The organism is Lonsdalea populi, from assembly GCF_015999465.1.
Lineage (GTDB): Bacteria > Pseudomonadota > Gammaproteobacteria > Enterobacterales > Enterobacteriaceae > Lonsdalea > Lonsdalea populi.
Genome location: NZ_CP065534.1, coordinates 2,652,455 through 3,575,200 on the forward strand (window position 1 = coordinate 2,652,455; position 922,746 = coordinate 3,575,200).

799 protein-coding genes, 23 tRNA genes, 3 rRNA genes, 3 other RNA genes, 22 pseudogenes, 2 riboswitches and 1 other annotated feature (1 of these 853 running past the window's edge) are annotated in these 922,746 nt (G+C 55.3%); of the genes and pseudogenes, 365 read left to right on the forward strand and 485 right to left on the reverse strand.

The features are described from left to right. The first annotated feature begins 48 nt into the window (after nt 1-48). Together I6N93_RS11640 and yccS are read left to right on the forward strand one after the other, a co-directional pair. Nucleotides 49-495, forward strand: a complete 447-nt coding sequence (locus I6N93_RS11640) for a YccF domain-containing protein (RefSeq protein WP_085688075.1) — start codon at nt 49-51, stop codon at nt 493-495. Nucleotides 496-510: 15 nt separating this feature from the next. After that, a complete protein-coding gene (gene yccS, locus I6N93_RS11645; protein WP_085688077.1) occupies nt 511-2,667 on the forward strand; it encodes a YccS family putative transporter in 2,157 nt (718 codons plus the stop codon). Between the two features lie 113 nt (nt 2,668-2,780). On the opposite strand, the gene I6N93_RS11650 is transcribed toward yccS, so the two are convergent. Beyond that, nucleotides 2,781-3,407: a TfoX/Sxy family DNA transformation protein gene (locus I6N93_RS11650; protein ID WP_085688079.1), complete on the reverse strand. Its 627-nt coding sequence runs from the start codon at nt 3,405-3,407 to the stop codon at nt 2,781-2,783. Between the two features lie 216 nt (nt 3,408-3,623). On the opposite strand from I6N93_RS11650, the gene sulA reads away from it, so the two are divergent. Both sulA and ompA read left to right on the forward strand, forming a co-directional pair. Then, on the forward strand, nt 3,624-4,121 hold the full coding sequence (sulA, locus tag I6N93_RS11655) for an SOS-induced cell division inhibitor SulA (RefSeq protein WP_085688082.1): 498 nt from the start codon (nt 3,624-3,626) through the stop codon (nt 4,119-4,121). A 359-nt stretch (nt 4,122-4,480) separates the two neighbouring features. After that, nucleotides 4,481-5,533 carry a porin OmpA gene (gene ompA, locus I6N93_RS11660; RefSeq protein WP_085688084.1) on the forward strand — a complete coding sequence of 351 codons (1,053 nt, stop codon included), beginning with the start codon at nt 4,481-4,483 and terminating at the stop codon, nt 5,531-5,533. Nucleotides 5,534-6,153: 620 nt separating this feature from the next. Here ompA and I6N93_RS11665 read toward each other — a convergent pair. Then, nucleotides 6,154-7,116 carry an aldo/keto reductase gene (locus I6N93_RS11665; protein ID WP_085688085.1) on the reverse strand — a complete coding sequence of 321 codons (963 nt, stop codon included), beginning with the start codon at nt 7,114-7,116 and terminating at the stop codon, nt 6,154-6,156. 254 nt (nt 7,117-7,370) lie between these two features. Between I6N93_RS11665 and I6N93_RS11670 the strand changes: the two genes are divergently transcribed. The 7 genes from I6N93_RS11670 (at nt 7,371) to yegS (ending at nt 19,954) form a co-directional block, all read left to right on the forward strand. After that, nucleotides 7,371-8,555, forward strand: coding sequence for a NupC/NupG family nucleoside CNT transporter (locus I6N93_RS11670; RefSeq protein WP_085688087.1), 1,185 nt, complete (start codon nt 7,371-7,373; stop codon nt 8,553-8,555). A 212-nt stretch (nt 8,556-8,767) separates the two neighbouring features. Next, nucleotides 8,768-9,994, forward strand: a complete 1,227-nt coding sequence (locus I6N93_RS11675) for an MdtA/MuxA family multidrug efflux RND transporter periplasmic adaptor subunit (RefSeq protein ID WP_085688089.1) — start codon at nt 8,768-8,770, stop codon at nt 9,992-9,994. Beyond that, the gene (locus I6N93_RS11680) at nt 9,994-13,116 is read left to right on the forward strand and encodes an MdtB/MuxB family multidrug efflux RND transporter permease subunit (RefSeq protein WP_085688091.1); all 3,123 of its coding nucleotides are present in this window, start codon (nt 9,994-9,996) and stop codon (nt 13,114-13,116) included. Before I6N93_RS11675 ends, I6N93_RS11680 begins: the two co-directional genes overlap by 1 nt. Beyond that, a complete protein-coding gene (mdtC, locus tag I6N93_RS11685) occupies nt 13,116-16,196 on the forward strand; it encodes a multidrug efflux RND transporter permease subunit MdtC (RefSeq protein WP_085688093.1) in 3,081 nt (1,026 codons plus the stop codon). The genes I6N93_RS11680 and mdtC overlap by 1 nt, the downstream gene beginning before the upstream one ends. A gap of 108 nt (nt 16,197-16,304) precedes the next feature. Further along, nucleotides 16,305-17,255, forward strand: coding sequence for a glutathione S-transferase family protein (locus I6N93_RS11690; RefSeq protein WP_085688095.1), 951 nt, complete (start codon nt 16,305-16,307; stop codon nt 17,253-17,255). A 114-nt stretch (nt 17,256-17,369) separates the two neighbouring features. Further along, the gene (trhP, locus tag I6N93_RS11695) at nt 17,370-18,731 is read left to right on the forward strand and encodes a prephenate-dependent tRNA uridine(34) hydroxylase TrhP (RefSeq protein ID WP_085688097.1); all 1,362 of its coding nucleotides are present in this window, start codon (nt 17,370-17,372) and stop codon (nt 18,729-18,731) included. A gap of 320 nt (nt 18,732-19,051) precedes the next feature. Further along, nucleotides 19,052-19,954 (forward strand): lipid kinase YegS, encoded by a 903-nt coding sequence (gene yegS / locus I6N93_RS11700; RefSeq protein WP_085688099.1) that lies wholly within the window; start codon nt 19,052-19,054, stop codon nt 19,952-19,954. Nucleotides 19,955-19,975: 21 nt separating this feature from the next. On the opposite strand, the gene psiE is transcribed toward yegS, so the two are convergent. The 11 genes and pseudogenes from psiE to I6N93_RS17270 all read right to left on the reverse strand — a co-directional run bounded on the left by psiE (nt 19,976) and on the right by I6N93_RS17270 (nt 28,949). After that, nucleotides 19,976-20,383 (reverse strand): phosphate-starvation-inducible protein PsiE, encoded by a 408-nt coding sequence (gene psiE / locus I6N93_RS11705; RefSeq protein ID WP_085652569.1) that lies wholly within the window; start codon nt 20,381-20,383, stop codon nt 19,976-19,978. 182 nt (nt 20,384-20,565) lie between these two features. Further along, nucleotides 20,566-21,369, reverse strand: coding sequence for a bifunctional hydroxymethylpyrimidine kinase/phosphomethylpyrimidine kinase (gene thiD, locus I6N93_RS11710; RefSeq protein ID WP_085688100.1), 804 nt, complete (start codon nt 21,367-21,369; stop codon nt 20,566-20,568). Beyond that, nucleotides 21,366-22,160: a hydroxyethylthiazole kinase gene (gene thiM, locus I6N93_RS11715; RefSeq protein ID WP_085688102.1), complete on the reverse strand. Its 795-nt coding sequence runs from the start codon at nt 22,158-22,160 to the stop codon at nt 21,366-21,368. Before thiM ends, thiD begins: the two co-directional genes overlap by 4 nt. A 35-nt stretch (nt 22,161-22,195) precedes the next feature. Then, nucleotides 22,196-22,292, reverse strand: a riboswitch (TPP riboswitch). 234 nt (nt 22,293-22,526) lie between these two features. Further along, complete coding sequence (locus tag I6N93_RS11720; RefSeq protein ID WP_176222553.1) at nt 22,527-23,057, reverse strand: MltR family transcriptional regulator; 531 nt, start codon at nt 23,055-23,057, stop codon at nt 22,527-22,529. Between the two features lie 118 nt (nt 23,058-23,175). Beyond that, entirely contained in the window at nt 23,176-24,321 is a 1,146-nt protein-coding gene (locus tag I6N93_RS11725; protein WP_085688106.1) for a mannitol-1-phosphate 5-dehydrogenase, read from the reverse strand. 71 nt (nt 24,322-24,392) lie between these two features. Continuing rightward, the gene (locus tag I6N93_RS11730; protein ID WP_085688108.1) at nt 24,393-26,375 is read right to left on the reverse strand and encodes a PTS mannitol transporter subunit IICBA; all 1,983 of its coding nucleotides are present in this window, start codon (nt 26,373-26,375) and stop codon (nt 24,393-24,395) included. Between the two features lie 613 nt (nt 26,376-26,988). Beyond that, a pseudogene (locus I6N93_RS11735) lies at nt 26,989-27,254 on the reverse strand (PAAR domain-containing protein). Nucleotides 27,255-27,499: 245 nt separating this feature from the next. After that, nucleotides 27,500-27,931, reverse strand: a pseudogene (locus I6N93_RS17255) (DUF2931 family protein); the annotation flags it as partial. Nucleotides 27,932-27,946: 15 nt separating this feature from the next. Next, a complete protein-coding gene (locus I6N93_RS17260; protein WP_232100012.1) occupies nt 27,947-28,201 on the reverse strand; it encodes a hypothetical protein in 255 nt (84 codons plus the stop codon). Between the two features lie 111 nt (nt 28,202-28,312). After that, nucleotides 28,313-28,642, reverse strand: coding sequence for a hypothetical protein (locus tag I6N93_RS17265; protein ID WP_232100013.1), 330 nt, complete (start codon nt 28,640-28,642; stop codon nt 28,313-28,315). Further along, entirely contained in the window at nt 28,608-28,949 is a 342-nt protein-coding gene (locus I6N93_RS17270; RefSeq protein ID WP_232100016.1) for a hypothetical protein, read from the reverse strand. The genes I6N93_RS17265 and I6N93_RS17270 overlap by 35 nt, the downstream gene beginning before the upstream one ends. A gap of 1,354 nt (nt 28,950-30,303) precedes the next feature. Between I6N93_RS17270 and I6N93_RS11750 the strand changes: the two genes are divergently transcribed. The 3 genes from I6N93_RS11750 to I6N93_RS11760 are packed head-to-tail and all read left to right on the forward strand — an operon-like array spanning nt 30,304 to nt 34,542. Beyond that, a complete protein-coding gene (locus I6N93_RS11750) occupies nt 30,304-31,437 on the forward strand; it encodes an HlyD family secretion protein (protein ID WP_373853679.1) in 1,134 nt (377 codons plus the stop codon). Then, a complete protein-coding gene (locus I6N93_RS11755) occupies nt 31,434-33,002 on the forward strand; it encodes a DHA2 family efflux MFS transporter permease subunit (protein ID WP_085688112.1) in 1,569 nt (522 codons plus the stop codon). Before I6N93_RS11750 ends, I6N93_RS11755 begins: the two co-directional genes overlap by 4 nt. Nucleotide 33,003: 1 nt before the next feature. Further along, nucleotides 33,004-34,542, forward strand: a complete 1,539-nt coding sequence (locus I6N93_RS11760) for an efflux transporter outer membrane subunit (protein ID WP_085688113.1) — start codon at nt 33,004-33,006, stop codon at nt 34,540-34,542. Between the two features lie 270 nt (nt 34,543-34,812). Here the strand turns inward: I6N93_RS11760 and guaA are convergent, their stop codons facing one another. Together guaA and guaB are read right to left on the reverse strand one after the other, a co-directional pair. Continuing rightward, the gene (gene guaA, locus I6N93_RS11765) at nt 34,813-36,390 is read right to left on the reverse strand and encodes a glutamine-hydrolyzing GMP synthase (RefSeq protein ID WP_085688115.1); all 1,578 of its coding nucleotides are present in this window, start codon (nt 36,388-36,390) and stop codon (nt 34,813-34,815) included. A 94-nt stretch (nt 36,391-36,484) separates the two neighbouring features. Next, the gene (gene guaB, locus I6N93_RS11770) at nt 36,485-37,954 is read right to left on the reverse strand and encodes an IMP dehydrogenase (protein WP_085688123.1); all 1,470 of its coding nucleotides are present in this window, start codon (nt 37,952-37,954) and stop codon (nt 36,485-36,487) included. 170 nt (nt 37,955-38,124) lie between these two features. Here guaB and xseA point away from each other — a divergent pair, with 170 nt between their 5' ends. The 3 genes from xseA to I6N93_RS11785 all read left to right on the forward strand — a co-directional run bounded on the left by xseA (nt 38,125) and on the right by I6N93_RS11785 (nt 40,980). After that, nucleotides 38,125-39,480 carry an exodeoxyribonuclease VII large subunit gene (gene xseA / locus I6N93_RS11775; protein WP_085688124.1) on the forward strand — a complete coding sequence of 452 codons (1,356 nt, stop codon included), beginning with the start codon at nt 38,125-38,127 and terminating at the stop codon, nt 39,478-39,480. Between the two features lie 116 nt (nt 39,481-39,596). Beyond that, nucleotides 39,597-40,658 (forward strand): M4 family metallopeptidase, encoded by a 1,062-nt coding sequence (locus I6N93_RS11780; RefSeq protein ID WP_085688125.1) that lies wholly within the window; start codon nt 39,597-39,599, stop codon nt 40,656-40,658. Then, complete coding sequence (locus I6N93_RS11785; RefSeq protein WP_085688126.1) at nt 40,627-40,980, forward strand: protealysin inhibitor emfourin; 354 nt, start codon at nt 40,627-40,629, stop codon at nt 40,978-40,980. The genes I6N93_RS11780 and I6N93_RS11785 overlap by 32 nt, the downstream gene beginning before the upstream one ends. Before the next feature lie 23 nt (nt 40,981-41,003). Here I6N93_RS11785 and I6N93_RS11790 read toward each other — a convergent pair whose 3' ends face one another. The 10 genes from I6N93_RS11790 to ndk form a co-directional block, all read right to left on the reverse strand. Further along, the gene (locus tag I6N93_RS11790; RefSeq protein WP_085688128.1) at nt 41,004-41,264 is read right to left on the reverse strand and encodes a zinc ribbon domain-containing protein; all 261 of its coding nucleotides are present in this window, start codon (nt 41,262-41,264) and stop codon (nt 41,004-41,006) included. Nucleotides 41,265-41,380: 116 nt separating this feature from the next. Next, nucleotides 41,381-42,874, reverse strand: coding sequence for a ribosome biogenesis GTPase Der (gene der, locus I6N93_RS11795; protein WP_085688130.1), 1,494 nt, complete (start codon nt 42,872-42,874; stop codon nt 41,381-41,383). 148 nt (nt 42,875-43,022) lie between these two features. Further along, nucleotides 43,023-44,204 carry an outer membrane protein assembly factor BamB gene (bamB, locus tag I6N93_RS11800; protein ID WP_085688132.1) on the reverse strand — a complete coding sequence of 394 codons (1,182 nt, stop codon included), beginning with the start codon at nt 44,202-44,204 and terminating at the stop codon, nt 43,023-43,025. Between the two features lie 10 nt (nt 44,205-44,214). After that, nucleotides 44,215-44,829 carry a YfgM family protein gene (locus tag I6N93_RS11805; protein WP_112103613.1) on the reverse strand — a complete coding sequence of 205 codons (615 nt, stop codon included), beginning with the start codon at nt 44,827-44,829 and terminating at the stop codon, nt 44,215-44,217. Nucleotides 44,830-44,842: 13 nt separating this feature from the next. Further along, nucleotides 44,843-46,117, reverse strand: a complete 1,275-nt coding sequence (gene hisS / locus I6N93_RS11810) for a histidine--tRNA ligase (protein ID WP_085689008.1) — start codon at nt 46,115-46,117, stop codon at nt 44,843-44,845. 136 nt (nt 46,118-46,253) lie between these two features. Further along, nucleotides 46,254-47,375, reverse strand: a complete 1,122-nt coding sequence (gene ispG / locus I6N93_RS11815) for a flavodoxin-dependent (E)-4-hydroxy-3-methylbut-2-enyl-diphosphate synthase (RefSeq protein ID WP_085689011.1) — start codon at nt 47,373-47,375, stop codon at nt 46,254-46,256. Nucleotides 47,376-47,411: 36 nt separating this feature from the next. Next, nucleotides 47,412-48,398: a cytoskeleton protein RodZ gene (gene rodZ, locus I6N93_RS11820; protein ID WP_085689014.1), complete on the reverse strand. Its 987-nt coding sequence runs from the start codon at nt 48,396-48,398 to the stop codon at nt 47,412-47,414. Continuing rightward, nucleotides 48,388-49,146: a type IV pilus biogenesis/stability protein PilW gene (gene pilW, locus I6N93_RS11825; protein WP_085689017.1), complete on the reverse strand. Its 759-nt coding sequence runs from the start codon at nt 49,144-49,146 to the stop codon at nt 48,388-48,390. The genes rodZ and pilW overlap by 11 nt, the downstream gene beginning before the upstream one ends. Before the next feature lie 137 nt (nt 49,147-49,283). Further along, nucleotides 49,284-50,462 (reverse strand): bifunctional tRNA (adenosine(37)-C2)-methyltransferase TrmG/ribosomal RNA large subunit methyltransferase RlmN, encoded by a 1,179-nt coding sequence (locus I6N93_RS11830; RefSeq protein WP_085689020.1) that lies wholly within the window; start codon nt 50,460-50,462, stop codon nt 49,284-49,286. A gap of 160 nt (nt 50,463-50,622) precedes the next feature. Then, nucleotides 50,623-51,054, reverse strand: a complete 432-nt coding sequence (ndk, locus tag I6N93_RS11835; protein ID WP_085689023.1) for a nucleoside-diphosphate kinase — start codon at nt 51,052-51,054, stop codon at nt 50,623-50,625. Nucleotides 51,055-51,463: 409 nt separating this feature from the next. Between ndk and sseA the strand changes: the two genes are divergently transcribed. Further along, the gene (sseA, locus tag I6N93_RS11840) at nt 51,464-52,315 is read left to right on the forward strand and encodes a 3-mercaptopyruvate sulfurtransferase (protein ID WP_085689026.1); all 852 of its coding nucleotides are present in this window, start codon (nt 51,464-51,466) and stop codon (nt 52,313-52,315) included. A gap of 272 nt (nt 52,316-52,587) precedes the next feature. Here the strand turns inward: sseA and sseB are convergent, their stop codons facing one another. Continuing rightward, complete coding sequence (gene sseB, locus I6N93_RS11845) at nt 52,588-53,382, reverse strand: enhanced serine sensitivity protein SseB (protein WP_085689029.1); 795 nt, start codon at nt 53,380-53,382, stop codon at nt 52,588-52,590. Nucleotides 53,383-53,501: 119 nt separating this feature from the next. Then, nucleotides 53,502-54,797, reverse strand: coding sequence for an aminopeptidase PepB (pepB, locus tag I6N93_RS11850; RefSeq protein WP_085689032.1), 1,296 nt, complete (start codon nt 54,795-54,797; stop codon nt 53,502-53,504). 45 nt (nt 54,798-54,842) lie between these two features. Between pepB and I6N93_RS11855 the strand changes: the two genes are divergently transcribed. Beyond that, nucleotides 54,843-55,010: a hypothetical protein gene (locus tag I6N93_RS11855; protein WP_176222560.1), complete on the forward strand. Its 168-nt coding sequence runs from the start codon at nt 54,843-54,845 to the stop codon at nt 55,008-55,010. 553 nt (nt 55,011-55,563) lie between these two features. Here the strand turns inward: I6N93_RS11855 and I6N93_RS11860 are convergent. The 3 genes from I6N93_RS11860 to trmJ all read right to left on the reverse strand — a co-directional run bounded on the left by I6N93_RS11860 (nt 55,564) and on the right by trmJ (nt 58,249). Then, nucleotides 55,564-56,781, reverse strand: a complete 1,218-nt coding sequence (locus I6N93_RS11860) for an IscS subfamily cysteine desulfurase (RefSeq protein ID WP_085689035.1) — start codon at nt 56,779-56,781, stop codon at nt 55,564-55,566. Between the two features lie 120 nt (nt 56,782-56,901). After that, the gene (gene iscR, locus I6N93_RS11865) at nt 56,902-57,396 is read right to left on the reverse strand and encodes a Fe-S cluster assembly transcriptional regulator IscR (protein ID WP_026738381.1); all 495 of its coding nucleotides are present in this window, start codon (nt 57,394-57,396) and stop codon (nt 56,902-56,904) included. A 130-nt stretch (nt 57,397-57,526) separates the two neighbouring features. After that, nucleotides 57,527-58,249 (reverse strand): tRNA (cytosine(32)/uridine(32)-2'-O)-methyltransferase TrmJ, encoded by a 723-nt coding sequence (gene trmJ, locus I6N93_RS11870; RefSeq protein WP_085689038.1) that lies wholly within the window; start codon nt 58,247-58,249, stop codon nt 57,527-57,529. A gap of 120 nt (nt 58,250-58,369) precedes the next feature. Between trmJ and suhB the strand changes: the two genes are divergently transcribed. The 4 genes from suhB to I6N93_RS11890 all read left to right on the forward strand — a co-directional run bounded on the left by suhB (nt 58,370) and on the right by I6N93_RS11890 (nt 62,680). Then, nucleotides 58,370-59,173 (forward strand): inositol-1-monophosphatase, encoded by an 804-nt coding sequence (suhB, locus tag I6N93_RS11875; RefSeq protein ID WP_085689041.1) that lies wholly within the window; start codon nt 58,370-58,372, stop codon nt 59,171-59,173. A 500-nt stretch (nt 59,174-59,673) separates the two neighbouring features. After that, complete coding sequence (locus tag I6N93_RS11880; RefSeq protein WP_085689043.1) at nt 59,674-60,798, forward strand: ABC transporter substrate-binding protein; 1,125 nt, start codon at nt 59,674-59,676, stop codon at nt 60,796-60,798. 5 nt (nt 60,799-60,803) lie between these two features. Beyond that, complete coding sequence (locus tag I6N93_RS11885) at nt 60,804-61,886, forward strand: FecCD family ABC transporter permease (RefSeq protein ID WP_085689046.1); 1,083 nt, start codon at nt 60,804-60,806, stop codon at nt 61,884-61,886. Next, entirely contained in the window at nt 61,883-62,680 is a 798-nt protein-coding gene (locus I6N93_RS11890; RefSeq protein ID WP_085689049.1) for an ABC transporter ATP-binding protein, read from the forward strand. Before I6N93_RS11885 ends, I6N93_RS11890 begins: the two co-directional genes overlap by 4 nt. A 251-nt stretch (nt 62,681-62,931) precedes the next feature. Here the strand turns inward: I6N93_RS11890 and I6N93_RS11895 are convergent, their stop codons facing one another. Beyond that, nucleotides 62,932-64,101, reverse strand: a complete 1,170-nt coding sequence (locus I6N93_RS11895) for a 3-phenylpropionate MFS transporter (protein WP_085689052.1) — start codon at nt 64,099-64,101, stop codon at nt 62,932-62,934. A gap of 131 nt (nt 64,102-64,232) precedes the next feature. Next, nucleotides 64,233-65,486: a serine hydroxymethyltransferase gene (gene glyA / locus I6N93_RS11900; RefSeq protein WP_085689055.1), complete on the reverse strand. Its 1,254-nt coding sequence runs from the start codon at nt 65,484-65,486 to the stop codon at nt 64,233-64,235. Between the two features lie 603 nt (nt 65,487-66,089). On the opposite strand from glyA, the gene I6N93_RS11905 reads away from it, so the two are divergent. Then, the gene (locus tag I6N93_RS11905; protein WP_232100160.1) at nt 66,090-67,187 is read left to right on the forward strand and encodes a polysaccharide lyase; all 1,098 of its coding nucleotides are present in this window, start codon (nt 66,090-66,092) and stop codon (nt 67,185-67,187) included. A gap of 496 nt (nt 67,188-67,683) precedes the next feature. Further along, nucleotides 67,684-68,793: a polysaccharide lyase gene (locus I6N93_RS11910; RefSeq protein WP_232100161.1), complete on the forward strand. Its 1,110-nt coding sequence runs from the start codon at nt 67,684-67,686 to the stop codon at nt 68,791-68,793. A gap of 814 nt (nt 68,794-69,607) precedes the next feature. Here the strand turns inward: I6N93_RS11910 and glnB are convergent. From glnB to purL, 5 genes are all read right to left on the reverse strand, one after another. Next, nucleotides 69,608-69,946 (reverse strand): nitrogen regulatory protein P-II, encoded by a 339-nt coding sequence (glnB, locus tag I6N93_RS11915; protein ID WP_085689065.1) that lies wholly within the window; start codon nt 69,944-69,946, stop codon nt 69,608-69,610. Nucleotides 69,947-70,051: 105 nt separating this feature from the next. Beyond that, the gene (gene glrR, locus I6N93_RS11920; RefSeq protein ID WP_085689068.1) at nt 70,052-71,389 is read right to left on the reverse strand and encodes a two-component system response regulator GlrR; all 1,338 of its coding nucleotides are present in this window, start codon (nt 71,387-71,389) and stop codon (nt 70,052-70,054) included. Continuing rightward, nucleotides 71,386-72,054: a two-component system QseEF-associated lipoprotein QseG gene (locus I6N93_RS11925; RefSeq protein ID WP_167459555.1), complete on the reverse strand. Its 669-nt coding sequence runs from the start codon at nt 72,052-72,054 to the stop codon at nt 71,386-71,388. Before I6N93_RS11925 ends, glrR begins: the two co-directional genes overlap by 4 nt. A gap of 140 nt (nt 72,055-72,194) precedes the next feature. Further along, entirely contained in the window at nt 72,195-73,634 is a 1,440-nt protein-coding gene (locus tag I6N93_RS11930; RefSeq protein ID WP_085689074.1) for a sensor histidine kinase, read from the reverse strand. Nucleotides 73,635-74,567: 933 nt separating this feature from the next. Continuing rightward, on the reverse strand, nt 74,568-78,452 hold the full coding sequence (purL, locus tag I6N93_RS11935) for a phosphoribosylformylglycinamidine synthase (protein WP_085689094.1): 3,885 nt from the start codon (nt 78,450-78,452) through the stop codon (nt 74,568-74,570). 280 nt (nt 78,453-78,732) lie between these two features. Here purL and mltF point away from each other — a divergent pair, with 280 nt between their 5' ends. Then, nucleotides 78,733-80,199, forward strand: coding sequence for a membrane-bound lytic murein transglycosylase MltF (gene mltF, locus I6N93_RS11940; protein WP_085689076.1), 1,467 nt, complete (start codon nt 78,733-78,735; stop codon nt 80,197-80,199). On the opposite strand, the gene tadA is transcribed toward mltF, so the two are convergent. From tadA to murQ, 3 genes are all read right to left on the reverse strand, one after another. Continuing rightward, the gene (gene tadA / locus I6N93_RS11945) at nt 80,188-80,694 is read right to left on the reverse strand and encodes a tRNA adenosine(34) deaminase TadA (RefSeq protein ID WP_217809370.1); all 507 of its coding nucleotides are present in this window, start codon (nt 80,692-80,694) and stop codon (nt 80,188-80,190) included. The two genes, mltF and tadA, sit on opposite strands and share 12 nt — an antisense overlap. A gap of 68 nt (nt 80,695-80,762) precedes the next feature. Further along, nucleotides 80,763-81,440: a phosphatidylglycerophosphatase C gene (gene yfhb / locus I6N93_RS11950; protein ID WP_085689082.1), complete on the reverse strand. Its 678-nt coding sequence runs from the start codon at nt 81,438-81,440 to the stop codon at nt 80,763-80,765. 30 nt (nt 81,441-81,470) lie between these two features. Further along, a complete protein-coding gene (gene murQ, locus I6N93_RS11955) occupies nt 81,471-82,364 on the reverse strand; it encodes an N-acetylmuramic acid 6-phosphate etherase (RefSeq protein WP_085689085.1) in 894 nt (297 codons plus the stop codon). Between the two features lie 245 nt (nt 82,365-82,609). Here murQ and lapG point away from each other — a divergent pair, with 245 nt between their 5' ends. Next, nucleotides 82,610-83,254, forward strand: a complete 645-nt coding sequence (gene lapG, locus I6N93_RS11960; protein ID WP_085689097.1) for a cysteine protease LapG — start codon at nt 82,610-82,612, stop codon at nt 83,252-83,254. Between the two features lie 9 nt (nt 83,255-83,263). Continuing rightward, nucleotides 83,264-85,213, forward strand: coding sequence for a cyclic di-GMP receptor LapD (gene lapD / locus I6N93_RS11965; protein ID WP_085689088.1), 1,950 nt, complete (start codon nt 83,264-83,266; stop codon nt 85,211-85,213). 54 nt (nt 85,214-85,267) lie between these two features. Here lapD and I6N93_RS11970 read toward each other — a convergent pair whose 3' ends face one another. Then, nucleotides 85,268-85,609: a tryptophan synthase subunit beta gene (locus I6N93_RS11970; RefSeq protein WP_085689091.1), complete on the reverse strand. Its 342-nt coding sequence runs from the start codon at nt 85,607-85,609 to the stop codon at nt 85,268-85,270. 89 nt (nt 85,610-85,698) lie between these two features. Further along, nucleotides 85,699-97,008, reverse strand: a complete 11,310-nt coding sequence (locus I6N93_RS11975) for an Ig-like domain-containing protein (protein ID WP_197669154.1) — start codon at nt 97,006-97,008, stop codon at nt 85,699-85,701. A gap of 371 nt (nt 97,009-97,379) precedes the next feature. Here I6N93_RS11975 and I6N93_RS11980 point away from each other — a divergent pair, with 371 nt between their 5' ends. The 3 genes from I6N93_RS11980 to I6N93_RS11990 all read left to right on the forward strand — a co-directional run bounded on the left by I6N93_RS11980 (nt 97,380) and on the right by I6N93_RS11990 (nt 102,333). Then, nucleotides 97,380-98,732 carry a TolC family outer membrane protein gene (locus tag I6N93_RS11980; RefSeq protein WP_085689963.1) on the forward strand — a complete coding sequence of 451 codons (1,353 nt, stop codon included), beginning with the start codon at nt 97,380-97,382 and terminating at the stop codon, nt 98,730-98,732. Between the two features lie 66 nt (nt 98,733-98,798). Next, nucleotides 98,799-100,982, forward strand: a complete 2,184-nt coding sequence (locus I6N93_RS11985) for a type I secretion system permease/ATPase (protein WP_085689965.1) — start codon at nt 98,799-98,801, stop codon at nt 100,980-100,982. Nucleotides 100,983-101,043: 61 nt separating this feature from the next. Continuing rightward, entirely contained in the window at nt 101,044-102,333 is a 1,290-nt protein-coding gene (locus tag I6N93_RS11990) for an HlyD family type I secretion periplasmic adaptor subunit (RefSeq protein ID WP_373853582.1), read from the forward strand. 301 nt (nt 102,334-102,634) lie between these two features. On the opposite strand, the gene I6N93_RS11995 is transcribed toward I6N93_RS11990, so the two are convergent. Further along, entirely contained in the window at nt 102,635-104,149 is a 1,515-nt protein-coding gene (locus I6N93_RS11995; protein WP_085689969.1) for a sensor domain-containing protein, read from the reverse strand. A 772-nt stretch (nt 104,150-104,921) separates the two neighbouring features. After that, nucleotides 104,922-105,722 (reverse strand): cyclic-guanylate-specific phosphodiesterase, encoded by an 801-nt coding sequence (gene pdeH, locus I6N93_RS12000; protein WP_085689971.1) that lies wholly within the window; start codon nt 105,720-105,722, stop codon nt 104,922-104,924. Between the two features lie 717 nt (nt 105,723-106,439). Between pdeH and I6N93_RS12005 the strand changes: the two genes are divergently transcribed. After that, nucleotides 106,440-106,700 carry a YfhL family 4Fe-4S dicluster ferredoxin gene (locus I6N93_RS12005; RefSeq protein WP_085689973.1) on the forward strand — a complete coding sequence of 87 codons (261 nt, stop codon included), beginning with the start codon at nt 106,440-106,442 and terminating at the stop codon, nt 106,698-106,700. A gap of 4 nt (nt 106,701-106,704) precedes the next feature. On the opposite strand, the gene acpS is transcribed toward I6N93_RS12005, so the two are convergent. The 11 genes from acpS to trmN form a co-directional block, all read right to left on the reverse strand. Next, nucleotides 106,705-107,085, reverse strand: a complete 381-nt coding sequence (gene acpS / locus I6N93_RS12010; RefSeq protein WP_085689975.1) for a holo-ACP synthase — start codon at nt 107,083-107,085, stop codon at nt 106,705-106,707. Then, the gene (gene pdxJ, locus I6N93_RS12015) at nt 107,085-107,816 is read right to left on the reverse strand and encodes a pyridoxine 5'-phosphate synthase (protein WP_085689977.1); all 732 of its coding nucleotides are present in this window, start codon (nt 107,814-107,816) and stop codon (nt 107,085-107,087) included. The genes acpS and pdxJ overlap by 1 nt, the downstream gene beginning before the upstream one ends. 74 nt (nt 107,817-107,890) lie before the next feature. Then, nucleotides 107,891-108,625: a DNA repair protein RecO gene (recO, locus tag I6N93_RS12020; protein ID WP_085689979.1), complete on the reverse strand. Its 735-nt coding sequence runs from the start codon at nt 108,623-108,625 to the stop codon at nt 107,891-107,893. A gap of 12 nt (nt 108,626-108,637) precedes the next feature. After that, nucleotides 108,638-109,543, reverse strand: a complete 906-nt coding sequence (era, locus tag I6N93_RS12025) for a GTPase Era (RefSeq protein WP_085689981.1) — start codon at nt 109,541-109,543, stop codon at nt 108,638-108,640. Then, nucleotides 109,540-110,220 carry a ribonuclease III gene (gene rnc / locus I6N93_RS12030; RefSeq protein WP_026741425.1) on the reverse strand — a complete coding sequence of 227 codons (681 nt, stop codon included), beginning with the start codon at nt 110,218-110,220 and terminating at the stop codon, nt 109,540-109,542. The genes era and rnc overlap by 4 nt, the downstream gene beginning before the upstream one ends. A gap of 178 nt (nt 110,221-110,398) precedes the next feature. Then, nucleotides 110,399-111,367: a signal peptidase I gene (gene lepB / locus I6N93_RS12035; protein ID WP_085689982.1), complete on the reverse strand. Its 969-nt coding sequence runs from the start codon at nt 111,365-111,367 to the stop codon at nt 110,399-110,401. A gap of 16 nt (nt 111,368-111,383) precedes the next feature. Then, complete coding sequence (gene lepA, locus I6N93_RS12040; RefSeq protein ID WP_085689984.1) at nt 111,384-113,183, reverse strand: translation elongation factor 4; 1,800 nt, start codon at nt 113,181-113,183, stop codon at nt 111,384-111,386. Nucleotides 113,184-113,580: 397 nt separating this feature from the next. After that, nucleotides 113,581-114,531 carry a sigma-E factor regulatory protein RseB gene (gene rseB, locus I6N93_RS12045; RefSeq protein ID WP_085689986.1) on the reverse strand — a complete coding sequence of 317 codons (951 nt, stop codon included), beginning with the start codon at nt 114,529-114,531 and terminating at the stop codon, nt 113,581-113,583. Further along, the gene (gene rseA, locus I6N93_RS12050; RefSeq protein ID WP_085689988.1) at nt 114,531-115,187 is read right to left on the reverse strand and encodes an anti-sigma-E factor RseA; all 657 of its coding nucleotides are present in this window, start codon (nt 115,185-115,187) and stop codon (nt 114,531-114,533) included. Before rseA ends, rseB begins: the two co-directional genes overlap by 1 nt. A gap of 50 nt (nt 115,188-115,237) precedes the next feature. Then, nucleotides 115,238-115,813 carry an RNA polymerase sigma factor RpoE gene (gene rpoE / locus I6N93_RS12055; protein WP_085689989.1) on the reverse strand — a complete coding sequence of 192 codons (576 nt, stop codon included), beginning with the start codon at nt 115,811-115,813 and terminating at the stop codon, nt 115,238-115,240. Between the two features lie 270 nt (nt 115,814-116,083). Continuing rightward, nucleotides 116,084-116,827 (reverse strand): tRNA(1)(Val) (adenine(37)-N(6))-methyltransferase TrmN, encoded by a 744-nt coding sequence (gene trmN / locus I6N93_RS12060; RefSeq protein ID WP_085689991.1) that lies wholly within the window; start codon nt 116,825-116,827, stop codon nt 116,084-116,086. 132 nt (nt 116,828-116,959) lie between these two features. Between trmN and srmB the strand changes: the two genes are divergently transcribed. Beyond that, the gene (gene srmB / locus I6N93_RS12065) at nt 116,960-118,291 is read left to right on the forward strand and encodes an ATP-dependent RNA helicase SrmB (protein WP_085689993.1); all 1,332 of its coding nucleotides are present in this window, start codon (nt 116,960-116,962) and stop codon (nt 118,289-118,291) included. 180 nt (nt 118,292-118,471) lie between these two features. On the opposite strand, the gene grcA is transcribed toward srmB, so the two are convergent. Continuing rightward, on the reverse strand, nt 118,472-118,855 hold the full coding sequence (gene grcA, locus I6N93_RS12070; protein ID WP_085689995.1) for an autonomous glycyl radical cofactor GrcA: 384 nt from the start codon (nt 118,853-118,855) through the stop codon (nt 118,472-118,474). Nucleotides 118,856-119,212: 357 nt separating this feature from the next. Here grcA and ung point away from each other — a divergent pair, with 357 nt between their 5' ends. Further along, nucleotides 119,213-119,899: a uracil-DNA glycosylase gene (gene ung, locus I6N93_RS12075; protein ID WP_085689999.1), complete on the forward strand. Its 687-nt coding sequence runs from the start codon at nt 119,213-119,215 to the stop codon at nt 119,897-119,899. Between the two features lie 131 nt (nt 119,900-120,030). Here the strand turns inward: ung and I6N93_RS12080 are convergent. From I6N93_RS12080 to gltX, 3 genes are all read right to left on the reverse strand, one after another. Beyond that, a tRNA-Ala gene (locus I6N93_RS12080) sits at nt 120,031-120,106 on the reverse strand. A gap of 40 nt (nt 120,107-120,146) precedes the next feature. Further along, nucleotides 120,147-120,222 (reverse strand) — tRNA-Ala (locus I6N93_RS12085). A 326-nt stretch (nt 120,223-120,548) separates the two neighbouring features. Beyond that, nucleotides 120,549-121,964, reverse strand: coding sequence for a glutamate--tRNA ligase (gene gltX / locus I6N93_RS12090; RefSeq protein ID WP_085689997.1), 1,416 nt, complete (start codon nt 121,962-121,964; stop codon nt 120,549-120,551). Nucleotides 121,965-122,231: 267 nt separating this feature from the next. Between gltX and I6N93_RS12095 the strand changes: the two genes are divergently transcribed. From I6N93_RS12095 to I6N93_RS12115, 5 genes are all read left to right on the forward strand, one after another. Then, nucleotides 122,232-122,307, forward strand: a tRNA-Val gene (locus I6N93_RS12095). Between the two features lie 50 nt (nt 122,308-122,357). Continuing rightward, a tRNA-Val gene (locus I6N93_RS12100) sits at nt 122,358-122,433 on the forward strand. Nucleotides 122,434-122,475: 42 nt separating this feature from the next. Continuing rightward, nucleotides 122,476-122,551: transfer RNA gene (locus I6N93_RS12105), tRNA-Val, on the forward strand. A 7-nt stretch (nt 122,552-122,558) separates the two neighbouring features. Then, nucleotides 122,559-122,634 (forward strand) — tRNA-Lys (locus I6N93_RS12110). Between the two features lie 444 nt (nt 122,635-123,078). Further along, entirely contained in the window at nt 123,079-123,666 is a 588-nt protein-coding gene (locus I6N93_RS12115; RefSeq protein WP_139829942.1) for a hypothetical protein, read from the forward strand. A gap of 259 nt (nt 123,667-123,925) precedes the next feature. Here the strand turns inward: I6N93_RS12115 and I6N93_RS12120 are convergent, their stop codons facing one another. From I6N93_RS12120 to I6N93_RS17275, 6 genes are all read right to left on the reverse strand, one after another. After that, nucleotides 123,926-124,228 (reverse strand): hypothetical protein, encoded by a 303-nt coding sequence (locus tag I6N93_RS12120; protein ID WP_085689547.1) that lies wholly within the window; start codon nt 124,226-124,228, stop codon nt 123,926-123,928. 8 nt (nt 124,229-124,236) lie between these two features. After that, nucleotides 124,237-124,554 carry a hypothetical protein gene (locus tag I6N93_RS12125; RefSeq protein ID WP_085689476.1) on the reverse strand — a complete coding sequence of 106 codons (318 nt, stop codon included), beginning with the start codon at nt 124,552-124,554 and terminating at the stop codon, nt 124,237-124,239. Then, nucleotides 124,551-124,763 (reverse strand): hypothetical protein, encoded by a 213-nt coding sequence (locus tag I6N93_RS12130; RefSeq protein ID WP_085689479.1) that lies wholly within the window; start codon nt 124,761-124,763, stop codon nt 124,551-124,553. The genes I6N93_RS12125 and I6N93_RS12130 overlap by 4 nt, the downstream gene beginning before the upstream one ends. 2 nt (nt 124,764-124,765) lie before the next feature. Further along, entirely contained in the window at nt 124,766-125,110 is a 345-nt protein-coding gene (locus tag I6N93_RS12135; RefSeq protein ID WP_085689482.1) for a putative holin, read from the reverse strand. Nucleotides 125,111-126,081: 971 nt separating this feature from the next. After that, nucleotides 126,082-126,612: a hypothetical protein gene (locus I6N93_RS12140; protein ID WP_085689484.1), complete on the reverse strand. Its 531-nt coding sequence runs from the start codon at nt 126,610-126,612 to the stop codon at nt 126,082-126,084. Between the two features lie 18 nt (nt 126,613-126,630). Further along, complete coding sequence (locus tag I6N93_RS17275) at nt 126,631-127,053, reverse strand: helix-turn-helix domain-containing protein (protein WP_232100018.1); 423 nt, start codon at nt 127,051-127,053, stop codon at nt 126,631-126,633. An 85-nt stretch (nt 127,054-127,138) separates the two neighbouring features. Here I6N93_RS17275 and I6N93_RS12150 point away from each other — a divergent pair, with 85 nt between their 5' ends. The 6 genes and pseudogenes from I6N93_RS12150 (at nt 127,139) to I6N93_RS12175 (ending at nt 130,490) form a co-directional block, all read left to right on the forward strand. Then, complete coding sequence (locus tag I6N93_RS12150; RefSeq protein WP_085689486.1) at nt 127,139-127,327, forward strand: DNA-binding protein; 189 nt, start codon at nt 127,139-127,141, stop codon at nt 127,325-127,327. A gap of 54 nt (nt 127,328-127,381) precedes the next feature. Further along, nucleotides 127,382-127,686: pseudogene (locus I6N93_RS12155) on the forward strand (helix-turn-helix domain-containing protein). A 17-nt stretch (nt 127,687-127,703) separates the two neighbouring features. After that, on the forward strand, nt 127,704-128,609 hold the full coding sequence (locus tag I6N93_RS17280; protein ID WP_232100019.1) for a hypothetical protein: 906 nt from the start codon (nt 127,704-127,706) through the stop codon (nt 128,607-128,609). Between the two features lie 196 nt (nt 128,610-128,805). Then, nucleotides 128,806-129,708 (forward strand): annotated as a pseudogene (locus tag I6N93_RS12165) (ExeA family protein); the annotation flags it as partial. A gap of 2 nt (nt 129,709-129,710) precedes the next feature. Then, nucleotides 129,711-129,998, forward strand: coding sequence for a hypothetical protein (locus tag I6N93_RS12170; protein ID WP_085689490.1), 288 nt, complete (start codon nt 129,711-129,713; stop codon nt 129,996-129,998). A gap of 99 nt (nt 129,999-130,097) precedes the next feature. Further along, a complete protein-coding gene (locus I6N93_RS12175; RefSeq protein ID WP_085689492.1) occupies nt 130,098-130,490 on the forward strand; it encodes a Mor transcription activator family protein in 393 nt (130 codons plus the stop codon). A gap of 1,089 nt (nt 130,491-131,579) precedes the next feature. Here the strand turns inward: I6N93_RS12175 and I6N93_RS12180 are convergent. From I6N93_RS12180 to dgt, 6 genes are all read right to left on the reverse strand, one after another. Beyond that, nucleotides 131,580-132,572, reverse strand: a complete 993-nt coding sequence (locus tag I6N93_RS12180) for a sulfate/molybdate ABC transporter ATP-binding protein (protein ID WP_085689496.1) — start codon at nt 132,570-132,572, stop codon at nt 131,580-131,582. After that, nucleotides 132,562-133,443 (reverse strand): sulfate ABC transporter permease subunit CysW, encoded by an 882-nt coding sequence (gene cysW, locus I6N93_RS12185; RefSeq protein ID WP_026741183.1) that lies wholly within the window; start codon nt 133,441-133,443, stop codon nt 132,562-132,564. The genes I6N93_RS12180 and cysW overlap by 11 nt, the downstream gene beginning before the upstream one ends. Nucleotides 133,444-133,452: 9 nt before the next feature. Continuing rightward, a complete protein-coding gene (gene cysT, locus I6N93_RS12190; RefSeq protein ID WP_085689499.1) occupies nt 133,453-134,265 on the reverse strand; it encodes a sulfate ABC transporter permease subunit CysT in 813 nt (270 codons plus the stop codon). 97 nt (nt 134,266-134,362) lie between these two features. After that, entirely contained in the window at nt 134,363-135,373 is a 1,011-nt protein-coding gene (locus tag I6N93_RS12195; RefSeq protein WP_085689501.1) for a sulfate ABC transporter substrate-binding protein, read from the reverse strand. Between the two features lie 325 nt (nt 135,374-135,698). Then, nucleotides 135,699-137,150: a serine endoprotease DegP gene (gene degP, locus I6N93_RS12200; RefSeq protein WP_085689503.1), complete on the reverse strand. Its 1,452-nt coding sequence runs from the start codon at nt 137,148-137,150 to the stop codon at nt 135,699-135,701. 168 nt (nt 137,151-137,318) lie between these two features. Then, nucleotides 137,319-138,830: a dGTPase gene (dgt, locus tag I6N93_RS12205; RefSeq protein WP_085689505.1), complete on the reverse strand. Its 1,512-nt coding sequence runs from the start codon at nt 138,828-138,830 to the stop codon at nt 137,319-137,321. 159 nt (nt 138,831-138,989) lie between these two features. Between dgt and mtnN the strand changes: the two genes are divergently transcribed. Beyond that, on the forward strand, nt 138,990-139,691 hold the full coding sequence (gene mtnN / locus I6N93_RS12210; protein ID WP_085689507.1) for a 5'-methylthioadenosine/S-adenosylhomocysteine nucleosidase: 702 nt from the start codon (nt 138,990-138,992) through the stop codon (nt 139,689-139,691). A gap of 129 nt (nt 139,692-139,820) precedes the next feature. Here mtnN and erpA read toward each other — a convergent pair whose 3' ends face one another. Then, nucleotides 139,821-140,165 (reverse strand): iron-sulfur cluster insertion protein ErpA, encoded by a 345-nt coding sequence (gene erpA, locus I6N93_RS12215; RefSeq protein ID WP_085689509.1) that lies wholly within the window; start codon nt 140,163-140,165, stop codon nt 139,821-139,823. A 293-nt stretch (nt 140,166-140,458) separates the two neighbouring features. Between erpA and hemL the strand changes: the two genes are divergently transcribed. Then, on the forward strand, nt 140,459-141,739 hold the full coding sequence (gene hemL / locus I6N93_RS12220; RefSeq protein ID WP_085689511.1) for a glutamate-1-semialdehyde 2,1-aminomutase: 1,281 nt from the start codon (nt 140,459-140,461) through the stop codon (nt 141,737-141,739). 38 nt (nt 141,740-141,777) lie between these two features. Here hemL and fhuB read toward each other — a convergent pair whose 3' ends face one another. The 5 genes from fhuB to hrpB all read right to left on the reverse strand — a co-directional run bounded on the left by fhuB (nt 141,778) and on the right by hrpB (nt 150,975). Then, nucleotides 141,778-143,766 carry a Fe(3+)-hydroxamate ABC transporter permease FhuB gene (gene fhuB / locus I6N93_RS12225; RefSeq protein WP_085689513.1) on the reverse strand — a complete coding sequence of 663 codons (1,989 nt, stop codon included), beginning with the start codon at nt 143,764-143,766 and terminating at the stop codon, nt 141,778-141,780. Then, nucleotides 143,763-144,674 carry a Fe(3+)-hydroxamate ABC transporter substrate-binding protein FhuD gene (gene fhuD, locus I6N93_RS12230; RefSeq protein ID WP_085689515.1) on the reverse strand — a complete coding sequence of 304 codons (912 nt, stop codon included), beginning with the start codon at nt 144,672-144,674 and terminating at the stop codon, nt 143,763-143,765. Before fhuD ends, fhuB begins: the two co-directional genes overlap by 4 nt. Next, nucleotides 144,674-145,444, reverse strand: a complete 771-nt coding sequence (fhuC, locus tag I6N93_RS12235; protein WP_099017451.1) for a Fe3+-hydroxamate ABC transporter ATP-binding protein FhuC — start codon at nt 145,442-145,444, stop codon at nt 144,674-144,676. Before fhuC ends, fhuD begins: the two co-directional genes overlap by 1 nt. A gap of 528 nt (nt 145,445-145,972) precedes the next feature. Further along, complete coding sequence (mrcB, locus tag I6N93_RS12240; RefSeq protein WP_085689519.1) at nt 145,973-148,429, reverse strand: bifunctional glycosyl transferase/transpeptidase; 2,457 nt, start codon at nt 148,427-148,429, stop codon at nt 145,973-145,975. Between the two features lie 101 nt (nt 148,430-148,530). Next, a complete protein-coding gene (hrpB, locus tag I6N93_RS12245; RefSeq protein WP_085689521.1) occupies nt 148,531-150,975 on the reverse strand; it encodes an ATP-dependent helicase HrpB in 2,445 nt (814 codons plus the stop codon). Between the two features lie 74 nt (nt 150,976-151,049). Between hrpB and thpR the strand changes: the two genes are divergently transcribed. From thpR to panD, 9 genes are all read left to right on the forward strand, one after another. Continuing rightward, nucleotides 151,050-151,586, forward strand: coding sequence for an RNA 2',3'-cyclic phosphodiesterase (gene thpR, locus I6N93_RS12250; protein WP_085689523.1), 537 nt, complete (start codon nt 151,050-151,052; stop codon nt 151,584-151,586). A gap of 5 nt (nt 151,587-151,591) precedes the next feature. After that, nucleotides 151,592-152,314, forward strand: coding sequence for a DNA/RNA nuclease SfsA (gene sfsA / locus I6N93_RS12255; protein ID WP_085689525.1), 723 nt, complete (start codon nt 151,592-151,594; stop codon nt 152,312-152,314). Between the two features lie 161 nt (nt 152,315-152,475). Then, nucleotides 152,476-152,931 carry an RNA polymerase-binding protein DksA gene (gene dksA, locus I6N93_RS12260; RefSeq protein WP_026741198.1) on the forward strand — a complete coding sequence of 152 codons (456 nt, stop codon included), beginning with the start codon at nt 152,476-152,478 and terminating at the stop codon, nt 152,929-152,931. A 77-nt stretch (nt 152,932-153,008) separates the two neighbouring features. Further along, on the forward strand, nt 153,009-153,926 hold the full coding sequence (gluQRS, locus tag I6N93_RS12265; RefSeq protein WP_085689527.1) for a tRNA glutamyl-Q(34) synthetase GluQRS: 918 nt from the start codon (nt 153,009-153,011) through the stop codon (nt 153,924-153,926). A 67-nt stretch (nt 153,927-153,993) separates the two neighbouring features. Next, nucleotides 153,994-155,400, forward strand: coding sequence for a polynucleotide adenylyltransferase PcnB (gene pcnB / locus I6N93_RS12270; protein ID WP_205757302.1), 1,407 nt, complete (start codon nt 153,994-153,996; stop codon nt 155,398-155,400). Continuing rightward, nucleotides 155,400-155,894 (forward strand): 2-amino-4-hydroxy-6-hydroxymethyldihydropteridine diphosphokinase, encoded by a 495-nt coding sequence (gene folK / locus I6N93_RS12275; RefSeq protein WP_085689531.1) that lies wholly within the window; start codon nt 155,400-155,402, stop codon nt 155,892-155,894. Before pcnB ends, folK begins: the two co-directional genes overlap by 1 nt. A 90-nt stretch (nt 155,895-155,984) precedes the next feature. After that, on the forward strand, nt 155,985-156,779 hold the full coding sequence (panB, locus tag I6N93_RS12280; RefSeq protein WP_085689533.1) for a 3-methyl-2-oxobutanoate hydroxymethyltransferase: 795 nt from the start codon (nt 155,985-155,987) through the stop codon (nt 156,777-156,779). A 15-nt stretch (nt 156,780-156,794) separates the two neighbouring features. Next, the gene (panC, locus tag I6N93_RS12285; protein WP_085689535.1) at nt 156,795-157,649 is read left to right on the forward strand and encodes a pantoate--beta-alanine ligase; all 855 of its coding nucleotides are present in this window, start codon (nt 156,795-156,797) and stop codon (nt 157,647-157,649) included. Nucleotides 157,650-157,669: 20 nt separating this feature from the next. Continuing rightward, nucleotides 157,670-158,050, forward strand: a complete 381-nt coding sequence (panD, locus tag I6N93_RS12290; RefSeq protein WP_085689537.1) for an aspartate 1-decarboxylase — start codon at nt 157,670-157,672, stop codon at nt 158,048-158,050. Nucleotides 158,051-158,255: 205 nt separating this feature from the next. On the opposite strand, the gene I6N93_RS12295 is transcribed toward panD, so the two are convergent. Beyond that, a complete protein-coding gene (locus I6N93_RS12295) occupies nt 158,256-159,026 on the reverse strand; it encodes an ABC transporter permease (RefSeq protein ID WP_085689539.1) in 771 nt (256 codons plus the stop codon). Then, complete coding sequence (locus tag I6N93_RS12300) at nt 159,023-159,961, reverse strand: ABC transporter ATP-binding protein (protein ID WP_085689541.1); 939 nt, start codon at nt 159,959-159,961, stop codon at nt 159,023-159,025. Before I6N93_RS12300 ends, I6N93_RS12295 begins: the two co-directional genes overlap by 4 nt. Before the next feature lie 112 nt (nt 159,962-160,073). Here I6N93_RS12300 and can point away from each other — a divergent pair, with 112 nt between their 5' ends. Then, on the forward strand, nt 160,074-160,733 hold the full coding sequence (gene can, locus I6N93_RS12305; protein ID WP_085689543.1) for a carbonate dehydratase: 660 nt from the start codon (nt 160,074-160,076) through the stop codon (nt 160,731-160,733). Nucleotides 160,734-160,810: 77 nt separating this feature from the next. On the opposite strand, the gene hpt is transcribed toward can, so the two are convergent. After that, the gene (gene hpt, locus I6N93_RS12310; protein ID WP_085689548.1) at nt 160,811-161,341 is read right to left on the reverse strand and encodes a hypoxanthine phosphoribosyltransferase; all 531 of its coding nucleotides are present in this window, start codon (nt 161,339-161,341) and stop codon (nt 160,811-160,813) included. 333 nt (nt 161,342-161,674) lie between these two features. Here hpt and I6N93_RS12315 point away from each other — a divergent pair, with 333 nt between their 5' ends. Continuing rightward, nucleotides 161,675-162,031, forward strand: a complete 357-nt coding sequence (locus I6N93_RS12315) for a hypothetical protein (RefSeq protein ID WP_085689545.1) — start codon at nt 161,675-161,677, stop codon at nt 162,029-162,031. Nucleotides 162,032-162,070: 39 nt separating this feature from the next. Continuing rightward, nucleotides 162,071-162,286, forward strand: coding sequence for a hypothetical protein (locus I6N93_RS12320; RefSeq protein WP_197669155.1), 216 nt, complete (start codon nt 162,071-162,073; stop codon nt 162,284-162,286). A 101-nt stretch (nt 162,287-162,387) separates the two neighbouring features. On the opposite strand, the gene ltrA is transcribed toward I6N93_RS12320, so the two are convergent. From ltrA to I6N93_RS12355, 7 genes and pseudogenes are all read right to left on the reverse strand, one after another. Continuing rightward, on the reverse strand, nt 162,388-163,725 hold the full coding sequence (ltrA, locus tag I6N93_RS12325) for a group II intron reverse transcriptase/maturase (protein WP_085690274.1): 1,338 nt from the start codon (nt 163,723-163,725) through the stop codon (nt 162,388-162,390). Nucleotides 163,726-164,279: 554 nt separating this feature from the next. Next, nucleotides 164,280-164,786 (reverse strand): annotated as a pseudogene (locus I6N93_RS12330) (single-stranded DNA-binding protein). A gap of 68 nt (nt 164,787-164,854) precedes the next feature. After that, nucleotides 164,855-165,319 (reverse strand): STY4534 family ICE replication protein, encoded by a 465-nt coding sequence (locus I6N93_RS12335; RefSeq protein WP_176222580.1) that lies wholly within the window; start codon nt 165,317-165,319, stop codon nt 164,855-164,857. A 625-nt stretch (nt 165,320-165,944) separates the two neighbouring features. Next, the gene (locus tag I6N93_RS12340) at nt 165,945-167,978 is read right to left on the reverse strand and encodes a DNA topoisomerase III (protein WP_085690071.1); all 2,034 of its coding nucleotides are present in this window, start codon (nt 167,976-167,978) and stop codon (nt 165,945-165,947) included. 14 nt (nt 167,979-167,992) lie between these two features. Further along, on the reverse strand, nt 167,993-168,559 hold the full coding sequence (locus tag I6N93_RS12345) for a hypothetical protein (RefSeq protein WP_085690069.1): 567 nt from the start codon (nt 168,557-168,559) through the stop codon (nt 167,993-167,995). Beyond that, nucleotides 168,556-169,299 carry a PFL_4669 family integrating conjugative element protein gene (locus I6N93_RS12350; protein ID WP_085690067.1) on the reverse strand — a complete coding sequence of 248 codons (744 nt, stop codon included), beginning with the start codon at nt 169,297-169,299 and terminating at the stop codon, nt 168,556-168,558. Before I6N93_RS12350 ends, I6N93_RS12345 begins: the two co-directional genes overlap by 4 nt. 290 nt (nt 169,300-169,589) lie before the next feature. Continuing rightward, nucleotides 169,590-170,143 (reverse strand): annotated as a pseudogene (locus tag I6N93_RS12355) (DUF4158 domain-containing protein); the annotation flags it as partial. A gap of 163 nt (nt 170,144-170,306) precedes the next feature. Between I6N93_RS12355 and I6N93_RS12360 the strand changes: the two are divergent. From I6N93_RS12360 to I6N93_RS12370, 3 genes are read left to right on the forward strand one after another with little or no spacing between them, the layout of a single operon-like run. Next, nucleotides 170,307-170,855, forward strand: coding sequence for a recombinase family protein (locus tag I6N93_RS12360; protein ID WP_085690065.1), 549 nt, complete (start codon nt 170,307-170,309; stop codon nt 170,853-170,855). 23 nt (nt 170,856-170,878) lie between these two features. After that, entirely contained in the window at nt 170,879-172,216 is a 1,338-nt protein-coding gene (locus I6N93_RS12365; RefSeq protein ID WP_176222579.1) for a hypothetical protein, read from the forward strand. A 51-nt stretch (nt 172,217-172,267) separates the two neighbouring features. Next, a complete protein-coding gene (locus I6N93_RS12370) occupies nt 172,268-173,173 on the forward strand; it encodes a DNA adenine methylase (protein ID WP_085690063.1) in 906 nt (301 codons plus the stop codon). Between the two features lie 410 nt (nt 173,174-173,583). On the opposite strand, the gene I6N93_RS12375 is transcribed toward I6N93_RS12370, so the two are convergent. From I6N93_RS12375 to I6N93_RS12415, 9 genes are all read right to left on the reverse strand, one after another. Beyond that, nucleotides 173,584-174,582: an Abi family protein gene (locus tag I6N93_RS12375; RefSeq protein ID WP_085690062.1), complete on the reverse strand. Its 999-nt coding sequence runs from the start codon at nt 174,580-174,582 to the stop codon at nt 173,584-173,586. A 376-nt stretch (nt 174,583-174,958) separates the two neighbouring features. Further along, nucleotides 174,959-176,173 (reverse strand): STY4528 family pathogenicity island replication protein, encoded by a 1,215-nt coding sequence (locus I6N93_RS12380; protein WP_232100021.1) that lies wholly within the window; start codon nt 176,171-176,173, stop codon nt 174,959-174,961. A 205-nt stretch (nt 176,174-176,378) separates the two neighbouring features. Continuing rightward, nucleotides 176,379-176,642 carry a ParE family toxin-like protein gene (locus tag I6N93_RS12385; RefSeq protein ID WP_085690058.1) on the reverse strand — a complete coding sequence of 88 codons (264 nt, stop codon included), beginning with the start codon at nt 176,640-176,642 and terminating at the stop codon, nt 176,379-176,381. Next, nucleotides 176,639-177,262, reverse strand: coding sequence for a DUF2857 domain-containing protein (locus tag I6N93_RS12390; RefSeq protein ID WP_085690056.1), 624 nt, complete (start codon nt 177,260-177,262; stop codon nt 176,639-176,641). Before I6N93_RS12390 ends, I6N93_RS12385 begins: the two co-directional genes overlap by 4 nt. Continuing rightward, complete coding sequence (locus tag I6N93_RS12395; RefSeq protein ID WP_232100022.1) at nt 177,259-178,029, reverse strand: DUF2786 domain-containing protein; 771 nt, start codon at nt 178,027-178,029, stop codon at nt 177,259-177,261. The genes I6N93_RS12390 and I6N93_RS12395 overlap by 4 nt, the downstream gene beginning before the upstream one ends. Continuing rightward, complete coding sequence (locus tag I6N93_RS12400; RefSeq protein WP_085690054.1) at nt 178,029-179,795, reverse strand: ParB family protein; 1,767 nt, start codon at nt 179,793-179,795, stop codon at nt 178,029-178,031. Before I6N93_RS12400 ends, I6N93_RS12395 begins: the two co-directional genes overlap by 1 nt. A 2-nt stretch (nt 179,796-179,797) precedes the next feature. Continuing rightward, on the reverse strand, nt 179,798-181,168 hold the full coding sequence (gene dnaB-PI, locus I6N93_RS12405; RefSeq protein ID WP_373853834.1) for an SPI-7-type island replicative DNA helicase: 1,371 nt from the start codon (nt 181,166-181,168) through the stop codon (nt 179,798-179,800). Beyond that, nucleotides 181,161-181,715: a hypothetical protein gene (locus I6N93_RS12410; RefSeq protein ID WP_176222578.1), complete on the reverse strand. Its 555-nt coding sequence runs from the start codon at nt 181,713-181,715 to the stop codon at nt 181,161-181,163. Before I6N93_RS12410 ends, dnaB-PI begins: the two co-directional genes overlap by 8 nt. After that, nucleotides 181,712-182,638, reverse strand: a complete 927-nt coding sequence (locus I6N93_RS12415; RefSeq protein ID WP_085690050.1) for a ParA family protein — start codon at nt 182,636-182,638, stop codon at nt 181,712-181,714. Before I6N93_RS12415 ends, I6N93_RS12410 begins: the two co-directional genes overlap by 4 nt. Before the next feature lie 295 nt (nt 182,639-182,933). Here I6N93_RS12415 and I6N93_RS12420 point away from each other — a divergent pair, with 295 nt between their 5' ends. Then, on the forward strand, nt 182,934-184,202 hold the full coding sequence (locus I6N93_RS12420; RefSeq protein ID WP_085690048.1) for a tyrosine-type recombinase/integrase: 1,269 nt from the start codon (nt 182,934-182,936) through the stop codon (nt 184,200-184,202). Between the two features lie 422 nt (nt 184,203-184,624). Here the strand turns inward: I6N93_RS12420 and I6N93_RS12425 are convergent, their stop codons facing one another. The 3 genes from I6N93_RS12425 to I6N93_RS12435 form a co-directional block, all read right to left on the reverse strand. Beyond that, nucleotides 184,625-185,494, reverse strand: a complete 870-nt coding sequence (locus tag I6N93_RS12425; RefSeq protein WP_085690073.1) for an integrase domain-containing protein — start codon at nt 185,492-185,494, stop codon at nt 184,625-184,627. A 772-nt stretch (nt 185,495-186,266) separates the two neighbouring features. Then, nucleotides 186,267-186,599 carry a type II toxin-antitoxin system PemK/MazF family toxin gene (locus tag I6N93_RS12430; protein ID WP_085690046.1) on the reverse strand — a complete coding sequence of 111 codons (333 nt, stop codon included), beginning with the start codon at nt 186,597-186,599 and terminating at the stop codon, nt 186,267-186,269. Next, the gene (locus I6N93_RS12435) at nt 186,600-186,857 is read right to left on the reverse strand and encodes an AbrB/MazE/SpoVT family DNA-binding domain-containing protein (protein ID WP_085690044.1); all 258 of its coding nucleotides are present in this window, start codon (nt 186,855-186,857) and stop codon (nt 186,600-186,602) included. Nucleotides 186,858-187,076: 219 nt separating this feature from the next. Between I6N93_RS12435 and I6N93_RS12440 the strand changes: the two genes are divergently transcribed. Continuing rightward, entirely contained in the window at nt 187,077-187,754 is a 678-nt protein-coding gene (locus I6N93_RS12440) for a ParA family protein (protein ID WP_197669156.1), read from the forward strand. A 66-nt stretch (nt 187,755-187,820) separates the two neighbouring features. Here the strand turns inward: I6N93_RS12440 and I6N93_RS12445 are convergent. Further along, nucleotides 187,821-188,929 (reverse strand): IS3 family transposase gene (locus tag I6N93_RS12445; protein ID WP_373853693.1). Its coding sequence is split into 2 segments (ribosomal slippage): nt 187,821-188,668 and nt 188,668-188,929, totalling 1,110 coding nucleotides; the frame shifts between segments, so codons are not numbered across the junction. 225 nt (nt 188,930-189,154) lie between these two features. Here I6N93_RS12445 and I6N93_RS12450 point away from each other — a divergent pair. Together I6N93_RS12450 and I6N93_RS12455 are read left to right on the forward strand one after the other, a co-directional pair. Further along, nucleotides 189,155-189,403 (forward strand): hypothetical protein, encoded by a 249-nt coding sequence (locus tag I6N93_RS12450; RefSeq protein ID WP_139829925.1) that lies wholly within the window; start codon nt 189,155-189,157, stop codon nt 189,401-189,403. 44 nt (nt 189,404-189,447) lie between these two features. After that, complete coding sequence (locus I6N93_RS12455) at nt 189,448-189,591, forward strand: hypothetical protein (RefSeq protein WP_176222543.1); 144 nt, start codon at nt 189,448-189,450, stop codon at nt 189,589-189,591. A gap of 223 nt (nt 189,592-189,814) precedes the next feature. Here the strand turns inward: I6N93_RS12455 and xerC (I6N93_RS12460) are convergent, their stop codons facing one another. After that, a complete protein-coding gene (gene xerC / locus I6N93_RS12460; protein WP_085687409.1) occupies nt 189,815-190,909 on the reverse strand; it encodes a site-specific tyrosine recombinase XerC in 1,095 nt (364 codons plus the stop codon). Next, nucleotides 190,896-193,913: a CHC2 zinc finger domain-containing protein gene (locus I6N93_RS12465; protein WP_085687407.1), complete on the reverse strand. Its 3,018-nt coding sequence runs from the start codon at nt 193,911-193,913 to the stop codon at nt 190,896-190,898. Before I6N93_RS12465 ends, xerC (I6N93_RS12460) begins: the two co-directional genes overlap by 14 nt. 136 nt (nt 193,914-194,049) lie before the next feature. Between I6N93_RS12465 and I6N93_RS12470 the strand changes: the two genes are divergently transcribed. After that, nucleotides 194,050-194,406: a helix-turn-helix domain-containing protein gene (locus I6N93_RS12470; protein ID WP_308198081.1), complete on the forward strand. Its 357-nt coding sequence runs from the start codon at nt 194,050-194,052 to the stop codon at nt 194,404-194,406. 81 nt (nt 194,407-194,487) lie between these two features. Next, nucleotides 194,488-194,724, forward strand: a complete 237-nt coding sequence (locus I6N93_RS12475) for a SymE family type I addiction module toxin (RefSeq protein ID WP_085687405.1) — start codon at nt 194,488-194,490, stop codon at nt 194,722-194,724. Between the two features lie 39 nt (nt 194,725-194,763). Here I6N93_RS12475 and I6N93_RS12480 read toward each other — a convergent pair whose 3' ends face one another. From I6N93_RS12480 to I6N93_RS12490, 3 genes are all read right to left on the reverse strand, one after another. Next, nucleotides 194,764-195,285, reverse strand: a complete 522-nt coding sequence (locus I6N93_RS12480; RefSeq protein ID WP_085687403.1) for a DUF2247 family protein — start codon at nt 195,283-195,285, stop codon at nt 194,764-194,766. Then, the gene (locus tag I6N93_RS12485) at nt 195,282-205,880 is read right to left on the reverse strand and encodes a hemagglutinin repeat-containing protein (RefSeq protein WP_085687401.1); all 10,599 of its coding nucleotides are present in this window, start codon (nt 205,878-205,880) and stop codon (nt 195,282-195,284) included. Before I6N93_RS12485 ends, I6N93_RS12480 begins: the two co-directional genes overlap by 4 nt. 66 nt (nt 205,881-205,946) lie before the next feature. After that, nucleotides 205,947-207,659 (reverse strand): ShlB/FhaC/HecB family hemolysin secretion/activation protein, encoded by a 1,713-nt coding sequence (locus tag I6N93_RS12490; protein ID WP_085687399.1) that lies wholly within the window; start codon nt 207,657-207,659, stop codon nt 205,947-205,949. Nucleotides 207,660-208,173: 514 nt separating this feature from the next. Here I6N93_RS12490 and I6N93_RS12495 point away from each other — a divergent pair. The 12 genes and pseudogenes from I6N93_RS12495 (at nt 208,174) to I6N93_RS12550 (ending at nt 218,982) form a co-directional block, all read left to right on the forward strand. Further along, complete coding sequence (locus tag I6N93_RS12495; RefSeq protein WP_085687397.1) at nt 208,174-209,154, forward strand: 6-phosphofructokinase; 981 nt, start codon at nt 208,174-208,176, stop codon at nt 209,152-209,154. A 9-nt stretch (nt 209,155-209,163) separates the two neighbouring features. Beyond that, entirely contained in the window at nt 209,164-209,454 is a 291-nt protein-coding gene (locus I6N93_RS12500) for a PTS sugar transporter subunit IIB (protein ID WP_026738698.1), read from the forward strand. A gap of 14 nt (nt 209,455-209,468) precedes the next feature. Continuing rightward, the gene (locus I6N93_RS12505; RefSeq protein ID WP_085687395.1) at nt 209,469-210,806 is read left to right on the forward strand and encodes a PTS sugar transporter subunit IIC; all 1,338 of its coding nucleotides are present in this window, start codon (nt 209,469-209,471) and stop codon (nt 210,804-210,806) included. Nucleotides 210,807-210,851: 45 nt separating this feature from the next. Further along, nucleotides 210,852-211,130: a hypothetical protein gene (locus I6N93_RS12510; protein ID WP_176222542.1), complete on the forward strand. Its 279-nt coding sequence runs from the start codon at nt 210,852-210,854 to the stop codon at nt 211,128-211,130. Nucleotides 211,131-211,136: 6 nt separating this feature from the next. After that, nucleotides 211,137-211,574, forward strand: a complete 438-nt coding sequence (locus I6N93_RS12515; protein WP_085687394.1) for a PTS sugar transporter subunit IIA — start codon at nt 211,137-211,139, stop codon at nt 211,572-211,574. Next, nucleotides 211,571-212,086 (forward strand): annotated as a pseudogene (locus I6N93_RS12520) (AAA family ATPase); the annotation flags it as partial. The gene I6N93_RS12515 and the pseudogene I6N93_RS12520, both read left to right, overlap by 4 nt. Before the next feature lie 57 nt (nt 212,087-212,143). After that, nucleotides 212,144-213,055: a tagatose-bisphosphate aldolase gene (locus tag I6N93_RS12525; protein WP_085687417.1), complete on the forward strand. Its 912-nt coding sequence runs from the start codon at nt 212,144-212,146 to the stop codon at nt 213,053-213,055. Between the two features lie 85 nt (nt 213,056-213,140). Further along, nucleotides 213,141-213,827 carry an HAD family hydrolase gene (locus I6N93_RS12530; protein ID WP_232100163.1) on the forward strand — a complete coding sequence of 229 codons (687 nt, stop codon included), beginning with the start codon at nt 213,141-213,143 and terminating at the stop codon, nt 213,825-213,827. A gap of 447 nt (nt 213,828-214,274) precedes the next feature. Then, a complete protein-coding gene (locus tag I6N93_RS12535) occupies nt 214,275-215,597 on the forward strand; it encodes an aldehyde dehydrogenase family protein (RefSeq protein ID WP_373853641.1) in 1,323 nt (440 codons plus the stop codon). Nucleotides 215,598-215,708: 111 nt separating this feature from the next. Continuing rightward, entirely contained in the window at nt 215,709-216,749 is a 1,041-nt protein-coding gene (eutR, locus tag I6N93_RS12540) for an HTH-type transcriptional regulator EutR (protein WP_085687388.1), read from the forward strand. A gap of 500 nt (nt 216,750-217,249) precedes the next feature. Beyond that, a complete protein-coding gene (locus I6N93_RS12545) occupies nt 217,250-218,035 on the forward strand; it encodes a glucose-1-dehydrogenase (protein ID WP_085687386.1) in 786 nt (261 codons plus the stop codon). Between the two features lie 98 nt (nt 218,036-218,133). Continuing rightward, nucleotides 218,134-218,982, forward strand: coding sequence for a GRP family sugar transporter (locus I6N93_RS12550; RefSeq protein ID WP_085687384.1), 849 nt, complete (start codon nt 218,134-218,136; stop codon nt 218,980-218,982). A 106-nt stretch (nt 218,983-219,088) separates the two neighbouring features. Here I6N93_RS12550 and I6N93_RS17285 read toward each other — a convergent pair whose 3' ends face one another. After that, a complete protein-coding gene (locus tag I6N93_RS17285) occupies nt 219,089-219,352 on the reverse strand; it encodes an MFS transporter (RefSeq protein ID WP_232100164.1) in 264 nt (87 codons plus the stop codon). Between the two features lie 36 nt (nt 219,353-219,388). After that, a complete protein-coding gene (locus I6N93_RS17290; RefSeq protein ID WP_232100029.1) occupies nt 219,389-219,886 on the reverse strand; it encodes an MFS transporter in 498 nt (165 codons plus the stop codon). A 544-nt stretch (nt 219,887-220,430) separates the two neighbouring features. Here I6N93_RS17290 and I6N93_RS12560 point away from each other — a divergent pair. From I6N93_RS12560 to I6N93_RS12585, 6 genes and pseudogenes are all read left to right on the forward strand, one after another. Further along, the gene (locus I6N93_RS12560) at nt 220,431-221,255 is read left to right on the forward strand and encodes an alpha/beta fold hydrolase (RefSeq protein WP_085687382.1); all 825 of its coding nucleotides are present in this window, start codon (nt 220,431-220,433) and stop codon (nt 221,253-221,255) included. Between the two features lie 387 nt (nt 221,256-221,642). Next, nucleotides 221,643-222,056 (forward strand): GNAT family N-acetyltransferase, encoded by a 414-nt coding sequence (locus tag I6N93_RS12565; protein ID WP_085687380.1) that lies wholly within the window; start codon nt 221,643-221,645, stop codon nt 222,054-222,056. 29 nt (nt 222,057-222,085) lie between these two features. Beyond that, complete coding sequence (locus tag I6N93_RS12570; RefSeq protein ID WP_085687378.1) at nt 222,086-222,775, forward strand: helix-turn-helix transcriptional regulator; 690 nt, start codon at nt 222,086-222,088, stop codon at nt 222,773-222,775. A 54-nt stretch (nt 222,776-222,829) separates the two neighbouring features. Continuing rightward, nucleotides 222,830-223,104 (forward strand): annotated as a pseudogene (locus I6N93_RS12575) (cytosine permease); the annotation flags it as partial. Between the two features lie 377 nt (nt 223,105-223,481). Continuing rightward, complete coding sequence (locus I6N93_RS12580) at nt 223,482-224,165, forward strand: oligogalacturonate-specific porin KdgM family protein (protein ID WP_085687377.1); 684 nt, start codon at nt 223,482-223,484, stop codon at nt 224,163-224,165. Between the two features lie 21 nt (nt 224,166-224,186). Continuing rightward, on the forward strand, nt 224,187-225,464 hold the full coding sequence (locus tag I6N93_RS12585; RefSeq protein ID WP_085687375.1) for a histidine-type phosphatase: 1,278 nt from the start codon (nt 224,187-224,189) through the stop codon (nt 225,462-225,464). Nucleotides 225,465-225,558: 94 nt separating this feature from the next. Here I6N93_RS12585 and def read toward each other — a convergent pair whose 3' ends face one another. The 6 genes from def to I6N93_RS12615 form a co-directional block, all read right to left on the reverse strand. Continuing rightward, nucleotides 225,559-226,083, reverse strand: a complete 525-nt coding sequence (gene def, locus I6N93_RS12590) for a peptide deformylase (protein WP_167459577.1) — start codon at nt 226,081-226,083, stop codon at nt 225,559-225,561. Then, nucleotides 226,070-227,317: a DUF2075 domain-containing protein gene (locus I6N93_RS12595; protein WP_085687371.1), complete on the reverse strand. Its 1,248-nt coding sequence runs from the start codon at nt 227,315-227,317 to the stop codon at nt 226,070-226,072. The genes def and I6N93_RS12595 overlap by 14 nt, the downstream gene beginning before the upstream one ends. Before the next feature lie 461 nt (nt 227,318-227,778). Beyond that, nucleotides 227,779-228,126, reverse strand: coding sequence for an MliC family protein (locus tag I6N93_RS12600; protein ID WP_094108223.1), 348 nt, complete (start codon nt 228,124-228,126; stop codon nt 227,779-227,781). 137 nt (nt 228,127-228,263) lie between these two features. Further along, complete coding sequence (gene edd, locus I6N93_RS12605) at nt 228,264-230,066, reverse strand: phosphogluconate dehydratase (protein ID WP_085687367.1); 1,803 nt, start codon at nt 230,064-230,066, stop codon at nt 228,264-228,266. Between the two features lie 12 nt (nt 230,067-230,078). Beyond that, the gene (locus I6N93_RS12610; RefSeq protein WP_085687365.1) at nt 230,079-230,600 is read right to left on the reverse strand and encodes a gluconokinase; all 522 of its coding nucleotides are present in this window, start codon (nt 230,598-230,600) and stop codon (nt 230,079-230,081) included. Nucleotides 230,601-230,813: 213 nt separating this feature from the next. Beyond that, nucleotides 230,814-231,314, reverse strand: coding sequence for a TIGR00645 family protein (locus I6N93_RS12615; RefSeq protein ID WP_085687363.1), 501 nt, complete (start codon nt 231,312-231,314; stop codon nt 230,814-230,816). A 660-nt stretch (nt 231,315-231,974) separates the two neighbouring features. Between I6N93_RS12615 and I6N93_RS12620 the strand changes: the two genes are divergently transcribed. From I6N93_RS12620 to ydfZ, 5 genes are all read left to right on the forward strand, one after another. Further along, nucleotides 231,975-232,589, forward strand: coding sequence for a helix-turn-helix domain-containing protein (locus tag I6N93_RS12620; protein WP_085687361.1), 615 nt, complete (start codon nt 231,975-231,977; stop codon nt 232,587-232,589). Then, nucleotides 232,590-233,459, forward strand: coding sequence for a queuosine precursor transporter (locus I6N93_RS12625; RefSeq protein ID WP_085687359.1), 870 nt, complete (start codon nt 232,590-232,592; stop codon nt 233,457-233,459). Nucleotides 233,460-233,463: 4 nt separating this feature from the next. After that, nucleotides 233,464-234,306, forward strand: a complete 843-nt coding sequence (gene queF, locus I6N93_RS12630) for an NADPH-dependent 7-cyano-7-deazaguanine reductase QueF (protein WP_085687357.1) — start codon at nt 233,464-233,466, stop codon at nt 234,304-234,306. A 179-nt stretch (nt 234,307-234,485) separates the two neighbouring features. Further along, the gene (locus I6N93_RS12635; protein ID WP_085687355.1) at nt 234,486-235,685 is read left to right on the forward strand and encodes a multidrug efflux MFS transporter; all 1,200 of its coding nucleotides are present in this window, start codon (nt 234,486-234,488) and stop codon (nt 235,683-235,685) included. A gap of 142 nt (nt 235,686-235,827) precedes the next feature. Further along, nucleotides 235,828-236,070, forward strand: coding sequence for a putative selenium delivery protein YdfZ (gene ydfZ / locus I6N93_RS12640; RefSeq protein ID WP_232100045.1), 243 nt, complete (start codon nt 235,828-235,830; stop codon nt 236,068-236,070). A gap of 72 nt (nt 236,071-236,142) precedes the next feature. Here ydfZ and alkB read toward each other — a convergent pair. After that, a pseudogene (gene alkB, locus I6N93_RS12645) lies at nt 236,143-236,799 on the reverse strand (DNA oxidative demethylase AlkB). 523 nt (nt 236,800-237,322) lie between these two features. Between alkB and fumA the strand changes: the two are divergent. Both fumA and I6N93_RS12655 read left to right on the forward strand, forming a co-directional pair. Next, nucleotides 237,323-238,966: a class I fumarate hydratase FumA gene (gene fumA, locus I6N93_RS12650; protein ID WP_085687351.1), complete on the forward strand. Its 1,644-nt coding sequence runs from the start codon at nt 237,323-237,325 to the stop codon at nt 238,964-238,966. A gap of 354 nt (nt 238,967-239,320) precedes the next feature. Then, nucleotides 239,321-239,716, forward strand: coding sequence for a hypothetical protein (locus tag I6N93_RS12655; protein ID WP_232100051.1), 396 nt, complete (start codon nt 239,321-239,323; stop codon nt 239,714-239,716). 49 nt (nt 239,717-239,765) lie between these two features. Here I6N93_RS12655 and ribB read toward each other — a convergent pair whose 3' ends face one another. Further along, nucleotides 239,766-240,419 (reverse strand): 3,4-dihydroxy-2-butanone-4-phosphate synthase, encoded by a 654-nt coding sequence (gene ribB / locus I6N93_RS12660; RefSeq protein WP_085687348.1) that lies wholly within the window; start codon nt 240,417-240,419, stop codon nt 239,766-239,768. Nucleotides 240,420-240,546: 127 nt separating this feature from the next. After that, a riboswitch (FMN riboswitch) is annotated at nt 240,547-240,713 on the reverse strand. A gap of 161 nt (nt 240,714-240,874) precedes the next feature. On the opposite strand from ribB, the gene ubiK reads away from it, so the two are divergent. After that, nucleotides 240,875-241,168, forward strand: coding sequence for a ubiquinone biosynthesis accessory factor UbiK (gene ubiK, locus I6N93_RS12665; RefSeq protein ID WP_085687346.1), 294 nt, complete (start codon nt 240,875-240,877; stop codon nt 241,166-241,168). Between the two features lie 152 nt (nt 241,169-241,320). Here the strand turns inward: ubiK and zipA are convergent, their stop codons facing one another. After that, a complete protein-coding gene (gene zipA / locus I6N93_RS12670) occupies nt 241,321-242,211 on the reverse strand; it encodes a cell division protein ZipA (protein ID WP_085687344.1) in 891 nt (296 codons plus the stop codon). Between the two features lie 220 nt (nt 242,212-242,431). Here zipA and cysZ point away from each other — a divergent pair, with 220 nt between their 5' ends. From cysZ to crr, 5 genes are all read left to right on the forward strand, one after another. Continuing rightward, the gene (gene cysZ, locus I6N93_RS12675; RefSeq protein ID WP_085687342.1) at nt 242,432-243,202 is read left to right on the forward strand and encodes a sulfate transporter CysZ; all 771 of its coding nucleotides are present in this window, start codon (nt 242,432-242,434) and stop codon (nt 243,200-243,202) included. A gap of 146 nt (nt 243,203-243,348) precedes the next feature. Further along, nucleotides 243,349-244,317, forward strand: coding sequence for a cysteine synthase A (cysK, locus tag I6N93_RS12680; protein ID WP_085687340.1), 969 nt, complete (start codon nt 243,349-243,351; stop codon nt 244,315-244,317). A gap of 423 nt (nt 244,318-244,740) precedes the next feature. Continuing rightward, a complete protein-coding gene (ptsH, locus tag I6N93_RS12685; protein ID WP_085687339.1) occupies nt 244,741-244,998 on the forward strand; it encodes a phosphocarrier protein Hpr in 258 nt (85 codons plus the stop codon). 52 nt (nt 244,999-245,050) lie between these two features. Then, the gene (gene ptsI, locus I6N93_RS12690; RefSeq protein WP_085687337.1) at nt 245,051-246,778 is read left to right on the forward strand and encodes a phosphoenolpyruvate-protein phosphotransferase PtsI; all 1,728 of its coding nucleotides are present in this window, start codon (nt 245,051-245,053) and stop codon (nt 246,776-246,778) included. A 40-nt stretch (nt 246,779-246,818) separates the two neighbouring features. Beyond that, entirely contained in the window at nt 246,819-247,328 is a 510-nt protein-coding gene (gene crr, locus I6N93_RS12695) for a PTS glucose transporter subunit IIA (protein ID WP_085652243.1), read from the forward strand. 357 nt (nt 247,329-247,685) lie between these two features. Here crr and I6N93_RS12700 read toward each other — a convergent pair whose 3' ends face one another. Together I6N93_RS12700 and I6N93_RS12705 are read right to left on the reverse strand one after the other, a co-directional pair. After that, entirely contained in the window at nt 247,686-249,035 is a 1,350-nt protein-coding gene (locus tag I6N93_RS12700; RefSeq protein WP_176222540.1) for an ATP-binding protein, read from the reverse strand. Nucleotides 249,036-249,037: 2 nt separating this feature from the next. After that, nucleotides 249,038-249,718, reverse strand: coding sequence for a response regulator transcription factor (locus tag I6N93_RS12705; RefSeq protein WP_085687333.1), 681 nt, complete (start codon nt 249,716-249,718; stop codon nt 249,038-249,040). Between the two features lie 184 nt (nt 249,719-249,902). Here I6N93_RS12705 and I6N93_RS12710 point away from each other — a divergent pair, with 184 nt between their 5' ends. Then, nucleotides 249,903-251,099 (forward strand): efflux RND transporter periplasmic adaptor subunit, encoded by a 1,197-nt coding sequence (locus tag I6N93_RS12710; RefSeq protein WP_085687331.1) that lies wholly within the window; start codon nt 249,903-249,905, stop codon nt 251,097-251,099. A 3-nt stretch (nt 251,100-251,102) separates the two neighbouring features. After that, on the forward strand, nt 251,103-253,076 hold the full coding sequence (locus I6N93_RS12715; RefSeq protein ID WP_085687329.1) for a MacB family efflux pump subunit: 1,974 nt from the start codon (nt 251,103-251,105) through the stop codon (nt 253,074-253,076). A 24-nt stretch (nt 253,077-253,100) separates the two neighbouring features. On the opposite strand, the gene cysM is transcribed toward I6N93_RS12715, so the two are convergent. The 4 genes from cysM to I6N93_RS12735 all read right to left on the reverse strand — a co-directional run bounded on the left by cysM (nt 253,101) and on the right by I6N93_RS12735 (nt 256,333). Continuing rightward, nucleotides 253,101-253,988 (reverse strand): cysteine synthase CysM, encoded by an 888-nt coding sequence (cysM, locus tag I6N93_RS12720; RefSeq protein WP_085687327.1) that lies wholly within the window; start codon nt 253,986-253,988, stop codon nt 253,101-253,103. A gap of 45 nt (nt 253,989-254,033) precedes the next feature. Continuing rightward, nucleotides 254,034-254,933 carry a Dyp-type peroxidase gene (locus I6N93_RS12725; protein WP_085687325.1) on the reverse strand — a complete coding sequence of 300 codons (900 nt, stop codon included), beginning with the start codon at nt 254,931-254,933 and terminating at the stop codon, nt 254,034-254,036. Between the two features lie 226 nt (nt 254,934-255,159). Continuing rightward, nucleotides 255,160-255,750, reverse strand: coding sequence for an RpoE-regulated lipoprotein (locus I6N93_RS12730; RefSeq protein ID WP_099017429.1), 591 nt, complete (start codon nt 255,748-255,750; stop codon nt 255,160-255,162). 157 nt (nt 255,751-255,907) lie between these two features. Then, on the reverse strand, nt 255,908-256,333 hold the full coding sequence (locus tag I6N93_RS12735; protein WP_085687324.1) for a GNAT family acetyltransferase: 426 nt from the start codon (nt 256,331-256,333) through the stop codon (nt 255,908-255,910). 169 nt (nt 256,334-256,502) lie between these two features. Here I6N93_RS12735 and hemF point away from each other — a divergent pair, with 169 nt between their 5' ends. The 3 genes from hemF to tal all read left to right on the forward strand — a co-directional run bounded on the left by hemF (nt 256,503) and on the right by tal (nt 259,013). After that, nucleotides 256,503-257,438 carry an oxygen-dependent coproporphyrinogen oxidase gene (hemF, locus tag I6N93_RS12740; RefSeq protein ID WP_085687322.1) on the forward strand — a complete coding sequence of 312 codons (936 nt, stop codon included), beginning with the start codon at nt 256,503-256,505 and terminating at the stop codon, nt 257,436-257,438. Next, nucleotides 257,438-257,890, forward strand: coding sequence for a YaiI/YqxD family protein (locus tag I6N93_RS12745; protein ID WP_085687320.1), 453 nt, complete (start codon nt 257,438-257,440; stop codon nt 257,888-257,890). Before hemF ends, I6N93_RS12745 begins: the two co-directional genes overlap by 1 nt. Before the next feature lie 172 nt (nt 257,891-258,062). Continuing rightward, nucleotides 258,063-259,013 (forward strand): transaldolase, encoded by a 951-nt coding sequence (gene tal, locus I6N93_RS12750; RefSeq protein WP_085687318.1) that lies wholly within the window; start codon nt 258,063-258,065, stop codon nt 259,011-259,013. A gap of 56 nt (nt 259,014-259,069) precedes the next feature. Here tal and nudK read toward each other — a convergent pair whose 3' ends face one another. Both nudK and I6N93_RS12760 read right to left on the reverse strand, forming a co-directional pair. Beyond that, complete coding sequence (gene nudK, locus I6N93_RS12755) at nt 259,070-259,651, reverse strand: GDP-mannose pyrophosphatase NudK (RefSeq protein ID WP_085687316.1); 582 nt, start codon at nt 259,649-259,651, stop codon at nt 259,070-259,072. 98 nt (nt 259,652-259,749) lie between these two features. Next, the gene (locus tag I6N93_RS12760) at nt 259,750-260,634 is read right to left on the reverse strand and encodes a LysR family transcriptional regulator (protein WP_085687314.1); all 885 of its coding nucleotides are present in this window, start codon (nt 260,632-260,634) and stop codon (nt 259,750-259,752) included. Nucleotides 260,635-260,807: 173 nt separating this feature from the next. Between I6N93_RS12760 and I6N93_RS12765 the strand changes: the two genes are divergently transcribed. The 4 genes from I6N93_RS12765 to I6N93_RS12775 are packed head-to-tail and all read left to right on the forward strand — an operon-like array spanning nt 260,808 to nt 264,022. Then, on the forward strand, nt 260,808-261,914 hold the full coding sequence (locus I6N93_RS12765; protein WP_085687413.1) for an MFS transporter: 1,107 nt from the start codon (nt 260,808-260,810) through the stop codon (nt 261,912-261,914). Nucleotides 261,915-261,941: 27 nt separating this feature from the next. Beyond that, nucleotides 261,942-263,435: an FAD/NAD(P)-binding protein gene (locus I6N93_RS12770; RefSeq protein ID WP_232100053.1), complete on the forward strand. Its 1,494-nt coding sequence runs from the start codon at nt 261,942-261,944 to the stop codon at nt 263,433-263,435. A 29-nt stretch (nt 263,436-263,464) separates the two neighbouring features. Beyond that, entirely contained in the window at nt 263,465-263,776 is a 312-nt protein-coding gene (locus I6N93_RS17295) for a hypothetical protein (protein WP_232100055.1), read from the forward strand. A gap of 45 nt (nt 263,777-263,821) precedes the next feature. Next, the gene (locus I6N93_RS12775; RefSeq protein WP_085687312.1) at nt 263,822-264,022 is read left to right on the forward strand and encodes a tautomerase family protein; all 201 of its coding nucleotides are present in this window, start codon (nt 263,822-263,824) and stop codon (nt 264,020-264,022) included. Between the two features lie 41 nt (nt 264,023-264,063). Here the strand turns inward: I6N93_RS12775 and I6N93_RS12780 are convergent, their stop codons facing one another. Beyond that, nucleotides 264,064-265,302: an Nramp family divalent metal transporter gene (locus I6N93_RS12780; RefSeq protein ID WP_085687310.1), complete on the reverse strand. Its 1,239-nt coding sequence runs from the start codon at nt 265,300-265,302 to the stop codon at nt 264,064-264,066. A 326-nt stretch (nt 265,303-265,628) separates the two neighbouring features. Continuing rightward, nucleotides 265,629-266,201 carry a nucleotide exchange factor GrpE gene (gene grpE / locus I6N93_RS12785; protein WP_085687411.1) on the reverse strand — a complete coding sequence of 191 codons (573 nt, stop codon included), beginning with the start codon at nt 266,199-266,201 and terminating at the stop codon, nt 265,629-265,631. Nucleotides 266,202-266,338: 137 nt separating this feature from the next. Between grpE and nadK the strand changes: the two genes are divergently transcribed. From nadK to bamE, 3 genes are all read left to right on the forward strand, one after another. Then, complete coding sequence (gene nadK, locus I6N93_RS12790; RefSeq protein ID WP_099017428.1) at nt 266,339-267,217, forward strand: NAD(+) kinase; 879 nt, start codon at nt 266,339-266,341, stop codon at nt 267,215-267,217. 84 nt (nt 267,218-267,301) lie between these two features. Next, the gene (recN, locus tag I6N93_RS12795; protein ID WP_099017427.1) at nt 267,302-268,963 is read left to right on the forward strand and encodes a DNA repair protein RecN; all 1,662 of its coding nucleotides are present in this window, start codon (nt 267,302-267,304) and stop codon (nt 268,961-268,963) included. Between the two features lie 111 nt (nt 268,964-269,074). Then, nucleotides 269,075-269,413: an outer membrane protein assembly factor BamE gene (gene bamE, locus I6N93_RS12800; protein WP_085687308.1), complete on the forward strand. Its 339-nt coding sequence runs from the start codon at nt 269,075-269,077 to the stop codon at nt 269,411-269,413. Between the two features lie 320 nt (nt 269,414-269,733). On the opposite strand, the gene I6N93_RS12805 is transcribed toward bamE, so the two are convergent. Continuing rightward, a complete protein-coding gene (locus I6N93_RS12805; protein WP_085687306.1) occupies nt 269,734-270,024 on the reverse strand; it encodes an RnfH family protein in 291 nt (96 codons plus the stop codon). Continuing rightward, nucleotides 270,017-270,451 carry a type II toxin-antitoxin system RatA family toxin gene (locus I6N93_RS12810; protein ID WP_085687304.1) on the reverse strand — a complete coding sequence of 145 codons (435 nt, stop codon included), beginning with the start codon at nt 270,449-270,451 and terminating at the stop codon, nt 270,017-270,019. Before I6N93_RS12810 ends, I6N93_RS12805 begins: the two co-directional genes overlap by 8 nt. Before the next feature lie 153 nt (nt 270,452-270,604). On the opposite strand from I6N93_RS12810, the gene smpB reads away from it, so the two are divergent. From smpB to I6N93_RS12825, 3 genes and pseudogenes are all read left to right on the forward strand, one after another. Further along, on the forward strand, nt 270,605-271,087 hold the full coding sequence (smpB, locus tag I6N93_RS12815) for an SsrA-binding protein SmpB (protein ID WP_085652266.1): 483 nt from the start codon (nt 270,605-270,607) through the stop codon (nt 271,085-271,087). A 49-nt stretch (nt 271,088-271,136) separates the two neighbouring features. After that, nucleotides 271,137-271,500: a transfer-messenger RNA gene (gene ssrA / locus I6N93_RS12820) on the forward strand. Between the two features lie 165 nt (nt 271,501-271,665). Further along, nucleotides 271,666-271,839 (forward strand): annotated as a pseudogene (locus I6N93_RS12825) (integrase arm-type DNA-binding domain-containing protein); the annotation flags it as partial. A 49-nt stretch (nt 271,840-271,888) separates the two neighbouring features. Here the strand turns inward: I6N93_RS12825 and I6N93_RS12830 are convergent. Next, nucleotides 271,889-272,997, reverse strand: a protein-coding gene (locus I6N93_RS12830) for an IS3 family transposase (protein ID WP_373853693.1) whose coding sequence is annotated in 2 segments (ribosomal slippage) — nt 271,889-272,736 and nt 272,736-272,997 — 1,110 coding nt in all. Because the reading frame shifts where the segments join, the coding sequence is not laid out codon by codon here. A 53-nt stretch (nt 272,998-273,050) separates the two neighbouring features. Between I6N93_RS12830 and I6N93_RS12835 the strand changes: the two genes are divergently transcribed. From I6N93_RS12835 to I6N93_RS12865, 7 genes and pseudogenes are all read left to right on the forward strand, one after another. After that, entirely contained in the window at nt 273,051-273,443 is a 393-nt protein-coding gene (locus I6N93_RS12835) for a TraI domain-containing protein (protein ID WP_197669157.1), read from the forward strand. Nucleotides 273,444-273,482: 39 nt separating this feature from the next. Next, on the forward strand, nt 273,483-274,157 hold the full coding sequence (locus I6N93_RS12840) for a conjugal transfer nickase/helicase domain-containing protein (RefSeq protein WP_197669158.1): 675 nt from the start codon (nt 273,483-273,485) through the stop codon (nt 274,155-274,157). Between the two features lie 274 nt (nt 274,158-274,431). After that, nucleotides 274,432-275,502 carry a CBASS cGAMP-activated phospholipase gene (locus I6N93_RS12845; RefSeq protein WP_085690038.1) on the forward strand — a complete coding sequence of 357 codons (1,071 nt, stop codon included), beginning with the start codon at nt 274,432-274,434 and terminating at the stop codon, nt 275,500-275,502. Then, nucleotides 275,502-276,800, forward strand: a complete 1,299-nt coding sequence (locus tag I6N93_RS12850) for a CBASS cGAMP synthase (RefSeq protein WP_085690037.1) — start codon at nt 275,502-275,504, stop codon at nt 276,798-276,800. Before I6N93_RS12845 ends, I6N93_RS12850 begins: the two co-directional genes overlap by 1 nt. Next, nucleotides 276,800-278,569, forward strand: coding sequence for an E2/UBC family protein (locus I6N93_RS12855; RefSeq protein ID WP_085690035.1), 1,770 nt, complete (start codon nt 276,800-276,802; stop codon nt 278,567-278,569). The genes I6N93_RS12850 and I6N93_RS12855 overlap by 1 nt, the downstream gene beginning before the upstream one ends. 1 nt (nt 278,570) lies before the next feature. Then, on the forward strand, nt 278,571-279,035 hold the full coding sequence (gene cap3 / locus I6N93_RS12860) for a CBASS system CD-NTase/cGAS isopeptidase Cap3 (RefSeq protein WP_232100057.1): 465 nt from the start codon (nt 278,571-278,573) through the stop codon (nt 279,033-279,035). Between the two features lie 123 nt (nt 279,036-279,158). Then, a pseudogene (locus I6N93_RS12865) lies at nt 279,159-279,416 on the forward strand (transposase); the annotation flags it as partial. A 95-nt stretch (nt 279,417-279,511) separates the two neighbouring features. On the opposite strand, the gene I6N93_RS12870 reads toward I6N93_RS12865, so the two are convergent. From I6N93_RS12870 to dnaQ, 3 genes are all read right to left on the reverse strand, one after another. Further along, the gene (locus I6N93_RS12870) at nt 279,512-280,723 is read right to left on the reverse strand and encodes an integrase domain-containing protein (RefSeq protein WP_085690031.1); all 1,212 of its coding nucleotides are present in this window, start codon (nt 280,721-280,723) and stop codon (nt 279,512-279,514) included. A gap of 261 nt (nt 280,724-280,984) precedes the next feature. Then, nucleotides 280,985-281,061: transfer RNA gene (locus tag I6N93_RS12875), tRNA-Asp, on the reverse strand. Nucleotides 281,062-281,186: 125 nt separating this feature from the next. Then, a complete protein-coding gene (dnaQ, locus tag I6N93_RS12880) occupies nt 281,187-281,921 on the reverse strand; it encodes a DNA polymerase III subunit epsilon (RefSeq protein ID WP_085690029.1) in 735 nt (244 codons plus the stop codon). Here dnaQ and rnhA point away from each other — a divergent pair. Then, complete coding sequence (gene rnhA / locus I6N93_RS12885; RefSeq protein WP_167459602.1) at nt 281,875-282,441, forward strand: ribonuclease HI; 567 nt, start codon at nt 281,875-281,877, stop codon at nt 282,439-282,441. The two genes, dnaQ and rnhA, sit on opposite strands and share 47 nt — an antisense overlap. Here rnhA and I6N93_RS12890 read toward each other — a convergent pair. Beyond that, entirely contained in the window at nt 282,438-283,160 is a 723-nt protein-coding gene (locus tag I6N93_RS12890; protein WP_085690025.1) for a class I SAM-dependent methyltransferase, read from the reverse strand. The genes rnhA and I6N93_RS12890 overlap by 4 nt on opposite strands. A gap of 43 nt (nt 283,161-283,203) precedes the next feature. Here I6N93_RS12890 and gloB point away from each other — a divergent pair, with 43 nt between their 5' ends. Beyond that, the gene (gloB, locus tag I6N93_RS12895) at nt 283,204-283,959 is read left to right on the forward strand and encodes a hydroxyacylglutathione hydrolase (RefSeq protein WP_085690023.1); all 756 of its coding nucleotides are present in this window, start codon (nt 283,204-283,206) and stop codon (nt 283,957-283,959) included. Nucleotides 283,960-284,029: 70 nt separating this feature from the next. Further along, the gene (gene mltD / locus I6N93_RS12900) at nt 284,030-285,418 is read left to right on the forward strand and encodes a murein transglycosylase D (protein ID WP_085690021.1); all 1,389 of its coding nucleotides are present in this window, start codon (nt 284,030-284,032) and stop codon (nt 285,416-285,418) included. A gap of 154 nt (nt 285,419-285,572) precedes the next feature. Here the strand turns inward: mltD and I6N93_RS12905 are convergent, their stop codons facing one another. The 11 genes and pseudogenes from I6N93_RS12905 to I6N93_RS12955 all read right to left on the reverse strand — a co-directional run bounded on the left by I6N93_RS12905 (nt 285,573) and on the right by I6N93_RS12955 (nt 297,868). Beyond that, nucleotides 285,573-286,358 carry an endonuclease/exonuclease/phosphatase family protein gene (locus tag I6N93_RS12905; protein WP_085690019.1) on the reverse strand — a complete coding sequence of 262 codons (786 nt, stop codon included), beginning with the start codon at nt 286,356-286,358 and terminating at the stop codon, nt 285,573-285,575. Nucleotides 286,359-287,026: 668 nt separating this feature from the next. Further along, a complete protein-coding gene (locus tag I6N93_RS12910; RefSeq protein ID WP_085690017.1) occupies nt 287,027-287,878 on the reverse strand; it encodes a hypothetical protein in 852 nt (283 codons plus the stop codon). 93 nt (nt 287,879-287,971) lie between these two features. Further along, a complete protein-coding gene (locus tag I6N93_RS12915; protein ID WP_085690015.1) occupies nt 287,972-289,423 on the reverse strand; it encodes a radical SAM protein in 1,452 nt (483 codons plus the stop codon). After that, nucleotides 289,423-290,697, reverse strand: a complete 1,275-nt coding sequence (locus tag I6N93_RS12920; RefSeq protein ID WP_085690013.1) for a glycosyltransferase — start codon at nt 290,695-290,697, stop codon at nt 289,423-289,425. The genes I6N93_RS12915 and I6N93_RS12920 overlap by 1 nt, the downstream gene beginning before the upstream one ends. Nucleotides 290,698-290,709: 12 nt before the next feature. Next, nucleotides 290,710-292,077, reverse strand: a complete 1,368-nt coding sequence (locus I6N93_RS12925) for a glycosyltransferase family protein (protein ID WP_085690011.1) — start codon at nt 292,075-292,077, stop codon at nt 290,710-290,712. Beyond that, nucleotides 292,068-292,325, reverse strand: coding sequence for a hypothetical protein (locus I6N93_RS12930; RefSeq protein WP_085690009.1), 258 nt, complete (start codon nt 292,323-292,325; stop codon nt 292,068-292,070). The genes I6N93_RS12925 and I6N93_RS12930 overlap by 10 nt, the downstream gene beginning before the upstream one ends. 173 nt (nt 292,326-292,498) lie before the next feature. Continuing rightward, nucleotides 292,499-292,954 (reverse strand): annotated as a pseudogene (locus tag I6N93_RS12935) (sulfotransferase); the annotation flags it as partial. Nucleotides 292,955-292,990: 36 nt separating this feature from the next. After that, nucleotides 292,991-294,304, reverse strand: coding sequence for an aminotransferase class III-fold pyridoxal phosphate-dependent enzyme (locus I6N93_RS12940; RefSeq protein WP_085690005.1), 1,314 nt, complete (start codon nt 294,302-294,304; stop codon nt 292,991-292,993). A gap of 22 nt (nt 294,305-294,326) precedes the next feature. Further along, complete coding sequence (locus I6N93_RS12945) at nt 294,327-295,802, reverse strand: GMC oxidoreductase (protein WP_085690003.1); 1,476 nt, start codon at nt 295,800-295,802, stop codon at nt 294,327-294,329. A 213-nt stretch (nt 295,803-296,015) separates the two neighbouring features. Further along, nucleotides 296,016-297,395, reverse strand: a complete 1,380-nt coding sequence (locus I6N93_RS12950) for an alpha,alpha-trehalose-phosphate synthase (UDP-forming) (RefSeq protein ID WP_085690001.1) — start codon at nt 297,393-297,395, stop codon at nt 296,016-296,018. Beyond that, entirely contained in the window at nt 297,392-297,868 is a 477-nt protein-coding gene (locus I6N93_RS12955; protein WP_197669159.1) for an HAD family hydrolase, read from the reverse strand. Before I6N93_RS12955 ends, I6N93_RS12950 begins: the two co-directional genes overlap by 4 nt. A 1,796-nt stretch (nt 297,869-299,664) precedes the next feature. Between I6N93_RS12955 and I6N93_RS12960 the strand changes: the two genes are divergently transcribed. The 10 genes from I6N93_RS12960 (at nt 299,665) to I6N93_RS13005 (ending at nt 310,043) form a co-directional block, all read left to right on the forward strand. Then, a complete protein-coding gene (locus I6N93_RS12960) occupies nt 299,665-300,582 on the forward strand; it encodes a helix-turn-helix domain-containing protein (RefSeq protein WP_181463571.1) in 918 nt (305 codons plus the stop codon). A gap of 346 nt (nt 300,583-300,928) precedes the next feature. Further along, nucleotides 300,929-301,906, forward strand: a complete 978-nt coding sequence (locus I6N93_RS12965) for a transporter (RefSeq protein ID WP_232100059.1) — start codon at nt 300,929-300,931, stop codon at nt 301,904-301,906. Nucleotides 301,907-302,323: 417 nt separating this feature from the next. Next, on the forward strand, nt 302,324-303,376 hold the full coding sequence (gene oxdA / locus I6N93_RS12970) for an aliphatic aldoxime dehydratase (protein ID WP_085689552.1): 1,053 nt from the start codon (nt 302,324-302,326) through the stop codon (nt 303,374-303,376). Between the two features lie 77 nt (nt 303,377-303,453). After that, nucleotides 303,454-304,968, forward strand: coding sequence for an amidase (locus I6N93_RS12975; RefSeq protein WP_085689554.1), 1,515 nt, complete (start codon nt 303,454-303,456; stop codon nt 304,966-304,968). A 165-nt stretch (nt 304,969-305,133) separates the two neighbouring features. After that, complete coding sequence (locus I6N93_RS12980; RefSeq protein WP_197669160.1) at nt 305,134-306,228, forward strand: ABC transporter substrate-binding protein; 1,095 nt, start codon at nt 305,134-305,136, stop codon at nt 306,226-306,228. Next, on the forward strand, nt 306,225-307,241 hold the full coding sequence (locus I6N93_RS12985) for a FecCD family ABC transporter permease (RefSeq protein ID WP_085689556.1): 1,017 nt from the start codon (nt 306,225-306,227) through the stop codon (nt 307,239-307,241). Before I6N93_RS12980 ends, I6N93_RS12985 begins: the two co-directional genes overlap by 4 nt. Further along, the gene (locus I6N93_RS12990; protein ID WP_085689558.1) at nt 307,238-308,035 is read left to right on the forward strand and encodes an ABC transporter ATP-binding protein; all 798 of its coding nucleotides are present in this window, start codon (nt 307,238-307,240) and stop codon (nt 308,033-308,035) included. Before I6N93_RS12985 ends, I6N93_RS12990 begins: the two co-directional genes overlap by 4 nt. A 292-nt stretch (nt 308,036-308,327) precedes the next feature. Continuing rightward, nucleotides 308,328-309,011, forward strand: a complete 684-nt coding sequence (gene nthB / locus I6N93_RS12995) for a nitrile hydratase subunit beta (protein ID WP_085689560.1) — start codon at nt 308,328-308,330, stop codon at nt 309,009-309,011. A gap of 12 nt (nt 309,012-309,023) precedes the next feature. Next, nucleotides 309,024-309,635: a nitrile hydratase subunit alpha gene (gene nthA / locus I6N93_RS13000; protein ID WP_085689562.1), complete on the forward strand. Its 612-nt coding sequence runs from the start codon at nt 309,024-309,026 to the stop codon at nt 309,633-309,635. 18 nt (nt 309,636-309,653) lie between these two features. Beyond that, entirely contained in the window at nt 309,654-310,043 is a 390-nt protein-coding gene (locus tag I6N93_RS13005; RefSeq protein ID WP_085689564.1) for a nitrile hydratase accessory protein, read from the forward strand. Between the two features lie 179 nt (nt 310,044-310,222). On the opposite strand, the gene cadR is transcribed toward I6N93_RS13005, so the two are convergent. Further along, the gene (gene cadR / locus I6N93_RS13010) at nt 310,223-310,681 is read right to left on the reverse strand and encodes a Cd(II)/Pb(II)-responsive transcriptional regulator (RefSeq protein WP_085689566.1); all 459 of its coding nucleotides are present in this window, start codon (nt 310,679-310,681) and stop codon (nt 310,223-310,225) included. Nucleotides 310,682-311,020: 339 nt separating this feature from the next. Between cadR and I6N93_RS13015 the strand changes: the two genes are divergently transcribed. The 9 genes from I6N93_RS13015 to I6N93_RS13050 all read left to right on the forward strand — a co-directional run bounded on the left by I6N93_RS13015 (nt 311,021) and on the right by I6N93_RS13050 (nt 318,211). Further along, nucleotides 311,021-313,081, forward strand: a complete 2,061-nt coding sequence (locus I6N93_RS13015) for a heavy metal translocating P-type ATPase (RefSeq protein WP_085689612.1) — start codon at nt 311,021-311,023, stop codon at nt 313,079-313,081. Between the two features lie 16 nt (nt 313,082-313,097). Next, nucleotides 313,098-313,319, forward strand: a complete 222-nt coding sequence (locus tag I6N93_RS13020; RefSeq protein WP_085689568.1) for a hypothetical protein — start codon at nt 313,098-313,100, stop codon at nt 313,317-313,319. Nucleotides 313,320-313,605: 286 nt separating this feature from the next. Then, nucleotides 313,606-314,505: a LysR family transcriptional regulator gene (locus I6N93_RS13025; protein WP_085689570.1), complete on the forward strand. Its 900-nt coding sequence runs from the start codon at nt 313,606-313,608 to the stop codon at nt 314,503-314,505. Between the two features lie 144 nt (nt 314,506-314,649). Next, entirely contained in the window at nt 314,650-315,570 is a 921-nt protein-coding gene (locus tag I6N93_RS13030) for a LysR substrate-binding domain-containing protein (RefSeq protein ID WP_085689572.1), read from the forward strand. 127 nt (nt 315,571-315,697) lie between these two features. Next, a complete protein-coding gene (locus I6N93_RS13035) occupies nt 315,698-315,895 on the forward strand; it encodes a tautomerase family protein (protein WP_085689574.1) in 198 nt (65 codons plus the stop codon). A 104-nt stretch (nt 315,896-315,999) separates the two neighbouring features. Continuing rightward, nucleotides 316,000-316,383: an NmrA family NAD(P)-binding protein gene (locus I6N93_RS13040; RefSeq protein ID WP_197669161.1), complete on the forward strand. Its 384-nt coding sequence runs from the start codon at nt 316,000-316,002 to the stop codon at nt 316,381-316,383. A gap of 48 nt (nt 316,384-316,431) precedes the next feature. Further along, nucleotides 316,432-316,896 (forward strand): NAD-dependent epimerase/dehydratase family protein, encoded by a 465-nt coding sequence (locus tag I6N93_RS13045; protein ID WP_254900122.1) that lies wholly within the window; start codon nt 316,432-316,434, stop codon nt 316,894-316,896. 220 nt (nt 316,897-317,116) lie between these two features. After that, complete coding sequence (locus I6N93_RS17360) at nt 317,117-317,251, forward strand: hypothetical protein (protein WP_254900121.1); 135 nt, start codon at nt 317,117-317,119, stop codon at nt 317,249-317,251. A 276-nt stretch (nt 317,252-317,527) separates the two neighbouring features. After that, on the forward strand, nt 317,528-318,211 hold the full coding sequence (locus I6N93_RS13050) for a TetR/AcrR family transcriptional regulator (RefSeq protein WP_085689576.1): 684 nt from the start codon (nt 317,528-317,530) through the stop codon (nt 318,209-318,211). Between the two features lie 240 nt (nt 318,212-318,451). On the opposite strand, the gene I6N93_RS13055 is transcribed toward I6N93_RS13050, so the two are convergent. Next, the gene (locus I6N93_RS13055; RefSeq protein WP_085689578.1) at nt 318,452-319,573 is read right to left on the reverse strand and encodes an NADH:flavin oxidoreductase; all 1,122 of its coding nucleotides are present in this window, start codon (nt 319,571-319,573) and stop codon (nt 318,452-318,454) included. A 102-nt stretch (nt 319,574-319,675) separates the two neighbouring features. Between I6N93_RS13055 and I6N93_RS13060 the strand changes: the two genes are divergently transcribed. Continuing rightward, nucleotides 319,676-320,068 (forward strand): winged helix-turn-helix transcriptional regulator, encoded by a 393-nt coding sequence (locus tag I6N93_RS13060; protein ID WP_085689580.1) that lies wholly within the window; start codon nt 319,676-319,678, stop codon nt 320,066-320,068. A gap of 231 nt (nt 320,069-320,299) precedes the next feature. Here the strand turns inward: I6N93_RS13060 and I6N93_RS13065 are convergent, their stop codons facing one another. From I6N93_RS13065 to I6N93_RS13085, 5 genes are all read right to left on the reverse strand, one after another. Continuing rightward, on the reverse strand, nt 320,300-321,280 hold the full coding sequence (locus I6N93_RS13065; RefSeq protein ID WP_085689582.1) for a LacI family DNA-binding transcriptional regulator: 981 nt from the start codon (nt 321,278-321,280) through the stop codon (nt 320,300-320,302). 105 nt (nt 321,281-321,385) lie between these two features. Continuing rightward, nucleotides 321,386-322,537 carry a Gfo/Idh/MocA family protein gene (locus I6N93_RS13070; RefSeq protein WP_085689584.1) on the reverse strand — a complete coding sequence of 384 codons (1,152 nt, stop codon included), beginning with the start codon at nt 322,535-322,537 and terminating at the stop codon, nt 321,386-321,388. Then, nucleotides 322,530-323,606, reverse strand: a complete 1,077-nt coding sequence (locus tag I6N93_RS13075; protein WP_085689586.1) for a sugar phosphate isomerase/epimerase family protein — start codon at nt 323,604-323,606, stop codon at nt 322,530-322,532. The genes I6N93_RS13070 and I6N93_RS13075 overlap by 8 nt, the downstream gene beginning before the upstream one ends. A gap of 15 nt (nt 323,607-323,621) precedes the next feature. Further along, entirely contained in the window at nt 323,622-324,863 is a 1,242-nt protein-coding gene (locus I6N93_RS13080; protein WP_085689588.1) for an MFS transporter, read from the reverse strand. Nucleotides 324,864-325,219: 356 nt separating this feature from the next. After that, nucleotides 325,220-326,221: an alpha/beta fold hydrolase gene (locus tag I6N93_RS13085; protein WP_085689590.1), complete on the reverse strand. Its 1,002-nt coding sequence runs from the start codon at nt 326,219-326,221 to the stop codon at nt 325,220-325,222. 333 nt (nt 326,222-326,554) lie between these two features. Here I6N93_RS13085 and I6N93_RS13090 point away from each other — a divergent pair, with 333 nt between their 5' ends. Both I6N93_RS13090 and lepA (I6N93_RS13095) read left to right on the forward strand, forming a co-directional pair. Next, the gene (locus I6N93_RS13090) at nt 326,555-327,511 is read left to right on the forward strand and encodes a Gfo/Idh/MocA family protein (protein ID WP_085689592.1); all 957 of its coding nucleotides are present in this window, start codon (nt 326,555-326,557) and stop codon (nt 327,509-327,511) included. 258 nt (nt 327,512-327,769) lie between these two features. Then, nucleotides 327,770-329,569: a translation elongation factor 4 gene (gene lepA, locus I6N93_RS13095; protein WP_085689594.1), complete on the forward strand. Its 1,800-nt coding sequence runs from the start codon at nt 327,770-327,772 to the stop codon at nt 329,567-329,569. A 137-nt stretch (nt 329,570-329,706) separates the two neighbouring features. Here lepA (I6N93_RS13095) and I6N93_RS13100 read toward each other — a convergent pair whose 3' ends face one another. After that, nucleotides 329,707-330,507 (reverse strand): MipA/OmpV family protein, encoded by an 801-nt coding sequence (locus I6N93_RS13100; protein WP_085689596.1) that lies wholly within the window; start codon nt 330,505-330,507, stop codon nt 329,707-329,709. 1,416 nt (nt 330,508-331,923) lie between these two features. Here I6N93_RS13100 and I6N93_RS13105 point away from each other — a divergent pair. Further along, on the forward strand, nt 331,924-332,325 hold the full coding sequence (locus tag I6N93_RS13105; RefSeq protein ID WP_254900123.1) for a Fur family transcriptional regulator: 402 nt from the start codon (nt 331,924-331,926) through the stop codon (nt 332,323-332,325). Nucleotides 332,326-332,455: 130 nt separating this feature from the next. Here the strand turns inward: I6N93_RS13105 and I6N93_RS13110 are convergent, their stop codons facing one another. From I6N93_RS13110 to I6N93_RS13125, 4 genes are read right to left on the reverse strand one after another with little or no spacing between them, the layout of a single operon-like run. Beyond that, complete coding sequence (locus I6N93_RS13110) at nt 332,456-333,307, reverse strand: metal ABC transporter permease (protein WP_085689600.1); 852 nt, start codon at nt 333,305-333,307, stop codon at nt 332,456-332,458. Then, on the reverse strand, nt 333,304-334,164 hold the full coding sequence (sitC, locus tag I6N93_RS13115; protein WP_085689602.1) for an iron/manganese ABC transporter permease subunit SitC: 861 nt from the start codon (nt 334,162-334,164) through the stop codon (nt 333,304-333,306). Before sitC ends, I6N93_RS13110 begins: the two co-directional genes overlap by 4 nt. After that, nucleotides 334,161-335,063, reverse strand: a complete 903-nt coding sequence (locus I6N93_RS13120) for a manganese/iron ABC transporter ATP-binding protein (protein ID WP_085689604.1) — start codon at nt 335,061-335,063, stop codon at nt 334,161-334,163. The genes sitC and I6N93_RS13120 overlap by 4 nt, the downstream gene beginning before the upstream one ends. Next, the gene (locus I6N93_RS13125; RefSeq protein WP_085689606.1) at nt 335,063-335,974 is read right to left on the reverse strand and encodes a metal ABC transporter substrate-binding protein; all 912 of its coding nucleotides are present in this window, start codon (nt 335,972-335,974) and stop codon (nt 335,063-335,065) included. The genes I6N93_RS13120 and I6N93_RS13125 overlap by 1 nt, the downstream gene beginning before the upstream one ends. Before the next feature lie 380 nt (nt 335,975-336,354). On the opposite strand from I6N93_RS13125, the pseudogene I6N93_RS13130 reads away from it, so the two are divergent. Beyond that, a pseudogene (locus I6N93_RS13130) lies at nt 336,355-336,528 on the forward strand (transposase); the annotation flags it as partial. Between the two features lie 402 nt (nt 336,529-336,930). Here I6N93_RS13130 and I6N93_RS13135 read toward each other — a convergent pair. From I6N93_RS13135 to rluD, 9 genes are all read right to left on the reverse strand, one after another. Beyond that, nucleotides 336,931-337,007: transfer RNA gene (locus I6N93_RS13135), tRNA-Asp, on the reverse strand. 65 nt (nt 337,008-337,072) lie between these two features. Then, nucleotides 337,073-337,188 (reverse strand): 5S ribosomal RNA (gene rrf, locus I6N93_RS13140). A gap of 110 nt (nt 337,189-337,298) precedes the next feature. Further along, nucleotides 337,299-340,205, reverse strand: a 23S ribosomal RNA gene (locus I6N93_RS13145). Nucleotides 340,206-340,403: 198 nt separating this feature from the next. Then, nucleotides 340,404-340,479: transfer RNA gene (locus tag I6N93_RS13150), tRNA-Ala, on the reverse strand. A gap of 127 nt (nt 340,480-340,606) precedes the next feature. Continuing rightward, nucleotides 340,607-340,683, reverse strand: a tRNA-Ile gene (locus I6N93_RS13155). Nucleotides 340,684-340,754: 71 nt separating this feature from the next. Beyond that, nucleotides 340,755-342,297 (reverse strand): 16S ribosomal RNA (locus I6N93_RS13160). The 16S, 23S and 5S rRNA genes sit together here with 3 tRNA genes alongside, the layout of an rRNA operon. 467 nt (nt 342,298-342,764) lie before the next feature. Beyond that, on the reverse strand, nt 342,765-345,338 hold the full coding sequence (gene clpB / locus I6N93_RS13165; protein ID WP_085689459.1) for an ATP-dependent chaperone ClpB: 2,574 nt from the start codon (nt 345,336-345,338) through the stop codon (nt 342,765-342,767). Between the two features lie 134 nt (nt 345,339-345,472). After that, complete coding sequence (gene yfiH, locus I6N93_RS13170; protein ID WP_085689456.1) at nt 345,473-346,195, reverse strand: purine nucleoside phosphorylase YfiH; 723 nt, start codon at nt 346,193-346,195, stop codon at nt 345,473-345,475. Nucleotides 346,196-346,199: 4 nt separating this feature from the next. Continuing rightward, nucleotides 346,200-347,177 carry a 23S rRNA pseudouridine(1911/1915/1917) synthase RluD gene (gene rluD, locus I6N93_RS13175; protein ID WP_085689454.1) on the reverse strand — a complete coding sequence of 326 codons (978 nt, stop codon included), beginning with the start codon at nt 347,175-347,177 and terminating at the stop codon, nt 346,200-346,202. A gap of 131 nt (nt 347,178-347,308) precedes the next feature. Here rluD and bamD point away from each other — a divergent pair, with 131 nt between their 5' ends. From bamD to pheA, 3 genes are all read left to right on the forward strand, one after another. Further along, complete coding sequence (gene bamD, locus I6N93_RS13180; protein WP_085689451.1) at nt 347,309-348,040, forward strand: outer membrane protein assembly factor BamD; 732 nt, start codon at nt 347,309-347,311, stop codon at nt 348,038-348,040. Between the two features lie 276 nt (nt 348,041-348,316). Further along, entirely contained in the window at nt 348,317-348,655 is a 339-nt protein-coding gene (gene raiA / locus I6N93_RS13185; RefSeq protein WP_085689448.1) for a ribosome-associated translation inhibitor RaiA, read from the forward strand. 110 nt (nt 348,656-348,765) lie between these two features. Next, nucleotides 348,766-348,891: a sequence feature (Phe leader region), on the forward strand. A 27-nt stretch (nt 348,892-348,918) separates the two neighbouring features. Next, a complete protein-coding gene (pheA, locus tag I6N93_RS13190) occupies nt 348,919-350,082 on the forward strand; it encodes a bifunctional chorismate mutase/prephenate dehydratase (RefSeq protein WP_085689445.1) in 1,164 nt (387 codons plus the stop codon). Nucleotides 350,083-350,138: 56 nt separating this feature from the next. Here pheA and tyrA read toward each other — a convergent pair whose 3' ends face one another. The 8 genes from tyrA to ffh form a co-directional block, all read right to left on the reverse strand. Further along, entirely contained in the window at nt 350,139-351,257 is a 1,119-nt protein-coding gene (tyrA, locus tag I6N93_RS13195; RefSeq protein ID WP_085689442.1) for a bifunctional chorismate mutase/prephenate dehydrogenase, read from the reverse strand. A gap of 12 nt (nt 351,258-351,269) precedes the next feature. After that, a complete protein-coding gene (locus tag I6N93_RS13200) occupies nt 351,270-352,334 on the reverse strand; it encodes a 3-deoxy-7-phosphoheptulonate synthase (protein WP_085689470.1) in 1,065 nt (354 codons plus the stop codon). Nucleotides 352,335-352,923: 589 nt separating this feature from the next. Then, nucleotides 352,924-353,634 carry a DUF6216 family protein gene (locus I6N93_RS13205; RefSeq protein ID WP_085689439.1) on the reverse strand — a complete coding sequence of 237 codons (711 nt, stop codon included), beginning with the start codon at nt 353,632-353,634 and terminating at the stop codon, nt 352,924-352,926. Between the two features lie 121 nt (nt 353,635-353,755). Next, nucleotides 353,756-354,103, reverse strand: a complete 348-nt coding sequence (gene rplS, locus I6N93_RS13210) for a 50S ribosomal protein L19 (RefSeq protein WP_026739733.1) — start codon at nt 354,101-354,103, stop codon at nt 353,756-353,758. A 65-nt stretch (nt 354,104-354,168) separates the two neighbouring features. Then, nucleotides 354,169-354,921 (reverse strand): tRNA (guanosine(37)-N1)-methyltransferase TrmD, encoded by a 753-nt coding sequence (trmD, locus tag I6N93_RS13215; RefSeq protein WP_085689436.1) that lies wholly within the window; start codon nt 354,919-354,921, stop codon nt 354,169-354,171. A gap of 37 nt (nt 354,922-354,958) precedes the next feature. Beyond that, on the reverse strand, nt 354,959-355,507 hold the full coding sequence (gene rimM / locus I6N93_RS13220) for a ribosome maturation factor RimM (protein WP_085689433.1): 549 nt from the start codon (nt 355,505-355,507) through the stop codon (nt 354,959-354,961). A gap of 18 nt (nt 355,508-355,525) precedes the next feature. Beyond that, nucleotides 355,526-355,774: a 30S ribosomal protein S16 gene (gene rpsP / locus I6N93_RS13225; protein WP_085689430.1), complete on the reverse strand. Its 249-nt coding sequence runs from the start codon at nt 355,772-355,774 to the stop codon at nt 355,526-355,528. Between the two features lie 158 nt (nt 355,775-355,932). After that, a complete protein-coding gene (gene ffh / locus I6N93_RS13230; protein WP_085689427.1) occupies nt 355,933-357,294 on the reverse strand; it encodes a signal recognition particle protein in 1,362 nt (453 codons plus the stop codon). A gap of 171 nt (nt 357,295-357,465) precedes the next feature. On the opposite strand from ffh, the gene I6N93_RS13235 reads away from it, so the two are divergent. Then, nucleotides 357,466-358,260: a cytochrome C assembly family protein gene (locus I6N93_RS13235; protein ID WP_085689424.1), complete on the forward strand. Its 795-nt coding sequence runs from the start codon at nt 357,466-357,468 to the stop codon at nt 358,258-358,260. Nucleotides 358,261-358,533: 273 nt separating this feature from the next. Here the strand turns inward: I6N93_RS13235 and I6N93_RS13240 are convergent, their stop codons facing one another. From I6N93_RS13240 to I6N93_RS13255, 5 genes are all read right to left on the reverse strand, one after another. Continuing rightward, nucleotides 358,534-358,902 carry a LysR family transcriptional regulator gene (locus I6N93_RS13240; RefSeq protein WP_438267793.1) on the reverse strand — a complete coding sequence of 123 codons (369 nt, stop codon included), beginning with the start codon at nt 358,900-358,902 and terminating at the stop codon, nt 358,534-358,536. A gap of 140 nt (nt 358,903-359,042) precedes the next feature. Then, complete coding sequence (locus I6N93_RS17365; RefSeq protein ID WP_254900120.1) at nt 359,043-359,171, reverse strand: hypothetical protein; 129 nt, start codon at nt 359,169-359,171, stop codon at nt 359,043-359,045. Further along, on the reverse strand, nt 359,168-360,328 hold the full coding sequence (locus tag I6N93_RS13245; RefSeq protein ID WP_085689422.1) for an MFS transporter: 1,161 nt from the start codon (nt 360,326-360,328) through the stop codon (nt 359,168-359,170). The genes I6N93_RS17365 and I6N93_RS13245 overlap by 4 nt, the downstream gene beginning before the upstream one ends. A gap of 14 nt (nt 360,329-360,342) precedes the next feature. Next, nucleotides 360,343-361,584 (reverse strand): MFS transporter, encoded by a 1,242-nt coding sequence (locus I6N93_RS13250; protein WP_232100061.1) that lies wholly within the window; start codon nt 361,582-361,584, stop codon nt 360,343-360,345. Beyond that, a complete protein-coding gene (locus tag I6N93_RS13255; protein WP_085689419.1) occupies nt 361,584-362,774 on the reverse strand; it encodes a serine hydrolase domain-containing protein in 1,191 nt (396 codons plus the stop codon). The genes I6N93_RS13250 and I6N93_RS13255 overlap by 1 nt, the downstream gene beginning before the upstream one ends. A 122-nt stretch (nt 362,775-362,896) precedes the next feature. Between I6N93_RS13255 and I6N93_RS13260 the strand changes: the two genes are divergently transcribed. Then, the gene (locus I6N93_RS13260; protein ID WP_085689416.1) at nt 362,897-363,814 is read left to right on the forward strand and encodes a LysR family transcriptional regulator; all 918 of its coding nucleotides are present in this window, start codon (nt 362,897-362,899) and stop codon (nt 363,812-363,814) included. Between the two features lie 41 nt (nt 363,815-363,855). Here the strand turns inward: I6N93_RS13260 and I6N93_RS13265 are convergent, their stop codons facing one another. From I6N93_RS13265 to pncC, 17 genes are all read right to left on the reverse strand, one after another. Continuing rightward, on the reverse strand, nt 363,856-365,337 hold the full coding sequence (locus tag I6N93_RS13265) for an MFS transporter (protein WP_197669162.1): 1,482 nt from the start codon (nt 365,335-365,337) through the stop codon (nt 363,856-363,858). A gap of 774 nt (nt 365,338-366,111) precedes the next feature. Next, nucleotides 366,112-366,861, reverse strand: coding sequence for a RadC family protein (gene radC / locus I6N93_RS17500; protein ID WP_438267794.1), 750 nt, complete (start codon nt 366,859-366,861; stop codon nt 366,112-366,114). Beyond that, nucleotides 366,862-367,125, reverse strand: a complete 264-nt coding sequence (locus I6N93_RS17505; RefSeq protein WP_438267792.1) for a hypothetical protein — start codon at nt 367,123-367,125, stop codon at nt 366,862-366,864. Nucleotides 367,126-367,339: 214 nt separating this feature from the next. Further along, nucleotides 367,340-368,089: an integrase arm-type DNA-binding domain-containing protein gene (locus I6N93_RS13275; protein ID WP_438267791.1), complete on the reverse strand. Its 750-nt coding sequence runs from the start codon at nt 368,087-368,089 to the stop codon at nt 367,340-367,342. 290 nt (nt 368,090-368,379) lie between these two features. Further along, nucleotides 368,380-368,895: an S-ribosylhomocysteine lyase gene (luxS, locus tag I6N93_RS13280; RefSeq protein ID WP_026743221.1), complete on the reverse strand. Its 516-nt coding sequence runs from the start codon at nt 368,893-368,895 to the stop codon at nt 368,380-368,382. 165 nt (nt 368,896-369,060) lie between these two features. Beyond that, nucleotides 369,061-370,614, reverse strand: a complete 1,554-nt coding sequence (gshA, locus tag I6N93_RS13285) for a glutamate--cysteine ligase (RefSeq protein WP_085689414.1) — start codon at nt 370,612-370,614, stop codon at nt 369,061-369,063. An 82-nt stretch (nt 370,615-370,696) separates the two neighbouring features. After that, nucleotides 370,697-371,125 (reverse strand): YqaA family protein, encoded by a 429-nt coding sequence (locus I6N93_RS13290; protein ID WP_085689411.1) that lies wholly within the window; start codon nt 371,123-371,125, stop codon nt 370,697-370,699. Continuing rightward, complete coding sequence (yqaB, locus tag I6N93_RS13295) at nt 371,122-371,688, reverse strand: fructose-1-phosphate/6-phosphogluconate phosphatase (protein WP_085689408.1); 567 nt, start codon at nt 371,686-371,688, stop codon at nt 371,122-371,124. Before yqaB ends, I6N93_RS13290 begins: the two co-directional genes overlap by 4 nt. Before the next feature lie 214 nt (nt 371,689-371,902). Continuing rightward, nucleotides 371,903-371,979 (reverse strand) — tRNA-Arg (locus I6N93_RS13300). A 54-nt stretch (nt 371,980-372,033) separates the two neighbouring features. Then, nucleotides 372,034-372,110, reverse strand: a tRNA-Arg gene (locus tag I6N93_RS13305). A gap of 72 nt (nt 372,111-372,182) precedes the next feature. Continuing rightward, nucleotides 372,183-372,259 (reverse strand) — tRNA-Arg (locus I6N93_RS13310). A gap of 13 nt (nt 372,260-372,272) precedes the next feature. Continuing rightward, nucleotides 372,273-372,365 (reverse strand) — tRNA-Ser (locus tag I6N93_RS13315). A 303-nt stretch (nt 372,366-372,668) separates the two neighbouring features. Then, nucleotides 372,669-372,854: a carbon storage regulator CsrA gene (csrA, locus tag I6N93_RS13320; RefSeq protein ID WP_005972168.1), complete on the reverse strand. Its 186-nt coding sequence runs from the start codon at nt 372,852-372,854 to the stop codon at nt 372,669-372,671. Nucleotides 372,855-373,168: 314 nt separating this feature from the next. Next, on the reverse strand, nt 373,169-375,796 hold the full coding sequence (gene alaS / locus I6N93_RS13325) for an alanine--tRNA ligase (protein WP_085689402.1): 2,628 nt from the start codon (nt 375,794-375,796) through the stop codon (nt 373,169-373,171). Nucleotides 375,797-375,934: 138 nt separating this feature from the next. Continuing rightward, nucleotides 375,935-376,411: a regulatory protein RecX gene (locus I6N93_RS13330; RefSeq protein ID WP_085689461.1), complete on the reverse strand. Its 477-nt coding sequence runs from the start codon at nt 376,409-376,411 to the stop codon at nt 375,935-375,937. A 50-nt stretch (nt 376,412-376,461) separates the two neighbouring features. Next, nucleotides 376,462-377,538: a recombinase RecA gene (gene recA / locus I6N93_RS13335; protein WP_085689399.1), complete on the reverse strand. Its 1,077-nt coding sequence runs from the start codon at nt 377,536-377,538 to the stop codon at nt 376,462-376,464. Nucleotides 377,539-377,643: 105 nt separating this feature from the next. Then, entirely contained in the window at nt 377,644-378,138 is a 495-nt protein-coding gene (pncC, locus tag I6N93_RS13340; RefSeq protein WP_085689396.1) for a nicotinamide-nucleotide amidase, read from the reverse strand. A gap of 283 nt (nt 378,139-378,421) precedes the next feature. On the opposite strand from pncC, the gene I6N93_RS13345 reads away from it, so the two are divergent. From I6N93_RS13345 to I6N93_RS13365, 5 genes are all read left to right on the forward strand, one after another. Then, complete coding sequence (locus I6N93_RS13345) at nt 378,422-378,901, forward strand: SRPBCC family protein (protein ID WP_085689393.1); 480 nt, start codon at nt 378,422-378,424, stop codon at nt 378,899-378,901. Between the two features lie 410 nt (nt 378,902-379,311). Further along, entirely contained in the window at nt 379,312-380,082 is a 771-nt protein-coding gene (locus I6N93_RS13350; RefSeq protein WP_085689390.1) for a (S)-acetoin forming diacetyl reductase, read from the forward strand. A 338-nt stretch (nt 380,083-380,420) separates the two neighbouring features. After that, nucleotides 380,421-381,194, forward strand: a complete 774-nt coding sequence (locus I6N93_RS13355; protein ID WP_085689387.1) for a (S)-acetoin forming diacetyl reductase — start codon at nt 380,421-380,423, stop codon at nt 381,192-381,194. A gap of 408 nt (nt 381,195-381,602) precedes the next feature. Beyond that, entirely contained in the window at nt 381,603-383,150 is a 1,548-nt protein-coding gene (locus tag I6N93_RS13360; RefSeq protein ID WP_094107920.1) for a catalase, read from the forward strand. A 60-nt stretch (nt 383,151-383,210) separates the two neighbouring features. After that, nucleotides 383,211-383,750 (forward strand): ankyrin repeat domain-containing protein, encoded by a 540-nt coding sequence (locus tag I6N93_RS13365; protein ID WP_085689384.1) that lies wholly within the window; start codon nt 383,211-383,213, stop codon nt 383,748-383,750. Between the two features lie 801 nt (nt 383,751-384,551). Here I6N93_RS13365 and I6N93_RS17470 read toward each other — a convergent pair. Continuing rightward, a complete protein-coding gene (locus I6N93_RS17470) occupies nt 384,552-384,740 on the reverse strand; it encodes a YmiA family putative membrane protein (protein WP_085687889.1) in 189 nt (62 codons plus the stop codon). 366 nt (nt 384,741-385,106) lie between these two features. Here I6N93_RS17470 and I6N93_RS13375 point away from each other — a divergent pair, with 366 nt between their 5' ends. Then, nucleotides 385,107-385,319, forward strand: a complete 213-nt coding sequence (locus tag I6N93_RS13375) for a YceK/YidQ family lipoprotein (protein ID WP_085687887.1) — start codon at nt 385,107-385,109, stop codon at nt 385,317-385,319. Between the two features lie 22 nt (nt 385,320-385,341). On the opposite strand, the gene I6N93_RS13380 is transcribed toward I6N93_RS13375, so the two are convergent. The 10 genes and pseudogenes from I6N93_RS13380 to I6N93_RS13425 all read right to left on the reverse strand — a co-directional run bounded on the left by I6N93_RS13380 (nt 385,342) and on the right by I6N93_RS13425 (nt 394,495). Then, nucleotides 385,342-386,289: an alpha/beta hydrolase gene (locus tag I6N93_RS13380; protein WP_085687903.1), complete on the reverse strand. Its 948-nt coding sequence runs from the start codon at nt 386,287-386,289 to the stop codon at nt 385,342-385,344. 346 nt (nt 386,290-386,635) lie between these two features. Continuing rightward, nucleotides 386,636-388,891 carry a catalase HPII gene (gene katE / locus I6N93_RS13385; protein ID WP_085687885.1) on the reverse strand — a complete coding sequence of 752 codons (2,256 nt, stop codon included), beginning with the start codon at nt 388,889-388,891 and terminating at the stop codon, nt 386,636-386,638. A 484-nt stretch (nt 388,892-389,375) separates the two neighbouring features. Continuing rightward, nucleotides 389,376-389,681, reverse strand: a complete 306-nt coding sequence (locus I6N93_RS13390; RefSeq protein WP_139829930.1) for a hypothetical protein — start codon at nt 389,679-389,681, stop codon at nt 389,376-389,378. 181 nt (nt 389,682-389,862) lie between these two features. Next, nucleotides 389,863-390,075, reverse strand: a complete 213-nt coding sequence (locus I6N93_RS17385; RefSeq protein ID WP_309251714.1) for a hypothetical protein — start codon at nt 390,073-390,075, stop codon at nt 389,863-389,865. Nucleotides 390,076-390,137: 62 nt separating this feature from the next. Further along, nucleotides 390,138-390,872, reverse strand: coding sequence for a hypothetical protein (locus I6N93_RS13395; protein ID WP_309251715.1), 735 nt, complete (start codon nt 390,870-390,872; stop codon nt 390,138-390,140). Nucleotides 390,873-391,043: 171 nt separating this feature from the next. Continuing rightward, nucleotides 391,044-392,171 carry an isochorismate synthase gene (locus tag I6N93_RS13400; RefSeq protein ID WP_085687881.1) on the reverse strand — a complete coding sequence of 376 codons (1,128 nt, stop codon included), beginning with the start codon at nt 392,169-392,171 and terminating at the stop codon, nt 391,044-391,046. Nucleotides 392,172-392,284: 113 nt separating this feature from the next. After that, a pseudogene (locus tag I6N93_RS13405) lies at nt 392,285-393,353 on the reverse strand (IS3 family transposase). Nucleotides 393,354-393,407: 54 nt separating this feature from the next. Then, nucleotides 393,408-393,494 (reverse strand): hypothetical protein, encoded by an 87-nt coding sequence (locus I6N93_RS17475; protein ID WP_099017436.1) that lies wholly within the window; start codon nt 393,492-393,494, stop codon nt 393,408-393,410. 156 nt (nt 393,495-393,650) lie between these two features. Then, the gene (locus tag I6N93_RS13420) at nt 393,651-394,181 is read right to left on the reverse strand and encodes a rhodanese family protein (protein WP_085687877.1); all 531 of its coding nucleotides are present in this window, start codon (nt 394,179-394,181) and stop codon (nt 393,651-393,653) included. Then, nucleotides 394,178-394,495, reverse strand: a complete 318-nt coding sequence (locus I6N93_RS13425; protein WP_085687875.1) for an ArsR/SmtB family transcription factor — start codon at nt 394,493-394,495, stop codon at nt 394,178-394,180. The genes I6N93_RS13420 and I6N93_RS13425 overlap by 4 nt, the downstream gene beginning before the upstream one ends. A 338-nt stretch (nt 394,496-394,833) precedes the next feature. On the opposite strand from I6N93_RS13425, the gene mltB reads away from it, so the two are divergent. Together mltB and ddlA are read left to right on the forward strand one after the other, a co-directional pair. Beyond that, the gene (gene mltB / locus I6N93_RS13430) at nt 394,834-395,916 is read left to right on the forward strand and encodes a lytic murein transglycosylase B (protein WP_085687873.1); all 1,083 of its coding nucleotides are present in this window, start codon (nt 394,834-394,836) and stop codon (nt 395,914-395,916) included. A gap of 191 nt (nt 395,917-396,107) precedes the next feature. Then, complete coding sequence (gene ddlA, locus I6N93_RS13435; protein WP_085687871.1) at nt 396,108-397,208, forward strand: D-alanine--D-alanine ligase; 1,101 nt, start codon at nt 396,108-396,110, stop codon at nt 397,206-397,208. Nucleotides 397,209-397,376: 168 nt separating this feature from the next. Here the strand turns inward: ddlA and I6N93_RS13440 are convergent, their stop codons facing one another. Then, on the reverse strand, nt 397,377-397,940 hold the full coding sequence (locus tag I6N93_RS13440) for a GNAT family N-acetyltransferase (protein ID WP_085687869.1): 564 nt from the start codon (nt 397,938-397,940) through the stop codon (nt 397,377-397,379). 292 nt (nt 397,941-398,232) lie between these two features. Here I6N93_RS13440 and nifJ point away from each other — a divergent pair, with 292 nt between their 5' ends. Continuing rightward, nucleotides 398,233-401,769: a pyruvate:ferredoxin (flavodoxin) oxidoreductase gene (nifJ, locus tag I6N93_RS13445; RefSeq protein WP_085687867.1), complete on the forward strand. Its 3,537-nt coding sequence runs from the start codon at nt 398,233-398,235 to the stop codon at nt 401,767-401,769. Between the two features lie 295 nt (nt 401,770-402,064). Next, nucleotides 402,065-403,198: a L,D-transpeptidase family protein gene (locus I6N93_RS13450; RefSeq protein ID WP_085687865.1), complete on the forward strand. Its 1,134-nt coding sequence runs from the start codon at nt 402,065-402,067 to the stop codon at nt 403,196-403,198. Nucleotides 403,199-403,366: 168 nt separating this feature from the next. On the opposite strand, the gene I6N93_RS13455 is transcribed toward I6N93_RS13450, so the two are convergent. Together I6N93_RS13455 and I6N93_RS13460 are read right to left on the reverse strand one after the other, a co-directional pair. Then, nucleotides 403,367-404,377: an AI-2E family transporter gene (locus I6N93_RS13455; protein ID WP_085687863.1), complete on the reverse strand. Its 1,011-nt coding sequence runs from the start codon at nt 404,375-404,377 to the stop codon at nt 403,367-403,369. Between the two features lie 703 nt (nt 404,378-405,080). Beyond that, a complete protein-coding gene (locus tag I6N93_RS13460; protein WP_085687862.1) occupies nt 405,081-405,473 on the reverse strand; it encodes a transcriptional regulator in 393 nt (130 codons plus the stop codon). Nucleotides 405,474-406,246: 773 nt separating this feature from the next. Between I6N93_RS13460 and I6N93_RS17480 the strand changes: the two genes are divergently transcribed. After that, the gene (locus I6N93_RS17480; protein WP_373853665.1) at nt 406,247-406,390 is read left to right on the forward strand and encodes a hypothetical protein; all 144 of its coding nucleotides are present in this window, start codon (nt 406,247-406,249) and stop codon (nt 406,388-406,390) included. Continuing rightward, nucleotides 406,391-407,827: pseudogene (locus I6N93_RS13465) on the forward strand (AMP-binding protein). A gap of 43 nt (nt 407,828-407,870) precedes the next feature. Here I6N93_RS13465 and I6N93_RS13470 read toward each other — a convergent pair. From I6N93_RS13470 to I6N93_RS13490, 5 genes are all read right to left on the reverse strand, one after another. Next, nucleotides 407,871-409,517, reverse strand: a complete 1,647-nt coding sequence (locus I6N93_RS13470) for a Na+/H+ antiporter (protein WP_085687860.1) — start codon at nt 409,515-409,517, stop codon at nt 407,871-407,873. Nucleotides 409,518-409,764: 247 nt separating this feature from the next. Further along, nucleotides 409,765-411,132, reverse strand: a complete 1,368-nt coding sequence (locus tag I6N93_RS13475; RefSeq protein WP_085687858.1) for an NCS2 family permease — start codon at nt 411,130-411,132, stop codon at nt 409,765-409,767. Nucleotides 411,133-411,483: 351 nt separating this feature from the next. Then, on the reverse strand, nt 411,484-412,410 hold the full coding sequence (gene lpxP / locus I6N93_RS13480) for a kdo(2)-lipid IV(A) palmitoleoyltransferase (RefSeq protein ID WP_085687856.1): 927 nt from the start codon (nt 412,408-412,410) through the stop codon (nt 411,484-411,486). A gap of 714 nt (nt 412,411-413,124) precedes the next feature. Next, complete coding sequence (locus I6N93_RS13485; protein WP_176222551.1) at nt 413,125-413,676, reverse strand: sugar transferase; 552 nt, start codon at nt 413,674-413,676, stop codon at nt 413,125-413,127. Between the two features lie 24 nt (nt 413,677-413,700). Further along, nucleotides 413,701-414,660, reverse strand: coding sequence for a UDP-glucose 4-epimerase family protein (locus I6N93_RS13490; protein WP_085687854.1), 960 nt, complete (start codon nt 414,658-414,660; stop codon nt 413,701-413,703). 176 nt (nt 414,661-414,836) lie between these two features. Here I6N93_RS13490 and I6N93_RS13495 point away from each other — a divergent pair, with 176 nt between their 5' ends. Further along, entirely contained in the window at nt 414,837-416,714 is a 1,878-nt protein-coding gene (locus I6N93_RS13495) for a polysaccharide biosynthesis protein (protein WP_085687852.1), read from the forward strand. A gap of 108 nt (nt 416,715-416,822) precedes the next feature. Here I6N93_RS13495 and I6N93_RS13500 read toward each other — a convergent pair whose 3' ends face one another. From I6N93_RS13500 to I6N93_RS13635, 27 genes are all read right to left on the reverse strand, one after another. Further along, nucleotides 416,823-417,947, reverse strand: coding sequence for a glycosyltransferase family 4 protein (locus tag I6N93_RS13500; RefSeq protein ID WP_085687897.1), 1,125 nt, complete (start codon nt 417,945-417,947; stop codon nt 416,823-416,825). A 304-nt stretch (nt 417,948-418,251) separates the two neighbouring features. Next, on the reverse strand, nt 418,252-419,136 hold the full coding sequence (locus tag I6N93_RS13505; RefSeq protein WP_085687850.1) for a GDP-mannose 4,6-dehydratase: 885 nt from the start codon (nt 419,134-419,136) through the stop codon (nt 418,252-418,254). A gap of 1 nt (nt 419,137) precedes the next feature. Then, nucleotides 419,138-420,175, reverse strand: coding sequence for a GDP-mannose 4,6-dehydratase (gene gmd / locus I6N93_RS13510; RefSeq protein ID WP_085687848.1), 1,038 nt, complete (start codon nt 420,173-420,175; stop codon nt 419,138-419,140). Continuing rightward, a complete protein-coding gene (locus I6N93_RS13515) occupies nt 420,168-421,292 on the reverse strand; it encodes a glycosyltransferase family 4 protein (RefSeq protein ID WP_099017435.1) in 1,125 nt (374 codons plus the stop codon). Before I6N93_RS13515 ends, gmd begins: the two co-directional genes overlap by 8 nt. Further along, a complete protein-coding gene (locus I6N93_RS13520; protein ID WP_197669163.1) occupies nt 421,289-422,410 on the reverse strand; it encodes a glycosyltransferase family 4 protein in 1,122 nt (373 codons plus the stop codon). Before I6N93_RS13520 ends, I6N93_RS13515 begins: the two co-directional genes overlap by 4 nt. Next, entirely contained in the window at nt 422,407-423,609 is a 1,203-nt protein-coding gene (locus tag I6N93_RS13525) for a hypothetical protein (RefSeq protein WP_112103618.1), read from the reverse strand. The genes I6N93_RS13520 and I6N93_RS13525 overlap by 4 nt, the downstream gene beginning before the upstream one ends. 49 nt (nt 423,610-423,658) lie before the next feature. Next, a complete protein-coding gene (locus I6N93_RS13530) occupies nt 423,659-425,245 on the reverse strand; it encodes a glycosyltransferase (RefSeq protein WP_085687844.1) in 1,587 nt (528 codons plus the stop codon). Nucleotide 425,246: 1 nt separating this feature from the next. Continuing rightward, the gene (locus I6N93_RS13535) at nt 425,247-426,257 is read right to left on the reverse strand and encodes a glycosyltransferase family 4 protein (RefSeq protein WP_085687842.1); all 1,011 of its coding nucleotides are present in this window, start codon (nt 426,255-426,257) and stop codon (nt 425,247-425,249) included. Beyond that, complete coding sequence (locus I6N93_RS13540) at nt 426,257-427,396, reverse strand: glycosyltransferase family 4 protein (protein ID WP_085687840.1); 1,140 nt, start codon at nt 427,394-427,396, stop codon at nt 426,257-426,259. Before I6N93_RS13540 ends, I6N93_RS13535 begins: the two co-directional genes overlap by 1 nt. A 16-nt stretch (nt 427,397-427,412) precedes the next feature. Continuing rightward, nucleotides 427,413-428,375, reverse strand: coding sequence for a glycosyltransferase family protein (locus tag I6N93_RS13545; protein ID WP_085687838.1), 963 nt, complete (start codon nt 428,373-428,375; stop codon nt 427,413-427,415). Further along, on the reverse strand, nt 428,372-428,977 hold the full coding sequence (locus I6N93_RS13550) for a histidine phosphatase family protein (protein ID WP_085687836.1): 606 nt from the start codon (nt 428,975-428,977) through the stop codon (nt 428,372-428,374). The genes I6N93_RS13545 and I6N93_RS13550 overlap by 4 nt, the downstream gene beginning before the upstream one ends. Nucleotides 428,978-429,015: 38 nt before the next feature. Further along, the gene (locus I6N93_RS13555) at nt 429,016-430,200 is read right to left on the reverse strand and encodes a glycosyltransferase (protein ID WP_085687834.1); all 1,185 of its coding nucleotides are present in this window, start codon (nt 430,198-430,200) and stop codon (nt 429,016-429,018) included. Beyond that, on the reverse strand, nt 430,197-431,411 hold the full coding sequence (locus tag I6N93_RS13560) for a glycosyltransferase (protein WP_085687833.1): 1,215 nt from the start codon (nt 431,409-431,411) through the stop codon (nt 430,197-430,199). Before I6N93_RS13560 ends, I6N93_RS13555 begins: the two co-directional genes overlap by 4 nt. Then, nucleotides 431,404-432,531: a non-hydrolyzing UDP-N-acetylglucosamine 2-epimerase gene (wecB, locus tag I6N93_RS13565; RefSeq protein ID WP_085687832.1), complete on the reverse strand. Its 1,128-nt coding sequence runs from the start codon at nt 432,529-432,531 to the stop codon at nt 431,404-431,406. The genes I6N93_RS13560 and wecB overlap by 8 nt, the downstream gene beginning before the upstream one ends. After that, nucleotides 432,528-434,090, reverse strand: a complete 1,563-nt coding sequence (locus I6N93_RS13570; RefSeq protein ID WP_085687830.1) for a polysaccharide deacetylase family protein — start codon at nt 434,088-434,090, stop codon at nt 432,528-432,530. The genes wecB and I6N93_RS13570 overlap by 4 nt, the downstream gene beginning before the upstream one ends. Further along, on the reverse strand, nt 434,087-435,517 hold the full coding sequence (locus tag I6N93_RS13575) for a phenylacetate--CoA ligase family protein (protein WP_197669164.1): 1,431 nt from the start codon (nt 435,515-435,517) through the stop codon (nt 434,087-434,089). Before I6N93_RS13575 ends, I6N93_RS13570 begins: the two co-directional genes overlap by 4 nt. Continuing rightward, nucleotides 435,468-436,220 carry an ABC transporter ATP-binding protein gene (locus I6N93_RS13580; protein ID WP_085687828.1) on the reverse strand — a complete coding sequence of 251 codons (753 nt, stop codon included), beginning with the start codon at nt 436,218-436,220 and terminating at the stop codon, nt 435,468-435,470. The genes I6N93_RS13575 and I6N93_RS13580 overlap by 50 nt, the downstream gene beginning before the upstream one ends. A 4-nt stretch (nt 436,221-436,224) precedes the next feature. Beyond that, a complete protein-coding gene (locus tag I6N93_RS13585; RefSeq protein WP_085687826.1) occupies nt 436,225-437,073 on the reverse strand; it encodes an ABC transporter permease in 849 nt (282 codons plus the stop codon). Nucleotides 437,074-437,274: 201 nt separating this feature from the next. Further along, nucleotides 437,275-438,648: a phosphomannomutase CpsG gene (cpsG, locus tag I6N93_RS13590; RefSeq protein ID WP_085687824.1), complete on the reverse strand. Its 1,374-nt coding sequence runs from the start codon at nt 438,646-438,648 to the stop codon at nt 437,275-437,277. A 22-nt stretch (nt 438,649-438,670) separates the two neighbouring features. Further along, a complete protein-coding gene (locus I6N93_RS13595; RefSeq protein WP_085687822.1) occupies nt 438,671-440,077 on the reverse strand; it encodes a mannose-1-phosphate guanylyltransferase/mannose-6-phosphate isomerase in 1,407 nt (468 codons plus the stop codon). A gap of 374 nt (nt 440,078-440,451) precedes the next feature. Continuing rightward, on the reverse strand, nt 440,452-441,000 hold the full coding sequence (rfbC, locus tag I6N93_RS13600) for a dTDP-4-dehydrorhamnose 3,5-epimerase (RefSeq protein WP_085687820.1): 549 nt from the start codon (nt 440,998-441,000) through the stop codon (nt 440,452-440,454). A gap of 4 nt (nt 441,001-441,004) precedes the next feature. Then, nucleotides 441,005-441,877, reverse strand: a complete 873-nt coding sequence (rfbD, locus tag I6N93_RS13605; RefSeq protein WP_085687818.1) for a dTDP-4-dehydrorhamnose reductase — start codon at nt 441,875-441,877, stop codon at nt 441,005-441,007. A gap of 20 nt (nt 441,878-441,897) precedes the next feature. Next, on the reverse strand, nt 441,898-442,761 hold the full coding sequence (gene rfbA / locus I6N93_RS13610; protein ID WP_085687816.1) for a glucose-1-phosphate thymidylyltransferase RfbA: 864 nt from the start codon (nt 442,759-442,761) through the stop codon (nt 441,898-441,900). Next, nucleotides 442,758-443,828 carry a dTDP-glucose 4,6-dehydratase gene (gene rfbB, locus I6N93_RS13615; RefSeq protein WP_085687814.1) on the reverse strand — a complete coding sequence of 357 codons (1,071 nt, stop codon included), beginning with the start codon at nt 443,826-443,828 and terminating at the stop codon, nt 442,758-442,760. Before rfbB ends, rfbA begins: the two co-directional genes overlap by 4 nt. Nucleotides 443,829-444,429: 601 nt before the next feature. Then, nucleotides 444,430-455,619 carry a non-ribosomal peptide synthetase gene (locus I6N93_RS13620; RefSeq protein WP_085687812.1) on the reverse strand — a complete coding sequence of 3,730 codons (11,190 nt, stop codon included), beginning with the start codon at nt 455,617-455,619 and terminating at the stop codon, nt 444,430-444,432. Next, on the reverse strand, nt 455,619-468,419 hold the full coding sequence (locus I6N93_RS13625; RefSeq protein WP_197669165.1) for a non-ribosomal peptide synthetase: 12,801 nt from the start codon (nt 468,417-468,419) through the stop codon (nt 455,619-455,621). The genes I6N93_RS13620 and I6N93_RS13625 overlap by 1 nt, the downstream gene beginning before the upstream one ends. Nucleotides 468,420-469,727: 1,308 nt before the next feature. Then, the gene (locus I6N93_RS13635; protein ID WP_085688767.1) at nt 469,728-470,642 is read right to left on the reverse strand and encodes a LysR family transcriptional regulator; all 915 of its coding nucleotides are present in this window, start codon (nt 470,640-470,642) and stop codon (nt 469,728-469,730) included. Nucleotides 470,643-471,229: 587 nt separating this feature from the next. Between I6N93_RS13635 and I6N93_RS13640 the strand changes: the two genes are divergently transcribed. From I6N93_RS13640 to I6N93_RS13670, 7 genes and pseudogenes are all read left to right on the forward strand, one after another. After that, on the forward strand, nt 471,230-472,096 hold the full coding sequence (locus I6N93_RS13640; protein WP_085688764.1) for a thymidylate synthase: 867 nt from the start codon (nt 471,230-471,232) through the stop codon (nt 472,094-472,096). Further along, complete coding sequence (locus tag I6N93_RS13645; RefSeq protein ID WP_085688761.1) at nt 472,086-472,652, forward strand: inosine/xanthosine triphosphatase; 567 nt, start codon at nt 472,086-472,088, stop codon at nt 472,650-472,652. Before I6N93_RS13640 ends, I6N93_RS13645 begins: the two co-directional genes overlap by 11 nt. Next, nucleotides 472,640-473,329, forward strand: coding sequence for an HAD family hydrolase (locus I6N93_RS13650; protein WP_167459568.1), 690 nt, complete (start codon nt 472,640-472,642; stop codon nt 473,327-473,329). Before I6N93_RS13645 ends, I6N93_RS13650 begins: the two co-directional genes overlap by 13 nt. Continuing rightward, nucleotides 473,307-474,593, forward strand: a complete 1,287-nt coding sequence (locus tag I6N93_RS13655; RefSeq protein WP_085688755.1) for an amidohydrolase family protein — start codon at nt 473,307-473,309, stop codon at nt 474,591-474,593. The genes I6N93_RS13650 and I6N93_RS13655 overlap by 23 nt, the downstream gene beginning before the upstream one ends. Further along, nucleotides 474,590-475,198, forward strand: coding sequence for a phosphoribosylglycinamide formyltransferase (gene purN, locus I6N93_RS13660; RefSeq protein ID WP_085688752.1), 609 nt, complete (start codon nt 474,590-474,592; stop codon nt 475,196-475,198). The genes I6N93_RS13655 and purN overlap by 4 nt, the downstream gene beginning before the upstream one ends. Before the next feature lie 2 nt (nt 475,199-475,200). Continuing rightward, nucleotides 475,201-476,382, forward strand: a complete 1,182-nt coding sequence (locus I6N93_RS13665) for an MFS transporter (RefSeq protein ID WP_085688749.1) — start codon at nt 475,201-475,203, stop codon at nt 476,380-476,382. 145 nt (nt 476,383-476,527) lie between these two features. Further along, nucleotides 476,528-476,688 (forward strand): annotated as a pseudogene (locus I6N93_RS13670) (IS630 family transposase); the annotation flags it as partial. 2,253 nt (nt 476,689-478,941) lie between these two features. Here the strand turns inward: I6N93_RS13670 and I6N93_RS13675 are convergent. From I6N93_RS13675 to xerD, 13 genes are all read right to left on the reverse strand, one after another. Next, nucleotides 478,942-480,162 carry a hypothetical protein gene (locus I6N93_RS13675; RefSeq protein ID WP_139829939.1) on the reverse strand — a complete coding sequence of 407 codons (1,221 nt, stop codon included), beginning with the start codon at nt 480,160-480,162 and terminating at the stop codon, nt 478,942-478,944. 37 nt (nt 480,163-480,199) lie between these two features. Beyond that, nucleotides 480,200-482,923, reverse strand: a complete 2,724-nt coding sequence (locus I6N93_RS13680; RefSeq protein WP_085688740.1) for a transglycosylase SLT domain-containing protein — start codon at nt 482,921-482,923, stop codon at nt 480,200-480,202. A gap of 366 nt (nt 482,924-483,289) precedes the next feature. Continuing rightward, nucleotides 483,290-484,441 (reverse strand): hypothetical protein, encoded by a 1,152-nt coding sequence (locus tag I6N93_RS13685; protein ID WP_085688738.1) that lies wholly within the window; start codon nt 484,439-484,441, stop codon nt 483,290-483,292. An 80-nt stretch (nt 484,442-484,521) separates the two neighbouring features. Further along, nucleotides 484,522-484,962 (reverse strand): DUF6971 family protein, encoded by a 441-nt coding sequence (locus tag I6N93_RS13690; protein WP_085688735.1) that lies wholly within the window; start codon nt 484,960-484,962, stop codon nt 484,522-484,524. Between the two features lie 285 nt (nt 484,963-485,247). Beyond that, complete coding sequence (locus I6N93_RS13695; RefSeq protein ID WP_085688729.1) at nt 485,248-485,562, reverse strand: hypothetical protein; 315 nt, start codon at nt 485,560-485,562, stop codon at nt 485,248-485,250. A 406-nt stretch (nt 485,563-485,968) separates the two neighbouring features. Further along, nucleotides 485,969-486,547, reverse strand: coding sequence for a hypothetical protein (locus tag I6N93_RS13700; protein WP_099017444.1), 579 nt, complete (start codon nt 486,545-486,547; stop codon nt 485,969-485,971). Between the two features lie 1,207 nt (nt 486,548-487,754). Next, the gene (locus I6N93_RS13705; protein WP_085688726.1) at nt 487,755-489,362 is read right to left on the reverse strand and encodes a site-specific integrase; all 1,608 of its coding nucleotides are present in this window, start codon (nt 489,360-489,362) and stop codon (nt 487,755-487,757) included. Between the two features lie 134 nt (nt 489,363-489,496). Continuing rightward, nucleotides 489,497-489,570 (reverse strand) — tRNA-Gly (locus tag I6N93_RS13710). Nucleotides 489,571-489,927: 357 nt separating this feature from the next. Further along, nucleotides 489,928-491,445, reverse strand: a complete 1,518-nt coding sequence (gene lysS, locus I6N93_RS13715) for a lysine--tRNA ligase (protein ID WP_085688721.1) — start codon at nt 491,443-491,445, stop codon at nt 489,928-489,930. 9 nt (nt 491,446-491,454) lie between these two features. Next, nucleotides 491,455-492,553, reverse strand: a protein-coding gene (prfB, locus tag I6N93_RS13720) for a peptide chain release factor 2 (RefSeq protein ID WP_099017443.1) whose coding sequence is annotated in 2 segments (ribosomal slippage) — nt 491,455-492,477 and nt 492,479-492,553 — 1,098 coding nt in all. Because the reading frame shifts where the segments join, the coding sequence is not laid out codon by codon here. A gap of 162 nt (nt 492,554-492,715) precedes the next feature. After that, a complete protein-coding gene (gene recJ, locus I6N93_RS13725; RefSeq protein ID WP_085688779.1) occupies nt 492,716-494,449 on the reverse strand; it encodes a single-stranded-DNA-specific exonuclease RecJ in 1,734 nt (577 codons plus the stop codon). A gap of 7 nt (nt 494,450-494,456) precedes the next feature. Beyond that, nucleotides 494,457-495,167 carry a bifunctional protein-disulfide isomerase/oxidoreductase DsbC gene (gene dsbC, locus I6N93_RS13730; RefSeq protein WP_085688718.1) on the reverse strand — a complete coding sequence of 237 codons (711 nt, stop codon included), beginning with the start codon at nt 495,165-495,167 and terminating at the stop codon, nt 494,457-494,459. A gap of 79 nt (nt 495,168-495,246) precedes the next feature. Further along, a complete protein-coding gene (gene xerD / locus I6N93_RS13735) occupies nt 495,247-496,146 on the reverse strand; it encodes a site-specific tyrosine recombinase XerD (protein WP_085688715.1) in 900 nt (299 codons plus the stop codon). A 252-nt stretch (nt 496,147-496,398) separates the two neighbouring features. On the opposite strand from xerD, the gene I6N93_RS13740 reads away from it, so the two are divergent. Together I6N93_RS13740 and fldB are read left to right on the forward strand one after the other, a co-directional pair. Continuing rightward, nucleotides 496,399-497,727, forward strand: coding sequence for an MFS transporter (locus tag I6N93_RS13740; protein WP_085688776.1), 1,329 nt, complete (start codon nt 496,399-496,401; stop codon nt 497,725-497,727). Between the two features lie 158 nt (nt 497,728-497,885). Next, complete coding sequence (gene fldB / locus I6N93_RS13745; RefSeq protein WP_085688712.1) at nt 497,886-498,419, forward strand: flavodoxin FldB; 534 nt, start codon at nt 497,886-497,888, stop codon at nt 498,417-498,419. Nucleotides 498,420-498,480: 61 nt separating this feature from the next. On the opposite strand, the gene rlmF is transcribed toward fldB, so the two are convergent. The 3 genes from rlmF to sdhE all read right to left on the reverse strand — a co-directional run bounded on the left by rlmF (nt 498,481) and on the right by sdhE (nt 500,274). Continuing rightward, entirely contained in the window at nt 498,481-499,434 is a 954-nt protein-coding gene (gene rlmF, locus I6N93_RS13750; RefSeq protein WP_085688709.1) for a 23S rRNA (adenine(1618)-N(6))-methyltransferase RlmF, read from the reverse strand. 176 nt (nt 499,435-499,610) lie between these two features. Continuing rightward, a complete protein-coding gene (locus I6N93_RS13755) occupies nt 499,611-500,027 on the reverse strand; it encodes a protein YgfX (RefSeq protein ID WP_085688707.1) in 417 nt (138 codons plus the stop codon). Then, nucleotides 500,008-500,274 (reverse strand): FAD assembly factor SdhE, encoded by a 267-nt coding sequence (gene sdhE / locus I6N93_RS13760; protein ID WP_085688773.1) that lies wholly within the window; start codon nt 500,272-500,274, stop codon nt 500,008-500,010. Before sdhE ends, I6N93_RS13755 begins: the two co-directional genes overlap by 20 nt. Nucleotides 500,275-500,505: 231 nt before the next feature. On the opposite strand from sdhE, the gene ygfZ reads away from it, so the two are divergent. After that, nucleotides 500,506-501,486, forward strand: coding sequence for a tRNA-modifying protein YgfZ (gene ygfZ, locus I6N93_RS13765; RefSeq protein ID WP_085688705.1), 981 nt, complete (start codon nt 500,506-500,508; stop codon nt 501,484-501,486). A gap of 24 nt (nt 501,487-501,510) precedes the next feature. Here ygfZ and trhA read toward each other — a convergent pair whose 3' ends face one another. Further along, the gene (gene trhA, locus I6N93_RS13770; RefSeq protein WP_085688703.1) at nt 501,511-502,158 is read right to left on the reverse strand and encodes a PAQR family membrane homeostasis protein TrhA; all 648 of its coding nucleotides are present in this window, start codon (nt 502,156-502,158) and stop codon (nt 501,511-501,513) included. Between the two features lie 232 nt (nt 502,159-502,390). Between trhA and I6N93_RS13775 the strand changes: the two genes are divergently transcribed. Continuing rightward, the gene (locus I6N93_RS13775; protein WP_085688770.1) at nt 502,391-502,993 is read left to right on the forward strand and encodes an HD domain-containing protein; all 603 of its coding nucleotides are present in this window, start codon (nt 502,391-502,393) and stop codon (nt 502,991-502,993) included. A 60-nt stretch (nt 502,994-503,053) separates the two neighbouring features. Here I6N93_RS13775 and I6N93_RS13780 read toward each other — a convergent pair whose 3' ends face one another. Genes I6N93_RS13780 through I6N93_RS13795 form a run of 4 tightly spaced genes read right to left on the reverse strand, consistent with a single transcriptional unit; the run spans nt 503,054 to nt 507,097 of the window. Continuing rightward, nucleotides 503,054-504,376 carry an MFS transporter gene (locus tag I6N93_RS13780; RefSeq protein ID WP_085688700.1) on the reverse strand — a complete coding sequence of 441 codons (1,323 nt, stop codon included), beginning with the start codon at nt 504,374-504,376 and terminating at the stop codon, nt 503,054-503,056. Further along, nucleotides 504,376-505,026, reverse strand: a complete 651-nt coding sequence (locus I6N93_RS13785) for a DUF4286 family protein (RefSeq protein WP_085688697.1) — start codon at nt 505,024-505,026, stop codon at nt 504,376-504,378. Before I6N93_RS13785 ends, I6N93_RS13780 begins: the two co-directional genes overlap by 1 nt. Nucleotides 505,027-505,040: 14 nt before the next feature. After that, nucleotides 505,041-506,408 (reverse strand): amidase, encoded by a 1,368-nt coding sequence (locus tag I6N93_RS13790; RefSeq protein ID WP_085688694.1) that lies wholly within the window; start codon nt 506,406-506,408, stop codon nt 505,041-505,043. Then, nucleotides 506,408-507,097 (reverse strand): DUF2848 domain-containing protein, encoded by a 690-nt coding sequence (locus I6N93_RS13795; protein ID WP_085688691.1) that lies wholly within the window; start codon nt 507,095-507,097, stop codon nt 506,408-506,410. The genes I6N93_RS13790 and I6N93_RS13795 overlap by 1 nt, the downstream gene beginning before the upstream one ends. A 93-nt stretch (nt 507,098-507,190) precedes the next feature. On the opposite strand from I6N93_RS13795, the gene I6N93_RS13800 reads away from it, so the two are divergent. After that, on the forward strand, nt 507,191-507,904 hold the full coding sequence (locus I6N93_RS13800) for a GntR family transcriptional regulator (RefSeq protein WP_085688689.1): 714 nt from the start codon (nt 507,191-507,193) through the stop codon (nt 507,902-507,904). A 96-nt stretch (nt 507,905-508,000) separates the two neighbouring features. Here the strand turns inward: I6N93_RS13800 and gcvP are convergent, their stop codons facing one another. The 5 genes from gcvP to budA form a co-directional block, all read right to left on the reverse strand. Next, nucleotides 508,001-510,874, reverse strand: a complete 2,874-nt coding sequence (gene gcvP, locus I6N93_RS13805; protein ID WP_085688686.1) for an aminomethyl-transferring glycine dehydrogenase — start codon at nt 510,872-510,874, stop codon at nt 508,001-508,003. An 83-nt stretch (nt 510,875-510,957) separates the two neighbouring features. Continuing rightward, a complete protein-coding gene (gene gcvH, locus I6N93_RS13810) occupies nt 510,958-511,359 on the reverse strand; it encodes a glycine cleavage system protein GcvH (protein ID WP_085688683.1) in 402 nt (133 codons plus the stop codon). 27 nt (nt 511,360-511,386) lie between these two features. Continuing rightward, nucleotides 511,387-512,487 carry a glycine cleavage system aminomethyltransferase GcvT gene (gene gcvT / locus I6N93_RS13815; protein ID WP_085688680.1) on the reverse strand — a complete coding sequence of 367 codons (1,101 nt, stop codon included), beginning with the start codon at nt 512,485-512,487 and terminating at the stop codon, nt 511,387-511,389. A gap of 558 nt (nt 512,488-513,045) precedes the next feature. Next, nucleotides 513,046-514,725, reverse strand: coding sequence for an acetolactate synthase AlsS (alsS, locus tag I6N93_RS13820; RefSeq protein WP_085688677.1), 1,680 nt, complete (start codon nt 514,723-514,725; stop codon nt 513,046-513,048). Between the two features lie 50 nt (nt 514,726-514,775). Next, a complete protein-coding gene (budA, locus tag I6N93_RS13825; protein ID WP_253454706.1) occupies nt 514,776-515,528 on the reverse strand; it encodes an acetolactate decarboxylase in 753 nt (250 codons plus the stop codon). A gap of 147 nt (nt 515,529-515,675) precedes the next feature. On the opposite strand from budA, the gene I6N93_RS13830 reads away from it, so the two are divergent. Beyond that, nucleotides 515,676-516,569: a LysR family transcriptional regulator gene (locus I6N93_RS13830; RefSeq protein WP_085688671.1), complete on the forward strand. Its 894-nt coding sequence runs from the start codon at nt 515,676-515,678 to the stop codon at nt 516,567-516,569. Nucleotides 516,570-516,650: 81 nt separating this feature from the next. Here I6N93_RS13830 and I6N93_RS13835 read toward each other — a convergent pair whose 3' ends face one another. Then, complete coding sequence (locus I6N93_RS13835) at nt 516,651-518,768, reverse strand: TonB-dependent siderophore receptor (protein WP_085688668.1); 2,118 nt, start codon at nt 518,766-518,768, stop codon at nt 516,651-516,653. 345 nt (nt 518,769-519,113) lie between these two features. Between I6N93_RS13835 and I6N93_RS13840 the strand changes: the two genes are divergently transcribed. After that, nucleotides 519,114-519,398: a DUF1435 domain-containing protein gene (locus tag I6N93_RS13840; RefSeq protein WP_085688665.1), complete on the forward strand. Its 285-nt coding sequence runs from the start codon at nt 519,114-519,116 to the stop codon at nt 519,396-519,398. Between the two features lie 84 nt (nt 519,399-519,482). Here the strand turns inward: I6N93_RS13840 and I6N93_RS13845 are convergent. The 4 genes from I6N93_RS13845 to I6N93_RS13860 form a co-directional block, all read right to left on the reverse strand. Next, a tRNA-Leu gene (locus tag I6N93_RS13845) sits at nt 519,483-519,569 on the reverse strand. A 49-nt stretch (nt 519,570-519,618) separates the two neighbouring features. Then, nucleotides 519,619-519,705: transfer RNA gene (locus I6N93_RS13850), tRNA-Leu, on the reverse strand. Between the two features lie 33 nt (nt 519,706-519,738). Next, nucleotides 519,739-519,825 (reverse strand) — tRNA-Leu (locus I6N93_RS13855). A 115-nt stretch (nt 519,826-519,940) separates the two neighbouring features. Next, a complete protein-coding gene (locus tag I6N93_RS13860) occupies nt 519,941-520,843 on the reverse strand; it encodes a LysR family transcriptional regulator (RefSeq protein WP_085688367.1) in 903 nt (300 codons plus the stop codon). Between the two features lie 116 nt (nt 520,844-520,959). Here I6N93_RS13860 and I6N93_RS13865 point away from each other — a divergent pair, with 116 nt between their 5' ends. Beyond that, a complete protein-coding gene (locus I6N93_RS13865) occupies nt 520,960-521,955 on the forward strand; it encodes an aldo/keto reductase (RefSeq protein ID WP_085688369.1) in 996 nt (331 codons plus the stop codon). A 52-nt stretch (nt 521,956-522,007) separates the two neighbouring features. On the opposite strand, the gene rsmC is transcribed toward I6N93_RS13865, so the two are convergent. Further along, nucleotides 522,008-523,048: a 16S rRNA (guanine(1207)-N(2))-methyltransferase RsmC gene (gene rsmC, locus I6N93_RS13870; protein ID WP_085688370.1), complete on the reverse strand. Its 1,041-nt coding sequence runs from the start codon at nt 523,046-523,048 to the stop codon at nt 522,008-522,010. Nucleotides 523,049-523,160: 112 nt separating this feature from the next. Here rsmC and I6N93_RS13875 point away from each other — a divergent pair, with 112 nt between their 5' ends. The 7 genes from I6N93_RS13875 to I6N93_RS13905 all read left to right on the forward strand — a co-directional run bounded on the left by I6N93_RS13875 (nt 523,161) and on the right by I6N93_RS13905 (nt 531,129). Next, the gene (locus tag I6N93_RS13875; protein WP_085688372.1) at nt 523,161-523,598 is read left to right on the forward strand and encodes a DNA polymerase III subunit psi; all 438 of its coding nucleotides are present in this window, start codon (nt 523,161-523,163) and stop codon (nt 523,596-523,598) included. Then, entirely contained in the window at nt 523,543-523,986 is a 444-nt protein-coding gene (gene rimI, locus I6N93_RS13880; RefSeq protein WP_085688374.1) for a ribosomal protein S18-alanine N-acetyltransferase, read from the forward strand. Before I6N93_RS13875 ends, rimI begins: the two co-directional genes overlap by 56 nt. 136 nt (nt 523,987-524,122) lie before the next feature. After that, the gene (locus tag I6N93_RS13885) at nt 524,123-524,665 is read left to right on the forward strand and encodes a sigma-70 family RNA polymerase sigma factor (RefSeq protein WP_085688376.1); all 543 of its coding nucleotides are present in this window, start codon (nt 524,123-524,125) and stop codon (nt 524,663-524,665) included. Between the two features lie 20 nt (nt 524,666-524,685). Further along, nucleotides 524,686-525,675, forward strand: coding sequence for a FecR domain-containing protein (locus tag I6N93_RS13890; RefSeq protein ID WP_085688378.1), 990 nt, complete (start codon nt 524,686-524,688; stop codon nt 525,673-525,675). A 98-nt stretch (nt 525,676-525,773) separates the two neighbouring features. Then, nucleotides 525,774-528,200 carry a TonB-dependent siderophore receptor gene (locus I6N93_RS13895; RefSeq protein WP_085688380.1) on the forward strand — a complete coding sequence of 809 codons (2,427 nt, stop codon included), beginning with the start codon at nt 525,774-525,776 and terminating at the stop codon, nt 528,198-528,200. A gap of 36 nt (nt 528,201-528,236) precedes the next feature. Then, entirely contained in the window at nt 528,237-529,910 is a 1,674-nt protein-coding gene (locus I6N93_RS13900; protein ID WP_085688382.1) for an ABC transporter ATP-binding protein/permease, read from the forward strand. 298 nt (nt 529,911-530,208) lie between these two features. Then, nucleotides 530,209-531,129, forward strand: coding sequence for a DMT family transporter (locus tag I6N93_RS13905; protein ID WP_085688384.1), 921 nt, complete (start codon nt 530,209-530,211; stop codon nt 531,127-531,129). 132 nt (nt 531,130-531,261) lie between these two features. Here I6N93_RS13905 and deoD read toward each other — a convergent pair whose 3' ends face one another. From deoD to deoC, 4 genes are all read right to left on the reverse strand, one after another. Beyond that, nucleotides 531,262-531,981, reverse strand: coding sequence for a purine-nucleoside phosphorylase (deoD, locus tag I6N93_RS13910; protein ID WP_085688386.1), 720 nt, complete (start codon nt 531,979-531,981; stop codon nt 531,262-531,264). 55 nt (nt 531,982-532,036) lie between these two features. Continuing rightward, nucleotides 532,037-533,260, reverse strand: coding sequence for a phosphopentomutase (gene deoB, locus I6N93_RS13915; protein ID WP_085688387.1), 1,224 nt, complete (start codon nt 533,258-533,260; stop codon nt 532,037-532,039). A 1-nt stretch (nt 533,261) separates the two neighbouring features. After that, nucleotides 533,262-534,647 carry a thymidine phosphorylase gene (gene deoA, locus I6N93_RS13920; RefSeq protein ID WP_085688389.1) on the reverse strand — a complete coding sequence of 462 codons (1,386 nt, stop codon included), beginning with the start codon at nt 534,645-534,647 and terminating at the stop codon, nt 533,262-533,264. 82 nt (nt 534,648-534,729) lie between these two features. Further along, a complete protein-coding gene (deoC, locus tag I6N93_RS13925; RefSeq protein WP_085688391.1) occupies nt 534,730-535,509 on the reverse strand; it encodes a deoxyribose-phosphate aldolase in 780 nt (259 codons plus the stop codon). 450 nt (nt 535,510-535,959) lie between these two features. Between deoC and I6N93_RS13930 the strand changes: the two genes are divergently transcribed. Together I6N93_RS13930 and I6N93_RS13935 are read left to right on the forward strand one after the other, a co-directional pair. Beyond that, nucleotides 535,960-536,112: a hypothetical protein gene (locus I6N93_RS13930; protein ID WP_167459567.1), complete on the forward strand. Its 153-nt coding sequence runs from the start codon at nt 535,960-535,962 to the stop codon at nt 536,110-536,112. Nucleotides 536,113-536,611: 499 nt separating this feature from the next. Then, nucleotides 536,612-536,917 (forward strand): GIY-YIG nuclease family protein, encoded by a 306-nt coding sequence (locus I6N93_RS13935; protein ID WP_085688393.1) that lies wholly within the window; start codon nt 536,612-536,614, stop codon nt 536,915-536,917. Here I6N93_RS13935 and I6N93_RS13940 read toward each other — a convergent pair. Together I6N93_RS13940 and ubiT are read right to left on the reverse strand one after the other, a co-directional pair. Continuing rightward, on the reverse strand, nt 536,904-537,407 hold the full coding sequence (locus tag I6N93_RS13940) for a GNAT family N-acetyltransferase (RefSeq protein ID WP_085688395.1): 504 nt from the start codon (nt 537,405-537,407) through the stop codon (nt 536,904-536,906). The two genes, I6N93_RS13935 and I6N93_RS13940, sit on opposite strands and share 14 nt — an antisense overlap. Continuing rightward, a complete protein-coding gene (gene ubiT, locus I6N93_RS13945; protein ID WP_085688397.1) occupies nt 537,401-537,925 on the reverse strand; it encodes a ubiquinone anaerobic biosynthesis accessory factor UbiT in 525 nt (174 codons plus the stop codon). The genes I6N93_RS13940 and ubiT overlap by 7 nt, the downstream gene beginning before the upstream one ends. A gap of 317 nt (nt 537,926-538,242) precedes the next feature. Between ubiT and ubiU the strand changes: the two genes are divergently transcribed. The 3 genes from ubiU to I6N93_RS13960 all read left to right on the forward strand — a co-directional run bounded on the left by ubiU (nt 538,243) and on the right by I6N93_RS13960 (nt 541,293). After that, a complete protein-coding gene (ubiU, locus tag I6N93_RS13950) occupies nt 538,243-539,238 on the forward strand; it encodes a ubiquinone anaerobic biosynthesis protein UbiU (RefSeq protein WP_085688399.1) in 996 nt (331 codons plus the stop codon). A 13-nt stretch (nt 539,239-539,251) separates the two neighbouring features. After that, nucleotides 539,252-540,130, forward strand: coding sequence for a U32 family peptidase (locus I6N93_RS13955; protein WP_085688401.1), 879 nt, complete (start codon nt 539,252-539,254; stop codon nt 540,128-540,130). 140 nt (nt 540,131-540,270) lie between these two features. Continuing rightward, nucleotides 540,271-541,293, forward strand: a complete 1,023-nt coding sequence (locus I6N93_RS13960; protein WP_373853684.1) for a luciferase-like monooxygenase — start codon at nt 540,271-540,273, stop codon at nt 541,291-541,293. A gap of 57 nt (nt 541,294-541,350) precedes the next feature. Here I6N93_RS13960 and I6N93_RS13965 read toward each other — a convergent pair whose 3' ends face one another. The 17 genes from I6N93_RS13965 to rlmE all read right to left on the reverse strand — a co-directional run bounded on the left by I6N93_RS13965 (nt 541,351) and on the right by rlmE (nt 559,356). Next, entirely contained in the window at nt 541,351-543,216 is a 1,866-nt protein-coding gene (locus I6N93_RS13965; protein WP_085688405.1) for a DEAD/DEAH family ATP-dependent RNA helicase, read from the reverse strand. Then, nucleotides 543,209-543,283, reverse strand: a complete 75-nt coding sequence (gene yrbN, locus I6N93_RS17485) for a protein YrbN (protein ID WP_099049240.1) — start codon at nt 543,281-543,283, stop codon at nt 543,209-543,211. Before yrbN ends, I6N93_RS13965 begins: the two co-directional genes overlap by 8 nt. Nucleotides 543,284-543,390: 107 nt before the next feature. Beyond that, nucleotides 543,391-544,275, reverse strand: a complete 885-nt coding sequence (gene nlpI, locus I6N93_RS13975) for a lipoprotein NlpI (protein ID WP_085688407.1) — start codon at nt 544,273-544,275, stop codon at nt 543,391-543,393. A 126-nt stretch (nt 544,276-544,401) separates the two neighbouring features. Then, on the reverse strand, nt 544,402-546,522 hold the full coding sequence (pnp, locus tag I6N93_RS13980; protein WP_085688409.1) for a polyribonucleotide nucleotidyltransferase: 2,121 nt from the start codon (nt 546,520-546,522) through the stop codon (nt 544,402-544,404). Nucleotides 546,523-546,781: 259 nt separating this feature from the next. Further along, nucleotides 546,782-547,051, reverse strand: a complete 270-nt coding sequence (gene rpsO, locus I6N93_RS13985; RefSeq protein ID WP_026739644.1) for a 30S ribosomal protein S15 — start codon at nt 547,049-547,051, stop codon at nt 546,782-546,784. Nucleotides 547,052-547,163: 112 nt separating this feature from the next. Next, nucleotides 547,164-548,120 (reverse strand): tRNA pseudouridine(55) synthase TruB, encoded by a 957-nt coding sequence (gene truB / locus I6N93_RS13990; RefSeq protein WP_085688411.1) that lies wholly within the window; start codon nt 548,118-548,120, stop codon nt 547,164-547,166. Next, nucleotides 548,120-548,524: a 30S ribosome-binding factor RbfA gene (rbfA, locus tag I6N93_RS13995; RefSeq protein ID WP_085688413.1), complete on the reverse strand. Its 405-nt coding sequence runs from the start codon at nt 548,522-548,524 to the stop codon at nt 548,120-548,122. The genes truB and rbfA overlap by 1 nt, the downstream gene beginning before the upstream one ends. A 75-nt stretch (nt 548,525-548,599) precedes the next feature. Next, nucleotides 548,600-551,305: a translation initiation factor IF-2 gene (infB, locus tag I6N93_RS14000; RefSeq protein WP_085688415.1), complete on the reverse strand. Its 2,706-nt coding sequence runs from the start codon at nt 551,303-551,305 to the stop codon at nt 548,600-548,602. A gap of 25 nt (nt 551,306-551,330) precedes the next feature. After that, nucleotides 551,331-552,821, reverse strand: coding sequence for a transcription termination factor NusA (nusA, locus tag I6N93_RS14005; RefSeq protein WP_085688417.1), 1,491 nt, complete (start codon nt 552,819-552,821; stop codon nt 551,331-551,333). Between the two features lie 21 nt (nt 552,822-552,842). After that, nucleotides 552,843-553,295 carry a ribosome maturation factor RimP gene (rimP, locus tag I6N93_RS14010; protein ID WP_139829935.1) on the reverse strand — a complete coding sequence of 151 codons (453 nt, stop codon included), beginning with the start codon at nt 553,293-553,295 and terminating at the stop codon, nt 552,843-552,845. 214 nt (nt 553,296-553,509) lie between these two features. After that, a tRNA-Met gene (locus I6N93_RS14015) sits at nt 553,510-553,586 on the reverse strand. A 59-nt stretch (nt 553,587-553,645) separates the two neighbouring features. Then, nucleotides 553,646-553,733, reverse strand: a tRNA-Leu gene (locus I6N93_RS14020). A 54-nt stretch (nt 553,734-553,787) separates the two neighbouring features. Continuing rightward, on the reverse strand, nt 553,788-554,120 hold the full coding sequence (gene secG, locus I6N93_RS14025; RefSeq protein ID WP_085688420.1) for a preprotein translocase subunit SecG: 333 nt from the start codon (nt 554,118-554,120) through the stop codon (nt 553,788-553,790). A 302-nt stretch (nt 554,121-554,422) separates the two neighbouring features. Further along, nucleotides 554,423-555,763 (reverse strand): phosphoglucosamine mutase, encoded by a 1,341-nt coding sequence (gene glmM / locus I6N93_RS14030; protein WP_085688421.1) that lies wholly within the window; start codon nt 555,761-555,763, stop codon nt 554,423-554,425. Between the two features lie 3 nt (nt 555,764-555,766). Further along, nucleotides 555,767-556,600: a dihydropteroate synthase gene (folP, locus tag I6N93_RS14035; RefSeq protein ID WP_085688423.1), complete on the reverse strand. Its 834-nt coding sequence runs from the start codon at nt 556,598-556,600 to the stop codon at nt 555,767-555,769. 132 nt (nt 556,601-556,732) lie between these two features. Next, on the reverse strand, nt 556,733-558,679 hold the full coding sequence (ftsH, locus tag I6N93_RS14040; protein ID WP_085688425.1) for an ATP-dependent zinc metalloprotease FtsH: 1,947 nt from the start codon (nt 558,677-558,679) through the stop codon (nt 556,733-556,735). Nucleotides 558,680-558,726: 47 nt separating this feature from the next. Next, nucleotides 558,727-559,356, reverse strand: a complete 630-nt coding sequence (gene rlmE, locus I6N93_RS14045; RefSeq protein ID WP_085651600.1) for a 23S rRNA (uridine(2552)-2'-O)-methyltransferase RlmE — start codon at nt 559,354-559,356, stop codon at nt 558,727-558,729. 142 nt (nt 559,357-559,498) lie between these two features. Here rlmE and yhbY point away from each other — a divergent pair, with 142 nt between their 5' ends. Next, nucleotides 559,499-559,792: a ribosome assembly RNA-binding protein YhbY gene (gene yhbY / locus I6N93_RS14050; RefSeq protein WP_085688427.1), complete on the forward strand. Its 294-nt coding sequence runs from the start codon at nt 559,499-559,501 to the stop codon at nt 559,790-559,792. 117 nt (nt 559,793-559,909) lie between these two features. On the opposite strand, the gene greA is transcribed toward yhbY, so the two are convergent. Further along, on the reverse strand, nt 559,910-560,386 hold the full coding sequence (greA, locus tag I6N93_RS14055) for a transcription elongation factor GreA (RefSeq protein ID WP_085651598.1): 477 nt from the start codon (nt 560,384-560,386) through the stop codon (nt 559,910-559,912). Between the two features lie 266 nt (nt 560,387-560,652). On the opposite strand from greA, the gene dacB reads away from it, so the two are divergent. Further along, on the forward strand, nt 560,653-562,086 hold the full coding sequence (dacB, locus tag I6N93_RS14060; RefSeq protein WP_085688429.1) for a serine-type D-Ala-D-Ala carboxypeptidase: 1,434 nt from the start codon (nt 560,653-560,655) through the stop codon (nt 562,084-562,086). Between the two features lie 102 nt (nt 562,087-562,188). On the opposite strand, the gene cgtA is transcribed toward dacB, so the two are convergent. The 4 genes from cgtA to rplU all read right to left on the reverse strand — a co-directional run bounded on the left by cgtA (nt 562,189) and on the right by rplU (nt 565,254). Beyond that, nucleotides 562,189-563,364 carry an Obg family GTPase CgtA gene (gene cgtA / locus I6N93_RS14065; RefSeq protein WP_085688430.1) on the reverse strand — a complete coding sequence of 392 codons (1,176 nt, stop codon included), beginning with the start codon at nt 563,362-563,364 and terminating at the stop codon, nt 562,189-562,191. Between the two features lie 243 nt (nt 563,365-563,607). Next, the gene (locus I6N93_RS14070; protein ID WP_085688432.1) at nt 563,608-564,573 is read right to left on the reverse strand and encodes a DMT family transporter; all 966 of its coding nucleotides are present in this window, start codon (nt 564,571-564,573) and stop codon (nt 563,608-563,610) included. Nucleotides 564,574-564,666: 93 nt separating this feature from the next. Beyond that, nucleotides 564,667-564,924, reverse strand: coding sequence for a 50S ribosomal protein L27 (gene rpmA / locus I6N93_RS14075; protein ID WP_026739628.1), 258 nt, complete (start codon nt 564,922-564,924; stop codon nt 564,667-564,669). A gap of 18 nt (nt 564,925-564,942) precedes the next feature. After that, a complete protein-coding gene (rplU, locus tag I6N93_RS14080) occupies nt 564,943-565,254 on the reverse strand; it encodes a 50S ribosomal protein L21 (RefSeq protein ID WP_026739627.1) in 312 nt (103 codons plus the stop codon). A gap of 257 nt (nt 565,255-565,511) precedes the next feature. Between rplU and ispB the strand changes: the two genes are divergently transcribed. Beyond that, complete coding sequence (gene ispB, locus I6N93_RS14085) at nt 565,512-566,483, forward strand: octaprenyl diphosphate synthase (RefSeq protein ID WP_085688434.1); 972 nt, start codon at nt 565,512-565,514, stop codon at nt 566,481-566,483. On the opposite strand, the gene I6N93_RS14090 is transcribed toward ispB, so the two are convergent. Together I6N93_RS14090 and I6N93_RS14095 are read right to left on the reverse strand one after the other, a co-directional pair. Then, entirely contained in the window at nt 566,468-566,863 is a 396-nt protein-coding gene (locus tag I6N93_RS14090; protein WP_085688436.1) for a DNA-binding protein, read from the reverse strand. The genes ispB and I6N93_RS14090 overlap by 16 nt on opposite strands. A gap of 235 nt (nt 566,864-567,098) precedes the next feature. Beyond that, nucleotides 567,099-567,488: a DNA-binding protein gene (locus tag I6N93_RS14095; RefSeq protein WP_085688465.1), complete on the reverse strand. Its 390-nt coding sequence runs from the start codon at nt 567,486-567,488 to the stop codon at nt 567,099-567,101. Nucleotides 567,489-567,676: 188 nt separating this feature from the next. On the opposite strand from I6N93_RS14095, the gene I6N93_RS14100 reads away from it, so the two are divergent. Further along, nucleotides 567,677-567,940 (forward strand): helix-turn-helix domain-containing protein, encoded by a 264-nt coding sequence (locus I6N93_RS14100; RefSeq protein ID WP_085651592.1) that lies wholly within the window; start codon nt 567,677-567,679, stop codon nt 567,938-567,940. A gap of 62 nt (nt 567,941-568,002) precedes the next feature. Here I6N93_RS14100 and mdh read toward each other — a convergent pair whose 3' ends face one another. Then, on the reverse strand, nt 568,003-568,941 hold the full coding sequence (mdh, locus tag I6N93_RS14105; RefSeq protein ID WP_085688438.1) for a malate dehydrogenase: 939 nt from the start codon (nt 568,939-568,941) through the stop codon (nt 568,003-568,005). A gap of 452 nt (nt 568,942-569,393) precedes the next feature. Between mdh and argR the strand changes: the two genes are divergently transcribed. Then, complete coding sequence (argR, locus tag I6N93_RS14110) at nt 569,394-569,864, forward strand: transcriptional regulator ArgR (RefSeq protein WP_085688467.1); 471 nt, start codon at nt 569,394-569,396, stop codon at nt 569,862-569,864. 6 nt (nt 569,865-569,870) lie between these two features. Here argR and tsaD read toward each other — a convergent pair whose 3' ends face one another. Continuing rightward, entirely contained in the window at nt 569,871-570,884 is a 1,014-nt protein-coding gene (gene tsaD / locus I6N93_RS14115; RefSeq protein ID WP_085688440.1) for a tRNA (adenosine(37)-N6)-threonylcarbamoyltransferase complex transferase subunit TsaD, read from the reverse strand. A 220-nt stretch (nt 570,885-571,104) separates the two neighbouring features. Here tsaD and rpsU point away from each other — a divergent pair, with 220 nt between their 5' ends. The 4 genes from rpsU (at nt 571,105) to I6N93_RS14135 (ending at nt 575,652) form a co-directional block, all read left to right on the forward strand. Continuing rightward, nucleotides 571,105-571,320, forward strand: a complete 216-nt coding sequence (gene rpsU, locus I6N93_RS14120; protein ID WP_001144069.1) for a 30S ribosomal protein S21 — start codon at nt 571,105-571,107, stop codon at nt 571,318-571,320. Nucleotides 571,321-571,444: 124 nt separating this feature from the next. Further along, nucleotides 571,445-573,199, forward strand: a complete 1,755-nt coding sequence (gene dnaG / locus I6N93_RS14125; protein ID WP_085688469.1) for a DNA primase — start codon at nt 571,445-571,447, stop codon at nt 573,197-573,199. Nucleotides 573,200-573,351: 152 nt separating this feature from the next. Then, nucleotides 573,352-575,187, forward strand: coding sequence for an RNA polymerase sigma factor RpoD (gene rpoD, locus I6N93_RS14130; protein WP_085688442.1), 1,836 nt, complete (start codon nt 573,352-573,354; stop codon nt 575,185-575,187). Nucleotides 575,188-575,262: 75 nt separating this feature from the next. Further along, the gene (locus tag I6N93_RS14135) at nt 575,263-575,652 is read left to right on the forward strand and encodes a DUF1090 domain-containing protein (protein ID WP_085688444.1); all 390 of its coding nucleotides are present in this window, start codon (nt 575,263-575,265) and stop codon (nt 575,650-575,652) included. Nucleotides 575,653-575,733: 81 nt separating this feature from the next. Here the strand turns inward: I6N93_RS14135 and mug are convergent, their stop codons facing one another. Next, nucleotides 575,734-576,231: a G/U mismatch-specific DNA glycosylase gene (mug, locus tag I6N93_RS14140; protein ID WP_085688446.1), complete on the reverse strand. Its 498-nt coding sequence runs from the start codon at nt 576,229-576,231 to the stop codon at nt 575,734-575,736. Nucleotides 576,232-576,372: 141 nt separating this feature from the next. On the opposite strand from mug, the gene I6N93_RS14145 reads away from it, so the two are divergent. Continuing rightward, a tRNA-Ile gene (locus tag I6N93_RS14145) sits at nt 576,373-576,448 on the forward strand. A gap of 171 nt (nt 576,449-576,619) precedes the next feature. On the opposite strand, the gene I6N93_RS14150 is transcribed toward I6N93_RS14145, so the two are convergent. Genes I6N93_RS14150 through I6N93_RS14185 form a run of 8 tightly spaced genes read right to left on the reverse strand, consistent with a single transcriptional unit; the run spans nt 576,620 to nt 583,533 of the window. After that, nucleotides 576,620-576,838, reverse strand: coding sequence for an ogr/Delta-like zinc finger family protein (locus tag I6N93_RS14150; RefSeq protein WP_085688448.1), 219 nt, complete (start codon nt 576,836-576,838; stop codon nt 576,620-576,622). A 49-nt stretch (nt 576,839-576,887) separates the two neighbouring features. Next, nucleotides 576,888-577,976, reverse strand: coding sequence for a phage late control D family protein (locus I6N93_RS14155; protein ID WP_085688450.1), 1,089 nt, complete (start codon nt 577,974-577,976; stop codon nt 576,888-576,890). Continuing rightward, entirely contained in the window at nt 577,973-578,458 is a 486-nt protein-coding gene (locus I6N93_RS14160; RefSeq protein WP_085688453.1) for a phage tail protein, read from the reverse strand. Before I6N93_RS14160 ends, I6N93_RS14155 begins: the two co-directional genes overlap by 4 nt. After that, the gene (locus I6N93_RS14165) at nt 578,455-581,337 is read right to left on the reverse strand and encodes a phage tail tape measure protein (protein ID WP_085688455.1); all 2,883 of its coding nucleotides are present in this window, start codon (nt 581,335-581,337) and stop codon (nt 578,455-578,457) included. Before I6N93_RS14165 ends, I6N93_RS14160 begins: the two co-directional genes overlap by 4 nt. Next, nucleotides 581,330-581,449, reverse strand: a complete 120-nt coding sequence (locus I6N93_RS14170; protein WP_085651582.1) for a GpE family phage tail protein — start codon at nt 581,447-581,449, stop codon at nt 581,330-581,332. Before I6N93_RS14170 ends, I6N93_RS14165 begins: the two co-directional genes overlap by 8 nt. A gap of 14 nt (nt 581,450-581,463) precedes the next feature. Then, nucleotides 581,464-581,778 (reverse strand): phage tail assembly protein, encoded by a 315-nt coding sequence (locus tag I6N93_RS14175; RefSeq protein ID WP_085688457.1) that lies wholly within the window; start codon nt 581,776-581,778, stop codon nt 581,464-581,466. Nucleotides 581,779-581,835: 57 nt separating this feature from the next. Continuing rightward, nucleotides 581,836-582,351, reverse strand: a complete 516-nt coding sequence (locus I6N93_RS14180; RefSeq protein ID WP_085651580.1) for a phage major tail tube protein — start codon at nt 582,349-582,351, stop codon at nt 581,836-581,838. Between the two features lie 9 nt (nt 582,352-582,360). Beyond that, the gene (locus tag I6N93_RS14185) at nt 582,361-583,533 is read right to left on the reverse strand and encodes a phage tail sheath protein (protein WP_085688459.1); all 1,173 of its coding nucleotides are present in this window, start codon (nt 583,531-583,533) and stop codon (nt 582,361-582,363) included. A 103-nt stretch (nt 583,534-583,636) separates the two neighbouring features. On the opposite strand from I6N93_RS14185, the gene I6N93_RS14190 reads away from it, so the two are divergent. Next, a complete protein-coding gene (locus I6N93_RS14190) occupies nt 583,637-584,053 on the forward strand; it encodes a hypothetical protein (protein ID WP_085688461.1) in 417 nt (138 codons plus the stop codon). Nucleotides 584,054-584,535: 482 nt separating this feature from the next. Here I6N93_RS14190 and I6N93_RS14195 read toward each other — a convergent pair whose 3' ends face one another. From I6N93_RS14195 to I6N93_RS14275, 18 genes are all read right to left on the reverse strand, one after another. Continuing rightward, entirely contained in the window at nt 584,536-585,654 is a 1,119-nt protein-coding gene (locus I6N93_RS14195) for a DUF3289 family protein (RefSeq protein ID WP_197669166.1), read from the reverse strand. 267 nt (nt 585,655-585,921) lie between these two features. Then, nucleotides 585,922-586,518 carry a tail fiber assembly protein gene (locus I6N93_RS14200; RefSeq protein ID WP_112093007.1) on the reverse strand — a complete coding sequence of 199 codons (597 nt, stop codon included), beginning with the start codon at nt 586,516-586,518 and terminating at the stop codon, nt 585,922-585,924. Then, nucleotides 586,518-587,495 carry a phage tail-collar fiber domain-containing protein gene (locus I6N93_RS14205; protein ID WP_197669167.1) on the reverse strand — a complete coding sequence of 326 codons (978 nt, stop codon included), beginning with the start codon at nt 587,493-587,495 and terminating at the stop codon, nt 586,518-586,520. The genes I6N93_RS14200 and I6N93_RS14205 overlap by 1 nt, the downstream gene beginning before the upstream one ends. Next, complete coding sequence (locus I6N93_RS14210) at nt 587,492-588,100, reverse strand: phage tail protein I (RefSeq protein ID WP_085690117.1); 609 nt, start codon at nt 588,098-588,100, stop codon at nt 587,492-587,494. Before I6N93_RS14210 ends, I6N93_RS14205 begins: the two co-directional genes overlap by 4 nt. After that, nucleotides 588,093-589,001, reverse strand: a complete 909-nt coding sequence (locus I6N93_RS14215) for a baseplate assembly protein (RefSeq protein ID WP_085653596.1) — start codon at nt 588,999-589,001, stop codon at nt 588,093-588,095. Before I6N93_RS14215 ends, I6N93_RS14210 begins: the two co-directional genes overlap by 8 nt. Next, a complete protein-coding gene (locus tag I6N93_RS14220) occupies nt 588,998-589,345 on the reverse strand; it encodes a GPW/gp25 family protein (protein ID WP_085690119.1) in 348 nt (115 codons plus the stop codon). The genes I6N93_RS14215 and I6N93_RS14220 overlap by 4 nt, the downstream gene beginning before the upstream one ends. Next, the gene (locus tag I6N93_RS14225; protein WP_085690120.1) at nt 589,345-589,905 is read right to left on the reverse strand and encodes a phage baseplate assembly protein V; all 561 of its coding nucleotides are present in this window, start codon (nt 589,903-589,905) and stop codon (nt 589,345-589,347) included. The genes I6N93_RS14220 and I6N93_RS14225 overlap by 1 nt, the downstream gene beginning before the upstream one ends. Nucleotides 589,906-589,971: 66 nt before the next feature. Beyond that, a complete protein-coding gene (locus I6N93_RS14230) occupies nt 589,972-590,418 on the reverse strand; it encodes a phage virion morphogenesis protein (RefSeq protein WP_085690122.1) in 447 nt (148 codons plus the stop codon). Further along, complete coding sequence (locus tag I6N93_RS14235; RefSeq protein ID WP_085690124.1) at nt 590,411-590,842, reverse strand: phage tail protein; 432 nt, start codon at nt 590,840-590,842, stop codon at nt 590,411-590,413. The genes I6N93_RS14230 and I6N93_RS14235 overlap by 8 nt, the downstream gene beginning before the upstream one ends. Next, entirely contained in the window at nt 590,805-591,047 is a 243-nt protein-coding gene (gene lysC / locus I6N93_RS17300; RefSeq protein WP_232100063.1) for an Rz1-like lysis system protein LysC, read from the reverse strand. Before lysC ends, I6N93_RS14235 begins: the two co-directional genes overlap by 38 nt. Continuing rightward, nucleotides 590,938-591,387, reverse strand: a complete 450-nt coding sequence (lysB, locus tag I6N93_RS14240; protein WP_085690126.1) for an Rz-like lysis system protein LysB — start codon at nt 591,385-591,387, stop codon at nt 590,938-590,940. The genes lysC and lysB overlap by 110 nt, the downstream gene beginning before the upstream one ends. Next, nucleotides 591,384-591,926: a glycoside hydrolase family 108 protein gene (locus I6N93_RS14245; protein WP_085690128.1), complete on the reverse strand. Its 543-nt coding sequence runs from the start codon at nt 591,924-591,926 to the stop codon at nt 591,384-591,386. The genes lysB and I6N93_RS14245 overlap by 4 nt, the downstream gene beginning before the upstream one ends. Nucleotides 591,927-591,946: 20 nt before the next feature. After that, a complete protein-coding gene (locus tag I6N93_RS14250; RefSeq protein WP_085653589.1) occupies nt 591,947-592,255 on the reverse strand; it encodes a phage holin family protein in 309 nt (102 codons plus the stop codon). 3 nt (nt 592,256-592,258) lie between these two features. Then, complete coding sequence (locus tag I6N93_RS14255; RefSeq protein WP_085653588.1) at nt 592,259-592,462, reverse strand: tail protein X; 204 nt, start codon at nt 592,460-592,462, stop codon at nt 592,259-592,261. Then, nucleotides 592,462-592,926, reverse strand: coding sequence for a head completion/stabilization protein (locus I6N93_RS14260; protein ID WP_085690130.1), 465 nt, complete (start codon nt 592,924-592,926; stop codon nt 592,462-592,464). Before I6N93_RS14260 ends, I6N93_RS14255 begins: the two co-directional genes overlap by 1 nt. A gap of 94 nt (nt 592,927-593,020) precedes the next feature. After that, a complete protein-coding gene (gene gpM, locus I6N93_RS14265) occupies nt 593,021-593,665 on the reverse strand; it encodes a phage terminase small subunit (protein ID WP_085690132.1) in 645 nt (214 codons plus the stop codon). Nucleotides 593,666-593,668: 3 nt separating this feature from the next. Further along, the gene (locus I6N93_RS14270) at nt 593,669-594,850 is read right to left on the reverse strand and encodes a phage major capsid protein, P2 family (protein WP_085690134.1); all 1,182 of its coding nucleotides are present in this window, start codon (nt 594,848-594,850) and stop codon (nt 593,669-593,671) included. Nucleotides 594,851-594,896: 46 nt separating this feature from the next. Next, on the reverse strand, nt 594,897-595,730 hold the full coding sequence (locus I6N93_RS14275) for a GPO family capsid scaffolding protein (RefSeq protein WP_085653584.1): 834 nt from the start codon (nt 595,728-595,730) through the stop codon (nt 594,897-594,899). 141 nt (nt 595,731-595,871) lie between these two features. On the opposite strand from I6N93_RS14275, the gene I6N93_RS14280 reads away from it, so the two are divergent. Together I6N93_RS14280 and I6N93_RS14285 are read left to right on the forward strand one after the other, a co-directional pair. Continuing rightward, the gene (locus I6N93_RS14280) at nt 595,872-597,638 is read left to right on the forward strand and encodes a terminase ATPase subunit family protein (RefSeq protein WP_085690136.1); all 1,767 of its coding nucleotides are present in this window, start codon (nt 595,872-595,874) and stop codon (nt 597,636-597,638) included. Then, entirely contained in the window at nt 597,638-598,672 is a 1,035-nt protein-coding gene (locus I6N93_RS14285) for a phage portal protein (protein WP_085690138.1), read from the forward strand. The genes I6N93_RS14280 and I6N93_RS14285 overlap by 1 nt, the downstream gene beginning before the upstream one ends. 274 nt (nt 598,673-598,946) lie before the next feature. Here I6N93_RS14285 and I6N93_RS14290 read toward each other — a convergent pair whose 3' ends face one another. The 5 genes and pseudogenes from I6N93_RS14290 to I6N93_RS14310 all read right to left on the reverse strand — a co-directional run bounded on the left by I6N93_RS14290 (nt 598,947) and on the right by I6N93_RS14310 (nt 603,368). Beyond that, a complete protein-coding gene (locus tag I6N93_RS14290; RefSeq protein WP_085690140.1) occupies nt 598,947-599,789 on the reverse strand; it encodes a hypothetical protein in 843 nt (280 codons plus the stop codon). Continuing rightward, nucleotides 599,789-600,007, reverse strand: a complete 219-nt coding sequence (locus I6N93_RS14295) for a multidrug ABC transporter ATPase (RefSeq protein ID WP_085690142.1) — start codon at nt 600,005-600,007, stop codon at nt 599,789-599,791. The genes I6N93_RS14290 and I6N93_RS14295 overlap by 1 nt, the downstream gene beginning before the upstream one ends. Before the next feature lie 290 nt (nt 600,008-600,297). Further along, a pseudogene (locus I6N93_RS17305) lies at nt 600,298-600,467 on the reverse strand (DinI-like family protein); the annotation flags it as partial. Between the two features lie 50 nt (nt 600,468-600,517). Further along, on the reverse strand, nt 600,518-600,733 hold the full coding sequence (locus I6N93_RS14305) for a hypothetical protein (RefSeq protein ID WP_085690162.1): 216 nt from the start codon (nt 600,731-600,733) through the stop codon (nt 600,518-600,520). Between the two features lie 229 nt (nt 600,734-600,962). After that, nucleotides 600,963-603,368, reverse strand: coding sequence for a replication endonuclease (locus tag I6N93_RS14310; RefSeq protein WP_085690144.1), 2,406 nt, complete (start codon nt 603,366-603,368; stop codon nt 600,963-600,965). 106 nt (nt 603,369-603,474) lie between these two features. On the opposite strand from I6N93_RS14310, the gene I6N93_RS14315 reads away from it, so the two are divergent. Continuing rightward, nucleotides 603,475-603,750 carry a hypothetical protein gene (locus I6N93_RS14315; protein WP_085690146.1) on the forward strand — a complete coding sequence of 92 codons (276 nt, stop codon included), beginning with the start codon at nt 603,475-603,477 and terminating at the stop codon, nt 603,748-603,750. A 27-nt stretch (nt 603,751-603,777) separates the two neighbouring features. On the opposite strand, the gene I6N93_RS14320 is transcribed toward I6N93_RS14315, so the two are convergent. The 7 genes from I6N93_RS14320 to I6N93_RS14350 all read right to left on the reverse strand — a co-directional run bounded on the left by I6N93_RS14320 (nt 603,778) and on the right by I6N93_RS14350 (nt 606,032). Further along, nucleotides 603,778-604,197, reverse strand: a complete 420-nt coding sequence (locus I6N93_RS14320) for a hypothetical protein (RefSeq protein WP_085690148.1) — start codon at nt 604,195-604,197, stop codon at nt 603,778-603,780. Beyond that, the gene (locus tag I6N93_RS14325; RefSeq protein WP_085653782.1) at nt 604,194-604,421 is read right to left on the reverse strand and encodes a TraR/DksA family transcriptional regulator; all 228 of its coding nucleotides are present in this window, start codon (nt 604,419-604,421) and stop codon (nt 604,194-604,196) included. The genes I6N93_RS14320 and I6N93_RS14325 overlap by 4 nt, the downstream gene beginning before the upstream one ends. Further along, nucleotides 604,421-604,648 (reverse strand): DUF2732 family protein, encoded by a 228-nt coding sequence (locus I6N93_RS14330; protein ID WP_085690150.1) that lies wholly within the window; start codon nt 604,646-604,648, stop codon nt 604,421-604,423. Before I6N93_RS14330 ends, I6N93_RS14325 begins: the two co-directional genes overlap by 1 nt. A 67-nt stretch (nt 604,649-604,715) precedes the next feature. After that, the gene (locus tag I6N93_RS14335) at nt 604,716-605,057 is read right to left on the reverse strand and encodes a DUF5347 domain-containing protein (RefSeq protein ID WP_085690152.1); all 342 of its coding nucleotides are present in this window, start codon (nt 605,055-605,057) and stop codon (nt 604,716-604,718) included. Continuing rightward, on the reverse strand, nt 605,021-605,221 hold the full coding sequence (locus I6N93_RS14340; protein ID WP_085690154.1) for a phage filamentation protein Fil family protein: 201 nt from the start codon (nt 605,219-605,221) through the stop codon (nt 605,021-605,023). The genes I6N93_RS14335 and I6N93_RS14340 overlap by 37 nt, the downstream gene beginning before the upstream one ends. A 7-nt stretch (nt 605,222-605,228) precedes the next feature. Then, complete coding sequence (locus I6N93_RS14345) at nt 605,229-605,738, reverse strand: phage regulatory CII family protein (protein WP_085690156.1); 510 nt, start codon at nt 605,736-605,738, stop codon at nt 605,229-605,231. Between the two features lie 30 nt (nt 605,739-605,768). After that, nucleotides 605,769-606,032, reverse strand: a complete 264-nt coding sequence (locus I6N93_RS14350; protein WP_085653778.1) for a hypothetical protein — start codon at nt 606,030-606,032, stop codon at nt 605,769-605,771. Nucleotides 606,033-606,162: 130 nt separating this feature from the next. Between I6N93_RS14350 and I6N93_RS14355 the strand changes: the two genes are divergently transcribed. From I6N93_RS14355 to I6N93_RS14365, 3 genes are read left to right on the forward strand one after another with little or no spacing between them, the layout of a single operon-like run. Beyond that, complete coding sequence (locus I6N93_RS14355; protein WP_085690158.1) at nt 606,163-606,741, forward strand: phage repressor protein CI; 579 nt, start codon at nt 606,163-606,165, stop codon at nt 606,739-606,741. After that, complete coding sequence (locus I6N93_RS14360) at nt 606,741-607,742, forward strand: phage integrase (RefSeq protein WP_085690160.1); 1,002 nt, start codon at nt 606,741-606,743, stop codon at nt 607,740-607,742. The genes I6N93_RS14355 and I6N93_RS14360 overlap by 1 nt, the downstream gene beginning before the upstream one ends. A gap of 36 nt (nt 607,743-607,778) precedes the next feature. Further along, entirely contained in the window at nt 607,779-608,039 is a 261-nt protein-coding gene (locus I6N93_RS14365; RefSeq protein WP_085653775.1) for a hypothetical protein, read from the forward strand. 200 nt (nt 608,040-608,239) lie between these two features. Here the strand turns inward: I6N93_RS14365 and I6N93_RS14370 are convergent, their stop codons facing one another. The 7 genes and pseudogenes from I6N93_RS14370 to I6N93_RS14400 all read right to left on the reverse strand — a co-directional run. Continuing rightward, nucleotides 608,240-608,383 carry a hypothetical protein gene (locus I6N93_RS14370; RefSeq protein WP_176222582.1) on the reverse strand — a complete coding sequence of 48 codons (144 nt, stop codon included), beginning with the start codon at nt 608,381-608,383 and terminating at the stop codon, nt 608,240-608,242. 50 nt (nt 608,384-608,433) lie between these two features. Continuing rightward, nucleotides 608,434-609,602, reverse strand: a protein-coding gene (locus I6N93_RS14375; RefSeq protein ID WP_197669168.1) for an IS3 family transposase whose coding sequence is annotated in 2 segments (ribosomal slippage) — nt 608,434-609,353 and nt 609,353-609,602 — 1,170 coding nt in all. Because the reading frame shifts where the segments join, the coding sequence is not laid out codon by codon here. Further along, the gene (locus I6N93_RS14380) at nt 609,583-609,792 is read right to left on the reverse strand and encodes a hypothetical protein (RefSeq protein ID WP_139829968.1); all 210 of its coding nucleotides are present in this window, start codon (nt 609,790-609,792) and stop codon (nt 609,583-609,585) included. Before I6N93_RS14380 ends, I6N93_RS14375 begins: the two co-directional genes overlap by 20 nt. Beyond that, entirely contained in the window at nt 609,789-610,235 is a 447-nt protein-coding gene (locus I6N93_RS14385) for a DUF3289 family protein (RefSeq protein WP_181457997.1), read from the reverse strand. Before I6N93_RS14385 ends, I6N93_RS14380 begins: the two co-directional genes overlap by 4 nt. Before the next feature lie 59 nt (nt 610,236-610,294). Then, nucleotides 610,295-610,933: a hypothetical protein gene (locus I6N93_RS14390; RefSeq protein ID WP_197669169.1), complete on the reverse strand. Its 639-nt coding sequence runs from the start codon at nt 610,931-610,933 to the stop codon at nt 610,295-610,297. 267 nt (nt 610,934-611,200) lie between these two features. Next, complete coding sequence (locus tag I6N93_RS14395) at nt 611,201-611,797, reverse strand: tail fiber assembly protein (protein ID WP_085690276.1); 597 nt, start codon at nt 611,795-611,797, stop codon at nt 611,201-611,203. Next, nucleotides 611,797-612,294, reverse strand: a pseudogene (locus I6N93_RS14400) (phage tail protein); the annotation flags it as partial. The pseudogene I6N93_RS14400 and the gene I6N93_RS14395, both read right to left, overlap by 1 nt. Between I6N93_RS14400 and I6N93_RS14405 the strand changes: the two are divergent. Beyond that, on the forward strand, nt 612,250-613,224 hold the full coding sequence (locus I6N93_RS14405; RefSeq protein WP_085689788.1) for a phage portal protein: 975 nt from the start codon (nt 612,250-612,252) through the stop codon (nt 613,222-613,224). The pseudogene I6N93_RS14400 and the gene I6N93_RS14405 overlap by 45 nt on opposite strands. Nucleotides 613,225-613,271: 47 nt before the next feature. Here I6N93_RS14405 and I6N93_RS14410 read toward each other — a convergent pair whose 3' ends face one another. Further along, complete coding sequence (locus I6N93_RS14410; protein WP_085689786.1) at nt 613,272-613,691, reverse strand: DUF3757 domain-containing protein; 420 nt, start codon at nt 613,689-613,691, stop codon at nt 613,272-613,274. 329 nt (nt 613,692-614,020) lie between these two features. Between I6N93_RS14410 and I6N93_RS14415 the strand changes: the two are divergent. The 7 genes and pseudogenes from I6N93_RS14415 to I6N93_RS14445 form a co-directional block, all read left to right on the forward strand. Next, a pseudogene (locus I6N93_RS14415) lies at nt 614,021-614,401 on the forward strand (hypothetical protein); the annotation flags it as partial. Beyond that, nucleotides 614,356-615,468: pseudogene (locus tag I6N93_RS14420) on the forward strand (IS3 family transposase). The pseudogenes I6N93_RS14415 and I6N93_RS14420, both read left to right, overlap by 46 nt. 1,051 nt (nt 615,469-616,519) lie before the next feature. Beyond that, entirely contained in the window at nt 616,520-617,077 is a 558-nt protein-coding gene (locus I6N93_RS14425; protein ID WP_085689784.1) for a Csu type fimbrial protein, read from the forward strand. A gap of 72 nt (nt 617,078-617,149) precedes the next feature. Then, on the forward strand, nt 617,150-617,659 hold the full coding sequence (locus I6N93_RS14430) for a Csu type fimbrial protein (protein ID WP_085689793.1): 510 nt from the start codon (nt 617,150-617,152) through the stop codon (nt 617,657-617,659). Between the two features lie 14 nt (nt 617,660-617,673). Then, on the forward strand, nt 617,674-618,462 hold the full coding sequence (locus I6N93_RS14435; RefSeq protein ID WP_085689782.1) for a fimbrial biogenesis chaperone: 789 nt from the start codon (nt 617,674-617,676) through the stop codon (nt 618,460-618,462). Between the two features lie 12 nt (nt 618,463-618,474). Then, nucleotides 618,475-620,883 (forward strand): fimbria/pilus outer membrane usher protein, encoded by a 2,409-nt coding sequence (locus tag I6N93_RS14440; protein WP_099017454.1) that lies wholly within the window; start codon nt 618,475-618,477, stop codon nt 620,881-620,883. A 40-nt stretch (nt 620,884-620,923) separates the two neighbouring features. Beyond that, a complete protein-coding gene (locus I6N93_RS14445; protein WP_232100167.1) occupies nt 620,924-621,835 on the forward strand; it encodes a Csu type fimbrial protein in 912 nt (303 codons plus the stop codon). Nucleotides 621,836-621,883: 48 nt separating this feature from the next. Here I6N93_RS14445 and copM read toward each other — a convergent pair whose 3' ends face one another. From copM to rlmG, 4 genes are all read right to left on the reverse strand, one after another. Continuing rightward, complete coding sequence (copM, locus tag I6N93_RS14450; RefSeq protein WP_085689790.1) at nt 621,884-622,246, reverse strand: CopM family metallochaperone; 363 nt, start codon at nt 622,244-622,246, stop codon at nt 621,884-621,886. Nucleotides 622,247-622,440: 194 nt separating this feature from the next. After that, nucleotides 622,441-622,932 (reverse strand): ATP-independent periplasmic protein-refolding chaperone Spy, encoded by a 492-nt coding sequence (gene spy / locus I6N93_RS14455; protein WP_085689778.1) that lies wholly within the window; start codon nt 622,930-622,932, stop codon nt 622,441-622,443. Between the two features lie 233 nt (nt 622,933-623,165). Then, nucleotides 623,166-623,462, reverse strand: coding sequence for a hypothetical protein (locus I6N93_RS14460; RefSeq protein WP_085689776.1), 297 nt, complete (start codon nt 623,460-623,462; stop codon nt 623,166-623,168). Between the two features lie 84 nt (nt 623,463-623,546). Beyond that, nucleotides 623,547-624,698 (reverse strand): 23S rRNA (guanine(1835)-N(2))-methyltransferase RlmG, encoded by a 1,152-nt coding sequence (gene rlmG / locus I6N93_RS14465; RefSeq protein WP_085689774.1) that lies wholly within the window; start codon nt 624,696-624,698, stop codon nt 623,547-623,549. Between the two features lie 384 nt (nt 624,699-625,082). On the opposite strand from rlmG, the gene I6N93_RS14470 reads away from it, so the two are divergent. From I6N93_RS14470 to I6N93_RS14505, 8 genes are all read left to right on the forward strand, one after another. Further along, a complete protein-coding gene (locus tag I6N93_RS14470; protein WP_085689772.1) occupies nt 625,083-626,036 on the forward strand; it encodes a TerC family protein in 954 nt (317 codons plus the stop codon). A 623-nt stretch (nt 626,037-626,659) separates the two neighbouring features. Further along, nucleotides 626,660-627,334, forward strand: a complete 675-nt coding sequence (locus tag I6N93_RS14475) for a DedA family protein (RefSeq protein ID WP_085689768.1) — start codon at nt 626,660-626,662, stop codon at nt 627,332-627,334. Between the two features lie 3 nt (nt 627,335-627,337). Further along, nucleotides 627,338-627,712: an EnvZ/OmpR regulon moderator MzrA gene (gene mzrA / locus I6N93_RS14480; protein WP_085689766.1), complete on the forward strand. Its 375-nt coding sequence runs from the start codon at nt 627,338-627,340 to the stop codon at nt 627,710-627,712. Nucleotides 627,713-627,854: 142 nt separating this feature from the next. Beyond that, nucleotides 627,855-628,163, forward strand: coding sequence for a DUF883 family protein (locus tag I6N93_RS14485; protein WP_085689764.1), 309 nt, complete (start codon nt 627,855-627,857; stop codon nt 628,161-628,163). A gap of 5 nt (nt 628,164-628,168) precedes the next feature. Then, nucleotides 628,169-628,564, forward strand: a complete 396-nt coding sequence (locus I6N93_RS14490; protein ID WP_085689762.1) for a phage holin family protein — start codon at nt 628,169-628,171, stop codon at nt 628,562-628,564. Then, nucleotides 628,561-628,848: a YqjK-like family protein gene (locus tag I6N93_RS14495; protein WP_085689760.1), complete on the forward strand. Its 288-nt coding sequence runs from the start codon at nt 628,561-628,563 to the stop codon at nt 628,846-628,848. Before I6N93_RS14490 ends, I6N93_RS14495 begins: the two co-directional genes overlap by 4 nt. A gap of 224 nt (nt 628,849-629,072) precedes the next feature. After that, nucleotides 629,073-629,468 carry a DoxX family protein gene (locus I6N93_RS14500; RefSeq protein WP_085689758.1) on the forward strand — a complete coding sequence of 132 codons (396 nt, stop codon included), beginning with the start codon at nt 629,073-629,075 and terminating at the stop codon, nt 629,466-629,468. 141 nt (nt 629,469-629,609) lie between these two features. After that, on the forward strand, nt 629,610-630,599 hold the full coding sequence (locus I6N93_RS14505; protein WP_085689756.1) for a glutathione S-transferase family protein: 990 nt from the start codon (nt 629,610-629,612) through the stop codon (nt 630,597-630,599). 89 nt (nt 630,600-630,688) lie between these two features. Here I6N93_RS14505 and I6N93_RS14510 read toward each other — a convergent pair whose 3' ends face one another. Beyond that, nucleotides 630,689-631,585, reverse strand: coding sequence for a LysR family transcriptional regulator (locus I6N93_RS14510; protein ID WP_085689754.1), 897 nt, complete (start codon nt 631,583-631,585; stop codon nt 630,689-630,691). A 110-nt stretch (nt 631,586-631,695) separates the two neighbouring features. Here I6N93_RS14510 and I6N93_RS14515 point away from each other — a divergent pair, with 110 nt between their 5' ends. Then, nucleotides 631,696-632,397, forward strand: a complete 702-nt coding sequence (locus tag I6N93_RS14515; RefSeq protein ID WP_085689752.1) for a pirin family protein — start codon at nt 631,696-631,698, stop codon at nt 632,395-632,397. An 84-nt stretch (nt 632,398-632,481) separates the two neighbouring features. Further along, entirely contained in the window at nt 632,482-632,991 is a 510-nt protein-coding gene (gene zur, locus I6N93_RS14520; protein WP_085689750.1) for a zinc uptake transcriptional repressor Zur, read from the forward strand. Nucleotides 632,992-633,197: 206 nt separating this feature from the next. Here zur and lexA read toward each other — a convergent pair whose 3' ends face one another. Further along, entirely contained in the window at nt 633,198-633,809 is a 612-nt protein-coding gene (gene lexA / locus I6N93_RS14525; RefSeq protein WP_085689748.1) for a transcriptional repressor LexA, read from the reverse strand. Nucleotides 633,810-633,921: 112 nt separating this feature from the next. Further along, nucleotides 633,922-634,290 (reverse strand): diacylglycerol kinase, encoded by a 369-nt coding sequence (locus I6N93_RS14530; RefSeq protein WP_176222569.1) that lies wholly within the window; start codon nt 634,288-634,290, stop codon nt 633,922-633,924. Nucleotides 634,291-634,421: 131 nt separating this feature from the next. On the opposite strand from I6N93_RS14530, the gene plsB reads away from it, so the two are divergent. Further along, complete coding sequence (gene plsB / locus I6N93_RS14535) at nt 634,422-636,857, forward strand: glycerol-3-phosphate 1-O-acyltransferase PlsB (RefSeq protein WP_085689744.1); 2,436 nt, start codon at nt 634,422-634,424, stop codon at nt 636,855-636,857. Nucleotides 636,858-636,915: 58 nt separating this feature from the next. Here plsB and ubiA read toward each other — a convergent pair whose 3' ends face one another. From ubiA to I6N93_RS14560, 5 genes are all read right to left on the reverse strand, one after another. Beyond that, nucleotides 636,916-637,779, reverse strand: a complete 864-nt coding sequence (ubiA, locus tag I6N93_RS14540) for a 4-hydroxybenzoate octaprenyltransferase (protein ID WP_085689742.1) — start codon at nt 637,777-637,779, stop codon at nt 636,916-636,918. Between the two features lie 13 nt (nt 637,780-637,792). Continuing rightward, nucleotides 637,793-638,314, reverse strand: coding sequence for a chorismate lyase (gene ubiC / locus I6N93_RS14545; RefSeq protein ID WP_085689740.1), 522 nt, complete (start codon nt 638,312-638,314; stop codon nt 637,793-637,795). A gap of 874 nt (nt 638,315-639,188) precedes the next feature. Then, complete coding sequence (gene groL / locus I6N93_RS14550; protein ID WP_085689739.1) at nt 639,189-640,832, reverse strand: chaperonin GroEL; 1,644 nt, start codon at nt 640,830-640,832, stop codon at nt 639,189-639,191. Nucleotides 640,833-640,877: 45 nt separating this feature from the next. Then, nucleotides 640,878-641,171, reverse strand: a complete 294-nt coding sequence (locus tag I6N93_RS14555) for a co-chaperone GroES (RefSeq protein WP_026739589.1) — start codon at nt 641,169-641,171, stop codon at nt 640,878-640,880. A 207-nt stretch (nt 641,172-641,378) separates the two neighbouring features. Continuing rightward, nucleotides 641,379-641,849 carry an FxsA family protein gene (locus I6N93_RS14560; RefSeq protein ID WP_085689737.1) on the reverse strand — a complete coding sequence of 157 codons (471 nt, stop codon included), beginning with the start codon at nt 641,847-641,849 and terminating at the stop codon, nt 641,379-641,381. Between the two features lie 423 nt (nt 641,850-642,272). Between I6N93_RS14560 and aspA the strand changes: the two genes are divergently transcribed. The 5 genes from aspA (at nt 642,273) to I6N93_RS14585 (ending at nt 646,680) form a co-directional block, all read left to right on the forward strand. Beyond that, nucleotides 642,273-643,712: an aspartate ammonia-lyase gene (gene aspA / locus I6N93_RS14565; protein WP_085689735.1), complete on the forward strand. Its 1,440-nt coding sequence runs from the start codon at nt 642,273-642,275 to the stop codon at nt 643,710-643,712. Between the two features lie 162 nt (nt 643,713-643,874). Continuing rightward, nucleotides 643,875-644,207 carry a divalent cation tolerance protein CutA gene (cutA, locus tag I6N93_RS14570; protein ID WP_085689733.1) on the forward strand — a complete coding sequence of 111 codons (333 nt, stop codon included), beginning with the start codon at nt 643,875-643,877 and terminating at the stop codon, nt 644,205-644,207. Further along, on the forward strand, nt 644,183-645,886 hold the full coding sequence (locus I6N93_RS14575; protein WP_085689731.1) for a protein-disulfide reductase DsbD: 1,704 nt from the start codon (nt 644,183-644,185) through the stop codon (nt 645,884-645,886). Before cutA ends, I6N93_RS14575 begins: the two co-directional genes overlap by 25 nt. A gap of 25 nt (nt 645,887-645,911) precedes the next feature. Beyond that, nucleotides 645,912-646,487 (forward strand): transcriptional regulator, encoded by a 576-nt coding sequence (locus tag I6N93_RS14580; protein ID WP_085689729.1) that lies wholly within the window; start codon nt 645,912-645,914, stop codon nt 646,485-646,487. 117 nt (nt 646,488-646,604) lie between these two features. Continuing rightward, nucleotides 646,605-646,680, forward strand: a tRNA-Phe gene (locus I6N93_RS14585). A gap of 497 nt (nt 646,681-647,177) precedes the next feature. Here I6N93_RS14585 and I6N93_RS14590 read toward each other — a convergent pair. The 5 genes from I6N93_RS14590 to I6N93_RS14610 form a co-directional block, all read right to left on the reverse strand. Beyond that, complete coding sequence (locus I6N93_RS14590) at nt 647,178-647,873, reverse strand: restriction endonuclease (RefSeq protein ID WP_232100066.1); 696 nt, start codon at nt 647,871-647,873, stop codon at nt 647,178-647,180. A gap of 278 nt (nt 647,874-648,151) precedes the next feature. Beyond that, nucleotides 648,152-649,320, reverse strand: a protein-coding gene (locus I6N93_RS14595; RefSeq protein ID WP_197669170.1) for an IS3 family transposase whose coding sequence is annotated in 2 segments (ribosomal slippage) — nt 648,152-649,071 and nt 649,071-649,320 — 1,170 coding nt in all. Because the reading frame shifts where the segments join, the coding sequence is not laid out codon by codon here. 56 nt (nt 649,321-649,376) lie between these two features. After that, on the reverse strand, nt 649,377-649,916 hold the full coding sequence (locus I6N93_RS14600; RefSeq protein WP_232100070.1) for a hypothetical protein: 540 nt from the start codon (nt 649,914-649,916) through the stop codon (nt 649,377-649,379). Nucleotides 649,917-650,022: 106 nt separating this feature from the next. After that, nucleotides 650,023-651,165 carry a pyridoxal-dependent decarboxylase gene (locus I6N93_RS14605; protein ID WP_176222563.1) on the reverse strand — a complete coding sequence of 381 codons (1,143 nt, stop codon included), beginning with the start codon at nt 651,163-651,165 and terminating at the stop codon, nt 650,023-650,025. Nucleotides 651,166-651,569: 404 nt separating this feature from the next. After that, complete coding sequence (locus I6N93_RS14610; RefSeq protein ID WP_232100072.1) at nt 651,570-652,847, reverse strand: N-acyl-D-amino-acid deacylase family protein; 1,278 nt, start codon at nt 652,845-652,847, stop codon at nt 651,570-651,572. Between I6N93_RS14610 and I6N93_RS17310 the strand changes: the two genes are divergently transcribed. Beyond that, nucleotides 652,818-653,081 carry a hypothetical protein gene (locus I6N93_RS17310; protein WP_232100074.1) on the forward strand — a complete coding sequence of 88 codons (264 nt, stop codon included), beginning with the start codon at nt 652,818-652,820 and terminating at the stop codon, nt 653,079-653,081. The genes I6N93_RS14610 and I6N93_RS17310 overlap by 30 nt on opposite strands. Here I6N93_RS17310 and I6N93_RS14615 read toward each other — a convergent pair. The 6 genes from I6N93_RS14615 to I6N93_RS14640 form a co-directional block, all read right to left on the reverse strand. Beyond that, nucleotides 653,012-654,655 (reverse strand): ABC transporter ATP-binding protein, encoded by a 1,644-nt coding sequence (locus I6N93_RS14615; protein WP_085689618.1) that lies wholly within the window; start codon nt 654,653-654,655, stop codon nt 653,012-653,014. The genes I6N93_RS17310 and I6N93_RS14615 overlap by 70 nt on opposite strands. After that, nucleotides 654,652-655,527: an ABC transporter permease gene (locus I6N93_RS14620; protein ID WP_085689620.1), complete on the reverse strand. Its 876-nt coding sequence runs from the start codon at nt 655,525-655,527 to the stop codon at nt 654,652-654,654. Before I6N93_RS14620 ends, I6N93_RS14615 begins: the two co-directional genes overlap by 4 nt. 10 nt (nt 655,528-655,537) lie before the next feature. Then, nucleotides 655,538-656,479, reverse strand: coding sequence for an ABC transporter permease (locus I6N93_RS14625; protein ID WP_085689622.1), 942 nt, complete (start codon nt 656,477-656,479; stop codon nt 655,538-655,540). 32 nt (nt 656,480-656,511) lie between these two features. Next, nucleotides 656,512-658,110, reverse strand: a complete 1,599-nt coding sequence (locus I6N93_RS14630) for an ABC transporter substrate-binding protein (RefSeq protein WP_085689624.1) — start codon at nt 658,108-658,110, stop codon at nt 656,512-656,514. A 128-nt stretch (nt 658,111-658,238) separates the two neighbouring features. Further along, entirely contained in the window at nt 658,239-659,162 is a 924-nt protein-coding gene (locus I6N93_RS14635; RefSeq protein WP_085689626.1) for an N-carbamoyl-D-amino-acid hydrolase, read from the reverse strand. A gap of 120 nt (nt 659,163-659,282) precedes the next feature. After that, entirely contained in the window at nt 659,283-660,203 is a 921-nt protein-coding gene (locus I6N93_RS14640) for a LysR family transcriptional regulator (RefSeq protein WP_085689628.1), read from the reverse strand. 174 nt (nt 660,204-660,377) lie between these two features. Between I6N93_RS14640 and I6N93_RS14645 the strand changes: the two genes are divergently transcribed. The 5 genes from I6N93_RS14645 to I6N93_RS14665 all read left to right on the forward strand — a co-directional run bounded on the left by I6N93_RS14645 (nt 660,378) and on the right by I6N93_RS14665 (nt 667,143). After that, nucleotides 660,378-661,277, forward strand: coding sequence for an AEC family transporter (locus I6N93_RS14645; protein ID WP_085689630.1), 900 nt, complete (start codon nt 660,378-660,380; stop codon nt 661,275-661,277). A 320-nt stretch (nt 661,278-661,597) separates the two neighbouring features. Beyond that, complete coding sequence (locus I6N93_RS14650) at nt 661,598-663,055, forward strand: OmpA family protein (RefSeq protein ID WP_232100168.1); 1,458 nt, start codon at nt 661,598-661,600, stop codon at nt 663,053-663,055. A 15-nt stretch (nt 663,056-663,070) separates the two neighbouring features. Next, nucleotides 663,071-664,633, forward strand: a complete 1,563-nt coding sequence (locus I6N93_RS14655) for a hypothetical protein (protein WP_085689634.1) — start codon at nt 663,071-663,073, stop codon at nt 664,631-664,633. Nucleotides 664,634-664,660: 27 nt separating this feature from the next. Then, complete coding sequence (locus I6N93_RS14660; RefSeq protein ID WP_085689636.1) at nt 664,661-665,491, forward strand: hypothetical protein; 831 nt, start codon at nt 664,661-664,663, stop codon at nt 665,489-665,491. A 152-nt stretch (nt 665,492-665,643) separates the two neighbouring features. Continuing rightward, the gene (locus I6N93_RS14665) at nt 665,644-667,143 is read left to right on the forward strand and encodes a SulP family inorganic anion transporter (RefSeq protein ID WP_085689638.1); all 1,500 of its coding nucleotides are present in this window, start codon (nt 665,644-665,646) and stop codon (nt 667,141-667,143) included. On the opposite strand, the gene I6N93_RS14670 is transcribed toward I6N93_RS14665, so the two are convergent. The 7 genes from I6N93_RS14670 to I6N93_RS14700 all read right to left on the reverse strand — a co-directional run bounded on the left by I6N93_RS14670 (nt 667,119) and on the right by I6N93_RS14700 (nt 673,849). After that, nucleotides 667,119-667,265 carry a hypothetical protein gene (locus I6N93_RS14670; protein WP_176222564.1) on the reverse strand — a complete coding sequence of 49 codons (147 nt, stop codon included), beginning with the start codon at nt 667,263-667,265 and terminating at the stop codon, nt 667,119-667,121. The two genes, I6N93_RS14665 and I6N93_RS14670, sit on opposite strands and share 25 nt — an antisense overlap. Before the next feature lie 144 nt (nt 667,266-667,409). Beyond that, nucleotides 667,410-667,652 (reverse strand): glycosyltransferase, encoded by a 243-nt coding sequence (locus I6N93_RS17490; protein WP_368073463.1) that lies wholly within the window; start codon nt 667,650-667,652, stop codon nt 667,410-667,412. Then, nucleotides 667,653-668,396 (reverse strand): alpha/beta fold hydrolase, encoded by a 744-nt coding sequence (locus I6N93_RS14680; RefSeq protein ID WP_331253708.1) that lies wholly within the window; start codon nt 668,394-668,396, stop codon nt 667,653-667,655. It abuts the gene before it with no gap. 1,123 nt (nt 668,397-669,519) lie between these two features. Then, complete coding sequence (gene ahpF / locus I6N93_RS14685; RefSeq protein ID WP_085689644.1) at nt 669,520-671,085, reverse strand: alkyl hydroperoxide reductase subunit F; 1,566 nt, start codon at nt 671,083-671,085, stop codon at nt 669,520-669,522. Nucleotides 671,086-671,162: 77 nt separating this feature from the next. Then, the gene (ahpC, locus tag I6N93_RS14690) at nt 671,163-671,726 is read right to left on the reverse strand and encodes an alkyl hydroperoxide reductase subunit C (RefSeq protein WP_085689646.1); all 564 of its coding nucleotides are present in this window, start codon (nt 671,724-671,726) and stop codon (nt 671,163-671,165) included. A 225-nt stretch (nt 671,727-671,951) separates the two neighbouring features. Next, entirely contained in the window at nt 671,952-672,752 is an 801-nt protein-coding gene (locus I6N93_RS14695) for a pyrroline-5-carboxylate reductase family protein (RefSeq protein WP_085689648.1), read from the reverse strand. 386 nt (nt 672,753-673,138) lie between these two features. Next, nucleotides 673,139-673,849: a GntR family transcriptional regulator gene (locus tag I6N93_RS14700; protein ID WP_232100075.1), complete on the reverse strand. Its 711-nt coding sequence runs from the start codon at nt 673,847-673,849 to the stop codon at nt 673,139-673,141. Between the two features lie 680 nt (nt 673,850-674,529). On the opposite strand from I6N93_RS14700, the gene I6N93_RS14705 reads away from it, so the two are divergent. From I6N93_RS14705 to I6N93_RS14725, 5 genes are read left to right on the forward strand one after another with little or no spacing between them, the layout of a single operon-like run. Then, nucleotides 674,530-675,642 (forward strand): ABC transporter substrate-binding protein, encoded by a 1,113-nt coding sequence (locus tag I6N93_RS14705; protein WP_085689652.1) that lies wholly within the window; start codon nt 674,530-674,532, stop codon nt 675,640-675,642. Nucleotides 675,643-675,687: 45 nt separating this feature from the next. After that, the gene (locus tag I6N93_RS14710; RefSeq protein ID WP_085689654.1) at nt 675,688-676,581 is read left to right on the forward strand and encodes a branched-chain amino acid ABC transporter permease; all 894 of its coding nucleotides are present in this window, start codon (nt 675,688-675,690) and stop codon (nt 676,579-676,581) included. Further along, nucleotides 676,574-677,464: a branched-chain amino acid ABC transporter permease gene (locus I6N93_RS14715; protein WP_085689656.1), complete on the forward strand. Its 891-nt coding sequence runs from the start codon at nt 676,574-676,576 to the stop codon at nt 677,462-677,464. Before I6N93_RS14710 ends, I6N93_RS14715 begins: the two co-directional genes overlap by 8 nt. Continuing rightward, entirely contained in the window at nt 677,461-678,243 is a 783-nt protein-coding gene (locus I6N93_RS14720) for an ABC transporter ATP-binding protein (protein ID WP_085689658.1), read from the forward strand. The genes I6N93_RS14715 and I6N93_RS14720 overlap by 4 nt, the downstream gene beginning before the upstream one ends. After that, on the forward strand, nt 678,240-678,959 hold the full coding sequence (locus I6N93_RS14725) for an ABC transporter ATP-binding protein (RefSeq protein WP_085689659.1): 720 nt from the start codon (nt 678,240-678,242) through the stop codon (nt 678,957-678,959). Before I6N93_RS14720 ends, I6N93_RS14725 begins: the two co-directional genes overlap by 4 nt. On the opposite strand, the gene I6N93_RS14730 is transcribed toward I6N93_RS14725, so the two are convergent. Next, nucleotides 678,956-679,243: a hypothetical protein gene (locus tag I6N93_RS14730; RefSeq protein ID WP_085689661.1), complete on the reverse strand. Its 288-nt coding sequence runs from the start codon at nt 679,241-679,243 to the stop codon at nt 678,956-678,958. The genes I6N93_RS14725 and I6N93_RS14730 overlap by 4 nt on opposite strands. 189 nt (nt 679,244-679,432) lie before the next feature. Here I6N93_RS14730 and atzF point away from each other — a divergent pair, with 189 nt between their 5' ends. The 9 genes from atzF to I6N93_RS14775 all read left to right on the forward strand — a co-directional run bounded on the left by atzF (nt 679,433) and on the right by I6N93_RS14775 (nt 692,337). Continuing rightward, on the forward strand, nt 679,433-681,229 hold the full coding sequence (gene atzF / locus I6N93_RS14735; protein WP_085689663.1) for an allophanate hydrolase: 1,797 nt from the start codon (nt 679,433-679,435) through the stop codon (nt 681,227-681,229). A gap of 2 nt (nt 681,230-681,231) precedes the next feature. Next, nucleotides 681,232-684,849, forward strand: coding sequence for an urea carboxylase (uca, locus tag I6N93_RS14740; protein ID WP_085689665.1), 3,618 nt, complete (start codon nt 681,232-681,234; stop codon nt 684,847-684,849). Nucleotides 684,850-684,858: 9 nt separating this feature from the next. Next, entirely contained in the window at nt 684,859-685,575 is a 717-nt protein-coding gene (locus I6N93_RS14745) for a GntR family transcriptional regulator (RefSeq protein ID WP_176222565.1), read from the forward strand. A 12-nt stretch (nt 685,576-685,587) separates the two neighbouring features. Further along, on the forward strand, nt 685,588-686,856 hold the full coding sequence (gene urtA, locus I6N93_RS14750; protein WP_085689669.1) for an urea ABC transporter substrate-binding protein: 1,269 nt from the start codon (nt 685,588-685,590) through the stop codon (nt 686,854-686,856). Nucleotides 686,857-686,924: 68 nt separating this feature from the next. Then, nucleotides 686,925-688,490: an urea ABC transporter permease subunit UrtB gene (gene urtB / locus I6N93_RS14755; RefSeq protein ID WP_112103811.1), complete on the forward strand. Its 1,566-nt coding sequence runs from the start codon at nt 686,925-686,927 to the stop codon at nt 688,488-688,490. After that, entirely contained in the window at nt 688,490-689,566 is a 1,077-nt protein-coding gene (gene urtC / locus I6N93_RS14760; protein ID WP_085690111.1) for an urea ABC transporter permease subunit UrtC, read from the forward strand. The genes urtB and urtC overlap by 1 nt, the downstream gene beginning before the upstream one ends. After that, complete coding sequence (gene urtD, locus I6N93_RS14765) at nt 689,559-690,350, forward strand: urea ABC transporter ATP-binding protein UrtD (RefSeq protein WP_085690109.1); 792 nt, start codon at nt 689,559-689,561, stop codon at nt 690,348-690,350. The genes urtC and urtD overlap by 8 nt, the downstream gene beginning before the upstream one ends. 1 nt (nt 690,351) lies before the next feature. Continuing rightward, nucleotides 690,352-691,050 (forward strand): urea ABC transporter ATP-binding subunit UrtE, encoded by a 699-nt coding sequence (urtE, locus tag I6N93_RS14770; RefSeq protein ID WP_085690107.1) that lies wholly within the window; start codon nt 690,352-690,354, stop codon nt 691,048-691,050. Between the two features lie 384 nt (nt 691,051-691,434). After that, entirely contained in the window at nt 691,435-692,337 is a 903-nt protein-coding gene (locus I6N93_RS14775) for an SAM-dependent methyltransferase (protein WP_085690105.1), read from the forward strand. A gap of 195 nt (nt 692,338-692,532) precedes the next feature. Here I6N93_RS14775 and I6N93_RS14780 read toward each other — a convergent pair whose 3' ends face one another. The 7 genes from I6N93_RS14780 to I6N93_RS14810 form a co-directional block, all read right to left on the reverse strand. Further along, a complete protein-coding gene (locus tag I6N93_RS14780) occupies nt 692,533-693,255 on the reverse strand; it encodes a 4'-phosphopantetheinyl transferase family protein (protein ID WP_085690103.1) in 723 nt (240 codons plus the stop codon). Between the two features lie 90 nt (nt 693,256-693,345). Further along, nucleotides 693,346-694,623 (reverse strand): NupC/NupG family nucleoside CNT transporter, encoded by a 1,278-nt coding sequence (locus tag I6N93_RS14785; RefSeq protein WP_085690101.1) that lies wholly within the window; start codon nt 694,621-694,623, stop codon nt 693,346-693,348. A 425-nt stretch (nt 694,624-695,048) separates the two neighbouring features. Then, nucleotides 695,049-695,873: a TatD family hydrolase gene (locus I6N93_RS14790; RefSeq protein ID WP_085690099.1), complete on the reverse strand. Its 825-nt coding sequence runs from the start codon at nt 695,871-695,873 to the stop codon at nt 695,049-695,051. A 278-nt stretch (nt 695,874-696,151) separates the two neighbouring features. Continuing rightward, complete coding sequence (locus I6N93_RS14795; RefSeq protein ID WP_085690097.1) at nt 696,152-696,313, reverse strand: DUF1328 family protein; 162 nt, start codon at nt 696,311-696,313, stop codon at nt 696,152-696,154. A gap of 242 nt (nt 696,314-696,555) precedes the next feature. Further along, entirely contained in the window at nt 696,556-697,173 is a 618-nt protein-coding gene (osmY, locus tag I6N93_RS14800) for a molecular chaperone OsmY (protein ID WP_085690095.1), read from the reverse strand. A gap of 396 nt (nt 697,174-697,569) precedes the next feature. Continuing rightward, a complete protein-coding gene (prfC, locus tag I6N93_RS14805) occupies nt 697,570-699,159 on the reverse strand; it encodes a peptide chain release factor 3 (RefSeq protein WP_085690093.1) in 1,590 nt (529 codons plus the stop codon). A gap of 190 nt (nt 699,160-699,349) precedes the next feature. After that, nucleotides 699,350-700,030: a YtjB family periplasmic protein gene (locus tag I6N93_RS14810; protein WP_085690091.1), complete on the reverse strand. Its 681-nt coding sequence runs from the start codon at nt 700,028-700,030 to the stop codon at nt 699,350-699,352. Nucleotides 700,031-700,170: 140 nt separating this feature from the next. Here I6N93_RS14810 and serB point away from each other — a divergent pair, with 140 nt between their 5' ends. From serB to nadR, 3 genes are all read left to right on the forward strand, one after another. Further along, nucleotides 700,171-701,148 carry a phosphoserine phosphatase gene (gene serB / locus I6N93_RS14815; RefSeq protein WP_085690089.1) on the forward strand — a complete coding sequence of 326 codons (978 nt, stop codon included), beginning with the start codon at nt 700,171-700,173 and terminating at the stop codon, nt 701,146-701,148. 20 nt (nt 701,149-701,168) lie between these two features. Next, complete coding sequence (gene radA / locus I6N93_RS14820) at nt 701,169-702,554, forward strand: DNA repair protein RadA (protein WP_085690087.1); 1,386 nt, start codon at nt 701,169-701,171, stop codon at nt 702,552-702,554. Nucleotides 702,555-702,628: 74 nt separating this feature from the next. Further along, nucleotides 702,629-703,873 (forward strand): multifunctional transcriptional regulator/nicotinamide-nucleotide adenylyltransferase/ribosylnicotinamide kinase NadR, encoded by a 1,245-nt coding sequence (nadR, locus tag I6N93_RS14825; RefSeq protein WP_085690085.1) that lies wholly within the window; start codon nt 702,629-702,631, stop codon nt 703,871-703,873. A gap of 11 nt (nt 703,874-703,884) precedes the next feature. Here the strand turns inward: nadR and I6N93_RS14830 are convergent, their stop codons facing one another. The 3 genes from I6N93_RS14830 to zapA form a co-directional block, all read right to left on the reverse strand. Continuing rightward, nucleotides 703,885-704,502 carry a 5-formyltetrahydrofolate cyclo-ligase gene (locus tag I6N93_RS14830; protein ID WP_085690083.1) on the reverse strand — a complete coding sequence of 206 codons (618 nt, stop codon included), beginning with the start codon at nt 704,500-704,502 and terminating at the stop codon, nt 703,885-703,887. Nucleotides 704,503-704,541: 39 nt separating this feature from the next. Next, nucleotides 704,542-704,724, reverse strand: a non-coding RNA gene (ssrS, locus tag I6N93_RS14835) — 6S RNA. A gap of 84 nt (nt 704,725-704,808) precedes the next feature. Beyond that, the gene (gene zapA, locus I6N93_RS14840) at nt 704,809-705,138 is read right to left on the reverse strand and encodes a cell division protein ZapA (protein WP_026739504.1); all 330 of its coding nucleotides are present in this window, start codon (nt 705,136-705,138) and stop codon (nt 704,809-704,811) included. 190 nt (nt 705,139-705,328) lie between these two features. On the opposite strand from zapA, the gene I6N93_RS14845 reads away from it, so the two are divergent. The 9 genes from I6N93_RS14845 (at nt 705,329) to I6N93_RS14885 (ending at nt 716,095) form a co-directional block, all read left to right on the forward strand. After that, nucleotides 705,329-705,910: a YecA/YgfB family protein gene (locus tag I6N93_RS14845; RefSeq protein ID WP_085690081.1), complete on the forward strand. Its 582-nt coding sequence runs from the start codon at nt 705,329-705,331 to the stop codon at nt 705,908-705,910. Nucleotides 705,911-705,967: 57 nt separating this feature from the next. After that, a complete protein-coding gene (gene pepP / locus I6N93_RS14850; RefSeq protein ID WP_085690079.1) occupies nt 705,968-707,293 on the forward strand; it encodes a Xaa-Pro aminopeptidase in 1,326 nt (441 codons plus the stop codon). Further along, nucleotides 707,290-708,468 (forward strand): 2-octaprenyl-6-methoxyphenyl hydroxylase, encoded by a 1,179-nt coding sequence (gene ubiH / locus I6N93_RS14855; protein WP_085690077.1) that lies wholly within the window; start codon nt 707,290-707,292, stop codon nt 708,466-708,468. Before pepP ends, ubiH begins: the two co-directional genes overlap by 4 nt. Nucleotides 708,469-708,503: 35 nt before the next feature. Then, nucleotides 708,504-709,715 (forward strand): FAD-dependent 2-octaprenylphenol hydroxylase, encoded by a 1,212-nt coding sequence (gene ubiI, locus I6N93_RS14860; protein ID WP_112114269.1) that lies wholly within the window; start codon nt 708,504-708,506, stop codon nt 709,713-709,715. 553 nt (nt 709,716-710,268) lie between these two features. Continuing rightward, the gene (locus tag I6N93_RS14865) at nt 710,269-710,796 is read left to right on the forward strand and encodes a YagU family protein (protein WP_085689380.1); all 528 of its coding nucleotides are present in this window, start codon (nt 710,269-710,271) and stop codon (nt 710,794-710,796) included. A 1,033-nt stretch (nt 710,797-711,829) separates the two neighbouring features. Then, nucleotides 711,830-712,465 carry a carbonic anhydrase gene (locus I6N93_RS14870; RefSeq protein ID WP_085689367.1) on the forward strand — a complete coding sequence of 212 codons (636 nt, stop codon included), beginning with the start codon at nt 711,830-711,832 and terminating at the stop codon, nt 712,463-712,465. Beyond that, nucleotides 712,462-713,931 carry a SulP family inorganic anion transporter gene (locus tag I6N93_RS14875; RefSeq protein ID WP_085689364.1) on the forward strand — a complete coding sequence of 490 codons (1,470 nt, stop codon included), beginning with the start codon at nt 712,462-712,464 and terminating at the stop codon, nt 713,929-713,931. Before I6N93_RS14870 ends, I6N93_RS14875 begins: the two co-directional genes overlap by 4 nt. Before the next feature lie 360 nt (nt 713,932-714,291). After that, nucleotides 714,292-715,491 (forward strand): MFS transporter, encoded by a 1,200-nt coding sequence (locus I6N93_RS14880; protein WP_085689362.1) that lies wholly within the window; start codon nt 714,292-714,294, stop codon nt 715,489-715,491. A gap of 76 nt (nt 715,492-715,567) precedes the next feature. Then, nucleotides 715,568-716,095 (forward strand): chorismate mutase, encoded by a 528-nt coding sequence (locus I6N93_RS14885; RefSeq protein ID WP_085689359.1) that lies wholly within the window; start codon nt 715,568-715,570, stop codon nt 716,093-716,095. A 157-nt stretch (nt 716,096-716,252) separates the two neighbouring features. Here I6N93_RS14885 and uhpC read toward each other — a convergent pair whose 3' ends face one another. The 4 genes from uhpC to I6N93_RS14905 all read right to left on the reverse strand — a co-directional run bounded on the left by uhpC (nt 716,253) and on the right by I6N93_RS14905 (nt 720,706). Further along, a complete protein-coding gene (gene uhpC / locus I6N93_RS14890; protein WP_085689356.1) occupies nt 716,253-717,584 on the reverse strand; it encodes an MFS transporter in 1,332 nt (443 codons plus the stop codon). 100 nt (nt 717,585-717,684) lie between these two features. Next, on the reverse strand, nt 717,685-719,217 hold the full coding sequence (gene uhpB / locus I6N93_RS14895) for a signal transduction histidine-protein kinase/phosphatase UhpB (RefSeq protein WP_085689353.1): 1,533 nt from the start codon (nt 719,215-719,217) through the stop codon (nt 717,685-717,687). Continuing rightward, complete coding sequence (uhpA, locus tag I6N93_RS14900) at nt 719,217-719,807, reverse strand: transcriptional regulator UhpA (protein WP_085689350.1); 591 nt, start codon at nt 719,805-719,807, stop codon at nt 719,217-719,219. Before uhpA ends, uhpB begins: the two co-directional genes overlap by 1 nt. A 131-nt stretch (nt 719,808-719,938) precedes the next feature. Then, complete coding sequence (locus I6N93_RS14905) at nt 719,939-720,706, reverse strand: HNH endonuclease (protein WP_085689347.1); 768 nt, start codon at nt 720,704-720,706, stop codon at nt 719,939-719,941. A gap of 160 nt (nt 720,707-720,866) precedes the next feature. On the opposite strand from I6N93_RS14905, the gene I6N93_RS14910 reads away from it, so the two are divergent. Then, nucleotides 720,867-721,979 (forward strand): DUF1615 domain-containing protein, encoded by a 1,113-nt coding sequence (locus tag I6N93_RS14910; RefSeq protein WP_085689344.1) that lies wholly within the window; start codon nt 720,867-720,869, stop codon nt 721,977-721,979. Nucleotides 721,980-722,225: 246 nt separating this feature from the next. Here the strand turns inward: I6N93_RS14910 and I6N93_RS14915 are convergent, their stop codons facing one another. From I6N93_RS14915 to tssB, 16 genes are all read right to left on the reverse strand, one after another. Further along, entirely contained in the window at nt 722,226-723,605 is a 1,380-nt protein-coding gene (locus tag I6N93_RS14915; RefSeq protein WP_456237250.1) for a tetratricopeptide repeat protein, read from the reverse strand. A 71-nt stretch (nt 723,606-723,676) separates the two neighbouring features. Further along, nucleotides 723,677-725,092 carry a VasL domain-containing protein gene (locus tag I6N93_RS14920; protein WP_085689375.1) on the reverse strand — a complete coding sequence of 472 codons (1,416 nt, stop codon included), beginning with the start codon at nt 725,090-725,092 and terminating at the stop codon, nt 723,677-723,679. 43 nt (nt 725,093-725,135) lie between these two features. Further along, nucleotides 725,136-728,639, reverse strand: a complete 3,504-nt coding sequence (gene tssM / locus I6N93_RS14925; protein ID WP_085689341.1) for a type VI secretion system membrane subunit TssM — start codon at nt 728,637-728,639, stop codon at nt 725,136-725,138. Between the two features lie 24 nt (nt 728,640-728,663). Beyond that, a complete protein-coding gene (tssA, locus tag I6N93_RS14930; RefSeq protein WP_456237251.1) occupies nt 728,664-730,073 on the reverse strand; it encodes a type VI secretion system protein TssA in 1,410 nt (469 codons plus the stop codon). Nucleotides 730,074-730,084: 11 nt separating this feature from the next. Beyond that, the gene (vasI, locus tag I6N93_RS14935) at nt 730,085-730,675 is read right to left on the reverse strand and encodes a type VI secretion system-associated protein VasI (protein WP_085689338.1); all 591 of its coding nucleotides are present in this window, start codon (nt 730,673-730,675) and stop codon (nt 730,085-730,087) included. Further along, nucleotides 730,675-732,216 (reverse strand): sigma-54 interaction domain-containing protein, encoded by a 1,542-nt coding sequence (locus I6N93_RS14940; protein WP_085689335.1) that lies wholly within the window; start codon nt 732,214-732,216, stop codon nt 730,675-730,677. Before I6N93_RS14940 ends, vasI begins: the two co-directional genes overlap by 1 nt. Before the next feature lie 2 nt (nt 732,217-732,218). Further along, on the reverse strand, nt 732,219-734,852 hold the full coding sequence (tssH, locus tag I6N93_RS14945; protein WP_085689332.1) for a type VI secretion system ATPase TssH: 2,634 nt from the start codon (nt 734,850-734,852) through the stop codon (nt 732,219-732,221). 16 nt (nt 734,853-734,868) lie between these two features. Continuing rightward, nucleotides 734,869-735,645, reverse strand: coding sequence for a type IVB secretion system protein IcmH/DotU (gene icmH, locus I6N93_RS14950; RefSeq protein ID WP_085689329.1), 777 nt, complete (start codon nt 735,643-735,645; stop codon nt 734,869-734,871). 19 nt (nt 735,646-735,664) lie between these two features. Next, on the reverse strand, nt 735,665-736,999 hold the full coding sequence (tssK, locus tag I6N93_RS14955) for a type VI secretion system baseplate subunit TssK (RefSeq protein WP_085689326.1): 1,335 nt from the start codon (nt 736,997-736,999) through the stop codon (nt 735,665-735,667). A 2-nt stretch (nt 737,000-737,001) separates the two neighbouring features. Next, nucleotides 737,002-737,517 (reverse strand): type VI secretion system lipoprotein TssJ, encoded by a 516-nt coding sequence (gene tssJ, locus I6N93_RS14960; RefSeq protein ID WP_085689324.1) that lies wholly within the window; start codon nt 737,515-737,517, stop codon nt 737,002-737,004. Next, nucleotides 737,517-738,755, reverse strand: a complete 1,239-nt coding sequence (gene tagH / locus I6N93_RS14965) for a type VI secretion system-associated FHA domain protein TagH (protein ID WP_085689321.1) — start codon at nt 738,753-738,755, stop codon at nt 737,517-737,519. The genes tssJ and tagH overlap by 1 nt, the downstream gene beginning before the upstream one ends. Before the next feature lie 2 nt (nt 738,756-738,757). Then, nucleotides 738,758-739,756, reverse strand: a complete 999-nt coding sequence (gene tssG, locus I6N93_RS14970) for a type VI secretion system baseplate subunit TssG (protein ID WP_085689369.1) — start codon at nt 739,754-739,756, stop codon at nt 738,758-738,760. Continuing rightward, nucleotides 739,720-741,486: a type VI secretion system baseplate subunit TssF gene (gene tssF, locus I6N93_RS14975; protein ID WP_085689318.1), complete on the reverse strand. Its 1,767-nt coding sequence runs from the start codon at nt 741,484-741,486 to the stop codon at nt 739,720-739,722. Before tssF ends, tssG begins: the two co-directional genes overlap by 37 nt. 2 nt (nt 741,487-741,488) lie before the next feature. Then, nucleotides 741,489-741,923: a type VI secretion system baseplate subunit TssE gene (gene tssE / locus I6N93_RS14980; RefSeq protein ID WP_085689315.1), complete on the reverse strand. Its 435-nt coding sequence runs from the start codon at nt 741,921-741,923 to the stop codon at nt 741,489-741,491. 6 nt (nt 741,924-741,929) lie between these two features. Beyond that, nucleotides 741,930-743,408: a type VI secretion system contractile sheath large subunit gene (tssC, locus tag I6N93_RS14985; RefSeq protein WP_085689312.1), complete on the reverse strand. Its 1,479-nt coding sequence runs from the start codon at nt 743,406-743,408 to the stop codon at nt 741,930-741,932. 30 nt (nt 743,409-743,438) lie between these two features. Next, entirely contained in the window at nt 743,439-743,942 is a 504-nt protein-coding gene (gene tssB, locus I6N93_RS14990) for a type VI secretion system contractile sheath small subunit (RefSeq protein ID WP_085689309.1), read from the reverse strand. Between the two features lie 1,439 nt (nt 743,943-745,381). Here tssB and I6N93_RS14995 point away from each other — a divergent pair. From I6N93_RS14995 to I6N93_RS15020, 6 genes are read left to right on the forward strand one after another with little or no spacing between them, the layout of a single operon-like run. Beyond that, entirely contained in the window at nt 745,382-745,900 is a 519-nt protein-coding gene (locus I6N93_RS14995) for an Hcp family type VI secretion system effector (RefSeq protein ID WP_026739303.1), read from the forward strand. Continuing rightward, nucleotides 745,900-746,076 carry a hypothetical protein gene (locus I6N93_RS15000; RefSeq protein ID WP_167459592.1) on the forward strand — a complete coding sequence of 59 codons (177 nt, stop codon included), beginning with the start codon at nt 745,900-745,902 and terminating at the stop codon, nt 746,074-746,076. The genes I6N93_RS14995 and I6N93_RS15000 overlap by 1 nt, the downstream gene beginning before the upstream one ends. A gap of 1 nt (nt 746,077) precedes the next feature. Beyond that, the gene (gene tssI / locus I6N93_RS15005; RefSeq protein WP_085689303.1) at nt 746,078-747,931 is read left to right on the forward strand and encodes a type VI secretion system Vgr family protein; all 1,854 of its coding nucleotides are present in this window, start codon (nt 746,078-746,080) and stop codon (nt 747,929-747,931) included. A 14-nt stretch (nt 747,932-747,945) separates the two neighbouring features. Beyond that, nucleotides 747,946-748,353 (forward strand): DUF1795 domain-containing protein, encoded by a 408-nt coding sequence (locus I6N93_RS15010; protein WP_026741246.1) that lies wholly within the window; start codon nt 747,946-747,948, stop codon nt 748,351-748,353. Between the two features lie 11 nt (nt 748,354-748,364). Further along, nucleotides 748,365-752,654, forward strand: coding sequence for an RHS repeat-associated core domain-containing protein (locus I6N93_RS15015; RefSeq protein WP_197669171.1), 4,290 nt, complete (start codon nt 748,365-748,367; stop codon nt 752,652-752,654). Next, entirely contained in the window at nt 752,620-752,934 is a 315-nt protein-coding gene (locus tag I6N93_RS15020; protein WP_139829957.1) for a hypothetical protein, read from the forward strand. Before I6N93_RS15015 ends, I6N93_RS15020 begins: the two co-directional genes overlap by 35 nt. A gap of 48 nt (nt 752,935-752,982) precedes the next feature. On the opposite strand, the gene I6N93_RS15025 is transcribed toward I6N93_RS15020, so the two are convergent. Together I6N93_RS15025 and I6N93_RS15030 are read right to left on the reverse strand one after the other, a co-directional pair. Continuing rightward, nucleotides 752,983-753,288, reverse strand: a complete 306-nt coding sequence (locus I6N93_RS15025) for a SymE family type I addiction module toxin (RefSeq protein WP_085690266.1) — start codon at nt 753,286-753,288, stop codon at nt 752,983-752,985. Nucleotides 753,289-753,363: 75 nt separating this feature from the next. After that, nucleotides 753,364-753,723, reverse strand: a complete 360-nt coding sequence (locus I6N93_RS15030) for a helix-turn-helix domain-containing protein (protein WP_309251040.1) — start codon at nt 753,721-753,723, stop codon at nt 753,364-753,366. A gap of 133 nt (nt 753,724-753,856) precedes the next feature. Between I6N93_RS15030 and I6N93_RS15035 the strand changes: the two are divergent. The 3 genes and pseudogenes from I6N93_RS15035 to I6N93_RS15045 all read left to right on the forward strand — a co-directional run. Next, nucleotides 753,857-755,839 (forward strand): annotated as a pseudogene (locus I6N93_RS15035) (CHC2 zinc finger domain-containing protein); the annotation flags it as partial. A gap of 444 nt (nt 755,840-756,283) precedes the next feature. Further along, nucleotides 756,284-756,514 (forward strand): DNA/RNA non-specific endonuclease, encoded by a 231-nt coding sequence (locus I6N93_RS15040; RefSeq protein WP_232100169.1) that lies wholly within the window; start codon nt 756,284-756,286, stop codon nt 756,512-756,514. Next, complete coding sequence (locus I6N93_RS15045) at nt 756,511-756,921, forward strand: RhsIA family immunity protein (RefSeq protein ID WP_085690242.1); 411 nt, start codon at nt 756,511-756,513, stop codon at nt 756,919-756,921. The genes I6N93_RS15040 and I6N93_RS15045 overlap by 4 nt, the downstream gene beginning before the upstream one ends. A gap of 72 nt (nt 756,922-756,993) precedes the next feature. Here I6N93_RS15045 and I6N93_RS15050 read toward each other — a convergent pair whose 3' ends face one another. Both I6N93_RS15050 and I6N93_RS15055 read right to left on the reverse strand, forming a co-directional pair. Further along, a complete protein-coding gene (locus tag I6N93_RS15050; protein ID WP_085690244.1) occupies nt 756,994-757,218 on the reverse strand; it encodes a SymE family type I addiction module toxin in 225 nt (74 codons plus the stop codon). Between the two features lie 73 nt (nt 757,219-757,291). Continuing rightward, a complete protein-coding gene (locus I6N93_RS15055) occupies nt 757,292-757,723 on the reverse strand; it encodes a helix-turn-helix domain-containing protein (RefSeq protein WP_232100077.1) in 432 nt (143 codons plus the stop codon). A gap of 112 nt (nt 757,724-757,835) precedes the next feature. On the opposite strand from I6N93_RS15055, the gene I6N93_RS15060 reads away from it, so the two are divergent. The 5 genes from I6N93_RS15060 (at nt 757,836) to I6N93_RS15080 (ending at nt 763,731) form a co-directional block, all read left to right on the forward strand. Beyond that, nucleotides 757,836-760,817: a CHC2 zinc finger domain-containing protein gene (locus tag I6N93_RS15060; protein ID WP_197669172.1), complete on the forward strand. Its 2,982-nt coding sequence runs from the start codon at nt 757,836-757,838 to the stop codon at nt 760,815-760,817. Nucleotides 760,818-760,863: 46 nt separating this feature from the next. Next, nucleotides 760,864-761,916, forward strand: coding sequence for a site-specific tyrosine recombinase XerC (gene xerC / locus I6N93_RS15065; protein WP_085690248.1), 1,053 nt, complete (start codon nt 760,864-760,866; stop codon nt 761,914-761,916). Between the two features lie 23 nt (nt 761,917-761,939). Beyond that, nucleotides 761,940-762,386 carry a hypothetical protein gene (locus tag I6N93_RS15070; RefSeq protein WP_197669173.1) on the forward strand — a complete coding sequence of 149 codons (447 nt, stop codon included), beginning with the start codon at nt 761,940-761,942 and terminating at the stop codon, nt 762,384-762,386. A gap of 467 nt (nt 762,387-762,853) precedes the next feature. After that, complete coding sequence (locus I6N93_RS15075; protein ID WP_232100079.1) at nt 762,854-763,324, forward strand: DNA/RNA non-specific endonuclease; 471 nt, start codon at nt 762,854-762,856, stop codon at nt 763,322-763,324. Next, nucleotides 763,321-763,731 (forward strand): RhsIA family immunity protein, encoded by a 411-nt coding sequence (locus I6N93_RS15080; RefSeq protein WP_085690242.1) that lies wholly within the window; start codon nt 763,321-763,323, stop codon nt 763,729-763,731. Before I6N93_RS15075 ends, I6N93_RS15080 begins: the two co-directional genes overlap by 4 nt. A gap of 72 nt (nt 763,732-763,803) precedes the next feature. On the opposite strand, the gene I6N93_RS15085 is transcribed toward I6N93_RS15080, so the two are convergent. Beyond that, nucleotides 763,804-764,028, reverse strand: a complete 225-nt coding sequence (locus I6N93_RS15085) for a SymE family type I addiction module toxin (protein WP_085690244.1) — start codon at nt 764,026-764,028, stop codon at nt 763,804-763,806. A gap of 73 nt (nt 764,029-764,101) precedes the next feature. Continuing rightward, nucleotides 764,102-764,533, reverse strand: a complete 432-nt coding sequence (locus tag I6N93_RS15090) for a helix-turn-helix domain-containing protein (RefSeq protein WP_232100077.1) — start codon at nt 764,531-764,533, stop codon at nt 764,102-764,104. 112 nt (nt 764,534-764,645) lie between these two features. On the opposite strand from I6N93_RS15090, the gene I6N93_RS15095 reads away from it, so the two are divergent. The 5 genes from I6N93_RS15095 (at nt 764,646) to I6N93_RS15115 (ending at nt 770,398) form a co-directional block, all read left to right on the forward strand. Next, nucleotides 764,646-767,576: a CHC2 zinc finger domain-containing protein gene (locus I6N93_RS15095; protein ID WP_085690246.1), complete on the forward strand. Its 2,931-nt coding sequence runs from the start codon at nt 764,646-764,648 to the stop codon at nt 767,574-767,576. Nucleotides 767,577-767,622: 46 nt separating this feature from the next. Continuing rightward, nucleotides 767,623-768,675: a site-specific tyrosine recombinase XerC gene (xerC, locus tag I6N93_RS15100; protein WP_085690248.1), complete on the forward strand. Its 1,053-nt coding sequence runs from the start codon at nt 767,623-767,625 to the stop codon at nt 768,673-768,675. Nucleotides 768,676-768,698: 23 nt separating this feature from the next. Further along, nucleotides 768,699-769,145: a hypothetical protein gene (locus I6N93_RS15105; protein ID WP_197669173.1), complete on the forward strand. Its 447-nt coding sequence runs from the start codon at nt 768,699-768,701 to the stop codon at nt 769,143-769,145. A 509-nt stretch (nt 769,146-769,654) separates the two neighbouring features. Then, nucleotides 769,655-770,038: a hypothetical protein gene (locus I6N93_RS17315; protein WP_176222587.1), complete on the forward strand. Its 384-nt coding sequence runs from the start codon at nt 769,655-769,657 to the stop codon at nt 770,036-770,038. Nucleotides 770,039-770,047: 9 nt separating this feature from the next. Beyond that, nucleotides 770,048-770,398 (forward strand): hypothetical protein, encoded by a 351-nt coding sequence (locus tag I6N93_RS15115; protein WP_085690284.1) that lies wholly within the window; start codon nt 770,048-770,050, stop codon nt 770,396-770,398. A gap of 69 nt (nt 770,399-770,467) precedes the next feature. On the opposite strand, the gene I6N93_RS15120 is transcribed toward I6N93_RS15115, so the two are convergent. Next, nucleotides 770,468-770,806, reverse strand: a complete 339-nt coding sequence (locus I6N93_RS15120; RefSeq protein WP_085690282.1) for a SymE family type I addiction module toxin — start codon at nt 770,804-770,806, stop codon at nt 770,468-770,470. Nucleotides 770,807-770,938: 132 nt separating this feature from the next. On the opposite strand from I6N93_RS15120, the gene I6N93_RS15125 reads away from it, so the two are divergent. The 3 genes from I6N93_RS15125 to I6N93_RS15135 all read left to right on the forward strand — a co-directional run bounded on the left by I6N93_RS15125 (nt 770,939) and on the right by I6N93_RS15135 (nt 773,332). After that, nucleotides 770,939-772,047 (forward strand): IS3 family transposase gene (locus I6N93_RS15125; protein ID WP_373853693.1). Its coding sequence is split into 2 segments (ribosomal slippage): nt 770,939-771,200 and nt 771,200-772,047, totalling 1,110 coding nucleotides; the frame shifts between segments, so codons are not numbered across the junction. 542 nt (nt 772,048-772,589) lie between these two features. After that, entirely contained in the window at nt 772,590-772,862 is a 273-nt protein-coding gene (locus I6N93_RS15130) for a type II toxin-antitoxin system TacA family antitoxin (RefSeq protein ID WP_019843650.1), read from the forward strand. After that, the gene (locus tag I6N93_RS15135; protein ID WP_015855199.1) at nt 772,853-773,332 is read left to right on the forward strand and encodes a GNAT family N-acetyltransferase; all 480 of its coding nucleotides are present in this window, start codon (nt 772,853-772,855) and stop codon (nt 773,330-773,332) included. Before I6N93_RS15130 ends, I6N93_RS15135 begins: the two co-directional genes overlap by 10 nt. Before the next feature lie 270 nt (nt 773,333-773,602). Here I6N93_RS15135 and I6N93_RS15140 read toward each other — a convergent pair whose 3' ends face one another. Further along, entirely contained in the window at nt 773,603-773,818 is a 216-nt protein-coding gene (locus I6N93_RS15140; RefSeq protein WP_051122262.1) for a helix-turn-helix domain-containing protein, read from the reverse strand. 95 nt (nt 773,819-773,913) lie between these two features. Between I6N93_RS15140 and I6N93_RS15145 the strand changes: the two genes are divergently transcribed. Then, a complete protein-coding gene (locus I6N93_RS15145; RefSeq protein ID WP_085685657.1) occupies nt 773,914-774,180 on the forward strand; it encodes a helix-turn-helix domain-containing protein in 267 nt (88 codons plus the stop codon). Nucleotides 774,181-774,403: 223 nt separating this feature from the next. Here the strand turns inward: I6N93_RS15145 and I6N93_RS17320 are convergent, their stop codons facing one another. The 9 genes and pseudogenes from I6N93_RS17320 to I6N93_RS15185 form a co-directional block, all read right to left on the reverse strand. Continuing rightward, nucleotides 774,404-775,483: a helicase RepA family protein gene (locus I6N93_RS17320; protein ID WP_232100170.1), complete on the reverse strand. Its 1,080-nt coding sequence runs from the start codon at nt 775,481-775,483 to the stop codon at nt 774,404-774,406. Nucleotides 775,484-775,558: 75 nt separating this feature from the next. Then, nucleotides 775,559-776,479: pseudogene (locus I6N93_RS17325) on the reverse strand (primase-helicase zinc-binding domain-containing protein); the annotation flags it as partial. After that, complete coding sequence (locus I6N93_RS17390; protein WP_085685661.1) at nt 776,442-776,978, reverse strand: ash family protein; 537 nt, start codon at nt 776,976-776,978, stop codon at nt 776,442-776,444. The pseudogene I6N93_RS17325 and the gene I6N93_RS17390, both read right to left, overlap by 38 nt. Continuing rightward, nucleotides 776,975-777,175, reverse strand: a complete 201-nt coding sequence (locus tag I6N93_RS15160; RefSeq protein ID WP_026357784.1) for a helix-turn-helix transcriptional regulator — start codon at nt 777,173-777,175, stop codon at nt 776,975-776,977. Before I6N93_RS15160 ends, I6N93_RS17390 begins: the two co-directional genes overlap by 4 nt. A gap of 2 nt (nt 777,176-777,177) precedes the next feature. Beyond that, nucleotides 777,178-778,059: an integrase domain-containing protein gene (locus I6N93_RS15165; RefSeq protein ID WP_085685663.1), complete on the reverse strand. Its 882-nt coding sequence runs from the start codon at nt 778,057-778,059 to the stop codon at nt 777,178-777,180. A 1,166-nt stretch (nt 778,060-779,225) separates the two neighbouring features. Then, nucleotides 779,226-780,173 carry a sce7725 family protein gene (locus tag I6N93_RS15170; RefSeq protein WP_085685665.1) on the reverse strand — a complete coding sequence of 316 codons (948 nt, stop codon included), beginning with the start codon at nt 780,171-780,173 and terminating at the stop codon, nt 779,226-779,228. Between the two features lie 18 nt (nt 780,174-780,191). Continuing rightward, entirely contained in the window at nt 780,192-781,040 is an 849-nt protein-coding gene (locus I6N93_RS15175; RefSeq protein ID WP_085685668.1) for a sce7726 family protein, read from the reverse strand. A 201-nt stretch (nt 781,041-781,241) separates the two neighbouring features. Further along, nucleotides 781,242-782,504 (reverse strand): tyrosine-type recombinase/integrase, encoded by a 1,263-nt coding sequence (locus I6N93_RS15180; RefSeq protein ID WP_085685670.1) that lies wholly within the window; start codon nt 782,502-782,504, stop codon nt 781,242-781,244. A 219-nt stretch (nt 782,505-782,723) separates the two neighbouring features. After that, nucleotides 782,724-782,808 (reverse strand) — tRNA-Leu (locus I6N93_RS15185). Nucleotides 782,809-783,008: 200 nt separating this feature from the next. Between I6N93_RS15185 and I6N93_RS15190 the strand changes: the two genes are divergently transcribed. Continuing rightward, complete coding sequence (locus I6N93_RS15190) at nt 783,009-784,301, forward strand: DUF445 domain-containing protein (RefSeq protein ID WP_085685672.1); 1,293 nt, start codon at nt 783,009-783,011, stop codon at nt 784,299-784,301. A 64-nt stretch (nt 784,302-784,365) separates the two neighbouring features. On the opposite strand, the gene lptG is transcribed toward I6N93_RS15190, so the two are convergent. Both lptG and lptF read right to left on the reverse strand, forming a co-directional pair. Next, nucleotides 784,366-785,436, reverse strand: coding sequence for an LPS export ABC transporter permease LptG (gene lptG / locus I6N93_RS15195; protein WP_085685674.1), 1,071 nt, complete (start codon nt 785,434-785,436; stop codon nt 784,366-784,368). Next, nucleotides 785,436-786,536: an LPS export ABC transporter permease LptF gene (gene lptF, locus I6N93_RS15200; RefSeq protein ID WP_085685676.1), complete on the reverse strand. Its 1,101-nt coding sequence runs from the start codon at nt 786,534-786,536 to the stop codon at nt 785,436-785,438. Before lptF ends, lptG begins: the two co-directional genes overlap by 1 nt. Before the next feature lie 284 nt (nt 786,537-786,820). On the opposite strand from lptF, the gene pepA reads away from it, so the two are divergent. From pepA to I6N93_RS15220, 4 genes are all read left to right on the forward strand, one after another. Further along, nucleotides 786,821-788,329, forward strand: coding sequence for a leucyl aminopeptidase (gene pepA, locus I6N93_RS15205; protein ID WP_085685678.1), 1,509 nt, complete (start codon nt 786,821-786,823; stop codon nt 788,327-788,329). A gap of 137 nt (nt 788,330-788,466) precedes the next feature. After that, nucleotides 788,467-788,916 carry a DNA polymerase III subunit chi gene (locus tag I6N93_RS15210; RefSeq protein ID WP_085685680.1) on the forward strand — a complete coding sequence of 150 codons (450 nt, stop codon included), beginning with the start codon at nt 788,467-788,469 and terminating at the stop codon, nt 788,914-788,916. 12 nt (nt 788,917-788,928) lie between these two features. After that, nucleotides 788,929-791,784, forward strand: coding sequence for a valine--tRNA ligase (locus I6N93_RS15215; protein WP_085685682.1), 2,856 nt, complete (start codon nt 788,929-788,931; stop codon nt 791,782-791,784). A gap of 283 nt (nt 791,785-792,067) precedes the next feature. Then, nucleotides 792,068-792,571 (forward strand): GNAT family N-acetyltransferase, encoded by a 504-nt coding sequence (locus I6N93_RS15220; protein ID WP_085685684.1) that lies wholly within the window; start codon nt 792,068-792,070, stop codon nt 792,569-792,571. A gap of 76 nt (nt 792,572-792,647) precedes the next feature. Here I6N93_RS15220 and rraB read toward each other — a convergent pair whose 3' ends face one another. Next, entirely contained in the window at nt 792,648-793,067 is a 420-nt protein-coding gene (gene rraB, locus I6N93_RS15225; protein WP_085685686.1) for a ribonuclease E inhibitor RraB, read from the reverse strand. A 161-nt stretch (nt 793,068-793,228) separates the two neighbouring features. Between rraB and argF the strand changes: the two genes are divergently transcribed. From argF to ridA, 4 genes are all read left to right on the forward strand, one after another. Continuing rightward, nucleotides 793,229-794,239, forward strand: a complete 1,011-nt coding sequence (argF, locus tag I6N93_RS15230) for an ornithine carbamoyltransferase (protein ID WP_085685688.1) — start codon at nt 793,229-793,231, stop codon at nt 794,237-794,239. A gap of 351 nt (nt 794,240-794,590) precedes the next feature. Beyond that, on the forward strand, nt 794,591-795,526 hold the full coding sequence (pyrB, locus tag I6N93_RS15235) for an aspartate carbamoyltransferase (protein WP_085685690.1): 936 nt from the start codon (nt 794,591-794,593) through the stop codon (nt 795,524-795,526). A 13-nt stretch (nt 795,527-795,539) separates the two neighbouring features. Beyond that, complete coding sequence (gene pyrI, locus I6N93_RS15240; protein ID WP_085685692.1) at nt 795,540-796,004, forward strand: aspartate carbamoyltransferase regulatory subunit; 465 nt, start codon at nt 795,540-795,542, stop codon at nt 796,002-796,004. 115 nt (nt 796,005-796,119) lie between these two features. Beyond that, nucleotides 796,120-796,506: a 2-iminobutanoate/2-iminopropanoate deaminase gene (gene ridA / locus I6N93_RS15245; RefSeq protein ID WP_085685694.1), complete on the forward strand. Its 387-nt coding sequence runs from the start codon at nt 796,120-796,122 to the stop codon at nt 796,504-796,506. A 122-nt stretch (nt 796,507-796,628) separates the two neighbouring features. Here ridA and I6N93_RS15250 read toward each other — a convergent pair whose 3' ends face one another. The 5 genes from I6N93_RS15250 to I6N93_RS15270 form a co-directional block, all read right to left on the reverse strand. Beyond that, nucleotides 796,629-798,224 (reverse strand): ABC transporter ATP-binding protein, encoded by a 1,596-nt coding sequence (locus I6N93_RS15250; protein ID WP_085685696.1) that lies wholly within the window; start codon nt 798,222-798,224, stop codon nt 796,629-796,631. Further along, nucleotides 798,217-799,038, reverse strand: a complete 822-nt coding sequence (locus I6N93_RS15255; RefSeq protein WP_085685698.1) for an ABC transporter permease — start codon at nt 799,036-799,038, stop codon at nt 798,217-798,219. The genes I6N93_RS15250 and I6N93_RS15255 overlap by 8 nt, the downstream gene beginning before the upstream one ends. 47 nt (nt 799,039-799,085) lie before the next feature. Further along, complete coding sequence (locus I6N93_RS15260; protein WP_085685700.1) at nt 799,086-800,051, reverse strand: ABC transporter permease; 966 nt, start codon at nt 800,049-800,051, stop codon at nt 799,086-799,088. Nucleotides 800,052-800,109: 58 nt separating this feature from the next. After that, complete coding sequence (locus tag I6N93_RS15265) at nt 800,110-801,651, reverse strand: ABC transporter substrate-binding protein (RefSeq protein WP_085685702.1); 1,542 nt, start codon at nt 801,649-801,651, stop codon at nt 800,110-800,112. A gap of 67 nt (nt 801,652-801,718) precedes the next feature. Further along, nucleotides 801,719-802,627 carry a homocysteine S-methyltransferase family protein gene (locus I6N93_RS15270; RefSeq protein ID WP_085685704.1) on the reverse strand — a complete coding sequence of 303 codons (909 nt, stop codon included), beginning with the start codon at nt 802,625-802,627 and terminating at the stop codon, nt 801,719-801,721. Between the two features lie 705 nt (nt 802,628-803,332). On the opposite strand from I6N93_RS15270, the gene nrdD reads away from it, so the two are divergent. The 7 genes from nrdD (at nt 803,333) to I6N93_RS15305 (ending at nt 813,236) form a co-directional block, all read left to right on the forward strand. Continuing rightward, a complete protein-coding gene (gene nrdD, locus I6N93_RS15275) occupies nt 803,333-805,471 on the forward strand; it encodes an anaerobic ribonucleoside-triphosphate reductase (protein WP_085685708.1) in 2,139 nt (712 codons plus the stop codon). A 159-nt stretch (nt 805,472-805,630) separates the two neighbouring features. Continuing rightward, nucleotides 805,631-806,095, forward strand: coding sequence for an anaerobic ribonucleoside-triphosphate reductase-activating protein (nrdG, locus tag I6N93_RS15280; RefSeq protein WP_085685710.1), 465 nt, complete (start codon nt 805,631-805,633; stop codon nt 806,093-806,095). A gap of 540 nt (nt 806,096-806,635) precedes the next feature. Continuing rightward, nucleotides 806,636-807,562 (forward strand): aminoimidazole riboside kinase, encoded by a 927-nt coding sequence (locus I6N93_RS15285; RefSeq protein WP_085685712.1) that lies wholly within the window; start codon nt 806,636-806,638, stop codon nt 807,560-807,562. 186 nt (nt 807,563-807,748) lie between these two features. Continuing rightward, nucleotides 807,749-809,320 (forward strand): carbohydrate porin, encoded by a 1,572-nt coding sequence (locus I6N93_RS15290; RefSeq protein WP_085685714.1) that lies wholly within the window; start codon nt 807,749-807,751, stop codon nt 809,318-809,320. Between the two features lie 82 nt (nt 809,321-809,402). Continuing rightward, nucleotides 809,403-810,773, forward strand: coding sequence for a sucrose-specific PTS transporter subunit IIBC (locus tag I6N93_RS15295; protein ID WP_085685716.1), 1,371 nt, complete (start codon nt 809,403-809,405; stop codon nt 810,771-810,773). Further along, a complete protein-coding gene (locus tag I6N93_RS15300; protein ID WP_085685717.1) occupies nt 810,773-812,185 on the forward strand; it encodes a glycoside hydrolase family 32 protein in 1,413 nt (470 codons plus the stop codon). The genes I6N93_RS15295 and I6N93_RS15300 overlap by 1 nt, the downstream gene beginning before the upstream one ends. Nucleotides 812,186-812,216: 31 nt before the next feature. Beyond that, a complete protein-coding gene (locus tag I6N93_RS15305) occupies nt 812,217-813,236 on the forward strand; it encodes a LacI family DNA-binding transcriptional regulator (RefSeq protein ID WP_085685719.1) in 1,020 nt (339 codons plus the stop codon). 184 nt (nt 813,237-813,420) lie between these two features. Here I6N93_RS15305 and exbD read toward each other — a convergent pair whose 3' ends face one another. Both exbD and exbB read right to left on the reverse strand, forming a co-directional pair. After that, nucleotides 813,421-813,840: a TonB system transport protein ExbD gene (gene exbD, locus I6N93_RS15310; RefSeq protein ID WP_085685721.1), complete on the reverse strand. Its 420-nt coding sequence runs from the start codon at nt 813,838-813,840 to the stop codon at nt 813,421-813,423. 2 nt (nt 813,841-813,842) lie between these two features. Then, the gene (gene exbB / locus I6N93_RS15315) at nt 813,843-814,799 is read right to left on the reverse strand and encodes a tol-pal system-associated acyl-CoA thioesterase (protein WP_085685723.1); all 957 of its coding nucleotides are present in this window, start codon (nt 814,797-814,799) and stop codon (nt 813,843-813,845) included. Nucleotides 814,800-815,128: 329 nt separating this feature from the next. On the opposite strand from exbB, the gene metC reads away from it, so the two are divergent. Both metC and I6N93_RS15325 read left to right on the forward strand, forming a co-directional pair. Further along, nucleotides 815,129-816,322 (forward strand): cystathionine beta-lyase, encoded by a 1,194-nt coding sequence (gene metC / locus I6N93_RS15320; RefSeq protein ID WP_085685725.1) that lies wholly within the window; start codon nt 815,129-815,131, stop codon nt 816,320-816,322. A 190-nt stretch (nt 816,323-816,512) separates the two neighbouring features. Further along, nucleotides 816,513-817,172, forward strand: a complete 660-nt coding sequence (locus I6N93_RS15325) for a DedA family protein (RefSeq protein WP_085685727.1) — start codon at nt 816,513-816,515, stop codon at nt 817,170-817,172. A 45-nt stretch (nt 817,173-817,217) separates the two neighbouring features. On the opposite strand, the gene I6N93_RS15330 is transcribed toward I6N93_RS15325, so the two are convergent. Further along, nucleotides 817,218-818,132 carry an AraC family transcriptional regulator gene (locus I6N93_RS15330; protein WP_085685729.1) on the reverse strand — a complete coding sequence of 305 codons (915 nt, stop codon included), beginning with the start codon at nt 818,130-818,132 and terminating at the stop codon, nt 817,218-817,220. Between the two features lie 205 nt (nt 818,133-818,337). On the opposite strand from I6N93_RS15330, the gene I6N93_RS15335 reads away from it, so the two are divergent. The 3 genes from I6N93_RS15335 (at nt 818,338) to dkgA (ending at nt 821,292) form a co-directional block, all read left to right on the forward strand. Further along, nucleotides 818,338-819,078, forward strand: a complete 741-nt coding sequence (locus tag I6N93_RS15335) for an NADPH-dependent oxidoreductase (RefSeq protein ID WP_085685730.1) — start codon at nt 818,338-818,340, stop codon at nt 819,076-819,078. 3 nt (nt 819,079-819,081) lie between these two features. Then, nucleotides 819,082-820,245 (forward strand): alcohol dehydrogenase, encoded by a 1,164-nt coding sequence (gene yqhD, locus I6N93_RS15340; RefSeq protein ID WP_085685732.1) that lies wholly within the window; start codon nt 819,082-819,084, stop codon nt 820,243-820,245. Nucleotides 820,246-820,446: 201 nt separating this feature from the next. Next, nucleotides 820,447-821,292, forward strand: a complete 846-nt coding sequence (dkgA, locus tag I6N93_RS15345; protein ID WP_085685734.1) for a 2,5-didehydrogluconate reductase DkgA — start codon at nt 820,447-820,449, stop codon at nt 821,290-821,292. A 51-nt stretch (nt 821,293-821,343) separates the two neighbouring features. Here dkgA and I6N93_RS15350 read toward each other — a convergent pair whose 3' ends face one another. Then, the gene (locus I6N93_RS15350) at nt 821,344-822,084 is read right to left on the reverse strand and encodes a GntR family transcriptional regulator (RefSeq protein ID WP_085685736.1); all 741 of its coding nucleotides are present in this window, start codon (nt 822,082-822,084) and stop codon (nt 821,344-821,346) included. A 196-nt stretch (nt 822,085-822,280) separates the two neighbouring features. Between I6N93_RS15350 and I6N93_RS15355 the strand changes: the two genes are divergently transcribed. The 3 genes from I6N93_RS15355 to I6N93_RS15365 are packed head-to-tail and all read left to right on the forward strand — an operon-like array spanning nt 822,281 to nt 825,671. After that, nucleotides 822,281-823,360 (forward strand): ADP-ribosylglycohydrolase family protein, encoded by a 1,080-nt coding sequence (locus I6N93_RS15355; RefSeq protein WP_085685738.1) that lies wholly within the window; start codon nt 822,281-822,283, stop codon nt 823,358-823,360. After that, on the forward strand, nt 823,306-824,724 hold the full coding sequence (locus I6N93_RS15360; protein ID WP_085685740.1) for a purine-cytosine permease family protein: 1,419 nt from the start codon (nt 823,306-823,308) through the stop codon (nt 824,722-824,724). Before I6N93_RS15355 ends, I6N93_RS15360 begins: the two co-directional genes overlap by 55 nt. After that, nucleotides 824,721-825,671, forward strand: coding sequence for a PfkB family carbohydrate kinase (locus I6N93_RS15365; RefSeq protein WP_085685742.1), 951 nt, complete (start codon nt 824,721-824,723; stop codon nt 825,669-825,671). Before I6N93_RS15360 ends, I6N93_RS15365 begins: the two co-directional genes overlap by 4 nt. A gap of 19 nt (nt 825,672-825,690) precedes the next feature. Here I6N93_RS15365 and ftsP read toward each other — a convergent pair whose 3' ends face one another. The 3 genes from ftsP to parC form a co-directional block, all read right to left on the reverse strand. Next, the gene (ftsP, locus tag I6N93_RS15370; RefSeq protein WP_085685744.1) at nt 825,691-827,106 is read right to left on the reverse strand and encodes a cell division protein FtsP; all 1,416 of its coding nucleotides are present in this window, start codon (nt 827,104-827,106) and stop codon (nt 825,691-825,693) included. 103 nt (nt 827,107-827,209) lie between these two features. Then, nucleotides 827,210-827,947 carry a 1-acylglycerol-3-phosphate O-acyltransferase gene (locus tag I6N93_RS15375; protein WP_085685746.1) on the reverse strand — a complete coding sequence of 246 codons (738 nt, stop codon included), beginning with the start codon at nt 827,945-827,947 and terminating at the stop codon, nt 827,210-827,212. A gap of 212 nt (nt 827,948-828,159) precedes the next feature. Beyond that, complete coding sequence (gene parC, locus I6N93_RS15380) at nt 828,160-830,433, reverse strand: DNA topoisomerase IV subunit A (protein ID WP_085685748.1); 2,274 nt, start codon at nt 830,431-830,433, stop codon at nt 828,160-828,162. A gap of 257 nt (nt 830,434-830,690) precedes the next feature. Between parC and I6N93_RS15385 the strand changes: the two genes are divergently transcribed. After that, nucleotides 830,691-831,272, forward strand: a complete 582-nt coding sequence (locus I6N93_RS15385) for an NAD(P)H-dependent oxidoreductase (RefSeq protein WP_085685750.1) — start codon at nt 830,691-830,693, stop codon at nt 831,270-831,272. Between the two features lie 35 nt (nt 831,273-831,307). On the opposite strand, the gene I6N93_RS15390 is transcribed toward I6N93_RS15385, so the two are convergent. The 6 genes from I6N93_RS15390 to nudF form a co-directional block, all read right to left on the reverse strand. Next, entirely contained in the window at nt 831,308-832,204 is an 897-nt protein-coding gene (locus I6N93_RS15390) for a LysR substrate-binding domain-containing protein (protein ID WP_085685752.1), read from the reverse strand. A 22-nt stretch (nt 832,205-832,226) separates the two neighbouring features. Beyond that, nucleotides 832,227-834,122: a DNA topoisomerase IV subunit B gene (parE, locus tag I6N93_RS15395; RefSeq protein ID WP_085685754.1), complete on the reverse strand. Its 1,896-nt coding sequence runs from the start codon at nt 834,120-834,122 to the stop codon at nt 832,227-832,229. Between the two features lie 115 nt (nt 834,123-834,237). Beyond that, the gene (yqiA, locus tag I6N93_RS15400; RefSeq protein WP_112103960.1) at nt 834,238-834,819 is read right to left on the reverse strand and encodes an esterase YqiA; all 582 of its coding nucleotides are present in this window, start codon (nt 834,817-834,819) and stop codon (nt 834,238-834,240) included. After that, nucleotides 834,819-835,646, reverse strand: coding sequence for a 3',5'-cyclic-AMP phosphodiesterase (gene cpdA, locus I6N93_RS15405; protein ID WP_085685756.1), 828 nt, complete (start codon nt 835,644-835,646; stop codon nt 834,819-834,821). The genes yqiA and cpdA overlap by 1 nt, the downstream gene beginning before the upstream one ends. Nucleotides 835,647-835,673: 27 nt before the next feature. After that, nucleotides 835,674-836,096 (reverse strand): DUF1249 family protein, encoded by a 423-nt coding sequence (locus I6N93_RS15410; protein ID WP_026744045.1) that lies wholly within the window; start codon nt 836,094-836,096, stop codon nt 835,674-835,676. A 4-nt stretch (nt 836,097-836,100) separates the two neighbouring features. Then, nucleotides 836,101-836,733 carry an ADP-ribose diphosphatase gene (gene nudF / locus I6N93_RS15415; protein ID WP_085685758.1) on the reverse strand — a complete coding sequence of 211 codons (633 nt, stop codon included), beginning with the start codon at nt 836,731-836,733 and terminating at the stop codon, nt 836,101-836,103. Between the two features lie 361 nt (nt 836,734-837,094). On the opposite strand from nudF, the gene tolC reads away from it, so the two are divergent. From tolC to I6N93_RS15435, 4 genes are all read left to right on the forward strand, one after another. Beyond that, on the forward strand, nt 837,095-838,483 hold the full coding sequence (tolC, locus tag I6N93_RS15420) for an outer membrane channel protein TolC (protein WP_085685760.1): 1,389 nt from the start codon (nt 837,095-837,097) through the stop codon (nt 838,481-838,483). Nucleotides 838,484-838,726: 243 nt separating this feature from the next. Continuing rightward, nucleotides 838,727-839,440 (forward strand): DUF1190 family protein, encoded by a 714-nt coding sequence (locus I6N93_RS15425; protein ID WP_085685762.1) that lies wholly within the window; start codon nt 838,727-838,729, stop codon nt 839,438-839,440. A 12-nt stretch (nt 839,441-839,452) separates the two neighbouring features. Further along, nucleotides 839,453-840,613 (forward strand): glutathionylspermidine synthase family protein, encoded by a 1,161-nt coding sequence (locus I6N93_RS15430; protein WP_085685764.1) that lies wholly within the window; start codon nt 839,453-839,455, stop codon nt 840,611-840,613. 225 nt (nt 840,614-840,838) lie between these two features. After that, nucleotides 840,839-841,393: a tetratricopeptide repeat protein gene (locus tag I6N93_RS15435; RefSeq protein WP_085685766.1), complete on the forward strand. Its 555-nt coding sequence runs from the start codon at nt 840,839-840,841 to the stop codon at nt 841,391-841,393. A gap of 65 nt (nt 841,394-841,458) precedes the next feature. Here I6N93_RS15435 and ygiD read toward each other — a convergent pair whose 3' ends face one another. Next, nucleotides 841,459-842,241, reverse strand: a complete 783-nt coding sequence (ygiD, locus tag I6N93_RS15440) for a 4,5-DOPA-extradiol-dioxygenase (RefSeq protein WP_099017408.1) — start codon at nt 842,239-842,241, stop codon at nt 841,459-841,461. A gap of 215 nt (nt 842,242-842,456) precedes the next feature. Further along, entirely contained in the window at nt 842,457-843,374 is a 918-nt protein-coding gene (locus I6N93_RS15445; RefSeq protein WP_085685768.1) for a LysR substrate-binding domain-containing protein, read from the reverse strand. 134 nt (nt 843,375-843,508) lie between these two features. Between I6N93_RS15445 and I6N93_RS15450 the strand changes: the two genes are divergently transcribed. Then, nucleotides 843,509-844,027 carry a phenolic acid decarboxylase gene (locus I6N93_RS15450; RefSeq protein WP_085685770.1) on the forward strand — a complete coding sequence of 173 codons (519 nt, stop codon included), beginning with the start codon at nt 843,509-843,511 and terminating at the stop codon, nt 844,025-844,027. A 146-nt stretch (nt 844,028-844,173) separates the two neighbouring features. Here I6N93_RS15450 and rnpB read toward each other — a convergent pair. Both rnpB and rsmI read right to left on the reverse strand, forming a co-directional pair. Then, nucleotides 844,174-844,552, reverse strand: an RNA gene (gene rnpB, locus I6N93_RS15455) — RNase P RNA component class A. A 46-nt stretch (nt 844,553-844,598) separates the two neighbouring features. Next, nucleotides 844,599-845,465 (reverse strand): 16S rRNA (cytidine(1402)-2'-O)-methyltransferase, encoded by an 867-nt coding sequence (gene rsmI, locus I6N93_RS15460; protein ID WP_085685772.1) that lies wholly within the window; start codon nt 845,463-845,465, stop codon nt 844,599-844,601. 60 nt (nt 845,466-845,525) lie between these two features. Here rsmI and I6N93_RS15465 point away from each other — a divergent pair, with 60 nt between their 5' ends. From I6N93_RS15465 to dolP, 4 genes are read left to right on the forward strand one after another with little or no spacing between them, the layout of a single operon-like run. Continuing rightward, complete coding sequence (locus I6N93_RS15465) at nt 845,526-847,559, forward strand: penicillin-binding protein activator (protein WP_085685774.1); 2,034 nt, start codon at nt 845,526-845,528, stop codon at nt 847,557-847,559. Then, a complete protein-coding gene (locus I6N93_RS15470) occupies nt 847,556-847,912 on the forward strand; it encodes a YraN family protein (protein WP_232100171.1) in 357 nt (118 codons plus the stop codon). Before I6N93_RS15465 ends, I6N93_RS15470 begins: the two co-directional genes overlap by 4 nt. A gap of 39 nt (nt 847,913-847,951) precedes the next feature. Next, nucleotides 847,952-848,542 (forward strand): DnaA initiator-associating protein DiaA, encoded by a 591-nt coding sequence (gene diaA / locus I6N93_RS15475; protein WP_085685919.1) that lies wholly within the window; start codon nt 847,952-847,954, stop codon nt 848,540-848,542. A gap of 10 nt (nt 848,543-848,552) precedes the next feature. Further along, nucleotides 848,553-849,128, forward strand: a complete 576-nt coding sequence (gene dolP / locus I6N93_RS15480) for a division/outer membrane stress-associated lipid-binding lipoprotein (RefSeq protein ID WP_085685776.1) — start codon at nt 848,553-848,555, stop codon at nt 849,126-849,128. 304 nt (nt 849,129-849,432) lie between these two features. Here dolP and mtgA read toward each other — a convergent pair whose 3' ends face one another. The 4 genes from mtgA to I6N93_RS15500 all read right to left on the reverse strand — a co-directional run bounded on the left by mtgA (nt 849,433) and on the right by I6N93_RS15500 (nt 854,415). Continuing rightward, complete coding sequence (gene mtgA / locus I6N93_RS15485) at nt 849,433-850,167, reverse strand: monofunctional biosynthetic peptidoglycan transglycosylase (protein ID WP_085685778.1); 735 nt, start codon at nt 850,165-850,167, stop codon at nt 849,433-849,435. After that, the gene (gene elbB, locus I6N93_RS15490) at nt 850,164-850,817 is read right to left on the reverse strand and encodes an isoprenoid biosynthesis glyoxalase ElbB (protein WP_085685920.1); all 654 of its coding nucleotides are present in this window, start codon (nt 850,815-850,817) and stop codon (nt 850,164-850,166) included. Before elbB ends, mtgA begins: the two co-directional genes overlap by 4 nt. Nucleotides 850,818-851,047: 230 nt before the next feature. Then, complete coding sequence (gene arcB / locus I6N93_RS15495; RefSeq protein ID WP_085685780.1) at nt 851,048-853,393, reverse strand: aerobic respiration two-component sensor histidine kinase ArcB; 2,346 nt, start codon at nt 853,391-853,393, stop codon at nt 851,048-851,050. A gap of 92 nt (nt 853,394-853,485) precedes the next feature. Beyond that, nucleotides 853,486-854,415 carry a TIGR01212 family radical SAM protein gene (locus I6N93_RS15500; RefSeq protein WP_085685782.1) on the reverse strand — a complete coding sequence of 310 codons (930 nt, stop codon included), beginning with the start codon at nt 854,413-854,415 and terminating at the stop codon, nt 853,486-853,488. A 680-nt stretch (nt 854,416-855,095) separates the two neighbouring features. On the opposite strand from I6N93_RS15500, the gene gltB reads away from it, so the two are divergent. After that, nucleotides 855,096-859,559, forward strand: a complete 4,464-nt coding sequence (gene gltB, locus I6N93_RS15505) for a glutamate synthase large subunit (protein WP_085685784.1) — start codon at nt 855,096-855,098, stop codon at nt 859,557-859,559. Between the two features lie 9 nt (nt 859,560-859,568). After that, nucleotides 859,569-860,987, forward strand: a complete 1,419-nt coding sequence (locus tag I6N93_RS15510) for a glutamate synthase small subunit (protein WP_085685786.1) — start codon at nt 859,569-859,571, stop codon at nt 860,985-860,987. A 61-nt stretch (nt 860,988-861,048) separates the two neighbouring features. Here the strand turns inward: I6N93_RS15510 and I6N93_RS15515 are convergent, their stop codons facing one another. From I6N93_RS15515 to zapE, 6 genes are all read right to left on the reverse strand, one after another. Continuing rightward, on the reverse strand, nt 861,049-861,210 hold the full coding sequence (locus I6N93_RS15515; RefSeq protein WP_158088398.1) for a hypothetical protein: 162 nt from the start codon (nt 861,208-861,210) through the stop codon (nt 861,049-861,051). 99 nt (nt 861,211-861,309) lie between these two features. Next, complete coding sequence (gene sspB / locus I6N93_RS15520; protein WP_085685788.1) at nt 861,310-861,810, reverse strand: ClpXP protease specificity-enhancing factor; 501 nt, start codon at nt 861,808-861,810, stop codon at nt 861,310-861,312. A 5-nt stretch (nt 861,811-861,815) separates the two neighbouring features. After that, a complete protein-coding gene (gene sspA, locus I6N93_RS15525) occupies nt 861,816-862,457 on the reverse strand; it encodes a stringent starvation protein SspA (RefSeq protein ID WP_085685790.1) in 642 nt (213 codons plus the stop codon). A 325-nt stretch (nt 862,458-862,782) separates the two neighbouring features. Further along, nucleotides 862,783-863,175, reverse strand: a complete 393-nt coding sequence (gene rpsI / locus I6N93_RS15530) for a 30S ribosomal protein S9 (RefSeq protein WP_026740710.1) — start codon at nt 863,173-863,175, stop codon at nt 862,783-862,785. A 15-nt stretch (nt 863,176-863,190) separates the two neighbouring features. Continuing rightward, complete coding sequence (gene rplM, locus I6N93_RS15535) at nt 863,191-863,619, reverse strand: 50S ribosomal protein L13 (RefSeq protein ID WP_026740709.1); 429 nt, start codon at nt 863,617-863,619, stop codon at nt 863,191-863,193. Nucleotides 863,620-863,859: 240 nt separating this feature from the next. Beyond that, nucleotides 863,860-864,969: a cell division protein ZapE gene (gene zapE, locus I6N93_RS15540; RefSeq protein WP_085685794.1), complete on the reverse strand. Its 1,110-nt coding sequence runs from the start codon at nt 864,967-864,969 to the stop codon at nt 863,860-863,862. 222 nt (nt 864,970-865,191) lie between these two features. Here zapE and zapG point away from each other — a divergent pair, with 222 nt between their 5' ends. The 3 genes from zapG (at nt 865,192) to degS (ending at nt 868,301) form a co-directional block, all read left to right on the forward strand. After that, nucleotides 865,192-865,596: a Z-ring associated protein ZapG gene (zapG, locus tag I6N93_RS15545; RefSeq protein WP_085685796.1), complete on the forward strand. Its 405-nt coding sequence runs from the start codon at nt 865,192-865,194 to the stop codon at nt 865,594-865,596. A 196-nt stretch (nt 865,597-865,792) separates the two neighbouring features. After that, the gene (degQ, locus tag I6N93_RS15550; protein WP_085685798.1) at nt 865,793-867,160 is read left to right on the forward strand and encodes a serine endoprotease DegQ; all 1,368 of its coding nucleotides are present in this window, start codon (nt 865,793-865,795) and stop codon (nt 867,158-867,160) included. An 88-nt stretch (nt 867,161-867,248) separates the two neighbouring features. After that, nucleotides 867,249-868,301, forward strand: a complete 1,053-nt coding sequence (gene degS, locus I6N93_RS15555) for an outer membrane-stress sensor serine endopeptidase DegS (RefSeq protein WP_085685800.1) — start codon at nt 867,249-867,251, stop codon at nt 868,299-868,301. An 87-nt stretch (nt 868,302-868,388) separates the two neighbouring features. Here the strand turns inward: degS and murA are convergent, their stop codons facing one another. The 7 genes from murA to mlaF form a co-directional block, all read right to left on the reverse strand. Then, nucleotides 868,389-869,651 carry a UDP-N-acetylglucosamine 1-carboxyvinyltransferase gene (murA, locus tag I6N93_RS15560; RefSeq protein ID WP_085685802.1) on the reverse strand — a complete coding sequence of 421 codons (1,263 nt, stop codon included), beginning with the start codon at nt 869,649-869,651 and terminating at the stop codon, nt 868,389-868,391. A 43-nt stretch (nt 869,652-869,694) separates the two neighbouring features. Beyond that, nucleotides 869,695-869,949, reverse strand: coding sequence for a BolA family iron metabolism protein IbaG (gene ibaG / locus I6N93_RS15565; RefSeq protein WP_085685804.1), 255 nt, complete (start codon nt 869,947-869,949; stop codon nt 869,695-869,697). 137 nt (nt 869,950-870,086) lie between these two features. After that, a complete protein-coding gene (gene mlaB / locus I6N93_RS15570) occupies nt 870,087-870,389 on the reverse strand; it encodes a lipid asymmetry maintenance protein MlaB (RefSeq protein ID WP_085685806.1) in 303 nt (100 codons plus the stop codon). Continuing rightward, entirely contained in the window at nt 870,382-871,017 is a 636-nt protein-coding gene (mlaC, locus tag I6N93_RS15575) for a phospholipid-binding protein MlaC (protein WP_085685809.1), read from the reverse strand. The genes mlaB and mlaC overlap by 8 nt, the downstream gene beginning before the upstream one ends. Before the next feature lie 12 nt (nt 871,018-871,029). Further along, on the reverse strand, nt 871,030-871,581 hold the full coding sequence (gene mlaD, locus I6N93_RS15580; protein ID WP_085685811.1) for an outer membrane lipid asymmetry maintenance protein MlaD: 552 nt from the start codon (nt 871,579-871,581) through the stop codon (nt 871,030-871,032). A 3-nt stretch (nt 871,582-871,584) separates the two neighbouring features. After that, a complete protein-coding gene (gene mlaE / locus I6N93_RS15585) occupies nt 871,585-872,367 on the reverse strand; it encodes a lipid asymmetry maintenance ABC transporter permease subunit MlaE (RefSeq protein ID WP_085685922.1) in 783 nt (260 codons plus the stop codon). 7 nt (nt 872,368-872,374) lie between these two features. Beyond that, nucleotides 872,375-873,187: a phospholipid ABC transporter ATP-binding protein MlaF gene (gene mlaF, locus I6N93_RS15590; protein WP_085685814.1), complete on the reverse strand. Its 813-nt coding sequence runs from the start codon at nt 873,185-873,187 to the stop codon at nt 872,375-872,377. Between the two features lie 277 nt (nt 873,188-873,464). Here mlaF and I6N93_RS15595 point away from each other — a divergent pair, with 277 nt between their 5' ends. The 23 genes from I6N93_RS15595 to phnP all read left to right on the forward strand — a co-directional run bounded on the left by I6N93_RS15595 (nt 873,465) and on the right by phnP (nt 892,250). Next, nucleotides 873,465-874,427 carry a calcium/sodium antiporter gene (locus I6N93_RS15595; RefSeq protein WP_085685816.1) on the forward strand — a complete coding sequence of 321 codons (963 nt, stop codon included), beginning with the start codon at nt 873,465-873,467 and terminating at the stop codon, nt 874,425-874,427. A 32-nt stretch (nt 874,428-874,459) separates the two neighbouring features. Then, nucleotides 874,460-875,446 (forward strand): arabinose-5-phosphate isomerase KdsD, encoded by a 987-nt coding sequence (gene kdsD / locus I6N93_RS15600; RefSeq protein WP_085685818.1) that lies wholly within the window; start codon nt 874,460-874,462, stop codon nt 875,444-875,446. 70 nt (nt 875,447-875,516) lie between these two features. Then, complete coding sequence (kdsC, locus tag I6N93_RS15605; RefSeq protein WP_085685820.1) at nt 875,517-876,083, forward strand: 3-deoxy-manno-octulosonate-8-phosphatase KdsC; 567 nt, start codon at nt 875,517-875,519, stop codon at nt 876,081-876,083. Next, a complete protein-coding gene (lptC, locus tag I6N93_RS15610) occupies nt 876,080-876,649 on the forward strand; it encodes an LPS export ABC transporter periplasmic protein LptC (RefSeq protein ID WP_085685822.1) in 570 nt (189 codons plus the stop codon). Before kdsC ends, lptC begins: the two co-directional genes overlap by 4 nt. Next, nucleotides 876,627-877,205, forward strand: coding sequence for a lipopolysaccharide ABC transporter substrate-binding protein LptA (gene lptA, locus I6N93_RS15615; RefSeq protein WP_085685824.1), 579 nt, complete (start codon nt 876,627-876,629; stop codon nt 877,203-877,205). Before lptC ends, lptA begins: the two co-directional genes overlap by 23 nt. A gap of 3 nt (nt 877,206-877,208) precedes the next feature. Then, a complete protein-coding gene (lptB, locus tag I6N93_RS15620) occupies nt 877,209-877,934 on the forward strand; it encodes an LPS export ABC transporter ATP-binding protein (RefSeq protein ID WP_085685826.1) in 726 nt (241 codons plus the stop codon). A gap of 45 nt (nt 877,935-877,979) precedes the next feature. Beyond that, on the forward strand, nt 877,980-879,413 hold the full coding sequence (gene rpoN, locus I6N93_RS15625) for an RNA polymerase factor sigma-54 (protein WP_085685828.1): 1,434 nt from the start codon (nt 877,980-877,982) through the stop codon (nt 879,411-879,413). A gap of 23 nt (nt 879,414-879,436) precedes the next feature. Further along, nucleotides 879,437-879,724: a ribosome hibernation promoting factor gene (gene hpf, locus I6N93_RS15630; protein ID WP_085685830.1), complete on the forward strand. Its 288-nt coding sequence runs from the start codon at nt 879,437-879,439 to the stop codon at nt 879,722-879,724. 98 nt (nt 879,725-879,822) lie between these two features. Next, nucleotides 879,823-880,311: a PTS IIA-like nitrogen regulatory protein PtsN gene (gene ptsN / locus I6N93_RS15635; protein WP_085685832.1), complete on the forward strand. Its 489-nt coding sequence runs from the start codon at nt 879,823-879,825 to the stop codon at nt 880,309-880,311. Between the two features lie 159 nt (nt 880,312-880,470). Further along, nucleotides 880,471-881,325, forward strand: coding sequence for an RNase adapter RapZ (rapZ, locus tag I6N93_RS15640; protein WP_085685834.1), 855 nt, complete (start codon nt 880,471-880,473; stop codon nt 881,323-881,325). Further along, nucleotides 881,322-881,594: a PTS phosphocarrier protein NPr gene (npr, locus tag I6N93_RS15645; RefSeq protein ID WP_085685836.1), complete on the forward strand. Its 273-nt coding sequence runs from the start codon at nt 881,322-881,324 to the stop codon at nt 881,592-881,594. The genes rapZ and npr overlap by 4 nt, the downstream gene beginning before the upstream one ends. A 567-nt stretch (nt 881,595-882,161) precedes the next feature. Then, a complete protein-coding gene (gene aepX / locus I6N93_RS15650) occupies nt 882,162-883,079 on the forward strand; it encodes a phosphoenolpyruvate mutase (RefSeq protein WP_176222520.1) in 918 nt (305 codons plus the stop codon). A gap of 58 nt (nt 883,080-883,137) precedes the next feature. Then, nucleotides 883,138-884,289: a phosphonopyruvate decarboxylase gene (gene aepY, locus I6N93_RS15655; protein ID WP_085685838.1), complete on the forward strand. Its 1,152-nt coding sequence runs from the start codon at nt 883,138-883,140 to the stop codon at nt 884,287-884,289. A 54-nt stretch (nt 884,290-884,343) separates the two neighbouring features. Continuing rightward, complete coding sequence (locus I6N93_RS15660; protein ID WP_085685926.1) at nt 884,344-885,243, forward strand: NAD(P)-dependent oxidoreductase; 900 nt, start codon at nt 884,344-884,346, stop codon at nt 885,241-885,243. Continuing rightward, complete coding sequence (gene phnG / locus I6N93_RS15665) at nt 885,244-885,690, forward strand: phosphonate C-P lyase system protein PhnG (RefSeq protein WP_085685840.1); 447 nt, start codon at nt 885,244-885,246, stop codon at nt 885,688-885,690. Nucleotide 885,691: 1 nt separating this feature from the next. Further along, nucleotides 885,692-886,294: a phosphonate C-P lyase system protein PhnH gene (gene phnH, locus I6N93_RS15670; protein WP_085685842.1), complete on the forward strand. Its 603-nt coding sequence runs from the start codon at nt 885,692-885,694 to the stop codon at nt 886,292-886,294. Then, nucleotides 886,294-887,406, forward strand: a complete 1,113-nt coding sequence (locus I6N93_RS15675) for a carbon-phosphorus lyase complex subunit PhnI (protein WP_085685844.1) — start codon at nt 886,294-886,296, stop codon at nt 887,404-887,406. Before phnH ends, I6N93_RS15675 begins: the two co-directional genes overlap by 1 nt. After that, nucleotides 887,387-888,268: an alpha-D-ribose 1-methylphosphonate 5-phosphate C-P-lyase PhnJ gene (locus I6N93_RS15680; protein WP_085685846.1), complete on the forward strand. Its 882-nt coding sequence runs from the start codon at nt 887,387-887,389 to the stop codon at nt 888,266-888,268. Before I6N93_RS15675 ends, I6N93_RS15680 begins: the two co-directional genes overlap by 20 nt. After that, on the forward strand, nt 888,255-889,049 hold the full coding sequence (gene phnK, locus I6N93_RS15685) for a phosphonate C-P lyase system protein PhnK (protein ID WP_085685848.1): 795 nt from the start codon (nt 888,255-888,257) through the stop codon (nt 889,047-889,049). Before I6N93_RS15680 ends, phnK begins: the two co-directional genes overlap by 14 nt. 30 nt (nt 889,050-889,079) lie before the next feature. Further along, the gene (gene phnL, locus I6N93_RS15690; protein ID WP_085685850.1) at nt 889,080-889,799 is read left to right on the forward strand and encodes a phosphonate C-P lyase system protein PhnL; all 720 of its coding nucleotides are present in this window, start codon (nt 889,080-889,082) and stop codon (nt 889,797-889,799) included. Next, on the forward strand, nt 889,786-890,922 hold the full coding sequence (gene phnM / locus I6N93_RS15695) for an alpha-D-ribose 1-methylphosphonate 5-triphosphate diphosphatase (RefSeq protein WP_085685852.1): 1,137 nt from the start codon (nt 889,786-889,788) through the stop codon (nt 890,920-890,922). Before phnL ends, phnM begins: the two co-directional genes overlap by 14 nt. A gap of 1 nt (nt 890,923) precedes the next feature. Continuing rightward, on the forward strand, nt 890,924-891,487 hold the full coding sequence (phnN, locus tag I6N93_RS15700; protein WP_085685853.1) for a ribose 1,5-bisphosphokinase: 564 nt from the start codon (nt 890,924-890,926) through the stop codon (nt 891,485-891,487). Next, entirely contained in the window at nt 891,477-892,250 is a 774-nt protein-coding gene (gene phnP, locus I6N93_RS15705) for a phosphonate metabolism protein PhnP (RefSeq protein WP_085685855.1), read from the forward strand. The genes phnN and phnP overlap by 11 nt, the downstream gene beginning before the upstream one ends. Before the next feature lie 29 nt (nt 892,251-892,279). Here phnP and pmbA read toward each other — a convergent pair whose 3' ends face one another. Beyond that, entirely contained in the window at nt 892,280-893,620 is a 1,341-nt protein-coding gene (gene pmbA / locus I6N93_RS15710; RefSeq protein ID WP_085685857.1) for a metalloprotease PmbA, read from the reverse strand. Nucleotides 893,621-893,811: 191 nt separating this feature from the next. On the opposite strand from pmbA, the gene yjgA reads away from it, so the two are divergent. Further along, nucleotides 893,812-894,363 carry a ribosome biogenesis factor YjgA gene (gene yjgA, locus I6N93_RS15715; RefSeq protein ID WP_085685859.1) on the forward strand — a complete coding sequence of 184 codons (552 nt, stop codon included), beginning with the start codon at nt 893,812-893,814 and terminating at the stop codon, nt 894,361-894,363. A 49-nt stretch (nt 894,364-894,412) separates the two neighbouring features. Here the strand turns inward: yjgA and I6N93_RS15720 are convergent, their stop codons facing one another. From I6N93_RS15720 to aaeX, 4 genes are all read right to left on the reverse strand, one after another. After that, nucleotides 894,413-895,045 (reverse strand): LysE family translocator, encoded by a 633-nt coding sequence (locus I6N93_RS15720; RefSeq protein WP_085685928.1) that lies wholly within the window; start codon nt 895,043-895,045, stop codon nt 894,413-894,415. A 140-nt stretch (nt 895,046-895,185) separates the two neighbouring features. Continuing rightward, a complete protein-coding gene (aaeB, locus tag I6N93_RS15725; RefSeq protein WP_085685861.1) occupies nt 895,186-897,144 on the reverse strand; it encodes a p-hydroxybenzoic acid efflux pump subunit AaeB in 1,959 nt (652 codons plus the stop codon). Nucleotides 897,145-897,153: 9 nt separating this feature from the next. Next, nucleotides 897,154-898,101: a p-hydroxybenzoic acid efflux pump subunit AaeA gene (gene aaeA / locus I6N93_RS15730; RefSeq protein ID WP_232100085.1), complete on the reverse strand. Its 948-nt coding sequence runs from the start codon at nt 898,099-898,101 to the stop codon at nt 897,154-897,156. A 7-nt stretch (nt 898,102-898,108) separates the two neighbouring features. Then, nucleotides 898,109-898,312: a p-hydroxybenzoic acid efflux pump operon protein AaeX gene (aaeX, locus tag I6N93_RS15735; protein WP_085685930.1), complete on the reverse strand. Its 204-nt coding sequence runs from the start codon at nt 898,310-898,312 to the stop codon at nt 898,109-898,111. 318 nt (nt 898,313-898,630) lie between these two features. On the opposite strand from aaeX, the gene aaeR reads away from it, so the two are divergent. After that, on the forward strand, nt 898,631-899,569 hold the full coding sequence (gene aaeR, locus I6N93_RS15740; protein WP_085685865.1) for an HTH-type transcriptional activator AaeR: 939 nt from the start codon (nt 898,631-898,633) through the stop codon (nt 899,567-899,569). Between the two features lie 32 nt (nt 899,570-899,601). Here the strand turns inward: aaeR and tldD are convergent, their stop codons facing one another. From tldD to csrD, 8 genes are all read right to left on the reverse strand, one after another. Beyond that, nucleotides 899,602-901,047 carry a metalloprotease TldD gene (tldD, locus tag I6N93_RS15745; protein ID WP_085685866.1) on the reverse strand — a complete coding sequence of 482 codons (1,446 nt, stop codon included), beginning with the start codon at nt 901,045-901,047 and terminating at the stop codon, nt 899,602-899,604. A 46-nt stretch (nt 901,048-901,093) separates the two neighbouring features. Next, on the reverse strand, nt 901,094-904,921 hold the full coding sequence (yhdP, locus tag I6N93_RS15750; RefSeq protein WP_085685932.1) for an AsmA2 domain-containing protein YhdP: 3,828 nt from the start codon (nt 904,919-904,921) through the stop codon (nt 901,094-901,096). 117 nt (nt 904,922-905,038) lie between these two features. Beyond that, nucleotides 905,039-906,508 carry a ribonuclease G gene (gene rng, locus I6N93_RS15755; protein ID WP_085685868.1) on the reverse strand — a complete coding sequence of 490 codons (1,470 nt, stop codon included), beginning with the start codon at nt 906,506-906,508 and terminating at the stop codon, nt 905,039-905,041. Further along, nucleotides 906,498-907,091: a Maf family protein gene (locus I6N93_RS15760; RefSeq protein ID WP_085685870.1), complete on the reverse strand. Its 594-nt coding sequence runs from the start codon at nt 907,089-907,091 to the stop codon at nt 906,498-906,500. The genes rng and I6N93_RS15760 overlap by 11 nt, the downstream gene beginning before the upstream one ends. Nucleotides 907,092-907,100: 9 nt before the next feature. Beyond that, on the reverse strand, nt 907,101-907,589 hold the full coding sequence (gene mreD, locus I6N93_RS15765) for a rod shape-determining protein MreD (RefSeq protein WP_085685872.1): 489 nt from the start codon (nt 907,587-907,589) through the stop codon (nt 907,101-907,103). Next, nucleotides 907,589-908,590, reverse strand: a complete 1,002-nt coding sequence (mreC, locus tag I6N93_RS15770) for a rod shape-determining protein MreC (RefSeq protein ID WP_085685874.1) — start codon at nt 908,588-908,590, stop codon at nt 907,589-907,591. The genes mreD and mreC overlap by 1 nt, the downstream gene beginning before the upstream one ends. Before the next feature lie 106 nt (nt 908,591-908,696). After that, on the reverse strand, nt 908,697-909,740 hold the full coding sequence (mreB, locus tag I6N93_RS15775) for a rod shape-determining protein MreB (RefSeq protein ID WP_003855260.1): 1,044 nt from the start codon (nt 909,738-909,740) through the stop codon (nt 908,697-908,699). A 313-nt stretch (nt 909,741-910,053) separates the two neighbouring features. Next, nucleotides 910,054-911,994, reverse strand: a complete 1,941-nt coding sequence (gene csrD, locus I6N93_RS15780) for an RNase E specificity factor CsrD (protein ID WP_085685876.1) — start codon at nt 911,992-911,994, stop codon at nt 910,054-910,056. A 161-nt stretch (nt 911,995-912,155) separates the two neighbouring features. Between csrD and acuI the strand changes: the two genes are divergently transcribed. From acuI to fis, 11 genes are all read left to right on the forward strand, one after another. After that, entirely contained in the window at nt 912,156-913,133 is a 978-nt protein-coding gene (acuI, locus tag I6N93_RS15785; RefSeq protein ID WP_085685878.1) for an acrylyl-CoA reductase (NADPH), read from the forward strand. A 348-nt stretch (nt 913,134-913,481) separates the two neighbouring features. Beyond that, nucleotides 913,482-914,483: a protein-methionine-sulfoxide reductase catalytic subunit MsrP gene (gene msrP / locus I6N93_RS15790; protein WP_085685880.1), complete on the forward strand. Its 1,002-nt coding sequence runs from the start codon at nt 913,482-913,484 to the stop codon at nt 914,481-914,483. Between the two features lie 44 nt (nt 914,484-914,527). Then, nucleotides 914,528-915,127, forward strand: coding sequence for a protein-methionine-sulfoxide reductase heme-binding subunit MsrQ (gene msrQ, locus I6N93_RS15795; RefSeq protein WP_085685881.1), 600 nt, complete (start codon nt 914,528-914,530; stop codon nt 915,125-915,127). Nucleotides 915,128-915,355: 228 nt separating this feature from the next. Beyond that, on the forward strand, nt 915,356-915,808 hold the full coding sequence (aroQ, locus tag I6N93_RS15800; RefSeq protein ID WP_085685883.1) for a type II 3-dehydroquinate dehydratase: 453 nt from the start codon (nt 915,356-915,358) through the stop codon (nt 915,806-915,808). Nucleotides 915,809-915,829: 21 nt separating this feature from the next. After that, complete coding sequence (accB, locus tag I6N93_RS15805) at nt 915,830-916,294, forward strand: acetyl-CoA carboxylase biotin carboxyl carrier protein (RefSeq protein ID WP_085685885.1); 465 nt, start codon at nt 915,830-915,832, stop codon at nt 916,292-916,294. Nucleotides 916,295-916,305: 11 nt separating this feature from the next. After that, on the forward strand, nt 916,306-917,649 hold the full coding sequence (gene accC / locus I6N93_RS15810) for an acetyl-CoA carboxylase biotin carboxylase subunit (RefSeq protein ID WP_085685887.1): 1,344 nt from the start codon (nt 916,306-916,308) through the stop codon (nt 917,647-917,649). 271 nt (nt 917,650-917,920) lie between these two features. Continuing rightward, entirely contained in the window at nt 917,921-918,160 is a 240-nt protein-coding gene (locus tag I6N93_RS15815) for a YhdT family protein (protein WP_085685889.1), read from the forward strand. Beyond that, complete coding sequence (gene panF, locus I6N93_RS15820; RefSeq protein WP_085685891.1) at nt 918,153-919,601, forward strand: sodium/pantothenate symporter; 1,449 nt, start codon at nt 918,153-918,155, stop codon at nt 919,599-919,601. Before I6N93_RS15815 ends, panF begins: the two co-directional genes overlap by 8 nt. A gap of 12 nt (nt 919,602-919,613) precedes the next feature. Further along, nucleotides 919,614-920,501, forward strand: a complete 888-nt coding sequence (gene prmA / locus I6N93_RS15825; protein ID WP_085685893.1) for a 50S ribosomal protein L11 methyltransferase — start codon at nt 919,614-919,616, stop codon at nt 920,499-920,501. 1,215 nt (nt 920,502-921,716) lie between these two features. Then, nucleotides 921,717-922,682 (forward strand): tRNA dihydrouridine synthase DusB, encoded by a 966-nt coding sequence (gene dusB, locus I6N93_RS15830; RefSeq protein ID WP_085685897.1) that lies wholly within the window; start codon nt 921,717-921,719, stop codon nt 922,680-922,682. A 23-nt stretch (nt 922,683-922,705) separates the two neighbouring features. Beyond that, nucleotides 922,706-922,746, forward strand: the beginning of a protein-coding gene (gene fis, locus I6N93_RS15835; RefSeq protein WP_012883002.1) for a DNA-binding transcriptional regulator Fis. 256 nt of this gene lie beyond the right edge of the window; only the first 41 of its 297 coding nucleotides appear in the window; the start codon lies at nt 922,706-922,708; its stop codon lies off the right edge, out of view.

A 922,746-nucleotide genomic window follows, 5' to 3' on the forward strand; every position in this document is an offset into this window, starting at 1 on the left:
CTTTCTTCATCATAGAGTTTGATTCAAAACACAAGTCCTGGAGAAACTATGCGCACCGTGCTCAACATTCTGAATTTTGTCCTGGGCGGATTTTTCACCACGCTAGCCTGGCTCGCGGCAACCTGCGTCAGCATCCTATTGATTTTCACGATTCCCCTGACCCGCTCCTGTTGGGAGATCACCAAGCTGTCTCTGCTGCCCTACGGTAATGAAGCCGTACACGTTGACGAATTGTGCCCCTCAGAAAAAAACCGTTTACTTAATGCGGGTGGCACACTGTTGAATGTCTTTTGGGTGATCTTTTTCGGCTGGTGGCTCTGCCTTTCACACATCGCCTGCGGGATTGCACAGTGCCTTACCGTCATCGGTATTCCGGTCGGCATCGCCAACTTCAAAATTGCAGCCATTGCACTCTGGCCGGTCGGTCGCCGCGTGGTCTCTGTGGAAGAAGCTCGAGCCTCACGGGAAGCCAATGCCCGACGCCGTTTTCAGTAATCAAGCGGAATTATTGTGATCGTGATCCTTACAGCCTATCTGCGCCGGTATATCTATAACAGTCACTGGCTTTACAACATCCGTATTTTTCTAGCGCTGGCGGGTGCTGCCGTCGTCCCCTGGTGGCTGGATATTCCAACCACCACGATTCCGCTCACGCTCGGCGTGGTTGCCGCAGCGCTGGCGGATCTTGACGATCGTCTGACGGGCCGCCTGATGAATCTGCTCATTACCCTGGGCTGTTTTTTGATCGCCTCCGTTTCCATCGAACTGTTGTTTCCCTACCCGTGGCTCTTTGGCCTTGGACTCGCGCTTTCCACCTGCGGATTTATTCTGCTGGGCGCGCTAGGACAGCGCTACGCCACAATTGCCTTCGGCGCGCTGCTGATCGCCATTTACACCATGCTCGGCATTTCGCTCTACGACAGCTGGTATCAGCAGCCTGCTTTGTTGCTGGTCGGCGCGCTGTGGTACAACCTGCTCACGCTGCTCGGACACATTCTGTTCCCCATCCGTCCTCTCCAGGATAGCCTGGCCCGCTGCTATCAACAGCTTGCGCACTATCTCGACGCCAAATCCAATCTGTTTGATCCTGATATAGAAGACGATAATCAGCCGTTGATCGATGTGGCGATGGCTAACAGTCAACTGGTTGAGACACTCAATCAGGCCAAGTCTTCGCTGCTGACCCGTCTGCGGGGAGATCGCGGTCAGCGCAGCACTCGCAGAACGTTGCACTACTATTTCGTCGCGCAAGATATTCACGAACGCGCCAGCTCTTCCCATGTGCAGTATGCGCAGCTACGCGAAACGCTGCGTTACAGTGATGCACTGTTTCGTTTTCAGCGCCTGCTGTCGATGCAATCTCGTGCCTGTGAGCAACTGGCCCGGTCCATTTTGCTGCACCAGAAGTATCAGCACGATCCGCGTATTGAAAAAGCCTTCACGCATCTGGAACTGACCCTCGAAAAACTGGCGACGCAGGGGACATCCGTCGCACAGCTGAAGGCCATGCGCCACCTAATCAACAACCTGCGCGCCATCGATGCCCAGCTCGCCACCATTGAATCCGAGCAATCCGTTGAACAGGACGAGCAGAAGGAAAACCGGCTGCTGGCGGATGATAAAATCACCGGTTGGAGCGATATCTGCCTGCGTATCAGCCGTCATCTCACGCCGAAATCGGCGCTGTTTCGCCACGCGGTGCGGATGTCCGTACTGCTGTGCGGCGGTTATGCATTTATTCAGGTCACTCATCTGCAACACGGCTACTGGATTTTGCTGACCAGCCTGTTTGTCTGCCAGCCGAACTACAATGCGACGCGTCATCGTCTCAAGTTGCGCGTCATCGGCACGCTGGCCGGGGTTCTGTTCGGGCTACCCATCCTCTATTTCGTACCGTCGATAGAAGGACAAATGACGCTAATCGTCATCAGCGGCGTGCTGTTTTTCGCTTTCCGCACCGTGCAGTACGCCCACGCGACGCTGTTTATCACCCTGCTGGTGCTGCTGTGCTTCAACCTGCTGGGTGAAGGATACGAAGTAACCGTGCCGAGAGTGCTTGATACGCTGATCGGCTGCGGCATCGCCTGGGCGGCAGTCAGCTTCATCTGGCCCGACTGGCGTTTCCGCGCTCTTCCTGCGGTCGTCAATAAAACGCTGTATGCCAACTGCCGCTACCTGGATGCAATTATGGAGCAGTACCATCAGGGGAAAAATAACAGCCTGGCGTACCGTATCGCCCGTCGCGATGCTCACAACAGCGATGCCGAACTGGCGTCGGTGGTCTCTAATATGTCCGTCGAGCCATATGCCACCAAAGAAAAACGCGAGCATGCTTTTCGGCTGATGTGTCTGAACCACACGTTACTGAGCTATATCTCCACGCTAGGCGCCCATCGGGAAAAACTTTCGTCGCCAGAAACGCTGCAGCTGCTGGATGACGCGGTTTGCTACGTGGACGACGCTTTGCATAGCGATGGCAACGATCGGGGTCAACTCAGCCGGCGGCTGGCGTCGTTGGAAGTACGCATTCGCACCGCTAATCCAGAGTCTGAAAGTAAAGATCAGTTGGTGTTGCAGCAAATTGGCCTCATGAGTGAGCTGCTGCCGAAGTTAGAAGCCTTAAAAGCCCAGATGGCGGAGCCGTCGGCCAGCCCGGCGCGGACTTGATCGCATCAGTTTTCGGAGTCTCATCTTCATCGCTACTCAGCTTAAATCCCGTGCGCGCCACACGACGTCTGCGCGCACGGAGATTCTTCCCTTGGGTTGGATGAACAACCTTATCAGTGTTTAGGCTGTTTCCCCTGGCTCGCAAGGTGGTGTTTAAACCACTCAATCAGCTCTTGGCGCACTTGCTCCGGCAACGCCGCCTGATGAACGCCACGAATGGCGCCTGCCAGCGCGAGCAATACGCTGAGATTGAGATCGTGCCTGACGACGCTTAACCGAAGAAAACTCTGTATCTCCCCCAGTTCATGCAACTGTTCAATGTTGCGAATCCCCGCTTTCCACAACTGCCGTTCTAAATAATGGTTAAGGTTAGGCAAGTCTTTCAGCCTGATACTTTGCGTCTTGATGACCTTATCTTGCCGGGCCCCTTCCAATGACAACGACGCCAGATGCAGGAGTTCTGGTTCATTGTTCCACAAGGTATTGTCCACCTCGTAATAGTTCAATGGAACAGGCACGCCGCGGTTGGTGCAAACCATGCTCACCATCTCCCGAGCGCGAAAATGCACTTCATGCTGTCGCGATGCCCGTAGATAAAGTTCACCGTTGGACACCAGCGCGAAGATAATCTTGTCTGCTGCGATGCTGTAGCCGCCAAATTGAGACCGGGAACTAATAGTTCCCAAAGAGGAGAAAACGTACTTAGACTGCCGAATCCTTTTTTCGCATAAATGCTTCATAACATTGTCCTTATCATGTTCACCCTAATTACTGAATCGCAATATACGTAACGGGAACAAGTAATTAAGCATACGAAAACGGTTGCCTCAAACACAAAATGGCGTTACTGGACATTCCCTGTAAATTATGCGAGGCGCTTTCAAATTCCGATTGATCTTTATTTGTACACGCATTACTGTATGCGCATACAGTAACCCTGCCGGTGGAATTCACTCATGCGCACACAACTCGTTAACGCTCGCCGCTTCTCTCAGTCTTCTTTACACACGCAGGATGTGCCTGCGGCCACGCCTAACGGCGGCGGCATCATCAGTGAAATTGTCTACAGCGACGATCAGCCTATTCTGGCCCCCTTGCTGCTGCCGTTGTTGCAGCAATTAGGAATGCAGTCTCGCTGGCTGTTATGGCTGGCGCCACAGCAAAAACTCAGCCGCGCCTGGCTGCAGCAAGCGGGCTTGCCGCTCGAGAAGATGATTGAACTCCACCATATCAACCCGGCAGGGACATTAGAGGCAATGGAAAAAGCGTTGAGGACGGGGAACTACAGCGCGGTGTTATGCTGGTTGCCGGCGGATCTGGAAGATGAAGAAAAAACGCGCCTGCGCGAGGCGGCGGAAAGCGGGAATACCTACGGATTTATCATGCGATCAGAGCCAAAAGCCATCAACAGACCATTTTCTACGTTAAAAATTCACTCCAGATTGTATCATTAAGTAAATTAAGAGCATTCCTACGGGGGAAGGCCTCAGAGTTAAAGATCCCCCGCAGGCATTGAGTTCTTTACTCCTCCCCTCCCATCACCAGCCATAAATAATCTGTCCGAACTGACAAATTAATCTATTATTTGTTAGTAAGTATGTGTGAAACGCTAGGATTTTGTCTGGGACTTCTAACATCATACTTGTAACTTTTGCATCACGTTGTAGACTTTACCCGCAGGAGTTGCTCTTCATATAACATCAGCTGACTGGTGAGAATAATTAAGAGCAATGTTTCCTTCAAAAAGATTTTAACCAAAGGTTTATTATCTCGAAGAGTTAATTACCTGTTTGGATGATAATGAGGCGTAAAAATGAAAAAAACAGCTATCGCAGTTGCAGTGGCACTGGCTGGCTTGGCTTCCGTAGCTCAAGCAGCACCTAACGACAATACCTGGTACGCAGGCGCCAAACTGGGCTGGTCTCAGTTCCATGACACTGGCCTGTACGGCAACGGTTACCAAACCACTAACTCCCCGCACGAAAACCAACTGGGCGCTGGCGCCTTCGGTGGTTATCAAGCTAACCAATACCTGGGCTTCGAACTGGGTTATGACTGGCTGGGCCGTATGAAGTACACCGGTGAAAACCGTGGTAACTTTAAAGCACAGGGCGTTCAGCTGGCTGCCAAACTGAGCTACCCGATCGTTGACGATCTGGACGTTTATACTCGTCTGGGTGGTTTTTTCTGGCGTGCTGACAGCCACGACGACGTGACTGGCCGCGGCGGCAACGACACCGGTATTTCTCCGATGGCTGCAGTAGGTCTGGAATATGCAGTCACCAAAAACTGGGCTACTCGTCTGGACTACCAGTGGGTTAACAACATCGGCGACGCAGGTACCGTTGGCGGTCGTCCTGATAACGGCATGCTGAGCGTTGGCGTTTCTTACCGTTTCGGTCAGGAAACTCCAGCTCCGGTCGTAGCACCGACTCCGGCGCCGGCTCCGGTCGTTCAGACCAAACGCTTCACTCTGAAATCTGACGTACTGTTCACTTTTAACAAAGCAGAACTGCGTCCTGAAGGCCAGAGCTCTCTGGACCAGCTGTACACTCAGCTGAGCACCATGGATCCTAAAGACGGTTCCGTAGTCGTCCTGGGCTTCACTGACCGTCTGGGTTCAGAACAGTATAACGAAGGCCTGTCCACTCGCCGTGCTCAGAGCGTCGTTGACTATCTGGTTGCCAAAGGCATCCCGGCTGACAAAATCTCTGCCCGTGGTCTTGGCGAATCTAACCCGGTTACCGGTTCTACCTGTGACAGCGTGAAAGGCCGTAAAGCCTTGATCGACTGCCTGGCCCCGGATCGTCGTGTAGAAATCGAAGTGAAAGGTATTAAAGACGTTGTGACTCAGCCGCAGGCTTAATCGCACTCGCCTTTCACATGAGATGATGACGTAGCGACTCACTGCGTCATATCCCGAGAAGGATTATGGCCCTTGAATTTCAGGGGCCATTTTTATTTTTAAATGTCGATTCATGCTTAATCACCGACTCTGCAAACTACCGCGCTTCCTGCTCTTTTTATTTAACCTTCCCACGCCAAACTATTTCTTCCTGCCGAAAAACAATCGTGTGATTTTTATTAAGTGAGTGACATTGAAATAAAATACGCCATTTATTTTTATTGCCGCTTTCATTTCCTGATGACTAACTCCCTTTCCTGCTAATTTTTAACTCAGCGAAGGATTAGGCATACTTTTATCATGACAATAAATAATACGAAAACTAAATAAACGGACAAAAAAGAGGAAAGAAAAAAGTGCAAAAAAAAAAGAATGTGGTCTATGACAAGACCATAGTGCTTGTCATCAAAGATCGGGACGGCAGAAAATAAGTGAACGGGAATAACGACATAGGTAATCTTCGGTTGTTCTCTTCTTCTTTTACGCGATTGTAGACGTCAGCTGAAAGTGCGTCTCCGTAATGGGGGGTGGTACGCGCGCCCTGTCATAAACGAGTACGCGCGCTTATGTTTACCTCATCACTATTGGCTTGCGCTATTCAGCACAGCAATATCCTCCGCTGTCAGAGACAATCGGGTCGCAGCAGCCAGTTCGGCGACCTGCTGAACCGACGTGGCGCTGGCGATTGGCGAAGTCACGCTCGGACGCGCGATCAACCAGGCCAGCGCGACCTGGCTGGACGACACATTATGTGCCTTCGCGACCTGATCCAATGCCTCTACGATCTTGATGCCCCGATCATTGAGATAACGATCCACGACGCCTTTACCCCGTAAGCTTTTGGAGGCGTCTTCCGGGTGGCGATATTTACCGGACAAGAATCCGCTAGCCAGCGAATAATAGCTAATAACGCCCAGTCCATACTCTTTGGCTATCGCTTCCAGACCCGATTCATAGTGCTGCCTGTCATACAAATTGTATTCAGGCTGCAGCGTTTCATAACGTGCCCACTGGTGGTCTTGACTCATTTGCAGCGCCTGAACCAATCGGTCAGCCTCATAATTCGAGGCGCCGATAGCGCGAACTTTACCCTCTCGAATCAACGCATCGAATGTTGACAGCGTATCTTCCAGCGGCGTCGCTTTATCGTCGGTATGGGCCTGATAGAGGTCGATATAGTCCGTGTTCAGACGACGCAGAGAGTCCTCAACAGCGCGACGAATGTAGGCGGGAGCCAGCCCCTTAGCGCCATTTCCCATCTCCATGCCAACTTTGGTCGCGATGATGACCTTGTCGCGTTGACCGCTTTTCTTTAGCCAGTTGCCGATAATCGTTTCAGATTCGCCGCCCTGGTTGCCATCTGCCCATACGGAGTACACATCCGCCGTATCGATAAAATTGAGTCCCTGATCCACCAACGCGTCCAGCAGGTTAAACGAGGTTGGCTCATCGATAGTCCAGCCGAAAACGTTACCGCCGAAAGTGATCAAAGGAACGTGGATCCCAGAACGTCCAAGCTCTCGGGAAGGGGTTGAAGCAGTCATAGGCAATCTCCTTTTTACTTAAACTCGCCTTAAAGTAGCCGCTGAAAAGCAGCCGCGTTCGTACAAGACTTAGTCAGCAAAGCGCTGGTCCCCGGCGCCACTGAGCCGAATAAAAGTTAATGCTATGAGACCAATGCTTTAGTTTAGGTTATTTTCCAATATATAATTCGCGCCCAGCGTATCTACTCTCAATGTTGACGCCGACGTTACCAACCTAACGTGAAAATTTGGCCTGTATCATATCTGGAGCAAACATGTCCCATCTCGTGCAATTCGTCCTGGCGCTAATCGTCATCGCCGGCTTATCGCTTTTGATCTGCCGCGATCGAAAAAGCATCCGTATCCGCTATATCATCCAGCTCTTAGTCATAGAAATCGTACTGGCCTATTTCTTCCTCTACTCTTCCATAGGGTTAGGTTTCGTCACCGGATTCGCGAGCATGTTCGACAAGTTGCTCGGTTTTGCCGCTGAAGGCACCAACTTCGTCTTTGGCAACATGAATGCTCAAGGTCTGGCCTTTTTCTTCCTCAAGGTACTCTGCCCCATTGTCTTCATCTCTGCGTTGATCGGTATCCTGCAATACATCAAAGTTCTGCCTTTTATCATTCGCGTAATCGGAACCGTGCTGTCGAAAGTGAACGGAATGGGCAGGCTGGAATCCTTCAACGCGGTGAGCTCGCTGATTTTGGGACAATCGGAAAACTTCATCGCCTATAAAGATATTCTGGGCAAGATGTCGGAAAAAAGAATGTACACGATGGCGGCGACGGCGATGTCCACCGTGTCCATGTCTATTGTCGGCGCCTACATGACCATGCTGGACGCCAGGTTCGTGGTGGCCGCGCTGGTGCTCAACATGTTCAGTACGTTCATCGTCCTGTCCCTGATTAACCCGTACAGCGTCGATGATGAGCCGGAACTACAACTCAGCAACATTCACGAAAATCAGAGCTTCTTCGAAATGCTGGGAGATTACATTCTCACCGGCTTCAAAGTAGCCGTCATCGTCTCCGCCATGCTGATTGGTTTTATCGCGCTTATCGCCGCCATTAACGCCTTGTTCAGTGCAATCTTCGGCCTTAGCTTCCAGGAAATTCTCGGCTACTTCTTCTACCCCGTTGCCTGGATCATGGGTATCCCGGCAAATGAAGCCCTGCAGGTAGGCGGCATTATGGCGACCAAACTGGTGTCTAACGAATTCGTCGCCATGATGGAATTGCAGAAAGTTTCTGCCCAGCTGTCTCCGCGCAGCGTGGGGATTCTGTCTGTTTTCCTGGTCTCCTTCGCCAACTTCTCCTCCATTGGAATTGTGGCAGGGGCGATCAAGGGCCTAAATGAAGCACAGGGCAACACCGTATCCCGCTTCGGACTGAAGCTGGTTTACGGCTCCACACTGGTGAGCCTGCTGTCTGCGGCTATTGCCGGACTGGTGCTCTAAGCCTTTCCAGCTTACCTCTTTGCGTTAACGCTACCCGGTCATCAAACGATAACCGGGTGTTTTTTTATCCTCACGAAGTTCTCTTCCTTATTGTCTTAATTTATGTTTCATATTTACTCTCTATAGTTATAAGCACTTTACCCTATAGACCAAGCATCGCTCTCTTTGCTAATTCCCCCACTTTGGGGCATCGGAGATCTCGTTTCATTACTATGAATACCAAACGTCTCTTTCGCTTGCTGTCATTGATCGCCGTTATCGTCGTAGTGGTTATTGCGTGGCGATATTTTTACTCCACGACCCCGCCCGCGAGCTCAACGGAAAAAGCCGCTTCCAACGGCGGCAGAGGCGAAGGTCATCGTTCCATGACCACACCGCCGGTGCAGGTCGCGCGCTCGTTTACCGCCTCGGTGCCTTACTACCTGACCGGACTCGGCACCGTCACGTCGGCGAATACCGTCACCGTGCGCAGCCGGGTCAGCGGACAATTGATGGCGCTGCACTTTGAAGAAGGCCAGCAGGTGGCCGCCGGCGCGTTGCTGGCGGAAATCGACCCGCGGCCTTTCGAGGTGGACGTCGCTCAGGCGAAAGGACAGTTGGCCAGAGACCAGGCGCTGCTCGCCAATGCGCGCCGGGATCTGGCGCGTTATCAGGGGCTGGTGAAAACCAATCTGGTGTCGCGTCAGGAGCTGGATACGCAGGCCTCGCTGGTGAAGCAGTACGAAGCCGCCGTCCAGACCGATCAGGGTGCGCTGGACAGCGCCCTGTTGCAGCTGACGTACAGCAGGATAACCGCTCCCGCCGGCGGCCGCGTCGGCCTGCGTCTGGTCGATGTCGGCAACTATATCACCAGTACGGACGATCTGCTGGTATTGACGCAGACGCACCCCATCGACGCCATTTTCTCGCTGCCGGAAGACAGTATCGCCACTATTCTCAAGGCTCAGAAATCCGATCGGCCCGTCGTTGTCGAAGCCTGGGACCGCGCCAACCAGCAGATGCTGTCGCAAGGCCGGTTGCTCAGCATGGATAACCAGATCGACGCCACCACCGGCACCATCAAACTGAAAGCGCGTTTTGAAAACAGCGAAGATCGCCTGTTTCCCAATCAATTTGTGAACATCCGGATGAAGGTAGATACGTTGCAAAACGCGGTTCTAGCGCCCGCCTCCGCCGTGCAAATGGGCAACGAAGGCCACTTCGTCTGGTTGTTGAATGACGAAAATCAGGCGAGCAAGCATCTGGTATCCATCGGTATCCAGTACGGACAGAACGTGGTCATCAATAGCGGCCTAAATGCAGGTGAACAGGTCGTGACGGACGGTATCGACCGTCTCACGGAAGGCATGAAGGTTGACGTAATCCCTTCCGCCTCCACCGAGCCAGCGTCCACAACCGCCGGTAAAGATCGCCAGGCGAAAAAAGCGGAGACGCCCTGATGCAGGACAGCACGCCGAATCAGGGCGGCGGCCCGTCCCGACTGTTCATTCTGCGCCCGGTCGCCACCACGTTGTTGATGGTGGCGATTTTGCTGGCCGGGATCATCGGCTATCGCGCCCTGCCCGTTTCCGCGCTACCGGAAGTCGACTACCCGACGATCCAGGTGTTCACGCTCTATCCCGGTGCCAGCCCCGACGTCATGACGTCGGCGGTGACCGCTCCGCTGGAACGCCAATTCGGCGGCATTTCCGGGCTAAAGCAGATGTCGAGCCAAAGCGCCGGCGGCGCATCGGTCATTACGCTGCAGTTCCAGCTCAATCTGGCGCTCGACGTCGCGGAACAGGATGTTCAGGCGGCCATTAACGCCGCCACCAACCTGCTGCCCAGCGATCTGCCTAACCCGCCGGTTTACAGTAAGGTCAACCCGGCCGATCCGCCGATTATGACGCTGGCGGTGACCTCCACCGCCATGCCGATGACGCAGGTGCAGGATCTGGTGGAAACCCGCATCGCCCAAAAAATCTCTCAGGTCTCCGGCGTCGGGCTGGTCTCGCTCGCGGGCGGGCAACGCCCCTCGGTTAGGGTCCGCCTGAACCCGACGGCGCTGGCGGCCTATGGGCTGAGCAGCGAAACCGTGCGCACCGCCATTACCGCCGCTAACGTCAACGCGCCGAAAGGGAGCTTCGACGGCCCGACCCGCTCGGTCACGCTCTCCGCCAACGACCAGATGCATTCGATTGACGACTATCGCCAGCTCATCATCAACTGGAGCAACAGCGCGCCGGTCAGGCTGCGCGACGTCGCCACGGTTGAACAGGCGCCGGAAAACACTTATCTGGCCGCGTGGGCGAACCGCCAGCAGGCCATCATTATTAACGTGCAGCGCCAGCCGGGCGCCAACGTGATTGCGACGGCGGATAACATCCGCCGTCTGCTGCCGTCTCTACAGGCCAGCCTGCCCAAGTCGGTCGAAATGTCGCTGCTCACGGACCGCACCACCACCATCCGCGCCTCCGTCGAGGATGTGCAGTTCGAGCTGATTCTGGCCATCGCGCTGGTCATCATGGTGATCTACCTCTTTCTGCGCAACGCGGTCGCCACGCTCATCCCCAGCATCGTCGTGCCGCTGTCGCTGATCGGCACCTTTGCCGCCATGTATTTCCTCGGTTTCTCCATCAACAACCTCACGCTGATGGCGCTGACTATCGCCACCGGTTTCGTGGTGGACGATGCCATCGTGGTAATCGAGAACATCGCCCGCTACATCGAACGCGGCGAAAAGCCGCTGAACGCGGCGCTGAAGGGGGCAGGCGAAATCGGCTTTACCATTATCTCCCTGACGTTCTCGCTTATCGCCGTGCTGATCCCGCTGCTGTTTATGGGCGATATCATCGGCAGGCTGTTTCGCGAATTTGCGATGACGCTGGCGATCTCCATTTTGATTTCCGCCGTGGTGTCGCTCACCCTGACGCCGATGATGTGCGCCCGCATGCTGAGCCACAAGGGCCTGAGTCGACAAAACCGTTTTACGCGCGCCAGCGAACGCTTCTTCGACCGGGTGATTGCCGCCTATGGCCGCGGGCTGACGCGGGTGCTGCAACATCCCTGGCTGACGCTCTGTGTGGCGTTAAGCACGCTGGTACTGACCGTTTTACTGTATCTGGTGATTCCGAAAGGCTTTTTCCCGCAGCAGGATAACGGGATCATTCAGGGCACCGTACACGCCTCCCAGACCGTATCTTTCACCGCGATGGCGCAAAAACAGCAGCAGGTCGCCTCCATCATCATGAAAGATCCGGACGTACAAAGCGTCTCGTCGCTAATCGGCGTGGATGGCACTAACCCGTCGCTCAACAGCGGACGTCTGCAAATCAACCTTAAGCCGCAGAGCGAGCGCAGCGACAGCATGACCGAGGTCATCATTCGCTTGCAGCAGCAGACGGCGCAGCTGCCGGGCGTTACGCTGTATCTGCAGCCGGTTCAGGATCTGACTATCGATACCCAGATCAGCAAAACCCAGTACCAGTTGACCGTCCAAACGCTGTCGCTGGATACGCTCAGCGCCTGGGTGCCCAAGCTGGTGGAACAGCTCTCCGCCCTGCCCGAACTACAGGACGTCAGCAGCGACTGGCAGGACGAAGCCGCCGTCGCTTACGTGAAGGTAGACCGGGACAGCGCCACCCGGCTCGGTATTTCGATGTCGGATATCGATAACGCGCTCTACAACGCCTTCGGACAGCGGCTGATTTCCACCATCTATACCCAGTCAAACCAGTACCGCGTCGTGCTGGAACAAGACACCCGCCAGCGCAACGGATTAGCGGCCCTCGACGATATCCGGCTGATCAATAGCGAGGGCGGCGTCGTCCCGCTGGGCAGTATCGCCACGGTGGAACAGCGTCAGGGACCGCTGGCGATCAACCACATCGACCGCTTCCCGGCGGCGACGGTCTCCTTTAATCTGGCGCCCGGTTATGCGCTGGGAGATGCGGTCAAAGCCATCGAGAAAGCTCAGCAGAGCATGGAACTGCCGTCGGAAATCACGACTCGTTTTCAGGGCAGCACCCTCGCCTTCCAGTCCGCACTGACCAGCACCGTCTGGCTGGTTATCGCTGCGGTAATCGCGATGTATATCGTGCTCGGCGTGCTGTACGAAAGCTTCATTCATCCGGTGACCATCCTCTCCACCCTCCCGACGGCGGGCGTCGGCGCGCTGCTGGCCTTGCTGGTCGCCGGGAGCGATCTGGATATCATCGCCATCATCGGTATCATCCTGCTGATCGGGATCGTGAAAAAGAATGCGATCATGATGATCGACTTCGCGCTGGCCGCCGAACGCCAACAGGGTATGTCGCCGTATGACGCGATTTATCAGGCCTGTCTGCTGCGTTTCCGCCCCATCCTGATGACCACAATGGCCGCGCTGCTCAGCGCACTGCCGCTGATGCTGAGCACCGGGGTCGGCGCCGAACTCCGGCGTCCGCTGGGCATCTGTATGGTCGGCGGCCTGGTGATGAGCCAGGTGCTGACGCTATTTACCACGCCGGCGATCTACCTGCTGTTTGACCGCCTTTCTCTTCGTCTTCGCCGCAAACCGGCCGAAACGCAGGAAGAAGTCTGATGAAGCTGTTCGCGCTGTTTATTCATCGTCCCGTCGCGACCACGCTGCTGGCGCTGGCGATTGCGCTGTGCGGGGTACTCGGCTTCCGACTGCTGCCGGTCTCGCCGCTGCCGCAGGTAGACTTCCCGGTAATCTCGGTCTCGGCCTCGCTGTCGGGCGCCTCGCCGGAAACCATGGCATCCTCGGTGGCGACGCCGCTGGAGCGGTCGCTCGGCCGCATCGCGGGCATCACCGAAATGACCTCCATGAGTTCACTCGGCAGCACCCGCATTATTCTGCAGTTTGAGCTGGATCGTGATATCAACGGCGCCGCCCGCGACGTGCAGGCCGCCATCAACGCCGCCCAGAGTCTGCTGCCCTCAGGCATGGCCAGCCGCCCCACCTACCGTAAGGTGAACCCGTCAGACGCGCCGATCATGATTATGACGCTGACCTCGGACACCTACTCCCCCAGCCAGCTGTACGATATCGCCATCAATCAGGTCTATCCGCGCATTTCACAGCTGGAGGGCGTGGGCGATATCACCATCGGCGGCAGTTCGCTCCCGGCGGTGAGGATATCGCTTAACCCGCTGGCGCTATTTAACCAAGGCGTATCGCTGGATAAAGTCCGTGAGGCGATCGATAACGCCAACGTGCGCCTGCCCGTCGGCAGCGTGAATGACAACACGACGCACTGGCAGATTGAAACCAACGACGAGCTGAAGACGGCGAAGGTCTACCGTCCGCTCATTGTTCACTACAACAACGGCGCGCCAGTGCGGCTCAGCGACGTCGCCAAAGTCGAAGACTCCGTGCAGGACACGCTCAACGCGGGGATGACGAACGGCGAACCCGCCGTGCTGGTTATTATCCGCCGCGCGCCCGAAGCCAACATCATCTCCACCGTCGACAGCATCCGCGCCGCGTTACCCGAACTGAGCGCCACGCTGCCCGCATCCGTGCATTTAAACGTCGCGCAAGACCGCACTCCCACGATTCGCGCGTCGCTGGCGGAGGTGGAGCAGGCGCTGGTCATTGCCGTCGCGCTGGTGATTCTGGTGGTGTACCTGTTCCTGCGCTCCGGGCGCGCCACGCTGATCCCGGCGGCGGCGGTGCCTATTTCGCTGATCGGCACGTTCGCCGCCATGTATCTGTGCGGTTTCAGCCTGAACAATCTGTCGTTGATGGCACTGACGATCGCCACCGGCTTCGTGGTGGACGACGCCATCGTGGTGCTGGAAAACACCGCCCGTCATATCGAAGCGGGCATCAGGCCGATGCAGGCGGCGATACAGGGCGTGCGCGAAGTCGGTTTCACCGTTGTCTCCATGAGCGTGTCGCTGATCGCCGTTTTCATTCCGCTACTGCTGATGGACGGGCTGTCGGGGCGACTGTTTCGTGAATTCGCCGTCACCCTGTGCGTGGCGATCATCATTTCGCTGGTGGTCTCGCTCACCCTGACGCCGATGATGTGCGCGCGCCTGCTGCGTCCGCACGCCCCACGCAGCCAGCCGCGCCGCCGGGGATTCAATCGCGTATTGCTCGCCTTGCAGGGGCGGTATGCGCTGTCGCTGAACGGAGTATTGGCGCGCGCGCGCTGGGTTGTGCTGGTCCTGTTCGGCACTATCGGCCTGAGCGTCTGGCTCTATGTCGACATGCCGAAAACCCTGTTCCCGGAGCAGGATACCGGCCGGATTATGGGCTTCGTGCAGGGCGACCAGAGCATCTCGTTCCAGGCCATGAAGATCAAGATGCAGGATCTCATGAAAACCATCAGCAGCGATCCCGCCGTGGACAACGTGACCGGTTTTACCGGCGGCAACCGGACCAATAGCGGGTCAATGTTCATCAGCCTGAAACCGCTGGCGGAGCGCGGCGCCAGCTCGCAGCAAATCATCGCCAGGCTGAGGTCCAAACTGGCTCAGGAACCGGGCGCCAGCCTGTTCCTGATGGCGGTGCAGGATGTGCGGATGGGCGGCCGCGAGGCTAACGCCAGCTATCAATACACGCTGTTGTCTGACGATTTGAGCGCGTTGCGCCAGTGGGAGCCGAAAATCCGCGCGGCGCTGGCTGAACGGCCGGAGCTGGCGGACGTCAGTTCAGACCAGCAGGACAAAGGCGCAGAACTGGCGCTGACCTACGACCGCGATACGCTGGCTCAGCTCGGCATCAGCGTGTCGGATATCAACGCCCTGCTCAACAACGCCTTCGGGCAACGGCAGATCTCCACCCTCTATCAGCCGCTGAACCAGTACAAGGTGGTGATGGTGGTCGATCCGGTGTATGCGCAGGACGCCACCGCGCTGAACCAGATGTTCGTTATCAACAGCGAGGGCAAGGCGATCCCCCTGTCCTATTTCGCCCGCTGGCTGCCCGCTAACGCGCCGCTGTCGGTCAACCATCAGGGGCTGTCCGCCGCGGCGACGATCTCCTTCAACCTGCCGCCGAACGCCAGCCTGTCCGATGCGACCTTCGCCATTGAGCGAACCATGACCGCGCTCGGCGTGCCTTCCAACGTCCGCGGCCAATTCGCCGGCACCGCGCTGGCGTTCCAGCAGTCGCAGTCGTCGCAGGTGGCGCTGATCATCGCCGCCATCGTCACGGTGTATATCGTGCTGGGGATGCTGTACGAAAGCTACGTACACCCGCTGACCATCATCTCCACCCTGCCGTCGGCGGGGGTGGGCGCGCTGCTGGCGCTGAAGCTGTTCGATAAGCCGTTCAGCCTGGTCGCGCTCATCGGCATTATGTTGCTGATCGGCATTGTGAAAAAGAACGCCATCATGATGGTGGACTTCGCGCTGGTCGCGCAACGGACTCAGAACCTCAGCGCGCGCGATGCGATATTTCAGGCCTGCCAGCTCCGCTTCCGCCCGATTTTTATGACCACACTGGCCGCCTTGCTCGGCGCGCTGCCGCTGGTAATAAGCAGCGGCGACGGCGCGGAGCTGCGCCAGCCGCTGGGGATCACCATCGTCGGCGGGCTGGTCATGAGTCAGCTGCTGACGCTCTATACCACACCGGTGGTTTACCTGTTCTTTGACCGGCTGTCCCAGCGACGCGCACGCCGCACGGTGACGCTGCCGGAGTCACTCTGACAGGCGTTAAAAAAAAACGGTCCGACTCGGTGAAAAATTTACGATAGCCACGCAAACTGAGTCTGTTAGCCTGAATGTTCTGATTATCAAACGGTAAAGGAGTCAGCGATGTCGGGTTTAGTGAAAGGTCGATGGGTGGTCGGCGACGTGGCGGCGGAAGAGACTAAAAACGGCGCGTTTCACCGTGAGGCCACTCGGTTCAGGGAAACGACGCTCGCGCCTGAAGCCGGGCGCTATCAGCTGTTCGTTTCCTATTTCTGCCCGTGGGCGTCGAGAACGCTGATCTTCCGCAAGCTGAAAGCGCTGGAGCCGGTGATTTCACTCTCCGTGGCCGAACCGCATATCGGCGAGCAGGGCTGGGCGTTCAGCACGCCGCAGGATGCGGGGCCGCATCTGCCGGCCGTGCGCTACTTACATGAGCTGTACACTGCGAGCGACGCGCACTACACCGGCAAAGTGTCCGTGCCGGTCCTGTGGGATCGCCGGGAAGGACGGATCGTCAACAACGAATCTGCCGACATCATTCGTCTCTTTAACAACGCCTTCAATACGCTCACCGGCAACGTCGAGGACTTCTATCCTCCCGCGCTGCGCGCTGATATCGATCGTTGGAACTCGCTGATTTACGATACGATCAACAACGGCGTCTACAAGACCGGCTTCTCCCGCACGCAGGAACACTATGCCCAAGCGGTCACGGCGCTGTTCGCCGCGCTGGACACAGTGGACGCGCATCTGGCGAAACACCGTTATCTGACGGGAGACGCGGTAACGGAAGCTGACTGGCGGCTGTTCGTCACGCTGGTGCGTTTCGATGTGGCCTATCACGGCGCATTCAAATGCAATATTCGCCGTATTGAGGATTACCCTCACCTCTCTCACTACCTGCGCGATCTGTATCAGCAGCCCGGCATCCGTGAAACGGTTAATATCGAGCATATCAAGTCCGGCTACTACGGCATTCGATGGCTCAATCCTACCGGCATCGTGCCGCTGGGGCCGGAAATCGATCTCGATCGGCCACACCACCGCCATAGGGTCGGCAGCACAGCGAAATAGGCATACTTTTTGTAAGTCGAATACTGATTTTTCCCCGCATAAGCGCTAGAATCTGCCGCCTTACTGCTCCCGCTCGGGAGCAGCCTGACCTGAGATCAGACTTGAGAGAACCCCATGTTTAAACCGGAACTACTGTCTCCGGCCGGTACGCTGAAAAATATGCGTTACGCCTTCGCTTATGGCGCTGACGCGATTTATGCCGGCCAGCCCCGCTACAGCCTGCGCGTGCGCAATAACGAATTCAATCATCAGACGCTGGCCGAGGCGATCAACGAAGCGCATTCGCTGGGCAAAAAATTCTACGTCGTCGTCAACATCGCGCCGCACAACGCCAAAATCAAAACCTTCCTGCGCGATTTACAGCCAGTTATCGACATGCAGCCGGATGCGCTGATTATGTCCGATCCGGGCCTGATCATGCTGGTGCGTGAAAACTTCCCGCAAATGCCGATCCACCTGTCGGTACAGGCCAATGCGGTCAACTGGGCGACGGTAAAATTTTGGCAGCAGATGGGGCTGAGCCGCGTCATTTTGTCGCGCGAATTGTCTCTGCAGGAAATTGAAGAGATCCGCGCGCAGGTGCCGGAGATGGAGCTGGAAATTTTCGTTCACGGCGCGCTGTGCATGGCCTATTCCGGCCGCTGCCTGCTCTCCGGCTACATCAACAAACGCGATCCCAATCAGGGCACCTGCACCAACGCCTGCCGCTGGGAATACAAAGTGCAGGAAGGCAAAGAAGACGATGTGGGCAATATCGTGCATATGCATGAGCCGATTCAGGTCGCCAATGTCGAACCCACGCTGGGCATCGGCGAGCCGACCGACAAGGTCTTTATGCTGGAAGAGAGCCAGCGCCCCGGCGAATACATGAGCGCGTTCGAAGACGAGCACGGCACTTATATTATGAACTCCCGCGACCTGCGAGCGATCCAGCACGTGGAACGCCTGACACAGATGCAGGTGCATTCGCTGAAAATCGAAGGCCGAACCAAGTCCTTCTACTACTGCGCCCGCACCGCGCAGGTGTACCGTCGCGCTATCGACGACGCCGTGGCGGGGAAACCGTTTGACCCGTCGCTGCTCCAGACGCTGGAAGGACTGGCTCACCGTGGCTATACCGAAGGATTCCTGCGCCGTCACGTCCACGAAGACTACCAGAACTACGAATACGGCTATTCGGTGTCCGACCGTCAGCAGTTTGTCGGCGAATTCACCGGCGAACGCCGTCACGGTCTGGCGGAAGTCGCGGTGAAAAACAAGTTCTCCTGCGGCGATAGCGTGGAAATGATGACGCCGGGCGGCAACGTGCAGTTCACGATTGAAGGGATGCAGAATGGTAAAGGTCAGACTACCGACATCGCACCGGGCAACGGCCATATCGTCTACCTGCCCGTGCCGGAAGACATCTCGCTGGAATATGCATTGCTGCTGCGCAATCTGCCGGGGACCAGTACCCGTAATCCTCACGCCAAATAAGGTGCCGGCAGTCAGAGCAGGAAACTGTTTTGACGTTTTTTAGAATTGGATCACATCAATGGTAGATGCGGTAGGTTACTATTCCACCGCTGAGAAAATACAGAACGAAAAATAAGCGTAGTTACGCGACCAGGAACCACCTCCTTCGCCAGCTCAATCTCCCTTGAGCTGGCTTTTTCTTTTCTTCGTTTCCCCGTCACGTATCCACTGCCCCCGCGCCACGCTTTTCTGCTACGCTGACTACACTATTTTCGGAGGCGCTCTGTGTAGGTTCGCCCCATTTTCGGTTTCCTCAAGGTCTTTTCAGGGAGTACGCCGACATGGCGCAAAAACCACAATCTCTTATCATTTTAAACGGCAAAAGCAGCCAAAATGACGAGCTGCGTCAGGCGGTGAAAACCCTGCGCGAAGAAGGTTATTCTCTGCACCTACGCGTTACGTGGGAGCACGGCGATGCGTTGCGCTATATCCAAGAGGCAATGGCGCTAGAGGCGGACAACGTGATCGCCGCCGGCGGCGACGGCACCATCAATGAAGTCGCGGTGGCGCTGGCGCATCAGGAAGCGGAACACCGCCCCTGCCTGGGGATTGTGCCGCTGGGCACGGCCAACGATCTCGCCGCCAGCTGCCGGATTCCGGCCGACCTGCAGCAGGCGCTGCGGCTGGCGATACTGGGCCGCGCCACCGCTATCGATCTGGCTCAGGTCAACGACCGCCACTACTTTATCAATGTGGCGACCGGCGGCTTCGCTACCCGCATCACCACCGAAACCCCCGCCGCCATGAAATCTGCCCTGGGCGGCGCGGCCTATGTACTAAACGCGCTGCTGCGCATCGACATGCTGAAGGCCGAACGCTGTCAGGTCAAAGGTCCGGATTTTGACTGGGAGGGCGATATGCTGGTCATCGCCATCGGCAATGGTCGTCAGGCCGGAGGCGGACAGCAACTGTGTCCGGAGGCGGTATTGAATGACGGACTGCTGCAACTGCGCGTGTTGTCGGCGAAGGAGCTGTTGCCGAATATGATGCAGGCCCTGATGTCGGGCGGCGAGAATCCCAACATGATCACGACCGCCCTGCCGTGGCTGGAAGTCACCGCGCCGAATGAGATGACGTTTAACCTGGATGGCGAGCCGCTGACCGATAAACACTTTCGTATCGAGGTGGTGCCGGCAGCGCTGCGCTGCCGTTTCCCCAGCCCTTGCCCGCTGCTGCGCGAGTAGTCGACCGGGGCCGAGATACCGCTATTCGCGTCGAAGGCGCTGACTGTTCGCCAGATACAAGGTCACTACCAGGATCAAAATCGCGCCTGCGTAGATCAGGGTATAGGTGGGATTTTTGTGGTCGACGATAATCAGCCGCACGATGGCGGTGATCCCGATATAGACAAAATAGCGCAGCGGGAAATGGTATCCCGACTCAAAATACTTCACGATCAACGCAATAAATTCGAAATACAGAAAATACACCACCAGACTTTCAATCAACAGGTAAGTGGAATCCCTTTCACTGCTGACCATCAATGCCTTCGCCAGATGCAGCGTCTCTTTACCCAAAAACACCACCAGAATAATAGCGAGAGCCAGTAAACCTATATTGAGTATCGTTTGTAACCCTTTGGCGATCATGATCGAACGCGTTGAACCTGCCATGTACATGACTCCTAACCATCCTTCATTTTTTCTGCATCTACGCCGGCGGCAGACTGCTATTGCTGTGTGCGGCTTCCCCCGCGGACGTCGTGAATCGGCCGGAAAAACCTGACGCCGGTCACAAAATTACCGGTAGCCCCTGAGACTGTCCATGTAAATTTCATCTTCCGCAGAGATAGGCATCACCACCAGCGGTAAAAATGATGCACCGGCCCGATTCCTTGACCGACTTCCAGCGTATCCGCCTGTTGTAAGGCCCCTTGCAGATAGGCTTTGGCGGCGGTCACGCAGGCCGACCAGTCGTTACAACGGGGACGCAATGCCGCCAACGCCGCCGATAGCGTGCAGCCCGTACCATGAGTATGGCGGGTATTGACTCTCTGCGCCGAGAAACGCTGCGGCGGCTCCCCGGTGGCGAACAACCAATCCGGACTTTCGCTGCCGGCAAGATGGCCACCCTTCATCAACACAGCCTGACAGCCCAACGCGAGCAGCGCTTCGCCCTGCTCCCGCATCTCGTTTTCATTCTCAGCGACCGGACGCGCCAGCAACGCCGCCGCTTCCGGCAAATTCGGCGTAATGATCGAAACCTGCGGCAGCAGCCGTTGACGCAGCGATTTGATCGCCTGCGGTTGCAGCAGCGGATCGCCGCTTTTCGCCAACATCACCGTATCCAGCACCACGAACGGCACCGGATAGCGGATCAGCCGTTCGGCGACGACCTCCACAATATCCGCCTCGGCCAGCATGCCGATTTTGACGCTGTCTATCCGCACATCGCTGAGCACCGAGTCGAGTTGAGCGCCGACAAAGGCGGGTTCGATGCGACAGACCGACTGCACGCCGCGCGTGTTTTGAGCCACCAGCGCCGTCACCACGCTGGCACCATAAGCTTCGAGCGCGGAGAACGTTTTCAGGTCGGCCTGAATACCCGCGCCGCCGCTGGGATCGGTGCCGGCAATCGTCAATGCGTTAATGCGTTTCATTTTGCGGCCGCCTCCGCCGCCGTAAACAGCTGGTCGAGAAACCGCGGCACAAAACTGCCGGGACCGGTCGCGCCTTCGGCGGCACGCTGCCCGCATTCGGACATTACCGCACAGGCGGCGGCGATATGCTGCAGGCGATCGCCCGGCAGCGCACAAAATCCCGCCACCACCGCCGACAACGCGCAGCCGGTCCCGACGACGCGGGTCATCAGCCAATCCCCGCCCGCCACCGCCCAGTCACGCTCGCCGTCGGTGACGTAATCCACCTCGCCGGTCACCGCCACGCAAACGGACCAGCGGCGGGCAAGCTCCCGCGCCGCTGGCAGAGCGGCCAGCGAGGTGTTGCCGCTATCTACCCCGCGCCCCTGCGAGGCGGCGCCGGACAGCGCCAGAATTTCTGAAGCGTTACCGCGTAAGGCAGCAGGCCGCAGCGCAAGAAGTTCACGGGCGAAGTCGCTGCGAAAAGTCAGCGCCCCGACGGCGACCGGGTCCAGCACCCAGGGGCGATTAGCCCGATTGGCGCTCGCCACGGCAAACCGCATGGCGTCTGCCCGGACCGGTTCCAGCGTGCCGACATTGATCAGCAACGCATCCGCCCACGTGCTGAACTGCGCGGCTTCGCTGCGCTCCACCACCATCGCGGGCGACGCGCCCAGCGCCAGCAGCACATTGGCGGTAAGGCTTTGCACGACATCATTGGTCAGACAGTGAATCAGAGGGGAACGGCGGTGAAAGTGTTTCAGAGAATCCGCCGCAAGCGCGGACGGGAACGGCACAGGTCGAGTATTCATAAGTCTCCCAACCGGCGATCAAGAAGGCGGGAGCCGGTGAGACTCCATGACTTCCCTACGCTGGCATTATCCAGATCAGGTGGTACGGGTCTTTCTCAGCCTTCATATGGAAGGGCACCCCGAGTCAACGTTCATGATTATTCGGCCTGGCGGCGCAAAGGTCAACGACGGTCTGCCATCACGGCGCGTCGGCAAGAGTCAAAACGGTGTAGCGCGAAGATCGGAAGCAAGAAAAGGAGGGATGAAGCGGGAAGAAAGGACTACCGGCATAACCGGTAAGATTCAAAAAGAGGACCGACGCCGCACGGATTTCACGGCGTCGGTATTTCATCCTCAGCGAGAACGGCTCTCCCGGCATGACGCCGGTCAGAAAGCCGTCTTGTGGTACAGGCGCGAGACCAGATCCGTAATGCACAACACCAGCGAGGACCGGATGCGCTGCTGATAGCGCTGTTTTTGCATCTCCAGCAGCGAGGTGTCCACCCCATCTTCCGGTAAATGCGAGTTGAACTGAGGCGGCAGCGGCGTAATACCATGCAGCATGCTGACCGGCCCCAGAATTTCATCATCGGTGAAACGGTAGCTTTGCCCGTTATGCTCCAGCTCATTGTTTAACGCCAACAACAGTTCAACGTCTTCATACTCGTCTCGGCTGATAACGCCCAGTGCGTAGATCAGCTTGAGGCGAACCGGCAGCGCTGACAGCGGGCCGCTGCCTTCCAACAGCGGTTCCACGGCATATTTAACGGCATAATCATCCTTACGGAACGCTTGCAGGACCAGATGGTCAATCGCCTCGGCCAGAAGTTCGACCGCCGCCTGGATAAACCCCGGCACGGTCGGTCTGGCATTCAGGCGTTCAAGAATGTGACTTTCGAACGCCTGCGCGTCTTCCATCCCCGTCTGGGGTTGCGGCACCTTTTTCTGCGCCGAGTGCGGCTCGGTAGTCTCTACCCGACGTTTACCTTCGGGAAAATAACGCTGTTCTGGCATCAGTATCGTTTTTCACCTTGCGTTACAGAGAGTGATACAACGCTGCCACCTGCGTGACAACCTCGGGGCGATCTTCCAGTCCGGCGATCTGAACCAGCGCCTTTTCAACGCCGTTCGCATCTATCAGCGCCGTCATTTCACGCGCCTGCACATCCTCAACGCTACGGTATTTCAGCGCCGCGGCGATGCCGATCAGCAGGTTACGATGCGGCAGCCCGTATTCCAGCGTACCGCGCAGCGGCCGGATTAACCGATCGCCTTCACCCAGTTTACGCAGCGGCTGGCGGCCCACGCGTTCTACGTCGTCATGCAGATACGGATTCTCGAAACGGCTGAGGATCTTGTCGATATACGCTGCATGCTGCGCCGGATCGAAACCGTAGCGTTTGATCAGCACCGCGCCGCTTTCCTGCATCGCACCTTTCACCACCGCGCGCACCGCGTCGTCGAGTATCGCTTCGCGGATCGTCCGGTAACCCGCCAGACACCCAAGATACGCGGTAATTGCGTGGCCGGTATTGAGCGTAAACAACTTGCGCTCGACATAAGCCATCAGGTTGGCGGTAGGCTCCATCCCGGCGATAACCGGCAGATCGCCCTTGAACTGCGTGCTGTCGACAATCCATTCGCTGAACGTTTCGACCGTCACCTCCAGCGAATCGTCGTTCGCCGCGGCGCTGGGCGGCACGATGCGGTCCACGGCCGAATCCACAAAGCCCACATGCTCGTCGACCCACGCGTGCAACGCTTCGGGCAACACCGCCATGACATGCTGACGGAGCTGGCTGGTGCCGCGCACCATGTTTTCGCAGGCGATGATATTCAGGGGCTGCTGATTGCCGCGCTCATGCCGTGCAATCAGCCCCTGTGCCAACGTGCCCGCAATCTTACTCAGCACCTGCGGCCCGACGGCGGTGGTGATGATGTCCGCTCGGGCGATTTCGTTAATGGCGTCGGGGCTGCCGCTGTGCACCGCGCTGACGCGGTTTACCCGTTCAACGCGCGACGCCTCTCCGACGACATGTACTTCGTACTGCTGCTGATGGGCCAGTTGATCCACCAGCGGCTGATTGACGTCGGCGAAAATGAGCTCGGACTTGGCGTCCGCCAGGAGTTTGCCGATGAAACCACGACCGATATTGCCTGCACCAAAATGAATCGCTTTCATTATAGACCTCGATATCTTGTCAAAACCGTTAAGCAGAACGCACGGACCGGTCGAACGCCGGTCCAGTGACCTTACGCCACGCGTTCGCCGGAGAGCAGCTCCAGCATCTCTTGCACGCTGCGGGTTTCCGTCAGCCGCTCGATAATGCCGTCGTCATTCAGGGCGTTGGTCAGATGCGCAATCACCTGAACATGTTCGTTATTGCGGGCCGCAATCCCAATCACCAACCGCGCGACGTCGTCCGGCTCGGAGCCGAACCGCACCCCTTGCGGATATTGGCAAATCACGACGCCGGTGCGCAGGACGCGGTCTTTGGCTTCAACGGTACCGTGCGGTACGGCGATGGACTCGCCCAGATAGGTTGAGGTCATGGCCTCGCGCTCCAGCATCGCCTCGACGTAGGCTGGCTCCACGTATCCCCCCGCTACCAGCTGTTCGCCCGCAAAGCGAATGGCCTGCTCTTTGTCGTCGGCCTGGAGATTGAGGAAAATGTTGCTTTCGCCCAGCTCGAACAGGTTGGATTCATACTCAGCCGGGTCGAACCAGTTATCATTGGCAGCGACAATCGTTTGATTAATCAGCCGGTTATCGTTCGCCGCAACGGGATGGTGCGCCGCCAGCAGCCGGGTCGTCAGCTCGTTGTACAGGCTGCTGTCGAGGAAGTTACTGAGGGAAAGATGAATCGCGTGCGGCGCGTGCTGCAACGCTCGTTCGGTAAGATCCTGGTGGGTTATGACCAGATCGACCTCTTCCGGCAGGCTGTTGATCGCCATATTCGTGACCGAAATATGCGTCAGTCCAGCATCCTTTATCTTCTTGCGCAGCACGCCCGCACCCATCGCGCTCGACCCCATTCCGGCATCGCAGGCCACGATGACCCTTCGCACCAAACTCAGATCCTGTGAGGCATCCAGCGTCGCGCGCATAGCGGGCTGTGGCCGGGCTACGCCCGGCGCTTTGCCGCCTTTCGACTTCTGCTTCATGCTCTGCATACGACGGGTTGCGTCCGCCAGACCGTTATCTTCTTCATCTCCCACCGGCACGCGTTTCAGCATGACCGCAGAGACCATGAAAGACACCAGCCCGGACAGCATAATGGAGAGCACCACGCCGATCAGCGACGACTTGGGCGTCATCAGCAGAACGGCGAAGATCGAGCCGGGCGACGCCGGAGAGACCAGCCCCGCGTTGAACAGGGTCAGCGTGAAGACACCGGTCATGCCGCCGAGGATCACCGCCAGCATCAGGCGCGGATTCATCAGGACATACGGGAAATAGATTTCATGGATACCGCCGAAGAAGTGAATGATGGCGGCGCCTGGGGCTGATTGTTTCGCGCTGCCCTTTCCGAAGAACATGTAGGCCAGCAGCAGGCCCAGTCCCGGACCGGGGTTGGCTTCGATCAGGAAGACCACCGACTTGCCGGTTTCCGTCGCCTGCTGGATCCCCAGCGGCGAGAAAATCCCGTGGTTGATGGCGTTGTTGAGGAACAGGACTTTCGCCGGCTCCACGAAGATCGAGGTCAACGGCAGCAGGTTGCCCTGCACCAGCAGGTTCACGCCGGTCGCCAGCACCTTGGACAGCGATGAGACCAGCGGTCCGATGGCCAGAAAAGCCAGTCCCGCCAGCAGCATGCCGAGGATCCCAGCCGAGAAGTTGTTGACCAGCATTTCGAAGCCGCTTTTGATTTTGCCGTCAACCCAGCGGTCGAAGCGTTTGATCGCCCAGCCGCCCAGCGGTCCGGCCATCATCGCCCCCATGAACATCGGCATGTCTGCGCCGACGATGACACCCATCGTGGTGATAGCCCCCACGACCCCCCCGCGTTCGCCGCCTACCAGCCGGCCGCCGGTATAACCAATCAGCAGCGGCAACAGGTAGGTGATCATGGGTTCGACCAGTTTGGCCAAAGTCTCATTTGGCAGCCAGCCGGTTGGAATAAACAGCGCGGTGATCAGGCCCCAGGCGATGAATGCGCCGATATTGGGCATCACCATGTTGCTGAGGAAGCGGCCAAAATTCTGTATCTTGACCTTAACAGTTGGTGATAGCATAAAACTCACTCCCCTCGGTGGTACGCGCTAAGGGATGGTGCGCGTCGTAATAGTGAGATGGTTTCGCCAAAAACCATCGGTCGTTCTGTAGACAAATCGACTCTATCACGCCGTTTTCACCCCTAGTACCCCGAGGGGAATTTGTGACTGAGATCACCCACCTCCCCCCTTCCAACCCGGCTTTAGCGAGATCGCCATCACAAATCGGAGCTGAAAGTCAGCCACATTGTTAACAAATGACGCGCCATCGCCTTGTTTTTGTGACTCACATCACGTAGCGAGCGCGCAACTTTGTTTTAACATTGTGATGAATGTCACACGACATTTCGCCATCCGGAGACCTGAACCCGGCCTGACGGCTTTGCTCGTCCTCTTTTATTGAAGAGAGCCCTGGGAAATGTCATTTAATTACAGGTTTGGGAAACTTCGGCAGCGTCAGGAGTAAAGAGAAAATCGATGGCGAAAAAGCGGGGGTGATATCGTGGTGGGAGCGGCGGACGAGGAGTGAAAAGCGCAATGCCGCTCACCGATACGTTAGCCCTGGGCCAGCGAAGATATCGGTGAGCCGAACCGTTAGCTCAAACAAGCGTTTTTGTATCTAAAATCGCCTGAACTATCCGATGATTACCGTGCCCCCGCCGATTAGTACGCCGCCGCAGTCAACGGTATCCCCGTTACGCGCGACCGGCTTACCGTCAGCTATCACCGTCGACGAACCACCGCTGATGTTTCGCGTATGACCATGAGAGGCTAACGGATCGCCTTGCCGGGCCAACGAAAGACCATCCACCTTGACCGTCGAGGAGCTGCAATTACCGCCGTCGGCGGATGACTGCCGTGTCCCGTGTCTTTATCGCCCAGTTTAACTGCGTTTCCCATTATGTTCGTCTCTCCTTCATTAGTCCGCTGACACGACGGGATTGAAAAGCCCTCGGTTGTCTCGTTATGAGGATAAATCTATGCCCGATAAAATCTCTGAATATCGCACCCATGGGCACCCGCCGCACTTTGCTGACGCTGGGCTCCTGCTGGCGGAAAGTGCCTGGGTTGGCGAAGACTCGACTACCGCAGGCGGATAACGCAGCAGCTTATCGGTCAAGCCGCTGCGTTGTGATCCGCTTTACTTATTCAACCGGCTCCTGATCGGTTTTCGGCTGCTTGGCGCGGTAAGCATTCATGATCGGCGCCCATTCCATACCGAGGGGGATGGGGTGTTGCTTAAAGAGCGCGCTGTATTCTTTGTCAAAATCGTCGATGCCATATTGTTCTGCCACAGATACTTTTTTGTCGTACCAGTTATCATTCACTTCTTCAGCGATGCCGCGGGCAATCAATAGGTCCGGTTTAACTCGCAACTTATCGCCTTTTAACAACACCTCATAATAGCCCCCAGGTGCGAGACCAAAATAGAGCCAATTACGTTGATCGACTCGTCCGTTAACCTGATAGCGCTGCCGCATCCGCTGCGCTAAATCCGCCGGTAAATCGACCCCGATGCGGTACCGTTTACGGTCATGGAACGACACCATCTCTATCTCAGCTTTGTCAGGCACAGGGACGCCATCGGTTGGTCATCCTCCGCCCCCTGGCCAATAATAATTTTTTTCAATAATGTCTTTATACGGTGCGCCCGCGTTGCATCCCCCTCCGGGATAACTGAAAACCGTTTTTCCACCGAGATAAAAAGTCGCCTTGGTCGTGCAAAAACTATCGATATTGCTGCCTGAACCATAGCTCCAATCGACTCGCGTCTCCGCCTTGTCCGTTGAGCACGCCATCAAAGACATGCAGAAGCCAAATAAAATAAAAAGAGGTCTCGACATCATGCTTCCTGATTCCCTATCAAACGCCGCCGCTCCTTGCTAACGGTAGGCTCATTTTTACTGGTGCTGGCGGGGTTGGCGATACTTTGGTTATTGGCGCTATGGTGAAGATAGTCACGACGCAGTAACCGATAAAGGCAATTGCTTGCTCAGGTCCCTAACAATACCTTGCTCGATTGCCGCCAGCGCCCAGTATTGGTCCAGCCTGCTCAGATTTACCGATGGCGGTTTAGCCGAAAGCGACTCAAGCTGGAGCGCTTTGTCTTTCGATCGCCACTCTTTAAACGGCACCCCAGCAGCACGTCCGGCCTCCACCATCATATGCAACGGAATGCGGGAGTATTCGCCCTCTACGACCCGGCGCATCACCACCTCCACGTAGACGGCTTTTTTGGGCCAGGCATCATCTTTACCACGGCGTCGGATAAACGAATAGGGGACCAAACCGATCGCCCCTAGCGGGGGCGTGGCTGCCTGTATCTGGCACCAAAGCGTCTTCCTCACTCATAAAGCGCTCCAGTTCGATGCACTCGGTCAGCGCCGGGTCGCTGTTCGGGTCAGACAGGCTCCAGCGGCTGTAATATCCGCCGCCGATATCCGAGTGCGCCCCCGGCAGCGCGCTCGCCAGCGACAACCCCAGCGCGAAGGGCTGATTCAGCCCCTCGTCGAGCTGAAAATCCACCACCGAGAAGGTGCTCTCCGGCAGTGCGCCTATGGTTACGGTAAACTGCAATCCCGTACTGTTTGCCACCCGCTCTCTCCTTATTATTCTTGTGTTGTGACCATGGCTATCGCACGCCCTGGCTGACTCCTGAAAACGGCTCGTCGCTATCCTGATTAACATGAAGACCTGAACGAGGAGCTGAGTCCGCGCTCTTGACAATGTCTCGGTTAAAACGCAACGCCGGGTAAACTCATAATCCTATATTCGACAAGGATGACGCATCGGCAGGGGCGAATTCGTTCTGCAGAGTGAAAACGGACAGTGGGATTGAGGTAATAGGTTGAATAAATGAAACGTTCCCTGTGATGTCCTTGACACGAATCTTGTGAATAAAAAGACCGCGAAATAATAACAAACAGAGCCTTATTTAATTGTACAAATAGCGCACTAAAAACAGCGACTAACTGTTCATCGGTATTGAAATGATCTCATTTTCATCGATAACAAAATGACGGAAATACTCTATGCTCCGGCCCGATATTCCGGATAATACGATTGTCGCCCCGCCATATCTCTCCTGTATCAGGAAAGCCCACCCCAGCCGGAACAACAACAGAATACCCGCCATCCGCCGTCCTACAGCGCGGCAACATCCGCCAAACCGTCGTCACCAACGTCGCGATGAGCCTCATCAGACTTGTTGCCGCCGTCATGCACATCCTTTTTGCGCTTCGAGAGCCTGACTACCGCCGTTCAGATAGGCCAACGCCCATCACCGCGCAAGCAAGAAATCACGCGGATTGGGTCATTGTTCTACGCCCTGCTCAGCACGTTCCTGTGCCTATGCATAGTCATGAACGCTGGGGGAAAAGCTCAACACTCGGTTGTCGTCACGCAGACAGTCCAGACAGCGTTATGCCCGTCGCCAGCGAAAATATAAGCGTTCAATCACTTAGCGAGCGACAAAACCCCGGCACTAAAATATCGTTACAAATCATGTCGCTGATTCACCCTGGTCGTCGTCTTATCGCCTGGAGCAAAAGCCCTTTTGCTTCCGGCTACATGAAGCGGCTGAGACGTTGAGTTAACGATGAAAAGTACCGATATTGCGACTGATTAGAAGTAAAACCGCCTTTTTTGCCATCGGACACCCTTTCGCCACGCCCGAATATGCCTGCGCAAAGACGCCATCACAGGCTCGTTTATTGCGTTTCATCCTTGTATTTATTTGGCGAAAATTTCGCCCCCCCAACTTGATTGAGCGACGCGTTAGTCATAAGGTCGAAAAAATAGCGCGGAGGATAAGGGATATCGCAGTGCGAGTTACGTCCCCCCATCCGTGTTTGACTCACTTTGGAAGCGCCGGATTTAACGTCCGTCTCATAATGGCAGTATTCATTTCGCGGACTTGGTATGAGTCCGTCGTTTATCGATGAGAACTATGGCTAATCAATCTATTTCTCCGTCTGAGAATAACCCGCGTCATCAGGACGACAACCCGCAGAATCACAACCCAGACAGCGCTCTCGCGGAGCGCAAAACGCCCGGCAAGAAGCCGCTGATTATTCTGGCCATCGTTGTCGTGGTCATGCTGATCGTCGGCCTGTTTTTCTGGCTGACCAGTCGCAATATCGAAACCACCGATGATGCTTTTACCGACTCGGACGCGGTCACCATCGCACCGAAAGCCTCCGGCTACGTCACTCAGTTGCAGGTGAAAGATAACCAGTTCGTTAAACAAGGCGACCTACTGGTCATCATCGATCCCCGTGATAACACCGCGCAACGCGAGCAGGCGCAGGCGCAGCTGGGGCTGGCGATGGCGCAGTTGCATCAGGCGCAGGCCGCGTTGGATCTGGCGAAGGTTCAGTACCCCGCACAGAAAGATCAGGCGCTGGCGACGCTCGCTAAAGCACAGGCCAACTACGTCAATGCGCAGGAAGACGACAAACGGCAGCGGGGCGTCGACCCGCGCGCCACCTCGCAGCGCAATATCGACGCGGCCGGCGCGCAGTTAAGAAGCGCCCGCGCGGAATGGGAAAGCGCCAAGGCGCAGGTGGAAGTCGCCTCGCAGGTCGCGTTGCAAATCCGCCAGCAGGCAACCAACGTCGAAGCGCGTCAACGGCAGGTTGAGCAGGCGCAGGCTCAGCTGAATACCGCCAACCTTAACCTGTCATACACCGAAGTCCGAGCGCCTTACGACGGCTTTATCACCCGCCGCAACGTGCAGGTGGGCAGCCTGGTGCAGCCGGGGACGGCGCTGTTCTCGCTGGTGTCGCCGAATACCTGGATTACCGCGAACTTCAAAGAGTCGCAGTTGGAGCGGATGCGCCCGGGCAATAAGGTGGAAATCACCGTGGATGCCTGGCCGAAGATGAAATTGGAAGGTCACATCGACAGCATACAGATGGGGTCCGGCTCGCGTTTCTCCGCCTTTCCTGCGGAAAACGCCACCGGCAACTACGTGAAAATCGTGCAGCGCGTGCCGGTCAAAATCATTATCGACAAAGGGTTGGATCCGGAAAGACCGCTGCCGGTAGGCTTGTCGGTCGAACCCAAGGTGACGGTGAAATGAGCCAGGACCAGCGTTGGCAGCCGGTCGGGAACCCCTGGCTGGTCGCCGTTACGGTCACGCTTGCGGTGTTCATGGAGATCCTTGACACCACCATCGTCAACGTCGCCCTGCCGCATATCGCGGGTTCGCTGTCTTCCAGCTATGACGAATCAACCTGGGTACTGACGTCTTATCTGGTAGCCAACGGGATTGTACTGCCCATCTCGGCCTTCCTGAGCCGAGCATTCGGCCGTAAGCTGTTCTTTCTGCTGTGTATTGTGATGTTTACCATCTGTTCGTTCCTGTGCGGTATCGCAACGGAGCTGTGGCAAATCATCCTGTTTCGAATCTTGCAGGGCTTCTTCGGCGGCGGCCTTCAGCCCGTACAGCAGTCGGTGCTGTTGGATTACTTCAAACCGGAAGATCGCGGTAAAGCCTTCGGCCTCTCGGCGATCGCGGTGATCGTCGCGCCCGTCATCGGCCCGACGCTCGGCGGGTGGATCACCGACAACTACAGCTGGCGCTGGGTGTTCTTCATCAACATCCCCATCGGCATTTTAAGCGTGCTGGCCATCTACCATCTGTTGGAAGATCCGCCGTGGGAGCGCAAATCGCCGAAAGGCAAACTCAGCATCGACTACATCGGCATCAGCCTGCTGACCCTGGGGCTGGGCTGTCTGCAGGTCATGCTCGACCGCGGCGAGGATGACGACTGGTTCCACTCCAATTTCATCGTTACCTTTGCCATATTGACGGCGATCGGTCTGGTGGGCGCGGTCTACTGGCTGCTGTATGCCAAAAAGCCGGTGGTCGATCTCCACTGCCTGAAAGATCGCAATTTCGCGGTGTCTTGCTTGCTCATGGCGGGCATGGCGCTGGTGATGTACGCCAGTGCGGTGGTGATCCCGCAGTTGGCGCAGCAGGATTTAGGCTACACCGCGACCTGGTCCGGCATGATCCTTTCGCCGGGAGCGCTTCTGGTGGTGCTGACGATCCCGCTAGCGCTGAAGCTGATGCCGCTGGTGCAGACGCGTTGGATGATTGCGTTCGGCTTCTCCTCGCTGGCCGCCTCTTTCCTGTATTCGTCGATGCTGGCGCCGAACGTGGATTTCTACACGCTGATACTGATGCGTAGTGCCCAGACTATCGGGCTTGGTTTCCTGTTTGTGCCGCTAACCACCATCGCCTTCGTGTCCATTCCGCAACGGCTGAATGCGGATGCGTCAGCCCTGTTCACCATGTGCCGCAACGTGGCTGGGTCGGTCGGCATTTCGCTGTCAACGGCGATGATCACCGAGCGTCAGCAAGCGCACAGCGCCAGCATGGTTCATAACATGACCCCGCTCAACGAGCCGTATAATCTGGCGCTGGAGCGGTTGACGCACGCGATCAAAAATTTTTCCACGATGGCGGGCGATCCGATGTCCATCGCCACCGGCCAACTTTATAAAGAGATGATTGCCCAAGCTCGTATCCTTGCCTACATAGACGTTTTTACGGGCCTCAGCGTCATCGCTCTGCTTCTCATTCCTCTTTGTTTGCTGCTTTCTCCCATCAAGAGCAAAGGCAGTGCTGGAGCGCACTAACATGACGGTTTCTTCACCCTATTCCTATTCACGAGCCGGAACGGCGATCGCCATCTTGCTGGCGCTGTCGGCTTGTAGCGTCGGCCCCGATTATCAGGCACCGAAACCCGCCACGCCGGGCGCGTTCAAGGACATGGCGTCCGACGGCGCATCGAAACCGCTGGCGGCGGATATCAACCCCAACTGGTGGAAAACGTTTAACGACCCGCAGTTGGACAGCCTGATCGACCGGGCTATCTCCGGCAACCTCACCTTGCAGCAGGCGGTGCTCCGGATTGCTGGGTCGCGTCAACAGTTAAATCAGGCGCGCGGGGCCTGGATGCCGTCGCTCAACGGCAGCGCCTCGGCACAGCGACGTCAAATGGGTCTGAAAGGCCTGATGGAATCCCATGACGTGTACGGTCAGGTAGACCAGACCGCTCCTAATCTGACGTCATCGCTCGATAACCTGACCCAATCCGTCGGCCTGTATCAAGGCAGCTTCGACGCCTCCTGGGAGTTGGACCTGTGGGGCAAGGTGCGTCGTCAGGTCGAAGCGGCTGACGCGCAACAGCAGCAGTCGATAGAGAGCCGTAATGATGCGCTGGTGTCGCTGGAAGCCGAAGTCGCGAGAACCTATCTACAACTGCGCGGCGCACAGGCCGCCTATCAGACGCTGAAGAGCCAGATAGCGATAGCGCAGCAGACGCTGGAACTCACGGAAAGCCAGCAACGTAACGGCTTGTCTCCGCAGATGAACGTGGAAAATGCCCGCGCCCAGCTCAGTTCGCTACGCGCGCAGCTGCCCGACTATCAGGCGCAGATGCGGCAGGCGATGAACGGGCTGGCCGTACTGACCGGGCAAGTTCCGGGCGCGCTGGATCGTGAACTGGCGGCCGTGAAAGCCATGCCGGCGCTGCCTGCTGCCGTGCCGGTCGGCGTACCGTCGACGCTGGCGAGACGCCGACCGGATGTTCGTCAGGCGGAAGCGCAACTGCACGCCGCCACCGCCAATATCGGCGTCTCTGTCGCGCAGCTGTTCCCCGACCTATCGCTCACCGGGCAGCTAGGTATGCACAATACGGATTTCAGCTATATGGATAACTGGAGCAGCCACTTCTATAGCTTCGGCCCTTCGGTTTCCATTCCCCTATTTCAGGGCGGCCGTTTGGTCTCCGGCGTTAAGCTGGCGCGGGCGGGACAGGCCAGCGCGGCGCTGGGCTATCGTCAGACGGTGCTCACCGCCTTGCAGGACGTGGAAAACGCGTTGATCAGTTTCCGGACCGACCAGCAGCAGGTTGAGGAGCTCGATCGCACCGTTGAATCGCAGCAGAACGCGTTTGAGCTGGCGAGTGACGGTTACAGCAAAGGTCTGACGTCGTTCATCGAGGCACTGGACGCACAACGCCAGCTCGCGCAGGCTCGGCAGCAGGCGATACTGGCGCGCGTGCAGTGCAATCTGGATCTGGTGGCGCTGTATAAAGCGCTCGGCGGCGGCTGGGAGCCTTACCAGCAGGTCAAGCTGCCGGCTTTCTCGGTTTTCGGTCCAGCCGAAAGCTAATCTTTAGGATCGAGGCGGTCTAATTGTAACGTCCGCTCTTACACTCTCTACCGCCAGACGCGTCTTCGTGCTGGCGGTTTGCCGATCACATTTGACTAAGTACATTGCCATTCCAGACATCACCCCGATTAATGACGCGAGGATTATTGACCTGCTCCCCATTGCTAACAGCTGCCAGAAAATGCCAGACACAAAAACAAAAAAGCCCGCAGTTACGCGGGATTAGCGGTGTTTATTGCTTTTACGTGCTGGCTGTTGCCAGACGTTAAATCATTCCCACTCAATCGTCGCCGGCGGCTTGCCGGAGACGTCGTACACCACGCGGGAGATGCCGTCCACTTCGTTGATGATGCGGTTGGAGACACGGCCGAGAAATTCATACGGCAGGTGCGCCCAATGTGCAGTCATGAAGTCCACGGTTTCCACCGCACGCAGAGAGACGACCCAGTCGTACTTACGGCCGTCACCCATCACGCCTACGGAGCGCACCGGCAGGAACACGGTAAATGCCTGGCTAACCTTCTGATACAGGTCGGCTTTGTGCAGTTCTTCGATAAAGATGGCATCGGCGCGGCGCAGCAGATCGCAGTACTCTTTTTTCACTTCGCCCAGTACACGCACGCCCAGACCCGGTCCCGGGAACGGGTGGCGGAACAGCATGTCGTGCGGTAAGCCCAGTTCCAGACCGATTCTACGCACTTCGTCTTTGAACAGCTCTTTCAGCGGCTCAACAAGGCCCAGCTTCATCTCTTTCGGCAGGCCGCCCACGTTATGGTGCGATTTAATGACGTGCGCTTTGCCGGTGGCAGACGCTGCGGATTCGATAACATCCGGATAAATGGTGCCCTGAGCCAGCCATTTTACCTCAGTCAGTTTGCTCGCTTCCTCATCGAAAACTTCCACAAACACACGGCCAATGATTTTACGCTTGGCTTCCGGCTCATCAATACCCGCCAGCGCGCTCAGGAATCGCTCTTCAGCCGGGACATGAACAATGTTCAGACCGAAATGGTCGCCGAACATTTCCAGCACCTGATCCGCTTCGTTCAGCCGCAACAAACCGTTGTCCACGAAGACACAGGTCAAACGGTCGCCGATGGCGCGGTGCAGCAGCATCGCCGTCACAGAGGAGTCGACGCCGCCGGACAGGCCGAGGATCACTTTATCTTCACCCACCTGCTGGCGGATGCGGGAGACGGCATCGTCGATGATTTTCGCCGGCGTCCACAGCGCTTCGCAACGGCAGATCTCGAGGACAAAACGCTCCAGCATGCGCTGGCCCTGGCGAGTGTGGGTTACTTCGGGGTGGAACTGTACGCCGTAAAAACGTTTTTCTTCATTCGCCATAATGGCAAACGGACAGGTATCGGTACTGGCTACGGTCACAAAATCCCGGGGGATCGCGGTCACCTTGTCGCCGTGGCTCATCCACACGTCCAGCAACGGTTCGCCCGCAACACTGACGGCATCCTGAATGTCCCGCACCAGCGCGCTGGCGGATTTCACTTCCACCTGCGCATAGCCGAACTCCCGCTGATTAGAGCCTTCAACTTTTCCGCCTAGCTGCATTGCCATGGTCTGCATGCCGTAGCAGACGCCCAACACCGGAACACCCGCCTGGAACACATATTCAGGCGCTCTCGGGCTGTTGAACTCGGTAGTGCTTTCCGGGCCGCCGGAGAGAATAATGCCGTTTGGATTGAATTCGCGAATCTGCGCTTCGGTAACATCCCATGCCCAAAGTTCACAGTACACGCCCAGCTCACGCACACGGCGCGCGACGAGTTGCGTATATTGCGAACCGAAATCCAGAATAAGAATGCGGTGTTGATGAATATTTTCTGTCATGAGAGGCGTATTCCAATACGGATAGAAGCGAATGAAAAATAGAACCCGATAAATATTACCGGGTTCTGTTCGTTAAATCAGCCAGCAAGAGCACTTAACCTAAGCGGTAGTTAGGCGACTCTTTGGTAATAGTAACGTCGTGAACGTGGCTTTCCTGAATGCCTGCGCCGCTGATGCGGACAAACTCGGCCTTGGTCCGCAGCGCGTCGATGGTCGGACAGCCGGTCAAGCCCATGCAGGAACGTAGGCCGCCCATTTGCTGATGAACAATCGCCTTCAGGTAGCCCTTGTAGGCGACGCGCCCTTCGATGCCTTCCGGCACCAGTTTGTCGGCCGCGTTGTCTGACTGGAAGTAACGGTCAGAAGAGCCTTTAGACATCGCGCCCAGAGAGCCCATGCCGCGGTAAGATTTGAACGAGCGGCCTTGGTAGAGTTCGATTTCGCCCGGGGATTCTTCCGTCCCCGCCAGCATGGAACCCACCATCACACAGGCGGCGCCCGCGGCAATGGCTTTGGCTATGTCGCCGGAGAAGCGGATACCGCCATCGGCGACAACCGGAATGCCCGTACCTTCCAGCGCGGCAACCGCGTCGGAAATTGCCGTAATCTGCGGCACACCTACGCCGGTCACGATACGCGTCGTACAGATGGAACCCGGGCCGATACCGACTTTGACCGCGTTAACGCCCGCTTCCGCCAGCGCCAACGCGCCAGCGCCGGTGGCGACGTTACCGCCGATGATCGGCAGGTCAGGATATTTAGCGCGCGTATCGCGGATACGCTGCAACACGCCTTCGGAATGGCCGTGTGAGGAGTCGATCAGCAGAACATCGACGCCAGCGGCGACCAGCGCGTCGATACGTTCTTCATTGCCTTCTCCCGCGCCGACGGCAGCGCCGACGCGCAGACGACCGCGTTCGTCTTTACAGGCGTTCGGTTTACGTTCGGCTTTCTGGAAATCTTTTACGGTGATCATGCCCTTCAGGCGGAACTGATCGTCGACGACCAGCGCCTTCTCGATGCGGCGTTCATGCAGCTTGTGCAGCACGACTTCGCGTTCGCGCGCTTCGCTCTCGCTCACCGTGACCAGACGCTCTTTCGGCGTCATCACGGCACTGACCGGCTTGTTCATATCGGTCACGAAACGCACGTCGCGGCCGGTGATGATACCAACGAGTTCGTTGCCTTCCGTCACTACCGGATAACCCGCGAAGCCGTTACGTGCGGTCAGGTCTTTCACCTGCTGCAGGGTCGTTGCCGGGGTTACCGTCTGCGGTTCAACCACGACGCCGCTTTCGTGACGCTTCACGCGGCCAACTTCTTCCGCCTGACGCTCAATGGACATATTCTTGTGAATGAAGCCCAGACCACCTTCCTGCGCCAGCGCAATCGCCAGAGCAGATTCGGTTACCGTATCCATGGCGGCGGACAGCATAGGGATGTTCAGGCGAATGTTTTTCGTCAGTTGAGTGCCGAGATCGGCCGTGTTGGGAAGTACGGTAGAATGTGCGGGAACGAGCAGGACATCATCAAACGTCAATGCTTCTTTTGCGATACGTAACATGGGCAATATCTCACCGAGGATGGATGGAAGATTAGATAAAATATTGCCGTGGCATTATACAGAGCATATACGATTGCCTCCAGCCTTTTTTATAAAAAGCCTTGCGTACACTCTTTTGCCCGGTAGTATGGATAGATTAACCCACTGCTTTGAAACTTGATCTTTCCCTCATGCCACAGTGCCCTTCTAGCGCCATTTTTACCGTCAGCCGCCTCAATCAAACGGTCAAACAACTGCTGGAAAGCGAGATGGGCCATATCTGGCTCAGCGGCGAAATCTCCAACTTTTCCCAGCCGTCATCCGGCCACTGGTACTTCACGCTGAAAGACGAGCGCGCTCAGGTTCGCTGCGCGATGTTCCGCGGCAGCAACCGGCGGGTCACCTTCCGGCCGCAGAACGGTCAGCAGGTGCTCATCCGCGCCATGATTACGCTGTATGAACCGCGAGGCGACTACCAATTGTTGACGGATAGCATGCAGCCCGCCGGCGACGGCCTGTTGCAGCAGCAGTTCGAACAGTTGAAACAGCGGATGTCCGCCGAGGGGCTGTTCGACCAGCAGTTCAAGCAGCGGCTGCCGAAGCCGGCCCGGCGCGTCGGGGTGATCACCTCCGCCAGCGGCGCGGCGCTGCATGACATCCTACAGGTGCTGAAGCGCCGAGATCCGTTGCTGCCGGTCATCATCTATCCGACTTCCGTGCAGGGCGCAGACGCGTCGCCGCAAATCATACGCGCCATCGAACTGGCTAACCTACGCGACGAGTGCGATGTCCTGATCGTCGGCCGCGGCGGCGGCTCGCTGGAAGATCTCTGGAGCTTCAACGACGAACGCGTCGCCAGAGCGATTTTCGCCAGCCGCATTCCTATCGTCAGCGCCGTCGGCCATGAGACGGACGTCACCATCGCCGATTTCGTCGCGGATTTACGCGCCCCGACGCCTTCCGCCGCCGCTGAGTTGGTCAGCCGTAACCAGATGGAGCTACTGCGTCAGGTGACAACCCAGCGCCAACGGCTGGAAATGGCAATGGATTACTCTCTGGCGCAGCGCCAGAGCCTGTTCACCCTTCTGCACCACCGCCTGCAACAACAGCATCCCCAGTTGCGGCTGGCGCGCCAGCAAAACCGGCTTATCCGCTTACGTCAGCGACTGGACGACGCCTTGCAGCTCAGACTGCGCCAAAGCTCGCGCAGGCAGGAGTCCCTCCAGCAACGGTTGCGGCAACAGCCGCCGCAGCCGAGGCTCCATCGCGCGCAGCAACACATTCAGCAGTTGCATTACCGGTTGCAACATGCGCTCGATAAACAAATCGGTCAGAATAAACAGCGCTTCGGCGAGTCCTGTTCCCATCTGCAAGCGGTCAGCCCGCTGGCTACGCTGGGTCGAGGCTATAGCGTCACCACCACCCCATCGGGCGAAGTCTTAAAAAAGGCGGGTCAGATTGCCGCCGGAGACACTCTCAGCACACGGCTGCAAGATGGATGGGTCGAAAGCCGGGTTACGGCCGTTCATCCCGCCGACAAGGCCTGATATCACTCTTCGTCTGAAAATGATTTACTGAACTATACTTATCGCTCCTTTACTGGTTATCTACGTTATGAACGACCGCTCATACCGAGAGATATGCATCCACGTGGAGATGATGTATGAAAGCGATTCATAGCATAGTACCCCCGTATATCCTTCACCGTATCGTCAGCAACGGCTCCGATGAGGAGCGCCGGTTTGCGCAGCAGACGCTAATGCACGTCCAATCGCTGATGGTCTCCACGCAACCCCGCCCGCCCGAGCACGACGTCATCCCCGGCGGTCAGGTCCAGCGGCATATTTATGATGCCCAGAATCAGCAGGCGCTGCCGGGAAAACCGGTCCGGGCGGAAGGACAGAGCGTCACCGGGGATGTCGCGGCGGATGAAGCCTACGACCATCTCGGCACGACTTATGACTTTTTCTGGCAGATTTTCGGCCGTAATTCGCTGGATAACGCGGGACTGCCGCTGGTGGGGTCCGTGCACTACGGCCAGCGTTATCAGAACGCGTTCTGGAACGGACAGCAGATGGTGTTCGGCGATGGGGACGGCAAAATCTTCAATCGCTTCACCCTCGCCATCGACATCATCGCGCATGAACTTGCGCACGGCGTCACAGAGAGCGAGGCCAACCTGCTCTACACCCGCCAATCCGGCGCGCTGAACGAATCACTTTCCGACGTCTTCGGCGCGATGGTGAAACAGTTTTCTCTCAACCAAAAGGCTCAGGAGTCGGATTGGATCGTCGGCGCCGGGCTGTTGACCGAGGAGATCGACGGCAAGGGGCTGCGCTCTATGTCCCGCCCGGGAACGGCCTATGATGATCCGTTGCTGGGCACCGACCCGCAACCGGCTCATATGCGCGACTATATCAATACCCGCGAGGATAATGGCGGCGTACACCTTAACTCCGGCATTCCCAACCGGGCTTTTTATCTGGCGGCCACCGACCTGGGGGGATTCTCCTGGGAAAAAGCGGGCGCCATTTGGTATGACGTCCTGTGCGACAAATCGCTGCCGCAGAACGCCGATTTTTCACTATTCGCCCAGTACACCGTGAATCACGCGGAGCAACGCTTCAATACGGCGGTCGCCGATACCGTGCTATATGCCTGGCACCGGGTGGGCGTCGATACGGGGATCCCTAATGAGTACGAACGCACTGCCCGACTTGAATGACGACGCGGTTATCGAGCTGGCGCGCGAAGGCGGCATAGCATGGATACCCAAGCTGTCGGGGCCGAGGCTGGTGGTGCTGTCCAAACTGCCCGCGGAGGAGCGCGCGAGGATCTGCGCGGTGTTGCGCAGCGTACTGGACAGGGCGCAACCGGACGAGTCGAGCGACGCACCTGGCCGGGGCGATCAATTTTACTACCGTATACACATTTATCCCGGCGATTCGGACGGCGACCGCAATACTGCGCACGTCTGGATAATTCCCGAAGGGAAGGCTCCGGCGGAGCTGGACGCCCTATGGCAGCACGCCCAGCCGGAGCAGTAGCGGAGGCGGGTCGACGCACATCGTTATTGCTCAGGCGTTTCCCCGTCCGGCCCAACAGGTTGATAGCGAAACAACACGCGTTTCTTCGATATCAATCCGTGTCCCTGCGGGCAAAAATAGTCTATCGCGCCACACGCTTTCAGCACCTGAAGCGACAACCCACACTCCGGACACAACGCCAGACGGCGATAGTCACGTCGACATCCCACGCAACGAAAACGCTCATCGCTGCGCCCCCCTATCTCCGGCATTTCAAGCCGGCACTGCGGACACGGCATCGTCATACGGCTCTCCTCCCTTTATCGCGATGTTGCTTCGTTATGGATGCGGCGGCCCCCGCAATAAAAACGGGGCGGAAAATCGTCCGCCCCGGAGGTTTGTTTTAACGCGTAGAGCCTGCTTACTTGCCTTTTTTGATGTGCTGCATCAAACGCTTACGTTTACGCAACTGGTTTGGCGTCAAGGTATTACGCTTGTTCGCAAACGGGTTTTCCCCTTCTTTGAACTGAATACGGATCGGTGTTCCCATCACCTCCAACGAACGACGGAAGTAGTTCATCAGATAACGTTTATAAGAGTCCGCCAGATCTTTGACCTGGTTACCGTGGATCACGACGATAGGCGGATTATACCCCCCGGCGTGCGCATATTTCAGCTTCACGCGGCGTCCACGCACCAGCGGCGGCTGGTGGTCGTCAACGGCCATACGCATGATACGCGTCAGAAGCGCGGTGCTGACGCGGCGAGTGGAGCACGTATAAGCTTCCGTGATCGACTCGAACAGGTTACCGACGCCGCTGCCGTGCAGTGCGGAGATGAAATGGATACGGGCAAAATCAATGAAGCCCAGACGCAGATCCAAGGTCTCCTTCACTTGCTCTCTCACATCCTGGGAAAGACCATCCCACTTGTTCACCACGATCACCAGCGAGCGGCCGCTGTTCAGGATAAAGCCCAGCAGAGACAAATCCTGATCGGAGATCCCTTCGCGAGCATCGATCACCAGCAGCACTACGTTAGCGTCTTCGATCGCCTGCAGCGTTTTGATGACGGAAAACTTCTCGACGGTTTCCGTGATCTTGCCGCGCTTACGCACACCGGCAGTATCGATCAGGATATATTCGCGCTCATCACGCTCCATCGGAATGTAGATGCTGTCGCGCGTCGTACCAGGCATATCGTAAACCACGACGCGGTCTTCGCCCAGGATGCGGTTGGTCAATGTCGACTTACCGACGTTGGGACGACCGACAATAGCCAGTTTGATCGGCAAAGATTCCGGATCGAAGTTATCTTCAGCCGCGGCTCCCTCTTCGGCCTCTGTTTCGCTGGCCTGTTGCTCCGCCCAATAGGCGGCGTTGGCTTCTTCCTCCGTCAGTTCCTGCGGCTCTTCACCACGATCTTCTACAAACGGAAGCAGCACTTTTTCCAGCAGGCCGGTGACGCCGCGGCCATGCGATGCCGCAATCGGATAAACTTCGCCGAGCCCCAGCGAATAGAAATCCGCCGTGCCGGTATCCACATCGATCCCGTCGATTTTGTTGGCGACCAGGAAGGTAGACTTTTGACGGTTGCGCAGATGCTGGGCGATCCCCAAGTCCGCCGGCATCAGCCCATCACGGGCGTCAACCATGAACAGGACGATATCCGCTTCTTCAATCGCCAGCAGAGACTGGTCGGCCATGCGTGTTTCAACGCCTTCTTCACTACCGTCAATACCGCCTGTATCGATGATAATGAACTCATTTCCTTCCACCTCGGCACGACCATACTTGCGGTCACGCGTCAGCCCAGGGAAATCCGCCACCAATGCGTCACGAGTACGCGTCAAGCGGTTAAACAGCGTGGATTTCCCCACATTCGGGCGCCCGACCAGCGCGACGACAGGTATCATTGTTACAACCTCATTGCTTATATTTCAATTCGTTACAGCAAGCTAAGCTGGCTGATCATAAAAGACGAAACGGCTCCTGATAGCGTCAGGAGCCGTTCGACAGGTCGAAGGTCTTTCTAGCGCCTTCGCCCGGAGTAAAACACGTGTGCTAGCGCGTAAAGGCGTAAACCTCGCCGCCTTTAGCCTGAATCAGCAACTTATCGCTGGCCACCACAGGGTTGCTCAGGAAGCCGGAGCTATCCACTTTCTGCTGAGAGACGAAACGGCCATCGGTCGTATTGACCCAATGCGTGTACCCTTCTGCGTCCCCAACCACCAGATAACCATTGTACAGAGCCGGGGCCGTCAGATTACGGTACAACAGCTCGCTCTGACGCCAGATGCTCACGCCGCCGTTGGTACTCAAGGCCACGATACGGTCATCCTGATCGACCAGATAGATGCGGTCGCCGTCAACGATGAAGTCATTCACCGAGCCCAGCTCGCGTTTCCATAAAACCTGTCCGGAGCGCAGGTCCAGCGCCGTCAGGTTGCCGTGGTAACCCAGCGCATACACGACTTCGCCGACGATGACCGGCGTGGTATCGACGTCGTTCAGACGATCGATTTCGGTGGCACCGCTCGGCTGAGAAATACGCTGCTGCCAGATCAGCTGGCCTTGGTTGATCATCACGGCGCTGACGCGGCCGTTGTCGCCGCCAACGATGGCCGCGCCGAATGCGGTCGCCGCAGCAGACTCGCCACGTACCGACAATGCCGGCATATCGAGGTTCACCGTCCACTTAACGGCACCGTCGGCTTCGTTCAGCGCCTGCAGCATACCATTGCCGGTATGCACCAGCACTACGCCATCGCTGACAACCGGATGGGAAGTGACTTCCCCAGCGACCGGCGTCTCCCAAACCTGCGAGCCGTCTTCGGCATTCAGGGCGAACATCTTCGCTCTTTCGCTGCCGACGTAAACGTGATTACCGGCAATCGATACGCCGCCGGACAGCAGCGCCGGACGATTCGCCGACAACAGCCCAGTCTTCTCAGACAGGTCCGCCTTCCATTTTTCTTCGCCGTTGCTCAAATCCAGCGCTTTGACCGTACCGCGGCGTTCGGCAGCATAAACACGGCTGTCCTGCCAGGCCGGACGCAGGTTGGAATAGAATTCACCGGTACCACTGCCGATGGAACGACTCCAGACTTTCGTCGGCGTGAACTGGTTCTCTACCTGCGGCAGAGGGGACATTTTAACGACGTCCTCTTCACGGTCGAATAGCGAACAGCCGCTCAGCAGGGCGGTTGAAACCAGTCCTACCAAAAGTGTTTTACGCAATTGCATGGAATTCCTCTTAGCTGGACAGGTTGTTCAGTTTCATTCGTAACAGGGCCTGCAACCCCTGAGGAGGCTGAGACTCGATGCCTTTTTCATACGCACTGCGCGCGCCCTGATTATCGCCTTTGCTGACCAGAACGTCGCCGCGAACGTCTGCAACCATAGCGCCCCAGCCTTCAGTCTTGATGGCATCCAGCGTTTTCAGCGCATCATCCGCTTTTTTCTGCGCAAGCTGTACCCGCGCCAGGCGTAGGTTAATCAATGTTTGCAGGTCGTCGTTATTGCTCTGAGAGAGAGCCTGGGTCAGTTGCTGCTCTGCTTTGGCGAAATCTTTCAGTTCGGCATAGTGAGCCGCCAGCTCCAAAGAAGCGAGCGCGCCGTAGTTGTTTTTGTTACCGGCAGCAAACGCTTCTACCGCCGTGGTGCCCTTGCCTGTCGTCAGCGTTTCGCTGGCCTGCTGATAGGCCGCCGATGTTGCCATCGCGCTATTATCCTGATGACTTTGCCAGAAACGCCAGCCCACCAGCGCCCCGATCCCCAGGACCACACCGACGGCCAACGCTTTGCCGTTTTCTCTCAGGAAACGTCTCAGCGCGTCAACCTGTTCATTCTCAGTGGTATAGACTTCCACGGTGTCTTTCTCCTCAATCCAGTAGCGTCGTCAGCCGGGCTGCAACGTCAGCCTGCGCCAGAGTTTCTTGTTCGCCGCTGGACAAGTTTTTCACTACTGCTTGTCCTGCCGCGACTTCATTTTCGCCTAGCACCAGAGCGACTCGCGCCCCGCTTTTATCCGCACGGGCAAACTGCTTTTTAAAATTGCCGCCGCCAAAATTGGTCATCAGCTTCAATCCAGGCATCTCATCACGCAGCGATTCCGCCAGCAGCATAGCCGCACTCTGGGTCCCCGCGCCGGAAGAAATGACGTAAACGTCCACGCCCGGTAGCGCTTTGAACTCCGGATTGACCGTTTGAACCAGCAGCGCCAGACGCTCTAAGCCCATTGCGAAACCGACCGCAGGCGTACTGGAACCGCCCAACTGTTCCACCATGCCGTCGTAACGTCCACCGCCGCACACGGTACCTTGCGAACCGAGGCTGGTGGTCACCCATTCAAAGACGGTGCGATTGTAATAATCCAGCCCACGGACCAGGCGCGGATTGACCTTATATGGGATGCTCGCCTGCGTTAAAAGTTCACACAGGCCATCAAAATGCTCGCGAGATTCATCGTCGAGGTAATCGGTCAAGACCGGCGCGTCGTTCAACAGCGTTTGCACATCGCGATTTTTAGAATCCAGTACGCGCAGAGGATTAGTGTACATACGACGCTTGCAGTCTTCGTCCAGGACATCCTGATGCTGTTCCAGAAACGCAATCAGCGCCTCACGGTAACGCGCGCGCGCTTCCAGCGAACCAATGGAGTTGAGTTCCAGCGAAACGTGTTCGCCGATACCCAGCTCACGCCACCAGCGCGCCGTCATCATGATCATTTCGGCATCAATATCCGGGCCTTTCAGGCCGAAGACTTCGCAACCGAGCTGATGGAACTGGCGATAGCGGCCCTTCTGCGGACGTTCGTGACGGAACATCGGCCCGGTGTACCACAGGCGCTGTTCCTGATTGTAAAGAATGCCATGCTCGATGCCTGCGCGGACGCAGCTTGCCGTGTTCTCAGGACGTAGCGTCAGGCTGTCGCCGTTACGGTCCTCGAACGTGTACATCTCTTTTTCTACGACGTCGGTCACTTCACCAATAGCGCGCTTGAACAGAGAGGTCTGCTCAACGATAGGCGTGCGAATTTCGCTATAACCATAGCTGGCAAGGACCTGTTTCAGGCTGCCTTCAATGCGTTGCCACAAAGCCGTCTCGGCCGGCAGGTAGTCGTTCATGCCTCGGATGGCTTGAATATTTTTTGCCACGTCAGTTCTCTAATCCATTGTCTCGAAAATAGGCCCGATTATAGGGGGAACGGCACTGCGGCATCAATGCGTGGCCATCGCCGTCGGGTTGCGAAGCTATCGAAGGACGGCATCTCGTGCGATGCCGCCACAGCCATTACTTATCGACCACGTTGATGGTAATGCGGTTACTCTCGTTCAATATCGCCGCTTTGGCGCGGATCTTCGACTCCAACTGGTCGATCATCTGTTCGTTGTCGAAACGCTCGCGCTGGCGAACACCGTCTTCATAAAAACCACTTTTCTTGTTGCCGCCGGTTACGCCCAGCGTCGACACCAACGCTTCGCCCGGCCCGTTAACCACGCAGCCGATAATCGATACGTCCATCGGCGTGATGATATCTTCCAGCCGCTGTTCCAGCGCGTTGACTGTACCAATCACGTCGAACTCCTGACGCGAGCAGGTTGGGCAGGCGATAAAATTGATGCCACGCGCGCGAATGCGCAGCGACTTCAAAATATCAAAACCGACTTTCACTTCCTCGACCGGGTCGGCCGCCAGCGAGATGCGCAGCGTATCGCCAATCCCTTCGGAGAGCAGCAGACCCAGACCAATGGCTGACTTCACCGCCCCACTTCGTGCGCCACCTGCTTCGGTGATTCCGAGATGCAGCGGCTGATCGATGCGGGAGGCCAGCAATCGGTAGGACTGGACGGCCAGGAAGACGTCTGAAGCCTTCACGCTGACTTTGAACTGGTCGAAGTTAAGCCGATCGAGAATATCGACGTGACGCATAGCGGATTCCAGCAGCGCTTCCGGCGTTGGCTCGCCGTACTTTTCCTGCAGATCCTTTTCCAGTGAACCGGCGTTGACGCCGATACGAATAGGGATGTTGTTGTCCCGTGCGCAGTCCACGACCGAGCGAATACGCTCTTCGTTACCGATATTGCCGGGGTTGATGCGCAGGCAATCCACGCCGTACTCAGCAACTTTCAGTGCAATGCGATAGTCAAAGTGAATATCCGCCACCAGCGGCACATTCACCTGCTGTTTGATCAACTTGAATGCCTCGGCGGCATCCATAGTGGGTACGGAAACGCGAACGATATCGACGCCCACGCGTTCTAACGCTTTGATTTGATTTACCGTTGCTTCAACATTCGTTGTGCGGGTGTTCGTCATCGACTGCACTGCGATCGGCGCGCCGTCACCGACGGGCACCTTACCAACGTAAATGCGCTTTGATTTGCGACGGGTTATGGGTGCGGGGTTATTCACAACTTCACCTCCAAAATGCCGCTACCAGCCGGAAAATTATTGGCCGGCCAGCGTTAAACGTGCAACCTGATTACTTCTGACGTACTGGCTCAAATCCACCGGTTTGCCCTGATACTGAATCTGTACAGCAGCAGGCGCGCCGATTTTGAGTCGATAAGGAGGTTGTCCACTCAGATTCAGCGAACCGCCGTTGCGTTGCATACCGCTGAACAGCTTTTTGCCGGTGCTGTCCACCACTTCCAGCCAACAGTCCGCAGAGAACGACATCGCTAATACATTCGATGCAGGCATAGAAGGCGCCGGAGTCTCGACGGCCGGAGCCATAGAGGATGGCGCAGGAGAAGGCTGAGCCGGGGACGCCGTCTGTGCGGGAGCCGGCGTGACAGGAGCAACCGGCGCAGGCGGATTCGTCGTTGGCATAGCGGTTGTTGCCGAAGACGCATCGGCAGGCGGCGTCGCTTCGGTAGCGGCACCACTGGTGGCGCTATCGTCCGGTACGACCGAGTCCGGTTCGCCATCGCTCAAATCCAGCGGCTGTCCATCCTGCGAAGTCTGCGTAGCGTTCGCATGATCGACCATGGAATTAATTTCCTGCTGCTGCGCCTGATGATTCTGCCACCACCAGGCGACCGTCAACCCCAATACCCCCAGCAAAATTAGCCAGGTGAAGGTCATCAGCCATCCGTCGCGCTTTTTGCGACTTTTGCCCAGCGCAAGGTGCTGCATAGGGGAAACGTTAGAGGCGCAACTCGCCACCACGTGTTTTTCCAGCATCGGCAGCAGCTCATCTTCGGGCAGATGCACCAGCTTGGCGTAAGAACGGATATATCCACGCAGGAATGTCGGAGCAAGGCCGGCAGGCGTGTTGTCTTCTTCGATCTCACGAACGGTGGAGACTTTCAGGCATAATCTCTCTGCGACGAGTTGCTGCGACAACCCTAAGCTTTCACGCGCCTGACGCAGTCGCTCCCCAGGAGTGACTGTGGGTGATGCTGTTTTATCTTGATTGGCTTCAGTATTCATTAGCTAAGAACTGCTGGTACTGTTTAGATTGTGGAAAACTTCGCGCCAACATCGCACCGTAACGCTTCGCGTCATCGGTATCCCCCGCCAGCGCGGCGAAACGAATCTGTAGCCATAAACTTTCGGCACTCGCCGGAAATTTCGGCTGATAAATAGTCAAGAGCACCCGCGTTTGTTCTGTATGACCGGTATGCATACGATGCTCGGCTTCCGCGAGTAGGCGCCGACCTTTGCGCGGGTCGTAGTTCAACGCCCGATGAAGTCGTTGCTTCGCCTCATCAGACCGCCCTGCGTCTAAAAAACAATAACCGGCGTTTTCCAGAGCATCGGCAACCTGTGGATGATCCGGGAGCAGCGCTGCGCGGCTAAACTGTTGTTGCGCCATTACATACTGCCCTAAACCACACAGAAACGCACCGTAATTATTCATCACGCTCCCGTTCGAAGGGCTCTGTCGCAACAACTGCTGATAACGTTTTTCAGCTGCTGCATTTTCACCAATTTGCTGTTCGTATAGCGCCATACCCAATTGGGTACGGTAGTCATCCGGGGCTGCTTTCAAAGCGCTGAGCAGGTTGCTATGCGCGACGTCGAACCGGCCACGCTCCAGATAGGCCAACCCCAGTTGCAAACGCGTCTGCGCCTGCGGCGAGAGTGAGTCTGTTTCTGCGGTGCTCACGCACCCGCCAATCATCACGCATACCACGGCCAAACCGCGCCGCCACCTTCCCTGCCGCCGTAAATTCATCTCTGACCATCCTTAGCCATTGTCTCTTGCCGAAGGGAGACGACCGCGGCTACAAAAGCCCGCCGCTATCACAGCATAGTATGATAAGCCCCTGAAATGTATTTATCATTAGTCCGACCCTGTCAGGCCAACCACGATCATACACTTTTAACGGCTATCGTATCCTTGATCATTTTTTTCTTCATCGTCCGCTTGGTGCGGTCAACGACTTCCCCGGCCAACTGTCCGCAGGCCGCATCGATGTCGTCGCCACGCGTTTTACGCACGATAGTGGTGAAGCCGTATTCCATCAATACCTTGGAGAAGCGGTCAACCCGGCTGTTGGAACTGCGCCCATACGGTGCGCCGGGGAACGGATTCCACGGGATCAGGTTGATCTTGCACGGCGTATCTTTCAGGCATTCCGCCAACTCATGCGCATGTTCCGTGCCGTCGTTGATGTGATCCAACATGACGTATTCGATGGTGACCCGCCCCTGATTGGCGTTGGATTTCTCCAGGTAGCGCCGCACTGCCGACAAAAAGGTTTCGATATTATATTTTTTGTTAATCGGCATGATTTCGTTACGAATTTCATCATTCGGCGCGTGCAGCGAGATCGCCAGTGCGACGTCGATCATGTCGCCCAGTTTATCCAGCGCAGGCACGACGCCGGAAGTCGAGAGCGTCACGCGACGCTTAGAAAGACCGAAGCCGAAATCGTCCAACATGATTTCCATCGCCGGCACCACGTTGGTCAGGTTCAGCAGCGGTTCGCCCATGCCCATCATCACGACGTTGGTGATAGGACGCTGCCCGGTGACTTTAGCCGCGCCGATAATTTTCGCCGCGCGCCATACCTGACCGATGATTTCAGAGACGCGCAGGTTACGGTTGAACCCTTGCTGCGCCGTTGAGCAAAACTTGCACTCCAACGCGCAACCGACCTGCGAAGATACGCACAGCGTTGCGCGTTCCTCTTCCGGGATGTAGACCGTTTCCACGCGCTGGCCATCGACTTGGATAGCCCACTTGATTGTGCCATCAGAGGAGCGCTGCTCATCGACCACGACAGGCGCGCGAATCTCAGCGATCTCCTGCAATTTAGTGCGTAACACCTTATTGATGTCAGTCATTTCGTTGAAATCATCGCAGCAGTAGTGATAGATCCACTTCATGACCTGATCGGCACGGAACGGCTTTTCTCCCATAGAGGCAAAAAAGGCGCGCATTTGCTGACGGTTAAGATCCAGCAGGTTGATTTTTGCAGTGCCCGTCGGCTTAACGGCGATAGCGTCAGACTTGTTGGCGATCGGGGATACGGTTTGCTCAGACATATTGACTCATGGCCTCGTTGTTACACGTTATGGCTCGAAAGAAGTGATAAAGGATAAAGAAACGCCTTGGCCGAGCGCCTGCTCGCTCCGGGGCGCGGCATTGTACAAAGTTTGATACGGAGGTGCCAGCGCCACTCCGCTTTTAATTCTTTGTCTCGGCTCAGCGGGTGCGTGCGTGCACCTCGTCCGCACTGAAGAAATAGGCGATTTCGCGTTCGGCTGACGCTAAAGAGTCAGAACCGTGCACCGCATTTTCAGTCACGCTGTCTGCATAGTCTGCACGTAGCGTCCCCGTCAGCGCATTTTCGGGATTGGTCGCGCCCATCAGGTCACGGTGACGCTGCACGGCATTTTCGCCTTCCAAAACCTGAACAAAAATGGGGCCGGAAGTCATGAAGGTTACCAGACCGTCAAAGAAAGGTTTGCCCTGATGCTCAGCATAAAACCCTTCGGCCTGTTCGCGAGTCAGATGAAGCATTTTGGCAGCAACAATCTTAAAGCCCGCGCTTTCAAAGCGGTTGTAAATAGCGCCAATCGCATTCTTGGCGACCGCATTGGGCTTAATGATAGAAAAAGTACGTTCTACCGTCATAGTGACCTCGCTCGATAACTGTCTGATAACCGTCTGATAACTGCCGGTTAATAAATTATGATCCCGGCACCGTAAAGTGGCGCAGATTATAGGGTTGCGACTCCATCTTGCCTACGGTCAAATAACATTTTTTTAAAATAACGTTATCTTATCGTCCTTTTCTTATCATTATAACGCTGAATCCTTGCCTGGCACCTCCTCGCTGCCCGACCTGCGGGGCGGATGGTAAATAAACACCCGCGTTTCATCTGTTTCATCCATGAGTTTCAGTCACGCTCGCATTTCTGAAATAGAGTGCGCTGATACCGGCGTCAGAAACAGGTTTACGCTTGTCCGCTGCAAAGAAATTGCTGACAATTAAATCATTATCTTATTTCGGGCTGCCTCGACAGTCCGCTCGGGAGGTCTCATGTCTGTGTCCGGTTCCGACATTTTTATCACCACCACTTGGCTGAATTCGCATCTGAACGATCCTGATATCACGCTGCTTGATGCGCGGATGCTTCCGCCAGGCGACACCACGCGGGATATTCAGGTCGAATATGAGGCCGAACACCTGCCGGGTGCGGCGTTTTTCGATATCGAAGCGCTGTCAGACGCGTCGTCGCCTCTGCCGCATATGATGCCGGACAGCGCATCCTTCGCTCAGGCGATGGGGATGCTGGGCGTCAGCGAAAGCCAGCACTGCGTCATCTACGATGAGGGCAACCTGTTTTCCGCACCTCGTGCATGGTGGATGCTGAGAACCTTCGGCGTGACGAAGGTTTCGATTCTGGTTGGCGGGCTGACCGGATGGAAGCTCGAGCAACGGCCCCTGGAGCAGGGAAACAACGGCCATTCGCCCCGAACATTCATGGCTCAGTTGGACGCTGGCGTGATCTGTCAAGCCGAAGTGGTGCTGGCGATCACCCGCGATAGTTCCGCGCAAATCGTCGACGCCCGTCCGGCACAGCGTTTCACCGGTGAAGTCGATGAGCCCCGTCTGGGACTGCGTCGCGGGCATATCCCCGGCAGCTTTAACGTGCCCTGGAATGAGCTGGTGGCAAACGGCGCGCTGAAAGATCCAAAGGAGCTGGCCGCCGTGTTCAAACAAAAGGGAATTGATATCCAGCGCCCCATCGTCGCCAGCTGTGGCTCCGGCGTAACGGCAGCCGTGATCGTATTAGCGCTGCATGTTCTAAATGCCCCTCAAGTCAAACTGTACGACGGTTCCTGGGGAGAATGGGGGGGCCGGGAAGACCTGCCCGTTGAGGCGAAGTGAAACGCTGACGACAAGCGGTTTAAAATCGACAAAATCCCAGTAAAACGGCCACATCGTGTGATCGTCGCAGAAGCCGTCATGACTGATGTTATGCATACACCGGTAACATCGCGGCGGCCTCACGTACTGGAGTGTCAAAAACGGCTGCGATCGTGATTCATCACGACTAGCATCCAGCGCGCTTTTGGCGCTTTGCGGTCAAGCGGTCAAGCGGTCAAGCGGTCAAGCGGTCAAGCGGTCAAGCGGTCAAGCGGTCAAGCAACATTATCTGTTCAGGCGCGGCTGCTGTTTTTGAAGTCGCGAAGAAAGCTGCCCCACTTACGCTCATAAAATGGCGTAGTGTGCTTGATCATATAATGGCTGATGCCCGGCTCGTTGTCGGCAACGACGCAAAGGTCAATCGGGCGTTCGTCCGGCAGCGTGTCGCTGGCGACGGTGCCCGCCGCCTGAACGATCGACTCGACGTCTTCATCCACATCGATGCCAACCAGCAGATGCGGCTGTTCTTCGTCAGGTTCCTGAATTTGCACCAGAAACGCACGGCGAACGGCGGGATATTTCGCAAATAGCTGGGTCAGAGAGTCGATCATCTGTGCGGGCATTTCTGCAGGCTGTCCAATGAGGAGCTGAGTGTCCTCCTCGATAACCTTCTTCGTCACGAGTCCCGTGCCTTCGCCGGCCAACAGGTGTTCAACCTCCTGCGGCAGAAACTCTTTGCCGTAGGGCAATTTCGGATTGAGGAATAACACGGCTCCCTGAGTCAGCTCAAACAGCGCACGCGCAGGCAGCGCCAAAAAAGACTGCTCTTCGGTGATGGCTGACTGCAAAGCCTCAAGGGAAGAAAAAAACGGGATCGCAGAACTGCCATCCGGCGTCTCCCAATGCTGAAGATGCACATGGCTTCCGGCCTGAAGCGTTTGCTCGCCAAAAGTCGTGTCGCCGACACTGTTTCCCAGTACATACACCGTGGCCGTCATTAGTTCGCTGAAAAACTCAGGCCGATGTGCAGGCTCCGTCGCTGCACGCATCAGCGCCTCTTCCAGTGTGTTTTGTGGTGAAAATTTCATCGTGCTCCTCAACGCTCTCGGCCCTGCGCGTTTTCAACTGCGCAAGGCCTGTTGTTATGCTCGCGCAGCATCACCGCGCGTTGTTCACTGCGGGCATAAACTTACCCGCCATCGCTTATTTAGCCGCCTTTGCTTAATAGGAAGTCCGCCAGCGTGCGAACGCCCAGTCCGGTTGCGCCCGCTGACCACTGATCGACCGCGCCTTTACGGTAAGTCGCCGAACAGTCGATATGGAGCCACCCCTTCTGGTAGTTCTCCACAAAGTGGGACAGGAAAGCCGCCGCCGTGCTGGCGCCAGCCGAATGCGCCGGGCTGGCGATGTTATTCAGATCAGCGAAGTTAGACGGCAGTTGCTGACGGTGAAACTCCTCTAACGGCAGACGCCAGAAAGGTTCGCCCTCGCGCCCGGCGCTGTTCAGTAAATCTCCGACTAACGCATCGTCAAAGCTGAACAGCGCATGATAGTCGTTCCCCAGCGCCGTTTTCGCGGCCCCCGTCAGCGTAGCGCAGTCGATAATCCACTGCGGCCTCTGGGCAGATGCGTCGATCAAGCCGTCGGCCAGCACCAGGCGCCCTTCGGCATCCGTGTTCATTACCTCCACGGTCTTGCCGTTGCGATAGCTGATGATGTCGCCCAGACGAAACGCATTGCCGCTTACCATGTTGTCGGCGCAGCACAGATACAGTTTGACGCGCTGGTTCAGCCCTCGCGCCGCCGCCATTGCCAGCGCCCCGGTTACCAGCGCGGCCCCCCCCATATCGGACTTCATCGAATCCATAAAGCTGCTGGGTTTCAGGCTATAGCCACCGGTATCGAACGTAATGCCTTTACCGACCAGACAGGCCATCACCGGCGCAACGGGATTGCCGGTCGGATTGTAGTCGAGCGCCAGCAATACCGGCTGACGGTCAGAACCACGCCCAACGGTATACAGGCCCGAATAGTTCTGCTGACGCAGGTCTTCGCCTTTAGTAATGCGGTAAGACACCGCGTCGCAGTTGACGGAACACAGCAGGTCCACCGCGCGGGTTGCCAACTGCTCCGGCCCTAGCGCTTCCGCCGGCAGGTTGATCGTATCGCGTACCCAATCGACGATTTTCAGTCGGCGATCCAACTCCCGCTGCGCAGCCTCATCCAGCTCGGCCCACTCGACGGTGCGCTTGCCCTTCGGCCCACGGTAACCCTGCCAGAAAGCCCAGCTACTCTTGAGATCCCATCCCTCGCCTTCCAGCTTGACGCGTTTGATGCCCTGACCGTCGATTTTACGGCCGGCGCGCTGGATGATAGCCAGCGGTTTATCGCCTGTCAGATGGATGGTAAACCCTTGTTCACCAGAGGTTAACGTTGCTTTTTCGCCCCAGCGAGCGTCTGCCGGCTGGTGGGAAAGGCTAATTGTCATAGCTTCGGTTGTCATAATCACGTTCCCTATTGCGCATGTCTTTCATCAGGCCGCTCAGCCATGAAGAAAAAAAACGGCCGCCGTGAAGGCGCGCCTGTGATGCTGGTAATTCAGCTTTTATCCAACCAGAGAACCGCGTCTCTTCCAACCTTTTTAGGTCGCGGTTCGATGGCCGATCGTTCAAATCATGCCGCTGCATTTTTCGTCATGCAGTTGGGCCGCTTCTAAAGGAATCGGTATGGCGATAATCAACCGCCGATCCCGTGTATATCCGTTTCGCCGCACGGGCTGACAGGAACAAAAGCCTTTGCGTGTATCAATATAGTGTAATGTGGCGTTTTTACGCCCCACACCTCATATTCACATGCGGTGGTCGTCTGAAGGTTTCAAAACACCGTTCTCTCCACTTAGCCAGTCGAGCACCATGGTCATATTGGTGCAGGTTTATGGCTAATCCTGCAGACCTTGCATTCTTCCGCATAAAACTCGTGCCAAGATACCATATATGCGCCTTACGACTGGCGTAACTCGTTGGAAGAGAGGATCGAAAACAAGAAAAATCCCGGATGGCACCAGCACATGGGAGAGCGAGATGAATAGAAATTCGGGTTGATAAGCAAATAAGCCGCGATGGCGATGAAGCGTTGAACGGTTCAACACACCTCAACCGAGCATTGGCTCAGACTCGCGCTAGGGTCATCACCGCATGGGACGCGCGTTGGCTGCAACGTTGACCGAGCTAAAGCCCGGCCAACCACGTCTGTTCGACTTATGGGAAACGTCAGAATTGAGGCGCGCCTGCAACGCGGGTGCTCCTGGCGCTCTGTTTGAAGGCTTTCCAGCCAGGTGAAAGGCTACGCAGTCGATCGACGGCTTTATGCACCTGCGCGATGGCGTAATCCACCTCTTCTTCCGTGCTGAAACGCCCCAGCGAAAAGCGAATAGAGCTCAACGCCAGCGTTTCATTTACCCCGAGCGCCCGCAGCACATAGGAAGGCTCCAGACTAGCGGAAGTACAGGCAGAACCGGAGGAGACCGCCAGATCTTTCAGCGCCATCAGCAGCGATTCGCCCTCGACGAAGTCGAAGCTAACGTTGAGAAGAGTGGGGATGCTCTGAGACAGGTCGCCATTCAGGTAGATCTCTTCTATATCCCTAAGGCCGTTCCACAACCGATCGCGCAGGGCGCGCAGCCGCGAAGATTCAGCCTCCATGCCCTCGGCGGCGATGCGATAAGCTTCGCCCATACCGACGATCTGATGTACAGGCAGCGTACCGGAACGCATGCCGCGCTCGTGCCCGCCGCCGTGCATCTGCGCATGAATACGCACACGCGGATTGCGGCGAACGAACAGTGCGCCGATGCCTTTTGGGCCATAAATTTTATGAGCGGAGAACGACATCAGATCGACGTTGAGCTGACCAAGATCGATCGGTAATTTGCCGACGCTCTGCGTAGCATCGACATGGTAGATCACGCTATGGCGATGGCAAAGATCGCCGATAGCGGCGATATCCTGCACCACGCCGACTTCGTTGTTGGCATGCATGATGGAAACCAGAATCGTATCATCGCGGAAAGCGGCTTCCAGTTCGCTCAAATCAATGATGCCGTTGCTCTTCGGCGTCAGGTAGGTGACGTCAAACCCTTCTCGCTCTAGATGGTAACAAGGGTCCAGCACGGCTTTGTGTTCGGTGACGCAGGTAATGATGTGCTTACCCTTTTCCCGATGAGCGCTGGCGGCGCCTTTAATCGCCAGATTGTCGGCTTCCGTGGCGCCCGAGGTGAAGATGATTTCACGAGGGTCCGCGCCAACCAGAAAGGCAATGTGGTTGCGGGCCACGTCCACCGCCTCTTCCGCCTGCCAGCCGTAACGATGCGAACGGGACGCGGCATTGCCGAACGTGCCGTCCATCGTCAGGAACTTCATCATTTTTTCAGCCACGCGCGGATCAACCGGCGTAGTGGCTGAATAATCCAGATAGATGGGTAACTTCATCGCTCATTCACTCCGTACTTCACATCAAAACGTACTCTGCGTTTTGTTTATTGTCGGGCGCTCCTGCCCGTGTCCCTCAGGGCCAACGCCATGCGTTGTCAGCACTTCTCCCGAACGCGATTAGGCGCGCAGATTGACGTTGATCGTTTCCTGCGTGCGGCCGGTAGAGGTACGGCGCGTATCGGCATCCTGACGGTCAGCAACATCAAGAATATCTTTGTTGTTGACCAGCTCGCCCAGGGTAATGTTGTTGAGGAAATCGGTGATGCGGTCGCTCAGATCGCGCCACAGCGTGTGCGTCAGGCAGCGGTCACCACCCTGGCAGCCTTCACGCCCCTGGCAACGGGTGGCATCGACCGACTCGTCAACGGCGGAAATAACCGCGCCGACGGCGATGTCATTGGCGTCTCTCCCCAACAAATAACCACCGCCCGGGCCACGCACGCTGGAAACCAGGCCGTTTTTACGCAAGCGGGAGAACAGTTGTTCAAGATACGAAAGCGAAATACCCTGACGTTCAGAGATGTCGGCCAGCGGAACAGGGCCTTCCTGAGAGTGCAGCGCCACATCGAGCATGGCGGTAACAGCGTAACGGCCTTTAGATGTCAGTCTCATATCAATAGTATCCGTAGAGTAACCCTGCGTTGTGAATACAGGGAGAGTCGAAATGTGACATTAGTCTGTCATTCCCGAGTATTTCAGTCAAGTATTTATCCGAGTAAATCACTCAACTATTACTCGCTTCTCAACGGTCATTTTTATGGATAGAACTGAGGATGCCACGCAGTATATTCAGCTCCTGACTTTCCGGGCGCGCGCGGGTAAACAACCTGCGCAGCTTGCTCATCACCTGCCCCTGATGCGCCTGGCGGATAAAACCGGTCTCCAGCAGCGTGGATTCCAGATGCTGATAAAAGCGCTCCAGATCGTCCACCAACGGATACGGGGTTTCTTCATGATCGGGCGTATCCATCTGTTCGTTATGCTGGTGCGCGACACGGATTTCGTAAGACAGAATCTGCACCGCCATCGCCAGATTCAGCGAGCTGTACTCAGGGTTAGCCGGGATCGCCACATGATAATGACATTTCTGCAGTTCATCATTAGTCAACCCAACGCGCTCGCGGCCGAACACGATGGCGACTGGCGCATGACGGGACTCTTGCGCGCTGCGAACGCCGCACTCGCGGGGTTCCAGCATCGGCCACGGCAGCGTGCGCGAACGCGCGCTGGTCCCAATAACCAGACTGCAACCTTCCAGCGCCTGATCCAGATTTTCAACCAGCGTCGCATTCCCGATGACGTCGCTCGCGCCGGCGGAAAGCGCAATCGCCTGTGAATCAGGCTTAACCAGCGGATTGACCAGATAAAGATTGCTCAACCCCATGGTTTTCATCGCCCGTGCGGCCGATCCCATGTTACCGGTGTGGGACGTTTCAACCAGGACAATGCGTATATTTTCTAACATGCTGACTCGATAGTGCGAAAAAGGAAATGCGGACTATGTTAACACAATCTTCGCTATTTTCTCTTTTGCTGGTATACTGCGCGCCGATTTCTGTTCTTTAACATTCTTGTGGACGATACCATGCATCCGATGCTGAACATTGCCGTGCGCGCCGCGCGTAAAGGCGGTAACTTAATTGCCAAAAACTATGAAACGCCTGACGCCGTTGAGGCTAGCCAAAAAGGCAATAACGATTTTGTCACCAATGTCGATCGGGATGCAGAGCGCCTGATTATTGAAATCATTCGCAAATCCTACCCTCAGCACACCATCATCAGTGAAGAGTGCGGAGAACTGGTCGGAGAAGACCAGGATGTTCAATGGATTATCGATCCCCTGGATGGCACTTCCAACTTTATTAAACGTCTGCCGCACTTCGCGGTTTCCATCGCTGTTCGCATCAAAGGTCGCACCGAAGTCGCGGTAGTTTACGATCCGATGCGTAATGAGCTGTTCACCGCCACTCGCGGTCAGGGCGCTCAGTTGAACGGCTACCGTCTGCGCAGCAGCAACGCTCGCGATTTGGACGGCACAATCCTCGCTACCGGCTTCCCGTTCAAGCACAAACAGCATTCCGCCAGCTACTTCCGCATGATGGAAGGTCTGTTCGGTCTGTGCGCGGATTTCCGTCGCACCGGTTCCGCCGCGCTGGATCTGGCTTATGTCGCCGCTGGCCGCGTGGATGGCTTCTTCGAAATCGGCCTGAAACCGTGGGACTTCGCTGGCGGAGAGCTGCTGGTACGTGAAGCAGGCGGTATCGTGACCGACTTCGTCGGCGGCCACAATTACCTGACGACCGGCAACATCGTCGCCGGTAACCCGCGCGTGGTGAAATCTCTGTTGTCTAACGTGCGCGACAACCTGAGCGACGCTCTGAAACGTTAAGTTTCTCTCGGTTAGCCGACGTCAGTGGGCTAACCGCCGCTTTCCTCTATCCCCTTAGTGACATCCTTTCTATTTACCACTATTTATCAATAAATTACCTAACCCCTCCATCATCGCGCTCATCAACACAGGCAAAACATCTCATAGCGAAGAGCGCGTTTTACGCGCTGGTGACGAGCAAATCGTCTTATGCATCCTCATACGCTTGTTTTGTTAATAATGACGAGAGAGAAAAGCACGAGCGTTGTCCCTGATCTTCCCCGTACACACAAAAACTCATGCGGCGGCAGCCTAAAGCACTCCACCTATATCTCTTCACAACCTGGTTCCATCTCCTTCTTAAGACGAAAGCGTGATTTTATGCACTTTAATCACATAAAGGCCGACCACATAACCGCTCGCTAATTTTTGTTTTTTAACTTTTTTGTTGGTTGAAAGCTATCTGATTAAATATGATAATAATTATTAAACTCATTTTAAGAATGGAGTGCGGTCGCATTATGTTCATCACCTTATTTCGACATGTTTTACTGGTCACCGCACTGGCGGCCTCTTTTATCAGCCATGCCACGCAGTATCCCGTCACGGTGACCGATCTCGACGGTCAGAACGTCACTCTCAAGCAAGAGCCCCGGCGTATTGTTCTGCAGGACGGCCGCGATATCATGGCGTTAGCGCTGCTGGATCGGGAAAATCCGTTCCAGCGGTTGGTAGCCTGGAATAATCTGCCCAGAACGTCCGATACCGCCACATGGAATATATTGAAAAGCAAATGGCCTCAGGCGGCGTCTATTCTGGAAATGGGGTTCAGCGACAAAGGCGATATCGAGCTGGAAAGCGTGTTGGCGCAGCGGCCCGATCTGATGATTGCGCAAATGCGCGCCAAACCCACGCTGACCGAAAGCGGCGTTATCAGTAAACTGCGCACGCTCGGCATCCCGGTCCTTTTCATCGATTATGAAGTCTCTCCCATCAAGAATACGGCGGAAAGCATCACCCTACTGGGGCGTGTACTTAACCGTGAAGACAACGCCAAAGCCTATACGGATTTCTACCGCCAGCATCTCGCCGCCATTCAGCAACGCACCGCCAATCTCTCGCCGAAAGCCAACGTATTCGTCGAGGCGCTGGCCGGCAGGTCCGAGTCCTGCTGCTTCAGCCATGCGCATAACGGCTGGGGCGGACTGGTCGAAGCCGCCGGCGCACGCAACATCGGATCGGAACTGCTTCCCGGCGCGAATGGCTACGTCTCTCTGGAAAAGCTCATCAGCATGAAGCCGGATGTGTACATTATGACCGGGTCTACGCGTGGTAACGGCACCAGTCCGCTGTTACCGCTGGGCTACAGCGCGGATAAGGCGAAGATTGATGCCAGGGGCAATCAGCTGCTTAGCCGTACGGGCGTAGCGCAAATTCCGGCGGTGCAGGAGAAACACGCTTTCGGCCTGTATCACCACTTCTACAATCATCCGTACAACATCATCGGTGTGGAGTACCTGACTAAAGCCATCTATCCCCATCAGTTCACCGATTTGAATCCGGATGAGTCCTACCGCGAAATCATTCGCCGTTTCACCACCTTGCCCGATAACGAATTTATTTTTTCCTGGAAACAGGCTAAGTAACGTTCATGAGTGTTACAACCGAATCGACTCACCACGGCAGCTCCGCTGCCGAAAACCGCATTATGCATCGTTATCAGCATATCGTCCGACACCGCCTGCTGATTATGTCCATCCTGGCGATGGCGATCGTCGCCTCGCTGCTGCTGGACTTTGTCCTCGGCCCATCGGGCCTGCCGCTGAAAACGCTGTGGCACACGCTGACCGACCCCGCCGCGGCAGATGCCGGTATTCGCGTGATCGTCTGGGATATCCGCCTGCCCTATGCGCTTATGGCGGTCGTCGTCGGTCTGGCGCTGGGGATCGCGGGTGCGGAAATGCAGACCATCCTCAATAACCCGCTCGCCAGCCCGTTTACGTTGGGCGTCTCCTCGGCCGCCGCTTTCGGCGCGGCGCTGGCCATCGTGCTGGGCATCGGCATTCCCGGTATTCCGGGCCAGTGGTTTATCTCGGCCAACGCCTTCCTGTTCGCGCTGTTGGCCGCGCTGCTGCTTGATGCCGTCACCCGCTGGACGCAGGTCGCCACATCGGGCGTCGTGCTATTCGGTATCGCGTTAGTTTTCACTTTCAACGCGCTGGTTTCCATGCTGCAGTTCGTCGCCAACGAAGATACGCTGCAGGGACTCGTCTTCTGGACCATGGGCAGCCTGGCCCGCGCATCCTGGGAAAAACTGGGTATTCTGTTGCTGGTGCTGGCTGCCGTCATGCCGCTCTCTATGGCTAACGCCTGGAAGCTGACGGCACTGCGTCTGGGCGAAGACCGGGCGGTCAGCTTCGGCATTAACGTGCGGCGTCTGCGTCTGGCATCGCTGCTGCGCATCAGTATGCTTTCCGCGCTGTCGGTCGCGTTCGTCGGCCCCATCGGTTTTATCGGACTGGTGGCGCCGCACATCGCCCGCCTCATTTTCGGAGAAGACCACCGTTTTTATCTGCCGGCCAGCGCCCTGACCGGCGCGTTGGTACTATCGCTGGCCTCCGTGGTGTCCAAAAATCTGCTGCCGGGCGTCATCATTCCCGTCGGCATTGTCACCTCCTTGATCGGCGTGCCCTTCTTCCTGAGTATTATTCTGCGGCATAGGGGGAGCATATGAATTCGTCACCCAAGGGGCTCACCCTTGCCCACTTCCACGCCGGCTATCCTAAGCGCCCGGTGATCGCGGATCTCAACGTGCCAAAACTGCCGAGAGGCAAAATCACCGTGTTGCTGGGGCCGAATGGGAGCGGGAAATCCACGCTGCTACGGGCGATGGCCGGGCTGGGCAATGCGAAAGGGGCCGTGTATCTGGACGACGTGAACCTGATGCAGCTGCCTTTCAGCAAACGCGCCGAAAACGTGGTTTATCTGCCCCAGTCGCTGCCGGCCGGGGTGCATCTGCACGTCCTGGAATCGATCATTGTCGCCCAGCGCGCCAGCGGAGGCTTGTCCCGGCCCGGCGATAAAGATGAGGTTATGACGCTGCTTCGACAACTCGGCATTGAGCATCTGGCATTGAGCTACCTGGACCAGTTGTCCGGAGGTCAGAAGCAACTGGTCGGGCTGGCACAGTCGCTGATCCGTCAGCCGTCTCTGCTGCTACTGGATGAGCCGCTCAGCGCGCTCGATCTCAACTATCAGTTCCACGTGATGGATCTGGTACGGCGAGAAACCCAGCGCCGGAACATCGTCACCGTGGTGGTGGTCCACGACATTAACATCGCGCTTCGCCACGGCGATCACGTGTTGATGCTGCAAAATGGACAGCTGATTGCCGATGGCGAACCGGCTGAAGTGATTACCGCTGAGAGTCTGGCCCGCGTTTACGGCGTTCGCGGGCGAATCGAGCGGTGTTCACAGGGAATACCGCAGGTGATGATCGATGGACTGGTCACGGAGCCGATGCAGTAACCTTTCCGCCCCGGTCTATGCCGGGGCTTTAAGCTGCTAGCCTCCCGACAGTCGTCGAAACGTAGGGAAACCGTCGTGATTATCCCGTAAACGGGCAAATCCCCCCATCATGGCGGGTTGAGCGTTGACGTACAGCCCCCCCCACCACCAGCAATGCGCCGCCGCTCAGGGACAACGCACACCAGGGGACCTGCTGCCAGTCGGCCCGGCCATCGCGACGTCATTGCACCGAATACCATCATTACCTCTGACTAATGATTTTCATTGAGGCAGGTCTTTATCTTCGCCGTATCCGGCAAACGTAAAAACAGGACCGGCAACGCCATCAGCGCCATCACCCAGAACGTTTTACCCTGCAAATGGCCGAACAGATAACCCGACAAGACCGTGACCAGCGCGATTCCGCCGCCCATCGCCAGCGCGGAATACACCGCTTGCAGTTTTAGTATATCGCTGCCCTGACGCGTGGCGATAAAGCGCATGGCCGACAAATGACATACCGTAAACGTCCCGCAATGTAGTATCTGAATCACGATCATCCACGGCAACGACGTGGTCGAGCCCATCAGCCCCCAGCGGATCACGCCGCATGCGGCGGAGAGCAACAGCAGTCCCTGCGCCGTCCAGCGCCGAAATAATCGATGACTGAACGCAAAAATGACAATCTCTGCCACCACGCCAAGCGACCAAAGATACCCAACCACCGACGCCGAATAGCCCATATTTTGCCAATAAATGACGCTGAAGCCGTAATACGCAGCATGCGCTCCATGCAACAGGGTGACGCCAAGCATAAAGCGCCACACGGCGGTTTGACTCAGTAGCTGACGCCACGGGGTTGTACCGGGATCGGATGCCGTTGACGCGGCCGCCTGCGGGGCGGTTTCAGGTCGAAACAACATCCCTAGCAACATACACAGCAAGCCGACGCACAGAACCATAAGAATGGCTGGATGACCCCAAACGGCCACTAAATCACCGGTGACCGCAGAACCAATAACGAATGCGACCGATCCCCACAGCCGCACCCGTCCGTAGTCCATCGTGAGCTGTTGACGCCAGGTATTGGCCAACGCATCGGTCAACGGGACCAGCGGTGCGAAGAACAGGTTGAAGCCGATCATGACCAGCAGCAGCCACAGCCACGCGTTGCCAAGCCAGAATCCGAAGGCCATGCTCAGCGATACCAACGCCAGACAGCGCGACGCGCCGATCAGGCGGGACGGATGGCTCACCCCGGCGGTGATAGCCAGACTCCCGCAGCAGCGAGCGACCAGACCCGCGCCGAGCAACAGCCCAATAGCTTCATCCGAGAGACCTTCTCCCTGTAGCCACCGCCCCCAAAAGGGCAAGAAAATGCCGTAGCAGAAAAAGTAGGTGAAATAGCTGAGAGCCAGCCAGCGAGCGGATCGTAAAACCATGAATTCTCCTGGACTCGACCGGCTACTTTGGCAAGGTTGTTTGACAGGCGCAACCACGGTCGACAGATAAAAAAACGCCAGCGTTGCGCTGGCGTCTATTCGCTGTGCGTGACGAAGCACGCATCGCAATCTTAGGCGTAAACAGGGAAGCGAGCGCAGAGTTCCAGCACTTTCTGCTTGGTGCGCTCAATCACAGCTTCGTCGTTGATGTTATCCAGCACGTCACAAATCCATCCAGCCAGTTCGCGCACTTCCGCTTCCTTGAAGCCGCGGCGGGTGGCGGATGGCGTACCGATACGAACACCGGAGGTCACAAACGGGCTTTTAGGATCGTTCGGCACGCTGTTTTTATTGACGGTGATGTTCGCGCGACCCAACGCAGCATCGGCTTCTTTACCAGTAATATCTTTGCTGACCAGATCCAGCAGGAACAGGTGGTTTTGCGTACCGCCGGACACCACGTTAAAACCGCGCGAAAGGAAAACTTCAACCATCGCCTTCGCGTTTTTCGCTACCTGCTGCTGGTAAACGGTAAAACCAGGCTCCATCGCTTCTTTCAGCGCTACCGCTTTACCCGCAATCACGTGCATCAGCGGACCACCCTGGCCACCCGGGAATACCGCGGAGTTCAGTTTCTTATACAGTTCTTCATCACCGCCTTTCGCCAGGATCAGGCCGCCGCGCGGACCCGCCAGCGTTTTGTGCGTAGTGGTGGTGACGATGTGCGCATGAGGCACCGGCGTAGGGTAAACGCCAGCGGCGACCAGACCAGCCACATGCGCCATATCAACGAACAGGTAAGCGCCCACGCTGTCAGCGATTTCACGCATTTTCGCCCAGTCAACCACCCCGGAATAAGCCGAAAAGCCGCCGACGATCATTTTCGGTTTGTGAGTACGCGCCAACTCAGCCATTTCGTCGTAGTCGATCTTGCCGGTTTCGTCGATACCGTAAGGAATAACTTTATACAGTTTACCGGACAGGTTAACCGGCGCGCCGTGCGTCAAGTGTCCGCCGTGAGCCAGGTTCATGCCCAGAATGGTATCGCCGGGCTGCAGCAGCGCGGTGTAAACCGCGAAGTTAGCCTGAGAGCCCGAGTGCGGCTGAACGTTAGCGTAGTCCGCGCCAAACAGCGCTTTCGCACGATCAATGGCCAGTTGCTCGACGATATCGACATATTCGCAACCGCCGTAATAGCGTTTGCCCGGGTATCCTTCCGCATACTTGTTGGTCAGTTGAGATCCCTGGGCCTGCATGACGCGTGGGCTGGTGTAGTTTTCTGAAGCAATCAGCTCAATGTGTTCTTCCTGACGCACTACTTCCTGCTGCATAGCCTGCCACAGCTCGGCATCATAATCGGCAATGTTCATTTCACGCTTTAACATCCGGATCTCCTGACTCAGCTAACGTGCATTTTTACAACGCAATATAATCGCCCCGAAAGGCACTGGCCTATAGTGTAAACCGATTTTCACCGGCGAAGATAGGCTTTGACAGAGGTTTTTGCGCAAACGATTAGCTACAGGCAGCGCAAGGGTTTGCGCTTTTCTCACGCTGTCGGTAAGCAGCGACTTTTTCTCATCAGCCACCTGCATTTTTTCATGTTGAGTTGTGATCTAATGGGCTGGCGCCTCTCTCTTTCCCTCATCATTACTCTCATCACTCCCTCTGGATTTTTCGCCCCGCGACCTCTAGGACCATTCTGATACTTAGTATTTTTAACGCATCTTTGATCAGGAATAATTATTCCCAATAATGACATTGGGCCCTAATGAATTGGCTGATAACTTGTTAATACTAAATGAATTTAAACCACCAGCTCTTTTATTCTTACACCAGGGAAACGTAGGCGATACACGTGGGCATAACAAGGAGATAGCCTTATGACTAATCTTTCACCTCGCATTGGACCAGGCCATTCCGGCCGATTGACCCCTTCCACCTTTTCGCTGAAAACGCCTTCACGTTTACTGTTCGTGAGCGTCGCGATGGCGCTGATGTCCTCCAGCGCAACCGCCGGTTCCCTGCTGACGCAGGAAGCCCTAACCACCGCACCCGTCGTCGGTTGGGCCTCTCAAAACGGTTCAACCACCGGAGGCTCCGCCGCAGCGGAAGAGAACATCTACAGCGCAGGCACGATCGACGAGTTCAAAACCGCGCTGGCTGCCGGCAGCACCAGCAAAATCATCCAGATTACGGCACCTATCGACATCAGCGGCGGCACCGCCTACATGAGCTTCGCCGATCAAAAAGCACGTAGCCAGATCCAGATCCCTTCCAATACCACGATCATCGGTATTGGCGACCAGGGTAAATTCACCAACGGTTCACTCATCGTTAAAGAGGTCAGCAACGTGATTCTGCGGAATATTTATATTGAAACGCCGGTCGACGTTGCGCCGCACTATGAGTCGGGCGATGGCTGGAATGCGGAATGGGATGCGATGAATGTTCAGACCGCCGACCATGTGTGGATCGACCATGTGACCATTAGCGACGGCAGTTTTGCGGACGACCTGTACACGACCAAGGATGGCGAAACCTTTGTACAACATGACGGCGCGTTAGATATTAAACGCGGCTCTGATTATGTCACCGTTTCCAATAGTCGCTTTGAACTGCATGATAAAACCGTCCTGGTCGGCCACAGCGACAGCAACAGCGCTCAGGATGCGGGCAAGCTGCACGTTACTTTCTTCAACAACCTATTTAACCGGGTACGTGAACGTGCGCCGAGAATTCGTTTCGGCAACATACATGCCTTCAACAATGTCTATATCGGTGACGTGAAGGACACGACTTATCCTTACCTGTACAGCTTTGGCATCGGCACCAGCAGCAGTCTATTATCAGAGAGTAACGGCTTTACCGTCAGCAACCTCCGCGGTAAATGCAGCGTGGTCAAAGCCTTTAATGGCAAAATTTTCTCCGATAAAGGCTCCATACAAAACGGCAACGAAGTTGATTTATCCACCTGTGGCTTTACAGCATATACGGACACTATCCCCTACAGCTATACCGTGCAACCAATGACGACCAGCTTGTCTGGCGAAATCGCCGCCAATGCCGGTTTCGGCAAACTCTAAATAAACAATAGCGGCAATCATAAAAGATTATTGATCAGGGTTGCCGCTTTACTCTGTTTTTATTTTATCGCGATCACATATAGCTAACAATAAAATAAGAAAAGGCCGATAAATAATCATAAAAATCTATTTATTAACACCTATAAAAATTGATAAGAATACGACACAACAAAAAAACGCCACCCAATATATCAATGTATATAGTTACACTCTGAAATTTTCATTTCATCTAAACCTCTCTTTAAGTAAAACATCTCCCAGACAATTAAAACTTTCTCTCAGGAAAGTGACTTTGATCAAAAACAGCAAATCCCAGTTCTGAATAATGGGCCAGACGCTTTGATATATATATCAAGCGGGTCGATAAGGATCTGATGAATGAATTTTATAATGAAAAAGGAACTTCTAAATGAGCACCAGTATTTTATCTAAAAGAACACAACCGGAGTATTACGGATTATCCTTGCGTATTTGCTCTTGCGCCAAACCGCTGCTGATGGCCGGTATTACCGCCGCGTTGATGACTTCCAACGCCTCCGCCGCCAGCCTGCTCACAACGCAAGCCCGCACGACGGCATCCGTCGGTTGGGCCACGCAGGCAGGCGCAACCACCGGTGGCGCCTCTGCTGCTGCCGCCAACATATACACCGCGAAGAACATTGCTGAATTCAAGGCGGCGCTAGCCGCCGGAAGCAAAGCAAAAATCATCCAGATTACCGGAACAATCGATATCAGCGGAGGCAAGGCCTATAGCTCTTTTGCAGACCAAAAAGCCCGCAGTCAGCTCAGCATCCCAGCGAATACGACGATTATCGGCATCGGCAACACTGGTAAATTCATCAAAGGTTCTCTAGTTATCAACAGCGTGAGCAACGTCATCGTGCGTAATATCTACGTTGAAACCCCGGTCGACGTCGCCCCGCATTATGAGCAGGGCGATGGTTGGAATGCGGAATGGGACGGCATAAACATCAGCACGTCTCATCACGTTTGGATAGACCACGTGACCATCAGCGACGGCAGTTTTACCGACAACAAATACACGACCAAAAACGGCGAACGCTACGTACAGCACGACGCCGCTTTGGATGTTAAACGCGGTGCCGACTATGTGACTATCTCCAATAGCCGATTCGAACTGCACGATAAAACCATCCTGATTGGTCACAGCGACACCAATGGGGGGCAGGATGCGGGCAAACTGCACGTGACCTTCTACAACAACCTGTTTAACCAGGTCCGCGAACGTACGCCACGCGTTCGTTTCGGCAATGTGCATGCGTTCAACAACGTCTACATGGGAGATGTTAAGGCTTCGGTATATCCCTATCTCTACAGCTTTGGTATCGGTACTAGCGGCAGCCTGCTGTCAGAAAGCAACGGTTTCAATATTGCCAATCTCAAGAAACCGTGCGACGTCGTGAAAGCGTTTAACGGTAAGACATTCACCGATAAAAATTCGCTCATCAACAATAGCGCCGCTGGACTATCAAGCTGTGGTTTCACTAACTATACCGCTAAGATCCCTTATTCTTACAAGGTACAGGCCATGAACTCCAACTTAATGAAAGCCATCGTAGCTGGTGCCGGTTACGGTAAAATCTAATCCAGCATTGATGCTGTCTGCGTAATATAAAAACGTGGCATATCATGGCCGGTCACGCCGTATGAATAACGGAGTGACCGGCCAGAATAAAAAGGCGGAAATATCATCATGCCATCGTCAATATATCAATAATACATATATTGTTTTTATAAAAAACAATTTCGTCCTAAATAATATCAAAGTCAGGGTTGGATAAAACGACAACAGTCGTCAAAAAAACATGTTAATTCTATTTTTATACCAGAAGATGGGTATCTCACCGCCCCTGTTATCTATTAAAAACCAGGCTAAGTTATATTCGTTCCCTTTATCGCCATCATGAGCGCTATAATATTTTAACCAAATTTTGACGCGGCCATAATAGGGTTCCTGAAACATGCCTGTATCATCTGAATAAATAGAACCTGAAGGGCTTTGTTCAGCTCACGATGATTGATCCGGTCGTCTTTCCTGATGACGTAGCCTGCTTTTACCGCCTGTGGTTTCTGCTCCTGAGCGCCATAAGACCAATAAAACCTTTCCCTCTGGAATATAGCAGCAACTGGAAAGTTTCCCGAGTATCGGATCTCGTCCTCTGCGAATGACAAAGGCGTGGTAAAGCTCGTTATGCAGTCAATGATGCTCCGACAAAGAAGTGGGATAACCTGCGGCAAATAGATACCCAGACACGAATATCGGGGGTGACGATCAGGTGAGAACCGTCAGATTAGACAACCCCCCCGGGTGTACCTAAATCAACGCCGACGACATATTACGGACGGCATTGATTCAGCTCGTTTTGTGGTCCAAAGGACGTAAAAAAAGCCCTAACTCCTTAAAGCGCGGCTTCGTCTTCCTCACCTGTACGAATACGCACGACCTGTCTAACGTCATAAACAAAAATTTTACCGTCGCCGATTTTACCCGTCTGAGCCGTTTGCATAATGGTTTCGACACAGGTATCAACGATATCGTCAGCAACAACGATTTCGATTTTTACCTTAGGCAAGAAATCCACCATGTATTCCGCACCGCGATACAGCTCGGTATGACCTTTCTGGCGACCAAATCCTTTGACTTCAGTCACCGTCATGCCGGTAATCCCTACTTCCGCCAACGCTTCACGAACGTCGTCCAGTTTGAAGGGCTTGATAATCGCATCAATTTTTTTCATCAAGAAATCCTAATCATCACTTTGTCTCGGCCGTAGCCTGGCATCGTTTATGCGATGGGCCGCGCATTAACTCGCACCCGCTATCAGCACGATACTTACCCATAGTTAGTCTTTAAAATCATTGGCGTCCAGTTCATGGCGCGCCAGCAGTTTATAAAATTCAGTCCGGTTACGGCCCGCCATGCGAGCCGCATGAGTGACATTGCCCTTGGCGATCTGCAGCAGTTTACGCAGATAGTTCAGCTCAAATTGATGGCGCGCATCCGCAAAAGTCGGCAAAGCCGTATTTTCGCCTTCCAGCGCCTGTTCGACCAACGCCTCGCTAATGACCGGCGCGCTAGTCAATGCCACACATTGTTCGATGACATTGACCAGTTGCCGCACGTTACCCGGCCAGCTCGCCGTCATCAAGCGTTTCATGGCATCCGTGGAAAAACTATGCACAAACGGTTTATGACGCGCAGCGGCATCGCGCAGCAGGTGGTTGACGAGCAAAGGAATATCTTCTGAACGCTCATTCAGCGCCGGGATTTTCATATTCACGACGTTGAGACGGTAAAACAGATCTTCCCGAAACTCCCCTTTCTCCATCGCCTTGGGCAAGTTGCGATGGGTCGCCGAAATAATACGCACGTCGATATCCAGATCGTTGTTGCTGCCGAGCGGCCTGACTTTACGTTCCTGCAATACCCGCAACAGCTTAACCTGTAGGGACAACGGCATATCGCCTATCTCATCCAGAAACAGCGTTCCACCGTCCGCCGCGCGAAACAGGCCATCACGACTGCTCACAGCCCCGGTGAACGCGCCACGGGCATGGCCGAACAGCTCCGACTCCAGCAGCGGCTCCGGCAGCGCGCCGCAATTGATCGCCACGAAGGGTTTGTCGGCTCGCGGGCTGGCCGAATGAATCGCCTGTGCCAGCACCTCTTTACCGGTCCCGCTCTGGCCATTAATCAACACGCTGACATCCGATTGCGCGACCATTTTAGCCTGCTCCAGCAGACGCAGCATCAGCGGACTGCGGGTAATCATCGTCTCTCTCCAGCTATCGTCCCGAGCGGGCGCCGCCACCGATAAGGCCTCGCCGATGGCCTGATAGAGCGCATCGCGATCGACAGGCTTGGTCAGGAAGCTGAATACGCCTTTTTGCGTCGCCGCCACCGCATCCGGAATAGATCCATGCGCGGTCAGAATAATAACCGGCATCCCCGGTTGCTGCTTCTGGATCTCCGCGAACAGCGCGAGGCCGTCCATTTCATCCATCCGCAAATCACTGATCACCAGGTCGATTTTTTCGCGCATCAGCAAACGCAACGCGTCCTGACCGCTGGCGGTGGTCGTCACACTGAAGCCTTCGCTGGTCAAACGCATTCCCAATAGCTTCAGCAGGCTGGGATCGTCGTCGACCAGCAGCAGGCTGGCGGATTGCCGCTTCATCATGGATTATTGACTCCCATTTTCGAACCAGGCTGCGCCGGTGAGGTCTCGGCGTTCAGAGGCTTCACATTCGTCTCTGACGACGAACGTGTCTGAGCGTTGTCGCGACGCTCCTCTCCGTCAGAAAAATCAGCGGACACCGCTTTGCGCGCCGACAGCTGACGCTCAATATCCGTCAGGTTTTTCAACTTGCGCGTCGTGATATCTAACTGCTCACGCAGCTGATTTTGCTGTTCACGGAGATCGGCCAACGCTTTGTTGTGATCGTCCTGCAAATGCTGCGCTCGCGCGCGCGCTTCGTCCTGAAAGGCAGCCAGTTGCTGCTTGTCCATCCACAGCTGCAGCAAGGGGATAAGCCCTCCCGGTATGTCTTCGCTCTCCTGCGCCAGCCGGGCGATCCGCTGCCGCTGCTCCGCGGGAACCGTGCCAGCCCGCTCGCGCAGCAGACTTTGTTTCCAGAGCCCGGCCCAGTCTGAAGACGTCGGCGTCTGATTGGCCTGCGTCAGCGCCTGCGATGGGGATAGTTGGGCCGCGCAATCCATCGCCCTCAGCCAATACAGGGAATTTGCCATGGCTTCACGGCTATTCGCCAGCCAAAGGGGACGGCAGTCCACCCGGCTATAATCGGCCAACAGCCGATTGGGCTCGCGGTTAGCTTCGATAATCATGGGCGTTCCGCCGCCCACGGGTTGTGCGCAGCCGACTAAAAGGGGTGAAGAGATCAGCAAAATGCGTAACACACGGCCCCATAGGGTTGATGCTGCCACAGCATACCGACGGGGGAATAAGGAGCGGAAAAACCGTGCATTCATGCTTGATTCTCGGTGGTTAATGGCAATTCGATACGGAAACAGACGTCGGCATAGTCTACCGAAACCAGAGCCAGCTCGCCGCGCATTCGCCGAATGCAATCTTGCGCGATGCTTAGCCCCAGTCCACTGCCCTTGACTGCGCCTTTGCGCTGATGCGCACCCTGATAAAAAGGCTCGAAAATCATGCTGCGTTCCGCTTCCGGTATCGGCGCTCCCGTATTGGCGACATCAATCTGAAGGTGCGAACCGACGCTGCGGCTGCGCACCCAAATGTTACCGGATTCCTGCCCATAGTGCACCGCATTGGAATAGAGATTATCCAGCACTCTCATCAACAGCGTGGTTTCCGCATGGCACATTGTGACGTCCAGTTCAACGTGCGTCCTCATCGCTTTGCCGCGCGCTGGCAGACTATGGTCGGCGACGACGGACTCGACGATCGCCGCCAGATCCACCGGCTCAAGTTCGGTCGGCGCATCAGCAAGCTGGCGGTTGTAGTCGAGCAGCTGCTCTATCAGCTGTAGTAGATGACGGCTGCTGCTGTCCAGAATAGCGACGACCTGCCGCTGGTCTTCCGTCAGCGGTCCGGCGACCTCATCCGCAAGCAGCGACGTGCCTTCGCGCAGGCTCGCCAGCGGCGTTTTGAGTTCATGTGAAATGTGCCGCAGAAACTCATGCCGCTGCGCTTCAAGCCATGAGAGACGTTCGCTCAGCCAGATGATGCGTTGTCCCAACGAACGAATTTCCCGGGGGCCTCTGAACGTTAGGGATGTCCCCAACGGCAGTCCTTCACCTAAGCGGTTGATCATCCGCTCGACGCCCTTGACCGGACCGATAATCATGCGGGTAAACAGCCCCACCAGCAGCACGCTGACCAGAAACAACAACAGCGCCTGCCACCCGAAGAACTGGCCGCGCTCCGCGATAGTCCGCTGAAGCTGCTGCCCGCGGGAGAAAATCACTTCTCGCGTTACCTGCACCATCTGCGTATTGGCCTGAGAAAAGCGCTCCAGAAGAGCAGAGGCTTCACGGCTCGGGGCACTGTTCTGACAATGCATCTCCGCCAGTTGCGTCAGATACTGCCGCAGGCGCTGGGGTAATTGAGGATCGGGCAGGATCGGAGCGTGGACGTCCAGCATCTGAACATACTGCCTGCGCTGAGTTTGATAGAGCTGGGACAGCGCGCGATCGTCCAGTACACAATACTGACGATAGCTGCGTTCCAGCGCCAATGCCAAACCGGCCATCGCCTCGCTGCGGCGGGCATCCGCCAGCGTGGTACGGTTAATGATGGCAGCCTGTTCGCTGAGGGCATTCAGGCTGCCATAAGCCTGATAGGCCAGTACCAGCAAGGGCAGCAGCACCAGCAAGAACGCCATGATGACCAGCTGTCGCAGAGATCGGGGAAATAAACGCCATCGTTTCAATGAGACCATCTCGTTGCCTGTTCATTCGCTCGATGCTAGCCAACTCCAGCGAAAGTGCAATGTTTTCGCCCACGACCTGAGAAGCGCATGCCAGCCCATCGCGAAATTCGGTCGGATTACCGGAAAGAATGCGAAACGCCTCGCAGAATTAGCGCGTTTCAGCGCATGGAGGCGCTAAAAAAGCAAAACCCGGTCAAACGGGAAGTTTGACCGGGTCTCTGAAGAGGGGGTGCCTCACTCAACGTGTCGTCCGAGGGGTGATAAAGTTCGTTTGTACGCACAGTTATCGTTAATGTTGGACGATAGGCACCATTTCTTATGGCATCATTCCGGGCGTCATGAGCAAAAGCGTTGACTCCGCTTCGCTGTCATAACCAGCTGAATGAGCAGCTGAATAAGCTATAGCATCTACCGTGCCATCAATCTACGTAATATCATAACCAATTGATGTTTAATCGAAATTAAATTTCAGTTTTCTTCTTACTTCGCTCATCGCCCGTGAATGAGTCGGTATCGCCTCGCGCGTTTCCGTTTTCTGTCGCTAAAAACCGACACCAAAATAGTTAAAAAATAAAAAACTTATTTATCAACAAAATAGATGTCTCCATTAGGAGACAGCCCAGAATAGCCTTGTCGTGGCTATGAGACAGCCCGTTCGGAGCGCGCATTTAAGAATGGGTTGAAACCCGCAATATGGCAGAAAAAAGGCGGCGTTCTTTCAGCGCTACCCACGCCGCTTTCCTGTGCCGTTCGCAAGATCACGCGGGGAAAGTGGCGCACGGTAGAACACACCCTCTGCGGATCGGCAACGCCGTATTATCCGATCGTTCGTCATAGCCTAGTGTCAAGGTTTAGGCCCATAAAAAAACCGGACACCCAAGGTGTCCGGTCCTGGGAGCTTCGCCCCTTTTTCCGTCAGTGCTTCAGCTAAGCCAAAGTACCTTATCCAAGCTGCTTACGCGCATTGCGGAACATCCGCATCCACGGGCTATCCTCGCCCCAGGAATCCGGATGCCAGGAGTTGCTGACGGTGCGGAATACACGCTCAGGATGCGGCATCATGATGGTGGCGCGCCCGCCGACGCTGGTCACCGCTGTGATCCCGCGCGGCGATCCGTTCGGGTTGGCCGGATAGTTTTCTGCGACCTGACCATAGTTATTGACGAAGCGCAGCGCCACCAGTTGCTGTTGTTCCAACGCGGCCAGTTGCGCAGCATCCCGCACTTCCACCAGCCCTTCGCCATGCGACACGACGATAGGCATGCGCGAACCCGCCATATCCTGCATAAACAGCGATGGGCTCTGAGCGATCTCCACCAGACTAAAGCGCGCTTCGAAGCGATCTGATTTGTTGCGAACGAAACGCGGCCAGTTCTCTGCTCCCGGGATCAGCTCGCGCAGCGTGGACATCATCTGACAGCCGTTGCACACCCCCAGCGCCAGCGTCTGCGGACGCGCAAAGAACGCCGAGAATTCATCGCGGACGCGGCTGTTGAACAGGATAGACTTCGCCCAACCTTCGCCTGCGCCCAAGACGTCACCATACGAGAAGCCGCCGCAGGCGACCAGCGCCTGGAAGTCCTGCAGGTCACGTCGGCCCGCCAGCAGATCGCTCATGTGGACATCGATAGCCTCAAATCCGGCCCGATCGAACGCCGCGGCCATTTCCACATGCGAGTTGACGCCCTGCTCACGCAGTACGGCCACTTTCGGACGCACCTGCGTATTGATGAACGGCGCGGTAATGTCCTCCTGCGGATCGAAGCTCAACGAAACGTTCAGACCCGGATCGCTGTCGTCTTCTTTCGCCAGATGCTCTTCATCAGCGCACTGCGGGTTATCGCGCAGGCGCTGCATCTGCCAGGTCGTTTCCGCCCACCAGCTGCGCAGCGTGGAGCGTTTCTCACGATAAATCACTTCCTCGCCCAGGGAGATGACGAACTGGTTGCCCGCTTCCGCGCGGCCCAGGTAGTGCACGCACTCCGCCAGACCAAACGCCGCCAACACCTGCTCAACTTCCGCGCGTCGGTCGGCTTCAACCTGAATGACCGCGCCTAATTCTTCGTTAAACAGAATAGTCAGACCGTCTTCGCCCATACTGCCGATATCGGCGGACAGGCCGCAATGACCGGCAAAGGCCATTTCCACCAGCGTCACCAGCAGGCCGCCGTCAGAACGGTCGTGGTAGGCCAGCAGCGCCTTGTCGGCGACCAGCTTCTGCATGGCGTTGAAGAAACCGGCCAGTTGTTCCGGGCTGCGCACGTCCGCCGTTTTACGTCCTAACTGACGATACACCTGCGCCAGCGCCGTCGCGCCCAGCGCATGATGACCAATGCCGAGATCGATCAGCAGCAGGGCGTTGTCTTTATCGGTGCGCAGCTGCGGCGTAACGGTATTTCGCACGTCTTCCACGCGGCCAAACGCGGTGATTACCAGCGACAGCGGCGATGTGACGGCGTGATCCTCGCCGTTTTCCTGCCAGCGGGTTTTCATGGACATCGAATCTTTACCCACGGGAATGGTCAGCCCCAACGCCGGACACAGCTCTTCGCCGACGGCTTTGACGGCTTCATACAGACCTGCGTCCTCGCCTGGATGCCCGGCGGCGGACATCCAGTTGGCGGACAGCTTGATGCGTTTCAGATCGCCGATGTGCGTCGCTGCGATGTTAGTGAGCGCTTCCCCTACCGCTAAACGGGCCGAGGCGGCGAAGTTACGCAGCGCCACCGGCGTACGCTCCCCGATGGACATCGCTTCGCCGTAGTAGCTGTCCAGACTCGCCGTTGTTACAGCGCAGTCAGCGACCGGCACCTGCCACGGCCCCACCATCTGATCCCGTGCGACCATGCCGGTGACGCTACGGTCGCCGATGGTGATCAGGAAGGTTTTTTCGGCGACGGCCGGTAAATGGAGTACGCGCTCGATAGCGTCGGCCAGATAGATATTGTCGAAGTTGAGCGGCTTGCCTTCATTGTGCAGCCGGGTCACATCGCGCTGCATTTTCGGCGCTTTACCCAGCAGCACTTCCAGCGGCATGTCGATCGGTTGATTGTCGAAGTGGCGATCGTTCAGCGTCAGATGCTGTTCCTCGGTCGCTTCGCCGATCACGGCGTAGGGCGCACGCTCGCGGCGACAAATGGCGTCGAATGTCGCCAACTGTTCCGGCGCGACCGCCAGCACATAGCGCTCCTGCGACTCGTTACACCACACTTCCAACGGGCTCATGCCCGGCTCGTCGTTCAAAATGTCGCGCAGTTCGAAACGGCCGCCGCGCCCGCCGTCGCTGACCAGCTCCGGCATGGCGTTGGACAGGCCGCCCGCGCCCACGTCATGAATGAACAGAATCGGGTTTTCGTCACCGAGCTGCCAGCAAACGTCGATCACTTCCTGACAGCGGCGCTCCATTTCCGGGTTATCACGCTGCACCGAGGCGAAGTCCAGATCGGCATCGGACTGGCCGGAGGTCATGGAAGAGGCCGCGCCACCGCCCAGACCAATATTCATCGCCGGTCCGCCCAGCACGATCAGCTTCGCACCGATGGCGATCTCGCCCTTCTGCACATGATCCGCGCGAATGTTGCCGATCCCGCCCGCCAGCATAATAGGTTTATGGTAACCGCGGACTTCCGTTCCATTGTGGCTGTCGACCGACTCTTCATAAGTACGGAAGTAACCGGTCAGGGCCGGACGGCCGAATTCGTTGTTGAACGCCGCGCCGCCCAGCGGGCCTTCCAGCATGATATCCAACGCGTTGACGATGCGATCCGGCTTGCCGAAGTCCTGCTCCCACGGCTGAATAAAGCCGGGTATGCGCAGGTTGGAAACGGAAAAACCAACCAGTCCGGCTTTTGGCTTGGCGCCGCGTCCGGTCGCGCCTTCGTCACGAATTTCGCCGCCAGAGCCGGTGGCGGCGCCCGGCCACGGCGAGATGGCGGTGGGATGGTTATGGGTTTCCACTTTCATCAGGATATGAGCGTCTTCCTGATGATATTCATAGCGACCCTGCGGATTCGGGAAAAAGCGTCCTACGGCGGAGCCAGTCATGACGGCGGCGTTGTCTTTATAGGCGGACAGCACGAAATCCGGCGTCTGTTCATAGGTATTTTTAATCATTTTGAACAGGGATTTGGGCTGTTTTACGCCGTCGATGACCCAGTCGGCGTTGAAGATTTTGTGCCGGCAGTGTTCCGAGTTGGCCTGCGCGAACATATAGAGTTCGATGTCGGTCGGATTGCGGTTCAGGCGGGTAAAGGCGTCGATCAGATAATCGATTTCGTCTTCCGCCAGCGCCAGTCCGAGAAGAAGGTTGGCGGCTTCGAGTGCCTGACGCCCTTCCGCCATGATGTCGACCCGCTGAAGGGGCGCGGGTTCGTGCTGAACAAACAAACGCTCCGCCTGTTGCAGTTCGCTGAACACCGTCTCCATCATACGGTCGTGCAGCAGTTCGCTCAGCGACTGCCACTGTGCTTCACTCAGCGTCGGCGCATGAATATAGAAAGCCAGACCGCGCTCCAGACGACGAACGGTGCTCAGGCCGCAGTTGTGCACAATGTCCGTGGCTTTGGAAGACCAGGGAGAAAGGGTGCCGGGACGAGGCGTGACCAACATCAGGCGGCCTGCGGGATCGTGTTCGGGGAGTGAGGGACCGTATTTCAGCAAGCGGGCCAGCTGCGTTTTTTCATCGTGGCTTAACGGGGCGGTAACGTCGGCGAAATGCATATATTCAGCGTAGATATCGCTGATGGGCAGAAAATTGTCTTTGCAACGCGTCAATAGTTTGTTGATACGAAAAGCCGATAAAGCCGGGGAACCACGCAGTATTTCCATCATTTCACATTCTCTCGTCTTCGATGCACCGATAGCCGGGCACCATGGCGCTACAGGAGGGGGAACGCGGCACATTATAGAGAATACCGGCGCACGACGAAACCGTTTGCGCGACAATAGCCGAACATCTTTGATGATGGGTGACCAATTCGTTACCAGGGCAATAAAAGTTGCACCCTGGCGGTTTGTTACGCAAAATGCCCCGACTCTGGGACATTCAGCATAAGAAACTGCCTAACAGACAGACAGGCCTACAGGCCGCCGAGAGACATCAAATTACTTGAAGCGTTTAACGATAAATTACTTTTTCATCGGGGCGATTGCACTGTTATTGGCATTGGCGCTGTGGCCAAATATTCCCTGGCGCAGTAGCCAGGACGACCAACTCAGGCAAATCCTTTCACGTGGTGAGCTACGTGTCAGTACGATTGTTTCTCCACTGACCTACTCCCTACATCGGGGCTCCCCGTCAGGGCTCGATTATGAACTGGCTAAACGATTCGCCGATTACCTCGGCGTCAAGCTGGTCGTTTCTACTCGTCGGAACATCGATGAATTATTCACCGATCTCGATAACGGCGACGCCGATATGCTGGCGGCGGGTCTGACCTACAGCGACGACCGGACGCAGTCGTTCCGCGCGGGCCCCACCTATTATTCCGTCTCACAACAACTGGTATATCGACTGGGCTCGCCTCGTCCCACGTCGCTTGGCAAGCTCAAAGGCCGTCTGGCGGTATTGTCCGGCGCCGCCCAGATATCCACGTTACGCGAACAGCAGTCCAGGCGGTATCCGAGCCTGACCTGGGAAACCAGCACCAACATCTCAGAGCTGGATCTGCTTAAACAGGTGGTTGACGGCAGGCTGGATTACACGATTGCGGACTCGATCAGCGTCGGGTTGCTGCAGCGCATTTATCCGCAGTTGGCGGTCGCTTTTGATCTCAGCGATGAAGAGCCGGTGAACTGGTATATGCGCCAAACCCACGATGACAGCCTGTCCGCCGCCATGCTGGACTTCTTCAGCCGGATCGGTGAAGACGGCTCGCTGGCGCGTCTCGGAGAAAAATATCTGGGTCACGTCGGTGAGTTCGACTATGTGGACACAACCACGTTTCTGAACGCGATTGACAACAGACTGCCGGGACTGCGGTTACTGTTTGAGCGCTATGCCACGGAGATAGACTGGAAGCTGCTGGCCGCCATCTCTTATCAGGAATCGCACTGGAATCCTTTGGCGACCTCGCCGACCGGCGTGCGCGGTCTGATGATGTTAACGAGGAATACGGCGGAAAGCCTGGCGGTGGTCGACCGCCTGAATCCAGAAGAAAGCATTCGCGGCGGCGCAAAATACCTGTCGCTGATGATGCAGCGTATGCCGAACACCATTCCGGACGACGAGAAAATCTGGTTCGCACTGGCGGCCTACAATATGGGTTACGCCCATCTGATGGATGCGCGCAAGCTGACGGAGAAGCAGAAAGGCAATCCGGACAGCTGGGCGGACGTCAAAATGCGCCTGCCGATGCTCAGTCAGAAACGTTACTACCAGCAGACCGCCAACGGCTATGCGCGAGGTCACGAAGCCTATAACTACGTGGAAAACATCCGTCGCTATACGATCAGCCTGGTCGGCTACCTGACGGAAAAAGAGAACCAGGCACAGCATATTAAGCAGGCGGGTGAAGGGTATCCCGCCGTTTCTCCGGCGCTGGCGCAGTCCGGATTGTCTCCGTCAGGAAAGTAATCCCCCGCTGGCCGCCGCACGGCGCGCCTTTTGCTGTTTCCGCCGCAGGCGGAAAAAGTCGCTCAGCTGCGTTGAACAGGCCTCGGCCAGTACGCCCGATGTGATCTCGATCTGATGATTCATACCGGGATGACGCAAAATGTCCACCAGCGATCCGGCCGCGCCCGTCTTGGCGTCGGCGGCGCCGTAAACCGCACGGCCGATACGGCTGTGCACCATTGCCCCCGCGCACATCACGCACGGCTCCAGCGTGATATATAGCGTACTGTTCAGAAGACGATAGTTTTGCACTACCATGCCACCCTGCCGCAGCGCCATGATCTCGGCATGCGCGGTGGGATCGTGCTGACCGATAGACCGGTTCCAGCCTTCGCCGATCACCTGATTGTCCAGCACCAGCACCGCGCCGACGGGAACCTCCCCTTCGTCCCAGGCCCGTTGCGCCAGCACCAGCGCGTGCTGCATCCAGAATTCATCACCATTTACGCTGTTCATCGTGCCTCTTTTGCCAGTCAGTCTCTCGTGCGCGGCGGGCATTATACACGGCGGGTGGCGTGGTGGAATTACTCCAGCTGTTGCAGGCTCCCCTGCCGCGTGACCCGCCAGCGATGCTCGCAAAAGTACAGCAGCGGGTTATCCTGTTTACTGTCGCTGTAGCCGCTGTAAAGCTTCAGCGGAGCGCCCAGATGACGTTCCAACTGCACCACCTTTTCCCGGCCCAGGCAGCGCAGCGTGAGCACCCAGCCGCCGTAGCGACGGGATATTTGGCTGCCCATCAGCCGCACGCCCGGCAGAAACGGGGCGTCGCGATAAACCGCTTCAACCAGCCGCTGCGGCGAACCGGTGACCAGCCACACCTGAGCATCGCTGGCGCTCAGGTAAGTGGTCAGCCTTTGCTGCACCTCGGGAAACGGCGTCACCTGCCGACGAAAACTATCCACAAACGCTTTTTCCAACTGTTCGAGCTTCGCCTCACCGCGGCCCACCGTGATGGCCCACAGTAAACAGCTCATCGGCCAGCGAGCCGCCCTGCCCCCGCACAGCAGCGAGAACATCACCACGGGCAGCACGGAAATAACCACCAGCAAATTCAACGGCAAACGCCGGATAAGATACCGCAGAAAACAACCGAACATATCCTGCTGATGCAGTGTGCCGTCCAAGTCGAAAAATACGACGCGCAAATTTTTCTTATCGTTCAAAACGGGCTCCTTAGATTGGCGGGGACGTCCCCGCCTCATTGACGATCATGCGCCGTGAAAGGCCCATCCCTATTCCTGAATCGCGTCGCGCAGGTATCCCTGATGACGCGCCAGTTTTTCCTGCGCCTGCGCGGCATCGCAGCCGGTTAACAGCATCACGATCGCGGGTTTGACCTCATACCCTGTTTGTTCCAGCGCCTGCCGCGCGATGCCGCGCTCCACGCCGGAGGCTTCCACCACGATGCGGCAGGCGCGATCGACCAGCTTGGCGTTGGTCGCTTTCACATCCACCATCAGATTTTGGTACACCTTACCCAACCTGACCATCGCAGCGGTGGAAATCATATTCAGGACCAGCTTCTGGGCGGTGCCGGACTTCAGCCGCGTCGAGCCGGTCAGCACTTCGGGACCGACGACCGGGGAGATGGCGATCTCAGCCAGCCTGGCAATCGGCGACGCGGGGTTGCAGGAAATCGCCGCGGTATGGCAGCCGATACGGTGCGCATACTCCAGGCCGCCAATCACATAGGGAGTTCTGCCGGATGCCGCCAGCCCGATCACCATATCCTGCGAGGTCAGCGACAGCGCCGCCAGATCGGCCTCGCCCCCCGCTGGGTTATCTTCCGCACCTTCCACCGCCTTTAACAATGCGCCGGGACCGCCCGCGATCAGCCCGATCACCCGCCCCTGCGCGAGGCCGAAGGTCGGAGGACATTCGGAAGCGTCCAGCACGCCCAAACGTCCGCTGGTCCCCGCGCCGAGGTAGATCAGCCGACCGCCCGCCTTCATGCACGCGGCGGTGACGTCCACCGCCTGCGCAATCGCCGGCAGCACCTGCCGGATGGCTTCAGGCACCTGTCGGTCCTCTTCATTGATGAGGGCCAGCATGTCCAGCGTCGCCATACGATCTAAATCCATCGTCGCCGGGTGACGGCTCTCTGATACCAGTGCCCCTAAATCCATACTCTTCCTCACTTGTGAATGCGAAGCTGATGCGTGTCAGCTTCGTGATAAATCAGTCGTACCTGCTATCGTTATCACATGGCACTTTTCAACCGTTCAAAGTAAGCTATGCGGCAGCGGTCTACAATGCCTGATTGCCCAGGCGCCGATTCAGACCACGGAGTCCGGGCTCACCGGTGGGTAACAGAGACGTCACGTTGAAATTTCATGCGCAGCGCCAGTCATTAGTTCATGTTCTATTACATCTGTTCATCGGCAGCCTGCTGCTGGTGGCGGGTACGCTCTATGCGGACTGGAATTTCTCCGCCATCAACTCAATCACCGATCAGCGATATGGTCAGGCCACGCTGGAGGCACGCCAGCGGATAGCCGCATGGCAAGCATTGATGCAAGCGCAGCAAACGGCCACCGAAAGTCAGAAGCTGGAGTCGGTCAATCGCTTTTTCAATGACAGAATAGCTTACCGGGAAGACATCGACGTCTGGCGGCAAGAAGATTACTGGGCCACGCCGATCGAGATGTTACGAGAGGGGATGGGCGATTGCGAAGACTATGCGATCGCCAAATATCTGACGCTGATCCATCTTGGCGTCGAGCGTGAAAAGCTGCGCATCACCTACGTTAAAGCGCTGAGCCTAGATCGTGCGCATATGGTGCTCAGCTATTACCCTTCACCAAACGCCATCCCGTTGATCCTGGATAGTTTGATTACCGAGATCCGACCCGCCACCCAGCGTAACGATTTGCTGCCGGTCTATTCCTTTAATGGCGGCGGACTCTGGCTCCCTGGCGCTGGCGGCAACCGACGCGCCGGCGACAGCAAACGTCTGTCTCGCTGGCAGGACTTATTAATTAAAATGCGCGCAGAAGGATTTTCTCTTGATGAGTAGGATGGGGCTATGTCGCTATTTAAACAATTACTGATAGCCATCTGTTTGTTTATGCTGTTCATTTTCAGCGGTAGTTTTATCGCCAACCTGGAAAGTTCACGCGAACAATATAACAACCAGCTGCACTCGCACGCCCAGGACGCCGCCACGGCTTTGGGCGTGGCGCTCACGCCGAACATCGACGATCCAGCGATGGTGGAATTGCTGGTCAGTTCTATTTTCGATGGCGGCTATTTTTCCAGCATTCGCATCATCGATCTGGAAACCCACAAGGTGACGATGGAGCGCGTCACATCGCCGGAAGTCTCCAGCGTTCCCGCCTGGTTTGTCCGACTGGTGAATTTGCAGCCCGGCCAGGGTCAAGCCATTGTGATGCGCGGCTGGGAACAGGCGGCGCGGGTCGAGGTGGTCAGCCATCCGATATTCGCCATCGCGAGACTGTGGCAAGGCACCTCCGCGTCACTGCTCTGGCTGTTGTCGTGCGGCGCCATCGGACTGGTGCTCGGCGCCTTGTTCCTGCGCCGTCAACTGCGCGCGCTGGATGATATGGTCGTGCAATCGCTCGCGATTTGTCGTCGCGAGTTCCTGAGCATCCCTAAACTGCCCAAAACGCCGGAACTGCGCCGGGTCGTCCAAGCCATGAACCTGATGGTCACCAAACTGCAGTCCCTGTTCGAAGAGGAAGCCCAGCGAAGCGAGCGCTTACGTAAGGAAGCCTATCAGGATCCGCAAACCGGACTGGCTAACCGCCGCGCCATGGATATCCAGTTGGAAACTCGCCTGAGCGATGAAGAAGCCTCTACCGGTTATCTGATTATGCTGCGGCTGCAGGATCTGGCGGGCATGAACCAGCGTCTGGGCGCGCCCAAAACCGATGCCCTGCTGGCCTCCGTTGCGCAAAATATTCTGAAATGCAGAAAACGTTATGTCGAAGCCGATAGCCTCGCCGCGCGTATTCGCGGCGGAGAGTTCGCCATTTTCTGCCCCGGTCTGGTACAGAAAGAAGCGCAGGCGCTGGCCGACGAACTGTCAAACCGGATTGAGGCGCTGTTTCTGACCGGCGAGACGGATGTCTCGCCCGTCGCCCGCTTAGCGCTGGTGTCATTTCAGCACGGGGATTCGCCGGCGTCGCTGTTCATCCGCGGCGATCGTCTGCTGATGAAAGCGGAGCGCAATTCGGATATCCATGCCGAAGAAGAGGAAAACGGCCAGGAGTCTCAATGGGTAGCGGACCGCCATCACTGGTTTACCCTGCTGGATCCGTTGCTGGCGCAGGAGAATATCCAGCTCTTTCTCCAGCCGGTGATGGACTGCGCTCAAAAAGGTCAGATTCTTCATCACAAGGTGCTGGCTCGCATCCTCGACCAGGAAGGCCACACCATCAACGCAGGGCAATTCTTGCCGTGGGTCCAACGCTTCGGATGGAATACGCGTCTTGATCAGGTGATGATGAAGCACACCCTTGCCTATTTGCAGCGGTACGACGGCACGCTGGCCTTGAGCCTGTCCGGCAGCACGGTGTTGGACCTGCAACTGATGGCCGAATGGCTGGCGCCGCTGAAAGCGCATCCGCAGCGGGCCTCGCGCCTGATTCTGGAACTGGACGAAAACCAACTGCCCGACGCGCAGCAGCTTGATCTGCTGGTCAAACTGCTCAACGAGTTCGGCTGCAAACTGGGGCTACAGCACTTCGGCGGCCGCTTTACCATTATCGGCAATCTGTCAAAATGGGGCCTCGCCTACCTGAAAATCGACGGCAGCTATATTCGTGGTATCGATCAAGCGGAAGATAAGAAGGTGTTTATTACGGCGCTACAACGCGCGATGAATAGCATTGATTTGCCGCTGATTGCAGAACGGGTGGAAACGAAAGGCGAACTGGAGGAGCTGCGCGCGCTGGGCATTAAAGGCGCAATGGGCCGACTGTTGGGAGAACCTTTCCCGGTGTTATTTTCCTGAGACTAAACAACGGACTTACCGGTCTCGGCAAGTCCGTTGCGTTATGACTGGCGTTCAAAACATACTCTCTTCATCATCGCGAATCAGCGCATCCAATCCTCCCAACGCCTCACGCGCCTGCGCTCGCTGAATCAATTTCAGCTGCGCCGCCTGCGGGAAATCCGTGATATTCAGCAACCCTTTGCTCATCAGCACCTGGATCAGGTCTTCCAGCACACGCACCATTTCCAGATCGCTGTTGCGCAGTTGTTCCAGACTAGAAAGAATCGACCGTTGATTATTCATCCACGCCAGTGCCTCAACCGAGTCCTGCGGCAGCTCGCCGTTCATCCCATCGAAGGGGGAACGCTCCACCTGAACCAAGTTACCGTCGTTGTCTCGTAATATATAAAACATAGGCTGTCCTTTTACATACCGCCAATAAGGAAACCGGACGCATAACGCCCGGTTTCCTTTTATTACCTACTGCGAGTGAGTCTTGATGACTAAGCGCTGTGTTCCGGCTTCGCTATCAGGCTTTCCAGAGAAGGCATCGTCCCGTTGTAATGTTCCAAGGTGATGGACGTGTCCGGCGTCGCGCCACCCTGCTCCGTGAATTGGCCTTGGGTACTCACCTCAATCGTTGGCGAACCCTGGTTATCCACAATGCGAATATAGTGGCTAATATCCGTTCCCGCCTCCAGCTCGCCGACCAGATCGCTCAGGTCGATGCGGTCGCCTTCCGCCAGGTTGAAGTCCTTGATGGTGTCGAATCCGGTATCGCCCGCTTTCCAGACGAAGGTGTCCGCACCGCTGCCGCCGATGAGCGTGTCGTTGCCGACGCCGCCTTTCAGAACATCATTGCCGCTTCCGCCATATAGGATATCGTCGCCCAAACCACCGTCCAGGTTGTCGTTACCGCCCTGTCCGTACAGGATATCATTACCCGAACCGCCGCCGAGCGTATCGTTACCGCCCGCAGAGGTGGCAACATCGAATTCCGCGCTATGTCCGGCGATGTAATCGTGTACCTGCTGCACGGAAGCGGTGGTGTCCGCCCCCAGATGCAGCTGGTTGCCGACATACTGCTGCAAGGCAGGCAGACCATTGCCGTCGATGCCGTCGAACGAGATAGAGTCGCCAAACAGAATATCGTCGCCGTTACCGCCCAGCAACGTGTCATGACCGCCGGACAGAGACTGATTCGATCCCAGAATCGCTTCAGACAACTGGCCCGGATCGATGTGATCCAATACCACGCCGTCGCTATCGTAGTTTTTCAGGCTCGATGCGTTCAACGAATCCCCAACCCCGATAGCTTCCACACTCGATACCTGATGCAGCAATGCGTAGCCTTCAGAGGAGTTCGACGCCGTCGCCGTGTTGGCATTGTAGCCCGTACCCGCCAGATGAGAGATCTCGTAAGTCCCGTCGCCCTGGGCATGAACCTGACCGATCACCGAACGCGACACGCCTCCACGACCCGAGCTGTAGTAGTACACGTCGCCGCTGCCGCCGATCACCTCGCGGTTCACTCCCGAAACGTTCATATAGTAGGAATGGCCCGGTTGGTAATCAAACGAGTCGATATTCAGTGTCGTATCTCTGCTGACCCTGACCGTATCGGTTTCACCGGCCTGATAATAGGTCGGTTCACCATCGGTGATAAAGTAGGTCAGGTTGGTGCCGGGATTGCTTTCCACGGTATCGCTCTGGAACCAGTTAGCCGCCGTTTTGAATACATCCTCGTAGTTCGTCCCACCGCCGGAGGTCATTGTCTCCAGCGCCGCAACCAGTTTAGACAAGGCGTTCGAATCCGACAGGTTGACGGAGATCGTCTGCCCGACTTTAGTATCGAAGTCCGCCAGGAACACATTCACCGATCCCGCGTGGACATCCGACGTACTCTTGACCAGGTTGTTAAAGACATTGGTCAGCGAAGCCACCGTCTTACCGATGCTGTCGTTCGACATACTGCCGGAGGAGTCGACCAGGAAGGCAATGTTATAGTTTTGCCCTTCCATAATCTGCAGACCGGAAACGTCGCCGACGATCAGGTCATTACTGATCGTCCCCGTCAGCGTATCGTCACCGGTGGTCCCCATCGTAGCGCCAAACTGTTCAACCTCCTGCGAAGAGTAGCCGGTCGACGAATCGTAGTTCGCCACTTCGGTCGCCGTCGCCTGGGCAATGATGTCGAACTTGCCGACGTCAACAGGCGTCTGGATGGTGATGGTTCCGGCTAACGTATCCAGATGCTGAGCATTGGTAATTAGGTAAACGCCGTCCGCGCCGACGGTGACCGCCACGTTATTGATGTGATCGGTCAACACGGAGCCTTCCGGAATCCCCGTCAATGTAATGCCCGACAGCTGCTCGCTGCCGTCAAGGTCGGTCAGCGCGGCAGACACGGTTAACTCATGCTGCTGATAACCCACCTGCTCCGCGACGGACTCTTCCTTGAAGTCTGGCTTATCTGCCGCGATGTAGCTGCCATCGCCGTAGATAATACCGTCCAGATGGTTCGCGCCGGCGATCAGCGTATTGCCCTGATATGTGATGGTCACAGAGTCATACGTGTTCACGTTGGTGGCGGCATTGTTGTTCGGACCGACGTAGGTGGCGTAGCCATCGGCCGTCGTTCCCTCAACAAAGATATAGTCAGGGCGTGTTCCAGAAGATTCCGTCCCGCTATTGCCGGTCACCGCGTTCAGCGAGCGCCAATTGCCGTCCTGATAATAACCGCTGCCGTCATGGACAACAAAGAGGTCGGTGTACTGGCTGCTGGTGCCGTTCGTGTTCCCCTGGCTATAGTAAGCGACTACGCCGTTACCCACAATTTCAGGCACGGTATCGCCCTCGGACAGCCAGATGCGCACGTTGTCGCCGATACGCACAATTTTGCCGTCCTGAACGTCGAAGCCGCCGTTTTCACTACCGCCGTTGACCTTGATGTAAGCCGGGGTCGTCGGCACCGTTTCACCGCTGGAGATATCCAGCGATACCACCGGCGTATCCGCCACCGGCGTCACGTTTACCGTCACTTCGCCCTGAGAGCCGATATTGCCTGCGGCATCAACCGGCCGCCAGCTCAGATCCGCCAGTCCGTTTCCGGACACATTGGCGGCAGGGACAAACTGCAACGCGGTATCCCCCGCCGTCAGTTCCTGACCCACGATAACCGGATGCCACTCACCGCCCTGGCTGTAATAGAATGAGCCAGCGCTGGCGTCGGGCAGCGAAGAGATCACGATGCTGCTGGTGTCGGAGGACACGCCCAAATCGCTCCAGGCGATCGACAGCGCCGTATCTTCTGCGACGGTCAGCGTATGGCTGCCGCCATCCGGACCGGCCGTATCCACCTCGTAGCCGTGATCGGCCATTGCCGTGGCCACGTTGCCCGCCATATCCAGCGTCCTGACGGAAGCGTGAATCTGCGAGTCACCCGCCAGCACGCTACCTGGAACAGTCACGCTCCAGATATTGCTGCCGTCCGCTGCGGCGACCACGTTCGTTTGATAAGACTGACCGCCCACGGTCACCGTGACGATATCGCCGACCTGCACGTCATTGCCGACGCGACCGGTGATGGTCTGAGTCTGACCTGATTCCGCCAGGTTAATGGTATTATCCGCCGTGACTGCATCAATCGTGATGCTGGCTTCCGGTGCCGCCGTGTCGACCGCGTAGCTATGGTCCGCCGACGCCGTTGCCGAATTGCCGACGACATCCGTCGTGGTGACTTCCGCATGAATCTGCGCGTTACCGGCCAGCACGTCGCCCGGCACAGTCACGCTCCAGACGGTGTCCCCATCGTCATTGACGGTGACTTCGGTTTGATAACTAACGTCGCCCACGTTGACCGTCACGATATCGCCTGCCTGCACGTCGTTGCCGACGTGGCCGGAGACCGTCTGGGGTTGTCCGGACTCGACGATGTTGAGGGTGTTGTCGCTGGTGACATCATCGATGGTGATGCTGGCTTCCGGCGCGGCGGCATCGACGGCGTAGCTGTGATCGGCCCCCGCCGTAGTGGCATTGCCGGCTGCATCGGTGGTGGTGACTTCGGCATGGATCTGACTGTTACCGGCCAGGACCTCGCCCGGCACCGTTACGCTCCACGCGTTGCCGTTATCCGAGGCGGTGACGGTGGTCTGATACGACTGATCGCCGATAGTGACGGTCACCGTATCGCCCACCTGGACGTCGTTGCCGACGCGGCCGATGATGGCCTGATTCTGACCCGCTTCCGCGATATTGACGGTGTTGTCACCGGTCACGTCGTCGATAGTAATCGACGCTTCCGGCGCGGCGGTGTCGACCGCGTAGCTGTGGTCAGCACCGGCAGTCGTGGCATTGCCTGCACCATCGGTAGTAGTGACTTCCGCATGGATCTGCGAGTTACCGGCCAGTACCTCGCCCGGTACGCTTACACTCCAGACGTTGCCGTTATCCGACGCCGTCACGGTGGTCTGATACGACTGGTCGCCAATGGTCACGGTCACCGTATCGCCGACCTGCACGTCGTTGCCGACGCGACCGGTCACGTTCTGGTTCTGACCCGCTTCCGCGATATTGACGGTGTTGTCACCGGTCACGTCGTCGATAGTAATCGACGCTTCCGGCGCGGCGGTGTCGACCGCGTAGCTGTGGTCAGCACCGGCAGTCGTGGCATTGCCTGCACCATCGGTAGTAGTGACTTCCGCATGGATCTGCGCGTTACCGGCCAGTACCTCGCCCGGTACGCTCACGCTCCACACGTTGCCGTTATCGGACGCGGTGATGGTGGTCTGATACGACTGATCGCCAATAGTCACGGTCACCGTATCGCCCACCTGCACGTCGTTGCCCACACGGCCGGTCACGTTCTGGTTCTGACCGGACTCGGCGATATTCACGGTGTTATCGGCCGTCACGTCGTCAATGGTGATGCTGGCTTCCGGCGCGGCGGTATCGACCGCGTAGCTGTGATCGGCACCCGCCGTGGTGGCATTGCCTACTCCATCGGTGGTGGTCACTTCGGCGTGGATCTGCGCGTTACCGGCCAGCACCTCGCCCGGCACCGTTACGCTCCACACGTTGCCGTTATCGGAAGCGGTCACCGTCGTCTGATAGGACCGGTCACCGATAGTCACGGTCACCGTATCGCCCACCTGCACGTCGTTGCCCACACGGCCGGTCACGTTCTGGTTCTGACCGGACTCGGCGATATTCACGGTGTTATCGGCCGTCACGTCGTCAATGGTGATGCTGGCTTCCGGCGCGGCGATATCGACGGCGTAGCTGTGATCGGCACCCGCCATGGTGGCATTACCCGCCGCATCGGTGGTGGTCACTTCGGCGTGGATCTGCGCGTTACCGGCCAGCACATCGCCCGGTACGCTCACGCTCCACACGTTGCCGTTATCCGACGCCGTGATGGTGGTCTGATACGACTGATCGCCAATAGTCACGGTCACCGTATCGCCGACCTGCACGTCGTTGCCCACACGGCCGGTCACGTTCTGGTTCTGACCGGACTCGGCGATATTCACGGTGTTATCGGCCGTCACGTCGTCAATGGTGATGCTGGCTTCCGGCGCGGCGGTATCGACGGCGTAGCTGTGATCGGCACCCGCCATGGTGGCATTACCCGCCGCATCGGTAGTGGTCACTTCGGCATGGATCTGCACGTTACCGGCCAGTACCTCGCCCGGTACGCTGACACTCCACGCGTTGCCGTTATCCGAGGCGGTCACCGTCGTCTGATAAGACTGGTCGCCAATGGTCACGGTCACCGTATCGCCGACCTGCACGTCGTTGCCGACGCGGCCGGTGATGGCCTGCGGCTGACCGGCTTCGGCGATATTCAGCGTATTGTCTGCCGTCACATCGTCGATAGTGAGCGACGCTTCCGGCGCCGCCGTGTCGACCGTATAACCGTGGTCGGCAGAGGCTGTAGCCGGGTTACCCGCCGCATCGGTAGTGGTCACTTCCGCATGGATCTGCACGTTACCGGCCAGGACCTCGCCCGGCACCGTTACGCTCCACGCATTGCCGTTATCCGAGGCGGTGACGGTGGTCTGATACGACCGGTCACCGAGGGTCACGGTCACCGTATCGCCGACCTGCACGTCGTTGCCGACGCGACCGGTGATGGCCTGCGGCTGACCGGCTTCGGCGATATTGATGGTGTTGTCTGACGTCACGTCGTCAATGGTGATACTGGCTTCCGGCGCGGCGGTATCGACGACGTAGCTGTGATCGGCCCCCGCCGTGGTGGCATTGCCGGCTCCATCGGTAGTGGTGACTTCGGCATGGATCTGCGCGTTACCGGCCAGCACATCGCCCGGCACATTCACGCTCCACACGTTGCCGTTATCGGACGCGGTCACCGTCGTCTGATAGGACCGGTCACCGATAGTCACGGTCACCGTATCGCCCACCTGCACGTCGTTGCCCACACGGCCGGTCACGTTCTGGTTCTGACCGGACTCGGCGATATTGACGGTGTTGTCACCGGTCACGTCGTCGATGGTGATCGACGCTTCCGGTGCCGCCGTGTCGACGAAATAACCGTGGTCGACTGAGGCTGTAGCCGGGTTGCCGGCTGCATCGGTAGTGGTGACTTCCGCATGAATTTCAGTGTTACCGGCCAGTACCTCACCCGGTACGCTCACGCTCCAGACGTTGCCGTTATCGGAAGCGGTCACCGTCGTCTGATAGGCCTGATCGCCGAGGGTCACGGTCACCGTATCGCCGACCTGCACGTCGTTGCCGACGCGACCGGTCACGTTCTGGTTCTGACCGGACTCGGCGATATTGACGGTGTTGTCACCGGTCACGTCGTCGATGGTGATCGACGCTTCCGGTGCCGCCGTGTCGACCGTATAACCGTGGTCGGCAGAGGCTGTGGTCGGGTTACCGGCTGCATCAGTAGTGGTGACTTCCGCATGAATTTCATTGTTACCGGCCAACACGTCGCCCGGTACGCTCACGCTCCACACATTGCCGTTATCGGAAGCGGTCACCGTCGTCTGATAAGACCGGTCGCCGATAGTCACGGTGACCGTATCGCCGACCTGGACGTCGTTGCCGACGCGACCGGTCACGTTCTGGTTCTGACCCGCTTCGGCGATATTGACGGTGTTGTCTGACGTCACGTCGTCGATAGTGATCGACGCTTCCGGCGCGGCGGTATCGACGGCGTAGCTACGATCGGCCCCCGCCGTGGTGGCATTGCCGGCTGCATCGGTGGTGGTCACTTCCGCATGGATCTGCGAGTTACCGGCCAGGACCTCGCCCGGTACGCTTACGCTCCAGACGTTGCCGTTATCCGACGCCGTCACGATGGTCTGATACGACTGATCGCCGATAGTCACGGTCACCGTATCGCCGACCTGCACGTCGTTGCCGACGCGACCGGTGATGGCCTGCGGCTGACCGGCTTCGGCGATATTGATGGTGTTGTCTGACGTCACATCGTCAATGGTGATGCTGGCTTCCGGCGCGGCGGTGTCGACCGCGTAGCTGTGGTCAGCACCGGCAGTCGTGGCATTGCCTGCACCATCGGTAGTAGTGACTTCCGCATGGATCTGCGCGTTACCGGCCAAAACCTCGCCCGGCACATTCACGCTCCAGACGTTGCCGTTATCCGACACCGTCACGGTGGTCTGGTACGACTGGTCGCCAATGGTCACGGTCACCGTATCGCCGACCTGCACGTCGTTGCCGACGCGGCCGGTGATGGCCTGATTCTGACCGGCTTCGGCGATGTTCACGGTGTTGTCTGACGTCACGTCGTCAATGGTGATGCTGGCTTCCGGCGCCGCCGTGTCGACCGCATAACCGTGATCGGCAGAGGCAGTAGCCGGGTTACCGGCTGCATCGGTAGTGGTGACTTCCGCATGAATTTCAGTGTTACCGGCCAGTACCTCACCCGGTACGCTCACGCTCCACACATTGCCGTTATCGGAAGCGGTCACCGTCGTCTGGTATGCCTGATCGCCGATAGTCACGGTCACCGTATCGCCCACCTGCACGTCGTTGCCGACGCGACCGGTCACGTTCTGGTTCTGACCCGCTTCGGCGATATTGACGGTGTTGTCACCGGTCACGTCGTCGATAGTGATCGATGCTTCCGGCGCCGCCGTGTCGACGAAATAACCGTGGTCGACAGAGGCTGTAGCCGGGTTGCCGGCTGCGTCGGTGGTAGTCACTTCCGCATGGATCTGACGGTTACCGGCCAGGACCTCGCCCGGCACCGTTACGCTCCACGCGTTGCCGTTATCCGAGGCGGTCACCGTCGTCTGATAGGCCTGATCGCCGATAGTCACGGTCACCGTATCGCCGACCTGCACGTCGTTGCCGACGCGACCGGTGATGGCCTGATTCTGACCGGCTTCGGCGATATTCAGCGTATTGTCTGCCGTCACATCGTCGATAGTGATCGACGCTTCCGGCGCCGCCGTGTCGACCGTATAACCGTGGTCTGCCGTAGCCGTGGTCGGGTTACCGGCTGCATCAGTAGTGGTCACTTCGGTGTGGATCTGCACGTTACCGGCCAGGACCTCGCCCGGCACCGTTACGCTCCAGACGTTGCCGTTATCAGAGGCGGTCACCGTGGTCTGGTACGACTGGTCGCCAATAGTGACGGTGACCGTATCGCCGACCTGGACGTCGTTGCCGACGCGGCCGGTGATGGCCTGCGGTTGACCGGCTTCGGCGATATTCAGCGTGTTATCTGACGTCACGTCGTCAATGGTGATGCTGGCTTCCGGCGCCGCCGTGTCGACCGTATAACCGTGGTCGGCAGAGGCTGTAGCCGGGTTGCCGGCTGCATCGGTGGTGGTCACTTCGGCATGGATCTGCGCATTACCGGCCAGTACCTCGCCCGGCACCGTCACGCTCCAGACGTTGCCGTTATCAGAGGCGGTCACCGTGGTCTGGTACGACTGGTCGCCAATAGTGACGGTGACCGTATCTCCCACCTGGACGTCGTTGCCGACGCGGCCGGTGATGGCCTGCGGTTGACCGGCTTCGGCGATATTCAGCGTGTTATCTGACGTCACGTCGTCAATGGTGATGCTGGCTTCCGGCGCCGCCGTGTCGACCGTATAACCGTGGTCGGCAGAGGCTGTAGCCGGGTTGCCGGCTGCATCGGTGGTGGTCACTTCGGCATGGATCTGCGCATTACCGGCCAGTACCTCGCCCGGCACCGTCACACTCCAGACGTTGCCGTTATCCGACGCGGTGACGGTGGTCTGGTACGACTGGTCGCCAATAGTGACGGTGACCGTATCGCCCACCTGCACGTCGTTGCCGACGCGGCCGGTGATGGCCTGATTCTGACCGGCTTCGGCGATATTCACAGTGTTGTCTGCCGTCACGTCGTCGATGGTGATGGACGCTTCCGGCGCGACGGTATCGACGACGTAGCTGTGATCGGCACCCGCCGTGGTGGCATTGCCGGCTGCATCGGTGGTGGTCACTTCGGCGTGGATCTGACTGTTACCGGCCAGCACCTCGCCCGGTACGCTCACGCTCCAGACGTTGCCGTTATCGGAAGCGGTCACCGTCGACTGATAGGCCTGATCGCCGAGGGTCACGGTCACCGTATCGCCGACCTGCACGTCGTTGCCGACGCGACCGGTGATGGCCTGCGGCTGACCGGCTTCGGCGATATTCAGCGTGTTGTCTGCCGTCACGTCGTCGATAGTGATCGACGCTTCCGGCGCCGCCGTGTCGACCGTATAACCGTGGTCGACAGAGGCTGTAGCCGGGTTGCCGGCCGCATCGGTAGTAGTCACTTCCGCATGGATCTGGCTGTTTCCGGCCAGGACCTCGCCCGGCACCGTTACGCTCCACGCGTTGCCGTTATCCGAGGCGGTCACCGTCGTCTGATAGGCCTGATCGCCGATAGTCACGGTCACCGTATCGCCGACCTGCACGTCGTTGCCGACGCGACCGGTGATGGCCTGATTCTGACCGGCTTCGGCGATATTCACAGTGTTGTCTGCCGTCACGTCGTCGATAGTGATCGACGCTTCCGGCGCGGCCGTGTCGACCGTATAACCGTGGTCGACTGAGGCTGTAGCCGGGTTGCCGGCCGCATCGGTAGTGGTCACTTCGGCATGGATCTGCACGTTACCGGCCAGCACGTTGCCCGGTACGCTCACACTCCAGACATTGCCGTTATCCGACGCCGTCACGGTGGTCTGGTATGCCTGATCGCCGATAGTCACGGTCACCGTATCGCCGACCTGCACGTCGTTGCCGACGCGGCCGGTGATGGCCTGCGGCTGACCGGCTTCGGCGATATTCAGCGTGTTGTCTGACGTCACATCGTCAATGGTGATGCTGGCTTCCGGCGCGGCGGTATCGACGGCGTAGCTATGATCGGCCCCCGCCGTGGTGGCATTGCCGGCTGCGTCGGTGGTGGTAACTTCCGCATGAATTTCAGTGTTACCGGCCAGTACCTCGCCCGGTACGCTCACGCTCCACACATTGCCGTTATCGGAAGCGGTCACCGTCGTCTGATAAGACCGGTCGCCGATAGTCACGGTCACCGTATCGCCGACCTGCACGTCGTTGCCGACGCGACCGGTGATGGCCTGCGGCTGACCGGCTTCGGCGATATTCAGCGTGTTATCTGACGTCACATCATCAATGGTGATGCTGGCTTCCGGCGCAATGAGGTCGACCTCATAGCCGCGATCGTCGGTCGCCGTGGTCAAGTTGCCCGCATCATCAGTGGTAATGACTTCAGCATGGATCTGTGAGTTATCGACCAGGGTGCTGCCCGCCACATCCACACTCCAGACGTTGTTGCCATCGTCATCATCAACAACGGAGGTTTTATAGGTGTTGCCACCAATGGTCACCGTCACGGTGTCGCCGATTTTCACCTCACCGCCAACACGCCCAGTGATAGTTTGCATCTCGCTTGATTCGGCAAGATTAATGCGGTTGTCATCAGTAATCGGGTCAATGGCGATGGTCGCGTTCGGCGCCAGTGTATCAACCGTTACGGAGCTTTGTGAGCCCTGACCGGAGTTACCGGCGTCATCCGTATAGCTGCCGTCAGGCACGGTAACAGATACCGGACCTTCGTAATCGCTTTCCGGCGTCAAAATCGCGACCCAATGCGTGGGATCGTTAGGATCCTGAGTCAGGCCGGTGACAGTACCATGATCAACAGTGATATCCGACAGGTCGAAATCTTTCGGCGTCTCTGAAAATTTGAACTCGACCTTTCCGTCTTCGGCGAAGGAAATGGCGAGCGAAGGAGCCGTTGTATCGGCAGAAGCCGCTTCAGAAGAAGAATCAGTCGGCATATCTGAACTGAGACGGCCGCCGGAAATGTCTTCGGAAGAAACATCTGTTGTAGAAGTTAGCGTTGCGGTCTCGTAACCAGAAGTCGGATCAACCACGTTGCCCGTCAGGTCCAATACGACGTTTTCGCGATGGCCGCCACCCTCGCCGGCTTCACCGATGTCAGTGCTGGCATCATTGCCAGCGGCGGTCGCCTCGAGTGACTGCGTCGGGTCCAAACCCTTCGCGATGGCCTCCTGAACGGCAGCGACATCCTGTGCCTCTGTCGCACGGTGATCTGTGGTCGTCCCGGGGTTTTGGGACTCGCTCCACTGACTATCGCGCCCCAAATCCAGAGTCCGTCCATCCGGCAGTGAAATTGAAACGGCGCCAGCATTGCCTGTGGCCACTTGCTCGCCGCGATAGATATGGTCTCCAGCAGAAACCTGACGTTGAGTACCATCCTGCGCTATGACAAATACTTGTCCGATAACAAATTTGATGGTACCGATAACGCTACTCACTATAGCCTCTCCTCAATATTTTCGATGGAAACCATCGAATGAAAAAACCGATTAAATTTATATGTAAAGCCTTTTCGTAAATCAGGCTTTAAAGAATGATTTCAATCTCTTGTTATTACTTTATTATTGCAACTGAAAGTATTTAGCTGACGTCAATGACTTGACTCAGCCCCTAATATAATAAAAAATTTGGAACATTCTTACCAAAATTTTACTCGATTAGAGCAAAGAATTTGCGGTAATGCGCCAATTTTTTCGATAAGCGGCTAATGGATTGACAGCTATCATTTTATTAATGGAATGCTGTTTCCTTTGGTCATTATTGAAAAAGAAATAACTCATTATTAATGGCATTCAGGAAAAAGCGTTATATGAAGCGTAAAAATCCATTTGTTTCTTTACTTTTATTAATCACGGTTTCCCCTATTTCATTTGCTGATACGTTAAAAGATGCAATTGAAAACACGCTAAATACTCACCCTGAAATAAGTGCGGCAAGTAACAGCCGCCATTCAGCGGAGAGAAATGTACGTGCCGCCCAGGGGGGCTATCTACCGAGTATTTCTCTCAACGCCGGTATCGGCAAAGAGAACCTCGATACTCCTTCCACCCGCGCTCAGAACAGTCACAACGACATTCTTACGCGTCGGGAAACATCAATCAACCTGAGTCAGATGGTCTTTGATGGTTTCGAGACCGCCAATGCCGTTGCTCAGCAAAAAGCGACGGTCAATTCCAGAGCCTATAAAACGCTGAACACCAGCGAGACTCGCGCTCTCGATGCGGTCCAGGCCTACTTCGACGTATTGCAGCGTCACGAATTTCTGCGTCTTGCCGAGGAAAACCTGAGCACCAACCAGCGTATTTACGATCAGATCAAACTGCGTTCCGAGCAGGGCGTCAGTCGTCTGGCCGACCTGGAACAGGCGGAAGCGCGTGTCGCGCAGGCGCGCAACAATGTGCTGACCGAACAAACCAACCTGACCGATGCGGAAAGCAATTATTTCAGCGTCGTAGGTAAAGAACCGGTGGGCCTGCAGATCCCGAGCAACGATCTGCTGAACATTCCCGCTACGCTGGTTGATGCCAAACGCATCATGGTTGCGAATAGCCCGATTCTGAAGTCTGCCGAGTCAGATATAGAGGCGACCAGAAAGCAGTACGAGGCTCAAAAATCAGGTTTTTATCCCAAATTCAACGTTGAGCTTGCCCGCACATTAGACGAAAATGTCGACGGAACGCGCGGTAAATACAACGAATGGCAGGCCATGCTGCGGATGCGCTATAACCTGTATGAGGGCGGCAGCACCAAAGCAACCTTGGAATCGAAAGCTTTCCAGGTCAAAGAAGCGGAAGATGTACGTAATAACATGCTACGTCAGTTGAATGAAGAGTTGCGTCTTTCCTGGTCCGCGATGAATAATGCGCGCCAACAGCTGCCTATCGCGCAAGAATATGCAGAACGTAGCCGCCGCGTGCGCGACGCATACCAGAAGCAGTTTAGTCTGGGCGAACGCACCCTGCTGGACGTGCTGGACAGTGAAAATGAGCGCTTTACTGCACAGCGCAGAATGGTCGAAATTCGCTTCCTGTCGCTGTACAGCCAATATCGACTGAAAGCCCGTATGGGCGACCTGTTGAGCAGCCTGTCGATTCCTGCGCCATCCGCAGGTCAGAGCCTGAGCGCTGTCAATACGCAGGTAGATCTGCCTGACTTACAATAATTTTCAGTCAGCCCATGCCTTTTCCGTCCGCGGAAAAGGCATTCTCAGTTAAGGAATGTTTGGTTAATGATGCCACAGCATGAACAACCACCTGGCAGCACCGACGCTGCTGCTTCCGTAAACCATGACCCTCGCAATCGTCACGATGACCCCCTGCTTGATAGCCTGTTGATACTTTGCAAACTTCAGGGAAAATCCGCCAGCCGTACTACGCTGACCGCCGGGTTGCCGCTCGCAGAGCAACGAATGACGGTTGAACTGCTGCCGCGTGCCGCAGCGCGCGCAGGACTACAGGCCCGCGTGCTCAAGCGGCCGCTGAATGCGATCTCCGGCATGTCGTTGCCCGCGATGCTGCTGATGCGAGAAGGCCGCTCTGCCATCCTGCTGGGTTGGAACAGCGACGGCAGCGCCCGCATCATGCCCAGTGAAACCGAGGGCGGCGAAATCGTCGTCGACCATAGTACTTTGCAGCAAAACTATCTGGGATTAGTGATGTTCGCGCAGCCCCGACATTCGTTCGATCTGCAGCAAACCTCGTTGATCCCGCGCACAAAATCCTGGTTCAAGGACACGCTGAAGCTGTCCCGCTTCCTGTATATGGACGCGATTCTCGCCAGCCTGCTCATCAACATCATCGCGCTCGCCACCCCACTCTTCGTGATGAACGTTTATGACCGCGTGGTACCCAATCAGGCGACGTCAACGCTATGGGTACTTGCCCTCGGCGTCAGCGGCGCTTTCTTTTTCGATCTGATATTGCGCACGCTGCGCAGTATCTGTCTGGATATCGCGGGTAAAAAAACCGACCTTATCCTTTCCGCCACGCTGTTCGAACGCATCACCGGCATGGCGATGAAAGCGCGTCCCGCCCGGGTCGGCAGCTTCGCGCAAAATATCCATGAATTTCAGCTGCTGCGGGATTTTCTGTCCTCGCTGACGCTGACCACGCTAATCGATTTTCCCTTTACTTTGCTGCTGCTGCTGGTCATTGGCATCATCGGCGGCCCGCTGGTGTGGATCCCCATACTCGCCTTCCCTCTGGCCTTGCTGGTGAGTTGGGCGCTGCAAAAACCGCTGACCTCGACCATCGAAAAATCGCTGCATCTGGCGAGCGAACGTCAGGCAACGTTGATTGAGACGCTGACCGGGCTTGATGCGATTAAGGTCAATAACGCGGAAAGCGAGCGCCAGCATCAGTGGGAACAGACGATCGGCAGCCTCAGCCGTCTGGAAATGCGGGCAAAAACGCTCTCTTCTCTGGCGGTCAACCTGACCCAGTGGTTCCAGCAGTTGGCGGGCGTCATCATGATCGTCGTCGGCGTTTATCTGTTGATTGACGGTAAACTGAGTATGGGTGCGCTCATCGCCTGCTACATGCTTAACGGACGCGCCTTGATTCCGCTGGGACAACTTTCCGGTCTGGTCACCCGCTATCAGCAGGCCAAATTGACGATGGTGACGACCGAGCAGATGATGGAGCTGCCGCAGGAGCGCAAGGAAGACGAACGCCCGCTAAAACGCGAAAACATCATCGGCGGCATTGAGTTTCGCGATGTGACCTTCAATTACCCCGAACAGAAGATGCTTTCTCTGTCGAACATTAACCTGACCATTCAGCCAGGTGAGAAAGTCGGCATCATTGGGCGAACCGGGTCAGGCAAAAGTTCGCTGGAAAAATTACTCGTCAATCTCTACCAACCGACCAGCGGCAATCTGCTGATCGATGGGGTAGACTCGCGGCAGTTGGACGTCAGCGATCTGCGCCACAACATCGGTTATGTCCCGCAGGATATCCAGCTGTTCAGCGGCTCGCTGCGCGATAACCTGATTTGCGGCGCACGCTATGTAGAAGACGAAGCCATGCTGCGCGCCGCCGAAATCGCCGGCGTCAGCGAGTTCGCCCGGCTTCATCCCGACGGCTTCAACCTGCAGGTCGGCGAGCGCGGTTTACAGCTCTCGGGCGGCCAACGTCAAGCCGTGGCCATTGCACGCGCCCTGCTGCTGGAGCCGCCGATTCTGGTTATGGATGAACCCACCAGCTCCATGGATAACAGCAACGAAGATCGCCTCAAGCAGGCTCTGCAATCCGCATTGATCAACAAGACGCTGCTGCTGGTGACGCACCGCGTGTCCATGCTGTCGCTGGTTGACCGCCTGATCATCATGGATAAAGGCCGCATTATTGCCGACGGTCCGAAAGCCATCGTGATGGATGCATTAAAGAAGGGGCAGATCAATGCGTCTCGTTGAAAGCACTAAAAAAATCCTGGCCTATTTTCAAGCATCTCGTAAAAACAGCGATGCGCAGACCATGCCCGAAGTCAGTCAGGCCATGGTGGAAGATGCGCCCCGAATTATTCGCGTCACGCTATGGGTAATTCTGGCATGCATCAGTTTTTTCCTGCTGTGGGCCGCTTTCGCCGAAATCGACGAGGTGACACACGGCGAAGGGAAAGCCATTCCCTCCACCCGGCTACAGAAAATTCAGAACCTTGAAGGCGGGATCGTGAGCGAGATTTTCGTGCACGAGGGGCAAATCGTTAAGGCAGGCGAGCCGCTGTTGCGTCTGGATGACACCCGTTTTGCTTCCAACGTCGGTGAAACCGAGGCTGACCGACTGTCTCTGGTGGCCCGAATCGCCAGACTGAATGCGGAGATCAACGACACGCCGCTCACACTGCCCGCCGAGGTGGAAAAGCAGGCTCCTACCGTCGCCACCGGCGAGCGGGATCTCTACAACAACCGCAAGCGGCAGTTCAACAACGAAATCTCCGGCCTAAAAGAACAACTGGTGCAACGACGCCAGGAGCTGCGTGATTATGTTTCCAGGCAGGAGCAATACCGCAGCAGTCTGAATTTGCTGCAGCAGGAAATCAGAATGTCCGAGCCGTTGATTAAGGAAGGCGCTATTTCTAAGGTCGAAATTCTTCGTCTGCGTCGCTCCGAGGTCGAAACCCGCGGCCAGATGGATTCGGTAACGCTGTCCATTCCGCGCGCCGAGGCGGCATTGAAGGAAATCGATAACAAAATCGAAGAGACTCACGGCCGCTATAAAAGCGAAGCCTTATCGCAGTTAAATGAAGCGCAAACCAATCTCAACAAGATTGCGGCAACGGGCAAAGCACTGGAAGACCGCGTCAACCGGACGCTGGTGGTGTCGCCCGTCCGCGGCATCGTGCAACAGATTCTGGTGAATACTATCGGCGGCGTTATTCAGCCGGGTAACGATCTGGTTGAAATCGTACCGCTGGACGATAGCCTGCTGATTGAAGCTCGTATTCGCCCACAGGACATTGCCTTTTTACATCCCGGTCAGCAGGCAGTGATCAAATTCACCGCCTACGACTACACCATTTATGGCGGTTTGAAAGGACACCTGGAACAAATCAGCCCGGATACCGTGACGGATAAAGAGGGACGCAGCTACTACGTGATCCGCCTGCGCACCGAGAAAAATCATCTGGGTAACGAAGACAAACCGCTGCTGGTCATCCCAGGAATGGTCGCGACCGTGGATATTATGACCGGTAAGAAAACCATACTGCGTTATCTGCTTAAACCCATCCTGCGAGCCAAGGCGGAAGCGCTGCGAGAGAGGTAGCATTTACGCTAATCAATCGGTTATGGACTGATCGGAACGTCAACGTATGACGGGCAACCTCTAAGGGCGGCCCGTTTTTTTTGGCAGAGTTCTTAGCCTTTTTCGTTTCGATGACCCGCCCGTCCCCGAGCAAATGCGGCGTTTGAAGTGAATACCCATTTGCGTCATGAAATCGCGGAAGCAACCTTGCTGAGAACTTGATTCGAACAAAGTGGGCCGTTGCCCGTGATTTAACGTCGGCCCTCATCCTACTTCGCCGCCCCAGCGACAAACATCATCGCACAGCGAAATACGGCAGGGATCAGTGAGTGTTTACATCATGGTAGATCATGGTCTGGCTGCGTCCCCGCGTTTTGGCCTGATACATGGCGGCGTCGGCATTGATGGCGAGCGACAGCGCGTCGGCGCCGTGCTCAGGATAAAGGGCAATGCCGATGCTACAGGAAATATCGAGCGTTTTACCTTCAATTTCGAAAGGCTCATTCAGCGCATAGTGGATTTTATCCGCCACATACAGCGTGTTCTCCTGCTCTTTGATCCCTTGCAGGAGAATAATAAATTCGTCGCCGCTGCGGCGATATACCGTATCGCTATCGCGAACGGCAAGGCGCATTCGCGCGGCCGCTTCCTTCAACAGCAGGTCGCCGACGGCATGGCCGAAAGTGTCATTGATCTGCTTGAATTTGTCCAAATCCAGGAACATCAGCGCGATTTTACGCCCCGTCTGCTTCGAAAGCTGAATAGCCTGCTCCATCTGTTCCGCAAAGGTCAGCCCGTTGGCCAAGGACGTCAGGGAATCATAGTGCGCCAGCTGGCGATAGTGCTCTTCGCTGCGGCGCAGCATATCGATGGCGCGATAGCGTTCAATGGCGACGGAGACCAACTGCGCGGACTTCTCAATGGATTCGATTTCGTCTTTGGCCGGAGAGTAGACTTTGCGATGATAAACGCTAAGTACAGCTAATATTTCATCATTTTGTCCGAACACGGGTTCAGACCAGCAGGAGCGTAAGCCGGCATACAACGCCAGACCTTTATAGAGCGACCAGCTCGGATCGGTGGAGATGTCTTCTGCAATGACCCGTTTACCGGTATGTGCTGCCGTACCAAACGATGCTGCGCCGTCGGCAATCTTCACGTTATGAATGGCATTTTTATAAAAACCCGGCAGGCTGGGTGCAGAGCCGAGAGTCAAACATTTCTTGTCCTTGTCAATCAGCAGGACTGAACAGACGATTCTTCCAGGGCTCTTCTCTTCTACACTAAAAATAATGGCATCGAGAATATCTTTAAGAGGCGCCCCGCTGGACAACAATTCTAACGCCCGGTTGTAGGAATTATCGTGATACTCTTTTGTTTTTCTCTCTGTAATATCCATTTTAATGCCGACATACTGAATAGCGTTACTCGCCTTATTATATATCTTTACAATGCTGGCTTTTTCCCAATACAACTGACCATTTTTTTTGCGATTAATAAACTCCCCATTCCATATATCGCCTTTATTCAGCGTATCCCAAAGCTCTTCATAAACTCTGGCATTGGTCATCCCCGAGCTAAGAATACTGGTATTTTTACCAATCACCTCCTCAGCGTCGTACCCTGACATGGAGATGAACTGTCTGTTTACATAGATAATTTCGCAATTTTCGTTGGCAATGAGTAGAGCAGCAGGACTGTATTCCGCGGCAAACAGAACCATGTTCAAAAAATCCAGCTTTTTATTTTCAGTGCTGGACTTTTCCTGGCGCTTACGGTTTCGTAACGAAGATACACCCAAGAGAATAATCAATAGAGTTATTATAATTTCATACACAATAACACTCTCCTCAGGGCCGTAGGGTCCTGAACGAACACAGCGCATCACTGAAGACGAAAAATCCCGGTAATAACGTCCCCCTATTCAGTTTTTCAGAGTTGGCAGATTTCCGGAGAGTTGATGGGATAAATGAAAAAAATATCCGGCCAGGCTGAGAGTTCAAAAGCATAGGAATGTAAGCATAACGCCCCCCAAATATCACTGCGTGAAGATAGAAATAATCAAATAAAAAAATTCAGCTTTTTTGTTATATATACCGCCAACACTTTTATAAGTTTTACTAATATTTTAAAGTTAATCTTTATGCATTCAGCCTGCGCTGTATTTTGACTATCAATTGTAATGAAGCAAATCAATTATACCAATAATTAACACCCTTTTAATCACAAAAACCTATCATGCGTAAATTATTGATCGTTACAAGCAAACCATTGATTTTTTATTGATAGAAATCAATTGGTTATTTCTTTTGTTTTCTACAAGTTAAACCGCAAGAGACGGACGCCGATGTACATAGCGTCAATCATTATTATATACCGTTATTAATAGACAAATTAACATAATTAACTACAATTAAACCAAATTAAAGAGTTAAACATCTACAGTTTAAATTTTCTTAATCAAACACTTTGTTTTTATCATCACATTCTTTAGGCCCTGTCGCTTCAAATAGCCCTATATTCGAAACTATTCATCCCATCGGCTCGCCGTATGTGAAATTAAAAGAAAATGGAACTCTGTAAAAAGATAGGATTGACTACAGGCGACGTTAGAATTCGAGTTTTAATGACTCGAAATATTCAAATGACTGGGGGCGAGAAAGGAAATAGCCTTGTGCTGCGGTTGCGTTGGACTCTTTGACCATAACCCATTCGTTTTCCGTTTCCACGCCTTCAACGACAATGTAATTACAGTAACGGGTCATCAACGTGATCAGCAGATGAAAAATCTGGCGTCCTTCTTCAGTTTGCCGAAGCATGACGAACAGCTCTCGGGCGACTTTGATGCAATCGTGCCGTACCATCAACAGAGAAGAAAAGTTGGCTACACCGCAGCCGAAATCATCCAGCCATAGGCGGCTGGCTTCGGGCAACGCGTTCAGCAGCTCTTTAGGCAAACCTTCCTGACACTCCACCAGCTCAAAACGCAACCAAGGCATACTGGCAATCAGCTTTTTTGCCTGCAGGTTTTTCTGCAAAGCCATCAGCACCGGCCCGTCGATATTGACTGAGGCCAGCAGGTCATCCCGAACAAAGCGGCGATGCAGGCGACGCAAGAGCTGCATCTGCTCGATAACGATTTTAAGGCGCATGCCGACATCGATACGAGCAAAGTAGACTTCGGGAGAAAGCGCTTGATGAGGGACGGTAGGATGCGAAATTGCCGTTAATAGCTCGACGCCCAGCAAGCGTCCGGTTGTTCGATAAATCGGCTGGAAAGTGTATTTCCGGCGGCAACTGAGCAAAAAATCAACGTCATCTTTTGTCTCCGGCCCACCACTGGGTGGAATGGGCCCAAACTGATTAAGCTGACTGATTTGATGCACTCTATATATTCCGTCGTTAGACATACGCTGAATGACTAAAATAATCCCACAGTTCCAGAAAACAGCCCTGACCGCGATGAAAGTAAATTCGGAGGCAGTTAACGTAATGTGGGCTACATTACGATGTAAACGTGACAGGCACATTGCTGTGTTGCGAATTTGACCGGTTTATCAAAGGGCTGTGGAATCGTAGTTTTTTAGCACCTAATGATAAAGACTAATTTACACACCGCCTAGGAGCTCAATCCAGAGAGTAAACGGTGATTTTGTGCTGTACTCCATCGGATGCCGCGGGCAGTAAAATGCCGCCCCGCGAACAAGGCCTATTTTTGATTATTTCCCATACAACCAGTCAGTTAGCGCAGACTGCCCTTTACCGGCGAACGGAATAATACAGCGCATAATAAATAGAGATTTAATAATAATAAAAACACAGATTTGTAGGACGGCGGATTCGAAATACCGCTCCTGAAGGATCATTCAAACCGTTTCGTCCCGCAGAATCCTCTCTTTTAGTCAAGCATCATCACTCATTGAGCGCCCCATGCCGTTGGGCTTATATCGCTTTTATGCTAAAGTGCGCGCCGCCGATGATGCCTCTTTTTGAGAAACGCGCGGCCCCCTGTCCACCCACAGATGTGGAGATCGCATCGAGAGTTGTGGCTCAGGCGAAGATGACTTCATCAGGTGCGATGGTTGCGGACAGGTCGCTCGATAGCGGCAAAAAATGGGAAAGATCTAATGGCATTATTAATTACTAAACGCTGCATCAACTGCGATATGTGCGAGCCAGAGTGCCCGAATCAGGCTATATCAATGGGAATGGAGACCTACGAAATCGATGCTGAGCGCTGCACGGAGTGCGTCGGTCACTACGACACTCCAACCTGCCAGAAAGTGTGCCCAATCGATAACACCATCGTCACGGACCCAGCGCACGTGGAAGATCAGGATCGGCTGTGGGAAAAATATGTCCGGCTACACCACACCGACCAACTCTAAACTGTCAGCTTTCCACAATGACGGTGGCGCACGCATAGCGCCGCTCATCCGCAAGTGAGACGTGCACATGCTGCACGCCCAGTTCTTGCGCAAATTTCGCCGCTCGACCAAGAAAGCGCAGGCATGGCTTACCCAAATCATTGTTGAATACCTCGAATTGGGCGAATGCCAAACCCTGACGAATTCCCGTGCCAAATGCTTTAGACGCCGCTTCCTTCACCGCAAAGCGTTTTGCCAGAAAGCGTATCGGCTGCTGATGTTCCTGGTAAATCGCCCACTCGGCGTCGCTCAAAATGCGACGCGCGAGACGATCGCCCGAACGCTCAACGGCCGCTTCGATACGCGCGATTTCGACGATGTCGGTGCCGAGTCCCAGAACCGCCATTAACGACGCGCTTCCCGCATCAAGGATTTCATTTCAGCGACGGCAGTCGGTAAGCCGCCCATCACCGCGCGCCCGATAATCGAGTGTCCAATATTCAGCTCGTGCATTTCCGGCAGCGCGGCGATGGGCTGGACGTTATGGTAGGTCAGGCCGTGACCGGCATTCACGCGGATCCCTTTGGCTGCCGCATAGGTCGCGGCGTCACGAATGCGTTCGAACTCATGCTGGCGCGACTCATCGCTGTCGGCATCCGCGTAAGCGCCGGTATGCAGCTCGATGTAGGGCGCGGCGCAGGCGACGGCGGCATCAATTTGGGCGCGATCGGGATCGATAAACAAAGAGACGTTAATTCCAGCAGCGTTCAGCTTCTTCACGGCGTCCTGCATTTTGTCCAGTTGTCCGGCGACGTCCAGACCGCCCTCCGTCGTCACTTCCTGCCGTTTTTCCGGTACCAGGCAGCAGAAGTGAGGCTGCAGTTCGCAGGCGATGGAAACCATTTCGTCCGTGACCGCCATCTCCAGATTCATACGCGTCTGAATGGTCTGGCGCAGCAGGCGCACATCGCGATCCGTAATGTGGCGACGGTCTTCGCGCAGATGCACGGTAATACCGTCCGCCCCCGCTTGCTCAGCGATAAAAGCAGCCTGAACCGGATCGGGATACGCCGTTCCCCGGGCGTTACGCAACGTGGCGATATGATCGATATTTACACCTAACAACAGCTCAGTCATGATCCATCCTTACTCGTTATCTCATCAATGGCGTCAGTTTACACCGCCGCCAATCCTGTTTGGTATTCCCGACGTTACTCTTCTTGCGACTGTGCAGGCTCGGGCGGTTTGATCACAAACTGTCGGAACAGCTCGCGGCTCTTGAGCGGTTTACCGCCGAGGTAGGGTTTAAGCGCCATGCGGGTGAACCGTTTGGCGGCGCGCAACGTGTCCGCATCGGGGAACTCCCTAGCCGCCAGCGAGCGAAGTTCGCGTCCGGTAAAACTGAGGCGGTCCACCACCAGACTGGCGATAAACCCTTTCTCTTCCCGATAGCGATAGGTCATGTCGTCCGCGACGCCCTCGCCGCTGCCGGAGCAGTGAAGAAAGTCGACGCCATATCCCAAATGCCCCAGCAGCGCCAGCTCGAAGCGACGCAACGCCGGTTCAGGCGAGCCGTCGAGCGCGGCCAGCTGTTGCAGACAGTGCAGGTAATCGAAGAACAGCGCGGAGAAGTTGGTTTCGAACTCGAGAACCCGAGTGAGCAGTTCGTTAACGTACAGGCCGCTGTACAGCGTACTACCGCTGATGGGAAGAGCCAGAGAAACCGGCTCGGCATTGCGAAGCGTTTTGACATCACCCCGGCCGCTCCAGCGTACCAGCAGCGGCGTGAACGGCTGAAGACATCCTTTCAGGCTGGAACGCCGCGCCCGGGCGCCTTTCGCCAATATCCGCACACGGCCCTGATTCTCCGTGAACAGATCCAGCAGCAGGCTGGTTTCACTGTAAGGGCGCCCATGCAAGACAAATGCGCGCTGCCAGCCTTCCATAGGCGGGGCCCCTTAGAGGTCGTCGATATAACCCAGACTGCGCAGCGCACGTTCGTCGTCCGCCCAGCCGGATTTCACTTTAACCCACAGCTCCAGATGAACTTTTGCCTCGAACATCTGCTCCATGTCCTGACGAGCTTCGATGCCGATGGTTTTGATCTTGGAGCCTTTATTGCCGATCACCATTTTCTTCTGGCCTTCGCGCTCAACCAAAATCAGACCGTTGATATCGAAACCGCCGCGTTCGTTTGCGACAAAACGCTCGATTTCCACAGTCACAGAGTACGGCAGCTCTTCGCCCAGAAAACGCATCAGCTTCTCACGGATAATCTCGGAGGCCATGAAGCGCTGAGAACGATCGGTGATGTAGTCTTCCGGGAAGTGGTGCTCCGCCTGCGGCAGACATTTACGGACGATGCTGGCGATAGTGTCGACATTCATGGCTTTCTCGGCGCTCATCGGTACGACATCCAGAAACTTCATTTTCTGACTGATCATCTGAATGTGCGGCAACAGTTTACTTTTGTCCGTCACGTTATCGACTTTGTTGATAGCCAGCAGCACGGGATGTTTTTGATCGCGCAGTTTGTTGACCACCATTTCATCGTCTTCGGTCCAGTGCGTCCCTTCGACAACAAAAATGACCAGTTCGACGTCGCCGATAGAACTGCTGGCGGCGCGGTTCATCAACCGGTTAATCGCCCGTTTTTCTTCGATATGCAGCCCGGGGGTGTCCACGTAGATCGCCTGATAAGGCCCTTCCGTGTGGATGCCCATAATACGGTGGCGCGTCGTCTGCGGTTTACGGGAGGTAATAGAAATCTTCTGACCCAGCAGCTGGTTCAGCAATGTGGATTTACCGACATTCGGACGGCCTACAATCGCGACAAAGCCGCAGTAATTCTGTTCTTCGCTCATTCAAGCTCCAGCTGTATTAACGCTTGTTCTGCCGCAGCCTGCTCAGCTTTACGACGGCTCGACCCCGTGCCGACCACCGGTTCGCTAAACCCGCTGACCAGACAGTGTATGGTGAACTCTTGATCGTGCGCTTCACCACGTACCTGCACCACCAGATAGGTAGGCAGCGGTAAATGCCGTCCCTGCAGAAACTCCTGCAGTCGGGTTTTGGGATCTTTTTGCTTGTCGCCGGGGCTGATTTCGTTCAGACGGCTCTGATACCACTCGAGGATCAGCTTCTCGACCATCTGGATATCGCTATCTAGGAAAATGCCGCCGATCAGCGCTTCAACCGTATCTGCCAGAATGGATTCACGACGGAAACCGCCGCTCTTCAACTCTCCCGGCCCCAGACGCAGACATTCACCCAACTCGAACTCGCGCGCAATCTCCGCCAGCGTGTTGCCGCGCACCAGCGTGGCGCGCATTCGACTCATATCCCCTTCATCAACGCGGGGGAAACGGTGATAGAGCGCATTGGCGATCACAAAGCTCAGAATGGAGTCCCCGAGGAATTCCAGCCGTTCATTGTGTTTACTGCTGGCGCTACGATGCGTCAGGGCCTGCAGTAGAAGATCATATTGTCGGAAAGTATAGCCCAGTTTTTTTTGTAAACGATTTATGAGAATGGGGTTCATGTGTTACCAATATCAATCGTGCTTTTTAACCACAGCATACGGAACAGCCCTGCTGAACTCTTAATAGTGCCAAAACTGTTTCGTTTGCACTGGCTCCCGCGAGGGAGCCTGCGTTTATTTATGTCAAAAATATTCTACAACGGAAGGCGCAAACATATCGCGTGTTTATTACGTTGTATTAATGAATACCGCCAATCCGGCTCAGACGTATGCCAGTAGGCCATTGGCCTTCCTGTTTTTCAAAGCTCATCCAGATTGCCGTGGCTTTACCGACCAGGTTTCTTTCCGGCACAAAGCCCCAGTAACGGCTGTCTGCGCTGTTGTCACGGTTATCGCCCATCATGAAGTAACTGCCTGCCGGCACGGCCCACGTGCTCAACGGCTGATGAGGCTGGTGATAGTAAAGGCTCAGTTGATCCTGCGCGATCGGAACCGTCAAAATATCGTGCGTCACGTCACCCAAGGTTTCTTTACGCGTCGTCAGACGAATGCCTTTTGCCTGCTCACCCGTCGGGACCTGATAAAAACCGTTGCTGCTTTCACCGCCCATGCCATTGAAGGTCTGAACAAAGTCGCTTGGCTGTACGTTGCTATAGGTGACGGCTAACGCTTTCTCGCAATCAGAGGACTGTGAACACGCCGGCTGGATCGTCACCTGCTTAGCGACAGGATCATAGCTCACGCGATCGCCCGGCAGGCCGACCACGCGTTTGATGTAGTCCAGACTCGGGTTTTCGGGGTATTTAAATACCGCGATATCGCCACGCTTGGGATGTCCGGTTTCAATCAGCGTTGTCTGGGTAATCGGATCTTTGATGCCGTAGGCAAACTTTTCCACCAGAATAAAATCACCGATTAACAGCGTAGGCATCATCGAACCCGACGGGATCTGAAACGGTTCGTAGATGAAAGAACGTACCACCAGCACCACCGCCAGAACAGGGAACACTGAGGCGCAGGTTTCAATCCAGCCCGGCTGTTTGATGCTGCTGGAGAGCGTTTGCTCTCCAGCCGTACCGTTAGACTGCTGGCCTGAATGAGCCAGTCTGGCGCGCCGTGCCGGCGCCCATTTGAAACGGTCCAGACACCACACCACGCCGGTAACCAGCGTAGCGAGCGTTAGAATCAAGGCGAACATATTGGCCATGCCAACTCCTATGAAATTATTTACTGTCCTTGCCCACGTGCAGAATGGCCAAAAACGCTTCCTGCGGCAGCTCAACGTTGCCGACCTGTTTCATTCGTTTCTTACCGTCTTTCTGCTTCTGCAGCAGCTTTTTCTTACGGCTCACATCGCCGCCATAACATTTGGCCAGCACGTTTTTACGCAGTTGCTTGACGGTGGAACGCGCGATAATGTGGTTGCCGATCGCCGCCTGAATCGCAATATCAAATTGCTGACGCGGGATAAGCTCTTTCATTTTTTCCACGAGATCGCGACCGCGATACGGCGCATTGTCGTTGTGCGTAATCAACGCCAGCGCATCGACACGCTCGCCGTTGATCAGGACGTCGACGCGCACCATGTTGGAAGCCTGGAACCGCTTAAAATTGTAGTCCAGCGACGCATAACCGCGCGAGGTGGATTTGAGACGGTCAAAGAAGTCCAGCACCACTTCCGCCATAGGGATGTCGTAAGTCAGCGCAACCTGATTGCCGTGGTACACCATGTTGGTCTGCACGCCGCGTTTTTCCACGCACAGAGTGATGACGTTGCCCAGAAACTCCTGCGGCAGCAGCATGTGACACTCAGCGACAGGCTCACGCAGCTCGGCGATATTGTTAATCGCCGGCAGCTTGGAGGGACTGTCCACGTAGATGACTTCACCCGCCGTGGTTTCAACTTCGTATACCACCGTCGGAGCCGTGGTGATCAGGTCCAGATCGTATTCACGCTCCAAACGCTCCTGAATGATCTCCATGTGCAGCAGGCCGAGGAAGCCGCAGCGGAAACCGAAGCCCAGCGCCGTTGAACTTTCCGGCTCGTAAAACAGGGAGGCATCGTTCAGGCTGAGTTTGCCCAGCGCATCGCGGAACGACTCATAGTCGTCGGAGCTGACGGGGAACAGACCTGCATAAACCTGAGGTTTCACTTTCTTGAAGCCCGGCAGCGCTTTCTCCGCCGGTTTGCGCGCCAGCGTCAGGGTATCGCCGACCGGCGCGCCCAGAATGTCTTTAATCGCGCAGACCAACCAACCCACTTCGCCACAGTTGAGCGTATCGCGATCCACGCGTTTCGGCGTGAAGATACCCAGACGCTCGGCGTTGTAGACCTGACCGGTGCTCATGACCTTGATTTTATCGCCCTTGCGCAGGGAGCCGTTTTTGATACGGATCAGAGACACCACGCCCAGATAGTTATCGAACCAGGAGTCGATGATCAACGCCTGCAGCGGCGCGTCTGGGTCGCCGACCGGCGGTGGGATATCCCGCACCAGACGCTCGAGGATGTCTGGAACGCCGACGCCGGTTTTCGCCGAGCAACGCACCGCATCCGTCGCATCAATCCCGACGATATCTTCAATTTCCTGGGCCGCCCGATCCGGGTCAGCCGCAGGAAGGTCAATCTTGTTCAGGACCGGCACCACTTCCAGATCCATTTCAATCGCCGTATAACAATTAGCCAGCGTCTGCGCCTCAACGCCCTGCCCCGCATCCACCACCAGCAGCGCCCCTTCACAGGCGGCCAGAGAACGGGAAACTTCATAAGAGAAGTCGACGTGTCCCGGGGTGTCGATGAAGTTCAACTGGTAGGTGTGGCCGTCGGTGGCCTTATAATCCAGCGTGACGCTTTGTGCCTTGATGGTGATCCCGCGCTCGCGCTCGAGGTCCATAGAATCCAGAACCTGCGCCGCCATTTCACGCTCGGTTAATCCGCCACAGATTTGAATGATGCGGTCAGAAAGCGTCGACTTACCGTGGTCGATGTGGGCAATGATGGAAAAATTTCGTATACGCTTCATTATTAAAGTTTTTCTACCTTGGTATTTCTAAAGTCTTGCCGATCGGCATGCGCATTAGCCAACAACGCTGACCGTTGTCATAGGCCTGAATCGCAGCATTCTACATGCCATACAGGGGAAAACCTAGTCATGGGCCGTCTATATAAGACGGTTTATCATCACGGAGTCTCGCCTATTCGCCTTGTGGAGGAAAACCGTTCACTTTGCGGCATGAGAGGCGGCATATGATGTCTGAAAAGGACGGAGGCTCACCCCGTCGCTCATGGGCCATACGGCCCGGGGGCAAGGAAGCGGGTCTGCCCGCAGGGAAGAGAGATTGGCTTCTCGATAATGTGGTTTATCCGACCTAGCGCCCAGCATGGCTCATCTCATGTCACGGCCCCTTTGCGACAACCAGTCAGGGTATCTTAAAGCTCACGCTGTCAGCGATGCGCTTGGCCGTAGCCAACGGCAGTTCGCCAATCACGGTGATTTCGTGTTTGTCTCGCACGACGGAGTGGATCATCCGCCGTCCGAGCAGCGCGTTCTGGTCCGGATGCGTGTCGCCAACCGGGTTGACGTTCACAGAAAAGCTAAATAATCCGTCGCTGTAGAGTCGAGATTCCACCGGTACGCCTCCGCTGGGAAGCGGTCGCTGGCTACGCGATATCTCTTCAACGCCGCTCGGCAACCACTGTGTCGACCACGCGAAATCGGCCGATGCCTCCGTGGGGACGCTAAGCAACGGCGGCAGGCTCATACGATCCAGGTTTTTCATGTCCGACTGCACAGAACCGTCCACCGTCATGGAGAGAACGCGATACTGCTCCAGCAGTTCGCCATTCTGATCCAGCAAGTCGACGCGCAGCGGCAGCCTTGAGGTCGCATCCAGGCAAATTACATAGCTAAAGCGCGTGCCGTCCCGGGAGACGATGCGTACAACGTCGCTCTGACGATCGGCAAGGCGAATACGCCCGGTGGGGATGAAGTCGTAATAAGCAGACAGCCGTGAGAAGTTGGCGTAGATTAACGCAGGCAGCGCATCGACCATGTGATCGCCGGAAAGCGTGAAAGGATCGAGATTGGTTTCAAAGTAGCTGATATTACGAGCACGTTGAACTACTTCCCGACGCGGGCCGTCGAGATGAAGCAACTGAGCCAACGTATCCTTTCCCGCTAACGTGTGACGATAGCGAAAAGACTCAATACCCTGGCGAGATATGTTGATGAAGTAGATTTCGTAGCTCAGAGACTGGCTGGCCCGGCTCATTTGTTGCAACATCGCCCCGGAGTTGTCCTGAGCCGGGGCGATGCTGGAGTAACTCGCGCCGCCGAAAAACAGCGCGGTGATAAACAAAAAGCGCTTCATTACTGCGGCTGCATTCCTAATGATTGGGTTCCAGGCACCTGTACGGCAGCCTGTTGATCTTCATGTTGGTCAAAACGCAGCTGGTCAGAATGCACTCGGCGCTGCAGCTCATAATCCTGCAGCAGCGCATTAATACGCTCATGCTGGGCCTGTTGCTGCCGCTGTCCCACCGTATTGACGCTGGTTTCGGCTGGTACGCTCAGGCTGACCGGCGATGCGGATCCCAAAGCAGGAAGCGTGCTGAATGCCGGGGCTTCGACCGCGCCGTCCGTCGCTACACCGCCTTGCTGGTAGTGCTGCACGCCGACGATGACCGCCAGAGAGACACAGGCCGCAACGCCGATTTGCGTCAGATTCGCCGCCAGTGGACGCACCTTGTTCCAGAACGACAGATTTTGCCAGGTCCGAGGATGTGGCTGGGATTCGGGCGCCGCCTGCGGGTTGAAGAGAACAGGTTCCTGCTCTAATGCGGCCGCGACACGGGCTGCGACGTCAACGTGCAACACGTGTTCGCAGACCTCATTGCGCAATGTATCGCGCACTACGTGGTAACGCTGCCAGCTTTCCTGCAGTGTTTCGTCTTTCGACAAAACGCTCAGCAGTTCGTTGTCGACAGCCTCGCCATCCATTAAAGCGGAAAGTTTTTCTTTCTGCATACCTTACACCCTTACCTTGTCAAATCGGTCATGATGAACGTTCACACAAGTTAACGCTGAATAAGCGGTTGTACTTTATTATCAATAGCTTCGCGTGCACGGAAGATACGCGAACGCACGGTGCCTACCGGACACCCCATGATTACGGCTATCTCTTCATAGCTCAGGCCATCCAGTTCCCGCAGCGTGATTGCCAGTCGTAAATCCTCCGGCAATGACTCAATCGTGCGAAACACTATCCGACGCAACTCATCAGACAGCATTAAATTCTCAGGGTTCGATATTTCTTTCAACGCGCTGGCATTTTCATAATTCTCAGCGTCGCTGGCGTCAACGTCGCTTGGCGGAGGGCGCCGCCCCTGAGCAACCAGATAATTTTTCGCCGTGTTCACCGCAATGCGATATAACCACGTATAAAATGCACTATCGCCGCGAAAAGACTCGAGCGCACGATAGGCTTTGATAAATGATTCCTGAGCGACATCCGGCACGTCGCCCGGAGGGACGTAACGAGATACCAGGCTCGCCACTTTGTGCTGATAACGAACGACCAGTAAATTGAACGATTTCCGATCGCCTTTCTGGACCCGTTCAACCAGAACCTGATCTGTCAACTGCTCGCTCATCCGAGGTAATATCTCCTCAAATTTGTCTCCACGCCTAGGTTACGTAATGCCAGCCACGTTCTAAATCTTTGAGCAAGCACCTGATTGGAGTCCATACACATCATTAAGTTCCGTTTCAAAAGTCTTTTCTACTTTGTGTGATAGCCAGTGTGATTTTAGTACCAAACCCACCGATCTCTGGTGGCCAGTTGTACCACACTTCAGCCGCCCACGTGCGCCAAATCCCGTGGTTCCCGGGGCTACGCATAGGTAACACCTTCTTTCCATGCCTTACATCGACAGGTAAAAATTGCTTGTCAGCGCCCGGTAGGCGTCGGAATAGTGACCATCGTCATCTCGAATCACCAGCGAAGACCGTTCGGCGACACCCGGCATTAATGAGAGCGCAAGCAGCGTTCGATGTGCGGGACGTGACGCAAACTCGCGCGCATCCGTCCGTAATGACAGACACCACCCTTCTTTTTCAGCCTGCGGTATAAACGCCTCCGCGACATCATAGGGCAACACCACGCAAAAAAGCCCTTCGGTCATCAGCTTCGCCTTAGCGCAACGCAATAATTCCTGATGAGTCAACGAAGTAGTATAGCGGGCCTGAGTGCGCGACTCCGATCGACAGCTCACGCCCGGAGCGAAGTAGGGAGGATTGCTGACAATCAGAGCGTACTGATTGCGGTTTTGTCCTGCGAAGTCAGCGATATCAGCCGTGTAAATTGTCACCTGGTCGCGCCAGGGCGAAGCCGCCGCGTTCTCTTTTGCCTGTTGACCTGCGGCGACGTCCAGCTCTACGCCATCCACCGACAGCCGTCCTAGCGTGCGCTGCGCTAGCATTAGCGCGATGACTCCCGAACCGCAACCGATATCCAATAGACGCCCCTCTTTCGGCAAAGGCGCCCACGCGCCAAGCAAAATGCCGTCCGTTCCAACTTTCATTGCGCAGCGATCGTGCGCCACGAAAAACTGCTTAAAGGTGAATCCGCCGGAACGTACCGTCGGCGTCGATAAAGGCTGAGTCATTTTGCGTCTTTTCCTGTTAAACCGCGCTAGCATAGGAGAAACTCTGACGCAATAAAAGTCGCCTGCATCGCTTAAAGAGATGAACAACCGGGCCAATGAGTCTATAATCAGCGCCCCAAATAGAGGTAGACAATGACAGCGACCAATTTTTCCGAGTTTGATCTTGATGAAAGCCTGCTAAACGCCCTGCAGGATATGGGGTTCTCCCGCCCAACGGCAATCCAGGCTGCCGCCATTCCTCCGGCAATGGATGGACGGGACGTTCTAGGCTCTGCACCAACAGGAACCGGGAAAACTGCCGCCTATCTGCTACCGGCATTGCAGCACCTGCTCGACTTTCCACGTAAAAAATCGGGACCGCCGCGCATACTAATTCTGACGCCTACGCGGGAATTGGCGATGCAGGTGGCCGAGCAGGCCAAGATTCTGGCCGCCCAAACACATCTGGATATCGCCACCATCACCGGCGGCGTCGCCTATATGAACCACGCCGAAGTGTTCAGCGAGAACCAGGATGTCGTCGTCGCGACGACCGGTCGTTTGCTGCAATATATTAAAGAAGAAAACTTCGACTGCCGCGCGGTGGAAACGCTTATCCTGGATGAAGCCGACCGCATGCTCGACATGGGATTTGCTCAGGATATTGAACACATCGCTGGAGAAACGCGCTGGCGTAAACAGACGTTGCTGTTTTCAGCGACGCTGGAAGGCGATGCCATCAAGGACTTCGCCGAACGCCTGTTGAAAGAACCGGTTGAGGTTGAGGCCGATCCCTCACGTCGCGAGCGTAAAAAGATCCAGCAATGGTACTACCGAGCTGACGATCTCCAGCATAAAACCGCGTTGTTGTGTCATCTGCTGAAACAGCCGGACGTCACTCGCTCCATCGTCTTCGTGCGCAAACGTGAGCGCGTTCATGAAATGGTTGCATGGCTGCGTGAAGCTGGTATAGAAACCTGCTATCTGGAAGGTGAAATGGTGCAGGCTAAGCGCAATGAGGCGATCAAACGCCTGAGCGATGGCCGGGTCAACGTGCTGGTGGCAACCGATATCGCCGCGCGCGGACTGGACATCAACGATGTCAGCCATGTATTCAACTTCGACCTGCCTCGCACCGCGGATACCTATCTGCACCGCATTGGACGTACCGGCCGCGCCGGCCGTAAAGGCTGCGCCATCTCGTTGGTGGAAGCACACGATCATCTGCTACTGGGGAAAATCAGCCGTTACCTGAACGAGCAGATGAAAGCCAGAGTGGTTGATGAGCTGCGTCCTTCGACGCGTGCGCCGAGTGCGAAAATCACCGGTAAACCGTCGAAGAAAGTCCTAGCTAAGCGCGAAGAGAAAAAGCAGAAAGAGAAGCCGAAAACCAAGACAAAAGTGCGTCATCGCGACAGCAAGAATATCGGTAAACGTCGCCAGCCCAGCAGTAGCACAGACAAACCGGCTGAAAAAAATAAGTAACAGACTGCTTTTCAAGGAAGCGGTTTGAGACAACGGTACATGTTGTGATTTGTTGTCCTACAGAGCCCAATGAACTTTATTGGGCGTTTTGCATTTATGGCGGATACAGACAACTAAAAAGGGAGCCGATGGCTCCCTTTTCTATACGGTCGATCTGTCTTGAAAAAAAGTCGCTCGCGATTACAGACTTTCTGTAAAAGTACGCGTAATAACGTCGCGCTGTTGTTCCGGCGTCAGTGAGTTGAAGCGAACCGCATAGCCAGATACACGAATGGTCAGTTGCGGATATTTTTCCGGATTCTTAACAGCATCTTCCAGCGTTTCACGGCGCAATACGTTCACGTTCAAGTGCTGGCCGCCTTCAACGCGTACTTCAGGTTTCAGTTCCAGAGGAATTTCACGATATTCGAACTGGCCCAGATCGCTGACTGGCACGATTTGGTCCTCGCTATAATCCGCTTTCGAACAAATGCAACGCGCCTCTGATTTCTCATCATCCAGTAACCAGAAAGAGTTGACCAATGCGCTGTTGTTTGCCTTGGTAATTTGAATACCTGTAATCATAATTGCCTCCGTAACGCGGCGTGTAGGACTGAATGTAATATCGTATCCAGTAACAAATCTAACCGCTGTTTTAACATCAGGGTAAAACTGACTGAATCTGCTAACCTGTATACCAGCCGTACCCCACACAAGCTTTGATTGAAATCAATTTTTGCTATTTAGGAGATAACCGGGACAAATCAAGCAATTGTTTTATATCAATATTAATACTTTCCCGCTTTAAAGGTTTTTAGATTTTTTCAATTTTTTTGTTAAAAAGACGCTTACGCCACCGATCGTCCGGTTATGGTTTTACCTCGTCAGAATAGAACGGTAAGCTAGCATCCCTGGATTGATCGAATGGAAAAGGGCGCATTGATGGCAACTTCCCTGACCTGGCACGACGTATTGTCCCAGGAGAAACAACAACCTTACTTCACTGATACGCTGAGGTTCGTTCATCACGAACGAATGGCCGGAAAAGTGATTTACCCACCGCAGCAAGACGTGTTTAACGCTTTCCGCTATACCGAATTTCACGATGTCAAAGTCGTTATTCTCGGTCAGGATCCTTATCACGGCCCGAATCAGGCGCACGGCCTCTCTTTTTCCGTCCGCCCCGGCATCCCTGCGCCACCGTCACTCGCCAACATCTATAAAGAACTGGCCAGCGACATCCCCAGTTTTGAGATTCCACAACACGGCTTTCTGCTGAGCTGGGCTCAGCAAGGCGTTTTACTGCTTAACACTGTACTCACCGTGGAAGGTGGGAAAGCGCACTCGCATGCCAATCTGGGATGGGAGACGTTTACGGACAAAGTGATCGCAGCGCTTAATTCACATCGTGAGGGGATCGTTTTTCTGCTGTGGGGATCGCATGCACAGAAAAAAGGCAACATCATCGATCAGCAGCGTCACCACGTGCTGAAAGCGCCACACCCTTCACCGCTTTCAGCGCATCGCGGCTTTATGGGATGCAGGCATTTTTCACAGGCCAATCATCTGCTGGAGCAGCAAGGACTATCGCCTATCGACTGGATGCCGCAGCTCCCTGACGAAAACTGATTTTACCGACGGCCTTCGTTCATTCGAGCGGAGGCATCTCATTGAAGAATTGACAGAAATTTAGAAAATAAAACCAGAGATAGATTACTGCGAGATAAAAGAAAAATCTGAGGAAAAACGGTAAGGGATATTGGTGGAGCTAAGCGGGATCGAACCGCTGACCTCTTGCATGCCATGCAAGCGCTCTCCCAGCTGAGCTATAGCCCCACACGATAGATCTGTTTCAGTCATACCCAAACATGAAGTTTGGTGGAGCTAAGCGGGATCGAACCGCTGACCTCTTGCATGCCATGCAAGCGCTCTCCCAGCTGAGCTATAGCCCCGTCCTGACACAACATCTGTGTGAACGGGCCGAATGATATGCAACGCCATCGGTAGTGTCAACGGGTAAATCCATTTGCCCGGTTGACCGCTGAAAAAGCCGTCAAGCTGAGCAAAACGCGGTCATCAGGTTCTCTTTCATCGCGCTATTTCATGAAAGATGAACAAAGATAAACGATGTGCGACAAGTTCAGGAATGAGATCGAAACAGCCTCGGAGCCACATCATCACTGATATCTAAATCCCGCCGCACTCTCAGCCACCCCATAAAAAACCCCGCCTAGCATGAAATTGCGGGGTTTTACTGACGCTGTTTTTCTGCCGGCGATTACTGCTGAGCTTCGCGCTCAGCAATGAATGACAGCGCACGATCTATACGGGCCAACGCGCGTTTTTGACCTACGCCGTGAACGGTGACATCAACACCCGGTGACTGGCCGGCACCCGTGACCGCGACACGCAACGGCATACCTACTTTGCCCATGCCCTGCTGCAGCTCGTCGGCCGTGCTTTGGATAGCATGATGAATATTTTCCGACGTCCACTCAGTAATGACCGCCAGTTTGGCGCGAACCAGTTCCAGCGGCTGACGAGCGACCGGACGCAAATGCTTCTTCGCGGCGTCGGCATCGAAAACGTCGAACTCTTCATAGAAGTAACGGCAGGATGCCGCCATCTCTTTCAGCGTTTTGCAACGTTCGCCTAACAGCTTGACCAGTTCACTCAGCTGCGGACCATTACTGGTATCAATGCCTGCTTGTTCAATGTGCCAGGACAGCTGCGTCGCAACGTACTCGGCCGGCAAATGATTAATATAGTGGTGATTCAGCCACAGCAACTTTTCGGTATTGAATGCGCTAGCTGATTTGCTGACGGCATCCAGAGTGAACAGCTGTTTCATTTCTTCTATAGAGAAGACTTCCTGATCGCCATGCGCCCAACCTAGACGGACCAGATAGTTCAGCAAAGCTTCCGGCAGGAAGCCGTCGTCGCGATATTGCATCACCCCCACGGCGCCATGACGTTTGGAAAGTTTTTTACCGTCGTCGCCCAGAATCATAGAAACATGTGCATATTCCGGTACTGGCGCGCCCAGCGCTTTCAGGATGTTGATCTGACGAGGCGTGTTGTTAATATGATCTTCCCCGCGGATGACGTGGGTGATTTCCATATCCCAGTCGTCGATCACCACGCAGAAGTTATACGTCGGCGAACCGTCGGTGCGGCGAATAATCAGATCATCCAATTCTTGGTTACTGAATTCGATGGGGCCGCGAATGTTATCATCAAAGATAACGGAGCCTTCCTGCGGATTACGAAAACGCACGACGTGCGGCTCATCATCAGCATGATGTTTGTGGGAATCGCGGCAGCAGCCGTCATAACGGGGCTTTTCGCCATTGGTCATTTGCTGCTCACGCAGCGCCTCGAGACGCTCTCTGGAGCAATAACATCTATAAGCAGTCCCGTTTTCCAGCATTTCATCAACCACCGCATTGTAGCGATCGAAACGTTTTGTCTGGTAATACGGGCCTTCATCCCAGTCCAGACCCAGCCAGTTCATACCATCCAAGATGGCGTCGATCGCCTGTTGGGTTGAACGCTCCAGATCGGTATCTTCTATACGTAATACGAATTCGCCATTTTGATGACGGGCGAACAACCATGAATAGAGTGCGGTACGGGCGCCGCCGACGTGAAGATAACCAGTAGGACTGGGAGCGAAACGGGTTTTGATTTTCATTGGGATTACGGCCTTATTACTCAACGGCTGTCAGCGAATACCGACGCAAGCTCATATTAAAAGTGGGCAATATTCTATCACTCTACTTCTATTCCTCAACGCAATAACATCGCCTGATCCAGCAATCTCCCGCTAAAATGCTTACGATTTCAACGATGATGCACACAAATAAAGCTCTCTGACTAATTTTACGACGAACAGCCATTTAAGTTTTAAAAAGCGTTGACTCACTATGAACTATCCCTATAATGCCACTCCACACAGCGCGGGTGATTAGCTCAGCTGGGAGAGCACCTCCCTTACAAGGAGGGGGTCGGCGGTTCGATCCCGTCATCACCCACCACTCTTTACTTAGTAAAGAGTTCCGTTGTGAAGAGATTAAGTGTGATAAGCGGGTGATTAGCTCAGCTGGGAGAGCACCTCCCTTACAAGGAGGGGGTCGGCGGTTCGATCCCGTCATCACCCACCACTTATCAGCCAGCGCCTTGATCTCTAAATGTGTTACAGAAGTGGGTGATTAGCTCAGCTGGGAGAGCACCTCCCTTACAAGGAGGGGGTCGGCGGTTCGATCCCGTCATCACCCACCACTTCTTCGGGTCGTTAGCTCAGTTGGTAGAGCAGTTGACTTTTAATCAATTGGTCGCAGGTTCGAATCCTGCACGACCCACCATGTTCGTTTTTTATGCAGTACCCAATCCAGAACTCTGACTCATACTTCTCTCACGATTTTGGGGATGAAGATGGGTTTCCGTTCGTTCTTAAAAAATCAATAACGCTTAGCACACGTGCTATAGCAACCTCCCCTATCCTCACCAACACAATTCATCGATTCAACCTTAACGCCCTGATTCATATACCGTGTGTATTGACGCACTCGTGCCCGAAAGCTCAGCCTCAGGCACTAAATGAAATTTCGAACACTTACAACGCAGTCTCATCCTCTTATATTTGCTTACGGATTACGATCGATATGCTTTGATAACAATCGGTTAATAACCGTACTTACCACCTCAAACTTTCTTCTGCAAACCCCAGCCACAATAATTCTTGAGGTGGAAGAGTGATAACTTTTGATTGTAGTTTTTTCGTGTTTGGAACGGATTTCTGTGTTTTTTTGTCGATTGATGAGTGGATACCGCTCAGCGCTGGGCTGTTGAGCGGCGCGTTTTGCGCAATGCTGTTCGTTATCCTCGTCGCAAAGTGCGGGTTATTACCCAGCGCGGCCACGTTGAGGTTGCCCGCTTTCGCGCCGGTCAGCAGGTGGTCGAACCTGCCGGCCGTCGAACTTGAGGGTATTGAGGGCCGCGCCGACCTGCGTCCTCTGCCGGATGTCCGCCTGCGTGGCGGTCGCGGCCGTGTCGACGATGCTCAGCAGATCTTTGCCCTTCATCGGGTCCACGCCACCATCCATCAGCGTTTGCAGCCCCGTCGTCAGCACGGACTGGCGCTGGCGCGCCGACTGCGAGGACTCCCGCAGGGCATCGGAGATCTGCCGCTCTTGCGTGCCGGACAACCCACGGCTGACGGTGATATTCCTCGGGCTGGCCTGCTGGCCCGCATAGGCCTTGAACCCGCCCACCACGGGGGCCGCCGTCTCTTTGACGTTGGCAGCGGACTCGGACCAGCCCGCGCGCGCCGCAGAGCCAGCCAGAAAGACAAGAATGCGTGGTATGAAGTTGGGGGTTCGGGAGTTGGACGTTAAGAGTTCTAATAAGGGAAAAGTGATGAATGGAAAATGGAGACGGCAGAATTTGAGATGTCGGCAGCAGGCGACCGCAATTGAGCAAAAAGCGACATCGGCGTTCAGCCGTTAGGCTCAGACGACAACGCCTTAAGCAAAAAGCGACGGCAGGATTGAGCTGTCGGAAAATCCCGACGGTGGAATAGATTGAATAGGTGAAAGGACGTCGCCGAATCATAAAAACGTCTCCGCGATGAAGACGACGCGGAAACGCTTGGGTTTAGTCGAGCCAATATTTGGCGGGGTGGGCAATGCCGGGCAGGCTGTCGACCGTGTAGTCGACCAGATCCTCGCCAAGGCGGGTCAGACTCACCGTCTCGCTGCCATAGGGCTCCGGTTTGACCGAGATCGTATGGCTGTCGGTCAGGTAGTCCAGCGCCCTACGCAATTCGGGCGCCGTCACATCGGGATATATCCCGCGCATCACCTCCAGCAGAAAAAACAGGCTGACGGGATACGGCCGCGCACGGCTTAGCGTCACCAGAACATGCCAACGCATGGACTCCTGACGCAATCGAGACATTTCCACCGTTAAGATCTCCCATGCTGTTGCACCAGCTCCAACTTGTTGTAGAGCGCGTCAAGCTTGGCTTCGATGACCGTCTGTCCGCGAATGTAATCCTCACGGCGCACATAGTTCAGCGGCAAGTCGGCCTTAAACGCCATAAACTCGCGCTCCAGGCTGTTGAGGTTGCCCATGCTGGTCCTGAAACTGGTGTCCAGCGCCAGGAACTGCTCGGCCTGACGCTTCTCCATTTGGGCAAAAAACATCTTCGCGACCGCGAAAACGAAGCCCATAAAGGAGAGAAGCAGGCCGACCAGCGTCCAGAATTCAATCTCGACTTTCATCTCTTCAGCCCCGCGATATAGTCCAGCAGCGCGTTCTCCTGGGCGGCGAGCCGTCGATAGGCGGCGCCGGTTTCAGTGGCGTGAGCAAGGAAATCGCGCTGGGCGGCGGCAGGCGCCTGATCGTCGGCACGGGCACAGCGCGGCACTCCGACCCACGACGCCAACAGCAGCGCGGACAACAGCAGGCTCACAGTTTGTGGCGACAGCATGATTACAACCCCGTCGCCACAGACAGACACACGGCCGCGACGAACATCGCGCGACGCAGCAGCACGGCGGCAAATACCGGCTCAGAACCGGCCCGCACCGGGTAACGCACCCGCGCCATCTGCTCCGGATCGTGCTCCAGATACTGCCCCAGCGAGGCTTTCGGGAACAGCGAACGATCCAGCCAGTAGCCCAGCACCGCCGCCAACGTAATCAGCGAGATCTTATAGATCACCACCGACAGCTGCTGCGACGACACCAGCGCAATAAGCCCCAGCAGCAACAGCGCCGTCAGTTGCCAGCCCAACAATCGTTCCAGCCGCATGATGCGGCGTTTTTTACTTTGCATAACAATCTCCTTGAGAAGTGAAATGCACACAGCATTACGGAGACGATCGGGGGGTGATTGTAAACGGGGTTATAGCGTCCATGACCTTGCAAGCCGCGTGGCTCAAGGGGTGTCGCTCATTTTGATGACGGAAAAAGCATCAGAAATTCAAGTTCGGAGACGCGGAAAACGCGCAAGAGGCGTGAAAACCGCACCGCGCCAAAGGCGCTTAAAACCGGCCATTCTCGATAGGCAGCCCCGGCGCTCGGCCCGCGCCAAAAGGCGACACCCGCGATATCGTATCAACGCGCCCGGGCTCGCGATAACACCACGAGTCCGGTCAGTTTTCATACAACGGCCAAGACTAGACGCGCGGAAAAAATTCCGCCACTCGTTTTTGCCCGTCATTTCTGTTTTTACATCGGCGATCACGCCCCGCGACGGAGCGCCAAACGGCGGCGGCGCGCTGACATCGCTCACGGCCCCCGTAAGCCAACAGGTAAGCGCGAGCGCCAGAACGGACGCTAAGGCGGATCATACGGCGAGCGGAGAAGTATCATGCTGATATCGCGCTTGCGCGCGGCGGCGGTATCAGATGGAGGTATCAGGTGGCGGTCCGTGCCCGAATAACAGGAGAAATGACTTCATAAGAAAAGCCTGGTTCCGCCCGGGAGGGGGCTGCCGCCGCCCACGCCCCCACGCGGAACTTTAGAGGGATATCCCAGAGAAGTAACAATCAATTTAATAAATACATCAGCCTGCGGTTATTGTTGGTAATGACTATCCAGCGTCTTTTTCGCCTTCGCTTATTTTATGGTCCGGCAGCGCCGGATTATTTTCGCTCATCGCCGGAAAGCGAATACGTGACGGCACCGTTAAATGGCTTCGGCAAAGATGATGAATGTCTGTGCTCGGCACGGAAATCAGGGATAAAACCGCTCCCACCGCGCGATAGGGTTTAAGGGGACTCCGCAAGGCGTCAGGTATTTTTCTTACCTGCCTCGGCGAAACAAGATGACATCGATAGTATCGATAATAGACTGATTTTCCGTGGCTATCTGCGACTCGATTTTACGAATCTTCTCCAGATGTTTACCCGCGAGCGTAACCAGACAGACCCAGCTGGCATAAATAATCAGTTTCTTTTCGTCTAAATCTAACAAGGTGGGTTTTTGGTGGAGTATAAGAAAAATATTCAACAATACAAAAATAAACGCCCCGGAAATCAATCCGAATAAGAGAATGCAAGGAATATTAAAATAACAGCGGCGCGAAGATTCATTAAGGTTTGATATCAGGGCTTTTTTCATATTCAGTAGTGTTCGGTCATCCATTTCATGCAACTCAGGGGGCCTCACCGGTGCGGGATTTATATTCACGACGGACCCGACATGAATGGACCCGGGATTATCCCCTCCGACGCTTATCGTTATTTGCCGCTCCAGATTCTCTTGCGGCAGCATTTTTAAACTACCTGTGACCTGATCGACGAGCTCCTGTAATTCATTATCTCTTCTGTCCATGATTAGTCCTTTATATTATCAATGATTTATAACCAACTTCAGCACGCTATCAATCCTATCATTATCGACAGCAGGTTCTTTAATTAGGAAGTTATATATTTTTGCTGATTGTAATACGAGTTCCGCCGACGTCCAGCGTCGGCCCGCATCTTTAGCCAGCACTTCTAATTTTAGGACGATTTTTGCGAGCAGCTCCGCATCCAATGCACCGGCAGGCATGTCGGAATAGACGCCCCGCTCTCCGGTCAAAATGAATTGCACGTTGGCGCCATGCTGTGCAAAGGCCGCAAACACATCGCCGCCCGGCACCGCGATACCCCGCTCATATTTGCTCCACATTTCCCGAGATACGCCGCATCGCGCCGCGGCTTCGCCCTGTTTCAAGGCTAGCCGACTTCGCTCAGATTTCAGACGCTGAGCACAAAGAGAATCAAAGTTCACAAAAACCCCATTGACAATGAGTACTAAAGTTCACAAAATCTATTGAACAAATAAATACTTTCTTCGTAGAAAAGGAGCCATCTCGATGAAAACCCCCGAGCAGGTCAAGCAGCTGTTCCGGCAAAACGGTTGGACATTCAACCGCTGGGCCAAGGAAAACGGCTACCGCCCCTCAGACGTCTACCGCGTACTGAACGGACTCACGAAGGCGAAATACGGAAAAGGCCATGAAATTGCTGTGAAACTCGGCCTGAAAACGCCTCAACCCGCTTGATGGTTATTAACCTGCGTAACAGATTATCACATATTAAAAAAAGGAGAATGTGGCATGAGCAAGGCAAACGTATCCAGCGCAGGCGTCCGTATTCTGCGCGTTCTCAAAGCATTGCGCGGCCACACGCTCGGCGGCGTTTCGAACGGTGAACTGGCTGCCGCGCGGGAAGAGTCGCCCGCCAACATCCACCGCGCGCTGCACTCGCTGATGGAAGAAGGGCTGGCGCAGCGCCTCGACAACGGCCGTTTCGCGCTAAGCATGCAGACCCTGCAAATCGCCCGCGCCCACCCAACGAGGTCGCCCGCGCCCAAGACCGTATCGACGAAATGAACCAGCGATTGCTGGCCGGCAGCCGGTAGTAGAAGGACCTACACACATGGCAAGAATAAAAACTTTACCGCTTGAATTAGTTGCGGATGCCGCATTGGCCCGCGATCTGGACGAAAGCCTCAACACGCTGTCGCAGCACCAGACGCGCATCATGCAGCAATACGGCGAAGGGCTGCCCTACGAGCGCGAGCGCATCGTTCATGAAGCCCGTTTTTACATGGCGCAGAGCACGGAAGCAAGGCTGGAAGCCGGCAAATGTCTGGTGATCCTCAAGGAAAATGAGCCGCACGGCATTTTCACGGCCATCGTCGAAAACGAGCTGGGGCTGGCATCGCAGGTGGCCCGCCGCATGATGCAGGCCAGCGTCAAGTTTCTGAGCGACGGCGCGCAGCCAAAGCGCTCATCGCTGCGCGTTCTGGGCAAAACCAAGCTGTATGAACTGATGGTGCTGGACGGCGACGAGCACTACTGGCAGGTCGAAGAGGTCGAGAAGGACGCCTACGGCTTCGCCGCCTCCGCGCCCGTCATTGGCGAACGGTTCCGCGCACAGGCCGCCACGCCCGCGCAGACGGCCAAAGCCGAGCTGGAGCGGCGCATCACCGGGACGGACAGCGCGACGGACGCCGCCGACGCCCGCCGGGCCAACACGCTGCCGTTCGGCGGCTGGCTCAACCCGTACAAGTCTATCGACGACGCCGAACTGCCGAGCTATCTGCCCCGGCGCGGCCAGCCCTCTCCGGTCCGTGCGCCGCAGGTGGAGCCGCGCCCGCTGAGCCACGTCGAGGCCGTCCGCCTGCTGCGCGAGCGCTTCCTGGTCCATCAGCAAAGCTGGACCTCCGCGCACTATCGCCAACTGGCCGACCGCTATCCCGACGGCGTACCCATTGAGGCGCTGGAGACGCTGGCGGGCGAATTGCCGCCGCCGTCCGCCCGCATCGTCAGCGGGCCTTGACCCCCGGCGCGACCGCGCCGCAACCTGACCGGGCCGACTCGCTAAGCGGCCTTTCCCGCCGACCCAGAGCGACGCACCTCGCGCCGCCCAGGGGACGCTCAACCTTTTTTCGGCGTGACGGCACGCCGCAGAGACCATGCGAGAGCGCAAGACGCCCCGACGGCACGCCGTCAGGAAACGATCGCCACGCGTGATGGAGGCAAGGATGTTATTGAGAAAACAGGTGTTGCACCCCGAAACCCGCAAAGCGTTCGGCCTGTTTCGCGACCCGTTCGCGGAGGACGCGCTGCAAGGCCCCGGGGACGTGTTCGTCACGCCCGACACTCGTTATGTGCGGGAAGCGCTGCATCAGACCGTGTGCTACGGCGGCTTCATGGCGGTGATCGGCAAATCCGGCGCGGGCAAGTCCACGCTGCGCCGCGACCTGATCGACCGGTCGGCGCGCTCGCGCGCCCCGGTGGTCGTCATCGAACCCTGCACGCTGGCGATGGAAGACAACAACGTCAAAGGCAAAACGCTGAAGGCGGCGAGCATCGTTGAAGCGGCGATCGGCACGCTCGCGCCGCTCGAACCGGTCAAACGTACGCAGGACGCCTGCTTCCGCCAGATGCACCGGGTGCTGCGCGACAGCAGCCGCAGCGGCTACAGCCATGTGCCGATCATCGAAGAAGCGCACAGCCTGCCGATCCCCACGCTCAAGCATCTCAAGCGCTTCTTCGAGCTGGAGAGCGACTTCAAAAAACTACTGTCCATCGCGCTGATCGGCCAGCCGGAGCTGGGGTCGAAGCTCAGCGAACGCAATCCCGAGGTGCGCGAAGTAGTGCAGCGCTGCGAAGTGGTCGAACTGCGGCCGCTGGACGGAACGCTGGCGGACTTTCTTAGCTTCAAACTGGGCCGAGTCGGCAAAACGCTCGGCGACATTCTCGACGACGGCGTGCTGGACGCCCTCCGCGCCCGTCTCCGCTTTCATGCGGGCGGCCGCCATACGGTCAGCCTGCTTTACCCCCTTGCTATCGGCAACCTAATGATCGCCGCCATGAATCTGGCGGCCAGTATCGGCATCCCCCTCATCAATTCAGACGTTATTAAAGGACTCTAATCATGGCCAAAATCATCATCAACATTACGCACAAAAAAGAAAAAGCGGCGCGCGGACTGAGCGCGGTGGATCTGTCTTGCGCCGTTACGGCGGAGCTGGAAGAGCACGAAGAGCAGATGACGCTGTTGATGACTCAACTGCTCGGCGCCGGGCTGCCGGACCTGATCGAGTCCGCCAACGACCAGTTGGTCATGCTGCTGGAAGACCAGGGGGTGCGGGTGGCGGAGGCGACCGTCACGCCGCTGGGTGCCGACGCCACGGCGTCGGACGACGCGGAAGAAACCCGCTAATAAGTGACTGACCGGCGTCCGCGCCGGTCGCCCTCGCTCCGTTAACGAGGAAATTGTAGTGAAATCCATTATTTTTGACATTAAGGAAAGGAATACATCATGACAAACAGCAACAGTTTTCGCAGTAAAGGCCCGGAGCTGCTGGTCGAGCTGGCTCAGCACACCGCCAACATTCTCCACGAGGCCGTGGACATCGACACCCGCACCGCCGACCAGATAGGCGAAGCCGTCGCCAGCCACATGATGCAGGTGTGGGGCGGACAAAACGTCTACTTCCCGATGGGGATGGCCTGGCGAGTCAGCCAGCGCGACCAGGAGATTTTCAGCAACTTCAACGGCAAGAACCACCATGAGCTGGCCCGCAAATACGGCGTTTCGCTGCAGTGGATCTACAGCGTCGTCAAACGCGTTCGCAAGGAGGAACAGGCTCGCATTCAAGGCTCGCCGTTTAAGGGCGACGGCGCCGACGACAGCGTTCCCGACGACGACTGATCGCCCCGCCCGGATCGCGCTCCCCGCCGGTCCGGGCGGGGTTTGCCCCGAGCCCCCTCTTCTGAAACGCCACAAAATGCCTGAGGTGGAAACACCACTGATTGATGGGCTTACCTGCGGCGGATTCCCAATAGGCCTTAGCGCCCCGGCGATATAGGGATAACACACGGCGAAAAACGCAGATTCACCCACGCTGAGGCGCTGAAACAGCGCTAAAAATAACGGCGATTCCTGCTTTCTCACTGACCGTTCGCTACAGCGGATGAGCAGCTGGACGGTGAACTGAACGGTCCTCTGACCTGTTGCCATTTATCGCCAGTCCCAATTTTGCGGATAATACGGCATTTCTCTTCGCAGATATTCGCTGAATAACGGTCACCAACTTCGCTCACCTGTCTTTTATGGCTATCGTCTATTTTCATTAGGCCCGCGCCGGTACTAAGCGAATAAAAAATAAAAATACTGATAAGACCAGTTTCCCCGGCGACGCTGAATAATAATTCCACCAAAAAATAATGGACGCAAAAAAAAATCTGACAACGCGCTTTTATCAAAAAAAAGACAAAATCCTAACGAAATAGCCGGCAAATAAAAGGGGAAATAGATTCGTTATTATCCCGAACTTATCGGCATTATTAACCAGCGATCAAGAGTAATATAAAAATTCGATTTCTCTTTTCTGGCATATGATTATTCAGATTCATTTATTTTTTCATATAGTAAAAAAGTTTCATTCATCCGAGTTTCCCATTCCCGCCTTCGCATCCACCACGCTTATTATCTCTCTTGTTGACTGGGGATTATATTGAGGGGGAGAGGAGGATATGCCCTTAAATATCACACACAAATCAAAAGCAGAATTGAACAGAAAACAGGCATTGCTATGAAATTATTTTTCGACGCTCATTAAAGGAAAAAGATCCTCAGCGCAAAAAGTCAGCGATGAAAAATCAGTGGAGTGATAAGCGAGTTTGACAGACAGGACAATTAAATAGCGTGATAATAATAACAAGGATCATCACCACACTATTGAGACCACGGAGATAACATGACCCGGTTTTTTACAAAGATAGGGCCATTCGACGAAATTTAAATTTCCCAGTCGTGATTGTAGGTTTTAGGTTTGAATTGAATGATGTCGCCTCGATGTAGTCCGGCCAACGTGGCGTCATCGTGAGCGACTTCCGCTTCAATCAGCTCAGGATTCCCCTCAATCTGCAACGTTAAGCGCGTTAACGCTCCCAACGGACGAATATCCTTGACGGCAACCGGTTGGTAGTCCGGCTGTGGCTCTTTCGATAACACCACTTCATGCGGGCGGAACAAGATGGATTTGTCGGATTCAGACAACGTAAGTCGGTTGCTGTCACCGAGGAAATGGTACACAAACTCGCTGGCCGGATGGTTATAAACCTCATGCGGCGTCCCGATCTGCTCAATCACGCCTTTATTCATCAACACAATCCGATCGGCCACTTCCATCGCCTCTTCCTGATCGTGAGTCACGAACACCGACGTCAGATTAATGTTTTCGTGCAGACGAGACAGCCAGCGCCGCAGCTCTTTACGCACTTTCGCGTCCAGCGCACCGAAAGGTTCATCCAGCAGCAGAATTCGCGGCTCGACGATCAGCGCTCGGGCGAGTGCAATACGCTGGCGCTGACCACCGGAAAGCTGCTCAGGATAACGATCCGCCAACCAGTCCAGTTGGACCATGTTCAGCAATTCATGCACTTTGGCTTCGATTTCACGTTTAGACGGACGTATCGGTTTCGGCTTCATCCTCAGGCCGAAGGCGACGTTATCGAAGACCGTCATGTGGCGGAATAAAGCGTAGTGCTGGAACACGAAGCCCACATTGCGATCGCGGACGTCGTGTACCGAAACGTCTTCGCCGTGAAACACGATATTGCCGCTGTCCGGTTGCTCCAGCCCGGCGATAATACGCAGCAGAGTCGTCTTGCCACAGCCGGACGGCCCCAACAACGCTACCAGTTCGCCGCTTTGAATAGACAGATTGATGGTATTCAGCGCCTGAAACTGACCAAATTGCTTGCTAACGTTATGGACCTCAATGCTCATTTTTGGCCAGCTCCTGTTGTTGCTCTAACTGTTTCGTCAAACGTGCCTCGCTCCACTGGCGCAGCAGCAGTATCACCAACGACATCACCAGCAGCAGAATAGCCACGCTGAACGCCGCGACAATGTTGTATTCGTTATAGAGAATTTCGATGTGCAGAGGCAGCGTATTGGTCATGCCGCGGATGTGTCCCGACACCACGGAAACCGCGCCAAACTCCCCCATCGCGCGAGCCGTACACAGCACCACGCCATAAATCAGCGCCCATTTCACGTTCGGCAACGTGATGTTCCAGAACATCTGCCAGCCGTTCGCGCCCAACAGACGCGCAGCCTCTTCTTCCTGCGATCCCTGTTGTTCCATCAGTGGAATCAGCTCGCGCGCCACATACGGCAACGTCACGAAGATAGTCGCCAACACGATGCCCGGCACCGCATAAACCACCTGCAGATCATGCTCCATCAAGAACGGATAAAGTTTGCTTTGCGCCCCGAACAGCAGCACATAGACCAGACCGGTCACCACCGGAGAGACCGAGAACGGCAAGTCGATCAAGGCCAGCAACAGCGTCTTACCGCGAAACTCGAACTTGGTCACACACCATGCCGTCGCCAGACCGAAAATCATATTCAACGGCACGGAAATCACGGTGGCAAACAGCGTCAGCTTGAGCGCCGACACGGCGTCAGGCTCGGAAATCGCATTCCAGAATGCGCCCACGCCATTGTGTAACCCCTGCGTCACCACCATGACCAGCGGCAACACCAACACCAGCACGAAGACCACCCAGGCAAGCCCGACCAAGGTGTAATAAGTCACAGGCCGCCGGGAAACAGAGCGTGTCTTGTCTGACACGGAAACTGTGTTATCCATCATCATCCCTTAGCGATTTGATTGAATTCGGCGCTGCAACAAGTTGATCAGCAACAGCATAATGAACGACAGCACCAGCATGAATACGCCGATACCGGTCGCCCCTTTGTAATCATACTGGTCCAGCTTGGAGACGATCAGCAACGGCATGATCTCCGTTTTAAACGGGATATTGCCGGCGATAAACACCACGGAACCGTACTCCCCCACACCTCGCGCAAAAGCCAGCGCGAAGCCGGTCAACCAGGCAGGCAGAATGGCGGGGACCAGTACGTGACGGAATATCTGCAGCGGTCCGGCGCCAAGACAAGACGCGGCCTCTTCCACTTCCTTGGGAATGTCCGCCAGCACCGGCTGTACCGTCCGCACCACGAACGGCAGCGTAACGAAAATCAGCGCCAGCGTTATCCCCAGAGGGGTGTAGGCGATCTTGAAGGGAAACAGGCTGCCCACCAGTCCGGTTGGTGCGTAGAGCGACGTCAGCGCAATACCGGCCACAGCGGTTGGCAATGCAAACGGCATATCGATCATGGCATCGATAATTTTGCGGCCAGGGAAGGTATAACGCACCAGCACCCAGGCCAACAACGTACCAATAATGCCGTTGATGAAGGCGGCGGACAGGGCCGTGGAAAACGAAAGCCGCACAGAGGACAACACCTGCCGGCTGGTGATCAGATCCCAAAACTGGGTCAGTGTGAGTTGGCTGGCGTAGAGGAACATCGCCGCCAGCGGGATTAAAACGATCAGCCCCAGGTAGGTGAGGCTAAAGCCTAATGTTAATCCAAAACCGGGCATCACCGGCGAAGCGCGTCGCGACATAACAAGCCTTTCTTTTATCTACCCGACCACAAAGGTCTCTCGCATCCCTGCGAGAAAAAACCGTCCCACACCGGGGCGGTTTACCTCATGAGATACCTTACTGATTAATTTTTTCGAAGATGCCGTCAAAAATGCCTCCATCAGCGAAGAACTTGGGCTGCACCTTTTCCCAGCCGCCAAAGTCGCCGTCGATCGTCACCAGTTTCACCGGCGCGAACTGGCTCTTGAACTCCTCCGCGATTTTTTCGTTACGCGGACGGTAGAAATTCTTGGCGATAATACGTTGCCCTTCATCGCTATAAAGATAGTTCAGGTACGCTTCAGCCTGCTTTTTCGTGCCTTTTCTCTCAACGACATTGTCGACAACGGCCACCGGCGGCTCAGCCAATATGGAAAGCGACGGCGTGACGATCTCCAGATTTTCGCCGCCCTGCTCTTTTAAAGACAGATAGGCTTCGTTTTCCCAGGCGATCAGCACATCACCCAACTGGCGCTGTACGAAGCTGACGGTCGAACCACGCGCGCCGGTATCCAGCACCGGGGCATGACGATACAGTTCAGTCACGAATTGCAGCGCGCTTTCATCGGTTCCACCCGGCAAATGCTTGGCATACGCCCAGGCGGCCAGGAAGTTCCAGCGAGCGCCGCCGGACGTTTTCGGGTTAGGCGTAATCACCTGCACGCCGGGTTTGATCAGATCGCCCCAATCCTTAATCTGTTTCGGGTTTCCTTTACGCACCAGGAACACGATGGTGGAAGTGTAAGGCGTACTGTTATCCGGCAAACGTGCCTGCCAGTTCGGGTCAATCAGTTTTTTATTGAGGTTAAGCGCATCGATATCGCCCGCCAAGGCCAGCGTGACGACATCCGCCTGAAGTCCGTCGATAACCGAGCGTGCCTGCTTGCCGGAGCCGCCGTGCGAATTCTTGATCGAGATATCTTCACCCGTGGTTGCCCTCCAGTGCTTGCTGAAAGCGGCGTTGTACTCTTGATAAAACTCCCGCGTAGGATCGTAAGACACGTTCAGCAGCTCTGTTGCGGCAGAGGCAACGCCTGAAAACAGCAGAGTTGCGGCAGCCAGCGACAGCCCCAGACGACGCTTTGACATAGCTTCACTCCCTCAAAAAGTCACTCAGTTCGATACCCGCAGGCAGCCGGGCTAATTATTGACCCTTCCTGATAGTGTCCGGCGTTGCGGCAGTCCGCGGAGACAGCGCCAGATCCGGAAATAGCAATAGGCTAAGTGTGTTATCAGGCAGGTAGTTAGACTGGACAATAGAGGATATGGGAGGGCGGCAAAAAGACTGTTTCGCGATAATTTATGCAATCCCGTTATATTCTTCGCACTCTATCTGGGGTTTTTAATTGGGCTGGCCCCACGTGAGAAGAACCGGAAAAAAGCCGACGCCGAGAACAGCGCCGGCCATGTCAGATTACTGCAGCAATAGGTACAGACTACTGTCGCCACGGCGGATATTCAGCGCCAACACGGGCGGTTTGCTGTCCAGAATCTTGCGCAGTTCGCCGATACTGGTTACGGCCTGCTGATTCACGCCGAGGATGACATCGCCCGATTTCAGGCCGATACGCGCGGCGGCGGAGCCCGGTTTCACCTTCTCGACCTTCACGCCTTTCTGTCCATCCAGCTGCGTATTGCTCAGTTCGGCGCCTTCAATACCGGCGTTCAGATTGCCGGCAGCCACCTGGGCCTGGCTGCTTTGCTGCAACGTCACATCCACGGAAACCGGTTTGCCGTCGCGAAGCAGGCCTAATGTGAGCTTGGTGCCCGCAGGCAGCGAGCCCACCTGCGCGCGCAGCGCCGCGAAACTGCTGACCGTTTTACCGTTCAGCGACACAATGACGTCACCCGCTTTGATCCCGGCGCCCGCCGCCGCCGATTTCGGCTGAACCTGGCTGACGAACGCGCCGCGCTGAGCGTCGATCTTCATCGCCTGCGCCAGCTCGGAGTTCAACTCCGTACCGACGATCCCCAGTTCGCCACGTTTCACCTCGCCGAACTCAATAATCTGATTCACCAGATTTTTCACCATATTACTGGGAATGGCGAAACCGATGCCGATATTGCCACCGTCCGGCGCCAGAATCGCCGTATTCAGGCCGATCAGATCGCCGTTGAGATTGACCAGCGCGCCGCCGGAGTTACCCCGGTTGATCGCCGCATCCGTCTGGATAAAGTCTTCATAATTTTCGATGTTCAGCCCGCTACGACCGAGCGCGGAAATGATCCCGGAGGTGGCCGTTTCTCCCAGACCATAAGGATTGCCGATCGCCACGGCATAGTCGCCGACACGCAACCGATCGGAATCCGCTATTTTGAGTTCGGTCAGATTGCGGGCCTCTTTGATCTGCACTACTGCGATATCGGATCGCGGATCTTTGCCGATCACCCGTGCGTCGTATTTACGGCCGTCATTGAGGCGCACCTGGATTTTGTCGGCATTATCGACCACGTGATTGTTCGTCACCACGTAACCTTTGGCCGCATTGATAATCACGCCCGCGCCCAGCGCCTGGAAGGTCTGCTGCTGCTGACGCTGCTGTTGGTGAGGATTGTCGTCGTCATCTCCGCCCTGACACATCGGCGACGACTGGAACGGCGAACCCTCCTGACAGAACGGGGAATCTTCGCCGAAGAATGGCTGCAACTGAGGAGGAATGCCGCCGCTGCCTGCCCGGCTGACCGGCGCATGTCCTTCGACGGAAATATTGACGACCGAAGGCATCACTTTTTCAAGCATCGGCGCCAGACTGGGAAGCTGTTGGCTGGAGGAAGAGACCGATTCCGCCGCGATTGCCGGAACCGTCCCTGTGACCATTGCCAGGCTTAACGTTAATGCATTCAGAACTAAGGATTTTCTTTTCATAGGAATAGGTCTCGTAGTCAATCAACACGCAAATTTTACGGCCTTTGGCTGTGGTCGTGCAGATAAGATAACGATGCGCAAAGGAAGTTCCTCCGCGCAATCCTGTGAAACGTAAGGAAATATTGTCTCTGTTTACAAAACAGCCGCCAGCGGCATACTTCCCTTCGGCTAATCGGCCGCCATCAGCCGACGGTATTCGTCGTAGGCGTAAAGATCGGTCATGCCGCTGATATAGTCCTGAATCAGGCGACCGCGATAGTAAAACTCCAGGCACTCCTGCTGCTCTGCCGGTTTGTTCTCCAACGACTCCACCGCCTCCCGATAAGCCAGACAGTGCTTGCGCGACAGCTTATGGTAGAGCCGGGTCTCAATGGGGTATTTGCGATGAAATTCTTCCTGTACCAGCGTTCTAAAGTCGGCCGAGGGCATTTTCAGCAATGGATGATAGATATCGAGCAAACCGCGCATCACCCGGCTTCCCTGTAATTCCAACTGCTCTACTTCGTGGTGGTTGAAAACGTGTTTGAACGCCACCTGCTTGAACGTTTTCAATAGTCGGTTTTGCGGACTGCCGTCTTCCAGCAGCGCCTGATTAAACTCGCCGTGGAAAATGTTGGGCAGATGTTCGATAAAACGTTTCGACGCATGCGGCACCAGACGCCCCACGGTATTGACCCGCAGATTCATGAAGAATTGATCGTCGCTGCTACGCCAGCGGTGATGCTCACGGGACTCAAACGCCTTGCCGACCGTCTCCATAAACAAATCACCCGGATCAATCTTGCCCCAGGCGTCCTCTAAAAGCTGATAGAGACGGTCGATGGAAAATAGTTTTTTCTCCACCGCATCTTCCAGATCGGCAATGCAATACGAGATATCGTCCGCCGCTTCCATAATGTAGGTCAGCGGAAAGCGGTGAAACTCCTTCATGCCCAGCTCGCTCCGGAGCTGTCTCACGAACGCCTCTTCCGACAAATAAAAGCCCGGTTTTTTCATCAGGTAGTCATAGTCGGCTGGCGGCTCATCGACCCGGTAGGCGGGCTTGGTATATTTGAGAATGCAGGCAACCTGCGAATAGGTCAGATTCAGTTTCAGCAGCGTATGCACCATCCGCACCGCCTGCGCGTTGCCCTCAAACTGGCTCAGATCCTGACGGATTTTGCGGCGCAGCGTATTGAGATCGTCACTGCCCTCTTGCAGCCGCAAACACGCCACCTCGCAGCCGTCCTCCCCGATAGGTTTCTTGCTGAACTCGGCGTCCATCTGCGTAGAAAACCAGTTTCTCAACGCGGATTCGCCGAAATGACCGAACGGCGGGTTGCCGATGTCATGCATCAGGCAGGCCATCTCCACCATGCTTTCGAAAGGGATCTCGTAGCGGTCCAGCCCGTATGCCTCCAGCTTTCCCTGACGCCTCAAGCTATCGATAATATTTTTAGCGATATAGCGGCCAATCTGCTGCACTTCCATCGAGTGCGTCAGACGGGAGCGCACGGCCGCATTTCTTTCCAGCGGGAACACCTGCGTCTTCTGCTGCAGCCGGCGAATGGCGGCGGAATTGATGATACGGCCGCGATCGCTTTCGAACTCACGGATGACGCCATAATCATCCTTCTTTTCTTTAGACTTATTCAACGCCCGTTGATAGCTGATTTTCTTGGCAAAATCGATGTCGGACATGCTGTTCTCCGTTTCTGGCCCTGACCGGTGATAGCATGCCCGCACGGGCGATACAACGGTTCAGGCGTTTTGTTCGCGTGCTCTCGCTATCATAACGGCCATGATAGACTACCGGCCACGACACACCGGTTAATTCAAGCAAAACTTGTGAGGGATCCTATGAAAGTTGGCATCATCGGCGCAATGGAACAAGAAGTTATCCTGCTGCGGGATCAGATCCAGCACCGTCAGACCGTTCAGCGCGCTGGCTGTGAAATTTATACCGGACAGCTGCACGGCGTGGACGTGGCGCTGCTGAAGTCCGGCATCGGTAAAGTCGCGGCGGCGCTGGGGACGACGCTGCTGCTGGAACACTGCCGTCCAGACGTGGTGATCAACACCGGTTCGGCCGGCGGTCTGGCCTCCAGCCTCAAAGTAGGCGATATCGTGGTGTCCAGCGAAGTCCGCTACCACGACGCCGACGTCACCGCCTTCGGTTATGAAGCGGGTCAGATGGCGGGCTGCCCGGCCGCTTTTGTCGCGGACGAAAACCTGATCGTTCAGGCTGAGCAGGCTATCGCCAAGCTGTCGCTGAATGCGGTACGCGGTCTGGTCGTCAGCGGCGATGCCTTTATCAACGGCGCGGAACCTCTGGCCCGCATCCGTAATACCTTCCCGCAGGCTGTCGCCGTAGAAATGGAAGCGACGGCTATCGGCCACGTCTGCCACCAGTTCGGCGTGCCTTTCGTCGTCGTCCGCGCCATTTCCGACGTGGCGGATCAAGAGTCTCACCTGAGCTTCGATGAATTCCTGAGCGTGGCGGCCAGGCAGTCCACGCTGATGGTGGAAGCCCTCGTGCAGTCGCTGGGCCAACAGGGCTGATTCGACGGCTCGCCGCCGCTGCATTCACTGACGAGTGGATGCAGTGCGCATAAACAAAAAACCCGTGCGGCAGCCACGCTGAGCACGGGTTTTTTAATGAACGCCACAACGTGTGGCTGAGCTTGAGGATCAGATGCTAAAGGACGAGCCGCAGCCGCAGGTGGTTTTGGCATTCGGGTTGGAGACCACGAAGCGCGAGCCTTCCAGCCCTTCGGTGTAGTCCACCGAACCGCCGACAAGATATTGCAGGCTCATTGGATCCACGACCAGCGACACGCCCTGCTTTTCAATCATCATATCGCCCTCGTTGACCTTGTCGTCAAACGTAAAGCCATACTGGAAACCGCTGCAGCCGCCGCCGGTGATGTACACCCGCAGTTTCAGATCGGGATTTTCTTCGTCAGCAATCAGGAATTTCACCTTGTTGGCTGCGGCATCGGTGAATTGCAGCGGCAGTGCTGTTACGTCGCTCATCTTTCGTACTCCCAAACTCAATATCGGGCGGTGATTATCCGACCCGGTGATGCTTCGATTATCTAATAGCCCCCGACAACGTTCAAGAGATGATCGACGGCAATGGATGACGCCACGCTCAGGCAGGCGCTACGGCAGGCTCAGGCATCGATTATCGGCCTTTTACCGCGCCATAACAACGTCGTTCGCCTACATCGTCCTCCCATCTTGGTCACAAGGATTTCACAACCGGGCTCTCTTCATTAGAATGAGGGCACACTCTGTGACATCAATCCCCCAGTCAGGAATCTTTAATGAATAAATCTGAAAGTCTATACGCGGCGGCGCAGCAGGTCATACCGGGCGGCGTAAACTCGCCGGTACGGGCATTTAACGGCGTCGGCGGCACGCCGCTGTTTATCGAACGCGCCGAGGGCGCCTACATCTATGATGCGGACGGCAAAGCGTATATCGACTATGTCGGTTCCTGGGGACCGATGGTGCTGGGTCACAACCATCCGGCTATTCGCGATGCGGTGATCGCCGCCGCAGAGCGCGGACTGAGCTTCGGCGCGCCCACCGAAATGGAAGTCACGATGGCGAATCTCGTGACCTCGCTGATGAAAGGCATGGACATGGTGCGCATGGTCAACTCCGGAACGGAAGCCACCATGAGCGCCATTCGTCTGGCCCGGGGTTTCACCGGCCGCGATAAAATCATCAAGTTCGAGGGCTGTTACCACGGCCACGCGGACTGTCTGCTGGTCAAAGCCGGCTCCGGCGCACTGACGCTGGGACAGCCGAATTCTCCCGGCGTCCCCGCCGATTTCGCCCGCCATACCCTGACCTGTACTTATAACGATCTGGCCTCTGTGCGCGCCGCCTTCGAACAGTATCCCGCAGACATCGCCGCCATCATTGTTGAACCGGTTGCAGGCAATATGAACTGCATTCCGCCGCTGCCGGCGTTCCTCCCGGGACTGCGCGCATTGTGCGACGAATTTAGCGCGCTGCTGATCATCGACGAAGTGATGACCGGCTTCCGCGTCGCGCTGGGCGGCGCGCAGGCCTTCTACGGCGTACAGCCGGACCTAACCTGCCTGGGTAAAATCATCGGCGGGGGCATGCCCGTCGGCGCATTCGGCGGTCGCCGCGACGTGATGGAAGCGCTGGCGCCGACCGGTCCGGTCTATCAGGCGGGTACGCTGTCCGGCAACCCGATCGCCATGGCCGCGGGCGTCGCCTGCCTGACCGAAGTCGCCAAACCGGACGTCCACCCACGGTTAACCGCGCTGACGGACCGGCTGGCGGAAGGGCTGCTGGACGCGGCTCGGGCAGAAAATGTGCCGCTGGTCATCAACCGCGCCGGGGGGATGTTCGGTCTGTTCTTTACCGACGATGAAACGGTCACGAGCTATCAGGATGTGCTGAAGTGCGATGTGGAACGCTTCAAGCGCTTCTTCCACCTGATGCTGAATGAGGGCGTCTATCTCGCGCCGTCCGCGTTCGAGGCCGGCTTCATGTCAACGGCGCACAGCGAACAGGATATCGAGCGCACCGTGGCCGCTGCACGCACGTGCTTCTCACAGCTGTAATATGCCTTGATGCCTCAGAGCCAGTCCGGCGCTGAGGCTTAACGCGCCTGCTTTCTCAGCAGGTAGATAAAGTACGGCGCGCCGATAAACGTCGCCAACAGCCCCGCCGGGATCTGATACGGAAACAGCAACATCCGGCCCGCCCAGTCGGCCGCCGCCATCAACCCGCCCCCGATCGCCGCCGCACAGACAAGGTGCGACATCACCCGATTGAATCCCAGCATCCGCGCGAGATGCGGCGCCATCAGCCCGACAAAACTCATGGGGCCGACGATCAAGGTTGCGCCGGCGGTCAGCATCGCCGCCAGCAGCAGAATCGCCAGACGCGCTAGCGAGACCGGTACGCCGAGCGCCCTGGCAGTAGCGCCGCCCAACGGCAGGATCTGTAACCAGCGGCGGCAGAGCGGCGTCAACCACAGCGCCGCTAACGCCAACGCGCCTGTATAGATGACCTGCTTGCCATCCACCCCGTAAGTGGAGCCAGTGATCCACGTCAGTACTGCGCCCATGCGCGGATCGCCGCTCGCCAGCAGCAGCGTGACCAATGTGGTCAGCGCCGTGCCGACCGCAATCCCGGTCGGTAACAGTCTCTGCGTGGAAAAACCGCCTCGCCCCGCCGCCGCCATCATCACGGTCAGCGTCAGGGCAGCCCCCATGCTGCCTGCGGGCAAACGCCACGCCAGCGCGTTACCCGGCCACAGAAACATCAAAATGACGACGCCAAACGCTGCGCCTGAACTCATCCCCAGCACTTCAGGACTCGCCATCGGATTGCCCGTTAACCGCTGAATCAAGCATCCTGCGACCGCCAGCAGCATCCCCGCACACAGCGCCGCCGCCAGACGCGGCCACCGCCACGGCAAGAGTTCGGAAAAGGCATTGCCGCTGGCCCATTGCCAGCCCTGCGCGTCACGTCCCAGACACAATGCGGCGACGATCACCGCCGCCAACACTACGCCGCCGCCCGTCAGCCAGAGCGGGCTAAGACGCCGTTGCCGCACGGCGGCAGGCGCGTCATTGACCGGCGCCGTCGTCCCGTTGCGCAGGCGCGGCAACAGCCACAGTAGCATCGGCGCACCGACCAGCGCCGTTGCGGCCCCCGTCGGGACCTCGCGCCAGACGTCCGTCAGCCAGAGCGTCAGCCGATCGGTGAGGCACAACAGCAGCGCCCCCAGAAGCGGCGCCAGCCACAGCCGCTGGCCCAGACGGCGCGCGCCTAAAATTTTCGCCAGCAGCGGCGCGAAAAGGCCGACAAAGCCGATAATCCCGGCGGCATTCACCCACTGGGCGCTGAGAAAGATCGCCAGCGTCAGCGTACCGAAACGCGCCAATCCCAGCCCAAGTCCCAAATTATGCGCCACGCCGTCGTCCAGCCCCAATAGCGTCAACGGCCGAACCAGCAGCCCGGCGGCGATAAAGCCCAGGATGAGACGCGGCAGTACAAACGACACGTTGCGCCAGTCCTGCTGGTTCAACGAGCCGCTGCTCCACAAAAACAGGTTGGTCAGTTGGTCAAAATGCAGCAAGGCCAGCAGATGATTGACCGCGCCGCAGTATAGACTCAGCACCAGACCCGCGAGGATCAGCGTCACCGGCGACAAACGCCGTCCCCAGGCGACGCCGAACACCAGCGCCCCCACCAGCAACGCGCCGAACATCGCCGCCAGTTGCGAAGTCATGGCCCCGCCCGGCAGCGCCCACAGCGTAGCGACGGTGATACCGAGCTGCGCGCCGCTGGCGACGCCCAGCGTGGCAGGTTCCGCCAACGGATTGCGCAACACCTGTTGGAACAGCACGCCGACCAGTCCCAGTCCCGCGCCAATCAGCAGGGACAACACCAGACGCGGCAGTTGACTGTAGTGAAACAGCATCTGCCGGATATCATCCTGCGAGGGATCTGCGATGCCTTGTCGCCAGAGGGCAAACGGCAGTTGTCGATTCAGCTGGCTCAGCGTGATCGCCAGCACCAGCAAGGTCAGCGTGCCGACCGCCAAGACGGTAATACGACGGGAGGATGTCGATATCATCGCGAGGCCTCCCGTGCGTTAGCCAGCGTCTCGCAAAAACGCATGGCGGAAAGCGTGCCGCCGTAAAACCAGACCGGTTCCACCCGCCGCCAGCGCTGGTGACGCACGAACGGCAGCGCTTGCCACAGCGGATTGGCTTCAACCGCCTCCATTAACGCGCTATTGCCGTGATCGAAACACATCGCTTCGGCATCAGCGCTCAACGTCGCCAGCCGTTCCATGCCCACGATGATACTGCCCCAGACATTGGTTTCCCCTTGCCAGGCATTTTCGATACCGAGTTCATCCATTACCGACTGAAACAGGCTATTACGGCCGAGGATCAGAACATGGCGCGCATCCATCACGGTAAACAGCAGTAAGGGCCGACGGGTATAAGCATGCAGGTTGACCCGCGCCTGCTGAAGAAAATGGCTGAACAACGCCAGATGCTGCTCCGCCGCCGGACGCAGATTCAGGCGATCGCCCAGCATCCGCAGCGAGCGCCGGGCGCTTTCCAGCGGGCCATCGTCGCCATTGATGAACGAAAAGCCCATGCCCGGCGCGATGCGGGCCATCTGCGCAGGCGAAGGACCAAAGCCGTCGGCATACAGCAGCAGGGAGGGCCGCAGTTGGGTCAACAGCTCCAGATTGGGTTCGGTGCGAAGCCCCACATCCATCACTCTGTCCGGCAACGCCGGCGACTTCACCCACCGTTGGTAGTTATGTTTATCTGCGATGCCCAACGGGGTGACGCCCAGCGCCATCAGCAGCTCCAGCGGCTGCCACTCCAGCGCCACGATGCGCGACACATCTCTGACCGCAGCCCGGCCCCGTAGCGCATACGCGCAGGGCGACAGCAGCAAAGCGGTCAGCAGGCGGCGGCGAGAAAGTCCGCTGGAAAAGAGTCCGGTGGTAGATGTCATCATCAGCACACAAAACTTATCGGCGAGCCATCCGCCGGATGCGTCAGGATCCCCATAGGGATCCCATAAATTTCCTGCAGCACTGACGCCTGCATCAGCTCTGCGGGCGTTCCCTGTGCAATCAGTTTTCCCTGACGCAGCGCCAGCAGACTGTCACAGTAGCGGGCGGCCATATTCACATCGTGCAAAACCGCAATCACGGTAAGCCCACGCTCACGGCTGAGCTGCCGGATCAGCGCCAGCACGTCGACCTGATGCGCAATGTCCAGCGCGGAGGTCGGCTCATCCAGCAACAGACAGCGGCTGCCCTGCGCCAGCGTCATCGCCAGCCAGGCCCGCTGACGTTCGCCGCCGGACAGGCTATCCACCAGCCGCTGTGCAAACGGCGTCAAACCGAGCAGCGCAATGGCTTGCTCCACCTGCTCACGGTCGGCATGACCGAAACGCCCGAGCGCGCCGTGCCAAGGGTAGCGCCCCACCGCCACCAGCTCGCGCACCGTCATGCCTTCGGCGGCGGGCAGTTGCTGTGGCAGATAGGCCACCCGACGGGCGAAGAGCGTGTTGCCCCAAAGCGCCAACGGCCGGCCCGCCAGCGAGAGTTGACCGGCGCTGGCGGGCTGGTGACGGCCCAGCATCTTGAGCAGGGTGGACTTACCCGATCCGTTATGGCCGATAAGTCCGTAGACTTTCCCCGCAGGAAACGCGACCGACAGCGGATGCAATAACGTGCGGTTGCCGACGCTGAAGCTGGCCCCCTCAAGCGAGAACGTCATATGGTCATCGAGCGGAAAATTACTTGGCATAAGACGGGTCCTGCGCGAAAGCACAGGTGTTATTCGCCGCAGCGCAAGGTCGTGCGGCTAGGTATGACGGATAAGCGGGCGTCGGCATAGGCCGCATCTCTAATGAATCATTCATTAATGCAAACGAGAATAATTATTATAAGCGTCGCATTTTTGCAAAAGGGGCGAGCCACTGCAAGCGCCTTTGGTTCGTGCGACGCGGGCGGCGCCAAGCCAGGCGGAGTCCCCCCCGTCGGTCCCGATAGAGAGACGACGTCGCCGGCATCGCGTCAGCTCGCGCCTTACGGAACCTGAGCGATGGCGCACGCCCCCGGTTGTGCTGTCACTCTCCTGATGGCGAGAAGCCGCGGTGACAGGGTTTGAGTATGGGGGAGGATTCAGACTTTATCGTCCAAAAACCTTCACGTGTTCCCTCTGGCGGTTAAGCCTGACAACAAAAAGCCCGCAACCAAGTTGCGGGCTTTGAAGGTGATGACGACAGTCACGCCTCAGGCAAAATTACTGCCCGAACATCTCTTTGATCCAACCGGCGACGCCCTGCCCGTCCTGCTGTCCTTCCTGCGGTTGCACCGCCTGAGGGACAGATTGACACAGGGACTGCGGGTTATCGCTCCAGACCGGCAGCACGCGGCCCGCGCTGCCGTTGCAGATCACGTTGCCGTTGCCGTCGACCGTCATGGTGTTGATGCCTTCCGGCGGCGTCAGCGTCAGCGTCAGCGGCGTCTGGTTTTCCAGATAGCGGCGGTAGAGCGTCAACGCGCCGTTGGCACCGGTCAGCTTGGCCGGACCGTTATTGTCGCGTCCCACCCAAGCGATCGCCACTTCCTTGCCGTCCACCCCGGCGAACCAACTGTCGCGCAAATCGTTGGTCGTCCCGGTTTTCGCCGCCAGGTGATAGCGCCCAAATTTCGTCATCAGAGAACGTGACGTCCCGCGTTCAACCACCTGCTGCATACCGTACAGCGTCAGATAAGCCGCCTGAGCCGGCACGGCGCGTTCCGCCTGCGGGAAGCTCTGATACAGCACGGTATTGTCTTCCGCGATCACGGAGCGTACCGCCGACAGCGGCGCACGGTTGCCGCCGCTGGCGATGGTCTGGTACTCCTGCGCCACTTCCATCGGCGTGAGGCTGATAGCCCCCAGCAGCATGGACGGCACAGGCTGGATCACCTCTTTGGGGATCCCCAACCGTTGCAGCGTGGCGCTAACCTGATCCAGTCCTACCGCCATCCCCAGATTCACCGTCGGGACGTTCAGGGAGTTGGCGAGCGCATCCACCAGCAGCACCTGCCCGCGAAACTGGCGATCGTAGTTCTTCGGTTCCCATACTGCGCCGTTCGGCTGTTTCAGCGACAGCGGCGCATCCGCCAGCACGGTATTAAGACGATAGCGATCGGGATCGCTGAGCGCCGTCAGATAGGTCGCGGGTTTCGCCAGCGAGCCGACCGAACGACGCGCCTGCAGCGCACGGTTGAAACCGGCGTATTGGGTATCGGTACCGCCCACCATCGCACGGATTTCTCCGCTGAAACGGTCGACGATCACCATCGCCGCTTCCAGATCGCCGACGTTGCGCGCGGCTCTCAGCGCGGGTACGCCCGTTTCCACCGCGTGCTCGGCGGCATCCTGCGATACCGGGTCAAGCGTGGTGAAGATCTTCACGCCGGACAGGTCGTTGACCTTGTCGCCAAGCCGCTGCTGCAATTCCTGGCGCACTATCTGCATAAACGCAGGCTGCGGACTGATCACGCCGCCTTTCGGCTGGACGCCCAGCGGACGCGCGCTCAGCATGTTGTAAAGATCTTCGTCGATCACCTGCTGATTTTGCAGCAGACGCAGCACCAGATTGCGGCGCTCCAGCGTGACTTTAGGGTTACGCCATGGGTTGTACAATGACGCCCCTTTGACCATCCCCACCAGCATCGCCTGCTGATCGAGGCTCAGTTCATTCACCGGACGCCCGAAATAGTAAAGGCTGGCCAACGGGAAGCCGCGGATCTGATCGCTGCCGCTCTGACCGAGATAGACCTCGTTCAGATACAGTTCCAGAATGCGATCTTTGCTGTAGCGCGCGTCCATAATCAGCGCCATGTAGGCTTCATTAAGCTTACGCCACAACGAACGTTCGTTGGTGAGGAACATGTTTTTCACCAACTGCTGCGTCAGCGTACTACCGCCCTGCACCGCGCGTCCCGCAGTCAGGTTGGCCAGCATGGCGCGGCCGATGGAGTACAGACTGACGCCGTCGTGCTCATAGAAGTGGCGGTCTTCGGTCGCAATCAGCGTGTCCACCAGCAGGTCGGGGAATCCCGCGCGCGGCACGAACAGGCGCTGTTCGCCGTTCGGCGACTGCAGCATGGTGATCAATTTGGGATCGAGCCTGAAGAAACCGAAGCTCCGCTGATTTTCCAGATTCTGAATCTGCGACAGGCGATCGTTATTGAACACCAGTCGGGCGCGGATCTGGCCCTCTTTACCGTCGGGGAAATCGAACGGGCGGCGCAGCATCTCAATGCTGTTGGCCTGAACGGTAAACTCGCCGGGGCGGGTCATGCGGGAAACTTCACGGTACTGCATCCCTTCCAGCAAATGCACCATTTCCTGCTTGCTGTAGGACATGCCGGGTTCGAGGTTTACCATACGGCCGTAAACCGTCGCCGGCAGTTGCCAGACCTTGCCGTCGATGCGGCTGCGGATTTCGCTGTCCAGATAGATGCCGTAGACCGCCATGACGACCACGAACACCAGCATCAGCTTCAACACCAGTCCTAACCAACGGCGCTTTTTGCCAGGCTTGCGACTCATCTCTTCGTCGTCCTCGTCATCATCATCCTCGTCATACTCTTCATAATCGTAATCATCATCATCCCTGTGACGCCGTACCGCCTGTTTACGTGTAGATTTTCGCGGCGCTTTTCCCTTGCGTCCGATAGGTTCGCGATCGTCCCGAGACATTACTGTGACATCTCCATCAGGTTGCTAACGGCACCTGTGCAGTACCTGGCCGTCTACTCTGTGTCTCCCGCCTTTTGCAAGAAAGGGGGAAACGTCCGAAATTACTGATTCTGATATTTTCTGGTGCGCCGGGTCGGCGCGGCATTGGCCGGGTCGTCAGGCCAGACGTGCTTGGGATAACGCCCTTTCATCTCTTTCTGCACATCGCGATAGGCGCCCTGCCAGAAGGCGGCCAGGTCGCGGGTGATTTGCAGCGGACGCTGCGCCGGAGACAGCAGCTCCAGCACCAGCGCCACCCGGCCTTCCGCGATACGCGGGCTTTCCCGCTCGCCGAACATTTCCTGTAGCCGCACCGCCAGCGCCGGAGGCGCCTCCTCAGCATAGCGGATAGGCAGACGGCTGCCGCCGGGCACCGTGTAATGGCTCGGCAACGCGCTGTCGAGACGCTGTTTCTGCCGCCAGCCAAGGCAACGTTGCAGGGCTTCCTCCAGGTTGAGCTGATTCAGCCCTCGCCGATCGCGCACGCCCGTCAATGAGGGCAAGAGCCACTGTTCCAGCGTTATCAGCAGCGCGTCGTCGTCCACTTCGGGCCACTCGGCGTCGGGCAACCATTGGCGAGCGCACTGAATACGGGCGCGCAGTTGCAAAGCCGCCGGGTCCCAGTTCAATACGGATAACCCCTGCTCGCGCAGCCAGTTCAGCATCGCCTGCTGCAAGTCGTCGTCGGAGGGTTTGGCCAATGGCTGAGTGCGTAACGTCAGACAGCCGATTTGGCTACGCCGACTGGCGCGCAGCGTACCTTTTTCTTCATCCCAGTGCACGATATTCCGCTCACTTAACAACCCCGGCGAATGGTGCAACAACCGGTCGATATCCACCGGCAGCGCCAGCTGAATTCTCGCATCGGCAGACTGCGGACTTTGCATCAGCGCGGGCACAATCAGCCACTCGGAGGACGTCAGCGGATCGTCCTCCGCCAACTGAGCTCCGACGCCGTTCGCCAACTGATAGCGGCCGTCCTGACCGCGCCGCCGGGCGATGCGATCGGCGAAGCCCTGCGCCAGCAGCCCTACCGCCAGCCCGTCGTCGAAACGGCCTTTGGCCCCCCCCAACCGTCGCGCCAACTGCGTTGCCCGGCACTGCCAGTGACTGGCAGGACGGCGCAGGCTATCGAACAGATTCGGCGACCCGCTGCGGGGCGGCTCTTCAATGACCGCCGCCAGCAACGCCGCCGTGGCCAGTGCGTCGCCGCCTTGCCGTGCGGCGGCATGCAGCATCACCGCCAGACGGGGATCGCTGCCGATACCCGCGGTCTGCCTGCCGGTAGTCGTCAACTGCTGCCGATCGTCGACGATGCCCAGTTGCAGTAAGATGCGCTGAGCAGCGGACAGGATGGGGGCAGGCGGAATGTCCAGCCAGGTCAGTTGACCAACGTCGCGACATCCCCACTGTAGCAAATCCAGCCACAGGCCGGACAAATCGCTGTGCAGAATCTCCGCTTCGCTTTGCGCCGCCGTGCGCTCAGCCTGCTCTTTCGTACACAGATGCCAGCAAACGCCCGGCTCCAGACGTCCCGCTCGGCCAGCGCGCTGCGTCATGGACGCCTGACTGATGCGTTGGGTCGTCAGCCGCGTCAGTCCGCTTTTTACGTCGAACAACGCAACACGCACCAGACCGCTATCGACCACCACGCGGATCCCTTCAATCGTCAGGCTGGTTTCGGCGATATTGGTGGCCAGCACCACTTTGCGCCGCCCCGCCGCCGCCGGACGAATCGCCTGCTGCTGAGCCGAAAGCGCCAGAGCGCCGTACAGCGGACACAGATCGGTATCCGCCGCGATACGTTCACTCAGCAGGCGCTGCAAGCGTTTGATTTCCGCCACGCCCGGCAGGAACACCAGCATCGAACCGCTTTCCTGCTGCAACACGTGCGCAATCAGTCGGGCCAGAGAGTCCTCTAAACGCTCATGCACGCCCGGCGCCTGAAAGCGCCGCGTCACCGGATAAGCCCGGCCCTGGGAGCTAACGGTGCGCGCATCAGGTAATAAGGAAGAGAGGCGATCGTTATCAAGCGTGGCCGACATGATCAGCAGTTTGAGGTCGTCGCGCAGTCCCGCCTGCACATCGAGCAGCAGCGCCAGCGCGAGGTCGGCCTGCAGACTGCGCTCGTGAAATTCATCCAGGATCACCAGCGAAACGCCCTCTAGCCCAGCGTCTTGTTGCAGCATCCGCGTCAGTATGCCTTCGGTCACGACTTCCAACCGCGTCTGCGCGCTGCAGCAGGTTTCGGCGCGCATCCGATAGCCGACCGTCTGCCCAGGCGTTTCTCCCAGCAGTTCCGCCAGCCGGAACGCGACGCTTTTCGCCGCCAGACGTCGCGGCTCCAGCAGAATGATACGGCCGGACAGTGCGGCGTTCTGTAACAGTTGCAGCGGCAGCCAGGTGGATTTTCCGGCGCCGGTCGGCGCATGCAGCAACACCTGAGGCGCATGGCGCAGCGCGTGAATGACGTCTTCCAGTACCTCGCTGACGGGCGGTAAACTCACAGAATTCTCCGTAATGATTAACTTTAAGCGGCGCACATTGTAGCATCGGAGCCCCCTATTATAGAGAGAACGTCATGACCGTCACCCGCCGCCTGTTTTTTGCCCTGTCGCTGCCGGAAAACACCCGTCGCCAGATTATCCGCTGGCGCGCGGCGCATTTTCCGATTCAGGCGGGGCGTCCCATTGCGGCGGCCAATCTGCATCTCACGCTGGCGTTTCTGGGCGAGGTCAGCGACGGTCAGCAACGGGCGCTGCAAACGCTGGCGGGACGCATTCGACAGCCGGGCTTCACCCTGACGCTTGATGACACAGGCCACTGGCCGCGTCCCGGCGTGGTCTGGCTGGGATGTCGTCGCGCGTCGCGCGGTCTGTTGCAGTTGGCGGACCTGTTGCGGGCGCAGGCGGCGCGTCACGGCTGCCATCAAAGCTTGCAGCCGTTTCATCCGCATGTGACTTTGCTGCGCGGCGCGACCCACCCCGTGGCCTTGCCGCGCGCCACGTTCGGCTGGACGGTGGCGGTCGACAGCTTCTCCCTGTATGAATCGCAGTTTGAACACGGCCGAACCCGCTACCGGTCGCTGGCAAGCTGGCCGCTTATCGCCAAAGAGTAATCACTATGCAGTTTTCGCCCCCGTTGCAGCCCGCGACGCTGATTAAACGCTACAAACGCTTTCTGGCTGATGTGGTCACGCCCTCAGGCGACGTCATGACGATCCACTGCCCGAACACCGGCGCGATGACCGGCTGCGCCACGCCGGGCGATACCGTCTGGTACGCCACCTCCGATAATCCCAAACGCCGCTATCCCTGCACCTGGGAACTCACCGAGACGCAGGCCGGCGATCTCCTGTGCGTCAATACGCTGCGCGCCAATCAGGTGGTGCGTGAGGCGATTCTGGCGCAGAAAATTTCGGAATTGAACGGCTACGATGCGCTGAAAGGCGAAGTGCGCTATGGCGAAGAGGGCAGCCGCATTGATTTTCTTCTACAGGCAGAGGGCAAAGCGGACTGCTATATTGAGGTCAAATCAGTCACATTGTTGCAACATGCGTGTGGTTATTTTCCTGATGCGGTGACGCTGAGAGGACAAAAACATATTCGTGAACTACAGTACATGGCAGACAGCGGAGCCCGCACCGTACTCTTTTTCGCCGTGATGCATTCCGGCATCAATCGGGTCTCTCCCGCCGGCCACATCGATAAACATTATGCCGAATTATTATGGCAGGCGAGGCAGGAGGGGGTTGAAATTCTCTGTTACGGGACCCACCTTACTGCGGAAGGGATAACAGTTAATGGCCCGTTACCATTCGATAACATGGCGGCAATGCGCGCATAGCGTGATACGTTATGTTCACGGATGAATTCAACGCTTCCTCACACTTTATCAGGCCAGTGTCAGGAATGATTGCCAACCCAACGTCCATCTGTTATTTATAGCGGCCTGTTTTTTCCCCTCGGGGATCGTTACTGCGTGTCGTGTTATGTAGGAGAAGCAACATGCAAGAAGGGCAAAACCGTAAGACATCCTCTCTGAGCATCCTCGCGATTGCCGGAGTGGAGCCATACCAGGAAAAGCCGGGCGAAGAATACATGAACGATGCTCAGCTGGCGCATTTCAAGCGCATCCTTGATGCATGGCGCAACCAGCTGCGGGGCGAAGTTGATCGCACCGTATCACACATGCAGGATGAAGCTGCTAACTTCCCGGACCCCGTCGACCGCGCGGCTCAGGAAGAAGAGTTCAGCCTGGAACTGCGTAACCGCGATCGTGAACGTAAGCTGATCAAGAAAATCTCCAAGACGCTGCAAAAAATCGAAGACGAAGACTTCGGCTTCTGCGACTCTTGCGGCGTCGAGATTGGTATCCGCCGTCTGGAAGCCCGTCCGACCGCTGACCTTTGCATTGACTGCAAAACGCTGGCGGAAATACGCGAAAAACAAATGGCAGGATAATCTATTCCTGAACGGGAAGGCTTCGGTCTTCCCGTTTCTTTATATGACGTCCACCGACATGACGCTCCCGCAGTAGTATGTCCGCATTACAGCAAAAAAATCATTACGTCGGGCGCTTCGCCCCTTCTCCGTCCGGCGATCTGCATTTTGGTTCCCTGATAGCCGCTCTCGGCAGCTACCTGCAGGCTCGCGCCTACGGGGGACGTTGGCTGGTGCGCATCGAAGATATCGATCCGCCAAGAGAAGTCCCCGGCGCGGCCTCACGCATTCTGCGCCAGCTGGAGCACTATGGTCTCCACTGGGATGGCGACATCGTTTACCAGTCGCAACGCCATGACCGCTACCGCCAGATCCTCGACGACCTCAAACAACAGGGACGCTGCTACTATTGCACCTGTACGCGTCGGCGCATCCAGCGTCTCGGCGGCCGTTACGACGGCCATTGCCGCACGCTGGAACGGGGGCAGGATAACGCCGCACTGCGGCTGACGCAGACCTGCCCGGTCATGCGCTTCCACGACCGGCTGCGCGGGTGGCTGGACGCGGACCCGGCGCTGGCGCGAGAAGACTTCATCATTCATCGCCGCGATGGCCTGTTCGCCTATAATCTGGCGGTGGTCGTGGACGATCGCGATCAGGGCGTGACGGAGATTGTTCGCGGAGCGGATCTGATTGAGCCCACCGTGCGCCAGCTGTCGCTGTTTCGGCAGCTCCAGTGGGACGCGCCGGACTATATTCATCTGCCGCTGGCGCTGGACGCCGCAGGCAAAAAGCTGTCGAAACAGAATCATGCCCCGCCGCTGCCGCAGAGCGACCCGCGGCCGACGTTGGCGCAGGCGCTGGCGTTTCTGCGCCAGCCGTTGCCGGAAGACTGGCGGGACCTGACGCTGTCGGAGCTTATCTATTGGGCCGTGGGCCACTGGTCGCCGGCGACAATATCGACAGAAGCGGTCATTCCGCTGCCCGAAATCACAACGGCATTCTCAAAGCGCTGAGGGTGAGCTATGATTAGCCGCTATTTTTGGTTGGGCCGTTCATTTTTCATCATTATCGAGGTGTATTATCTTTACCCGAGTAGCTAATTTCTGTCGCAAGGTACTGAACCGTGAGAACGAGTCCGGCGCTTCCCAAGCACCGCACGAGTCCATGACGGTCATTCCGCGTGACCAGCATACTATTTCACGCAGTGACATTAGCGATAATGCCCTGAAAGTACTTTACCGCCTGAACAAGTCAGGCTATGAGGCTTATCTGGTCGGCGGCGGCGTGCGTGATTTGCTGCTGGGCAAAAAGCCCAAAGATTTTGATATCACCACCAACGCCACGCCGGAACAGGTACGCAAGCTCTTCCGCAACTGTCGTCTGGTTGGACGCCGGTTCCGTCTGGCGCACGTCATGTTCGGTCCCGAAGTGATTGAAGTCGCGACCTTCCGCGGTCATCACGAACAGCATCAGGAACAGCTGCTGAAAAACACGTCCCAGCAGGGGCAGAACGGCATGCTGCTGCGCGACAATATTTTCGGCTCGGTGGAAGAAGACGCCCAACGCCGCGATTTTTCCATCAACAGCCTCTACTACAGCAGCGCTGACTTCACCGTTCGCGACTACACCAATGGGCTTAGCGACCTGAATCAGCGCATCATTCGCCTGCTCGGCGAGCCGGAAAAACGCTACCGCGAAGATCCGGTGCGGATGCTGCGCGCCGTGCGTTTCGCCGCCAAGCTGGACATGACCATCAGCCCGGAAACCGCCGAGCCAATCCCGCGGCTGGCCTCGCTGCTCCATGATATTCCGCCGGCTCGCCTGTTCGAAGAGTCGCTGAAGCTGCTGCAAGCGGGCTACGGCCACCCAACCTATAAATTGCTGTGCGAATACCAGCTGTTCCAGCCGCTGTTCCCGTTGATCAGCTGCAACTTCACCGACACGGGCGAAACCGTGATGGAGCGGATGATCGTGCAGGTGCTGAAAAACACCGATCAACGCATCCAAAACGGTATGCGCGTTAATCCGGCATTCCTGTTCGCCGCCATGCTGTGGTATCCGCTGATCGAGCATGCCCAGAAGCTGGCGCAGGAAAGCGGTCTGGCCTATTTCGAAGCTTTCGCGCTGGCGATGAACGACGTGCTCGACGAGCAATGCCGTTCGCTCTCCATTCCCAAACGCATTACCTCGCTGATCCGCGATATCTGGCAGCTACAGCTGCGCCTGTCTCGCCGGCAGGGCAAACGCGCCTTCAAGCTGATGGAGCATCCCAAGTTCCGTGCGGCTTACGATTTGCTGTGCCTGCGCGCCGAGATCGAACAGCAGCCGGAGCTACAGCGTCTGGCGCAGTGGTGGGGCGAATTCCAGGTGGCCGCGCCGCCGCGGCAGCAGGTATTACTGAGCTCGCTGGATGACGGCCCGACGCCGCACCGCCGCTCGCGCCGTCCGCGTCAGCGCCCGGCAGCGCCGCGCCAAGGTCAACAATAATGACGCGCGTGTATCTGGCGCTCGGCAGCAATTTGTCGCAGCCGTTACAACAGGTACATGCCGCGCTGGCGGCGCTGGACGCGCTCCCTCTTACCCGGCTGGTGCGCCGCTCGCCCTTCTACCGTAGTCGCCCGCTGGGTCCGCAAGATCAACCGGATTACCTCAATGCGGTCGCGGAGCTTCGCACCCAACTTGAGCCGGAAGCGCTGCTGGATCAGACGCAGCGCATCGAGCTGGAACAGGGGCGCGTCCGAAAGGCGCACCGTTGGGGTCCGCGCACGCTGGATCTGGACATCCTGCTGTTCGGCGATGAGGTGATCAACACCGACCGCCTTATCGTCCCCCACTATGATATGAAAAACCGCGAATTCATACTCTACCCGCTGGCTGATATTGCCCCGATGCTGATTTTCCCCGACGGTGAAGCCCTGGCCGATCGCCTGGCGCTCGTACCACCCAACGGGCTGACCCTGTGGGATCACGCAACGCGATAACCGCAGCCGTAGAGCTGCCCGCCGCTTTGCCATTTCCAGTAGAATATCGCCGCCCTTTTCACGTCCTCATTTTTATTCAGGAAGGCAGCCATGAAACCGACGACCCTCACCCATCTGCGCCAGTGGAAACAGGCCCGAAAAAAGTTCGCCACCATCACCGCCTATGACGCCAGCTTTGCCCGTCAATTCTACGAACAAGGCATCAAAGTCATGCTGGTGGGCGACTCCTTGGGGATGACCGTGCAGGGAAACGACTCCACGCTCCCCGTGACGCTGGAAGATATGGTCTATCATACTCGTTGTGTCCGACGCGGCGCGCCGCTGTGTCTGCTGCTGTCGGATATTCCGTTTATGGGCTGCGCCACGCCGGAACAGGCCTGTCAGCAAGCCGCCGAATTGATGCGCGCAGGCGCTAACATGGTGAAAATAGAGGGCGGCAGCTGGCTGGCGCCTACAGTACAGATGCTGACGGACCGCGCCGTCCCCGTGTGCGGTCACCTGGGTCTGACGCCGCAGTCGGTTAATATCTTCGGCGGCTATAAGGTGCAGGGTCGTGGTGATACCGCCGCGGAACGTCTGCTGGAAGACGCGATTGCGCTGGAGCGAGCCGGCGCGCAAATGATGGTGCTGGAGTGCGTACCGGTGGAATTAGCCAAGCGCATCACCGAAGCGCTGACGATCCCGGTTATCGGCATCGGCGCAGGCAACGTGACGGACGGACAAATTCTGGTGATGCACGACGCATTGGGCATCAGCGGCGAGCAGACGCCGAGCTTTGCCAAAAACTTTTTGGCCCTGGCGGAAGATATCCCCTCGGCCATTCGCCTTTACGTGCAGGAAGTAGAGCAGGGACTGTACCCTGACGACCAGCACGCCTTTCACTAACGCAGGAGAAGCGGAGTGTTAATTATCGAAACGCCCCTTTTGCTACGACGCGAAGTCCGGCGCTGGCAGCAAGAAGGGAAAAGAGTCGCGCTGGTTCCCACGATGGGGAGCCTGCATGACGGTCATATGGCGCTGGTTGACGCCGCCAAGGCAAGCGCCGATGTCGTCATCGTCAGCATTTTCGTCAACCCGATGCAGTTCGAGCGCGCGGACGATTTGGATCGCTATCCGCGCACGCTGCAAGAAGACTGCGAGCGCCTGACCCAACGCGGAGCCGATCTGGTGTTCGCGCCGTCGGCACACGACATCTACCCCACAGGGCTCGATCAGCAGACGTTTGTCGAAGTCCCCGGCCTGTCGCAGATGCTGGAGGGCGCCAGCCGTCCCGGCCATTTCCGCGGCGTCGCCACGGTGGTCAGCAAACTGTTTAATCTGGTACAGCCGGACGTCGCCTGCTTTGGCGAGAAGGATTATCAGCAGCTGGCGCTGATTCGTCGGATGGTGGCGGACATGGGATATGACATCAGCATCGTGGGCGTCCCGATTGTCCGGGCGAAAGACGGCCTGGCGCTCAGCTCCCGTAACGGCTACCTTACGCCTGAAGAGCGCAAGCTGGCGCCTCAGCTGCCGCGGATTATGCACGCCATCGCGGAAGAACTTGCCACCGGCAATCGGCAGATCGACGAAATTCTGGACCGGGCGGAAGAGGCCCTGCGCGATGCGGGCTTTATGCCGGATCAACTGTTTATCCGCGATGCGGACTCGCTGGAGACGCTGACGACAGAAAGCGCCCGCGGCGTGATTCTGATGGCCGCGTGGCTCGGAAAAGCGCGGCTCATCGACAACCTGCAGGTGGATCTCACTGCATAATTAACATCAGGTATTTGCTAATGATTAGAACCATGCTGCAAGGCAAACTGCACCGGGTCAAAGTGACCCAGGCCGACTTACACTACGAAGGCTCTTGCGCCATCGACCTCGACTTCATGGAAGCTGCAGGCATTTTGGAATATGAAGCCATCGATCTTTACAACGTAGACAACGGCCAGCGTTTTTCCACCTACGCTATCGCCGCTGAACGCGGATCGCGTATCATTTCCGTGAACGGCGCGGCCGCCCGCTGCGCCTGTGTCGGCGACCGGATGATCATCTGCTCCTATGTGCAGATGTCAGACGAACAGGCCCGAACGCATCACCCGAAAGTCGCCTATTTTAACGACGACAACGAACTCCAGCGCACCGCCAAAGCCATTCCGGTGCAGCTAGCCTGATCCCTACGGCGCCGCCTCTGCAGCGCCGTTTCTCCTCAAAATCGTCTGCGAGTCGGCCAGCCGCGCCGCTATGCTCTCAATAGAGTCCGTGCGCAGAATAAATAGCCGGCGGATGCCCGGCGTTGCCGTTCTGGACGGTAGGTGTATGGGGAATTGACGTAGTGATGCCGATACCCAAAAACGCCCCCCGAAGGGAGCGGACACATTAGCCGCGCAGGCCGCGACCATGTTCAATAAGCCACCACGCCAGCGCATAAAACGCCACGATAAAGATCACCAACACGCCAAGCGCCAACGTCAGTGAAACATCGTTGATCCCCAGAAAGCCATAGCGAAAACCGCTGATCATATACACGACCGGGTTCAACTGGGATACGGACTGCCAGAACGGCGGCAGCAGCGTGAGCGAGTAAAAGACCCCGCCGAGGTAGGTCAGCGGCGTCAGCACGAAGGTCGGAATCAGGCTGATGTCGTCAAAGGTTTTGGCGTACACCGCATTCAACAGACCGGCCAGCGAAAACAGCATCGCCGTCAGCAAGAGCGTCACCACAATTATCCACCAGGCATGCACGTGCAGCGGGACGAAGAACAGCGACACGGCGGTCACCAGGATCCCCACGCAAATCCCACGCGCCATCCCGCCGCCGATATAACCGGCGATGATGACGTGCGTCGGCACCGGCGCCACCAGCAGCTCTTCGATGTTGCGCTGGAATTTAGCGCTGAAGAACGACGACGCCACGTTGGCATAGGCATTCGTAATGACCGACATCATGATGAGGCCGGGAACGATGAACTGCATATAGGTGAAGCCGTGCATTTCGCCGATGCGCGAGCCGATCAGATTGCCGAAAATGATGAAGTAGAGCGTCATGGTGATGACCGGCGGCAGAAGCGTTTGCACCCAGATTCGGGCAAAACGATTGACTTCTTTAGTCCAGATACTCTGCAATGCGACCCAATACAACCTGCTCATGCTTTCTCCTCGTTGGCATGTTCTCCGTGATGGTTAACCAGACTGACGAATAGCTCTTCCAACCGGTTAGCCTTGTTGCGCATGCTGAATATTTGAATGCCCTGCGCGCTCAGTTGGCTGAACACGCCGTTCAGCCCCTGATCCCGTTTCACGTCGACCTCCAGCGTCGTCGTATCCACCAGCCGGTGAGAGTAGCCGTCCAGGCGGGGCAAGGCGCTTTTGGAAGCCAGATCGAAAATGAAGGTTTCCGACTGCAGTTTGGAGAGCAACTGCTTCATCGAAGTGTTCTCCACCAGCAGGCCATTCTGGATGATGCCGATATTGCGGCACAGCATCTCCGCTTCTTCGAGGTAGTGCGTGGTGAGAATAATCGTAGTGCCCTGACCGTTCAGCTCCTTCAGAAAGCCCCACATGGACCGGCGCAGTTCGATATCCACCCCTGCCGTCGGTTCGTCAAGGATCAGCAATTTGGGTTCGTGCATCAGGGCCCGGGCGATCATTAGACGCCGCTTCATGCCGCCGGACAGCATACGCGCCCGTTCGTTGCGTTTTCCCCACAGATCGAGCTGATTGAGGTATTTTTCGGCGCGTTGTTGCGCCGTTTTGCGATCGACACCGTAATATCCTGCCTGATGCGTCACAATCTGATAGACGGTTTCAAACGGGTTGAAATTGAACTCTTGCGGCACCAGCCCCAGCTGGCGTTTGGCATTGACGATGTCCTGATCGATGTCGTAACCGAAGACGTTGACTTTGCCTGAGCTCTTGTTCACCAGTGAGCTAATGATGCCGATGGTCGTGGATTTCCCCGCGCCGTTCGGGCCCAGCAGCGCATAAAAGTCGCCGGCCTCCACCTGTAAATCGATCCCTCGCAGCGCTTTAACTCCTCCTGGATAGGTCTTGCTTAATTTCGCTAATTCCAGTGCATACGTCATAAGAAAAAGGATGCCTTATTGTCAGTGTGTACGTCAGTTTTCAATGTTAAAACCCCAGTGATTGCTCTATATTAACTCCACTGCCATTTGTTGTTACAGGTCATTTACTTTCATGAAAACAATCGAAACGCTCATCGCTAATAACCAGAATTGGTCCGAAAAAATAGTGAAGGAAGATCCGGATTATTTTGAACGATTAGCTCAGGCGCAGCGCCCGCGTTTTCTATGGATTGGATGTTCGGACAGTCGGGTTCCCGCGGAGAGCCTGACCAGCCTGGAGCCGGGAGAGCTCTTTGTTCACCGCAACGTCGCCAACCTGGTGATCCATACCGATTTGAACTGCCTATCGGTCGTGCAGTATGCGGTCGAAGTGTTAGAGGTTGAACACATCATCATCTGCGGTCACTATGGCTGCGGCGGCGTGCAGGCGGCGGTGGAAAACCCCGAATTAGGGCTGATTAACAACTGGCTGCTGCACATCCGCGACCTGTGGTACAAGCATAGCTCTCTGCTGGGAGAATTGCCCCCCGAAGAGCGCTTCAACAAATTGTGTGAACTCAACGTGGTAGAGCAGGTGTATAACCTCGGCCACTCCACGATCATGCAGTCCGCCTGGAAACGGGGCCAGAAGGTGATGATCCACGGCTGGGTCTACGGTATTCAGGACGGCCGGCTGAGCGATCTCGACGTCACCGCCACCAGCCGTGAATCGCTGGAACAGCGCTACCGCCGCACGATGTCCTCCCTGCTGTCGTCTTCCCGAGTAGACTAATCCAAATAAAAAGCCGCGCTCATCGATCGCCGTTGTCGCGGCTTTTTCATTCTTTCTATCGGTCAACCGTGCGGAGCTTACTCCGGCACAACCTTGCCGATATACGACAGGTGGCGATAGTGCTGCGCGTAGTCAATGCCGTAACCCACCACGAATTCATCCTCGATGGAGAAGCCGACCCACTCGACGGGCACGTCAACTTCGCGACGCGACGGTTTATCCAGCAATGTGCAGATGGCGAGGGACTTCGGTTCGCGCAGTTGCAGGATTTCCCGCACCCGGCTGAGCGTGTTGCCGGAATCGATGATATCTTCCACGATCAGCACGTCCTTACCGCGGATGTCTTCATCCAGATCCTTGAGAATCTTCACGTCACGCGTAGAGCTCATGCTGTTGCCGTAGCTCGACGCCGTCATGAAATCAACTTCGTGTGATACTTCCAACGTCCGGCACAGGTCCGACATGAAGATGAACGAGCCTCGCAATAATCCCACTAGCACCATGTCGCTCTGGCTGTTCTGGTAATGCGCGCTGATTTGGCGACCAAGTTCGGCCACTCGCGCCTTGATGTCCTGTTCGGAGATCATGACGTCGACGGTGTGTTTCATCATATTGAAAACTCATTGAAAGGATGTGTTCTGTATCGCCTCGCAGGCCATACCCCAATGCTGAATACGCGCCTGAGCGCATCAGAAGATATGGCCGCGGAGTATAGCAAAAGCCCCCTTCCACTAACAGGCGCTTTCACGTTCGCGTCCGGAAGCAGCCTGCAAAGGTACTGTCTAATCGTAGGGATATCGCTAAAAAACGGCGTTGCTCGCAACGTTTAAACAAAATAATCAGGATTGTGTTATGCCCGCATTAAAGCTGGGTAAAACAGGTTGCCTCTCGGACGGGGAATGCCCTTATATAGGGCTATCCCCTACTGAAGAGATGTATTTATGAGAACAGTAACCCAACGTTATGGCGTCGCCGCCACCATCGCCGCTTTTTCTCTTTTCGCTATCCTGCCCAGCGCCTTTGCGTATCCGGAACAGGGCGCGCCGCAGATTGAAGAACCTGGCCACGGCGGTAACGACCATGACCGTATGCCGCACCAGCCGCCGTTCCACCCGATGCCGCCGGCGTTGTATCAGGCCTCCCTGCAAACTAACGATCCCGTCGCGGGCGTAAACAAACTGGTTTCCAATGTGCCTGCCGGCAACGGCAAGACGTATGAAGTCAGCGTGAGCATACGTGAAGTGCCGCCGGCTCCGCCCGCGCCGCAAAAAGGTGCTGCGGGTAAGGAAGCCCGCTAAGGTTTGTTTGATCGTCTCATGGCAACACAGGAATGTCGTATGAAAAGAGTAGCGACGGCTTTCGCCATGCTGAGCCTCATACCAGCGGCCTTTGCCGCGCCTGGCGGCCCGGATAGGTGGCATGGTCACGATCATGGCCCGGGCCCCGGTCCCGGCTTTCACTACGACTATCTGCCGCCTGGAGTCGAAACCGTGCTGATAGCCGGACTGACCTACTACGTACTGAACGGAATATTTTATCGTCCGGATCAGTAGAGTAGGCCTCTGGTTTGAAGTCATCTCCCCAGCGGCCCCTCGTCAAACCGTGCGTGCGGTTTTCCCGCACACGGCTTTCCGACTGTCTTCTTCCTGCCACATTACGGCGTCACAGGGCGTGCATACCGACTGATTTCATCCCCGGTTATCGACAGGCTGTATAATTTGAACAGCCCTTGATATTCGTAGAACCAGTTTGGCGGATGGTCCCTCCATCCTTTAGCCCGCTTCTTGTGTTTCTTCCTTAACATGATGCAAAGTGCCCATGTCGTGTAGTTTGCAATGCTCCGGAAGTGCATCCGGGAGTTACACATCCTGAAGTAGTTTCCCCAACCTCTGAGGATTGGGTTTATCTTCATTCTGATTAACACCGGCAGATCCCAGTGCTGACCTTTCTGTGTGACTTCGCGGATCTTGCGCTTTACGGTTTTCATTGATTTCGGTGAGGGGTAATAGTAGGTCTTCAGCTTTCCGTCCTTTTTGGACGGCTGCACTGCGAACCTGTGACCGAGAAATTCAAACGGCGATTTAGTCGCGTTAACGACTTTTGTCTTATCTGCGTTAAGTGTTAACCCAAGCCGACCCAATATCCTCCGGGCCTGCTCCAGATAAAACTTCGGTTGTTTTCTGCACAAAATGACAAAGTCATCGGCATAACGCACTAAATGAGCGTCATGCCATCGTTGGTTGAATCCCTGCTTTTCCCAGGCATGGTCAAGCCAGTGGAGGTACAGATTAGCCAGTAGTGGCGATATGACGCCTCCTTGCGGAGTCCCCGTATCGCTGCTCTTCTGACGAACGTCACCCATAACTCCAGCTTTCAGCCACATTTCAATCAGCTTCATGACCGGGCGGTCAATGACTCTGGTCCTCACCGACAACAGCAGTTTGTCGTGGGGAATGGTGTCGAAGTATGACTTCAAGTCGGCATCCACCACCCAATGACATTTAAAGTTCAGCCATTTATAGATTTCTCTTAGCGCCTGCTGCGCACTTCTGCGTGGCCGGAAGCCATATGAGAAGTCCTTGAAACTCGCTTCGAACAGCGGTTCTATGACGATCTTTACTGCTGCCTGTACTACACGATCTGCTATAACAGGTATGCCAAGCGGCCTTTCCTTTCCATCCGACTTCGGGATATAAACCCTCCGTACAGGCTGTGGAACATACCGTTTCGCAACAAGTTTCTTCTGGATATCCCGCAGGAAATTACCAACACCGATCTCTTTCTCAACCTGTTCGATCGAGAGCCGGTCGATACCCGGCGCACCTTTGTTAGCTCTGACCTGAGTCCATGCCATGCCTAAAACCTGGTTACTGCATACCTTGTCATACAGAACACCAAACTTACGTTTCGGATCCGCCTTGGCGGCCAGGTATAGCTTGCGTTGCAGTACTCGTACCTTTTCAAATGCCGTGTTTTGAGCTTTCGCAATCACGTAGTACCTCCTGCATCACCAAGCCTGACAGAAGCAGAGGCCCTTCCTTTCGGCTGAGTTTTGTTGTCTCAACCATCATCAGTACTATGGCCTCCTCCGACTCCTCTATCCCGCGTCTTTCCGGATTTCGGTGGACGCCTTATACCTTCAATTACACGGTGGGTTAAACCGCGACGGGTAGAGGTCTCGACTGTTCCGCTCGACACTTTCTACACATCCCATCTCCAATACCCCGGGTCCCTCATCCGGCTTCACGTGGTTAATTAATCCACCGGACTGCACTGGCCTTCGCCCCCATTCCAGAGGCTCGGCAAGACCACCCTACACCATACTCTTCCAGCATTACCGTATGGCTGACATTTACGAGGCGGATTTGAGTTCACTGTCAGTTACGGGCTGTGTATTTGCGCGCGCCCACTGTCTGGATCGGGGGCCACGTTTATCCGACGTTGTTCCCGCGTTTCAGTCACCATCCACACGTACGCCATAGCTACACGGTCAAATTAACCAACTACCGTGGCAGGACTCTCACCTGCAAGTAATCGAGCAGCTTTTCAGTCCACTCGAAACGGAATATCATCGTCAAAATCCATCGGAGGCTCATTCCCTCCTGATTGGGATTGAGGCTGTTGAGGCGCAGAACCACTGTGCGTTGGCTGCTGGGGCTGTCCCCATCCTCCCTGAGCACGTTGACCAGAATTTGCAGACTGGGAACGACCGCCCAACATTTGCATCGTTCCCCCCATACTGACCACGACTTCGGTTGAATAGCGGTCCTGGCCACTCTGATCCTGCCATTTACGGGTCTGGAGCTGGCCTTAGATATAGACCTGTGAGCCTTTACGCAGGTACTCACCGGCAATGTCAGCCAGTTTGCCGAACAGCACAACACGGTGCCATTCCGTTTTTTCCTTCTGCTCACCGGATTGTTTATCACGCCAGGTTTCGGAAGTGGCCAGCGACAATGTCGCTACGGCACCACCGGCTGGCAGGTAACGGATTTCAGGATCCTGACCAAGAAAACCGACAAGTATGACTTTATTTACGCCGCGAGACGCCATAATCGAATCCTCATAGGGAATAAGAAAGGGAAAAACGCCCCGAGAAACGCGGGGCGTAGAGGGCGTTATCAGAAGGAGTTTTCTGCGTATTGTTGCTGAGCAGAACCTTGCTGAGGCGGCGTGGAGTCAGATTTCTCAGCCTGATAAACCTTCTCCTGGCCGATTTTGATCCAATCGACCTTGATCAGGCGGGCTTTCAGACTGACACGCTGTTCACCGGCATGTTCACCGCTGTTGAGCGTAAAAATGTCCGTTTTCAGGTTGCTGAGCACAAACCCAATCAGGACTTTTTTGTCTTCATCAACCGACTTTTGACAACGATTAATCAGGCTGCTGGCTTCTTTACCGGCGACCGTGACATCGAAACGCGTATAACTGGCGTTATCGGTAGGACCAGAAAGTCCGTTGATGACACAGTTGATAAAGGTACCGTTAGGGCCATTGACCTGGCGAACATTGCTGAGATACCCCATCCCTTTAATGGTCAGGTTGAAATATTCAGTTTTGTTGGACGTGTTTTGCGCTTGAGACATGATGTTTTCTCCATGGAGTGTAGATTCGGTGACGGAGAAAGACACCTTCCCCGACGGGAAAAGTGTTTCCCGTCGGGAGTCTGCAAAGTCGTACGTCAATGCAGACAGTCTGGATTGTGAAATGGACCTTCATCACTGTTGAGCGATCCCCGTTCTCAAAGGTTAAACGGAGTTACCACCACAAGGGCATCCTCTTTCAGGCTACAAGGATATTCGCGATCACCCGAAGGCGCTTCTCACAGAGTGCGGAAGCATTGGCTGGTTGTCCGAAGACAACAAGTAAGCCTGTTCATTTTTAATGCAAGTTATGTGAGTGTCAACGTTAATAATAAGTTTTGCGGGCGATAAAAATAAAAACGGCGTTGATCCGAAAATCAACGCCCTGGGGTCGGTACCTTAACCTTTCATATAATCAAACAGACTCCGGGGAGGAACCTGGTGTCCCGGCGCGTTTTTCACGGAGTCGCATGCGCCTTGTCAACCAACCTGAGTGTGGAGGCCGCTGACCGGACTGAAGTAGAAAAAAACCATGGAAGAATTTTCCTACCACCGCAGTCACGGGGTACCCTGCATCAAAGCCAGTTCACCTTAGCAAAAGTTTCCACCATATACATCAGGCAATCTCTTACTCCGATGCGGTTGCTTTATTTTTAGCCGCTGTTTTCCCTTTATATCGCTTACCGTTACGGTTGGTTTTCGTCCCAATATTGACAATACCCTGGCAGGTCGGGTAATTGATACATCCCCAAAAAGCGCCACTGCCTTTCTTGCCCGCACGCCGGCGCATCGCTCCGCCACATACAGGGCAAGGAGGAGACGGCGGCGCAGTGAACTTCACCGCCTGCGTTTTACCTTTCTCGATCAGATGCCCCGTCCACTGTGCCTGCCGCGACATAAACGTTTCCAGCGTCATCTGTCCCTGGGCAATCTCATCCAGCGCCTGCTCCCATAGCGCCGTCATACCCGGGTTTGTCAGCGCTGTCGGCAGGGCATCAATCAACTCGCCGGCAATCGGTGTGGAGAACAAGAATTTTCCCTTTTTCTCCAGGTATCCCCGCTTGAATAGCGTTTCCAGGATAGCGGCTCGCGTCGCTTCAGTCCCCAATCCGGCATTCTCTTTCAAAATTTTCTTAAGTTGAGGATCGCTGACGAATGCAGCCGCATTTTTCATCGCCGCAATCAACGTCCCATCAGTGAAGTGCGCCGGCGGCTTTGTTTGCAGGGTTTTAAGCTCAGCGCCGGCTACGGCACAGGGCTGTCCTTTGACAAGAGCCGGCAGCTTGGTTTGATCGCCGTCTTCCTCTTCCTGCTCACTGCCTTCATGCTGAAACAACGCTTTCCAGCCAGCTACGATCTCAACCTTGCCGCGAGTACGAAACAGTTGGCCGCCAATATTGAAGGTTGCTTCAGTTACATCGACCTCATGGAGCGGCAGGAACTGCGCCAGGTAATGCTGTCGTATCAGTTGGTAGACCCTGAGTTCATCCGCAGACAACTTACTCAGGTCGAACGGCTGTTTTGTAGGAATAATACCGTGGTGAGCGGTGATTTTCTTATCGTTCCAGATCCGTGAAACGAAACCTGTATCGAGTTTAGCCACTGTCGCGCTCAGTGTGGGATCCGTTCGCATAATGGCATCGAAGACCTGTGGGATTTCTTCACGCATTGACGTCGGCAGATAACCGCAATCGGTGCGGGGATAGGTTGTCGCTTTGTGGGTTTCATACAACGATTGAGCAATGCTCAATACCTGGTTTGCGCTCATTCCCCATTGGCGAGAGCAGGCCTGTTGCAGTGTACCCAGATCAAAAGCCAAAGGAGCTGACGCTTTCTTACGCTCCGTCCCCACATCAAGAACCAGGGCGCTACCCGTTTGCTGGCAAAGTTGCACCACGGCCTGCGCCACATTTTGCTGAATACAGCGTTTCTCCTCGTCACAATAGTTGGTGGCGGGCACCCAGTTGGCAGGGAAATTGATCCCATCCTTCTGCAACGTAGCCTGTACCTGCCAGTGCGGTTTTGACACAAAATTGGCAATTTCACGGTCACGGTTCACGACCAGCGCCAACGCGGGCGTCTGCACCCGGCCGATCGACAAGACCTCGCCATACCCTTGTTCCCGGGCTTTCAGGGTATAAAGCCGGGTCAGGTTCATTCCCGTCATCCAGTCAGCCCGCGCTCGCGCCATGCCGGCATGGTAAAGCGCCGCAGTCTTTTCACCAGGCAGCTTATTCGCCAGTGCCTGGCGAATACTCGCCTCATCCAGCGCGGATAACCAGAGCCGCTGTACGACCCCCGTAAAGTGACAATACTCCAGCAGCTCGCGGGCGATGACCTCGCCTTCCCGATCGGCATCAGTGGCGATGACTACGGAATCCACTTGCTTCAGAAGTGACCTGACAACGGCAAACTGATCCGCCGTATCTTTTTTAACGGTCATTTTCCACTGCGTCGGCACGATGGGCAGTACGGACTCGCGCCATGGGTTGCCGTACTGTTCACCGTAGGTCTCAGGTTGAGCCTGCTCTAATAGATGCCCTACAGCCCAGGTAACAATGACTCCGGGCCCGGCAAAATAACCCTGCTTACGTTGGGTCGCCCCAAGGATGGCGCCAATATCTTTACCCTGGGACGGTTTCTCACAGAGATAGAGTTGCATCTGATCGCCTCCAGTCAGCTCACCTGACCGTTAGCAACCTGCTGCAGCTGCTTCATTAAACGCCCCAAATACGCATCGGTCAGATGCGAACTATCAGGGGAACTGTAAGTCACCTTCAAACGACTGCCGGCACCGGATTTCTCAATTTCCAGCACCAGGCGATCGCTTCCTTTCCATTCTTGCCCCATTTTATAGTAGCTGCCCTTTACCGCTGACCATACGGAGTGGGCTTCATCAACAGAGCCGGCACTCCAGTCACCGTACTGATCACGTTTACGCAAACTTTCCAACTCATCTGCCGAAATAAACTGATAATGACTTTTGAGGCGGGCCGCGGCGGTATCAACATCCACGGGAAGGGTATAAACATGAAGCACATTTTGACGCGGGCCGGTGTTTCCGGCTTTGGTCATCCAGGGCATACCATCGTCATTAGCGCTATTGGTACTGCCGCCAGCCAGCGAATGGGCGGCATCACTGATTTTTTGATTCCACGCAGCGAGGTCGCTACCGGCGCAACCGCTTAAAATCAGCGCCGTGCAGAATAGAGCAGGCATTAACGCTTTCTTGTAAGGGCTCATGCATTGCCTCCTTTATCAGAGGAAGAATCAGCGGAGACAGTGACAGGATTACGTAACGACGGGGAGAACGTTGAACGTTTCACACCCGTTAATATATCTGCATCCGGTTCACCTAACCGTTTGATAGCCTCAAGACCGGCTGGCGTTTGCAGACGAATATCATCGCGGGTCACGCTGACAGAACGATATTGTTGCACCACCCCGTATACCTGACGAACCCAGTGCCCTCCCTTACTCAGCAAATCATCGCGTTTCTGACGTGAAATCAAACCGTAATGCCAGGCCTGGAAAGCTTTCATCGCAAGCTGATCGAAACCAACCAGTAACCAGACACAACGGTAGCCCAGGGGGGTTCGGCTGAATACACCGATATTCAAAGGCGAAACGGAGTAAACATCGGACATCGTGATCTGACCCGGCAAATCGGATAAGGTTTTTTCAAGCTCAGCAACCGCCTTTTGTAACCGTGCGGTTCCTCGCTCTATCGCCTGCTCCAGCAACAACATCGCGTCGTCGGCGTACGGGTTGTCACCATCCGAATCGGCATTGATTTTACCTGCCCTGGCGATGACCTGGGGCATGCTAACTATTTGAGGTTTTTTTGACTCTTTCTGACGTTGACGGCCTTCCCATAAAAGGATGGCATATTGGGTATGCAGTTGAACTGTTAAAGTCGACTTCAGTGCCCCCGCCTTTCCCCGTGCGGGAGTGTCCGGAGAATTGTTTGCTGTATCTGCCATGTTGAGCATCCTTCTGTCTGCTGAGAGTATGTTTGGCTTGAAATAGTCTCGGCAGGGCCAGAAAGCAGCAATTCAAAACTCTTTTTGGTTTGTGAAGAGAAAGTGTAAAAGGAAGGGGGTTCATTTTTTAATCTTGTTGGCACTGCCAACAAGCTCACTTTTTAACCACAAATAAATATCCTGAGTAATACCAGATACGGGGTCTGACGCTCAGTGGAACGAAAACTCACGTTAAGCAATGTTTTCTTCCTCTGACGCCTCTTTTAATGGCCTCAGATGCCCTCTGGTTCAGACGGTATCATTGCCAGTCTGTTCCACAGGCGCAGCGTTGCCTTTTCTCTTACCTCTGAAATCAGCCGGGTCAGAGTAGTGGCTCCGGGAAGAATAATTCCGTGCTGCATCAGCCACCCTGCCGCCAAGTCGAAAAGCAGGGCGAGACGTTCGTTGCTTATCCAGCTCCGGGTATATAAAAGACGGGTAAGACGAAAACAAATTTACGATAATCATAATGCTGACGTATCAGCGCGGCATGCTCACGGCGGGTATTTTCTCTCTGACCATATTCTGCCAGCACAGTGATATCATGGATCCTGAGCTGTCTGGCGATAAAATGCCGGACTTCAGAAGGAGTATGATTCATATCGGTGAGAAAGGTGCCCAGAAAACGCACACACCCGATTTGCAGGGCAATTCCCAGGCGATTGTGATCGCCTCTGCTTTTTCCGATAAATTCTTTGTCTGCCTCATCAAGATGAAAATAGCGTGCCAGTTGAAGCTCATCCGGCTCACCGGTGAAGCTTCCATAGCTTTCAGTCTGTTCAGTGGTCAGAAAATCAACGGGCATACCGACCTCCCTGCCTGACGGTTATTAGTTAACAACTTAACAACCGTCCGAAATATTATAAATTCTCGGACATCATAAAATGGTACTTTTTAGCTGTCCATTAAATCGTTATCTTGGCATACTGGACAGTAATTGTCTGGTTTTCGATATTGGAGACATTTTTATGCGGCTTTTTGGCTATGCGCGGGTCTCAACCAGCCAACAGTCTCTCGACATTCAGATCAAGGCACTTAAAGACGCTGGCGTGAAAACAAATCGAATCTTTTGTGACAAAGCATCCGGGAGCCATACCGACAGAAAAGGTCTGGATCTACTTCGTATGAAGGTTGAAGAAGGCGATACCATTCTGATTAAGAAACTAGACAGGCTTGGTCGTGATACCGCTGACATGATTCAGTTGATTAAAGAATTTGATCAAATGGGGGTCGCGATTAAGTTTCTTGACGATGGTATTGGGACTGAAGGCGATATGGGCAAAATGGTCGTTACTATTTTGTCTGCAGTAGCTCAGGCTGAGCGACAACGTATACTTGAACGAACGAATGAAGGCCGTCTTGAAGCCAAAGTGAAAGGTATCAAATTTGGGCGGAAAAGGACGGTCAACAGGGAACAGGTGCAAATCTTACGTGATCAGGGGATTGGCGCTACAGAAATTTCGCGAAAGATGAATGTTGCACGTTCAACAGTGTATAAAATATTAGAGAATAAATAGTAGTATTTTACTCTGGAGGTGGTATGAAACGTATTTCAGTTAATGTTTTAGATTTATATTTAGACAGCAAAAATCCTCGGCACGACCCTATTAATAATCGAATGGAAATAATTAATTACCTTGTTCAAAATGAAAAGGTGAAGGTACTGGCTAAAAGTATAGCCGAGAATGGAACAAGTCCACTGGAATCACTGGCTGTGATGGAGGACGACAGTGGACACTTTATCGCACTTGAGGGAAACCGGCGGGTTTGCGCATTAACCCTGCTGAATGATCCTGATTTATGTCCAGAAAATGAGAGATCTTATTTCAGAAAACTCGCTGAAGACAACGATATCATTCAGGATTCGGTTGAATGTATATTGTTCCCGAACAGAGAGGATGCAAATAAATGGATCGAATTGCGTCATAATGGGGAACAGGATGGCGCAGGACTTCTTACCTGGAATGCAACTCAAAAAACAAGACATTTTGGCTCGTCCGATAATACATTAGCGTTAAAATTATTAGATTATGCTGAAACTAAAGGATTTATTTCGAAGCAAAAACGTGATGGTATTCTGACTACAGCATCGAGGTTCTTAGGTAATCCTGTATTCAGATCAACTATGGGAATTAAAACGGGACGTTCAGAACCCAATGTGATGATTGACGTCCCGAGAGATGAGTTTGATAAAGTTCTTGAACGATTCATTAATGATTTAATAAACAGTGAAAGTAATGTCACATCAAGATCAAAGAAAGAAGACTGGGAAAATTACGCGAAACAACTGAGGTCGGAAGGAGTTGCACCTAAAGGACATTGTGAACCATCAGTTCTTTTTAGCGCGGAAAATAGCAAGAATGCCAGTAAAGACAGCACCCTAAGCAAAAAGGGAAAAAACAATCAAAGCCCCAATAACAGAAAATACATTATACCTTCTGATTTCAAGGTGAATATTCCTGACCCTATATTAAAAAGAGTATTTGATGAACTTAGATCACTTGAATGCTCAGAGTACACTCTGGCATCTTCGGTTGTATGCAGAACATTCATGGAAAATATATACGCATTAACCTATGAAAAAATTTATGGAAACTACCCAGAAGGGATGGCTGAACATGTTGTTATGGAAAAAATAATAAATAAGATAGAAGAAGATAAAAGTAACCTCACTAAAAATGAAAAAAAAGCACTCGAAGCTCTGAAAAGAGTTAAGACTGATACTACGAATCCATTATCTCCAAAAACGCTTGGAGCAAATGCCCATGCTGGTTTCTATCCGGATCCAACGGCGTTGAAAGTCCACTGGGATAACATTTCACATATCCTGTTGTTTATGTTGAACAAAATATTCAACGCTAGCTCTGGCCATAAGTAATCAACTGTTCTATAATAAATTGGTATGAATTTATTTTCACAGGGAAAGACCATGTCAGCAACTCCGTCACCATTACGATATCCAGGAGGGAAGGCCGCAATCCAAGATATGATTTCGGCTATAATTTGTTCAAACAACCTTACTGGCGGACACTATGCAGAACCCTACGCTGGAGGTGGCGGACTTGCTTTGTCATTATTATTCAAACAATATGTACATGAAATACACTTAAATGATCTTGATCGTTCAGTCTGGTCATTCTGGCATAGCATACTTAATAATACAGAACAGTTCATTGATAAAATAATGACAACGTCTGTTACTATAGAAGAATGGCATAAGCAGAGGGATGTGCAGAATAACAGGGATAGTTATAACGATTTTGAATTGGGATTTTCTTCATTCTTTCTTAACAGAACTAATCGTTCTGGTATTATTTTGAAAGCTGGAGTTATCGGTGGTTTAGAACAAAAAAGCAAGTACTCCTTAGATTGTAGATTCAACAAGAAAGGATTAGTAGACAGGATTAAAAGAGTAGAAAAGTACAAACATAGAATCCATTTGTATAATCAGGATGCAATTGATTTTATGAACGACATTGACACTAGAATGCCAAAAAATTCAATGTTTTGTATCGATCCCCCTTACTTTGATAAAGGTTCATTGCTTTATACTAACTTTTATAATGTTGATGATCATAAAAAGGTGTCTGACGCAATTTTAAAACTAAAGCATCCATGGCTTTTAACTTATGATAATGCACCAGAAATTAACGATCTATATAGGAATTGTAATCGCTATACATATCCATTGAATTATTCTGCTGCAAGGAAAAGAGTTGGAACAGAATTACTTGTAACTCAAGATGGTATATTTATTCCAGATAATTTAGGAATTACAAGAATTGTCAAGAAGGAAAAAATAGTGAACACGGGTGAAGTCATAATATCAAGTTAACATGCAAACAGCCATTGAGACACTTGTTATCATTATGGCAATGAGAGTGCAGTATAACCCCTTCGAAGGATCTCGGCAGGATCCTTTAGCTTTACTTTGCCACAAACGCTTAACGTGAGTTTTCGTTCCATTGAGCGTCAGACCCCGAGACCAGCTCGGTTTAATATCTTGCAGTAGCATGCCCGGCAAAATCTGCGAGCAACACGACTATTCAAATCTCTTTTTGGTATGTGAAGAGAAGTCTAAAAAGCAAGATGCTCATTTTTTAATCTTGTTGGCACTGCCAATAAGCTCACTTTTTAACCATTAATGAGTATCCTGAGTGATACCAGATACTCGTTCTATTCAGTACATTGCAGATCGCTGGCTCTGCAGCCTGGTGAAATAGCCGCCAAGGGCAGGATCTGAGCTCACATACGGATAAAATCAGGGCCAATAATGGCAATGATACGTGTACGATTTGTCAGTCTTACGATCTTTTGCTGGCTGAGTTCCCGTAGCAATCTTCTGACTTCTTTACTTCGTCTGATATTCAGGCCGTTCACCAGTTGTTTGCGACTAATGAAACTAAGCAGCCCCTCCTGAGTAGCCAGCGTTTCAAAACGAATATGGTGGCCTTCAGCCAAGAATGCGGAATGGCGTGCCGGGCTGAGCCAGTACAATGCCTCCAGCATATCATTCCAGGCTCTGCGCAGCAGTTGTAGTGAAGCATTCAGTCCGTATACCGGTCGGTTATAATCTGGCGCGCCGGTAAGTGGATTTTCTTCCTGAAATTTCCATATGGCTTCATGGTGGGCAAGACGATTACGCAGATCACGTATACGAGTAAATTTTTTTTCCAGAATATGACGTCCCGTTTTGGCTGATGCACCAGGAAAGACCTCCGGTAGCAACTGAGGCCACAGCAGAGAACGGTTTCGGGGCTCATTATAATTACTCGTCAGGAAATTGGTCCAAAAACCAAAATCCAGTCCAGAAATCACCCGTTCCGCAGTGGGTTGTTTACCTGCATCTTTGATCCGCTTTGATACCTTCCGAATACAATCTTCTTCCCAGGCTGTTCTGTCATAAACAGGCTTTTTATCACGATGAATAATCTGACCACGGGCATTTTTCTTAAATCGTTTTCCCTGACGGATCAAAACTTTATCACCAATATAACGGGGCAAATCAAAGATCCAGTTGGCATCCGTGCGCCAATGACCCACAGCCCCGGGCATAGGATGATGGCGAATGCTGTAATCGATGGCATTGCGCAGCGTCACTTCAAGACACTGCATAAGTGGCTGCATTGCACTGGCAATTGCCTTGTTCCAGTTATATCCACCCAGTTCTTCACCTGGCTTAAGCTTCAGCACATCGGCGTAAATTTTTAGCCGCTCGGCCGAGATATAATCTTCCAACTGCATTCTGCCCTCCCAGGCTCTTAGGTTGGAACAAAGTTGACGTGCGCACCGAATACTGATAGATTTTCCACATCAAGGCGCGGATTTCTTCGGACCCGTGCGTATAAGTTAGTATCGGAAAAGCCACCTTAGGGTGGCTTTTCTCGTTCTGAAAGAGAGTATATCCCCGGCTGTCTATTCCGGAAGAATCGCCTACAAACTCTCCGCCAAGTTACCAACTGGCAATACGCCGTTCAGACATAGCATAAAACGGAACAAGTTAAGCTCGCCAGTTCCAAAACGCAATGAACGGGAAGCGCTTCTGAGCACAGTGCTCATTTTTTAATCTTGTTGGCACTGCCAGCACGGTCATTTTTCATACAGCCGTACTAAACCCCACTCATTTTCTAATTTTGGCTCGAGCCATTTCCTGACGTAATTTGGCCACAACACCACTGACATGTTCCCGTGAGGCTGCTTGAGGACGAACGGGTTGCGTTGATGTTGACATAGGCGCCGGGCGTGATGCCGAACGCATTGCTTTAGGTTTGGCCGGGTGGGAAGATTTTCCTGCTGTGAACAATTGGCCATTCCGGGCGCGTTTTATCACCGTCAGCAGCCAGGCAGTCGGGTTATTCAGGTTTCCTCGGGCCATCGTCTGAACAAGGCTATCCAGTACTAGCCGGGCAGCTTCAGCAGGCAATGCGCAAAGCTGAGCAGTGATCTGCCTGTGGTCATCCTCAGCCATGCTGCGTTGCAGTTCGGCTGGTAGTTCTGGTACGTACGTTTTTTTATTCACACTGTGTGTGAAATTACGTACGTTATAGTTCGGTTTGGTTGAATCCTTGTAAGTAACTGATTCCAGAATAAGTTCGGAAAACGAACTCTGTATTCCATTACCCGTTTCATGACTGAGTTCGGTATCCGAACTGCGCTTAAATTGGCTAAGTTCGGCATCCGAACCGGGGGGATTATTACCGGGTTCGGTTATAGAACCATGGGAAATAGGCTCCCTGATGGACACGCGGTTCGCCATTTGCTGAGGCGTTTGCGGCGCTCCCAATCGTTCAACGATAGCTGCCATCTGCGAATGCTGATGACGCATTGTCGGGTCATTTTGGATATCGGACAACACTGACCAGGCCGTTTGATTCACTGTACAGTTTTTATGCTCACAGGCCGCAGCCAGCGTATCAAGCCAGGTCGGATCTAATGTCTCGGCATCACGGGCTGATAATGGTTCATCGTGTTGCGCATAGATGTTTCCCCGCACACGACCTTTATCGTCACGAACACGGCGACACAGGCTGAGCCAGCCGGTAAGGCGTAACATCAACAAAACGCGACTAACGGTCTCACGGGATGCTTTGCCGTTCAATGGAGAAGCAAGCTGCAACTGTAATTCATCATAAGTCGGAAAAACGGCCCCCTGATTCTGTTGCGCATACAGACGGATCATTATCCACGCCGTTTTATCCAGTGGCGATAAACGCGTGTCCAACAATAATCGGCGGGGTATGGAATCATGCACATTGCCCATATAGAGCAGGCCACTACGCAGATTCGTAACATCGGCGCTACCCGTGTGTTTTTCCGAGCTTATTCGCTCCGCCATTCGGGCATTCATTTGCGCCAGTGTAAAGGAGATCAGGCTATCATCAGGTATTCAAGTTGTAGTCATGGATTTAGCGGATCCTTAATCACGCGCCCTGCGCCAACAAATATGGCGAAGGAGTCAAACGGTAATTGTGCAGCCAATGCTGCACATGGCTAAAGGCTCTCAGTCCTGTACCCGGTACCCAGGCACAGGGTGAATGTCGTCACTTCCAAATTTCATTGTTGTAGCGTTCGTGGGTGAGTAACTCCCAGTCTGCGCCACTGTTACGGCTTAACAGTCGCCAGGTGGCCCCGACATTAATCTTCATCCAGGCACGCCCTGGGGCATGCTTACCTTTTACATGGATATTTTTGTAATTCCGCTCGCCGCGGCGAAACTGCTGAACCAGCGCTTTCGCTTTTTTCTGGCAAGATGGCGGAGCAGAACGAGGGGCCTGCAAACCGGGCATCAAGATCATGGGTTTCATGCCGGCCTCCTCACCGTTCCTCTCTCGGCACGATTACGGACCGCCTGAATGGCTTTTTTGGCCGTGTTGGTATGAGGTACATCGAAGCCGCGTACCGCGTGCCACACAGCCGTGAGTGACACATCCATTTGCTCGGCGGCCAGCATCATGACATCCAGACCATCCGCGCTAGAGGGATCGTCAATACCTGACTTTTGCCACTGGCGCCACAGCGTCGCATTTTCTTCATCACTGAGTGCGGCGCAACGCCCCTGGCGGATGCTAATTCCGGTCATACGCCGACGCGCGGCGACTTCAACCGTCGTCAACCCAAAATAGTGCTGCATCATCTCAATAGAACCACCCAGCGCCAGGGCACGGTCAATACGTTGCATACGTTGTTGCTCGCGATGCGCATGCTGCAGCATCAATGAGAAGTTTTCATGGTGGATTTGAAATGTCAGTACCGATACCGGGCTGTTCAGCAGATAATGCAGATCTTCAACAGTTAAGCCATGCAGCAGTTGCATTTCCTCTGTGGTCAGTCCCAGAGACTCACAACGGCGTATATAGCCGGACTTCAACTCCATAACCAACTGCGTTAACAAGCTGTTGGTCGCCTGAGATAAGCTGTTACTCATCGTTGGTTCCCCCCCAGATATTCAGCCACCGGGCTCAAAGCAGTGAATGGCAAAAAAATAAAGCGGTAAGATAAGCAGGTCAGAAAAACAGGAGCCAGGGAAGGGTTACCCGTTGGCGATAATTGAATGCGCATCACTGAACCTCCCGCCGATGACCAAGCGCGACAGGTCTTGAGTGCGCGTGTTTGTAACTCGCCCATTCTCTGATTCTCCATCCATGACACCATCAACTGGCGTTCCTGTTCAGAAACCCGAAACGTTGTAATGACCTGCCGAACGCCCAGAACCCATCCGGCCCGAAATTGCTCAGCTCGCGCACGGCGCGTAGTCAGTTTCAAACGCTTGTTCTGGGTTTTCAAATAGGCTGAAGTGGCATCTTTCAGCTGACGGCTAAGCACATCAAACGCATAAGCGGCAACAGCCGGGCGTCCGCTAAAACCATAGAACGTCACATTACGGCGATACCCGGACGGGGTTTCTCGCCAGGAGAAATACAGGCGACACCCAAAGGCATGGCAAACGGCCCATGCCAGACTGGACATCCACTCGGGGAGTTTGCTCTTAGCCTCTGACGGCGCTCCCTGACTTGGGGCCTGCTGTATTGATGAAAGGCTCGCATCCAGCTCACTGATACCGTATTTTTCCATCAGTTTTTGCGCCCGGGCCAACGCCAGACCAGCCTCATGAGCATTGCTGTTGCTACGAGCCAGCTCAAGAAGTTTACGAACCAGTTTCACCAGGCGTTCTTGTCGTTGCGAAGAACTCATCAGCTATTATCCTCCGTTGCAGGTACGTCACGCTGCAGCTCGCGCAGACGACGCATAACCCGGATAAGGCGCATCAGCTTGACGGCGTGAATGTCGTCAAGCAGCGGTAAGTCAGCAGCCCTCTCCGTTCCGATTAACACATCACCCAGTGAACAACCGTCATGGTCGATGTTGTCGGCGCCGGCAAGAGAAAGCAGAAAAACAGTAAAAGGGGAGGGTCGTTCAATACACCCGGCCGCCAGATGCAGATCGACCAACTCATAGCCGGCCGCGTACAATCCGGATCTGTCAGCTTTGATTTCAGCTTCGCACCCCGCGACTTCGGCCAGTTCGAAAGCCAGACGGAACGTCATTACCTGCAGATGTTCAATATCATCCTGCAGTGTTGGAATGGCCCAGATAGTGCCGACAGGCTCCAGACCTATTTCAGCAAAAGCAACCTCAGAATGTTCGGTATTATCTTGTTGTGGCTCCATGACCAAGTGCGGGGGCTGGAATAGAGAACGCGTTAATACCTCATCGTTGTCCGGTAAGGGGGCACTCCCTGAGGCACTTCCGGTTTCACCAGAGAGTATCGCCGGCGCACCGTATAAATCAGGCTGGGTCTCTACACGCGTCGTATTGAAAGAAGGAGCCGGTGTCTCTTCCTGCTGTTCCTCCGAAGTGTTGTCCTGCTTGCCCTCTGAATCAAACAAAGCGCTACCCAGGGCTGTCGGCGCAATATTCTGATCGCCCGGATGTTCAGCTACGTCCGGCGGTAATTGACTGCTTTTCTCCTCAGGAGATCCCTCTGATGACAAGGAATCATCAATTTCTAAAGATTGTACCGATAATGATGTTGGTTCCCCCAAATGCTTACGCCGATTTTGTTCCTTTGGATCGAGTTCCAGTAACCAACGGTCATAGTTGAGCGAGGGATGTGGCAGTGCTTCTACGAGAGCACCAATCAACTCGTCACGGAACATATCCAGTGAATACATTTCAGGAGCGTCAAAATGACGGCAAACGGCAGCAAATACTTCATCAAAAGAGCGCGTTGTGGAAACATCATTAGCAAAGAATTTCCAGGTTTTTTCAGCGTCACTACGCAGGGAAAGCAACTGCCTGATTTGCGGCGCCCCCAGCCCTGATTCAAGTAGTGCCGGCATGGATGGATACAGATACTTCACCGTATCTTCCATTCGGCTGATCCCCGAGAAATGCACCGGATAACCTTCCTCAGCAAGTAAGGAAGAAAGCTCCCGGAGAGTGACGCACTTACCCAATTGCTCTTCATAAATAGAGCGAGCCTTTCTGATACCCAGCGCTTTTTCAATAAAACTCAGGTCGCCACGCACGTCATTTTCGGCCAGATGTCCAATGACACAGGACAAACGGCCCGGCCACGGTTTGAACAAACAAGGAAAACGGTAAAAACGCTTTTCCCCGGTTTCCTGCCACAGTTCGCACAGGATTTGGTAGCGGGTGTTGCCACCATCACTGAAGATATAAACCTGCGAACCGGCTTCCGGATCCCGGGTAACTTTTGGCACAGTGTCCAACCCTCTGGCCTGAATAGAAGCTTTGATTTCCTCATATTTAGGGTTACGGGAAGTCCGGGGATTGTCCGGGTTGGGCGCCAGTTCATCCAAAGTCAGCACCATCGGTAGTTCACTAACAGGAAGCGGAGTGACTGAGGTTGTTTCAGGCTGCGTGCCCAACGCAGTTTTACCCTGTTGCAATAATGCGCTGCTAAGATCGAGTACCTTGTTTTTTGAACGCGCCATACTCATGCCCTCCCTGCGCCAGCATATTGCCCGTCAGGGAGATCGCTGAAAGCGGTATATTGTCCTTCAAACTTAACGCGGATGGTGCCGGTAGCCCCCTGGCGCTGTTTGCCAATGATGATTTCGGCAATACCCACATCCTGCGTGTCGGCGTCATACACCTCGTCACGGTAAACAAAAGCAATGACGTCAGCATCCTGCTCCAGCGCGCCAGAATCACGAAGGTCGCCGTTAAACGGGCGTTTATCCGCTCGGCTCTCCAATTGACGATTCAGTTGAGACAACGCTACCACCGGGCAGTCCAGCTCTTTGGCCAGCGCTTTGAGACTCCGTGAGATCTCAGAGATTTCCTGCGTACGGTTTTCCTGACCTGGGCAACGCATCAGTTGCAGATAGTCCACCATGATAAGGCCCGGCCGGCCATAAAGGCGGGTATAGCGTCGTGCGCGTGAACGCAGCAAGGCTGGTGTCTGGTAGCTTTCATCATCAATGATTAAGCGATCTTCCCAGGGCGTCATTTCCGCGACAGCCTGGCTGATCCGTGCCCAGTCTTCATCATCCAGTTGACCACTGCGCAGCCGTGCTAACGCTACCCGTCCCAGCATCGAAACAAGCCGTTGCAGCAACTGTGCTCGCGGCATCTCAAGGCTAAAACAAAATGCCGGCTTACTGGAGTCTCGAAGTGCGCCGGCGCAGAATGAGAGACCCAGAGAGGTTTTCCCCATGGAAGGACGTGCAGCGAGTAAAATGAGGTCGCCGCCCTGCAAGCCACAGGTAATCGCATCCAGTCTGGCGAAACCGGTCGGCGTTCCGGTAATGCCATTACCACCGTTAACCATTTCCAGATGACTGGCCAGCGATTCAAGACCGGTAATCAGACTCACATTTTGCTGTGTTTGTGTCTGTTCTGACAGTTGGAACAATTGCTGTTCCGCCCGTGCGGTCAGTACGGCCGCATCGGCACGGGGAACGACTGCTTCGGCGCTTAATTCACGCCCTAACTGGAGAAGTCCACGCAGCCTGCTACGCTCAGCAACAATATTGGCATAGGCAACAATGTTGGCCGCACTCGGCGTGTTTTTTGCCATTTCAGCTAGATAGGCAAATCCACCAACCGATTCAATAGCTGTGTTTTGCTCCAACGAATCGGATAAAGTAATCAGATCGATTGGCTGCTGGCTGGCCATAAGTTGCACCATCGCCTGAAAAATCCGGCGGTGTGCCGGCAGATAAAAATCGGTATCCCGGATCAGCGGCAGCACATCATCCCAGCGATCGTTATCCAGCATCAACCCGCCGATCACAGCTTGCTCGGCATCAGCGGAATAAGGTACGTTTACGGTTTGTTCTGACACGGCTCGCCCCTTAGTCATGATCATCAGTGAGTGGATGATTCAGAAAAAAATCACAAGACGAACACACACCCAACCCCGTTTCACGGTTGACTTTGAGCCAGCAACAAGCGTTTCGGTTTTCGTCGACACAGGCATGGCTGTCTGTACAACCACACCCGACACAGGTGGCTTCCTGTTCAACCGCTACCGATAAGGCGCCAATTTCATGAAGCGCTGTGGTTAATATTGCGCGTAGCGCCGCTGAGGCGACCAGGATGAGGGGAGCATTATCATAGATTGCGCCTCCTCCAGCTTGATGGCTCCAGCCGACCTCCAGCAGAGGGGCTCCAGGTGAAGAAAGAGCGCCCAACGCCTGCTCGCGGAGTTCTTCTTCGCTATCAAGGTTATAGAAATCAATAAATCCGCGGGAAACGCCCCATTCCAAAGACAATCGCTGGTATAACAACTCTTTGGCGGTTTCGTAGTCGGGAGCGTCAACAAACGCAAAAATCTCTTCACATAAGCGAAGGGGATCGGTACTGCTGGCAACGGCACGCCACAACCGGTTTTGGTTATTTTTGCTCATGCCAGCACCTCCTTGTTCCCCATCAGAAGTGAGTCAAAGTCAGGCTTCCAATACGGAAACAACTCGCAGGCCAGATGATGCATAGTAACAGCAGCGGCCTGAGTGGATGTGCGTGTCGTCGTTCTTTCAAGACGGTGAACCGGCTGGCCGCAGGCGTGCCCCATTTTGTAGATTTCTAATTTTGGGATCAGGGTATTAAGGAGAGAGACGTTGAATGCGTCTGCCCGGGGATATAGGCCGTTGGTGATAATGTTGTTCAAGCTTTCCAGCGTTTGCTGGTCAAGGTTCGTAAATTCCATGCAGTTGGTCAGAATACGAATGCGTGGTAATGAAATCCCGTAGCAGGTCAGCGGTAATAGCCCTTCCATCAACCCCAGGGTGCCACGCAAGAACTCACGAGTATCCGGTAATATAGGTTTGATAACACCTACCGAAAATTCAGTGCTGGCAAGTAAGATAAGCTCCAGCATCACTGAAGCCGCGCCTTTAGAATCGATGATAATGACGTCATAGCCCTGAAACAAAGGATGCTGCAGCACATTGCGCAGACGCATACGACCATCAGGCGCGTGAAGCATGGCAGAAGACAGGCGGTCATGCGGATCGTTAGAAACAATAATGTCCAGATTTGGGATGACTGACCGTGAAACGATATGTTCAGGCTGATTGAGATCGACTGACTTCATCAACAATTCGTACAGGCCGCTGGGTGCCTCGTATTCCAGGGCGAATATACTACTTGCGGTAGGTTGAGAGTGGTCACCATCAATGAGGAGAGTCTTTTTACCCGCATCCGCCAGAAAACCGGCGAGGTTGGCACTTTGTGTCGATTTTCCTTCGCCGCCTTTGGTTGAGACCATAGGGACGATTTGCGGCCGGGTACTGGCAGAAGCTTCAGTGGCTTTAGTAACGATATTTTCCATGTGTACACTCGAATAAATTATTCGATGCGTACAGGGTCTACGGTACTATTTACACACTGCGATATATTAACTTGCTAACGACGAGAGGATTGAAAATCCCCGTGTCCTTGGTTCGATTCCGAGTCCGGGCACCACTATTCTTTTTCTATGCTTCCTTATGAATTCTTATATTGTTGAAATTCAATAGGTTGGCGTAAAAAATATTTCCGATACGTATTGATTTATCCCTTCGTATCTGGAAAATTTGGGGTCAGATTGCGGGTCATTCAGTTCGATGAACGGGAGTGACCCTCACATGTTAACTGACAGCAAAGTCCGATCCGCGAAACCTCTCGCAAAACCCTATAAGCTCACTGATTCGCAAGGCCTGTACCTCACGGTATCCACCAGCGGCGCTAAGCTATGGTATTTCCGCTATCGCTTCGGCGGTAAAGAAAGCCGTCTGGCCTTTGGCCCCTATCCTCAGACTACGCTGGCGGAAGCCCGTGAAAAGCGCGATGCAGCACGTAAGCTGCTGGCATCCGGCATTAGTCCCTCTCAGCTTCGTAAATCGAACAACCCCGCCGTTGAAGAATCCCGCACCTTTCAGTATGTCACAATGGCGTGGCACACCAGCAGCCTCAAGCTCTGGTCGGACGTGCACGCCGATAAAATCCTCACCTGCCTGAAACGCTACGTTTTCCCCGCTATTGGTTCAATGGACATCGCTCAGGTTGAAACCCGACATTTGGCACAGTTGGTTAAGGCCATTAACGACAAAGGTGTGCATGACGTCGCCGGACGGGTGCGCCAGCATCTGACCAAAATCATGCGCCACGCCGTCCAGCAGGGCGTGATTAAATATAATCCGGCTTACGATTTGGATGGCGTCGTGACCCCGGTGGTGACCCAACATCACCCCGCCCTGCCGCTAAAACGCCTGCCTGAACTGCTGGAGAAGATGGAGAACTACAAAGGCCGGATGCTCACCCGTCTGGCACTGGAGCTGAATCTGCATGTTTTCCTGCGCTCCAGTGAACTACGTTTTGCCCGCTGGGATGAATTCAACCTGAAGGCGCATATCTGGAGCGTACCCGCCCAGCGCGAAGCGGTAGACGGCGTGCGGTTCTCAGAACGTGGCGCAAAGATGAAGGATGAACATCTGGTGCCGCTGTCACGTCAGGCGGTCACCCTGCTGAAACAGATTCAGGCGCTTTCCGGCGAGTCGGTCTTCGTTTTTCCCGGCGCACATACCCTGAACAAGCCAATGAGTGAAAACACCATCAACAAGGCGCTGCGCGTGATTGGCTACGACACCAAAACCGAAATCTGCGGCCACGGTTTCAGAACCATGGCCTGTAGCGCCCTGAACGAGTCCGGGCGCTGGTCAAAGGATGCCATTGAGCGGCAGATGAGCCACAAGGAGCGCAACGGCGTGCGGGCGGCTTATGTACATAAAGCGGAGCATCTGGAAGCCAGAATCGAAATGATGCAATGGTGGTCGGACTATCTGGACGTAAACCGCGAAGGATATGTCGCGCCGTATATTTATGCGCGACAGCATAAGGCCGCGGGTACAGCCTGACCGTTAATTCTCTGACAGGAGCAGATCCTGACGAGCGGGATCTGCTTCTTTGCTTTCTGAAAGGTTTTACCTTCGTATTTTTAACGATCAATCGGGGAACGCCTAAAATTATTCCGGCAGAATATTTTTAGGTCGTTACCTATCAATAAGGGTAATTTTTGAGGTAAAGCTTATCGTCATTGCGACGATAAAAATCTGCACCATAGGATGGTTGTCGGCCAACACGACACTGCGCCAGAACCCGATATTCCGGCTAACTGCACCAGATACCCTGCAGAACAAACAGCGAACTGCACCAGTGTCGACCTTTTCAGCCCTTTGACCCTTTCCGGTTTGGCGCTGTTACCCTTAGCGTCCCTTTCCCCTTTCCCCTTTCGGCCTTTTCCCTTTTGACTGCACCAGCACAAAAATCATCCTTCGCTTCAACGCCCATAGACCTGCGCCACATAACGCCCGCGCCCGTCGCCGTGGCCCAGATCCATCGCCGTCAGCGCCAGTGCCTCTTTTTCACTGAATCCCTGCGCCAGATAATGGCGGATAGCATCCTGCGCCCAGGCGTAACGCAATGAATGCGGGGAATATGCGCCAGTCAAGCCGATACGCAAAGCCTGACCGTGCCAATATTTCATCGCGCTTTTCAGGTCGGGCTTATCAATCAGCCTACCGTTGCGGCTCTCTGCCACAGCCAGCGCATTTTCCAACGCTTTTCTGACTGCGCCAGCGTCCAGAATTATTGTCTCGCGAGGCCGTCCGCCTTTGGTTCCAAAAACTACGGTCAGCCAGGACTCGCCACGCTCCAGCGCCTGTTTCCACGTTCTGAGCGATTGCGCGCACTGCACTGCTTCCTGCGAGCGTAATCCCATCAACCTTGAAAGCTCCAGCGCTGCCGCCATTCCGGCGTCTTTTGCGCGAGCGGTTTCCAGCACCTGCCGATAATGCTCCTTCGTAATGGCCTGCCGGGTGCCGTTGCGGAATGCTCCGGATAAGCCGAGAGATTTATTGGACAGCCGTTCACTGGTGGCTAATCGATCACGCCCTGCTTGCTTCAGCAGACAGCGGATCGCCGCCATTTCGTTTTGCAGACTGCGTTTCGTTATGTTCTGCGCCAGCCGTTCACGAATGTAACTATCAATATGCCGCGCTTTCAGTTGCTCCACCCGCCGGATCTGCACATTTTGCGCCAGTAAGCGCTCACAAAATCGCTGCGCCAGCGCCATACGGTCATGAACGGTTTTATGACTGCCACCCGCCTGCCGCGCCAGCGTTTTCATTTCCTGCTCCAGAAAACTCATTTTTTTCATTTCCCCCTTTCATGATTACCGCAACTCCAAAATCTGATACAACCTTCCCCGGCGCGTAGGCCGATAGCCCTGAATGATGGGTCGGGCTGCGAACGATACCTGAGCGCCGGGGCGGCAGCCGTTGAGGTGTTGCGGGGCTTCGGTTGTGCTCTCTGAGCAGCCGCCCGCCTGCGCGGGTTATCCCCCGGATCGTCCTGATCCCCCTCCGGTATCGGTTCATGTTCTCCTGTGAGTGAAAGTGGATTGAATTAAGGTGTCAGAATCCCGCCACACGCTGGCGCAGTGGAATTGTCTGGTGCAGTCAAAAGGCGCTGGTGCGTCACTTTCCCGCTTTGCGCGGTTAAAGTGACGCACTGGACTGGCGCAGTGATTAAAATTGAAATTCTGGTGCAGGATTGCGGCCACGCGGCAGGTCGCAGTTCATAAAGGTTAGAGGCGCTGATAATCAGCAGGTCCGGAAATGTCCGGCAGCGTTAAGCAGTGGCAATAAATTGTCGTGTGTAACGTATGACCCCGACCGCGATGCGGTTCGGCAGTTTTCAGGGGCATTGCCGTATCCGGCGACCAGCCTCCGCTTCTTGCAGGTCATGAAGCGTAGGTGTTGTCCGCAGACAACCTGTTGCATGGCAGAACCTATATCGTCGCCACGATTGCTGAAAGTAAAAACTATCTTGAGGAAGAAAAGGTTGTTCGCTGCCGGGACATTATTCAGTCAAAATAAGCAAGGGCGCTATTGCAGCGCCCTGTTCAATTAACAGAAAAATCAGGTAAGGATTGTTCCCAGTCGGGCCAGTACCTCGTTTACGATACTGTCAGGGATACGCTCCAGCCTTCTGCCGTTTCTGGCCGCCATATCAATAGTTCTGGGCTGGTCGCAGCGAACAACACCCGTTGTTTTCGTTCCCGTGCCATCCAATGAAACGGCAAAACCAGCCGTTCGGGCAAAGTTTCCACCGCTGGTGACAGGAACAACCACAGGCAACCGGGTGATTTTGTTAAACGGCGCCGGTGAAACGATAAGCACCGGGCGTTTTCCGCTTTGCTCATGCCCGGCAGTGGAATCAAGTGAAACGAGCCAGATTTCCCCTCTGTCCATTTACAAGATCTCCTTCCCTGTGGCAGGCGCGTCAATCCATTCCCGATCTTCATCACTTACTTGGGCATGTGGATCGCATTGCGCCAATAGTTCGGCAAGCGAATAGTGAGGCCGTTTTTGAGGTTCAATGATGAGGCAGCCATTATCAACGGTCACGCCGACCTCGCTATCCGGCGACAAATCCAGCGTTTTCAGCACGGCGGGAGGCACTGCCAACATGACAGATCCTCCGACTTTTTTCAGACGAGTGGTATACATAGCGCACCTCCAGATATTATATTTTAATATAACATCACTGGACGGGGGTGTACAATTATCAATCAGATTCATCATAAACTCCTTAACGTCGCGAACAATGAAGCATCAACAAAATGCACCTGTTGGTTGAAGGGTGGGTTCGAATGCGGGGGGGTCAGTCCAGTCCAGCTTATGCTAAAGTGATTCCCTAAACGATAAAATTAGGGGCAACAGTACGTTATGGTTACTTTATCTCTTTTTAATAACAAAGGCGGTGTGGGTAAAACTACACTTACGTGGAACCTTAGCGTTGCTTTAGCAGCCAAAGGCAAATCCGTTTTACTGATTGACTTTGATCCTCAGTGCAACCTTTCTATAGCCACTTTGGGTGATGAGAACTTTGCTCGGCTTTTAGAAAAAAATGCCCAAGTACCTTTTGGACAGACCATACGAGCATTCGGGCAGCCTTACATTCAGCAAAATAGACAACCCGAAGTTATTATCAGCCATCCCAAACACCCCATGCCACAAGGATCTGGACAATTTGATATCGTTGCAGGGGATTTTTGGCTTAACAACCTTTCAGACACACTCAATGTCGGTACAGATCTGATTGCAGGTACAAGCATCTATCGTTTCTTGATGCCACATCTAATTTCACAGGCTGCTGAGCAAGCAACCGACATCAAGTACGATTATGTACTGATTGATTTACCTCCATCTTTCAATACATTAGTTCGTTCAGCCCTCTACTGTTCCGATTACTTTATTGTTCCTTGTACCGCAGATATGTTCTCAGCGTATTGCATTGGCTTGATTGGTGAAATGCTACCTAAGTTTGCAACAGACTGGGATCAAGGTACTTCACGTTATCTTAGTGGAAATGTGACCATGACCCCAAATCTGATCCACCCATAATCAGAAATAACCGGCTTCTGACCATGACCCCAAATCTGATCCACCCATAATCAGAAATAACCGGCTTCAGGTTGGTTGCATATTCTGGCAACCGGCAGATTTTTCGGCGAATTCAGCAGGGGTCATCCATCCCAGCGCGGAATGGGGACGGCCCTGATTATAGTGTATGCGCCAGGCCTCGATTTTGCACCGCGCATCTTCCAACGACATGAACCAGTTCTCGTTCAGGCATTCCTGCCGAAGCCTGCCGTTAAAAGACTCCACCGTGGCATTATCCGTGGGTGTCCCGGGCCGCGAAAAGTCAATCCTTATACCCCGTTCGTAAACCCATTTATCCAGCATTTTCCCTGCAAATTCAGAACCATTGTCGGTTTTCAGTAATAGTGGTAAAGGTCGCTTGAGCGCTATGCTGTTCAGCATCTCTGCAACTTCACCTGAGCGTAGATTCTGACCCACGCAGATCCCCAGGCATTCGCGCGTATAGAGGTCAATGACTGTCAGCAGACGCAGCCGACGCCCGTCGAATAAGGCGTCAGAGACAAAATCCATGCCCCACACGTGGTTCGGATAGAGCCCCTGAGGCTGCGGCTGACGCCGCTGAGCGGATTTATGGCGACGTGGGCGTTTGAGGCGCAGCGACAGTCCCTGTTCGCTGTAGAGCCGGTAGATCCTTTTGTGGTTATCACGCCAGCCTTCTCGCCTGAGCATCACGTGTACCCTGCGGTAACCGTAATGCACCCGGGTTTCGGTGATCTCCCGAATGCGCAAGCGCAGCGCGCTGTCGTCTGCAGCCACAGAACGATAGCGGAATGAGCTGCGACTGACGCGTAGCGCAAAGCAAACCTGCCTCTCGCTGGCTCCGTAACGGGCCTGCAAATCCCTGACCCATTCGCGCAAACGTGCCAGCGTCAGATCTTTTTTGCCAGTACGTCCTGTAGCATGGCTTTATCGAGGCTCAGGTCGGCCACCAGCTTCTTCAGCCTGAGATTCTCTTCTTCCAACTGCCGCATGTGTTTCAGCTCTGAAGGCGAAATCCCGCCGTATTTCTTACGCCACGCGTAAAAAGTGGCGTCGGAGATCCCCAGCTTGCGGCAGACGTCCGGCACAGAGGTCCCAAGCTCTGCCTGCTTGAGGGCAAAAACAATCTGCTCTTCAGTGAATCGTGACTTTTTCATCGGCACCGCCTCCATTCAGGGGAGTTTTTATCATGCCGGAATTCTGTTTCTGAATGGAGCAGGATTTTGGGTCAGGGTCAACGCGGTTTTGGCCCCCGGCACGCTACCGCCCCGCCGTGACTTTGCCGCCTGCAACCGCCACATCATAGCAGCGGCGTCAGCCGCTGCCATTAGTCGTTTTGCCTGTCGGGGTTGGCGCGGCGGGGGCCGTTCCGCAGCTTGTCTGTGGGACGGCGAAGCGTCTGCCGGGTGCGGGCTGGCGAAGCCCGCAAGCGAGGATGTTCAACAGGGAGGCCCCCGGCGGGGGCCGCACGGGGCGAAGATGGCGAGCACGGCAACGAGCAAGGAGCCTGCGACTGCGAGCCGGGCGCAGCCAGCGCAGCGGGGTCGGGGCGGGGCGGGGGCGAGGTGACGCCCTTCAGCGGAGGCCGTCAGGCCGACTTCCCTTTCGGGGTTGATGTTGACGTTGGCTGAGGGCTGACGCCGGTGCCTGCGCCGCCAGGGACGGCGGCCACGACATGGATGCTGAAGAACGAGTAGGATGCCGACAGCAGAGGGCGCAGCCCTGTGCGCCACGCCGCACCAGAGAGCCGAACCCCGGCGGCCAGCCGCTCACCGTGGCTGAGGAAGACCGCAGCGCGCCCATCACCTGCTCGGCGTAGACATAATGTGTGTTGCGCGTTGGCCGCGTTCAGCGGCTTTCGCGTAATGCCACATTATGTTGAATGATGAACGGCCAGCAATGATTGTTGCAGAGAACGCTTTTGTCTGGTGCTGGCCGGACGGCATTTACCGCCGGAGCGCCTTACCTGAACAAGGCAAGCGCTGCGCCACGGACGGCGCGGCGTTTGCCCTGCACCGTCCTGCGGCCATGAAGAGAGTGAGCTACTTTTTCGGGCTATCCGGCAACATCGGCGTCTCGTCTAGCTCCTCGTCCGCCATCAGGTCGGCCAGCAGCCCGGTCTCGTCACTGTCCTGCTGCTCTGCCGGATGCGTACTCGCATGCACGGCGGATAACGCCCTGATGGAGACCTGCGTATAGATTTGCGTGCTCTCCACGCTCGCATGTCCCAGCATCGCCTGTATCCACCGCAGGTCTGCACCGTTCTCCAGCATCTGCGTCGCCATCGCGTGCCGGAACAGGTGACAGCTTCCCCATTGCGCTATCCCCGATGCCTTGATGTAACGGCTTACCATGTTCGTGATGCCGTTCGCGGTCAGCCCCGCTACCCCGTCCAGCGCCACGAACAGCGCCGTGATGTCCGGGTTGACCAGCAGTCGCGGCCTCACCTGCTGCTGGTAATAGCTCAGCCAGCGCAGCGCACGGTTTCCTATCGGGATAACCCGGTCTTTTCTGCCCTTGCCCTGCCGCACCGTCACCGTTTTTCTTGAGCCATCCACGCTGTAGACGTCCAGTTTCGCCACTTCACCTCTGCGCAGCCCCGTTGACCACAGCAGCTCCATCAGCGCACGGTCACGGATGCCCTGAAGCGTCGTCAGGTCGGGTAATGCCAGCACCTGCTCCACCTCTTCCACGCTCAGTATCGTGCGCGGCAGCCGCTTCTCCAGCTTCGGTAGCTCCAGGTCTGCCGCCGGGTTCGCCAGTATCAGATGCTGTTTCGTCATCCATTTGAACCACACCTGCAACGGCTGTAACGCCGTGCGTTGTGTTCGGGTACTCAGTAGCTCCCCGTTACTTTTGCGGTACTGGTACAGATGCCGCTGGTAACGCTCAAGGACAGGGCGCGTCACCTCTGCGCCGTAGTGGACTCCCCGCTCCGCCGCCCACCGGATAAAACGGTACTGGTGATGCGTCTGCACCTTCAGCGTCGCTTCCGACCCGTTGCGCTCCCGCCGCCATACCACGAACCGTAACAGCAGCGCGTACAGGCTTTTCGGGTCGCTGGCCGGACCAACCGGCTGACGGTAGACCTCATCCACCGTCAGCAGCGCACCCGCTCGTGGTTTACGGTTGGTCATGCTGCGCCTCCGTTTCCGCACTCACGGGCAGCGAGGTTTTACCCGCTTTCGTTTTTCCCTTTATTACTGCGTTTTCAGCAACCCCGACCAGTTCACCCATTAAGTCTTGCTGGCTCTGGCCTGAAGCCGCTTTTTCACCCTCCGACCGACCACCGACCGTACCCCGACCGGAGGCCGACCGATTTTTATCTGACCCCGACCGGTTATCGCCGCCCTCATTCACCGGAACCGTTTCTGTCACATCCAGCAACCCGCACAGATGCGCCCCGCCGTTCTCTTCCCCGTCCCACAGCAGGCCGTACTCATACGTCAGCCCGCGCCGGAACAGCAGCAGGTATTCCATCTCCAGCAGCCGTGACAGGTGGATTTTCAACTGCGTATCACCCCAGCCCAGCGCCGCCCGGATGTCCCGCCGCGTGAACCTCACTTCATCCGCTTTCAGCGCCTGAGACTGCGCCGTTTCCTGCACCCAGTCCTTCAGCCACACCAGTAACTTCCGCGTCTGCGGCGGCATCTCGTCCAGCGTCCGCCCCAGCACCTCATGCGCCAGTTTGTTGGCTAATGCGATATCGCTTTGCGCCACCTCGATATACTCGATAACCGCGCCCCGGTGCTCAACCCGCTTCACCGCCCGCTGGTACTGATGCAGCAGCGCGATACTCTGTATCAGCGTCAGGTACTTCATATGGTCGCGTCGGGTACGGGTCTTGTCCGACAGGAACGTCAACCGGTCAGCGTAGGGATTGACCACCTTCAGTGGCCTGAGCAGCCGCTGCGCGTTCTGGTGCAGTCGCGTCAGATACTGCTTTTCTGAAGACTGAAGCAGCCCGGCCAGCGTCTGGCCGTGACGCTGCATCGCGTGTATCGCCTGCGTCTGCTCTCTGGATTCATTCACCGTCAGCACCAGACAGCGGTTCAGCAGCTCTTCGTCCACGTCGATGGCCGTGGTGGTCAGCATCAGCATTACCGGACCCTGCACTTTATACTCCCTTGTCACCAGTTCGCCGCTCTGCTCGTTCTTCCCCGTTGACGCTATCTTCAGTTCCCCGTCGGACTGCAACAGCTTCAGCGCATACGCCGCCTGCCGCACCCCTTCCTCTTCCGCGATAGCCAGTATCTTGTGCTGTAACGACGTTTCACCGAGGTAATACAGGCTCTGCCCGGTCATCGCCGAGTACTGGATTCGCTCTTCTTCCGGCATCAGCCCCAGCACCGCGTCCATCAGTGACGATTTGCCCGCCGCACTCGATGACTGGATAAGCACAGCCAGCGGTTTATCCAGCTTGCGCGACGTCGCCGCCAGATATCCCATCAGCAGATTGGTCGATTCCCCCACCACGCCACAGGACGCGAGGTCATTGATAATGCGTGCCGCAAGGTCGGGGGCGTTGAGTAGTTCAAGCGCTGCCGCTTCGTCCTCCGCAGAGACAGTGACAGCGGCGGGCGCGTCCGTCTGTGCTGACGATTGCCGCTGCTCGTCCTGCTTCTGCTCCAGCATCAGCAGGACTCGGCCACATTCACGCTTGATAACCGACTGCTCACATTCAAGCTCACCCGCCGCCGCGCTGATATACCCCTGACGATGGCGCGAGCTGTACATGTCCAGCGAGTCCACATGGAACGCGCCGGTTGAGTCGTCCCGTACCTGCACGTTGACCTTCATCACCTCAGCCACGCTGTTTTTCTGCCAGCCCCGCACCCGCCAGACCCGTGGGCCACAGCGTAACAACAGCTCGCCCGCCTCTGTCTGTTCACAGGGCACCAGCTCCGCCGGGGCGGTTAAAGAAGAAGGGTTTACGCTACTTTCAGCAACAGTTTCATGGCTGAACACCGCACCCGGCCCGGTTCCCTTGCCCATCCACGCCGCCTGCTCCAGCGCCAGCCCTAACGCGCTCTCCGGACTGCCGCTCTTCTGCGCATAGGCGTTCGCGTCCAGCCCCGGCGGGAACCGCACCCGCCATGCTTCGATACCCGCTTCCAGCAGGTCTGCCGCCACGCTGTCCGCACCCCGGTCGCCCGCCTCATCACGGTCATACGCTATCAGCACCCGCTTTACCCCGTGGTACTGCAACGCCGCAAGACTGTCAGTGGTAAAACCGTTCGCTCCGTAAGCGGTGGTCACGTTGCGGAACCCCGCACCCCAGAAGGTCATCGCGTCGATAAGCGCTTCACACAGGATGACCTCTGACGATGCCTTCAGCGCCTCCTCATTCCATACCCCAGCCAGCGGTGACGGCAGATACAGATGCTTCGCCGCGCCTTTTTTCACCGCATAGTCCGCCGTGGTTCGGCGACCGTACAACTGCAACACCCGCCCGCGCTGCGCTACATTGGCCGACTCGCTCCAGCCCACGACCGGCATCACCACGCAGCCCCGGAAGTGGTCTTGTCGCGTGGTCGCCCGCAGCACCCCCAGCCCGGCCAGCCGCTCACGCAGCCGTTTTCCCTCCAGACTTGAGGTGGAGGGCAATAACCCCGCGCTGCCGCCGATACCGTGATGACCCGCGAACCCTAAGCGGAAGTGGCTTATCAGCTCGGGATGGTTCAGTCCGCGACTGACCAGCCATTGCTGTGCTTCCGGGTTGTCCAGCAGATTGTGGTGATAGAAGTCGATAACCTGATGCAGCAGCGCCTGCCCGTCATCATCCAGATCGGCGAGTGGAGTACGCGCCACCGGCGGCAAAGCCGATACCGGCACGGCGGCTAAAGAAGAAGGATTACCGGCCAGTTCCCGCAGCCGCAGCAGGGTTTGCGGGTAGGTCAGTTTCTCGGTGTGTTGAAGCCAGTCCAGCACCGACCCCGACGCCCCGCAGCCAAAGCAGTGATACAGGCTCTTTGACGGCGTGATGACGCAGGACGGGGTTTTCTCCCGGTGGAACGGACACAGGCACACCACGCTGTCATCGCCCTGCTTTTTAAGCCGATGCCCCTGACCCTGCGCCACACTCAGCAGCGACACCTCACGCTTGAGCCGCGCCAGTTCTGCCGGTGTCATTCGTCCCATTCCGTCGCTCCTGTAAAAAACACGTCAAGACCATATATATGTTTTAATATGGTACATCATGATGTATATTTGGCAAGTGCTGTTTTTTCGAGGGGGTAATATCATGCGCACGACATCTCACTGGTATCTGCTCACTATGTCATTACCTGTCCGGTTAAACGCATTACGTAAAAAGCTCGGCCTGTCCCAGCAGGCAATGGCTGATGCTGTCGGCCTGCATGTTAACAGTTGGAAGAAGTACGAGAGCGGGCAGGCCATGCCGTCGCTGGATGCACTCAAGAAGATTGCAACCACGCTGCATGTCAGTACCGATTACTTGCTGTTTGAGGAACATGAACGTGGTCCGAGCGACACGCTGACGCTTCAGTTTGAGGCCGTCAGCCAGCTGCCGGAGAACGAGCAGGCGATAGTCCGCGAAGTGCTGGAGAGTCTGATTATCAAGTACCAGTCCCGACGCTGGGACTCCGCCAGGAAGACGGTTAAAGAAGAGTAGCAGAGACAGGATTTAACGCGTCGCTGACGGGTTGCACCCCATCAGCGACGCTCACCACAACTAACTGATTAGGAGTTAATTATGGCTAGGCAGCATCATAAGTCAGAACCCGCCACACCCCAAGCATTACGACACCTGAAGGTCGGCTATGTCAGCCGCCGCCACGCCGACCGCAACGATATGACCCGCTATTACAGCCGCAGCCCCAGCCTGCACCTTACAGGCCACTGGCTGGAAGCCGTGGGATTTGGGACGGATACTCCGGTCGTTATCTCCGTTGAGCACGGGCAACTGGTGATACGCATTGTGGCTGAGTGACAGGCAAAAAATCCCGGCCTTTTTAGGGACCGGGATTTTTTAACCTTTTAACACTTCCTGTTTTTCTTTCTCTAGCCATTCTTGATGATGCTTAATAGCTACTTTATATTGTTCATCAGTGTAATATTCTGTAGGTGATAAATTATTTCCAACACCTTGTATTATATTTGGTGTTCCGGCATCCTCTCCCCAAAACAGCCAAAATTCATTCAGTTTCAGAAGACCATATACGCAATCATCAGGCAATTCCTGCATCGTTAGGCATAGCGCAAGATATCTCCATTTTCTGCGCGATAACTTGAGATCTATATTTTTTTCATCACATATAAATCTTAAATAACCCTTCACTTCCTCAGTAATATCAGAACAAAAAGCCACTTCAGATATTGCTGTTAATAAATCGCCTTGAACACCATCGTTTTTTGCAATTTCATTGCATGCAAAATTGCTAATATCAGAAGCGGACAACTTATCTGATGCGATCCCTTCAGCACCAAGCAAAATCATTCCCCAGTCAACCAACTTCATTTGGTTTGCCATTAAAAATACGTTTTCTATCATGGCTTTGATGGTACTCCATTAATTGTGCCGCCAGAAACAAACATTCTGTGGCTAACTCCACCTAATTTGGGATCCAGTATCCACTCAAATCGCCCAGGTACGCCATTCAAACTGCCCTCTAACTGATAGAGAGTTGCGCCGTTACTCAATGGGGTTTTAACAGCAGAACCCGCATAGTTATCTACAATGTCATTAAACCCATGAGACTTAGGAACTGAAGGAAACTCCTGAGTAGCCGTTGGTTTGATTTTATCCGGATAAATAGAGATCTCTTTTCCATCAATATCAGTAACAACTTTATTGGACAGTTGGTCTATTTTGTTTCCACTACCAGTGCCTTTTTCACCGGCCCCCACCCTTGGATTATCTAAAATATCATTCTTAATAATATTTCCACTAACTGATTCCGCTTTCCCTATATCAGTAGCACCCGGCACCTTCTTACCCGGTAATATAATCCCGGCCAGCATCCCGCCCGTGGCTTCCAGCGCTGCCTGATTGCCTTCAGACGCCTGTTTGATGGTATCGGCAACCGCTGACCAGGTTTCGCTCTGCATCAGCGCTTTAACGCTGTCTGCCACCGCCTGATTCTTACCCGATAAATCACTCAGCGCTTTGTCGCAGTAACCATCTCCCGTTGCACAGGAAGCCAGCGCCATCGCTGTGTCTGCAACATAATCTGCGGAGCCTATCGCGGTGTCCCCGGTATCCGCAATGGCATTGATAATACCGTTCGCCATGGAAGAAGTTGTCCCGTTACCCAGCTTATCCCGGATCTGCTCTTTCCAGTATTCGGCGCTCTGCTTAACGGATTCGCGGGCTTTGTCACCCGACAGCGAGTTATTCTCCACCGCATTCTTACCCGCCTGCGCGCCCGTCGCTGCACCCGCTGTGCTGTCGCTGCTCACTCCCCCCGCGATACCAGAGGCCAGCGTCGCCAACGCGCTAATATTATCTTTCTGTTGCGACGTCAGCTCTTTACTGTCCGATGTGCCGTACAATACCAAAGCTATCGCAGGTGCCGCCAACTCGCCTGTCGCCGCGCCTATGGCTCCCGCTGCGCCATTACCGCCGCTAAGCTCTGCTACCACCCCACCCAGTATCGCATGCGCCATCAAGTTGTTCAGCTTCTGCGTTTCCGTCAGCGTGCTGTAATCCGCATTATCCGTCGTGATTTCCTTCACCTTCTCCGCCAAATACGGCGCAGCTCCCTGCGCCAGCGCCGCTTTGATGTCTCCCCCCGCCAAGGCCTGCAACGCACGGACCACCGCATTCACTCCGGTTTTAACACTATTATCCGTTTCAGAATGCGTCGCTTTCGTCGACTCGTACGTATTATAAATATCTAGCGACTGGCTGGCGATGTCGCTCACCAATTGCGCCTGTCGCAGACGCTTCTGCTCTTTTTCCTTGTCGAATATCGGGTCGATGGCGCCTTCATTCGCGTTCTCCGCATCACGATTCAGCTGTGACACGTCCTGAGACTGGTCGGCCTGATGGCGGATTATCAATCCCCATTCGCTCACCGCCGCCTTGGTGGCGCCCTCTGCATGTCCGCTGCTGCTCTCATTGCCTATCGGCAACGCGCTCATGTTGCTCATCAGATTGGCACCTATCGGACCACCGCTGCTGAAGCCCGCGCTTTGATGCTCCGATTTGTAATCGGCCTGATTATGAATGTCGCTCCAGCCCAGCGTCCCCGTATCCAGCAGGTTCTTGTCCTTGTCCGCCGTGCTCGCTATCACTGCGCCATCAAGCTGGGTATGGTTGCCGACCGTAATGTTATAGCCACCTTGACCGGCAAACAGTCCGGTCTGCTCCTTCACAGAGTCGTAATTGCTGTTCACCTTGTCTTTAGACATATTGATGCTGGCGGAGCCCGTCATCGAACCAAAGGTGAAGCTGGCTCCCGCGCTGACACTCTGCTGCTTGGCGTCGTAACTGTTGCTATCCTGCTCACTCGTGAGCGTCAGGTTACGCCCCACGTCGGCGGTGATGGTCTCACCATTGACCTGTGCGCCTTTCAAGGTTGTATCACGTCCGCTGGTAAGATTAATACCGCTGCCCGCATCCAACGTCGTTTCGTTGTGCGTCAGTCCGTTGCCGTTTTCATGACCTTTACTGCTGTTCACGCTGGCGGATACGGTAATGCCGTATCCGCCAGAGCCCACACCGATGCCGACGCCGACACTGCCCCCCTGACTGCTGTTTTTACTGACGGTTTTCTCCGTATTCTGGGCTGACAACAGGTTGATGTCTCTGGCGGCATCCAGTGTCATATCACCAGCCGCCTTCAACTGACTGCCGGCGATGGAGATGTCGCCACTTTCCTCACCGTTCTTGTTGCCTGTCGCTGTAATCGAGAGATGACGACCTGCATTAAGCGTACTGCCCTGCGCCTGACTGCTTTCACTGTGCGTTTCGCTTTTCGACGATTGGCTGCCATAAGACAAGGTCACGCCGATCGTATTGGTAGAGCCCTGTGCTGCTTTAGGATCGTCCGAAGACACGCCTGCCGCGGCGTTTTGCGCATTAGCTGATTCCGTGACCGCACTATCGTGATCCCAGGCCTGAGCCGCCTGAACACCGCTCAATGCCGCTTTCGTGCCTTGCAACGCTCTGAGTCGACTATCACTTTCCTGCCTCGATTTCTGCGCCGTACTCACCGCCGTGTTCAGCGCGCTGCCTACCGTGCCGGATAACGCTAACGTAAAGCCGCTCTGTTTCGATTCAAAGGTCTCATGGCGATTGACTTCGTCGCGGCCAGAGTCAATCTCAACGCTGTCGCCGCTCAGGCTGAGGTCTTTGCCTGCCACCAGATCGGCCCCGCCGATATGCAGTTTATCGCCAGCGGTGATGCTCACATTGCCTTGGCTACTGCCCACCGTGCTGAAACTCTGATTCTGTAGCGTTCCTTTTTCGTCAACCTCGTGACGGGTCGACTGCTTACCGACGGTAAAGCCGATACCGCCACCGCTCATCAGACCGCTCTTGGTCTTTTCTTCCAGCAGATAATGAGACTCGGTTTCCGTGGCGGCAGAGATATCCACGTTGTGGCCCGCCCGCAGTGCAACATCTTGGTCGGCTGCGATCGCCGAGCCGCTGACGGACAGATCATTCCCCGCATTCACGCTGACGCTGTTACCGCTCAGCAGCGAACCTCGTTCCGTCGTGAAGCTATCATCTTGTACCGTGGAGCTGGTGCTCTTGTTCAAAAAGCCTTTTTTCTGCGAATGCTCTTCAAGGCGTTCAGACTCTTGTTCGGTTGCGCTGTTTATCGCCACATCGTTTCTGGCCTGTAGCGCAATCGCGCCCAGTTCGCTGTGCAGCGTACTGCCGGTAACGGCAAGATCGCCTTCACGCGCAATCGCAGTCACGCCGCCCTGCCCGCTAAAGGTGCTGCCCACCACGGCATCGCTGGCGCTATCAATCATGCGCTGACTTTTCGTCCTCCCATCCTGTTTGTCTTCGCTGTCGAAAGCATTCGTTAGCTGATGCGCTTCTTTAATCGTGACGTTATCCGCACTGACGCCGACCCGACCTTCCGTACTGTCGACCTGAGCGCCCTCCGCGAGCAAATCCTTGCCTGCGATCAAGGTGACCCCCTTGGCGCCGCTCATTGCGCTGAGTAGCAGACGATCTTCCTCCCGACTATTGCTCACTGACGACGTGCTGCTGTTGGCCTCAAGGTGGGTGGTGTTGGTGGATTTGTCCGCCAGCAAATTGATATCGCCGCCCGCTTGCACGCCTAGCTGCCCTCCCGCGCTGGCCTGACTGCCGCGCAGCGTAATATCTTGGCCGGCTTTGAGCGACAAATTGCCCCCGGCCTTCAGCTCGCTCCCCAGAGCCTGTTGCCACTCCCCGCTGAGTGTCGCCATACGCTCACCGGCTTCTTCCATACCGTCGCTGGTTCGATTGCCCATCGCACCGGAAATGACTTCCAACCCATCAGACTTGAAGCTGCTTTTCGCCGCGCTGATGTCCAGATTATCGCGAGCGCTCAAGCTAAGGTTATTCGTCGCGTCAAGCTTGGCGCCCTGCAGATGGATGTCGTTGCCGCTGAGGCTGATGTCGCTGGCGCTTAGGGTGGCCTGACGCAAGGCGTCCTGAAGATTCGTACTCATAGTCAGGCTTTCCGCCTGAACGTTAATGCTGTCAGCCTTGATATCGCCACTCAGATGCGAAAATTGCCCCGCATCGATGCTCAGCGCCTTGTCGGCGAACAGATTGCCCGCATTCGCGATGCTGTCCGCAGAGAGATCCAGTTCGCCACCGGCAATCAGCGTGCCATCACCTGTCAGGCGCAGTGTGGACTGAGCGAGGTAAACCTTAGGCACGAGAACGGTTTGCGGACCTGAAGCCGTCTCGACCGTCTCGTCAACCATCCAGACGATATCCTGCTGAAGTGAGGCGATCTGCTCCGGCGTCAACGCCACGCCCGTGACCAGATGAAAGTCCTGCGCCACTTTGATGCCGTTGTTCATCAGATTCTGGTACTGCGCCATGGCATCTTCACCCTGAACGGACTGACGTCCGGTCAGACTCAGCACCTGATCCCGCACCAATCGCTGTTCGTAGAATCCGTCACCCAGACGTTTATGCACCGTCGACGGGTCATACCCTACCTGCGACAGCAGATAATCGCTGCTGACAAACTGCGTGCGGCTGGTAAACCGTTCATCGGTGACCACCAGATAAGGGCTGCCCGTCGCCGGATTCTGGCGGAACAGACCATTGTCCGGAATCGAGGTCGCGACGCTGCCGACATATTGCTTAGCCGTCAGCGCCACTTCGGCTGGCAGCAGCGGTCGGCCTAATCCCGATGGGCTTCCGGCCGTGGCTTTACCGCCCGGGGCTAGCGCCACGTTAGCCTGCTGACCGTCGACGCCCTCAACGCTAAACGCCAGCGGGTTACGCTCCCACTCCGCCCTTTCCGCCTCGGCCGCTTTCAGCGCCGCTTCCACGCTGCTGATCTGAGCCTGATCCACAGTCGTATTAGTCATATTCGCCGCGGTGATGGCGACCTTTCCTTGACCGGAAATGATGCCGTCGATCGTCGTGAGGGCCGTAGTGGCATCGTAGTTTGTGGTGGGATACCAGTGACGCGTATCTCTGTCGTAGTGGTCGGCAATCACTTCGGTGCGATGTTCGTTGACGGAGTATCCCCGGTTATCAACGTTGCCGCCCCCTTCAATCCCCAGATTGCCATTTGCGGTAATCACGCTGGCGTCATTGAGCAAGGAGCCGTTGATACGCAGCGTCATGTCGCCGCCCGCCAGAATTCGGGCGCCGGTCCCTTCCGCAATCAGTCTGTCACGCGTGAGCGAGCCGGTCACCGTACGCTCACGCAGGTTGTTGTAGTCCGTGACGTTCGGCGCGCTGTAAATATCGATGTGCTTTTCCGGGTCCCACTGTTCCAGCCTGCCTCGGTTAAATTCGCGCCAGACGGTATTTTGGTAAGGCGTCGGCACCGCTCTCTGCCAGAACCCCGTGGTTTGATAAAACGTCATGGCATAGCTGCCGTCCGCATTCGGTTGCAGGGCAAGGTAATTGACCCACATGTCCGTTAACGTTCCAGACGTGTTTTTCACACGAACCTGCGCACGCTTGCCGGCTGCATCAATCGCCAGAATCGTGCCGTAAGGATTGCTTTGCGCCGCAGCCTCATCTTGGAACGTCAGCGACTGCGTGACGGGGGCCACGGTGTTCTTATCAGTGTTGACCGTTAAGTCATATGAACGCCAGAAGTAGTTGTAGCGCTGCCATTGGTAATTACTGGACTCCGCATCGCGCTCGATGTTCAGCCCCACGCGCTCGTTGACCAACCGCTGCGCATCGACCGTCACATTGCCGTCCGCCTCAATCGCGCTGGCCCGGTTTTCGATGAGATCGTGACTGCCCAACTTTAAGCTGCCGCCGCTGAAAATCAGGGCGCCGTCACGGTTAGTCAGACGCTCATTACCGCGTAAATGGAGCGACTGGGTGGCCGCCAGCACCGCCCCCGAGCCATAGTTGTCAATGACGCGGCCACGGAGGGTCAGGTTGTCGCCCATCACCGCATTCGGGTTATCCAACGTATCGAAGTCGAGCGTCATCGCGTCGGCTTCAATCCGTCCACGGTTGGTCAATTGCCCGGTGGTGACCTGCATCGACTTACCGACCAATGTGCCTTGGTTGCTGAAGTGAGCGCTGTTTAAGGTCAGGTCGCCGGGAAGCAGCCAGTCCGTCAGGTTCGTCAAGACGCCGGCGACGGACAGCGTCAGTGCGCCGTTGCTGCTCAAGGTGTCGCCCGCGCGATGGGTATAATCCTGCTGTACGCTGAGGGTTAACGCCTGCTGGCTCTGCAGCGTACCGCCCTGATTATTCAAAGTGAGCGCATCAAGAGCCAGCGATGCCCCGCTCTGCATGAATCCGTTGGGGTTCAATACCGACAGCGCAGAAGCCGCGCGCGTCAGACGATTGCTGAGAGCATGAATGCTGAGCGGCCCGTTAGCGATCACTCGTCCCTGAGTGTTGTCTAACTGGGTCAGTCCTGTCAGCGTCATCGCCCCGGCGCTTTGCAGGCGCCCTGCTGTGTTATCCGCTTCACGCGCGGTCACCCCTGTGCGCGTCGTCCCTAAGATCAGTCCGCCATCACGGTTATTCAACGTATCGCTTCGGATATCCAGCGCGCCCTGACTACTGATGGTCCCTTGTCCGCTATTGTTCAACTGTGCGGCGTTGAGGACAAAATCTTGCGTAGAAACCAGCTGTCCCGCCTGATTGTTGACCAGACTCCCGGTCAGCGTCAGCGCATTGCCGCTATGCACTTTACCCTGCTGGTTATTCAGCGTATCGACGTGGTACGTCCCCACGCCCTGGCTAATGAGCGTTCCGCCCGCGTTGTCCAGCAGCGGAGCGTTAAGGGTCAGGCCGCTTTGGCTGCTGATGACCCCGTGCTGGTTGTTAACATGACGGGCGGTCATGCGCTGGTCGCCATTGCTGCGTACCGCTCCCCCCTGATTGCTGAGTTCCCCCGACGTGTTCAGCACCAGCTGTTGCTGGCTGTCTAGCGTGCCGCCCTCGTTTTGAAGGGATTGCGCATTGAGCGTCAGCGTTTCACCGCTTTGCAGCTTGCCTTGCCGATTATCGAGCTGCGTTCCTATATTGAGATTTAGCCGCTTCTGGCTATACAACAAACCGCCCTGCGTATTATCCAGCCTTTGCGCAGTCAGGCTTAAGCCTTCTCCCGCCAGCCACTGCCCGCCCGCATTGTTCACGGCGCCGGTGCTATCGTCCGCCGTGTTGCCTCGCACATTCAGCTGATGCTGCGCGCTGACCTTACCCCCACGGTTATCGATATCGCCCGCCACCCTCAAGGTCATGTCTGCGGCGGACTGCAATGTCCCCTGACGGTTAGACAACGCCGCCGCCGTCAGCTGTGCGCCCTGTTGCGCCTGTATGCTGCCCTGCGTATTGTCAAAGCGGGCGGCGTTGGCGCGCCATTCCCCCTGACTGCCCATCCACCCCTGGTCATTCAGGATGTCTTCTGCCGCCAGCGTTTGCGAAGATTGACTGAAAATGCGGCCGCTGCCGTTATCCAGCGTCTCCGTCAGTTGCATATCCAGACTGCCCAACGCGTTAACCGTTCCCTGCGCGTTGTACAGATTAGCGGCGCGCAGCGCGGCCGGCCCCTGACTGGTCAACTGACCGCCCTGATTATCCCAGTCTGATGACAACTCGAAGACAAGCGCTTGCTGGCCCAGTACCACGCCCTGCCGGCGGTTGCTCAGACGCCCGCCGTTCAGAACCAGATCGCCGCCGCTCTGTAACGAACCGCTGTCATTATTCAGTAAGCTGGTCGGTGCGCCTTGCCAGCTGAGGTCGTCCTGAGCCGTTAATTTACCTGACTGGTTGATGACATCGGCAGCCGTGTTCAGTGATAACGCGCCGCCTGACTGTAGCCGCCCCTGCGTATTGTCGAAGTGGCGGGCCGTCGCGACCACCCGGCCTCCGCCTTGCGCGGTTCCCTCCTGGTTGTTCCAGTCGCTTTCGGTCTGGACTTCCAGAGTCTCGGCGGCTTCGAGCAGTCCGGCAGTATTATCCACGCCGCCCTGAACATGCAGGTTTAGGTTTTGTCCGGCGATTACGTTACCCTGCGCGTTATCGAGCTGTCCGGCCGTTACGTTAAGCCCACCGCCGCTGGCTTCCCCGTCCCGATTGGTCAATAGCCCGTCAGTGTGTAGTACCAGTTTCTCGCCGGAGGACAGTAGCCCCTGAGCATTGTTCAGCGCCTCTGCCGCGTTCACCGCCAGCGAGCGCTGACCGATGACCTTCCCTTTTTCATTCGAGAAATTCGCCGCGCCGAGTTCAACCGTCGTCGCGCTGATCTCACCCGCCTGGTTGTTGACGCCGCCAGCGGCATTCAGCGAGAGGTGGTCGCCGGATAAAAGCTTGCCACTGTCGTTATTCACGTTGTTTGCCGTGGCGCTAATCAGAGTTTCACTTTGCGCGGCGCCGCCCTGGTTGTTCCAGTCGCCTTCGGTCTGAACAGTCAGATCTTGCCCGGCCCCAATAAAGCCCTGCTGGTTATCCAACCCCTGATGCGCGATAAGCTGAAGATCTTGCTGACTAATCACCTGCCCAAGCGCGTTGTTCAAACTTTGGGCCGTGAGCTGTAGCTGCTCCCCGCCAAGCACCCCTGAGCGGTTGTCGAACTGACCCGTTTCAAGGCTTAGCGCTGTGCCCGCCAGGAGAGTGCCGCGGGTGTTATCCACGTCGCCTGCGCTGTTCATTCGCAGCGCCTGCAGGCTTTTAACCGCACCCGCCTGATTTTTCAGCGTGCCGACATTGAGCGCCAGGTCGCCGTTGCTGCCCAGCTCGCCATCGCTGTTATTCAGCAATCCCCCAACCTGCCACTCCCGTGCGTGGTTATCGAGCGACACCAGCCGACCACTCTGGTTATCAAGCGCTCCGGTCAAGAGACTCAGGTTGTTCGCCTCAATACTCCCCTGCGCATTATCAAGCTTGCCGTTCAAGTTAAAGCGGCTTTCTCCGGCATCATCCTGCACCCAAACCGCCTGCTGGTTGAGCAGGTTATTGCCGCCCACGGCCCAGGTTCCCGACTTGACCTGTGCCTGGCGGGCGTCGATATCCCCAGAGGTATCGACTGTGAACTGCTGACTGTCGACTTTGGCTTGCTGCAGCCCGACACCGCCACTCTGGGCGGTGACCGTCGCCTGCCTGGCGGCAAGCTGCGCCTGACTGATATCAACGCGCTTGCCGGACAACGCGACATTTTTCTGACTTAACAGGCTGCCGCTGCTGCGCACCTCTCCCTGACTGGTAAGCGTGAGATCGGCCTCACGTATCAGCGCACTGTTGGCGTCACTGCCTGCCAACAGGTGACCGGTGTTTTCAATTCCCGCCGTGGCGGAGATTTGGACATCGCCTACCGCCGCCAGGGTGCCGGACTGCTTAATCGAGCCCGCCCGGCTCTGAACATTTAACGTGCCGCCGCTGTGTAATTTTCCATCGTGCTCAATATCATTATTGGCCGTCAGAGTGATGGACTCTCCCGCCTGCGTCACGGCCTCTTGCTGGGCAGGCTGCCAGACCAGTCGACCTTCACTGCTGACGGTCAGCGTTTTGCCTGCCTGTAGTTGTCCGCCCTGATTGCGCACCCCGACGCCCGCTTCAGTGCCTATCATATGAATCTGGCCGCTGTACATCCCGCCCATCTGGCCCATATCGATGGCCAGCTCGGGTTTCGCCTCATCCGATGCCGCGGAAGGAACGACGGTTTCACCGTCTGGGCTGACACGGTTGCGGCCTGCGACGACGTTGACTTTCTCTTTGGCCCAGACGCCTGCATTCACCTCAACGGCGCGGGCAAGCACATCGACATACTCCGTATCATGCCGGGAATCGCCATTCAGCCCGCCGCCTTCGATGCGCACGACGCCACGCTCAACCTGATAACCGGCCAGGCTCCCATCCGCATTGAGTTGGGGTTTGCCGGTGGTCAGGGTCATACGCCCCGCGTTGATCGTCCCGCAGCCGTTGCAAACGATCCCCGCCGGGTTCGCCACGATGACCTGAGCGCGTCCGCCCGCGACTTCCATATAGCCGCGAAGCTGGCTGGGATTAGTATTATTGACTTCATTGAGGATGACTTTGGCTGGCGCGCTACCGGCATTCAGGTTGGGGTTGCCCTGGATCATCCCCGCCATCTGGGTGGAGGTCATCGCCGCCGAATTATTCAGAATGGCCCCGTTCTGATCGACATCGAACTGGCTGTACTGGTTGTGGGATATTCCGGCCTGATTCGGCGCGGTGATATTCACCTGAGGAAGACCATTCCGCGTGGCAATGACATCGGGCCGCTGGCCCGCCGCCGCACCGTTATCCGCCACGATGCCCGCCGCGAGCGTCGGACTGGCGAACAACGCCAGCCCCAGCATCCATAACGCACGGCGTACCGTCACCCACAGACGCGCGGCGCCCGGCCCCCGGGTCTGACCCGGTTCGCTGCTGCAACTGCGCGCCAGTTCGGAAACCACGCGTAACTCACCGTGCGTGCGGCTAAAAATAAGACGGTAACAATGTTTGTTCATGACATCCTTCCGTGAAAAAGGGTAATCCCTGGAAAAACAAAATGGCGGCGCTCCCGCTAACGAGCATCAGATTTCAACGTTGATACTGAAACCTGCGGTCGCGCCGGAGGTGTGGAAAGCGTCGGGTTTCACGAGCGGCACGCCCGCGAACAGGTCATAGCTGATCTGCTGCCAAAGAGCCCCGCGGATCCCCACGGCGGAGCCAGCCAGTTGACGCCCCACCAGGTCGCGAGCGCCGGGACCGCCCACGCGCCCATAGTCCAGTGCCAAATAGAGTTCATGTCCCCGAGATCGGATGTTCCAGCCTAATTCGTTACGCCAGACAATCCCCCGCTCGCCGGACAACATCTGCTCGCCATCAAAGCCGCGCACCGTGTAACGCCCAGCGATAGCCAGGCGCTCCTGTGGGGTTAAGGCATTGGCGCTCCACTGCCCGCGCACGCTGGTGTAATAACGCAGAGGTTGATCGACTACGGAGAAAGGCTGATTGATACTCACGTCGCCAAGCAGCAATCCCGTGCGCGCACTGCCGCTATGCGTTGTTTCTTCCGGCGCAGGCGTCGCGCCGAATGCGCCCGTCCCGCGACGCCAGCTGACATTGGCATCGACCGTGGCATCGCCGAAGTAACTGCGCTGATTGACGCCCAGCTCCCAGCCCGCGGTGCGGCGGCGCTGCTGTTCGATCTCAATGCCATTCACGGAGTTGGTGGCGTATTTGCGGTAGGTCCGCAGGTTGAGTGTGGTTTTGTGTGATTGATCACGGAAAAGTAATCTGGAGACGGTCGCCACGACGTTGTCGCTTTTCCCGTCGTAGCTCAGGACTTCATTCGCGTTGGGAATATTTTGATGGTAGGTATAGTCGCTATAGTTCGCCGAAAACGCCCAATAGCCCACCGGGAAGAAGTAATTCAGCGTGTGAGAACGATTGCCGTATGGCCCCTGAGCAAACATATCTCCGCCGAGATTGGCGTAAAACAGATCGTTTTGTGCGAAAGGCGCATCGATGGCCAGGGTGGCGTTTCCCAGGTAACGGCCGGTGCTTTCAGAACCGCTGTCATCAAGCCCAAAACTCAGGCGCACGGGACGTTTTTCTTGCCAATTGACCAGCAAATCGCTGGCGCCCTCCTGCTCTCCTGGAACAATCTGAATATCCGCACTGGCACTGGGGACACGCTTTAGGTTTTCCAGCCCCTGTTCGACATCCCGCAAATTGAGTATATCGCCACGCGATGCCGGGATGGCATTCCACAACCGCCCACGCCACGACGCCGGTTGACCGAAACGAATATCGCCGATACGGCCCGGCTGAAGGGTGAGCGTAAGAATCCCTTGGGTTAAGTCCTGCTCCTGCGCCATCACTCGCGTTGTCACGTAACCTTTGGCAAGAATGGCATTTTGCACTTTGTTGATGGCAACCATGATTCCCTGACTGCCAAGGCACCGGCCGTTGGCATCGGCGGCAGATGCCAGAGCCCACAGGAATTGCTCGGCAGCCTCACCCTGTAACGCGATGTGATGAATGGTAAAACAGGGAGTTTCCTGTGCCGGGTAGCCCGGCAACGCGGCGTCAGGCATTCGCAGGCGGACGTCGGCCTGCGGGGTGTTCTGCTCTCGCAGTGCGCGCTCTCGCTCTTGCTGTCGTAGCTGCTCACGCGCATCGATAGCCGCGGCTCCTTGCATGGGCGCATCAGGGATGTCTGCCGCCGTCACCGAAGAAGCATAGGCAAGCACGATTGCAGCCAACACAGCGGAGGCCGACTTTGAAAAAGAAAAACACATCAGAAAAATCCCTTTAATGAAAAGATTTCGCTCACTAATCGTAACATTGTGTAAATTTCGACGTATTATTCATTCGGTGGTATTAAAAGCAAGCATATTATGTGCGCTCTACAAGCAAATCCTCCCACACTCCGCTATCCCCCTGGAAGCCAAAAAGATCGCCCACATCTCCTCCACCGTCTCTCAAAACCCAAGCTCCCCGACCGCTTTGCGCCAAACTAATGTGAAGAAAATCACAAAAGCAGCATCTGTTTTTAGGGGCGAAACGCCCGTTTCGATCGGGCAAAGGTTCTATAACCAAAACAGATGTAAAACAGATAATTACTAAGAGTAACTAGACGTTCAGAGAGAAAATAACGTGACGCTCATCACAAATTCCAAGGCTTAGAAGGCTTGTCAAGCCTTGCCCTCTGCGGGAAATGTTGCATAAGTGTGACATGCTCCAAAAAAATTAATCCCCTCATCTCTACTATCAATCCCATAGCCACTGAGGAGCTTTCATCCGAGGTCAACCATGAGAATAGGATTGGTACTAAGCGGCGGCGATGTCAGCGGAATGAATAATTTTCTATTTCAGATCAACCTGATGACTGAATCTGAAATGGTTATTTTCGACGGTGGCATTAATGGGCTGATTGAAAATCGCTGCAAAGACATCACGCGCCGCGACCTGGTCGATCTCTCGCTCTCTTCCGTGCCGTTGATCGCGTCAGGGAGGAAAGAGGATAAATGCCGGAAATCCGACTACGAGAAAATCGTCAGGAACATTCGTCATAAAAAACTGGACTGTTTGATCATGGGCGGCGGCGACGGTTCTTTTCAGTTTTTGAAGACATTGAGCGGCTACGGCGTCTGCTGCTACGGCGTGGGCATGACGATCGATAACGACATCGACGGCGACAGTTACACCATCGGATTTTCCACCGCCTGCGAACAGGTTATTAGTGAAGTCGCCAAATTACGGAATACCGGACGCGGCCTGCCGGGACGCATATTCATCATCGAACTGCTCGGCGGCTATTGCGGCGAACTCACATTACAGGCGGCATTAAAAAGTAATGCGGATATTGCGCTTATTCCTGAGTCTCTTTGGGACATTGATATTCTGGCGGAAACGATTAAACAAAAAATCGCCATACAGAACAGCGTCATTATTTTGTGTTCCGAGGGCTATACCAAAGAATATACCCCGGGGTTTCAGGGGGCGATTGATACCATGATTGGAAAAATAGAACACAAGATAGGGATACGAATTCGAAAAACGATTCTGGGATACGGTTTAAGAAATGGCGCGCCGACGGGAGAGGAAATTATTCAAGGCACTATTCTCGCACAAGAGGTCGTCAGATGTATTCACAGCGGCCTGACCAATAAAATTATTGTCATCAACAATAGTAATAAAGCCATACCGATAGATCTTGAAAACATTAAAAAACGATTGGTGGACGAAGAAAGTTATCTCTACAAACTCGCTAAAGTCAATCACCTTATCTGAGGTAATATTATGCTTAATGTACTCTGCGTATGTGGCTGCGGTCTCGGTTCAAGTTTTGCTATTGAAATGAGCGCCAAGTCCGTATTACAAAAACTCGCCATTGATGCAAATATCGATCACACCACGGTATCAGAAGCGTCATCCTACAAATACGACATTATTCTTACCCAAAAAATGTTTGCGGACATTTTAACTTCGGATGCCAGCGAAGAGGATAAGAAAAAAGTCATCATATTAAATAAGCTCACCGACAAAAAAGAAATTGAAGAAAAAATCCTCGCGTATCTGAAATCTATCTAAAAATGAGGTGACCTGTGGACGCTATTATTCATTTTATTGTGACTGATTTTCTAGGCCAGGCTTCGATATTAATTGCGTTAATCGCGATGATCGGTCTTATTCTGCAAAAAAAATCCGTCGGCAAAACCGTGGAGGGGACGTTTAAAACCTTGCTGGGGTTTCTGATCATGATGGCGGGTATCAATATTATTGTGGCCGCCCTGACCTTTCTCAATGATATTTTTACCCAAGGATTCGGTATGCAGGGATATATCACGGATGTGGCGGCCATTGCCGGCGTCGCCAACCGTGAGCTGGGTTCCGAAGTTGCGCTGACGCTGCTGGTGATTTTTGCCGTCAACATCCTCATCGCGCGGATCACTCCGTTCAAATATATCTTCCTCACCGGTCAGGCGTTGCTCTGGATGGCGACCATCGGCACCGTCATCGGCTATAAAGCGGGGCTGACGGGCGCTACGTTGATTCTGACCGGCGGGATCTTCGGCGGCGTCATGGCGGTACTGATGCCGGCCATCGCCCAACCCATCGTCCGCAAGATTACGGACTCGGACGACGTGGCGCTCGGGCATTTCTGCACCATCGGCTACCTCGTTCAGGCCGCGGTGGCGCGAGCGATCGGCAAAAACTCGCGCTCCACCGAAGATCTGGAACTGCCCGATAACTTTAAATTTCTGCAGGACACCTATCTGTCGATGGCCGTCATCATGGTGCCGATGTACATCATTCCCGCCCTCTTTGCCGGGTCGGCGTACATCGCGCAGTTCGCGGGCGAAACCAACTACATCATGTATGCGTTCATGCAGTCCATGCAGTTCGTTGCCGGGGTTTTCGTACTCTACAGCGGCGTCCGCCTGCTGCTGAATGAGCTGGTGCCCGCCTTCCGCGGTATCGCCATGCGGCTGGTGCCCAACGCCAAACCCGCGCTCGACTGCCCGGTGCTGTTCCCGTATGCCCCGAATGCCGTCATCGTCGGCTTCCTGGCCACCACCGTCGGGTCGATTATCGGGATGCTGGTCTTCCCATTGTTCGGACTCGCCATGATCCTGCCGGGCCTGCTGACCAACTTCTTCGCGGGCGGTGCCGCCGGGGTCTTCGGTAACGCGATGGGAGGCAGAAAAGGCGCCATCATCGGCGGCGTGGTTCACGGCCTGTTCATTACCTTTCTACCGGCGATATTGGTGCCGCTGCTCGAAACCTTCGGCTTTAAAGGCGTGACGTTCAGCGATTCAGACGTCATCAGCACCGGCCTGGTGCTCGGCCATGCCTTCCAGCGTGACTGGCCGTTCGTCATCGGCTTTATCGCCTTCGTCATCATGATTGTCTGGCTGGCGAACCGAAAACTGGGCAAATAAGCGGTTAAGTCAGCGGGTTATCCCATCACGATGTGAGGAGGAAATATGTTCGCGAAATTAAAACATCTCTTTCATTCAGAAAAGACGCCGGGGAGACCGGAGAATGAAAATAGCGAAGAGGCAGAAAGTCTGCATGCGGAAATAACACAGCTGGAATCCGGACTACAGAGCACTCCGTCGGATACCGAGATTCAAAAACAGCTGATGGTGAAATATACCCAGGCGGTGAAAATATATTCAGCCTATCAGCCGTATCGACATCGGGTTGATGATATTTTCCTGAGAATGGATGAGTTGAGAAATACGATCCGAAAAAATATATGAGGCGATATGACGATTAAATCATTTCTTGCTCAAAATCCGTATATCCAGGTCAGCATTAGCGTTAACGCCTGGCAGGACATTATCGAGAAAGCGGCAAAGCCCTTAATTGAGGGTGGCTTTGTCACCGCTGAATATCCTAAAGCGGTTATCGATAATACGTTGAAATATGGCGCCTATTATGTTTTTGATGAGGGGATAGCCATTCCACACGCCAGACCGGAATGCGGTGTGATTAAAGACTGTTTCAGTATGGTCACGCTTGCGACGCCCGTGTCTATTAACGGCAGCGAGCCGGTCGATATTATCGTGATGTTTGGCGGCATTAACGGAGACTCGCATATTACGGAAGGCATCGCTTCCATCGTCGGCCTATTGGATCATGAGGACACGTTAAGTCGAATAAGACACGCCACCACCGTTGATGAAATACTTGGATTACTATGAAAACACTGATTTTGGTTAATGGTATACCGGCATCAGGAAAAAGCTACGTGGCTAATCAGGTGGCAGATGCTTTTCATTTTCCGGTTTTAAGTATCGATGAAATTAAAGAACCTTTTATGGTGCAATTCGCCGATATTATTGACAGGCCGTTGAATCGCCAGCTGGGTTATTCCGCTTATGCGGCGATGTTCAATATCGTAAGAAATTCGCCATCTGACACGGTATTTATTTTAGATGCCTGGTTTGGATTCCGGGATAAATCAGTCTTAGCCGAATACCTTGCTTTATGCGGCTGCGAGTCCGTGATTGAAATATGGAATCAGATTTCGCCCGCACGGGTGGCAGAGCGTTATTCGCAGCGCTGTCACCGCCGTGTGAAAGGACACCCCGGCGAAGAATATATCCCCGAATTAATCGCATTAGCGGAAAGGGCGCAGCCCATGGCGTTCGGCCCACTATTCACCGTGGATCAGGATAAGGATATCGAATCAGAGCGTCTTATTTCCTGGGTCGGCGAGCGCCTTAGTCATCCTGAAACCTACTCTTTATCTTCTACGAGGAATCAATCCATGAACAAAATGACAACAGCAGAACGTCGTGGTTATCAAATGATTTGCGATAACACAGGTGCCATGATGGTGGTGGCCTGCGATCAACGCGGCGGTATGAGAACGCTATTAGCCGATACGCCGGAAGAACAGGCGAAAATCAGCAATGAAACGCTGGGAAAAACCAAATACGATATTACTCAATATCTGGCCTCGGAGGCGGGCTGCGTGCTGGTCGATCCGCTCTGCGCCGTGCCCGGCATCATTGATGAAGGCATTGTGCCGCGCAACACCGGCTTGCTCATCGGCCTTGACGCCTCCGGCTGGGATACCTCGCCCGAAGGCTACCGCATTTCGAAAATGGTCGAAGGCATCAACGCCCGCAAAGTGCGCGAGCTGGGGGCGACCGGTGGAAAAATCATGATCTATCTGCGCATGGATACGCCACAAGCCAATACCGCTAATCTGGCGACACTCCGCAACGTTATCGCCGATTTCGCCCGCGAAGATCTGTTTCTGGTCGTCGAGTTCCTCACCTACCCGCTGGAAAATGAAAGCAGGGAAGCGTACCAGCGCAACCTTCCTCATCTGATTCAGGAAGGCTGCCGCGCTTGTATTGACTGTGGCTCCAAGGTGCTGAAGATCCCGTATCCGGGAACAGAAGAAGCCTGCGCCGCCGTCACGGAGATCTGCGGAGACGTACCGTGGGCCGTCTTGTCCGCCGGCGTCGACCACGAAACGTTCCTGCAGCAGGTCGACGTTGCGCTTCGACAGGGCGCATCTGGCGTCATCGCGGGCCGTTCACTGTGGAAAGACTGTATCTCTCTTGACCGCAGCGTCACTCGCGAAAAATTGACCACCATCGCCGTGCCCCGTTTGCGGGACATTCAGCGGCTGCTGGTGAAATATCGGCCACAGCGCATTAGCGCCTGATCGCCGTTTTCAGGCCTAGGCCGACGCCGATGACGGCGTTCGGCCGCTTTTGGGAGAGGAAGGAATGAAAGAGGGCGTGTCATTGATGATTTTCGACTGTGACGGCGTACTCGTCGACTCAGAAATCATCGGTATCGAACTGACGGTGTCCCTGCTGAATCAACAGGGAGTGAATATCGGGCTTGATGAGTTCACGCATCGCTACAGCGGGCTTGCCTGGGATGAACTGATCGATCAGATCCGCGCTGATAAGGGGGCTACGATCCCTCCCCACCTTCGTCAGGCGTTTTACCCGTTGCTGATGAACGCCTTCGCCGACAGGTTGGTCAGTATCGCCGGCGTACAGGAGACCGTGTCCCAGATTCCCCTTCCCCGCTGTATCTGCTCCAATTCGAGTTCGGAACAGCTGGATTTTATGCTGACGAAGGTGGGCCTGAAGCCTCTTTTCACGCCGCACATCTTCTCAGCAATGGATCTGGGGCCGGACCGCGGCAAACCCTGTCCCGATATTTTTCTGCATGCGGCTCAGGTTATGAATACCTCACCTGAAAATACGCTCGTTATCGAAGATTCCGTTCATGGCGTAACGGCGGCGAAACGCGCGGGGATGTTGGTGGTCGGCTTTACCGGCGGCGCGCATACCACGCCTTGTCATCGAACGCGGCTGTTCGACGCTGGGGCCGATCGGGTGATCGACGCCATGCCGCAACTCATTGACGAGATACGCCGTCTCGGGCATCGCTCAACGCCGAGCCACGGCCGCCATCGATGATAAAACCGCTCTTCTCCCAGGCGCGCGCTCTGGACCAATAAGGCCCACTCCCCACAACTGATGCCTCCACCTGTCTCTTCTTGTTTCTCCGCATCCCATACGATGAGTTCTAACGAAAACATTAATTTATGACGCGCATCAAACTTAAGGGAAGTTTGCCGATTTTTGATAGTGGCATTCACTGAACCGTCGCAACATGCCTATAGCCCGCGGGCGATAGCAGCGCCGAAACAGGGACAGATTCATGCGATTAATCTGTCCGCCGTGCGACAGGTAAAACGATGACCGCACGGGTGAGGGTGGTCGGCACACCCGCTGGAAAAGCGATACCGCGTTTCAACAGCCATCGATGCGCGGATGGGGTCTAAACCTATCCTGGAGGATTCACGTATGGAACAGTCAATATTCGAGCCCGATGCCCCGGCATGTCCGGCGTCTAAATTCGACATGCAATACGGTGTTTTTGCCTCATTGGATGAGGCGGTGGATGCGGCGACACATGCGCAGAAACGGCTGGATAATATGGCCTTGCGGCACAGAGTCATTGAGGCGATCCGTCAGACCGGCGAACGCTATGCGCAGGTGCTGGCGGAAATGGCCGTAGCCGAAACCGGCATGGGACGCGTCACGGACAAATACGCCAAAAATGTTTCCCAGGCGCGCAGCACGCCGGGCACGGAAAGTCTGGCGGCACAGGCGATCACCGGCGACAACGGGATGACGCTGATCGAAAACGCGCCCTGGGGCGTGGTGGCCTCGGTCACGCCTTCGACGAACCCTGCCGCCACCGTCATCAATAACGCCATCAGTATGATCGCTGCGGGCAACAGCATCGTATTCGCGCCGCATCCTTCGGCGAAGAACGTCTCCCTGCACGCCATCAGCCTGCTGAACAGGGCCATTGTCGCCGCTGGCGGCCCTGAGAATCTGCTGGTCACCGTCGAAGATCCTAACATTGAAACCGCTCAGCGCCTGTTTTGCCATCCGGGCATTAGTCTGCTGGTCGTGACCGGCGGCGAAGCGGTGGTGGAGGCCGCGCGCAAATATACGGACAAACGCCTGATTGCCGCCGGCGCAGGCAACCCGCCCGTCGTGGTGGATGAAACCGCAGACATCGCCCGTGCCGCCCGCGATATCGTGCGCGGCGCCTCCTTCGACAACAACATCATCTGCGTCGATGAGAAAGTGGCTATCGTGGTTGACAGCGTGGCCGACGCGTTACTGGCCGACATGCAGCGGCATCAGGCGGTGTTGCTGACGAGCGAGCAGGTCGAACAGCTGTTGCCTCTGCTGCTGACCGATATCGACGAAAACGGGAAAGGCCGCCCCAGTCGCGACTGGGTGGGGCGTGATGCGGCGAAGATCGCCGCGGCCATCGGTCTGGACGTCGGCGACAACACGCGGTTACTGCTGGCGGAAACGCCTCCGGATCACCCCTTCGCCGTGACGGAGATGATGATGCCGGTGCTGCCCGTCGTGCGCGTGGCCGACGTAAACGAAGCCATCGAACTGGCGGTGCAGTTGGAGGGAGGATGTCGCCATACGGCGGCGATGCATTCGACCGACATCACCCACCTGCACAAAATGGCCAGCCGCATCAACACCAGCATCTTCGTTAAGAACGGCCCCTGCATCGCCGGGCTGGGATTCGGCGGCGAGGGCTGTACGTCCATGACCATTTCCACGCCGACCGGAGAAGGGGTGACGTCGGCGCGCACTTTTGTACGTATCCGCCGTTGTGTGATGGTGGATATGTTCCGCATCGTCTAGTTTTCGTATGCTAAACGTCCCTGCCGTTTGCACCCACCGGCAGGGACGACGCTTACCCATCGGATCATTGCGCCCTGTGCGGCGCAGAGGTTTTACCGGAGGAAACGACAGATGAAAACAGGTCATCACCTTCATCCGCATCAGCTTGACACCCAGCCGACACCTCCTGAAGCCGTCCAGGCGTTACTGAGTCCAACTCGTCCTATGCACCAGAGTTACACCCAGGACGTTTACGCCCAGTCCCGCACCATCACCGCCTGGCAACAGCTATACGATCAGGTCTCGCCCGGTCATTTTCGCGGCGAGCTACAGGAACTGCTGTTGGACGGCATGCAACTCTGTCACGAATACACTAACCTTGCCCTGCGGCAGTCCTGCATGGCCTGGGCAGGATCGCTGTGGTTCGGTATTCCCTCGACCCAGGAGAACATGGGGTTTATCAACGCACAGCCGCTGGACAAGTACGGCATTGCCGTCAGCCCCGGCGGGAAAGAGTTTGAGCTTTCGACGCCGGACGACTTTTCCATTCTGGGCGTCGTGATATCGCATGAGGTGCTCCATCAATACATCGGCACGCTCAGCGATCCGCAGTGGCTGACCGAACGGCTGACTCGCGGCACCACGCTGCAAATGGATCTCAGCAACAAGGAACAGCTCTGCGATTACATCCGCCACGCGCTGTGGTACAGCTGCCATTTCCCGCAGGTGATGAAAAAAGGCAATACGCAGAAGCTGTTGAACCATAACCTTCTTACGATGCTGATGTCGTTTTTGGAAAACGTTCAGCCGCCCACGGAACCGGCGCAAAATCATCATCACCGCAAGCTGATCGCCTTTGCGCGGGAGTATGTATTGAGCCAAACCTCGGAGCCGGTCACCGTGCTGGACCTGTGCAACCGGCTGCACGTCAGCCGCCGCACCCTGCAAAATGCCTTTCAGAACGTGTTGGGCATCGCCCCCAACGCCTGGCTTAAAATCATCCGGCTCAACGCGGTGCGGCGCGAGTTGGTTGACCCAGGCACCCCGCATCGCACGGTGCAAGATGCCGCGATGCAGTGGGGATTCTGGCATTTGAGCCAGTTCGCCATCGACTATCAGAAATTGTTCAACGAGAAACCTTCGCAGACCCTGCGGCGGCACTCTCCGCATTGACGCATCGACGATCCGGCCTCTGCGCCCCATCGGCCCTGAGGACGCATCGCATCGGGGCGTTTTCCCACTCAATACGCCGTCCATAACCGCGTCATCCCCGTGATGCCCGCCAAATATCCCCCACGCCGTTGATGGCCTAAGCCCAGAATGTCCCGCGAGATTCACAGCATAATTCAGCGTATTTCGCAGCTTTTCCGAGGTCAAAAAGAGAAAAGGACGACATGGACTATACTGTAGCGGCACGAATGATGACGCGTCTTCATCGGTAGCGCTAAGCCGGCATCAGGCCATTTTGGGGGCGGATATTGAGCCGCCGCAAAGAGGGTACGCACGGCGTTTTCCCAGGGGCATGAGCGGGATCGATCAGGTTCGACGGTGGCTCTGCGATTGTCTTTGGCACCCGGTGTTCACCGCGCCCTCCCAACACAATCTGCATAAAAGGCGGGCTCAAAGCGGCTTGAAAAAACGCGACAGACACTATCACTGTGAGGAAGGTTATTATGTTCAATGATTTACAGGGTAAGGTGGCGATCGTCACTGGCGCCTCGAAAGGCATTGGCGCGGCGATTGCCAAGCGATTCGGAGCGGAGAAAGTCAACGTGGTGGTGTGTTACCGCTCGGACGATGACGGGGCCAATGAAGTGGCCGAGTCGATTGAGCAGAGCGGGGGAAAGGCAGTGCTCTTCAAAGGCGACATTAGCCTGGAAGAACATACGCAAAAAGTGCTCCAAACGGCCATCGACACCTTCGGACGTCTCGATATTCTGGTGAATAACGCCGGCATCGAGAAACAGATGCCTTCCCATGAGGCGACGCTGGACGACTGGAATCAGGTCATTTCCGTCAACCTGACCAGCTATTTTCTGACCGCCAAAATCGCCATCCAGTATTTCCTGAAAAATAACATTCAGGGCGCCATCATTAATATGTCTTCCGTGCACGAACAGATCCCGTGGCCGACCTTCGCCAGCTACGCGGCCAGCAAAGGGGGCGTGAAACTGCTGACGCAGACGCTGGCGCTGGAATATGCGGACAAAGGCATTCGCATCAACGGTATCGGGCCGGGCGCCATCAATACCCCCATCAACAAAGAAAAAATGAACGACCCTGAGAAGCGGGCGGCGCTGGAAAAAATGATCCCGATGAAGCGCGCGGGCGAACCCGAAGAGATCGCCAGCGTCACGGCCTGGCTCGCCTCTGAGCAGGCCTCTTACGTCACCGGCATTACGCTGTTCGCCGACGGCGGTATGACGCTCTACCCTTCCTTCCAGGGCGGACAGGGATAAATTTTATCCGCCCCAGACAACTCCGCCTCCCTTTCTCTTCGCGCCGTCGGCCGAAGGGAGGGGAGAGGTCGTTAATCCCCCTAAAGAGAGAAATAGGCATGAACATACTAATCGCGCTGATCCCGGCACTATTCTGGGGGATCCTCCCGCTCTTGGTGTCCTCTATCGGCGGCTCGCCCAATAACCAGATTATCGGCACCACGCTGGGCGCCTTCGTCGTCGCTCTCATCATCGCGATATTTGTGCCAGCGAATCTGGTATGGCCGGTTATCGTGGGCGGAGCCGGTTCGGGGATGTGCTGGGCCTTCGGTCAATATCTGCAGTACGTCTCCTTCACGAAAATCGACGTGTCGAAAGCCATGCCCGTGTCCACCGGGCTGCAGCTGATCGGGACTTCCCTGTTCAGCGTCTGCTTTTTCGGCGAGTGGAAAGACACCAAAATGCTGGGTTTTTTCGCTATCTTTCTGGTGATAGTCGGTGTGTATCTGACCACCTACACCTCAAAGAAAAACGCCTCGCAAGATCAGCATCTGCTCACCGGGGTGGGAATTCTGATCGTCTCGATGTTCGGCTACATCGGCTATTCCGCCCTGCCCCGGCTCTTTAATCTCAGCGGGTGGGACGCCTTCCTGCCGCAAACGGCGGGCATGGTGATAATGTCGATCCTGCTCTCCATCAAACAGCTCGGCAGTGCGCTTAAAGAGAAGAAAACCTATTTGAGTATGCTGCCCGGCTTAATCTTTGCCATTGCCGCGCTGGGTTATTTGATCTCCGCGCAGCGCAACGGCGTGGCGACCGGGTTTACGCTGTCTCAGATGAGCGTGATTATCTCCACGCTGGGTGGGATCTTTATCCTCAAGGAACATAAAACCCGCACGGAGCTGATCCTCACCCTTATCGGTTTGGGGCTGGTGTTGAGCGGCGGGATTATCATCAGTCAGATTTGACGCCGGCCGTCGCGCCTGCGACCGCCTTACTTGTAAGCGAGCAGGCTAAACGGTCACCGGAAAAATGAAACCGAAAAAGAGGGGCGATGCCCCTCAGATGCGCGTGCTACGGTTCCTGTCTGACGCCTTGTTCATGATGGCTAACAGGATAAAAACGCCCTTCCTTCAGAGCGGTTTCGATCTCTTCCAGACTGCGCCCTTTCGTTTCGGGCATCATCCAGTAGATAAAGATGAACCCCAGCAGATTCAGCAACGCGTAAAACCAGATGGCGCCGCCAATGCCCAGCGGGTAGACCTCCGACCCCACCAGCCAGCCGATGACCTGAATTCCTCCCGAGTTGAAAACCATAAAGGCGAACAGGCGGGCCACAATCAACCAGCCGTCCTAACTCCGTTGGCGTTCAATCTAAACATCACAGCAGCGCCGGGCTGATGATCGCGCCGGGGTCATATACAGCGTCAGAGTGCGGCGGCCGATACGGTCGACCAACAGCTTACCCATCATGGTCAGCGCCAGATAAATGGCCGCCACGCCCAGCGCGAAGATCGCGGCGACGATCATGACCGTGTAGCGCCGTCCCAGCATGCTGGACAGCTTACCGCAGGACAGAACCCAGACCACGGCGCCCACCAGTATGGCGCTGGTGACCAGTTCCTGAGCATGAGACGAGAGGGAAACGTCATGGGTGATTTGCAGCAGAGCGCCGGAAATAATCCCGGTATCATAGCCATATAAGAATCCCGCGATGGCGGCTATGGCGGTTGCTGTCAATAAAAAGGCATCGGCGCTCAATAAGCTGTTATTTTCACTATCGGACGTGTCGGATAACTTTTCATTGTCAGCCGGTAATACCTTCGGGAGGTTATTACTGTATTTGTCGCTGTCGTCGCGCACATCAGACATAATTTCCTCTTATTCCAATTGGGTGTTAAACGTAGCATAGATATTCTTCGAAAGGTGTTTATCGCTTAAATATGGGGACACACCGCCAAGTGATAACATTATTATTCGTGAGCGCAGCATTTATATGCCGTAGCACAACATCCGGAGCTGTCACCCCTGAATAAAAACACAACTTACCCATTATTATTTGGCGTCAGCGCGATATAGCATAAGCACTAAAATAGGAACGACATCCCTATGACCAGAGGAAAAATTCAATATATCATTAGGTATATCACAAAGAAAAAGCCTGTTTTTTACCCCCCCAAAATAGCGTTCGTAAAAAATAAACCACGCGGGAAATAAAGAAAATCATGCTGATATCAAGGCAATAAATATGGCCAGAAGAGGCGATGAATAAACTGTTCCCGCCGCGCCCTGGCCTGTCAAATTAGGAGATCCTGCTAAGCTGAAAAGTATCGTCTGCGTCGATCCAAACCGGCACCGAACGGGCCTGGAATACGCATTCGTCTTCCTATTTCGCAACGAATCAGAGGTGTTACGCATGAGCACGTTTAGAACGAAAGACGGTACTCAGCTGTATTACAAGGATTGGGGGAAAGGTAAACCGCTGCTGTTCAGCCACGGCTGGCCGCTGGATGCCGATATGTGGGACAGTCAGCTGCATTTCTTCGCCGAACACGGCTTCCGGGCCGTTGCCTTTGACCGCCGCGGTTTCGGGCGTTCCGACCAGCCGTGGAACGGCTATCACTACGATACCCTGGCCGACGATATTCACGAATTAATCGAACATCTGCAGTTGGACGAGATGACGTTGATCGGCTTTTCGATGGGCGGCGGCGACGTTTCCCGCTACCTTCACCGGCATGGTTCTCAACGCGTCAGCGCGCTGGTTTTGCTCAGCGCGGTCACGCCGAAGCTGATGAAGTCCGCCGGCTATCCGAATGGGGTGGAACAGCAGGTTATCGACGGCATCCGCGAAGGGATCATGCATGATCGCGCGCAGTTTATCAGCGATTTCTCGACGCCGTTTTACGGTCTCAACAAAGGGATGCGCGTCTCCGACGCCGTGCTGACACAAACGCTGAATATCGCACTGCTGGCCTCGCTGAAGAGCACGCACGACTGCGTCACGGCGTTCTCTGAAACGGACTTCCGCCCGGATATGCACAGCATCAACGTTCCCACGCTGGTCATCCACGGCGACGCCGACCAGGTCGTGCCGTTCGAATCTACAGGCAAGGTGGCCGCAGAGATGATCAAAAACGCTCAATTAAAGGTGTATGAAGGTGCGCCACACGCCATCACCCAGACGCATCGGGACCGGTTGAATCAAGATCTGCTGGCGTTTATGCGGTCGGTCGACTAATTGCCCGCTCATCTGAGCCTCCATCTGCGAGGCTCATTTTCCCTAAATAGGGTGTGGCTTAATATCATAAACTCGCTATCTAAAAACGCTTATTATTCATTTTTTATCATTAAGAATAAATACGCTAAATTTTACACCCGCTAACCATTCCCTCCATCCAATAAAAATATATTTCCCTGGTGATGACAAAGAGGATGCAACTAATAGTTCCTCTATAAGAGTATTTAAGGGCTCAATTCTCTTGGATGCAACCTGTAATAAATTAACCGATTCAAGCGTTCGGTCAATGAGTAAAAACCTCCCTTGTCACAGAAATCAATTTATGCTAAAGATTATCGTTCGCCTGGATGCGACATAACCTTTATTAAAAGCAGGAGTATAAACATAATGAAGTTAAATATTACCGATACCCCAAATCCTCAGGATGAGGAATTTGTTATTCAACGTTTATTACAACACAATAAACAATTTCAGGAGGGTGATATTCATCCCCTCTTTTTAACATTCACCAACGACAATAATGAAATTATCGCCGGACTGGTGGCGAGAACCTGGTGGGGCGCGCTGGAAATCAAATTTTTATGGGTCGGCGAGGCGTATCGCCAGGCCGGTTTAGGTCGCCAGATGATGCAGCAGGCCGAGGCGGAAGCGAAAAAACGCGGCTGCCATATGGCGTATGTCGACACCTTCAGCTTTCAGGCTAAGGGATTTTACAAGAAGCTGGGTTATCAGGAGTACGGTCACCTCCCCGGCTACGCCCACCAATTTACGCGTCATTATCTCCACAAGGAATTTCAGTAAGTTATCAATCGTCATACAAGGAGGCCGGGATGCCATACGACACAGAGGACATCGGCCGTTATATCGGCGGTTTGATTACCGTGATGGAAGCGTTGCACGAACCCTGGGGAATTAAGGACCTGGCATCGCGGCATATCTACATGAACAAAGCCGCCCTGAAGTATACCAATACGCCCGCCCATTTTGAGTTCGAGGGGAAACTGGATGCCGAATTCCCCGCCGAATGGGCGGAGATGTCGGAAGACTTCATCGAGCACGACAGGCGAACGGAGCACGGTAAGAAAAGCGTCGCCGTCATCGAAACGCACTATTGGAATGGAGACCCTTTTCTCTCGCCGTTCGTCAGCGAAAAAATCCCTATCTTTGACGTCAAAAAACGCTGTATTGGCATCATGTGGAACGCCAAGCCGCTGACGACGCTCTCCCCTCTGGTTTACATCGATAAGAAAACGCCCTCTACGTTGATTACCCGCGTCGAAAATAGTTTATTTACGCCCTCGGAACTGGAAATGATCTTTCTGATTTTGCAGGGCTTTTCGGGCAAGGAGATCGCCCAAAAAACCAACCTTGCCTATAAAACCGTTGAAAACAGAATATATAGCATTTACCAAAAGGCCGACGTGCATTCACTGCATCAATTTAAAGCGTTTTGTTATCACTCGGAGCTGGATAAATACATTCCGCCCACCCTGCTGGTGAAAGGCATTCAATACATCTAGCGATGTGACCGCGCCTGCCGGAATAGGCGATAAACCACAAGGACCCAGGAAAACATGGAAAAAATAGACGATTACCCGGTGAGCCGGGTTCCCCTCGCGGCAAGGCTGCCTTTTCTCAATATCGCGCTGGTGCATATCGGCATGCTGACCGCTCTGGATCAGTTCATGCTCGGCGCGGTATTAGGCCATTCGATGACGCCAGGCCAGGCGTTTACCGCTATCGCCATCGGCAGCCTCATTTTCGGCACCGTCACCGTCGTCTGGGCTATGCGGGGATGCGGGAAGGGCTGTCCGGCAGCCTGCTGGCGCGGTGGTGCGGATTTGGCCGCCACCCCGGCGGTTGGTTGGGTGGCCATCATCGCCAGCATTATCGGCAGCGTGGTGGGCCTGAACGTTGAATGGGGCGTGCCCGCCTTTAACTCGCTAGCCGCCGCCAGCGTGCTTTACGTCGTACTGAAGAAGGCGACACGTCTGCCTTAAGCGCGGCAGCCGACCGATTAGGCTGGCGGTGAGAATAACGTCGCGCCATCGGCAGAGTGAATATCTAATCACCGTGAAATAAAAGCATTTTATTTTATAGGTGCATCTAGATTTTTCCCTTATCTAATAAAATGTTATCTCATCGCCCAGGCGAGAAATAATTTCAATTTTTCTGTCATATCCCCCCCTGCATTCGCAGCACTTTTAACACAAACGGCGATGATTCATGTTATTACGTCATATTTTATTCACACTTTTATATGTGATGTCGTTTCAATCTCAGGCGATTGCTCTTTTCTGGAAACATGAATTCAGCGATGTTTCCCGTACCCATAGCGATAAATGGGGGATTGAACACCGTTTCAGTCAGGGGCTGGGGCTGTCTGCCGAGTGGGAAACGCATCCGCGCGAATCATCGTATGGCTCAGCAGGCAAGGCATTCAATCATTTACGTAAAGATAAAACAGAGTTTGGCGTCGACTACGCGTTTGCGGTTTCCCCTACGCTGACATTGACGCCCGGCATCACCTCCGGCATTGACGATGAAAAACAAACCTGGAAACCTTCATTAAACGCAGAATGGTTTGGGGCCGATAATGTTGCGCTTGCGACGCGTTATCGCTACGTAATAACAGATTGCGACGCTAAACCGACCAAGCACACGCACCGTATCGATGCCGGGGCAAAATATAAATTCAGCCGCGCGACGCTATCTTATAAATACTCTCGTTATTTCAGTGACCAACCTATTTTCGCTAAACGGGACGCCGACTACGAACATCAGGTAGAAACGAAAGTTAAATTCCTGACCCATTGGCAATATGTCCTCGAGGTCACCCACGAATCCGTGTCTAAAAGCAGCGATAAACGGCAGACAACTTACGCTACCGGATTTAAATACACTTTTTAATCATAAGGTTGGTTATTCGCTATGACGATTTTTAAATGGGGTGCCGCCACGCTGGCGCTGATGACCACCTTTCCGTTGACGGCCTCGCCCAAGGCGCAATTTACGCTGGAGCATGTCGTCACGCTGAGCCGCCACGGCGTCCGTCCTCAGACGAAAACCGAGGCCTTGAACAAAGCGACCGGTAAGACGTGGCCCGAATGGGCGGTGCAGGACGGTCATCTCTCCGACCACGGTTATGCCGGCATTATCCATCAGGGCGCCTATCAAATCGCTCGCTGGCGTGAGGCAGGTCTGCCCATCGGCGCGGGATGTCCGCAGCCGGAACGGGTGTTTGTCTGGTCCAGCCCTCTGCAAAGAACACGCGCCACGGCACAGGCGCTTCTCGACGGCATGTTCCCGGGCTGTGGACTCACCGCGGGAAGCACGCGTGAGCAGCGCGATCCGCTGTTTCAAAGCGTAGATATGGGACTGAGTCAGCCGGACACAGACATCGTCAAACAGCAGATCACGGCGCGGACCGGCAGTTTAGACGACCTGAATCAACGCTACCAGCCCGCCATCACGCTACTGCGCGCGGCGGCCTGCGCCGATACGCCGTCGTCCTGCGAATTCCTGAACGCGCCGTGGAAGCTGGTGGAAAAAGAGCACGGCGTGTCGCTCAAAGGTCCGCTGTCGCCGGGGTCGACGATAGGAGAAACGATCCGTTTGCAGTACAGCGAAGGACTGCCGCTGTCTCAGGTGGCTTTCGGCCACGCCCGTAATGCCCGCGAAGTGTCGGCGCTGATGGCGCTACACGCGGCTAAATATGACCTGATCAGCGACACCCCGGAGCTGGCGCGACACGGCGGCACGCTGCTAATGTCTCAGTTGGTCGCCGCGCTGACGGCCGGGACATCCACGTCCGCCTCGAAAAACCGCAACCTGCAGGCACCGCTGGTGATGTTCGTCGGTCATGACAGCAATATCGCGCAGGTCCAGACCATGCTGCAGATGAACTGGCAGTTGGGCGAATATCCGCGTAACGATATCCCACCGGGCGGTAGCCTGGCGTTCGAACGCTACCGCGATACCCACAGCGATGAACGTTACGTGCGGCTGACGTTCAGCGCCATGTCGCTGGACCAGTGGCGTCATCTCAGCCCGCTGACGTCAGATGCGCCGCCGCTCATTGAGGAGTATCACGATAGCCTCTGCCAGCAAACCAGCGTCGGTTGGCTCTGCCCGCTGAACCACATCGTCGAGAAGATGACGAGCGCCCTGGTGCCGGGCGTGATCTCGCCCCAGCCATTGTTCCACTAGGTCTCTCGCCACGAGAACGGGCGCTTTGCGCCCGTTCTCGATTCATCCCGGCTTTCGCCCATGCGTCCTCGCGACGATCAGGCCGCCAGATGCGTTATTCGCCGCTCGGCGCGAGCTTACGACGCAGCTTAGCCAGTTGGGTGCGGATGCGGTTACGTTTCAGATCGGACAAATTATCGATCAGCGACAAGCCGTCCAGATGATCGATTTCATGCTGGAGACACACGGCCAGCGCCCCACCCGCTTCTAACGACTGCCGAACGCCGTCCAGATCGGTATAGGTCATTCGCACGCGCTTAGCCCGCTCGGCAGGCAGGGGATGCTGAGGGATGGAGGAACACAGCTCGAGATGCAAGGTCGTTTCCTCAGACCGTTCCACCACCTCCGGATTGATCAGCGCCAAACGCTGGCGCACGCCGTGTTCGTCATCCATATCAATCACCACAATGCGCTGCGGGATCCCTAACTGAATCGCCGCCAGCCCTGAATCGTTCATGCGCTCGATGACGGCGAACATTCGCTCCACCAGCGCGTTGACGGAAGCATCGATGACGTCGACGTGCTGGGATACCTTTTTCATGCGTGGATCGTTAATCCACATCAGTTCATTGGCAGACATGATGCTCTCCGTTGTTTGCCGCTTCATGCTGTAAGAGAAGCAGTTGGCGACGCAGTCCTGCGTCGTGAGCGTAAATATAGAGTCCATCAATCGCGCGGGTCATCAGCACGTTGATGGCGTTGAGCATGATACGGATTTTCACCGCCTCGGCGTCGTCAAGATGCCCGGATCCCTGAAACGCCGCTCCGTCTTCGTAACGGGCAGGGTCGATGGCGATTTCACGGCGCTCTGCGTCCCACGACACCGAAGGTCCCAGAATCAGCCCGACGTAGTTCAGGTCAAAGCCCTGCACCGTGTACACCGAGCCCACTTCGTCGAGGGTGTCTTCCCGCTCCGCCCACGGCAGGCGCTCGTTCGGCTTCGAGCGATCCCAGCGCAGCCGGAAAGCACCCTCTTCGATGAAGTGATCTTGCCCGTCCAGCCGATAGGGATAGTCATAGGTCGACAGCATCCGTGACAGTCCGCTATCGGCGTTGCGCCGCCGGATCGTCGTGTACATGGCCTGCGCGTCGTCAAAGATCTTCAGCTCAAACGGCGGTTCGCCGGGCGCAGCCACGGGCAGAGGCAGCAGCTTACGCTGACAGAATTGGCCAATCCATCGCTGCACCGACGTGGCGGCCTTCATCCTGAACTGATGCCGCAATAGGTGAACTTCGTGCGGCCCGCGGGCAATTAAACGCTCAAGATCGCCTTCTCGCCACAGGCTTTTGGATTTCAGCACCTGCCGTTCGTCGAAAATCAGCACCACGCAGCGTGCGAGGCTCAGGATTTCCTCCAAATGATTGTCCTGAAAAAAGTGGTTGTAGCGATCGCTGCGCGTCAGCAGCAAATGGGCCTCATCCACCAGCGCGATATCCACCTTGTCTTCGCTTTTGCGCATACGGTTGATGAACGTCGTCGGGCGCTCATAATCTTTTTTGCGAAGAGCGGATTGCGCGTCCGACGCGTTTTTATAGGCCTTGAGCATTTCGGGATGATTGACGAGCAACACGTTTTCGCTGCCGTACAGCGGATGATCCGGCTGCTGGCGCGCGTCACGCTGTAGATCGGCGAACAGCGCGTGCAAAAGCACGCTTTTGCCGGTGCCCGCCTGCCCCTGAATCACGAAGCACGCCTGAGAAGAGTGACGATGCCGACAGAGAAAGGCTTCCACGCGCTGCTTGAGCGCCCGCTGATCATCCGACAGCGTTTTTTCTGGCGAGAGCTTAAAGCTCGCCCGGTTCATCTGAGACATAACCTTGGAGTAATCTGAGAGTAAATCGGCTCTTTCACCACGTGAAAAGCGGCAGAGGAGCGCCCGTCGCCGACGATGCCTCATCTCCAAAGGGAACAGAGCGCGGCCGCCGTAGACGCCTAATGAAAACACGCGGGCAATGGGGTGACAACCTCGAATACATCCGCCCCCCCTTTCGCAATCCAAGCCCTCTGACGAAGCGTGCCCTCAATCGCCGTCGTTGAGCGCATCGCGGAGCCGTTAACCCTGCCCGGCAGACATGTGCGCTCAAGGCCGAGCCCGCGCCGGCGGCAACAGGCGTACAACGGTGGACGCCGGACGCCGTCGCCTCCCGCGTCGGGCTATTACCATCAACAAGACGGCAAATATCCCGATATACGGCACACCGTTTTTTTCCATGTGCCAGCGAGTTAAGCTGAAATCGCCCATATAAACGTTCAGGAAGACGCCGAGGCGAAGCCTTATTTATGGCACTCAACGTTCTTATTTTCGATAACCTGCTTCAACGTCCCATTATCGCCCTTGGTCCACCACTCGAAGACGTTGCCGACATAGCGGGCTCCGCTGGCCGCCGGCACGTTGACCATCAAAATTTTGCCTTCATCCGGAATGTTGACCAGCACGGCATGGTTAGGCTCGTTGCTGTAGTACATCACCCCCAGTTTTGAGCCGTCGTCACAGACGTACATCTGCTTCGACACTTCCATCTGCTCATTGCCAGGCACCATAAACTCAGCAGGATCGTTGGAATGGCAGGCGGTTAACGCCACGCCGCCAACCAAGGCGAAAATCATCGAATTTTTCATCATAAATTCCTTGGGAAGCCTGCAAAAAATATAGCCATTCCCAGGAAGTACGCACAAAAAAGGCCGGATGACGACAAGACCTGAATGGGCCGTCGTCATCCGGCCGGGACGACCGTACACCGTCTTCCGCGGCGAAGGCGTTAGAAGTTGAAGATGGACGCGCCCTGCTCGGCGCTGGACACCACCTGGCGGAACACCGAGAACAGTTCACGTCCGGACCCCAAATGCTCAGGGGCCAGATCCGGATGCGTTTCCGGCCGCACGGACAGATCGGTCTGAACGTCGATACGACCCGCTTCCGCATCCACCCGAATCACGTCGCCGTCGTGGATCCGACACAGCGGGCCACCGCGTTGCGCTTCCGGAGAAAGGTGGATCACCGCAGGCACTTTACCGGATGCGCCGGATAGACGTCCGTCCGTCACCAGCGCGACACGGAGTCCGGACTTCATCAGGTTGCCCATCACCGGCATCAGCTTGTGCAGCTCCGGCATGCCGTTGGCGGCAGGGCCGTTATGGCGCACGACAATCACGACGTCTTTCGTAAACTCGCCGGCATGGTAAGCCTTCTCCACGTCATGCTGAGACTCAAAAACGCGCGCCGGGGCTTCGATGAAGCGGTATTCCGGCGCGACGGCGCTGACTTTGATGACGCCGCGTCCCAGATTGCCGTCCAGCACTTTCAGGCCGCCCTGTTCGCTGAACTGGGTGCCGGGCAGAGAAATGACGTTCGGATTGGAGGAGTCGGCCACAGGCTCGAAAACTAATTCGCCATTCCGCAGGCGCGGCGCGGAAAGGTAGTCTTCCATGCGGCCATAGACCGGCGTGGCGTCCATGTTCAGCAGACCACGCTCCGCCAGCGCTTTCATCAGCGCCGGTACGCCGCCCGCCTGCTGGAATACATTGATGTCGGCCGGACCGTTCGGGTACATCTTCGCCAGTAGCGGCACGGCCTGAGACAGCGCTTCGATGTCGTCCCAGGTCAGGACATATCCCGCCGCCGCCGCGACCGCCACCAGATGGATGGAGTGGTTGGTACTTCCGCCGGAGGCCAGCAGGGCGACCAGACCGTTAACAATGGATTTTTCATCCACCACACGCGACAGCGGTCGGTACTGGGTGCCGTTGTCGGCCTGAGTGACGATATGCGCGGTGATTTTTCCAGTCAGGGCCGACCGCAGCGGATCGTTTGGCGCGACGAAAGAAGAACCGGGCAGCATCAGCCCCATCGCTTCAAAGACCAACTGGTTAGTGTTGGCCGTGCCGTAGAACGTACAGGTGCCCGGCGAGTGGTACGCTTCGCACTCCATGTCCTGCAACGCCGCCTTACCCACTTCACCCGCCGCATACTGCTGGCGCACCTTCACTTTCTCATCGTTGCTGATGCCAGCCGACATCGGGCCGGACGGTACGAAGGCGGAAGGCAGGTGGCCGAACGACAGCGCGCCGATCAGCTGTCCGGGCGCGATTTTGTCGCAGATGCCCAGCAGCAGCGCAGCGTCAAAGGTATTGTGGCTGAGCGAAACCGCCGTCGCCTGAGCGATCAGATCTCGCGAGAACAGCGATAGATCCATACCGTCCTGTCCCTGAGTCACACCGTCGCACATCGCCGGCACACCGCCGGCAATCTGCGCGCTGTGGCCCAGTTCGGCCAGCGTTTTTTTAATCGTGTCGGGATAGGTGCCATAAGGCTGGTGAGCGCTCAACATGTCGTTATAAGCGGTGATGATGCCGACATTGACGCGGGTAAAATCCAGGATCGTGTCTTTCTGGCCGGACGGACAGGCGGCCACCGTATGCGCCAGATTGCCGCAGGACAGGTGGCTGCGGGTTTTGCCCTGCGTCGCCTGGGCTTCCGTTTTCGCCAGATAACGGCTGCGAGACGCCTGGCTGCGCGCCAGTAGACGATGTGTGACTTGCTCAATGACTTTATTGTTATTCATTCATTCCTCCGTTTAAGCACGGCACGCTCTCCCACGTACCGCCATGACGCAGCGCTCCACTACGTCATCAAAACTGCCATCAATACTGACCGTGACCACATCGGGTTCGTTGTTACCCGGCACCTCCAATGTGTCGAACTGGCTCTCTAAGAGAGCCGCAGGCATAAAGTGGCTTTGGCGCGCCATCATGCGAGCCAGAACCAGTTCGAAGGAGCCGGAAAGATGGATGAAGGTGACATGCTCGTTACCCGAGCGAATTTGATCGCGGTATTTCTTTTTCAGGGCCGAACAGACGATAACGCCGGTCTCATTTTTTCGTTCAAGGCTGAATGCCGCATCGCGGATACGCTCCAGCCATGGTGCGCGATCCTCATCATTAAGCGGATCGCCCCCGGCCATTTTCAGGATATTGTTGCGCGGGTGCAAATCATCGCCGTCGATAAACTTGGCGCCGATAGCCTTCGCCAGCGCCTCGCCGACTGATGATTTACCCGTGCTGGACACGCCCATTAAAATAAAGCTTTGACCCGACATACTTCTTCTCCACCCATCGAATAGAAACGGTTATGTCGATAATCGTAGCACTGTTACCGGTAACATGTTACCGGTAACAATACGGAGTTGTGACAAACCGCTCAAAATGACAGGGAGAGTCCCCGCGTGCCACAGAGACGGTTCGCCGCAGCGAACGCGCCTGGCGTCGTGGGTAAGAACTTGCATAACGGGCAAAGGTTGGTGCGCCAAACGTTAGTGGTCTTTGTCCCGGCGTGACAGCTGGTCCAGATAGCCCATGACGAAAGCGGACAATACAAAGGTCAGATGGATAATGACGTACCACATCAGCTTGTTGTCGGCGACGTTGCGAGCATCCATAAACACGCGCAGTAAATGGATGGAAGAGATGGCGACAATGGAGGCCGCCACTTTGGTTTTCAGGGAACCGGAGTCCATCTTGCCCAACCAGCTCAGTTTTTCTTTGCCCTCGTCGATATCGAGAGCCGAGACAAAGTTTTCGTAGCCTGAAAACATCACCATCACCAGTAATCCCCCCACCAGCGTCATATCCACCAGCGACAACAGCGTCAGGATCAGCTCAGATTCCGCCACGGAAAAAATATTGGGCAGAACATGCCAGATCTCCTGAAAAAACTTGATGGTCAGCGCCAACAGTCCCAGCGATAAACCAAGGTAAACCGGAGCCAACAGCCACCGGGCAGCGTACATCATATTCTCAAGGAAACGTTCCATAGCACTCATCAGTCGCAGGTAGAAAGGAAATATCATAGCGAAAATTCACGTTCCGGTGTTACTCCCTTGTGAACGTATTTGCTCTTTTCGGTGACTCTGAGCACCGCACCGCCTGCATTTCTACAGAACAGCGACTGACGGTTTGCGGGTGAAGCGAGGAGAGGATAAGCAACGAAAGTCGAACACTCATGTTGCCGCGCCGCCTGATTTTACGGCAACGCGGCAATATGATTGGCATGGCTAATGACATCGAGTCAGTGGTTATTGAATGATATTTTCATCATTCATTCCTACCTAAATTCCCCGGTGTTGGAATTAGAATGACTCTGGTTCCAATAAGATAATCATGCCAACAATTATCTAATTAATAATTATTTTCATAAATACATACAATATTATGTACCGTGCTTTTTATCAGCGCTTTTAAACAGTAACTCAGCAAAAAACATTTAGTCAACAGATAAGTTGACACAAAACAAACCTTGGTGTTCACTTTTCAATAGGATATTAATAATGGCAGGGATAGTGTGCCGGTTAAAATTTTTTGGATGATGATTTAACCGCCGAATTCGACAATAAATTACGCCCCTCTGGATGCGGACAAACGCTGTTTTAGCGTAAGATAAACGGGTAAGAGGTGTTATTGCGTAAAGGATGTCTATGAAAACAACGAATGCTCAACGTAAAACCAATATCATCAAGAATATTGAATATTTAATGCGGACGCGTGGAGAAACGAAAGCGTCATTTTCAAACCGCACCGGTGTGACTCGCACGACTATCTACAAAATTCTCGATGGCCGCGTAAATAACGTACAGCAATCAACGGTGAATCGTATCTCTGATTTTTTCGGTCTGTCGTGTGAAGAAATAGAAGACTACGATCTGGAAAAGATTGAACAGCTTAATAATACCATTTCCTACGAGGGTAATAAGAATCCGGCGGCAATCCCTATTATTCCTCAGTCTGACTTATTAGCGTCAAAAAATAAGAAAATAGGTCAGCTCGCAATACAATACCCACTCACTTATTTCTTTGGCGAAGAGTCAAATATGTTAGCGGTAAGGATTGAGTCCACAATCAATGACCAATTTTCCCCGAACGATGTCATTATTATTAAACGCCCACCGGCCCTGGTCGTTAATACACCTTCACTGTGCTATTCGCAGGCTGAAGGTTTTATTATTCAGCCACCGGAGGGAAACTTATCTCTTGAAAGGAAAAGATCCGGCAATATAGAGCTACTGGGCTATATCATAGAGGAAAGACTGTAGATGGAATCCAACAGAAAGTTTAAACTACTGGGTTTTAACCACAGCGGGGAATTGTCAGCCAATATCATGGTACTGGCCACAGGCAAAACCATCAGCATGGATTTAAAAGAGCTCGTGGATAATGAAATCTCTGATGATTTTAGCCGCCACGAGCTCAATGCCCTATATAAAAAACTCTACAACAGTAAAGACATCACAACCGTTTACGACATCAGCGACCGCAACGATCGCTCCTGGCATGCCTATCTGCTGATCAGTATCGCGCTGAGCGTTATCTATATTTTCTCGACCATTGCCGGGGTGAAACCGGTCTTCGTGCCAGCGCTGAACATGGTGGTGCCGCCCGCCGTTTTCGTCTACCCCATTACGTTTATTCTGGTGGATATCCTCAACGAGTTTTATGGACTGAAGTTGGCGCGGCGGACGATCTTCATCACCTTTTTCGCCAACCTCGCCTTCGTCCTGGGCCTGTGGGTGACCAGCCTGATCCCCGGACTGCCGCAGTGGGAATACGACCATACCTACAACGGTATCGTACACAGCATTATGGCGGTGCTGGTGGCGTCTTCGCTCGCCTATCTGGTTTCTGAAAACGTCAACGCCTACGTTCTCTACAAAATCAAAATCATGACGAAGTCGCGCTATCTGTTCATTCGCGTCATCACCAGCACAATTACCGCATCGGCGGTGGACAGCATTATTTTCTGCACCGTGGCGTTCTATAATGTGCTGAGTTTCGATGTCATCAAAACCATGATCCTGTCTCAATTCATGATTAAAGTCGTTTATGCGGTGCTGGGCGTCGGCCCGATTTACGGCACGCGAAAACTGTTTAGAAGCTATATCAACGCCGAACCGGCAAGGAAATGATCTTATGCATATCACGGGAAAAGATAAAATCACTCATCTTGGCGTTCACTCCAGCTATCCCGATCAATACGATCCGGAACTGCTGGAAGCGCTTCCCCGCGCCAATGGGCGTGAGCTGGTCGGCCTGACCGACGCCGGGCTGCCTTTCACGGGCTATGACCTGTGGACGGCCTTCGAGCTTTCGTGGCTCAACAAAAAAGGCAAACCGATGGTGGGGGTTGCCGAATTTCAGGTGCCGGCCTCTTCGGTCAACCTGATTGAATCCAAGTCGTTCAAGCTCTACCTCAACAGCTTCAACCAGACGCGCATGCGCGATATTGAAACGCTGCTGTCCACGCTGGTGACCGACCTTTCCGCTGCCGCGCAAGGCCAGGTTAAAGTCAATATTTATCCCGGGCTGACCGGCTACCCGGCGCACATTGACAGCCTTCACGGCACCGTCATCGACGATCTGGATATCGAAGTGAACGACTACTCGTTCAACCCGGATTATCTGAAATACGCCGTTTCCGAAAACGCGCCGACGGTCAGCGAAACGCTGAGCTCCAACCTGCTAAAATCCAACTGTCTGGTGACCTACCAGCCGGACTGGGGCAGCGTGGTCATAAAATATGAAGGCAGAAAAATCGATCCGGAATACCTGTTGCGCTATCTGATTTCATTCCGCCAGCACAATGAATTCCATGAGCAGTGCGTAGAGCGCATCTTTAGTGACATTCAACGCTACTGCCAGCCGCAGAAGCTGACGGTTTTCGCCCGCTATACGCGACGCGGCGGTCTGGATATCAACCCATTCCGCAGTAACTTCGAAGACAGCCATGCGGTAGGCCGATTGGTCCGTCAGTGAGACGCCTCGCCGCCTATCCTGACCGGAAAGGCGGCCCGATCATCCCCCCTGCGCTTCCCCTTGGTTCATCCTTCCTTCTACCTACCTGTTATTCTTTGATATACAAAAACCATTTCACGAAGCGGGTAAAACAGCCATACTGATTACTCACAGTCTCAGTAACTTCATGTCCTGACCTTATGGAAAAATGGAAACTTAACCTCTTCTCCGCTTGGGTAGGGTGCTTTTTTGCCGGCATGGCGATGAGCCAGATCCTGCCGTTCTTGCCGCTGTATATCGAGCAACTCGGCGTTCGCGATCATGCGTCTCTGAATCTGTGGTCTGGGCTGATTTTCAGTTCTTCCTTCTTGATTTCAGCCATCGTCGCCCCCCTTTGGGGCAGTCTGGCCGACCGTAAAGGGCGCAGGCTGATGTTGCTGCGCGCCGCGCTCGGAATGTCGATCATCATGGGGCTGCAGGGGATGGTGACCAACGTCTGGCATCTATTCCTGCTTCGCGCCTTAATGGGGCTCACTTCCGGCTACATCCCTAACGCTATGGCGCTGATCGCCTCTCAGGTCCCCCGCGCGCGAAGCGGTTGGGCTTTAGGAACGCTCTCGACCGGACAAGTTTCCGGCGTGTTGCTAGGGCCGATGCTAGGGGGATTTATGGCGGATCACCTGGGGCTGCGCACGGTGTTCTTCGTCACCTCCGGCCTGCTGTTTATCTCTTTCCTGATTGCGCTATTCGCGATCAAAGAGAACTTTGTCAAAGTCAGCAAAGCCGACCGACTGTCCGGAAAAGCGGTCTTCGCGTCTCTGCCCTATCCAATGCTGATCGTCAGCCTATGCATCACTACCATGATGATCCAGATGGCCAACGGGTCCATTAGCCCGATATTGACGCTGTTCATCCGCGAGCTGTCGCCCAACATCGAGAACATCGCCTTTATCAGCGGGGTCATTGCCGCCGTTCCTGGGGTGTCGGCGTTAATGTCCGCGCCCCGACTGGGCAAGCTCGGCGACCGCATCGGTTCGCAGCGCATCCTCATCGTCGCGCTGCTATTTAGCGCACTGCTGTTTTTCCTGATGTCGACCATTCAAAGCGCGACCCAGTTGGGGATCCTGCGCTTTATCTTGGGCTTTGCCGACGGCGCGCTGTTGCCCGCAGTGCAAGCGCTACTGGTAAAATACAGCAGCCAGCAGGTCACCGGACGAATTTTTGGCTATAACCAGTCTTGTATGTATCTGGGGAACGTCGTCGGCCCCCTGCTCGGCTCCGGCATTTCCGCCACCTTGGGATACCGTTGGGTCTTTTTGGTGACATCGCTGCTCATTGTCATCAACGCGGTTCAACTGATCTTTAGCTTCAAGCGCCTGCCCAAAAACGCCACGTCTTGACTGCCGACAGAACGAATGCCGTTCATGTGCGTTTCGTTCTGCCGTTTCTAACCCGTCCCATCGCAAGCCCTTTAATTTATAGAGCAATTAATTATAACCAGACTAGTACCATGGTCTATTCCCATGCCGAGCAGTAGGATCAATGGCGTTGTATCTCGTCGAAAAAGGAGGCAAAAAAATGTACACCGCGTATGACCGATACAGAAACCCGCTCAGCACCGGTTGCCGAGTGATGCAGGATGGCTCCCACACTGTTGGCATCACCGCCGCAATTCATGCGGAGAACTTAAAACGCGAAGACGTGCGTAAGGCCAAATGCGTTGAGCTGCAGGGCATGAGCGGTTTCTTTGTGCCGGAAGAACTGATGCGCCTGGGACGTGCCTGAGCTTTCTCCATCGGACGCATCTGACATCCGATGATCGTATTCGCTGATCCGCGACATTCGTTCTCCCACTCTTTAGCGAACCTTGCGAAACGTTAGGTTGAACCGATATTCTCCCGGCATGCCGCTGGGTAATGGTCCCGGTTTCAGCGGCTGAATCGCATGGTAAAATAACCGGGATTCACCACCCCAAACCACCACATCGCCATGAGAAAGCAGTACACGCTGGCAAGGATCGCTACGCTCGCTTCCCCCAAACAGAAAAACAGCATTTAAACCCAGTGAAAACGAGACAATAGGCTGCTCAAGATCGCGCTCGTCCTTATCCTGATGAAGAGACAGACGCGCTCCCTGTGAATAGCGATTGATCAGGCAAGCATCGGGTCGAAACCCCGGAAATCCGGCCTCTTCGGCGGCGGCCGTCGCCAACGAATAAAAGAGAGGCGGCATATCGGGCCAAGGGCGGCCGGAAAGCGGATCATACGCATCGTAACGATAGCCTCACTCATCACTCACCCAACCCAATGGACCGCAGTTGCTCATCGCCACAGACATGCCATATCCGCCCGGGGTTGTCAGGTGTCGAAAAGGCGCTGAATCGCTCACCTGCCGGATACCGTCCAATAACGTGCGGGCTTCGTCCCAGACATAGCCGCGCAGCACCACGGCACCCGGCGCCAGTATCTCCGCGCGGCGCTCAGGCCGTTCATCGGCAAACAGATCGAAGTTCATGCGTATTCCTTTCTGAGTGAGTACGGCGTTGTTCCGCCTGACTTCCCGAGTACAAACAGAACCTGACTTAAAATGAAGCGTAGACGTTAACGCAGAATGCGTGTTTAAGCACCGGATACGAGCTAATACGCTAATTTATAGAATACAAAAGGGGGATATTCGGGGAAACGCAATCAGGAAAATGCATAGCTATCACGAACATTTTTATTTTCTGACGCGCCTTACATTATTTAAATTAAACAAGTTAAATAACTTAAATATTGTTTTTTACGCACGTCAGACTGAATTCTTACCGAATGAAACAAGCCTATCGCTATTTTCCATAAAAACATGACGGAGATTAATAATAATGTGGCCCGCATACGTAGCACTCGTGGAAATAAAACCATAACATTGTAGCGTCTATTACTTTTGTCGCAGCACGAAACGCACCACTCTAAATGATTAAGTCTGCGCAAAACACGCCGCCAGGGCGATAAAACTGAATCAATTCATAAACTATACGGCTTTAAGTGAGAAACCAATGTCGAATAAAACTTTTCATTACCAAGAGCCTTTTCCCCTCGGTAAAGATAAAACCGAGTATCGCTTGCTCACCAAGGACTATGTTTCCGTTACGCAGTTCGACGGTCAGGACATATTGAAAATCGCCCCGGAAGGGCTGACGCTGCTCGCGCAACAAGCCTTCCACGATGCTTCATTCATGCTGCGTCCCGACCACCAGCAGCAAGTCGCCGATATTCTTAGCGATCCGGAAGCAAGTGAAAACGACAAATACGTCGCTCTGCAATTCCTGCGTAACTCGGAAATCGCCGCTAAGGGCATTTTGCCGACCTGTCAGGATACCGGAACCGCGATCATTGTCGGCAAGAAAGGCCAGAACGTCTGGACCGGTGCCAACGATGCGGAAGCACTGTCGCACGGCGTCTACAACACCTTCATCGAAGACAACCTGCGCTACTCTCAGAACGCGCCGCTGGATATGTATAAAGAGGTTAACACCGGAACTAACCTGCCGGCCCAGATCGACCTCTACAGCACGGAAGGCGAAGAGTACAAATTCCTGTTCGTCACCAAAGGCGGCGGGTCTGCCAACAAAACCTATCTGTATCAGGAAACCAAAGCGCTGCTAACTCCGGGAAAACTAAAAAACTTTCTGGTAGAAAAAATGCGCACGCTGGGCACCGCGGCTTGCCCGCCGTACCACATCGCTTTCGTCATCGGCGGCACCTCGGCGGAAACTACCCTGAAAACCGTCAAACTGGCCTCCACGCACTACTATGACGAACTGCCAACCGAAGGTAACGAACACGGTCAGGCTTTCCGTGACACTGCGCTGGAACAGGAATTGTTGGAAGAGGCGCGTAATCTGGGTCTGGGCGCACAGTTCGGCGGTAAATATTTCGCGCATGACATTCGTGTTATCCGCCTTCCACGCCATGGCGCATCATGCCCGGTCGGCATGGGCGTATCTTGCTCCGCTGACCGTAACATCAAAGGCAAGATCAACCGCAACGGCATTTGGTTGGAACAGCTGGAGCAGAACCCAGGCAAATATATCCCTGCTCATCTGCGTCAGGCTGGCGAAGGCGAAGCCGTCCGCATCGACCTTAACCGACAGATGGATGACATCCTCAAAGAACTGTCCCAGTACCCTGTCTCTACTCGTCTGTCCCTGAACGGCACCATCATCGTGGGACGCGATATTGCCCATGCGAAGCTGAAAGAGCGTATCGACAACGGCGAAGGCCTGCCTCAGTACGTCAAAGACCATCCGATTTACTATGCAGGCCCGGCTAAAACGCCGACTGGCTATGCCTCCGGTTCTTTGGGTCCGACCACCGCGGGTCGCATGGACTCCTACGTCGACCTGCTGCAGTCGCACGGCGGCAGCAAGATCATGCTAGCGAAAGGCAACCGCAGCCAGCAGGTAACCGACGCGTGTAAGAAACACGGCGGCTTCTACCTTGGCAGTATCGGCGGTCCTGCCGCGATCCTTGCACAGAACAGTATTAAGAGTCTGACCTGCATCGAGTATCCGGAGCTGGGTATGGAAGCGATCTGGAAAATCGAGGTTGAGGACTTCCCGGCATTCATCCTGGTGGATGACAAGGGCAATGATTTCTTCCAGCAGATTCAGAATAAAGCTTGTAATCGCTGCGGCTGAAAGCACGTTACCCCGACGCTCACATAGGTCAGGCAACCGGGGCGGGAGCGACATGCTTCCCCCCGATTCTTCTTTTCAGCGCTTGCGTCTTTCCTCTGCCTCATCCCTCTCTCTTTGGTTTTTACGCCCGCTCATCAGGCCCTTATTCACATCACAATTCATTGATGCATTCTATTGTCCTGACGATAATTTCCAGATGAAATATGGCCTAGCCCGGGTCGTTGATGCCCTACGTCATCCGCATAGCAGCAAGGCATGGGATCTCGGCTGAGGCCGAGAACGTAATGCGCTTAATCTTCATCAAAAGGCTGGAATGTCACCGCATGGGACAAAAGTCCTGAAAGTATCAACGTAGTGAACAGCACCATTGAGCAAGAATATCTCGCCGGTATTCGGGTAATTGAGCATAATATTTATCCCGCCGGCATTGATGACGCCGACGACATGATTTTGTCTACCGTCGTCTTTATGTTTCTTGATCGTTCCCGCATACCGGCCATTATTCAGAATATGCAGCAACTAACCGTCGCCGGAGCGATACAACCTGATTGTGACGGCGATATCGGCCGAGAATTACCCCTGCGCACAGCCCTTTCATTCCCATTTAAAGAGGACGAAGTGAGCCGTTATTACGAAGCGTGGGAGATAGTGAAATACAGTCAGGATGTAGGAGAGTGGCGTAAAACAGATGAGGATAGGAACCGTATCGAACTGCGTTTTGCCACGCTGTTGGCACGCAAGTGGCGTTAAAATATGGCCGGGGACCAGCCCCGGCATACAACACAAACTAATGGCCCGATTAGCTGGCTTTCAGCGCAACCGCTTTACGGTAAGCCACCAGATCCTCGATAGTCAGGACCGGCATATCGTGCTGTTGACCAAAGGCAATCACTTCCGGTGCACGCGCCATAGAACCGTCGTCATTAGTCAGCTCACACAACACGCCAAACGGCTTCAGACCAGCCAGTGTCATCAGATCGACCGTCGCTTCAGTGTGGCCGCCGCGGACCAGCACGCCGCCGGGCTGGGCACGCAGAGGGAAAACGTGGCCGGGACGATTCAGATCGCTAGCGCGGGCAGAGTCAGCCGTAGCGGCACGAACGGTAGTCAGGCGGTCTGCGGCGGATACGCCGGTCGTCACGCCTTCTGCCGCTTCAATCGTCACCGTAAAGGCCGTCTGATAATGGCTCGAATTGCGCTCGACCATCATCGGCAATTCCAGTTTTTGTCTACGCTCTTCGGTCAAGCACAGGCAAACAATGCCACTGCCATGGCGAATGGCAAGCGCCATCTGCTGGACGGTCATATGTTCGGCGGGAAAAATCATATCGCCTTCATTTTCACGATCTTCATCGTCGAGCACCATGACGCCACGTCCCTGACGCAGTGCTTCAAGCGCGCGTTCAACGCGTTCAGTCGGTGTACCAAATTGAGAAAGCAAAGTCTGATTCATGGTAAAAAACCCTCACTCTTTTCTATGGATTACCAGAATCAGGGCTAACTTGAGGAGTGGCATTGAGAGCATGGAAATACGCTCGATGCTAAAAAAATAACGCGGGCAGGCTCAGCCTGACGGATACCGTTACTCTCTCCCATCCGGACTTTAACCGTCGGCCCCGGAATTTCACCGGATCTGCTGACCTCAAACCAAATATGACAGCCTGAGCGCTCGCGGGCTTCCAACCGCATACCTTGTATGGACTGGTTTACCGCCGGTGGGGAATTACACCCCGCCCTGAGAATAAGCGGCTTTACTATAACGCTAACGATTTTGCAGGGCAACGGGTATGAGGGCTCTCATCAGCATTAACCGCTGCGCTGCGTAGTTTAGGTTTATACAATGCCTAGCAGGCATTACACTTAGACATCAGTACCCTTCTTTCCGTCTAACCCATCAGGAAAATCATCATGATTGACCCTAAAAAGATAGAGCAAATCGCCCGTCAAATGCACGAATCCATGCCTAAAGGGATTCGGGAACTCGGCGAGGATATGGAAAAAAAGATCCGTCAGGTTCTGCAGTCGCAGCTTTCCCGTCTGGATTTCGTCAACCGGGAAGAATTCGACGTTCAAACGCAGGTTTTGCTGCGCACGCGTGAAAAGTTAACGCGGCTGGAACAACGACTGGACGAACTAGACGCCAAATCAGCCTCAACCACAGAACCCAAAACAGAGCCGCCGTTAGCGCAAGGGCAAGAATAACGGCTCCTCCCTGTAGCTAAGGGAAAGCAAGTGGGGTTTCCATGCTAAACAACAGGTTGTCATACGGCCTACGCATAAAGAGCAAAGAAAAAGCCTCCGCAAGCGGAGGCTTTTTACTGTGTATCGTTGCCGGACACGGCAATACTGAACGGTTAGTTCAACACTTCGCGAATACGTGATTTATACACTTCAACCTTCTGCGGCGTCATCATTCGGCGCTCATCGTCCAGCACCACGCCACCCACATCGTCGGCGATACGCTGCGCTGATTGCAGCATGAGTTTAAAATTTTGACTGGCGTCACCATAAGACGGCACCATCATGAAGATGGACACGCCTGGCGTCGAAAACTCCGACATGTCGTCAGGATTGAAAGAACCAGGTTTCACCATATTGGCCAGGCTGAACAGCACCGGGCCGCCGCCGGCAGGATTAACGTGGCGATGGAAAATATTCATCTCACCAAACTGGAAACCCGACTGAAGAACGCTTTGCAACAACAATTCCCCGCCGATGACGCCACCCTGATGCGCAGCAACGTGAACCACCAGTACCGCTTCTTTAGCGGCTGGCGATTCATTGGCGGGAGCGGACTCTTCTTGCTCTTCCTGCAGGCTTGCCATTTTGGCTTCACGTTCCGCCACCGTTTCCGAATCAGAATGCGTGTCTGCCGCAAGCTCACGCTCGGCCGCATCTATTCGGGACTGCTCCGCAGAATCTGTTTCGCCAAACAGCGGATCGTAATTTGCTGAAGAGGACGTTGGCTCATGAGACGTCAACGGAGGCTCAACCACAGCGTGCCCTGTCGGACGCGCCGCAGGAGGCGTACTTTGCGGACGCACAGGTTTTACCCGTACTTCCCCGACGCCTTCATCAAGCGTGTCGAAAGGCGCTTCGTCCGGATCCTGCTTCAAACGCTTCACAGGACGATCGCGAAAAAGGGACGAACGCTCTTTACGGCTGGTCCACAGGCCGTGCAGCAGCAGTGCTATAATAGCGATCGCGCCAACAACGATTAATATCAGACGCAAGTCCTGCATCATTGCTATCCCAGTTATTCCAATACATCGCCACTATGGCATATACATATATCACTAACTGTATTTGCCCGTGTACACAAGTGCAAGTCTGGCCGACAGTTTATGACAATAAAGATGGGAAGTGCGCACTTTTTTGCTGTTTTTTCATGCAAAAACGGGCTAGCCAGCACAATATCGTCCCGATATGATGCCGCCATCTTCAAAGAACGATGAGAATAAGAGTATGCCTTACGCCCAAGAACGCCAGAACCTTCGCAGCGGTTTCCACTATTTCGTGAGAGGCTGGCAGTTACTCTCGCTGCCGGGGATCCGACGATTCGTCATTTTGCCGATGCTGGTCAATATCTTGCTGATGGGCGGCGCCTTCTGGTGGCTGTTCCAGCAACTAAACAGCTGGATTCCTCAATTGATGAGCCACATCCCTAACTGGCTGCAGTGGCTGAGCTATCTGCTCTGGCCTTTAGCGGTCATTTCTATCCTATTGGTCTTCAGCTATTTTTTCAGCACCTTGACCAATTTTATCGCTGCGCCGTTCAACGGTCTGTTGGCCGAGCAGCTAGAAGCCCGACTGACCGGCGTCGCGCTGCCGGATAGCGGTATATGGGGCATCGCTAAAGACACGCCGCGCATCATGCGACGTGAAATGCAGAAACTTGGCTATTATTTACCGCGAGCGCTGGTGCTTTTTTTACTCTATTTCGTACCGGGCATCGGTCAGACGGTAGCGCCGATCCTTTGGTTCATCTTCAGCGCCTGGATGCTGGCGGTACAGTATTGCGATTACCCGTTCGATAACCATAAGGTCAGTTTCCCGGTCATGCGCCAGACTTTGAGGCAGCATAAAATCAGCAATTTGCAGTTCGGCGCTCTGGTCAGCCTGTTCACGATCGTCCCGGTGCTGAACCTGATTATCGTGCCCGTCGCGGTCTGCGGCGCAACGGCGCTGTGGGTAGATCGTTATCAGCATTTATCCAACGTGTTGAAAGCAAAATAAACCGTGCTGACCAGGGACGGAAAATTATGAAAATATATTTCCTAAGAACATAACGATATAGCTATTGCTTACTTCACTGGCTGTATCGAAAAGGTATTCTCTCTAGCGTTCACAAAAATTACATACAGCTATTTAAAGGACAGGCTATGAGCAAGATCTACGAAGACAATTCTTTTACAATCGGCCATACGCCGCTGGTTCGCCTGAATCGCATAGGTAATGGACGCATCCTCGCCAAGGTGGAGTCTCGCAACCCCAGCTTCAGTGTTAAATGCCGTATCGGTTCCAACCTGATTTGGGATGCTGAAAAACGCGGCGTTATGAAGCCTGGCGTAGAACTGGTTGAACCGACCAGCGGCAATACCGGTATCGCTTTGGCTTATGTGGCCGCCGCCCGAGGTTATAAATTAACGCTGACCATGCCTGAAACCATGAGCATCGAGCGCCGTAAGCTTCTGAAAGCGCTAGGGGCAAATCTGGTACTGACCGAAGGCGCGAAAGGCATGAAAGGCGCAATCGCCAAAGCCGAAGAAATCGTCGCCAGCGATCCTCAGCGTTATCTGCTGCTGCAGCAGTTCAGTAACCCCGCCAACCCGGAAATCCATGAAAAAACGACCGGGCCGGAAATTTGGGAAGATACGGACGGCGAAGTCGATGTTTTCATCGCGGGCGTCGGCACAGGCGGTACGTTGACCGGTGTCAGCCGCTACATCAAAAATACCCAGGGCAAAGCGATTACGACCGTCGCGGTGGAACCACTTGACTCTCCAGTCATCACTCAGGCACTCGCGGGTGAAGAAATCAAGCCGGGTCCCCACAAGATTCAGGGGATTGGCGCAGGCTTCATTCCAGGTAACCTGGATCTGAAACTGGTCGACCGCGTTGAACGTATCAGCAATGAGGAGGCCATCAGCACAGCACATCGTCTGATGGAAGAAGAAGGCATTCTGGCAGGAATTTCATCCGGCGCAGCCGTGGCTGCGGCACTTAACCTACTGAAAGAAGACGCCTTTAAAGACAAAACCATTGTGGTCATTTTGCCTTCTTCCGGCGAGCGCTATCTGAGTACCGCTTTGTTCGCCGATCTGTTCACCGAGCAAGAGCTCCAGCAGTAACGTCCAAGTCTCGGATAAGTAATCGGCATGTTACAAAAAGCACTCTTCGGGGTGCTTTTTTGTGGACCACGTCAAAGTTTACAGGTGTAGTGGATTGCATTTCCAGCCCAGGTTTAGTATCTAACCGGACAATTATTTTGATGCGTGAAATTAATATCCGTCTTCCCCCCTGAAAATTTCATGATTGAGCGCAACCCGAGTCGAGTCACCAAACGGTAATCTGATTCACCTTGTGACAATGGTTGAAACTATCAGGTGGTTTACTGATATTGTATTCGAGGTAATGCTTATCCGTTCCTTGCCGCATCCCGGCCTGCCCTTGTAACATGCGCAGGGAGTTAACCATACAGGCTAAAGTTCAGTCGATAAACTAGACTTTAGTTCCACAACATCTATCTAATCCAATAAGTTGGGGAAAACCGAATGTTCCAGCAAGAAGTAACTATCACCGCGCCGAATGGCCTCCACACCCGGCCCGCCGCTCAGTTTGTTAAAGAAGCTAAAGGCTTCGTTTCTGACATTACTGTCAACTCCAACGGTAAAAGCGCCAGCGCTAAAAGCCTGTTCAAATTACAGACCCTCGGCTTGACTCAGGGCACCGTGGTTACGATCGCCGCTGAAGGTGAAGACGAGCAAAAAGCCGTTGAACATCTGGTTAAACTGATGGCTGAGCTTGAGTAACACACAGTAGCCGGTCTCTTTAGTGCACATCAGTATTAAGTAAGGTAGGGTTATGATTTCAGGTATATTGGTATCACCAGGGATTGCTTTTGGTAAGGCGCTGTTACTAAAAGACGATGAGATCGTCATCAACCGGAAAAAAATCACTGCGGAACAGGTCGATCAGGAAGTCGAGCGTTTTCTGGCTGGCCGTGCGAAAGCCTCTCAGCAGTTGGAAGCGATCAAAAACAAAGCAGCGGAAACACTGGGGCCCGAGAAAGAAGCTATTTTCGAGGGTCACATCATGCTGCTGGAAGATGAAGAGTTCGAGCAGGAAATCATATCTCTGATTAAAGATGACCGCGCCTCTGCAGACGCGGCGGCTTCTTCTGTTATTGAAAACCAGGCCAAGGCATTGGAAGAACTGGATGACGAATACCTGAAGGAGCGCGCTGCCGATATGCGTGACATCGGCAAGCGCCTGCTGAAAAACATTCTCGGCATGAATATTGTCGATCTGGGCGATATTCAGGATGAAGTCATTCTGGTTGCTAACGACCTGACCCCTTCTGAAACCGCTCAGTTGAATCTGAAGAAGGTACTGGGCTTCATCACTGATATCGGCGGCCGCACATCTCACACGTCCATTATGGCCCGTTCTCTTGAACTACCGGCGATTGTGGGTACATCGAATGCGACTCAGCAGGTCAAAAGCGGTGATTTTCTGATTCTGGATGGCGTTAACAACACCATTTACCAGAATCCGAGCCAGGACATCATCGACAAGTTGAAAGAAGTTCAGCAGCAGTTCATCTCCGAAAAACAAGAGCTGGCTAAACTGAAAGATCTACCGGCGGTCACGCTGGACGGACATCAGGTTGAAGTCTGCTCCAACATCGGTACCGTGCGCGACGTCGCGGGCGCGGAGCGTAACGGCGCGGAAGGTGTAGGTCTGTACCGTACCGAATTCCTGTTTATGGATCGTGACTCGCTGCCGACTGAAGAAGAACAATTCCAGGCGTACAAAGCCGTCGCGGAAGCCATGGGCGCTCAGGCAGTCATCGTTCGTACCATGGACATCGGCGGCGACAAAGATCTGCCATACATGAACCTGCCGAAAGAAGACAACCCGTTCCTGGGCTGGCGCGCGATCCGTATCTGTCTGGACCGTAAAGAAATTCTGCATTCACAGCTGCGCGCTATCCTGCGTGCTTCCGCCTTCGGCAAACTGCGTATCATGTTCCCGATGATTATTTCCGTCGAGGAAGTGCGCACGCTGAAAGCTGAACTGGAAATGCTGAAAGCACAACTGAAAGAAGAAGGTAAAGCCTTTGATGAATCCATCGAAGTTGGCGTCATGGTGGAAACACCCGCCGCAGCCACGATAGCCCATCATCTGGCCAAAGAAGTGGACTTCTTCAGTATTGGGACAAACGACTTAACCCAGTATACTCTGGCTGTAGATCGCGGTAATGAGCTGATTTCTCATCTCTACAATCCGATGTCCCCGGCGGTATTAACCCTGATCAAGCAAGTGATTGACGCCTCTCACGCAGAAGGCAAATGGACAGGGATGTGTGGTGAGCTCGCCGGTGACGAACGTGCTACACTACTGTTATTGGGAATGGGTCTGGATGAATTCAGCATGAGTGCCATCTCAATCCCTCGTATCAAGAAGATCATCCGTAATGCCAATTACGGCGATGCGAAGGCGCTGGCGGAACAGGCACTAGCTCAACCGACGGCGGAAGAGTTAAGCAATCTGGTAAACCGGTTCATTAAAGAAAAGACGCTTTGCTGATCCGCCATGCTGGCCCAATATTTAAGCTTAGGAGAGAATCATGGGTTTGTTCGATAAACTGAAGTCTCTGGTTTCTGATGATAAAAAAGACACCGGCAGCATTGAGATCATCGCCCCGTTGTCCGGCGAGATCGTGAACATTGAAGATGTGCCTGATGTTGTTTTCGCCGAGAAAATCGTCGGTGACGGTATTGCCATCAAACCGAACGGCAACAAAATGGTTGCTCCGGTCGATGGCACCATCGGGAAAATTTTCGAAACCAACCATGCCTTTTCCATCGAATCCGACAGCGGTATCGAACTGTTCGTTCACTTCGGTATTGATACCGTTGAACTGAAAGGCGAAGGCTTCAAACGCATCGCTGAAGAAGGTCAACGCGTTAAGAAAGGCGACACGATCATCGAATTCGATCTGCCGCTGTTAGAAGAAAAAGCGAAATCCACACTGACGCCCGTTGTTATATCCAATATGGATGAAATCAAAGAGCTGACCAAACTGAGTGGTTCTGTCGTCGTCGGCGAAACGCCGGTAATTCGCATTAAGAAATAACCACGGTTCGGTTTATACATCGACGGCGCTCAGGCGCCGTTTTTTATTGCCCGTCATCATGCCTTCGTCATCGCCGCCAGTCCCTTTATCCATAATCAATGATGCTTTATCCCACCTATCTTAACTACGGGCGCCAGACGAGAGCTAACCACCCTGTAAGCGGCATCTCCCCCTATCAAGCCGCCTATATTGAGATTAGGCAAACGCACTGACGACGATAGGGTAGATTGAAGTCAACGCTGAACAAGGAAATATTGCGTCTGAGAGGGACGATGTCAGCGGCAATCAGCCCTCTCAGATAGCAGAGGCGGGTTGCCACGCCGACAGAAGCTCCGTCGGATAGCGTTCTGGACTCCTCTATTTCCAGCGTGGCAGGCTAATACGAATCAGTAACCCACTGGACTCCTGATTCATCGCTTCAATGCGGCCACCGTGTGCCAACACCGCTTTACGAGCTATCGCCAGCCCCAGGCCGTAACCTTTGCCAGACTGCGGAGAGTCGATGCGAATAAACGGATCGAAGATGCTGGAAAGTTTGCCCTTCTCAACCCCCGGCCCCCTATCGGCAACGTCGATAAACCATTCCCGTTCGCTTTGCCTCAAGGTGACGGTGACCGTCTGCCCCTGTGAAGAAAAGCGGAGCGCGTTTCTGATGATGTTATCAAACGCGCGGCGCATCAACTCCGCCATGCCTTTAATGGTGTAATCTTCATACTCACCGGAGTTGAGAATGATCTCCACGCCCGGCACCTGCCCTTCATATCTGGCATCGTTAACGACGGCATTCACCAGCCCCAGCAGATCGAAGTATTCCTCATTAATAGCGGCATTTTCGGTACGCGACAAGGTCAGCAACTCGCCGATCATTTTGTCCATCCGCTCAGCCTCACGCTCGATGCGCTGTAGAGAGCTTTCCACATGACTGTCGTTTTGCCTCGCCAACCCAATCGCCAATTGCAGACGCGCCAGCGGCGAACGCAGCTCGTGGGAGACATCGTGTAGCAGTTGCTCTCTGGCGCTGACCAGTACCTCGAGACGCTCCACCATCGAGTCAAAGTCTCGCGCCACCTCGCTGATTTCGTCATGACGACGCCGCATCGCAGGCAGCAACCTAACAGAAAGGTCGCCCTGAGCCACTTGACCAAAACCCGCACGCAGTTGGTTCAACGGCCTGGCCAAATTCCAGGCCATCATGGCGCTGAATAATAGCCCGCTGATGGCGCCAATCCACAGTATCGGCCCCGGTATATGCAGATATCGCTGTAGCGGCGGTGGAGCAAAGCGGAACTCTTTTCTCAGCGCGTCGATATCGAAACGCAGCAAATAATGCCTGCCATCCGGGCCGATAACCTGTTGTTCCTCCATCGCAGGCTTATCACCCGCCATCGTATCGTCCAGCAGCAGCGATTCCCCGCTGTCATCCTGCCGCAACGCCGCTTCAGCATCATCCAACGTGGATGCCGAGATATAACCGCGTTCGCTTTCGGGCCAGCGCGACATCTCCTCGTAAAGCGTGGAAAGCCCCCCCTGTTGCAAAGCCTCTGACGCCAATGTCATCTGCAAGGCGATGATATGCTTACCTAGCCTGATTTCAGGCGGTTCATTACGATCGCCGTAGAAAGAAAAACCCATCCACAGCAATTGCGAAATCACAATCAAGGTCAGCCACAGCCCGACCAGGATCTTCCAGAAAAGTCTTCCCTGCATAATCAGCGAATCCGATAGCCGACGCTGCGCACCGTTTCTATCGTCAGGGTACTGCCTTCCAACGCGCTGAGTTTCTGGCGAATATTGCTAATATGAACGTCTACGCTGCGGTCATACGCCTCACGGCGGCGCCCCAGACATTTCTCCGACAGCTCATCTTTCGTCACCACACGGTCCGGAGAGCGCATCAGCAGCTCCAGCAGATTGAACTCGGAGGCCGTCAGATCAAACGAAACGCCGCGCCATTCGCTGTTGCGAGTGGATGTGTTCAACGTCAGTTCGCCGTAGGTGACCGAACCGGTATCGCTGATTTTTTCCGGTTTATCTTCATAACGCCGCAGGACCGCCCGCAATCGTGCGACCAATTCACGCGGATAGCAGGGTTTGGGGACATAATCATCCGCGCCCATTTCCAGTCCGATAACGCGATCGATGTTGTCGCCTTTCGCCGTCAGCATGATTATCGGCAACGGCTGGCTACGACGAACCTGGCGCAGCACGTCGATCCCGCTCATGTCCGGCAGCATGATGTCCAGAATCATGGCGGTGTACTGATTAGACATTGCTCCGTCAACGCCCTCTTTACCGGTCAGCACCTGCTCGGCGTTGAACCCTTCGGCCGTGAGGTACTCGCACAGCATACTTCCCAGTTCGGCATCATCATCTACCAGTAAAATTTTCATCTTGTGTTCCCGTATGTTCGTATGAAACCTATTCTCATTTGTGCCAGTATCTTACGCAGCTGCATTTACAGATTACTTACTTTCCGTTTAGACAAATCTTACGTGGGGCTTTCGATAAATAGAGTAAATTGGTGTCTTTACTACGCTTTATGTCTTCGGCCTGACTAAGGACACTGAAGTTTTGATGAAATTCCGTTTACGACCCGCCCGTTTAATTTTAATTATACTGCTCGCTATCCTTCTTGCCCTGCTCTCGCTGTTTTTGCTGCGTCCAGAAAGCAAAGTTAACTATATCACTACCCCCGTCGCCATTCGGGATCTGGAAAAAACCGTGCTGGCCGACGGCACGATTGAAGCGCAAAAGCTGGTCAGCGTAGGTGCTCAGGCGTCAGGACAAATTAGAGCATTGCCGATTTCATTGGGCGATAAAGTCCAACAAGGACAATTGCTGGCCGAAATCGACGATCTGACCCAGCAGAACGCGTTCAAAGACAGTCAGGCTGCACTGAAAAATGTGCAGGCCCAGAGGGCGGCCAAACTGGCGACGCTTAAAAACAATCAGTTGAGCTGGCGGCGTCAGGAAATGCTGATGCGAAAGGGCGTCGGCGCGCAGGCGGACTATGACAGCGCCCGTGCGACGCTCGACGCCACGCAGGCCGAAATCGCCGCGCTGGACGCCCAAATCATTCAAGCGCAAATCGCCGTCAACACCGCTCAGGTCAATCTGGGCTATACCAAAATCACTTCTCCAATGGACGGCACCATCGTCGCCATTCCGGTCGAAGCTGGGCAGACGGTCAACGCCGCGCAAAGCACGCCAACCATCGCCAAAGTCGCGAACCTGAAAACCATGACCATCGAAGCGCAGATCTCAGAGGCGGACGTGATTAAGGTTAAGCCGGGCATGCCGGTCTGGTTTACGATCCTTGGTAACCCGGATAAGCGCTATCAGGCCACGCTGCGCGCTATCGAACCTGCGCCGGAATCTCTGAGTTCTGAAACCTCGACCTCCAGCAGCAGCAGTTCCAGCAGCAGCTCGTCGTCCTCCAGCACGGCGGTGTATTACAATGGCCTGTTCGATGTGGATAATCCCGAAGAAACCCTGCGTATCTCCATGACGGCACAGGTTTACATCCTACTGGATACCGTCAAGGATGCGCTGGTGGTGCCGATGACGGCGCTGCATAACGACGCAGGGAAGACGCTGGTGCAGGTCGTGGACAACAAAGGGGATATCCACTCCCGTCCGGTCACTACCGGCATCAGCGACAATGTGTTCGTTCAGCTAATCTCCGGCGTCGACGCCGGCGAACAGGTCATCGTCAGCCAGCAAGTCGGCACGACCAACAGTCGGGCGGGCAGGCCGCCGGTGGGGTTCTAAGCCATGACGACGCCTTTATTACAGCTAAGCCACGTTTTTCGCCGTTTCGCCAACGGCGAGAAGACCGTCGACGTCCTGAAAGACATCAATTTGACGATCCGGTCGGGTGAAATGGTCGCTATCGTCGGGGCATCAGGGTCGGGAAAGTCGACCCTGATGAACATTCTCGGCTGTCTGGACAAGCCCAGCCAGGGCGACTATCTGGTGGCAGGAACGTCCACGCTGACGTTGGATAACGACCCTCTGGCCGCGCTGAGGCGCGAACACTTCGGCTTTATTTTCCAGCGTTACCACCTGCTGAGCGACCTGACGGTACAGGACAACGTGGAGATCCCGGCCGTCTATGCCGGCAAAGCGCGCCATGAACGCCAGCAACGCTCGCGCGCACTACTGACTCGGCTGGGGCTGGAAGAGCGTCTGAACTACTCGCCTAACCAGCTTTCCGGTGGCCAGCAGCAGCGCGTCAGTATCGCACGCGCCCTGATGAACGGCGGGAACGTCATTCTGGCCGACGAGCCGACTGGCGCGCTGGACAGCACCAGCGGAAACGAAGTGCTGACGATCCTAAAAGAGCTGCACCGACAGGGGCAGACGATCATCATCGTCACACACGATATGCAGGTGGCGCAGCAGGCGGAGCGCATCATTGAAATCCATGACGGTGAAATCATCGGCGACCGTCAATGCTCCCCCTCAAGCGCTTCAGACGTCCCCATCTCGGAACGGGCGGCCGCGCCTGGGCACGCGGATTCGGCAGTCAGCCCCACGTTTTCACAGTGGTGCGGTCGCTTTACCAATTCGTTTAAAATGGCGCTACGCGCGATGAGCGCCCAGCGGATGCGCACCTTTCTGACGATGTTGGGCATCATCATCGGCATAGCCTCGGTCGTGTCGGTCGTCGCACTCGGGAAAGGCACCCAGCAGCAGGTACTGAACAGCATCAATGAGATGGGCACCAGCACGCTGGAAATTTTCCCCGGTAAAGACTTTGGCGATATGCGTTCCGACGCTATCCAAACGCTGAGGGCCAGCGATATTGCGCCGCTGTCGGCACAGCCCTACGTCCATAGCATTACCCCCCTGCTCTCCTCCAGCGTAACGCTGCGTTACCGCAATGTTTCGCTGACCGCCACCGTAAACGGCGTAGGAGAGCAGTTTTTTACCGTGCGCGGCTATACCTTGTCGGAAGGGGTATCCTTTCCCTCCAACAGTATCGGTACGCTGGCGCAAGAAGTGGTTATCGATCAGAACACGCGGAATAAGCTGTTTGCTCACGGCGAAGATCCGCTGGGGCAGGTCATTCTGCTCGGTACGCTGCCGTGCCGAATTATCGGCGTGGCGACCCGCCAGCAAAACGGGTTCGGGAGCGACGAAAGCCTGAATGTATGGGTGCCCTATACCACCGCCATGTGGCGACTCGTGGGGCAATCATACCTGCGAAGCATTACCGTTCGCGTCAAAGACAATGTCGATCTCAGCGTCGCGGAGCAAGGCATCACCCAAGAGCTGACGCGTCACCATGGCAATAAAGACTTCTTCGTGATGAACACCGACAGTATTCGGCAGACCATCCAGAAAACCGGCGCCACGCTGACGCTGCTGGTGTCGCTGATTGCGGTAATTTCACTGATTGTCGGCGGAATCGGCGTGATGAACATCATGCTGGTGTCGGTGACCGAGCGCACCCGGGAGATTGGCGTGCGGATGGCGGTGGGCGCACGCACCAGCGATATCATGCAGCAATTCCTGATCGAAGCGGTGCTGGTGTGCCTGTGCGGCGGGCTGCTCGGCGTCGTGGTTTCGCTGCTTTGCGGCGGGTTGTTCAGCCTGCTGGTCAGCAGTTTCTCCCTTGTATACTCGCCCGCGTCTATCGTCGCCGCGTTCGTCTGTTCCAGCCTGATCGGTGTGATTTTCGGCTTCTTCCCCGCCCGGCGCGCCGCCAACATGCAGCCTATTTACGCGCTCGAAAGGGAATAGCCGAGAGAGAAAAGATGGCGGCGGTCAGTCAAAGACGCCGGTCGAGAGATAACGATCGCCGCGATCGCACACAATCGCAACAATGTGACTGCCCGGCTCTGCGGCGGCAATCTTGAGCGCGCCAGCCACCGCGCCGCCTGAACTCAGGCCGCACAGAAGACCTTCCTGCTGCGCCAGCAGGCGGGTCATGGCCTCGGCTTCTCGCTGAGAAACATCCAGAACGCGGTCGACCAGCTCGGGCTCGTAAATTCCCGGCGTATAGCCGGGCGACCAGCGCCGGATACCCGGTATCTGGCTGCCAGCCTGCGGTTGCAGTCCGACGGTGCAAATCGCTTCACGCTGACTTTTCAAATACCGGCTGACGCCGGTGATAGTCCCGGTGGTGCCCATACAGGAAACAAAGTGGGTCAGACGACCCGCCGTTTGACGCCAAATTTCAGGCCCGGTGCTGACGAAATGGGCTTGCGCATTGTCCGGATTGTTGAACTGGTCGAGCACATAGCCTTCTCCCGCCTCCGCCATCCGGCGCGCCTTGTCGCGCGCGCCCTCCATTCCCTCTTGCTGGCTCACCAGCAGCAGTTCGGCGCCGTAAGCGCGCATGGCGGCCTGACGCTCCAGACTCATATTTTCCGGCATCAGCAACCGCAAACGGTATCCCTTCAACGCCGCCACCATCGCCAACGCGATGCCGGTGTTGCCGCTGGTCGCTTCAATCAACGTGTCGCCGGGGGAGATCGTTCCTCGCCGCTCCGCCTGACAGATCATGCCGTAAGCGGCGCGATCCTTGATCGACCCCGCCGGATTCTGTCCTTCCAACTTGACCCAGATCTCGCTATCCGTGTGGCCTGCCAATCGCTGCAATTTCACCAGCGGCGTATTGCCGATGCAGTGTTCAAGCGCGTCTGTCTTCACGTCCTCTGCCTACCTTTCGTTGTCGGGATCGCCTCGTTTCAGTCGTTACAATGCCTGTAACCACGCCAGCGACGGAGCGAAATAGTAGCCTCCGCTCACGGCACGGGTAAAGCGCAACATCTCGTCTCGCTTGCCGTCCCGGTCACCGAACATGCTTAACAACTGTTGTTCGATATTGTGCAGGCGAGAGCAATAGGCCATGAAATAGAGTCCCTTTTTCCCGCTGGCCGTGCCGTATGGCAGGCTCTGGCGCAGAATTTTCAGCCCTTTGCCGTCCTCTTTAAGATCGACCCGGCTGAGATGAGAAGTTTCCGGACGCCGATCGGACGGCAGCTCTTCGTTCCCCTGCTTAGTGCGACCGATCATCTGTTCCTGTTTTTCCGTACTCATCCGCTGCAGCTGGCGCAGGTTATGCTCCCAGCGCTGTACGAAGACGTAGCTGCCGCCAGCGCCCGGCTGTCCATCGGGAACGATCGCGACACGATGGCGATCTTCACCCTGCGGGTTTTCAGTGCCGTCGACAAAGCCGCTCAGGTCCCGGTCTTCCAGCCAGCGGAAACCATGGGTTTCTTCTTCGACGTGAATGGCGCTGCCGAACGCGACCAGCGCCGCCTGAGCCAGACTGAAGTTCACGTCATGGCGCAGCGACTGAATGTGGATCAACAGATCTCTCTGCGTCGCCGGCGCTAATCCTTTCCCCATCGGCGTAAACGGCTTCAGTTCAGCGGCGCTGCCGTCGCAATCCAGCTCACGCCACACGTCGTGGCCAAAGGCGAGCGTCGCCCCGAGACCGGCCTCAGGAAACTGCTGCTGTAACTCGTTCAGAGAGTGACAAAATTTCTTACATCCCTGCCGGATGGCATCAAACTCTCCCTGAACTCTGGCTTCCATATAAATGGCAAAACGGCGATGCTCCAGCAAAATACCGCTTTGAATTGGCGTCATCACTCTCATTCCTCTTATTATTCAGTATGTTGTATCGTCACTGTAGCCCCAAAGATACCCAGCGCGCTTATGATACCGGATGCAATACTGATTTTGCTTTGCTTCAACGCAAAATGTTGACCAAGCCGCAACGTCGCGGGGACAAAGCGAGGAGGAGAATGTGTGGAAAAACCAATGAAAAAACCAGAAAAAGCATGGGCGGAGCCGCCCATGCCAGAGGCGTAAATCAGCGGCGCGGCTGAGCATGCCAGATGATTTTGCCGACCTTCCAACGTTGCAATATATCGTCCGGCGGCATCAGTCCATCCGGACCACTCCAGCTACCGGTAAATAGGTAGCTCACATGCTGGCTCTGCGGCGCGACACATTCTACGTCGCGCGCGCTGTCGCCCTGCCCCAGTTGGCAAGCGTCGAATGCCTTGCTGTAGAGCGAACTGAATTCATCGCCGATCTTGACGCCCCAGGCGCTGGCAGCCGACGCGTCCATCACCTCCACCTGACTGACGTGACTCTTCGGTTCGCCGTAGATCGTCACTTTCACCTGATCGTCTTTAAGCGCTTCATAGAACGCCACCAGCTTACCGTTATGCGTCCCCATTCCGCCGCGTAGCCGGTAATTTCCGTCTAAAGCGCGATCGAGCGCCGCTTCAGACATCGGCGTCCCCGAGGTGATACTACCGACGCCCGAGTCAGAGACCGTTAAAGAAGATCCGAACCAGTTCATTGGCGACAGGCTGGACCAGGACAAATGGGAAAGCGTGCCGCAGCCGGTCAGCAGCAGCGGAAGAGCCAAATATAGCGGTCGAACAGTGATCACAACCAACTCCTTAACAAAAAACGGCACCTGACTGCATGCAGATGGCTATTGGAGTCTTCTGTGAGCAGAAAGTGCCGTAAATATCGTTGTGGGGGAATACGGCCGTCAGGCCGTATTCGTAGGGGATAACATGCCGCGCCAGCACATCATCCCGCGGTTAATACTCCTGGTCTTCTATCAGGCGCTTGCCCAGCGTGATGCAGTCTGCGGTTTGATAATCCAGCTTCTCGTACATGCCGATCACCGCATCGTTATCTTCGCGCACCATCAGGTTGATTTTCGGACAGCCGCGCGCAATCAGTTTCTTTTCCAGCCGGCTGACCAGCGCATTGGCGATGCCGCGCCCGCGGAAGTCGGGATGAACGCCCAAATAGTAGGCAGAACCGCGATGACCATCATAACCCCCCATCACAGAGCCGACGATCTCTCCGTTGACTTCCGCCACCAGAAACAGATCGGGGTCGTGATTCATCTTACGTTCGATATCCATTTCCGGATCGTTCCACGGGCGCAGAAGATCACAGCGCTCCCAAAGAGTGATCACTTCTTCAAAGTCGTCTTGCCTGAATATGCGGATGTCCATCGGTAACGACCCATTATCGGTAAGTAAATGAGGTAAGTTCTGATTATCGCGTGATTCCCGTCAGACGCAACCGCAAATTGCCCTCGCCGCCTCATCGCCGCGACGGCATTTATCGACGCGGAAATCTCGTTATACTGACGGCTTTGCCACAGATGCCAAAAGGATCACGATGAGTTCTCCCGATATCGACGCGATTAAACGTTTTCTGCTCTCGTTGCAGGACACCCTCTGCCAACAGCTCGAACAGATGGACGATGCGGAAACCTTCAGGGAGGACGCCTGGGAATACGCAACCGGCGGCGGCGGACGAAGCCGAGTCCTGCGCCAGGGACAGGTCTTTGAGCAAGCCGGGGTCAACTTTTCCCACGTTTCAGGCGCGTCTCTGCCGCCTTCCGCCAGCGTTCATCGGCCGGAGCTGGCGGGATGCCGCTTTCAGGCCATCGGCGTCTCACTGGTCATTCATCCGCTCAATCCGTATGTGCCTACCAGCCATGCCAACGTGCGCTTCTTTATTGCCGAAAAAGAAAGCGAAACGCCGGTGTGGTGGTTCGGCGGCGGCTTCGACCTGACGCCGTTCTACGGCTTTGAAGAAGATGCGGTTCATTGGCATCAAACGGCGCACGACCTCTGCCAGCCCTTCGGCGAAGACATCTACCCGCGCTACAAAGCCTGGTGCGACGAGTACTTCTTCCTGAAACATCGCAACGAAGCACGGGGCATTGGCGGCCTGTTCTTCGACGACCTAAATACGCCGGATTTCGCCACCAGCTTCGCATTTATGCAGGCCGTCGGCAGAGGGTTTGCAGAGGCTTACTTGCCGATTGTCCAACGCCGTAAAGATCTGCCCTGGGGCGAACGGGAGCGCGAATTCCAGCTCTATCGCCGCGGCCGCTACGTGGAGTTCAACCTGGTCTGGGACCGCGGCACGCTGTTCGGCCTGCAAAGCGGTGGACGAACCGAATCTATTCTGATGTCGATGCCGCCGTTGGCACGCTGGGAATATCAATATGCTCCGGAGTCAGACAGCCCGGAAGCCGCGCTGTATCGGGACTTTTTGTCGCCGCGCGACTGGCTGGCGCCCAAAGGTCACGAGGAGAGCTGCTGATGGCCGTTATCTGGGTCGATGCCGACGCGTGTCCCGTCGTTATCAAGGAAGTCCTGTATCGTGCGGCAGAGCGCACGGCGACCACCGTCACCTTCGTCGCAAATCAGTCGCTGAAAGTGCCGCTCTCTCCCTATCTACACACGCTGCGCGTCGCGGCGGGATTCGACGTCGCGGACAACGAAATCGTCCGACGCGTCATGCCCGGCGATTTAGTGATCACCAGTGATATCCCGCTGGCGTCCGAAGTACTGGAAAAACAGGGCGAGGCGCTGAATCCGCGCGGAGAGCGATATACGCCGGATACCATCCGCGAGCGACTGACTCTGCGCGACTTTATGGATACCCTGCGCTCCAGCGGCATTCAGACCGGCGGCCCCAACGCGCTGAGCCAGCGCGACCGCCAGCAGTTCGCCAACCAGCTGGATCAGTGGCTGCAACGGCAGTCCCGCTAACTTCCGCTTCACCCCGATCGCGTCCCCGCGATCGGGTCATTCTATTGCCCTATTGTCTTCCTCCATCACAGTAATCAGAAAAAGCGCATGTCATTCTGTCCGGTACTGATGCAGGGTATGTGATTACCACCCTGAGTTTTCGTCGATCCGTTTATTATTCCAGGAGTCATGCATGAACCAACTCGATGCCCTTAAACAGTTCACCGTCGTGGTGGCTGACAGCGGCGATATCGATTCAATCCGGCATTTCGCACCGCAGGATGCCACCACCAATCCTTCGCTGATCCTGAAAGCCGCCAGCTTGCCCTCCTATCAGTCGCTGTTTACCGACGCGCTGGACTATGCCCGCCGACAGGGCGGATCGCGCGAAACGCAGCTGATTAACGCCAGCGACCAGTTGGCCGTCAATATTGGCGCAGAGGTGTTGAAAAGCATTCCAGGGCGAATCTCAACCGAAGTAGATGCGCGCCTCTCATTTGACCGGGGCATGTGCGTCACAAAAGCCCGTAAGCTGATCGGACTGTATGAACGTATGGACATTCCCCGCTCACGCATTCTGATCAAGCTGGCCGCCACCTGGGAAGGGATCCAAGCCGCCGAAGCGCTGGAGAAGGAAGGAATTAACTGCAACCTGACGCTGCTGTTCTCGTTTGCGCAGGCGCGGGCCTGTGCGGAAGCGGGCGTATATCTGATCTCGCCGTTCGTCGGCCGCATCTACGACTGGTATCAGGCGCGGGAGCCGAATGCAGACTACTCGGCAGAGCAGGATCCGGGCGTACAGTCCGTCAAACGCATCTACGACTACTACAAGCAGCACCGCTACGAGACCGTCGTCATGGGCGCCAGCTTCCGCAACGTTGAACAGGTGCTTGCGCTGGCTGGCTGCGACCGCCTGACTCTCTCTCCGCATCTGCTGGAGCAGTTGAAAAACAGCGAAGCGCCGGTGGAGCGCAAGCTTACCCCGGCGACGGAAGGGCTCTATCAGGCCTCGCCGCTTCCCGAAGCCGAATTCCGCTGGCTCCACAATCAGGACGCCATGGCGGTCGAGAAGCTGGCGGAAGGGATACGTCTGTTCGCCGCGGATCAGCAGAAGCTTGAAGACCTGCTGGCCGCGCAGCTGTAACAGGAAAAAAGAGGACGCGGGGCGAATTTCATCGCTCCGCGCTGATATTCAATTGACTACGATTTGACGAACCAGCCCTGGATCTGGGCGTACTGCAAGAGCATGATGGTCTTGGCGTCTTTGATTCGCCCGTCCTTCATCATGGCGACAGCCTCGGTAAAGGGCAGTTCAACCACTTCGATATCTTCATCGTCAATCCCGCCGCCACGGTTATCCCGCAAGGAATCATCGTATTGCGCGGCAAAAAAGTGGATGATTTCAGTCACGCCGCCCGGCGACATATAGGCTTCAAACAGTTTTTCGACGTCTCTGACGGCGTAGCCTGTCTCTTCTATGGCTTCGTTTCTTACGCAGTCTTCAGGAGAGTGATCGTCCAGCATTCCGGCGCAGGCTTCCAGCAGCATCCCACTCTCATTGCCGTTTAAGTATGTCGGCAAACGAAATTGACGCGTTAGGACCACACTGCCTTTTTCTCGGTTGTACAACAGAATCGTTGCCCCATTTCCCCGGTCATAGACCTCGCGGATCTGCCGAACGACTTCGCCATTTTTTCTTTTAAAATCATAAATATATTTATTCAGCACGAACCACTGGTCTGACAGCAATTTCTGTTTAATGATGGTGATCGATGACGTCATGCAAGGCCCTCAGTCTTAACTTATGTCAATCTGTAGCGAGACAATCCCCAATACTCCCGGTCGCCGGAAAATACCGACCCGACGACCTGGGCGCAGAGTTATTTATCATGCGCCGAACTGTGCTTTATCACAAACTGCCTGAAGGCGGTTACCCCCCTCCCCGACTCACGACTCTTGAGCCAAATCATCAGAGTGTCGACTTCACCAATCGCAGGATCGATAGCATGACAACGAATATCGAAACTCTGCGTATACTGGCTGACCACGCTTTCCGGCAAGAGCGAGATCCCCATCCCCGACGCTACACAGCCAAGAATGGCCTGAAAAGACCCAAACTCCTGCGGCCCCGGCCCTACGACCCCCTGTAGACTGAGCCACTGCTCGAAGCGATAGCGATAGTTACAGCCAACCCCAAGTGCCAGCGGCTTTTTGATCTGCAGATCGGCCACGGTCAAAACGCCGGGGTGATCTTTCCGCGTCACCAGCACCAGCGTTTCCCGCCATACAGGAACGTTCCCCAGCAAACCACGCGGCAAATGTTCATAGTCGGCGACAAACGCAATATCCAGTTTGCCATTAAGCACGGCCTCAACCAGTTGACGCGTCGGGTGGGTTTCAAGGCTCAACTCCACCAGCGGTGTGTTTCGACTAAAAGAAGACAGCAAGGAAGGTAAGCGGATGGCCGCCGTGGTCTCCATTGAACCGAGGCGTAGCGGACCAGAGGGGTTCTGAGCTTGCAAGTTTCTCTCCGCTTCGTCTATCAACGCCAGGATCTTATTGGCGTATCCCAATAAATATTCTCCCTCCGGCGTGATATAGAGGCGATTTCTCTCGCGTCTGAACAGACAAACATTGAGTCTGGCCTCCAACCGCTTGAGCCGGGTAGTGACGTTTGACGAAACACAATGCAATCGCTTTGACGCCTCTTTGACAGAGCCGCTTTCAGCTACGGCTTTGAAGAGGCGCAGTGAGTTACTGTTCATAGCACACGCTCTCTTTTAGTGAATATTTAGCTAAAAAACATTCACTTTTATTTATCATAATTACCCTCAGAATAGCTCTAACATCGTTCCACTTAATTTTTGGAAAAAGAAAATTGAGTCATGTTCGGCATTTCCAGCCCTTTTTATCATCCGTTCGAACCGCGCTGTTCGGCATGATGATTTTGGCTTTAGGAATGGGGATCGGACGTTTTCTTTTCACCCCCATGTTGCCGGTCATGCTGAGCGAGAACCTGTTTACCTTCAATCAGCTTTCGTATCTTGCCAGCGCCAATTATGCGGGATATCTGGCCGGTAGCCTGCTGTTCACTTTCAGCCGCCTCATTCCCCCCGCGCGCACCCGCGCGACGCTGTTTGCCACCGCCATTACAACCGCCGCGCTGACTTTCGCTATGGCGCTTACCACTCACTTTCCCCTGACGCTGGTGATTCGTTTCGCCGCTGGTGTCGCCAGCGCGGGTACGATGATTTTCGGTTCATTGAACATGATGCGCCTCACGCATAATTTTGGGGCTATCGCTGCGCTCTATGCGGGCGTTGGCGTAGGGATCATCTTGGGGAATGAGTATGTCGTCGCCGGTCAGCGCTACGCGCTGGACGCCGAGACGCTATGGGGGGGAGCAGGCCTGCTGTCCACCCTGCTGTTACTGGGGATGTGGCTGCTAACCCCCCAACGTTCTACGGCGTCTGTCGGCGTCGCGCCCACGCCGGTCAAACAGGAAAACATTCTCTGGTGGCAGTTGGCGCTGCTCTATGGGCTCGCCGGCTTCGGTTACATCATCATTGCCACCTATCTGCCGCTGATGGCCAAAACACTGGCATTCCCGCTTCTTGCCAGCCACCTGTGGTCGCTGGTCGGTCTAGGCATCGTTCCCGGCTGCTTCATCTGGCTATGGGCTGCGAGCCGTTGGGGAACGCTGCAATGTCTGACGGCGAATCTTTTCCTACAGGGAGTTTGCGTCCTGATGACCTTGCTAAGCGACTCGCCCATGCTGTTAATCATCAGCAGCCTCGGTTTCGGCGCAACGTTTATGGGCACGACTTCGCTGGTGATGCCGTTAGCCAAACGCATTCGCGTTCCGCGACATATCAATCTGCTTGGGCTGGTCACGCTGACTTACGGCATCGGACAAATCGCCGGTCCTTTACTGGCCAATGCGTTGAAATCCAGTCCTCATGCGGTCGTTTCCGCCATTGTATGCGGTGCCGTCTCGCTATTTATCGCATCTGGAATAAGTTGTTTCACCACAGGAAATCGTTAATGTTCGATCATTCAAAGGAGATGAGTTATGGCTCGAACTACCGTCGCAATAGTGGGCATGGGCCCAAGAGGATTAAGTATTCTTGAACGTTTAATTACGCTTTATGACCACTCACCACATCCAGAAGGAATGGAAATCCTGCTCGTTGACCCCAATGAAATTGGCACGGGCGCGCACAGTCCTCAACAGCCCGACCACCTGCTGGTGAATACCGTCGCCAGCCAAATCACGCTATTCGGTGACGAATCGGTCAAAAATAGCGGTCCTATTCGCCAAGGGCTTAATTTTTTTGAGTGGGCCAGAGCGAACGGCTATCGAAACAAAAACGGCGCTGAAATTCAGGAAAACGATTATCTTCCCCGTCGCCTGCTGGGCAAATATCTCGTCTGGGGATACCACGAAATTACCCGCAGCCTGCCGCACGATCTCGTGATCAGCCATCGACCATACCGCGCCGCCAATATGACGGTACAGAATAACGGAAAAACCACGATTGCTCTGCAAAGCGGGACGTGCGTCACGGCCGATTTTGTTTTTATCACCACCGGGCACGGCCACAATATGCTGTCCATTGATGATCACGTTCTGCTGCAATTCGTGGCTGCCAATCGCACGCACAATCCACATCTTCAGTATTTCAGCACGACTTATCCAACCACGATGCTGGACGACATCTCGCCGCAGTCACGAGTGCTGATTCAAGGCACGGGGCTTACCGCTTACGATGTGCTGTCGCAATTGACCTATGGTCGAGGGGGCGTATTCACCGAAGAGGAAGGCCGGTTGCGCTACACGCCCAGCGGACGCGAACCGGCTGTCGCCCTGTTCTCGCGTCAGGCGCTGCCGTTCAGTAGCCGCGGCCGTAACCAAAAGGGCGTAGGAGGGCAATACCATCCCGCATTCATCACCCTCACCGCCCTGGACGAACTTCGCCAACAGAATCTCCGCGATACGGGATCGTCGAAGCTGGATTTTGAAAAACAGGTTCTGCCTCTGCTGGTGAAAGAAATGTGCTACGTCTATCGCAGCACACTGGAGAAGCACTGGCCGGATGCCGCGAACTATCAGGAAGATCCCGCCGATCGTCAGTCTATCCTCACGCTGTTTTATCCACATCACGGGAAGTCATTCGCTTCGCTGCAGGACTACACCGAGTTCTTTATGGCGCATCTGATTGACGATCTTCACGCCGCGGAACAAGGCAATATCGAGGGTGCCGTCAAAGCGGCCACCGATGTGATTAGAGACGCGCGCGACATTCTGCGCAATGCGATCGATTTCGGCGGGTTGACCGGCGAATCTCATCAGCGTCTATTGGAACACTATGCGCCAATTTTTAACCGCATCGCGGTAGGGCCGCCGCTAGAGCGTAACCGTGAACTGCTGGCGCTAATGGAGGCGGGAGTGGTCAAGCTTGCGGGGGGCCTGCGTCAACACTGCTGCTCAATGCCCAATCGGGCTGTTTCGAGATTAAAAGCTCGTTTACCGATACGAACAGCCGGACGGAATTCGATGTACTGATCAAAGCCAAGATCGACAGTTTCTCCGCGTTGCATGATGATTCGCCGTTTATCCGCAATCTGATCGCACAGGGCGTCATCCGCCCTTTCATCAACCAGGACTATCATCCCGGCGGAATAGATATCGATCGCGATCAGCATCCAATCTCCAGTAAAGGAGAAACGCAGAAATCGCTATGGGCGCTGGGTGTTCTGGCTGAAGGGCCAAACTTCTATACCTATGTGCTGCCGCGTCCGCAGGTTAACTCCCGTGCGCTGCAGGATGCCGGACGATGCGTCATCGAAATGTATCAGCAGTTGGAGCAGCTTTGTTCCATGAATGATTCGAATGTCTTCTCGTAACTTGATGACCCCAAATGCTTTTCGGGTCTACTTCGGAGGAAATCTATGCCATACGTCAATATCAAAATTACACGGGAAGGCGCGACCGCCGACCAGAAAAAGCAGTTAATCGAAGGTGCGACAAAATTGTTGGTGGACGTTTTAAACAAGAACCCCAGCACAACCATCGTGGTGATTGAGGAAGTTGAAACGGATAATTGGGGAATTGGCGGCGTTCCCGTCACCGAGTTGAGAAAAGGAAAGTAAAATCTCGCAAAGACGCGGCGCTCAATGCGCCGCGCTTTACATTAGAGACCAAGCAGGCTACCTAACAGCAGATAGAGGTTCAGCGTCACAACTATGGCAACGATAACCCAGCCAATAGATTTTACCCACCGACTATTGACTAAATCGCCCATCAGTTCGCGATCGTTCGTGAATAACAGCAGCGGAACCAGCGCCAGCGCAATACCGAAGCTCAGCAGTACCTGACTCATAACGAGCACCCGCGTTGGGTCCATACCGCACAGGATGACGACAAATGACGGCAGCATGGTCACCGCTCGACGCAGCCACAGCGGAATTCTAAAGTGGACAAATCCCTGCATAACCACCTGCCCCGCCAGGGTTCCCACCACTGTCGAAGACAGTCCCGCAATGACCAGACTCAGGCCGAATATCGTAGCGGCAGCCTGTCCCAATAGCGGTTTGAGCGTTAAATATGCCTGATCCAAATCCGCGACGTGGGTATTGCCGCTGAAGTGAAACGCTGCCGCCGCAGTCGCCATCATGGCCAGGTTGACGAATCCAGCGATAGTCATCGCTACGGCCACATCAAACTTCGTCGAAGCATAGCGATCGCTACGGGTATTGTTTCCCTTGCGCTGCGTCAACGACGAATGCAGATATATGACGTGCGGCATAATGGTCGCCCCCAGCACGCCAGCAGCCAGCAGCACGGCGTCGGAGGTCGGTAGGCTCGGGATTGCCATGCCACGCGCGATAGAAGCCAGCTCAGGGCGAGAAAATATCAGCTCGACGATATAGGCCGCCGCAACAAACAGCAGCAGACCGCCTATCACCATCTCCAGCGGCTTTTGTCCGCGCTGTTGCAGCATCAATATCAGGAACGTGGCAATACCGGTCAGTATCGCGCCTTCCAGCAAAGAGACGCCCAGCAGCAATTTGAACCCAATAGCGGCGCCGATGAACTCAGCCAGATCGGTCGCCATCGCGATAATTTCCGCCTGCACCCAATAGGCCCAAACGGCAGGACGAGGAAAGCGATCGCGAATATGTTCGGCAAGATTTTTACCGGTCGCAATCCCCAACTTGGCGGAAAGCAGCTGAATCAGCATCGCCATGAGGTTAGCCCAAACGACCACCCATAATAGCTGATAGCCGTATGATGCCCCAGCCTGAATATTGGTCGCGAAGTTACCGGGATCGATATAGCCGATCGCCGTGATAAAGGCCGGCCCCATCAGGGAAAGTTTGATCTTCCTGGATGTGCGGCTGACAGATGCGATAACACGACTCTCCGACATAAAATTGACCCTTCTAAACCTACTGTAAATCTACTCTCACAAATATGAGAATGATTATCAAGTGCATTTAGATCGGTAGAAATGATTATTTTGATAGGCAGAGATGATGATGTCTTTTGACACAAAACCCTATGCGTTTCATAAAACTAATACTAACAAAATATAAACAATGTGCTGCTTTTTGGCCTGAAAAAACCGGTTCGGCATAAAACAGCCGAAAAATTCATTCAACCGGGAATCTGGAGGGAGGAAAAAAGGGAAAGGGGGAATAGGTGCTCTTCAGGGCAGGCTGACGTTTCACCTGCCCTGAAGATAAGCCAGAAGAATTACTCCTTAGCTTTCGACACTGCCACCATCGCCGGGCGTAGCAGACGACCGTTCAGGGTGTAGCCTTTCTGCATGACCAGCATCACGTGATTAGGCTCATGATCGGCTGATTCCATCATCGTCATCGCCTGATGAATTTCGGGGTTGAACGGCACGTTCACATCCGCCACAACTTCAATACCAAACTTGTGCACGACAGAAAGCAGGGATTTCAGCGTCAGTTCTACCCCTTCTATCATGGCTGTCAGCGCATCGCTAGACTTGTCTGCTGTTTCCAGCGCACGTTCAAGGTTATCGATCACAGGCAACATTTCACCGGCGAATTTTTCCAGCGCGAATTTGTGTGCTTTTTCGACATCCAGCTCCGCACGGCGGCGAATGTTCTCGCTCTCAGCGCGAGAACGCAACACGCTCTCGCGTTCACGTTGCTGTAATTCGCTCAGTTGCGCCTCCAGTTCAGCGATACGTTCATCGCGGGGATCGGCGGCTTCTGGCGTTTCAACGGCGGCGTCTGCTGCTTTCTTTTGATCCTGAACCTGTTCGTCCGGTGACTTCTGCTCTTTACTACTCATGAAATACTCCGCGGTTTTGGCATTCATCTCGCTTGTTCGCTTATTATGGGGATCAAAACGGGGGTTTCAAGGGAACCCTGACATATTGCCCGGCTGAAAACACTGAACGCCCTCTTCCCGCAAGGATTAACCGTCTAATGAATAAAACATTTAACTGCATCGGTATCGTCGGTCATCCGCGACATCCTTCCGCCTTGGCCACACACGAAATGCTCTACAAATGGCTAACCGGTAAAGGATATTCCGTTATCCTCGAGCAACAGATCGCCCAGGAACTCAACCTCTCTGACGCCGTCACGGGTAGCCTGGCGGAAGTCGGGCAACAGGCCGATCTGGCCGTCGTGGTCGGGGGTGACGGAAACATGCTCGGCGCCGCGCGGGTGCTGTCCCGCTATGACATCAGCGTCATCGGCGTCAACCGGGGAAATCTCGGTTTTCTGACCGATCTCGACCCGGATCACGCCCAGCAGCAGCTAAGCGACGTCCTCGCCGGGCGCTATATTCGCGAAAGCCGGTTTATGCTGGAGGCTCAGGTCTGCCGTGCCAATCACATGAACAGTAGCAGCAGCGCCATCAACGAAGTCGTGCTTCATCCCGGCAAAGTCGCGCATATGATCGAGTTCGAGGTCTATATTGACGACAGTTTTGCCTTTTCACAGCGTTCAGACGGCTTGATTATCTCGACGCCTACGGGCTCCACCGCCTATTCCCTTTCCGGCGGCGGTCCAATCCTCAGTCCATCTCTGGAGGCGATCGCGCTGGTGCCAATGTTCCCTCATACGCTGTCCGCTCGCCCGTTAGTGATCAGCAACAGCAGTACGATAAGACTCAAATTTTCCCAAATCACCAATGACTTAGAGATAAGCTGCGATAGCCAGATCGCGCTTCCGATTCAGGAAGGCGAAGAGGTGCTGATTCGCCGCAGCCCTCACCATCTCAATCTTATCCATCCTGAAAATTACAATTATTTCAACACATTGAGCAGTAAATTGGGTTGGTCGAAAAAATTATTTTAATAAGTCAACTCAGCCACTTTACTGTATAAAAAACCAGTTTATACTGTATGCATTGACACTTGTTTTTACATACAGGAAAACATCATGCTGGCTCAACTCACTATTAGTAACTTCGCCATCGTGCGCGAACTGGAGATTGATTTTCAGACAGGTATGAGCGTCATTACCGGAGAGACCGGGGCAGGCAAATCCATTGCGATTGATGCATTGGGTTTATGTCTCGGAAATCGCGCTGACGCCAGCATGGTCCGCCCTGGTGCGGCGCGCGCCGACATCTGCGCGCGGTTTTCTCTGGCTGATACGCCAGCCGCACTTGAGTGGCTGGAACATAACCAGTTAGATGACAGCAACGAATGTCTTCTCCGCCGGGTTGTGGGTGCCGATGGCCGCTCTCGCGGATTCATTAATGGCACTGCCGTGCCGCTTTCCCAACTCCGCGAACTGGGTCAGCATTTAATTCAGTTGCACGGTCAGCACGCGCATCAGCTGCTGCTGAAACCCGAACATCAGCGCTATTTGCTGGACGCTTATGCGGACGAACCGCAATTGCTGTCAGCAATGCGAGAAACTTGCCGTCAGTGGCACCAGAGCTGCCGGGAGCTAGCTCAGCACCAGCAAGCGGCCATTGAGCGGGAAGCACGACGCGAACTGCTGCAGTACCAGTTGAAAGAGTTGAACGAGTTTGTGCCTCAAGCTGGTGAATACGAACAGATTGACGCCGAGTACAAGCGTCTGGCAAACAGCGGGCAATTGCAGTCCCTGAGCCAACAGACGCTGCATATCCTCAGTGAAGGTGAAGAGCAAAATCTGCTTGGTATGCTGCACAGCGCCCGCCAAAAGCTGACGGAACTGGTTGGGCTGGACGAATCACTGTCTGGAATTCTGTCTTTTCTCGACGAAGCCCACATCCAGATCAGTGAAGCCAGCGATGAGCTGCGTCACTACAGCGACCGTATGGAGCTTGACCCTGTTCGTCTGTATGAACTGGAGCAACGGCTATCCCGCCAACTGTCGCTGTCTCGTAAACACCATGTCGCGCCGGAAGAGCTGCCGACGTTTTGCCAGCAACTGATGAATGAGCAACAGCTGCTGGACCAGCAGGAAAGCGATCATGAGGCCTTGAGTCAGGTAGTACATGAATATCACCAGCAGGCGCTGCATACCGCTGAACAGCTACATACTCGTCGTAGCCAACATGCGGAGGCGCTTTCACAGTTAATTACCGAAAACATGCGCGAACTGGCGATGCCTCACGGGCACTTCTCCATCCATGTCACCTTCGCGACTGAACATCTCAACATGACGGGTGCAGACCAGATTGAGTTTCGCGTCACAACGAACCCCGGGCAACCTCACCAACAATTGGCGAAGGTGGCGTCGGGAGGGGAACTTTCACGCATCGCGTTAATTCTGCAAGTTATCACCGCGCAGAAGATGGATACACCGGCGCTTATTTTCGATGAAGTGGACGTGGGAATTAGCGGACCAACCGCAGCGATCGTAGGGAAAATGTTGCGCCAACTGGGCGAGTCCACGCAGGTGATGTGCGTCACCCATTTACCGCAGGTCGCCGGTTGCGGGCACCATCATTACTTTGTGAGCAAACAGACGGACGGCTCAGAAACCGAAACACTGATGGAGCCTCTTGGCAAACGCGCCCGCCTTCAGGAGCTGGCCCGCCTGCTGGGGGGAAGCGCCGTGACTAAGAATACGTTGGCGAACGCAAAAGAGTTACTGGCCGCATAAAATCGTTCAACTTTTATGGGTTTCTGAGGTCATACATGGGCCTTGCCGGTTTTCAATACAGGCAAGGTCTATTATCATCGGCAACCTATGACCTTAAGGAATGAATTCACTATGCGCTGTAAAACGCTAACAATTATCGTCGCGGTAGTCGCTGTCATGTTGACCGCAGGATGCTCCACTTTGGAGAAGGTGGTTTATCGCCCGGATATCAATCAGGGGAACTACTTAGCTCCGGCAGACGTCGCCAAGATTCATAACGGTATGACAAAACAACAGGTTGCTTATTCTCTGGGAACCCCGATGTTACAGGACCCATTTGGTAGCGATACTTGGTTCTATGTATTCCGCCAACAGCCCGGTCATGAAGCCGTGAAACAGCAAACTTTAACGCTGAATTTCAACAGCCAGGGTATCCTTACCAGCATCGATAACAAGCCAGCACTGAACTAATTCGTCAGTGTTGTCGGATAGGATGCTGGCTATCGGATTGAGCCAAAGACGCCTGAAAAGCACTCCTTGTGCGGAAAAGCTTTTCAGGTCGAACCGGCTTCTGAAAAACGTGCAATATGGGCACATAACCGAATGAGATGGGCCTGTATAGATCTAAATAGCACAGTCGACACCGGGAACAACGTTGGAGGTGAATAGTAGCTATTGTTCCCTTAGGTTTAATCACTCGCAAGACTGGCTGCCCTTTTGTTTTCCCTGTGGGCGGAATATATCTGGCAACCGCACGTTCTTTCGTTGGCTATTTCATTGGCCCACATTGACTAACGCTTGCTTTTTGAGTGTTCAGCCCTTTGTCTGCGTAATTCTTTAGGATCGGCAATCAACGGACGATAGATTTCAACGCGATCGCCTTCCTGTAGTTTTTCATCCAATTGGGCGGGGCGGCTAAAAATACCAATCTTGTTAAAATTGAGATCGATCTCAGGGCGCAAAGCCAGCAACCCCGACGCATTGATCGCCTGCTCTACAGTAACGCCCTCATTGAGATCCAGAGCGAGAAGAAACTGGCGCTCCGGTAGCGCGTAAACCACTTCTACCCGCATCTTAGGCACTGTAAACCTCTTTGGCTCGCTGGGTGAAAGCCTGAACCATATTGTTAGCTAATTCTTTAAAGACTTTACCAAAGGCAAGCTCGATCAACGCATTTTTAAATTCAAAATCCAGGTCGAGCTCAACTTTACAGGCCTTTTCACTCAGCGGAATAAACCGCCAATCGCCCTTTAATTCCCGGAACGGGCCGTCGACCAGTTGCATTGAGATAGACTGGTTATCTGTCAGTGTATTTCGTGTCGTAAACGTTTTACTAATGCCAGCTTTGGAAACATCGACCGCTGCGGTCATTTCCTCCGAGGAAGTCGATAAAACCCGACTTCCTGTGCACCCCGGTAAAAAGGCAGGGTAAGAAGGAACATCATTGACGAGTTTATACATTTGCTCAGCGCTGTAAGGGACTAATGCAGAGCGATTAATTTTGGGCATACCATTTTCCAAGAGTAATAAATGCGCAAAATAATAGCATTTTCGGCCATCAGATAAAAACGCCGGAAAGGTTTCCCCAAGGCAGAACACAATGTCACTATACACTTTGACGGGGATTTCATTCCCTTAGACATCCAGTATAATGACGGCACTATGAAAAAGAAAAAAGCGTACAAACCCGGTTCCGCTACCATTGCGCAAAATAAGCGTGCTCGCCATGAGTACTTCATCGAAGAGGAATTTGAAGCTGGCCTTGAACTACAAGGTTGGGAAGTCAAATCTCTGCGAGCGGGCAAAGCCAATATCAGTGACAGCTATGTGACCTTAAGAGATGGCGAAGCCTTTCTCTTTGGCGCCACTATTACACCGCTCAACGTAGCATCTTCACATGTCGTATGCGACCCCACTCGCACGCGCAAACTGTTACTCAACAAGCGTGAGATAGAATCGCTTATCGGCCGAGTCAGCCGTGAGGGCTATACCGTCGTCGCATTGTCGATGTATTGGAAAAATGCCTGGAGCAAAGTCAAAATCGGCGTAGCAAAAGGTAAACGAGATCACGACAAGCGCGACGATATCAAAGAACGTGAGTGGAAATTAGACAAAGCCCGTATCATGAAGAACGCAAACCGCTAAGCTGGTGGCTTAAGTCCGGTAAGTTCTGATATACTGGCGAAAGTTTCTTGGGGCTGATTCTGGATTCGACGGGATTTGCAAAGCCCAAGGTGCATGCCGAGGGGCGGTTGGCCTCGTAAAAAGCCGCAAAAAAATAGTCGCAAACGACGAAAACTACGCTGTAGCAGCTTAATACCCTGCGTATAGCCCTCTCTCCCTAGCCTCCGCTCTTAGGACGGGGATCAAGAGAGGTCAAACCTAAAAGAGATCGCGTGGATACCTTGCCTGGGGTTGAAGCGTTAAATCTAATCAGGCTAGTTTGTTAGTAGCGTGTCTGTCCGCAGCTACCAGGTGAATGTAAAGACTAGACTAAGCATGTAGTACCGACGGTAGAGTAATTCCGGACGGGGGTTCAAATCCCCCCAGCTCCACCACTTTTTAGTTGTTTGAAGTATACTGAAGTCTACTAAGCCCGCATGGAACCAGCCTTGCGGGCTTTTTTACGCCTATTGAAGTCTACTGAGATTTGCTAGAAGCTACTCGTTATGGCACCCTTTTTGGGACCCAACGCAAAGGGTCCAAAACTTGAGGGTCCCAAAATGGCAAAACTCGCAAAAAAACTCACAGATACTGAAATCAAAAGCACCAAACCTTCGGACAAAGAAATCAACTTGTTTGACGGTGATGGCTTGATTCTACGAATCGCTCCCCTCTCAAAGGGTGGCAAGAAAAACTGGTATTTCAGGTATGCAGTGCCAGTGACTAAAAACCGCATGACCATGACCCCAAATCTGATCCACCCATAATCAGAAATAACCGGCTTCAGGTTGGTTGCATATTCTGGCAACCGGCAGATTTTTCGGCGAATTCAGCAGGGGTCATCCATCCCAGCGCGGAATGGGGACGGCCCTGATTATAGTGTATGCGCCAGGCCTCGATTTTGCACCGCGCATCTTCCAACGACATGAACCAGTTCTCGTTCAGGCATTCCTGCCGAAGCCTGCCGTTAAAAGACTCCACCGTGGCATTATCCGTGGGTGTCCCGGGCCGCGAAAAGTCAATCCTTATACCCCGTTCGTAAACCCATTTATCCAGCATTTTCCCTGCAAATTCAGAACCATTGTCGGTTTTCAGTAATAGTGGTAAAGGTCGCTTGAGCGCTATGCTGTTCAGCATCTCTGCAACTTCACCTGAGCGTAGATTCTGACCCACGCAGATCCCCAGGCATTCGCGCGTATAGAGGTCAATGACTGTCAGCAGACGCAGCCGACGCCCGTCGAATAAGGCGTCAGAGACAAAATCCATGCCCCACACGTGGTTCGGATAGAGCCCCTGAGGCTGCGGCTGACGCCGCTGAGCGGATTTATGGCGACGTGGGCGTTTGAGGCGCAGCGACAGTCCCTGTTCGCTGTAGAGCCGGTAGATCCTTTTGTGGTTATCACGCCAGCCTTCTCGCCTGAGCATCACGTGTACCCTGCGGTAACCGTAATGCACCCGGGTTTCGGTGATCTCCCGAATGCGCAAGCGCAGCGCGCTGTCGTCTGCAGCCACAGAACGATAGCGGAATGAGCTGCGACTGACGCGTAGCGCAAAGCAAACCTGCCTCTCGCTGGCTCCGTAACGGGCCTGCAAATCCCTGACCCATTCGCGCAAACGTGCCAGCGTCAGATCTTTTTTGCCAGTACGTCCTGTAGCATGGCTTTATCGAGGCTCAGGTCGGCCACCAGCTTCTTCAGCCTGAGATTCTCTTCTTCCAACTGCCGCATGTGTTTCAGCTCTGAAGGCGAAATCCCGCCGTATTTCTTACGCCACGCGTAAAAAGTGGCGTCGGAGATCCCCAGCTTGCGGCAGACGTCCGGCACAGAGGTCCCAAGCTCTGCCTGCTTGAGGGCAAAAACAATCTGCTCTTCAGTGAATCGTGACTTTTTCATCGGCACCGCCTCCATTCAGGGGAGTTTTTATCATGCCGGAATTCTGTTTCTGAATGGAGCAGGATTTTGGGTCAGGGTCAAGCCAGACGCTGACCCGCCCGGCATCCTCGCTGCCGGAACAACTCCTCTCTGCCCTGCGGGAACTGGTGAGAGCGGAATTCAAGCTAAGTAACCCAAGTTCAGGCTCCGATGGCTGGCTAACGGACGACGCGCTTTGGCTGATCAGCAAAACCACCGCCGACAGAGCGCGGGCGTGGTTGTTGCAACAGGGCGTAACCAGCGTACCTGAAAGCAATGTCCGGCTATTTGATGAAATGCAGGCGCATGGGCTGATTGTTCCCACGCAGGACGGTAAGGCGGTCTGGTCATGCACCGTCACCGCTGACAGCGGCTGGACGCCGGGCCGCCCACTAACATTGTTGCGCCTAGCGCCATCACGGATCTGACCGAACTCAGAAGATCGACCCACGCCGTTTTCCGGAAAAGTGATACCAGGCAGTACGGCGACGACCATAGCCACTGAAAGAGGAAAAGCTGACAGCCAAACCGCTCCCGACATTACTGCACCTGAAAACGAACTCAGTGAGTTGGCTTTTTCTCTGTTTGCACCACCGGAACAGGAAATCGATAAACACATCCTGCCCGCATCGACAGATATAGTTGATGAATTACCGAAAGTTCAGCCCGGACAGGTAGAAGCAGAGACAGGCGGCAGGGAAAACGTCAGTCGGCAACCAGAGACGCCACGTCCCGTTGCCGTACCCGAAACCGCTCAGGTTACGGATACCGGTTTTATCGACTGGCTCAGGGAAGGCATACGAACCTATAAAATTGCGGTAAACGACACGCTGGCAAGGATCCATATGGTCGAAGGCAAAGCGTTTCTGGTCTCACCGGAAATCTTTAAGCTGTACGTCAAAACCACTACCGGCGCAACCGGCGATGAATGGAAACAGGTGCAGAAAGCATTCCAGAAACTGAAACTCCACCAGCGCGGCAACGATGGCATCAACATTTTCGTTTGCGAAGTGAAAGGTCCGCGTAAAACGCGTCGGGTGAAGGGGTATCTGCTAAACAGGCCGGAAGATATATTTGATGAAGCTGTGCCAGAGGATAATCCTTATTTGTCGGTTGTTACGGACATTCAAAGCGGTAGATGACTTTAACCATATAGCGCTATTATCAGACAGTCGGGTATGGTTAAGGGACATAAAGGAATACATACGACCCGCCCAGAGCGTTCCCCACGATATACCTTACGCGGAGATTAAACTGCGAATTTATTTTACTTACCCATGTTAATCCAGAAGTATAATTTACCTTCATGCTAAAAATTAGAGTTATTGACTTATTTTTAAAGCACTGGTTATTTGTACATTGAAAAGGAAAAAAACAGACACATTTATAAGCTATCTTTCCGAGAGGGAGTTAGCGATGTCTGACGTAAGTGCAGTGAATAATTACAACGTTCGGATACTTAGTCTGAATGGTGGTGGGGCTAGGGGGATGTTTACTATCAGTGTCCTTGCAGAGATTGAGAGGATACTTGCCAGTAAACACCCTAGCCAAGACATCAAAATTGGTGACTATTTTGATCTCATTACTGGAACATCAATAGGCGGTATATTGGCTCTCGGGCTTGCTACAGGCAAGAGTGCTCGCGATCTGGAACGAGCCTTCTTCGTTAAAGCGAATGACATTTTTCCAACCAGATGGTGGCTGACCAACCTGGTTAAGTCACTTGTTGCTCCTATTTACAGTAGCTTGCCCCTCCGGGAAACCGTTGAAGAAATGATAGGAGCTGAAACCACCTTTAATGACCTGACCCGGCGAGTGATGGTTCCGGCAGTAAACCTTTCAACAGGAAAGCCGCAGTTTTTCAAGACACCACATAACCCTGATTTCACCCGCGACGGGCCGCTAAAATTGATTGATGCCGCGCTCGCAACCTCCGCCGCACCAACGTACTTTGCCCCGCACTATTGCAAAGATCTCCGCGCGTATTTTGCTGATGGGGGTTTGGTTGCTAACAACCCTAGTTACATAGGACTTCTGGAAGTGTTCAGGGATATGAAGTCTGACTTTAATGTAGCCCACAAAGACATACACATACTCAATATCGGTACTGTCGGTGAAGAATACTCACTTAGTCCAAGGCTTCTGAGCAAAAAATGGTGGAGTGGATACTGCCACCTGTGGGGAGTGGGTAAACGACTGGTGCTTACAACCATGACGGCTAACCAGCATCTTCATAAAAATATGCTCCTGCGTGAGCTTACTCTCCATGACGCGTTCGATAACTATATCTACTTGGATGAAGTTATCCCCAATGAAGCAGCCAGTGATATCACTCTGGATAATGCCACGAAGAGTTCCCTGGAAAATCTAAGCGCAAGGGGAACACAACTCGCTAATGTGCAGTTCGCTCAGAATCAGAAGCTTAAGAACTTTTTCACTACACCTGCAAAACCCTTTAGGCGCACAATCGCGCAGGAGATACTCTGATGCGTTGGGATTTTAACAATTACTACAGCCACAATGTGGATGGCTTAATCAGTAAACTCAAACTGGGAAAGACTGAATCCGATAAACTGAAAGCGCTTCGCCAGAAAGTCCGTGAGAGAACGAGAGATGTATTTAAGGAAGCCCGGGAAGTCGCTACTGACGTCAGAAGGCAAACATTGACACTTGAGAGCGTCAGGTTAAAACTGGAGCAAACGAATGTTCGCTACCTCTCGCCCTCAGACCGTGCTGATCTTGCACGGCTCATTTTTGAAATGGAAGATGAAGCACGAGATGATTTCATCAAATTTCAGCCTCGTTTCTGGACTCAGGGAAGCTTTCAGTACGATACGTTAAACAGGCCTTTTCATCCGGGGCAGGAAATGGATATAGATGATGGTACCTATATGCCCATGACCGTATTTGAATCCGAACCTAGCATTGGCCACACTCTGCTACTTCTACTCGTAGATACTTCACTGAAATCGTTAGAAGCTGAAAACGATGGATGGAGATTTGAAGAAAAGAATACATGTGGCCGCATTAAAATTCCTCATGAGAAAACACACATTGATGTGCCTATGTATGCGATCCCGAAAGAGCAATTTCAGACCAAACAAACCGCAGCAGATTCTGCACACGTCATAAAGGCAAATTCGATGTTTGAGTCTGTAGCTATGAATAGGGATTTGCGCGAGGCATATGTCGTTGAGTCCGACAAAGTCAATTTAGCACTACGTGATGGGGTAAAAAGGTGGTCGATAAGCGACCCAAAAATTGTTGAAGACTGGTTTAACGACAGTTGCAAGCGCATCGGAGGGCACCTTCGTTCAATTTGCCGCTTTATGAAAGCCTGGAGAGATGCTCAATGGGAAGTTGGAGGCCCTTCATCAATCAGTCTGATGACTGCCGTGGTAAACATCCTCGACAGAGAGGATCATAATGGTTCCGACCTCACCGAGACGATGAAACTCGTTGCCAGACTACTGCCTGATGAATTCTGTAGTGGTCTGGAAAGTCCCGACGATACTGATGACAAGTTACTGTTCCCGGCTGAATGCGATCATAATGTACACCAGAGAACCATCGTTGAAACTATGAGAAGCTTACAGGGTATTTTACTTGATGCTGAGAGCTCAGGCAGCAGAGAAGATGCGCTACATAAAATGAATGAAGCATTTGGGAAACGAGTAACTAATGCTTCGTTAATCACATCAATTGCTGCGGCTCCGGCATTTCACAATTTGCCATCTAAAGAGCCTGCACCCGTGAAAATCAACAAAACGATGGTAAGTGGCTGATGGAGGAAGGGCTACTTCATAAAGTGATGACAGGTTGCGGGTATCGCTATACACGTGCTCGCAATCTGCCTGAGAAGGCTATTCTGCACAGCCAGGATCGTCGGAAAGGCTTTTATACGAAAGAATACGAGACTATCGCAGGTAACTTTAATATTGCTCTTGTGATCCACTCTGACCCATTTACTGAACTACCGATAGCTTGCATTTTTGAACTCCCTGAGCAATTCAGAGACCGTCTTATGCCCCATGTCAGTCTTGAAGGGATCCTATGTTATGTAGAACAAATGGAGGCGGACTGGGATTCCAACGACCTAGAAGGAACATATAGAGAAGTTGATACACAGATACACAGAACTCTAGTTAACTCGGTATTAGCAGCTATAGAAGGGCAGAATGATAAGAGAGAACTGGAAGGCGAATTTACCACATACTGGCGACCCAGTGAGAGCCTGTTTATTCTGTCAAACGCAAGCCGGGAGACAAAACTTAAAACTCGTTTGTCGAAATCATTAACGCCTGATGGTACCCCCAGACTGGAGTATATAACGGTTGAGGAATCGTCACCGGAGGACTCGGAAAGTGTTATTACAAAATGGCTTAAGCAAAGGTATCTCCACCTGAGCTCGTTAAAAGAATACCTTATCAATACGCACTACATTTCTGTAAACCCCTGCCGCCTTGCCGGGATGAAATGGCCACCGGCTTCATTTCGGGACTTATTGGATTGGCTTGAAAAGGCGGATCGCAATGCCAGAGATAGAGTCATTGAACACATCAAAGCGGAAGGCAAGAAAAGGTACATTTTTCTCTTTGATATTTTCAACCAGGATATCTTTGCTATTTATGTTGAGTTCAACACAAAGTCTATTGATTTCAGGAGACATAAGAGATCAGCCAAAAACTCAACCGCCAAATTAGCTACAATGTTGGGTGGCAAAAGCGTTTGTACAGCGTATCAAAGACTGGAGGTTATTCGTGCGGATATTGCGACATTACTTAGCCGAAATTCCCGGCGAGAAGGGGCAGCAAATCTATCAGAAAAGTGTATAGCTCTGGTCGGCTGTGGAACAATTGGTGGGTATCTTGCGGAATTATTACTCCGGAACGGGGCTGGATGCGGTAAAGGTTTCCTGCACCTCTATGATGATGATTTATATAAACCAAGTAATTTTGGTCGCCATCCCTTATCGTCACATGATTTTGGGTGGCCCAAATCCCTTTCACTTGCAACAAGACTCCAGGACTCCGTGCATTTACAGACGAAGGTTGTCGGATTTATAAAACAATTCACTATCAGTACTGATGTAATGCAGAAATACGACATTATTATTGATGCAACAGGCCGTCCTCCGGTATCCAAGCGTATGGCTGCGATAGTAAGAGAGATTCCCCCAGAGCAAAGACCAATAGTTATTCACGCATTTAATGATGGTAACGGACGAGCATCAAAAGTTTTAATCGATGACGGTCGAAGCTGCTATGTGTGTATGGTTTCTAATCCCGCAAAATACCGCAACGAGATCGATTCACGATTTTACAATCTCGATATATCAAGTGAAAAAAGCAAAAGCTGTGGTAGCACTTACACACCTTATGATGCGGCGGTGAGTAGTATAACTGCATCTTTAGCTCAACTGGCGGTGTTGAGTATTCTCGAACCCGAGCTGAAGTGGACTTATAGTGAACATATGCTTGAGGGTGGACGTTCGCTCAAACCTCAATTTTTGCCACGCCAGCCTAACTGCCCTATATGTAATGAACATAAATGAATTGGTATTCATCGATGATTTTAACAATCATGTCGTTATCATGAGTGAGGTCGTGCAACGGCTCAATTCATATCGTCAAATGCATTATGCTAGTACCGAGGCTGGAGGGACCCTGATAGGAGAACGCCGGGGGCAACACATTGTCATCACTAACATTTCGGAGCCCGGTTCTGGTGATATCAGGTCACGTAATCAGGTAGATAGAAAAGGTGTTCACCATCAGCAAAAAATTGACGAATTATTTCAACAATCAGACGGCTTCCTTGTTTATTTGGGCGAATGGCATACACATCCCGAAGATTTTCCGCAACCATCGTATACAGACATAAAATCTTGGCTGACCGGGCTAAAAGTAACTGAACCAATGGTCATGCTTATTGTGGGCAGAAAAAGAGTATGGGGAGGTAAAAAATATTGTAATGACATAAAAATTTTAAAAGAGAAAATAAGTAATAGCCAGGATTAATGGCCCATATGTATTAGCTATATTAGCTCATAGCTGCTCTGAGATATTAGCCGCCATTAACTACTGGATATTTTGTGGATACTGTCCTGTCAGATATTTCAAGTTCGGAACGGCGGCGCTGACCTGTCAACGCTGTACGGTTATCCGTCTGATATCCGCAAGGCGATTTACACCACCAACGCTATTGAGTCGCTGAATAGCGTAATCCGGCATGCGATTAAAAAACGTAAGGTGTTCCCATCAGACGACTCGGTAAAGAAGGTGATATGGCTGGCGATAGAGACGGCGTCAAAGAAATGGACAATGCCGCTGAGGGACTGGCGGTTGGCCATGAGCCGCTTTATTATCGAGTTCGGTGATCGTGCGAGCGATCACCTTTAAATGAGATGGCGATTAAACAGAATCGTGGACAGGCTCCAAAAATGAAAAAGACGATCCGTTTTCCACAGCGGATCGCCCTCACTGGATAAATTCTGCTACAGCATTACTGCGCGTGCCGATTCATTAACTTTTCGCCCCCACCACTCCATAACCTCAACACGCTGCGAGAGATATGTGGAGCGGTTATAAGCGGCCCGCGTCTGATTGGTATCGACATGCGCCAACACAGCTTCAATCACATCCGGTGAAAATCCGGCTTCATTCATGGCCGTACTGCCCAAGGCCCGAAAACCGTGCGATACCAGTTCTCCCCCCAGTCCCATGCGATGTAAAGCCTTATTGACCGTTTCACTGTTCATCGGCTTGCTACGCTTCCCTCTGCCGGGAAAAACGAATGCCGAGTGCCCGCTAAACGGTTTAAGCCGCTCTAGTAGCACCATCGCTTGCGGTGACAGCGGTACTTGATGTTCACGGCGCTTCTTCATACGCTCTGGCGGAATGGTCCAGAGTTTTTTTTCCATGTCGATTTCACGCCACATAGCCCCGGCCGCCTCGCCGGGACGAACCAATGTCAAAAGTTGCCATTTCAGCAGATAGCGCGTCATCAGGCCCAGATTGGTCGTTTCAATGCGCTGCATTAGTTCCGGCAAACGTTCGGGACGAATGGTTGCCATATGCTGTTTCTTCGGCTTCTCAAACACCTTACCAATCGTGGATGCCGGGTTGGCATCAAGAAGCCCGGAATTGACCGCGAATACCATGATTTCATTGATACGCTGCGTCAGACGGCGCAGGGTTTCCAGCGCACCACGTACCCGTACCGGTTCAAGCGCAGCGATCAGGGTGTGCGCTTTCAAGTCAGCCACGGCTATCTGTCCAATTACCGGAAAAACGTCCCGCTCCAGTGAACGCCAGATATCGCCGGCATGAATCTCGGAAATACCGCCGGTTTTTTTAATGGCAAACCACCTCGTTGCCACATTAACGAACAGGCTGTCTTTGGCTCTTTTTTCCTGCTCAGCCTCGTCCTGTTCCTGTTTTTTGGGGTCGATACCTTTGATCAAAAGCGAGATATATTCATCATGAAGGGTACGCGCGGCCGCCAGCGTCATGGAGGGATAATGGCCCAGCGTGATATTGGTACGCGTTGAGGAATTTGGTCGCTGGTAACGAAAACGCCAGATTTTCTTACCGGTAGTCCTGATGGAAAGTGTCAGGCCATGACCATCAGGCAGTTCATAATCTTTAGCGGCGGGTTTTGCTTTTTGTACTGTGACAGCAGAAAGCAGGCGGTGTGTTACGGTCATCATTCACTCCTTAGTTGTCGTTGAAAACCAAACGACGGGAATGGTGTAATGTCCTGTATCCGCAACCCTTTCTCAGCCACAAAACAAAAATGGCCTACGAAATTTCTCTTTCCTACGCGTAGGCCATTTTGTGGGCCATTTCGCGCCGGATACCCCGATATACAGAGGGTATCATAGAGACGAAAAAAAACCGTATGCCTTTGACAGCGATACGGTTTTCATTCATCCAGAGATGTATAGGAACATCCCGGAATAGATAAGTGGCGGAACGGACGGGACTCGAACCCGCGACCCCCTGCGTGACAGGCAGGTATTCTAACCAACTGAACTACCGCTCCACTCTGCGCTCTGTGAGCGGGGTGAATACTAAAATGGCACCCTAATCACGTCAATGCTTTTTCACGCTAACCGACTCTGTTTGCTCAGATTTCCAGCGCAGAGCCCGTTTTCTCGCAGGCGGTGTTCAATCACGCCACAGGCAGTTGCCGCCTTTTTTCACGATCAGGTCGAGCCGCTGTTCATGCGCCATCAGCTCATCGTCGCTGGCGTAGATCACCGGCAACGCTGACGCCGGGCGCACGATACGCTGAATGGTGTCCGCCTGATTGGCCTGCTGCGCCCCTTCGTTATCCATGGAAAGCGCGAGCGACCGCTGGCCGCCGGTCATCGCCAGATAGACTTCCGCCAGTATCTCGGCATCGAGCAATGCGCCGTGCAACGTGCGCTTGGTATTGTCGATCAGATAGCGATCGCACAACGCATCCAGATTGTTGCGTTTACCGGGGAAGAGTTTACGGGCCAACAAAAGGCTATCCGTGATTTTGCAGAAGGTTTCCGTCTTTGGAATATCCCGCTGCAGCATACGGAACTCGTAGTCCATAAAGCCGATATCAAACGCCGCGTTATGAATGACCAGTTCGGCGCCCCGGATAAAATCCATGAAGTCGTCGGCAATGTCGGCATAGGAGGGCTTATCGGCCAGAAATTCGTCGCTGATACCGTGAATGTTGTAGGCTTCAGGGTCGATTAGGCGATCGGGTTTGAGGTAAACATGATAGTTGCGGCCGGTCAGACGACGATTTATCACCTCAACGGCACCGATTTCGATGATGCGATGACCTTCGTAATGAACACCCAACTTGTTCATACCCGTGGTTTCGGTATCCAGGACGATTTGTCGTGTTATTTCAGTGCTCATCGTTTTCGTTTATGTCAGACTTGTGGTTTTCAGCATGGATAAGAGTCTACCAGAGATGCGTAAACAGGTAGAAATTTTCACCGACGGCTCCTGCCTCGGCAACCCCGGCCCGGGGGGCTACGGCGCGGTGTTGCGCTATAAACAGCACGAAAAAGAGCTCAGTGCAGGTTACCGTCTCACGACGAATAATCGCATGGAGTTGATGGCGGCGATTGTGTCGCTGGAATCGCTGACCACGCCGTGCAACGTGACGCTCAGTACGGACAGCCAATACGTCCGTCAGGGGATCACCAGTTGGATTCACAACTGGAAAAAGCGCGGCTGGAAAACCGCCGATAAAAAACCGGTAAAAAACGTCGATCTCTGGCAGCGGCTGGATCTAGCGATTCATCACCACACCATCCAATGGGAATGGGTGAAAGGTCACGCCGGTCATCCGGAAAACGAACGTTGCGATCAGCTGGCGCGTGAAGCGGCGGGCGCTCCAACGCAGGATGACGTCGGTTACAAACAGGATTAATCCGGGCCGCGACGATAGCTTTTCGTCACGCCCACCGGGCTGCGCATCGTCGTTTTTTTCAGTCTGGAACGCATCGGCGTGAACGTCAGCGGCACGGTGCGTTTACGCGCCACAATCAGGTTGAGACAGCCCAGCAGCGGGAGATGGTTGTTCCAACGCCCTTGCCCTTGCTGACGCCAGGGCAGCGCATGCAGGCTGGTGTGATGCACAATTTCATAGTTGAGCAGATTCAGCCAATCCTGCAGCCGCATCTGGCTGAACATCCGGCTGCAATACGGCTGTCTACGCCGAATCCCCGGCACCATTTTTCCCAATCCCATCAAACTCATCGGATTAAAACCGCTGATGATAAGCCAGCCATCGTTGATCAGAACGCGATCCACTTCCCGCAACACGCGATGGGGATCGCTGGAGTACGCCAGGGAATGAATCAGCAAGCAGGCATCCACGGATTTCTCAACAAACGGGAGTTGGCATGGGTCAGCGATCACGTCCGCACAAGCGCGGTTCAGGGCGACATTGATCTGATGGGGGATCGCACAGTCGGCGCTTTTCATCTCGGCGCTGAGCGCGCCCACCTTCACCAGGTGAAAACCAAAAATCTTCGGCCACCACGACTGTAGCGCATCATCGAGCGTATCACGATAGGATGTCCCCCAAGGGATGGAGTCCCATGAATCAGGAGCCTCTACAGGCTGGATGGTTTGTGCTGGCTTCATGTTCTAGTCTCTTCCACAGGTAACAGCAAACAGAGGACCCACTATGAATCTTATCAGTGTTCCCGCACTCAAAGATAACTACATTTGGTTGCTGAGTAATCAACAGAAGGCGTGTGTGATTGTCGACCCCGGAGAAGCCGCGCCGGTGTTGATGGCGCTGGAGGCGCATCACCTCACGCCGGTGGCCCTCCTTTTGACCCATCACCATCAGGATCACGTCGGCGGTGTGAAAACATTTATGGAGAACTTCCCCCACATCGACATTTACGGTCCGCTGGAAACTTCCCGCAGCGGAACGACACATATCTTAAAGGAGGGCGACAGTCTGACGTTGCTGGACTCGGAATTTTCTATTTTTTCCGTCCCAGGACATACAGCGGGACATATCGCGTATTATAGCGCTCCATACCTGTTTTGCGGCGACACGCTGTTTTCCGCTGGATGCGGACGTATTTTTGAAGGAACACCGCAACAAATGTTTGAATCGGTTAGCAAACTCTCCAAGCTACCGGACGAGACTTTAGTGTGTTGCGCTCACGAATATACGGTGTCAAACCTGGAGTTCGCCCATCGGTTATGGCCGGAGGAACCCGTAATTGCCGACTACCTGCTAAAAGTCAGACAATTAAGGGAAAAAGGGCTGTCAACCGTCCCTACAAACCTCGGTTTTGAGCGTAGTATTAATCTTTTTTTACGTTGTCATGACGCTGATTTACAAAGAAAAATATTTAATGATGTGAGCACCAGGGGCGATTGGCAGACATTTGCGCAGCTAAGGGCCATGAAGGACCACTTCTGAAGGTTTTAGTTGTACGCAATGACCAATCAAAGTATGATCGTTCGTCTTTTGAGCAAATGTGACAAAAAATATGAAGGCTAAAGCGATACTTGTCGCCTCGGTCTTGTTGGCGGGCTGCCAGGTTTCGCCCCATGATACCTCCCAGCCCAAACAACATGCACAGAGTTTGTCTTCAGCCAGTCAAAGTGAAGCAGGAAAGTACTCTGAAGGTCGAGAGACCGGGGCGCGATGGTTGGATGATAACAACCTCGCGCAGCAGGACCTGTGGAACTTAATTAGTCGTGAGCTGAAGATGGAGGTTCCGGAAAACGCCCGGATCCGCGAGCAAAAACAGCGTTATTTGAAAAATAAGAGCTATCTCCACGATGTAACATTACGGGCAGAGCCGTACATGTACTGGATAGTCGAGCAGATTAAGCAACGTAAAATGCCGATGGAACTGGTACTGCTACCCATAGTGGAGAGCGCTTTTAATCCAAACGCCCAATCGTCGGCCAATGCCGTTGGATTGTGGCAGATTGTCCCAGGAACGGGACGTCATTATGGATTGCAACAAGATAAATGGTACGACGGACGCCGCGATGTCGCCGCTTCCACGACGGCAGCATTAAATATGATGCAGCGCCTCAACCGCATGTTTGACGGAGACTGGTTACTGACTATCGCTGCCTACAACAGCGGTGAAGGTCGTGTAATGCAGGCCATCAAAGCGAATAAGGCAAAGGGTCGCCCAACGAATTACTGGTCATTGGCGCTCCCTTACGAAACGTCGATTTATGTACCCAAGATGCTGGCTTTAAGCGACATATTGAAGCATAGCAAAAAATACGGCCTTGACCTGCCGAAAACGAATGAAGAACGTGCCCTAGCGCAAGTGGATTTAGGACAGCAGATGCAGCTGACCCAGGCCGCCGAGCTAGCCGGTTTACCCGTCACAAAATTGAAAAGCTACAATACGGGTTATAAACAGAATGTGACTGCGCCTAACGGGCCGCACTACATTATGGTACCGAAGGCACATGTCGAGCAGTTGAAAGACTCGCTGGCAGAAGTAGATATTGCGGCGGTTCAGCCGACGCGTATGGCACAAACAACCCGGGGTTCTGAATATAAAGTCCGTACTGGCGATACGTTGTCCGCCATTGCCAAACGGCTCAATGTCAGCACCAAAGACCTGCAGAACTGGAACAACCTTCGTGGAAATACGGTAAAAGCGGGTCAGACGCTTCAGATAGCGAAAACCTCTTTCGCCACGGCAGGGTCTGATACCAGCAGTAAAAATGGCTCGATCATCTACCGTGTTCGTAAAGGTGACTCGCTGGCAAGTATCGCCAAACGTCACGGCGTCGACATCGCAGATGTGATGCGCTGGAATACGGTCATTAACAAGAATGCCAGTATCCAGCCGGGCGACAGACTGACCTTGTTCGTCAGCAAAAGGCAGTCACCCGATTCCTGATCGGTCACACCCAACACATAAACCTCTCTTCCGAGAGGTTTTTTTATGGGCGTAACATCGTGACATCAACAGAAAGAGGGGGAAAGCGAAGGATGCTCGCTCGAAAAGTCAGGCATACCCGTAAGGGCGGCGGCGTGACGATAGGCCCAAGCAACTAGAGGCTGAACTCCACCCGGAGCGGGTTGTGATCGGAGGCGTCGGTGACCAGCACCGAGGAGTGCGCCACATCCAGCTCGCGATAGAAAACAAAGTCCAGTGGCCGGCCGAACGCCCTGCGCCGCTGATCGTTGCTGAACGTCACCTCTTTTAATCCCATAACGCCGGCAAAACGGTATAGCGCATTGCTTCTCGGCTGACTCCAGGCGTTGAAGTCCCCCGCCATAATCACCGGCCCGCTGTGGTGATTCAGATGCTCTCCGATAGCCTGTAGCTGCTTGGTGTAGACCTCAACGCCGAAGCTGAAATTCACGGCGTGAATGTTGACGACCATTAACGATCGTCCGTCGTGCAGGCGATAGATCGTCACCAGCGCGGATTTGGACAGGCGCAGCAGCGGCTCACGCTCACGTAAAGGACAACAGTACATCGGTTGCGCGGCAGAGAGCGTCATCACGCCCGACGGGTGCTGCGGAAGGAAAAAGGCGGGAACCTGATCGGCGGCAGGATAGTGGGAAGTGGCGAACTGAATCAACTCCGGCGAACTCTGCGCTTCCTGTAGGAGCATCAGATGAGCGTTATTGCCGAAGCCCCTCAGCACCGATAGCCAATCCATCCGCTGTTGTTTAAAAATATTCCATACCAGAAGACGTAAAACGCCGTTCTCCAGAGGCAACGGCCCGGACAACGCCGGCTGTCCGGAATAATGCATTACCACCGGGGGGAAAATTCTCTCCACAGGCTGCCCGGCAACATATCTCATGGCATAAATTTTCTTTCGCACGTCTCGCCTGCTATCAAGATGACAGAGTGTCAGCTACTGCTTAGTGCAACAGTGATAGTCCAGTTATAGGGGCTTTGCCTGTGAGTTTCAACAGCAGATTGGAAAACGACGGGAGCCTGTTGGGGCTAAATACGAGGTAAAAACGCCCGCGTTTATCCCCGGAAAAACAGCGAAAAAATCCCTTATCGCAAGCACATAGGTGATAGGAACTCGACGGTAAAAACAGCAGTGTGATGTCCCATCACGCACAATGTAATAAGAAACTAGGCCCCTCATTGTTATGAAAGCGACCACACGCCGACAGGCCGCCTGACCTTACGGCCGACAACCGTGGGCCTAATCCATACTGCGCATTTTTTATATGTGCGGTTCCACCATTTGATGTGAGGATCCCTGTTTTTCTCAGGGAACGGCTACACGTGCCTAGCCTGGTATGACCGGTCGCCAGTTCGATAGGTGAACATCCGCGGGGAAAGCGGCTATCACCGTCAACGATGCCGAGGCAGTCTACCGTTGAGCAGTTTTGTGAATTGACGAGGCAGACCATTCAGCGACGTATAGCCGCTGGCTCTATAGCACAGATGACATAGGCGAACTGTGCGCATAAAAATGCCCTGAACGGAGGGTTCAGGGCATTTAGATTGACGGCCAGACGGGGCCTTAGCCCCTTACGGTACTGTTCCGCTGAGCATAACCGCCTGGGGTGTGCTTGAGAGCGAGTCGCACGTCCCGCATTCGGCGACGGAGATGTAGTCCGTGTAGATCTGCGGCGAGCCAGAGAACGAAGCCAGCTTTTTCCACTCTTCATACATCTGCTTGGTGTCGCGATGCGCTTGGGCGAACTTATCGGTTTCCTGCGTGCCGATATCCGCCTCCGGATAAAAGACCGTCAATGCCTCCACGCTCTCTATCTCCATCATGACGACATACTGATCCAGCCGGTTGCCGCGCTCCCCTTTTAGCAGGTGAAACTTCCAGTCAGGATAGTCCTCTATGCGGTGGTGATTCTCTGCAATAAAGCACTCGAACTCGGCGGGGGTGACTCCCGCTCGCAACGCCAGATTATGGAGGCCGATAACCCGCGCTGTCCCCGTCCCTTGATGATAGCGAGGACCCGGTTTGACCGTACTTTTGTTGTTTTCGGCCAACAGCCGGTAGTCGGTGAACAACGTCGGCAATTCCGCAAAAGTGGCCAGATGTTTCCACACTTCGAGGATCTCCTGCGCCTCAGGCGCCTCAGGCGCCTCCTGCCAGAACTGCTGAGCCAGCGCCGTCGGGTTGCCGTTTTCATCGACGTACAGGTCACGCGCCTCGGCGTTTTTCATTTCAAACAGCATCAGATATTGATCGGTACGCTCACCGCGCAGCCCGCGCAACAAGGTCCAACGCCATCCCGGATAAATCGGCAGTTGAACCCCTTTATCGCGCACAAAGGCTTCGAATTGCGCGTTGGTGACGCCGGCTTCGGTATCGATGCCGATATAATAAAAACTCAATACACGAGAAGAGAAATTCTGCATCATAATCATCCTTATGCGGCCTTACCGCGCCGACGGCAGAAGCCACCGGCGGCGGGTTTTCGGCGTATGCTCCGTAGGTTCCAAGATCCCTCATCAGACGCCGTGAGGCGTCAGACTTGATGACTCAAACTGCGTGTTGATAATGGCCTCCACCAGCACTCGCCCTACCGGCGAGAGGGTGACCACCGCGTTATCCACGGTCACCAACCCTTTTTCTTCCAGGTGGGTTAACGCCGCCGAGATGGTGGGATTGTTAAAGAAGCTCTCCCCATCGAACCGTTTTTTGTAGATCGCATCATCGACAGGGATCAGCGTCGACAGCGCCATCTTGAAGGCATTGACGCGCTGCTGAGGCGGGGAGAACCCACGGACCGAGCCGCACGGCAGACGCCCCGTGTTCAAGGCATCACGGTACTCGTCATACTCCGTCAGGTTGATCATCTCAGAGCGGCGAGACTTGGAGCTGCCGCCCAGCCCAATCGCGACCTCGGGATATTGTTTGTCCAAATCGGTGATCAGGCTTTTCCATTTCTCCGGCGGCAAATCACATTTGTGGAAATACATGGTGGGATGTTCGAGATAGTCGTCGGCCAGATAGCTCTCCACCAGTTGACGCATCTGATACTGTTTCCCCAGACTGGGCATTTCGTTATCGCCCAGCGAGATCAGTTTGCGCTGCCAGAGATTTTTCCGTTTCGCCGAGACGCCGCTGCGGGTTTCCATGAATTCCTTCATATGCAGCTTGGTGCACACCACATGCGACAGATCGTACTTCTTGACCATCTCCATGTCGTAGGCCACATCATCCACTTTCTGCCCCATCAGCCCGTACATCAGGTCGATGGTGATCAGTTCGTACCCCATCGCTTTGGCATTTTCCAACGTGGAAAAACACTCCGCCGCCGTATGTCTTCTGCCGCAGGCATGGATAAGGCGATCGTTAAACGACTGCGCGCCAAACGACAGCTTGGCGAACCCCAGCTCCTTTAAGATACCGAGATAATTTTCAGGCAGGCTGCCCGGCTCGCCTTCAAACCGCAGGGTGGCGGAGGAGAAGTTGAAGTTCTCCTTGTAAAACGCCATCAGCCGCCGTAATTCGGCTTCCGGCAGCAGCGAGGGCGTCCCGCCGAAAATATTGAATTCGCCGACGGGCGTACGGCTCAGGCTCGGGACATGTTTCAGCCACAGCTGAGCCTCTTTGATGTTCAGATCCACCACTTCTCTAAACAGCGCGCCCGCCTTTGCAGAATCCGGGTTGAGGATCACGGTAGGAAACTGGCAGAAGTGGCACTTATAACGGCAGGTAGGGATGTAAGCCCAGAGATGGATCCGCTCTGCTTTGCCGACTTCCACCTCCATGTCTGCATGAAACGCAGAAAGCGGGTAATCCTCAATATCGCCGGGAAAAACGTGGCAACCAAAGGGGTCCTTGACGACATAGTCGAGCAGCTTCGCATTCTCTTCCTTCGCCAGCACCTCACACACTAACGGCGTGGGATATCGGCTATCGAGATCGAGCAAGGTGTCGAGATGGCTCTTATTCATCAAAACACCCCGCCATTAGCAAAATAGTTATGCGCTTCGCCCGACTCACGGTCTTCGCAGAAATAGTACACAAAGCGCAGGAAGTCTTTTTCATCCACGGTATCGAAACAAGCGGGCAGCGGCGGCGCGGAGCCGATATCTTCGCCGACAAAACGCCTCAGCGAATTGAAGATCTCGTGTCTGAATTCAAAATAAAGTCGGAACGCCGGGGTTTTATAGGCATGAATCGGCTTGAAGTCGACGACGCTGGTTTCATACTTGATTCGGTAGATACGTCGATAGAGATTTTCCGCCACCTCCGGCGTGAAGAACTCAATGACTTCGGGGTTATCCACCAGCAGCGACGGATTCAGTAACACCGGTAGTACGATATTTTTCGGTATGTAGTCTTTGATCGAGTTGAACCAAGAGATTTCAGCCTGTTCAGGCGACAGATCCTGATAGTTTTCCAGCGCATGCTCTGTCGGGCGCACATCCTTCATGATGATGATGCCGTCTTTCCCGTAGGCGGTCCCGTTCATCACCTCGTACAGCAGTGTGTCCACCCTTCGGCTGTTGATTTTGACGTAAGCTTCGGGCGCATAGACGGGTTTACCGCCGCAGGCGATGACCTTGATGCCGAAGTCCCAGTCGTCGGAGAGATGTTCGACAAAGCGCCCCCCTTCCAACTGGTAGAAAATCTCGATGCCGCCCACCGCATCGTACATCCGCTTTTCGACCGCAAACCCTTTGCCATCAGGAAAACCGCCGAACAGCGAGAACGAAAAGTGGCGACAGCGTAGGGTTTTATCAATTTCGCGGTACAGGTTAGGCCGTAGCTCGAAATCTTGTTTATCGTAGTAATAATTACAGGTGCCCAGATCGCCGTGCTGTTCGATCATGGTATAAACCAGCTCGTCGATCCAATACTTATCGACTTCACAGTCCGCATCGGCGGAAACGATATAGTGCTTATTATCGATGTCGTATTCGATATTACGGATACCCGCGCGCTGGGAAGCGTAATTCATGCCTTTTTTTCTGGCTGAAGAGACGCCCTGAGTGGTTTCATTGATGATATGTATAGTCAGGTCTTTATATTTACCCTGAGCGACTTTGACTTTCTGAATAGAGTCATCCGTCGAATTATTATCAACGATGATTAATTCCATATTATCCAGGGTAAATATGCCGTATTTCGATGTCTGCCGATAAATAGAATCAATAACTGCTTCAATGCGACGCCCTTCATTATAAACGGGCAGCACAATGGATATATAAGTTTCTTTACGCATAACAACTCCCTATCACACATTAAAAACGTGGCCAAATATCTTGTTGGAAATGAGTTTTTTCCCGATATGGAAATTATGTCTCGCGATTAACTCTCGTTTCGACCTGTCGGCAACCAATCTATAAATCCGTTGCACGAAATCATCATCCGGCCAGCCATCCTGGTCGGCAGAAATAGTCATAAGTTCGGTTTGAAAACCATACCGACCGTAAACATCGTCGTAATATTCATAGTGGGTGGCGATGTAACACCGTTGGTGGCTGATAGCTTCCCCGATCGGATTGCCGTAGCTGTCGTAGTCGTAAGACGTCAGAAAGGAGACGATATCGCAGGACTCATAGAGATCCTGGATCGTATACGCATCGCCGCTTTCGTCGATAAAGTCATGCTGTAATGCGCCGATGAAATGGACAAACCGCTCCATTCCCAATTCACTGACATAGTCTTTCAAATAATTAGAGTAGCGAGCATCTTCATGCTCTCCCCCCGCAATCATTAAATAGATGCAGGGCTCTTTATTATTTTTGACGCACAGCTCATTGAGTTTTTTAGTCAGATAGATATCTCGTTCCAGGCGTTTCACAGGAACAAGCCGAGTCGTGCGCGCAATCAGGATATCGTTATCTGAAATTCCGAATTCGGGGCGCAGAGATTTCCGCTTTTTATCGCCTTCGAAACAGTAACAATTACGCATGACGTCGATATTTACCCCGCTCCATTCACTGAGCTTGCTGGCGAGGGCGTCATTAAGCGTGACGTAATTGATATATTTCGTAGGAATAGGTTTCACGGCATACGGCCAGGGTTCGCCGCCATATTTCCCACAGGCCGTTTCACTATTCCACATGAGATCGTGATCGCGCCAGAGCACGAAACATCCGAAACCTTTCTCTTCGCCGTAAGCGGCAATCGCTTTATACAGCGCATGGGTATAAACAATATTCTCAGGAAGCGTGCCGTTTTCAACGACGACGTGGGTAATGCCTAACTCACGCCAGGTCTCCACGATGCGCTCGGATAAGGCGTCGGCGACCGCATGAACGTCCGCCAGCTTATGCGCCTTCCGTTCTTCGCTGCAAGGAATACTTCCATTAATCAACAAGTTATTGACATCCTCGATAAAATACGGGGTGTAGCCGGGCAGCTCGCCGTCCCCCGCCGCTCGCACCACCGTAAAGAGCTGACCAAAGGCGCTCCTCTCTTTCTGCGTATAGGGCCTGCCGAAATTGCCTTTATCGATCTTGATGTCGAACCCGAGATCAATGAATGACTCGAAGCCTCTCTGATTGAGGCAGGAGGCCAGCTTGGCCGCTTCCACGGTGATACCGGAAACCGCGACGCCGTCAAATGAAATGAATATGGCCCTGTTCTTTACATCCATGAGTCCTTCCTTAGCTTAAATGAGTCATTCAGAACGACCTGAGTACGGCGCGCGCCGTGCCCGAGGTATAAAATGAACATCACCGTCATTGAGGCGATCTCGCGCGATTCATCCGAGAGCGTATAGCCCAGCCGTTTGAGCGGCGGCTTCCGCAGCGGGATGATCCCAGGGATTTCGAACAACACATGCGAGACCTCGCGATGCGCCAACACCTGGTCGCTCCACTCAACGCCGATAAAATCGGTCATCCGCCTGATAACCTCTGCGAGGTCACCAGATCTTCATAGCGAATCACCAGATCGCGCCCCTGCGGCGCCACGGTCACGGGCCGGGAGACGATCTCTACCCAGCCGTGCGCCATTTCTGATGGCGTTTTGTACCCCCACTTGCGGACGGATTTGAGGTGGGATGCGAAGAGATCTCAGCCATCACGGACGATATGGATAAACCGCGTATCGGGCCAAATCCGCGCAAAATCATCGATGCGGGCGACTTTGCGCTGCAACGTTTGGCCCCAGAACAGGCCGCCGTATTTCTTGAGCCGATAGACGCCGATCTTCTCGATCAGATAGCAGCGATCGACGAAGCGACTGAGATCGCTTTTGCGTTCGGCCAGCGCGGCTTCGACCCGTTCGATCAGGTCGTCGCTCGGGACGCCGGAACGCTGGCACGGCTTAACAAAGTGCGCGCCATCAAACCAGAACGGATCTTCCGTCTCCGTTCCCGGGCCGGGCACCCGGGGATCGTTCGCGGATAGCAGCCGCGCCGCCTCAAGGATGTGCGGTCCCAGATCGAGCGACTCAAGAAAATGGATTTCAGGCGCGACGACCAGATCGGGATGCGCATCCAAAATAATACTTTGCAGCGTCGTCCCCGACCGATTCGCCCCCCAAGCAGCACGGGCACTTTGACGTTAGCTTCTTGCTTCGTAGGATCCTCGACGAAAATTCAAGGCGTGAACGACATCCGCTTCCAGATCCACCTCAAAGGCCACGCCGAACGCAGAGCGCGCATAGTTCTTCCGCCGTGCATCGTCGATCGCGCCCGTGTCTCCCCCCACGTCCTTGCCGGACGCTTTTACGGCCTCTAGCGACGCTTTGAAAATGGACACCGCGTGCTCCAGCTCCGCCTGACAGAAGGCAAAGTTGATCATGTGCGTGCCGTTGCACTCCAAAAATAGCCCGTGCGCGAAACATTCAGCCGTAATCGCATCGGCCACCTCGGCATTGGCGAACACCGTTTTGAACATCAGCGGCGGGCCGGTCACCCAAAGGGGAATGCCGGCCTCATCCGCCGCCAGCTGAAGCCTTTTCATCAGTTCAGCGCCGATGTTCAGCGCAGCGTCGTGAGGCCGCTCTTCCCTGAAGATCCGCAGCGCCACCAGCGCGGCGGCCATGGAGGTCACCTCTTTGTTGTAAGTGCCCGCCAGGCCGGCGGCGTCATAGGCGTTAATCAGATCCGCCTTCCCGGCGACGGTCGAGAGCGCAAAGCCGTTGGCAAGGCCTTTACTCACAATCATCAAATCGGCATCTACGCCGCCATCCCCGTGAACGCCATGTGCGCCGTAACGCAGCCCGGACATCACCTCGTCGAGGATGAAGGGAACCCCGGCGGCACGGCACAAACGCCCCATCTCGTTGAAGTGACTTTCCGGAAACCATCCCAGTTCGGGCGTGACGATGACGGCGGCGATGCGGTTTCGCGCCACATCCAACGCCGTTGAGAGCGCCTGCAGGTTGTAGCCAAAATGGAAGACATCCGTTTCCGGATCGTAGCAAAGCTGGCCAAACTGACGATGCCAGTCGTGCCAGCCGTGATAACCGCTGGACAGGACGATCCGCCGTCCGGTGTGGGCTCTGGCCATTCTGATCGCCGCCGAAGTGCCGTCCGAGCCCGTGCGGAAAAAGACCGCCTTTTCAATCCTTTGGTAGCGATCCACCAGTTGTTCGGCCAGCTCGATTCGCTGCGGAGACAGCGTGGTCGGGAAGATAATGCCGCGCGACTGGATCTGCTCGACCACCGCCTGATCGATCTCGTCACGCCGATGGCCGAAAAGCACGGTGCCATTGGAGGAGGTCATGTCCAGAATTGTTCGACCGTCGCAGTCTGTTAGCCAAGCGCCCTTGGCGCTTTGCACCACGAACGGCGGGCGAGCGGAAATGTCGTACTCGCGGGCGGCGGTGGACACGATCGCCCGTCGTAACTGTTGCTGATTATTATCCATCATCTTTATCGCTCCTGAGTGAGGTTCAGCGCATCGCAACGGCCATGCGCCGCGCGTTGGCCATAATGGTGTGGGTCGGATTCGAATTTCCGGCAAAGGTCATCACGGAGGCATCCATGACATAGATGTTGTCGTAGCCGTGAACGCGACCTGTGACATCGACGACTGAGCGCGTGGCGTCCGTCCCTGCCCGCGCCGTGCCATGCAAGTGCGAGCCGCCTTTGTTGTGCACGGACGGCTCGCGCTCGATCGTCTTCGCGCCGGCTTCCCTCAGAATTTCCTCCGCCCGCGCGGCCATAAAACCAATGCGCGCCAAATCGCTGTCGGAGTTTTTGTAGCTGAACTTGATCAGCGGGTTGCCAAACTCATCCTGCCGCTCATCCAGGATGATGCGATTGTGAGACCACGCCTCTTCGCCCGCGAGATAGTGCAGGCGGATGCGGCCGATGTTGCGGAGCGGTTCCGGGGAGGCCACCTCGTACAGCAGACCGCCGATACCGGTAGGCACGTCGGAGTTCTGATAAAAATCATCGGTGTAGACGGATGCGGGCGCGCCTCGGTGCGGGCCGCACAGCCCCTCCTCCTTCATCCAGGCAGGGTTGGAGCCGGTCGTATAACCGGTGATCTTGAAGGAGAGACCTCGGCCGACCAAATCATGCTCATTGCCGATGCCGCGCGGGGCGAACACAGAGGTCGAACGTAGCAGCAGCGCGCTGGTTTGAATGGCGTTGCCGCAGCAGATGATCCTTTCGACGGGAATGCTGAGATGTTCAGATGAGAACGGGATATAACACTCTGCCGATTGGGCGTGCCCCTCGTTGGAGAGCCGGATGCTATTCACCATGCAGCCGAACAGCACGCTGATCGAGCCCGGCAGCGCCGTGTCGTCAATGACCGAGCGGTTCAAAATCGTCGCCTTGGCGCCTGTCGTACACGAACGGCTATCGCAGGCCGAACAGAATTGACAGCCGTTGTCGCGGCCCGCCGGAACGATAGCGAGCGGCATATTTCGCGGGCGGTAACCCAGCGACGCCATCGCATGGGCGATCTTCTTGCCGCGCGCGCTAAACGGATAGCCGCTGGTATCCTGCATCCCCAGTAACGACTCGATATAGCCGTAATGTTCCTCCAGATCTTGCAAGGTGATGGGCCAATCCATCTCCATATCCGAATGCAGGTAGCGGCTGATCCGCATATCCACGTCGCGGTAGCGAAAGGTAATGGCGGAATAGAACTGCATGCCGCCGCCGACACAGCAGGCGGTCCACGGGTTGCCGTCCTGCAGGCCGTTCCCCGTGATGGCACGGCCGTAGATGGATTGATGCGTCCCCAACACTTCTCCCGGCGACGTCAGCCCTCCTAGCTCTAGAATCAGGACATCCTTGCCCTGCTCCGCCAGCGTGCGCGCCACCGTAGCCCCGGAAGGGCCGGAGCCGACAATCAGGGCATCAAATGTGTCAAAACGTCCTCGATAAGCGCTAATGTGCTTAATCATTGTCATGGTTCATTGCTCCTTCAATTCACAATTTTATCGACGCGTTGGGCCGTCCGGGCCTGGGGCCGCTGGCATTGCCGACCAAGGACAACGCATGACTTTGCTACGCACGCCGCCGGAAAATCACTGGCGCGGCGCCTCCAACCTGAAGTGACGGCATTTCATCCGTTCGCTTGGCCTTCTGCTTACCGATACGGAACGCAACCTTGTCGAGTAAGCTCAAGCTATTAAACACATACAGTGAGCGGGTCCCGCGTCGCCAGCCGGGCGTTGCAGCGACAGGTCGTCCACAAAACGGCGTAGCCACACGTCGATGGAGGCATGCCGTAAAATGTTCAGCATGCTCTGATGGCGTTCTACGCGTTCTTCGAGGGACATCATTAAAGCGCGATCCAGCGCGGCGGCGACTTCTCGCGGGTCATACGGATTGACGATCAGCGCGGCATCCAATTCCCGCGCCGCGCCAGCGAAGCAAGACAGCACCAGCACGCCGGGATCGGCCTCCTCCTGCACCGCCACATACTCTTTCGCCACCAGATTCATCCCGTCTCGCAGCGGCGTAACACAGGCGACGTGCGCCTGACGGTATAGCCCCATCAGTCGCCGGCGATCGCAGTTCTTGTTGATGTAGTTCAGGGCCAGCCAGTCCAGCTCGGAATAGCCGCCGTTAATGCGCCCGGCCAACGCATCAAGCTGCTCGCGTATCTGCCGGTAGCTGGAGATGTCGTCGCGGGTGGTCGGCGCGAATTGGACAAACTGAACCCGCCGCCGATGCTCGGGATAATGTTTCAGCAGCAGTTCGTAAGCGCTGAAGCGCTCGGGCAAGCCTTTGGAGTAGTCCAGCCGGTCAACGCTGAAGATCGCTTTACGCCCGAGATGCCGGGAAACCTGATCGAGCAGGTGAAGGTCCGGTGAGTTGTCCTGCGCCAGTTGACGGAGCGGATCAACAGCGACGCTGATGGGATAAACGCCGCTTTTGACGATGTCGTCGCTCATTCCCATGCGGCTGGCGTAATCAAGAAACGCCCGATGATCGTCTTCGGTCTGAAATCCCAGTTGGTCGTAATCCGTCATGCTGGAGAACAGCTCGCGGTGCGGCGGTATCGTCATGGCGATGACGGCGGATGGGAAAGGGATATGAAGGAAGAAACCGATACGGTTGTTGATGCCTATCGCCCGGCAAGCCTGGGCGAAAGGCAGGAGATGGTAATCCTGTACCCAGATCATATCGTCCGGGCGAAGCAAGGGTTTCAACATCTGCGCCAGTCGGCGGTTGACGCGCAGATAGCCCTGATACTCTTCATTGTCGTAGCGCGCCAGATCAACGCGATAGTGGAACGTCGGCCATAACGTGCCGTTGGAGAAGCCGCAGTAATATTGTTGATACTCTTCCGCGGTCAGCGCGGTCGTCGCAAAGGTGACGTTATTCACAGTCCGCTGTTCGACGCGGGTCGGACATGTCTCTACCTCGCCATTCCATCCAAACCAGACGCCGCCGCCAGGTTCCAGCGCAGCCATGATACCGCTGGCTAATCCTCCCGCCGAACTGTCATCGAGCGCCGGAGGCACGCGATTAGAGACCACCACAAGCCGGCTCATCGCGACACCGCCTTATCCGCGCACGGCGGGTCGGCAAGCGTGGCCAATCCCGATAGCCACTCCCCAACGGCGTCGACATCTGCTGGTCGATACGCCGCGCAGGTCGGATCCGTGCCACTTTCGATCGCGATTCCGCCCAGCGCCTGCGCGGCCTCAAAACCCAGCTCATCGGTAAGATCGTCCTCCACGAAGACGGGTAAGCGTCCCTGAAAAGGCGTTTCCAACGGCGCGAGCAGATCGCCGATATCCGCTAAACGCCGTCTTGAGATAGTGCCCACCGCCCCATCACCGCCGCGAAACAGGACGCGGAGAAGGGTCAGACGCGCCAAAGGGACGGGGGCCTCCTCAGGACGGACGCAAATCTCAGCGAGCGTACCGTCGATATTGAAAAAAAATGCGGGGTCGCTTAGCCACAATGCCGGTAATGCGCCAGGCTGATTGATGTCTTCGTGTTCTTCCGGAGTCACGTTCACAATCCTCTCTTGGTGATAGCGAGCTCATTACTGGTTCGCCAAAAGCAGCCGTATTCCTGATGCCGGTGATTAATCATCCAGACTCACCGTGAATCCGCTCACGGCATTGATTCCCGGAGCACTCATGGGTTCGCGTCATTCGATGTCGCTCACTGGCGTGACGATATGGGTTCCATCCCCCCCGACGAACTTCTGACGCTTAGAAAAAGCTGAAACTCGCCGGGAACTGCCAGAAAGTAAATGTTGAAGTAGTCCTATTAAATAAAATGGCGGGACCGATCTTTTATTCTTATTTTTTCAACAGATTGTAAACAAACGCCACCCATCATCCACTTATCGTCTTGAGATTAATAGATCATGGATTTATTCATGGCATCATTTTTATTCACCCACAATGGGTTCACTTTGGTATCAAATAAAACAATTTTAGGTATCTATCAGAGACGTTCATCGCTAGAGAAATAACTCCCTGCCTGTGCCGATAATCATGCATATATCGACATTCGTCACATTGTTAATGATACCCTCGTCATTAACCACTCATAAAATTAAAATACTGTTTATTTTCAAAACGCAGGATACCACTATCATTAGAAGTTGAGAAATATCTCAAGAAGATACCAATAAAATTAAAAATTGATTTTTACTAATTTTAGCCAAGTTAAAGCACAAATCAATTTTTATTTTTTTCGAGAAATGAGAACACCTTTTTGTATTTGCCAATGATGTCAATCACATGGAAATACACATTTAACCACTTGAAATAAAAACAAAAAAACATTTAGTCAGATAAAAAAACCGACAGGACTCAGGAATATACTGAAAGCGTTATGGTAAATACTTTTTTAATAAAATCATAGGAATGTAAAAAATACTCACCAATACCAATTAATGTTACTATTGGTTATTTAGAGATAACCAAATTTAATTCAAACAAACAATTTATTAAGTCTCTTAAAAATAAATTCAACCACCAAACTCAATAAAAATTATTGTTTATAATATATATTTAATATTTATTTATGCTACGAGCAGCATGGATTTTATTGGTTCCACAACGGTCATGTGAGTTTATAAAACATATCTCACCGCTCAGCGAATTAAAGAAACCGGTGACTCTAATAAATATAAAAAACGATGAATTTAACTATTTCATCGCCGTGCCCAAGAGGGGGTTGAAATTATTATTTTTGATGCGATGGTGTTTTTGATGGCGATCCGAATAGGCGAGTTTTAACCTCACAGACACGGCCGGAGACCGAATAACGTTAAAAGAGGACAACAGGAAAAACGAGAGGTCGTTATCCCACCCCCTCACTTTTCAGCGTGCTGGACCGAGATATTCAGGAGAGTCGCTACGCGCACATCAGGCAATATATTGGTAAGCGCCAAAATGGCTTTCGACTTGTGTAGAGGGTTCATATTAAAGACTTCCTGGTCGCCGCAGGTCTCTTAGAGTCGAAAAAAACGTCCCCCTCACGGTAGTACTCATAGCAATGGCCGTAACTCCCCCGCAGCGCTGCCACCGTTGCCATGCAACGCAGTGCAGTTGCACCGCAATAGACATGAAAAAAACTGTGGCAATGCATGCTTAATCCGTATTCCTGCACTCCAAATTTATACAGGCAATTGTTTTTTAGTCTGTTCTTTCCGGCCATCAGAAACAAACTAGTTGGCGTGATTTTTGCATGTCCCCTGTTGTCTGGAAGCAAATGCTGATAGCGGTGTAAGACACCATTTCCTTAAAAAGTGTTGTGGAGGACAAGAATATGTCCATCGTGTATTCAACTGAGAATATGGCTGACAAGCAGCGTTTTGAATACTGGACTGAGGTCGTTTGTCGCCATTGCCTGAAGGCAACGAATCGGCCGCTCTCCGAGAGCGGTTTTGTGGCATCTATGCAATTCCGGGCAATTAAGTCCCTATCGCTTGCTACGCTCAATGCGCCGGCACATCACTGGAAACGGGGAGCACAAGACCTGCGTAGCGGCCCCAATGACGATCTTTGGCTGGGGCTGGTGCAGCAGGGGCAGGCCTGGTTCGAACAAAGTGGCCGGCAAGCCGTGCTGCCAGCGGGCAGTATGGTGCTGTACGACTCAGCTAAAGAATTCACGTTCAACATCGACTCACAAGCGTTGCATATTTTGCGTATTCCCCGCCAGCTGTTAATGCGACGCATCCCTAACGTAGAAAAATTCACCGCCATCTCGCTGGATGCCAGCCGGCCAGGCATGACGCCGCTGCGGGAGATGCTGCTGCAAGCCAGTTCAAATTCACTGCTGATGACCCATGACGACATGGCTATCAGGTATTTCGACATGATGTTGGACATGTTGGTCTTTAGTCTGCAAGTCGCGGATAACGAAAACGCGGGCGACCGTTATGACAACCTGTATGAAAAAATTGTGCAATATATCCGCGACCATTTACAGGATGATGCGCTGTCGCTGGATATGATCGCGAAAGCGCACTACGTATCCCCTCGCACCGTGGTGCGTGCGTTCTCCGCCCGGCAAAAAACGCCCATGGCCCTGGTATGGCAAGAACGGCTGTTGGCCTGTCGCCATGCGCTGCAGGATAAACGCGCGCGCAGCGTATCTCAGGTCGCCATGGAGTACGGTTTCAAGGATCTCTCTCACTTCAGCCGGGCATTTCGCCAGGCATTCGGTTATGCGCCAAGTTCATTGTTGAAACAGGAAATCGTCCTGTCCTGAGTCTTATCGCCCCGCTTCATAGCGGCAGCGTCCTGTACGGGCGCTGTCGTTTTTTTTATTCCGCCGACGCTGAATTCAACGAGATATACGACCTTTTTCACCGGATTTCCTCCCCCTGCGCAAACTGTCCTTTTGAGTACATCCCTTGTCCATTTGAGCCATGGCGGTAATAGCACTCTCGGGTTAAAAGTGTCCATCAGGAGCGGAATCGATTTTCTACTCCACCATTGATGGCGTCGGTGCCTTCATCAACAGGCCGGCAGGACGAAATAAATAACCACATCTTATGGTCTGAAATCACTCACAGACCGCAGTCATTATTCCATTTTAAACGTGGGGGTTAATCATGAAATCAGTCAAAGATAATCGTCTGCAATATCCTAACCGCGATCCTGAGACGATGAAAAGAGGAGGTCTCGGCGCGGTGATGCGAACTACTCGCAGGCGTCGACGGTATGTTATTCCTTTGGCTGCAATGTTATTTTTTCAATCCGCCCAGGCGGTGGATTTGGATTCACTGGATTTAGTTCCTGCACCAGCGGGCACCGACGCTTTTCTTTCCTATTTCACCTATGCCCATCGCGACACTTATAAACCCGTCGACGGCAATTATATTAAAGATGATACCCGGCTGAATTCAATGATTGGTATTTTCCGTTATGTCCATTATATGGACGTCGGCGGATTCACCCTAGCGCCGCAGGTATTATTACCCTATGGACGATTCTACGACGGCAAGCTGGCCGGCACGGAACTGAGTTCAACATCCGGACTGGGCGATCCGATCCTCACCGCGCCCCTTTGGCTGGTCAATAATTCGACTTCCGGGACCACCTTCGCCATTGTGCCTTATCTCTATCTCCCTATGGGCAATTACGATGCCGGGGAGACGCTGAACATAGGCGAAAACCGCTGGAAGTTTGATTTACAGGTGGGCGGAACCCAGCGGCTTGGCGATAACTTTATCGCGCAGGCATCATTCGATACCACCTGGTATGGCGACAATGACGACGCCGTCAGCCGGGGTAACGGCACGCTTTCACAGGACAACAGCTATCAGGCGCAATTATGGCTGTCCTATATTCCTCCTCAGGAAAAAACCTGGACCTTCGCCGTCGGTTACGCCAAAAACTGGGGCGGAGCCCAATATCTGGACGGTTCGGCGAACGGCGCCGCCACGCGCTCACAACAGGTGCGTTTGCAAACGGCGAAATTTGTACGGCCCGATCTGCAGGTGCAGTGGCTGGTTCAGCGCGACATCAGCGTAGACGGCGGGTTCCAAACCGATTTCAGCACCACGCTGCGTATCATGAAACTGTTTTAACGTTGACCGGGTCGGCAGACCCGGGACGTTCGGCCCACAGCGTCAATCGTCAGATCGTCACCTGCTGGGCGTCAGCTAAGGTACGTGCGCACAACACCGGCACAGACGTTAATGAACCGGCGTTGCGCGCCAAAAAACGACGTCCGCCCGGACTTCTATACCTGCCGCCATTACCGAGAAAAGCACCGCACGCCGTACACACTCGCGTTACGCCAGGGTAACGCCCTCCCGAGTAACGAATCAGGGTACGGTTGTCCTTTTGAGCAAAACAGATGTCCCGGTGAAACAAGCATCCCAAATCGTCTGCCTACATAGTATTAACCAGGTCGGAGAGCGGCCGAGTACGCCGGCGGCGACCGGTCATACCTGTCTGATCTCTTCGGCAAACCGACTATCGAACATCAATCAGGAGCCCTTATGGAATCCGCAATCGACAAACATTTGATGTGTCCCCGGACATTGTCCCGCCGAGTTCATGATGACTATCAGCCCCCGTTTCCCATGTTCGCAGGCCGCGCTGATGAAAGCCTCACACAGGTGGTCATGGCCTATCTGGGCGTGCAGTTCCTTGAAGAGCAGCGTGATGCGGCCCTGAAGGCGATGCGCCACATCGTTGCAAGTTTTAGCGTCGACGACGGCCCGGGAAATCACGACATGACCTACCATGTCGACGCCCAGGGCTATGGCAATTTCATCGTTGTCGGCTACTGGCGCGATCCGGCGGCATACTGCCGCTGGCTGCGTTCTCCGTCGATCGCCGGCTGGTGGGCCGATGACGCACGGTTAAACGAAGGGCTGGGCTATTTTCGCGAGATCATCGCGCCGCGCGCCGACCAGTTCGAAACTCTGTATGCGTTCAAAGAAGATCTACCTGGCGTCGGCGCCATCATGGATAACATCAGCGACGAGGTGCAGGAGCACGGCTATTGGGGATCGGTGCGCGATCGTATCCCTCTCTCGCAAACCGACTGGATGCAACCTTCGAGCGAGTTGCGCATTCTGTCCGGCGACCCCGCCAAAGGCGGCCGCGTCGTAGTGCAGGGCCATGACAATATCGCGCTGATCCGTTCCGGTCAGGACTGGGTCGACGCTGGAGAAGAAGAACGCGAGCTGTACTTTAAGCAGATGCTGCCCCCCTTGCAGGACGGCATGGATTTTCTTCGCGACGAGGGGCAGGCGCTGGGCTGCTACAGCAACCGTTTCGTGCGCAACATCGATCTAGACGGCAATCTGCTGGATATCGCCTACGATATCGGCCACTGGCGCTCGCTCGACAAGTTGGAGCGATGGGCGGAATCCCATCCCACCCACCTGCGCATATTCACCACGTTTTTCCGCGTCGTCACCGGCCTGCAAAAACTACGGCTTTATCACGAAGTGTCCGTCTCCGATGCACGCCATCAGATGTTCGAATACATCAACTGTCATGTACAAACCGGGATGATGCGCGACGCGCAATCTGGGAGCTGATCACCCCGTTATCAATCTATTTATAGGGCGAATTCGTCGAACTATTGATGAAACGCCGCATTCATGAAGGAAATAACATGGCTATTGAACGTCCCACGCCCGAACAACTGCAAGAAATCGCCGACCGCCTGCACATCCAACTGACACCGGAACTGGCGAGTGAATACCTGGCGCTGATGCAAGCCAATTTTGACGCCTATGATCTGGTTGACGAATTGCCTGATGATATCCCCGAGACGCGTTATCCGCGCGAGGCCGGTTATCGCCCCGAGGGTGCGGAAAACCCGCTGAATGCCTGGTACTACAAAACCGAAGTGAAAGGCGCAGGCGCAGGCAAACTGGCTGGCCGCACCGTCGTGCTCAAGGATAACGTCTCCCTGGCCGGCGTACCGATGATGAATGGCTCCACTACGCTTGAGGGGTTCGTTCCTTCTTACGACGCCACCATCGTCACCCGTCTTCTGGATGCCGGCGCCACGATCAGCGGTAAAGCCACCTGCGAGCACTTCTGTCTTTCCGGCGGCAGCCATACTTCCCATCCGGCGCCGGTGCACAACCCCAACCGTCGCGGCTACGCCGCCGGCGGCTCTTCCTCCGGTAGCGCCGCGCTGGTGGCCTCGGGTGAGGTCGACATGGCCATAGGGTGCGATCAGGGCGGCTCCATTCGCATCCCGTCGGCATTCTGCGGCACTTATGGCCTGAAACCCACCCATGGTTTGGTGCCTTATACCGGTATTATGCCAATCGAGGCCACGGTGGATCATGCCGGCCCGATTACCGCCAATGTCCGCGATAACGCATTGATGCTGGAAGCGATCGCCGGCGCCGACGGGTTGGATCCGCGTCAGTATGCACCCGTGGTGCAATCCTATACCGAGTTTCTGGATCGCGGCGTGGACGGCCTGAAGATCGGTATTGTGACCGAAGGGTTCCAGCTCGCCAATCAGGATCCGCGCGTCGCGGACAAAGTCCGAGAAGCCATTGCTCGTTTTGAACGTCTGGGCGCCACGGTCGATGAAATATCGCTCCCTGAACATGCGCTGGCGGGCGCGCTCTGGACGCCGATCGGCTGTGAAGGACTGACCATGCAGATGATGCACGGGAACGGCATGGGATTTAACTGGAAAGGTCAGTATGACGTGACGCTGCTGGATAAACAGGCACAATGGCGTTCCCAGGCCGAAGCGCTGTCCGCCTCACTCAAAATCTGTATGTTCGTCGGACAGTATGGACTGGAGCGCTACAACGGCCGCTACTATGCCAAGGCACAGAACATCGCGCGCAGAGCCCGTGCGGGCTATGACCGCGAGCTGGCGAACTATGATCTGTTGGTGATGCCGACCGTTCCTATCACCGCGCAACCTCTGCCTGAGGAAGACTGTTCCGTAACTCAATACATATCGCGGGCATTTGAAATGCTCGGCAATACCGCGGCGCAGGACATTACCGGCCATCCGGCCTTCTCGGTTCCCTGTGGGCTGGTCGATGGTTTGCCGGTGGGGCTCATGCTGATTGGTCGTCACTATGGCGAAGGCATGCTTTACCAGGCAGCGTCGGCGTTTGAAGCGGCGGGAGACTGGCGCAAGTTCTAAACCGCGGTAGCATGGACGACGGGGTTGATTCTGCTATCCATGCCACGCCGAATTCAGCGACCCGACCGCGCGACGCCTTTCGCACGGCCGGGTAGCAAATGCGTATACCCGGATCCCTACAGTACCTGCCGCGGGTTACATAAGCACTGACGCTATGGAGATATCATGCCGCATAAATTTTCTTATCTTTTCAATGCATTGCCTTTCTCCTTCTCCCATTTCACCCGCCGCCGGCATCCCGTGCGGGGCTGCTACCGGCGATCGCTGCTGCTGGCCTGCGCGATGGTGTCATGCAGCGCACAGGCCGCGGCCGCACAGTTTCCGCTGACGTTGCAGAACTGCGGCAGCACGCTGACCTTTCAGCGCGCGCCTACAAAAGTGGTGACCATTGGCCAGACGGGAAGCGAGATGTTGTATGCCCTGGGACTGGGCGACAAATTAGTAGGAACGTCGCTGTGGTTTAACAACGTGTTGCCGCAATACCAGGCGCAGAACGACAAGGTTGAGCGGCTGGCTGATAACGCGCCAGGTTTTGAGACCGTCATAAGCAAACGGCCGCAGCTGGTGGTCTCACAGTTTGAAATGATGGTTGGCCCGCAAGGCGTGGTGGGCAGCCGTCAGCAATTTGACGAGTTAAATATTCCCACCTACGTGATGCCCGCCGATTGCGAAGGTAAAAATAATTTGATAGGCGCCGACGGCACGCGCCAGGAAACCTTCCGAATTGAGAGTCTGTATAAAAGCATCAGCCAATTGGCGGCGATATTCGATGTGCAGCCGCGCGGCAAACAGCTGAATGAAGAACTGCAGGCCCGGCTGGCCAACGCCAGAGCCGTGACGCAGCGGCAGGATCTCTCCCACGCCAGCGCGCTCTTCTGGTTTTCCAGCAGCGATCTCAAAAGCGATCCTTTTGTCGCGGGCCGCAAAGGCGTGCCCGATTTCATGCTCAACACGCTGGGCATACGCAATATCGTCGAGTCTGACGAAGAGTGGCCTGCCGTCGGCTGGGAAACCATCGCCAAGGCCAACCCGACTTTTATTATCATTGCCCGGATGGATCGCCGCCGTTTCCCGGCAGACGACCACCAGAAAAAACTGGCGTTTCTGCAACACGACCCGGTCACTCGCAATATGGCGGCGGTCAAGAATAACCGCATCATTATCCTGGACGCCGAAGCGATGCATGCCAGCCTGAGAATGTTCAGCGGCCTGGAAACGATCGCTTCCACCATCGCTAAAAACGCGGATTTGTCCAAATGACAAGAAAATGGCTGGTCAGTCTCATCGCTTGCCTGGCGCTTATCGCCGCGATTTTACTGGGCGTTGCCATCGGCGAAACATCGATAAAGCTCACCGTCGTCGTACAGGCGATAGTCAATAAACTGTGGTCGGCAGGCTACATACTGGATCCCATCGACGAAGGGATTATCTGGAATTACCGCCTGCCCCGCGCCCTGGTCGCCGGCGCCTGCGGCGCGGGCCTGGCGACCTGCGGCGTGATACTGCAATCACTCCTGCGCAATCCGCTGGCCGATCCCTATCTGCTTGGCATCTCCGCCGGCGCGTCGACCGGTGCCGTACTCGTCGCGCTCTTCGGATTGGGCGCTGGCGTGCTCACCCTCTCCGGCGGGGCCTTTGTGGGGGCTATCGCCGCCTTTGTGCTCGTCACTCTGCTGGCCCGGGCCGGCGGCGCTTCGGCCCCGGCGACGCAAATCATTCTGGCGGGTATCGCCGGCTCGCAACTGTTCAATGCGCTGACCGCATTTTTAATCACCAAGTCGGCCAACTCTGAACAGGCGCGCGGCATTATGTTCTGGATGTTGGGCAGCCTCAGCGGCGTTCGCTGGTCTTCGGTCTGGCTGGCGGTTCCGATATCCTTGCTGGGGCTGATGGTTTGTTTGTGGCACCGCAGAGCGTTGGATGCCTTCACCTTCGGCGTCGATTCGGCCGCGGGGCTTGGCATCCCCATCCGGCGGATACAGCTGCTGTTGATCAGCAGTGCAGCGCTGGTGACCGCCATTATGGTGTCGATCGTCGGCTCCATCGGTTTCGTCGGGCTCGTCATTCCCCACGCCGTTCGTCTGCTGTCCGGCACCCGGCATGCCCGTCTGTTGCCGTTAAGCGCGTTAAGCGGCGCACTATTTCTGATCGCGGCCGACATCCTTTCCCGCACGCTGATCGTCGGCCAGGTGATCCCCGTCGGGGTGATCACCGCGCTGGTCGGCGCTCCGGTATTTGCCCTGATCTTGCTCGACAGAAGGAGAATGCGATGACCGCCGTTCCCTTGCCACCTCATCCGGTTGTGCTCAGCTGCGCCAATCTGAGTTACCAACAAGGCGGCCATGTCTTGTTGCAGGATATCGCGCTGGCGATACACCATGAAGAAACGTTCGGCATCATCGGCCCCAACGGTTCGGGTAAATCCACCTTGCTCAAGCTGCTGAGCGGTTTGCGAAAGCCTGACAGCGGAGCCGTCCAGCTCGGAGGCAAAGACCTGCGGGATTGGCCACGCTGGAGCCGCGCCCGCCAAATTGCCATGGTCGAACAACAGGCCGACACCGAGGACGTCATCAGCGTCTTCGACGTCGTTGCGCTGGGCCGGACGCCATGGTTGTCGGCATTAAGCCCTTGGTCGGCGCAAGAGGAAACCATTGTCCGCCAGGCGCTGCATGATGTCGGCGCCGCCCACCTCAGTGCCCGGCGCTGGCACAGCCTATCGGGAGGCGAGCGCCAGCGGGTGCATCTGGCCAAGGCGCTGGCCCAACGTCCACAAATTTTGCTGCTGGATGAGCCGGGCAATCATCTGGATATTCAGCATCAGTTGGCCATTCTGGCGCTGGTCCGCCACTTACCGGTCACCACGCTGGTGGCCCTGCACGATCTCAACCATGCCCTGCTGTGCGATCGTCTGGCGGTGCTGGATCGGGGACGGCTGATCGCGCTGGGGCCACCGAGCGAAGTTCTGACGCCGCAGCTGCTGCTCAGTACATTCGGCGTGCATGCCCACTATCTGGTCGATCCGTTCGACGGCGCCGCCCTGCTGCGATTCAGGGCGCCTGCGCTATGATGGACCGCCGGGCGAAACAGCAGCGTCCGACGGAGGCACAGGGCGTTGGCTTGCGCCGCGCGGCGAACTTGTCTCTGTCAGCCAACCCCGTGTCCGGCACAGCAAAGCATGCCGGAGGTTTACGACCTATCTTGTTATTTATGGTCCTTTGTGGTCGTTTTCCGGCGGGCTGAGCTAGCCTGAGGGTAGACGACTTTCGACACGTTTTGGCGGGATGACCCCGCCGCTGGATGGCCATTTCCGGGGTGGCCGCCAGTCAAATCCGAATCCCGATGCGATCTAAGGGGGTTATATGAACGGAATACATGACGTTGGCGGGATGGACGGTATGGGCCCGGTCGGCCCGACCCAATGGGAACCGGCTTACCATGCCGAATGGGAAAAGGCTGCCTATGCGATGTTTCCTTTCGCGGCGCGCGCCGGCATGTTTGGGCTTGACGAGTTCCGCTGCCATCTTGAAAAACTTCATCCTCTCCATTACCTCACGGCCTTCTATTACGAGCATTGGGTAGAAGCGACCGAGCAAATCGGCGAGAAGAAAGGTTACTGGACCCAGGAAGAACTTGAAAAACGTACCGAATATTATCTTCATTACCCCCAGGTGCCGTTGCCGCCTAACAAAGACCCGGAGCTGGTCAACTTCGCTGAATGGGCAGTCCGCAATGGTTTTTCGACCTCACGCCAGTTGGATTCCCAACCCAAATTCAAGGTGGGCGACCGCGTGACGGTCGATGCCAGCGTGCCGAAGCATCATACTCGCCGGGCGGGCTATGTCCGTGGGCGAACCGGTGAAATCATTATGTATCACGGGGCGCACGTCTATCCGGACACCACGGGTAACGGGCTGCCTGAAACCTCAGAACACCTCTATACCCTGCGTTTTACCAATGCGGAGCTTTATGGCGAAGAGGCGGCCGAGCCGAACGGCGTCGTCTGTACCGATGCCTGGGAACCCTATATCACTTTGGCTAAATAAGGAGTTGACGTTATGACACGAGTGAGTCTGGCCCACACCCAGAAAACGGAGGAAGAGATCGCCGCCCGGGTCAAGGCGATTGAATCCATCCTGATTGAAAAAGGCCTGATGTCCGAGGACGGGGTGAATAAATTTGCCGATCTTTATGAAAATGAGATTGGCCCCCACCTTGGCGCGAAAGTGGTGGCGAAAGCCTGGACCGATCCCGCCTTTAAACAGCGCCTGCTGGCTGATGCGACCAAAGCCTGTCAAGAACTGGGTGTTGGCGGTCTGCAGGGCGAGCACATGATTGCGCTTGAGTGCACCGATACCGTACACCACGTTATCGTCTGTACCTTATGTTCCTGCTACCCCTGGCCTGTGCTCGGTATGCCGCCGAACTGGTATAAATCCATGCCCTACCGCTCAAGGATCGTGCGGGAGCCGCGCAAAGTGCTGAGCGAGGATTTCCACTTCGAACTTCCTCCTTCGACGGAAATACGTGTGTGGGATTCCAACTCGGAGATCCGTTACTGGGTTCTGCCCTTGCGCCCGGCGAACACCGAAGGCATGACCGAGGAGCAGTTGGCGGCTCTGGTGACCCGCGACTCCCTGATCGGGACTGGCCCGGCTACCGCGGTCTAACCACATCGGAGGCGTCTAATGACCCCTAACATCAGCACGAATAACAACGAACTGGCCACCGCGCTAAATCATCGCAAGGGACAGGCCCCCTTCAATAAACCCTGGGAGCTGCGCGCCTTTGCCGTCGCCGTCGCGGCCTGCGAGGCCGGCGAGTTCGCATGGTCGGAGTTTCAGGAAGCCCTGACGGAAACCATAAAACAGTGGGAGGCCGCCAATCCCGGTTTTACGCAGGACGACTGGCGCTATTACGAACATTTCGTCACCGCATTGGAAGTGGTGCTGGCGCGGCATGACAAACTGTCGTCAAACGGGCTGGACCATCGGGCGCAGGTTATTCTGGAAACGCCGGTTCACAAACACCATGTGGCCAAATACGACCCCATCATGATTGAGCCTGCGCTGATCTAATCCCGCCTGACGGGCTTGTTTGCCCGTCTCACGTATCTGTCTATGCTGTTCTCAAGCGGACTTGGCAACATCCCACGCCTGGCAATGGGTAACCTTGCCAGGCGTTGATCGTTTTAATGACCGGGATATCCCACTGTCGACGGCGTTCATCCGCTCTCGGCAGACTTCGTGTGCGGGAGTCAATGCGAATGGCTGCCAGCCAGGTGGCCCGGGGTAATCACCGGCAGGACATCCTCCGGCTCCTCGCTCTGTTGCAGCTCACGTAAAATCCCGCAGTCCCGCGTCGCCCGGCTGACATTGCAGAGGCTCTTAAGCTCGCTCAACTGCTTTTCCAGCATGTTCAGCTCGCGAATCCGGTCTTGCACATGATGAAGGTGCTCATTTATCAGGGCATTGACCGTTCCACAGTCGGCGTCAGGCTGGCTGCGGGCCTGAAGCAGAACCCGGATTTCCTCGTGGGTCATGTCCAGCGCCCGGCAACGGCGGATAAACATCAGTCTTTCCAGGTGTAACACATTGTAATAACGGTAGTTATTGGACGGATCCCGTAACGCGGCCTGCAACAGCCCTTCGCGCTCATAGTAGCGCACCGTTTCTACCGGACATCCGGCCTGTCGCGCCAGTTCGCCAATTTTCATCGCTCCCCTCCCCGGGCTTGACCCTGAAGCTGCTTCAGGGTCTTTAATGCCAGTATAAGTGACGAACAGGATAAAAACATGAGTGACCGCAGCAGTCATCACCAAGGCGGAGCCGCCGTTCCCGGAAAATCCTCCGCCGCGAAAAATACCGGCGTATTACTGACTCAGCGCCCCGACGCCCTGACCGGCATCAAAATCATGGCCGTCAGCGGCGGCGATCAACGCGGCGCTCCGACGGACGGTATCGGCTGTGGCTGCTGCGCGGCGGGTCCCCTCGCAGAGGATAAAGCGCAGACGCTTCCGGCCAGCGCGGACGGCACGCGTACCCGTATCCGCATCATGCAGATGGACTGTCCGGTTGAAGAAAACATGATCCGTAACAAGCTGAGCGGCATGCCGGCCGTTAAGGCTCTGGATTTTAATCTGATGCAGCGCGTGCTGACGGTGGTTCATGCCCCGGATGCTCTGGCGACGGTTCTTGATTCTATCCGCTCTCTGGGTTTTGAACCCGAACTGACCAACGGCGGCGATCGGCCAACCGTCACCGAGAAAAAGGAAAAACCCGGGTGGCCGCTGGCGCTGGCCGGTGCGGCGGCCGTCGCGGCGGAGACGATGCACTGGATGGGCATGCCGGAATGGCTTGAAGCCGCCCTGGCGCTGGCGGCGGTCGCGGCCTGTGGGCTGACCACCTACAAAAAGGGATGGATTGCACTGCGTAACGGCAACCTGAATATCAATGCCTTGATGAGCATCGCCGTCACCGGGGCGATGGCGATCGGTCAGTGGCCGGAAGCCGCGATGGTGATGGTGCTGTTCACCCTCGCGGAGTTGATAGAGGCGAAGTCTCTCGACCGGGCGCGCAATGCGATTGGCTCCCTGATGAAGCTGACGCCGGAAACGTCCATGGTTCAGCAGCAGGATGGCTCCTGGAAAGAAACCGAGGCGAACGCCGTCCCCCTCGACAGCGTGGTCAGAGTGAAGCCCGGCGAACGTGTCGCCCTTGACGGCATCATCGTCAGGGGCCGCACTACGATTAATCAGGCCCCCATCACCGGCGAGAGTCTGCCGGTAGACAAGGACGAAGGCGACCGGGTTTTCGCCGGTACGATCAACGGCTCCGGCGGTTTTGAGTACCGGGTGACGGCGGCGGCGGGCAACACCACGCTGGCGCGTATCATTCATGCGGTGGAGGAAGCCCAGGGAGCGAAAGCCCCCACGCAGCGTTTTGTGGACCGATTTTCACGCATATACACCCCGGTAGTGTTTTCCATTGCGGCGGTAGTTGCCCTACTGCCTCCGCTGATTATCGGTGGCGCCTGGCAGGAATGGATCTACAAGGCTCTGGTCATGTTGGTTATCTCCTGTCCCTGCGCACTCGTCATTTCCACACCGGTGACCATCGTCAGTGGTCTGACGGCGGCGGCCCGCAAGGGGATCCTGGTTAAGGGAGGCGTTTATCTGGAAGAAGGCCGCAAGCTGAAATGGCTGCTGTTGGATAAAACAGGCACCATCACGCACGGTAAGCCAGTACAAACCGAGGTGATGGCCTATGCGGGGGTTCCGGAAAAAGATGTCCGAAGATTGGCCGTCAGCCTGGCGGATTATTCAGATCATCCGGTGTCGCAGGCCCTGTCGGCGGCGTCAAAAGAGGCGCAGCGGTATGACGTGGCGCGTTTTGAAGCGCTGCCGGGGCGCGGTGTGCGGGGGATCATCAACGGCGAAGCCTACAGTCTGGGCAATCTAAGGCTGACGGAAGAAACCCTCGCCTGTCCGCCCCCGGTACAGGAGACGCTCGCCCGCCTGGAAGCGCGCGGAAACACCGTGGTGATGCTCAGTAACGCAATACAGGTGATCGGGCTGTTCGCGGTGGCGGATACGGTTAAAGAGAGCAGCCGGAAGGCGATAGAGCAACTGCACGCGCTGGGGGTCGGCACGCTCATGCTGACCGGGGATAACGCGCATACGGCCAGCGCCATCGCCGATCAGGTCGGCATAGACGAGGCTCGCGGCGACCAATTGCCGGAGGATAAACTCCGCGCCGTAGAGACCTTCACGGCTCGGGGCACCACAGGCATGGTGGGCGACGGCATCAATGATGCCCCAGCGCTGGCCCGCGCCGATATTGGTTTCGCCATGGGGGCGATGGGCACGGATACCGCCATAGAAACCGCCGACGTGGCGTTGATGGATGACGATTTGCGCAAAATCCCCGCCTTCGTCCGGCTATCCCGGCGGACTTACCGCATCCTGGTGCAGAATATTGTGATGGCGATAGGCATCAAGGCAGTGTTTCTGACCCTGACTCTCGCAGGTATGGGCACCATGTGGATGGCGGTTTTCGCCGATGTGGGAGCCAGCCTGCTGGTGGTGGCGAACGGCCTGCGCCTGTTGCGTCAGTAATCTGCTTGGCGGTCGAATGACCGGTGCCGCCTCGACGGCCCCGCGGCAATACGGCCGGCCGGATCTCCCCCACGCCCGTCTGTCGGCGGCGCAATTGCAGGCGGTGGCGGGGCGTATCCTGAAAGTCGAACTCGGGGTCAAGGCCGATACCCGCCCGACGCCAGGACCGGGTGTCCTGTTCTCACCCGACATTCATGACCGGTTCGACAAGGGCCGCTACGAAAGGACGTTTCCGTAAAGGACCGCCCTGTAAAAGACCTCCCCGTGATGCGCGCATTCCTGGCTGCGCCGCCAGAGACGGTGGCGCCGTGTACCGCCCGGAGGCCCCCGCGGCGGGAAGCTGGTTCACGCAGGCCGTTTTTCAGTTCTTCACCCGAGGATGTGCTTGCGGCCGGCGGTCCTTGCACGCCGGAGCGCGCCTGAGGAAATCACGAACAGGATTAAGGGAAAAACCGATGGAGATCGACTCTCATTATGTGTTTGCAGTAGTGTAATGCGTCACCAATCAAAACAGGTTGTTTCCAATGGACCGTCTCACCAGTATGGCTGTTTATGTCAAGGCCGTGGAACTAGGCTCTTTTACGGCAGCGGCCAATGTGCTGACCATGTCGCCGCAGCTCGTTGGAAAGCACGTTTCGGCACTCGAACAACATTTGGGTGTGCGTCTTCTGAACAGAACCACTCGTCAGCACAGCCTGACGGAAGCAGGCCAACACTTTTACGCGCGGGCAAAAATTATCCTTGATGAAGTCGATGCGGCCGAATCCTTCGCGGAAGAGGCGCGGATAACGCCCCGGGGCCGTCTCAAAATTAATGCGCCGGTGACGTTCGGCATCAATGCGCTAACGCAAAAACTACCGATTTTTCTCAATCAGTATCCCGACATCACCGTGGAGCTGACGCTGACCAACCGGTGGGTTGACCTGATTGATGAAGGATACGACGCGGTTTTTCGAGTCGGCGAACTCGCGGACAGCGGCTTAATGGCCAGAACGCTGGCACCCTATCGCCTTATTATCTGTGCATCCCCATCCTATCTTGCTTCGGCTCCTCCATTGAAGGTTCCAGAGGATTTACTGAAGCATGAATGCCTGATCTTTACCCACACATCACTGCGAACGATGTGGCGTTTTGAAGGCCGCGAGGGAAGTGTTTCGATCCCTGTGAACGGCCGTCTTCAACTGAACAGCGGCGAAGCCTTAATCGGCGCGGCGTTGGCCGGATTTGGCGTAGTCATACAACCTTCCGAATTGGTTATTCCACATATTGCATCTGGAAGGCTCACTGTCGTTTTGCCCAATTACAGCATACCTACCCGCCCCTTTCATTTGATGTATGCGCCGGATAGAAGAGTGACCCCCAAACTGCGAAGTTTTCTTGAGTTCGCAACCGAACATTTCGGGCAAGAGACGGCGAACTCATGAACGGATTCGGGATTTACGCCAGAGATACCTCCCAATGCAGCCTTCTCGACGGCGAGGGCGGCCTCATTTATCGCTGCCCGCGGTATGCCGTTTTGGCTAGAATAAGACCTCCGCTGAACTGAAGACAAAAGGCGTATTGGTAACATGTCTGTTTCTGACTCGACCGAATCTTTCCGCGGCATTGTCCATTTCGTCGCAGCCGCCAACGCACAGAGCTTCACTGAAGCCGCGGAACAGCTTGGCATAACAAAATCCGCCATAGGTAAAAGCATCAGCCGTCTTGAGCGCAGCCTGGGAACGCCACTCTTTCACCGCACCACACGCAAAGTCAGCCTCACGACCGAAGGCGAGACTTATCTGGCAAGCTGCCAGAGCGCGCTGGATATCCTACAGTCGGCGGAAAAGGCCCTACGTTCGAAGCTCACGGAACCGTCGGGCATGGTGCGAATCGATATGCCCGCCGCGTTTGGCCGTTCCGTCATGCTGCCTGTCCTGCTGGATATGTGCCGGCGTTATCCGCATCTGAAACTCACGCTGACCTTTAATGACAAGATTATCGATCCGTTGGATATGGGCTTCGATCTGGCGATTCGTTTCGGTCCTTTAAAGGACAGTACGGATCTGATCGCGCGGCGGCTGAATGAGCAACGCCTGATCCTGTGCGCCTCTCCCGCGTATCTGGCGCAGAATGGCATACCGCGTTCCCTTGACGAGTTGAAACGACAGCGCTGCATTATGGCCTGGCGCGGTGGTAAGCCGCTGGGCTGGCTGATTAAAGGTAACGATGGGAAGGACGTAAAATTCAATCCATCGCCTTTTCACCAGATCAGCGATGGCGACGCCATGATTGAAGCCTGTGTGGCGGGTGCGGGGATCGTGCAATTTCCTGAGTCTTTGCTGCGGCCCTACATTGAAACAGGGAAGCTGGTTAAGTTTTTACCTGAGCTCACGCCATCGGCTACGGAACTGAATGTCATCTGGCCTCGCTCACGCCACCTTTTACCCGGAGTGAGGTTTATCATTGATGAGCTGGTCCGCCTTTCTGCAAAGAATGCCTTTTCCTGATTGTAGAATTTATCTCTACTCAGCGTGTTCTTATTGCACCTTTATCAACCTGACGGTTAGCACTAGGATTAAAAGTGTCAGAATGATCTGACGAATACCTTGTTCAAGCTCTCTAAGGGGATCCAATATGCCAGTCGTTAACATTCAGATGTTCGAAGGCCGCGACGAAGCCAAGCCGGCCATCGCCAAAGCCGTCACCGACGCCATTGCCGAACATGCCAATGTCGATCCGCAATATGTATACGTGATTTTTAATGACGTAAAGACTGACAACTGGGCCATATCCGGAGAACTCTTTTCCGAAACGCTGAAAAAACCAGGCTGAAAATTGCTATATCCTCCCTCACCTATCCAAGCCGTTGTTTGACCATAAACAACGGCCTTGGTGCATGTCGTTTTATATGATCACCGATAAAAAGGAGGCTCTAAGTGAAAATTTTCATTACTGGATCAACAGGATATATCGGCGGCTCACTGTCAGTCTATTTAAGCTCCGCCGGACACCGCATTCGAGGGCTGGTTCGTCATCCAGAGAAGGCTGGGCTGCTGACGGAAAGAGGGATCGAACCCGTTATCGGCGACCTGAGCGACCGGGAGTTGCTCACCCGCGAGGCACAGCAGGCCGATGCCGTCATCAATGCCGCCGACAGCGACGATCTAAAAACAGTAGAAACATTGTTGGCGGCCCTTGGAGAAAGTGGCAAACCGCTCATCCATACCAGCGGAACCAGTGTCATTGCCGATATGAGTGATGGTAATAAGGTCAGTAATACTCTCTTTGATGAGAACAGCACACTGCTCGTCACATTGTAAAAACAGGCACGAAGAGCGATTGATGAGAAAATACTGGGTGCAAAGGGAATACGCGGTATTGTCCTATGCAACAGCCTCATCTACGGGGAAGGAAAGCTTCCAGGCACCCGCAGCGTACAGATCCCGCTTCTCATGAATCAGGCCAGGGAGAGCGGTGTAATGCGCATTGTTGGGAAAGGCGTGAATATCTGGTCGAATGTCCATATCGACGACCTTTGCGAACTTTACCGGCTGGCGCTGGAAGAGGCGCCATCAGGCGCATTCTATTTTGTAGAAAATGGAGAGACATCCTTTGCTGAATTAGGGGCGGCGCTGGCGAAACGCCTTGACGTTCAGGGACCGGAAGGCTGGTCAATAGAAAAAGCCGCGCAGGTATGGGGTCAAAGCCGAGCCCGCTTCTCATTAGGCTCCAATAGCAGAGTCAGAGCGGTACGCGCCCGTCGGGAATTGGGCTGGAAACCGCAACATAATTCCATTATCCAGTGGATCCTGACCGAAATGGCCATCCAATAGCAGCCCGTTGCGCTGGCGAAAAGTACCAAGAGACAGGGTCCCCGGTTCGCCCCCATGAGATTATTCCATACAAAACGTTCGCAGAGCCTAACTCAAATGACGCTTTATCCGCCGGAACCTCCCTGTTTATCATCCCATAGCGTCCGTTGTTTTATATCGGATTAGCGATTGGCTTCATGCCAGTCGCTCAGGTAATGAGATCAACATACCGGGGGAATTTATGAGTCTGATTCGAACCTTACCTTTTTCTCTCGGCTTGTTCTGTGCCGTCGAAATGTTCTCCGCAGGCGCCGCGGTCAGCCTCGCCGTCGGCGATTTCACCCTGTCCGGCGTATCACTTGAACAGGGGTGTTAAAAGGCGAGACGGGGTTGGTGCCCGGCTCGAATCAGGCAGCGTGGTTTTTTTTCACAATTTAACAGCCACAGCTGCCGACTGAAGCTGATAAAAAACATCACAGGCACAAGCAACATGACATGAAAATAGGATTCAAAATCAACAGACAAAGCGACATCAGCGACTAAACTCATCAATAACACGATCGTTAATGTAGATTGACAACATTGAAACGACACTCCACGTTTCGGTATTGTGCTTATACTGATCTGCGACCAGAAATTCGACGGAGCATGAATGTCCAGAAGCAAAACAGAAAACGTTCGCAACGCCTTCCTGACTGCGGCAAGAGATGTTTTTCTCGACGCCGGTTTTGCTCACGCTACCATGGACGCAATAGCAGCAAGATCAGGTAGCGCTAAATCTACGCTATACCGCTATTTTGACTCGAAAGAGTCGTTGTTTTCTGCCTTGATAACCAAAGCATCGCAAGAACAGGATGGTGAAATAATCAACTTTTTATACCGCAGCGGACATGCCCCGCAGTTTAGCGGCCCACCAGGAAACGCGATAGATTCGCTGGATTTTCCCGATCGTGCAGAAGACTGCCAATATGCACTTATCAAATTTGGGCAGTACATCCTGACCAGTTTTCATACGCCGCAGTCACTTGCCGTGCGACGGATGATGATTGCCGCCTCAACAAACCCTGACGTTGGCCGGTTATTTTATCAGCAAGGTTCCGCCCGGGTGGTTTATCATCTTGAACAATATTTCAAACCATTAATTGAGAAAGGCTATTTTTACAGTTCGGATCCACACGTTGTCGCCTGTCATTATTTCGGCTTACTGGAATCAGAGATAAATGAAGCCGGTTTATACAACGTGATTGTCCAGCTAAGCGAGGGACAAATATCAGATATTGTTTCACGCGCGGTAGAAGTCTTTATGCGTGCATATGTGCGCAAATTTCCAGAGTAAAAGGTTTAGCCCTCCCACATTCATTGCCTCAAAAATAACCACTACTGTCTCCCCACTTTGCGGCGCCGTATTGCTCAGCGGCCAATGCTGATGGCCATGGAGACTATCTGGAAAAGCGACTTTCATACGCTCTTGTATGGCTTCCGCCCGGAACGGACGTATCCATCATGCGAACCGCAGCCCCCATGCAGAAGTCGCTGAACAGGGGCTTTGTAGATCGCGCTACTGAGTTATCGGGTCCTAGACCAGCGTATTTAACGCGTCGGCGGTAAAATCCTGCAGCGCTGCGTGATTACCCTTACGGATTTTGATTGCCCAGCTTGGATCGCTCAGCAATGCGCGACCGACAGCGATCAGATCAAACTCGTTGCGTTCCAGCCGCTCGATAAGATTGTCGAGGCTGGCGGATTTGGCCCCCTCACCGGCAAAGGCGCCCATGAAGTCGCTGGAAAGGCCAACGGATCCTACGCTGATGGTCGCGGCACCGGTCAGTTTCTTCGCCCAACCGGCAAAGTTTAACCCGCCTTCACCGTCGATATCTGGAAACTCCGGTTCCCAGAAACGGCGCTGTGAGCAGTGAAGCATATCCACACCCGCGTCAACTAACGGAACCAGCCAGTCTGCCATCGCATCAGGCGTTGATGCGAGACGCGCCGTATAGTCCTGTTGCTTCCACTGGCTGACGCGTAAAATAAGCGGAAAATCGGGGCCAACCGCGTTGCGCATGGCCTTGATTACCTCGGCGGCAAAACGAGAACGCTGTTTCAGCGTTGCGCCGCCGTAGCCGTCGGTGCGCCGGTTGGTTTCTGCCCAGAAAAACTGATCGATCAGATAGCCGTGTGCACCGTGAATTTCCGCTACGTCAAAGCCCAGCCGTTTGGCCTCGGCCGCCGCCTGACCAAAGGCGGCGATAGTGTCGGCGATAGCTTCATCGCTCATTGCCACACCGCGTGGTTGGCCGGGAGCAATCAGCCCTGATGGGCTTTCCACCTCGGCATCCGGTACCCAGTCAGTCAGAAAACTGGCGACTGACCCCGTGTGCCACAGCTGCGGCCCCATCTTGCCGCCGGCGGCGTGAACATGGTCGATCACGCGTTTCCAGCCAGCCAGCGCTTTTTCACCGTAAAAGAAGGGGATTTTGGGGTCATTACGTGAAGCAGGCCGGTTTATCACCGTACCTTCAGAGAGAATCAGGCCCACATCACCTTCGGCGCGACGCTGGTAGTAGGCGGCAATTGTTTCATCAGGCACGCCGTCAGCTGCAAATGAACGAGTCATGGGCGCCATCACGATGCGGTTCTTCAGCACCAGATTATTTAAATGGAAAGGCTGGAACAGGACGTCGGTTTTGGATGAGGTCATAGGTTAACTCTCCGGTTAGGTTGGCGTCGTTCATAGTATATTATGTATATTACTCGTCAATCAGGTACCTCGACGCCACCTGGTTTCCCTGAGGAAACCTCTATGCTGAAAAAACGGGAAGACTGTTCCGCCACTCAATGCCTTCATCGTCTGCTGCTCGAGCAAATTGCGGACAAATGGTCCGTTCTGATACTCGCGTCCCTGTGCGAAAAACCGTTGCGCTTTAACGAGCTCAAACGCGAGCTGAAAGGCATTACCCAAAAGTCATTGGCGCAGAGCCTCAGGCGGCTGCAACGCAATGGTATTGTTGTTCGCCGGGTGATCGCCGCTTCACCCATTGCCGTTGAATACGAAATCACGCCGCTGGGCCGAACGCTTAAAGACCCCATCGAGGCACTGTGCGCATGGACCCGAAGCTATCTGCCCGAGGTCGAAGCCGCGCGGCAGGCATTCGATAGCGGGGAAGTAACGTCGAATCTGATGACGAAGATTTAGATTGAAGAGAAGCGCGCGTCGTGGAAGCGGGACCGATAGGATGGGTTAGACGGGGCAATGACCAATGACTCAATCCATGAGATACGCCTTTCAGCATCCCTTCACTCAGATCGGGCGGTTCTCCGTCGATGTTGGAATTGCCATTCCTCTGGTCGTGTATCCGCCGCTTTTTCTCCCGGTCCGCATCGCTCCAGTCATCCGGCCGATGAATAGCGGATGGGCGGCGCATCTTCAAACGCTAGCCCGGGAAATAAAGCGCCAGTCCAAAACGACCCGTTCCGCCGGCGAACCGGGATTATTGATTTTATTCAGCAGCAGCCCCACGGCTTTGCGGCCGATGTCGGCGGATGGCTGGGCAACGGTGCTTAGCTGCGGCGATACCATCTCCGAGAGTTCGGTGCCGTCAAACCCCACTATCGCCACATCATCAGGGATGGATAATCCCGCCTCTTCAATCGCGCGCATCGCGCCCGCCGCCAACGTGTCCGAAACCGTAAATACGGCGTCCGGACGTATTTCAGCCCTTAATAGATTCTCCATCGCCCTTTTGCCGGCGTAGAAGGTGAGATCGCTGGCGTACTCAACGGCGCGGTAGGTTAGCCCTTGTTGTTCCAGCACCGTTTTATAACCCTGCTCTCTCAATCGTGCATATTTATAACTCAGATCGTGGTTAATGAATGCGATACGGCCGCGTCCACGCGTGATCAGATGTTGGATGACGAATCCGGCAGCGTCGATATCATCGATCCCGACACAGGAGACGTCGCCGTCTTCGGCATATTCGGCGCACTGAACCCAGGGCATGCGATCGATCATGGTGGTTAATTCCGGTAATTTCGAGAGCGCATCCATGGTGATAATCCCATCGACAATCTTGCCGGAGAGTAGCTTCAGGCTAGATATGGAACGTTGGATATCCGTGCCGGAATTACACAATAAAATGCGATAGCCGTTTTTTTCCGCTTCTTCTTCAATGCCTTTCACCACGTCGGCGCAGAAAGGATTGGAGATATTCGACACCATCACCAAAATCATGGAACTCTTGGCGGTTCTGAGCTGGCGCGCCAGTAAGTTGGGTTGATAATTACTCTCGCTGATAACCTGAAGTACGCGTTCGCGGTTTTTCGGTTTTACCGTATCGATATCGTTCAGCACACGGGAAACCGTCGCCACTGAAACCCCGGCAAGCCTGGCGATTTTCTGAATTGACATAACGATGAAATGCCCTGAAATAACGACTTATCGGGGGAGGCTATCACAGTTTAACGGGTGACTGAATCAAAGCCCGACGCCCTTCCTGAGCATCGGGACATTCACTCATGACTCGACGCTGACCCAGCGCTGCTGCCGATAGCTTTTAACGATCGCATCAATGATAAACATCACGTTGGCACCATCATGGAAAGTGGCGAATCCACGGCTATCCGGCGACGGCTTTTCACCGTTGCGAATAGCGGAATAATACTGCGACATCATGTTTTTAAACGCATCAGGCCATCCTTCGACATGGCCGCCAGGAAAGTGCGCCCACTGCGCCGCATCAGGATTCATCAGATTAGGATCGTCAGAAAGCCATTGATTAGGCTGGCTGCGATGCCCCACCCAGAGCTTCTGCGGCGTTTCCTGATCCCAGGCCACCGACGCCTTGCTGCCATTCACCTCAAAACTCAGGCTATTTTTTCTGCCCGCGCTGACCTGCGAAACATGAAAACATCCTTTACTTCCATCATCAAAACGAAACAGCACGAACCCCATATCTTCCGTGGTAACCGGCCGGTCTTCATAGACTGCGGTTTCCTGACGTGCGGTAAAAGTCGAACCGCCCTGAACGCTGGCTTTCCGGGTCGGCCAGACGATGGACAGATCCGCCATAACTTCAGTAATGCGTCGCCCGGTGACAAACTGTACCGTATCGCACCAGTGAGAGCCGATATCCGCCACCGCGCGCGAAGCGCCGCCGATATTCGCCTCGACGCGCCAGTTGTAATCGCTCTCCAGCATCATCCAGTCCTGCAAATAGCTGCCGTGTGCCGAGAAAACACGCCCAGCCTGCCCATGACGCAACATACTGGCCGCCTGACGGACCATGGCGAACTGGCGATAAACGAAACTGACGCCATGCACCACGCCGGCGTCCTCCGCCATTTGAACCAATTCCCTTGCTTCATCCGCGGTCATGCAAAGCGGTTTCTCGGAAAAGACATGCTTGCCGGCCCGGAGGATCTTACGGTTAATGTCCGCATGCAGATGGTTCGGCGTACAGTTGTGCACTGCATCCAGGCCGGGATGCGCCAGCAACGCGTCCACATCACCATACGCATGCGGTACCTCAAGCTGCGCCGCTTTTGCGCGCGCCGCCTCTAACGGCGTGTCGCAGAGCGCAACCACCTTGACGAATCCCAGACGGCGAATAGCTTCAATATGCGCCGGTCCAATAAAGCCGGTGCCGATAATACCGACATTAATCATAATTCGTTTCTCCCCGCTTAATACCCAATATTCTATGTACGTCGGCGCAATTTCCTCCTGTCGCGGCGAACTCATCGAACGCATGATCGGAGACAGGAATAATGTGTCTGCGAATAAACTCACTGCCTTCACGCGCGCCGGTTTCGCTGTCTTTCAGGCAGCACTCCCATTCCAGCACCGCCCAACCGTCATAGTCATGCTGCGTCAGCCTGCTGAAAATGCCTTTAAAGTCGATACATCCATCGCCTGGCGAGCGAAAGCGTCCGGCTCTGTCTGACCAGCATTGATAACCGCCATAAGCACCACTACGCCCGTTGACGCTGAATTCGGCATCTTTCACGTGAAATGCTTTGATGCGCGAGTGATAAAGTTCGATAAACGCCAGATAATCCATGTGTTGTAGGTAGAGATGGCTGGGATCGAACAGAATGTTACAGCGCGGGTGATTATTCACCAGCGCCAGGAAACGCTCGAAGGTCGCGCCATCATGCAAATCTTCACACGGATGAATTTCATAACAAACGTCGACCCCATGTTCGTCAAAGCAATCCAGCACCGGCCGCCAGCGGCGCGCCAGTTCATGGAACGCTTCGCTGAGCAACATCTGATTATGCGGCGGCCAGGGATAGAGATATGGCCAGGCCAGGGAGCCGGAAAAAGTGGCGTGCGTCCGTAACCCCAAATGTTCCGAGGCCTGTGCCGCCCGTTTCAGCATGCCGGCCGCCCAGGTCTGGCGGGCGGTGCTATCCCCCCGCACCGCGTCGGGCGCGAAGCCGTCAAACGCATCGTTATAGGCCGGATGCACCGCCATCAGTTGCCCTTCCAGGTGAGTGGACAGTTCGCTAATGACCAGGCCATACTGCGCAAGTTTGCCGTTAACTTCATCACAATAGGCCTGACTGGCGGCGGCCAGTTCCAGATCGAAAATCGTTTTATGATTACAGGGGATCTGGATCGCCTTATACCCCAGAGAAGCGGCCCATGCCGCCAGCCCCTCAAGAGTATTAAACGGGGATTGCTCCCCGATGAACTGCGCCAGGAATATCCCCGGCCCTTTAATGGTTTTCATTTCACCTCCGAAGACTCAAAGCCCCTCTTTCTCGTCATATTTGAACCAGAAGAGGAAAATAAACGCGATAACCGCTGCGGCAACCGCCGGGATCCACCAGAACGTCACCCACGCTTGCGGCACCGTCTGACCGGCCACTAACGCGTTGTACAGCGCGCCGGAAATCTGAGAACCGAGCAACATCCCTATCCCGTAGGTAAACATGACAATCATGCTCTGCGCCTGCCCCTTAACTTTTTCCCCGGCCACACGATCGGTGTAGATAAAACCGACGACGAAAAAGAAGTCATAGCAGACGCCATGTAACAGAATACCGAGATACAACAGCCATCGACCTTCTTCACTCCCCCCCAACGCAAAGAACGCATAGCGTACAAACCAGGCGAACATCCCGATAAGCAGCATGTATTTCACACCCAGCCGTCTGAACAAGAACGGGATCACCAGCATGAAGAAAATTTCAGACATCTGGCCGAAAGACATGGCGGTACTGACGTCTTGTACTCCTACATCGGCAAGGTAAGAGGCGGTATAGGCATAGTAGGTACCGAGAGGAATAGAAATCAGGGTGGCGCATAGCGAGAAGATAAAGAAATGCCGGGTTTTCAATAACGCAAACGCATCGGCACAGAACAGATCGCGCAGCGCCACGGGCAAGCCTTTTGCCGGTGCCGGCGTATGCGGTAGCGTCAGGCTGTAAACCGCCAGCACCATAGAACATATCGCCGCCAATGAGAAAATATGCGCCGTTGAGGAAATACCGGTCACACCGATAAAGACCCCGGCGACAATCCAGCCGATAGTGCCGAACACTCGTACCACCGGAAAGGTTTTATCAATATCCTTCAGGCTGTGGAAGGCGATATTGTTGGTTAATGCCAACGTCGGCATATAACAAAGCGTATAACCGAACAACAGCGCGATCAGCAGCGTACCGTTTTCGCTCACGAGCGCCTGCGGCACGAACCACAGAATGGCCGCCCCGGCCACATGCATGACCGCCATCACTTTTTGCGACGGGAAGAAGCGGTCTACCAGCATTCCCAGCACAAACGGCGACAGGATAGAGGCTATCGGTCCGGCGGAAAACGCGTCGCCAATCAGCAACGACATATTGTGCTGCGTCATCACCAGCCCCAACGTTACCGACCAGCTTCCCCAAATAAAAAATTGCAGAAACATCATCAGCGATAACCGCGGCACAATGAACCGATGCGCTACGCCCAGCCTTTCACGACTTCCCGTTGTTGACATCATTTTCAGCCCCACCAGGTAAAAGTAATCGATTACAAAACAGTTTAATTAAATGTAATCGATTACTTTTAGGGTGACACAATCCCTGTTCAGATATGGGATACCAGTCACGATAAAACCTGGCGATCGGCAATCTGACAGTGTTTCGTCGCTATAGACACCACGGGAATGGATTATAAGGGATAAGGCATCGACTGGTTGAAAGTAACACACCGGCCACTGACCGTAGAAATCAGACTTTTTAATAAACCCGGTGGCTGATCCAATGGAAGGCGCACCGACTACCTTAGGCGCCGGGAACCGAACGCAGGGGCTCTCATGGCGGGCGTGATTCCGTTACGCCCGCCATGAGCACTTTTTCACTTCGCTTTCTTAAGGAAAGTCACGACATCCTGGGTAAAACGCAGCGGATTTTTGAACGCCAGGAAGTGATCCCCTTGTTGTTCTTTTGCGTAGACAAACAATTCCGATCCCGGAATAACGGAATGCATCCATTGCTGACTGGGAACGTTATGGCTGTAATCACCAGTGAAAATAGCGGTCGGCACATTAATTTTATGGCGGATCACATCACGCCAGTCGTTTGTTGCATGGTCAAAAAGCACCAGCGAGAGAAATTTGGGATCGTTTTTTATGAATTCACGAGCAAGCGCCTCTGAATTCTGAAAATATTTCGAGTCCATCGCCGCGTGACGTTCCATTGCAGCCATATCCACAATCTGGTTATTGGTTGCCGCGCCCTGGGTAAACGCCGCAATCATGCGTTCCGGCGAGGTCGTCATACCCCCAGCTTCCAGACGCTCTTTTTCCGACCAGTCCGAATGGGTGTAGATAGAAACCGGTTCGTCTATAAAAACCAGCTTGTTGATATTTTTTGTCCCGAAAAGATCGATATACGACCAAATGACCGATGCCCCCATCGACCAGCCGCAAAGGTTTACGGATTTTGCGCCAATATGGTCGATGAACTCTTTAAGGTCAGCGCTATAACGCGACAATCGGTTACCATACTCCACATGTTGCGACAACCCCTGATTCCGCGGGTCAAGCACATAGACGTGATATTGCTTACTGAGCAGAGACATAATATTGACATACTCCGCCCCGTTCCCCGACCACCCGGGAATAAAGATCAGGGGCTCGCCCGATCCCGCTTCCCAGTAGCTCAGCTTGACGCCGTCACTGGTGGTAAATGAGTTTACCTGTAATCCCTTGAAGTCCGACAGTTTTTGCGGCAATCCATCAATCTTATTCGGAAAAGAAAAATCCCGGCCAAGCACCGTTACCGCATCGGCGGCTTGGGCAGAACAGGCGGAAGCCATTAATAACATAACGCTGACTATTTTGATGAAATAACGCATAACGTTTTACCTTGCAGAGGTTATCCGGCCGTATGCACGGACACAATAGTGTGAAGATCAATAGAAAAGCTTAGTTAAATTCGACGGATTGATAAATAACTAAAAAGCATCGACATTGGAAACAATATATTTTGAATCATATCGGCTATATCTATCGGCAGTTCTTCGGTGCCCGAAAAAGAGAACATTGACGGCGTCGGGCTGATTCTTCTTTGCTGTAGATGAGAACGTCCAGCCGCAAGCCAAGCCTCATTGAAATTTACTCTACGCCGAACTTCGGGTAAAAAGAGACCACGGCAAAACGGCCATATTGAGAAATAACAGGAATCACATATGAAATTGTCAATTGTCGGTACTGGTATGATAGTCAAGGAACTTTTACCCGTACTCAAAGAGCACGACCTGACTTTGGAAGCCATTCTTGCAACCGCACACTCCCAGAAAAATGGCGAAGCATTGGGCCAAACATACGGCATTCGCAACGTTTTTACAGATTATGATTTATTATTGGAAAGCGACTGCGATGCCGTGTATATAGCACTGCCGAATCATTTACATTTTTCATTTGCCCAAAAAGCCCTCGAGAAAGGTAAGCATATTATTATTGAAAAACCCATTGTTCCGTACATCACCGAGTTGTCTTCCTTGTATCAACTGGCAAAGAAAAATAATCTAATCATTCTTGAAGCCATGAATATTCACTATCTTCCCGCCTATGCTGGCCTTAAAAATAAAATCAAAGACATTGGCGATATAAAAATTGTTCAGTTTAATTATAGCCAGTATTCGTCTCGTTATGACGACTTCAAAAAAGGAATTATCCACCCTGCATTCGACAAAGAGAAATATGGCGGTGCCTTGATGGATCTCAATATCTATAATATCCACGCCATCATCGGACTTTTCGGTTCACCGAAGACATCTAGCTACTCGGCAAATATTGAGAAGGGTGTGGATACCAGCGGGATACTTTCTCTTGATTATCCGGATTTTAAAGTATCTAGCATTGGTGCAAAAGATTGCAAAGCTCCGATAATCAATACTATTCAGGGTACAAAAGGAAATATCGTTATTGAAACGCCGATCAATAGCATGACGAAATTCACAATAAACCTGAATGATGGCGCATCAGAAGAGCTGGACTTTAATCAGGGGAAACACCGTCTCTTTTACGAATTTAAAAAATTTAATGAAATTATCGACAACAACGACACTGCGGCGGCAAACAATATGCTTGATATCAGCATCCAGGCTCTGCGTATCCTTGAGTCATCCAGAATCACACAATAATAAAGAGCATGCCTGCCATCTAACTCGCGTCGGGCATCTGTCAGCCCGACGGCGAAACGCCGGACTAATCCTTGGCGAGCCCCCTTTTTCAGCGCGCTTGCGCGGCAAAAGTGAAATGCTTTATCATTCGCCCCGGCTATCTACTTTTACATCGTTTTGATTTGCGTTCACTGAATCAATCTTCAGTGGGATTTCCCTTGTTCGCTTGATTAACCGCGCTGGTTGATAAGCGAAACAGTGATGTAAAAGGCTGTTTCCATGTCATTTTCCTCCATTCGTAATTTTTGCATTATCGCCCATATCGACCACGGCAAATCCACGCTTGCCGATCGTTTTATTGAGTTAACCTCTACCGTGGCCCAGCGGGATATGCGGGAACTGCTGCTCGACTCAATGGATATTGAGCGTGAGCGCGGTATCACCATCAAACTGCAAACGGTGCGTATGCGCTATCAGTGCGATGAGGGTCGCCAGTATCAGTTCAATCTGGTGGATACGCCGGGACACGTTGATTTTTCAGCGGAAGTTTCACGCAGTCTGGCCGCCTGTGAAGGCGCAATACTGCTGATTGATGCCACGCAAGGCGTTCAGGCTCAGACCATCGCCCATCTCAATCTGGCGCGACGCCACGGGCTGACCCTACTGCCGGTCCTGAATAAAATCGACAGTCCGCAGGCCGACATTGATAGCGTTATGCAGCAACTGGCCGGCATTCCCGATCTGGATATCAGCACCGTGCTGCCGGTATCGGCAAAAACTGGAGAAGGCGTCGCCGCCGTGCTTGCATTCGTCGCCCGGCATTTCCCTTCTCCGCGCGGCGAATCGCACTCCCCGCTCCGGACGTTGGTGTTTGACTCTCATTACGATCCCTATCACGGCGCCATCATGCATGTGCGTATCGTGGACGGCAGCATCAACGTTGGCGATGCCCTCTGTTTCATGTCATCCGGCGTTCGTTTCGAGGTTACGGAAACCGGAGCTTTCTTGCCTGCGCGCCAGCCATGCAAAAAACTGGATACGGGAGAAGTGGGGTATATCGCCGCCGGAATTAAAGATGCAGGCGCGATCCGGGTTGGCGATACCCTGACGCTGGCGGCAAATCCCGCAACCGAAGCGGTTTCCCGCTATCAGGAGATGAAACCGATGGTGTTTTCCGGCCTTTATCCCGATGCCGATGACGATCTGAAAGGACTGCGCAACGCCATGGATAAGTTGTCTCTCAATGATGCGGCGCTGCACATTGAGCCGGAAGTCTCCGCATCATTGGGCGCGGGTTTCCGCTGTGGCTTTCTGGGGATGCTGCACATGGATATCGTCCGTGAGCGCCTGAAGCGGGAATACGGCATCTCTGTTATTGCCACGGCACCAAGCGTTGAATACCGCGTCTGGTTACATAACGGCCAATGCCTAAGCGTCGATAACCCGGCTCATTTTCCAGGTGAAGACGTGCTGAATTACGTCGAAGAACCTTATATCGTCAGCACCATTCATACGCCGGAGACTTATGTGGGCGCCATGATGGAATTTTGCGCCTCCCGGCGCGGCGAATTTGTAGATATGCACTACCAGGACGGCGGCGTCGTGCGTCTGACGTGGGAGATCCCGCTTAATGAGATGGTATTCGGCTTTTTTGATACATTGAAATCCCTCACCCGGGGCTACGCCACGCTGGATTACGAATTCTCAGGCTATCGCCGCGCCGACCTGGTGCGCTGCGATATTTATCTCGATAACAAACTGGTGGATGCCTTTTCTTTTATCATTGCCCGACAAAAAGCCTGGGCGCGAGCATCCGAAATCGTTAAAACACTTAAATACGTCATCCCGCGCAAGCTGTATCCGGTGCCGGTACAGGCAAAAGTGGAAAACCGCTTTATCGCGCGGGAAGATATCCCGCCCTTGCGCAAAAGCGTTCTGGCGCAAGGATTTCAGGGCAGCGTATCGCAGAAAAAACGGCTTATTCGTGAGCAACGCGAAAATAAGAAGCACAACATCGGTTTTTCAAAACGTGAAATCCCACGTGAGGCATTTATGGCGATTTTGGCGATTGACGGCTGATTATCTATCGCCGTCTGATAGGGCGAAAGGAGCACACACACATGCACCCTGTATAGACGGGGTGCATGTGTCAACCGATCTCAGGGAGAGGAGAAGCTCACGGCGACGGCTCGCCATAAGCGATAAATCAAGTGTGATTAGAAACGATAAAGGTAACCGACGCTGACCATCGTTTGGCTTGAACTGTCGACTAACGGGCTATCTTTGATGGCGCTGCCGAACCGGGTAGCACTCGCATCAAGAAACACGGTATGACGACGCGCCAGGGTGTAATCCATTCGCACCCCCACCTCGACATTGGTGGCGGATTCTCCCTCATAAAAACTGCGGTTTGGACGCGCTTCTGATGTCTTCACGCCATAATAGTAATCAACGAATTTGCTATCCACCCAAGCAACGGCTAACTTTGGCGTTATGCCAAAAGCGCCGTAGGAAAAGCGCCGCTCCGCCTGCAATTTTGCACGAGAGCCCTTGCTATCACCGGAAACGTCGCCGAGAACTTCCGCAGAAAGATCGACGATCCCCGTCTTCCACATCATTGCTCCCCCCGCCCATATACTGCCCTTACGATCATCCATGCCGTCAAGGAACGGTGAGTCATCCGCGTCATAACCATCGCCTGCGTATCTGGCCCTCAGACTCAGGGTAACGGATTCGTTGGAAAGGAGTTTTAAATCCAGCTTTGGAACTGAAGCGCTGATCCATCTGTTTTCGTAAGTAAATAGCGGCAAGGGAAGAACATCAGTATCAATATCACGATAAGGCTTCTGAATAACGGCGACGCCCGCGCCTAATGCCCATGTTGAAGATCCATCCCCGTCGGGCTCATGAGTTTGTGCCGCTGCCATCGGCACCCAGGAGAGCGAAACTGCAAATATCGCCAATGCAGCAGATACGGAACAATTGGTCAATAGGAAAGAATGGGTGGGGTGCTTCATTGCATCGTCCTTATTTAACATGAGAAGAAAGCCCGAGGACCGTCAATCTTGAATCGCCCCCTAAGCCAGAAAAACACATCCATCATTCGCGCCATAATGACCGAACACTCTTTGTGAACCAGTTTGAGCAAACACTCAATCAGCGGGTCTCGCGCATTTAATTTTAATCTAACCAACTGATATTTAACGAAACAGCAGCATCCCAAAGATCCCTCACGGGAGAGCAATATCCACCTGGTCAAAGCGACTCATACAGGATTAAATCCATTCACCGGTAGCGCACCTTCGTACCACTCGTCACATTATTATTTACATACAGCATCAGTAAGATTAACAATAACAAAACGATACTGTTTCGTTTCGTTATTGTCAACACACGGTACAAGGAGAGGCAAGATCTGGCGTAGCGAAAACACAGAAAATCATCATAACTGATTGTTATACATAAGATCTCATACATCAGCTATCGGCTAAAAATGCCGGCTGATAACGTGATCGTATAACACGCCGCTGTGTTGACATGCCCATGAATCAGGGAGTTATTAAGTTAAAGAAAGCCACCTTCAACAAAACAATTTTTTACTCAGTACTCGTTCCAGCATTTCGGCTTGAGTGGTCTCAGCCTGATGTTCAATTCACACAGGTCTTTTTTGCTCATGTTGTGAAAATCAGTGGGCACGTCAGACCCTTCCATAGCAGGTCTATCCATCCCTGTTTCGTATGTTTTTCGACAAGGGGACCGATATTGCTACGAGTCCAAGGGGCGCTTGCGCCTCCTGAACATCAACGGCAGTGGCCAGCACGCCAGCGAATACAGCTCGCGGTATGTCTGACGGCCCGGAATGTCGAAATTAAAATTAACGCACAATGTGCCAAGCCCTGGTCGCCAGCAATGTAAGATTACGCACAGGCAAATATTGCTTTTTCTTGAGACGAATATTCAGATCTATGTTGGTTTCACGCATGCTATTACCCGAGAAGCGTCTGCATTTTGGGGCCGTCTCGCAGGCAGCGCTTGGCCAACGGCGCAACCAGTGAATCACCGATTCATCGCGCAAGGTATTGGTCTGGTATAACAACACCAACAGATGCGCACTTTCGCTTTATTTCGGATTGTAACGATTTTGTTTGGTAACGCTCTTCAGTACCTGAGTCAGAAAGACCAAGAGGATAGAATCCAGACAACCACAATCGCGGCTGATATGCCCGGGCGCACTAGCATGCTAGGATTGAGACTGATATTGCAATTGCGACGCAACTAGCTTAAATAGAATACACTACATAATGGCGCTGTCGGCGATAGCTTTATATAAGAAGCCATTTCGAGCCGTTCTCTCGTAGGACGCGTTTATTTAGTCAATTGGGCCTCAGATGGATATAGATATAGTTACCCTTTGTAAAGGGCACGGCCTCCGGATGACGGGGCCTCGACGCGTCATCATGAAAGTGCTCGCGGAATCGGATGATCATCCTGATGCGATAGAATTGCACCGCCGAGTGACAAAAATCGATCCAGGTATTGCAATCGCGACCGTTTATCGAACGTTAAAGTTGCTTGAAGAGAAGGGTATTCTGGAAAGACATACGTTTGGAAATGGCCCGGCTCGCTTCGAAAGTTCGGATCACGAGCATCATGACCACTTTATCAATGTCGAGACTGGGGATGTGATTGAGTTTCGTTCCGACGAGATTGAACGTCTGCAGGAAGAGATCGCCCGCCAATATGGTTTTTCGATTGTCAGTCACAGGTTTGAAATCTACGTCAAACCATTAGTGCAGCGCGATAAGAAAAAAGCATTGCCAAACCAGAATAATTAGTTTGCCCTTTGGCACATTCTTGCGCTGTCGAACAGTTGCCCTATTCTGCCAGCCTGTATTTTACGCTTTACCTATTAGAAGTCTTCTCTCATCGGCCCCACCCAACCACTCCGCTGAGTGGGCCGAAGCCTCATACCGCCGCCTGCGATGATGATTCTAATCGGGCAGCCTTACGTGTCGCATAGATAAAAGCCAGCACAAAGCCCATCGCTAATAGCAACACAATAGTTGGCGCTGGCGCGCTATCGATAAAGAACGAAACATAAACGCCAGCAAAAGAGCCGAGGACAGCTATAACCACCGACAGGATTAACATGGTATTGAACTTCTTCGTCAGCAGGAAGGCAATCGCGCCCGGTGCAATCAACATGGCGATGGAAAGGATAATGCCTACGGCCTGTAAAGCGCCGACAATAGTCAACGATATAAGCGCCAGCAGACCATAATGCAGAAAATTGACGCTAAGCCCGACAGCCCTTGCCTGCGCAGGATCAAAAGCATGTAATAAAAAGTCTCGCCATTTCACGCCAATAACCCCTGCCGTTACCACTGCGATTAATGCGGCCTCGCCGATATCACCCCAAGAAACGCCGAGCATGTCGCCAAATAGGATGTGATCGAGATGAACCGACGACTGAATTTTGACATAAAGAACCAACCCTAGGCCAAACATGCCGGAGAAGACGATCCCCATGACTGTATCTTGCTTGATACGGCTATTGTCCTTAAGAAAACCGGTGGCGATAGCGCAAAACATGCCAGCCGCGAAAGCGCCGATTGCAAAAGGTATGCCAATGATATAAGCGATCACCACTCCTGGGAAAACGGCATGGCTGATAGCATCCCCCATAAGCGACCATCCTTTCAGCACCAGAAAACAGGATAGGAGCGCCATTGGCACGGCGACCAGCGTTGAGATCACCAACGCATTGACCATAAAACCGAACTGAAAGGGTAAGATGAGTATGTCGACGATGTTCATCGCGTCACCGCCAAAGCTTTAGTGGCTCGTCGGTAAGCCGCTAGCATTCCATGCCGGGGCGCCAGAAAGAACGCAACAAGGAAAATAGCTGTCTGCAAAACGACGATAATGCCACCGGTCGCGCCATCAAGGAAATAGCTCGCATAAGCGCCAACAAAACTGGTGACCGCGCCAATGACGACTGCGATGATGAGAAGCCTAGGGAAGCGATCTGTCAGCAAATAGGCTGTCGCGCCGGGTGTCACCACCATACAGATAACGAGAAACGCGCCGACCGTCTGTAATGCAGCAACCGTGGACGCAGACAACAGGGTGAAAAACATAATCTTGAGCGCGGTCGGATTAAGCCCGATAGAGCGTGCATGGTTCTCATCGAAGAACGTCACCATGAGATCTTTCCACTTGACGAACAATATAGCGAGGGAGATGACGCCTATGATTGCAAGCTGCAGCGTATCCTCCGGTGTGATAGCGAGAATATTGCCCAGCACAATGGTCTGAATATTTACTGCTGTCGGCCTCAGGGAAACCATGAACAGACCGAGTCCGAAGAACGAAGAGAAAATCAGGCCTATAACTGCATCTTCCTTCAATTTTGTGCGTTGATTGAGGAAGAGCATCGCAGCGGCGGCCAACCCTCCGGAAAAAAAAGCGCCGATTGAAAAGGGCAGCCCAAGCATATAAGCACCCGCGACCCCCGGGACGATTGAATGTGACAGCGCATCACCAATCAGCGACCAGCCTTTGAGCATCAGATAGCAGGAGAGAAAAGCACAGACGCCGCCAACTAACGCTGAAACCCACATGGCATTGAGCATGTAGTGATACGAGAAGGGCTCGAGCAGATTGGCGATCATTTTTGGCTCCCGGTGCGTTCTTTCAACACGATGCTTTTTACTTTTCCTCCAGAGAGTATGAGTGGCCGTTCGTCGTCGCTAAAAACGCTGGCGGATGCCAATTTGCCTTCATGCGTTTCATTAAGCACGAAGTGGCGCAATACGCCGCCAAAAGTCTTTTCCAGGTTTTCCTGTGTAAACGTATCACCGGTCAGGCCATAGGCAAGTACCGTACCGTTGATCAGAACTGTACGATCGCAGAATTCCGGCACCGAACCAAGATTGTGCGTGGAAACCAACATAACCCGGCCTTCATCCCGTAACTCACAAAGCAGCTTGATAATCTGGTCTTCAGTCTTGACGTCGACGCCGGTGAAAGGTTCGTCAAGCAGGATGACCTGACCATCCTGCGCCAACGCGCGAGCAAGAAAGACGCGTTTTTTCTGTCCCCCGGATAACTCACCGATTTGGCGCTTGCGAAATTCGCTCATGCCGACTCGGGAAAGAGCGGTATCAACGGCCTCACGATCGACGCGTGTCGGAATACGCATCATTCCCATATGGCCGTAACGTCCCATCATCACAACATCCTCGACGAGCACCGGAAAATCCCAATCGACCTCTTCGGCCTGAGGAACATAAGCGACCAAGTTCTGGCGCAGCGCCGTCTTAACCGGCATACCGAGAACGCTGATATCACCTTTAGCAAGACGCACAAACCCCATAATCGCCTTGAATAACGTCGATTTACCTGAACCATTGACCCCAACAAGCACCGTGATAGTACCTGTTGGAATATGGAAAGCGGCGTCACGAAGGGCGGTGTGCCCGTTGCGATATGTGACTGTAGCATTCATCACCGAAATACCCGTTCGCGCTTCCGAAGGCGCGGAACTGTTGAGAACGTTGCGCTGTTTCATTATCTAGATAATCCTTCAGCCAAGCCTTTTGCCACAGTGTCGGATGTGACACGGAGCAGATCAAGATAAGTCGGCACAGGGCCATCGGGCTCGCTCAGCGAATCAACATAGATAACGCCGCCATAATGCGCACCGGTTTCCCTTGCCACTTGTCGCGCAGGTTTGTCGGAGATGGTGCTTTCGCTAAAGATCCCTGGGATCTTGTTAGCTTTAACGGCGTCTATCACCTTGCGCACCTGTTGCGGCGTACCTTGCTGATCGGCATTAATTGGCCAAAGATAAAGTTCCTTAAGGCCGAAATCACGCGCCAGATAAGAGAAAGCGCCCTCGCTTGATACCAACCAACGTTTGTCTTTAGGGATTTGTTCGAGGCTCTTACGAATCGGGGCGATCGTGGATTTTATCTTCGCTTTGTAGGCCTCGGCATTCGCTTTATAGATTTCGGCATTAGCAGGATCATACTTTACGAAAGCATCACGAATATTATCGACATAAATGAGCGCGTTTTCTGGCGACATCCAAGCATGTGGATTGGGCTTACCTTCATAAGGCCCTTCAGAGATGCCCATGGGTTTGATACCATCAGAGAGCACGACCCCGGGAACATTACGCAAGTTTCTGAAGAATTTTTCGAACCAAACTTCAAGATTAAGCCCATTCCAGAGAATAAGCTGCGCCCCTTGCGCCCGCTGAATATCGCCCGGCGTCGGTGAATAGTTATGGATTTCAGCCCCCGGTTTAGTAATCGATTCAACAATGGCAGCATCCCCAGCCACATTTTGTGCCATATCAGCGATTACCGTAAATGTCGTAACAGCCTTAAACTTTTTCTTGGCTGCGGCCGGTAACGTAGCAACAAGTATAGTGCTCATTATCCCGATCAGAGCGAACGATTTGACTCCATTGAACATAAATACCCCTATAGCGCATGTGCATCTGAATTGCATTATCAGCGGATGGCCCTTCTAATTTATCTTCGGGATGGTCGCAGCTTTGCTGTTCATTTGTTTACTCATATTATGCAATTAAGAATGAATTGCAACAATGACTCATCAAAAGCGACAAAATAAGAAGTATATTATTTATTATCAAGGAATTGATTTAATGTCGGCGTGTAGCATGACCTTGTTCTTGTCGGGTTCGAAGGCAACAGAACGAAAATGCACGAAAAATTTATAACTGATTAATTAAATAGAATATAAAAACTCACTCATGTTTGCTGTTAAAGCCAGGATGCTTTAATTGCTAAGATCTGATAGTTGTCTTCTTCACCATTTGCGGTTCAAAGGTCACTCCACGCGATCGCGAGGCGACTTTTGAACCGCAAATGGTGAACAAAAACCAGCTCTGTATTACCGGGATGGGTAACCAAATCTTGCCGCTACACGGCAAACGCATGACCACTTGTGAGATTGCCGGTGTCTTTAAAGAGCTGTATGGCGCAGATGTGTCGCCGGCGCTGGTTTAGTAATGACACCGCCAGTAGTTGTTGCCGTCAGGTTTAATCTGTAGGACACAGGCTCGTCCGTCAAACAGGGGCAAAGGGCTTCGCGGCGGGTTTTCTTTCTTGACCTCGGAAGAGGAAAGAGGACGGGTGATAATAGACATTTCTGCTTCTTGATAAATGCGGGCCCGGAGGCCATTTTCACAAAGTTGAATGGGTGCAATACTCTGGAATTAAAAGTTTTCCGTCATAAACAATTCAAAATGAGTGTATCGAAATATCCTCATTGAGCGATCTACTCATTATCTTTGGCTTCCGCGGCATGCCGGTGAAAACATTGGGACGAAAAAAAACCGCAAGTCACTGATGAATTTGCGGTTTCTTAACTCAGAGGGATGTATAAAACCCCCAAAGACAATGAGTTGGCGGAACGGACGGGACTCGAACCCGCGACCCCCTGCGTGACAGGCAGGTATTCTAACCAACTGAACTACCGCTCCACCGATTCTGTATCGTTACCGGAAAAAATCCTTCCAGTAACAGGTGCTGTGCACCTTAAATTAATGCCTGGCAGTTCCCTACTCTCGCATGGGGAGACCCCACACTACCATCGGCGCTACGGCGTTTCACTGCTGAGTTCGGCATGGGGTCAGGTGGGACCACCGCGCTATCGCCGCCAGGCAAATTCTGTTTCATTCCAATCGTTACACACGCTCTCCGTGCAACCACCAGAACCAATCTGCAAACAAGCTGAACTTCTTCTCGTCTCTCTAAAACACCTTCGGTGTTGTAAGGTTAAGCCTCTCGGGTCATTAGTACTGGTTAGCTCAACGTATCGCTACGCTTACACACCCAGCCTATCTACGTCGTCGTCTTCAACGGCCCTTCAGGGGACTCGAAGTCCCAGGGAAGACTCATCTCGGGGCAAGTTTCCCGCTTAGATGCTTTCAGCGGTTATCTCTTCCGCACTTAGCTACCGGGCAATGCAATTGGCATCACAACCCGAACACCAGTGGTGCGTTCACTCCGGTCCTCTCGTACTAGGAGCAACCCCCCTCAATCTTCCAACGCCCACGGCAGATAGGGACCGAACTGTCTCACGACGTTCTAAACCCAGCTCGCGTACCACTTTAAACGGCGAACAGCCGTACCCTTGGGACCTACTTCAGCCCCAGGATGTGATGAGCCGACATCGAGGTGCCAAACACCGCCGTCGATATGAACTCTTGGGCGGTATCAGCCTGTTATCCCCGGAGTACCTTTTATCCGTTGAGCGATGGCCCTTCCATTCAGAACCACCGGATCACTAAGACCTGCTTTCGCACCTGCTCGAGCCGTCACTCTCGCAGTCAAGCTAGCTTATGCCTTTGCACTAACCTCCTGATGTCCGACCAGGATTAGCTAACCTTCGTGCTCCTCCGTTACTCTTTGGGAGGAGACCGCCCCAGTCAAACTACCCACCAGACACTGTCCGCAACCCCGTTCAGGGGCCCACGTTAGAACATCAAACATTAAAGGGTGGTATTTCAAGGTCGGCTCCATGCAGACTGGCGTCCACACTTCAAAGCCTCCCACCTATCCTACACATCAAGGCTCAAGGTTCAGTGTCAAGCTATAGTAAAGGTTCACGGGGTCTTTCCGTCTTGCCGCGGGTACACTGCATCTTCACAGCGAGTTCAATTTCACTGAGTCTCGGGTGGAGACAGCCTGGCCATCATTACGCCATTCGTGCAGGTCGGAACTTACCCGACAAGGAATTTCGCTACCTTAGGACCGTTATAGTTACGGCCGCCGTTTACCGGGGCTTCGATCAAGAGCTTCGCCTTGCGGCTGACCCCATCAATTAACCTTCCGGCACCGGGCAGGCGTCACACCGTATACGTCCACTTTCGTGTTTGCACAGTGCTGTGTTTTTATTAAACAGTTGCAGCCAGCTGGTATCTGCGACTGGTATCAGCTCCGGGAGCCAGTCCCTTCACCAACGCCAGCGTGCCTTCTCCCGAAGTTACGGCACCATTTTGCCTAGTTCCTTCACCCGAGTTCTCTCAAGCGCCTGGGTATTCTCTACCTGACCACCTGTGTCGGTTTGGGGTACGATTTCGTGTTACCTGGAGCTTAGAGGCTTTTCCTGGAAGCTTGGCATCGGTTACTTCATCACCGTAGTGACTCGTCGTCACGCCTCAGTGTTAACGGTGTTCCGGATTTACCAAAAACACCCACCTACACGCTTAAACCGGGACAACCGTCGCCCGGATAACCCAGCCTTCTCCGTCCCCCCTTCGCAGTAACACCAAGTACAGGAATATTAACCTGTTTCCCATCGACTACGCCTTTCGGCCTCGCCTTAGGGGTCGACTCACCCTGCCCCGATTAACGTTGGACAGGAACCCTTGGTCTTCCGGCGTGCGGGTTTTTCACCCGCATTATCGTTACTTATGTCAGCATTCGCACTTCTGATACCTCCAGCAGCCCTCACAGGCCACCTTCGCAGGCTTACAGAACGCTCCCCTACCCAACAACGCCTAAGCGTCGCTGCCGCAGCTTCGGTGCATGGTTTAGCCCCGTTACATCTTCCGCGCAGGCCGACTCGACCAGTGAGCTATTACGCTTTCTTTAAATGATGGCTGCTTCTAAGCCAACATCCTGGCTGTCTGGGCCTTCCCACATCGTTTCCCACTTAACCATGACTTTGGGACCTTAGCTGGCGGTCTGGGTTGTTTCCCTCTTCACGACGGACGTTAGCACCCGCCGTGTGTCTCCCGTGATAACATTCTTCGGTATTCGCAGTTTGCATCGAGTTGGTAAGCCGGGATGGCCCCCTAGTCGAAACAGTGCTCTACCCCCGAAGATGACTTCACGAGGCGCTACCTAAATAGCTTTCGGGGAGAACCAGCTATCTCCCGGTTTGATTGGCCTTTCACCCCCAGCCACAAGTCATCCGCTAATTTTTCAACATTAGTCGGTTCGGTCCTCCAGTTAGTGTTACCCAACCTTCAACCTGCCCATGGCTAGATCACCGGGTTTCGGGTCTATACCCTGCAACTTAACGCCCAGTTAAGACTCGGTTTCCCTGCGGCTCCCCTATGCGGTTAACCTTGCTACAGAATATAAGTCGCTGACCCATTATACAAAAGGTACGCAGTCACACCCCGAAGGATGCTCCCACTGCTTGTACGTACACGGTTTCAGGTTCTATTTCACTCCCCTCGCCGGGGTTCTTTTCGCCTTTCCCTCACGGTACTGGTTCACTATCGGTCAGTCAGGAGTATTTAGCCTTGGAGGATGGTCCCCCCATATTCAGACAGGATAACACGTGTCCCGCCCTACTCGTCGAACTCACAGCTCATGCCTCTTCGTGTACGGGACTATCACCCTCTGTCGTGCGACTTTCCAGACGCTTCCACTAAGACTCAAACTGATTCAGGTTCTGGGCTCCTCCCCGTTCGCTCGCCGCTACTGGGGGAATCTCGGTTGATTTCTTTTCCTCGGGGTACTGAGATGTTTCAGTTCCCCCGGTTCGCCTCATGCCACTATGTATTCATGACATGATAGTGCAACGGATTGCACTGGGTTTCCCCATTCGGGTATCGTCGGGTATAACGGTTCATATCACCTTGCCGACGCTTTTCGCAGATTAGCACGCCCTTCATCGCCTCTGACTGCCTAGGCATCCACCGTGTACGCTTAGTCACTTAACCTCACAACCCGAAGGTGTCTCGTAAGACACCCTTCACGCTGCGATTATTTGAGAGACTCTGACGCAACCAAATCACCGCTCAATACTGCACGCAGAGAGATGTTCAGCCGCATCGTTTCAAATTTCAGCTTGTTCCAGATTGTTAAAGAGCAAAATACTTCACAGCATACTGTCGCCAATACGCTCTGAAGTCTTTGTATGGTGGAGCTATGCGGGATCGAACCGCAGACCTCCTGCGTGCAAAGCAGGCGCTCTCCCAGCTGAGCTATAGCCCCAAACGTCACTTACAGTTACCTTTAGATACCACTCATGGAAGAGTTAATTTTTTCTTAGGCAAGGCGTGCGAGGGCGGCGTTTACTCTTGTAAACAAGCCTGAGCATAACGCAGCATAAGAGAAAATTTGGTAGGCCTGAGTGGACTTGAACCACCGACCTCACCCTTATCAGGGGTGCGCTCTAACCACCTGAGCTACAAGCCTATAAAGGTATTTCTGCTCGTTCTTCTTCATCAGACAATCTGTGTGAGCACTTCACTAGCACTTCACTTCGGTAAGGAGGTGATCCAACCGCAGGTTCCCCTACGGTTACCTTGTTACGACTTCACCCCAGTCATGAATCACAAAGTGGTAAGCGCCCTCCCGAAGGTTAAGCTACCTACTTCTTTTGCAACCCACTCCCATGGTGTGACGGGCGGTGTGTACAAGGCCCGGGAACGTATTCACCGTAGCATTCTGATCTACGATTACTAGCGATTCCGACTTCATGGAGTCGAGTTGCAGACTCCAATCCGGACTACGACGCACTTTATGAGGTCCGCTTACTCTCGCAAGTTCGCTTCTCTTTGTATGCGCCATTGTAGCACGTGTGTAGCCCTACTCGTAAGGGCCATGATGACTTGACGTCATCCCCACCTTCCTCCGGTTTATCACCGGCAGTCTCCTTTGAGTTCCCACCATTACGTGCTGGCAACAAAGGATAAGGGTTGCGCTCGTTGCGGGACTTAACCCAACATTTCACAACACGAGCTGACGACAGCCATGCAGCACCTGTCTCAGAGCTCCCGAAGGCACCAAGGCATCTCTGCCAAGTTCTCTGGATGTCAAGAGTAGGTAAGGTTCTTCGCGTTGCATCGAATTAAACCACATGCTCCACCGCTTGTGCGGGCCCCCGTCAATTCATTTGAGTTTTAACCTTGCGGCCGTACTCCCCAGGCGGTCGACTTAACGCGTTAGCTCCGGAAGCCACAGTTCAAGACCGCAACCTCCAAGTCGACATCGTTTACAGCGTGGACTACCAGGGTATCTAATCCTGTTTGCTCCCCACGCTTTCGCACCTGAGCGTCAGTCTTTGTCCAGGGGGCCGCCTTCGCCACCGGTATTCCTCCAGATCTCTACGCATTTCACCGCTACACCTGGAATTCTACCCCCCTCTACAAGACTCTAGCCTGCCAGTTTCAAATGCAGTTCCCAAGTTAAGCTCGGGGATTTCACATCTGACTTAACAAACCGCCTGCGTGCGCTTTACGCCCAGTCATTCCGATTAACGCTTGCACCCTCCGTATTACCGCGGCTGCTGGCACGGAGTTAGCCGGTGCTTCTTCTGCGGGTAACGTCAATCAGCGAACGTATTAAGTTCACTGCCTTCCTCCCCGCTGAAAGTACTTTACAACCCGAAGGCCTTCTTCATACACGCGGCATGGCTGCATCAGGGTTTCCCCCATTGTGCAATATTCCCCACTGCTGCCTCCCGTAGGAGTCTGGACCGTGTCTCAGTTCCAGTGTGGCTGGTCATCCTCTCAGACCAGCTAGAGATCGTCGCCTAGGTGGGCTCTTACCCCGCCTACTAGCTAATCCCATCTGGGTTCATCCGATGGTGTGAGGCCCTGAGGTCCCCCACTTTGGTCTTGCGACGTTATGCGGTATTAGCTACCGTTTCCAGTAGTTATCCCCCTCCATCGGGCAGATCCCCAGACATTACTCACCCGTCCGCCGCTCGCCGGCAAGGGAGCAAGCTCCCTTCCGCTGCCGCTCGACTTGCATGTGTTAGGCCTGCCGCCAGCGTTCAATCTGAGCCATGATCAAACTCTTCAATTAAAAGCTTGATTTGCTAACTTAATAGCGATGCTCAAAGAATTTTACTGTTGATTCGTAATGAATTAACTGTTGTTCACTCTTCAAGACTTTTTCGTATCTTTTGCGATAGTGTCTTGTGAGTGCCCACACAGATTGTCTGATTATATTGTTAAAGAGCGTTTCGTTTCCGCCTAAGCGGCTAACGTGAGGCCGCGTATATTACGCTTACCTCGTTCAGAGTCAACGACTTTCTTCGTCTTTCTCCGACTGTCACCGCGCCGCGTTGTCCGCTTCGCCGTGTCAGTGGGAGCGCATTATAGGGCGTTATTTCGGGCTGACAAGCGTTAAATACGGAAAACCGGCCAACCGCTCATATTTAAACCAAAAGGTCAATTTCAGCCGATTTAAAAACCCAAAATGCGCATTTAACCAACAAAAAACCCGGATTTAAATAATCCGGGCTTTTCGCTGAATGAATCAACCTAATGCTACTGATGCGCGACGATAGACTCACCGTCAAGATCCAAGGTAATTGGCTTACCCGGAAGCAGCTTGCCAGACAATATTTGCTGCGCAAGTGGGTTTTCAATCAGTTGCTGTATGGCACGCTTCAATGGGCGAGCCCCATACACCGGGTCAAACCCAATTTTACCCAGCATCTCCAATGCAGGTTCAGAAATCGTCACGCTATAGCCCCGCTCTTCTAGTCGTTTATACAAGCGCTGCAACTGAATCTGGGCAATTGACATAATGTGTTCCTGCCCTAAGGGATGGAAGACCACGACTTCATCAATACGGTTGATGAACTCAGGACGGAAGTGGTGGTTAACGACATTCATGACCATATCGCGCATCTGGCTATAGCTCATCTCGCCAAATCGTTCCTGAATCAGGTCCGACCCCAAGTTGGATGTCATGATGACCACCGTGTTGCGAAAATCCACCGTGCGTCCCTGCCCGTCAGTCAAGCGACCATCATCCAGCACCTGCAGCAGGATGTTGAAGACATCAGGATGCGCCTTCTCCACTTCATCCAGCAGAATCACGGAATAAGGACGACGCCTTACTGCTTCCGTGAGGTAACCCCCTTCTTCATAACCGACATACCCCGGAGGCGCGCCCACCAAACGGGATACCGAATGCTTTTCCATGAATTCGGACATATCGATACGAACCATCGCATCGTCGCTATCGAAGAGGAATTTCGCCAGCGTTTTGCACAGTTCGGTCTTACCCACCCCCGTCGGCCCCAGGAAAAGGAATGAGCCGATAGGACGATTGGGGTCGGCCAGCCCGGCGCGGCTACGGCGGATAGAGTTCGCGACCGCTTCGACCGCTTCGTTCTGCCCGATCACGCGGCGATGCAACTCGTCTTCCATACGAAGGAGTTTTTCGCGCTCGCCTTCCAGCATTCTCGACACAGGAATACCCGTAGCGCGCGCCAGCACTTCGGCAATTTCAGTGTCCGTTACCTTATTACGCAGCAGACGCATCGTTTTGCCTTCCGACTGCGTGGCCGCCGCCAGTTGTTTTTCCAGCTCAGGAATCTTGCCGTACTGCAACTCGGACATTTGGCCCAGGTCGCCCTGGCGGCGCGCCTGTTCCAGTTCAATTTTTGCCTGTTCCAGCGCCGCCTTAATATTCTGAGTACCAGTCAAGGAGGCTTTCTCGGCCTTCCACTCCTCTTCCAGTTTCGAGTAATCCCGCTCTTTCTCTTCCAACTCGGTATTCAAAAGCTCGAGCCGTTTCAGGCTGGCGTCATCAGGCTCTTTCTTCAGCGCCTGCTGTTCGAGCTTCAGTTGGATGATTCGACGGTCCAACCGGTCCAGCGCTTCAGGCTTAGAGTCGATTTGCATACGAATGCTGGATGCAGCCTCATCGATCAGGTCAATCGCTTTATCAGGGAGTTTGCGGTCTGCAATATAGCGATGGGACAACGTCGCCGCAGCCACAATCGCCGGGTCCGTGATCTGAACATGATGATGCAGTTCGTAACGTTCTTTTAACCCACGCAGGATCGCGATCGTATCTTCCACCGTCGGTTCGGCCACAAACACTTTCTGGAAGCGGCGCTCCAGCGCGGCGTCTTTCTCAATGTACTGACGGTATTCGTCCAGCGTGGTCGCCCCGACGCAGTGCAACTCACCGCGCGCCAAGGCCGGTTTGAGCATATTGCCCGCATCCATAGCGCCATCGGCTTTCCCCGCCCCGACCATCGTATGCAGTTCATCAATAAACAGGATGACGCTGCCTTCCTGCTTCGAGAGATCGTTCAGGACGCCTTTCAGACGCTCTTCGAACTCCCCGCGGAATTTGGCGCCAGCCACCAGCGACCCCATATCCAGCGCCAGCACTCGTTTGTTCTTCAATCCTTCCGGCACTTCCCCATTGACGATGCGCTGCGCCAACCCTTCGACGATGGCCGTTTTACCGACCCCAGGCTCACCAATGAGTACCGGGTTATTTTTGGTTCTGCGTTGCAGCACCTGAATGGTGCGACGAATTTCTTCATCACGGCCAATAACGGGATCCAACTTGCCCTGCTCAGCACGTTCGGTTAAATCGATCGTGAATTTTTTTAAAGCCTGGCGCTGATCTTCAGCCCCTTGTTCGTTCACGTTTTCTCCTCCACGGATTTGGTCAATCGCTTTAGTCACACTATCCATGTTGGCGCCGGCATTCTTTAGCAGATCCGTCAACGTGCTGCGCGCTTCCAACGCCGCCAGAACAAACAGTTCCGACGATATAAAGGTGTCACCCCTTTTCTGAGCCAGCTTGTCGCAAAGATTTAATGTCCGTACCAATTCATTGGAGGGCTGTACATCGCCTCCCGTCCCTTCAACCTGCGGGAGACGGCTTAACGCCTGCTCAATCTCTTGTTTCAGACGAGCGACATTAACGCCAGCTGCGGCTAACAGCGGGCTGACCGTGCTTCCTTCCTGATTTAAAAGGGCACTCATTAAATGCAGTGGTTCGATAAATTGATTGTCTCGACCAAGAGCGAGAGATTGGGCATCAGCGAGGGCAAGCTGGAACTTATTAGTAAGACGATCCAGACGCATAACTCCTCCGATTTATACTGATCAAATGTGCTACTGGAGATTAGATGAGGCCGAGCCCCAAATTTTCAAGATGATTTGTCAGTAATAATAGTAGGAATAATGTTCTACGCGCTGGACCGCCCTAATTCAAAAGGTTATATCAGCCAGATTAAACTTGCCATACGACCGGTCACGCCGTCGCGGCGGTAGGAGAAGAATTGCTGCGGATGGCTTACCGTACAGTATTCTCCGCCGTAAATATGGCTGATGCCCGCTGTGCTCAGCCGCCGTCGGGCTAGCTGAAAGATGTCGGCCAGATACTTATCGCCACGAGCGACAAACGCGTGTGCTGCAGCGGGATCGGTGGCCATAAACGCCGCCCGCACTTCAGCACCGACTTCAAACTGCTGCGGCCCGATAGCGGGACCGAGCCACGCCATCATTTCCGACGGCGCCGCCCGGAAAGCCTTCAGCGTCTGCTCCAGCACACCGGTCTGCAAACCGCGCCACCCCGCATGCGCCGCCGCAACCTCATCCCCTTTCACCGAACAAAATAGCACCGGCAGGCAGTCGGCCGTCATCACCGCGCAGACGTTGCCTGGGCGAGAAGTATAGACAGCATCCCCCGTCGTCGCGGGAAACTCATCGTCGAGATTTATAACCTGAATGCCGTGCACCTGCTGCATCCAATGCGGCTGCGCAGGGAGTTCAGCGTTTACCATCAACCGACGGCGATTTTCCTCCACGCACGCGATGTCATCGCCTACGTGGTTGCCGAGATTGAGAGACGCATAGGGTTCGCTGCTGCTCCCACCGTGACGGGTTGTGGAGCAGGCACAGATGGTCGCCGGCGCGGGCCAGTCGGGCTGAATCAGCATGTCATCACCAGTCCAGTTGTTCCTTGAACTCTTCGGTATCCGCCTTAAGTGCAGCGACTAAATCCACCATGTCCTGGGGCAACGCCGCATGCCATTCCATCTGAATACCAGTGACGGGATGATAGAGTCTCAACATGGTGGCGTGCAGCGCCTGACGGTCAAAGCCGCGCAGCACACCGATAAATTCGTCCGAAGCGCCTTTCGGCGGACGGGGACGGCCGCCATACAGCGGATCGCCGACCAGTGGGTGCGCGATATGCGACATATGAACGCGAATCTGATGGGTTCTTCCCGTTTCAAGACGAAGTCTCAACCGGGTGTGGGCACGAAAGTGCTCCATAATCCGATAATGCGTGACCGCCGGTTTACCCATCGGGTGCACGGCCATGTGCGTGCGTTTTGTGGGATGGCGCGCAATCGGCTCTTCCACCATACCGCCCGCCGTCATATTTCCGATAGCCACAGCTTCATATTCACGCGTGATTTCGCGGGCCTGTAGCGATTCCACCAGCCGGGTCTGCGCCGGTACGGTTTTCGCAACGACCATCAGCCCGGTCGTGTCTTTATCTAGTCGATGAACGATGCCGGCACGCGGCACATCGACAATCTCGGCATAATAATGAAGCAGCGCATTCAGCACGGTGCCGTCAGGATTGCCTGCGCCGGGATGAACCACCAGGCCTCTCGGCTTATTGATGACTAGAATATCCGGGTCTTCATAAACGATATCCAGCGGGATCGCCTGAGGTTCCCAACGGGCTTCCTCTTCGATCAACGCGTCGACGGCAATCGTTTCGCCCCCCAGCACCTTCTCTTTAGGTTTATCAATCACGGTGCCGTTCACCTGCACGCGCTGATCCAAAATCCACTCTTTTAAGCGAGAACGTGAATAATCAGGGAACAATTCGGCCAAAGCCTGATCTAAACGTTGTCCGAGTTGCGATTCGGCCACCGTTGCGGTGAGTTGTACTTGTTGTGCCATAGTATGCCGCTTCTTTTACGTTGGGTTTTAACGGCGGTGCCGTATAAAATCATGTACCATTGTAGCTGGTCTTCATCGGGAGCTTAACGGACAGTTTCCCGTAAAAACACTCTGAGGATAATCAAAACGTCATGACGCGTATGAAATATCTGGTGGCTGCTGCCACGTTGAGCCTGGTACTGGCGGGCTGTTCCAGCACCAAGGATACGGTTCCAGACCGTCCACCTGCCGAGCTTTACGCCACCGCGCAGGAGAAATTGCAGGAGGGCAACTTTAAGGCAGCCATTACGCAGTTGGAAGCGTTGGATAACCGTTATCCATTCGGCCCTTATTCCCAGCAGGTTCAGCTTGACCTGATCTACGCCTACTATAAATCCGCCGAGTTACCGTTAGCTCAGGCATCTATCGACCGTTTCCTGCGTCTGAACCCCACGAGTCCCAATGTGGATTACGTGTTGTACATGCGCGGATTAACCAACATGGCGTTGGATGACAGTGCATTGCAGGGATTCTTCGGTGTAGATCGCTCAGACCGCGATCCGCAGTATGCCCGCGCCGCCTTCAAAGCTTTTAGCCAACTGGCGGAGGGCTATCCTCGCAGCCTGTATGTGACCGATGCCGGCAAACGTCTGGCGTTTCTGAAGGAACGTTTGGCGAAGTATGAACTTTCGGTCGCGCAATACTACACGAAACGCGGCGCGTATGTCGCGGTGGTTAATCGTGTTGAGCAGATGCTGAAAGACTACCCGGATACGCAGGCCACACTAACGGCCCTACCGCTGATGGAAAATGCTTATCGCCAGATGCAGTTGATCGGAGAGGCCGACAAAGTGGCGAAGCTGCTCTCGGCTAATCAAGCCTGATCGAATGCATTAGAAAGGATTTTACAACGGCAGCTTAGGCTGCCTTTTTTATGCCCGACACCTGTTAGTCAACGCAATTTCAAGCAGCAAATCTTGAGAATTCTGGCATAGCTCCCCATCACTGACAAGGCTTGTCGCCGTAATCCCAAAAGCCGCTCACAAATTACACAAGCATTCTGATATATGACAAAAAAAAGACTTAAAACCCTGCCATTTTAACCATCTCGGGGTATGCTGAAACTATCCAAGACGGACAAGGCAGAGAGGTAAACGTTTATGGCTATCAACATTACCAGCAAGCAAATGGATATCACCCCGGCAATACGCAAACATGTCGAAGACCGTCTCACTAAGCTGGATAAGTGGCAAGCTAACCTAATTAATCCACACATTATCCTGTCGAAAGAACCCAAAGGCTTTGTGGCTGACGCCACCATTGGCACACCAAACGGACCATTGGTCGCAAGCGCAAAACACGAAGATATGTATGCTGCGGTCAACGAACTCATCGCCAAGCTCGAACGGCAGTTGAACAAGGTTCAGCATAAAGGCGAAGCGCGCCGTGCAGACACCTGCCTCAAAGACATCACGCCGCAACCCGCCCCGGAAGAGTAATTACCTTCTTCCCTATCGTGAAGTGGTTAACGCGCCGAAAGGCGCGTTTTTTATTGACAGGGCGAAAAGGCAGTCGTTAACCTAGCGCCATCAACCGTCAGGATTTTATTCATGTCACGCCATTCATTGTTCTTCGTATTCTTATTTTTCTTTCCCCGCAGGGGGGGCGCTTGGTCGTGTGAGTAAGAATACGAAGACGAACAAAAAGCCTCCTGAAACCAGGAGGCTTTTTTTGTTTTGGACAGCAAACAGGGTAAAGCAAAATGACCGACAATTCGTTGTTATTGACACTGCGCGAACGCATCAGCGCGCTGGATTTACAGCTGCTAGGGCTTCTCGCCCAACGGCGTGAGCTAGCTCTGGACGTTGCCCGAGCGAAGCAAACCACTCACCGTCCTATCAGAGATAAAGAGCGTGAACGCGACCTGCTAGCACGTCTAGTGGACGCGGGCAAGAAGTATCAACTTGATGGTCACTACATCACCCGACTGTTCCAACTGATTATCGAAGACTCCGTGCTTACCCAGCAGGCCCTGCTCCAGCAGCACCTGAATCAAACCGGCGCACTCTCGGCTCGTGTGGCGTTCCTCGGCCCTAAAGGCTCCTATTCCCATCTGGCCGCACGTCAATACACCGCGCGTCACTTCGACCAGATCATCGAATGCGGCTGCCAGAAGTTTCAGGATATTTTCACCACCGTTGAGAACGGTTATGCCGATTACGGCGTTCTACCGATCGAAAATACCAGCTCAGGATCGATCAACGACGTCTATGACTTGCTGCAACATACGGGGTTATCGATCGTAGGCGAACTGTCCAACCCTATCGACCACTGTGTGTTGGTCTCTACAGATACTCAGCTTGACCAGATCCAGACCGTTTATAGCCATCCTCAGCCTTTCCAACAGTGCAGCCATTTTATCAATCGCTACCCGAACTGGAAAATTGAATATTGTGAAAGCAGCGCCGCCGCTATGGCAAAAGTAGCTGAACTGAACTCTCCTCACGCTGCCGCGCTGGGGAGTGAGGCCGGCGGGACGCTCTACAATCTGCAGGTACTGGAACACAACCTGGCGAACCAGACGCAAAACTACACCCGCTTCATCGTACTGGCTCGCAAGCCAATCGACGTTGCAGAACAGGTTCCGGCTAAAACCACATTGATTATGGCAACCGGCCAGCAATCGGGCGCGCTAGTCGAAGCGCTGCAAGTCCTGCGAGATCAAGGCATTATCATGACCAAACTGGAGTCTCGTCCAATCTACGGCAATCCGTGGGAGGAGATATTTTACATCGATGTACAGGCCAATCTGCGCAGCAAACCGATGCAAAAAGCCATTAATGAGCTCACGGCTATCACCCGTTCGCTGAAAGTGCTCGGCTGTTACCCTAGCGAGAATATCGTCCCGGTCGATCTGGGCGGTTAAATGCAAGCGCCGCCATTTCCTTGAGGATGAGGAGATAGCAGCGCGTAAATAAAGGGTCAGCGGATATCGTTGGCCTGTTGAAGCAATGTGCGGCTTTCGCTCATAAACCGACGTGAATAGTCGCCGAACCAATGTTCCACTTTCTTAAAACTGTTGATGAACGCCGTTTTATCGCCATTCTCTAAAAGCGCAATCGCTTTGCCGAACCGCTGGTAATAACGCTTGATCAAAGCCAGGTTATTACCGGATGACATGATGATGTCTGCATAAAGCTGCGGATCCTGAGCAAACAACCGCCCCACCATCGCCAACTCCAGCCGGTAAATAGGCGATGATAGCGCCAGCAATTGTTCAATCTGAACATTTTCTTCCGTCAGATGTAATCCGTAAACAAACGTTGTGAAATGGCGCAACGCCTGAATGAAGGTCATATTCTGATCGTGCTCGACCGCGCTGATACGATGCAAACGCGCGCCCCAGACACGGATCTGTTCCAGCAGCCACTGATAGGCTTCGGGTTGACGACCATCGCAGTACACCACCACCTGCTTGGCCAGACTGCCGGTATCCGGACCGAACATCGGGTGCAACCCCACGACGGGTCCCTGATGCACAGCCAGCATCGCCTGCAGCGGACCATTTTTGACCGACGCCAAATCCACCAGCAGGCAGTCCTCCGGCAGCGGCGGCAGTTGAGCAATCACCTGTTCGGTAAGATGAATTGGTACGCTGACGATCACCATTCCTGCATCCGCCAGCAGTTCGTTCGCCCGAGGCCAGTCCTCCTGTTCCAGGATTTTGACCTGGTAACCGGAAAGGGTCAGCATTTTATCGAACATGCGTCCCATCTGACCGCGACCTCCGATAATGACGACCGACCGCAGTGAAGGGTTCAACGTTTTGAACCCCTTGTCATTTTCGCTGGAGTAGGATTCACGCATGACGCGGCGCAGCACATCCTCAATTAAAGAGGGAGGAACACCTAAGGCTTCGGCCTCCTTTCGACGAGAAGCCAACATCTTCGCTTCCCGATCCGGCGCATAAATCGGTAAACCATAGTGACTTTTCACTTCGCCCACTTCTGCGACGAGTTTTAACCGCCGAGACAACAATGCCAATAGTGCCTTATCTACCTCGTCAATTTGATCACGTAATGTGGTCAGTTCAGCGGTCATCTATTCTTCTCCTTACTGATTGGTGCGTATCGCGCCAAGATCCTGGTGCACCGATCGCAATAACGATTCTGTCTTTTCCCAACTAATGCAGGCATCTGTGACAGACACACCATAATGCATCTGGGCACGCGGCTGTTCGGAAGACTGGCTGCCTTCATTCAGGTGGCTTTCCAGCATCAGGCCGATGATGGATCGATTGCCGGCTTTGAGCTGCTCCACGGCAGACTCCACCACCAGAGGCTGGCGACGATAATCTTTATTAGAATTTCCGTGACTGCAATCTATCATCAGCGCCGGTTTCAGTCCCGCATCACGCATCTGTTTTTCACATTCCGCCACATCTTCCGCATTGTAGTTGGGCCTTTTGCCACCGCGTAAAATCACATGACCGTCGGTATTCCCCTGCGTATGCAGCAGACACACCTGACCGCTTTGGTTGATCCCCATAAAACAATGCGCCATCGAGGCGGCTTTCATGGCATTGATGGCCGTGCCAAGGCTGCCATCCGTGCCATTTTTAAATCCGACCGGCATGGAAAGCCCGGACGCCATCTCACGGTGTGTCTGCGACTCCGTGGTTCTCGCGCCGATAGCCGACCAGCTGAAAAGATCCCCCAAGTACTGCGGACTATTGGGATCCAGCGCTTCCGTCGCCAGCGGAAGACCAATATTCACCAGTTTCAGCAGCAAATCGCGCGCAATGTGCAGACCGGCTTCCATATCGCACGAACCGTCCATATACGGATCGTTAATCAACCCTTTCCAACCTACCGTAGTGCGAGGTTTCTCGAAGTAAACGCGCATGACGATATAGAGCCTGTCGCTCAGTTCTGCCGACAAAGCCTGCAACCTGCGCGCATATTCCAGCGCGGCATCAGTGTCATGAATGGAACAAGGGCCGCATACAATCAGCAACCGGTTATCCCGACCGTGGATAATGTCCGCCACTGCCTGTCGAGAACGAGAAATCGCCTGCTGAGCATTTGCGCTCAGTGGAAATTTGGCTTTCAATTCTTGCGGAGTAATCAATATCTGCTCTTCAACGATATTGACGTTATTAAGCGCGTCTTTTTGCATGATCATGGTCCTGTCCCTTATTTTGTGCCTGTGCGATGGCGGCGATGTGTACATTACTCGGGACACAGTATCACAGGGTGTAAATATTTAAAACCACCGAGCGTAAAGTTATGATTACCCTTATAAGCCGCGTGATATACGGGGTGGAATTTGTATTTCCGCCCCGAAAAGGTATGTCCGATATTGGCATCTCGTCACTGAATAACACTTAATATGAGAGGCCGATAGCCTAAACTTCTTGGCTTTTGATTACTTCCAAAAAAAAGATAAAATCTTAATAAAATTAAGACATTAAAAACAAAATTTACAGGAAAAACGTTGTATTATCTACCTAAAATATAAAACAGCGTTTCACCCTTTGCTCGTTGGATGAGCTAATCCAGAAAGACAATCATAAAGGGCATTAGACAATCTAAACCCGCAACGAGTGTAAACTTATTATTACACCAAAAATGTGAGCGCATCGTCCATCGATACACGTCTACTCTGCTAAGGTCGTCTAAATTTAGCGGAAGGCCGATGCCATTATTGCTAGATTTGATTTACGTGATTGCAGGGAGAGTACAGCCTTTACACCATATGGCTTATGTCATGTCAGATATTGATGAGCAATGGCTTTTTCTTTCTCGTGGTGAGCAATGGCTTTTTTACGCAACAAAATGTCTGAGAATATCGAGATTAAGATGAAAACAAAGAACACCAGAAAGTATAAGTAGATGATGGAAAACCAAACCTTGTTGTAGCGAGTCTCATCGATTCTTTTTTGAATATCCTGCTGTGACTTTTCCATGCCAATGTTACCGCATACGGTCCTTACCAACGCGGGAGAAAGGTGCAAATCAAGTGAGATATCGTCATAGGATTGACTCCTACAGGTCGTAGGCGTGATTTCCCAAGGCTGCTGATCCACCACCCCCTTCGCTTTATCTAGCGTTAACAAGAAGTTTTCCTTCCCTTCCACCGTCATCGTTAACGACGCCCAGTCGTGAGGAACAGGGATGACGTAACGGCCCATGACATAGGTCATCACGCTGAACAGGCTGGCAAATAGGATGGATAAGATAACGGCGCCAAGGTAGTCGGCCCGACCCGGAGGCGTCAGCAGCTTTTTTCTGGATTTAATGCCGCTCAGCCTGATCATCCAGGGTTTTACGTCATCGATAAGTCCCCACGCTTCGCGATCTTCAGGAAGGGTTCTTAGCCATCGCCAAACGACTCTAACGCAAAGCGCCGCGGCGGCGGCGAAAGCCCCCCATAGCGGGCTACCCAGAATGGCGTTGACTTGATCTAAGTTGTCCATAATTTCTCCTTAAATGCTTTATCCACCCTTTATCTAACGCTTTTTACATACAAAAAAAGGGGCGGCATATAGGCCACCCCCTTTATTCAAAACGACTTTCGGATGTCGCGAAAGCGCGTTCTTAGTTAAGACGCTCTTTGATGCGAGCAGACTTACCAGCACGCTCACGCAGGTAGTACAGTTTCGCTTTACGTACGGCACCACGGCGTTTCACAGTAATGCTGTCCACTACCGGAGAATGCGTCTGGAATACACGTTCCACGCCTTCGCCGTTAGAAATCTTGCGAACAGTGAATGCAGAATGCAGACCGCGGTTACGAATAGCGATAACCACGCCCTCGAATGCCTGCAGACGTTTTTTAGAACCTTCAACGACCCATACCTTAACTTCCACGGAATCACCCGGACGGAATGAAGGTACGTCTTGCTTCATCTGCTCTTGCTCGATCTGTTTAATGATGTTGCTCATAATATGTCTCTTACCCTAGGTAAACTGATATATGGGTTCGCCCGGCACTGCGCCGTTGCGGCCCCTTAATACTCTTGTTGAGACTGATATTCCCGTTGGAATTCAGCTAACAACGTTGTTTGCTCGTCAGTCAGAGCTAGGCTTTTCAGAAGTTCAGGTCTTCTAAGCCAGGTTCGGCCCAGCGACTGCTTCAAACGCCAGCGACGTATCTCAGCATGGTTGCCTGACAGTAAAACTGCCGGAACTTCCATCCCCGTCAACACTTCAGGCCGGGTGAAATGGGGGCAATCCAGCAATCCATCCGCAAAAGAGTCTTCTTCCGCCGAAGCTTCATGACCCAGCACGCCCGGGATGAACCGGGAAACAGAGTCAATCAGCGTCATTGCCGGCAGTTCGCCGCCGCTGAGCACATAATCACCGATAGACCACTCTTCGTCGACTTCGGTTTTAATTACGCGCTCGTCAATGCCCTCGTACCTTCCACAGACCAGAATCATCTTCTGATGTGTGGCAAGTTGACGTACGCCTTGCTGATCTAATTTGCGGCCCTGTGGTGACAAATAAATCACCCGAGCGCCTTCGCCTGCCGCTGCTTTCGCTGCATGAATCGCATCCCGTAAAGGTTGCACCATCATCAGCATCCCGGGACCGCCGCCATAAGGGCGATCGTCCACGGTGCGATGCCGGTCGTAGGTGAAGTCTCGCGGACTCCAATATTCTACGCTCAGCAGGCCATTTTTTACTGCCCGGCCAGTGACTCCATAATCAGTAATGGCGCGGAACATTTCTGGAAACAGGCTGATTACCCCAATCCACATAGCATCGTTCCACTCGTTACTGCTCGTTGTACGGAGATCAAAAACCAGGATCCCAATCTACTTCAATACGATGAGTAGAAAGGTCAACATGCTTGATCACCTGCTCTGTCAGGAACGGAATTAACCGCTCCTTGACCCCGTAAGCATCTTTCAAGTTAGCTCTTACTACCATTACGTCGTTCGAACCGGTTTCCATCATATCGATGACTTTGCCCAGCCCGTAACCGGCGACGGTTACGACTTCGCAGCCAATAAGATCTTTCCAGTAATAATCACCCTCATCCAGCTCAGGAAGCTGCGATACGTCGACAACGATCTCGCAATTGGTCAACAGATTCGCCGCATCCCGATCTTCAACATCTTTGATCTTGATGATCAGGTCCTGATTATGGTGCCTCCAGCTCTCTATTTCGATGAGCTGCAAGTCGCCTTTATTCCGCAGATACAAGGGCTGATAGTCAAAGATACTTTCGGCATCTTCGGTGGAGGAAAACACTCTGAGCCAACCTCTGATGCCATACGTCGACCCCATTTTCCCCAATACTACCGGGTTCTTAGGAGCTTGAGGGCTAAGTTGCTTGCTCATTGTCACCACCGCAACAGGTTATGCTGCTTTTTTAGCGTCTTTGACCAGCGCAGAAACGCGATCAGAAACGGTAGCGCCCTGGCCAACCCAGTGCTCGATACGATCCAGGTCCAGACGCAGTGCTTCGGCCTGACCGGTTGCGATCGGGTTGAAGAAACCTACACGCTCAATAAAACGACCGTCGCGCGCATTGCGGCTATCGGTCACGACGACTTGGTAGAACGGGCGTTTTTTAGCGCCGCCACGTGCCAAACGAATAGTTACCATAACATCCTCTTTAGTTAATAAAACAACCGGGCCCCATCGAGGAACGGGGCCCAGTGTCATATAAAAAGCCCGAAAATTTTACTCATTTTGGCGCAAAAAGCAATCTAAAGCGTGCTTCATCCCCGAATACTTTCTACGCTGCGGTAAAACATCGGACGTTAGCGCCCCGGGAAGCCCGGTGGCATCATACCTTTCATTCCGCGCATCATTTTCGCCATGCCGCCATTTTTCATCTTCTTCATCATGCGCTGCATGTCGTCGAACTGCTTCAGCAGCCGATTGACGTCTTGCACCTGCATGCCTGACCCCATAGCGATACGGCGCTTGCGTGAACCCTTGATGATTTCAGGTTTAGCGCGCTCTTTCTGCGTCATAGAATTAATGATGGCTTCCATACGCACCAGAATTTTGTCGTCCATCTGGGACTTTACGTTGTCCGGCAGTTGGCCCATTCCCGGCAGCTTGCTCATCATGTTGGCCATGCCGCCCATGTAGCGCATCTGCTTGAGCTGGTCAAGGAAGTCGGTCAGGTCGAACCCGTCGCCCTTTTTCAGCTTTTTCGCCAGCTTCTCCGCTTGGGTACGGTCAACCTTGGTTTCCAGCTCTTCAATAAGGGACAGAACGTCTCCCATTCCCAGAATACGGGACGCGATACGATCCGGGTGGAACGGTTCGAGAGCCTCCGTCTTTTCACCGACGCCGAGGAATTTGATCGGCTTGCCGGTGATATGGCGGATAGACAGCGCCGCACCACCGCGGGCGTCACCGTCGATTTTAGTCAGGATCACACCGGTCAGCGGCAGCGCCTCATTAAACGCTTTCGCCGTGTTCGCCGCATCCTGACCGGTCATCGCATCAACTACAAACAGGGTTTCCACCGGATTCAACGCCGCATGGACCTGCTTAATCTCATCCATCATCGCATCGTCAACGTGCAAACGACCCGCGGTATCCACCAGCAGGACATCATAAAACTGCAGTTGGGCATGCTTTAACGCTTGATTGACGATATCGACCGGCTTTTGACCGGCGTCGGAAGGGAAAAAGTCGACACCAACCGTCTGCGCCAACGTTTCCAGCTGTTTAATCGCCGCAGGGCGATACACGTCCGCTGAAACCACCAGCACTTTTTTCTTCTGCTTTTCGCGCAGGAACTTACCCAGCTTACCGACGCTGGTCGTTTTACCCGCACCTTGCAAACCCGCCATTAGGACAACGGCGGGAGGCTGCGCCGCCAGATTCAGCTCGGCATTGACCTCGCCCATCGAGGCAACCAGTTCGTTCTGAACAATCTTGACGAACTCCTGCCCCGGCGTCAGGCTTTTATTCACCTCGTGGCCGACGGCCCGCTCCTTGACGCGATTGATGAAATCACGCACCACGGGCAGTGCCACATCGGCTTCAAGTAACGCCATGCGAACTTCGCGCAGCGTCTCTTTAATATTCTCTTCAGTCAGTCGGCCGCGGCCACTGATGTTGCGCAAAGTGCGCGATAGTCGATCGGTTAGATTTTCAAACATAGCTCTGCTCAACGTAAACTGGCCGCTATCGCGACGTGAACGGTGGGGATTATAACACGAAAGCGGCGGCAATCTCCGCGAGTGTTTACGGATAACAGGTTGGTGGGCCGTAATGACTAAGGCTATACTGGCCGTTCTTATTACTCTGTTGATATTAAATAATCTAACGCTATGTCTGTTTTCGCCATCGTGGCTTTAGCGGCCTATTCGCTCAGTCTGGGGCTGATTGTTCCCAGCCTGTTGAAAAAGAACAGCGCCTATCGTCGGTTGGCGGTAGCCTCTGCGGTGCTCGCGCTTGCCTGTCATGCCGTGGCGCTCTATCAACGCATCTTTGATGTCTACGCTGGGCAGAATCTGAGCCTGCTCAACATCGGCTCGCTGGTCAGTCTGATGATCTGTTCGGTCATGACCTTCGTCGCCACGCGTAATCGCGGCTGGTTTCTGCTGCCCGTCGTTTATACCTTCGCCCTCATCAACTTGGCGTTCGCGACTTTTATGCCGGGCGAATTTATCACCCATCTCGAACATGAACCCTGGCTGATGGTCCATATTGGCTTGGCGCTGTTTGCCTACGCCACACTGATGATTGCCGCGCTGTACGCACTGCAGATGGCGTCGCTGGACTACATGTTGAAGAATAAAATGTTGGGATTTACGTCGGATATGCCGCCGCTGCTCAGTATTGAACGCAAAATGTTTCACATTACTCAGGTCGGCGTCATTCTGCTGACGCTGACACTGTGCACCGGGATGTTTTACATGAGCGACTTGCTGAACAATAAAGAGAATCTCCATAAGGCGCTGTTCTCTTTGCTGGCCTGGTTCGTCTATATTCTGCTGCTATGGGGACACTACCATGAAGGTTGGAGAGGTCGCCGTGTAGTTTACTTCAATCTGATAGGCGCATTGCTGTTGACGCTGTCCTATTTCGGCAGCCGTGTGATTAACCCTTTTCTCGTTCATTAAACTCACGTTTCATACACAAAAAAGGGCCGGCATCAAGCCTTTCGTGCAAATCACGCGGGACTTGAAACCATATACGGGGCAATAGAGAACCGTAGAATGGCCTCGGCGACGAACTGCGGCGCTTCGCGCTGCGGGAAGTGTCCCACACCATCAAGCGCGTGCCGTTCGTACCGTCAGCGGGTCGCTCCAGACAGGCACAGCCACAATGCCATCACCGGCTTCATCGGCGCGAGCGAACCCCACGTCGTACAGGTCATCATGCAGACCCTTGATCTAGTGCGATAGCGGCACCTCGAACAGCCTGATCTCGACTTCGGGTTCCTCTTGCCGGCACAACGCCAGCAAGGCCGGCAGGCGTGACGGCGTGATGCCGTCGGACATGGCAATGCGCAACTGGCCGTGGAAGCCATTGGCTGCGGCCTTCACACTGTCGCGCGCCTGCTGCAAGGCGGTGAACACGCGCGGCACGTGATCGAGGAACAGCTTGCCCGCACGGGTCAGTCGCGTGCTGCGCGTGGTACGGGCGAACAGCACCACGCCCGGTTCTTCCTCAAGCTCTTTGATGGCGCGCGACAGCGGCGATTGTTCGATGTGCAGCCGCTCGTCCACAGCCAGGAAGCAGCGCAGGTGGCGAAGCTCCAAGCGTCCCCCCTCCCTCGTTCCCTGTGACCCAGGCCGTTCCGTCAACGGCCGGGAGGAGACCCATAATCCACCGACGCTGGCCACAGAGCCCTGCACGACGGCAAATGCGCTGGCACCATGCGCCAGTCCAGGCACGTCGGTCAAAGAAAGCCCGCAGCCACAACCAGCATGAACGCCGCCGTCATCAGCCACATCGCCGCCCAAAGCCGCCAGATGGACTGGACGGTCGTGGCATACGAAGGAGCCTTTGCCAGCGTAGCGTCGTTCATGCGGCCTCTCTTGCCCGCCAGGGCTTTCTCGCCAGCACGGCAGCCATCGCCGCTGCCGCGAACAGCCAGCCACTCCAAACCGTTCCCCGCATCCCCACCGCGTCGATAAAACCGCCCCCGACCGCGGCCCCGAGCACCACACCGAGGTTGGCCGCCGAGACATAGAGGCTGGTGGCAAACTCGGGCGCATCCGGTGCCGCCGAAATCATCCACATCTGGCTGACAATCAAACCGCTGGTGTGCGCCGCGCCCCACAGCAGGCAGATCGGCAGCATGGCCGCGAACGACGGCGAAGCGAACACCAATAGCACGCCATAGGCGGCCGCCAGCGCCGCAGGATAGCCCAGCACGGTCCAAGCGAGCCGGCGTCCCAGCGCACGCCCGGCCAGCAGGTTGCCCAGCACGCCGCCCACGCCGAAGACTGCCAGCAGCACGCTGATCGCCTCGCCGCCCAGGCGCGCCTGCCGCGCCAGGTATTCGGCGGCATAGCTATAGACGGAGAACATGGCGGCGAACACGCACACCGCCATCGCAATCGACAGCCACACCGTGGGTCTACGCAGGACGGCCAGCGGACGTCCCGGCGTGGCCGCCTGCGGCTCGGGCCTGGAGGGCAGCATGATCCACATCCCGGCGGCAGCGGCCAGGCTCACCGCCGCGCAGAAGTAGAACGCCGCCTCGTAGGACACCCTGGCCTCCATCCAGGTGGCCAGGGGCACGCCCAGCACCAGCCCCAGCGAGATGCCGAGGAATGCCATCGAGGTGGCGTGCGCGGCACGTTCCGCCGGGTACAGCGACGCGGCCGCGGCGAAGGCCACCGAGAAGAACACCGGGTGCAGCAGGGCCGACGGCACGCGCAGCGCCATCAGCACCCCGAAGCTGGGCGCCCAGGCCGACAGCAGGCTGCACAGACTGAAGACCAGCAGCGAGCCGGCCAGTACCTTGCGCCGGTCGAAGCGCGACAGCCACAGCACCATGGCCGGCCCGCACACCGCGACCACGCCCGCGAACAGCACCACCAGCCATCCGGCCTGGGCCACGCTGATGCCGTGACGCTGGACGATGGCCGCCGGCAGGATGCCGACCACGCCGAACTCGACGGCATACAGGCCGAACAGCCCCAGTGCGATTAAGAACAGTGCGCGTGCGCCGTTCATGGCTGCGCCTCAGTCTATCGATCGGGCGTCGTTGCCGGGCATGACCCGGCCGCACCCACCGGCGCGGGAAAGCCGTGCCGCCTGGCCGCCCACACCACCACCAGCGTCGCCGCCAGCAACACCAGCAAGGCCGGGGCGAACGCGCCGACGCCGAGGCGTTCGAGCAGCACGCCGCCAACGATGCCGCCACCAGCAATGGCCGTGTTCCAGGCGGTGACCAGCATCGACTGGGCGACATCCGCCGCCCCATCGCCGTGTTTCGCGGCCGTTTTGGCCAACGCCGTCTGGAACAGCGTCGCCGCGCCGCCGAAGGCCAGTCCCCAGGCCGCCACCGCGGCATAGACCACGAAAGGCACATCGCCCGCCACGCCGAGCGCCAGGGCGGACAGGCCGAACACGACGGTGCTGGCGAGCGTCAGCGCACGCAGATGGCGTTCGAGCAGCACGCCGACGATCCAGATACCCAGCAGCGAGGTGACGCCGAACACCAGCAGCACCAGGTCCGTTCGCTCGACCATGCCCGCCGCCGCGAGGAACAGCGCGATATAGGTATAGAGGATGTTGTGCGCCAGCACGAAGGCCAGCACCACGAACAGCACCAGGCGCACACCGGGCACCGTGAACACGTGCCCCAGCGACAAGCGCTTGCCCGCCGCCTGGCCGGCGAAGTCCGGCAACTTGATGCGCACCCACACCATGAGCACCAGCGCCAGACCGCTCATGATGCCGAAGCACGTCCGCCAGCCCACCCAATTGCCGAGGAAGGTGCCGGCCGGCACGCCCAGGGACAGTGCCAGCGGCGTACCGACCATCGCAACGGCGATGGCGCGCCCCTTCTGGTGCTCGGGTACCATGCGCGCGGCATAGCCCGCCAGCAGCGTCCACAGCAGCCCGGCCGACACACCCGCCAGGAAGCGCGCCACCATGGTCAGGGCATAGCTGCCGGAAAACGTGGTGACGGTATTGGCGACGACGAAACCGGCGATGGCCGCCAGCAGCAGCGGGCGGCGGCGCACGCCCTGCGTGGCGGCGGTCAGCGGAATCGCCGCCACCAGCGAACCGATGGCGTAGATCGTCACGGTCTGCCCGACCCAGGCTTCGGATATCGCCAACCCCTGCGCCATCTGCGGCAGCAGGCCAGCCGGCAGCGCTTCGGTCAGGATGGTGATGAAGGCCGCCATCGCCAAGGCCAGCAGCGACGCCAGCGGCAGGCGGTCATGGGCCGTCGTTCTCATCCGTGCAGAGGAGATAGTCATCACCGCACCTCCAGAGCGCCATAGACAGCATCGCGCAGGCCGGTGACGAAGCGGCCGGACATGCCTTCGTACAACGTGTTGGTGAAGGCCACGACGCTCAGGCCCTGCGCCCGGTCCACGAACCAGGAGTGGCCGTAGGCGCCGCCCCAGCGCCAGGTACCGGCCGATTCGGGGGAAACGGCCAGCACCGGGTCACGCAAGACCGAGAATCCCAGTCCGAAGCCGAAGCCCGGCGCATCGGGCAGTTCCCGACCGGCCGTCTGATCCCGCGCCATATCCTCAATCCATTCGTTGGGCAGGAACGCACCGCAGCCTTGGCGCAGGGCTTCCAGCAGGCGCAATAGGTCTTGCGCCGTCCCCGCCATGCCCGCGCCGCCCGAGGGAAATGCCTGCGGATCGAAGATGCGGGATGGGCTGTAGGTGATGCCCACGGCGCCCTCGAAGGCCGAGACCGTCTCCCCCTCGGCCAGCCGATGCGGCTGCGGCGCGTCGTTCACATAGGCGGTCGCCACGCGCTGGGGATCGTGCGCGACGAAGCCCGTATCGACCATGCCCAGCGGGCCGGTGACGAATCGGCGCACCGCCTCGTCCAGCGGCGTGCCGTGGACGCGCGCGATCAGCGCGCCCAGCACATCCGTCGCCAATGAATAGCCCCAGGCCGTACCCGGTTCGTACAGCAGCGGCACGCTGGCGAGGCGGCGCAGATTTTCCTCCAGGCTGATGCCGGACGCATCCATGCCGTCCGACACGCCGGCCCGTGCGTAGGGGCCGGCTGCGTCCGCCTCGAAGAAACGGTAGCCGAGGCCGGCCGTATGACTGAGCAGTTGCCGCACCGTGATGCGTGCCGGGCGGCCGTCGGCCAGCCGGGGCTGGAATTCCGGCAACCAGCGCTCGATGCCCGCATCCAGGTCGAGCCGGCCTTGCGCCACCAGCGCCAGGGCCGCAGCGGAGACGATGGGCTTGCTGACCGACGCCAAACGAAAAACCGTCTCGGTGGTCATCGGCCGTGCGCTTTCGCGGTCGGCGAAGCCGGCAGCCTGCTGGTGGATCAGTTCGCCGTCGCGCACCACGAGGATGACGGCACCGACCAGGCGCTGGTCGTCCAGTACCTGCTGCACGACGGCCTGGATACATGCGGACAGGTGCGCGGGTGGAACCCCTTGCCGCAGGGGAAATATGGAACGAGTCATGGCGAATACCTCGATTCAATGGGCAATGCCTCGATGATAGAAACCTCTCGATTAAAGAAAAAGTGGGCTACAGTTCCTTTATATGTGGAACAAAGTGTCCGCAATCGCGAAGGGAGAGGATCATGGACAACCTGAACGGCTTCGTGGTGTTCGTGCAGGTGGCCGAGACGCGCAGCTTCGTCGCCGCCGGCCGGCTGCTGGGCGTATCGGCCTCGGCCGTTGGCAAGAGCGTGGCGCGCTTGGAGGAGAAGCTGGGGGTGCGCCTGTTCCACCGCAGCACGCGCAGCGTCACGCTGACCGCCGAGGGCACGCTGTTCCTGGAACGCAGCCGCCGCATCCTGGCCGAGATCGAAGCGGCGGAACTGGAGTTGTCGCAAGCCACCGCGGCACCGCGCGGGCGCCTGCGGGTGAGCCTGCCGCTGGTCAGCTCGCTGGTACTGCCGGTACTCGGCGAGTTCATGCGCGAGTACCCCGAGATCGAGTTGGACCTGGACTTCACCGACCGGATGGTCGATGTGATCGAGGAAGGTTTCGACGCAGTGGTACGGACAGGCGAGCCGGCCGACTCGCGCTTGTCGGCGCGCCGCCTGGGCGCGTTCCAGATGCGGTTGGTGGCCGCGCCCGACTATCTGACGCGCCGAGGCACGCCCAGGACGCCAGCCGATCTGTTGCAGCACACCAGCCTGCATTACCGCTTCCCCAACAGCGGCAAACTGGAGACCTGGGCGCTGCGGCAAGCCCCCGGCGCACCCGAACTGCAATTGCCCACCTCGATGATCTGCAACAACATCGAAACGCGCGTGTGCTTTGCGCTGCAAGGACTGGGGATCGCCTATTTGCCGGATTTCGCCATCCGCGAGCCATTGGCCGACGGCCGGCTTCAACCCATCCTCGCTGACCATGTGGAGCGCGGCGGCGTTTTCCACGTGCTCTGGCCTGCGAGCAAGCACTCCTCGCCGAAGGTGCGGGCGCTGGTGGACTTCCTGAGCGCGAGGGTGTTTCCGGTCACGAAGAGCAAGACACCCAGCCCCAGAGGTTAGCGCAGTCGATGACGCTGCGTGGCCCATGCCGCCTCCTGAGCTCAGTGCTCTCGAACAGCGTTCGAGAGCACTGAGCCTGCACCCGTCTCTCTTTGGTCCAGCCAGCCACTCCACACCGTCAGCAGCAGGCCAATGCCGACCATGACCACGCCGACCCACGGCGTTGCCCCGAGCCCCAGCCGGGAATCCGCCACCAGCCCGCCGATGACAGCGCCGAGCGCGATGCCGGCATTGGCGGCCGACACGTTGATGGTGGAAGCGATGTCCACGTTGCCGGGCCGATGGCGCTGGGCGAGCTGCACGACGTACAGCGCCAGCCCCGGCACGTTGCAGAACATCAGCGCGCCGAGCGTCAGGATCGAACCGAGCGTGGACGGGGCCGTAAAGGTGAAGATCAGCAGCACCGCCGCTTGCGCACCCAGCATCAGCGCCAGCGCCGGCACCACTTTCTTGTCGGAGACGCGCCTGCCGAGGAAATTGCCGACGATCACCGAGACACCGTAGAGGGCCAGTATCCACGCCACGCCGTTCGGGTCGAAGCCGGTGATGTCGGCCAGGATGCTGGGCAGATAGGCGGAGGCGACGAAGGTGCCGCCCCAGGCACAGAAGTTCATGCCGAACGCGATCAGCAGGCGCCCGCTGCCCAGCACCTTGACCTGCTCGATGAGGCTGCCGGCTGGCGCGATGTCTATCTTGCGGGGCAAGGTGGCCGCCATCGCCAGCAGCGACACCACTCCGATGGCCGCGACGAACCAGTAGGACATCGGCCAGCCCAGGCGCTGGCCGATGACGGTGGCGACCGGCACACCGGCGGCGACGGCGATCGTTAGACCGCCGAACACGATCGCCACTGCCGAGGCCCGCCGATCTGCCCCCACCAGACTCGCGGCGATCGCCGCGCCGACGCCGAAGAAGATGCCATGCGGCAAGGCCGACACGATGCGCGCGACAATGAGGACTTCATAGCTCGCACTCGACGCGGCGGCCGCATTGGCGAGGACGAACAAGGCCATCACCGCCAGTATCAGCGCCTTGCGCGACAGGTTTCCAGTCAGCGCCGCGAGGATCGGCGACCCGAAGCTGACGCCCAGCGCATAGCCGCTGACGACCAGCCCGGCGCGTACCAGGTTGACCCCGCAATCATCGGCAATCTGCGGCAGCACGCCGACGCTGGCGTACTCGGTGGTGCCGATGGCGAAGCCACCGACCATCATGGACAGCAAGGCGGGCATGGTGCCGCGCTGGGTGCCGTATCCTTTTGTCTTGCCTTCCGCCTTTGCCCCTCGCTGGCGCTCCAGGCAGCGGCGGCCCGGCGGTGCTGCGCTGCTTGCAGCCAGCGCGCCGGCGAACGCGCCAATGGCCGCAGACCGGCCGTATTCAGGCAAGACGCCTGCACGTTGGACGGCTGCGCCGGATGTTGCGCTCGCGCTGCACGCGCGACGATACGGCAGCAGCAGCCGGAACGACATGCCCGATGGCACGATGAGATGCACGGCAACGTGCAGCGAATCGGCGACCATCATGGGCGTGTCTCCAGCCAGACCGGATGCGCGACGCCGATCACGGAGGATGCGCTGAAGGGGTTGGGCGGACTAGACGCCGAAGAAGAAAACGACAGAACGGTGGTCCTAAATGAGATCGAAAGGGTGTTCTCCGAGCCGGGCCCGCAGGCCGACACGGAAGCATGGAGTATCTTTTCGCGACAATTTGATCACCCGTATGACAGCATCTATTGAGAGGAGGTCGACAATCTCGCTGGCGATCAGAAGCGGCAGTTCCTCTTCAAGGCACTCAAAGGGGCGAGCACCGAGTATGTTTCGTTTGTCGGCATTCTGATCGTCAGCTCGCAGACTACTGTGACCCCGCAGTTTCTGAGGCTATTGAGCCATGGCTTAGGTTGCCAGCCAAACGGTCGGTCATGCCACAAGATGCGGTCGAGGCCTTTTTCGCAGCGCACGAAGCGATGGGAATTTTAAGCCTTCCACTTCCTACAGCTCCGGCATCGCCTGTCGATGTCGATGAAACTATGCGAGCCTGCGGGGAATTAGCTTACTGGGCTTGCCGGCTGAGCGATTACGAACTTGAATCCTCGCTGCAGACGCTCAGTGCGAGAACCACGCTACTGGCCCACTCCGCTTCGGCAAGTGCCGGAGCACTGTGGTCTTCTACATCTCGAATGTTGTCTTCGGATGGAGCAAGAACTCACGTTGCAAAGAGCTATACGAACACGGCTCTGGTTATCTGTCGCGATGCACTAAGCAATCGCGAGTTGCAGGAGACGTACGAAGAACATGGGTTCATGGATAGTCTGGCGCGCATCGCCTCCTTTTCCATTCAAGTGATCGGGCAGTTTGGAGACGCCGACGACCTTCAAAATTTGCGTGGTCTTTGCGACGACGAAGGACTAGGTCGTGAGGCACTCGACGCGATAAAGAAGAATGAAGACCGTATCCGTTACCGGCAGTAAGTGCAGCAGCGGGGATGTTAATGCCCAGCGGAAACCTATTGTACCGGGCACTATGTCTCTCGGCCCAAGGCAATATTGCCATTGTCAGTCGGGCGATGCGGAATTTTGGGCAATGGTGTTGCCGCGATTTAAGCAAAAAGGGGCCGAGGCTCCTACGCTGGATCAGCCCTCGCTCTGTAAACGACGCTGTATTAGCTCCCGTCACCATGACATGATCCAGCGTGCGAACCTCCACCAGCGTCAGAACCTCTTTCAGCCGCTGCGTCAGCACCTTGTCTGCATGCGACGGCTCAGGATTCCCGCTCGGATGGTTGTGCGAGAAGATCACTGCCGCCGCATTGATCCGCAGCGCTTCCTTGACCACTTCGCGCGGATACACCGAGGTGCTGTCGATGGTGCCGTGGAACATCTCCCGATACTCGATCAGCCGGTGGCGCGTATCCAAGAACAGCACCGCAAAGACTTCATGCTCGAAGCTTGCCATCTTGTTGCGCAGGTACTCTTTGACCAGCGCCGGGGAAGTGAACTCAGCACCACGCTGCATCTTCAAATCAATGGCTTGGCGTGCGGCTTCAAGAATTTAATTCACCGACGCTGGCAGGTAGCGCCCTTGGGCGTCACGCACCAGCAAAGCGTCATCGAACGAGAAAAAGGACAGTTGCGACATGATCGTGCTCCGGTTGCTCGGGCGGAATTGCCCGGAACCGTGGCCAGCACGGCGCAGCGTAAAGCAGTCAGGGGGCGTAGCCGACCGCCAGCGTGCAAGCACGCGCAGCCCTTGACGCTGCGAACGCCGTGATACGGTGAAGGGAACAGCAAGACCGCCTATACCCCACTCAGCCACACACCCGCCGTTGGGCAAGTGCGCAGCACGCGCAGGCCCGGATCAACGATCCGTGCCGGAGGCGTCAGGGATCACGCCGAATGGCTGTGATTCGGCACGAAGCACGGGGCGCAGCCCGCGAGCCCGGTTCGGGTCGGATCGTTGGGCGACGGCAGGACGTAGGGGCAGCCTTCCCGGCGCGGCGCAGTGGACAGCAAGCGATAGGCTTCCTCGCTCATCGGCTTGGAGATGCCACCCGTCTTGCTGTCAGACCAGACGACACGGCGCTTTTCCAGATCAATCCAGTCCCATTCCAGCGGGCAGATTTCGGAGCGGCGAGCGGCGAACTCGAATTGCAGGCGGATCGCCCGCGGAATAACGTAGTTCTCCATTCCTTCCGCCTCCAAGTGCTCCAAATGGAGGAAGATCCGCACAAGCTCGTCATCCACGATGAGCCGGGTTTCCTTGCCGGGCGGGTACGTCGGGACGTGGCGGCACGGATTCGTGCCGTCAGGGCCAGCCCCCACACTTCCGCCAGGTTGAACATCTTGCGCAAGACGCCGAAGCTCTTGTTCGCCTCAGTCGGCTTGTAGGCCAGTTTCTTCATCAGTGCGGCTACGTCCGGGCGTTTCACGTTCTGTACCTTCATCCGGCCCATGATCGGGATGATGCAGCGGTCAATCAAGCCCTGATAGCCGCGCTGCGTGCTGGGCTTGTTGCGCTGCTTGGAGTAGTCCTCCATAAAGGTGCGGCAAAACTCCTTCATGGTCGGTGCCTTGCGGGTGGTATTCTTGGCCGCGCTAGGGTCGCCGCCCCGGCGAACCTCGGCCAGCCACTCCTGCGCCATCGTGCGCGCCTGATCAACGGTCAGTTCCCCGTACTGGCCCAGGGCGGGCTTACGGCGCTCGCTGGCGTTCGTGCGGTACTGGAGCATGAACACCTTGCGGCCCGCCGGGGTGATCTTGCACAGGAAGCCGGGCACCACGGTATCCCGCAGTTCGATGGCCTTGGCCTGGGATTACGCCGCATCGACTGCGGACTTGGTCAGCTTTATCTTCGCCATGATGACTCCTCGGAAAGCCCGGTTTTCAAGAGCCGCATGGGAGCCACGCGAGAGGAAACCGGGTCAAGTTTCGGAAAGCACCGGCATATGTCGAACTCACCTAAGTGGTTGATAAAAATGCTGTATCGAGCTCTGACGTAGCCCAGCGAATTGCGATGCTGGAGTCATCGTGAAACAAAAAAAGAGAGCGTAATGCTCTCTTAAGGCTGCTGTCAGATATGCAGTTCGGCCAGTTTGTCTTTAGGCAAGGCCAGCTCATCATTCTTATTGACGCGTACATCGTGCTCAAGGATATGACGAGCAATATCCTGCGCTTCGGTCAACGAGTGCATATCATAAGTACCGCACTGGAACTCATTCAGTTCAGGGATCTTGCGCTGTTCTTTTACTTTCAGAACATCTTCCATTGAGGCTTTCCAGGCCTTAGCCACGCGAACTTCATCCGGCGTACCAATCAGGCTCATGTAAAAACCCGTGCGGCATCCCATCGGAGAGATATCAATGATCTCGACCCCTTCACCATTCAGATGGTCGCGCATGAAACCTGCAAACAAATGCTCCAGCGTATGAATACCGCGTTCCGGCATGATTTCATGATTAGGACGGCAGAAACGCAGATCGAAGACCGTGATGGTATCACCGTTAGGAGTTTTCATGGTTTTTGCGACCCGTACCGCAGGGGCTGCCATACGCGTATGATCCACAGTAAAGCTATCTAGTAATGGCATGTTGCCACCTCCTCATCGAAAAAATGTTTTTTTCTCGTTTCCAGGAAACTTTTTTTCATGGCGCAAGTCATACATATGAAAGACGCGCATTTATCATCATCATCCCTATTAACAGAGATGTTTATTTGGCCACACTCCGTGTGGCCGTTTCTTTTTTACCCGCTGTTACTGCGCGGCAAGAAACTCTTCAAAACTTTGTTTATCTTCAGATTCCAGCTGTCGCTGTCGCTGCCATGAGCGTTGGGACTCGGCGATAAACTGGCTTTCAGTCAGGATTTCCAACGGCTCTTTCCGCAGGGTTTCACGATATTGGGCCGCCAGCGCTAAACCGACGCCTCCATTCCCTTCTTCAAGCATCATTTTCAACAATCGACCTGAGAATGTGTTTTCTGGATCGTCAAACTGGGCGACTAGGTTATCACAAACCTGCTGGTAACAAGGTTCATCATGCTCCTTATCCAGCAATTCCGCTACCCGACGTAAATCGGCAAACACCCCGCGCCCAACTTCAGCCAACGGCTGCTGCCGCGAATCACAGCCCATCCCGATGGTTTGTCCGGGCTTACGCCCTTCAAGAATAACGCGATTCCAGTTTTTACGAGTACATTGCAGCTCTTCGCTGCTCATATCCGGCGCATCGGCCAGCGCACACCAAATCAGGAATAGATCGAGGAAGCGCACCTGTTCTTCGCTAACGCCCGTGGCGGAAAAGGGGTTAATGTCGAGCGATCTGACCTCGATGTACTCGACACCTCCACGCAGCAAGGCATCTGACGGCTTCTCTCCCGAGCGCGTAACACGTTTAGGCCGGATTGGCGCATACAACTCATTCTCTATCTGCAGAACGTTGGTATTGAGCTGCAGGTAGCGACCATCTCGTTTCACGCCTAACTGAGTATAGTCTTCGGAAGGGGTGGCAATAGCTTGCTTAAGCGCTGCGACATACGTATCCAGATCGTTGAAAGTAATGCCCAAATTGCTCTGCGACTTGTTGGTATACCCCAGATCGCTGAGGCGCAGCGAAGTGGCATAAGGCAGATAGCAAAGACCATTTTCCGTACGCTCGAAAGGAATGGAGGTGTTTTTTCCATTCAGGAAGGACGAGCAGACGGCCGGCGAGGCCCCAAAAAAATAAGGGATCACCCAACCGAAACGGTAATAATTGCGAATCAACTGAAAGTAGCCGGATGAGATTGTTGATTTACCGCTGATTTCATCAGTAACGCCCGCCTTTTCCTGCCAAAAAGACAACGGCAAAGAAAAATTGTAGTGCACACCAGAAATGGTTTGCATCAGAGCGCCATAGCGATTTTTCAGCCCTTCGCGGTACAACGTTTTCATTCGTCCGATATTAGATGAACCGTACTGTGCCAGTTCGATATCATCTTCAGCGGCGACATAGCATGGCATACTAAGCGGCCACATTCTTTCTTCACCCAGATGCTGGGCTACATAGCGGTGGATGTCGCGCAGGAATGTCAGCAGGTGATCAATATCTTTATCGACCGGGGTAATAAACTCTAACAGAGACTCGGCAAAATCCGTGGTGATCCACGAGTGCGTCAATGCGGACCCTAACGTTTCCGGATGCCCGGTCTGCGCCAGATGTCCATTGGCCATAACACGCAATGTTTCGCGTTCTATTCCTCGCTGGATTCCCTTGATGGCCTGAGGATGTTGTTCCAGCCAGGACAGAGATTCTGATACGTCCGGGATCAAAGCGACCTCCCGTTAGTTAATATGTAATAGTTGTTAGCATAACTGATGCCAGATGCCATCCACCAGACGCGATTAAAACTGGTTAGGACCACCATACAACCCCTTGTAACGTCACCCAGCACAGCACGAGATAACGTAGCGCTTTCCCAATAAAAATACAGAGCAAAGCCAGCCCCCATGGCAAGCGTAGCCAGCCCGCCAAGACGCAAAGCATATCTCCAATGATAGGCACCCAGCTAAATAATAGCGCAGCAACACCATAACGCTCTAACCAGTGCTGAGCCATCGCTCGCCCTCGCCCGCTTTGACGATCGGGTAAGAGTCGGCCGGCGATCATATTAGTTAAACCGCCCAGCGTGTTACCGACCGTTGCAATCGCTACCAGGAGCCATGGGCTGGACGTTTTCGCTACTAATAGCGAGACCAAAATCACCTCCGAGCTGCCAGGCAATAGCGTGGCGCTTAGGAAGCTACTCCAGAAGAGCGAGATGAAAGACCAGACTTCGCTCACAGCGTTCTGACATCGACAACATCCATGTTTGCCCGCATCGCGGCTTCAATACCAAAGTCGGCATCTTCGAAAACCACGCAGTTTGCAGGTGATACCTGGATAAACTCGGCGCAGCGCAGGAATGTGTCGGGGAACGGCTTATGATTTTCTACATCATCGGCACCGACTATCGCGTCAAAATAGTGTCTGACACCAAGATGGCTTAGCAGCTGTTCCGCCATCGCGTGCCGACTACCGGTACCAACCGCCATTGGCCGTCGGCCGTGATAACGCTTCACTACGTCCATCAACGGCAACGGTGAAACGGTATCCAGCAACATTTCCATCGCTAACCGCGTTTTTTCTTCTGCGAGCTGGTGAGGGTCGAGGTCGAGCTGATGTCTGGCAATGATACATTCGGCGATACGCCAGGTCGGCGCGCCATTCAGTGCCACTAGAGGCGCTGGATCATACTGCATTCCCTTCCCGGCTAGCACTTGCTTCCAGGCCAGGCAGTGGGTTTGCTCGGTATCCAGAATAGTGCCATCCATATCGAATATGAGGCCCAGATAGCGATCGTACATCTTGCCTCCATGGCACTTTAAAAAAATGGATATCTACTTTAACGCAAAGTAAAAAACTTGTCGCTCATTCAATAACCGTATGAAAAACAGGCCATTGGGTAATAGCGAACAATTGGAGGAATAAAGCAAATGAGGAACGTGCAAAAGAATTTGAGGAATGAAAAGCGAGAACAAAAAGGATGAAAACAAAGGAAAAGTAGTTTGAGGAATAAGATGGTGCATCCGGGAGGATTCGAACCTCCGACCGCTCGGTTCGTAGCCGAGTACTCTATCCAGCTGAGCTACGGATGCATATCAGAATTGAGGCGTTAATGCTTTTGAAAACAGAGGATGAAACCGTAGTGATGGTGCATCCGGGAGGATTCGAACCTCCGACCGCTCGGTTCGTAGCCGAGTACTCTATCCAGCTGAGCTACGGATGCATCGGAACTAACTGCAAACTTCTCTTTTCTCTGATGAACTCTAAAGATCCACCAGAACAACAAACTGCTTGATGGTGCATCCGGGAGGATTCGAACCTCCGACCGCTCGGTTCGTAGCCGAGTACTCTATCCAGCTGAGCTACGGATGCATAATCAATTAAATGGCGGTGAGGGAGGGATTCGAACCCTCGATGCAGCTTTTGACCGCATACTCCCTTAGCAGGGGAGCGCCTTCAGCCTCTCGGCCACCTCACCTAACATGACCTGTGATACTCAACTCATCTTTCGTTTTGTGCTCACCGGTACTGCGTGGCGCACATATTACTTTCCACGACTTATAAGTCAAACAATTTTTCCCTCACCATGTCTGTTTGCACACTTCGCGGGCAATACGTACAGATTGGCAACACACAGTGTATTTTATCAACAGAAAAACAATTGCTTATCATGCCTGCTAGCATGAAGAAACAAATGAGGAATATAGATGTGGAAAACGGGAAATACGACGAAATCAATCAAAGAAGCAATGGCGCCTCGTTTTGCGAGACGCATTGTCAATTAATATGATGTAGGCTGAGACTTCTCTGCCTGAATGCGCTGATAAATCTCTTCGCGGTGAACGGAAACCTCTTTGGGGGCGTTGACACCAATGCGTACCTGATTGCCCTTTACTCCCAGTACGGTAACCGTAACCTCATCGCCTATCATGAGGGTTTCGCCAACTCGACGAGTTAAAATAAGCATTCTTTGCTCCTTGAAAAGATTATAAAGAGTCAGGCCCCTTCATTTTCTCACCATTATCCGTCATGGGCCAAGAAAACGTAAACCTAGATGATGATTGTTCATCATCCCACTCATAGTTGTTACTAATGTTCAGTCTAGTCGATATAAGACAGCTTGCGATTTTTGTTATCACAGCCAGACGGAAGATCTCATGGCCCCGGTTTTTCCAAGGGCCGCTAAATTCCATCTGGCTTGCGCTCATCCGTTTCCGCAAGCCCAAGACGCCAAAACTGTTTAAGGTTGCGACGTTTGTCTAGATAACATGGATAAATTAGTTACAGCTTATCAACCACCCAGGCTTCAACGCTCTCCAGTGCCGCCGGCAGGGCGTTCACGTCGCTGCCGCCAGCTTGGGCCATATCAGGACGACCACCGCCTTTACCGCCAATTTGACTAGCGACAAAGCCGATGAGTTCACCTGCTTTCACCCTGCTGGTCAACATTTTTGTCACCCCGGAGATAAGGCTGACCTTACCTTCGGCTGTCGTTGCGAGAACGATAATCGCTGATCCCAACTGGTTTTTCAGGTCATCGACCATCGCACGTAGCATCTTGGGTTCAACGTTATCCAGTTGGACGACCAGCAGTTTCACACCTTTCACCTCTTTCGCTTTACCCGCTAAGGAGGAGCTTTCTTGTGCCGCCTGCTGCGCTTTCAACTGCTGCAGTTCTTTTTCCAGCATACGTGTACGCTCGATGACAGAACGTACTTTTTCCGCCAGATTATTGTTATCGCTTTTAACCAACGCGGTCACTTCCTGCAGTACATCACTCTGACGATGCAGTGCGTTGATCGCATTTTCACCCGTCACCGCTTCGATGCGACGAATACCCGCAGCAGTGCCCGACTCCGACACAATCAGGAACAGACCGATATCGCCCGTGCGGCTAGCATGAATCCCCCCACACAGCTCTATCGAGAAGTCGCCCATCGTCAGCACACGAACATGGTCATCGTATTTTTCACCAAAGAGCGCCATGGCGCCTTTTGACTTAGCCTCTGAAATCGCCATCACCTCGGTCTCAATCGGCAAATTGCGACGAACCTGAGCATTAACAATATTTTCGACCTGACGAATCTGCTCCGATTTCATGGCTTCCGTATGCGAGAAGTCGAAACGCAAATGACGGTCATTAACCAAGGATCCTTTCTGAGCGACATGTTCACCCAGGACCTGACGTAGTGCTGAATGCAGTAAATGAGTCGCGGAATGATTCAGACGAATGCGATCACGACGCGCCCGATCGACAACGGCATTCACAGTACCATTAATTCGCAGCTTACCGTGGCTGAGTTTACCGATATGACCAATAGCCTGACCATATTTCTGGGTATCTTCCACCACAAAACGCGCATCCGTCGTTTGAAGTTCCCCCCGGTCCCCCACCTGACCACCAGACTCACCGTAGAACGGAGTGTTGTCCAAGATGATCACGGCATCGTCACCGGGATGAATTTCATCGACAGACTGACCTTTGCGATAAAGCGCAATGACGTTGGCATTACCTGCCGTATTTTCGTATCCGCAAAAGTCTGTGGCCGCATCGACGCGAATCTGGCTGTTATAATCCACACCAAAGCCGCTCGCTTCACGAGCTCGTTGACGCTGCGCTTCCATTGCTCGTTCAAAGCCTTCTTCATCGACCTTGATATTGCGCTCGCGGCACACGTCCGCGGTCAAATCCAGCGGGAAGCCATAGGTGTCGTACAGGCGGAAAGCCGCTTCGCCATCCAGCGTATCGCCCTCCAGACTATTAATCTCTTCGTCCAGCAGCGCCAATCCACGTTCCAGCGTTCTTGCAAACTGCTCTTCTTCGTTCTTCAACGCCTGTTCGACCGACGATTGCTGACGTTTCAGTTCTTCCGCAGCCGAGCCCATGACGTTAATCAGCGGGGCAACCAACTTATAGAAGAAGGTATCTTTAGCGCCCAGCATATTTCCATGACGTACCGCGCGTCGAATGATACGGCGCAGCACATAGCCCCGGTTTTCATTGGACGGCATAACGCCATCTGCGATCAGGAAAGCACAGGAACGAATATGGTCGGCAATAACACGCAGCGATTTATTATCCAGATCGTCTGTACCAATCACTTTCGCGACGTCAGCGATCAGCGTTTTGAACAGATCAATTTCGTAGTTGGAGTTAACATGCTGCAGTACGGCTGAAATACGTTCCAGACCCATACCGGTATCCACCGAGGGTTTGGGCAGAGGCAACATCATGCCATCGGCCTGGCGGTTGAACTGCATGAAGACCAGGTTCCAGATCTCGATAAAGCGATCGCCATCCTCTTCCGGAGAACCCGGAGGCCCGCCCCAGATGTGGTCGCCGTGATCGTAAAAGATCTCGGAACATGGACCGCAAGGTCCCGTATCGCCCATCTGCCAGAAGTTATCTGATGCGTACGGTGCGCCTTTGTTGTCACCAATACGGATGATGCGTTCGCGCGGAACGCCGATCTCGTCGGCCCAAATATCAAAGGCCTCATCATCCGTGGCGTAGACGGTCACCCACAGTTTCTCTTTTGGCAGGTTGAACCACTGCTCGCCGGTCAGTAATTCCCAAGCATTGCGTATAGCATCATGCTTAAAATAGTCGCCGAAGCTAAAATTGCCCAGCATTTCAAAAAAAGTGTGGTGACGTGCGGTATAACCTACGTTTTCGAGATCGTTATGCTTCCCACCGGCACGCACGCAACGCTGAGACGTAGTCGCGCGCGAATAGCTACGCTTATCCAGACCAAGGAATACGTCCTTAAACTGGTTCATCCCCGCATTCGTAAATAACAGTGTCGGATCGTTATTTGGTACCAGGGAGCTACTAGGGACAATCTGGTGTCCCTTACTATGGAAAAAATCGAGAAACGCTTGACGGATCTCAGCGGTGCTCTTGCTCATAATTGTCCTGAAATCAAGCTAAAAGGATGGTCGCGGGTCCGATCCGTGCGACGTACAGGCGAAATCGGACCAAACACGAACTAAAAAAGTGGGAATAAGATAAATTTTCTCAGGAGGGAAGTAAAATCCCGTATGCATTCAGTCTGAAAAATTCGTGTATAGAGACTGAATTTCATCATGCGAAAAACCGCGATACAAGAGGTAACGCTGAACTTTCGCTTTTTCTTTCCACTCTGCGGGAAGTGGGCGGCCAAATTTTCGCTCAGCGGCCTGCTGAGCTAATTGATACCAATCAACGCCACTACAGCGTAATGCTTCGCTTTGCGTCAATTTGTCCACGCCTTTCTGACTCAACTCGCTGCGTATTCGCTGAGCTCCGTACCCCTTCCGGCTACGGCTAGAAATGTAACGTTGAGCGAATCGTTTGTCGTCAAGCCAGCCATACTCATCACAATAGGCAATGGCCTGCTCGATTTCCTGAGTGACGGCAATGGAGTCATCGCCGTTTTCTTCTGACGGGGAATACAAGAACGCCGCAATTTTGCGGCGTAGCTCGGTTTCACTGTGGTCGCGAACCGCCAACACATTCATGGCATAACGCAATATTTTAGACACGCGCAACCTTAATCGTTGTATGGCGACTGCTAGCTAACATCATGAACTAATTAAAATTCTTCTTTGGAATTGCCGGCTGTTTCTTCATCGAAACCTGCTTCGCTGCTGGCAGCCGCCACCGCTGGCTCATTGCCTTTATTTAGCAACATGTCGCGTAATTTTTTATCCAGCTCGTTCGCAATCGCAGTATTCTCTCGGATGAAGTTACATGCATTGGCCTTACCTTGACCAATTTTCTCACCGTTGTAGCTATACCAGGCTCCCGCCTTTTCGATCAGCTTGTGCTTAACCCCAAGGTCGACTAGTTCGCCAAAGGTGTTGATACCTTCACCGTACATGATCTGGAATTCAGCCTGTTTGAACGGCGCGGCAACTTTGTTTTTCACCACTTTCACACGAGTTTCGCTACCGACAACTTCGTCACCATCTTTGATAGCGCCGATACGGCGGATATCCAGTCGTACTGAGGCGTAGAATTTCAGCGCGTTACCGCCAGTCGTCGTTTCAGGGTTACCAAACATCACGCCGATCTTCATTCGGATCTGGTTGATGAAAATCAGCAGCGTGCTGGACTGTTTCAAGTTGCCCGCTAGCTTACGCATCGCCTGACTCATCATTCGCGCGGCCAGCCCCATGTGGGAGTCGCCGATTTCACCTTCGATTTCCGCCTTCGGCGTCAATGCGGCTACGGAGTCAACGATAATGACATCCACGGCACCGGAGCGCGCCAGCGCGTCACAGATTTCCAGAGCCTGCTCACCCGTATCCGGCTGGGAACATAGCAAATTGTCGATATCAACGCCCAGTTTCTTCGCGTAGATAGGGTCCAGCGCATGCTCCGCATCGATAAAGGCACAGGTTTTTCCTTTACGCTGAGCGGAAGCAATCACCTGTAGCGTTAGTGTGGTTTTACCTGAGGATTCCGGCCCGTAGATTTCTACGATACGACCCATAGGCAAACCGCCGACGCCCAGCGCGATATCCAGGGACAGAGAACCTGTAGAGATAGTTTCAACATCCATTGAGCGATCTTCGCCCAAACGCATGATAGAACCTTTACCGAATTGCTTTTCGATTTGACCCAGTGCTGCTGCCAGTGCCTTTTGTTTGTTCTCATCAATAGCCATTTCCACTCCTGTCTCGCAGCACGAGGCTGCATCTGCGCTGTTGCTTATTCATGATTCACCGAACGGGTGACGGACATTATACTGTACACTCATACAGTATCAAGGTTAATTTTGCAAAAAAGTATTCAGCAGCGTTTCCAGCGCAAACTGAACGGCTTGTTGGCGGACACGGTTGCGATCACCGTCGAACTGCATTCTACGGGCGAATCTGTTTTCTTGCCTTGCGGCGAAACCAAACCACACGGTGCCGACCGGTTTATCGGCAGTGCCGCCATCCGGACCGGCGATACCGCTGATGGCAATCGCATAATCCGCCCCCGCTTTATCCAGCGCGCCTGCGGCCATTTCTTCCACCACTTCGCCGCTGACCGCCCCGTACTGCGCCAGCGTTTCCGCTTTGACTCCGACCATTACCTCTTTGGCCCGATTGCTATAGGTCACAAAACCATAGTCAAACCATGAGGAACTGCCCGGGACATCAGTAATCGCCTTCGCCACCCCGCCCCCAGTGCAGGACTCAGCACAGGTCATATGCGAGCCACGGGATTTTAATCGTTCGCCAACCTGCACGCTTAACTGAAAAATATGATGTTCTGTCATCTACTGACTCACTATAGTAATGAAGCTGTTACCTATCAGGGTAGCATTTCTCGCCTCAAAAAACGTGGCAAGACCCGAAGTGCAAACCGATACGCAGCAAGGTTGAGAAACGCAGCAACAACGTTCAGATCGCCGTCACCTTTTCACAAACACGATTCGACACACCGATAGAGCGATCCTGCTAACACACATTCTGCGGTACACTTGGGCATACCATTCTCTACAGCGACATATGGTGCCAGATAAAGGAGGGACGAACGTGTCATCAACGTTCTTACGCAGTATGGGCGTGAAAGGTCCTAACGCCACCAGTTTTGGCAAATCGATTGCTATAGACCGACCTGCAGACATGCTATTCGACCTATGGCGCAAACCAGAGACACTACCCGTTCTGATGAACCACTTTGCGCGAATAGATATTCTGAACGCAACGGATTCTCTCTGGCGAGTTAAAGCACCGATCGGCCCAAGCATCGAATGGACGGCACGCATTGTGGAAGAACAGCCGGGGAGTTTCATTCATTGGTGCTCTCTCGAAGGCGCCCGCATTCCCAACGAGGGCAAATTGTCCTTTCAGCCCGCGCCGCAGGGAAGAGGCACAGAAGTCTCGCTGACAATCTATTTTGATGCGCCAGGCGGACTGCTGGGACGGCAAATCGGCCAGATGTTCGCGCTGCTTTCTAAAGAAATGCTGAACAATACCCTCCAGCGTTTCAAAAAACTGGCAGAGCAGGAACCCACTTTTCCGGCGGCTTCAGCCTAATCAACAGACAAAAAAATCCCGCTCGAAAGCGGGAAAAGTAACTACTCTCAGACAGGGATGGGTAACACAACATCAACAAGAGACGGCTCTAATCTACCAACCTGAATGTATAGAACTGTCACAGGTCGGTAAGGTTGAGGGTGAGGATGTAAGGTGAATTTGGCACGTTACAAACTGTCTGATTTCACACCGCCCCTTCCCCATAATTACCCTGCCTCACGAATGACTCTCTTTAGACATAACCATTAAAATCACCACGCACTACGTGACGAATAATGACGATCGCATTTATATCGCCGAGTTATTTAAAGCCAAATAACAATAACCCTTCTCACTATAAGTTTTTATTCCTTAGGTCTACGACTATCCTCATTAGAGCGATTTAACTATTAAACACTAAGGAATAGAACATGACGAAAGTTGCATTGGTAACCGGTGCGGGTCAAGGAATCGGAGAATCTATCGCCCTTCGCTTGGTTAAAGACGGATTTGCCGTAGCTATTGTGGATTACAACGGTGAAAGCGCTAAAGCGGTAGCGCAGCGTATTAACGAAGCGGGCGGTAAAGCGATTGCGGTCACAGCCGACGTCTCTAACCGGGACCAGGTCTTCGCCGCCGTTGAAACAGCTAAGCAACAGTTGGGCGGCTTCGATGTGATCGTCAACAATGCTGGTATCGCGCCGAGCACGCCGATTGAAGAAATTACGCCGGAAATCGTGGATAAGGTTTACAACATCAACCTGAAAGGGGTGATTTGGGGTATTCAGGCTGCCGTCAAAGCGTTCAAAGAGTTGGGACACGGCGGTAAAATCATCAACGCCTGTTCACAGGCTGGGCATATCGGTAACCCTGAACTGGCTGTCTACAGCTCCAGTAAATTCGCCGTTCGTGGCTTGACGCAAACCGCTGCGCGCGACCTGGCTCCGCTTGGCATTACCGTCAACGGCTTTTGCCCCGGCATCGTGAAAACGCCGATGTGGGATGAAATCGATCGCCAAATCTCCGAAGCCGCCGGCAAACCCAAAGGCTACGGCACCGAACAGTTCGCCAAACGCATTACTCTGGGCCGCCTGTCCGAACCGGAAGACGTGGCTGCCTGTGTTTCTTACCTGGCCAGCCCGGACTCTAACTATATGACCGGTCAGTCTCTGCTGATCGACGGCGGTATGGTATTTAGTTAATCAACGAATTTACCCATGATGGCCGGCTCCATATGCCGCAGCCCCTACGCTCTCCCGCCACTCGTCATTTCAGACGGGAGAACGTCATTCTTCTCCCCCTCTACGCCCCCAAATATTCCTGTCAGCCACACCCATTTCTATTTGACATTTCTTCACAGGCCATACGCCAATTCAAGCGTTGAAAATAGTTAATTGAGGAACAATGACTTTGGCTGATAACCGCTATCGGTTATTGAATGCCTGGTAAAAGTCACTGAATTTACTATAAGTTTTTATTTAATACGCCAGACGCTACCCTAGCCATAATTGATTAATGAAATTTATTAGAAGGATAACAGATGACAAATAAAGTTGCGCTGGTCACAGGAGCCGGTCAGGGAATTGGTGAGGCCATCGCGCTTCGTCTGGTGAAGGATGGGTTCGCCGTCACTATCGTCGATTACAACGCTGAAAGCGCCAAACAGGTCGCACAGAAAATTAACTCCGCTGGCGGTAAAGCCATCGCGATTACGGCGGATGTCTCCGACCGAGATCAAATTTTCGCCGCCGTCGAAACAACCGAACAGCAGCTTGGCGGTTTTGACGTGATCGTCAATAACGCCGGGATTGCGCCGCGTGGCCCGATTGAGAACATGACGTCCGAGATCATCGACCGCGTTGTGGATATCAATATCAAGGGCGTTATCTGGGGAACGCAGGCCGCGGTTAAAGCCTTCAAAGAGCTGGGCCACGGCGGCAAAATCGTCAACGCCTGTTCACAGGCAGGCCAAGTCGGCAACCCCGATATGTCCATCTATAGCGCCAGCAAGTTTGCCGTGCGCGGACTGACGCAGACAACCGCACGCGACCTTGCGCCGCTTGGTATTAACGTCAACGCCTTTTGCCCCGGCATCGTCGTGACCCCGCTCTGGCAAGAGTTCGATCGCAAGTTCTCTGCCGCCGCGGGTAAGCCGGAAGGGTATGGCACGGAGCAATTCACCCAGCAGATTGCGCTAGGTCGTCCGTCTAAGCCGGAAGATGTCGCGGCATGCGTATCCTATCTTTGCGGACCCGACTCCGACTACATGACGGGTCAGTCATTGTTAATCGACGGTGGCATGGTCTTTAAGTAAGCGCCAAACCTGAGCCGCGAAGTCGAGTGTTTCCCGCCTGCTTGATGTTGTCTCTGGCGGGAAACCATCCCTCTACCGTCCCTCTCTTTGCCCTTCTCTTTTTTTCGATTCCACCAGCGGTTATTCCGCCATAGCCCACCTATCAATTCGATAGAAATAACGGCCTCAAGTATAGGGTTAAAACAGGTAAAGTAATTCAGTCACGGAAAGTCACTATTTTGTTATTCCCGGGATGATAGACCTATACGCGGCAGCCCGGTCAGGCCTGGACAGAGGGAAGAGCGACACGCCCAGGGAAAGACAGAGCATCAGGCGGCAGTAGACCGAGGTTTGTCGGAAATCAGCACAACGGACTCAACAGCAATACACCCCTTATTGTTGAACATCGCAAGGAAGAAGAGGCAAATTATGAGCAATATACCCGCAACGCGTCGTGGCGCCGGCTGGAAAAAAACGCTGGTCGCCATATCATCACTCATCGTGTTTCAGTCGGCATTCGCTGATACCCTAACCCGCGACAATGGCGCCCCGGTCGGCGATAACCAGAACTCGCAAACCGCCGGTCCCAACGGTCCGGTTCTTCTTCAAGACGTCCAGCTGCTACAGAAACTGCAGCGTTTTGACCGCGAACGCATTCCGGAACGCGTGGTTCACGCTCGGGGAACCGGCGCGTACGGCCAGTTCACCGCTACAGAGGATATTTCCGATCTCACGGTCGCCGATGTATTCAAAAAAGGAACGCACACGCCTGTTTTCGTTCGGTTTTCCAGCGTCGTACATGGCAACCACTCCCCCGAAACGCTGCGTGACCCGCGCGGTTTCGCCACCAAATTCTATACCACACAGGGTAACTGGGATTTAGTCGGCAACAACTTCCCGACCTTCTTCATTCGAGACGCCATCAAGTTTCCCGACATGGTGCATGCTTTCAAGCCGGACCCACGCACCAATCAGGATAACGATGCCCGTCGCTTCGACTTTTTCTCCCACCTGCCGGAATCAACCCGTACTCTGACGTTGCTTTACTCCAACGAAGGCACGCCGGCAACCTACCGAAATATGGATGGTAACGGCGTTCACGCCTACAAACTGGTTAACGACAAAGGTGAAGTTCACTACGTGAAGTTCCACTGGAAAACGTTGCAGGGCGTGAAGAATCTGGATCCCAAACAGGTTGAAGAAGTGCAAGGAAAGGATTACAGCCATATGACTAATGATTTGGTCAGCGCTATCCAGCGCGGCGACTATCCAAAATGGGATCTTTATGTTCAGGTGCTGAAGCCGGAAGACCTGCAAAAGTTCGACTTCAATCCGCTGGACGCCACCAAAATCTGGCCTGACGTCCCTGAACGCAAAATCGGACAGATGGTTCTGAACAAGAACCCGGATAACTTCTTCCAGGAGACCGAGCAGGTCGCCATGGCGCCTGCCAATCTGGTTCCCGGTATTGAAGCGTCTGAAGACAAACTGCTGCAGGGCCGAATGTTTGCTTACGCGGATACCCAACTGTACCGGGTAGGAACGACGGGGCTGAGCCTGCCGATCAATGCGCCGCTTAAAACCGTCAATAACGGCAATCAGGATGGTACGTTGAACCACGGTCATACCCAGGATGAGGGCGTTAACTATCAGCCCAGCCGATTGCATCCGCGTGAAGAGCTGGTTTCCGCCCGTTATAGCCAAACTCCACTGAACGGAACGACGCAGCAAAGCAAGATTCAGAAGGAGCAGAACTTTAAGCAAACGGGCGAACTATACCGCTCTTATAGCGAAAAAGATCGCACCGATCTGGTCAATAGTCTGGGTTCGGCCTTGGGAACAGCAGATGTTGAAAGCAGAAATATCATGCTGTCGTACTTCTACAAAGCCGATCAGGAGTATGGATCGCGACTGACGACGATCGCCAAAGGCGATTTGACGAAGGTGAAGAGTCTGGCCGCTAAACTAAGCGACTAATGATGCCTGGCCGCCCGTGGATATCCCTACAGGCGGCCACTCATTTTAGGGAATGCCATCATGAAACTTCTGTTATCGCTCGTCACGGGCTGGCTTCTGCTGTTCGGCCTCGCACAGGCTCAACCGCCAGAAGACGCCGGGAACGTACAGTCGCAGTTAAACCATTATCTGTGGGATGCCGCCCGAAACGGCAAGCTGCACATCATCACCGAGTTCATCCACTCGGGTTACAACCTGAATGTGCAGGATGAAAAAGGGTATACCGCCGTGATCCTCGCGGCCTATCACGGCCACGAAGACGCCGTCGCACTCATGCTAAAACACGGGGCCGATCCCTGCCTGAAGGACAAACGAGGTAATAGCGCGTTGATGGGCGCCGTATTCAAAGGCGAACTACGTATCGCCAAACGGCTGCTTGCTGCTGAATGTAATCCGGACGAACGCAACAACGCCGGACAGACGGCGGCCATGTATGCCGCATTGTTCAAACGCACCGAGCTTCTTCACGACTTGCAGCGAAAAGGCGCCGATATGAGCACCAAAGATGCCATGGGCAACAGCGTAAAAACGCTTGAGCGCGGTGACGTGAAAGGACAGTGACGCTCCCCCCCGGCGGCCCTACCGGCCGCTGCCTCCCAGAAGCGCCATAACACTCAATCGCATCATCGCGTTAAACCCTTCACGTTTTACGGCAAAGGCCCCCCTCAAATATCGACGTCCACGATGACGCCGGTTTCATCAACCTCTGTAAACAGGCTCGCGATTTTTCGTCTCAGAAGGCTTTGACGTCATCAAAAAGATTACGTTACCGTAAGTGCTTTCCCGCACACGTATTTCAGGATGGCGTCAGGCACTCCGATTGCGGCTATCGGCTCGTGTAATGACAGGCAAATGAAACGCGTTCTCGAGCAGCATATTCCTTTTATCGTGCGAGTGGATGTTCGAAACGGGGTCTGGGGTCTGGGGTCTGGGGTCTGGGGTCTGGGGTCTGGGGTCTGGGGTCTGGGGTCTGGGGTCTGGGGTCTGGGGTCTGGGGTCTGGGGTCTGGGGTCTGGGGTCTGGGGTCTGGGGTCTGGGGTCTGGGGTCTGGGGTCTGGGGTCTGGGGTCTGGGGTCTGGGGTCTGGCACTATATGGGTTGATTGAGAAGATCGCGACAAACGGCCAACCCGCTATCTATTCATTGAAATGATGGTATACGTCTTCAATTGCCAAGGTGAAAAAGACGCCTAGCCCGGCCACTTGTGGCAGAAGCGTCTCTCGTAGATTCATCATTCGTTGGCATTCATCGGCATAAGGCCAACCTTGCTAACACGGCTCCGAGGTGAATTATTGGGGTGATACCAGCAAGATAACTATCCAAAATAGGGCATTCATCAACCGATGGGTTCGGCCTGAGCCACTCAGAGGTAGAAATAAGCTAAAGCACCTACAGCAATCCAAAACAGCAGGCAGCCAACAAATGAAGCAGTCCAGGCTTTACGCTTCAAATCGGAGTCTTGGTTGTCGCCCATAGTAATTATCTCAATCATCCTATTGCTTACTTTATGTCGATATGATTTTGGTGGGTCATGATATATCAATATCGGCATCCCCAATCGGTACTTTAATGTTCAATTTCGCCCTCATATCGTCCAATAAGTCATCATGGCTTGGTCAAACGGAAGGTAAATCGTTGCACTGAAGAACGAGATAATCGTTATTTAATTGATATTAAAGGAGTGTTAATCATAGCCCATCGGGAAAGAAATGCCTGTGACAGCAGACTCCTGCGTAAAAAAACGCCATGTTATGTCCACATTGGGGAATACGCTGACATTTAGAGAACATTTATGTATAAGATAACGGTAAAACAACCAGTTTGATCGCAATATTACCCCAGTTTGACGTACATTCGTCACCGCATACGGCAGCCCATCGACGCTCAAACCGAGGATCTAGTGAAAAGATTTATCGCCATGCTCATCATCAGCAGCCTCCTGTCCGGCTGCGGCAGTATCATTAGTCGCAACATCAAGGGACAGGGACACGGCCATCAATACTATCCCGGCGTACAGTGGGATGTGCGTGATACCTGGTTGAAATATATTACGTTTATCGATGTTCCCTTCTCTATCATCGTCGACACTATCTTGCTGCCCGTCGATATGCGGCATGGCCCCTACGAGTAACGCCAGCGTCGGTTTAAACGCGTTACTCGCCCCTCTTTTTGGCTGAATTCTCGCTGGCGGCGCTGTTCTGAACCGCCGTCAGCCAATCCCGATAGCTGGCAGGCCATTTCACCGTCGGCGTTCCCGCTTTTCCCATACCGAAGGCATGTCCGCCGCAGCTATAGCGATGCATCTCAACCGGAACATGTTGGCGCTGGCAGACTGCCGCCATGATTAAGGCGTTATGCGGATCGGAAACGGGGTCATCTTCCGCCTGCGCCAGAAAGACTGGGGGCGTGGCCGACGTCACGAAATTCTGTACCGACCACGCGGCCTCTGCCGCTGGCTCGGCGTGTGGACCCACCAAAATGTTATGGGTTGAGGTACGTGTATAGGGCTTTTCCAAAGTGATGACCGGATAAATGAGCGCGGCATGTTCCGCATAGGCGGGAACCTCATCAAGCGCATCCTGAGCAAGATAAGCCCTAAAATCGGTGCGCGTTATCGCCATTCCCAGCAAATGACCTCCGGCGGAAAATCCCAAAACGCCGACGTGCTGCTGGCGGCAACGTATCATCCGCAACGCCCTCTGAGCATCCTGTAATGCAACCAGATTGCCTGCGCCCCAGCCCTCGCCCGGCAGGCGATAGCTAAGAACATAGGCCGTGTACCCAAGCGCCGCCAGCCAGTTCGCGGCAGGCCACGCCTCATCGCCCATTTCTATGTGTTTATAGCCCCCACCGCCAGCGATCAATATGCCCCAGCCATTGGGATTCGCAGGCATAAATACATCCAGAGAAGGTCGGGAGATGTGTTTCAGCGCCCCGCCTGAGGAAAGCACCTCGTCCCCTGCCGGCCCGCCGCCGCCCGGCGGAATATCGCCCCACAGCAAAAGCGTTGTTCTTAGCGGTGCGGCGGTCGCCCAACTACCGCAAAAAGGCGTCACCAGCAGCGCCGCCGCTGAACCCGCCAGAAAATATCGGCGATTTATCTTCATAACAGTATTTCTCCAACTGAAATCAGCCACAGCCCTCATCTGCGATGCCTTAATACACAAGCATAGGGCAGCCCGGTCAGTTCCACTCCCAACGGATCCCTGTAACACGTTAAAACAGCGCTAAACCCCTGTTTCTTCCAAGATTCCGGCAGCACCGACTTCGCTGTTTTCTCAGCGAACACTCACGCCGTTCTTCCCAAGCCAACGCTAACGGTGAGCGTTGTACGTTTATCGTTGGAGGCTAAGCGTGGAGACAAAAACGGCTGCCCTTTCTCGTGATTGAGACAGGTACAGCCGTGATATGGGGAAAGGTCAAAGCGAACTTACCGGTTGGTCTTCGTTAACTCGGAACGGCCTGCGCGACGGCCTCACGGGACCAGACGCGGTGCTCCTGCATGGCGTGGATAAATTTCTCCGTGACCGTATTGGCATCCTCTTCTATCAGCACGCCTTCATCCGGCTCAGGCAACGGTAGCGCCTGATACAGGCTAAGCGCATCCCCTTGCAACCCGATCGCCTTGAGATGTTTGAACGACTGCAGCAGATAGTACTTAGCATTGCCGTCGGATTTCAGCGTCTCAATGCTCTGCTTACCGGTCGGCACCATCACCGCATCGACCAGAACGGAAGGATTCCCTTCAATCGTTCCCGCCACGTCCAGCTCCTGCCCTTGCAACGTTTTAATCTTACCCAGATGGGGAGCAAAAATTTTGGTATGAATCCCCTGCTTATGCAGCGCTTTTTCGATTTTCTCGACCGATGCGCCGCACACGCCGTCCGCCGCCAGAATCGCGACCTGTCGGGATTTCAGCGTCTGCTTTTTACCTGCATAGATGCTGAGCGTTTCATCCGTCGTGATGCCGTTAATCGCGCCGGGCAGTGAATGTTCCCGCTGTTCGGCGGTGAGCGTTATCCCCAGATTCGCCGCCACCTTCTGCGCCAGATCGTGATCGATATAGGTTAACTGGTCCACCACGCGCTCGCGGATCCATGGACGCGCCACCTTCCCTAACTCAAAGCTGAAAGCCCCTACGATGTGATTTTTTTCCACGTCGGTCTGACTGAGCCAGAATAATCGAGGCTGGGAATAGTAGTCGGCAAACGACTCGCTACGTCGACGTATTTTCTCGCCGTCCAACGCTTGAGGATAGGTAGAGAATCCGCCGTTAACGTCAGCCGGCGCGCTCTCCCGCGGCCAGTTGTTATTAATCGAATTGGGTTCGTAGTTTGACGCCCCTGTGATTTCCATCCGGTGCATGCCGTCTCGCTGATGATTATGAAACGGGCAAACCGGTTTATTGATCGGCAGTTCGTGGAAATTCGGACCGCCCAGTCGGGTAATCTGCGTATCCAGATAAGAGAATAATCGTCCCTGAAGCAGCGGATCGTCGGAAAAGTCGATCCCTGGCACAATATTACCGGGACAGAACGCCACCTGTTCCGTTTCGCTGAAGTAGTTGTCCGGATTGCGATTGAGCGTCATCTTACCGACCCGTTGCACCGGCACGAGAGACTCGGGGATCAGCTTAGTCGGATCAAGGATATCGAAATCGAATTTGTGCTCGTCCTCCTCAGGGATGATCTGCAGCCCCAGCTCATATTCGGGATAATCGCCGGCTTCGATCGCCTCCCACAGCTCCTTACGATGAAAATCGGGGTCTCTCCCCGTCAGGAGCTGGGCCTCATCCCAAATCAACGATGCCACGCCGTAAACCGGCTTCCAGTGGAAGCGGACAAAGTGACATTTCCCTTCGGCGTTGATCAGCTTGAAGGTGTGGATCCCGAAACCTTCCATCATGCGATAACTGCGTGGAATACCGCGATCCGACATCGCCCAGGTCACATTGTGCAGCGTTTCCGGCTGTAGGGAGACATAGTCCCAGAAGGTGTCGTGGGCGCTCTGCCCCTGCGGAATTTCATTATGAGGCTCCGGCTTCACCGCATGGACGAAGTCGGGAAACTTGATTGCATCCTGAATAAAGAAGACCGGCGTATTATTTCCGACCAGATCGAAGTTACCTTCCTGCGTGTAAAACTTGGTGGCCCACCCGCGAATATCCCTCACCGTATCGGCCGATCCTCGCGAGCCTTGTACGGTGGAAAAACGCACAAACACCGGCGTTTTCACTTCAGGATCCTGTAGAAACTCCGCTTTGCTGTAGCGAGTTAGCGGAGCGTAAACCTGGAAATAGCCGTGCGCGGCCGCCCCGCGCGCGTGAACCACGCGTTCAGGAATGCGCTCATGGTCAAAATGCATGATTTTCTCGCGGAGGATAAAATCCTCCAGCAGCGTAGAGCCGCGTACTCCGGCCTTGAGCGAGTTTTGGTTATCTGAAATTTTAACGCCCTGATCCGTACTCAAGGCTTCATGCTCTGGATCGGTGCGGTATTTATCCAGCTGTTCTGATTTAGCGTTGATGTTTTTAGGCGTTTTTGCGCTGCCGGGAAACATCGGCTCCGCGCCTGGCGGTGTCGGACTGCTTACCGGTTTTACCGCAGCATCGCTGGGTGCGGTATCCGACAGATGTGGCTTAACCGACTGCGAAGCGTCCAACTTCACACTCTTCGCCGGCTTTCGATCCTTTTCATCCTTCATGCTGCCTCCTGTTAATTGTTAAAAAACAGATACATAAGAAAGTCACAAACATAACCCTGCTTTAAATATAGTTAATGTTTTGTGATAGGGGACGATACCGCCGCTGAGAGGAATTCATTCAGGCGAGGACATTCGGGAGAGAACGCCCTGACAGGCATTGATGGGATAAATAAAGAAGGAAAATAATCACAGTCGCGCCCTGTAATAAGGCACCGCCGACTTATCCTTCTCAGTCAGGAGCATGGTGAATGACAAAACGTCTATGGAATCAAACAAGACGACGAGCAATTCGGCCACGAAAGCCGAGTCGCGTGAAGAAGAACTCGTCCTTGAGGTCTGGGATGCGTGTGCCGAAAACACCACGATGAGCCAAATGGAAATCTCGTTACCGCGCGGAAATTAAACCACCTCGGTAGCCGGTCAGCAACCCGATACCCGGCGATTCGAAACCGCCTGACTGTATATGGTTATCGCGGATCGCCAATCAGATTTTTAATACTTCGATACCATAATCTGCAGGGTCCACAATGCCTTCAAGCTTGCCTGGCTGCGCCAAATCACTCCCGGAGACAACACTATGAATATTGCTTTCCAGGAAGCGGATATTTTTGACAATATTGACTTTGACAGGTTCGCCTCGACCATTGACGTCCATGATCCAGGCGAGAAATCCCCCGTTAAATTTCGCCAACGTGCCAATAGGATGGGGGCCATAGATACGAATGTATTCTATCAAAATGGCCTTATCATAGGCTTCCCCGCATTCATTGACATGACGATAAGCGACCAACGGGTTGCGGGCAGGGCTGCCGTTGCGTCGATGTATCGCTTTTCGCCCCTTTTTAGATCTTAGTCCGCTATGACCTGTATTAGGTCAATATAATTGGAACCTTTTCTAGCTTATTTCGGTAATCATCTACTGCCTAAGTTGTTGATATTTTAAATCTCCAACATTATTTAGATAAAATAATTTAGCTATCGACCTTATCAACTACTTGGTTATATTGACTTAAAAATTCAATAAGAATGTTGATGTTATCCACCCCCCACTGATTCGATATTGCGATCTCTTCTCCTGAAGCAAGTTCAATCAGGTCTTCGTCACGCATATGATAACGATTGAGTTTATTGTCAGAGATTACTGATGCTAACTCTATAACTTTATTATTTAATCGGCGATCCAACGCACACCTGACGGAGTCAATATCTTCGAATGAATTATCCTTGATCCAGTCAGAAATTAGCGTTAAAGCCAAATTCTTTTATTATAGACTTGCCCATTGTAGTTATACATAGAGTAATCTTTGGATTTCGACCTGCTGATTTTTTGTTCAATTTGTTTTTCACGAAACTTAACCTGATAATCAGCCAGTTCCGGGACAGGAATGATCTGGTCTATATCAATGAAAATATTTTCAGCAAAAAAGTAACCTGTCATTCTTACACAGGTGATATCAATCCCTTTGCTGATTAGCCAAAGAATGGACGACGTGATTTCTTTATTATAATCCCCAGAAGCAAGTATTATTCTTACATCATTACCAAACTCATCGATATTCGACTCATCCAAACCGGTGAAATTCAGAATCTCAGCTTTCGCATTGCGCTCGATTCCTTGCTTCTGGAGATAGCTTTCATAATATCCGCATGCTTTCTCAAACGTCATGGTCGAGACCATCCCTGCATAACGAAGGGCCTGAAGCTCCATATGAGAGCCGGTCTCATCACGTTTTAACTCAATGACGACAAGATTTGCGTTCTTATCTATCGCCAACAAATCAATTCGACGTCGGCTATCTTCCCAATCGGAAAACTCTTCAGAAATAATCAGACAATCCGGTGCAATAGAGGCAATATTACTTTTGATCGCCTGCTGTAAATCATACCGTTCAGTAATACCCGCAGACTGAAAATTGGTTTTCCTCACTGCGCTCAGTGACTTATTTTTAATATGAAAAAGCGACATATCTTTATTATCCATAAATGATTTTCATCTATTATATCAATAATCAGGTGTTGGACAGTTCACTGCTGAAATCAAATGGGATGAGTTTGACATCCCTGAACATATTTTCGTAATGATAAGATTGTTTTGTGGAAATCTCGAATAAGTTCTGTTGGAATCATATTAAGCTCGCGGAACTCGACGTGTCTATTGGCCGAGGGCGCACAGCATCGTGCGCATCTTGGCTTCAATTTCAAGCCATTCAGCGGTTGGGTCGGAGTCAGAGACGATACCAGCACCGGCGTAAAGCTGAATGTTTTGCTGCTGGCTGGTGCCGCAGCGGATAGTTACCGCCCACTCGCCATTTCCCTCGTCGTCGCTCCAACCTACGATACCGCCGAAAACGCCGCGCTCAAAAGGTTCCAGTTCGCGAATCAGGCGGAAGGCTTTTTCCATTGGTACACCGCACAACGCAGGAGTCGGATGTAAGAGACAGGCCAGGGATAGCGACTGACTATTACCGGTTTTCAACTGCCCCTCTATTGGGCTGGCCAAATGCCAAAGGTTGGGCGTCCGCAAGAGTTCGGGTTGCTGTGGGATGTTGAGGGAAGAACAATACCCCGCCAGCATGTGGCGAATTTCATCTATAACCAATTGATGTTCTTTACGATCCTTACGAGATGCCAGCAGCCGATCGCGGTTATCACCATCTTCCTGTTCATCAGTGCCACGCCTGGAAGTACCGGCAAGTGGCGTCGTCCAGATTGTGCGCCCTTCCTGCCGCAGCAGCAGTTCAGGGCTGGCACCAAACAAACAGCGGTTTGACGCCAGAGGGAGATGAAAGTAGTAACCGTCCGGATTTTGCTCGGCAAGCGTTGCCAGCAGGGCGATGGTATTCAGCGGCTCCTCAACCTGTAATAACTGCATGCGCGATAAAACGATTTTTTGCAATTCCCCCTGACGAATGGCGTGTACCGCACTTTTGACCATCGCGAGGAAGTCCTCTCGTTCCGGATGAGGTTGTCGAGCGACGACGCGCAGCCGCATTTGCGGCGCTGCACTCAGTTTTTGTTTGAATTTTTCACGTGACAAAAAATGGTTGGCTTGAGGAATATACAAAGATGACGGCTGACTTACATCGAAGGGGATAGCACCCACCACGATTGGATGAGTAATGCCGGCATAGCGCGCGTGTTCAAATGCCTGCGCCACATCCTGGCACAGCGCAACCGGATCGGAGGCGGGCCTGGGTAACGTTTTGAAAATACCTTCGGCATAAAGGCTGCAAAATGTGGATGAAAACAAGAAACTGCCGTGATGAAAGGGGATTCCCATACTCTCTTCCTTTTATCCTAAAACACTGAAATAAGTTGGTGACTATCTCGGCGTATCCATTCATTCTTTTGCAGTACAGATAAGATTTTTATGTTGATTAAATCGTTAATAATTTAATTCTTCTCCCAGCGACGGCATTCATCCAGCATGCTTTCTACGCGTTCCGGCGCTGGAATGCCAGCTTCGTCGGCCTTATCTTCATGTAAGCAAGGCGATAAACCACCATTGTTCATATGAGGGCGGTATGTGTTGCAATAACCATTTATCCACTGGTTTATCTCGCGTACCGCATGGATAAATCACCATATCCCGCCTTTGGGAAGCCATTCACTTTTGAATGCTACGAAAACGCTTTCTATCGGCGAGTTATCCAGGCAAGTCCCCCGGCGACTCATACTTTGCATTAGCCCACAACGCCAAAGTAACTTTCTGTATTTATTGATTTTGTATTGAACCCTTTGACTCTGAATGAAACAGCAGACGACCATCATGTGGTCGTGTTTCCAGAGCATGACACAAAGCCCTGCACACCCAATCAGCATCAGCAGTTAATGAGAGGGATGAACCGATAATCCGACGTGAATATAAATCGACGACAAGCGCGAGATAGCACCATTTATCCTGCAGGCGGATAAAATTGATGTCGCCGCACCAGACGCGATTAGGTGCGGCAGGGCTAAAATGCCGATTCTATAAGTTTGGCAATGGCGGACTGTTGTCTTCGTTTACCCGGTAGCGATATTTAACCGGCTGGCAACTTGTCAGTCCGCTTTCCTGCATCAGTCGCCGCGCCAATCACCGGCCTGCATCAACGCCACTCTGGCGCAGCATCTGGCTGATTGCCCGACTCCCCGCAGCGCCACGACTGGGAGCATGAAATGCTCTCACCCGACTTCGTAATTTAATTCTTTGCACATTAACAGGGCGCTTTATCTGCGCTTTAAGCCGCTGAGCTGCTGAGCTGCTGAATTTCACGTTGTTCAGGTGTAATCGCATTGCCTGTGGGCTCAATGCCCTGAAGTTCCTGCTTATAAAGCCGTATTCATTGCGCAAATGATCAAGGTTGGGTTCGAGCGCCTGCATAACTTCCCGGACATCTCGCTGATATTTAACAACCAGTTCGATAGCTTCGAGTTTGAACTCTGGAGAAAACATGCGTTTAGTCCGATACGTTTTGAGCACGCATCACCTCGTGTTCGCTGTTTTAACATTAACAGGATTTCGAGGTGTCCTGAATTATCGTTCTACTGCATGACCAACAATCAGGTGATCGAGCGTTTTCACATCAACCAGTCCCAGTATCACCTTCAGTTTGTCAGTCATCTGGCGATCAAGAATGCGTCAAAAAAAGGAGTATGCCGACCTAGAACCGGCGGTTAGCAATGAGCCGTCTTATTATCGAGTTCGGTGACCGCCTGAGCGATCACCTTTAATCCGGTGGCAGTTACACAGAATTTTTTACAGGATCTATACCAATCTTTAATTCTTAAGCTTGTTCCAGGGCATTTTGGAAAGCAAAACTGCCATTCCGCACCAACCACTTACACCAGAAAAAAGCAGGCCTGCACCGATAAATCCCGATAATAAAAAGAAGCTTTTATCTAGAGCGTATCCCATCGATACCCCTGTAAGGATAAGAATTCCAGCTACAATCTGAACTTGCCTCATGATTGGAAGAGGATATTTCTTGTCTTCAATCGTCGGAAGATTTGCACTTTTCCAGGCATTAATGCCACCAGACAACAATAAAACTGTTGCCGGGTCTGCTGTTCTGATTAGTGCATCTTCATTTTGAGCTGTGCGTGAGCCCGCTAAACAATGAAAAATAACAGGATGATTGACAGGCAGGTCTTTAATTTTTTTCCCCGACAAGATATCTGATAGTGGGAAAGAGATAGCTCCAGGAACGTGTTCACGAAGAAATTCAGCAGGCTCCCGAATGTCGATTAAAGTGCTGCCATTTTTCATGAGTTCATGTGCTTCCGCAGGACTTACAGTTCTTGTGCTCATTTTAAATCCTCAGGGCAGTAAATGTCCTTTAACGTTGCGATAACTTTCCGAATTGATTCATTTTTAATGAAATAATTTCTTCGTTGCTCATCTATGGAACATTCAATCAGATCCTCTTCCTTCATTCTCGCCAGATGCTGCGATGTGGCTGAAGGACTTAATCCTGTCAGTTTACTTAGATTACCTGCTGAAGTTCCTGGTGAGTCAATAAGAGTACAAAGGATCAATAGTCGGTTAACGTTACTCATGGACTTGAGAAGCTTCGTCGCCTGAGCCGCACTATCTTGCAAAAATTCAAAATCGGTATTTTTCATATGTTATTTTAGCTTTGTTTAATTTAATAAAATACTAAATTAAGTAAAGGCATAGAGCAAGAAAAGATTCATGAATAAACTGGTCACACCGTTCAATTTTTTTTTCATATGTTTAAGTGGTAATGAGGTTACCCTTAACTGTCCACAACTCATCACTTTCCGGTGACCACCTGCCTTTGCATAAGAAAAAACCGGCCTAGTCAGGTTTTAACGAAAGCGACGAGAGAAGAACAACAGACTGAATAATTAACTGAACTAATTCGCATTTAACTCACCGTTTTTCAGCGTGATGAGTTAACATTCCAACATCGAACTTTCCCAAATCTTACGGATTCCCGATGCGTCGACTGGTTGCTTTATTGCCCCTTATCGTGTTGCTGCAAGCGTGTAGCAGCAAGCCAGCCTCTTCCCTACCTTCAGACACTCCGTTTAAGCCGTCTGGCGGTTTTTTTAATTCCCCCTCAACCGGCTTTTTGAGCGGGGATTTTGCTCATAATCCAGACGTCGATCGCTTCGTGGATCATATGGTGAAAGAGTACGGATTCGAGCGCGAAAACCTGCACCGCGTGCTGGGGCAAGCGCAACGACTAGACAGCGTAATCCAACTGATGGATCGTCAGGCGCCCTCGCCGACCACCGCGCTCCCTTCCAATATCCCCAACGGCGCCTGGCTACGTTATCGCAAAAAGTTCATCACGCCCGACAACGTGCAAAATGGCGTGATGTTCTGGAACCAATATGAAGACGTCCTGAACCGGGCGTGGCAGATCTATGGCGTGCCGCCGGAAATCATCGTCGGGATTATTGGCGTAGAAACCCGCTGGGGCCGCATCATGGGTAAGACCCGTATTTTGGATGCGCTGGCCACCCTCTCCTTCGCCTACCCGCGCCGCGCCGCCTATTTCAAAGGCGAGCTGGAACAATTTCTGTTAATGGCGCGAGAAGACGGTTTTGATCCGCTGACGCTGCGCGGTTCTTACGCCGGCGCGATGGGATATGGGCAATTCATGCCTTCCGCCTTTAAGAGCTATGCCGTAGATTTTAATGGCGACGGCATTACCAACCTTTGGGACCCCGTTGACGCCATCGGGAGTGTCGCCAACTATTTCAAAGCTCACGGCTGGGTACGAAATGGTCAGGTAGCCGTCGCCGCTAACGGTCAGGCGTTGAATCTGGATACCGGTTTCAATACCCGCTACTCGCTGAGTACCCTGTCCGCCGCCGGCCTGTCGCCGCTCGAACCCTTGATCGGTGGCCACGAAGTCAGTCTGCTGCGTCTGGATATGGGGAATCGCTACCAGTATTGGTACGGACAACCCAACTTCTATACCATCACTCGCTATAACCACAGTACCCATTACGCGATGGTGGTTTGGCAGTTGGGCGAAGAGGTGAAAATCGCCCGGAGAAGTCAGCAGTAACAGCGTCTTTTATCCGCTTAACATTCTGAATTGGATGGCGGGGACAAAGGCACTTAGGTGATAGTTTCTTCGCTTGCAATGTAAAATCGGGTTTCCCGGAATGATTCCCTTGCGCCTGGTGACGTTGGCTGTTTTAGTGATAAGCATCGATTAAGGCTGGGGCAAAGACCTCGCATAACGGAAAGAGTGATATGACTAAGATTCGAGTTGGCGTGGTGTTCGGTGGTAAATCGGCAGAACACGAAGTTTCGCTGCAGTCCGCCAAAAACATCGTGGAAGCCATTGATAAGGATAAATTCGACGTCGTTCTGCTGGGTGTCGACAAGCAGGGTGAATGGCATATTAATGATGCCTCTAATTATCTGCTGAATGCAGAAAATCCGGCGAAGATAACCCTTAACCGTTCAAGTCAGCATGTTGCGCTGATCCCCGGTCAGGTTAGCCACCAGTTAATCGATACGCAAAGTGCGGATGCCCTGAACCAGATCGATGTGATCTTCCCGATCGTCCACGGCACGTTGGGAGAAGACGGTTCCCTGCAAGGACTGCTGCGGATGGCCAATATCCCGTTTGTCGGCAGCAGCGTACTGGGCTCGGCGGTCAGTATGGATAAGGATGTCACCAAACGGCTGTTACGAGACGCCGGGCTGCTGGTCGCACCGTTTGTGACGCTCACCCGCGCAAATCGTCGCCGTTTCGACTTCACCACGATCACCGCCAAGCTCGGCCTGCCGCTGTTTATCAAACCGGCCAATCAGGGATCTTCCGTCGGCGTCAGCAAAGTCAAAGACGAAGCGTCATTCCGACGCGCGGTCGATCTGGCGTTCAGCTATGACCATAAGGTGCTGGTGGAGTCCGCGATTGTCGGCCGTGAAATTGAATGCGCCGTACTCGGCAACGATTTTCCACAGGCCAGCGTGTGCGGAGAGATCGTGCTGCACGACGAGTTCTACTCCTACGATACCAAATACATTAATGAAGGTGGCGCAGGCGTCGCTATTCCGGCACCTCTGCCGGAAGTGACCGACGAGCGAATTAGGGCCGTTGCGCTGCGCGCTTTCCAGACGCTGGAGTGTCAGGGGATGGCGCGGGTCGATGTTTTCCTGACGCAGGATGACGAGATCATTATTAATGAAGTCAACACGCTGCCTGGTTTCACCAATATCAGTATGTATCCGAAGCTGTGGCAGGCGAGCGGTATTGGCTATACCGCGCTGATCACTCAGTTGATTGAGCTTGCGCTGGAGCGCTACACGCAGGACAACGCCCTGCAAAGCTCAGTACGCGACTGACGCTCATTTTCATCGGGCAAGGCGAAAAAAGTTTTGCCCGACTCGCCTTCCTGCCTCTATCGGCGTCATCGCGAAACGCGACTCATGACGCCGACCTTGTCTGGCCTCTGCGTTCATGACACAGCCAATATCCTTATCGCTCTGCACAGATCACGCCAGCTCATCATCTTACTGCTGCAAAGTCTCCTCGGCGGCGATTCTTTGGTAAAAAGCGACCCATTCATGCCGCTGCAGCTCGGCGATATACAGATTCTGACTGCCCAGCCGCTGAAATCCGCTTTTCAGCAGCACCTTGCCGGAAGCGATATTGCCATCTTTGTGACAACCATACAGCCGGTCCAGGCCGAGTTGCCCAAAAGCAAATTGACATATCGCCAGGCAGGCTTCAGTGCTATAGCCCCGCCCCCAATATTTCGTCCCCAGCCAGTAGCCGACCTCTGGGTAATGGCTATCCAGCGCCGACAGCGAAATCGCGCCCATAACTTCGACTTCCTGCCGCAGGCACAGGGCGAACGTCACACTTTTTCCGCTTTGCCAGTTATCCTCTAGAGACGCAATCCACGATCTTATCCGAGGTTTGGGACAGGGGTAAGGAATATGCACGGCCATAGCGGCAATGCTCGGGTCGCTTGCCAGCAATGCGAACAACACTTCAGCATCGGCATCCCGCAGCGGTCGCAGCGCCATACGCGGTGTATCAATGATCGGCTGTGGCCGCTTTTCTCTCGTCATAACATCTACCTTACGCGCGGTCTCCGAAGAAATGAACGGGACGCCGAGGATTCAGTGGAAAGCATGAAAAAACAGTTCCCGACGTCGTCGCAAGGATGAACGTTTTCGCCGGACCTGTTATGATCCAAAAATGATCCGTTCCGCTGTAACAATATTGCTACATACTGCCTGCAGTTGGAATTGAACAGATTTTTAAGACAACTCCGCGCATAAACGGCTGTATAACGATCAGTCCCAGCGGTGATAAAACCCGCCCCACAAGGTAATTCGCTCAGCAATTGAAGGTTAAGTCATGATCACCACCGACGGTAATAACGCAGTCGCATCCGTGGCCTGGCGAGCTAATGAAGTTATCGCCATTTACCCTATTACGCCCAGTTCGACCATGGCGGAGCAGGCAGCAGCCTGGTCCAGCGAAGGCCGCCGCAACCTGTGGGGAGACACGCCGCGCGTGATGGAAATGCAGTCGGAAGCCGGCGCCATCGCGACCGTGCACGGCGCACTGCAAACCGGGGCCCTGGCGACCTCTTTCACATCGTCACAGGGACTGTTGTTGATGATCCCGACGCTGTACAAACTGGCCGGACAGCTCACGCCCTTCGTCCTGCACGTCGCCGCCCGTACCGTAGCGACCCATGCGCTGTCCATTTTCTGCGACCATTCAGATGTCATGGCAGTACGTCAAACCGGCTGCGCCATGCTGTGCGCCAGCAACGTTCAGGAAGCGCAGGACTTCGCTCTGATTTCTCAGATGGCCAGTCTTAACAGCCGCTTGCCTTTTATTCATTTCTTTGATGGTTTCCGCACCTCCCACGAAATTAACAAGATCGAACCGCTTAGCGATGAACAAATTCTGCAACTGCTGCCGCAGAAGTCGATTGATGAGCATCGCGAGCGAGCGCTCACACCAGAGCGCCCTGTCATTCGCGGGACCGCGTCTAATCCGGATACCTTCTTCCAGGCGCGTGAAGCCACCAATACCTGGTACAACGATGCTTATCAGCATGTTGAACAGGCGATGAACGACTTCGCGACCGCGACCGGTCGTCAGTACCACCCGTTCAAGTACTACGGACATCCGGAAGCCACCCGCATCATCATCCTGATGGGATCCGGCGTCGGTACCAGCGAAGAAGTCATTGATACGTTGCTGACCCGCGGCGAAAAAGTCGGCGTGGTTAAAGTGCGCCTGTACCGCCCGTTCTCCGCCAAGCATCTTCTGGACGCGATCCCGCAGACCGCGCAGAACATTGCCGTACTGGACCGAACTAAAGAACCAGGTGCGCTGGCCGAGCCGCTGTATCTGGATGTGATGACCGCAATTGCCGAGGCTTTTTCGCGAGGTGAGCGCCCACTTATGCCCCGCGTGATCGGCGGACGCTATGGTCTGTCGTCTAAAGAATTTACGCCGCAGTGCGTCGAAGCCATATTCAAAGAGTTGGCGCTCGCTAACCCGCGCCCACGCTTCACGGTGGGTATCTACGACGACGTGACCCATTTGTCTCTGCCGCTGTCCGATCTGCCAATGCCGACGCAGGCATCGCACGAGGCGTTGTTCTACGGTCTGGGTAGCGATGGCACCGTATCGGCGACCAAGAACTCCATTAAAATCGTCGGTAACTCCACGCCAATGTTCGTGCAGGGCTACTTCGTGTATGACTCGAAGAAAGCCGGCAGCCTGACCGTATCGCATATGCGCGTCGGCCCGACGCCGATTAATTCGGCTTATCTGATCGAACAGGCCGATTTCGTGGCCTGTCACCAGTGGCAGTTCATTGATAAATACAGCATGGTCGAACGTTTGAAACCGGGCGGGATCTTCCTGATCAACACGCCGTACAGCAGCGAAGATCTGTGGCATCGACTGCCGCAGGAAGTACAGGCAGGGATGAATCAGCGTCAGGCGCGCGTCTACTGCATCAACGCCGCCAAGATTGCACGTGATTGTCAGCTGGGCGCGCGTATCAATACCGTTATGCAGATGGCCTTCTTCCACCTGTCACAGATTTTGCCGGGAAATGATGCGCGGGAAAAACTGCGCGCCGCTATCAACAGCAGCTACGGCAGCAAAGGCGTCGAGCTGGTCGAACGCAACTGGCGCGCGCTGGACGCCACGCTGGAAGCGCTGGCCGCCGTGCCGCTGGAGCCGGTCAACCCGAGCAGCCCGCAGCGCCCGCCGGTTGTCTCCGACGCCGCGCCCGACTTCGTCAAAACCGTGACCGCCGCCATGCTGGCAGGACTGGGCGATACCCTGCCCGTCTCCGCGCTGCCGCCGGACGGCACCTGGCCGACGGGCACCACCCGGTGGGAAAAACGCAACATCGCGGAAGAAATTCCTCTGTGGAAAGCCGATCTGTGCACCCAGTGCAACCATTGCGTCGCCGCCTGCCCGCACGCCGCCATCCGAGCCAAAGTCGTCCCGGCGGAAGAGATGGATACCGCGCCGGCGTCGCTACAGTCGTTGGATGTGAAAGCCCGCGACATGCGCGGCCAGAAATACGTATTGCAGGTCGCGCCTGAGGACTGCACCGGCTGTAACCTGTGCGTGGAAGTATGCCCGGCGAAAGATCGTCAAAATCCAGAGATCAAGGCGATCAACATGGAGCCTCGCCTGGAGCACGTCGAGGAAGAGAAGACACACTACGACTTCTTCCTGAAGCTGCCGGAAATCGACCGCAACAAGCTGGAACGCATCGACATTCGTACTTCTCAGCTGATTACACCGCTGTTTGAATACTCCGGCGCCTGCTCCGGCTGCGGCGAAACGCCGTATATCAAGATACTGACCCAGCTGTACGGCGACCGTCTGCTGGTCGCCAATGCCACGGGTTGCTCGTCGATTTACGGCGGCAACCTGCCGACGACGCCGTGGACCACCGATGCCAACGGTCGCGGCCCAGCCTGGGCCAACTCCCTGTTCGAAGATAACGCCGAGTTCGGTCTGGGCTTCCGCCTGAGCGTGGATCATCATCGCCAGCGAGCCCAGCGCCTGCTGAATCAGTTGGCGCCTCAGTTGCCCACCGAACTGGTCGCCTCTCTGCTGGAAGAAAATATCAAAACCGACGATCGTCGCCAGCAAATCGAGCAGCTGCGCGAGCAGTTGGCCGCGCTGACAAGTAATGAGGCGCGTCAGTTGGCGGAAGAGGCCGATCATCTGGTCGACAAATCCATCTGGCTGATCGGGGGCGATGGCTGGGCTTACGATATCGGCTACGGCGGTCTGGACCACGTGATGAGCCTGTCGGAAAACGTCAACGTTCTGGTGCTGGATACGCAGTGCTACTCCAACACCGGCGGTCAGCAGTCCAAAGCAACCCCGCTGGGCGCGGTGACCAAGTTTGGCGAAAACGGCAAACGCAAGGCGCGCAAAGATCTCGGCATCAACGTCATGATGTACGGACACGTCTATGTCGCACAGATCTCGCTGGGCGCTCAGCTCAATCAGACGGTAAAAGCCATTCAGGAAGCGGAAGCGTGGCCGGGCCCGTCACTGATTATCGCCTATAGCCCGTGTGAAGAGCACGGCTACGATTTGGCGTTCAGCCACGATCAGATGCGTCAGTTAACGGCCACCGGCTTCTGGCCGCTGTACCGCTTTGACCCGCGCCGCAGCGCGGAAGGTAAGCCGGCGCTGATGACGGATTCTCGTCCGCCGTCCGCCAGCCTGAGCGAGACGCTGCTCAAAGAGCAACGGTTCCGTCGTCTCAACACGCAGATGCCGGAAGAAACGGCCCTGCTGTATGAAGAAGCCGAGCTGGATCTGCGCCGCCGCTATGACTTCCTGACTCTGATGGCTGGCAAGGCCGAGAAGAACGTACAGGAGTCATAACCACCAAGATGACCTCCACGCCCTGTGCCGATACACCAGCTCAGGGCGTTTTTTATGGTAGGCAAACTTATCGGCCGCATCGTTCCAACTTGGCAGTATCCCCATCGGGAAGATGTCTCAGTCACTTTTTCATGCCGAAAACGAGAAACCGCGTTTGCAGGCTTCAAAAAGTGTGATTGGTTACACATGTTGTTTCCCAATTAAGTCGATCTGCCCATATAATGCACACAGGTCAATAATGACCCCAATAACCATTTTCCGCCGGTATGGCTTCACACTCAATTAAGATACCCATATGAGTCTTCGTGCGATTTTAACGTTCGTTTTAGTGGCAGCCAGCGTTAGCCAGGCAGCCTTCGCCGTAGTTTACCCTCTGCCCGCCGGCAACAGTCGGTTAGTGGGTCAGAATATTCACTTTACTATCCCCAGCGATAGCACCCAGGCTCTGGAACACATCGCCGCCCAGTTCCAGATGGGGCTGAGCAACATGATGGAAGCCAATCCGGGGATTGACGTTTACCTGCCGAAACCGGGCAGCGACATCATCATTCCTCAACAGTTGATCTTGCCTGACACACCGCGCCAGGGGATCGTCATCAACAGCGCCGAAATGCGTCTTTATTATTATCCTAAAGGCACCAATACGGTCGTGGTGCTGCCGATAGGCATCGGCGAATTGGGTAAAGACACTCCGATCAACTGGGTGACCTCGGTACAACGTAAGAAAGAGCGTCCGACGTGGACACCGACCGCCGCCATGCATGCCGAATATGCCGCGCGCGGAGAGAAGCTGCTCCCCGTCTACCCAGGGGGACCGGACAATCCAATGGGGCTTCATGCGCTGTATATCGGACGCCTGTACGCCATACACGGCACCAATGCCAACTTCGGCATCGGCCTGCGCGTCAGCCACGGCTGCGTACGTCTGCGTGCCGACGATATCAAATACCTGTTCGACCATGTGCCGGTCGGCACTCGCGTGCAGTTCATCAATGAACCGGTTAAAGCGACGACGGAGCCTGACGGTTCCCGCTACCTTGAGGTTCACCACCCGCTGTCACGCACCGTGGAAGAGTTCAACACCGACACGCCGGTTCCGCTAACGCTGACGCCTGCCGTGGCCCAAATTCTGGCTGATGCCAGCGTGAACGAGAGCACGGTCAATCAGGTGATTCACGATCGCCTTGGTATTCCGCTTAAGGTTAATGGCCCAACCAACGAGCCTGTTTCACCGGTTGCGCCGCAGAACGCCGAGCCAGTCGAACCACTGACCGTACAGCAGGCCGCACCGGAAGCAGCGACGCCTGCTGCGTCAGAAGCCAATCAAGAGGGAGTTCGGGCTCAGTCTGATAGCGCACAGCCGGAAACGGCAACGCCGGAAGAAAATGACGCGACGGCGGCCCCCACAGAACCGCCGAGCCAGTCTTAATTTCATCGACAGGGTGGCGCTTAGCCGCCCTTTTTTCGCTTTACCCCGCCCCACGCCAGTTCACCGTTTACGCCAACTGCCCCGGCTGGCTCAATAAACCGTGCGTGATAGAACGTGCGAAAGATCGGCCATCCCATATTGAACGGCTAATGCTGAGGATAAAGATGATTAGATCAGCGCAGCCTGCTTTAGTTCGCTTTTCAGATAGGCGTAATAGATAGGCGCGGCGATCACGCCGGATAAGCCAAAGGCCGCTTCAAATACCAGCATCGCCAGCAAAATTTCCCAGGCGTGAGCGTTAATGCGCGTCCCGACAATCTGCGCATTAAGGAAATATTCCAAATTATGAATCAACATCAGGTATAGCAGTGCGCCCAGCGACGTCGGCAACGAGATTGAAAGCGCAGAAATGAAGACCATCGCGTTGGAGATCAAATTTCCGACCACGGGCAGCAGGCCGAACACAAACGTCAGCACCACCAGCGTTTTCGAAAATGGCAGACGGATCCCAAAAGCCGGCAGGACGCCTAATATAAAAACGGCGGAGAGGATCGTGTTCACCAGCGAAATTTTTACCTGCGCGAAGACGATATTGCGAAATGAGGCCGACAACAGGGCAATGCGATGGAGCAGCTCCATTTTGAGCAACGGCTTGTCCACGCGATGATCGACGTTATACAGCGAGATAATCGCCCCCAGGATCATGCCTATCAGCATCGTAATAAAACCGTGCAGGAAGCTTTTCCCCAGGTTCTGCAAAATCGCCACATGCTGCTGCAGCCACAGCAGGATCTCTTGCTGCAGCTCGTCGACGCTGACCGGCAGGTAGCCCGGCATAAAGGCCATGATCTGGGATTGCACATCACCCAAAATGTAGGCGATACGCGCATTGAAAACGCGGGTGTCTCTCATTTCCTGCATCAACAGCCCCACCAACGCAGCAAACATGAAGCTCAGAAGGCTCACGACCAAAACACTGATCACCGCCACGACCGCCAGACGGGCGCGCTTGCCGCTAATGACCTTCTGGAAGTAAGGCGTCAAAAGATTAATGATTTCGTACACCAGAAAACCGGCGATAAAACAGGCCAGTAAGCGCAACTGAATCAACAGCAGCAATCCTCCCATGATAAAGACAAAACTTAACAAACGGGCCTGTTTCAAATTCAACAACTGCATGATGGCGTCCTGTATCCGTAGTGCTGCCTCAAAAGCATCGCCTTCCTTTGTTCACTGATACGGCGAACCTCGCAGAAAGAGCGATGATCTGACAATGAAATGCTGTTTCTGCAATTATTCTTCGCGTTTTACCTTAGAAACACCAGCAGCAATTTGCCGTAGAGCCTTCCTCAGCCTCTGCTCGGGGCTGACAACGCCACCAGCGCGATAAACGCCTGCGACGGATCGATCTGGCGGTCATCGCCCACAAACGGAACACCCGCCAGGTTAAGCCACCGAGACAATATCACTGTCAGTGTTAAGGCTATTAATTATTTATAAAAATGCGCAATCCATTAAAATACCAATCCATTTTTACGCGCTGTAATATCAGAACGAAATCACGTGGAGGCGATTGACGCAACGCTTTGGGTATGGCTCCGCGAACACAATGGATGATAGCGAGACAGGTATGAGATTAGCTCAGCGAATATTATTCAACACTAGACGTTGGCAAATAAGGGTACTAGAAATAAGTAAATATTATTTATGAAATGCGGCGTGGGACGTGTAAAAACAGAGTGGTCAATTCCCTCCCTTTACTTATTAACTTCTCTAATTAGAAATAAAAGATTCATAAAAGTTAGGTATAAACTTCCCGAAAGGCGGACGACAGCGATACAAAACGTATATCTGTCGTTCCCATGAGAAATTCCGAGAAGATTCAGGAAGCCAGACCCGGCTTCAAGAACACACCGCCGTGATTAAGGATGATCAGCGACAACACGCGGCTTTCCACATTTAACTTGGAAAAAGTCAGCGTGCTTATGGGCTTTTTCAGAAAGCCGTCCGTAAGCAGGTCACAGCTGACATGCGTGCTCAACCTATGCTTGTCGTCGATAAAGTCCTGCAAGGCAAACCTCACGTTGATAGGCAGGATTTCGTCAATAGATGCGGGTTTTCTGGAATTCGGTCGCAGCCCAAAATGGGCGTTAAATGCAGAATTGGCGCAGAGTACCTTGCATTTTTCGTCAATGATGGCGACCGCCCGGCGGTCGTTATGGATCGGTGTACTCAATATGCCGATGATGTCATTCCGCCCAAATATCAGACTCATTGTTTCCTCTGCTCTATATTAAGCTGTATAGAAAATGATAAAGCCAGGCATCAGTTCGGCCAGACAGAGATGGTCACCCTGATGATGGCAATCCTCGACCCGCCAGAAAACTTTCCGACAGATGAAAAAAAACCGTGCCAAAAATAGCATCAAGTCTCTGAATCACGTAGAGCGACTTCTACAATTCACGCATTGATTCTTTATGCTTATTTATAATGAATTAACGAACTGTTCGTGAGCTCTTTTATAAAAGAATACTCTTAGGCTTATTGCTTAAGCGAATTGATTATAGCTATCCTGACCATCGACGTAACCTAATCTATAGACCCTTATCCAACGCGCCTGATATACATCATATCCCGTTGACTCGATCTATTCATAAGTCAGGAGCGCAGCACTATACCTGAATTTGTTTAAATCTAATCGGCTAAATAGGCGCGATCTTTGCGCCATTTGATCGCATATGCCGATCAAATTCTTATTAAGAATAGTTTAAATCAATGATTGTTGGGCAATGGAGTTTTTTAATTACAGGAGGTAAAAAATCATCTATTTATTCGATTAAATGTGATATTAGTCACCATTTTTAAATCCTTTTAGCCCGCGTATTTCCGCGTATTTTTATCGCCATCGATCAATTCCGCCATCCAGAAACATGACCTAACTGATGTGATTCGTGATCGTGCGCGCAAAAAAAAAACACAAACTCGTTCGCCAAAATACTTTTAACCTTTTATTGACATGTCGTTAACACAACAGAAGGGAGATGCACGATGAGCCAGCATAAACACTATCCAGTCTCCACCCCCATCGCGGACAGAGCGCTGATTACCGCCGAGCGCTACCGGCAGCTTTACCAGCAGTCCATCGACGATCCCGATTCTTTTTGGCGTCAGAAAGGAAGGATAGTCGATTGAATCAAACCCTACCAGTCGGTGAAAAAATCCTCATTTTCTCCGGGGCATATTGATATTCGCTGGTTCGAGGGCGGCACACTGAACGTGTCAGCCAACTGTTTGGATCATCATCTACCGCATGCCGCCGATCGAAGCGCCATTCTCTGGGAGAGCGACGACGGCAAACGTACCCGGAGCCTGACCTACAGGGAACTCCATCAGGCAGTCTGCCGATTTGCCAACATATTGAAAGCACAGGGGGTGGGTAAAGGCGATGTCATTACCCTCTCCGGAGGCGGCCGTCGCCATGCTGGCCTGCGCCCGCATCGGCGCGATTCATTCCGTCATTTTCGGCGGCTTCTCGCCGGAATCCATCGCCGGCCGCCTGCTCGACTCCGGCAGCCGAATGGTGATCACGGCGGACGAAGGACATCGCGCCGGTAAAACGATCCCGCTCAAACAAAACGTGACCGACGCGTTAAAAAACCCGCGGCTCAGTCAGGTGGAACGGGTGATCGTGTTTCGGCATACCGGTAACGCCGTGGTTTGGGAAGAAGAGCGAGATCGCTGGTGGCATACCTTGATAGATCTGGCGGATGACGATTGTCCGCCAGTGGAGCAACAAGCCGATCGTTAAAGCTCATCGGATCCGTCGGCGAACCTATCAATCCTGAAGCCTGGGAGTGGTATTACCATAAGATCGGCAACGGCGACTGCCCGGTCATCGACACCTGGTGGCAGACAGAGACCGGCGGCATCATGATTGCCCCGTTGCCGAGAGCCACCGATCTCAAACCCGGCGCGGCCACGCTGCCTTTTTTCGGCGTCAAACCCGCGTTGGTTGATGGCGAGGGCCAGCTACTGGAGGGGGAAAGCGAAGGCAATCTGGTCATCACCGACTCCTGGCCAGGGCAGGCCCGCACCCTGTACGGCGATCATACCCGCTTCGAGGAAACCTACTTTTCCATGTTCAAAGGACGCTATTTCAGTGGCGACGGCGCACGTCGCGATGAGGACGGCTATTACTGGATCACCGGCCGGGTGGACGATGTGTTGAACGTGTCCGGTCATCGGCTGGGTACGGCGGAGATCGAATCCGCATTGGTCTCTCACCCCAAAATTGCCGAAGCCGCCGTCGTAGGGGTGGAACATAGCGTCAAAGGACAGGCTATCTATGCCTACATCATGCTAAACCGCGGCGAAAAACCGACCGAGAAGCTGCATGAGGAGGTGCGCGCGTGGGTGCGAAAAGAGATCGGCGCGATTGCCACTCCCGACGTTTTACACTGGGCGGAAGCCCTGCCCAAGACACGTTCCGGCAAAATCATGCGTCGCATCCTGCGAAAAATTGCCGCCGGAGAGGGCCATAATCTGGGCGATATCTCGACGCTGGCTAACCCGGGCGTCATCGCTCAGTTGCTGGAGGAAAAACCGGTCCCGGATGCGCCGCTCCGATGAAAAGGTCCGTCACCCTGGCATCGCGCCACGGGCCACCCCTGACCTAAACCTTTTCGATTAGCACCGCTTCCAGCAGATCCAGCTCGCGCAGCATCTTTTGCAGCGTTTCATTGCTGATCTGCTGCGTGGCGCGCAGGTGATACAGTTCGGCGCGTTCCGCGTTGACGGCGGCCAGACGGAAGCGACGTTCCAGGTTTTCAATCGCAATACTGGCTTCCAACTCATCATTGCCGGTCACTCGACGGCGCAGCATCCCGATGACCTGCGCGCAGACCTCATTCAGCACCTGTTCATCGATATTATCCTCACGGTCGGCCGCCAAACGTTCCTGCATTTTCAACAAGCTATCGATAGCCACTTTAGCCATGGCCGTGCGGGCAAGCCGTTCCTCTTTTTTATGCGAACTTTTGTCCGTCATCGCAATGCCCTTGAGCAACAGCGGCAGCGCAATGACCCCGCACATCAATGAAAACAGGATGACGCCGGTCGCGATAAAGACCAGCTGATAACGGGAGGGGAAATCACTGCCGTCGCTCAGTAACAGCGGGATAGATAACACGCCCGCCAGCGTGATCGCACCTCGTACCCCGGCAAAAGAGACAATCCACAGCTCGCGGGAGGAGTATTCCGCGAACACCATCGGGCGCTTGTTCTGAATGTGGAGACTGTAATGTTTCATCAGCCATACCCAGCTAAAGCGCAGGAGTAGCAGCGCGCAGTAGATGATGGCGATATCGGTAAACAGCATCCATGTCTCAATCGTTGGATCTCTCTGCGCCTGAACGATCGACTCTTCCAGCACGCTCGGCAGCTGTAATCCCAGCATCAGAAACACCATGCCGTTAAACACAAACTCCAGCATGGACCAGACGCTGTTGGCCCGCAGGCGCATGTTTAACGGCGCGCTGCGCATCATGCCCGAGCGGCTGATCGTCATCCCCGACGCGACTGACGCCAATATTCCCGACACACCCAAATGTTCCGCGATCAGATAAGCAGCGAACGGCAACAGGAGCAGCAGAACAATTTGCGTTGCGGCGTCGTCATCGCTCCAGCGGCTAATCAGCCCCAGCGATTTACTATAGACCCAGGTAATGGCAATCCCCGCCAGCAGGCCGCCGAGGGCCACCTGCAGAAACTCCAGCGTGGCGCCGTGCACGGTAAACACCATCGTACCCATGGCGATAGCGATGGCGAATTTCAGCGAAACCAGACCGGACGCATCGTTCATCAACGCTTCGCCCTGTAGGATCCCCATCAGCTTTTTCGGAATACGGTCTTCGCCGACGATGCCCGATAATGCCACGGCATCCGTCGGCGACAACACCGCCGCCAGCGCAAATGCGGCCACCAGCGGCATATCCGGCACCATCCAATGAATGAGATAGCCCATCCCGACGACGGTGATAATGACCAGCAGCAGAGCAAGCCCGAGGATTTCTCGCATATGGCGCAGAAACTCTCTCGTCGGCGTCTTCCAGCCGTCGGCGAACAGCAGCGGAGGAATGAACAACACCATGAACAGTTCAGGATTGAAATCGACATGCAGACCGAATTTAGGCCAGGCCAACATCGCCCCGAGGGCAATTTGCATGAGTGGCAACGGTATCTGAAAAGGCAGAATACGCGTGATAACGCCGGACAAAGAAACCACCAGCGTCATAATCAAGATGGTGAAAAATATTTCCATGCTTTCCTTAGTTCTTGCTGTAACCGATCAACGCGCTAACACCGGTGAATTGACGTGACATGTTTCTGGCGGGGCCGCGTAAGGGGCTGGCCTTAAGCGTCGTTCGAGCGATGTCGTCATCGACCTAAGAAAATAATAACAGATGGAATGCGATGAAAAGGCAACGAAAAAGAAAAAACGGAAATGAATCTATAAAAAAGGGGAACGCTAACGTTCCCCTCTTGCTATTACGGCGTCTAAGACGGTGTTACAGCGCCCAACCGCCAGCGTAGAACACCACCAGCGCAATGGCGATGATCACCGTGCCGACGTTCAGCTTGCGCCATTCGCCGGAGAAAACACGGCCCAGTACCAGCGAGCCGAAGCCCAGCATGATGCCGGTCACGATGTTGCACGTCAGGACGATGAAGACGGCGCAGACCAGACCGGCCATCGCGTCAACGAAATCGTTAAAGTCCAGTTTGGATACGTTGCTCAGCATCAGCAGGCCGACGTACATCAGCGCAGGCGCGGTGGCGTAGTTCGGCACCAGATAAGAGAGCGGAGACAGGAATAGCATCAGCAGGAACAGTACGCCAACCACCGTTGCCGTCAGCCCCGTACGGCCACCCGCTGCCGTACCGGCCGCGGATTCGATGTAAACTGCCGCCGGCGAAGTGCCCATCAGACTGGAGAAAATGCTGCTCACGGAGTCGGCCGTCAGCGCACGACCGCCGCTGATAATCTGGCCGTCTTTATCCAGCAGGTTCGCCTGCCCCGCTACTGCGCGGATCGTACCGGTCGCGTCGAAGACCGCCGTCATGACCAGCGCCAATACACTCGGCAGCACGATAGGCTGTAACGCGCCCTTGATATCCAGATTGAAGAACAAGGACTGACCGGAGGCATCACTCAGGCTCGGCAGCGCGAACAAACCGTGGTAGGTCACGTTCGGATCAAAAATCAGGCCGAGTGCAGAGATGGCGATAATCACAATTAAAATGCCGCCGGGGACACGCCGTTTCTCCAGACCGATCGTCGCCGCCAGCCCCAGCAGCGACATCGCCACCGGAAACGACGTGAACTGGCCCATCGCAACCGGCAGACCCGCCCCCGGATTTTTCACGACCAGACCGATGCCGTTGGCTGCGATGATCAACAGGAACAGGCCGATACCGATACCCGCGCCGTGCGCCACGCCCTGCGGCAGGTTACGCAAGATCCAGGAGCGGATGCCGGTCGCGGAGATAATCGTAAACAGTACGCCCATCATGAAGATGGCGCCCAGCGCGACGGGCACGCTGATATTCTGTCCCAGCACCAGGCTGAACGCAGTAAATGCGGTCAGAGAAATAGCGCAACCAATCGCCATCGGCAGGTTCGCCCACAGGCCCATCAGCAGAGACCCTACCCCTGCGACCAGGCAGGTAGAAACAAACACCGCGGCTGGTGGGAAACCGGCTTTTCCCAGCATGCCGGGGACAACGATAACCGAGTAAACCATCGCCAGAAACGTGGTGAGACCCGCCAGTATTTCCTGACGTACGCTGCTGCCTCGCTGAGCGATTTTAAAGAAAGCATCGAGTGCGCCGCGCGGACGGGCAACCTCATCAGCCTGACGAGTAGAATTGGACATGGTGGTATCCCTTGCTAAGTCATTATTATTAAGCCTCTGTTCATCCAGACGACACGGTCATTCGAACCGGCCAGCGTGGAAAACCGCAGAGACTGAGCCAGAATTTAGCTAACGTCATGCCGTTTATCCCTTGCCTAAGACAAACAACATGGGCCATCACCAGCGACAGAAACATCCCCTTAAGCCCCGACAACGGCGGGGCAACGTCTGCTGTCGTAAAGTAAGCCTGCGATTATCCCGTTTTTAGGATAAGAATTTCAAAAACTATTTATTTATCGCACCGACATTCTTACATGATCAAAGACGGGCAGCCGCCATAAGCGGTTGCCCGTCTTCGCATTGAGGAGGCAATTAGAGGTAGAGCGAGGTTTCTCCCACCGGTCGCGTCTTGAAGCGGCGATGCAGCCAGAGATACTGTTCAGGCGCGCGCATGATCTCCTGCTCGATCACCCGGTTCATATAGCTCGCGGCCTGAGTTTCGTCGTTTTGTGGATAATCCTTTAGCTCGGGTTGGATCACCAGCTGGTATCCCTTGCACTTCGGTTTGCGAATCAGGATGGTGGTCACCATCGCTGGCTGATTGGCCAACTTGCTGATCGTAAATGTTCCACTGGTCGTCGCCGCCTGCGGGACGGCGAAGAACGGCGCAAATACGCTGCCGCGCGGACCGTAGTCCTGATCCGGCGCGAACCAGACCGCTTCACCACGTTTCAACGCCTGCACCATGCCGCGTAAATCTTTGCGATCGATCATGGCTTTATTGGAGCGGGAACGCCCCCAGGTTTGCACCAGCTCCATCACTTTATTGTTGTGAGGCCGGTACATGGCCATCATCGGTCGGCATAATCCCATCGCCCTGCCGCCCAGTTCCAGCGACATGAAATGCACGCCAATCACCATGACGCCACGCTGTTCGCTCCCCGCCTGCTGCAAATTATCCAGCCCGATAACTTCGCACCAGGCGCGCACGCGCCGATCTGACCAAAACCAGGCCATACCGGTTTCCATGAGCGCCATGCCCAGTGAAGCGAAGTTTTCTTTGACGATCGCTTCGCGCTTTTGCGGCGACATCGTGGGGAAGCACAGTTCGAGATTGCGGCGGGCGATGCTGACCCGGCGTTTCAGGAAGAAACGCGCGGCGTTGCCCATGCTGCGACCGGTGTACATCAGCAGCGGATACGGCAACTGTACCAGGAGATATAAAAGGGCCAGACCAAACCAGACGAGCCAATAACGGGGATGGAGTAAATCTTTGGTGAATTTTTTGGTGGTGCTCATTGCTATCATCTCGTAACGCCACACTGGAATGACAGCAGTTCTCAGCCGAACCATGCCAGAAATGACAAAAAACCGTTAATTCCTTACCGCGCCGACCGAAAAAACCGGCTCAAGCAGAATGGTAATGGCAGAGGAAACACTCGAACCCAGGCAGGCCAACAATTAATGGTAAAACTATTTTACCTGAAAATAGTCCGCGCCGACGCACAACTTAACGCGATAACACAGCCTGAAAAGATAGGGATATCGACTGTTAGAAGGAGAATGCGCCGTGTAGGTCTGACATGCCCGATCGCTGCCGCAGCCAGTGTAACATGCTGACCTGACATGACGGCGCCCATTCCTATCAGAATAATCCGCAACCCTGGCGAAACCTGAGGCCAATGCCTTGTGCTCTGCCATCCATTTCCACTCCGATAACACATTGAGTCTAGACAAAATGACCCGACGTATTCCAGCATCCTCCCCTTTTGTCCGGTTCGACAATACCGCACGCTTAGGGTTCTACTTTCTTTATTTTCATACTGCTTGTGCCGTCTCAGGGATAAACCACGCAGGACGCCGCTAATGCCGCGCAGCGGGATGCGGGAAGCTTAATGAGGCCCCAGATGGACAAAATGGCGTTGGAAGACGTGAAGTCAGGCTTGGGCAGCCAGGAAGACTGCCCAAAGAAAATCGCCTCCGTGACTGCCGACAGGTCGCGGAGTTGCGGTATCAGCGCACGCGATCGCCTGCGCCTTTACCCACCACGGTGAGGAGCAGATAACGAAAATAGCGTTTGACCGTCATGGTCTGAATCATACGCTGATCCCATTCTGCCAACTTTTGAGGCGTAGACATGTCAATGGCATTAATCTGCGCCAATCCGGTGATGCCGGGCAGAACGTTGAATACGCCACGGGCCTGTCGTTCCTCGATCAGTTCCCGCTGGTTAAACAAGCACGGGCGAGGCCCGACCAGACTCATCTCGCCGCGCGCCACATTAATCAGCTGCGGCAGCTCGTCCAGCTTGGTTTTACGTAAAAAAGCGCCCAGCCGGGTCACGGCATGACGGTTAGCCAAATGGGTCGCAACTGACTCGGTCGCGACCGCCATCGTGCGAAACTTAATCAGATTGAACGGCCGTTGGTGCCGCCCTACCCGCTGCTGCACGAACACCGGCGACCCGGTATCAAACAGCCCGATGAGGTAAATAACGCCCATCACGGGCCATAAACAACAAAGTCCAGCTAACGCGAGCGTGAGATCAAAAAAACGAAACATCATGTGCATCAAACCTTAGTTTATCGGTTAATCCGTAGCGTCGCGCTCAGCCTGATAAGCACTGGCGGTCAGTGAAAGCGCCTGAGGATAAGTCACAATGGGCCGCCATCCCAGACGGTCGCGTGTGTGAGCAATATCAACCTGCAACGATCCCAATAATCTTTCCGCGGCTGGCGCTTTGCCCAACGCCTTCGCCGCCCACAGTAAACAACGCGGAGGCAGTGGCCAAACGCGGCTGGCGACGCCCAAAGCCTTCGCCATATCGGCAAGCAGCTCGGCGGTAGAAACATCATACTCATCCGAGACCAGAAACGTTTCACCCGCCGCCTGCGGATGATGAGCGCACAGCAAGATCAGGTCCGCCAAATTATCGACAAAAACCAGGCTGCGTTTGTTCTTCACGGCCGCGAGCGGCAGGGGTAAACCTTTGCGGATCCAATGCATCATCGTACGGAAATTCGCTTTGACCCCAGGACCATAAACCAGCGGCGGGCGAATCACCGTCACTTCGAGCCCGGTCTCACGGGCAATCTGCCACAGGCCCAGCTCAGCTTCATATTTACTCAGACCGTAGGGATCTTGCGGGGGCTGTGCGACATGAGGCGTGAAAGGATGATGAGGCAGACTCGCTTCTCCGTTGACCTTGATAGAACTGAGGAAAACGAAGCGCTTTACCCCGGACTCCGCCGCCTGACGCGCCAGCGTTAATGTCCCCGCCACATTGGTTTCGCGGTAGAGCGACAGCGAATCGCGCTGTGTGTCCTGCATCTGATGTACACGAGCCGCGCAGTGAATGACGGTTTCCACGCCGCTCAGGACCTCACGCCAGTCCGCGTCGGCCGACAGATCTTGGTAGATGACGCCTTCCTGAACCAAAGCGCCCGACTTCTGGCTACGATGGGATAAGCATTCCATTCCCTGAGCATGAGCCAGTTCAACAACACGGTGCCCAATAAACCCACTACTACCCGTCACTAATAGTTTCAAAATGTATTACCTTTCCAAGGCCGACACTCGTATGATAGCGGTCATTATTGTATACATATCAACCTCGCGTTCTGAGTGGCTATACTTCCCGCTAGCTAATAAAAAATGGGGTGTCTACAATGATCGTGAATAGTAACAACAAAACCCATTTCCATCATCTGACATCCAGGCTTTAGATGTTTAACCCCATTCATGCTTTGCTTAACGCGCCAAGAAAACACAAACGAATCGTCACTGTTCTGTATGATGTTGCTGCGATTATCTTTTCGCTCTATCTGGCAGTCGCCTTTCGCCTGGGCACCTACACCTTTCACGTTGGCTTATCTGAGATAGCCAGCCTGATAGTGACACTGGTGATCACCATTGCGGTATTTATTCGCTGTGGGATGTATCGCGCCGTACTGCGCTACATGATGCTGCCAGCCTTGGGCAATGTGTTCTTCGCGGTAATTTTATCGACCTTGACGCTCGCCCTGAGCAGTTTTTTCTTCCAGTCATTTGTGCCACGCAGCGTACCCTTTATCTATGCGGGTTTGGCCATCCTGACATTGGGCGGTCCTCGGGTCTTTATTCGTAGCTTCTACTACCACTACTTTAAACGGCAGAAACCCAACGTCTTCATTTACGGCGCGGGGGCGACTGGCAGAGATTTGGCTTATGCCCTATCTCAGGGGGACGAGTTTCACCCGGTAGTAATACTGGATGACGACAGCAGCAAAGCCGGGCAGATTATTTGTGGTATTCGCGTTCATCGCAGCGCTGAATTTGATTCTCTTCAAAAGCTCTATCAGCCCGTCAAACTACTGCTAGCCATCAACAATATCAAGAAAGGCCAGCGTTTAAGATTGTTGGAAAAGCTGTCTCACTGGCCTATTGAAGTCCAGTCCGTTCCTTCCATGGAGGACATCGTTGCAGGCCGCGCTCATGCGACCGAGGTCAGAGATCTGGAGGTCGCGGATCTGCTGGGCCGTGCGCCGGTTGATCCAGACCAAATGCTGCTGGCGAAAAATGTTTTTGGTAAATCCGTCATGGTCAGCGGCGCGGGGGGGTCCATCGGATCTGAACTCTGTCGCCAAATTATCGCGCTTAAACCCCGCACGCTCGTATTGTTTGAACTCAACGAATACAACCTCTATAGCATCGATCAGGAATTGCAGAGCATTAAACAACGGTTACAGCTGGAAACTCATATTATCGCCATGCTGGGATCCGTACAAAATTACAGTAGAGTTTTTAACGTTATACGCGCCAACCAAGTCGACACCATCTACCATGCTGCAGCTTACAAGCATGTTCCATTAGTGGAAGACAATATCATCGAAGGCATTAGCAACAATGTTTTCGGTACGTTTACCTGTGCCGAGGCTGCTATCGAGGCATGCGTTAGCAGCTTTACTCTCATTTCTACCGACAAGGCCGTACGTCCCACGAATATCATGGGTGCCAGTAAGCGCTTGGCAGAACTGGTTTTACAGGCCCTGGCTGACAGGAATAGTCAAACCATATTTACTATGGTGCGTTTTGGCAACGTATTGGGTTCATCCGGCTCAGTCGTCCCTTTATTCAAAAAACAAATTCGCCAGGGCGGTCCGGTCACTGTGACTCATCCTGATATTATCCGCTACTTCATGCTGATCCCCGAAGCCGCGCAGCTGGTGATTCAGGCTGGCGCTATGGGCAATAACGGCCAGGTCTTCGTGCTGGATATGGGAGAACCCGTGAAAATTCTCGACCTGGCGCGTCGAATGATTCATTTGATGGGGATGAAAGAGTATATCGAAGGCTCTGGAGAGGAAGGCGATATTGCCATCAAATTCACAGGGCTGCGTCCCGGAGAGAAACTCTACGAAGAACTTTTGATTAGCGAGAATGTAGAAGGCACTTGCCACCCTAAAATCATGACGGCACTAGAAGAAAGATTAAGTTGGCGGGAGATGGCGAAACTGCTCAAGGAGTTGGATGAAGGGTGCCATGATTTTGATGTCGCCCGCATTCAGAAAATCATTATGCAGGCTCCAACGGGATACAAGCCAAAAACGTTGAAACCGAATTAGCTAATTCTTATGGGCCGATGCCACCTATCGCAATGTCATCCATGACAGAGTGATCGCTTCGGCCTGTTCCTTATTATTGCCAGTCTGGTCTGTACACTTGCTTGAGATTCAGCGCGTGTAATGCTCTGAGATAATGCGTTGGTAAAGCGCCATATAGCTGTCGACCATGCGATCCGCCGTAAAGAGCTTATCAAATCTTGTTTTCGCGTTAATGCCCATCTGGGCGACGACGTTGGGATTTGTCCAAAGCCGTTCCAACGCAGCATGCAAAGAAACAGGGTCTGCCGGTTTGACAACGATACCAGTCTCTTCATGAAGGTTGATATAAGTGGTCCCAGTACCAATTTCACAAGAAATCATAGCTTTACTGTACATAGCCGCTTCAAGAAGCGTCATACCGAAAGCCTCTGAGCGGAGATGCGACGGAAACACGACGGCGTAACAGAGCTCAAGTAATGCACATTTGTCTTCGTCTGAAATGGCCCCTAGAAAATGTACATTATTTAACCCAAGACGGGTGGTCTGTTCTTTAAGCTCCTGCTCACATGGCCCTTCTCCGATGATGACCAGCGGATAGTCTAAGTCAACCATTGCATCTAGCAGATAGGATATTCCTTTGTAATACCTCAAAAAGCCAACGAACAGAAAAAAACGGCCCTCCAGTAACCCTCGCCATTTATTTAACGTCGACTGAGTTGCTGGTGGGTAGGATGCGCGATCCAGGCCAAATGGAATAACCTCCGTTGTCCTGTCCAGCGAGCTTAATACGGGGCTGGTTTGAACATAATTAGGGGAGGAAGCTACTATCGCATTCATGTCTTTCAGGAAACGGTTCATCAAGGGCTGATAGAGACGCGCCAGGTATTTCTGTTTAACGATGTCTGAATGATAAGTGACTATCGCAGGCTTATCCGGCCGCACTAAAAAATGCACCAAATCCATATAAGGCCACGGAAAGTGGTAATGAACGATATCGGCTTGATCAGCCAGACGTCGGAAATCACGAAATGCGGAAACAGAGAACCCCGTAGAAGCAATATAAAGATCTTGTTTTGAGGTATGCACGCGATGATGAGAAAGCACCTCATTTTTGGATGTTTTTTCATCGGTTAATGATAGGACATCGACCTCTGCGCCATAGCGACTAGCACCTTCGGCCAACTGATAAATCACTTGTTGTACGCCGCCATAAGCAGCAGGGTAATAGGTCTTAAAAAAATGAAGAATGCGCATCGGTAACCTGTGACTTTTATGAATTTGGAACAAAACCTTCTGTTCCTGTTAGGGCATACATCATCAAGAAAATAGGTTTATTTTCCGAAAATAAAATAGTAGTAAAAAGATTATTGCGCCTATCTGCACGTCAAATTGATCGAATATTGTTTCTGCATATTTAGATAACATCACGTTGTCATCAAGAAGTGCGATGAAACATCTAGTGATAGCTTAATGAATGTAGAGCCGGGTGTCGGTAGTAGAAGAGTAAAAATCATAGCCCCACCACATTCGAGGGTGAGACTATGTCATGGACATGTCGTTAAGCTGAATACATCCAAAGGAGCGTTTCCTCAAGAGGAGTCGGCTGCCAGGATGGGAGGAGAGAAGAAAGGCGCTGAGCACTTCCAGTCAGCACTTTCACTTCATTGGGACGCACGAACGCAGGATTGACACTTAATTCAATACGATAGCCAGCCAATGACTCCATTGTCGAAATGACTTCTCGCAATGAGGTTCCCACACCGGAGCAAACATTGAAGACTTCGCCAATCGGACGCTTGTTCAAAAGACCGGCATAGGCCTTACAAATAGCACGCACATCATTGAAATCACGCCATACATCCAAATTGCCCAGCTCGATACGAGAGGCCTTTCGACGAAAGTGAGAGATAATTTTCGGGATCAAAAAATTCTCACTTTGTCCTACGCCTGTGTAGTTGAACGGCCGAGCAATCACAATCGGCAGTTTATCCATCCACAACTGCGCCATATTCTCCATGGCCAGCTTACTTACCGCATAGTCATTTGCCGGTTCAGGCAGGCTTTCTTCCGTAAGAATTCCTTCAGTACGATTCCCATAGATATTGGCGCTGCTTGCAAGCAGCACACAATCAAGGCCATCCGATACATCAGACAACGCCTCTAATAGGTTGCGTGTACCGATCAAATTTACACGGTAGAAATTTTCCGCGTTGCCGTGAGCAACAAAGGCGATGGCAGCCAGGTGTACGACAACATTAGGTCGAATTGTGCGAACGGCTTGCTTTACCGCTTCCAAATCACACAAATCAACCGATTGCTGCGTGCCGGCAGTTGCTGCAGGCAACTCCAGACCATGAACTTCATACCCGGCGTTAACCAGTTCCTGAGCCATGTAATGCCCGGTAAACCCGTTAAGGCCGGTGATCAGCGCACGTTGAGTCATATTAGAATGAGAACCCGGCTTCGTTGCGGCGCATATCAGCATCAACCATCATCTGACACAGCTGTTCCAAACTGGTGTTCGGCGCCCAGCCCAATTTTGCTTTCGCTTTCTCAGGAGTACCTATCAGCAGTTCAACTTCTGCCGGACGATAGTATTTGGGACTGACCCGTACTAACGTTTTACCCGTTGCCACGTCTACGGCGACTTCTTCTTCACCCTGACCATTAAACTCGATGTTGAAGCCCGCAGCCTTAAAAGACATACGAACGAAATCACGAACGGTTTCAGTGCGATTTGTTGCCAATACATAGGTATCCGGCTCATCAGCCTGCAGCATACGCCACATACCTTCTACGTACTCTTTAGCAAATCCCCAGTCACGTTTTGCATCCAGATTGCCCAGCTCAAGCACATCCAGCTTGCCTAATTTGATTTTGGCGACAGCATCAGTAATTTTACGGGTAACGAATTCACGACCACGGAGCGGCGACTCATGGTTAAAGAGAATTCCGCTACAGGCGAAAATATTGTAGCTCTCACGATAGTTGATCGTCATCCAGTGAGCGTACAGTTTAGCGACGCCATACGGGCTACGGGGATAAAACGGCGTCGACTCAGATTGAGGAATTTCCTGCACTTTACCAAACATTTCAGAAGTCGATGCCTGGTAAAAGCGAATATCAGGATTCACAATGCGAATAGCTTCCAACAGATTAAGCGCACCGATACCGGTAATTTCAGCCGTCGTGACAGGCTGTTCGAAAGACACACCGACAAAACTTTGGGCTGCCAGGTTATAAACTTCCGTCGCTTTACTTGTCTGAAGCAGACGTATGCTGGAAGACAGATCCGTCAAATCATGCTCAACGAGATGCAGGTTTGCATGATTCTGTATACCTAACTCTTCAATACGCCAGAAATTGACAGAGCTGGTACGACGATACGTACCATAAACTGTATACCCTTTTTCCAGCAGGAGCTCAGCCAAATAAGCCCCATCCTGACCAGTAATTCCTGTAACAACGGCGATATTATTCACTTTGTATACTCTTCAAAATCACATCTTTAATCGTAGCGGCAGTATCATGCCATTTCGTAGGCATGTACTCGCGTATAACTCTCTCTGTCTGCATTTCAAGCATGCCAGGCTCAAAGAGAAGGCGTTCAATTTGCTCAACCCATGACTCCACCGAGTAGGGCGAAGCAAACACAGTCAATTCAGGAGCAATTTCAACCATGCTGGAAGTATTAGAACTTATACATGGCTTCCCATACCAGAGACTTTCAGCTACGGGCAACCCCCATCCTTCATACAAAGCTGGGAACAAAGTAAACAAACAGTTTGAATATAACCAGCTCAGTTCGTCGTCACTGGCATCAGTTATAACATCCACTAATTTGTTCAGAACGCGATCATTCTCGACTTGGAAGGAAATATCCCCATCATTCCATCCTTTCCTGCCTACCAAAACAAGCCGAGGTAGAATCTGCTCAGGATGGCGCTGATGAAGTAGACGGTAGGCATGCAAAAGTGCAACCTGGTTTTTACGAATCTCCAGAGTGCCTACACACAAAATGAAGCGTTCACCCTTATCGTAGCGACCAACACCGCACTCAGAGCGGGTATTCGTCTTAAAATCGTCGCCTAATCTGATGACTTCCATATTCTGCATATCTATCCCAAGATTACGGCTTCTCAGGACAATATCTTTTTTCGTACATTCTGAAATAGCGAAAGACTGATCGCATAATGCAACAGAATCATCAACCCAACGTCCAATGTAATCCCCGAACCCCACGCCATCTTGATAGAAGTACGGAAACAACTCAGGAATAATGTCATAAAACAGCTGGATATATCGCACGCCAACGATTTTGATGCGTTTTATCTCATTAATATAACAAGCAAAAGCCCAGTTAGCTCCTGCGGAAAACAATACATCTTCAGCAGAAAAATCGACTTTTTCTTTCACTACAGCACCATCATCTGTAAGTTCCACATGATGAAAAGCACCGAGAGAGTTATCAATTGCAACGAGTTTGAAGTCGCTAACTAATGCTGAAAGTTCCTGCGCAAGATAATAGACCGTTCTAGGAATTCCCGTTGGGGTACCTTGCCATCCGACCATTGTCGAATAATCGTAATAAAAACTCACGCGTCGTTCTCCACAAGTTCAGGATAGCTGGCAAGTAATCCTTGTTTGACCTGAAGCGCAGTATCCTTCCAACTTGAGCGCTTATACGTGTTCTTCACGCGTTCGCACTCGTTCTGCAGTTCCGCGGGATTATCAACTAACTGATGAATCTGCTCAACCCATTCATTGAGAAGCAATGGATGGGCGTGCCTAACTAAACCTGGCGCTATCTCCAACATGGATGAGGAGCGTGAAGCGACGCAAGGTTTGCCGAAGCACAGGCTCTCTGCCACAGGCAAGCCCCACCCTTCATAAAAAGAAGGATAGAGTGTGAACAATGTCTTTTCATATAAGAGACATAGGTCTGCATCCTGTAATCCTTTAAGTACTTCTATACGCCCTTTAAGACGGACATCATTCTCAATCTGATATTCAATATCCTGATCTAACCACCCTTTGCGGCCAACGATGTATAACTTAGGCGGTAAATACCCCTGTTCTTCAATCATGTAACGCCATGCGTTGAGAAGCATGATGTGATTTTTACGATATTCGAGGGATCCCACTGTCAGCAGATAAGGCTCGCTAGTTTTTTGGATGATTTCTTCTGTGGGTGCCCCACCTGCCGAAGGCACATCATCGCCAAGGCGCACCACTTGCACCGGTGGAAGCATCAAGCCATGTTCTGCTGCAAACTCATTCAAATCGCGTTTTGTGTTCTCAGATATAGCAAAAGCCACATCACAATTAGCTACCGCTTCAATCAGCCAATTCTTGTATATATCAGAGAAACCGGGACCATAGGAAAAAGGCAACACGGAAGGGATAACGTCATAAAAAAGTACCCCTAATTGAACGCCTTGCTCACGCAAACCAAGCAACATGTTGTGATGTTCGCTGAAATCCCAGTTAGAACCGGCAGTAACAACGACATCACCAGCCTCAATAGGTATATTTCCACTAGCGGAGCGCAGCTTTAGATTGTATTCGGAACATGTCCCATCAGATGCAAATAATCCGAGACGTACGTTCGTCAAAAGTTTCTGCAATTCGCCGCCAATCTCTGAGACTACGCGCTGAATTCCTGTTGGGTGTCCAGTCCAGTTTGCGAGAGAGGTACAATCAAAAATCACTTTCATGAACAGCACTTTTCCTTGCTTGTGTCTTGTAATTGAGAGATGAATTCAGGCAGGCTGTGCAGTACGTGTTTCCACTCTAAAGCACCTACAGCGTCACTACGTGCATAATGATCATCGGGCCGAGTTTCGCTCACCAGCCTAGCAAGGCTTTCAGCATCTTTAACTAAGAAGACTCCCGGCTCTTCGGCGACATGCTCAAAAGCTCTAAATGAAAATTCCGCCCCTAGAATACATTTAGCAGATAAAAGGGCTTGAGCCGTTTTAAGGTTTGACCCCCCCCCCTCCCAGACAGGCAATACGATTCCACTTGAACATAAAATCGCAGAGTCGATATCTTCGGCGCTGACCAAGCCGACAATGTGTAACCATGGGTAATCTTTCGGGTCAAAGTCTGGCATGGTTGCGGCTAAACCATTACCCGCACTGCCAAGTACCCACAAGGCGAAATTTTTGTCCGCTTTATTTTGCGACAACGCCATAACAAGATCGCGCAACCCATTAATATTAGGCGGATGCCAGCTACCAACAAATACCCAGTTAGCATCCCGATTAGCAAAGCGAGACTGCCATTTTTTATCTTCAGAGCCCGATACAGGGCGAGAATGTCCATTGAAATAGATCTGGACCGGAGTCCCCGGACTGACTTCAGAAATATAGTCAGCATCCAATTCGGAAACTGCGATAGCACCAGCACAAGCTTTGATGACTCCTCGCTCCAGATCGTCGACATAGGTAGTGTATTCAGCAGCAACTTCTGGTGAATAAAGATCACGGTAGATTTGACGTTTCATCACAACTTCAATGTTGTGAGAACTATAAATAACCTTTACATGCTGACCTAGAGTCCCATCCCTAAAGAAACGCTCTACAAGAGGCCATAAAAAAGGCTGTTCCAACAGAATCATATCGGGGTTAAAATCACGGACGTGTTTACATACACGGTCATAGCATGACTTTTCCTTTTCGAGGAAAACGCAAATCCCCCAATCAGAAAGCATTCCACTGATACCAAATTCAGTCCAACGACGCTGATCCAATTTTACAGAAAGAGATGAAATATCTTGTGTATCACCCCACTCAAACGACAACGTCTCAACTGAAAATCTGGAGCGTAGGCTACGCCGAATGTGATGACTACGTAATTTGCCTCCATGATCTGGTTGCTCTACGTCATAAGTTGCCATCTGCAATATTTTCACTTAAATCATCCTTTAGGAAGCCAGGTATTAACAGTAACATCAAAAAATATTAACTATTTTCACTATTCTTTTGAATTTCAATTATTTTTTTAAGAAAATCTTCGTTTGTTCCGCCCTGTTCAAGCCACCCTTCAATGTCTGAATGTTCAGGTTTTTCCAGCTTTAAGATTGCTGACAGACCCCATCGGACAAACAACTCTGAAGCTGGCGCATCAAGACGGCAATGCTCAGACAGAAGTTTACACCGCATGTCTCCTACAGATTCGCACTGCCTACACCAGTAGGCGACTTCTTCATCACCGATGGCTTGCCGTCCATTAATAGCTTGTTGCAACCAGCGTACAGAATTATTGCTAAGCAAAGCATTGGATGATCGGCTTTCATACTGTAAACCATCGAACATCGCTTGGACGGTTTCAAATTTTAGCCAACCAGCGACTTCTGCTGGGCTACAGACCCGTCCGAACAGAAGCCAATAGGCCCATCGAACGGCTTCTTCTGAATTACGCAACAACTCAACAGCCTGGTGGCGACCATGAGCTTGGGAAATGTCGACCAAATTTAGTGCTATTGCACGCGCGGTGTCCCGCCAGCTCCCCATTCCAGGCGCTTTTACCAGACGTGTTAAATTGGGAGTATCTTCCAGCAAACGAGCCAAATCACCTTTACGGTTGATGTCGAAATAGTAAGGCCAGGCTCCCGCAAACTCACCAAAAACTGGCAAGCGATTCGCTAAAACAAGTCCATTATAGGCAATACCTTCCGAAACAGACATGCCATAACCCTCACTATGTGAAGGACAGACTACAGCCATAGCTTGTTGATATGCCGCCATCAACTCAGCATCGCTAGCATCGCTTAGCCACTTAACTTTTGTTCCAGCACAGCGAAGACTCTCGCTAATAGCACCAGCAGCTCCCCCTTCTTTGCCTATGATAAGCAAAGATGCCTGTCCACCCGCCGTCAAATATGCCTGATATTCAGCTACGGCCTCGACGTACCCCCGGCGAGGTTCAACCGTCCCCACCATCAGGAAAAATGGTTCTGTTGGTATACGTCGCGTATCTATCAACTGTTTTTCCGACTGAAGCGCTGGAGCTAAGGGAATCACTGGGCACCGATCGTCGTCTAACGTTTCGCCAATTGAAGCGCAGTAAGTCAGCAGATCCTGACGGGTGGATTCGGAAATAGTAAAGAGGAGATCTGATTTTTTAATCACGTCAACCAGAGCTGATTCAAATTCTTGTGCAGCTTTAGGATCACAAAACTCAGGATGCATGATAGGAATCAGGTCATAAATAACCGTGGCAATACTCACGCCTTGATCGCGGAAATAGTTATACCACGATGTCATGCCCGCACTCCAAAATGCGTCCGGACATAAGTAGACATCACGAAAAAGAAAATCGAGAGGAGTAAAGTCGTTAAGATTATCTAGAGTGATATCTTTCGCATCATCTAGTGTATAAAACCCATTAAATTGATAACTGACTGGAATACACTCCAACTGGGTAATATCAGAAAAAGTGTCCGTCTGAGCAATTAATGAGCGAACAACTCGTTGTACTCCGGTATTCAATCCACTGCGAAATGTCGAAGTACAATCGATATAAAGCCTAGGATCTCGCTCAATCATATTAATTCCCGCTCTCGTGCAATAGTTGGCTATAGACTTGCTCAAGATCTCTAATCACATTGGTCCAGGTAAAGCGCTGCTGAATGTGCTCACGGAGACATTCTGACGGCATCTGCAAGACCTGCCCGATCCCCTTACTCATGGACTCTCTGGAGTCTGGGTCAATATAGACAGCATCTTTTCCAAAATATTCCGTCGTGGAACCGACTTCTGTGACCATAATTCGGCATCCCGAAGCCGCCGCTTCAAGAGCTGCGATACTTGGCGTTTCTAACGTACTGGGCATCACAAACGCCTCAGCTCCCGCCAATGCTGAGCGTAATAACTCAGAACCATATTCGACAGGGCCTGCGTAAATAAATTGCTCTTTGCCAACGTGACGACATTCTTCTAAATAAGCTGAGTCACGCGCATTGCCCACAACAACCAGACTCAAATCCGGATAATCTTGCAATGCATCAAGAAAACGTAGCTGATTTTTACGGGATTCAATATTGGCGACGTTTAGCAGGTATCGTTTATTCGCCAATCCTCCCCACTCACGAAATAACTCAGGAGATGCAGACTCGAAAAAGCTTTTTTCAACTCCGTTATACACCACACTGAAACGAGAAAGATCCACCTCGTAAACTTCACTAAGTGCTTTGGCTTCAAGCAAGGAATTCACAACGATCCTATCGGCAATAGCCAATAATCTCTGAATATCATCATGCGGATAATTCCACTTGGTTTCAGGCGTCACCCATAAATTTGGTGTAATAACGAGATGTTTTCCCTTTTTTTTCAGGTAGTCACATAGCTGATATGAGCCAGGCATCACAGAAAAAAAGTGAAATATCTTCGGCTCGTCTGACGTTGGCTGCCATGGATCGTACAGCCTGACGTTATGGCCAAGCACTTCCAAGTGAGATTTCCATGCCATTAATTGACGCTCTCCGCCACCCGGGCAGTCGAAAGCCCATGGATAAACGCCAAAAATTACATCGTATTTCGTCTGCTCACTCATACTCATTAGAAGCTGTTCTCCTGGCCTGTTTCACTATCCTTAACTTGATCCCCTGTCCCATCCAAATGCCCGCGCAGATAACAGGCGGTATCATGCCAACTAACCATACGATATTGGCTTTTAATCTGCTCTCTGACGGAAGCCAGACGATCGGGGAAATTTATCCACTCGCTCATTTTTTCCACCCATTCATTAGTCATTAGAGGGTCAGCGAATGGGGTTAAATCAGGTGCAATCTCTAGCATGCTAGAACTTTGAGAAGTAATGCACGGGATGCCATAACAGAGACTCTCTGCAACCGGTAGTCCCCAGCCTTCATAGATAGAAGGGTATACAGTAAAAAGCGCTGAAGCGTACAAAGCCCCAATATCTGAATCACTCAAATCGGATAGAATCTCTACCTTGCCATTCAATACAGGATCGCCTTCGACCTGTATGCGAACATAAGCATCATACAAACCCTGCCTCCCAGCGATATACAGCTTCGGCACATCAATACCGAGATTCTGGATCATGTAGCGATAGGCATTGAGCAATGTAATATGATTTTTTCTAAATTCGATGGTACCAACTGAAAGAATATAATCCTCTACGATTTTACTTTTGACTCTTTCGGAAACATTATCTACATCAGCAGGAATATTGTCTCCAATACGTAATATATTGATATTATTAATTACCAAACCTAAACGTTCCGCATAATCCAATACATCTTTTCGAGTACTAAGCGAAATGGTAAAGCATACATCAGCTAGCTGTATGGCACGTTTCAGCCAACTTTCAAAGCGTGCAACAAATTCCTGTGTATAAGTAAAAGGGAATTTGATTGGAATAATATCGTATATAAGTAGTCCGAATTTAATGCCGCGAGCAACATAGTTGCAAATATGCTCAAAGTGCTCGGGATAATCCCAATCATGCCCTGAAGCGAAAATCATGTCTCCATTTTCAAGGAAGACTCGCTCTCCCGACGTTCTGGTATCAGCACAGTAAGCATAACAATCACCAACAGCGTCAAAAATGACAGTGACCGCATTCGGCATCACATCAACCAAAGAAACGCCCAGTTCATTGATAACACGCTGAATTCCAGTGGGCTTTCCCACCCAGTTGTTCAATGCTGTACAGTCAAAAACAACCTTCATTTATCTATACACCTAATCAAATTAACCGAAGATATTCAGTCAGAGGCAAAACAGCATTAAACATATTCTCGAACTCTACGCGTGGCGAACGTTGAAGGACTTGGACGTCGCTTTGATGTGCGAATTGACAGATCTGATGGCGAATTTCTTTCTCATCGGTAGGATCAACCTGCATGCAATCAGGGCCCAACATTTCGTTCGTCCATTCTGAACGAGAAAGTAGCAGCGAACAGCCCATAGCGGCAGCTTCTATAGCCGAGGCCCCAGGAAAGTCGAGCGGAAGCTCAATCACCATTTGGCTATGCGCCAATGCGGAAAGATGCTGTTCAGAGCCAAAAGGCATGGCTGGAATAAACCGAACATTGGGTCCAGCCTGACGTTTACACTCATCCGCATAGGCCTGATCTCTTACACCACCGGAAATGATCAAGTCTAGATTTAAATCTTTGAAAGCACGCACGGCGGCCAACTGGTTTTTTTGGGGCTCAATAATACCGGGCCATATTGCATATGACGTCAAACCATATGATTCCCGAAAAACATCCGTCACATTCTTACGAAAAAACTTGGGTGAAATCAGGGGTGAGACGTGGATAACATCTTTTCCCTCTATATCCAGATACTGACGGAAATGGTTTTCTTCCGTCTGAGAGCGGAATACGACGGCATTGAAATGGCTTAGTAGTGCCGTTAAACGCGTCAAGGTGCAGGATGAAGGCGGCTCCACAAACCACAAGTTAGGCCAAAGGATCAACCTCAGGCCATGATCTTTGGCTGACTCAATGACATGCTCAGATCCCCCAGCCATAGAAAAATGAATAACCGACTGATAAGCATTAATGGAGCGAGAGGTGGGGCCATAGATATCGCAAATCATGCCTGCGCGATTTATTGCTTCGTTTAGCAAATGAATCTCTCGTTCGCCCCCACCGTCGTACATAAACGCGCTGGGAAATGTAGTCAGCAGGATACGATTCAAGTGACCTCCCCTTCAATGGCTGCCAGCTTTATATGCTTGTATTCCATGACATTTCGGCTACTGATTTTGAAATAGAGATAATCACAATTGCTAATTGGGAAATCTGGATAAAGAGAAATATCGAGAGACATCAGATAAAGATAGATAGAGCGCAGCGTACCTTCATGGCCTGCGATCAAGACGCGATCATCATCCGACCAACGAGTTTCGTTATTTCTATACCACCCAGTGATCCGAGCGATCATTTCCCGGAAGGTCTCGCCGCCAGGATAACGTAAATCAGGAGATAACCAAGGCTGACGAAAACGGGCATCACGCTCCCAAAGTTCGCTCAACGTAATGTGACTCACATCCCCGGTATTTAATTCTTTCAGTTCATCTTCAAGTCTGATCTTGTCCGTACATGCCAATCCAGCAATCGTGTTGACAGCTCTTGAGAGTGGTGAAGAGTAGATGTGGGTGAAAGGGATATTTTTCAGCGTCTCACAGACTTTCTGAGCTTGCTCGCTTCCCTCTTGCGATAACGGATAATCTGATGAACCGCAAACCAACTGCCGTTCGTTGGCAAGACTTTTACCATGCCTCAGCAAATAAAGTTCCATATCTCAATCCGAAGGTAGTATATCAATAAGGTTACGCGTCAAAATCCGTAGGTATTACAAACACCGACTTCGAAGTCTATGTGCCTCTCATTCATATCATCAGGGAATGAAAAGTTTCTTCCTATCAGATCGATCCGGCTTTGCATGAGACGACCAATAGACTCTACGGAAAACTCTCTCTCTAAACGTAGCCTGGCTCGCGCGGCGCGCTTTACCCACACGCCGTGATTCTGTACCAAATCGTCAAAAGCCTCGGTGGCATCGTCCAAATCTGGTTCAGCCCAAACGTCATCATAACGATAACGTGGTCGATTATGGCCTACGGGTCTTAATTCGTAAGCGACAAGTCTCGAATCTGCTGCATTACAAAAATCCATATTGCCTGAGTATCCGGTAGTCAAAATCGGGATTCCCCGACTCATAGCATCAGATATGGTCAGACCAAATCCTTCCGCTCTATGCAACGAGACATAGGCGTCAGCCTGTTCATAAAGAGCTGCCAGTTCTTCAGGCTCTAAATATCCATCAAGCACGATAAAGTTTGTATGTTCGTTAGCTATCTTAAGCAGCTTTTCGGCCAGCATTTTATCCTGATCCAAATTCCGAGTTTTCATGATTAATCGGACCGAAGGATTCCCCGCATGGGCATCAAGAAATGCGCGCACAACAAATAATGGGTTCTTGCGTTCAGCATCGCTAAACACATCAAATACAGCCAAAAAATTGAAGACGTCAAACGACTTTCCTATCGCTCTTTCTTGCATTCTTTGATTGATAGGGTTGCTTTCAATGGGGTATGGCATTTTTACAACGGGAATATTGGCAGAAAGCGAGATCGCCGACTGGCACAATGAAGATGGCGTCCAGATTTCATCAAAAAACTCCAGTTGCCTCGCCCACTGACTGGGTATTGTGGGCATTTCATGAACCCAAAAACCGATGTTGTAAAACCCTTTTAACGAATCCTCCCCAAGCCGTGAAAAATAAAGAGGCACACGTCGGGCATTGAAATGAAAAATGTTGACCCGATATTTCAGTGAAGCGATCAAGTCGTCATCAATATTCGCGTAATCAACAATTTCTTTAGGCCCAGGTCTTGATAGCAGGTGAACCTGACAAGGAATTCCTGATGCTTTCAGGCATTCTATGTTCAAGCCGGCAACGCGACCGATACTATCTCTTGCTTCGTAGGGGCCAAAGAAATTAATCCCACTTTCTATCATTTAGGCATACCATTTAATGCTTTCAGCATTTTAGATAATCTTCCAGACCATGTATTATCACCAACCAGCACATCGACTTCTTTTTGGTCAAATCGCCCACGAGTTAACTGCTGTTCGATTGCGTTAACAAAGCCTTCAGCAGTATCCGCAGTGAGCATTCCCTCACTGATCGTCCTGGAGAAAGATAGCGGCGTCGAGACTACTGGAATTCCTGCCGCAAGATATTCGAAGTACTTCATGGGAAACATCGAATCCGTGTATTCATTGATAAGAGAGGGCAACAGGCCAACTTGAATTCCACGGAGATAATCGGGGAGGACCTCATAACGACGATACCCAAGAAAATGCACATTTGGTAACGTTTGCAGTTCTGCTACCAGCGCACTTTTTTGGCCTTCACGTTCTGCACCGATAAAAACCCAATGCCAGTCAGGGCGCATTCGAGCAACACTCAGTAGTAACTGGAAATCAATTTTGAAATCGGAAAGAACACCGTGGTAGCCCAGCCTAGGCTCCTGAATGCAGGCTAAATCGTCAGGGATTTTTCCTTGCTTTAACCCGTTACCAAAATGGACTGCATCAACCACATTCGACATAAAGTAGGTATTGTCATTAAGCTGCCGACAGCGTTCCGCTAGCGCTGGCGCGGTCGCAAAAACAGCCTTAGCCTGATGGAGCAATTGCTCTTCTGCGCAACGGAATGCCCTAGCGTCAACGCCTGGCACAGCCGCGAGATCGTCAACGCAGTGGTATAACAATGCGCTCCCCTTTAGGGAAGCAAACAGATCCAACATGAAGGGGTGATAAGTCCAGACTAAAGGTGGAGACTTTATTTGCCTAGGGAGGTTACGCCAGATAGCAGCCTTTAACAGCCAACGATTCAACCATCTTGTGACTCCATATCGATACCCGGCAGGAATCAATAACGGCGAAAGCACTCGTATATGTGGTGCACGACGAGGCGCTCCGACAAAAAGAGAACGTAATCCTTTGAGTAAACGCTCTCTCAGACGTTGCCAGTCACGGTGGCTCGCAGGTCGAGGTGCACGCAATCCTACGCTTTCAATATAAAGTACCTCGACACCCAGCTCAGCAAGCGCTTTGGCACAGTGCTGCTTGTTCGTCCAGTAAGGTTCATCCCAATCTGCTGTCGCAAATAAAATACATGATTCAGGAATCTCCGACCTATCTAGCTCTAAGCTATCAACCACAAAACGCCTCCACGGGCTGATCCATCAATGCATTCGCGATTCGATGAGCCGCTTTCCCGTCACCATAAGGCGTCGACAACGTCTTTATTTTTTCTACTTTTTCAGGATGAGAGAGCCAATCGTTAACCGCTTGCTCAATTCGTTCAGGATCTTGTCCCGCCAGTGTAGCGAAGCCTGCGTCAACACCTTCCATACGCTCGGTGAATTCACGCATAACGACAACTGGGGTGCCAAACGTTGGCGCTTCTTCCTGAATTCCACCAGAGTCAGAAATGACAAGCCGGGCGTTGGCGATAAGGTAGAGACTTGTGTGGTAATCAACAGGATCGGTTAACAACAGATTAGGAATATGCCCCAAAATCCGCCGTACCGGACCGCTAACAGCAGGATTGAGATGGACGGGAAATATCCACTGCAGCTCGGAATAACGTTCACACAATCGCGCGATCATATGGCAGATATTCTCCATTACCTCACCGAAATTCTCTCGCCGGTGGCAAGTCAGCAATACGAAAGGTGCCGCAGAGATCCAACGTTCAAGATCGTCGGTAAGCTGCTCTGGTTTTCCTTCTTTCCAGGAAGCCTGGGCCTGATAGATAGCATCTACGACCGTATTCCCTGTCACTATAATGCTATTTTTATCAATGTTTTCCACTGATAACGCATCGGCAGCCGCAGAGGTGGGCGCACAATGCAGCGTAGCAATGCGAGCAAGCAGACTACGATTCGCCTCTTCAGGGAATGGGCTTGTCAGATCGCCCGTGCGCAATCCGGCCTCAACATGAGCAATGCGGATCCCACGATGAAAAGCGGCCAGTCCCGCGCAAAAGGCGGTCGTGGTATCGCCTTGAACCACCACCCAATCAGGTTTCTCTTGCTCGAAAACCTCATCAAAAGCGCAAAGTTGGCGGGAAGCGAGGATATTCAGCGAACGTCCTGGACTCATGGTATCGAGTTGAATATCGGGTACCAGAGAAAATGCATCCAAAGCTTGAACCAGCATTTCTCGATGCTGACCGCTCGCGCAGATTCGGACTTCGGCACGATGGCGCAAAGCCAGTATCACCGGAGCGAGTTTAATCACCTCGGGCCGAGTTCCTAACGCTATGAGGATTTTCATACCAGCACGACTCCATGAGTGATTTCGTCTGTCGAACCACGGAATTCTACGGCCAATCTCAAGTCATCACCGGTTTCAGGAACATAGGCAACAATACCTCGCTCCTCGCGGCATAACTGCACGGCGGCACGATGGCGTAAGAAATCCATTGCACGACACTCATCCAAAAAGAGAGGTTGTTCCGTATTCTCACGAATATAGGAGATAAAAGCTTGGTGCGCGGAGATACGAGCTTCTTCATCAGGCCAGCCATATTGGTACCGAGAAGAGAAAGGATGGTCCAGATAACCAAAAAGCGTCCGGGTTTCGTATGCGCAATCAAACGCACGTTTAAAGATCGCTAAAGGATCTCCGTCGATCAACATGCAATCGCCATGCAGCATACTCTGTTGAGAGTGTCCGACAAATCCCTTAGGCAAGTGAGCTAACTCTCCCCCCCTTGCAATCAGAAATGCAGGGTCATTCCTGATGATACCGCCGATACAACCCCGATATCCCACATCACACAGGGCAGCTAACGCATAGTCAGGAGACTGATGGAAAGGCGATACTGCATATTCCACCCTCACACCACAGGCCTGTTGTATCTTTTTCCGGGATTCCAGGCCTTCCCAATGTGCGGCACCATAGCTGCCACCCCAATCCGGCGCATGCGTTGCCGTATGGGACAGCAATACCCCCCCCTCAGCCAAAAACTCACGTAAAAAAGCTGAGTGTTCATCGTCCGGTAAATTGTTGGTGTGAATAGCTAAAGACAGCGGAACCTGGGCTTCGCAATAAGCCCCCCAGAGCGCCCGGGCAGACGCAATATCTTCATCGCAATCCAACCGCATCGTAATTGCCGCATCATGACCGTAAGGAACCTCACTGATGACAGGGAAACACGGCAACACATCGTGGCGCCAGCTGCTAATGAAATTCTCGACCATCCGCCATTCAAACGAATCGATCACCCCCACCTCGCGGTTGACCCAAAGAACGCTGCTACCAACTTCGTCAAAGAGTGCACAATAGCTGGCTAATACCTTGTCATTGAGTTGAACATTCGCAAGTTCGGCACCATCAGGAGCTCTCAGTGGGGAAGTCAAACTCCAGGGTGTTCCCTCTGCACGCACGGCACCGAATCCCAGGTTATTCCATTCATCGGTAAAGTCGAAACGCTCTAGAGCTCGCTCCCAATTTTGCACACCCAGATCTTTACCCGACGGTAAATAATGAATGAATGCTTCGCTTTGCGCGAAGTGCCCGCTCGGTGCTGATGGGCTGCGAGCCCAAGGTGCTGTTGGTTCAGGCCAGGCATACGGCGTCATACCAAAATGCTGTATCAGGCACTGAGGCAATTGACCAAATAAAAGAAGTTTTCGTGGTCCTTGAGCCAACCAGTCAAGTAGTGCCTGACCTTGTACTTCATCGGGGCTAATGGCCAGCAAAAAGTTGTGCTGAGGAAGGTCCCAAATCGCGACCTGCTTGGCACCGGAAGATGTCACCGAGCGACGTAACGCAGCCAGCACCAATTCCCCACTGGTGCGATTTTCCCAACGATAAAGAACACCGATCATAGACTCACCACATGTCGGAATTTGGCGCGATGGCCAACGCGGATAAAATCATCATGACCAACGAATGCGACGGTCATTGAATCAGGCCAATAGTGTTCAATCTTGGCAGCAATTTGCGCTACATCCGCATTCTGTTCTGGCACGATGCGCATCAGCGGCTTTTCACCTCGCATATCAATCTGAAACTCCTGGATTCCGCCGACGCGAAAATCCAGCATGTCTTGTATTGTATGCGTAGGATAGGCCACACCATTTAGATGAATGATGTCATGAATACGCCCTGTCACATCTGTCAGGTAGAAGCCGTCTTTACGCTGTTCAACTTTCGCCAAATCACCCGTGGTATAACGAATAAGCGGCATAAGGCGGTTATGGAATCCCGTGAAAATCAGTTCATGATCCCCGGAATCATTTACGCCACTCTCAGGCCATCCTTCTGAATCAAGAACTTGTAACCCTTTTTCATGCCCTGAGAGTTCGTAAGCCATAACTCCGAGTTCTGCGAGCCCATAGCGGTCAACCACTCGACATTTTAATATACGCGCAATTGCTTCACGCATATAGGGAGCCAACAGCTCCCCGCTTGACTCAAAGACTTCAAAGGTTTTAGCACTACCGTATTCACGTTCGATATAGCATGCCAAGGCATAGATCGTGGAAGGATGAGCATGAACCATGTATGGCTTGCGACGTTTCAGCGTTTGCCAAATTTCAGCCAACCCGACATCATCCAAACGGTCAAAGAAAATGTTGCTGCGATTCATGGCAAAACATTTAAAGTCTTCAAGCGTAGGCCAGCCTGGGTCGGCCATATCGGGAAAACGACACGCGAAGTGGAGTTCAGATCGTCGTTTCGTATTTCCTACAGATTCTCTGCAAAATAGCGTCACGGCAGCGGACCAGTCCGCTGCCGGCTGATCGTAGGCAATATGGCAAGATAATCCGGTAGAGCCACCGGTCTTGCACATATGGTGGCGAATATCACTAAGAGAGCGAGAGAAAAGACGCTCGCCCTGTTCACGAATAATGTCTTTCGTCAGCAAAGGTAATTCTTGCAGATAACCAATGTCTTTCTCCACTGCATCAGGCGAAAAACCCGTTGCAGCAAACAAATCACGGTAGTATGGCACCTCGCTACCTGCGAATTTCAGTACGTCTACCAATGCCGCTTTAGCCTGAGCCAGACGCAGCTCAAAAGGCTGTCGATAATGTCGGCGTAAGGCATCGACTTTCTCCGTGACATGACGCTTTTCATGCTTTTCTGCGTAAGGATAAGCAATATTTGCACTCACGATCCCTTTTACAACGCTGAAAGGCGGAAGCGAAAAGAGTCTCTCAGAGGCAAGCAGCGCTGGATGCTGTGAAGATATCTTCCATTCAGAGAGCTTCAAAATTGACTCCCGCAGAAACGGAACTAATTTTTTCATCGCTGACAATGACACCATGTTCAAGATGAATTTGACGATTGCACACTCGAGCGATCAGCTCTGGCGAATGCGAGGCTAAAACCAAGATTGAAGCCTTACTGACCAACGTATCTAAACGTTCCGCAGCTTTAGCGCTGAATTCGGCATCGCCCACGCTCAGCCACTCGTCCATAATCAGAATATCAGCTTCAACACTGGTTGATATGGCGAATGCGAGGCGCAGTTGCATACCGCTGGAATAAGTACGAACCGGCAAGTTCAGGTAATCGCCCAAACCGGTGAAATCAGCGATTTCATCGATCTTACTGCGAATATGGGCAGGTTTTAGCCCATCCGTAATGCCTCTTAAATATATATTTTCGAAGCCGGATGCATCAGGATCGATGCCCGTAGAAACATCCAGTAAAGACGCCGTACGTCCTTGAATGGATAGCCGTCCATGCACGGGAGCATAAATGCCTGAGAGCACCCGTAAAAGCGTGGTTTTCCCCGAGCCATTGTGGCCAGTCAGGCCAACTCGCTCACCTTCCTGGATATTAAAATCAATTTCGTTGAGTGCACGAACCACTGGATGCTGACCGACATTGACACCAATTCGGCCACCAGTGGTGAGGTGCATAACGGTATTTTTAAGTGAACGATGCGAGTTATCGAATATAGGAAACTCGACGCTGAGTTTTTCGGCAAGAATATGTGTTTGCATAGTATTACAGCCAGTAGGCTACACGGTCACGGCAGCGAGTCATCAGATATTGAGCAAAAGCAAAGCCAACCACCAACAAAGCGATGCTGTAAGCCCATGATAAAGTTGGAACAGCTTCCCCCATAATCGGTGCACGAACGATCTCGATTAGGTGATAGAACGGATTATAATCCGCCACCCAACCGCGATCCTTAAGCGCTTCAGTCTGCCACATGACGGGGGTAACGAAGAAAAACACCTGAAAAAGATTACCGATGATGGGAGCAACATCTCTGAAACGTGAACACAAAATACCAAAGACTATCCCCGACCAAACCGCATTCAACAACACGATAAATAGTCCGGGAATTATCAAGAGGACTTCGAAAGAAAATGTATGTCCAAAGGCGAGCATAAACAGGATAACGACAGGCAAGCTGTGCAAGAGGATGATAAAATTGCGCCAGGCCATACGGCATACATGCGTAGTCAGCGGCATACGGACCTGCTTGATGATATGACTGGATCCGATAAGACAAGCACACCCTTCATTCGCTGCGGTGCTGATAAACTGCCATATAACCAACCCTACCCCAAGATATGGCAGGTAAAAGGATATATCCTGACCTAACAACTCTGAATACAGAAAGCCTAGCGCGCCAACCATAATCAATGTCGTCAATGTGAACCAAAATGGGCCTAAAACAGACCGGCGATAGCGCTGACGGATATCATGCCAGCCCCAAATCAGCCAGACATGATATGCCTTGAGGCCCTCAAGCATATCGGTTTTACCGTTATGCTCTTTCCAACCAGAGGGAGCGACATGCTTGTTAGTCGTCTCACTTGTCAAATTAGTGGTGTGGGGTTTCATTCAGTTATTGCCTTCAAGATATAAAAATTCGCAGGGTCATCATTGAGGAGTGGCTGGCGAATAATGTCTAACCCAGCGCATCTTTCATCGGTATGGATTTTAATCACACTTGCCACATTTTCAGACTCGCATGCTCAAGTGCAATAGCACCATCGATAAAAAACCACCCTTCAATGTAGATTCAACTTGTTAATTAAATGACTACATTTTCACAAGACGTTCGACAATAGCAACTTTTTCCCACACAAGTTCGGGTACATCGCGACTCTCAATATTCAAACGCAATAACGGTTCAGTATTAGAGGTGCGTACATTTAATCGCCAGCCGTGCATATCCATACTCAATCCATCGATAAGTTCAGTAGATAGCGCTTCAGTGGAGAATTCACTTTCTATTCTCGCGAGGATAGCGCCGCTATTCGCAACCTTATAGTTTATCTCGCCACTGCAAGGGAATGCTTTAATACGCTGTCTAACGAGGCTCCCTAAAGCCATCCCCTTCACCGCCACCAACTCAGCCACCAGCAGCCACGGAATCATGCCGCTATCGCAGTAGGCAAAATCACGGAAATAGTGATGAGCACTCATTTCTCCGCCGTAGATAGCATCTTCTTTGCGCATACGCTCTTTGATGAAAGCGTGCCCGGTTTTCGACATCACCGGAACACCCCCGGCTTTTTTCACCACATCAATGGTGTTCCAGGTCAAACGCGGATCGTGAATAATCTTGGCGCCCGGTTGCTTCTGCAAGAAAGCCTCAGCCAGAAGGCCAACGATATAGTAACCTTCGATAAACTCGGCATGTTCATCGAACAAGAAGCAGCGATCAAAATCGCCATCAAAGGCGATGCCCATATCTGCGCCATGCTCACGTACAGCATCAGCCGTATCTTTACGGCATTCCGGCAACAACGGATTAGGGATGCCATTAGGGAATGTGCCGTCGGCCTCGTGGTGAACCTTGATGAATTCCACCGGCGCTCCCGCCTGCTGGAAACGCTTTTCAATTTCATCAATGACGTGGCCTGCGGCACCGTTGCCTGAGTTAATCACCAGTTTCATCGGGCGCGTGAAGTTGGCCAGGTCGACATACCCCATCAGATGGTCAACATACTCGTTCAAAACAGAAATCTGCTTATAGCTGCCGCGTTTAGACTCGTCGACCGGGGCAAAATTATTCTCTTCGGCGATACGCTGAACATCCCGCAATCCGGTATCGCCGCTAATCGGCTTCGCGTTTTCACGCACCAATTTCATACCGTTATAATTCATTGGATTATGACTAGCAGTGACTTCAATACCGCCATCAATACCTAAATGAAAAGTAGCAAAGTAGATCTCTTCGGTCCCGCTCATACCAATATCCAGTACGTCCGTACCCGCATCCCGCAAGCCTCGCGCCAGCGCCTGCTTCAGCGTTTCACTGGTCAGACGGACATCGCCGCCCACAGCAATGGTTTTCGGTTTTAAAAACTCACCATAGGCTCTGCCGATACGATACGCGATATCTTCATTCAGCTCTGGACCTAATTCACCGCGAATATCGTAGGCTTTGAAACATGTTAATGCTGACATAAATCCCTTCTTAACGTTTCAGTTACTGGTTATTGGCTACATCAATAAAGTCATCGTCACCCAGGTAGGAACCGGATTGGATCTCAAGGAGTTCCAGCGGAATTTTGCCTGGGTTTTCGAGCGTATGTTGTGAACCTATGGGAATAAAAGTCGATTGGTTTTCCGTTAACAGCAATGTTTTATCTTGGATAGTGACTTTTGCCGTACCCGAAAGAATGACCCAGTGCTCCGCGCGGTGGTAGTGCATCTGCAGCGGGAAGGACTCGCCCGGCTTCACCGTAATACGGTTGACGTTAAAACGGTCGCTCTGAACCACCAGATCGCAACGGCCCCAAGGCCAGTAGGTTTCACGGTGGCGACGATATTCACTACGGCTATTCGCCTTCAGGAATTCAACCACGCGTTTCACGTCCTGAACTTCGTTTTTATTGGCGACCAATACGGCATCTTTCGTATTCACGATGACCAGGTTGTCTACGCCGATGGCCGCCACCAGTTGATCATCGGTATTGATGTAGCAATCCTGGGTGTTATGCAGGAAAGTATCCCCTTGAAGGGAATTGCCCTGCTCATCTTTTTCATTGACTTCCCACAGGGCAGACCAGGAACCAACATCGCTCCAACCAGCATCTAACGGGATAACCACGGCATCATCTGTCTTCTCCATAACCGCATAGTCCACAGATTCGTCCGGGCAGGTCATGAAGCACTCTTTGTCGATTTTAATGAAGTCGCTTTGTTTATCTACGCTGGAGATCGCAGTCTGGCAGGCTTCCAGAATATCAGGCCGGAACTTCTCGAGTTCTTGCAAATAGCGCTTGGCATGGAACATAAACATACCGCTGTTCCAGTAGTATTCACCGCAGCGCAGATAAGCTTCCGCCGTTTCAAGGTCCGGTTTCTCCACAAAACGCTGCACGCGGAAAGGCGTGTTCTCCTCGCCCGACACCTGTTCGCCACGGTGAATATAGCCATAGCCGGTCTCTGGGCCAGTGGGGATAATGCCGAACGTGACCAGACTGCCTGCTTTGGCATACGGAATCGCGTGTTCAACCGCCGTATGAAAGGCAGCTTCGTTTTCCATGATGTGGTCTGCGGCGAGTACCAGCAGGATGGGGTCATCCCCCGCAGAAACCGCATTCAACGCCGCCAGCGCTATCGCTGGCGCCGTATTACGTCCTACGGGTTCAAGGATAATGTTGCTGGAGAGCTTGTTCACCTGTCGCAGTTGCTCTGCAACCAGGAATCGGTGTTCTTCGTTACAGATAACCATCGGGTCGCGCGTCTGGATGCCATCAAGACGGTTCACCGTCTCCTGCAGCATGGAGTTTTTCCCATGTAGGCAAATGAATTGTTTGGGATAAAGTTCACGAGAAAGTGGCCATAAACGGCTTCCGGTTCCACCGGCCATAATCACTGGAAGTAGCATTTTGCGTTGTAACCTTCTATATATCTTTAAATAATTTATATAATTTTATGCAGAAAATAATCAAACACGCTTTCCACTCTCACTCATCTTTCTCTGCGCAAATTCCAACCCTCTGCTCTATGCATTAGGTCAACGCCCTGTGCAAACAAGATAGAAAGATCGCATCAACAAGCATAGTCACTACTATCCGAGACCGACAATGTCGAAAGATATTATTGAGCCTTGTTTTATCAATAAATACACGCTTATAGCTTAACCTCTCAGCACAGGGCACGAACAGCACAATATGAAGAGAGATTAAGGCGCTTAAACTCTACATCAAGAAAAAATTTCATATAAAAACAAAAATATAAAAGCAGTCTTCATATAAAAAATCACAACAAAACGTTTTCCCGGAGCGTCTTCGCCTGTTCATCTTTTGCGGACAGCACGACATTGCCGTTTTGGATCGGCCAGTCGATGCCGATAGCGCTGTCATTCCATAAAATGGAATGTTCTGCGGCAGGATTGTAGTAATCGGTACATTTATAGACGAACTCGGCCTCTTCGCTGGTCACATAAAACCCGTGAGCGAACCCTTCCGGGACCCAGAGCTGGCGTTTGTTTTCAGCGGAAAGGAAAGTGCCGACCCATTGGCCGAATGTCGACGAGCCTTTGCGAATATCGACTGCGACATCAAAGACTTCCCCTGATACCACGCGAACCAGCTTACCTTGAGTGTTTTCCGTCTGGTAATGCAATCCGCGCAGGATGCCCTGTCGCGACTTGGAATGGTTGTCCTGAACAAATGAGCAAGGCCGCTTGGCGACCTGCTCCTCGAATTTTTTCTGCTGCCAGGTTTCCACAAAAAACCCGCGCTCGTCACCGAATACCGCAGGCTCAATAATTTTCACATCAGGTATAGCCGTATCGATTATTTTCATAAGATCACTTATACGCTTGAATATTGTTGAGGGCGGATTGCCAGTCGCTGGGAGCGATACCAAACTGTCGTTGGATCTTGTGACAATTCAGTCGGGAGTTGGCCGGTCTTTTGGCACGGGTGGGATATTCGGAGGTCGAAATAGAGTTCAACGTCGGCAGAGACGTCAGTAATGCCGCCTTGCCCGCCTGCTCGAAAATAGCCTGCGCAAACTCAAACCAGCTGACATGCGGCGTCCCGGAGAAATGATAGACGCCCCACTCGGGCGTGTTGCCGGCTTCGATAAATTCCACCATGCGGATCAACGCCGCGGCAATATCGCCGGCGTAGGTGGGCCCCCCCACTTGATCGCCGACGATGCTGAGCGCATCCCGGGTTGCGCCCAGGCGCAGCATGGTTTTGACGAAATTATTGCCGTGTTCGCCGAACACCCAGGCGGTACGCAGGATCAAATAGCGGTCGGCCGCTTCGGCGACGGCGTACTCGCCGGCGAGCTTGCTTTTGCCATAGATCCCTTGCGGACCCACGGGCATCTCTTCACTGTAAATTTGGTCGCTTTCACCATCGAACACGTAGTCGGTCGAGATATGCAACATGACGGCGCCGACCTGTTTTGCGGCCTCGGCCAGATAGGCCGGACCGTCGCGGTTGATGGTATAGGACGGCGCGATGTCATCTTCGGCCTTATCCACCGCCGTATGTGCTGCGGCGTTGATAATGTAATCCGGTTGAAACTGCTCCACCTTGCGCATGACGGCATAATGGTCAGTAATGTCCAGTTCGTCGCGGTCAACGGCCAGCAGCTCGGCCTTACCCTCCAACTGAGCGACCAGGCTCTGTCCTACCTGTCCCCGACTGCCGGTAATCAAAATTTTCATTCTGGCTCCTGAATATCCGGTCAGTTAAGTAGGTTCATAAGATAGCGGCCGTACTGATTTTTCATCATCGGATCGGCCAACGTCGCCAGTTGCTGACTGGAGAGCCAGCCGTTGCGCCAGGCGATCTCTTCCAGACAGGCAACCTGCAGGCCTTGCACATTTTCAATGGTCTGCACAAAGGACGACGCGTCGTGCAGGCTTTCATGCGTCCCCGTATCCAGCCATGCAAAGCCGCGCCCGAACAGCTCGACATTCAGCGAATCATCATCGAGATACATCTGGTTAATAGAGGTGATTTCCAGCTCGCCGCGATGGGAAGGCTTCACCTGCTTGGCGAAATCCACCACGCGGTTGTCGTAGAAATAGAGCCCGGTAATGGCGTAGTTAGATTTAGGCTTAGTCGGTTTTTCTTCGATGGAAACAACTTTCATATTCTTATCGAACTCAACCACGCCGAAGCGCTCAGGGTCTTTTACCTGATAGCCGAACACGGTCGCGCCATGTTTTTTAGCCGCGGCATTCGCCAACATGCGGCTGAAAGACTGGCCGTAGAAGATATTGTCGCCCAGCACCAGACTGCAACGATCGTCTCCAATAAAGGATTCACCGATAATGAACGCCTGCGCCAGACCGTCTGGGCTCGGCTGTACCGCATAATCGATGTGGATGCCGAAATTGGAACCATCACCCAACAGGCGGCGAAAGGCCTCGTTATCTTCCGGCGTCGTGATAATCAGAATTTCCCGGATCCCCGCCAGCATCAGCGTGGAGAGCGGATAGTAGATCATCGGCTTGTTGTACACCGGCAGCAGTTGCTTAGACACGCCGCGCGTGAGGGGGTAAAGACGCGTGCCGGACCCGCCGGCCAGAATAATGCCTTTCATGATGCCTCTCCCATACCCAGGCGCTCACGCGCATAGGAGCCATCCTGAACGCGGCTCCACCACTCCCGGTGAGTCAAATACCACTCCACCGTTTTACGAATCCCGGACTCGAATGTTTCCTGCGGCTTCCAGCCCAGTTCGCGCGCAATTTTGCTCGCGTCGATGGCGTAGCGCACGTCATGGCCGGGTCGGTCTTTCACATAGGTAATCAGGTCCTGGTACTGCTTGATCCCCTCCGGCTTGTTCGGCACCCGTTCTTCCAGCAACGCGCAGATCGTTTTCACCACGTCGATGTTGGCTTTCTCATTATGGCCGCCGATGTTGTAGGTTTCCCCGACTTCGCCGGTGGTCACTACGGTATAAAGCGCTCGGGCATGGTCTTCCACAAACAGCCAGTCGCGGATCTGCATGCCGTCGCCATAGACCGGCAGCGGTTTGCCTTCCAAAGCGTTCAGAATCATCAGCGGGATCAGTTTCTCTGGGAAATGATAGGGACCGTAGTTGTTGGAACAGTTAGTGACGATCGTGGGCAGACCGTAGGTCCGCTGCCAGGCCCGCACCAGATGATCGCTGGAGGCTTTCGAGGCGGAATAAGGGCTGCTGGGCGCATACGAGGTCGTTTCGGTAAACAGATCGTCCACGCCTTCCAGATCGCCATAAACCTCATCGGTAGAGATATGGTGGAAACGGAAACGTGATTTTTCCGCTTCTTTGAGCGACAGCCAATAGGCGCGAGCGGCTTCGAGCAGCGTGTACGTCCCGACAATGTTCGTCTCAATGAACGCGGCCGGACCGTCGATGGAGCGGTCAACGTGCGATTCCGCGGCCAGGTGCATGACCGCATCAGGGCGGTGACTCTGAAAAATATCGTCCAGCGCGGCGCGATCGCAGATATCTGCTTGAACAAAGGCATAACGCTCGTGGCCTTCAACCTCTGTTAACGATTCCAGATTCCCAGCGTAGGTCAGCTTATCTACATTAACCACGGCGTCCGAGGTGTTGCTGATGATGTGGCGAACGACGGCAGAACCGATAAAGCCTGCACCGCCTGTAACCAATATTTTCATAGTAAGAAATCCCAAAAAGAAATGACTAACCTTAGCGATTGCAAGGCTCTGAAGCCGACGATCCATGAATTTCAGGCACGCTACCGCCCTTAGGCTTTCTCCTAAAGACATCACTTGCCGCTTGACTGTTTTCTTCCTGGGGTTCTTTTAGCGTAATGAGGCGAGTTAAAAGTGGTGGCATTCTACATGCCCGAATACTCAAGGTGTAGTGACTCCTGCAGGAAGACCGCCAAAAACAGTCAATTTTTTTCTCCTTCATATTCACTCTTCTGTTGGCAGGAATCGACTCTAACAATGAATGGCAAAGGCAATAAATAAGCATTCTCTGTAATTGCTCACGAATAGAATATTAACGCTTCTCAGCCGTCTACACCCGCCTGCGACGGTAGTCACCATATAGCATAGTGCAGTCAGGTAAACGGTCGCTGAAGGGACGTTTACAGGGGGAAACCCTGGGTTCATCTGGTTGACAATAGCGGATTTCTGGCCCATTGAGAGGCTGGCAGACGTCCCGAAAAAGGCACAAAAAGAGGAAGGAGTAAGCAGGAAAAGGCCCGCCCAAAGGAAAATCCCTTCAGGCGGGCCGGTCAACGAACGAGAACTATCGGCGTAATAACTCGCTTAAGGCCTGGACGCAGGGTGACGTCAGCAGTTCAATATGGTTGCCTTCGCCACAGACACCACGCAACGTCGGCACCACCGCCTGCCAATCAGACAGCAGCTCAGGGGACGCTTCTTTCGCCATCACCAGAACCGGCGCCGTCGAAGGCAAGGCCGTGGGTCGGTAAGCGGTACGGATGTTGGTTGAGAAAACTCGATAAATCCCCGCCAGAGCCGACACCTTGGTCTGTTTCGGCAATATCCCCCGAGCGACCAGACGCTCCAGCATGACCTCCAACCGACGAGGCAGCGTCAGACTGGCAAGGCGCTCTTCCGTGAGTTCCAGAGAACATCCTCTCATTTCGAAAAGCTCAGCCAACGACATCAGCGCCTGGATATCCGTATACTCCCGAGTTCCAGGCTCGGGCGCATCGGAGTCGACCAGCACCAGCGATGCCGGCATTATTCCCGCCGCCTCCAGTCTGGCCGCCAGTTCCAACGCGACCCAGCCACCGAACGAATGCCCCAAGAGATGCACGGTCTCCGTCAGAGGGTAACGGCTCAGCGCCTGCTGGTAGCACGCCGCGGCCTCCTCCACGCTTGTGTGGGGCACTTCGTTGTCCCATAGCCCGCGCGGTTGCAGTCCCAGCACCGCCCAGTCGCCGGGCAGCGTCTGCACCAGTTCTTTAAAAGCGAACACGTTATCGCCCGCACCCGGAATACACAGCAGCGTCGGCCCGGCCCCGCTCCCAGCCTGCAGCACCACTAAGGGATCGTCGCTGCACTTCCGCTGTGAGCGGCAGGTCTGCAATGCTGCGCTAATCGCCTTGCCGACCTCCTGCACATAAGGCTCCGAGACTAAGCGCCGATGGTCGCCGGGCACCGGAATTCGGTGGATGTCCGACGTCGGCAGCACGCGATCCCAGCCAAGATAACGCCCGCCCTCGGCCGCCTCATCCTGAGCGATAAACAGATGCAGCATCAGCGGCAACGTCGGCGCCCGATACTGCGCTCGCAGCAATGCCAACCGGTGGCACAGCCAGCCACGGTAATAATCCGGCGACCAGTCCGCCGGGAAAATCCCCGCCTCGCGCCCGATATCATAATGATCTTCCAGCCTTCCCCGCCGCGCCCGCGCGATGGCATCAGGGGGGACAGCCACGGCGCCATCGGCGATAGCGTCCAAATCGCCGCGTACCAGAAACGCCAGCATCTCCTCCTCGTCGGTCATCGCCAACAGTTCATCCAACGGAACGACGAATCCCTGCGGCGAGTCCGGCAGCCGAGTGTCCAGCATGCCCAGAAATTCCACCGGCTGATCCTGCCCCAGCAGCTGCGCCGCTATCTCATATGCCAGCGTACCGCCAAACGACCATCCGAGCAGCCGATAAGGCCCCTCGGGCTGAGCCGCGCGGATAATCCGGACATAGCGTGCCGCAGCGGCCTCCAGCGTCGCGAAAGGCGGCTGACTGCAATCCGGCCCTGGCAGCCCGTAGACCGGAATATCCTCGGTAATGCAGGCGGTCAACAACGGCCCATAAAACAGTTCGCCGCTGGCTTCCGGCACAATGAACAGCGGCCGCTGTTCTCCCGTCGCGCGAAACGCGACGGCCCGATCGTGTCCGCGTTCCACCTGCGGGCTTTGGCTCTGCGCCGCCAGCGCCTGCAATTGCGGCGACGAAAACAGCGAGGATAGCGTCAGATGCACGCCCTGCCGCCGCGCATCATTGACAAGCCGCAGGGCCAGCAGAGAATGGCCGCCCAAGGCAAAAAAGTCGTCATAGCGGCTCACCTGCTCCACACCCAGCAAACGCTGCCAGATCGCCGCCAACGCGCATTCGATGTGCCCTTGCGGCGCTTCATAACCGCACCGCGCTCGCGCGCTGTCGTCCGGCTCAGGCAGCGCGGCGCGGTTCACTTTCCCATTGGGGGTCAGCGGCATATTCTCCAGCCGCACATAGGCGGAAGGCACCATATAGGCGGGCAGGCGCGCGCCGATCCGCGCCTGCAACGAGGCGATGTCGACCTCCGGCTCGGATGCGGTGAAATAGGCCACCAGCTGTTTTTCCTGAGTGGCCGTCGTCCGCACTATCACCACGGCCTGCGATACCTCGTCCAGCGCCTGTAGCGCCGCCGCAATCTCTTCGGGTTCGATGCGAAAACCGCGAATCTTCACCTGAAAGTCATTGCGTCCCATGAACTCGATATTGCCGTCGGACAGCCAGCGCCCCAGATCGCCGGTCTTGTACATCCGCGCCCCCGGTTCGTTCGAGAAGGGATCGGGCAGGAAGCGCTCGGTCGTCTGCTCGTCCAGATTCAGATAGCCGCGCGCGACGCCGGCACCACCGATATATAGCTCGCCGCTCACGCCGACAGGCACCGGTTGGCGATAACGATCGAGGATATAGATCGTGGTATTGGCGATCGGCCGACCGATCGGCATGCTCCCCGTTCCGGGATCCGCGTCGTTCATGCGGAAAGCCGTAGCGTAGGTGGTCGTCTCCGTCGGCCCATACATATGCAGGAAGTTCTGCGGCGGCCCGACGCGCAGCACCCGGCGTACAAACGTCAGATCGAGCGATTCGCCGCCGACCATCAGGTAACGCAGACCGGGAAGCACCGGTTGCAGCGTGTCGGCATATTGGTTGAACAGCGCGATAGTCATAAAGACGGTATCGACCCGCTGTCGCTGGAGTTCGGCCGCGAAGCGCACAGGATCAAGCACCGTATCCTGACTAAACAGCACGATGCAGCCGCCGTTAAGCAAGGGGCCCCATATCTCCATCGTACTGGCGTCGAACGCCGGATTGGCAAGGCAAGCCACGCGATCGCTCTGGCGGAAATCCGCGTAGCCGTTGTTGATGACCAGCTTCACGATATTGCGGTGTTCAACCATCACGCCTTTCGGGCGACCGGTCGAACCGGAGGTGTACATGATATAAGCGAGCTGGGAACCGTCGCACGGCGCGGATGCGACATGGCCCTCTTCTGCCCAGCCTGTACCGCCCGGTGACGGGCTATCCATATTCACCATCGCACACTCAAGCGGCAGTCCATCAAACACGTGACGCGTTTTCGAATCCGTAATCAGCACCTCGGAGGCGCTATCCGCCAGAATAAACTGCAAATGCGCCTGCGGATATCCGCCATCCAGCGGGACATAAGCGCCGCCTGCCTTGAGCGTCGCCAATATCGCCACGATAAGCTCGCCGCTGCGCGCCAGCGCGATCGCCACCCGACTGCCGGGCCGAACGCCGAGCGCGGCCAGCCGTCCGGCCAGTTGATTGGCCCTCGCATCCAGTTCGCCATAACTCATTTGCTGTTCACCCCACCTTATGGCCGATGCATTGGGATGCCGCAACGCCCGCTCCTCAAACAGCTCTGGCAGGCTCTTCTGCGTCGGGTATGCCGCCCGCGTCTGGTTGAAGTCGCCCAACACCCGCTGGCGCTCGGAGGAAGAGAGCAGCGGCAACGCTTGCACCGGTTGATTCGGCTCGGACGTCATGCCTTGCAGCAGCCGTACCCAATAGCGCAAATAACGCTTTATGGTGACGTCATCGAACAGAGAAACCGCATAATTTAAACGCCCTACCACCCGGTTATCTTCTTCGTGCAGTTCCAGAATGAGATCGCACTGAGCGGTCGCCGTGTCGTGATGCAGCGGGGAGAGCGTCAGCCCGGGCCACTCGGCGGATTCAACGGGAAGATTTTGCCACGCCAACATGGCCTGAAAGACCGGCCCGTGCGACAAACTGCGGGCGGGAGCCAGCGCTTCCACCACCTGTTCGAAGGGAATATCCGCGTGTGCCTGTGCGGCCAGCTGCGTTTCTCGGATCTGCGCGATCAGCGCGACGGTATCGGGCTCTGCGGACAGATCGACGCGCAGCGCCTGGGTATTGACTAACATGCCGATCAGCGGCTCAAGTTCGCACCGGTTACGCCCGGCGATGGGCGTGCCGACGACCACATCTTCTTGTCCCGACAGTCGGCTCAGCAGCGCCGACCAGCCCGCCAGCAGCGCCATAAACAGCGTACCGCCGCAGCGCTGACCCAAGGCCTTCAGCGACTGAGTCAGCGCGCTATCCAGTTCAACCGCCAGGCTCGCGCCGCGGTAGTCCTGCACCAAAGGACGAGGGCGATCGCTTGGCAGCGTCAGACAATCCGGGATCCCCTGCAACTGCGCCATCCAGTACGCTTGCTGAGCCTCCAGTACCTCGCCTTGCATCTGCTCGCGTTGCCACTCGGCGTAATCGCCGAACTGGATCGTCATCGCCGGCAGCGGATCGGGTTGGTCCTGTATAAACGCCGAATAGAGCGTGCGCAGTTCGTTCATCATCACGCCCAGCGACCAGCCGTCGGCGATGATATGGTGCAGCGCCAGGCGAAGCCAATGCTCCCGCTCCGTTACCCGAATCAGCTGTCCCTGCGCCAAAGGACCGGCCGTCAGGTCGAATTCGGGCGTAAAAGACGCGCGCTCGTCATGCATTTCACTCGCCGTCTTCATCTGCAACGGGAACCCTCGATCTTCCGGCTCCACCACCTGCACCGGCTCGCCGTCCCGGCACTCAATGTGAGTCCGCAACGCCGCATGACGAGCGACGATGCGATCCAGCGCGCGCTGTAGCGCCAGCACATTGAGCGAGCCTGTCAGTTTGATGCCCCCGGCAATAACATAGGCCGCGCTGGCGTTGGCATCCCGCTGCGTCAGGAACCAAATTCGCCGTTGAGCCAAAGACAGCGGCGGCGCTTTTTCGGTGCCGCGCGGAATCGTCGGCACCGGCTCGCTCTGCGTCGCCGCCTCCAGCACGGCGGCGACATCATGCAGCGCGGGACGCGCAAACAGCGTCGCCAGAGACAGCTCGCGCCCCAGTTCGTCGCGTAGTCGCGAGATCAGCTGCACGGCCAGCAACGAGTGTCCGCCCAGCGCGAAAAAGTCGTCGTACCGACTGACGTTTTCCACACCCAGAAGCGATTGCCATATCGCCGCCAACGTCGTTTCCATTTCGCCCTGCGGCGCGGCATAGGGCTGATGCGCAAACGCGGCCTGATCCGGGACCGGCAAGGCTTTGCGATCCACTTTGCCGTTCGCGGTGAGCGGCATCTCCGCCAGCGCCATCCAGGCGACGGGCAGCATATACGACGGCAGTCGGGCGCTGAGTCGTTCACGCAGACTTTCAACGCAGACCCCCTGGGGATCGTCGCTGGTGTAGTAGGCGACCAGCCGTTTTTCCTGCGTCTGCTCCGTCAGGAGCACCGCTTCGACCGCCGCTTCGCGGATCCCTTCGCAGGCCAGCAGCGCGGATTCTATCTCCCCCAGCTCAACGCGAAAACCGCGGATCTTCAGTTGGAAGTCATTGCGTCCGAGATAGTCGATCGTCCCGTCGCTCCGCCAGCGTCCCAGATCGCCGGTTTGGTACATCCGCGCTTCAGTCTCCTTCACAAATGGATCGGGCAGGAAGCGTTCGGCGGTCAAATCCGGACGATTGACATACCCGCGAGCGACCTGTGCGCCGCCGATGAACAGTTCTCCGCAAACGCCCGGCGGCACCGGTTCCCCCTGACCGTCCAGAATATAAACATGGGTATTGGCGATAGGCCGGCCGATGTGCAGCGATGCCTCGTCGGCGTGAATGACGCCACAGGTGGCGACGACGGTGTTTTCCGTCGGACCGTAGTTGTTGAACAGGGTAAAACGGGCTCCGGCGGGCGGGCGGCGTTTAAGCCTGTCGCCGCCGACCAGCAGCGCCCGCAGCGTGGACGGCGCCATATTCCGCGCGAACGCCAGCTCAGCGACGGGCGTCGGCAGAAAGCTGACGTCCAGCGGCTGCGCCGCCCACCATGTCAGCAGTTGCTGTGGATCGCGCGATATCTCCGGCGTCGGCATCACCACTCTGGCCCCGACCGACAGCGGCGGCCAGATCTCCCAGGCCGCGGCGTCGAATCCCAATCCCGCGACGCTGGACGAACAGTCTTGCGCCCGCAGCGCGAATGCCTCTTGGTGCCAGTGAACCAGATTAACGACATGCCGATGTTCGACCATCACGCCTTTCGGCTGGCCGGTCGAACCGGAGGTATAGATAAGATAAGCCGGATGATGAGGCGTCAGCCCCAGCGATTCCGTCGGAAGATTGTCCCGGGACGACGACGCCCAAGGCCGGTTTTCTCCCTCCAGCAAGACCAGCGTCACGGCCGACGGCAGCGCCCCCAAATGCTCGCGTACGTCGCGGCTTGTCACCAACGCCTGCGGCGCGCTGTCTTCCAGAATATAGGCCAGTCGTTTCGTCGGCAGCGCCGGGTCCAGCGGCACGTAGGCGGCCCCTGACTTCAACGCCGCCAGCAGTGCGACGATCAGATCGCAACCGCGATCCAGCGCGATAGCCACCCGATCGCCCGGCCCCACGCCCTGCGCCTTCAGCCAGTGCGCCAGCTGATTAGCCTGCGCGTTCAATTCGCCATAGCGCAGGCTCAGGCCGCCGCACAGTATCGCCTGCGCATCAGGTTGACGGGCCGCCTGCGTCTCGAACAGCGCATGCAGACTGCACCCGGCAGGATAGTCGGCGTGCGTGGCATTAAAGTCGCACAGTACCTGATGGCGCTCCTCTTCCGACAATAGCGGCAACGCCGTCACCGGCGTCGTCGGCGAAGAAACCATGCCGGCGAGCAGCCGCTGCCAATAGCCCAGATAACGGCGCACCGTGCTTTCATCGAACAGCGCGCTGGCGTAATACAGCCCTCCGCTGAGCTCATCACCTTGTTCGCTCAGGACCAGACTGAGGTCGAACGGGGACACCGTCGCCTCGTCCTGCAACTCCGTTACCGTCATGCCGGGCAGCGCCAGCGCCGCTTCCGGCGTATTCTGCAGCGTCATCATGACCTGAAAGATCGGGCTGTGAGACAGGTTACGGGACGGCGCCAGCATCTCCACGACCTGCTCGAACGGAATATCGGCGTGCGTCTGCGCCGCCTGCGCAGTCGCTTTCACCTGTTCCAGCAGCGAGATGGCATCCGGTTGGGCCGACAGGTCAACGCGCAACGCCTGCGTGTTGACGAACATGCCGATCAACGGCTCTACTTCACGGCGATGTCGGCCCGCGTTAGGTGAACCGATCACCACCTCTTCCTGCCCGGACAACCGGCTCATCAATGCCGCCCAGCCCGCCATCAGCGTCATATACAGCGTGGCATTCCCGCGCTGACTCAGCGCCTTCAGCGACTGCGTCAGTCCGGCGTCCAGCGATACCGCCACGCGGGCGCCGCGGTAATCCTGCTGCTGCGGCCGCGGCCTATCCGTCGGCAGCGTCAGACATTCGGGCACGCCGCGCAGCTGTTCCGTCCAATAACTCTGCTGCGCCTGCATCCGGTCGCCGCACAGATAACGTTGCTGCCAGGCCGCGTAATCTCCGTACTGGATCGGCAGCGCCGGCAGAGGATCGTTCCTTTGCTGATGAAACGCGGCATACAGCGCGCCGATCTCATTCATCAGTACGCCGAGGGACCAACCGTCGGCGATGATGTGGTGCAGCGCCAGCCGCAGCCAGTGTTCCTCTTCAGACACCGTGACCAGTTGAGCCAGCGCCAGCGGCCCTGTGGTGAGATCGAACGTCGGCGGGAAGCACGGTGGCTCACGCCGGTCGTCCAGCCCGGTCGCACTGAGCGGAAAACCGCGATCCTCCGCCTCAATCACCTGAACCGGCGTGCCGTCGCGCACCTCGATATGAGCGCGTAACACGGCATGCCGCGCATAAACGCGATCCAGCGCCTGGCGGAGCGCCGCCATATCCAGCCTACCCTCGAGCTTAACGCCGCCCGCCAGCACGTAGGCGTCCCCCGCCGCCGCGTCCATCTGGCTTAACACCCAGATTCGCCGTTGCGCCAAAGAGAGCGGAGCGTCTTCGCCTGCTTTCAAGGGGGGTATGTCGGTTAGCGTCTCCGCCGGCGCGGCGTCCAGCGCCGCGGCCAATGCGCCGATCGTCGGATGAGCGAACAACGTCTCCAGCGGCAGCGCCCGGCGCAGCGCTTCCTGCACCCGGGAAACCAGCTGCATCGCCAGCAGAGAGTGTCCGCCCAGCGCGAAGAAGTTGTCGTGGCGACTGACCTTCGGCACGCCGAGCAGAGACTGCCAGATCGCCGCCAGCGCCGTCTCCGTTTCCCCTTGAGGCGCTTCGTAGGGCTGCTGTGCATAGGCCGATTCATCCGGTGCAGGCAATGCCTTGCGGTCTACCTTGCCGTTCGGCGTTAACGGCACATTCTCCAGCACGACCCAGGCGGCGGGCACCATGTAGTCAGGCAGACGCTCGCTCAACGTCGTTCGCAGCGCCTCTGGAGTGAGCGCCGCGTCCGCTTCCGCCACGTAATACGCGACCAGTCGCGGTTCCTCGCTTTCTCCGCTCACCGCCGTCACTACCGCCTCGCGCACGCCTTCGCAGGCCAACAGCGCGGTCTCGATCTCGCCCAGTTCGATACGAAAACCGCGAATTTTGACCTGAAAGTCGTTACGCCCCAGATATTCGAGCGCGCCGTCGGCCCGCCAGCGCCCCAGATCGCCGGTTTGATACATACGGGCATCGGCATCGCGGCAAAAGGGATCGGGCAGGAAGCGCTCCGCCGTCAAATCGGCGCGATGGAAATAGCCCAGACTAACGCCATCGCCGCCGATATAAATCTCCCCCGGTACGCCGGGCGGCACCGGTTCCCCTGCCGCATCCAGCAGATAAACCCGCGTATTCGCGATGGGATGACCTATCGGTATCGATGTATCCTCCGCGCCAATACGCCACGTCGTCGACCAGACCGTGGTCTCCGTCGGACCGTACATATTCCACAGCGCGTCGACGCGCGGGAGCAACGCCGCCGCCAGCGCCGGCGAAAACGCCTCACCGCCGATCAATCCCGTCAAACCGGAGGCGCCAGGCCAACCGGCCGCCAGCAGCAGTTTCCACGTCGCCGGCGTGGCTTGAAACAGAGAGATCGCCTGCGCGTTCAGATATTGCCCCAGCTTCGCACCGTCCCGGCGCAGGTCGTCGCAGGCCAGATGCAGCTGACCGCCCGCGATTAACGGCAGGTAAATTTCCAGAACGTGAATATCAAAGGAGACGGTGGTGACTGCCAGCAGTCGGGTATGCGACGCCGCACGATGCTGACGCCGCTGACAGTGCAGGAAATTCACCACGGCCCGGTGCGGCACCGTCACGCCTTTGGGACGGCCGGTCGAGCCGGAGGTGTAAATAAGGTAGGCCGGATGATTCGCCGTCAGCCCACAATCCAGCGGGGGCAGATTGGCATCGGAGTACCGCGTCCACGGGCCTGTGTCCTCATCATACGCCAGCAGCGTGGCCGATCCTGGCAGTTCGCCCAGCGCGGCGCGCGTTGTTTGCGAGGCGATCACCGCAATAGGATCGCAGTCATGCAGCACCACGCTGAGTCGCGCCTGCGGCTGCGCCGGATCCAACGGCACGTAGGCGGCGCCTGTCTTAAGTACCGCCAGCAGCGAGGCGATTAGCGCAGGGCCGCGCGGCAGCGCCACGACCACCCGGGTATCCGGACCGGCCCCGTGCTCGACGAGCCAGTGCGCCAGTCGGTTAGCCCTTTTATTGAGTTCGCCGTAGCTCAGCGTCCGACCGTCGAATACCACCGCAATCGCATCAGGCTGCGCGGCGGCCTGATATTCGACCAGTTCATGTATGCAGGCATCGCGGGGATAGTCCGCCTGCGTCGCATTAACGTCGTCCAGCACCTGCCGCCGCTCATCGGCGGACAGTAACGGCAATGCCTTCACCGCGCAGTCAGGCCGCTCCGCCATGCCGCGTAGCATCCGCAGCCAGTAGCTCAGATAACGCCGTACGGTATCCGCATCGAACAGGGCCGTCGCATAGCACAGCGTCCCCTCGCATCGCCCTTCGGTTTCCGTCAGCGTTAGATTTAGATCGACCTGCGCCATCGTGGCTTCGCCCTCTACCGGCGAGGCGGCAACGCCGGGCAGCGTAAACGGCTGCTGCGGCGTATTTTGCAGCGACAACATCACCTGAAACAGCGGGCTATGGGACAGACTGCGGGTCGGCGCGACCGCTTCCACCACCTGCTCGAAGGGGATATCGGCGTGACGCTGCGCCGCCAGCGCCGTGTCTCGCACCTGCGTCAGCAACGCGGGCGTATTCAACGGCTCCGAGAGGTCGATTCTCAGCGCCTGTGTGTTGACGAACATGCCGATCAGCGACTCGACTTCGCGGCGGTGACGCCCGGCCGTCGGCACGCCGATGACGATATCGTCCTGAGCGGATAAACGGCTCATCAACGCCGCCCACCCGGCCAGCAACGTCATAAACAGCGTACAGCCGTGGCGCCGCGCCAGCGCTTGCATTCCGTTCAGCAGCTTCGCGTCCAGCGTCACCGAGACGCAGGCGCCGTCGTCATCCTGCATTCGCGGACGCGGGCGATCGGTCGGCAGCGCCAGACACGTCGGCGCGCCGCGGAGTTGCGTCCGCCAGTAGTTACGCTGAGCCTCCAGCCGGTCTCCACGCAGCTCCGCATGCTGCCACGCGGCATAGTCGGCATATTGAATAGGCAGCGGCGGCAAAGGATCGGGCAGACCCTGGCTGAAGGCCGTATAGAGGACGTTCAGCTCCCGCAAGAAAATGCCGAGCGACCACCCGTCGGCGATTAAATGATGCAGCGCAATGCGCAACAGATGCTCGTCTTCGCCCAGACACACCAGTTGCCCGCCCAACAGCGGCCCCTGTTCCGGATCGGGCCGTAGCGTAAAATGCGGTAGCGGTGCCGACGCATCCGATAACGTCCGCATTTCCAACACGAAACCAGTGTCGGCAGGAGCGATGTGCTGACGCGGCGTACCCGCCACATTCGTCACCCGCGTCCGTAAAATCTCATGACGGGCGACGATGCGGTTCAACGCCGCCTGCAGAGCGACGGTATTGAGCCGGCCACTGAGCCGATAGGCCATGCCCAGCAGATAGCGATCCGGCGCCGACGACTCCATTTGCGACAGGAACCACAGTCCGCGCTGGACGGGCGCCAACGGCATCCCGCCCTCGACACGCGGCGCGGGGGGGATGGGCTGTATCCTGCCTGCGCCCTTCGACTTCATCCCTTTGGCTTTCGCCAGCGCCAGCAGTTTGGCCTTTTGCTCCCGCGAGAGGGGCTGGACAGAGGATGGGGTTGCTTCCTTGTTCTGCATTACTCTTCTCCTTCCATTGATGCCGCCATATCCAGCAGCTCAGCAATATCGAACTGTTCGATGCTCAGGTCCAGAATCCGCTCGCTGAGCGCGCTCAGACTTGGATGGGTGAACACCTCCGCCAACGGCAGGTCGACATCCAGCTCGAGTCGTAGCCGAGATACCAGTTGCACCGCCAGCAGCGAGTGCCCGCCCAGCTCGAAAAAGTTGTCATGACGACCGATGCGCTCCACGCCCAGCAATGCCCGCCAGATTGCCGCCACGGTTAATTCAGTTTCATCCTGAGGCGCTTCGAACACTGCATGCGCAAACGCCTCATCACCGGGTTCCGGCAACGCATGGCGATTCACTTTGCCATTAGGCGACAGCGGGAATTCGGCCAACGCCACCCAGGCCGCAGGCACCATATACGCGGGCAACTGCGCCACCAGATGAGCGCGCATGGACTCGATGTCCGCACTTCCCTGGTAGTAAGCCACCAGCCGTTTTTCCCCGCCGCACTCACGCGGGATCACCACCGCCGCCTCAACGTCCGGGCATCCGCTCAGACAAGCTTCCACCTCTCCCGGCTCGATGCGGAACCCCCGGATCTTGACCTGATCGTCGTTGCGCCCCAGATAGTCGATGACGCCGTCCTTGCGCCAACGTCCCCGATCGCCGGTTTTGTACATGCGCGCGTCCGCGTCCGTAGAGAAGGGATCCCGTATAAATCGCTCGGCGGTCAGCGCCGGTTGATTCAGATAGCCTCTCGCCACGCCGACGCCGCCGATATAGATTTCGCCCGCCACGCCGACCGGCACGGGCTCGCCTTGTTCATCGAGGATATAGAGCCGGCTATTGGCGATAGGGCGTCCGATCGGCGGCTGGGACACCCCGTTCGAGGCTGTCGCCGGACAGACATACTCGCTCGACACATGCGTTTCCGCCGGACCGTACTGATTGTGAAGCCGGACATTCGCCGCGCGTTGGAACAGCGCGCGCACATCAGGACCGAGACGCAGCGCCTCGCCGCTGGCGATAATGTCCATCGCCGGCGGCACTCGCCCCGAAGCACAATACATCTGCGCCAGCGCAGGCAGGACCGAAGGGGGAATAAAAGCCCGCTCGACGTGGTGCTGCTCCAGCAGATCCGCCAGCCGCGGCATATCGAGCCGCACGTCGTCCGGAACGATAATTAACCGCCCTCCGCCCGTCAACGCGCTGAGGATCTCCTGGCTCGCCACATCGAAACCGAAAGAAGCGAACTGTAGCGTGACGCCGGCCGTATGCCGGTTCTGCCAATGGACCAAATTGACCAGCGGCGCGTGTGGCATAGCCACCCCTTTGGGGCGACCGGTCGAGCCGGAGGTGTAGACGATATAAGCCAGATGACGCGGGGACAGTCCGATCGTCCGCGGGTCCGGATTACTGCTCTCTGCCTCGACCCACGCCGGTTCATCCGCACTCAGAGCGACGATCGGCGGCAGCGTGGAACAGGACGCCAGCGAAGCGCGCCCTTCGTTGTCGCACAGGACCGCCCGCGGCGCGCAATCGGCGATCATATGAGCCAGTCGCTCGGCGGGGTAGAGCGGATCAAGCGGCACATAAGCGCCACCGGCTTTCAGTATCCCCAGTAGCGCCACGACCATCCCCGGCCCCCGCGTGACGCAGATCGCCACGCGATCGTCCGGACGCACGCCCTGATCCATCAGCCAGTGCGCCAGCCGGTTGGCCCGCACGTTCAGCTCGCCGTAGCTTAATCGCCGATCGCCGCAGACCAGCGCCGTCGCCGTCGGCTGCCGACGCGCCTGCATCTCGAACAATTCATGCAAACAATTGTCGGCCGGATAGGCGGACTCCGTGGCGTTGAACGCCGTGAGCACCCGCTGCCGCTCGGCGGCGGAAACCAGCGGCAGCGTCGTGACAGGCTGCATCGGTGTGGCGACCATCCCCCGCAGCAGCCGCTGCCAGTAGTCCAGATAACGCTGAGCGGTATCCTCATCAAACAGGGCGGTGGCGTAATACATCGTTCCTTCCAGCAGCCCGTCGGTCTCGCGTAATTCCAGATTCAGATCGAACTGGCAAGTCGCCGTCTCGTTGGGCAACGGCGACAGCCGCAGCCCCGGCAACTCAGGCGCCATCTCCGGCAGATTATGCAGCGCCAGCATCACCTGGAAAATCGGACTATGGGACAAAGTACGCACCGGCGCGACCGCTTCGACTACGTGTTCGAACGGAATATCGGCATGGCTTTGCGCCGCCAGCGTCGTACTCCTGACCTGCGCCAGCAGCGCCGCCGTGTCCATCTCCGGCGTCAGGGCGACCCGCAGCGCGAGCGTGTTGACGAACATCCCAATCAGCGGTTCGATTTCCTGCCGATCGCGCCCGGCGATGGGAGAACCGATCACGATGTCGTCTTGACCGGAAAGACGGCTCATCAGAGCCGACCAACCGGCTAACAACGTCATATACAGCGTGCAGCCATGTCGCTGGCTTAACGTCTTCAGCGCCTGAGTCAGGTTGGCGTCCAGCGTCAGAGTTTTATACGCCCCGGCAAAGCACTGCGTCGGCGGACGAGGTCTGTCCGTCGGCAGCACCAGATTATCCGGCGCGCCGTCCAGCTGTTCGACCCAGTAGCGTTGCTGCGCCTGCATGCTGGCGCCTTGCAGGTGTCGCCGCTGCCAAACGGCATAGTCGCCATATTGGATAGGCAGCGGCGGCAGCGGATCGGGCAGCCCCTGACTCAATGCGCTGTACAAGGTACACAGTTCGCGGATCAAAATGCCGACCGACCAGCCGTCGGCGATAATGTGGTGCAGCGCCAACCTCAGCCAGTGCTCCCGCTCGGAAATGCGGAGCAGTTGCCCCTGAGCCAACGGGCCGGCGGTGATAGACATGGACGGCATGAACGGTTCCGGTCGCTCCTGGCTACCGCTCATATCAAGCCGCTGCAGGGGAAAACCGCTCTCTACAGGAGCGATCGCCTGCACGTCGGCGCCGTCTCGGTGAACGATGTGCGTGCGCAGCGCCGCATGACGGGCCACGATACGATCCAACGCCTGTTGCAACGCGGCGGAGTCGAGCTCTCCCTGTAGTCGTATCCCACCCGTGATCATATAGGCCGCGCTGGCCGCCGGATCCATCTGCACCAACAACCAAAGGCGTTGCTGCGCCAGCGACAGGGGTGGCTCTGTCGCCGTCTGGGGCGAAATCACCGGCAAAGGCGGCACCTTCCTATCGCCCAGCGCCTCCGCCATCTCACTTAGCGTGGGATGCATGAACAGCGTTTTCAGGTCCAGTTCCCGCTCCATATCGCTACGTATGCGCGAGATCAACTGCACCGCCAGCAGCGAGTGTCCGCCCAGCAGGAAGAAGTTATCCCGGCGTCCAACCTTTTCCACCCCCAGCAACGTTTGCCAGAGGGCGGCTAATACGGGTTCCACCTTGCCCTGCGGCGCTTCATAGTGCTGTCTTATAAATGCGGAGTCATCCGGCTCAGGTAGCGCACGCCGGTCAACCTTGCCATTGGCCGTTAGGGGCAGGCTTTCCAGCGGCACCCAAGCCATCGGCACCATGTATTCAGGCAATCGCGCCAGCAGCTGTTCTCGCAGCGCATCGATAGAAGGTGCATTCGTACCTTTCTCCGCCAGATAGTAGGCGATCAGACGTTTTTCCTGAGCGGCGCCCCCCTGCGCGACCACCACGGCCTGCTGGATCCCCTCGCAGTGCAACAACGCATCTTCAATCTCGCCTAACTCGATGCGAAAGCCGCGGATCTTCACCTGGAAGTCGCTGCGTCCCAGAAACTCGATCGTGCCGTTCGCGCGCCAGCGCCCCAAATCGCCGGTACGGTACAGTCGTGCATGCGGCTCGGAGGAGAACGGGTCGGGAATAAAGCGCTCAGTAGTGAGATCCTGACGGTTGAGATACCCTCGCGCCACCTGCGCGCCGCCGATATACAGTTCCCCGCATACCCCCACCGGCACCGGCTGCATCCGCGCATCCAGAATATAGGTCTGGGTGTTAGCGATAGGACGACCAATATGCAACAGCGCTTCGTCGGCGCTGATTTCTCCGGAGGTCGCCACCACGGTGTTTTCGGTCGGGCCGTAGTTGTTTATCAGGGCGAAGCGCGCCCCGGCATACGGCTGGCGGTTCAGACGATCGCCGCCGACCAGCAGCGTGCGTAGCGTGGCCGGCGCGACCTCCCGCGCCATCGCCAGTTCGGCGACGGGCGTCGGCAGAAAACTCACGTCGAGCGGCTGCGCGCTCCACCACCCCAGCAGTCGATCCGGATCGCGGGAGATCGCCGGCGACGGCAACAGCAGCCGCGCCCCTGCCGACAACGCGGGCCAGATTTCCCACGCCGCCGCGTCGAACCCCAGCCCCGCCAGGCTGGATACGCCGTCCAAAGGACGAAGCGCAAACGCCGCGCAGTGCCAATGCACCAGATTAAGAATGTTGCGGTGCTCGACCATGACGCCTTTCGGGTGGCCCGTCGAACCGGAAGTATAAATGAGGTACGCCAGATGAAACGGCGTCAGCCCCAACGTCGCCAGAGGGATATTTTCCTGCGCGCAGCGCGTCCACGGACGGGCATCGCCGTCAATGACGAGCGTGCGAGGATCGTGCGACCGTTCGCCGAGTCGGCCGCACAGCGCGCGACCGGTGATGATCGCCTGCGGCCCGCTGTCTTCCAGCAGATAGGCCAGGCGCTCAGCGGGCGTCGCCGGGTCGAGCGGCACATAGGCGCCCCCGGCTTTCAGCGTCGCCAGCATGGCGACGATCAGATCGCAGCCTCGTTCCAGCAAAATCGCCACCCGTCCGTCCGGCCGAATGCCCTGTTCTATCAGCCAGCGTCCCAGTTGGTTAGCGCGCCGGTTCAGCTCGCCGTAGCTCAGGCGCTCTCCATCGCACTCCACCGCCGTCGCGTCCGGCTGTCTCTCCGCCTGCCCCTCGAACAGCGTATGCAGGGCATCGCCGACCGGATAGTCGGCACGCGTGGCGTTGAAGCCGAACAGCAACTGACGGCGTTCGACGTCGGGCATCAGCGGCAACGTCTGTACCGGCTGATGCGGATCCGCCGTCATCCCCCGTAACAGCGCATGCCAGTAGCCCACGTAGCGCTCGGCCGTGGCGGCGTCAAACAGTGCGGTGGCGTAGTAGAGCCGTCCGGTGATCCGACCGCCGGTCTCACGAAGATCCAGACTGAGATCGAACTGAGCCGTCTCCACGGCATCGGTCAGTATGGACGTCTTCAGCCCCGGCAGCGCTAACGCCACGTCCGGCGTATTCTGCAACGCCAGCATCACCTGGAATACCGGGCTGTGAGACAGACTGCGGGCGGGCGCCAGCATCTCCACCACCTGCTCGAAGGGAATATCCGGATGTCCCTGCGCCGCCAACGTCGTCGCTTTCACCTGCGCGAGCAGCGCGACGGTATCCGGCTGCTCCGATAAATCGACGCGCAGCGCCAGCGTGTTGACGAACATGCCGATCAGCGGCTCCAGCTCTTGACGGTCGCGACCCGCCACCGGGCTGCCGATCACGACATCTTCCTGACCGGACAAACGGCTCATCAGCGCCGACCAGCCCGCCAACAGCAGCATGAACAGCGTCGCGCCATGATGGTGACTGAGCGACTTCAGATCCTGCGTCAGCGAGTTATCCAGTTCGAATTCCACGCTGGCGCCGCGATAGTCCTGCACCGGCTGGCGCGGCCGGTCGCTGGGCAGCGTCAGGCAGTCCGGGATCCCGCGCAGCTGTTTCGCCCAATAAGCTTGCTGGGCTCTCAGCACATCGCCTTGCATATGTTGCTGCTGCCAGGCCGCGTAGTCGCCGAATTGGATCGCCAGCGGCGGCAACGGATCGCCGTCTCCCTGACTGAACGCGGCGTACAGACTTTGCAGCTCCTGAAGAAAAATACCGACCGACCAACCGTCGGCGACCAGGTGATGAAACCACAAACGCAGGTGGTGCTCCTGTGCGCCGACCGCCATCAGCTCGCCATAAGCCAGCGCATCCGTGGCGAGTTCAGAGGCAGCATCCGATGAAGCCCCCGGCGCATCCGACGTCATGCATCGCAACGGGAAGCCTGCGCTCTCAGCGTCGATAATCTGCATCGGCGTGCCGTCACGCTCGGCAATACGGGTACGCAGCGCGGCGTGACGCGCCACGATGCGATCGAGCGCCAGCGCCAGCGCCGCGACGTCCAGCTCGCCCTCCATCCGGATCGTGAATGAGATGACGTATGCCGCCCGCGCGGTGTCATCCATTCGCGATAGAAACCACAGTCGTTGCTGCGCCAGGGATAGTGGAGGATGAACGCCCTCCGCCACCGGTAGGATATCGGGCAAATGCCCGGTCGGCGCGATGTCTAACGCGGCCGCCAGTTCATGCAACACCGGACATTCAAACAAGGTTGCCACCGGCAGTTCCCGCTGTAGTTCGCTGCGCACGCGGGAAATCAGCTGCACCGCCAGCAGCGAGTGACCGCCCAGCGCAAAGAAGCTGTCGTGTCGCCCGACCTGCTCTACGCCCAAGACTGAGCGCCAGATTGCCGCCAGCGTCGTTTCCGTGTCGCCCTGCGGCGCCTCATAAACCTGATGTTCGAAGGCATCAAGATCCGGGGCGGGCAGCGCGGAGCGATCCACTTTACCGTTTAGCGTCAGCGGCACGGAGTCCAACACCACGTAAGCCGCCGGCACCATAAATGCCGGTAAGCGTTGACCGAGCTGAGCCTTAAGCGCATCCGTCGCCAGAACCTGTCCGCGCTGCTCCGCCACGTAGTAGGCGACCAACTGCTTGTCCTGCGTCTTCGTGCTCATGGCCGTCACCACGGCTTGTTTTACGCCGTCGCAGGCTTGCAGCGCAGATTCGATCTCCCCAAGCTCGATACGGAAACCGCGGATCTTGACCTGAAAATCATTACGACCGAGATACTCCACCGTGCCGTCTTCACGCCAGCGCCCCAGATCGCCGGTGCGGTACATCCGCGCCCCCGCCTCACCGCTGAACGGGTCGAGCGGGAATCGCGCTTCCGTCAGCTCGGGCTGATTCAGGTAGCCGCGCGTCACCCCGGCGCCGCCGACGTACAGTTCGCCCGCCACGCCCAGCGGCACCGGCTCGCCACGGCCATCCAGGATGTACATCCGCAGGTCCGGCAGCGGCCTGCCTATCGGGCTTTCCCCCGCCGGCATCCCCGCCGACAGCGGACAGTGCGTCACATGCACCGTCGTTTCGGTGATGCCGTACATATTCACCAGCTGCGTATCTACGTCCGGGTTCTGCCGATACCACGGCGCCAGCGCCGCCACATCCAGCGCCTCTCCGCCGAAAATCACGTAGCGCAGCGCGTGACGCTCATCGCTGTCGGCCTGCGCCGCCGTCAGTTGGCGGAATACCCCCGGCGTCTGGTTCAGCACCGTCACGCCTTCCCGGCACACCAACTGATACAACGCCTGCGGCGAACGCGTCACCGTCTGCGGCACCACCACCAGACGTCCGCCGTGCAGCAGTGCGCCCCAGATTTCCCACACCGAGAAGTCAAATGCATAAGAGTGGAACAGCGTCCAGATGTCCCGATGGTCGAAGTCGAAAAGTGTTTGCGTCGAGCTCAGCAGCCGGGTGACGTTGCGGTGCTCCACCATCACGCCCTTGGGCTGGCCGGTGGAGCCGGAGGTGTAGATGATGTAGGCCAGATGATGCGGCGTCAGGCCCAGCGAGGCGACGGGGATGTTCTCCTCCGAATGGCGCGTCCAGGAATGCGCGTCGTCGTCCAGCACCCTCAGCGGCAGCGCCGGCGGCAGATCGCCCAGCGACGGCAGGCTGCTGCTGCAGGTCAGCAACACCTCGGGCGCGCTGTCCTTCAGCATGTACTGCAAGCGCGCCTGCGGATAGCCTGGGTCCAGCGGCACATAGCCCGCACCGGCCTTGAGCACGGCCAGAATCGCCACGATAAGCTCGCTGCCGCGCGGCAGTGCTATCGCTACCCGGCTGTCGGGCTGTACGCCCTGCGCCATCAGTTCGCGGGCCAGTTGGTTGGCGCGGCGGTTCAGCGCGTCGTAGCTCAGCGTGCGGCCTTCAAAACTCACCGCCACGGCCTGGGGCCGGGCCTTGGCCTGCTGTTCGAACAGCTCATGGAGACAGTGGGGAGACGGGGTTGAACTGACCGATTCACCGCCTTCCGCGCTAAGCTTCGTCCGTTCCGCTGCCGGTAAGATACCGACCGCGCACAGGGGACGCGTTGCATCGTCTCGCAGTGCCTGGGTCAGATTTTCCAGCGCCGTTTGCATATAGTCGGCCACCCGTGCAGCATCGACCGTCGAACAAGACTGCACCGTCAGAGTCAGACCGGACGCCTGATCGTCGACATTCAGCAACAAAGGATAGTTGGTGCGCTCGTCCGCACTCAGCACCTCGATTCCTTCCGCCATCGTCATCACCTTGTCCTGAGGATTAAGGTCGGTATGACGATAGTTCAGCAGCGCGCTGAACAAGGGTGCCGGCGCGGGTATGCCGCTGCACCGTTGCGCCAGAGAAAGGGAAGCGTGTTCGTGCCTCAACAGCCCGGCCAATCGCGTTTGCGTTTGACTGAGCGCCTCTGTCACCGAACAGTCCGCCAGCGTCAACCGCAGCGGCAGCGTATTGATGAACATCCCCAGCGCCTGTTCCGCTCCGCCCTGCAGACGCCCGATGAGTACCGTGCCGAAGACCACGTCTTCACGCCCGGAGAGTACGCTGACCACGCGTCCCCAGGCCAGATGCACCAGACTGGCGACGCCGACGCCGTGGACTTTGCCCTGCTCACGCAACGCGGCGACAAGCGCGGCGGGCAACGGTACGATCGCTTCTCGGGTTTCTCGACCGTCCTGCTGATTGTCCGCTAAACCGTAAGGCAGCGTCGGTTCCGTCACCGTGCCCAATAGTTGATGGAAAAAGGCTTCCTCCATCGCGGCGTTACCCCCCTGCCGCACCTGCGCGACGTGGCCGCGGAACTGGTATGGCGTCGGCAGCTCGGCGGCGGCGTCCCGCAACAAGACCAGCGCTTCGTTGACCAGCAGTTGCAACGACGTCGCGTCATCGACTAAATGATGGTACAGCAAGGTCATCAGCCAACGGTCATTGGGCCTATCTTCGGCGATCTGCGCCGCCAGCAGCGGCGCACGATCAATATCGATTCGTGCGGGCCGTGCGTTCAGCAGTTGATCGACTGGACATCCCGCTTGGGGGCTAATTTTAACGTGGCTCACCGGCAGCGTCGCCGTGCGATACACGACCTGCATCGGCTCACGGAGGCCTTCCCAACACATCGCGGTGCGCAGTACGTCATGACGAGCCATCACGAGATTCAGCGCCTGAATGAAGTTATCCAGCCGCGCCCGGCTATCAAACGCCATCAGGATATGCAGCAGATAAGGATCCTGACGCGCAGACGTCAGAGAGTGGTACAGAAGCCCTTCCTGCAGGGGCGTCAGGGGATAGATATCCTGCACCGCCGCCGCGCCGCCGGGCACCGTCGACACGATCCGGTCGATCTCGCTTTGTGAGAGCGTCGCCAGCGGCAACATGGCCGGCGTGATCTGCGTACATCCTATCGGGATCGCGCTATCAGGCGCGGTGACTTCATGCGTTCCGCCAACCGCCGTCGCCAACGATGCCAGCGTCGGCTGTTCAAAGAGCACCCGGACGTCCGCATTCAGACCGACAGCGCGCATCTGGCGCATGAGCCCAACCGCCAGCATAGAGTGGCCGCCCAGCTCAAAAAAGTTGTCATGCCGGCCGACCTGCGGCACATCCAGCAAGTCTTCCCAAATTTGCGCCAACGCGCCCTCTACCGGACCTTGCGGCGCGGCGTAAGTACGCATGGCGCGCGCATCCGCATCAGGCGACGGCAGCGCCCGGCGGTCCAACTTACCGTTAAGGGTCAACGGCAAGCTCGCCAGACGCACATAGGCGGCTGGCAGCATATACTCCGGCAGCGTCTGGAACAGAAAGTCGCGAAGCGTCTGTGCGCTGGGTTCATCCACGCCAGCCTGTGCGGCAGGGACGAAATAAGCGACCAGTTGCGCGCCTCGGTCGCCCTCTTCTCTGGCCACCACCACGGCGTTGTCCACCTGCGGATGGGCCGCCAGGCGACTTTCTATCTCCCCAAGCTCGATACGGAAACCGCGGATCTTGACCTGAAAATCATTACGACCGAGATACTCCACCGTGCCGTCTTCACGCCAGCGCCCCAGATCGCCGGTGCGGTACATCCGCGCCCCCGCCTCACCGCTGAACGGGTCGAGCGGGAATCGCGCTTCCGTCAGCTCGGGCTGATTCAGGTAGCCGCGCGTCACCCCGGCGCCGCCGACGTACAGTTCGCCCGCCACGCCCAGCGGCACCGGCTCGCCACGGCCATCCAGGATGTACATCCGCAGGTCCGGCAGCGGCCTGCCTATCGGGCTTTCCCCCGCCGGCATCCCCGCCGACAGCGGACAGTGCGTCACATGCACCGTCGTTTCGGTGATGCCGTACATATTCACCAGCTGCGTATCTACGTCCGGGTTCTGCCGATACCACGGCGTCAGCGCCGCCACGTCCAGCGCCTCTCCGCCGAAAATCACGTAGCGCAGCGCGTGACGCTCATCGCTGTCGGCCTGCGCCGCCGTCAGTTGGCGGAATACCCCCGGCGTCTGGTTCAGCACCGTCACGCCTTCCCGGCACACCAGCTGATACAACGCCTGCGGCGAACGCGTCACCGTCTGCGGCACCACCACCAGACGTCCGCCGTGCAGCAGTGCGCCCCAGATTTCCCACACCGAGAAGTCGAATGCGTAAGAGTGGAACAGCGTCCAACTGTCGTGGTGGTCAAAATCGAAAAGTGTTTGCGTCGAGCTCAGCAGCCGGGTGACGTTGCGGTGCTCTACCATCACGCCCTTGGGCTGGCCGGTGGAGCCGGAGGTGTAGATGATGTAGGCCAGATGATGCGGCGTCAGGCCCAGCGAGGCGACGGGGATGTTCTCCTCCGAATGGCGCGTCCAGGAATGCGCGTCGTCGTCCAGCACCCTCAGCGGCAGCGCCGGCGGCAGGTCGCCCAGCGACGGCAGGCTGCTGCTGCAGGTCAGCAACACCTCGGGCGCGCTGTCCTTCAGCATGTACTGCAAGCGCGCCTGCGGATAGCCTGGGTCCAGCGGCACATAGCCCGCACCGGCCTTGAGTACGGCCAGAATCGCCACGATAAGCTCGCTGCCGCGCGGCAGTGCTATCGCTACCCGGCTGTCGGGCTGTACGCCCTGCGCCATCAGTTCGCGGGCCAGTTGGTTGGCGCGGCGGTTCAGCGCGTCGTAGCTCAGCGTGCGGCCTTCAAAACTCACCGCCACGGCCTGGGGCCGGGCCTTGGCCTGCTGTTCGAACAGCTCATGGAGACAGTGGGGAGAGGAGAATACTGACGCGGATGTGGTATGCCACCGTCGCATCAAGGCCAGTTCTTCAGGCAACAGTAGCGCAAACTCTCCGACGGGCCGGCCAGGTTCAGCGGCAGCTGAAGTGAAAAAGTGGCTCAGACGACGCAGATGCCATGTTAGCGTTCCTTCTTGATAGAGCGCGGCATTGGCGTTCAAACACAGCTCGATTCCCCCGTTTTCCCCTCGGTCAAACAGCGTGATGGAGAGGTCGTCTACCGGCCCCAGCAGAAGATTATGAATTTTGGCCTCGGTTCCTTCAAAACACAGCGACTCGTTGTGGCAAGGGAGAATATTAATCAGTGTGGAAAACAGCGTTTCCCGCCCAGCCGCCATCCCCAGATCGGCCTTCAACGCTTCATACCGGTAGCGTTGATGCCGCGAGACTTCAAACACGGCGCGTTTTGTCTGTTCGATCCCAGCGGACAATGTGGTTGCCGGACTTACGCTCAACCGCAACGGAAGTACGTTGCTGACCATGCCGGGGTAACGGCGTAACGCCCTGCTTACGCGAGTCGTCATTGGCATCCCCAGCAGCAATTCTTCTCGACCCGTGACCCTGTGTAGATAGAAGGCAACCAGCGTAATCAACAATTCCGGCAACGAGATTTTACACTGTTCCGCCACACGTCGAAGCCGCTGCTGAGTCTGCTCGGGGAGATAGTGCTGCCGACGCAGTATATCTGCGCATCGGGCCTGCCGACCGGATACGCTCACCGGGTCCGGCCTATTCGCAAGCCGTTCCAGCCAGTATTCCCGATCGTGACGTGCGCGGGGAGAGGTCTCGTAGTCCTGCTCGATCTTCTGCGCCTGCGCAAGCCCGACAAAGTCACTGTCCGGAGCCCTTTCTCCGGTCGAGAACGCGGCGTAGCGTTCCGCTACCCGCTGAATAAATAGCGACACGCTATAACCATCCATGACGATATGGTGGTAACACTGGTAAAAGAGAAAATGTTCCGCCGCGATCTGAATCAGCGCGAACGAAAAGAGCGGCCCTTGTTCCAGGTCGAAAGGCTGGTCGCACGCCGCGGCCATCCACTGGTTCGCCTTCTCCATCGGGTCGCTTTCCTGACAGAAGTCGAGCACGGGAAAACGCCAGGGCGACACCATGTCCGTTGACTGGGTGACGTCAAGGGACGAAATCTGTAAACGCACCCGCAGAGATTCCGTTTCCTGAACAGTGGTTCTTACCGCCATTTCAAAACGTTGTGGGTTAAGCGCAGTCGGTATGTCCAAATATTCGGCAACGTTAAAAACTTTAGCCTTGGCGTCAGGATTGAGGTGCTGAGCAAACCAGATGCCTTGTTGAGCACGACTCAGGGGGTGAATGAATTGCGCTTCCCGTGTCAGACGGGGCTGCATATCGAAAATTGACATAGGATTCCTTTCTTACATCGTTAAATTAGGTCAATAACCAAAAATCAACATCAACTTACTCACGACTCATTATTCCAGCCATATTAATTTCCAAAGTAATCATTGCTTCGTCATTAATTAACATCAGCAGGTAAACCGGTTAGAAATAGCAAAACCCATCTCAATAATGAGACCGAGAAAAAGCCATCGTTGCGGAAAATACAAAACTGCTGACTGAAGCGAGAAAACAAGGCCAGAGAAACAGATAATGACAAATATCGTAGGGCGCATTGTCGCCAGGCTGGCATCGGATTAAACACATGAAGACCACAGCTAACAGAAAAAAGTAGAGACAAGAGTAGCGTGACAACATTGAATCAAGACTTTCCCGCCACTTTTGTTGATTCACATCATGGATGAAGGTCAGACAAAAGCATTCAACAACTGCTACCGCAATATAAAAAACCAATAAAATCAAAATAAAAACACAAAAAAATATAAAAATCGTATATCTTTGTGTTTATTAAATAGTAAAATCACCCCACTCCTTTACAAAGCATGCAAGAGTAAAAAATCTCTTTTCAGAAGCATCCATTGGGTGGCGACTACAATAAACTAACCCCATAAAATCACAAATTTACCTTATGCTAAATGGCACGTTTATCAAACGTGTAATTATGAATTTTATCAAACACAAACACGCCTTGTACATATTTTTAATTTCATTTAATTATGGAATCTCATTAAGAAACAAGGATTTTAAATACTCTCAAATTAATATATGAGCTCAGCCCGCGGTTACGTTCTAATCTTCGTTTACGGTGTTCTTAATTGCCATCAAGGTTTTTAAAAGGTGTTGAAATTTTCTGAAAAAGTTATCGAATATGAGAAATAAAAAAGCGTCGTAGAGGGATTAAAACGTACTTTTTTCGCGTGTTGAGAAATACGATGACTCTATTTCTTGACTCATTCATGCAACACATGCCAAACATTTGCGTCGGTTTTACTCTGTGTAGTGAAAAACAGAGAACAGTCGCGTCATTCTTCGCCGCGAGGAAGTCGATAAAAGGCACGCTTCAAACGCATCATGGGGGTATCACGACCCGGCGGCATCTCGCAATAGTTCGAAAACTGGGTATCCACAAGGGGGTAACGCCAGGGAAAAACGAAAATATTATCTGGCTGGAGCGTTGTACAGCCGCACAGGAAAAGCCAGTTACGTCGGCAGCTGTAGTAAAACTCGGGGTTGTTATCAGCTTATTAAAACATCTAAAATGTACCTATAGACCACAAAGTAATGAGTGCTGAAAATACAACGCCTATTATTTGTTAAACAAATTTTGGCTCGAAAATTGACGGGTTGGAACGCACGGCATCAATGACGAAATCAACAAAATCTCGGACTTTGGGAGACAGATACCGATTAGATGGCCAGATAAGTGATAACGAGCCGAGTGGTACCATGAACTCGGTGAGTATGGGTTGCAGTGACTTATTTTTAATTGCGGGTTCTGATACATACACAGGCAGATGAGCAAGACCAAGACCATCAATCGCAGCACGCAACCCGGCATCCGTATTGTTGAAGATAAGATTACGGGGGAGATTTAGGTGGGTATTCGGCGATGAAAACGACCATTGGGCAAGAAGACCATTTGAGGGGTATTTAAAGTGGATACAACTATGTTTGAGAAGGTCGCTGGGAGTTTGGGGGCAACCATGTTTTTCTAAATAATAGTGGGAACCACAAACGACGAAATGCTGTTCTCCGAGCCGATGACCAATCAATCTTGTATCTCTGAGCTCGCCACTTCTGACAGCAACATCTATTCCTTCGCCAATGATATCAATCACACGGTCCTCGAAATCGATATCAAGTTCGATTTCTGGATACTCTTTTAGGAAGCGAGGCAACAATGGCATCAGCAGATTGTGGCCGAAAATCTGTGGCACGCTAACGCGGAGTCTGCCCTTAGAGCGCAACCTAGTGGACGAAATCATGGCTTGTGCGTCGCATATATCATCAAGAATATGCTTGCAACGGTCATAAAAAACCATCCCTTCTTCTGTCAGCCCAATACTGCGGGTTGTTCTATGAAATAGTCTAACCCCCAGTTCATTCTCAAGCCTAGCTATACTTTTGGCGATGGCGGAGGAAGACACCCCCAAGACCCGCCCCGCACCAGCATAACTGAGAAGTTCGGCGGCAGAAACAAACGCAGTCATCCCTTTAAGGCTTTCCATAAACGACCTTACGCGTATTAAAGAAATTTTTTCTTTAGTATAAGGACCAATAGAGGGATTTACAAACCAATATGCTGAATTTATTCTTCAACTTAAATTAATCACCGGGAAGAGTATTGATTTAAAATTTGACCGAATGGTAATTCGGTTAGCTTGAGGTAATATTTAATAAGACAACGAATGGTTCTCATCTTGTCGTAATTAATATGAGGGGAAACATGCAATAAGCATTTTCATTATATCTATTTATCTCGTACACGTGAGTAATGCTGACATCTTAAAAAAATTTTAGTGTGATTATTTATAAAAATATATCTGTTGCAGATAGGGGGAGTTATGATTAATTTTCCTTCTTTGTGAGTAAAAGCCTATCTCAACAAATAAAAAATATTACGTACAGAGAAGTCTACGTATAGCAATAACCAACAATTGAAAAGGAAGAAACAGCCATTTAACTAGAATTTAAATCCGTCTTTAGATATATAGTGTAGATAATTAGCGTAACTATTTTAAGATTTTTGCACATCGTTAGAAGTAACACACCATACTTATTCACTAATGTTTAAATTTTTATTTAAGAGGGAAGTATGATTTCTTTCATTGAAGAAGATAGAATGAAATGGGTAGATGAATTTTCAACAATTTTTGGAAATTCGGTTGATGAGTTAGTTAAAAATGGTGTGTACCATATTCTTACATCAGGTGAGAAAATATCTTCCAGAGCTGGGAGCGCGCTTCAGGCATATGGCGTCAACTATGTTCTGAGGAATCCAAGAAATCGCTTGCATAATCTTAGGAGTGGGGCGGTAAAATATCTCACCAGAGAGTTTTTAGCCTATTTTAGCGGAAAATTGAAAGCCGAGGAAGGATTGGCTAAAGCATCTAAATTCTGGATGACGCTGATAGATGAAGATGGAAATGTCAATTCTAATTATGGATATTATGTTTTTTATGAACCCGTCAAAAAATATGTCAATCAATATAACTGGGCTAAAAGTGTTTTATTGAATAACAATGACTCAAGACGTGCGATAATAAATATAAACCAGAATTACCATAAGTCTGAAACCAAGGATTTTCCTTGTACTATAGGAATTCAATTTTACATCAGAGAAAATCATCTATTTTGCGAGGTTATGTCAAGAAGCACTGATGTGATTACAGGGCTTCCTTATGATATGGGTTTCTTTTCCTTCCTGCATGAATTAATGTGGAAGGATCTGACTGAAAGTGGTATCCCAAATCTTATGTTAGGGAACACGGTAATGAAAACGACGTTTACGCAAATTTATGACAAATCATTATCTAAAGCTAACAGCGTAGCTGAAAGTATTCTTTCAAACGAGCATAGCGAGATGCCCATTATTGAGTCAGCACGTGAAACGTTAGTTGACATTCTAACGGGAAGTAAAAACACCTATCTTCTACAATGGATCGATCAACATGCGCAATAAATGTGTGACGATATTACTCAGTTCTGAAAATGAAGCCAAGATTTCATCTGTAAGAAAAGTATGCACTGAACTCTTCCCGAATTTCAGCCTTTATCATTACAACGTCACCTCAGGAATAAGTGAAACACCTGAAGATGATGATGAAGCGATAAAAGGATGTCATAACCGTGTTGAAAATGTAGAAAAAGAAACATCTTCAATACATGCGGATTATATCATAGCCCTCGAAGGGCTTATTAATAAATGTGAATTTGGAACTTTTATCTATGGATGGGCTGTTATAAAGGAGACGAGGATAAATAAATATTATTATGGTTGCAGTGGAAAGGTGATGCTTCCATCTGACATTACCTCCAAGCTCTCGAAAAATGTAAAACTATCAGACCTGGTTCTGGATTTATATCCACAATTTAGCGATGACGATTTGAAAAAACTAGGGACGAATGGGGTTCTCACTTATGGTCTTTATACACGAGTTCAAGAATTTGAGACTGCATTGAAATGCGCATTTGGTTCTCTGGTAGTACAAAGAGGGGGGCCAATATGGTCAAGCTAGTTATTTTTGATATTGATGACACACTTCTGGATCACCGCGCTGGGGCAATGAAAGCGATATCTGCTTTAAAGCAACAATTAGCTGAACTTGATTATATCAATGAGAAGTATGATTTTATAATATTTCTTCATGCCTACGAGAAGCGCAATCATACGCTATGGTCTCAATTTGAAATCGGCAAGATAACGATAAGCGATGTATTGAAAAAAAGATTTGATTATATATTTGATTGGTTTGATATCAGGACGCAGCATAAGCTGATATTTGAAGAGGTTTTCTGGGAAAATTATATATCAAATTGTCATTTAACAAATAACTGGATTTCTCTTTTACAAAAAATACAGTCTGAGTTCCATTTAATAATTTGCAGCAATGGGATGAAAGAAATTCAGCTTAAAAAGCTCGAGAAGCATAAAATAATAACCTTTTTTGATAGATTTTATTTTGGTGATGCACATCCAAACTGTAAGCCTAACATTGATTTTTTCATGAGAATTCTTGAAGACTTTCGTCTTAGGCCGGAGCAAGCCATCATGGTGGGAGATAGCGTAGAGAATGATATTCTTCCGTGTCAGAAATTAGGAATAAAAACCTTAAAGTATGACGGGAAAACCTCATTTAAAAAAATTTATAAAGAATTATCGGAGTTGAAAAATGGATCAAAATCTTTTATTTAAAAATATAACGTATCTTGATTCCACGGCTATGCGTCTATTCAACGGTGACATGAGAGTATCTGCGGGTTATATTATCGAAATCGGTAATAACATTGCAGAAAGAAGCGATGAAACAGTTATCCCTTCATATGATTTCATTATATTACCTGGAATGGTTAATGCTCATCTCCACCCAAGCAAAGAAATATATGGTGGAATGCTAGACTTTTCGCCGATTGATGTTGTGCTTGACTCCGTGCACACAAACAACAGTCTCGAAGATTCTGAGGGACAATATGTCGCATCGCTAAAGTCTATGATGTCAGCGTTGAAAAAAGGGGTAACAACGTTCGGCTTATTCACCAGCAGAATTGAGAGTGATATCCGAGCTGCTCAAAAAATTGGGGCACGTGCGGTAATTAGCTATTGTCAAAATAACCAATGGATTGGTAGTGGCAAAAGTCCTGAGAGTAAAAGTATTGAGGAGATCACTTGTCAGTTCTTTGACGCTGAAGAAAAATACAAATCAAGTCTTATTGTTGTTTCTCCAGCGACAGCTTCTGAATTATCTGCAGATGATGATTTAATCAAGAAATTGCATCATATTGCTAAAAAAATTAGCACTAAATTTTTCGTTCACATGCACGAAGGTGCGCATCAAGTCATTTTACATCATAACGTATATGGCATGAGTGGTATTGAACGTTTAGCGAAACTGAATGTATTAGATAGCCACACGACGCTTATTCATAGCTGCCATTTGTCAGAAAAGGATAAAAACTTACTCCTCCTTGGTGGTTGTAATATCATCCATTGCCCCGTCAGCAACAGTTTCGTTGGCGCAGGAACGTTACCATTGAAAGATCTCTCATCAATGACGATTGGATTAGGGACTGATGCCGCAATGGTGAATCCTGTCAACGATATAACTTTTGATGCGCTTATGTCTGTTTATCATCACGGCGACAAAGATTTCGCAAAAAAGGTCAGTGCTACTTATATTTTAAAAGTACTTACCGAAGGCGGTGCAAATTCATTAGGACTCTCTCAAACAGGTAGGATAGAAGCGGGTTTTAAGGCTGACTTGATATTCTACGATAGAAAATTAATAAATTCTGGATATATAAACACCCCCATTTCAATATTGAAAATGTTAAACCACGAATCACCCTGTAAGGTGATGATTAATGGAAAAACCATTATCGATAATACAACCTTCATAGATTCAACATTATTTGATAATGAGAGTCAGTATTCTGCCATTAGAGAGATGATTAAATTATGAAAAAAATAGCCTTCTTATTCTCAGGCCGTGGCACGTTATTAACAGCGGTGAAAGATGCTGTTGCCGATGCTTGCTTACCTGCGACATTAAGCCTTGTTCTGACTAATAATCGTGATTTTGAAGCCGCCAACAACCCTGCTTTTATAGGGGTTTCAGTCATAAAAGTCAATCATCAGGATTATGAAAGCAGAGACTGTTTTGAGAAAAAAATAGCCGACTATTTAAATGAGATTGACGTAGATCTGATCATTTTAGGCGGATTTAGGCGGATTTTTTCATCCAAATTTGTTTACCAATTCGGTCATAAAACAATGAATACACATCCCTCGATACTACCTGCATTTCCAGGAGATAAAGCCCAATTAAGGGCAATTAACCAAGGTGTTAGAATTTCAGGGGCGACATTGCACTTCATTAATGATGAGGTTGACGCAGGGCCTATTATAGATCAGGAACCAGTAAGGATAGCGAATAGCATGACTGAAAATGAGCTGAAAGAAGCTATTTTACTGGCAGAGAAAAAAATGATTTACCGTGCAGTTCGTGCATTCATAGAGGGCCGAATAACTCTTGACGGTGACAAAGTTATTTATGAGGAAAAATAGCCATGTATAAGATAAAAAATAGTATTTTTGCCGCAAGCTGTGTCGCGAGCATCCTTTTTATGGCCATAACTACACTTGGGTTATCTTTAGCTACATTGCCTTTGTATGTCAGTGAATCGCTCGGCTATTCTGCTTTTTATGTTGGGCTCGTTGTCGCCGCTGAATCATTGTCCACGTTATTTTCGCGAGCCGCCGCAGGTAGATATTCTGACAATCATGGACCACGAAAAGGAATGATATTGGGACTGTCCCTCACTTTGCTCGCGGGACTGTTTTGTTTATTTTCTTTCAGTTTTATCGATTCAGCCAAATTGGCATTTTTTATCATCATCTTTTCGCGAATATTGATGGGTATTGGCGAGAGCTTAATTTTTACTTGCAGCGGTACATGGCCTATTGGACTCGTTGGCCGAGAGCATGCCGGGAAAATAATGTCCTGGGTTGGGATTGCTATGTTCCTGGGTTTAGCACTGGGTAATTACGCCGGCACATGGTCGTATTATCATACTGGCATTATCATTTCTGCTATTTCTATGGTGATTCTGCCCGCGCTAGGTTTTTTGTTGGTCGCCATCGTAAAACCTGTTGCCATTCATCCTGAAAGAAATAAAACTAAGCTTTCCTATGCCGTCCATAGAATATGGAAGGCAGGGTCGGGTTTTTCTCTGGCTAATATAGGTTATGCCTCTATTACAACTTTCCTCGTGCTTTATTTTATTCAGAATGGTTGGGGACAGCAGGCAGCCTTTGCGTTGTCTTTATTTGGCGTGGGGTATGTTGTTTCAAGACTAACATTAGGATGGAAAGCGGATAGTTCAGGTTTAAAATTGACACTAATTTCAATTACCATAGAAGCTGTAGGATTATTATTTATTGCTCTTTCATCTCATCCCTATGAGGCAATGCTGGGGTCTTTCCTGACAGGGTTCGGTCTTTCAATGATTTATCCTTTGCTTGCCCTTCCGGCATTGAAAAGTATGCCTAGTGAAAGTATTGGCCTGGCGCTGAGTACCTATGAGTCTTGTTTTGATATAGGAATATTAATTGTAGGACTAGTTGGTGGTGTAGTTGTTTCGTTGTTTGGGTATCCGGCGGTTTTTATCTTTGCATTTTTCTGCTGCTTGTTAGCCTCTGTTTCATCAATATTAGCTTACAAGCAAATATCCAGCGAAGTTTCAAGCTAGCGCCTGGAAAGACCGCTCTTAACTGATAAAGATGGGTATTCCTGAATAGCTGTTCCAAATAGTAGATCACCATAAGGTGAACTCAGTCCGATTTAAGCGATCTGATCAATCACTGATTATTCCAAATCACCAACCGGACTGAGCCATGCCGATCATAGCACCTATACCCGACGCCGAAAGGCGTCTAATCCAAAGAACCATCCATAAAACATGCGATAAAAACCATGCTCGCAGACTTACCGCGAGCTGATGCTTCGTCGTGGGGACAAGATAAGTGACGTTGCCAAAACGCTTTACTGCGCTCGTTTCCGGAAGAGAAATACATCGCTCAAGCGCAATAACCACAGTTCCTTCACACCTATGCATTCATTCTGTAATAGCCTTAGAGGAGCTTCTGAACTGAAATGATTACGCCCTAGTGTACATGGAGTTGGCCCTCGCTTCTAAGCCTGTTCTCGATAGCTTGAACGAAAGTCTCCTGTTCACTGTTTCCCACACTCCCGACACTAAGAAATACATTTAATTGGCTCATTTTTCGTACTCACATTGGGCCATATTTGTTTTAAATATACTGACCTGATGATTATTGGGTTTGATAGACTTGAATGGATGTTACTGGAAGTGATGTTGGAGCGGGCGAAGGGAATCGAAGCATCGAAGACAGCCACGCACTAACACATTGTTTCTTAAAGGACGGTGAATCCCTTTGGTTACAGTCATGGTTACACATTGAGTGGTCTATGGTCAAGCCTTGAGGTAGCCTAGCGCAGTGAGTAGTCCTTAGGCTTGACAGGGTCAACCCCTTGGGATACCATAAGCCTACACTAGGCCTTAGGTGCGCATGTAGTTGACCTTGCGAGGCCGGAGGCCAAGCCTTGGGTTACCCTTAGGGTGGGCCTCTTTGGGCTGGCTGAGAGGGCCTATGGGGGTACTTTGGGCGCTCTACCCTTGAGATACTCGCAGAGATTTTTGTGGTATTTTTCTAAGAACCTTAGGGACCCTCTTAAGGATGAAACCAGAGAGGGACCTTATCGACCAGCCATAAGACCAGCGACAGCGACATAAGGATGTCTCGCAGGTCAACGTAATGAAAGACCATGAGAGCCTCCTTGTGCGTGTGCGGTGAGTGTTCGTAAAGTGACCCACTGGGATACAGCTAACGACAAGGCATCTGTAGGTGTCCTTAGAGGGCTTAGGGTATTGGGATTGATATATGATAATCATCCCTTCTTAAGGTTAACTTAAATCACACTCTAAGGGCCTAAAGTGTCTTTAAGTTAACTCTAAGGTAATAATCTTTAATTTGGTCTCAAATTAATACTTAGAGTCTCTTTAAGTTATTAAAGGTCTTTAAGTTAAACCCATCCAGTCAGTATTAAGGTCTCACTCCAAATAAGAGTACCATAATAATTGCTGTAGCTTTTCTTCAGGCCCATCACCCCCTGAAGCGCTTAGTCGGTCTCTTTGAGAAGAGATTCGCTTTTAGTTGAAAGAGTATAGATACGGACGTCTCAACGCCTTGGTGTCATATCTACGGTTAATTGTTTGTAATGATTCACCGAGCCATCAGGCATAACCACAGAACCGTCAGTCCTTAGAGGTAGACGAATAGTCTTGCCCATATAGCGGACAGTGACCAGCTTAGTGCTACGCTTTGGTGTCTTACGGTTTGGTTTATAAGCACTGCGTGAGGCAGCGGCCTTAGAGTCTCGTTTATGCTGATTGTCAGCGATGGATTGTCTCAGCTGCTCATAGAATTTACTCAAGGTATCCTCCAAAGTAGTGACTTAAAGATTACGTAAGGTGGAGACAAAAGATTTCTTAGAGTCTCCTCCCCCTATAGTGGGCCTTATTAGGAAAACCAGACGTGGTGCGGTCTGCGAGCTAAAAGCCCTCTCTATTGAACCCACTATAAGGCACACATTACCAGCCTAAGGGGTTCTTTCCGTTGCGGCCACCATAGGCTAACTTGCGGTACTCCTCCCACGGCAGAACCTCAATAGACCCTGAGGCGTCCAGACGGAAACGGTAGGGCCACCCTGTGACCACATCATGAGAGAGTATAGGCTTACCTGTGCGTAGCATCTTGATAGCCCTCAGGCGCTCTATGTTCACGCCCTTAACGTTTACCCTACGGTCTCGCGTATGACCCGCTACAGAGCCGGCAGCCTTAAAGGATTTCAACCACGGCTTACTATGACTATCTGCTATCCAGACCAGACCAGTAGGTGACTCAGGGTCTGCCCTCAGGTGTTCCCGGACTAACTCAAAGTCTCGCTTAGCGTCTGCTATCAGTTGCTCCTCGGTCCGGTCAGTGCGTAAGGTGCGCTTCTTTCGGGCTGGTCTGGTGGTTACTGTGTGGTTCATATCGGGACCTCCTTAGGTGATTGGTTGACAGTTAGGCGCTCCTCCTTGAATTCTGTTAGGTTGCGCGTAGGGCTACCCGTTAGTTTTTAACGTAGCGTTGCCCTTAAGGTTTGAATGGTGGTTGATTTCGATTAATCCATATCATAAAGGCCCCTCGTTAGAGAGACCTTGAGTTATAGACTAAGGGGTTACTTAATTGCGCGTGCGTTGTTGGTCCTGATAGATGCCTACATTGCTCTCAAAGTGCTGGAGTAACAGCCACTGCGTCACAGGGTCATTAGGGACCACACGGGACAGTGAACGGTAAGCCGCATCGTTAGCCGCCATAGCGTCAGCTTTATGAGGAGACAGAGCGCCCTTTGCGGAGTTCTCTATGGTAGCCGAGAGGTCCCGCGCAAGCTGTAGGCCCGGTACTTGCTCAATAGAGCGGTCAATCACGCCTGAGACGTAATCAGTAGTGCCAGCCTTAACGGTCCGTGCGTTCTTCTCCATTGGCGCTTTAGGGTTCATCGTTGTACGGTAAGACTGCACAAGGTCAGCACCCGGCAGACCCAGAGGCCCCGCTAGGAAGCCATAGACACCCAGAGGAGCGCCTAAGGTTGCACTACGGGTAACGGCACCGATTGCTAACACGTTAGGGTCAAGGGCCTTATCGAGGTAACGCTTACGGTCTCCCGCCTGCATAGACATAGCGACACTTTGAGCGCGGAGCGCAGCGAAGCCGCCCGCCAGCATCAGCTCTACGGCAATAGTCATAGACTGGTCCAGAGCGCGACCGTTCTTGGTTGACTCATAGAACCGCTTCACTAAGCGACCATTGACTGAGCGCAACACGAAAGTCTTAAACTGCATCGCCATACCACCGACGCCACCTAGTTGTTTGCCAGCTTGGAGAGACACCTTATCGGTTCTCAGCATGGTTTCACTTGCAACGTGGTCAGCGAGTCGCCACAGGTCCATAGTGCGCGGGTCTAGCTTCATGGCGTCAGCATCCTTAAAACGATACTCCCCGGTCTTAGCGTCCCTGTAGGTATGCTCTTGCATCAGCGACTTAATGCCCTTGTACTGCTCAGGACTGATAGCCGCAGACTTAAGCAACCGCGAATCAATAGCCGCCTTGCCACCTAAATGCACCTCATGCGCCAGATTGCCTAAGGTCTCAATACGTGCAGCCCTTACGATATGGTTAACCGTAGAGGTCATTACGCGAGACATCGGCAGACGTTGAGCCATATAACCAGTGGCCCACTTAACGGACCCTACAATGTTAGCCATAGGATTGGAGGCAACACCGCGCAGACGCTCTACGATGTCATTACGGCTCGGCCTAATAGAGTCATCAAGTTCCTTACCGAATAGCAAGCCGTGAACCTCGTTAGCCTCCTTAGCGTTCAGTTTACCTCGTTTCTTCATGAAGCGACCTAGCGCCGGGACAGAGCGGCCTAAGGCGTCAATCCCCCCCACGAGTCACCATAGAGGCAATCTCTGTGTAGTTCTGAGGACCCATGAAGGCATTCTTAGAGGCGTATGCTAAATCGGATAACGAACGCGCCAGCGTCCCTAAAGCTCCCTCAGGGTCTTTACGTGCTCTACCAGTCAGTACCTTGACAACCTCCAGCAGCTCAGCCTTACCCTTAGCGTCAGGCGGGATAGCGTCAATGACCTTAACCAGCTCGTCTGTAGTCCGCCCGGTCCCACCTAAGATAGCGATATCACCATTAATGCGGCGGTTGTAGCTCGGAAGGACTTCCTCCATAGTGAAAGACCGCAGGTCATTAGGGGAGAACTTAGAGCCGTCTGGCAGGGTCACCTCAAAGTCATTAGCAAACAAATGACGCTCTTTAAGGTAATCATTCCCGGCTAACTTAGAGCTATCCGCCACGACATCCTCAAGCGCCCCGGAGTTGTGATAGAGTGCAGCCGCATCGTCAGAGGCATTAGCCACCCCGAAAGCCTTACGCTCAGCGTAGTCTTCTAGGGTCTCACCGGTGCGGTCTAGGTATGCATCAACACGCGCCTTAACCTCAGGTGACGCCCGATAGGAGTTTAGATAAGAAGCCTTGATAGCCTCTTTGAGTTCCTGCACAGAGCCGCCGAAGCGAGACAGCGCAACCGAACGGGCAGACGCAGAGTAGCGCACCGGGTAGTAATGACCGTCAAAGTGAGAGGCACCCAGCATTCCCTTAGCGTTATCCACAGCATTCCCGAAGGACGCAGGGTTACGCAGAGAGTCTGCTTTAAACTGGTGATGCTCCTTAATGAGGTCTACCAGCGCTTTCTCTGAGGGAGACAGAGACTTGACCTTAGACCCTGAGAGGTCCTCGACAGCCTCAGCTACGCGGCGTGACACAGCCTGTACATGGTCCGCACGGTTCAGCCCTTCACGATACCACGAGTAACCATTCTCATTGATAGCCTTCTTGGTCAGGTCATCCATGTTAGAGAAGAATTGATGGTCAAGGTAGCACATACGCTCCCCAATGTCCGAAGCCGTGGCCGCATACTTACCGCTTGCGCCAGACTCAAGGCCCACCGGAGCACGCACAAGGTCCAGACCCAGAGAGCGCACAGCGTCAGACTCAGAGCGTAGGATGGTTTGCCCTACCTCGTCAAACGTAGCGGAGCCTGTAGACAGGCCACGGGCTGCACGTTCAATCTTGGTAACCTCCTCAAGGCTCCCTAAGGTCCGTGGGTTCACAGGGTTAGACCCTGCCAGAATGTCACCGCTCGCTAACCGGACGTTGCCCGTAGAGGACACGTTAGGAGCCTCAGCATAAGGGACACCATTAGGCGCAGAGTGTACCAGTTCGTCAGGACGTAAAGGCATGACGCTAGGGTCCGCAAAGTCCGCAACCTCTGAGGCTGCTTGAGCCTTGAGGCGACTACGCAAACGCACATCGGTAGACTGGATAGGGTCCACACTCGAGGCAGGCTCAGCGTCAACCACACCAGCGGCCTTACGGTTGGCCCGGAGTTTAGACACAGAGTCACCCAACACGGACAGCCCGGAGCCTAACACTAAGCCACCCAGAGCCGCGCCTGCATAGTCAGCATCACCACCCGCTACGCTAGTGCGTACACCCTCAGAGAGAATATTGAGACCAGCAGCTTGAGCGCCACGATAAGCCGCCTTAGCGAGCATACCAGCTTTAGCCGCAGGACCAGCAACCGGGATATAAGTCACAGGGTCAAAGGCAGCACCCGCCAGCATACTGGTAATCATACCAGCGGTCCCGGTCTGACTAACGCGAGCGTCAGCCTCAGCATTCTGGTTAGCACGAACTATCAGAGCGTCTAAGGTCTCAGCATCACCACCCAGCACAGAGTTAATATAACGAGGGTCTTTTACCTCAGAGCGAATACGGGCCAACTCCTCAGGTGTCCATTCGTGGGAGTTCCAGAGGTTAGGCGTGAAGTGTGCTTGCAGCATAGACATTGCATTATCACTGCTCAGGTCTTGCCCTACAGTCCCTAAGGTGGATGTCTTCCATGTATCCTTTGTGGCGCTCCATACGTTTGACAATAAGCCTTTGTCCTCAGGTTTGGCGTAGTGCGCAGCCTTAGCAAATGGCTCCGCAGGTGCGGCCTGAGAGACTCCCTCAACGTTGAATCCGGTAGACTCAGGGAGAGCGTTGGTCACCTTCGAGGTTTTGCTAATACCTGCAAAGGCATCCTCAGCGGGAATGCCCTTTCCCTTAGGAGAGATACCCCCGAAGGACGTCAGAGCGGCCACTTTGTCATTCTGAGCCACTGAGTCACTCATGGTCCGCATGTAGTTGAGACCCTCAGCACCGATAGCAGAGAAGTCACCACGGTCATAAGCGGCTAACTGAGGAGCACCCTTAGGGCCTTCCCCTACGTTATATGCTAAGGCGGCTTTGAGTTCATCGCCTCCGAACTTCTTAGTTAGGTCTGCCATGTGTCTGGCGGCTGCATTGATAGCTAACTGAGGATTGAGTCGGTCATCATCAGACAGACCATAAGCGCTGGCGGTCTGTTCGGTAAACTGAGCAATCCCCTTAGGGCCTGTGGGTGACTGAGCGTCAGGCTTAAAGCGAGACTCTAACCACAGCTGTTTACGGAAAGCACCTGCATTGATACCGTGCTCAGCAGCGGCAGCATTAATCAGGCTATCGAACTCTGAGGGAACGTTAGGGTCATACTGTTTAGTCATTGTGGGTTACCTCCTCTGAGTCCTCATTACGATCAAAGAGTCCAGCTTTAGCGGCCTCCTCATAGGAATAGTCTTTACCATCTGGCCCTATGTAATCGCGAGGATTGCCTTGAGGTCAAACTCATATGAATCAATAATGTTAAATAAGTTAATCATCTGTGTGTTTCCTTCTTGTTTGCACCCTGAGACGCATCCCAGAGACCCGCAAGGCCCCACACGGGCTACCCACACGGGATAGCTTAAGGGAGTCTCAAAGGCACAGGATGCAAACAGGACGGCTTGCGAGTAGATATTGATAGATAGGCATTGCGTTAGCCTTACGAAAGGGGACGCCCTGAGTGAACCTCAGGACGCTTGAAGTGATGCTTAGTCGTTAGACTTAGGGGCTTCTTCCTCAGGGGTAGGCTCTACCGGTGCGGTAGTTTCCCCGAAGGTCAGGCGGTGGACTACAGGAAACTCGGCGGTAGCCTGAACACCAAACTTGCCTTGTTCAACCTTGACGGTCCCGGTAGCCATAACGTCCAGTACAGTAATCATTTCGACGTCGTAGCCGGAACGCTCAGGGGAACGAGTAACGTTAATCTTAACGGTGTCACCTTGGCGGGTAGACCGGAAGGACAACATAGCGAAGTTGCGAGGCAGCAGGTAGACACCAGTATCATCGCCCAAGTAGCCCATGATGGTGCACCCGAACAGCTCAGAGGCATCTTCATGACCCGCACGTTGTGCAGCACGCTCTAAGACGGCCTCCAGTTTCTCAGGGACCAGCAGCGCGAAGCAATCCAAGGTGTTGCCTAAGTGGACCGGTAAGTTAACCGCTAGGGCATCCAGCAGGTCTTCAGCGGCATCTGAGGGTTTAGTGCTCAGCTTGTCACAAGGGATGGTCACGAGGTCCGGGGTCTCTGCCAAGACTTTGGTCACGTTGCCCGCCAGCACACGGCACATCTGGTATTGCATATTGGTAACGGTACGGGTCAGGCTACCAGCAGTCCAGCCCGCCATCATCTCATAGTCAGACACATGGGTCGCTACAGAGCACATGATGCCAGTCTTGGTTTTGTCTTCGCCGTGCAGCACCGGAGCCACCATTACGGCAGACCCAGCGATAGCCTTAGCGGTCGGCAGACCTGTACGGTCCAGCTTACCTTCAGGGTTGAACACAACGGTACGGTCCTCCAACAACTGGACATTCAGCGGGGTCGGTTGGGTGCCGAAGGGGCGGAACTCTGCCGGGAAGACATGTTCACAGACTGCTTCAGCGAAGTCACCATCATTGAAGGTGGCATCTAAGGATTTCTCCAAGGCCTGAACGTAGTCGTGTGAGTCATTGCCGAAGGCCATTTGGTTGCCTGAGCGGTCCGTATAGCCCACATTCAGAATCTGTGAGCCGCTGGACTTGACGATTTCAGTACGTGAGACATCAGTGCCCCACACAGAGTTAGGCAGCTTGCGACCATCAGTACCGGTACGGTGAGACGCTAGGGTGCTCATAGGGGTCTTATTGGTTGGTTTATTCATGGGTATGATACTCCTTTTAAAGTTGTCATTTAGGTAGGGTGCCCGTAGACACCCATTAGCGGGCCATAAAGCCTGAGGGCTTATAGGTCACCGAATGCAGCGGACTTACCGCGAGCACCGAAGCGCGCTTCCAGTTCGGCTTCTCGGGCTTTACGTTGAGCCACAGCCTCAGCGATCTCTTCAGGTGTAGCCATAAGCGCAGCCATGCGTTCACGATGCTGTTTCGCTTCCAGTTCACGGCGGGCCTGTTCCTCACGGTTACGTCGGATGTAGTCTGCCCACAGTTGGTGATGGCGTGAGAACCCAGTGATGCTGAAGCCATTAGCGGACAGCTCACTCAGTAGTGAATTAGCACCACCAGACCCCGGCGCGTAGTAGCCCAGCAGCGACGGTACGGTCACCTTGATGAAATGCTCGGTAGGGATTTCTTGGCCGATGTACAGCACGGTCTTAAGGTCCTTACTCAGGGTTACCTTTTGGTCTACGATACCCATGGTCGGAAGTTTCGGATTGATAGACATAGTGTGTTCTCCTTTGGTCAGTGGGTTGATACAATTGATACTTAAGGTTTCTGGATAGTTATGGATAATTACGGGCAATCAATGGTTACGTATTCTTACTGAATACAAAATCACGTAGGGTCAGCCCTTTCTGTACAGCCATCCGGCATAACTGAGTGCGCGTATAACGGTCGCGCCAAGACAGCGGGCAGAGGCCCAATGCTTTCACAACGTTCCTGATAGGCACGGTCATTAGGCGCAGAGCCTTGCGGTCTTCAGGATTCCTCGGGTCAAGCTGGTCAGGGTTCATAGGGTCGGTTCTCCTTTGTCACTATAGAGTTCAGCCAATGCCTCAATGACCTCGAAGCTAACCGGTGTGTTGTAGCTTGCCAGAAGCATTAGGAAGTCGTGTCCCTCAAGGACCTCAAGGGTGCCTAGGGGCTGACCCCTGCGCTCCCTCATGCGCTTAATGTCGCGTCTGACGTGCTTCAGGTGCTTACCTGTGAGTTCGGCCACTTGGTGGGCTGTAGCGGTGAATGTGAGTGGTCCATCCAGCCACGCCGAAAGGTGACGTTTGAGGACCTCTTTGTTGACCTCTCGGTCTGTCTTACGGGTTGTCATTGGATGGTCTCCTTAGTCCAATATTGGGCAAAAAGGAGGGACCCAGAGCCACCGCGAAGGTAGCAGAAGGTCCCATAACGGGAGAAACACTTTGCCCAATGAATCTAGAGAACCACCCTAGGTTGCCTAACCGGGGTCTCCCGGCACCTACACAATCCCCATTGTTTTACAGGCGGCAACTTAAGGTAGTTCTCTAGGCTCATTAGGAAGGTGGGTCATATACTCAGTAGGCATGAGGCTATCCGGGGGACGCCGCTATGGGACGTCGAAGAACCAGATGATGCCTAATGTCTACGGTGAGAAGTGTCGCGGTGATGAATCCGAGGTGGGATACTGACCAGCTGTGTCGTGGTGGTCTCCCTATAGCGGGCCTGATTAAATGTACAGTAGTTTCCTGCTTGACAGTTTAGAGGCCTAAGGAAAGCATACAGCGTTTCCGCCAGACACCTTTGAAGCCTTGAGCGTCAGCTTGAGACAGCGAGAGGTAGCCTCGAAGAACGGACATGTAGAGCTGCTTATTGGTTGTCTTCGGCTGTAGTGCTTTAAGCTGACGATACGCAAAGTCCCTGTCTGCGTTCTCCTCTGAGTGGGCCTCTAAAGCCTCAGCTTCAGTAAGATGACCATGCTCAACCATCTTATTAGCTACCACGGCGGCAACCTCAGGCATCGCTAGGACGGCCTCAAAAGCCGCATAGACCATGTCTTCAAAGTCCTCGGAGACCCATGCGGCGTACTTAAGGGTAGCCTGTTTGTCTGCGTAGGTGGTGCTCTCAAGGCCAATCTTCACGACCTCCATTTTTTGGCGGTCGGACAATCTCTTTGCAGACGCGGTACGCCACCGGTTGGGCTGCTTACTCTTAGGCAGACCCAAAGTCTTCCAGATGTTCGTCAGGTCCCAGCGACCCTCAGCGTCCGAGGTGAACTTATGGCCCTCAATGATAATCGTATAGAAGGCGTTAGGATTGGTGTTAGTAGAATTATTCATGTTGTGTTTTCCTTTTAAATGGGCACCCTAAGTCACACCCCTCAGGCCACACAAAGGCCCCACAACAAAGGGAAACCTGAAGGCAAAGGGTGCACATTTAGAATGACTTTGTGATTGAATGAAACTGTGTCTGTGTGATGACACGGTGCAGATGGTCATGAGGTATTCGGAAGGATGACTGTGTGAGTGTCCGATGTGATTAGCATCACCGTCTTCCTATAGCGGGCCTTATTGGGAATAAGTAATGCTAATGATGGAGGAGAGCCATTATCATTAGGTTGCCACCTAAGGGTATCCACTTTTCATTTTCGAAAGTGGTTCCGCAGGGTCTGTAGTGACCTAATGTGACCATAAGCCAGTAGCTAGCTAACGCTACGCCTGCTAACAATAGGGTAGGACCAAGAGACCCTCAGATGCGGAACGGCACCCGAAGACTACCTGAGACACCCGAAGACTACCGAGCTTCTCGCTTAGGTGTGGGCAGATAGTGGAGCTTGGAGTTGACCTAAAGGTGGAGAGCTGGCTATCGGTGACCTTAGAGGTGGAGGGTTGACCCAGAGATGGGATGATTATTAATCTATATCAATCCCAATACTCATAGGTCTTAGAGTGGTCTTAAGAATTATGTGTCTCTAAGAATTACTCTAAGGTCTAAAGATTACTTAAAGTATAAAAGACTAATTAAAGATTAATTAATGATTACTAGAGATAACTCTTAGTTCTCTTCAGTTACCTTAAGGTTAACCCATCCAGTACCCGAAGCCTCCCTATATGTGAAATATAGAGATACTTACATGCTGTAGCTTTTCTTCAGGCCCATCACCCCCTGAAGCGCTTAGTCGGCCGTATGTCCCTGTGAGTTCGCTTAAAGCTGTTGCCTTAAGCTATCACTAGGTTTGAGTGCATACGGTTCGCTGTTAGTTGAAAGTTAAGAGTTAAGTCTCGAGGTCTCCACCTTGAGTTAACGTGCATATGTAGGGCGTAGCGTTAGCTAGGCACCGCTAGCGCGGCTCGCTACTGGGCGACTCCCCGTAACCTTGAAGGCGTACCGAGAGTCTGAATGTTGATTGATATGAGATTAGTGAACGGATAGAGGTGGTAGTCCTCCCCCTATAGTGGGCCTTATTGATTGGAATAACCAGAGGTGTCCTTTAGAACTAAAGGATATAGCAAGAGAGACACCAAGAGAGAGACACCAATAAAATATTTATGGGCCCCTCCCTATAGCGGTAGCCAATACACCGCTCAGCTTATCCACCTCGACCTCCTTCGCATAGCGGTCATAAGTAATCGACCCAGAACTATGTCCCAGTATCGCCTGAGCGTAGGCCAATTCGATGCCATGTTGTTTTAACTGAGTGGCTACCGTATGCCTGAACGAATGGAACGCTAAACCGTCCCGCTCAGTAATCACCTTGGGTAACAACGTTCTGTTAAACCATTTACTCACCTGCTCGCCGTAACCGTTCTTCATGAGTCGAAGGCCATCAAACACCATAGCATCATCACCATCAGCGCCTCTACGAGCCTCTACAAGCGCCTTAAAGTCAGCCAATACAAAACCATAGGCTCCATCAACCAAAGGCACACAGCGATCACTGTGAGCGTTCTTGATGCTCTTACCCGACAGGCTGCTATCATCTTCATTGATATGGATATAGACGGTCCCAGCCTCAGTGGTCCTAACGTCTTTGACCTGAAGTTGAGCCACCTCATTAAGCCGCGCTCCAGTGGTAGCAGCTAAAGCGGTAACGTAGTAGTGAAAGGGCTTACCAAAGGGATTCAGAGAATACTCCTTAGCGGCGATCAGTAGTTGCCTCACCTGCTCCGTAGAGAAGGCGTTACGGGCCTCAGAGGCTTTACGCTGGGGAACCTTCAGTTCCAGCCCCTCAGTCATATTCTTTTTAATCAGGTCATTACGGACAGCCCACTTAAAGACTGCTGCCATTTTGATGAGATACTTGTTATTGATGGTGACAACATCCAGACAATCTGTCTTATCATCACGGTTCAGTAGGTCAATCAACGTGGCATCCTTAAAGCGCTGCTTACGGTTCTTAGGTAGCTTCTGGAGCACATCACGAACCCTTAGCATGTCAACACGCGTTATCACATTAGCATCACCATTAAGACCGAGATGGTCGAAGACTTCGAGTAATGCAGTATGAGCCGCTTTGTTTTCCCTTAAGGTGGCAGGCTTCCAGTTCTGTGAATTTTCCGCTTCGTATTGCTCAAAAAGGCTCGCTACGGTGACACAGGGTTTAACTTCCGGGGCACTAACAGATAGGGACACAGATGCCTGACCGTTTAACCTATCAATATCATTAAATTCATCGATGTAATCTATAAGAGGCTTACTGTCTCCCGCTTCGATACGCCGCATGCAGGCCCTGATAACTCCCAAGGCCTCATGAATGTAGCGGTGCTGGTCAATACTAAGCGGTTCACTCGCCAAGGCATCCGTAAGGTTCTCACCGAGTTCTCCGTACTGGTCACGATACAGGTCTCTCATGTCCGACTCAAAGAGGTCTGAACGCCCGGTGGACAATTCCCACTCAGCGATATCCCTAAGGTGCTCACGCATCTCCCCATAGGAGGCATCGGGTCTATCTGCTTGTATTGCCTTAAGTGCTGCCTTGATATGTCGTGAGTTAGCCATAGCGGTACGCCGGTCCTTAGTCCGTAATGATACAGACGTAAGTTTATAACGTTTATGTTGTGGAAGCGAAGCCGGGAAGCGTCCTACGGCCTTCATCCTAAGACGGATATAGAAGACGCCATTACGCTGATAAAGGTAGGTTCTTGAATTGAGCATGTACTGAGGCCTTAGGTCTGCTCACTACTTCAACAAAGTTGGTCACAGTGTTGGTCACAGTGAGTAAAACTATCAGGAGGCTTTAAGCCATATCCCTTAGGATTCAGTAAGTTGGAGTACTTTAAGAAAGGCTATGGAGCGGGCGAAGGGAATCGAACCCTCGTATAGAGCTTGGGAAGCTCTCGTTCTGCCATTGAACTACGCCCGCACGGAGAAGTGCCCGCATTATAGCGCCATCTGTTTGCCGGGCAAGATAAAAACCCGTCAAACTGCCTGCGTTTTAAGCAATTAAATTTGCTGGAGAAGAATCGGCGATATCACGGCTTGCGTCAAATATTTGGCAAGCAGGCCGATATTTCCCTTTATTTCCTCTTCCTCGATAACAGGGGCACACGCATTCCGCCTGAACGCTAGCCCGCTCGCAGTAACACACCACACCAACGCCCCCAAAAGTTTACGCAGAGCCCAGAAAAGAAAAACCCCACGCAAGGCGTGGGGCTAAAACATTCAGAACGGCACGGTATTCCTCTGATGGCGGCCTCATGCAATGAGGACATCACCGTCATTACTTCTGCGGGCGCATGGCCGGGAACAGAATAACGTCGCGGATGGTGTGGCTGTTGGTGAACAGCATCACCATACGGTCGATACCGATGCCCAGACCTGCCGTCGGCGGCATGCCGTGCTCCAGCGCGGTGACATAGTCTTCGTCATAGAACATCGCCTCGTCGTCGCCGGCATCCTTCGCGCTGACCTGCTGAGAGAAACGCTCGGCCTGATCTTCCGCATCGTTCAGCTCGGAGAAGCCGTTGCCGATCTCACGGCCGCCGATAAAGAATTCAAAGCGATCGGTGATCTCCGGATTTTCGTCGTTACGGCGCGCCAGCGGCGACACTTCCGCCGGATATTCGGTGATGAAGGTCGGCTGGATCAGGTTGCTTTCCGCCGTTTCTTCGAAGATCTCGGTCACAATTCGGCCCAGACCCCAGCTTTTCTCGATCTTGATGTCCAGAGACTGCGCAATCGCCGTGGCTTTTTCCAGATCGTCCAAATCCGCCACGTTGGTTTCAGGGCGGTATTTGCAGATAGCTTCGCGCATCGTCAGCTTCTCGAACGGCTTGCCGAAGTCAAATGTCTGGTCGCCGTATTCCACCGTGGTGGTGCCCAACACGTCCTGCGTCAGCCTGCGGAACAGCGTTTCGGTCAGCACAATCAGGTCTTTATAGTCGGCATACGCCATATAAAGCTCCATCATGGTGAATTCGGGATTATGACGCGGTGAGATGCCTTCGTTACGGAAGTTGCGGTTGATTTCGAAGACGCGTTCAAAGCCGCCGACCACCAGACGCTTCAGGTACAGCTCCGGCGCGATACGCAGATACATATCGATATCCAGCGCGTTGTGATGCGTGATAAACGGACGCGCGGAGGCGCCCCCCGGGATCACCTGCATCATCGGCGTTTCCACTTCCATAAACCCGTTTTCGACCATGAAATTGCGGATAGCCAACATCACCCTGGAACGGATGCGGAACGTATTGCGGGATTCGTCATTGGCGATCAGGTCCAGATAGCGCTGACGGTAACGCGTTTCCTGATCGGCCAGACCGTGGAATTTATCCGGCAGCGGGCGCAGCGACTTGGTCAACAAACGCAGTTCAGTACAGTGAATGGACAGCTCGCCGGTCTTGGTTTTAAACAGTTTACCGCGCGCCCCCAGGATATCGCCCAGGTCCCACTTTTTGAACTGCGTGTTGTAAACGCCTTCCGGCAGGTCATCACGGGAAACGTACAGCTGAATGCGGCCGCCCACGTCCTGCAGCGTCACAAAAGAGGCTTTGCCCATGATACGGCGGGTCATCATGCGCCCGGCGACGGTCACTTCCAGACCCAGCGGCTCCAGCTCTTCGTTATCTTTATCATCGTAGCTGGCGTGCAGCCGATCGGAGGTCGTATCGCGACGAAAATCGTTCGGGAAGGCCACGCCGGTTTCACGCAGAGCGGACAGCTTTTCGCGACGCGCCTTGAGTTCGTTATTAAGATCCTGCGCCTGTTCGGCACCCTGAGATTGTGGTTCAGACATGTGGATTCCTTATAGCCCCGCTTTTAAACTTGCTTCAATAAATTTGTCCAGATCGCCGTCGAGCACCGCCTGGGTGTTGCGTGTTTCCACCCCGGTACGCAGGTCTTTGATGCGCGAATCATCCAGCACATAAGAACGGATCTGGCTTCCCCAGCCAATGTCGGACTTGTTGTCTTCCAGCGCCTGTTTTTCAGCATTTTTCTTTTGCATCTCAAACTCGTACAGCTTGGCTTTCAGCTGTTTCATCGCCTGATCTTTGTTTTTATGCTGCGAACGGTCGTTCTGACACTGGGTAACGATGTTGGTTGGTATATGGGTAATACGCACCGCAGACTCGGTTCGGTTAACGTGCTGACCGCCGGCGCCGGAGGCGCGATAAACGTCGATACGCAGGTCGGCCGGATTGATTTCGATATCGATATCGTCATCCACTTCGGGATAGACGAAAGCCGAGCTAAAGGAGGTGTGACGACGGCCGCCGGAGTCGAACGGGCTTTTGCGCACCAGACGATGCACGCCGGTTTCCGTCCGCAGCCAGCCGAAGGCGTAATGGCCGATGATTTTGATAGTGGCGGATTTGATCCCGGCCACTTCTCCGTCGGACTCTTCAATCACTTCGGTTTTAAAGCCCTTGGCTTCCGCCCAGCGCAGGTACATACGCACCAGCATGCTGGCCCAGTCCTGCGCTTCCGTACCGCCGGAACCCGCCTGAATGTCGAGATAGCAGTCCGCGCTGTCGTACTCGCCGGAGAACATACGGCGGAATTCGAGCTGGCCGAGTTTATTTTCCAGTCCGTCGAGTTCAGCGCAGGTTTCGTTAAAGGTGTCTTCGTCGTCTTCTTCCACCGCCAGTTCCAGCAGGCCGGAGACATCTTCCAGCCCCTGCGTCATTTGGTCGATGGTATCGACGATCGCTTCCAGAGAGGAGCGTTCTTTACCCAGCGCCTGAGCGCGTTCAGGCTCGTTCCAAACGTCCGGCTGTTCCAGCTCGGCGTTTACTTCTTCGAGGCGTTCTTTCTTGGCATCGTAGTCAAAGATACCCCCTCAGAACCACTGTCCGTTCAGACAGGTCCTGAATTCGGTTTTTTACCGGATTAATTTCAAACATGATGGTTAAGATCTTTTGTTGGTCAAAGGGACGACGTGTATTCAAACGGCGAATTGTAACGGATCCACGTCGGGGTTTATAGCGATCCGTTCAGTTTTTACCGGCGGACGCGCACGACGAAAAGGCGTCGCCGCGCCCGCCGGATTCAGGCAAAAGCTCACGCTACAGCGGCCACAAATGTTCGATAAGCAGCTGCACCGAACGCTTGCCGCGATACTCGTTCACGTCCAGCTTGTAGGCCAATTCCACCTGCCGGACGCTGCTGTCCGGCCACTGCGTGGTATCCACGTTGAACGCGATGCCGTCCAGCAGAGGGCCGCCGGCCAGCGGCTCCACCATCACCTTAAGATGCCGCTCCCCCACCAGACGCTGTTGCAACAGGCGGAAGCGACCATCAAATATCGGCTCGGGGAACGTCTGCCCCCAAGGACCGGCGTCCCGCAGCAGCTGCGCGGTACTCAGCGTCAGTTCCGGGACGGCCAGCTCGCCGTCGGACCAGATGACGCCCTGTAGCTGAGAGGCATCCAGCCACTCGCCGACCAGCTCGCCGAAGCGCTGGCGAAACTCCTCAAAACGCGCTTCTTCCAGCGACAGCCCGGCGGCCATCGCATGCCCGCCGAACTTCAGCATCAGGCCGGGACAGGTGGTGTCCAACCGCTCCAGCGCGTCGCGCAGGTGCAGGCCGGCAACCGAGCGGCCCGAGCCTTTCAGAATGCCGTCGCCCGCGGGGGCGAACGCAATAACCGGGCGATGGAAACGCTCCTTGATGCGAGACGCCAGGATACCGACGACGCCCTGATGCCACTGCGGGTGATACATCGCCAGACCGCAGGGCAGCGTCTCGCTGCTGCGTTCGAGCTGTTCGCACAGCTGCAGCGCCTCGACCTGCATCCCCTGCTCGATCTCGCGCCGGGTCTGGTTGAGCGCGTCGAGATCGCTCGCCAGCATCCGCGCCTGAACGATGTCCTCACACAGCAGCAGCGCCACGCCGACGGACATATCATCCAGCCTTCCGGCGGCGTTCAAGCGCGGGCCGAGAGCAAAGCCGAGGTCGCTGGCGACAAGCTGCGCCGCCTCGCGGTTGGAGACCTCCAGCAGCGCGCGAATCCCGGGCCGGCATTTCCCCGCGCGGATGCGGTTCAGGCCCTGAGCCACGAGGATCCGGTTGTTGGCATCCAGCGGCACCACGTCCGCCACCGTACCCAGCGCCACCAGATCCAGCAGCTCTGCCAGATTGGGCTCGGGCAAGCCGTGCTGTTCAAACCAGCCGCCGTCGCGCAGCCGCGCCCGCAGCGCCATCATCAGGTAGAACGCCACCCCAACGCCCGCAAGGGATTTGGAGGGGAAATCGCAGTCCGCCAGGTTAGGGTTGATAATGGCATCCGCCGCGGGCAAGGTTTCGCCCGGCAGATGGTGGTCCGTCACCAGCACGTCGATGCCACGCCGGTGCGCATCGTCTACGCCCGCATGGGAAGAGATCCCGTTGTCGACGGTGACGATCAGCTGCGCGCCTTTGGCCGCCGCCTGCGCCACCACCTCGGGGCTGAGGCCGTAGCCGTCTTCAAAACGGTTAGGCACCAGGAAGTCGATATGCTGACCGCCCATCCGACGCAGCGCCAGCACGGTCAGGGCCGTACTGGTCGCGCCGTCCGCGTCGAAATCGCCGACGATCACAATACGGCGCTTATCCGCCAGCGCCGCTTGCAGATAGCCCACCGCCTTGTCGATCCCCGAAAGCTGCCGGTAGTTCAGCAAGCCGCGCAGACTGCGATCCAGCTCCTGCGCGGCCTGAACGCCACGTTGGGCGTAAAGCCGACGCAGCAGCGGCGGCAACGTGTCGGGAAGATGATGACTCTCTACCGCCGGACGGCGGCGGAGCTGGGTTACGAAAGTCACGGAGCGCTTAACCACCCGACTTCTGAGAGGCTTTGTGCGCCTGCAGCATGGCGGCCATCTCTTTCGGATCCTGATAACCCGGGATCACCGAGCCATCGTCCAGCACAATGGCGGGCGTTCCCTGAACGCCGAACATCACGCCGAGCTGGTAGTGCGCGGAGATATCGGTTTTGCAGGTCGCGGGAGAGATGTCGTCGCCTTTCATCGCGGCATCAAACGCTTTTTTGCGATCGGCCACACACCAGATGGATTGCATATCCTTTTCCGCCTGAGAGCCTGCTCCCTGACGCGGGAACGCCAGATAGCGGACGGTGATGCCCAGCGCATTGTAGTCGTTCATCTGCTCGTGCAGTTTGCGGCAATAGCCGCAGGTGATATCGGTAAACACCGTGATCACGTGCTTTTCCTGCGCCGCCTTGTAAACAATCATCTGATCCTTCAGCGCTTCCAGCCTCCCCATCAGAATAGCGTTGGTGACGTTGACCGGATTTTTTCCGCTCACGTCATACAACGGTCCTTGCAGCAGGTGCTTGCCGTCATCGGCGATGTACAGCACGCCGTTGTCGGTGAGCAAGGTTTTCATTCCCGGGATGGGCGCAGCCTGGATTTCCGCATTTTGTATACCCAGACGGGTGAGCGACTGTTTGATGGCGGCGTCGTCCGCGCTGGCGCTCATGGCGACGACAAGCAGAGAAAGCAGTAATGCACTCTTTTTCATAAATGGGTCCTGTTAGTGGATAAGGCGTCATCGTCAGCCGATCTGGTTGACGCGCCCCACCCCATAATTCATCTGTCAATCACGCCCGGGGATGATGCTGCTGGTGCAGCTGCTTCAGGCGTGCTGTGGCGACGTGCGTGTAAATCTGCGTAGTGGACAGGTCGCTGTGGCCCAGCAACATCTGTACTACACGCAAATCCGCACCGTGGTTCAGTAAATGCGTAGCAAAAGCATGACGCAAAACATGCGGAGAAAGTTTGGCGCTGTCAATAGCAGCAATGACCGCATAGTGTTTAACGCGGTGCCAGAAAGTCTGGCGGGTCATCTGCTGCCCCCGGCTGCTGGGGAACATCACGTCGATCGGCTTATCGTTGATAAGCCAAGGGCGACCGTATTCCAGATACTGCTCTATCCAGTGCACCGCTTCTTCTCCCAGCGGCACCAAGCGTTCCTTGTTGCCTTTGCCGATCACGCGAACCACTCCCTGACGCAGGCTGACGTCGCTGATAGTTAATCCCACCAGTTCCGAGACGCGCAGGCCGGTGGCATACAAAACCTCCAACATCGCTTTGTCGCGCAGTTCAAGGGGCGTGTCGACAACGGGGGCATTGAGCAGCGCATCGACCTGCGCCTCCGTTAAATCCTTCGGCAATCGCTGCGGCAGTTTGGGAGAAGAGAGCGCCGCGCTGGGATCGTCCGGGCGCTGCTTTTCGCGGTAAAGATACTGAAAAAGTCGCCGGGTAGCGCTCAGCAGACGCGCGGAGCTGGTCGCCTTGTAACCCCCTTCCAGCCGTTCGGCCAGAAAAGCCTGCAGGTCAGCGGCTTCCGCCTGCAACAGACTGCTATCGTGGTGCGCCAGCCAGTCCGCCAAGGCGCACAGATCCTGTCGATAGGAAGCCAGCGTGTTTTCCGCCAGATTTCTCTCCAGCCACAGCGCGTCAAGAAACTGTTCGATCACGGCCTGATCCGGTGTCTGCATAGCGGGCTCCTCTGTTTCATGCGGGACCATTATGCCTGACAGCACATGAACGGGGTACAATTCGGAAATTGCTTTTATTTTTATCATATCCTGCGGAAAAAAATGCGGCTTAAGAGATTATATCTTATTAATCGGGCGAAAAGCGGGACACTTCCTAACGCAGCCCGCGCCAGACGCGGCCTGACGGTTTGAAAATAAGCATTTTGTATGCATAAAATACGCATCCGTGTTGTTAAAAAACAGAAAAAAACTATGCAATCCTCCGTCGCACCCACCGTTGATGATAATCAAGTACCAGACGCCCCCATAAACTCCCGTAATAAGGTTGTGGTTGCTTCTCTGGTCGGCACTGCCATCGAATTCTTTGATTTCTATATCTATGCTACCGCCGCGGTGCTGATTTTTCCGCACATCTTTTTCCCTCAGGGTGATAACACGGCGGCAACACTCCAGTCACTGGCGACGTTCGCGATTGCCTTTATCGCACGCCCCATTGGTTCTGCCCTGTTTGGGCATTTCGGTGACCGAGTAGGACGAAAAGTCACGCTGGTGGCTTCGCTGCTGACGATGGGGATTTCCACCGTCGCGATCGGCCTGCTGCCAAGCTACGAAACGATCGGCATTCTGGCACCGATGCTGCTGGCGCTGGCCCGCTTTGGCCAGGGTCTCGGTCTGGGCGGCGAATGGGGCGGCGCGGCGCTGCTCGCGACGGAGAACGCGCCGGCGCACAAACGCGCCCTGTACGGCTCGTTCCCCCAGTTGGGCGCACCGATCGGCTTCTTCTTTGCCAACGGTACCTTCCTGCTGTTGTCCTGGCTGCTGACGGATGAACAGTTTATGCAGTGGGGCTGGCGCGTCCCGTTCATTTTCTCTGCGGTTTTGGTGCTGATCGGGCTGTATGTCCGCGTTTCGCTGCACGAATCCCCGGTCTTTGCCAAAGCCGAACAGGCGGGTAAAAAAGTACGGATACCGATGGGGACACTGCTGAGCAAACATCTGAAAGCGACGATCCTCGGCACGTTCATCATGCTGGCGACCTACACGCTGTTTTACATCATGACCGTCTACTCCATGACCTACGGCACCGCGCCGGTTCCGGCCGGGCTGGGTATTCCGCGCAACAACTTCCTGTGGATGCTGATGATCGCGGTCATCGGCTTCGGTCTGATGACCCCGGTCGCCGGCTATCTGGCCGATATCTACGGCCGCCGCCGCACCATGATCGTCGTGACCTGCAGCATGCTGGTGTTCGCCTTCGTGTTCCCCTACCTGCTGGGATCCGGCGAACAGTGGCTGGTAATGGCGTTCCTGGTCCTGGGGCTGAGCATGATGGGCTTTACGTTCGGTCCAATGGGCGCGCTGCTGCCGGAACTCTTCCCGACGGAAGTCCGTTACACCGGCGCCTCCTTCTCCTATAACGTGTCCTCGATTCTGGGCGCCTCGGTCGCCCCCTATATCGCCGCCTGGCTGACCAGCAACTATGGGCTGTTCTACGTCGGCGTCTATCTGGCGGCTATGGCGACGTTGACGCTAATTGCGCTGCTGCTGGTCAAAGAAACCCGTTACCAATCCCTCGATTGAACACCGTGGGCGAAGGCATCTGTCTTCGCCCCGATGCTTTTCCCACCGTCATTTGTGCTTTACGGACGTCGTATACTTCGCCAGACTAACGCACTGACTGTGCGGTGCCGCGCTGCGCCATCGCCTTACTATTCACTTTCCCAACACACTGACGGCTTATGAAGATAGGACTTTTTTACGGCTCCAGCACCTGCTACACCGAAATGGCGGCAGAGAAAATCCGCGACATCCTGGGTGCGGACATGATCGAACTGAACAACGTCAAAGATGTCGATCCCCAACGTATGGAAGACTATGAAGCGCTGATCCTCGGAATTCCCACCTGGGACTTCGGCGAAATTCAGGAGGATTGGGAAGCCGTCTGGCAGCATCTGCCGACGCTCAAACTGCAGGGAAAGATCGTCGCACTTTATGGTATGGGCGATCAGTTGGGATACAGCGAGTGGTTTCTGGATGCGCTGGGTATGCTGCACGAGCAGCTACAGCCGCTGGGCGTGAGGTTTATCGGCTACTGGCCGACCAAGGAGTACGATTTCATCAGCACCAAACCGCTGACGCCCGACGGCAAACACTTCGTCGGACTGGCACTGGACGAGGTGAATCAGTACGACATGAGTGAAGACCGCATCCAGCAGTGGTGTGAGCAGATCCTGCAGGAAATCAAAGCGCTACGCCGATCTGAACAGGCTTAGCGTGCGCCGCCGGGGCGGCGGTTGTCCCGACAGACCGTGTCCCGGCGCGCTTTTAAGGCCGTTAACGACGCTTCTGCGCCCACCACTTGGCGCGAGCGGCCGGCGTAAAGAAGCTCCAGGCGATAAAGCGGCTCTGCTTCTGCCCCTGTGCCATATTGACCGTTTTGACGCTCTCCACGCCAGTCTCATCCAACGCGCGATACAAATCCGGCAGATTCTCCTTGCGCGAGACCAGCGACGTAAACCACAGGCATTGGCGTGAAAAGACCGCGCTTTCGCGGATCATCTGTGCGATAAATGCTTTCTCCCCGCCGTCACACCACAGTTCATCCTCCTGCCCGCCGAAATTGAGCGGCGAACGTTTGTCCAGACCGAGGTTATGCAGCTTCCGGCGTGAGCCTTGCCTTGACTCGCTGGCCGAGGCATGGAACGGCGGGTTGCACAGCGTCGCATCGAAAATCTCATTTTTGTGAATGATGCCGTCGAGGATGGCCTGACTGTCTTTCTGACGACGCAGACGAATGGCGCGGCTCAGGCCGGGATTAGCGGCGATGGTCGCGTTGGCCGCCTGCATGGCCTGCGGGTTGATTTCACTGCCGGTGAAGCGCCAGCCGTACTCCCGGTGGCCAATCAGCGGATAAATACAGTTGGCGCCGCAGCCGATATTCAGTACGGAAGCATCGCGCGGCACCTGAGACTGATTATCCTCGGCCAGCAGATCGGCAAGATGATGAACATAGTCCGCCCGTCCGGGGATCGGCGGGCAGAGAAACCCCTCCGGTAAAAACCAGTGTTCAATCTGATAAAACTCGTGCAACAGCGCCTGATTCAACATTTTGACCGCATCCGGATTGGCGAAATCGACCGACTCGTCGCCGTAGTCGTTTACATGAACGAACGGAATGAGCGCAGGGTGCGTGAGTTTCAGAGCGGTAAAATCGTAGCGGCCGCGATGGCGGTTGCGCGGATGCAGCATATTTTTCTGCGCGGCGCGTTTTTCTGCAGGCGTGGTCATCAGCTTCTCTCTTGTTGAACGACGCGTAAGATACCCGCTGCGGTAAATCGCGTAAATCGCTGCGGGCATTTTTCTCACGCATCGGCCTGATCGACAGCGCCAGTTTTCTTCGCCTGTCGGCGAAGGGCGAGAGATTCAATAGTACACGGCAGGCCGTCATGTCACAGAGCAAGTCATTACCCTGCGCAGCTGTCCTTTTGCAGCAAAAGCTGCCGCAGGTGCCGCCACTCATCCCGCCCCATGCTGTCTGAAGAGAGCCACAGACGCTGTTCCTGGGCCGCGCCGTCCGCTGCGCGCAGCGACAGCAGAATACCGCTTTTAAGCATCCACGGACGTTTGACGATACGCCACTCTCGCTGCTGCCAGCGCAGACGGCGTTCGCCGTGCAGCGAGATCGCGCCGTGGCGGGATTTGATGTTGCGCTGGCTGCGGATGAATCCGAACATCACCAGAGACACCAGCCCCAGCCATAGCGGCGCATAACCGCTCGGCCACGGGGCCAGCAGAATCAAGAGCACCATAATCCCGTGCACCAGCAGAGAGAACAGCTGCATGCGCCAGGAAACTTTGAGATCACATTGCCACTGGGCCACGGTGTTTATTTCGCGTCTGAATAAGGGAAACCATGCGTTTGAGCTCCTGATCTGATGGTTCGCCGTGGTTCATCAACCAGTTGAACAGATCGGGATCGTCGCACTGCAACAGGCGGACAAAAGCATTTTTGTCGCTATCGTTTAACGTATCGTAGTCATGCTCGAAAAACGGCATGATGGAAATATCCAGCTCACGCATGCCGCGCCGGCAGGCCCAGTGAATGCGTGATTTATCATTGATATCCATATGATCGCTCGCTTTGTTCAATCAGAGGCTTCAGTGTAACCCTATTTTGTTCGATGATATTAAACCAATAGTAATACTTTGACATATTTTAGCGCAGGATCGACCTCGGCATCATTCACTCTGCGTAGCGCTTCGCGCATTCGACATCCTTCGCCAATCAACGCTTGCAAACCATTGCCGCTCTTTTACCATTAGGCGATTGCTGAATCCCCTCATCGCAGGACTGTAACCATGGCTAATACAATTCCATCACGCCCTTTATTTCCGTCATCCGTCCTTTCCGCCACGCTCATGACGCTGGACGACTGGGGACTGGTCACCCTGACCGGCCCCGACACGATCGGCTATGTTCAGGGACAGGTCACCACCGACGTGACGGCGCTGCAGCCTAACCAGCACGTGATGTGCGCGCACTGCGACGCCAAAGGCAAAATGTGGAGCGACCTGCGCCTGTTCCATCACAACGAGGGGCTGGCCTATATCGAACGCCGCAGCGTGCGCGACACGCAGTTGACCGAGCTGAAAAAATACGCCGTCTTCTCCAAAACCACGATAGCGGCGGACGACGAAACCGTACTGCTGGGTGCCGCCGGTCAAGGTATCCGGGAACAACTTGCGCCGCTGTTTGAGGCGCTACCGGATGCGGATAACGCCGTGGTGCAGGAGTCGGGTGCGACGCTGCTGCATTTCACTCATCCGAGCGAGCGTTTTCTACTGGTGCTGTCAGCCGAACGCGCAGCGACATTGCTGAACACGCTGGAAGGAAAAACGCAGCGAAATGACAGCAAACAGTGGCTGGCGCTCGATATCGAAGCGGGCTACCCCGTGATTGACACGGCAAACAGCGCACAGTTCATTCCGCAGGCAACAAATTTGCAGGCTTTACAGGGAATTAGTTTTCAAAAAGGGTGCTATGCGGGGCAGGAAATGGTGGCGCGTGCCAAGTATCGCGGCGCGAATAAGCGCGCGCTATATTGGCTCGCGGGCACGTCGATCAATGAACCAGCGGCGGGGGACGATCTCGAGCTCAAGCTGGGAGAAAACTGGCGCCGTACCGGAACCGTGCTGGCGTCCGCGCGTTTGCACGACGGCCAGCTGTGGGTGCAGGCGGTGTTGAATAACGATTTGGACGCTGGCAGCGAGCTGCGCGTGAGGGACGAAAGCGCCAGCGCACTGTCGATTCAGCCGCTGCCCTACTCGCTGGAGGAGTAAGCGGACACGCGTGCGGGGGGGGGGTTAAACATAAAGATAGACCGCCAAAAAATGGCACAAGCAGCCCCCCAGCACGAATCCATGCCAGATAGAATGGTTGAAGGGGATCCACTTGCTGGAATAAAAAACCACTCCCAGCGTATAAATCGCCCCGCCGACCGCCAGCAGCACCACACCGCCGAGGGAGAGCGTCATCGCCAGCTCATAAATCACGATCAGCGATAGCCAGCCCATAACCAGATAGGTCACCAGTGAGAGGATCTCAAACCGGTGCGCAAACGCCATTTTGAAGATGACGCCCAGTAGCGCCAGAATCCATATGGCAATCATCAGTCCATACGCCAAGGGCGATTTTAGCCCCACCAGCAGGAACGGAGTGTAAGTGCCCGCAATCAGCAGATAAATCGCACAGTGATCGAACTTTTTCAGCCAGCGTTTAGCGTCCAGATTGGGAATGGCGTGGTAGAGCGTGGAAGCCAGAAACAGCAAAATGATCGTGGCGCCGTAGAGGCTATAACTGGCGATGGCCGTGGCATCGGCACCGTTGTTTTCCGCCTGCGTCAGCAGTAAAACCAGACCGATAATTCCCAGCACTAAGCCGACGCCGTGACTGATGCTGTTGGCGATTTCCTCCGCCGGCGAATAACCCGAATCCAATCCCTGCTTCTTCATGACCTACCTCTTGAAAAATCTTTTTCGCCGCTCAGCGAGGACTTTTATCATGTAAAAGCCCAAGTGGATGACGTAACCGCCACCAGAGTAACGGAGAATTATTTCAGTGTACACGCGTAAGCTGAAATAATTCCAGCCCCCAGGAGAGGGCCGATCGTTCCTCCGCATCTGCATTTCAATGCCGCCAGCGTTGCCTTACAATTGGGCACTTTCTTTTCTGGAGATTATTGAGATGTCCCTTGCCGTACTGGACTTCGGTCCTCTAACCGACGTCGTCGCATTCTTGATGGAGGTTGATAAGCTCAAAAGTGTGAAACGCCGTTCCAAAGTGATTGGCACTGACCGTCAGGAAGATTCTGCCGAGCATAGCTGGCACTTCGCTCTGGCGGCGATGAGCCTTGCGCCATACGCGGGAGAAGACGTCGATATTCAACGCGTCATCCAGATGGCGCTGATCCACGATATTGTCGAGGTCGATGCCGGCGACGTCCTGGTTTACGATCTTCAGGGGCGAGCCGAGGTACACGATCGCGAAGTCGCGGCAGCTGCACGGTTGTTCGGTCTGCTGCCGGAACCGCAGCGCAGCCGCTTCCACCAGCTGTGGCTGGAATATGAGGCCAGCGAAACGCCGGACGCGCGCTTCGCGCTGTTGATTGACCGCCTGATGCCGGTGTTGATGAATCTTCACAACAGCGGTCAAAGTTGGGTGGAGCACGGTATCCGTCTGGAACAGGTGCTGTCGAGGAATGCCTTCATCAGCGAGGTTTATCCTGAACTGTGGAACTATCTCAGTCATCACCTGGAAGTCGCACAGAGCAAAGGCTGGCTGAAGTAGTTATTCCGCTTCCCGGTCTGTTGCCTGTCACCTCGACCGGGCAACAGGCCGGCGTTCATTTCAGTCTTTCAGCGGCTTATGGGCCGTTTCTTTCGCCGACCACAAGGCCCATAGCGTCAGACACAGCGCCAGCGTCACATACAGCGAAACCGCCAGCGACGTACCGTAAGATGCAAACAGATACGTGATAATCAACGGCGCGAAACCACCGCCAACAATCCCCGCCAGCGTATAAGCCAACGACGAGCCCGCATAGCGCACCTGCGTAGGAAATTGTTCGGTGATGAACGCCGCCTGTGGCCCATACATCGCCGCATGGATCAGCAGCCCGACCACGACCGCCAGACATATCTGCACCGGCTGCGTACTGTCCAACAAGGCGAAAAAGACGAATGACCAGATGACCGCCGCCAGCGCGCCGCCCATATAAACCGGCCGTCTTCCGAAGCGATCGGACAGTATGCCGAACAGCGGGACGGCAATGGCATTGCCGAACGCCCCCAGCATGGTGGCGGTTAACGCTAGCGGCCGCGGCAGATTCAGTACCGTCGTCACATACGTCAGAGTGAAGACCACCACCAGCGCATACAACACATCGGAACCAATGCGCGATCCGCCGGCGACCAACAACGAACGCAGATGCTGACTAAAGACGATACGGATTGGCGCCTGCGTGATGTGTTTGCTTTTCTCCAGCTTGAGAAAGGCGGGCGTTTCACCGACGCCGCTACGCAGCCACAGGCCGAACATGACCAGCACCAGACTCAGCAGGAAAGGAATACGCCATCCCCACTCCTGAAAGCTTTCCGGAGACATGCAGAGCGTCACCAGCGTGATAAGACCGGTGCCGATGAGCGTGCCGCAGGAAGGCCCCACCTGAGCAAACGAGGCGTTGCGCCCCCGCTGATGCGGCCGGCCATGCTCCATCGACAGCAACACCGCTCCGGCCCATTCGCCGCCCAGCGCAATCCCCTGAATAAAACGCAGTGTGACCAGCAGCAGCGGACTCCAGATTCCCCAACTGGCGTAGCCGGGCAGCACCCCCATTAACGCCGTCGTTACCCCCATGATCACCAGCGTGGCAACGAGTACGAAACGCCTCCCCAGCACATCGCCCAAATGACCAAAGATAATTCCGCCGATAGGCCGCGAGACGTAGCCGACGGCATAGGTGGAAAAGGCCAGAATCGTCCCCACCAGCGGATCGAACGATGGAAAGAATATATGGTTAAAAATCAGCGCCGCCATAATGTTGTAGACGGTAAAGTCATACCATTCCAGCGCCGTGCCGATAGAGCTGGCCGCCGCCAGCTTGCCGGTATTCGGCGTTTCAGTGGCGAGCGGCGTCGCCTGTCCCGCCGTTTCGGTCGTTCCGGTATTCATTATTTCAGCTCCTGTGCGGTAAGTTGCCAACTTAAGGCGTAGTGCAAGACATCATGAGAAGACACACTCAAGGCCTGTGCCGCCAGCGCCGCCATCCGCTCACCGGCGGCGGCGGAGCTGCTTTCCAGGACCAGTAACGGCACCAGCGCCGAGGGTTCTGGGGACGCATTAGGCAGCGGCGTGCTCAACGCCGCATCCGGCAACAGCAGGCTGCTGCTGACGAATCCCGCCACCTCGGACAGCGATTCCCCCAAATGAGCGATACGTTCGATGAGCGCGCCCTCCTCTGCCGGGGCGAGGGAAAGCAGGCTCAGATAACTCCCCGTCCCGCATCCGGTAACCGCCACGATAGCGCACACCCGCCGCAGCGGATCGCGCATACGCAGCAGGTTGGTTTGCGACCACGCGGTCTGGTGGGAAAAGGCCGCCTGATAGGACGGAGAAGTAAAGCAGTCCAGCGACGTCGTCTTGTACAGCCCCAGATATTTGCGTCCGCCCTGCAACGCCTGATAGCGCGTGCCGGCCAGAAAACCGGGGATCCGCACCCGCTCTTCCACATGTTCACGGTCGTACCATTGATTGAAATCCGCCTCGTCCTGCGCGGCGACGTCGGTGGCGACAAGCAGCATCCCGTTGGGAGTCACAGTCATGAGTTTTCTCCTGTTCATTCAAATGAGGCGGCGAGGCCGCCGTTGAAACATTGTTCAATCGACAAGGCCCATCCCAATAGTGCGTTGTCTTGCAGCGGCAATCCGGCCGCCATCAGGCCGACCGGCGCATCGCCCGGTTGTTGGCACGGCAGGGAGACCGCGCAGCCGTCCAGAAAGTTGATGATGGAAGGGTTTCGCAATGCCGCGCCGTTAACGCGAAAATAGGTCTCCTCATCAGCCTCCAGCTCGGCGATGGTTGGCGCGATAAAAGGGACGGTCGGCATCAGTAACGCGTCGTAACCTTGGATTTCGACGGTCACTCGCTGCTGCCACTCGGCGCGCTGGCGCACCAGCAAAGCCCTATCACGCTCGTTCAGGGCCGAGCCACGGCGAATACGCGACAGCACTCGCGGGTCATACTCGACAGCATGCCGCGCGATCAACGACTGATGCCAACGCCATGATTCCAGCGCGGTGAACCCGCCTGCGGCGTTGATAGCAGCCAATTCAGCAAAGGCCGTACAGGGAACGGTTTCAATACGCGCTCCTGCCCGCGCCAAACACCATAGGCTGTGTTCGAAAGCCGCCCCCACCGCATCATCCAATCCGTCCAGCACCTGCGTCTGCGGCACCCCGAACCGGGCCTTCGACAAAGGCTGAGCCTGCGGCGACAGAGGCTGCCGGGAGAGGATGCGGTCCAGCGCAATGCAATCGGCGGTACCGTGGGCGATGACGCCAACGGAGTCCAGCGATGGCGACAGCGGCAGCATCCCCGAGTCATCCATCCGCCTGGCCGTAGGCTTGTAGCCTGTCAGGCCGCAAAAAGCCGCCGGAATCCGCACGGAACCGCCGGTATCGCTGCCAACCGAACCCAGACACATGCCGTCCGCGACCGCGACCGCAGCACCGGAAGAGGAGCCACCTGGAATGCGTCGATTTTCCCGGTTCCACGGGTTGGCCGGCGTACCGTAGTGGGGATTGATTCCCAAGCCGGAATAGGCGAACTCGGTCATATTGGTCTTACCCACCACGACCGCGCCGGCGTGAAAAAGACGGCTGACCACGCCAGAATGCGTATTGGCGGCGGGGGCTGCCGCCAATACGCGTGAACCGGCCTGCGTCGGCTCGCCGGCGACGTCGAACAGATCTTTAATGGAGATCGGCACGCCATCCAGCGCTGACCGCGCGCCGCCTGCCGCGCGCCGCTGATCGGATTCCAGGGCCTGCTGGCGGGCCTCGTCGGCGTAGATCCGGGTAAAGGCATACGCCCCCTCGCCCTGGACATCGGCAATCTGCGTCAGCGCGGCCTCGGTTAAATCAGCCGATGTCCACTCGCCCTTCGCCAGCCCGACGGCGGCCTGCTGTAATGTCAGCACGCTCATCACGCCACCACCGGCAATAAGACGCTGGAATAGCTGTGGCTGATGGTGCGTCCGAGATGCTCATCGACCAGCGCCATACGAAATTCCGTCGCCGGGCGAATGCCGCCAATCGCCGTCATCGTGCCGCAACTCATGGCGAGTCCGTCGGCCAGCCTCGGCACGTCGGGCGTCAGATAGCGTTCCAACAGCACCATCGGCGGTTGCAGGCTAGCCAACGTGCCTTCCTGATACAGACGATACTCTCCGTCTTCGACTATCCATGAGCGCAGGATCAGCGAATCCCAATGTGCGATCACCTCACGCAGCGGCCAGGCTTCCCGCGCCACCGGCTTGGCGCACAGTTGCTTTGACAACGCCACGCTCTGCGCTTCCAACTGACGATCGGTATGATCCGACGCCAGCGAAACATAAAGTTCGCCGCGATAAGAAAAGATGAGAGGTTCGGCTTCGCCGGAACTGGCGTTGCCGACCACTTCCACAAGGGAGGACTGCGTTAGCTGGTTCGTCGCCACGCGATAGAAAAGCGGAATTGCACTAGGTTGAGGCACGCCCAGCGCCTCCAGTTCCCGGATATGGTGCATAACAGCGTCGCGATCGCGTCCGGTCCAGCCCGCGATCACCAGACGATCGATCTCGACCTCAATCAACTTTTCTGCTGATTTTTCCGGCACATTGAAGATCAATTTCATGACGTAGCCACTCCTTCATTAAAAAAGCACTGTGAAATTTCACACAATTTTCAGTTGAGGAATAAGCGATTTTCGTGCCATGTTTTGTGTACTATGGTGAAAGACTTTTCTTTGCAGGAGCGATACGTGAAGCACGTCGATGAACAACGTCAGGTCTTGCCGATAGCGGAAAAGACCGGACTCTCGCAGAACGAGCTGGCCTATCGGCGATTCAAACAGTTGCTGGTCACGCTGAGCTACAAACCTGGCGAATACGTGAATACGGCGCAGGTCATGAATGCGCTTGATATGGGCAGAACGCCCGTCAACCAGGCCATTCACCGCCTGGCAAACGAGGGATTGCTGCAGGTGATCCCGCGTAAGGGCGTGATGGTGTCTCCCCTTTCGATCAACGATGCGCTGGAGCTGATCGACGTTCGTCTCGCGAATGAGAGCCTGTGCATACGGCTCGCCTGCCAGCGCGCCACAGGGGCGCAACTGAGCGAACTGAGCGAGCTGAATCACCAGATCGAGGCCGCCTGTCAGGCCCGCGACCTAATACAAATGATGACGTTGGACCACCAATTCCATCAGATGCTGGCGCAGATCGCCGGCAATAGCACCCTTACTGATATTCTCAGCGTCCTGCACGCCAGAGCGCAGCGTTTTTGGGCCAGCACCTTGTCCCGAGAAAGGCACATGCAGGAAGTGGTTGAAGAACATCGCGCCGTCATCGAGGCGCTAATGCGACAAGACGCCGCCGCCGCGGAAGCCGCGATGGAAGCGCACATCCTGTCGTTCCGCCACGCATTGCTGCGCACCTTTTAATCGTGCTGAGCCGCTCAAAACATCGCGGGGGGCTTGCCTCACAGCAAGCCCCCCGCGCTTCTCGTTGAAACCGTCCTTAATGAAAGAGAGACGCCGTCAAACGTAGTCGCTGACGGGAACGCAGGAGCAAAACAGGTTGCGATCGCCGTACACGTCGTCCAGACGCTTCACGGTCGGCCAGAACTTGTTCGCGGCCCCCGCCGGGAACACCGCCAGATCGCGCTCGTAAGGGTGAGTCCACTCGGCCACCAGCTCAGTCTGAACGTGCGGCGCGTTGACCAGCGGGTTATCGTCCAGCGGCCACTCCCCGCGCGCCACGCGGTCAATCTCTTCCCGTATCGCCAGCATCGCGTTGATAAAGCGGTCCAGCTCAACCTGACTTTCCGACTCCGTGGGTTCAATCATCAACGTGCCCACAACCGGGAACGACATGGTTGGCGCATGGAATCCGTAGTCGATCAGCCGTTTGGCGATATCCAGCTCGCCGATCCCACAGGCCTCCTTCAGGGGACGGATGTCCAGAATGCATTCATGCGCCACCCGTCCGTCGCGGCCGCTGTAGAGCACCGGGAACGCCGACTGTAGCCGCGTCGCCACGTAATTGGCATTGAGAATGGCGACCTGGCTGGCCTGTTTCAGCCCTTCGGCGCCCATCATGCGGATGTACATCCAGCTGATCGGCAGAATCGAGGCGCTGCCGAACGGCGCGGCGGAGACGGCGCCCTGCTCGGTCAGCACGTCGTCGATCTTGACGACCTTGTGCCCCGGCACAAACGGCGCCAGATGCGCTTTCACGCCTATCGGCCCCATCCCCGGCCCACCGCCGCCGTGAGGGATACAGAAGGTTTTATGCAGGTTGAGATGCGAAACGTCCGCGCCGATAAAACCGGGCGAGGTAATACCCACCTGTGCGTTCATATTGGCCCCGTCGAGATACACCTGACCGCCATACTGATGCACAATCTGGCACACTTCGCGGATCGTCTCTTCGTAGACGCCGTGAGTCGATGGATAGGTCACCATGATGCAGGCCAGCAGATCCCCTGCCTGCGCCGCTTTCTCCCGCAAATCATGCAGGTCGATGTTGCCCTGCTTGTCGCAGGCCACCACGGCCACGTCCATCCCCGCCATGTGCGCGGAAGCCGGGTTAGTGCCGTGCGCGGAGCTCGGGATCAGGCAGATCCGGCGCTGCGGCTCATGGCGGCTTTCATGATACCGACGGATGGTCAGCAGCCCGGCATATTCACCCTGCGCGCCGGAGTTCGGCTGCATGCACACGGTGTCGTAGCCGGTCAGCAGCACCAGCCATTCGCTGAGCATCGAGATCATCTGGCGATAGCCCTGAGCCTGCACCGGCGGACAGAACGGGTGCAACTCAGCGAACTCGGGCCAGGTGATCGGCAGCATTTCCGCCGCCGCGTTGAGTTTCATGGTACATGATCCCAGCGGGATCATGGCCTGATTAAGCGCCAGATCCTTGTTCTCCAGACGGTGCAGATAACGCATCATCTCAGTTTCGCTGTGATAGCGATTAAATACCGGGTGCGTCAGGATATCGTCCGTCCGCAGCAGCGCGGCGGGCAATGAATCCGATCGGGCGCTAACGTCACGATCCAGCGCGTCGATATCCAGCCCGTGATCGTCCCCCAGCAGGATGGAAAACAACGCCAGCACATCGTCGCGCGTCGTGGTTTCATCCAGCGAGATCCCGACCGCGCCGTCCAGATCGCGGCGCAGGTTGACGCCGAAACTGAGCGCCCGACTTAGCGTCGTCGCCTTGTCGGCGACCGAGACGGTCAGCGTGTCGAACCAGCGGGTATGCCATAACGTCACGCCGCGCTGTTGCAGCCCGGCGGCCAGAATATCGGTCAGGCGGTGGATGCGGCGGGCGATGCGTTTCAGCCCCTCCGGTCCGTGGTACACCGCATACATGCCCGCCAAATTCGCTAACAGTACCTGGGAGGTACAGATGTTGGAGTTGGCCTTTTCACGGCGAATGTGCTGTTCGCGAGTCTGCATCGCCATACGCAGCGCAGTGCTGCCCGCGGCGTCGCGGGAAACGCCGATGATGCGGCCCGGCGTCGCGCGTTTGTACTCTTCCCGACTGGCGAAAAACGCCGCATGCGGGCCGCCGTATCCCATTGGCACGCCGAAGCGCTGCGCGGAGCCAAAGACAATGTCCGCTCCCTGAGCGCCGGGGGCATCGAGCAATACCAACGCCAGCAGATCCGCTGCGACGCAGGTAATGACCTTGCGTTTGCGCAGGTCGCCCAGCAGCGTCCGGTAGTCGTGCAGTTCGCCGGTCGTGCCCAACGGCTGCACAAGCACGCCAAAGATGCCGTCATCCTTCAGCGCTGCGTGCGGATCTCCGGTTACGATGTCGAAGCCGAAGGCCGCTGCGCGCGTCCGCATCACATCCAACGTTTGCGGATGCACGTCATCCGCGACGAAGAAACGGCTGGCCTGCTTCAGTTTGCTGACGCGTTTGGCCATCGCCATCGCTTCCGCCGCCGCAGTCGCCTCGTCCAGCAGGGAAGCGGACGCCACCGGCAGACCGGTCAGGTCCTGCGTTACCTGTTGGAAATTCAGCAGCGCTTCGAGCCTTCCCTGGGAAACCTCGGGCTGATAAGGCGTGTAGGCGGTATACCACCCCGGATTTTCCAGCACATTACGCAGGATCACCGGCGGCATCCGGACGCCGTAGTAACCCATGCCGATATAGCTTTTGTAGATCTGATTACGGCTGGCGATCGCCTTCAGCTCCGCCAGCGCCTGATGTTCCGTGACGGCTTCCCCGACGGCGGGAGGGCTGGGCAGTTGGATATCCGGCGGGACGATCTGCTGAATCAGTCGATCCAGCGATTCTGCGCCGACCGCCGCCAGCATCTCTCGTTGCTGTTCGGCGGAGGGTCCGATATGGCGTTCAACGAAAGCGCTATGGTATTCAAGTTGACTGAGAGTCTGGGTCATTACGACATTCCTACATCAAACCACATCAAACAAGCGCCGCCGACGGCGCCCCGAAAGAGCGCCCTGCCGGGCGCATACGACGATTAGTGCGCGTCGTCCTCTTCATCCAGCAGCGTCTGATAAGCGGCGGCATCCAACAGCTCGTCCAATTCCGCGCCGTCGGCCGGCTTAATACGAAATAGCCAGCCGCTGCCGTAAGGATCGCTGTTAACCTGTTCCGGCGCGCCTTCCAGCTCGCCGTTGACCTCAACCACTTCACCGCTCAACGGGGTGTAGACATCCGACGCGGCTTTGACCGACTCCGCCACGGCGCAGTCATCCCCGGCGTTAAACTGGCCGCCCACCTCGGGCAAGTCGATAAACACCATGTCGCCCAGCAGCGCCTGCGCATGCTCGGTGATCCCGACACGATAGGTGCCGTCTTCGTCCGCCGCGACCCATTCATGGGACGAGGTATATTTCAATTCCGCAGGGACATTGCTCATTGCCATCTTCTCCTTTTAGACAAACGGTTAAATCTCAATCAGGGCTTTTCCGGCACGGACAAAATTAGGTTTCGTCACGCGTACCGGGATTTCACGCTGGCGTATACGCACCACCGCCTGTTCGCCGATACCTTGCGGGACGCGAGCCAGCGCGATGCTGACGCCCAGGGTGGGCGAGAACGATCCGCTGGTGATCACGCCTTCGCGAACCGCGCCGCTGGCATCGGTAAAGTGCACCGGCAGGCCGTTGCGCAATACCCCCTTTTCCGTCATCACCAGCCCGACCAACCGATCGGTGCCGTGGGCACGCTGGCGCTCCAGCGCTTCACGACCGATAAACTGACGATCTTCCGGTTCCCAGACAATCGTCCAGCCCATGTTTGCCGCCAGGGGCGAAACGCTTTCATCCATATCCTGTCCGTACAGATTCATGCCGGATTCGAGACGCAGCGTATCGCGCGCGCCCAGCCCCGCGGGCTGGACGCCCTCCGCCAGCAGCCGCTGCCACAGACCGATCGCCTGCGCTTTCGGCAGCGCGATTTCATAGCCGGACTCGCCGGTATATCCGGTGGTGGCGATAAACCAGTCGCCGCTCTGCACGCCGAAAAACGGCTTCATACCCGCCGTATCCTCGCGCTGCTGCGACGTCAGCAATCGCTGCACCTTTTCCTGAGCCAAGGGCCCCTGAATCGCGATCAGCGCCAGGTCGTCGCGCTCCTGAATCTGCACCATGAACGGTTTGGCCTGCTCCTCTATCCAGGCCAGATCTTTTTCGCGAGTGGCCGAATTCACCACCATCCGGAAAAAATTTTCCTTCAGAAAGTAGACGATCAAGTCGTCGATCACGCCGGCAGAGGGAGTCAGCATGGCGGTATAGAGCGCTTTACCAGGCTGCGTCAGCCGGGCGACGTCGTTCGCCAACAGGTGACGTAAAAACTCGCGTAAGCGTGCGCCGTGCAAATCGACGATAGTCATGTGCGAGACATCAAACATGCCGGCTCTCTTACGCACCGCGTGATGTTCCTCCAACTGGGAGCCGTAGTGCAGCGGCATCATCCAGCCATGAAAATCCACCATTTTGGCGCCGTCGGCCAAATGTTGTTCATACAGCGGGGTTTGCTTTGCCATCTTTTCCCTCTACGTTAACCGTGTTTGGTTGCAGCGGATGCGTCCAACGCAAACGTTATCTCTTCCTTTGAACTTACCACCGATGTGGGTTCTTAACCACACGCCATGCCATAAGCAAATCTATATAATAACGTCTGATAAAACTGTGATTTTCTTAGCGTCACACCCATCTTTTACGCTATAAAACAGGAGTTAATCAGCACATTTAAATTAATTTTTTCAGTTTATTGCTTAAAAATGATGAAAATCTTCGATTATCCCCTATTTATCAAAATTCATCAAAAACAAAACACATTAGATAAAGTAATGCGAAAAAGGATGTGAAATTAGATTATTTCAGGCAAGAAGTAGACGGTTAAAAGCCGTGAGCCGGCGGACGTGATGGACGCAATCGGCCGCGCAGCGATCCCCATCACGCTTTGCTGCGATGTTGAAAGAGACAGCCCGACCGCGATCGTGAATCAGGGGAGGAAGTGAGTGTAGGCAGGCAAATAAAAAGGCGGCACACCGCCGGTCTGTCATGACCGTGATGTGCCGCCCGCATCGAACGCGTCTGACTTAGATCAGATGTGCGATGTTGACGTTTTCCATCAGATAGTGGTTGTCGGAGTAATCCACCGGAATCGCGATCACCGCCGGTCCGTCGACATCCATCGCCTGATGCAGTTTTGGAATCAGCTCTTCAGCCGACTCGACCGCAAATCCTTTCGCGCCGAAGGCTTCCGCGTAGGCTTTGAAATCGATCGGTCCGAACTTGACGCAAGAGCCGCGGTTGTATTTCTTCTGTTCCTGAATCTCAACCATGTTGTAGGCGTTATCCACCCAGATGATATGCAGGACATTACAGTTCAGACGAACCGCCGTTTCCAGTTCCATACTGGACTGCATGAAGCCACCGTCGCCGGAGACCGACAGCACTTTCTGGTTCGGATTCACCAGCGCGGCCGCAATCGCCCACGGCAGCGCCACACCCATGGTCTGCTGACCGTTGGTCATCAGCACCTGGCGCGCGCGGAAGCTGTAGAGGTAGCGCGCCAGCCAGATATGGAAGCTGCCCATATCGACACATAGCGTGACGTCTTTGTTCACCAGCTCCTGCATCGCACGAACCAAACGCAACGGATGGATGGCAAAGCCGTTCATGTTGATGGCGTGAGTCGCCAGCTGATGACGCAGTTCTCGGCGCTCTTCCAGAATATTGATGGCGCCGGAAGACAGGCTAATCGGCGAATTCAGCTGCTCGTTCAGCATATCGATGGTGATGCAGATATCCCCAACCAGCTCCAGTTCCGGACGGTAGTCGCATTCCAGTTCGGACGGCAGCACGTCGATGTGCACCAGCGTCGCATTACCGGTGTTCCACAGCGCCGGCGCGTATTCGACCGGGCTGTAACCGACGGTGATGATCAGGTCGGCCTGCTGCAACAGTTTGTCGCCCGCCTGGTTGTTGAACAGGCCGACGCGACCGGCAAAATGGTCGAAGTGCTGCTGATCGATGACGCCGGCGGCCTGATAGGTGCTGGTGACCGGCAGCTGGCTGCGGTGCAACAGGCGGCGCAGCGCTTCCGCATTCTTCGGCTGGCTGGCCATCAGGCCCAGCAGCAGAATCGGGTTTTTCGCTTTTTCGATCATCTGCGCAACGCGTTTGACGTCCGCCAAAGGCGCGCTGTTCAGCGTCGGCAAATGGGTCGCGGCAAGCACAGGACTCGTGACCGGATCGTTGACGATGTCTTCCGGCAGGCTGATAAATGAAGCGCCCGGACGACCGAACTCGGCGGCGCGGAACGCATTGGCCAGCACTTCGGAAATTGCGGAGGAAACGGGGATTTCCGCGCTGAACTTGGTGACCGGTTTGAACAGGCTAACGGTATCCAGACTCTGGTGCGTCAGCTTCAGCCGGTCGGCGCGCTTCACCGCACCGCCCAGCGCAACAATCGGGTCGCCTTCCGAGGTCGCCGTCGCCAGCCCCGTCACCAGGTTGGAGCAGCCCGGACCGGAAGTCACCATCGTAACGCCCGCTTTCCCCGTCAGACGGCCGATCGCCGATGCCATAAAAGCCCCATTGGCTTCATGGCGTACGGGGATGGTCTGGATCGATGAGTCAACAAGAGAATCAAAAACGCGGTCAACTTTTGCTCCAGGAATACCGAAAACATATTTGACCCCTTCCTGCTCCAGATGTTTTACGATCAGATCCGCACCGCAAGCCCAGTGTTGTTGACCATCCTTATTTTCCATAACATTTTTCCTATGCATTTTGTGCTTTCTTTTCAGTACCTTGATGAACTTTAGCTTTCCACCGAGTGGATGACACTATCGAGATCGTCCGGGGACAAGTTGGCGCGCAGAAAATCCTTATCCAGAGGCAGGTCAATGATTAATTTGGCGATAGTGCCAAATTGCAGTACGCCGTTCTCCAGGCGGTAATCAAGGATATGCCCGCCGCCTTGTCGGCTATCAGTGATAAAATGCTCGTGATAGCCGGCGACATTGATCCCCTGAACATACGTCGGGCTACGAAAACCGATAACGTTGCCCTGGCAGTTGTCGAAACGGAAAGTCGGTTGCTGGGCGATAGCTTCCAGCATCGGTTTGTAAGGTCGTTCCTGGCGAGGTACCGTACGAGTTTCGACGTAGCTGAAGCAGCCATCGATTCGTAAAGCACAAAAAAGATTGTCTGTTGCAACAAAATCATCAATACGCTGATGAAGATCCTCACGACTGAGCGCATGGTCAAACTGCATCTTTTCAGTCGGACGGAAGAAGGTCATTACGGCAAAAGGCGTTTTCTGATCGGGCTTGGCGGCGCGTGCGCTGCCATCGGAGCGCAGCTGGAAAATACGGCTTTCCATGGCCACCAGCTCTCCGTCGAGATCGTTAAACGTGCCTAATCCGAAATCACCATGCTCCAGCAGATCCTCCATGGTTGTACTGCCTTCGTATACGCCATTTATCAATCCGCTCATCAGTGAGGTTTGATAGATCTGACACTCTGGGTGATGTTTCTGGTGCTGATGGACGAAGTTGGCAAGCTCTGCCATACAGGGGTCAACGCAGTTGGAGTCTTTCATATCCCTTCTCTTCCGACGAGGTGCGACATAAATTTAATTAATGTTTCCCTTAAATATTGCTCTCGTGAGATTCTAAGTTCCAATATAAAAACGTGGCTATTTGGAGATCTAAAATATATGGAGTTACGTTATCTGCGCTATTTCGTCGCCGTCGCCTCCACTCGACACTTTACCCGCGCAGCTGAATCATTAGGGATATCGCAACCTCCGCTTAGTCAGCAAATTCAAAAACTTGAACGTGAAATCGGGACTCCTCTGCTAAAGCGAATGACGCGAGGCGTAGAGATGACCGAGGCGGGAGAAGCGTTTTACCAGGATGCCAAGCAGATACTCGAACTGACCGACGCCGCCATGGATCGGGTGCGATGTATCGCTCGCGGAGAGAGCGGCGCCATTAATGTGGGGTTTTCTTGCGCAGTCACCTTCCATCCGCTGGTGCTGAAAATGCTGCGGCTTTACCGTCAGCGCTTCCCGAACGTGCAGATGCAGCCGCAGGAAGAGCATATCAACGAGATTCTGGAGAGCCTGCGCAATCGCAGCACGGATATCGCCTTCGTGCGACTGCCCTGTGACATCGGCGACGAGTTCGACGGCGAAATTCTGGTAGAAGAGGATATGCGGCTGGTGTTGCCGGACAACCATCCGCTCAGCGATCAGCAGGAAGTGCACCTCGGCCAGATGGCGTCGGAGCCGCTGATCATTTTCCCGCGCGAGCTCTGCCCCAGCCTGCACGACATGATCATTCGCGCCTGCTATCTGGCGGGTTACCAGCCAAAAATCAACCCGCTGGCGCCGCATATCACGGCGACAATCAGCATGGTCGCTTCCGGCTTCGGCATCACGTTCATTCCGGAGTCCCTGTCCTGCATTCACGCCGGAAATGTGACGTATCACAACATCGACACGCCCCATCTGAACACGCAGATTGCCGTTATCTGGCGCAAGCATGATACGTCAGCCACCCTGCATAATATGGTGCAATTGCTGCACGGCCACGAACAGGAAAGTTAATAGATATCATAATGTTAATAACTTAAAATGAGATCGCGGCGAGCCTGAAATACAGGTTCGCCCATTTTACGCGTCGATGCGTCAGAAATCGTAGCCGACGGTCGCGACGACGGAACGCTCGGCGCCCCAGTAGCAGGTTCTCAGTTCGTAGCAGGACGCGATGTAAGTCCTGTCCGTCAAATTATTGACGTTGACCTGTGCGTAAGCGCCTTTGAGCGAGGGATTCCAGCGTCCCAGATCGACCCGGACAGAGGCATCCAACAGCGTCACAGAGGGCAGTTGCAGCGTGTTGGCATCGTCGGCCCACTGTTTGCCGATGTGGCGTACGCCAACGCCGAGATTAATGCCTGCGCCCGCCTCATACTGCGTCCACAACGAAGCCATCTGCTTCGGCGCCAATACCGGCGTATTGCCGTCATTGCCCTCCACGGTCTCTTTATATTTCACCTTGCTGTAGGTGTAACCCGCAATAACGCTCAGGCGTTCGGTGATCGGCGTTCTGGCTTCCAGCTCCAGTCCCTGGGACTGCACCTTACCGATCGGCTCATAGTAGTTGCCCACGATGTTGCGGGTGGCGACGTCGGTTTGCGTCAAATCGTACACCGCCGCGGTATATAACGCCTTGGTGCCCGGCGGCTGGTATTTGATCCCGCCCTCAACCTGTTCGCTGCTCATCGGCTTGAGCGGATTCCCCTGCGAGTCCGCATACAGCGCAGGCGTAACCGCCTGACTGTAGCTGACATAAGGCGAAGTACCGTTGTCAAAGGCATACAGCAGCGCGGCCCGCCCGCTAAAGCGGTTATCATCGCGCTGGCTGCGGCTATCCGTGGTCAGGTTTTTATTGTCGAATTTGATGACGTCGTAACGGCCGGAGAGCGTCAGATACCAGCGCTGCCACTGCATGTCGTCCTGCACATAAACGCCGGTCTGCTTGTAGCGCCGCTGTGAGTCGAAGCGATAAAAATCGGTGACCGCATCCCCGCCCGACTGGCCGGTGAACGGGTCCAGCAACGTAGCCGTGCCCGACGCGTCCCATAGGTTGTTGGTAAAGTACTGGAAATCGACGCCGAAGAGGGTTTTGTGTTTGACGTCGCCGGTATCGAAATCTGCCGCCAGCTGATTATCGACGGCATAGGCGTCCAACGAGGAGGACTCTGCGGTGTAATAACGCGACAGCTTGTCCGTCTCTAGGCTGCTCCAGCCGTACTGATAAATTTGCTGAATATTGACGTTGGAGTGCACGTAGCTGGCGTTTTGCCTGAACGCCCAGGTGTCGTTGAACCGGTGAGAGAATTCATAGCCATACATCTGCTGGTTACGCTGGTAATCATCCAGGCTTTTCTCTCCGTCAAAAAGGCCGCGCGCGAACTTTGATCCCTGATAGGCATAGACGCTGCCTGCCGCGGGCACAGAGCCGTGATAGCCCCCCGCCGGGTCCTTCTGCAGATACGTTTTCAGCAGCAGCGTCGTGTCTTCATCCGGCTGCCACAGGAAAGAAGGCGCAATCGCATAGCGCTCCTCGCGTGGGCCGTCATACATCGTATCGCTGCTATGAGTCAGCCCCGTCACGCGAAAAGCCCAATTGTCGTTGATGCCCTGCGTATAGTCGAACGCCGCGCCCCGATCGTTATGAGTGCCGGCGCTGAGGCGAAAATGTCCTTCCGGCATAAACTGCGGGCGTTTGGATGTCATCATCACCAGACCGCCGGGCACGCTCTGTCCGTACAGCGAAGACGAAGGACCTTTAATGACGTCGACACGCTCGAGGAACCAAGGGTCGATCTGCAAGTTGTTGTGACTGCCGCTGTCGCTGAGTACGCGCAAACCGTCGAGGAAGGTGTTGTTCACATCCGCGCCGTGAAATCCACGCAACGAGACCGTATCAAACCGCGTCGCCCCGCCGGAGAAATTGGTGAAAACGCCCGGCGTGTAGTTCAGCGCCTCATTCAGCGTCATCACGTTCTGATCGCGCATTTGCTGGCGAGTCACCACGGAGACGGACTGCGACGTCACCACCAACGGCTTATCGGTTTTGGTCGCGCCCTGCGAGGTCGTGGCGGTATAGCCCTCGGTCGGGGATAGCGCGGACTCCTGGGGCTGAGCTGAAACTTTAATGACATCTTCAGCGGCCAGAACGAAAGCAGGCGTGGTCAGCGCAACAAGCACGCCGTAATAACGGAATAAAGGAAGGGATGACATGCGATAGGTTCCTGAATAAGCGCCTGAGTGGGCTTCCCTTTTCAGTCACTGTGCGCGTATCGCGAAAAGTGCATCATACCAAACGGAAACCTATCGATCGGAAAGCGCAAAAACAGTTAAAGGTAATAATAATTATTACTATTAATATCTACGCATTCAACCTGTAAAGTTTACGGTTTTGTCATGATTCCATCTCTTTTTGAGGGCGATTACGCTCCCATATCCTCTGGAGCCAACGCGGGGATGAGGGGTGAACAACCGGTTGATGACCCTATCCGGCATAAGTTGTATTCAGAAAGGTTTTCTATATGATAGTAATTATCATTATCGTCATGGTGAGGGACTATGTTGACCGCGATGATTGCCGCCTGCGGGCTGTGGGGGATCACCTGGTACTTCGGTAAACCGCTTTCCAGCGTCTGGGGGATTCTGCTTCCCGTGACGTTGATGCCTTTGCTGATACTGCCCGGCATCGACCTGCACTCTCTGAAATACATTGTCACGCTGGCCATGCTGGCAACCCTGGGAATGCTGTTTCATCAGCGGTTGCGCCACTATCTGCTGCTGCCGTCCTGCATCGCGCTGGTAGGCGGACTGACGGCGCTGTCCGTGACGCTGCGCAGCATCTAGAGCGTTAAAACAATCGTATAGTTGAAATTAAGAAGATTAAACTTAGTGGGATAATTGCGAGGATAAAGCCGAGAGAATAATACGTGGTGCGAAGAGAGGGACTTGAACCCTCACGTCCGTTAAGACACTAACACCTGAAGCTAGCGCGTCTACCAATTCCGCCACCTTCGCACATGAGATTTTTTACGTATTACCTACTGCACGATCTGCATTACCAGCTTGGTGCGAAGAGAGGGACTTGAACCCTCACGTCCGTTAAGACACTAACACCTGAAGCTAGCGCGTCTACCAATTCCGCCACCTTCGCAGGTACTGTGCAATACACATCATTGTGGTGAGGTGGTGCGAAGAGAGGGACTTGAACCCTCACGCCCGTTAAGGCACTAACACCTGAAGCTAGCGCGTCTACCAATTCCGCCACCTTCGCAAACCTGTGACATAACGTCACGCAATGTCACCACGGAGGCGAATTCTAGAGATTTTACGGCCGAGGTCAATGATTATTTCCCCTCCGTGCGAGGGTTTGCTGTAAAAAACGGCGGTCAATCAACCGGGGCTGGCGTAATACACGCCTGCAACCAGTCAACGACCACCTGAATACGCGGGGCCAGAAAGCGTCCGGCGGGAAACATGATGTAAAGCGGCATGGGCGGCGGCGGCAGGTCCGGCAGAATCTCCACCAGATCGCCCCGTTCTATAAGCGGTCTGAGGCTCCTGCGCGGCCCCTGAATAATCCCCAAACCGGCCTGTGCGGCGGCGATATACGCGTCTACGCCGCTGACGTCCACCCATGTAGGCAGACTCTGCGTGAGCCATTGCCCTTTCTGGACAAACTCAAGGGGATAGCGATGTAGATTGCGCAAAGAAAAATAGCCAACCATCCGATGACTAGCCAGCTCGGCCAGCGAGGACGGGATACCGTGCGCCGCGCAATAATCCACGGAGGCGCAGGAGAGCTGCGGCAATGACGGCAGTTGGCGGACGGAGAGTGAATCATCTTCCAACTGCCACGCTCGCACCACGCAATCCACCCCCTCGCGCTGGACATTAATCGCCGCGTCGTTGGCGCTCAGCACCAGCCGGATGCCCGGATGCTGGCGATAAAACGCCGGAAGCGCAGGAATAACGAGTTCACGGGCCATCGAATGCGGCATATCGATGCGCACCTGCCCGCTGGGCTGCCTCCGCTGCTGGGTGAACATGGCGTCGCTTTCATCAAACGCGGATAACAGCTGCGTGCAGCGCTGATAGTAAAGCCGCCCTTCATCCGTAATGCGAACCTGACGCGTTGTTCGCTCCGCCAACCGGACGCCCAGCCGCAGCTCCAGTCGTTTAAGCGTCTGACTGACCGTAGCTCGCGGGAGCCCCAGGCTCTCGGCCGTCCGGCTAAAGTTTTCCGTTTCCACGATGCGGATGAACACGCGCATCGCCTGTATGTGATCCATGAACCCGCCCGCAGGATTGTTTGTGATTTACAAACAGTGTTGCATAAAACGGGGGATTTATCTTTGTCGAGCAAACAACCACACTGGCATTCTCATCACCTATCGAGGTCATCAGCATGCAACAGAGAACATTAGGACCCAAGGGGCCGCAGGTTTCCGCACTGGGACTGGGCTGTATGGGCATGAGCGATTTTTATTCCACCCATCAGGATGCCGATGAATCCCTTGCCACCCTGCACCGTTCACTTGAACTGGACATCACCCTGCTGGATACCGCCGATATGTACGGGCCGTATACCAATGAGCAACTGGTGGGAAAAGCGATCAAGGGCAAACGCGACCGTGTCTTTCTGGCGACCAAATTCGGGATCGTCCGCGATACCGTCAATTTGGATGAGCGTGGTATCTGCGGCAGACCGGAGTATGTGCGGCAGTCGGTGGAAGGCAGCCTGAAACGGCTTGGGGTAGAGACTATCGATCTTTACTATCAACACCGGGTCGACCCGACGGTGCCGATTGAAGACACCGTCGGCGCGATGGCCGACCTCGTGAAAGAGGGCAAGATTCGTTTTCTCGGATTAAGCGAGGCTTCCGCCGCCACGCTGGAGCGCGCGCACCGCGTTCATCCCATCACCGCGCTGCAAAGCGAATATTCGCTATGGACGCGGGATGTGGAAACGCAAATCCTGCCGACCTGCCGCAAACTGGGCGTGGGTTTCGTTCCCTACAGTCCGTTGGGCCGCGGTTTTCTGACCGGCGCGATCCGGGATCTCGACACGCTGTCTGACGACGACTTCCGTCTCAAAAACCCGCGTTTTCACGGCGATAATTTCACCAGAAACCTGCGTCTGGCCGACCATGTGGAGGCGTTGGCGAAGGAGAAAGGGGTGACGTCCGCACAGCTGGCGCTGGCCTGGGTGTTGGCGCAAGGGGAACACATTGTGCCAATCCCCGGCACCAAACGACGCCGTTATCTGGAAGAGAACATCGGCGCGTTGGATGTGATATTGACTGCTGCGGAGCTGTCAGCCATCGACAGCCTGTTTCCGCTACAGGCCGCCGCGGGGGAACGCTATGGCGAGGAAGGTATGGACACCATCAATAACGACTGATCCTCAGCACATGATCCCCCGCGGCTGCCCGCCGCAGGGGGATCGTGCAAATTTAAGCGCGCGATGTGGACTTAGCGCCGCGTCCCATAATCGCTTGATACACACGGAAACGACCATTCTGCGCCAACACTTCATGGCTGCCAAACGTCTCATCCAGCAGCGCCGGATAAGGCAGGAAGGCGTTAGCGACAATGCGCAGCTTGCCGCCGATGTTCAGATGCGCCGCCGCGCCGCGGATCAAGGCTTCTGCCGCGTGCAGGCTGGTTTGCATCCCGTCATGGAAGGGCGGGTTGGAAATGATCATGTCGAAACGACCGGCAACATCTGAGAAGACGTTGCTGGCGATGACGGCGCCTTCCAGCGCGTTACGCGCCAGTGTCGCCCGGCTCGCCTCCAGCGCAGCGGCGTTCACATCACTCAGCGTCAGACGAATTTTCGGCGCGCGCTGGGAAAACGCCACGGCCAACACGCCCGCGCCGCAGGCGATATCCAGCACTTTACCTTTCGAATGCGGTTCCAACGTGCCGAGCAGCAGCTGGCTACCGCTATCCAGCCCATCGCGGCTGAACACGCCCGGCAGCGTACATATCGGTACGCCGTCCACATCATATTCGTGCCACCAGTGCGCCAAATCAAAGGCCGGCGTCTGTTCTAGACGGCCGTGATACAGACCACAGCGGCGCGCGCTGTCGATTTTGGTCAGCGCAGTAATGTCCGCCAGCAGCGTTTCCGCGCTGCGTACCCCGCTGCGGTTCTCGCCCACCACGAAAATATCGCAGCCGACGGGCAACAACGACAGCAGGTTGGACAGCTGGAACTGGGCTTCCTGCTTGCTCTTCGGCCAGTAATAAATCAGGGTGTCGCAGCCCGCGACCCTGCCAGCCTCGGCCAGCAGGCCGAAATGGGCCGCGTCGCCCATTGTCCGGTTCAACTGCTGCCAGTGGTGGTACTGCATCGTGTGCACGCGGACGTCTTCCGCCTCAAACTGGGCGGGCAAGGTATCTTGCAAATCACCGGCAAACAACACGCGGCGGGCGGAAAAATCATCGCTGTGACGCAGTATCACTTCACTGGCGGGGGTAAATGCGGACATCAGGCTTCAAACTCCTCAATTAACTGAGCGGCGATTATAGAGGTTTGTTGCCGCATGTTCGATGGGTTTGCTAGCATAGCGGCGCATACTCGCGCTCCGGACAAGGTAAGGCATGACATCACATCGGGACAGGCTGCTACAGCAATTGGGCATTACGCAGTGGACATTGCGCCGCCCCGCCGCGCTGCAGGGCGAAATCGCCATCAGCCTGCCGTCGACGGCGCGTCTGCTGCTCGTCGCCGATCCGCTCCCTGCGATCGATGATCCGCTATTGCAGGATGTGCTCAGAAGTCTGCAACTGACCCCCGAACAGATCTATAGCTTGCTGCCGCAGCAGGTGGAAATGTTGCCGGACACCTGCGATTGCCCGGCCTGGTGGCTGGGCGCAACCCCCATGCAGCCTCCGCAAGGCGTGCAGCTTACCAGCCCGGCGTTGTCCGAGCTTGACCATAACCCGGACGCCAAGCGCGCGCTGTGGCGGCAAATTTGTCAATATGAACACGATCTCTACCCTGACCTCCGCCGATCTGACGACAGCCTTTCAGATTGAGCGCCTAAGCCACGCCTTTCCGTGGACGGAAAAAACCTTTCTCAGCAACCAAGGCGAACGCTACTTCAATCTTAAGCTCAGCAGCGACGAGCAGATGGTCGCCTTCGCGATCACGCAGATCGTGCTGGATGAAGCCACGCTGTTCAATATTGCGGTGCATCCCGAACATCAACGCCGGGGCTACGGCCGTGCACTCATGGAACACCTGATCGCCGAGTTGGAACAGCGCGGCATTCTGACGCTATGGCTCGAAGTTCGCGCGTCAAATCAACAGGCTATCGCGTTGTATCAGTTTTTGGGTTTTAATGAGGTTTCCATCAGGCGGAATTACTATCCCACGGAGGAAGGTCGCGAAGACGCCATTATGATGGCCCTGCCCCTGGGATAATCCCTGTCAGACACCCTCTGGCAGGCGAGTAGCGAATGCTTCCCATCCCGGCATAAAAATTGAAATGGAAATCATTCTCAATTAGAATGCCCGCCTCTTTTTTATATTCAGGGACTGAAGGAACTCGATATTCACTATGTCTGCGGTTGACGTACCGACTTCGTCTGATTTTTGTCAGCTCTATCAGCATCACCACGGCTGGTTGCAGAACCTGCTGCGTAAACGCCTGGGAAACCGGTGCGACGCATCCGATCTGGCACAGGACGTTTTTCTACAGTTACTGATCACCCCCCGCGAGTTCGACAGCCACCACGGCACCCGAGCTTATCTGAGCGTCATGGCGCAGGGACTGTGCGTCGACCTGTGGCGGCGCAAAGCGCTGGAGCAGGCCTGGCTGGCGTCGTTGCAGCATCATGCGGCGGACGCCTCCCTGTCGGCCGAACAAAACGCCATCGTGCTGGAAACATTGTTTCAAGTGGACGGCATGCTGCGTCATCTCCCTGAAAAAGTGCGCTCGGCGTTTGTGATGTCGCAAATTCAGGGGATGACCTATGCGCAGATCGCCGCCGTACTGAAGGTGTCTGAACGCATGGTGAAAAAGTATATGGCGCAGGCCATGCTGCACTGCATTGTTCTCGAAACAGAATCCGACGCCGCGCCGCCGACCCGGCGCAGCTGAGTCAGCCTGGTCGATCGCCCATGCCTTTCCGCCCTTCCCCGCCACCCAAGCCCGGCTTCGAGTCTCTGCAAGAGGCGGCCAACTGGTATGCACAATTGTTGGAGGAAGACGGTGAGCACAGTGAACTGCGCCACCGCTGGCAACTGTGGCTGGATGAGAGCGCCGAACATCGAGAAGCATGGATCTATGTGCAGACGATTAGCCAGCGTTTTCAGCCGCTGCGGGGCGAGTTGCATCAGCCGAGCGTGGAGGCTCTTCTGCGCTCGCCGCGCGTCAGCCGCCGCCGGGCGCTGAAGCTGACGGCGATGCTGACGTCCGGCGCGCTGCTGTCCTGGATGGGCTACCGCTATCCCCCGCTGCGCGGGTCGCTGCTGGCGATGGCCGCCGACAATCGTACCGTGACCGGCGAGATCAGGCAGGTGACGCTGAGCGATGGTTCGCGTATCTGGCTGGATACCGCCAGCGCGATGGATATTCGTTATACGACCACGGAACGGCAGTTGCTTCTGCGTTCCGGCCAGATATTTATCGCCACCGCGCCCGGCCAACAACGGCCGTTTGTGGTGGTCAGCGACCAAGGCAGGATGCAGGCGCTCGGCACACGCTTCAGCGTCAGCCAGCAGGACGAGCGCACGCAGCTCAACGTTTACGACGGCATCGTCGCCGTCACGCCCCGGCAGGACGGCGCAATGCGCCGCGTCAACGCCGGTCAGCAGTGGCGTTTCACCGCCGACGGTCTGGGAACGCTCGATCGTTTGGACACCCTAGACGCCGACTGGCGGCAGGGTAAATTAAGCGCCAACGACACCCCGCTCGGCGAGGTGATCGCCCGACTGTCCCGCTACAGGCGCGGCCATCTGTCCTGCGATCCGGATATCGCCGCGCTCCGGCTGATGGGCACCTTCCCGCTGGATAACACCGACAGGGCGCTGAACATGATGTCCCGGGCGCTGCCGATCCGCATTAATCGACGCTTTTCCTGGTGGGTGACGGTAGAAAAAAAAGTTTAACGATGTCCTCCGTCTCGGTTCCCTTTTTAAGCGTTCGTTCGATTCAGTATAAAAACAGGCTTTATTTCTTTTGACTCTGGGTATTAAAGGCTATTCCTATGTTATTCACCGCACCACCTCACGCTCTCCGACCATTGGCTCTGGCCGCCCGTCTTTTTGTTCTGGGCTCACCGGCTGTCGTTCTGCATGCTGCGCCTGCCAGCGCGGCGGAAAACGCCGCCGTGCAGCACTATTCCATTGCCGCGGGTGCGCTAAACGAACAGCTTAATCAATTCGCGCGCCGGTCCGGCATTGATCTCGCGGCCGATGCGGCGCTGACCCACGGCCTGAACGGCACAGCGCTAAACGGCGATTACGCTGTGGAGAGCGGTCTGACGACGCTGCTGCAACGCCACGGCTTGCAGGCGGTGAAACAGGCGGACGGTAGCTTCCTGCTGCAAAAAACGCCGAAGGAAGACGAAATGGTGGTGGTGGCGCAGTTGAACCGCCAGGGCGTCACGGAAGGCACCGGCTCCTACACCAGCCGCAGCATGAGCACGGCGACGGAGCTGACTCTATCGCCGAGAGAAACCCCCCAGTCGGTCAGCGTGGTCACCCGCCAACGAATGAACCAACAAAACATGACCACGCTCGACGAAGCGATGAGTCAGACCACCGGCGTTAACGTTGTCAATCAAAGCTCTTATCAGGTGAAATTCCAGTCGCGCGGCTTCACGATGGACAACATCAAAGAGGACGGCGCGAACTCCTCCTCTCAGAACAGCGTATCCGGCATGGGATACTCCGAGGCGTCCTCCGAATCACCCGATCTGGCAATCTACGATCACGTCGAGGTCCTGCGCGGCGCTTCCGGCCTGACGCAGGGCAATGGAGAGCCGGGCGGCACCGTTAATCTGGTGCGTAAAAAGCCCACCTATAACTTCCAGGGCTATGTCAGCGCCGGCGCGGGTTCTTGGGATAATTATCGCAACGAAATCGACGTTTCCGGTCCTCTGAACGACGATGCCACTCTGCGCGGCCGTTTCGTCGGCGTTTATCAGGACAAGCAGAGCGCGGTGGACTACGTCGATAGCGACCGCAGCGTGGTGTATGGGACGTTGGCCTGGGATATTACCCCGGATACCACGCTGACGACCGGCGTCAACTGGCAGAAAACCCATACGGTGCCCGATCTGTACGGCATCCCGATGAGCCGCGACGGCAGCAGCCTTGGCCTTGCACACACGACGTTCCTCGGCGCGAGTTGGAACCGTATCGAGTTTGATAAAATCAATCCTTTCATCGAATTTGAGCATAAGTTCGAAAATGACTGGGCGCTGAAAAGCACGCTGAATTACACACACGCCGAAGCGGAAACCAAGGCCATCGGGATCTACGGCAGCGTCACGCCGAAACTCAATAACTTCATTCAGCGAGATAATCAGTCCGATCAATGGAGCTATAACCTCAAACTTTCGGGGCCTTTCGAATTCCTGGGTCGGAGCCACGAACTGGTGATTGGCGGCGACTACCAGAAAGAAAACTTCGACAACCTGTTCGGCCGAATCATCAAAAACGACGTGGTGGATATCTACAGCTGGAACGCCAGCGCGCTGGCCGAGCCTGAATGGGGGGATTACTCCAACCGTTACCGCTACAACCTTTACCAGCGCGCGCTGTTCGCCACCACCCGCCTGGAGCTGGCGGACCACTGGAAGCTCATTCTGGGCAGCCGCTATAGCGCCTACAGCTATGACATGTACTCAACAAATCGCACCACGGACATGACCCGTCACAGCAGCGGTTACAAAGTGCGCGACAAACTGGTCCCCTTCGGCGGGCTACTGTGGGATTTCAGCGATCATTACACCTGGTATGCCAGCTACAGCGATATCTTTAAACCGCAGGAAGATATCGATCGCTCGGGCAACATGCTGCCGGCGGTGACGGGCAAAAACTACGAGACGGGTATCAAAGGCGAGTTTTTCGGCGGTGACCTGAACACCTCCATTGCCCTTTATCGCATCATCCAGGCAAACAAGGCCGTGGAAGACACCGACTGTCTCACCAGCAATTACTGCTATCGTTCACAGGGCAAAGTACGTAGTCAGGGGATTGAACTGGAAGCCTCGGGCAAGCTGGCGGAAGGGTGGCAGCTGTTCGCGGGTTACACGCTGACCAACACCCAATATCTGGAAGGTGAAGAGGGAGAGAAAGGACAGACCTACAGCCGCTATACGCCGCAGCACATGTTTAAACTGTACAGCAGCTACACGTTGCCAGGCCGTCTCAATCAATGGAGCGTCGGCGTCGGGATGACCGCGCAAACCGACACCCGCTCGAACTACGATATCCATCAGGGCGGCTACACGCTGTATAACGCCAACGTCCGCTATCAGTACAACCGGCACCTCAGCTTTAATCTGGTGGGCAGCAACCTGACGAATAAAGAATATTACCGGACGCTAAACAACCGCATCGTCGATGCGAATAACTACTACGGCGATCCGCGTAACTTCATGCTGACGGCGAAGTGGGACTTCTGATGTCGTTGAAAACTCTCTCTTTTGACGTGTTACGCCATGCAGACGCTTAAACGTTTTTATCAACTGGTCGCGCCGCTGTGGCTCACGACGCAGGCTTTGGTGCTGTGGCTGCTGTTGCTTATCGTGGTTGCGCTGACGCTGTCCGTCGTCGGCATCAGCGTGCTCTACAACAACTGGAGCAAGGACTTTTACGATGCGCTGGCGGATTTCTTCCAGCACGCCTCGGTCACCGATCTGTTCTGGCGCTATCTCGGATATACCGCGCTGTTCGTCCTGGTGATTATCAGCGGCAACTGGCTGAAAAAAGCGCTGATCTTGCGCTGGCGCGACATGATGACCCAGCACTATGAAACACAGTGGCTACGGGATCATAGGCATTATCGGCTGCAACAGGACCTCTCCGGCACGCCGGATAACCCGGACCAGCGTATTGCCGAGGATATCCGGCTGCTGTGCGAGCAAAGTCTGGAACTGCTGCTGTCGCTGCTGAAGAACGTGGTCGGTCTGCTGTCCTTTATCGCCATCCTGTGGAGCATCTCCGGGGTACAGACGTTCACGCTCAGCGGGTTCACCTTCACGATCCACGGTTATCTGGTGTGGATCGCGCTGATCTACGCCGTGGTCGGCAGCCTCCTCACCCACGCGCTGGGTTTCCCCCTGCATCGCACCAACCATCAGATGCAGAAAGTCGAGGCGGACTATCGCGCCAGCCTGATCCGGGTCAACAGTCACAGCGAACAGATTGCCTTTTATCAGGGCGATGAAATCGAAAATAGACGGCTGCGCGACCGTTTCCGCGCCGTGCTCGCCACCGGCTACCGTCTGATGGGGCAGGAGTTTCGGCTGGAAATCTTCACGGTCAGCTATTTCCGTTTCAGCCTGATCGTGCCCGTTTTCGCGGTGCTGCCGCTGTATCTCACTCATAAGGTGTCGCTTGGCGCGATTATGCAGGCCAGAACCGCCTTCGGCTACGTGCTGGATGCCTTCGGCTGGTTCGTCGACAGCTATCGTCAGTTGACACGCTGGTCCGCCACGATTGAACGTCTCTGGCAGTTGCAACAGCGGTTAGAGGCGCTGCCGACAACGACCACGCGCACGCCTCAGGGCGAAGCGCTGCAAATTCACCAGTTGACCGTGCTGCGGCCGCAGGGCCGGGCGCTGCTGGCCCCCTGCTCCGCGCGGGTCAAACCGGGCGAGTGGTGCAGCCTGCAAGGCGCCAGCGGGATCGGCAAAACCACCCTGTTGCGGGCGCTGGCGGGACTATGGCCTTACACGACCGGCCGCTGGTATCTGCCGTCTGGGCGCGTGCTGTTTCTGCCGCAAAAACCCTATCTGCCGCAGGGAACGCTGCGTCAGGCGCTCACCTATCCGCAAACGCAAGCGTTCAGTGATGACGTGTTGCAAGAGGCGCTGGCCGAGATGCAGCTGGCGCATCTGAGCGCAGAACTGGATGCCGATGAGCCGTGGGCGCAAAGGCTGTCCGGCGGAGAGCAACAGCGGCTTTCCCTCATCCGGGCAATCCTGATGAAACCGACGCTGCTCTGTCTGGATGAGGCAACCAGCCAGTTGGATGAGGAGACCGCGATAGAGGTGATGAAACGGCTGCGCCGACATTTGCCGGGCACCATCGTGCTCTCCGTCACGCATCAGTCGGTACTGAATCCGCTGTTCGAAACTCAGATCCATCTCCAACCTGCGTCCCAGCAGTGATCTGGCGAGGCCGAATAGCGATTCAGCTGTCCGGCCGCCAGAGTCAGCCCCTCCGCGATTAACCACAACGAACCAGCGTGCAGATGCACGCGACGAACGCAATGAACGCAATGAACGCAATGAACGCAATGAACGCAATGAACGCAATGATAGATTTTCTGCGTGCGGGCTTTCATAATCGGCAGTTAAATCATCCTGCTTCGCCAGGGACAGATCGTACATTTTGTGGTCCGGCCCAGCGCTCTTGCACGCTTGCCGTTAGCGTATGCCCGGCGGCTTTTCTCCAGGAAATGAAGCTATGTCTCAGTCCCAGTCTGCGGGCGCTCAGCCATCGCGGCTGATCGTCTTTTTTATTCTGACCCTACCGCCGCTGCTGTGGGCCGGCAACTTCATCATCGGACGCGCGGTGCGTGACGAGATCCCGCCGGTGACGCTCACCCTGGTGCGCTGGCTGATCGCGCTGGTCTGTATCCTGCCCTTCGCCCTGAAATACATCCGCCGGGATGCCGTGCGCTATCGGGCGTTTCCCCTGCGTATCGTCGCCATTTCTCTCAGCGGGATCGTTTTCTTCAGTCTGCTGACCTATATCGGACTGCATCACACTTCCGGCACCAATGCGCTGCTGCTCAACTCCTGTATTCCGGTGTTAATCATGCTGTTCGCCGGTCTCTTTTACGGCCAGCCGCTGAGGCTCTCTCAGGCGATGGGCCTGCTGATTTCATGCTGCGGCGTGCTGGCCATTATTTTCCACGGCGATCTGACGGGCCTGCTGTCGCTGTCTTTTTCGTCCGGCGACCTGATGCTGCTGGGCGCGATGGCCAGCTTCTCGCTGTATACGCTGTGGCTCAAAAAAATTCCGCCCGAAGTGAGCCGCCTCGGGCTGCTGGGCGTGCAGGTGATAATCTCGCTGCTCACCATATTTCCCCTCTGGCTGTGGGAGATGAATAGCGGCGCGAGCGCGGTTTGGGATCGCACCACGCTGTCGGCGGTCCTCTATCTGGGGATCTTTCCGTCTTTTGTCGCCTACCTGCTGTTTGGCCGCGGCGTAACGTTAGTCGGCGCGGAGCGAGCCGGGCTGACCATCCATCTGATCCCCGTGTTCGGCGTGGCCCTGTCGGTCCTGTTTCTGGGCGAACAAATCCATCTTTATCATCTGGTGGGGATCGCCACCATTTTTGCCGGCATTACGCTGGCGAGCCGCAAATCGATAACGCGCTAGCCGTGTCAGAACACGAAGTGAAATGAAGGATAAGGCGGGAAGATACTGGAGAAACACAGGCGCCCCACCGGAGCGAAGCGCCTGAAGGGAGTGCGGTCCGGCAAAACCGGCCCCACTTTTGCAACGGATAGACTAGTCCTTGTCACCCAGCAGAACGGATTCAAGCGCGATTTCAATCATCTCATTGAAGGTGGTCTGACGCTCTTCCGCCGTGGTGACTTCCTGAGTACGGATATGGTCGGACACGGTGCAGATCGCCAGCGCCCTGGCGCCGAATTCAGCCGCAACGCCGTAGATGCCCGCCGCTTCCATTTCTACGCCCAGCACGCCGTACTTCTCCATGACGTCGAACATCTGCGGATCCGGCGTATAGAACAGGTCGGCGGAAAACAGGTTACCCACGCGCACCTTAACGCCGCGCGACTTGGCCGCGTCTACCGCATGACGCAGCAGATCGTAGTCGGCGATCGCCGCGAAGTCGTGATCCTTGAAACGCATGCGGTTCACTTTGGAGTCGGTGCAGGCGCCCATGCCGATAACGACATCGCGAACCTTCACGTTTTCGCTGACCGCGCCGCAGGAGCCGATACGGATAATTTTTTCCACGCCGAACTCGGTGATCAGTTCTTTCGCGTAGATAGAACAGGACGGGATGCCCATACCGTGTCCCATCACCGAAATGCGGCGGCCTTTATAGGTCCCGGTGAAGCCCAACATGCCGCGCACGTTATTCACTTCTACCGCGTCTTCCAGAAAGGTCTCGGCGATATATTTTGCGCGCAGCGGGTCGCCCGGCATCAGTACCACGTCCGCAAAATCACCCATTTCAGCATTAATGTGAGGCGTAGCCATCCTTATTGTTCCTTTTCATCAGCGTAAATATTCGTTGTTCCGTCAGCCTACCGGCTCACAGCATTGAGGTTCCATAGTCCATCGGCGAAACGCCGAAATAGCTCGCCACGGTCTGCCCGATATCCGCAAAGGTGGGGCGATGACCGCGCGATCCCGGCTGCACCTGCGGACCGTAAATCAGTACCGGTACGTGCTCACGCGTGTGATCCGTACCCGGCCAGGTGGGATCGCAACCGTGGTCCGCGGTCAGGATCAGGATGTCCCCTTCACCGACCTTCTCCATCAGCTCAGGCAACCGGCGGTCGAACTGCTCCAGCGCGGCGGCATAGCCAGATACGTCGCGGCGGTGGCCGTAGGAAGAGTCGAAGTCGACAAAATTAGTAAACACGATCGTATCGTCGCCAGCGGCGTCCATTTCCTTCAGCGTGGCATTAAACAGCGCGTCCAGACCGGTCGCTTTGACCTTTTTGGTGATGCCGACGTTGGCGTAGATATCGGCGATCTTACCGACCGACACCACGTGGCCGTTTTTCTCATCCACCAGCTTTTTCAGCACGGTAGGCGCCGGCGGCTCTACCGCCAGGTCGTGACGGTTACCGGTGCGTTGGAAGTTGCCCGCTTTATCCCCTACGAACGGACGCGCAATCACGCGGCCAATGTTGTAGCCGCCCTCGGTCAACGCTTCCCGCGCGATTTCACACAGCGCGTACAGGTTATCCAGCCCGTAGGTTTCTTCGTGGCAGGCGATTTGGAATACCGAATCCGCCGAGGTGTAGAAGATCGGCTTGCCGGTCTTCATGTGTTCTTCACCCAGCTCATCCAAAATCACCGTGCCGGATGAATGGCAGTTGCCGAGATAGCCGGGCAGGTCGGCGCGCTCGACCAGCAGGTCCAGCAGCGGCTGAGGGAAACTGTTTTTCGTGTCGTGGAAATAGCCCCAGTCAAACAGGACCGGGACCCCGGCGATTTCCCAATGACCCGACGGCGTATCTTTCCCCGAGGAGATTTCACTGGCGTGGGCATAAGCCCCGATAATGTCAGCCTGCGCATCCAGACCTGCCGGGAAGCAGCCGGTTGATGCTTCCGCCGCCTTGCCCAGACCCAGGCGGCTCAGATTCGGTAAAGACAGTGGTCCCTGACGTCCTTGATCGGCGCGGCCTTCAGCACAGGCCTGCGCGATGTGGCCCAACGTATCCGAACCGACGTCGCCAAACCGCTCGGCGTCGGCGGCGCTGCCGATGCCAAATGAATCCAGCACCATAATAAATGCACGCTTCATGTCACTCTCTCCTGCGTTCTTTTCTGGGGCCCTGCTCCACACACTCTTCGACAGCGTCGACATCTGAGATGTTCAACCGGCGATAAATCATCGGGTGCGCCTCCGATGCCCGGTCGCTCACCGTCACCGCTGCCTGAATTTGCTGTGCGGCCTGCTGCCATTGCACTTCGGTATTGGCATGAATAATGGCCAGTGGACGCTGAGAATCCACGTGTTCTCCCAAGCTAACCATGTCGCTCAATCCCACGCTATGGTCAATAGTATCATCTGGCCGCAGGCGTCCACCACCCAGTGATACCACTGCCATACCCAAGGCGCGGGTATCCATAGAGGCAATGACGCCGTCGCGTTCGGCGAAAACGGGTTTACTCAGCGTGGCGGGCAACAGATAGCGCTCATAGCGTTCGACGAAATCGGCCGGACCGCCCTGCGCGGCCACCATACGGCCAAAGACCTCCGCCGCCCGGCCGTTTTCCAGCACCGCAGTGAGCTGTCGCCGGGCATCTTGCGCCGAGTCGGCCAGATTCCCCGCCACCAGCATCTCTTCGCACAGCGCCATCGTAACCTCGAACAGCCGCGGATTTCGCTGCGCGCCGGTCAGGAAGCGCACGGCTTCCCGCACTTCGAGCGCATTGCCGGCGCTCGATGCCAGCACCTGATTCATATCGGTCAACAGCGCGCTGGTTCGGCACCCGGCGTGATTGGCGACGCCAACGATAGCTCGCGCCAGCTGCTCTGACTCCGCGTAGGTCGGCATGAACGCCCCAGAGCCGACCTTGACGTCCATCACCAGCGCATCCAGTCCTTCCGCCAGCTTTTTCGCCAGAATAGAGGCGGTGATAAGTGGGATCGTATCAACGGTGGCGGTGGTATCGCGCGTGGCATAGAAGCGACGATCCGCCGGTGCCAGCGAATGGGTCTGCCCAATGATCGCGACCCCAACCTGCTGAATCATCTCCCGAAAGCGATTATCGTCCGGGTAAATATCCAGGCCGGGAATGGACTCCAGTTTGTCAAGCGTACCGCCGGTATGCCCCAAACCTCTGCCGGAGATCATCGGTACATAGCCGCCGCAGGCGGCCACCATCGGTCCCAGCATCAGCGAGGTCACATCACCCACGCCGCCGGTGGAATGTTTGTCCACCAGCGGTCCGTTCAGATTGAGGGATCGCCAGTCCAGCACCGTGCCGGAGTCGCGCATCGCCAATGTCAGCGCCACGCGTTCATCCATGGTCATATCATGGAAATAGATGGTCATCGCCAGCGCCGCAATCTGCCCCTCCGACACGGTATTGTCGCGAATACCGTTGACGAAATGGCGGATCTCCTCCTCGCTGAGCGAGTGTCCGTCACGTTTCTTACGAATAATTTCTGGGATTAACATCAAGGTAGCGCCTCCTACCCGTTCTTCCGTACTCTCTCGCTGTACTGAGCGGGGTGCCGCCGGCAGAGTCAGCCGGCGTTAATCACTAATAATCCCTGCGTGCGGTTTCGGTATCGCGCCCCAGCGTATTCAGCAAGCTGCTTAACAGTCCGGAAGCCCCGAAACGGAAGTGCCGCGCATCCGCCCAGCCCGCGCCCATAATGCTCTCTGCCAGCTGCAAATACCGTGCCGCCTCTTCAGCGGTGCGCACACCGCCAGCCGCTTTGAATCCCACCCGATCGCCGACGCGCATGTCTTTGATCACGTTCAGCATGACCTCCGCACTATGCAAGGTGGCGTTAACAGGCACTTTGCCGGTCGACGTTTTGATAAAGTCGGCACCCGCGTTAATCGCGATTTCACTGGCCTGTCGAATGAACGCGTCCTCTTTAAGCTCACCGCTTTCGATAATGACCTTCAGCAATACCTGGTGTTCTACGCACGCCTGCTTACAGGCTTGCACCAAATCAAAACCGAGCCGCATTTCCCCCGCCAGCATCGCCCGGAACGGAAAGACCACGTCAACTTCATCCGCGCCGTAGGCAATCGCGGCGCGGGTTTCCGCCAGCGCTATCGCCACATCATCGTTGCCATGGGGAAAATTGGTCACCGTCGCGATACGGATCTCCGGCGTACCCTGATCGCGCAGCGCCTTGCGCGCCAGCGGAATAAAGCGGGGATAAATACAGATCGCGGCCGTATGCCCGGCAGGAGTGTTTGCCTGCCGACACAAAGCGACCACCTTTTCGTACGTATCGTCATCGTTCAGGGTCGTCAGATCCATCAGCCCCAGTGCGCGCTGCGCGGCAGCGGTTAAATCAGTCATATCGCCACTCCCATTGTCAGTCGGCGGTGCTCCATCGTCCGCTTGTCACGTTTATCGACAGAAAAGAGATCGAACGTCGTATCACCGATAAAAAAGAAGCCTTGCTACTGCCGCTATTGGACCACAGTAACGTGAATAACGTGTGAAGACGCTTCCCAGAAATAACAATAAGTCACAAAACGAAGACTCGCTATCCCCGTTTTCGCAACAAAAGGCCTCGCGTTCAACCGCTGTTGAGCGTTTATCTCGCGTTTCCCTACCGGATGGTTCCCTGCGCCGGGAATATAACCTGTATTGACGGCGTTTATATTCACGGGAGCTACGGGAGAAATAAAAAAACCAGGGGTTTATGGCCCCCCAAATCGCCGATTATAAATCTTGAAACCGATTCAGATTAACAGTAATTAATAGCCGTTCCATTCCTGGGATATTTCAATAAGGATGTTATTCGTGAAAAAAATTACTCTCTCTATTTGTGGTTTATTGCTGCTCTCCACCATCGCTGGTCCCGTTATGGCGACAAAAAGCGGGCTTGTGATTAATACACCGAAGGATGATTTGGCGACGTGCTGTATCGCTGATGAGTGCCTCTCCTGCTATTGAGTTCATTATAGAATGAAGGGGCGCAAGCGGCCTCTTCATCCATACCAAGCCAAAGAACGATGAATACCGTCTCGCTCGACCTCCATATAAACTTCGATGCTGCGCCTCTTCTTATCCACACGGCTAAAAGCTTATATTGTCGATCGCACTGTTAAGGATAATGACAAAATCAGGATGACGCGGTAAAAAAAGTATTAACTGGAAACCCTCAACAACATTTACGCTTTGACTGATAAAGACAGAAAATATTGATTTAACCTATATATTCAACATATTTATGCCTCTGTTTATGTTTTATTGAAGATCCCTAAAATGATCATGAAATAATGGAAAAGACGCCAATGTCGCGGCAATAAATAAACGATGACGTTCCTGCCATCATGAACTTTATTGGCGATTCATCATTATCCGTAACCCACATAGCGAAGGCATTCACCTTTAGACGCAGAACACCGTAAAATACACGTTTAGTTTATCTTTGAACGAGAAAGCCACGACGATGCAGGATGCTCCATCACCAGGCTGGTTTGTCTATATGCTGCGTACAGCCGGCGGCATGCTGTATACCGGCATCACCACCGATACCGCGCGCCGTTTGGCTCAGCATCAGGCGGGCAAAGGCGCCCGCTCGCTGCGCGGAAAGGGCGAACTCTCTTTGGTATATCAGTGTGAGGTAGACAGTCGCTCCATTGCGCTGCAGTGGGAATATCGCATCAAACAGCTGAGCAAGACGCAGAAAGAGCGGCTGGTTCGCGACCAGCCAGAGTCTATCGCCCGCTTTTTAGCCGAATTTAAATGCGATTGAACGGATCGGCGAATGCCACTTTTCCGCTGACGCCCTGAAAGTGATTGTCCGCCAGCGGGTAGATCTGGAAGGTCGATGAGGGACCTTGCCGGCAGCAGCAGAGCTGATGTTCCGACGCCGCGACAAAGCCAAAACGGGAAAAATAAGCCGGGTCGCCGAAAACGACCACCGCGGCGTAGCCGAATTCATTAAGCGAATCCAGACCTGCATACACCAGATGCTCACCCAAGCCTTGCTTTCTCAGGCTTTCATCGACCGCCAGCGGCGCCAGTCCGACCCACTGAAGCTCTTCCCCTTCAATGCTGACCGGACTGAAGGCGGCATAGCCGACCACACCGCCCTCATCATCCGTCGCCACCATGCCTAAGGTCAACTGACCGTTTTCACGCAGCGCTTGCACCAGTTCGGCCTCAGCCGAAGTAGGAAATGAGTATCGAAGCAGACGATCGATCCCCGGCGCATCGACAGGAATTTCAACACGGATTAGCATGACGCCGGCGCATGTGCCGTCGCCTGCTCCGCGCCCTCCCGCAGTCCCGACTCAACGAAGTCCGCCAGCTGCAGCAGCGCAACACGCAGCGGAGTCGGCATGCTTTCCAGCTCGACGGCATCCATCAGATTCTTCACGTACAGTCCCAGTTCCGTATCCCCTTCGATACGCAGACGACGCTGGAAGAACAACGTATCGGGATCTTCTTTACGCGCCGCGATCAGAATCAGATCGTTGGCATCGGCGCTGAACGTGACTTCTGCGACTTCATTGCGGCTGACCTGCAGACGACCGTCGCGCTGGGTCATAAACCAACACAGCCCCATATCCCGGACTTCAATTTGCAACCAGCGATCTGCCAAAAACGTCAGATCGCCATCTTCCAGCGCCTGACGGAACTGCCACTGCAGCAGTTGCTCCAATATCCGGCGCTGCAGGGAAAAGGGCGTGAACGCTAACGGTTTGCCCAAAAATCTCGGCCCCTGACGCACTATTTGCGCCCGTAGTTGTTCCAGCACTGGCGTACTCCTCTAAAGCTAAAGCGATATAGACGACACGATACTCTGACATCATTTTGCCACATTGCCGACTCGCGACGGCGGCTTACATCAACAATGTAGCCGGTTATCGTCAAATCACGATATACGCGCGTCTGCTATATTATTTTCATCACACTATATACTGGTTCAAATCAAAGTGTTGCCACAACGGGTTAACTAAGATGCCTTTTCGTCAGCATTTTTAATTGACTGATAACCTGCTTCATCAATCAGACGACATCATTGATCGCCTCCGTTTAAATATGACGAAGGCCTTGATGAGTGAAGGAATAGGTATGGAATTACTTTGCCCCGCCGGTAATTTGCCGGCTCTAAAAGCCGCTATTGATAATGGTGCAGACGCGGTGTACATCGGGCTTAAAGATGATACCAACGCACGACATTTCGCCGGACTTAACTTTAACGATAAAAAATTGCAGGAAGCCCGCAGCTACGTGCATCAGCATAAGCGCAAACTGCATATCGCCATCAATACCTTCGCCCATCCAGACGGTTTCCAACGCTGGCAACGCGCCGTGGATAGCGCCGCGCAGGCGGGTGCAGATGTCCTGATCCTGGCGGACCTGGCTACATTGGAATACGCAGCGGAACGCTATCCGCATATCGAACGCCACGTTTCCGTGCAAGCCTCGGCCACCAACGAGGAGGCTATCCGTTTTTATCAAAAACATTTCGACGTGGCGCGCGTCGTACTGCCGCGCGTGCTGTCTATCCATCAGGTCAAACAGCTTGCCCGCACCAGCCCGGTGCCGCTGGAGGTTTTCGCTTTCGGCAGTCTGTGCATCATGGCGGAAGGACGCTGCTACCTCTCTTCCTATCTGACCGGTGAGTCGCCCAATACCGTGGGCGCCTGTTCTCCGGCGCGATTTGTGCGCTGGCAGCAGACCGACAAGGGGATGGAGTCTCGCCTGAATAATGTGCTGATCGACCGCTATCAGGAGAACGAAAACGCCGGCTATCCCACGCTGTGCAAAGGTCGTTATCTGGTGGACGGCAAGCGCTACCATGCGCTGGAAGAGCCGACCAGCCTGAATACGCTCTCGCTATTGCCGGAACTGATGGCGGCGAATATCGCCTCAGTGAAGATCGAAGGACGCCAGCGCAGCCCTGCCTATGTCAGCCAGGTCACGCGGGTGTGGCGTGAGGCGATCGACCGCTGCAAGGCATCCCCAGAACGCTATGCCCCCACCCCCGAATGGATGAACGCCCTGGGTGCCGTCGCCGAAGGCACGCAAACCACGCTGGGCGCATATCACCGTGAATGGCAGTAGTCAGGAGAACACTATGAAGTATGCATTGGGAGCCATCCTTTACTATTGGCCCAAAGCAGATATTGAAGCCTTTTATCGGGCCGCCATGTCCAGCAGCGCGGATATCGTCTATCTCGGGGAAACCGTATGCAGCAAGCGCCGCGGCATGAAAGTCAACGACTGGCTGGAACTCGCTCGTGAAGTGTCCGCCAGCGGCAAACAGGTGGTCATTTCCACGCTGGCGTTGCTGCAGGCGCCCTCAGAGCTGAACGAGCTCAGGCGTTACGTCGAAAACGGCGACTTTCTGTTAGAGGCCAACGACCTCGGTGCCGTCAACATGGCAGAGGAGCATCATCTGCCGTTTGTCGCCGGGCATGCATTGAACTGCTACAACGCCTATACGCTGAGACTGTTGCATAAACAAGGGATGGTCCGCTGGTGTATGCCGGTAGAATTATCGCGCGACTGGCTGCAGCATCTGCTCAACCAGTGCGACGAACTCGGCTTGCGCGATAAGTTCGAAGTTGAAGTGCTGAGCTACGGTCATCTGCCGCTGGCCTACTCCGCCCGCTGTTTTACCGCGCGATCGGAAAATCGACCCAAAGATGAGTGCGAAACTTGCTGCATTCATTATCCGCAGGGCCGCAAGGTGATGTCGCAGGAAAATCAGCAGGTGTTCGTGCTCAACGGCATTCAGACCCAGAGTGGATATTGCTATAACCTCGGCAACGAGCTGGCCTCTATGGAGGGGCTCGTGGATATCATCCGGATCTCGCCGCTCGGTATAGAAACGCTGGACGTGCTCGATCAGTTTCGCGCCAACGAACACGGCGCACAGCCGCTGCCGTTGCATCAGGAGAAAGAATGTAACGGGTACTGGCACCGTCTGCCCGGCCTGGAGCTGGTAGACTGACCTCGCCGGAGGCTCTAAACGCCGGGGCATCCGCACGCCTCATCCGCTACTACCGCTGAATATTGCGTACTATGATTGTTCGATAATATTTTGCGGTTGGCCTGCTCCCGGGTTGGCCCTTAACCCGGTGAATCATGCCTATGTCACAACAACCTGTCACTTTTTCCGTACTGGATCTGGCCCCCATTCCTGCTGGAGCAACACCGCGCGACGCCTTTCACCGCTCTCTGGACTTAGCTAGGCATGCAGAGCAATGGGGATATCACCGCTACTGGCTCGCCGAGCATCACAATATGACCGGTATCGCCAGCGCGGCCACCTCCGTTCTGCTCGGCTATCTGGCGGCAGGCACCGAACACATTCGGCTAGGCTCCGGCGGAGTCATGCTGCCCAACCATGCGCCGCTAGTGATCGCCGAACAGTTCGGAACGCTGGAATCCCTCTATCCAAGGCGCATCGATCTGGGACTGGGGCGCGCGCCGGGCAGCGATCGCCGCACCATGATCGCTTTGCGGCGTCATTTAAAAGGGGAAGAGGATGATTTCCCTGCGGATGTTCAGGAATTGCAGCGTTATCTGGCCCCGGCACAGCCGGATCAGACGGTGCAGGCCGTACCGGGTCAGGGTCTTAACGTACCGATCTGGCTGCTGGGCTCCAGCCTGTATAGCGCGCAGTTAGCCGCTGCGTTGGGGCTGCCGTTTGCTTTCGCCGCCCACTTTGCGCCGGATATGCTGATTCAGGCACTGCAACTCTATCGCGATAGATTCCAGCCTTCCGCGCAACAGTCGCAGCCCTACGCGATGATCTGCATCAACGTCATCGCTGCGGAGAGCATCGCCGATGCTCGTTTCCTGTTTACATCGCAGCAGCAGCAGTTCATCAATTTGCGCCGTGGCGTGCCGGGGCCGCTGCCCGCGCCGGTACAAGAGATGGATGACGTTTGGACGCCGGCCGAACAACTCTCGGTTGAACAGACCCTGCGGCTTTCCATCGTGGGCGATCGCTCACAGGTACGTCATGGGTTACAGATGCTGCTGAGGCAAACTCAGGCGGATGAGTTGATGATCAACGCCTCGATCTTCGACCATCAGGCCAGACTGCGTTCATTTGAAATAGTAGCGGGATTACAGCAGGAAGTGATGCGGGAAGCGCGGATCGACTGACAAAAAAAACCAGCCCGGAGGCTGGCTTGATGCGTGTGACTACGTTAGTCCAGATGATTACGTGTTGGACGGCTGACGTGGCACGCGGCTTCCGCGACGTTCACCACCGCCTTCACGACGTTCGCCGCTAAAAGAGCGACCACGGCCGCCGTTGCCCGGACGAGCACCGTTAGGACGATCGCCGAATGAACGACCACCACGGCCACCTTCACGACGCTCGTGTGGCTGAGCATCGCCCAGAAGCTGCATGTTCATCGGTTTGTTGAGAATACGCGTGCGCGTGAAGTGGGACAGCAGGTCGCCCGGCATCCCTTTCGGCAGCTCAATCGTAGAATGAGTACCGAACAGCTTGATGTTACCGATGTAACGGCTGCTGATGTCGCCTTCATTTGCAATCGCGCCCACGATGTGACGAACTTCAACACCATCATCGCGGCCCACTTCAATGCGATACAGTTCCATATCTCCGACATCACGACGCTCGCGGCGCTGCGGACGGTCACCGTCACCGTCATGCGCATTATCGCGGCCACCTTCACGACGACGGTCGAAACGATCGTCACGATCGCGCATTTCACGACGCGGACGGCGATCGAATACCGGATCCGGCGGAAGGATCAGCGGACGTTCGCCCTGCGCCATCTTCAGCAGTGCGGCAGCCAGCGTTTCCATATCCAGCTCTTCCTGCGGCTGCAGTTTAGCCAGCAGCGCGCGGTACATATCCAGATCGCTGCTTTCCAGTTGAACTTGAACCTTGGCGGCAAACTTGGCCAGGCGGCGTTCGCCCAGCAGTTCTGCGTTCGGCAGTTCCACTTCAGGAATGGTCAGCTTCATGGTGCGTTCAACGTTACGCAGCAGGCGACGTTCGCGGTTATCAACGAACAGAATCGCACGACCGGCACGTCCCGCACGACCGGTACGGCCGATACGATGAACGTAAGATTCCGCATCCATCGGGATATCGTAGTTCACGACCAGGCTGATGCGGTCAACATCCAAACCACGTGCAGCAACGTCAGTCGCAATCAGAATATCCAGACGACCATTTTTCAGACGTTCCAGCGTTTGCTCACGGAGAGCCTGGTTCATGTCGCCGTTAAGCGCGGCACTGTTATAGCCGCTGCGCTCCAGCGCTTCAGCCACTTCCAGCGTCGCGTTTTTGGTACGAACGAAGATAATCGCGGCATCAAAATCTTCCGCTTCAAGGAAACGGATTAGCGCTTCGTTTTTACGAACGCCGTGAACCATCCAGTAGCTCTGGCTGATATCGGGACGCGTCGTCAGACTTGACTGGATACGCACTTCCTGCGGATCCTTCATGAAACGACGGGTAATACGACGAATCGCTTCCGGCATCGTAGCGGAGAATAGTGCGGTCTGATGTTCAGCCGGGATCTGCGCCATGATGTTTTCTACGTCTTCGATGAAGCCCATACGCAGCATTTCATCGGCTTCATCCAGTACCAGACCGCTCAGGTTGGACAGGTCCAGCGTGCCGCGTTTCAGATGGTCGAGCAAACGACCCGGCGTACCGACCACAATCTGCGGTCCCTGACGCAAAGCGCGCAGCTGTACGTCATAACGCTGGCCGCCGTACAGGGCAACCACGTTGACGCCGTGCATATGTTTAGCGAAGTCATTGCATGCTTCAGAGACCTGAACCGCCAGCTCACGGGTCGGCGCAAGCACCAGAATCTGAGGCGCCTTTATCTCAGGCTTCAGGTTATTCAGTAACGGCACCGCAAATGCGGCGGTTTTACCGCTGCCTGTCTGTGCCATACCCAGCACATCGCGACCATTCAGCAGGTGAGGAATACATTCCGCCTGAATCGGCGAAGGCTTTTCGTAGCCCAGATCGATCAGGGCATTAATAATCGGAGCAGACAGCCCCAAATCGGCAAAAGAGGTTTCAAGCTTAGTCATGTACACGTGCCTCGTAGATGGCGGCCAGTCTACATAACTCGTCGAGAAAATTTTCAGTCATTTTCATTGAAAAGTGTGAACCGGCTCAAATTGGATTAAAAAGCGAACAAAAGAGCCCTCACCAGTGAAGGCGATGGAAATCGTTGTGATTCCAGGCTGAATATTGTTCGTCAGCTATTGCTGGTCCGATCCTGATAGGTCGTCTTGCTCTTGGCCTAACTGCGCCAATTCCAACAATGCATAGCGGTGCTCAACAAAGTTATGAACGTTGTTAGCCACCGTCAGCTTAAACAGCGCCGAAGCGGTGTCCTTGTCCCCCAGACTTAGGTAATGCTTACCTAAATAGAAGTCAGTTTCACTGAGATGCTCAGCGAGCGAAGTGTTATCCTTTGCTTCTTCCTGTAAGCGCTGCATCAGTGTCTTTTCACTGATTTCGCCCAGGTAGAATTCGACAATAGCCCATCCCCACACACCTTTCTTTGCTCCCTCGTAGCGCGTTCTTAATGCGCTTACGGCCTTATCCGGGTCGATTTCTTTCTCGACCAGATACAGCCACAGGGAACGGAAAGGATCATTGGGGTCGTCTCGATAAAACGCTAGCAGATCATCCTGCGCCAATTGGTACCGACCGCCGTAGTACAAAGCGATCCCCCGATTGAGACGCACATAATTATAAGTTGGATCAAGCTCTAGTACAGAATCAAACGCTTCATAGGCAGCATCAAAATTGCCTGCCTGCGTTAAGTAAATCCCCAGATAATTAAAGACCTCTGGGATGTCGGGACGGATAGAAAGCGCTTGTGAAAAATCATTTCGCGCTAATGCCCGTAGCCCCAAGCTATCATACAGCACTCCGCGCTCATATAACAGCTGTGCTCGTTCATCAGGAGTGAGCGCTCGGCTGGCCAGGATTTGCTCCATACGAGCCAGAATGACTTCCTGCTGCAGCGTCGGCTGCAACGGGACCGCCAAAACGGCATTTTTGCGCCAATCCATGCTGCTGCATCCTGCCAGCATGAGTGCTGCCGCGACATAACACCAGCGCAAGAAAGGCTTCATTACCCACTCCCGAAGAAGACAAACAAAGGATGAACATCCTGTCCCCCGACGGTTTCTATAAGGATATCCTTCCCCATCATACACGCAGCTCCTTAACTCAGTAAGGAGCTGCCAAACGATTATCCGTTATTCTTCGCCGGAGGCTGCCGCAGGCTCTTGGGATGTAGGAGTCGCTTCCTTCATACTCAGGCGGACGCGCCCCTGACGGTCTACTTCCAGTACCTTGACGGGAACTTCCTGACCCATTTCCAGATAATCAGTCACTTTCTCAACACGCTTGTCGGCGATCTGAGAAATATGAACCAGACCTTCTTTACCGCCGCCGATGGCCACAAACGCGCCGAAGTCAACGATACGGGTCACTTTACCTTGGTAAATACGGCCGACTTCGATTTCTGCGGTGATCTCTTCGATACGACGAATCGCGTGTTTTGCTTTTTCGCCGTCGGTGGAAGCAATTTTCACCGTACCATCATCTTCGATTTCGATTGTCGTACCCGTTTCTTCGGTCAGAGCACGGATGACCGAGCCGCCTTTTCCGATAACGTCTTTAATCTTGTCAGTGCTGATTTTGATGGTATGGATACGCGGTGCGAATTCAGAGATATCGCCACGCGGCGTGCTGATCGCCTCTTCCATCACACCCAGGATGTGCAAACGCGCACCCTTCGCCTGGTTCAGGGCCACCTGCATGATTTCGCGGGTGATGCCTTCAATCTTGATGTCCATCTGCAGCGCGGTAACGCCATCTCGGCTACCAGCGACTTTGAAGTCCATGTCGCCCAGATGGTCTTCATCACCCAGAATGTCAGACAATACGACGAAGTTCTCGCCTTCTTTCACCAGACCCATCGCGATACCGGCAACGGCCGCTTTGATCGGCACCCCCGCATCCATCAGCGCCAAAGACGCGCCACAGACGGAAGCCATGGATGAAGAACCGTTGGACTCAGTGATTTCGGAAACCACACGAACGGTGTACGGAAACTCGCTCGCCTTCGGCATAACGGCCAACACGCCGCGCTTCGCCAGACGGCCGTGACCAATTTCACGACGTTTCGGCGATCCGACCATGCCCGTTTCACCCACGGAGTAAGGAGGGAAGTTATAGTGTAGCAGGAAGCGGTCAGTACGCTCGCCGGTCAGTTCGTCAATCGTCTGCGCATCGCGTTCTGTACCCAGCGTGGCGGTGACCAATGCCTGAGTTTCACCGCGGGTGAACAGTGCAGAACCATGCGTGCGCGGCAGAACACCGGTACGGACGTCCAGCCCACGGATCATGTCTTTTTCACGGCCATCGATGCGCGGCTCGCCGCTCAGAACCCGGCTACGAACGACATTTTTCTCGATGCTGCCTAGGATATCGCTGATTTCACCTTCATCCAGCGTTTCGTCTTCGGCCAGCAGTGCGGCAGCGACGTCAGCTTTGATGATATCGATCTGAGCATAGCGCTCCTGCTTCTCGGTGATGCGGTAAGCGTCACCCAGACGAGATTCGGACAGCGCTTTAACGCGACTGTACAGTGTTTCATTTACTTCTGGCGCATGCCATTCCCATTTCGGCTTGCCCGCTTCAGCAACCAGAGAATTGATATTTTCGATGACAATCTGCTGCTGCTCATGACCAAAAACAACTGCGCCCAGCATTTGATCTTCGCTCAGCAGGTCTGCTTCTGATTCCACCATCAGCACAGCGCCTTCCGTACCGGCGACAACCAGATCCAGACGGCTCTCTTTCAGCTCATCAGTGGTCGGGTTCAACACGTACTGATCGTTGATGTAACCAACGCGAGCACAGCCGATCGGGCCATTGAACGGAATGCCAGACAGGCTCAGCGCGGCGGATGCGCCGATCATAGCGACGATGTCCGGGTTGACCTGTGGGTTCACAGAAACAACGGTAGCGATAACCTGAACTTCATTCAGGAAACCTTCCGGGAACAGTGGGCGAATAGGACGGTCAATCAGGCGAGAAATCAGTGTTTCGCCTTCGCTCGGACGGCCTTCACGACGGAAGAAACCGCCCGGGAAACGACCAGCAGCGTAAGTACGCTCCTGATAGTTGACGGTCAGCGGGAAAAATCCCTGACCCGGTTTCGGCTGTTTAGCGCCAACAACGGTAACGAATACCGCGGTGTCGTCCATGCTGACCATGACGGCAGCAGTAGCCTGACGAGCCATCATACCGGTTTCGATAGTGACGGTATGCTGACCATATTGGAATTTACGAATGATCGGATTTAGCAAAATTATATCCTTGTCACAGAGGGTTGCTGCGCCACTTATCTCGGACGCCACAAATCAGTTTACACCCGATCCAGCCACTACATCCTCGCGACTAATGACAATCTTCAATCTGCTCCCGGCAGAATAAAGTTTCTCATTAGCCGCGCGAATAGCTGTAATAACGGACCATTTTTATTTCAACAATACATTACTCTGTTTCAGCAACGTATCCTAGAAGAAAGGGGCCATAATAGGCCCCTTTCTACTGAAACTCGTCGGATTAACGACGCAGACCCAGACGCTCGATCAGGCTGGTGTAGCGTGCTACTTCTTTACGCTTCAGGTAGTCCAGCAGCTTACGACGCTGAGAGACCATGCGCAGCAGACCACGACGGCTGTGGTGATCTTTTTTGTGCTCAGCAAAGTGACCTTGCAGGTGGTTGATCTGTGCGGTCAGCAGTGCAACCTGAACTTCGGTAGAACCGCTGTCGTTAGCATCACGACCGAAATCTGCAACGATTTTTGCTTTAGCTTCAACGCTTAGAGACATAGTAGAACTCCAATAATTTTATATAAGATAAAAAGGGTGCCGATCTCTAATTCAGCGACCCGGTACTTGAGCCGCGCTATTCTACCCGCAGTATAAGACGATAGCAAGGCGGTCAAACGGCCTCTGGCTCGGGATATTCGACCACCAGACGACGAGGTGCGACCCGACCTTCTTCATCGATGGTGCCCATACCGATAAACTTCCGCGCGTCGCCTTCTGTGATGCGAACCATTCCCGAATCTGGGGCGTTGATGGAACGTACCGCCTGTCCCAATTTCAGGTAACCGGCCACGACTTCCGGCAAATTAACCTCAGGAAATTCCTGAACAGCGCTGTCCATAGGCAAAAGCAAGGGATCAAGCAGCGCGCTGACAGGCTGTTCTTCGGCAGCGGCACGTTCGACCAATGCTCGCAGCTGCCCTAAGGTCACCATCCGTTCTACCGGATACGTCGCCACCTGGAGACGGCGCAAATAAATCACGTGAGCGCCACAGCCAAGTTTCTCACCCAGATCGTCAATGATAGTACGGATATAGGTGCCTTTCGAACAGTGAATCTCCAGCTCCAGTTCATCCCCTTCCCAGCGAATCTGCTGCAGCTCATACACCGTGATTTCACGCGCTTCGCGAGGAACGGTCTGCCCCAAACGGGCATATTCGTACAGCGGGCGTCCCTGATATTTCAGGGCAGAGAACATCGACGGAACCTGCGGGGTTGTACCGCGGAATCCATCTAACGCCTGTGCTAACGCCTCAGGGGTGAACGTGACTGGGCGCTCTTCGACGACGTTACCGTCAGCATCCGACGTATCCGTCCGCTGGCCCAATCGAGCAATTACGCGATAACGCTTGTCGGAGTCCAGCAGATGCTGGGAAAACTTAGTCGCCTCACCTAAACAAATCGGCAGCATGCCCGTCGCAAGCGGATCCAGCGCGCCAGTATGCCCTGCCTTGTTGGCATTGAAGAGACGTTTAACCTTTTGCAGCACATCATTGGACGATGTTCCCTGCTGTTTATCCAGCAGCAGAACGCCATGAACGTCCCGGCCGCGACGACGAGGACGCCCCATCACTCCTCCCGATCTTCGTCCGAAGAAGAGGAAGAGCGACGCTCGGCATCTTTTCTGACGACATTGGTCACCAAATTCGACATACGCATACCTTCAACCAATGAGTTGTCATAGGAGAACGTCAGCTCAGGCACCACGCGCAGGCGCATTGCTTTCCCCAGCAGTACGCGGATAAATCCGGAAGCGTCCTGCAATGCTTTAATGCCGGTTTTTACCTGCTCCGGCTCGTTGTCGTTCAGAAAGGTCACGAAAACTTTGGCGTAAGCCAGATCGCGGGACATTTCAACACCGGAGACCGTCGCCATGCCTACGCGCGGATCTTTAACTTCGCGCTGCAGAATGATGGCGATCTCTTTTTGCATTTCCTGCGCCACACGTTGTGTGCGGCTATATTCTTTTGCCATGATAAACCTCACGGAAAAATGAGGGGGCACTAGGCCCCCTCAACGGAAAAATAGAATGATGTGGTGATGGAAGCATTACGCAATAGAGCGTTTAATCTCAATAATTTCAAATACTTCAATCATATCGCCGGAGCGAACATCGTTGTAGTTCTTCACACCGATACCACATTCCATACCGTTACGAACTTCGTTGACGTCATCTTTGAAACGACGCAGAGATTCCAGCTCGCCTTCGTAGATAACGACGTTATCACGCAGTACTCGGATCGGGTTATGACGTTTAACCACACCCTCGGTCACCATACAGCCTGCGATTGCGCCGAATTTCGGTGATTTGAACACGTCACGAACTTCAGCCAGACCAATGATTTCCTGTTTGTACTCAGGTGCCAACATACCGCTCATCGCCTGCTTCACTTCATCAATCAGGTCATAGATGACAGAGTAGTAACGCAAATCCAGACTTTCTGTTTCAACGACTCGACGAGCGGAAGCGTCTGCACGCACGTTAAAGCCCAGCAGGATAGCGTTGGATGCCGCAGCCAGCGTAGCGTCGGTTTCAGTAATCCCACCCACGCCGGAGCCCACAATTTTGACTTTTACTTCGTCGGTGGACAGCTTCATCAGAGAGTCGGAAATCGCTTCGCAAGAACCCTGAACGTCAGACTTCAACACAATGTTCAGTTCAGAAACTTCGCCTTCACTCATGTTCGCAAACATGTTTTCCAGTTTGGATTTCTGCTGGCGAGCCAGTTTAACTTCGCGGAATTTCCCCTGACGATAGAGTGCCACTTCACGAGCTTTCTTCTCGTCCCGCACCACTGTTGCTTCGTCACCAGCTGCCGGCACGCCGGACAAGCCCAGGATTTCGACAGGAATGGACGGACCCGCGGAGGCAACTTCACGCCCCAATTCGTCACGCATCGCACGAACACGACCATACTCGAAGCCACACAGGACGATATCGCCTTTGTTCAAGGTCCCTTCACGAACCAGGACTGTGGCAACCGGACCACGACCTTTATCCAGGAAGGATTCGATAACCGCGCCGCTTGCCATACCGTTGCGGATAGCCTTCAGCTCCAGCACTTCTGACTGCAGCAGAATGGCATCCAGCAGTTCATCGATACCCGTCCCCGATTTAGCAGAGACGTGTACGAACTGGCTTTCGCCGCCCCAGTCTTCAGGCATGATGCCGTGCTGAGACAGTTCGGTTTTGACGCGGTCCGGATCGGCTTCCGGCTTATCGATTTTGTTCACGGCAACCACCACCGGCACTTTAGCCGCTTTGGCATGCTGAATAGCTTCGATAGTCTGCGGCATCACGCCATCATCTGCGGCAACAACCAGAACGACGATATCTGTCGCCTGCGCACCACGTGCACGCATTGCAGTAAACGCGGCGTGTCCCGGGGTATCCAGGAAGGTAATCATGCCGTTGTCGGTTTCTACGTGATATGCACCAATGTGCTGAGTAATACCACCCGCTTCGCCGGAAGCGACTTTGGTAGAGCGGATATAGTCGAGCAGCGACGTTTTACCGTGGTCGACATGACCCATGATAGTGACGACAGGCGCACGCGGTTCGGCAGCGGCGCCAGTATCACGATCGCTCATCAGCGCTTCTTCCAGCTCATTTTCACGGCGCAGAATCACTTTGTGCCCCATTTCTTCAGCAACAAGCTGAGCCGTTTCCTGATCGATAACCTGGTTGATGGTCGCCATTGCCCCCAGACGCATCATCGTTTTGATGACCTGAGAGCCTTTAACGGCCATCTTGTTCGCCAGTTCAGCCACCGTCACCGTTTCGCCAATCACGACATCGCGGTTCACCGCCTGGGCAGGCTTGTTAAAGCTCTGCTGCAGTGTACTGGGTTTACGTTTGCCTTTACCACCGCGAGTCACGGCGCGAGCTTCCTCGCGATCGGCTTTGGATTCAGACAGGCGGTTGCCTTTCTTCTGCTTGGTCGCTTTACCGCCGCGAGTGCGGGCACGACGTTCGCCTTCAACCTTACGATCGTTTTCATCTTCGGCTTCACGGGCGTGATGAGACGTCGTTACGTGGTAGTCAGAAGTTTCGGTTTCGTCTTTCTGATTTTCCCAACGACCGGCGTTTTCTTCGGCCATGCGGCGAGCTTCTTCTGCAACGCGACGGGCTTCTTCTTCAACCTTCTGGCGTGCTGCTTCTTCCGCTTTGCGCTTAAGCTCTGCTGCTTCGGCTTCGCGACGCGCTTTCTCAGCCTGCGCTGGTTTGGTCATGGTGTTGTTTTGTTGATTGGTCACTTTTTCTTTTTCCGCTCCGTCGCGCTCAGCTTTGTCGGCGGCCTCACGTTTGGCTTGCTCTTCAGCAGCGCGCTTCGCTTTTTCAGCAGCTTCGCGCTGGGCTTTTTCTTCAGCCTCGCGTTTAGTCTGCTCTTCAGCAGCGCGTTGTGCCTGTTCTTCCGCTTCACGCCGCGCCAGCTCTTCTTCGGAGGTCTGCTGACCATCGAGAGAATCACGTTTTACATAAGTGCGTTTCTTGCGGACTTCGATCTGTACCGCTTTACTCTTACCACCGGTACTTGGAACATTCAATGTACTGCGTGTTTTGCGCTGCAGCGTCAGTTTTCCTGGCGCACTACCGCGTTCACGGTTCAGGTGCGCCAGCAAACTCTCTTTCTCATGCTGGGTCACAGAATCTGATGCGGACTTGGTTATACCGGCATCAGCAAACTGCTGTATCAGGCGGTCAACCGGAGTCTGAATCTCTGCGGCCAGCGATTTTACGGTTACATCTGTCATGCTGTTCCTTTCCTGCTACAGTTCGTTATTCGTTGTTGTCGCCAAACCAACAGATATTGCGCGCGGCCATAATCAGCTCACCCGCTTGCTTCTCATCAAGCTCTTCAATATCTGTCAGATCATCGACACCCTGCTCAGCAAGATCTTCCAGCGTACATACGCCGCGTGCAGCCAGAGCAAACGCCAGCTCACGGGACAAACCAGGCAGGTTTAGCAAATCCTCAGCTGGCTGGCCGTTACCGAGACTTTCCTCGCGGGCCAACGCCAATGTGGTCAACGCTGCCTTCGCACGGTCACGCAGCGCTTCAATCGTTTCTTCATCCAGCCCGTCGATTTCAAGGAGTTCTTTTATCGGCACATAGGCCAGCTCTTCTAAGGTAGAGAAACCTTCTTCTACCAGAACGGTTGCGAACTCTTCGTCGATGCTCAGATGCTTGGTGAAGACATCAATCGCAGCATGCGCTTCGGCCTGGTGCTTGGCCTGCAGGTCTTCGATTGTCATCACGTTCAATTCCCAGCCGCTGAGCTGTGATGCCAAGCGAACGTTCTGACCGTTGCGACCGATTGCCTGAGCCAGATTTCCAGACTCTACGGCGATGTCCATGGTGTGATTGTCTTCATCTACCACGATGGAGGCAACATCTGCTGGCGCCATGGCGTTAATGACGAACTGGGCTGGATTGTCATCCCACAGGACGATATCGATACGCTCACCGCCCAGTTCACTGGAAACGGCCTGGACGCGCGCGCCGCGCATCCCCACACAGGCACCGACTGGATCGATACGTTTGTCGTTGGTCTTAACGGCAATTTTAGCGCGTGAGCCCGGATCGCGAGCGGCAGCTTTAATTTCGATAACTTCTTCACCAATTTCGGGTACTTCGATACGGAACAGTTCGATCAGCATTTCCGAGCGTGAGCGGCTGACGAACAGCTGAGCGCCTCGCGCTTCGGGACGAACCGCATACAGTACGCCGCGAATGCGGTCGCCAGGGCGAAAGTTTTCGCGCGGCAGCATATCTTCACGGCCGATAACCGCTTCGGCGTTGCTGCCAAGATCCAGAGCGATGTTATCGCGGGTGACTTTCTTGACCACGCCGGTGACGATCTCGCCTTCTTGCTCACGGAACTGCTCGACTACCATGGCTCGCTCGGCTTCACGCACTTTCTGTACGATAACCTGCTTGGCGGTTTGGGTTGTGATACGGTCAAAGGTGACAGATTCAATCTGATCTTCAACGTAGCCGCCCAGCTCAATGCTCGGGTCTTCAAATTGCGCTGCTTCCAGCGTAATCTCGCGGGTGGGTTGAGTCACTTCATTTACGGCGACCCAACGGCGGAACGTATCAAAATCGCCGGTTTTACGGTCGATGCAGACACGCACGTCAATTTCCTGCTCGTATTTTTTCTTGGTTGCCGTTGCCAGTGCGATTTCCAATGCTTCGAAAATCTTTTCACGCGGAACAGCTTTCTCATTGGAAACTGCTTCAACAACAGCCAGAATCTCTTTGTTCATCCTAGTTGCCTCATCCAAACTTTAAAAGTGGGGTACCAGATTCGCTTTCTGGATGTTGCTCAGCGCGAACACTTCATCTTTGCCTTCCACCGTTACCATGATCATCTCACCTTCAACGGCTTTGATTATTCCCTGCCATTTACGGCGGTTCTGGACAGCCATACGCAATACCAGACTCACTTCTTCACCGAGGAAACGTATGTAGTGTTCGGCCGTGAATAAAGGACGATCCAGACCTGGCGAAGATACTTCCAGGTTATAGGCCACGATGATCGGATCTTCAACATCCAGCACCGCACTGACCTGATGGCTGACATCAGCACAATCATCAACAGTGATCCCATCGTCACTATCAATATAGATACGCAGCGTCGAATGGCGACCCCGGACGAACTCAATGCCCACCAGCTCAAAGCCTAATGCTGCAACGGGTGCTGAAATCATCTCTGTTAACTTTTGCTCTAATGTGGACAAGCCCACCCCCAAGACATAAAAAAAGGGCTTAATAGCCCAGTAATTCTGTTGTCAGATAACAAAAAACCCCGATATACGGGGCTTTATGCAACTGGACCCTATTACCACGGATAACCGCAGTACAACTTTCCATTAAGAATTCTTTCAAAACCGACTGTGGAATCAATAGAAACTTACTGAACAGCTTTGAAAGAAAACCTGCAGGAAAGTTAGTTGGTTGCGGGGGCCGGATTTGAACCGACGACCTTCGGGTTATGAGCCCGACGAGCTACCAGGCTGCTCCACCCCGCGTCCGAAAACGTGGCAAATACTACGCCGATAACCGCAAAAAAACAAGTTATCTCTAGGATTGGTACCGAGGACGGGACTTGAACCCGTAAGCCCAATTTGGGCACTACCACCTCAAGGTAGCGTGTCTACCAATTCCACCACCTCGGCATCGCTTCTTACTTTTAATGCTGGCAACAATATCTGTTGCCGGGTCGCGCTGTATTACTTGGGAATATCGCTCGACGGCATAGCTGGTGCCGTATTCTGCTGAGATTTAGCCGGTTCAGGCTGACTTAAACTTTCCCACTCACTGCCTTTTGGGCTGTGATTTGAGCTCATATTGCCCAGAATAAGACTGATGACAAAGAACAGCGTTGCCAGAACAGCCGTTGTACGGGTCATGAAATTGCCGGAGCCGTTTGAGCCAAACAGAGTAGCCGACGCGCCCGCCCCGAACGAGGCACCCATATCGGCACCTTTACCTTGCTGCAGCATGATCAATACAACCAGACCAATAGATACGAGCAGGAAAATAACTAAAAGCGCTTCGTACATAGATGTACCTATTACTTTATCCCCAATTCTTTCATGAGGATGCTGAATTCTTGCGGCTTAACCGCTCGCTATCCGCAGTCGGAATACAGAAGCTATCCCATATAAAGCGGGTTTGAATACTAACTAAAGCATTCTGTCTAAGCAAGGCTAATTTGGCTTGCGATGATTGATTGGGGAAAAAATCGGCGACGGGATTGACATCTCCGCGGATACTTTAGCTATCTGGCTGATAATAAGAATATTAAACGCCATCGACGAATACACGAATTTCGCCGATGGCATCACCATTCCAAAGGTGAAATTTAGCCTACTGCTTTCACTGCGTCGGCAATCGCATTAGCGAAAGAAGCCACTGTAGCCTCATCTTCACCTTCCACCATGACACGAATTAGCGGTTCGGTGCCCGACTTACGTAACAGAACACGACCTCGGCCGCCGAGCTGTGACTCCGCATCCAGCGCGGCCTGTTTGACCTCGTCGCTTTCCAGCGGATCATGTTCGCCGACGAAGCGGACGTTGACCAGCACCTGAGGGAACAGTTTCATCCCGCTACACAAATCGTGCAAAGTCATGTGGTTGCGGGCCATTGCGGTCAATACCTGCAACCCCGCGATAATACCGTCACCGGTGGTCGTTTTATCCAGCAGGATGACGTGGCCTGAATTTTCAGCGCCAATACGCCAACCTTTGGACTGCATTAGTTCTAAGACATATCGGTCCCCGACCTTCGCCCTAGCAAAGGGAATGCCAAGCTGTTTCAAAGCAAGCTCCAGGCCCATATTGCTCATCAGCGTACCGACGGCGCCGCCGCGGAGCTGGCCCTGACGTAATCCCTCGCGTGCGATGATATACAGGATTTGGTCGCCATCGACTTTGTTACCCTGATGGTCGACCATAATCAGGCGATCGCCATCGCCGTCAAAGGCCAAGCCCACATCGGCCTTTTCCTCGACAACCCGACTCTGAAGCTGTTTTACATCCGTCGCGCCGCACTCTTCATTGATGTTCATTCCGTTGGGATTACAACCAATCGTGATCACCGTCGCACCCAACTCTCTCAGTACGCTGGGAGCAATGTGATAAGTCGCGCCGTTGGCGCAATCCACCACGATTTTAAGACCATTAAGATTAAGCTCGCTGGGAAACGTTCCTTTGCAGAATTCAATATAACGACCCGCCGCATCCACAATACGGCTTGCCTTACCGAGTTCAGAAGATTCAACGCAGGTGATGGTTTTTTCCATCTCAGCTTCAATCGCTTCTTCAACTTCGTCAGGCAATTTAGTGCCGTCAATGGAAAAGAACTTAATGCCGTTGTCGTAAAATGGGTTATGGGAGGCAGAGATCACGATACCGGCTTCAGCCCTGAAGGTGCGAGTCAGGTAGGCGACAGCCGGCGTGGGCATCGGTCCGGTAAAGGACGCGGACAACCCCGCGGCAGCTAAACCCGCTTCCAATGCAGATTCGAGCATATAACCCGAAATTCGGGTGTCTTTACCTATGATGATCTTTCTGGAGCCATGTCGTGCCAAAACCTTTCCGGCCGCCCAGCCCAGCTTCAATACGAAATCGGGGGTTATGGGAGAGTCACCGACTTTGCCACGAATACCGTCAGTACCAAAATATTTACGGCTGCCCGTCATCTTTTATTCCTTAGCTGAAAGTGTAGCTTCAACAACACGCATAGCGTCCACGGTTGCTTTTACGTCATGAACTCGAATAATTCGGGCTCCCTTTAGCGCAGCGATTACTGCACAGGCGACACTGCCATGAACACGTTCCTTAGGGGGAACGTTAAGCAGTTGGCCAATCATTGATTTTCTGGACATCCCTACCAACAGCGGTAAACCAAATTGATGCAGACTCTCCATCTGAGCCAACAGGCTATAGTTATGCTGCAGGTTTTTGCCGAACCCAAATCCAGGGTCGAGTAATATTTGCTCGCGCGGAATTCCTGCAGCGATACAGCGGCCAAGATGATGCTCAAAGAAGGTGAAAACATCTTTCATCAGGTCATCGTAATGCGGGGCTTGTTGCATCGTTTGCGGCAATCCCTGCATGTGCATCAGGCACACGGGAAGTTGGGTCGCAGCAGCGGCATCCAGCGCACCAGGCTCCTGCAAAGATCGAACATCGTTAATGAGATGCGCGCCAGCGGCGGCGGCGGCTGTGATGACGTCCGGTTTTGAGGTGTCGACCGATATCCAGACGTCAAAACGCTGCGATAACGCTTCTACGACGGGCGCCACTCGATCCAGCTCTTCCGCAACGCTGACTTCATCCGCACCAGGCCGCGTTGACTCACCGCCAACATCAATAAACGTCGCGCCAGCCACGATCATATCTTGAGCATGAAACAAGGCTTTATCCAACGTGTTATGTTGACCGCCGTCGGAGAACGAATCCGGCGTCACATTCAGGATGCCCATCACCTGCGGGCAGGAGAGATCGATAATCGATCCCCGAGCGTTCAATTTCATTCCTTCTTCCTCAAAACCACAGCCCGCCCATGCCGTTATCGTTATGCCTGGACGTAATCAGCAAAAAACCCCGGCAAGCCGGGGTTTATGAACTACTGGTGTCAATTTCAACAACACGCTGTCACACCGCGCTTACTTGTCGCTCAACGGCCCTGACATAGCGTTGCCGGTGCTAGGCTTCTCCGGTTCATCAACCGGGGTCGGCGCATTCGGCGTTCCGCTATCGTCAGAGTTGTTATTGTTGGCCGAGGGTTCTTCCCAGCCAGCTGGCGGACGAACATCTTTACGCCCCATCAGATCATCGATCTGCGGTGCATCGATGGTTTCATATTTCATTAATGCATCCTTCATGGAATGCAAGATATCCATATTTGCCATCAGCAGTTCGCGAGCGCGCTGATAGTTACGTTCGATCAATGCCTTCACTTCCTGATCGATGATGCGGGCCGTTTCGTCAGACATATGTTTCGCTTTAGCCACAGAGCGTCCGAGGAAGACTTCCCCTTCTTCTTCTGCATACAGTAACGGCCCGAGTTTTTCAGAGAAGCCCCACTGCGTCACCATGTTGCGGGCAATAGATGTCGCAACCTTGATGTCGTTGGAAGCGCCGGTAGAAACATGTTCAGAACCGTAAATGATCTCTTCAGCCAAACGACCGCCGTACAGCGTAGAAATCTGACTTTCCAGCTTCTGACGGCTGGCGCTAATGGCATCGCCCTCCGGCAGGAAGAAAGTTACGCCCAGTGCGCGGCCACGTGGGATGATGGTTACTTTATGAACGGGATCGTGCTCTGGCACTAGACGTCCGATGATGGCATGACCCGCTTCGTGATAGGCAGTCGACTCTTTTTGAGCTTCCGTCATCACCATAGAGCGGCGTTCTGCACCCATCATGATCTTATCTTTGGCTTTCTCGAACTCGACCATGGAGACGACGCGCTTGCTGCCGCGTGCGGCGAACAAAGCAGCTTCGTTAACCAGATTAGCCAGATCGGCACCGGAGAAACCAGGTGTGCCGCGAGCAATTACGGACGCATCGATATCCGGTGACAGTGGAACGCGACGCATGTGGACTTTTAGAATCTGTTCACGTCCACGGACATCCGGCAGGCCGACAACCACCTGGCGGTCAAAACGACCGGGACGCAGCAATGCTGGATCGAGCACGTCAGGGCGGTTCGTCGCAGCGATAACGATAATACCTTCGTTACCCTCAAAGCCGTCCATTTCCACCAGCATCTGGTTCAGAGTTTGTTCACGTTCGTCGTGACCGCCGCCCAAACCCGCGCCGCGCTGACGACCTACAGCATCGATTTCATCGATAAAGATGATGCACGGCGCGGCTTTTTTAGCTTGCTCGAACATGTCGCGAACACGGGATGCGCCCACGCCCACGAACATTTCTACGAAATCAGAGCCGGAAATCGTGAAGAATGGAACTTTAGCTTCGCCCGCGATGGCTTTCGCCAACAAAGTTTTACCGGTACCCGGAGGACCGACCATCAATACGCCTTTCGGAATCTTGCCGCCCAACTTCTGGAAGCGGCTCGGCTCACGCAGATACTCAACCAGCTCGGCCACTTCTTCTTTGGCCTCATCACAGCCCGCAACGTCCGCGAACGTTGTTTTGATTTGATCTTCGGTGAGCATGCGTGCCTTGCTTTTGCCGAACGACATGGCGCCTTTGCCACCGCCGCCCTGCATTTGACGCATGAAGAATATCCAGACGCCAATCAGCAGAAGCATCGGGAACCACGAGATAAAGATCGAAGCCAGCAGGCTAGGTTCTTCAGGGGGTTCTCCAACGACTTTTACGTTTTTAGTCAGAAGGTTATCCAGCAACTTGGGATCGTTGACAGGAATATAGGTCGTGTATCGGTTGCTGTCTTTTTTGACCACAGTGATCTCACGCCCATTGATTCGTGCTTCACGGACCTGATCCTGATTCACTTCAGTTAAAAAGGTTGAATAATCCACCCTACGGCCATTCGACTCGCTGGGCCCAAAGCTCTGGAACACAGACATCAGCACAACTGCGATGACTAGCCAGAGAATCAGGTTTTTCGCCATGTCACTCAAGGGATTAACCTCATATTACAACTGTGTTAAAAAATAGCGTAAGGGTACTACAGTTTACGCCCTGTCGCTACAATGTACACCTCGCGGGACCTGGCCCGGGAGGATTCAGGCTTACGCGTCTTCACCGTCGTAAACAGGGATCGCACTTCACGCAAATACTCGTCAAAGCCTTCTCCCTGAAATACTTTAACGACGAAACTGCCGCCCGGAGCCAAGATATCTCGACACATCTCCAGCGCAAGCTCCACTAGATACATAGAACGCGGGATATCGACTGCCGGAGTACCGCTCATGTTAGGGGCCATGTCGGACATCACCACCTGAACTTTCTGATCTCCGACCCTTTCCAACAAGGCCTTAAGCACTAATTCATCGCGGAAATCGCCTTGAAGAAAATCGACGCCAACAATCGGGTCCATCGGCAAAAGATCACAGGCTATAATACGCCCTTTGCCGCCAATCTGGCTGACAACATACTGCGACCACCCCCCCGGGGCAGCCCCCAGGTCCACCACGGTCATACCGGGTTTGAACAGTCTGTCGCTCTGCTGTATTTCGTCAAGTTTAAACCAAGCGCGTGAGCGAAGCCCTTTTTTCTGCGCTTGCTGCACATATTTATCGCTAAAGTGTTCCTGCAACCAGCGACTGGAACTCGCAGAACGCTTTTTGTTAGCCATCTATTTTCCAACTATTCTTAATTAAGGCGCTTTTGTCGAACCGAATGTCTCATTGAGAGCCAGCCACCCACTCTACAATGGTGATAATGATGAGATGGCGGTAGAATGACCCGTTTTCAATCCCAACCTAAGCAAAAAAACCATGAATCTGAGTAACAAACAAAAACAGCACCTGAAAGGCTTGGCACATCCATTAAAACCGGTTGTCCTATTAGGCAACAATGGCCTTACCGAAGGTGTACTGGCTGAGATCGAGCAGGCTTTAGAGCATCACGAACTGATAAAGGTAAAAATCGCCACTGAGGATCGTGAAACCAAAGGGTTAGTCGTCGAAGCAATTCTGCGCGAAGCCAAAGCCGTTAAAGTCCAGGTCATCGGCCACACGTTAGTGCTCTATCGTGCCGCTAAAGAACGGAAGATCGTATTGCCGCGATAACATTGCTAACCTCAGGTTACCTTGTATTGACTGCAAAGTGCCATGACCTCTGGTAAGAGAAAAGGCCGCATGCGGCCTTTTGCTTTTCTTTACAAATACTGTTGATATTTCAAGCGATCAGAGATACTCAACCTTCAGAATCTCATATTCCACCAGTCCCCCGGGGGTATTGATGGCAACAATGTCGTCTTCTTCTTTGCCGATTAAACCGCGCGCGATAGGCGAGTTCACCGAAATCAAGTTTTGTTTGAAGTCTGCCTCATCATCACCGACGATGCGATAGGTCTGTTCTTCTTCCGTATCAACATTCATAACAGTGACAGTGGAGCCGAAAATAACACGGCCGTTAGCCGCCATTTTAGTGACGTCGATCACCTGAGCGTTTGAAAGCTTCGCTTCAATTTCCTGTATACGTCCTTCGCAGAACCCTTGCTGTTCACGGGCTGCGTGGTATTCCGCATTTTCTTTCAGGTCGCCATGTTCGCGAGCGTCGGCGATCGCCGAAATGATTTCCGGCCGGCGAACCATTTTCAGATGTTCAAGCTCTTCGCGTAACTTTTCAGCACCACGTAACGTCATCGGAAACTGTTTCATATTTGTCTATACCTCTAAAAATCCATAGGACTTAAATCACCGTCTTCCTGACGCGATAGAATAAAATGCGACGGGGTGTCTTTTTTCTGCAGCGCACCCTGACAATTCAAGCAAAAGCGGCCTACCCGGAAATAGTTTTTTCCAGGGCAGACTCGGTTTTGCATTTTGATACGTATTTTACCCCAGAGTTCCATGGGGATCATCGTTTACTTTAGCCCACCTTGGGTCGTAGTATTGCCACACGTTACCCTGTGCTTACCGAGATTATGCGTTTCTTATCTATTGCTACCGGCCTTCTCTGCACCTGTATTCTGCATACTGCCTCGGCTACCGCCCCGGTAGAGGACTATATACAATACCTGCCTGACGGCGCTAATCTGGCGTTGGTGATGCAGAGAGTAGGGGCGCCATCTCCCACGCTTGATTATCGCAGCCAACAAATGGCGCTCCCGGCCAGCACACAAAAAGTCATTACTGCATTGGCGGCACTACTCCAACTCGGTCCTGACTTTCGATTTACCACCACGATAGAAAGCACAGGCTCGGTCAGTAACGGCGTTTTGCGTGGAAATCTGATTGTGCGCTTCAGCGGCGATCCGACGTTAAAACGCCAGCAGATTCGTTCCATGGTACAGGTATTGAAAAAAAATGGTATCCGCGAAATTGCTGGCAATGTGCTGATCGATACCTCCGTATTCGCGAGCCACGATAAAGCACCCGGGTGGCCATGGAACGATATGACGCAATGCTTTAGTGCCCCTCCGGCCGCTGCCATCGTCGATCGGAACTGCTTCTCGGTGTCCCTCTACAGCGCCCCAAATCCCGGTGACAATGCTTTCATCCGCGTCGCCTCTTATTACCCCGTTCAGATGTTCAGCGAAGTCAGAACGCTAGCGAAAGGCTCGCCCGACGCGCAATACTGCGAACTTGATGTTGTCCCGGGGGAGCTGAATCGCTTTACGCTTACCGGATGTTTGACGCAGCGTTCAGATCCCCTCCCCCTGGCATTTGCCATTCAGGATGGCGGCAGCTATGCCGGCGCTATCGTCAAGGATGAGTTACTGGAAGCGGATATCCGTATCGGTGGCAGCCTGCGCAGACAAACTCGGCCGGGATTAACGGGGACGGTTCTGGCGCAAACGCAGTCTGATTCTTTGCATGAATTGCTGACCATCATGCTGAAAAAGTCGGACAACATGATCGCGGATACGGTATTTCGTACCATTGGGCATAACCGATTTAATGTCCCTGGCACCTGGCGTGCTGGCTCAGATGCGGTGCGCCAGATTTTGCGTCAAAAAGCCGGCGTCGACCTTGGCAACAGTGTCGTCGTGGATGGTTCGGGTTTGTCTCGTCACAACCTGCTTGCGCCCGCAACCATGATGCAGGTGCTGCAATACATCGCTCAGCACGATAACGAGTTGAACTATATTAAGATGCTGCCACTGGCGGGATATGACGGTACGCTTCGCTATCGAGGCGGATTGCATGAAGCGGGCGTTGACGGCAAGGTTTCAGCAAAAACGGGAGCATTGCAGGGCGTATACAATCTGGCCGGTTTCATCACGACCGCCAGCGGTCAGAGAATGGCCTTTGTACAGTATCTTTCCGGCTACTCCGCCGATGACCCAAAAACGCGTCGAGTTCCTCTGGTGCGTTTTGAGAGCAGACTCTACAAAGATATTTATCAGAACAATTAAGGCTTGCGGCAAGCCTTAATAAAAAACACCCCTATCTGCCTGAGCAGACAAGGGTAATTGATACAACAAGCAAAATTTTCTTATTCGTGCACAACGTCAGGCTTAATGCTGGTAGATAATTTCCACACCGTTGTCATCTTCTTCGTCCCAGTCATCGTCCCACTCTTCTTCCGCTTTGTCTTTCACCGTTTCAAGCTGTTCACGATGATAGTCATCCCACATGAACTCCACTTTTTCAGGCGTCGCTTTCTCTTCTTCCGCCTGCATTTTCGGTTGAGTCCTCAGGAAGCTCATAACATCCCAGCAGAGCGCATTGACGCCGTCACGGCTGGCAGCAGAGATCAGGTAGTAATTACCTTCCCAGGCCAGCGCGGCGGCGATATCACGCGCGCGTTTCTCCGCTTCAGCTTTGTCCAGCAGGTCGCTTTTGTTGAACACCAACCAACGGGGTTTCTCAGCCAGCGTTTCGCTATACTGATGAAGCTCGTTGATGATGACTTTCGCATTTTCAATCGGATCTGATTCGTCAATCGGCGCCAGATCAATCAGGTGAAGCAGCACGCGGCAACGTTCCAAATGTTTAAGGAAGCGAATACCCAGACCTGCGCCTTCGGAAGCGCCTTCAATCAGACCCGGTATATCAGCGACGACAAAGCTTTGCTCGCTGTCCATACGCACAACGCCAAGGCTCGGGACCAGAGTCGTAAACGGATAATCCGCAACCTTAGGTTTAGCCGCAGAGACGGCTCGAATGAACGTAGATTTACCCGCATTCGGCAACCCCAACATCCCCACATCAGCCAGCAGCAGCAGCTCCATCAGCAGCTCGCGCTCTTCACCCGGCGTGCCGTTGGTTTTTTGCCGAGGCGCCCGGTTAACAGAAGATTTAAAGCGGGTATTACCCAAACCATGCCACCCGCCCTTCGCGACCATCAGGCGTTGCTGATGGCGGGTCATATCGCCCAGGATTTCACCCGTCCCGGTATCTTTAATACGCGTCCCGACGGGCACTTTGATGGTGATATCCTTACCTCGTTTGCCGGTGCAGTCGCGGCTTTGACCATTCTGACCGCGTTCAGCGCGAAACGATTTTTCAAAGCGATAGTCGATCAGGGTGTTCAGGTTCTCATCGGCAACGAGATAGACGTCGCCGCCATCGCCGCCGTCTCCACCATCAGGCCCGCCGTTAGGGATATATTTTTCACGGCGGAAACTGACACAACCATTGCCACCATCGCCAGCCACCACGAGAATGTTGGCTTCATCTACAAACTTCATGAACTCTCTCCGCAAAAAAACCAATAGAGAATAATTGACTTTTTTAAACTGTTATTGGCTCTCTTAGGCGTAACTCTTTGATTTTATAAAGGACAGCAGTTATAGCCATCCGTCACTGAAAACGACGCAGTCAGAACCATCAAGGTAAAATGGGCGCTGATTGTACCTGCTTAGCGCGAAGATTTCACCTGTATTAAAAATAAACAGTCGCCACAAACCGTCTGGACTAACCCCCAAGCCGACTTATTTGCTGTCGGTGTTGATGCCAGGCACTTCGCTTACCTGCTGTTTTACCTGGAAAAAACGGTGTCCAACCGCGGAGAACATCGCCCCCGCCACAACCGCAAATGCACCGAAGTAACCGATAAAATTTAGCGCGAGAGGCGCAAATACCGCGGGCCATCCTAATGCTAATAAATCGGAAAACATCAGTGTAAACAAGGGCGTCAGCGTAATAATGGCGCTGACCTGAGCCGCCTGCCAACGCGCCATCGCCTCTGCCAGCGCGCCATACCCGACAACCGTGTTCACGCCACAAAACAACAAGCACACCAGTTGCCAAAGACTTAGTTGAAACAAGACGCCAGGCTTTGCTACCGGTGTAATGAAAATTACGCACAGTATATAAAGCAGAAACAGGAGTTGCTGGGATGACAAGCGCCGTAGGAGCACTTTTTGCGCTACCCCGTAAGTCACCCAGACCATCGCGGCACCTACACCTAATAACACGCCTAACGTGTAGTCACTCAGTCGGGTAAAAATCTCAATCAGGCTGGTGTTGAAGAACATTATCAGACCACTCAGCAACGTAACCGCACCAATCACCTGAGTGACACGCATTTTTTCTTTCAGAATGAGTACGCTGGCGAACATCATCCCGACCGGGGAGAGCTGGCCGATAACTTGAGAAGCCGTAGGGCTGAGATATTTTAATGACGAGCTGAATAGAACAAAGTTGCCCAGCAGACCGCACGTTGCGATCAGAAGCAATATCCACCAACGCCGACGCCGTAACAAACGAAATCGGGGCATTGCTCCTTTAAAGTACAGAAGGAGGAAGAGCCCAAATGATGCCATTAAAAATCGATACCAGACGACGGTATACGGATCCATAACACTCAGAACCTGCTTCATGGCGATGGGCAAAGCGCCCCAGCAAACAGCGGTAGTCACAGCCAGACAAAGCCCCAAGCCTCCATTCTGTTTCATGGTGTTATCCGCAGCAGATGATGTTTACAGTATTGCCAAACGAAAAAAGCCCTGCAACGTGTGCAGGGCTTTTAAAAGACTTAGAAACTGTAATTATTCAGCGACAATGCTGATAAATTTACGGTTTTTAGGGCCTTTGATTTCGAACTGAACTTTACCGTTAGACAGTGCAAACAACGTGTGGTCTTTACCACAACCAACGTTAGTACCTGCATGGAACTTAGTACCACGCTGACGAACGATGATGCTGCCTGCCAGAACGGATTCACCGCCGAAACGTTTTACGCCCAAGCGTTTGCTTTCTGAGTCACGGCCGTTACGAGTGGAACCGCCAGCTTTTTTATGTGCCATTATTCGCTCTCCTAAGACTTAAGCGCTGATGCCGGTGATCTTCACCTCAGTGAACCACTGACGGTGACCAGCTTGTTTACGGTAGTGTTTACGGCGACGGAACTTAACGATTTTAACTTTCTCGCCACGACCGTGAGCAACAACCTCAGCCTTGATTTTACCGCCATCAACGTAAGGAACGCCGATTTTGATGTCTTCACCATTAGCGATCATCAGAACCTGGTCAAACTCAACGGCTTCACCAGTTGCGATATCCAGCTTTTCCAAGCGAACGGTCTGGCCTTCGCTTACTCGGTGTTGTTTACCACCACTTTGGAAAACTGCGTACATATAAAACTCCGCTTTCCGCGCACCCTATTGATTTTGGAAGTGCGCTACAAATATTCACAATAGGGCGCGAATTCTACGCAAAAAGATGAGGCATGACAAGTGCAGAATTAAGCAACATGAAGAAAAAGGATACAAGCCATTAACTGCCGTTTATCTGCGTCATTTTTCAAGTACAATCAATACAACCTTTTCTTATTTAACGCCGTTCTAGAACAGCAGAACGGCGATAGCGTTGAAGAAATCAGCTGGCAGAAACAATGAATCTAGAACAAATCACAGCGTTAAGCTCCCAGGATATGTCCGCCGTTAATACTACGATCCTGGAACATCTTTCCTCCGATGTCGCGCTTATCAATCAGTTAGGCCATTACATTGTCAGCGGCGGCGGAAAACGTATTCGGCCGATGATTGCTGTTCTGGCAGCCAAGGCTTTGGCCTATCAGGGTGACAAGCACGTTACCGTTGCGGCGCTAATCGAATTCATCCATACCGCTACCCTGCTGCATGACGACGTTGTCGACGAATCCGACATGCGTCGAGGAAAAGCGACGGCAAACGCCGCCTTTGGCAACGCTGCTAGCGTATTAGTCGGCGACTTCATCTATACGCGGGCCTTTCAGATGATGACGAGTCTTGGCTCACTGCAGGTTCTCACGGTGATGTCCGATGCGGTCAACGTCATCGCGGAAGGCGAAGTGCTGCAGTTGATGAACTGTAACGATCCCAATATCACCGAGGACAGCTATATGCGCGTGATCTACAGCAAAACGGCACGCTTATTCGAAGCAGCCTCTCAGTCTTCCGCTATTCTGGCAGGTGCTACCACAGAGCAAGAGAGGGCGTTAAAGGACTACGGACGCTATTTGGGAACGGCATTCCAACTGATAGACGATTTGCTGGATTACAGCGCAGATGGCGAAACGCTGGGCAAAAATACCGGTGACGACCTTAACGAAGGCAAGCCTACCCTACCGCTGCTGCATGCCATGCGCCATGGCAACCCTGAACAAAGCGCCATGATCCGCGAGGCGATTGAACAGGGCAACGGTCGTCATCTGCTGGCACCGGTTCTTACCGCGATGCAGGAATGCGGCTCGCTCGGCTATACCCGTCAGCGGGCGGAAGAAGAAGCAGACAAAGCAATCAGCGCGCTGCAGTGTCTGCCAGAAACGCCCTATCGCCTGGCTTTAGAAGGGTTGGCGCATTTAGCCGTTCAGCGAGAGTTCTGATCGCTCGCTTGGGCATCGCTCGCTTGCTGCAAGCTGCCAAGGCGAGTCAACATCGCCAGAGCACCTTCATGCAGAATATGATTTATCAGTAGCGAACGTTCGCTTCCCGTTAACTGGTGATAAACCTGTATCCACGTCGACAATAATTCAGTCTCTGCCGGTGTGGTATATTCTGGGATAGGTGACTCCTCCATCATCAGCGAGTGCTTAACGCTGTCGGGTAAGCTCCAGATAGCGTATTCCACGCCTTTCCCCTGTACACCTTTACGACGCCGTTTCTCCCAGCCGCTTTCTTTCGCCTTCTTATTCAGCCCCTGCCTGGACGTCGGTAATCCAGCTACACCCAACAATTCTTTTGTCGCAAACCACTTTTTGTCCATACATCCCTCCTAGTTGGCCTGACATTCCCTGCTTAACGATTCCAAACCGAGCGATAACAGGCACCCAGATTACATAAAGTTTCCACATAATAGATCAACATAAAGGAAAGCTCTAATCATTAAACATAAGAAGAGACGTAATGCGTTGGTGCAGTACAAATCGAGGAATCAGGCAGGGATTAACAAGGGGATAAGCACAAGAAGCGCTGCCATTCCCGCAGGAATGGCAGAAAGATCATTCAGAGGTTTCGTTTGTAACGGGTGAGGTAGAAGGTGGGCATAACCCTAACTGCTTAAGAGTTGCATAAACACCTTCCCGCATGATGTAGCTAATCAACTTTTCGCGTTCAGAGACTGAAAGCTGTTGATATATCTGCATCCACACCGGCAGCATATCCGATGGCTTCGCTGAATATTCTCCGGGTGTTTCCTGCATTAGCAATAAAGACTGCTGTACGGAGTCAGGCAAGCTGTGTATTGAATATTCAACACCTCGTCCTTGCACACCTTTTCTGCGACGTTTTTCCCAACCATCTTCTCGGGCACGTTTATTCAATCCTTGCCGTGATTTAGGGAGTCCGCCGATGCCAACCAACTCGCTGGTCGCAAACCACTCTTTTTTCATGTCCATTTCATCCCGATAGTGCTACTCATTACAAAAAAAGATTTATTAGGAAATAATTTTGGAAATAATTAGAAAACTGATGATATATTATTTCCAAATAATGGTTTTTTAGTTCATGAAACCATTTAACCCAATTCGTTAGTTATACCACTAATACACTGTCGTCTTATAGCACTAAGGGAAGGATTATGAATTCAAGGAAACATGACTGGCACCCTGCTGATATCATTGCGGCATTAAAGAAAAAAGGGACCACCCTTGCCGCAGTATCACGGTCTGCCGGATTAAGTTCGTCCACGCTTGCTAATGCTATATCGCGCCCATGGCCGAAAGGAGAGTGGCTGATTGCGGATGCGCTAGGAATACACCCTGCCGAAATCTGGCCCAGCCGTTACTATAATCCTGAAACAAACGAACTGCTCGATCGCAAAAAATTGATTCGGCCGCAGTGAACGAAAAAAAGCCGAAGAACGAATTCTCCGGCTTGTATTCACTCTTAGACGTACAGTGAAAGCTACTTATTGACGAAGGAGACGCCCATCGCAATATCTTCTTTTAACGTATCCAGCATCTTATCCAGAGAACGCTGCTCGAAGTCGCTGAGAGGGCCAATAGGCATACGCTGGGCGATGCCCTCTTTGCCCAATAATAACGGCTGAGCAAAGAAGCGGGCATATTCGCCATCGCTTTCAACATACGCACATTCCACGATGTTGCTTTCGCCTTGCAACGCACGAACCAAAGAGACGCCAAAACGTGCGGCAGCCTGGCCCATGGACAAGGTTGCGGAGCCTCCTCCAGCCTTGGCTTCAACCACTTCCGTGCCGGCATGCTGAATACGGTCGGTCAGAGCGACTGCTTCCTGTTCAGTAAAGCTGAGTCCTGGGATGTGCGACAGCAACGGCAGAATAGTCACGCCGGAATGACCACCAATCACAGGCACTTCGATGTCCTGCGGTTGTTTGCCCTTAAGCTCGGCGGCAAAAACGTTGGAGCGAAAGATATCCAGTGTTGTCACGCCAAAGAGTTTGTTCCGATTATAAACGCCGGCCTTTTTCAATACTTCTGCGGCAATAGTCACAATAGTATTGACCGGGTTAGTGATAATGCCGAGGCAAGCGTTAGGACAAACGCGGGCCACTTGCTCAACCAGATTACGGACGATGCCTGCATTGACGTTGAACAAATCGGAACGATCCATGCCCGGCTTACGAGCCACACCGGCGGAGATCAGAACGACATCAGCCCCTTCCAGTGCGGAAGCCGCATCTTCACCACAAAAACCTTTGATTGTGACCGCAGTGGGGATGTGACTTAAATCTACAGCAACACCTGGCGTTACGGGAGCAATATCATAAAGTGATAGCTCTGAGCCTGAAGGAAGCTGGGTTTTGAGAAGAAGTGCCAGAGACTGACCGATACCGCCGGCGGCTCCAAGAACAGCAACTTTCATCTTAAACTCCTTAATTTATTATCATTAGTTAAATATGCCGTGGATTTGTTTCGTTACAGACGTCCGTGCTCATAATAAAAAAGTAGAATAAGGCCACCAATCGGCGCGTCGAGAGCGCTATTTGGCTAATAATAAATTAAAATGCACACAGGTTATAAAAATGTAATTAAGATAACTAAAGTAACAAGTCGCGATACCTCTTAGAGGTTTCTCCAGCTCGTTACCTGAGCATGCACAGATTAATCATGGCAAATAAATAACAACTAAAATCATTCGAGTAACAATTTAGTGACCTTTGTGTGACCAGGCGCACATTCTCCAGTTTTATTTTCGACTAGCAACCTCTTTTCTCAGCAAAGCTTGTTATATCGATTGGCTAGGCACCCAGATTGCATAAAAATTCATTCCACAGCATAATATCGTCATGATTAACCATGATGGACCGCAGCCAAATGCGTCATTCAACAAAGCAGGAAGAGTTGGTTAAGGCATTCAATGCGCTGTTAAAAGAAGAAAAATTCAGTTCTCAGAGCGAGATTGTGCAAGCACTGCAGGACGAGGGATTTAAAAATATTAACCAGTCCAAAGTATCGAGAATGCTCACCAAATTTGGCGCAGTCCGTACGCGTAACGCCAAGATGGAGATGGTTTACTGCCTTCCCGCTGAACTTGGCGTGCCGACCACATCCAGCCCGTTAAAAAATCTGGTGCGGGACGTAGACTTCAACGAATCCGTCGTCGTCATCCACACAAGTCCGGGTGCCGCTCAGCTCATCGCACGGCTATTGGATTCTCTGGGAAAATCGGAAGGGATACTCGGTACGATTGCCGGGGATGACACCATATTTACCACCCCGGCGAAGGGGTTCAGCGTGAAGCAGCTCTACGAAGCCATTCTCGCCTTGTTTGAACAAGAGCTATAAGCCACCTTACAGAGACGGTAGTTCGGCCAGCGGCCAACGCGGCCGCACCATCACACCCAATGACGCCGATCCACCTTGCTGCAAGCGGATGGCTCCCGCGTAAGCGATCATCGCGCCGTTGTCGGTACAAAATTCAGGTCGGGCATAAAACACTTCACCACCGCGTTTAGCCATAACCTCTGCCAGTTTTTCCCGTAACGTGCGATTAGCGCTGACTCCGCCGGCGATAACGAGTCGTTTAAATCCGGTTTCATCCAACGCTCGTCGGCACTTGATCGCCAACGTGTCCACCACCGCATCTTCAAATGCACGGGCAATGTCCGCCTGGGTTTGAGCGTCTTTACCCTGTTCACGGATAGTATTCGCGGCAAAAGTTTTCAGTCCGGAAAAACTGAAATCCAGTCCTGGCCGGTCGGTCATTGGACGAGGGAACGTGAAACGACCCGCCTCCCCGGACTGAGCCATTTTCGACAACAGCGGGCCACCGGGATAATCGAGCCCAAGCAGCTTGGCCGTTTTATCAAACGCTTCTCCAGCGGCATCGTCGATTGACTCGCCCAGCAAGTGATATTCGCCGATCCCCGTCACGCTGATTAATTGAGTGTGACCACCCGAAACCAACAACGCCACAAAAGGAAAAGCGGGAGGATCCTCTTCCAGCATGGGGGCAAGCAAATGCCCTTCCATGTGATGAACAGCAATGGCTGGAACATCCCATGCGAACGCCAACGAACGCCCCACCGTCGCGCCAACCAACAGCGCGCCCACTAGACCGGGGCCAGCCGTGTAGGCAATCCCGTCGATGTCTTTACGCTGCAGCTCAGCTTCCTGCAATGCCGCCTGAATCAAGGGTACGGTTTTACGAACGTGATCGCGGGAAGCGAGCTCAGGAACGACACCGCCATAATCCGCGTGCAGTTTTACCTGGCTGTAGAGCTGGTTTGCCAGGAGACCGGCCTTAGTGTCATAAATCGCGACTCCCGTTTCATCACAAGATGTTTCAATACCCAATACGCGCATTGCTGTTTTTTCACTCTCGGTTACGGTTAACAAGCGGCTTGCTTCAAGCGGCGAATAGTCTACCATAAGCGCTCCCATTTGAGCGTGGACATAAGACCGCGAGGTTTGTTATTGCCGCAATGCTTTACAACAGCCTCGTTGTTGCAGTAGAATTCCGCACCATTTTGAAAAGGCTGGCACCAGGCCAGCGACAAACCGAATTTATTGAGGTGAGAGGCACATGCCGGTAATTAAAGTACGTGAAAACGAGCCGTTCGACGTAGCTCTGCGTCGCTTCAAGCGTTCCTGCGAAAAAGCAGGGGTTTTGGCCGAAGTTCGTCGTCGTGAGTTTTATGAAAAACCGACAACTGAACGTAAACGCGCTAAAGCGTCCGCAGTAAAACGCCACGCGAAGAAACTGGCTCGAGAAAACGCACGCCGCACTCGTCTGTATTAATTTAGGAGGTGCAACCTCCGATCGCGTGATTAATCCGCAGACTTAGCAGTTGCATACGAAGGCCGTGCATTTCCGAAAGGAATGCGCGGCTTGTTGTCGTTTATAAGCTATGAATCAGGGGCTTATGGCTGGACGAATCCCACGCGTATTTATTGGTGACCTGTTGGCTCGCACCGACATCGTCGACTTGATCGATGCGCGCGTGAAGCTGAAGAAACAGGGCAAGAATTATCATGCGTGTTGTCCATTTCATCACGAGAAGACCCCTTCATTTACCGTTAACGGCGATAAGCAGTTCTACCACTGTTTCGGCTGCGGTGCTCATGGTAACGCCATCGATTTTTTGATGAATTTCGACAGACTGGAATTCGTTGAAAGCATTGAGGAATTGGCGACCATGCATGGCCTTGAGGTGCCTTACGAGGCAGGTTCGGGGCCCACTCAGCTCGAACGTCATCAGCGGCAGAGCCTGTACGAGCTGATGGAACAATTGAGCACGTTTTACCAACATACGCTACATCAGCCCGCCGGCACCCCAGCCAAAATCTATCTGGCGAAACGTGGTCTAAGTGACGACATTATCAGGCATTTTGCGATTGGATGCGCGCCGCCGGGATGGGATAACGCATTAAAACGTTTTGGCCGCAGCAGCGAAGATAAAAGAACGCTGAACGATGCGGGCATGTTGGTGACTAACGATCAAGGGCGAATTTACGATCGTTTCCGCGAACGAGTCATGTTCCCTATCCGGGACAAAAGAGGACGCGTTATTGCATTTGGTGGTCGAGTATTGGGGGACGGCGTTCCCAAATATCTTAACTCGCCGGAAACAGAGATCTTTCATAAGGGGCGCCAGCTTTATGGCCTGTATGAAGCCCAGCAAAAACACCCCGAGCTGAGAGAGCTGCTGGTGGTTGAAGGGTACATGGACGTCGTCGCTCTGGCGCAGTTCGGCATTGACTATGCCGTGGCTTCTCTGGGGACGTCAACGACGGCCGATCACATTCAGTTGCTCTTCCGCACCACCGATCGCGTTGTCTGCTGTTACGACGGTGATAGAGCCGGGCGGGATGCGGCATGGCGCGCGCTGGAAACAGCCCTGCCTTATCTGGACGATGGACGCCAACTGCTGTTCATGTTTTTACCGGACGGCGAAGACCCGGACACACTGGTGAGGCAGGAAGGGAAAACCGCTTTTGAGCAGCGTATCGAACAAGCAATGCCGCTATCTTCATTCCTGTTCGACACGCTGTTGCAACAGGTCGACATGAGCACGCCGGATGGCCGTACCAAGCTAAGTACGTTGGCACTGCCGCTGATTGGTCAGGTGCCGGGCGAAACGTTACGGTTATATTTACGCCAGCAGTTGGGCAAAAAGCTGGGATTGCTGGATGACTCCCAGCTTGATCGTTTGATGCCCAAGACCACAATGCACGCATCGTCTTATCAGCCTCCACGGCTAAAAGTCACAACTATGCGTATACTGATAGGACTTTTAGTACAAAATCCCCGGCTAGCATCTGAGGTGCCAGCGCTGGCTCTGGAAGGCAGCGACGAAAGTAAAATGGCGGGACTGGGATTATTCCTCGATCTGGTTCAGACCTGCAATGAAAGTCCAGGCATGACCATGGGACTGTTGTTGGAAAAATATCGCGATAGTCGATATCGCAAACAGCTTGAAACCATGGCCGCCTGGAACCATATGATCGTAGATGAGGAGATCGAGGAAAAATTCAGGATCAGCTTGGCTGAGCTTTACGATCAACTGCTGCAGCTTCGTCTGGACACGCTGATAGCCCGAGATAGAACACATGGGCTCAGTGCGGAAGAGCGAAAGGAACTCTGGTCATTGCAGCTGGCCCTGACAAGAAAAAACTGATTACCGAGGCTTAATTGCCGATAAATAGTAGGGTTGAACCCTACAGAGTGCCGTGACGGGGGCTGCGGCGATAGCAAAAACCCCTACTGTTATTGTCAGCGATTACGCTGACCGACACCAACCCAAATACTCTGAAGTGTGGATACCGTCTTATGGAGCAAAACCCGCAGTCACAGCTCAAGCTTCTTGTCACCCGTGGTAAAGAGCAAGGCTACCTGACCTATGCTGAGGTCAATGACCATCTGCCGGAAGATATCATCGACTCCGACCAGATCGAAGACATCATCCAGATGATTAATGACATGGGCATCCAGGTGATGGAAGAAGCACCGGATGCAGATGATCTTCTGCTGGCAGAAAATACCAATGACGCAGACGAAGATGCGGCAGAGGCAGCTGCGCAGGTGTTATCCAGCGTTGAATCCGAAATTGGCCGCACGACCGACCCAGTGCGCATGTACATGCGTGAAATGGGTACCGTTGAACTTTTGACGCGCGAAGGTGAGATTGATATCGCCAAACGCATTGAAGATGGTATTAACCAAGTTCAGTGCTCTGTGGCCGAGTATCCGGAAGCCATTACCTATCTATTGGATCAGTACGATCGCGTTGAAGCAGGCGAAAGTCGCTTATCCGATCTGATTACCGGCTTCGTCGATCCCAATGCGGAAGCAGACATCGCGCCTACCGCGACTCACGTGGGCTCCGAGCTTCCCAGCAAAGAACTCGATGATAACGATGACGACGATGACGATGACGACAGCGATGACGACAACAGCATCGATCCAGAACTGGCTCGCCAGAAATTCACCGAGCTGCGCGATCAGTATGAAGTAACCCGTCAGACCATTAAGGCCAACGGTCGCAGTCATGCTAAGGCCGCGCTGGAAATTCTGAATCTGTCCGAGGTCTTCAAGCAGTTCCGTCTGGTACCTAAACAGTTCGATTTCCTGGTTAACAGCATGCGCACCATGATGGATCGCGTGCGTACCCAGGAACGACTGATCATGAAGTACTGCATCGAGCAGTGCAAAATGCCGAAGAAAAACTTCGTGACGCTGTTTGGCGGCAACGAAACCAACGATAAGTGGTTTGATGCCGCGCTGGCCATGAATAAACCGTGGTCTGAAAAACTGCGCGAAGTGCAGGACGATGTTAATCGCAGCATGTTGAAACTGCAGCAGATCGAAGAAGAAACCGGACTGACGATCGAGCAGGTCAAAGACATTAACCGCCGTATGTCGATTGGTGAAGCGAAGGCGCGCCGTGCCAAGAAAGAGATGGTTGAGGCGAACCTACGTCTGGTGATCTCCATCGCCAAGAAATATACCAACCGTGGCCTGCAGTTCCTGGATCTGATTCAGGAAGGGAACATCGGTCTGATGAAAGCCGTGGATAAGTTTGAATATCGTCGCGGTTACAAGTTCTCAACTTACGCCACATGGTGGATACGTCAGGCCATCACCCGTTCTATCGCCGACCAGGCGCGTACCATCCGTATACCGGTGCATATGATTGAAACCATAAACAAACTCAATCGTATCTCGCGCCAGATGCTGCAGGAAATGGGGCGCGAGCCCACGCCGGAAGAGTTGGCAGAACGTATGTTGATGCCGGAAGAGAAAATCCGCAAAGTGCTGAAGATCGCGAAAGAACCCATCTCAATGGAAACCCCGATCGGTGATGATGAAGATTCGCATCTGGGTGACTTCATTGAAGATACCACGCTGGAGCTGCCGCTGGACTCAGCAACGTCAGAAAGCCTGCGTTCTGCAACGCATGACGTTCTGGCAGGCCTGACCGCTCGTGAAGCGAAAGTACTGCGCATGCGCTTCGGTATCGATATGAACACCGACCACACGCTGGAAGAAGTGGGCAAGCAGTTTGACGTTACGCGTGAACGTATCCGTCAGATTGAGGCCAAAGCGCTGCGTAAATTGCGTCACCCCAGCCGTTCCGAAGTGCTTCGCAGCTTCCTGGACGACTAATTCCGTCTGTTTACGTATAGGATCGGCGCGCCGATCCTATACTTACCCTTCCTACAGGCACACAGGCAAAAACAGATGAAAGCCCACCACCTTAACGCAGGCATCACTCTTGCGGCATTGCTCTCATTTTCTTCCTTTTCAGCCAACCACTCCCTGAGCGGTTGTCAGGCAAAAGAGCACAATATCAAACAGGAAATTTCTCAGGCCAAAGCGCTCGGTAATCAAAACCGCGTAGCCGGGCTGGAAAAAGCCTTGAAAGAAGCAAAAGCAAACTGCATAGATAGCGCACTGCACATTAAGCGTCAGCAAAACATCGATGAGAAGCAGCACAAAGTGCAGGAACTTGAACGCGAAGTTCAGGAGGCCAAGCAGTCTGGGAAAGCGGATAAAATCAGTAGGAAAACCGCCAAACTGGAAGAAGCACGCCATGAGCTGAAGCAGGCTCAGGCAGAGCTTCGCCATTAATTCAGCATACTCGGGTTGCCGGCAGATGGCGGTGTCATCCTCTTTTCAGCGACCGGGTTTTCTTTGACTACCTCTCCGTTGTTAGGCCTGCAACGCCTGATAGAGCTCATGGTAGGATGCCGTCAGTGATTCCAGCGTCGCGCGATTCAAACCGCTCGGATTCGGCAAAACCCACACCTGAGTCTCTCCCAGAAAAGTGTCTTGCTGACCCCAGCCCACCTTACTGCTGCCGAATGCCTGAGAAAATGCCTGCTTACCCAGCACGGCAAGGGCTTGAGGCTGATACCTCATTATCTTTTCACGCAATAGCTCCCCGCCCTGCTTCAACTCGTGACAAGCCAACTCCGAGGCTTCCACGGTGGGTCTTTCCACTAGCATGGTTATCCCACAGCCATAATCCAGCAAGAGACTCTCTTCTTTCGGTGCCAACTGACGATCGGTAAATCCCGCTTGATGAATCACCCGCCAGAAACGATTGTTGGCATTCGCGAAATGATAGCCCCGATGTGCGGTCGAAAGCCCCGGATTGATACCACAGAAAACCACCTGAAGATGTGAAGCCAGAATATCCGTTATCATCTCGACCTCTTAATGTTATCTCGGACGTTTATGACAAATTCCGGCAATAATAACAACAGGCTAGCTTTGTTTATAAAACCGCCACCTGACCGCCCGTCTATAGACCTATTCATACAGGGTAACGTATAATCAGCACCCGCTGGCCCCTTAGCTCAGTGGTTAGAGCAGGCGACTCATAATCGCTTGGTCGTTGGTTCAAACCCAACAGGGGCCACCAAATTTTAGATTTAAAATCATGAAATTAAGCCACTTTAACCAGAGTGGCTTTTTTGTTTTTGCAGAAAGATGGCGATGAAGTGGCGATAAAAAATCGATACAAGACCTTTTTGGGCAATAAAAAAGTGCCCGGACGGGGCACTTAACTCATAGCAATATCAAAAATCACATCTTAAAAATTCATGTGTCCTTGACCACTACTTGAAGGATGTGGCGGAGCAAAATTAACCTGATTTGTGGTCACAATGTATCGCACAACGGTTTCATGAGTAACAAAGGTCGCACCACAGTTAATATTCTGGCACTGACAGTAACGCTCTTTTGTCTGCTCTGACACCCGAAAACTGCTCCTGGTGTGAGCCGAACATCCACATTTCGGGCAATTCATCATAAAAAAACCTCACATCAGAATTAAAGATTCACTTTTGGTGAATTTACTACTAATTCATATCTAAATCATCAATTTTCACCTCCAGCTCCAGCGCGGTCGTAAACCCCTGCCCACTGAGCGAGTGCGTCACCGTCGCGATCGTCCACTCCGCTGCGTCGATTTCCTGCTTAAAGCCACTGACCTTCGCTGGCAGTTCCGGGTACAGCTCGGCCCATCCTCTTGCTAGCGTGATGGAGAATGAAGCGACGCCGCGCTGCAGCCGTTCCCAGTGCATCTTGGCTGCGCGCTCTGCGTTGGCCTTGTTGGCATAAGTGCGGCTCAGTACCATTACGTTTTCATCGGTGCCGATCAGGTATTCACCCTGTTTGTCCTCAGGCGTTTTTTTCTGGCGGGTGTGACGGCGCCGGCGTTTGACTTGTGTTTCCTGGCTTTTCTTCGGCTCCTGCGTGTGTAGCCAACTGGCGACTACGCCGGTATAAGCGCCCCGATCAGCCAGCGAAAAGCGATGGCTGTCGCCGGCGGCGCGGGTGATCGTCACCGCCGGCAGCGCTTTGCCGCTGGCCGTTTTTCCCTGTCCCTGACGCAGAAACAGCAGGCGGCCGTCTTTCACTGCGGCGATGGCGCCGTGCTCTTTGGCCAGGCGCATCAGGAAGGAGCAATCCGACTCTTTGGTCTGGTCGATGTGGTCAACCGGCTGCGCAGCCGTGGCCGCGTCCAGCGCCGCGGTCAGCTTGTGGCGGTTGGCGATATCCGTGACGATCGCCCCGACCGTGGTCTGATGCCAGGAGCGTTCGCGTTTGATGTTCAGCGTCTGGCGAAAATCGGCGCTGCGGGCGCGGAGCGTCAGTCGGTCAGGCACGCCGCCGTGTTCAATTTCATCCACCACGTAGGTGCCTTTACCGATTAACGCTTCACCTTTCCAGCCCAAAAATAGCGTGATTTCAGCGCCGCGACGGGGCAGCGCCAGCTGGCCGTCCGCGTCGTCCAGTTCCAGATCGAGCTGGTCCGCCTCAAAGCCGCGGTTGTCGGTGAGCGTCAATGAGATCAGCCGCTTTTCCAGTACCGGCGTAATGTCGGTTTTCCCCAGGCGCAGCCGGTAATCCGGCGTAGACTCGGCGCCCGTCAGCCAATCCGTCATGACAACACCCCGCTGACGGCAGACGTCAGCCCGCCGATGGCCTGTGTCGCGCTGTCTTTCAGGCCGCCCAATGACGTGGATAAGTCGCCCAGCATCGCGGACAGCGATTCATCCACACGTTTTAACGTCAGGGTGAACTCGATACGCCGGGCTTTGCCGTCCTGAAAAAACTGGCTGCGGGTTTCGTTCAGGCTTTCGATGACATACATGCCGTAAATCGTGCCGCTGCCCTCCAGTAACGCCCAGGCTTTTCCGGTCTCGGCCATCTGCTCCAGCGCCCACAGGGACAGCGCACCGCCGGTCACCTGTGGCAGTAGCACGCCCTGTAACGTGATGGTGTCATTGTCCGGGCCGACATACTGCGTCACCGGGCGATAGCCGATGCGGCTATTGGTCACATGACGCCAGGCGCGCTGGCGTTGCAGTTCCTGATAAGGCACGGTCTTTAACGTGAACACAAACAGGCCTAATACCATCATCATGATTCGAGTCCTCCCTGATCGCGGTAACTGCTACGGGCTTTCGCCTGAGCGCGTCGCTCGCGTTCATCGAGCTGGCGCGCCACTTCGCGGGCGATATCGGTCGCGCTCTGGCCGGGTTGCGGCACGATGGTGATCGGCGCATGGACGGTCACCGGCGTGATGACCGACGCAGACTGGCGCGATGTGGTAGCCGTGGGGGCTGCGGGCGACAGGCTGAATGGATGCAGCGGATAAGCCGTTGCCGGGGAGGCGGTGGTGCCCAACGTCAGCGCCGCCGCAGCTAAAGCGGCCGTGCGCCGTCGACTGGTCACGGACGCCGGACCGGCGACAATCTCCGGGCCGTTCTCGCCGACAATACCCAGTTGGCCGGACCCGATTTGGCCGCCGGTGTCATACATCGGAATGTCGCTGTACACCGGTAGAGGGCGATGGGTCGGAGGTAAAGGCATTGGCGTGGCCGAATCGGGTTTCATCCAGTTCGGCAGATAATCGGTCATGGACGAGAGCTTGGCCTTGAGCGTGTCCCATTTTTCACTGATGCCGTTCATCAGTCCGTCGATCAATTTCCCGCCGGCCTCTTTGAAGCGGGCCGGCAGCGACAAGACGCTATTCAGTAAACTGTCCCAGCGCTCACCCAGCATGCGCTTGATGCTGTCCCAGGCTTCGCTGATCCCGGCTTTGATCGCATCCCAATTCTGATAAATCAGTCCCGGCAGCGTGTAGTTCAGGAAGTAAGATTTGATCCCTTCCCACGCCATCCCGACCACCGCTTTGATTTTCTCCCAGGCTTCTGCGGCACCCGCTTTGATGCTGTCCCAATGCTGATAGACCAGACCCGGCAGCGTGTAATTCATGAAATACGATTTGATGACGTCCCAGGCGACACCGACCGCCTGGCAAATTGCATTCCAGGCGATCGACGCGACGCGACAGATGCCGTCCCACAGCGCTTTAAATTTGGGGCCGAGCGTGTCCCAGTTCTGCCAGAGATAGAGCGCCCCCATCGCAATCAACCCAATCACCGCGAGGATCGGATTCGCCATCATCAGCCGTCCCAGCCACATCACCGCGCCGCCCATGTTCTTGAGCGCACTGCCAATTAGTCCTACCGCGCTGACGCCTTTGATGCCGAGCATCGACAGACTTAAGCGCATCATCGCCATTGGCCCCAGAATGGCGGCGATGGTGAGCATCACCGCGCCGATGGCCCCGGTGACGATGGCGAATCCCGCCGCCGCTTTAAACAGCCCGGCGGTCAATGCTGGATGCTTCTGCGCAAACTGATTCAACTGGCCGGCCAGTTCGCCCAGCCCGTCGACCAGTCGTTTCAGGTCCGGCGCCACCGTGGCGCCGATGGTGGCCATCGCGTTAGTGAAAGAGCCGCTTGCCGCGTCCCATTTGTTCCCCAGCGTTTTCAGCTGGGCGTCGACACGCTCCCGTAATGAGGCTTGCTCCGCTAACTTGGCCTGCGCGTCCTGATAGGCGCCCATGCCCTGACGCAGGATGTTGATCACCTGCAGCGTTTCCGCATCATCGCCGAACAGTCCTTTGATCACCTGCGTCCGTTTGGCGGTGTTCAGTTTGTTCAACTGCTCGAGTTGTTGATACAGCTGGTCGACCCCGCCGAACTCGCCTTTGCCGTTGGTGAAGTCGAACTTGATGCCGCTGCCTTTCAGGCTCTGGTTGACGTTGCCGACCTTTTTGGTGTCCATCACCATTTGGAACACTTTGCGGTAGGCGTTGCCGGCCGATTCGCCCGCCATGCCTTTCTGGTCGGCCATGACCAGGAACGGCGCCAGCATTTTCGCGCCGTCCAGCCCTTTGGTGTGCAGGATATCCATCGCGCTGCTGATTTTGGTGAAGCCCTGCAGCATGTTGGTGGGGTCGACGCCGGCATAGAAGCCTTTCTGAATGACGTCCATCAGGCCCATCATGTCTTTTTCCGTGGTGCCGGTGGCGTCCTGCATTTTGGCCGCAAACTCCGCCGCCTCCTCTGAGGGCATTTTCAGCTGCACGCCCAGATAGGCGGTCGCTTCCCCCATGCCGCCCAGGATGGTTTGCGCGGAAATGCCCTGGCGGCGCAGCATGGTCATCATGTTCTGAAAATCCGCCGTGGTGCCGGGCAGCTTGTCGCCCAGCGCGATGGCCAGCCGGTTGATTTTTTCGAACTCGGGGGAGACTTTCGCCCCCGGTCCCATCATGGCGCCGGATAACTGCGTGCCGGCCTCTTCTGCCTCAGCGTACGCTTTGACCGGTGCCATCAGTGGGGCTGCCGTGGTGACACTGGTGGCAATCAGGCCGCCGCCATTGCCGGCTAACTGATTGCGGATCTCCATCGTCTTGGCATGGCGGGCGCGGATCGCGTTGAGCTTTTTCTGCTGTTCGCCGGCTTGCCGCAGGCGCCGGGTCTGCTCCGACAACTGGCGGTTGTAGCGTGCGGTTTCGTCGGTGATGCGCGCCGTGGCTCGCGCGCTGTCCTGCGTCGATATCCCCATGCGGTACATGTCGCTGCGCAGGCGTCCCAACTGGTTCTGCTCGGCCTGGTGTTTATTCTCCAGACGGCTGACGGCGCGCCACTGGTCTTCCAGCGCTTTCGTTTGCGCGCGGGTCGGCGAGACGAGGTTGCTCATTTCCTGCGTCATCATTTGAGCGCGCAGCCGGGCCTGCGCCAGCGCTTCGCCGGTCTGGCCGACGTTCTGCTCCAGGCGTTTAAATGCCGTCAGCTTACCGCCGGCTTCATTCAATTGCTTAAGCTGGTTCTGCGTCTTTTTGATGTCGGAGGCTAATGACCGGCTGCTGTCCCTGGCCGTGCGGAGCGGACGGGTCATCCGGTCAACGGCACTCATCACCACCTGTAAACGCAGATTCTTGTCACTCATCGTCAGATCCGCTGCGAATAATGGCTTTGTGGCGCCAGTTCAGTACCTCGGTTAATGACATCTCCTCGGTGACCGCCGGCGGCCAGTGAAACACGGTGGCGATATCCGCCACTAAATCCTCGACCGTCAGGCTGGGGGCAAAGCTGACCGCGCCGAGTTCGGCAACAAAAAAGTGACCAGCTCCACCGACAGGCTGACCAGATCGGCGGGGTCCAGCTCCAGTACGTCCGCCTGCGTCAGGGCCGGGGCGGTGACGCGCGGCAGTACCACCATCAGGGCGTTGACGTCCATTTCCATCAGCGCCTGTAAGCGGGTGCCGCGCAGGCTGCCGGAAGTGGGTTTGCGGAGCGTGATGGCCGTCAGAGTGGCGTCGCCACGTTTCAGCGGGGTGTCCAGCGTAATGACTTTTTCAGTGCTCAGGGTGTTATCGTCTTTCTGCATGATGTGTCTCTGTGAGGTTGGGGCGCAGGGGTGAACCTGCGCAATTAAAGGGGCGCGTTACAGGCCGATGGCGGAACGGTGGGCCTCCATCAGGTCCACGCCGCCGACGATTTCGATCATGTTCAGCAGGTCAATTTCGATCAGCACCTCGCCGTTCACGGTCAGTTTGTAGTAGGTGCAGGTCGTCGACACTTTGGTTTTGGTCAGTTCGCCGAGTTTGGCTTCACCGCCGTCGATTTCCTTGTGCCGACCGCGCAGTACCACCTCGACCGCCTGCACCTCGGCGGTGTCGTCCCGCTGTACCGAACAGGTGAAACGCAGCGGCACGCCGTCGGCTTTGGTGTTGCCGAGCTGCTTGTAAATCAGCGGTTCAATGCCGGCAATCTGCCATTCGGCTTCCAGCGCGCTGTCGTCCAGCCCCATGTCGATATCGACCGCGCCCGGCATCCCGCCGCCGCGCCATTTTTCAAACTTGCGCGTCAGCTTGGGCTGGGTGAAGGATTCGACGACGCCCATAAAGCTGTTGCCGTCGTTGAACAGATTCAGCTGTTTTAATACCCGTGGTAATGCCATGTTCGCCCCTTAGCTGTTGACCTGGCTGGTGAAGTCGATGAGATAGCTGTCCGTGATGCGCTGGCGCAGCATCAGGTTTTCCAGCGGCGGAACCGGCGTGTAGTCGTAGTCGAGGGTCAGCGTGCCGGCTTTCAGCGTGTCTTTGGTGTTGGCCGCTTCATCAATCCAGCAGTCGCCGCCAAGCAGATAGCCGTTAGTGGTCATTTCGCGCAGCTTGGCGCGGATACCCTCGATAATGTCGCGGGCCAGCGAGGGCGTCAGCGGTTTGTCGCTGGCCCACATGTGCGCTTCGGCCATCGTGTCGGCCAGCACCTGGGCGGTGCGGGTGTAGGACTCGAAGGCGAACAGCGGATCGTCGCTGCAGGTGCGCGACCCCCAAAAGCGAAAGCCGTCTTTACGGATCAGCGTGGTGACGTCGTTCTGGTTCAGCAGGCCCGCATCGGTCGCCGGATCTTGCAGGTCCCAGAACACATCGGCGGAAATGCCGGTCACGCCGTTGACGCCGACGTTAGACAGGGTTTTATGCCAGCCGGTTTGCTCGTCGATTTTGGCCCGCAGGCCCAGCGCGCGCGCGGTCGCCCAGGCGGACGCGTCGGCATTGGCGACCGTATCCCAGGCGATGAAGTCCGGCCAAATCAGCATCAGTTCGCGCTGGCTGAAATGAGCGCGGTAGGCGATCGCTGCTTCCACCGTGTTGCAGCCGTAGGCGCTGATGTAGGAAAAGGCGCGCAGGCTCTGAGCGACGCTCGCCAGTTCGGCGGCCACCGCCTGATTGTCGTGGCCGGGTACGCCGAGGATGCGGGGTTTGACGCCGAGCTGTCCCTGGGTGGCCAGCAGGGCTTTCATGCCGGTCTTTTTGCCGTCGGCGGTGACGCCGCCGATGATGTTGGAGGTGGTCTCCGCCTCGCTGTCTCCCTGCGCGACACGCACGACCACCGTCACCGGTTTGGCCTGATCGCCAATTGCATCCAGTGCGCGGGCCAGCGTGCCGGACTCGCCCGCCTTGCCGCTGGCCGTCACGACGTCGGTCAGCAAGACCGGTTTATTGAGGGGAAAGGTCGTCGCGTCGGCATCGTCGGCGGTACATACCATACCGACGATGGCCGTCGAAACGGTCTGGATGGGGCGGGTGCCTTCGTTGATTTCAACCACGCGCACGCCGTGATGATAATCTTGCGCCATAGATCAGATCTCCGCTAAATGAGTTCTGGTATGGTGAAAGACACGGCAACACCGCGCACCCCTTCGGGGCTGTATCAGGAATGACACAATCGAAGAGGCAAGGATGCGTGAAGTGGATATGTTGGGCGTGACGATTGATGTGCTGGATGCCGAGGACAGTCTGGTCGACTGCCCGGTGGATAGCTATGCGGTATTTAACGATGACGGCTGGATGGCGGTACATCGGCAGGCGGAGCAGGCTATTCCCCTGCATATCGATCCGCTGCCGAGTCTCAAAGCGGCGCTGAAAGAGGTGCTCTGCGTCACGCTGGGGTTAATCGCAGATAAGGCGGCGAGAACCATCGGGTTTAATATAAACGATATTCGCTTCAGATGGCTCTCCATTACAGCGATGTGCGTAGTCATTGTAGAGCCAAAACTCTGTTATACCGTTGAGATCTTTGTCATTTTTTTTATTATAGAATGTCATGACGGCTATTTCGTGGTCTCCTGTATCTTGGTATTTCTGATATTCGGTTAACATGGATTGATCCCACCAGTGAGCTAACGGCCTCTTACCACTGAGTGGAGAATCTACACTTTTCTCATAAAAAACAGCAGAGTATTCATCACCATTCTTATCAAAAGGATGTTGTTTGAAGTAATTCATAATCAAGTCAATGAGTGCTTGTTGCCCTTTAGGCGGATTGTTTATCACATAATGAAGTTTGTTTTCAGTTAATTTAATAGTCGGTGTAGAAAAAGACAAATAGGCTGAAACCGGGCCAATATAATTAATCCATAGCAATGTAAAAGCATATAGAAATGTATTCCATCCCACGAAACGCCATTTATGAGCAAATCGACGGCGTAGAAAGATAAGCGTAGATACAGGACTCAGGACTAACATCAACGGCAGCATCGTGGAATAGTGCATGTACAAAAAGGAGTCTTCATCGAATTGATAAAGTCGTCCCACGACCAGGATGAGGTAATTCACAACCAGAAAAGCAAAGGTAAAATTCATAACGTTCCCTTTATGGGGTAGTCCATTTCCATAACGGTGATGAATGGTTTATACCCGAACTGCTTCATATGTTGCAGGATAAACCAGCCTCGGAACCCTACAAGCATGCCATATTTTTTTATAGAGCCGTTGGTCGGATCGGGGCCGATGTCTGGAATATCTAACCCAAAATGGTCGTAGAACGTGACGCGAACCTTACCGGTATAAAAGCGTCCTACGCGGTCATACTTAACCAGTTCTGCTTTAGCTGCCCAGACATCGTTAATTGACATAGTCAATCCCCCGATAATATCTGAAGTTCTATGGAAGGCTGGAGGACGTAACTTATTTTCATTTTCTTTTTTATACGGCTGCATCCATTCTTCCAGAGGCAAAGCATTAATTTCGCCCTTTTTTAATAGAATTGTCCCGTTTATACCGCTCAACAACGTGGTAACAAACGCTTGAGTATCTGGATGAGCGCGCACCGCGCGTGTCAGAGCGGGGTGCCTGAACTCTCCGCCTTCCTTCTTTTGGAATTTGGCGATCATCGCCAAGATGACCATCTCCAGTTCCCCCGTAGAAAAAAGGCTCGTTGCCATTTCTCTGAATTTATAAAAGAAAATATCAGGGGACTCGAAGTCAACCATCCAGTCATCCACGTCAAACATGTGCGTATGCATATAGGTGGGAATGGCGGTGATTTCTTCTTTGGTCATATCACCGTAAAGCATATCCGCCGCCGGCGTTCCATCGGCGTTTAATCCCGGCTTTCGCTTAGTCTCGTACACCAAAATGGGGAGATCAATCCGCGTCGCACTGGTGGTGTCGGTGACTTCGGTGACCTTGAGCGTCGGCTCGGGTTCGGTTCGCGGCGTGGCAGGTCGGGGCGCAAATCCCCAACCCGCTTTCTGTGCCGGCGCATTCACCCTGGCGCGGTCATAGGCATTCCGGACGGCATTGGCGAAATCGCGGTGGGCGTTGATGTCTAAGGTGCCCGCCGTCAATGAACAACAGGCGTGCTCTTGCGAGCCTAATACGACGGTTCTGGCATCCAGCGCACTGCCTTTTTCGGGCGGCAGGATGCGGGTAAATTCCTCCGGCGTCAGTTCATCAATACGCTTGGTGATCAGCATGTTTCATTCCCTGTAAATGGATTCATCCTTGTGGCGCGCGGATATTCTATGCGCCGCTTATTGTTATGTAAATGAACGATATGCCACGAAAAAACCGCCGAATTCGGCGGTTTAATTTTCCCTGGTGTCGGCATGTGTTTTTAGTATGCAGACTCATGATGACATCAGGGCTGTTTATTTTATAAACGTTTCTAAAGATCGATTTCTCGATTTCGATCGGTATGAGCGATCAATCGTTCAAGCTGGTTTTCGCTACCGACTGCGGCATTACTCAGGTTCATCCGGCCAGGTGATATCCGGCGCGGTTGACGTATCAATGGATTGCAAGGTCTGAATGTATTTCATCCAGGCAATCAGGCGGGCTTTGTCCTCGTCACTGATAAGGCCAAGCTGTAATTCAGTCTGCCACAGGTTGATAGCGCCTTTCGCCGCCGCCAGAAGCGTCGTTTTTTTCTGCTCGGCGTCCTGTACCTGGCCGCGTTTTAAGGCGTCCTCATCAATGACCCATTGGTTGCCGTTCCAGGTGTCGTAAGGCGTTGAGGGGGCGATGGCCGTCACGTTGTCGGGATAATCGCCCGGTACGGTGATTTCAACAGGCAAACCGCTGATTTTGTCATACACCGTTTCGCCTCGGTGGTCGGGAACATATTCCCACTTATCTGCGCCGACCGTGCGGCAAACGGCAAAACCGGCTTTCATATTGCCCGGCGCATCGCTGCAAGAGTTCGCGGGAATACCCACGCCCACGGCGAGATACTCGACGGAAGAAGACCGATATTCGCGCGTGTCGCCGTCAAAGTTATAGACAGTAATGTCACCGGCTCGGGTAGCAATGCCGTGGTTATTCAGTACCGCTTTCGCCATCATGCCGCCCTCACAATATAGTTAAATGACACGTTACGGGGGCGAACATAGGCGCGTCCCCGAGAACCATGATTACTTCCTAAGGACAATGAACTTGCCGCGCCGGTTTCACCCGTATTAAAGGGACGCTCGCTGTTACCAAAACCAATGGCGGCCGCTTCTGTATTCGCCTCAATATTGGCCTGTATCCAGCTCGCTTCCTGCATACTGAGCAGGTCACGACCGCTGTCGAGACCCCTGCCATCATCCCAGCCACGGATAAACTCGCCGCGTAAATCAGGCAAATTGCCGGAAGGGTACGCCATGGCCAGCGTCGGATATTCCGCCTTATCAAAGGGCGCGCCATTGCATTTCAGCCAGCCCTGGGGCGGGGTTGCCTGCGGCCACGGCTGCGGAACGCCGACTGGAAGGTAGCGATCGATATCGGCAGTTTTAAGGTACTGCGGGTGGGGATGCGTGGCGGCCAAATGCGCGGCCAGCAGGCTATCCGCATAGCCCTTCACCTCAATCGCCTTATCGTCCACGTACTGACGCGTCGCCAGCACCACCGACGGGTCGATTTTCAGCGTCACGGCGTCGGTGCTGTTGACGATGAGGATCATGCGCACGGTCTGGGTGCGGCCGCTGCCTTCCTGCAACTGTGGCTTGTAGGTTTCCGCGCAGTTGGCGACGGCAATCATCACCCCGTCGGCGTCGAACAGGCCAATCTCGCGGATCCAGAATCCGCCCTCGTTTTCGGGGATGATCTGCTCGGCGATAATCTGGCTGCTGTTGGCCGCATCAATAGTTAGCGCGTTCAACGCCGCCCGCCGTTTTTCGCCGATAAGCGTGGTCTGCGCCGGGTCGGGTGTCGGCAGCGTGCCGCCGCCATCGCCGACGGCCATCTGGGTGATCGGCACCTGATTGCCCAGGGCGGCGGCGTTCGCCAGCCGGGCCGCGCCCTGATGGGTCAGCAGGGCAAAGTATTTTGTCGTCATACGCGCACTTCCATTAGGTCAATGAGTTGCACCGCTGCGGCGGTATAGCCTGGCCCGCTCACGGTGATAGTTTCAGGGGTATAGGGGTAAACGGTCAGCTCGTCGCCGCTGTAGCAGGCGGCGGCTACCGGTAAAGCGCCGTAGGCGTCGAGGGTGATAGACAGTCCTGTCAGGTGCCGACTGCATGGTCTGGCACCGGCAATCAACCGCTCCAGTTCGGTGTAGGTCTCCTCGCTGATCCCTTGCTCCTGCACGCCGATATCGAGCCGGAACGTGCCGGGCTGGCCGCCCGTTTGCCACCACTCGTCGATACGGATCAGATAACCGAAGGGTTCCACGACGCGCCGCAGCGCGCCGAGCGTTCCCTTGTGCCGATGCACAAAGTAGGCGTCTTTGATCACCTGGCGTTTCACCGTCTCCGGCCATTGCTCATCCCAGCGATCGACCGAAAAAGCCCAGGCGAGATAAGGCAGGAACGACGCCGGGCAGGCGTCCGGGTTCCACAGTTGGCGGACAGGGACCGACAACGCGCTGATATCGCCGCACGCCTTAGCAAGTCGGCGCTCCAGCATGGACGATCCGGGCGGCAGCAGGCTGTTATTCATCGCTGCCTCCGGTTAACACCTGCCAGCCGGTGCAGTAGGCGGCCTGGGTGCTGTCCAGCACCACGTCGGCCGTCGGCGACAGCAGTTCCACCCGCTGCACGCCCTCCACATGCAGGGCGGCATACAGCGCGGAAAGCCGGATATCTCGGCCCAGCCGGCGCTGGGCGGTGATGTAACTTTGCAGTCGCGTCTGCGCTGCGGCACGAACGGGTTCGGCCTCCGGTCCCGGATAGAGATAGAGCCGGGCCTCCACCGCGTAAGCGATAATCGTGGCCGTTTGCACCGTGACCCGATCGGCCACCGGGCGCACCGCCTCATCGTTCAACGCCTGACTGACGACGGCCAGCAGGTCGTCCGAGGCGGTGCCGTCTCCTTCGCGTGATAACACAGTGACGGTCACCGCCGCCGGGGCTGGACTGATGGCGCTGGCATCGGAGACGCGCCCGTCGGCGCTCAGCGCATGAAACTCATAGGCGCCGGTCGGTCCGGCTACGCTCAGCCCCTCGAATGCGGCGGGGATCCGCTGGCGCAGGTCGTCGTCGCTTTCCATCACGGCGTCGACGGGCGGGATGGATGACGTATCCGCCGGCGTCACGGTCAGGCGCTGCACGTTGACGTTGGCGGCCAACTGGTCCAGATCGCTGCCCAGCGCATAGGCCACCATGCAGGCTTTGGCGGTTTCGTTGATGCGTTGCAGCAGTAGGATCTCCCGGTAGGCGTTTTCCTGCAGCAGCTTCACCATCGGCTCCGATTCCAGCGCCAGCGTCGCGGCGACCGCCGCCTGTTCATCCTCGGGATACAGCGCCAGTAAGGCTGCTTTGCGCGCGTTAAACACGGTGTCAAAGTCGGGTACTTCGACGATAGCCGGGGCCGGCAGTTGGGACAGGTCAATCAGGCTCATGCGTTACTCCCTACCGGAATGGACAGGCTCAGCGACTGGCCGTCAGTCAGTTCACCGGTCAGCTCGACTGCCAGACTCCCGTCAAAGCCGGTGTGCAACTGGACGGCACTCAAACGGACGCGCGGCTCCCAGCGGTTCAGCGCGGTGTAGATGGCGGACATCACCTGCAGGCGCGTCGCGTTATTTTGGGGCTGGTCGATCAGCGCCGACAGCAGCGAGCCGTATTCGCGTCGGGCCAGCCGGGAGCCGATGGGCGTCATCAGAATATCGCGCATCGACTGGCGCAAATGATCGCTGTCCGTGACCCGCTGGCCGGTGCGTTGTGCCATGCCGAGATACCGCATTACATCGGTCCTCCGGTGGGGCCGGGGCCGGGCAGTACTCCGCTATGAACGTGGGTGTGAACCACCACGCCGTTAGAACTCATCGCGCCGCCGGAGTGCGTAACGGGGCCGTTGATGGTGGTCTGGCCCGCGTCAATGGTCAGCTGTCCGGTGGTCAACGCGATGCTATCGGCCGCCTCAATCGCCACGCTTTTAATGCCGCGGATCAGCAGGCGACCGTTTTCCGGCTCGTATTCGAAGTGGCCGCCGTCGGGAAACAGCGTCACCAGCGCCTCATCCGAGGTCGATGGCGGCGGGTTTTCCGAGGAGAAGATGGCTGGCAACACAAAGGCCGTGGTGAGTTCGCCGCCGAGACTCAGCAGCAATACCTGTTCGCCCGGCGACGGTTTCCACCAGGTGCGGGCCGTGCCGGCGCGCGTGGTCAGCCAGTTGAGCCAGCCGGTTTGCAGGTTGCCGGTTTGAACCCGACACAGCCAGCGCGTGTTATCCACGTCCGTGATAACGCCGGTGCGCACGATGTTCAGCAGCAGGCGCATGATTTCAGTGAGTTGTTCATTCATGAGGACAGCCTGCCAGCAATACCGCGATCCCTCACCGGTCGGCCATTGTGCGGTGCAAGAGACAATTTAGCGGCCAAGGTGGGCGACTATCTTATCGGCGATGAGCCGGGTCTGCTGTTCCTCCAGCCCCAGCAACTGCCGTTGTTCGTACTGGACCACCGCGCCGCCCGGTCGGACCCGATCCCGCAGGCCATAGTGATGCACGCGGGCAATGCGCTGCACCGCGCCGGTAAATTCCACACCGGCCACATCGGCCGAGGCGGTGGCTTTCAGGTATTTGGCCGTGCGCAGCTTGCTGAACATCTGACGGCGGATCCGCCCGGTTTTGTGGCGTGACGTCGCGCGTCGCGGCGCGTAGGCGGTGCCGTCGGGATTTTTTTGCAGGCGGATGCGGGCCTGTTGCTGTTGGCGCAGCGTACGCGCCACCTCACGCATCAGCGTTTTACGTTCGCCGGCCGACAGCCGGGTCAACAGCGCCGTCAGCCATTCGTCCAGACGCTGCGTGTCAGCCATGCGGCACCGTCCAGCATTCTTCGAACGGTGCCGGCTCTGGGATAGCGGCCACCATCTGGGCACCATCCCGTTCGCTGATCAGCACCCGTTCCGTCAGTTTCAGGTTGATACTGAGATCGCAGCTTTGGTGATTGAGGATATCGACCTCGAAGCTCAACGCCGGGTCGCGACTGTCCGGGGAGGCCAGCGCATCCGGCTGATGCTCCCGCAGCCAGTGCAGGATAGGCGCCATCAGCAGATTCTGGTCGCCGGCAAAATCGGTAATGACCATATTCAGCGTGTAGCGATACTCCCAGGAGAGCGACGGCGCCAGCGTGCCGATCACCGCGCCGTTGTCGACGAACAGGTGCAGGCACTCAGGGTTAGCACTGATGGCCGGCACCGCCTCAGTCAGGGCGCGGCGCAGCGAGGGCGGTTTTTGCATCGAAGGACTCCTGACAGGCAAGGATGATATCCACCTGATCCGCGCACAGGGCCAGCGCGGCTTCGGTGGCGTCCAGTTGGTTATTCAGATCGCCGTTAGTCTGCGGGCTGGCCGCCGGAAACCGGCAGGGCGTCAGCCTGGGACAGCCATTGACGGTAAGCGTGACCGCCGGCGAGGGCGGGACGCTGGCGCAGCCGGACAACATCAGCAGGCAGCCGAGCATCAGCCCAGCGCCGCACCTCTTCATTTTCACGGGTTAACCTCGCTATGGTTTTTTGTCGGGCGGCCAGCGCCGTCTGGGTATCAGCGGCCAGCGCGCGCAGCCGGGCCTGTGCTTTGTCGTTACGTTCGGCCAGCGCGTTTAATTCCCGCAGCTGGCGCTCGCGTTCATCCAGCGCCGCGCGTTGTACCGTCAGCGTCATCGACTGCCGATCGGCAATCATCTGTATGTGGTGCAGTCGCCAGGACTGCATCCCCAGCGCCACGGCCAGCAGACCGAGGACGACGGCGCGCCAGTGGGACAGTAGCCAGGAGAACGCCGTCATAGCGTGACCCGCTCGCGCACCCAGCCATACAAAAACGCCTCGTTGGCGGCGCGCTGCTCGGCCAGCTCCAGATAGCGGGCGCCCTGGCTGCAGTTCAGCGCGCGCAGCAAGACGCGATGACCGTCGGCCCCGCGCGCATCCAGATACTGACGTAAGGCGGTGAGGGTCCGCGGGCCGATATTGCCGTCCGGCTGCAGGTCCGGGTAAAGGCGGCCGCCGTCGTTCAACGCCGTCAGCCAGCGCTGGAGCCAGCGCGTTGATACGCCCGGCCCCATGTTGATGCCGGTATCGCACAGCTCCGCGGCGATAGCGGGCGACACCTCCGCCACCTGGTCATAGCGCGGGCCGTACCAGTAATCCGCCTCGTAGATCGCCAGCGCCGCGTCGCGCGTCAGGGCGCGCATCTCGCCCTGATACCCGTGCGCTCGTGCCACCGCTTCGGTCACGCCCCAGTGCGTCGGGCCGCCCTTGTCCGCCGGGTGATCGACATAGCCCCCTTCGCGGGAGAGGATGGCATTAAAGATGTCTGTCGCTGTCATGGCTGATGCTCCTTGATGGATTATTCCGCCGGGCCGTTGCCGGAGGGATTGCCGTCGCTCCAGCGCTTGGCGCGCCGCTGGATAATCAGCTCTACGGTTTGATAACCGGCGATCCCCAGCGCCGCGCCGATGCCGTTGATGGCGACCGGTGACAGGTCGGGAAACTGCACCAGCGCCACGCCCGCGATCATGGAGACGAAGCCGCCCAGCAACACGCGGCCGACAAACAGGCGCAGGGTGACCGGTTCGCCGCCGGCCAGCACTTTGCCGCAGGCGATCAACACGCCGATGATGAACAGCGACAAAATGTTTTTTTCAGGTTCATTCATGATTCAGTCCCAGAGTCGTACGGTCTGCTGAACGGGCGCCGACACCACGTCGGGAAGCTCCACCCACAGGCCGTGAGGTAAAAAGGGGCCGTGCTCAGCCAGCCCCGGATTAGCGTTCAACACCTGCTCGGTCATGCCTTGCGTGCGCCCGTAGTAGCGCCAGCACAGGGCGTCGACCGTGTCATACTGCTGCGCATGCACTTTCATCAGATCAGCTCGACCGTGCAGTGCGGCGCATCCTGCACCCGGCTGATCGCCCAGCGCGCATCGCGCCACAGCTCGCCGCTGGCTTCCGCCAGTTCCTCGCCGCGCTTGACGCCGGACGCCGTGGCGTCGTAGTCCTGATAACGTTCATTCAGCACGGCGCGCGCCCAGCAAAACACGGCGTTCTGGTAGTGCTGTAGGCGCACGCTGTTGCCGTCCAGCACCTCGGCTGGCACGGCGGCCAACGTGAGATACCCCTGCCTTTGCTGGCGTTGGCGGAAGTCGAACAGTTCCGCGTTGACCTCCGACATGGCGGTGAGCACCACCTGCTTTAGACGCGGCGGCGTCATGGTGCCGTCGATGCGCATCACGCTGCGAAATGCCGACAGATCCACGTCCGGCCAGAACGGCGTGTTTTCGATGGTCTCCGCCTGTTCCGGCGCCGGTTCGGGCGCAACAAACTTCATGCGGCTTTCTCCTGAATAAGGGGGCGGTGAACGGGGTTTTGATGCGGCGCTGCCTGTCGCCACCCCGTGCCGCCCGTGCGCGGGGCACGTTCCGTTAGCGGTCGTTGCGCAGTTTGCGCTCCAACTGCTGTTTGTCTTTTTTCACGCCGCAGCGGGGATCGAGTTGCAGCGCATGGGTGAGGTGATTGAGGGCCGCGGCCGGATGGCTGTCGCTCAGCACGCCGCCGAGGGCTTTGTGCAATCGCGCCCGCGACTGGTCCGGCATATCCAGCCCGTCCGTCAGGTCCAGCGTTTGCAGCAGCAGGTCGGCGTCGAAAGCGGCCGAGGCGACCAGGGCGTGTTGCGCCGCGTCGGCGATCTCCTCGACCAGCACGGTTTGCACGTTCCGGTTGCCGATCGGCATCACCCAGCCGTGGCGCAGCGCGTGACGCCCGATGGCGAGCGCGCCGGCATAGTCCCCGGCGTCAATGCGCCACAGCATCACGAACATCAACACGTCATCCTGCTGCGTGCCGCCGGCCGTCAGTACGCCCTCGGCCCAGGCGGCGTACTTCGGCAGCAGCTCGACCTTGAGTTCGGCCTTTTTGACCGTGGACTGGACGCCTTTCAGGCGGCGGCGATCTTCCGCCAGTTGCGGCAGCATCAGGTCATAGCCGGTCGCGTGGCCAACACTGCCGCCCTGTCGGGCGGCCTCCTTTGCCTGGATAAAACGGGTATGGGTACGAAAGGGATTCGTCACGGATCACGCTCCGCTTTCACTGCTGCCCGCGATGGGTGTTTCCGCTGCGACAGTTTCCGGCTCTGCATTCATGGACTTGACCACGCTGGCCGCCACCGTCGCGATGCGTTCAATCTCGGCATCGCTCAGCGCTTCATGGGGGTCGGCATCAGCGGCAGCCAGTAACTCAATGTTTTCGATCAGGCAGGTGCAGTCGTAGTCCTCAACCACATACGCTTCATTGACGGATTCGAAGTTCTCCACGCGATCGCGCTTCGGATTGTCAATGACCGCCCGGCGGCGGGTATCTTCCTGCCAGTAGATCGACAGGTTATCCAGACGGGTGATCAGCAGCGCGTTGGCGGGGAAGAAAGGCGCACGTACGGCGGGCAGATTGCCGATGCGCTTCGAACTGATAATCAGGTCGGCGGCGATTTTCTCGCTGTTGGGCTGGTCCTGATTGACCAAAGGGAAATATTTGTCGGCCAGCAGCTCGCGACCGCAGATCACCACCAGTTCGGTGTCGTCCTGATACTGCACGGCAATTTTCTCGCTGACGGCCGCCATCACCATCGCGTCGAGGTTGTGGAACACGCCGCCTTTGCCGATGGTGATCTTCTCGCCAATCACCGTGCCATCTTCGGCAATCACCTGACTCATCACCTGCGAGGGTTTTTCCTGACGGATTTTTTCCAGCCAGCCGATATTCACGTCCTGCAGCAGCGGGTTTTGCAACCGGTTTGAGGTTTTTTCACGCTTCACGCCGTTGAAGCCGATCATGATGCGGTCCAGCGCCTGACGCTTCACGATGGCGTCGCGGATGCGCACCTGAAAGTCCTGGAACTTCGCCCACATATCCAGTTTCGGGTAAGGCAGCGCCGTATCGAAGTTGGTCTGTGTGCATTTGTAGCCATCACCGTCGATGTAGGTCGGGTCGGTCGGCTCACGCTCTTTGGTGCTGGTATCGGTGGTGCCGGCGATGGTGCTGCCAATCCCCAGCCCCAGACGTTCGCCGCTTTGCTCGTCGACCGGCACTACGTTGATTTCCGTCAAAAAGGCGGAGGATTCCTGAATTTTGGACTCCAGCGTCTGCGTGACCGACGGTTCGACGGTGAACTTGCTGTTCAGGTCCGACAGGCTGACGTCGTTGATTTTTGCCAGCTGCGTCAGGAAGGCGTTGAACTTGAATTTGGTTTCTTTTTTCATCTGATTGTCTTCTCGATTCGTAAAAGGGAAAGGCGCGCCGGCCTTATCAGCAGTCGGTCAGCGCTTCGCCGGCGCCCGTGCTGCCCGGTGTTTTGGGGCGAACATCTTGGCGGCTGTCTTCGCGGCTCAGCGTTTGCTCCAGTGCCGCAAACGCGGCCTGCTGCGCTTGCAGGGAAGATTCCAGCACGGCGAGACGGTCGGCCTGTTCGGTCAGGGCCTGGTCGGTGCGATCGCTCAGGTGCTGTTGCTCCGTGGCGACCAGCTCCACGGCGTTATGCACGTCAGAGAAACGGGCGTCGTCGGACTCCGCTTTTTTAGTGAACAGCGCGGTGACGCGGGTAAACAGGGAAGGTTTGTCGTCGGGAATTTCTTCCAGCTCGATCACCGTTTCTTCTGCGGCGGTAAACAGGTTGCCGGGATGCTGCTTGCGGTTCGCCAGCGGGTTATGCGCCGCGCTGGCGCTGAACGTCAGCATTTCGGTGCCGAGGCTGGCCGGATCGTCGGTCACGGCCAGGCCGACCAGATAGGCTTCGCCGGTATCCGCAAATTCCGGGTTCACTTCAATCGAGGTATAAATTTTCTGCCGCGCCTGGGTCATGGCGATCAGCTCATCGGTCGGGTCGATATAGCCATACAACGCCAACTTGCCTTTTAGCGGACCGTCGCCAATCTCTTCGGCTTCCACTTTGGCCACGTCGCCGAACCGGCGAAACGCACTGTCGGCGGCATACCCGCGAATGTGCTCCATGTTGATGCGCGCACCGTACAGGGTCGGGTCGTAGTTCTTCGCCATCTGCGAAATCCAGGCGCGCGAGATCACCCGCCCATCGGTCGTGGCGCCTTCCACCGCGATGCGAAAACGCTTTGCTTTCACTGTCATGAGCCATGCTCCGTTAAAAAAACTGTCTGGAGCCTTATGGTTGCGGTGATGGGGGGAGCGAGACAACGCGCGCACCTTGTGCGGTTAACGGCACAAGCGGCCGTCAGGGAAAGCCAGTGATCAAGACCGTAGGCTTGTGCCATGAACTCAACACTGACCCCCGCAGATCTCGATCCCCGTCGGCAGGCCATGCTGCTTTACTTTCAGGGATACCGTGTCGCCCGCATTGCTGAAATGCTGGGAGAGAAACCCGCAACCGTTCACAGCTGGAAGAAGCGCGACAAGTGGGGAGAATATGGGCCGCTGGATCAGATGCAGCTCACCACCGCCGCGCGTTACTGCCAGCTCATCATGAAGGAGCAAAAAGAAGGGAAGGACTTCAAAGAAATCGACCTGTTGGCGCGCCAGTCTGAGCGGCACGCCCGCATCGGCAAATTCACTCACGGCGGCAACGAAGCCGACCTGAACCCGAACGTCGCCAACCGCAACAAAGGCCCGCGTCGGGCACCGGAAAAAAACGTTTTCACCGACGAGCAACTCGACAAGCTGCAAGCGATTTTTCACGACTCGCTGTTTGCCTATCAGCGCCACTGGTATGAGGCCGGCAACCGTCACCGCATCCGTAACCTGCTCAAATCGCGCCAGATTGGGGCGACCTTTTTCTTTGCCCGCGAGGCGCTGATTGATGCGCTCACCACCGGGCGTAACCAGATATTCCTGTCGGCCAGCAAGGCGCAGGCGCACGTCTTCAAGCAGTACATCATCGACTTCGCCAAAGAGGTCGACGTGGAGCTGAAAGGCGACCCGATGACGCTGAACAACGGCGCGTGCCTTTACTTCCTCGGCACCAATGCCCGCACGGCGCAGAGCTATCACGGCAACCTGTATCTGGACGAATATTTCTGGATCCCCAAATTTCAGGAACTGCGCAAAGTCGCGTCTGGGATGGCCATCCATAAAAAATGGCGTCAGACCTACTTCTCGACGCCGTCCAGCCTGACCCACAGCGCCTATCCGTTCTGGTCCGGCGCGCTGTTCAACCGGGGCCGCGCCAAAGCGGACAAGGTAGACATTGACCTGACCCACGGCAATCTGTCCCCCGGCCTGTTGTGTCCTGACGGGCAATATCGGCAGATCGTCACGGTAGAAGACGCGGTGCGCGGCGGCTGTAACCTGTTCGACCTCGACCAGTTGCGCAGGGAGTACAGCCCGGACGAATACCAGAACCTGCTGATGTGCGAATTCATCGACGATTTGGCGTCGGTGTTCCCGCTCAGCGAGTTGCAGGCGTGCATGGTGGACAGCTGGGAAGTGTGGGCCGACTTTCAGGCTTTGGCGCTGCGGCCGTTCGGCTGGCGCGAAGTGTGGATCGGATATGACCCGGCGAAAGGCACACAGCACGGCGACAGTGCCGGGTGCGTCGTGGTAGCACCGCCGACCGTACCGGGCGGCAAGTTCCGTATTCTGGAACGTCACCAGTGGCGCGGGATGGACTTCCGCGCCCAGGCTGAGGCCATCCAGAAACTGACCCAGCAATACAACGTGACTTATATCGGCATCGACTCGACCGGCGTCGGTCACGGCGTGTATGAGAACGTGAAAGCGTTCTTTCCCGCCGTCCGGGAGTTCGTCTACAACCCCAACGTCAAAAACGCCCTGGTGCTTAAGGCTTACGACATTATCAGCCATCGCCGCTTGGAGTTCGACGCCGGTCACACCAACATCGCGCAGTCGTTCATGGCCATTCGCCGCGCCACCACAGCCAGCGGCAACCGTCCCACCTATGAGGCCAGCCGCAGCGAAGAAGCCAGCCACGCCGATCTGGCCTGGGCGACGATGCACGCACTATTTAACGAACCGCTGCAGGGCGAAGCCGCCAATACCAGCAACATTGTGGAGATTTTTTAATGGGCAAACGTAAGAACCGCGCGCATGCGCCGCAGCAACCGATGACCAACGGCGCGGCGGCGGAAGCCTTCACTTTCGGCGATCCGGTGCCGGTGCTGGACCGTCGCGAACTGCTCGACTACGTGGAATGCGTACAGGTGGATCGCTGGTATGAACCGCCGGTGAGTTTCGACGGGCTGGCGCGCACGTTCCGCGCCGCCGTGCATCACAGCTCGCCGATCAATGTGAAGCGTAACATCCTGACCAGCACGTTTATTCCGCACCCGCTGCTCAGTCAGCAGGCGTTCAGCCGTTTCGTGCTGGACTATCTGGTGTTCGGCAATGCCTATCTGGAGAAGCGCACCAACCGGCTCGGCGGCGTGCTATCACTGGAGCCAGCGCTGGCAAAATACACCCGGCGCGGCGTTGATCTCGATACCTACTGGTTTGTGCAGTACGGCCTGACGACGGAGCCTTACGAATTTACCCAGGGCAGCATTTTTCACCTGATGGAGCCGGATTTAAATCAGGAAGTCTACGGCCTGCCGGAATACCTGTCCGCCATCCCGTCGACGCTACTGAACGAGTCGGCCACGCTGTTCCGTCGCAAGTATTACCTCAACGGCAGTCACGCGGGATTCATCATGTATATGACCGATGCGGCGCAGAATCAGGAGGACGTGAACAACATCCGCCAGGCGATGAAAAGCGCCAAGGGACCGGGCAATTTCCGCAACCTGTTTATGTACTCGCCGAACGGCAAAAAGGACGGCATTCAGATCATCCCGCTGTCCGAGGTGGCCGCGAAAGATGAGTTTTTGAATATCAAGAACGTCAGCCGCGATGACATGATGGCTGCGCATCGCGTGCCGCCGCAAATGATGGGGATAATGCCGAGTAATGCGGGCGGATTTGGGGATGTGGAGAAAGCGAGCCATGTCTTTGTTCGCAATGAACTGATGCCCTTACAACGTCGTTTGGAAGAACTAAACGCTTGGCTTGGCGACGAGGTGATCCGCTGGCAGCCATACATACTGGAGCAGAAAGGAGACTAGCTCCCCGATTAATTCCCCCCTTACAGCGTCTCAGCAGCATTCTGCGAGGCGCTTTTTTGTTTTGTACCGCCCTTCGATCGACGCTACCAAACTGCGGGTGTCCCCCCAAATTTTAACCATTTCACCCCACAGCGCGCGCTCGTATCCCCGCCACGCCTGCCCGCTTTATGTAGTGGTTTTCATGCACCTGCATGACATAAGAAAAAGCCCGCCAGTTCTGGCGGGCCTCATCAAAAACGATCCTCAAACGATCGTGCGAATTCATGCAGTGTAGTCATGCACTACCTTGTTCCGCATCGTCTGTAGTCCTTCGCATGCGAGGTGATGACTTTTTGCCACCCAACTTGCGGCAGTCTTTTCTGTCTCGCGCTTCATCCTCTTTAAATTTGTTGTACGTTTCAGTATCAAAGAACGAGATAGTTTCAATTTCATCTTTTGGAATCAGCACACGGAAATCCTGAATGTTCAGGTGCGACATTCCACTAATGACACCACTTTCAAGATAATGCTGATGGTAGTTAGTCGTGATACTTATCGTGAGGTCATCTTTATCACGATAGCCGCTCAGCATAGGGAGTATTTCAAGGTGTTCCGACAGCCCATTCTCCAGCGCGGGGCAAGTCACTAGACCTACATAGATTTTGCGTGATGAAAGTGTAGTGATGATAGGGAACTGGCGCACTGATGCTTCCATGATAAGTGACTCAAAAGCATTATTTCCCACAGCCTTTGCCAGTGCATCCCAACGACGATCACCTTTTGAAGTACGCCGCTTGTTTAGCCAACCAAACAGGGCCGCCAGTACTATTGAAATCACGACCCAAGCAATCTGTTTAATTTCATTGATACGCTGGGATTTATCGGTTGTAGAGGATAACATCCCGTTAAAGCTATCAGGAGTCAGGTTCAGCGCATTGGAGAACCAGCGAAACCCACCACAAATGTTAAGAACAAAGGTAAGGAAGCCACCAGTAAGGAAAAAAACAATTCCCCATGCTGCCACAAAAAAATAAGCGTCCCAGCCGTTGGAACGCTTATATCTATATCGCGCTGACAGTGAAAGGTTCACATATAGAAAACCGCTAACCAAAATCACTGCTAAAAGTAATGTCGCCATTATCGGGCTCTATTATAGTTTTTTTCTTTGACAGCATTCGTTTTGATACTTTCAAGCTTATCCATCTGATCTTTAATGGCTTTCATAGCTTTATCGTTGGACAAATCTACAGACACAAAACCATCTTTACTCAGATTGAGCTTGTCTTGGTTCTCTTTTAGAACCCGTGCCAAACGTTCAACTGGATTACCCAGTCTCAATGCGGCTATACTTGACATAACCCCCCCTTATTTATGTGGCGCGAAAGTGTACACTTCGTCACCCGCAATCACAACAGCTGATTCCTTACAACTAAGACAATCGTTTTAACTGTTGGTGCGCTACTTAACTTAAGTTCATCGCCCCTAATCACGCAAGATATTTCTGCTTTAACTCGTTGTATATAGCACATGTAGTGCTTCTTATTAAGAAGTAGGCACTAACAAAGACATTTCCTAACACCTCGAAAAACTAGTCGGTCAACCTTGCGAACGGTTAAAACCAGTTTTACCGTCCACGATGTTCCATCATGTAGCCAGCTGTCGTCTTCCCAAACCTGTTGCATAATCTCCATCATTAGCTTTTTGTTTTCATCAAGTTTCAACCCACTCAGCTCAACACCAGTGATGCTCTCCTTGCGGATATGAATTGCTGAGTTGGATATAAAGGGCGCGAATTACGATAATGCTCTAATTTCAAAAGTATTCAGTGTCACCAGACTGATCTATGAGCTTTCTTTCTATCGCTCACTATTTCTGCACACATACAGAGTCCTCTTGACTGGCAACATCCATCGAACGGTTGTATTCATAGATCCTGATTTTTGCCATAAGCTCACCAGTCATCTCAGAAACCCACTGGATGGCCAGATGTTTTTCTTCATCGCTGCACTCACTCGCTGCCACAAGCTTGATAAAAAAATCAATGCGTTGGAGCTTCAACGACTCCAAAAAATAATCCTGCATCTTCCCTCCCATTACTCCCGTCGTATACTATGATCAGTCACATATTTACTGTATATAATTACAGTATAATGTGATTGCCTAGTTGTAAACCATTTTTTAACTTTCAATAAGAAAGGTCTTATGAAAATCGTCAATAACAACAATGGATAAAGGGAGAAGGGATGCGAAAAGCATGTGTAGAACTCATCCGTGAAACCAATGTAGCCTGTCTAATCGTCACCTGGCTGCATCAATACCACTGTCGCCACTTGTCATCCTCTTGGAGTCGGCCGTTTCGGTAAAAGAGACGCATCCCTCCCCCTGACGGAATACTGCCGCCACGCAATAGCAGATCCATTTCCGTTTCGCTGCCGTCGAACCCTCTCCTTCTAAGTTCTGCCTCAAGCCCGAACCGATGTCGTTCCGTAATTTCTTGTTTGTATCCTTTCCGGCGCTTCGGCTTGACCAATCTCAGCCTGACGTTCAATTCACGCAGGTCTTTTTTGCTCATGTTATGGAAATCAGGAAGCGGGTCGGCCCTTTCTGCATCTGGTCTATCCACCCCGGTTTCGTTTGTTTTTTCAACAAGGGGACAGTTATTGCCACGAGTCCAAGGGGCGCTAGCGCCCTCGTCGGCTTGCGCCTCCTGAACGTCAACGGCTTTACGGACCTTTTTCCACTTCACCGAATGCGTACATACGCGCCCCTGCGTTAACGGGGACCAAATGCCATAAATACGGATGCCATGATCGCCATAGGTACTTGGCTCGTCGTTAAGCTCATAGGCAGTTCTGACAATGTAATGTTTGCGGGGGACCAGCACTCCGCCCTGTTTCATGATGTACGTTGCAAAGCAGCCCGCATCGGCAGCGGCCAGCACCGCGTCTAAACGCTTATCGGCCAGTACCGGAGCGCCCGGCTTGCTGTCGCCCTGCCCCCTCGCCGCCTGACCGGCCAGTAAACGCAGTTCGCGATATGCCTGACGGCCCGGAATACCAAAGAAGCGGAACTGCTGAACACGATGCAATGACGCCCAGGCATTCACATGCTCAGCGTTATCTCGCAGCGATCTGCCAGTTTCCTTGCTGATTTCATCACCCAGGCCACGGCCATCAATGTTCTTGCTGATGTATTTCGCGATATAGCTGGTCGGCGTACCTTTGCGCGGGTTAATCAGCTCCACCTTGTAACGCGGTCCTGTGTTTTTGCCCAGTTCCGCGCGGTCTTCTCGGATAGCAAACTTACGCAACAATGCGGTGATGGAACGACGCTCTTTTTTGCGCATGAAGCACAGCAGGTGCCAATGCACGGTGCCGTCATGATGTGGCTCTGCAACCCGGACGCCATACCAGCGCAGCCCGGCTTTGTGCATAGCTTTACGGAACGCGGCAAACGTATTGACCAGATAGTCACTGCTTTGCCTAACGGTTTGATGGGTCCACGTCGGATTAGGTCGGCCGTTATTCAGCGTGGCGTGAAAACGCGATGGGCAGGTGATGGTATAAAACACGGCGCAGTCACCCCGCATTTCCGCGATCAACTCCAGCCCTTTAACGCAGGCCATCATTTCATTGCGTCGATGTGCCGGATTGCTGCTACTGGCATTCACGACATCTTCCATATCCAACGTGTCGCCGTCTTCGTTCACCAGTTCATGCGAACGAAAAAACTCCAACGATTTACGACGTTGCTCACGCTTATGGATCACCGCTTCATAGCTGACATACGGGGACGCTTTTTTGTTGACCAGACAGGCGGCGCGCAACTGCTCTTCCCGCCACTCACAACGCATTTGCCACAATTTGCGATACCACCAATCAGCGCAAAGCATACGCGCCAGCGATCCTGGAATAAGGTCATAAGGCACAGGCTTGCGACGGCGTTTCTTTCGGCGAAGCTGCTCAAACGCAGGCGGGATCACATCCAGCCTCATCACCTCAGCAGCTACGCGTTCCCACGTCCGGCGTATTTCTTCCGGTTTTACATCATCCGTCAGAAATGTATCCGCGCAGGCTGCATCTAAAACCATACTCATATGCGCCGAAACCAGCGTTGACAGTCTTTTCACCTGGTTCTGATTCATTTCAGGTAGGTCCAGCAGCCCGTCTAAACCATCGACGCTTGCCATATATCGGAATGAACACGACATTTGGCTGTCACGCACACGCGCCAGCCGCTCAAGGCTTGGCCGGATCGTTTCGCGCAGATAACGGGAATACGCTTTTGGCCTGTCCAGACCGTGAAAGTATTCAATCCGTTGTAATAGAGACGTTCTGATAAAAGACGGTTCAGCCCTCACATCGGCGAGGATGACCAAATCGGGATTAAAGCGTTGCTGCTCGCGGGCCATTTTGGCGCGGCTAATGAGATTGTCCTGCTCCATCTCACGCTGAACCGGATCGCGGGATTCATTGAAAAAGTAACGATTCCAAACCTCATCACTCAACGCCTCACGGCGTAACCGCTCCTGCTCATTGTCAGCAGCGTACAAAGTGATCAGGTTTGAAAGCACCGAGTCAGAGGTAGACGGCTCTTGCTCCAGATATGGGTTAATTGCCTGTTTCGGTTTATTCCATGAGAAACCCTCGCTGGGTTCTCTGAACTTGTCAGGGCGTGATGCCAATGCAATTCGGCTACTTTCAGATTGTTGAGACATATTATTCGTAGCCTGAAAAATTAATTACTTTGTGAACCCCTCTGTTGATTTGACTAAATAGAGATGGGTAGCATGACCGTCTAGATGGATTTAGATGAGAAAAAAAATGAAAGATACTTACATTGATGGCATCGCCAAGTCTGGGCTTGATGATGAAATTACTCGCATAGTGAAAAAAGCAAAACGCCGTGAACTCGGCGGCTCGGAAATGGTTACCGCAATTCAGAATGAAGACGGGGTCATTTATAGAGTTATCTGTGTTGATGGGCTGGGAGCCTACATGTATCTGGCGATGGAAATTACGGGAATTGGCCTTGTTGATCTGCATGCTGAAAACCTCAATCCGGGCAAATACGACTCACTGTTTATATTCAAAAAGTAACCACTGGCGGCAATATGCCGCCAGCCTTTACCCATGTTTTGCGTTGTACTTTTCAGTGTATTTTTGGATTTGTTTTCTACTTCCAATATCGGAACCGCCGACTGACGCAGAAGTAGCACTCCCCCTCCCCCTGACGCTGTTCAATTCGTCATGGGCCTGGCACCTAAGCTGGACCGCCTTTAGCTGTAACTGCTCAAGCTCTCCAGCGACTTTATTTGCTTCTGCTGCGATGAACTCCAGCGCAGATTCATAAGTCGAGAAAAACGCGTAGTGCTCGTCTAAATACATCGATCCTTTATCACGGGCATAGCTAACGCTCAGGCGATATCCTTTTTCTGTCCGTTTAATTACTTCATATTCCTTAATAAGCGGAACAACTCCCGTCAATTCGGGTGGAATATAAGTCGTAGTGACCGGGCGCTTACTAATTACAAAAACTGTTTTCATACCGCCCCTCCGCTGTAATGCTTGCCCTTCAGCTCAACGATTTCCTGACAGGTGACGCAGCACTGCACGCCCGGAATAGCACGGCGGCGTGCCGGCGGGATCGGAGCATCGCAATCAATGCAAAGCACACGGGAAGCACCCAGAATTTTATTGCGGGCAGCGTGAATATGGCGCTGACGCTCCTCTTCAACACGCTGCTGCACAAGGTCCATTGAGTCAGCCATTAGTGCAGCTCCTGTGATTCATTCTCAAAACGGGTGGCTTCGCGGCGCAGCAGCTCAGCCGCTTCTTTCCCACTCATGCCTTTTTGAGTGATATGAACAGCCAGCGCCTCAAGGCGGATTGAAACGGCAAGAGCACGATCTTTTCGCTCTTCGTTTTTAGCTTCTTTCAACAGCACAACAAGTGCGTCGTTATCAGCTTTAAACTGGTGGTTTTTGATATTTCGCATAATGCCTACTCCTGAATTTTGGCAATAAGAAGCCCGGCAGGTTTACGCCATTAATTTCTGCTCTGGGTTAATTCGGCATGGTCAGCCGTTTGGGAAATAAGCTCACCACTGCACGAAAATGATTCATTGCGTTAATCAGCTCCCGCTTTTCGTCAGTGGTCAGATCATTAATATTGATGCCATGACGTTCTGCCGGAATTTTTGCCATATAAAATATTGCCGCTAATGCCCGTTCGTTCTGTTTATTATTAACGTCTCGCGGATCGCGCATATCGCGAATAAAGCGATCAAGCTCTGGCTCAATATTCAAACCAAATACTTTCGCTCTTAGTTCCGCAATATGATTCAGCCCGTTAAGGCGTTCGCCCGCACTTAATGGAACAGTTGCCGTAGCGTCTTCAATAGCCATGATTTCCCCTGTCTAGAGGTGGACAAGTCGGCCAGTAGTTCCTCCTGAGATCGGCACGGGTGCCAACGTTTACCATCCGTTCCCATAATCCAGCCGTGGCCGTAGTGCATTGATGGGCTTTGCTTAACGAGAAGCGATGCAGCGGTAGGTTTCTCCATCAGCATCATCACCTCAGACCAACCCGAATGAGGCACCGAGGCCCGTCATGGTATCCACCGCGCTTGCCATCGCTGGGTTGGCTTGCAAACGTGCCTGCATGGAAATAGCAGCTAACGCCATCAGTCGCGTTACAGAGTTAATACTGCTGATAACGTCACGACGACCTGCAATGGTTTTTACATCACCAGATACAGCACCAGCAGCCACACGCCCGATCTCTGCGGTCGCACTCATGACGTAATGCGGCAGCTTCTCTTTTGCCACTTCATTCATCGGCACGCATGGCAAGCAGTGGATCTGAGCCAGAAAGCCGTCAACCAACGTTGAATCCTCTGTCAAGTCGGTCAGCAGCCAGACTTCCGGGACAGTCAACTGATGCGGTTGTTCCGGGTTTAGTTTGTTACGCAGCGTTTGGACATTCATCTCCGCGCGTTCTGCCAGCTTCGCCATGTTGTGACGCAATGCGAATACCCGGCAGGCTTCATTAAAATGTGGGTGTTTGGAAACCCGATAATCAAACATGTTGCATCCTTACAAATCACATAAAGTGAATTACTCACCAATGACGAGTTGAAAACGGGAATGCCCCAACGCCTTACGCAACTGTTCTTCTTTCCAGCGCGCGTAATAAATACGGATGGGGCCACCTGCTTTCTTGCATCCTTTCCGGATGGTGCGAGGTTCGATTGGTACACAAGGGTTGTCGCCGGTTGTCCAGCGGTAAGCGGTTCGCGCTGAGACCCCCTCAAGCTCTGCGAACTGTTGCAGAGTAACGATAGGTGCAGGCACTTTGATGATTGCGATTTCAGAAGCCATGTTGCATGATTCCCTATTTGCTGTTTTGAACAATGTTGGCCTCTCATTCCCCAATGTTTGCCAACATACGCACTTCACTTGTGAGCAATGTAATTAACTTTATAGCATTGGTCAACATTGGAATTAACTAATGAGCATAAACAAAGACACTTTCGAGCCTACTGCCATTCTCGATAGGATCATTGCCGTTTACGGTTTTACGCAAAAATTACAGCTGGCAAATCACTTTGAAATGTCGCCAAGCTCCCTGCAGAACCGCTTTACACGCGGCACTATCTCCTATGATTTAGCAGCTTTCTGTTCGCTAGAAACAGGAGCAAGCCTAAGGTGGTTACTTACCGGTGAAGGTCCAAAGTTTGATGAAAAACCTCCTCTTACAGACCCCAAAGTAATGAACTTATACACTCTTAGGGATGGAATTCTTGAAAAAAATTCCATATTGAATATCGACCCAGGTTTTTTGAGTAAGCAGATTTCAGAAGGAATTGCGGTTCGGGCTGAGGGGAAGTTGCATTTTGTCGATCAGGAAGCCCCGCTTTCTGATGGTCTTTGGTTAGTTGATATTGAAGGAGCTAACAGCATCAGAGAATTGACATTACTACCTGGCAAAAAACTACACGTAGCGGGCGGCAAAGTGCCGTTTGAATGTGGGATTGACGAGATAAAACTGATTGGCCGTGTAGTGGGTGTGTACAGCGAGGTTAATTGATGACTGTCCGTAAAAACCCCTCCGGCGGATGGATTTGTGAGCTTTATCCAAACGGGGCAAAAGGTAAGCGCATCAGGAAGAAATTCGCTACCAAAGGCGAGGCGCTGGCCTTTGAACAGTACACTGTACAAAATCCGTGGCAGGAAGAAAAAGAAGACCGACGCACGTTAAAGGGGCTGGTTGACTCATGGTATAGCGCTCATGGCATTACTCTGAAAGACGGCCTTAAACGTCAGTTAGCGATGCACCATGCTTTTGAGTGTATGGGCGAACCACTTGTGCGTGATTTTGATGCGCAGATGTTTTCCCGCTATCGGGAAAAGCGGTTACAAGGCCAATATGCACGTTCAAACAGGGTGAAAGAGGTCTCTCCCCGCACCCTTAACCTTGAGTTGGCCTACTTTCGAGCGGTGTTTAATGAGCTAAGTCGCCTCGGAGAATGGAAAGGCGAAAATCCGCTAAAAAATATGCGCCCTTTCCGCACAGAAGAAATGGAAATGGCCTGGTTAACTCAAGACCAGATCGTGTTGCTCCTCGGAGAGTGCAAACGGCATGGTCATCCTGATTTAGAAACCGTGGTAAGAATCTGTCTCGCGACTGGTGCTCGCTGGTCTGAAGCTGAGAGCTTGAAAAAAAGCCAGCTTGCGAAATACAAAATCACCTATACCAAAACGAAAGGCAGAAAAAACCGTACCGTTCCCATCAGCAAAGAGCTTTATGACTCTCTGCCCGGTGATAAAAAAGGTCGGTTATTTAGTGATTGTTATGGCGCATTCCGGTCAGCTATGGAAAGAACAGGCATCGAACTACCCTCGGGGCAACTGACCCACGTATTGCGCCACACCTTCGCCAGTCACTTTATGATGAATGGGGGAAATATATTAGTTTTACAAAGGATATTAGGACATACAGACATCAAGATGACTATGCGTTATTCTCATTTTTCACCTGATCACCTCGAGGATGTTCTTCGATACAATCCCCTTAAGGATGTCATGTGACATGATCTAGACTAAACATCAGCGATAGGAAAAAAGATGAAAGTACGTGATTTTGAAGACAAAGTATGGGAAACAGAAGGTGTTAGAATCGTTATTCATGCTAAAGAGGACACCCAGGTCTCTGAGTATGAGTACAAAAAAGCAGCAGACGCCTCTTGGCGTATAACAGAGTTAGCTCAGAAAAGAATTGATAAGCATCTTGATGGTAATACATTCACTGTAATACAAGGTGATGGCGAGGAACCTAATGGTCGAGTAATTCTTCGCACCATTCGCAGTAGTTACAATATTAAATAGTTAGCACCCAGCCCTTTTAATATTCTCTTACCGAGGCTATATCTATTTTCTTATTATTTAAGTGGCGATAAAGTGGCGGTAGAGATGGCGTATAATGAGTAACTATTGGCAAAAAGAGACAAACTATGTCAATGATAAATAACGCAAACCATTGATTTTATGTTATTCCGGTAGGAACTCATAATCGCTTGGTCGTTGGTTCAAGTCCAGCAGGGGCCACCAAATTTAGTGATGAAAATCATGAAGTTAAGCCACTCTTTAGTGGTGGCTTTTTTGTTTTCATAATCTACCATTGGCAGCAAAATGGCAGCAGATTTTTTTGTATTGCTACCTTGTGCTACCATCGCCTATTGCATAAAACAGCACTCCTGCACGTCATTCCCACTTGTAGTGGTCAACAAAAACTGGCCACGGCGTTAGAGTTTTTCCAGTATCGGTTTTCCGATTCGTTTGGTGGTAATCCACCATTATATACGTGCGGTCTTAGTACGCTGTAATATCCAACGATATAGTCCGTTATTGCGTGAGCTGCATCGCTGAAGCTTACATAGCCCGTCATCGGCACCCATTCGTTCTTCAGACTCTTGAAGAAGCGCTCCATTGGGCTGTTATCCCAACAGTTTCCACGCCGACTCATACTCTGCTTGATCCGGTATTGCCACAGTAACTGCCGGAACTGCCTGCTCGTATAATGACTGCCTTGATCGCTGTGGAACATCACTCCGACGGGCTTACCACGCGTTTCCCATGCCATTTCCAGCGCTTTCATGGTGAGTCTGCTGTCCGGCGAGAACGACATTGCCCAGCCCACTGGTTTTCTTGCGAACAGATCGAGAACAACGGCGAGGTACGCCCAGCGCTTACCCGTCCAGATATAGGTCACATCACCGCACCACACCTGGTTTGGCTCCGTTACGGCGAACTGTCGCTCAAGATGATTCGGGATGGCAACGTGCTCATAACCGCCACGCTTATACCGGTGAGTCGGCTGCTGGCAACTGACCAGCCCCAGCTCTTTCATGAGCCTGCCGGCAAGCCAGCGCCCCATCTGATAGCCTCTCTGGGTTACCATAGTGGCGATGCTTCTTACTCCGGCCGAACCGTGGCTGCTGCCATGCAACTCAAGTACCTGACTGCGTAATACAGCCCGTCTGCCGTCTGGCTTTTCAGGACGGTTTTTCCAGTATTTGTAGCTACTGCGATGAACCCTGAATACGTGGCAGAGTGTGGCCACTGGATAACGCGCCCTGAGTTTCCCGATTAACGAGAACTGTTCAGGGAGTCTGACATCAAGAGCGCGGTAGCCTTTTTTAGAATATCGTTTTCCATTTCAATACGTTGCAGCTTTTTATTTAGCTCACGTATTTCGATTTGTTCCGGCGTTATCGGGGAGGCTTTTGGCGTTTTGCCCTGACGCTCATCACGCAGTTGTTTGACCCATTTCGTCATCGTGGAAAGACCAACATCCATTGCCTTAGCAGCGTCAGAGACGGTGTAGTTTTGGTCGACAACCAGCTGAGCTGATTCGCGTTTGAATTCAGGACTAAAATTTCTTCTTTTCATTGGTGCACCTGTGTTGTTCTGAGGTGAGCATATCACCTCTGTTCAGGTGGCCAAATTCAGTATTCCACTTCATTAGCGGCAGCATGGTGGAGTAGTGCGTCCACAGGAACGTGCTGTCGTCGAACTGGTATAAACGGCCGATGATGAGCAATAGATAATTCATCACCAGAAAAGCAAAGGTCAGCTTCATAGTTCTCCCTTAATGGGATAATCCATTTCCATTACAGTGATAAAGGGTTTATATCCGAAACGGTCCAGGTGTTGCAAAATAAACCAGGACCGGAATCCTCCCAACGCGCTGTAAGATTTTATTGAACCATTCGATGGGTCGGGACCGATATCAGGGGTATCAAGGCCGAAATGGTCGTAAAAAGTTACGCGTACCTTTCCTTTATAGAAACGCCCACAACGGTCGAATTCGACGATCTCCGCTTTAGCACCCCATACGTCATTAACCGTTATTGTCAGGCCCCCGTTCCACCATCCCAGCCATTTGTCTTCCGCTGTATTGAATGCCGGAGGAAGAAGAGGTCTTTCGTTATTTCTATCATCGATATAAACATAATTTTCCATCCAATCACCCAGTTGCAACGAGTTTATTTCACCATTGCTTTGCTTGATCGCTTTTTTCATGCCATCCAGTAATAGAGTCATAAACTTCTACGTTTTCGGGTGTGCACGAGCAGCGCGCGTCAACGCGGGGTGACTGAATTCCCCCCCTTCATTTTTTCAAATTTGGCAATCATCGCAAGAATAACGTTTCTCAAATCCCCGGAAGAGAACAACGTCGCCGCCATCACCCTAAATTTTATAAAGTTGATGGTCGGTGAATCGAAGCCAAACAAATAACCATCCTTCGAGAAAAGGTGTAAATGGCCAAAGTTTGGTATGGCTTTGATTTCTTCTTCGGTCATATCGCCATAGGTCATATCCGCAGCCGGGCTGCCGTCGGCGTTGAAACCGGGCTTACGCGGCGACTGATATACCAGTACGGGGACATGGATCCGCGTCGCACTGGTGGTGTCGGTGACTTCGGTGACCTTGAGCGTCGGCTCGGGTTCGGTTCGCGGCGTGGCAGGTCGGGGCGCAAATCCCCAGCCGGCTTTCTGTGCCGGCGCATTCACCCTGGCGCGGTCATAGGCATTCCGGACGGCATTGGCGAAATCGCGGTTGGCATTGATGTCTAACGAGCCGGCCGTTAATGAACAACAGGCGTGCTCTTGCGAGCCTAATACGACGGTTCTGGCATCCAGCGCACTGCCTTTTTCGGGCGGCAGGATGCGGGTAAATTCCTCCGGCGTCAGTTCATCAATACGCTTGGTGATCAGCATGTTTCATTCCCTGTAAATGGATTCATCCTTGTGGCGCGCGGATATTCTATGCGCCGCTTATTGTTATGTAAATGAACGATATGCCACGAAAAAACCGCCGAATTCGGCGGTTTGATTTTCCCTGGTGTCAGCATGTGTTTTTAGTATGCAGACTCATGATGACATCAGGGCTGTTTATTTTATAAACGTTTCTACAGATCGATTTCTCGATTTCGATCGGTATGAGCGATCAATCGTTCAAGCTGGTTTTCGCTACCGACTGCGGCATTACTCAGGTTCATCCGGCCAGGTGATATCCGGCGCGGTTGACGTATCAATGGATTGCAAGGTCTGAATGTATTTCATCCAGGCAATCAGGCGGGCTTTGTCCTCGTCACTGATAAGGCCAAGCTGTAATTCAGTCTGCCACAGGTTGATAGCGCCTTTCGCCGCCGCCAGAAGCGTCGTTTTTTTCTGCTCGGCGTCCTGTACCTGGCCGCGTTTTAAGGCGTCCTCATCAATGACCCATTGGTTGCCGTTCCAGGTGTCGTAAGGCGTTGAGGGGGCGATGGCCGTCACGTTGTCGGGATAATCGCCCGGTACGGTGATTTCAACAGGCAAACCGCTGATTTTGTCATACACCGTTTCGCCTCGGTGGTCGGGAACATATTCCCACTTATCTGCGCCGACCGTGCGGCAAACGGCAAAACCGGCTTTCATATTGCCCGGCGCATCGCTGCAAGAGTTCGCGGGAATACCCACGCCCACGGCGAGATACTCGACGGAAGAAGACCGATATTCGCGCGTGTCGCCGTCAAAGTTATAGACGGTCAGTTCACCGGCTCGGGTAGCAATGCCGTGGTTATTCAGTACCGCTTTCGCCATCATGCCGCCCTCACAATGTAGTTAAATGACACGTTACGGGGGCGAACATAGGCGCGTCCCCGAGAACCATGATTACTTCCTAAGGACAATGAACTTGCCGCGCCGGTTTCACCCGTATTAAAGGGACGCTCGCTGTTACCAAAACCAATGGCGGCCGCTTCTGTATTCGCCTCAATATTGGCCTGTATCCAGCTCGCTTCCTGCATACTGAGCAGGTCTCGAGCGCTGTCGAGACCTCTGCCATCATCCCAGCCACGGATAAACTCGCCGCGTAAATCAGGCAAATTGCCGGAAGGGTACGCCACAGCCAGCTTCGGATACTCCGCCTTATCAAAGGGTGCGCCATTGCATTTCAGCCAGCCCTGGGGCGGGGTTGCCTGCGGCCACGGCTGCGGAACGCCGACTGGAAGGTAGCGATCGATATCGGCAGTTTTAAGGTACTGCGGGTGGGGATGCGTGGCGGCCAAATGCGCGGCCAGCAGGCTATCCGCATACCGGTGCTGGACCGCCGCGAACTGCTCGACTACGTGGAGTGCGTGCAGATGGATCGCTGGTATGAACCGCCGGTGAGTTTCGACGGGCTGGCGCGCACGTTCCGCGCCGCCGTGCATCACAGCTCGCCGATCAACGTGAAGCGTAACATCCTGACCAGCACGTTTATCCCGCATCCGCTGCTCAGTCAGCAGGCGTTCAGCCGTTTCGTGCAGGACTATCTGGTCTTCGGCAATGCCTATCTGGAGAAGCGCACTAACCGGCTAGGCGGCGTGCTGTCGCTGGAGCCGGCGCTGGCAAAATATACCCGGCGCGGCGTCGATCTCGATACCTACTGGTTTGTGCAGTATGGTCTGACGACGGAGCCTTACGAGTTCACGAAAGGCAGTCTCTTTCATCTGATGGAGCCGGATTTAAATCAGGAAGTCTACGGCCTGCCGGAATACCTGTCCGCCATCCCGTCGACGCTGCTAAACGAGTCGGCCACGCTGTTCCGCCGCAAGTATTACCTTAACGGCAGTCACGCGGGGTTTATCATGTATATGACTGCCGCGGCGCAGAATCAGGAGGACGTCAACAACATCCGCCAGGCGATGAAAAGCGCCAAGGGGCCGGGCAACTTCCGCAACCTGTTTATGTACTCGCCGAACGGCAAGAAGGACGGCATTCAGATCATCCCGCTGTCCGAGGTGGCCGCGAAGGATGAGTTTTTGAACATCAAGAACGTCAGCCGCGACGACATGATGGCCGCGCACCGCGTGCCGCCGCAGATGATGGGGATCATGCCGAGCAATGTCGGCGGCTTCGGGGATGTGGAGAAGGCGAGCAGGGTATTTGTGAGGAATGAGTTGATGCCGTTGCAGAGGCGGTTTGAGGAGTTGAATGAGTGGTTAGGAGAAGAAGTTATTAGGTTCGGGCTGTATAGCTTTCTTTGACCACAATGAAAGAGCTGCAGTTCTCAGCAGCTCTCTATGATGAAAGCTTATTGGCTAAACACGCAATCCTCTGGATTGGAGGATGTGCAGTGAACAAACACACTGCCGTCGGATTGCTTCTCATCTTGCCAATATTCCCCTAATGGTTTTACAGGCCATTTTAATGTGAGAGACATCCTCATTCCGGAAACATTGTCCTGGCCTACATAATCACAAGCAACCAGATTCTTGACGTTGAGAATATAGGCCTCTTTGAATGAAACGTTTTGCAGATCATTTTTTTCGGCATAAGGGTTCTCGCCCGTCCATTTCATGTTATTCCCAGCGTTAGCCTTATAACTGTAGCCTGAGTCGGCTTTATTTTGTTTTATCTTATTAATTGATGGACATGAAAATACGGTCGCTTCAGCATGACCAATCATAAGAAAAGAGAGTAAAGAAATAATTAACTTGCTATTAGCTGACATATTTTAAATCCTTTTTAATACTGCTAGTCCTTTGGATGACGCTATTGAACTCATCACTGTCACAGCGCAGGTGATTTATGCCATATGATTCATGGTAAGTCTATAATATTCACGGAATTTAACAGTAAAAATAATAGAAGCAGTGAGTCTCATTAAGGAGGGATGATTTCAGCGTGTGTGAAGGAGGAACCAAAGAATAACCAGTCTATATGATCCCTTTCATCGTATTTACCTCAAATATTAAACAAATATTGATGTTGAAGTTTCGATGGTCTCGCGCTCACGTTCCGCGCTTTCGTGCGTCACAAATCCCCGATCAACATCCGTAGGCGATGAAAAGCGACAAGGGACCGGGCAACTTCCGCAACCTGTTTATGTACTCGCCGAACGGCAAAAAGGACGGCATTCAGATCATCCCGCTGCCCGAGGTGATCGCGAAAGATGAGCTTTTGGGCATCAAGAACGTCAGCCGTGACGACATGATGGCCGCGCATCGTGTGCCGCCGCAGATGATGGGGATCATGCCCAGTAACGTGGGCGGCTTCGGGGATGTGGAAAAGGTGAGCTGGGTGTTTGTAAGGAATTGTAAGTATCCCGATAAAACGTCCCATTCACATTTAGAGATCTTCCGGCATACTGAATATGTCCCCATGAGGAGATCGCCATGCGTAAAGCCCGATTCACCGAACATCAGATCATCGCCGTTCTGAAGTCTGTCGAAGCTGGACGGACCGTCAAGGATGTGTGTCGCGAGGCCGCTATTTCTGAAGCCAGCTATTACAATTGGAAGGCGAAGTATAGCGGGATGGAAGCTGCAGATATTAAAAAGTTCAAAGATCTGGAGGAAGAGAACCGGCGGCTCAAACAGATGTTTGCCGATCTGAGCCTCGAAAACCGGGCACTGAAGGACGTCATAGAAAAAAAAGCTTCAAAGCCAGCGATAAAGCGTGAGTTTGTCAGCTATCTGACGACGCAGTTTACGATGAGCATACGCCAGGCATGCAGGACGTCATCGCTGAGCAGGACGGTGTTTCGTTATCAACCGGATACACGACGTGATGAACCGGTGATCCAGAGCCTGACTGAGGCGGCTGAACGCTATCCTCGCTACGGCTTCAAGAAGCTATTTCAGGTTCTTCGCAGGCAGGGAAATACCTGGAATCATAAGCGTGTACACCGGATTTACTGCCTGCTGAAACTGAATTTTCGTCGCAAAGGAAAACAACGACTGCCATTGCGTAATCCGGTTCCGCTGGCCACACCGGGAGCGGTGAACCAGAGTTGGTCCATTAATTTTATGCATGATGCGCTCGTCTGCGGCAGACGCTTCAGAACCTTCAACGTGGTGGATGATTTTAACCGTGAGGTGCTGGCGATAGAAATCGATCTGAATATCCCGGCTCAGCGTGTCGTCCGGGTACTGGATAGGATAGTGGCAAACCGCGGATATCCACTGAAGATACGGATGGGCAATGGGCCGGAATGAGTCTCACTGACTCTGGCACAGTGGGCTGAAGAGCATGGTGTGATGCTGGAGTTTATAAAGCCGGGTAAACCAACGCAAAATGCTTTTATCGAACGCTTTAACCAGACATACCGGACAGAAATACTGGATTTTTACCTGTTCAGAACACTGAACGAGGCACGGGAAATCACAGAGCGCTGGCTGACGGAATACAACAGCGAGCGGCCTCATGAATCCCTGAATAACCTGACACCGGAAGAGTACCGGCTAATGGCTGAAAAACCGGAACTCTCAAAAAATGCGTGGAACTAAAACGGGTGTGCTTACAATTTGTTTGTTTTATAACCACTTATGATGATCAATTTTTCGATTTTGATCGATAGCAGCGATCCATCAGGCAATGCGTCTGCAGTCGCTTCGAAGCGCATTGGCCGGGGGACGGCTAACTGGGCGTAGCACATTAATCAAGCTGAGGTGCCAAGCGTGCTTGATCCGGACTTTACCCCACCAATGCGAACAACACCTAAACTCACCACGACGTTGCCGTAAAGAAAGAGTGAGAATGAAAATGTAGCGCGCAACCCTATGCCGTCCGTGTTAAATAAACATCTTCATAATAAGGAAAGAATAAACGAAATGGATAAGACAGGAAGTTTTCCGGCATAACGGAGAACAATACGAGCGTAGACTTGCGATGCATTAATGCCAGACATTGATTCATCACCTCCCTCATCTTATTTACTCAGGGTGTCCTTTGACACCTTACCCTTATTAACTGACTGATATACCTTAATTCACCATGAATTAAAAAACGGGGGTAAATAGGATAATTTATTCTATAGTCATCTAGACTCGTGAATATTACATCATCCAAGCAGAATAATTAATGACCGAGATTAACTATTTTTACTTCAATACTTCAACCAATAACATTCATCTATCCTATTCGGAGCAGAAAAGCCGCTACTCCACGGATAATAAGGAAAAAATTGAGGGACTCATCACGCTAACCCCACACCAAAGCCAGTACTTTAAACCATAAAAGATAAAAAAAAAGCATATAAAATCAAAAATAAAGAAAAACACAATATATTAAAATTAATTACCCTCTGAATTTGGCTTAGTACTCAAAGCACCTATAATTAAAATTAATATATCCAAACAAAATAGGAGAAGTCGGTAAGTTCATTCAACTAATAATGAATTCCTGGTTATTAATATTCTGCCATTTAATTGATTAACGTCTATCATCGCTTGCCACTATTAATAATAAGCGCTGTAAACTTCAATCACCCTACCTATATATGTCTCTTTATCTTAAGGACACATATAAAGAAATGGTCATCTATGACTGAGGAATAATATGAAAACAGTTCGTTCACTTGCTCTTTCCCTATTGAGCACCGCGCTAACCCTGTCTTTTGTTGCCGCTGCTCATGCGGCTACCGGGTCACTGACCGGCGAGATTGGCGTTCAACTGACCATTGGGGAAGGCTGTACGGTTTCCAATAACAATTCATCCAGTGGGGCGAACGAATGGGGAACCTTGAACTTTGGTGAATACGCCGACCTGACCAACGCCGTTAACGGTACCGTTATCGGCAAAGATGGCAGCAGCACAGTATCCATCACCTGCAGTAATGGCCTGTCTCCTTCTCTGGCTTTGGATGGCGGTTTATACGGTACTTCCTCCGTTCGTAATTTGTCATCCAACGGTGGCAGCACCGTGATCCCTTACCACCTGTATTCAGACAGCAGCCGTAGTTCCGAAATCGCGATCAATGGCTCTCTGTCTCTGAATGCCGACGGTAGCGCGCAGAACATCCCGATTTATGGCCGTATTTCTCCGGCGGACCAGTCCACGACCGCCCCTGCATCCGGTACTTATACAGATATCGTAACCGCCACACTGTCCTGGTAGAGCAGGCAATCAGGGAGAAACGCATTGAGGTTCGTTATTAAGGCGGGTTTGGTGAAGCGCTTATGGCAGTGGATGCCGATCTTCGCCAGCCTGCTCGTCTCTCCATGTACTTCGGCAAGCAGCGTCAGCAAGCAGTTTACGGTAGCGGCAATCATCAACAGCGGCTGCGTCTTCGGCAATAGCGCCAGAAGTACGGCATCCCATTTAGGCACCTTGAACTTTGGCGAGAAGGCCTTTTTGGACAGCAACGTTGATGTTACCAGTACCAGCGGTGGCAGCTCCATTGTCGTGACATGCACACCCGGGCTCGCCATCAGTATTGCTATGGACTATGGGGTGAATGGCGGAAGCAGCTCGTCCCGCTACATGGCAAGAAATAACAGTAGCGACACCATCGCCTACCAGCTCTATCAAGATGCCGGACGCAGCATCGTCTGGGGAACGGGTTCTCTGGCCTATGGTGTTTCTTCTTTTCCCACCGGTACGCAAACTTATCCAGTCTATGGCCGTCTGTTTTCGTCCAACATCCAACCTTCGGCAGGCACGTATACAGACACAGTCACAGTCACACTTACTTATTGAAATTACCCAATAAAATGGAAAAAATACTCACAAAATGGCATTTGACGCTCTTTGCAACTTTGCTCGGTTTATTCACCGCTTCCGCCCTGGCGGCCAGCTCGGTTCTGGTGTGGCCGATTTATCAGGTCATCGAGTCGGATGAAAAGGGATCCGCCCTGTGGCTGGAAAACCGCGGTTCAACGCCAGTGACGCTGCAGATCCGCGTCTTGGCCTGGCAGCAGCAGGACGGCAAGGATCGCTACGCGAATCAGACCGATGCTATCGCCAGCCCACCTTTCGCCACCGTACCGCCGAATCAGCGTCAGATGATCCGGCTGATGAAAACGATCCCCATCGCGCCGCAAAGCGAACGCGCCTATCGCATCGTGATCGATGAAATCCCAACGCTCAACACCGCCGATAAAACGCAATCCGGGCTGAAGCTGCAGATGCGCTATTTGCTGCCGTTGTTTATGACGGGCGACGGTATCGCGCTCAAACCGCCGAAAAATAAACATTCGGACGATTCGATGTTAACCCACCCCTTACTCAGTTGGCGCCTGATCCGCAACGGTGAGCAGACAGAGCTTGCCATCAAAAACAGCGGCATCGTCCATGCACGGCTGAGCAATGCCTTCTTTGGCGATAAGCCGCGCGCGACCAAATCGTCAATTTCGCTGGCTCAGGGTTTTTTTGCTTATGTTCTGCCGGGGCAGGAAGTCCGCTGGCCGCTGCCTGTGAATAAACGCCCTGTAATGCAGAGCCATCTCTACGCTCAATTAGCCGATAACCATCCGCCAACGCTCATCAGCCCCGCGCCTTAATGAGGGAAAAGAATGCTTATTTTATGCCATGGATATTGGCTGCGGCGCTATATCGGGGTCATCCCCCTGCTCGTTGTCGCGTATGGCGATCCGGCTGCTGCTGCGGAAGAGTATGGCGATTTACCCAAACCACCTCAGACTGCGCCCACCGTCGAGAACACCACGTATTACCTGACGTTGATAGTGAACGGCGTCTCAGATCGACAGGTGGTTCCGGTGCAATACAATCGCGGACACTTCTTGGTGGAATCGGGCGTTTTAGCCAAAAGCCACATCCGTATCGGGACGCAACGTTCCGGCTGGGTCGACGTCAACACGCTCCCCAGGGTGAAGGTTTACTATGACTCCGGCAATCAGTCATTGAATCTGACCGTTCCACTGGAATGGCTGCCAGAGCAGTCGGCCAACAGCGGGGAGATGGTCAAGGCGACGGAAGCACAGAGCACGCCCGGCCTGGCGTTTAACTACGATGCGTATTACTTCAAGGGCTATCAATCCTCACAAAGCCTGACCACCTGGCTGGAACAGCGGCTGTTCAACGATTACGCCCTTATTTCCAATACGGGGACCTACTCACACTATTTCAGTAACGATCAAGACGGCAACCGTAACAAAGGGTATCTGCGTTACGACACCTTCTGGCGTTACAATGATATCGACGATATGCACACCTTTCAGGCGGGCGATTTCATCAGTAATTCGCTGACCTGGAGCAATTCAGTACGTATGGGAGGCGTGCGGTTTAGCCGCGATTTCGCAGTACGTCCGGATATCGTCACCTACCCGCTGATTCAGTACGCCGGGGCAAACCCGTTACCGAGTACGGTCGATCTGTTTATCAATGGCTACAAGGCCAGCAGTGCCTCGCTGAATTCCGGTCCTTTCACGCTCACCAACGTGCCCTATATCAATGGCGCGGGCGAAGCGACGGTCATCACGACCGATGCGCTGGGACGGCAGGTATCCACCAGCGTCCCCTTTTACGTGTCTAACGCCTTGCTGCGTAAAGGATTAGATGACTTCGATGTGTCTCTCGGCGTTTTGCGCCGCAACTACGGCGTGAAAGATGCGGATTATGGCCAGGCGGCGGCCAGCGGCATTTATCGTCGCGGCCTGACTAACTGGCTGACGCTGTCAAGTCATCTGGAAACCTCCGAAAATCTGTTGCTCGGCGGTGTGGGCGGCGATCTCGCCATCGGCCACTGGGGCACGCTGAGCAGCGCCTACAGCCATAGTCAGGATAACGGTCAGGGCGAGCAGTTCGTCGTGGGCTACTCCTACTACGCGAATACGATGGGGATTGCGGCTCAGCATGCCGAACGCAGCAAAAACTACCAGGATTTGAGCGTCGCCTCCAGCGGCGGCCACCTCAGCAAACAGTCCGATCAGATAACCTTCAGTACGACGCCTTTTGGACGCGGTAACGGTACGCTGGGGCTTGGCTACTTCGATATCCTCGCTTATGACGATACTCGAACTCGTCTGTCCAACCTCTCCTACAGCTGGTCGATTTGGGACAAGGCCAGCATGTATTTCTCATTAAATAAGAACATCGGGAGTCACGGCTACGGCGCGCTACTGCAAATGATCGTGCCTCTGGACAACGGCATATCCGCTACCGCCAGCGTGCAGAAAAACTCGGTGGGCGAGTATACCGAACGCGTGTCGATGACGCGCACCACGCCGACAGAAGGCGGGCTGGGCTGGAACGTCGCCTACTCGGGCGGCGACAGCCACGACCAGCAGGCCAGCCTCACCTGGAAAACACAGCGGGCGACCTATCAGACGGGCATGTACGGTGCGGCCTCGGCTTACAACTACTGGGGCGATCTCAGCGGTTCAGTGCTGTATATGGACAACACGTTTTTCGCGGCCAATAAGATTAACGACGCCTTTATCGTCGTCAGCACCGACGGCTATCCCGATGTTCCGGTCAAATATGAAAACCAGCAGGTTGGCACGACCAGCAATACCGGTCACATCCTGGTGCCCTGGGTCAGCGCCTATTATCCGGCCCGCGTCGAAATCGATACGCTGGATCTCCCTTTAGGCATTGATGCCCCCGAGACGGAACGACGCATCGCGGTGAAGGAAGGCAGCGGCGCGCTGGTGAGATTCAGCGTCCGGCAGGTGCATTCGGTCAACCTTAATCTGGTGGACGACAAGAAAGCGGCGCTACCAGTGGGCTCTTACGTCACGGATACCGTCAGCGCAAAAACCGCCATCGTCGGCTATGACGGTCAGGTGTTTATGGAACAGGTCACGCCGCACATCAAACTTCTTGTTCAACGGTCAGACAGCGGTACTTGTGAAGTAAATATCGATTTACCGGATAACAAGCCGGGCATCGCCATTCTAGGAGAGAAAGTGTGTACAGCTACGGAAACCAGGGCGGATACCGCGCCCTCGAAGGATCAATAATATGATTTTTTTTCGGTTATTTATGATACTGCTTTTAGGGATGTCGAGCCTGTCCACCGCCTATGCTGGCTGTAGCTCGTCGTCCAGCAGCTCGTCATTCGGCTCAATCAGTTCGTTTACGCTCGCCGGCACCGCGCAAACGGTGCAATCCGGCAGCGGGTTCACCTGCTCCGGCAGCCTGCTATCATTGATCAGCACCAACACTGTGACCGCTACCATTGCGTCAACCACCAACGCTTCCGGCGCCACGCCGCGGTTGTATAATGCCAGTACCGGTGAATACATCCCCTACACCATTTGCAAGGACTCCGGCTGCAGCACCACCTACCCGATTGGGGATACCATCAAATGGAGCAGCACCACACTGCTCGGGTTGTTGGGACTATTCAACTCCAGCGATGGGTCGTTGCCCGTCTATCTGAGGACGTCGACAGGTACCAATGTGGCCGCCGGCACCTATACCGACAACATCACGCTATCCTGGTACTACAAAATCTGTTTTGTCGGGGTATTGGGCATCTGCGCCTACACCACAGGGACAGACACCTCGGTCGTCCCAGTATCCATGGTCGTCACCAACGACTGCTATATCGACAGCGCGCCGGACGTTAACTTCGGCACCCAGGCGCTTCCCAGCAGTTTTTCCGCCGTCAGCAATGCGCTCAGCGTGCAGTGTACGCGCAACGCCACCTACTCCGTCGACCTCACCAGCCTCAATGCCGGCAGCAGTAGTTGGCGGCAAATGAACGCACTTATTAATGGCTCCACCTACTCTTTGCAATATCAGTTCTACCGATCAGATGGCACCGCGTGGACCAGCGATAACGATTACGGCGCCACAGGTTCGGGGAATTCGCAAAGCATCAGCTACACCGCGAAGATCAACCCAAATCAGGACAATGTACCGGCAGGATCCTACAGCGATACGGTAACCGTTACCGTAACCTATTAGCCGGGCAAAGACAGGCGGACCGGACCCGGTCTGCCTTGCCCTGATTAACTATTGACCCGGGTGCTGCTTCAGCCATTTTTGCATCTGTTCAATTTCAGGCTGCTGCGCTTTGATAATAGCTTCTGCCAATTTACGCAGCTCGGGATCTTTGCCGAATCGCAGCTGTGTCTTCGCCATCGCAATCGCGCCCTGATGGTGCGCGATCATACCTTGCGCAAAGGCGACGTCGGGATTCTGACTCGACATGTTTTTCGTCATATCGCGATGCATGTTTTCCGTATCTTGCTGATAAGCCTGCTCGAAATCCGCTGAATTGGTGGTCTTATGGTTTCCATCGTGAGTGCTTTCAGCCGCCAGCACGCTTAATGGAGCCAGAAGAAAACCAACTAACAGCCAGTGACGATGCTTCATCATCGATTACCTCATCATGGTGGGGGGAAGAGAAAACATACCCTTTTGATCGGGGGAAAGGTCAAGACTCACCGCAAGAAAATGCCGATGGAGGAGCGTAAAACCGTCGTCACACGGAGAAAGCATGGAACGACAGCCGATAAAAAACCGCCGAGTGACGGACAGAGTCACTCCGGCGGTTAACAAGCCGATGATTATTGCTCGGCTTTAGGCGTGTGATCGGGCTTAGGCGCGTGTTCGCCTTTGGCCAGACGCTTTTCAAAGTTCGCGTTGAACTGTTTTTTCTGTTCCGGCGTCAGCACGTTGTAAATCTTATTCTGCGTTTCGAGATGTTTCAGCATGCGCGCCTTGCCGGCCTCTTCCATTTTGTCGACCAGGCTTTCGGCTTTGGCCGCGTCAAAACTGTCGGCGGCGATGACGTTATGCATTGCGGTGCGGTCTTCCGGCGCTGGGCGAGGCACATCTTTACGAGCGGTCTCCATGATATCTTGAATTTTCTGTTTCTGGTCTGCGGTCAGGTTCAGGCCTTTGAACATCATGCCATGTTCCATCCCTTCGCCCGGTCCATGATGCTTCATCATTTGCTCGCCATGCGGCATCGCTGGTTTGCTGTCCTGTGCGTTAGCAGAGCCAGCCGCGCCGAAAGCCAGCGCGGAAGCAATCACGATAGCGGTTAATTTAGACATAAACTTCCCTCATATATGGTTTATCAGCATGAATGCTGTTTATCATTCGTTCTCAGGGATGAGTATAGGTCACAGAATTTAAGATAGTGAGAGTAAGGGTAAAGCTTTGAAAGGACAACGGGCGAGAATATCGCCATTTGTGGGCAAAGTGACAATATTACGTAAGCAAACATAGAAACTAGCAGGACGGCGAGGAGATAAAGGAGAGCGACTCATGCCTCTCCTTTCATCTGTCAGGGCAAAGACTGGCAGAACGCCTCTGCATCTTTGGCCAGCGCATCAATATGGGCACGGATAACATTGACCTTCTGCAGCAGAGGGTTTCTTTCCGGCGAAGCGCTAACGGAATTCATCCGCGTCACCAGCGTCTCTATTTGGTCTCTCAGTTCCGCTTCCTGCTCCCGGGCCAGCGTCAACTGCACATTGAGCTGATGAACGTGCTCGTGCCAGCGCTGCTGTTGTTGCCGCACGCTGGATTCCAGCGCCTGCAGCGCACTGTCCAGCCGCGCTTCCCACTCATCAATACACATAGAGATTCCTTTGCCTGACTATCCAGCGAATTATAATGACAGTCTCACTTGACCACAAATCGCCCCCTTCAGACTCAAACTACGTTAATCGGACTCGCGGCGTTTGACAGCGCTTTTAATGGCGCGCAGCACAACAAATTTCGGATTGCTGGCAAGGGTTTCGCAATTGCCGAACAGACGCTTTAGCTTCTGAAAATAGTTCAGGTGGCGATTGCCGACAATCCGCAGTTCCCCGCCGACGCCGAGGCAACGCTTCGCATCCGTAAACATCTGCCAGGCGATGTCGCCCGAGATCGCCTGCTGCTGATGAAACGGCGGGTTGCACAGCACGGCCTGAAGACTCCCGTCGGCGATACCGGTCAGAGAGTTATTCACCGCAAACCCGCAGCGGTCGAGATCCCGCGGTCGGTTCAGCGCCACGTTCTTCCGGCTGGAGGCCACGGCCATATAAGATTCATCCAGGAAGCTGATGGTGGCTTGAGGATTCAGGTCGAGGGCAGTCAGTCCCACGACGCCCTTGCCGCAGCCCAGATCGACCACCTTGCCTTCCAACTGCTGCGGTAAATGCTGAATAAAGAGTCGTGCGCCGATATCCAGCCCGCCGCGCGCGAAGACGTTGGCGTGGCTGACTATTTGTAAATCGTGTTCGGGCACCGGCCATTCGGTCAGCGGCAAGCGGTCACTCGCGCCCCGGCCGTCGGGCTGGCAATGAACCAAACGCGCTTTTTTCCAGGCCAGCGACGTCTTGGTCGGGCCCAGGATCTGTTCGAATAACGCAAGCGTCGAGGTATGAATGTCGCGCGCCTTCGCCCCGGCAATGACGACCGTCTGCGGCGTCACCACTTGACTGAGCATCCGCAGTTGGTTTTCCAGCAGCGCCAGCGTCTTCGGGACTTTAATCACGACCAGCGCAGGAGCGGCGGGCAGATCCGACAGACTATCCAGCAGCGTGACCCCATCGGCGTCAAAACCGTTCAGCGCCAGATTGTGCCTCGTCGCCAGCTGGCTGAGGTACGAATCGCTGATGCTGCAAGTCGATTGCGCCTGCAACCCGCAGGCCAGCGCGCCGAACGCATCGTTGAAAATCAGGCGGGGTCCGTCGCCCAACGGCATGTCCGCCAGTTCGCGCAACAGATATTCGTCGGCTGCTTCCCAGGCCTGCAGCGCGGTCTCCTGAGCCGAAAGGGGATAGCGCACCAGCGTTAAGCTGCTCGTTTCCAGATTGAGTTGGCTCATCGCCTCTCCTGTGAAAATGCAAATTTGCGCTGTTTATCCCCTAAAAGAACGCGGCAGTAAATGCTTTTCTCACATTGCGTTTCCGTCGTTCGAGCACAGCTGGCGGCAGCGTAGCCGTGCTCCACCGGACAACGGGCGAGATCGGTTTGACCGGGGTCAATATTTCACCTATCTTTAGTCACGCAAAGGGGAGTAACTTCTTCGCCGGTTAGTCGTCATTACAGTGCATTTGCACTCGGTTACCGGGCAACCTTAATGCATACTCGCATTAAGTTGTAAGTGAGACCTTGCCGGAAGGCGAGGTCCATTTGCGAACAATGTGCGCAAACGGCCCACGCCTTACGACGTGGGCCGTTTTGTTTTTACATTTTAAGGATATGAACTATGGCTTCCATAGGCACACCGTGGTTATGGGGCAGCTTTGCTGCCATTGTAGTGGTCATGCTGGCTATCGACCTTTTCTCTCAGGGGAAAAAAGGATCGGCGGTCATGACATTTAAGCAGGCGGCCAGTTGGTCCATCGTGTGGGTCACGATGGCCGTGCTGTTCAACGCTGGCTTCTGGTGGTATCTCAACAGCACGATGGGACGGGAGATCGCCGACGCACAGGCGCTAGCCTTCTTTACCGGGTATCTGATTGAAAAAGCGCTGGCAGTCGATAACGTCTTCGTCTGGCTGATGCTATTCAGTTACTTCTCCATCCCCGCGCAGTATCAGCGCCGCGTGCTGATCTTCGGTGTCCTGGGCGCCATCGTGCTGCGCACCATCATGGTGTTCGCGGGCAGTTGGCTGGTGACGCAGTTCCAGTGGTTGCTGTATATTTTCGGCGCATTCTTGCTGTTTACCGGCGTCAAAATGGCGATGGCTAAAGAAGATGACGCGGCGGTTGGCGACAAGCCGGTGGTACGCTGGCTGCGCAAACATCTGCGGATGACGGATACCCTGCAGGGCGAGCGTTTCTTTAGCCGCCAGAACGGCGTGCTTTATGCCACACCGTTGTTCCTGGTGCTGATCATGGTGGAGATCAGCGACGTTATTTTCGCAGTGGACAGTATCCCGGCTATCTTCGCGGTGACGACCGATCCCTTTATCGTATTGACCTCGAATCTTTTCGCCATTCTGGGACTCCGCGCCATGTACTTCCTGCTGTCCGGCGTGGCTGAAAAGTTCTCACTGCTGAAGTACGGTCTGGCAGTGATCCTGATATTCATAGGGGTCAAAATGATGTTGATCGATCTCTTCCATATCCCCGTTTCGCTGTCGCTTGGCATCGTGGCGGCAATACTGTTGGTCACCATACTGATCAATATCTGGGTCAATCGGCGAGCGGCACGCTAACCTCATCAACGTCATTTTTACGGTCCTGAATAAAACGCCCGGTAAAAACCTTACCGGGCGTTCTCTTTTTAAGATTATCGCTAGGCTTGTCTATACTGTGCCTGTTTGCCGTCTTTTTCCGGGCGAAGATAATCGGGACAATAGAAAAAAAGGTCATAAAACGTCGATTTCTGTCAGTAAGTGTAAAATATGACTGTATCCACGATTATCGCGGCTAAAACCGCGAATTATCTGACTTTTACCGCTGATATTTCCCTATCTCAGCCCTACCTATTTTGTTACAGTTATGGCGTTTTTTTTATGTTTATCGGTAGCAGATTAGGCTATCCCCCTGAAACAGGATGTCAGTCATTTCAACGCGCCCTAATTCCACGCCGTTATGACCATCCGCTGTATTGCCGTCGTCGATTCAGGCATTCAAGCCCGGAGTCGTTCGAATAATAAAATCAATAAATAACGCGTCATCGAGCAACGTTTCATTGCCGATGCATCAGGCTAAACCTGCTTCTCGCTGAAAGAAGCCCTTTTGGCGCAAATTCACGCTGTACCAGCAGGATCTGAAACTTACAGTGACTCATTGGGGGCAGAGAATTTATCCCCATGCCGCAGTACAGGAATACCGGATGGAAATGATTAAAGAGCTTCTTAACGCACTCTGGCACCAAAACTTCGATATACTCGCCAACCCCAAGCTGGTTTGGACGATATACGGGCTACTGTTCCTGATCCTCGTTCTGGAAAACGGTTTGCTGCCCGCCGCCTTTCTGCCCGGCGACAGTCTGTTGATTCTTGTCGGCGTCCTTATCGCCAAAGGCGCCATGAACTACCCTTTTACCATCGTTCTACTGACCACGGCGGCCAGCCTGGGATGCTGGATGAGCTATCTGCAAGGCAAGTGGCTGGGTAATACGAGGCTGGTGCAAAGTTGGCTTTCGCACCTGCCGGTGCATTACCATCAAAGAGCGCACCAGTTGTTCCACCGTCACGGTTTGTCGGCGCTGCTGATTGCGCGTTTTCTGGCGTTTATCCGGACGCTGCTGCCCACGATCGCCGGCCTTTCCGGGCTGAATAACGCCCGCTTCCAGTTCTTTAACTGGATGAGCGCTTTCCTGTGGGTCATTATTTTGGTCTCTCTCGGCTATGCGCTGGGAAATACGCCGGTCTTTCGCAAGTACGAAGGCCAGCTGATGTTTTTTCTTATGATGCTGCCGCTGGTGTTGCTCTGCATCGGATTGGTGGGGTCATTGGTGGTACTCTGGCGCAAGAAACGCGCCGTCAATAGCGGAAAAGGACATTAAGACATGGTGAGCCGCTGGCTGAAAAATAAGCCCGTCTGGCGTCTACTGTTGATGCTGTTGCCCGTTATTATCATGGTCACGTCGTCCCGCCATACGCCCGATGAAGTCACGCTGCATATCAGCCCGCAGCGTCAGGGCGCCACGCTTCCGGATGGATTTTACATTTATCAGCGCCTCAGTGAGCGCGGCATCGGTATTGAAAGCATCATTCTCGCGCAGGACAGCATCGTGGTGCGGCTTTCTCGTCCGGAACAGAGTAGAGACGCGCGCGACGTGCTGCGAATGGCGCTGCCTCAGGTCAACGTCGTCACTCAGATAGCGAAAAGCGGTCAGCCCGCGCAGAAGTACTCTCCACCGCCATCGTCTCATTTGGGATAATCCCTCGAGGTTATCTCACCCAGCTCCCGTTGCCGCAGCGCGGTATTGCAATCCATTCAACCCACGCAAGGGTTTACCGTACGCCAATAGAAATATCGTCTATAGTTGAATATCAGCTTTCATAACATTAGGGAGTTTTGCTATGTCTCGTGAATCCAATTCAGAACAGAAACTGCGTGAAGAATTACGATCTTTGGGCGACACGCTGGAAGAAGTGCTGCGTAGCTCCAGCGAAAAGTCCAAAGGCGACCTGGAAAAACTGCGCGAAAAAGCGGAGAGCGTCCTGCAAGAATCCCGTTCACGCCTGAATGAAACCGGTGAGCGCATCAAAGCTCACACGCGTGAAGCGACCGGAAAGGCTGAAGATTATATTCGTGAAAAACCCTGGGCCGGCGTTGGGATCGGCGCGGCCGTCGGCCTCGTCGTCGGCATTTTGCTCGCACGTCGTTAATCGCCATGAGCGATCAAGAACGCCAAGGCCCCGCCATCGCCTGCGTCGCAACGGTGAAACGCATCATCACCCTGCTAGCAGGAATGGTTGAAACGCGGGTCAAGCTCGCCGTCGTTGAACTTGAACAAGAGAAGAGTCATCTGATCCAATTGCTGCTTTTGGTAGGGCTAACCCTGATATTCACCACTTTTGGCCTGATGTGCCTGATTGCACTGGTGATCTGGAGCCTGGAACCTGAGTATCGCCTGCTGGGGCTCTGTTGGATAACCGGAATTCTGTTGGGGCTGGCAGTTATCGGCGGCCTTTGGGCGCTGCTGCGCGCACGCCGCACTACGCTGCTGAAAGAGACCCGGAAAGAGCTGGCTAACGATCGTGCGCTGCTGGAGGAAAAGCTGAAGTGAGCCGCAAACGGTATCTGGCACAGGAAAAAGCGCGACTGGTGAGCCTCATCCACCAGCAACGCATTGAACTGGTCTCGGAAAAAAGGCAGTGGCTTGAAGCGACTGAACCGTGCGATCGCTATTGGCAAAAACTCGTTGGCATGCGTAACTATCTGATTGCCGGCGCTGGGCTTGTAGCCGTCGTCGGTCTACGACGTCCCGGCCGTCTGCTGAAGGTCGCCCGTAAGGCCGCAGGCGTTTGGGGCGCGATAAAGTTGGTACGTAACATTCTCCCACGCTCCTAGCTCATAAAGACGTAGCCATACCCTCTGAGGTGTGGCTTTTTTACGCCTTCGCCTTGAAATCAATTTAATTGAATAAAAAAGACAATTTTACTTGCTGTCTTACTTTCCTATCCCCCTCTAATATCACCCTCAACCGTCAAACACGGCTAAAAAATCGATTAATTATTGATAGTTAATCATCATCAGCGTGCTGAATCGCACAATGCCGACCGGAGAGAGAATTGATGAAAAAATCAGACAATGTCCTGATATTAGTTGCCCGTATCCTGATGCCGATACTGTTCATTTACGCCGGTTACGGCAAGCTGGGCGACGCCTATGCCGGAACCCAGCAATACATGCAGGCGATGGGTATCCCCGGCGCGTTGCTGCCCCTGACGATTCTTCTGGAGCTGGGTGGTGGGCTGGCAATTCTCTTCGGTTTCTTCACTCGCACCGTGGCGATTTCGACAGCGATATTTACGCTGCTTACCGCACTTATTTTCCACCACGATTTTGCGCAGGCGGGTAATGAGCTGATGTTTGTGAAAAATCTGTCTATCACCGGCGGTTACCTCCTGCTGTTTGTCACCGGACCCGGCGCCTATAGCCTCGACCGCCTGCTAAATAAGAAGTGGTAATACCCGATACAGGTATGCTGTACTTATTCCAACCGGCCGTGTGAAACCCAATCGCACGGCCTTCAAACTGCTTCGCGCAGGTGGGTTGGGACTTAAGAAAGAGCCGGTTCTGCGCGATACCACGTTGGGGAGGAGAGCACGATGGGACAATTACTTAAAGGGCAATGGCACGACTCCTGGTATGACACCTCATCGACGGGCGGACATTTTCAACGCCCCCAAACCTCATTTCGCCATTGGGTGACGCCCGATGGCCGCCCCGGCCCCAGCGGCGAAGGCGGATTTCGCGCGGAGCCTGGACGCTATCATCTGTATGTTTCGCTCGCCTGTCCGTGGGCGCACCGGGCGCTGTTGCTACGCAAGCTGAAGGGATTGGAAACGCACATCGGCGTCTCGGTGGTACATCCTCTTATGTTGGAAAACGGCTGGACGTTTGCGACCGATTTCCCGGCAACCACCGGCGACAAACTCTATCAACACCGCTACCTTTATCAGCTTTACCTGCACGCCAAGCCAGACTACAGCGGGCGTGTGACCGTACCGGTGTTGTGGGATACGCAGCAACAGACCATCGTCAGCAACGAGTCGGCGGATATTATCCGCATGCTGAACAGCACATTTGACGGCGTGGGTGCGATGCCTGGCGATTACTATCCGCTGGCGCTGCGCACAGAGATCGAGGCGCTGAACGAGTGGATTTACCCTCAGGTTAACAATGGCGTCTACAAGGCGGGCTTCGCCACGCAGCAAAACGCCTATGACGATGCGGTCACGCAGCTGTTCGAAGCGCTGGATCGGCTGGAGCAACGTCTGAGTCAACGGCGTTATCTGACCGGCTCACGTCTGACGGAAGCCGATCTGCGGCTGTGGACCACGCTTGTCCGCTTCGACCCGGTTTACCACACTCATTTCAAATGCGATCGCTGGCGTTTGACGGATTATGAAAATTTGTACGGTTTTACGCGGGATATTTATCAACTACCGGGTATCGCGGAGACGGTCAATATGGATCACATTCGCCACCACTACTACCGTAGCCATGCCACGATTAACCCTTACGGCATTATTTCCGTCGGCCCAGAGCTGGCGCTAATAAAACCGCACGACCGAGAGAGACGGTTCAGCCGCTAACTCCCGTCGCCAACATCACGGTCAGCATCAGCGGGACGGCAGAATGGGGTGGCACTCCCGCACTACCGTTTCGCCGGGTCGGAAAGTGATTAAGACTCACGCAATACTTTGGGGATTTCCCGTAGCAGCCAGGACTTGGCTTCGCCCATATTGTCACGGCGCCAGGCCATGATGATCTGGCTCTCAAAAGTGCTTTCTGGGCTAACCACGCGCAGCCGTCCTTCGGCGATATCCTGAGCCACCAACTCGTAGGGGATTGTCGCAACGCCTAATCCTGCGAGCAAAGCCCGGCGTTTATCGTCCATCGTACTCACCGTCAGGCGAGGCTGTTTATCCAACAGCTGCACGGTCAGCACGGGGCGATCGCGCGCAGTATCCGCAATGGCGACCCCCCGATATTTGACTCGGGTGACTTCGGACAACGGTTCAGGCTCGTTATGAATGGGATGATCCGGGCTGGCGACATAGACACATTTCACCGAATAGAGCTTGCGCGTATTGACCTCCGACGTCGCACGGAAGTGAACATCCGGAGAGATAACGATGTCGGCGCGGTCTTGTTCCAGTCGCTCCCAGGCGCCTGCCAGCACCTCGGTCAGAATAGAAACCTGCGTGTTGGCCTTTTGCGCCAACTTATCCAGCAGCGGAAAAAGGCGTTCCGTCGGCACCAATGCTTCCACGACAATGGTGACATGGGTTTCCCAGCCGCGGGCGAGCGCTTCGGCATCCGTCGTCAGCTTATCGGCCGCTTCCAGCAGGACTCGCCCACGCTCCAGCAGCATTCTTCCCACATTAGTAAATTTAGTGCGATGACCCGAGCGGTCGAACAATACCACGTCCAGTTCATCCTCTAACTTTTGCATGGTATAGCTCAGCGCCGAAGGCACTCTGCCCAGCTCATCCGCCGCCGCCGCAAAGCTCCCCCGACGCTCGATAGCATCCATCACCCTTAACGCTTCCAATGTTAACGCTCGATCTTTCGACATAGATATTCTCATTCAGGATTTTTGAACGTCCCCACCAGATTAACTAGCTTACAATCTACCGTCCAGCCTATTACCCTCGCAGGGTCGAATACTTACGAGGACCGGACACCATGATCATTAGCAGAGCAGCAGAACAATGCGGCAAGGCTGACTACGGGTGGCTGCAGGCGCGATACACGTTCTCTTTCGGTCATTATTTTGACCCTGACCTGCTGGGATTCGGTTCGCTGCGCGTGTTGAATCAGGAAGTCCTGGCCCCCAAGACCGCCTTCCAGGCGCGGACCTATCCGCGTGTCGATATCCTTAACCTTCTTCTGCAAGGCGAAGCCGAATATCGAGACAGCAATGGCAACCACACGCAAGCCAAAGCTGGCGACGTCATGTTGTTGGCGACTCAGCCCAACCTCAGCTACAGCGAGCAGAATATTGCCAAAGACACGCCGCTGACCCGTATTCAGCTATGGCTGGATGCCTGCCCGACACGCGAAAATCGCGCGCTGCAACGTATGACGCTGAACGGCGAGCGCGCTCAATTGCTGGCTTCTCCGGACGACGAAAACGGCAGCCTGCATCTAAGACAACAGGTCTGGGTTTACCATCTGGATCTGTCCTCCGGAGAATCGTTGACGCATCCCTTGAAGGGTAATCGCGCCTACATTCAGTCCATCCACGGTGAACTTGGCATCCGTAGCAAAGCCGATGAGGGCAAAACGTTACATTGCGGCGACGGCGCCTTTATTCAGCAGGAGACGGCCATTACCCTGCAGGCAAAAACGCCGATGCGGGCGCTGTTGATCGATTTGGTGGCGTAACGCGCTCCCCTCCTGACTCGGCGTTTCTACGGAGTCATGGTAAGATAAATTATCATCCTCACCACTTTCTTCAGAGTTATAGCGATGGATTCAACCGATCCGGCCAAACTTCTTGCCCATGCTGAGCGACTGTGTCAGCAGCGCAACGTTCGACTTACGCCGCAGCGTCAGGAAGTGCTACGGCTGATGGTCCAACAGCCAGGCGCTATCAGCGCATATGACCTGTTGGATCTACTGCGCGTCGCTGAACCTCAGGCTAAGCCCCCCACCGTTTACCGTGCGTTGGATTTCCTGCTTGAACAAGGATTCATTCACCGCGTGGAATCCACCAACAGCTACGTGCTGTGCCACCATTTCGAAGAACACAGCCATACCTCGGCACTATTTATTTGCGACCGCTGCCGCCAAGTCACGGAGAGCCCTACTGAAGGCGTTGAAGAAATACTGCAACAAATTGCGCTCCAGACGGGATTCTCCCTGCGCCACAGTGTAGTTGAAGCGCACGGCCTGTGCGTTGAATGCAGGAAAATTGAAGCCTGTGATCACCGCGACAGCTGCAACCACGACCACAGTATCGTCCTCAAAAAGCGCTGAGCAGCAAAAAGTGCAGGTACGGCGTCATCGCGCCGAACGGTGGTACTGAGAATGGAATCTGAGGAAGATAGTAAATTTGAGAAGGGATTGAGGTTCAGGCTTGCGGGGAACCTTTGGTTCGGTTTTCATTTCAACCGTTACGTTCGGCGAGAAAGACCAAACGCAACGGAAGAGGTATAAACGGGGCGTTCAGCAAACCAGGTCGATCAACTCCAATCGCTGTTGCGAATGACGCCGACGGCCAACCCTTCAATGGAAAAGTTTTCCTTGCTCAAATCGACGACGATAGGTGCAAACTCTTTGTTTTCAGCCAACAGCTGCACTTTATTACCCTGCTGCTTCAATCGTTTTACCGTAACTTCATCTTCAATGCGCGCCACAACCACCTGACCGTTGTGAACATCCTGCGTTTTATGCACAGCCAGTAGATCGCCATCCAGAATACCGATATCTTTCATCGACATACCACTCACACGCAGCAGAAAATCGGCGTTTGGCTTAAACATGGCCGGATCGACCTGATAATGACATTCGATATGCTGTTCCGCCAGCAGCGGTTCCCCTGCAGCCACGCGACCAATCAGAGGCAGGCCGAGCGACTCTTCTTCCATTAACAGACGGATACCGCGGGACGCGCCGGTGACAATCTCAATCACACCTTTACGAGAAAGAGCTTTCAAGTGTTCTTCAGCGGCATTGGGAGAGCGGAATCCCAGTTGTTTAGCGATTTCTGCTCGGGTGGGTGGCATACCGGTTTGTGAGATATGATCGCGAATAAGATCATAAACCTGCTGTTGTCTGGTCGTTAAAGCTTTCATTCCGCCCCCTGGTTGTTTATACAGTTTCGCTGTGAGTATATACAGGGAAACTGCCCAAGGGAACTGAGAAATCGCGTTGTACCTTGTTTTTTGGCGTCATTCACGAGAGCTATCACGCGAAATGCCCCCACAGCAAGGCACCCCAGACTACGGCCGCCAATAGGCAAGCAACCAGCACCGCCGCCGACCCCAAATCTTTCGCTCTCCCTGCAAGCTCATGATATTCCTTACCAATTCTGTCAACCACGGCTTCGATAGCGCTATTCAGCAACTCGACGATCACAATCAGCACGACCGCGCCAATCAACAATAACCGTTCTAATATTGAAACTGGCAGCCAGCAGGCAATAATAATGCCTGCCAGAGTAAGAATGGTTTCCTGACGAAAGGCCGCTTCATGCCTCCATGCCTGTTTAAGTCCTTGCAACGAATAGCCTGTTGCCTTGACAAGGCGGGTAATCCCGGTCGCCTTATTCATGATCCTTGCTTACTCCTTTTTTATTTAGTTTCAAACGCAATTTTCGCGTCACCCCATTGTCTCATGACCACAGATATCCGATAAGGTTTCTGTTATCCTTGCGGCGCATTGCTAATAAGAGGTTCTCAGTTGTTATGTCAGGTTGGCGTAAAATCTACTATAAGTTATTGAATTTCCCTCTGAAACTTTTGGTAAAGAGCAAAATCATTCCTCTGGATCCGATCGCTGAGCTGGACATCGATCCTACACGTCCTATTTTCTACGTTCTGCCCTACAACTCCAAAGCGGACTTACTGACGCTGCGTGAAAAGTGCCTTGCGCTGGGGCTGCAGGATCCGCTTGAACCCTTGATTGTCGACGGTCAAGCACTGCCAAGCTATGTGTTCGTCAATAGTGGCCCGCGCGTATTTCGCTACTACGTGCCCAAAGAGAAATCCATCAAGCTTTTCCACGACTATCTGGATCTGCATCGAGACAATCCGTCGCTGGATGTCCAGATGGTGCCGGTTTCAGTCATGTTTGGCCGTTCGCCGGGTCGAGAAGGCCATCAGCAGGAAGCGCCTCAGCTACGTCTGCTGAACGGCATCGAAAAGTTTTTCGCAGTTCTGTGGCTGGGACGCGACAGTTTCGTGCGCTTCTCAACGCCGGTCTCGCTGCGCTACATGGCGACGGAGCACGGCACGGACACCACCATCGCCCATAAGCTGGCGCGTGTGGCGCGGATGCACTTCGCTCGTCTGCGTCTGGCCACCGTCGGTCCGCGTCTACCGGTCAGGCAGGAGCTGTTCAAAAAACTGCTGTCATCGAAAGCCATCGCCAAAGCGGTGGATGATGAAGCACGATCGAAGAAAATCTCTCGAGAAAAAGCCCAGCAGAACGCCATTACGATGCTGGAAGAGATCGCTGCTAACTTCTCTTATGAAGCGGTGCGTCTCACTGACCGCGTGCTAGGCTGGACCTGGAACCGGCTATACCAGGGGATTAATGTCCACAACGCCGAGCGAATACGGCAGTTGGCTCAGGACGGACATGAAATCGTTTATGTTCCCTGCCACCGCAGCCACATGGACTATCTGCTGCTTTCTTACGTGCTGTACCACCAGGGGCTGGTGCCGCCGCACATTGCTGCGGGCATCAACCTCAACTTCTGGCCGGCGGGTCCTATCTTCCGCCGCCTGGGCGCGTTTTTCATCCGCCGAACCTTCAAAGGCAGCAAGCTCTATTCCACCCTGTTCCGCGAGTATCTCGGCGAACTGTTTACTCGCGGCTATTCGGTGGAGTACTTCGTGGAAGGCGGGCGCTCGCGCACCGGCCGCCTGCTCGATCCGAAAACCGGTACGCTGGCGATGACGCTTCAGGCCATGCTGCGCGGCGGCACGCGGCCTATCACGCTGGTGCCGATTTACATCGGGTATGAGCATGTTATGGAAGTCGGCACTTACTCCAAAGAACTGCGCGGCGCCACCAAGGAAAAAGAAGGTTTTCTCCAGATGATTCGCGGGCTCCGCAAGCTACGTAATTTAGGCCAGGGTTACGTCAATTTTGGCGAACCGCTGCCGTTGATGACCTATCTCAACAACAAGGTCCCGCGGTGGCGCGACGACATCGATCCAATTGAAGCGCTGCGCCCCGCCTGGCTGACGCCGACCGTGCAGGACATCGCCTCCGACATCATGGTTCGCATCAACAACGCTGCGGCGGCCAATGCCATGAACCTGTGCTCAACCGCACTTCTGGTGTCGCCGCAACGTGCGATGACTCGGACACAGTTGGAAGAACAGCTCGAATGCTATCTGCAGCTGATGCGCAACGTGCCCTATACCGAAAACACGACGACGCCGGACAAAACGCCTGCCGAACTGGTCGATCATGCATTGAAGATGGACAAGTTCACGGTTGAAAACGATAAACAGGGCACCATCATCAGCCTCCCGAGCGATCAGGCCGTGCTGATGACCTATTACCGCAACAATATCCAACATCTGTTGATCCTGCCGTCTCTGGTCGCCAGCATCATCGTGCACCATCGGCACATTAAGCAGGCCGAGCTATTGCACCAGGTGACGTTGATCTATCCGTTGCTGAAAGCGGAATTGTTCCTACATTACGAAACGGCGCAACTGGCCGGTGTGCTGCTGGCGTTGACCTCCGAGCTGGCGAATCAGCGGTTGATCGTGATAGAGGGCGAAAACCTGACGCCGAATAGCGAACGTAGCCGCCCGTTGCAACTGCTGGCCGCCGGCGTTATCGAAACGCTGCAGCGGTACGCCATCACTTTCCTGCTGCTTAAGGGCAACCCGACGATCAATCGCGGCACGCTGGAGAAAGAGAGCCGCGCGATGGCGCAGCGCCTGTCCCTCCTGCATGGCATCAACGCGCCGGAGTTCTTTGATAAGGCCGTCTTCTCTACGCTGGTCAATACGCTGCGTAGCGAAGGCTACATCAGCGATAGCGGCGATGCGGTGCTGGAGAAGGTACAGTCGATTTATGCGATTTTGAGCGACGTGATTACGCCGGAAGTCAGATTGACGATTGAAAGCCCCGCCGTTGCCAATGATGCAGCAGAATAATAAAGAAGTGGAGTAACACGACATGTGCCTGCGGCAAGCCTGCCACAGGCCTTTTTTTCTAGAGACTCAGCACTAACCCGATGAACAACGCCATCCCTACGTAGTTGTTATTGCGAAAAGCCTTGAAGCAATTATCCCGATCCCGTCCCGCAATCAGCGTCTGCTGATAAACAAACAGCCCCGCCGCTACCAGCAGCGACCAATAGAACATGGCGCCTAGGTCGGATATACGTCCTAAAATCACCATCGTCCCCAGCATCAACAGCTGCAGCACGCCGACGATAACGGTATCGTAACGACCAAACAGGATAGCCGTCGACTTTACGCCGATATTGAGATCGTCATCGCGATCGACCATCGCGTACTCGGTGTCGTAAGCCACGGTCCAGCAGAGATAAGCGAAAAACATCAGCCAGCAACTGCCCGGCAGCGACTCGCTGACGGCGGCATAGGCCATGGGGATCGACCAGCCAAAAGCCGCGCCTAACACGACCTGAGGCAGATGACTAAACCGCTTCATAAAGGGATAAACCCAGGCCAGAGCCAGCCCGGCGACCGACATCCAGATAGTCATGGTGTTCAACGTCAGCACCAACGCAAACGCCACCAGCGCCAGGATCACAAACAGCGCTTTAGCCGACTGTTCACTCACCAGGCCGCTAGGTAAGGGCCGCGATGCCGTGCGCTTCACATGACCGTCAAAATGGCGATCGGCATAGTCATTAATCACGCAGCCCGCGGCTCTCATCAGGAATACGCCCAGCACGAACACCCAGAGTGTCCAGCTCGCCGGCGCCCCGCGCCCCGCCAGCCATAACGCCCATAGCGTCGGCCACAGCAGCAACAGAGAGCCTATCGGCTTATCGACGCGCATCAGGCGACAATACACCATCCACCGTCCCGTCGTTAAAATTCGTTCCAACGCATCGTCTCCTCTACCGTTCAGTATCAGAACTGAGCGGAGAATAAATAGGGGCATCAGGCAAGAAAATCTCTGTCAGCAGTAAAGGATGGCCCGCCAACCGCAGACGTGAACGACGAGCCCACAGATCGCCGCGACGTCCCGGATTGATAAAGTCACGCTCCGGCGCACCCTGTTGGAAGAGATATCGTCCAAGAGGAACACTTCCGATCTGTGCCAACGCTCGGTTCGACATCTCCAGCGTGTGTTCAGGGATCACCGTTCGACCAAACAACCAGGGTCTGCCATCGCCATACAGCGTGACCTGCCGCAGCCAAAAGCGTTCGCTGATCGGCAACAGCGGCAGCTCCTCCCCTAAGATCGATGGCGAAACAAAACCTTCACGGGCGACCTCCACATCAAGACGCTGGCAATGCATTTCAAGTCGGGTGGTCATTGAGTCCCGATGGGCGAGCCACTCGGCGACTGCCGCGGGGATATCGGCGAACTCGCACCATGTCACCGGGCGCAAGAGGTCTACAGTCTCATCTGTCATTGTCCCCTCCTCGCCTCGGGTTTAGTAAATAAAGTAAACGATGTCCATTGTAGCGTAGAATAGCGCACTGATAACTCGTTCTGTCCCTGGGATGAATGAACTGCATGATTTTCATACACTCGTTACGCTAATAAACTATCTCGAAGTAAATAGGACGTTAATGAACCGCGTAGAATCCGGATAAGGACTTAAACCGGTTGAGTATCCTAATTTCATGATATTTCAATGCAATGACGCCATGATGTATTCACCCACCGCTGGGTGCCGAATGCGCCATTAATACAATAAAATTTCAGCTATTAATAGGGCGGCTCATTTTCACTTTCGGGAATTAAAACAGCTTGCGATGAAAAATGCTAATTATCTGATTATATAGATAAAATCCACACAATTAGGGTGGGTAAATCTATCTCCTAAGAAAATAGATTACAGTTCGTGGACAATTGCCAAAGCATAACCTGCCGCACGAGAGATCACGCTGCATCATTCATAAACCCTCACCTCTGGTTTATTTCGTGCCGATGATGTCCTTCAAAATACAATTAACCTGCCATTGATTAGCCAGACTTTTTTGATCGCGCCAGCATAGCATCCAATTTAATTGCCCTCTTTTCATAGGGGGTATTTCATCGCGTTTTTCTTCGCTCGAAAATGAAATTCTAGTCACTATCAGTCGTAGGCCGACGCAGCGCATAGCTTCGGCTTGAGGTGAACCACAGCACAAACAGAATGAACCGCAGCAAGAGATAAAAAAAACGACCGGGCAATGTTGACCCGGTCGTTTTTATTGGCTATCAGCGCTTGGGAAGACTCGCGGCGTTAGGAACGCAATCGGTGTCTGTCCCGGAGCTGATGATACGATGCTTAACGCATCTTACATCATGCCGCCCATTCCACCCATGCCGCCCATACCGGCAGCGCCTAAGTCCGCTTTGTCGTCTTTCGGCAGATCGGTCACCATACATTCGGTGGTGATCATCAGGCCGGCGACGGAAGACGCATACTGCAGAGCAGAACGAGTCACTTTGGTCGGATCCAGGATACCCATGTCGATCATGTTGCCGTACTGTTCGCTAGCGGCGTTGTAACCGTAGTTACCTTCGCCCGCTTTTACGTTGTTAGCAACGACAGACGGCTCTTCACCGGCGTTGGCGACGATCTGACGCAGAGGAGATTCCATCGCGCGCAGCGCAACACGGATACCCACGTTCTGATCTTCGTTTTCGCCAGTCAGTGAACGGATTGCATTCGCTACGCGAACCAGCGCAACACCACCACCGGCAACCACGCCTTCTTCAACCGCAGCACGGGTCGCGTGCAGGGCATCTTCAACGCGCGCTTTTTTCTCTTTCATTTCAACTTCGGTCGCCGCACCGACTTTGATTACCGCAACGCCGCCAGCCAGCTTAGCTACGCGTTCCTGCAGTTTTTCACGATCGTAGTCAGAGGTCGCTTCTTCGATCTGCTGACGGATCTGAGCAACACGGCCCTGAATGGTCGCTTCTTCACCCACACCGTCAATCACCGTAGTGGTGTCTTTGTTGATGACGACGCGCTTAGCCTGACCCAAGTCTTCCAGCGTCGCTTTTTCCAGCTCCAGACCGATTTCTTCAGAGATAACGGTACCAGCGGTCAGCGTTGCGATGTCCTGCAGCATAGCTTTACGACGGTCGCCGAAGCCCGGTGCTTTCACAGCAGCGACTTTCACGATGCCGCGCATGGTGTTTACAACCAGCGTCGCCAAGGCTTCGCCTTCAACATCTTCAGCGATGATCAGCAGCGGTTTGCCTGCTTTAGCAACCGCTTCCAGCACCGGCAGCAGTTCGCGGATGTTGGAGATTTTTTTGTCAGCCAGCAGAATGTACGGGCTTTCCAGCTCAACAGAACCGGTTTCCGGCTTGTTAATGAAGTAAGGAGACAGGTAACCGCGGTCGAACTGCATCCCTTCAACAACGTCCAGTTCGTCCTGCAGGCCGGTGCCTTCTTCAACGGTGATCACGCCTTCTTTACCGACTTTTTCCATGGCTTCAGCAATCAACTTGCCCACGGTTTCGTCTGAGTTGGCGGAGATGGTACCTACCTGAGCAATGGCTTTGGAGTCAGAGCAAGGTACAGACAGTTTTTTCAATTCTTCGACTGCGGCGATAACGGCTTTGTCGATTCCGCGTTTCAGGTCCATCGGGTTCATACCCGCGGCAACGGCTTTCAGGCCTTCGTTGACGATGGACTGCGCCAGTACGGTAGCGGTAGTCGTACCGTCACCGGCAGCGTCATTCGCTTTGGAAGCCACTTCTTTGACCATCTGAGCACCCATGTTTTCGAACTTGTCTTCCAGTTCGATCTCGCGGGCCACAGATACGCCGTCTTTCGTGATGGTCGGAGCACCGAAGGACTTATCCAGCACTACGTTACGGCCTTTCGGCCCCAGGGTGACTTTCACTGCATCAGCCAGTACATTCACGCCGCGAAGCATTTTGACTCGAGCGTCGTTACCAAAAATTACGTCTTTAGCTGCCATTGGTTGTTTCCCTTAAATTCGTTCAGTTCAGAGGATTACGCGCGATTAGGCTTCAACAATTGCCAGAATGTCGCCTTCGGACATGATCAGGACTTCATCGTTGTCGATTTTTTCTGTCTTCACGCCATAACCATCATTGAAAATAACGATGTCGCCAACTTTCACATCCAGCGGTTTTACTTCACCGTTTTCCAGGATACGCCCATGACCCACAGCCAGGACCTCGCCACGGGTAGATTTACCCGCTGCGGAACCGGTCAGAACGATGCCGCCAGCAGATTTTGATTCGACTTCTTTGCGCTTGACGATAACGCGGTCATGCAATGGACGAATTTTCATTGATAGCTCTCCTTTGAGAAAGTCCATGTCAGTTTAGGTAACATGCCGAATATGCTTTTATATCCGGCCTTGTGGAAAAGTAAGTGGGGACGTTTCGACGGGCTTCAAGGGAGGAAGGTAAATTTTTTTTCGCTTTAGTAGCGCTTTTTCACAGCACACCAAAAACACGGCAGATCAGATAGCTAATAAAAAAAAGACCGCCTGAATTCAGCGGTCGTCATTTTCATTATGTTTCTCAAGTCGTTCAGGGCGTTGATCCTTACGTTGATACTCGCCCTCGAAGACATCGCCCTGCGTTCCAACTGGACCCGAGCGCGAGCGCCAAAGATGCAAATGCGGCATCAGTTTCAGCGTCAGATGCTTTTGCAACGCCGGCAGCAGTAACAGTAGACCGAGGAAGTCGGTGAAGAACCCCGGCACCAGCAGCAGAAATCCCGATATCACCAGCGAAACGCTTTTCACCATTTCCGCGGCAGGACTCTCTCCGGCTTCGATTTTCCGCTGCATCTGAATAAAGGTCCTGATTCCCTGATTACGGACCAGCGAAACGCCGAGGCAGGAAGTAAATACCACTAGCAGCAGCGTAACAGCGATACCCAGCACGTGGGCGACCTGGATGAAAATGAAGATTTCAACGTAGGCCAACAGGAAAATCAGTATTAAAGGTATCCAGCGCACCCGGTGCTCCTGTAATTGATATTAACGTATTGATAAAAAGTATATTCCTAAAACTTGCGCTCGTAATATGCTATCGACGCAGTCATAAACGGCTCTCGGTAAACGCATCCAACGCGCCCGCCACCCCGGTACTGTATTGTTGAAATGGTAGCTCATGCGTTGCTTTTCAACCTGTACGCGTGGTTTTTTTGCTGCGATCTTTTTTCGGCTATAGTCACTCCTCGTGACTATTCGTGACGATTCACTCAGGAGACAGACAATGGAATGCCCAGATGTGATCGAGGCGACTATTTTACGCACAGGTTAAGAATATAATAATGGTATATCAATTAATAACGGTCAGATACACCACCCCTATTGAGAAAAGGCATTACGATAGGCTGTATAAACGCTAACTTATAGAAGAGTAAGAGAAGGCTCTTTATGTCAGACAATATCCGTATTGAAGAAGATCTATTAGGCAGCCGAGAAGTACCCGCCGATGCCTATTACGGCATCCATACCCTTCGCGCTATTGAAAATTTTTACATCAGCAATCAAAAAATCAGCGACGTCCCTGATTTCGTCCGCGGCATGGTGATGGTGAAAAAGGCCGCAGCCATGGCCAACCGAGAACTCCAGACCATCCCACGTAAAATAGCCGACGTGATCATTCGCGCCTGCGACGAAGTGCTCGACAACGGCAAATGCCTGGACCAATTTCCGGTGGATGTCTTCCAGGGCGGCGCAGGCACCTCATTGAACATGAACACCAACGAAGTGCTGGCCAATATCGGTCTCGAACTGATGGGGCACCAAAAGGGCGAGTACCAATACCTCAACCCCAACGATCATGTAAACAAATGCCAGTCGACCAACGACGCCTATCCCACCGGTTTTCGTATCGCCGTATACAACGCGATCCTGAAGCTGGTTGATGCCAATACACATTTGGGTGAAGGGTTCGAGCGCAAGGCCAAAGAGTTTGCCAACATCCTGAAAATGGGACGGACTCAACTGCAAGACGCCGTGCCGATGAGCCTGGGCCAGGAGTTCAACGCCTTCAACATTCTGCTGCAGGAAGAGAACAAAAACCTGCTGCGCACCGCTGAATTGCTGCTAGAGGTAAACCTGGGCGCAACGGCGATCGGCACACGGCTGAATACGCCGGACGGCTACCAGCAATTAGCCGTGCAGAAGTTGTCCGAGGTGAGCCACCTGCCCTGCGTTTCCGCAGAAGATCTGATTGAAGCGACGTCCGACTGCGGCGCTTATGTCATGGTGCACAGCGCGCTCAAGCGTCTGGCGGTCAAACTGTCGAAAATCTGTAACGACCTGCGCTTACTCTCCTCTGGCCCGCGCGCTGGCCTCAATGAGATCAACCTGCCGCAGTTGCAGGCGGGGTCATCCATCATGCCGGCGAAGGTCAATCCGGTCGTTCCCGAAGTGGTCAATCAGGTGTGCTTCAAGGTTATCGGCAATGACACCTGCGTCACGATGGCGGCCGAAGCAGGCCAGTTGCAGTTAAACGTTATGGAGCCCGTGATCGGGCAGGCCATGTTTGAGTCTACCCACATTTTGACCAACGCGTGCTACAACCTGTTGGAAAAATGCGTGAACGGCATCACCGCTAACCAGTCGGTCTGTGAATCCTACGTGTTCAACTCTATCGGCATCGTCACCTACCTGAACCCGTTTATCGGTCATCATAACGGTGACATCGTCGGTAAGATCTGCGCTGAAACCGGAAAAAGTGTACGTGAAGTCGTGTTGGAACGCGGCCTGCTGACCGAAGCGGAACTGGACGATATTTTCTCCGTACAGAACCTGATGCATCCGGCCTACAAGGCGAAACGTTATACCGACGAGAACGAACCGCAGTAACCTTCTCTGCTCCCTTCAGCGCCGGGCCAGACGCCGAAGGGAGATTCTTTAGTTCCTCACATTTCCCGAAGTGTCTACGTTCAGCGCGATCCGCGCTTACGCTCACGCCGGCCTAAAGGTATAGTGTGGCGATAATTTTACGTTTCCGCTGCTGAGGTCATTATGTCTGAACTCATCGCCTGCGACGCCGTGGTGGTACTGTGTACGGCCCCCGACGACGCCAGCGCCCGATCGTTAGCCGCCGCCGCGCTGGAAGCCGAACTGGCGGCCTGCGTCACGATGTTGCCGGGCGCCACGTCGCTTTATCGCTGGGAAGGGAAACTGGAGCAACAGCAGGAAATCCAGCTGATTCTGAAAAGCGACCAGGCGCATCTGCAAGACCTGTTCACGTTGCTGAAACAGCAGCATCCCTACCAAACGCCGGAATTATTGGCATTCCTGGTTCACGACGGCGATAACGATTATCTCTCATGGCTCAACGCGTCCTTACGCTGATTATCCTATTCGGCACATTGCTTTTTACCGCTGTCGCGCCGGCCGAAAACCCTTTCGGCCGGGTGCAAACGTCTCGTTTTCTGCCCGCCGCGCAGGCGTTTGTCTTCGACTTCCAGCAGCAAGGGAAGCAGCTCAGGCTTCAGTGGATCATTCACCCAGGCTATTACCTATATCGCCAGAAAATAGCGATTTATTCCGGCAACACCTTGCTCACAAACATTGATTTTCCGACGGCCGAACGGCATCAGGACGCCTTTTTCGGCGTGGTCGACATTTTCCGGAACCGCCTGCAACTGAATGTTCCGCTGGATGGGCTTCCACAAGGCAGCACGTTAACGGTGGGCTATCAGGGCTGCGCCGACGCCGGGTTCTGCTATCCGCAGGAGCGCCAAAGCATCCCGCTCAGCCAATGGGATTCAGGCGGCGAGATAACGGTCACCCCGCCACCATTGCCGTTTTCCCCGTGGTGGGCCGTATTGATCGGTATCGGAGTCGCCTTTACGCCCTGCGTACTGCCGATGTACCCACTGATCTCCAGCTTGATTCTGGGGCGGCGGGAACGTCTTTCCACTCGACGCACCCTACTGCTGACCTTCGCCTATGTGCAGGGCATGGCGCTAACCTATACGCTGCTGGGATTGGTCGTGGCGGCGGCCGGTCTGCGCTTTCAGGCGGCGCTACAGCATCCTTACGTCTTAATCGGATTGGCGTCGCTGTTCACCCTGCTGGCGCTTTCCATGTTCGGACTCTTTAGCCTGCAGTTACCTTCAGCCCTGCAAACGCGCCTCGTTAACTGGAGCAACCGACAGGAAAGCGGTTCTTTGTCCGGCGTCTTTTTGATGGGCGCGCTCGCCGGTCTGATTTGCTCCCCCTGCACCACAGCCCCGCTAAGCGCGCTGCTGCTGTATATCGCCCAAAGCGGCCATATGCTGGCGGGCGGCGGTACGCTGTATCTCTATGCGCAGGGGATGGGGCTGCCGCTAATTGGCGTCGCCCTGTTCGGCAACCGCATCCTCCCGAAAAGCGGTCCCTGGATGAACCATATTAAAGAGGCCTGCGGCTTCGCAATGCTGGCGCTGCCGGTATTCCTACTGGCGCGACTACTCGGCGACCTCTGGACCTGGCGGCTATGGGGACTGCTCGGCGTCGCGTTCTTCGGTTGGGCGTTCGCCCTCAGTCTGCGTGGGCGAACAGGATGGATTCGGGGTCTGCAAATCTTGCTGCTGCTCGGCGCACTTATCTCCGTAAGGCCAATACAAGACTGGCTGTTCACATCGGCAACGCCGAAAACCGAATCGTCTGGCGGCATCGCTTTTTCTCCCATCAACAATCTGGACGATCTGAACATCGCACTTCGCAATAGCCGCGGCATCACCATGCTGGATTTCTACGCCGACTGGTGCGCCGCCTGTAAATCGTTCGAGAAGATCACGTTCAGTGACGGCGAAGTGCAGCATCAGATGGCTCGCCTGCGGCTACTGCAAGCCAACGTGACAGCTAATACGCCTGAACAGAACGCCTTACTGACGCGGTTGCAGGTACTAGGCTTGCCGAGCATTCTGTTTTTCGACGCCTCGGGCAAAGAGATCCCGGGGTCACGCGTCACAGGTTTCATGGATGCGGCGCAGTTCCGATCGCATTTGCAGAAACTATTCACGTCAACGACACTTGTTGATTAACGGCCACGCACGGAGAAGAGAACACATGCAACGGGAAAAAGTGCTGGAGCATGCGCTGACCTTGCTGGAACAGCATGGTTTCACTGCTATGACACGGGAAAAATTGGCCGAGAGTCTGCACATCTCTCTGGACGAACTCGCGCCGTTCTGGCCGGACGACGAGGCGGTGCTGTACGACAGCCTGCGCTATCATAGTCAGCAAATTGATGGTTGGCGCCGACGACTGATGCTGGACGACTCGCGCGATGTAGAGCAAAAGCTGTTAGCGCGTTATCACGTGCTGGACGAAGCGGTTAAGCAAGGGCGCTATCCGGGCTGTTTGTTCATCGCCGCCTGCAGTTTTTATCCCGACGTTCACCACCCTATTCATCAGTTGGCCGAACAGCAAAAGCAGGCGTCGTACCACTATACCAAGGCGCTACTGAGCGAACTGGAAACCGATGATCCCGCAATGGTGGCGCAACAGATGGAGCTGATTTTGGAAGGCTGCCTGAGCAGACTGTTGGTGAAGCGCCAAATCGCCGATATCGCCGTCGCCAAACGACTGGCGGAAGACGTGCTGCGCATCTCGCGTTGCCGCCAAAACGGGGCGCTGGGCTAAGGCTCGGCGTTGAAATCAATCGAATAGTAGGGCTTTGACTGAAAAGTCAGCGGTCAACGCTATTTTCCCATAAAGCCGTTGACGGCGCGAAACCAATACGGTTTAATGCGCCCCGTTGCCCGGATAGCTCAGTCGGTAGAGCAGGGGATTGAAAATCCCCGTGTCCTTGGTTCGATTCCGAGTCCGGGCACCACTTATTAAAGAAACCAGCCTGATGGCTGGTTTTTTGCTATCTGGAGTACGGACTCTCCATCGAGCTCCGTTCGATTATTCGCCGCAATCCGCCCTTATCAGCTTCGTAAATCGCCCCCCTCCGTTGAGGAATCCCGCACCTTTCAGTATGTCATTGACAGCATTGCACACCAGCAGCCTTAATCCGTGGTCGGACGGGTACGCCAGCACCTGAAAAATCATGCGTCACGCCTTACAGCAAGGCTGTAATCGTATACAGCCCGGTTTACGATCTGGATGGCGTCGTGTGTCCCCGACAGTGACACACCACCCCGCTCTGCCACTAAATCGCCTGCCTGACCTGCTGAAAAGTAAACACTCATAAATTCCACGAGTTTGATCAAGTCGGGACTTCTGTACCTATGTAAGAATCGGGTAGTCCTACTTTCAGATAAGAAATCAGGTTTACCTCATTGATTAACCAGCTATTCCTTATAAGCCTGTTTAACTATTGCGACATCAAATATTCCATTGTTCAGGCACTGAAACCGCATATTCGACGCCGATTTCCCTGAAGTGCGCTTCGGCGGACTTGATTTTGACATTTTCGCAGGGTCTCCTTTTTTTCTCATCCATAGTGCTTTTGGTCTCACGGACCATATAGATGCGGTCTTCGCCATTTTCAGATTTGATGATGGTCCAATCAGGGTTATAAGGGCCGACCGGCGTGTCGATCCGGAATTTGGGCGGCAGCTTCATGAACAGCCTGATATCCTCGCGGTGATCGAGAAACTCTGCGAATTTTCGCTCTGGGCTGTCTGACCCACCATCGAAAACGACACAATCGAAATCCGTTTTTTCGGTATGTTCGACGCGGTACAGATGCTCTTTGAAGAAATCCTTTTCGGCAAGGCCGTCAGCTTGCAGCTCACGAATTTCATAGACGGAGCCACCGATCTTTTCATACTGAACGCCATCAACAATGACCTGTTGTAGTTCGCCTTCTATACAACGCCGAACCAACGTCACAAAGTCGTTCGGATTCGCAATGAACTCGTTCAGCCTGCCGCTGCCGATGAGAATGTCCACCAAGGTCTTGCGCGTAAGAGATGTGCTCCGCTGCAGTTCACCAATAAGATCCGGCAGGTCATAGCTGCCTTTGAGGTCGACTGTCCGCGCGCCCAGTTCTTGCCCTTGTGTGCCGCCACGCAACACTCTGACCCCCCGCGCGGGTGACATCAATACGTAACGGCTGAATTCTGGGCTCAGCCTTGATCGCCTTTATGCAGGCCTCAATCAGCATAGGGCGTTTAACTGTCACTCGATAAGTGGTTTTCTGGCTAATAGCACTCCAGAGCTTCTCAAATTCCGGTGAGGTATAAAGTTCTTTGTTGAATTTACGCTTGGCCCGCATGCTTACCGGTTTCACATATTTCTCAATGCCCGCATTGAGAATGCACCGGATAATGTCTGCTTCGTAACGTTTGTAGTGGTCAACAAAAACTGGCCACGGCGTTAGAGTTTTTCCAGTATCGGTTTTCCGATTCGTTTGGTGGTAATCCACCATTATATACGTGCGGTCTTAGTACGCTGTAATATCCAACGATATAGTCCGTTATTGCGTGAGCTGCATCGCTGAAGCTTACATAGCCCGTCATCGGCACCCATTCGTTCTTCAGACTCTTGAAGAAGCGCTCCATTGGGCTGTTATCCCAACAGTTTCCACGCCGACTCATACTCTGCTTGATCCGGTATTGCCACAGTAACTGCCGGAACTGCCTGCTCGTATAATGACTGCCTTGATCGCTGTGGAACATCACTCCGACGGGCTTACCACGCGTTTCCCATGCCATTTCCAGCGCTTTCATGGTGAGTCTGCTGTCCGGCGAGAACGACATTGCCCAGCCCACTGGTTTTCTTGCGAACAGATCGAGAACAACGGCGAGGTACGCCCAGCGCTTACCCGTCCAGATATAGGTCACATCACCGCACCACACCTGGTTTGGCTCCGTTACGGCGAACTGTCGCTCAAGATGATTCGGGATGGCAACGTGCTCATAACCGCCACGCTTATACCGGTGAGTCGGCTGCTGGCAACTGACCAGCCCCAGCTCTTTCATGAGCCTGCCGGCAAGCCAGCGCCCCATCTGATAGCCTCTCTGGGTTACCATAGTGGCGATGCTTCTTGCTCCGGCCGAACCGTGGCTGCTGCCATGCAACTCAAGTACCTGACTGCGTAATACAGCCCGTCTGCCGTCTGGCTTTTCAGGACGGTTTTTCCAGTATTTGTAGCTACTGCGATGAACCCTGAATACGTGGCAGAGTGTGGCCACTGGATAACGCGCCCTGAGTTTCCCGATTAACGAGAACTGTTCAGGGAGTCTGACATCAAGAGCGCGGTAGCCTTTTTTAATATTTCGTTTTCCATTTCAATACGTTGCATCTTCTTTCTGAGCTCACGTATTTCGATTTGTTCCGGCGTTATCGGGGAGGCTTTTGGCGTTTTGCCCTGACGCTCATCACGCAGTTGTTTGACCCATTTCGTCATCGTGGAAAGACCTACATCCATAGCCTTAGCGGCATCAGAGATGGTGTAGTTTTGATCGACAACCAGCTGAGCAGATTCGCGTTTGAATTCAGGACTAAAATTTCTTCTTTTCATTGGAGCACCTGTGTTGTTCTGAGGTGAGCATATCACCTCTGTTCAGGTGGCCAAATTCAGTATTCCACTTCATTATCGGGATAAACAAAATCCTTGCCGGTGTTGTAAGGCGGGTCGATATAAATCAGCTTGACCTTGTTGTGATAGTGCCGTTGCAGGACCTTCAGGACTTCGAGATTGTCTCCCTCGATAAACACGTTCTGCGTCGTGTCCCACTCTTTCGAATTGACAAGATCTGGTTTCAGGGTAGCGGTAGTCGGGGCTTGTGCGGCACGCAAAGCGCGCTTTTTTCCCGGCCAGAACAGGCCAAAACGCTCGTGACTGTCAGCCGCATCATCGGTCAGCAGCTCGCGAAGTTTTTCAACGTCCAGTTTGCCATCCGCAACAGCTTCAGGAACCAGCTCGGCAAGCTGACCAGCCAGTTCAGTACGGAAATTCGGGGTAGCGCTGGGGATATCAAAAAAGTCGTTGCTACCATCATAAAGCGGTGAACAGAACTCGTTTTGTCTGCGCTCGGCCAGAGCACTGCTGCTGAAACTCTGTTCAGCGTCTTCTGTCAGCTTAGAACCAAGTTCTGTGATATGTAGATTTGGCATATTAATAATCCGATATATTTTATTGTTTGTCACAGGGCCGTATAAGGAAAGCCCTCACGTTTGAGCTGCAACATTTTTTAGCTAAAGCAGATAATTGAGAGATGGTTTAGACGTTGTTTTGGCGAGCCATACAAAAATCAATAAACTCATCGCAAATACGCTTATCCATATGAGCCATTTGGTACATATGATAAAATCGTCCATCGTTGACCAGTCGATAACGCTTAACGATCCTTTTTAAGGCATCCTGACTGAATTGATGGTCAAATTCCGGTTTGGAAAAAACGGTCGCCAATCCGCCTTTAACCGAGAACGTATTCCTGATTCCTAGCGTTGTATTTATTTTATCGGCCAGATAGCTTGCCAGCGAAATACCCTGGCTCACCCATTCAGCAATTTCGCTTTTTTTAATATTGCTCAGCCGTTCATACACCACCCCAGCGCGAAAACCATCCCGGCTGCCATAGACCGTGACATCATCTTTATTTTCAAAATATTCTATTTTATTGACCTGTTTTTTAAACGCCTCATAAACCTTCCAACGGGAAATAAAGATATTCGATGGCATAGGAACGCCGATGACCTTATGGCAACTCACGGTCAGTGATGAAATTGAGGGATTGGCAAAGGTGTAATCTAACCGGTCAGGAAAATCCTCATCGTTGATAAACGGCAGGATAAACCCACCCAGCGCGGCATCCAGGTGAAGATAAAAAGGGCAATGTTTATCTTTTAAGGTAGCGAGAACAAGGTTTATATCATCGTAGGCAGACGTTATCGTCGTACCGGCGGTAAGAACGACCACGAGTTTCTCATTCTCGGTAATGCGTGCGGCGAGGTCGTTGATATCAATACTTCCCTCTTGCGAGGTCTTTATCACTTTGACGTTTTTAAACTTAAGTATTGAGCCAAACTTGGGAATGCTGTAATGAGCCTGGTCTGTGAATATCAGGGTGGCGTCCTTAATCAAGGTTATACCCATCCACATCCCCTGAAGATTACCTATTGTTGAGCCTTCACCGACATAACCCCATGTTTCCTCTTTATCTAAGTTTAGCCACCCCGATACTAATTCAACGGCTGCTCTCTCTTCATTCATCGTATTGGGAAGCGGACAGACTTCCTCTTCGTAACAGTCGCCTAAGTTATTGGTCAATCGATGTAGGGACTCGATAGTCTTATCGGAAATAGTCAATGTTCTGAGGTTAACCTGAATTCCGGTATAATGCTTAATAGGCTCATTATTCATATTCAAACAGACCTTTACCATCGAATTAAATATCGATAAAAGTATAGTTGTTCGAAATAAAAACATATTAAAAACACAAGATGAAATGTAATTACGCCGTTAACGCATTGACCTAAATGAGTTTTAAATATAAAGAAGATTGGAAAACATCAGGGTAATATCGAGTTGAATCTGTTTATATGCCAACGTGATTAAACACACTATATTAATTATTCATGAAATCGTAGCGAGCGAGTGATTTGAAATAATAAATTATTATGATTAAACATTCCTTTTTTAATAAAGCACTTATCATCAGGAGGTCTGTCAGACCTCCTGATGATAAACGAGTGCGTCGATAACCCTCGTATTAATGGGATATTTTTCAGCGAAGCGGCAACGTCTTTGCCAAAGTCTCATTTCGGTTATGCGGTGCCCGCCCGCTTTAACAACCGCCCTTGCCGCTGCTGTACCCTGCCCTGTTCATAACTCACCACGCCATTGACCACCACCAGATCGATGCCCGGCGCGATCCGACACGGGTCGCCGTAGGTCGCGACGTCCTGGATCGCCGCCATATCGACCAGCGTCACGTCGGCGAACGCGCCTTCGCGCACCACGCCCCGATCCCGCAAGCGGAAACGCGCGGCGGACAACCCCGTCATCTTGCGCACGGCTTCGGCCAGATCGAACAGCTTCAGATCCCGGCAATAATGCGCCAGCACGCGTGGAAACGTCCCCCAGAGCCGCGGGTGCGGATTGGGATCGTTGGGCAGCCCGTCGGAGCCTACCATCGACAGCGGATGCGCGAGGATCTGACGCACATCGTCTTCGCTCATCATGTGATAGATCGCCCCTGCCGGCCGCAGACGCTCTGTGGCTTCCCACTGATCGACGCCCCATTGTTCGGCGATCGCTTTAAGCGTCTGCCGGGCCATTTCCGGATGGGGATCGGACCAGGTGATGAAGATCTCCATCTTGCCGTCGACGCGCCAGGCGTCCAGCGTGGTGGAACTGGCCGAATACGGATAACAGTCGCAGTTGCAGGATTGCTCGCCCGCCGCTTTTTCCAGCGCGGCCAGCGCCAACGGGGCGCGGCCCCAGTTGCCGGCTCCGGCGCACTTGAGGTGGGAGATCACCAGCTCGGCCCCCGCCCGGCGGGCGGTATCGAACGACTCCTGCAGCGAATCCAGCAGGCCGTCGTGTTCGTTGCGCATATGCGTGGTGTAGAGCGCGCCGTGCGCGCCGACGATATCCACCAGGCGCTGCATCTCCTCCAGCGGCGCCAGCTTCGCATTGGTGTAAGCCAGCCCGGAGCTGAGGCCGATGGCGCCCGCGTCGAGCGCCTTTTCCAGCGTCTCGCACATACTCGCCAATTCAGATGACGTCGCCGGGCGATCGAAGCGGTTCATCACGTTGGCCCGCAGCGCCGTATGGCCGATCAACGCCGCCACGTTGACGCTCGGGCGGGCGCGTTCCACGGCCTCGGCGTAGTCGCCGAAGGTCGGATAGACAAAGGCCTCTTCGCCGCCCAGCAGATTCATCGGATCCGGCGGCGCGCCCCGCAACACCACCGGCGATGCACTGATCCCGCAGTTGCCGACGATCACGGTGGTCACGCCCTGCGAAATCTTCGCCAGCATATCGGGCGTGCGGATGACGTGGGTATCATCATGCGTATGGACATCGATAAATCCCGGCATCAGGCAACGGCCGTCGCCGTCGATCGTCCGCCCGGCGTCGCATCCGGCCAGTTGCCCGATGGCGACGATCCGATCGCCGCAGATAGCGACGTCGGCGACATAAGGATCGGCGCCCGTGCCATCGACCACGGTGACGTTCAGGAACAGCAGATCGTAGATCATCGTCACATCCTCCGTCCGGCGGCGAAGTCCCATCCCTTACCGGGAACCGCCTCCATCAGTTGCTGGGTATAGGGCTGCTGGGGATGGGCCAGCACATCGGCCGCCGGCCCATATTCGACTACCTGACCGTGCTGCATCACCAGCACATCGTCGCAGACCTGAGCGGCCACACGTAAATCGTGGGTGATGAACAAAATGGCGACCTGCATACGCGTCTGGATATCCGCCAGCAGTTGCAGCACCTGCGCCTGCACCGAAACGTCAAGCGCAGACACGGCCTCATCGGCGACGATGACGTCCGGCTCCATCGCCAGCGCGCGGGCAATGGCGATACGCTGCCGCTGACCGCCGGAAAACTGATGCGGAAAGCGGTCGATAGCGTCCGCCGGTAGCCCGACCAGTTCCAGCAGCGCCTGACCCCGCGCCCAGGCCTGCGCGAAGGGCATGCCGAAATTCATCGGTCCTTCCACCAGACTCCGGCCAATGCTCATGCGTGGATTCAGCGACCGGTTAGGGTCCTGAAACACCATCTGAATTCGCTTACGATGCGGCTTGAGTCCCACCGGCGTCAGCTCGGAAATATCGTTGCCGGTCACTCGTACCGCGCCGCAGGTCGGCGTCAGCAAACGCATCACGCAGCGCGCCAGCGTCGACTTGCCGGAACCGCTCTCCCCGACGATGCCCAGCGTGCGGCCGCGCTTGAGCATAAACGACACGTCGTGGACGGCCCGCGTGCCTTGCCGCCGTTTCCGAAACGGTGACCACGCGCTGCCCGCCGCCGGGTAGGTTTTACCCAGCTCGACGACGTCGAGCACCACCTGCGCGCTGGCGGCCTCGCGCCGCGCCGCCCGGGGCGCCAGGCGCGGCACCGCCGACAACAGGGCCTGGGTATACGCTTCTTGCGGCGCCGAAAGCACCTGCTGTACGGTGCCCGACTCCACGATATGTCCTTGCCGCATCACGCACACGCGGTCGGCGATATCCACGACCACGCCCATGTCATGCGTGATAAACAGCACCGCCGTGCCATGCTTCTGCTGCAACTCGCGGATCAGCTTAAGGATCTGCTGTTGGGTCGTGACGTCCAACGCGGTGGTCGGCTCGTCGGCGATAAGCAGGCGCGGCTCCAGCACCAGCGCCATGGCAATCATGATGCGCTGGCGCTGGCCGCCGCTCAGCTGATGCGGATAGGCTTCGTACACCCGCTCAATGTCCGGCAGATGCACCTGAGACAGCGCGTTCAGCACCCGCGCCTTGCGCGCCTGGGCGTGCAGGTCCGTGTGGGTCTGCAACACTTCGTCAATCTGCCGACCGACCGTCAGTACCGGGTTGAGCGCGGTCATCGGCTCCTGAAAAATCATCGCCATGCGGCTGCCGCGCAGCGCCTTGAGGCGACCATTGCTGACCTGCAACACATCTTCGCCGTCCAGCAGGATCCGCCCGCCGGTCGCGCTCAGCGCACCTTTGGGCAACAGCCCGAGCGTCGCCAGCGACGTCACCGACTTGCCCGAGCCGCTCTCCCCGACCAGGCAGACGGTCTCTCCCGCCTGGATCTCGAATGAGATGCCTTGCAGGATCGGCGCGCCCTGCGCCGTATTCACGCAGAGGTTTTCCACGCGCAGAATATCCTTCCGGTGTTCGCTCATGCGGCTCCCCTTTTCTTCAGGCGCGGGTCGAGCGCATCGCTCACCGCATCGCCCAGCAGGTTGATCGACAATATACACAGCGACAGGGCCAGCCCGGCCCACAGCACCAGCGAAGGTTTAAGCTGGAAGTAGACGCGTCCCTCGGAAATGATATTGCCCCAGGTCGGGATCTCGGTGCCGATGCCCGCGCCGAGGAACGATAGGATCGCCTCGGTGAGGATGGCGGAAGCGCAGATATAGGTGCTTTGTACGATAAGCGGCGCCAGCGTGTTCGGCATCAGGTGCCGGGTCAGCACCTTAAACGTCGAGGTGCCCATCAGCACCGCCGCCTCGACATACGGCTCTTCGCGAGTCGACAGTACCCGGGAGCGCACCAGACGCACCACCTGCGGGATCTCGGGCACCATGATCGCGATCATGACGGTCCAGATACCGGCGCTGCTGAGGGAAACGATCGCAATCGCCAGCAGGATACCGGGGATCGCCATCAGGCCGTCCATCACCCGCATCATCAACGCATCAATGCCGCGAAAATAACCGGCCAGCAAGCCTAGCGGCAGGCCGATTAAGACGCTCATCACCGTCACGCCCACGCCGACGATCAGGGAAATTCGCGCGCCGTAGACAATGCGCGAAAACAGGTCGCGTCCGTAGGCGTCCGTCCCTAGCCAGAATTCCGCGCCGGGCGGTTTCAGCCGCATCGCCGGCGACAGCGCGACCGGATCGTGAGGGGCTATCCAGGGTGCGAAGATCGCCATCGCAACGATGAGCGTCAGGATCACCAGCGCGATCATTGACGTCAGCGGCACGCGTGGCAGCGTGATCCATCGATGCCGGGGCGCGGGCAAAGTCAGAGAATCGGGTTTACTCATCGCCGGGCCCTCAGTAACGAATACGTGGGTCGCTGATCGCATACGACAGATCGATCAGCAGGTTGATGATGACATACACCCCGCTGGTCAGCAGGATCATGCCCTGAATCACCGGGTAGTCGCGCGCCAGCACGGCATCGACGATCAGCCGTCCCAGCCCCGGGATATTGAACACGCTTTCGGTCACCACCACGCCGGAGATCATCAGCGCGAAGCCGGTGCCGATCACGGTGAGGATCGGGATCATCGCGTTACGCAGCGCGTGCCGGAACAGCACGTGGATCTCCGCCAGCCCTTTGGCGCGGGCGGTGCGGATGTAGTCTTCCCCCAGCACCTCCAGCACGCTGGCCCGGGTCATGCGCGCCACCAGCGCGATATACACCGAAGACAGCGTCAGCGCCGGCAGCACGATGCGCTGGGCGAAAGGGACCACGCCGCGAGTGATGCTGCTAAAGCCCTGCACCGGGAGCCATCTCAGCTCCAGCGCAAACACCGTGATCAAGACATAGCCGATGACGAACACCGGCACCGAAAAGCCCAGCACCGACGTTGACATCACCAGATTGTCTATCCAGCTGCCGTGCTTCCACGCCGCCAGTACGCCCAGCGGCACGGAGATTAAAATGGTGAAGGCGATCGCCACCAGCGCCAGGCTCAGGGTCGGCTCCAGCCGCTGGCCGATCATGGTCAATACCGGCGTGTGGGCCATCAGAGACGTACTGAAGTCGCCGCGCAGCAGCTGCGAAATCCATACGAAAAACTGCTGATACAACGGCTGATTCAGACCCAGACTTTCGCGGATCGCCTCCAGTTGCTGCGGGGTCGCCATGTCGCCGGCGATAATCGCCGCCGGATCGCCCGGTGACAGCCGCAACAGCAGGAAAACAAACAACGCGACCACCAGCATCACCGGGATCGCCGCCAGGACGCGGCGAATGAAGTAACCAAGCATAGGGACCTCCGAAGGCATTAATCACACCGTAATCAGTCGCTTTTCTCGACGTTCCAGAACACTGTGGACGGCCCGGTCATCAGGTGGCTGATGCGGCTGCTCCAGACGGCCACGTCATAGAACTGGCCGAGCGGGATATAGCTGACCTGATCCATCGCATATTTCTGGATTTCCACCGCGATCGCTTTCTGCTTGGCGGGCTCGGTGGCGGTGGCGAACGCCACGCGCAGTTCATTCATCTTCGGATCGGTCGGCCAACCGAACCAGGCCCCCTGCCGTCCGCTGCCGTCCAGCATCGGGTTCACCACCGGGTTCCAGATGGTTTCCGCGTTCCAGTAGGTAAAGAACAGGTTCCATCCGCCCTGCGACGGCGCGTTCTGATTAGCGCGGCGCGACACCAGCGTCTGCCAGTCCATCGGTTGCAAAGAGACGTTAAATCCGGCCTTGCGCAGCGCCTGCGCCACAACCACCGGCTGCGGTGCCTGGCTGGGCACGTCGGTCGGCTGCATGATCACCACCGGCGTGCCGTCATAACCCGCTTTCTTCAGCAGCGCCTTGGCCGCTTCGATGTCTCCGCCTTTCAGCAGTGATTCGCCGCCCTCCTGCGTCTCAAGCGCGGTGCCGCAGCCAAACACGGAGGCGCACAGCTTGAAGTATTCCGGATTGCCCACCAGGGCATCGAGCACGTCTTTCTGGCTCATCGCCAGCATCGCGGCGCGGCGGATATCCGGGTTATCAAACGGCGGATACAGGAAGTTCATGCGTCCGCCGGTCAGCGATCCGAGCTTGCTCAACACCCCGGACTTCAGATCCGGATTGGCCTGCACCATCGGCAACAGATCGATCGGCAACTGCTCAATAAAGTCGATATCGCCGGAGGAGAGCGCGTTGATCGCCGTCATGCGATCCGGCATATTGATCCACTCCACCCGATCGACCTTGACCACTTTGCCGCCCGTGGTGCCGCTGGCTGGCTCTTTGCGCGGGACGTATTGCTGGAATTTCTCGTAGACCACGCGGTTGCCGGGATCGAATTCGCCGGCGACGAACGTGTACGGGCCGGAACCGGTGTAATCGGTGATCATCTTGCCGTCAGGCGTATTGGCGACGCGCTCCGGCATCATGAATGCCGCGACGGAGGAAGGCTTGGCCAACAGCTGCAGCACGTAGCCGAACGGTTTTGACAACGTCAGGACGATCGTTTTGTCGCTGGTGGCGGTCATCCCTGCGGTATATTTCATCATCAGCTGGCCGCCCACATCGTAGCGCGCCCAGCGTTTGAGTGAAGCGACGCAGTCCGCCGCGGTCACCGCTTTGCCGTCATGCCACAGCAGACCGTCGCGTAACGTAAAGGTATAGGTCAGGCCGTCGGGAGACACGGTCCAGTCGGCCATCTGCGGTTTCGGAACCTGATTTTCATCCATCCCGATCAGCGTGTCGTAAATCATGTATCCGTGGTTACGGGTGATCTGCGCGGTGGTCGCGATGGGATCAAGCACGCGCAGGGAGGATGACATCACCGCGTGCAGCGTTTTCTCCGCGGCCGGCGCGGACGTGGAAAACAGCGCGGCGCTCAGGCCGAACGGCAACAGCAGAGAGGCAATCAAGGAACGGGATGGATACGTTTTCATTCTCAACACTCCTTAAAAGGGCAACGAATGGTGCCGGAACTGGCTGTGTGGTCACGTTAAAAGAGAGCGGTATGCCGTAAGCCGTGGCCTGCCGCCCGGGGTTATGTCAATGCGATACTTTCTCCTGCTCAGGGACGCTCCACGCCGGTCTGGCGGGTGATGATGCCGTAGTGTTCGATGCGCCGGTGACGGGCGAAGTCGAAAATAGTGGTCTTGCCGAAGTGGCACAGGTCCATATCGCAGCGATGGACGATCAGCTCGTCGTCATGGCTGGTGGCGCGGGCGACCACGAAGCCGTTGGGGTCGACGATCACGCTGCCGCCCATCAGTGGGAAACCATCTTCCACCCCGGCCTTGGCGACGCCGACCACCCAGGTCGCGTTCTGGTAAGCGCCGGCCTGCATGCACAGCTCGGAGTGGAACAGACGGTGTTCCTCGCCCTCGCCGCGATTTTGCGAGTTGACCGACGGCGTGTTGTAGCCCAGCGTGACCAGCTCAACGCCCTGCAGCCCCATGACGCGATAGGTTTCAGGCCAGCGACGGTCGTTGCAGATACACATGCCCATCACCGTGTTCTGCGTTTCCCAGGTCGGAAAACCCAGATCGCCCGGCTCGAAATAGCGTTTTTCCAGATGCTGGAAGTCGCGCTGGGTATCGAACTCGACGTGTCCCGGCAGATGAACTTTGCGGTACTTGCCGACGATGTTGCCCTGGCGATCCGTCAGGATCGACGTGTTGTAGTGGTGGCCGTCCGGGGTCAGTTCCGCATAACCGAAGGTGATGGCGATGCCGTGTTCGCGGGAAAAATCGAACAGCGGGCGGGTTACGTCGTTCGGCATTTCACGTTCGAACCAGCTATCGACTTCCTGCTGATCTTCCATATACCAGCGGGGGAAGAAGGTGGTCAGCGCCAGCTCGGGGAAAACCACCAGCTCGCAGCCTTGCTGCCGAGCCTGCTCCAATAACGCCAGCATGCGCCGGACCACGTGTTCTCTTGAGTCGCTTTTTTGGATCGCCCCTAACTGGGCGCCGCCGATAACGATATCGCGCATGCCGTACTCCTCCACAAGACCGACCCGATGTCGGTAAACGATTTACAGTGCATAGGGCCATTGTGGGAGCGACTGCCGCCCCTGTCGTATGCCAATTTGTCGGCAGGGATTAACCTGATGTTAATCCAGGTTGAACAGATGAAAACCGCCCTCTTCCAGCGTACCGCGCAGATTGTCGACAAAAACCTGCGCAAACTGTGCCAGCGGTTCTCGCCGCAGGTGAACCAGACTAATCGTCAGGCGTTCTTCGTTGAGGATCGGCAGCACCGCCATACGCTCGGACCCGGATGCGCGGAACGAGATCTCATCGACGACGGAAAAACCGGTGCCGTTTTTTACTAGGGCGCAGGCGTGATGCGGAGAGTCGACGTCGATGCTCGGCCGGTAGGGCAACCCCACGCGCTCAAAGGCCTGCTTCATAAAGCTATGAAACGGCGTATCGGCGGCGTAACCGATGAACGGCGTCTCCGCCAGCGCGTCGGGCAGTTCATTCGCCGACACTCGCGTCAGCGGGTGATCCGCCGGGCACACCACCATCACTCGTATATAGCTTAGCGGCACCGCGCGCAAATTGGGGTGATCGATGGGAAAAAGGGAGATCCCGAGGTCCGCCTGCTGGTCGAGCAGCCTGTCGCGCAGCAGGACATGGCGCAGACATTCCAGGCTGACGAGAATGTCTTCGTTGCACCGCCGGAAAGCAGCGATGGCGTCAGGCACCAGCTGATGCCCCAGACTGGGGCTGCTGGCGATGCGCAATACGCCGTGGCGCTGCTGGACCAGATTGTGCAACGTGGTGTTGACCCGCTGAATATCGCGGTAGACCGACTCCACGTCGCTGAAGAGGCTACGCGCCTCAGGAGAGGGGTACAGTCGCCCTTTGACCCGTTCAAAGAGCTGGAAGCCAATCCGTGCTTCGGTATGAGACAACATGCGGCTGACGGCGGGCTGGGATACATACAAAAGTTGAGCGGCGCCGTTGATCGAGCCGGTGATCATCACCGCCCGAAAGACTTCGATCTGACGTAGGTTGAGCGACGGCATAGGCGGACCTCGTTGGCATTTCGGCGTCGTCGTCCCATCGAACGCTTAACAATAGGTTATAGATAGTTAGCAATTTGTATGCCAATGGCCCGAACTCGCCGAAAGTCGCGCTGACAAGCAACACCGGAGTGGCTATTAATAGCCTTCCGCCATGTTGAAAAGGAGGCTCCCGCCGTGGCCATTCCACAAACGATCCTGCCGATCTTTCTATTGATCCTGTTGGGCTACGCGCTGGCCCGCCGGGGCGTGCTCGATCCTCTCGCCAACAAGGCGTTGGGCGTGCTGGCTTTCAAGCTGTTCATGCCGATGGTTCTGTTTACCGGCATGATCGCGGCGCCGCTGCACGACGGCTTGAACACCACGCTGCTGGCGGCCTACTTCGTTCCGGCGCTGCTCGTCTTCGCCGCGGTCAACGTCTTCGTCCACCGCAGCCTGGGGCGTCCCACCCCGTTCGGACTGACCGCCGCTTTCGGCAACAATGCCTTGATCGGCCTGGCGATGGTGGCCGGTCTGTACGGCGGCGAGGGGCTGATATTGCTGTTTACCGTGCTTGCCGTGCACAGCCTGCTGCTGTTCAGCGCCCAGAGTTTCTATGACAGCTTCGCCGGCAGCGAACCGTTCAAGCCAGGGGTACTGGTCGCCAGTCTCGCCAACCCGATGATTGTCGGCCTGCTGTTGGGGACCGTGGTCAACCTGTCGAACCTGGCGCTGCCCGGCTGGAGCATGAAACTGGCGACCTGGCTGGCGCAGGCGGCGCTGCCCTGCGCGCTGATCGTGCTGGGCGCGAATCTCTCCGGCTACCGGCTGCGTCCCAACGCCCACGCCGTCGGCATCGCCGCCGCTAAACTGGTGTTCATGCCGTTACTGGTGCTACTAACCTGCTTGCTGCTCCACATCGACGGCATTCCGCGCGGCGTGCTGGTGCTGATGGCGGCGAACCCTTCCGGCGTCAACGTGCTCGGCTTTGCCCGCACTCAGGAAGATATCCAGATCGGCAGCTCTGCGATTTGCCTCACGACCCTGCTGTCAATGGCTACCCTTCCGCTGTGGATGTGGATAGCCAGCCTGCGGTAAATCGCCGCCATACTCGGGTAAAGAGGGCCGTTGAAGCAGAGCGTTATCGATGTCCGCCAGCCATGTTAACGGTTACTTCCGTAATCCTGTACAACGGCATCTTCAGTTTTTCAGCAATGAGTTCAGCCTTTTTTGAGAGGTGTGACGTGTGCCGTTTGAATCCATTTTCACGTTTCAAGCACGCGAAAAGTTCGGGCGCAAAACAATAGCGCTAAGCCTGCATTCATGTTTTCATACTCATCCTGACCTTTTTTTACCTTCTATTACCTGCCACTTACACTATGGATGGGTGGTCTACGTCTGAGGATCAGAGTTTGAAAGTGAAGCACTTACGGAAAGCCACCGTTCTCGCCATGATTGTCTCCTTAACTTCCAGCTGTTCCAGCATGCACAATATGGGTCAATCCTACGGTACCGCCATTGGCTGTGTCGGCGGCGCGGCATTAGGCGGCGGTTTGACCTATCTCGCCACCGGTGATGCGAAAAAAGCCGTCGCCGGCGGGATTCTCGGGGGCATCGCCGGCTGTGCGCTAGGCAACGTCTGGCAGAGTCGGGAAAAGGCGCTGGCGCAGATCGCCGCCGATGAAAAAATCGCTATTCATACAGAAACGCTGAAAACGGATCAATCGTCCGGCAACGATGCCGTGGGCATTGTCGCGCAGGTGGAAGACAGCGCCATGTTCCCCACGGGAAGCGCGGCGCTGACGCCCGACGGGCTACGTCAGGTGAAAAAGATCGCCGCCGCGATGAAGACCGGAGACGGCAACGATACCGGACTGCTGCTGGTCGTGGGCCACACTGACGCCACCGGCAGCGCCAGCCTGAATCAGCGGTTATCCGAACAGCGGGCGCGCAACGTCGGCCGCGTATTGGAACAGTCGGGCATCAGCGCCGATCGCCTGTATTTTCAGGGCGCGGGGTCGTCACGGCCCATCGCTGACAACGAAACGGACACAGGCCGCGCCGCCAACCGCCGGGTTGAATTGGTGGGACTCGCGAACGAAGCCCTGCTGAAACAGCGCTTACAGCAGGAAGGCAATAACCCGCGCTATCTGGAGCACGGCACAGCCAGCACGGCGACTGCCGTAGCGAAGCGTCCGTCGGCAAACACGAAGACAGCTCCCCGTAGGGAAGACCCCGCCGTATCCGCACCATCGATATCGTCACCCCCTCGGCCAGCGAAAGCCATCGAGAGCAAAAATTACGTCGATTTCGGCGGCGATGTGGTCAACGCCAGCCTGCCGAGTCTCGCGGCCAATCTAAAACCGCAGCATCGCGGCTTCAGCCTGATCGGCGAGGCCCACGCCAGCGTCGTCGCCAAAAGCTGCATCGCCGATACGGTACGCGTCAGCGGCGAAGCCAGGAATCTGGCCAGCGGCCAATCGTTAGAGGTTCATGAAACGCGGGAGTATCTACCGGGGATGAACGGCCGCGCCTGGGCCGGGCTGGTCAATGGCCATTTGGTCACGCTGTCTCCCGTGCGCGTATTGCGTGAAAACGTCAGCGTGACGGAAGATCCCAAGGTCTACATCACGCGCAACTATATGAATAACAACCGCAAAGCCGATGTGCCGCTGAAAGCGGTCGCGAACGCGTGGGAAGGCGAAGACAACATTCTCTATCGCGTTTACATTCAGGACGGACAGCAGCAAAACCTGTCCTGCATCGACCTGCTGGTCGATAAAGACAAGCCTAAAAGTCAGCAGGGCCAGCTGTTCTACTTCGGCGACGGCGACAACAAAGACTATATGGCGGCCTACACGCCAGCACGCAGCTAATTTAAGGACAATGCTATGGAATTATTTCAGACTATCGCCGAGGCCATTGCGACTTATCGCTACATTTTCTGGCCGCTGTTCGGGTTAATGGCGCTCACGCTGGTGGTGATCCGCTGGTGGAATACCGTGAGCTACTTTTTCCTCAATCTGGCCGCCGGATTTCCGCTTATCGGCCACATCGCTCGCCTGTCGCGCAGCCATGAACCCCGCCGACCGGGCACCGGTAAGACAGAGTGGTATCCGTCGGAAGAAGCCCTGTGCGCCAAATATTACGCCTATCACCAAACCACCAGCCGCGACGCAAGCTTCTACCGTCGCTGCGTCGATTACCTCGATAAAGTCGAGGAACGCGGACGCAAACCCACCGGCATCATCCTGTGGCTGTGCAGCATCGCGCTGGTGATTCTGGAAGCCTTTATTTTCGCACTGGTGCTGTCGCCCTTTATCGCCAACAACATCTCCGCCAATCAGGCTGAGTTTTCCGCCCTGGTCATCTCGGTCCTGATCGGGGTGATTCTGGTGCCGGCCACCCATCTGATGGGGGCCGAACTGCACAAAAACACGCTGCTGAAAAAAATCCGCTACTGGTACTCCGAAGCGCGCCACAGCGGCACCGCCAAAGACCTGATGAGCAGCCACAGGATCACGCTGGAAAATAGCCGCGACGACGACGACGAGCCGAACTACATCCAGATCCTGAATCGCATCAACCACAGCGTTCAGGTCAAGCCGCAGTACTGGTGCACCTTCGTCGCGTTGGTCCTGATCACCACGTTCGCCTTTGGCGCCTACTTTATTCGCGCCGCCACGATCAATGCGATGGAGACCCAGGCCGTCAACGCCTCGCCGTTTAGTCAGAGCGGCGCAGAAAGCGGCGGTTCGCCGTTCGAGCTGCCTGCCGCCGCGGTCGAAGACAACCATGCCGCGGACAAACAGGCCGTCGCCGACGTCACCAGCAATCGCGTTTTCGCCTCGAAGCTGACCTTCATCATCCTTTCTGTCATTTTTGTGGGCGTGCAGCTGATAGGGATCCTCATCGGGATTTTCCGCTCGTTCGCAGGCATCGACTCCGCCAAAGCCGCCAAATACATCGGCAACTTCAGCGGTTCGGATGAGTTCGCCGCCTACCATGCCGCCCGCCGCGAACGCGTAGAGCGCGATGCGCAGCAGAAACTCGCCACGCTGCAAAACCGACTGATGATGCAACGGCAAAACGGCCGCAGCGAACCGCTGTCCCAGATGCCGACCTTTGACGACTACGTGCTCGGCAAGCAGTCAGATCGCGAAAACAGCCGCCATAACCAGACGCATGCACAGACTCAGATAAAAACACCGCAGACTGCGCCGGCCGTTGCTTCTCCGGCTTCGGAGACCGTCAGTTCCGCGACGACGGCAGCGCCTGAAACGTCGCTTGCCGCCACCGTCCGCGACGAAACAGCACGGATTGAAAACCTCGGCGATCTGACCACGCTGAGCACAGAAGAGCTGGCGCAGGTGGCGAAGGCGCTGGGACTATCTCTGGATGCGCTGGCGAGCCGCCAACGTGTCCAGGCGATTCTCAACAAAGCGCGCGCCTAGAAAAGAGAAGAAATAAAGGAACCGGTCATGAAATATTGCCTTGCCCTGCTGCTGTTGGGGATCAGCACGGCGGTCGCCGCCGCGCCGCGTAACGATATCCCGAGCTGCTATGACTATGCGCACATGTCGCAGTATCGCCCGGAGGAATCGGGCCGGACGCTGGTTATCATCGTCGATCAGACGGTCAGAGTACCGCTCGAACTGAAGAAATCCACCTGGAATCAGGTGCTGCGTTTCGTGCAGCCGGGCGACCACGTCCTGCTGTACCAATTCTCGGCCCTGCTGCAGGACAAGTACATGACGCGGGTATTCGATGGACGGCTGGAAATGCCGTTGACCGATAAGAAGATCCGCAACGGCATCGGGATGGACAGCCTCAAATCGCTGGACGGTTGTCTGGTTCAGCAGCAGCAGTTCTTCGCCAAGACCTTGGGCGGACACATGGCCGCGAGCTTCGCTGATAATCAAACGCGTATCGCCAAAAGCGAAATTCTCGACAGCCTGAAGCACATCGCTAGCGATCTGCAGCACAGTCCGTCTTTACAGACCACGATATTGCTGATCTCGGACATGCTGGAAAACAGCGATTTCGATAGTTTCTACCGCCAGCAGGCCATTCGTGAACTCTCGCCGCAGGACCAGTTGCAGCGCGTTACACGACAGAGGTTGCTGGCGGATTTTGGCGGCGCCAACGTGTATGTCGCGGGTGCCGGCCTGATCGATATCAATGCGAAAAACGGCTATCGCTCGGGAAAAGTATTGCAGCAGTTGAAAACCTTCTGGCAGGACTATTTTGAGGCGTCTAATGCCAAACTGATCGGCTTCGGCACGCCGGAACTGACGGTGGATCTACGCTAACTAATGGGATAATTACTGTGCTCAATGACGGCGGGGCGCTTCCCCCCCGGCCGTCTTTTCTCCTTGCCCATCGCGGTATCATTTATCCCGGCGATAAATTATGCTTTTCACTACCGCGTTCTTATCGCTCCCCTCAACCACAAAAAATCGCTATGACGCCCTCTCCCGATACCGCAGTAAAAACCCCGGCCGGATCCGCTTCGGTGTCCGCCGTATTACGTTCGCCTTCTGCGCTCACCCGCGAATGTCTGGCAGGGATCATCACCGCTCTCGCGCTGATCCCCGAGGTGATATCGTTTTCCGTTATCGCCGGCGTGGACCCCAAGGTGAGCCTGATCGCCTCCGTCGTGCTGTGCCTCACTCTCTCCGTGCTGGGCGGCCGCCCTGCGATGGTGACCGCCGCCGCCGGTTCGGTCGCGCTGGTCATCGGGCCGATGGTGCATGCTCATGGCGTGGGCTATATCCTGCCCGCCGTCATTCTGGCGGGGCTCATTCAGATTGTGTTCGGGCTGGTCGGCCTGGCGCGCATGATGCGTTATATTCCGCGCTCGGTCATGCTCGGCTTCGTCAACGCGCTGGGGATACTGATTTTTGCGGCGCAGGTGCCGCACGTGCTGGGACAGTCGCCCGCCGTCTGGCTGCTGTTCGCCGCGACGATCGCGATTGTCATCCTGCTGCCTTACCTGCTAAAAAGCGTGCCATCGCCGTTGATAGCGATCGTGGTCATCACCGCCATCGCGCTGCTGGCCGGGCTGCACGTCCCGACCGTAGGCGATGCGGGGCCGATGCAGACCGGACTGCCGGGGTTCACCCAGTTGACCAAACCGCTGAATCTGGAAACGCTGTCCATTATCTGGCCGACAGCGCTCAGCGTGGCGTTTGTCGGGCTGATGGAGTCGCTGCTGACCGCCAAAATGGTGGACGACATCACCGATACGCACTCCAGCAAACAGCGTGAGTGCTGGGGGCTGGGCGTCGGCAATATCTTCGCGGGTTTTTACGGCGGGATGGCAGGCTGCGCAATGATCGGGCAAACGGTCGTCAACGTGGAGATGGGAAAAGCCCGCAGCCGGGTTTCCACCGCTGCGGCGGGACTGGTTCTGCTGATTTTGGTGACCGGTTTGAGCCACATCATGGCGCAGATCCCAATGGTGACGCTGGCCGGCATCATGATGATCGTCGCGTTGAAAACCGTGAACTGGCACAGTTTGCAGCCCGCGACGCTGCGGCGGATGCCGCTGTCCGAAACCCTGATCATGATCGTCACCGTGATGGCCACGGTATGGACCGGCAATCTGGCGATTGGCGTCGCAGGCGGCGTTATCTTCGCTATTCTGCTGTTCGCCCGGCGCGTCGCCCATGTGATCGATGCCGAGCGGGAAGTCAGCGCGGACGGGAAGTCGGTGTGTTACCGCGTGAAAGGCCCGCTGTTTTTCGGCAGCAGCAACGATCTGTTCGAGCATTTCCAGTACGCCGAAGATCCGCAGCAGGTGACCGTCGATCTCACCTACGCACAAATCTGGGACGCCTCCAGCGTAGCCGCGCTGGATGCCATCGAAAATCGCTATCTCCGCTATAACACCCGCGTGTCGATCATCGGGCTGGACGCCCACAGTACCCACATGCATCAGCGGCTGTCAGGCCATCTGTAAACGACACTGTCCAGCTTGTTGGCATGGCGCTGATGCGGCTGTTCCAGCGCGTATCCAACATTCTCCAGACAGTGAATCTTTTCGCCGTATTTTTCCTGAATGCGGCGGCATTGCTTGCGCATGTTTTCGTCGGTCACCACACGAGCCAGCTCGTCAGAAAACCTCGCTGGAAGCGGTTTTGGCAGAAAAAGACCTGACCGCCGTGAGAGGTACAGAGGAGCTATCGATAACGCTTTGCAACTGCTGATACATCTCGTCCTGCTGTTTCAGCATGTAGCAGCACAGGGTATCCAGGGGCGTTTTTCGGTCTCACAGCGCTCCTGGATACCCCCGACGATATATTCCTGCGTTGAGCCTACGCTGATAAAATTCAGCCTGCGAGACTCAGCCAGACGTTTGAAAGAACGGTTAGTACACAAATATACCTTGTGGCCACGTCTGGCCATGTGCTCGCCAATTAAAATAAAGGGAAATATATCACCCGACGATTGAAGGGCGCCAAAACAAATTCAGACGAACTCCTGTTGGTTGATAAAAACCTCATCGAATATCGATTTTATGCCTAATGAAGCGGCTTTACTTTCCAGATCAAGAAAATGACCATCCCCCTTCAAAGTATAGAATCGAGCATCGTCGAGATAATGACCAAAGATTTTAACTTCCTTACACGTGGTGTATTCATCCTTTTCGCCATTAATAAATATGATTGGAAATGATATCTTGCTAATAAATTTTTCGTAATGGTAATTCTTTAGCATCAGGATTTGATCCAGGTGAAAACAAGCCTGCCTGTATTCATGCTCATCCAAATTAGCCACGTGATTGAAATTGGTTCTCTTGAGTAATCTCGGCAGGTATTTTCCGACCTCTCTGTTCAACAGGTTCGCCACCGCTTCAAAATCTCCCCGATAAACGTATTCACGGGCTTTGAGGATATAGCGCTCCATTTTTTCGTTGATCGTCATGGAGAAAGCCGAGATAACAGCCATCTCCAGGATATCATTGTTTCGTGAGGCAGCCATTAGCGCCCCGAGTCCCCCCCAGGAAACGGACATGATGATCTCCGGCCGATAACGCCTTATCAGAGAATTGATGATATCCACTTCCTGTTCTTTCGTAATGATATCCAGTGAATCATTTAACAGCTTGGATTTTCCTGCGAAAGGGAAATCGAAAAGAATCGTATTTACCTTTCCTTTTAGGTGTTTTACCCAATTAAGAAATGAAGACGATGTCGCTAAAGCACCATTTATAAAAAATAGCCGTCTTCAGCTCAGGATTGCATATGTTTATATCGATATGGATTTTATAACCATTATAAATCACCACCTCACTCTCAGAGGCCATAGTTTTTCCTCGCTGTGTATAAAAATGTCACTGGAATTATTCTTTTTAGAAAATTATGCAACAGTTATGCATTTATAGAACATAATACTATTTTTAATTTTGCGCGAATCATGAGGAAATAATTAAACACACAGCCATGCAAAAATGAGTCCAATTTAAATAAATCCCACAGAAACAATTAACATAAAAAAACAAGGGAGCTAATAAATAGTGGCAGTATGTTTGAGTGATATTTAATAAAGAGAATGCTAGGGATGGCGTTATTTACCAGAGGGAGATTGGCAATAAAAAATAGCACTTGATAACACTGTAAAAATCAGAGTGAGGAGATATTCAAGACAAAACTCGACATATTTGTTTTTAAAATAACGACTAAGTTATAACGGTAGGAAGCTGATAGAAGAAAAAGGAGCAATGCGGCCTATTCCCCGCAGGCACGATGAAAAACCGGTCGCGGGCGATGCATTCAGACGCATAAAGCGCTTGTACAAAGAGATTCGTCGATTGACGGAATTTATCGCCGATACCGATTCAGGACATGCTATGCCGTTCCTGCCGGGCATGTTTTGCCCACCGCAATCTTCGCCTTCATCCTCTATTCTCTGCTTGCTATTCTCTCTTCCGGCGCCCCTCGTGCAGCATTTCACGGTGAATGCGTAAACAAACTATGACGTATTTCTCCCGGATCATCACGGCGTTAAAACACACTCTAAAGCGTTTTAATGCGAGGTTGGACGTTCTCTTTCTCACCAGCAAGCCTAAACAACCCCAGGAGACGCGCTCTTTGGGAGAGCCGATTAAAGCCAGATTTCACAGCAATGACACGGCCATCGGGTGATTAATCCGCGAAAAACGGCCAGACGTCCGTCAGCGCCCATAAAAATGCGATTTAAGGTTTTACAGCACGTTGGGCATAGATGAAAAAAAGCCGCTCGGAAAAGCCAAGCGGTTTTTCAGACACAGACACAGGTAACAGGTATATGCGCAACAAGAGCGTTTTTTCACGGCGCCCAAGCGCCGTAGAGGCCGTTATGCGGACTGCGTTCTGATCAGGTAATCAAACGCGCTGAGCGAGGCTTTCGCCCCTTCGCCTGTGGCAATGATGATCTGCTTGTACGGCACCGTGGTGCAGTCGCCCGCCGCGAAGACGCCTTTCACGCTGGTTTCGCATTTCGCGTCGATCTCGATTTCGCCGATGCGATTTCTCGCCACCGTCCCTTCCAACCATTGGGTGTTCGGCAGCAGACCGATCTGCACGAAGATCCCTTCCAGCGCCAGCTCGTGTTCGGTGTCGCTGACGCGATCTTTATAGGACAGTCCAGTCACTTTCTGGCCGTCGCCTTTCACTTCCGTCGTCTGCGCGTTTACGATGATATCGACGTTCGGCAGGCTGCGGACTTTATTCTGCAATACCGAGTCCGCTTTCAGTTCAGGCGCAAATTCCAGCAAAGTCACATGCTTCACCACGCCGGCCAAGTCGATGGCCGCTTCGACGCCGGAGTTGCCGCCGCCGATGACCGCAACATGCTTGCCTTTAAACAGCGGGCCGTCGCAGTGCGGGCAGTAGGTGACCCCGCGGGTACGATACTGATCTTCGCCCGGCACATTCATGTTTCTCCACCGTGCGCCGGTTGAAATGATGATGGTGCGGGACTTCAGCACCGCGCCGGAGGCGGTTTCAATCTGATGCGGCATGCCCGGTTCAGCGGCGGGGATCAGCGCCGTAGCGGTCTGCGCGTCGATCACGTCCACATCGTAGTCATCTACGTGGCTCTTCAGCGCGGTCGCCAGCTTGGCGCCCTCGGTTTTCGGCACGGAGATGTAGTTTTCGATATCTACGGTGTCCAGGATCTGGCCGCCGAAGCGTTCGCCCATCAAACCGGTACGGATCCCTTTACGCGCAGAGTAAACCGCAGACGCCGCCCCGGCAGGGCCGCTGCCGATGATCAGTACGTCGTAGACCGAACGCTGATTCAGCTGTTCAATCTGTTTAGCGTTGGCACCGGTATCGATTTTGTTGACGATTTCGCTCAGGGTCATACGACCTTGGCTGAAGTGTTCACCGTTCAGGAACACGGTCGGCACGCCCATGATATTGCGGCTCTCAATTTCATCCTGGAACACACCGCCATCAATCGCGCTATGGGTGATGTTCGGGTTCAGCACGGTCATCAGGTTCAGCGCCTGAACGACGTCGGGACAGTTGTGGCATGACAGCGAGTAGTAAGTTTCGAAATTGAACTCGCCATCCAGTCCACGAATCTGGTCAAGCAATTCCTGGGCTTCTTTAGACGGATGTCCGCCGACCTGCAGCAACGCCAGCACCAACGAAGTGAATTCGTGACCCATCGGCACGCCGGCAAAACGCGGACCGTGCTGAGAACCCGGATTGGTGATAAGGAAAGAGGGTTTACGCACTGGCAGGTCGTTGTTTTCAGTGAAACTGACCTGTTCAGATAATCCTGCGACCTCAGTCAGCAATTCTCTAACTTCAGAAGATTTTGCCGAGTCATCCAGCGTCGCCACTAACTCAACAGGTTTGGTTAATTTTTCCAGGTAGGCTTTTAACTGGACTTTCATTGTATTGTCGAGCATTGATTATCCCTCAGTGCGAAAAAAATCGGGTGCTGTGCACCCGATAAAAACATCAATAAACTATTAGCGGAGCAGGCTTAGATTTTGCCGACCAGGTCCAGAGACGGGGCCAGAGTCGCTTCACCTTCTTTCCATTTGGCAGGGCACACTTCGCCCGGGTGAGAAGCGACGTACTGAGCAGCTTTCACCTTGCGCAGCAGGTCGGAAGCGTCACGGCCGATGCCTTCAGCAGTGATCTCAACCGCCTGAATGATGCCCTGCGGGTCAACGATGAAGGTGCCGCGATCCGCCAGGCCTTCGGCTTCGCGCAGGTTTTCGAAGTTACGCGTCAGCTGGCCGGTCGGGTCGCCGATCATGGTGTATTTGATCTTGGCGATGGTTTCTGAGCTGCCGTGCCAGGCTTTGTGCGTGAAGTGGGTATCGGTAGACACGGAGTAGATTTCTACGCCACGCTCCTGGAATTCGTCGTAGTAATCAGCGACGTCGCCCAGTTCGGTCGGGCAGACAAACGTAAAGTCAGCCGGGTAAAAGAAGAACACACTCCACTTACCTTCAATGTCTTTTTCAGTAACTTCGATGAACTCACCGTTTTTGAAAGCCGTATTTTTAAATGGTTTAACCTTGGTGTTAATTACTGACATCACTTTATCCTCATGCGTGTTGGTATGGGGCTAAGGTACAGAAGTGCGCCACGACGGGCTAATGCGTTGTCGTTATCGAATCAATCAGCGATACCTTGCATGATAACGACACGTCGAGATGGGAAGTAAGTACGGCAGGCTGGATACCGCGCCGAAGAGCGGCACAGAACCGCTTCGGCGCGGTGTCTATATCGGAAATCTCCGCGCCACGGCGCGGAGCGTAGCTTATGATTTCGCCAGTTCAGTGGTGCGTTTAACCGCTGCGAGAACGCTGCGCTGCAGCCCGGCGGCGAAGTCGCTGTTGTTTAACTCATACAGACCATGCATGCCGACGCCGGCCGGCGAGTTGTTGATGTCCAGCAGTTGGCGCGGATGCTTGCCGCTGATGCTGAGCATCGCGACCGCGCCGACCAAATTCTCATAGGCAACCTGCGTCGCCTGTTGCCGCGGCAACCCGGCCAAAACGCCCGCATCGACCAGAGATTCGATAAAATAGTAGACGTAGTTGGGACCCGCAACGCCGAAACCGGTAAAAATATCCAGCAGCCGCTCTTCCAGCAGCATTACTTTGCCAAAACTTTCGAGGAATTCGCACAGCGGCGCCTCTTCGACCCGCGAATTCAACACCGCGCCGCTGTAGCCATACCCGGTATCCGTCAGCGTATTCGGGATCACGCGCGCGATGGGGCGCGTTTCGCCCAGCAGTTCGGTCAAAGTCGCCAGCGTGACGCCAGCGATGATAGACACCACCGTCGCCTCGGGCGCCGCGTGCTGACGGATGCGGGCGGAAACCGCCGCGATGTCATCCTGCGGGCGAACGCCCATGACGATATAGTCGGCTCCGGCCAGCGCGGCATCCCCGCCCAGGGCCGATGTCAGCTGGTAACGCTCCGTGAGCGTGGCGATCCGTGAGGCGTCGATATCCTCTAGCGTCACCGCATCACGCGCCAACTTGCCGCTGTTCAGCGCCGCCCGAATAATGGCTTCCGCCATTTGCCCTGCTCCAATAAAGTGAATTTGACTCATAATTTCCCCCTGAAATTGACGTAACAGATCCGGTTTGATTCATAGATGCGTGACCCGCGACGGCCCACTTTACCCTCATCCGACCGCAAGCATCGCACACGAAAATCCGCCAATGTCGTCTGATGGTTCAGAACGTAGTCCATTCCAGCGGTCAGTCGATTATTCAGCGACGCGCGCCTCCACTTTACGCATACAGCGTCCATAACACAGAGAACCGGCCTCCAGAAACAGGGACATGAATAACGAAAAAAAACGCGAGCGGTTTTCTCAATCGTTATTTCATTGCCGATATAATCCTGCAATGAAATAACGCAAGATGGCTTATCTTTTTATTTCTTCTGCGCACCATCTTCAAACACGTTTAATTCAGGAGGTCTTTGCAGAGATTATTTAAAATTATCTAACCTTCCGAAATAAATACGCGCCAGTCCCTCTTTCGTCACTGCAATCGCGTGATCGGCGCTGAGCGAAACATGTTTTTCCATTAACGCCGCGCCGCGTTCAATATCACGCTGACGCAATGCATCGATAATACCGATATGTTCATCATACGCATTATTACGACGGCTGGGCGTTTCCAGATCGATTCGGCGGAAAAAGCGGATCAGGGAGTTCAAACTTTCAAGCGTTTCGTACAGTCGGCCGTTACGCGTAATACGGGCTATGGACAGATGAAAAGCCTCGTCATCCTCAGCCACTTTCGTCCAATCCGTGATGGTTTCCGGGGCTGGAAGCGCCCGGCAACTCGCCTCCCAAATCGCCGCCGTTTGTTCTATCTCTTCATCGCTGGCCCGCTGGCAAGCCAGGCGGAATGCGGCCTGTTCAACAATCGCGCGCATCTCATAAAGGTCGTGTACGCCTTCTGGCGTAATGTCGCGCGCGTAAAAACCGCGGTTGGGCACAACGTTCATGAAGCCATCCCGCGCCAGACGATTCAACGCCTCGCGGACCGGCGTGCGGGACACGCTCAGGCGTGCAGCCAGCTCGACCTCATTAATTCTTTCGCCCGGCTTAAAGTGATAATCGATCGCCAGCGCTTTTACCGCTTCATACACTTTTTCCACGCTGTCCGCGCTGCGCACTGTTTTCGAACTCACCGGCACGTTATTTCCTCTTAAAAAGCCGACACGAAGTTACTATAGAATTTAAATGATTCTTTACCGTATTCGGGAGCTAACGCCCTGGTAAGCCCAGCGTCAATTCGCTTAATTAAATTGATAACACGCCTGAATTCATAACACAACGACGATGTGCATACACATCTATCGACACATAAAACCAAGAATGAAAATACAATCCCAGTCTTGTTAATAACGAGGAGCAGAAAATAAGGCGATAATGATGAAACAATGAAAACCTTGCACAACGGCGAATCAAAATGCACCAATATGAAGCAATTTCGTACAGAACAGCGGTTTTATTCCATCTATTTATTATCTATTCGTATTCCGTATAAATAATAAAAGTCGCATTTTCCACCTTTGAATTTATAACGTGACTCATTGTTATCACTATAAATATTAGTTAATTGAAAAAAAGAATGACCTCTACCATCCCCGCTAAAGAACGTTTTTTGACCGGGATGGCATAGCAATTGCTGCACCGTTTCTGGCAAAGTGTATTCACTTCATCATTCACTTTTTCATTTGCTTGGCAAAGCCCCGAATTGCGGGGTTTTACGCCCTGGCGGTGGCCGCCTCAAATATGAATAACAACGCCAGGGATGAAGTCAGCTACCGCTCCGCCTCATTGACGATTTCGACCAGGAGAAACAGACATGACCGTGCATTTCCGTAAGGCTCTCTTCGCTCCCGCGCTGCTTGGCGGCGCGCTCTTCGGCGCTATTCTGCCCGCACAGGCGGATGTGACCGTCGGCGTCATCCTGCCGCTGACCGGCGTCAGCGCCACCATCGGCGAAGATATGCGCCGGGGAATCGAATTAGCCGTGGATGAGGTCAATGCGCGCGGCGGCGTCAACGGTCAGAAGCTGGCCGTGATGATCGAAGATTCCGCGGGCAGCCCCGTCATCGCACTCGACGCCGTGCGCAAGCTGACCCAGGTCAACAACGTCCCGCTGGTCGCGGGAGAATTCTCATCCAGCGTGACCATCCCGGTCGGTCAATATCTGGTGAAAAATCAGCGCGTGCATATCAACATCACCTCTTCCAGCACCGATATGCGCAGCGTGGGCAAATACTCTTACAGCGTGATCGGCCTTGCCGATCTGGCGACGCAGTTCTCCGCCAAAGACGTTTATGAGATGGGCTACCGCAAGGTAGCGTTCGTCGCCCCCAACGGCGCCTACGGCCAGAGCATGTTGGATCAGTTCAACAAGGACTTTCAGGCGCTGGGCGGCAAAGTCGTCGCCAAAATGCTCTACACCGGCGGCCAGTCCACCTACCGCCGCGAGCTGAGCCAGCTCTCCCGCGTCAAGCCTGACGCCTACGTCTACACCACCTACGGTCAGGACGCGGTGGTATTAAATCGCGAATCCTATGAACTGGGCCTGAGCAAAACGCCGTGGTACGGCATGTACCTGACCATGAGCACCGCCAATACGCCGGCGGAATACATCGAAGGCCGCGTGGGCATGGAGGTCGCCGGTACTGGCGATCGGGGGCAAGGTTACATCGACCGGTTCAAGCAGCGCTACGGCACCGCCCCGCAGTCCGCCTACAGCAGCTATGCCTACGACAGCATCACGCTGGCCGCCGCCGCGATCAATAAAGCAGGCAACGCCGACCCGGCGGCCTTGCAGGCTGCTATGCAGAGCATCGCGCCGCATTTTGACGGCGTGACGGGTCCGCTCAATCTCGGCGCCGATAATCAGCGCCAGACCCAGCCGTACATGAAGGTCAAAGTCGTCAACGGCATTCAGGAACTACGCTAAGCGACGGTTGGCGTTCGCGCCCCGGTTCCCTTTTAGGAAGAGTCTATGCTTCAGTTCATTCTCGATACACTGCTCCGCACCGCAGACCTTGCGCCCATCGCGCTCGGCCTCAGTCTGGTCTACGGGCTGGTGCGGTTCGCCAATGTGGCGCACGTGCAATATGCCATGGTGGGATCGTTCATGACGGCCGCGCTGCTGAGGATCGGATGCCCGTTCCTGCTGGCTATTGTGTTGGCCAGCGTGCTGACCGGCGTGATGGCGACGTTGCTGCATCATGGGATCTTTCGTCGCCTGGCGCACTCCGGGCCAGCGAGCGCCATGATCGGATCGCTGGCCGTGTCGATGATCCTGATCGCCCTGATTCTGGGGATCGCCGGATCGTCGCCCGTTAGCTACAACCAGCCGCTCAGTCCGACGCTATCGCTGGCCGATAGCTTCGTCTCCCGTAACCAGCTGTGGACGCTCGGCGTCACAATGGTGTTGCTGGCCGCCTTCAGCGCACTGCTGTTTTATACCTCACTCGGGCGCTCTATCCGGGCGCTGGCCAGCAACCGCGATCTGGCCGCCGCATCGGGCCTGAACGCCGACGCGCTGGTGCATACCGTCAACTTCATCGCCGGTACGCTGGCAGGGCTCGGCGGCTCCATGCTGGCGCTCAATTCCAGCGCCTACGTCAATCAGGGCAGCGATCTGCTGCTGCCGGTTCTGGCCGCCGCCATTCTCGGCGGATTAGGTAATCCGCTGGGCGCCGTGTTCGGCGCGCTGCTGATCGCGGCCACCGAAACGCTGGTCACCAACCTCGACTTCGGCTGGCTGTTCGGCAGCGAACTGGTGTTCATTCCCGTCACCTACATCAATGCGGCATCGTTCGTCATTTTGTTGCTGGCGCTGCTGCTGCGTCCTTACGGCCTGTTTAACCGGGAGGTGCGCCGTGTCTGATTTTCTGCTCCACCTTATTAGCATCACCGGCATCTACGCCCTGATTGCGCTCGCACTGAATATTCAGGCGGGCTACGCCGGACTGCTGAACTTCGGTCATATCGCCTTTGTCGGTATCGGCGCATACTCCGCCGGCATCGGCGCCCGGCTGGGGCTCTCTTTTATCGAAGCCAGCGCGTTCGGCATGGCACTTTCCATGCTGATCGGCGCGGGCATGTCGGTTCTGGGCCGTCAATTGGCGGCGGATTACTGGGGGATTGCCACGCTGGCCGTCGCCGAGATCATTCGCACGATCGCAATTAACGAAGACCAGCTGACCGGCGGCGCACAAGGGCTGGGCAATATCGCCCCGCTGTGGTCTACCGGCTCCACGCAGGGCGACGGGATGGTTTTCGCCGTTGTGATCCTGCTGGCCGTCGCGCTGGCGGCGCTGATCTCCCATCGGTTGGGTAAAAGCCGCTTCGGCCGGGCGCTACGCCTGATGCGCGAACAGCCCCAGCTGGCGACCTGCATGGGCTATCACCTGCAATGGCTCAAGTGCCGAACGCTGATGTGCAGCGCGGCGATCGCCACGTTCGCGGGGATCCTGATGGCCTATTACACCGGCTATGTCAGTCCCGATTATCTGCTGCCTTCCGAAACCTTCTTGATCTGGAGCATGGTGATGATCGGCGGTATCGGCAATGTCGCGGGCGTGCTGTTGGGCGTTCTGGTCGTCGAATGCCTGTACACTTTTATTCCCTTCGCCAAAGACCTGCTCAATATCGGCTCCGATATCACCGGCGCACTGCGTCTGGGTACGGTCGGCGTTATTCTGCTGGCCTGCCTGCTCTGGCGTTCCGGCGGGCTGCTACCGGAAAAACTAAGGAAGATGCCGTCATGACGCCACTGATGCAGATCGATAATGTCAGCAAGGCCTTCGGCGGCAACCGCGTGCTGGAGGACGTGAGCGTCACCCTACATCAGGGGGAGATCCTCGGTCTGCTGGGGCCGAACGGGTCGGGAAAAAGCACGCTGCTGAATGCGATTTCGGGATTCACCCCGATCGACGGCGGCGCGATTCGCGTGGCCGGACAGCGGATTGATAAGCTGCCGACCCACCGCATCATCCAATCCGGCGTGGCGCGCACCTTCCAACTGCCGGCCATGCCGCAAAAGATGACGGTGATGGAAGTGGTGATGGCGGCAGGCACGCGACATCACGGTTTCTGGAGTAGCCTGCTGTCGCTGCCGGGCGCGCGTCGCGCCGAAGAGGAGGATAAACGCAAGGCGCAGGGGTTGATTGACGCGCTGCTCCTGACGCCGGTGCGGGACCTGCCCGCCGCCGCGCTCTCCGGCGGCCAGAAAAAACTGCTGGGCATCGCCTGCGCGCTGATGGGCGACCCGAAGATTCTGATGCTGGACGAACCGATGGCCGGCGTTCACCCCAACCTGCGGCGGGACATTGTCGAAACCCTGCTGCGCCTTAACCGCGAGGGGCTGTCGCTGGTGATTATCGAACACGATATGCACTTCATTCGCGAGCTGTGCCGGCGATGCATCGTATTAGATCGCGGCCACATCGTCGCCAGCTGTCGTCCGGACGAGCTGGCGAGCAATCAGCAGGTGCTGGACGCCTATCTGGGCCGCAGCGCGCAAACGCAACAACAGGAGGCCGTATGATGACGTTGCACGACGTGGTGGCCGGCTACACCCCCGGCATCGACATTCTGCAGGGCATCTCTCTGGAGGTGGACGACGCGGAGATCGTCACGCTGCTTGGCCCCAACGGCTGCGGCAAGTCGACCCTGCTTAAATGCATTGCGGGCTACCTGACGCCACGTCGCGGGCAGATCCTGCTGGACGAGCGCGACGTGAGCAAAATCCCGATTCACCGTAAAGTTCGTGAGTGCTCACTCGGCGTTGTCCCCCAGACGGACAACGTATTCAACAACCTGACTATCAAAGAAAATTTGCAAACCGGCGGTCAGTTTCTGCCGGATAAACTGCGCCGGGAACGGATGGAAGCCCTGTGCGAACGCTATCCGCTGCTGCGCAAAAAATGGCGCGCCACGGCGTCGGCGCTTTCCGGCGGAGAACGGCAGATTCTGGCGCTGACCCGCGCTCTGATGCCCCGCCCCACGACGCTGTTGCTCGACGAGCCTTCCGCCGGGCTGTCGCCCAAGATGCTGGCGGATGTCTTCGACGCCATACAAGCCATTCGCCGGGAGGAGAACGTAGCGATATTGATGGTGGAGCAAAACGCGATGGAAGCCCTGCACATCTCCGACCGAGCCTATGTTCTGGCGCTGGGAAAAGTCGCGCTGACCGGCAAAGCGAGCGCGCTGCTGAACGACCCGCGCATGCGCGAGCTGTATCTCGGCGGCCGGGCGGCCTAACCCGAACGAACGCGAAAGCCGGAGCGCCGGGACTCAACCGGCTGGCGACCTGACGCGCGCCCGGCATGCCGCGCAGCGTTGTCCTGCGGCTTGACGCAGAATGCCCCGCTGGAAAGCGCATGGAAGAGGGCTTCGTGTCCCTCTTCGCGGGAAGGCGGACAAAGCCCGGCCGTGCATTTTTTTCGTTTTGCCGCCGCCGCCGCGCGGCGGCGTCTCTCCAGCGTCCCACCGTTACGCCGTAAGCCACGCCGCCGCTGTGCGGGCAATCCGGCCGACGCAGTCATTTCTCGTCATCACCTTCATCACTCTTTCTTATACCTGTCACTCCGATGGTGCGTTGGCTGCACCATTCGTCATCAAAGCAGTGTGCCGACGCATCGTGCCTTTCCTTTTTATATTCAAAATCAGCGTAGTAACGATTGGCATACAAGTTGCTTTATGAATTCCATGTTGTATACAAGTTGGAATTCATTATGGCATCGACATTAGGTTTGACGCTTCGGGCGTGGCAACGCCGCTACCAAAAGGACCCGCGGCAGATCGGGCCGCTGCTGGCGGCGCATCTCGCGGCGATAGATGAACAGGACAACGCCTGGCTGTATCTCGCCAGCCCGGCGCAGTTGCAAGAGCAGATTGCCCCGCTGCTGGCCCGCTATCAGCGCGACCCCGCAGCGCTGCCGCTGTTCGGCGTCCCTTTCGCCGTGAAAGACAATATCGACGTCGCGGGCTGGCCGACCACCGCCGCCTGTCCGGCATTCGCCTACACCGCCGAGCGCGACGCCGAGGTGGTGGCGCGATTGAAAGCCGCGGGCGCGGTGGCGATAGGCAAGACCAACCTCGACCAGTTCGCCACCGGCCTGGTCGGCACGCGCTCGCCGTATGGCGCGGTGAAAAACACCTTTCATCCGGACTACGTCAGCGGCGGCTCCAGCTCCGGATCGGCGTCGGTGCTGGCGCGCGGGCTGGTCGCCTTTTCACTCGGCACCGATACCGCCGGGTCCGGACGCGTGCCGGCGGGCTTCAACAATATCGTGGGTCTGAAACCGACCAAAGGCTGGCTCTCCGCCCGCGGCGTCGTGCCGGCCTGCCGCCTCAATGACACCGTGTCCGTGTTCGCGCTCACCGTCGAAGATGCCTTCGCCGTCGCCGCGGCCGCCGGCGGTTACGATGCCGAGGATGCCTATTCACGCCGTCCTCCGCGCACCGCGCCGGCCGATATGAAAGCACAGCCCGATTTCGCGATCCCCGCCGATCCGGACTTTTTCGGCGACCGACTGGCCGAAGCGGCATGGCACCGCGCGCTGGAACATCTGACGCAAAGCGGCGCCACGCTGCACCCGATCGATTTCGCGCCGTTCCACCAGTTGGCCGAGCAGCTTTATTCCGGGCCGTGGGTGGCCGAACGCACCGCCGCAGTTGGCGAGATGCTGACCCGTCCAGAGGAGATGGATCCGGTCGTCTTCAGCATTATCAGCAACGGCCGAAAATACAGCGCGGTGGAAGCCTATCAGGCCGAATATTTGCGCGCCGACCTCGCCCGCCGTATCCAGCAGGTGCTGGCGCCGTTCGACGCCCTTGTCGTGCCCACCTCCCCGACCATCCGTACGCGGCAAGAAATCACGCAGGAGCCGGTGCACTACAACTCGCAATTCGGCTCCTACACCAACTTCACCAACCTGGCCGATCTCGCCGCGCTGGCGTTGCCGGGCCCGTTCCGTGACGACGGTCTGCCTGCGGGCATCACGCTGATCGCCCCCGCCTGGCACGATCGCGCGCTGGCCCGATTCGGCCTGCGCTGGCAGCGGCAACTGGCGCTGCCGCTCGGCGCGACCGGCCAAGCCTGTCCCGAAGACCGCTCCGCGCTGCCGCCGTCGGTCGAACACGTTCGCGTGGCGGTAGTAGGCGCTCACCTCACCGGCATGCCGCTCAACCATCAGCTCACCACGCGTCAGGCGGTCCTGATCGAAGAGACGCAAACCGCCGGCGAATACCGGCTGTTCGCCCTGCCAGACGGGCCGATCAAGAAGCCGGGGCTGCTGCGCGCCGCCAACGGCGCCGCCATCGCCGTCGAGCTGTGGGATATCCCGCTGGCGCGCTTCGGCGAGTTCGTGGCGGAAATCCCCGCGCCGCTCGGCATCGGTTCGCTGACGCTGGCCGACGGACGGGTGGTGAAAGGCTTTATCTGCGAGCCGGCCGCGCTGGAGCACGCGCTGGAAATCACTGAATTCGGCGGCTGGCGCAGCTGGCTGGCGACGCAAAGGAGCGAATGACCATGTTCAGCACGGTACTGATTGCCAACCGCGGTGAAATCGCCTGCCGCGCCATAAAGACCCTGAAACGCCTCGGCGTCGTCAGCGTGGCCGTCTATTCCGACGCCGACCGCAACGCCCGGCACGTTAAAGAGGCCGACGTGGCCGTGGCCCTCGGCGGCGACAAGGCCGGCGACAGCTATCTGCGCATCGACAAAATTCTTGCGGCCGCGCACGCGGCCGGCGCGGAAGCCATCTGGCCGGGCTACGGATTTCTGTCCGAAAGCCTGCCGTTCGCCGCCGCCTGCGAAGACGCGGGCATCGTCTTTGTCGGCCCGACCTCACGGCAGATCGGCGAGTTCGGGCTGAAACACCGCGCGCGTGAGCTGGCGGCAAGCGCCGGCGTGCCGATGACGCCCGGCACGCCGCTGCTGAACTCGCTGGAAGACGCGCTCTGCGCCGCGGACGACATCGGCTATCCGGTCATGCTGAAAAGCACCGCGGGCGGCGGCGGGATCGGCCTGACGCGCTGCGCCGACGCCGACGCGTTGCGTCACGCCTGGGAAAGCGTGCGTCGCCTCGGCGAGCAGTTCTTCAGCGATGCGGGCGTGTTTCTGGAGCGCTGTATCGACCGTGCGCGCCACGTCGAGGTACAGATTTTCGGCGACGGCAACGGCCAGGTCGTCGCCCTCGGCGAGCGCGACTGTTCACTGCAGCGCCGCAACCAGAAAGTCGTGGAGGAAACCCCGGCGCCGAATCTGCCCCCGGCCACGCGCGAGGCGCTGCTGACGTCGGCGGTGCGGCTCGGCGAGCAGGTCGCCTATCGCAGCGCCGGGACGGTGGAGTACATTTACGACGCCGAACAGGATGCGTTCTATTTCCTCGAAGTGAACACTCGCTTGCAGGTGGAGCATCCGGTGACCGAATGCGTGACCGGCCTCGATCTGGTGGAGTGCATGTTGCGGGTTGCGGCGGGCGACGAACTCGACTGGGCGCGGATGCGGCAGCCGCCGCAGGGGGCCGCGATCGAGGTGCGCCTCTATGCGGAAGATCCGCTGAAAAACTTCCAGCCGAGTCCGGGCGTGCTGACCGGCGTCCATTTTCCCAACGACGTGCGCATCGACGGCGCGATCGACGCCGGGACCGAGGTCTCCGCCTATTACGATCCGATGATCGCCAAGCTGATCGTACACGCCGACACGCGCGACGCGGCGCTGGCGAAAATGCGGCAGGCGCTCGCGGCCACGCAGTTGCACGGCATCGCCAGCAACCTCGACTATCTGCGCCAGATTGTCGCGACCTCCGCTTTCCGCCGCGGCGACGTGTGGACCCGCTTTCTCGACGGCTTCACCCCGACCGCCTGCATGCTCGAAGTGCTGCAACCCGGCACCTTCAGCACCGTGCAGGACTACCCCGGCCGTCTCGGCTACTGGGATATCGGCGTGCCGCCGTCCGGCCCGATGGACGATTTCGCCTTTCGCCTCGCCAACCGCATCGTCGGCAACCATGAGGCCGCCGCAGGGCTGGAATTCACCCTGCAGGGGCCATCGCTGCGTTTTCACTGCGACGCGGTGATCGCCCTGACCGGCGCGGATTGCCCGGCGGAACTAGACGGCGCGCCGGTGGCCTACTGGCGGCCGGTCGACGTCAGGGCGGGACAGACCCTGACGCTCGGCCGCGCGCAGTCGGGCTGCCGCACCTATCTCGCCGTCCGCAACGGCATCGATGTGCCGGAGTATCTCGGCAGCCGTTCCACCTTCGCCCTCGGCCAGTTCGGCGGACACGCCGGCCGCCCCCTGCGGGTCGCCGATATGCTGCCGATCTCGCAGCCTCAGCTGGCCGCCTGCACTACGCCCGCGCCGGTCGGCGACCCGCAACCGCTGGATCGCGCGCTGACGCCGCACTACGGCGACGAGTGGCGCATCGGCGTGTTGTACGGCCCGCACGGCGCTCCGGACTTTTTCACTCAGGACGCGATCGACGACTTCTTCGCCAGCGACTGGCAGGTCCACTACAACTCCAACCGCCTCGGCGTGCGTCTGGTCGGCCCCAAACCCACCTGGACGCGCGCCGACGGCGGCGAGGCCGGCTTGCACCCGTCCAACGTGCATGACTGCGAATACGCCATCGGCGCGGTCAACTTCACCGGCGACTTCCCGGTGATCCTGACCCGGGACGGCCCGAGCCTCGGCGGTTTCGTCTGTCCGGTGACCATCGCCAGGGCCGAGCTGTGGAAGGTCGGTCAGGTGAAACCGGGCGATCGTATTCGCTTTTATCCCATCGGCATCGAGGAGGCCGTGGCGCTGGAGCAGGCGCAGACGCGGTGCATCAACACGCTGCGCGCCTGCCCCGTTCCGTCCTTTGCCCCGCCGTCGCTGGCGGCGGACGAGACGGGCAGCGCCACCCTGCTGGCGGCGCTGCCGGCCACGCAAACGACGCCGGCGGTCGCCTATCGTCAGGCGGGCGACGGCTATGTGCTGGTGGAGTACGGCGACAATGTGCTGGACCTGGCGCTGCGCCTGCGCGTGCATCTGCTGATGAACCAGCTGCGCGAACGGGCGACGCCCGGCGTGGAAGAACTGTCGCCCGGCGTGCGCTCGCTGCAGGTGCGCTACGACGGCGCCATCCTGAGCCAGCGTCGTCTGATCGCCCTGCTGCTGGCGTTGGAAGCCACGCTGGGCGACGTCGGTGAGCTGAAGGTGCCGTCGCGTATCGTCTGGCTGCCCATGGCCTTCGAAGACAGCGCCACGCTCGGCGCGGTGGAGCGCTACCGGGAAACCGTGCGCGCCAATGCGCCCTGGCTGCCGAACAACGTCGACTTTATCCAGCGCATCAACGGATTGGACCGCCGCGAGGCCGTGCGCGACACGCTGTTCGACGCCAGCTACCTGATCCTGGGCCTCGGCGACGTCTATCTCGGCGCGCCGTGCGCGGTGCCGATCGATCCCCGTCATCGCCTGCTGAGTTCCAAATACAGCCCGGCCCGCACCTTCACCGCCGAGGGCACCGTCGGCATCGGCGGCATGTATATGTGCATCTACGGCATGGACTCGCCCGGCGGCTATCAGTTGGTCGGCCGCACGCTGCCCATCTGGAACAAATTCCTGAAAAACGATCAGTTCGCCGCCGACGCGCCGTGGCTGCTGCGCTTCTTCGATCAGGTGCGTTTTTATCCGGTGACGGAAGACGCGCTGACGCAGCTGCGCGACGATTTCCGCGAGGGCCGCGCGCGCATTCGCATCGAAGAGACCGTGTTCGACTTCGCGGCGCATCAGCGGTTCCTTGCCGACAACGCCGCGTCCATCGCGGCGTTCCGTGAACGTCAGGCCGAGGCTTTCACGCGCGAGGTGGCGCTCTGGAAAGAGGAAGAGACCGTTGACGCCGCCGCCGATCGGCCTCCCGCGGAAATAGCCGGTGTGGATGAGAACGCTTTTTCGGTCTGCGCCGACGTCAGCGGCAATATCTGGAAAGTCCAGGTACGGCCGGGCGACGTGGTCGAGGCCGGACAGACGCTCATCATCGTCGAGGCGATGAAGATGGAACTGGCGATCGCCGCTCCCCGGAGCGGCACGGTTAAACGCATAGCCTGTCAGGCGGGCCGTCCGGTAAATCCGGGCGATGTCCTGCTGTGGCTGGAATAAGGAGCGATGATGACGACCCCCACGCAACGCGGCAAAGCCCGTCCGGAACCGCTGGCCGAAAAGGTTTATCAGGCGTTGAAGCAGGACATTTTCGAATTCCGCCTGATGCCCGGCGACCGTTTCACCGAGAGCGAAATCGCCGAACGCATGGCGGTGAGCCGCACTCCGGTGCGTCAGGCCCTGTTCAGGCTGGAGCGCGAAGGTTATGTCGAGGTGTGGTTCCGCAGCGGCTGGCAGGTCAGGCCCTTCGATTTCGAATATTTCGAAGAGCTGTACGACCTGCGCACCCTGCTGGAGCGCGAGGCGGTGCGTCGCCTGTGCGCGCTGCCGCCGGCGCAGTGCGCGAAAACGCTCGCCGAGCTGAAAGCCTTCTGGATCGACGAGGCGCGCCGGGAGGACGGCAAGGCGGTTTCGCTGCAGGATGAACGTTTTCACATCACGCTGGTCAGCGCCACCGGCAACCGGGAGATGACGCGCATCCACACCGAGCTGACCGAAAAAATCCGCATCATCCGCCGTCTCGACTTCACGCGCGAAGACCGTATCGATGCGACCTACCGCGAGCACGCCCGGATTTTACAGGCGATCTTCCGGCAACAGACCGAGGAGGCGCAGCGCATGCTGACCACCCACATCGCTGAAAGCAAGGCGGAGGTCAGAAAGATCACCTTGCACATGCTACAGCAGGCCAGGCTTCACCCCGTTGAACAAAACAATACCTATTGAGAGGGTTAGACGATGAAAAGACGTTCGCTGCTTAAGGTTTTCGCACTCTCCGCCACTGTGATAGGCATGGGCCTGTCCTGGGGGGTTCAGGCCGCCGACACCATCAAGGTGGGGATCATGCATTCGCTTTCCGGCACCATGGCGATCTCGGAGACGCCGCTGAAGGACGTGGCGCTGATGACCATTGATGAAATCAACGCCAAAGGCGGCGTGCTGGGCAAAAAGCTGGAGCCGGTGGTGGTCGACCCGGCCTCGAACTGGCCGTTGTTCGCCGAGAAAGCGCGCCAGTTGCTGACGCAGGATAAGGCGGCGGTAGTGTTCGGCTGCTGGACCTCGGTCTCGCGCAAGTCGGTGCTGCCGGTGTTCGAGGAGCTGAACGGCCTGCTGTTCTACCCGGTGCAGTATGAGGGCGAGGAGATGTCGCCGAACGTGTTCTACACCGGCGCGGCGCCGAACCAGCAGGCCATTCCGGCCGTGGAATACCTGATGAGCGAAGACGGCGGCGGCGCCAAGCGCTTCTTCCTGCTGGGTACCGACTACGTGTATCCGCGCACCACCAACAAGATCCTGCGCGCATTCCTGCACACGAAAGGCATACAGGATAAAGATATTCAGGAAGTCTATACCCCGTTCGGCTACAGCGATTATCAGACCATCGTGTCCGACATCAAGAAATTCGCGGCCGAGGGCAAGAGCGCGGTGGTCTCCACCATCAACGGCGACTCCAACGTCCCGTTCTATAAAGAACTGGCGAATCAAGGCATTAAGGCGACCGATATCCCCGTCGCGGCGTTCTCGGTCGGCGAAGAGGAGCTGCGCGGCATCGACACCAAACCGCTGGTCGGTCAGTTGGCCGCCTGGAACTATTTCGAGTCCGTCGATAACCCGACCAACGCCAAGTTCGTGGCGGACTACCGCGCCTACGCCAAGGCCCATAACCTGCCGAACGCCGGCACCGTCGTGACCAACGATCCGATGGAGGCCACCTACGTCGGCATCCATATGTGGGCGCAGGCCGTCGAGAAAGCCGGCACCACGGACGTAGACAAGGTGCGGGCGGCGATGGCGGGACAGACCTTCGATGCCCCGAGCGGCTTCACCCTGACCATGGACGCGACCAATCACCATTTGCATAAGCCGGTGATGATTGGCGAAGTGGAAGAGAACGGCCAGTTCAACGTGGTGTGGCAGACCGACAAACCGGTTCGCGCCCAGCCGTGGAGCCCCTATATCGCGGGCAACGACCAGAAACCCGACTCTCCGGTGAAATCAACCAAGTAAGCGGCGCGGCCCTTCTCCCGCTGTCGGAGTCAGGGCCGTTCCCCGCGCATCCCAACGGGGCCACCACCATGAAAATCCACCGCTATTTCTGCGCGCTGTTGCTGCTGCTGCCCTGGCTGGCGCGGGCGGGAGACGGCGCGGAGTTCGCCGCCGCCGGCCGCGCCCAGCAGGCCGCGCTGCTTGAACAGTGGGCCGCCGCGCCGCAGGCCGACCGCCTGCCGTTGCTGGAGGCGCTGCGCCGCGAATCCGTGTTCATCGACCAGAACACACAGCCTTTCAGCAGGCAGGGCAACGTCTTCACGCCCCTCGACGCCGCGCCGCAGCCGAGCGGCGACACCAAAAAGCTGTTTATGAACAACCGCCTGCGCGTGCTGATTGCCAATGCGCTCGCCGCGCATCAGTTGGTCAGCGATGACCCGGCGATGCGTCTGCGCGCCGCGCAGCAGTTGCAAAACGCGGGCGCGGCCGACCAGTTGCCGGTGATCGAACGACGGTTGACCGGCGAAACCGACGACCGGGTGCGGGCCGCGCTGGCGCTGGCGGCCGCCAATCTGCAACTCGCCAGCCCGGATGCCGCGGTACGGCTGCAGGCGGTGAAACAGCTGGGCGAATCGAGCCACCCCGCGACGCAGTCCCGGCTGCAACGTCTGACGCAGGCCGCCGACGAGCCCGACGCCGACGTGCGCGCCGCCGCCGCCGAGAGCCTGCGGCAAATCGAACAGCGCCTGATGTGGGGCGAGCTGCTCGGTCAGGCGTTCACCGGCCTGTCGCTCGGTTCGATCCTGCTGCTGGCCGCCCTCGGTCTGGCGATCACCTACGGCCTGCTCGGGGTGATCAATATGGCGCACGGCGAAATGCTGATGCTGGGGGCTTACGCCGCCTGGCTGGTGCAGTCGCTGTTCCAGCAGTTCGCGCCTCAGTGGCTGGCCTGGTATCCGCTGCTGGCGCTGCCCGCGGCCTTTTTGATCACGGCGGCGATGGGCATGGCGCTGGAGCGCGCCGTCATCCGCCATTTGTACGGCCGGCCACTGGAAACCCTGCTCGCCACCTGGGGCATTAGTCTGATGCTGATCCAACTGGTGCGCGTGCTGTTCGGCGCGCAGAATCTGGAAGTCGCCAACCCCGCCTGGCTGTCCGGCGGGCTGCAGGTGCTGCCCAATCTGGTGCTGCCGTTCAACCGCATCGCGGTGATCCTGTTCGTGTTTGCGGTGCTGGGCCTTACCTGGCTGCTGCTGAACAAAACCCGTCTCGGGCTCAACGTGCGCGCCGTGACGCAGAATCGCGCCATGGCGGATTGCTGCGGCGTCCCCACCGGCCGCGTCGACATGCTGGCGTTCGGCCTCGGCTCCGGCATCGCCGGACTCGGCGGCGTGGCGCTGTCGCAGTTGGGCAACGTCGGCCCGGAACTCGGACAGGGCTACATCATCGACTCCTTCCTCGTGGTGGTGCTGGGCGGCATCGGCCAGCTGGCGGGCACCGTGGCGGCCGCCTTTGGCCTCGGCATCCTCAACAAAGTGCTGGAACCGCAGATCGGCGCGGTGCTGGGCAAAATTCTGATCCTGGTGCTGATCGTTCTGTTTATCCAGAAGCGTCCGCAGGGCCTGTTCGCCGTGAAAGGGAGGGTGATTGACTGATGAGCCTGCCGCTGACTTTGACGCTGGCGCGCAAAGCGCCGCGTCTGACCTACGCCCTCGGCGTCCTGACGGCGCTGGCGCTGCTGATCATGCCGTTCTGCGCGCTGCTGCCCGCCGGCCATCCGCTGGCGATATCCACCTATACGCTGACGCTGGTCGGCAAAATTCTGTGCTATGCCGTCGTCGCCGTGGCGCTCGACCTGGTGTGGGGCTATGCCGGGCTGCTGTCGCTGGGCCACGGGCTGTTCTTTGCGCTGGGCGGTTACGCTATGGGCATGTACCTGATGCGTCAGGCCGCGGGAGAGGGGCTGCCGGCGTTTATGTCGTTTCTGTCATGGAACGAGCTGCCGTGGTTCTGGGCCGGCACGCAGCATTTCGCCTGGGCGCTGTGCCTGATTATGCTGACGCCCGGCATGCTGGCGCTGGTGTTCGGCTTTTTCGCCTTCCGTTCGAAAATCAAAGGCGTCTACTTCTCGATCATGACGCAGGCGCTGACCTACGCCGGGATGCTGCTGTTTTTCCGCAACGAAACCGGCTTCGGCGGCAATAACGGATTTACCGGCTTCACCACCCTGCTCGGTTTCGACATCACCGCCACCGGCACGCGCATCGGGCTGTTCGTCGCCACCGTGCTGTTGCTGCTGACCAGCCTCGGCATCGGCTTCGCGCTGGCGCGCAGCAAGTTCGGCCGGGTGCTGACGGCGGTGCGCGACGCGGAAAACCGGCTGATGTTCGTCGGGTACGATCCCCTCGGCTTCAAGCTGTTCGTCTGGACGCTCTCGGCGGTGCTGTGCGGGCTGGCGGGCGCGCTGTATGTCCCGCAGGTCGGCATCATCAACCCCAGCGAGATGTCGCCGACCAACTCCATCGAAGCCGCCATCTGGGTGGCGCTCGGCGGACGCGGCACGCTGATCGGCCCGCTGCTCGGCGCCGGTATCGTCAACGGCGCCAAGAGCTGGTTCACCATGGCGTTTCCCGAATACTGGCTGTTCTTCCTCGGCCTGATGTTTATCCTGGTCACGCTGTTTCTGCCGCGTGGCGTCATCGGCCTGTTGCGCAGGAGGCGTGATGACTGAATCCCTGTTTACCCAATCGCTTCCGGCGGACCGTTTCCGCCGTCAACATGACCCGGTGTTGCAGCTTGAGAACATTAACGTCTCGTTCGACGGTTTCCGGGCGCTGACCGATCTGTCGTTGCAGATCGGCGTCGGCGAACTGCGCTGCGTCATCGGTCCCAACGGCGCGGGAAAAACCACCCTGATGGATGTGATCACCGGCAAAACGCGGCCGGACGCCGGTCAGGCGATCTTCGATCAGCACACCGATCTGACCCGGCTGTCGCCGGTGGAGATCGCGCGTTCGGGCATCGGCCGCAAGTTCCAGAAACCCACGGTGTTCGAAGCGCTGACGGTGTTCGAAAACCTCGAAATCGCGCTGAAAAACGATAAATCCGTCTGGGCCAGCCTGCGCGCGCGGCTGAACGGCGATCAGCGGGACCGCATTGACGAGACGCTGACGCTGTTGCGGCTCGACGCGGCGCGCGGGCGCAAAGCCGGGTTACTGTCGCACGGCCAGAAACAGTTCCTCGAAATCGGCATGCTGTTGGTGCAGGAGCCGCATCTGCTGCTGCTCGACGAGCCGGCGGCCGGCATGACCGATGCCGAGACCGAATACACCGCGGAGCTGTTTCGCGGTCTGGCCGGCAAACATTCGCTGATGGTGGTGGAGCACGATATGGGCTTCGTCGAAACCATCGCCGACCGCGTCACCGTGCTGCATCAGGGCCAGGTGCTGGCCGAGGGGTCGTTGCGCGAAGTGCAGGCGGACGATCGGGTTATCGACGTTTATTTGGGGCGCTGACATGTTGCAGGTATCGGAACTGAATCAATATTACGGCGGCAGCCATATCCTGCGCGGCCTGTCGTTCGAGGCCCGGCCCGGCGAAATCACCTGTCTGCTGGGGCGCAACGGCGTGGGGAAAACGACGCTGCTCAAATGCCTGATGGGCCTGATCCCAGCCAAATCCGGCGAGATCCGCTGGCAGGATCGCCTCATCAACCACCGTAAACCGCATCAGCGGGTGCAGGCCGGCATCGCCTATGTGCCGCAGGGGCGGGAGATATTTTCACGCCTGACGGTGGAAGAGAATCTGCTGATGGGGCTGGCGCGCTTCTCCGGCGCGCAGGCCAGATCGGTGCCGGAAGAGATCTACCGGCTGTTTCCCGTGCTGGGCGAGATGAAGGCGCGGCGGGGCGGCGATCTTTCCGGCGGCCAGCAACAGCAGCTGGCGATCGGCCGCGCTCTGGCCTGCCGGCCGCGATTGCTGATCCTCGATGAACCGACCGAGGGCATCCAGCCTTCCGTGATCAAGGAGATCGGCGCCGTAATCCGCCAGTTGGCCCAGCAGGGCGAGATGGGCATTTTATTGGTCGAGCAGTTTTATGACTTTGCAGCGGAGCTGGCCGACCGCTATCTGGTCATGTCACGGGGAGAAATTGTCCAACGAGGTCTGGGGACGGATATGGAGCAAGACGGCGTTCGCCGGCTGGTCGCGATATAGCGGCTCGAGGATCGCCGCCGCCCTCCCAAGGCGGCGGGCGGCCGTCTGACGCCATGTCCAATCCGCGTTCGGAACGCTTTTCTCGCCGTCGACCGCGCGGGCGTCGGGGCAACGTCGAGGTGGCGTACCCGCTTCGCCCCCCATATCTCTTCCCTATAGAAGTCGGCGTTTACCTGAGATGGCGGCGTCTCGCTGATCCGCGCTGATTTTTTTTAGATAAACACGGCGGCCTTCTTTATTATTCGCAGGGCGCAGGAGCACAAACGGCGCGCGCCTGTCTCTCGACCCCCGCTCGCGACGCAGGCTACCAGTAGGGATGCGGGATTCGGCTTTTCCTTCATCGGGGAAGATTGATCGCTTTTATCACCTTATCAGGAAGATTTTATGAAAAATTCGATGCTTTCTCATGCCGGCCGCACTGATGCGGATCACGGGGCGGTCCTCTTGGCTGAGCGCCGGCGTATAGAAACGCGCGGCGATCTGGACGATGCGCCGGTCGGCGAACTCCTGAGCCTTTTTGACCAGCTTTGTGAATTTCCGCTGGGTAGATTTTTAATCCTTAACAAAGGGCTGGATGCTTTCTGGACGAATGAACTGGTGACGTGGACGCCGGAGCATCCGCGTGAACTGCATCCGCTGGAGCGCATTCTCTTTACGCAACTGCCCGCCACACTGGCGACCCGGGAGCGCTACGGCATCTTTTGCCGGGAACTGCAAAAACGATTGATGCCCGGCGGAGCGATGGCATCCGTTCCCTGCGGCCTGATGACCGATTTGCTGAATCTCGCCGGGGCGAAAAATGTTCGGCTGGTCGGTATCGATATGGACGAAGCCGCGCTGGCGCAGGCCCGCGCCCTCGCGGAGCAAAAAGGCGTTCTGGCGAATACAACGCTGATTGAAGGCGATGCCTGGCAGATGACATTCACGGAGGAATTCGACGTGCTGACCAGCAATGGATTAACAATTTATGAATCCAGCGATGAGAGAGTGACGGAGCTTTACGCCCTTTTTTACCGCGCGCTGAAGAAAGGAGGCACCCTTGTCACCAGCTTTATGACCCCCCCGCCGTTCCTAACGAGCGACTCCAGCTGGAAAATGGAACGGCTGGATCCGGCGCTGCTGCGCCTGCAGAAATGTCTTTTCATGCAGGTCATCGGTACGAAATGGAACGCGTTGCGCACCGAAAAGACCACGTTGCAGCAACTGACCCAGGCAGGTTTCAGGAATATCCGCGTCATTAATGACCACGCCGGTCTGTTCCCCACGGTGCTGGCCGAAAAAGGCTAAAGGGTCTTCCGGGTGATGACGGGCCCCGGTCCGTCAACCTGCTTCGTCGGGCGGCTCTGGCGCGTTGAATAAGCGAAACCGCGCGTCGTAACCGCCGCTTCCGGGCGCATCGCGCAGACGGGATAGGTCACGGCCGGCGATGACGATCGGGTTCTCCGCCCGGTGAAAGGCTTTTTTCGACCGCGTCGTTATCCATTATTGATGATAAATAAACGTTATCACGTCCTGCTCTCTCAGTTGATACGTCCCGCTAAAGCGCCGCCCCGTCAGGAAGTCAGGCGACAGGTCGCACAACAGTTCCAGCGTGAAGGTGTGCCGGACGCTGTCCAGCGTCACAATTTTGACATCCAGAAAATCAAAATAGTGCTTCACCTGTGGATACAGCGCTTTATACAAACTTTCTTTGGCGGAGAACGCCAGCGTCAGCAACGTCGAGAAGTGGCCGGGGAAAGCCTCATGCAGCCAGTCAAACTCTTCATCGTTGATGATGCCTGGCCACAGGCTGTTCGCCCGCTCTTCGCTCATAACCGTCTCGACATCCAATCCGACGTAGGAGGCCGTGTCCTGGCGCACATGCGCCGCGCAGAGCGCGCAGTCTGCGTTGTGGCTCAATGACCCGACGATAAAGTCCGGCCACTGCGGCGAACGATCCTCGCCGTTTTTCAATGTGTATCGCTCAACTCCCAGACGTTCCAGCACCCGGCGGGCGAGATAACGTCCGGCCAGATACTCAGCCCGACGCTTAGGCACCGAGCGCGCAATTTCTGCTGTGAAAGGGATCTCCGCACGAAAGAATAAATCATCACGGTAAGTCCGCAGGGAGAAATGACAGCGAGCCCCTACCCCAGGGTAAATAGCTTCGCTATCCGCCTGGTGGAACGTCACCCACTCTATATCTTCTATAAAAACAGAAAGCATATTCGTTAACTCTCAAAGCGGAACATAGTGCATGTACCACTAGTTCACAGAACAGAGAAGCAGCAGCGCTACCTCCCTGTAAAACACGGCTCACAAAGCCAGAAAGAAACCGGCGATACTGGCGCTCATCAGATTAGATAGCGTTCCTGCCGCAATGGCTTTCATTCCGAAGCGGGCAATGTCCTGTCGTCTATTCGGGGCCATGCTGCCCAGGCCGCCGATGAGAATGGCGATAGAAGACAAATTGGCGAAGCCGCACAGTGCAAACGAGACAATCGCTTTAGTGTGTGTAGACAGCACCTGTAAACCGGAGGCCGCAACAATATCGTCAGGCTTGAGGTAGGGGCTCAAATTCAAATAGGCCACAAATTCATTAACAACCAGCTTCTGACCGATGAACGAGCCGGCAATGGTCGCTTCACTCCACGGCACGCCGATCAGAAATGCCACAGGTGCAAAAATCCAGCCCAGGACCAGCTCCAGGGACAGCTGCGGATAATCAAACCAGCCTCCAATTCCGCTGAGGATACCGTTAAGTAAAGCAATCAAGGCGATAAAAGCCAGTAACATTGCGCCAACATTTAACGCCAGATGTAAACCCGATGCCGCACCGCCCGCCGCCGCATCGATCACGTTGCCCGGTTTTTGTTCTTCGCCATCGAAATTCTGAACCGTATTGCGGTCGTGCGTCTGTTCCGTTTCCGGCATCATCAGCTTTGCAAATAGCAAACTCCCCGGCGCGGCCATAAAGGAAGCGGCGATCAGATACTCCAACGGCACGCCCATCTGCGCATAACCCGCAAGAACGGAGACAGAGATAGAGGCCAGACCGCCGCACATGACGGCAAACAGTTCGGATTGCGTCATACCCGCAATATAGGGACGCACCGCTAACGGCGCCTCCGTCATGCCGACAAAAATATTCGCGGTAGCGGAGAGAGATTCAGTGCGCGACGTCCGCAACAGCAGCCGCAGACTGCCGCCCAGCAGGCGGACGACCCACTGCATGATGCCGAGGTAGTACAGCACCGCGATCAGGGAGGAGAAAAACACGATCATCGGCAATACCCGCAGCGCAAAGACAAAACCACCGCCGCCGAAAATCTCGAACATTTTGTCCGAGGCCAGACCGCCGAACATAAAAGCGATCCCGTCATTGCCGTAGGCGATGACGTTGCCTACGCCGGAAGTAATACTGGCTAGAACCTGACGCCCCAGGGGAACATATAGCGCCAATACGCCAATACAGATTTGGATCAAAAAAGCGCCTACGACCGTGCGAACATTGATTGCCTTACGGTTGTTAGACAACATGATTCCGACCAGGATTAATACGGACATCCCCACCAGACTCATTAATATTTCCATGGAAAATCCCTTTAGTAGAGAAGGTAATAAACAAGAAAGCATGTGCTACTGCCAGAGTGTCCCTTATCTTTAGAAGACTGAACAAACGGAGAAGTGGGTCGACAAAAGGCATATCGGCAGCAATCAACGACGCATACAACATTAAATGAATAAAAACGTCAAATATTCTGAAATATTGTATATATCTGGATAAAAGCGCATCACTCACCCTCTTTCTACTCACCATTCATCACGTTACCTATTGTCATAAAACAATAAAACGTCATCTTGCGGCAGGGAACGGAGTGGATCAGAAGAGAAAATGAATAAGTCTGGCGGGAATAAAAAAGTGACTATTCCGGCATTATCAAACCTGACGTGAATTTTCCGTCATATATAACATGTTATTAGGATTTACCCATTGACCTGATGCGTGTGTCTTTCGCTTAAAACTGAAATAAACGCCTCGAATTCGCCGCCAGGGCCGCGACTAATTGTATCGGAGTTTCTTCCCGCAGCTCGCAGAGCGACCAGAAAACATCGGCAATACGTTCGGGCCGATTGGGCGCTCCCTGATGGCCCGATACCGGCATATCCGGCGCATCCGTCTCCAGCAACAGGAATTCCAGCGGCAATCGCGCTATCGCTTTGCGCGTTTTATCGGCGCGCGGATAAGTGATCGTACCGCCAACACCGATATAAAAGCCCAGCCGGATAAACGCCATCCCCTGCTCATAGCTGCCTGAAAAACCGTGTACAACGCCCGTGCGCGGCAGCGGGCATCGCCGAAGTATCGCCGCCAGACGGTCGTGAGTGCGCCGGGAGTGCAGGATCACCGGCAGATCGTGACGGCGAGCCAGCGCCAGTTGTTCGCCGAGAAAATGGCACTGGCGGTCGAATTGTGGGTTATCCATGTAAAGATCTAACCCTATCTCACCCACCGCTACCACGTCTTCACGATGTGACTGCAACCGGGCATCCAGCAACGCCACATCCTCTTCGTCATGACGATCGATATATAACGGGTGCAATCCCAGCGCCGCATGCAGGCCAGGCCACCGTTGTGCGAGTTGCAGGATGAGATCGAAGTGATGGGCGTCCACCGCGGGGATGATGATATCGGTGATGCCCGCGTCCTGAGCGCGTCGCACGCTGTCAGACTCGTCATCCAGAAACAATGGAACGTCAAAATGACAGTGGGTATCTATCAGCGGACCCGGCGCGTGGGGGCGCTGGTCGGTCTGGCTGGCAGTTGGTTCGGAACCCGGCATAAGCAAAATGCGGCCTTCACGCTGAATGAGAGGAAGTGAGGATAACAGTTACCGGGCCTCTGCGTCATGCTCCTGCAACAGGCCTGACCATCCGCCTTTTATCGAACGGGAGCCGCGGTGAGTGCGATGGAGCGCGCAGTCCCATCGGGATGCCGCCCCTTGAAGGGCAGTTATCCGTCGGATATAAAACCGGCCCGCGCATCTTTGCAGATGCCGGGCCGACGTTAAAAGACGAGATAGAGAACAAACTGAACAGCGGCAAACGAATGCCGCTATCGCTATGGACGCCTGCGTCCCATAAAGAGACTGACCAAGAACAGAATGATACCGATCACGAAGACGATTTTAGCTGCGCTCGCCGCTGCACCCGCCAGTCCGCCGAAACCCAGCGCGGCGGCGATCAGCGCCACAATCAGAAAAATAATACCCCAACGAAACATACGCTCTCCTTCAATATCTGGTGATTAAAATGACGTTGCAGCCGGCGCCATGGGACGCCATGCGGCTATCCGACGGGGCAGAGTCATGAGCCCGAAACCGCGCCCATTGGTTTGATGGCGCCGAAGCTTCCCTGAGCGAAGATACCGTCGGTGAGTCGTCCTGACAGGCGCGGCGGCGAAATGACCGCCGCGCGGGTGCGATCGCGCGGGTTATCCGAGGAACGGCCTAACCCGAAGCTGAATTAGGATTCAACCGTCAGGTCATTCTTGACGCTTTTGACCCCTTCGACCGCCTTGGCCAAGCTTTCCGCCTGGGCAGACTGCGCGGCCGTCGAAACCTGACCGGTTAGCTGCACAATGCCGTCATGCGTTTCAACCTTGATATTGCGAGACGGAACGATGCTGTCCGCCAAGAACTTCGCTTTGATTTTGCTGGTGGTTACCGTGTCTCCGGCATAGGCGCCGACGGTCTGGGAACCTTTTTCATCTCTAACCTGCAGCTTATCGCTGACGGACTTCACGCCCTCGGTCTTGCTCGCAATGCTGACCGCCTGCGTAGAAAGAGCCTGACTGGCGACAAAACCGCTCAGAGTCACGATGCCTTTGGACGTCGCGACGGAAATGTCGCCGCTATCGATGGTTTTATCTTCCAGCAGCGCGCTTTTCACCTTGGCGGTGATCGTGCTGTCATCCAGATAATTTCCAGCAGACGTCATGGAGCTATCGACTTTCTGTCCAGTGGTGTCGGCCACGTTCTTCACTTTCTGACTGAACGTTTCTTCTGCCATCGCCTGAGCGCCCAGCAACATAGTCCCCAGAACAACGGCCATTACTGATTGTGCAATCTTGGTCTTTTTCATCTAGATCTTCCTTTTTGTTGCCACTGTTCCACTGCACGGAATGTGCTCATATAGAGTCAATCACGGGGCTGGCGCGTCGGAGCCAGCATTGGTCACCAGATAGATTGTCATGCCGAAAATAACCGCCACTTCAATATAACTCGCTATACCTCGTTAAATTAACAGTGAAACAAACTAGAAATATTGCATTCATAGTTAACTATAGCTGACTACGGATAAAAGCCCAGGCAACGTGATGAAAAAGACAGCAAATTAGAGAGTTTCAGATTTATCCGTGCGGTAAAACGACTCCTGATATCAAGGAGGAGAGCATTAATTATTTGAAATGCATCAAGAAAAAGAAAAAACCAGGCATTAGCCTGGCTTGAGTCATCTCAGCGGATCCTAGGCAGGCAATTAATGTTCCCGCGTTTTATGGAACTGTACGTCAGGGTAACGTTCCTGAGTCAGATTCAGGTTTACCATCGTGGGAGCCACGTAGGTCAGGTTATCGCCGCCGTCCAACGCCAGATGTTGCTCATTCTTACGCTTAAACTCTTCCATCTTTTTGACGTCGCCGCATTCAACCCAGCGCGCAGTCGAGACGTTGACCGACTCATAAACCGCTTCCACGTTGTACTCCGTCTTCAGACGGGCCACGACCACATCAAACTGCAGTACCCCTACCGCGCCTACGATCAGATCGTTGTTGATCAACGGACGGAATACCTGCACCGCGCCCTCTTCGGACAGCTGAACCAAGCCTTTCAGCAGTTGTTTCTGCCTCAACGGATCGCGCAGGCGAATGCGACGGAACAGTTCAGGGGCAAAGTTCGGAATACCGGTGAACTTCATGTCCTCGCCTTGCGTAAACGTATCGCCTATCTGGATGGTGCCGTGGTTATGCAGGCCGATGATGTCGCCGGGATAAGCCTCTTCCACGTGGGAACGGTCGCCCGCCATGAAGGTCAGCGCGTCCGCGATCGTCACATCTTTGCCGATCCGTACCTGACGCAGCTTCATTCCTTTCTCATATTTACCCGACACGACGCGCATGAAAGCGACGCGGTCACGGTGTTTCGGGTCCATATTGGCTTGGATCTTGAAGACAAAGCCGGTAAATTTCTCTTCCGACGCGACCACTTCACGCACGTTGGTTTTACGCGGCATCGGCGTCGGCGCCCAGTCGACCAGCCCGTCCAGCATGTGGTCCACGCCGAAGTTACCCAGCGCTGTGCCGAAGAAGACCGGCGTCAAATCGCCGCTCAGGAAAGCCTCTTCTTCAAACTCGTTGGAAGCGCCCTGCACCAATTCCAGCTCTTCGCGCAGCTGGGCCGCCAGCTCTTCGCCGACCGCGATATCCAGTTCGGGATTATCCAGCCCTTTGATAACGCGCAGTTCCTGGATGGTGTGCCCCATCCCGCGCTGATAGAGGTAGGTTTCATCTTTATAAAGGTGATAGACCCCTTTAAACAGCTTGCCGCAGCCGATAGGCCAGGTGATGGGCGAACAGGCGATGTTCAGCTCGCTTTCCACTTCATCCAGCAGCTCCATCGGATCGCGAATGTCGCGGTCAAGCTTGTTCATAAAGGTCAGAATCGGGGTATCGCGCAGGCGGGTAACGTCCATCAGTTTGCGAGTACGATCTTCCACCCCTTTCGCGGCATCGATCACCATTAAACAGCAGTCGACGGCGGTCAGGGTACGGTAAGTATCTTCCGAGAAGTCTTCATGCCCCGGCGTATCCAGCAGATTGACCAGGCTATCCCGATACGGGAACTGCATCACGGACGTCGTGATGGAGATACCACGCTGTTTTTCCATTTCCATCCAGTCGGATTTGGCGTGCTGGTTAGAGCCGCGGCCTTTTACCGTACCGGCGGTCTGGATCGCCTGTCCGAACAGCAAAACCTTTTCCGTGATGGTGGTTTTACCGGCGTCAGGATGGGAAATAATGGCAAAAGTCCGGCGTTTCGAGACTTCGCGGGCAAATTCACTTGGAGACATGTTGTTCAGGCTTCTTCAGGTTAGCACCCGGCGTCAGCATCAGATCGCAGCGATGTCACGTCAGGCAGAGCGGAAATCGATCGTTAAGCGGCGCATTTTCTCTGATTTACCGGTCATAAACAATCGGTGACTGAAAGACGCGCCTTTTCTTTACCGTTTATCCGCCCAACATCGACGACGAACCTTTCGTTCAGCGGCGTGAGTCGGACTCTCTCGGAACATCTCCGCCCTCGTCGTCGCTGTCCGGATCGTCGTCCTCGACCGGCGTGTTGGCGGTCAACAGATAGGGCGACTGCTGCCAGCGGGAACGACGGTGCTGCAACAGCGTCCGCGCGAGAATGATGCCGATGGCCAGCGCCAGCAGGATCATCAGCCGCAGGATGTTGGTCGTGTTGTCCACCTGCTTGGCTTCGGTCTCCAGCACGTGGGTATCCAGCGTCACGCGGAGAAAGCCAATCGGCCCGTCTTTGCCGTTAATCTGTTCAACCAACTGATGGTTGAAGTAGCTTCCGGCCCGATTGCCGTCCAGCGCCAGCCGATCGCGTAAAGGGATTTGCTCCCCGGCCTGTGATATCAGCGTGCCGTCCAGCGCATAGATGCCCGCGTCCAGAATCCGGCTGCGATCGGTCAGATTCCGTAACACGTCGTGGATCCGCTGACTGTTGTCGTCATTGCCTTCCAGCAGGGGGGTCAGGCTGAACGCGACCTGACGGGTCAAGGTACGCGTCAGCTCTTCAACCTGCTCAGAACGAGCCATTTGGTGACTGAGGCTGAAGTACGACGATCCCTGCATAAGGATCACCAGCAACGCCAGACAGATCAGCACTATAGCCGTGCGATGTAAGCGAAATTTCAAACGAGCCCGAACCATGGGAACACCTGAGCGATTTGGAGAGTTTAATGTTGCCAGAAGCGTTGACGATAGGATAGCTTGTTGCGTTGTTTTATCATTGTCCTCTTTATGACCGTTCTACATCGTCAACACAACACCCGCAGGAAAGGATTTACCCCATGTCGAACCGTTTGACCTACCGCGATCTGCCCGTTGAGATCAATTGCTGGCCCAATTTGCCGCTGTCGCTCAGCGGTGACGAAGTCATGCCGCTGGACTATCGGGCGGGCAACACCGGCTGGCTGCTCTACGGCGACGCGCTTGACAAAAACGCGTTATCCCGTATGCAGCGCCTGCTGGATGAACCGATGGTCATCGTCAGCGCCTGGAGCGTAGGCGGCTATCAGGTCGTTCGACTGGCGGGCATTCTGACGCCGCATATCGCCGAGTCGGCGCATACGCTGGGGCTGGATGTGGCGGCGATGGGTAATCACCCGACGCTGCGGTCGCCCGGTTTGCTGGTCATGGATATGGACTCCACGGCGATCCAGATCGAGTGTATCGACGAAATCGCCAGCCTGGCGGGCGTGGGCGATCGGGTGGCGGCGATCACCGAACGTGCTATGCAAGGCGATCTGGATTTCTCTTCCAGCCTGCGCGAGCGCGTAGGCACACTAAAAGGCGCGGATGCGAATATCCTGCTGCGGGTGCGCGACACGCTCCCGCTGATGCCCGGTCTGGAACAAATGGTCAAACAGCTGCAGGAGGCCGGTTGGCATCTGGCGATCGCCTCCGGGGGATTTACCTTTTTCGCCGATCATCTGCGCTCGAAACTGAATCTGGTGGCCGCGGTCGCCAATACCCTGGGGATGCGCGACGGCAAGCTGACGGGCGACGTGGAAGGCCCGATCGTCGACGCCCAATATAAGGCGGATACCCTGCGACAGTTGGCCGACAAGCTAGAGATCCCGTTAGAGCAGACGATCGCCATCGGCGACGGCGCCAACGATCTTCTGATGATAAAGGCCGCAGGGCTCGGGATCGCCTATCACGCGAAACCCAAGGTCTATGCGCAAACGGCGACCAGCATCCGCTATGCGGACCTGACCGGCGTGCTGTGTATTCTCAGCGGCAGTCTGCGACACGAACAACGTTAAATAAAGAAGTGAGGTAAACCGTGGCAAAAGCCGCTAAACGCGCCTTCGTCTGCAATGAATGCGGCGCTGATTATCCGCGCTGGCAGGGGCAATGTAGCGCCTGTCAGGCCTGGAATACCATCACGGAAGTCCGTCTGGCGGCCGCGCCCTCGTCAGCACGCAGCGACCGCTTCGCCAGCTATGCGGGCGACAGCGCCGGGGTCAGCCGGGTCCAGAAGCTGTCGGACATCAGCCTCGAGGCGCTACCGCGCTTCTCCACCGGCTTTCAGGAGTTCGACCGGGTGCTGGGCGGCGGCGTCGTGCCCGGCAGCGCCATTTTGATCGGTGGTAACCCCGGCGCCGGCAAAAGTACCCTGCTGCTGCAAACGCTGTGCAAACTGTCCGAACAGATGAAAACCCTGTACGTGACTGGCGAAGAGTCGTTGCAGCAGGTCGCGATGCGCGCGCACCGGCTCGGCCTTCCCGCACAGAATCTCAATATGCTGTCGGAAACCAGCATCGAGCAGATCTGCCTGATCGCCGAGCAGGAACAGCCGAAGCTGATGGTTATCGACTCCATTCAGGTGATGCACCTGTCCGATATCCAATCTTCGCCGGGCAGCGTATCTCAGGTACGTGAAACCGCCGCCTACCTGACCCGCTTCGCTAAAACTCGTGGCGTCGCAATCGTAATGGTCGGGCACGTCACCAAAGACGGCTCTCTGGCCGGCCCGAAGGTGCTGGAACACTGCATTGACTGTTCCGTACTGCTGGACGGCGATGCGGACTCCCGTTTCCGCACGCTGCGCAGCCATAAAAACCGTTTCGGCGCCGTCAATGAACTGGGCGTTTTCGCTATGACGGAACAGGGGCTGCGTGAAATCAGCAACCCATCGGCTATTTTCCTGAGCCGGGGCGATGAGATCACCTCCGGCAGTTCAGTGATGGTGGTATGGGAAGGCACCCGCCCGCTGCTGGTGGAGATTCAGGCGCTGGTGGATCACTCCATGATGGCGAACCCTCGGCGGGTCGCGGTCGGACTGGAGCAGAATCGCCTGGCGATCCTGCTGGCGGTACTGCATCGCCACGGCGGCCTGCAGATGTCGGACCAGGACGTCTTCGTCAACGTCGTGGGCGGAGTGAAGGTCACCGAAACCAGCGCCGACCTGGCGCTACTGCTGTCGCTGGTCTCCAGCCTGCGCGATCGCCCGCTGCCGCAGGATCTGGTGGTCTTCGGCGAAGTCGGATTGGCGGGCGAGATCAGGCCGGTACCGAGCGGACAGGAGCGGATTGCCGAGGCCGCCAAACATGGTTTCAAGCGAGCGATCGTGCCTTTCGCCAACATGCCCAAGAAGCCGCTGGCCAACATGCAGGTGTTCGGCGTCAAAAAGCTGGCGGACGCGCTCGCCATTCTGGATGAGCTGTAACGGCAGATAGCTTTGGATTGTGACCCGGCCGCTGTGGTATTTTGTTTAGTAAGCTAAACCAGGAGCGCCGGATCATGTCACTATTCGATTACCTCAAATCGGCTATCAGGCAACACGGCTATACCCTACAGCAGGTTGCCGACGCCACCGGGATGACGAAAGGCTACCTTAGCCAACTACTGAACGCCAAAATCAAAAGCCCCAGCGCGCAGAAGCTGGAAGCGCTGCACCGATTCCTGGGGCTGGAGTTTCCTTACCACCAGAAAAGTATCGGCGTCGTGTTCGGTAAATTTTACCCACTGCATACCGGCCATATCTATCTGATCCAGCGCGCCTGCAGCCAGGTGGATGAACTGCACGTCATCATGGGATTCGACGAAGAGAGGGACCGCACCCTCTTCGAACACAGCTCCATGTCGCAGCAACCGACCGTCAGCGACCGCCTGCGCTGGCTGCTGCAAACCTTCAAGTATCAGAAAAATATCCATATTCACGCTTTCAATGAAGAAGGTATGGAACCCTACCCGCACGGTTGGAACGTCTGGAGCCTGGGAATTAAAAAATTCATGGCGGAGAAAGGTATCGAACCTAACTTCGTCTACACCAGCGAAGAGCAGGACGCGCCGCAGTACGCACCCCATCTGGGGATCGATGCCGTGTTGGTCGACCCGAAACGTTCCTTCATGAATATCAGCGGCTCGCAGATCCGACAGAACCCGTTCCGCTACTGGGAATACATTCCCACGGAAGTGAAACCTTTCTTCGTGCGCACCGTGGCAATTCTGGGGGGCGAATCCAGCGGAAAATCGACGTTGGTCAATAAGTTATCCAATATCTTCAACACCACCAGCGCCTGGGAATACGGCCGTGACTACGTGTTTTCACATCTGGGTGGGGACGAGATGGCATTGCAGTATTCCGACTACGATAAAATCGCGCTCGGTCAGGCTCAATACATCGATTTTTCAGTGAAATATGCCAATAAAGTGGCGTTCATCGATACCGATTTCATCACTACGCAGGCGTTTTGTAGAAAATATGAAGGGCGCGAGCACCCGTTCGTTCAGGCGCTGATTGAGGAGTACCGCTTCGATTTGGTCATTTTGCTGGAAAACAACACGCCGTGGGTGGCGGACGGTCTGAGAAGTCTCGGCAGCAAAGCCGAGCGGGCGGAGTTTCAGAATCTGCTGAAAGAGATGCTGGCGCAGTATCATGTCGACTACGTGTATGTCACCGAATCAGATTACGATAGCCGCTTCCTGCGCTGCGTAGAGCTGGTTCAGAACATGCTGGGGCACGACGGCCGCAGCATGAGCTAAACTAGCGCACTTCACGCTGGCCACTGCCATGCGCGGGACGGCGTGAGGATTTCCGGGAGCGGGACGTCCCAATAGGCCGCCGGCACCTGCTCAATCTGCTGACAGTCATGAGCCAGACCGATGGGATAAGGCCCGTGCGCCTGCCAGTGTTTCAGCGTGCGATCGTAGAATCCGCCGCCCATTCCCAGTCGTTGTCCCCGATCGTCGAACGCCACCAGCGGTGTTAACAGAATATCGAGCCGGTGAGTCGGCAGCACCTGACTTACGTCTAATCGCGGCTGCAGGATATTCAGCCGGTTGAGCCTCAGCGCCGTATCGTGTTCATAGCGCAAGAACAGCAGTTGACCTGTGCTGAACGGATGCAGGACGGGCAGGTAGACCTGTTTACCCAGCCGCCAGAGCGCGTCAATTAACGGAGCGGTATCCAGTTCGCCGTCAAATGAAAGGTACGCCGCCACGTGTCGAGCCTGCTGAATGCGAGGGTGAGCGATGATGCGTTGCGCAGCCTGTTGAGAGAATATCGTCTGCTGTTCGGCGCTAAGCGCGCGGCGACGTTGGCGTATACGCTGACGGAGAGTCTGACGATCCAGATCGGCGGAGCGATCGGCAGAAGAAACGGGCGTCTGCATATCGGTTATCGGCCTGTTAGAGGAGGATGTAAAAAGGAGGGAATCTCCGAGATGCCGTCGCAGGCTGTAACCCTTGAACCCTTGGTTCAAGGTGAACGTCGCGTCGCAGTTTTTAGGCTTCTCGGACGGACCGAGCATGCGCACCAACCACAAGCACAACATTCTGTTGGTTATAAATATCGGCTCAGGGGACTGGCCCGCTGGCAAACATCTCAGAGAAATTTTATTTGTTACTCGCTGTTACCCTAACATGTCTAACAGCGTTTTGTTACCCGTAATCCGTGACCTTTTTACCAAAATGCACGCTTATTCAAACTGGGCATCTTGACGGTCGGTAATGCGGCCTTGCTCCAGCAGCGCTTGTTCAATGGTCTGCTGCAGCATGCGAATCCGTTGTTCCATGTTGGAGGCATAGTCACGGGTTTTTGTCCGTTCCTGCGCCAACTCATGGCACACATTGAGCGCGGCGATAAAGACCAGTTGCTCCGTGTTTGTGACTCTAGTGCGAACTTTGAGATCTTGCAACCGCTGGTTAAGATCTTCCGCAGCCTGATTCAACGCGTCCTGTTGTTCTGGCGGACAATTCACTCTTAGCGAACGGCCAAAAATTTGAATATCTACCGGTTGTGCAGACATGCCACTTTCCTGCCCTTATGTCGTTTCGCGCCCACGCGGATTGGTTACCTTGCGCTGCCTGGCAACCCTTCCAGGTAAAAAGCGGGCGCCACTATATATACCCCAAATGGAAGATACAAGCCCTTTCTGGTACAGCAACGGAGCTTGGTGGTAGCATAACACGAACTCCCCGCAACGACGATGAATGCGCATGTCTATAGAGAACAAACTCCCTGGCTACGAAGCCATTGAACAACTCCTGCAACAGCACCAGGTCGCCCTAACGGCGGCGGAAATGCACGGCCTGATCGGCGGCATTTTATGCGGCGGCAATCACGACGACAGCTGGAAAACACTGGTGTCGGAACTGACCAACGACGGCCTGTCTTTCCCCCAGGCGCTGGCTCAGCCGCTGCTGGAGATTTATCAGATCACCCGCAATACGCTGGAAGATGAAGGCTTCATGTTCCAGCTGTTCCTGCCGGACGATGCGCAAGATAATGTGACCGTTTTCGAACGCGCCGACGGTCTGGCCGGCTGGGTCAACCACTTCCTGCTCGGACTGGGCGTGGTGCAGCCACGTCTGGACAAGATGCAGGGCGAACTGAAAGAGGTGATTGGCGATCTGCGCAACATCGCTCAGTTGGGCTATGACGAAGATGAAGATCAGGATCAGCTGGCCCAGTCGCTGGAAGAAGTCATCGAATATGTGCGGGTCGCTGCCATAATGTGTCATAACGAGTTCACGCATCCGGTGGTAACCGCCCCCGAACAAAAGCCGACGCTGCACTAACGTTAGGCTATCCGCCTTACCGATCAGCGCCCGGCGCTGACAATTCAGGAGCAGGTGATGAATCAACAAGAATATCTCCGTCGACGGCAGGCATTGCTGGAAAAAATGGCGCCTGCCAGCGCCGCGATTATTTTTGCGGCCCCCGAAACGCAACGTAATGCCGACAGCGACTATCCCTACCGGCAGAGCAGCGATTTCTGGTACTTCACCGGCTTTAATGAGCCAGAAGCCGCGCTGCTGCTGGTCAAGAGCGATGAAAATCATCACCACAGCGTTCTGTTCAACCGGGTACGCGATATCACCGCCGAGATCTGGTTCGGACGCCGTCTGGGACAGGATGCCGCCCCGGCCAAACTGGGCGTGGACCGTGCGTTGCCGTTTGAAGAAATGGGCGAACAGCTGCATCTGTTGCTGAATGGACTGGACGTGATTTACCACGCGCAGGGCCAGTACCGTTATGCCGACAAACGGGTGTTCAGCGCGCTGGAAACGCTGCGAGAGGGCAGCCGTAAAGGCTATTCCGCTCCGTCGACGATCACGGACTGGCGCCCGTGGGTGCACGAAATGCGCCTGATCAAGTCGCCGGTTGAAATCGACCTGATGCGACGGGCCGGCGAAATCACCGCGCTGGCTCATACCCGCGCGATGCAAACCTGTCGTCCCGGTCTGTATGAGTATCAGTTGGAAGGGGAAATTCACTACGAGTTCACCCGCCACGGCGCGCGCTACCCGTCTTACAACACGATTGTGGGCAGCGGCGAAAACGGCTGCATACTCCATTACACCGAGAACGAGAGCCAGATGCAGGATGGCGATCTGGTGCTGATCGACGCCGGCTGCGAGTATCAGGGCTATGCGGGCGACATCACCCGCACCTTCCCGGTTAACGGAAAATTCACGGCGCCCCAGCGCGCGATTTACGATATCGTACTGGCCGCCGAAAAACGCGCCATCGAACTCTATGGTCCGGGTCGCAGCATCCGTGAAGTGAATGAAGAAGTGGTCCGCATCATGCTGCAGGGTCTGCTGGACCTTGGTATTTTGCAAGGCGACATTGACGAACTCTATGCCGCCGAAGCGCACCGCGACTTCTATATGCACGGCCTGAGTCACTGGCTGGGTCTGGATGTCCATGACGTCGGCGATTACGGTTCCGGCGATCGCGGACGCATCCTGGCGCCGGGCATGGTGCTGACGGTAGAGCCAGGCCTGTATATCGCTCCGGACGCCGACGTCCCGCCGGAATATCGCGGCATCGGCATACGCATCGAAGACGACATTGTCATTACCGCCAGCGGCAACGAAGTGCTGACCGCAGGCGTGGTCAAAGATCCGGACGATATCGAAGCGCTGATGGCCGCCGCGGCGAGCAACGCTTCATGAGTCTCCTGATTGTCGGCGGAGGAATGGCCGGCGCAACGCTGGCGCTCGCGATCTCCACCCTGTCTCAGGGGAAGATTGCGGTCGATCTTATCGAATCCCGCGACCCGCAGGATCGCCAGCACCCCGGCTTTGACGCTCGCGCCATCGCCTTATCGGAAGGTACCCGCCAGCAGTTGGAGACAATCGGTATCTGGCCTGCTCTGGCGGATGCCGCCACACCGATCACCACCGTCCACGTCAGCGATCGCGGGCACGCGGGCCACGTCTATTTGCACGCACGGAACTACCACGTCGACGCTTTGGGTTATGTCGTTGAGCTGCATGAAGCCGGCAAACGCCTGTTTTCACTTTTGGAGCACGCGCCGGGCGTCAGGCTCCACTGCCCGTCGACGGTGGTCAACGTCGAACGCGATACCGGCGGCGCCACGCTAACGCTGGACAACGGCGACGCATTGCGCGGCCAGCTGTTGATTGCCGCCGACGGCTCCCACTCTCAGCTGGCCCGCGCCGCAGGGATACGCTGGCAAGAACATCCTTACGATCAGGTGGCGGTCATTGCCAACGTCGCCACCTCGGAGTCTCACCGCGGACGCGCCTATGAGCGCTTCACGCCGCACGGCCCGTTGGCGCTGTTGCCGATGAGTCAGGGTCGAAGCTCGCTGGTCTGGTGCCACCCGCAGGCGAGTCAGGCCGAGGTGGATAGCTGGAACGGCGACGAGTTCCGGCGTCAGCTCCAACTTGCCTTCGGTTGGCGGCTGGGCGCGATGACGCATGTCGGTGAACGCCACAGTTATCCCCTCGCGCTGCGCACCGCAGAGCGCCACATCAGCCACCGGCTCGCGCTGGTCGGCAACGCGGCGCAAACGCTCCATCCTATCGCCGGTCAGGGCTTCAACCTCGGGCTGCGCGATGTAATGACGCTGGCGGAAACGCTGGTGGACGCCGTGTTACGCGGAGAGGATCCCGGCAGCTACCCGGTACTGGATCGCTACGAGCAGCGCCGTCAGCCGGATCGCCAGGCGACCGTCGCGATCACCGACGGACTGGTGCGGATCTTCGCCAACGCGTATCTCTCAATGGAAGTGGCGCGCAATCTGGGCTTAATGGCCATGAACAGCCTGCCGGCGCTGCGGGATAGCCTGGCGCGCAGAACGCTAGGCTGGGTGGAACGATAACCGTCGCCGACGGCAACAACAGGAATTCACGCTTTATGCAATCATTTGACGTGGTCATCACCGGCGGAGGCATGGTCGGTCTGGCGCTAGCCTGCGGGCTACAGGGCTGCGGGTTACGCATCGCCGTACTGGAAAAACAGCCGGTTAATGCCCCCGACTTCCAGCAGGATCAGGCACCGCGAGTGTCAGCAATTAATGCCGCCAGCGAACAGCTGCTGCGAAAGCTCGGCGTGTGGGAGACCATCGCGGCCCAGCGCATCAGCCCTTATAACAAGATGTCTGTGTGGGATCGGGATAGCTTTGGAAGCATCAGCTTCAACGGCGAAGAAACCGGTTTTTCCCATCTCGGCCACATCATCGAGAATGACGTTATCCAACAATCGCTGTGGCGACATGCAGAACGCGCGCGTGACGTCACGCTCATCGCCCCCGCCGCCTTAAAGCAGGTGGCGTGGGGCGAAAACGAAGCCTTTATCACGCTGGAAGACGGCAGCATGCTGACGGCGCGGCTGGTGGTAGGCGCGGACGGCGCACACTCATGGCTGCGGCAACATGCCGATATTCCGCTGACCTTCTGGGATTACGGTCATCATGCGCTGGTCGCCAATATCCGTACCCAGCGCCCGCATGACTCCGTAGCGCGACAGGTCTTCCACGGCGACGGCATGCTGGCGTTCCTGCCGCTCAGCGATCCGCATCTTTGCTCCATCGTCTGGTCTCTGCCGCCCGAACGCGCCCAGACAATGCTGGAAGCGCCGGCGGAAACATTTAATTCGCAGCTGGCCGCCGAGTTTGATATGCGGCTGGGCCTGTGCGAGCTGGAAAGCGAGCGGCAACGTTTCCCATTGACGGCACGCTACGCCCGCAACTTTGCCGCGCACCGCTTGGTGCTGATAGGCGATGCGGCGCATACCATTCATCCGTTAGCGGGACAGGGGGTGAATCTGGGCTTTATGGACGTCGCCGAGCTGATCGCCGAGCTAAAACGCCTTCAGTCTCAGGGCAAAGACATCGGCCAGTATCTCCATCTGCGCCGCTACGAACGTCGCCGCAAACACAGCGCTGCGGTAATGCTGGCCAGCATGCAGGGATTCCGCGATCTGTTCGCTGGTTCGCATCCGGCCAAGAAACTGCTGCGCGACGTAGGGCTGAAGCTGGCGGATACCCTGCCCGGCATCAAACCGACGCTGGTACGCCAGGCAATGGGGTTCCACGACATGCCCGATTGGCTGGAAGAACAACGCTAGTTAATGGGAGCGTCCCCGGCGCTCCTGAATGATTTCCCCTCTCTTGATTTACTCCCGGCACACCGCAAGGTCCTCAGCACCTCAACTCGCCGACAAGTCTCTGCTCTTACACGTTGACCCGCAGATAACAGATAAACGATTTATCGAAGATGTATCGCGAAGATAAATACGGGATAGAAATAACGCACAATAAAGCAGCGACACTTTTTCAACATCATGTTAAAAGCGATATCGTTTATTTCTCATTACCTGAATAATATAAGAAAGCTATTTACATGATATTTCTAACTTAAAATATCCGGCTATAAAATGAGGGGAGTTATATTTCTCAAGTGCTGCATTACACTAACCCTATTGTGCCTTTCCTTTAGCATTTTCGCTACACTATAAAGGCGCGAAGACAAGCAGATAATGTCGACACCTTTCTTAGGTAGGTATATGATTGCAACCACATATAATCATAGATCTTCAGTTTCTGACGGGGATATTACCAGCAGGGGATCTGCCATTTTCGTTCTTTTTTTTGCGCCGTTATTAAGGAGAAAATAACATGCTGCAAGCGCGTACTGTTAAAGAAAAAGTATTACTGGCTATATTGGTCGGTGTTATTGCGGGCATTATTTGTGCCATTACAAAATTTGGCTGGGAAATTCCTTTTCCGCCCAGAACGCCCGCACGAGATCTAACTAACCCGCCACAAGAATTACTGCAACAACTGGGCATGTCTTTCGAACTTTCTCACATTAGCTACTTGTTCAACGGTAACCCGCGTCCGATCATGAGCTTCATCATGCATTTCGGTTTCTCGATCACCTTCACCGTGCTGTACTGCATCGCAGCTGAATTCTGCACCAAAATCAAACTGTGGCAAGGCGCGTTCTACGGCCTGGTTCTGTGGGTTGTTTTCCACGTGGTTCTGCTGCCGCTGTTCGGTACGGTGCCTGCGCCGTGGGATCAACCGTTCGCTGAACACTTCTCTGAACTGTTTGGCCATATGTTCTGCTTCTGGGTGGCTGAGCTTGCTCGCCGCGACCTGCGCAACCGAATGACTCACCTGCCTGACGCTGGCGAAACGCGCTAATTCGTCATTAAATGCCCGTAAGATTCTGCCGCTGCCCGACCTGGGTTGCGGCATTTTTTTCTCCCCTCTCGACGTTATTCTTTCAAACGTCATTCAACGTATTAACGTCTAACCTTTTTTATCACCGACAACCGCTGGCTCCGCACGGCTTGACCGCCGCCGGTGCTCCACAGCGACAATCGCGATCTTGGCACCAATCAAACTTATTTAAAAAAATTGACATTTATTGATATAAAAGGGAACCCAAAGTACCTGCATATAGCCCCAATGCTCCCTATTGACAAGGGAAGAGCTATAAGAAGAGTCAGAGTTTGATCGATTCCGCCGTTCCAACGCTAAATACCTTCGTTACACATTCCAATTTTATATGACGTTTTTATTTCACGATTTAAATAGCGAATATAACCCTACTCAATATCAGGTTGATTTTAATACCAAACTCAACTGGCAAGAAAAACGGGACATTGCCTTAGGTGTTTTAATATCAAATGCGTGCCGTCACCGGGGAATACTGGCGTTATGCTTTAGCATTGTAAAAATAAGATAAATTTAAAAAAATAAGTGCAACATCAGGGATGATTACACTTATCAGCGATCTATTCTCACGGAAAAATGAATAAAAAACAATAAAATCAATGTAGTAAACGCACAAAGACCAATAGCAGACGCCCCCGTGCGTAACGTCGGCACATATAGGCGCCATCCCCGCACAGCAATTATAGAATGACAAGATGATTCGCGTTAAATAACTAAATTAATGTCCCGCAGCAGGGGCTTAGCGATAAGTTATAATATAACCGCTTAGGTAATTAATCTGATTTATGTTTTTTCGACTGGTGAATAACTCTTTTTTTCTTAAAATCACAACAAGTTAATTTATTTGCGTCAGCACCAGGCCTTGAATTCAGGCGATATCCATAATCGGTCATTTAACCCATATTTTTCATTTTCGGGGCCATATATTACTGGGAAAAGTGAAAGCGTGTACACAAGCTCAACTCACATTCAATTTTTTTCACAGGAGAGACCTATTTTGACGACTTTGAAACCCTTGCTCGCCAAAAATCGCAGTTGGGCGCTGCAACGCCGCCAACGGCACCCGCACTACTTTAAACAACATGTCTTGGTGCAGAAGCCGCACTCGCTCTGGATCGGCTGTTCAGACAGCCGCGTTCCCGCCGAAGTACTGACGGGCTCCAGCCCCGGCGAGTTGTTTGTTCATCGCAACATTGCCAACATGGTGGATCACGAGGACGACAACTTCATGAGCGTGCTGCAATATGCCCTCGAATACCTGCGCGTCTCGCGCATCGTGCTGTGCGGCCACTACTGCTGCGGCGGCGTTCAGGCGGCAATCGAGCTGCCGACGATGGCGCTGGATCAGGAGAACTCCGCGTTGTCCCGGCGGATCACGTCGCTGCGCTCGACGCTACTTCCCCATCTGCCCGATCATCAAAGTCAGGAAAAAAAAGAAACGCCGGACGAACAGAGAAATCGGCTGGTCGAAGCCAACGTCCGTGAACAGTTTACCCGGCTGGTCCACGCCCCACCGGTTATCGAAGCCTGGGAGGACGGTATGGAACTGAGCGTGTTCGGCTGCGTCTACGACCTGCATAACGGTCATTTGAAAGAGTTGATTCACCAGAGCCATAAGGAGGGCGCCGCATGAACCTCTCAACGCTTCGCCAGGATATTCCCGCCGGGATTGTCGTCTTTCTTGTCGCGCTACCGCTCTGTCTGGGGATTGCGCAGGCCAGCGGGCTGTCTCCGTTTGTCGGCCTGGTGACCGGCGTCATCGGCGGTCTGGTGGTCACGCTGCTTAGCCCGTCGCGCTATGCCGTCAGCGGTCCGGCCGCGGGGCTGGTCACGATCGTCTCCGGGGCCATTGAATCGCTGGGTTCTTTTGCCGCTCTGCTGTTCGCCATCATGATGTCCGGGGTGTTGCAATACCTGATGGGAGTGGCCCGTATCGGCCGTTTCATTTCAGTGGTTCCCGGTAGCGTGATCCGCGGCATGTTGGCCGCCATCGGCCTGCTGTTGATCATGCAGCAAATTCCGCTGGCGCTGGGATTCTCGGATCCGGACCAGATGACGGCGTTCTGGCGCGTCCCATCCAACCTGCCGTCCTTCAGCGCGCCGTTCATCGCCGTCTCCGGGCTGCTGCTGCTGTGGCTCTGGGATCTTCCCGGCATCAAACAGCATAAGGTCCTGAGCTGGTTCCCCGGCCCGCTGATCGCCGTGCTCTTCGGCAGTCTCTGCGCCCTGTTCGGGGATCGTCTCATTCCGGACTTCGCCGACCGGCTGCCGCGTATTCAGCTGCCGGAATTCGACAACCTCGGGCAGCTGGCCGCCGAAGCCGTCCGTCCCGACTGGCAGGTTTGGAACAACCCCGCCGTTTATATCGTCGCCGTCACGCTGGCGCTGGTCGCCAGTCTGGAAACGCTGCTCAGTCAGGAAGCTTTGAAGAAAATCAAACCGCAGACACCGCCGCCGTCGCCGGATAAAGAGCTGCGCGCCCAGGGCGTCGGTAACCTGCTCAGCGGTTTTGTCGGCGGGCTGCCCATCACGGCGGTGATCGTCCGCAGCTCCGTCAACGTCAACGCGGGGGCGCGCAGTAAAATCTCCATCCTGCTGCACGCGGTTCTGCTGCTGCTGAGCGTGCGTTACATGAGTCAGTTGCTGAACATTATTCCACTGGCCAGCCTGGCAGCCGTACTGCTGTATACCGGATACAAGCTGGCGGCACCCGCCCTGTTCGTCTCTCAGTGGAAAAATGGCTGGCAGCAGTTTGCCCCGTTCATCATCACAATTGCCGGTATTATCGTATTCGGCATGCTGGCGGGGATTGGGTTGGGAATAGCGTCTCAGCTCACCATCAGCAGCTATAAGAGCCATCGTAATGCGCTGCAGCTCACGCGCTACGGCGACCATTTCGTACTGCGCTTCCAGAAGAACCTGACGTTCGTGCACAATCCACACCTGCAGTCGCTGCTCAACAAGATCCCTGCCCACAGCGTGGTCATCGTTGAGCACGACAATGCGGACTACATCGATGCGGATGTCAAAAATATGCTGCTCGAGTTCAGAGAAGAGGCGACGCAACGCGGCATTCGTCTGGCGCAGTGGCCGCTGTAATGCCATGAGGTTCCGTGTAGTGCGACGTCGTACTGCCAAGATATCCCCTAAAGCCCGGGCCGTTCAGGCGGCCCGGTATCCGCGATCCGCAACCGTTTCCCCACCGCCGATTAAAACGCAATCACCGAGCTAAACCGGGATAAATAATAAGTTCGAAAATTATCCCTGAATGGATTGACATAAGACGGTAAAAAATAGATTAGGGTTTACTTTATGTCGACCTCATCATTATATTGGTGCGCAAACAGGCTTTAGCTTATCCATCGTTACGCTTCGGCACGGATTCCCCCCTACGGGTGTTTTAATAAAAATTTTTTTAATTTAAAAACAACCGTAATATGATTCAGGATGAAGTCATACATGAGTCCTATCCCACTTTTTTTTGTTTCTTTAGTATTTATTGCAGACGGCCTCACGGTGTTTTTGATCTCCGTATTGGTCTATTCGGAAACCCAAAGTCTGACCTATTCGGGGCTCGCCTACGCCTTGTGGTGGCTGCCCCGGATTATACTGACTCCCTTGCTGGGAGCCGGCATCGACCGCTGGGGCGTGCGCACGCTTTCCATCGGCTCGGATGCGGTCAAAGCATTGGCCTGCCTGTTACTGTGTCTGGTAGTGCACTTCACGCGGGACCCGCTGCTCTTATCCCTGTGCGCGGGGGTGTTCGGCACCGTCGTATCCGCGGGCAATGCACAAACCACGCTGGCGTTTGAGAAATGGATCGCCGCCTACAGCCAGGATGTGAATAAAGACGCCTACCTGCTGACCCGAGCAGATTTATTAGGCTGTATTGTAGGCCCGTTGCTCGGCATCTTATTTTATGACTCAGGCTACATGACGATTTTATTTATTGCCGCCACCTGTTATTTAATCAATGCCTATTATTTTTTGATCATTCAATATCGTACTCTCGCCGCGAAAAATACGTCTCTGGCAAGGACCGATTTAATGCCTTCCCGGAGCTTATTTAAAAGTCCGCTAATTATTTTGACGATATTTCTGGCAGCGGGAAATAATTTCTTCGCTGGATTAATTGCCTCAAGCGGTCCGGCCATCATTGAGACCAAAATGGCGTTGCCCATTGAATATTTCGGGTTGGTTCAGATTTTTGCGGGAGCCGCCGGCATGGCCACGACCTTTATTTACGGCGCCGGAATGCGGCGTTTTAGCAAAGAGGCGCAGCTGACGTTCGGCATTCTCGTCATCACGCTGTCGTCGCTGGCGCTCTGCCATACGATGGACAGACTGATACCGTTTCTCATCTTCTACTCGCTGTGCATTGCGGGAAAAGTCTTCACCGATAACGTTATGCGTACACTGCGTATTACCCTGATCCCTTCCCGGCAATTGGCCGGCGCCTCTTCGCTGATCGTGATGCTGAATCAGTCTATCCTGCCGTTTATGTGGCTGTTTCTGTTTATCGCTGAACATTATCGCCTGCCTATTCAGCGCTTTATGTACATCGCCGTGGGGATTGCCCTACTATCGGGGTTGGGGATCGTGCTGGGAATGCGTAAAATGCAACAATATGCACCTATCTCGTCACCACAGACCAAATAGCGCCAGCGTTTTCTAGTGGCGAGGGCATAGACCCCACCCGGATAAACATATCCCATATCTCTAGCAAGGAGCTACCATGTTACGGAAAACGATGCTTCTCACCCTCGTGTTTTGTTGCAACGCCATCGCCGCGGGGACATCGCCGGTCGCCGATCTGATCAATCAACGACTCAGCTACATGAAGGACGTCGCCGCCGATAAAATGGCGCATCAACGACCGATTGAAGATTCAGGGCAAGAACACAATGTCCTTGAGATCAGCCTGCGTCAGGCGGAGAAAGATGGACTGGACTGCGCTTCCACCGCCCCGTTCGTTCAAGCGCAGATGGATGCGGCTAAGGCGGTTCAGTATCGCTACCGCGCGGACTGGCTCTCGTCTCCCGAGCTGAACTACCAACCGCTTCCACTGGAGACGGTACGGGCGCGTTTAACCGACATCAATGTGCAGTTGCTGCAACAAATTTCCGTCATGTTACAGCAGGATGGTAACCTTCATCGGTTAACCTATGCGCGGTTCGCGCAGTCTCTGACAGACAAAAAGCTGAGCGTCGGCGATAAAAAACGCCTCTACGCTACCTTGCAGCAAATCCGTCTGAAACATTGATCGGTAAGGCGCGCGATAAAACAGCGCCCCCGCAGAAGAAAATGGGGCGGAAGCCACGATGCCATTTCTTTACGGGGGCGCTGTATCACACGCATGACAACATCAAGCCCGGTCAGATGCCGTCTGGGAAGTCTCGGCGGTCAGGCGACCGCCCGGATCAGGCCGTTTTTTTCACGTTATCCTGATTCTGCGCACGCAGGAACGGCAGCAGGAACAGCGCTGACAGGCAGGCCGCGATGGAAATCACGACGAAGAAACCCGACCAGTGCCATTTTTCAACCACCTGCGCCACCGGATAACCGGACAGCGCAGCGCCCAGGTAAGCGAACAGACCGACAAAACCGGTCGCCGCGCCAGCCGCATCTTTATGAGAACACTCTGCCGCCGCCATACCGATCAGCATCTGCGGACCGAAGATGAAAAAGCCGATAGCGAAGAAGCAGCCCGCCTGCAACACATAGCTGATGCCCGGCATCAGCCACAGCGCGGCCACGGACAGGAAGATACCAATGGCGAAAATCAGGTTCATCGGCCCACGGTTACCGTGGAACAGTTTGTCAGAACCCCAACCTGCGACCAGTGAACCGATAAATCCACCCACTTCAAACAGCGCCAGCGCCGAGTTGGCCGTCATCAGGGAGTAACCTTTCTCCTGCGTCAGGTAAAGGTTACCCCAGTCGTTCAACGCAGTACGGACGATGTACACCAGCACGTAGGAGACCGCCAGCAGCCAGATGTACTTGTTGGTCAGCACGTAGCGCTTGATGATCTGACGGTTGGTGAGGCCCTGACCTTCAGACTCCTGTACCAGCTCCATTTCGTCATGACGCCACTGACCGACGCTCGGTAGGCCCATCGTGTTCGGCTTGTCGCGCAGCCGCCAGCACAGCAGCAGACCCAGCGCAATCCCGATAATGCCGGGGATGATCATGCCGTAGCGCCAGCTGAAATGCAGGGAAATAAAGCCCACCAGCAGCGGGATCAGCGCCCCGCCGAAGTTGTGCGAGGTGTTCCAGATAGCCCACCAGCCGCCGCGCTCAGAGCGGGAGTACCAGCTGGTCAGGATTTTGGAGCACGGCGGCCACCCCCACCCCTGGAAGAAGGCGTTGACCATCCACAGCGCGCCGAACACCAGCAAGGAGGAGCTCAGGCCGAAGGCGATGTTGATGACTCCCGTCATCATCAGACCGATCCCCATGAAGTAGCGCGGATTGGAACGGTCGCTGATCATCCCGGAGATAAATTTGGAGCAGCCGTAAGTGATGTAAAACAGCGTGCCCAGGATGCCGATATCCGACATGCTCAGGCCGAGATCGCTCACCATCGCCGGCATGATGAAGTTGAAGCTCTTGCGGGTGAAATAGAAAGCGGCGTAGCCGACGTACATAACCCACATCAATTGAATGCGCCAATATTTATAGGCCGCATCGATCTGGGCGCTGTCCTGCACCTGAGGGGCGTCAGGACGGCTTTTTAAAATGAACCACATGAAAACCTCGTTATACTGCTGTCGCGTGAGTGGCGCTTATGGTGCCTCGCGCACGCGCGATCCGACCCAGCCAATGGCGCAGGACGACTAAGACTTTTTCCTAGTTTTGGGTATTTTTTCCGAAAATTGCGGGGAGGATCACAACCAGGCGCGTTCCGCCTTCGTTACGCAGAGCGCATTCGCCGCCGATGGCGCGCACGCGATCCTGAATCCCGCGTAGCCCATAGCCCGGTTTGACGTGCGCCACATCCACGCCCCGCCCGTTATCCTGAATACTGACGCAATACTGCCCGGCGGCATTACGCTGGCCGCTGACGTCGATGCGGGTCGCCTCCGCATGACGGCACGCGTTGGTCACGCCTTCCTGACACAGCCGATAGAGAATGATCTTCAGCGTATCGTCCAGCTGCGCATCCGGAATTTGCCAGTCCAACGAGGTCGTTATCCCCTGATCGGGCGGCACCAGATCGCGCAGCAGCGCCGCCAGCGCCCCCGACAGGGGAAGCGTGCTGAGCGCGGCGGGCCACAACTGCGCCAGCAGATCGTGAATGCCGTCATACACCCGCAGGGCGTAGGTTTCAATCGCCGATGCGCTGGACAACACCCGCGGCTCCTGCGCCAGCTTCCTGATGATGCCGGAATGCGTGCGGATCACGGTGATGGTTTGTCCGACTTCGTCATGCAGTTCACGGGCGATCTTGCGCCGGGTGTCCTCTTCCGCCGTCACCAGCGAACGGGCCAGCCGCCGGTTCTCCGCCAGTCGGAAAATCAGCTGCTGATTCAGATAGCGCTGACGTTCTATGCCCGCGCCCAGCAGCATCCCGGTCAGGCTCTGCGCCAGCAGCGACAACAGCAAATCGCGGTGAGGCCCCATACCGTGGGGTTCGGACGCGATCAACACCACGCCGTTGAGCAAGGTCGCCAGCAGCGCGCCCTGCCAGCCATAACGGTAGGACATGAAAACAATCGGGATCGCCAGACAAAACGGCGCAAAGCGCCGCAGTTCGACGTCATCCGCCTGACGCTGAAGCCAGACGCTAAAGGCGAACAACACCAGATATCCGCCCAGATGATGCAACCTCATATTCAGCGGCTGATGAATCAGCCCCGGCTCCAGCGGCGCCCAGCGCTGCCGGGACAAATATTGCCAGATCAACAGGCAGGTCGGCGCGACCATCAATCCGCCGCTCAGCCCCAGCAGCAGCGGTTGCACGGGGGCGGTGCCCATCACCAGCGACCAGATCACCGCCTGCAACGCCGCCGCCAGCACGACGACGGCCCCCTGCTGCAAAGGCCACTGCCACTCCGCCTCGCTCTGCAGGGATCGCTGCAGCCACCCGGCCGTTAACCGCAATAGCGCCAGGCACGCCGGCAGAGTACACAGCAACGCCCACAGTTCGGCGCTCGCGCCAAACTGCTGATACAGCACCCACAGCATCACGGCTTCCGCGCACAAGATCCCGCTCCAGCATCGGCGCGGCGTTTGCAGCAGCACGCCGACCCGCAGGCCGAAGGGGAACAACATCACGGCCTCCAGCGGATGGGCGACCAGCGCGGTGCCGATCCCCCACAGGCAAAACCAGGCGGCGGCATAGAGGAAGAAAATGGAGACGGCAAGAATGAGGCGCTGCATCAGTACCCCAACATACGCTGCGCCAGCTCGACGTTATTGTTGACGCCCAGTTTGGCGAACAGATTGGCGCGGTGGACGTGTACCGTTTTCGGGGAGAGTCCCAGCTGCAACGCGACCTCGCGCACGTCGTACCCCTGCGCCAGCAGCATGGCGACTTCGCCTTCGCGCCGCGTCAACGGGTCGACCAGCGAGCGCGTCAGCTGGCGGGCGATCTCCGGCATCAGATAGACGCCGCCCTGACCCACGGTGCGCACGGCCGTCACCAGATCGTCCGGATGACAACGTTTGGACAGAAACCCCCGCGCGCCGCGCTCCAGCGCCAGTTCCACCATCGCCGGATTATCGTGCATCGACAGCATAATCACCGCCAGCCCGTAGGGCAGGTCTGCCAGCAGATCCAGTCCGCTTTCGTCGGGCATAGAGATATCGCAAATGCAGATATGCGCCTGCAATCCCGGCAATCCCTTGCGCGCTTCGGCAGCCGAGCTGAACTCACCCACCACCTCCATATCCTCTTCCAGCGCCAACAGTTGCACAAATCCTGAACGCACGATGTAGTGGTCATCAATGAAGACAACGCGGTAAGTCATAGCAGGCTCCGGGGGAATGAACGGAAAGGCGGAGATTATACATAATGCCCGGCGCAGGCCACAGTACCCCGCTCGCCTCAGCATCAGGCGAGCGCGGTCCCGTCTTCGCGCGCCGTCACACGCCCTCGTGCTTATCCCTTCGCCTGAAAAATATGCCGTCGGTGGTAGGCCATTTGCGCCATATCCGGCGGAAACCGGCTGGGCAGACGGAGGGAATGTCCCTCGTACTGCGCAAAATAAACCTCGCGAACCGGGCTTTTCAGATTTTTGATTCTGGGAGAAAGTTGCAGCTCCAACGCCTCATTAAAGGTTATTAGCCCGGTATCGAAGGCTTTGTCGTGTAGATTGGACAGGCACAGGCCGTTGCTGGGATTCAGCCGGTGTTCCTCCGCCGTTTTCCACGGCCGAATATGGCTGGCAACCAGCAGCATCGGTTCGTCCAGACCGGTGACGCAACAGCGTTCGCCGTAGGCGCCCAGCACACGCTTGCGAAACAGCTGTTGGCCGATACGCGTTTTCACCGGCGTCCAACGTTCCCCGCCCCGGAAATCCTCTTCCGCTGCCTGCGCCTGCGGCGGCGTCGCCGGCAACGTCATCCGCGTCAGCGCCTGCTCACACTGCCGTTCGAAGCGCTGCGGATCGCCATTCATTTCCTGCCACAGCGCCCGGTCGGCGTTGGACGCGCCGCGCAGGCCGGTACGCCCGGAGGCGATGATAAACGGATCGAGGCTCGCCAGATTGACCAACTTCATCGCCAGCGCCGAAGGGGTGCGATTCAGCAGCGCGGCGTAGCGGATGATGTCGGGATTGCGCGAATGCAGCTTGCCGAACGGCAATTGACTGTACAGCGTGAAAGCGACCAGCAGTTGGTCCCGGGTCCAAAGTGGGGCAGCAGCCATAGGCGTTCCGTCAGGTCATTAAGGTTTAGCGTTACGAATGACGCCAACTATGCCAGGACAGAATCCGAAATGCATGCCGCGGCGGCGATGACCGCGCTGGATCATCGCCGCCCGCTGCGCTAACGTCATGACAGCCCTTTAGCCGTTAACCCGAGATAACATGCCGAATTTCCGCCGTTTTTCGTTTCGCGCACCGCTGCACACGCTGGGCCTGCTCGCCGTGCTGGCGCTGGCCGGCTGCGCCGGTAAAGGCGCCAAAACCCCAGCGCCGCGCCCGGCGGACATCCGAGCACAGTTGCTGACGCTGATGCCTGCGAATGTCAGCGATCGACAAGGCTGGGCGGAAGATATCGCCGTCGCCTTCACCGCGCAGCAGCTTGACCCCAGCCCGGAAAACCTGTGTGCCGTTCTCGCCGTCACCGAGCAAGAGTCGACGTTTAAAGCCGACCCGCAGGTGCCCGGTTTATCAAAAATCGCCTGGCAGGAGATCAACCGTCGCGCCGAACCACTGCATATTCCGGCGTTTCTGGTACGCACGGCGCTGTCGATCACCTCGCCCAACGGCAAAAGCTATAGTGAACGGCTGGATAAGGTCCGCAGCGAGAAAGAACTGAGCGCGATCTTCGACGATTTCATCGAGATGGTGCCGATGGGACAGCAGCTGTTTGGCCGCCTGAACCCGGTGCGCACCGGCGGCCCGATGCAGGTCAGCATCGCGTTCGCCGAAGCCCACGCCAAAGGCTACCCCTATCCCATCGACGGCAGCGTGCGCCGGGAAGTCTTCAGCCGTCGCGGCGGCATGTACTTCGGCATCATGCATCTGCTGGGCTATCACGCCGGCTATACCCAGTCGATTTATCGCTTCGCCGACTTTAACGCGGGCTGGTACGCCAGCCGCAACGCGGCGTTCCAACAGGCCGTCAGTCGCCTGAGCGGCATTTCACTGGCGCGGGATGGCGATCTGATCAACTACGGCTCAAACAAGGCGGGCGCGACCGAACTCGCGGTGCGCTCCCTCGGGAAACGGCTGAAACTAAGCGACCGAGCAATCCGTCGGGATCTGGAGAAAGGCGATACGGCGGCCTTCGAAGAAACCGACGTGTATCAAAATATCTACGCGCTGGCGGACCGCTCGGCGGGCGGAAAAGCGCCGCGCGCCATGCTGCCGGGGATCGCGCTGGAAAGCCCCAAGATCACCCGCAAACTGACCACGGCGTGGTTCGCCAAACGGGTGGATGAGCGACGCCGGCAGTGTCTGCGCCGGGCGAAGTGAGTCGGGGAAACAGTGAAAGTGGTCTGAGCCGCGAGACGGCATCACGCCTCACCAAAGGGTCATCCGGTTCGGCGAAGGACACGCGCCGGGGAGTGCGAATGCGTGCGATAACTCAGCCAGCCTCCGCGAAACGACCTCGCCGCCAGCCTTCGTCTGCTTTCGTGAACACTCAGGTTAACGAAAAAACGCGCCAGCGCCTGCTCTCGCGGGGACCTGACGCGATGTCGCGCGTGTCGTCGCGGGGAATTACCGGCCGTCCCGTTCGCCGGCCATCCCTTTGCCGGACGACCAGTGCAGCGCCAGCTTCTGCGCCGCCTTCACCTCATCGGGCTGCATCCCCTCTTCCAGCGCGTTGCGGGCGTTGATGGCGTTGACCATGCCCTCGGTGGAGGCCAGCGAGAACCAGGCGTAGGCGTGAATACGGTTGCGCGGTACGCCCAGCCCTTCCTGGCGCATCGTACCCATACGGTACTGCGCCATGCGGTTGTCGGCATACGACGCCAGCCGATACTGTTTGACGGCCTCGACGTAATCCGCTTCGCCGCCCAGCCCCAAACGCAGCATCTCGCCATAGGCGAGCTGCGCCTGCGTGTCGCCCTGCGCCGCCGCTTTGCCGAACTCGATCCGAGCGTGAACCAGATCGCCCGTTTGCTGATAATAAAGGCCCAGCGCGTACTGCGCTTTGAGAAAGCCTTTCGACGAGGCGGTCTGGAAATACGCCACCATCCGGTCTGCGTTCTGAGACAAAAGGCCAAGCCGGTAGTTGGCTTCCGCCGAGCCGCCCGCCGCCGCTTTTTGCAGGAGCGCCTGGCCCTGCGTTTTATCAAGCGGCAGTTTATTGCCGGTCAAATACGCCATGCCCAGCCATAGCTGCGCCTGCGGTTCGCCGCCCTGCGCCGCCTTGCGATACCACTCGAGCGACTCCTGACCTTGCGTGTGTTGCGCCATCCAGTATTGCGCCTGCAGCTGGCCTGCCTGCGCCGCTTTGTCGTACCAGCGCTCGGCCATGTCGCCGCGCTGCGTCACGCCCCGCCCTTGTTCATAGCGCAGCGCCAGCTGATACTGCGCATCCCGATTGCCCTGTTCCGCCGAGCGTTCAAACCAGCGAACCGCCTCTTTGGCGGCGTCCGGATGCGCCGCGTACCACGCCGCCAGTTCGAATTCGGCACCCGCATGGCGTTTCTTCGCCGCGGCTTCAAACGCGTCCAGGCACTCCGACGCCAGCGTGTTTTGATGGCGCGACTTGCACTGCATCCCCAGACGATAGTTGGCCTCGCTATTGCCGAAATACGCCGATTTCCGCCACCAACGTTCGGCCAAAGGGATGTTTTTGGGTTCGCCCAGTCCGTCCTGATACCAGTCGGCGACCTGTAGCGCCGCCGCGCCGCGCAGGTCGCCGCTCGCGCTTAGTCGCCCCCCCTGCTCCGCCGCTTTCTGCATCCAGCGCATGGCGGCGGGATAGTCGGGCTTGGCGGCCAGCCGTCTCGCCAGCTGATATTGCGCCGTGCCGTTGCCGTCGGCGGCGGCGCGCGTCAGATCCTGGTCGGACAGCGACGACACCGGAGCGCCGCACGCCGTCAGACACCCTGCCGTCAGGAGGGCAACCACTGTTTTACGCATCATCATTTCGTCTTTACCGTCACTCGATCGCCGCGCCCCGCGAGCGCATGGGCCGCGGCCTCAATGTCTATGGGCGATCAGCCGCCCGTATTTTTCTGCCGCAGTTTAAATAAGCGGATGCTCAGCGCATCCAGCTCGTTTTCCATGCGCTCCAGCTCACCGGGATTGACCGACCCCTGCGCCGCTTTCCGCGCCTCGAGCTGTTGCAGCCGCAGAGCGAATGGCGTGGCGGACAGCAGGCTTTTCTGGATCTCGTAAAACTGGGATTTCAGGTAGGAGATGCTGACCGATTTCCGCTGCTGCTCCAGCTCCTGCAACTGCTTGAGCATGCCGTCCACGCGTGCCTGCGCGTCCCGATACGCGGGCGACGACGTCGGGACGTCCTGACGCAACGTCAGCGACTCCCGCCACTGGCGTCCCATCTCCTTGACGGCCAGCGAGTCGGGATAGAGCATTTGCAGCGAATCCTTCAGATTCTCGCCGTACTGATAAACCGCGAGCGGCGAAGCGTGTTTAACCTGATCCAACTGCGCCTGATAGCGCGCGATGACGCGGCCTTCCATCCCCTGCAACGTCTGTTCGCCCAAGGAGATGCGCACCTGACGGATATCGTTGTAACCGAGCGTGTCCGGCAGCGCCTGAGCAGGCTGCATCAGCAGCTCGACCGCAGCGTTTTCACGCGCCTGCATCATCTGCCAGCCGAAGACCGCCGCAACAGGCAGCGCGCAGGTCAGCAGGCCGCAGGCGAACCAGAACCACGCGGGTTTGTGCTTGCGGCGCGCGTCGATTTTCAGGACCGTGGGCTTGACCTCGCCTTTTTCTCGCCCGACCAGAATGCTGCCGGCAGGCAACGCCAGCCGATCGTCCGTGCTCGTCGAGGCGTCGGCGTCCGACTTGAAGAACACCATCGGCGGGATCTGCATATCCTGTTTGCCGATCGTCTGGTCGTCGGAAACAATCACAATTTCCGTCTCGTCGAACAAATGGGTATAGCCTTCGATGAAATGCACCAGATTTTCGATGCGCGGAACCCGGTTGAGACCGACGTTGTGCAGCTTCTCGCTGATCAGCTGCAGCGCGCGCTCGCAGCGGTAAATCAGCCGGCGGTCGTCCTGATTGATGGCGTAGCCGCGGATGACGTCGCTGATGCGGGCGATGAACCAGTCGAGCATCTCCACCCGGGCGCGATCCTGATGCGCGGGCGGCCAGAAGTTGTCCCACTGGGTCACGATCAGGTTGGCGAGGAACTCGCAGCCTTCGGTAAAGCCGTTCAGCCCCTGTAGCCGGGAACGCGCGAGGACGAAATACACGGCGGTCTGCAAATCCACGCCGTGTTTTTCGAAAATGAGGCTCGCCATTTTATGAATCAACGCCCAGTCCACTTCCGGCCGGGAAGCGTGGCTCAATTTATTGATTTCAATGCGTAATGCTTCATATTCGGGCAGCATTCGCGGATCGCGGCCGACTTTCAGAGCCTGCTGTGCGTCTTGCATAGTGATGAAATCCATTTAACGGGGGCGCCAGCGCCCCCAAACATTAATACAGGGATTCAGGCAGCCGGAACTGGCTGAACAGACCACCGGCGAACGGGTTATGGCTTGCGTCGGTGTATACGCGATAGGCCATCGAGCCTTGATCGACGGCGAACTGCACGTCGAAGGTGTTGTCGTTGACCTGTTTCAGCTCGCCCGCGCTCATCAGGCGGAACATCGCCCACGGTCCGATGTAGCCCACGCTGCGCGGCGAACGCTCGCGGTTGTCCGGCACCAGCGTGATTTTGCTTTCCGCGCCGTCGCGCATGTTGTTCGGCCACACCAGCGGCGTTTTCTGACGGCGGCCGTGGGAATACTCCAGCAGCTGCCCGTCCAGATTCAGTACGCTGCGGCGTTTGTTCGCGGTCAGTTCGATAGGCTCCAGCACGAAATGGACCTCCAGCCCGCCCTGCGCGTTGAACAGGGTTTTACGGATGCGATCGGCGCGATCAAGCTGCTTGACCAACTCGGTCTGCAAAGCCGTGCCCACGTCGCCGCTTCCCTGGCCTTCGTTCAGGATGGACTTCAGGTTGGCCTGATAGAAGCTGTCCAGCGTACCGCCGGGCGCGAAGAAGCGCTCCATTTCCGACAGCGCCACGTCCTTGTCCGACGCAGGATTGAACGGATAGCGATCCGCCAGCTGATCGTTGAACGGCGTCACCACCTTGTCCTGCCACTCCTGATTGAGTGAAGACATGGCCAGATCCGTCACCAGATTTGAACTCTGCTCGGCGATCTGACCGACCCAGCGGTCCAGCGGCGTCGGCAGGCTGCGCGCATACTGCTGCAAGGCAAACGCCGGATCGGCGAAGCGGTTGGTCTGACGCAGCTGCACCGACTTGAGCGCCGCCTGTCCCGGATCGGCCGCATTCACGACCTGCTCCAGGTTGTGATAGAACTCCGTCAGCTTCTGGTTCACTTCCTGGATCAGCGCGACCTGATCGCCGCGCCCGCTGAGCGTCGAGTTGGTGGTCATAAATGTGCGGCTGATGCGCGCGTTCATGATCTGCGCCGGGTCGTTGTCGTTCTCCGACAGCTTGCGGGCGCGGGTGTTGTCGTTCAGCGCGGCGATCACCCGTTGGAAAGGCTGATCGTTGCCGGTGATCGCCGTCAGTACGTCCAGCGCCTGCTCCGGCGTTTGCAGCGGCTGCACGTCCAGACCGGCCAGCACCTTCTGCCACTGGTTGACGTAGTCGGTAATGTAGCGATCGTTGACCTGACGCTGGATCTCTTTCCTGTCTTCATCGCTCAGATAGACTTTCTCACGCTGGCCCAGCACCCAGGCATCCAGCGCGGCCAGATCGAACAGCGTCTTATCCTGCTTGATGAAATATTCGCTGAAGCCCGCCTGAGTCAACAGCCGCGGTACCGTACCCGCCCTCTCGTTGCGCAGGGCAAAGACGGTGTCGAACGCCGGCCCGACTTCATCGCGGATCATCATGTCCGGCGGCAACACGTCCACGGCCTTGGTGACCAGACTCTGGTAAATGCGTTGGAACATCGGCAGTTTACTCAGCTCTCGCTGCGCGTCGGCGATCGGCGCGCGGAACGGTTCGAAGGCGGCGATCGCCTGCGCATCCCTTTGCTGACGGGCCTGATGCCAGTCCGTATGTTCCAGCGCATAGTCGAGATGCTGCATCAGAGATTCCTGCACCTTGCCCTGAGCGGGGAACGCCCGCTGCCAACGCTGTCCCATGTACTGCTCGACCAGCGACTTGTTGCGGCCGGACGCATCGTCGAGCATCCGCATGATGCGCAGGATAGCCAGCTTCTGTTCGCTGCCTTTGGGAGCCTGATTGAGATCGTCCTGCAACCCCTGCATCACCGCCGGCAGGAAACGCTGGCTCAGCAATTGCAGATAGGTGCCCTCGACGAAGGGGCCGATCTTATCGCCCTGATACAGCCCCATCTCCGACAGCACCGGCGTTTTCTCGCGGTAGTCGCCAAATGACAGCGTAGCCTCGCGGATCAGGTTGAGACGCGGCAGTTGGCTATAGCCGAAGCCCTGATTCTTCTGCCCTGCCAGTTCGGTGGTGCCCGTAAACGCCTGCGCCTTGTCCAGTACGTTGCGGCCGGCCTGTTCGTTCAGCCGATAGTAGTGGTGCCAGCCGATAATCAGCAGGGCCGCGAGCACGCCCATGCAGCCCATGCCGATGCCGATCCGGCGGCGGCGATAGAGGCTGTGCAGCCGGTTTTCCCCGGCCAGATGCGCTTCGGGGAAGATCACGCCGGAGAACAGGCGCTTCACGAAGAAAGTGTTGGACTCGCCCTTGAGGGCCGAGTTGACCGGTTCCGGCAGCTGATAGCGGAAGGTCGCCGCCTGCGCGAAGGCGTCGAACGGCACGCCCTGCTGATAGACAGAGCAGGCGTAAACGCCGCGCACCAGCAGCGGCTTGTACTCTTCCGGCGTGATGGCGTCGGCGAGGATCTCTTCAACGTAATCCTTTAATCCGGCCAGTTGCCGCGTAAAGCTGAACAACGCGCTGCGTTGTTCGCTGGTGAGATTGGAGAGCATTTTGCCAGGCAGATTGTCGTTGAGCGCGGACACCCACTTGTCCCAGAACGCATCCAGCTCTTCCTGCCAGCCTTTACCGGCGCTGCCTTTCAGGTCGAAGGTCACCCCTAGAATCGACTGACGCGTTTCCTTATCCAGATGGCGGTAGGCGATGTCGAAGCCGCGCAGCATATCCAGCTTGGTGAGCGCGACATAGATCGGCAGGCGGGTGTTCAGCGTGGTGACGATCTCTTGGATCCTCCCTCGGATCAGCTGCGCGTAGGCTTGACGTTCCGGCACGCTGGCATGAGACAACCAGGCCAGATCCAGCGTCAGCACCAGCCCGTTCAACGGCTGACGCCTGCGATTCTCGCTCAACCATGTCAGCAGATGCGTCCACAGACGTTCATGTTTGCGTTCTTCAGGGGCGACGTCGAGATTCGACGGCGCCATCATCTGACCGTCGGGATCGAAGATAACGGCGCTTTCGCCCACCCAGCAGTCCACTTCCTGACCCGCCGCGAAATCTCGCAGTTCGGCATCCAGATGCGGATTGAGCTTGTTCGCCTCGTTGGCGCGGTGGATCAGGCTGCTTTTACCGCTGCCAGGCAAACCGATAGTCAGATACCACGGCATCTTGTAGAGAATGCCCGCCCCCAGATGTTCGCGCAGCGCCGACAGCCAGCGATCCAGAAACGCCTGCTGCTTGTCGACGAAGATCTGTTGAGGATCGTGTTCGGCGATCTTCTGCTTTTGCTGCTCTGCCCGGATATGGCGCACACGACGCCATAGCCGCCAGGCGCTGATGCTAAAGCCCAGCCAGAGCCACAATAGCGTGAAGACGATGCGTGACCAGATCGTATCCAGCGGCCGCGTGTCGAATACGTGCAGTCGCGGGCCAAGCCACCAGGCCAGCGCCAGCACGACAATCCAGAGCACGATCCCCAGCATGACCCAGGAGAGCCTTAGCTTCGGCAGCTGTTGCCGCAAAAAGGTAATGATTGTTTTAAACATAAGTGACCATTCACTCCGAATGTCTTATTTTGACCACGAGGTTGCAAAGCGCTCAAGGCGGCTAACCAGTCCCGGCTCCCACTGCGACAGTCCCAATCGCTGAGATTCCTGCCATAACGCGTGATAATGCTGTGTTGCTAACGTCTTCATTCCTTCCTCCGCCAGCAGATCCGCTAAGATCAGCTGGGCATAAAAACGTCCTCTCGGCTCTTTCATCTTGGCCATTTTCTCATCCAGCAGCGCCAAGGCGGCGTTCAGCCCTTTCTCCGCCCGACGCTTCGCCGCCTCGCCCGCCAGATCGTCGGCGTGTCCGGCGGACGATGCGCCGTTCGCCTGTCCGGCATCCACCCATTCCCGGCAGGCGTCGGTCAGGAACGGCGTTCCATCGTTGAACGTGAGTTCCCGCAGGGTCGGCAGACGCGTCAGGAAAGCATGCAGCTCATCGGCGATGGCCGCCGCCGCCGCTTTGCAGCCCAACTGAGCGGCGATCTGCGCCGATAACATGTGCCCTTCAAACCAGTAGGGCGCCAGCACCAGACTTTGCTCGACGCGCGCCCACAGCGCTTTATCCGCCTGCCCCAACGCCGCTTTATAGTCGTCCGCCATATCCGCCGACATCGGGGCCAGCTGCGTGGCGTTGCCCTTGGCGGCCAACGGCGGTGTGATGATGCCGGACCAGATGGCGTGCCGGCGCAGACGGTATCCCACCGGGGTATCCGCCTGCTGTTCCACCAGCAGTTCCGCCACCTTGAGCTGCGTTTGCCGCCAGGCGCGATCGTCCGAGTGGTTGATGTCCACCGACGGCTTCGGCTCCGCCTGACCGGACGACGACGATGCGACGCTGGCGGTCGCCTGCGCGCGCGGCGGCGGCTCATTCGCCTTGACCTGCTCAGCGCGACGGCTCTGAGTGCGGCGCAGACTGACCGTCAAATCGTCAAACAGCGTGTTGTCCGGCGCGACGGCGGACCAACGCTGAGCGAACTGTTCCGACAGCGTCAACAGCTGGCCTAACTCGGCCACCGAGGCATTTTCGGCGACGCGCGGCAGCACGCTGTCGAAACGCTTGGCGACCTGCGTCATCAACCGCGTTTTCTGCAACGTGTTCTGCGGCCAAGCCGTGGTCCAGTAAACGTTCACCCAGTCGTCCAGCAGCATCAATGCGGTCGCGAACGGCGTCGCTTTCGCCGGATGCTGTAAACAGCGCAGCAGCTGGACGAGGACGCGCATGTCTTTAGTCCGCGTCTCCAGCAGCGTGAGGCACTGCTCCGCCACCGCGTTAAGATCCACCTGACTGTGGGCAAGCGAGCCCAGCTTCACCATCTCGGTTTCGACGTCTTCCCAGAGCGGATCATCCGCCGGAACCGCGCCGCTGACCCGATCTACCGGCAGGGGCGTCAGCAGCCGCTGACACGAGGGATGAGAGTGGATTGCCATGACCTGTTCTCCTACCACCGACATTGCTGACGCAGCGGCTTCAGGGCGTCGCCCAGACCGGAGAGATCGACTTGCACCGTTCTGCCGCGATCGTCCGACAACAGCAGCTCGCGATGGCCGATCCAGCGTTTAAGCTCTTCGATGGCAGGCAGACCGCGACCAAACTCCAGCAGCATCCCGCGATTACGGACGAACCAGTTGTCCGCCGTCGGTTCGCCATCGATGCGCGCCTGAATTTGCTCTCCCGGCCACGCGTTATCCAGCTGCAAGCGCAAATGGGTAATGGCGCTGGAACAGGAGATGGTCAACGTGCCGCCCTCAACGGCGCGGCGCGTCAGCGTCTGACTGTCCGAGGCCTCGTCACGATTCAGAACAAACCCGTTACGCCCGAGATCGGCGTGAGTCGCGACGAGATCGGGCCAATTCGCCGCGTGTGCGGACGCGCCGGAAGACGGGGCCGACGTTCTGCCGATGGCGTCGTAGCAGGCCAACCGCACCTGCGGTACGGTTTCCTGACTACACTGCTGCAACAGTCGCTCCCAGTGGGGATCGGGCGCGCTCGTCGCCGACACCAGCAGCGGCAACAGGGATAAAAAACTCATCAATTCACCTCCAGCTTCTGGCACTTGTGGTCCAATGTTCGCTTGGGAATATTGAGACTTTCCGCCACCAGTAAGCGATTTCCCTGGAAATTGCGCATACGCTCGGCGATCACCGCCGCTTCATACTGCTGCGTCGCCAGACGCAAATCCCGGATATGGTTGTAGCCGTCTTGCGGCAGGTCGGAGGACGCGTTACCGAGGCGCGTTTTCAGCTCCGACGGCAACGCGTCCAGAGTGATGTCCTTTCCCGCCGGGGTATTGGCGCAGGCGACCTCCAGCAGGTTCTTGAGTTCGCGAACGTTGCCGGGGAAGTCGTAATCGATCAGATGCTTGAGAACGTTGCGCGGCAACGCGCCGAACGTTTTGCCTTCCTGACGACCAAACAGTGCGATGAAGTGTTCGCAGAGCAGCGCGATGTCATCCGGCCGTTCCCGCAGCGGAGAAACCTGGATCGCGCACTGGCAGAGGCGATGATACAGATCCTGCCGAAAGCGCCCTTCGCTGACGTACTGCTCCAGCGGCTGATGCGTCGCCGCGATGATGCGAAAGTCGGAGTGGCACTCTTTATCGCCGCCCAGCGGACGGAAGGCATGCGTTTCCAGCACGCGCAGCAGCTTGGCCTGCATGATCATCGGCATATCGCCGACCTCGTCCAAAAACAGCGTGCCGCCGTTGGCCTGCGCTACCAGCCCGTCTTTATTGCTCTGCGCGCCGGAAAACGCCCCCTTTTGATAGCCGAACAGCTCGCTTTCAATCAGGTTTTCGGGGATCGCGGCACAGTTGATGGCGATAAACGGTTTGTTGGCGCGGATCGAACACTGATGCAGCAGACGCGCCACCACGTCTTTGCCCGCGCCCGTTTCACCCTGGATCAGCACCGCCAGATGGTGACGCGCGGCCTGAGCGATCTGCTCATGCAGCCGGCGAACCGACGCCGACTGACCGATAAGCGCGGCCTCCAGCAGCTTTTCTTGCTGCCGCTGCATCGCGCCCTCGCCTTTGATCTGGCGCAGCGAGTCGCGCAGCACGGTCTGCTCGCGGCGGCTGCGGCCCAAATCCCGCAGCAGAGTAAGCTGGTGAGTGAAAATGCGCGCCAGCAGCGACAGCTCATCTTTCTCATGCCACTCCCGCAGCCTGACGCCGCTGTCGAACAGCGCCAGAACGCCGACCGACTTGCCGTTCTCACCGTTGATCGGCAAGGCATGCAGACCGCACGGCCCCCCGGCTTCCGCCAGCAGTCCGCGAAACGCAGCGTGCTCCACGCGTGCGCCGCCGTACAGAGAGTCCCAGGTTCTTACCTGATTTTTGTGCAGCACGTAAGCCAGAGGATGGCTGAAGTCGTCGACGTCCAGCGTCAACGACACCGGCTTGCCGTGAATCCATCCCTCACAGGTAAACTGCCGCCCGCTGATATCCACCAATCCCAGAAGAGCGCCGCTCGGCCGCCAGTGGTCCCGCAGGGTATCCAGCAGCCAGTCGCAGAGTTCGGCCTCGTCATGAGGCCGGGTCAGCGAAAGCGCGAATTCGAGGGCTTGCTGCATCCTCAGCCCTCCACCTCTGAAACGAACCGGCCGTCGTTCACGCTGAAGCGAATACGCGCGATCGCTTCGCCCGCGGAGATCCGTTGCAGCAGTTGCAACGACACCGGCGGCAGCAGATGACCGTCGATCACGGACTCCAGCATGCGCGCGCCGTTTTCGCTGCGGTTGGCTAACCGCAAAATCTCGACCGGCACATCGTCGTCGATCACCACTTCGGCGTCGAAGCGCGCTTTCAGCAGATTGACCAGACGCGACAGCTTGCCGTGGACGATATCGACCAGCGTGTCCTGAGCCAGCGGCAGGTAAGGAATCACTTCCATACGCGCCAGCAGCGCCGGTTTGAAAAAGCCCGCCAGTTCGGGATAGAGCGCATCCAGCAGCGCGTCCTGCTGGTCGGCGTAATCCACGATAGTCTGGAAACCCAGGTTGGAGGTCAGGAAGAAGACGACGTTCTTACAGTCGATCAGGCGGCCTTCGCCGTCCGCCAGCTCCCCTTTGTCAAAGGCCTGATAGAACAGGTTCAGCACGTCGGGATGCGCCTTCTCGACTTCGTCCAGCAGCACGACCGAGTACGGTTTCTGGCGGATGGCCTCCGTCAGAATGCCGCCCTCGCCGAAGCCGACGTAGCCCGGCGGCGAGCCGATCAGGCGGGATACGGTGTGTTTCTCCTGATATTCCGACATGTTAATGGTCGTCAGGTAGTTACGGCCGCCGAACATCAGGTCGGCGATCTGCAGCACGGTTTCGGTCTTGCCGACGCCGCTCGGGCCGACCAGCAGGAACGCCCCCAGCGGACGGCCCGGACGACGCAGATCGGCGCGGGCGGTCAGCAGATGTTTGTGCAGTTGGGCAATCGCCAGATCCTGCCCTTTGATGTTCGCCCCGAGGTGCGTCGGCAACTGAGTGACGACATCCAGTTCGCCCTGTGAAATACGGTTCAGCGGCACGCCGGTCCACTCGGCGATCACCGCGGCGACCTGCGCTTTATCCACGTGCGCGGAGACCAGAACGGCGTCCTCCTGCAAGGCGGCCAGCGCCTGTTCGCGCTCGGACAGACGCTGCGTGGCGCCCGTCAGCGACAGGGTTTCCTCGTCCAGCGTGACCTCGTCGGTCAGTTCATCGGCCAACAGCGCCGCGCGCAGCGCAATCACCTCGCCGACCAATGCCTGCTGCGCCTGCCAGTCCGTGTTCACGGCGGTAAGCTCCGCTTCATCGGCCTGCTGAGCCTCGCGCAGCAATGCCAGTCGTTCCGCGTTGTCGCCCAGACCGATTCGGGTTTGACGCTCAAGCTGAAGAATTTCCTGCTCGCGCTGGTGCAGCTGATTTTGCAAATGGCTGATGGCGCGCGGCGGCGTAGTCAGATTGATGGCGACGCGGGCGCAGGCGGTATCGAGCACGTCGATGGCTTTATCCGGCAGCTGACGGCCCGAGATATAGCGCGACGACAGCTGGGCCGCGGCATGCAACGCCGCTTCGTCGATCAGAACGCCGTGTGCCTTCTCGTAAATGCTGCGCAGGCCGCGCAGGATGACGGTGGCCTCTTCCGCGTCCGGTTCACCCACTTTGACCATTTGGAAACGGCGCGACAGCGCGGCGTCTTTCTCGACGTATTTCTTGTATTCGCTCCAGGTCGTGGCGGCGATGGTCCGCAGCTCGCCGCGCGCCAGCGCCGGTTTGATCAGGTTGGACACGTCCAGTCCGCCGGCCTGATTGCCCGCGCCGATCAACGTGTGGGCTTCATCAATGAACAGAATGATGGGCTGAGGCGAAGTTTTCACCTCCTGCATCACCCCTTTGAATCGTTTTTCGAACTCGCCTTTCACGGCGGCGCCGGCCTGCATCGCGCCCAAGTCCAGCGACAGCAGCTCGACGTTGCGCATTTTCTCCGGCACCTGATCCGCCACGATGCGCAGCGCCAGACCTTCAATCAAGGCGCTTTTACCGACGCCCGCTTCCCCCACCACGATCGGGTTGTTCTTGCGGCGGCGCGACAGGATATCGATCATCAGATCGATCTCTTTATCGCGGCACAGCACCGGGTCCAGCTTGCCCGTGCGGGCCTGCTCGGTAATGTTGTCGGTAAAGCGCGCCAGCAGCGACGCATCGCCCTGAGGCACAGCCGCTGCGCCGCCCGCGTTGCCGGCGGCCGCAGACGAGACGTCCGTTTCCGCGGAGTCTTTCACCCACTCGTCGAACTGCTGACGCAGCAGCTCACGGTTCACTTTCGCCAGAGAGCGCGTAACGGCCCCGGCAAGGTAGCGATTGGGGGTCATCAGCAGGACCAGCAGCAGCACACCGCTGCGCAGCGTGGCGTGCTGCATCTCGGCGGATGCCAGCAGCCAGCTGTCCTGCAGCCACTCAATCAGCAGCGGCGAAAACGAGGGATAGCCCTGTTCGTACTCTTTATCCACGCCGGACGGCTGCAGCAGTTGCGTCAGTTCATCCACATCCACGTCGGCGCGCTTGAGGATCTGACGGACGTCGCAAAGCGGCGTATCCAGCATTTTCAGCAGCAGGTGATCCACCCGGATTTCCGCGCCCTGACAGTTCACACACAGGGCCGCGGCCTCTTCCAGCATGTGTCGACAAATCGGATTGAGCCGTTCAACCAACACCGGCAGTTCTATTCGAATCATCGTGTGATCTCCTATCTTATTGTAATAATTCCCCCAGTTGACGAAGTACGTCCTGGGTCTGATTGCTGAGCTGATAGTGATAAAGACCGAAGATCGCCGCTAACACCATGCTGACGCATAAAAACAGCGTGAAGAGCGAAATCTGCCTGCGCATCCGGTAGCCGGAGGACTGCTGCCCCAGATCGAGATGGAAGACGGAGGGTGTCTCCGCCGGTTCCGGATGCAGAATATTGTGCAGCTTGCGGACAATACCTTCGAATTCGTCGCGGCCCTGCGTCATCACGCGGTAGCGGCCTTCGAACCCGAGACACAAGCAGAGATAAATGAACTCCAGAATGTCCCGGTAGTGGACCGGATCGGTCTGCAGTTTGCCGAGCAGGACAAAGACTTTCTCCCCGCCCCAGGTCTCATTGTGGAAACGGGTCAGCAGCGAGTGCTCCGACCACACGCTCTGGCTGCCCCAGTCACGGCTCATCACGGCCTCGTCGATATAGGTGCAGAGGATGTAGCGAAACGACAAAATCACCCCGTTTTCGTAGCCGTGCGTGATCAGCTCCTGCTCAATGGCCTGAATTTCCGACACCACTTTCTGGTACAGATCGGGCACCCGGTCATACGCCGTCAGATGACGCACGCGTTCCACCATGCCCAGCAACGGCGTGACGGCGTCAATCATGGGGTTGATGCTCTGGCCGCGCAGCCGAAACCAATAGTCTGAGTCCATATCCAGCTGTTGGGCGTGGTCGTACAGTAAGTCGCCCAGCAGCTCATTACGGATAACCTCGATCGTCATCTAGCTCTTCCCCCGGTGATTAGCTACGAATAGCCCAAAGCTGCATATCCAGATCCGGGAAGTCCCCGGCAATGTGAAACGCCAGCGTGTTGTCGCTCACCAGCATCTGCCAGGCGGCGCTCTGCCGATCCAGCTGGAAATAGCTGTAGCCGGCGTGGTACGGCAGCTGACGCGGCGCGACCGGCAGCGGCAACAGCGGCACGCCTGGCAGCTGCAGGCTGATCAGTTCGCGGATCTTGCCGCTGGACGCCACTTTGGTCTGCTGCAACAGCTGTTTGCGCAGCTGCTCCTGCGGCATTCTGGCGCGTACCGCCAGGACGAAGTCGGCGCTGGCCATCAGCTCGCTGTCGCCGACCATCGCGATCATCACGCCGTACTGGTGCTTACGCAGCTGCAGCGAGACGGCTCGCGGCGACAGCACGGTGCTCAGCGCCTGACGGAACGCCATCATCAGCGGCTCAAAGCTCGTTTGCTGGTCGTCATGGCGATAGGCGGGAAATTCCGGCGGCAGGCGGGATTCGTCCGTGAACGTCATCAGCTCGCCGCAAACCTGCACCAGCGCTTCATGCAAACGCTCAGGATGCAGCGTGCCGATCCGCGCCAGATGCGAGAGCAGCGGCTGAGTGCGGTTGAGCAACTGCAGCATCATGAATTCGGCAACGTCGGCGACGCCCTGCTGTCCCGGCGCGGCGATGCGCTGCGCCAGGCTGCGGGCGCGTTCGGCCACCAGCCCGGCGGACTCGCCGAGAAAGCGTTTAAGCGTCGGGATCGCCGAGATGCTGATGCTGCACGGCATGAAGTTCGGGTCCAGCACCAGACCGCCGTCCGGCCGTTTGTCCAGAATCTGGGCGATCGCCAGCGAGGCGTAGGCGCTGCGGTCATCGCGCTCCAGCATCAGGCGCAGGCTGATCTGCCCCACTTCCAGCGACACCACATCGCCGCCTTCGCTGTGCAGATCGCGCACGTCGTGACGGTGTGCATGCAGACGCGTCGCCACCTGCTGACCGCCGTGGTTAACCTCGCTCACGCCGCTGACGGACAGCGGGATCGCCAGATAGACTTTCTGGTTGACGACCGACGCATCGGTGATCTCCAGCGGCTGCGGCAACGCATCGTCGCTCGGAATGTTAAAGACGGTGCCGTCCGGCATGATCCCGGTGGCGGACACCAGCGCGATACGCCCGAAGTTCAGATACTCTTCGTTGATGGTCAGCGACTGCAGGCCATAGAAAAAATCGCCCATCGCGCTCAGGCGGGCATGCAGGGTGTAATCCGTATGCCTTTGCTGCTGTTGAAAATGCTGAGGTTTGATGAATAAACCTTCACGCCAAATAATCCGATTTCGGCTCGACATAGCTATTCTTCTTCTTTTTGGAGTTCGACTTCATCCAGACGCAGATGCACGAGAATCTGATAGGCCCGTCCGGTATTTTTCACTTTGATGACCTTGCGCCATTCGGCGCTGTCGGGATCGGCATAGCGAGCAACGACGCCGATATAACGGATCTTTTCATCCAGCTTGACCGGCGGCAGATACTTGAACTGTCCCGGCAGCAGGGTGTAGTCCTGGTGGTCGATGTAATTCTTGCCCAGCGATTTTTCCAAATCGGCCGTCACCTGGTCGTAGTCCGTCGCCAGCAGCCTGGAGTCCTCCGACAGCATGACGATCTGGAACTCAATCGGCGCCGCTTCCCCACTCTCGTTGGGGTTCACGTCCGGCTCGGCAAGCAGGCTGAACCCGGCGGTTGAGGGCTGGCTATCGTTGCTCCCCACCTGAATATCCGGGTTCATCGCAACGTCAGCCATCTTGCCCATTGTGGTACAGCCTGAAAGCAGCAGTAATACCCCGGAAAGCAAGAATGTCCGCAGCATCAGATTAACTCCTGTTGCTCACGGACGACGCGGTCGTAGGCCTGGGAATACACCTGCTGGAACAGCTTCTGGAATCCCTGCTGGCGTTCGGACGTCAGCTCGCGGAAGTAGTGCTGATACATAGACCAAGCCCAACCGTCATCCATCGGATTCTGCTCGCCGGAACGGCGATAATGTTCGAAGCGTTTGAGCAGAACATCCGGCGAGAACGCCTGCAAAATGCTGTCCAGCGCGGTCGCGATCGCCTGCTCGTTGGCGACGTGGTGAATACGCACGTTGCGCAGGACTTCGTCGACGGCCGCCGGCGCGGAGAGATGAACCGGGCTTTTTTCTTCGGCGAACAGCAGCGCCAGCGTGTCGTGGTAGTCCAGACTCAGGCGCAGCGGGTTGTCTTCAATCGGACGCAGATGTTTGTCCGACAGCGCCGCCTGATCGGCCTGCAGCTTCAACAGTCCTTCAATCATGGCGCGCAGCGTTTTTCCCATTTCTTCCAGGAAGTTGCTGAGATGCTGATTGTTGCCGATGTTCAACGTCTGACCGAGGCCGCGCATCAGCGGGGCCAGCGCGTTTTGATCGATGTTGTCGCCGGCTGTCAGCGAATCAAAACGGTCCTGAATAGCGGGTAGCTCGAGAAATTCCTGGTCCATGGTGCCCTCAACGGCTGAAGAAGAAGTAGATGAAACACGAGTCGTGGTGGAGAATTCGGGGGGGGTCCGCGTCTCCTGAGTCAGAAAGGCGTGTGCGCCGGTTTGCTCCTGCTGCAACGCCAGCAGCGGATCGCTGGCCGGAGACGGATAAGGCATCTGTTCGTTGTTCTCGGCGGCTTTTTCCTGCGCGAGCCAGTCATCCAGTTCATTGTCGGCGCGATTGCCGATAATCTGCGCCAGCTCCGGTTCCGCGCTGACTTTGCCCAGATACACCCGCAGCCGGAACGGCCCGACCGTCAGTTCGTCGCCCTGATCCAGAAAGACTTTTCTTGAGCGTCCAATGGGCGACGTCGCGCCGTTGATGAAGGTCTGGCCGCTGAGATCGCACAGGCAGAAGCGTCCGTCCTGGATTTCGATGCGCGCATGTTCAGGCAGCACCGCGCCCAGCCGATCTTTCAGTTTCCAACTATCCTGCTCCGAGGAGCCCAGCGTGCCGCCGCCTTGATGGAACTGGTATTGAACCTGGGAGTTGCCTTCCAGCTGCTCACTGTTCAGCACAACCAGAGAAAGTTGTTGATTGAGTTCGTTCACGATTACTCCTGCACGCAAATAGTCACATCAGGCTCGCTCGGCGGCTCGCCGAGAAAGCTGCTCCATCCCAAACGAGCGCTCTGCTCATGCCCCAGGCGAAGCCCTTTCGCTTCTCCCAAACCAAACCCCAGCCGCAAGTCCCACGCGCACTGGTCGCGCAGGATGAAAGAAACGAAGCGCACCAGCGGCTGAAAATGCTCGCCGTTAGGCAGAAACTGCAAAAACTGCGCGAAGCTCAGATTGTTGATTTTCAGCAAAAATTTGCCCGCGCAGTCGTTAACCTTGTCGCCAATGACGAAGTCGTTGCCCATCATGGAGTTGACCATTCCCAACCGATTTTGCTGATCAGCGTGAATCGGCACTTTGCGGGCCTGCCAGGCGATGACATCGACCATCTCCAGGTCGAAACAGTGCGCAACCAGTCCAGCCACCACTTCCGGCGAGCGACTCGGGCTCGCCAGCATGCCCGCGTACGACAGCATTTTGGCCCGGTTGACCGGCAGGCTTTCGCGCACGGCGTCGTTGCCCAGCCCCACCAGCGCGAACATCAGCCGCGAAAAGCCGTCTTCCCCTTCATCCTGAAAACGGACGTGGTAGCGGTATTTCCGCCAGATACGGTGCAGCAGCGTCAGCAGACGGTGGTGGAAGAAATCCAGAAACGCGCCGAGCTTCTGTTCGCCCTGCGCATACTCCCAGGCCAGATCGTCCAGATAGTAGCCGGGCATTGGGGACTGACTGCCGTGCAGGCCCATAAACGCGACTTCCAGCACATGGCCCTGCGTTTCGTCCTGCGTAATGCCTTGTATATCGCTGCTGTGGAAACCCAGGGACGCAGTGGATTTGAACCGTATGCGTTCCTGCTCGGGGCGGTAGTCCAGCCCCCGCTCCTGATCCACGCCTTCCAGCCGATTGACGAGTTCAACCAGCTGGAAAAAATTGAAGCGCGGCGCATCATCCCGAAACATCACATCATGGAGTGCTGACCTATCTGGACTGGCCATTTGTAGCGCTCCTTGTTGTCAAGGTTGATGATTTCCAATAGATGGAAGGCGTTGACACTGGCGTAAAGCGAGAAGAAATGCGCCAGTACGGTGCCGAACAGATACAGCTCGCCCTCGCTGGCAAAGGCGGACTGATACACGGACAGCACCGACTTCAGCCCACGCACCGGCATGCCGCGGATCAGCCGATCTATCGGCGTGGTTTCAATCGATTCGATCCCGGCCAGACGCTTACGAGACGCCTGCTCCGCCTGTTTGTCGTGCAATGCCGGGAAGTCATATGTCCGCAGGATCTGCACCAGCGCATCGCGACGCAGCAGCGAGACGTAGTTCAGTGACAGGTTGGAGATCAGCGTCCAGTGCAGGCTGCCGTCCAACGCGGGACGCAGCGGCCGGGTCGGCCGGATAATATTTCTGAACGTCGCGAACGACGGCGAGCTGCCGGTCGGCATGCAGACCGCGCCGACAGGCAGTTGAGACGCTTTGGAGCGATTGGTACAGGTCAGCGAGACCGATATGGATTCATCCATATCGACCGCTTCGGTTTCATCTCCGCGCACAAATGACAACGCATGTTCGAAACCGTCGCCGCTGACCGCTTCGCGCACGCGGGTGCGGTAGTACAGCGCCAGACGGCCCTTCGCACGCTCGATCTGATGCTGGAAGCTTTCAAACGGCTGATACTGACGCGGCTCGCCGCGCGTGCGGCCCATGTGCCCTTCGATCCACCCTTCGACTTTGTCCACCGAAAAAATCTCGTAGGCGTCCGCATGGCGGTAGCTGGCTTTCAGCGGGTACTCCGTCTGGCGGCCGTTGAGGTTGATCGGCTCGCTGTCATGCTGGAACAGATTGATGGCGGGCACGCAGTTCAGCATGAAGGAATCGGGACGGATTTTAAGTTCCGCCGGCAGCGGGCAGGCAAAACAGAAGTGGATTTTGAAATCTGTTACCGACAGCGGCTGGTTCGGCCAGTCGGCGCCGGAAAGCTGGAAGAACAGGAAGCTTTCTGGGAAGCAGAAAAATTCCTGCAGAATACGGTAACCGGAGTAGACGTTGCTCGGATAAGGCAGCAGTGCGTCTTCCCGCTCGAAGCCGATAGTTTTTAACGTACTGGCTTCTTGTCTGAAGAGTTTCCCATCGATTTCAAGCTCGATGTGGGAGAGCTTGCTGGAGAGCCAGAAATAGAGCTCGTAGGCGGTATAGCTGTCGCCTCCCAGATAAAAACGCAGCTTGTCCAACTGCAGTTCGTTGAGCAGCATCGGCCCATGCAGATTGAAGTCCAGGCTGATTTTGGAGAGGTCGTTACCGCTTTGTACGCTGATGTCGCGGATATCCGCAGGATACACCCAGGCGTCATGACAGGTCTGGAAATGGCATACGACGTCGTCGACTGGCTGGCTATCCAGCATACAGCCGCGGCTGATTAAGGCCGGTCGCGCAATGGCTCCAGGGATCACTGAGAACTGCATGATAGTCATGCTGGGAACCGGACGCAGATAGTTCGGCCAAAGCATGCCCAGCAGCCCGTGGGTCAATTCAGGAAATTCATCCTCAATTTTTGCCCGCAAACTTCCCGTCAGAAACGCAAAACCCTCCAGCAGCCTCTCGACGTCCGGATCGGTGGTTTGTTCTGATAGAAAACGGGTCAATTCAGGGTGGGCATCGGCAAACTGGCGTCCTTGCAGACGCAGGTAAGCTATTTCATCCCTGAAGTAGTGTTCCAGAAGCATAGTTACGCCATTCTATAATGTCGGTGACTGTCCATATGGATATTGAAGGAAGTGACCTGCTCCAACTGTTCCAACCGTACGTGAGCTGTCACCTGAAACGCCATTTCGAGCGGGCTAGATTGATAGTCGTTGGAACTGACTTCGACGTGAACAATGCGCGGTTCATACTGGCAAATGCATTGCCGTATCGCCTCACGTATCCGACCACGTATATCTGCTCCGCCCTGCGTCGCGTCATTAAAATCAATGACGCCGAGATCAGGCGCACTGCGACAACTTCCCGGACGCGTATTGAGCACCTGGTCGAGTTTGCGTTTCACCGACTCAACCAGGCACTCCAGCTCGTCCTGAGGCGAAGAACTGCGACGTTCTTCGCCCCGGATACGATCGAACAGGCTGGCGGCACTCCCTCTATCCCACGAAGAGAGAGAAGCCATCAGGGATTATTCCTTGTCCAAACGTCCCACCAACGACAGTTCAAAATTCGCCCCCATATACTTGAAATGAGGACGTACGGACATCGCGACCTGATACCAACCCGGTTCACCTTCAACATCCAGAACCTTGATCTGAGCGGCACGCAGTGGACGACGGCTACGAACATCTGCCGGCGGGTTTTCCTGATCGGCAACGTACTGTTTGATCCAGCCGTTCAGTTCACGTTCCAGATCCTGACGTTCTTTCCAGGAACCAATCTGTTCGCGCTGCAGCACTTTGATGTAGTGAGCAAGACGGTTGATAATGAACATGTATGGGAGCTGTGTGCCCAATTTGTAATTTGTTTCCGCGTCTTTCCCTTCTTTGGTGTTCGGGAACACCTTCGGTTTTTGCACCGAATTGGCAGAGAAAAATGCAGCATTATCACTGTCTTTACGCATGGTCAGAGTAATGAAGCCTTCCTCTGCCATTTCGTATTCGCGACGATCGGTGATCAGAACTTCCGTCGGGATCTTGGCCTGCAGCTGACCCATCGCTTCATAAACGTGTACCGGCAGGTCGGTGATCGCGCCGCCGCTCTGCGGACCGATGATGTTCGGGCACCAGCGATATTTCGCGAAGCTGTCCGTCAACGCCGTTCCCATCAGATAGGCCGTGTTGCCCCACAGGTAGTGATCGTGGTCAACGCTGATATCTTCTTTGTAGTTAAACCCTTTGATCGGGTTTTCTACCGGGTCGTACGGCAGACGCGCCAGGAAACGCGGTGCGGTCAGGCCCAGATAACGGGAATCTTCAGATTCGCGCAGAGAGCGCCACTTGGTGTAGGCCGGTCCTTCGAAGACGGATTTAAGATCTTTTATCGTCGGCAGTTCGGTGAAGCTGTCAACGCCGAAGAACGTCGGATCAACCGATGAAATAAACGGCGCATGGGCCATTGCACCCACCGCGCTGGTGTATTGCAACAGTTTGATATCCGGAGAACTTTGCGTGAAGGCATAGTCACCGATCACAGCGCCGATCGGCTGCCCGCCGAACTGGCCGTAACCGCTTGAGTAGACGTGCTTGTAGAAACCGGACTGGGTGATTTCAGGCGCGAATTCAAAGTCGTCCAGCAGCTCCTGCTTGGTAGCGTGAAGCATGAGAATCTTGATGTTTTCACGGAAATCGGTGCGATCGACCATCAGTTTCAGCGAACGCCAGGAGGATTCCAGCTCCTGAACTTCCTCGGCGTGCAAAATAACATCGACCTGCTTGCTGAGCTTTTTATCCAGCTCAACGATCATGCTGTCTACCAGCGCCTTGTTGACCGGCTCGCTCGTATCACCACTGTCCAGAATGTTTGAAATCAGCGCGGCGATCCCCTGCTTGGCGACGCTATAGCCTTCATCGACAGGCGTGAGTCGGGCTTGGGCCATGATTTCATCAAGCAAGGAAGGCGCGGCACTTTCGGCGCCCGCCTGGGCTTTCTCTTCTACTACTGACATGTTTGTTTCCCTTCTCGTCAATCCAACGTGTTACTCGGCAGGTTTCACCAGATCCAGCTCTTTCAGCAGCTGTTCCCGCGCATCTTCGCTGGCCAGCAGATCCTGCAGACGATGACGGAAGGCAGGGATGTTGCCAAGCGGCCCTTTCAGCGCAACCAGCGCTTCACGTAACTCCAGAAGCTTCTGCAATTCAGGGACTTGTTGAGCAATACGGTCGGGGGAGAAATCGTCTAGAGATTCGATGTTCAGCTTTACAGGCAGCTCATCCTGGCTCTCTTCTTCCAGGCGATTAGGCACACTGAAATTGAGTTCCAGTTTGGATTCTTTCATGACGGAAGAAAAATTGTTCTTATCGATCGATACGGTAGAACGCTCTTCAATCGGCGTTTCTTCAGTACGGCCTTTCATATTACCAACGACCATCAGGGTCAGCGGCAGTTCGATTTCGCTCTGCTGTCCCCCAGTTGCGGGTACATATTTGATATTGATACGTTCCTTTGGTGCAACTGATGCACCGTCAATTCCTTTTCCCATATTCGCATACCAGGTTTAGGCCCTGACTGGCCAGAAAAAACATGGTCGATTCCTTCCAGGGTACGTCCGGGGTTAATTAGAACAACACTGTTCGGATAAGAAAAATAAACTATTTTCCGCTTATCGACCGGTGATATTACCTAAGTAACTAGATATAACCAATATTACTTCCTCTCGGTATATCCATTACCAAATAGTAAAAAAGCAGTTAGCTTCGAGTTAATTGAGCGGTATAGAACTAAATACTGACGAGGAGATGATACACACACCTGTTACAGGTGGTCAATAATAATATTATTCCGTATTAATAAAATAAAAATATATATAAAATCATGCACATAAAAATAAAATTAAAATCAAAAAAGAGAATAAACCAATAAAAACCAAGTGTTTTAAACATAAGAAAAAGCCACAATAATGCAGGCCTGATTTTAATTAACCAGTTAATTATCACTCAGGTTATTATAATCACAAAACTAGTGCCAGTGAGTTACATCACATAATAATGCACACATTGGAATGCAAACAGTAGCGTTAGTCCTGTTAGTGCGGAATTTGAGGCAACGTTATTCTCTTCACCGTGGGATATCCTTCAATCACAAAAAAGACATCAGAATGAGATGAAAAAATTAGAATATTAAATTCAACAATATAGTATACGTCCGCCATCATAACTGTTATCGACTAATACCAGTTGCTTTCTCAGGCTTATTTATTCTGTCAAATACAGCCTCTCCCGCAACACCATTCACATTTCAATCACTCATTTCAAGAGAATAACAGAGAATCGATAACTCATCGAAAACCGATTATACCCTGACAATATTACTTAAGGTGGCTATAACTTCCATCTTATGAACCCCAGTTATTTTAATACCATTAAAGAACAATAAATTAGATATGCCATACAATATGCTTGCAATTTGGGATAAATAAATTTTGGGGGATGATAATCGTCCGATATAAAAATAAAATCGAGAACGGCGAAAAAATTAAACAACGAGATGACTTAGAAAGACGAATGACGAGTCCGAGCGCGTTGTTTGTATGGGGTGAAGATAAGGAGGTTGTTGGCTCTCCGGCTCCAGAATATTGAACCGATTGTGCGAGATGGGCGTTTCAGCGCTGAAATGCCTCACTTTGAAGACGGATCAATCGCCCTGACCTTTCAAGATGACGGGCTCTGGCGATCGTTAAGTCAAATTATCAGAATCATTGCCAAATTTGCGCAACTTCTTGCTCACTTTCCAGCATAAATCACTTTTTGCGCAATGTTTGCAAACGATCTGCGCATTCTGCGCAATATTTTGCTCAGGTATTGGATAGGGAAAATCCCGTATTTTAAATTCCTTTATAAAACAGTGATGTAAAAGTTGGCATAGCCATTGCAATGTCAAGCGGGCGAAAGTAAAAACCGTTCAACAACAAGGAGCATGACTATGCCAACCCCATGTTATATCAGCATTGAAGGGAAAACTCAGGGCAACATCACCGCCGGTGCCTTCACGTCCGACTCCGTCGGCAACATCTACGTGCAGGGCCACGAAGATGAAATGCTGGTGCAGGAATTTCAGCACGTGGTGACCGTCCCGACTGACCCGCAGTCCGGTCAGCCGTCCGGCCAGCGTGTGCACAAGCCGTTCAAATTCACCGTGGCGCTGAACAAAGCCGTTCCGCTGATGTACAACGCCCTGGCGTCCGGCGAAATGCTGCCGACCGTGACCCTGAAATGGTACCGCACCTCTGTCGAAGGTAAGCAGGAGCACTTCTTCTCCACCAAGCTGACCGACGCCACCATCGTGGATATCGACTGCCAGATGCCGCACTGCCAGGACCCGTCCAAACTGGACTACACCCAGCTGATCCAGGTGTCCCTGTCCTACCGAAAAATCGACTGGGAACACACCGTCGCCGGGACTTCAGGCTCCGACGACTGGCGTGCGCCGGTCGAAGCGTAATGCCGACTACCCGGGCTGCGGCCCGGGTTTTCCGTTGTGTGACGGGTGTTGCGGTGTGCGTGAACGCAGACCACAGCATCCATCAGGTAGTCGAACTACCGTCCATCATCACGGCGCAGAATGCCGCATCGCACTGTGCGGTCGCCGTGGCGACAGGGAATAAAGGAGAGGGATAACGTGGCAAGCATGACCGGGCTTCAGTTTACCGTAACGATAGGCGCACTGCCGGAGAGCACCTTCTCGGTGGTGGATTTTCAGCTGGACGAGGGGCTGAATCAGCCCTTTGCGCTGGGGCTGTCGCTGGCGAGCGCGCTGCCGGCGGTGGACTTCGGCGCGGTGCTGGACCAGCCGTGCGAGCTGCGGGTGTGGTACGACGGCGAGCTGCAGCGGCGGGTGAGCGGTATCGTCAGCGAGTTCGGTCAGGGCGACACCGGCTTTCGGCGTACGCGTTATCAGGCGGTGGTACGTCCGGCGCTGTGGCGGCTGGGCCTGCGCACCAACGCCCGCATCTTCCAGGCGCAGAAGCCGGAAGCGATTATCAGCGTCCTGTTGCAGGAAGCGGGCATTACCGACTTCGCCTTTGCGCTGCGCAACGAGCACGCCCAGCGGGAATACTGCGTGCAGTACCGGGAGAGCGACCTGGCGTTTATCGACCGGCTGGCGGCGGAGGAAGGGCTGTTCTACTTCCACGAATTCGAGGCGGGCAAACACCGGGTTGTGTTCGCGGACGACGCGGTGGCGCTGGTGAAAGGGCCGGACCTGTTCTTTAACCTTGCCAGTCAGGGGCTGTCGGAAGGCGCCTATGTGCGCCGGTTCAGCTACCGGGAAGCGGTGCGCACGGCGGAAGTGGAGCTAAAAGACTACAGCTTCAAGACCCCGGCCTACGGCCTGTCGCACAAAAAATTGGGCGACGCGCTGGAGCATCAGCGCGAAAGCTATCAGCACTACGACTACCCGGGACGTTTCAAGCAGGACCCGAGCGGCAAGGCGTTCAGCGGCCACCGGCTGGATGCGCTGCGCGCCGACGCAGTCACCGGGCAGGGCGCGTCAAACTGCGCGGCGTTGATGCCGGGCAGCGCGTTTACCCTGACGGAGCACCCGAACCCGGCGCTGAACATCGGCTGGCAGGTGGTGACCGTCAGCCACACCGGCACCCAGCCGCAGGCGCTGGAAGAGGAAGGCGGCGGCGAGCCGACCACGCTGACCAACACCTTTGGGGTGGTGAAGGCCAGCACCACGTGGCGAGCGAAAATGCCGTACCGCCCGAGGGTGGATGGTCCGCAAATCGCCACGGTCGTCGGCCCGGCGGGCGAGGAGATTTACTGCGACGAATACGGCCGGGTAAAGCTGCAGTTCCCGTGGGACCGCTACGGCGCGAGCGACGACCAGAGCTCCTGCTGGGTGCGCGTCAGTCAGGGCTGGGCGGGCGGTCAGTACGGGATGATGGCCATCCCGCGTATCGGCCATGAGGTGGTGGTGAGTTTTCTGGAGGGCGACCCGGACCAGCCTATCGTCACCGGGCGCACCTATCACGCTACCCATCCCGCGCCCTATGCGCTGCCGGCGCACAAGACCCGTATGAGCATCAAGAGTGCGACCCACAAAGGGGTCGGCTTCAACGAACTGCGCTTTGAAGACCAGGCCGGGCAGGAAGAGCTGTTCCTGCATGCCCAAAAAGACATGAATACCGTGGTGCTGAACAACCGCAGCACTTCGGTCAACGTCGATCACAGCGAGAACGTCGGGCGCGACCAGACGCAGGTGGTGCAGCGCAATCAGACGGTGTCGGTACAGGGCGATCAGGTGACGGAAATTCAGGGGCAGCAGACCATCGCCGTGACGAAAAACCGCAGCACGGTGGTGAACGAGGCCGAGACGCTGAACGTCAAGAACAACATCACCATTCAGTCGCTGGAAGGCAGCATCCAGATTGGCACCCGCAGCGGCTATATCCTCATCACTCAGGATGGCAACATCAATATCGTGGGCAAGAACATCGTACTCAACGGCACCCGCATCGATTTGAACTAAAGGACGGCAACAGCATGTATCAGATGAATGAAGGCACCCTGGCGATCCCGGCGGACTGGCGCGACGAATCTCTCCATGTTTTTGTGCTGCCGGGCGACACGGCCAATCTGGTGGTCAACCGTACGCCGATTGAGTTCGGCTTGACGCCGGAGACGGTGTATCAGCAGACGCTGGAGCAGTTCGCCGCGCACCTAAAAAATTATGAGGAGCGCGCCGCCTGGGAACTCACGTTGGATGGCGAACCGGCGCGCGCGCTGGAGTATACCTGGCGTTCGACGGAGGGGCCGATGCATCAGGTGGTGGTGATGCAGGTGCGCGGTCAACTGCTGCTGACGTTTACCGTCACGGCGGCGGGCGAACTGCGGGAAGAGCAGAAAACCGCGCTATTAGCGGTGGTGGAGAGCTTTAAAAGCGCGTCCTGAAGGGAGTCGACATGCTGAATGACATACTGAGCCGAGTGGCCCGCGTGGGGGCCATGCATGCGGGGAGTCAGCCCGCGCCGCCGGCGGAACGACCACAGCCGTGTCACGGCAAACCGCCGACCTCACCGGGCAAGACCATCAAGCACGCCAGCTTTCTGGGCGCGCTGCTGGGGGCTATCGCCGGGGCGTTGGTGGCTGCAGCGGCCTTTGCCGTAGCGGCCGCTGCGGTGACGGCGTTGGTCGCCTTGACCGGCGTTACCGGAGGGCTGGGGCTGGCGCTGGTAGTAGGAGCGGTCAAGCTGGCGGCTGGGTTCGGGCTCACCTATTTGCTCAAAGATCAGATTGCCGCGATTTCCGGCGGCGTCGCCGCGATGGTGGACAGCGTGACGCCGCCGTTTGGCCCGGTGATCACCGGCTCCGGGAATGTCTTCGTCGAGAAACTTCCGGCGTCACGTGCCGAAGTCGATACGGTCGCCTGCACCAAACACAATTCGCCGCAGCTGATAGCCCAGGGCAGCGACACGGTATATGTCAATCAGCATGCTGCGGCGCGCATCGATGATAAAACCGTGTGCGGCGGCACCCTGAAAGAGGGGGCGTCCACCGTCTATTTCGGCGCGGGACAGCAGACCCTTTTGGATATTCAGGACGAATTTAGCTGGTGGGAAAAAGCCATCCTGATTGCGGTGGAGTTTCTGGTGCCACCGAGCCGTGGCCTGTTCAAAGGGCTGGGAAGACTGTTGACCCACCCCCGAGCCGCGCTCAGGGGAATGTACGCCGGTGCCTTGATGACCGCTCGCGAGTTAAAACGTATCGCGGGGTGCGCCAGTCGCGCTTTTCGTGATAGCAAAGGCCTGGCGCGCGTCAAGGAATCGGTAAGAGCCTTCCTGAAAGACCCGGTGTATATCGCCAGCGGTGACGTGATTGAGTCGCGGCAGGATATCGCGCTGGGACAGACGCTGCCGCTGGTGTTCGAACGGACCTACCGCTCGGCTTCGTCGCATACCGGCTTGCTGGGGCACGGTTGGCACGATAGCTGGAGCGAGGTCGCCCGGGTCAGTCAGGAGGGATTGAATACCCATGTTGTCATTACGCTGGCGCAGGGCTATGACATCGACTTCACCTTTCATCAGGACATCCAGGCGGTGTTCTGCCCGCTCTACCCCGCTTTTACCCTCTACCGCCGCGGCGAAGGTTTCAGCCTGTGGCACCGGGACAGCCAGACCTGGCGCGCATTCAGCGTGGTGCGAGGTGATACGCGGTTGCTGAGTGAAATCCGCGACACGCATGACAACCACATCGCCTTGCTGCGTGACAGGCAGGGTCGCCTGCAACAGGTGCGGCACAGCGACGGCATCGATGTGCGGCTGGTGTGGCAGGGCGAGTTCGTGCATCAGCTTATCCGCACCGACGGCGCCCAGCACACCGAGCTGGCGTTGTATCGTCAGGACGAACTGGGCCGCCTGATGGAGGCGGACGCCACCCAGCTGTACCACCTCTACTACGAATACGATGCGGCCAATCGGCTGACGCGCTGGGACGACCACGACCAGACCTGGGCGCGTTACGAGTATGACGAGCAGGGCCGCTGCGTCTTCACCACCTGCGCCGATGGCTTTCTGACCGGACGCTTCGAATATTACCCCAACCGCGTCATCATGACCGACGGTCAGGGGCATCGCAGCGAATACGGTTTTAACGACCTGTCGCTGATGAGCTATCAGCGCTCGCCGCTCGGCCATGAGACCCGCTACGAGTATGACCAGCACGGCAACCTGCTGCGGGAAATTTCGCCGCAGGGCCGCGTCACCGCCTTCACCTATCTGGAGCAGACCGGCCTGGTCAGCACCTTCACCGACGGCGGTGGCCAGGTGTGGGCCTACGACTACGACGCGCAGGAACGGTTGTGCGGCGTGACGGACCCGTTGGGCCGCACCTGGGCGTGGGAATACGATGCGGCGGGCGACCCGGTGCAGCTGACCGGGCCTGACGCCAGCGAAGTACACTTCACGTGGAACCGCTACGGGCTGCTGACCCAGGTTAGCGACCGGGCGGGCGAGGTGCAGGCGCGGTTGCAGTATGACCATCGCCAGCGCCTGCTGAGCGCCACGGACGCGGAAGGCCGTAGGCAGCACCTGCGCTACGACCCGCAGGACCGGGTGGTGCAGTGGCTGCGCCCGGACGGCGCGGCGTATCAGTTTGGCTACCGGCGCGCCAGCTGGCGTCTGCCGGAGCAGCTGTTGCGCCCGGATGCACGCGAGGAGCAGCATCAGTACGACCGCCATAAAAACTTGCTGAGCTATATCGACGGCAACGGGGCGATGTGGCGTCAGAGCTACGGCGCGTTCGACCTGCTGCGCTCGCGCACCGATGCACAGGGCCGGACCTGGCGCTACGACTACGACCCGGAGACGCAGCAGCTGACATCGGTCACCGCGCCGGACGGCAGCCGCTGGCAGTGGTGGCTGGATGCGGATGGGCGAGTCATCCGCGAACAGGATATGGCCGGCACGGTCACCCACTACGGTTATGACGAAGACGGCCACTGCATCGAGGTGCGCAACGGCGAAGGCGAACGGCGCACTTTTCAGTACGACGGCCGCGGTTTGCTGATACAGGAAACCTCGCCGGAAGAGACGGTGCACTATCGCTACGATGCGGTGGGACGGCTGACCGAGGTGACGTCGTCGGTCAGCCACGTGCAGCTGGAATACGACCTGCGCGACCGGGTGGTGCGCGAGTGGCAGAACGGCACGGAGGTGCGAAGAGCCTACGACGAACACAGCGTGACGCGCACCCTGCTGTGGTCGGAAGAGGAAAAGGAAGACGGGCTGACCAGCACCTTCCGCTACAGCCGGACCGGTGAACTGAAGCAGGTGGTACTGCCGGACGGCGCGGAGCTGACGATAAACCACGACGCCGCCGGGCGCGAGAGCGAACGCCGGGGCGGGCGCTTCCTGCAGACGCGCGAGTACGACGCGATGGGGTGGCTGACGCGCGAGATGAGCGGTCAGGCGCACGACGGACGCCTCCAGGCACAGCAGACGCGGGAGTACCGCTACGACGGCGCGGGCAACGTGACGGGCGTGCGTACCAATCGCGACAGCGAAGGGTATCGGCTGGACAAGACCGGGCGAGTGCTGTCGGTCCTGACCGGCGGCGCGGGCAGGACGCCGACCGCCGAGACCGACTACCACTATACCCGCACCGGCCTGCCGCAGGAGAAAGGACGGCTGACCGAGTGGGAAGCAGGAAGGCTGGTACAGCTCGACGACACCTATTACACCTATGACCGGGCGGGGCGTCTGGTGCGCCGACAGCAGGTAAAACCGGGATTCCGGGCGCAGGTGTGGCACTACCGCTGGGACAGCCGCAACCAGCTGCGGGCGGTGGACACGCCGAGCGGCGAGACCTGGTACTACCGCTACGACCCGTTCGGGCGTCGGGTCAGCAAACGCTGCGCCGAGCGTGGCGAAGAGGTGCGCTACCTGTGGGACGGCGACCAGATAGCGGAAGTGCGACACTATCGACAAGGACAACAGACGTCGCGGCGACACTGGGTCTACAACGGCTGGGAGCTGGTGGTGCAGCAGCGGTACACCGCCGCGGGCGGTTGGGAAACGGATTTTGTGAGCAGCGCGCAAAACGGCGAGCCGCAGGCGCTGTACGATAGCGAAGGCGCACTGCGCTGGCAGGCGCCGAAAGCGACGCTGTGGGGCCAGCGAGCGGTCGCGGAAACGGAGAGCGCAGACCCGGGACTGGCGTTCGCCGGGCAGCTCCGTGACAGCGAAAGCGGCCTGTGCTATAACCGATTTCGGTACTACGACCCGGCCGGCGGCGGGTATATCTCGCCGGACCCGATAGGGATAGCGGGGGGTGAAGGTAATTACGGGTATGTTCATAATCCATTAAATTGGGTTGATCCGTTTGGGTTGGCGAATTGTCCGGCTGGTAACAAACCCGCCAAAGCATATTCTACTGCCTATGAAATGAAGCTATCTAAAAATTCTTATCCTGGTGTCTCAAGAGGTAGGCACTTCCAAGAAGCAAACGAGTCATTATTGAATGCCATGAGGTCGGATAAAGGTTTTGCAAAAAATATGAGAGAGTTAGGAGTTAATCTTGAACGTACGCCTACGGGGTTAGCACCGAGAACACCGCCCGAAAATTGGACTTGGCATCATGACATTAATGAAGGTGTTATGCGATTAGTTCCGCGTACTCAGCATACGCCAGGAAGTCAGTACTGGCAGGCATTACATCCTGATGGCTATGGTGGATATGCAGTATGGGGAAAATGAGATGACACTATGTGAGATTATAAATCAGATTAATAGTTTCGATCATGATGAGACAATTTATGTAAAACAACCGTGGAGGCCAGATTCTGAAGCTATTGTTGCAGCAGAACCTATGGATGGAAAAATTCCAGATGAAGCTGCAAAAATAAATGCGGAATATTTTTTAGAAATATTCCTTGCTAAAGAATTTTTAGAAGGTTGGCTATCGAACTTAAATAATAATCCATCGTGGCAAGAACAATGTTTCCGGCTGATAGAATACGCTGAAACTGATGCATAATCTATTAAAACAGGCCGGAAGTGATCCCCCCATGCTTCCGGCTTTATATTATTCAGCGGCACAGCTCAGTGCATTAACCATCCCGGCCTTCAATCCATTAACCAACTGTTTTATCTTATAAAGCTGTTGTTGCAGTTGCTGCACCTCATCACTGTCGGGTATCAGCACAATACAGCCGTCGGTGATCCGCACGGTGACGTTCACGCCGGTTTCAAATCCCGCTTCTCTCAGCCACTTGCCGGAAAGGGTAAGGGCGGGTGTGGAGGTATTGCCGTTTTGCGGGCGGTATCCCACAACGCAGCGGCGCTCGGTTTTGGAAATGGGGGTGTCTGGCGTAGAATGCGCGTTAGCCATAGTCAACTCCTGGTTAGTTGGTTGTGGTTAGCGGCGTTGGTGTGTTAGCGCACATCCTCGCCGCGCTAAAAACGGTTACTCTCTCTTCTTCGCAGCCTGCCGTGCTAAATCCCAGCGGCGAGCCTGATACTTGATAATCAATCCTTCCAGTACTTCGCGGACAACGTTCTGCTCTTCTTCCGGTAACTGACTGACTGCCTCAAACTGTAGCGACAGTTCGTCGGCTGGCACACGCTCATGTTCATCAAACAACAAAAAATCCGTGCTGACGTTCAATGAGGTGGCAATCTTCTTGAGCACATCAAGGGAGGGCTGGGCCAATCCGGTCTCGTACTTCTTCCAACTGTTGGCGTGGATACCGATAGCATCCGCCATTGCCTGTTGTGACAGGCTGCGTTGCTTGCGCAGGGTGATAAGACGTTCAGACAAGGGCATAGCGAAGCACCAGTAAACCGAGTTGCTCATGATTTTACCCCCTCCTTTAATCCCTGCTTGACTGTGGTACATATATGTGTGCCATAATAAAACACATAAATGGTCTTGACAAGGTTTTGGAAGGGACAGTTATATGGCACGCATCGCAGAATCCGAGTTGCAACACCTGAAAGCCGCGGTCTCGTTAGTGGCGATAGCGGAGCAGCAGGGGCGCAAACTGGTCAAGCGCGGCAAGGACTACGTGACGCTGTGTCCGTTCCATCAGGAGAAAACCCCTTCTATGGTTATCTCGCCAGACAAGAATCTGTATCACTGCTTCGGCTGCAACGCGGGCGGCTCGGTGCTGGACTGGGTGATGAAAACGGAGGGGGTAAGCCTGCCGCACGCGGTCGACAAGCTGCGGCGTGAGCTGGGCAGCGTGCCAGCTGCTGAGACGTTGCCACCGGTGGCGGATATTGCCGATGAACAGGAAAGACAGTCACTGCTGGGTCGTGTGGTTGAGTTCTATCACCACACGCTGCTGAATGCGCCGGAGGCGGTGGCGTATCTGGAGAAACGCGGCCTGAATCATCCCGAGTTAGTGACACAGTTCCGCTTAGGGTTCGCCAATCGCACGCTGGCCTACCGTCTGCCACCGAAGAAACTCAAAGACGGCGCGGCCATCCGGGGTCAGTTGCAGGCGCTGGGGATAATGCGCTCATCCGGCCATGAACATCTGGCCGGGTCGCTCGTGGTTCCGGTTATCGATATGAACGGTCAGGTGCGTGAACTGTACGGGCGCAAGGTCAGCACTGAGTTACGTAAAGGCACGCTGCTGCATCTTTATCTGCCGGGGCCACACGGCGGTGTGTGGAACGAGCAGACGTTCGTGGCGGGTAAAACGGTCATCCTGTGCGAATCGTTAATCGATGCGATGTCGTTCTGGGTGGCGGGGTATCGCAACGTGACGGCGGCGTATGGGGTGAATGGCGTTACCGATGAGATGCGGCAAGCCTTTATCCGGCATGGCGTAAAACAGGTGCTGATAGCGTTCGATAACGACGCGGCAGGCGATGAGGGTGCGGTGAAACTGGCTTCTGCGTTAGTCGCTGATGGCATAACACCGTTCCGCGTGGTGTTCCCAGCCGGGATGGATGCCAATGAATACCTGCGTAAAGTCTCGGAGCCAGAGCAGGCGTTCCGTGCTGCGGTAGAAGGCGCAATGGCGATGGGGGAGGCGGTCAGTGCTGAACCTGAATCCGTGCCACAACGGAAAGCCGCGCCACAGCCTGAAAAAACGTCTCAACCTGCCACCTCTTTAGCTGCCGGGGTTGTGGCTGAGGTGTTGCCAAACGGTGAGCTGGAGATAGCGTTATCCGGCCAGCAGTGGCGGCTGCGCGGTGTGACGCAGATAAAGCCGGGCAGCGGCGTGATGAAGGTGAATGCGCAACTGCTGGATACGCAAAGCGGTGCGGTGTTCGCCGATGGCGTGGAGTTGATGAGCGCCCGCAGCCGTGCCGGGTATGCGCGGATGGCGGCGACCGAGCTGGGGTTGGGTGAGTCGGAAGTGAAGCGCTCACTGGGGCGGGTGCTGCTGGCGCTGGAAAGCCATCTGAATCAGCCTGCGGTGGAGAGCGTTGCGCCGGAGGTCAGTGACGAGGCCAAAGCGGAAGCGCTGGCGCTGCTGCAATCTCCTGAGCTGATAACGCGTATCGGTAACGACCTTGCCGCCTGTGGTGTGGTGGGTGAATCGACCAACCTTATCGCGGGCTATCTGGCGGCGGTATCGCGCAAGCTGGAGAAGCCGTTAGCGGTGCTAATCCAGTCGTCGAGCGCAGCCGGAAAATCCTCGCTGATGGACGCGGTGCTGAACCTGATACCGCCGGAAGAGCGCTTGCAGTACAGCGCCATGACGGGACAAAGCCTGTTCTATCTGGGCGAGAGCAACCTGCAACACAAAATCCTCGCCATCGCGGAAGAAGAAGGCGTGCGGCAGGCGGCGTATGCGCTGAAGCTGTTGCAGAGTGACGGGGAACTGACCATCGCCAGCACCGGCAAGGACGAGGCAACGGGCAATCTGGTGACGAAACAATACACGGTGAAAGGCCCGGTAATGCTGATGCTGACCACAACCGCCAGCGCTGTTATGATGTGCAGGTTGCAGACAAGGAGCGTCATGGCGTGGCGGTAGCGTGCCTGCGGCGGAATGTGCGCTTCGGGAAGTGCGTGTTAACGGTATGTTAACAATGCAAAATCCCTCGGCTAAAAAGCCAATCATCTCAGTAGGTTGAATGCGTCAAAAAGTATGACGTGTATCGGGTAGTCCCGATGACCCGATAGGGGTGTTGGGGGGAGAGAGTAACTACGGGTATGTTCATAACCCTGTTGGTTGGATTGATCCGTTTGGGTTGGCGAAGTGTCCAACCATTACGCGTGGTGCAAATGGTGAGATCGCCTCAGCACGGGCTACTGTATCGCCAGCAGATTTAAAACAGGTACAGCCGTAAACTCGAGTGCGAGAGATGCTATTAAGGCTATAGGTCTGCCGGGCGACGATGCTGGCCATATCCTTGGTAAAGTACTGGGTGGTCAGGGCGGCAAGGGAAATCTGTTTCCTCAGCTATCAAAAATTAACCGTGGCGATTATCGGATGTTTGAGAAGTCGGTCAGGGATTATATTAGCCAACATGGTGCCGTAGATATTGAATGGACGTTTAAATATGCCAACGGTGGATTGCGCCCCACGGGGGTTCAATATGATGTCTATCAAAATGGCTCTAAGGTATTAGGCGACTTCTTTAGGAATATATGATGAACATATCAGATGAACCGATAGATGTATTATTGAATTTTTTTGCTGCTATGAATCAATGGGAGAAAAATAATCTCATTCCTATGAGAGAAGGAGGCATTGAAGAACAAAAAAAAGCGCAGGAGGAGATAGATGCTATCTTCTTGAAGTTCTGTACTATTAGAGATAGAAAAATAGGTAGGCAGGCATCATTACATTGCGGGGAACCTCCTGAGTATGATGCTGATAATCAGCCTATTGGGAATGTCGAAACCAAAGGTAAGAAAGTAGTTATTTATACTGATCAACTAAATCGATTAAAAAATAAATACCGTTACACACTTCATTATAAAAATGATGAGTGGCGCGTTGATAAAAAAGAACGATTTAGCCCAGTTGAAGATAAATGGATAAAAGATAGTTTGTAGATATAAATAAAAAGCCGGAACCGATCCCAACGATCCTTCCGGCTATTTTTTACCTGCTGTTGAGTTCAACGATCAGAGATTAATCTCGGTCTCAATCACTATCCTTCCCCGCTCAACCGTCACGGTGATCGGCATCCCCGTCATAAACCCCGACGCTTCCAGCCAGCGGCCTTTAAGGTTAATCGCCGAGGGTGGGTTGGGCTTGCCGTTGTGCGACGCGTATCCCACCGTGTAGTAACGCGCTGTTTTGGTTGCTTTATTAACGGTGATGTCTGACTTAGAATGTGCCTTAGCCATAGTCAACTCCTTCCAGTTGGTTGTGGTGAGCGGGCTGACGTGTTGCAAGCGCGTCAGTTCCGCGTTAACTCCGTTACTTTGCCAGCGCCTGTAACTGCTTCTTGGTTAAAAAGGCATCCAGCAACTTCTTAATCACTTCCTTATCCTCATCGGGCAACTGCTCGACTTCCTGAAACTGCCGCAGTAGTTCGCGGTCTTCAAATCTTGCTTTAGCCGCTTCATCCGTCGCCCCTTCCAGCAGGTAATCCCCGGTCACATCCAGCGCATCGGCCAGACGCTTTAATGTGTCGCCGCCCGGTCGGGATGTGCCGCGCTCAAAGCGCCCAATATGGGTGTAATGCAGGTCGGCCAGCTTGCCGAGTTCAGACTGTGAAAGCCCTTTTTGCCTGCGCAGGTCGCGCAGGCGCTGCGCAAATCCGGTGTCGTTCACGTCTGTCATATCAAGCACCTCAGTCATCATGACGGTATCAAACAAAGCCATGTTGCCGTAATTACTCGTCATCATCCATGCCTCAGTGCGTTGATATGAACTTTACATGCTTGACATGATAAAGCGTGAAAGCTACCTTATCAAGCATAAATGCTTTATCAGAAATATTTTTATAAGGATATGAGTTATGGCCCGCATCCCCGACTCCGAGTTGCAGCACCTGAAAGCTGCCGTGCCGTTAGTGGAGGTGGTGCGCGCGCAGGGTCGGCAGGTGTTCAAACGCGGCAAAGACTGGGTGGTGCTGTGTCCGTTCCATCAGGAGAAAACGCCGTCGTGCGTGCTCAGCCCGGAGAAGAACCTGTATCACTGCTTCGGCTGCAACGCGGGCGGCTCGGTGCTGGACTGGGTGATGCAGACGGAACGCTTAAGTCTGCGCAAGGCGGTGGAACGGCTGCGCGGCGAACTGGGCGAGAATCCGTCTGTTCAGCCGCTGGTCGGTCAGGATGAACCGGCGGTGTTCACGGAGGATGAGCCGGGCCGTCAGGCGCTGCTCTCCCGCGTGGTTGAGTTCTATCACCACACGCTGCTGAACGCGCCGGAGGCCATCGCCTATCTGGAAAAGCGCCGCCTGAATCATCCTGAGTTAGTCGCTGCCTTTAAGTTGGGGTTCGCCAACCGCACGCTGGCGTATCGTCTGCCAGCAAAGAAACTCAAAGACGGCGCGGCTATCCGGGGTCAGTTGCAGGCGCTGGGAATACTGCGTTCATCCGGTCATGAACATCTGGCGGGGTCGCTCGTGGTGCCGGTTATCGATATGAATGGTCAGGTGCGTGAACTGTACGGGCGCAAGGTCAGCAGTGAGTTACGCAAAGGCACGCCGCTGCACCTGTATCTGCCGGGGCCGCACGGCGGGGTGTGGAACGAGCCGGCGTTAGCGGCGGGTAAAACGGTCATCCTGTGTGAATCGCTCATCGATGCGATGTCGTTCTGGGTGGCGGGTTATCGTAACGTGACGGCGGCGTATGGGGTGAACGGCGTTACCGATGAGATGCGGCAGGCGTTTATCCGCCACGGCGTCAAACAGGTGCTGATAGCGTTCGATAACGATGCGGCGGGCAATGACGCGGCGGTCAGGCTGGCTTCCCTGTTAGTCGCTGACGGCATCGCACCGTTCCGGGTCGTGTTCCCGGCGGAAATGGACGCCAACGGCTATCTGTGTCAGGTAGCGGAGGTCGCTCCTGCGCATCCTGCGCCCGCGACACTGGGACATCCCTGTCCGGCGCCTGAACGCGAGTTCGGACTGTTAATCGACGGCGCGGTGCCGATGAACGATGCGGCCGGCACAGACGTGGCGGACACGTTGCCGCAGAGAGAGGCAGCGACGCTGCCCGTCTCATCGTTAGCCGCCGGTGTTGAGGCGGTGAGAGCGGCGCAGGCGGATGAACCGGGCGTGGTGCTTGAGGCGTTGCCGAACGGTGAACTTGAAATCACCTTATCCGGGCAGCAATGGCGCATCCGGGGCATGGCGCAGGTGAAACCGGGCGCGGCGGCGCTCAAGGTGAACGCGCAGGTACTCGACACGGCCAGCGGCGTGGTGTTCGCGGACAGCGTGGACATGATGAGCGCCCGCAGTCGTGCGGGCTATGCGCGGCTGTCCGCGGCGGAGCTGGGGCTGGCTGAAAGCGCGCTGAAACAGTCGCTGGGGCGGGTGCTGCTGGCGCTGGAAAACCATCTGAACCGACCGGAAACCCACGGTGAAAGCGTTCCTGAACTGGATGACGACGCCAAAGCGGAGGCGCTGGCGTTGCTGCGCGACCCGAACCTTACCGGCAGGATAACGGACGACCTGGCGGCCTGCGGCGTGGTGGGCGAATCGACCAACCTGCTGGCCGGTTATCTGTCGGCGGTGTCGCGCAAGCTGGACAAGCCGTTGGCGGTGCTGATACAGAGCAGTTCGGCGGCGGGTAAATCCAGCTTAATGGACGCGGTGCTGGGCCTTATCCCGCCGGAAGAGCGGCTGCAATACTCGGCCATGACCGGGCAAAGCCTGTTTTATCTGGGCGAAACGAACTTACAGCATAAGATACTGGCGATAGCGGAAGAGGAAGGGGTACGGCAGGCGGCGTATGCGCTGAAGCTGTTGCAGTCGGACGGGGAACTCACCATCGCCAGTACGGGCAAGGATGATGTCACAGGCAATCTGGTGACGAAGCAGTACACGGTAAAAGGCCCGGTGATGCTGATGCTGACCACCACGGCCATCGACGTGGACGAGGAACTGCTAAACCGCTGTCTGGTGCTGACCGTTAACGAATCCCGCGAACAGACCGAAGCTATCCATGCTCAGCAACGTAAGGCGCAAACGCTGGAAGGGCTGCTGATGGAGAACGAGAAAGGCTATCTGACCGAACTGCACCAGAACGCGCAACGGCTACTCAGACCGCTGAACGTGGTCAATCCCTATGCGTCACAACTGACGTTCCTGAGCGACAAGACGCGCACCCGGCGCGACCATATGAAGTACCTGACGCTGATACAAAGCATCGCGCTGCTGCACCAGTACCAGCGGGAGGTGAAAACCGTCTCGCACCGTGGGCAGGTTATCGAATATATCGAGGTCGAACGGTCGGATATCGTGTTAGCCAACAATCTTGCGCATGAAATCCTTGGCCGGACGCTGGACGAGATGCCGCCACAGACACGTAAGTTGCTGATGCTGATACAGGGCTGGGTTGCCGACAGCGGGCAGCCAAAGGCGGAATACCACTTTACCCGCAAACAGTTGCGCGACGCCGTGCAATGGGGCGACACGCAGCTAAAGATACACCTTGCGCGGCTGGTCGAACTGGAATACCTGCTGCTGCACAAACGCGGGCTGACGTTCTGCTATGAGCTGCTGTTCGACGGTGACGCACAGGCAGATAACACGCATCTGTGCGGCCTTATCGACGTGCCGGAAGCGGTAGAAATAACCGGGGAAGATAACTACGACTCCGCTCGGTCGGGGGTTAATGAAACGCGGTCGGCCTCTGGTCGGGGTTCAGTCGGTAGTCGGTCGGACAAGGTAAAACCCATCAAGGCCAGTGCTGGCAAGGGTTCTGTGCCATCCGGTCGGGTTAACGGCAAAAGCCCTGTTCCGGCAGCACACGATAAGCCCGTCGTACCGTAGTGCCCTTATCTGCCGCTCATCCACTCACCACGCAGGACGCGCCGCCATGAGCCAGCCAAAACCACCCAGCCCGGAAGCCCTTTACCTTAGCCGCCAGACACAGACGTTACGCCAGCACACCGGGCATTACCTCGACCACCTGAGCGCCGCGGGCTACAGCGCCCGCACGCATGAAGGTTACCGTGAACGGCTGCTGCCATTCGTGGCGTGGTGTGAAGACCGGGGCTTACGCTATGCGCCACAGGTGAGTCTTGCGGTGCTGGAAGGGTATCAGCGCTGGCTGCGGAGTTACCGCAAGGCAGACGGCAAACCGTTAGCCGCAGGCAGTCAGCTTGGTCGTCTGACGGGTATCCGGATGCTGTTCCGCTGGCTGCTCAGGCGTCACGTTATCCTGTATAACCCGGCAGAGATGCTGACCTTGCCGAAAGAGGAAAGACGCTTACCGGCGCAGGTGCTGAGCGTGGAAGAAACGGGCGGCGTGTTGCAGTCGGTGGAGAGCGGTACCGTTATCGGGCTGCGCAACCGGGTGATACTGGAAGTGCTGTGGAGCAGCGGGATACGCAGAGCGGAAGCGGCGAGCCTGATGCTGAGTGACATCGACCTGAGCCGGGGGGTGATGGCGGTGCGTCAGGGCAAGGGCAATAAAGACCGGGTGGTGCCGCTGGGCGAGCGTGCGGGTAAATGGTTAGAACGTTACCTGAACCATGCCCGCCCGGAACTGGCGAAACGGTATGACAGCGGCCATCTGTTTATCAGCCACAAAGGAAAAGGACTGGCGCGGGTGACGTTGACGCAGATGGCGGGCAAAGCCATCCGGGGCACGGGTCACCTCGACAAACCGGGCGCGTGCCATGTGTTCCGGCACAGTATGGCGACGCAGATGCTGGAGAACGGGGCGGACACGCGGCACATCCAGGCCATCTTAGGGCATGAGAAGCTGGAAACGACGCAAATCTACACGCGGGTCGCCATCGGTCACTTACAGAAGGTGCATGGAAAGACGCATCCGGCGGAGCGCAGGCAGACCGCGCGGCGGAAGAAGAAGCGGGACGAGCGCAGGCCGGACACGACAACATCGCCGGACAATAACAAAAAGTAGCTCACTCTCTTCAAGGCCTCAGGATGGCGCAGGGCAAAAGGCGCGCCCTCCATGGCGCCCCTCTTGCCTTGTTCGGCATCGGCGTGTGCGGGGGTAAATGGCCGTCCGGCCAGCGCTACGCTAAATCGCTCTCTGGCCGCACCGTTGCCGGCCAGCCGTCCATTAAACATAATGCCGGAGATTACGCGAAAGCCGCTGAACGCGGCCCACGCGTAACACACATTATGTCGGCGCCGTTAAGCGCAAGAGCGCGTTGCGTCTGCGTCGGCCACGGTGAGCGGCTGGCCGCCGGGGTTGGCACTCTGGCGCGGCGTGGCGCACAGGGCTGCGCCCTCTGCTGTCGGCATCCTACTCGTTCTTCAGCATCCACGGCGTGGCCGCCGTCCCTGGCGGCGCAGGCACCGACGTCAGCCTTCAGCCAACGTCAACATCAACCCCGAAAGGGAAGTCGGCCTGACGGCCTCCGCTGAAGGGCATCACCTCGCCCCCGCCCCAACCCCGCTGCGACTTGCTGCGCCCGGCTCGCAGTCGCCCGCTCCTTGCTCGTTCCCGTGCTCGCCATCTCCGCCCCGTGCGGCCCCCGCCGGGGGCCTCCCTGTTGAACATCTTCGCTTGCGGGCTTCGCCAGCCCGCCCCCGGCAGACGCTTCGCCGTCCCACAGGCAAGCTGCGGAACGGCTCGCGCCGCGATAAACCCCGGTTCATTAACACAACGACTAATGGCAGCGGCTGCCGCCGCTGCTATGATGCGGGTCAGGCAGACAGGGACGTCACAGCGTGGCGGTAGCGTGTCCGGGGCTAAAAGTGCGCGTCGGGATGTTCGGGTTAAGCTGCTGTTAATGCTGTAAAAAATGCTCTTTAAAAAGCTGTTTTTATCAGCATGTTAGGTGCGTTAAAAAATACGACGGCGTCGGGATCGTCCCTATGACCCGATAGGGGTGTTGGGGGGAGAGAGTAACTACGGGTATGTTCATAACCCTGTTGGTTGGATTGATCCGTTTGGGTTGGCGAAGTGTCCAACCATTACGCGTGGTGCAAATGGTGAGATCGCCTCAGCACGGGCTACTGTATCGCCAGCAGATTTAAAAACAGGTACAGCCGTAAACTCGAGTGCGAGAGATGCTATTAAGGCTATAGGTCTGCCGGGCGACGATGCTGGCCATATCCTTGGTAAAGTACTGGGTGGTCAGGGCGGCAAGGGAAATCTGTTTCCTCAGCTATCAAAAATTAACCGTGGCGATTATCGGATGTTTGAGAAGTCGGTCAGGGATTATATTAGCCAACATGGTGCCGTAGATATTGAATGGACGTTTAAATATGCCAACGGTGGATTGCGCCCCACGGGGGTTCAATATGATGTCTATCAAAATGGCTCTAAGGTATTAGGCGACTTCTTTAGGAATATATGATGAACATATCAGATGAACCGATAGATGTATTATTGAATTTTTTTGCTGCTATGAATCAATGGGAGAAAAATAATCTCATTCCTATGAGAGAAGGAGGCATTGAAGAACAAAAAAAAGCGCAGGAGGAGATAGATGCTATCTTCTTGAAGTTCTGTACTATTAGAGATAGAAAAATAGGTAGGCAGGCATCATTACATTGCGGGGAACCTCCTGAGTATGATGCTGATAATCAGCCTATTGGGAATGTCGAAACCAAAGGTAAGAAAGTAGTTATTTATACTGATCAACTAAATCGATTAAAAAATAAATACCGTTACACACTTCATTATAAAAATGATGAGTGGCGCGTTGATAAAAAAGAACGATTTAGCCCAGTTGAAGATAAATGGATAAAAGATAGTTTGTAGATATAAATAAAAAGCCGGAACCGATCCCAACGATCCTTCCGGCTATTTTTTACCTGCTGTTGAGTTCAACGATCAGAGATTAATCTCGGTCTCAATCACTATCCTTCCCCGCTCAACCGTCACGGTGATCGGCATCCCCGTCATAAACCCCGACGCTTCCAGCCAGCGGCCTTTAAGGTTAATCGCCGAGGGTGGGTTGGGCTTGCCGTTGTGCGACGCGTATCCCACCGTGTAGTAACGCGCTGTTTTGGTTGCTTTATTAACGGTGATGTCTGACTTAGAATGTGCCTTAGCCATAGTCAACTCCTTCCAGTTGGTTGTGGTGAGCGGGCTGACGTGTTGCAAGCGCGTCAGTTCCGCGTTAACTCCGTTACTTTGCCAGCGCCTGTAACTGCTTCTTGGTTAAAAAGGCATCCAGCAACTTCTTAATCACTTCCTTATCCTCATCGGGCAACTGCTCGACTTCCTGAAACTGCCGCAGTAGTTCGCGGTCTTCAAATCTTGCTTTAGCCGCTTCATCCGTCGCCCCTTCCAGCAGGTAATCCCCGGTCACATCCAGCGCATCGGCCAGACGCTTTAATGTGTCGCCGCCCGGTCGGGATGTGCCGCGCTCAAAGCGCCCAATATGGGTGTAATGCAGGTCGGCCAGCTTGCCGAGTTCAGACTGTGAAAGCCCTTTTTGCCTGCGCAGGTCGCGCAGGCGCTGCGCAAATCCGGTGTCGTTCACGTCTGTCATATCAAGCACCTCAGTCATCATGACGGTATCAAACAAAGCCATGTTGCCGTAATTACTCGTCATCATCCATGCCTCAGTGCGTTGATATGAACTTTACATGCTTGACATGATAAAGCGTGAAAGCTACCTTATCAAGCATAAATGCTTTATCAGAAATATTTTTATAAGGATATGAGTTATGGCCCGCATCCCCGACTCCGAGTTGCAGCACCTGAAAGCTGCCGTGCCGTTAGTGGAGGTGGTGCGCGCGCAGGGTCGGCAGGTGTTCAAACGCGGCAAAGACTGGGTGGTGCTGTGTCCGTTCCATCAGGAGAAAACGCCGTCGTGCGTGCTCAGCCCGGAGAAGAACCTGTATCACTGCTTCGGCTGCAACGCGGGCGGCTCGGTGCTGGACTGGGTGATGCAGACGGAACGCTTAAGTCTGCGCAAGGCGGTGGAACGGCTGCGCGGCGAACTGGGCGAGAATCCGTCTGTTCAGCCGCTGGTCGGTCAGGATGAACCGGCGGTGTTCACGGAGGATGAGCCGGGCCGTCAGGCGCTGCTCTCCCGCGTGGTAGAGTTTTATCATCACACGCTGCTGAACGCGCCGGAAGCCATTGTCTATCTGGAGAAACGCCGGTTAAACCATCCTGAGTTAGTCGCGCAGTTCCGCTTAGGGTTCGCCAACCGGACGCTGGCCTATCGTCTGCCGCCCAAAGCGGTGCAGGCCGGAGCGAAGATCCGCGCCCGGTTGCGGGGCATCGGCATGATGCGCGAAAGCGGGCATGAGCACTTTACCGGTTCGCTGATCGTGCCGGTTATCACGCCGGACGGCCAGATCCGCGAGGTCTACGGACGTAAAATCACCGAGGGGTTGCGCAAGGGAACGCCGCTGCATCTGTACTTGCCGGGGCCGCACGGCGGCGTCTGGAACGAACCGGCATTAGTGGCGGGTAAAACCATTATCTTATGCGAATCCCTTATCGACGCCATGAGCTTCTGGGTCGCCGGCTATCGCAATGTGACGGCGGCGTATGGGGTGAACGGGTTCACGGACGAAATGCGGCAGGCGTTTATCCGGCATGGCGTCAAACAGGTGTTGATAGCGTATGACAACGATCCGGCGGGCAATGACGCGGCGGTCAGACTAGCTTCCCTGTTAGCCGCTGAGGGGACCGTCTGCTTCCGTCTCGTGTTCCCGGCGGGGATGGACGCCAACGGCTACCTGTGTCAGGTGGCCGAACCTGAACGCGAGTTCGGACTGTTAATCGACGGCGCGGTGCCGATGAGTGATGCAGCCGGCACAGACGTGGCGGACACGTTGCCGGAGAGAGCGGCAGCGACGCTGCCCGTCTCATCGTTAGCCGCCGGGGTTGAAGCCGTCAGGTCGGCGCAGGCATCCGGGGCGGGCGTGGTGCTTGAGGCGTTGCCGGGCGGTGAGCTTGAGATAGCGCTGTCGGGCCAGCAATGGCGCATCCGGGGCATGGCGCAGGTAAAACCGGGCGCGGCGGCGCTCAAGGTGAACGCACAGGTACTCGACACGGCCAGCGGCGTGGTGTTCGCGGACAGCGTGGACATGATGAGCGCCCGCAGTCGTGCGGGCTATGCGAGGTTAGCGGCCAGTGAGTTGGGGCTGGGTGAGAATGATATTAAACGTAGCTTAGGGCGGGTGCTGCTGGCACTGGAGAATCACCTTAACCAACCAGAGGCCGACAGTGAAACCGTGCCAGAACTGGATGAGGATGCGAAAGCGGAAGCGCTGGCGTTGCTGCGTGACCCGAACCTTACCGGCAGGATAACGGACGACCTCGCGGCCTGCGGCGTGGTGGGCGAATCGACCAATCTGCTGGCCGGTTATCTGGCGGCGGTGTCGCGCAAGCTGGACAGGCCGTTGGCGGTGCTCATCCAGAGCAGTTCGGCGGCGGGGAAATCCTCACTGATGGATGCGGTACTGAACCTGATACCGCCGGAAGAGCGGCTGCAATACTCGGCCATGACCGGGCAAAGCCTGTTCTATCTGGGTGAAACCAATCTCCAGCATAAAATCCTCGCCATCGCGGAAGAAGAAGGCGTCAGGCAGGCGGCGTATGCGCTGAAGCTGTTGCAGTCGGACGGGGAACTGACCATCGCCAGTACGGGAAAGGATGATGCGACGGGTAATCTGGTGACAAAGCAGTACACGGTAAAAGGCCCGGTAATGCTGATGCTGACCACGACCGCTATCGATGTGGACGAGGAGCTGTTAAACCGCTGTCTGGTGCTCACCGTGAACGAGTCGCGGGAGCAGACGGAAGCGATACATGCCTTGCAGCGGCACAAGCAGACGCTGGAAGGGCTGCTGATGGAGAACGAGAAAGGCTATCTGGCGGAGTTACATCAAAATGCCCAGCGGCTGTTACGCCCGTTAAAGGTGGTGAACCCGTTCGCCAGCCAGCTCACGTTCCTGAGTGATAAAACCCGCACCCGCCGCGACCATATGAAGTACCTCACGCTGATACAAAGCATCGCGCTGTTGCACCAGTACCAGCGGGAGGTGAAGCAGGTAGAACACCGTGGGCAGGTTATCGAGTATATCGAGGTCGAACGGTCGGATATCGTGTTAGCCAACAATCTTGCGCATGAAATCCTTGGCCGGACGCTGGACGAGATGCCGCCACAGACACGTAAGTTGCTGATGCTGATACAGGGCTGGGTTGCCGACAGCGGGCAGCCAAAGGCGGAATACCACTTTACCCGCAAACAGTTGCGCGACGCCGTGCAATGGGGCGACACGCAGCTAAAGATACACCTTGCGCGGCTGGTCGAACTGGAATACCTGCTGCTGCACAAACGCGGGCTGACGTTCTGCTATGAGCTGCTGTTCGACGGTGACGCACAGGCAGATAACACGCATCTGTGCGGCCTTATCGACGTGCCGGAAGCGGTAGAAATAACCGGGGAAGATAACTACGACTCCGCTCGGTCGGGGGTTAATGAAACGCGGTCGGCCTCTGGTCGGGGTTCAGTCGGTAGTCGGTCGGACAAGGTAAAACCCATCAAGGCCAGTGCTGGCAAGGGTTCTGTGCCATCCGGTCGGGTTAACGGCAAAAGCCCTGTTCCGGCAGCACACGATAAGCCCGTCGTACCGTAGTGCCCTTATCTGCCGCTCATCCACTCACCACGCAGGACGCGCCGCCATGAGCCAGCCAAAACCACCCAGCCCGGAAGCCCTTTACCTTAGCCGCCAGACACAGACGTTACGCCAGCACACCGGGCATTACCTCGACCACCTGAGCGCCGCGGGCTACAGCGCCCGCACGCATGAAGGTTACCGTGAACGGCTGCTGCCATTCGTGGCGTGGTGTGAAGACCGGGGCTTACGCTATGCGCCACAGGTGAGTCTTGCGGTGCTGGAAGGGTATCAGCGCTGGCTGCGGAGTTACCGCAAGGCAGACGGCAAACCGTTAGCCGCAGGCAGTCAGCTTGGTCGTCTGACGGGTATCCGGATGCTGTTCCGCTGGCTGCTCAGGCGTCACGTTATCCTGTATAACCCGGCAGAGATGCTGACCTTGCCGAAAGAGGAAAGACGCTTACCGGCGCAGGTGCTGAGCGTGGAAGAAACGGGCGGCGTGTTGCAGTCGGTGGAGAGCGGTACCGTTATCGGGCTGCGCAACCGGGTGATACTGGAAGTGCTGTGGAGCAGCGGGATACGCAGAGCGGAAGCGGCGAGCCTGATGCTGAGTGACATCGACCTGAGCCGGGGGGTGATGGCGGTGCGTCAGGGCAAGGGCAATAAAGACCGGGTGGTGCCGCTGGGCGAGCGTGCGGGTAAATGGTTAGAACGTTACCTGAACCATGCCCGCCCGGAACTGGCGAAACGGTATGACAGCGGCCATCTGTTTATCAGCCACAAAGGAAAAGGACTGGCGCGGGTGACGTTGACGCAGATGGCGGGCAAAGCCATCCGGGGCACGGGTCACCTCGACAAACCGGGCGCGTGCCATGTGTTCCGGCACAGTATGGCGACGCAGATGCTGGAGAACGGGGCGGACACGCGGCACATCCAGGCCATCTTAGGGCATGAGAAGCTGGAAACGACGCAAATCTACACGCGGGTCGCCATCGGTCACTTACAGAAGGTGCATGGAAAGACGCATCCGGCGGAGCGCAGGCAGACCGCGCGGCGGAAGAAGAAGCGGGACGAGCGCAGGCCGGACACGACAACATCGCCGGACAATAACAAAAAGTAGCTCACTCTCTTCAAGGCCTCAGGATGGCGCAGGGCAAAAGGCGCGCCCTCCATGGCGCCCCTCTTGCCTTGTTCGGCATCGGCGTGTGCGGGGGTAAATGGCCGTCCGGCCAGCGCTACGCTAAATCGCTCTCTGGCCGCACCGTTGCCGGCCAGCCGTCCATTAAACATAATGCCGGAGATTACGCGAAAGCCGCTGAACGCGGCCCACGCGTAACACACATTATGTCGGCGCCGTTAAGCGCAAGAGCGCGTTGCGTCTGCGTCGGCCACGGTGAGCGGCTGGCCGCCGGGGTTGGCACTCTGGCGCGGCGTGGCGCACAGGGCTGCGCCCTCTGCTGTCGGCATCCTACTCGTTCTTCAGCATCCACGGCGTGGCCGCCGTCCCTGGCGGCGCAGGCACCGACGTCAGCCTTCAGCCAACGTCAACATCAACCCCGAAAGGGAAGTCGGCCTGACGGCCTCCGCTGAAGGGCATCACCTCGCCCCCGCCCCAACCCCGCTGCGACTTGCTGCGCCCGGCTCGCAGTCGCCCGCTCCTTGCTCGTTCCCGTGCTCGCCATCTCCGCCCCGTGCGGCCCCCGCCGGGGGCCTCCCTGTTGAACATCTTCGCTTGCGGGCTTCGCCAGCCCGCCCCCGGCAGACGCTTCGCCGTCCCACAGGCAAGCTGCGGAACGGCTCGCGCCGCGATAAACCCCGGTTCATTAACACAACGACTAATGGCAGCGGCTGCCGCCGCTGCTATGATGCGGGTCAGGCAGACAGGGACGTCACAGCGTGGCGGTAGCGTGTCCGGGGCTAAAAGTGCGCGTCGGGATGTTCGGGTTAAGCTGCTGTTAATGCTGTAAAAAATGCTCTTTAAAAAGCTGTTTTTATCAGCATGTTAGGTGCGTTAAAAAATACGACGGCGTCGGGATCGTCCCTATGACCCGATAGGGGTGTTGGGTGGGGAAAATCTGTATGCTTACGCGCCGAACCCCTTGACTTGGATCGATCCGTTGGGGCTTGCTAAGTGTGGAACTGGTGAATATAAAGATGTCGGCGGACACCATATACATGCTAAAGCAGGCTTTAAGAGCAATCCCAAATATGATCCTAAAAAAGGATTCTCAATTAGTCAGGATTACATGGATAAGATGGGGTTAGATCATCAAGCTATGACTTCATATCAAAGACAGGCGTTCAAGGAACTTTATAATAGTGGGCGGCTTAATACTCTTGCAGAGCATACGAAAATAGCAGTCAATGCACTAGAATCAGGAGGAGCAACGACACAACAAGCAAGAAGTCTTGTTGCTGAATCGCTATGGAATTTACGCTCTCAAGGTGCAATCTCTCCCTCAAATATCCCTTGGTATAAGTGAGTTATCGCCATGACAGATAAAAAGATTTTAGATAAATTTGGTTGTGCCGTTATGCATATGGTTCGTGACCGTTCGATTGATAGGTTTGAAAAAATTCAATTAGGAACATTAAAATCACAGAGAGCTATAGAACTACATAATCTATTGTCGGATTTTGATAAAAAGCAAAAAGAGGTAATTAAAGATTTAATTACCGAGTGCGTTGATAACGCTATATTTAATTTCCTTTTTATGTTTGAAGAAGATGAAGACAAAAAAATATTAGCATCAGACGTTAATATTAACGAAATAAGTGATGGTTTATCCGGTGAACTTTTTACAGAAGATGGATGGATAAATAAATTTAGCAAGAAAAAATAATAAAATAAGCCGGAAGCGATCGCAACGATCCTTCCGGCTTATTATTATCTACTGTTCAGCGGCGGTAATTTACCGCCCGTTCTCCATCCCTGCCAGATTAAGCCCACCCGGAAAACGGTTCAGCCAGTGCGTGACGGCATTCTCATCAAACGGCGCGATGCTCAGCGCGTGCAGGTCTTGCCACAGTGCGCGGATATTCTGCACGGTAATCACAATGCAGCCCGGCATGACACGCAACTTGAGCGGCTGGCCGGTGGTAAATCCCGCCTCAGTGAGCCACTTGCCGCTGATGTTGATGGCGGGCGTGGAAGTGTTGCCCTTGTTGGGCCGATAGCCGACGCGCTGATAGCGCTCGTGCTGAGAGATTTTAAAAACGGCGGTGTCTGGCGTAGAATGCGCGTCAGCCATAGTCAACTCCTTGTTAGTTGCTTGTGGTGAGCGGCGTGGGTGAGGTGTGAACTGACCCTGACCCAAAATCCTGCTCCATTCAGAAACAGAATTCCGGCATGATAAAAACTCCCCTGAATGGAGGCGGTGCCGATGAAAAAGTCACGATTCACTGAAGAGCAGATTGTTTTTGCCCTCAAGCAGGCAGAGCTTGGGACCTCTGTGCCGGACGTCTGCCGCAAGCTGGGGATCTCCGACGCCACTTTTTACGCGTGGCGTAAGAAATACGGCGGGATTTCGCCTTCAGAGCTGAAACACATGCGGCAGTTGGAAGAAGAGAATCTCAGGCTGAAGAAGCTGGTGGCCGACCTGAGCCTCGATAAAGCCATGCTACAGGACGTACTGGCAAAAAAGATCTGACGCTGGCACGTTTGCGCGAATGGGTCAGGGATTTGCAGGCCCGTTACGGAGCCAGCGAGAGGCAGGTTTGCTTTGCGCTACGCGTCAGTCGCAGCTCATTCCGCTATCGTTCTGTGGCTGCAGACGACAGCGCGCTGCGCTTGCGCATTCGGGAGATCACCGAAACCCGGGTGCATTACGGTTACCGCAGGGTACACGTGATGCTCAGGCGAGAAGGCTGGCGTGATAACCACAAAAGGATCTACCGGCTCTACAGCGAACAGGGACTGTCGCTGCGCCTCAAACGCCCACGTCGCCATAAATCCGCTCAGCGGCGTCAGCCGCAGCCTCAGGGGCTCTATCCGAACCACGTGTGGGGCATGGATTTTGTCTCTGACGCCTTATTCGACGGGCGTCGGCTGCGTCTGCTGACAGTCATTGACCTCTATACGCGCGAATGCCTGGGGATCTGCGTGGGTCAGAATCTACGCTCAGGTGAAGTTGCAGAGATGCTGAACAGCATAGCGCTCAAGCGACCTTTACCACTATTACTGAAAACCGACAATGGTTCTGAATTTGCAGGGAAAATGCTGGATAAATGGGTTTACGAACGGGGTATAAGGATTGACTTTTCGCGGCCCGGGACACCCACGGATAATGCCACGGTGGAGTCTTTTAACGGCAGGCTTCGGCAGGAATGCCTGAACGAGAACTGGTTCATGTCGTTGGAAGATGCGCGGTGCAAAATCGAGGCCTGGCGCATACACTATAATCAGGGCCGTCCCCATTCCGCGCTGGGATGGATGACCCCTGCTGAATTCGCCGAAAAATCTGCCGGTTGCCAGAATATGCAACCAACCTGAAGCCGGTTATTTCTGATTATGGGTGGATCAGATTTGGGGTCATGGTCAGAAGCCGGTTATTTCTGATTATGGGTGGATCAGATTTGGGGTCATGGTCACCACCATTTGTACCCGCATCAGTAAGTTGATGTAGATTGAATCAGGTTGACTTATGTTGACTGAAAAAGCGAGGGGAGCCTTGCGGGGACTGAATTTTAGGCATAAAAAAAGACCTCAGTTGAGGTCTATTTACATACTAATGGTGCGAAGGCCGGACACGCAAAATTATGTAATTAATTGAATAATAAAACTTAATACTCACCAATCTAACTTGGGTGCCCCCTTTTATGCCCCTACTTCATTTTTAGCCCATGTTTTCAATGAGCTATATCACGTCATTTTATCAATAAGATTAATTCTTATCCGTTCTGGTTCGATTCCGTGCAACAGATCCTAACCCAACCCCGCGATGACGAAAATGTTGTTCATGAATGGCGTATGGCTATTTTCTGTACCGTTCACTATACTGAATGTATAGCTATTCGCTACACAGAGAGGTCACGATGCGAACAGAGACAAAAGAAATGCCGATTAATATTCGTGCTAAAGCATCACAGCGGGAGCTGATTGATGTCGCCGCTAAATTGCTGTCGAAATCAAGAACAGAGTTTATCCTTGATGCTGCCTGCCGTGAGGCTGAGGATGTGTTGTTGGATCAACGGCTGTTTCTGGTCAATGATGAACAATATGATGCTTTCATTCAGGTGCTGGAATCACCTGTCACAGATAATCCGCGTGTGAATGCATTACTGAACAGGAAATCTCCGTGGGAATAACGGCACCTGAATTATTGCTGCCTCAACATGCAGTTGTGGATTTTCATTGTTCCGAGCCGTCATTGAATGAATGGCTGAAACGCAAGGCGTTAAAAAATCAGACGCTGGGCGCTTCACGCACCTTCGTGGTGTGTGAAGCCGGTACACAGCGTGTGGTGGGGTTCTATGCCCTCGCGTCGGGTAGCATCCAGCGTCAGGTTGCACCGGGCGCATTCCGGCGCAATATGCCTGACCCCATTCCTGTTCTGGTACTTGGCCGATTAGCCGTTGATGAACGTTATCAACGCATGGGGATCGGTGCCGGGCTTCTGAAAGATGCGGTACTCCGCTCCCGCAATGTAGCGCAGCAGGTAGGCAACAAAGCGTTATTGGTACATGCGTTATCTGATGAGGCAAAAGCGTTCTACCAATACTGGGGTTTTGTCGCGTCAGAAATACAGGAACACACCTTATTATTATCGTTATGGTAATAAATTTTTATCAAAATAAAGAGGGTTTATGTAACGCCTTAATCACTGATAAAGAAGAGAGTAACATGCTAAAAATGACAAATAGCCAGGCTGGCGAGCAAACATTTAAGCATGCTGATTTAAAATAAATGGCGTCATTTCCCATCAGTATTAGTCGAAGGTCAATTACTTAACGTTATTAGTCGCGACCAGATCTTATGGTCTGCCAATCATGATAGCGTCTGGCACCGCGCCCGCCCCTTTTTTGGGAGGGGCGGGCGCTCCGTGGCTCTATGAAGATGGATTTTCCTTCGTGTCGTAAAACGACAGGATCATTTCTGCCAAATCATCTTCTACCGTATAAAAATAACAGGCCGGAACATGCAGTACAGCAGCCAGTCGGCACGCCAGCTCAAAATCTGGCGTGTGAATCCCACGCTCATATTGATTCATGCGAGCGCTGGCCATCGCTTCGTCTATCCCGGCAAGAATCCCTAAGCTCTCGATAAAAACCGGCTTTCATACCACTAAGTAACTCTTAGTAAATGCGGAAGAATTAGTACGTATAGTTACCTGACATCTTAATAAATAAGGAAGAAGGTATGACTACGTATAACGACTGGCATCAGGCGGATATCATCGCCGGCTTGCGCAAGAAAGGCACCACGCTGGCCTCGCTATCCCGTTCTGCGGGACTCAGTTCTTCCACACTGGCGAATGTGCTGGTACGTCCCTGGCCGAAGGGGGAATGGCTGGTTGCCACCGCACTGGACAAACATCCCGCTGAAATCTGGCCCAGCCGCTATTTTGATGAAGCGGGTACATTGATTGACAGAAAACGTCGTATCAGGCAGGAAAGGGGTAAATAGCGTTCATGCTGGTAAAGCGGTTTTCTGTGCTGATGCCCCCACCTTGCCCCCACTTTACCGCGTAATACGCTTCCCCCACCGGATGATGGAGGGGGAAAAATAAATCATTGATATACAGCAAGTTAACTATTCTCCCCCACTTAGGGTATATAGGCATCCGGGAAGTGGGGGACGTCGCCAGATACCATAACCTGATACCCGGCATCCCCCACATCTCCCCCGTTTATTCCCCCACGTTATCGCGTTTTGATAATGGCACGATGTTTTCACCATCCAGTGCGATCAGGTCATCCTTGACGAGTTTATCCAGCCAGCGGGTAAACTTTTTGGAGACATCAAACCCCATCGCCCGCATATCGTCACGCACCAGTGCGCGGGTGCAGCCGTCGCCACTGGCCGTGCGCGAGCGGATCGCTTCCCACAGCGCCACATGGTTATCCGTCAGCCGGGTGATCCCACTGAGCGCCGGGTCAGCGTCGGTCGGGTCATCGCGGACCTCCCGGCCTTCATCCCTAAGAACCAGCGACGTGACCGGCTCGCCGTCATCGTCCACGTACAGATTTACCGCCGTCAGGTCGTAGGCCCGGCGTGGCGGCTCTTCGGCGTCCTTCATTTTGGTGCAGGTCAGGATCAGCGCCTGCCCGTCGGCCTCGCGGCGCACATTAAACTCCACGTCCAGCGCAGCCCGGAAGGCGCTGGAGCCGCGAGCGCCTTTGTCCTGATCTTTGCCGGAGTGATGAATAATCAGTACCGTGGCCTGCGTGGCCGCCTTGATGTAGTCGCACCCCTGAATAAACGCCCCCATGTCTTTAGCGGCGTTTTCATCCGAACCGCCAAAGCAGCGGGCCAGTGTATCCAGAATGATCAGCCGTACCGCCATCCCGGTGGCGGCCTGCACGTCATGGGCGGCCTTGATCACCTGCTCCACGCTGTCGGGACTGGCCGGGAATACCGGGCAGTCAACGCGGTAGAGCGCATCGATCGGGCTACGGTCGTTCAGCGTTTCCTCCCACGCCCGAATCCGGCGCGGTACGCCGATCCCGCCTTCACCCACCACATAAATCACTGCGCCCTGTGTGACTGGTCGGTTGGCCCACGGCTTCCCGGTGGCGATATGGCACGCCCAGGAAACAGCCAGAAAGGATTTATACGACCCGCTGGCACCGTAAGCACTGGCAACCGCGCCGCTCGGCAGGTAGCCCTTGATCAGGTAATCCTGTCGGGTATCAAACCCTTCCGAGCCTTTACGCAGTGGCAGGGCAGAGGAAAATGCCGTGACAGGAGACAGCCCGGCGTCAGGCAACGGGGCCGGGCTGATAACGGCAGGCCGGGTAAGCTGACGCCGGAATGCGGCTTTGGTGGCTTCCATGCCGTGCCGCTGGCGAAAATCATCCCAGTCGCAGGCGGTATCGGTCGGCGGCAGGGATACCCAGCCGTCAACGGCCTGCGCCGCTTTCTCCGCCATCAGTTTTCCGGTGTTGGCCGCGCCATCCGGGTGAATATCGTTATCCCCGGCCAGAATCAGGCAGCACTGGGGATAACGCGCCCTGAATGCCTGCGCGACGTTCAGCAGGTTATTAGCCGATACCGCCGCCACCACATGGCATGACGAGCACTGTTGCAGAGTGAGCGCTGTGGCATACCCTTCGGTGATAATCAGCTTCGACGGCTCCGGGCCGTGGTTGACCGGAATAAACGCCCCTTTCAACTGTGTGCCGGGATACAACCGCTTTTCACCGCCGGGCGTGATCAGTTGCGCCCCTGCCAGTTCACCGGAGGTGCGGAACATCGGCAACAGTAGCGATCCTTCGCCAAACCGGACACGCCCGATGGTCATTGCCTGTGCGGCAGTCAGCAGCATCGCCAGTGTCATCAGCCCTCTGGCTTTCAGATATGGGCTTTCCCCGGTGTTCGCGGCAGCCATCAGCGCCTTGATGCGCTCTGCCAGCGGGCGGGGATCAACCGCCTTTTCTTTGGCGGGCGGTGTTTCACTGGCTGATGACGCCAGTGCCGTCACCACTCTGGCCGCTTCCGCGATGTCACACCGCCTGACGCGGGCGACCAGATCCAGACCATCACCGTGGCCGCAATGATTGCAGAACCAGGTGCCACGCCCACGCTTATCATCAAAGCGGAAGCGATCTTTTCCACCGCAGACAGGGCAAGGGCCATGCTGGCCCCCGGCAGGAAAGTAGATATCTAATGCCGCCAGAATCGACGGCCAGCGGTGGCGGGATTGTGCAACACTTTCCGAGACAAACTTACTCATTGTCCGGCACCTCCGCATCCAGCGTGTCATTCAGCAGGTTAAGCCGCTCCCATAAGATGAACATCAGCAGCTCTTTGGCAACGGGGTTTTCCAGCTCAATGATGGCGTAGGCCAGCACCCGGCAGTGATCGGCGATCTCTTCCAGTAACAGCGGTGTGGGGTTATACATAGCGCACCTCCACAAGAGAGGTGAAAGATTGCAGGCAGGAATAGCTAAGGGTCGTAGCCATAAGGCAGCCTCCAGACTGTAGCAATTGTGATAGCTACCACCAGAGACGCCAATCTCGCGGGTGGTAGCCCGTGCGAGGTTGGCGTTACCGGACAGTCTGGCTACCGGCCTTCCTTGCGGAAGCCCCGCACGAGCCACCATTGAAGGTACAGCTCGACGCTTGCCTGCAAAAAAATACGCACAATGTGCGTATTCAGGCACCAGACTATTGTTCGGAACGCCAATTCCGGCTACGGATTTTGCCGTAGCCCGCGCAGTATAGCCCAATTTGCCCGCCAGAAGAAAAGCTGAATGACTCATTTGCGCCCCTCCGCCCGCTGACGGATACGCTCGGCAATCCAGTCGTTGATTTCACTCTCCACCCAGGCGACAGAACGTGCGCCCAGCTTCACCGGCTGGGGGAACTCGCCACGATCGATCAGGTAATAGATCCAGGATTTTTTGAGGCTGGTTTTTTTCATCACATCGGGCAAACGCAACAGAGTGAGATTGGACATCATTACGCCTCCTCCTGACGGGTGTAGACACGTTCAACATAACGGCCACGGCCATCGCCATGACCCAAATCCATCGACACCAGCGCCCGTGCCTCCTGACGGCTAAACCCGTCGGCAAGGTAGAAACGCATGGCATCCTGCGCCCATGCATAGCGCAGGCTGTGGGGGGAGTGCGGGCCGGTCAGGCCGAGGCGGGTAGTACGAGCACGCCAGAAATTCATGGCGGTTTTCAAATCCGGTTTATTGATGAGTTTGCCGTTGCGGTTGTCGGCGATGACAAGTGCCTCACGCACAGCAGCAAGTACCGCTGCGCTGTCCAGCACGCGGGTTTCACGCGGTCGCCCGCCTTTGGTGCCAAACACGACAGTGAGCCGGTCAGCCTGCCGGATCAGTTGCTGCTCCCAGCGCTTGAGCGAGGCGCAACACTGCACCGCTTCCTGCGAACGCAACCCCAGCAGCCGGGCAAGCTGGAGCGCACAGGCCAGACCGACATCTTCCCGGCGGGCGGACTCCAGCACGGACTGATAGAGCGCATCCGGGATGGCATATTTAGTGCCTGCCCGGCTGGCACCACCCAGCCCCAGCGCCTGATTGCTCAGGCGGGGATCATCCACCAGTTTTCCCCGGCCTGCCAGACGCAGCACGCTGCGCAAGGCGGACATCTCGTTATGCAGCGTGCGTAAAGCCATGCCCTGAGAGCGGCGGGCCGCCACATAGCTTTCGATATGCCGGGCTTTAACGTGCTGTACGCTGCGCACCTGAATGTTGAGTGCCAGCAGATGACGGCACAAACGCTCAACAATACGGAGGCGATCATGAACCGTTTTATGGCTGCCACCCGCCTGTTTCGCCCATGTTTTCATTTCACGACTGAGTTTTGTCATGCTCTTATCTCGACTTCAGCCCTTCGGCGCATGGCTGCTATGCAGAGTCGGTGCTCTGCCTGAACGATACCTGTGCGCCGGAGGGCTTGGGTTTTGTTGAGGTATCGGGGGTTCGGTGATGCACACAGTGCAACCGCTGTTCACACAGTCATACCCCCAGGCAAATCGCCTGCCTCGGTATCGATCCAGAATGCTTTTAAACACAATGAGGCGCGAAAACGGTGGTGTCAGAATGTTGACACGCAGCGCAAACGGCCATGAGTAAAGTCGAGAAAGACGTCAGTGCGCGGCGTCACTTTCACCTGCTTGCGCGGTAAAAGTGACGCCGGGTGAAAGCGTGACAGGCGGATACAGCCCTGATGCATTACGGCATCATGCGGTACAACCCGCACGTTCACACGTACAGATGGCAATCGTTGGGACGAGTAAAATCGAAGTTGCACGCTAACGTGAACTTACGAGAGTAAGCGCCAGTTAAGTCGCTTAGTATGTGAAATCACTACAACGATAAACGTTGCAGCTACAAGCCAGTGTCCTACGGTACGGGAAAACCGCGCTCTGGCTGGGTATAGTATAAGTGAAGCATTTTACGCCGCCCGGCAAGCCGGTTATGGGTAAAACTTAGGGCCCAATGGGCTATGGTTTAGTTTAACTGACCTTCATCGTCACGCTCGTAACGGCGCTCAAACTACCTGACGACATCTGCTCCCAAAGGCTGGCAGATTTACCGCGCTTCTTCATCACGCTCTCTTCCTTGCAGGCGATGGAAGAGTAACAGTACCGGTGTGGTCGCCCGAAGGCGTCAGTCTCAGACCACGCTCCATTCCCTATGACTTTGGCGTTGTGACCACCCGAAGGCGTTTCTCACGGGTCACTCGTATCATCCTGATACTGGAAACATTGGTGGCTGTCATCGACAGCGGTGTTGCGTGGATAAAATTACGACAGTTTTGGTGGGATTTCAAGGGGGTGTTTTATCTCAAGGGAGCATCATAGAAATACGGCAAGAAAAATACGAAATGAGAACAACTCGAATATATAACCCCCTTTAATTTACCCCTAAAAAACTCTATTGATGTTAAATATATTCGCATAACCACACCAATATTTTAAAAGCCCACCTTTAATTGTAAAAAAGAGGTGTCAAAAACACCTCTTAGAACCAATCACAAAATATGATGCATTAATTCGAAGTGATGTTTTATTGATAGTTTTTTAATATATGCCAGATTCGTATTGTTATTTGGAGTATTGTAAATAGAAATTAATTCATTGCAAGACGTTGACCATGCAAGTATATCTGGCCTTGTATTTTTAATAAACCCATCTAATTTCTCCAAAGCCTCATCAATTAAGATTGCAACATCTTCATACGTAGTTCTCGGATCAGAAAGAAAATGGTGAATTGAAATATCAGGCACAATCAGATTATCATATGTAATATGTATAGCCGCTGTTACCGCTTGTCCACCACCCTCAGAAAAATGATCTCCAACTATAGAGAAATCGCCAAAACCTTGAAAGCCAAGGCTTACATAATTAGCATGTAAATCAGAAAAAAATTCAATTATATTATTTGCATACCCTGCATTTGTAGAGGTACGCCTTAATCCATCTCGAATCAAAACCTTATTAGCCTGACCAAAAGAAGAAATATAGTGAGAACTGCATCCCCCATCAATAAAAACATTATTTAAAAATAAAGGATCGCTAAGTTGAAGGTTAAGCAACTGAGATGGGTTGGAATAACTTCCAAAATGAATTATAGATTTAGAAAATTGTGAATAAGAATTAAAAAAAGCAGCAAGCTGGTTAGCCCCTGTATTATCATCAACAATAAAACCCAATTCAACATTAGGGTTTATATCAATGGAACCCTGAATTAACTCTTCCAATGCACGATGATTATTTTTAATCTCACCACACTTAGGGTTTATAATCAGAATAACTCGCGCATTCTGATTACAAGCATCCCTCAAACAACTGTAAAGATCACGAGTACTTTCTCTTACTGGTTCAACGATAACAGCCATATTTTTCTGAACTATCTTTGAAAGACTTGCTCTAACTGCTAACAACTCATACTGCTTTCCTCTCAAATAACAATAATACACGCCGTATCTCCTTTTATTTTAACATATTGTTTCTCTTATATTTTCCCTTAAACTCAATAGAGATTTCCGGTTTAAGCGAAGATTCAAAAGAGTAGCCAAAAGTGATTGAGGTAAGGCACGGAAATTTTCCTTTTCAAATTTCTCAAGGGATCGGCTTCTCAACATTTCTATCATTTCAGCATATGCAGTTTCGGTACTAAGGTTAAGAAAAACACTTCTACATATTTCTTTTATTTCTGCCGCCCGCCCTGATGGTTTAGCACCTATAATTTTCTCATATAAAGAGATATATTCCGTGGGTTTAAAGCAGTTAAACATTTTATCTTTAGATAGCCCAGAAATATTTGAATTAGCTATTCTTTCATATTTTAAAACATTACAACCACTCAAAGTTATTACGCCTGTATCTTCATCAATCAATGCTAATGCTTGGCTTAGTTTTTGTGCAGGAATGACTAAATATACAAACTCAAAAACTTCTTTATAGACAGTTAATTGCTCATGCAGTCGTTCAAATGAATCCAGTTCTGTTTTTATTTCATATGCAGTTGATGTCTTATTAAAAATCGCAACATCAGCAATACAGCCATTTACTTTGAATTCATTCACATAACTTACTTTGTTGAATTTATGATAACCTTTTATTATTTTTTTTGCTATTTCATTCTTATAAACATACTCATTTCTATATTTCTTCTGCAGCAGCTTGTAAATCTCATCATAAATAAAAAAAATAGGCTTATCTTCCAAATCATTTGAAGGATAACTTCCCCTTAAAATCTCTTTAAACAAATCAGCTCTATTCTTTTGAGCGATCTCTAAAATAACCGCCCTACTAAATATTCTACTAATAGTTTGATAATCCATTGCACTTCCTACTTAAATCCTTAAGCATTACTTAAAAACATTAATAACACTTATACAAAAAGGATTGATTGTTTTTTATATTAAAAAAAGATAAAAATCAACATAATTTTTATTCATGACGACTGCTGTTATACCACAAAAAACACACAACAACCAACTTAACCATCTGATTAATTTAGAATAAAACGAAGTTAATTAAATTTATTTATTGTGAGCTTTCGCGAAATCATAAGCAGTGATACGCCCCTCATAATTAGCATCTAAATAATCCGCCCACCACTGTACCATTAACCGCCGCTCATCCAGATACTCAGAAGTGTGAGTGTAAGCCGCCCGGACATTGTTCCGCTCAGAATGACTTAGCTGACGCTCTATCGCGTCGTCACTCCACAGGCCAGATTCCCCTAACGCGCCTCGCGCCATCGTTCTGAAACCGTGTCCGCAAACTTCGGTTTGCGTATCGTAACCCATTGCTCGCAGCGCGTTATTGACCGTGTTTTCGCTCATCACTTTTTCCGGGTCATGATCACCCGGGAAAAGGCATTTGTTGTCACCGCTAATTGCCTTTAACTGCTCCAGCAGCGCTACAGCCTGACGACTGAGCGGCACGATGTGCTCTTCCTTCATCTTCATGCCACGATAGGAGTAACGCACACCTTTGATCGCTTCCCGCTGTGCCGGAACCCGCCAGTAAGCCTTATCAAAATCAAACTCCCGCCATTGGGCAAAACGAAGCTCACTGGAACGTACAAACGTCAGCAACGTGAGTTCGACTGCGATACGTGTCATCTGGCGGCCACGATAAGCCGCAAGACGTGACAGGAACTCATGAAGACGTTCCGGCGGCAAGGCGGGATAGTGTCGTGCTTTCGTCGTCGTTAATGCCCCGCTCATGTCACTGGCCGGGTTAGAGTCAATATAATCGTTCTGCACGGCATAGCGCATAATCGCCGTAACACGCTGTTGCAGGCGTTGTGCCACATCATGCTTGCCGCTGGCATCCACCGCTTTTATCGGCGCTAACAGATGGCTGGTTTTGAGTTTACGGATATCTGCCGTGCCAATATGCGGAAAAATGTACAGTTCAAGATAACGCATCACCCGTGCGCGGTGATAATCGCCCCAGCGCTTGTTGCTGGCGTGCCACTGCCGGGCGATAGTCTCAAAGGTATACGCCCCCGCAGTTTCAGCCTGTGCCTCTTTTTGTTCAGCCTTTGGGTCAATACCTTGCACCAGCAGCTTTTTAGCTTCATCACGTTTAGCGCGAGCCTCAGCCAGGGTGACTGTCGGCCAAACACCAAAAGCCAGCCGGTCTTCTTTCTTGTCATCTGGACGCCGATACTTCATGCGCCAGTATTTTGAACCGCGTGGGGTAATCTCAAGGTATAAGCCGCCCCCATCCGCCATCTTGTAGGTTTTCTCTTTGGGCTTGGCAGTCTCGACCTGACGGGCATTGAGCTTCATTTTGGGGGCACATATCTTATCGAAGTGGAGATGCCCCCGATTATGCCCCCAACAACCGCTGGATTACAACGGATGCAAAAAGACCGCTGTGGAAAAAACGCACAATCCACCCAGACAATAAAATCAGATTAAATCGTTATTTAACAATGATATATGGAAGTCACTGGACGATAGCGGACACAAAAAAAGCCACCCGAAGGTGGCTTGATTTTTGAATTTTGGTGCCGAAGGCCGGACTCGAACCGGCACGTATTTCTACGGTTGATTTTGAATCAACTGCGTCTACCGATTTCGCCACTTCGGCACGAAGAGGTATGCGGAAAACGGGGGGATTATACCGTGCAGTCGCGTCCGCGCAACCTTAATCCATCAATCCGCGACTGAGTGATGAAAAATTCGTCTTATCCCCGCCCTGCCCGATGACAGCCAGGTCAATCGTTAAGTCTGCGACTTGAATGCATAATCGCTTGGCCTGTTCAGAGCAAAACAGGGTAACCTTAATGCATGAATAAAGAAGCTGAACTGAAACGCGCCAAGCGTCTGGCGCTGTCGTTGCTCGTTCTCGCAGCCGCCGCCTTTGTGATAACGCTGTGTTTGCCGCCCAACTTCTGGGTTAGCGGCGCGAAGGCTATTGCCGAAGCGGCGATGGTCGGCGCTCTGGCTGACTGGTTCGCCGTCGTGGCGCTGTTTCGCAGGGTGCCGCTACCGTTAGTCTCCCGCCATACCGCGATTATCCCGCGTAACAAAGCGAGGATAGCCGACAATCTGGCAACCTTTGTTCAGGAGAAGTTTCTCGATACCGAATCGCTGCTCGCACTGATCCGTCGACATAATCCCGCTCACATCGTGGGGCGCTGGTTGCAGAACCCCGATAATGCCGAACGGCTGGGCGGTCATCTGTTGCAGTTTATGCGTGGCATTTTAGATATGGCAGACGACCAGCGTATCCAGCGTTTCATTCGCCGCGCGGTCCACAAAGCTATCGATAAAGTGGATCTCACCCAGTCCGTCGCCGTTCTGTTGGATAGTTTGACCAAAAATAATCGCCATCAGCAGCTGCTGGACACGCTCATAGAACAACTGTTGAGAATGGTGAACAAGCCATCGACGCGGGAATTTATTGCGGCACAAATCGTCCGTTGGCTGAAACGTGAACATCCGGTCACCGAAAAGATCCTTCCTTCAGAATGGCTGGGTGAACGCAGCGCCGAGGTCGTTGCCAACGCGGTCAACACCCTGTTGGATGAAGTGGTGCGCGACGAGGGCCACGAGCTACGTCAGCACTTTAATCGTACCGTTTCCCGGCTGATCGGACGACTCCGCGCCGATCCGGAAATGACGCAGCAGGCCGAAGCGATTAAGCTCTATTTAAAAAATGACGAGGCGCTAAATCACTATCTGAGCGATCTTTGGGGCGACCTGCGCGCCTGGCTCAAAGCCGACCTCAATCAAAGCGACTCCGCCGTACAGGCCCGCATGAGCGCCATCGGTCAGTGGCTGGGACAAACGTTGATGCAGGATAAAGGTCTGCGGTCGTCGCTCAATCAGCATCTAGAAGAGGCAGTGCGCACGCTCGCACCGGAGTTCGCCAATTTCCTGACTCGCCACATCAGCGATACGGTGAAAAGCTGGGATGCACAGGAGATGTCGCGATTAATCGAACTGAATATCGGTAAAGATTTACAGTTTATTCGTATCAACGGCACGCTGGTAGGGGGAAGCGTCGGGCTGGGACTGTATCTGCTGTCTCAGTTGCCAGACCTGATTGCCATGCTGCGTACTTCAACCACGCTTTAGCCCAGAGATACGGTACAAAAGACAACGGGCCCGCAGGCCCGTTTTAGTCGACAGCAGAGAACGTCTAGCGACGTTTCAGCAGTAGCATCACGCTGATGGCCAGGAACAGAAGGCTCGGCAGCAAAGCCCCCAGCACCGGCGGCATATGGTAAACCAGGCTCAATGGACCAAAGATTTGGTCCAGCACGTAAAACAGGAAGCCGAAGCTGATCCCAATGACGATACGCATACCGGCCGGCACGTTTCTCAACGGACCGAAAATAAACGACAGCGCCATCAGCATCATCACCGCCACCGAGAGCGGAGAAAAAATCTTGCTCCACATGTTGAGCTGGTAACGGCCCGACTCCTGTCCGCTCTGTTTCAGGTAGCTGATGTAGTTATATAAGCCTCTGATGGAAAGCGCGCTCGGCTCCATCGCCACTACGCCCAATTTGTCGGGCGTCAGACTGGTCTTCCATTCACCGCTCAAGGTTTGGCTGCCGCCAATCTTTTTACTGTCGGTGAGTTCGGACGTATCGACCTGCGATAGCTTCCACATGCCGTCCGCAAAGGTGGCGGAGGCCGCATAACGTACCGAAAGCAGCTTACGGTCATCATCAAAGTGATAAATACTAACGCCCGTCAGCTCTTTTTCGCCCACAACCCGCTGGATAAACACGAAATCAGATCCATCTTTGGCCCACATCCCATTCTGGGTAGACAGCATCGAACCGCCGAACATCATCTGCGAGCGGTAATTGCGCGCCATCTGTTCGCCCTGCGGCGCCACCCACTCGCCGATAGCCATGGTCAGCAGCACCAGCGGGATAGCGGTTTTCATGACCGCACCGGCGATCTGCAGGCGAGAAAAACCGGATGCCTGCATGACCACCAGCTCGCTGCGCGTCGCCAGCGTTCCCAACCCCAACAGTGCGCCTAACAACGCCGCCATCGGGAAAAACGTTTCAATATCTTTCGGGACGCTAAGCAAAGTATAGAACCCGGCGCCCAACGCCGAATAACCGCCCTGCCCGACTTTGCGCAACTGCTCGACAAATTTGATGATGCCGGATAGCGATACCAGCATGAACAGCGTCGTCATGATGGTATTGAAAATAGTTCTACCGATATAGCGGTCTAAAACACCAAACATCAGGCCGCTCCTCTTTGTGTCAGGCGGTATCTCAACTTACGCAACGGCACGCTATCCCACAGATTAAGCGCCACGGCAATCGCCACATAAACCGCATTGGTGAGCCACATCCATACCAGCGGATCGAGCTTGCCCTTACCGGCATTGGATCGCAGCGAAGTCTGCAGCAGGAAGAAAATCAGATAGAGCAACATGGCTGGCAGCATGCTCAACACGCGCCCCTGACGGGGATTCACCACGCTGAGCGGTACGACGATAATCGCCATCACCAGTACGGACAAGATCAGCGTCAGACGCCAGTGAAACTCGGCACGAGCGCCGATATCGTCGGAACGCCACAGCGTCCTCATGTCCATCTGCTCAACGTTGTTAGGATCGACGGTGACCGCCTGATGCCCTATCAACGCCTGATAGTCCGTGAAGTCTGTAATGCGGAAGTCACGCAGCATAGCCGTTCCTTCGTAGCGGGTGCCTTTGTTCAGCGTCACAATCTGCGAACCGTCGGCGCTCTGGGCGACGACGCCGCGATCGGCCACCACCACGGAAGGCCGCGCGTTGTCGCGCGGACGCATCTGGGCAAGGAACACATGTTCGAACTCCTTGCCGCTGACGTTACCCACGAATAGCACCGAATTGCCGTCCTGAGACTGCTGAAACTGCCCTTCCGCCAGCGTCGCCATGCCGGGATTAGCTCTGGCCTCGGCCAGCACCTCATCCTGATGCCGAGACGACCAGGGACTGAGCCACAGCACGTTGACTGTCGCGACCACAGCGGTCGCCAACGCCAGCCACGCCGCAGACTTCAGCAGCGCGTTTTTGCTCAGTCCGCATGCATGCATCACGGTGATTTCGCTTTCGGCATACAGTCGCCCAAAGGTCATCAGCAACCCGAGAAACAGACTCAACGGCAAAATAAGCTGTGCCATTTCCGGCACGCCAAGTCCCAATAGGGATAAAACCAGATTAGTCGGGATATCACCGTCCACCGCCGCGCCTAGTATCCGCACTAATTTCTGACAGAAAAAAATCAGCAGCAAAATAAACAGGATAGCCAGCTGGCTTTTAAAGGTTTCCCGTACCAGATATCGAATGATGATCACGCTCAATACGCCTGTGAAAACTTGTCTTTTTGCAGGAAAGTCGATAGTTTTTTCGCTAACTCGCCATTTATACTCATTTGTGGCAACCTTCTCGTCGTAGCTAAACCGGTATTACAACATCCTGCGTTTGGGATGTGCTGTCAGAACCTGCAAAGCCCTATTACAGATTCGCTACGTCGTTCAGGTTAACACAGGTTATGTTAATGCGACGGTGGGAAAGTATGACGGAGTGCCACATTCTAACCGTAGCACCCGCTGTTGTCTTTAAAGATTCAGGAGAGTACATGGAGTTCAGCGTAAAAAGCGGTAGCCCGGAAAAACAGCGTAGTGCCTGCATTGTCGTCGGTGTATTCGAACCGCGTCGTCTGTCACCTATCGCCGAACAACTGGATAAAATCAGTGACGGCTACATCAGCGCCCTGCTGCGCCGTGGCGAGCTGGAAGGCAAAGTTGGCCAGTCATTGCTCCTGCATCATGTACCGAACATCCTTTCCGAACGCATCCTACTGATCGGTTGCGGAAAGGAGCGCGAGCTCGACGAGCGCCAGTACAAGCAGGTCGTCCAGCGCACGATCAATGCCCTCAACGATACCGGCTCCATGGAAGCCGTCTGCTTCCTGACCGAGCTACATGTAAAAGGTCGTAACACTTATTGGAAAGTGCGTCAGGCCGTTGAAACGGCGAAAGAGACGCTTTACACGTTCGATCAGCTAAAAACCAACAAGGTCGAGCCGCGCCGCCCGCTGCGTAAAATGGTCTTTAACGTACCGACCCGCCGCGAACTTACCTCCGGCGAACGCGCCATTCAGCACGGTCTGGCCATTGCTTCAGGCATCAAAGCCGCCAAAGATCTCGGCAACATGCCGCCCAACATCTGCAACGCCGCTTATCTGGCTTCGCAGGCTCGTCAGCTGGCTGACGCCTACGACTACATCACCACCCGCGTTATCGGCGAACAGCAGATGAAAGAGCTGGGCATGAACGCTTATCTGGCGGTGGGACAAGGCTCGCAAAACGAGTCGCTGATGTCGGTGATTGAATATAAAGGCAACCCAGATGCCGACGCTAAGCCCATCGTGCTGGTCGGCAAAGGCCTGACGTTTGACTCCGGCGGCATCTCAATCAAACCCGCCGACAGCATGGACGAAATGAAATACGACATGTGCGGCGCCGCCACGGTGTATGGCGTCATGAGGATGGCGGCGGAGTTGGAACTGCCGCTGAACATCATCGGCGTACTGGCGGGCTGTGAGAACATGGTCGATGGCCGCGCCTACCGCCCCGGCGATATCCTGACCACCATGTCCGGCCAGACGGTGGAGGTCCTGAATACCGATGCGGAAGGCCGCTTGGTACTGTGTGACGCCCTAACCTACGTCGAGCGTTTCGAGCCCGATGTCGTGATTGATATCGCCACGCTGACCGGCGCCTGCGTGATTGCGCTGGGCCACCACATCACCGGCCTGATGTCGAACCACAACCCGCTGGCGCATGAGCTGCTGGGCGCCTCCGAACAGGCCGGCGACCGAGCATGGCGACTGCCGATGCTGGATGAATTTCAGGAACAGCTGGAATCCAACTTCGCGGATATAGCCAATATCGGCGGACGTCCCGGCGGCGCGATCACGGCCGCCTGCTTCCTGTCGCGCTTCACACGCAAATACAGCTGGGCGCATCTGGACATCGCCGGCACCGCCTGGCGTTCGGGCAAAGCCAAAGGCGCGACGGGCCGTCCGGTAGCGCTGCTGTCACAGTTCCTGCTGAACCGAGCCGGCCTGAACGACGTCGAGTAAGGGTACCTACCCGCGCTGACGTTGCATCCGGTGCATCACGACACTTAGGCGATTCCCGCGCAGGCGGGAATCTGCGTTTAACGCAGGCCTTGTCTACCCGCTCTAGTCAGAAACCAGCGACGGAAATTTAGGTCATCATGAAAAACGCAACGTTCTATCTTCTTGAAACAGAAGACCAAAGCGGAGAACTCAGCGCGGTGGAAGCGCTGACCTGCGAGCTGGCCGCCACACTGTGGCGGGCGGGAAAACGGGTGCTCGTCGCCTGCGCAGACGAAGAGCAGGCGCAGCGGCTGGATGAGGCGTTATGGCAACGTCCGCCGCATGCCTTCGTGCCACACAACCTGGCGGGGGAAGGCCCGCGTCAGGGGGCCGCTGTCGAGCTGGCCTGGCCTCACAAGCGCGGCAACGCGCCGCGCGAGGTCCTGATCAACCTGCAGCCGCAGTTCGCAGATTTTGCCACCGCTTTCCATGAAGTGATAGACTTTGTCCCTTACGAAGAATCCCTGAAACAGTTGGCGCGCGACCGCTATAAAACCTATCGCAGCGTCGGCTTCCGATTGACCACGGCTACACCGCCAACCCACTGAATTTTGAGCATAATGGAAAAGACATACAACCCGCACGATATAGAGCAGCCGCTTTATGAGCACTGGGAAAAACAAGGCTACTTCAAGCCAAACGGCGATACCGAGCAAGAAAGCTTCAGCATCATGATTCCGCCGCCCAACGTCACCGGCAGCCTGCACATGGGTCATGCTTTTCAACAAACCATTATGGATACTCTGATCCGCTACCAGCGCATGCAGGGCAAAAATACCCTGTGGCAGGCGGGGACCGACCATGCCGGTATCGCCACGCAGATGGTGGTTGAGCGCAAAATCGCCGCCGAAGAAGGCAAAACGCGCCACGATTACGGTCGCGAAGCCTTCATCGACAAAATCTGGCAGTGGAAAGAAGAATCCGGCGGCACTATCACGCGTCAGATGCGTCGTCTGGGCAACTCCGTGGACTGGGAGCGCGAACGCTTCACCATGGATAAAGGCCTGTCCGACGCCGTGAAGGAAGTCTTTGTCCGCCTGTACAAAGAGGACCTGATCTACCGCGGCAAACGCCTGGTGAACTGGGATCCGAAACTGCGCACCGCCATTTCCGATCTGGAGGTGGAAAACCGTGACGTCAAAGGCGCCATGTGGCACCTGCGCTACCCGCTGGCGGACGGCGCCAAAACGGCCGAAGGCAAAGACTATCTGGTCGTCGCCACCACCCGTCCTGAAACCATGCTCGGCGATACCGGCGTTGCGGTAAATCCGGAAGATCCTCGCTATAAAGATCTCATCGGCAAAGCAGTCATTCTGCCGCTGATCGACCGCCGCATCCCTATCCTTGCGGATGAACATGCCGACATGGAAAAAGGCACCGGCTGCGTGAAAATCACGCCGGCTCATGACTTTAACGACTACGAAGTCGGTAAACGCCACGCGCTGCCGATGATCAATATCCTGACCTTTGACGGCGATATCCGTCAGCAGGCGGAAGTGTTCGACACCAACGGCAATGCCTCTGATGTCTATGACGACGCACTACCGGAAGCCTTCCGCGGACTGGAGCGCTTTGCCGCGCGTAAAGCGATCGTGGCCGCTTTCGACGAATTGGGCCTGCTGGAAGAGATCAAGGCGCATGACCTGACGGTGCCTTACGGCGACCGCGGCGGCGTTGTGATTGAACCGATGCTGACCGACCAGTGGTACGTTCGCACGGCGCCGCTGGCCAAACAGGCGGTGGAAGCCGTGGAAGATGGTCGTATCCAGTTCGTACCGAAGCAGTACGAAAACATGTACTTCAGTTGGATGCGCGACATTCAGGACTGGTGTATCTCCCGTCAGCTGTGGTGGGGTCACCGAATTCCGGCCTGGTACGATGCCAACGGCAACGTCTATGTCGGCCGCGATGAAGCCGAAGTCCGCCGCGAAAACCAGCTGGCGGACGATGTCGCGCTGACTCAGGACGAAGACGTGCTGGACACCTGGTTCTCCTCCGGGCTGTGGACCTTCTCCACGCTGGGTTGGCCGGAACAGACGCCGGAGCTGAAAGCGTTCCATCCGAGCAGCGTGATGGTCAGCGGCTTCGACATCATTTTCTTCTGGATCGCGCGCATGATCATGCTGACCATGCACTTCATCAAAGATGAAAACGGCCAGCCGCAGGTGCCATTCAACACCGTCTACATGACCGGTCTGATTCGTGACGATGAAGGACAGAAAATGTCCAAATCCAAGGGTAACGTCATCGACCCACTGGATATGGTCGACGGTATCTCTCTGGAAGCGCTGCTGGAAAAACGAACCGGCAACATGATGCAGCCGCAGCTGGCGGAAAAAATCCGCAAGCGCACGGAGAAACAGTTCCCGAACGGTATCGAACCGCATGGTACTGATGCCCTACGCTTCACGTTGGCGGCGCTGGCCTCCACCGGTCGCGACATCAACTGGGACATGAAGCGCCTGGAAGGCTATCGCAACTTCTGTAACAAGCTGTGGAACGCCAGCCGCTTCGTCCTGATGAACACTGAAGGACAGGATTGCGGTATACAGGGAGGCGAACGAGTCCTGTCGCTAGCCGACCGCTGGGTTCTGGCTGAATTCAACCGCACGGTGAAAGCCTATCGCGAAGCGCTGGACGGCTACCGCTTCGACCTGGCGGCCAACATCCTCTATGAGTTCACCTGGAACCAGTTCTGCGACTGGTATCTGGAACTGGCCAAGCCGGTCATGAGCGGCGGCAGCGAAGCGGAACTGCGCGGCACGCGGCACACGTTGGTGCAGGTGCTGGAAGCCTTGCTGCGTCTGGCGCATCCAATCATTCCGTTCATCACGGAAACGATCTGGCAGCGTGTGAAAGTGCAGAAGGGCATTGAGGCCGAGACCATCATGCTTCAGCCGTTCCCGGCCTTCGACGCCGCGCTGGAAGACAGTCAGGCGCTGCACGATCTGGAGTGGATCAAGCAAACTATCGTCGCCGTGCGTAACATTCGCGCCGAGATGAATATTGCGCCCAGCAAACCGTTGGAAATGCTGCTGCGCGACAGCAGCGCCGAAGCGCAGCGCCGGGTCGCAGAGAACATGAACTTCATCAAAACACTGGCGCGGCTGGAGAGCATCGACGTCCTGCCCGCTGGCGATAAAGGCCCGGTTTCCGTCGCCAAGCTGGTGGACGGCGCCGAGCTGCTGATCCCGATGGCCGGTCTGATCGACAAGGCCAGCGAGCTGGATCGCTTAGCGAAAGAGGTCGCAAAGATTGATGGCGAGATCTCTCGTATCGAAAGCAAACTGGCGAACGAAGGCTTTGTCGCGCGCGCGCCGGAAGCGGTGGTAGCAAAAGAGCGTGAGAAGCTGACCCACTATGCCGACGCAAAAACGAAACTGCTGGAGCAGCAGGCGACCATCGCCGCGCTGTAAGCAGAATGCCAGCCGCAGTGACCTCCATTCGGCTCATGCAAGGGAGATCGCAAGATCTCCCTTTTTTTAATGCGCAGCCAAGCCCCCCTTCTTAACGCCTCGCCAGCCCGTCAGTGGGGTATCGAAACCCGTAACGCAAGCCCTTGAACAATCTGGGGAGGCGGCCCTGTGCAGGATAATTCCGACGATTGCATTCAAGCCGGATAAAATGTTATTACAATCGATGTTTCCACTTTCCTCATTGGGCCACCATGATTAACTGAAAAGCGAGCATTTGAGCACCATGACAATCGCAACTCCCGTTCAACGTCTGACCCGCCCCATCACCGCGGCCGACAACGCCGCGATGGCTGGCGTGATCCGCCGCGTGTCGGCTGAGTTCGGGTTGACGGCGGACAAAGGCTACACCGTCGCCGATCCGGACCTCGATTCGCTGTTCCAGCTGTACAACCGCCCGCAGTGCGCTTACTGGGTCGTGGAGTGCGGCGACGAAGTGGTCGGCGGCGGCGGCGTGGCTCCGCTGTCAGGGGGAGAGGCGGATATTTGCGAGCTGCAGAAAATGTATTTCCTCCCCATCGCGCGTGGACGGGGACTGGCGAGACAGCTGGCGCAGCAGGCCTTGGAGTTTGGTCGCCAGCACGGCTTCAGCCGCTGTTATCTGGAGACCACCGGCCACCTCACCAGCGCCATTCGGCTCTATGAAAAGCTAGGGTTCCGCCACATTCCCTATGCGTTAGGGTGTACCGGTCATGTGGACTGCGAAGTGAGAATGATCAAGCCGCTGTAAGAAAGGGTTGCCGACGGTGATGCCGCCGGCAACATCGAGAGGCCCGGAGGAAGGGGGCCGTCACGGAGAAGAGGAATTAGTGACGTTTGCCGTCATCATCCTCGTCATAGAATTCGCCTTCATCATCTTCATCAGAGCCGTTAGGGTCTTCGAAGTAGGTACCCCAACCATCGTAATTGACTTCATGACGCTCGGCCAATGACAGCAACTGTTCGACCTGACCGTCGATGATCTCGGCTTTGAGCGACACTTCGCTGATCACGTCGCAACACATCAGCAGTACGCCCTCTTCAACTTCCAGCTCTTCCGCATCCGTGACTTCGTAGCCCAGTTTGAAGGCGTCGACCGCCACCTTTTCCAGATCTTCGAACTTATCGGCGGAGAAGTGATGCTCGATGGTGTAGACCGCGTCAGGATCGCTGCCATCGTCCAGCAACTCTTCAATAATCAGCCGCGTTTCTTCACGCTGCTCTTCCAGCAATTCACGGTTTACCATGACTCAGTCCTCATTAAACGGCGAGATATCGTCGCATTGTCCCACAGCCCCGCACCTGGCTCCACCACAAAGTTTGACCACGCCACTTGAAATTGAATATTTACACATATAAAGTGAATTTTAATTCAATCATAAGTATTGCCCGCACGGAGATAAGTTCAATGAACCCGTTCTATAAACGTCATTTTTTAAGACTGATGGATTTTACTCCAACAGAAATAAGTAGCCTGTTAGCCCTGTCAGCAAAACTGAAATCGGATAAAAAGAGCGGAGCCGAAGCCCGTCATCTGCAAGGGAAAAACATCGCACTCATCTTCGAAAAAGATTCGACCCGTACTCGCTGCTCTTTCGAAGTTGCTGCTTACGATCAGGGCGCGCGGGTCACCTATCTGGCCCCCAGCGGCAGCCAGATTGGTCACAAGGAGTCTATGAAAGATACGGCGCGCGTGCTGGGTCGGATGTACGACGGCATTCAGTATCGCGGCTATGGACAGGAACGGGTTGAAACGCTGGCGGAGCTGTCCGGCGTACCGGTATGGAACGGGCTGACCGATGAATTTCACCCTACCCAGTTGCTGGCGGACCTGCTGACGATGCAAGAGTACGCACTTGGCCGCTCACTGTCCGAGATGAAATTGGCTTACGTCGGCGACGCCCGTAACAATATGGGTAACACCATGCTGGAAGCGGCGGCGTTGACCGGACTGGATCTGCGCCTGATCGCACCGAAAAGCTGCTGGCCGGAAACAGGTCTGGTGGCGGAATGTCAGGCAGTGGCAGAGAAAACCGGCGGCAGCATCACGCTGACGGAAGATGTCGCGACGGGCGTCAAAGACGTCGACTTCATCTATACCGACGTGTGGGTATCCATGGGCGAACCGAAAGACGTGTGGGCGCAGCGTATCGATTTGCTAAAACCCTATCAGGTCAATATGACCATGATTGCGACATCGGGCAATCCTCAGGTCAAATTCCTGCACTGCCTGCCCGCCTTTCATGACGACCAAACCATTCTCGGCAAACAGATGGCCGAACAATACGGCTTACACGGCGGCATGGAAGTCACCGATGAGGTTTTCGAGTCCAAACACAGCATCGTGTTCGATCAGGCGGAAAACCGGATGCACACCATCAAAGCCGTGATGGTCGCCACCCTCAGCCCCAACGTGTAAACCGCAGTTTCATGTCACTGCCGTCCCGGCCTCATGATCGTCCGCCGACGGCAGTCGCGCATACGCAGTCGCAACCGGTTGCTCACAGGCAAAATCTGCGTTTTTCGCTTGAATTCGCCTCTTCCACGCGTATAATTCCGGGCAATTTGCCGGGAGGAACCATGTCCAACGCAGCCATCTTTGTCGGTCATCAACCGCAACTGCCTTCTGGCAGCCACGCCGCGTTTTTACTCCCTGTACACCCTAATTTCATTAAAAAAGCCCCTCGTTGAGGGGCTTTTTTTTGTCTGTCAAAAAGGGCGTCAGGCCGCCAACCTGTCTACCGTGCCGAACCGTTAGGAGAATCGCAAAATGGTCAATCCGCTTTATAAAAGACACATTATCTCGATAAACGATCTCAGCCGGGACGATCTGCTGCTGACGCTGAAAGTCGCCGCCAGCCTGAAAGCGAACCCGCAGCCCGAGCTGTTGAAACATAAGGTGATTGCCAGCTGCTTCTTCGAAGCCTCCACCCGCACCCGGCTATCGTTCGAAACCGCCATGCATCGCCTGGGCGCGTCCGTGGTGGGTTTCGCCGACAGCAGCAACACGTCGCTGGGGAAAAAAGGCGAGACGCTGGCGGACACCATTTCCGTGGTCAGCAACTATGTGGACGCCATCGTGATGCGCCATCCGCAGGAAGGCGCCGCCCGTCTGGCGGCCGAGTTCTCTCAGGGCATCCCCGTCCTCAACGCCGGCGACGGCGCCAACCAGCATCCCTCTCAGACGCTGCTCGACCTGTTCACCATTCAGGAAACCCAGGGACGTCTGGATAACATCAACATCGCCATGGTCGGGGATCTTAAGTACGGCCGCACCGTCCACTCTCTAACGCAGGCGCTGGCCAAGTTCAAGGGCAACCGCTTTTACTTCATCGCGCCCGATGCGCTGGCGATGCCGGACTATATATTAAAAATGCTGGAAGAGCGGAACATTCCCTATAGCCTGCATAACAGCATCGAAGAAGTCGTGCCGGAGCTGGATATCCTCTACATGACGCGTGTCCAGAAAGAGCGGCTCGACCCGTCCGAATACATCAACATCAAAGCGCAGTACATCCTGCATGCTGCGGATCTCGCCGGGGCGCGCGCAAATCTGAAAGTGCTGCATCCCCTGCCACGCATCGATGAAATCACGACCGACGTCGACAGTACGCCCTACGCCTACTATTTCCAACAGGCCGGCAACGGCATTTACGCGCGACAGGCCCTGCTGGCTCTGGTGCTGAACAGCGAACGGGTTCTGTAAGAGAGGAAGACACATGACTCACGACAACAAATTACAGGTTGAAGCCATCAAACGCGGTACGGTGATCGACCACATTCCGGCGCAAATCGGCTTTAAACTGCTGACTCTGTTCAAATTCACAGACACCGACCAGCGCATCACCATCGGCCTGAATCTGCCGTCCAACGAGCTGGGCCGCAAAGATCTGATCAAGATCGAGAACGTTTTCCTGACGGAAGAGCAGGCCAATCAGCTGGCGATGTACGCGCCGCAGGCGACCGTCAACCAGATCGACCAATACAACGTCGTGCGCAAGCTGCACCCGCAATTGCCCGATCACGTTCACGGCATCCTGACCTGCCCGAACAGCAACTGCATCAGCCGTAGCGAACCGGTCACGTCTTCGTTCACCGTGAAATCTCACGAAGGTGAAGTGCTGCTGAAATGCAAATACTGCGAAAAAGAGTTTGAACGTCAGGCGGTGCTGAGCAGCCGCTGAGCGACCTGATAGCAGAAAGCTATTGCCTCGTGAAGCAATTCGCGGGGTAGAATGAGGGTACGTTTCGGGAATAATGGATGCGCAAGCACGCATTCGGACTCAATCAGGAGAAAACATGTCTCGCATTATCAGTACGGAACACGCGCCGGCCGCCATCGGCCCTTATGTTCAGGCCGTCGACCTCGGCAACATGGTACTCACCTCGGGTCAGATCCCGGTCGATCCTAAAACCGGTCTGGTTCCCGACGATGTCTCCGCGCAGGCACGCCAGTCGCTGGAAAACGTCAAAGCCATCGTAGAAGCCGCCGGTTTGAAGGTAAGCGACGTGGTGAAAATGACGGTATTCGTCAAAGACCTGAACGACTTCTCGACGGTCAACGCGACTTATGAAGCGTTCTTTACGGAAAACGACGCGGCGTTCCCGGCGCGTTCCTGCGTGGAAGTCGCCCGTTTGCCGAAAGACGTGAAGATCGAAATCGAGGCCATTGCCGTTCGCCGCTAAGCGCGCCGCACCCTCGCCAATAAAAAAGACGCGACCCGAAAGGCGCGTCTTTTTCGATCCCGACTCCGGGTAATGACCTTTCGAAGCGGATCAGAGAAGCCGCGCGGAAACGCGCTTATCCCTTAATGGGCGCAGCTATCGTTCTCCGCCATGACCTCCTGCAGCCAGCCGCAGCGCATTTCCGGTACGGCGATCAGCAGTTGATGAGTGTACTCGTCAAGCGGCGGCGACAGCGCTTCCTCTACCCGGCCCTGACGGACAATGCGTCCCTGACGTAACACGGCGACGCTGTCCGCGACTTCCCGCACTACGTGCAAATCATGCGTGATAAACAGGTAGGAGACGCCGGTTTCCTGCTGGATCCGCCGCAGCAACGCCAACACATCGCGGGCCACCAGCGGATCCAGCGCTGACGTCGGTTCATCGCAGATAATCAGCGCCGGCTGTGCGGCCAGCGCACGGGCGATGCAAACGCGCTGTTTCTGACCGCCCGACAGCGATGTAGGCAAGCGATGCGCGATGTCGGCGGACAGCCCGACCTGCTCCAGCAGCGTGTCGATACGTGCGCGGCGCGCGGTGGGGCCAAGATCCGTCAGGCAGACCATCGCTCGCTCGATTTGCACGCTCACGGAGAGACGCGGATTCAGCGCCATATCCGGGTGCTGATGAATCATCTGAATCGACTGCAGCTGGCGTCGGCTACGCTTCGCCAGCGTCGCGGGCAGTGATTCTCCCCGCAGACGGATATCTCCCTGGGTGGGCGCCAGCAGCCCACACACCGTCCGCCCGAGCGTCGATTTTCCCGATCCGGATTCGCCGATCACCGCCAGCGTGCGCCCTCGCGCCAAACGGAGCGAAATGTCCTGCAGCACCGGCTGACGCTGATAGCGCGCGTCCAACTTTACGATATCCAGTAGAACCTCGCCATCATCCGGCTGCGGTATTTTGGGTTCGCCGCGCGCCTGCAACAACTGACGGGTGTACGCCTGCGTCGGGTGCGCCAGAATCGCCTCCGTCGCGCCGATTTCTACCTGCCGACCGCGACGCAGCACCATGATGCGCTGGCTCAGCTGCGCCACCACCGCCAGATCGTGACTGATGTAGAGGGCCGCCACTCCAGTCATGCGGATGATGTCGTCGATGGCTTTGAGCACGTCCAGCTGGGTCGTGACGTCCAGCGCCGTCGTCGGTTCATCGAAGATAATCAGCTCTGGTCCCGCACACATCGCCATCGCGATCATCCCCCGTTGGAGCTGCCCGCCGGATACCTGATGCGGATAACGCTGGAAGAAGCTCGACGGGTCCGGCAGCGACAGCTGAGCAAACAGCGTCATCGCCCGTTCGATCGCCTTCCGGCGCGACATTACACGGTGACGCACCGTCGTTTCAATCACCTGCTCACCAATTTTTCGGGCCGGATTGAAGGCCGTGCTGGCGGACTGAGCCACGTAGGCAATGCGGGGACCGCGTATCCGGCGCAGCTGGCGTTCCGACAACGCCGCCAGATCCGACCCCTGAAACCAGATATGGCCGCCCTGAATCTGCATGCCATTGCGGCAGTGGCCGAGAATGGCCTGACCGATGGTGGATTTACCCGCGCCGGATTCCCCAATCAGTCCCAGCACCTCGCCTTTTTTCAGCGAAAACGAGATGTCCTGTACCAGCGTGCTGTCACCCGCCGCCACTTTGAGCGCTTCAACGCGCAGCAGCTCAACCATGTCGACCTCCCTGCCAGCAGCGGCCATCGCGGCTCAGCAGCCAGTCGGCCACCACGTTGAGCGAGATCGCCAGCAGCGCTATCGCCGCGCCCGGCACCAGCGCGGCCCACACGCCGAACAAAATACCGTCTTTATTATCCCGCGCCAGCCCGCCCCAATCGGCAGTCGGCGGCTGGATGCCCATCCCCAGAAACGACAGGGCGGACAGAAACAGCAGAATGAAAATAAAACGCAGCGCGAACTCCGCGATCAGCGTGGTCAGCGCATTCGGCAAGATTTCCCGCCACAGGATCCAACGCATGGATTCGCCGCGCATCCGCGCGGCTTCGATAAACTCCTGCGTCGCCAGATCGACCGCCAGCGCCCGCGCCACGCGCAATACCTGCGTCGCCTCCAGAACGCCCAACACCACAATAATGACGAACAGGCTTTTTGGGAGCAGCGCCAGCACCACCAGCGCCAGAATCAGCGTCGGGATCGCCATCAGCACATCATTGACGCGCGAGACGACCTGATCGACCACTCCGCCGCATACCCCGGCCAAAAAGCCGAGCAGCGTACCGAGGACAAATGCCAGCGCGGCCGCCAGCGCCGTGACGGTCAGCGAGGTCCGCGTCCCCCAAATTAACCGGGAAAACAGGTCGCGGCCCAGGTTATCGGTGCCGAGCCACGCGCGATCCATCGGCCCTAACCATGCGCCGCCGATCACCTGATCGGCCGGAAAAGGCGCGATCCAGGGGGCGAAAACGGCCACCAGAATAAACAGGCCCAGCCCTGACAGGCCGAGTACAACGGAAGGTTTCACAGGAGGCATGTACTCTTATCCATTACCATCGGGACGATCTTGCGGGTCGCGCCGGCTCATCCGTTCGACTGCCGGGAGTGGCGTAAACGCGGGTTAGCCATCAGTGCCACCACGTCCGCCAGCAGGTTCAGCAGAATATAAATGGCGGCCAGCACCAGCGCGCAGTCCTGGATCACCGGGATGTCGCGTTTGCTGATGCTGTCGACCATATACTGTCCGAGTCCGGGATAAACAAACACGTTTTCCACGATCACCACACCCACCATCAGGTAGGCCAGATTCAATACGATCACATTGATGATAGGCCCCCAGGCGTTGGGCAGCACGTGGCGCAAGAGGATGCAGGAAGGCGACAGCCCTTTCAGCAGCGCGGTATCGACATACGCGGCATTCTGGGCGCTGATGAGCGCGGCGCGCGTCATGTTGCTCATATGACCCAGCACCGCCAGCAACAGCGTCATGGCGGGCAGCGCGACGGCGGTTAAGCGGTCCGCGAACGGCATCCCCTCATTTACGCTGCTGTTGCTCGGCAGCCAATAAAGCGTGATGGAAAACACGAGAATCAACAGATAGCCTGAGAAAAACTCCGGCAGCGCCACCGCCGTGCGGGTAAACAGGTTCAGGAGCTGGTCGAGCCAGCTGCCCTGATAACGCACCGATAGAAAACCGATGAGCAGCGCCAACGGCACCGCCACCGCAGACGTGCAGGCGGCCAGAAACAGCGTGTTTTCAAGCCGATAGGCCAACACCGGTCCGACCGGCTGGCGGCTGGTAAAGCTATGACCAAAGTCGCCGTGGGCGATGCCCGACAGCCAGCTGACATAGCGCGTCAACGCCGGTTGCTCCAGCCCGAGCTGAAGATTGAGCGCCTTCACGGCGTCCGGCGTGGCCGTCTGTCCCAGGATGGCGGTCGCCGCATTCCCCGGCAACAGCTGGATCCCGGCGAAAATCAGCGCCGAAACCACCACAATCATCAGCCCGCCCGCCAGCAAACGACGCGAAATCATCGTCAGCAGCGGCATGCGGGTACTTACGCTATCAAGCACGCTCACCTCATTTTACCCGTCGGCCCGGCGATCCTTATGCCAGCCACAATTTTTCTGCGGCGCGATTGCCGCTCAGCGGGAAGCCCGGGATCGCCGTCAGCCCTTTCACGCGTTGACTGCAGGCGTCGAGAGAGTCGGCGTACAGCGGAATGATTTCGCTGCCCTTTTCCACCAGCATCAGCTGAATATCATGATAAATCTGACGGCGTTTGTCTTCATTGACTTCACCGCGCGCCGCCTGCACCAGTTGGTCGAAAGACGGCTCTTTCCAGCCGGATTCATTCCACGGCGCGGTGCTGGTGAAGACCAGCGATAGCAGCGCATCCGTCGTCGGGCGCATAGACCAGTTGGAAGACACAAACGGTTTCTTCATCCAGACATTGTCCCAGAATGCATCGTCCGGCACACGCTCCACCTTTAACGGAATTCCCGCTCGCTGAGCGGAGGCCTGATAGAGCTGGCCTGCATCCACCGCCCCGGGGAATCCCGCATCGGCGACCGACAACACCAGCGGGCCGTTGAATCCGGCTTTCTGCCAGTGCCATTTGGCCTTTTCCGGATCATACGGACGCTGCGGGATGTCTTTGGCAAAGTAGCGGCTGGAGGGGAATACCGGGTTATCGTTGGCAACGGTGCCATAACCGCCCAGCACGGTGTCGATGATCTGCTGGCGATCGATGGCGTATTTCAGCGCCAGTCGGCCGTCCTGCGAGGTGAACGGCGGCAGATTGCCGAGGCCGGGGAACGTGAAGATCTGGCTGTCATGCGACCGCAGCAGTTGCAGATTCGGCATCTTCTCGATGCGACCGACGATGCGCGGATTCACACGGTTGATAAGATGAGCGGAACCACTCACCAGCGCCGCGACGCGGGCGGTGGAGTCGTTCATCGCCAGCGTTTCGACCGAGTCAACATGACCGCGCGCGCTGTTCCAGTGATTCGGGTTGCGTTTGACCAACGTCCGCACGCCGGGCTGGAAGCTTTCCAGGATGAAAGCGCCGGTGCCGATGCCTTTATCGAACGATTCGTTTTCCGGCGTGATGGCAAAATGCACGTCGCTCAGCAGCGCGACGAATTCAACGTTCGGCGCATTTAATCGGATCGTCACTTCGTGCGGGCCGGTCGCTTCCAGCGCCGTAACCGGATCCAGATAGCCTTTCACCGGCGAACTCGACTCCGCGCTGCGGTGGTGATTCAACGAATAGATAACGTCTTTGGCGGTCAGTGTGCGTCCGTCGTGGAACTGTACGCCCTGCCGGATTTTCAGGACCCAGACGCGTCCGCCCTCTTGGCTGTCCCAGGACTCCGCCAGCGACGGGCTGAGCCCGCCGCGCTCATCCAGCTCGACCAGATTATTAAACAGCTGGGAGCCGACGAAATACATGTAGGTTTCGAACCAAAATGCAGGATCGAGTCGGTCGGTGCTGGACGCATTATCCACGCCGACGACCAAATGGCCGCCTTTCTTCGGCGTTTCGGTCGCGTCCGCGCCCCACGCATGGCCGAGCGGCCAGCCCGCAGTGGCGGTGGCCACAGAAAGCGCGCAGGCGTTCTTGATAAAGTGACGACGATTCATGATGTATTCCCCTGTAGTCCCCTGCGCGTGGCGAGAGGTTATTATCGTTATAGACGCCGATCGGGGATTAGTCCCGCTGCGGCAACGCCTGCGCCAGGCGGGCAATATGTTCGGGTCCGATGCCGCAGCAGCCGCCGACCAGCGTCGCGCCCTGCGCCACCCATTCGGCGGCCCACTGCTGATAGCCCTCAGGATGCGTATCAGCGCGCAACCGACTGAGGCCTTCGTTCGCTGCGCGGCGATTGTCTTCCGGCTCGAACGCATTGGCGTACACGCCGATGCCAATGGTCGCGCCCTGCTCGCTAAACTGAGCGCGAGCTTCCGCGACGGCGGGGGCCATGACTTCCGGGCGGCTACAGTTGAACAACAGATTCGCGGCGTCGAGCGCGATAGCGCCTTTGGCTGCCTCGGCGATCGTCTCGCCGGAGCGCAACCGCGCGCGTCCCTGCTCATCCAGTTCATCCCGCAGCGTAAATGAAAGCCACAGTTCGCGCGGGTCGTCCGCCAGCAGCTGACGCACCAGCGTCACCTCGGCCAGCGAACTCTGGGTTTCGGCCAGCCAAACGTCAACGTAGGGATCAAGGGCGTCGATCAACACCCGTAAAATAGGTTCAGCGGCGTCGGCGGAAAACAGATCGGGACGATAAGAGCCCAGCGCCGGAGGCAGCGAACCGGCGACACGCACGGTGTGCGGCGCGGCGTCCACCGCTTCACGCGCCAGCTTGCCAGCCAGCGCCGCCAGTTCATGGCCGCGGCGCTGAAACAGGTCGTCGCCAAGATGGAACGGGACGACGGCGTAGCTGTTCGCCGTAATGACCTGCGATCCGGCGGCGATATAGCTATCATGCACTTGCCGTACATGCTGCGGAGACTCGAGCAGCGCTAACGCCGACCACTCGGGTTGGCGGAAAGGCGCGCCAATCCGCGCCAGTTCACGGCCCATGCCGCCGTCCAAAATCAGCACGTTCTTTGACATCGTCCTTCCTTACTCAGCGAAACTGAAAAATTGGTGGCCCACCTTACAAAAAAAGTCATATAGATGTCTAGAAGCCTTGATAGCTAAAAAGTGGGAGAGCTTCTACGCCTTGCACCTATTTCGCCTTGCCGCCGCTCACCATCATTAGCGCATCACGACGGCAAGACGGCAAGTCCCCAATCCCTACAGAAGCACAGGAAAACCCCGCTTGCCCCTTTGCGCGGCTCAGGAGGGAATGGTCGGTAAACGGCGCAATAAAGAGCACAATCGGCCTGGGATGATGTTCCGCACGAAAGACCCGAGGCGTGAGAATGAAAGCCGGACGACGTGCTGAATCGACGTCGGAAAAAGACGGCTGACAAAGGACGGAAAACCCTCGTTTTTACATGCCTTTTCGGCTGTTTAAAGACGGTTTCCTCCTCCCTTTCTAACGTTTACAAAAAAGGCATCATGCTATTCGTCTCTAATTTAAGCTGTTTAGAAATTTCTTTGTTCTGCATCAACCTCAGCCTGAAATTGGAGATAAACCTCCCCATCAAAATCACTATAATCCCGGTGGCGAAATTCAATATATAGTGTCTATACTCAGAATAAGACCCATATATAGCGCTTATCCACAAAACCATCCACAACCCCGTGAAGCCCTTATAGGCCGCAGTTGTGCCTGTGGATAACAACTGCACAGACATTAATGAGGACGCGAACGTGAAACCAGTAGTGATTAAACGGAACGGCTGTCAGGTACCTTTTGATGAAATTCGTATCCGTGAGGCGGTCGAGCGAGCCGCCAGCGCTACGGGCGTTAACGATCTCGATTTTTGCGCCACCGTGGCGGCCGCCGTCACCGAGCAGATGCAAGATCGCTCACGCGTCGAAATCCGAGAAATTCAGGACGCGGTCGAAAACCTGCTGATGTCGAGCAATTATAAGCCTGTCGCGCGCGCCTATATCGAATACCGGCATGACCGCGACGTCTCGCGCGAACGTCAGGGCCGCCTGACGCAGGAAATCCGCGGTTTGGTTGAACAGAGCAACGTTTCCCTGCTTAACGAGAACGCCAACAAAGACAGCAAGGTGATCCCGACGCAACGCGACCTGCTGGCCGGTATCGTCGCTAAACACTACGCCAAACTGCATATCCTGCCGCGTGACGTGGTGCTGGCGCATGAGCGCGGGGAAATCCACTACCACGATCTGGATTATTCGCCGTTCTTCCCGATGTTCAACTGCATGCTGATCGACCTGAACGGCATGCTGACGCGGGGCTTCAAGATGGGCAACGCCGAGATCGAACCGCCTCGCTCCATCTCCACGGCGACCGCGGTCACCGCGCAGATCATCGCCCAGGTCGCCAGCCATATTTACGGCGGCACCACCATCAACCGCATTGACGAAATTCTGGCGCCGTTCGTCACGGCCAGTTACAAGAAGCATCAGGCCGTGGCGGAAGAGTGGAACATTCCTGACGCCGAACGCTATGCGCACAGCCGCACGGAAAAAGAGTGTTATGACGCCTTCCAGTCGCTGGAATATGAAGTCAACACGCTGCACACCGCCAACGGCCAGACGCCGTTCGTGACTTTCGGTTTCGGGCTGGGCACCAGTTGGGAATCTCGCCTGATTCAGGAATCTATCCTGCGCAATCGCATCGCCGGGCTGGGTAAAAATCGCAAGACCGCCGTGTTTCCGAAGCTGGTCTTCGCCGTGCGCGACGGCCTCAACCACAAACCGAGCGATCCAAGCTACGACATCAAACAGCTGGCGCTGGAGTGCGCCAGCAAGCGCATGTACCCGGATATCCTGAACTACGATCAGGTGGTGAAAGTCACCGGTTCGTTCAAGACGCCGATGGGCTGCCGCAGCTTCCTCAACGTCTATGAAGAGAACGGCGAGCAGATCCACGATGGCCGCAACAATCTCGGCGTGATCAGTCTGAACCTGCCGCGCATCGCGTTGGAAGCCAAAGGGGATGAGTCCCGGTTCTGGAAACTGCTCGACCAGCGACTGGCGCTGGCGAAGAAAGCGCTGATGACCCGCGTCGCGCGTCTGGAAAACGTGAAGGCCCGCGTAGCGCCGATCCTCTATATGGAAGGCGCCTGCGGCGTGCGTCTGAAAGCCGACGACAACGTCGCTGAAATCTTTAAAAATGGGCGCGCGTCTATTTCTCTCGGCTATATCGGCGTGCATGAGACCATCAACGCGCTGTTCGGCAATAAGAAGCATGTCTTCGACGACGAACGGCTGCGCGAAAAAGCGGTGGCGATTGTGGTGCATCTGAAAGCCGCGACCGACCGCTGGAAAGAAGAGACCGGCTACGGCTTCAGCCTGTATAGCACGCCGAGCGAAAACCTGTGCGACCGTTTCTGCCGTCTGGATACTGCGGAGTTCGGCGTGGTCCCGGGCGTCACAGACAAAGGCTACTACACCAACAGCTTCCATCTCGACGTCGAGAAGAAAGTGAACCCTTACGAAAAAATCAATTTTGAAGCGCCGTATCCCGCATTGGCGAACGGCGGCTTCATCTGTTACGGCGAATACCCCAACTTACAGCACAATCTGAAAGCGCTGGAAGACGTCTGGGATTACAGCTACAGCCGCGTTCCTTATTACGGCACCAATACGCCGATCGACGAATGCTATGCGTGCGGCTTCACCGGCGAGTTCGCCTGCACCAGCAAAGGCTTTACCTGCCCGAAATGCGGTAACCACGACTCCTCCCGCGTTTCCGTCACCCGCCGTGTCTGCGGCTATCTGGGCAGCCCGGACGCGCGTCCGTTCAACGCGGGCAAGCAGGAAGAGGTGAAACGCAGAATCAAACATCTGGCCAATGGTCAACTGGGTTAATCCTGCGTCCGCAGCGCCTGGCCGATAACGTCTATACGTGCGGTCAGGCGTTGCGCTTCCCTCTGCGCATCGCGTCTTCATACGCAGTCGCCTTGTGGATTCTACCTCTCGCTTATCAAAACAGGCCGTCTCTGGACGCCCCCGGATAGGGACACCGTGATGAATTATCTTCAGTACTACCCCGTGGATGTCGTCAATGGACCCGGCACGCGCTGCACGCTGTTTGTCGCCGGGTGCGAACACCAATGTCCGGGCTGCTATAACAAAATCACCTGGCGGCTCAGCGCCGGTCAGCCGTTTACACAAGCCGAGGAGGATCGGATCATCGCCGATCTGCAAGATGCCGACATCCCGCGTCGGGGAATCACCCTCTCCGGCGGCGATCCGCTGCACCCACAGAACGTGCCGGACATTCTGCGGCTGGTGCAACGCATCCGCCGCGAGTGCGCGGGTAAAGATATCTGGATGTGGACGGGGTATGTGCTGGCGGAGCTGACGCCGGAACAGCGTCAGGTGGTGGATTTCATCAACGTGCTGGTGGACGGGAAATTTGTACAGGATTTGAAAGACCCCTCGCTGATCTGGCGCGGCAGCAGCAATCAGGTCATCCATCACCTGCGCTGAGGATTTATCGCGATTGCACGTCTGCGCCGTCCCGTTGCCACTGCAGACAGGTCCCGAAGCTGAGCCGGTGTCGGTTATTTTACGGATAGTCCCCACAGAGTTAGGCGTGTCGCGTGTCCGCAAGGGTCACCATGTCGAAGGCCGCCCTCTCCACGTCATAAACGTAGAAACCGTTGGCGCACCATAGATTGGCGGCGTTGACGCATCGTCAGTCAAATGACGTATTCACAAGGACAGCGGTGGCGACGCATTGCCGTCTTTATCTCGTGCAGGGTTTTGCGACCGCTTGCTTCCCTATCGGGTGCACTTTCATGAACGCGCCTACCAGCCAACGATTTCATCCATCATATTCACGGCGAGCAACGACTTCATCACATCAGCAATTTTGGCGAAAAGGCCGGTTTCTTTTCACCGATTCACGCCTCATTTAAGGATCATTGTGTGCGGTTGTCGACATTAGCTGCATGAAGGTATTGATTAGCTAAACCGATTCTTCTATTTTAGCGGCCGGTTTATCAATCCCTGTAAAAGAGCATAGTTATGTCACATAAAGTGTGGGTCATGGGCGACGCTGTGGTTGACCTGATTCCAGAAGGCACGGATCGTTATCTGAAATGTCCTGGCGGCGCACCGGCGAACGTCGCCGTGGGTGTGGCCCGTCTCGGCGGTGAGAGCGCATTTATCGGCCGTGTAGGCGAAGACGCCTTCGGTCGCTTCCTGCGCACGGTGCTGATTGAGGAACAGGTGGACACCGGTTTTATGCAGCTGGACCCTAAGCATCGGACATCTACCGTACTGGTAGAGCTGGACGACCAGGGAGAGCGCTCCTTCACCTTCATGGTGCGCCCCAGCGCCGACCTGTTTATTCAGTCTCACGACCTGCCTGATTTCCAGCGCGGGGAATGGCTGCACCTGTGCTCTATCGCTCTTTCTCAGGAACCTTCGCGCAGTACCGCGCTGGAAGCCATGAAGCGCATCCGTGAAGCCCAGGGCTGGGTCAGCTTCGATCCGAACATCCGTGAAGACCTGTGGGAAAGCGAACAGGAACTGCGTGACTGTCTGGATCAGGCGCTGTCTCTGTCCGATGCCGTTAAACTTTCGGAAGACGAATTCGTATTCCTGGGCGGCACGTCCGAGATCGAACAGGGTACGGAAGCGCTGATGTCCCGCTACGGACTGAAACTGCTTCTGGTCACGCAGGGCGGCAACGGCGTGTGGCTGCGAGACAGCAAGAACCTGAAACACTTCGACGCGCCATACGTGACCCCTGTCGACACGACGGGCGCCGGCGACGCCTTTGTCGCGGGTCTGCTGCAAGGTTTGGCGCAGCACGACGATTTGAACAATATCGCCCAATGGATAGACATTGTGGATCAGGCGCAACGCTGCGGCGCGCTCGCGACCACTGCTAAAGGCGCGATGACGGCGCTGCCTTACGCGCACCAGTTAGCCACGCCGCTTTCCTAAAATTTACCTGTTCCCTCGTAACAAAAACGACGCGGGAACAGGTATTTTGTAGCCAGGATCACAGATAAAGAATCGAGTTAGCAAAAACTCTTGCCAACCCCCTCTCTCCCCTTTAATTTCGCTGCGCAACCGGTTTAGCAATTTAGCAAAAATAATATAGCTCAACCTAAAAAGAGAATAAAAACCATGAAACTCAACTACCTCTCTGCAACGATAGGGCTCCTTCTGTGTTCTCATTATGCCGCCGGAGCGGAAACCACCACGCTTGAAGATCGGCTCAATGCGCTGGAACAGCGTGTACAGCAAGCCGAACGCCGCGCTCAACGGGCGGAAGCTCGTGCCGACGCGGCGGAAAAACAGGCGCAAACGCTCGCTACCCGCACGGCTCAGATCGAACAGCAGGCTCATCAGGTCGAACAGCGCACCGCGCAAAACGAGCAGCAAACGCGGCAGGTCGCGGAACGCACCACCGCGCTGGCCGACAAAAGCAGCCTCGCCGATGGCTTTGAATTCCACGGCTATGCGCGATCCGGTCTGGCGATGCACGACTCCGCCACCAGCAGCAACGCGGATATTGGTCCGGGCATGTCGCCTGCCGGCAGCGTAGGCGGCAACATCGGCCGTCTGGGCAATGAAGACGACACCTATCTGGAACTCAAGCTGGAACATAAAACCAAGTTGGATAACGGCGCGACCACCCGTTTCAAGGTGATGATGGCCGACGGACAGCGCAGCTATAACGACTGGACGGCGGACAGCAGCGACCTGAATATCCGCGAAGCCTTCGTGGAACTGGGCTCGTTGCCCACGTTCACCGGCGCGTTCAAGGACACTACGCTATGGGCAGGTAAACGCTTCGACCGGGACAACTTCGATATTCACTGGCTGGATTCCGACGTCATATTCCTGGCCGGCACCGGCGGCGGTATCTACGATGTTCAACCCGTCGACGGTTGGAAAACCAACTTTTCCCTGTACGGCCGAAGCCTGGGCGACAACGAAGCGCTGGATAACGAGATCCAGAACTATATCGTGACCAGCAACAACTTCGTCGGTCCGTTCCAGTTCATGCTGAGTGGACTGAGAGCGAAGAACAACGATCTCACCACCAACACCGGTGGCAACAGCGCCAGCCATATCGTCAACAGCCAGGCTGGCGATACCGGCGTGCACGCCGCCGTGGCATGGCGCGGTGATAACTTCTACGGCCTGCGGGACGGCAGCTCGCTCGTCGCATTGCTGTACGGTCACGGCCTGGGCGCGGAAGTCAAAGGGATCGGCTCCGACGGCAATCTGACGCAAAACGCCGATACCTGGCGTCTGGCGACCTACGGCACCACCGCGATCAACAAAACCTGGAGCTTCGCGCCGTCGCTGATGGCGCAGAGCAGTAAAGATCGTTATGTCTCCGGAGATGACTATCAGTGGGTGACGCTTAACGCCCGCTTTATTCAGGAAATCACCCCCAATTTCGCATTGGCGTATGAAGGTAGCTATCAGTATATGGATCTCGATCCGCAAGGCTATTTAGCGCGCAATCAGGTCAGCGGCGGTTTTTACAAGCTGACCTTTGCACCCACCTTCAAGGTTGGCGATATCGCCAACTTTTTCAGCCGGCCCGAGCTGCGCGTTTTCGCCAGCTACATGGACTGGGATAAACGTCTGGACAACTACTCCAGCGAAGATGCCTTCGGCTCCACCGGCTTTAGCGCCGGCGGCGAATGGACCTTCGGCGTTCAGATGGAAACCTGGTTTTAATTGATTCAGCCTTCACCCGCGGCCTTCCTCGGATTGCCGCGGTTTCCGCTGATGTAGTGTTGTTTGATTGATGAGGAAACTTATGGACATTAAAGCCACTGCGGCTTCTCTTCTCCCCCTGCTGGGCGGAAAAGACAATATTGCCAGCGCGGCCCACTGTGCCACCCGTCTGCGTCTGGTGTTAAAAGATGATAATAAGGCGGACAAAGCCGCTATCGAGAAACTGGAAGGCGTTAAAGGCTGTTTCCAAAACTCAGGGCAAATGCAGATCATTTTCGGCTCCGGTTTGGTCAACAAGGTTCACGCGGAATTCATCAAAGCCGCAGGCGTCCATGAATCCAGCAAAGCGGAGGCCGCGTCGGCCGCCGCCAAAAAGCTGAATCCGTTGCAGCGTCTGGCGCGTCTGCTGTCCAATATCTTCGTTCCCATCATTCCGGCTATCGTCGCCTCCGGCCTGTTGATGGGCCTGCTGGGGATGATAAAAACCTATAACTGGGTGAATCCGGATAGCGCCATTTTCATCCTGCTGGATATCTTCAGCTCCGCCGCTTTCATCATTCTGCCGATCCTGATTGGTTTCACCTCCGCGCGCGAATTCGGCGGCAACCCGTATCTGGGTGCGACGCTCGGGGGGATTCTGACCCACCCCTCGCTGACCAACGCCTGGGGCGTCACCGAAGGGTTCAAGACCATGCACCTGTTCGGCTACGACTTCGCCATGATCGGCTATCAGGGTACCGTGTTCCCGGTACTGCTGGCCGTCTGGTTCATGAGCATGGTGGAAAAACGCCTGCGCAAAATCATCCCTAACGCGCTGGATATCATCCTGACGCCGTTCCTGACCGTCATCATCTCCGGCTTCGTCGCCATGCTGGTGATTGGTCCTGCGGGCCGGATACTGGGCGATGGTATCTCCATGGTACTGAGCACCCTGATCGCGCATGCAGGTTGGTTTGCAGGTCTGCTCTTCGGCGGTCTCTACTCTATTATCGTGATTACCGGGGTGCACCACAGTTTCCACGCCATCGAAGCCGGTCTGCTGGGCAATCCGAATATCGGCGTCAACTTCCTGCTGCCGATCTGGTGTATGGCTAACGTCGCTCAGGGCGGTGCCTGCCTGGCGGTTTACTTCAAAACCAAAGATGCCCGAATTAAAGCGATCGCCATCCCTTCCGGTTTCTCCGCACTGCTGGGGATTACCGAAGCGGCGCTGTTCGGCATCAACCTGCGCTTCGTGAAACCGTTCCTGGCCGCTATCGTCGGCGGTGCGCTGGGCGGCGCCTGGGTCGTGGCGAACCACGTCGGCATGAGCGCCGTGGGCCTGACCGGTATTCCGGGCATGGCGATCGTAAAACCCGACTCATTTATCAGTTATGTGGTCGGCATGCTGATAGCCTTTGGGACAGCCTTCGTGCTTTCACTGCTCCTGAGATACAAAACGGATAGCAAATAATGAGAGAAACCCACTTATTAAAACGTATGGCTCATGCCTTGATGTCGGCTCAATCGCGCCAGTGCTATGACCCTTACCGTCCGCAGTGGCACCTGTCGCCGAATGTCGGCCTGCTGAACGATCCTAACGGATTCATTCAGCATAGAGGGCGTTACCATCTGTTTTATCAGTGGAATCCATTAGCTTGCGCCCACGGTGCCAAATTCTGGGGGCACTGGAGTTCAGCCGATCTGGTCAACTGGCGCCACGAACCCGTGGCGCTGGTACCGGCGGAGAGTTATGAAAGCCACGGCTGCTACTCCGGCTCTGCGGTGGAAGACGACGACGGCGCGCTGACGCTGATTTATACCGGCAACGTAAAGTACGACGACGGAACCCGCACGGCCAACCAGTGTTTGGCGCGGGAAAATGCAGACGGAGGGTTCGACAAGCTCGGCCCCGTTCTGACGCTGCCGGAAGGGTATACCGGCCATGTGCGCGATCCGAAGGTGTGGCGTCATGACGGCAAGTGGTACATGGTGCTCGGCGCTCAGGACAACGATTTGCAGGGCAAGGTGCTTTTGTTCTCCTCCGACGATCTGCATCAGTGGCGGTGTCTGGGTGAAATCGCCGGTTCCCGCCTCGGCGGATTGGGCGATTTCGGCTACATGTGGGAATGCCCGGATCTGTTCCCGTTAGGGCAGCACGACGTGCTGATTTGCAGTCCGCAAGGTCTGGCGGCTGAAGAAGAGCGTTACCTGAATATCTTTCAGGCGGGCTACTTCGTCGGCAAGCTTGATTATGACAAAGCGCAGTTCATTCATGGAGACTTCCAGGAGCTGGATCTGGGCTTTGAGTTCTATGCGCCGCAGACCACGACGAGCCGGGATGGCCGTCGCCTGATGTTCGGCTGGATGGCGGTTCCGGATCAGGATGAGTTCCAGCAGCCCACCATCGAATACGGCTGGGTGCATACCATGACCTGTCCGCGTGAGCTCACGCTTCAGGACGGCATGCTTTATCAGCAGCCCGCCCGGGAGTTGCAGAGCCTGCGCACGCAGAAGCACGCCTGGAAAGGCGTAGCGGATTATGCTCCGGTACTACCTGCGGGCAGCGCGGAACTGATTGTGGATACGCAGGGAGAATTCCAGATCAACTTCGCCAATCTGATGGTGTTGTGCTGGGATGGCGAACGGCTGACGCTGAGTCGTCATAACCTGCATACGGGCGAGCCGGAACATCGTTACTGGCGCGGTGAACTGCACTACCTGCATATCCTGTGCGATAGTTCCAGCGTAGAGATCTTCGTCAACCACGGTGCCGCCGTGATGTCGGCCCGCTATTTCCCACAGCGGGATGCCACCCTCAGTTTCAGCGGTTCAGGGAGGTTAATGCTGCGGCACTGGCTGTTAGCGCCATGCGTGATAGAATAGTTTCCCTTTTTTCTACCATTAAGAACGAGTGGTGAAACAAACTAAGCGCGTAACCATCAGTGATATCGCCAAGCTGGCGGGGGTTTCCAAATCCACCGCCAGTTTGGTTTTAAATGGTCGTAGTAAGGAATTTCGCGTCTCAGACGCCACGCGCGACCGCGTTCTCGCTCTCGCTCAACAGCATCGTTACCTACCCAGTATTCACGCCCGCTCGCTTCGCTCTACCCGCAGCAATACGCTCGGCCTGATCGTCCCGGAAATGACCAACTATGGCTTTGCGTTAATTTCTCACGAGCTGGAAATGCTGTGCCGCGAAGCCGGTCTGCAACTGCTCATCGCCTGTACCGACGAGAATCCCAGCCAGGAAATTTTGGCGGTGAATAGTCTGATTCAACGTCAGGTGGACGGGCTGATTGTCGCCTCCAGCATGCTTAACGACGCCGAATATCAGAAGATCAACCAACAACTGCCTGTCGTACAGTTCGACCGCATGATAGGCGACTCCGACCTGCCGTTGGTCATCACCGAGTCGATAGAACCCACGGCGACGCTGGTGGAAACCGTCGCGCGTCAGCACCGGGGAGAGTTCTATTTTATTGGCGGCCAAGCCCGCATTTCGCCTACCCGCGACCGATTGGCGGGTTTCCAATTAGGGCTGGAACGCGCCGGAATTAGCTGCCATCCAGACTGGATCATTCACGGCAACTATCGACCCAGCTCCGGCTATGAAATGTTCGCCGAGCTGTGCGCGACGCTGGGGCGGCCGCCCAAAACCCTGTTTGTCGCCGCCTGCGGCCTGCTGGAAGGGGTGCTACGCTACCTGAATCAGCACAACCTGATGAACAGCGAGATCCGACTGTGCAGCTTCGACGACCACTATCTGTTCGACTGTCTGCCGTTGCGAATCGACACGGTCGCGCAAGATTGCGAAACGCTGGCAAGCAGAAGCTTCGATATGATTACCGCGCTGATCGACAGCCGTGTGCTGCCCGAAAAACGCGTTTACGTGCCCAGCCGCATCCACTGGCGGCATCCTGACTCACGCGGTTAAGCCGACTCCTCGGCCTATTTCCCGGCGGTGCGGCCTTTCGCCGCATCTCTGGCGAAAACATCGCGCCTGCGGCTGAAGGGCCAACCTCGTCGGCGAAAAAGGGCGATAGGCCACAGGCGAGGTTTATAGAAACGAAAAAGCGCGGCAAAAGCCGCGCTTAAAGTACAGGATGTTGCGTGAGTCATTAACGAGACACTTTTTCCATCCCCATCAACCCCACTTTGAGATACCCGGCGGAGCGGAGCGCGTCCATCACCTGCATCATGGTCTCATAGTCCACGCTTTTATCCGCCTGGAAGTAGATGGTGTTCTCTTTATTGCCGTTGGTTTTCGCATTCAGCGTCTGCGCCAGCGTATCCTGCGTGACCGGATCTTCACCCAGATACAGCTGTTTGTCGGCTTTAATCGTCAGATAGATCGGCTTTTCACGCGGCTGAGGCGCAGCGGAAGAGGCAGGCAGGTTCACGCGAACATCGACCGTCGCCAGCGGCGCCGCCACCATAAAGATAATCAGCAGCACCAGCATGACATCGATAAACGGCGTGACGTTGATGTCATGCATTTCGCCGTTTTCGTTCTGTCCGTCGTTCAGATGCATCGCCATGCTCAGCCCGCCCGCAGTTTCTGCGTCGAAGAAGACGCCGCGTTGCTTTCGCTGGCGGCAATATCCAAATCGCGGCTTTGGAGCAGCAGCACCTGCGCCGCCACATCGCCGACCAGCGCCTTGTAGCTGGTCGTGGAGCGGGCGAACACGTTGTAGATCACCACCGCCGGAATCGCCGCAATCAGACCGATAGCCGTCGCCAGCAACGCTTCGGCGATACCGGGCGCGACAACGGCCAGATTGGTCGTTTGCGTGTGGGCGATGCCGATGAAGCTGTTCATGATGCCCCAAACCGTACCAAACAGACCGATAAACGGCGCGATGGCGCCGACGGTCGCAAGGTATCCGGTCCCACGCGACATGTGGCGTCCGTTGGCGGCGACACGCCGCTCAAAGCGGAACGCGGTGCGCTCTTTGATGCCTTGATTATCGTCGGAACGGGCCGACAGTAAGATTTCGTCCTGCGCATCGGCGACGAACTGTTGCGCGACGCTGCCCATTTTGCAAAGACGCGCCATTTCCGCAGCTTCGTCCAGTGAGCGTAAGTTGCTCAGCGCGTCATGCTCGCGACGCAGACGGCGCTTGGCGCCGATCAACTCGGCGCTTTTGCCGAAGAAGATGGCCCAGGTCAGCACCGACGCCAGGATCAAGCCGATCATTACGATCTTGACCACAACGTCCGCATGTTGATACATCCCCAGCACGGATAAATCCATCTGCATCAAATTGCCCGGCGCGGCCGCGTCGGGACCCGGCGGCGGCGCGAGCGGTGATGCCGCCGCCGGGTCACCGCCGTTCGTGGAGAGAGGTAAAGATGAAGGCGCGGCAAACGCATAGCCGCTAAAGCCCGCCACCAGCAATAACGCCAGCAGGCTCCGGTACACTGCGCCAACGGCGCCGCCGATCGTCCGCCGGGCTGATGAAACCTGCTGCTTTCCTTTAATGTCAGCCGTATTCACGCTGTTCCTCCGCCAATCATTCAGTGCTGTTCATGGGTCAACTATTTTGGCCAAAATGATACCAAAGCCAAAATTAATTGATAGCTATTCTCATTATTATTGCGCATATATCTCCGTGGCAGCCGGCCCTTATAGCCGGAACTCCGCCTTTCCCTACAGCACAATTCCCTTTGACTGCCCTGACTGGCAGCAAGAGTGTGCTTTTTAGCCTTCCGCCCGACACACTCGGTGTCAGCCATGATAACGTAAAGAGAAAGGTGTTAAAGAGTTAAAACCGCCGCGCTCCTCAATGACAGGAGCCATCAAGGCCGATGAGCAACAGGTGAAGCATGACGAGTAAAAAAACCGCCACAGCACTGGTATCCGCCGGGAGACAGAAGAAATTTACCCAAGGTTCGGTTAATCCCGTGATTCAGCGAGCCTCCTCGCTGGTCTTCGACAGCGTGCAAGACAAGAAACAGGCGACCATCAATCGCGCCAACGGCGCGCTGTTCTACGGCCGCCGAGGGACGCTGACGCACTTCTCTCTTCAGGAAGCCATGGCTGAGCTGGAAAACGGCGCGGGCTGCGCGTTATATCCCTGCGGCGCAGCGGCTGTCGCCAACGCCATCCTGTCATTTGTCTCCGCGGGCGACCATCTGCTGGTGACCGGCTCCGCCTACGAGCCAACACAGGACTTTTGTAACAAAGTGCTGGGCAGGATGGACATCAGCACCACCTATTTCGACCCGCTGGTCGGCGGCGACATCGCCAAGTTGATCCAGCCGGAAACCAAAGTGGTATTTCTGGAATCCCCAGGCTCCATCACGATGGAAGTGCAGGACGTACCCGCCATTGTCACCGCCGTGCGCCGCGTCAACCCGGAGATCGTCATCATCATGGACAACACCTGGGCGGCGGGCATCCTGTTTAAGGCGTTGGATGCCGGGGTGGATATCTCCGTGCAGTCCGGCACCAAGTACATCGTCGGGCATTCCGACGCCATGCTTGGCACCGCGGTCTCCAATGCGCGCTGCTGGGACAGACTGCGCGAGCAGTCTTATCTGATGGGACAGATGGCGGACGCCGACAGCGCCTATATCGCTAGCCGCGGCCTGCGTACGCTGGGGGTCCGTCTGAAGCAGCATCAGGAAAGCAGTTTGCGCATCGCGCGCTGGCTGGCGGAACGTCCGGAAGTCGATGTCGTCAATCACCCTGCGCTGCCGGAATGTAAAGGCCACGCGACCTTCGCGCGCGACTTCAGCGGCTGCAACGGGCTTTTTTCGTTTGTTTTAAAACAAAAACTCACGCCAGCCCAGTTGGCCAGCTATCTTGATAACTTCAACCACTTCAGCATGGCCTATTCTTGGGGCGGTTTCGAATCGCTGATTCTGGCTAATCAGCCGGATGAGCTAGCCAAAATCCGACCGGCCGGCGGCGTTGATTTCAACGGAACGTTGATTCGGTTACATATCGGACTGGAAGATTGCGACGATCTGATCGAGGATCTCGCCGACGGGTTCAGAAGAATTCAGGAATCGTAAAGGTTTCTGTCGCGCTACATCCCCTGATTTCGCTGCGGTTGAATGGGGGAAACGTGTATTATGGTCGTTGTACGGCAGTTATAACGACAAACCCACGTTTTTCACCCTAATTACGTACCCGAACCGCGGCACGGAGCAGCAATACGTTGTTCACCTCAGGGGATTCCAGCAAAACCAGACAGGACGCAAAATGAGTGTTGTTCACGAAATAATTCAGGCGCTATGGCAGCAGGATTTCAGCGCACTGGCCGATCCTCACGTGATTTGGGTGGTCTACGGCATTCTCTTCGTTACCTTGTTTCTTGAGAATGGCCTGTTGCCGGCGTCTTTCCTACCCGGAGACAGCTTGCTGCTGCTGACGGGCGCCATGATCGCCAAAGGCGTGATGAGTTTCATCCCAACCATGGTGCTGCTGACCATTGCGGCCAGCCTGGGCTGCTGGCTCAGTTATCTGCAAGGGCGATGGCTGGGCCATACCCGACTGGTCAAAACCTGGCTGGGACAACTGCCGGTGCATTATCACCAGCGCGCTTATTCGCTGTTTCATCGGCACGGACTGGTGGCGCTGTTAATCGGCCGTTTTCTGGCGTTTGTTCGCACGCTGCTTCCGACCATCGCCGGGATTTCCGGGCTGAGCAATACTCGTTTTCAGGTTTTCAACTGGCTAAGCGGCCTGCTGTGGGTCTGCGGCATTGTCTCGCTGGGCTACGCCATCAGCCATATTCCGCTGGTGAAACGCTACGAAGACCAGGTGATGACCGGGCTGTGCTTGCTGCCGGTCGTGCTGCTGGTCAGCAGTTTAGTCGGTATCGCCGTCATACTTTGGCGTAAAAAACGCGTCAGCGTCTGACGCCACCTTCCGCCGCCGGGCTGAACGCCTGTGCGGCGACGCAAGTTAGTTACCTTCCACCAACGTGCTGCCCGACCGTAACCGAATCACCTCGTCGCCCGGCGTCGTGCCGAAATAGCGTTTAAACTCCCGGCTAAACTGCGACGGGCTTTCATAACCTACCTGCAGCGCCGCCGCGCTGGCTTTCAGCCCATCATGCAACATCATTAGCCGCGCCTTGTGTAAGCGGTAAGACTTCAGATATTGCAGCGGCGAGGTATTCGTCACCGCCTTGAAATTATGATGGAAGGCCGACACGCTCATATTCACGTCCGCCGCCAACTGCTCTACGTTCAGGCTGTCCGCATAGTCGTGTTCGATACGCCGTAGCGCACGCGCGATCTGGCTAAAGTGGGTATGCCGGTTGACCACCGCCTGCAGCGCCGCCCCGCCGACGCCGCAGAGCACATGATAGATGACCTCCCGGACAATCCCCGGCCCCAGCACTCTGGCGTCTCTGGGCGTCGCCATCGCCTCCAGCAACCGCTCCGCTGCACACAACATCTTGTCGCACAACGGTACGCTGCATACGCCGGTGGTATCGGAGCGCGGACGATCCGGGCACTCATCGTCGCCGAGATCCATTAGCAGATCCTGCAACATCGCGCTTTCCATGCGAATCGAGAGGCCGATCAGCGGATGCTCCGTCGTGGCGAATGTTTCGCACTCAAACGGCAACGGCACCGTCATCAGCAGATAGTTTTCCGGATCATAGCGAAAGGTCTTTTCGCCCATATATCCGACCTTATGACCCTGAAACATGATGACGATACTGGGGTCATACATCACCGGCCGACGCACACAGTGCTCTTCGGCGTAGATAACCCTGACCTGCGGGATCGGCGTGACGGTGACACAGCCCTGCCCCACGTATTGCCTGGCCATGTTCGCCAGCCGCTGGCGATGCGTTTCGCTTTGCATATCTTCACCTTTTGCAGATTATGGCAATAAAATGACATAAATCCGGCCTTCAATCATCAATTCCTGCACTCGTTTGCAGAAATAGGCAATAACGAAACAGAAATGTGCATTGTACCCGCGCCGGCAGATCCCGAGAATGAATAACAGACAACGCCGTCGGACAATCCGGCGAAGAGAAGATAATCAACACTAAAAGGGGTGGAGAATGAACGAGACAATTAAGTTATTAAAGAGCCATCGTAGCGAACGCAGCTATCTGGACAAAACAATCCCCGAAGACATCCTTTCCGCGATCATCGACGCCGCCTACCTCTCCCCCACCTCCGTGAATTCACAGCAGGTTTCCGTTATCGTCACTCGCGATCCGGCGCGACGCGCCCGCATCGCCGAACTGGCTGGCGGACAAACCTGGATAGCCCAGGCCCCGGTCTTCCTGACGCTGGTGCTGGACATGCATAAAAGCGAGCGCGCCATTGCTCTGGCGGGCTTCGAGCAGCATGCCCATGAAAGCGTGGAGAGCATCGTCTCCGGCAGTACCGATGTGGGCATCGCCCTTGGCAGTCTGATCGCCGCCGCCCATTCCTATGGGCTGGGCATCGTGCCCATCGGCGGCGTCCGCCGCAATCCCCAGGCGATGATCGAACTGCTCGAGTTGCCGGAGCACACCTTCCCACTGGTAGGACTGGTAATTGGCTACGTCGACCAGCCTGCGCACCAAAAACCGCGGCTCCCCATCAGCACCTTCCGTCACGAAGAAGTATATCGGGACGACACGTTGAACGACGCCATCAAGCAATACGACGAAACGCTGACAAAGCACTGGGGAAAGATCGGCCGCACCGACGGCGCCGCCTGGGGCGCCAACACCGCAGACTATTATCAGCATATTTACTTCCCCGAAGTCCTGCCCGCCCTGCTTCAGCAAGGCTTCAAACTGGATAAGTAATCTATGAACAATTTTACCCTGCATACCCCGACAAAAATTTTGTTCGGAGAGGGACAGATCGCCAACATTGCCGCCGAAATTCCTGAAGACGCGCGTATTCTGATCGTCTACGGCGGCGGCAGCATCAAACGCAACGGCGTGCTCGGTCAGGTCCACGACGCATTGGCGGGCCGCACCATCACCGAGTTTTCCGGCGTTGAACCCAACCCGACTTACGAAACGCTGATGAAGGCCGTCGATGTGGTTCACCAGGAACACATCGACTTCCTGCTCGCCGTGGGCGGCGGTTCGGTCGCGGACGGCACCAAATTCATTGCCGCGGCGGCGAACTACACGGCGTCGGAAGATCCGTGGCATATCCTGCAGACTCACGGACGAGACGTCGCCCAAACGCTGCCTATCGGCGTGGTGCTGACGCTGCCGGCGACCGGCTCCGAGTCCAACAGCGGCGCGGTGATCACGCGGAAAGCCAGCGGCGATAAGCAGGCGTTTCATACGCCATTGGTTCGCCCGCAGTTTGCCGTGCTGGACCCGGTCGTCACCTATACTTTGCCTGAACGCCAGATTGCCAACGGCGTCGTCGATGCCTTTGTACATACGCTGGAGCAATATCTAACCTATCCGGTCGACGCGAAAGTGCAGGATCGCTTCGCGGAAGGGCTGCTGCTGACGCTCATTGAAGAAGGTCCGCGGGCGCTGAAAGAACCGGATAACTATGCCGTGCGCGCCAATGTTATGTGGAGCGCAACCTTGGCGTTGAACGGACTGATCGGGGCGGGCGTGCCGCAAGACTGGTCTACTCATATGCTGGGCCATGAGCTGACCGCCATGCACGGTCTGGATCATGCGCAGACATTGGCAGTCGTTCTGCCAGCTATGCTGCGCGACCGTAAAGCGCAGAAACGGCATAAACTGCTACAGTACGCTGAACGGGTATGGAACCTCCGTGACGGCGGCGAAGAGCAACGGATTGACGGCGCCATTGAAGCCACCCGCGAGTTTTTCGAACGTATGGGCGTCCCCACTCGGATGTCGGACTATCAGTTGGACGGCAGCAGCATCCCGGCGCTGGTGGAAAAACTTAAGGAGCACGGCATGACGGCGCTGGGCGAACACAAGGACATTACGCTTTCCGACAGTCAACGCGTCTATGAGGCCGCTCGCTAGGGCAACGCGCACCCCTTCAGCTTTCAGCTACACTGCTGTTTAGCGCTGCGGATCGGGAGAGCATCCCCCTGCGGCGACGAGCACTCCGGCGGTTTCTCACCTCGCGGAAACCGCCGGTATTCGCTTTACGACAAGCCGGAAAGCGAATCTGCAGTCTGCATCGACCGCGCTTTGTGGTCGGGCCGGAACAAGGAGAATGCTATGACGACACAACCCATCATTAAACTGAGTGACGGCAAAACCCTCCCGCAGTTGGGGCTGGGCGTATGGCAAGCCAGCCATGAAGAAACGATCGTTGCGGTGAATGAAGCGCTGAACACGGGTTATAAGGCCATAGATACCGCGGCCATCTACCAAAATGAGGCCGCCGTGGGCGAAGCGTTACAGTCCGTGGGGCTGCCGCGCAATGAGCTGTATATCACCACCAAACTCTGGAACAGCGACCAAGGCCGCCCGGCACAGGCGCTGACGGAGAGCCTGCGCAAGCTAAAGCTGGACTATGTCGACCTCTACCTGATCCACTGGCCCTGGCCGCCTAAAGGCAGCGCCGAGGATACCTATATCGAGGCCTGGCGGGGCTTGATCCGACTGCAGGAACAGGGGCTGACCAAAAGCATCGGCGTCAGCAACTTCCATCCGCACCATCTTCAGCGTCTTAAAGAAGCCACTGGCGTGATGCCGGTCATCAACCAGATAGAACTGCATCCGCTGCTGCAACAGCGCTCGCTGCATGCCTGGAATACCACGCACCACATTCAGACAGAGTCCTGGAGCCCGTTGGCGCAGGGCGGTAAAGGCGTGTTTGATACGCCCATTATCCGGGATTTGGCGAAAAAATACGGCAAGACGCCAGCGCAGATTGTGATCCGCTGGCACCTTGATAACGGATTAGTGGTGATCCCGAAATCGGTGACACCGGCACGCATCCGCGAGAACTTTGATGTATTGGATTTTAAACTGGAGCAAGAGGAATTAAGTCAGATAGCCACGCTGGACAGCGGCAAGCGTCTGGGGCCCGATCCGGATCAGCCTCCCGCTGAGGCGTAATACCGTCCCGTCGCAGCGCCGGCCAGCCCGGTGCTGCCCCCCGCGAGGACGTTAGTCAGACACTTCAAATTCGTAGACATCGCTACGGCAATAAATTTCGCAGTATTCCAATAATTCGCCCTTGGCGTCGAAGGTGTGCTGACGGCTAAACAGCAGCGGCATGCCGTTTGGCACTTTTAGCAGTTTCGAAATTTCCCGCGTGGCGCTAACGGCACGAAGACGATAACGCCGATTTTCTGGAAAGATTTGCCGCTCGCGCCAATAGCCGTACAGAGAATGTTCAATCTCTTCCGGTTTCGGTAACCACCGCTGTGGGATCCATACCGTCTCGAGCGACGCAGGCTCATCATTCAGCAGCCTGACGCGACGAAGTTTGGTTAACACGGTGCTTGCCGGAAGATGCATCGTCAGCGCCAATGTCGGGGTGATGGCGACGTCGGTGATACGTTCCAACCAATTGTTGCTGGCTACGCCGCCCCGCTCGTGAACCAGCGCGGAGAAACCCGGTTCATCGCTGGTCAGCGCATAGCCGATCTGGAGAACGATGCGCGTGCCGACGCCCTGCTGGCGGAGAATCAACCCTTTATGCTCAAGCAGCGCCAGAGAACGGGAAACGGTGACGCGGGATAGTCCCAACAGTTGCACAAGCTGGCGCTCCGGCGGCAAAAAATGCCCGCTGAGATCACGCCGTTGCTGAATGGCGAGTTCGAGCGCTTCCGCCAGTTGCATGTAGCGCGGAGCGGATGACGGCTTGTCCAGCAAGGACCGTAATTGAATAAAAAATTTTTCCATAGTTGCCTTGTGGTTAGGGTCTTAAATGAGGCAATTTTTTATCAAATCCCCACCGACGGATACTCATAATATGCAGGGTAATAGACTTAGGATTTACATTGGCATCATAAAGGCTTTAAATTGGACTTGCAATTAACGCACGCTTTTTATACATTAGCCACGGTATTAGGAAACTAAGCCAACACCAGGGGTCTTCATGACCGAAATAAAATATCCCCACGACGCCATCCTCGGTTGTCTCTATGGGCAAGCGGCGGGTGACGCGATGGGGATGCCATCAGAACTTTGGCCTCAGGAACGGGTCCGCCAGCACTTTGGCTGGATCGATCGCTTTCTGCCGGGACCAGACTCCAACATTGCCGCCTGCGGTTTTATCGCAGGAGAATTCACCGACGACACCCAACAGGCTATCGCGCTGATCAACGCCGTGATTGAAGCCAAAGGCGCCATCGAACCGGAACGCATCGCCAGACATATTCTGGCGTGGGCGACGCGCATCAACGCATTCGAAAAAAACGTGCTCGGCCCCAGCTCCAAGGCGGCGTTGAACGCCATTCGTTCCGGCACGCCCGTGCATGAAATCAACGCCAATGGCGTGACTAATGGCGCCGCCATGCGCGTCGCGCCGATGGGCTGCCTGATGTCCACTGCCGACAAGGCCGCGTTTATCCACGCGGTGCGTCTGTCCTGTAGCCCGACGCATCAGTCCGATATCGCCGTTGCCGGCGCGGTCGTGATTGCCTGGGCCGTCAGCCGTGCCGTTGACGGCGCGGAGTGGAAGACGATCAAGAATGAACTGCCGCGGTTGGCGGAGGAAGTCCAACTGCAGCGCATCACCACCTTCAGTCCAAAGCTGAGCCGCCGCATCGAACAGGCATTCAGCCTGGCCGCCACGCTACGTCATGTTCCGGACGCCCTGGCGCTCTCGGAGCTTTACGATACGCTGGGCGCAGGCATGGATACGCTGGAATCCGTGCCGATGGCGCTGGCGCTGGTCGAACTGGCTGTCACCCATCCTCAACGCTGCGCTATATTAGCTGCCAATCTTGGCGGCGATACGGATACAATCGGCGCTATGGCTACCGCGATTTGCGGTGCGCTTCAAGGCATCAATGCCTTTCCCGCAGCATGGGTTTCCATCATCAATCAGGCCAATCAGATTGACTTCACTCCTCATGCTGCAAAAATTTATGCATTCAGAATAAAGAGGAGCACATTGGAATGGATGGAACGCAACGAGGTGATACACAACCTTCATCCAAAGGTTGGAAGGTAGAAGAAACCGGCATTGATCTGGTGCCCGAAGCCGAACGCACGGGCACCCCGCTACAGCTTTTCTGGACCTGGTGCGCCGCCAACATCGGCATCCTCGGCATCGTTTACGGCGCCATCATCGTCTCCTTCGGACTCTCCTTCATTCAATCCGTCCTGGCCGCCGTCGTCGGCGTCGCGAGTTTCTCTCTCGTCGGCTATACCTCCTTTGCCGGACAAACCGGCCGCACCTCGACCCTAACGCTCTCCCGCGTCATCTTTGGTCTACGCGGCAACATCGCCCCCACCGCGTTTAGCTGGTTCAACCTGATCGGCTGGGAAGCCGTCAACGTCATTACCGGCACCATGACGCTGGCCGCGCTGTTTGAAGCCGTCGGTTTCAGCGCCAGCCACACGCTGACCGCTATCTGTCTGGTGCTGTTCGCCGGCCTGACCATCATCGTCAGCCTGCTCGGACAAAACGTGCTTTTCGCGATGCAGAATGGGTTCAGTAAAATTTTCGGCACCATGACGCTGATTGTAGTCATCTACATTCTGTTCAATACGCCGTGGCAGCAGGTGCTGGCGATGCCGTCCGGCAGTTGGCTGACCGGCTTCCTGCCGGCGGTTTCCGTCATCGCCGCAGGCACCGGGATCGGCTGGGCCATCGCGGGGGCGGACTACAGCCGCTATCAACATCCGTCCACGCCGCGCCGCAGCATTTTCTCCGCCGTGGTCGGCGGCGCCTGCCTGCCGCTGGTCCTGCTGATGCTGGCGGGCATATTGCTCTCTTCCCAACTGAAGGATCTTGCCAGTTCTGCCAATCCCATCGCGCTGATCGGCACCGTGCTTCCGTCGTGGATGTCCGTTCCCTATCTGTTGACCGCCACCGCGGGCGTCGTCACCATCGCGGTACTGAGCCTCTATTCAGCCAGCCTTAACCTGCTGACCATCGGCATTAAAGTCCGCCAGTCGGTGGCGGTGACCATCGACGCCATTCTGATGCTGGGCGTAGCGATTTACGTCCTGTTCGTTTCCGGCGATTTTCTCACGCCATTTATTTCATTCCTGATCTTTTGCGGCGTGTTCCTCGGCTCATGGGCGGCGATGTTCATCCTCGACTATCTGAGCCTGCGGCAGCATCGCGGCTATTCCGCCGCGTCGCTCTTCGGCCTGAACGGAGAAAACCGCGGCTTACGCTGGATCCCGCTGGGCTGCTGGCTCTTAGGATCGGTCTGCGGCCTGCTGGTCACCAAAACCGGATTTATCGACGGTCCGCTGGCGGTCGGGATTTTCGCCAATTCCAGCCTGGGCATTTTCCTTTCCTTTGGCATCAGCCTGGCGACGTACGGTCTGTATTTGCTGTGTAAACCCAAGGAGAAATCATGAAGAAGGACTTTCATGCCACCACGCCTGTGGTGGTGATCGGCGCTGCTGTCGGCGACAACGTCATGGCCGTGAAGCGGCTGCCGAAGAGCGGAGAAGATATTGAAGCGAAAGATCTGGGCTACCAGATCGGCGGCTGCGCATTCAACGTCGCCCGCGCCCTCCGTCAACTTCAGGTGCCGGTCATCAACGGAATGACCGTAGGCAACGGACCGTGGAGTCAACGCGTCGCGGCGGAGATGGCCGCGCTGGGGTTGGACGTGCGGCTCCGCAGCGATGATCAGGATAACGGCTGGTGCCTCGCGCTGGCCGAAGAGAACGGAGAACGCACGTTTATATCGGTTTCAGGCTGCGAGTCGCAGTGGTCGAAGGAGAAGCTGGCTCAGTTGGTCATTCCGGAAGACGCGCTGATCTATACCAGCGGCTACGAGCTGAGCGGTGAAAACGGCGCGCTGCTGCGCGACTGGCTGCTGGCCCAACCTCAGCGCAAGCTCGTGGATCTGGGGCCGCGTATCGCAGACGTTCCCCCCGCCTTTATCCAGGCGTTGGACAATACAAATACTCTGCTGACGCTGAACCGGGATGAAACCCGCTTCCTGTGCGGCGACGGCGATCCTATCGCGCTGTCCGCAGAGTACGCCGCCCGCCATCATCTCACGCTGATTTGCCGGTTGGATAAGGACGGCGCCTGGCTGTGCGTACCGGGAGAGTCCCCTCGCCACGCGCCGATCTATCCGGTGGAGGTGGTCGATACCATCGGTGCCGGTGATGCGCACAGCGGCGGGCTGCTGGCCGCACTGTCGGCGCACTGGCCGCTGGCCGACGCGGTGGATCTGGCGAATCGCATCGCCGCCTGCGTGGTATCACGGCCCGGCGCGAACGGCGCGCCGGACTGGCAGGAGCTGCAACGGCGTTTCGCCACAGCCCCCAGCGCAGAGCCGCATCACTAACCTCATCGGGCGAACGCGCTTAGGCGTTCGCCTGCACCACCAGTTGCCCGGCCGATCCTTTGTCGGCCATCTCCAGCGTATGGCTATAGTACAGGAACGGGAAAAGGTCGACGGAAGGCTGATTGAAGTACACCAGCAGTTCCACGTCGTTCTCCACCCATACCGTATCTTTCCAGCCATTATCTTCCGGCGGAATTCTGCCGCCGTTAACGCTGCGCACCAGGAAGGAAGCACCCTGAATATGGAAGGGCTGCGCCGTATCCGCATGCACGAGCCAGCGCTCACAGCGCCCGGCCTGCGTCTGCACATCCGTCCGGTTCATATCCCACATCGCGCCATTGATGCCCGGTAAGGTATCGCCCAGCCGGAATTCACGGGTGCGGCTGATGGTGCTATCTACAATGTTGTCCGCCATCAGCCGCATCGGCAGCGTGTCGGTCACCAGCGGCAGCATCCCGGTCGGCTTCAGGGTCAGAATCTGACCGGAGACCAGAATCGAGGACGGCTCGAACAGGCCGCGCAGGCGGTCCATAATGCCGGCAGACTCGCCGGCGGTCAGCGTCACCTGGTCGCCTTTCGACATATCGATCAGGATTTCACGACGTTCGCCCGGCGCGATTGGCAGCAGGTTCAACGCCAGCGGCGCGGGTAGGAAACCCTGATCGTTGGCGATCAGATGCATTGGTCGGCCATCGCTCATCTTTAAAACGTAGCGGCGCGCGTTGGAAGCGTTCAGCAACCGCAGTCGCACCCAGCCGCGAGACACCTCGACAAACGGGGTCTGCATGCCGTTGACCAGTAGGATGTCGCCGACGAAACCGCCGTGGCTCGGCGGGTCGTACTGCGGCGTGCCAAAGCCGTCGAGCCGTTTGTCCTGAATTATCAGCGGAAAATCGTCGACGCCATAATGGTTGGGGATCGGCAACGATTGGCTGATGCGATCTTCCACCAGCCACAGGCCCGCCAGACCGTTATAGACATGCGGCGCCATGCGGTTCGGCGTATTGGCATGATACCAGCAGGTGGCGGCTGGCTGGCGGATCGGCAACACCGGCGACCAGTCCATACCGGCCGGAATGATGCGGCCAGCGCCCCCCATCAGCGAGCCCGGCACCTGCAAACCGCTGACGGTCATCGATACCGGCTCAGACAAGCGGTTACTGTAAATCAGCTTGACGTCATCATCGCTGTACACCCGGACCGTGGGGCCGAGATAACGGCCGTTGATTCCCCAGACCGCAACTTTGCGATTGCCGGAAAAAACCCAGTGTGCGCGCTGTAGGGTCAGAAAGACCGGCTGCCCGCGACGGGACTCGATGAGAGGGGGAATAGGTAACATGTTGGTAGAAACATCAGCCTTGGCCGTCAACGGTATGGCACTGGAACACAGGGCCACACCCGATGCCCGAAGAAACTGACGCCGGCTTAATGACATAATCACTCCGAAAACCTGTAAAACCGCATGCTGCCTATCACTTCCCGAAGGCAGTACAGAGCTGCTGATACGCCGCCACCGGACCGTGCGGCTGGACTAACGGCTACCGTTTTTTAGCGGCTTCCCGAGCGGCGACTTCCGCATCGAGCTGCTGAATTTTTTCAGCCATCACCGCGTGACAGTGCGCCGCCAGTTCCCGGACCTGATCCTTACCGTAGGCGCTGCAATCCACCGGCGGCAGCATTTCGACGATGACCAGGCCGTTGTTCCAGCGATTGAGCTTGACTTTGTTATGCGTGTTGGAGATGCAGATCGGCACCACGGGAACGCCCGCGCCAATGGCCGCATGGAAAGCGCCGGTTTTAAACGGCATCAGGCCGCGCCCGCGGCTGCGGGTGCCTTCCGGAAACATCCACACGGAAATATGCTGTTCTTTGATGTGCTGCACCACCTGCGCAATGGTGCCGTGCGCGCGCGCGCGGTTGTCACGGTCAATCAGCAGGTTGCCGGTAATCCAGTACAACGGGCCGAAAAACGGGATCCAGGACAGGCTCTTTTTACCGACCGTAATGGTGCGTGGCTGTACGACGTTGGCCGCCGTGATCATGTCATAGTTGTTCTGATGATTGGCGATGTAGATACAGTCGCCATAGCGAGAGACATCGTCAGGAACGCGAATTTCGACCTTCAGGCCGAATAACCGCGAAAGCCGGCCGAACATACGACCAAAAGTCGATACGTGCTGTGGATTTCTCGGGCTGAATAAACAGTAGATAAAGCCAAACAGACAAATCAGGATAGCGGACACTATCACGACCACAAAGCGAAGAAGAAATACCATAACAACCTCATTAGCCAACTGCCGCCGGTAGTATAGCGGCTTCCTTCCAAAACACACGGCGAACCTTGCTTTTGAATGTATCCAATATTCAGCATGAACGCCGTGGTCAGAAGCACAACCTAAAAACGCCTTATCCCCCGGTGAAACACACCGAAAAATAAGGCGTCAGTTATCTCAGCCGCGATTGCCGCGGCGCTGATAACGCGCGCGCGTTAGGCGTCGCCGCTCTTATCCTCGGGGGCCGGCGGAGATACCACTTCTACCCGATCCACCCGTTGCAGGCCGCGCGGCAACAGCGTGCCTTTACGGCCGCGTTCCGCACGGAATTTCTGCAAATCTTCCGGCCGCAGGGTCAGCTTGCGTTTACCCACATACAGCGTCACGGAGGACTTCGACGTGATGATAAACAGCCAGCCGATCTTGTCTTCGCCGCTGGCCGCCTGAGCGGCAGGGATGGAGACGATTTTGTTGCCCTTTCCTTTCGATAACTGCGGCAGGTCCGTCACAGGGAAGAGCAGCATTCGCCCGGCGGCGGTGATCGTCAACAACAAGTCGTCGTCGCTATGGACGCTCAGCGGCGGCATGACCTTCGCGTTGTTCGGCAGCGTCAGCACGCTTTTCCCAACGCGGTTGCGCGCCACCAGATCGCTGAAGGTGCAAATAAAGCCGTAGCCGGCGTCGGAAGAGAGCAGCAAGCGCTGGTCGTCCGCCGCCATCAGCACCTGTTCCACCGTCGCGCCCGGCGGCGGCGTCAGCTTGCCGGTCAGCGGCTCGCCCTGCCCTCTGGCCGATGGCAACGTCAGCGGGTCGAGCGCATAGCTGCGGCCGGTGGTGTCGATGAAGACCACGGGCTGGTTGCTCTTCCCGCGCGCAGCCGCCCGGAACGTATCGCCGGCGCGATAGCTCAGCCCGGCAGGATCGATATCATGGCCTTTGGCACTGCGCACCCAGCCCATCTCAGACAGGACAATCGTCACCGGCTCGGACGGCAGCAGGTCGTGCTCATTCATCGCCTTCGCTTCGCCACGCTCGCGCAGCGGCGAACGGCGCTCGTCGCCGTACGCCTTGGCGTCGGCCTCGATCTCTTTTTTCAGCAGCGTGTTGAGTTTGCGCTCGGAGGCCAGCAGGGCCTGCAGCTGATCGCGCTCTTTCGCCAAGTCATCCTGCTCGCCGCGGATTTTCATTTCTTCCAGTTTGGCAAGGTGACGGAGTTTCAGTTCGAGAATCGCTTCCGCCTGCGTTTCGCTCAGGCTGAACTGCTTCATCAATACCGGCTTAGGTTCGTCTTCGGTGCGGATGATGTGGATCACTTCGTCGATATTCAGGAACGCGACCAGAAGACCTTCCAAAATATGCAGGCGTTTAAGCACCTTCTCTAGCCGGTAGTCGAGCCGACGCCGGACGGTGGCGCGTCGGAAGACCAGCCATTCCGTCAGGATCTCGCGCAGCCCTTTCACGCTGGGCCGAGCATCCAGACCGATCATGTTCATGTTGATGCGGTAGCTTTTTTCCAGATCGGTGGTGGCGAACAGGTGGTTCATCACCATCTCCAGATCGATACGGTTCGAGCGGGGAACCAGCACCAGACGCGTCGGGTTTTCGTGGTCCGACTCATCCCGCAGATCTTCCAGCATCGGCAGCTTCTTGGCGCGCATCTGACTGGCAATCTGCTCCAGCACCTTGGCGCCGGACACCTGATGGGGCAGCGCGGTGATTACGGCGGAGCCATCTTCTTTCTTCCACACGGCACGCATGCGGACGGAGCCGCGACCAGTCCGATACATCTTACGCAGCTCTTCGCGCGGCGTGATGATTTCCGCTTCGGTCGGGAAGTCCGGTCCCTGCACCCGCTCCAGCAGCTCCTCCAGCGTCGCGTCCGGATTGTCGATCAGCGCGACCGTGGCGGCGACGATTTCACGCACGTTGTGCGGCGGTATATCCGTCGCCATCCCGACGGCGATGCCGGTGGTACCGTTCAGCAGCACGTTCGGCAGCCGGGCCGGCAGCATTTTCGGCTCCTGCATCGTGCCGTCGAAGTTCGGCGTATAGTCCACCGTCCCCTGACCCAGCTCGCCCAGCAGCACTTCGGCGTATTTAGACAGGCGGGATTCGGTGTAACGCATCGCGGCGAAGGACTTCGGATCGTCCGGCGCGCCCCAGTTTCCCTGACCGTCGACCAGCGGATAGCGATAGGAGAACGGCTGGGCCATCAGCACCATCGCTTCATAACAGGCGCTGTCGCCGTGCGGATGGTATTTACCCAGCACGTCGCCGACGGTTCGAGCGGATTTCTTGAATTTGGCGCTGGCGTTCAATCCCAGCTCGGACATCGCATAGACGATGCGGCGCTGAACCGGCTTCAGGCCGTCGCCGATAAACGGCAGCGCCCTATCCATGATGACGTACATGGAGTAGTTGAGATAGGCGTTCTCTGTAAACGTGTGCAGCGCAAGGCGTTCTGCGCCGTCATGAGTCAATTCACTCATTCATTGTCCTTAAACCGTGGCGTTGGCTGTCCTAAACAGATCAACCCCGTCAGTGTGATAGAAACTGCCCGCGATAGTACCGCAACTTGTGGCTGACTGTCACAGTGCCCGGTACGGCCGTTGCATCCGGGTATTGGCGTGTGATTATTGCTGTTTAGTCAAAAGTGTTGTGCGCTACCGCACATTTTTCTCCCCCACGCCGCTGAATACACTACTCTTCTATTCATTAATGACTCATCGAAGGTGGGATAACGGCTATGCACAACATTTTGCTTATCAATGCGGGAAAAGCTTTTGGCCATTCCAAAGGACGGCTGAACGACACGATGACAGACGTGGCGGCCAGTTTCCTGCGCGAAAAAGGCGATGATGTCCGCGTGACTAAGATAGACGATGGTTACGATATCCAGCAGGAAGTCCAAAATTACCTGTGGGCCGACACCATCATCTATCAGATGCCCGGCTGGTGGATGGGCGCGCCGTGGACGCTAAAAAAATATATCGACGAAGTCTTTACCGGGGGTCACGGCTCGCTGTATGCCAGCGACGGTCGCACCCGTTCCGACGACAGCAAAAAGTATGGCTCAGGCGGTTTGCTGCAAGGCAAAACCTATATGCTGTCTCTGACCTGGAACGCGCCGTTGGAAGCGTTCACCGACAAAGACCAGTTCTTCCACGGCGTCGGCGTGGATGGCGTCTACCTGCCGTTCCATAAAGCCAACGAGTTCATCGGACTGGCCGCCTTGCCGACGTTCATCTGCAACGACGTGATCAAGCAGCCCGACATCGACGGCGACATCGCCCGTTACCGCGAGCACTTGGGAAAAATCTTCGACTGATCCTCATCGGCGCGGCCCTCGCTCCTGTGTCCAGGTTATAGCGGATGCTGCGCTATCTCTTCACTCAGAAAATCAAGAAAGCAGGCGATTCTCCCCGCCAACGGGTGCGCGCGGTAATACACGGCATTCACCGGCAGGCGCATATCAACGGTGTGCTCCGGCAGAATCTGCACCAATCGACCCGCCGCCACATCCTCGCAGGTCATAAAGTCCGACAGCCGGGTTATTCCCTCTCCCCGCAGCGCCAGCTGGCGCAGCATTTCCCCGTTAGACGCCGAAATGGTCGGCGTGATGGTGAAGAACTCTCCGCCCGCGTGCCGCAACGGCCACTGATTCAAGCTCTCTGATTGAGTGAAACCCAGCAGCGTGTGCTCATTCAGCGCCTCTACTGAACACGGCGCGCCATGTCGCCGTAAATAGTCCGGGCTGGCCAGGACGCTCACCTGACTGGCGCCGAGCGATCGGGCGTGAATCGTCGAATCCCGCAGTACGCCGATGCGGATGGCGATATCGGTATGCTGTTCGAGCAGATCGATAAAGACATCATCCGTATTCAACTCCAGGACGATGTGCGGATAACGGCGGCGAAATTCGGGAATGAGGGGGACGATGACGTGCTGCATAAAGGTTGTCGCGGCATTGATCCGCAGACGCCCACAGGGCTGCTCGCGAGATAGAGCCAGTTGCTCTTCCGCCTGCTCTACCGCCTGAATGACGCCGCGGGCATGCACTAAAAACAGCTGCCCTTCTTCGGACAAGACCAGCCGACGCGTCGTGCGGTGCAGCAGCGTGACGCCGAGTTTGTTCTCCAGCCGGCTTAACGCCCGGCTGATGCCGGAGGTGGTTTGAGCCAGTTGGTCGGCGGCGGCGGTGAAGGAACCGCTGTCCGCCACCACGACGAACGCCTGCATTTCTTCCAGCGTGACTTTCATCGGAGTACCATTGCGTTAGCCGTCAGACCTCAATTTCCGCTTCATCGCCTTTCTCCTGTAGCCAGTTGCGGCGATCTTCAGAACGCTTCTTCGCCAACAGCATATCCATCGTCGCCATCGTCTTTTCGACATCCTCTTCGCCGATGGTCAACTGCACCAGACGGCGCGTGTTCGGGTCCAGCGTCGTTTCACGCAGCTGGAGCGGGTTCATTTCGCCCAGACCTTTGAAGCGCTGCACGTTAGGCTTGCCTTTTTTGCGTTTGAGACGCTCCAGAATGCTGTTTTTTTCCTCTTCATCCAGCGCGTAGTGCACCTCTTTGCCGAGGTCGATACGGTACAGCGGCGGCATTGCCACATGCACATGGCCGCCTGCGACCAGCGAACGGAAGTGCCGGACAAACAGCGCGCACAACAGCGTGGCGATATGCAGGCCGTCCGAGTCGGCATCCGCCAGAATGCAGACTTTACCGTAACGCAGCTGGCTCAGATCTTCGCTGTCCGGATCAATGCCGATCGCCACGGAGATGTCGTGAACTTCCTGCGATGCCAGCACCTCGTCGGAAGAGACTTCCCAGGTATTCAGGATCTTGCCTTTCAGCGGCATGATCGCCTGATACTCACGGTCACGCGCCTGTTTGGCGGAACCGCCCGCGGAATCGCCTTCCACCAGAAACAGTTCGGTTTTATTCAGATCCTGCGCCGTGCAGTCCGCCAGCTTGCCCGGCAGCGCCGGTCCGCTGGTCAGCTTTTTACGTACCACCTTCTTCGCGGCGCGCAGGCGGCGCTGGGCGCTGGAGATCGCCATTTCCGCCAGTTGCTCGGCCGCCTGGACGTTCTGGTTCAGCCACAGGCTGAAGGCGTCTTTGACGACGCCGGAAACGAAGCCCGCGCACTGGCGTGACGACAGACGCTCTTTGGTCTGCCCGGCGAACTGCGGATCCTGCATTTTTACGGACAGGACGTAGGCGCAGCGCTCCCAGATATCGTCCGCGCTCAGCTTCACGCCGCGCGGCAAAATATTGCGGAATTCGCAAAATTCCCGCATCGCGTCCAGCAGCCCCTGACGCAGGCCGTTGACGTGCGTACCGCCTTGCAGCGTCGGGATCAGGTTAACGTAGCTTTCCGTCAGCAGCTCTCCGCCTTCCGGCAACCACAGCAACGCCCACTCAACCGTTTCGCTGTCCCCCGTGATGGCGCCGGTGAATGGCTTCTCCGGCAGCGTCGGCAGGCCGTTGACCGCCTCACAAAGATAGTCGTTCAGTCCGTCCTGATAGCACCAGCGCTGCTCGGTATTATTGACGCCGTCTTTGAAGACGATCTCCACGCCTGGACACAGCACCGCTTTGGCTTTCAACAAATGCGTCAGTCGGGAGACGGAGAAGCGCGGGCTGTCGAAGAAGCTGCCGTCGGGCCAGAAATGAACGCGGGTGCCGGTATTGCGGCGGCCGCAGGTGCCGGTCACGTCGAGATCTTTCACCTTGTCGCCGTTCTCAAACGCCATATCGTAGACTTGACCGCCGCGACGGACGGTGACTTCAACACGCGTAGACAAGGCGTTGACCACCGAGATCCCCACGCCGTGCAAACCGCCGGAAAACTGATAGCTTTTGTTGGAGAATTTACCGCCTGCATGCAGACGGCACAGGATCAGCTCAACGGCGGGCACCCCCTCTTCCGGGTGGATATCGACGGGCATTCCGCGGCCGTCGTCAATGACTTCCAGCGATTGGTCGGCATGCAGAATCACCTCGATACGATGCGCATGACCGGCCAGCGCCTCATCGACGCTGTTATCGATGACTTCTTGTCCCAGGTGGTTCGGGCGGGAGGTATCCGTGTACATACCTGGACGGCGGCGCACCGGCTCCAGTCCGCTGAGGACTTCAATGGCGTCAGCGTTATAACTTGATTGTGTCATGGTTTGAATGAGTTAAGTCGTTGTTTGAATGATATGACGTCGTACAACCGGCACTCGGATGACGGGCCCCCTGCGCTGTGGCTCCGGCCCGTTCACGCCATTGACATCATGGCAGTCAGCGCCTGGTCAGCCCCAGAAAATCAACGATAGGCGCAAAAAAGTGCTCAAATCCTATAAACGCGTGGTTACCGCCGGACTCCACCGTCTGACGACAGGCGGTGTAATAGGCCACGGCCTGCCGGTAGTCCAGACGTTCATCGCCGGTTTGCAGCAGGCACCACAGCAGATCCGGGGATTCCAGCGGTTCGACCTGCATAGTTTTAAGATCGTAAACGTGCCGAGACTCTAGCACATATTGCTCGCCGGTGTAGGGATTGTGCTGAGGCCCCAAATGGTCGAGCAACAGCTCGAACGGCCTGACGGCGGGGTTCACCACCACCGCGGGCAGCAGGAAGCATTGGGACAGCCAGGTGGCGTAATATCCCCCCAACGAGGAGCCCACGATGCCCAGCGGCCGGCCGGCGCGCTCCATGACCAGACTCTCCATCAGCTCTGCCGCTTCCGCCGGGTAGGCAGGCAGTTGGGGAACAATCATGTCGATGTCGGGATGATGTTCGGACAGCCACCGACCTAACGCCGTTGCCTTTGCCGAATGGGGCGAACTATTGAACCCATGAAGGTAAAGCAAGGTAGGCATCAGTAACCGTCCGAGTCCATATCAGGCTGGAAGGCGTTGCCTTCCAGACGGACAACCTGCGTTTCGACGCCGCCATCCGGCAATAAGTCCAGATAACGCCAGCCGGGAGCGGCGTTGTCTATCGTGAAGTTGGTGCAATGCGGTTTGAACTGCACGCAGGTGGAGGGCGTCGCCAACAGTCGGCGGCCGTGCCAGTCCAGATCCAGTTCCTGATGAATATGCCCGCAGAGCACCGTGTTGACGAGGGGATAGCGGGACAGCACGTCATCCAGACTGTGCGCGTTGCGCAGGCTGTGTTGATCGAGCCAGGTGCAGCCCGAGGGCAAAGGGTGATGGTGCAACATCAGCAGGGTAAAGCGTTCGGGATGGCCGCTCAGTATCCGCTCCAGCCACTCCAGTTGATACTCGCTCAGCTCGCCATGCGGTACGCCGAACACCTGGCTGTCCAGCAAGATAACCTGCCAGCTCTCCCCCAGCAGCACGTGTTTGGACGGCGCGATGCCGGCCAGCGCCAGCGCATCCACCATCGCCGGTTGGAAGTCGTGATTGCCGGGCAGCCAGACGCAGGGAGCGTTGAAGCGGCGGATCCCCTCGGCGAAGTGTTCATACGCCGCCAGCGACTGGTCCTGCGCCAAATCGCCCGTGGCGGTGATCAGGTCGAAGTCGTGTTGCCGTGCGGCGATAGCCTCCAGCACCGCGTGATAACTGTGATAGGTATCCACGCCAAGCAGAGTTTCCTGCTTGCCAGCAAACAGGTGGGTATCTGTTATCTGTAAAATCCTGATTCTGGCCCCACGCGCCACAGGAAGTGTCAACAGGCTTTCCAAATGGTGTCCTTGGTCTGTGAAATCTGTCTAATAAACCGGAACCGACATCGAACCATACGCTAAACAGTATTTTAGCCAATCAGCGAGGAACTGATTGATTTGATGCTTTTCGTCACGTTGGTGTAGCTTTTTATTGGGATAATCATAACGTGCCTTAAAGCGAAAGATCTGCTGACTGGAACACACTTCCGCGACCATTGCATCGTGATAAAGCCGCACAACCAGCGTCGGCAGGCTCCAGTAGCTTACCGCTGGCGCAATCTGCTGGATCTCCACCAGCGAGGTGTAGCGGGTAGACTCAAGAATCGTTAAACGATAGCGAGCCTGCTGCACGTGATACTCCACTTTTTCACCCACTTCATCCTGACGCGGCAGCAGACGGCGCAACTGCGCGAAGTTCATTTCGCACAGCCGCATCATTTCGGGAAAGTCGGGAGTATAACGTTTCATCAACTCAGTCCACCCACTCAGTTTTCAGTTTTTCATGGTGCAATGCCAGCCATTGCAAGGCAATGACAGAGGCTGCGTTATCAATCACACCCTCTTCGACCCAGCGATAGCTCTGTTCACGGCTGACCACCTGAACGCGAATATCTTCGTTTTCCTCAGCCAGCCCATGCACGCCCTGTGCGGTACGAGTATCCACTTCCCCGACCATAATGGTCAGGCGCTCGCTCGTGCCACCCGGACTCGCCAGGTAGCTGAGCACCTCGCGGCAACGCCCTACCGTCAGACCCGCTTCTTCCTGAGCTTCGCGCCGCGCAACGTCTTCATGGCTTTCGCCGGGATCAATAATGCCTGCGACCAGCTCAAACAGCCACGGCGAATCACTGGTATCGTAGGCGGCAATGCGAATCTGTTCAATCAACACCACCTCGTCGCGCACCGGGTCATACGGCAGCAAGACGACGGCATGGCCGCGTTCGAGAATCTCACGGCTGACCTCGCCGCTCATGCCCCCCTTGAACAGGCGGTGACGGTAACGGTAGCGGTCCAGCGAAAAAAAACCTTTATACAGCGTTTCACGTGCAATAATTTCAACATCGTCTTTGTTAAAGGTGAAGGGCCGAGTCTTTGAAGACGCCATCTTTGTACTCCTGTGATATGTCTCGTCATCTCAGTGTATATTGCTGCTGGGGATGCTGGCCGGAGTACCCGTCGATTGAAGCGATATTGACCCGAACCTGACGTCAGACGTTGCCGTCACGACAGAGCGAAACCGTCAAAAACGGAGAATTTATGCCCACGGCCTTTTGACCGTACCGGACGCATCAACGGGAATTTTTCCCCACTTTGCGGCAGTCGATAAAATACGTCAGGGCGCGGATGTCGCCTCAGGATGGCACATTCAGCCACCTCATCTTATTGTAAGATTCTGCTAGAATCGGCAACTAATCGTCCCCAGATGGCGCTACCATAGCAACTTTGCTGCACAACAAGGAATGCAAATGAAGAAATTGCTCCCTCTTCTTATCGGCTTGGGTCTGAGCGGCTTCAGCTTTATGAGCCAGGCGGAAGATCTGCTACAGATTTATCAGCAGGCTAAAACGACAAACCCCGATTTACGCAGTTCTGCAGCGACTCGTGACGCCGCCTTTGAAAAAATCAACGAAGCGCGTTCTCCCTTGTTGCCGCAATTAGGTCTGGGTGCGGATTATACCTATACCAGCGGTTTCCGTGACAGCAAAGACGTGAATAACAACGTGAAGAGCGCCTCGCTGCAACTGACCCAAACCCTGTTTGACATGTCCAAGTGGCGCGCGCTGACGCTGCAGGAAAAACAGGCCGGTATCGAAGACGTCACCTATCAAACAGCGCAGCAAACGCTGCTGCTGAATTCCGCCACCGCCTATTTTAACGTGCTGCGAGCGATTGATTCACTGTCTTACGTCACCGCCCAGAAAGCCTCTATTTATCGCGAACTGGATCAAACCACTCAGCGCTATAACGTCGGTCTGGTCGCCATCACCGACGTGCAGAATGCCCGTGCACAGTACGACAGCGTGCTGGCGAGCGAGGTCACCGCCCGCAATGCGCTGGACAACTATATGGAAGTGCTGCGTCAGGTGACCGGCAACGTCTATCCTGAACTGGCCAGCGTGAATACCGCCAACTTCGCGGCTCAAAAACCCGAGCCTATCAATACGCTGATGAAAACGGCGGAAAGCCGCAACCTGAGCCTGTTGTCCTCCCGTTTGAGCCAGGATCTGGCTCGCGAGCAAATTCGTTCCTCGCAGACCGGTTATATGCCGACGTTGGATCTATCCGCCTCAACCGGCGTGAGCAACACCCGTTATTCCGGGTCTCGCTCAGCGGAAGGCAGCTTCAACGACAGCGATGTCGGGCAGAATCAGGTCGGCCTGAGTTTCTCCCTTCCGCTGTACAGCGGAGGAGCGACCAACTCTCAGGTTAAACAAGCGCAGCATAACTATGTCGCCGCCAGCGAAAATCTGGAGAGCGCGCACCGCAGCATGGTTCAGACCCTGCGTTCGTCTTACAACAACATCTCTGCGTCCATCAGCAGCATCGCCGCCTATAAGCAGGCCGTCGTTTCCGCGCAAAGTTCTTTAGACGCCATGGAAGCCGGTTATCAGGTAGGGACGCGCACCATCGTTGACGTTCTGGATGCGACAACCACGCTGTATAACGCGAAACAGCAGCTATCCAGCGCACGTTACGACTATCTGATTAACCAGCTGAACTTGAAATATGCGCTGGGAACGCTGAACGAAAACGATCTGCGCGCGCTGAACGCCACGTTGGGCAAACCGGTATCCACGACACCGGCGCCGACCGAGGACGACAGCACCCGCACCGTTTTCGCGGCCGGTCACTGATCGCTTTTGGCAAATCCTGACATGATACGGCGGGAGCGTGCTCCCGCCGTATCAGTTAACGATGGATCACTTCACGGCGAATTCTCTTCAATGCGAATGATCTTTACTGCGAATTGTATAGCTGCGTAAAAAAGCCCGCGCCCACTTGTGCTTGGCTTTTAAAACCCAAGCCGTTCACCTATTCTACAAACCTTTACTGATATGTTGGGCAAGATGCCCTTTTCCTCGGGAAGACACCACACCATGAAAAGAACACGCAACATCAACTATGATCGCTTCCGTAAAAGTTGGCGCCGCTTTCCTTTGGCACCGCTGACGCTGGCCATGGGGTCCATCTTTATGCTGGCGGGCTGCGAAAAGACGGATGAAACCGTGTCCCTCTATCAGAACGCGGATGACTGTACTCGCGCCAACCCGTCCATGAAGGACCAGTGCACCACAACCTATAACAACGCACTGAAAGAAGCCGAGAAGACCGCCCCGAAATATCGGAGTCAGGAAGACTGCGTCGCTGAATTCGGCGAAGCGCAGTGTATTCAGACCCCCGCGACCACCGCATCGGCCCAAAACTCGCCGGCACAGGCCGGTATGACGGCGCAGCCGCAGGAAAGCGGCAGCTTCTGGATGCCGTTAATGGCGGGCTATATGATGGGCCGCATGATGGGCGGCGGCGGATATGCCCAGCAGCCGCTGTTCAGCCCGCGTTCGGCGGCTAGCCCGGCGAATGGTCAGTTCGTCGACGCGAGCGGCAAAAACTATGGCAGCGCGGCAACCGGCCGCACCATCACCGTACCTAAAACCGCGATGACGCCGAAACCTGCGACCACGACCACAACCATGCGCGGCGGCTTCGGCGAGTCCATCACCAGACAGCAACAGCAGTTGAGAAAAGAGCGAGATAACACCGCCTCCCGCTCAGGTTCAAGTTACCGCAGCCACAATTCTATGGGTGGGTAAGGCTCAGACACAATGGAAAGAATAGCGATAGCGGAACGCCCTGGCTGGCGTGAAAAAGCCACCGAGTTCGGCTTCAATTTTCACACGATGTACGACGAACCCTATTGGTGCGAAGAAGCTTACTATCGGTTCACACTGGCCCAGATCGAAGAGCTGGAGTCTACGACGGAAGAGCTTAACCAAATGTGCCTGCAGGTGGTGGATAACGTCGTCAACAGCGAAGCGCTGCTGACCCAATTTCGAATCCCCAAGCACACCTGGGATTTCGTGCGTGAATCGTGGAAGAGCCAGCAGCCCGCGCTGTATTCCCGGCTGGACTTGGCTTACGACGGCATCAATCCGGCGAAACTGTTGGAAAATAACGCCGACACGCCCACCTCGCTATTCGAGGCGGCATTCTTCCAATGGGGATGGCTGGAAGATCAGATCAACGCTGGGAAACTGCCGCAGAACGCCGATCAGTACAACAGCATTCAGGAGCAACTGATTGAACGCTTCACCGCGCTGCGTCAGCAATATGGTTTCGGGATGCTGCACTTTACCTGCTGTCAGGACACCGAGGAAGATCGCGGCACCGTACAGTATTTGCAGGATTGCGCAGAGGAAGCCGGCATCACGACGGATTTTCTCTACATCGACGAAATCGGTCTGGGTGAACGCGGCCAGTTCACCGATCCCCAGGATCAGGTGATTAGCAACCTGTTCAAGCTCTACCCGTGGGAATTCATGCTGCGGGAAACGTTTTCCACCAAGCTGGCCGACGCGGGCGTGCGCTGGCTGGAGCCAGGTTGGAAGAGCATTATCTCCAACAAGGCGCTGCTGCCGCTGCTCTGGCAGATGTTCCCCAATCATCCGAACCTGCTTCCCGCCTACTTCGCGGAAGAGGAGCATCCGCTGATGGAGAATTATGTCGTCAAACCGCTATTTTCACGTGAAGGCGCGAATATCGAGATCGTCCAGAACGGTCAGAAAATCGCCTCTGCCGACGGTCCTTACGGCGAAGAGGGAAAAATCGTGCAGCAGTACCATCCGCTGCCGAAATTTGGCGACAGCTATACGCTGATCGGCAGCTGGCTGGTCGGCGATAAAGCCTGCGGTATCGGTTTGCGAGAAGATACCTCGTTGATTACACAGGACTTATCTCGGTTCTATCCGCACATCATTCTGAATTGACGCCACCGGCAGGCGGCGCCACGGCCCGCCGTCTGCGTCTTTGCTTTTCACTCTTCGTTTTTATACTCTCAACAAGAAATTCATTTTCTGCCTTTTATTCTCCCTTTGAAAACGTCTCTGTTTGATTAAATATCGCATTCAGCCCCACTAAAAATCATTGATGGCCAGATTCATCTCGATAAGGGCTGCTTTATTTTTTGATGGAATTGAACACAAGGGACGATCATGAAAAACATGCTGGTGATGGCACTGCTACTCGGTCTTCATGCGGCTTCGTTCGCGCAATACGAATTCGCCGCGCCAGAAACGACGCCCCACTCTTTGGCGCAGGAAATCACCCGGGAAGAACAACTGCTCAGGACGTTGAGAGAAAAGGCGGAGCACGGCAGCGAAGAAGACCGACATCAGCTCACCGATCGGTTGCTTCACAGTAACTGGCCGCCATACCGGGCGGAAGGCATTGAATGGTTGAAGCAGGAAGCGGACGCCAACGACGCGCGGGCGCAATTCCGGCTAAGCAAAATTTACCTTGGCAGAATGCCCAATGAAAACGACCCGGAAAGCGGACTGATTTACCTGAAAAAGTCGGCAGAAGCCGGTTTCGCTCCCGCGCAAATACTGATGTCTGTCGTGTTGAGCAAGCACCCGCAGTTGCCGAGAGATTTAGAGCAAGCCAGACAGTGGGCTGGAAAAGCCTTAAACAACCCAGACGCCACGCCGCAGTTGAAAGAGGGCGCAGACAATATGATCGCCTTCATTGAAGGACACTCGGCGCCCTAAACCAACCTAACACGGAGTGAATGTACGCAAGAGCCGCTCACTCGGCGCTTCTGCGTTCGACATCATCAGCCAACCTGCACCGATAGCATACTGAGAGAGCCCATTTCGATACCGTCGACCAGTATCGATACCGGCTCTTTATCACGTCGGCAGCCCAAGACATACAGCAGCGGCAGGAAGTGATCCGGGGATGGGTTAGCCATTGCCGCATCGGGGTGCTGCATGAAGTTCACCAGCGGGTGTTTGTCGCCGCTATACGTCAGGTTGTCGCGGACAAACTGGTTAAAGACGCTAGCCCAGGGATACGGCGTCATATCCCCTTCCCACTTCACCTGAAGCAGGTTGTGGACAACGTTGCCGCTGGCGACCATCATCACCCCCTGATCGCGCAGCGCGGACAAACGCCGCCCCAGTTGATAGTGATACTCCGCCGGCTGTGTACCATCGACGCTCAGCTGCACTACCGGAATATCCGCCTGCGGGAATACCTTGATTAATACGCCCCAACTGCCGTGATCCAGCCCCCATTCACGCTCGTCGAGATGCACCTGAACGGGTGCCAGCAATTGCTGGATCTGACGAGCGAGCGCCGGAGATCCCGGTGCAGGATATTGGGTATCAAAGAGCGCCTGTGGAAAACCGCCGAAATCATGGATCGTCCGCGGCGCGTTCATCGCAGTCACCGCAGTGCCGCGGGTAAACCAATGGGCGGAGACGGCCACTATCGCCTTCGGCCGGGGCAACGCTTCACCCAATTTCCGCCACGTCGCCGTATAGATATTGTCTTCCAGGACGTTCATCGGGCTACCATGACCGAGGAAAAGTGCGGGCATCCGGGAAACGTTCATAACAGTACCTCTGATAAAGTGGAAATCGCGCGAGTCGTAAGCGCTACTGTACGCGCAGAAGGGGCATAAAATCGTCGGATAACCATGACCAAGACCATCAAAAAATTTGAATCGACAGACTAAACGACGGTTTTCACAAGGGACGGTCAGACGCGGCTGGATGAGTCTTATGCTCGGAAAGAAGAGGACTGAAGAAGAGATGCGCGGCAAGTCCGCTATCTGTACATATCGAAAACGCCGTCCGTGCTGCCGATGTGCTGCCGTTCCCGAAAGGCGGCCAGGAACGCCGTCAGGGCCGCCGAGCGATTTTCCGGATGCCAGGCCAGAGCCAATTCGATGGTGGGCGACGCTTCAGCTAGCGGCAGCGCCACGATACCTTGAGGGAAAAGCCGGACCGATTGTTCCGGCAGCAGACATACACCGCCAACCGAGTTGATTAACGAGAGAGCCATCATTAGGTTCTCCGACTGATAGGCCGCATCCAGCGCCACGCCGTGTCGATTGGCGTAATCATGGATGGCATCGTACAGCACCGGCGCATGCTCGCGCGTGACACAGATAAAAGGCTCCCCGACGAATTGCGCGAGATGGATGACAGATTCCTGTGCCAAGGGGTGATTGGCAGGCAGTGCGGCGATCAGTTTTTCGCTGCGCAGCGTTTGGATACTCAGTCCTTGCGCCTGACGGGAAGGCCGTATGAACGCCGCATCGATCTGCCGTTCCTTTAGCTGTGTGATCAGCACGGGGGAAGACTGGCTGTGCATCGCCAGCTCAACATGCTCCAGTTCTCCATGCAGCGCATTCATCACCCGCATCAGTTGTTCGGCCTCCACGCCGAACACAAATCCCAGCGTCAAGCGCCCCGACTGCCCGCGCGCAACCTCCCGAGCCCGTTCTACTGCGCGGTCGGCCTGAGCTAGAGTGAGTCGAGCCTCGTCCAGGAACGCACGACCGGCCTGGGTCAATTCGATATGACGGCCCGAACGTTCGAATAACGAGGTGCCGACGTAGGACTCCAGATCGCGAATTTGCCGGCTCAGCGAGGGTTGCACCGTATTCAGACGTTTGGCGGCGGCGGTGAAGCTCCCGGTCTCTGCAACGACGACGAAATAGCGGAGATGACGCAGTTCCATTTCACTCACCCCATACCTGTAAAGTATCTATCAAATGAAACAAAGCATTGGATAGAATTTATACCTATACCTAAGATAACAATACCCCCTCATCTAAACCAGCCATAAATCGCTACAAAACCAGGAGATATTCTATGCCAGATCCTTTTGAGTCCACCAAACCGGAACAGCTCACCCAGTTCATCGGCAAGCATTTCATCTATACCTACGAGAACGGTTGGCAATACGAGATATATCTGAAGAACGACCGCACCATCGACTATCGCATTCACAGCGGCATCGTCGGCGGGCGCTGGGTACGCGACCAAGAGGTCCACATCGTCCGGCTCTCCGACGACGTGTGCAAAATCTCCTGGGATGAACCCACCGGCACGACGGTCAGCGTAGCGATCAATTTCCATGAGAAACAGTTGCACGGGGTCATTTTCTTCCCGCAATGGGTCGCCAAAGACCCGGGCAAGACGGTCTGCTTACAGAACGAGCACCTTGATCTGATGCGCAGCTATCGCGATGCCGGGCCGACCTATCCGAAGCTGGTGATCGACGAGTTCGCGCAGGTCACCTTCGTTGAAGACTGTGGCCAGAACAACCAGGAGGTGATCGCCTGCGCGCCCTCCGAACTGCCAGAAGGCTATGCGGCGAGGCGCAATTAACCTTGGCATCCTGTCTTTCCAGCTACCGCTTGGAGAGGGTTATGCCTTCATGGATCGCTTTGCCGTGTCAGAGCCCGGGCTGCGTGGAGAAGTCATCGTGAAATAAAAAAACCGGCGCATTGCATCAGCAACACGCCGGTCGAGAGTGAGGGAGTTGACCGTTAAGCCGGGTTCTGTCGTGGACAGTCATTCATCTAGGCCAGCAATCGCTCACTGGCTCAAGCAGCCTACCCGGGTTCAGTACGGGCCGTACCATGTGAACCCCTATTTGGCCTTGCTCCGGGTGGAGTTTACCGTGCCACGATCTGTTGCCAGCCGCGCGGTGCGCTCTTACCGCACCCTTTCACCCTTACCTGATCCCGCTTACGCAGGCCATCGGCGGTTTGCTCTCTGTTGCACTTGTCGTGGGCTTGCGCCCCCCAGGCGTTACCTGGCACCCTGCCCTGTGGAGCCCGGACTTTCCTCCCCTCCATCTGTCTCCCCCGAAAGGGACGGCAACGAAGCGGCGACTGTCTGGTCAACTCCGGCGCGGATGATAGGGCAAATCGTCGCCCTTGTCATCCCCGTTGGCTCACTTTGTACCGTCTTGCTCCAGCGCATAACGGTACAAAGCGTTCTTTTTCACGCCGTGGATCTCGGCGGCCAGCGCCGCCGCCTTTTTCAGGGGTAGCTCGGCCTGCAGCAGCGCCAGCGTTCTCAGCGCCTCCGCGGGCAACGCGCTGTCGTCGGGATGATATCCTTCAACGATCAGCACCATTTCGCCTTTGCGGCGGTTATCGTCCTCTTCTACCCACGCCAGAAGCTCGGCCACCGGCGCGCCATAAATGGACTCCCAGGTTTTAGTGAGCTCACGCGCCAGCACGACATAACGCTGCGGTCCCAGTACGGCGACCATATCGCGCAGGCTATCCAGCAATCGATGCGTGGACTCGTAGTAAATCAATGTACGCGGCTCTTCCAGCATCGCCTGCAGCGTGTCTTTTCTCGCCTTTGTTTTCGCCGGCAGGAATCCTTCATAACAGAAACGGTCCGACGCCAGCCCCGCGGCGGAAAGCGCGGCAATCGCCGCACACGCCCCCGGCAGCGGCACTACGCGCACCCCCGCTTCACGGCACAGCCTCACCACGTGATAACCCGGATCGTTAATCAACGGCGTTCCCGCGTCAGAAACCAGCGCCACGCTCATTCCACTTTGCAAACGGCTCAGCAATTGTTCCGCTCTCTGTTGTTCATTGTGATCGTGCAGTGCGAACAGCCGCGCATTAATCGCGAAATGCTGTAACAATAAACCGGTATGACGAGTATCCTCCGCCGCAATGAGATCGACGCTTTTCAAAACGTCCAACGCGCGCTGAGTAATGTCTCCCAGGTTGCCGATAGGCGTCGGGACAATGTAAAGGGTAGAGGCGGAAATCTCTGCTTGTTGGTCTTGTTTCATTGTTTCATCCGGGTTGCCGATTTAATATTGAGCATCTCTGAATTTATCACTGGATACAGTATGCTTCCCTTAAATTATGTCCGCGCCCATATAGGCCGAGTCATTCCTGTTGTGTTGGCGGCACTATTTCTCGCGGGCTGCCCAAGCCAGGCACCCCAAAATCCGTCTAACCAGCAAGTGGCGGTAAAGGCTGGTGCCGCATCTGATTATTACCTACAGCAGATGCAGCAAGGCGGGGATGATAACAAGGCTGACTGGCAATTACTTGCTATTCATGCCCTGATTCAGGAAGGCAAGCTGCCTCAGGCCCTCGCGCAGTGGAGCGCCCTGCCCGCTTCGCTCAACGACAGACAACAGCTCGAACAGCGTCTGCTGAATGCAGAACTGGCGGTCGCACGCAATGATATGAATGCCGCCAACGGCGCATTGTCCCCGCTGGATGTCAACGCGCTGTCCGGCCAGCAACAAGAACGCTACTACCAGGCGTTGATTAGCGCCAATCAAGCGCAACCGTCGCTGACGCTGCTCCGCGCGTATATCGCTCAGGAACCGCAGTTGCAGAGCGATGCCCGCCAGCGCAACATCGATCTGACCTGGTCTGCGCTCACGCGCCTTAGTCCTCAGATCATCGATTCCATCGCGATCAACGCCGACGAGAATACCCTGGCGGGCTGGCTCGACCTGCTGACGACCTATCAAAGCAAAACCGCAGCGCCTGCAGAACTGAAAACGGCGATTGCCGACTGGCAAGCGCGTTATCCGCGTCACCCGGCTGCTAAAACGCTGCCGACGGTGTTAATGCAGCAGGGGACAGGGCCGAATCTGTCGACCTCCGGCAGTATTGCGCTGCTGTTGCCGTTAAACGGTCAGGCGCAGGTCTATTCGAAAGCCATTCAGGCCGGTTTCAGCGCAGCACGGGACGGCCAGGCCATGCCGAATGCTCCGGTGCAAACGCCAGAGGTTGCTCCGATAACCACAACGCCGGAAGACTCTACTCCCGCCGCGACGGCGAATCAGGCACTAGCGGCACCAGCGCAAGAACAACCGGCTTCCGTGACCGCTGCCCCGGCGCCATACAGCACAGCCGCTACGCCCGATCCAACATCCAGCCGCGTGGCGGTGAAAGTCTATGACACGACCGGCCAGCAGCTGGCCAACGTCATTGCTCAGGCGCAAAAAGACGGGGCCACCATGATTGTGGGGCCGCTGCTCAAAAATGACGTAGAGCAATTACCGGCGGCCCAAACCACGCTGCCGGTGCTGGCGCTGAATCAGCCGGAGCACGTGCAGCCGAGCCCCAATATCTGCTATTTCGCCCTGTCGCCGGAAGATGAAGCTCGGGATGCTGCGCAGTTCATTCATAGTCAGGGTAAACAGCAGCCGCTGGTTCTAGCGCCGCGCGGCAGTCTAGGCGATCGCGTGACGGCCGCTTTCGCTGCCGCCTGGCAGCAACAGGGCGGCGCCGCGCCGTTACAGCAGCGCATCGGCAGCACCGCCGAGTTGAAACAGGCCATCAACAACGGCGCAGGCATTTCACTGAGCGGGCAGCCGATTGTCGCTGAACCAACGTCACCTCAACCACAGTCAAGCACCACCATCGGCGGCCTCAATATTCCGGCTCAGGTGCCTCCAACACCAGCTGAAACCAGCGCAGGCGGCGTAGATGCGGTCTATATCATCGCCACACCGGACGAGCTATCGTTAATCAAACCCATGATCGACTTGCGCAACAAATCACGCGCTCGCGCCGCGCTCTATGCCAGCTCACGCAGCAATCAGGCCGGTTTCGGACCCGATTTCCGTCTGGAAATGGAAGGGCTGCAGTTTAGCGATATTCCGCTGCTGACAGGGGCGAATCCGTCGCTGATGCAGCAGACTACCGCTCAGTTCCGTAACGACTACTCGCTGGTACGCCTGTTTGCTATGGGAATGGATGCCTGGACGCTGGCGAACAACTTCTCCTCACTGCGTCAACCGCCGGGCTATCGTCTGGAGGGTTCGACAGGGCAACTGAGCGCTACGCCGGATTGCGTAGTGAACCGCAAACTCACCTGGCTACAGTTCCGCCAGGGGCAACTGGTGCCTGCATCCTGAAGACCCGCGAAACTGGGAACGATTACGAACGACGGGCTCGGCGCTACCTGGAGCGCGCGGGCCTGATGTTTGTCGCGGGCAACGTGACGCTACGCGGCGGCGAGCTGGATTTGATCATGCGCGACGGCCCGATATGGGTTTTCGTAGAAGTACGCTACCGGCGTAACGCGGACTTTGGCGGCGCAGCCGCCAGCGTGACCCGACGCAAGCAGCAAAAGTTACTGCGGACGGCCGCAGTGTGGCTATCACATCAAGGCGGCGGCTTCGAACATACCGACTGTCGTTTCGACGTACTGGCTATCACCGGCGACCAGATGGAGTGGTTGCCGAACGCGTTCGGCAATCAGGAATAATTGGTTAATTCCGAAAACAAAAGAATAGGTTACCCAAACGTGCTGGATAGAATTAAAGTCTGTTTTACCGAGAGCATCCAAACCCAGATCGCCGCGGCAGAAGCCTTGCCGGATGCCATCTCACGGGCAGCGGTCACAATGGTGCAATCTTTGCTCAACGGCAACAAAATCCTGAGCTGCGGGAACGGCACTTCCGCCGCCAACGCCCAGCATTTTGCCGCCAATATGATTAATCGTTTCGAAACGGAGCGTCCCAGCCTGCCCGCTATCGCGCTGAACGCCGACAACGTGGTGCTGACGGCGATTTCAAACGACCGGTTGCACGAGGAGATCTATGCAAAACAGGTCCGGGCTTTAGGACATGCGGGGGATATCCTCCTGGCGATATCCACGCATGGAAACAGCCGCGACATCGTTAAAGCGGTAGAAGCCGCCGTGACCCGTGACATGACCATCGTTGCGTTAACCGGCTACGATGGCGGCGAACTTGCTGGTTTGCTGGGACAACAGGATGTGGAAATTCGCATCCCGTCGCACCGCAACGCTCGAATTCAGGAAATGCACATGTTGACTGTGAACTGCTTGTGCGATCTGATAGACAACACGCTCTTCCCACACCAGAACGATTAAGGAGTGCCTCATGAGGATATATTCTTGCATTGCCGTGCTGTCCGCCGCTCTGCTGCTACAAGGTTGTATCGGCGCGGTCGCTATCGGCAGCGCAGCCGTCGCGACCAAAACCGCGACCGATCCCCGCACGGTAGGGACTCAGGTTGATGATGGTACGTTGGAAATGCGCGTTTCCAATACGTTGGCAAAAGACCAGCAGTTAAGTAAAGAAGCCCGCATCGTTGCGACGGTGTATCAGGGCAAAGTCTTGTTGACCGGGCAGTCGCCGAAGGCGGAGCTGTCCAGTCGAGCCAGGCAGATTGCACTGGGTGTGGAAGGTACGACGGAGGTGTATAACGAAATCCGTCAGGGAACGCCAATTAGCCTGGGCACCGCTTCAATGGATACCTGGATCACCACCAAAGTACGCTCTCAGTTGCTGGCCAGCGATCAGGTCAAGTCCTCTAACGTCAAAGTGACCACTGAAAACAACGAAGTCTTCCTGTTAGGGCTGGTCACTCGTCGCGAGGGCGCCGCCGCAGCGCAAATCGCCAGCAAAGTCAGCGGCGTCAAACATGTCACCACAGCATTTACCTATCTGGAATAAACACAACATGCCTGACCCGCTTTCACGGCGGGCTCAGGACTTCCTGGTCCTGTCGTTGACTCACCTCACCGCCCAATATCCCTTCATACCCGCGATGCCGATGGCAGAATGACTTTGTTTTGCACCCCATCGATGGCTTGGCCGCATTGCCTGAAAATGCCGCGAAGTGGCAGAACATCATGCTGGATTTACGAATACATTAGCCTGGCTATTGTTTTTTTTGGCCTTCTCGACGCAGACTATGCTGGACGGATCGATAAATCCTGCGATAAGCGCCGGGAGTTTTAGAAACGGAACCGTAGCATTATCGTAACTCGTTGTTTTTAAGGAAGGCTTCACCACCAATCTGGCTCATTTGACGAAGTACCCACTGTTGTCGGCGAATCATATAGCCCGAGGGTCTGTCGACGCGAAAGCGAATAGGATTGGGCAATACAGAAGCCAGCAACGCCGCCTCGCTGGCGGTTAAGCGACTGGCCGACTTGTGGAAAAAATGCCGGGAAGCCTCTTCAACACCGAAAATCCCGGGGCCAAACTCCACGATATTAAGGTAGACGGTCAGAATCCGGCGCTTGCTCCACGTCAGCTCCATCACCGTCGTCAAGCCGGCCTCAAGTCCTTTGCGCACCCAGCTGCGCCCATCCCACAACAGCAAATTTTTGACCGTTTGCTGAGACAGAGTGGAAGCACCGCGAATGCGTCCTTCATTCTCTTCGTTATGCCGCAAGGCGGCATCGATCGCAACGAGGTCGAAACCCCAATGTTGTGGAAACTTTTGGTCTTCCGCCGCAATCACCGCCAGCGGCATGGCATAGGCAATCTCATCCATTGAAACCCACTCGGAATGGGCGATATAAGAAAAGTCACCGCGCAGCCACGCGCTGACCTGACGATCGATCATCACCGCCGAGAAGGGAACCGGCAGAAAGGCAAACAACGCAATCGCCAGCAACCAGATCCCCAGAATGATCACAACGGCCCGGACAATAGCGCGTTTAAAACCACTCGCAAAATGACTTAGGGCTCGGCCTGATTTCATTTCGTCAATTCCAAAACATGGGCAACCAGTTTCTCAATTCCCCTAGCAACCTCGCCGATGGAGTTCGCTAGCATGTAGGCCGGGGTCGTCACAACTTTGTGTTCTGCATCTACAACAATGTCGTCAACCGGACAAGTCACGTGCATTCCCCCCATCGCTTCGATGGCTTCCGCTGTATCGATATCGTTACCAATTGTAAGTCTGACAGGAGCACCCAGCAGTCTTGGCAACATGGCTGGGGAGATGCAAACAAAACCAATTGGTTTACTTTTCTTATAAATTTCCTGGGTGAGTATTTTTAATTCTTCATCGACCTGACACTCGCTTCCTCGGGTCGCAAAATCACTTAAATTTTCCGCCGCGCCGAAACCACCGGGAACAATCAATGCATCGAGCTGTTCCGCGTCAGCCGCGGACAGAGGCTGGATTTTTCCACGTGCGATCCGTGCTGACTCCGCGAGGATATTACGTTTTTCATCAGTCACTTGGCCACTAAGATGATTCACGACACGCCGCTGATCTTTGTCCGGCGCAAAGCAGATGGCTTCAGCTCCGGCTCGGTCGATTGCAAGTAGAGTCAAGACAGCTTCGTGGATTTCTGAACCATCATAAACACCACATCCGCTGAGTACGACACCGACTTTTTTCATCATTAAGTCCTCATTTCATTACATCAACTAATTGATTTTTTAATTGACAAACACTAATCTACATCACACATTTTAATGATACTCGTAACGAGCAACGGCATTTTGCTATGTTGTCAGTTGCCTGAAATGTACTTACTACACTTGCGAGCCAACAAACCTGAAATCAATGGCAGGTGTACCAGTTTCCCTGGTGTTGGCGCATAATTCGCGCACCCCGGCTTCGGTCGGGGTCATTTTTTTCCAGCCTTGGCCACCCACGCTTTCAACACGCCGACATCATGTCGCCAATCTTGTTTCAACTCGTCAATCCATTCATGCACATTGTCCCACCATGCAGGCAACGTCGTCGTTTGAATCTGTTGAGCCACCTGCTGCAGATGCCGCAACCCGACAGACCCCGCCGCGCCCTTGATTTTGTGACCTTCTTCTGCGATGCCCTTCTGGTCGCGCGCCGTCATGTTGGACTCCAGCACCGCCAGATAACCCGGCATCATCTGCTCGAACATCTCCAGGCTCTGGTGAATCAGCGAGGGGCCGACCAAATCCAGGTACTGCTGCAACATGGCGACGTCCAGCAACGACTCAAGGGTGGAGTCATCGACTGTCGCATCGGCGACCGTCTCTGGCGCGCGATGTTCGGGAGCATCCCAGTGCTGTTTGATGATCGCCGTGAGCGCCGGAACCACCAGCGGTTTGCTCAGCACGTCATCCATGCCCGCATCCAAATAGTCTTTCTTGTCCTTCAGCACGTTGGCGGTCAGCGCCACCAGCGGAGGCAACGTTTTCTGGCCGTAGCGGATACGCAGCTCGCGCGCCACATTCAGTCCGGTCATGTCCGGCAGTTGGATATCCAGCAACACCAGGTCGAACTCTTCGGGGTCGAACATCGCCAGCGCTTCCTGACCGGTCATCGCCACTTCAACGCTGCTACCCAGTTTTTCCAGCACCGAACGCGCGACGACGACGTTCAGTTCGATATCTTCCACCAGCAGGACATGCAACGCAGGCAACGGCAGCGTTTCATCGCCGTCCTCATGTGTTTCCGCTTCTTCCACCATCGGTGCGGATACCGTCAGCGTGAAGCAGGAGCCTTCGCCCAATTTGCTGGTGACCTGAATATCTCCGCCCATGTTTTGCGCGAGCCGTTTGGAAACGGCCAGACCGATACCGGTGCCGGTAGCCGGTTTACCGCCGTTCTGATCTTTCACCTGGTAATACATGGAAAATATTTTTTCGAGTTCATCATCCGGGATGCCCATGCCGGAATCCGCAACCTCGAAACGCAGGCCATGGTTCTGGTCGTGCCCGACACGGATCACCACCTTGCCGCTCTGGGTAAATTTCACGGCGTTGCTCAGCAGATTCCACAGAATCTGACGCAGACGCGTACCGTCGGCGATGATGCATTTCGGCAATGGCTGCTGCAGGTCCATCTCCAGTTGCAGACCTTTAGGTTCGGCCAGCAGGCCGCCCAGATTTTCCAGATCGGCGACAAAGCCGATGAAATCTACCGGCTGGTTGTCGAGCTGGACCTTGCGCCGCTCCTGCTTGTCCATTTCGATCACGTCGTTGAAGATATTGCCGAGGGTGATGGCGCTAACGTGAATGGTTTTCAGATATTTTCGCTGCTCCGCATCCAGGTGGGTGTCAAGCAAAATTCGGCTGAGGCCGACAATGCCGTTAAGCGGCGTGCGAAGCTCGTGGCTGATCGTTGAGATAAAAGTGGTCTTCTCCCTGCTGGCTTTCTCTAACGCGTCCTGGTAACGCTTACGTTCCGTTATATCGCGGCCAAATCCCATGAGCCCATGCCGCTTACCCTGATGGTCGTAAAATGGCACCTTGCGCAACTCGAAACAGGATTTTCGTCCATCCGGATACACCAGCCACTGTTCGTAGGTCAGGGAGACGTTATGGCGGAACACTTTTTCGTCCGTCTCAACCACCTTGGCCGCGATATCCTGCGGATAGACGTCGAAGGGAGTCAGGCCGATCATCTGCTTCTGGCTCTTGCCCAACAGCAGTTCCATAGCGCGGTTGCAGCCGGAGAACGCCTTGTTTTCGTTGCGGTAGTAAACCAGATCCGGCGACGCATCGAGGAAAGAACGCAGCAGCGCCGACTGCTGCTCCAGCTCCACCTGCGCCTGTTCACGCCGCGCCATTTCTTCGCGCAGCTTGCTGAGCATTTCAAAGCGCGACTTTTCGGCTTTAATGCGATCGGTGATTTCTTGATTGAGCTGGCCGATGTTATTTTGCAGTTTGGCGTTCAGCTCCTGATCGCGATGTCGCATCACCTCTAATTTGGCCACCAAACGCGACAAGCGCTGTCGAGACTCTTCAAGCTGCTCGACCACTACCGACAGGAAATAAACCGCCCAGGGCGTGATTAGAAGGCCAAAAAAGATGGATCGCACCACATCGATGCGTTCGACCTGACCGCTGAGCAACATGGTCACCGCCATCTGGACCAGCAGCGCCAATAGCACCAGCGCTGAAGCCAGCAGAATGGAAAAGCGAACCAGCCCAAGTCTCACCATTAAATCAACGTAATACTGGGCTAATAGCCGAATTTGCTTCATAGAATTCTTCCTTCATCGAGATCCCGCAAATCATACCGTAAAAGTGATGATGCGCGGGAAATGAGCAGAGGGTTTGAGAACGGGGTATAACGTCAGGTGGGAACAAAACGGAACGCATCGCCCAGAGCGGAACCCTGAACGCCGTGCTGAGACAGATAGCGGTCGATCTCCACCATCCCGGTCCAGCGATTTTCGCACCACAAGGGAGCCAGCAGCGTCGGACGACGGGCGCTGGCGGAGATGCGATGGTAGACCACATCGGCAGGCGTGTGACGAATCATTTCACCAGCCGTAGTCACATACTGCGCCAGCGGCAGCTCCGGCAATCGACCCGCGCGCCAGGCTTTGCCCATGATGCTGCCATCAACGATATGGAGAGGATGCAGCTTCAAACCGTCGGCCCCGGCGTCAACCACCCGGCGCAGCGTCGACAGACAATCCTTTTCGTCCTCTCCCGGCAGACCGACGATCAGATGCGTGCAAACTTTGAGGCCGCGCTCCCTGGCCCGGCGCGTCGTCTGCTGGTAGCAGTCAAACGTGTGACCGCGGTTGATACGATACAACGTCTTGTCATTCGCCGTTTGCAGGCCCAACTCCAGCCAGACCTCATAGCCCTGCTCGCGATACTCGGAAAGCAGGGCCAGCACAGCGTCCGGGACACAATCAGGCCGGGTGCCGACGCACAGGCCCACCATATCGGCCTGTGTCAGCGCTTCGCGATACATGGATGCCAGAACCTGCACCTCCGCGTAAGTACTGGTGTAGGCCTGGAAATAGGCCAGATAACGCTTGGCTCGATTGACCTTACCGGCCTGAGCGGACAGCTGATCGGCGATACTGCGCTGCTGCATCTGTTCGTCGGCGAACGATGCCACATTGCAGAACGTGCAGCCTCCCCGGCCTAAGGTGCCGTCGCGATTCGGACAGTTGAAGCCACCGTGCAGGGTCAGCTTGTGAATTTTTTCGCCATAACGACGCTGGAGATCGCCGCCAAACATGTTGATTAATCTTTGTAATTGCATATTCTGACTTTCCTCCTCCGCGGGAGGAGCCTACCTTTTCCCCGCCCTGCGTGCGATGACGCCGATCAAGTCCCCCTTACCGCCATTTTGAATAATTATTCTAATTTAGTGAAAATAAAGTCATGGATGGCTTGATTAATTTTGCTAATCACCTGCGCGCGTCGCATTAGAAGTTGACCAGAGATTAAAAAACAGTGGCATGAGTTAAAAAACGGAAATCTGTCAGAATAAGATGCCATTAAGTCGAGATAATGCAGCACGTCGGGACATCAATCCGGCATTATTATAGTGATACACCTCACATTTCGTCCGGACTTCGCGTTGATAAAATGTGTTCTTTTTGTTGTAAAAAACCTTATTTATCATAGCCATAAGTAAATATTATCCTTGAAATACCGATTTATGTAGGGGATTTGACCTGAACAGGGTTTCTCGCTAATTTGGGAAATGGCTGGAAGCTTTCCTGACGAGACGACAACTCGTCATATTTATGCAGTAACAAGAAGACTCCCTCATCAAGCAAGTCATCACCCCTTGTGAGACCGTCACGAGAGTCCGGAAATAGAGAGCGTCATTTTCCGCTGAGATATTCACTCTCAGTGAGGGGCCGCTCGCGGTAAAGTCGCCTGCATTGAGCTGGCGATGAGGTAGTCATACAGAGCCTGGGGAGGTTCATTCATATGTTGTACGATGCATCCCATGAAAAAGACAACTGTGGCTTCGGACTAATCGCCCATATAGAAGGTGAGCCGAGCCACAAGGTCGTGCGTACCGCCATTCACGCACTGGCCCGTATGCAGCACCGTGGTGCGATCCTTGCCGACGGCAAGACCGGCGACGGCTGCGGCCTGTTACTTCAGAAGCCCGACCGTTTCTTCCGTCTGGTGGCGGAAGAGCGCGGCTGGCGGCTGGCGAAAAATTACTCCGTCGGCATGATGTTCCTCAGCCAGGACGAAGAGGTCGCTAAAGCGACCCGCCGGATTGTGGAAGAAGAGCTGCAGAACGAGACGCTGTCCGTTCTGGGCTGGCGCGAAGTGCCGACCAATCCGGATGTTCTGGGTGAAATCGCCCTCTCCTCCCTGCCGCGTATCGAACAGATTTTCGTTAACGCCCCTGCCGGCTGGCGCCAGCGCGATATGGAGCGACGCCTGTTTATGGCCCGTCGCCGCATTGAAAAACGCGTGCAGGATAACGATTTCTACGTGTGCAGCTTCTCCAATCTGGTGACGATCTATAAAGGTCTGTGCATGCCGGCGGATCTGCCGCGCTTTTATCTGGACCTGGCCGACCTTCGCCTGGAATCAGCCATCTGCTTGTTCCATCAGCGTTTTTCAACCAATACCGTGCCGCGCTGGCCGCTGGCGCAGCCGTTCCGTTATCTGGCCCACAACGGCGAAATCAACACTATCGCCGGCAACCGCCAGTGGGCGCGTGCGCGCGCTTACAAATTTAAAACACCGCTGATCCCGGATCTGCGCGACGCCGCGCCGTTCGTCAATGAAACCGGCTCGGACTCCAGCTCGCTGGACAACATGCTGGAGCTGTTCCTCGCCGGTGGTATGGACATAGTGCGCGCCATGCGTCTACTGGTGCCGCCCGCCTGGCAGAACAACCCTGACATGGATCCTGAGCTGCGCGCGTTCTTCGACTTCAACTCCATGCACATGGAGCCGTGGGACGGTCCGGCGGGCATCGTGTTGTCAGACGGTCGCTACGCCGCCTGTAACCTCGACCGCAACGGGCTGCGCCCGGCGCGTTACGTCATCACCACCGACAAGCTGATCACCTGTGCTTCCGAAGTCGGGATCTGGGACTACCAGCCGGATGAAGTGGTGGAAAAAGGCCGCGTTGGTCCCGGCGAACTGATGGTGATCGACACGCAGGAAGGACGCATCCTTCACTCCGGCGAAACCGACAACGATCTGAAAAGCCGCCATCCTTACAAAGAGTGGATGGAAAGAAACGTTAAACGTCTGGTGCCGTTCGAAGAGATGCCGGACGATCAGGTCGGACGGCGCGATCTGGACGACGTGCAGCTCGAGGCCTACCAGAAGCAATTCGGCTACAGTAACGAAGAGCTGGACCAGATCCTGCGCGTACTCGGCGAGAACGGCCAGGAAGCCACCGGCTCGATGGGCGACGATACGCCGTTTGCGGTACTGTCCAGCGGTCCGCGCATCGTCTATGACTACTTCCGCCAGCAGTTCGCGCAGGTCACCAACCCGCCGATTGACCCGCTGCGTGAAGCACACGTGATGTCGCTCGCCACCTGCATCGGCCGTGAAATGAACGTCTTCAGCGAAGCGGAAGGACAGGCTTACCGCCTGAGTTTTAAATCGCCGATTCTGCTCTACTCCGATTTCAATCAGCTGATCCATCAGGATCAGGAGCACTACCGCGCCGACCAAATTGACCTCACCTTCGATCCTCAGCAGCAGTCGCTGCAGGAAACGATTGAGAAACTGTGCGACGAAGCGGAAAGCAAAGTGCGCGACGGCACGGTGTTACTGGTGCTGACCGACCGTGCGATCGCCAAGGATCGCCTGCCGGTGCCCGCCCCAATGGCAGTGGGAGCCATTCACAGCCGTCTGGTCGAACAGAGTTTGCGTTGCGACGCCAACATCATTGTAGAAACCGCGAGCGCCCGCGATCCGCACCATTTCGCCGTGTTGCTGGGCTTTGGCGCCACCGCGATTTACCCGTATCTGGCCTATGAAACGCTGGCGCGCATGGTGGATAACCGCACTATCGATAAACCGCACCGCGTGGTGATGCTGAATTACCGCAACGGCATCAACAAAGGCCTGTACAAGATTATGTCCAAAATGGGCATCTCGACCGTGGCGTCCTACCGCTGCTCCCGGCTGTTCGAATCGGTCGGTCTGCATCAGGACGTCGCCCGCAGTTGCTTCCCGGGCGTGGTCAGCCGCATCGGCGGCGCCAACTTCAGTGACTTCGAGCAGGATTTGCAGAATCTGGCTAAACGTGCCTGGCTGAAACGTCAGCCGCTCGAGCACGGCGGCCTGCTGAAATTCGTCTATAACGGCGAATATCACGCCTATAACCCCGACGTGGTCAAAACCTTGCAGACCGCCGTCCAAAGCGGCGAGTACAGCGACTATCAGCACTACGCCAAACTGGTCAATGAACGTCCGGCGGCAACGCTGCGCGACCTGCTGGCCGTCAAGCCGCAGGAGAAAAGTACGGCAATCGCTCTCGATCAGATAGAACCCGCATCAGAGCTGTTCAAACGCTTCGACACCGCCGCCATGTCCATCGGCGCGCTCAGTCCGGAAGCGCACGAATCGCTGGCTGAGGCAATGAACACGCTGGGCGGCTACTCCAACTCCGGCGAAGGCGGCGAAGACCCGGCGCGTTACCGCACTAACAAGGTATCCCGCATCAAACAGGTGGCCTCCGGCCGTTTCGGCGTCACCCCGGCCTATCTGGTCAACGCCGACGTGATTCAGATTAAAGTGGCGCAGGGCGCAAAACCGGGCGAAGGCGGTCAGTTACCGGGCGACAAGGTCACGCCTTACATCGCCAGACTGCGTTATTCCGTTCCCGGCGTGACGCTGATTTCGCCGCCGCCGCATCATGATATCTACTCTATCGAAGATCTGGCGCAGCTGATTTTCGACCTGAAGCAAATCAACCCGAAAGCGATGATTTCGGTGAAGCTGGTGTCCGAACCCGGCGTAGGTACCATCGCCACCGGGGTGGCGAAAGCCTATGCGGACCTGATCACCATCGCCGGCTATGACGGCGGCACCGGCGCCAGCCCGCTGACCTCCGTGAAGTATGCGGGCTGTCCGTGGGAGCTGGGTCTGGTGGAAACACAGCAGGCGTTGGTGGCCAACGGCCTGCGCCACAAAATTCGCTTGCAGGTGGATGGCGGACTCAAAACCGGGTTGGACATCATCAAAGCCGCAATTCTGGGGGCGGAAAGCTTCGGCTTTGGCACCGGACCGATGGTCGCACTCGGCTGCAAATACCTGCGTATCTGTCACCTGAACAACTGCGCCACCGGCGTGGCGACGCAGGACGACAAGCTGCGCCGCGATCACTATCACGGCCTGCCGGAACGCGTGATCAACTACTTCCATTTCATCGCGCGGGAAACCCGCGAGCTAATGGCCGAACTGGGCATCAGCCAACTGGTGGACCTGATCGGCCGCACCGATCTGCTGACGGAGCTGGACGGTTTTACCGCCAAGCAGAACAAGCTGGATCTGGCGCCGCTGCTGAAAACCGCCACGCCGCAGCCGGGCAAAGCCTTGTACTGCACCGAAAACAACCCGCCGTTTGACCAGGGGCTGTTGAATAAAGCACTGCACGAACAGGCGCTGCCGCACGTCGAAGCCCGACAGAGCAAAACGTTCTATTTCGACATTCGCAACACCGACCGTTCCGTCGGCGCCACGCTCTCCGGCGCCATCGCCGAGAAATATGGCGATCAGGGGCTGGCGAGCGATCCGATCAAAGCCTACTTCACCGGCACCGCAGGCCAGAGCTTCGGCGTCTGGAACGCCGGCGGCGTGGAGCTGACGCTGACCGGCGACGCCAACGACTATGTCGGTAAAGGCATGGCGGGAGGCATGATCGCCGTCCGTCCGCCCGTCGGCTCGGCCTTCCGCAGCCACGAAGCCAGCATCATCGGCAACACCTGCCTCTACGGCGCCACCGGCGGCAAACTGTTCGCTGCCGGGCGCGCAGGTGAACGTTTCGCCGTGCGTAACTCCGGCGCCATCACGGTGGTGGAAGGCATTGGCGACAACGGCTGCGAGTACATGACGGGCGGCATCGTCTGTATTCTGGGACGCACCGGCGTGAACTTCGGCGCCGGGATGACCGGCGGCTTCGCCTACGTGCTGGATGAGGACGGTGAATTCCGTAAGCGCGTCAATCCGGAGCTGGTCGAAGTCCTGAATGTCGATAGCCTGGCGATCCACGAAGAACATTTGCGCGGCATGATCACCGAACATGTTCAGCACACCGGCTCGTCACGCGGCGAAGACATCCTCGCCAACTGGCCGGTATGGGCGGCGAAATTCGCACTGGTGAAACCGAAGTCCAGTGATGTACAGGCGCTGTTGGGTCATCGTAGTCGTTCCGCAGCTGAGCTGCGGGTTCTGGCGCAGTAAGAGGTCATCATGAGTCAAAATGTTTATCAATTTATCGACCTACAGCGCGTAGATCCGCCGAAGAGACCGCTGAAAGTACGTAAGATTGAGTTTATCGAAATTTACGAACCATTTTCAGAAAGTCAGTCCAAAGCTCAGGCAGACCGTTGTCTGTCCTGCGGCAACCCTTACTGCGAATGGAAGTGTCCGGTGCATAACTACATCCCCAACTGGCTGAAACTTGCCAATGAGGGACGTATTATCGAAGCCGCGGAGCTCTCTCACCGGACGAACAGCTTGCCTGAGGTCTGCGGGCGCGTTTGTCCGCAAGATCGCCTGTGTGAAGGCTCCTGCACACTGAACGATGAGTTCGGCGCGGTGACGATCGGCAACATTGAGCGCTACATCAACGATAAAGCCATTGAAATGGGCTGGAAACCGGATATGTCCGGCGTTCAGGCCACCGGCAAGAACGTGGCGATCATCGGCGCCGGTCCGGCCGGTCTGGCCTGCGCAGACGTTCTGGCCCGCAACGGCGTCAAAGCGCATGTCTACGACCGACATCCTGAGATCGGCGGCCTGCTGACATTCGGTATTCCCGCCTTCAAGCTGGAAAAGAGCGTGATGACCAAACGCCGCGAAATTTTCTCCGGTATGGGCATTGAATTCCACTTGAATATTGAAGTCGGAAAAGACATACAACTGAATGACCTGCTGGCCAACCACGACGCCGTTTTCCTGGGCGTGGGCACCTATCAGTCCATGCGCGGCGGGTTGGAAAATGAAGATGCATCGGGAGTTTACGACGCACTGCCATTCCTGATCGCCAATACCAAGCAGCTGATGGGCTTCGAAACAGCCGCGCCGGAAGCCTACGTATCAATGGAGGGCAAACGCGTCGTGGTGCTGGGCGGCGGCGATACGGCAATGGACTGCGTGCGCACCTCTATCCGTCAGGGCGCTACTCATGTGACCTGCGCCTATCGTCGTGACGAAGAGAACATGCCGGGTTCCCGCCGTGAGGTGAAGAATGCACGTGAGGAAGGGGTTGAATTTCGCTTCAATCTGCAGCCGATAAGCATCGAAATCAACGAAGCGGGCAAGGTCTGCGGCGTTCGTATGGCGCGCACCGAACTGGGTGCGCCGGATGCCAACGGGCGTCGCCGACCGGAGATCGTACCGGGCTCCGAGCACATTCTGGAGGCTGATGCGGTCATCATGGCATTCGGCTTTCGCCCGCACAGAATGGACTGGCTGGTCGAGCACGATGTGGCCTTGGATGATCAGGGACGTATCGTCGCTCCGGAAGAGAACGACAGCGCTTTCCAGACCAGCAACCCGAAAATCTTCGCCGGCGGAGATGCCGTGCGCGGGTCGGACCTGGTCGTGACCGCCATTGCTGAAGGCCGTAAGGCCGCAGACGGGATCCTAAACTATCTCGAAGTCTGATTGACGATCCTTGATAGAACAAGGGCAGCCATCGGGCTGCCCTTTTTACTGGCGGGCCAGGCTAACCCTGAGATTGATACGAATCCAAAATATCCTGCTCCGTCATTTCCGGCGTTTGCTGGGTAAAGGCGTAAAAGCTCGGCTTTTTGTCGATATAGATTTGCGACACCATGCGGGTGTTCTCATCGCTGCCGAACAGTCCTACCGGCACGAAATAGGTCACCGGCGTCAGCTGCTTGTAAACAGGTGCGAGCCGCACTGACGGCGAAATGGATTTGTGAATATAAAAAAGGGCACCGGAGCCGTGCCCTTTGGTTCTGAGTTACTTCACGACCCGCAGCGCAGGACGTCCGCCGCGGGGCGGCGAAGGAGGCTCGTCATCCGGCATTTCGTCGCCGGAGGTAACCGTTTCAACATCTTCGACCGTGCGCAACGACGGCTTGTGTGGCTCATCGTCCTGCACCAGCGCGTCAACAGCGTCCCCACCGGCCTCATAGGCGGGTTCGGGCTCAAACATGGTGCCAGCGCCGTTTTCACGGGCGTAAATCGCCATGACAGCCGCCATCGGCACCATAACCTGACGAGGTACGCCGCCGAAGCGCGCGTTAAAGCGCACAAGGTCATCAGCCAATTCAAGATTGCCCACCGCAAGCGGCGCAATGTTGAGAACTATCTGTCCATCGCGGGCGAACTCCATCGGCACCTGCACACCGGGAAGCGTGACGTCCACCACCAGATGCGGCGTCAGTTGGTTATCAAGCAACCAGTCATAAAAGGCTCGCAACAAGTACGGACGGCGTGGTGATAGCTGAGACAGAGCCATATCGCTTAACCTCGGGTCTGTAACCGGATTTCACGCTCGGCTTCGGTTAGGGAAGCCAGGAAAGCATCACGTTCAAAGACGCGCGTCATGTAGCCTTTCAGCTCTTTGGAGCCAGAACCGCTCAATTCGATGCCCAGCAGCGGCAAACGCCACAACAGCGGAGCCAGGTAGCAATCGACCAAGCTGAACTCTTCGCTCATGAAATAGGGCGTTTCATTAAATACTGGAGCAATCGCCAGCAACTCTTCGCGCAGCTGTTTACGAGCTGCATCGGCCTGCGACGTCGTACCGGTGGAGATAGTTTTCAACAGCGAATACCAGTCCTGCTCAATACGGTGCATCATCAGACGGCTATTGCCGCGAGCGACCGGATAGACGGGCATCAATGGCGGATGCGGGAAACGCTCATCCAGATATTCCATGATGATGCGGGACTCATACAGCGTCAGTTCACGATCCACCAACGTCGGGACGGAACCATACGGGTTGAGGTCAATGAGATCCTGCGGCAGATTATCCGCATCTACCTGTTCAATCTCGACACTCACTCCTTTTTCCGCCAGTACTATACGTACCTGATGGCTAAAAATATCGGACGGGCCGGAAAACAGCGTCATTACCGAACGTTTGTTGGCAGCGACAGCCATGAAAACCTCCAAGTTTATCGAGAAAATACGGCATAGAACCGATCGAATATTATCCTGCAGGCCTTGCCGCGTTTGAACTTCTTACTGGAGTAAGAAACCGCTGACGACAGCTGTCGTTTTATCAAAACTTACTAGCTGGCAAACAGGTACAAAACCGGCGATTAGTGTATCAGATTTTGTGCGTTTTGGGGGGGGATAAGCGCCAATTCATCGTTAACCATAGAGAATTAAAAAGAATTTTTTAGACACGCAGTAAAACAGGCAAAAAAAACCCGGTGACGAGCACCGGGTTCTGACGTTGATTTCGCTGCAAAGCAGCCGGAAATTAACGTTTGGAGAACTGAGGACGACGACGTGCTTTACGCAGACCGACTTTCTTACGTTCAACCTGACGAGCATCACGCGTAACGAAGCCAGCTTTACGCAGCTCAGAACGCAGAGACTCATCATATTCCATCAGTGCACGAGTGATACCGTGACGGATAGCACCAGCCTGACCAGAGATACCACCGCCTTTAACGGTGATGTACAGATCCAGTTTGCCGACCATGTCGACCAGTTCCAGCGGCTGACGAACTACCATGCGGGCAGTTTCTCGACCGAAGTACTGATCCAGGCTGCGCTGGTTGATAACGATGTTGCCACTGCCCGGTTTGATGAACACGCGAGCGGCGGAGCTTTTGCGGCGACCAGTGCCGTAGTATTGATTTTCAGCCATTGCCTATAATCCCGATTAAATGTCCAGAACTTGCGGTTGCTGTGCCGCATGATTGTGCTCGTTACCCGCGTAAACTTTCAGTTTACGGTACATAGCACGACCCAGCGGGCCCTTCGGCAGCATGCCTTTAACCGCGATTTCAATCACACGCTCAGGACGGCGGGCAATCATCTCTTCAAAGGTCGCCTGTTTGATACCACCGATGTGGCCGGTGTGGTGGTAGTACACTTTGTCAGAACGTTTGTTGCCGGTGACAGCAACTTTTTCAGCGTTCAGGACGATGATGTAATCACCAGTATCAACGTGCGGAGTGTATTCCGCTTTATGCTTGCCGCGCAGACGACGAGCCAGTTCAGTAGCGAGACGGCCCAAAGTCTTACCGCTCGCATCAACAACGTACCAGTCGCGTTTTACGGTTTCTGGTTTAGCTGTAAAAGTTTTCATTAAAAGCTTACCCAATTTAAGTTACACGTTGGTGAACACACAAACGCTTCAATAAACAGTGTTGAGGTTCACACGGCTATCTAGTCCAGCAAACCTACCCCTTCGAATAGCTATTGCCAGCACGATTAAAGTTTCGGGAAAAAAACTTTGTTGTAACGTGGGGTCGCAGGATTATAGAGAAGCCGACATCAAAAATCGACCTTTTTTCTACCACATTGATAGAAAAGGCAGTGATGCCTCTTATGACAGATGGGGCAATTGCAGATAGTCTTCGCTTTGCATCTCCTGCAACCGGGACAGGCAGCGGCGGTACTCAAACACCAGACGTGCGCCCCGATAAAGATCCGACATTGGCACTTGCGCCGACATAATCAGCTTCACCCGGCGTTCGTAAAATTCATCGACCAGCGCCAGAAAACGACGCGCGACATCCTCTTCCGCCTCGCCCATTACCGTGACGTGATGCAACAGCACACAGTGATAGCGCTGGGATAACACAATGTAATCGTTCGGGCTGCGTGCATCGGCGCACAGCGTAGCGAAGCTTACCGCCAGCACGCCGTTACGGCTGCCCAGCACAGGCATCGCGCGGTGATTGATCTCCAGCGTTTCGCCGTTGGGAATGTGCCCAGACAGATCCGTGAACATTTGCCGCATCGCATCATCGGCATGCTCATCAACCGGAGAAAAATAGAGGTGGGCCTGCCGCAGCGTTCGCTGTCGATAATCGATGCCCGCATCAACATTCACCACGGCGCAATGCTGTTTAATCAGCGCAATGGCCGGTAAAAAGCGCGAGCGCTGAAGGCCGTTGCGATAGAGATCGTCCGGCGGGATGTTGGACGTCGCCACGAGCGTGATTCCTCGTTTGAACAACGCGCCGAGCAGCTCGGCCAGCAGCATGGCATCGGTGATATCGGAGACGAAAAATTCATCGAAGCACAGCACATCGGCCTGCGCTTTGAATTCATCCGCCACCTGCTCCAGCGGGTTTTCGTGTCCCTGTAGCCGATTCAGCGCTTCGTGAACTCGCAGCATGAAGCGATGGAAATGCAGACGCAGTTTGCGTTCGCCGGGCAGGCTGTGGAAAAACAGATCCATCAGCCAGGTTTTGCCCCGCCCCACGCCGCCCCATAGATAGAGTCCCTCAACCGGCGCTGGCAGCTTTTTTCGGCCAAGACGCTGGAGCCAGCCTCGCGGCTCGCGGGCTGTCGACGCCTGCTGACGCGCCGTCAGCGCACGGTGAATATCCTCAAGCCGCAGCACCGTTTGGCGCTGCGCCTCATCCGGCTGATAATCCTGCGTCGCTAAAGCCTGTTGGTAAAGCGTTATCGGCGTCCTATTCTGCATGGCGGCCAGATCCCTATTAAGAGGAGATAATCCGTCTTTTATGGTTGAAAAATCTCAGTTTAGCGGCTAAATCAGAGCAGTTAACGCTTTTACGACAGCCCACCGTCACCCACTGCTTTATTACATCCTGTTTCAGGACTCCACTCTGACAAGCTTAACGGTTATAGTGACTACAATTAAGTGAAAAATACGACGGAACAACGAAGTCAAATAGGAGTCATTATGACCTGGGAGTATGCGCTGATTGGATTTGTTATCGGTGTCATCATCGGAGCGATAGCGATGCGCTTCGGCAATCGCAAGCTGCGCCAGCAGCAGGTACTGCAACACGAGCTGGAGAAGAGCAAAGCCGATCTGGAGCAATATCGTCAGGAGCTTGTGAGCCATTTTGCCCATAGCGCTGAGCTGCTGGATAATATGGCGGACGACTACCGCAAGCTGTATCAGCACATGGCTAAAAGCTCGAACGATCTCCTGCCGGAGGGGCAGTCACGCGAAAATCCGTTCAACTATCGTCTGACGGAAGCCGAATCAGACAACGATCAGGTGCCGGTGAAGATGCCCCCGCGTGATTACTCGGAAAACGCCTCTGGGCTGCTGCGCGGCGAAATGCCGCTGCGTAAATAATTCCACTCATTCTCTACGCGCGGGGCATTCCTTGCCCCGCCCTTTTCTTCCGCAGCACAGGCTGCCCCTTACATTTCGCGCATAAAACAGCAGTGAACTTTACACGGGAATAGTCGGTCTGACTCTTCACCACAAGATTGAGTTTATATATCATCATTTTATTACTACTCAGGTCGAGAGAGAGAGTTAACAATCAATGAAAAAGACATCGATGTTATTCAGCGCACTAGCCATTAGTATCGGACTGTCCCTGTCTTCACTGCCTGTAGCCCAAGCCGCTCTGCCTGCAGCCGTCGCCGGTCAATCGCTGCCAAGCCTGGCTCCCATGCTGGAAAAAGTGCTGCCCGCCGTGGTCAGCGTCCATGTGGAAGGCACTCAGGTTCAGAATCAGCGCATCCCGGAAGAGTTTAAGTTCTTTTTTGGTCCCAACGCGCCGGCCGAAAAACAGAGCCGTCCGTTTGAAGGCCTTGGCTCCGGCGTCATCATCGATGCCGCCAAAGGCTACGTGTTGACCAATAACCACGTCATCAACAACGCTGACAAAATTCGCGTACAGCTGAACGACGGCCGTGAATACGACGCCAAGCTCATCGGTCGCGATGCGCAAACAGATATCGCTCTGCTTCAGTTGAACGACGCCAAAAACCTGACTGCTGTGACGATGGCGGATTCTGATCGGCTGCGCGTCGGCGACTTCGCCGTCGCCGTCGGTAACCCCTTCGGTCTGGGTCAAACCGCTACCTCCGGCATCATCTCCGCGCTGGGTCGCAGCGGGCTGAATCTGGAAGGGTTGGAAAACTTCATTCAGACCGATGCCTCCATTAACCGCGGCAACTCCGGCGGCGCGCTGGTCAACCTGGACGGCGAGCTGATCGGGATTAACACCGCTATTCTGGCCCCCGGCGGCGGCAATATCGGCATCGGCTTTGCGATCCCCAGCAACATGGCGCAGAACCTGACCCAGCAGTTGCTGGAGTTCGGTGAAGTCAAACGCGGCCTGTTAGGTATCAAAGGCAGCGAAATGACCTCTGAAATGGCCAAGGCTTTCAAGGTCGACGCGCAGCGCGGCGCTTTCGTCAGCGAAGTCTTGCCGAAATCGGCGGCGGCCAAAGCCGGTATTAAGGCAGGCGACGTCCTGGTCTCTCTGGACGGCAAGACGATCAACAGCTTCGCCGAGCTACGGGCCAAAGTGGGCACCACCGCACCGGGAAAAACCGTGAAGATCGGCCTGATTCGCGAGGGTAAACAACAAGAAGTTACCGTCGTTCTGGATAATAGCGCCAATGCGTCCACTAATGCGGAAACGTTGTCTCCAGGCCTGCAGGGCGCCACGCTGACCGACGGTCAGTTGAAGAGCGGCGGCAAAGGCGTGACGATCGACAACATCGCCAAAGACAGCGCCGCGGATAAAATCGGTCTGCAGAAAGGCGACGTCATTATCGGCGTTAACCGTGAACGCGTGGAAAACATCGCTCAGTTGCGCAAGATACTGGAAGCCAAGCCTACTGTGCTGGCTCTGAATATCATCCGCGGAGACGAATCGATTTATCTGCTGTTACGCTAATACCGCTAAAAACTGGACGCCGCGCCGTGCGGCGTCCTACCATCTTTGTTATTCTGCGATTTACTCTTTTTTCAAGCCCGAAACGCTCATGCTAACCAAACTAATACGCTCAGCATTGATTGGTGTCGTCGTGGCCGCGATCCTGTTATTGGCCCTTCCTGCACTACGCTCCAGCAATATGCTGCTGAAAGAGGAGGCGTCGACGCAGGATCAAGCCCCCGTCAGCTATTACCAAGGTGTTCGCCGCGCCGCGCCCGCGGTCGTCAACGTCTATAATCGGGCCGGCGGCAAAGACGAACTCAACGTTCGCACGCTGGGCTCGGGCGTTATCATGAACAACAAAGGCTATATTCTTACCAACAAACATGTCATCACCGACGCCGAACAAATCGTCGTCACCCTACAGGACGGCCGCCTATATGAGGCGCTGCTGGTCGGCTCGGATTCGTTGACCGACCTGGCGGTGCTAAAAATCGAAGCCACCGGCCTGCCGGCGATCGCTATCAACGATCACCGCACCGCGCACGTCGGCGACGTCGTAATGGCCATTGGCAACCCCTACAACTTGGGACAGACCATCACGCAGGGCATCATCAGCGCCACCGGGCGAGTCGGGCTCAGCTCATCAGGCCGGCAAAATTTCCTCCAAACCGACGCATCCATTAACCGGGGCAACTCCGGCGGTGCGCTGGTCAATACGCTGGGGGAGCTAGTCGGCATCAATACCCTGTCTTTCGATAAGAGCAACGACGGCGGAACCCCGGAAGGCATCGGCTTTGCCATTCCCGTGGCACTAGCGACGAAAGTGATGGGTAAGCTCATTCGCGACGGTCGGGTCATCCGTGGTTATATCGGTATCAATGGCGCCCAGATTGAACGGGTGGGCAACAAGAATGCCGGGCTGGATCGCCTACAGGGCATCATCGTCAGCAAGGTCGAACAGGATGGACCGGCGGATAAAGCGGGGATCAAAGAAGACGATCTGCTGTTGAAGGTGAACAATAAACCGGCGCGGTCAGTTATAGAAACGATGGATCAGGTAGCGGAGCTGCGTCCCGGCACTGTGATACCGGTCGTGATTTTCCGCGACAACAAAGAGCTGACGCTAGACGTGACCATTCAGGAATTCCCGGCCAACTAATGCGTATCCTCAATCTGTGCTGGTCACAGAACAAGAAACGGGACGGCAGCCTCACGGCTACCGTCCCGTTTTTATGACAGGAGGGGCTTACTCTTCGCCAGCGATACGCTCGATATTCGCGCCAAGACCACGCAGTTTATCTTCGATACGCTCATAGCCGCGATCGATGTGATAAATGCGATCGACCAGCGTTGCGCCTTCCGCAATGCAGCCCGCCAGCACCAGACTGGCCGACGCCCGCAGATCGGTGGCCATGACCTGCGCGCCTGACAGCTTTTCCACACCGTGGCAGATAACGGTATTGCTCTCGATTTCCGCCTGCGCGCCCATACGGATCAGCTCAGGAATATGCATGAAGCGGTTTTCGAAGATGGTTTCCGTGATCACGCCCGTGCCTTCCGCTACCAGATTCAGCAGGCTGAACTGCGCCTGCATATCGGTCGGGAACCCCGGGTGCGGTGCGGTGCGGAGCGTCACGGCTTTCGGACGCTGGCCATGCATGTCGAGACTGATCCAATCTTCGCCGATTTCGATATCAGCGCCGGCTTCGCGCAGCTTGGCCAGTACCGCATCCAGCGTGTCCGGACGCGTGCTGTGGCACACAACCTTACCGCCGGAAATCGCCCCGGCGACCAGGAAGGTGCCGGTTTCGATTCGGTCAGGTAGCACGCGATAAACGCCGCCGCCCAGGCGAGCGACGCCGTCGATGACGATGCGGTCACTGCCCGCGCCGCTGATTTTGGCGCCCAACGTATTCAAAAAGTTGGCCGTATCGACAATTTCCGGCTCACGGGCCGCGTTTTCGATAATCGTCTGACCTTCCGCCAGCGTCGCTGCGCTCATGATCGTCACCGTCGCCCCTACGCTGACCTTATCCATGACGATATGCGCACCCTGCAAACGCCCGTCAACGTGGGCCTTTACGTACCCTTCTTCCAGGGTAATCTTCGCGCCCAGCTGTTCCAGACCGTTGATATGCAGGTCGACCGGACGCGCGCCAATGGCGCATCCGCCCGGCAGGGAAACCTGTCCCTGACCGAAGCGGGCCACCAGCGGCCCTAACGCCCAGATGGACGCACGCATCGTTTTCACCAGCTCGTAAGGCGCGCAAAAGACGTTGATTCCGCTAGCATCGACATGGACGGAACCGTTGCGTTCCACACGAGCACCGAGTTGGCTTAGCAGCTTCATCGTGGTGTCGATGTCCCGCAGTTTCGGGACATTCTGTATTTCTACCGGTTCTTCAGCCAACAGGGCGGCAAACAGGATAGGCAAAGCCGCATTTTTAGCCCCGGAGATAGTGACCTCACCAGAGAGCCGGGTCGGCCCCTGCACACGAAATTTATCCATAGTGACGATTTCTCAATAATTCAGTTCAATGGCGCAGCGCTATTTAAAAGCCGCTGAGCTTGCGATCGCGCTGCCACTCTTCGGGGGTATAAGCCTTGATTGACAGGGCGTGAATACGGTTGTCCGCAATATATTCCATCAGCGGCGCATAGACCGTCTGCTGCTGTTTAACGCGGCTCATGCCGGCGAATAAATCACCGACAACAATCACCTGAAAATGGCTTCCATCGCCGGATGCATGAACTTCCTGAAGTGCCAATGCGTTCAGCAGCACGGATTCGATTTCTTTATTTTCCATCGCTCTCGATTCTACGTCTGGGGGGGGGGGGATGATAGACAGCGGGTATCTTAGAGGAATCCGCCGCTGTCTTAAACAAAAGAAATCCCCCGTGGCGCAAAAGACAACGGGGGAAGAAGGCCCATAAAGGCCGCGCATTAGCGGGTTAATTGCACCGGAATGACGTCGTTCAGGTTATACAGATCGATCAGCGTTCTCAGCCGATCGCCCACGCCGGTAATCCGCAGTTTGCGGCCCTTTTGCGTTTGCCCGTGGTAAAAATGCACCAGCAGGGCCAGACCGGCGGAATCCACGCGCTGCAATTCGCTGACGTCCAATTCAACGGACGCCGCCAGCAGTGTCTCACGCTGTTGCCACAGCGGCAGCAGCGTTTCACGGTCCAGATCGCCTCTCAGCGCCAGCGTGCCTTCCTGCGATTGCCAGCTCAGCGGCTCAGCCATTTTTCTGGTCCAGCGTAATCGGCTGCTGCGCCGACATTTGCAGCTGGCGGGTCAGCCCGTCAACGCCCTGCTGACGCAGAATCGACGCCCATTCGTTCTGCTTGGTCGTGATCATGCTCACCCCTTCGGCGATCATGTCAAACGCCTGCCAGTTGCCGGTCTGGCTGTTCTTGCGCCACTGGAAGTCGAGCCGCACCGGCGGACGGCCGCCGCTATCAATAATGGTCACGCGAATAGGCACGATGTTGGCATCGCCCAGCGGCTGCGGCGGCGCGATCTGGTAAGTCTGACCGTGATACAGCGCCAGCGCCTGACCGTAAGCCTGTTCCAGATAGGCGGAGAACGCCTTGAAGTAAGCTTCCCGCTGGGCTGGCGTCGCGCCCTTGTAATATTGCCCCAGCACCAGCGCGCCCGCGTATTTCACCTGCACATAGGGCAACAGCTCTTCACGCACGATGCTGCGCAGATAATTAGGATTCTGACGGATACTCGGCTGTTCATTCTTCAGGCGGTCAAAGGTCTTCTGCGCGGCATCGGCCATCAGGCTGTAAGGGTTAGTCTGGTCGGCCGCCAGCGCTGCGGGAGCCATCACCAGCAGCGACGCCGCCATGAGTAAATATTTCAACATGCAGGTTTCCTCTTAGGAATGTGGAGTCACGGAGTTAGTCTGGGATTCCGGAGCGGTGGCGGGCGCGATGCCGTTCTGTTCAGCATGGTCGTTGTTGCTGCCGCTCTTATACAGGAACTGGCCGATCAGGTCTTCCAGCACCATCGCCGATTTGGTGTCTTGGATCGTGCCGCCGTCCTTCAAAATCGACGTTCCCATCTCGGGGTCTTCGAAACCCATATTCAGCGCCAAATACTGTTCGCCCAGCAGGCCTGACGTGCGGATTGCCAGCGAACTGGTATCCGGAATGCGGTCGTAACGCTTATCGATCTCCATCGTCACCCGCGGCAAATACGTATTCTGATCCAGATCGATACTGTCCACCCGGCCAATCACGACGCCGCCGATTTTCACCGGCGAACGCGCTTTCAGGCCGCCGATATTATCGAACGTCGCCGACAAACGGTACGTCTGCTGGCGCCCCAGCGCGCTCAAATCAGCCACTTTCAGACAGATAAAGATAATGGCGCCCAGCGTAATCAACATAAACACGCCGACCCAGATTTCATGTTTCTTCGTTTGCATCACTTAGTTCCCAAACATCAGTGCCGTCAGCAAAAAATCCAATCCCAAAACCGCCAGCGATGAATGCACGACGGTACGCGTCGTTGCACGGCTAATCCCCTCTGACGTCGGGATCGCGTCATAACCGTTAAACAAAGCGATCCAGGTTACGGTAATCGCAAAGACCAGGCTTTTGAGCAGGCAGTTCACGATATCCAGCCGCCATTCGACGGCGCCCTGCAAGGCCGACCAGAAAAAACCGCTGTCGATGCCCTTCCAGTCCACGCCGACCAGCGAGCCGCCCCAAATCCCCACGGCGACGAAAATCACCGTTAGCAGCGGCATCGTGATCACCCCGGCCCAGAATCGTGGCGCGACGACGCGGCGCAGCGGGTCTACCGCCATCATTTCCATGCTGGACAGTTGCTCTGTCGCCTTCATCAGCCCGATTTCCGCGGTCAGCGCCGATCCGGCGCGACCGGCGAACAACAGGGCGGTCACTACCGGCCCCAGTTCACGCAGCAGCGACAGCGCGACGATCATGCCGAGGCTGGCTTCCGCGCTGTAGGTCGTCAAAACCAGATACCCTTGCAGGCCCAGCACCATACCGATAAAGAGACCGGAGACCATGATAATCAATAAGGATTGTACGCCCACGCCGTACAGTTGGCGGCGCAGCAGCGGCCATTGTCTGGCGAGCTCCGGTTTCCCCACCAGCGCATTGAACAGCATGAGTCCCGCGCGTCCGAACGACGTGCATACGTTAATGCCGACGCGTCCGAAAGACGCTAATGCCTGAAATAGCATGAACAAATTAACTCCCCGCTTCCAACAGCTCGCACGTGTAATCTCCCGCAGGATAGCGGAAAGGCACCGGCCCGTCGGCAATACCGTCCAGGAACTGGCGGACACGCGGGTCGGCGTTCTGCTGCAGATCATTCGGCGTGCCTTCGGCAATCACGCGCTGATCGGCAATGATGTAGGCATAGTCCGCGATGCTCAACACTTCGGGCACATCGTGCGAGACTACAATACAAGTGACACCGAGCGCGTGATTCAGTTCATCAATCAGTTTGACCAGCACGCCCATCGTAATCGGGTCCTGCCCCACAAATGGTTCGTCAAACATAATCAACTGCGGATCGAGCGCGATGGCCCGCGCCAGCGCCGCCCGCCGCGCCATGCCGCCGGATAATTCGGACGGCATCATAGAGGCGGCCCCGCGCAGCCCCACCGCTTCGAGCTTCATCATCACGATAGTGTGCAGCAATTCCGGCGGAAGCTGGCTGTGTTCCCGCAGCGGCCAGGCGACGTTGTCGAACACGTTGAGATCGGTAAACAGCGCGCCGGATTGAAACAGCATGCTCATTTTTTTGCGGGCTTCGTACAGCCCGGAACGAGAAAGCGCAGGAATATTTTCGCCGTCGAACCAGACTTCGCCCTGATCCGGCGGCAGTTGGCCGCCAATCAGGCGCAGCAGCGTGGTTTTGCCGATGCCGGACGGCCCCATGATGGCCGTCACTTTGCGTTTAGGGACGTTCAGGGAAATATCGGTGAAAATCTGCCGATTTCCCCGGCGAAAACTGAGCCCGCGAACTTCAACCAGGTTAGAGACTTCGGGATTCATCATGTGTTTCCTTTCCGACTGCGCGAGCGGCGCAGTCATCAGTATTAAGACCGTCTGTTGAACCGCCCTTCTACGCCGGATGACGCATCAGGCATTCACTGTGACAAACGGCCATCACTAATTCGTAACCAAAGTTGCCATTGGTTTTACTTTTTCACACTACACAGTCAAAATTAGCGCCAAAGATGAAAAATGACTTTCTTGTTCACTATTCGTCCAAAAAATACTGGTTTGTGCGCCAATAAACCGGTGATTATACCTGAATAAAGGACGCTTCATGTTTTTTGCGACAGTACTCTTGATTGTTGGTTTGATTCTGCTGGTTTATGGTGCCGACCGCCTGGTTTACGGTGCTGCCGTGTTGGCCCGCTCCTTCGCCGTTCCACCGATGGTGATCGGCATTACCATTGTCGGACTCGGTACGTCGTTGCCGGAACTGATGGTTTCGGTCACCGCAGCGCTGAATCATCAGATAGATATGGCGGTAGGCAACGTGCTCGGCTCCAACATCGCCAATATTCTGCTGATCCTCGGCAGCGCGACATTAATTCGCCCACTGACCTTCCATTCGGTTCTGGTGCGTCGGGAGCTGCCGCTGATGTTGATCGTCACGGCGCTGTGCGGCGTCTTGCTGCATGACCATGTCCTTAGCCGACTGGATGGCGTGATACTCCTGCTGGCCGCCACGGCCTCCGTCACGCTGATACTGCGCATGGCCCGTACCGCCCAGCAAGCAGGCGTGGATAGCCTGACGCGCGAGCAGATGGACGAGCTGCCGCGAGACGATAACTCGACCGTCGCCTTACTGTGGCTGGTGCTGGGCGTCATTATTCTGCCCATGGCGACGCGCATCGTCGTGGACAACGCCACGGTGATCGCCCGCAGCTTCAATATTAGCGAATTGACCATCGGTCTGACGGTGCTGGCTATCGGCACCAGCCTGCCCGAACTCGCCACCGCGATCGTCGGCACGCTCAAGAAAGAGGACGACATCGCGCTGGGCAACCTGATCGGTTCCAATATTTTCAACATCGGCATTGTGCTGGGCGTACCGGCGCTGCTTTCCCCCGGCGCGTTGAACCCGTTAGCGTTCAGCCGCGACTACTGGGTGATGCTGGGAGCCAGCGTACTACTGGCGGCACTGTGCCTACGCCAGAAACGGTGCATCGGTCAGGGCGCGGGCGCGCTATTGCTGTGCGCGTTTATCGCTTACCTCGCCATGCTGTTCTTTTTTTCATAGCCGGGACTTATCGGCAACGCAGGACGTTTTGAATGTCACACTTTGAGCTACCCTCCCATTTCGATTTCCAGCGCGCAGGGAAACAGGTTTTATCCATTGAGCGCGAAACGCTGGCTCAATTGGATCAGTATATTGACGACAACTTCACCCGCGTCTGCGAGATGATTTTCCGCTGCTCGGGCAAAGTCGTTGTGATGGGCATGGGGAAATCCGGTCATATCGGCCGCAAGATCGCCGCGACCTTCGCCAGTACCGGCACGCCGTCCTTCTTCGTGCATCCCGGCGAGGCCAGTCACGGCGATCTGGGGATGATTACCGCGCAGGATATCGTCATCGCCATTTCCAACTCCGGCGAATCCCATGAGATTCTGGCGTTGATCCCCGTGCTTAAACGCCTGCACGTCCCGCTGATCTGCATGACCGGCAATCCGGAAAGCACCATGGGAAAAACCGCCGACCACCATCTCTGCATTCATGTTTCTCAGGAAGCCTGCCCGCTGGGTCTGGCGCCCACTTCCAGCACAACTGCTACGCTGGTAATGGGCGACGCCATTGCGGTGGCGCTACTGCAGGCACGGGGATTTACCGCGGAAGATTTCGCCCTGTCCCATCCGGGCGGAGCGCTGGGTCGCAAACTGTTACTGCGGGTGAACGATATCATGCACACCGGCGATGAAATCCCCAGCGTGCCCCGCGATGCCTCACTGCGCGACGCGTTGTTGGAGATCACCCGCAAGAACCTGGGAATGACCGCCATCTGCGCCCCCGACGGCACCATCGAAGGGATTTTTACCGATGGCGACCTGCGCCGGATTTTCGATATGAATATCGACCTGAACAGCGCGCGCATCGTCGACGTCATGACGGGCGGAGGTATCCGCGTCACGTCGCAAATGCTGGCCGTGGATGCGCTGAACCTGATGCAGTCGCGTCATGTGACGGCGCTGATGGTCGCCAAAGACAATCGCCTGGTCGGCGTCGTGCATATGCACGACATGCTGCGGGCAGGTGTGGTTTAATCCAGCCACAGCGTCACCTAGCATTGACCCAATGACTTCAACCCGGCTGCAAACTAAGGACAAGCGCGACATGAGGAAAACCCCGCCGAACACCGAGACCTGCTACGGCCCCGTCGCCGACGCGGTGATGAGCAAGGCCCGAAATATCCGTCTGCTCATCTGCGATGTGGACGGCGTGCTGTCCGACGGTCTGATCTACATGGGCAATCAGGGCGAAGAGCTGAAGACGTTCAACGTCCGTGACGGCTACGGTATCCGCTGCCTGCTGACATCCGACATCGATGTCGCCATTATTACCGGCCGTTCAGCCAAGCTTCTGGAAGACCGCTGCAGGACCCTGGGGATTTCTCACCTTTATCAGGGACAGTCTGATAAGCTTTTGGCCTTCCGCGAACTGTTGGATAAACTGGCGCTTGAGGCCCATCAGGTCGCCTATATCGGCGACGATTTGATTGACTGGCCGGTCATGGCGGAAGTGGGACTGAGCGTCGCCGTGGCGGATGCCCATCCGCTGCTGTTGCCCCGCTCGGATTATGTGACGCTCACCGCTGGCGGGCGCGGCGCAGTACGCGAGATTTGCGACCTGATTTTGCAGGCGCAGGACAAGCTGGAGTTCGCTAAAGGGTTGTCGATATGAATAAAACAAAGCGCTGGCTGACCGCCCTGCTGGTACTGATCGCGCTGGTGCTGCTCGGCTTGAATCTGACCGCGACCAACGATGACGCGACGCCCGCGATGTCGGAAAGCAATGCGCCGACCTATACCACTCAGCAAAACCTCACCGTAGTGTATGACCCAACGGGAAAGCTGACCTACAAGCTGGTGACTGAAAAAGCCGAATATTACGAAAATGACCAATTGACCTGGTTCACTCAGCCGGTAGCTACCATGTACAACGAATTAGGCGTCGCCACCTGGTCAGTCCGCTCGGATCGGGCCAAACTGACTAAGGATCGCATGCTGTATCTGTACGGCCATGTCGAGATGAACAGCCTGACGACAGATTCCCAGTTGGAGCGGGTCAAAACAGATAATGCTCAGGTGAACCTGATCACCCAGGATGTCTCATCCGATGATGAAGTCACGCTTTACGGTGCCAGCTTTACTTCCAATGGTTTGAAAATGCGTGGAAATCTGCGCAACAAGACAGCAGAGTTGATCGAAAAGGTAAAAACCTACTATGAAATTCCAAAAAATCAATAAAGCACTGCGCCACGCGCTGATCGCCAGCTCGCTGTTTTCCGCCAGCATGCCGGCATTGGCGCTGACCGGCGATACCGATCAGCCGATTCACATCGACTCCGACCAGCAGTCTTTGGATATGCAGGGCAACATCGTCACGTTTACCGGCAATGTCATCGTCACGCAGGGATCGATCAAGGTTCAGGCGGACAAAGTCGTCGTCACCCGTCCGCAGGGCCAGCAAGGTCGCGAAGTGATCGAAGGCTTCGGGAATCCGGCGACGTTCTACCAAATGCAGGACAACGGAAAGCCCGTCAAAGGCCACTCGCAGAAAATGCGCTACGAGCTGGATAAGGACAACGTGATTCTGACGGGCAACGCCTATCTGGAACAGCTGGACAGCAACGTCAAAGGAGATCGCATCACCTATCTGGTCAAACAGCAGCAGATGCAAGCATTCAGCGATAAAGGCAAGCGTGTGACAACGGTTCTGGTTCCGTCCCAGTTGCAGGATAAGAACGGCCAAAGCACGGCACCGGCCAAGTCCCCCAAACCGCAACAGCGAGCGACGCAATAACTCATGGCTACATTAATCGCAGAAAATCTGGCTAAGGCATACAAAGGCCGCAAGGTCGTGGAAAACGTCAGCCTGAAGGTCAACTCCGGAGAAATCGTCGGCCTGCTGGGTCCGAACGGCGCAGGCAAGACCACGACGTTCTACATGGTCGTCGGCATCGTCCAGCGCGATGAAGGCCGTATCATTATCGACGGCGACGATATCAGTCTGCTGCCGCTGCATGACCGCGCGCGCCGCGGCATCGGCTACCTTCCTCAGGAAGCCTCGATTTTCCGGCGGTTGAGCGTCTACGATAACCTGATGGCCGTGCTGCAAATCCGTAAGGATCTGACGCAGGAACAGCAGGCGGACCGCGCCAATGAGCTGATGGAAGAGTTTCATATTGCTCATTTACGCGATAGTCTGGGACAATCCCTCTCCGGTGGGGAGCGTCGTCGGGTTGAAATCGCCCGAGCGCTAGCAGCCAATCCCAAGTTCATTCTTCTGGATGAACCTTTCGCCGGGGTGGACCCAATTTCGGTGATAGATATCAAGAAAATTATTGAACACCTTCGCGACAGCGGTCTGGGTGTCCTCATCACCGACCATAACGTCCGCGAAACGCTGGACGTCTGTGAACGTGCCTATATCGTCAGCCAGGGCCATCTTATCGCTCACGGTTCACCGGCGGACATATTGGCCGACGAACAGGTCAAACGCGTCTATCTGGGCGAAGGCTTCCGACTCTGACGTCATACTTTTATTCGTATTATCCACGGGAAGTTAGCGCTATTTATGAAGCAAGGTTTGCAACTCAGGCTTAGCCAGCAACTGGCAATGACGCCACAGCTACAGCAGGCAATCCGTCTGTTACAGCTGTCCACGCTTGAACTCCAGCAAGAAATTCAACAGGCGCTGGAAAGCAACCCCTTGCTGGAACAAACCGACCCCCACGAGGAGGTCGAGACGCAAGAAAGCAGCAGCAGTGAAGCGCTGGATACCCGGGAAGCACTGGAGCAGAAAGAGATGCCCGATGAGCTGCCGCTGGACGCCGCCTGGGATGAAATCTACACGGCGGGCACGCCCTCCGGCACCAGTACCGACTACCGCGATGATGAGCTGCCGGTCTATCAGGGCGAAACCACTCAGACGCTGCAAGATTATCTGATGTGGCAGGTTGAGCTGACGCCGTTCTCCGACACCGATGCCGCCATCGCGACCTCCATCGTCGACGCCGTCGATCCCACCGGTTACCTCACCGTCTCTCTAGAAGAAATCCGCGACGGCGTCGGTAACGAAGAGCTGACGATGGAAGAAGTGGAAGCGGTCCTGAAACGGGTCCAACGCTTCGATCCCGTGGGCGTCGCTTCGCGCGATCTGCGCGAGTGTCTGCTGGTTCAGCTGTCGCAGTTCGACAATAAAACGCCGCGCTGGGAAGAAGCCAAGCTGATCGTCAGCGACTATCTGGACCTGCTGGCGAACCACGACTTCCGCACGCTCATTCGCGCCAGCCGTCTGAAAGAAGACGTGCTGAAAGAAGCTCTGGCGCTGATTCAGTCCCTCGACCCGCGTCCGGGACAGTCCATCAACACCGGCGAGTCGGAATACGTGATTCCCGACGTCCTGGTGCGTAAAGTTCAGGATCGCTGGTCCGTCGAACTCAATACCGACAGCGTACCGCGGCTGCAAATCAACCAGCAGTATGCCGCGCTGGGCAACAGCACGCGCAGCGACAGCGACGGTCAGTTCATCCGCAGCCACCTGCAGGAAGCCCGCTGGCTCATCAAAAGTCTGGAGAGCCGCAACGACACGCTGCTGAAGGTGACACGCTGCATCGTTGAACAGCAGCAGGCCTTCTTCGACCACGGCGAAGAATACATGAAGCCCATGGTGCTGGCGGATATCGCCCAGGCGGTGGAAATGCACGAATCCACCATTTCCCGCGTCACGACGCAGAAGTTCCTGCACAGCCCGCGCGGCATCTTCGAACTGAAATATTTTTTCTCCAGCCACGTCAATACCGACAGCGGCGGAGAGGCGTCGTCCACCGCCATCCGGGCATTAGTCAAAAAATTAATCGCTGCGGAAAATCCCGCCAAACCGCTGAGCGACAGCAAGCTGACCACCCTGCTTTCCGATCAGGGAATCATCGTGGCCCGGCGCACCGTTGCCAAATATCGCGAGTCTTTATCCATCCCACCGTCCAACCAGCGTAAACAGCTGGTTTGACCTTAACTGAGAAGGAAGACGCCATGCAGCTCAACATTACCGGACACCATGTTGAAATTACCGATGCCCTGCGCGATTTTTTAACCACCAAATTCGCGAAGCTGGAGCAGTATTTCGATCGCATCAATCAGGTGTACGTGGTGCTGAAAGTGGAGAAGATCCAGCAAATCGCTGAAGCCACGATCCACGTCAACGGCGGTGAGCTGCATGCCACATCAGAAGCGGACGATATGTATGCCGCCATCGATCTTCTCATCGACAAACTGGCGCGACAGTTAAACAAACATAAGGATAAACTGAAGCAGCACTGATTTTTCCTCCGCCTCCGGCGCAAGGCCCGGAACGGCCCGCTCCGTAAGGACAGCCGTTTCGGCCGCTGGAGGCCCTTGTGTTGCCAGGTGAGTATAAAATGAGTAACGATTCCATTATGCAACTCAGCGCCGTACTTCGACAGGAGTGCACCCGCAATGCCGTGAGCTGCCAGAGTAAAAAACGCGCTCTGGAAATCATCAGTGAACTGGCTGCGGCGCAGCTCAATCTGCCCTCACAGATTGTCTTCGACGCCGTTCTAACGCGGGAACGTATGGGCAGCACCGGTATTGGCAACGGTATTGCCATTCCTCACGGCAAGCTCGAGAACGATGACTCGCTAAGCGCCGTGGGCGTCTTTATCCATCTGGATCAACCCGTCGCTTTTGACGCCATCGATAACCAGCCGGTGGACCTGCTGTTTGCCTTGCTGGTTCCCGCCGAACAATGTAAAACCCATTTGAATACGCTGGCGCTGGTCGCCAGACAGCTGTCGGATAAGGCGCTGTGCCGCCGTTTACGGAGTGCGCAGAGCGATGAAGAGCTGTATCAGATCATGACCGAATCGGACAGCGCCGAACAGCCCTGATATAAGGGGAAAGCGCATCCAGACAAAGATTATGACCGTACCGGACGCCGTGTGTTAACGCCTGCGTCCGGTAAACATTCCGGCGAAGGCCGGATGACTAACATAAGCTAACGGTGGCAGCGAGACCTTTATCCTTCCGCTGCCTGAGGGAGTCGTCAGATGGTGCTGATGATTGTCAGTGGTCGTTCAGGCTCGGGCAAATCCGTGGCCTTGCGCGCGCTGGAAGACATGGGTTTCTACTGCGTAGATAACCTGCCTGTAATTCTGCTGCCGGATCTGGCCAATGCCCTGGCGGCGCGGAATATCTCGGCGGCGGTCAGCATTGACGTGCGCAACATGCCGGAAACGCCGGAAGTGCTGGAACAAGCGCTGACCCGACTGCCGAGCAGTTTCTCGCCGCAGCTGCTGTTCCTGGACGCCGACCGCAATACGCTGATCCGCCGCTATAGCGACACCCGTCGCCTGCATCCGCTATCCAGCCGGAACCTGTCGCTGGAAAACGCCATCGACGAAGAGAACAATCTGCTGGAACCGCTGCGCTCCCGTGCCGATTTGATCATCGACACCTCCGAGATGTCGGTGCATGAACTGGCCGAGATGCTGCGCGCCCGCCTGTTGGGCAAGCGGGAACGCGAGCTGACGATGGTGTTCGAATCGTTCGGCTACAAGCACGGCATCCCTATCGACGCCGACTACGTGTTCGACGTCCGCTTTCTGCCAAACCCGCACTGGGATCCGAAACTACGCCCCATGACCGGGCTGGATAAACCCGTCGCGGCGTTTTTGGATCGCCACACCGAAGTGCACAACTTCATTTATCAAACGCGCAGCTACCTCGAACTGTGGTTGCCGATGTTGGAAACCAACAATCGCAGCTACCTGACCGTCGCCATTGGTTGCACCGGCGGCAAACACCGCTCGGTCTATGTCGCCGAGCAGTTGGCTGATTACTTCCGCTCCAGAGGCAAAAACGTGCAGCTGCGCCACCGGACGCTGGAAAAACGTAAATCATGACAGCAAGACATACCGTTGAAGTCAAAAACCGCCTGGGTATGCACGCCCGCCCGGCGATGAAGCTGTTCGAACTGGTTCAAAATTTCGATGCTGAAGTCATTCTGCGTAATGAAAGCGGCATTCAGGCCGAGGCCAGCAGCGTTATCGCCATGCTGATGTTGGATTCCGCCCAAGGCCGCCACATCGAAATTGAAGCGACCGGTCCGGATGAAAACGAAGCGCTTGCGGCGGTCGTTATGCTATTTGACGCCGGTTTTGACGAAGAATAACCGTTCCCATGCCCGCCTTTCTGCGCCATCGGCGCATGCCATCCCTCTTTCGTCTCCCTACTCTGCTGGCAAGTATCAACGCCGAATAGCCGAAGGCTATTCGGCTATTTAGGATGAAGAATAAATACCGCTTTATAAAATCATTGTTCAATTATATATTTCACTTTTTATTTTGAATAAAAAATAAAGGCAAATATAGTATTACCTGCAACCATTCATTTCATCGTTATCCAAGAATATTTCTCAGTTCCAAAAACTAATTTCTCCGCTAAACAATGAATTATTCTTTTTATTGTTTAGCTCTGGCAGGGATTTGTACTATTTAAATTTCAATACCAATGCCGTTTTCTTGTTTAAGTTCAGAAAGATATACAAAACCATGCAAAATATAAAACCTGAGAATAGGTTTTGTCATTAACGAGAGAATTAATAATAATGATCGCCGAGGTTTGAATTAACCCAAATAAAACCAGTGAGTTTATAAATTCCGTTTTCTAAGAGGCTTCCCGACTTTTTAACGCGGGGTAAAGCTGGCTAGAATAATAACATAATGAAGAGGATATTATTATGTCTGTAAGCAAACCAATGAATGCCAAAAGCAGCACGCCGGATATACGCCGTGGCGCACTGAGGCAATTACTGAATAAAAAGAAATCAATTCGTGTTATGGAGGCTCATAGCCCATTATCCGCGCTGCTTATCGAAGAAGCAGTACATAGGGAAGGTGAGGACGAAATTAAATTCGACGCATTTTGGTCCAGTTCACTAACTGATTCTACATTACGGGGTCAGCCGGATACTGAATTATTGGATTACCACCGCCGTTTTACTGCAATTTCAGATATCTTTCATGTGACCTCCAACCCTTTAATTTTCGACGGTGATACGGGAGGTCAGATAGAGCATTTATCCCACCATGTGCGTCAGGCTGAAAACCTGGGCGTTTCCGCCATCATCATCGAGGACAAAACCGGTCTGAAGAAGAACTCGTTATTCGGCAATGACGTTAAACAGACCCAGGCGAGCGTTGAAGATTTCTGTGCAAAGCTGACGTCTGCCAAGCGGGCTCAAGTGACGCCTGAATTCATGCTTATCGCCCGCATTGAAAGCCTGATTCTGGAGGCGGGAATGGAGGATGCAATCAACCGGGCCTTACGCTATGTAGAAGCCGGCGCCGACGGCATTATGATTCACAGCCGTTGCCAGACACCGGATGAGATTCTGGAATTCGCCAAAATATTCCGCAGCTATTATCCAGAAATACCCTTGGTTTGCGTCCCAACAAGTTATAACAAAATAACATTCCAGCAACTTACCGATTACGGTTTTAATATTATTATTTATGCTAATCACATGTTGCGGGCTTCTTATCCGGCGATGAAGAATATTCTTCCTGAAATTCTAAAACATGGGCGAACAAAAGAAATAGAAAGTCAATGCTTATCTATTAAGGAGATTCTGAATTTAATCCCCGGAACGAAATAATTATTCACCCACCAATATATTTTATTATTAACTACTTGGCCTTAAAAAGGAATTAATTATGATTAGTCCTGAGGTTTTTTTGAGCCTTTTACGGCAAATGGGTATTCGTTTTTTTAGCGGAGTTCCTGATTCTTTATTAAAAGAGTTATGTTTGGCCGTTAATGGAAATAAGGAATACATTCATCAATTGGCAAGTAATGAAGGAACAGCCGTAGGTATGGCTATTGGTTATCACCTTGCGACCAATTCGATACCTGCTGTTTATTTGCAGAACTCCGGTCTTGGAAATATCGTCAATCCGATCTGTTCTTTGGCATCGAAGGATGTTTTCGGGATTCCGTTACTGCTCATTATCGGCTGGCGCGGTGAAATTAAAGATGATGGAACGCAACTGCATGACGAGCCGCAGCACGTCATGCAGGGCCGGGTCACATTAGCGCAACTGGATGTTCTGGATATCCCATATCAAATATTGGAAGGCGATCAAAACGTCGATTTCCCTTCCATTATTCGACTTCTGGAACTGGCGCACCAGGAGAAGAGACCTGTTGCTCTCGTCGTGCGTAAGAATACCTTTTCCGCCTGCACGCTGCCAAAAGCACCGTTGGAGACAACGGCCACGCTACTGCGCGAAGAGGCCGTCGCACACTGCCTGTCGGTCTTGCCGGCCGAAGTGCCGATCGTCAGCACGACCGGCATGTTGTCCCGCGAACTTTACGAACTGCGGGAACAGAGAGGCGAAAGCCATGAACGTGATTTTCTGACCGTGGGCGGCATGGGCCTCGCCAGCCAGATAGCGCTGGGCATCAGCGAGGGCCAGCCGGGTAAGAAAGTGGTTTGTCTGGACGGCGACGGCGCCATGCTGATGCAGTTAGGCGGACTGACCAATAGCGCGCTGTCTGCCAATTTGATCCACATCGTCATCAACAACGGTGCCCATGATTCGGTCGGGGGCCAACCCACGGCGGCATCGCGACTCCCCCTCTCCCCCCTCGCCAGCGCCAGCGGATATAGCAGAGTCACGTCAGTCGATAGCCAGGATGCTCTGCAATCTGCTCTCCGTCGGGCGCTGTCTATGGAAGGGAGCCAATTTATTGAAGTCAGGTGTCGCGTGGGTCATCGGGACAACCTGGGACGGCCTGCGACGACGCCCTCCCAAAACCGCACCAGCTTCATGCGGTTTCTGTCGCAGCCGGCTCATTCGCACTGATAACCCCCCCCCTCACCTTTTTTATGAAGCGGTGACGGAGTAAGGATGCTCAATATGATCAAACACGTTTCCCTGGTCGGAATCGGCGTTCTCGGAAAGGCTATCGCACTCAGACTGCGCCAATGCCAATACGACATCAGCCTTTACAACCGAACGGCAAGCAAAGCCGAAGCGCTCGCCGGCGATGGCATCAATGCGGTGAGTTCCGTTAGCCAATTATTTACGCGTCAACACCCAATCATCCTGATTTGCCTGACCGACGCGCAGGCTATTCACGAGCTTTTCTGTACGACGGAAATTGAGCGGAAACTGCAGGACTATCAGCCCGTTATCGTCAACGTGAGTACGATAGGTCCCCAGGACAGTCGACAAGTGGGCGACTTCTTCCTGCAGCACGGCGCGCACTATCTGGAAGCGCCCGTCTCGGGCGGTCCAGAAGGCGCACGCACCGGCAAACTGGCCTGTTGGACCGGCCCGATCCCGGCGGCGTTCAGCGAAGCGCTCACCGGGTTGCTCTCCAGCCTTTGCGGCGACTACGCCGTTATGGAAAGCAACTGCGCCGCGCAAACCATGAAAGTCATCAATAACTACTGCGAAGCTGTTCATTTGCTGGTGGCGGCGGAGTCTCTCTTGCTGGCGGAGAAATCCGGCATCAGTCCAGAAGCGTTAGAGAAAGCGCTGCCTCTGGGCCGAGGCCGCTCCACCTACATGGGAGTCATGCTGAATCGTTATCTGCATCCCAGCGATAAAATTTCTGTTCCATTGGCCATCCGAATCAAAGATTTGGAACTCGCCAATACCCTGTTTCACCAGTGTGCAGTCCACAGCGCCTTTTTCGAACATGCTCAGCATATCTACCTGAATACGGCGGCAGAACTCTCGCCGCCGCAGGACCAGACCCGATGCTTTGATTACCTGTCAAAACAAACACCACAGACCAAGACGGAGATGTAAATGGAGTCAAGTAAAAAAAAGAGAGCTTATTGGATGTCTGTGCTTTCCCACAGTAATTCTGAAATGCTCGATTCGTTCTTACAACCGCTCGAAATCGCGCCGAATTATCAATTGCTGCGACCGACACAGATTGGGCTGATCCAATTGCAAGGACGCATGGAAACGACCGGACATCGTTTCATGGTGGGCGACATCACGGTAACTCGAGCAGCTTTGCAACTTGATGACGGGACCTGCGGCTATAGCTACGTCATTGGCAGGAACAAGCCCCATGCGGAGCGATGCGCCTTCGTCGATGCGTTATTACAAACGCAGGCAACCTTCAATCGAGTGTGGAAACACGTTATCACCCCCCTTGCCCAGCAACAGAAAGCTGAACAAGACCATCATCGGCAGGAGGTCGTTGCCAGTCGCGTCAACTTTTATACATTGGTCAGAGGAGAATAACATGAACGTTACTAAGGGATTCCCCAATCCGGCCTTTGGAACTCAGGCCTGCTTTAGGAAAATCGTCAAAGCGATGAGTGAGCCGGGCGTCACCGTCAACGTTCCCGGCGTGGAGGGGTTGGACAATATTTCGTCATCCACCATCGCGGTGTTATTGACGCTGACCAGTCATAAAACGCAGCTGTTCATCGATAACAACATTAGTAATCCCCTGCTGCTCAGAACGTTATGTTTGCACGCCCATGTTCCCATTACAGCCTCTGCTTCAGAAGCTCACTACGCTCTGTTGAATGGACAAATGCAGTACTTCGACAGGCATCCGAATAACTTCGACCTAATGACCTTTTCATGCGGAAATGAAATGACGCCGGAAAAATCCACCACCATCATTTTGGAAGTGGATGGCTTGAACAATGGCAGATGCCTAAAACTCAGCGGCCCAGGCGTGAATAACGTCAAAATCATTTCTCCGCACCTTCCCGCCCCTATACGGCGTTATCTCTGCGAGCGGCCCCACGCTTTTCCAATGGGTCTCGATTTTCTGTTTACCTCCGGGAAGAAGCTGCTCGCTATCCCCAGAACCACTCGAGTGGAGGAGTGCTGATGTATGTTGCAGTGAAAGGCGGCGAAAAAGCCATTGAAGCCGCGCACCAACTCCAGGCCTGTCGTCGCCGTGGTCAACCGCATATCAAGGAACTGAGCTGCGAGCAAATCGATCAGCAGCTCAGTCTCGCGGTCGACCGAGTGATGACCGAAGGAAACATTTACGATCGCCAACTGGCGGCGCTGGCAATCAAACAAGCCAGCGGCGATTTGATTGAAGCCATTTTCCTGTTGCGCGCATACCGCTCAACCTTACCCCGCTGGCGGGTCAGCAAACCGCTGGATACGTCGTCAATGCGTTTGGAAAGGCGAATATCGGCCATCTTCAAAGATTTGCCGGGGGGACAGCTGCTGGGACCGACATACGACTATACCCACCGTTTGTTGGATTTCAAACTGCTGGCCGAAAACCTTCCCCCGCAGCCTCCCGTCGCGCCGGAAACGGAGGAAGATCCGTCGACTAGCGAAATTGTGCAACACGCATTCGCTTTTCTGAAGCAGCAAGGACTCCTTCCGCCGGACGACGATATTGACGAGAAGCCCGACGATATCACCATGACGCCGCCGACCTACCCATGCTCGCGTTCGGCGCGCCTGCAACAGCTCGTCCGCGGCGATGAAGGATTTCTGCTGTCCCTGGGATACTCCACTCAGCGCGGCTATGGCCGCAACCACCCCTTCGTCGGCGAGATCCGCACCGGTTTCGTCAAGGTAGAAATGTACGCGGAGGAAATAAAGATGACGCTCGACATCGGCGAAATCTTGCTGACGGAGTGTGAAACCATCAACGGATTAATCAAACCCTCAGACAAAGCCCCTCACTTCACTCACGGTTATGGGCTGGCCTTCGGCCGAGCAGAACGTAAAGCGATCGCCGTAGCGCTGGCCGATCGCGCACTGCAGTCCGCTGAATACAAGGAAACAATACAGGGACCGGCCCAGGATGAAGAGTTTGTGCTGGCTCACGTCGACAACGTCGAAGCTTCAGGGTTTGTATCGCACCTGAAATTGCCCCATTACGTCGATTTTCAATCTGAACTGGAACTCCTCAAACAGCTGAGAGAAGAATATTCATCTAATCAGGAAAAAATTCATGACGACAAAAACTTCTGAAGATATAGAACACGATGCCTACAACTTCGCTTATCTGGACGAAAGCACCAAAAAGATGATCCGCCGCGCCATTCTGAAAGCCATCGCTATTCCCGGGCACCAGATTCCCTTTGGTAGCCGGGAGATGCCGATGCCCTATGGATGGGGAACCGGCGGCATTCAAATTACCGCCAGCATTATCGGGCCGGACGACGTACTGAAAGTCATCGACCAGGGGGACGACGACACCACCAACGCCATCTCTATCCGTAAGTTTTTCCGCACCGTGGCTAAGGTGAAAACGACGGACAAAACGGCCGATGCGACGATTATTCAGACTCGCCACAGAATCCCGGAGACGCCGCTAAAGGAAGATCAGATCATCGTCTACCAGGTCCCTATTCCGGAGCCGATGCGGTTTATCGAGCCGCGGGAAACGGAGACCCGCAAAATGCACGCGCTGGAAGAGTACGGCGTCATGCAGGTCAAGCTCTACGAGGACATCGCGCGCTACGGGCACATTGCCACCACTTACGCCTATCCGGTCAAAGTCAATCAGCGCTATGTGATGGACCCCTCGCCCATCCCCAAATACGACAATCCTAAAATGCACATGATGCCGGCGCTGCAGCTGTTCGGCGCAGGACGGGAAAAACGCATCTACGCGGTCCCCCCTTATACCCCGGTCGAAAGTCTGGATTTCGACGACCATCCGTTCGCCGTACAGCACTGGGACGAGCCATGCGCTATCTGCGGCTCACGCGACAGCTTCCTGGATGAAGTGGTAGTCGACGATGCGGGCCACCGCATGCTCGTCTGCTCGGATACGGACCACTGTCGGCAGCAATGGACAAATCAGGAGAAAGAAAATGAAGACAAATAATAACGACTACCTGGACGAAGGTCCGGTGCTGTCGGTCGATGCGCTCACCCATCTCTATGCGCCGGGAAAAGGGTTCGAGGACGTCTCGTTCCAACTGTGGCCGGGTGAAGTGCTGGGGATCGTCGGCGAGTCGGGATCGGGGAAAACCACGCTGCTGAACGCGATCTCCGCCCGGCTGGAGCCGCAAAGCGGCTCCGTCATCTACCGGGATAGCCAGGAGCAAGAGATGTCGATTTACGACATCAGCGAACGCGATCGCCGGGCGCTGATACGCACCGAATGGGGCATCGTCTGGCAGCACCCCATGCAGGGCCTTCGCCCGGAGGTGTCCGCGGGCGGCAACATCGGCGAGCGTCTGATGGCCATCGGCGACCGCCATTACGGCCACATCCGCGAGAAAGCGGCGCGTTGGATGAACAATGTTGAGCTACCGGCCGATCGCATGGACGATCTGCCGACCACGTTCTCCGGCGGCATGCAGCAGCGGCTGCAGATCGCACGCAATCTGGTGACCTCGCCGCGGTTGATCTTCATGGACGAGCCCACCGGGGGGCTGGATGTCTCAGTACAGGCCCGACTACTGGACCTGCTGCGCACGCTGGTGACGGACATGCGGCTGGCGGTCGTCATCGTCACTCATGACCTGGGCGTGGCGCGTCTACTGTCGCACCGGCTGCTGGTCATGAAGCAGGGGCGGGTCGTCGAACAGGGGTTAACAGACCGCGTGCTGGACGACCCGCATCATCCCTATACCCAACTACTGGTGTCATCCATCCTCTAGCAGGACCATCACACACAGGAAACGCGATTCATGGATATTAGCCTACGTATTGAAAACGTGAGTAAAACATTTGTACTGCACAACCAACAGGGCGCTCGCCTCCCGGTCTTCAAAGACATCAATCTCGAGGTGAAAAGTGGAGAGTGCGTCGCCCTTCACGGCCATTCCGGCTGCGGAAAATCCACGCTGCTGCGCTCGCTGTACGGCAACTATCTCCCGGATGGCGGCCATATCTACGCGCGCCATCGGGGCAAATGGGTGGATATGGTCTCGGCCGACGCCCGCTACATCCTCACCGTGCGGAAACACACGATCGGCTGGGTCAGCCAGTTCCTGCGGGTCATTCCCCGCATCAGCACGCTGAATATCGTTATCCAGCCCCTGCTGGAACGTGGCGTTTCGCGTAAGCAGAGCGAAATTCGCGCCGGTGAGCTGCTCACGCGGCTGAACGTGCCTGAGCGCCTTTGGTCGCTGGCGCCAGCCACCTTCTCCGGCGGCGAACAGCAGCGAGTCAACATCGCCCGCGGGCTCATCGGTGAAAGCCCCATCCTGCTGCTGGATGAGCCGACGGCCTCGCTGGACGCGGCTAATCGCCAAGCCGTCACCCAATCAATCCTTGAGGCCAAGGAGAGAGGTTCCGCCATCGTCGGCATCTTCCATAATGAGGACGTGCGCGACCGGGTATCGGACCGCATTTACACCATGCCCCTCTCCACGTCACCAGAAGGAGAAACCGATGATCATCAATAATGTACGCATGGTGCTGGCGGATGAGGTCGTCAAAGGCTCGTTGGACGTTCATCAGGGCATCATACGGCACATCAGCGCCACGCCGAGCGCGCTGCCCGGCGCGCTGGACGGTGAAAACGCCTGGCTGATCCCCGGACTGATTGAGCTGCATACCGACAATCTCGACAAATTTTTCACCCCGCGTCCCGGCGTCAGTTGGCCGCCGGAGTCCGCCATGCGCGCGCACGATGCCGCGATTATCGCCAGCGGGATCACGACGGTGCTGGACGCCGTCGCCATTGGGGATACCCGGGATGGCGGTCAACGTCTCGACAACCTGCGCAAGATGACCGACACGGTGATCGCAACGCAGAATGCCGGTCTCAACCGTGCGGATCATCTACTGCATTTGCGCTGCGAGCTGCCGTATAAGGACACACGGCCACTGTTCGAGCAGCTGTGCGATCTGCCGCCGGTCACGTTGGTGTCGCTGATGGATCACTCGCCGGGACAGCGGCAGTTCGTCTCTCGGAAGAAGTACCATGAATACTACCGGGGCAAATATCATTTGAATGACGAGCAGATGGCGCAGTTTGAGGCTGAGCAGCTGGATGGCTCCCAGCGCTGGTCCCAGTCCAACCGCGAGAACATCGTCAGCCTGTGCAGACAAAAAGGGATCACGATGGCCAGCCACGACGATGCCGCTGAAGAGCACGTGATGGACGCCTATCGCCACGGCGTGGCTATCGCTGAATTTCCGACGACGGAGATCGCCGCCCGCACCGCCCACCGGGTCGGCAGGCAGGTGTTGATGGGCGCGCCCAACGTCATTTGTGGCGGCTCGCACTCGGGTAACGTTGCCGCGCATCAGCTGGCGGAAGAAGGACTGCTGGATATCCTCTCTTCGGATTACTACCCCGCCAGCCTGCTGGAGGCCGCCTTTCTCATCGCGGAAGACGACCGCAACGGCTACGGCCTGCCGCAGGCCATCGCGCTCGTCAGCCGCAACCCGGCGCAGGTCCTGAAACTGAACGATCGCGGCGTTATCGCCGAGGGCAAACGCGCCGATCTGGCGCTGGTCCACCGCAACGGCCCACGGATGACGCTGCAACGCGTGTGGCGGGAAGGGAAACGGGTGTTCTGATATGAGCAGACTGATCTACTTGATAGGACCTTCCGGTGCCGGCAAGGACAGTCTGCTGGATGCGATACGCGCCAGCTCGCCGGAGCGCTTGCTGGTGGCTCATCGCTACATCACGCGTCCCGCCGGGTTGCCGGGCGAAAATCACGTCTCCCTCACGGTCGATGAATTTCAGCTGCGTCGGCGATCCGGTCTGTTCGCGTTTTACTGGCAGGCGCATCACTACCACTACGCCGTCGGCATCGAGATCGATCTCTGGCTGGAACGGGGAATAGATGTGGTGGTCAACGGCTCGCGGGCATACCTGGAGCAGGCGAAACAGTATTACGGTTCGCAGCTGTTTCCGCTCTGTTTGGCGGTGTCGCCCGCGACCCTGCGTCAACGGCTGCTGGCGCGCGGACGGGAGAATGCAGACCAGATCGAAGAGCGGCTGCGGCGGGCGCAAGAGCAGCAGCGCCGTCTGCCGTCGGACTGCGCCATGCTGCGCAACGAGGGTCCTCTGCCGCAAACGCTGACGCAGTTCTGGCACCTGCTATCTCAAAAGCATAGGAAAACCGATGTTTTATGATAAATGCCTGACGCCGACCTTCCATTTCCTGGGGACCGGCGGGGCCCAGCAGGTTCCGGCTTTCGGCTGCGAGTGCGAGGTGTGCCACAGCGCCCGATCGTCTCCGCAACGGCGGCGGCGCGCCTGCTGCGCCGCGCTGATTGACCACGGGGAAATGACGCTGATCGACCCGGGCTTGCCCGATTTACACAGCCGCTTCAGCGCCAGGGAAATTCATCGCTTTCTGATCACCCACTACCACATGGATCATGTTCAGGGGCTATTCCCGCTGCGATGGGGTTTCGGCCAAAAGATACCCGTGTTCGGCCCGCCCGATCCAAACGGATGCGACGATCTGTACCGGCATCCGGGCCTGCTGCGATTCGAACCGGCGCTGACGCCCTTCGACACCGTGCGGTTCGGTCGCATAGCGACCACGCCGCTGCCGCTGCGCCACTCCCGGATCACCTATGGCTATCTGTTCCAGACGCCGGACACCTCGCTGGCCTATCTCACGGATACCGTGGGCCTGCCGGAAGAGACCGAGCGTTTTCTGGCCGGACGGCCGGTGGACTATCTGGTGCTCGACTGCAGCGAACCGCCGCAACCCACGCCGCCCAGGAATCACAACGATCTGACGTTGGCGCTGGACATCTTCGAACGGTTGAAGCCGGGGAAAATGTACCTGACGCATATCGGTCATTCACTGGATCGCTGGATGCGCACACACCCGTTGCCGAAGCATGTGCATGCGGCCTACGACGGACTGAGGCTGAAACTGTAGCGGACAAGCGACGCAACAAGCGACACGGATTACGCTCCGGCGATTTTCATGGCCGGCAGCAGAACCGAACCACACTGGATGTTGCTGCGGGTTTCAATATCGTCGCCAACGGTGACGATATTCCGCAGCATGTCCTTCAGATTACCCGCGATGGTGATTTCGCTGACGGGGTACTGGATCTGACCATTCTCCACCCAGAAACCGGCCGCCCCGCGCGAATAGTCGCCCGTCACGCCGCTCACGCCCTGTCCCATCAGTTCCGTCACCAGCAGACCGGTTCCCATCTCGCGCAGCATGCCGTTAAAATCCAGACCGCGTCCGGCGATACGCCAGTTGTGGATGCCGCCCGCGTGACCGGTGCTCTGCATCCCCAATTTGCGCGCCGAGTAGGAGGTCATCAGCCAGGTTTGCAACACGCCGTCTTTCACGATGTCGCGCGACTGCGTGCGCACCCCTTCGCTGTCGAACGGCGTGGACGCCAGCCCTTTGCGCAAATGCGGCAACTCGCTGATCGTCAGCCACTCCGGCAAGATTTGCTGGCCCAGTTGATCCAGCAGGAACGTGGATTTGCGATAAACGCTGCTGCCGCTGATGGCGCCCACCAGATGGCCGAACAGGCCGGTCGCCACCTCTGCGCCGAACATCACCGGCGCCTGCATCGTTGACAGCTTACGCGGCGCCAGCCGGGACAGCGTGCGGCGTGCGCACTCCTGACCGACCCACTCCGGCGTTTCAAGATCGTCCAGCGCGCGTCCGACGGTATAAGCATAATCGCGCTGCATGTTGCCGCCTTCGCCGGCGATCACACAGCTGGACATGGAGTGACGGCTGGAGCAGTAGCTTTGCAACATGCCGTGGCTGTTGCCGAAGACCTTCACGCCGTAGTAGCTGTTGAAGCTGCCGCCTTCCGTATTGGTGATACGTTCATCCGCCTGCAACGCGCTCTGTTCCGCGCGGGCCGCCAGCTCAATGCCGCGCTCCGCATCCAGTTCGGCGGGATGAAACAGATCCAAATCCGGGGCATTAAACGCCAGCAGCGCTTCGTCCGCCGGACCGGCGAAGGGATCCACCGAGGTGTAACGGGCGATATCCAGCGCCGCCTGCACTGTACGCGCGATGGCCTGCGGACTGAGATCCGTCGAGGACGCGCTGCCTTTACGCTGCTGATGGTAGACGGTGATGCCTAACGCGCCGTCGCTGTTGAATTCAACGTTTTCCACCTCGCCATAGCGGGTGCTTACGCCGATCCCCGTGGTCTTGGTCACGGCGACTTCCGCCGCATCCGAACCGGCGCGGGCCAACTCCAGCGCCTGCGCCACTGCCTGTTCCAGCGTTTTTCGCTGCTCTGCAACCTGAGTGATAATTGTCATTGATTCGCCATCATGAGTAAGAAAACATCCTGATAATGTAGGCGGTCACGAAGCGCGTCTGCACGCGATTCGTGCCATACCTCTGCGTAATAAAGAGGTAGCGTGATATTCTTGAGTCTAACAGGATCTGCCGACAATTTCGCAGCAAGCCATAACCTGATAGGATCGGCCTCTTTTTGAGGAAACCACGCATGAATAAACACCCCGAAGACTGGCAGGACGACCTCCCGCCTACCAGCCAGGAAGAAGACGACGACGAAATTATTTGGGTCAGCAAAAGCGAAATCAAACGCGATGCCGAAGCCCTGAAAGATCTTGGGGCGGAACTGGTTTCCCTGGGGAAAAATGCCCTCGAACGTATCCCGCTGGATGAAGAACTGCTGGCCGCCGTCGAACTGGCTCAGCGCATCAAGAAAGAGGGTCGCCGGCGTCAGCTGCAACTGATCGGCAAGATGCTGCGCGCGCGCGATCCGCAACCCATTCAGCTGGCGCTGGATAAACTGAAGAACCGCCATAACCAACAGGTAGCGCTGTTCCATAAGCTGGAGCAACTGCGTGACCGTCTGCTGGCGGAAGGCGATGATGCCCTGAGCGACGTGCTGACGCTTTATCCGCAGGCCGATCGCCAACAGCTGCGCTCATTACTGCGTAACGCCAAGAAAGAGAAAGCCGCCAACAAGCCCCCGAAATCGTCCCGCCAGCTGTATCAATATCTACGCGAACTGGCCGAAGCCGAAGCGTGAAGCCATGACCGGCAGTTGACGTACTCTTTGCCGCCGGTCAGCCTTATCGCTACCTGGCTGATGCCGCCAGCGCGGTACCCGCAAAAATAAACAGCGAACCGGACGCGCGGTTGAACAACCGCAGGCGTTTCGGGTGCGCGAACAGGGAAGACACGCGTTTTCCCATGCAGGCGTAACAGAACATGATGCTGCAGTCCAACACCGTCCAGGTCAACGCCAGCAGCGCAAACTGACCGACGTGCGGCGCGCTGGTGTCGATGAAGTTGGGAAACAACGCAGCGAAGAACAGCAGATCTTTCGGATTGCTGATGCCCACCGTGAAACCACGCCTGAACAGCGTGAATACGCCGGGTTTATCGACCGGCAGCGCGATGCTTTCTGCTTCCGTCACCGGGCCGGTTTTGGCTCGCCACGCCGAAATACCCAGCCAGATCAGATACGCCGCGCCCACCCCCTTCAACAGCATAAACGCCGTCGTCGACGCCGCGAGAACCGCCCCCAGTCCAAGAGCAGAGCCGGTCATCAGCAACAGCGAGGCACAAGCCCCGCCCGCGATAGTGGAGAGCGCACGTCTTTGTCCATAGCGCAGACCATGAGTCATGCTGATGAGGGCCGACGGGCCGGGAATGGCGATCAGCGCCACAATCACGCCGGTGTAAACCAACCAGAGGTGCAAAGTCATCATGCGTCGTTACCTGTGCGTCGGCCGCGCGTGTCGCGGTGGAATAAGTCAAAAATAAGTTGAAGAGAGATGTTACACCGTCCGCTTACACAGAGATAGCCTGCCGGACGGGACGGTACGAAGGGGCTTTTGCGGCGTCGTTAGCCGGTAAACGCATGCTGGTTTCGCCGCAGGAGGGCGATAAGACGGCTGACCGAGGCAAGGGTTTTTTCCGCCACCCGGTGGTCCAGCAGAGCCTGCTGATATGCGTCCATTTCTTCCAGCAACTGCGTAAAATAGCGGCTGCGCGCCGTATCCTGCTTCGCTTTGATTACCCGGCCCGCCGTCGCCCGCAGATGCCGGTGGTGAGCCGCCAGCGTTTCGCTAATGGGGATATCCAACTGACGCAGCCCCTGATGCGCGATGATCAGCGACAGCGCCAGCCGATATTTGGCGATATCGCCCGGAAAGCGGCTTAGCAGCAGAAAGAGATATTGATAAAGCGCGGGCAAGTAGTTGTCCTGCCGTCGCTTCTGGCCCGTGTTCAACGCCGATACCGCACCGAAGACAAAGCGGTTCATCAGCGTCCGTCCCGTCCAGGCCAGGGAGTTGTCCCGAATCAGCAGAATAACGAGATAAGCCAGGAAGCAGCCGATAATTTGCCCGATAGCGCTGTCCAGAAACTGCGCGAGATCGAAGGTCATGGGATTATCAAGCACGATGATGTTGATGGTGCTCACTAAGGCCGCCAACGATCCCAATCGGCGTTTCTGCACCTCAATGCCGATGATAAACGCCATCAGACCCAGGCTCAGGCACAGCAGCAATTGACTCTGTTGCGTGGAAGGCAGCACCAGCATGAACATAAATGCTCCAAGCGGCAGCGCGAACAGCGTCCCGACCAGAAAATCCTTCGCCATCATAAGCGGATTGGGCAAGCGCATCGCCAGCGAGGTGACGACGGCGATCATCACCATACAAACGCTGCCGGAATTCCAGCCCGTCGTTAGCCAAAATAGACATCCCAGCGTAGTGGCCACCCAGGTGCGCAACCCGTTGATCATCGCGTGATGCGTCTCCGCGGACGTCGCCTTAACCGCCACATCCGTCGCCAGGGCATCCGCCTCAATGCGATTGATGCGGCCATTGGTCTGCACCCCCAGCATCAGGAGATGGTATCGCGTCGCCGTTGCCACCCAGCCGACCAGGGGAGCGGGGAGATCGGCGCTATTGACGGCGGCCAGGTAACGCAGCTGGCGTAAGCGCTGACGCCCTTCCTCCGGGGTGGTCACGGGCTGTTCCAGCAGCCTGGACAGACGGTCTTTGAGCGGCGCCTCGCGCTCCTGGAAGATCAGATAGGCTTCGCAGGCCTGAGTGATCATGAGCCATGACTGCGTCACCATGCTTTTCAGACGAAGATTGCTGTTCTGCCAGCGGGATGACTCGATGCGAAGCTGGCTGCGCATGCCGTTCAGCGCCTGGGTTTTACGCACCAGCGCGTGCCAGGTCGTATCCAACTCCGCCTTCGAGACTCCGGACACGCAGCGTTGCAGCAGTTGAAACTGATCCAGCAGCAGCGCTTTCGTCGTGCGGTCGATATCCTGCTTGATGGAGCGGGGAGAAAACAACAGGTCGGCCAGCACGGCGCACACGATGCCCAGCACGATCTCACTACAGCGTTCGACCGCGAGCTGCGGCGCCAACAGCGGCGAGCTCTCGATGGTGACGACGATAATCAGCGCGGTATAGCCCGCCAGCCCAAAGGCGTAGGAGTTTTCCACCCGGACCAACGATGAGATCCACACGCAGGCGCCCGCCCACAGACAGCTCAGCATCAGCATCACAACCGGCGCGCGCGCGGTGTGGACAATGATGATCAGCGCCCCGATACAGCCGATAAACGTTCCTAGAACACGCAGCAGCCCGCGATAGCGAATAGCACCCGAAAACGGCTCCCCGCCGGCGGCGAAGGCGGGCCCGGCGGCCACGAGCGCGGCGGTCAGCACCGCCCAGCGCGGGGTTTCCAGCTGCATATAGAATCCGAGCATAAGCGATAGCAGGATCGCAAAACTCAGCTTAAAGGCAAACCGCAGCCGGATGAATCCAGGGAAATTGAACATGGCGATGCCTTACCCGAACTCGCGCAGCCGGTGCATCAGTTTCAACATCGGCGACATTGATTTCGTATGCGCCGTATTTTCTCCTGTGACCACGACCGTCGCGGTGGTGCCCGCCGGGTAGAGATTATCCATTTGCCGGTCCAAACGAATCTTCACCGGCACCCGCTGCGCCAACCGGACCCACTCCAGATTGGAGTCGACCGTCGCCAAACCGGTGCTATCGGTGGTGATGTTGCTGTTGGTAACCGCCGCCGCCACGCTATCCACCGTTCCGTACAAAATTCGGTTACTGCCGAGCGGCGTGATCTCCACCCGCAAGCCGGGACGGACGCCACCCAGTTTGGTTTCCTCCATATACGCCCACAGGTAATAGGAATCTTTTTTCACCAGCGCGACCACAGTCGCGCCGCGGGTAATGAATTCACCAACCTGCAGATTGAGGTTGGTCACCCCCCCCTCCGACGGAGCGCGAACGACGGTACGATCCAGGTCGAGCCGGGCCAACTCCAGGGAGGCCTGCGCCTGCGCCAGCTGATGCTGCGTGGTTTCCAGCGTATTGCCGTACTGTTCGATTTCCTCACGCGACAGCGCCTGCGTCCCGAGTTTCAGACGGCGGCCAGCTTCCCGTTTTTTCTCGACGACCAGCGATCGATAGTATTCGACGTTCGCCTGCGCTTCGGCCAGCGCTTGCTGATAGCGAGGCCTGTCGACTTCAAACAGGATATCGCCCTTCTTCACCAGTTGGTTGTCATGGACGTTGACGGCGGTCAGCAGCCCGCTGACATCGGGCGCGATAGCGACGATATCGGCGGTGAATCGCGCGTCACGGGTCCAGGGCGACTCGGTGTAGAAAGCCCATACGCGCACGATCGCCACCAGAGCCAACAAGGCCAGCGCCAGCGTAATCGCGATACGTGCGAATTTTTTCAAATAAATTGCCAGAGCGGATGTATTCACAACGACCTCAAAGACCGAAACGGAACAGCAGATAAAACAGGCAGCAGAACAGCGCGGTGTTGAACAATGCGGGATGCCAAACGACATCGTAGATCCCGGTAGGCTGCAGCAGACGGAGACACAGATAAAATAGCGCCAGCGATACCAGCAGGACAAAAAATACCGGAGGGAACGACAGGCCGAACAGGACCATGACCGGAAGCGAATTCATCTTTTTCTTATCTCTCTCACTCTGATGCGCAGTACACCCTGTAAGCAGCATAGCGAATAACCAAAAAAAACCTCCGCTGGCCGTCATCGACGGACAGCGGAGGGGAAGACACAGCAAGACTGATATCAATAATGAAGAACACACGTAACGAATGGTCGGTATGATGAAACGCAGACTTTTTCATTCGTTGAGGTAACAAAGGCAGAAACGCAGCGAGGAGAACACCGTGTTTCCTATTTAGACACGCCTTATTATGGATGTTTATTATGACCTTATCTACCCAGCGTGATCTAAATCACTTTTAATCCAGGCTTAACAATGGAACGACTAAAAAGCATGACCGTGTTCGCCAAAGTGGTGGAGTTCGGATCATTTACCTCCGCCGCCCGGCAGTTGAAAATGAGCGTCTCCGCCGTCAGCCAAACGGTGACCAAGCTGGAAAATGCGTTGCAGGTGAAGCTGCTGAACCGCAGTACGCGCAGCATCGGACTGACCGAAGCCGGGAAAATCTATTACCACGGCTGCCGTCGCATGCTGATCGAAGCGCATGAAGTTCACGATCAGCTCTACGCGTTTACCAACACGCCGATCGGCACGCTGCGTATCGGCAGCACCTCCACCATGGCTCAGAACGTACTGGCAACGATGACGGCGGAAATGCTGAAGGAGTATCCGGGGCTGTCCGTCAATTTGGTCAGCGGCATCCCCGCGCCGGACCTGATCGCCGACGGGCTGGATATCGTTATTCGCGTGGGATCGTTGCAGGATTCAAGCCTGTTTTCCACCCGTCTGGGATCGATGCCGATGGTGGTATGCGCCGCTAAAAGCTACCTGACGCAGAACGGCGCGCCGGAGAAACTGTCCGACATCGACAATTTTTCCTGGTTGGAATACAGCGTGCGGCCCGACAGCGAATTCGAGCTGATCTCGCCCGAAGGATTAACGACGCGGCTGAAGCCGCAGGGGCGTTTTGTCACCAATGATTCCCAGACGCTGATCCGCTGGCTTAAGCACGGCGCGGGCATTTCACATGTGCCGCTTATGTGGGTTTTTGAGGAGATTAAACGCGGCGAGGTGGAAATTCTGTTCGCCCGCTACCATTCCGATCCGCGTCCGGTCTATGCCTTATACACGCGCAAGGACCATCTGCCGCTGAAAGTGCAGGTGTGCATCAATTATCTAACGGAGTACTTCAAAAAGGTGGCGCTGACCTATCAAGGGTATCGCCAGGAGAATCCGCCGCCGTCGGCGCCCTGATAGCACGCGACGGCGGCGGAGGCGAAGGACGATTAAGCCGTGCCGCCCACCGTCAGGCTGTCCAGTTTCAGCGTTGGCTGACCGACGCCAACCGGCAGACTCTGGCCTTCTTTACCGCAAACGCCGACGCCCATATCCAGCGACAGATCGTTGCCCACCATAGAAATCTGCTGCATGGCTTCGATGCCGGAGCCAATCAGCGTCGCGCCTTTGACAGGCTTGGTGATGCGGCCTTTTTCGATCAGATAGGCTTCCGACGTGGAGAACACGAACTTGCCGGAGGTAATATCCACCTGACCCCCGCCGAAGTTCGGCGCATACAGGCCGTAGTCGACGCTGGCGATAATCTCTTCCGGCGTCGACTTACCGTCCAGCATATAAGTGTTGGTCATGCGCGGCATAGGCAGGTGCGCATAGGACTCGCGGCGGCCGTTGCCGGTCGGCGCAACGCCCATCAGGCGGGCGTTGAGCTTATCCTGCATATAACCTTTCAACACGCCGTTCTCGATCAGCACGTTGTACTGTCCCGGTACGCCTTCATCGTCCATTGCCAGAGAGCCGCGGCGGCCTTCCATCGTTCCGTCGTCCACCACGGTACACAGTTCAGACGCCACCAGATTGCCCACCTGACCGCTGAACACGGATGTCCCGCGACGGTTGAAGTCGCCTTCCAGACCGTGACCAACCGCTTCGTGCAGCAGCACGCCCGGCCAACCGGCGCCCAGCACGACAGGCATTGAACCCGCAGGCGCCGCAACCGCAGAGAGATTGATCAGCGCCATACGAACGGCTTCTTTCGCCCAGGCTTCCGCCCGCGCTTCGCCGTCCACCCACTGCCAAAAGTAGTCGTAACCGGTACGCGCGCCGCCGCCGCTTGAGCCGCGCTCACGCTTACCGTCCTGTTCCACCAGCACGCTGACGGACAGACGCACCAGCGGGCGAATGTCCGCCGCCAGGGTTCCATCGGTTGCCGCCACCAGCACCAGCTCATACACGCCGGTCAGACTGGCGCTGACTTCCTGCACGCGGGCGTCTTCCGCACGGGCCGTCGCATCCACGCGCTGCAGCAGGGCGATTTTCTCTTCCCGAGTCAGGCTATCCAACGGGTTTTGGCTCGGATACAGCGCGCGATGCGCCGACTCGCCCAACGCATGTACACGTCCGTTGCCCTGCTCTCTCACGATGCTGCGGGCTGCCTGCGCACTCTGTTGCAGCGCATTTAACGTAATTTGGTCGGCGTAGGCGAAACCGGTTTTTTCGCCGCTGACGGCCCGGATCCCCACGCCCTGATCGATGTGGTAGGAACCGTCTTTGATGATGCGGTCTTCCAATATCCAGGACTCATGGTAGCTGGATTGGAAATAGAGATCGGCGTAGTCCAGACGACGCTCGTTCAGCGTCTCCAGAGTCGTGTTCAAATCGTTCAGGCTCAGCTTGTTGGCTGTGAGTAATTGCTCACTGACTAACGTCAGACTCATAGGATGTCACTCTTTATGTCAAGGTAATCAGATAAACATGCCGCCCTTACTGGCCGGATGTCGCCACGCGGGCTTTGTGCTTTTCGCGCAGAACTTCCTGAATCTCCGGTTGATCCACACTACCGGAAATATGGTAACGAATCAGGGAAAATTTATTCCACAGCGGCGCCAGCACTTTGCTGGCGGCGAATACCGCCGCGCCGACGACGGGATTGACCACAAAGGCCGCCGCCACCCCGACCGTACCGGAAAGCTCCGGCGCAACCGTGGCTTCCATGTTGATCTGCCGCTTCACCAGATCGATATCGCCGCTCATGGCGATGTCCGCCTCCAGCCCATCGACCAGCAGATTATCCGTATGCAGTACGCCGGACTTAATCCAGGCCGAGCTGCGGATGCTGTCGAAGTAGAAGCCTTTGTGAAAGGTATCGCTGAAATCGAACTGCAATTTGCGCAGCAACGCATCAAAGCTGATCAGACGCAGCAGTTGCCCGGCCGACCCGCTGCTCGCGCTGGTGATTTCCCCTTTGCCGAGACGGGTCTGCAAGATACCGCTCAGCGTGGGCAGGACCGGAGACCACGGTTCGCCGTGCCAGTAGAGATCATAATCGATGTTGAATGACTCACTACGCAGCGGCGTGGAAATCCCCAGCCACGCGGCGCTCTCCGTTAGGCTATCGCCCGACAGCCCGCCTTTCAACGAGGTGCGGCTTCCACCCTCCGCCTGCTGCCAGCTGCCGTTGAGGGTCAAACGCGTCTTGCCGTCATCCACCAGTCCGCCACGGATCGAAATCTTGTTTCTCTCCGGCACGAATAATGCCTGAATCCGGCCCAGGTTCTGTCCCATCGCCCAACATTCGTTGCAGTTCACCTGTAGCGTGGGCCATCCGGCAAAGGTCTCGTTGGTGAGGGTAAAGGGCGCCGAGGCTTTGCCCGACGTCGAAGGAGACGCGTTCCCGGACCATTGAGGATTGTAGTAAAGATAGCGAATGTCGCTTCGCCATACGCCGGTACGGGGGATTTCCAAGCGTCCGTCGATCTCGCGGCCGCGCGCCGTCACCGCGGCGCCGCCCGCAGTGGGATACGCGCTCAGCGCCAGATCGCGCCACTGCTGGCCCGCCAGCGTCAACTGCGGCGTCGTCAAGGTGACGCGTTCCGGCAGCGAGAATTCGCCGCCTCCCGAACCTAGGGAGGTCTTCGCGCCGGACAGCAGACCCAACCAGCGTTCGCCGTCAAGCGCGGGAAGGTGCAACGTGACGCCGTCCCCGCCTGTCAGCGCAGGGGCGTTTTTGCCGCCTTCCTGCCAGACCGCCTGAGCCAATGCCACCGAGTGCTTCTTCAGCAGCCAGCGGCTGTTAAACCGCTGACTCTTGGCCAGCACGCCCTGTACCGTAAAGCCGCGCAGGTTCCCTTTAGCGGTTAGCTGTACCGGCAGCGGTTTGCCCGCCGCCTTGTTGAGCGGCGAAGGTAAGTGACTGCTCACTTCCTTCAGGTCGGCCTGCGCATTAACGTCGTAGGTGGCGCCGCCCTTGTGCGGCAACGTCACGCCCACCTGTGTTTTCCAGGAGGCGCTACCGCCCAGCGCGCTCACGACATCGGCAGGCAATCCCGGCAACCGCGCCGGTTGTACATTCCCCTGTAAGTCCACGTTAACCTGAAACGCCTTTTCCTGCTCTTCCGTGGTGAAACCGGCGGTCAGCGGCTGGCCGAACACGGTGGCCTGCAACGGTTCGCTCTTCAAATTGCCGTTGTCGTAGCTGAAGCGGCCGGTGAGCTGGCGCAGCGTAACGCCCAACGGTTTGATGAACAGGCTATTGTCGTTCATCGTGACCTCGCCGCTCGCCCGTACCCGCTTGCCGTTCAGCGGGATGGACAGATGCAGCGTGCTGGCCACGTTGCCGCCGACCTGCAATTGCTGTAGCGCGGTTCCCAGCGTGGATTTCAGCGGCGTCTGCATGAAGTAATCACTCACTTCTTTACCACTGCCGTTCAGGTCGCCGTTGATCAGCAGGAGCTCCTGCTGATAGTTAGGGATCGCGGCATTGATGTCGCGCCCTTCAACGTTGCCGAGCCGCGCCTGCGGCGCATTCATCCACAGCCCGTTGTTCAGGAAGTTCAGGGTAATATTGTCACTGTTCAACGCAGGCCAGCCGGGCTGGAAGCTGAATTTGGCGTTTTTCAGCGGCACCCACACCTGAAATTGTCCGTCATGATGCGTAAAGGGAAAGTTCGAGGGATTGCCCGCAAAAATCAGGGTGCCGTTGTCTACCGCCCCCCCCTGCACCGCCTGACTGAGGTAATCGACCAGGCTTTTTCCCATAAAGTGTTCGGGATAGTAGCGCCACGCCTCAGCCCCATCGCTTAAACGCAGCCCGGCGAGAATATTGAGCTGCGGCTCGCCCTTCGCGGGATGATGGTAGTCAAAATCGCCGTTGACCCACAGCGATTTAGCCTGCACGTCTAATCCTTTCGACCACAGCGACCAGCCTTGGTCGTCGCTTCGCCAGTGCAGGTTCCCTTCCACTTTTTCCATTTCGAGCGGCGCGCGGAACATGCCTGGATAGGGCAATGTGCTCTGGTTCAGTTGAAGATGCACCTCACCGCTTCCCACGCTCCCGCTGACCGTACCGGAAAAGCGGTCCACGCCCGGCAGCATCCGCCCGGGCTGCCAGCTGACATCCTGCCAACCCACCTGAAAGCGGCTGTTCTGCGGCGTCGCCAGCGGAATATCCAGCGCCAGCGTCGTCAGTTGCCCTTTCGGCTGCAACGCCTGCCAGCGTGTTTTCAGATCCGGCATGGAGGAAGAGAGCAAGGGCAGCAACGGCGTAAATCGCTCCAGCGCCAGATTGCCGCTGCGAACACGCAGTTCGCCTTGTAGCGCCTCACCGCCGACCGGTTTATCGGCCGGCAGCCATAGCGCGGAAATCGCCGCCTGCGGCCACGCCTGCCCGTCCGTTGCGACCTTCAACGCCGGGATGGTTAGCTGCCAGCCGTTATCCTGCCGGCTGGCTTGCAGCATCATGTTGTCGACGCTGATGCGGTGCGTCTCGTTTCCATCACGCCAGCCTGCCGTCCCCTCATTCAGCAGAATATCGCCCCCGGCGATCTCTCCGTTACGCACATGCAGCCAGGTCGCCAGACTAAAGTCCGCGTTCTCCAGACCAGTGTTGCTGCGCAGCCAGCGGCTTAGCCAGGGCTTCATATCAATATCATCGGCTTGCAGATAAAGGGTGCCGTCATTCAGCCACCCCTGATCGTCTTGCAAGTCCATGCGCATCTGCACCACACCGTGCTGCCCGTTGAAACTCGACAGGCTGATCTGGCCTTCGGCGCGATGGCGGTTGTTGCCGTTCAGCCAGGTCAACTGGGGAATAAACAGTTCGGCGCGCGGGCCGGAGGGCGTCAGAAAGGTAATATGGCTGTCGCGCAGATCGAAATGGTCGAGCTGACGCAGAAACAGGTCGGCCACCTGGTTCGCCTGCCAGCCGCCATCGTTGTTTTTTTTCGAAAATTGCAGGGGATGTTTGATGTCCAGCTGCATCTGATAGAAAGTCAGATCGCGGAACTGCCAGCGCAGATGAAGCAATGATTGCCACACATCCAGCGCCAGCGTGACCCGTTCAGACCGCCAGTCGGCGTCCGGATGCTGGATGCGGATACGATCAATTTCCAGCGTGGGGCCGAACGGCTCCCAGCGGCCGTTTAGGGCCGCGACCTCTATCGTAATCCCGGAGACGGACTGCGCCCAGGCCACCAGCCGTGGTCTGAAGTCGTCCAAATGCGGCATGACGAGCCTCATCCCGCTGACCGCCAGCGCAACCAGTACAATAAGGGTGGCTCCCGTCGCAAGTACTATTCCGGGCAGTCGCCTCACGCATGTCTCCTTGTTTTCCGTCATCGGCGGCAAAGCTGGCGAAAGCGCCATACCCGCATCACATCGACTCTCCGTTTTCTGCCATCGCTCGCCGCCAGCATCTACCCGCCGTCTGTCTTACATCATCACCACGTCGAACTGCTCCTGACTGTACAGAGGTTCGATCTGGACCTTGACCTGTTTTGCGACAAAGACTTCCACCTCGGCCAGCGCATGGGACTCTTCGCCTTTCAGCGCTTCGCCGACGCGCGGCGAGGCATAAACCAGGAAGCGGTCTGAATCGTAAGCATGATGGACGCGCACGATTTCGCGCAGAATTTCGTAGCAGACGGTCTCGACCGTTTTCACCGTCCCGCGACCGTGACAGGTGGGACAGCCGCTGCACAATACGTGCTCGATACTCTCACGGGTGCGTTTACGGGTCATCTCCACTAATCCTAGTTGAGAGAAACCGCTAATACTGGTTTTTACCCGATCTTTACTGAGCGCCTGCTCCAGCGAATGCAGCACGCGGCGACGGTGGTCTTCGTTGCTCATATCGATGAAGTCGATGATGATGATGCCGCCCAGATTACGCAGTCGCAGCTGGCGGGCGATCGCCTGCGTCGCTTCGATGTTGGTATTGAAGATGGTTTCATCCAGATTGCGATGCCCGACGAAAGCGCCGGTGTTGATATCAATCGTGGTCATCGCCTCGGTCTGATCGATGATCAGATATCCGCCCGACTTCAGTTCCACCTTGCGATCCAGCGCGCGTTGAATTTCGTTCTCAACATCGTACAGATCGAAAATCGGCTGTTTACCCGCGTGAAGCTCCAGCTTGCTGGCCATTTCGGGGATGTATTCGGAGGTGAATTCTACCAACGAGTCGAAGGTCAGCTTGGAGTCGACGCGAATCCTGTCCAGCGCCGCGCCGGCGAAATCCCGCAGGATACGCTGCGCCAACGCCAGTTCGCCATACAGCTGGCAGCGGGTTTTATTGCGTTTTTTACGCTCCATCACCTTGGCCCACAGGCGCTTCAGAAACGCCGCATCTTCCGTCAGCTCCTGCTCGCCCACGCCTTCAGCGGCGGTGCGAATAATGAAACCGCCCTGTTCGTCGCAGTAGGCGGACACGATGTGCTTGAGGCGCTCGCGCTCGGTTTCGCTTTCGATACGCTGGGAGACACCGACGTGCGAGGCGCCCGGCATAAAGACCAGATAGCGCGAAGGCAGCGTAATATCCGTCGTCAGACGCGCGCCTTTGGTGCCCAGGGGATCCTTGACCACCTGTACCATGAGATCCTGCCCCTGGCGTACCAGCTCAGCGATGTCGCGGACGTGGAAGTTTTTCTGTTCATCGCCCGCCACACATTCGGTGTGCGGCATGATGTCGGAGGCGTGCAGGAAAGCCGCCTTATCCAGACCAATATCGACAAACGCCGCCTGCATGCCGGGCAGCACGCGGCTGACCCGCCCTTTATAGATGTTGCCGACGATGCCGCGCTTGGCTTCACGCTCGATGTGAATTTCCTGCATCGTGCCGTTATCAATGTAAGCGACGCGCGTTTCTGACGGTGTAATGTTTACCAGTAACTCAGCGGTCATGGGTTCCTCTTGCTGTACGCAGTTCGGCAAATCGGCTGAACAAGTCAAGGGTTTCCACCAGCGGCAGTCCCACGACGGCGTGGTAGCTCCCGGCAATGGATTTCACGAAGCACCCGCCTTTGCCCTGGATACCATAGGCGCCGGCTTTATCCTTGGGTTCACCGCTGGCAATGTAGCTAACGATATCCTGTTCTGAGAGCCGCCGAAAAACCACCTCGGTGACCACACGTTGACTTAATATTTTCTCTTTATCGGCCAGTGCGATGGCCGTCATTACCTGATGCCGACGGCCGGACAGCGCCCGCAGCATCTCGGCGGCATGCGCCTCATCGCACGGTTTTTCCAGCACGTCGCCTTCCAGCACGACGATGGTGTCCGCACCGAGCACTGGGAGATCCTGCGGTGCGACGGCCACGCCCGCCGCCGCTTTATCCTGCGCCAAACGGCTTACGTAATGCTCCGGCGTTTCGTCAGGCCGTCTCTGCTCTTCCACTTCAGCCGTCAGCGTCACGAACGGGATCTCAAGCATCTCCAGGAGGGTTTTACGCCGGGGAGATGATGACGCCAAATACAGTGCTGTCATGCACGACCTCTATTGTACGGTGAACTGACGGCGGATTTTCCTCATCAGTAAAAACAGCCACGGCCACAGCGCGCCATCGACCACGCAGTTCCACAGCACTTCCGGGCGGAACGCCACATCGTGAACCAGAAACTCGGCCCAGAAGATAAGCAGATCCAGCAACAGCGACAGCAACATCACGATTAACGCCTGCTGCCATAGCGCCATATTGCGGAAGAGCTGGAAGCGAAACGCCACCAGATAGGCCACGATGCTCAGCCCCAGAGCACGCACGCCCAGCGTCGCGCCGAGAATCAGATCGGTGATGATCCCCAGAATGAAGGCGGTTCCCACATTCACCCGGTGAGGCAGCGCCATCACCCAGTAAATCAGAAGCAGCATCAGCCAGGAGGGACGGAACCTATAGATATCATCCGGCCACGGCATAATCTGCAGCACCAGCGCTATCAGGAACGACAGCCAGATGATCCAGTTGCCGTTACGACGATAACGGTTCATTACTCGCCTCCCGGCGCACGACCGCCCTCAGGGGCGCTGTCCGTCGGGGAAACGGCATTTACCGGGGGCGCCGGCGGTCCCATCGCCTCAGGCGACGGCAGCACATGCGGCATCATCTGCATCAGGCGTTCGTTCGCCACGCGCTGCACTTCCTGCGGGGAAATAGCGGCGCGGGCGTCGTTATCCCCGCCCCACAATAGGAGAAGATAGCGTAAACGCTGCAGGCCCGCCGTGGGACGCGCCTGAATGACAGTATAGGCACGCTGAGTGTCGACTTTCACCGAAGAAATGACGCCCACAGGATAACCTTCGGGGAAGCGCCCCCCCAGACCGGACGTGACCAGCACATCCCCGACGCGGATATCGGTATTGTTCGGCAAGTGCTCCAGCTGCAAATCTTCCGTGCAACCGTTACCCGCGGCAATGACGCGGATGTCGTTACGCAGTACCTGGATCGGCAGCGCGTGAGAGGTATCGCAAATCAGCAGCACCCGGCTGGTCAGTTGTCCGACGGCGATCACCTGTCCAACGACGCCTTTATCGCTGATGACCGGCTGGCCTTCATACACGCCGTTGACGGCGCCTTTGTCGATCACAACCTGATCGCTGTAAGGGTCGATACCGGCGGAGAGGACCTGCGTCACCATTTTTTGTTCATCCTGCCGCAGCGGGGAGCCCAGCAGTTCACGCAGCCGCGCGTTCTCCTGCTTGAGCTGTCCTTGCAGCAGCAGGTCGCTGTTTTTCAACAACAGTTCCTGTCGCAGCGCCGTGTTCTCGCGCTCCAGCTGTTCCCGGGAGGTCAGCTTGGCCGAGACGTTGTCCAACGCCGCGCGCGGGCCGTTCGCCAGAAAATAGAACGGGCTGACGACCGTATCCATGTAGGTGCGGATTTTGACAAACGTACCGAGCCGGCTGTCAGCGATAATGATGACAATCGCGGTGATGACGGTAAGAAAAAGTCGCAGTTGCAGAGAGGGTCCCCTGCTAAAAATCGGCTTCATAAAATGGCGTAATCCTCGACAAAGAAAAAGGGGGCCACCTGACGGGATGAACTCAAAAAACCTTCATCCATACGGTTTCCCCCTTCTTTATTTCTGGCAGGCCGGGTTATTCTTCGCTGAACAAATCGCCGCCATGCATGTCGATCATTTCCAACGCTTTACCACCGCCACGCGCAACGCAGGTCAGCGGGTCTTCCGCGACGACCACGGGAATGCCGGTCTCTTCCATCAGCAGACGGTCCAGGTTGCGCAGCAGAGCGCCACCGCCGGTCAGCACCATGCCGCGTTCTGAAATGTCGGACGCCAGTTCTGGCGGGCACTGTTCCAGTGCGACCATGACCGCACTGACGATGCCGGTCAGCGGCTCCTGCAGGGCTTCCAGGATTTCGTTGGAGTTCAGCGTGAAACCACGCGGCACGCCTTCAGCCAGATTACGGCCACGCACTTCGATTTCACGGACCTCATCGCCCGGGTAGGCGGAGCCGATTTCGTGCTTGATGCGCTCTGCCGTCGCTTCGCCGATCAGCGAGCCATAGTTGCGGCGAACGTAATTAATAATCGCTTCATCGAAGCGGTCGCCGCCAATGCGGACCGAAGAGGAGTAGACCACGCCATTCAGAGAGATCACAGCCACTTCCGTTGTACCGCCGCCGATATCCACCACCATGGAGCCGGTCGCTTCGGACACAGGCAGTCCCGCGCCGATAGCCGCCGCCATAGGTTCTTCAATCAGGAACACTTCGCGCGCGCCCGCACCCTGTGCGGATTCACGGATCGCACGGCGCTCAACCTGGGTTGCGCCGACCGGAACACAGACCAACACGCGCGGGCTGGGGCGCATGAAGCTGTTGCTGTGCACCTGTTTGATAAAGTGCTGCAGCATTTTCTCAGTCACGAAGAAATCGGCAATCACCCCATCCTTCATCGGACGGATAGCCGCGATGTTGCCCGGCGTGCGGCCCAACATCTGTTTGGCGTCGTGGCCTACTGCGGCAACACTTTTCGGAGAACCGGCGCGGTCCTGGCGAATCGCCACCACGGAAGGTTCGTTCAGTACAATGCCCTGTCCTTTTACATAAATCAGGGTATTGGCGGTACCCAGGTCGATGGACAAGTCGTTGGAAAACATGCCACGAAATTTCTTAAACATAACTAAAGGATAATCCTGCAAGCTGGGGGCGGAAATACATAAAATCCGCCTACTTTACCAACCACACGCAGCAGCGACAAGGCGCGAACAGGCTCTGCAACGGTGGAAAAGGCGTATGCCGCACAAATTTGGGTTAGGCTCGAAACTCATGGAGGGAGATACCCTCAGGCGGCATCTAGACTGGCCGCGCACAATCCCGAAAATTTGCGCCGACAACGGACATAAAATCTAACATTTTCGCGGTGATATCAGCAGTAACGACACGCTCTCCACGGCGCGCTCATTCTACGCTAAATCGGGCCGGACATTCACATTAAACATGGAACTGCTGTGAATATTTTTTCAGCGTATTCCCGACGGGCGTCGAGTTGGCAAACAACGCGCCTTGCCCGCCACGAACGCCCTTATCCAATAACGTCAACCACTCTTCGCGGGTACGGACGCTGACGGCGCAAACGCGTGTCTTGGTGCCGACGCAGGCGGCGGTCAGACTGTGAATAAATAGCTGGTTCTCCGGATGCTGATCGACGCTACGCACCAGCCCAGGATGCAGTTTAATTACTTCAACCGGCAGCGACTTGATATAGGCGCTGCTCACCAGCGTCAGACCGGCCTGCGCCACCACCAGCCGGCACCCCAATCCGGTCAGCTCCGCAATCACCGGACGAAGACGCCCCAGGTACTGACACACGTCGGCCTCCGCCAGTTCCAGCAGCAGACGAGAGCGATGTTCCTGAGCACTCTGTTGCAGCGTTTCGCATAGCCATCTCAGGAATGAAGGCTGTAGCAGGGAATCCACGGTGATGGGGATCGCCAGCGCGACGTCGGCGTCACCCGCTATCAGCGCGAGTGTGCGGGTCACCAGCAACCGTTCGTAGCTGGCGGTCAGACCGAGCTGGCGCACCAGCGGCATATATTCCGCCTCCAGCAATTCCTGCGTGCCATCGTCAATGCGGCTGCTTAGCTCGTAATGATGCACCCAGCCTTCACGAGTGATTGCCGGTTTTTGGTAGAGACGCGGGCCGCCGCGGGACAGCGTGTCTTCCAGCAATGTACGCCACTTCACGCTCCCCCGCCCTTTTTCCGGCACACGACGGTCAAAAACGCACCAGCCGCTGCCGCCTTGCAATACGGCATGACGGGTGGCGTCTTCCACATTCTCAATGACCTGATCCACCCGCTGACCGCTGCGGTAGGCGCAGATGCCGATATGCAAAATATCGTCTTTATCGATGCAAGACGGCGCAGGCAGGCGCTCAGCGTCCCGCACCATCTGCGCCGCGACGCCGTCCGCATCCTTCAACGAACGATGCGGCAGCAGCACCGCGAGATCGCTGTGGTGATAGCGGGCCAACAGCGAGGCCGGATAGCGCCGAACGAACAAAGCGAGCTGATTAATCAGGGCAGTGCAATACTCCGCCAGCGAGCTGTCATAACCGTGAGTTCCCTGCAGGGTGTCGAAGTCCGGCAGCCGGACCATCATCACCACGCCGTGCGTGCCGACGGACTCCGGATCTTCCAGCTGTGTAGCCAGTTGGTTGTCAAAGAAAAACCGGTTATTCAAACCAGTTTCAGCGTCTTGTGCGACAAAGGCGCGGATCAGCGTATCCACTCGGCCTTTGGCTTCCCGGGCTTCCATCAGATCGCCCAACAGCTTGTCGAGCGCGCCGCTGGCGCTGACCGGCCATTCACGCCCGGAGCCGGGCGGCACGACCTCGCTGTCACCGTAGAGAATACGCTCTGCGCGCGCTTCAAGCCTCTCCTGCCCGGCCATCTGCCGCCGCAGCCAGCGCACGGCATAAAAGATGGCGACCGACATCACCAGCATCACCACCATGACGGACAGAAACGAAAACAAATAACGAGGGGACCCCATCAGCGGATCGACGTAGATCATTTTCAGCGAGATATGAGGATGCTGCATAAGCGACATCTGCGTCCGGCGATACATGATCGTCCGGTCATCGGGCTTGTCTTCCGGCAGGCTGACGATATCGCTGCTGTCCTGCCCCTGGAGGATTTCCAGTTCGACGATCCCCAGGCTCCTCATCACCGGCGGCAGCCACACTACGATCTCGCTGGGCGAGTTCGACAGCAGGGCCTGATCGACGCTGGTCGCCACCGCTTTAAGTTGATGCTCCATGCGTTTCTGGCTGTAGTAAACGAAGCTGGAAATACTGCTGACGAACATTAGCGCGATCGCCAATAGGATCAGCGTCGTCATCAGCATGGAAAGTTTGGTAGTTAATCTCATCCTTGGGTCTTTCACTCCTAAAGCGAGAACCGGATAAATACGGCACCGGCACAGTCGCCTGTTCCTTGCGGTTTATCAGTGCATGCCATGTCTATTACCAATATAGTCATTACCTGATTTCCCTCTACCTATTTGTTCGCTCCCCAAAAGGAGGTAATGCAATGCAGGCTCTGATTCTCGAACAGCACCAGGGTAAAACGGTGTCTGAAGTCCGCACCATCGACCCGACGCAACTGCCGGAAGGAAACGTGACCGTCGATGTATCCTGGTCGAGCATCAACTACAAAGATGCGCTGGCTATTACGGGCCAAGGCAAAATTGTCCGCCAGTTTCCCATGATACCCGGCATTGACTTCGCAGGAACCGTGCACAGCAGCGACGACGCCGCCTTTGCCGTCGGCCAGTCCGTGATTCTGACCGGCTGGGGAGTTGGAGAAAATCATTGGGGCGGACTGGCGCAGTCGGCTCGGGTAAAAAGCGACTGGCTGGTCGCATTGCCCAAAGGACTCTCGGCGCGTCAGTCCATGATCATAGGCACCGCAGGATTGACCGCCATGCTGTGCGTCATGGCATTGGAAGAGGGCGGCGTCACGCCGGCGGACGGCGAGATAATCGTCACCGGCGCCAGCGGCGGCGTGGGCAGCACCGCGATAGCCCTGCTTCATGCGCTGGGGTATCAGGTGACCGCGCTGAGCGGCCGGGCGGAAAACGCCGATTATCTGCGACAGTTGGGCGCAGGGCAGGTGCTCGACCGGCAGGAATTTACCGCCGCGCCGCGTCCACTGGAGCAACAGCGCTGGGCCGGCGCTATCGATACCGTGGGCGACAATGTGCTGGCGACGCTGCTGGCGCAGATGAACTATGGCGCCACGGTCGCCGCCTGCGGTCTGGCCGGGGGCATCGCGCTGCCGACTACCGTCATGCCGTTCATTCTGCGCAACGTGCGGCTGCAGGGTGTGGATTCGGTCATGGCGCTGCCGCCGCGCCGACAAAAAGCCTGGGAACGGCTGGCCGAACTGCTGCCCGCCTCGTTCTATGAACAGATTGCCACAGAGATCCCGTTGGCAAAGGTTCCCGCCGCCGCCGCCGATCTCATCGCTAACCGAATCACGGGCCGAACGCTGGTGAAACTGCGTTAAATCCGCCCGGCAGCCCTCTCTTCAGGCCATCCCTATTTGGATGGTCTTTTTTATGACGCTCAGGCACAGGAAAGAAATTTTCTCGTTAACACTGAATCTCTGCGCGGCAGAATCATCTATACATTAAGAACCACCCCATGAGGGTCATGCGACCAAGCCTTGGGACGCTGAGCCGTGTGCAAACGACTCAGGGGCACCGGATATGAACCCGTTGATTCGCTGTGTTCGGCCCTCCCTTGCTCACCGGCTACGCCCATCACGCTGGCGGGAATAGGCATAAACCCTATCGCGGTACATCACCTGAGCGCCGCTCGTCGAGTCACTATACTGGCATCAAGGCGGAATACCATGAAGAAAGATCGCACGCCCACCGAAGCAGATGTCACGCCGGAAGCCCTGTTCCACCAGCGCCGCCGGCTGCTGAAGTTTCTGGGCATCACCACCGCTAGCCTCTCGCTGCCGCTGTCCGCGCAGGCGGACCTGCTGTCCTGGCTGAAAGGCGACGAACGGCCCAAAGCGCCGCCGGGCAAACCGCTCACCTTCAATCAGCCGCCGGACTGGCGCTTGAACCTGCCGCTGACGCCGGAAGACAAAGTCACCGGATACAACAATTTTTACGAGTTCGGACTGGATAAGGCGGACCCGGCGGCCAACGCGGGCGGCCTGAAAACCGAAGGCTGGAAAATCGAGATCGACGGCAAAGTCGCCAAACCCATCACGCTGGATATGGACGATATTCTCAGGCGCTTTCCGCTGGAAGAGCGCATTTATCGGTTTCGCTGCGTTGAAGCCTGGTCGATGGTCGTCCCGTGGATTGGTTTTCCACTCTCCCAACTGATCGCCTTCGCCAATCCGACCGGCAACGCACGCTATGTCGCTTTTCAGACGCTCTACGATCCTGAACAGATGCCAGGACAGAAGGACCGCTTTATCGGCGGGGGCCTCAACTACCCCTACGTTGAAGGGCTGCGGATGGATGAGGCGATGAACCCGCTGACGCTGATGGCCGTCGGCGTCTACGGAAAAACGCTGCCGCCGCAGAACGGCGCGCCGCTGAGGCTGATGACGCCGTGGAAATACGGCTTCAAAAATATCAAATCCATCGTGAAAATTCGCTTCACTCACGATCGTCCTCCTTCGACCTGGAACTTGTCGGCGCCCAACGAATACGGTTTTTATGCCAACGTGAACCCGCACGTCGACCACCCGCGCTGGTCGCAGGCGACGGAGCGGGTGATCGGCGCGGGCGGTATTCTTGATGTGCAGCGTCAGCCGACACTGCTGTTCAACGGATATGCAGACGAGGTGGACTCGTTGTACCGAGGTCTGGATTTGCGTGCAAATTTCTGAATTATCCGCGCACTATCGCGCCCAACATGTGGAGTCAGCGTCGAATGCGTTTGAAACCTCGACATCTGTTTTGGATCAAGGTGCTTATTCATCTGGCGGGAATACTGCCGTTATTGTGGCTGTTTCTGACCGTGAGCCAGGGAGGGCTGAGCGCCGATCCAGCAAAGGATATCCAGCATTTTACCGGCAGAACCGCACTAAAATGGCTTTTGGCCACGTTGGCGATAGCGCCGCTGGCTCGCTACGGCAAACAGCCGCTGCTGATGCGCTGCCGACGGCCCGTCGGCCTGTGGTGCTTCGCCTGGGCGACGCTGCATCTGACGAGCTACGCGCTGCTGGAATTAGGACTCAGTCACCTTTCGCTGCTGGTCAGCGAGCTTTTCTCTCGGCCCTATCTCACGCTCGGCATCGGCAGTTGGATCATTCTGTTGGCGCTGACGTTGACGTCCACGCAGGCGATGATGCGTAAGTTGGGATCCCGCTGGCAAAAATTGCATAACGCGCTTTATCTGGTCGCCATTCTTGCCCCAATTCACTACATTTGGTCCCTTAAAACATTGTCTCCGCAACCTATTTTTTATACTCTTCTGGCCCTCATTTTGTTACTGATGCGTTATAAAAAATTTCTCCAGTGGTGGCGCTGAGGCCACACGGTGCACCGGCGTGATAAAAACACCGGTACAGGGCTTAACGGAAGCGGCGATGATCATCTCCGCAGATAAGGCCACTATTTGGCTGCTAATTGCAACGAAATGGTTATAATGCACGACTTTGTTTTTGGGCATCGGACAATTTGCATCTAGAAAGTGACAAACGAATAGCTTCGCGCTATTTTGTGCGACACGAAGCGAATCGCGGGAGATAGCGGCATAATGGTAGATAATTTCAACATTTTGCTTTTAAACGGTCCGAACCTGAATCTTCTGGGCACCCGCGAGCCTGAGAAGTATGGACATACTACGTTGACGGAAATCGTTAACAGATTGGAACAAGAAGCGCTGGCGCTGAACGTTCAGCTGTCGCATCTGCAGTCCAACGCAGAGCACACGCTGATTGACCGCATTCATCAGGCCAGAGGCAACACCGACTTCATTCTGATCAACCCAGCGGCATACACCCATACCAGCATTGCGCTGCGAGATGCGTTGCTGGCGGTCGCCATCCCCTTTATCGAAATTCATCTGTCTAACGTGCATGCTCGTGAACCCTTCCGCCACCACTCTTATCTGTCCGATGTGGCAGTTGGGGTCATTTGTGGTCTGGGTGCAGATGGTTATAGCTATGCTTTACAGACGGCGGTGAAACGCCTGTCAATCTCCAATTAACAAGAGTACGGAACCCCATTCATGGATATTCGTAAAATCAAGAAACTGATTGAACTGGTTGAAGAATCCGGCATCGCCGAACTGGAAATTTCCGAAGGTGAAGAGTCGGTACGCATCAGCCGCTCCCCGGCCGTGCCGGCTTACCCGATGATGCAACAAGCCTATGCGCCGATGCAGCCTCAGCCTGCACTGACCGCTACCGTGGCCGAAGCGCCGGTAGCCGAAGTCGCCGCAGCGCCGGCCGCGGTCAGCGGTCACATCGTTCGTTCGCCGATGGTAGGGACTTTCTACCGTACCCCAAGCCCGGAAGCGAAAGCGTTTGTGGAAGTCGGCCAGCAGGTGAATATCGGCGATACGCTGTGCATCGTCGAAGCCATGAAAATGATGAACCAAATCGAAGCGGATAAAGCAGGCGTGGTGAAAGCCATTCTGTTGGAAAGCGGTCAACCGGTTGAATTTGACGAGCCGCTGGTTGTCATCGAATAACGGGGCGTACCATGCTAGATAAAATTGTTATCGCTAACCGTGGTGAGATCGCGCTGCGTATTTTGCGTGCCTGCAAAGAGCTGGGCATCAAAACCGTCGCAGTGCATTCCACGGCGGATCGTGACCTGAAACACGTATTGTTGGCTGACGAAACGGTGTGCATCGGCCCTGCGCCGTCCACCAAAAGTTATCTGAACATTCCCGCGCTGATCTCCGCCGCTGAAATTACCGGCGCGGTGGCTATCCACCCCGGTTACGGTTTCTTGTCCGAAAACGCCGACTTCGCTGAACAGGTCGAGCGTTCCGGCTTTATCTTCATCGGCCCGCGCGCCGACACCATCCGCCTGATGGGCGACAAAGTGTCCGCGATCAGCGCGATGAAAAAAGCGGGTGTACCTTGCGTCCCGGGTTCCGACGGCCCTCTGGGCGACGATATGGAAAAGAACCGCGCCGTTGCTAAACGCATCGGTTACCCGGTCATTATCAAGGCTTCCGGCGGCGGCGGCGGACGCGGTATGCGCGTCGTGCGCAGCGATAAAGAGCTGGAACAGTCCATTTCCATGACCAAGGCGGAAGCCAAGGCCGCGTTTAACAACGATATGGTCTACATGGAAAAATACCTGGAAAACCCACGCCATGTGGAAATCCAAGTACTGGCGGACGGTCAGGGCCAGGCGATCTATCTGGCTGAACGCGACTGCTCCATGCAGCGCCGCCACCAGAAAGTGCTGGAGGAAGCGCCAGCGCCGGGCATCACCAGTGAACTGCGTCGTTACATCGGCGAACGTTGCGCGAAGGCCTGCGTGGACATCAACTACCGCGGCGCCGGTACCTTCGAATTTCTTTATGAAAACGGCGAGTTCTATTTCATCGAAATGAACACCCGTATTCAGGTAGAACATCCAGTGACCGAAATGATCACTGGCGTAGACCTGATCAAAGAGCAACTGCGCGTCGCCGCCGGTCTGCCGCTGTCGATCAAACAGGAAGAAGTTCATGTCCGCGGCCATGCGATCGAGTGTCGTATCAATGCCGAAGATCCCAACACCTTCCTGCCTAGTCCGGGTAAAATAACGCGTTTCCACGCGCCGGGCGGCTTTGGCGTTCGTTGGGAATCGCACATCTACGCGGGCTACACCGTGCCGCCGTACTACGATTCCATGATCGGCAAGCTGATCACCTACGGTGAAAACCGCGACGTCGCCATTGCCCGCATGCGCAATGCGCTGGCGGAACTGATCATCGACGGCATCAAGACCAATATCGAACTGCAGTTGAAGATCCTGAACGACGAAAACTTCCAGTATGGTGGCACTAACATCCACTATCTGGAGAAAAAACTCGGCCTGCAGTAATCCCCCCCGCAGACGAGATAAAAGGCCGGTCGACCGCTTTCAGGCTGTCGAACGGCCTGGTTTTCAATCGCCGCGCTAACAGATAAAAATAACCGTTATTCAGTTAATGACTGCTTTCTCTGCGCTATGTATGCATTCGGAAACGCGCCTGTTTATCCCTGACAATCCATCCGTGGCCGCGAATTCCTGCTAGGCAATGCGCTCACATACCGTAAAATCCCCTGTTTTGCACACGCCATACTGATGAATACCAATTGGGTTGTATAACAAGATGGATAAACGTTTTCTTCAGGCACACCGGGAAGCGCGCTGGGCGCTGGGCCTGACGCTGGGTTACCTGTTGCTGTGGATTGCCGCCGCATATCTGCCAAGTAGCGAATCCGGCATCACCGGACTGCCGCGCTGGTTCGAGATGTCGTGCCTGCTGCTGCCGCTGGCCTTTATCATTCTATGCTGGCTGATGGTCCGCCATCTGTTCCACGACATTGCGCTGGAGGATGAGGATGCATAGTCAGATCGTCATTCCGCTGATCGCCTACCTGCTGCTGGTCTTCGGGCTGTCCGTTTACGCCTATACCCGCCGCCAGCAGGGCAACTTCCTGCGCGAATATTTTCTCGGCAACCGATCGATGGGCGGCTTCGTTCTGGCCATGACCTTGATTGGCACCTACGTAAGCGCCAGCTCTTTCATCGGCGGTCCCGGCGCTGCTTATAAATACGGGCTGGGCTGGGTGTTGCTGGCGATGATCCAGGTGCCGACCATGCTGCTTTCACTCAGCATTCTGGGAAAAAAATTCGCAATTTTGGCGCGGCGCTATAACGCGATCACGCTCAACGATATGTTGTACGCCCGCTACGGCAACCGGTTGCTGGTTTGGTTCGCCAGCCTCAGCCTGCTGGTCGCGTTCATCGGCGCCATGGCCGTGCAGTTTATCGGTGGTGCTCGTCTGCTCGAAACGGCGGTCGGCATCCCCTACGACACCGGGCTGCTGATCTTCGGCATCACTATCGCGCTGTATACCGCCTTTGGCGGCTTTCGGGCCAGCGTGCTCAACGACGCCATGCAGGGTATCGTGATGCTGGTAGGGACGTTGCTGCTGGTGGTTGGCGTGATTTATGCTGCGGGCGGCCTGCCCGTCGCCGTGGAAAAACTGCGCCACATCGATCCGGCGCTGGTCTCTCCGCACGGTCCTGGCGATGCACTTTCCGGACCGTTCATGACCTCGTTCTGGCTGCTGGTGTGCTTCGGCGTCATCGGCCTGCCGAACACGGCGGTACGCTGTATCTCCTATCGGGACAGCAAAGCGCTGCACCGCGGTATCATCATCGGCACCATCGTCATTACCCTGCTGATGCTCGGCATGCATCTGGCCGGGGCGCTGGGGAGAGCGATTCTGCCTAACCTCACCATCCCCGACCAGGTTCTGCCTGAGCTGATGATCGCCGTTCTCCCGCCGCTGGCCGCCGGTATTTTCCTGGCGGCGCCGATGGCAGCGATAATGTCCAACATCAACGCGCACCTGCTGCAGGCGTCGGCAACCATCGTGAAAGATTTGTATCTCAGCGTCCGCCCCCAGCGGGCCGCCAACGAAAGGTATATCAAACACCTGTCCAGCCTGACCACGCTGGTGCTGGGACTGATGGTCGTACTGGCCTCCTGGCGCCCGCCTGAAATGATCATCTGGCTTAATCTACTGGCGTTCGGCGGACTGGAAGCCGTGTTCCTGTGGCCGTTGGTGCTGGGACTGTACTGGGAACGCGCCAATGCGACGGGCGCACTGAGCGCCATGATAGGGGGAGCAATCTGTTATACCCTGCTGGCCAGCTTCAAAATCCAATGGGGCGGATTTCACCCGATCGTCCCTGCTCTGGCGTCAAGCCTGCTGGCATTTATTATTGGTAACCGGTTCGGGCACGCTGCGCCCGCCGCCGTTACTTCATCCGACGTTTAGTAAGAGGCCGCTATGCCGTGGATTCAACTCAAAATTAATACTTCCGGCGCACATGCCGAACCCCTGGGCGACGCGCTGGTCGAAAGCGGCGCGGTGTCCGTCACGTTTCAGGATACCCACGACACGCCGGTGTTTGAGCCGCTGCCGGGCGAAACCCGCCTGTGGGGCGATACTGATGTGATAGGCCTGTACGATGCCGAGACCGACATGAAGGTCGTCATCGCGATCCTGGAACAGGAGCCGCTGCTGGGCGCGGGTTTCAAACACAAAATCGAGCAGTTGGAAGATAAAGACTGGGAACGTGAATGGATGGATAATTTCCATCCGATGCAGTTCGGCGAGCGGTTGTGGATTTGCCCCAGTTGGCGCGATATCCCCGATCCGGATGCGGTCAACGTGATGCTGGACCCCGGCCTGGCCTTCGGCACCGGCACCCACCCCACCACCGCGCTGTGCCTGCAGTGGCTGGACGGTCTCGACCTGCAAGGTAAAACCGTCATCGACTTCGGCTGTGGCTCGGGCATTCTGGCGATCGCCGCGCTGAAGCTGGGCGCCGCCCGCGCCATCGGCATCGACATCGACCCTCAGGCCATTCAGGCCAGCCGCGACAACGCCCAGCGCAACGGCGTGTCCGAGCGTCTGGCGCTGTATCTGCCGAAAGACCAGCCGGAAGCGCTTTCCGCCGACGTGGTCGTCGCCAACATTCTGGCTGGCCCTCTGCGGGAGTTGGCGCCCCTGATCGGCGACCTGCCCAAAGCGGGCGGTCATCTCGGTCTCTCCGGCGTGCTGGCGACCCAGGCCGCCAACGTATCAGAAGCCTATCAGGAGAAATTCGAGCTTGATCCGGTGGCGGAAAAAGAAGAGTGGTGCCGAATAACCGGTATCAGAAAGGCACAGTAAGCGCGCCTGCGCCAACGGCGGAAGGCCATCCTGTGCGTTCCGCCCCATTTATAATGACCCCGCCGCTATCTCACCTCACCGGTCTCACCACACCCAGCACAACGCCGCAGCAACCCTATGCTGCTGGGGACCGGGCTTTTCATCGCCGACTGAACGGTTTAAGACCATACATTATCCGCCGCCTTGAGCGATCTGGTTGCCTATACGACACCCGATCCCAACGATGGTAAACAGCATCCGGCCGTGGTGTGGCCTGCGGCGGCTATGGCAGCCTAGGAAACCTCTTTGGGAACCTCGGGATGCCGAAAACGATCAGAGCGATCGCGCTTTCCCTGAGGCCGGCATCATTACCATGATGCCAAGCTGGCACGAGGAAAATGACAATCCCGGCAAGTTCGAGATGTTTTACTGCGAGATAAACGATTTAGATGCCGACGGGGAGAATCTAGCCAAACTCACCTAGGTTGATACCAACCGCATAGACCTCGTCGGCCACAGCCGGGGAGACGCTAACGCTTTTCGGAAATGAGTAACAACCCGGTTTCCCTGCGGCGTTTTCACTCCGGGGCGTGCCCGATTTAAAACGGCAATTAAGCCTGAGCCAGGCTTTCGTCGGTCCGTCCTTTAACCCCCCAGAATCCGCGTGAGTTTTCCTGCGATCTCCTCGCACTTTTGTTACACACCACAAATCGCCGACCGACTATTTTGAAGGCAGCAGGAACTAACGAAGCAGGGAGTTGCTGCACGATATCGGAGCACGGCCGCACATCGGTTTTCCCCGCTGACATCGAACATATCAGCCAGGAAATTGACGCAGCGGGAGGCGAAACCGATCAAAAATAGGAACCTGCAGCAAGGGCGATGACCGAAAACAGGAGCAATCAAATGCCTTCATCAGACCGATAGATTGCTCCTCATTAGGCCGAATATGGTGCATTTTTCACTACCAATTGCCTTCATTGCCCCACGAATCGCTCCCTGACATCGCCTCAGCTCGTTCTTTTCACTTCTAATAGGCCGTTGCCGACTGCGTAGGCCGCCGGTGGCGAAATTATATAACGATATGATATATATAGATAAAATAAATTTTTCTTTTGCTCAAACATCATTTTATTGATCTGTTACGCGCAATTGCTCAAAGTTTGGCCTTTCCTATCGCGTGAAAAATGCGTAATATACGCGCCCTTGCAGACACAGTATGGTCACTCTTTGTCTATGCACATTGGACAATTTCAGCTTCCCAATCGTTTGATAGCCGCCCCGATGGCCGGTATTAGCGATCGCCCGTTCAGAGCACTCTGTCACATGATGGGCGCTGGAATGACGGTGTCCGAAATGCTCTCTTCCAATCCGGAAGTGTGGCGCTCGGACAAGTCCCGCTTGCGCATGGTGCATAGCGATGAACCCGGTATCAGAGCCGTGCAAATTGCCGGCAGCGATCCGGAGGAGATGGCCGCGGCCGCCGGCATCAATGCTGAGTTCGGCGCGCAGATCATCGACATCAATATGGGATGTCCGGCCAAGAAGGTGAACCGCAAGATGGCGGGGTCTGCGTTGTTGCAGCACCCCAATCTGGTGAAACAGATCCTGACGGCGGTGGTGAAAGCGGTAGACGTACCGGTAACACTGAAAATCCGGACCGGCTGGTCTCCAGAGCACCGCAACTGTGTACAAATTGCCAGATTGGCTGAAGACTGTGGTATTCAGGCTCTCACCATCCATGGACGCACGCGTTCGTGCTTGTTCAATGGCGAGGCCGAGTACGACAGCATTCGGACAGTTAAGCAGGCCGTCGGCATTCCCATCATTGCGAATGGCGACATTACTGACCCGCATAAAGCCAGAGCGGTTCTCGATTACACCGGGGCCGATGCCCTGATGATAGGACGGGCCGCTCAGGGAAGACCCTGGATCTTTCGGGAAATCCAGCATTATCTGGACACAGGGGAGCTGCTGCCACCGATGCCATTGGCAGAGGTTAAGCGCTTGCTGATCGGGCATATACGGGAATTGCATGACTTTTATGGTCCAGGCAAGGGATTCCGTATCGCTCGTAAGCACGTTTCCTGGTATCTCCAGGAACATGCCCCGGACGACCAGTTTAGGCGCACATTCAACGCCATTGAGGATGCCGGCGAACAGCTGGAGGCGTTGGAGGCATATTTTGAAAATCTTGCGTAAACAGAAAAAGAGCTGACAGAACTATGTTCGAACAACGCGTGAATTCTGACGTACTGACCGTTTC

What these genes read in the sequence shown, in the direction of transcription:
- I6N93_RS11640 (WP_085688075.1), top strand. Translation starts at nt 49, where the DNA reads ATGCGCACCGTGCTCAACATTCTGAATTTTGTCCTGGGCGGATTTTTC.
- I6N93_RS11650 (WP_085688079.1), bottom strand. Translation starts at nt 3,407, where the DNA reads ATGAAGCATTTATGCGAAAAAAGGATTCGGCAGTCTAAGTACGTTTTC.
- sulA (WP_085688082.1), top strand. Translation starts at nt 3,624, where the DNA reads ATGCGCACACAACTCGTTAACGCTCGCCGCTTCTCTCAGTCTTCTTTA.
- ompA (WP_085688084.1), top strand. Translation starts at nt 4,481, where the DNA reads ATGAAAAAAACAGCTATCGCAGTTGCAGTGGCACTGGCTGGCTTGGCT.
- I6N93_RS11665 (WP_085688085.1), bottom strand. Translation starts at nt 7,116, where the DNA reads ATGACTGCTTCAACCCCTTCCCGAGAGCTTGGACGTTCTGGGATCCAC.
- I6N93_RS11670 (WP_085688087.1), top strand. Translation starts at nt 7,371, where the DNA reads ATGTCCCATCTCGTGCAATTCGTCCTGGCGCTAATCGTCATCGCCGGC.
- I6N93_RS11675 (WP_085688089.1), top strand. Translation starts at nt 8,768, where the DNA reads ATGAATACCAAACGTCTCTTTCGCTTGCTGTCATTGATCGCCGTTATC.
- I6N93_RS11680 (WP_085688091.1), top strand. Translation starts at nt 9,994, where the DNA reads ATGCAGGACAGCACGCCGAATCAGGGCGGCGGCCCGTCCCGACTGTTC.
- mdtC (WP_085688093.1), top strand. Translation starts at nt 13,116, where the DNA reads ATGAAGCTGTTCGCGCTGTTTATTCATCGTCCCGTCGCGACCACGCTG.
- I6N93_RS11690 (WP_085688095.1), top strand. Translation starts at nt 16,305, where the DNA reads ATGTCGGGTTTAGTGAAAGGTCGATGGGTGGTCGGCGACGTGGCGGCG.
- trhP (WP_085688097.1), top strand. Translation starts at nt 17,370, where the DNA reads ATGTTTAAACCGGAACTACTGTCTCCGGCCGGTACGCTGAAAAATATG.
- yegS (WP_085688099.1), top strand. Translation starts at nt 19,052, where the DNA reads ATGGCGCAAAAACCACAATCTCTTATCATTTTAAACGGCAAAAGCAGC.
- psiE (WP_085652569.1), bottom strand. Translation starts at nt 20,383, where the DNA reads ATGGCAGGTTCAACGCGTTCGATCATGATCGCCAAAGGGTTACAAACG.
- thiD (WP_085688100.1), bottom strand. Translation starts at nt 21,369, where the DNA reads ATGAAACGCATTAACGCATTGACGATTGCCGGCACCGATCCCAGCGGC.
- thiM (WP_085688102.1), bottom strand. Translation starts at nt 22,160, where the DNA reads ATGAATACTCGACCTGTGCCGTTCCCGTCCGCGCTTGCGGCGGATTCT.
- I6N93_RS11720 (WP_176222553.1), bottom strand. Translation starts at nt 23,057, where the DNA reads ATGGAAGACGCGCAGGCGTTCGAAAGTCACATTCTTGAACGCCTGAAT.
- I6N93_RS11725 (WP_085688106.1), bottom strand. Translation starts at nt 24,321, where the DNA reads ATGAAAGCGATTCATTTTGGTGCAGGCAATATCGGTCGTGGTTTCATC.
- I6N93_RS11730 (WP_085688108.1), bottom strand. Translation starts at nt 26,375, where the DNA reads ATGCTATCACCAACTGTTAAGGTCAAGATACAGAATTTTGGCCGCTTC.
- I6N93_RS17260 (WP_232100012.1), bottom strand. Translation starts at nt 28,201, where the DNA reads ATGATGTCGAGACCTCTTTTTATTTTATTTGGCTTCTGCATGTCTTTG.
- I6N93_RS11750 (WP_373853679.1), top strand. Translation starts at nt 30,304, where the DNA reads ATGGCTAATCAATCTATTTCTCCGTCTGAGAATAACCCGCGTCATCAG.
- I6N93_RS11755 (WP_085688112.1), top strand. Translation starts at nt 31,434, where the DNA reads ATGAGCCAGGACCAGCGTTGGCAGCCGGTCGGGAACCCCTGGCTGGTC.
- I6N93_RS11760 (WP_085688113.1), top strand. Translation starts at nt 33,004, where the DNA reads ATGACGGTTTCTTCACCCTATTCCTATTCACGAGCCGGAACGGCGATC.
- guaA (WP_085688115.1), bottom strand. Translation starts at nt 36,390, where the DNA reads ATGACAGAAAATATTCATCAACACCGCATTCTTATTCTGGATTTCGGT.
- guaB (WP_085688123.1), bottom strand. Translation starts at nt 37,954, where the DNA reads ATGTTACGTATCGCAAAAGAAGCATTGACGTTTGATGATGTCCTGCTC.
- xseA (WP_085688124.1), top strand. Translation starts at nt 38,125, where the DNA reads ATGCCACAGTGCCCTTCTAGCGCCATTTTTACCGTCAGCCGCCTCAAT.
- I6N93_RS11780 (WP_085688125.1), top strand. Translation starts at nt 39,597, where the DNA reads ATGAAAGCGATTCATAGCATAGTACCCCCGTATATCCTTCACCGTATC.
- I6N93_RS11785 (WP_085688126.1), top strand. Translation starts at nt 40,627, where the DNA reads ATGAGTACGAACGCACTGCCCGACTTGAATGACGACGCGGTTATCGAG.
- I6N93_RS11790 (WP_085688128.1), bottom strand. Translation starts at nt 41,264, where the DNA reads ATGACGATGCCGTGTCCGCAGTGCCGGCTTGAAATGCCGGAGATAGGG.
- der (WP_085688130.1), bottom strand. Translation starts at nt 42,874, where the DNA reads ATGATACCTGTCGTCGCGCTGGTCGGGCGCCCGAATGTGGGGAAATCC.
- bamB (WP_085688132.1), bottom strand. Translation starts at nt 44,204, where the DNA reads ATGCAATTGCGTAAAACACTTTTGGTAGGACTGGTTTCAACCGCCCTG.
- rodZ (WP_085689014.1), bottom strand. Translation starts at nt 48,398, where the DNA reads ATGAATACTGAAGCCAATCAAGATAAAACAGCATCACCCACAGTCACT.
- pilW (WP_085689017.1), bottom strand. Translation starts at nt 49,146, where the DNA reads ATGAATTTACGGCGGCAGGGAAGGTGGCGGCGCGGTTTGGCCGTGGTA.
- I6N93_RS11830 (WP_085689020.1), bottom strand. Translation starts at nt 50,462, where the DNA reads ATGTCTGAGCAAACCGTATCCCCGATCGCCAACAAGTCTGACGCTATC.
- ndk (WP_085689023.1), bottom strand. Translation starts at nt 51,054, where the DNA reads ATGACGGTAGAACGTACTTTTTCTATCATTAAGCCCAATGCGGTCGCC.
- sseA (WP_085689026.1), top strand. Translation starts at nt 51,464, where the DNA reads ATGTCTGTGTCCGGTTCCGACATTTTTATCACCACCACTTGGCTGAAT.
- sseB (WP_085689029.1), bottom strand. Translation starts at nt 53,382, where the DNA reads ATGAAATTTTCACCACAAAACACACTGGAAGAGGCGCTGATGCGTGCA.
- pepB (WP_085689032.1), bottom strand. Translation starts at nt 54,797, where the DNA reads ATGACAACCGAAGCTATGACAATTAGCCTTTCCCACCAGCCGGCAGAC.
- I6N93_RS11855 (WP_176222560.1), top strand. Translation starts at nt 54,843, where the DNA reads ATGAAGAAAAAAAACGGCCGCCGTGAAGGCGCGCCTGTGATGCTGGTA.
- I6N93_RS11860 (WP_085689035.1), bottom strand. Translation starts at nt 56,781, where the DNA reads ATGAAGTTACCCATCTATCTGGATTATTCAGCCACTACGCCGGTTGAT.
- iscR (WP_026738381.1), bottom strand. Translation starts at nt 57,396, where the DNA reads ATGAGACTGACATCTAAAGGCCGTTACGCTGTTACCGCCATGCTCGAT.
- trmJ (WP_085689038.1), bottom strand. Translation starts at nt 58,249, where the DNA reads ATGTTAGAAAATATACGCATTGTCCTGGTTGAAACGTCCCACACCGGT.
- suhB (WP_085689041.1), top strand. Translation starts at nt 58,370, where the DNA reads ATGCATCCGATGCTGAACATTGCCGTGCGCGCCGCGCGTAAAGGCGGT.
- I6N93_RS11880 (WP_085689043.1), top strand. Translation starts at nt 59,674, where the DNA reads ATGTTCATCACCTTATTTCGACATGTTTTACTGGTCACCGCACTGGCG.
- I6N93_RS11885 (WP_085689046.1), top strand. Translation starts at nt 60,804, where the DNA reads ATGAGTGTTACAACCGAATCGACTCACCACGGCAGCTCCGCTGCCGAA.
- I6N93_RS11890 (WP_085689049.1), top strand. Translation starts at nt 61,883, where the DNA reads ATGAATTCGTCACCCAAGGGGCTCACCCTTGCCCACTTCCACGCCGGC.
- I6N93_RS11895 (WP_085689052.1), bottom strand. Translation starts at nt 64,101, where the DNA reads ATGGTTTTACGATCCGCTCGCTGGCTGGCTCTCAGCTATTTCACCTAC.
- glyA (WP_085689055.1), bottom strand. Translation starts at nt 65,486, where the DNA reads ATGTTAAAGCGTGAAATGAACATTGCCGATTATGATGCCGAGCTGTGG.
- I6N93_RS11905 (WP_232100160.1), top strand. Translation starts at nt 66,090, where the DNA reads ATGGCGCTGATGTCCTCCAGCGCAACCGCCGGTTCCCTGCTGACGCAG.
- I6N93_RS11910 (WP_232100161.1), top strand. Translation starts at nt 67,684, where the DNA reads ATGGCCGGTATTACCGCCGCGTTGATGACTTCCAACGCCTCCGCCGCC.
- glnB (WP_085689065.1), bottom strand. Translation starts at nt 69,946, where the DNA reads ATGAAAAAAATTGATGCGATTATCAAGCCCTTCAAACTGGACGACGTT.
- glrR (WP_085689068.1), bottom strand. Translation starts at nt 71,389, where the DNA reads ATGATGAAGCGGCAATCCGCCAGCCTGCTGCTGGTCGACGACGATCCC.
- I6N93_RS11925 (WP_167459555.1), bottom strand. Translation starts at nt 72,054, where the DNA reads ATGATTATCGAAGCTAACCGCGAGCCCAATCGGCTGTTGGCCGATTAT.
- I6N93_RS11930 (WP_085689074.1), bottom strand. Translation starts at nt 73,634, where the DNA reads ATGGTCTCATTGAAACGATGGCGTTTATTTCCCCGATCTCTGCGACAG.
- purL (WP_085689094.1), bottom strand. Translation starts at nt 78,452, where the DNA reads ATGGAAATACTGCGTGGTTCCCCGGCTTTATCGGCTTTTCGTATCAAC.
- tadA (WP_217809370.1), bottom strand. Translation starts at nt 80,694, where the DNA reads ATGAACAGCGTAAATGGTGATGAATTCTGGATGCAGCACGCGCTGGTG.
- yfhb (WP_085689082.1), bottom strand. Translation starts at nt 81,440, where the DNA reads ATGAGGCGGGGACGTCCCCGCCAATCTAAGGAGCCCGTTTTGAACGAT.
- murQ (WP_085689085.1), bottom strand. Translation starts at nt 82,364, where the DNA reads ATGGATTTAGGGGCACTGGTATCAGAGAGCCGTCACCCGGCGACGATG.
- lapD (WP_085689088.1), top strand. Translation starts at nt 83,264, where the DNA reads ATGTCGCTATTTAAACAATTACTGATAGCCATCTGTTTGTTTATGCTG.
- I6N93_RS11970 (WP_085689091.1), bottom strand. Translation starts at nt 85,609, where the DNA reads ATGTTTTATATATTACGAGACAACGACGGTAACTTGGTTCAGGTGGAG.
- I6N93_RS11980 (WP_085689963.1), top strand. Translation starts at nt 97,380, where the DNA reads ATGAAGCGTAAAAATCCATTTGTTTCTTTACTTTTATTAATCACGGTT.
- I6N93_RS11985 (WP_085689965.1), top strand. Translation starts at nt 98,799, where the DNA reads ATGATGCCACAGCATGAACAACCACCTGGCAGCACCGACGCTGCTGCT.
- I6N93_RS11990 (WP_373853582.1), top strand. Translation starts at nt 101,044, where the DNA reads ATGCCCGAAGTCAGTCAGGCCATGGTGGAAGATGCGCCCCGAATTATT.
- pdeH (WP_085689971.1), bottom strand. Translation starts at nt 105,722, where the DNA reads ATGTCTAACGACGGAATATATAGAGTGCATCAAATCAGTCAGCTTAAT.
- I6N93_RS12005 (WP_085689973.1), top strand. Translation starts at nt 106,440, where the DNA reads ATGGCATTATTAATTACTAAACGCTGCATCAACTGCGATATGTGCGAG.
- acpS (WP_085689975.1), bottom strand. Translation starts at nt 107,085, where the DNA reads ATGGCGGTTCTGGGACTCGGCACCGACATCGTCGAAATCGCGCGTATC.
- pdxJ (WP_085689977.1), bottom strand. Translation starts at nt 107,816, where the DNA reads ATGACTGAGCTGTTGTTAGGTGTAAATATCGATCATATCGCCACGTTG.
- recO (WP_085689979.1), bottom strand. Translation starts at nt 108,625, where the DNA reads ATGGAAGGCTGGCAGCGCGCATTTGTCTTGCATGGGCGCCCTTACAGT.
- era (WP_085689981.1), bottom strand. Translation starts at nt 109,543, where the DNA reads ATGAGCGAAGAACAGAATTACTGCGGCTTTGTCGCGATTGTAGGCCGT.
- rnc (WP_026741425.1), bottom strand. Translation starts at nt 110,220, where the DNA reads ATGAACCCCATTCTCATAAATCGTTTACAAAAAAAACTGGGCTATACT.
- lepB (WP_085689982.1), bottom strand. Translation starts at nt 111,367, where the DNA reads ATGGCCAATATGTTCGCCTTGATTCTAACGCTCGCTACGCTGGTTACC.
- lepA (WP_085689984.1), bottom strand. Translation starts at nt 113,183, where the DNA reads ATGAAGCGTATACGAAATTTTTCCATCATTGCCCACATCGACCACGGT.
- rseB (WP_085689986.1), bottom strand. Translation starts at nt 114,531, where the DNA reads ATGAAGCGCTTTTTGTTTATCACCGCGCTGTTTTTCGGCGGCGCGAGT.
- rseA (WP_085689988.1), bottom strand. Translation starts at nt 115,187, where the DNA reads ATGCAGAAAGAAAAACTTTCCGCTTTAATGGATGGCGAGGCTGTCGAC.
- rpoE (WP_085689989.1), bottom strand. Translation starts at nt 115,813, where the DNA reads ATGAGCGAGCAGTTGACAGATCAGGTTCTGGTTGAACGGGTCCAGAAA.
- trmN (WP_085689991.1), bottom strand. Translation starts at nt 116,827, where the DNA reads ATGACTCAGCCTTTATCGACGCCGACGGTACGTTCCGGCGGATTCACC.
- srmB (WP_085689993.1), top strand. Translation starts at nt 116,960, where the DNA reads ATGACAGCGACCAATTTTTCCGAGTTTGATCTTGATGAAAGCCTGCTA.
- grcA (WP_085689995.1), bottom strand. Translation starts at nt 118,855, where the DNA reads ATGATTACAGGTATTCAAATTACCAAGGCAAACAACAGCGCATTGGTC.
- ung (WP_085689999.1), top strand. Translation starts at nt 119,213, where the DNA reads ATGGCAACTTCCCTGACCTGGCACGACGTATTGTCCCAGGAGAAACAA.
- gltX (WP_085689997.1), bottom strand. Translation starts at nt 121,964, where the DNA reads ATGAAAATCAAAACCCGTTTCGCTCCCAGTCCTACTGGTTATCTTCAC.
- I6N93_RS12120 (WP_085689547.1), bottom strand. Translation starts at nt 124,228, where the DNA reads ATGTCTCGATTGCGTCAGGAGTCCATGCGTTGGCATGTTCTGGTGACG.
- I6N93_RS12125 (WP_085689476.1), bottom strand. Translation starts at nt 124,554, where the DNA reads ATGAAAGTCGAGATTGAATTCTGGACGCTGGTCGGCCTGCTTCTCTCC.
- I6N93_RS12130 (WP_085689479.1), bottom strand. Translation starts at nt 124,763, where the DNA reads ATGCTGTCGCCACAAACTGTGAGCCTGCTGTTGTCCGCGCTGCTGTTG.
- I6N93_RS12135 (WP_085689482.1), bottom strand. Translation starts at nt 125,110, where the DNA reads ATGCAAAGTAAAAAACGCCGCATCATGCGGCTGGAACGATTGTTGGGC.
- I6N93_RS12140 (WP_085689484.1), bottom strand. Translation starts at nt 126,612, where the DNA reads ATGGACAGAAGAGATAATGAATTACAGGAGCTCGTCGATCAGGTCACA.
- I6N93_RS12150 (WP_085689486.1), top strand. Translation starts at nt 127,139, where the DNA reads ATGAAAACCCCCGAGCAGGTCAAGCAGCTGTTCCGGCAAAACGGTTGG.
- I6N93_RS17280 (WP_232100019.1), top strand. Translation starts at nt 127,704, where the DNA reads ATGGCAAGAATAAAAACTTTACCGCTTGAATTAGTTGCGGATGCCGCA.
- I6N93_RS12170 (WP_085689490.1), top strand. Translation starts at nt 129,711, where the DNA reads ATGGCCAAAATCATCATCAACATTACGCACAAAAAAGAAAAAGCGGCG.
- I6N93_RS12175 (WP_085689492.1), top strand. Translation starts at nt 130,098, where the DNA reads ATGACAAACAGCAACAGTTTTCGCAGTAAAGGCCCGGAGCTGCTGGTC.
- I6N93_RS12180 (WP_085689496.1), bottom strand. Translation starts at nt 132,572, where the DNA reads ATGAGCATTGAGGTCCATAACGTTAGCAAGCAATTTGGTCAGTTTCAG.
- cysW (WP_026741183.1), bottom strand. Translation starts at nt 133,443, where the DNA reads ATGGATAACACAGTTTCCGTGTCAGACAAGACACGCTCTGTTTCCCGG.
- cysT (WP_085689499.1), bottom strand. Translation starts at nt 134,265, where the DNA reads ATGTCGCGACGCGCTTCGCCGGTGATGCCCGGTTTTGGATTAACATTA.
- I6N93_RS12195 (WP_085689501.1), bottom strand. Translation starts at nt 135,373, where the DNA reads ATGTCAAAGCGTCGTCTGGGGCTGTCGCTGGCTGCCGCAACTCTGCTG.
- degP (WP_085689503.1), bottom strand. Translation starts at nt 137,150, where the DNA reads ATGAAAAGAAAATCCTTAGTTCTGAATGCATTAACGTTAAGCCTGGCA.
- dgt (WP_085689505.1), bottom strand. Translation starts at nt 138,830, where the DNA reads ATGTCCGACATCGATTTTGCCAAGAAAATCAGCTATCAACGGGCGTTG.
- mtnN (WP_085689507.1), top strand. Translation starts at nt 138,990, where the DNA reads ATGAAAGTTGGCATCATCGGCGCAATGGAACAAGAAGTTATCCTGCTG.
- erpA (WP_085689509.1), bottom strand. Translation starts at nt 140,165, where the DNA reads ATGAGCGACGTAACAGCACTGCCGCTGCAATTCACCGATGCCGCAGCC.
- hemL (WP_085689511.1), top strand. Translation starts at nt 140,459, where the DNA reads ATGAATAAATCTGAAAGTCTATACGCGGCGGCGCAGCAGGTCATACCG.
- fhuB (WP_085689513.1), bottom strand. Translation starts at nt 143,766, where the DNA reads ATGATATCGACATCCTCCCGTCGTATTACCGTCTTGGCGGTCGGCACG.
- fhuD (WP_085689515.1), bottom strand. Translation starts at nt 144,674, where the DNA reads ATGATGACATCTACCACCGGACTCTTTTCCAGCGGACTTTCTCGCCGC.
- fhuC (WP_099017451.1), bottom strand. Translation starts at nt 145,444, where the DNA reads ATGACGTTCTCGCTTGAGGGGGCCAGCTTCAGCGTCGGCAACCGCACG.
- mrcB (WP_085689519.1), bottom strand. Translation starts at nt 148,429, where the DNA reads ATGTCTCGGGACGATCGCGAACCTATCGGACGCAAGGGAAAAGCGCCG.
- thpR (WP_085689523.1), top strand. Translation starts at nt 151,050, where the DNA reads ATGACCGTCACCCGCCGCCTGTTTTTTGCCCTGTCGCTGCCGGAAAAC.
- sfsA (WP_085689525.1), top strand. Translation starts at nt 151,592, where the DNA reads ATGCAGTTTTCGCCCCCGTTGCAGCCCGCGACGCTGATTAAACGCTAC.
- dksA (WP_026741198.1), top strand. Translation starts at nt 152,476, where the DNA reads ATGCAAGAAGGGCAAAACCGTAAGACATCCTCTCTGAGCATCCTCGCG.
- gluQRS (WP_085689527.1), top strand. Translation starts at nt 153,009, where the DNA reads ATGTCCGCATTACAGCAAAAAAATCATTACGTCGGGCGCTTCGCCCCT.
- folK (WP_085689531.1), top strand. Translation starts at nt 155,400, where the DNA reads ATGACGCGCGTGTATCTGGCGCTCGGCAGCAATTTGTCGCAGCCGTTA.
- panB (WP_085689533.1), top strand. Translation starts at nt 155,985, where the DNA reads ATGAAACCGACGACCCTCACCCATCTGCGCCAGTGGAAACAGGCCCGA.
- panD (WP_085689537.1), top strand. Translation starts at nt 157,670, where the DNA reads ATGATTAGAACCATGCTGCAAGGCAAACTGCACCGGGTCAAAGTGACC.
- I6N93_RS12295 (WP_085689539.1), bottom strand. Translation starts at nt 159,026, where the DNA reads ATGAGCAGGTTGTATTGGGTCGCATTGCAGAGTATCTGGACTAAAGAA.
- I6N93_RS12300 (WP_085689541.1), bottom strand. Translation starts at nt 159,961, where the DNA reads ATGACGTATGCACTGGAATTAGCGAAATTAAGCAAGACCTATCCAGGA.
- can (WP_085689543.1), top strand. Translation starts at nt 160,074, where the DNA reads ATGAAAACAATCGAAACGCTCATCGCTAATAACCAGAATTGGTCCGAA.
- hpt (WP_085689548.1), bottom strand. Translation starts at nt 161,341, where the DNA reads ATGAAACACACCGTCGACGTCATGATCTCCGAACAGGACATCAAGGCG.
- I6N93_RS12315 (WP_085689545.1), top strand. Translation starts at nt 161,675, where the DNA reads ATGAGAACAGTAACCCAACGTTATGGCGTCGCCGCCACCATCGCCGCT.
- I6N93_RS12320 (WP_197669155.1), top strand. Translation starts at nt 162,071, where the DNA reads ATGAAAAGAGTAGCGACGGCTTTCGCCATGCTGAGCCTCATACCAGCG.
- I6N93_RS12335 (WP_176222580.1), bottom strand. Translation starts at nt 165,319, where the DNA reads ATGTCTCAAGCGCAAAACACGTCCAACAAAACTGAATATTTCAACCTG.
- I6N93_RS12340 (WP_085690071.1), bottom strand. Translation starts at nt 167,978, where the DNA reads ATGCAACTCTATCTCTGTGAGAAACCGTCCCAGGGTAAAGATATTGGC.
- I6N93_RS12345 (WP_085690069.1), bottom strand. Translation starts at nt 168,559, where the DNA reads ATGAGCCCTTACAAGAAAGCGTTAATGCCTGCTCTATTCTGCACGGCG.
- I6N93_RS12350 (WP_085690067.1), bottom strand. Translation starts at nt 169,299, where the DNA reads ATGGCAGATACAGCAAACAATTCTCCGGACACTCCCGCACGGGGAAAG.
- I6N93_RS12360 (WP_085690065.1), top strand. Translation starts at nt 170,307, where the DNA reads ATGCGGCTTTTTGGCTATGCGCGGGTCTCAACCAGCCAACAGTCTCTC.
- I6N93_RS12365 (WP_176222579.1), top strand. Translation starts at nt 170,879, where the DNA reads ATGAAACGTATTTCAGTTAATGTTTTAGATTTATATTTAGACAGCAAA.
- I6N93_RS12370 (WP_085690063.1), top strand. Translation starts at nt 172,268, where the DNA reads ATGTCAGCAACTCCGTCACCATTACGATATCCAGGAGGGAAGGCCGCA.
- I6N93_RS12375 (WP_085690062.1), bottom strand. Translation starts at nt 174,582, where the DNA reads ATGCAGTTGGAAGATTATATCTCGGCCGAGCGGCTAAAAATTTACGCC.
- I6N93_RS12380 (WP_232100021.1), bottom strand. Translation starts at nt 176,173, where the DNA reads ATGGCGGAGCGAATAAGCTCGGAAAAACACACGGGTAGCGCCGATGTT.
- I6N93_RS12385 (WP_085690058.1), bottom strand. Translation starts at nt 176,642, where the DNA reads ATGAAACCCATGATCTTGATGCCCGGTTTGCAGGCCCCTCGTTCTGCT.
- I6N93_RS12390 (WP_085690056.1), bottom strand. Translation starts at nt 177,262, where the DNA reads ATGAGTAACAGCTTATCTCAGGCGACCAACAGCTTGTTAACGCAGTTG.
- I6N93_RS12395 (WP_232100022.1), bottom strand. Translation starts at nt 178,029, where the DNA reads ATGAGTTCTTCGCAACGACAAGAACGCCTGGTGAAACTGGTTCGTAAA.
- I6N93_RS12400 (WP_085690054.1), bottom strand. Translation starts at nt 179,795, where the DNA reads ATGGCGCGTTCAAAAAACAAGGTACTCGATCTTAGCAGCGCATTATTG.
- dnaB-PI (WP_373853834.1), bottom strand. Translation starts at nt 181,168, where the DNA reads ATGACTAAGGGGCGAGCCGTGTCAGAACAAACCGTAAACGTACCTTAT.
- I6N93_RS12410 (WP_176222578.1), bottom strand. Translation starts at nt 181,715, where the DNA reads ATGAGCAAAAATAACCAAAACCGGTTGTGGCGTGCCGTTGCCAGCAGT.
- I6N93_RS12415 (WP_085690050.1), bottom strand. Translation starts at nt 182,638, where the DNA reads ATGGAAAATATCGTTACTAAAGCCACTGAAGCTTCTGCCAGTACCCGG.
- I6N93_RS12420 (WP_085690048.1), top strand. Translation starts at nt 182,934, where the DNA reads ATGTTAACTGACAGCAAAGTCCGATCCGCGAAACCTCTCGCAAAACCC.
- I6N93_RS12425 (WP_085690073.1), bottom strand. Translation starts at nt 185,494, where the DNA reads ATGAGTTTTCTGGAGCAGGAAATGAAAACGCTGGCGCGGCAGGCGGGT.
- I6N93_RS12430 (WP_085690046.1), bottom strand. Translation starts at nt 186,599, where the DNA reads ATGGACAGAGGGGAAATCTGGCTCGTTTCACTTGATTCCACTGCCGGG.
- I6N93_RS12435 (WP_085690044.1), bottom strand. Translation starts at nt 186,857, where the DNA reads ATGTATACCACTCGTCTGAAAAAAGTCGGAGGATCTGTCATGTTGGCA.
- I6N93_RS12440 (WP_197669156.1), top strand. Translation starts at nt 187,077, where the DNA reads ATGGTTACTTTATCTCTTTTTAATAACAAAGGCGGTGTGGGTAAAACT.
- I6N93_RS12455 (WP_176222543.1), top strand. Translation starts at nt 189,448, where the DNA reads ATGGATGCTGAAGAACGAGTAGGATGCCGACAGCAGAGGGCGCAGCCC.
- xerC (WP_085687409.1), bottom strand. Translation starts at nt 190,909, where the DNA reads ATGACCAACCGTAAACCACGAGCGGGTGCGCTGCTGACGGTGGATGAG.
- I6N93_RS12465 (WP_085687407.1), bottom strand. Translation starts at nt 193,913, where the DNA reads ATGGGACGAATGACACCGGCAGAACTGGCGCGGCTCAAGCGTGAGGTG.
- I6N93_RS12470 (WP_308198081.1), top strand. Translation starts at nt 194,050, where the DNA reads ATGTCATTACCTGTCCGGTTAAACGCATTACGTAAAAAGCTCGGCCTG.
- I6N93_RS12475 (WP_085687405.1), top strand. Translation starts at nt 194,488, where the DNA reads ATGGCTAGGCAGCATCATAAGTCAGAACCCGCCACACCCCAAGCATTA.
- I6N93_RS12480 (WP_085687403.1), bottom strand. Translation starts at nt 195,285, where the DNA reads ATGATAGAAAACGTATTTTTAATGGCAAACCAAATGAAGTTGGTTGAC.
- I6N93_RS12485 (WP_085687401.1), bottom strand. Translation starts at nt 205,880, where the DNA reads ATGAACAAACATTGTTACCGTCTTATTTTTAGCCGCACGCACGGTGAG.
- I6N93_RS12490 (WP_085687399.1), bottom strand. Translation starts at nt 207,659, where the DNA reads ATGTGTTTTTCTTTTTCAAAGTCGGCCTCCGCTGTGTTGGCTGCAATC.
- I6N93_RS12495 (WP_085687397.1), top strand. Translation starts at nt 208,174, where the DNA reads ATGAGAATAGGATTGGTACTAAGCGGCGGCGATGTCAGCGGAATGAAT.
- I6N93_RS12500 (WP_026738698.1), top strand. Translation starts at nt 209,164, where the DNA reads ATGCTTAATGTACTCTGCGTATGTGGCTGCGGTCTCGGTTCAAGTTTT.
- I6N93_RS12510 (WP_176222542.1), top strand. Translation starts at nt 210,852, where the DNA reads ATGTTCGCGAAATTAAAACATCTCTTTCATTCAGAAAAGACGCCGGGG.
- I6N93_RS12515 (WP_085687394.1), top strand. Translation starts at nt 211,137, where the DNA reads ATGACGATTAAATCATTTCTTGCTCAAAATCCGTATATCCAGGTCAGC.
- I6N93_RS12525 (WP_085687417.1), top strand. Translation starts at nt 212,144, where the DNA reads ATGAACAAAATGACAACAGCAGAACGTCGTGGTTATCAAATGATTTGC.
- I6N93_RS12530 (WP_232100163.1), top strand. Translation starts at nt 213,141, where the DNA reads ATGATTTTCGACTGTGACGGCGTACTCGTCGACTCAGAAATCATCGGT.
- I6N93_RS12535 (WP_373853641.1), top strand. Translation starts at nt 214,275, where the DNA reads ATGCAATACGGTGTTTTTGCCTCATTGGATGAGGCGGTGGATGCGGCG.
- eutR (WP_085687388.1), top strand. Translation starts at nt 215,709, where the DNA reads ATGAAAACAGGTCATCACCTTCATCCGCATCAGCTTGACACCCAGCCG.
- I6N93_RS12545 (WP_085687386.1), top strand. Translation starts at nt 217,250, where the DNA reads ATGTTCAATGATTTACAGGGTAAGGTGGCGATCGTCACTGGCGCCTCG.
- I6N93_RS12550 (WP_085687384.1), top strand. Translation starts at nt 218,134, where the DNA reads ATGAACATACTAATCGCGCTGATCCCGGCACTATTCTGGGGGATCCTC.
- I6N93_RS17290 (WP_232100029.1), bottom strand. Translation starts at nt 219,886, where the DNA reads ATGTCTGATGTGCGCGACGACAGCGACAAATACAGTAATAACCTCCCG.
- I6N93_RS12560 (WP_085687382.1), top strand. Translation starts at nt 220,431, where the DNA reads ATGAGCACGTTTAGAACGAAAGACGGTACTCAGCTGTATTACAAGGAT.
- I6N93_RS12565 (WP_085687380.1), top strand. Translation starts at nt 221,643, where the DNA reads ATGAAGTTAAATATTACCGATACCCCAAATCCTCAGGATGAGGAATTT.
- I6N93_RS12570 (WP_085687378.1), top strand. Translation starts at nt 222,086, where the DNA reads ATGCCATACGACACAGAGGACATCGGCCGTTATATCGGCGGTTTGATT.
- I6N93_RS12580 (WP_085687377.1), top strand. Translation starts at nt 223,482, where the DNA reads ATGTTATTACGTCATATTTTATTCACACTTTTATATGTGATGTCGTTT.
- I6N93_RS12585 (WP_085687375.1), top strand. Translation starts at nt 224,187, where the DNA reads ATGACGATTTTTAAATGGGGTGCCGCCACGCTGGCGCTGATGACCACC.
- def (WP_167459577.1), bottom strand. Translation starts at nt 226,083, where the DNA reads ATGTCTGCCAATGAACTGATGTGGATTAACGATCCACGCATGAAAAAG.
- I6N93_RS12595 (WP_085687371.1), bottom strand. Translation starts at nt 227,317, where the DNA reads ATGTCTCAGATGAACCGGGCGAGCTTTAAGCTCTCGCCAGAAAAAACG.
- I6N93_RS12600 (WP_094108223.1), bottom strand. Translation starts at nt 228,126, where the DNA reads ATGATGAAAAATTCGATGATTTTCGCCTTGGTTGGCGGCGTGGCGTTA.
- edd (WP_085687367.1), bottom strand. Translation starts at nt 230,066, where the DNA reads ATGAATAACAATAAAGTCATTGAGCAAGTCACACATCGTCTACTGGCG.
- I6N93_RS12610 (WP_085687365.1), bottom strand. Translation starts at nt 230,600, where the DNA reads ATGTCGGGTCAAAGCTTTATTTTAATGGGCGTGTCCAGCACGGGTAAA.
- I6N93_RS12615 (WP_085687363.1), bottom strand. Translation starts at nt 231,314, where the DNA reads ATGGAACGTTTCCTTGAGAATATGATGTACGCTGCCCGGTGGCTGTTG.
- I6N93_RS12620 (WP_085687361.1), top strand. Translation starts at nt 231,975, where the DNA reads ATGAAAACAACGAATGCTCAACGTAAAACCAATATCATCAAGAATATT.
- I6N93_RS12625 (WP_085687359.1), top strand. Translation starts at nt 232,590, where the DNA reads ATGGAATCCAACAGAAAGTTTAAACTACTGGGTTTTAACCACAGCGGG.
- queF (WP_085687357.1), top strand. Translation starts at nt 233,464, where the DNA reads ATGCATATCACGGGAAAAGATAAAATCACTCATCTTGGCGTTCACTCC.
- I6N93_RS12635 (WP_085687355.1), top strand. Translation starts at nt 234,486, where the DNA reads ATGGAAAAATGGAAACTTAACCTCTTCTCCGCTTGGGTAGGGTGCTTT.
- ydfZ (WP_232100045.1), top strand. Translation starts at nt 235,828, where the DNA reads ATGGCGTTGTATCTCGTCGAAAAAGGAGGCAAAAAAATGTACACCGCG.
- fumA (WP_085687351.1), top strand. Translation starts at nt 237,323, where the DNA reads ATGTCGAATAAAACTTTTCATTACCAAGAGCCTTTTCCCCTCGGTAAA.
- ribB (WP_085687348.1), bottom strand. Translation starts at nt 240,419, where the DNA reads ATGAATCAGACTTTGCTTTCTCAATTTGGTACACCGACTGAACGCGTT.
- ubiK (WP_085687346.1), top strand. Translation starts at nt 240,875, where the DNA reads ATGATTGACCCTAAAAAGATAGAGCAAATCGCCCGTCAAATGCACGAA.
- zipA (WP_085687344.1), bottom strand. Translation starts at nt 242,211, where the DNA reads ATGATGCAGGACTTGCGTCTGATATTAATCGTTGTTGGCGCGATCGCT.
- cysZ (WP_085687342.1), top strand. Translation starts at nt 242,432, where the DNA reads ATGCCTTACGCCCAAGAACGCCAGAACCTTCGCAGCGGTTTCCACTAT.
- cysK (WP_085687340.1), top strand. Translation starts at nt 243,349, where the DNA reads ATGAGCAAGATCTACGAAGACAATTCTTTTACAATCGGCCATACGCCG.
- ptsH (WP_085687339.1), top strand. Translation starts at nt 244,741, where the DNA reads ATGTTCCAGCAAGAAGTAACTATCACCGCGCCGAATGGCCTCCACACC.
- ptsI (WP_085687337.1), top strand. Translation starts at nt 245,051, where the DNA reads ATGATTTCAGGTATATTGGTATCACCAGGGATTGCTTTTGGTAAGGCG.
- crr (WP_085652243.1), top strand. Translation starts at nt 246,819, where the DNA reads ATGGGTTTGTTCGATAAACTGAAGTCTCTGGTTTCTGATGATAAAAAA.
- I6N93_RS12700 (WP_176222540.1), bottom strand. Translation starts at nt 249,035, where the DNA reads ATGCAGGGAAGACTTTTCTGGAAGATCCTGGTCGGGCTGTGGCTGACC.
- I6N93_RS12705 (WP_085687333.1), bottom strand. Translation starts at nt 249,718, where the DNA reads ATGAAAATTTTACTGGTAGATGATGATGCCGAACTGGGAAGTATGCTG.
- I6N93_RS12710 (WP_085687331.1), top strand. Translation starts at nt 249,903, where the DNA reads ATGAAATTCCGTTTACGACCCGCCCGTTTAATTTTAATTATACTGCTC.
- I6N93_RS12715 (WP_085687329.1), top strand. Translation starts at nt 251,103, where the DNA reads ATGACGACGCCTTTATTACAGCTAAGCCACGTTTTTCGCCGTTTCGCC.
- I6N93_RS12725 (WP_085687325.1), bottom strand. Translation starts at nt 254,933, where the DNA reads ATGACGCCAATTCAAAGCGGTATTTTGCTGGAGCATCGCCGTTTTGCC.
- I6N93_RS12735 (WP_085687324.1), bottom strand. Translation starts at nt 256,333, where the DNA reads ATGGACATCCGCATATTCAGGCAAGACGACTTTGAAGAAGTGATCACT.
- hemF (WP_085687322.1), top strand. Translation starts at nt 256,503, where the DNA reads ATGAGTTCTCCCGATATCGACGCGATTAAACGTTTTCTGCTCTCGTTG.
- I6N93_RS12745 (WP_085687320.1), top strand. Translation starts at nt 257,438, where the DNA reads ATGGCCGTTATCTGGGTCGATGCCGACGCGTGTCCCGTCGTTATCAAG.
- tal (WP_085687318.1), top strand. Translation starts at nt 258,063, where the DNA reads ATGAACCAACTCGATGCCCTTAAACAGTTCACCGTCGTGGTGGCTGAC.
- nudK (WP_085687316.1), bottom strand. Translation starts at nt 259,651, where the DNA reads ATGACGTCATCGATCACCATCATTAAACAGAAATTGCTGTCAGACCAG.
- I6N93_RS12760 (WP_085687314.1), bottom strand. Translation starts at nt 260,634, where the DNA reads ATGAACAGTAACTCACTGCGCCTCTTCAAAGCCGTAGCTGAAAGCGGC.
- I6N93_RS12765 (WP_085687413.1), top strand. Translation starts at nt 260,808, where the DNA reads ATGATGATTTTGGCTTTAGGAATGGGGATCGGACGTTTTCTTTTCACC.
- I6N93_RS12770 (WP_232100053.1), top strand. Translation starts at nt 261,942, where the DNA reads ATGGCTCGAACTACCGTCGCAATAGTGGGCATGGGCCCAAGAGGATTA.
- I6N93_RS12775 (WP_085687312.1), top strand. Translation starts at nt 263,822, where the DNA reads ATGCCATACGTCAATATCAAAATTACACGGGAAGGCGCGACCGCCGAC.
- I6N93_RS12780 (WP_085687310.1), bottom strand. Translation starts at nt 265,302, where the DNA reads ATGTCGGAGAGTCGTGTTATCGCATCTGTCAGCCGCACATCCAGGAAG.
- grpE (WP_085687411.1), bottom strand. Translation starts at nt 266,201, where the DNA reads ATGAGTAGTAAAGAGCAGAAGTCACCGGACGAACAGGTTCAGGATCAA.
- nadK (WP_099017428.1), top strand. Translation starts at nt 266,339, where the DNA reads ATGAATAAAACATTTAACTGCATCGGTATCGTCGGTCATCCGCGACAT.
- recN (WP_099017427.1), top strand. Translation starts at nt 267,302, where the DNA reads ATGCTGGCTCAACTCACTATTAGTAACTTCGCCATCGTGCGCGAACTG.
- bamE (WP_085687308.1), top strand. Translation starts at nt 269,075, where the DNA reads ATGCGCTGTAAAACGCTAACAATTATCGTCGCGGTAGTCGCTGTCATG.
- I6N93_RS12810 (WP_085687304.1), bottom strand. Translation starts at nt 270,451, where the DNA reads ATGCCCAAAATTAATCGCTCTGCATTAGTCCCTTACAGCGCTGAGCAA.
- smpB (WP_085652266.1), top strand. Translation starts at nt 270,605, where the DNA reads ATGAAAAAGAAAAAAGCGTACAAACCCGGTTCCGCTACCATTGCGCAA.
- I6N93_RS12835 (WP_197669157.1), top strand. Translation starts at nt 273,051, where the DNA reads ATGGAGCAGGATTTTGGGTCAGGGTCAAGCCAGACGCTGACCCGCCCG.
- I6N93_RS12845 (WP_085690038.1), top strand. Translation starts at nt 274,432, where the DNA reads ATGTCTGACGTAAGTGCAGTGAATAATTACAACGTTCGGATACTTAGT.
- I6N93_RS12850 (WP_085690037.1), top strand. Translation starts at nt 275,502, where the DNA reads ATGCGTTGGGATTTTAACAATTACTACAGCCACAATGTGGATGGCTTA.
- I6N93_RS12855 (WP_085690035.1), top strand. Translation starts at nt 276,800, where the DNA reads ATGGAGGAAGGGCTACTTCATAAAGTGATGACAGGTTGCGGGTATCGC.
- I6N93_RS12870 (WP_085690031.1), bottom strand. Translation starts at nt 280,723, where the DNA reads ATGACCGTAACACACCGCCTGCTTTCTGCTGTCACAGTACAAAAAGCA.
- dnaQ (WP_085690029.1), bottom strand. Translation starts at nt 281,921, where the DNA reads ATGAGCACTGAAATAACACGACAAATCGTCCTGGATACCGAAACCACG.
- I6N93_RS12890 (WP_085690025.1), bottom strand. Translation starts at nt 283,160, where the DNA reads ATGAAGCCAGCACAAACCATCCAGCCTGTAGAGGCTCCTGATTCATGG.
- gloB (WP_085690023.1), top strand. Translation starts at nt 283,204, where the DNA reads ATGAATCTTATCAGTGTTCCCGCACTCAAAGATAACTACATTTGGTTG.
- mltD (WP_085690021.1), top strand. Translation starts at nt 284,030, where the DNA reads ATGAAGGCTAAAGCGATACTTGTCGCCTCGGTCTTGTTGGCGGGCTGC.
- I6N93_RS12910 (WP_085690017.1), bottom strand. Translation starts at nt 287,878, where the DNA reads ATGCAGAATTTCTCTTCTCGTGTATTGAGTTTTTATTATATCGGCATC.
- I6N93_RS12915 (WP_085690015.1), bottom strand. Translation starts at nt 289,423, where the DNA reads ATGAATAAGAGCCATCTCGACACCTTGCTCGATCTCGATAGCCGATAT.
- I6N93_RS12920 (WP_085690013.1), bottom strand. Translation starts at nt 290,697, where the DNA reads ATGCGTAAAGAAACTTATATATCCATTGTGCTGCCCGTTTATAATGAA.
- I6N93_RS12925 (WP_085690011.1), bottom strand. Translation starts at nt 292,077, where the DNA reads ATGGATGTAAAGAACAGGGCCATATTCATTTCATTTGACGGCGTCGCG.
- I6N93_RS12930 (WP_085690009.1), bottom strand. Translation starts at nt 292,325, where the DNA reads ATGACCGATTTTATCGGCGTTGAGTGGAGCGACCAGGTGTTGGCGCAT.
- I6N93_RS12940 (WP_085690005.1), bottom strand. Translation starts at nt 294,304, where the DNA reads ATGATGGATAATAATCAGCAACAGTTACGACGGGCGATCGTGTCCACC.
- I6N93_RS12945 (WP_085690003.1), bottom strand. Translation starts at nt 295,802, where the DNA reads ATGACAATGATTAAGCACATTAGCGCTTATCGAGGACGTTTTGACACA.
- I6N93_RS12950 (WP_085690001.1), bottom strand. Translation starts at nt 297,395, where the DNA reads ATGAGCCGGCTTGTGGTGGTCTCTAATCGCGTGCCTCCGGCGCTCGAT.
- I6N93_RS12960 (WP_181463571.1), top strand. Translation starts at nt 299,665, where the DNA reads ATGGCTGACAAGCAGCGTTTTGAATACTGGACTGAGGTCGTTTGTCGC.
- I6N93_RS12965 (WP_232100059.1), top strand. Translation starts at nt 300,929, where the DNA reads ATGAAATCAGTCAAAGATAATCGTCTGCAATATCCTAACCGCGATCCT.
- oxdA (WP_085689552.1), top strand. Translation starts at nt 302,324, where the DNA reads ATGGAATCCGCAATCGACAAACATTTGATGTGTCCCCGGACATTGTCC.
- I6N93_RS12975 (WP_085689554.1), top strand. Translation starts at nt 303,454, where the DNA reads ATGGCTATTGAACGTCCCACGCCCGAACAACTGCAAGAAATCGCCGAC.
- I6N93_RS12980 (WP_197669160.1), top strand. Translation starts at nt 305,134, where the DNA reads ATGCCGCATAAATTTTCTTATCTTTTCAATGCATTGCCTTTCTCCTTC.
- I6N93_RS12985 (WP_085689556.1), top strand. Translation starts at nt 306,225, where the DNA reads ATGACAAGAAAATGGCTGGTCAGTCTCATCGCTTGCCTGGCGCTTATC.
- I6N93_RS12990 (WP_085689558.1), top strand. Translation starts at nt 307,238, where the DNA reads ATGACCGCCGTTCCCTTGCCACCTCATCCGGTTGTGCTCAGCTGCGCC.
- nthB (WP_085689560.1), top strand. Translation starts at nt 308,328, where the DNA reads ATGAACGGAATACATGACGTTGGCGGGATGGACGGTATGGGCCCGGTC.
- nthA (WP_085689562.1), top strand. Translation starts at nt 309,024, where the DNA reads ATGACACGAGTGAGTCTGGCCCACACCCAGAAAACGGAGGAAGAGATC.
- I6N93_RS13005 (WP_085689564.1), top strand. Translation starts at nt 309,654, where the DNA reads ATGACCCCTAACATCAGCACGAATAACAACGAACTGGCCACCGCGCTA.
- cadR (WP_085689566.1), bottom strand. Translation starts at nt 310,681, where the DNA reads ATGAAAATTGGCGAACTGGCGCGACAGGCCGGATGTCCGGTAGAAACG.
- I6N93_RS13015 (WP_085689612.1), top strand. Translation starts at nt 311,021, where the DNA reads ATGCAGATGGACTGTCCGGTTGAAGAAAACATGATCCGTAACAAGCTG.
- I6N93_RS13020 (WP_085689568.1), top strand. Translation starts at nt 313,098, where the DNA reads ATGACCGGTGCCGCCTCGACGGCCCCGCGGCAATACGGCCGGCCGGAT.
- I6N93_RS13025 (WP_085689570.1), top strand. Translation starts at nt 313,606, where the DNA reads ATGGACCGTCTCACCAGTATGGCTGTTTATGTCAAGGCCGTGGAACTA.
- I6N93_RS13030 (WP_085689572.1), top strand. Translation starts at nt 314,650, where the DNA reads ATGTCTGTTTCTGACTCGACCGAATCTTTCCGCGGCATTGTCCATTTC.
- I6N93_RS13035 (WP_085689574.1), top strand. Translation starts at nt 315,698, where the DNA reads ATGCCAGTCGTTAACATTCAGATGTTCGAAGGCCGCGACGAAGCCAAG.
- I6N93_RS17360 (WP_254900121.1), top strand. Translation starts at nt 317,117, where the DNA reads ATGAGTCTGATTCGAACCTTACCTTTTTCTCTCGGCTTGTTCTGTGCC.
- I6N93_RS13050 (WP_085689576.1), top strand. Translation starts at nt 317,528, where the DNA reads ATGTCCAGAAGCAAAACAGAAAACGTTCGCAACGCCTTCCTGACTGCG.
- I6N93_RS13055 (WP_085689578.1), bottom strand. Translation starts at nt 319,573, where the DNA reads ATGACCTCATCCAAAACCGACGTCCTGTTCCAGCCTTTCCATTTAAAT.
- I6N93_RS13060 (WP_085689580.1), top strand. Translation starts at nt 319,676, where the DNA reads ATGCTGAAAAAACGGGAAGACTGTTCCGCCACTCAATGCCTTCATCGT.
- I6N93_RS13065 (WP_085689582.1), bottom strand. Translation starts at nt 321,280, where the DNA reads ATGTCAATTCAGAAAATCGCCAGGCTTGCCGGGGTTTCAGTGGCGACG.
- I6N93_RS13070 (WP_085689584.1), bottom strand. Translation starts at nt 322,537, where the DNA reads ATGATTAATGTCGGTATTATCGGCACCGGCTTTATTGGACCGGCGCAT.
- I6N93_RS13075 (WP_085689586.1), bottom strand. Translation starts at nt 323,606, where the DNA reads ATGAAAACCATTAAAGGGCCGGGGATATTCCTGGCGCAGTTCATCGGG.
- I6N93_RS13080 (WP_085689588.1), bottom strand. Translation starts at nt 324,863, where the DNA reads ATGATGTCAACAACGGGAAGTCGTGAAAGGCTGGGCGTAGCGCATCGG.
- I6N93_RS13085 (WP_085689590.1), bottom strand. Translation starts at nt 326,221, where the DNA reads ATGCGTTATTTCATCAAAATAGTCAGCGTTATGTTATTAATGGCTTCC.
- I6N93_RS13090 (WP_085689592.1), top strand. Translation starts at nt 326,555, where the DNA reads ATGAAATTGTCAATTGTCGGTACTGGTATGATAGTCAAGGAACTTTTA.
- lepA (WP_085689594.1), top strand. Translation starts at nt 327,770, where the DNA reads ATGTCATTTTCCTCCATTCGTAATTTTTGCATTATCGCCCATATCGAC.
- I6N93_RS13100 (WP_085689596.1), bottom strand. Translation starts at nt 330,507, where the DNA reads ATGAAGCACCCCACCCATTCTTTCCTATTGACCAATTGTTCCGTATCT.
- I6N93_RS13105 (WP_254900123.1), top strand. Translation starts at nt 331,924, where the DNA reads ATGACGGGGCCTCGACGCGTCATCATGAAAGTGCTCGCGGAATCGGAT.
- I6N93_RS13110 (WP_085689600.1), bottom strand. Translation starts at nt 333,307, where the DNA reads ATGAACATCGTCGACATACTCATCTTACCCTTTCAGTTCGGTTTTATG.
- sitC (WP_085689602.1), bottom strand. Translation starts at nt 334,164, where the DNA reads ATGATCGCCAATCTGCTCGAGCCCTTCTCGTATCACTACATGCTCAAT.
- I6N93_RS13120 (WP_085689604.1), bottom strand. Translation starts at nt 335,063, where the DNA reads ATGAAACAGCGCAACGTTCTCAACAGTTCCGCGCCTTCGGAAGCGCGA.
- I6N93_RS13125 (WP_085689606.1), bottom strand. Translation starts at nt 335,974, where the DNA reads ATGTTCAATGGAGTCAAATCGTTCGCTCTGATCGGGATAATGAGCACT.
- clpB (WP_085689459.1), bottom strand. Translation starts at nt 345,338, where the DNA reads ATGCGTCTGGATCGTCTTACTAATAAGTTCCAGCTTGCCCTCGCTGAT.
- yfiH (WP_085689456.1), bottom strand. Translation starts at nt 346,195, where the DNA reads ATGCTGATTCAGCCCGACTGGCCCGCGCCGGCGACCATCTGTGCCTGC.
- rluD (WP_085689454.1), bottom strand. Translation starts at nt 347,177, where the DNA reads ATGGCACAACAAGTACAACTCACCGCAACGGTGGCCGAATCGCAACTC.
- bamD (WP_085689451.1), top strand. Translation starts at nt 347,309, where the DNA reads ATGACGCGTATGAAATATCTGGTGGCTGCTGCCACGTTGAGCCTGGTA.
- raiA (WP_085689448.1), top strand. Translation starts at nt 348,317, where the DNA reads ATGGCTATCAACATTACCAGCAAGCAAATGGATATCACCCCGGCAATA.
- pheA (WP_085689445.1), top strand. Translation starts at nt 348,919, where the DNA reads ATGACCGACAATTCGTTGTTATTGACACTGCGCGAACGCATCAGCGCG.
- tyrA (WP_085689442.1), bottom strand. Translation starts at nt 351,257, where the DNA reads ATGACCGCTGAACTGACCACATTACGTGATCAAATTGACGAGGTAGAT.
- I6N93_RS13200 (WP_085689470.1), bottom strand. Translation starts at nt 352,334, where the DNA reads ATGCAAAAAGACGCGCTTAATAACGTCAATATCGTTGAAGAGCAGATA.
- I6N93_RS13205 (WP_085689439.1), bottom strand. Translation starts at nt 353,634, where the DNA reads ATGGACAACTTAGATCAAGTCAACGCCATTCTGGGTAGCCCGCTATGG.
- rplS (WP_026739733.1), bottom strand. Translation starts at nt 354,103, where the DNA reads ATGAGCAACATCATTAAACAGATCGAGCAAGAGCAGATGAAGCAAGAC.
- trmD (WP_085689436.1), bottom strand. Translation starts at nt 354,921, where the DNA reads ATGTGGATTGGGGTAATCAGCCTGTTTCCAGAAATGTTCCGCGCCATT.
- rimM (WP_085689433.1), bottom strand. Translation starts at nt 355,507, where the DNA reads ATGAGCAAGCAACTTAGCCCTCAAGCTCCTAAGAACCCGGTAGTATTG.
- rpsP (WP_085689430.1), bottom strand. Translation starts at nt 355,774, where the DNA reads ATGGTAACTATTCGTTTGGCACGTGGCGGCGCTAAAAAACGCCCGTTC.
- ffh (WP_085689427.1), bottom strand. Translation starts at nt 357,294, where the DNA reads ATGTTTGAAAATCTAACCGATCGACTATCGCGCACTTTGCGCAACATC.
- I6N93_RS13235 (WP_085689424.1), top strand. Translation starts at nt 357,466, where the DNA reads ATGTCTGTTTTCGCCATCGTGGCTTTAGCGGCCTATTCGCTCAGTCTG.
- I6N93_RS17365 (WP_254900120.1), bottom strand. Translation starts at nt 359,171, where the DNA reads ATGAACGACGCTACGCTGGCAAAGGCTCCTTCGTATGCCACGACCGTC.
- I6N93_RS13245 (WP_085689422.1), bottom strand. Translation starts at nt 360,328, where the DNA reads ATGAACGGCGCACGCGCACTGTTCTTAATCGCACTGGGGCTGTTCGGC.
- I6N93_RS13250 (WP_232100061.1), bottom strand. Translation starts at nt 361,584, where the DNA reads ATGACTATCTCCTCTGCACGGATGAGAACGACGGCCCATGACCGCCTG.
- I6N93_RS13255 (WP_085689419.1), bottom strand. Translation starts at nt 362,774, where the DNA reads ATGACTCGTTCCATATTTCCCCTGCGGCAAGGGGTTCCACCCGCGCAC.
- I6N93_RS13260 (WP_085689416.1), top strand. Translation starts at nt 362,897, where the DNA reads ATGGACAACCTGAACGGCTTCGTGGTGTTCGTGCAGGTGGCCGAGACG.
- I6N93_RS13265 (WP_197669162.1), bottom strand. Translation starts at nt 365,337, where the DNA reads ATGATGGTCGCCGATTCGCTGCACGTTGCCGTGCATCTCATCGTGCCA.
- luxS (WP_026743221.1), bottom strand. Translation starts at nt 368,895, where the DNA reads ATGCCATTACTAGATAGCTTTACTGTGGATCATACGCGTATGGCAGCC.
- yqaB (WP_085689408.1), bottom strand. Translation starts at nt 371,688, where the DNA reads ATGTACGATCGCTATCTGGGCCTCATATTCGATATGGATGGCACTATT.
- csrA (WP_005972168.1), bottom strand. Translation starts at nt 372,854, where the DNA reads ATGCTTATTTTAACTCGTCGAGTTGGCGAAACCCTCATGATAGGCGAT.
- alaS (WP_085689402.1), bottom strand. Translation starts at nt 375,796, where the DNA reads ATGAGCAAGAGCACCGCTGAGATCCGTCAAGCGTTTCTCGATTTTTTC.
- recA (WP_085689399.1), bottom strand. Translation starts at nt 377,538, where the DNA reads ATGGCTATTGATGAGAACAAACAAAAGGCACTGGCAGCAGCACTGGGT.
- pncC (WP_085689396.1), bottom strand. Translation starts at nt 378,138, where the DNA reads ATGACAGAACATCATATTTTTCAGTTAAGCGTGCAGGTTGGCGAACGA.
- I6N93_RS13345 (WP_085689393.1), top strand. Translation starts at nt 378,422, where the DNA reads ATGGGCGTGAAAGGTCCTAACGCCACCAGTTTTGGCAAATCGATTGCT.
- I6N93_RS13350 (WP_085689390.1), top strand. Translation starts at nt 379,312, where the DNA reads ATGACGAAAGTTGCATTGGTAACCGGTGCGGGTCAAGGAATCGGAGAA.
- I6N93_RS13355 (WP_085689387.1), top strand. Translation starts at nt 380,421, where the DNA reads ATGACAAATAAAGTTGCGCTGGTCACAGGAGCCGGTCAGGGAATTGGT.
- I6N93_RS13360 (WP_094107920.1), top strand. Translation starts at nt 381,603, where the DNA reads ATGAGCAATATACCCGCAACGCGTCGTGGCGCCGGCTGGAAAAAAACG.
- I6N93_RS13365 (WP_085689384.1), top strand. Translation starts at nt 383,211, where the DNA reads ATGAAACTTCTGTTATCGCTCGTCACGGGCTGGCTTCTGCTGTTCGGC.
- I6N93_RS17470 (WP_085687889.1), bottom strand. Translation starts at nt 384,740, where the DNA reads ATGCCGATATTGATATATCATGACCCACCAAAATCATATCGACATAAA.
- I6N93_RS13375 (WP_085687887.1), top strand. Translation starts at nt 385,107, where the DNA reads ATGCTCATCATCAGCAGCCTCCTGTCCGGCTGCGGCAGTATCATTAGT.
- katE (WP_085687885.1), bottom strand. Translation starts at nt 388,891, where the DNA reads ATGAAGGATGAAAAGGATCGAAAGCCGGCGAAGAGTGTGAAGTTGGAC.
- I6N93_RS13395 (WP_309251715.1), bottom strand. Translation starts at nt 390,872, where the DNA reads ATGGATAATAAAGATATGTCGCTTTTTCATATTAAAAATAAGTCACTG.
- I6N93_RS13400 (WP_085687881.1), bottom strand. Translation starts at nt 392,171, where the DNA reads ATGGGAATCCCCTTTCATCACGGCAGTTTCTTGTTTTCATCCACATTT.
- I6N93_RS17475 (WP_099017436.1), bottom strand. Translation starts at nt 393,494, where the DNA reads ATGACTGACAAACTGAAGGTGATACTGGGACTGGTTGATGTGAAAACG.
- I6N93_RS13420 (WP_085687877.1), bottom strand. Translation starts at nt 394,181, where the DNA reads ATGAGCACAAGAACTGTAAGTCCTGCGGAAGCACATGAACTCATGAAA.
- I6N93_RS13425 (WP_085687875.1), bottom strand. Translation starts at nt 394,495, where the DNA reads ATGAAAAATACCGATTTTGAATTTTTGCAAGATAGTGCGGCTCAGGCG.
- mltB (WP_085687873.1), top strand. Translation starts at nt 394,834, where the DNA reads ATGCGTCGACTGGTTGCTTTATTGCCCCTTATCGTGTTGCTGCAAGCG.
- ddlA (WP_085687871.1), top strand. Translation starts at nt 396,108, where the DNA reads ATGACTAAGATTCGAGTTGGCGTGGTGTTCGGTGGTAAATCGGCAGAA.
- I6N93_RS13440 (WP_085687869.1), bottom strand. Translation starts at nt 397,940, where the DNA reads ATGACGAGAGAAAAGCGGCCACAGCCGATCATTGATACACCGCGTATG.
- nifJ (WP_085687867.1), top strand. Translation starts at nt 398,233, where the DNA reads ATGATCACCACCGACGGTAATAACGCAGTCGCATCCGTGGCCTGGCGA.
- I6N93_RS13450 (WP_085687865.1), top strand. Translation starts at nt 402,065, where the DNA reads ATGAGTCTTCGTGCGATTTTAACGTTCGTTTTAGTGGCAGCCAGCGTT.
- I6N93_RS13455 (WP_085687863.1), bottom strand. Translation starts at nt 404,377, where the DNA reads ATGCAGTTGTTGAATTTGAAACAGGCCCGTTTGTTAAGTTTTGTCTTT.
- I6N93_RS13460 (WP_085687862.1), bottom strand. Translation starts at nt 405,473, where the DNA reads ATGAGTCTGATATTTGGGCGGAATGACATCATCGGCATATTGAGTACA.
- I6N93_RS17480 (WP_373853665.1), top strand. Translation starts at nt 406,247, where the DNA reads ATGAGCCAGCATAAACACTATCCAGTCTCCACCCCCATCGCGGACAGA.
- I6N93_RS13470 (WP_085687860.1), bottom strand. Translation starts at nt 409,517, where the DNA reads ATGGAAATATTTTTCACCATCTTGATTATGACGCTGGTGGTTTCTTTG.
- I6N93_RS13475 (WP_085687858.1), bottom strand. Translation starts at nt 411,132, where the DNA reads ATGTCCAATTCTACTCGTCAGGCTGATGAGGTTGCCCGTCCGCGCGGC.
- lpxP (WP_085687856.1), bottom strand. Translation starts at nt 412,410, where the DNA reads ATGAGCACCACCAAAAAATTCACCAAAGATTTACTCCATCCCCGTTAT.
- I6N93_RS13485 (WP_176222551.1), bottom strand. Translation starts at nt 413,676, where the DNA reads ATGATGTTTCGTTTTTTTGATCTCACGCTCGCGTTAGCTGGACTTTGT.
- I6N93_RS13495 (WP_085687852.1), top strand. Translation starts at nt 414,837, where the DNA reads ATGTTTAACCCCATTCATGCTTTGCTTAACGCGCCAAGAAAACACAAA.
- I6N93_RS13500 (WP_085687897.1), bottom strand. Translation starts at nt 417,947, where the DNA reads ATGCGCATTCTTCATTTTTTTAAGACCTATTACCCTGCTGCTTATGGC.
- I6N93_RS13505 (WP_085687850.1), bottom strand. Translation starts at nt 419,136, where the DNA reads ATGACTCAACGTGCGCTGATCACCGGCCTTAACGGGTTTACCGGGCAT.
- I6N93_RS13520 (WP_197669163.1), bottom strand. Translation starts at nt 422,410, where the DNA reads ATGAAAGTGATTTTTGATTGTACCTCTCTCGCAAACTGGACTGGACAC.
- I6N93_RS13530 (WP_085687844.1), bottom strand. Translation starts at nt 425,245, where the DNA reads ATGATTGAGCGAGATCCTAGGCTTTATATCGATTGTACTTCGACATTT.
- I6N93_RS13535 (WP_085687842.1), bottom strand. Translation starts at nt 426,257, where the DNA reads ATGAGTATGAGTGAGCAGACGAAATACGATGTAATTTTTGGCGTTTAT.
- I6N93_RS13540 (WP_085687840.1), bottom strand. Translation starts at nt 427,396, where the DNA reads ATGAAGGTTGTTTTTGACTGTACAGCATTGAACAACTGGGTGGGAAAG.
- I6N93_RS13550 (WP_085687836.1), bottom strand. Translation starts at nt 428,977, where the DNA reads ATGGAACTTTATTTGCTGAGGCATGGTAAAAGTCTTGCCAACGAACGG.
- I6N93_RS13555 (WP_085687834.1), bottom strand. Translation starts at nt 430,200, where the DNA reads ATGATAGAAAGTGGGATTAATTTCTTTGGCCCCTACGAAGCAAGAGAT.
- wecB (WP_085687832.1), bottom strand. Translation starts at nt 432,531, where the DNA reads ATGAAAATCCTCATAGCGTTAGGAACTCGGCCCGAGGTGATTAAACTC.
- I6N93_RS13570 (WP_085687830.1), bottom strand. Translation starts at nt 434,090, where the DNA reads ATGATCGGTGTTCTTTATCGTTGGGAAAATCGCACCAGTGGGGAATTG.
- I6N93_RS13575 (WP_197669164.1), bottom strand. Translation starts at nt 435,517, where the DNA reads ATGAAAAAATTAGTTCCGTTTCTGCGGGAGTCAATTTTGAAGCTCTCT.
- I6N93_RS13580 (WP_085687828.1), bottom strand. Translation starts at nt 436,220, where the DNA reads ATGCAAACACATATTCTTGCCGAAAAACTCAGCGTCGAGTTTCCTATA.
- I6N93_RS13585 (WP_085687826.1), bottom strand. Translation starts at nt 437,073, where the DNA reads ATGAAACCCCACACCACTAATTTGACAAGTGAGACGACTAACAAGCAT.
- cpsG (WP_085687824.1), bottom strand. Translation starts at nt 438,648, where the DNA reads ATGTCAGCATTAACATGTTTCAAAGCCTACGATATTCGCGGTGAATTA.
- I6N93_RS13595 (WP_085687822.1), bottom strand. Translation starts at nt 440,077, where the DNA reads ATGCTACTTCCAGTGATTATGGCCGGTGGAACCGGAAGCCGTTTATGG.
- rfbC (WP_085687820.1), bottom strand. Translation starts at nt 441,000, where the DNA reads ATGAAAATAATCGATACGGCTATACCTGATGTGAAAATTATTGAGCCT.
- rfbD (WP_085687818.1), bottom strand. Translation starts at nt 441,877, where the DNA reads ATGAAAATTTTGATTACCGGCAGTCGGGGACAGGTAGGACAGAGCCTG.
- rfbA (WP_085687816.1), bottom strand. Translation starts at nt 442,761, where the DNA reads ATGAAAGGCATTATTCTGGCCGGCGGGTCCGGCACGCGTCTTTACCCC.
- rfbB (WP_085687814.1), bottom strand. Translation starts at nt 443,828, where the DNA reads ATGAAAATATTGGTTACAGGCGGTGCAGGCTTTATCGGTTCTGCCGTC.
- I6N93_RS13620 (WP_085687812.1), bottom strand. Translation starts at nt 455,619, where the DNA reads ATGCAGAACAAGGAAGCAACCCCATCCTCTGTCCAGCCCCTCTCGCGG.
- I6N93_RS13625 (WP_197669165.1), bottom strand. Translation starts at nt 468,419, where the DNA reads ATGTCAATTTTCGATATGCAGCCCCGTCTGACACGGGAAGCGCAATTC.
- I6N93_RS13635 (WP_085688767.1), bottom strand. Translation starts at nt 470,642, where the DNA reads ATGGAAAGCCTTAAAGGGATGACTGCGTTTGTTTCTGCCGCCGAACTT.
- I6N93_RS13640 (WP_085688764.1), top strand. Translation starts at nt 471,230, where the DNA reads ATGATTTCTTTCATTGAAGAAGATAGAATGAAATGGGTAGATGAATTT.
- I6N93_RS13645 (WP_085688761.1), top strand. Translation starts at nt 472,086, where the DNA reads ATGCGCAATAAATGTGTGACGATATTACTCAGTTCTGAAAATGAAGCC.
- I6N93_RS13650 (WP_167459568.1), top strand. Translation starts at nt 472,640, where the DNA reads ATGGTCAAGCTAGTTATTTTTGATATTGATGACACACTTCTGGATCAC.
- I6N93_RS13655 (WP_085688755.1), top strand. Translation starts at nt 473,307, where the DNA reads ATGGATCAAAATCTTTTATTTAAAAATATAACGTATCTTGATTCCACG.
- purN (WP_085688752.1), top strand. Translation starts at nt 474,590, where the DNA reads ATGAAAAAAATAGCCTTCTTATTCTCAGGCCGTGGCACGTTATTAACA.
- I6N93_RS13665 (WP_085688749.1), top strand. Translation starts at nt 475,201, where the DNA reads ATGTATAAGATAAAAAATAGTATTTTTGCCGCAAGCTGTGTCGCGAGC.
- I6N93_RS13675 (WP_139829939.1), bottom strand. Translation starts at nt 480,162, where the DNA reads ATGAAGAAACGAGGTAAACTGAACGCTAAGGAGGCTAACGAGGTTCAC.
- I6N93_RS13680 (WP_085688740.1), bottom strand. Translation starts at nt 482,923, where the DNA reads ATGACTAAACAGTATGACCCTAACGTTCCCTCAGAGTTCGATAGCCTG.
- I6N93_RS13685 (WP_085688738.1), bottom strand. Translation starts at nt 484,441, where the DNA reads ATGAATAAACCAACCAATAAGACCCCTATGAGCACCCTAGCGTCTCAC.
- I6N93_RS13690 (WP_085688735.1), bottom strand. Translation starts at nt 484,962, where the DNA reads ATGTCTATCAATCCGAAACTTCCGACCATGGGTATCGTAGACCAAAAG.
- I6N93_RS13695 (WP_085688729.1), bottom strand. Translation starts at nt 485,562, where the DNA reads ATGACAACCCGTAAGACAGACCGAGAGGTCAACAAAGAGGTCCTCAAA.
- I6N93_RS13700 (WP_099017444.1), bottom strand. Translation starts at nt 486,547, where the DNA reads ATGAATAATTCTACTAACACCAATCCTAACGCCTTCTATACGATTATC.
- I6N93_RS13705 (WP_085688726.1), bottom strand. Translation starts at nt 489,362, where the DNA reads ATGCTCAATTCAAGAACCTACCTTTATCAGCGTAATGGCGTCTTCTAT.
- lysS (WP_085688721.1), bottom strand. Translation starts at nt 491,445, where the DNA reads ATGTCTGAACCACAATCTCAGGGTGCCGAACAGGCGCAGGATCTTAAT.
- dsbC (WP_085688718.1), bottom strand. Translation starts at nt 495,167, where the DNA reads ATGAAAAAGAGTGCATTACTGCTTTCTCTGCTTGTCGTCGCCATGAGC.
- xerD (WP_085688715.1), bottom strand. Translation starts at nt 496,146, where the DNA reads ATGCAGACACCGGATCAGGCCGTGATCGAACAGTTTCTTGACGCGCTG.
- I6N93_RS13740 (WP_085688776.1), top strand. Translation starts at nt 496,399, where the DNA reads ATGCAATCCTCCGTCGCACCCACCGTTGATGATAATCAAGTACCAGAC.
- fldB (WP_085688712.1), top strand. Translation starts at nt 497,886, where the DNA reads ATGAAGATAGGACTTTTTTACGGCTCCAGCACCTGCTACACCGAAATG.
- rlmF (WP_085688709.1), bottom strand. Translation starts at nt 499,434, where the DNA reads ATGACCACGCCTGCAGAAAAACGCGCCGCGCAGAAAAATATGCTGCAT.
- sdhE (WP_085688773.1), bottom strand. Translation starts at nt 500,274, where the DNA reads ATGGATATCAATGATAAATCACGCATTCACTGGGCCTGCCGGCGCGGC.
- ygfZ (WP_085688705.1), top strand. Translation starts at nt 500,506, where the DNA reads ATGGCTAATACAATTCCATCACGCCCTTTATTTCCGTCATCCGTCCTT.
- trhA (WP_085688703.1), bottom strand. Translation starts at nt 502,158, where the DNA reads ATGAAGAAGCAGGGATTGGATTCGGGTTATTCGCCGGCGGAGGAAATC.
- I6N93_RS13775 (WP_085688770.1), top strand. Translation starts at nt 502,391, where the DNA reads ATGTCCCTTGCCGTACTGGACTTCGGTCCTCTAACCGACGTCGTCGCA.
- I6N93_RS13780 (WP_085688700.1), bottom strand. Translation starts at nt 504,376, where the DNA reads ATGAATACCGGAACGACCGAAACGGCGGGACAGGCGACGCCGCTCGCC.
- I6N93_RS13785 (WP_085688697.1), bottom strand. Translation starts at nt 505,026, where the DNA reads ATGACTGTGACTCCCAACGGGATGCTGCTTGTCGCCACCGACGTCGCC.
- I6N93_RS13790 (WP_085688694.1), bottom strand. Translation starts at nt 506,408, where the DNA reads ATGAGCGTGCTGACATTACAGCAGGCCGCCGTCGGGCTGGCGAAGGGC.
- I6N93_RS13795 (WP_085688691.1), bottom strand. Translation starts at nt 507,097, where the DNA reads ATGAAATTGATCTTCAATGTGCCGGAAAAATCAGCAGAAAAGTTGATT.
- I6N93_RS13800 (WP_085688689.1), top strand. Translation starts at nt 507,191, where the DNA reads ATGGTGAAAGACTTTTCTTTGCAGGAGCGATACGTGAAGCACGTCGAT.
- gcvP (WP_085688686.1), bottom strand. Translation starts at nt 510,874, where the DNA reads ATGACCCAGACTCTCAGTCAACTTGAATACCATAGCGCTTTCGTTGAA.
- gcvH (WP_085688683.1), bottom strand. Translation starts at nt 511,359, where the DNA reads ATGAGCAATGTCCCTGCGGAATTGAAATATACCTCGTCCCATGAATGG.
- gcvT (WP_085688680.1), bottom strand. Translation starts at nt 512,487, where the DNA reads ATGGCAAAGCAAACCCCGCTGTATGAACAACATTTGGCCGACGGCGCC.
- alsS (WP_085688677.1), bottom strand. Translation starts at nt 514,725, where the DNA reads ATGGAAAATAAGGATGGTCAACAACACTGGGCTTGCGGTGCGGATCTG.
- budA (WP_253454706.1), bottom strand. Translation starts at nt 515,528, where the DNA reads ATGGCAGAGCTTGCCAACTTCGTCCATCAGCACCAGAAACATCACCCA.
- I6N93_RS13830 (WP_085688671.1), top strand. Translation starts at nt 515,676, where the DNA reads ATGGAGTTACGTTATCTGCGCTATTTCGTCGCCGTCGCCTCCACTCGA.
- I6N93_RS13835 (WP_085688668.1), bottom strand. Translation starts at nt 518,768, where the DNA reads ATGTCATCCCTTCCTTTATTCCGTTATTACGGCGTGCTTGTTGCGCTG.
- I6N93_RS13840 (WP_085688665.1), top strand. Translation starts at nt 519,114, where the DNA reads ATGTTGACCGCGATGATTGCCGCCTGCGGGCTGTGGGGGATCACCTGG.
- I6N93_RS13860 (WP_085688367.1), bottom strand. Translation starts at nt 520,843, where the DNA reads ATGGATCACATACAGGCGATGCGCGTGTTCATCCGCATCGTGGAAACG.
- I6N93_RS13865 (WP_085688369.1), top strand. Translation starts at nt 520,960, where the DNA reads ATGCAACAGAGAACATTAGGACCCAAGGGGCCGCAGGTTTCCGCACTG.
- rsmC (WP_085688370.1), bottom strand. Translation starts at nt 523,048, where the DNA reads ATGTCCGCATTTACCCCCGCCAGTGAAGTGATACTGCGTCACAGCGAT.
- I6N93_RS13875 (WP_085688372.1), top strand. Translation starts at nt 523,161, where the DNA reads ATGACATCACATCGGGACAGGCTGCTACAGCAATTGGGCATTACGCAG.
- rimI (WP_085688374.1), top strand. Translation starts at nt 523,543, where the DNA reads ATGAACACGATCTCTACCCTGACCTCCGCCGATCTGACGACAGCCTTT.
- I6N93_RS13885 (WP_085688376.1), top strand. Translation starts at nt 524,123, where the DNA reads ATGTCTGCGGTTGACGTACCGACTTCGTCTGATTTTTGTCAGCTCTAT.
- I6N93_RS13890 (WP_085688378.1), top strand. Translation starts at nt 524,686, where the DNA reads ATGCCTTTCCGCCCTTCCCCGCCACCCAAGCCCGGCTTCGAGTCTCTG.
- I6N93_RS13895 (WP_085688380.1), top strand. Translation starts at nt 525,774, where the DNA reads ATGTTATTCACCGCACCACCTCACGCTCTCCGACCATTGGCTCTGGCC.
- I6N93_RS13900 (WP_085688382.1), top strand. Translation starts at nt 528,237, where the DNA reads ATGCAGACGCTTAAACGTTTTTATCAACTGGTCGCGCCGCTGTGGCTC.
- I6N93_RS13905 (WP_085688384.1), top strand. Translation starts at nt 530,209, where the DNA reads ATGTCTCAGTCCCAGTCTGCGGGCGCTCAGCCATCGCGGCTGATCGTC.
- deoD (WP_085688386.1), bottom strand. Translation starts at nt 531,981, where the DNA reads ATGGCTACGCCTCACATTAATGCTGAAATGGGTGATTTTGCGGACGTG.
- deoB (WP_085688387.1), bottom strand. Translation starts at nt 533,260, where the DNA reads ATGAAGCGTGCATTTATTATGGTGCTGGATTCATTTGGCATCGGCAGC.
- deoC (WP_085688391.1), bottom strand. Translation starts at nt 535,509, where the DNA reads ATGACTGATTTAACCGCTGCCGCGCAGCGCGCACTGGGGCTGATGGAT.
- I6N93_RS13935 (WP_085688393.1), top strand. Translation starts at nt 536,612, where the DNA reads ATGCAGGATGCTCCATCACCAGGCTGGTTTGTCTATATGCTGCGTACA.
- I6N93_RS13940 (WP_085688395.1), bottom strand. Translation starts at nt 537,407, where the DNA reads ATGCTAATCCGTGTTGAAATTCCTGTCGATGCGCCGGGGATCGATCGT.
- ubiU (WP_085688399.1), top strand. Translation starts at nt 538,243, where the DNA reads ATGGAATTACTTTGCCCCGCCGGTAATTTGCCGGCTCTAAAAGCCGCT.
- I6N93_RS13955 (WP_085688401.1), top strand. Translation starts at nt 539,252, where the DNA reads ATGAAGTATGCATTGGGAGCCATCCTTTACTATTGGCCCAAAGCAGAT.
- I6N93_RS13960 (WP_373853684.1), top strand. Translation starts at nt 540,271, where the DNA reads ATGTCACAACAACCTGTCACTTTTTCCGTACTGGATCTGGCCCCCATT.
- I6N93_RS13965 (WP_085688405.1), bottom strand. Translation starts at nt 543,216, where the DNA reads ATGACTAAGCTTGAAACCTCTTTTGCCGATTTGGGGCTGTCTGCTCCG.
- nlpI (WP_085688407.1), bottom strand. Translation starts at nt 544,275, where the DNA reads ATGAAGCCTTTCTTGCGCTGGTGTTATGTCGCGGCAGCACTCATGCTG.
- rpsO (WP_026739644.1), bottom strand. Translation starts at nt 547,051, where the DNA reads ATGTCTCTAAGCGTTGAAGCTAAAGCAAAAATCGTTGCAGATTTCGGT.
- truB (WP_085688411.1), bottom strand. Translation starts at nt 548,120, where the DNA reads ATGGGGCGTCCTCGTCGTCGCGGCCGGGACGTTCATGGCGTTCTGCTG.
- rbfA (WP_085688413.1), bottom strand. Translation starts at nt 548,524, where the DNA reads ATGGCAAAAGAATATAGCCGCACACAACGTGTGGCGCAGGAAATGCAA.
- infB (WP_085688415.1), bottom strand. Translation starts at nt 551,305, where the DNA reads ATGACAGATGTAACCGTAAAATCGCTGGCCGCAGAGATTCAGACTCCG.
- nusA (WP_085688417.1), bottom strand. Translation starts at nt 552,821, where the DNA reads ATGAACAAAGAGATTCTGGCTGTTGTTGAAGCAGTTTCCAATGAGAAA.
- secG (WP_085688420.1), bottom strand. Translation starts at nt 554,120, where the DNA reads ATGTACGAAGCGCTTTTAGTTATTTTCCTGCTCGTATCTATTGGTCTG.
- glmM (WP_085688421.1), bottom strand. Translation starts at nt 555,763, where the DNA reads ATGACGGGCAGCCGTAAATATTTTGGTACTGACGGTATTCGTGGCAAA.
- folP (WP_085688423.1), bottom strand. Translation starts at nt 556,600, where the DNA reads ATGAAATTGAACGCTCGGGGATCGATTATCGATCTCTCCTGCCCGCAG.
- rlmE (WP_085651600.1), bottom strand. Translation starts at nt 559,356, where the DNA reads ATGGCTAACAAAAAGCGTTCTGCGAGTTCCAGTCGCTGGTTGCAGGAA.
- yhbY (WP_085688427.1), top strand. Translation starts at nt 559,499, where the DNA reads ATGAATCTGAGTAACAAACAAAAACAGCACCTGAAAGGCTTGGCACAT.
- greA (WP_085651598.1), bottom strand. Translation starts at nt 560,386, where the DNA reads ATGAAACAGTTTCCGATGACGTTACGTGGTGCTGAAAAGTTACGCGAA.
- dacB (WP_085688429.1), top strand. Translation starts at nt 560,653, where the DNA reads ATGCGTTTCTTATCTATTGCTACCGGCCTTCTCTGCACCTGTATTCTG.
- cgtA (WP_085688430.1), bottom strand. Translation starts at nt 563,364, where the DNA reads ATGAAGTTTGTAGATGAAGCCAACATTCTCGTGGTGGCTGGCGATGGT.
- I6N93_RS14070 (WP_085688432.1), bottom strand. Translation starts at nt 564,573, where the DNA reads ATGAAACAGAATGGAGGCTTGGGGCTTTGTCTGGCTGTGACTACCGCT.
- rpmA (WP_026739628.1), bottom strand. Translation starts at nt 564,924, where the DNA reads ATGGCACATAAAAAAGCTGGCGGTTCCACTCGTAACGGCCGTGACTCA.
- rplU (WP_026739627.1), bottom strand. Translation starts at nt 565,254, where the DNA reads ATGTACGCAGTTTTCCAAAGTGGTGGTAAACAACACCGAGTAAGCGAA.
- ispB (WP_085688434.1), top strand. Translation starts at nt 565,512, where the DNA reads ATGAATCTAGAACAAATCACAGCGTTAAGCTCCCAGGATATGTCCGCC.
- I6N93_RS14090 (WP_085688436.1), bottom strand. Translation starts at nt 566,863, where the DNA reads ATGGACAAAAAGTGGTTTGCGACAAAAGAATTGTTGGGTGTAGCTGGA.
- I6N93_RS14095 (WP_085688465.1), bottom strand. Translation starts at nt 567,488, where the DNA reads ATGAAAAAAGAGTGGTTTGCGACCAGCGAGTTGGTTGGCATCGGCGGA.
- I6N93_RS14100 (WP_085651592.1), top strand. Translation starts at nt 567,677, where the DNA reads ATGAATTCAAGGAAACATGACTGGCACCCTGCTGATATCATTGCGGCA.
- mdh (WP_085688438.1), bottom strand. Translation starts at nt 568,941, where the DNA reads ATGAAAGTTGCTGTTCTTGGAGCCGCCGGCGGTATCGGTCAGTCTCTG.
- argR (WP_085688467.1), top strand. Translation starts at nt 569,394, where the DNA reads ATGCGTCATTCAACAAAGCAGGAAGAGTTGGTTAAGGCATTCAATGCG.
- tsaD (WP_085688440.1), bottom strand. Translation starts at nt 570,884, where the DNA reads ATGCGCGTATTGGGTATTGAAACATCTTGTGATGAAACGGGAGTCGCG.
- rpsU (WP_001144069.1), top strand. Translation starts at nt 571,105, where the DNA reads ATGCCGGTAATTAAAGTACGTGAAAACGAGCCGTTCGACGTAGCTCTG.
- dnaG (WP_085688469.1), top strand. Translation starts at nt 571,445, where the DNA reads ATGGCTGGACGAATCCCACGCGTATTTATTGGTGACCTGTTGGCTCGC.
- rpoD (WP_085688442.1), top strand. Translation starts at nt 573,352, where the DNA reads ATGGAGCAAAACCCGCAGTCACAGCTCAAGCTTCTTGTCACCCGTGGT.
- I6N93_RS14135 (WP_085688444.1), top strand. Translation starts at nt 575,263, where the DNA reads ATGAAAGCCCACCACCTTAACGCAGGCATCACTCTTGCGGCATTGCTC.
- mug (WP_085688446.1), bottom strand. Translation starts at nt 576,231, where the DNA reads ATGATAACGGATATTCTGGCTTCACATCTTCAGGTGGTTTTCTGTGGT.
- I6N93_RS14150 (WP_085688448.1), bottom strand. Translation starts at nt 576,838, where the DNA reads ATGATGAATTGCCCGAAATGTGGATGTTCGGCTCACACCAGGAGCAGT.
- I6N93_RS14155 (WP_085688450.1), bottom strand. Translation starts at nt 577,976, where the DNA reads ATGACGGATTGGCTGACGGGCGCCGAGTCTACGCCGGATTACCGGCTG.
- I6N93_RS14160 (WP_085688453.1), bottom strand. Translation starts at nt 578,458, where the DNA reads ATGATGATGGTATTAGGCCTGTTTGTGTTCACGTTAAAGACCGTGCCT.
- I6N93_RS14165 (WP_085688455.1), bottom strand. Translation starts at nt 581,337, where the DNA reads ATGAGTGACAAGAATCTGCGTTTACAGGTGGTGATGAGTGCCGTTGAC.
- I6N93_RS14175 (WP_085688457.1), bottom strand. Translation starts at nt 581,778, where the DNA reads ATGCAGAAAGACGATAACACCCTGAGCACTGAAAAAGTCATTACGCTG.
- I6N93_RS14180 (WP_085651580.1), bottom strand. Translation starts at nt 582,351, where the DNA reads ATGGCATTACCACGGGTATTAAAACAGCTGAATCTGTTCAACGACGGC.
- I6N93_RS14185 (WP_085688459.1), bottom strand. Translation starts at nt 583,533, where the DNA reads ATGGCGCAAGATTATCATCACGGCGTGCGCGTGGTTGAAATCAACGAA.
- I6N93_RS14190 (WP_085688461.1), top strand. Translation starts at nt 583,637, where the DNA reads ATGCGTGAAGTGGATATGTTGGGCGTGACGATTGATGTGCTGGATGCC.
- I6N93_RS14195 (WP_197669166.1), bottom strand. Translation starts at nt 585,654, where the DNA reads ATGCTGATCACCAAGCGTATTGATGAACTGACGCCGGAGGAATTTACC.
- I6N93_RS14200 (WP_112093007.1), bottom strand. Translation starts at nt 586,518, where the DNA reads ATGGCGAAAGCGGTACTGAATAACCACGGCATTGCTACCCGAGCCGGT.
- I6N93_RS14205 (WP_197669167.1), bottom strand. Translation starts at nt 587,495, where the DNA reads ATGACGACAAAATACTTTGCCCTGCTGACCCATCAGGGCGCGGCCCGG.
- I6N93_RS14210 (WP_085690117.1), bottom strand. Translation starts at nt 588,100, where the DNA reads ATGAATAACAGCCTGCTGCCGCCCGGATCGTCCATGCTGGAGCGCCGA.
- I6N93_RS14215 (WP_085653596.1), bottom strand. Translation starts at nt 589,001, where the DNA reads ATGAGCCTGATTGACCTGTCCCAACTGCCGGCCCCGGCTATCGTCGAA.
- I6N93_RS14220 (WP_085690119.1), bottom strand. Translation starts at nt 589,345, where the DNA reads ATGCGGTATCTCGGCATGGCACAACGCACCGGCCAGCGGGTCACGGAC.
- I6N93_RS14225 (WP_085690120.1), bottom strand. Translation starts at nt 589,905, where the DNA reads ATGAATGAACAACTCACTGAAATCATGCGCCTGCTGCTGAACATCGTG.
- I6N93_RS14230 (WP_085690122.1), bottom strand. Translation starts at nt 590,418, where the DNA reads ATGGCTGACACGCAGCGTCTGGACGAATGGCTGACGGCGCTGTTGACC.
- I6N93_RS14235 (WP_085690124.1), bottom strand. Translation starts at nt 590,842, where the DNA reads ATGCAAAAACCGCCCTCGCTGCGCCGCGCCCTGACTGAGGCGGTGCCG.
- lysC (WP_232100063.1), bottom strand. Translation starts at nt 591,047, where the DNA reads ATGTTGTCCGGCTGCGCCAGCGTCCCGCCCTCGCCGGCGGTCACGCTT.
- lysB (WP_085690126.1), bottom strand. Translation starts at nt 591,387, where the DNA reads ATGACGGCGTTCTCCTGGCTACTGTCCCACTGGCGCGCCGTCGTCCTC.
- I6N93_RS14245 (WP_085690128.1), bottom strand. Translation starts at nt 591,926, where the DNA reads ATGACAGCGACAGACATCTTTAATGCCATCCTCTCCCGCGAAGGGGGC.
- I6N93_RS14250 (WP_085653589.1), bottom strand. Translation starts at nt 592,255, where the DNA reads ATGAATGAACCTGAAAAAAACATTTTGTCGCTGTTCATCATCGGCGTG.
- I6N93_RS14255 (WP_085653588.1), bottom strand. Translation starts at nt 592,462, where the DNA reads ATGAAAGTGCATGCGCAGCAGTATGACACGGTCGACGCCCTGTGCTGG.
- I6N93_RS14260 (WP_085690130.1), bottom strand. Translation starts at nt 592,926, where the DNA reads ATGAAGTTTGTTGCGCCCGAACCGGCGCCGGAACAGGCGGAGACCATC.
- I6N93_RS14270 (WP_085690134.1), bottom strand. Translation starts at nt 594,850, where the DNA reads ATGAAAAAAGAAACCAAATTCAAGTTCAACGCCTTCCTGACGCAGCTG.
- I6N93_RS14275 (WP_085653584.1), bottom strand. Translation starts at nt 595,730, where the DNA reads ATGACAGTGAAAGCAAAGCGTTTTCGCATCGCGGTGGAAGGCGCCACG.
- I6N93_RS14280 (WP_085690136.1), top strand. Translation starts at nt 595,872, where the DNA reads ATGAACTCAACACTGACCCCCGCAGATCTCGATCCCCGTCGGCAGGCC.
- I6N93_RS14285 (WP_085690138.1), top strand. Translation starts at nt 597,638, where the DNA reads ATGGGCAAACGTAAGAACCGCGCGCATGCGCCGCAGCAACCGATGACC.
- I6N93_RS14290 (WP_085690140.1), bottom strand. Translation starts at nt 599,789, where the DNA reads ATGGCGACATTACTTTTAGCAGTGATTTTGGTTAGCGGTTTTCTATAT.
- I6N93_RS14295 (WP_085690142.1), bottom strand. Translation starts at nt 600,007, where the DNA reads ATGTCAAGTATAGCCGCATTGAGACTGGGTAATCCAGTTGAACGTTTG.
- I6N93_RS14305 (WP_085690162.1), bottom strand. Translation starts at nt 600,733, where the DNA reads ATGCAGGATTATTTTTTGGAGTCGTTGAAGCTCCAACGCATTGATTTT.
- I6N93_RS14310 (WP_085690144.1), bottom strand. Translation starts at nt 603,368, where the DNA reads ATGTCTCAACAATCTGAAAGTAGCCGAATTGCATTGGCATCACGCCCT.
- I6N93_RS14315 (WP_085690146.1), top strand. Translation starts at nt 603,475, where the DNA reads ATGAAAGATACTTACATTGATGGCATCGCCAAGTCTGGGCTTGATGAT.
- I6N93_RS14320 (WP_085690148.1), bottom strand. Translation starts at nt 604,197, where the DNA reads ATGAAAACAGTTTTTGTAATTAGTAAGCGCCCGGTCACTACGACTTAT.
- I6N93_RS14325 (WP_085653782.1), bottom strand. Translation starts at nt 604,421, where the DNA reads ATGGCTGACTCAATGGACCTTGTGCAGCAGCGTGTTGAAGAGGAGCGT.
- I6N93_RS14330 (WP_085690150.1), bottom strand. Translation starts at nt 604,648, where the DNA reads ATGCGAAATATCAAAAACCACCAGTTTAAAGCTGATAACGACGCACTT.
- I6N93_RS14335 (WP_085690152.1), bottom strand. Translation starts at nt 605,057, where the DNA reads ATGGCTATTGAAGACGCTACGGCAACTGTTCCATTAAGTGCGGGCGAA.
- I6N93_RS14340 (WP_085690154.1), bottom strand. Translation starts at nt 605,221, where the DNA reads ATGCTGATGGAGAAACCTACCGCTGCATCGCTTCTCGTTAAGCAAAGC.
- I6N93_RS14345 (WP_085690156.1), bottom strand. Translation starts at nt 605,738, where the DNA reads ATGTTTGATTATCGGGTTTCCAAACACCCACATTTTAATGAAGCCTGC.
- I6N93_RS14350 (WP_085653778.1), bottom strand. Translation starts at nt 606,032, where the DNA reads ATGGCTTCTGAAATCGCAATCATCAAAGTGCCTGCACCTATCGTTACT.
- I6N93_RS14355 (WP_085690158.1), top strand. Translation starts at nt 606,163, where the DNA reads ATGAGCATAAACAAAGACACTTTCGAGCCTACTGCCATTCTCGATAGG.
- I6N93_RS14360 (WP_085690160.1), top strand. Translation starts at nt 606,741, where the DNA reads ATGACTGTCCGTAAAAACCCCTCCGGCGGATGGATTTGTGAGCTTTAT.
- I6N93_RS14365 (WP_085653775.1), top strand. Translation starts at nt 607,779, where the DNA reads ATGAAAGTACGTGATTTTGAAGACAAAGTATGGGAAACAGAAGGTGTT.
- I6N93_RS14370 (WP_176222582.1), bottom strand. Translation starts at nt 608,383, where the DNA reads ATGGTAGCACAAGGTAGCAATACAAAAAAATCTGCTGCCATTTTGCTG.
- I6N93_RS14380 (WP_139829968.1), bottom strand. Translation starts at nt 609,792, where the DNA reads ATGAAGCTGACCTTTGCTTTTCTGGTGATGAATTATCTATTGCTCATC.
- I6N93_RS14385 (WP_181457997.1), bottom strand. Translation starts at nt 610,235, where the DNA reads ATGAAAAAAGCGATCAAGCAAAGCAATGGTGAAATAAACTCGTTGCAA.
- I6N93_RS14390 (WP_197669169.1), bottom strand. Translation starts at nt 610,933, where the DNA reads ATGCTGATCACCAAGCGTATTGATGAACTGACGCCGGAGGAATTTACC.
- I6N93_RS14395 (WP_085690276.1), bottom strand. Translation starts at nt 611,797, where the DNA reads ATGGCGAAAGCGGTACTGAATAACCACGGCATTGCTACCCGAGCCGGT.
- I6N93_RS14405 (WP_085689788.1), top strand. Translation starts at nt 612,250, where the DNA reads ATGCGTGGCGGCCAAATGCGCGGCCAGCAGGCTATCCGCATACCGGTG.
- I6N93_RS14410 (WP_085689786.1), bottom strand. Translation starts at nt 613,691, where the DNA reads ATGTCAGCTAATAGCAAGTTAATTATTTCTTTACTCTCTTTTCTTATG.
- I6N93_RS14425 (WP_085689784.1), top strand. Translation starts at nt 616,520, where the DNA reads ATGAAAACAGTTCGTTCACTTGCTCTTTCCCTATTGAGCACCGCGCTA.
- I6N93_RS14430 (WP_085689793.1), top strand. Translation starts at nt 617,150, where the DNA reads ATGCCGATCTTCGCCAGCCTGCTCGTCTCTCCATGTACTTCGGCAAGC.
- I6N93_RS14435 (WP_085689782.1), top strand. Translation starts at nt 617,674, where the DNA reads ATGGAAAAAATACTCACAAAATGGCATTTGACGCTCTTTGCAACTTTG.
- I6N93_RS14440 (WP_099017454.1), top strand. Translation starts at nt 618,475, where the DNA reads ATGCTTATTTTATGCCATGGATATTGGCTGCGGCGCTATATCGGGGTC.
- I6N93_RS14445 (WP_232100167.1), top strand. Translation starts at nt 620,924, where the DNA reads ATGTCGAGCCTGTCCACCGCCTATGCTGGCTGTAGCTCGTCGTCCAGC.
- copM (WP_085689790.1), bottom strand. Translation starts at nt 622,246, where the DNA reads ATGAAGCATCGTCACTGGCTGTTAGTTGGTTTTCTTCTGGCTCCATTA.
- spy (WP_085689778.1), bottom strand. Translation starts at nt 622,932, where the DNA reads ATGTCTAAATTAACCGCTATCGTGATTGCTTCCGCGCTGGCTTTCGGC.
- I6N93_RS14460 (WP_085689776.1), bottom strand. Translation starts at nt 623,462, where the DNA reads ATGTGTATTGATGAGTGGGAAGCGCGGCTGGACAGTGCGCTGCAGGCG.
- rlmG (WP_085689774.1), bottom strand. Translation starts at nt 624,698, where the DNA reads ATGAGCCAACTCAATCTGGAAACGAGCAGCTTAACGCTGGTGCGCTAT.
- I6N93_RS14470 (WP_085689772.1), top strand. Translation starts at nt 625,083, where the DNA reads ATGGCTTCCATAGGCACACCGTGGTTATGGGGCAGCTTTGCTGCCATT.
- I6N93_RS14475 (WP_085689768.1), top strand. Translation starts at nt 626,660, where the DNA reads ATGGAAATGATTAAAGAGCTTCTTAACGCACTCTGGCACCAAAACTTC.
- mzrA (WP_085689766.1), top strand. Translation starts at nt 627,338, where the DNA reads ATGGTGAGCCGCTGGCTGAAAAATAAGCCCGTCTGGCGTCTACTGTTG.
- I6N93_RS14485 (WP_085689764.1), top strand. Translation starts at nt 627,855, where the DNA reads ATGTCTCGTGAATCCAATTCAGAACAGAAACTGCGTGAAGAATTACGA.
- I6N93_RS14490 (WP_085689762.1), top strand. Translation starts at nt 628,169, where the DNA reads ATGAGCGATCAAGAACGCCAAGGCCCCGCCATCGCCTGCGTCGCAACG.
- I6N93_RS14500 (WP_085689758.1), top strand. Translation starts at nt 629,073, where the DNA reads ATGAAAAAATCAGACAATGTCCTGATATTAGTTGCCCGTATCCTGATG.
- I6N93_RS14505 (WP_085689756.1), top strand. Translation starts at nt 629,610, where the DNA reads ATGGGACAATTACTTAAAGGGCAATGGCACGACTCCTGGTATGACACC.
- I6N93_RS14510 (WP_085689754.1), bottom strand. Translation starts at nt 631,585, where the DNA reads ATGTCGAAAGATCGAGCGTTAACATTGGAAGCGTTAAGGGTGATGGAT.
- I6N93_RS14515 (WP_085689752.1), top strand. Translation starts at nt 631,696, where the DNA reads ATGATCATTAGCAGAGCAGCAGAACAATGCGGCAAGGCTGACTACGGG.
- zur (WP_085689750.1), top strand. Translation starts at nt 632,482, where the DNA reads ATGGATTCAACCGATCCGGCCAAACTTCTTGCCCATGCTGAGCGACTG.
- lexA (WP_085689748.1), bottom strand. Translation starts at nt 633,809, where the DNA reads ATGAAAGCTTTAACGACCAGACAACAGCAGGTTTATGATCTTATTCGC.
- plsB (WP_085689744.1), top strand. Translation starts at nt 634,422, where the DNA reads ATGTCAGGTTGGCGTAAAATCTACTATAAGTTATTGAATTTCCCTCTG.
- ubiC (WP_085689740.1), bottom strand. Translation starts at nt 638,314, where the DNA reads ATGACAGATGAGACTGTAGACCTCTTGCGCCCGGTGACATGGTGCGAG.
- groL (WP_085689739.1), bottom strand. Translation starts at nt 640,832, where the DNA reads ATGGCAGCTAAAGACGTAATTTTTGGTAACGACGCTCGAGTCAAAATG.
- I6N93_RS14555 (WP_026739589.1), bottom strand. Translation starts at nt 641,171, where the DNA reads ATGAAAATTCGTCCATTGCATGACCGCGTTATCGTCAAGCGCAAAGAA.
- aspA (WP_085689735.1), top strand. Translation starts at nt 642,273, where the DNA reads ATGTCAGACAATATCCGTATTGAAGAAGATCTATTAGGCAGCCGAGAA.
- cutA (WP_085689733.1), top strand. Translation starts at nt 643,875, where the DNA reads ATGTCTGAACTCATCGCCTGCGACGCCGTGGTGGTACTGTGTACGGCC.
- I6N93_RS14575 (WP_085689731.1), top strand. Translation starts at nt 644,183, where the DNA reads ATGGCTCAACGCGTCCTTACGCTGATTATCCTATTCGGCACATTGCTT.
- I6N93_RS14580 (WP_085689729.1), top strand. Translation starts at nt 645,912, where the DNA reads ATGCAACGGGAAAAAGTGCTGGAGCATGCGCTGACCTTGCTGGAACAG.
- I6N93_RS14600 (WP_232100070.1), bottom strand. Translation starts at nt 649,916, where the DNA reads ATGCCAAATCTACATATCACAGAACTTGGTTCTAAGCTGACAGAAGAC.
- I6N93_RS14605 (WP_176222563.1), bottom strand. Translation starts at nt 651,165, where the DNA reads ATGAATAATGAGCCTATTAAGCATTATACCGGAATTCAGGTTAACCTC.
- I6N93_RS17310 (WP_232100074.1), top strand. Translation starts at nt 652,818, where the DNA reads ATGCGTATGGACATCGATAAATCCCGGCATCAGGCAACGGCCGTCGCC.
- I6N93_RS14610 (WP_232100072.1), bottom strand. Translation starts at nt 652,847, where the DNA reads ATGCCGGGATTTATCGATGTCCATACGCATGATGATACCCACGTCATC.
- I6N93_RS14615 (WP_085689618.1), bottom strand. Translation starts at nt 654,655, where the DNA reads ATGAGCGAACACCGGAAGGATATTCTGCGCGTGGAAAACCTCTGCGTG.
- I6N93_RS14620 (WP_085689620.1), bottom strand. Translation starts at nt 655,527, where the DNA reads ATGAGTAAACCCGATTCTCTGACTTTGCCCGCGCCCCGGCATCGATGG.
- I6N93_RS14625 (WP_085689622.1), bottom strand. Translation starts at nt 656,479, where the DNA reads ATGCTTGGTTACTTCATTCGCCGCGTCCTGGCGGCGATCCCGGTGATG.
- I6N93_RS14630 (WP_085689624.1), bottom strand. Translation starts at nt 658,110, where the DNA reads ATGAAAACGTATCCATCCCGTTCCTTGATTGCCTCTCTGCTGTTGCCG.
- I6N93_RS14635 (WP_085689626.1), bottom strand. Translation starts at nt 659,162, where the DNA reads ATGCGCGATATCGTTATCGGCGGCGCCCAGTTAGGGGCGATCCAAAAA.
- I6N93_RS14640 (WP_085689628.1), bottom strand. Translation starts at nt 660,203, where the DNA reads ATGCCGTCGCTCAACCTACGTCAGATCGAAGTCTTTCGGGCGGTGATG.
- I6N93_RS14655 (WP_085689634.1), top strand. Translation starts at nt 663,071, where the DNA reads ATGGAATTATTTCAGACTATCGCCGAGGCCATTGCGACTTATCGCTAC.
- I6N93_RS14660 (WP_085689636.1), top strand. Translation starts at nt 664,661, where the DNA reads ATGAAATATTGCCTTGCCCTGCTGCTGTTGGGGATCAGCACGGCGGTC.
- I6N93_RS14665 (WP_085689638.1), top strand. Translation starts at nt 665,644, where the DNA reads ATGACGCCCTCTCCCGATACCGCAGTAAAAACCCCGGCCGGATCCGCT.
- I6N93_RS14670 (WP_176222564.1), bottom strand. Translation starts at nt 667,265, where the DNA reads ATGCGCAAGCAATGCCGCCGCATTCAGGAAAAATACGGCGAAAAGATT.
- ahpF (WP_085689644.1), bottom strand. Translation starts at nt 671,085, where the DNA reads ATGCTCGACAATACAATGAAAGTCCAGTTAAAAGCCTACCTGGAAAAA.
- ahpC (WP_085689646.1), bottom strand. Translation starts at nt 671,726, where the DNA reads ATGTCAGTAATTAACACCAAGGTTAAACCATTTAAAAATACGGCTTTC.
- I6N93_RS14695 (WP_085689648.1), bottom strand. Translation starts at nt 672,752, where the DNA reads ATGAGTCAAATTCACTTTATTGGAGCAGGGCAAATGGCGGAAGCCATT.
- I6N93_RS14705 (WP_085689652.1), top strand. Translation starts at nt 674,530, where the DNA reads ATGACCGTGCATTTCCGTAAGGCTCTCTTCGCTCCCGCGCTGCTTGGC.
- I6N93_RS14710 (WP_085689654.1), top strand. Translation starts at nt 675,688, where the DNA reads ATGCTTCAGTTCATTCTCGATACACTGCTCCGCACCGCAGACCTTGCG.
- I6N93_RS14720 (WP_085689658.1), top strand. Translation starts at nt 677,461, where the DNA reads ATGACGCCACTGATGCAGATCGATAATGTCAGCAAGGCCTTCGGCGGC.
- I6N93_RS14725 (WP_085689659.1), top strand. Translation starts at nt 678,240, where the DNA reads ATGATGACGTTGCACGACGTGGTGGCCGGCTACACCCCCGGCATCGAC.
- I6N93_RS14730 (WP_085689661.1), bottom strand. Translation starts at nt 679,243, where the DNA reads ATGACTGCGTCGGCCGGATTGCCCGCACAGCGGCGGCGTGGCTTACGG.
- atzF (WP_085689663.1), top strand. Translation starts at nt 679,433, where the DNA reads ATGGCATCGACATTAGGTTTGACGCTTCGGGCGTGGCAACGCCGCTAC.
- uca (WP_085689665.1), top strand. Translation starts at nt 681,232, where the DNA reads ATGTTCAGCACGGTACTGATTGCCAACCGCGGTGAAATCGCCTGCCGC.
- I6N93_RS14745 (WP_176222565.1), top strand. Translation starts at nt 684,859, where the DNA reads ATGACGACCCCCACGCAACGCGGCAAAGCCCGTCCGGAACCGCTGGCC.
- urtA (WP_085689669.1), top strand. Translation starts at nt 685,588, where the DNA reads ATGAAAAGACGTTCGCTGCTTAAGGTTTTCGCACTCTCCGCCACTGTG.
- urtB (WP_112103811.1), top strand. Translation starts at nt 686,925, where the DNA reads ATGAAAATCCACCGCTATTTCTGCGCGCTGTTGCTGCTGCTGCCCTGG.
- urtC (WP_085690111.1), top strand. Translation starts at nt 688,490, where the DNA reads ATGAGCCTGCCGCTGACTTTGACGCTGGCGCGCAAAGCGCCGCGTCTG.
- urtD (WP_085690109.1), top strand. Translation starts at nt 689,559, where the DNA reads ATGACTGAATCCCTGTTTACCCAATCGCTTCCGGCGGACCGTTTCCGC.
- urtE (WP_085690107.1), top strand. Translation starts at nt 690,352, where the DNA reads ATGTTGCAGGTATCGGAACTGAATCAATATTACGGCGGCAGCCATATC.
- I6N93_RS14775 (WP_085690105.1), top strand. Translation starts at nt 691,435, where the DNA reads ATGAAAAATTCGATGCTTTCTCATGCCGGCCGCACTGATGCGGATCAC.
- I6N93_RS14780 (WP_085690103.1), bottom strand. Translation starts at nt 693,255, where the DNA reads ATGCTTTCTGTTTTTATAGAAGATATAGAGTGGGTGACGTTCCACCAG.
- I6N93_RS14785 (WP_085690101.1), bottom strand. Translation starts at nt 694,623, where the DNA reads ATGGAAATATTAATGAGTCTGGTGGGGATGTCCGTATTAATCCTGGTC.
- I6N93_RS14790 (WP_085690099.1), bottom strand. Translation starts at nt 695,873, where the DNA reads ATGCCGGGTTCCGAACCAACTGCCAGCCAGACCGACCAGCGCCCCCAC.
- I6N93_RS14795 (WP_085690097.1), bottom strand. Translation starts at nt 696,313, where the DNA reads ATGTTTCGTTGGGGTATTATTTTTCTGATTGTGGCGCTGATCGCCGCC.
- osmY (WP_085690095.1), bottom strand. Translation starts at nt 697,173, where the DNA reads ATGAAAAAGACCAAGATTGCACAATCAGTAATGGCCGTTGTTCTGGGG.
- prfC (WP_085690093.1), bottom strand. Translation starts at nt 699,159, where the DNA reads ATGTCTCCAAGTGAATTTGCCCGCGAAGTCTCGAAACGCCGGACTTTT.
- I6N93_RS14810 (WP_085690091.1), bottom strand. Translation starts at nt 700,030, where the DNA reads ATGGTTCGGGCTCGTTTGAAATTTCGCTTACATCGCACGGCTATAGTG.
- serB (WP_085690089.1), top strand. Translation starts at nt 700,171, where the DNA reads ATGTCGAACCGTTTGACCTACCGCGATCTGCCCGTTGAGATCAATTGC.
- nadR (WP_085690085.1), top strand. Translation starts at nt 702,629, where the DNA reads ATGTCACTATTCGATTACCTCAAATCGGCTATCAGGCAACACGGCTAT.
- I6N93_RS14830 (WP_085690083.1), bottom strand. Translation starts at nt 704,502, where the DNA reads ATGCAGACGCCCGTTTCTTCTGCCGATCGCTCCGCCGATCTGGATCGT.
- zapA (WP_026739504.1), bottom strand. Translation starts at nt 705,138, where the DNA reads ATGTCTGCACAACCGGTAGATATTCAAATTTTTGGCCGTTCGCTAAGA.
- I6N93_RS14845 (WP_085690081.1), top strand. Translation starts at nt 705,329, where the DNA reads ATGTCTATAGAGAACAAACTCCCTGGCTACGAAGCCATTGAACAACTC.
- pepP (WP_085690079.1), top strand. Translation starts at nt 705,968, where the DNA reads ATGAATCAACAAGAATATCTCCGTCGACGGCAGGCATTGCTGGAAAAA.
- ubiH (WP_085690077.1), top strand. Translation starts at nt 707,290, where the DNA reads ATGAGTCTCCTGATTGTCGGCGGAGGAATGGCCGGCGCAACGCTGGCG.
- ubiI (WP_112114269.1), top strand. Translation starts at nt 708,504, where the DNA reads ATGCAATCATTTGACGTGGTCATCACCGGCGGAGGCATGGTCGGTCTG.
- I6N93_RS14875 (WP_085689364.1), top strand. Translation starts at nt 712,462, where the DNA reads ATGAACCTCTCAACGCTTCGCCAGGATATTCCCGCCGGGATTGTCGTC.
- I6N93_RS14880 (WP_085689362.1), top strand. Translation starts at nt 714,292, where the DNA reads ATGAGTCCTATCCCACTTTTTTTTGTTTCTTTAGTATTTATTGCAGAC.
- I6N93_RS14885 (WP_085689359.1), top strand. Translation starts at nt 715,568, where the DNA reads ATGTTACGGAAAACGATGCTTCTCACCCTCGTGTTTTGTTGCAACGCC.
- uhpC (WP_085689356.1), bottom strand. Translation starts at nt 717,584, where the DNA reads ATGTGGTTCATTTTAAAAAGCCGTCCTGACGCCCCTCAGGTGCAGGAC.
- uhpB (WP_085689353.1), bottom strand. Translation starts at nt 719,217, where the DNA reads ATGCAGCGCCTCATTCTTGCCGTCTCCATTTTCTTCCTCTATGCCGCC.
- uhpA (WP_085689350.1), bottom strand. Translation starts at nt 719,807, where the DNA reads ATGACTTACCGCGTTGTCTTCATTGATGACCACTACATCGTGCGTTCA.
- I6N93_RS14905 (WP_085689347.1), bottom strand. Translation starts at nt 720,706, where the DNA reads ATGGCTGCTGCCCCACTTTGGACCCGGGACCAACTGCTGGTCGCTTTC.
- I6N93_RS14910 (WP_085689344.1), top strand. Translation starts at nt 720,867, where the DNA reads ATGCCGAATTTCCGCCGTTTTTCGTTTCGCGCACCGCTGCACACGCTG.
- I6N93_RS14915 (WP_456237250.1), bottom strand. Translation starts at nt 723,605, where the DNA reads ATGATGATGCGTAAAACAGTGGTTGCCCTCCTGACGGCAGGGTGTCTG.
- I6N93_RS14920 (WP_085689375.1), bottom strand. Translation starts at nt 725,092, where the DNA reads ATGCAAGACGCACAGCAGGCTCTGAAAGTCGGCCGCGATCCGCGAATG.
- tssM (WP_085689341.1), bottom strand. Translation starts at nt 728,639, where the DNA reads ATGTTTAAAACAATCATTACCTTTTTGCGGCAACAGCTGCCGAAGCTA.
- tssA (WP_456237251.1), bottom strand. Translation starts at nt 730,073, where the DNA reads ATGGCAATCCACTCTCATCCCTCGTGTCAGCGGCTGCTGACGCCCCTG.
- vasI (WP_085689338.1), bottom strand. Translation starts at nt 730,675, where the DNA reads ATGAGTTTTTTATCCCTGTTGCCGCTGCTGGTGTCGGCGACGAGCGCG.
- I6N93_RS14940 (WP_085689335.1), bottom strand. Translation starts at nt 732,216, where the DNA reads ATGCAGCAAGCCCTCGAATTCGCGCTTTCGCTGACCCGGCCTCATGAC.
- tssH (WP_085689332.1), bottom strand. Translation starts at nt 734,852, where the DNA reads ATGATTCGAATAGAACTGCCGGTGTTGGTTGAACGGCTCAATCCGATT.
- icmH (WP_085689329.1), bottom strand. Translation starts at nt 735,645, where the DNA reads ATGACGATCGAGGTTATCCGTAATGAGCTGCTGGGCGACTTACTGTAC.
- tssK (WP_085689326.1), bottom strand. Translation starts at nt 736,999, where the DNA reads ATGTCGAGCCGAAATCGGATTATTTGGCGTGAAGGTTTATTCATCAAA.
- tssJ (WP_085689324.1), bottom strand. Translation starts at nt 737,517, where the DNA reads ATGCTGCGGACATTCTTGCTTTCCGGGGTATTACTGCTGCTTTCAGGC.
- tssG (WP_085689369.1), bottom strand. Translation starts at nt 739,756, where the DNA reads ATGGCCAGTCCAGATAGGTCAGCACTCCATGATGTGATGTTTCGGGAT.
- tssF (WP_085689318.1), bottom strand. Translation starts at nt 741,486, where the DNA reads ATGCTTCTGGAACACTACTTCAGGGATGAAATAGCTTACCTGCGTCTG.
- tssE (WP_085689315.1), bottom strand. Translation starts at nt 741,923, where the DNA reads ATGGCTTCTCTCTCTTCGTGGGATAGAGGGAGTGCCGCCAGCCTGTTC.
- tssC (WP_085689312.1), bottom strand. Translation starts at nt 743,408, where the DNA reads ATGTCAGTAGTAGAAGAGAAAGCCCAGGCGGGCGCCGAAAGTGCCGCG.
- tssB (WP_085689309.1), bottom strand. Translation starts at nt 743,942, where the DNA reads ATGGGAAAAGGAATTGACGGTGCATCAGTTGCACCAAAGGAACGTATC.
- I6N93_RS14995 (WP_026739303.1), top strand. Translation starts at nt 745,382, where the DNA reads ATGCCAACCCCATGTTATATCAGCATTGAAGGGAAAACTCAGGGCAAC.
- I6N93_RS15000 (WP_167459592.1), top strand. Translation starts at nt 745,900, where the DNA reads ATGCCGACTACCCGGGCTGCGGCCCGGGTTTTCCGTTGTGTGACGGGT.
- I6N93_RS15010 (WP_026741246.1), top strand. Translation starts at nt 747,946, where the DNA reads ATGTATCAGATGAATGAAGGCACCCTGGCGATCCCGGCGGACTGGCGC.
- I6N93_RS15015 (WP_197669171.1), top strand. Translation starts at nt 748,365, where the DNA reads ATGCTGAATGACATACTGAGCCGAGTGGCCCGCGTGGGGGCCATGCAT.
- I6N93_RS15020 (WP_139829957.1), top strand. Translation starts at nt 752,620, where the DNA reads ATGGCTATGGTGGATATGCAGTATGGGGAAAATGAGATGACACTATGT.
- I6N93_RS15025 (WP_085690266.1), bottom strand. Translation starts at nt 753,288, where the DNA reads ATGGCTAACGCGCATTCTACGCCAGACACCCCCATTTCCAAAACCGAG.
- I6N93_RS15030 (WP_309251040.1), bottom strand. Translation starts at nt 753,723, where the DNA reads ATGCCCTTGTCTGAACGTCTTATCACCCTGCGCAAGCAACGCAGCCTG.
- I6N93_RS15045 (WP_085690242.1), top strand. Translation starts at nt 756,511, where the DNA reads ATGATGAACATATCAGATGAACCGATAGATGTATTATTGAATTTTTTT.
- I6N93_RS15050 (WP_085690244.1), bottom strand. Translation starts at nt 757,218, where the DNA reads ATGGCTAAGGCACATTCTAAGTCAGACATCACCGTTAATAAAGCAACC.
- I6N93_RS15055 (WP_232100077.1), bottom strand. Translation starts at nt 757,723, where the DNA reads ATGATGACGAGTAATTACGGCAACATGGCTTTGTTTGATACCGTCATG.
- I6N93_RS15060 (WP_197669172.1), top strand. Translation starts at nt 757,836, where the DNA reads ATGGCCCGCATCCCCGACTCCGAGTTGCAGCACCTGAAAGCTGCCGTG.
- xerC (WP_085690248.1), top strand. Translation starts at nt 760,864, where the DNA reads ATGAGCCAGCCAAAACCACCCAGCCCGGAAGCCCTTTACCTTAGCCGC.
- I6N93_RS15070 (WP_197669173.1), top strand. Translation starts at nt 761,940, where the DNA reads ATGGCGCAGGGCAAAAGGCGCGCCCTCCATGGCGCCCCTCTTGCCTTG.
- I6N93_RS15080 (WP_085690242.1), top strand. Translation starts at nt 763,321, where the DNA reads ATGATGAACATATCAGATGAACCGATAGATGTATTATTGAATTTTTTT.
- I6N93_RS15085 (WP_085690244.1), bottom strand. Translation starts at nt 764,028, where the DNA reads ATGGCTAAGGCACATTCTAAGTCAGACATCACCGTTAATAAAGCAACC.
- I6N93_RS15090 (WP_232100077.1), bottom strand. Translation starts at nt 764,533, where the DNA reads ATGATGACGAGTAATTACGGCAACATGGCTTTGTTTGATACCGTCATG.
- I6N93_RS15095 (WP_085690246.1), top strand. Translation starts at nt 764,646, where the DNA reads ATGGCCCGCATCCCCGACTCCGAGTTGCAGCACCTGAAAGCTGCCGTG.
- xerC (WP_085690248.1), top strand. Translation starts at nt 767,623, where the DNA reads ATGAGCCAGCCAAAACCACCCAGCCCGGAAGCCCTTTACCTTAGCCGC.
- I6N93_RS15105 (WP_197669173.1), top strand. Translation starts at nt 768,699, where the DNA reads ATGGCGCAGGGCAAAAGGCGCGCCCTCCATGGCGCCCCTCTTGCCTTG.
- I6N93_RS15115 (WP_085690284.1), top strand. Translation starts at nt 770,048, where the DNA reads ATGACAGATAAAAAGATTTTAGATAAATTTGGTTGTGCCGTTATGCAT.
- I6N93_RS15120 (WP_085690282.1), bottom strand. Translation starts at nt 770,806, where the DNA reads ATGGCTGACGCGCATTCTACGCCAGACACCGCCGTTTTTAAAATCTCT.
- I6N93_RS15130 (WP_019843650.1), top strand. Translation starts at nt 772,590, where the DNA reads ATGCGAACAGAGACAAAAGAAATGCCGATTAATATTCGTGCTAAAGCA.
- I6N93_RS15145 (WP_085685657.1), top strand. Translation starts at nt 773,914, where the DNA reads ATGACTACGTATAACGACTGGCATCAGGCGGATATCATCGCCGGCTTG.
- I6N93_RS17390 (WP_085685661.1), bottom strand. Translation starts at nt 776,978, where the DNA reads ATGAGTCATTCAGCTTTTCTTCTGGCGGGCAAATTGGGCTATACTGCG.
- I6N93_RS15160 (WP_026357784.1), bottom strand. Translation starts at nt 777,175, where the DNA reads ATGTCCAATCTCACTCTGTTGCGTTTGCCCGATGTGATGAAAAAAACC.
- I6N93_RS15165 (WP_085685663.1), bottom strand. Translation starts at nt 778,059, where the DNA reads ATGACAAAACTCAGTCGTGAAATGAAAACATGGGCGAAACAGGCGGGT.
- I6N93_RS15175 (WP_085685668.1), bottom strand. Translation starts at nt 781,040, where the DNA reads ATGGATTATCAAACTATTAGTAGAATATTTAGTAGGGCGGTTATTTTA.
- I6N93_RS15180 (WP_085685670.1), bottom strand. Translation starts at nt 782,504, where the DNA reads ATGAAGCTCAATGCCCGTCAGGTCGAGACTGCCAAGCCCAAAGAGAAA.
- I6N93_RS15190 (WP_085685672.1), top strand. Translation starts at nt 783,009, where the DNA reads ATGAATAAAGAAGCTGAACTGAAACGCGCCAAGCGTCTGGCGCTGTCG.
- lptG (WP_085685674.1), bottom strand. Translation starts at nt 785,436, where the DNA reads ATGTTTGGTGTTTTAGACCGCTATATCGGTAGAACTATTTTCAATACC.
- pepA (WP_085685678.1), top strand. Translation starts at nt 786,821, where the DNA reads ATGGAGTTCAGCGTAAAAAGCGGTAGCCCGGAAAAACAGCGTAGTGCC.
- I6N93_RS15210 (WP_085685680.1), top strand. Translation starts at nt 788,467, where the DNA reads ATGAAAAACGCAACGTTCTATCTTCTTGAAACAGAAGACCAAAGCGGA.
- I6N93_RS15215 (WP_085685682.1), top strand. Translation starts at nt 788,929, where the DNA reads ATGGAAAAGACATACAACCCGCACGATATAGAGCAGCCGCTTTATGAG.
- I6N93_RS15220 (WP_085685684.1), top strand. Translation starts at nt 792,068, where the DNA reads ATGACAATCGCAACTCCCGTTCAACGTCTGACCCGCCCCATCACCGCG.
- rraB (WP_085685686.1), bottom strand. Translation starts at nt 793,067, where the DNA reads ATGGTAAACCGTGAATTGCTGGAAGAGCAGCGTGAAGAAACGCGGCTG.
- argF (WP_085685688.1), top strand. Translation starts at nt 793,229, where the DNA reads ATGAACCCGTTCTATAAACGTCATTTTTTAAGACTGATGGATTTTACT.
- pyrB (WP_085685690.1), top strand. Translation starts at nt 794,591, where the DNA reads ATGGTCAATCCGCTTTATAAAAGACACATTATCTCGATAAACGATCTC.
- pyrI (WP_085685692.1), top strand. Translation starts at nt 795,540, where the DNA reads ATGACTCACGACAACAAATTACAGGTTGAAGCCATCAAACGCGGTACG.
- ridA (WP_085685694.1), top strand. Translation starts at nt 796,120, where the DNA reads ATGTCTCGCATTATCAGTACGGAACACGCGCCGGCCGCCATCGGCCCT.
- I6N93_RS15250 (WP_085685696.1), bottom strand. Translation starts at nt 798,224, where the DNA reads ATGGTTGAGCTGCTGCGCGTTGAAGCGCTCAAAGTGGCGGCGGGTGAC.
- I6N93_RS15255 (WP_085685698.1), bottom strand. Translation starts at nt 799,038, where the DNA reads ATGCCTCCTGTGAAACCTTCCGTTGTACTCGGCCTGTCAGGGCTGGGC.
- I6N93_RS15260 (WP_085685700.1), bottom strand. Translation starts at nt 800,051, where the DNA reads ATGCCGCTGCTGACGATGATTTCGCGTCGTTTGCTGGCGGGCGGGCTG.
- I6N93_RS15265 (WP_085685702.1), bottom strand. Translation starts at nt 801,651, where the DNA reads ATGAATCGTCGTCACTTTATCAAGAACGCCTGCGCGCTTTCTGTGGCC.
- I6N93_RS15270 (WP_085685704.1), bottom strand. Translation starts at nt 802,627, where the DNA reads ATGTCAAAGAACGTGCTGATTTTGGACGGCGGCATGGGCCGTGAACTG.
- nrdG (WP_085685710.1), top strand. Translation starts at nt 805,631, where the DNA reads ATGAATTATCTTCAGTACTACCCCGTGGATGTCGTCAATGGACCCGGC.
- I6N93_RS15285 (WP_085685712.1), top strand. Translation starts at nt 806,636, where the DNA reads ATGTCACATAAAGTGTGGGTCATGGGCGACGCTGTGGTTGACCTGATT.
- I6N93_RS15290 (WP_085685714.1), top strand. Translation starts at nt 807,749, where the DNA reads ATGAAACTCAACTACCTCTCTGCAACGATAGGGCTCCTTCTGTGTTCT.
- I6N93_RS15295 (WP_085685716.1), top strand. Translation starts at nt 809,403, where the DNA reads ATGGACATTAAAGCCACTGCGGCTTCTCTTCTCCCCCTGCTGGGCGGA.
- I6N93_RS15300 (WP_085685717.1), top strand. Translation starts at nt 810,773, where the DNA reads ATGAGAGAAACCCACTTATTAAAACGTATGGCTCATGCCTTGATGTCG.
- exbD (WP_085685721.1), bottom strand. Translation starts at nt 813,840, where the DNA reads ATGGCGATGCATCTGAACGACGGACAGAACGAAAACGGCGAAATGCAT.
- metC (WP_085685725.1), top strand. Translation starts at nt 815,129, where the DNA reads ATGACGAGTAAAAAAACCGCCACAGCACTGGTATCCGCCGGGAGACAG.
- I6N93_RS15325 (WP_085685727.1), top strand. Translation starts at nt 816,513, where the DNA reads ATGAGTGTTGTTCACGAAATAATTCAGGCGCTATGGCAGCAGGATTTC.
- I6N93_RS15330 (WP_085685729.1), bottom strand. Translation starts at nt 818,132, where the DNA reads ATGCAAAGCGAAACGCATCGCCAGCGGCTGGCGAACATGGCCAGGCAA.
- I6N93_RS15335 (WP_085685730.1), top strand. Translation starts at nt 818,338, where the DNA reads ATGAACGAGACAATTAAGTTATTAAAGAGCCATCGTAGCGAACGCAGC.
- yqhD (WP_085685732.1), top strand. Translation starts at nt 819,082, where the DNA reads ATGAACAATTTTACCCTGCATACCCCGACAAAAATTTTGTTCGGAGAG.
- dkgA (WP_085685734.1), top strand. Translation starts at nt 820,447, where the DNA reads ATGACGACACAACCCATCATTAAACTGAGTGACGGCAAAACCCTCCCG.
- I6N93_RS15350 (WP_085685736.1), bottom strand. Translation starts at nt 822,084, where the DNA reads ATGGAAAAATTTTTTATTCAATTACGGTCCTTGCTGGACAAGCCGTCA.
- I6N93_RS15355 (WP_085685738.1), top strand. Translation starts at nt 822,281, where the DNA reads ATGACCGAAATAAAATATCCCCACGACGCCATCCTCGGTTGTCTCTAT.
- I6N93_RS15360 (WP_085685740.1), top strand. Translation starts at nt 823,306, where the DNA reads ATGGATGGAACGCAACGAGGTGATACACAACCTTCATCCAAAGGTTGG.
- I6N93_RS15365 (WP_085685742.1), top strand. Translation starts at nt 824,721, where the DNA reads ATGAAGAAGGACTTTCATGCCACCACGCCTGTGGTGGTGATCGGCGCT.
- ftsP (WP_085685744.1), bottom strand. Translation starts at nt 827,106, where the DNA reads ATGTCATTAAGCCGGCGTCAGTTTCTTCGGGCATCGGGTGTGGCCCTG.
- I6N93_RS15375 (WP_085685746.1), bottom strand. Translation starts at nt 827,947, where the DNA reads ATGGTATTTCTTCTTCGCTTTGTGGTCGTGATAGTGTCCGCTATCCTG.
- parC (WP_085685748.1), bottom strand. Translation starts at nt 830,433, where the DNA reads ATGAGTGAATTGACTCATGACGGCGCAGAACGCCTTGCGCTGCACACG.
- I6N93_RS15385 (WP_085685750.1), top strand. Translation starts at nt 830,691, where the DNA reads ATGCACAACATTTTGCTTATCAATGCGGGAAAAGCTTTTGGCCATTCC.
- I6N93_RS15390 (WP_085685752.1), bottom strand. Translation starts at nt 832,204, where the DNA reads ATGAAAGTCACGCTGGAAGAAATGCAGGCGTTCGTCGTGGTGGCGGAC.
- parE (WP_085685754.1), bottom strand. Translation starts at nt 834,122, where the DNA reads ATGACACAATCAAGTTATAACGCTGACGCCATTGAAGTCCTCAGCGGA.
- yqiA (WP_112103960.1), bottom strand. Translation starts at nt 834,819, where the DNA reads ATGCCTACCTTGCTTTACCTTCATGGGTTCAATAGTTCGCCCCATTCG.
- I6N93_RS15410 (WP_026744045.1), bottom strand. Translation starts at nt 836,096, where the DNA reads ATGAAACGTTATACTCCCGACTTTCCCGAAATGATGCGGCTGTGCGAA.
- nudF (WP_085685758.1), bottom strand. Translation starts at nt 836,733, where the DNA reads ATGGCGTCTTCAAAGACTCGGCCCTTCACCTTTAACAAAGACGATGTT.
- tolC (WP_085685760.1), top strand. Translation starts at nt 837,095, where the DNA reads ATGAAGAAATTGCTCCCTCTTCTTATCGGCTTGGGTCTGAGCGGCTTC.
- I6N93_RS15425 (WP_085685762.1), top strand. Translation starts at nt 838,727, where the DNA reads ATGAAAAGAACACGCAACATCAACTATGATCGCTTCCGTAAAAGTTGG.
- I6N93_RS15430 (WP_085685764.1), top strand. Translation starts at nt 839,453, where the DNA reads ATGGAAAGAATAGCGATAGCGGAACGCCCTGGCTGGCGTGAAAAAGCC.
- I6N93_RS15435 (WP_085685766.1), top strand. Translation starts at nt 840,839, where the DNA reads ATGAAAAACATGCTGGTGATGGCACTGCTACTCGGTCTTCATGCGGCT.
- ygiD (WP_099017408.1), bottom strand. Translation starts at nt 842,241, where the DNA reads ATGAACGTTTCCCGGATGCCCGCACTTTTCCTCGGTCATGGTAGCCCG.
- I6N93_RS15445 (WP_085685768.1), bottom strand. Translation starts at nt 843,374, where the DNA reads ATGGAACTGCGTCATCTCCGCTATTTCGTCGTCGTTGCAGAGACCGGG.
- I6N93_RS15450 (WP_085685770.1), top strand. Translation starts at nt 843,509, where the DNA reads ATGCCAGATCCTTTTGAGTCCACCAAACCGGAACAGCTCACCCAGTTC.
- rsmI (WP_085685772.1), bottom strand. Translation starts at nt 845,465, where the DNA reads ATGAAACAAGACCAACAAGCAGAGATTTCCGCCTCTACCCTTTACATT.
- I6N93_RS15465 (WP_085685774.1), top strand. Translation starts at nt 845,526, where the DNA reads ATGCTTCCCTTAAATTATGTCCGCGCCCATATAGGCCGAGTCATTCCT.
- dolP (WP_085685776.1), top strand. Translation starts at nt 848,553, where the DNA reads ATGAGGATATATTCTTGCATTGCCGTGCTGTCCGCCGCTCTGCTGCTA.
- mtgA (WP_085685778.1), bottom strand. Translation starts at nt 850,167, where the DNA reads ATGAAATCAGGCCGAGCCCTAAGTCATTTTGCGAGTGGTTTTAAACGC.
- elbB (WP_085685920.1), bottom strand. Translation starts at nt 850,817, where the DNA reads ATGAAAAAAGTCGGTGTCGTACTCAGCGGATGTGGTGTTTATGATGGT.
- arcB (WP_085685780.1), bottom strand. Translation starts at nt 853,393, where the DNA reads ATGAAGCAAATTCGGCTATTAGCCCAGTATTACGTTGATTTAATGGTG.
- I6N93_RS15500 (WP_085685782.1), bottom strand. Translation starts at nt 854,415, where the DNA reads ATGCAATTACAAAGATTAATCAACATGTTTGGCGGCGATCTCCAGCGT.
- gltB (WP_085685784.1), top strand. Translation starts at nt 855,096, where the DNA reads ATGTTGTACGATGCATCCCATGAAAAAGACAACTGTGGCTTCGGACTA.
- I6N93_RS15510 (WP_085685786.1), top strand. Translation starts at nt 859,569, where the DNA reads ATGAGTCAAAATGTTTATCAATTTATCGACCTACAGCGCGTAGATCCG.
- sspB (WP_085685788.1), bottom strand. Translation starts at nt 861,810, where the DNA reads ATGGCTCTGTCTCAGCTATCACCACGCCGTCCGTACTTGTTGCGAGCC.
- sspA (WP_085685790.1), bottom strand. Translation starts at nt 862,457, where the DNA reads ATGGCTGTCGCTGCCAACAAACGTTCGGTAATGACGCTGTTTTCCGGC.
- rpsI (WP_026740710.1), bottom strand. Translation starts at nt 863,175, where the DNA reads ATGGCTGAAAATCAATACTACGGCACTGGTCGCCGCAAAAGCTCCGCC.
- rplM (WP_026740709.1), bottom strand. Translation starts at nt 863,619, where the DNA reads ATGAAAACTTTTACAGCTAAACCAGAAACCGTAAAACGCGACTGGTAC.
- zapE (WP_085685794.1), bottom strand. Translation starts at nt 864,969, where the DNA reads ATGCAGAATAGGACGCCGATAACGCTTTACCAACAGGCTTTAGCGACG.
- zapG (WP_085685796.1), top strand. Translation starts at nt 865,192, where the DNA reads ATGACCTGGGAGTATGCGCTGATTGGATTTGTTATCGGTGTCATCATC.
- degQ (WP_085685798.1), top strand. Translation starts at nt 865,793, where the DNA reads ATGAAAAAGACATCGATGTTATTCAGCGCACTAGCCATTAGTATCGGA.
- degS (WP_085685800.1), top strand. Translation starts at nt 867,249, where the DNA reads ATGCTAACCAAACTAATACGCTCAGCATTGATTGGTGTCGTCGTGGCC.
- murA (WP_085685802.1), bottom strand. Translation starts at nt 869,651, where the DNA reads ATGGATAAATTTCGTGTGCAGGGGCCGACCCGGCTCTCTGGTGAGGTC.
- ibaG (WP_085685804.1), bottom strand. Translation starts at nt 869,949, where the DNA reads ATGGAAAATAAAGAAATCGAATCCGTGCTGCTGAACGCATTGGCACTT.
- mlaB (WP_085685806.1), bottom strand. Translation starts at nt 870,389, where the DNA reads ATGGCTGAGCCGCTGAGCTGGCAATCGCAGGAAGGCACGCTGGCGCTG.
- mlaC (WP_085685809.1), bottom strand. Translation starts at nt 871,017, where the DNA reads ATGTTGAAATATTTACTCATGGCGGCGTCGCTGCTGGTGATGGCTCCC.
- mlaD (WP_085685811.1), bottom strand. Translation starts at nt 871,581, where the DNA reads ATGCAAACGAAGAAACATGAAATCTGGGTCGGCGTGTTTATGTTGATT.
- mlaE (WP_085685922.1), bottom strand. Translation starts at nt 872,367, where the DNA reads ATGCTATTTCAGGCATTAGCGTCTTTCGGACGCGTCGGCATTAACGTA.
- mlaF (WP_085685814.1), bottom strand. Translation starts at nt 873,187, where the DNA reads ATGAATCCCGAAGTCTCTAACCTGGTTGAAGTTCGCGGGCTCAGTTTT.
- I6N93_RS15595 (WP_085685816.1), top strand. Translation starts at nt 873,465, where the DNA reads ATGTTTTTTGCGACAGTACTCTTGATTGTTGGTTTGATTCTGCTGGTT.
- kdsD (WP_085685818.1), top strand. Translation starts at nt 874,460, where the DNA reads ATGTCACACTTTGAGCTACCCTCCCATTTCGATTTCCAGCGCGCAGGG.
- kdsC (WP_085685820.1), top strand. Translation starts at nt 875,517, where the DNA reads ATGAGGAAAACCCCGCCGAACACCGAGACCTGCTACGGCCCCGTCGCC.
- lptC (WP_085685822.1), top strand. Translation starts at nt 876,080, where the DNA reads ATGAATAAAACAAAGCGCTGGCTGACCGCCCTGCTGGTACTGATCGCG.
- lptA (WP_085685824.1), top strand. Translation starts at nt 876,627, where the DNA reads ATGAAATTCCAAAAAATCAATAAAGCACTGCGCCACGCGCTGATCGCC.
- lptB (WP_085685826.1), top strand. Translation starts at nt 877,209, where the DNA reads ATGGCTACATTAATCGCAGAAAATCTGGCTAAGGCATACAAAGGCCGC.
- rpoN (WP_085685828.1), top strand. Translation starts at nt 877,980, where the DNA reads ATGAAGCAAGGTTTGCAACTCAGGCTTAGCCAGCAACTGGCAATGACG.
- hpf (WP_085685830.1), top strand. Translation starts at nt 879,437, where the DNA reads ATGCAGCTCAACATTACCGGACACCATGTTGAAATTACCGATGCCCTG.
- ptsN (WP_085685832.1), top strand. Translation starts at nt 879,823, where the DNA reads ATGAGTAACGATTCCATTATGCAACTCAGCGCCGTACTTCGACAGGAG.
- rapZ (WP_085685834.1), top strand. Translation starts at nt 880,471, where the DNA reads ATGGTGCTGATGATTGTCAGTGGTCGTTCAGGCTCGGGCAAATCCGTG.
- npr (WP_085685836.1), top strand. Translation starts at nt 881,322, where the DNA reads ATGACAGCAAGACATACCGTTGAAGTCAAAAACCGCCTGGGTATGCAC.
- aepX (WP_176222520.1), top strand. Translation starts at nt 882,162, where the DNA reads ATGTCTGTAAGCAAACCAATGAATGCCAAAAGCAGCACGCCGGATATA.
- aepY (WP_085685838.1), top strand. Translation starts at nt 883,138, where the DNA reads ATGATTAGTCCTGAGGTTTTTTTGAGCCTTTTACGGCAAATGGGTATT.
- I6N93_RS15660 (WP_085685926.1), top strand. Translation starts at nt 884,344, where the DNA reads ATGATCAAACACGTTTCCCTGGTCGGAATCGGCGTTCTCGGAAAGGCT.
- phnG (WP_085685840.1), top strand. Translation starts at nt 885,244, where the DNA reads ATGGAGTCAAGTAAAAAAAAGAGAGCTTATTGGATGTCTGTGCTTTCC.
- phnH (WP_085685842.1), top strand. Translation starts at nt 885,692, where the DNA reads ATGAACGTTACTAAGGGATTCCCCAATCCGGCCTTTGGAACTCAGGCC.
- I6N93_RS15675 (WP_085685844.1), top strand. Translation starts at nt 886,294, where the DNA reads ATGTATGTTGCAGTGAAAGGCGGCGAAAAAGCCATTGAAGCCGCGCAC.
- I6N93_RS15680 (WP_085685846.1), top strand. Translation starts at nt 887,387, where the DNA reads ATGACGACAAAAACTTCTGAAGATATAGAACACGATGCCTACAACTTC.
- phnK (WP_085685848.1), top strand. Translation starts at nt 888,255, where the DNA reads ATGAAGACAAATAATAACGACTACCTGGACGAAGGTCCGGTGCTGTCG.
- phnL (WP_085685850.1), top strand. Translation starts at nt 889,080, where the DNA reads ATGGATATTAGCCTACGTATTGAAAACGTGAGTAAAACATTTGTACTG.
- phnM (WP_085685852.1), top strand. Translation starts at nt 889,786, where the DNA reads ATGATCATCAATAATGTACGCATGGTGCTGGCGGATGAGGTCGTCAAA.
- phnN (WP_085685853.1), top strand. Translation starts at nt 890,924, where the DNA reads ATGAGCAGACTGATCTACTTGATAGGACCTTCCGGTGCCGGCAAGGAC.
- phnP (WP_085685855.1), top strand. Translation starts at nt 891,477, where the DNA reads ATGTTTTATGATAAATGCCTGACGCCGACCTTCCATTTCCTGGGGACC.
- pmbA (WP_085685857.1), bottom strand. Translation starts at nt 893,620, where the DNA reads ATGACAATTATCACTCAGGTTGCAGAGCAGCGAAAAACGCTGGAACAG.
- yjgA (WP_085685859.1), top strand. Translation starts at nt 893,812, where the DNA reads ATGAATAAACACCCCGAAGACTGGCAGGACGACCTCCCGCCTACCAGC.
- I6N93_RS15720 (WP_085685928.1), bottom strand. Translation starts at nt 895,045, where the DNA reads ATGACTTTGCACCTCTGGTTGGTTTACACCGGCGTGATTGTGGCGCTG.
- aaeB (WP_085685861.1), bottom strand. Translation starts at nt 897,144, where the DNA reads ATGTTCAATTTCCCTGGATTCATCCGGCTGCGGTTTGCCTTTAAGCTG.
- aaeX (WP_085685930.1), bottom strand. Translation starts at nt 898,312, where the DNA reads ATGAATTCGCTTCCGGTCATGGTCCTGTTCGGCCTGTCGTTCCCTCCG.
- aaeR (WP_085685865.1), top strand. Translation starts at nt 898,631, where the DNA reads ATGGAACGACTAAAAAGCATGACCGTGTTCGCCAAAGTGGTGGAGTTC.
- tldD (WP_085685866.1), bottom strand. Translation starts at nt 901,047, where the DNA reads ATGAGTCTGACGTTAGTCAGTGAGCAATTACTCACAGCCAACAAGCTG.
- rng (WP_085685868.1), bottom strand. Translation starts at nt 906,508, where the DNA reads ATGACCGCTGAGTTACTGGTAAACATTACACCGTCAGAAACGCGCGTC.
- I6N93_RS15760 (WP_085685870.1), bottom strand. Translation starts at nt 907,091, where the DNA reads ATGACAGCACTGTATTTGGCGTCATCATCTCCCCGGCGTAAAACCCTC.
- mreD (WP_085685872.1), bottom strand. Translation starts at nt 907,589, where the DNA reads ATGAACCGTTATCGTCGTAACGGCAACTGGATCATCTGGCTGTCGTTC.
- mreC (WP_085685874.1), bottom strand. Translation starts at nt 908,590, where the DNA reads ATGAAGCCGATTTTTAGCAGGGGACCCTCTCTGCAACTGCGACTTTTT.
- mreB (WP_003855260.1), bottom strand. Translation starts at nt 909,740, where the DNA reads ATGTTTAAGAAATTTCGTGGCATGTTTTCCAACGACTTGTCCATCGAC.
- csrD (WP_085685876.1), bottom strand. Translation starts at nt 911,994, where the DNA reads ATGAGATTAACTACCAAACTTTCCATGCTGATGACGACGCTGATCCTA.
- acuI (WP_085685878.1), top strand. Translation starts at nt 912,156, where the DNA reads ATGCAGGCTCTGATTCTCGAACAGCACCAGGGTAAAACGGTGTCTGAA.
- msrP (WP_085685880.1), top strand. Translation starts at nt 913,482, where the DNA reads ATGAAGAAAGATCGCACGCCCACCGAAGCAGATGTCACGCCGGAAGCC.
- msrQ (WP_085685881.1), top strand. Translation starts at nt 914,528, where the DNA reads ATGCGTTTGAAACCTCGACATCTGTTTTGGATCAAGGTGCTTATTCAT.
- aroQ (WP_085685883.1), top strand. Translation starts at nt 915,356, where the DNA reads ATGGTAGATAATTTCAACATTTTGCTTTTAAACGGTCCGAACCTGAAT.
- accB (WP_085685885.1), top strand. Translation starts at nt 915,830, where the DNA reads ATGGATATTCGTAAAATCAAGAAACTGATTGAACTGGTTGAAGAATCC.
- accC (WP_085685887.1), top strand. Translation starts at nt 916,306, where the DNA reads ATGCTAGATAAAATTGTTATCGCTAACCGTGGTGAGATCGCGCTGCGT.
- I6N93_RS15815 (WP_085685889.1), top strand. Translation starts at nt 917,921, where the DNA reads ATGGATAAACGTTTTCTTCAGGCACACCGGGAAGCGCGCTGGGCGCTG.
- panF (WP_085685891.1), top strand. Translation starts at nt 918,153, where the DNA reads ATGCATAGTCAGATCGTCATTCCGCTGATCGCCTACCTGCTGCTGGTC.
- prmA (WP_085685893.1), top strand. Translation starts at nt 919,614, where the DNA reads ATGCCGTGGATTCAACTCAAAATTAATACTTCCGGCGCACATGCCGAA.
- dusB (WP_085685897.1), top strand. Translation starts at nt 921,717, where the DNA reads ATGCACATTGGACAATTTCAGCTTCCCAATCGTTTGATAGCCGCCCCG.